At 59.4% G+C, this 857915-nt stretch carries 885 protein-coding genes, 27 tRNA genes, 3 rRNA genes and 9 pseudogenes (1 of these 924 cut by a window edge); 522 read left to right on the top strand and 402 right to left on the bottom strand.

What is annotated here, in order from left to right:
• The first annotated feature begins 676 nt into the window (after positions 1-676).
• From R6Y96_RS10375 to R6Y96_RS10355, 5 genes are all read left to right on the top strand, one after another.
• Positions 677-1402: a thymidylate synthase gene (locus tag R6Y96_RS10375; RefSeq protein ID WP_318621384.1), complete on the top strand. Its 726-nt coding sequence runs from the start codon at positions 677-679 to the stop codon at positions 1400-1402.
• A 56-nt stretch (positions 1403-1458) separates the two neighbouring features.
• Positions 1459-1531 (top strand) — tRNA-Gln (locus R6Y96_RS10370).
• Between the two features lie 162 nt (positions 1532-1693).
• The gene (locus R6Y96_RS10365; protein WP_318621383.1) at positions 1694-2524 is read left to right on the top strand and encodes a TIM barrel protein; all 831 of its coding nucleotides are present in this window, start codon (positions 1694-1696) and stop codon (positions 2522-2524) included.
• 122 nt (positions 2525-2646) lie between these two features.
• On the top strand, positions 2647-2919 hold the full coding sequence (locus R6Y96_RS10360) for a type II toxin-antitoxin system HicB family antitoxin (protein ID WP_318621382.1): 273 nt from the start codon (positions 2647-2649) through the stop codon (positions 2917-2919).
• Between the two features lie 25 nt (positions 2920-2944).
• Complete coding sequence (locus R6Y96_RS10355) at positions 2945-3133, top strand: type II toxin-antitoxin system HicA family toxin (RefSeq protein ID WP_318621381.1); 189 nt, start codon at positions 2945-2947, stop codon at positions 3131-3133.
• 302 nt (positions 3134-3435) lie between these two features.
• Here R6Y96_RS10355 and R6Y96_RS10350 read toward each other — a convergent pair whose 3' ends face one another.
• The 4 genes from R6Y96_RS10350 to R6Y96_RS10335 are packed head-to-tail and all read right to left on the bottom strand — an operon-like array spanning position 3436 to position 6908.
• Positions 3436-4170: a DUF1614 domain-containing protein gene (locus R6Y96_RS10350; RefSeq protein WP_318621380.1), complete on the bottom strand. Its 735-nt coding sequence runs from the start codon at positions 4168-4170 to the stop codon at positions 3436-3438.
• Positions 4171-4201: 31 nt separating this feature from the next.
• A complete protein-coding gene (locus R6Y96_RS10345) occupies positions 4202-4801 on the bottom strand; it encodes a fibrillarin-like rRNA/tRNA 2'-O-methyltransferase (protein ID WP_318621379.1) in 600 nt (199 codons plus the stop codon).
• Entirely contained in the window at positions 4798-5661 is an 864-nt protein-coding gene (locus R6Y96_RS10340; protein WP_318621378.1) for an NOP5/NOP56 family protein, read from the bottom strand. Before R6Y96_RS10340 ends, R6Y96_RS10345 begins: the two co-directional genes overlap by 4 nt.
• Positions 5662-5696: 35 nt before the next feature.
• Positions 5697-6908, bottom strand: coding sequence for a tripartite tricarboxylate transporter permease (locus tag R6Y96_RS10335; protein ID WP_318621377.1), 1212 nt, complete (start codon positions 6906-6908; stop codon positions 5697-5699).
• Between the two features lie 92 nt (positions 6909-7000).
• Between R6Y96_RS10335 and R6Y96_RS10330 the strand changes: the two genes are divergently transcribed.
• The 3 genes from R6Y96_RS10330 (at position 7001) to R6Y96_RS10320 (ending at position 8727) form a co-directional block, all read left to right on the top strand.
• Positions 7001-7681, top strand: coding sequence for a uroporphyrinogen-III synthase (locus tag R6Y96_RS10330; protein WP_318621376.1), 681 nt, complete (start codon positions 7001-7003; stop codon positions 7679-7681).
• 6 nt (positions 7682-7687) lie between these two features.
• A complete protein-coding gene (locus R6Y96_RS10325; RefSeq protein ID WP_318621375.1) occupies positions 7688-8599 on the top strand; it encodes an RNA-guided pseudouridylation complex pseudouridine synthase subunit Cbf5 in 912 nt (303 codons plus the stop codon).
• A 41-nt stretch (positions 8600-8640) separates the two neighbouring features.
• Positions 8641-8727 (top strand) — tRNA-Ser (locus R6Y96_RS10320).
• Positions 8728-8780: 53 nt separating this feature from the next.
• Here R6Y96_RS10320 and R6Y96_RS10315 read toward each other — a convergent pair.
• From R6Y96_RS10315 to R6Y96_RS10305, 3 genes are read right to left on the bottom strand one after another with little or no spacing between them, the layout of a single operon-like run.
• Entirely contained in the window at positions 8781-9911 is a 1131-nt protein-coding gene (locus R6Y96_RS10315; RefSeq protein ID WP_318621374.1) for a CPBP family intramembrane glutamic endopeptidase, read from the bottom strand.
• 37 nt (positions 9912-9948) lie between these two features.
• Positions 9949-11139: an MFS transporter gene (locus R6Y96_RS10310; RefSeq protein WP_318621373.1), complete on the bottom strand. Its 1191-nt coding sequence runs from the start codon at positions 11137-11139 to the stop codon at positions 9949-9951.
• A gap of 35 nt (positions 11140-11174) precedes the next feature.
• Positions 11175-12506 (bottom strand): cobyrinate a,c-diamide synthase, encoded by a 1332-nt coding sequence (locus R6Y96_RS10305; protein WP_318621372.1) that lies wholly within the window; start codon positions 12504-12506, stop codon positions 11175-11177.
• A gap of 128 nt (positions 12507-12634) precedes the next feature.
• Here R6Y96_RS10305 and R6Y96_RS10300 point away from each other — a divergent pair, with 128 nt between their 5' ends.
• The 6 genes from R6Y96_RS10300 (at position 12635) to R6Y96_RS10275 (ending at position 17405) form a co-directional block, all read left to right on the top strand.
• Entirely contained in the window at positions 12635-13327 is a 693-nt protein-coding gene (locus tag R6Y96_RS10300) for an energy-coupling factor ABC transporter permease (RefSeq protein WP_318621371.1), read from the top strand.
• Positions 13324-13602 (top strand): energy-coupling factor ABC transporter substrate-binding protein, encoded by a 279-nt coding sequence (locus R6Y96_RS10295; RefSeq protein WP_318621370.1) that lies wholly within the window; start codon positions 13324-13326, stop codon positions 13600-13602. The genes R6Y96_RS10300 and R6Y96_RS10295 overlap by 4 nt, the downstream gene beginning before the upstream one ends.
• A gap of 14 nt (positions 13603-13616) precedes the next feature.
• Complete coding sequence (gene cbiQ, locus R6Y96_RS10290) at positions 13617-14393, top strand: cobalt ECF transporter T component CbiQ (protein ID WP_318621369.1); 777 nt, start codon at positions 13617-13619, stop codon at positions 14391-14393.
• Entirely contained in the window at positions 14390-15595 is a 1206-nt protein-coding gene (locus R6Y96_RS10285; protein WP_318621367.1) for an energy-coupling factor ABC transporter ATP-binding protein, read from the top strand. Before cbiQ (R6Y96_RS10290) ends, R6Y96_RS10285 begins: the two co-directional genes overlap by 4 nt.
• Positions 15596-15660: 65 nt before the next feature.
• Complete coding sequence (pyk, locus tag R6Y96_RS10280) at positions 15661-17145, top strand: pyruvate kinase (protein WP_318621365.1); 1485 nt, start codon at positions 15661-15663, stop codon at positions 17143-17145.
• Positions 17146-17207: 62 nt separating this feature from the next.
• Positions 17208-17405, top strand: coding sequence for a hypothetical protein (locus tag R6Y96_RS10275; RefSeq protein ID WP_318621363.1), 198 nt, complete (start codon positions 17208-17210; stop codon positions 17403-17405).
• Here R6Y96_RS10275 and R6Y96_RS10270 read toward each other — a convergent pair.
• Positions 17389-17937, bottom strand: a complete 549-nt coding sequence (locus tag R6Y96_RS10270) for a diacylglycerol/polyprenol kinase family protein (protein ID WP_318621361.1) — start codon at positions 17935-17937, stop codon at positions 17389-17391. The two genes, R6Y96_RS10275 and R6Y96_RS10270, sit on opposite strands and share 17 nt — an antisense overlap.
• Positions 17938-18041: 104 nt before the next feature.
• Between R6Y96_RS10270 and R6Y96_RS10265 the strand changes: the two genes are divergently transcribed.
• Complete coding sequence (locus tag R6Y96_RS10265) at positions 18042-19286, top strand: hypothetical protein (protein WP_318621360.1); 1245 nt, start codon at positions 18042-18044, stop codon at positions 19284-19286.
• On the opposite strand, the gene R6Y96_RS10260 is transcribed toward R6Y96_RS10265, so the two are convergent.
• Entirely contained in the window at positions 19264-19530 is a 267-nt protein-coding gene (locus tag R6Y96_RS10260; RefSeq protein WP_318621359.1) for a hypothetical protein, read from the bottom strand. The two genes, R6Y96_RS10265 and R6Y96_RS10260, sit on opposite strands and share 23 nt — an antisense overlap.
• Positions 19531-19650: 120 nt before the next feature.
• On the opposite strand from R6Y96_RS10260, the gene R6Y96_RS10255 reads away from it, so the two are divergent.
• Complete coding sequence (locus R6Y96_RS10255; RefSeq protein WP_318621358.1) at positions 19651-20373, top strand: small multi-drug export protein; 723 nt, start codon at positions 19651-19653, stop codon at positions 20371-20373.
• A gap of 118 nt (positions 20374-20491) precedes the next feature.
• Positions 20492-21508, top strand: a complete 1017-nt coding sequence (locus R6Y96_RS10250; RefSeq protein ID WP_318621357.1) for a DNA-methyltransferase — start codon at positions 20492-20494, stop codon at positions 21506-21508.
• 12 nt (positions 21509-21520) lie between these two features.
• Here the strand turns inward: R6Y96_RS10250 and R6Y96_RS10245 are convergent, their stop codons facing one another.
• From R6Y96_RS10245 to R6Y96_RS10205, 9 genes are read right to left on the bottom strand one after another with little or no spacing between them, the layout of a single operon-like run.
• Positions 21521-22108 carry a cobalt-precorrin-7 (C(5))-methyltransferase gene (locus tag R6Y96_RS10245; protein WP_318621356.1) on the bottom strand — a complete coding sequence of 196 codons (588 nt, stop codon included), beginning with the start codon at positions 22106-22108 and terminating at the stop codon, positions 21521-21523.
• Positions 22105-23118, bottom strand: coding sequence for a cobalt-precorrin-5B (C(1))-methyltransferase (locus R6Y96_RS10240; protein ID WP_318622524.1), 1014 nt, complete (start codon positions 23116-23118; stop codon positions 22105-22107). Before R6Y96_RS10240 ends, R6Y96_RS10245 begins: the two co-directional genes overlap by 4 nt.
• On the bottom strand, positions 23093-23782 hold the full coding sequence (locus R6Y96_RS10235) for a precorrin-8X methylmutase (RefSeq protein ID WP_318621354.1): 690 nt from the start codon (positions 23780-23782) through the stop codon (positions 23093-23095). Before R6Y96_RS10235 ends, R6Y96_RS10240 begins: the two co-directional genes overlap by 26 nt.
• Positions 23730-24524: a precorrin-3B C(17)-methyltransferase gene (gene cobJ, locus R6Y96_RS10230; protein ID WP_318621353.1), complete on the bottom strand. Its 795-nt coding sequence runs from the start codon at positions 24522-24524 to the stop codon at positions 23730-23732. The genes R6Y96_RS10235 and cobJ overlap by 53 nt, the downstream gene beginning before the upstream one ends.
• Complete coding sequence (gene cbiG, locus R6Y96_RS10225) at positions 24493-25365, bottom strand: cobalt-precorrin 5A hydrolase (RefSeq protein ID WP_318621352.1); 873 nt, start codon at positions 25363-25365, stop codon at positions 24493-24495. The genes cobJ and cbiG overlap by 32 nt, the downstream gene beginning before the upstream one ends.
• The gene (locus tag R6Y96_RS10220) at positions 25362-26078 is read right to left on the bottom strand and encodes a cobalt-precorrin-4/precorrin-4 C(11)-methyltransferase (RefSeq protein WP_318621350.1); all 717 of its coding nucleotides are present in this window, start codon (positions 26076-26078) and stop codon (positions 25362-25364) included. The genes cbiG and R6Y96_RS10220 overlap by 4 nt, the downstream gene beginning before the upstream one ends.
• The gene (locus R6Y96_RS10215) at positions 26071-26688 is read right to left on the bottom strand and encodes a cobalt-factor II C(20)-methyltransferase (RefSeq protein WP_214023452.1); all 618 of its coding nucleotides are present in this window, start codon (positions 26686-26688) and stop codon (positions 26071-26073) included. Before R6Y96_RS10215 ends, R6Y96_RS10220 begins: the two co-directional genes overlap by 8 nt.
• Positions 26679-27209 carry a precorrin-6Y C5,15-methyltransferase (decarboxylating) subunit CbiT gene (gene cbiT, locus R6Y96_RS10210; RefSeq protein WP_318621348.1) on the bottom strand — a complete coding sequence of 177 codons (531 nt, stop codon included), beginning with the start codon at positions 27207-27209 and terminating at the stop codon, positions 26679-26681. The genes R6Y96_RS10215 and cbiT overlap by 10 nt, the downstream gene beginning before the upstream one ends.
• A gap of 11 nt (positions 27210-27220) precedes the next feature.
• Positions 27221-28435, bottom strand: a complete 1215-nt coding sequence (locus R6Y96_RS10205) for an RNA-guided endonuclease InsQ/TnpB family protein (RefSeq protein WP_318621346.1) — start codon at positions 28433-28435, stop codon at positions 27221-27223.
• A 336-nt stretch (positions 28436-28771) separates the two neighbouring features.
• Here R6Y96_RS10205 and R6Y96_RS10200 point away from each other — a divergent pair, with 336 nt between their 5' ends.
• Positions 28772-28948, top strand: a complete 177-nt coding sequence (locus R6Y96_RS10200; protein ID WP_318621345.1) for a 4Fe-4S binding protein — start codon at positions 28772-28774, stop codon at positions 28946-28948.
• Entirely contained in the window at positions 28938-30134 is a 1197-nt protein-coding gene (locus R6Y96_RS10195) for an NAD(P)/FAD-dependent oxidoreductase (RefSeq protein WP_318621343.1), read from the top strand. The genes R6Y96_RS10200 and R6Y96_RS10195 overlap by 11 nt, the downstream gene beginning before the upstream one ends.
• Here R6Y96_RS10195 and R6Y96_RS10190 read toward each other — a convergent pair.
• Positions 30126-30791, bottom strand: a complete 666-nt coding sequence (locus tag R6Y96_RS10190) for a potassium channel family protein (RefSeq protein ID WP_318621341.1) — start codon at positions 30789-30791, stop codon at positions 30126-30128. The genes R6Y96_RS10195 and R6Y96_RS10190 overlap by 9 nt on opposite strands.
• A gap of 53 nt (positions 30792-30844) precedes the next feature.
• Here R6Y96_RS10190 and rnhB point away from each other — a divergent pair, with 53 nt between their 5' ends.
• Entirely contained in the window at positions 30845-31474 is a 630-nt protein-coding gene (rnhB, locus tag R6Y96_RS10185) for a ribonuclease HII (protein ID WP_318621339.1), read from the top strand.
• A gap of 41 nt (positions 31475-31515) precedes the next feature.
• Complete coding sequence (locus tag R6Y96_RS10180; protein WP_318621337.1) at positions 31516-32850, top strand: site-2 protease family protein; 1335 nt, start codon at positions 31516-31518, stop codon at positions 32848-32850.
• 265 nt (positions 32851-33115) lie between these two features.
• Here R6Y96_RS10180 and R6Y96_RS10175 read toward each other — a convergent pair whose 3' ends face one another.
• The 4 genes from R6Y96_RS10175 to R6Y96_RS10160 form a co-directional block, all read right to left on the bottom strand.
• Positions 33116-34207, bottom strand: a complete 1092-nt coding sequence (locus R6Y96_RS10175; RefSeq protein ID WP_318621336.1) for an SPFH domain-containing protein — start codon at positions 34205-34207, stop codon at positions 33116-33118.
• Position 34208: 1 nt separating this feature from the next.
• Entirely contained in the window at positions 34209-34667 is a 459-nt protein-coding gene (locus R6Y96_RS10170; protein ID WP_318621335.1) for an NfeD family protein, read from the bottom strand.
• Positions 34668-34763: 96 nt separating this feature from the next.
• Complete coding sequence (locus R6Y96_RS10165; RefSeq protein WP_318621334.1) at positions 34764-35738, bottom strand: phosphatase PAP2 family protein; 975 nt, start codon at positions 35736-35738, stop codon at positions 34764-34766.
• A gap of 212 nt (positions 35739-35950) precedes the next feature.
• The gene (locus tag R6Y96_RS10160) at positions 35951-37138 is read right to left on the bottom strand and encodes a hypothetical protein (protein WP_318621333.1); all 1188 of its coding nucleotides are present in this window, start codon (positions 37136-37138) and stop codon (positions 35951-35953) included.
• A gap of 480 nt (positions 37139-37618) precedes the next feature.
• Between R6Y96_RS10160 and R6Y96_RS10155 the strand changes: the two genes are divergently transcribed.
• Positions 37619-39241 carry a putative manganese-dependent inorganic diphosphatase gene (locus R6Y96_RS10155; protein WP_318621332.1) on the top strand — a complete coding sequence of 541 codons (1623 nt, stop codon included), beginning with the start codon at positions 37619-37621 and terminating at the stop codon, positions 39239-39241.
• Positions 39242-39256: 15 nt separating this feature from the next.
• Here R6Y96_RS10155 and R6Y96_RS10150 read toward each other — a convergent pair whose 3' ends face one another.
• A complete protein-coding gene (locus R6Y96_RS10150) occupies positions 39257-40582 on the bottom strand; it encodes an NAD(P)/FAD-dependent oxidoreductase (RefSeq protein ID WP_318621331.1) in 1326 nt (441 codons plus the stop codon).
• Positions 40583-40589: 7 nt separating this feature from the next.
• Positions 40590-41519 carry a hypothetical protein gene (locus R6Y96_RS10145; protein ID WP_318621330.1) on the bottom strand — a complete coding sequence of 310 codons (930 nt, stop codon included), beginning with the start codon at positions 41517-41519 and terminating at the stop codon, positions 40590-40592.
• A gap of 759 nt (positions 41520-42278) precedes the next feature.
• Here R6Y96_RS10145 and R6Y96_RS10140 point away from each other — a divergent pair.
• Positions 42279-43025 carry a DUF128 domain-containing protein gene (locus tag R6Y96_RS10140; protein ID WP_318621328.1) on the top strand — a complete coding sequence of 249 codons (747 nt, stop codon included), beginning with the start codon at positions 42279-42281 and terminating at the stop codon, positions 43023-43025.
• Here R6Y96_RS10140 and R6Y96_RS10135 read toward each other — a convergent pair.
• Positions 42976-43791, bottom strand: a complete 816-nt coding sequence (locus R6Y96_RS10135; protein WP_318621327.1) for a TrmB family transcriptional regulator — start codon at positions 43789-43791, stop codon at positions 42976-42978. The genes R6Y96_RS10140 and R6Y96_RS10135 overlap by 50 nt on opposite strands.
• Positions 43792-43858: 67 nt before the next feature.
• On the opposite strand from R6Y96_RS10135, the gene R6Y96_RS10130 reads away from it, so the two are divergent.
• Positions 43859-45139: a COG1361 S-layer family protein gene (locus tag R6Y96_RS10130; RefSeq protein WP_318621325.1), complete on the top strand. Its 1281-nt coding sequence runs from the start codon at positions 43859-43861 to the stop codon at positions 45137-45139.
• Positions 45139-45867 carry a glucose-6-phosphate isomerase family protein gene (locus R6Y96_RS10125; RefSeq protein WP_318621323.1) on the top strand — a complete coding sequence of 243 codons (729 nt, stop codon included), beginning with the start codon at positions 45139-45141 and terminating at the stop codon, positions 45865-45867. The genes R6Y96_RS10130 and R6Y96_RS10125 overlap by 1 nt, the downstream gene beginning before the upstream one ends.
• Positions 45868-46019: 152 nt before the next feature.
• On the opposite strand, the gene R6Y96_RS10120 is transcribed toward R6Y96_RS10125, so the two are convergent.
• A complete protein-coding gene (locus R6Y96_RS10120; protein WP_318621322.1) occupies positions 46020-46418 on the bottom strand; it encodes a 30S ribosomal protein S6e in 399 nt (132 codons plus the stop codon).
• Between the two features lie 89 nt (positions 46419-46507).
• Positions 46508-48289, bottom strand: a complete 1782-nt coding sequence (infB, locus tag R6Y96_RS10115; RefSeq protein WP_318621321.1) for a translation initiation factor IF-2 — start codon at positions 48287-48289, stop codon at positions 46508-46510.
• Positions 48290-48565: 276 nt separating this feature from the next.
• On the opposite strand from infB, the gene R6Y96_RS10110 reads away from it, so the two are divergent.
• Together R6Y96_RS10110 and dapF are read left to right on the top strand one after the other, a co-directional pair.
• Positions 48566-48638: transfer RNA gene (locus R6Y96_RS10110), tRNA-His, on the top strand.
• Positions 48639-48727: 89 nt separating this feature from the next.
• Positions 48728-49546 (top strand): diaminopimelate epimerase, encoded by an 819-nt coding sequence (gene dapF, locus R6Y96_RS10105; RefSeq protein WP_318621320.1) that lies wholly within the window; start codon positions 48728-48730, stop codon positions 49544-49546.
• On the opposite strand, the gene radB is transcribed toward dapF, so the two are convergent.
• Both radB and larC read right to left on the bottom strand, forming a co-directional pair.
• On the bottom strand, positions 49533-50210 hold the full coding sequence (gene radB / locus R6Y96_RS10100) for a DNA repair and recombination protein RadB (protein ID WP_318621318.1): 678 nt from the start codon (positions 50208-50210) through the stop codon (positions 49533-49535). The two genes, dapF and radB, sit on opposite strands and share 14 nt — an antisense overlap.
• Positions 50207-51403: a nickel pincer cofactor biosynthesis protein LarC gene (gene larC / locus R6Y96_RS10095; protein ID WP_318621316.1), complete on the bottom strand. Its 1197-nt coding sequence runs from the start codon at positions 51401-51403 to the stop codon at positions 50207-50209. The genes radB and larC overlap by 4 nt, the downstream gene beginning before the upstream one ends.
• 46 nt (positions 51404-51449) lie before the next feature.
• Here larC and R6Y96_RS10090 point away from each other — a divergent pair, with 46 nt between their 5' ends.
• Positions 51450-53867, top strand: coding sequence for a CDC48 family AAA ATPase (locus tag R6Y96_RS10090; RefSeq protein ID WP_318621314.1), 2418 nt, complete (start codon positions 51450-51452; stop codon positions 53865-53867).
• 196 nt (positions 53868-54063) lie between these two features.
• Here R6Y96_RS10090 and R6Y96_RS10085 read toward each other — a convergent pair whose 3' ends face one another.
• The 3 genes and pseudogenes from R6Y96_RS10085 to R6Y96_RS10075 form a co-directional block, all read right to left on the bottom strand.
• Entirely contained in the window at positions 54064-54813 is a 750-nt protein-coding gene (locus R6Y96_RS10085; protein WP_404810339.1) for a FeoB small GTPase domain-containing protein, read from the bottom strand.
• Positions 54795-54920, bottom strand: a pseudogene (locus tag R6Y96_RS10440) (FeoA domain-containing protein); the annotation flags it as partial. The gene R6Y96_RS10085 and the pseudogene R6Y96_RS10440, both read right to left, overlap by 19 nt.
• On the bottom strand, positions 54920-55183 hold the full coding sequence (locus R6Y96_RS10075; protein WP_318621310.1) for a FeoA family protein: 264 nt from the start codon (positions 55181-55183) through the stop codon (positions 54920-54922). The gene R6Y96_RS10075 and the pseudogene R6Y96_RS10440, both read right to left, overlap by 1 nt.
• A 180-nt stretch (positions 55184-55363) precedes the next feature.
• On the opposite strand from R6Y96_RS10075, the gene R6Y96_RS10070 reads away from it, so the two are divergent.
• Together R6Y96_RS10070 and R6Y96_RS10065 are read left to right on the top strand one after the other, a co-directional pair.
• Entirely contained in the window at positions 55364-56947 is a 1584-nt protein-coding gene (locus tag R6Y96_RS10070) for a class I adenylate-forming enzyme family protein (RefSeq protein WP_318621308.1), read from the top strand.
• 40 nt (positions 56948-56987) lie between these two features.
• Positions 56988-57572, top strand: coding sequence for an RAD55 family ATPase (locus R6Y96_RS10065; protein ID WP_318621306.1), 585 nt, complete (start codon positions 56988-56990; stop codon positions 57570-57572).
• Here the strand turns inward: R6Y96_RS10065 and R6Y96_RS10060 are convergent.
• The 5 genes from R6Y96_RS10060 to R6Y96_RS10040 form a co-directional block, all read right to left on the bottom strand.
• Positions 57569-58471, bottom strand: a complete 903-nt coding sequence (locus R6Y96_RS10060; RefSeq protein ID WP_318621304.1) for a methionine synthase — start codon at positions 58469-58471, stop codon at positions 57569-57571. The two genes, R6Y96_RS10065 and R6Y96_RS10060, sit on opposite strands and share 4 nt — an antisense overlap.
• A 54-nt stretch (positions 58472-58525) precedes the next feature.
• Positions 58526-59815 (bottom strand): aspartate--tRNA(Asn) ligase, encoded by a 1290-nt coding sequence (gene aspS / locus R6Y96_RS10055; protein WP_318621302.1) that lies wholly within the window; start codon positions 59813-59815, stop codon positions 58526-58528.
• Between the two features lie 105 nt (positions 59816-59920).
• Positions 59921-60463, bottom strand: a complete 543-nt coding sequence (locus R6Y96_RS10050) for a pyruvoyl-dependent arginine decarboxylase (protein WP_318621300.1) — start codon at positions 60461-60463, stop codon at positions 59921-59923.
• Between the two features lie 405 nt (positions 60464-60868).
• On the bottom strand, positions 60869-61771 hold the full coding sequence (cofD, locus tag R6Y96_RS10045; protein WP_318621297.1) for a 2-phospho-L-lactate transferase: 903 nt from the start codon (positions 61769-61771) through the stop codon (positions 60869-60871).
• Positions 61772-62143: 372 nt separating this feature from the next.
• Entirely contained in the window at positions 62144-63082 is a 939-nt protein-coding gene (locus tag R6Y96_RS10040; RefSeq protein WP_318621294.1) for a 2-phospho-L-lactate transferase CofD family protein, read from the bottom strand.
• 302 nt (positions 63083-63384) lie between these two features.
• Between R6Y96_RS10040 and R6Y96_RS10035 the strand changes: the two genes are divergently transcribed.
• Positions 63385-63981: an ABC transporter ATP-binding protein gene (locus R6Y96_RS10035; RefSeq protein WP_318621293.1), complete on the top strand. Its 597-nt coding sequence runs from the start codon at positions 63385-63387 to the stop codon at positions 63979-63981.
• A gap of 166 nt (positions 63982-64147) precedes the next feature.
• On the opposite strand, the gene R6Y96_RS10030 is transcribed toward R6Y96_RS10035, so the two are convergent.
• On the bottom strand, positions 64148-64945 hold the full coding sequence (locus R6Y96_RS10030; protein WP_318621292.1) for a sulfite exporter TauE/SafE family protein: 798 nt from the start codon (positions 64943-64945) through the stop codon (positions 64148-64150).
• Between the two features lie 479 nt (positions 64946-65424).
• Here R6Y96_RS10030 and R6Y96_RS10025 point away from each other — a divergent pair, with 479 nt between their 5' ends.
• Both R6Y96_RS10025 and R6Y96_RS10020 read left to right on the top strand, forming a co-directional pair.
• Positions 65425-67380, top strand: a complete 1956-nt coding sequence (locus R6Y96_RS10025; protein ID WP_318621290.1) for an oxidoreductase — start codon at positions 65425-65427, stop codon at positions 67378-67380.
• Positions 67381-67564: 184 nt separating this feature from the next.
• On the top strand, positions 67565-68350 hold the full coding sequence (locus tag R6Y96_RS10020) for an MBL fold metallo-hydrolase (RefSeq protein ID WP_318621288.1): 786 nt from the start codon (positions 67565-67567) through the stop codon (positions 68348-68350).
• 7 nt (positions 68351-68357) lie between these two features.
• Here R6Y96_RS10020 and R6Y96_RS10015 read toward each other — a convergent pair whose 3' ends face one another.
• Both R6Y96_RS10015 and R6Y96_RS10010 read right to left on the bottom strand, forming a co-directional pair.
• Entirely contained in the window at positions 68358-69644 is a 1287-nt protein-coding gene (locus R6Y96_RS10015) for a PAS domain S-box protein (RefSeq protein ID WP_318621287.1), read from the bottom strand.
• Positions 69645-69877: 233 nt separating this feature from the next.
• Entirely contained in the window at positions 69878-71053 is a 1176-nt protein-coding gene (locus R6Y96_RS10010) for a hypothetical protein (protein WP_318621285.1), read from the bottom strand.
• 223 nt (positions 71054-71276) lie between these two features.
• Here R6Y96_RS10010 and R6Y96_RS10005 point away from each other — a divergent pair, with 223 nt between their 5' ends.
• The 7 genes from R6Y96_RS10005 (at position 71277) to R6Y96_RS09975 (ending at position 77605) form a co-directional block, all read left to right on the top strand.
• Positions 71277-71687, top strand: coding sequence for a PaaI family thioesterase (locus R6Y96_RS10005; protein WP_318621284.1), 411 nt, complete (start codon positions 71277-71279; stop codon positions 71685-71687).
• Between the two features lie 118 nt (positions 71688-71805).
• Complete coding sequence (locus tag R6Y96_RS10000; protein WP_318621282.1) at positions 71806-73416, top strand: CTP synthase; 1611 nt, start codon at positions 71806-71808, stop codon at positions 73414-73416.
• Positions 73403-74320, top strand: coding sequence for a glutamine-hydrolyzing GMP synthase (gene guaA, locus R6Y96_RS09995; protein ID WP_318621280.1), 918 nt, complete (start codon positions 73403-73405; stop codon positions 74318-74320). Before R6Y96_RS10000 ends, guaA begins: the two co-directional genes overlap by 14 nt.
• A gap of 10 nt (positions 74321-74330) precedes the next feature.
• A complete protein-coding gene (locus R6Y96_RS09990; protein WP_318621279.1) occupies positions 74331-75455 on the top strand; it encodes an acetylornithine transaminase in 1125 nt (374 codons plus the stop codon).
• Positions 75439-76497 carry a histidinol-phosphate transaminase gene (gene hisC, locus R6Y96_RS09985; RefSeq protein WP_318621278.1) on the top strand — a complete coding sequence of 353 codons (1059 nt, stop codon included), beginning with the start codon at positions 75439-75441 and terminating at the stop codon, positions 76495-76497. Before R6Y96_RS09990 ends, hisC begins: the two co-directional genes overlap by 17 nt.
• The gene (locus R6Y96_RS09980) at positions 76494-77006 is read left to right on the top strand and encodes an adenylate kinase family protein (RefSeq protein ID WP_318621277.1); all 513 of its coding nucleotides are present in this window, start codon (positions 76494-76496) and stop codon (positions 77004-77006) included. Before hisC ends, R6Y96_RS09980 begins: the two co-directional genes overlap by 4 nt.
• Positions 77003-77605, top strand: a complete 603-nt coding sequence (locus R6Y96_RS09975) for a CDP-alcohol phosphatidyltransferase family protein (protein ID WP_318621276.1) — start codon at positions 77003-77005, stop codon at positions 77603-77605. Before R6Y96_RS09980 ends, R6Y96_RS09975 begins: the two co-directional genes overlap by 4 nt.
• A 9-nt stretch (positions 77606-77614) precedes the next feature.
• On the opposite strand, the gene R6Y96_RS09970 is transcribed toward R6Y96_RS09975, so the two are convergent.
• From R6Y96_RS09970 to cutA, 5 genes are all read right to left on the bottom strand, one after another.
• Positions 77615-78106: a TspO/MBR family protein gene (locus R6Y96_RS09970; protein ID WP_318621275.1), complete on the bottom strand. Its 492-nt coding sequence runs from the start codon at positions 78104-78106 to the stop codon at positions 77615-77617.
• A gap of 176 nt (positions 78107-78282) precedes the next feature.
• Entirely contained in the window at positions 78283-78543 is a 261-nt protein-coding gene (locus tag R6Y96_RS09965) for a DUF1894 domain-containing protein (RefSeq protein ID WP_318621274.1), read from the bottom strand.
• Positions 78540-79022, bottom strand: a complete 483-nt coding sequence (locus R6Y96_RS09960) for a DUF1890 domain-containing protein (protein ID WP_318621273.1) — start codon at positions 79020-79022, stop codon at positions 78540-78542. Before R6Y96_RS09960 ends, R6Y96_RS09965 begins: the two co-directional genes overlap by 4 nt.
• Positions 79016-79762 (bottom strand): formate dehydrogenase accessory sulfurtransferase FdhD, encoded by a 747-nt coding sequence (gene fdhD / locus R6Y96_RS09955; protein ID WP_318621271.1) that lies wholly within the window; start codon positions 79760-79762, stop codon positions 79016-79018. Before fdhD ends, R6Y96_RS09960 begins: the two co-directional genes overlap by 7 nt.
• Positions 79762-80079, bottom strand: a complete 318-nt coding sequence (cutA, locus tag R6Y96_RS09950; RefSeq protein ID WP_318621270.1) for a divalent-cation tolerance protein CutA — start codon at positions 80077-80079, stop codon at positions 79762-79764. Before cutA ends, fdhD begins: the two co-directional genes overlap by 1 nt.
• A gap of 959 nt (positions 80080-81038) precedes the next feature.
• On the opposite strand from cutA, the gene R6Y96_RS09945 reads away from it, so the two are divergent.
• From R6Y96_RS09945 to R6Y96_RS09925, 5 genes are all read left to right on the top strand, one after another.
• Positions 81039-82187 carry an LL-diaminopimelate aminotransferase gene (locus tag R6Y96_RS09945; protein ID WP_318622522.1) on the top strand — a complete coding sequence of 383 codons (1149 nt, stop codon included), beginning with the start codon at positions 81039-81041 and terminating at the stop codon, positions 82185-82187.
• Complete coding sequence (lysA, locus tag R6Y96_RS09940) at positions 82184-83470, top strand: diaminopimelate decarboxylase (RefSeq protein ID WP_318621268.1); 1287 nt, start codon at positions 82184-82186, stop codon at positions 83468-83470. The genes R6Y96_RS09945 and lysA overlap by 4 nt, the downstream gene beginning before the upstream one ends.
• Before the next feature lie 22 nt (positions 83471-83492).
• The gene (locus R6Y96_RS09935) at positions 83493-84776 is read left to right on the top strand and encodes an OB-fold nucleic acid binding domain-containing protein (RefSeq protein WP_318621267.1); all 1284 of its coding nucleotides are present in this window, start codon (positions 83493-83495) and stop codon (positions 84774-84776) included.
• A 109-nt stretch (positions 84777-84885) separates the two neighbouring features.
• Positions 84886-85860: a DNA repair and recombination protein RadA gene (gene radA / locus R6Y96_RS09930; protein WP_318621265.1), complete on the top strand. Its 975-nt coding sequence runs from the start codon at positions 84886-84888 to the stop codon at positions 85858-85860.
• Entirely contained in the window at positions 85854-86558 is a 705-nt protein-coding gene (locus R6Y96_RS09925) for a phosphoglycolate phosphatase (protein WP_318621263.1), read from the top strand. The genes radA and R6Y96_RS09925 overlap by 7 nt, the downstream gene beginning before the upstream one ends.
• On the opposite strand, the gene R6Y96_RS09920 is transcribed toward R6Y96_RS09925, so the two are convergent.
• From R6Y96_RS09920 to R6Y96_RS09910, 3 genes are all read right to left on the bottom strand, one after another.
• The gene (locus tag R6Y96_RS09920) at positions 86534-86791 is read right to left on the bottom strand and encodes a PRC-barrel domain-containing protein (RefSeq protein WP_214022978.1); all 258 of its coding nucleotides are present in this window, start codon (positions 86789-86791) and stop codon (positions 86534-86536) included. The two genes, R6Y96_RS09925 and R6Y96_RS09920, sit on opposite strands and share 25 nt — an antisense overlap.
• Positions 86792-87011: 220 nt before the next feature.
• Entirely contained in the window at positions 87012-87221 is a 210-nt protein-coding gene (locus R6Y96_RS09915) for a histone family protein (protein ID WP_318621262.1), read from the bottom strand.
• 141 nt (positions 87222-87362) lie between these two features.
• Positions 87363-88244: a CBS domain-containing protein gene (locus R6Y96_RS09910; protein ID WP_318621261.1), complete on the bottom strand. Its 882-nt coding sequence runs from the start codon at positions 88242-88244 to the stop codon at positions 87363-87365.
• Between the two features lie 48 nt (positions 88245-88292).
• Here R6Y96_RS09910 and R6Y96_RS09905 point away from each other — a divergent pair, with 48 nt between their 5' ends.
• Positions 88293-89273, top strand: coding sequence for an NOG1 family protein (locus tag R6Y96_RS09905; RefSeq protein WP_318621260.1), 981 nt, complete (start codon positions 88293-88295; stop codon positions 89271-89273).
• Here the strand turns inward: R6Y96_RS09905 and R6Y96_RS09900 are convergent.
• Positions 89212-90117 (bottom strand): presenilin family intramembrane aspartyl protease PSH, encoded by a 906-nt coding sequence (locus tag R6Y96_RS09900; protein ID WP_318621259.1) that lies wholly within the window; start codon positions 90115-90117, stop codon positions 89212-89214. The genes R6Y96_RS09905 and R6Y96_RS09900 overlap by 62 nt on opposite strands.
• A 57-nt stretch (positions 90118-90174) precedes the next feature.
• Here R6Y96_RS09900 and R6Y96_RS09895 point away from each other — a divergent pair, with 57 nt between their 5' ends.
• The 5 genes from R6Y96_RS09895 to R6Y96_RS09875 all read left to right on the top strand — a co-directional run bounded on the left by R6Y96_RS09895 (position 90175) and on the right by R6Y96_RS09875 (position 94466).
• Positions 90175-90489 carry a hypothetical protein gene (locus tag R6Y96_RS09895; protein WP_214021862.1) on the top strand — a complete coding sequence of 105 codons (315 nt, stop codon included), beginning with the start codon at positions 90175-90177 and terminating at the stop codon, positions 90487-90489.
• 48 nt (positions 90490-90537) lie between these two features.
• Complete coding sequence (gene fen, locus R6Y96_RS09890) at positions 90538-91539, top strand: flap endonuclease-1 (protein WP_318621257.1); 1002 nt, start codon at positions 90538-90540, stop codon at positions 91537-91539.
• Positions 91540-91931: 392 nt separating this feature from the next.
• Positions 91932-93431, top strand: a complete 1500-nt coding sequence (locus R6Y96_RS09885; protein ID WP_318621255.1) for a DUF2193 domain-containing protein — start codon at positions 91932-91934, stop codon at positions 93429-93431.
• A gap of 12 nt (positions 93432-93443) precedes the next feature.
• Positions 93444-93653, top strand: a complete 210-nt coding sequence (locus R6Y96_RS09880; protein WP_318621254.1) for a DUF2180 family protein — start codon at positions 93444-93446, stop codon at positions 93651-93653.
• A gap of 69 nt (positions 93654-93722) precedes the next feature.
• On the top strand, positions 93723-94466 hold the full coding sequence (locus R6Y96_RS09875; protein WP_318621253.1) for an MIP/aquaporin family protein: 744 nt from the start codon (positions 93723-93725) through the stop codon (positions 94464-94466).
• Positions 94467-95034: 568 nt separating this feature from the next.
• Here the strand turns inward: R6Y96_RS09875 and R6Y96_RS09870 are convergent.
• From R6Y96_RS09870 to R6Y96_RS09860, 3 genes are all read right to left on the bottom strand, one after another.
• The gene (locus R6Y96_RS09870) at positions 95035-95304 is read right to left on the bottom strand and encodes a thiamine pyrophosphate-dependent enzyme (protein ID WP_318621251.1); all 270 of its coding nucleotides are present in this window, start codon (positions 95302-95304) and stop codon (positions 95035-95037) included.
• Between the two features lie 122 nt (positions 95305-95426).
• Positions 95427-95873: a thiamine pyrophosphate-binding protein gene (locus R6Y96_RS09865; RefSeq protein ID WP_318621248.1), complete on the bottom strand. Its 447-nt coding sequence runs from the start codon at positions 95871-95873 to the stop codon at positions 95427-95429.
• A complete protein-coding gene (locus tag R6Y96_RS09860) occupies positions 95854-96048 on the bottom strand; it encodes a rubredoxin (RefSeq protein ID WP_318621246.1) in 195 nt (64 codons plus the stop codon). The genes R6Y96_RS09865 and R6Y96_RS09860 overlap by 20 nt, the downstream gene beginning before the upstream one ends.
• 146 nt (positions 96049-96194) lie before the next feature.
• Here R6Y96_RS09860 and nfi point away from each other — a divergent pair, with 146 nt between their 5' ends.
• From nfi to R6Y96_RS09840, 4 genes are all read left to right on the top strand, one after another.
• Complete coding sequence (gene nfi, locus R6Y96_RS09855) at positions 96195-96869, top strand: deoxyribonuclease V (protein ID WP_318621244.1); 675 nt, start codon at positions 96195-96197, stop codon at positions 96867-96869.
• A gap of 200 nt (positions 96870-97069) precedes the next feature.
• Entirely contained in the window at positions 97070-98260 is a 1191-nt protein-coding gene (locus R6Y96_RS09850) for an FprA family A-type flavoprotein (RefSeq protein ID WP_318621243.1), read from the top strand.
• A gap of 83 nt (positions 98261-98343) precedes the next feature.
• The gene (locus R6Y96_RS09845; protein WP_214022225.1) at positions 98344-99369 is read left to right on the top strand and encodes a phosphoribulokinase; all 1026 of its coding nucleotides are present in this window, start codon (positions 98344-98346) and stop codon (positions 99367-99369) included.
• 82 nt (positions 99370-99451) lie between these two features.
• The gene (locus R6Y96_RS09840) at positions 99452-100909 is read left to right on the top strand and encodes a TrkH family potassium uptake protein (protein WP_318621242.1); all 1458 of its coding nucleotides are present in this window, start codon (positions 99452-99454) and stop codon (positions 100907-100909) included.
• 395 nt (positions 100910-101304) lie between these two features.
• On the opposite strand, the gene R6Y96_RS09835 is transcribed toward R6Y96_RS09840, so the two are convergent.
• Complete coding sequence (locus tag R6Y96_RS09835) at positions 101305-102147, bottom strand: F420-dependent methylenetetrahydromethanopterin dehydrogenase (RefSeq protein ID WP_318621241.1); 843 nt, start codon at positions 102145-102147, stop codon at positions 101305-101307.
• 136 nt (positions 102148-102283) lie between these two features.
• On the opposite strand from R6Y96_RS09835, the gene R6Y96_RS09830 reads away from it, so the two are divergent.
• From R6Y96_RS09830 to R6Y96_RS09685, 30 genes are all read left to right on the top strand, one after another.
• On the top strand, positions 102284-102688 hold the full coding sequence (locus R6Y96_RS09830; RefSeq protein WP_214022228.1) for a Tfx family DNA-binding protein: 405 nt from the start codon (positions 102284-102286) through the stop codon (positions 102686-102688).
• Positions 102689-103475: 787 nt separating this feature from the next.
• On the top strand, positions 103476-104489 hold the full coding sequence (locus R6Y96_RS09825; RefSeq protein ID WP_318621239.1) for a 50S ribosomal protein L3: 1014 nt from the start codon (positions 103476-103478) through the stop codon (positions 104487-104489).
• 6 nt (positions 104490-104495) lie between these two features.
• Positions 104496-105251, top strand: coding sequence for a 50S ribosomal protein L4 (gene rpl4p / locus R6Y96_RS09820; protein ID WP_318621238.1), 756 nt, complete (start codon positions 104496-104498; stop codon positions 105249-105251).
• Complete coding sequence (locus tag R6Y96_RS09815) at positions 105242-105490, top strand: 50S ribosomal protein L23 (RefSeq protein WP_318621237.1); 249 nt, start codon at positions 105242-105244, stop codon at positions 105488-105490. Before rpl4p ends, R6Y96_RS09815 begins: the two co-directional genes overlap by 10 nt.
• 11 nt (positions 105491-105501) lie before the next feature.
• Positions 105502-106221, top strand: coding sequence for a 50S ribosomal protein L2 (locus R6Y96_RS09810; protein WP_318621236.1), 720 nt, complete (start codon positions 105502-105504; stop codon positions 106219-106221).
• Positions 106222-106231: 10 nt separating this feature from the next.
• Positions 106232-106645: a 30S ribosomal protein S19 gene (locus tag R6Y96_RS09805; protein WP_318621235.1), complete on the top strand. Its 414-nt coding sequence runs from the start codon at positions 106232-106234 to the stop codon at positions 106643-106645.
• A gap of 5 nt (positions 106646-106650) precedes the next feature.
• A complete protein-coding gene (locus tag R6Y96_RS09800) occupies positions 106651-107112 on the top strand; it encodes a 50S ribosomal protein L22 (RefSeq protein ID WP_318621234.1) in 462 nt (153 codons plus the stop codon).
• Positions 107112-107804, top strand: a complete 693-nt coding sequence (locus R6Y96_RS09795) for a 30S ribosomal protein S3 (protein ID WP_318621233.1) — start codon at positions 107112-107114, stop codon at positions 107802-107804. The genes R6Y96_RS09800 and R6Y96_RS09795 overlap by 1 nt, the downstream gene beginning before the upstream one ends.
• Positions 107805-108011 (top strand): 50S ribosomal protein L29, encoded by a 207-nt coding sequence (rpmC, locus tag R6Y96_RS09790; protein ID WP_318621231.1) that lies wholly within the window; start codon positions 107805-107807, stop codon positions 108009-108011.
• Positions 108008-108280 carry a ribonuclease P protein component 1 gene (locus R6Y96_RS09785; protein WP_318621230.1) on the top strand — a complete coding sequence of 91 codons (273 nt, stop codon included), beginning with the start codon at positions 108008-108010 and terminating at the stop codon, positions 108278-108280. The genes rpmC and R6Y96_RS09785 overlap by 4 nt, the downstream gene beginning before the upstream one ends.
• Positions 108281-108293: 13 nt before the next feature.
• Positions 108294-108620 (top strand): 30S ribosomal protein S17, encoded by a 327-nt coding sequence (locus R6Y96_RS09780; protein WP_318621229.1) that lies wholly within the window; start codon positions 108294-108296, stop codon positions 108618-108620.
• Positions 108617-109015: a 50S ribosomal protein L14 gene (rpl14p, locus tag R6Y96_RS09775; protein ID WP_318621228.1), complete on the top strand. Its 399-nt coding sequence runs from the start codon at positions 108617-108619 to the stop codon at positions 109013-109015. The genes R6Y96_RS09780 and rpl14p overlap by 4 nt, the downstream gene beginning before the upstream one ends.
• A gap of 12 nt (positions 109016-109027) precedes the next feature.
• Positions 109028-109393, top strand: a complete 366-nt coding sequence (gene rplX, locus R6Y96_RS09770; protein ID WP_318621226.1) for a 50S ribosomal protein L24 — start codon at positions 109028-109030, stop codon at positions 109391-109393.
• Positions 109393-110124, top strand: coding sequence for a 30S ribosomal protein S4e (locus tag R6Y96_RS09765; RefSeq protein WP_318621225.1), 732 nt, complete (start codon positions 109393-109395; stop codon positions 110122-110124). The genes rplX and R6Y96_RS09765 overlap by 1 nt, the downstream gene beginning before the upstream one ends.
• The gene (locus tag R6Y96_RS09760) at positions 110121-110627 is read left to right on the top strand and encodes a 50S ribosomal protein L5 (protein ID WP_318621224.1); all 507 of its coding nucleotides are present in this window, start codon (positions 110121-110123) and stop codon (positions 110625-110627) included. Before R6Y96_RS09765 ends, R6Y96_RS09760 begins: the two co-directional genes overlap by 4 nt.
• Before the next feature lie 3 nt (positions 110628-110630).
• Entirely contained in the window at positions 110631-110810 is a 180-nt protein-coding gene (locus tag R6Y96_RS09755) for a 30S ribosomal protein S14 (RefSeq protein ID WP_318621223.1), read from the top strand.
• Between the two features lie 11 nt (positions 110811-110821).
• Positions 110822-111214 (top strand): 30S ribosomal protein S8, encoded by a 393-nt coding sequence (locus tag R6Y96_RS09750; protein WP_214022243.1) that lies wholly within the window; start codon positions 110822-110824, stop codon positions 111212-111214.
• A gap of 14 nt (positions 111215-111228) precedes the next feature.
• Complete coding sequence (locus tag R6Y96_RS09745) at positions 111229-111753, top strand: 50S ribosomal protein L6 (protein ID WP_318621222.1); 525 nt, start codon at positions 111229-111231, stop codon at positions 111751-111753.
• Positions 111754-111758: 5 nt separating this feature from the next.
• On the top strand, positions 111759-112190 hold the full coding sequence (locus R6Y96_RS09740; protein WP_318621221.1) for a 50S ribosomal protein L32e: 432 nt from the start codon (positions 111759-111761) through the stop codon (positions 112188-112190).
• Positions 112183-112635, top strand: coding sequence for a 50S ribosomal protein L19e (locus R6Y96_RS09735; protein ID WP_318621220.1), 453 nt, complete (start codon positions 112183-112185; stop codon positions 112633-112635). The genes R6Y96_RS09740 and R6Y96_RS09735 overlap by 8 nt, the downstream gene beginning before the upstream one ends.
• A complete protein-coding gene (locus R6Y96_RS09730) occupies positions 112635-113162 on the top strand; it encodes a 50S ribosomal protein L18 (RefSeq protein WP_318621219.1) in 528 nt (175 codons plus the stop codon). Before R6Y96_RS09735 ends, R6Y96_RS09730 begins: the two co-directional genes overlap by 1 nt.
• 2 nt (positions 113163-113164) lie before the next feature.
• Positions 113165-113782 carry a 30S ribosomal protein S5 gene (locus R6Y96_RS09725; protein ID WP_318621218.1) on the top strand — a complete coding sequence of 206 codons (618 nt, stop codon included), beginning with the start codon at positions 113165-113167 and terminating at the stop codon, positions 113780-113782.
• Positions 113782-114243, top strand: a complete 462-nt coding sequence (locus R6Y96_RS09720) for a 50S ribosomal protein L30 (RefSeq protein WP_318621217.1) — start codon at positions 113782-113784, stop codon at positions 114241-114243. The genes R6Y96_RS09725 and R6Y96_RS09720 overlap by 1 nt, the downstream gene beginning before the upstream one ends.
• A 5-nt stretch (positions 114244-114248) precedes the next feature.
• Positions 114249-114674, top strand: coding sequence for an uL15m family ribosomal protein (locus R6Y96_RS09715; protein ID WP_214022250.1), 426 nt, complete (start codon positions 114249-114251; stop codon positions 114672-114674).
• Between the two features lie 20 nt (positions 114675-114694).
• Entirely contained in the window at positions 114695-116128 is a 1434-nt protein-coding gene (secY, locus tag R6Y96_RS09710) for a preprotein translocase subunit SecY (RefSeq protein ID WP_318621216.1), read from the top strand.
• A gap of 226 nt (positions 116129-116354) precedes the next feature.
• Positions 116355-116930, top strand: a complete 576-nt coding sequence (locus tag R6Y96_RS09705; RefSeq protein ID WP_318621215.1) for an adenylate kinase — start codon at positions 116355-116357, stop codon at positions 116928-116930.
• A gap of 6 nt (positions 116931-116936) precedes the next feature.
• Positions 116937-117563, top strand: a complete 627-nt coding sequence (locus R6Y96_RS09700; RefSeq protein WP_318621214.1) for a DUF106 domain-containing protein — start codon at positions 116937-116939, stop codon at positions 117561-117563.
• Positions 117563-118111 carry a (d)CMP kinase gene (cmk, locus tag R6Y96_RS09695; protein WP_318621212.1) on the top strand — a complete coding sequence of 183 codons (549 nt, stop codon included), beginning with the start codon at positions 117563-117565 and terminating at the stop codon, positions 118109-118111. Before R6Y96_RS09700 ends, cmk begins: the two co-directional genes overlap by 1 nt.
• Positions 118108-118347, top strand: coding sequence for a hypothetical protein (locus R6Y96_RS09690; RefSeq protein ID WP_318621210.1), 240 nt, complete (start codon positions 118108-118110; stop codon positions 118345-118347). The genes cmk and R6Y96_RS09690 overlap by 4 nt, the downstream gene beginning before the upstream one ends.
• 733 nt (positions 118348-119080) lie before the next feature.
• Entirely contained in the window at positions 119081-119389 is a 309-nt protein-coding gene (locus R6Y96_RS09685) for a hypothetical protein (RefSeq protein WP_318621209.1), read from the top strand.
• Here R6Y96_RS09685 and R6Y96_RS09680 read toward each other — a convergent pair.
• The 3 genes from R6Y96_RS09680 to R6Y96_RS09670 form a co-directional block, all read right to left on the bottom strand.
• Complete coding sequence (locus R6Y96_RS09680; protein WP_318621207.1) at positions 119331-120158, bottom strand: esterase/lipase family protein; 828 nt, start codon at positions 120156-120158, stop codon at positions 119331-119333. The genes R6Y96_RS09685 and R6Y96_RS09680 overlap by 59 nt on opposite strands.
• A 487-nt stretch (positions 120159-120645) precedes the next feature.
• Complete coding sequence (locus tag R6Y96_RS09675) at positions 120646-120987, bottom strand: hypothetical protein (protein WP_318621205.1); 342 nt, start codon at positions 120985-120987, stop codon at positions 120646-120648.
• Between the two features lie 673 nt (positions 120988-121660).
• Positions 121661-122866: a deoxyguanosinetriphosphate triphosphohydrolase family protein gene (locus R6Y96_RS09670; protein ID WP_318621203.1), complete on the bottom strand. Its 1206-nt coding sequence runs from the start codon at positions 122864-122866 to the stop codon at positions 121661-121663.
• A gap of 286 nt (positions 122867-123152) precedes the next feature.
• Here R6Y96_RS09670 and R6Y96_RS09665 point away from each other — a divergent pair, with 286 nt between their 5' ends.
• Entirely contained in the window at positions 123153-124481 is a 1329-nt protein-coding gene (locus tag R6Y96_RS09665) for a B12-binding domain-containing radical SAM protein (protein ID WP_318622521.1), read from the top strand.
• 90 nt (positions 124482-124571) lie between these two features.
• Here R6Y96_RS09665 and R6Y96_RS09660 read toward each other — a convergent pair.
• A tRNA-Thr gene (locus R6Y96_RS09660) sits at positions 124572-124643 on the bottom strand.
• 75 nt (positions 124644-124718) lie between these two features.
• Positions 124719-125015 (bottom strand): DUF3467 domain-containing protein, encoded by a 297-nt coding sequence (locus R6Y96_RS09655; protein ID WP_318621201.1) that lies wholly within the window; start codon positions 125013-125015, stop codon positions 124719-124721.
• Between the two features lie 199 nt (positions 125016-125214).
• Here R6Y96_RS09655 and R6Y96_RS09650 point away from each other — a divergent pair, with 199 nt between their 5' ends.
• Complete coding sequence (locus R6Y96_RS09650) at positions 125215-125877, top strand: CRISPR-associated protein Cas4 (protein WP_318621200.1); 663 nt, start codon at positions 125215-125217, stop codon at positions 125875-125877.
• 20 nt (positions 125878-125897) lie between these two features.
• On the opposite strand, the gene R6Y96_RS09645 is transcribed toward R6Y96_RS09650, so the two are convergent.
• Genes R6Y96_RS09645 through R6Y96_RS09635 form a run of 3 tightly spaced genes read right to left on the bottom strand, consistent with a single transcriptional unit; the run spans position 125898 to position 128090 of the window.
• Positions 125898-126830 (bottom strand): DNA polymerase subunit beta, encoded by a 933-nt coding sequence (locus R6Y96_RS09645; RefSeq protein WP_318621199.1) that lies wholly within the window; start codon positions 126828-126830, stop codon positions 125898-125900.
• A 4-nt stretch (positions 126831-126834) separates the two neighbouring features.
• Positions 126835-127410, bottom strand: a complete 576-nt coding sequence (locus tag R6Y96_RS09640; RefSeq protein ID WP_318621198.1) for an L-threonylcarbamoyladenylate synthase — start codon at positions 127408-127410, stop codon at positions 126835-126837.
• A complete protein-coding gene (locus tag R6Y96_RS09635; RefSeq protein WP_318621196.1) occupies positions 127410-128090 on the bottom strand; it encodes a DUF5612 domain-containing protein in 681 nt (226 codons plus the stop codon). Before R6Y96_RS09635 ends, R6Y96_RS09640 begins: the two co-directional genes overlap by 1 nt.
• Positions 128091-128505: 415 nt before the next feature.
• Between R6Y96_RS09635 and R6Y96_RS09630 the strand changes: the two genes are divergently transcribed.
• Complete coding sequence (locus R6Y96_RS09630; protein ID WP_318621194.1) at positions 128506-129711, top strand: MFS transporter; 1206 nt, start codon at positions 128506-128508, stop codon at positions 129709-129711.
• Positions 129712-129845: 134 nt separating this feature from the next.
• On the opposite strand, the gene R6Y96_RS09625 is transcribed toward R6Y96_RS09630, so the two are convergent.
• A complete protein-coding gene (locus R6Y96_RS09625; RefSeq protein ID WP_318621193.1) occupies positions 129846-131060 on the bottom strand; it encodes an FprA family A-type flavoprotein in 1215 nt (404 codons plus the stop codon).
• Between the two features lie 90 nt (positions 131061-131150).
• On the opposite strand from R6Y96_RS09625, the gene R6Y96_RS09620 reads away from it, so the two are divergent.
• The 4 genes from R6Y96_RS09620 (at position 131151) to R6Y96_RS09605 (ending at position 134589) form a co-directional block, all read left to right on the top strand.
• Positions 131151-131942, top strand: coding sequence for a V4R domain-containing protein (locus R6Y96_RS09620; protein WP_318621191.1), 792 nt, complete (start codon positions 131151-131153; stop codon positions 131940-131942).
• Positions 131943-132240: 298 nt separating this feature from the next.
• Positions 132241-133068, top strand: coding sequence for a molybdate ABC transporter substrate-binding protein (gene modA, locus R6Y96_RS09615; RefSeq protein WP_318621190.1), 828 nt, complete (start codon positions 132241-132243; stop codon positions 133066-133068).
• Complete coding sequence (locus R6Y96_RS09610) at positions 133037-133879, top strand: ABC transporter permease (protein WP_318621189.1); 843 nt, start codon at positions 133037-133039, stop codon at positions 133877-133879. The genes modA and R6Y96_RS09610 overlap by 32 nt, the downstream gene beginning before the upstream one ends.
• Positions 133879-134589, top strand: a complete 711-nt coding sequence (locus R6Y96_RS09605) for an ABC transporter ATP-binding protein (RefSeq protein ID WP_318621187.1) — start codon at positions 133879-133881, stop codon at positions 134587-134589. The genes R6Y96_RS09610 and R6Y96_RS09605 overlap by 1 nt, the downstream gene beginning before the upstream one ends.
• Here R6Y96_RS09605 and R6Y96_RS09600 read toward each other — a convergent pair.
• The 4 genes and pseudogenes from R6Y96_RS09600 to R6Y96_RS09585 form a co-directional block, all read right to left on the bottom strand.
• Entirely contained in the window at positions 134567-135469 is a 903-nt protein-coding gene (locus R6Y96_RS09600; RefSeq protein WP_318621185.1) for a DNA-3-methyladenine glycosylase family protein, read from the bottom strand. The genes R6Y96_RS09605 and R6Y96_RS09600 overlap by 23 nt on opposite strands.
• 27 nt (positions 135470-135496) lie before the next feature.
• Positions 135497-136408, bottom strand: a complete 912-nt coding sequence (gene nifB, locus R6Y96_RS09595) for a nitrogenase cofactor biosynthesis protein NifB (RefSeq protein ID WP_318621183.1) — start codon at positions 136406-136408, stop codon at positions 135497-135499.
• A gap of 169 nt (positions 136409-136577) precedes the next feature.
• A complete protein-coding gene (locus tag R6Y96_RS09590; RefSeq protein WP_318621181.1) occupies positions 136578-138083 on the bottom strand; it encodes a D-alanine--D-alanine ligase family protein in 1506 nt (501 codons plus the stop codon).
• 6 nt (positions 138084-138089) lie between these two features.
• Positions 138090-138218 (bottom strand): annotated as a pseudogene (locus R6Y96_RS09585) (class I SAM-dependent methyltransferase); the annotation flags it as partial.
• Between the two features lie 655 nt (positions 138219-138873).
• Here R6Y96_RS09585 and R6Y96_RS09580 point away from each other — a divergent pair.
• A complete protein-coding gene (locus R6Y96_RS09580; RefSeq protein WP_318621179.1) occupies positions 138874-139050 on the top strand; it encodes a CxxC-x17-CxxC domain-containing protein in 177 nt (58 codons plus the stop codon).
• An 18-nt stretch (positions 139051-139068) separates the two neighbouring features.
• Here R6Y96_RS09580 and R6Y96_RS09575 read toward each other — a convergent pair whose 3' ends face one another.
• On the bottom strand, positions 139069-139836 hold the full coding sequence (locus R6Y96_RS09575) for an ABC transporter permease (RefSeq protein ID WP_318621177.1): 768 nt from the start codon (positions 139834-139836) through the stop codon (positions 139069-139071).
• A 7-nt stretch (positions 139837-139843) separates the two neighbouring features.
• Positions 139844-140758, bottom strand: coding sequence for an ABC transporter ATP-binding protein (locus R6Y96_RS09570; protein WP_318622520.1), 915 nt, complete (start codon positions 140756-140758; stop codon positions 139844-139846).
• 269 nt (positions 140759-141027) lie between these two features.
• Here R6Y96_RS09570 and R6Y96_RS09565 point away from each other — a divergent pair, with 269 nt between their 5' ends.
• On the top strand, positions 141028-141384 hold the full coding sequence (locus R6Y96_RS09565; protein ID WP_318621175.1) for an SET domain-containing protein: 357 nt from the start codon (positions 141028-141030) through the stop codon (positions 141382-141384).
• Here the strand turns inward: R6Y96_RS09565 and R6Y96_RS09560 are convergent.
• Positions 141327-141683 carry a P-II family nitrogen regulator gene (locus R6Y96_RS09560; RefSeq protein ID WP_318621174.1) on the bottom strand — a complete coding sequence of 119 codons (357 nt, stop codon included), beginning with the start codon at positions 141681-141683 and terminating at the stop codon, positions 141327-141329. The genes R6Y96_RS09565 and R6Y96_RS09560 overlap by 58 nt on opposite strands.
• A 35-nt stretch (positions 141684-141718) precedes the next feature.
• Positions 141719-142324: pseudogene (locus tag R6Y96_RS09555) on the bottom strand (ammonium transporter); the annotation flags it as partial.
• A 143-nt stretch (positions 142325-142467) separates the two neighbouring features.
• Between R6Y96_RS09555 and R6Y96_RS09550 the strand changes: the two are divergent.
• Entirely contained in the window at positions 142468-143025 is a 558-nt protein-coding gene (locus R6Y96_RS09550; protein WP_214022380.1) for a DUF2115 domain-containing protein, read from the top strand.
• Between the two features lie 71 nt (positions 143026-143096).
• On the opposite strand, the gene R6Y96_RS09545 is transcribed toward R6Y96_RS09550, so the two are convergent.
• From R6Y96_RS09545 to cobT, 5 genes are all read right to left on the bottom strand, one after another.
• Positions 143097-143627, bottom strand: a complete 531-nt coding sequence (locus tag R6Y96_RS09545; protein WP_318621171.1) for a nitroreductase family protein — start codon at positions 143625-143627, stop codon at positions 143097-143099.
• A gap of 79 nt (positions 143628-143706) precedes the next feature.
• Positions 143707-144906, bottom strand: coding sequence for a TraB/GumN family protein (locus R6Y96_RS09540; protein ID WP_318621169.1), 1200 nt, complete (start codon positions 144904-144906; stop codon positions 143707-143709).
• Positions 144899-145441 carry a YkgJ family cysteine cluster protein gene (locus tag R6Y96_RS09535; RefSeq protein WP_318621167.1) on the bottom strand — a complete coding sequence of 181 codons (543 nt, stop codon included), beginning with the start codon at positions 145439-145441 and terminating at the stop codon, positions 144899-144901. Before R6Y96_RS09535 ends, R6Y96_RS09540 begins: the two co-directional genes overlap by 8 nt.
• A complete protein-coding gene (locus R6Y96_RS09530; protein ID WP_318621166.1) occupies positions 145429-145983 on the bottom strand; it encodes a GMP synthase subunit A in 555 nt (184 codons plus the stop codon). The genes R6Y96_RS09535 and R6Y96_RS09530 overlap by 13 nt, the downstream gene beginning before the upstream one ends.
• 39 nt (positions 145984-146022) lie before the next feature.
• The gene (gene cobT, locus R6Y96_RS09525) at positions 146023-147039 is read right to left on the bottom strand and encodes a nicotinate mononucleotide-dependent phosphoribosyltransferase CobT (RefSeq protein WP_318621165.1); all 1017 of its coding nucleotides are present in this window, start codon (positions 147037-147039) and stop codon (positions 146023-146025) included.
• Positions 147040-147364: 325 nt separating this feature from the next.
• Here cobT and R6Y96_RS09520 point away from each other — a divergent pair, with 325 nt between their 5' ends.
• The 6 genes from R6Y96_RS09520 (at position 147365) to R6Y96_RS09495 (ending at position 151059) form a co-directional block, all read left to right on the top strand.
• Positions 147365-147808 carry a phosphatidylglycerophosphatase A gene (locus R6Y96_RS09520; protein ID WP_318621163.1) on the top strand — a complete coding sequence of 148 codons (444 nt, stop codon included), beginning with the start codon at positions 147365-147367 and terminating at the stop codon, positions 147806-147808.
• Positions 147805-148515: an adenosylcobinamide-GDP ribazoletransferase gene (gene cobS, locus R6Y96_RS09515; RefSeq protein ID WP_318621161.1), complete on the top strand. Its 711-nt coding sequence runs from the start codon at positions 147805-147807 to the stop codon at positions 148513-148515. The genes R6Y96_RS09520 and cobS overlap by 4 nt, the downstream gene beginning before the upstream one ends.
• Before the next feature lie 40 nt (positions 148516-148555).
• Positions 148556-149431, top strand: a complete 876-nt coding sequence (locus R6Y96_RS09510) for a 4Fe-4S binding protein (RefSeq protein ID WP_318622519.1) — start codon at positions 148556-148558, stop codon at positions 149429-149431.
• Between the two features lie 279 nt (positions 149432-149710).
• Entirely contained in the window at positions 149711-150055 is a 345-nt protein-coding gene (locus R6Y96_RS09505; RefSeq protein WP_318621159.1) for a nucleotidyltransferase domain-containing protein, read from the top strand.
• Positions 150033-150437, top strand: a complete 405-nt coding sequence (locus tag R6Y96_RS09500) for a HEPN domain-containing protein (RefSeq protein WP_318621157.1) — start codon at positions 150033-150035, stop codon at positions 150435-150437. Before R6Y96_RS09505 ends, R6Y96_RS09500 begins: the two co-directional genes overlap by 23 nt.
• A gap of 124 nt (positions 150438-150561) precedes the next feature.
• Positions 150562-151059: a 4Fe-4S binding protein gene (locus R6Y96_RS09495; protein ID WP_318622518.1), complete on the top strand. Its 498-nt coding sequence runs from the start codon at positions 150562-150564 to the stop codon at positions 151057-151059.
• A 58-nt stretch (positions 151060-151117) separates the two neighbouring features.
• Here the strand turns inward: R6Y96_RS09495 and R6Y96_RS09490 are convergent, their stop codons facing one another.
• Complete coding sequence (locus tag R6Y96_RS09490) at positions 151118-151420, bottom strand: hypothetical protein (RefSeq protein ID WP_318621156.1); 303 nt, start codon at positions 151418-151420, stop codon at positions 151118-151120.
• 178 nt (positions 151421-151598) lie between these two features.
• Here R6Y96_RS09490 and tuf point away from each other — a divergent pair, with 178 nt between their 5' ends.
• Genes tuf through R6Y96_RS09475 form a run of 3 tightly spaced genes read left to right on the top strand, consistent with a single transcriptional unit; the run spans position 151599 to position 154916 of the window.
• Positions 151599-152876, top strand: coding sequence for a translation elongation factor EF-1 subunit alpha (tuf, locus tag R6Y96_RS09485; protein WP_318621155.1), 1278 nt, complete (start codon positions 151599-151601; stop codon positions 152874-152876).
• Between the two features lie 30 nt (positions 152877-152906).
• Positions 152907-153215: a 30S ribosomal protein S10 gene (gene rpsJ, locus R6Y96_RS09480; RefSeq protein WP_318621153.1), complete on the top strand. Its 309-nt coding sequence runs from the start codon at positions 152907-152909 to the stop codon at positions 153213-153215.
• Positions 153216-153227: 12 nt separating this feature from the next.
• Entirely contained in the window at positions 153228-154916 is a 1689-nt protein-coding gene (locus R6Y96_RS09475; RefSeq protein WP_318621152.1) for a flippase activity-associated protein Agl23, read from the top strand.
• A 678-nt stretch (positions 154917-155594) separates the two neighbouring features.
• On the opposite strand, the gene R6Y96_RS09470 is transcribed toward R6Y96_RS09475, so the two are convergent.
• Together R6Y96_RS09470 and R6Y96_RS09465 are read right to left on the bottom strand one after the other, a co-directional pair.
• Positions 155595-156686, bottom strand: coding sequence for a hypothetical protein (locus R6Y96_RS09470; protein ID WP_318621151.1), 1092 nt, complete (start codon positions 156684-156686; stop codon positions 155595-155597).
• A gap of 13 nt (positions 156687-156699) precedes the next feature.
• Positions 156700-157872, bottom strand: coding sequence for a tubulin/FtsZ family protein (locus R6Y96_RS09465; RefSeq protein ID WP_318621149.1), 1173 nt, complete (start codon positions 157870-157872; stop codon positions 156700-156702).
• A gap of 123 nt (positions 157873-157995) precedes the next feature.
• Between R6Y96_RS09465 and R6Y96_RS09460 the strand changes: the two genes are divergently transcribed.
• The 15 genes from R6Y96_RS09460 (at position 157996) to R6Y96_RS09390 (ending at position 169446) form a co-directional block, all read left to right on the top strand.
• Entirely contained in the window at positions 157996-159228 is a 1233-nt protein-coding gene (locus tag R6Y96_RS09460) for an NAD(P)/FAD-dependent oxidoreductase (RefSeq protein WP_318621147.1), read from the top strand.
• Complete coding sequence (locus R6Y96_RS09455; RefSeq protein ID WP_318621145.1) at positions 159221-159940, top strand: dolichyl-phosphate beta-glucosyltransferase; 720 nt, start codon at positions 159221-159223, stop codon at positions 159938-159940. Before R6Y96_RS09460 ends, R6Y96_RS09455 begins: the two co-directional genes overlap by 8 nt.
• Complete coding sequence (locus tag R6Y96_RS09450) at positions 159924-160904, top strand: lysylphosphatidylglycerol synthase transmembrane domain-containing protein (RefSeq protein WP_318621144.1); 981 nt, start codon at positions 159924-159926, stop codon at positions 160902-160904. Before R6Y96_RS09455 ends, R6Y96_RS09450 begins: the two co-directional genes overlap by 17 nt.
• The gene (locus R6Y96_RS09445) at positions 160894-162894 is read left to right on the top strand and encodes a DUF2298 domain-containing protein (protein WP_318621143.1); all 2001 of its coding nucleotides are present in this window, start codon (positions 160894-160896) and stop codon (positions 162892-162894) included. Before R6Y96_RS09450 ends, R6Y96_RS09445 begins: the two co-directional genes overlap by 11 nt.
• 108 nt (positions 162895-163002) lie before the next feature.
• On the top strand, positions 163003-163371 hold the full coding sequence (gene rpl7ae, locus R6Y96_RS09440; protein WP_318621142.1) for a 50S ribosomal protein L7Ae: 369 nt from the start codon (positions 163003-163005) through the stop codon (positions 163369-163371).
• 11 nt (positions 163372-163382) lie between these two features.
• Positions 163383-163592, top strand: coding sequence for a 30S ribosomal protein S28e (locus R6Y96_RS09435; protein ID WP_318621140.1), 210 nt, complete (start codon positions 163383-163385; stop codon positions 163590-163592).
• Positions 163593-163594: 2 nt separating this feature from the next.
• On the top strand, positions 163595-163786 hold the full coding sequence (locus R6Y96_RS09430; RefSeq protein WP_318622517.1) for a 50S ribosomal protein L24e: 192 nt from the start codon (positions 163595-163597) through the stop codon (positions 163784-163786).
• Positions 163787-163792: 6 nt separating this feature from the next.
• Entirely contained in the window at positions 163793-164242 is a 450-nt protein-coding gene (ndk, locus tag R6Y96_RS09425; protein WP_318621138.1) for a nucleoside-diphosphate kinase, read from the top strand.
• A gap of 406 nt (positions 164243-164648) precedes the next feature.
• Positions 164649-165302 (top strand): MarC family protein, encoded by a 654-nt coding sequence (locus R6Y96_RS09420; protein ID WP_318621137.1) that lies wholly within the window; start codon positions 164649-164651, stop codon positions 165300-165302.
• Positions 165299-165499: a hypothetical protein gene (locus tag R6Y96_RS09415; protein ID WP_318621136.1), complete on the top strand. Its 201-nt coding sequence runs from the start codon at positions 165299-165301 to the stop codon at positions 165497-165499. The genes R6Y96_RS09420 and R6Y96_RS09415 overlap by 4 nt, the downstream gene beginning before the upstream one ends.
• The gene (locus R6Y96_RS09410; protein ID WP_318621134.1) at positions 165499-166302 is read left to right on the top strand and encodes a nitrilase-related carbon-nitrogen hydrolase; all 804 of its coding nucleotides are present in this window, start codon (positions 165499-165501) and stop codon (positions 166300-166302) included. The genes R6Y96_RS09415 and R6Y96_RS09410 overlap by 1 nt, the downstream gene beginning before the upstream one ends.
• Positions 166303-166311: 9 nt before the next feature.
• The gene (locus R6Y96_RS09405) at positions 166312-167058 is read left to right on the top strand and encodes a metal-dependent hydrolase (RefSeq protein ID WP_318621132.1); all 747 of its coding nucleotides are present in this window, start codon (positions 166312-166314) and stop codon (positions 167056-167058) included.
• Positions 167059-167102: 44 nt separating this feature from the next.
• On the top strand, positions 167103-168305 hold the full coding sequence (thrC, locus tag R6Y96_RS09400) for a threonine synthase (RefSeq protein ID WP_318621131.1): 1203 nt from the start codon (positions 167103-167105) through the stop codon (positions 168303-168305).
• The gene (locus tag R6Y96_RS09395) at positions 168245-168874 is read left to right on the top strand and encodes a DUF5803 family protein (RefSeq protein ID WP_318621130.1); all 630 of its coding nucleotides are present in this window, start codon (positions 168245-168247) and stop codon (positions 168872-168874) included. Before thrC ends, R6Y96_RS09395 begins: the two co-directional genes overlap by 61 nt.
• The gene (locus R6Y96_RS09390; protein WP_318621129.1) at positions 168871-169446 is read left to right on the top strand and encodes a LysE family translocator; all 576 of its coding nucleotides are present in this window, start codon (positions 168871-168873) and stop codon (positions 169444-169446) included. Before R6Y96_RS09395 ends, R6Y96_RS09390 begins: the two co-directional genes overlap by 4 nt.
• Here the strand turns inward: R6Y96_RS09390 and R6Y96_RS09385 are convergent.
• The 7 genes from R6Y96_RS09385 to R6Y96_RS09355 all read right to left on the bottom strand — a co-directional run bounded on the left by R6Y96_RS09385 (position 169421) and on the right by R6Y96_RS09355 (position 175326).
• On the bottom strand, positions 169421-170329 hold the full coding sequence (locus tag R6Y96_RS09385) for a thiamine pyrophosphate-dependent enzyme (protein WP_318621128.1): 909 nt from the start codon (positions 170327-170329) through the stop codon (positions 169421-169423). The genes R6Y96_RS09390 and R6Y96_RS09385 overlap by 26 nt on opposite strands.
• Positions 170330-171484 carry a transketolase C-terminal domain-containing protein gene (locus tag R6Y96_RS09380; protein ID WP_318621127.1) on the bottom strand — a complete coding sequence of 385 codons (1155 nt, stop codon included), beginning with the start codon at positions 171482-171484 and terminating at the stop codon, positions 170330-170332.
• On the bottom strand, positions 171484-171744 hold the full coding sequence (locus R6Y96_RS09375; RefSeq protein WP_318621125.1) for a 4Fe-4S binding protein: 261 nt from the start codon (positions 171742-171744) through the stop codon (positions 171484-171486). Before R6Y96_RS09375 ends, R6Y96_RS09380 begins: the two co-directional genes overlap by 1 nt.
• Positions 171744-172289, bottom strand: a complete 546-nt coding sequence (locus R6Y96_RS09370; protein ID WP_318621123.1) for a pyruvate ferredoxin oxidoreductase subunit gamma — start codon at positions 172287-172289, stop codon at positions 171744-171746. The genes R6Y96_RS09375 and R6Y96_RS09370 overlap by 1 nt, the downstream gene beginning before the upstream one ends.
• 133 nt (positions 172290-172422) lie before the next feature.
• A complete protein-coding gene (gene hxlB, locus R6Y96_RS09365) occupies positions 172423-173040 on the bottom strand; it encodes a 6-phospho-3-hexuloisomerase (protein ID WP_318621121.1) in 618 nt (205 codons plus the stop codon).
• A 472-nt stretch (positions 173041-173512) separates the two neighbouring features.
• Complete coding sequence (locus tag R6Y96_RS09360; RefSeq protein WP_318621119.1) at positions 173513-174385, bottom strand: methanogenesis marker 12 protein; 873 nt, start codon at positions 174383-174385, stop codon at positions 173513-173515.
• Positions 174386-174453: 68 nt separating this feature from the next.
• Positions 174454-175326, bottom strand: a complete 873-nt coding sequence (locus R6Y96_RS09355; protein ID WP_318621117.1) for a DUF368 domain-containing protein — start codon at positions 175324-175326, stop codon at positions 174454-174456.
• Positions 175327-175625: 299 nt separating this feature from the next.
• Here R6Y96_RS09355 and R6Y96_RS09350 point away from each other — a divergent pair, with 299 nt between their 5' ends.
• From R6Y96_RS09350 to R6Y96_RS09315, 8 genes are all read left to right on the top strand, one after another.
• Positions 175626-176555: an NAD-dependent epimerase/dehydratase family protein gene (locus R6Y96_RS09350; protein WP_318621116.1), complete on the top strand. Its 930-nt coding sequence runs from the start codon at positions 175626-175628 to the stop codon at positions 176553-176555.
• A 24-nt stretch (positions 176556-176579) separates the two neighbouring features.
• Complete coding sequence (locus R6Y96_RS09345; protein WP_318621115.1) at positions 176580-177734, top strand: cofactor-independent phosphoglycerate mutase; 1155 nt, start codon at positions 176580-176582, stop codon at positions 177732-177734.
• Positions 177735-178186: 452 nt separating this feature from the next.
• A complete protein-coding gene (locus R6Y96_RS09340) occupies positions 178187-179818 on the top strand; it encodes a beta-ribofuranosylaminobenzene 5'-phosphate synthase (protein WP_318621114.1) in 1632 nt (543 codons plus the stop codon).
• A gap of 475 nt (positions 179819-180293) precedes the next feature.
• Positions 180294-180905, top strand: coding sequence for a hypothetical protein (locus R6Y96_RS09335; protein WP_318621112.1), 612 nt, complete (start codon positions 180294-180296; stop codon positions 180903-180905).
• Between the two features lie 81 nt (positions 180906-180986).
• A complete protein-coding gene (locus R6Y96_RS09330; protein WP_318621110.1) occupies positions 180987-182132 on the top strand; it encodes an ORC1-type DNA replication protein in 1146 nt (381 codons plus the stop codon).
• A gap of 49 nt (positions 182133-182181) precedes the next feature.
• Positions 182182-183129 carry a methenyltetrahydromethanopterin cyclohydrolase gene (gene mch / locus R6Y96_RS09325; protein ID WP_318621108.1) on the top strand — a complete coding sequence of 316 codons (948 nt, stop codon included), beginning with the start codon at positions 182182-182184 and terminating at the stop codon, positions 183127-183129.
• Positions 183130-183622: 493 nt separating this feature from the next.
• A tRNA-Val gene (locus R6Y96_RS09320) sits at positions 183623-183696 on the top strand.
• Between the two features lie 87 nt (positions 183697-183783).
• Positions 183784-183993 carry a TOBE domain-containing protein gene (locus R6Y96_RS09315; RefSeq protein ID WP_318621106.1) on the top strand — a complete coding sequence of 70 codons (210 nt, stop codon included), beginning with the start codon at positions 183784-183786 and terminating at the stop codon, positions 183991-183993.
• Positions 183994-184301: 308 nt separating this feature from the next.
• On the opposite strand, the gene purH is transcribed toward R6Y96_RS09315, so the two are convergent.
• Positions 184302-185789 (bottom strand): bifunctional phosphoribosylaminoimidazolecarboxamide formyltransferase/IMP cyclohydrolase, encoded by a 1488-nt coding sequence (purH, locus tag R6Y96_RS09310; protein ID WP_318621104.1) that lies wholly within the window; start codon positions 185787-185789, stop codon positions 184302-184304.
• 239 nt (positions 185790-186028) lie between these two features.
• Between purH and R6Y96_RS09305 the strand changes: the two genes are divergently transcribed.
• The 7 genes from R6Y96_RS09305 (at position 186029) to R6Y96_RS09275 (ending at position 192810) form a co-directional block, all read left to right on the top strand.
• Positions 186029-186559: a nucleotide exchange factor GrpE gene (locus R6Y96_RS09305; RefSeq protein ID WP_318621102.1), complete on the top strand. Its 531-nt coding sequence runs from the start codon at positions 186029-186031 to the stop codon at positions 186557-186559.
• A 4-nt stretch (positions 186560-186563) separates the two neighbouring features.
• A complete protein-coding gene (gene dnaK, locus R6Y96_RS09300; protein ID WP_318621101.1) occupies positions 186564-188369 on the top strand; it encodes a molecular chaperone DnaK in 1806 nt (601 codons plus the stop codon).
• A gap of 5 nt (positions 188370-188374) precedes the next feature.
• Positions 188375-189538: a molecular chaperone DnaJ gene (gene dnaJ, locus R6Y96_RS09295; protein ID WP_318621100.1), complete on the top strand. Its 1164-nt coding sequence runs from the start codon at positions 188375-188377 to the stop codon at positions 189536-189538.
• 166 nt (positions 189539-189704) lie between these two features.
• A complete protein-coding gene (locus tag R6Y96_RS09290; RefSeq protein WP_318621098.1) occupies positions 189705-190658 on the top strand; it encodes a methyltransferase domain-containing protein in 954 nt (317 codons plus the stop codon).
• A 199-nt stretch (positions 190659-190857) separates the two neighbouring features.
• Positions 190858-191265: an IS200/IS605 family transposase gene (tnpA, locus tag R6Y96_RS09285; RefSeq protein ID WP_318621097.1), complete on the top strand. Its 408-nt coding sequence runs from the start codon at positions 190858-190860 to the stop codon at positions 191263-191265.
• Positions 191266-192453: an RNA-guided endonuclease InsQ/TnpB family protein gene (locus R6Y96_RS09280; RefSeq protein ID WP_318621095.1), complete on the top strand. Its 1188-nt coding sequence runs from the start codon at positions 191266-191268 to the stop codon at positions 192451-192453.
• Between the two features lie 69 nt (positions 192454-192522).
• Positions 192523-192810 carry a hypothetical protein gene (locus tag R6Y96_RS09275; RefSeq protein WP_318621094.1) on the top strand — a complete coding sequence of 96 codons (288 nt, stop codon included), beginning with the start codon at positions 192523-192525 and terminating at the stop codon, positions 192808-192810.
• Positions 192811-192983: 173 nt separating this feature from the next.
• On the opposite strand, the gene pyrH is transcribed toward R6Y96_RS09275, so the two are convergent.
• Positions 192984-193688 carry a UMP kinase gene (gene pyrH / locus R6Y96_RS09270; protein ID WP_214022468.1) on the bottom strand — a complete coding sequence of 235 codons (705 nt, stop codon included), beginning with the start codon at positions 193686-193688 and terminating at the stop codon, positions 192984-192986.
• Positions 193689-193734: 46 nt separating this feature from the next.
• Between pyrH and R6Y96_RS09265 the strand changes: the two genes are divergently transcribed.
• Genes R6Y96_RS09265 through R6Y96_RS09255 form a run of 3 tightly spaced genes read left to right on the top strand, consistent with a single transcriptional unit; the run spans position 193735 to position 195412 of the window.
• Positions 193735-193896, top strand: a complete 162-nt coding sequence (locus tag R6Y96_RS09265) for a hypothetical protein (protein ID WP_318621092.1) — start codon at positions 193735-193737, stop codon at positions 193894-193896.
• A 30-nt stretch (positions 193897-193926) separates the two neighbouring features.
• Positions 193927-194940: an AmmeMemoRadiSam system radical SAM enzyme gene (gene amrS, locus R6Y96_RS09260; RefSeq protein ID WP_318621091.1), complete on the top strand. Its 1014-nt coding sequence runs from the start codon at positions 193927-193929 to the stop codon at positions 194938-194940.
• The gene (locus R6Y96_RS09255) at positions 194921-195412 is read left to right on the top strand and encodes a Mut7-C RNAse domain-containing protein (RefSeq protein WP_318621090.1); all 492 of its coding nucleotides are present in this window, start codon (positions 194921-194923) and stop codon (positions 195410-195412) included. Before amrS ends, R6Y96_RS09255 begins: the two co-directional genes overlap by 20 nt.
• 219 nt (positions 195413-195631) lie before the next feature.
• On the opposite strand, the gene hisH is transcribed toward R6Y96_RS09255, so the two are convergent.
• Positions 195632-196240, bottom strand: coding sequence for an imidazole glycerol phosphate synthase subunit HisH (hisH, locus tag R6Y96_RS09250; RefSeq protein ID WP_318621088.1), 609 nt, complete (start codon positions 196238-196240; stop codon positions 195632-195634).
• The gene (locus R6Y96_RS09245; protein WP_318621087.1) at positions 196215-197624 is read right to left on the bottom strand and encodes a phosphoadenosine phosphosulfate reductase domain-containing protein; all 1410 of its coding nucleotides are present in this window, start codon (positions 197622-197624) and stop codon (positions 196215-196217) included. Before R6Y96_RS09245 ends, hisH begins: the two co-directional genes overlap by 26 nt.
• 635 nt (positions 197625-198259) lie before the next feature.
• Here R6Y96_RS09245 and R6Y96_RS09240 point away from each other — a divergent pair.
• Positions 198260-198580: a hypothetical protein gene (locus tag R6Y96_RS09240; protein ID WP_318621086.1), complete on the top strand. Its 321-nt coding sequence runs from the start codon at positions 198260-198262 to the stop codon at positions 198578-198580.
• Between the two features lie 357 nt (positions 198581-198937).
• Here R6Y96_RS09240 and R6Y96_RS09235 read toward each other — a convergent pair whose 3' ends face one another.
• The gene (locus tag R6Y96_RS09235; protein ID WP_318621084.1) at positions 198938-199177 is read right to left on the bottom strand and encodes a potassium transporter TrkG; all 240 of its coding nucleotides are present in this window, start codon (positions 199175-199177) and stop codon (positions 198938-198940) included.
• Positions 199178-199399: 222 nt separating this feature from the next.
• On the opposite strand from R6Y96_RS09235, the gene R6Y96_RS09230 reads away from it, so the two are divergent.
• A complete protein-coding gene (locus R6Y96_RS09230; protein ID WP_318621082.1) occupies positions 199400-201613 on the top strand; it encodes a PAS domain S-box protein in 2214 nt (737 codons plus the stop codon).
• Positions 201614-201690: 77 nt separating this feature from the next.
• Here the strand turns inward: R6Y96_RS09230 and R6Y96_RS09225 are convergent, their stop codons facing one another.
• Positions 201691-201870 carry a hypothetical protein gene (locus R6Y96_RS09225; protein ID WP_318621080.1) on the bottom strand — a complete coding sequence of 60 codons (180 nt, stop codon included), beginning with the start codon at positions 201868-201870 and terminating at the stop codon, positions 201691-201693.
• 31 nt (positions 201871-201901) lie between these two features.
• Between R6Y96_RS09225 and R6Y96_RS09220 the strand changes: the two genes are divergently transcribed.
• The 15 genes from R6Y96_RS09220 to R6Y96_RS09150 all read left to right on the top strand — a co-directional run bounded on the left by R6Y96_RS09220 (position 201902) and on the right by R6Y96_RS09150 (position 209612).
• Positions 201902-202042: a hypothetical protein gene (locus tag R6Y96_RS09220; RefSeq protein ID WP_292364512.1), complete on the top strand. Its 141-nt coding sequence runs from the start codon at positions 201902-201904 to the stop codon at positions 202040-202042.
• A 69-nt stretch (positions 202043-202111) separates the two neighbouring features.
• Positions 202112-202372, top strand: coding sequence for a ferredoxin-thioredoxin reductase catalytic domain-containing protein (locus tag R6Y96_RS09215; RefSeq protein ID WP_318622516.1), 261 nt, complete (start codon positions 202112-202114; stop codon positions 202370-202372).
• A 2-nt stretch (positions 202373-202374) separates the two neighbouring features.
• The gene (locus R6Y96_RS09210; RefSeq protein WP_318621077.1) at positions 202375-202557 is read left to right on the top strand and encodes a hypothetical protein; all 183 of its coding nucleotides are present in this window, start codon (positions 202375-202377) and stop codon (positions 202555-202557) included.
• 147 nt (positions 202558-202704) lie between these two features.
• The gene (locus tag R6Y96_RS09205) at positions 202705-203784 is read left to right on the top strand and encodes a permease (RefSeq protein ID WP_318621076.1); all 1080 of its coding nucleotides are present in this window, start codon (positions 202705-202707) and stop codon (positions 203782-203784) included.
• A gap of 10 nt (positions 203785-203794) precedes the next feature.
• A complete protein-coding gene (locus R6Y96_RS09200) occupies positions 203795-204064 on the top strand; it encodes a hypothetical protein (RefSeq protein ID WP_318621075.1) in 270 nt (89 codons plus the stop codon).
• On the top strand, positions 204061-204294 hold the full coding sequence (locus R6Y96_RS09195; RefSeq protein WP_318621074.1) for a thioredoxin family protein: 234 nt from the start codon (positions 204061-204063) through the stop codon (positions 204292-204294). Before R6Y96_RS09200 ends, R6Y96_RS09195 begins: the two co-directional genes overlap by 4 nt.
• A gap of 32 nt (positions 204295-204326) precedes the next feature.
• A complete protein-coding gene (locus R6Y96_RS09190; RefSeq protein WP_318621072.1) occupies positions 204327-204569 on the top strand; it encodes a thioredoxin family protein in 243 nt (80 codons plus the stop codon).
• Positions 204520-204864: a putative zinc-binding protein gene (locus tag R6Y96_RS09185; RefSeq protein ID WP_318621071.1), complete on the top strand. Its 345-nt coding sequence runs from the start codon at positions 204520-204522 to the stop codon at positions 204862-204864. Before R6Y96_RS09190 ends, R6Y96_RS09185 begins: the two co-directional genes overlap by 50 nt.
• On the top strand, positions 204843-205952 hold the full coding sequence (arsB, locus tag R6Y96_RS09180) for an ACR3 family arsenite efflux transporter (protein ID WP_318621069.1): 1110 nt from the start codon (positions 204843-204845) through the stop codon (positions 205950-205952). The genes R6Y96_RS09185 and arsB overlap by 22 nt, the downstream gene beginning before the upstream one ends.
• Positions 205949-206827, top strand: a complete 879-nt coding sequence (locus tag R6Y96_RS09175) for a universal stress protein (RefSeq protein ID WP_318621067.1) — start codon at positions 205949-205951, stop codon at positions 206825-206827. The genes arsB and R6Y96_RS09175 overlap by 4 nt, the downstream gene beginning before the upstream one ends.
• A gap of 16 nt (positions 206828-206843) precedes the next feature.
• Positions 206844-207239, top strand: a complete 396-nt coding sequence (locus tag R6Y96_RS09170) for a DUF2703 domain-containing protein (RefSeq protein WP_318621066.1) — start codon at positions 206844-206846, stop codon at positions 207237-207239.
• A 4-nt stretch (positions 207240-207243) separates the two neighbouring features.
• Positions 207244-207651, top strand: a complete 408-nt coding sequence (locus R6Y96_RS09165) for an arsenate reductase ArsC (protein ID WP_318621065.1) — start codon at positions 207244-207246, stop codon at positions 207649-207651.
• On the top strand, positions 207652-207999 hold the full coding sequence (locus R6Y96_RS09160) for a putative zinc-binding protein (RefSeq protein ID WP_318621063.1): 348 nt from the start codon (positions 207652-207654) through the stop codon (positions 207997-207999).
• Between the two features lie 211 nt (positions 208000-208210).
• The gene (locus R6Y96_RS09155; RefSeq protein ID WP_318621062.1) at positions 208211-209173 is read left to right on the top strand and encodes a permease; all 963 of its coding nucleotides are present in this window, start codon (positions 208211-208213) and stop codon (positions 209171-209173) included.
• A 40-nt stretch (positions 209174-209213) separates the two neighbouring features.
• A complete protein-coding gene (locus R6Y96_RS09150; protein ID WP_318621061.1) occupies positions 209214-209612 on the top strand; it encodes an ArsR/SmtB family transcription factor in 399 nt (132 codons plus the stop codon).
• Positions 209613-209922: 310 nt separating this feature from the next.
• Here R6Y96_RS09150 and R6Y96_RS09145 read toward each other — a convergent pair.
• Positions 209923-210007, bottom strand: a tRNA-Leu gene (locus tag R6Y96_RS09145).
• 335 nt (positions 210008-210342) lie between these two features.
• Here R6Y96_RS09145 and R6Y96_RS09140 point away from each other — a divergent pair.
• From R6Y96_RS09140 to R6Y96_RS09050, 19 genes are read left to right on the top strand one after another with little or no spacing between them, the layout of a single operon-like run.
• The gene (locus R6Y96_RS09140) at positions 210343-210828 is read left to right on the top strand and encodes a hypothetical protein (protein WP_318621060.1); all 486 of its coding nucleotides are present in this window, start codon (positions 210343-210345) and stop codon (positions 210826-210828) included.
• Positions 210825-211067, top strand: a complete 243-nt coding sequence (locus tag R6Y96_RS09135; protein ID WP_318621058.1) for a DUF2109 domain-containing protein — start codon at positions 210825-210827, stop codon at positions 211065-211067. The genes R6Y96_RS09140 and R6Y96_RS09135 overlap by 4 nt, the downstream gene beginning before the upstream one ends.
• Complete coding sequence (locus R6Y96_RS09130) at positions 211060-211296, top strand: DUF2108 domain-containing protein (protein WP_318621057.1); 237 nt, start codon at positions 211060-211062, stop codon at positions 211294-211296. The genes R6Y96_RS09135 and R6Y96_RS09130 overlap by 8 nt, the downstream gene beginning before the upstream one ends.
• Positions 211286-211525, top strand: a complete 240-nt coding sequence (locus R6Y96_RS09125; protein WP_318621055.1) for a DUF2107 family protein — start codon at positions 211286-211288, stop codon at positions 211523-211525. The genes R6Y96_RS09130 and R6Y96_RS09125 overlap by 11 nt, the downstream gene beginning before the upstream one ends.
• On the top strand, positions 211522-211986 hold the full coding sequence (locus R6Y96_RS09120; RefSeq protein ID WP_318621054.1) for a DUF2106 family protein: 465 nt from the start codon (positions 211522-211524) through the stop codon (positions 211984-211986). The genes R6Y96_RS09125 and R6Y96_RS09120 overlap by 4 nt, the downstream gene beginning before the upstream one ends.
• Positions 211986-212588, top strand: coding sequence for an EhaG family protein (locus R6Y96_RS09115; protein WP_318621053.1), 603 nt, complete (start codon positions 211986-211988; stop codon positions 212586-212588). The genes R6Y96_RS09120 and R6Y96_RS09115 overlap by 1 nt, the downstream gene beginning before the upstream one ends.
• Positions 212581-213249 carry a hypothetical protein gene (locus R6Y96_RS09110; protein ID WP_318621051.1) on the top strand — a complete coding sequence of 223 codons (669 nt, stop codon included), beginning with the start codon at positions 212581-212583 and terminating at the stop codon, positions 213247-213249. The genes R6Y96_RS09115 and R6Y96_RS09110 overlap by 8 nt, the downstream gene beginning before the upstream one ends.
• A gap of 6 nt (positions 213250-213255) precedes the next feature.
• Entirely contained in the window at positions 213256-213459 is a 204-nt protein-coding gene (locus R6Y96_RS09105; RefSeq protein ID WP_318621049.1) for a hypothetical protein, read from the top strand.
• Position 213460: 1 nt separating this feature from the next.
• Positions 213461-214306, top strand: a complete 846-nt coding sequence (locus R6Y96_RS09100; RefSeq protein WP_318621047.1) for a respiratory chain complex I subunit 1 family protein — start codon at positions 213461-213463, stop codon at positions 214304-214306.
• Complete coding sequence (locus R6Y96_RS09095) at positions 214303-214554, top strand: hypothetical protein (RefSeq protein WP_318621046.1); 252 nt, start codon at positions 214303-214305, stop codon at positions 214552-214554. Before R6Y96_RS09100 ends, R6Y96_RS09095 begins: the two co-directional genes overlap by 4 nt.
• A complete protein-coding gene (locus tag R6Y96_RS09090; protein ID WP_318621045.1) occupies positions 214551-214934 on the top strand; it encodes a DUF1959 family protein in 384 nt (127 codons plus the stop codon). The genes R6Y96_RS09095 and R6Y96_RS09090 overlap by 4 nt, the downstream gene beginning before the upstream one ends.
• Positions 214931-215386 (top strand): NADH-quinone oxidoreductase subunit B family protein, encoded by a 456-nt coding sequence (locus tag R6Y96_RS09085; protein WP_318621043.1) that lies wholly within the window; start codon positions 214931-214933, stop codon positions 215384-215386. The genes R6Y96_RS09090 and R6Y96_RS09085 overlap by 4 nt, the downstream gene beginning before the upstream one ends.
• Positions 215383-216471, top strand: coding sequence for a hydrogenase large subunit (locus R6Y96_RS09080; RefSeq protein WP_318621042.1), 1089 nt, complete (start codon positions 215383-215385; stop codon positions 216469-216471). The genes R6Y96_RS09085 and R6Y96_RS09080 overlap by 4 nt, the downstream gene beginning before the upstream one ends.
• Positions 216472-216475: 4 nt before the next feature.
• Positions 216476-217087 (top strand): 4Fe-4S binding protein, encoded by a 612-nt coding sequence (locus R6Y96_RS09075; RefSeq protein ID WP_318621041.1) that lies wholly within the window; start codon positions 216476-216478, stop codon positions 217085-217087.
• Complete coding sequence (locus R6Y96_RS09070) at positions 217084-217473, top strand: molybdopterin dinucleotide binding domain-containing protein (RefSeq protein ID WP_318621040.1); 390 nt, start codon at positions 217084-217086, stop codon at positions 217471-217473. The genes R6Y96_RS09075 and R6Y96_RS09070 overlap by 4 nt, the downstream gene beginning before the upstream one ends.
• Positions 217463-218752 carry a formylmethanofuran dehydrogenase subunit B gene (locus R6Y96_RS09065; RefSeq protein WP_318621038.1) on the top strand — a complete coding sequence of 430 codons (1290 nt, stop codon included), beginning with the start codon at positions 217463-217465 and terminating at the stop codon, positions 218750-218752. Before R6Y96_RS09070 ends, R6Y96_RS09065 begins: the two co-directional genes overlap by 11 nt.
• A complete protein-coding gene (locus R6Y96_RS09060; RefSeq protein ID WP_318621037.1) occupies positions 218749-220449 on the top strand; it encodes a formylmethanofuran dehydrogenase subunit A in 1701 nt (566 codons plus the stop codon). Before R6Y96_RS09065 ends, R6Y96_RS09060 begins: the two co-directional genes overlap by 4 nt.
• On the top strand, positions 220446-221216 hold the full coding sequence (locus tag R6Y96_RS09055) for a formylmethanofuran dehydrogenase subunit C (protein ID WP_318621036.1): 771 nt from the start codon (positions 220446-220448) through the stop codon (positions 221214-221216). Before R6Y96_RS09060 ends, R6Y96_RS09055 begins: the two co-directional genes overlap by 4 nt.
• Positions 221216-221365, top strand: a complete 150-nt coding sequence (locus R6Y96_RS09050; protein WP_318621034.1) for a DNA helicase PriA — start codon at positions 221216-221218, stop codon at positions 221363-221365. The genes R6Y96_RS09055 and R6Y96_RS09050 overlap by 1 nt, the downstream gene beginning before the upstream one ends.
• A 4-nt stretch (positions 221366-221369) precedes the next feature.
• Here R6Y96_RS09050 and R6Y96_RS09045 read toward each other — a convergent pair whose 3' ends face one another.
• Entirely contained in the window at positions 221370-221636 is a 267-nt protein-coding gene (locus R6Y96_RS09045) for a DUF1922 domain-containing protein (protein ID WP_318621032.1), read from the bottom strand.
• Between the two features lie 575 nt (positions 221637-222211).
• On the opposite strand from R6Y96_RS09045, the gene R6Y96_RS09040 reads away from it, so the two are divergent.
• A complete protein-coding gene (locus R6Y96_RS09040; RefSeq protein WP_318621031.1) occupies positions 222212-222964 on the top strand; it encodes a coenzyme F420-0:L-glutamate ligase in 753 nt (250 codons plus the stop codon).
• On the opposite strand, the gene R6Y96_RS09035 is transcribed toward R6Y96_RS09040, so the two are convergent.
• Complete coding sequence (locus R6Y96_RS09035) at positions 222961-223119, bottom strand: preprotein translocase subunit Sec61beta (RefSeq protein WP_214023088.1); 159 nt, start codon at positions 223117-223119, stop codon at positions 222961-222963. The genes R6Y96_RS09040 and R6Y96_RS09035 overlap by 4 nt on opposite strands.
• Positions 223120-223164: 45 nt before the next feature.
• Between R6Y96_RS09035 and R6Y96_RS09030 the strand changes: the two genes are divergently transcribed.
• The 9 genes from R6Y96_RS09030 (at position 223165) to R6Y96_RS08990 (ending at position 231643) form a co-directional block, all read left to right on the top strand.
• Positions 223165-224211 carry an amidohydrolase family protein gene (locus R6Y96_RS09030; RefSeq protein ID WP_318621028.1) on the top strand — a complete coding sequence of 349 codons (1047 nt, stop codon included), beginning with the start codon at positions 223165-223167 and terminating at the stop codon, positions 224209-224211.
• Positions 224212-224247: 36 nt separating this feature from the next.
• Positions 224248-224676 (top strand): universal stress protein, encoded by a 429-nt coding sequence (locus tag R6Y96_RS09025; RefSeq protein WP_318621027.1) that lies wholly within the window; start codon positions 224248-224250, stop codon positions 224674-224676.
• Between the two features lie 14 nt (positions 224677-224690).
• On the top strand, positions 224691-225551 hold the full coding sequence (locus tag R6Y96_RS09020; protein WP_318621026.1) for a CBS domain-containing protein: 861 nt from the start codon (positions 224691-224693) through the stop codon (positions 225549-225551).
• A 147-nt stretch (positions 225552-225698) separates the two neighbouring features.
• The gene (psmB, locus tag R6Y96_RS09015) at positions 225699-226343 is read left to right on the top strand and encodes an archaeal proteasome endopeptidase complex subunit beta (RefSeq protein WP_318621025.1); all 645 of its coding nucleotides are present in this window, start codon (positions 225699-225701) and stop codon (positions 226341-226343) included.
• A 21-nt stretch (positions 226344-226364) separates the two neighbouring features.
• The gene (locus R6Y96_RS09010; protein ID WP_318621023.1) at positions 226365-228257 is read left to right on the top strand and encodes a beta-CASP ribonuclease aCPSF1; all 1893 of its coding nucleotides are present in this window, start codon (positions 226365-226367) and stop codon (positions 228255-228257) included.
• A gap of 1 nt (position 228258) precedes the next feature.
• On the top strand, positions 228259-229326 hold the full coding sequence (locus tag R6Y96_RS09005; protein ID WP_318621022.1) for an MFS transporter: 1068 nt from the start codon (positions 228259-228261) through the stop codon (positions 229324-229326).
• A gap of 40 nt (positions 229327-229366) precedes the next feature.
• Positions 229367-230797, top strand: a complete 1431-nt coding sequence (locus R6Y96_RS09000) for an aldehyde dehydrogenase family protein (RefSeq protein WP_318621021.1) — start codon at positions 229367-229369, stop codon at positions 230795-230797.
• 262 nt (positions 230798-231059) lie between these two features.
• Positions 231060-231296 (top strand): LSM domain-containing protein, encoded by a 237-nt coding sequence (locus R6Y96_RS08995; RefSeq protein ID WP_300233964.1) that lies wholly within the window; start codon positions 231060-231062, stop codon positions 231294-231296.
• Between the two features lie 5 nt (positions 231297-231301).
• Positions 231302-231643, top strand: a complete 342-nt coding sequence (locus R6Y96_RS08990) for a helix-turn-helix transcriptional regulator (RefSeq protein ID WP_318621019.1) — start codon at positions 231302-231304, stop codon at positions 231641-231643.
• Between the two features lie 64 nt (positions 231644-231707).
• On the opposite strand, the gene R6Y96_RS08985 is transcribed toward R6Y96_RS08990, so the two are convergent.
• The 4 genes from R6Y96_RS08985 to R6Y96_RS08970 are packed head-to-tail and all read right to left on the bottom strand — an operon-like array spanning position 231708 to position 234931.
• Positions 231708-232127: a hypothetical protein gene (locus tag R6Y96_RS08985; RefSeq protein WP_318621018.1), complete on the bottom strand. Its 420-nt coding sequence runs from the start codon at positions 232125-232127 to the stop codon at positions 231708-231710.
• Entirely contained in the window at positions 232117-232734 is a 618-nt protein-coding gene (locus R6Y96_RS08980) for an ArsR/SmtB family transcription factor (protein ID WP_318621017.1), read from the bottom strand. Before R6Y96_RS08980 ends, R6Y96_RS08985 begins: the two co-directional genes overlap by 11 nt.
• A gap of 37 nt (positions 232735-232771) precedes the next feature.
• A complete protein-coding gene (gene guaB / locus R6Y96_RS08975) occupies positions 232772-234238 on the bottom strand; it encodes an IMP dehydrogenase (RefSeq protein WP_318621015.1) in 1467 nt (488 codons plus the stop codon).
• A 3-nt stretch (positions 234239-234241) separates the two neighbouring features.
• The gene (locus tag R6Y96_RS08970; RefSeq protein ID WP_318621014.1) at positions 234242-234931 is read right to left on the bottom strand and encodes a (5-formylfuran-3-yl)methyl phosphate synthase; all 690 of its coding nucleotides are present in this window, start codon (positions 234929-234931) and stop codon (positions 234242-234244) included.
• A gap of 44 nt (positions 234932-234975) precedes the next feature.
• On the opposite strand from R6Y96_RS08970, the gene R6Y96_RS08965 reads away from it, so the two are divergent.
• Positions 234976-235656 (top strand): HisA/HisF-related TIM barrel protein, encoded by a 681-nt coding sequence (locus R6Y96_RS08965; protein WP_318621011.1) that lies wholly within the window; start codon positions 234976-234978, stop codon positions 235654-235656.
• Complete coding sequence (gene tmk, locus R6Y96_RS08960; RefSeq protein ID WP_318622515.1) at positions 235650-236267, top strand: dTMP kinase; 618 nt, start codon at positions 235650-235652, stop codon at positions 236265-236267. The genes R6Y96_RS08965 and tmk overlap by 7 nt, the downstream gene beginning before the upstream one ends.
• Here the strand turns inward: tmk and R6Y96_RS08955 are convergent.
• Entirely contained in the window at positions 236224-238821 is a 2598-nt protein-coding gene (locus R6Y96_RS08955) for a valine--tRNA ligase (RefSeq protein WP_318621010.1), read from the bottom strand. The genes tmk and R6Y96_RS08955 overlap by 44 nt on opposite strands.
• 164 nt (positions 238822-238985) lie before the next feature.
• Here R6Y96_RS08955 and R6Y96_RS08950 point away from each other — a divergent pair, with 164 nt between their 5' ends.
• A complete protein-coding gene (locus R6Y96_RS08950; RefSeq protein WP_318621009.1) occupies positions 238986-240182 on the top strand; it encodes a DUF92 domain-containing protein in 1197 nt (398 codons plus the stop codon).
• 549 nt (positions 240183-240731) lie between these two features.
• Here the strand turns inward: R6Y96_RS08950 and R6Y96_RS08945 are convergent.
• From R6Y96_RS08945 to serA, 4 genes are all read right to left on the bottom strand, one after another.
• Positions 240732-240980: a hypothetical protein gene (locus R6Y96_RS08945; protein ID WP_318621008.1), complete on the bottom strand. Its 249-nt coding sequence runs from the start codon at positions 240978-240980 to the stop codon at positions 240732-240734.
• Positions 240977-241870: an ion transporter gene (locus R6Y96_RS08940; protein ID WP_318621007.1), complete on the bottom strand. Its 894-nt coding sequence runs from the start codon at positions 241868-241870 to the stop codon at positions 240977-240979. Before R6Y96_RS08940 ends, R6Y96_RS08945 begins: the two co-directional genes overlap by 4 nt.
• 447 nt (positions 241871-242317) lie before the next feature.
• Positions 242318-242391 (bottom strand) — tRNA-Val (locus R6Y96_RS08935).
• 104 nt (positions 242392-242495) lie between these two features.
• On the bottom strand, positions 242496-244079 hold the full coding sequence (gene serA, locus R6Y96_RS08930) for a phosphoglycerate dehydrogenase (RefSeq protein ID WP_318621005.1): 1584 nt from the start codon (positions 244077-244079) through the stop codon (positions 242496-242498).
• A gap of 94 nt (positions 244080-244173) precedes the next feature.
• Here serA and ppsA point away from each other — a divergent pair, with 94 nt between their 5' ends.
• The 7 genes from ppsA to R6Y96_RS08895 are packed head-to-tail and all read left to right on the top strand — an operon-like array spanning position 244174 to position 252499.
• The gene (gene ppsA / locus R6Y96_RS08925) at positions 244174-246456 is read left to right on the top strand and encodes a phosphoenolpyruvate synthase (RefSeq protein WP_318621003.1); all 2283 of its coding nucleotides are present in this window, start codon (positions 244174-244176) and stop codon (positions 246454-246456) included.
• Complete coding sequence (gene mfnA / locus R6Y96_RS08920; protein ID WP_318621002.1) at positions 246449-247546, top strand: tyrosine decarboxylase MfnA; 1098 nt, start codon at positions 246449-246451, stop codon at positions 247544-247546. Before ppsA ends, mfnA begins: the two co-directional genes overlap by 8 nt.
• A complete protein-coding gene (gene hpt, locus R6Y96_RS08915) occupies positions 247539-248090 on the top strand; it encodes a hypoxanthine/guanine phosphoribosyltransferase (RefSeq protein ID WP_318621001.1) in 552 nt (183 codons plus the stop codon). The genes mfnA and hpt overlap by 8 nt, the downstream gene beginning before the upstream one ends.
• Positions 248074-249021 carry a diphthamide biosynthesis enzyme Dph2 gene (gene dph2 / locus R6Y96_RS08910; RefSeq protein WP_318620999.1) on the top strand — a complete coding sequence of 316 codons (948 nt, stop codon included), beginning with the start codon at positions 248074-248076 and terminating at the stop codon, positions 249019-249021. Before hpt ends, dph2 begins: the two co-directional genes overlap by 17 nt.
• A complete protein-coding gene (locus R6Y96_RS08905) occupies positions 249018-249632 on the top strand; it encodes an METTL5 family protein (protein WP_318620997.1) in 615 nt (204 codons plus the stop codon). The genes dph2 and R6Y96_RS08905 overlap by 4 nt, the downstream gene beginning before the upstream one ends.
• A gap of 8 nt (positions 249633-249640) precedes the next feature.
• Positions 249641-250816, top strand: coding sequence for an MFS transporter (locus R6Y96_RS08900; RefSeq protein WP_318620994.1), 1176 nt, complete (start codon positions 249641-249643; stop codon positions 250814-250816).
• Positions 250817-250843: 27 nt separating this feature from the next.
• Positions 250844-252499: an ABC1 kinase family protein gene (locus R6Y96_RS08895; protein ID WP_318620991.1), complete on the top strand. Its 1656-nt coding sequence runs from the start codon at positions 250844-250846 to the stop codon at positions 252497-252499.
• A gap of 375 nt (positions 252500-252874) precedes the next feature.
• Here the strand turns inward: R6Y96_RS08895 and R6Y96_RS08890 are convergent, their stop codons facing one another.
• From R6Y96_RS08890 to cofG, 5 genes are read right to left on the bottom strand one after another with little or no spacing between them, the layout of a single operon-like run.
• Positions 252875-253156 carry a ferredoxin-thioredoxin reductase catalytic domain-containing protein gene (locus R6Y96_RS08890; RefSeq protein ID WP_318620989.1) on the bottom strand — a complete coding sequence of 94 codons (282 nt, stop codon included), beginning with the start codon at positions 253154-253156 and terminating at the stop codon, positions 252875-252877.
• Complete coding sequence (gene purQ / locus R6Y96_RS08885; RefSeq protein ID WP_318620987.1) at positions 253153-253884, bottom strand: phosphoribosylformylglycinamidine synthase I; 732 nt, start codon at positions 253882-253884, stop codon at positions 253153-253155. The genes R6Y96_RS08890 and purQ overlap by 4 nt, the downstream gene beginning before the upstream one ends.
• Before the next feature lie 3 nt (positions 253885-253887).
• Positions 253888-254130: a phosphoribosylformylglycinamidine synthase subunit PurS gene (gene purS / locus R6Y96_RS08880; RefSeq protein ID WP_318620984.1), complete on the bottom strand. Its 243-nt coding sequence runs from the start codon at positions 254128-254130 to the stop codon at positions 253888-253890.
• A complete protein-coding gene (gene purC, locus R6Y96_RS08875) occupies positions 254127-254852 on the bottom strand; it encodes a phosphoribosylaminoimidazolesuccinocarboxamide synthase (protein WP_318620981.1) in 726 nt (241 codons plus the stop codon). Before purC ends, purS begins: the two co-directional genes overlap by 4 nt.
• A 42-nt stretch (positions 254853-254894) precedes the next feature.
• Positions 254895-255890: a 7,8-didemethyl-8-hydroxy-5-deazariboflavin synthase CofG gene (cofG, locus tag R6Y96_RS08870; RefSeq protein ID WP_318620979.1), complete on the bottom strand. Its 996-nt coding sequence runs from the start codon at positions 255888-255890 to the stop codon at positions 254895-254897.
• Between the two features lie 532 nt (positions 255891-256422).
• Between cofG and cofC the strand changes: the two genes are divergently transcribed.
• Complete coding sequence (cofC, locus tag R6Y96_RS08865) at positions 256423-257070, top strand: 2-phospho-L-lactate guanylyltransferase (RefSeq protein ID WP_318620977.1); 648 nt, start codon at positions 256423-256425, stop codon at positions 257068-257070.
• Here cofC and cofE read toward each other — a convergent pair.
• The 4 genes from cofE to glyA are packed head-to-tail and all read right to left on the bottom strand — an operon-like array spanning position 256996 to position 260712.
• The gene (gene cofE / locus R6Y96_RS08860) at positions 256996-257802 is read right to left on the bottom strand and encodes a coenzyme F420-0:L-glutamate ligase (protein WP_318620975.1); all 807 of its coding nucleotides are present in this window, start codon (positions 257800-257802) and stop codon (positions 256996-256998) included. The two genes, cofC and cofE, sit on opposite strands and share 75 nt — an antisense overlap.
• On the bottom strand, positions 257799-258617 hold the full coding sequence (gene folP, locus R6Y96_RS08855; protein WP_318620974.1) for a dihydropteroate synthase: 819 nt from the start codon (positions 258615-258617) through the stop codon (positions 257799-257801). The genes cofE and folP overlap by 4 nt, the downstream gene beginning before the upstream one ends.
• The gene (gene folD, locus R6Y96_RS08850) at positions 258593-259444 is read right to left on the bottom strand and encodes a bifunctional methylenetetrahydrofolate dehydrogenase/methenyltetrahydrofolate cyclohydrolase FolD (protein ID WP_318620972.1); all 852 of its coding nucleotides are present in this window, start codon (positions 259442-259444) and stop codon (positions 258593-258595) included. Before folD ends, folP begins: the two co-directional genes overlap by 25 nt.
• Positions 259441-260712: a serine hydroxymethyltransferase gene (glyA, locus tag R6Y96_RS08845; RefSeq protein ID WP_318620970.1), complete on the bottom strand. Its 1272-nt coding sequence runs from the start codon at positions 260710-260712 to the stop codon at positions 259441-259443. Before glyA ends, folD begins: the two co-directional genes overlap by 4 nt.
• A gap of 212 nt (positions 260713-260924) precedes the next feature.
• Here glyA and R6Y96_RS08840 point away from each other — a divergent pair, with 212 nt between their 5' ends.
• The 8 genes from R6Y96_RS08840 to rrf all read left to right on the top strand — a co-directional run bounded on the left by R6Y96_RS08840 (position 260925) and on the right by rrf (position 271598).
• The gene (locus R6Y96_RS08840) at positions 260925-261539 is read left to right on the top strand and encodes a DUF7518 family protein (protein ID WP_318620969.1); all 615 of its coding nucleotides are present in this window, start codon (positions 260925-260927) and stop codon (positions 261537-261539) included.
• 14 nt (positions 261540-261553) lie between these two features.
• Positions 261554-264997 (top strand): chromosome segregation protein SMC, encoded by a 3444-nt coding sequence (gene smc / locus R6Y96_RS08835; protein ID WP_318620968.1) that lies wholly within the window; start codon positions 261554-261556, stop codon positions 264995-264997.
• On the top strand, positions 264990-265754 hold the full coding sequence (locus R6Y96_RS08830; protein ID WP_318620967.1) for a ScpA family protein: 765 nt from the start codon (positions 264990-264992) through the stop codon (positions 265752-265754). Before smc ends, R6Y96_RS08830 begins: the two co-directional genes overlap by 8 nt.
• A gap of 843 nt (positions 265755-266597) precedes the next feature.
• Positions 266598-268064: ribosomal RNA gene (locus R6Y96_RS08825) — 16S ribosomal RNA — on the top strand.
• 66 nt (positions 268065-268130) lie between these two features.
• Positions 268131-268203 (top strand) — tRNA-Ala (locus R6Y96_RS08820).
• Positions 268204-268330: 127 nt separating this feature from the next.
• Positions 268331-271259, top strand: a 23S ribosomal RNA gene (locus R6Y96_RS08815).
• A gap of 106 nt (positions 271260-271365) precedes the next feature.
• Positions 271366-271437: transfer RNA gene (locus R6Y96_RS08810), tRNA-Cys, on the top strand.
• Positions 271438-271476: 39 nt separating this feature from the next.
• Positions 271477-271598, top strand: a 5S ribosomal RNA gene (gene rrf / locus R6Y96_RS08805).
• Together the 16S, 23S and 5S rRNA genes with 2 tRNA genes alongside form the textbook arrangement of a ribosomal RNA operon.
• A 60-nt stretch (positions 271599-271658) precedes the next feature.
• Here the strand turns inward: rrf and R6Y96_RS08800 are convergent.
• From R6Y96_RS08800 to R6Y96_RS08790, 3 genes are all read right to left on the bottom strand, one after another.
• Positions 271659-271901, bottom strand: coding sequence for a hypothetical protein (locus R6Y96_RS08800; RefSeq protein ID WP_318620966.1), 243 nt, complete (start codon positions 271899-271901; stop codon positions 271659-271661).
• Between the two features lie 207 nt (positions 271902-272108).
• The gene (locus R6Y96_RS08795; protein WP_318620964.1) at positions 272109-272420 is read right to left on the bottom strand and encodes a hypothetical protein; all 312 of its coding nucleotides are present in this window, start codon (positions 272418-272420) and stop codon (positions 272109-272111) included.
• 62 nt (positions 272421-272482) lie between these two features.
• Positions 272483-272905 carry a hemerythrin domain-containing protein gene (locus R6Y96_RS08790; RefSeq protein ID WP_318620962.1) on the bottom strand — a complete coding sequence of 141 codons (423 nt, stop codon included), beginning with the start codon at positions 272903-272905 and terminating at the stop codon, positions 272483-272485.
• Positions 272906-273101: 196 nt separating this feature from the next.
• On the opposite strand from R6Y96_RS08790, the gene R6Y96_RS08785 reads away from it, so the two are divergent.
• The gene (locus R6Y96_RS08785) at positions 273102-274415 is read left to right on the top strand and encodes an APC family permease (protein ID WP_318620961.1); all 1314 of its coding nucleotides are present in this window, start codon (positions 273102-273104) and stop codon (positions 274413-274415) included.
• A gap of 4 nt (positions 274416-274419) precedes the next feature.
• Here the strand turns inward: R6Y96_RS08785 and R6Y96_RS08780 are convergent, their stop codons facing one another.
• From R6Y96_RS08780 to R6Y96_RS08640, 29 genes are all read right to left on the bottom strand, one after another.
• The gene (locus R6Y96_RS08780; RefSeq protein WP_318620960.1) at positions 274420-276051 is read right to left on the bottom strand and encodes an MBL fold metallo-hydrolase; all 1632 of its coding nucleotides are present in this window, start codon (positions 276049-276051) and stop codon (positions 274420-274422) included.
• Between the two features lie 396 nt (positions 276052-276447).
• A complete protein-coding gene (locus tag R6Y96_RS08775; RefSeq protein ID WP_318620958.1) occupies positions 276448-276957 on the bottom strand; it encodes a flavodoxin domain-containing protein in 510 nt (169 codons plus the stop codon).
• Between the two features lie 181 nt (positions 276958-277138).
• Positions 277139-277357, bottom strand: a complete 219-nt coding sequence (locus tag R6Y96_RS08770) for a DUF2178 domain-containing protein (protein WP_318620955.1) — start codon at positions 277355-277357, stop codon at positions 277139-277141.
• 104 nt (positions 277358-277461) lie between these two features.
• Positions 277462-279150 (bottom strand): glutamate--tRNA ligase, encoded by a 1689-nt coding sequence (locus tag R6Y96_RS08765; protein ID WP_318620953.1) that lies wholly within the window; start codon positions 279148-279150, stop codon positions 277462-277464.
• Between the two features lie 4 nt (positions 279151-279154).
• Positions 279155-280120, bottom strand: a complete 966-nt coding sequence (locus R6Y96_RS08760; RefSeq protein WP_318620951.1) for a polyprenyl synthetase family protein — start codon at positions 280118-280120, stop codon at positions 279155-279157.
• 10 nt (positions 280121-280130) lie between these two features.
• Positions 280131-281468: an RNase J family beta-CASP ribonuclease gene (locus R6Y96_RS08755; RefSeq protein WP_318622514.1), complete on the bottom strand. Its 1338-nt coding sequence runs from the start codon at positions 281466-281468 to the stop codon at positions 280131-280133.
• Complete coding sequence (gene fni, locus R6Y96_RS08750; protein WP_318620949.1) at positions 281458-282546, bottom strand: type 2 isopentenyl-diphosphate Delta-isomerase; 1089 nt, start codon at positions 282544-282546, stop codon at positions 281458-281460. Before fni ends, R6Y96_RS08755 begins: the two co-directional genes overlap by 11 nt.
• A 3-nt stretch (positions 282547-282549) precedes the next feature.
• Positions 282550-283308 carry an isopentenyl phosphate kinase gene (locus R6Y96_RS08745; protein WP_318620947.1) on the bottom strand — a complete coding sequence of 253 codons (759 nt, stop codon included), beginning with the start codon at positions 283306-283308 and terminating at the stop codon, positions 282550-282552.
• Complete coding sequence (gene mvk / locus R6Y96_RS08740; protein ID WP_318620946.1) at positions 283301-284170, bottom strand: mevalonate kinase; 870 nt, start codon at positions 284168-284170, stop codon at positions 283301-283303. The genes R6Y96_RS08745 and mvk overlap by 8 nt, the downstream gene beginning before the upstream one ends.
• Position 284171: 1 nt before the next feature.
• A complete protein-coding gene (gene amrB / locus R6Y96_RS08735) occupies positions 284172-284960 on the bottom strand; it encodes an AmmeMemoRadiSam system protein B (RefSeq protein WP_318620944.1) in 789 nt (262 codons plus the stop codon).
• Positions 284961-284986: 26 nt separating this feature from the next.
• Positions 284987-285595, bottom strand: coding sequence for a 30S ribosomal protein S2 (rpsB, locus tag R6Y96_RS08730; protein WP_318620942.1), 609 nt, complete (start codon positions 285593-285595; stop codon positions 284987-284989).
• 1 nt (position 285596) lies between these two features.
• Positions 285597-286784 (bottom strand): phosphopyruvate hydratase, encoded by a 1188-nt coding sequence (gene eno / locus R6Y96_RS08725; RefSeq protein ID WP_318620940.1) that lies wholly within the window; start codon positions 286782-286784, stop codon positions 285597-285599.
• Positions 286785-286788: 4 nt separating this feature from the next.
• The gene (locus R6Y96_RS08720; RefSeq protein ID WP_300237548.1) at positions 286789-286959 is read right to left on the bottom strand and encodes a DNA-directed RNA polymerase subunit K; all 171 of its coding nucleotides are present in this window, start codon (positions 286957-286959) and stop codon (positions 286789-286791) included.
• A 30-nt stretch (positions 286960-286989) separates the two neighbouring features.
• Positions 286990-287063, bottom strand: a tRNA-Pro gene (locus R6Y96_RS08715).
• Complete coding sequence (locus R6Y96_RS08710) at positions 287064-287252, bottom strand: DNA-directed RNA polymerase subunit N (RefSeq protein ID WP_214022396.1); 189 nt, start codon at positions 287250-287252, stop codon at positions 287064-287066.
• 34 nt (positions 287253-287286) lie between these two features.
• Entirely contained in the window at positions 287287-287688 is a 402-nt protein-coding gene (locus tag R6Y96_RS08705; protein ID WP_318620935.1) for a 30S ribosomal protein S9, read from the bottom strand.
• A gap of 14 nt (positions 287689-287702) precedes the next feature.
• Positions 287703-288125 carry a 50S ribosomal protein L13 gene (locus R6Y96_RS08700; RefSeq protein ID WP_318620933.1) on the bottom strand — a complete coding sequence of 141 codons (423 nt, stop codon included), beginning with the start codon at positions 288123-288125 and terminating at the stop codon, positions 287703-287705.
• A gap of 6 nt (positions 288126-288131) precedes the next feature.
• Positions 288132-288500 carry a 50S ribosomal protein L18e gene (locus tag R6Y96_RS08695; protein ID WP_318620931.1) on the bottom strand — a complete coding sequence of 123 codons (369 nt, stop codon included), beginning with the start codon at positions 288498-288500 and terminating at the stop codon, positions 288132-288134.
• A complete protein-coding gene (locus R6Y96_RS08690; RefSeq protein WP_318620930.1) occupies positions 288500-289327 on the bottom strand; it encodes a DNA-directed RNA polymerase subunit D in 828 nt (275 codons plus the stop codon). The genes R6Y96_RS08695 and R6Y96_RS08690 overlap by 1 nt, the downstream gene beginning before the upstream one ends.
• Positions 289327-289716: a 30S ribosomal protein S11 gene (locus tag R6Y96_RS08685; protein ID WP_318620929.1), complete on the bottom strand. Its 390-nt coding sequence runs from the start codon at positions 289714-289716 to the stop codon at positions 289327-289329. Before R6Y96_RS08685 ends, R6Y96_RS08690 begins: the two co-directional genes overlap by 1 nt.
• A gap of 4 nt (positions 289717-289720) precedes the next feature.
• Positions 289721-290269, bottom strand: a complete 549-nt coding sequence (locus tag R6Y96_RS08680) for a 30S ribosomal protein S4 (RefSeq protein WP_318620928.1) — start codon at positions 290267-290269, stop codon at positions 289721-289723.
• Between the two features lie 11 nt (positions 290270-290280).
• On the bottom strand, positions 290281-290730 hold the full coding sequence (locus R6Y96_RS08675) for a 30S ribosomal protein S13 (RefSeq protein ID WP_318620926.1): 450 nt from the start codon (positions 290728-290730) through the stop codon (positions 290281-290283).
• A 34-nt stretch (positions 290731-290764) separates the two neighbouring features.
• Positions 290765-290849 (bottom strand) — tRNA-Ser (locus tag R6Y96_RS08670).
• A 255-nt stretch (positions 290850-291104) separates the two neighbouring features.
• Positions 291105-292070, bottom strand: a complete 966-nt coding sequence (locus tag R6Y96_RS08665; RefSeq protein WP_318620925.1) for a deoxyhypusine synthase — start codon at positions 292068-292070, stop codon at positions 291105-291107.
• Positions 292071-292670: 600 nt separating this feature from the next.
• On the bottom strand, positions 292671-293453 hold the full coding sequence (locus tag R6Y96_RS08660) for a CBS domain-containing protein (protein ID WP_318620924.1): 783 nt from the start codon (positions 293451-293453) through the stop codon (positions 292671-292673).
• Entirely contained in the window at positions 293450-294289 is an 840-nt protein-coding gene (locus R6Y96_RS08655; RefSeq protein WP_318620923.1) for a CBS domain-containing protein, read from the bottom strand. The genes R6Y96_RS08660 and R6Y96_RS08655 overlap by 4 nt, the downstream gene beginning before the upstream one ends.
• A 4-nt stretch (positions 294290-294293) precedes the next feature.
• On the bottom strand, positions 294294-295244 hold the full coding sequence (locus R6Y96_RS08650; protein ID WP_318620921.1) for a CBS domain-containing protein: 951 nt from the start codon (positions 295242-295244) through the stop codon (positions 294294-294296).
• A gap of 37 nt (positions 295245-295281) precedes the next feature.
• The gene (locus R6Y96_RS08645; RefSeq protein WP_318620919.1) at positions 295282-296040 is read right to left on the bottom strand and encodes a CBS domain-containing protein; all 759 of its coding nucleotides are present in this window, start codon (positions 296038-296040) and stop codon (positions 295282-295284) included.
• Entirely contained in the window at positions 296037-296600 is a 564-nt protein-coding gene (locus R6Y96_RS08640; RefSeq protein ID WP_318620917.1) for a CBS domain-containing protein, read from the bottom strand. The genes R6Y96_RS08645 and R6Y96_RS08640 overlap by 4 nt, the downstream gene beginning before the upstream one ends.
• Before the next feature lie 212 nt (positions 296601-296812).
• Between R6Y96_RS08640 and R6Y96_RS08635 the strand changes: the two genes are divergently transcribed.
• The 4 genes from R6Y96_RS08635 (at position 296813) to R6Y96_RS08620 (ending at position 299730) form a co-directional block, all read left to right on the top strand.
• A complete protein-coding gene (locus R6Y96_RS08635) occupies positions 296813-297454 on the top strand; it encodes an Era-like GTP-binding protein (RefSeq protein WP_318620915.1) in 642 nt (213 codons plus the stop codon).
• Positions 297455-297459: 5 nt separating this feature from the next.
• Positions 297460-297828, top strand: coding sequence for a DUF2073 domain-containing protein (locus tag R6Y96_RS08630; protein ID WP_318620913.1), 369 nt, complete (start codon positions 297460-297462; stop codon positions 297826-297828).
• 21 nt (positions 297829-297849) lie between these two features.
• The gene (locus R6Y96_RS08625) at positions 297850-298221 is read left to right on the top strand and encodes a Zn-ribbon domain-containing protein (protein ID WP_318620912.1); all 372 of its coding nucleotides are present in this window, start codon (positions 297850-297852) and stop codon (positions 298219-298221) included.
• A gap of 465 nt (positions 298222-298686) precedes the next feature.
• Positions 298687-299730, top strand: a complete 1044-nt coding sequence (locus tag R6Y96_RS08620; protein ID WP_318620911.1) for a KamA family radical SAM protein — start codon at positions 298687-298689, stop codon at positions 299728-299730.
• Between the two features lie 562 nt (positions 299731-300292).
• Here the strand turns inward: R6Y96_RS08620 and R6Y96_RS08615 are convergent.
• The 3 genes from R6Y96_RS08615 to R6Y96_RS08605 are packed head-to-tail and all read right to left on the bottom strand — an operon-like array spanning position 300293 to position 303582.
• Positions 300293-301486, bottom strand: a complete 1194-nt coding sequence (locus tag R6Y96_RS08615) for a PKD domain-containing protein (RefSeq protein ID WP_318620909.1) — start codon at positions 301484-301486, stop codon at positions 300293-300295.
• A gap of 29 nt (positions 301487-301515) precedes the next feature.
• A complete protein-coding gene (locus tag R6Y96_RS08610) occupies positions 301516-302607 on the bottom strand; it encodes a type IV pilin N-terminal domain-containing protein (protein WP_318620908.1) in 1092 nt (363 codons plus the stop codon).
• A gap of 12 nt (positions 302608-302619) precedes the next feature.
• Complete coding sequence (locus R6Y96_RS08605; RefSeq protein WP_318620907.1) at positions 302620-303582, bottom strand: hypothetical protein; 963 nt, start codon at positions 303580-303582, stop codon at positions 302620-302622.
• A gap of 662 nt (positions 303583-304244) precedes the next feature.
• On the opposite strand from R6Y96_RS08605, the gene R6Y96_RS08600 reads away from it, so the two are divergent.
• The gene (locus R6Y96_RS08600) at positions 304245-305255 is read left to right on the top strand and encodes a radical SAM protein (protein WP_318620906.1); all 1011 of its coding nucleotides are present in this window, start codon (positions 304245-304247) and stop codon (positions 305253-305255) included.
• Positions 305252-306028, top strand: a complete 777-nt coding sequence (gene uppS, locus R6Y96_RS08595) for a polyprenyl diphosphate synthase (protein ID WP_318622513.1) — start codon at positions 305252-305254, stop codon at positions 306026-306028. The genes R6Y96_RS08600 and uppS overlap by 4 nt, the downstream gene beginning before the upstream one ends.
• Before the next feature lie 195 nt (positions 306029-306223).
• On the opposite strand, the gene R6Y96_RS08590 is transcribed toward uppS, so the two are convergent.
• Both R6Y96_RS08590 and R6Y96_RS08585 read right to left on the bottom strand, forming a co-directional pair.
• Positions 306224-306814 (bottom strand): undecaprenyl diphosphate synthase family protein, encoded by a 591-nt coding sequence (locus tag R6Y96_RS08590; protein ID WP_318620905.1) that lies wholly within the window; start codon positions 306812-306814, stop codon positions 306224-306226.
• Positions 306811-306951, bottom strand: coding sequence for a hypothetical protein (locus R6Y96_RS08585; RefSeq protein WP_318620904.1), 141 nt, complete (start codon positions 306949-306951; stop codon positions 306811-306813). Before R6Y96_RS08585 ends, R6Y96_RS08590 begins: the two co-directional genes overlap by 4 nt.
• A gap of 154 nt (positions 306952-307105) precedes the next feature.
• Here R6Y96_RS08585 and R6Y96_RS08580 point away from each other — a divergent pair, with 154 nt between their 5' ends.
• The 7 genes from R6Y96_RS08580 to R6Y96_RS08550 all read left to right on the top strand — a co-directional run bounded on the left by R6Y96_RS08580 (position 307106) and on the right by R6Y96_RS08550 (position 313545).
• Positions 307106-307735 (top strand): metal-dependent transcriptional regulator, encoded by a 630-nt coding sequence (locus R6Y96_RS08580; RefSeq protein ID WP_318620901.1) that lies wholly within the window; start codon positions 307106-307108, stop codon positions 307733-307735.
• On the top strand, positions 307732-309582 hold the full coding sequence (gene feoB, locus R6Y96_RS08575; RefSeq protein ID WP_318620899.1) for a ferrous iron transport protein B: 1851 nt from the start codon (positions 307732-307734) through the stop codon (positions 309580-309582). Before R6Y96_RS08580 ends, feoB begins: the two co-directional genes overlap by 4 nt.
• Before the next feature lie 11 nt (positions 309583-309593).
• Positions 309594-310313, top strand: coding sequence for an RAD55 family ATPase (locus R6Y96_RS08570; protein WP_318620898.1), 720 nt, complete (start codon positions 309594-309596; stop codon positions 310311-310313).
• 37 nt (positions 310314-310350) lie between these two features.
• Positions 310351-311103, top strand: coding sequence for a diphthine synthase (gene dph5, locus R6Y96_RS08565; protein WP_318620896.1), 753 nt, complete (start codon positions 310351-310353; stop codon positions 311101-311103).
• Positions 311100-311669, top strand: coding sequence for a DUF357 domain-containing protein (locus R6Y96_RS08560; RefSeq protein WP_318620894.1), 570 nt, complete (start codon positions 311100-311102; stop codon positions 311667-311669). Before dph5 ends, R6Y96_RS08560 begins: the two co-directional genes overlap by 4 nt.
• Before the next feature lie 342 nt (positions 311670-312011).
• Entirely contained in the window at positions 312012-313052 is a 1041-nt protein-coding gene (locus tag R6Y96_RS08555) for a lysylphosphatidylglycerol synthase transmembrane domain-containing protein (RefSeq protein WP_318620892.1), read from the top strand.
• 46 nt (positions 313053-313098) lie between these two features.
• A complete protein-coding gene (locus R6Y96_RS08550) occupies positions 313099-313545 on the top strand; it encodes a bifunctional nuclease family protein (RefSeq protein ID WP_318620890.1) in 447 nt (148 codons plus the stop codon).
• Between the two features lie 11 nt (positions 313546-313556).
• Here the strand turns inward: R6Y96_RS08550 and hisE are convergent, their stop codons facing one another.
• Positions 313557-313850 (bottom strand): phosphoribosyl-ATP diphosphatase, encoded by a 294-nt coding sequence (gene hisE / locus R6Y96_RS08545; protein ID WP_318620888.1) that lies wholly within the window; start codon positions 313848-313850, stop codon positions 313557-313559.
• Complete coding sequence (locus R6Y96_RS08540; protein WP_318620886.1) at positions 313843-314283, bottom strand: NusA-like transcription termination signal-binding factor; 441 nt, start codon at positions 314281-314283, stop codon at positions 313843-313845. The genes hisE and R6Y96_RS08540 overlap by 8 nt, the downstream gene beginning before the upstream one ends.
• Before the next feature lie 219 nt (positions 314284-314502).
• On the opposite strand from R6Y96_RS08540, the gene R6Y96_RS08535 reads away from it, so the two are divergent.
• Positions 314503-315207 (top strand): DUF432 domain-containing protein, encoded by a 705-nt coding sequence (locus tag R6Y96_RS08535; RefSeq protein ID WP_318620884.1) that lies wholly within the window; start codon positions 314503-314505, stop codon positions 315205-315207.
• Positions 315207-316055: a mechanosensitive ion channel family protein gene (locus R6Y96_RS08530; protein ID WP_318620882.1), complete on the top strand. Its 849-nt coding sequence runs from the start codon at positions 315207-315209 to the stop codon at positions 316053-316055. The genes R6Y96_RS08535 and R6Y96_RS08530 overlap by 1 nt, the downstream gene beginning before the upstream one ends.
• Positions 316056-316076: 21 nt before the next feature.
• Here R6Y96_RS08530 and R6Y96_RS08525 read toward each other — a convergent pair whose 3' ends face one another.
• The 4 genes from R6Y96_RS08525 to R6Y96_RS08510 form a co-directional block, all read right to left on the bottom strand.
• Positions 316077-316739, bottom strand: coding sequence for an MBL fold metallo-hydrolase (locus R6Y96_RS08525; protein WP_318620880.1), 663 nt, complete (start codon positions 316737-316739; stop codon positions 316077-316079).
• Positions 316740-316806: 67 nt separating this feature from the next.
• The gene (locus R6Y96_RS08520) at positions 316807-317547 is read right to left on the bottom strand and encodes an SIMPL domain-containing protein (RefSeq protein WP_318620878.1); all 741 of its coding nucleotides are present in this window, start codon (positions 317545-317547) and stop codon (positions 316807-316809) included.
• Between the two features lie 136 nt (positions 317548-317683).
• A complete protein-coding gene (locus R6Y96_RS08515) occupies positions 317684-318808 on the bottom strand; it encodes a serine/threonine-protein kinase (RefSeq protein ID WP_318620877.1) in 1125 nt (374 codons plus the stop codon).
• Positions 318805-319599, bottom strand: a complete 795-nt coding sequence (locus R6Y96_RS08510; RefSeq protein WP_318620875.1) for an FHA domain-containing protein — start codon at positions 319597-319599, stop codon at positions 318805-318807. The genes R6Y96_RS08515 and R6Y96_RS08510 overlap by 4 nt, the downstream gene beginning before the upstream one ends.
• A gap of 547 nt (positions 319600-320146) precedes the next feature.
• On the opposite strand from R6Y96_RS08510, the gene polX reads away from it, so the two are divergent.
• On the top strand, positions 320147-321871 hold the full coding sequence (polX, locus tag R6Y96_RS08505) for a DNA polymerase/3'-5' exonuclease PolX (protein WP_318622512.1): 1725 nt from the start codon (positions 320147-320149) through the stop codon (positions 321869-321871).
• A 122-nt stretch (positions 321872-321993) separates the two neighbouring features.
• Here polX and R6Y96_RS08500 read toward each other — a convergent pair whose 3' ends face one another.
• From R6Y96_RS08500 to R6Y96_RS08480, 5 genes are all read right to left on the bottom strand, one after another.
• A complete protein-coding gene (locus R6Y96_RS08500; protein ID WP_318620874.1) occupies positions 321994-322431 on the bottom strand; it encodes an FKBP-type peptidyl-prolyl cis-trans isomerase in 438 nt (145 codons plus the stop codon).
• A 40-nt stretch (positions 322432-322471) separates the two neighbouring features.
• The gene (locus R6Y96_RS08495) at positions 322472-323113 is read right to left on the bottom strand and encodes an FkbM family methyltransferase (protein ID WP_318620873.1); all 642 of its coding nucleotides are present in this window, start codon (positions 323111-323113) and stop codon (positions 322472-322474) included.
• Positions 323114-323172: 59 nt separating this feature from the next.
• Positions 323173-324750, bottom strand: coding sequence for a DEAD/DEAH box helicase (locus R6Y96_RS08490; RefSeq protein WP_318620872.1), 1578 nt, complete (start codon positions 324748-324750; stop codon positions 323173-323175).
• Positions 324751-325122: 372 nt separating this feature from the next.
• The gene (locus R6Y96_RS08485; RefSeq protein WP_318620871.1) at positions 325123-325656 is read right to left on the bottom strand and encodes a GNAT family N-acetyltransferase; all 534 of its coding nucleotides are present in this window, start codon (positions 325654-325656) and stop codon (positions 325123-325125) included.
• Positions 325657-325682: 26 nt separating this feature from the next.
• Positions 325683-326264, bottom strand: coding sequence for a GNAT family N-acetyltransferase (locus R6Y96_RS08480; RefSeq protein WP_318620869.1), 582 nt, complete (start codon positions 326262-326264; stop codon positions 325683-325685).
• 221 nt (positions 326265-326485) lie between these two features.
• Between R6Y96_RS08480 and R6Y96_RS08475 the strand changes: the two genes are divergently transcribed.
• The gene (locus R6Y96_RS08475; RefSeq protein WP_318620867.1) at positions 326486-326854 is read left to right on the top strand and encodes a hypothetical protein; all 369 of its coding nucleotides are present in this window, start codon (positions 326486-326488) and stop codon (positions 326852-326854) included.
• Here R6Y96_RS08475 and R6Y96_RS08470 read toward each other — a convergent pair.
• Positions 326844-327248 carry a hypothetical protein gene (locus tag R6Y96_RS08470; protein ID WP_318620866.1) on the bottom strand — a complete coding sequence of 135 codons (405 nt, stop codon included), beginning with the start codon at positions 327246-327248 and terminating at the stop codon, positions 326844-326846. The two genes, R6Y96_RS08475 and R6Y96_RS08470, sit on opposite strands and share 11 nt — an antisense overlap.
• Here R6Y96_RS08470 and tnpB (R6Y96_RS08465) point away from each other — a divergent pair.
• Positions 327240-328466 (top strand): IS200/IS605 family element RNA-guided endonuclease TnpB, encoded by a 1227-nt coding sequence (tnpB, locus tag R6Y96_RS08465; RefSeq protein WP_318620865.1) that lies wholly within the window; start codon positions 327240-327242, stop codon positions 328464-328466. The genes R6Y96_RS08470 and tnpB (R6Y96_RS08465) overlap by 9 nt on opposite strands.
• A gap of 64 nt (positions 328467-328530) precedes the next feature.
• Here the strand turns inward: tnpB (R6Y96_RS08465) and R6Y96_RS08460 are convergent, their stop codons facing one another.
• Positions 328531-329709: an ATP-binding protein gene (locus tag R6Y96_RS08460; RefSeq protein ID WP_318620864.1), complete on the bottom strand. Its 1179-nt coding sequence runs from the start codon at positions 329707-329709 to the stop codon at positions 328531-328533.
• Positions 329710-330031: 322 nt separating this feature from the next.
• Here R6Y96_RS08460 and R6Y96_RS08455 point away from each other — a divergent pair, with 322 nt between their 5' ends.
• On the top strand, positions 330032-330232 hold the full coding sequence (locus R6Y96_RS08455; protein ID WP_318620863.1) for a HepT-like ribonuclease domain-containing protein: 201 nt from the start codon (positions 330032-330034) through the stop codon (positions 330230-330232).
• Positions 330233-330327: 95 nt separating this feature from the next.
• Here R6Y96_RS08455 and R6Y96_RS08450 read toward each other — a convergent pair whose 3' ends face one another.
• From R6Y96_RS08450 to R6Y96_RS08440, 3 genes are all read right to left on the bottom strand, one after another.
• Positions 330328-330756, bottom strand: a complete 429-nt coding sequence (locus tag R6Y96_RS08450) for a DUF365 domain-containing protein (protein ID WP_318620861.1) — start codon at positions 330754-330756, stop codon at positions 330328-330330.
• A gap of 14 nt (positions 330757-330770) precedes the next feature.
• On the bottom strand, positions 330771-331142 hold the full coding sequence (locus R6Y96_RS08445) for an EVE domain-containing protein (RefSeq protein WP_318620860.1): 372 nt from the start codon (positions 331140-331142) through the stop codon (positions 330771-330773).
• A 564-nt stretch (positions 331143-331706) separates the two neighbouring features.
• A complete protein-coding gene (locus R6Y96_RS08440) occupies positions 331707-332048 on the bottom strand; it encodes a hypothetical protein (RefSeq protein ID WP_318620859.1) in 342 nt (113 codons plus the stop codon).
• A gap of 108 nt (positions 332049-332156) precedes the next feature.
• On the opposite strand from R6Y96_RS08440, the gene R6Y96_RS08435 reads away from it, so the two are divergent.
• Entirely contained in the window at positions 332157-332567 is a 411-nt protein-coding gene (locus R6Y96_RS08435; protein WP_318620857.1) for a hypothetical protein, read from the top strand.
• 159 nt (positions 332568-332726) lie between these two features.
• Here the strand turns inward: R6Y96_RS08435 and eif1A are convergent, their stop codons facing one another.
• Positions 332727-333044, bottom strand: coding sequence for a translation initiation factor eIF-1A (gene eif1A / locus R6Y96_RS08430; protein ID WP_318622511.1), 318 nt, complete (start codon positions 333042-333044; stop codon positions 332727-332729).
• Between the two features lie 224 nt (positions 333045-333268).
• Here eif1A and R6Y96_RS08425 point away from each other — a divergent pair, with 224 nt between their 5' ends.
• The 8 genes from R6Y96_RS08425 to R6Y96_RS08390 all read left to right on the top strand — a co-directional run bounded on the left by R6Y96_RS08425 (position 333269) and on the right by R6Y96_RS08390 (position 338965).
• Positions 333269-333529, top strand: a complete 261-nt coding sequence (locus R6Y96_RS08425; RefSeq protein WP_318620856.1) for an RNA recognition motif domain-containing protein — start codon at positions 333269-333271, stop codon at positions 333527-333529.
• 197 nt (positions 333530-333726) lie between these two features.
• Positions 333727-334014 (top strand): indolepyruvate ferredoxin oxidoreductase subunit alpha, encoded by a 288-nt coding sequence (locus R6Y96_RS08420; protein ID WP_404810317.1) that lies wholly within the window; start codon positions 333727-333729, stop codon positions 334012-334014.
• Complete coding sequence (locus R6Y96_RS08415; protein ID WP_300237046.1) at positions 334014-334577, top strand: isoprenoid biosynthesis enzyme family protein; 564 nt, start codon at positions 334014-334016, stop codon at positions 334575-334577. Before R6Y96_RS08420 ends, R6Y96_RS08415 begins: the two co-directional genes overlap by 1 nt.
• 4 nt (positions 334578-334581) lie before the next feature.
• Positions 334582-335505, top strand: a complete 924-nt coding sequence (locus tag R6Y96_RS08410; RefSeq protein ID WP_318620853.1) for an NADH-quinone oxidoreductase subunit B family protein — start codon at positions 334582-334584, stop codon at positions 335503-335505.
• Complete coding sequence (locus R6Y96_RS08405) at positions 335502-336869, top strand: Ni/Fe hydrogenase subunit alpha (protein WP_318620851.1); 1368 nt, start codon at positions 335502-335504, stop codon at positions 336867-336869. The genes R6Y96_RS08410 and R6Y96_RS08405 overlap by 4 nt, the downstream gene beginning before the upstream one ends.
• Positions 336870-336891: 22 nt before the next feature.
• Positions 336892-337239 (top strand): roadblock/LC7 domain-containing protein, encoded by a 348-nt coding sequence (locus R6Y96_RS08400; RefSeq protein WP_214023246.1) that lies wholly within the window; start codon positions 336892-336894, stop codon positions 337237-337239.
• 4 nt (positions 337240-337243) lie between these two features.
• Positions 337244-337906, top strand: a complete 663-nt coding sequence (locus R6Y96_RS08395; RefSeq protein WP_318620849.1) for a roadblock/LC7 domain-containing protein — start codon at positions 337244-337246, stop codon at positions 337904-337906.
• A gap of 117 nt (positions 337907-338023) precedes the next feature.
• Positions 338024-338965, top strand: a complete 942-nt coding sequence (locus R6Y96_RS08390; RefSeq protein WP_318620848.1) for an ornithine cyclodeaminase family protein — start codon at positions 338024-338026, stop codon at positions 338963-338965.
• Between the two features lie 33 nt (positions 338966-338998).
• Here the strand turns inward: R6Y96_RS08390 and tes are convergent, their stop codons facing one another.
• A complete protein-coding gene (tes, locus tag R6Y96_RS08385; RefSeq protein WP_318620846.1) occupies positions 338999-340471 on the bottom strand; it encodes a tetraether lipid synthase Tes in 1473 nt (490 codons plus the stop codon).
• 144 nt (positions 340472-340615) lie between these two features.
• Between tes and R6Y96_RS08380 the strand changes: the two genes are divergently transcribed.
• The 7 genes from R6Y96_RS08380 to R6Y96_RS08350 all read left to right on the top strand — a co-directional run bounded on the left by R6Y96_RS08380 (position 340616) and on the right by R6Y96_RS08350 (position 346783).
• Complete coding sequence (locus tag R6Y96_RS08380; RefSeq protein WP_318622510.1) at positions 340616-341116, top strand: CDP-2,3-bis-(O-geranylgeranyl)-sn-glycerol synthase; 501 nt, start codon at positions 340616-340618, stop codon at positions 341114-341116.
• Positions 341110-341622 (top strand): orotate phosphoribosyltransferase, encoded by a 513-nt coding sequence (gene pyrE / locus R6Y96_RS08375; protein WP_318620845.1) that lies wholly within the window; start codon positions 341110-341112, stop codon positions 341620-341622. The genes R6Y96_RS08380 and pyrE overlap by 7 nt, the downstream gene beginning before the upstream one ends.
• A gap of 32 nt (positions 341623-341654) precedes the next feature.
• Positions 341655-342941, top strand: coding sequence for a phosphoribosylamine--glycine ligase (purD, locus tag R6Y96_RS08370; protein WP_318622509.1), 1287 nt, complete (start codon positions 341655-341657; stop codon positions 342939-342941).
• A complete protein-coding gene (argF, locus tag R6Y96_RS08365; protein WP_318620844.1) occupies positions 342938-343867 on the top strand; it encodes an ornithine carbamoyltransferase in 930 nt (309 codons plus the stop codon). Before purD ends, argF begins: the two co-directional genes overlap by 4 nt.
• Positions 343868-344411: 544 nt before the next feature.
• Positions 344412-345908 (top strand): methanogenesis marker 14 protein, encoded by a 1497-nt coding sequence (locus R6Y96_RS08360; RefSeq protein ID WP_318620843.1) that lies wholly within the window; start codon positions 344412-344414, stop codon positions 345906-345908.
• 17 nt (positions 345909-345925) lie between these two features.
• Positions 345926-346174, top strand: a complete 249-nt coding sequence (locus R6Y96_RS08355; protein ID WP_214023342.1) for a hypothetical protein — start codon at positions 345926-345928, stop codon at positions 346172-346174.
• Positions 346175-346378: 204 nt separating this feature from the next.
• Positions 346379-346783, top strand: coding sequence for a pyridoxamine 5'-phosphate oxidase family protein (locus R6Y96_RS08350; RefSeq protein WP_318620842.1), 405 nt, complete (start codon positions 346379-346381; stop codon positions 346781-346783).
• Positions 346784-346793: 10 nt separating this feature from the next.
• Here R6Y96_RS08350 and R6Y96_RS08345 read toward each other — a convergent pair whose 3' ends face one another.
• Positions 346794-347981, bottom strand: a complete 1188-nt coding sequence (locus R6Y96_RS08345) for an argininosuccinate synthase (protein WP_318620841.1) — start codon at positions 347979-347981, stop codon at positions 346794-346796.
• A 328-nt stretch (positions 347982-348309) separates the two neighbouring features.
• Between R6Y96_RS08345 and R6Y96_RS08340 the strand changes: the two genes are divergently transcribed.
• The 3 genes from R6Y96_RS08340 (at position 348310) to R6Y96_RS08330 (ending at position 351594) form a co-directional block, all read left to right on the top strand.
• Positions 348310-349569: a quaternary amine ABC transporter ATP-binding protein gene (locus R6Y96_RS08340; protein ID WP_318620840.1), complete on the top strand. Its 1260-nt coding sequence runs from the start codon at positions 348310-348312 to the stop codon at positions 349567-349569.
• A complete protein-coding gene (locus R6Y96_RS08335) occupies positions 349556-350392 on the top strand; it encodes an ABC transporter permease (protein WP_318620838.1) in 837 nt (278 codons plus the stop codon). Before R6Y96_RS08340 ends, R6Y96_RS08335 begins: the two co-directional genes overlap by 14 nt.
• Before the next feature lie 332 nt (positions 350393-350724).
• Complete coding sequence (locus R6Y96_RS08330; protein ID WP_318620836.1) at positions 350725-351594, top strand: glycine betaine ABC transporter substrate-binding protein; 870 nt, start codon at positions 350725-350727, stop codon at positions 351592-351594.
• Positions 351595-351862: 268 nt separating this feature from the next.
• Here R6Y96_RS08330 and R6Y96_RS08325 read toward each other — a convergent pair whose 3' ends face one another.
• The gene (locus tag R6Y96_RS08325) at positions 351863-352417 is read right to left on the bottom strand and encodes a TATA-box-binding protein (RefSeq protein WP_318620834.1); all 555 of its coding nucleotides are present in this window, start codon (positions 352415-352417) and stop codon (positions 351863-351865) included.
• A 921-nt stretch (positions 352418-353338) separates the two neighbouring features.
• Between R6Y96_RS08325 and R6Y96_RS08320 the strand changes: the two genes are divergently transcribed.
• Both R6Y96_RS08320 and R6Y96_RS08315 read left to right on the top strand, forming a co-directional pair.
• On the top strand, positions 353339-355036 hold the full coding sequence (locus tag R6Y96_RS08320) for an AMP-binding protein (RefSeq protein ID WP_318620833.1): 1698 nt from the start codon (positions 353339-353341) through the stop codon (positions 355034-355036).
• Positions 355037-355114: 78 nt separating this feature from the next.
• A tRNA-Leu gene (locus R6Y96_RS08315) sits at positions 355115-355199 on the top strand.
• Positions 355200-355262: 63 nt separating this feature from the next.
• Here the strand turns inward: R6Y96_RS08315 and R6Y96_RS08310 are convergent.
• Positions 355263-355694, bottom strand: a complete 432-nt coding sequence (locus R6Y96_RS08310) for a hypothetical protein (protein ID WP_318620832.1) — start codon at positions 355692-355694, stop codon at positions 355263-355265.
• Between R6Y96_RS08310 and R6Y96_RS08305 the strand changes: the two genes are divergently transcribed.
• The 3 genes from R6Y96_RS08305 (at position 355693) to R6Y96_RS08295 (ending at position 356613) form a co-directional block, all read left to right on the top strand.
• On the top strand, positions 355693-355962 hold the full coding sequence (locus R6Y96_RS08305; protein WP_318620831.1) for a hypothetical protein: 270 nt from the start codon (positions 355693-355695) through the stop codon (positions 355960-355962). The genes R6Y96_RS08310 and R6Y96_RS08305 overlap by 2 nt on opposite strands.
• Before the next feature lie 13 nt (positions 355963-355975).
• A complete protein-coding gene (locus tag R6Y96_RS08300) occupies positions 355976-356104 on the top strand; it encodes a hypothetical protein (protein WP_318620830.1) in 129 nt (42 codons plus the stop codon).
• A gap of 209 nt (positions 356105-356313) precedes the next feature.
• Positions 356314-356613, top strand: coding sequence for a hypothetical protein (locus tag R6Y96_RS08295; RefSeq protein WP_318620828.1), 300 nt, complete (start codon positions 356314-356316; stop codon positions 356611-356613).
• 8 nt (positions 356614-356621) lie between these two features.
• Here R6Y96_RS08295 and R6Y96_RS08290 read toward each other — a convergent pair whose 3' ends face one another.
• Together R6Y96_RS08290 and R6Y96_RS08285 are read right to left on the bottom strand one after the other, a co-directional pair.
• Positions 356622-357539 carry a zinc ribbon domain-containing protein gene (locus R6Y96_RS08290; RefSeq protein ID WP_318620827.1) on the bottom strand — a complete coding sequence of 306 codons (918 nt, stop codon included), beginning with the start codon at positions 357537-357539 and terminating at the stop codon, positions 356622-356624.
• A gap of 138 nt (positions 357540-357677) precedes the next feature.
• Positions 357678-358022 carry a hypothetical protein gene (locus tag R6Y96_RS08285; RefSeq protein WP_318620826.1) on the bottom strand — a complete coding sequence of 115 codons (345 nt, stop codon included), beginning with the start codon at positions 358020-358022 and terminating at the stop codon, positions 357678-357680.
• A gap of 513 nt (positions 358023-358535) precedes the next feature.
• On the opposite strand from R6Y96_RS08285, the gene ercA reads away from it, so the two are divergent.
• Positions 358536-359684 (top strand): alcohol dehydrogenase-like regulatory protein ErcA, encoded by a 1149-nt coding sequence (ercA, locus tag R6Y96_RS08280; RefSeq protein ID WP_318620824.1) that lies wholly within the window; start codon positions 358536-358538, stop codon positions 359682-359684.
• Positions 359668-360810, top strand: coding sequence for a PAS domain S-box protein (locus R6Y96_RS08275; RefSeq protein WP_318620823.1), 1143 nt, complete (start codon positions 359668-359670; stop codon positions 360808-360810). The genes ercA and R6Y96_RS08275 overlap by 17 nt, the downstream gene beginning before the upstream one ends.
• A 41-nt stretch (positions 360811-360851) precedes the next feature.
• Here R6Y96_RS08275 and R6Y96_RS08270 read toward each other — a convergent pair.
• The 5 genes from R6Y96_RS08270 to R6Y96_RS08250 all read right to left on the bottom strand — a co-directional run bounded on the left by R6Y96_RS08270 (position 360852) and on the right by R6Y96_RS08250 (position 364815).
• Positions 360852-360923 (bottom strand) — tRNA-Arg (locus tag R6Y96_RS08270).
• A gap of 53 nt (positions 360924-360976) precedes the next feature.
• Positions 360977-362008 (bottom strand): hydrogenase formation protein HypD, encoded by a 1032-nt coding sequence (hypD, locus tag R6Y96_RS08265; RefSeq protein WP_318620822.1) that lies wholly within the window; start codon positions 362006-362008, stop codon positions 360977-360979.
• A 337-nt stretch (positions 362009-362345) separates the two neighbouring features.
• The gene (locus R6Y96_RS08260) at positions 362346-362498 is read right to left on the bottom strand and encodes a hypothetical protein (protein WP_318620821.1); all 153 of its coding nucleotides are present in this window, start codon (positions 362496-362498) and stop codon (positions 362346-362348) included.
• Between the two features lie 146 nt (positions 362499-362644).
• A complete protein-coding gene (locus R6Y96_RS08255; RefSeq protein WP_318620820.1) occupies positions 362645-363577 on the bottom strand; it encodes a radical SAM protein in 933 nt (310 codons plus the stop codon).
• A 59-nt stretch (positions 363578-363636) separates the two neighbouring features.
• On the bottom strand, positions 363637-364815 hold the full coding sequence (locus tag R6Y96_RS08250; RefSeq protein ID WP_318620819.1) for a hypothetical protein: 1179 nt from the start codon (positions 364813-364815) through the stop codon (positions 363637-363639).
• A gap of 121 nt (positions 364816-364936) precedes the next feature.
• Between R6Y96_RS08250 and R6Y96_RS08245 the strand changes: the two genes are divergently transcribed.
• Together R6Y96_RS08245 and R6Y96_RS08240 are read left to right on the top strand one after the other, a co-directional pair.
• Entirely contained in the window at positions 364937-365662 is a 726-nt protein-coding gene (locus R6Y96_RS08245) for a sugar phosphate isomerase/epimerase family protein (protein ID WP_318620818.1), read from the top strand.
• A gap of 80 nt (positions 365663-365742) precedes the next feature.
• Positions 365743-365815 (top strand) — tRNA-Thr (locus R6Y96_RS08240).
• A gap of 337 nt (positions 365816-366152) precedes the next feature.
• Here R6Y96_RS08240 and R6Y96_RS08235 read toward each other — a convergent pair.
• The 3 genes from R6Y96_RS08235 to R6Y96_RS08225 all read right to left on the bottom strand — a co-directional run bounded on the left by R6Y96_RS08235 (position 366153) and on the right by R6Y96_RS08225 (position 368548).
• The gene (locus tag R6Y96_RS08235) at positions 366153-366869 is read right to left on the bottom strand and encodes a DUF169 domain-containing protein (RefSeq protein ID WP_318620817.1); all 717 of its coding nucleotides are present in this window, start codon (positions 366867-366869) and stop codon (positions 366153-366155) included.
• A 75-nt stretch (positions 366870-366944) separates the two neighbouring features.
• Positions 366945-367757 (bottom strand): NAD(+)/NADH kinase, encoded by an 813-nt coding sequence (locus tag R6Y96_RS08230; RefSeq protein WP_318620816.1) that lies wholly within the window; start codon positions 367755-367757, stop codon positions 366945-366947.
• Positions 367754-368548, bottom strand: coding sequence for a bifunctional fructose-bisphosphatase/inositol-phosphate phosphatase (locus tag R6Y96_RS08225; protein ID WP_318620815.1), 795 nt, complete (start codon positions 368546-368548; stop codon positions 367754-367756). The genes R6Y96_RS08230 and R6Y96_RS08225 overlap by 4 nt, the downstream gene beginning before the upstream one ends.
• Before the next feature lie 90 nt (positions 368549-368638).
• Between R6Y96_RS08225 and R6Y96_RS08220 the strand changes: the two genes are divergently transcribed.
• A complete protein-coding gene (locus R6Y96_RS08220; RefSeq protein ID WP_318620814.1) occupies positions 368639-369016 on the top strand; it encodes a translation initiation factor IF-5A in 378 nt (125 codons plus the stop codon).
• Positions 369017-369037: 21 nt separating this feature from the next.
• A complete protein-coding gene (gene speB, locus R6Y96_RS08215; protein WP_318620813.1) occupies positions 369038-369889 on the top strand; it encodes an agmatinase in 852 nt (283 codons plus the stop codon).
• A gap of 1229 nt (positions 369890-371118) precedes the next feature.
• Here the strand turns inward: speB and R6Y96_RS08210 are convergent.
• Positions 371119-371799 carry a hypothetical protein gene (locus tag R6Y96_RS08210; RefSeq protein WP_318620812.1) on the bottom strand — a complete coding sequence of 227 codons (681 nt, stop codon included), beginning with the start codon at positions 371797-371799 and terminating at the stop codon, positions 371119-371121.
• 364 nt (positions 371800-372163) lie between these two features.
• Here R6Y96_RS08210 and R6Y96_RS08205 point away from each other — a divergent pair, with 364 nt between their 5' ends.
• Entirely contained in the window at positions 372164-372739 is a 576-nt protein-coding gene (locus tag R6Y96_RS08205) for an archaellin/type IV pilin N-terminal domain-containing protein (RefSeq protein WP_318620811.1), read from the top strand.
• Positions 372740-372750: 11 nt separating this feature from the next.
• A complete protein-coding gene (locus tag R6Y96_RS08200; protein WP_318620809.1) occupies positions 372751-373344 on the top strand; it encodes an archaellin/type IV pilin N-terminal domain-containing protein in 594 nt (197 codons plus the stop codon).
• 791 nt (positions 373345-374135) lie between these two features.
• Here R6Y96_RS08200 and R6Y96_RS08195 read toward each other — a convergent pair.
• Complete coding sequence (locus tag R6Y96_RS08195) at positions 374136-376055, bottom strand: DUF2339 domain-containing protein (RefSeq protein ID WP_318620808.1); 1920 nt, start codon at positions 376053-376055, stop codon at positions 374136-374138.
• Between the two features lie 491 nt (positions 376056-376546).
• On the opposite strand from R6Y96_RS08195, the gene R6Y96_RS08190 reads away from it, so the two are divergent.
• From R6Y96_RS08190 to R6Y96_RS08120, 15 genes are all read left to right on the top strand, one after another.
• A complete protein-coding gene (locus tag R6Y96_RS08190) occupies positions 376547-377344 on the top strand; it encodes a FlaD/FlaE family flagellar protein (RefSeq protein WP_318620807.1) in 798 nt (265 codons plus the stop codon).
• A 31-nt stretch (positions 377345-377375) separates the two neighbouring features.
• Entirely contained in the window at positions 377376-377870 is a 495-nt protein-coding gene (locus R6Y96_RS08185) for a flagellin (protein ID WP_318620806.1), read from the top strand.
• Between the two features lie 2 nt (positions 377871-377872).
• The gene (locus tag R6Y96_RS08180; RefSeq protein WP_318620805.1) at positions 377873-378349 is read left to right on the top strand and encodes a flagellar protein FlaF; all 477 of its coding nucleotides are present in this window, start codon (positions 377873-377875) and stop codon (positions 378347-378349) included.
• A gap of 5 nt (positions 378350-378354) precedes the next feature.
• Positions 378355-379098 carry an ATPase domain-containing protein gene (locus R6Y96_RS08175; protein ID WP_318620804.1) on the top strand — a complete coding sequence of 248 codons (744 nt, stop codon included), beginning with the start codon at positions 378355-378357 and terminating at the stop codon, positions 379096-379098.
• Positions 379099-379103: 5 nt separating this feature from the next.
• Positions 379104-380957: a type II/IV secretion system ATPase subunit gene (locus R6Y96_RS08170; RefSeq protein ID WP_318620803.1), complete on the top strand. Its 1854-nt coding sequence runs from the start codon at positions 379104-379106 to the stop codon at positions 380955-380957.
• Between the two features lie 3 nt (positions 380958-380960).
• Entirely contained in the window at positions 380961-382565 is a 1605-nt protein-coding gene (flaJ, locus tag R6Y96_RS08165) for an archaellar assembly protein FlaJ (protein WP_318620802.1), read from the top strand.
• A complete protein-coding gene (locus R6Y96_RS08160; protein WP_318620801.1) occupies positions 382565-383638 on the top strand; it encodes a hypothetical protein in 1074 nt (357 codons plus the stop codon). The genes flaJ and R6Y96_RS08160 overlap by 1 nt, the downstream gene beginning before the upstream one ends.
• A gap of 47 nt (positions 383639-383685) precedes the next feature.
• Positions 383686-384492 carry a CheF family chemotaxis protein gene (locus R6Y96_RS08155; RefSeq protein ID WP_318622508.1) on the top strand — a complete coding sequence of 269 codons (807 nt, stop codon included), beginning with the start codon at positions 383686-383688 and terminating at the stop codon, positions 384490-384492.
• A gap of 191 nt (positions 384493-384683) precedes the next feature.
• Complete coding sequence (locus R6Y96_RS08150; RefSeq protein ID WP_318620800.1) at positions 384684-385781, top strand: transposase; 1098 nt, start codon at positions 384684-384686, stop codon at positions 385779-385781.
• 322 nt (positions 385782-386103) lie between these two features.
• A complete protein-coding gene (locus R6Y96_RS08145; RefSeq protein WP_318620798.1) occupies positions 386104-386466 on the top strand; it encodes a response regulator in 363 nt (120 codons plus the stop codon).
• Between the two features lie 2 nt (positions 386467-386468).
• Positions 386469-387503 (top strand): chemotaxis-specific protein-glutamate methyltransferase CheB, encoded by a 1035-nt coding sequence (gene cheB, locus R6Y96_RS08140; RefSeq protein WP_318620797.1) that lies wholly within the window; start codon positions 386469-386471, stop codon positions 387501-387503.
• Positions 387496-389460 (top strand): chemotaxis protein CheA, encoded by a 1965-nt coding sequence (locus R6Y96_RS08135; protein WP_318620796.1) that lies wholly within the window; start codon positions 387496-387498, stop codon positions 389458-389460. The genes cheB and R6Y96_RS08135 overlap by 8 nt, the downstream gene beginning before the upstream one ends.
• Before the next feature lie 11 nt (positions 389461-389471).
• Entirely contained in the window at positions 389472-390086 is a 615-nt protein-coding gene (locus R6Y96_RS08130; protein ID WP_318620795.1) for a chemotaxis protein CheC, read from the top strand.
• Between the two features lie 18 nt (positions 390087-390104).
• Positions 390105-390596, top strand: coding sequence for a chemotaxis protein CheD (locus R6Y96_RS08125; RefSeq protein WP_318620794.1), 492 nt, complete (start codon positions 390105-390107; stop codon positions 390594-390596).
• Complete coding sequence (locus R6Y96_RS08120) at positions 390593-391609, top strand: ligand-binding sensor domain-containing protein (RefSeq protein ID WP_318620793.1); 1017 nt, start codon at positions 390593-390595, stop codon at positions 391607-391609. Before R6Y96_RS08125 ends, R6Y96_RS08120 begins: the two co-directional genes overlap by 4 nt.
• A gap of 65 nt (positions 391610-391674) precedes the next feature.
• Here the strand turns inward: R6Y96_RS08120 and R6Y96_RS08115 are convergent, their stop codons facing one another.
• The 5 genes from R6Y96_RS08115 to R6Y96_RS08095 form a co-directional block, all read right to left on the bottom strand.
• Positions 391675-392274 (bottom strand): DUF2179 domain-containing protein, encoded by a 600-nt coding sequence (locus tag R6Y96_RS08115; protein ID WP_318620791.1) that lies wholly within the window; start codon positions 392272-392274, stop codon positions 391675-391677.
• 81 nt (positions 392275-392355) lie between these two features.
• On the bottom strand, positions 392356-392997 hold the full coding sequence (locus R6Y96_RS08110; protein ID WP_318620790.1) for an ArsR/SmtB family transcription factor: 642 nt from the start codon (positions 392995-392997) through the stop codon (positions 392356-392358).
• Entirely contained in the window at positions 392987-395734 is a 2748-nt protein-coding gene (alaS, locus tag R6Y96_RS08105; protein WP_318620788.1) for an alanine--tRNA ligase, read from the bottom strand. The genes R6Y96_RS08110 and alaS overlap by 11 nt, the downstream gene beginning before the upstream one ends.
• A 61-nt stretch (positions 395735-395795) precedes the next feature.
• Positions 395796-396113: an SWIM zinc finger family protein gene (locus R6Y96_RS08100; protein WP_318620787.1), complete on the bottom strand. Its 318-nt coding sequence runs from the start codon at positions 396111-396113 to the stop codon at positions 395796-395798.
• Entirely contained in the window at positions 396110-396820 is a 711-nt protein-coding gene (locus tag R6Y96_RS08095; protein WP_318620785.1) for a Nif3-like dinuclear metal center hexameric protein, read from the bottom strand. The genes R6Y96_RS08100 and R6Y96_RS08095 overlap by 4 nt, the downstream gene beginning before the upstream one ends.
• Before the next feature lie 195 nt (positions 396821-397015).
• On the opposite strand from R6Y96_RS08095, the gene R6Y96_RS08090 reads away from it, so the two are divergent.
• From R6Y96_RS08090 to R6Y96_RS08065, 6 genes are all read left to right on the top strand, one after another.
• Positions 397016-397294 (top strand): hypothetical protein, encoded by a 279-nt coding sequence (locus tag R6Y96_RS08090; RefSeq protein WP_318620784.1) that lies wholly within the window; start codon positions 397016-397018, stop codon positions 397292-397294.
• A complete protein-coding gene (locus tag R6Y96_RS08085; protein WP_318620783.1) occupies positions 397291-397605 on the top strand; it encodes a PEGA domain-containing protein in 315 nt (104 codons plus the stop codon). Before R6Y96_RS08090 ends, R6Y96_RS08085 begins: the two co-directional genes overlap by 4 nt.
• Positions 397487-397849 (top strand): PEGA domain-containing protein, encoded by a 363-nt coding sequence (locus R6Y96_RS08080; RefSeq protein WP_318622507.1) that lies wholly within the window; start codon positions 397487-397489, stop codon positions 397847-397849. The genes R6Y96_RS08085 and R6Y96_RS08080 overlap by 119 nt, the downstream gene beginning before the upstream one ends.
• 247 nt (positions 397850-398096) lie before the next feature.
• Positions 398097-399605 carry a homocysteine biosynthesis protein gene (locus R6Y96_RS08075; RefSeq protein ID WP_318620782.1) on the top strand — a complete coding sequence of 503 codons (1509 nt, stop codon included), beginning with the start codon at positions 398097-398099 and terminating at the stop codon, positions 399603-399605.
• Entirely contained in the window at positions 399602-400000 is a 399-nt protein-coding gene (locus R6Y96_RS08070; RefSeq protein WP_214023174.1) for a 4Fe-4S binding protein, read from the top strand. The genes R6Y96_RS08075 and R6Y96_RS08070 overlap by 4 nt, the downstream gene beginning before the upstream one ends.
• Entirely contained in the window at positions 399997-400728 is a 732-nt protein-coding gene (locus tag R6Y96_RS08065; RefSeq protein ID WP_404810316.1) for a UPF0280 family protein, read from the top strand. Before R6Y96_RS08070 ends, R6Y96_RS08065 begins: the two co-directional genes overlap by 4 nt.
• Here the strand turns inward: R6Y96_RS08065 and R6Y96_RS08060 are convergent.
• Positions 400723-401160: a hypothetical protein gene (locus R6Y96_RS08060; RefSeq protein ID WP_318620780.1), complete on the bottom strand. Its 438-nt coding sequence runs from the start codon at positions 401158-401160 to the stop codon at positions 400723-400725. The genes R6Y96_RS08065 and R6Y96_RS08060 overlap by 6 nt on opposite strands.
• 38 nt (positions 401161-401198) lie before the next feature.
• Between R6Y96_RS08060 and R6Y96_RS08055 the strand changes: the two genes are divergently transcribed.
• The 3 genes from R6Y96_RS08055 to R6Y96_RS08045 are packed head-to-tail and all read left to right on the top strand — an operon-like array spanning position 401199 to position 403089.
• Positions 401199-401474, top strand: coding sequence for a MarR family transcriptional regulator (locus tag R6Y96_RS08055; RefSeq protein ID WP_318620779.1), 276 nt, complete (start codon positions 401199-401201; stop codon positions 401472-401474).
• Positions 401475-401479: 5 nt separating this feature from the next.
• Positions 401480-402004, top strand: a complete 525-nt coding sequence (locus R6Y96_RS08050; RefSeq protein ID WP_318620778.1) for a tRNA (cytidine(56)-2'-O)-methyltransferase — start codon at positions 401480-401482, stop codon at positions 402002-402004.
• Positions 402001-403089 (top strand): ATP-grasp domain-containing protein, encoded by a 1089-nt coding sequence (locus R6Y96_RS08045; protein ID WP_318620777.1) that lies wholly within the window; start codon positions 402001-402003, stop codon positions 403087-403089. Before R6Y96_RS08050 ends, R6Y96_RS08045 begins: the two co-directional genes overlap by 4 nt.
• Here the strand turns inward: R6Y96_RS08045 and R6Y96_RS08040 are convergent.
• The gene (locus R6Y96_RS08040; RefSeq protein WP_318620776.1) at positions 402990-404279 is read right to left on the bottom strand and encodes an RNA-guided endonuclease InsQ/TnpB family protein; all 1290 of its coding nucleotides are present in this window, start codon (positions 404277-404279) and stop codon (positions 402990-402992) included. The two genes, R6Y96_RS08045 and R6Y96_RS08040, sit on opposite strands and share 100 nt — an antisense overlap.
• A 241-nt stretch (positions 404280-404520) precedes the next feature.
• Between R6Y96_RS08040 and R6Y96_RS08035 the strand changes: the two genes are divergently transcribed.
• Both R6Y96_RS08035 and R6Y96_RS08030 read left to right on the top strand, forming a co-directional pair.
• The gene (locus R6Y96_RS08035; protein WP_318620774.1) at positions 404521-405042 is read left to right on the top strand and encodes a transcription factor; all 522 of its coding nucleotides are present in this window, start codon (positions 404521-404523) and stop codon (positions 405040-405042) included.
• Complete coding sequence (locus R6Y96_RS08030) at positions 405035-405520, top strand: HDIG domain-containing metalloprotein (RefSeq protein WP_318620772.1); 486 nt, start codon at positions 405035-405037, stop codon at positions 405518-405520. Before R6Y96_RS08035 ends, R6Y96_RS08030 begins: the two co-directional genes overlap by 8 nt.
• Here the strand turns inward: R6Y96_RS08030 and R6Y96_RS08025 are convergent.
• Complete coding sequence (locus R6Y96_RS08025) at positions 405513-406016, bottom strand: regulator of amino acid metabolism, contains ACT domain protein (protein WP_318620771.1); 504 nt, start codon at positions 406014-406016, stop codon at positions 405513-405515. The two genes, R6Y96_RS08030 and R6Y96_RS08025, sit on opposite strands and share 8 nt — an antisense overlap.
• Before the next feature lie 247 nt (positions 406017-406263).
• Positions 406264-406896 carry a superoxide dismutase gene (locus R6Y96_RS08020; RefSeq protein WP_318620769.1) on the bottom strand — a complete coding sequence of 211 codons (633 nt, stop codon included), beginning with the start codon at positions 406894-406896 and terminating at the stop codon, positions 406264-406266.
• A 292-nt stretch (positions 406897-407188) separates the two neighbouring features.
• Between R6Y96_RS08020 and R6Y96_RS08015 the strand changes: the two genes are divergently transcribed.
• From R6Y96_RS08015 to R6Y96_RS08005, 3 genes are read left to right on the top strand one after another with little or no spacing between them, the layout of a single operon-like run.
• The gene (locus R6Y96_RS08015) at positions 407189-407704 is read left to right on the top strand and encodes a hypothetical protein (protein ID WP_318620767.1); all 516 of its coding nucleotides are present in this window, start codon (positions 407189-407191) and stop codon (positions 407702-407704) included.
• Positions 407701-408708 (top strand): PIN domain-containing protein, encoded by a 1008-nt coding sequence (locus R6Y96_RS08010; protein WP_318620766.1) that lies wholly within the window; start codon positions 407701-407703, stop codon positions 408706-408708. Before R6Y96_RS08015 ends, R6Y96_RS08010 begins: the two co-directional genes overlap by 4 nt.
• Positions 408651-409370, top strand: coding sequence for an HAD family hydrolase (locus R6Y96_RS08005; RefSeq protein WP_318620765.1), 720 nt, complete (start codon positions 408651-408653; stop codon positions 409368-409370). The genes R6Y96_RS08010 and R6Y96_RS08005 overlap by 58 nt, the downstream gene beginning before the upstream one ends.
• Before the next feature lie 6 nt (positions 409371-409376).
• Here R6Y96_RS08005 and R6Y96_RS08000 read toward each other — a convergent pair whose 3' ends face one another.
• Positions 409377-410234, bottom strand: coding sequence for a methanogenesis marker 8 protein (locus R6Y96_RS08000; RefSeq protein WP_318620764.1), 858 nt, complete (start codon positions 410232-410234; stop codon positions 409377-409379).
• Positions 410235-410367: 133 nt separating this feature from the next.
• Here R6Y96_RS08000 and R6Y96_RS07995 point away from each other — a divergent pair, with 133 nt between their 5' ends.
• Entirely contained in the window at positions 410368-410499 is a 132-nt protein-coding gene (locus R6Y96_RS07995; protein WP_318620763.1) for a hypothetical protein, read from the top strand.
• Between the two features lie 11 nt (positions 410500-410510).
• Entirely contained in the window at positions 410511-411260 is a 750-nt protein-coding gene (locus R6Y96_RS07990) for a heparan-alpha-glucosaminide N-acetyltransferase (RefSeq protein ID WP_318620762.1), read from the top strand.
• Positions 411261-411509: 249 nt separating this feature from the next.
• On the opposite strand, the gene ade is transcribed toward R6Y96_RS07990, so the two are convergent.
• Together ade and R6Y96_RS07980 are read right to left on the bottom strand one after the other, a co-directional pair.
• Positions 411510-413063, bottom strand: a complete 1554-nt coding sequence (gene ade, locus R6Y96_RS07985; protein WP_318620761.1) for an adenine deaminase — start codon at positions 413061-413063, stop codon at positions 411510-411512.
• 98 nt (positions 413064-413161) lie between these two features.
• On the bottom strand, positions 413162-413578 hold the full coding sequence (locus R6Y96_RS07980) for a hypothetical protein (protein WP_318620760.1): 417 nt from the start codon (positions 413576-413578) through the stop codon (positions 413162-413164).
• Between the two features lie 449 nt (positions 413579-414027).
• On the opposite strand from R6Y96_RS07980, the gene R6Y96_RS07975 reads away from it, so the two are divergent.
• The 4 genes from R6Y96_RS07975 to R6Y96_RS07960 are packed head-to-tail and all read left to right on the top strand — an operon-like array spanning position 414028 to position 418350.
• Positions 414028-414885, top strand: coding sequence for a ParA family protein (locus tag R6Y96_RS07975; RefSeq protein ID WP_318620759.1), 858 nt, complete (start codon positions 414028-414030; stop codon positions 414883-414885).
• Between the two features lie 19 nt (positions 414886-414904).
• Positions 414905-417028 carry a methyl-accepting chemotaxis protein gene (locus R6Y96_RS07970; RefSeq protein WP_318620758.1) on the top strand — a complete coding sequence of 708 codons (2124 nt, stop codon included), beginning with the start codon at positions 414905-414907 and terminating at the stop codon, positions 417026-417028.
• Between the two features lie 10 nt (positions 417029-417038).
• On the top strand, positions 417039-417521 hold the full coding sequence (locus tag R6Y96_RS07965) for a chemotaxis protein CheW (protein ID WP_318620757.1): 483 nt from the start codon (positions 417039-417041) through the stop codon (positions 417519-417521).
• 34 nt (positions 417522-417555) lie between these two features.
• A complete protein-coding gene (locus tag R6Y96_RS07960; RefSeq protein WP_318620756.1) occupies positions 417556-418350 on the top strand; it encodes a CheR family methyltransferase in 795 nt (264 codons plus the stop codon).
• A gap of 2 nt (positions 418351-418352) precedes the next feature.
• Here R6Y96_RS07960 and R6Y96_RS07955 read toward each other — a convergent pair whose 3' ends face one another.
• Positions 418353-418610 (bottom strand): hypothetical protein, encoded by a 258-nt coding sequence (locus tag R6Y96_RS07955; RefSeq protein WP_318620755.1) that lies wholly within the window; start codon positions 418608-418610, stop codon positions 418353-418355.
• A 163-nt stretch (positions 418611-418773) separates the two neighbouring features.
• Here R6Y96_RS07955 and R6Y96_RS07950 point away from each other — a divergent pair, with 163 nt between their 5' ends.
• Complete coding sequence (locus tag R6Y96_RS07950) at positions 418774-419382, top strand: hypothetical protein (protein WP_318620754.1); 609 nt, start codon at positions 418774-418776, stop codon at positions 419380-419382.
• A 111-nt stretch (positions 419383-419493) separates the two neighbouring features.
• Here the strand turns inward: R6Y96_RS07950 and R6Y96_RS07945 are convergent, their stop codons facing one another.
• Complete coding sequence (locus R6Y96_RS07945) at positions 419494-419679, bottom strand: hypothetical protein (RefSeq protein WP_318620753.1); 186 nt, start codon at positions 419677-419679, stop codon at positions 419494-419496.
• A gap of 29 nt (positions 419680-419708) precedes the next feature.
• Positions 419709-419960: a DUF7123 family protein gene (locus tag R6Y96_RS07940; protein ID WP_318620752.1), complete on the bottom strand. Its 252-nt coding sequence runs from the start codon at positions 419958-419960 to the stop codon at positions 419709-419711.
• A gap of 1062 nt (positions 419961-421022) precedes the next feature.
• Here R6Y96_RS07940 and R6Y96_RS07935 point away from each other — a divergent pair.
• From R6Y96_RS07935 to R6Y96_RS07905, 7 genes are read left to right on the top strand one after another with little or no spacing between them, the layout of a single operon-like run.
• Positions 421023-421289 carry a hypothetical protein gene (locus R6Y96_RS07935; RefSeq protein ID WP_214022051.1) on the top strand — a complete coding sequence of 89 codons (267 nt, stop codon included), beginning with the start codon at positions 421023-421025 and terminating at the stop codon, positions 421287-421289.
• Positions 421286-422860, top strand: a complete 1575-nt coding sequence (locus R6Y96_RS07930; RefSeq protein ID WP_318620751.1) for a hypothetical protein — start codon at positions 421286-421288, stop codon at positions 422858-422860. The genes R6Y96_RS07935 and R6Y96_RS07930 overlap by 4 nt, the downstream gene beginning before the upstream one ends.
• Positions 422860-423669, top strand: coding sequence for a DUF4350 domain-containing protein (locus R6Y96_RS07925; RefSeq protein WP_318620750.1), 810 nt, complete (start codon positions 422860-422862; stop codon positions 423667-423669). The genes R6Y96_RS07930 and R6Y96_RS07925 overlap by 1 nt, the downstream gene beginning before the upstream one ends.
• Positions 423666-424640: an AAA family ATPase gene (locus R6Y96_RS07920; RefSeq protein ID WP_318620749.1), complete on the top strand. Its 975-nt coding sequence runs from the start codon at positions 423666-423668 to the stop codon at positions 424638-424640. The genes R6Y96_RS07925 and R6Y96_RS07920 overlap by 4 nt, the downstream gene beginning before the upstream one ends.
• Positions 424641-424643: 3 nt before the next feature.
• The gene (locus tag R6Y96_RS07915) at positions 424644-425879 is read left to right on the top strand and encodes a DUF58 domain-containing protein (RefSeq protein WP_318620748.1); all 1236 of its coding nucleotides are present in this window, start codon (positions 424644-424646) and stop codon (positions 425877-425879) included.
• Positions 425879-426166, top strand: a complete 288-nt coding sequence (locus R6Y96_RS07910; protein ID WP_214023062.1) for a hypothetical protein — start codon at positions 425879-425881, stop codon at positions 426164-426166. The genes R6Y96_RS07915 and R6Y96_RS07910 overlap by 1 nt, the downstream gene beginning before the upstream one ends.
• A complete protein-coding gene (locus tag R6Y96_RS07905) occupies positions 426163-426921 on the top strand; it encodes a hypothetical protein (protein ID WP_318620747.1) in 759 nt (252 codons plus the stop codon). Before R6Y96_RS07910 ends, R6Y96_RS07905 begins: the two co-directional genes overlap by 4 nt.
• Here R6Y96_RS07905 and R6Y96_RS07900 read toward each other — a convergent pair.
• Entirely contained in the window at positions 426905-427882 is a 978-nt protein-coding gene (locus tag R6Y96_RS07900; protein WP_318620746.1) for a DUF1616 domain-containing protein, read from the bottom strand. The two genes, R6Y96_RS07905 and R6Y96_RS07900, sit on opposite strands and share 17 nt — an antisense overlap.
• A gap of 927 nt (positions 427883-428809) precedes the next feature.
• On the opposite strand from R6Y96_RS07900, the gene R6Y96_RS07895 reads away from it, so the two are divergent.
• The 9 genes from R6Y96_RS07895 (at position 428810) to R6Y96_RS07855 (ending at position 448585) form a co-directional block, all read left to right on the top strand.
• Positions 428810-429568: a cohesin domain-containing protein gene (locus R6Y96_RS07895; RefSeq protein ID WP_318620745.1), complete on the top strand. Its 759-nt coding sequence runs from the start codon at positions 428810-428812 to the stop codon at positions 429566-429568.
• Between the two features lie 200 nt (positions 429569-429768).
• A complete protein-coding gene (locus R6Y96_RS07890) occupies positions 429769-434007 on the top strand; it encodes a S8 family serine peptidase (RefSeq protein ID WP_318620744.1) in 4239 nt (1412 codons plus the stop codon).
• Positions 434008-434096: 89 nt separating this feature from the next.
• Positions 434097-439196 carry a hypothetical protein gene (locus R6Y96_RS07885; RefSeq protein WP_318620743.1) on the top strand — a complete coding sequence of 1700 codons (5100 nt, stop codon included), beginning with the start codon at positions 434097-434099 and terminating at the stop codon, positions 439194-439196.
• Positions 439197-439211: 15 nt separating this feature from the next.
• Complete coding sequence (locus tag R6Y96_RS07880; RefSeq protein ID WP_318620742.1) at positions 439212-439985, top strand: hypothetical protein; 774 nt, start codon at positions 439212-439214, stop codon at positions 439983-439985.
• Positions 439986-440352: 367 nt separating this feature from the next.
• Positions 440353-443160 carry a hypothetical protein gene (locus R6Y96_RS07875; RefSeq protein WP_318620741.1) on the top strand — a complete coding sequence of 936 codons (2808 nt, stop codon included), beginning with the start codon at positions 440353-440355 and terminating at the stop codon, positions 443158-443160.
• Between the two features lie 120 nt (positions 443161-443280).
• Positions 443281-444489, top strand: coding sequence for a hypothetical protein (locus R6Y96_RS07870; RefSeq protein ID WP_318620740.1), 1209 nt, complete (start codon positions 443281-443283; stop codon positions 444487-444489).
• Positions 444490-445157: 668 nt separating this feature from the next.
• Positions 445158-446063, top strand: a complete 906-nt coding sequence (locus R6Y96_RS07865) for an ABC transporter ATP-binding protein (protein WP_214022974.1) — start codon at positions 445158-445160, stop codon at positions 446061-446063.
• Positions 446064-446069: 6 nt separating this feature from the next.
• Positions 446070-447170 carry an ABC transporter permease gene (locus R6Y96_RS07860; protein ID WP_318620739.1) on the top strand — a complete coding sequence of 367 codons (1101 nt, stop codon included), beginning with the start codon at positions 446070-446072 and terminating at the stop codon, positions 447168-447170.
• A 5-nt stretch (positions 447171-447175) separates the two neighbouring features.
• Positions 447176-448585 (top strand): COG1470 family protein, encoded by a 1410-nt coding sequence (locus R6Y96_RS07855; RefSeq protein WP_318620738.1) that lies wholly within the window; start codon positions 447176-447178, stop codon positions 448583-448585.
• Positions 448586-448599: 14 nt separating this feature from the next.
• On the opposite strand, the gene R6Y96_RS07850 is transcribed toward R6Y96_RS07855, so the two are convergent.
• From R6Y96_RS07850 to R6Y96_RS07835, 4 genes are all read right to left on the bottom strand, one after another.
• Complete coding sequence (locus tag R6Y96_RS07850; RefSeq protein WP_318620736.1) at positions 448600-451395, bottom strand: PAS domain S-box protein; 2796 nt, start codon at positions 451393-451395, stop codon at positions 448600-448602.
• Between the two features lie 531 nt (positions 451396-451926).
• A complete protein-coding gene (locus tag R6Y96_RS07845; RefSeq protein ID WP_404810338.1) occupies positions 451927-453573 on the bottom strand; it encodes an AMP-binding protein in 1647 nt (548 codons plus the stop codon).
• Between the two features lie 808 nt (positions 453574-454381).
• A complete protein-coding gene (locus R6Y96_RS07840) occupies positions 454382-454696 on the bottom strand; it encodes a ferritin family protein (protein WP_318620733.1) in 315 nt (104 codons plus the stop codon).
• 78 nt (positions 454697-454774) lie between these two features.
• A complete protein-coding gene (locus R6Y96_RS07835; RefSeq protein ID WP_318620732.1) occupies positions 454775-455680 on the bottom strand; it encodes a TIGR00269 family protein in 906 nt (301 codons plus the stop codon).
• A 49-nt stretch (positions 455681-455729) separates the two neighbouring features.
• On the opposite strand from R6Y96_RS07835, the gene R6Y96_RS07830 reads away from it, so the two are divergent.
• From R6Y96_RS07830 to R6Y96_RS07815, 4 genes are all read left to right on the top strand, one after another.
• Positions 455730-456590, top strand: a complete 861-nt coding sequence (locus tag R6Y96_RS07830) for a serine/threonine-protein kinase RIO2 (protein ID WP_318620730.1) — start codon at positions 455730-455732, stop codon at positions 456588-456590.
• Entirely contained in the window at positions 456587-458536 is a 1950-nt protein-coding gene (locus tag R6Y96_RS07825) for a DUF460 domain-containing protein (protein ID WP_318620729.1), read from the top strand. The genes R6Y96_RS07830 and R6Y96_RS07825 overlap by 4 nt, the downstream gene beginning before the upstream one ends.
• Positions 458529-459395 carry a thiamine-phosphate kinase gene (thiL, locus tag R6Y96_RS07820; protein WP_318620728.1) on the top strand — a complete coding sequence of 289 codons (867 nt, stop codon included), beginning with the start codon at positions 458529-458531 and terminating at the stop codon, positions 459393-459395. The genes R6Y96_RS07825 and thiL overlap by 8 nt, the downstream gene beginning before the upstream one ends.
• Positions 459396-459530: 135 nt before the next feature.
• Positions 459531-460607, top strand: coding sequence for an acyltransferase family protein (locus R6Y96_RS07815; RefSeq protein WP_318620727.1), 1077 nt, complete (start codon positions 459531-459533; stop codon positions 460605-460607).
• Positions 460608-460816: 209 nt separating this feature from the next.
• Here R6Y96_RS07815 and R6Y96_RS07810 read toward each other — a convergent pair.
• From R6Y96_RS07810 to R6Y96_RS07795, 4 genes are all read right to left on the bottom strand, one after another.
• Positions 460817-460888 (bottom strand) — tRNA-Ala (locus R6Y96_RS07810).
• A gap of 11 nt (positions 460889-460899) precedes the next feature.
• Positions 460900-461913, bottom strand: coding sequence for a transcription initiation factor IIB (locus R6Y96_RS07805; RefSeq protein ID WP_318620725.1), 1014 nt, complete (start codon positions 461911-461913; stop codon positions 460900-460902).
• A gap of 338 nt (positions 461914-462251) precedes the next feature.
• Complete coding sequence (locus R6Y96_RS07800) at positions 462252-462899, bottom strand: histidinol phosphate phosphatase domain-containing protein (protein ID WP_318620724.1); 648 nt, start codon at positions 462897-462899, stop codon at positions 462252-462254.
• The gene (locus tag R6Y96_RS07795; RefSeq protein WP_318620723.1) at positions 462896-463174 is read right to left on the bottom strand and encodes a signal recognition particle subunit SRP19/SEC65 family protein; all 279 of its coding nucleotides are present in this window, start codon (positions 463172-463174) and stop codon (positions 462896-462898) included. The genes R6Y96_RS07800 and R6Y96_RS07795 overlap by 4 nt, the downstream gene beginning before the upstream one ends.
• Positions 463175-463230: 56 nt before the next feature.
• On the opposite strand from R6Y96_RS07795, the gene hypB reads away from it, so the two are divergent.
• The gene (hypB, locus tag R6Y96_RS07790; RefSeq protein WP_318620722.1) at positions 463231-463878 is read left to right on the top strand and encodes a hydrogenase nickel incorporation protein HypB; all 648 of its coding nucleotides are present in this window, start codon (positions 463231-463233) and stop codon (positions 463876-463878) included.
• 14 nt (positions 463879-463892) lie between these two features.
• Here hypB and R6Y96_RS07785 read toward each other — a convergent pair whose 3' ends face one another.
• Positions 463893-465080, bottom strand: a complete 1188-nt coding sequence (locus tag R6Y96_RS07785; RefSeq protein WP_318620721.1) for an RNA-guided endonuclease InsQ/TnpB family protein — start codon at positions 465078-465080, stop codon at positions 463893-463895.
• Positions 465081-465488 (bottom strand): IS200/IS605 family transposase, encoded by a 408-nt coding sequence (gene tnpA / locus R6Y96_RS07780; protein WP_318620720.1) that lies wholly within the window; start codon positions 465486-465488, stop codon positions 465081-465083.
• Between the two features lie 224 nt (positions 465489-465712).
• On the opposite strand from tnpA (R6Y96_RS07780), the gene R6Y96_RS07775 reads away from it, so the two are divergent.
• The 3 genes from R6Y96_RS07775 to R6Y96_RS07765 all read left to right on the top strand — a co-directional run bounded on the left by R6Y96_RS07775 (position 465713) and on the right by R6Y96_RS07765 (position 467071).
• Positions 465713-466090 (top strand): 30S ribosomal protein S8e, encoded by a 378-nt coding sequence (locus R6Y96_RS07775; RefSeq protein WP_318620718.1) that lies wholly within the window; start codon positions 465713-465715, stop codon positions 466088-466090.
• 94 nt (positions 466091-466184) lie between these two features.
• Entirely contained in the window at positions 466185-466607 is a 423-nt protein-coding gene (locus R6Y96_RS07770; RefSeq protein WP_318620717.1) for a hypothetical protein, read from the top strand.
• Complete coding sequence (locus R6Y96_RS07765; protein WP_318620715.1) at positions 466604-467071, top strand: DUF2240 family protein; 468 nt, start codon at positions 466604-466606, stop codon at positions 467069-467071. Before R6Y96_RS07770 ends, R6Y96_RS07765 begins: the two co-directional genes overlap by 4 nt.
• An 18-nt stretch (positions 467072-467089) precedes the next feature.
• Here R6Y96_RS07765 and R6Y96_RS07760 read toward each other — a convergent pair whose 3' ends face one another.
• Genes R6Y96_RS07760 through R6Y96_RS07735 form a run of 6 tightly spaced genes read right to left on the bottom strand, consistent with a single transcriptional unit; the run spans position 467090 to position 469411 of the window.
• The gene (locus R6Y96_RS07760) at positions 467090-467365 is read right to left on the bottom strand and encodes an NAC family transcription factor (RefSeq protein WP_318620714.1); all 276 of its coding nucleotides are present in this window, start codon (positions 467363-467365) and stop codon (positions 467090-467092) included.
• A gap of 7 nt (positions 467366-467372) precedes the next feature.
• Entirely contained in the window at positions 467373-467708 is a 336-nt protein-coding gene (locus R6Y96_RS07755) for a cupin domain-containing protein (protein WP_318620713.1), read from the bottom strand.
• A gap of 19 nt (positions 467709-467727) precedes the next feature.
• Positions 467728-468486, bottom strand: coding sequence for a 4Fe-4S binding protein (locus R6Y96_RS07750; protein WP_318620712.1), 759 nt, complete (start codon positions 468484-468486; stop codon positions 467728-467730).
• Positions 468487-468496: 10 nt separating this feature from the next.
• Complete coding sequence (locus R6Y96_RS07745) at positions 468497-468835, bottom strand: cupin domain-containing protein (RefSeq protein ID WP_318620711.1); 339 nt, start codon at positions 468833-468835, stop codon at positions 468497-468499.
• A 22-nt stretch (positions 468836-468857) separates the two neighbouring features.
• Positions 468858-469076 (bottom strand): DUF2115 family protein, encoded by a 219-nt coding sequence (locus tag R6Y96_RS07740; protein ID WP_318622506.1) that lies wholly within the window; start codon positions 469074-469076, stop codon positions 468858-468860.
• Positions 469073-469411: a DUF2115 family protein gene (locus R6Y96_RS07735; RefSeq protein ID WP_318620710.1), complete on the bottom strand. Its 339-nt coding sequence runs from the start codon at positions 469409-469411 to the stop codon at positions 469073-469075. The genes R6Y96_RS07740 and R6Y96_RS07735 overlap by 4 nt, the downstream gene beginning before the upstream one ends.
• A gap of 189 nt (positions 469412-469600) precedes the next feature.
• On the opposite strand from R6Y96_RS07735, the gene R6Y96_RS07730 reads away from it, so the two are divergent.
• Positions 469601-470410 carry a TrmB family transcriptional regulator gene (locus R6Y96_RS07730; RefSeq protein ID WP_318620709.1) on the top strand — a complete coding sequence of 270 codons (810 nt, stop codon included), beginning with the start codon at positions 469601-469603 and terminating at the stop codon, positions 470408-470410.
• Positions 470411-470418: 8 nt separating this feature from the next.
• Here the strand turns inward: R6Y96_RS07730 and R6Y96_RS07725 are convergent, their stop codons facing one another.
• Complete coding sequence (locus R6Y96_RS07725) at positions 470419-471114, bottom strand: nitrite/sulfite reductase domain-containing protein (RefSeq protein ID WP_318620708.1); 696 nt, start codon at positions 471112-471114, stop codon at positions 470419-470421.
• A gap of 819 nt (positions 471115-471933) precedes the next feature.
• On the opposite strand from R6Y96_RS07725, the gene R6Y96_RS07720 reads away from it, so the two are divergent.
• Entirely contained in the window at positions 471934-473403 is a 1470-nt protein-coding gene (locus R6Y96_RS07720) for a radical SAM/SPASM domain-containing protein (protein ID WP_318620707.1), read from the top strand.
• A 17-nt stretch (positions 473404-473420) separates the two neighbouring features.
• Here R6Y96_RS07720 and R6Y96_RS07715 read toward each other — a convergent pair whose 3' ends face one another.
• Positions 473421-473846 carry a zinc ribbon domain-containing protein gene (locus R6Y96_RS07715; RefSeq protein ID WP_318620706.1) on the bottom strand — a complete coding sequence of 142 codons (426 nt, stop codon included), beginning with the start codon at positions 473844-473846 and terminating at the stop codon, positions 473421-473423.
• Positions 473847-474009: 163 nt separating this feature from the next.
• Between R6Y96_RS07715 and R6Y96_RS07710 the strand changes: the two genes are divergently transcribed.
• Complete coding sequence (locus tag R6Y96_RS07710; protein WP_318620704.1) at positions 474010-474390, top strand: type IV pilin N-terminal domain-containing protein; 381 nt, start codon at positions 474010-474012, stop codon at positions 474388-474390.
• A 420-nt stretch (positions 474391-474810) separates the two neighbouring features.
• Here R6Y96_RS07710 and R6Y96_RS07705 read toward each other — a convergent pair whose 3' ends face one another.
• From R6Y96_RS07705 to thiD, 6 genes are all read right to left on the bottom strand, one after another.
• Positions 474811-476529, bottom strand: coding sequence for a hypothetical protein (locus R6Y96_RS07705; RefSeq protein WP_318620702.1), 1719 nt, complete (start codon positions 476527-476529; stop codon positions 474811-474813).
• Between the two features lie 49 nt (positions 476530-476578).
• Complete coding sequence (locus tag R6Y96_RS07700) at positions 476579-477031, bottom strand: type IV pilin N-terminal domain-containing protein (protein WP_318620701.1); 453 nt, start codon at positions 477029-477031, stop codon at positions 476579-476581.
• Between the two features lie 1954 nt (positions 477032-478985).
• A complete protein-coding gene (locus R6Y96_RS07695; RefSeq protein ID WP_318620700.1) occupies positions 478986-479438 on the bottom strand; it encodes a hypothetical protein in 453 nt (150 codons plus the stop codon).
• Position 479439: 1 nt separating this feature from the next.
• Entirely contained in the window at positions 479440-479727 is a 288-nt protein-coding gene (locus R6Y96_RS07690) for a hypothetical protein (protein WP_318620699.1), read from the bottom strand.
• Complete coding sequence (locus R6Y96_RS07685) at positions 479724-480155, bottom strand: Lrp/AsnC family transcriptional regulator (protein WP_318620698.1); 432 nt, start codon at positions 480153-480155, stop codon at positions 479724-479726. The genes R6Y96_RS07690 and R6Y96_RS07685 overlap by 4 nt, the downstream gene beginning before the upstream one ends.
• 196 nt (positions 480156-480351) lie before the next feature.
• Positions 480352-481152, bottom strand: a complete 801-nt coding sequence (gene thiD / locus R6Y96_RS07680; RefSeq protein ID WP_318620697.1) for a bifunctional hydroxymethylpyrimidine kinase/phosphomethylpyrimidine kinase — start codon at positions 481150-481152, stop codon at positions 480352-480354.
• Between the two features lie 80 nt (positions 481153-481232).
• Between thiD and R6Y96_RS07675 the strand changes: the two genes are divergently transcribed.
• A complete protein-coding gene (locus R6Y96_RS07675) occupies positions 481233-482561 on the top strand; it encodes an AIR synthase-related protein (protein ID WP_318620696.1) in 1329 nt (442 codons plus the stop codon).
• Between the two features lie 416 nt (positions 482562-482977).
• On the opposite strand, the gene R6Y96_RS10435 is transcribed toward R6Y96_RS07675, so the two are convergent.
• The 14 genes from R6Y96_RS10435 to R6Y96_RS07610 all read right to left on the bottom strand — a co-directional run bounded on the left by R6Y96_RS10435 (position 482978) and on the right by R6Y96_RS07610 (position 493705).
• Positions 482978-483178, bottom strand: a complete 201-nt coding sequence (locus R6Y96_RS10435) for a type II toxin-antitoxin system HicA family toxin (RefSeq protein ID WP_404810337.1) — start codon at positions 483176-483178, stop codon at positions 482978-482980.
• A 13-nt stretch (positions 483179-483191) separates the two neighbouring features.
• Entirely contained in the window at positions 483192-483467 is a 276-nt protein-coding gene (locus R6Y96_RS07670) for a hypothetical protein (protein WP_318620695.1), read from the bottom strand.
• 312 nt (positions 483468-483779) lie between these two features.
• Positions 483780-485015 carry a serpin family protein gene (locus R6Y96_RS07665; protein ID WP_318620694.1) on the bottom strand — a complete coding sequence of 412 codons (1236 nt, stop codon included), beginning with the start codon at positions 485013-485015 and terminating at the stop codon, positions 483780-483782.
• A gap of 118 nt (positions 485016-485133) precedes the next feature.
• Positions 485134-485673 carry a winged helix-turn-helix domain-containing protein gene (locus R6Y96_RS07660; protein WP_318620693.1) on the bottom strand — a complete coding sequence of 180 codons (540 nt, stop codon included), beginning with the start codon at positions 485671-485673 and terminating at the stop codon, positions 485134-485136.
• A 234-nt stretch (positions 485674-485907) separates the two neighbouring features.
• The gene (locus R6Y96_RS07655; protein WP_318620692.1) at positions 485908-486624 is read right to left on the bottom strand and encodes a class I SAM-dependent methyltransferase; all 717 of its coding nucleotides are present in this window, start codon (positions 486622-486624) and stop codon (positions 485908-485910) included.
• Positions 486599-487612: an AAA family ATPase gene (locus tag R6Y96_RS07650; protein WP_318620691.1), complete on the bottom strand. Its 1014-nt coding sequence runs from the start codon at positions 487610-487612 to the stop codon at positions 486599-486601. The genes R6Y96_RS07655 and R6Y96_RS07650 overlap by 26 nt, the downstream gene beginning before the upstream one ends.
• Entirely contained in the window at positions 487599-488330 is a 732-nt protein-coding gene (locus R6Y96_RS07645; protein ID WP_318620690.1) for a 4-phosphopantoate--beta-alanine ligase, read from the bottom strand. Before R6Y96_RS07645 ends, R6Y96_RS07650 begins: the two co-directional genes overlap by 14 nt.
• Positions 488327-489169 carry a pantoate kinase gene (locus R6Y96_RS07640; RefSeq protein ID WP_318620689.1) on the bottom strand — a complete coding sequence of 281 codons (843 nt, stop codon included), beginning with the start codon at positions 489167-489169 and terminating at the stop codon, positions 488327-488329. Before R6Y96_RS07640 ends, R6Y96_RS07645 begins: the two co-directional genes overlap by 4 nt.
• Positions 489151-490284: a bifunctional phosphopantothenoylcysteine decarboxylase/phosphopantothenate--cysteine ligase CoaBC gene (gene coaBC / locus R6Y96_RS07635; protein ID WP_318620688.1), complete on the bottom strand. Its 1134-nt coding sequence runs from the start codon at positions 490282-490284 to the stop codon at positions 489151-489153. The genes R6Y96_RS07640 and coaBC overlap by 19 nt, the downstream gene beginning before the upstream one ends.
• Positions 490281-491150, bottom strand: coding sequence for a class I SAM-dependent methyltransferase (locus R6Y96_RS07630; protein ID WP_318620687.1), 870 nt, complete (start codon positions 491148-491150; stop codon positions 490281-490283). Before R6Y96_RS07630 ends, coaBC begins: the two co-directional genes overlap by 4 nt.
• 6 nt (positions 491151-491156) lie before the next feature.
• A complete protein-coding gene (locus R6Y96_RS07625) occupies positions 491157-492206 on the bottom strand; it encodes a 60S ribosomal export protein NMD3 (protein ID WP_318620686.1) in 1050 nt (349 codons plus the stop codon).
• A gap of 3 nt (positions 492207-492209) precedes the next feature.
• The gene (locus R6Y96_RS07620; protein ID WP_318620685.1) at positions 492210-492503 is read right to left on the bottom strand and encodes a DUF424 domain-containing protein; all 294 of its coding nucleotides are present in this window, start codon (positions 492501-492503) and stop codon (positions 492210-492212) included.
• A 46-nt stretch (positions 492504-492549) separates the two neighbouring features.
• Positions 492550-493380 (bottom strand): TatD family hydrolase, encoded by an 831-nt coding sequence (locus tag R6Y96_RS07615; RefSeq protein ID WP_318620683.1) that lies wholly within the window; start codon positions 493378-493380, stop codon positions 492550-492552.
• On the bottom strand, positions 493349-493705 hold the full coding sequence (locus R6Y96_RS07610; RefSeq protein ID WP_318620682.1) for a dihydroneopterin aldolase family protein: 357 nt from the start codon (positions 493703-493705) through the stop codon (positions 493349-493351). The genes R6Y96_RS07615 and R6Y96_RS07610 overlap by 32 nt, the downstream gene beginning before the upstream one ends.
• 1458 nt (positions 493706-495163) lie before the next feature.
• Between R6Y96_RS07610 and R6Y96_RS07605 the strand changes: the two genes are divergently transcribed.
• Positions 495164-498661, top strand: coding sequence for a HEAT repeat domain-containing protein (locus R6Y96_RS07605; RefSeq protein WP_318620680.1), 3498 nt, complete (start codon positions 495164-495166; stop codon positions 498659-498661).
• Here R6Y96_RS07605 and R6Y96_RS07600 read toward each other — a convergent pair.
• The 5 genes from R6Y96_RS07600 to R6Y96_RS07580 all read right to left on the bottom strand — a co-directional run bounded on the left by R6Y96_RS07600 (position 498658) and on the right by R6Y96_RS07580 (position 503045).
• On the bottom strand, positions 498658-499332 hold the full coding sequence (locus R6Y96_RS07600) for a flavodoxin family protein (protein WP_318620679.1): 675 nt from the start codon (positions 499330-499332) through the stop codon (positions 498658-498660). The two genes, R6Y96_RS07605 and R6Y96_RS07600, sit on opposite strands and share 4 nt — an antisense overlap.
• A gap of 67 nt (positions 499333-499399) precedes the next feature.
• Positions 499400-499864, bottom strand: coding sequence for an FxLYD domain-containing protein (locus R6Y96_RS07595; protein WP_318620677.1), 465 nt, complete (start codon positions 499862-499864; stop codon positions 499400-499402).
• A 325-nt stretch (positions 499865-500189) separates the two neighbouring features.
• Positions 500190-500501: a nucleotidyltransferase domain-containing protein gene (locus R6Y96_RS07590; protein WP_318620676.1), complete on the bottom strand. Its 312-nt coding sequence runs from the start codon at positions 500499-500501 to the stop codon at positions 500190-500192.
• Between the two features lie 97 nt (positions 500502-500598).
• Positions 500599-501663, bottom strand: coding sequence for a hypothetical protein (locus tag R6Y96_RS07585; RefSeq protein ID WP_318620675.1), 1065 nt, complete (start codon positions 501661-501663; stop codon positions 500599-500601).
• Positions 501664-501887: 224 nt separating this feature from the next.
• Positions 501888-503045, bottom strand: coding sequence for a hypothetical protein (locus R6Y96_RS07580; RefSeq protein WP_318620674.1), 1158 nt, complete (start codon positions 503043-503045; stop codon positions 501888-501890).
• Positions 503046-503667: 622 nt separating this feature from the next.
• Here R6Y96_RS07580 and R6Y96_RS07575 point away from each other — a divergent pair.
• Positions 503668-504306: a class I SAM-dependent methyltransferase gene (locus tag R6Y96_RS07575; RefSeq protein ID WP_318620672.1), complete on the top strand. Its 639-nt coding sequence runs from the start codon at positions 503668-503670 to the stop codon at positions 504304-504306.
• A gap of 7 nt (positions 504307-504313) precedes the next feature.
• On the opposite strand, the gene R6Y96_RS07570 is transcribed toward R6Y96_RS07575, so the two are convergent.
• From R6Y96_RS07570 to R6Y96_RS07560, 3 genes are all read right to left on the bottom strand, one after another.
• Positions 504314-504763: a DUF5804 family protein gene (locus R6Y96_RS07570; protein ID WP_318620671.1), complete on the bottom strand. Its 450-nt coding sequence runs from the start codon at positions 504761-504763 to the stop codon at positions 504314-504316.
• A 276-nt stretch (positions 504764-505039) separates the two neighbouring features.
• Entirely contained in the window at positions 505040-505360 is a 321-nt protein-coding gene (locus tag R6Y96_RS07565; protein WP_318620670.1) for a hypothetical protein, read from the bottom strand.
• A 92-nt stretch (positions 505361-505452) separates the two neighbouring features.
• Positions 505453-506622 (bottom strand): redox-regulated ATPase YchF, encoded by a 1170-nt coding sequence (locus tag R6Y96_RS07560; RefSeq protein ID WP_318620668.1) that lies wholly within the window; start codon positions 506620-506622, stop codon positions 505453-505455.
• 113 nt (positions 506623-506735) lie between these two features.
• On the opposite strand from R6Y96_RS07560, the gene R6Y96_RS07555 reads away from it, so the two are divergent.
• The 5 genes from R6Y96_RS07555 to R6Y96_RS07535 all read left to right on the top strand — a co-directional run bounded on the left by R6Y96_RS07555 (position 506736) and on the right by R6Y96_RS07535 (position 511179).
• Positions 506736-507326, top strand: a complete 591-nt coding sequence (locus tag R6Y96_RS07555) for a pyruvate kinase alpha/beta domain-containing protein (RefSeq protein WP_318620667.1) — start codon at positions 506736-506738, stop codon at positions 507324-507326.
• A gap of 2 nt (positions 507327-507328) precedes the next feature.
• Positions 507329-508165 carry a DUF7847 domain-containing protein gene (locus R6Y96_RS07550; protein WP_318620666.1) on the top strand — a complete coding sequence of 279 codons (837 nt, stop codon included), beginning with the start codon at positions 507329-507331 and terminating at the stop codon, positions 508163-508165.
• A gap of 250 nt (positions 508166-508415) precedes the next feature.
• A complete protein-coding gene (gene hxlB, locus R6Y96_RS07545; protein WP_318620664.1) occupies positions 508416-509015 on the top strand; it encodes a 6-phospho-3-hexuloisomerase in 600 nt (199 codons plus the stop codon).
• 9 nt (positions 509016-509024) lie between these two features.
• Positions 509025-510134 (top strand): pyridoxal phosphate-dependent aminotransferase, encoded by a 1110-nt coding sequence (locus tag R6Y96_RS07540; protein WP_318620663.1) that lies wholly within the window; start codon positions 509025-509027, stop codon positions 510132-510134.
• 7 nt (positions 510135-510141) lie between these two features.
• A complete protein-coding gene (locus tag R6Y96_RS07535; protein ID WP_318620661.1) occupies positions 510142-511179 on the top strand; it encodes a M42 family metallopeptidase in 1038 nt (345 codons plus the stop codon).
• Between the two features lie 171 nt (positions 511180-511350).
• On the opposite strand, the gene R6Y96_RS07530 is transcribed toward R6Y96_RS07535, so the two are convergent.
• Complete coding sequence (locus R6Y96_RS07530) at positions 511351-512829, bottom strand: flippase (RefSeq protein ID WP_318620660.1); 1479 nt, start codon at positions 512827-512829, stop codon at positions 511351-511353.
• 184 nt (positions 512830-513013) lie between these two features.
• Here R6Y96_RS07530 and R6Y96_RS07525 point away from each other — a divergent pair, with 184 nt between their 5' ends.
• From R6Y96_RS07525 to wecB (R6Y96_RS07515), 3 genes are read left to right on the top strand one after another with little or no spacing between them, the layout of a single operon-like run.
• Complete coding sequence (locus R6Y96_RS07525; protein ID WP_318620659.1) at positions 513014-513928, top strand: Gfo/Idh/MocA family oxidoreductase; 915 nt, start codon at positions 513014-513016, stop codon at positions 513926-513928.
• 13 nt (positions 513929-513941) lie between these two features.
• Complete coding sequence (locus R6Y96_RS07520; RefSeq protein WP_318620658.1) at positions 513942-515375, top strand: nucleotide sugar dehydrogenase; 1434 nt, start codon at positions 513942-513944, stop codon at positions 515373-515375.
• 3 nt (positions 515376-515378) lie between these two features.
• Positions 515379-516458, top strand: coding sequence for a non-hydrolyzing UDP-N-acetylglucosamine 2-epimerase (wecB, locus tag R6Y96_RS07515; RefSeq protein ID WP_318620657.1), 1080 nt, complete (start codon positions 515379-515381; stop codon positions 516456-516458).
• A gap of 192 nt (positions 516459-516650) precedes the next feature.
• Here the strand turns inward: wecB (R6Y96_RS07515) and R6Y96_RS07510 are convergent.
• Together R6Y96_RS07510 and R6Y96_RS07505 are read right to left on the bottom strand one after the other, a co-directional pair.
• A tRNA-Ala gene (locus R6Y96_RS07510) sits at positions 516651-516722 on the bottom strand.
• Positions 516723-516780: 58 nt separating this feature from the next.
• The gene (locus tag R6Y96_RS07505; RefSeq protein ID WP_318620656.1) at positions 516781-517908 is read right to left on the bottom strand and encodes a nicotinate phosphoribosyltransferase; all 1128 of its coding nucleotides are present in this window, start codon (positions 517906-517908) and stop codon (positions 516781-516783) included.
• 152 nt (positions 517909-518060) lie between these two features.
• On the opposite strand from R6Y96_RS07505, the gene R6Y96_RS07500 reads away from it, so the two are divergent.
• The 3 genes from R6Y96_RS07500 (at position 518061) to R6Y96_RS07490 (ending at position 520562) form a co-directional block, all read left to right on the top strand.
• Positions 518061-518735 carry an MTAP family purine nucleoside phosphorylase gene (locus R6Y96_RS07500; protein ID WP_214022152.1) on the top strand — a complete coding sequence of 225 codons (675 nt, stop codon included), beginning with the start codon at positions 518061-518063 and terminating at the stop codon, positions 518733-518735.
• A complete protein-coding gene (locus tag R6Y96_RS07495; protein WP_318620654.1) occupies positions 518732-520042 on the top strand; it encodes an amidohydrolase family protein in 1311 nt (436 codons plus the stop codon). The genes R6Y96_RS07500 and R6Y96_RS07495 overlap by 4 nt, the downstream gene beginning before the upstream one ends.
• 370 nt (positions 520043-520412) lie before the next feature.
• Entirely contained in the window at positions 520413-520562 is a 150-nt protein-coding gene (locus R6Y96_RS07490) for a hypothetical protein (protein ID WP_318620652.1), read from the top strand.
• A gap of 125 nt (positions 520563-520687) precedes the next feature.
• On the opposite strand, the gene hepT is transcribed toward R6Y96_RS07490, so the two are convergent.
• Complete coding sequence (gene hepT, locus R6Y96_RS07485) at positions 520688-521110, bottom strand: type VII toxin-antitoxin system HepT family RNase toxin (RefSeq protein WP_318620651.1); 423 nt, start codon at positions 521108-521110, stop codon at positions 520688-520690.
• Positions 521111-521277: 167 nt separating this feature from the next.
• Here hepT and tnpA (R6Y96_RS07480) point away from each other — a divergent pair, with 167 nt between their 5' ends.
• Both tnpA (R6Y96_RS07480) and R6Y96_RS07475 read left to right on the top strand, forming a co-directional pair.
• On the top strand, positions 521278-521685 hold the full coding sequence (tnpA, locus tag R6Y96_RS07480) for an IS200/IS605 family transposase (RefSeq protein ID WP_318620650.1): 408 nt from the start codon (positions 521278-521280) through the stop codon (positions 521683-521685).
• Complete coding sequence (locus R6Y96_RS07475; protein WP_318620649.1) at positions 521686-522861, top strand: RNA-guided endonuclease InsQ/TnpB family protein; 1176 nt, start codon at positions 521686-521688, stop codon at positions 522859-522861.
• Here R6Y96_RS07475 and mntA read toward each other — a convergent pair.
• Positions 522805-523248, bottom strand: coding sequence for a type VII toxin-antitoxin system MntA family adenylyltransferase antitoxin (mntA, locus tag R6Y96_RS07470; protein ID WP_318620648.1), 444 nt, complete (start codon positions 523246-523248; stop codon positions 522805-522807). The genes R6Y96_RS07475 and mntA overlap by 57 nt on opposite strands.
• A 508-nt stretch (positions 523249-523756) precedes the next feature.
• Between mntA and R6Y96_RS10430 the strand changes: the two are divergent.
• The 5 genes and pseudogenes from R6Y96_RS10430 to R6Y96_RS07450 all read left to right on the top strand — a co-directional run.
• Positions 523757-524197: pseudogene (locus R6Y96_RS10430) on the top strand (helix-turn-helix domain-containing protein); the annotation flags it as partial.
• A gap of 453 nt (positions 524198-524650) precedes the next feature.
• A complete protein-coding gene (locus tag R6Y96_RS07465; protein ID WP_318620647.1) occupies positions 524651-525526 on the top strand; it encodes a DNA-methyltransferase in 876 nt (291 codons plus the stop codon).
• Positions 525523-526758 (top strand): GntP family permease, encoded by a 1236-nt coding sequence (locus R6Y96_RS07460; protein WP_318620645.1) that lies wholly within the window; start codon positions 525523-525525, stop codon positions 526756-526758. The genes R6Y96_RS07465 and R6Y96_RS07460 overlap by 4 nt, the downstream gene beginning before the upstream one ends.
• A 650-nt stretch (positions 526759-527408) precedes the next feature.
• Positions 527409-528281, top strand: coding sequence for a formate/nitrite transporter family protein (locus R6Y96_RS07455; RefSeq protein WP_318620642.1), 873 nt, complete (start codon positions 527409-527411; stop codon positions 528279-528281).
• A gap of 11 nt (positions 528282-528292) precedes the next feature.
• Positions 528293-528802, top strand: coding sequence for a nucleotide-binding protein (locus R6Y96_RS07450; protein ID WP_318620641.1), 510 nt, complete (start codon positions 528293-528295; stop codon positions 528800-528802).
• A gap of 73 nt (positions 528803-528875) precedes the next feature.
• On the opposite strand, the gene R6Y96_RS07445 is transcribed toward R6Y96_RS07450, so the two are convergent.
• The 4 genes from R6Y96_RS07445 to R6Y96_RS07430 are packed head-to-tail and all read right to left on the bottom strand — an operon-like array spanning position 528876 to position 535815.
• The gene (locus R6Y96_RS07445; protein ID WP_318620639.1) at positions 528876-530474 is read right to left on the bottom strand and encodes an ATP-binding protein; all 1599 of its coding nucleotides are present in this window, start codon (positions 530472-530474) and stop codon (positions 528876-528878) included.
• Positions 530452-531489 carry a DNA double-strand break repair nuclease NurA gene (locus R6Y96_RS07440; RefSeq protein WP_318620637.1) on the bottom strand — a complete coding sequence of 346 codons (1038 nt, stop codon included), beginning with the start codon at positions 531487-531489 and terminating at the stop codon, positions 530452-530454. The genes R6Y96_RS07445 and R6Y96_RS07440 overlap by 23 nt, the downstream gene beginning before the upstream one ends.
• Positions 531489-534665, bottom strand: a complete 3177-nt coding sequence (locus R6Y96_RS07435) for an SMC family ATPase (protein ID WP_318620636.1) — start codon at positions 534663-534665, stop codon at positions 531489-531491. The genes R6Y96_RS07440 and R6Y96_RS07435 overlap by 1 nt, the downstream gene beginning before the upstream one ends.
• Positions 534652-535815 carry a metallophosphoesterase family protein gene (locus tag R6Y96_RS07430; protein WP_318620635.1) on the bottom strand — a complete coding sequence of 388 codons (1164 nt, stop codon included), beginning with the start codon at positions 535813-535815 and terminating at the stop codon, positions 534652-534654. The genes R6Y96_RS07435 and R6Y96_RS07430 overlap by 14 nt, the downstream gene beginning before the upstream one ends.
• Before the next feature lie 120 nt (positions 535816-535935).
• On the opposite strand from R6Y96_RS07430, the gene R6Y96_RS07425 reads away from it, so the two are divergent.
• Positions 535936-536118 carry a hypothetical protein gene (locus R6Y96_RS07425; RefSeq protein ID WP_318620633.1) on the top strand — a complete coding sequence of 61 codons (183 nt, stop codon included), beginning with the start codon at positions 535936-535938 and terminating at the stop codon, positions 536116-536118.
• Positions 536115-537293 (top strand): O-phospho-L-seryl-tRNA:Cys-tRNA synthase, encoded by a 1179-nt coding sequence (pscS, locus tag R6Y96_RS07420; RefSeq protein WP_318620631.1) that lies wholly within the window; start codon positions 536115-536117, stop codon positions 537291-537293. The genes R6Y96_RS07425 and pscS overlap by 4 nt, the downstream gene beginning before the upstream one ends.
• Here pscS and thiI read toward each other — a convergent pair.
• Positions 537279-538493 carry a tRNA uracil 4-sulfurtransferase ThiI gene (gene thiI, locus R6Y96_RS07415; protein ID WP_318620629.1) on the bottom strand — a complete coding sequence of 405 codons (1215 nt, stop codon included), beginning with the start codon at positions 538491-538493 and terminating at the stop codon, positions 537279-537281. The two genes, pscS and thiI, sit on opposite strands and share 15 nt — an antisense overlap.
• A 777-nt stretch (positions 538494-539270) precedes the next feature.
• Complete coding sequence (locus R6Y96_RS07410; RefSeq protein ID WP_318620627.1) at positions 539271-540368, bottom strand: transposase; 1098 nt, start codon at positions 540366-540368, stop codon at positions 539271-539273.
• 225 nt (positions 540369-540593) lie between these two features.
• Here R6Y96_RS07410 and R6Y96_RS07405 point away from each other — a divergent pair, with 225 nt between their 5' ends.
• Positions 540594-541154, top strand: a complete 561-nt coding sequence (locus tag R6Y96_RS07405; RefSeq protein WP_318620626.1) for an archaellin/type IV pilin N-terminal domain-containing protein — start codon at positions 540594-540596, stop codon at positions 541152-541154.
• Entirely contained in the window at positions 541132-541713 is a 582-nt protein-coding gene (locus tag R6Y96_RS07400) for a flagellin (protein ID WP_318620625.1), read from the top strand. Before R6Y96_RS07405 ends, R6Y96_RS07400 begins: the two co-directional genes overlap by 23 nt.
• Here R6Y96_RS07400 and R6Y96_RS07395 read toward each other — a convergent pair.
• The 7 genes from R6Y96_RS07395 to R6Y96_RS07365 all read right to left on the bottom strand — a co-directional run bounded on the left by R6Y96_RS07395 (position 541688) and on the right by R6Y96_RS07365 (position 550095).
• A complete protein-coding gene (locus R6Y96_RS07395; RefSeq protein WP_318620623.1) occupies positions 541688-542368 on the bottom strand; it encodes a metal-dependent hydrolase in 681 nt (226 codons plus the stop codon). The genes R6Y96_RS07400 and R6Y96_RS07395 overlap by 26 nt on opposite strands.
• A 121-nt stretch (positions 542369-542489) precedes the next feature.
• A complete protein-coding gene (locus R6Y96_RS07390) occupies positions 542490-543191 on the bottom strand; it encodes a DUF5714 domain-containing protein (RefSeq protein WP_318620621.1) in 702 nt (233 codons plus the stop codon).
• Between the two features lie 214 nt (positions 543192-543405).
• Positions 543406-543630 (bottom strand): PspC domain-containing protein, encoded by a 225-nt coding sequence (locus R6Y96_RS07385; protein WP_318620619.1) that lies wholly within the window; start codon positions 543628-543630, stop codon positions 543406-543408.
• 255 nt (positions 543631-543885) lie between these two features.
• The gene (locus R6Y96_RS07380) at positions 543886-545106 is read right to left on the bottom strand and encodes a RecQ family ATP-dependent DNA helicase (protein ID WP_318620618.1); all 1221 of its coding nucleotides are present in this window, start codon (positions 545104-545106) and stop codon (positions 543886-543888) included.
• Positions 545106-545933, bottom strand: a complete 828-nt coding sequence (locus R6Y96_RS07375) for an N-formylglutamate amidohydrolase (RefSeq protein WP_318620616.1) — start codon at positions 545931-545933, stop codon at positions 545106-545108. Before R6Y96_RS07375 ends, R6Y96_RS07380 begins: the two co-directional genes overlap by 1 nt.
• 71 nt (positions 545934-546004) lie before the next feature.
• Positions 546005-549175 carry a tetratricopeptide repeat protein gene (locus tag R6Y96_RS07370; RefSeq protein WP_318620615.1) on the bottom strand — a complete coding sequence of 1057 codons (3171 nt, stop codon included), beginning with the start codon at positions 549173-549175 and terminating at the stop codon, positions 546005-546007.
• A gap of 518 nt (positions 549176-549693) precedes the next feature.
• A complete protein-coding gene (locus R6Y96_RS07365; RefSeq protein WP_318622505.1) occupies positions 549694-550095 on the bottom strand; it encodes a DUF126 domain-containing protein in 402 nt (133 codons plus the stop codon).
• A gap of 53 nt (positions 550096-550148) precedes the next feature.
• On the opposite strand from R6Y96_RS07365, the gene R6Y96_RS07360 reads away from it, so the two are divergent.
• From R6Y96_RS07360 to R6Y96_RS07340, 5 genes are all read left to right on the top strand, one after another.
• On the top strand, positions 550149-551318 hold the full coding sequence (locus tag R6Y96_RS07360) for a proteasome-activating nucleotidase (RefSeq protein ID WP_318620614.1): 1170 nt from the start codon (positions 550149-550151) through the stop codon (positions 551316-551318).
• Between the two features lie 209 nt (positions 551319-551527).
• Positions 551528-552016 carry an amino acid-binding protein gene (locus R6Y96_RS07355; protein WP_214022914.1) on the top strand — a complete coding sequence of 163 codons (489 nt, stop codon included), beginning with the start codon at positions 551528-551530 and terminating at the stop codon, positions 552014-552016.
• Positions 552016-553002: a homoserine dehydrogenase gene (locus R6Y96_RS07350; protein ID WP_318622504.1), complete on the top strand. Its 987-nt coding sequence runs from the start codon at positions 552016-552018 to the stop codon at positions 553000-553002. The genes R6Y96_RS07355 and R6Y96_RS07350 overlap by 1 nt, the downstream gene beginning before the upstream one ends.
• Entirely contained in the window at positions 552986-554116 is a 1131-nt protein-coding gene (locus R6Y96_RS07345) for a helix-turn-helix domain-containing protein (protein ID WP_318620611.1), read from the top strand. Before R6Y96_RS07350 ends, R6Y96_RS07345 begins: the two co-directional genes overlap by 17 nt.
• A gap of 144 nt (positions 554117-554260) precedes the next feature.
• The gene (locus tag R6Y96_RS07340) at positions 554261-554908 is read left to right on the top strand and encodes a DUF2284 domain-containing protein (protein WP_318620609.1); all 648 of its coding nucleotides are present in this window, start codon (positions 554261-554263) and stop codon (positions 554906-554908) included.
• A gap of 178 nt (positions 554909-555086) precedes the next feature.
• Here R6Y96_RS07340 and R6Y96_RS07335 read toward each other — a convergent pair whose 3' ends face one another.
• Positions 555087-556190: an inositol-3-phosphate synthase gene (locus tag R6Y96_RS07335; RefSeq protein ID WP_318620607.1), complete on the bottom strand. Its 1104-nt coding sequence runs from the start codon at positions 556188-556190 to the stop codon at positions 555087-555089.
• A gap of 325 nt (positions 556191-556515) precedes the next feature.
• Here R6Y96_RS07335 and fae point away from each other — a divergent pair, with 325 nt between their 5' ends.
• Positions 556516-557019, top strand: coding sequence for a formaldehyde-activating enzyme (fae, locus tag R6Y96_RS07330; RefSeq protein WP_318620605.1), 504 nt, complete (start codon positions 556516-556518; stop codon positions 557017-557019).
• 983 nt (positions 557020-558002) lie between these two features.
• Here fae and R6Y96_RS07325 read toward each other — a convergent pair.
• Both R6Y96_RS07325 and R6Y96_RS07320 read right to left on the bottom strand, forming a co-directional pair.
• A tRNA-Gly gene (locus R6Y96_RS07325) sits at positions 558003-558074 on the bottom strand.
• Positions 558075-558176: 102 nt separating this feature from the next.
• Entirely contained in the window at positions 558177-558869 is a 693-nt protein-coding gene (locus R6Y96_RS07320; protein WP_318620604.1) for a PrsW family intramembrane metalloprotease, read from the bottom strand.
• Between the two features lie 196 nt (positions 558870-559065).
• Here R6Y96_RS07320 and R6Y96_RS07315 point away from each other — a divergent pair, with 196 nt between their 5' ends.
• The 8 genes from R6Y96_RS07315 to R6Y96_RS07280 all read left to right on the top strand — a co-directional run bounded on the left by R6Y96_RS07315 (position 559066) and on the right by R6Y96_RS07280 (position 568021).
• Positions 559066-559692 (top strand): precorrin-2 dehydrogenase/sirohydrochlorin ferrochelatase family protein, encoded by a 627-nt coding sequence (locus R6Y96_RS07315; protein ID WP_214022004.1) that lies wholly within the window; start codon positions 559066-559068, stop codon positions 559690-559692.
• On the top strand, positions 559685-560956 hold the full coding sequence (hemA, locus tag R6Y96_RS07310; RefSeq protein WP_318620602.1) for a glutamyl-tRNA reductase: 1272 nt from the start codon (positions 559685-559687) through the stop codon (positions 560954-560956). Before R6Y96_RS07315 ends, hemA begins: the two co-directional genes overlap by 8 nt.
• Positions 560935-561918, top strand: a complete 984-nt coding sequence (gene hemB / locus R6Y96_RS07305) for a porphobilinogen synthase (protein ID WP_318620601.1) — start codon at positions 560935-560937, stop codon at positions 561916-561918. Before hemA ends, hemB begins: the two co-directional genes overlap by 22 nt.
• Positions 561905-563152 (top strand): glutamate-1-semialdehyde 2,1-aminomutase, encoded by a 1248-nt coding sequence (hemL, locus tag R6Y96_RS07300; protein WP_318620599.1) that lies wholly within the window; start codon positions 561905-561907, stop codon positions 563150-563152. The genes hemB and hemL overlap by 14 nt, the downstream gene beginning before the upstream one ends.
• On the top strand, positions 563137-564021 hold the full coding sequence (hemC, locus tag R6Y96_RS07295; protein WP_318620598.1) for a hydroxymethylbilane synthase: 885 nt from the start codon (positions 563137-563139) through the stop codon (positions 564019-564021). Before hemL ends, hemC begins: the two co-directional genes overlap by 16 nt.
• The gene (cobA, locus tag R6Y96_RS07290) at positions 564018-564746 is read left to right on the top strand and encodes a uroporphyrinogen-III C-methyltransferase (protein WP_318620597.1); all 729 of its coding nucleotides are present in this window, start codon (positions 564018-564020) and stop codon (positions 564744-564746) included. The genes hemC and cobA overlap by 4 nt, the downstream gene beginning before the upstream one ends.
• A gap of 698 nt (positions 564747-565444) precedes the next feature.
• Positions 565445-567088: a dihydroxy-acid dehydratase gene (ilvD, locus tag R6Y96_RS07285; protein WP_318620595.1), complete on the top strand. Its 1644-nt coding sequence runs from the start codon at positions 565445-565447 to the stop codon at positions 567086-567088.
• 351 nt (positions 567089-567439) lie between these two features.
• A complete protein-coding gene (locus tag R6Y96_RS07280) occupies positions 567440-568021 on the top strand; it encodes a carbonic anhydrase (protein ID WP_318620594.1) in 582 nt (193 codons plus the stop codon).
• Here R6Y96_RS07280 and R6Y96_RS07275 read toward each other — a convergent pair.
• Complete coding sequence (locus R6Y96_RS07275; RefSeq protein ID WP_318620593.1) at positions 568018-568362, bottom strand: hypothetical protein; 345 nt, start codon at positions 568360-568362, stop codon at positions 568018-568020. The two genes, R6Y96_RS07280 and R6Y96_RS07275, sit on opposite strands and share 4 nt — an antisense overlap.
• 28 nt (positions 568363-568390) lie before the next feature.
• Positions 568391-569272 carry a flavodoxin family protein gene (locus R6Y96_RS07270; RefSeq protein WP_318620592.1) on the bottom strand — a complete coding sequence of 294 codons (882 nt, stop codon included), beginning with the start codon at positions 569270-569272 and terminating at the stop codon, positions 568391-568393.
• 128 nt (positions 569273-569400) lie between these two features.
• On the opposite strand from R6Y96_RS07270, the gene carA reads away from it, so the two are divergent.
• Together carA and carB are read left to right on the top strand one after the other, a co-directional pair.
• Positions 569401-570456, top strand: coding sequence for a glutamine-hydrolyzing carbamoyl-phosphate synthase small subunit (carA, locus tag R6Y96_RS07265; RefSeq protein WP_318620591.1), 1056 nt, complete (start codon positions 569401-569403; stop codon positions 570454-570456).
• On the top strand, positions 570456-573626 hold the full coding sequence (gene carB / locus R6Y96_RS07260) for a carbamoyl-phosphate synthase large subunit (RefSeq protein WP_318620590.1): 3171 nt from the start codon (positions 570456-570458) through the stop codon (positions 573624-573626). The genes carA and carB overlap by 1 nt, the downstream gene beginning before the upstream one ends.
• Before the next feature lie 284 nt (positions 573627-573910).
• On the opposite strand, the gene R6Y96_RS07255 is transcribed toward carB, so the two are convergent.
• From R6Y96_RS07255 to R6Y96_RS07240, 4 genes are all read right to left on the bottom strand, one after another.
• Positions 573911-574228, bottom strand: coding sequence for an alcohol dehydrogenase catalytic domain-containing protein (locus R6Y96_RS07255; RefSeq protein WP_318620589.1), 318 nt, complete (start codon positions 574226-574228; stop codon positions 573911-573913).
• Positions 574229-574328: 100 nt separating this feature from the next.
• Positions 574329-574955 (bottom strand): class I SAM-dependent methyltransferase, encoded by a 627-nt coding sequence (locus R6Y96_RS07250; RefSeq protein ID WP_318620587.1) that lies wholly within the window; start codon positions 574953-574955, stop codon positions 574329-574331.
• Positions 574942-575313, bottom strand: coding sequence for a hypothetical protein (locus R6Y96_RS07245; RefSeq protein ID WP_214022336.1), 372 nt, complete (start codon positions 575311-575313; stop codon positions 574942-574944). The genes R6Y96_RS07250 and R6Y96_RS07245 overlap by 14 nt, the downstream gene beginning before the upstream one ends.
• The gene (locus tag R6Y96_RS07240; protein WP_318620585.1) at positions 575285-576454 is read right to left on the bottom strand and encodes an aminotransferase class V-fold PLP-dependent enzyme; all 1170 of its coding nucleotides are present in this window, start codon (positions 576452-576454) and stop codon (positions 575285-575287) included. The genes R6Y96_RS07245 and R6Y96_RS07240 overlap by 29 nt, the downstream gene beginning before the upstream one ends.
• Positions 576455-576552: 98 nt before the next feature.
• Between R6Y96_RS07240 and R6Y96_RS07235 the strand changes: the two genes are divergently transcribed.
• Both R6Y96_RS07235 and R6Y96_RS07230 read left to right on the top strand, forming a co-directional pair.
• A complete protein-coding gene (locus R6Y96_RS07235) occupies positions 576553-576864 on the top strand; it encodes a J domain-containing protein (protein WP_318620584.1) in 312 nt (103 codons plus the stop codon).
• Positions 576865-577063: 199 nt separating this feature from the next.
• The gene (locus R6Y96_RS07230; RefSeq protein ID WP_318620583.1) at positions 577064-577597 is read left to right on the top strand and encodes a hypothetical protein; all 534 of its coding nucleotides are present in this window, start codon (positions 577064-577066) and stop codon (positions 577595-577597) included.
• Between the two features lie 113 nt (positions 577598-577710).
• On the opposite strand, the gene R6Y96_RS07225 is transcribed toward R6Y96_RS07230, so the two are convergent.
• The 4 genes and pseudogenes from R6Y96_RS07225 to R6Y96_RS07210 form a co-directional block, all read right to left on the bottom strand.
• Positions 577711-577839 (bottom strand): HepT-like ribonuclease domain-containing protein, encoded by a 129-nt coding sequence (locus R6Y96_RS07225; RefSeq protein ID WP_318620582.1) that lies wholly within the window; start codon positions 577837-577839, stop codon positions 577711-577713.
• The gene (locus R6Y96_RS07220) at positions 577824-578051 is read right to left on the bottom strand and encodes a HepT-like ribonuclease domain-containing protein (protein ID WP_318620580.1); all 228 of its coding nucleotides are present in this window, start codon (positions 578049-578051) and stop codon (positions 577824-577826) included. The genes R6Y96_RS07225 and R6Y96_RS07220 overlap by 16 nt, the downstream gene beginning before the upstream one ends.
• The gene (locus tag R6Y96_RS07215) at positions 578048-578341 is read right to left on the bottom strand and encodes a nucleotidyltransferase family protein (protein WP_318620579.1); all 294 of its coding nucleotides are present in this window, start codon (positions 578339-578341) and stop codon (positions 578048-578050) included. Before R6Y96_RS07215 ends, R6Y96_RS07220 begins: the two co-directional genes overlap by 4 nt.
• A gap of 177 nt (positions 578342-578518) precedes the next feature.
• Positions 578519-579094: pseudogene (locus R6Y96_RS07210) on the bottom strand (transposase); the annotation flags it as partial.
• A gap of 239 nt (positions 579095-579333) precedes the next feature.
• Between R6Y96_RS07210 and thiC (R6Y96_RS07205) the strand changes: the two are divergent.
• The 4 genes from thiC (R6Y96_RS07205) to R6Y96_RS10420 all read left to right on the top strand — a co-directional run bounded on the left by thiC (R6Y96_RS07205) (position 579334) and on the right by R6Y96_RS10420 (position 582035).
• On the top strand, positions 579334-580584 hold the full coding sequence (gene thiC, locus R6Y96_RS07205; RefSeq protein WP_318620577.1) for a phosphomethylpyrimidine synthase ThiC: 1251 nt from the start codon (positions 579334-579336) through the stop codon (positions 580582-580584).
• A 200-nt stretch (positions 580585-580784) separates the two neighbouring features.
• Positions 580785-581033, top strand: coding sequence for a hypothetical protein (locus R6Y96_RS07200; RefSeq protein WP_318620576.1), 249 nt, complete (start codon positions 580785-580787; stop codon positions 581031-581033).
• Between the two features lie 53 nt (positions 581034-581086).
• On the top strand, positions 581087-581407 hold the full coding sequence (locus R6Y96_RS10425; protein ID WP_404810336.1) for a transposase: 321 nt from the start codon (positions 581087-581089) through the stop codon (positions 581405-581407).
• 67 nt (positions 581408-581474) lie between these two features.
• Entirely contained in the window at positions 581475-582035 is a 561-nt protein-coding gene (locus R6Y96_RS10420; protein ID WP_404810335.1) for a transposase, read from the top strand.
• On the opposite strand, the gene R6Y96_RS07190 is transcribed toward R6Y96_RS10420, so the two are convergent.
• The 3 genes from R6Y96_RS07190 to R6Y96_RS07180 all read right to left on the bottom strand — a co-directional run bounded on the left by R6Y96_RS07190 (position 581930) and on the right by R6Y96_RS07180 (position 583908).
• Positions 581930-582781: a 4Fe-4S dicluster domain-containing protein gene (locus R6Y96_RS07190; protein WP_318620572.1), complete on the bottom strand. Its 852-nt coding sequence runs from the start codon at positions 582779-582781 to the stop codon at positions 581930-581932. The genes R6Y96_RS10420 and R6Y96_RS07190 overlap by 106 nt on opposite strands.
• Before the next feature lie 55 nt (positions 582782-582836).
• The gene (locus R6Y96_RS07185) at positions 582837-583310 is read right to left on the bottom strand and encodes a PIN domain-containing protein (protein WP_318620571.1); all 474 of its coding nucleotides are present in this window, start codon (positions 583308-583310) and stop codon (positions 582837-582839) included.
• Between the two features lie 319 nt (positions 583311-583629).
• Positions 583630-583908 (bottom strand): UbiA prenyltransferase family protein, encoded by a 279-nt coding sequence (locus R6Y96_RS07180; protein WP_318620569.1) that lies wholly within the window; start codon positions 583906-583908, stop codon positions 583630-583632.
• A gap of 62 nt (positions 583909-583970) precedes the next feature.
• Here R6Y96_RS07180 and R6Y96_RS07175 point away from each other — a divergent pair, with 62 nt between their 5' ends.
• The 13 genes and pseudogenes from R6Y96_RS07175 (at position 583971) to R6Y96_RS07115 (ending at position 590215) form a co-directional block, all read left to right on the top strand.
• Positions 583971-584156: a rubredoxin gene (locus tag R6Y96_RS07175; RefSeq protein WP_318620567.1), complete on the top strand. Its 186-nt coding sequence runs from the start codon at positions 583971-583973 to the stop codon at positions 584154-584156.
• Between the two features lie 495 nt (positions 584157-584651).
• Entirely contained in the window at positions 584652-584846 is a 195-nt protein-coding gene (locus R6Y96_RS07170) for a hypothetical protein (RefSeq protein WP_318620566.1), read from the top strand.
• A 367-nt stretch (positions 584847-585213) separates the two neighbouring features.
• Positions 585214-585432 carry a FeoA family protein gene (locus R6Y96_RS07165; RefSeq protein WP_318620565.1) on the top strand — a complete coding sequence of 73 codons (219 nt, stop codon included), beginning with the start codon at positions 585214-585216 and terminating at the stop codon, positions 585430-585432.
• Positions 585433-585436: 4 nt separating this feature from the next.
• On the top strand, positions 585437-585670 hold the full coding sequence (locus R6Y96_RS07160; RefSeq protein WP_318620564.1) for a FeoA family protein: 234 nt from the start codon (positions 585437-585439) through the stop codon (positions 585668-585670).
• A 2-nt stretch (positions 585671-585672) separates the two neighbouring features.
• A complete protein-coding gene (locus R6Y96_RS07155; RefSeq protein WP_318620563.1) occupies positions 585673-586269 on the top strand; it encodes a FeoB small GTPase domain-containing protein in 597 nt (198 codons plus the stop codon).
• Positions 586214-586900: pseudogene (locus R6Y96_RS07150) on the top strand (nucleoside recognition domain-containing protein); the annotation flags it as partial. The gene R6Y96_RS07155 and the pseudogene R6Y96_RS07150, both read left to right, overlap by 56 nt.
• Complete coding sequence (locus R6Y96_RS07145; RefSeq protein ID WP_318622503.1) at positions 586792-587337, top strand: nucleoside recognition domain-containing protein; 546 nt, start codon at positions 586792-586794, stop codon at positions 587335-587337. The pseudogene R6Y96_RS07150 and the gene R6Y96_RS07145, both read left to right, overlap by 109 nt.
• The gene (locus R6Y96_RS07140) at positions 587338-587802 is read left to right on the top strand and encodes a hypothetical protein (protein WP_318620562.1); all 465 of its coding nucleotides are present in this window, start codon (positions 587338-587340) and stop codon (positions 587800-587802) included.
• Positions 587799-588593, top strand: coding sequence for a hypothetical protein (locus tag R6Y96_RS07135; RefSeq protein WP_318620561.1), 795 nt, complete (start codon positions 587799-587801; stop codon positions 588591-588593). The genes R6Y96_RS07140 and R6Y96_RS07135 overlap by 4 nt, the downstream gene beginning before the upstream one ends.
• A 537-nt stretch (positions 588594-589130) precedes the next feature.
• Entirely contained in the window at positions 589131-589331 is a 201-nt protein-coding gene (locus tag R6Y96_RS07130; RefSeq protein WP_318620560.1) for a hypothetical protein, read from the top strand.
• A 240-nt stretch (positions 589332-589571) separates the two neighbouring features.
• On the top strand, positions 589572-589883 hold the full coding sequence (locus tag R6Y96_RS07125; protein WP_318620558.1) for a nucleotidyltransferase family protein: 312 nt from the start codon (positions 589572-589574) through the stop codon (positions 589881-589883).
• Positions 589870-590010: a hypothetical protein gene (locus R6Y96_RS07120; RefSeq protein WP_318620557.1), complete on the top strand. Its 141-nt coding sequence runs from the start codon at positions 589870-589872 to the stop codon at positions 590008-590010. Before R6Y96_RS07125 ends, R6Y96_RS07120 begins: the two co-directional genes overlap by 14 nt.
• Complete coding sequence (locus R6Y96_RS07115) at positions 589994-590215, top strand: HepT-like ribonuclease domain-containing protein (RefSeq protein WP_318620556.1); 222 nt, start codon at positions 589994-589996, stop codon at positions 590213-590215. The genes R6Y96_RS07120 and R6Y96_RS07115 overlap by 17 nt, the downstream gene beginning before the upstream one ends.
• Positions 590216-590327: 112 nt before the next feature.
• Here the strand turns inward: R6Y96_RS07115 and R6Y96_RS07110 are convergent, their stop codons facing one another.
• The gene (locus tag R6Y96_RS07110) at positions 590328-590441 is read right to left on the bottom strand and encodes a hypothetical protein (protein WP_318622502.1); all 114 of its coding nucleotides are present in this window, start codon (positions 590439-590441) and stop codon (positions 590328-590330) included.
• On the opposite strand from R6Y96_RS07110, the gene R6Y96_RS07105 reads away from it, so the two are divergent.
• Positions 590424-590561 (top strand): hypothetical protein, encoded by a 138-nt coding sequence (locus R6Y96_RS07105; RefSeq protein WP_318622539.1) that lies wholly within the window; start codon positions 590424-590426, stop codon positions 590559-590561. The two genes, R6Y96_RS07110 and R6Y96_RS07105, sit on opposite strands and share 18 nt — an antisense overlap.
• Positions 590562-590591: 30 nt before the next feature.
• Here R6Y96_RS07105 and R6Y96_RS07100 read toward each other — a convergent pair whose 3' ends face one another.
• The 4 genes and pseudogenes from R6Y96_RS07100 to R6Y96_RS07085 all read right to left on the bottom strand — a co-directional run bounded on the left by R6Y96_RS07100 (position 590592) and on the right by R6Y96_RS07085 (position 592023).
• Positions 590592-591089 carry a DUF3368 domain-containing protein gene (locus R6Y96_RS07100; RefSeq protein ID WP_318620555.1) on the bottom strand — a complete coding sequence of 166 codons (498 nt, stop codon included), beginning with the start codon at positions 591087-591089 and terminating at the stop codon, positions 590592-590594.
• On the bottom strand, positions 591073-591330 hold the full coding sequence (locus R6Y96_RS07095) for a UPF0175 family protein (RefSeq protein WP_214023166.1): 258 nt from the start codon (positions 591328-591330) through the stop codon (positions 591073-591075). The genes R6Y96_RS07100 and R6Y96_RS07095 overlap by 17 nt, the downstream gene beginning before the upstream one ends.
• A gap of 170 nt (positions 591331-591500) precedes the next feature.
• A pseudogene (locus R6Y96_RS07090) lies at positions 591501-591740 on the bottom strand (HIT family protein); the annotation flags it as partial.
• Between the two features lie 34 nt (positions 591741-591774).
• Positions 591775-592023 carry a DUF5655 domain-containing protein gene (locus tag R6Y96_RS07085; protein ID WP_318622501.1) on the bottom strand — a complete coding sequence of 83 codons (249 nt, stop codon included), beginning with the start codon at positions 592021-592023 and terminating at the stop codon, positions 591775-591777.
• 407 nt (positions 592024-592430) lie between these two features.
• On the opposite strand from R6Y96_RS07085, the gene R6Y96_RS07080 reads away from it, so the two are divergent.
• Entirely contained in the window at positions 592431-593351 is a 921-nt protein-coding gene (locus tag R6Y96_RS07080; RefSeq protein WP_318620554.1) for a hypothetical protein, read from the top strand.
• A gap of 30 nt (positions 593352-593381) precedes the next feature.
• The gene (locus tag R6Y96_RS07075; protein WP_318620553.1) at positions 593382-593858 is read left to right on the top strand and encodes a DUF6884 domain-containing protein; all 477 of its coding nucleotides are present in this window, start codon (positions 593382-593384) and stop codon (positions 593856-593858) included.
• On the opposite strand, the gene R6Y96_RS07070 is transcribed toward R6Y96_RS07075, so the two are convergent.
• The 7 genes and pseudogenes from R6Y96_RS07070 to R6Y96_RS07040 all read right to left on the bottom strand — a co-directional run bounded on the left by R6Y96_RS07070 (position 593855) and on the right by R6Y96_RS07040 (position 601640).
• Positions 593855-594478: a type II toxin-antitoxin system RelE family toxin gene (locus R6Y96_RS07070; RefSeq protein ID WP_318620552.1), complete on the bottom strand. Its 624-nt coding sequence runs from the start codon at positions 594476-594478 to the stop codon at positions 593855-593857. The genes R6Y96_RS07075 and R6Y96_RS07070 overlap by 4 nt on opposite strands.
• 446 nt (positions 594479-594924) lie before the next feature.
• Entirely contained in the window at positions 594925-595677 is a 753-nt protein-coding gene (locus tag R6Y96_RS07065; RefSeq protein ID WP_318620551.1) for a hypothetical protein, read from the bottom strand.
• A 39-nt stretch (positions 595678-595716) separates the two neighbouring features.
• A complete protein-coding gene (tnpC, locus tag R6Y96_RS07060; RefSeq protein ID WP_318620550.1) occupies positions 595717-597027 on the bottom strand; it encodes an IS66 family transposase in 1311 nt (436 codons plus the stop codon).
• Positions 597024-597179, bottom strand: coding sequence for a hypothetical protein (locus R6Y96_RS07055; RefSeq protein ID WP_318620549.1), 156 nt, complete (start codon positions 597177-597179; stop codon positions 597024-597026). Before R6Y96_RS07055 ends, tnpC begins: the two co-directional genes overlap by 4 nt.
• A 215-nt stretch (positions 597180-597394) precedes the next feature.
• Complete coding sequence (locus tag R6Y96_RS07050; RefSeq protein ID WP_318620548.1) at positions 597395-599206, bottom strand: GmrSD restriction endonuclease domain-containing protein; 1812 nt, start codon at positions 599204-599206, stop codon at positions 597395-597397.
• 3 nt (positions 599207-599209) lie between these two features.
• Positions 599210-600184, bottom strand: coding sequence for an HTH domain-containing protein (locus tag R6Y96_RS07045; protein WP_318620547.1), 975 nt, complete (start codon positions 600182-600184; stop codon positions 599210-599212).
• Between the two features lie 327 nt (positions 600185-600511).
• Positions 600512-601640: pseudogene (locus R6Y96_RS07040) on the bottom strand (IS256 family transposase).
• Between the two features lie 160 nt (positions 601641-601800).
• Here R6Y96_RS07040 and R6Y96_RS07035 point away from each other — a divergent pair.
• A complete protein-coding gene (locus R6Y96_RS07035) occupies positions 601801-602007 on the top strand; it encodes a hypothetical protein (RefSeq protein ID WP_318620546.1) in 207 nt (68 codons plus the stop codon).
• 126 nt (positions 602008-602133) lie between these two features.
• Here the strand turns inward: R6Y96_RS07035 and R6Y96_RS07030 are convergent, their stop codons facing one another.
• The 4 genes from R6Y96_RS07030 to R6Y96_RS07015 form a co-directional block, all read right to left on the bottom strand.
• On the bottom strand, positions 602134-602550 hold the full coding sequence (locus R6Y96_RS07030; RefSeq protein ID WP_318620545.1) for a hypothetical protein: 417 nt from the start codon (positions 602548-602550) through the stop codon (positions 602134-602136).
• 8 nt (positions 602551-602558) lie between these two features.
• Positions 602559-603053, bottom strand: coding sequence for a winged helix-turn-helix domain-containing protein (locus R6Y96_RS07025; protein WP_318620544.1), 495 nt, complete (start codon positions 603051-603053; stop codon positions 602559-602561).
• A 626-nt stretch (positions 603054-603679) separates the two neighbouring features.
• A complete protein-coding gene (locus tag R6Y96_RS07020) occupies positions 603680-604096 on the bottom strand; it encodes a hypothetical protein (protein WP_318620543.1) in 417 nt (138 codons plus the stop codon).
• A 6-nt stretch (positions 604097-604102) separates the two neighbouring features.
• Positions 604103-605074, bottom strand: coding sequence for an ADP-ribosylglycohydrolase family protein (locus R6Y96_RS07015; RefSeq protein WP_214023289.1), 972 nt, complete (start codon positions 605072-605074; stop codon positions 604103-604105).
• Positions 605075-605183: 109 nt separating this feature from the next.
• Here R6Y96_RS07015 and R6Y96_RS07010 point away from each other — a divergent pair, with 109 nt between their 5' ends.
• Both R6Y96_RS07010 and R6Y96_RS07005 read left to right on the top strand, forming a co-directional pair.
• Positions 605184-608264: a PD-(D/E)XK nuclease family protein gene (locus R6Y96_RS07010; RefSeq protein WP_318620542.1), complete on the top strand. Its 3081-nt coding sequence runs from the start codon at positions 605184-605186 to the stop codon at positions 608262-608264.
• On the top strand, positions 608251-611481 hold the full coding sequence (locus R6Y96_RS07005; protein WP_318620541.1) for a UvrD-helicase domain-containing protein: 3231 nt from the start codon (positions 608251-608253) through the stop codon (positions 611479-611481). Before R6Y96_RS07010 ends, R6Y96_RS07005 begins: the two co-directional genes overlap by 14 nt.
• Positions 611482-611752: 271 nt before the next feature.
• Here R6Y96_RS07005 and R6Y96_RS07000 read toward each other — a convergent pair whose 3' ends face one another.
• The 6 genes from R6Y96_RS07000 to R6Y96_RS06975 all read right to left on the bottom strand — a co-directional run bounded on the left by R6Y96_RS07000 (position 611753) and on the right by R6Y96_RS06975 (position 614643).
• Positions 611753-611896, bottom strand: a complete 144-nt coding sequence (locus R6Y96_RS07000) for a hypothetical protein (protein WP_318622538.1) — start codon at positions 611894-611896, stop codon at positions 611753-611755.
• An 82-nt stretch (positions 611897-611978) separates the two neighbouring features.
• Positions 611979-612641 carry a hypothetical protein gene (locus R6Y96_RS06995; protein WP_318620540.1) on the bottom strand — a complete coding sequence of 221 codons (663 nt, stop codon included), beginning with the start codon at positions 612639-612641 and terminating at the stop codon, positions 611979-611981.
• A 239-nt stretch (positions 612642-612880) separates the two neighbouring features.
• Complete coding sequence (locus tag R6Y96_RS06990; RefSeq protein WP_318620539.1) at positions 612881-613015, bottom strand: hypothetical protein; 135 nt, start codon at positions 613013-613015, stop codon at positions 612881-612883.
• A 12-nt stretch (positions 613016-613027) separates the two neighbouring features.
• Entirely contained in the window at positions 613028-613165 is a 138-nt protein-coding gene (locus R6Y96_RS06985; protein WP_318620538.1) for a type II toxin-antitoxin system HicA family toxin, read from the bottom strand.
• A gap of 79 nt (positions 613166-613244) precedes the next feature.
• Positions 613245-613457: a type II toxin-antitoxin system HicB family antitoxin gene (locus tag R6Y96_RS06980; protein WP_318620537.1), complete on the bottom strand. Its 213-nt coding sequence runs from the start codon at positions 613455-613457 to the stop codon at positions 613245-613247.
• A 184-nt stretch (positions 613458-613641) separates the two neighbouring features.
• On the bottom strand, positions 613642-614643 hold the full coding sequence (locus tag R6Y96_RS06975; RefSeq protein ID WP_404810315.1) for a transposase: 1002 nt from the start codon (positions 614641-614643) through the stop codon (positions 613642-613644).
• Positions 614644-614985: 342 nt separating this feature from the next.
• Between R6Y96_RS06975 and R6Y96_RS06970 the strand changes: the two genes are divergently transcribed.
• The 5 genes from R6Y96_RS06970 (at position 614986) to uvrB (ending at position 623580) form a co-directional block, all read left to right on the top strand.
• Entirely contained in the window at positions 614986-616083 is a 1098-nt protein-coding gene (locus R6Y96_RS06970; protein ID WP_318620536.1) for a transposase, read from the top strand.
• Positions 616084-616455: 372 nt separating this feature from the next.
• Complete coding sequence (locus tag R6Y96_RS06965; RefSeq protein WP_318620535.1) at positions 616456-616911, top strand: ferritin-like domain-containing protein; 456 nt, start codon at positions 616456-616458, stop codon at positions 616909-616911.
• Positions 616912-617085: 174 nt separating this feature from the next.
• Positions 617086-619890 carry an excinuclease ABC subunit UvrA gene (uvrA, locus tag R6Y96_RS06960; protein ID WP_318620534.1) on the top strand — a complete coding sequence of 935 codons (2805 nt, stop codon included), beginning with the start codon at positions 617086-617088 and terminating at the stop codon, positions 619888-619890.
• A 199-nt stretch (positions 619891-620089) separates the two neighbouring features.
• Positions 620090-621640, top strand: a complete 1551-nt coding sequence (uvrC, locus tag R6Y96_RS06955) for an excinuclease ABC subunit UvrC (RefSeq protein WP_318620533.1) — start codon at positions 620090-620092, stop codon at positions 621638-621640.
• Positions 621637-623580, top strand: a complete 1944-nt coding sequence (gene uvrB / locus R6Y96_RS06950; protein ID WP_318620531.1) for an excinuclease ABC subunit UvrB — start codon at positions 621637-621639, stop codon at positions 623578-623580. Before uvrC ends, uvrB begins: the two co-directional genes overlap by 4 nt.
• Before the next feature lie 362 nt (positions 623581-623942).
• Here uvrB and R6Y96_RS06945 read toward each other — a convergent pair.
• Both R6Y96_RS06945 and R6Y96_RS06940 read right to left on the bottom strand, forming a co-directional pair.
• A tRNA-Arg gene (locus tag R6Y96_RS06945) sits at positions 623943-624014 on the bottom strand.
• 116 nt (positions 624015-624130) lie between these two features.
• Positions 624131-624769 (bottom strand): hypothetical protein, encoded by a 639-nt coding sequence (locus R6Y96_RS06940; protein WP_318620530.1) that lies wholly within the window; start codon positions 624767-624769, stop codon positions 624131-624133.
• A 132-nt stretch (positions 624770-624901) separates the two neighbouring features.
• Here R6Y96_RS06940 and R6Y96_RS06935 point away from each other — a divergent pair, with 132 nt between their 5' ends.
• Both R6Y96_RS06935 and R6Y96_RS06930 read left to right on the top strand, forming a co-directional pair.
• A complete protein-coding gene (locus R6Y96_RS06935) occupies positions 624902-626437 on the top strand; it encodes a glycosyltransferase family 39 protein (RefSeq protein ID WP_318620529.1) in 1536 nt (511 codons plus the stop codon).
• A gap of 10 nt (positions 626438-626447) precedes the next feature.
• Positions 626448-627563, top strand: a complete 1116-nt coding sequence (locus tag R6Y96_RS06930; RefSeq protein WP_318620528.1) for a glycosyltransferase family 2 protein — start codon at positions 626448-626450, stop codon at positions 627561-627563.
• 98 nt (positions 627564-627661) lie between these two features.
• On the opposite strand, the gene wecB (R6Y96_RS06925) is transcribed toward R6Y96_RS06930, so the two are convergent.
• On the bottom strand, positions 627662-628744 hold the full coding sequence (gene wecB / locus R6Y96_RS06925; protein WP_318620527.1) for a non-hydrolyzing UDP-N-acetylglucosamine 2-epimerase: 1083 nt from the start codon (positions 628742-628744) through the stop codon (positions 627662-627664).
• Between the two features lie 52 nt (positions 628745-628796).
• On the opposite strand from wecB (R6Y96_RS06925), the gene R6Y96_RS06920 reads away from it, so the two are divergent.
• Positions 628797-629564 (top strand): glycosyltransferase, encoded by a 768-nt coding sequence (locus R6Y96_RS06920; RefSeq protein WP_318620526.1) that lies wholly within the window; start codon positions 628797-628799, stop codon positions 629562-629564.
• Between the two features lie 10 nt (positions 629565-629574).
• On the top strand, positions 629575-630282 hold the full coding sequence (locus R6Y96_RS06915) for a class I SAM-dependent methyltransferase (RefSeq protein ID WP_318620525.1): 708 nt from the start codon (positions 629575-629577) through the stop codon (positions 630280-630282).
• A gap of 42 nt (positions 630283-630324) precedes the next feature.
• Here R6Y96_RS06915 and R6Y96_RS06910 read toward each other — a convergent pair whose 3' ends face one another.
• Positions 630325-631323, bottom strand: coding sequence for a lysylphosphatidylglycerol synthase transmembrane domain-containing protein (locus R6Y96_RS06910; protein WP_318620524.1), 999 nt, complete (start codon positions 631321-631323; stop codon positions 630325-630327).
• Positions 631324-631623: 300 nt separating this feature from the next.
• Here R6Y96_RS06910 and R6Y96_RS06905 point away from each other — a divergent pair, with 300 nt between their 5' ends.
• Positions 631624-632949, top strand: a complete 1326-nt coding sequence (locus R6Y96_RS06905) for a hypothetical protein (protein ID WP_318620523.1) — start codon at positions 631624-631626, stop codon at positions 632947-632949.
• Positions 632950-633155: 206 nt separating this feature from the next.
• Here the strand turns inward: R6Y96_RS06905 and R6Y96_RS06900 are convergent, their stop codons facing one another.
• From R6Y96_RS06900 to R6Y96_RS06885, 4 genes are all read right to left on the bottom strand, one after another.
• Entirely contained in the window at positions 633156-634322 is a 1167-nt protein-coding gene (locus R6Y96_RS06900) for a M20 family metallopeptidase (protein ID WP_318620522.1), read from the bottom strand.
• A 12-nt stretch (positions 634323-634334) separates the two neighbouring features.
• Positions 634335-634844 (bottom strand): hypothetical protein, encoded by a 510-nt coding sequence (locus R6Y96_RS06895; protein WP_318620521.1) that lies wholly within the window; start codon positions 634842-634844, stop codon positions 634335-634337.
• 94 nt (positions 634845-634938) lie between these two features.
• The gene (gene moaA, locus R6Y96_RS06890) at positions 634939-635814 is read right to left on the bottom strand and encodes a GTP 3',8-cyclase MoaA (protein ID WP_318620520.1); all 876 of its coding nucleotides are present in this window, start codon (positions 635812-635814) and stop codon (positions 634939-634941) included.
• Complete coding sequence (locus R6Y96_RS06885; protein ID WP_318620519.1) at positions 635795-636406, bottom strand: RlmE family RNA methyltransferase; 612 nt, start codon at positions 636404-636406, stop codon at positions 635795-635797. The genes moaA and R6Y96_RS06885 overlap by 20 nt, the downstream gene beginning before the upstream one ends.
• Positions 636407-636663: 257 nt before the next feature.
• Here R6Y96_RS06885 and R6Y96_RS06880 point away from each other — a divergent pair, with 257 nt between their 5' ends.
• Together R6Y96_RS06880 and priL are read left to right on the top strand one after the other, a co-directional pair.
• Positions 636664-637407, top strand: coding sequence for a DNA polymerase sliding clamp (locus R6Y96_RS06880; protein ID WP_318620518.1), 744 nt, complete (start codon positions 636664-636666; stop codon positions 637405-637407).
• Positions 637407-638411, top strand: coding sequence for a DNA primase regulatory subunit PriL (gene priL, locus R6Y96_RS06875; protein WP_318620517.1), 1005 nt, complete (start codon positions 637407-637409; stop codon positions 638409-638411). Before R6Y96_RS06880 ends, priL begins: the two co-directional genes overlap by 1 nt.
• Before the next feature lie 226 nt (positions 638412-638637).
• Here the strand turns inward: priL and R6Y96_RS06870 are convergent, their stop codons facing one another.
• The 3 genes from R6Y96_RS06870 to R6Y96_RS06860 all read right to left on the bottom strand — a co-directional run bounded on the left by R6Y96_RS06870 (position 638638) and on the right by R6Y96_RS06860 (position 639385).
• The gene (locus R6Y96_RS06870) at positions 638638-638760 is read right to left on the bottom strand and encodes a hypothetical protein (RefSeq protein ID WP_318620516.1); all 123 of its coding nucleotides are present in this window, start codon (positions 638758-638760) and stop codon (positions 638638-638640) included.
• A gap of 129 nt (positions 638761-638889) precedes the next feature.
• Positions 638890-639051: a hypothetical protein gene (locus tag R6Y96_RS06865; RefSeq protein ID WP_318620515.1), complete on the bottom strand. Its 162-nt coding sequence runs from the start codon at positions 639049-639051 to the stop codon at positions 638890-638892.
• Between the two features lie 136 nt (positions 639052-639187).
• Positions 639188-639385 carry a hypothetical protein gene (locus R6Y96_RS06860; protein ID WP_318620514.1) on the bottom strand — a complete coding sequence of 66 codons (198 nt, stop codon included), beginning with the start codon at positions 639383-639385 and terminating at the stop codon, positions 639188-639190.
• Between the two features lie 456 nt (positions 639386-639841).
• On the opposite strand from R6Y96_RS06860, the gene R6Y96_RS06855 reads away from it, so the two are divergent.
• Complete coding sequence (locus tag R6Y96_RS06855) at positions 639842-640111, top strand: hypothetical protein (protein WP_318620513.1); 270 nt, start codon at positions 639842-639844, stop codon at positions 640109-640111.
• A gap of 56 nt (positions 640112-640167) precedes the next feature.
• Positions 640168-640374 (top strand): hypothetical protein, encoded by a 207-nt coding sequence (locus R6Y96_RS06850; protein WP_318620512.1) that lies wholly within the window; start codon positions 640168-640170, stop codon positions 640372-640374.
• A gap of 16 nt (positions 640375-640390) precedes the next feature.
• Here the strand turns inward: R6Y96_RS06850 and R6Y96_RS06845 are convergent, their stop codons facing one another.
• Positions 640391-640891, bottom strand: a complete 501-nt coding sequence (locus tag R6Y96_RS06845) for a shikimate kinase (protein WP_318620511.1) — start codon at positions 640889-640891, stop codon at positions 640391-640393.
• Between the two features lie 769 nt (positions 640892-641660).
• Between R6Y96_RS06845 and R6Y96_RS06840 the strand changes: the two genes are divergently transcribed.
• The gene (locus R6Y96_RS06840) at positions 641661-641981 is read left to right on the top strand and encodes a transposase (protein WP_318620510.1); all 321 of its coding nucleotides are present in this window, start codon (positions 641661-641663) and stop codon (positions 641979-641981) included.
• A gap of 1 nt (position 641982) precedes the next feature.
• Here the strand turns inward: R6Y96_RS06840 and R6Y96_RS06835 are convergent, their stop codons facing one another.
• Positions 641983-642165 (bottom strand): hypothetical protein, encoded by a 183-nt coding sequence (locus R6Y96_RS06835; RefSeq protein ID WP_318620509.1) that lies wholly within the window; start codon positions 642163-642165, stop codon positions 641983-641985.
• Positions 642166-642186: 21 nt separating this feature from the next.
• On the opposite strand from R6Y96_RS06835, the gene R6Y96_RS06830 reads away from it, so the two are divergent.
• The 9 genes from R6Y96_RS06830 to R6Y96_RS06790 all read left to right on the top strand — a co-directional run bounded on the left by R6Y96_RS06830 (position 642187) and on the right by R6Y96_RS06790 (position 647675).
• A complete protein-coding gene (locus R6Y96_RS06830; RefSeq protein WP_318620508.1) occupies positions 642187-642807 on the top strand; it encodes an HD domain-containing protein in 621 nt (206 codons plus the stop codon).
• 37 nt (positions 642808-642844) lie between these two features.
• A complete protein-coding gene (locus R6Y96_RS06825) occupies positions 642845-643396 on the top strand; it encodes a thiamine-phosphate synthase family protein (RefSeq protein ID WP_318620506.1) in 552 nt (183 codons plus the stop codon).
• A gap of 12 nt (positions 643397-643408) precedes the next feature.
• Complete coding sequence (locus tag R6Y96_RS06820; protein WP_318620504.1) at positions 643409-643597, top strand: 30S ribosomal protein S17e; 189 nt, start codon at positions 643409-643411, stop codon at positions 643595-643597.
• 10 nt (positions 643598-643607) lie between these two features.
• Complete coding sequence (gene dapA, locus R6Y96_RS06815; RefSeq protein ID WP_318620503.1) at positions 643608-644486, top strand: 4-hydroxy-tetrahydrodipicolinate synthase; 879 nt, start codon at positions 643608-643610, stop codon at positions 644484-644486.
• The gene (gene dapB, locus R6Y96_RS06810; RefSeq protein WP_318620501.1) at positions 644476-645237 is read left to right on the top strand and encodes a 4-hydroxy-tetrahydrodipicolinate reductase; all 762 of its coding nucleotides are present in this window, start codon (positions 644476-644478) and stop codon (positions 645235-645237) included. The genes dapA and dapB overlap by 11 nt, the downstream gene beginning before the upstream one ends.
• A 63-nt stretch (positions 645238-645300) precedes the next feature.
• On the top strand, positions 645301-645474 hold the full coding sequence (locus tag R6Y96_RS06805) for a 4Fe-4S binding protein (protein ID WP_318620500.1): 174 nt from the start codon (positions 645301-645303) through the stop codon (positions 645472-645474).
• A 46-nt stretch (positions 645475-645520) separates the two neighbouring features.
• The gene (gene asd / locus R6Y96_RS06800) at positions 645521-646537 is read left to right on the top strand and encodes an aspartate-semialdehyde dehydrogenase (RefSeq protein ID WP_318620498.1); all 1017 of its coding nucleotides are present in this window, start codon (positions 645521-645523) and stop codon (positions 646535-646537) included.
• A gap of 13 nt (positions 646538-646550) precedes the next feature.
• Positions 646551-646826: a DNA-binding protein Alba gene (gene albA / locus R6Y96_RS06795; RefSeq protein ID WP_318620496.1), complete on the top strand. Its 276-nt coding sequence runs from the start codon at positions 646551-646553 to the stop codon at positions 646824-646826.
• A gap of 315 nt (positions 646827-647141) precedes the next feature.
• On the top strand, positions 647142-647675 hold the full coding sequence (locus R6Y96_RS06790) for a hypothetical protein (protein ID WP_318620494.1): 534 nt from the start codon (positions 647142-647144) through the stop codon (positions 647673-647675).
• A gap of 523 nt (positions 647676-648198) precedes the next feature.
• Here R6Y96_RS06790 and R6Y96_RS06785 read toward each other — a convergent pair.
• From R6Y96_RS06785 to R6Y96_RS06770, 4 genes are all read right to left on the bottom strand, one after another.
• The gene (locus tag R6Y96_RS06785; RefSeq protein ID WP_318620493.1) at positions 648199-649326 is read right to left on the bottom strand and encodes a DUF373 family protein; all 1128 of its coding nucleotides are present in this window, start codon (positions 649324-649326) and stop codon (positions 648199-648201) included.
• A gap of 56 nt (positions 649327-649382) precedes the next feature.
• Positions 649383-650243, bottom strand: coding sequence for a coiled-coil protein (locus tag R6Y96_RS06780; protein WP_318620492.1), 861 nt, complete (start codon positions 650241-650243; stop codon positions 649383-649385).
• Between the two features lie 364 nt (positions 650244-650607).
• Positions 650608-651732 (bottom strand): cell division protein FtsZ, encoded by a 1125-nt coding sequence (ftsZ, locus tag R6Y96_RS06775; RefSeq protein ID WP_318622500.1) that lies wholly within the window; start codon positions 651730-651732, stop codon positions 650608-650610.
• A 10-nt stretch (positions 651733-651742) separates the two neighbouring features.
• Positions 651743-651919, bottom strand: a complete 177-nt coding sequence (locus tag R6Y96_RS06770; protein ID WP_318622499.1) for a ribbon-helix-helix domain-containing protein — start codon at positions 651917-651919, stop codon at positions 651743-651745.
• Positions 651920-652080: 161 nt separating this feature from the next.
• Between R6Y96_RS06770 and R6Y96_RS06765 the strand changes: the two genes are divergently transcribed.
• From R6Y96_RS06765 to R6Y96_RS06755, 3 genes are all read left to right on the top strand, one after another.
• Entirely contained in the window at positions 652081-653121 is a 1041-nt protein-coding gene (locus R6Y96_RS06765; RefSeq protein ID WP_318620491.1) for a pyridoxal phosphate-dependent aminotransferase, read from the top strand.
• Positions 653109-653717: an NTP transferase domain-containing protein gene (locus tag R6Y96_RS06760; RefSeq protein WP_318620489.1), complete on the top strand. Its 609-nt coding sequence runs from the start codon at positions 653109-653111 to the stop codon at positions 653715-653717. Before R6Y96_RS06765 ends, R6Y96_RS06760 begins: the two co-directional genes overlap by 13 nt.
• Before the next feature lie 159 nt (positions 653718-653876).
• Positions 653877-655127 (top strand): ornithine cyclodeaminase, encoded by a 1251-nt coding sequence (locus R6Y96_RS06755; RefSeq protein WP_318620488.1) that lies wholly within the window; start codon positions 653877-653879, stop codon positions 655125-655127.
• Here the strand turns inward: R6Y96_RS06755 and R6Y96_RS06750 are convergent.
• Complete coding sequence (locus R6Y96_RS06750; RefSeq protein WP_318620487.1) at positions 655103-656089, bottom strand: archaeosine biosynthesis radical SAM protein RaSEA; 987 nt, start codon at positions 656087-656089, stop codon at positions 655103-655105. The two genes, R6Y96_RS06755 and R6Y96_RS06750, sit on opposite strands and share 25 nt — an antisense overlap.
• A 28-nt stretch (positions 656090-656117) precedes the next feature.
• On the opposite strand from R6Y96_RS06750, the gene R6Y96_RS06745 reads away from it, so the two are divergent.
• Together R6Y96_RS06745 and R6Y96_RS06740 are read left to right on the top strand one after the other, a co-directional pair.
• On the top strand, positions 656118-657203 hold the full coding sequence (locus R6Y96_RS06745) for a hypothetical protein (protein WP_318620485.1): 1086 nt from the start codon (positions 656118-656120) through the stop codon (positions 657201-657203).
• Positions 657204-657242: 39 nt separating this feature from the next.
• Positions 657243-657327, top strand: a tRNA-Ser gene (locus R6Y96_RS06740).
• A gap of 35 nt (positions 657328-657362) precedes the next feature.
• Here the strand turns inward: R6Y96_RS06740 and R6Y96_RS06735 are convergent.
• The 3 genes from R6Y96_RS06735 to R6Y96_RS06725 form a co-directional block, all read right to left on the bottom strand.
• On the bottom strand, positions 657363-657767 hold the full coding sequence (locus tag R6Y96_RS06735; protein WP_318620484.1) for a pyridoxamine 5'-phosphate oxidase family protein: 405 nt from the start codon (positions 657765-657767) through the stop codon (positions 657363-657365).
• 595 nt (positions 657768-658362) lie between these two features.
• Positions 658363-659064 (bottom strand): endonuclease III domain-containing protein, encoded by a 702-nt coding sequence (locus tag R6Y96_RS06730; protein ID WP_318620482.1) that lies wholly within the window; start codon positions 659062-659064, stop codon positions 658363-658365.
• Positions 659061-660653 carry an NAD+ synthase gene (locus tag R6Y96_RS06725; RefSeq protein ID WP_318620481.1) on the bottom strand — a complete coding sequence of 531 codons (1593 nt, stop codon included), beginning with the start codon at positions 660651-660653 and terminating at the stop codon, positions 659061-659063. The genes R6Y96_RS06730 and R6Y96_RS06725 overlap by 4 nt, the downstream gene beginning before the upstream one ends.
• Positions 660654-660868: 215 nt before the next feature.
• Here R6Y96_RS06725 and R6Y96_RS06720 point away from each other — a divergent pair, with 215 nt between their 5' ends.
• The 5 genes from R6Y96_RS06720 (at position 660869) to R6Y96_RS06700 (ending at position 665709) form a co-directional block, all read left to right on the top strand.
• Entirely contained in the window at positions 660869-662209 is a 1341-nt protein-coding gene (locus tag R6Y96_RS06720) for an ATP-binding protein (RefSeq protein ID WP_318620479.1), read from the top strand.
• Positions 662210-662222: 13 nt separating this feature from the next.
• Positions 662223-663452: a GNAT family N-acetyltransferase gene (locus R6Y96_RS06715; protein ID WP_318620478.1), complete on the top strand. Its 1230-nt coding sequence runs from the start codon at positions 662223-662225 to the stop codon at positions 663450-663452.
• A 119-nt stretch (positions 663453-663571) separates the two neighbouring features.
• Positions 663572-664084, top strand: a complete 513-nt coding sequence (locus R6Y96_RS06710; protein ID WP_318620477.1) for a metallophosphoesterase — start codon at positions 663572-663574, stop codon at positions 664082-664084.
• 103 nt (positions 664085-664187) lie between these two features.
• A complete protein-coding gene (locus R6Y96_RS06705) occupies positions 664188-664664 on the top strand; it encodes a pyridoxamine 5'-phosphate oxidase family protein (protein WP_214022448.1) in 477 nt (158 codons plus the stop codon).
• Positions 664665-664770: 106 nt separating this feature from the next.
• Complete coding sequence (locus tag R6Y96_RS06700) at positions 664771-665709, top strand: polynucleotide 5'-hydroxyl-kinase (protein WP_318620476.1); 939 nt, start codon at positions 664771-664773, stop codon at positions 665707-665709.
• Here R6Y96_RS06700 and R6Y96_RS06695 read toward each other — a convergent pair.
• The 5 genes from R6Y96_RS06695 to R6Y96_RS06675 all read right to left on the bottom strand — a co-directional run bounded on the left by R6Y96_RS06695 (position 665654) and on the right by R6Y96_RS06675 (position 669640).
• Complete coding sequence (locus tag R6Y96_RS06695) at positions 665654-665962, bottom strand: transporter permease (protein ID WP_318620475.1); 309 nt, start codon at positions 665960-665962, stop codon at positions 665654-665656. The two genes, R6Y96_RS06700 and R6Y96_RS06695, sit on opposite strands and share 56 nt — an antisense overlap.
• Before the next feature lie 25 nt (positions 665963-665987).
• Positions 665988-666794, bottom strand: coding sequence for an ArsB/NhaD family transporter (locus R6Y96_RS06690; protein WP_318620474.1), 807 nt, complete (start codon positions 666792-666794; stop codon positions 665988-665990).
• A 66-nt stretch (positions 666795-666860) separates the two neighbouring features.
• A complete protein-coding gene (locus tag R6Y96_RS06685; RefSeq protein ID WP_318620472.1) occupies positions 666861-667835 on the bottom strand; it encodes a TIGR00341 family protein in 975 nt (324 codons plus the stop codon).
• A gap of 474 nt (positions 667836-668309) precedes the next feature.
• Positions 668310-668972: a metal-dependent hydrolase gene (locus R6Y96_RS06680; RefSeq protein WP_318620471.1), complete on the bottom strand. Its 663-nt coding sequence runs from the start codon at positions 668970-668972 to the stop codon at positions 668310-668312.
• Positions 668973-669031: 59 nt separating this feature from the next.
• Positions 669032-669640 (bottom strand): response regulator receiver protein, encoded by a 609-nt coding sequence (locus R6Y96_RS06675; protein ID WP_318620470.1) that lies wholly within the window; start codon positions 669638-669640, stop codon positions 669032-669034.
• A 314-nt stretch (positions 669641-669954) separates the two neighbouring features.
• On the opposite strand from R6Y96_RS06675, the gene glyS reads away from it, so the two are divergent.
• On the top strand, positions 669955-671685 hold the full coding sequence (glyS, locus tag R6Y96_RS06670) for a glycine--tRNA ligase (protein ID WP_318622498.1): 1731 nt from the start codon (positions 669955-669957) through the stop codon (positions 671683-671685).
• The gene (locus tag R6Y96_RS06665; RefSeq protein ID WP_318620469.1) at positions 671682-673913 is read left to right on the top strand and encodes a DEAD/DEAH box helicase; all 2232 of its coding nucleotides are present in this window, start codon (positions 671682-671684) and stop codon (positions 673911-673913) included. Before glyS ends, R6Y96_RS06665 begins: the two co-directional genes overlap by 4 nt.
• Here R6Y96_RS06665 and R6Y96_RS06660 read toward each other — a convergent pair.
• On the bottom strand, positions 673904-674284 hold the full coding sequence (locus R6Y96_RS06660) for an autoantigen p27 domain-containing protein (RefSeq protein WP_318620468.1): 381 nt from the start codon (positions 674282-674284) through the stop codon (positions 673904-673906). The two genes, R6Y96_RS06665 and R6Y96_RS06660, sit on opposite strands and share 10 nt — an antisense overlap.
• Before the next feature lie 62 nt (positions 674285-674346).
• On the opposite strand from R6Y96_RS06660, the gene R6Y96_RS06655 reads away from it, so the two are divergent.
• Positions 674347-674610 carry a UPF0147 family protein gene (locus R6Y96_RS06655; RefSeq protein WP_318620466.1) on the top strand — a complete coding sequence of 88 codons (264 nt, stop codon included), beginning with the start codon at positions 674347-674349 and terminating at the stop codon, positions 674608-674610.
• Between the two features lie 94 nt (positions 674611-674704).
• On the opposite strand, the gene R6Y96_RS06650 is transcribed toward R6Y96_RS06655, so the two are convergent.
• On the bottom strand, positions 674705-675127 hold the full coding sequence (locus R6Y96_RS06650) for a secondary thiamine-phosphate synthase enzyme YjbQ (RefSeq protein ID WP_318622497.1): 423 nt from the start codon (positions 675125-675127) through the stop codon (positions 674705-674707).
• A gap of 392 nt (positions 675128-675519) precedes the next feature.
• Between R6Y96_RS06650 and R6Y96_RS06645 the strand changes: the two genes are divergently transcribed.
• From R6Y96_RS06645 to gyrA, 4 genes are all read left to right on the top strand, one after another.
• Entirely contained in the window at positions 675520-675744 is a 225-nt protein-coding gene (locus R6Y96_RS06645; protein ID WP_318620464.1) for a hypothetical protein, read from the top strand.
• A gap of 123 nt (positions 675745-675867) precedes the next feature.
• Positions 675868-676182, top strand: coding sequence for a hypothetical protein (locus R6Y96_RS06640; protein WP_318620462.1), 315 nt, complete (start codon positions 675868-675870; stop codon positions 676180-676182).
• Positions 676183-676725: 543 nt separating this feature from the next.
• On the top strand, positions 676726-678696 hold the full coding sequence (gyrB, locus tag R6Y96_RS06635) for a DNA topoisomerase (ATP-hydrolyzing) subunit B (RefSeq protein ID WP_318620460.1): 1971 nt from the start codon (positions 676726-676728) through the stop codon (positions 678694-678696).
• Positions 678686-681115, top strand: coding sequence for a DNA gyrase subunit A (gene gyrA, locus R6Y96_RS06630; RefSeq protein WP_318620459.1), 2430 nt, complete (start codon positions 678686-678688; stop codon positions 681113-681115). The genes gyrB and gyrA overlap by 11 nt, the downstream gene beginning before the upstream one ends.
• A 169-nt stretch (positions 681116-681284) precedes the next feature.
• On the opposite strand, the gene cbiQ (R6Y96_RS06625) is transcribed toward gyrA, so the two are convergent.
• The 7 genes from cbiQ (R6Y96_RS06625) to R6Y96_RS06595 form a co-directional block, all read right to left on the bottom strand.
• Positions 681285-682100 carry a cobalt ECF transporter T component CbiQ gene (gene cbiQ, locus R6Y96_RS06625; RefSeq protein ID WP_318620458.1) on the bottom strand — a complete coding sequence of 272 codons (816 nt, stop codon included), beginning with the start codon at positions 682098-682100 and terminating at the stop codon, positions 681285-681287.
• Positions 682097-682930 carry an ATP-binding cassette domain-containing protein gene (locus R6Y96_RS06620; RefSeq protein ID WP_318620457.1) on the bottom strand — a complete coding sequence of 278 codons (834 nt, stop codon included), beginning with the start codon at positions 682928-682930 and terminating at the stop codon, positions 682097-682099. The genes cbiQ (R6Y96_RS06625) and R6Y96_RS06620 overlap by 4 nt, the downstream gene beginning before the upstream one ends.
• A 31-nt stretch (positions 682931-682961) precedes the next feature.
• Entirely contained in the window at positions 682962-683312 is a 351-nt protein-coding gene (locus R6Y96_RS06615; protein WP_318620456.1) for a PDGLE domain-containing protein, read from the bottom strand.
• Complete coding sequence (cbiM, locus tag R6Y96_RS06610) at positions 683312-683950, bottom strand: cobalt transporter CbiM (RefSeq protein WP_318620455.1); 639 nt, start codon at positions 683948-683950, stop codon at positions 683312-683314. Before cbiM ends, R6Y96_RS06615 begins: the two co-directional genes overlap by 1 nt.
• Positions 683951-684013: 63 nt before the next feature.
• A complete protein-coding gene (locus tag R6Y96_RS06605; RefSeq protein ID WP_318620454.1) occupies positions 684014-685198 on the bottom strand; it encodes an NAD(P)/FAD-dependent oxidoreductase in 1185 nt (394 codons plus the stop codon).
• A 250-nt stretch (positions 685199-685448) separates the two neighbouring features.
• Positions 685449-685673 (bottom strand): hypothetical protein, encoded by a 225-nt coding sequence (locus R6Y96_RS06600; protein WP_318620453.1) that lies wholly within the window; start codon positions 685671-685673, stop codon positions 685449-685451.
• Between the two features lie 4 nt (positions 685674-685677).
• Positions 685678-686259: a hypothetical protein gene (locus R6Y96_RS06595; RefSeq protein ID WP_318620452.1), complete on the bottom strand. Its 582-nt coding sequence runs from the start codon at positions 686257-686259 to the stop codon at positions 685678-685680.
• A 307-nt stretch (positions 686260-686566) separates the two neighbouring features.
• Here R6Y96_RS06595 and pth2 point away from each other — a divergent pair, with 307 nt between their 5' ends.
• The 3 genes from pth2 (at position 686567) to R6Y96_RS06580 (ending at position 689175) form a co-directional block, all read left to right on the top strand.
• Entirely contained in the window at positions 686567-686929 is a 363-nt protein-coding gene (gene pth2 / locus R6Y96_RS06590) for a peptidyl-tRNA hydrolase Pth2 (RefSeq protein WP_318620451.1), read from the top strand.
• Complete coding sequence (gene truD, locus R6Y96_RS06585) at positions 686926-688197, top strand: tRNA pseudouridine(13) synthase TruD (protein WP_318620450.1); 1272 nt, start codon at positions 686926-686928, stop codon at positions 688195-688197. The genes pth2 and truD overlap by 4 nt, the downstream gene beginning before the upstream one ends.
• Before the next feature lie 330 nt (positions 688198-688527).
• Positions 688528-689175: a DUF5591 domain-containing protein gene (locus R6Y96_RS06580; protein ID WP_318620449.1), complete on the top strand. Its 648-nt coding sequence runs from the start codon at positions 688528-688530 to the stop codon at positions 689173-689175.
• A 409-nt stretch (positions 689176-689584) separates the two neighbouring features.
• Here the strand turns inward: R6Y96_RS06580 and rbcL are convergent, their stop codons facing one another.
• Entirely contained in the window at positions 689585-690877 is a 1293-nt protein-coding gene (gene rbcL / locus R6Y96_RS06575) for a type III ribulose-bisphosphate carboxylase (protein WP_318620448.1), read from the bottom strand.
• Positions 690878-691503: 626 nt separating this feature from the next.
• Here rbcL and R6Y96_RS06570 point away from each other — a divergent pair.
• A tRNA-Leu gene (locus R6Y96_RS06570) sits at positions 691504-691588 on the top strand.
• A gap of 42 nt (positions 691589-691630) precedes the next feature.
• Here R6Y96_RS06570 and R6Y96_RS06565 read toward each other — a convergent pair.
• The gene (locus R6Y96_RS06565) at positions 691631-691834 is read right to left on the bottom strand and encodes a hypothetical protein (RefSeq protein ID WP_318620447.1); all 204 of its coding nucleotides are present in this window, start codon (positions 691832-691834) and stop codon (positions 691631-691633) included.
• 101 nt (positions 691835-691935) lie between these two features.
• On the opposite strand from R6Y96_RS06565, the gene R6Y96_RS06560 reads away from it, so the two are divergent.
• Both R6Y96_RS06560 and R6Y96_RS06555 read left to right on the top strand, forming a co-directional pair.
• On the top strand, positions 691936-692616 hold the full coding sequence (locus R6Y96_RS06560; RefSeq protein ID WP_318620446.1) for a diphthine--ammonia ligase: 681 nt from the start codon (positions 691936-691938) through the stop codon (positions 692614-692616).
• The gene (locus R6Y96_RS06555) at positions 692613-693179 is read left to right on the top strand and encodes a type 1 glutamine amidotransferase (RefSeq protein WP_318620445.1); all 567 of its coding nucleotides are present in this window, start codon (positions 692613-692615) and stop codon (positions 693177-693179) included. The genes R6Y96_RS06560 and R6Y96_RS06555 overlap by 4 nt, the downstream gene beginning before the upstream one ends.
• Here R6Y96_RS06555 and mmp10 read toward each other — a convergent pair.
• The gene (mmp10, locus tag R6Y96_RS06550) at positions 693167-694393 is read right to left on the bottom strand and encodes a methyl coenzyme M reductase-arginine methyltransferase Mmp10 (protein ID WP_318620444.1); all 1227 of its coding nucleotides are present in this window, start codon (positions 694391-694393) and stop codon (positions 693167-693169) included. The two genes, R6Y96_RS06555 and mmp10, sit on opposite strands and share 13 nt — an antisense overlap.
• A gap of 619 nt (positions 694394-695012) precedes the next feature.
• On the opposite strand from mmp10, the gene R6Y96_RS06545 reads away from it, so the two are divergent.
• Positions 695013-695288, top strand: a complete 276-nt coding sequence (locus tag R6Y96_RS06545) for a DUF504 domain-containing protein (protein ID WP_318620443.1) — start codon at positions 695013-695015, stop codon at positions 695286-695288.
• A 52-nt stretch (positions 695289-695340) separates the two neighbouring features.
• Positions 695341-695413 (top strand) — tRNA-Thr (locus tag R6Y96_RS06540).
• On the opposite strand, the gene R6Y96_RS06535 is transcribed toward R6Y96_RS06540, so the two are convergent.
• From R6Y96_RS06535 to R6Y96_RS06520, 4 genes are all read right to left on the bottom strand, one after another.
• Positions 695395-695676, bottom strand: a complete 282-nt coding sequence (locus R6Y96_RS06535) for a hypothetical protein (protein ID WP_318620442.1) — start codon at positions 695674-695676, stop codon at positions 695395-695397. The genes R6Y96_RS06540 and R6Y96_RS06535 overlap by 19 nt on opposite strands.
• A gap of 283 nt (positions 695677-695959) precedes the next feature.
• Positions 695960-696547, bottom strand: coding sequence for a hypothetical protein (locus tag R6Y96_RS06530; protein WP_318620441.1), 588 nt, complete (start codon positions 696545-696547; stop codon positions 695960-695962).
• A gap of 108 nt (positions 696548-696655) precedes the next feature.
• Complete coding sequence (locus R6Y96_RS06525) at positions 696656-697846, bottom strand: RNA-guided endonuclease InsQ/TnpB family protein (RefSeq protein WP_318620440.1); 1191 nt, start codon at positions 697844-697846, stop codon at positions 696656-696658.
• 404 nt (positions 697847-698250) lie between these two features.
• Positions 698251-699951 carry an AMP-binding protein gene (locus tag R6Y96_RS06520; protein WP_318620438.1) on the bottom strand — a complete coding sequence of 567 codons (1701 nt, stop codon included), beginning with the start codon at positions 699949-699951 and terminating at the stop codon, positions 698251-698253.
• A gap of 94 nt (positions 699952-700045) precedes the next feature.
• On the opposite strand from R6Y96_RS06520, the gene R6Y96_RS06515 reads away from it, so the two are divergent.
• From R6Y96_RS06515 to nth, 4 genes are all read left to right on the top strand, one after another.
• Positions 700046-700199: transfer RNA gene (locus R6Y96_RS06515), tRNA-Trp, on the top strand.
• A gap of 309 nt (positions 700200-700508) precedes the next feature.
• Positions 700509-701690 carry a bifunctional 5,6,7,8-tetrahydromethanopterin hydro-lyase/3-hexulose-6-phosphate synthase gene (locus R6Y96_RS06510; protein WP_318620437.1) on the top strand — a complete coding sequence of 394 codons (1182 nt, stop codon included), beginning with the start codon at positions 700509-700511 and terminating at the stop codon, positions 701688-701690.
• Between the two features lie 170 nt (positions 701691-701860).
• Positions 701861-701935 (top strand) — tRNA-Pro (locus tag R6Y96_RS06505).
• 6 nt (positions 701936-701941) lie between these two features.
• Positions 701942-702613, top strand: a complete 672-nt coding sequence (gene nth / locus R6Y96_RS06500) for an endonuclease III (RefSeq protein WP_318620436.1) — start codon at positions 701942-701944, stop codon at positions 702611-702613.
• Between the two features lie 29 nt (positions 702614-702642).
• Here the strand turns inward: nth and R6Y96_RS06495 are convergent, their stop codons facing one another.
• The 3 genes from R6Y96_RS06495 to R6Y96_RS06485 form a co-directional block, all read right to left on the bottom strand.
• Positions 702643-703827 carry an inorganic phosphate transporter gene (locus R6Y96_RS06495; protein ID WP_318620435.1) on the bottom strand — a complete coding sequence of 395 codons (1185 nt, stop codon included), beginning with the start codon at positions 703825-703827 and terminating at the stop codon, positions 702643-702645.
• A gap of 5 nt (positions 703828-703832) precedes the next feature.
• A complete protein-coding gene (locus tag R6Y96_RS06490; RefSeq protein ID WP_318622496.1) occupies positions 703833-704471 on the bottom strand; it encodes a DUF47 domain-containing protein in 639 nt (212 codons plus the stop codon).
• 977 nt (positions 704472-705448) lie between these two features.
• Positions 705449-705796, bottom strand: a complete 348-nt coding sequence (locus R6Y96_RS06485) for a DUF1894 domain-containing protein (RefSeq protein WP_318620434.1) — start codon at positions 705794-705796, stop codon at positions 705449-705451.
• Positions 705797-705906: 110 nt separating this feature from the next.
• Between R6Y96_RS06485 and R6Y96_RS06480 the strand changes: the two genes are divergently transcribed.
• Complete coding sequence (locus R6Y96_RS06480) at positions 705907-708558, top strand: aminotransferase class V-fold PLP-dependent enzyme (RefSeq protein WP_318620433.1); 2652 nt, start codon at positions 705907-705909, stop codon at positions 708556-708558.
• 121 nt (positions 708559-708679) lie between these two features.
• Here the strand turns inward: R6Y96_RS06480 and R6Y96_RS06475 are convergent, their stop codons facing one another.
• The 3 genes from R6Y96_RS06475 to fdhF (R6Y96_RS06465) form a co-directional block, all read right to left on the bottom strand.
• Positions 708680-709414, bottom strand: a complete 735-nt coding sequence (locus R6Y96_RS06475; protein WP_318620432.1) for a formate dehydrogenase accessory sulfurtransferase FdhD — start codon at positions 709412-709414, stop codon at positions 708680-708682.
• 230 nt (positions 709415-709644) lie between these two features.
• Positions 709645-710883 (bottom strand): Coenzyme F420 hydrogenase/dehydrogenase, beta subunit C-terminal domain, encoded by a 1239-nt coding sequence (locus R6Y96_RS06470; protein WP_318620431.1) that lies wholly within the window; start codon positions 710881-710883, stop codon positions 709645-709647.
• 1 nt (position 710884) lies between these two features.
• Entirely contained in the window at positions 710885-712954 is a 2070-nt protein-coding gene (gene fdhF, locus R6Y96_RS06465) for a formate dehydrogenase subunit alpha (protein WP_318620429.1), read from the bottom strand.
• A 311-nt stretch (positions 712955-713265) separates the two neighbouring features.
• Here fdhF (R6Y96_RS06465) and R6Y96_RS06460 point away from each other — a divergent pair, with 311 nt between their 5' ends.
• Genes R6Y96_RS06460 through R6Y96_RS06445 form a run of 4 tightly spaced genes read left to right on the top strand, consistent with a single transcriptional unit; the run spans position 713266 to position 717072 of the window.
• Positions 713266-713907: an FmdE family protein gene (locus tag R6Y96_RS06460; protein WP_318620428.1), complete on the top strand. Its 642-nt coding sequence runs from the start codon at positions 713266-713268 to the stop codon at positions 713905-713907.
• 56 nt (positions 713908-713963) lie between these two features.
• Positions 713964-714779 carry a tRNA (N6-threonylcarbamoyladenosine(37)-N6)-methyltransferase TrmO gene (gene tsaA / locus R6Y96_RS06455; RefSeq protein WP_318620427.1) on the top strand — a complete coding sequence of 272 codons (816 nt, stop codon included), beginning with the start codon at positions 713964-713966 and terminating at the stop codon, positions 714777-714779.
• 23 nt (positions 714780-714802) lie between these two features.
• A complete protein-coding gene (locus tag R6Y96_RS06450; RefSeq protein WP_318620426.1) occupies positions 714803-716641 on the top strand; it encodes a molybdopterin-binding protein in 1839 nt (612 codons plus the stop codon).
• A 26-nt stretch (positions 716642-716667) separates the two neighbouring features.
• Positions 716668-717072: a nuclear transport factor 2 family protein gene (locus R6Y96_RS06445; protein WP_318620425.1), complete on the top strand. Its 405-nt coding sequence runs from the start codon at positions 716668-716670 to the stop codon at positions 717070-717072.
• A 34-nt stretch (positions 717073-717106) separates the two neighbouring features.
• Here R6Y96_RS06445 and R6Y96_RS06440 read toward each other — a convergent pair whose 3' ends face one another.
• A complete protein-coding gene (locus R6Y96_RS06440; RefSeq protein WP_318620424.1) occupies positions 717107-717970 on the bottom strand; it encodes an META domain-containing protein in 864 nt (287 codons plus the stop codon).
• Between the two features lie 400 nt (positions 717971-718370).
• Here R6Y96_RS06440 and R6Y96_RS06435 point away from each other — a divergent pair, with 400 nt between their 5' ends.
• Together R6Y96_RS06435 and R6Y96_RS06430 are read left to right on the top strand one after the other, a co-directional pair.
• Positions 718371-718958 (top strand): PH domain-containing protein, encoded by a 588-nt coding sequence (locus R6Y96_RS06435; RefSeq protein ID WP_318620423.1) that lies wholly within the window; start codon positions 718371-718373, stop codon positions 718956-718958.
• On the top strand, positions 718955-720544 hold the full coding sequence (locus R6Y96_RS06430) for a PH domain-containing protein (RefSeq protein ID WP_318620422.1): 1590 nt from the start codon (positions 718955-718957) through the stop codon (positions 720542-720544). Before R6Y96_RS06435 ends, R6Y96_RS06430 begins: the two co-directional genes overlap by 4 nt.
• Positions 720545-720568: 24 nt before the next feature.
• Here the strand turns inward: R6Y96_RS06430 and R6Y96_RS06425 are convergent, their stop codons facing one another.
• The 13 genes from R6Y96_RS06425 to R6Y96_RS06365 form a co-directional block, all read right to left on the bottom strand.
• The gene (locus R6Y96_RS06425; RefSeq protein ID WP_318620420.1) at positions 720569-721651 is read right to left on the bottom strand and encodes a GHMP family kinase ATP-binding protein; all 1083 of its coding nucleotides are present in this window, start codon (positions 721649-721651) and stop codon (positions 720569-720571) included.
• A 12-nt stretch (positions 721652-721663) separates the two neighbouring features.
• A complete protein-coding gene (locus tag R6Y96_RS06420; RefSeq protein WP_318620418.1) occupies positions 721664-722215 on the bottom strand; it encodes a ferredoxin domain-containing protein in 552 nt (183 codons plus the stop codon).
• A gap of 129 nt (positions 722216-722344) precedes the next feature.
• Positions 722345-722785, bottom strand: coding sequence for a PaaI family thioesterase (locus tag R6Y96_RS06415; protein WP_318620417.1), 441 nt, complete (start codon positions 722783-722785; stop codon positions 722345-722347).
• Between the two features lie 12 nt (positions 722786-722797).
• Entirely contained in the window at positions 722798-723496 is a 699-nt protein-coding gene (locus R6Y96_RS06410) for a glycosyltransferase (RefSeq protein WP_318620416.1), read from the bottom strand.
• Positions 723497-723591: 95 nt separating this feature from the next.
• Positions 723592-724575, bottom strand: coding sequence for a glycosyltransferase family 4 protein (locus tag R6Y96_RS06405; protein WP_318620415.1), 984 nt, complete (start codon positions 724573-724575; stop codon positions 723592-723594).
• On the bottom strand, positions 724572-725885 hold the full coding sequence (locus tag R6Y96_RS06400) for a protoporphyrinogen/coproporphyrinogen oxidase (protein WP_318620414.1): 1314 nt from the start codon (positions 725883-725885) through the stop codon (positions 724572-724574). Before R6Y96_RS06400 ends, R6Y96_RS06405 begins: the two co-directional genes overlap by 4 nt.
• Positions 725886-726099: 214 nt before the next feature.
• The gene (locus R6Y96_RS06395; protein ID WP_318620413.1) at positions 726100-727935 is read right to left on the bottom strand and encodes a DHH family phosphoesterase; all 1836 of its coding nucleotides are present in this window, start codon (positions 727933-727935) and stop codon (positions 726100-726102) included.
• A gap of 14 nt (positions 727936-727949) precedes the next feature.
• The gene (locus tag R6Y96_RS06390; RefSeq protein WP_318620411.1) at positions 727950-729152 is read right to left on the bottom strand and encodes a potassium channel family protein; all 1203 of its coding nucleotides are present in this window, start codon (positions 729150-729152) and stop codon (positions 727950-727952) included.
• Between the two features lie 26 nt (positions 729153-729178).
• Positions 729179-730387, bottom strand: a complete 1209-nt coding sequence (locus R6Y96_RS06385; RefSeq protein ID WP_318620409.1) for a magnesium transporter — start codon at positions 730385-730387, stop codon at positions 729179-729181.
• A 9-nt stretch (positions 730388-730396) separates the two neighbouring features.
• The gene (rnz, locus tag R6Y96_RS06380) at positions 730397-731350 is read right to left on the bottom strand and encodes a ribonuclease Z (protein ID WP_318620407.1); all 954 of its coding nucleotides are present in this window, start codon (positions 731348-731350) and stop codon (positions 730397-730399) included.
• On the bottom strand, positions 731338-732111 hold the full coding sequence (locus R6Y96_RS06375; RefSeq protein WP_318620406.1) for a sugar phosphate isomerase/epimerase family protein: 774 nt from the start codon (positions 732109-732111) through the stop codon (positions 731338-731340). Before R6Y96_RS06375 ends, rnz begins: the two co-directional genes overlap by 13 nt.
• Entirely contained in the window at positions 732108-732659 is a 552-nt protein-coding gene (locus tag R6Y96_RS06370) for a dephospho-CoA kinase (protein WP_318620404.1), read from the bottom strand. The genes R6Y96_RS06375 and R6Y96_RS06370 overlap by 4 nt, the downstream gene beginning before the upstream one ends.
• Before the next feature lie 114 nt (positions 732660-732773).
• Positions 732774-733472 carry an anaerobic ribonucleoside-triphosphate reductase activating protein gene (locus R6Y96_RS06365; protein WP_318620403.1) on the bottom strand — a complete coding sequence of 233 codons (699 nt, stop codon included), beginning with the start codon at positions 733470-733472 and terminating at the stop codon, positions 732774-732776.
• Between the two features lie 176 nt (positions 733473-733648).
• Here R6Y96_RS06365 and thiC (R6Y96_RS06360) point away from each other — a divergent pair, with 176 nt between their 5' ends.
• The 15 genes from thiC (R6Y96_RS06360) to R6Y96_RS06290 all read left to right on the top strand — a co-directional run bounded on the left by thiC (R6Y96_RS06360) (position 733649) and on the right by R6Y96_RS06290 (position 751857).
• Positions 733649-734923 carry a phosphomethylpyrimidine synthase ThiC gene (thiC, locus tag R6Y96_RS06360; RefSeq protein ID WP_318620402.1) on the top strand — a complete coding sequence of 425 codons (1275 nt, stop codon included), beginning with the start codon at positions 733649-733651 and terminating at the stop codon, positions 734921-734923.
• 59 nt (positions 734924-734982) lie between these two features.
• A complete protein-coding gene (locus R6Y96_RS06355) occupies positions 734983-735399 on the top strand; it encodes a carboxymuconolactone decarboxylase family protein (RefSeq protein WP_318620401.1) in 417 nt (138 codons plus the stop codon).
• Positions 735400-735989: 590 nt separating this feature from the next.
• Positions 735990-736568 carry a 5-formyltetrahydrofolate cyclo-ligase gene (locus R6Y96_RS06350; RefSeq protein ID WP_318620400.1) on the top strand — a complete coding sequence of 193 codons (579 nt, stop codon included), beginning with the start codon at positions 735990-735992 and terminating at the stop codon, positions 736566-736568.
• Between the two features lie 61 nt (positions 736569-736629).
• On the top strand, positions 736630-739062 hold the full coding sequence (locus R6Y96_RS06345; RefSeq protein WP_318620399.1) for a CDC48 family AAA ATPase: 2433 nt from the start codon (positions 736630-736632) through the stop codon (positions 739060-739062).
• A gap of 264 nt (positions 739063-739326) precedes the next feature.
• Positions 739327-739572, top strand: coding sequence for an Hsp20/alpha crystallin family protein (locus R6Y96_RS06340; RefSeq protein ID WP_318620398.1), 246 nt, complete (start codon positions 739327-739329; stop codon positions 739570-739572).
• Between the two features lie 151 nt (positions 739573-739723).
• Positions 739724-740821: a fructose-1,6-bisphosphate aldolase/phosphatase gene (gene fbp / locus R6Y96_RS06335; RefSeq protein WP_318620397.1), complete on the top strand. Its 1098-nt coding sequence runs from the start codon at positions 739724-739726 to the stop codon at positions 740819-740821.
• Between the two features lie 292 nt (positions 740822-741113).
• Positions 741114-742112, top strand: a complete 999-nt coding sequence (locus R6Y96_RS06330) for an asparagine synthase C-terminal domain-containing protein (protein ID WP_318620395.1) — start codon at positions 741114-741116, stop codon at positions 742110-742112.
• Complete coding sequence (gene gatC / locus R6Y96_RS06325; protein WP_318620394.1) at positions 742102-742371, top strand: Asp-tRNA(Asn)/Glu-tRNA(Gln) amidotransferase subunit GatC; 270 nt, start codon at positions 742102-742104, stop codon at positions 742369-742371. The genes R6Y96_RS06330 and gatC overlap by 11 nt, the downstream gene beginning before the upstream one ends.
• Positions 742372-743676: an Asp-tRNA(Asn)/Glu-tRNA(Gln) amidotransferase subunit GatA gene (gene gatA / locus R6Y96_RS06320; RefSeq protein ID WP_318620393.1), complete on the top strand. Its 1305-nt coding sequence runs from the start codon at positions 742372-742374 to the stop codon at positions 743674-743676.
• Positions 743673-745088, top strand: coding sequence for an Asp-tRNA(Asn)/Glu-tRNA(Gln) amidotransferase subunit GatB (gene gatB, locus R6Y96_RS06315; RefSeq protein WP_318620392.1), 1416 nt, complete (start codon positions 743673-743675; stop codon positions 745086-745088). The genes gatA and gatB overlap by 4 nt, the downstream gene beginning before the upstream one ends.
• A 6-nt stretch (positions 745089-745094) precedes the next feature.
• A complete protein-coding gene (locus tag R6Y96_RS06310) occupies positions 745095-747890 on the top strand; it encodes a DNA topoisomerase I (RefSeq protein ID WP_318620391.1) in 2796 nt (931 codons plus the stop codon).
• Between the two features lie 6 nt (positions 747891-747896).
• Positions 747897-748592 (top strand): phosphoglycerol geranylgeranyltransferase, encoded by a 696-nt coding sequence (locus tag R6Y96_RS06305; RefSeq protein ID WP_318620390.1) that lies wholly within the window; start codon positions 747897-747899, stop codon positions 748590-748592.
• A 9-nt stretch (positions 748593-748601) separates the two neighbouring features.
• A complete protein-coding gene (locus tag R6Y96_RS06300; RefSeq protein ID WP_318620388.1) occupies positions 748602-749300 on the top strand; it encodes an RNA methyltransferase in 699 nt (232 codons plus the stop codon).
• A gap of 22 nt (positions 749301-749322) precedes the next feature.
• A complete protein-coding gene (gene dcd, locus R6Y96_RS06295; RefSeq protein WP_318620387.1) occupies positions 749323-749880 on the top strand; it encodes a dCTP deaminase in 558 nt (185 codons plus the stop codon).
• Between the two features lie 135 nt (positions 749881-750015).
• Positions 750016-751857: a threonine--tRNA ligase gene (locus R6Y96_RS06290; RefSeq protein WP_318620386.1), complete on the top strand. Its 1842-nt coding sequence runs from the start codon at positions 750016-750018 to the stop codon at positions 751855-751857.
• A 158-nt stretch (positions 751858-752015) separates the two neighbouring features.
• Here R6Y96_RS06290 and R6Y96_RS06285 read toward each other — a convergent pair whose 3' ends face one another.
• The 10 genes and pseudogenes from R6Y96_RS06285 to xerA form a co-directional block, all read right to left on the bottom strand.
• The gene (locus R6Y96_RS06285) at positions 752016-753500 is read right to left on the bottom strand and encodes a B12-binding domain-containing radical SAM protein (RefSeq protein WP_318620385.1); all 1485 of its coding nucleotides are present in this window, start codon (positions 753498-753500) and stop codon (positions 752016-752018) included.
• 95 nt (positions 753501-753595) lie between these two features.
• Positions 753596-754369, bottom strand: coding sequence for an IS21-like element helper ATPase IstB (gene istB, locus R6Y96_RS06280; RefSeq protein WP_318620384.1), 774 nt, complete (start codon positions 754367-754369; stop codon positions 753596-753598).
• Positions 754366-755610 (bottom strand): IS21 family transposase, encoded by a 1245-nt coding sequence (gene istA / locus R6Y96_RS06275; RefSeq protein WP_318620382.1) that lies wholly within the window; start codon positions 755608-755610, stop codon positions 754366-754368. Before istA ends, istB begins: the two co-directional genes overlap by 4 nt.
• A 420-nt stretch (positions 755611-756030) precedes the next feature.
• Positions 756031-756510: pseudogene (locus R6Y96_RS06270) on the bottom strand (TdeIII family type II restriction endonuclease); the annotation flags it as partial.
• A 191-nt stretch (positions 756511-756701) separates the two neighbouring features.
• A complete protein-coding gene (locus R6Y96_RS06265) occupies positions 756702-757931 on the bottom strand; it encodes a DNA methyltransferase (RefSeq protein ID WP_404810314.1) in 1230 nt (409 codons plus the stop codon).
• A 533-nt stretch (positions 757932-758464) separates the two neighbouring features.
• A complete protein-coding gene (locus R6Y96_RS06260; protein WP_318620379.1) occupies positions 758465-758692 on the bottom strand; it encodes a DUF7557 family protein in 228 nt (75 codons plus the stop codon).
• Between the two features lie 678 nt (positions 758693-759370).
• Positions 759371-759443: transfer RNA gene (locus R6Y96_RS06255), tRNA-Gln, on the bottom strand.
• A gap of 102 nt (positions 759444-759545) precedes the next feature.
• Positions 759546-760901: a mannose-1-phosphate guanylyltransferase/mannose-6-phosphate isomerase gene (locus tag R6Y96_RS06250; protein ID WP_318620378.1), complete on the bottom strand. Its 1356-nt coding sequence runs from the start codon at positions 760899-760901 to the stop codon at positions 759546-759548.
• A gap of 113 nt (positions 760902-761014) precedes the next feature.
• Positions 761015-761950: an SDR family oxidoreductase gene (locus R6Y96_RS06245; protein ID WP_318620376.1), complete on the bottom strand. Its 936-nt coding sequence runs from the start codon at positions 761948-761950 to the stop codon at positions 761015-761017.
• Between the two features lie 118 nt (positions 761951-762068).
• Positions 762069-762986, bottom strand: coding sequence for a site-specific tyrosine recombinase/integron integrase (gene xerA, locus R6Y96_RS06240; protein ID WP_318620374.1), 918 nt, complete (start codon positions 762984-762986; stop codon positions 762069-762071).
• A 1315-nt stretch (positions 762987-764301) separates the two neighbouring features.
• On the opposite strand from xerA, the gene R6Y96_RS06235 reads away from it, so the two are divergent.
• The 5 genes from R6Y96_RS06235 (at position 764302) to R6Y96_RS06215 (ending at position 771437) form a co-directional block, all read left to right on the top strand.
• Entirely contained in the window at positions 764302-764856 is a 555-nt protein-coding gene (locus tag R6Y96_RS06235; protein ID WP_318620372.1) for a DUF5806 family protein, read from the top strand.
• Positions 764853-765563: a molybdopterin-guanine dinucleotide biosynthesis protein B gene (gene mobB, locus R6Y96_RS06230; RefSeq protein WP_318620370.1), complete on the top strand. Its 711-nt coding sequence runs from the start codon at positions 764853-764855 to the stop codon at positions 765561-765563. Before R6Y96_RS06235 ends, mobB begins: the two co-directional genes overlap by 4 nt.
• 8 nt (positions 765564-765571) lie before the next feature.
• Positions 765572-766951, top strand: a complete 1380-nt coding sequence (gene glmM, locus R6Y96_RS06225; RefSeq protein ID WP_318622495.1) for a phosphoglucosamine mutase — start codon at positions 765572-765574, stop codon at positions 766949-766951.
• A gap of 650 nt (positions 766952-767601) precedes the next feature.
• The gene (locus R6Y96_RS06220; protein WP_318620368.1) at positions 767602-771159 is read left to right on the top strand and encodes a hypothetical protein; all 3558 of its coding nucleotides are present in this window, start codon (positions 767602-767604) and stop codon (positions 771157-771159) included.
• Positions 771156-771437, top strand: a complete 282-nt coding sequence (locus tag R6Y96_RS06215; protein WP_318620367.1) for an acylphosphatase — start codon at positions 771156-771158, stop codon at positions 771435-771437. Before R6Y96_RS06220 ends, R6Y96_RS06215 begins: the two co-directional genes overlap by 4 nt.
• Here the strand turns inward: R6Y96_RS06215 and cas1 are convergent.
• Positions 771428-772366 (bottom strand): CRISPR-associated endonuclease Cas1, encoded by a 939-nt coding sequence (cas1, locus tag R6Y96_RS06210; RefSeq protein ID WP_318620365.1) that lies wholly within the window; start codon positions 772364-772366, stop codon positions 771428-771430. The two genes, R6Y96_RS06215 and cas1, sit on opposite strands and share 10 nt — an antisense overlap.
• Positions 772367-772734: 368 nt before the next feature.
• On the opposite strand from cas1, the gene R6Y96_RS06205 reads away from it, so the two are divergent.
• The 11 genes from R6Y96_RS06205 to R6Y96_RS06155 all read left to right on the top strand — a co-directional run bounded on the left by R6Y96_RS06205 (position 772735) and on the right by R6Y96_RS06155 (position 788664).
• Entirely contained in the window at positions 772735-776304 is a 3570-nt protein-coding gene (locus R6Y96_RS06205) for a molybdopterin-dependent oxidoreductase (RefSeq protein WP_318620363.1), read from the top strand.
• 11 nt (positions 776305-776315) lie between these two features.
• Positions 776316-777401 (top strand): hypothetical protein, encoded by a 1086-nt coding sequence (locus R6Y96_RS06200; RefSeq protein ID WP_318620362.1) that lies wholly within the window; start codon positions 776316-776318, stop codon positions 777399-777401.
• Between the two features lie 58 nt (positions 777402-777459).
• Positions 777460-778863, top strand: coding sequence for a PEGA domain-containing protein (locus R6Y96_RS06195; protein WP_318620361.1), 1404 nt, complete (start codon positions 777460-777462; stop codon positions 778861-778863).
• Positions 778864-778961: 98 nt separating this feature from the next.
• Positions 778962-781862 carry a PEGA domain-containing protein gene (locus R6Y96_RS06190; RefSeq protein ID WP_318620360.1) on the top strand — a complete coding sequence of 967 codons (2901 nt, stop codon included), beginning with the start codon at positions 778962-778964 and terminating at the stop codon, positions 781860-781862.
• Between the two features lie 7 nt (positions 781863-781869).
• Positions 781870-783045 carry a metallophosphoesterase family protein gene (locus R6Y96_RS06185; RefSeq protein ID WP_318620359.1) on the top strand — a complete coding sequence of 392 codons (1176 nt, stop codon included), beginning with the start codon at positions 781870-781872 and terminating at the stop codon, positions 783043-783045.
• Positions 783042-783887 (top strand): argininosuccinate synthase, encoded by an 846-nt coding sequence (locus R6Y96_RS06180; RefSeq protein WP_318620358.1) that lies wholly within the window; start codon positions 783042-783044, stop codon positions 783885-783887. Before R6Y96_RS06185 ends, R6Y96_RS06180 begins: the two co-directional genes overlap by 4 nt.
• On the top strand, positions 783884-784456 hold the full coding sequence (locus R6Y96_RS06175; RefSeq protein WP_318620357.1) for a molybdopterin-dependent oxidoreductase: 573 nt from the start codon (positions 783884-783886) through the stop codon (positions 784454-784456). The genes R6Y96_RS06180 and R6Y96_RS06175 overlap by 4 nt, the downstream gene beginning before the upstream one ends.
• The gene (gene wtpA / locus R6Y96_RS06170) at positions 784453-785478 is read left to right on the top strand and encodes a tungstate ABC transporter substrate-binding protein WtpA (protein ID WP_318620356.1); all 1026 of its coding nucleotides are present in this window, start codon (positions 784453-784455) and stop codon (positions 785476-785478) included. The genes R6Y96_RS06175 and wtpA overlap by 4 nt, the downstream gene beginning before the upstream one ends.
• Positions 785479-785634: 156 nt before the next feature.
• Entirely contained in the window at positions 785635-786927 is a 1293-nt protein-coding gene (locus R6Y96_RS06165; protein ID WP_318622494.1) for a phenylacetate--CoA ligase family protein, read from the top strand.
• Between the two features lies 1 nt (position 786928).
• Positions 786929-788230, top strand: coding sequence for a phenylacetate--CoA ligase family protein (locus tag R6Y96_RS06160; RefSeq protein WP_318622493.1), 1302 nt, complete (start codon positions 786929-786931; stop codon positions 788228-788230).
• Positions 788230-788664 (top strand): ACT domain-containing protein, encoded by a 435-nt coding sequence (locus tag R6Y96_RS06155; protein ID WP_214022009.1) that lies wholly within the window; start codon positions 788230-788232, stop codon positions 788662-788664. Before R6Y96_RS06160 ends, R6Y96_RS06155 begins: the two co-directional genes overlap by 1 nt.
• 472 nt (positions 788665-789136) lie before the next feature.
• Here R6Y96_RS06155 and R6Y96_RS06150 read toward each other — a convergent pair whose 3' ends face one another.
• The 4 genes from R6Y96_RS06150 to hxlA are packed head-to-tail and all read right to left on the bottom strand — an operon-like array spanning position 789137 to position 792231.
• On the bottom strand, positions 789137-789481 hold the full coding sequence (locus R6Y96_RS06150; protein ID WP_214022010.1) for a P-II family nitrogen regulator: 345 nt from the start codon (positions 789479-789481) through the stop codon (positions 789137-789139).
• Positions 789478-790200 (bottom strand): DUF1538 domain-containing protein, encoded by a 723-nt coding sequence (locus tag R6Y96_RS06145; protein WP_318620355.1) that lies wholly within the window; start codon positions 790198-790200, stop codon positions 789478-789480. Before R6Y96_RS06145 ends, R6Y96_RS06150 begins: the two co-directional genes overlap by 4 nt.
• A 5-nt stretch (positions 790201-790205) precedes the next feature.
• A complete protein-coding gene (locus R6Y96_RS06140; RefSeq protein ID WP_318620354.1) occupies positions 790206-790898 on the bottom strand; it encodes a DUF1538 domain-containing protein in 693 nt (230 codons plus the stop codon).
• A gap of 43 nt (positions 790899-790941) precedes the next feature.
• Positions 790942-792231 (bottom strand): 3-hexulose-6-phosphate synthase, encoded by a 1290-nt coding sequence (hxlA, locus tag R6Y96_RS06135; RefSeq protein ID WP_318620353.1) that lies wholly within the window; start codon positions 792229-792231, stop codon positions 790942-790944.
• Positions 792232-792688: 457 nt separating this feature from the next.
• Between hxlA and R6Y96_RS06130 the strand changes: the two genes are divergently transcribed.
• The 16 genes from R6Y96_RS06130 (at position 792689) to R6Y96_RS06055 (ending at position 803975) form a co-directional block, all read left to right on the top strand.
• Positions 792689-793003, top strand: coding sequence for a DUF2551 domain-containing protein (locus R6Y96_RS06130; RefSeq protein ID WP_318620352.1), 315 nt, complete (start codon positions 792689-792691; stop codon positions 793001-793003).
• A 65-nt stretch (positions 793004-793068) separates the two neighbouring features.
• Positions 793069-793338 carry a hypothetical protein gene (locus R6Y96_RS06125; RefSeq protein ID WP_318620350.1) on the top strand — a complete coding sequence of 90 codons (270 nt, stop codon included), beginning with the start codon at positions 793069-793071 and terminating at the stop codon, positions 793336-793338.
• 3 nt (positions 793339-793341) lie between these two features.
• On the top strand, positions 793342-793749 hold the full coding sequence (locus R6Y96_RS06120; protein WP_318620348.1) for an archease: 408 nt from the start codon (positions 793342-793344) through the stop codon (positions 793747-793749).
• A gap of 14 nt (positions 793750-793763) precedes the next feature.
• Positions 793764-795200 (top strand): RtcB family protein, encoded by a 1437-nt coding sequence (locus R6Y96_RS06115; protein ID WP_318620347.1) that lies wholly within the window; start codon positions 793764-793766, stop codon positions 795198-795200.
• Positions 795197-795775 (top strand): hypothetical protein, encoded by a 579-nt coding sequence (locus R6Y96_RS06110; RefSeq protein ID WP_318620346.1) that lies wholly within the window; start codon positions 795197-795199, stop codon positions 795773-795775. Before R6Y96_RS06115 ends, R6Y96_RS06110 begins: the two co-directional genes overlap by 4 nt.
• 19 nt (positions 795776-795794) lie before the next feature.
• Complete coding sequence (locus R6Y96_RS06105) at positions 795795-796229, top strand: DUF2111 domain-containing protein (RefSeq protein ID WP_318620345.1); 435 nt, start codon at positions 795795-795797, stop codon at positions 796227-796229.
• Between the two features lie 5 nt (positions 796230-796234).
• Positions 796235-797215, top strand: a complete 981-nt coding sequence (locus tag R6Y96_RS06100; protein WP_318622492.1) for a biotin--[acetyl-CoA-carboxylase] ligase — start codon at positions 796235-796237, stop codon at positions 797213-797215.
• Between the two features lie 77 nt (positions 797216-797292).
• On the top strand, positions 797293-797793 hold the full coding sequence (locus R6Y96_RS06095) for a biotin transporter BioY (protein ID WP_318620343.1): 501 nt from the start codon (positions 797293-797295) through the stop codon (positions 797791-797793).
• Positions 797790-798461, top strand: coding sequence for an energy-coupling factor ABC transporter ATP-binding protein (locus R6Y96_RS06090; protein WP_318620342.1), 672 nt, complete (start codon positions 797790-797792; stop codon positions 798459-798461). The genes R6Y96_RS06095 and R6Y96_RS06090 overlap by 4 nt, the downstream gene beginning before the upstream one ends.
• Positions 798458-799156 carry an ABC transporter ATP-binding protein gene (locus tag R6Y96_RS06085; RefSeq protein ID WP_318620341.1) on the top strand — a complete coding sequence of 233 codons (699 nt, stop codon included), beginning with the start codon at positions 798458-798460 and terminating at the stop codon, positions 799154-799156. Before R6Y96_RS06090 ends, R6Y96_RS06085 begins: the two co-directional genes overlap by 4 nt.
• Entirely contained in the window at positions 799138-799788 is a 651-nt protein-coding gene (locus R6Y96_RS06080; RefSeq protein WP_318620339.1) for a hypothetical protein, read from the top strand. Before R6Y96_RS06085 ends, R6Y96_RS06080 begins: the two co-directional genes overlap by 19 nt.
• Before the next feature lie 56 nt (positions 799789-799844).
• A complete protein-coding gene (oadA, locus tag R6Y96_RS06075; RefSeq protein ID WP_318620337.1) occupies positions 799845-801605 on the top strand; it encodes a sodium-extruding oxaloacetate decarboxylase subunit alpha in 1761 nt (586 codons plus the stop codon).
• 14 nt (positions 801606-801619) lie between these two features.
• The gene (locus R6Y96_RS06070) at positions 801620-803095 is read left to right on the top strand and encodes an acetyl-CoA carboxylase biotin carboxylase subunit (protein WP_318620335.1); all 1476 of its coding nucleotides are present in this window, start codon (positions 801620-801622) and stop codon (positions 803093-803095) included.
• 72 nt (positions 803096-803167) lie between these two features.
• Positions 803168-803278, top strand: a tRNA-Met gene (locus R6Y96_RS06065).
• Between the two features lie 63 nt (positions 803279-803341).
• A complete protein-coding gene (locus R6Y96_RS06060; RefSeq protein ID WP_318620333.1) occupies positions 803342-803533 on the top strand; it encodes a hypothetical protein in 192 nt (63 codons plus the stop codon).
• A 133-nt stretch (positions 803534-803666) separates the two neighbouring features.
• Complete coding sequence (locus R6Y96_RS06055; protein ID WP_318620332.1) at positions 803667-803975, top strand: hypothetical protein; 309 nt, start codon at positions 803667-803669, stop codon at positions 803973-803975.
• A gap of 2 nt (positions 803976-803977) precedes the next feature.
• Here R6Y96_RS06055 and R6Y96_RS06050 read toward each other — a convergent pair whose 3' ends face one another.
• The gene (locus tag R6Y96_RS06050) at positions 803978-804673 is read right to left on the bottom strand and encodes a DUF4013 domain-containing protein (protein ID WP_318620331.1); all 696 of its coding nucleotides are present in this window, start codon (positions 804671-804673) and stop codon (positions 803978-803980) included.
• A gap of 160 nt (positions 804674-804833) precedes the next feature.
• Positions 804834-805475, bottom strand: coding sequence for a DUF4013 domain-containing protein (locus R6Y96_RS06045; protein ID WP_318620330.1), 642 nt, complete (start codon positions 805473-805475; stop codon positions 804834-804836).
• Between the two features lie 672 nt (positions 805476-806147).
• On the opposite strand from R6Y96_RS06045, the gene R6Y96_RS06040 reads away from it, so the two are divergent.
• The 5 genes from R6Y96_RS06040 to R6Y96_RS06020 all read left to right on the top strand — a co-directional run bounded on the left by R6Y96_RS06040 (position 806148) and on the right by R6Y96_RS06020 (position 810212).
• Positions 806148-807002 (top strand): protein translocase subunit SecF, encoded by an 855-nt coding sequence (locus tag R6Y96_RS06040; RefSeq protein WP_318620328.1) that lies wholly within the window; start codon positions 806148-806150, stop codon positions 807000-807002.
• On the top strand, positions 806999-808459 hold the full coding sequence (locus tag R6Y96_RS06035; RefSeq protein ID WP_318620326.1) for a preprotein translocase subunit SecD: 1461 nt from the start codon (positions 806999-807001) through the stop codon (positions 808457-808459). The genes R6Y96_RS06040 and R6Y96_RS06035 overlap by 4 nt, the downstream gene beginning before the upstream one ends.
• 60 nt (positions 808460-808519) lie before the next feature.
• The gene (locus tag R6Y96_RS06030) at positions 808520-808807 is read left to right on the top strand and encodes a thioredoxin family protein (protein ID WP_318620324.1); all 288 of its coding nucleotides are present in this window, start codon (positions 808520-808522) and stop codon (positions 808805-808807) included.
• Positions 808804-809454 (top strand): NADPH-dependent F420 reductase, encoded by a 651-nt coding sequence (gene npdG, locus R6Y96_RS06025; RefSeq protein WP_318620323.1) that lies wholly within the window; start codon positions 808804-808806, stop codon positions 809452-809454. The genes R6Y96_RS06030 and npdG overlap by 4 nt, the downstream gene beginning before the upstream one ends.
• A gap of 152 nt (positions 809455-809606) precedes the next feature.
• A complete protein-coding gene (locus R6Y96_RS06020) occupies positions 809607-810212 on the top strand; it encodes an aldolase (RefSeq protein WP_318620322.1) in 606 nt (201 codons plus the stop codon).
• Here R6Y96_RS06020 and aglJ read toward each other — a convergent pair.
• Positions 810183-811109, bottom strand: coding sequence for an S-layer glycoprotein N-glycosyltransferase AglJ (aglJ, locus tag R6Y96_RS06015; protein WP_318620320.1), 927 nt, complete (start codon positions 811107-811109; stop codon positions 810183-810185). The two genes, R6Y96_RS06020 and aglJ, sit on opposite strands and share 30 nt — an antisense overlap.
• A gap of 41 nt (positions 811110-811150) precedes the next feature.
• Between aglJ and R6Y96_RS06010 the strand changes: the two genes are divergently transcribed.
• The gene (locus R6Y96_RS06010) at positions 811151-811744 is read left to right on the top strand and encodes an endonuclease dU (protein WP_318620319.1); all 594 of its coding nucleotides are present in this window, start codon (positions 811151-811153) and stop codon (positions 811742-811744) included.
• Here the strand turns inward: R6Y96_RS06010 and R6Y96_RS06005 are convergent.
• The gene (locus tag R6Y96_RS06005) at positions 811703-812164 is read right to left on the bottom strand and encodes a universal stress protein (RefSeq protein ID WP_318620317.1); all 462 of its coding nucleotides are present in this window, start codon (positions 812162-812164) and stop codon (positions 811703-811705) included. The two genes, R6Y96_RS06010 and R6Y96_RS06005, sit on opposite strands and share 42 nt — an antisense overlap.
• Before the next feature lie 49 nt (positions 812165-812213).
• The gene (locus R6Y96_RS06000) at positions 812214-812534 is read right to left on the bottom strand and encodes a hypothetical protein (RefSeq protein ID WP_318620316.1); all 321 of its coding nucleotides are present in this window, start codon (positions 812532-812534) and stop codon (positions 812214-812216) included.
• A gap of 37 nt (positions 812535-812571) precedes the next feature.
• Between R6Y96_RS06000 and R6Y96_RS05995 the strand changes: the two genes are divergently transcribed.
• The 3 genes from R6Y96_RS05995 to R6Y96_RS05985 all read left to right on the top strand — a co-directional run bounded on the left by R6Y96_RS05995 (position 812572) and on the right by R6Y96_RS05985 (position 814906).
• Positions 812572-812934, top strand: coding sequence for a hypothetical protein (locus R6Y96_RS05995; RefSeq protein ID WP_318620314.1), 363 nt, complete (start codon positions 812572-812574; stop codon positions 812932-812934).
• A gap of 239 nt (positions 812935-813173) precedes the next feature.
• On the top strand, positions 813174-814106 hold the full coding sequence (locus R6Y96_RS05990) for a radical SAM protein (protein WP_318620313.1): 933 nt from the start codon (positions 813174-813176) through the stop codon (positions 814104-814106).
• A gap of 56 nt (positions 814107-814162) precedes the next feature.
• Entirely contained in the window at positions 814163-814906 is a 744-nt protein-coding gene (locus tag R6Y96_RS05985) for a PP2C family protein-serine/threonine phosphatase (protein WP_318620312.1), read from the top strand.
• Here R6Y96_RS05985 and R6Y96_RS05980 read toward each other — a convergent pair.
• Complete coding sequence (locus tag R6Y96_RS05980) at positions 814866-815393, bottom strand: HEAT repeat domain-containing protein (RefSeq protein WP_318620310.1); 528 nt, start codon at positions 815391-815393, stop codon at positions 814866-814868. The two genes, R6Y96_RS05985 and R6Y96_RS05980, sit on opposite strands and share 41 nt — an antisense overlap.
• A gap of 536 nt (positions 815394-815929) precedes the next feature.
• Here R6Y96_RS05980 and R6Y96_RS05975 point away from each other — a divergent pair.
• The 3 genes from R6Y96_RS05975 (at position 815930) to R6Y96_RS05965 (ending at position 817484) form a co-directional block, all read left to right on the top strand.
• Positions 815930-816568 (top strand): DUF2150 family protein, encoded by a 639-nt coding sequence (locus tag R6Y96_RS05975; RefSeq protein WP_318620309.1) that lies wholly within the window; start codon positions 815930-815932, stop codon positions 816566-816568.
• On the top strand, positions 816565-817017 hold the full coding sequence (locus R6Y96_RS05970; RefSeq protein ID WP_318620308.1) for a DUF5814 domain-containing protein: 453 nt from the start codon (positions 816565-816567) through the stop codon (positions 817015-817017). The genes R6Y96_RS05975 and R6Y96_RS05970 overlap by 4 nt, the downstream gene beginning before the upstream one ends.
• Positions 817018-817154: 137 nt before the next feature.
• Positions 817155-817484, top strand: a complete 330-nt coding sequence (locus R6Y96_RS05965; RefSeq protein WP_318620307.1) for a DMT family transporter — start codon at positions 817155-817157, stop codon at positions 817482-817484.
• A 12-nt stretch (positions 817485-817496) separates the two neighbouring features.
• Here R6Y96_RS05965 and R6Y96_RS05960 read toward each other — a convergent pair whose 3' ends face one another.
• On the bottom strand, positions 817497-817685 hold the full coding sequence (locus tag R6Y96_RS05960; RefSeq protein WP_318620305.1) for an ADP-ribosylglycohydrolase family protein: 189 nt from the start codon (positions 817683-817685) through the stop codon (positions 817497-817499).
• Positions 817676-817960 carry a hypothetical protein gene (locus tag R6Y96_RS05955; RefSeq protein WP_318620304.1) on the bottom strand — a complete coding sequence of 95 codons (285 nt, stop codon included), beginning with the start codon at positions 817958-817960 and terminating at the stop codon, positions 817676-817678. The genes R6Y96_RS05960 and R6Y96_RS05955 overlap by 10 nt, the downstream gene beginning before the upstream one ends.
• Positions 817961-818147: 187 nt before the next feature.
• On the opposite strand from R6Y96_RS05955, the gene bcp reads away from it, so the two are divergent.
• On the top strand, positions 818148-818636 hold the full coding sequence (bcp, locus tag R6Y96_RS05950; RefSeq protein WP_318620303.1) for a thioredoxin-dependent thiol peroxidase: 489 nt from the start codon (positions 818148-818150) through the stop codon (positions 818634-818636).
• Here bcp and R6Y96_RS05945 read toward each other — a convergent pair.
• Positions 818631-819290, bottom strand: a complete 660-nt coding sequence (locus R6Y96_RS05945) for a hypothetical protein (RefSeq protein WP_318620302.1) — start codon at positions 819288-819290, stop codon at positions 818631-818633. The two genes, bcp and R6Y96_RS05945, sit on opposite strands and share 6 nt — an antisense overlap.
• A 144-nt stretch (positions 819291-819434) precedes the next feature.
• On the opposite strand from R6Y96_RS05945, the gene R6Y96_RS05940 reads away from it, so the two are divergent.
• From R6Y96_RS05940 to R6Y96_RS05930, 3 genes are all read left to right on the top strand, one after another.
• Positions 819435-821396 (top strand): heavy metal translocating P-type ATPase, encoded by a 1962-nt coding sequence (locus tag R6Y96_RS05940; RefSeq protein WP_318620301.1) that lies wholly within the window; start codon positions 819435-819437, stop codon positions 821394-821396.
• Between the two features lie 284 nt (positions 821397-821680).
• Positions 821681-822502 carry a hypothetical protein gene (locus R6Y96_RS05935; protein WP_318620300.1) on the top strand — a complete coding sequence of 274 codons (822 nt, stop codon included), beginning with the start codon at positions 821681-821683 and terminating at the stop codon, positions 822500-822502.
• A gap of 533 nt (positions 822503-823035) precedes the next feature.
• Complete coding sequence (locus R6Y96_RS05930) at positions 823036-823359, top strand: type II toxin-antitoxin system PemK/MazF family toxin (RefSeq protein ID WP_318620299.1); 324 nt, start codon at positions 823036-823038, stop codon at positions 823357-823359.
• 80 nt (positions 823360-823439) lie between these two features.
• On the opposite strand, the gene tnpB (R6Y96_RS05925) is transcribed toward R6Y96_RS05930, so the two are convergent.
• Complete coding sequence (gene tnpB, locus R6Y96_RS05925; protein WP_318620298.1) at positions 823440-824633, bottom strand: IS200/IS605 family element RNA-guided endonuclease TnpB; 1194 nt, start codon at positions 824631-824633, stop codon at positions 823440-823442.
• A 182-nt stretch (positions 824634-824815) separates the two neighbouring features.
• Between tnpB (R6Y96_RS05925) and R6Y96_RS05920 the strand changes: the two genes are divergently transcribed.
• Both R6Y96_RS05920 and R6Y96_RS05915 read left to right on the top strand, forming a co-directional pair.
• Positions 824816-825367, top strand: a complete 552-nt coding sequence (locus R6Y96_RS05920) for a nitroreductase family protein (protein WP_318620297.1) — start codon at positions 824816-824818, stop codon at positions 825365-825367.
• Between the two features lie 178 nt (positions 825368-825545).
• Entirely contained in the window at positions 825546-826487 is a 942-nt protein-coding gene (locus R6Y96_RS05915; RefSeq protein WP_318620296.1) for a nucleoside recognition domain-containing protein, read from the top strand.
• A gap of 122 nt (positions 826488-826609) precedes the next feature.
• Here the strand turns inward: R6Y96_RS05915 and purB are convergent, their stop codons facing one another.
• The 7 genes from purB to acsB all read right to left on the bottom strand — a co-directional run bounded on the left by purB (position 826610) and on the right by acsB (position 836135).
• Positions 826610-827950 (bottom strand): adenylosuccinate lyase, encoded by a 1341-nt coding sequence (gene purB, locus R6Y96_RS05910; protein ID WP_318620295.1) that lies wholly within the window; start codon positions 827948-827950, stop codon positions 826610-826612.
• Positions 827951-828132: 182 nt separating this feature from the next.
• Complete coding sequence (locus tag R6Y96_RS05905; RefSeq protein ID WP_318620293.1) at positions 828133-828888, bottom strand: ATP-binding protein; 756 nt, start codon at positions 828886-828888, stop codon at positions 828133-828135.
• Positions 828885-829910, bottom strand: coding sequence for a uroporphyrinogen decarboxylase/cobalamine-independent methonine synthase family protein (locus R6Y96_RS05900; protein WP_318620292.1), 1026 nt, complete (start codon positions 829908-829910; stop codon positions 828885-828887). Before R6Y96_RS05900 ends, R6Y96_RS05905 begins: the two co-directional genes overlap by 4 nt.
• Positions 829907-831844, bottom strand: coding sequence for an ASKHA domain-containing protein (locus R6Y96_RS05895; RefSeq protein ID WP_318620290.1), 1938 nt, complete (start codon positions 831842-831844; stop codon positions 829907-829909). Before R6Y96_RS05895 ends, R6Y96_RS05900 begins: the two co-directional genes overlap by 4 nt.
• Complete coding sequence (acsC, locus tag R6Y96_RS05890) at positions 831832-833166, bottom strand: acetyl-CoA decarbonylase/synthase complex subunit gamma (RefSeq protein ID WP_318620288.1); 1335 nt, start codon at positions 833164-833166, stop codon at positions 831832-831834. The genes R6Y96_RS05895 and acsC overlap by 13 nt, the downstream gene beginning before the upstream one ends.
• Positions 833167-833172: 6 nt before the next feature.
• A complete protein-coding gene (locus tag R6Y96_RS05885; RefSeq protein ID WP_318620287.1) occupies positions 833173-834084 on the bottom strand; it encodes an acetyl-CoA decarbonylase/synthase complex subunit delta in 912 nt (303 codons plus the stop codon).
• A gap of 14 nt (positions 834085-834098) precedes the next feature.
• Complete coding sequence (acsB, locus tag R6Y96_RS05880; protein ID WP_318620286.1) at positions 834099-836135, bottom strand: acetyl-CoA decarbonylase/synthase complex subunit alpha/beta; 2037 nt, start codon at positions 836133-836135, stop codon at positions 834099-834101.
• An 840-nt stretch (positions 836136-836975) separates the two neighbouring features.
• Here acsB and R6Y96_RS05875 point away from each other — a divergent pair.
• From R6Y96_RS05875 to mobA, 4 genes are read left to right on the top strand one after another with little or no spacing between them, the layout of a single operon-like run.
• Complete coding sequence (locus R6Y96_RS05875) at positions 836976-838985, top strand: ATP-dependent DNA helicase (protein ID WP_318620285.1); 2010 nt, start codon at positions 836976-836978, stop codon at positions 838983-838985.
• Complete coding sequence (locus R6Y96_RS05870) at positions 838973-839440, top strand: methylated-DNA--[protein]-cysteine S-methyltransferase (protein WP_318620283.1); 468 nt, start codon at positions 838973-838975, stop codon at positions 839438-839440. Before R6Y96_RS05875 ends, R6Y96_RS05870 begins: the two co-directional genes overlap by 13 nt.
• Before the next feature lie 25 nt (positions 839441-839465).
• A complete protein-coding gene (locus R6Y96_RS05865; RefSeq protein ID WP_318620282.1) occupies positions 839466-840380 on the top strand; it encodes a ketopantoate reductase family protein in 915 nt (304 codons plus the stop codon).
• Between the two features lie 9 nt (positions 840381-840389).
• A complete protein-coding gene (gene mobA / locus R6Y96_RS05860) occupies positions 840390-840995 on the top strand; it encodes a molybdenum cofactor guanylyltransferase (RefSeq protein ID WP_318620281.1) in 606 nt (201 codons plus the stop codon).
• A gap of 9 nt (positions 840996-841004) precedes the next feature.
• On the opposite strand, the gene R6Y96_RS05855 is transcribed toward mobA, so the two are convergent.
• A complete protein-coding gene (locus R6Y96_RS05855) occupies positions 841005-841769 on the bottom strand; it encodes a dihydroorotate dehydrogenase electron transfer subunit (RefSeq protein WP_318620279.1) in 765 nt (254 codons plus the stop codon).
• Complete coding sequence (locus R6Y96_RS05850; RefSeq protein WP_318620278.1) at positions 841762-842649, bottom strand: dihydroorotate dehydrogenase; 888 nt, start codon at positions 842647-842649, stop codon at positions 841762-841764. Before R6Y96_RS05850 ends, R6Y96_RS05855 begins: the two co-directional genes overlap by 8 nt.
• Positions 842650-842756: 107 nt before the next feature.
• On the opposite strand from R6Y96_RS05850, the gene R6Y96_RS05845 reads away from it, so the two are divergent.
• Both R6Y96_RS05845 and R6Y96_RS05840 read left to right on the top strand, forming a co-directional pair.
• A complete protein-coding gene (locus R6Y96_RS05845; RefSeq protein ID WP_318622491.1) occupies positions 842757-843635 on the top strand; it encodes a malate dehydrogenase in 879 nt (292 codons plus the stop codon).
• Positions 843616-846081 (top strand): DNA-directed DNA polymerase, encoded by a 2466-nt coding sequence (locus tag R6Y96_RS05840; RefSeq protein WP_318620277.1) that lies wholly within the window; start codon positions 843616-843618, stop codon positions 846079-846081. The genes R6Y96_RS05845 and R6Y96_RS05840 overlap by 20 nt, the downstream gene beginning before the upstream one ends.
• A 27-nt stretch (positions 846082-846108) precedes the next feature.
• On the opposite strand, the gene R6Y96_RS05835 is transcribed toward R6Y96_RS05840, so the two are convergent.
• Positions 846109-846540, bottom strand: coding sequence for a hypothetical protein (locus R6Y96_RS05835; RefSeq protein ID WP_318620276.1), 432 nt, complete (start codon positions 846538-846540; stop codon positions 846109-846111).
• Positions 846541-846886: 346 nt separating this feature from the next.
• Between R6Y96_RS05835 and iorA the strand changes: the two genes are divergently transcribed.
• From iorA to R6Y96_RS05810, 5 genes are all read left to right on the top strand, one after another.
• The gene (gene iorA / locus R6Y96_RS05830; protein WP_318620274.1) at positions 846887-848656 is read left to right on the top strand and encodes an indolepyruvate ferredoxin oxidoreductase subunit alpha; all 1770 of its coding nucleotides are present in this window, start codon (positions 846887-846889) and stop codon (positions 848654-848656) included.
• Entirely contained in the window at positions 848653-849237 is a 585-nt protein-coding gene (locus R6Y96_RS05825; RefSeq protein ID WP_318620273.1) for an indolepyruvate oxidoreductase subunit beta, read from the top strand. Before iorA ends, R6Y96_RS05825 begins: the two co-directional genes overlap by 4 nt.
• Before the next feature lie 212 nt (positions 849238-849449).
• Positions 849450-849556 (top strand) — tRNA-Tyr (locus R6Y96_RS05820).
• Positions 849557-849571: 15 nt separating this feature from the next.
• Positions 849572-849644, top strand: a tRNA-Asp gene (locus R6Y96_RS05815).
• 340 nt (positions 849645-849984) lie between these two features.
• Positions 849985-850479, top strand: a complete 495-nt coding sequence (locus tag R6Y96_RS05810) for a hypothetical protein (protein WP_318620271.1) — start codon at positions 849985-849987, stop codon at positions 850477-850479.
• A 194-nt stretch (positions 850480-850673) separates the two neighbouring features.
• Here R6Y96_RS05810 and R6Y96_RS05805 read toward each other — a convergent pair whose 3' ends face one another.
• Both R6Y96_RS05805 and fdhF (R6Y96_RS05800) read right to left on the bottom strand, forming a co-directional pair.
• Positions 850674-851912: a Coenzyme F420 hydrogenase/dehydrogenase, beta subunit C-terminal domain gene (locus R6Y96_RS05805; RefSeq protein WP_318620270.1), complete on the bottom strand. Its 1239-nt coding sequence runs from the start codon at positions 851910-851912 to the stop codon at positions 850674-850676.
• 2 nt (positions 851913-851914) lie between these two features.
• Positions 851915-853981, bottom strand: coding sequence for a formate dehydrogenase subunit alpha (gene fdhF, locus R6Y96_RS05800; RefSeq protein ID WP_318620268.1), 2067 nt, complete (start codon positions 853979-853981; stop codon positions 851915-851917).
• 398 nt (positions 853982-854379) lie between these two features.
• Between fdhF (R6Y96_RS05800) and R6Y96_RS05795 the strand changes: the two genes are divergently transcribed.
• On the top strand, positions 854380-854985 hold the full coding sequence (locus R6Y96_RS05795; protein WP_318620266.1) for a hypothetical protein: 606 nt from the start codon (positions 854380-854382) through the stop codon (positions 854983-854985).
• A 92-nt stretch (positions 854986-855077) separates the two neighbouring features.
• On the opposite strand, the gene R6Y96_RS05790 is transcribed toward R6Y96_RS05795, so the two are convergent.
• Together R6Y96_RS05790 and R6Y96_RS05785 are read right to left on the bottom strand one after the other, a co-directional pair.
• Positions 855078-855989 (bottom strand): hydantoinase/oxoprolinase family protein, encoded by a 912-nt coding sequence (locus R6Y96_RS05790; protein WP_318620264.1) that lies wholly within the window; start codon positions 855987-855989, stop codon positions 855078-855080.
• Complete coding sequence (locus R6Y96_RS05785) at positions 855986-856876, bottom strand: ATP-grasp domain-containing protein (RefSeq protein WP_318620262.1); 891 nt, start codon at positions 856874-856876, stop codon at positions 855986-855988. The genes R6Y96_RS05790 and R6Y96_RS05785 overlap by 4 nt, the downstream gene beginning before the upstream one ends.
• Before the next feature lie 84 nt (positions 856877-856960).
• On the opposite strand from R6Y96_RS05785, the gene surE reads away from it, so the two are divergent.
• Together surE and rpiA are read left to right on the top strand one after the other, a co-directional pair.
• Positions 856961-857776 carry a 5'/3'-nucleotidase SurE gene (surE, locus tag R6Y96_RS05780; protein WP_318620260.1) on the top strand — a complete coding sequence of 272 codons (816 nt, stop codon included), beginning with the start codon at positions 856961-856963 and terminating at the stop codon, positions 857774-857776.
• Positions 857773-857915, top strand: partial view of a ribose 5-phosphate isomerase A gene (rpiA, locus tag R6Y96_RS05775; protein ID WP_318620259.1) — the beginning only. It continues 556 nt past the right edge of the window; the window shows 143 of its 699 coding nt (coding positions 1-143); the start codon lies at positions 857773-857775; its stop codon lies off the right edge, out of view. The genes surE and rpiA overlap by 4 nt, the downstream gene beginning before the upstream one ends.

Genomic DNA, 857915 nt, shown 5'->3' with positions numbered 1-857915 from the left:
ACTATACCTCCTTTTGTAATGACATGAGAGAATGTGAACGCGAGGTACTCGACAGACGTCGAATACGGGTTCACCACGCTCCATACTCCGAATTACGGAATATGTCAGAGTATTTGTGAAACACTTATTATATCCTTTGTGGTCGGCCGGGGATCCGGTCTCCAGAAACCGGTTTACACTGCCGGAAAAGATCCATAGCCGCAGGGATCACACTTTACCCCGGGTCAACCGTGACTGGAGGATGCTTGAATAAAGACCCACTGCTCCGAGAGGGGGAGGCGCGCAGGATTGCGCCCCCTCTCCCCTCCGACCCGGTCGCAGAGAGTGCCGCAACCGCCGCGATCGGTGGCGCTGGATGGAAGGGAGGAAAAGAGATGAGAGCGCGCCATTCGTTCGGTGGTTCGGGAGGGCAGTGTCAGGTGATTGGCCCACGAAAGCCGTGCTCCCGTGGGGGGTGGTGAAACCTGGAACGGCGGGAGGTTCTTCTCCCGGGCACCGCATCTGGAGGAAAGAACTTCTCCCATCTCAACCGCCTCCAGGGTGTGCAGTCCGCCTGCAGTCAGACCCGGGAAGATCTGCGGTTCCAGCGGCCATCAGAGATCCCATCCCGACCCCGGCGCTTGCACCGCCATTCCATACTGGCTGATTTTTCTACCACGCCCTCAAACAGATCTCCATGCGGATCATTCGCGCCCCCACTCTCGCACGCGCCCACGAACTGGCGGTCAGGACCGTCCTCGAGAAGGGATGGGTGCTGGAGACCGAGAACGGCGAGGCCACGGTCGAGTGCGAGGAACTTGCGCTCGAGGTGGAGTCCCCGGAGAGGCCGCCGATGGCAAGCCCGGCCTCCCGGTTCCAGCAGCGGTTCCTGGACGCCTACGCCGAGAACCTCCTCCACGGCTCCGAGGCGCAGTTCGAGTACGACTACCACCGGCGGCTCTTCGACTGGGGGGAGGGGCTGACGGTGGACGGCAGGGACGTTCACATCGACCAGATCGATTACATCGTCCGTAAACTCACCGCCGCAAAGAACTCCCGGCGGGCCATCGCCGTCACCTGGAACCCGGCCGTCGACGAGAACCTGGACGACTGCCCCTGCCTCCAGATCGTCCAGTGCCTCATCCGGGACGGCAAACTCCAGATGAAGGCCGTCTTCCGGAGCAACGATATCCTCTCCGCCGCCGGCGCGAACATCTACGCTCTCGTCCACCTCCAGAAGAGTATCGCCGGGAGGCTCGGCATCCCCTGCGGCCGCTACACCCACATCGCGCTTGTCCCCCACATATACTACCTGCGGGATATAAACGACATCGAGCCGTTCTGCAGATCCGGAACCGAGATCCGGCCCATCGCCGCGGTCTGCCGGGCCTGCGGGAGATGCCCGCGGTCAGCCGCGGGATGAAAAACCCCCTGCCGTCACCTTAATTAAGATTCAAAAACAACATCTGAAGGCCAAACAGCCCGGTAGTGTAGCGGTCAATCATGCAAGGCTCTGGACCTTGCGACAGCAGTTCGAATCTGCTCCGGGCTACTGAACTCTTTCTATCCTCCGTCGTCCTTGCAAGGGGGAAACCACAGTCTCATCTCTCCAGAGCATTTGCGAGGGGGGTCTCCCGGAGGCCAGACCCCTCTCTCCCGTGCGCATCCTTGATGATGCCCGCCCCCTAAAAGATAGGGCAGGAGTGATATACCGTTGTCTGCCTGCAAACCGGGCTGCACGCTGCGGCTCAACGACGACGAGGCGCTTGGACTGCTCAGGGCTCTTTACGAGGAGGGGACAATCCAGTTCATCCAGGTTCAGGCCATCCCCCTCCCCCGGCGGTCGTTTCGTGAGCACCTCGACCGGATCGCCGCAGCCGGCATCCCGGCCGTCATCCACGCACCCCACCACAGCCACGGCGTCAACCCCTGCGCCCCCGCCGCCCGGGACAACCGTCCGCTCGACGTGATCGAGGCTCATATAGAGGAGGCCATGAACCAGACCCTTGAAGCCGCCGACACCCTGGGTGCGGAGACGATCGTCCTCCACGCCGGCCGGTATGAACCCGGAGGCCGCGCCGCCGCAGAAGAGACCTTTGCCGCGTTCCTGGACCGCCACAACGACCCCCGCCTCACCCTTGAGAACCTCCCGGCCGTCCATGCCGGCTACCCCTTCCTCGGGAACACCGCCGGAGAACTCGCGGAGCTTGCAGGCACGAAGATCACCCGGTTCTGCCTGGACTTCCCTCACCTTGCCTGCACCACAAACTACCGCCAGATCTCCTTCATGGAGGAGTTAGCCCGGTTTGAAGCCCTTAACGTGACCCTCCACCACCTCTCGAACGTTAGAAGGGGCTCGATCACCGACGAGCACCTCGAGCTTGACCACCCCGAGGGCGGGCTTGACCTTGAAGCGGTCTTCTCCCGGCTCCGGCGGCACCCCGAGATCCCGACGGTGCTCGAGTACAAGCGCGACCCGGCGGTCTACCTCAGCCAGGTGCGGGTCTTTGCCGGGCTCTGGGAAGAGCGCCGTGCCGGGGAGTGAATCGCACCCGCAGCAGATCGGGGACGCCCCCGGGGATAACCGGCACCGAACCGAATGGGTCCACTAACAGCAGCCGTGGATCCCGCTCGACCGGGGAAATCCTATATGCGGGGGCAATCCCATTGAAGTATGCAATGATCCTGGAGTATATCAGCGCGGCACTCGAACGCGCCAACTACGAGATCATCGAGGACGCCGAACCGTATTACGGAGAGATCCCGGAACTTCCCGGGGTTTTTGCAACCGGCAGGACGCTGGAAGAGTGCAGGAGAAACCTTGCCGGCGTCATCGACGAATGGTTGATCATACGGCTCCGGCGCGGCCTCCCGATACCTCCGGTCGCCGGCCGCACTGTGGGAGAGATCGTCAGGGTGGATACGGGTGCCGGAGCATAGGATCAGGCCCCCATAGAACCAACTTGTGAAGAATCTCCAGGCCCTGGGATTTGAGGGGCCGTGCCGGGGAGGCAGACACCCATTCATGGTAAAAGGGGATCTCGTTCTGACCATCCCAAATCCACATAGGCCAGAGATCTGCGTCGACCTGCTCGTGCGTATCCTCCGGCAGGCAGGCATTTCCCGTGAAGAATGGAATCGGCTCGCCAGGTAGCGGTTTATTCCACCTTATTTTGTGGTTGTGAACCTGAGCGATTGCCCGGGGATCCCGGATGGTGTATTGGTCTTGCGGGAGAATGGGACAGACGACCGGTCCGATCCGCCCCCCCCGCCGCGGGAAACGTTAACGTGCGGGGGTGAAGGGGCGGAGCGGGAAGAGCGCGGCCAACAGGTGTGGGGATGACACGGCAACTATCTAACGCATTCACCCGCCGCACAAGCCCGGAACGAGTAGATCCCTCAGGCTTCGCCGCAACCCGGGTCAGGCCGCCGGATTCCTCCCGACGCCCTACCCCCTCACGCCAGCAGCGCCGCGATGATCCCGGAGAGAAATATCCCATCAAACGTCCCCGCACCCCCGATGCTTGCCATCGGTGCCCCCAGTTCCGCTATATGATTGAGATTCATAAGGTCCGCCCCGATAAGGGTGCCGAGCGTCCCGCTCACGTAGGCGATTATCACCGGCGCACCCGGCGCGCCCCCCGCGAGGAGCGGGAGGATCAGCGCCGCAAGCAGCGCCGCGAGCGGCGGGATGAAGAACGGCGTCGCGATCCCGAGCCCCGGCACCGGGCGGGCGACGAGTTTTGTCACGACGGTCACGATCGCGACCCCGAGGAGAGCAAGCCAGAGGATCTCGAACCCGCCGGCGATCTGGATCGACTTATAGAGCAGGTAGAGCGATATCACGACCGGGATCAGGGCGCCGCCGACGTTCACCGCAAGGACCGTCCGCTGCACCGGCCGCGAGATGCGGTAGAGCCGGCCGTAGATCGGTATGTAGCGCTCGTACTCCGGTGCGACCGGCCGGCTCTCGAGCGTCTTTATCGGTATGTTGATGAAACTCCCCGCAAGCGTCAGGAAGAGGATGAGGAGCGCCTGCTGCCAGGAGAACCCGAGCCGCGTGAACGTCGCCCCGACCGCCGTCACGAAGATTAGCGGGAAGATGAGAACTGCAAATATGAAGAGCCCGATCAGCCCGAGGAATATTATGATCAGCAGCGGCGAGAAGGGGTTGAATACGACCCGATCCATGTGGATCTCTCACCCTCTAGGCTGATATATGCTACGGCCTGGAACAGACGATCGCGGCGTGGTCGTGGTGGTAGGGCTCTAGCCAGCGGGCCTCCGCAACCTCAATGCGGCGCTCGAGCGCGGCCAGGGTCTCCTCGAGCACCCCGGCCGGGTCCCTTCGAACATCCACGCTCCGTGTCTTCAGCATCAGGATGAACCACCCCCCCGGTTTTAAGAATACCAGGTTCCGTTCCGCTATCTCGACCTGGTTCGGCTGCGCCACGTCCTGGTAGACCAGGTCGACCGACTCCATCAACGGCGCGTAGTCCTCCGGCCGGCTCGCATCAGCCATTATCGGCACTATCTTCTTCCGGCGGCGGGCAACCTCCAGGAGGTCCTGCATCGGCCGGGGTGCAAACTCCACGGCGTAGACCGTCTCGACGTAGTCGGCGACGTGGGAGACGGTGGTCCCGTTTGCCGCCCCAAGGTAGAGCACCCGCATCCAGGATTCGAGTTCAACCCCGCCGCCGAGAGCGTAGAGCGCTGCAAGTTTGCTCCGGTAGGGATCCCAGACCCTGTAGCCATCGAGCGTCCGCTCACCATACACCCCGGCCTCGCCGGGCGAGACCAGGACGTTCCCGATCCAGATCATGCCCTCCTCCCTGCCTCGTCGATCCGGGCCTGGGCCTCCTCGATGAACGATGGCACCGCCTCACCCCGGTAGTGGTCGAGCCTGGCCGCGATGGCAAGTTTCGCCGCAAGCACCCGGGCCACCCGACCCCTCACCTCTTTTGGGGCGTTGTGGACCCTGCGGTGCTGAAAGATTATACCGTGTTTTGGCGGCGGCGACCCGCCTCGAAGGTGCGAAAACAGCGCCTGCTCCGAGCCGAGCACCTGTATGGTGCTTCCCGGCATCCTGGCAAGTTCAGCAAGCCCCCCTGCCCGGGAGAGGAGACGGGCCGCGACCAGCCCGCCGATGAGGGCGCTCACATTCGGCATCACCTCATCGGCCATTGCGGAGACCTCCCGCATCAGCCGTCTTCTCACCTCCGTGAGCCGCTCGATCTCGGCTGCAACCCCCGCGAGCCCCCCGTCTGCCCCTCTCCGGATCATATCAAGCATCTTCTTTGCCGGGAGGGAGCGGTACTTCCGGGAGAACGACGGGTCGGTGACCTGGTACCACTCAGCGGCACGCTCCGAGAGGAGGTTGATGACATTATCGATCTCGTCGAGCATCCGCACCATCTGGAGGAGGGCGACATCCCGCTCCTGGTATGACCGGGCGATCTTCTGCCGGGCAAGAATCATGCAGACCGAACGCAGCAGGGCAACATACCCCTCCCGCGTCCGGACAACCCCGCAGTCCCTGGCGACCTCCCAGTTGATCGGGGTATACGACTCCATATCGGTGCGGAGGCTGGAGACCCGCTCGGCGAGTGCGGCCGGTTCGGTGCCTGCAGCCCGGCAGCACCCATCCTCATCGATATCCCCGAACCAGTAGCGCTGCAGCATTGCGGGAATACTTGCGCCCCTGTCGTATAAGAGGCTCACGCCAGACCGAAGGAGTAGACCATCACAGGGAGCATTATCGCACCCATGCAGTAGACCCGGCGGATGTTGACAAGCGCCGGGACGCAGCCGACCGCTGTCGCCAGCAGGAGGACAAGGATCCCGAACGGCCCGCAGAGGACGAACGAGAGCATGACGATGAAGATGATGACAGCGCGGTTCAGCGCCCTGACGTTCACCCCGGAGAAGAGTCCGGCGGCACGCGAGAAGAGGATCGTCAGGAGGTATGCTCCAACCGCGGCGAGCGCCCCCGCAAGGAGGATGGCGGTTGCCGGCGGCATATCCTCAAGCGCCGAGATAGCCGCCATAACCCCGTTCCGTGTCCGGGATATGGCGTAGAACGCCGCAAGCCCGAGAAAAGCGTTCACGGTGTTTGCAGCGCTCGTTGCCAGGATGTACTCCCGCGGGTTCGAGTCGTAGCCGACGACCGAGGTCAGGAGGGTGTTTGCGGTGGCGCTCGAGAGCCCCGGAAGCCAGCCGACGAGAGCGCCGGCGGCCGAACCAAGTATAGACCCGCGGCGTAGAGCACCGGCTGGAATGTCAAGCCCCTGGAACCGCTGCTCCGGCATCTTCCCCTGCGACCCTCCGAGGAGGACGGATACCCCGAAGAGGCCCGAGAGGAGGGGCATCAGCACCCCCGACTCACCGCCCGCCGGCCAGGCCAGGTAGGAGCAGCCCAGTGCAAAGACCCCCAGGATCCCCGAGACCGCAAAGACCGCGAACGCCCAGCCCGGCGACTCCGAGACCACGACGAGGTAGCCCCCCACCGCCAGTATGATGAGCCCGATCCCCCAGTCGATCGCCGGCTGGAGCGCGGGAAGGACGAGGACAAACCCCAGCGCCAGCGGAAGGGAGAGAGCGACCCCCGCAGCGCTACCCAGGGCGGATATCCTCACGGCCTCCTCCCCCCGCCCATCGAGACAGAGTGCATGGGCCGGGAGGACGGCAAGCGACGTCTCGGCATCCGGGATACCGAGGAACGTGGCGGGGACGTTGTCGAGGAAAGTATGCGTGACGAGCGTGGCAAACATGGCGGAGGCGATGACCACGGGCTCGAACCAGGCAAGCAGGAGCGCCTGGAGCGAGAGGAGGAGGCCTGCCACCGTGTTTGCATGGATGCCGGGGATGAGACCGCTCACGGCGCCGCAGAGTATGCCAAGGACTGTTCCGAGCAGGATTCCGGAGAGCACGCTTATCCATGGTCGGATTGGGCAGGGATAAACCAACCGGATTTTGTCCTTCCCGATACAGTCATATTCCACCGGGACGAAGGATTTAGCCAATGAAGATCGCCATCACCCGGCTCGAGAACAAGGCCGCGGGCGACCGCGCCCTCTGCGCCGCATACGGTCACGACTGCTACACCGTCTCCCCGTTGCGGGCTGAGTTGCGCGAGGAGAGGATCGATGCCTTCATCGAGGCCGTCCACCGCGGCGAGTTTGACTGCCTCTTCTTCGCAAGCGCCCTCCCCGCCGCACTGATCGCGCCGAGACTGGAACGGTGGCCCAGGGTGATCGCGATCGGCCCAAAGACCGCCGAGGTCCTCCGCGGCTCCGGGATAGATGCAGAGGTTCTCCCCTCGTTCTACTCCCGGGCGTTTGCCCCCTACCTGGGCGACTGGCTCCGGGGCCGGACGGTCGGGATCCCGCGGGCCGATCTCCCGAACCCGGAGCTCATTGAGGCGATCATCGCCGCCGGCGGAAGGGTTCGGGAGGAGCGGGTCTACGCCCTCGTCCCCACGGGAACCGAACTCGAGGTTGAGGATGCTGACGCTCTCCTCTTTACAAGCGCCATGTCTTATCGGGAGGCGCGGTGGCAGCCCCGTGACGGCCTTCTCCTCATCGCCATCGGCACGACCACCGCGGATGCGATGCGGGCAGGCGGACACCCTCCGGCGGTTGTCGGGGACGGGTCGCTCGCAGGGACGCTTGAAGCCCTGAACCGCTGCGTCGAAGGGCGGTGATCGCGGGTGGCCGGCCAGGAGTCTTCTTCCATCCCGGAATCCGGGATCGTCATCATAGACAAACCCCGCGGCCCGAGCAGCCATCAGGTGACCGCCTGGGTCGGGGAGATCCTGGGACGCCGGGTGGGTCACGCCGGGACGCTCGACCCGCAGGTCTCGGGGGTGCTCATAGTCATGTTCGGCCCTGCAGTCAGGCTTGCCCCCGTCCTCCTCTCGCAGAGCAAGGAGTACATATGTTTGATGAGGCTCCACGCCGACGCCTCGAGGGAGGCGGTAGAGCGTGCGGCGGCGGAGTTTGTCGGCCGGGTGTACCAGCGGCCGCCCCGGAAGAGTGCGGTGAAGCGGAGCCTGCGGATCAGGAAGATCCATGAGATAGAGCTCCTGGAGATGGAGGGGAGACTTGTCCTCTTCCGGGTTCGCTGCGATGCCGGGACATACATCCGGACGCTCTGCGTGCACCTGGGCTACGCGATCGGGACGTGCGCCAACATGGTGGAACTCCGGCGGACACGCTCAGGACGGTTCGGCGAGACCGATGCCGTCACGCTCCACGAACTTGCCGACGCCGCTGTGTTTGCACGGGAGGGCGACCCCGAACCCCTCCAAAGGATGATCCACCCCCCGGAATCGGCCGTTGCCGATCTCCCGAAGGTTATCATCCGCGACACCGCGGTCGACGCCGTCTGCCGCGGGGCCGTCCTGGCCGGGGTCGGTGTCAGGGAGAAGGCTGGAGGTTTTGCAGAGGGCGAGACGGTTGCCATCATGACAGAGCGCGGCGAACTTGTCGGTCTCGGCCGCTCTCTTCTCGGATCGTCGGCGCTGAGGCCCGGAGAACCCGGGTTTGCCGTTGCGCCTACAACCGTCCTTATGCCGCCCGGCACCTATCCCCGCGGCTGGAAGACGCATGCCGGGAGGTAATATTAATAGAATACACCGCCAACGAGTGATGCACCATCTCTGCTGAGGTAGTCTAGACCGGTAAGGCGCGGGCCTGGAAAGCCCGTGGGGCGTTGAGCCCCTCGGGAGTTCAAATCTCCCCCTCAGCGTTTTCCTTACAACTGTTCTTTCGAACCAGGGATGAGGATGCCAGGTTACGCCTTCATACCGAGATCCCGGCCAGCAGCATCGAGAAGAGCACCAGGTCGTAGACGGTGTGCGTGATCGCCGACGTCGTTGTGTTCGTATACCGCCGGATATAGGCGAATATAATCCCCGCAAAGAAGACCGAGACGAGGCCGTCCCAGGTGTACTGGAAGGCGTGGAGCGACGCAAACAGGATCGCCGGGAGGAGGATGCCGAACCGTGGCTGGAGCAGCCCGCGGATGCTCACCTCCTCGCCGAATCCCGCCGCGACGGATGCCATGATGACCCCGGGGAGCGTGAGCGCGCCGGCAAAGAGCAGGTTGACGGCATCCTCGTCGGTGACCGGGATGCCGAGCCAGCCCATAAGCATGGCAAGCGCCAGGTCAATGAAGTGGAAGGCGGCGACGAGCGCGAGAGCCGCGACGACGGCAAGAACGACCTGCCGCCCCGTCGGGCGGACGAGTCCGAGCCGCTCCAGGGTTTCGCGCCCCGTCCGCCGGACAAACGCTCCCGCTATGAAGAACGAACCAACAAGCGTCCAGAAGAGGGTATAGACATCCAGCGTGACGGTGTTCGCGAGCAGATCCCCGGACTCAAGCAGGAGGCCGAGGAACTGCTCCGAGAGGAAGGGCGGAACCCCCGTGACAAGGAGCGGTATGGGCGGGATGAGGATCATGGCGAGGATGACGACGAGCGCGACCGTATGGAGGAGCGAGTCCGGGTCGAACGGCAGGTAGCCTGCAAGCCAGACCCGGAACCGGCGCGAGAGCCCGACGAGGCTCAAAAGCCCGGCAACAAAAACGCCCAGGAGGAGAAGGGCAACCGCGGCGGCAAGTTCAGGGTCGAATAGGTCGGGATCGACCTCCTCCGGAAGGATGGCAACCGCTCCAAGACTGGCCGTGACGGCAGCAAGCCCGGCAACCACGGCAAAAAGCCAGATGATGGCAGCCCGGCGGTAGGCCGGGTGCCGGGTCGCTGCGAGATGGACGAGCATTGCAAGGATGACAAATAGCGCCACATCGAGTGCCGAGGCGAGGAACACTCCTGCCTCACCTTCAACCTCCCCGAACGCTGCAGCCACGAAGATGAGCCCGAAGAGGGCGATCAGCAGTTCAGGGGTGCGACGGCGGCAGAACTCCTGGAACATACCTCACGTTTTGGCCGGGAACGCAAAGAACGTATCTTCAGCGCCAGCCGGCTCTCCCGATGGCTGACCAGCATAAGACCCCTGTAGCCGCGAGGATAACTGCCAGCAGCAGGAATAGAGTCGGTAAGGCCCACTTCGCCAGGATCACCGCCCCTGCAAACGGCCCCGCAGAGAGCCCCGCAGAGTAGAAAGTGTTGTATATGCCGTAGGCGGCGCCCTGCGAACCGTGGCTGCGGTAGATCTCTGCCAGGATCGGCATCACCGGCACCAGGGCAGAGCCAAGCCCGACCCCCAGCGTGAAGACCGAAACGGCGGTGAGGAGGACGGTCTCCGCCTCCACGGCAGCCAGGATCGCGGCCCCGGCAAGGACGAGCCCGCCGGGTATAAGGTAGCGGCTCCCGCCGCAGCGGTCATAGACCCGGCCTGTGGCTGGCTGGACGATTATGGCCGCGGCCGCCAGAACCGCAAACATGCCCCCGATCATTCCCGGCGAGGCGGAAAAGGCTGCATAGAGGTGGACGGGGAGGTAGGGGTCGATCACGCCGTATGTCCCGGAGACCGCGACGATCACTGCCGCACAGACCGCGAGGCAGGGGAGCGCGCCCCGCGGGAGGAGGTATGGGCTCTCTCGCCGGCACGTCTGCACCGGGACCGCAAGGACGATGAGACCGATGACCGCCGCCAGGATCGCCGGGAGTATGAAGGTCGCGGTGTGGCCGGCATACTCAAACAGCAGCCCGCCGGCGACCGGCCCAAGAACCGTGCCGAGCCCGACCGACGACAACGCGATCCCCATCTTCTCCCCGAGCCTGGCGGGATCGCATGTATCGGCGATGAGCGCAAGCCCTGCAGACCAGGTCGCCGCCGCCGATATGCCCTGGACAGTCCTGGCGGCGGCCAGGTGCAGAACCGTGTTGGAGAGCCCAAAGAGGGCTGTTGCAAGAGCAAGGAGGAGCATCCCTACGACTATGAGCGGTCGGCGCCCCAGCCGATCGGAAAGGAGCCCCATCGGTATGGAGAATACAAGAAGCATGGCAGCGTACAGCCCGAATATGACCCCGATGACCGATTCCTCCACGCTGAGGCTCGAGGCATACTGCGGGAAGATCGGGATCAGGAGGCCGTAGATCATCATGTCCATGAAGATGACGAGCACGACCATCACCAGGATCGCGTCAGGCGACGCGGCGATGCGCTCACGCAGACACCGCAGTTCACCGGCTCTCAACGGCTCATCCTCCTGGCCTCTTCAAGCACCGGATTCTAAGACCGCCTGAACCTGGCAGCGGCTTTAACAAGCGTCTGCGCAAACTCGTCCGTGAAGTAGGCGTGGGTGTACTGCCCGACCGCGCTGCCGGCGGCGAGCCCGTCCCTCCCCTCGTCGATCCCGCGGCCGCGGCTGAGTTCCAGTGCGAACCTTGCGTCGCGGGCGCACTCCAGGCGCGAGTAATGAAACTCGTGGCCCCGGAAGAGGGAGCCAGGCGCAAGCACCGGTGCCCCGCCGGCAACCCTGGCCTCCACATACCCGAGAGCCTGGATGCGCCCGGTCATCTCCGCGGTTGCCGGGAGGATGCCCGCCATCGGGTAATCAGCCCCGTCGGTGGTGAGCCGTTCGCTGAGGTATAAGAGCCCGCCGCACTCCGCGTATACGGGCATCCCGTCATCGACCGCCCGGCGGAGATCTTCCCGGCACCTGGACGAGGAGAGAGCCCCCGCGTGCAGTTCGGGGTAGCCGCCGCCGAGGTAGAGGGCGTCCACCTCAGGCAGACGGTCGGCCATCGGCGAGAAGAATGCCAGATCCGCACCCGCCCGGGCAAGTCTCTCCAGGTTATCGGCGTAGTAGAAGCAGAACGCCGCATCGTCAGCAACACCGATCCGCACCCGGGTCTCCTGGCGGGGCATCGCCATTCCCGGGTCAGTGAGCGGCGGGGCTGAGGCGGCCAGGCCGATGATCGCATCGAGATCGCAGGTCTCCTCCACCACCGCGCCGTATCGCGCCATCATCCCGGTCTCGGCCGCCATCGCAAGCCCGAGGTGCCGGCTCTCGACCGCGAGATCGTTTCGCCGCGGCACCGCCCCGTATATCGGGAGGCTCTCTGTCTCCTCGATCATGGCAAGGTGGCGGGGGCTCCCGATCCGGTTGATTATGACCCCGGCGACCCTGACCTCAGGGTCGAACCCCGCGTAGCCCCTGACCATGGCATGGACGCTTCGTGACGCACCCCCCGCATCCACCACCAGGATGACCGGGGCGTCCAGGATCTTTGCAACGTGCGCCGTGCTCGCGATATCCGTCCCTTCGAGACCGTCGTAGAGCCCCATCACCCCCTCGATGAGAGCGATCCCGGCGCCGGCGGATCCCCTGATAAACGTCTCACGCACCCCCGCCTCACCCATCATGAATGGGTCGAGGTTGCGGGACGGCCGGCCGCAGATGGCCGAGTGGTGCGTGGGGTCGATGAAGTCCGGGCCCACCTTGAATGGCTGGACAGCGAGCCCCCTGGCCGCGAGTGCTGCCATCAGCCCGCTTGCAATCGTGGTCTTACCGCAGCCGCTGTGGGTTCCTGCGAGAACGATGCGTGGAATCCGGTGCATAACGATCCCGGAGTGTTGAATACCGGAGGAGATAAATATGACCACAAATAACCATGATATATTAAAATGTTTTACATTAGATCAAAAAAATTTGTTTTACCGCTGCGAGAGCGGTCAGGAGTGATAAGATGCACATAATGGAAGGATTCTTGCCCAGTCCCTGGTGGGAGATCTGGTTCCTTGTCTCCCTGCCCTTCATAGTCTTTGGAGTATACCAGTTAAACCGGCTTGTAAAAGAGAGGCGCGAGACGCTGCCGCTCCTTGCGGTTGCAGGTGCCTTTGTCTTTGTCCTCTCCTCGCTCAAACTCCCCTCGTTCACCGGGAGTTGCTCCCACCCCACCGGAACGGGGCTTGGGGCCGTCCTCTTCGGCCCCTGCATCACAGGTGTTCTCGGGCTGATCGTCCTAGTTTTTCAGGCGGTCTTCCTGGCGCACGGCGGGATAACCACCCTCGGGGCAAACGTATTCTCGATGGGGATCGCCGGTCCGGTCGTTGCCTGGCTGGTCTACAAGGCAGGGACGCGGGCGGGCGCGAACACCTACGCCACGGTCTTTGCCGCTGCAGCGCTTGCGGATCTCTTCACATACGTCGTCACATCCGTCCAGCTTGCACTTGCGTTCCCTGGCACCACTGGGTTCGTTGGAGCGTTCACGGCATTTGCAGCGATATTTGCCGTTACACAGGTGCCGCTTGCCATCATCGAGGGTGCAATCATAGCCCTGGTCTTTAAGTACATAGTCCACCTCAAACCCGAGATCCTGATCCGCCTGAACCTCCTTCCCGAGAGCACCATCCAGAAACTGAAGGAGGCTGCCGCATGAAGCACGGCATGGAGATCGCGGTCGCCGCTATAATAATCATATTTGCCTGCGTATTCCTGTTTCAGGACTCTGCCGGCGATAAATCCTGGGAAGGGGCTGACGGCGAGGCCGCAGAACTCATCGAGGCCTCGGGTTACGAGCCCTGGATTGAGCCGTTCTGGGAGCCGCCGAGCGGCGAGATCGAGTCGCTCCTCTTTGCCCTGCAGGCCGCCATCGGCGCGGTGATCATAGGTTACGTCTTCGGATACTGGCAGGCCGGCAAGAAGACCGCCTGAACTGATGAGATAGTATGCACGAGATGCTCGAAGACCTCGCCCGCGGAAACGGACTCCGGGAGACAGCCCCGTGGCTCAAGTTGTTACTGGGGGTCGCGAGCATCCTCCTCTGCGTCTCATCGTCGGGCCCGATCGCCCCCCTGCTGGTCGCGGCCTCGATGAGCGCCGCCATCCTTCTTCTTGCAAAGATACCTGCACGGTTCTACGCCAGACTTCTCCTCATCCCGGTCTCGTTTGCGGTTATGGGCATCATCGTCATCCTCTTCGTCACCGGGAGCGGGACGGTCCTCATCGAGGTTCCCGGCCTCCCGCTCGCGGTCACAACGGACGGCGCAAACCTCGCCATCCTGGTCCTTGCAAGGGTCTTCGGGGGGATGTGCTCGCTCTACTTCATCGCGCTCACGACACCGATGACCGAGGTCTTCGATCTGCTCCATCGCCTCCGGGTGCCCACCGTTCTCATCGATCTGGCCATGCTGACCTACCGGTTCATCTTCATACTCATCGATGAGGCCGGCGAGATCTACCGCTCGCAGGTGATGCGGCTCGGGTATGGCCGGTTCAGGGAGTCGGTGAACTCTCTCGGGATGCTTGCCGGAGCGCTGTTCATCCGGACCTGGGAGAGCGGGGAAGCCCTGGTTATGGCGATGGACGCCCGCTGCTACGATGGGGTGCTGGCCGTCCCCGAGGAGAGCCAGACAGTCTCGGGTCTATCGCTCGCGCTGGCCCTGGCATACCTCGGGGCGGTGCTCTGGGTATCGCTCACAACCGGGGGTCTGCGGATACTATGAGAACACTCATCGAGACCGAGAATCTCACCTACACCTACCCGAACGGCCCTGCCGCCCTCGCCGGCGTGAGCCTCCGGATCGAGGCCGGGTCAAAGACCGCTATCGTCGGCCCTAACGGCGCCGGCAAGTCAACACTCCTCCTGATGTTCAACGGTATGCTCCGGCCGGACAGGGGAGAGATCCGGTTCGCCGGCCGACCGATCGCCTACGACAACCGGAGCCTCCGCGACCTCCGGCGCCGGGTCGGGTTTGTCTTCCAGAACCCCGATCTCCAGATCATCGCACCGACGGTGGAGGCGGACGTGGCCTTCGGGCCGCTGAACCTTGGTCTTCCTCCGGATGCTGTCCGGAAGGCGGTGCGGGACGCTCTCGGCTACGTCGGTCTCCAGGGATACGAGAGACGCCCGCCCCACCACCTCTCCGGCGGGGAGAAGAAGCGGGTTGCAATCGCGGGCATCCTGGCGATGGAGCCGGACGTCCTTGTCTTTGACGAACCGACGAACACCCTTGACCCCGCAAGCGCTGAGGAGGTGATGGAACTCCTCGACGAACTCGCTTCCAGCGGCCGGACGGTGCTCATATCCACCCACGACGTCGAACTCGCCTACCGCTGGGCTGACTCAGCAATACTGATGGAGAGGGGGAGGATCCTTGCACGGGGGTCGCCAGAGGAGGTCTTCTCCGACCCCGGTCTCCTGGCGGCGGCAAGGTTGAAACCCCCGGCCCTGCTCGACCTCTACAACGAGCTTGCTTTCCGGGGCATCATCGACCGGGACGCTCCCCCAAAGAGCGTGCTCGAGTTCACCGACAGGATCGAGCGGATCCTCCACGGCCACATCCGGACAGGGGAACGGGTGGGCGATGTCTACCTCTGCGACGCCGAGAGGGTATGCGGCGATGAACTGCGGCGGTTTATAGAGTCCGGGGCCGTGGAACATGTCGGCGCCATGGGGACACGTGCAAAGGAGTTTGCCGGCCGCGAGCGGATCTACCCTGACTACACCTACGGTGTTATCGACCGGTGCATCCTGAAAGCCCTGATCGGGGAGGACTCGCTCATCATCACAAGCGGTGGAATGGTAGAACATGTCAAACGGCGCATAGCGGAGTACAGCGCCGAGAGCGGCCAGAAGATCCCGGTTATCCCGGTGGAGGAACATAAAGGGCGCCACGGTGCCATTGGAGGACGGATCTCCTCCTGACGGTATTTCCAGAACCCATCCCCCGGGGGAAGGTTAATCCGGCAGCGCTGCCCGAAGACTACTCAATGATATACAATACAGCCCCAGGTTCTGGGGGGAGACGGATAACCCTCCCTGACCACAGGACAAAGATAGTCTCGACCATCGGGCCCGCTTCCCGGTCGTGCGAGGTGCTTGTCCGGATGATCCAGGCCGGTATGAACGTTGCCCGGCTCAACCTTGCCCACGGAACGTTCGAGGAGCACAGAGAGAACATCCGTAACATCCGGGCGGCCTCGGAGGAGACCGGTTTGCCTGTCACGATCCTGATTGACCTGCCGGGGCCAAAGATCCGGGTTGGAGCCCTCGCAGAGGAGCCCATGATCCTCCAGAAGGGCGAGAGCGTCACCCTGGTGCCCGCCGCTGCATCAGACGATCCTTTCACGATCCCGGTCGATTTTGAGCAGTTTCCGCAGATGGTCTCACCGGGGAGCACCATCTACCTGGGCGACGGGTTCCTGCAGGTGCAGGTCGAGGAGGCCCGGGAGCGGGAGGTCATGGCCAGGGTGGTTCTCGGCGGGCCGCTGCTATCCAGGAAGGGTGTGAGCGTTATAGGTGGTGAGAGCGTCCTTGCGGTCAGCGCCCCAACACCGCGTGACCTTGAGTGCATCGAGTTCGGGCTCTCCGAGGGGCTCGATGTCTTTGGCATATCTTTTGTCCGGCGGGCGGAGGATATACGGAGGGCGCGGGAGCATGCAGCGCGGTTCGGGAAGTCCATCCATGTGATCGCAAAGATCGAGCGGGCGGAGGCGCTCGCGAATATCGATGCCATCCTCCAGGAGACCGACGGTGTCATGATCGCCCGTGGAGACCTGGGTATCCAGACGCCCATCGAGGATGTCCCCATCGTGCAGAAACGGATCATCCTTAAGGCCAACATCCTGGGCCGGCCGGTGATCACCGCAACCCAGATGCTGATGTCGATGACCGAGAACATCCGGCCAACCCGGGCAGAGGTCACCGATGTCGCAAACGCCATCCTGGACGGCACGGATGCCGTCATGCTCTCGGAAGAGACCTCCATCGGGAACCATCCCGTCGAGACGGTCGCGATGATGGCAAAGATAGCCCGTTCAACCGAGGCCAGCCGCCAGGTTATCGGGACGGGGTCTGCCACCCTGGAGCACTTCCGGCAGGGGATGGAACGGGAGAGGATCACGGTCAACGATGTGGTCTCGCTTAACGTCATCCAGGCGCTGGATGCGCTCGGTATCCGTTACGTCCTCACACCAACCCGCAGCGGTACGACGCCACGCAGCATATCCCGGTTCAAACCGGCGGCATGGATCCTGGCCTTCACCCGGAGCCCTGAGACCTTCAGGTTCCTGGCGTTCTCCTGCGGGGTTTGCCCGTTCCTGGTCAAGAGCGAGAAAGACTACCGGCATCGTGCGATCCTGGATATGATCAGGGAATCGGGACTGGTAGCGCCCGGTGAACGCGTGGTCCTGACGGAAGGTGTCTCCCCTGGTGGCAGGGGGACGAACTCGCTTGTCATCCTCACGCTCGACTGAGAGGAAAAGAACTCTGGCCCCTCCTGCCGGGACACAAACCCTATCCCGCTGGAGTGAAACACTTGGAGGACGACATACGGCAGGAGTTTCCGAGGACAAACGTCACGATCCGCGTCCAGCCCTGCACCGGCGAGGACTGCTCAGCCTGTGGTGTCTTCGCCACCTGTCCAGAGTGCGACCACCACTCCCACGCCAGCGGAGATCCTGAGATAGAGGGGCAGGGGGGCTCCGGGAAGAGCGTCCCTAAAACAGCACCGTGAGGACGATGCAGACGACGGCCGGCACGATCAGGTTGTCGTCCACGGGGCTTACGAGTTCGGCAAACGCTGCGGCTGCAGATGTGAGGATGGCTGCGTGGGCCGGTATGAGGAAGAGGAGGGCGGCGGTCGTCGCCGCAAACCCTGCGAGTGTGGCCTCGATGGATTTGTGGTTGTAGATCCGCGTCCTGCCAAACCTGAGGCCGACGAGGGTGGTGACGCTGTCGAGGAGCGCGAGCACCACGAGGCCGATGAAGGTGACCTCCTTTGGAAAGAAAGTCAGAGAGAAGAGCGCACCGAGAGCAAAGAAGAGTGCTCCTTTCCCCGGGAGGACATCCCGGCGCTCCAGGGTCGCGATGATCTTTGAGACGCCAGGGATGGTGTAGCCCCGGGAGAGGGCATCGGAGAGGATGAAACCCAGAAAAAGGGCGATTACAAGGGCGTAGAGGGCGAGTTTGCGCTCCGAGAAGAGGATGAAGCAGGCGATAGCAAGACCAAAGATGAGGTGGACAGCCTTGCGGAGCGGTTCGTTCATCACCCCTGAGGTTGGCGCGTGGGAGGTTAAACCCTCTGCAAGGAGATGGAGCCTCACGGCGGTGTTAAGTAGCCCCGGAGCCCATAAGTCTCCGGGAGTGGTGGATGGAGCCTTCAACATACACAGGAGAGAACGCCGCAGATATGGATGCTGTCGCGCGATTCTACGTCAAATGCGTGCTCTGGCTGGGGAAACACGATCCGAATTTTGTGGAGACTTATTTCGGGCCGGAGGCGGTGCGAGAGGAGGCGCTCACGGTCAGCGTCCCGCCGGATCGAGTCGCCGGTTACGCCGCAGACCTCCTTGCGACCCTTGATCGGATCGAACCCGGGCACCTGGACGATCCGTGGAGGAGGCGCCGCGCCTATCTCCAGGGGATGATCCGGGCGCTTGAGTCCCGTGCCGCGATCCTGGCGGGGAAGCGCCCCGACTTCGATGCCGAGGTTAGATCACTCTTTGGCATCGCGGCACCGGAGGACGATCCGGATTACTACGGGGGACTTCACACAACGCTTGATTCCCATCTACCCGGCACGGGGGACCTTGCCTCCCGTTACCGGGGTTTTATGGAGTCGTTCCTTGTCCCGGCCGACCGGCTGGAAACGGTCTTTGCAGCAGCGTTTGCCGAAAGCCGCCGGCGGACAGCGGAACACCTGCCGCTCCCGGCAGGAGAGCATCTTGAGGTTGCCGCTCTCAGCGGGGAGGGCTGCAGCCGCTATCAGGGGGGCGGGAGAAGCCTGGTCGGGGTGAGCACCACCACCCCATTCACCATCGATCGGGTGCTCTCTCACGCCTGCCGCCAGGGCTACCCTGGCCGCCACACGATCCGGGCGATCCGGGAGGCGGCGCTCGTCCGTGTCCGGGGCTGGATCGAGCACTCGGTCATTCCGCTGGCATCACCGTTCACGACGGTTGCTGAGGGTGCCGCCCTCTATGGTGAGGAGATGATCTTTCCTGACCGCGAACGCGTGCGGTTCTACGAGGAGGTTCTCTTTCCGCTGGCGGGGTTTGACCCGGCGGACGCAGGTCTCCTGGATACCGTTGCCGGCGCGGCCGCCGCCCTGGAAGTTGCGGGGAACGCCCGCATCACCCGGGGGTATCTCGCCAGCCTCCTCTCGCGGGAGGAGGCGTGCAGGTTCCTCCAGGACGTCCTGCTCCTTGACCGGGAGGGGGCAGAGGCCCGGCTCCGGTTCATCGAGGAGTTCCGGGGATACCCGGTGGCGATCTTCGGGGGTTGCCGGCTCGTCCGGGAGTATGTGGGGAGTGGCACTGACCGGTGGGAACGTTTTGCCCGCATCCTCACCGATCCGGTGCTGCCCGGCGATCTCACACCGGGCGGCAGTTCCTGATGAACTCACGCGCCTCGTCATCGGTGATCGCGTAGGTTGCCTGGGTGTCGAACGCGATTACGCGGAGGATCACCGCTACATCGTCGAGGCGGCGCTTGTGGTCGCCGCGGACGTGTTTTCGCACCTCTCGCAGCGTCTCAAGAGCGGCCGCGACGTTCGCGATTGTGCAGAGGGCGCTCTCCCGGCTCCCTGCCTCGACGAGCGGGAGGTTGCGGGGCGATCGGGTGGCAGGAGGAGAGGTCATGCTACCTATCCTTGCGTTCCGCGGACTTGAAGATGCTGGATCCATCTATGGGTAATGTATTAACAGGGAGCCTCCAGATGTAATGGGGAAGCCTTCCCGTGCGGGATCGAGGGGCGAATCATGGATGATGCAACGGGTGTATCGCAGCGGGTATGGTGGAGGACCATCCTCGAGAATCGCTACATTGCCGGTCCCATAAAGTTCCTCCTCCCTTTCGGGATCGGGATTATACTTTTTGCGATCCTCTACCTCCTCCTGCCATACCAGGATTTCCTCAACCTCTCGGGGCTGCTTGCCGCCTACTTCATCCCTCCTGCGGGAAAGGAGTCGATCATCCCTATCGCGATAATGGTGGGTTACCCCTGGTGGCTTGTCACGTTTGCCATCTTCATGGTGGATGCAGCGGTATCGCTCTTCATCGTCTGGAACTTCGATCTGGCGCTGAAGATTCCGCTCATCGGCCGGTTGATTGAGAGCGGTATGAGGGCAGGCCGGGAATTCTTTGAGGCACGGCCATGGGTCAGGCGTTTCTCGACGATCGGGCTTATCCTCGTTGTTTTCTTTCCCTTCCAGGGCACCGGGTCGACAAACGGCTCGCTCCTTGGCAGGTTGCTGGGGCTGGAGAAGGCACAGGTCTTTCTCTGTGTCTGCACGGGATCGTTTTTATCCAGCCTCCTGATCGCTCTTGGCGCTGATCTCCTCCTCGATATATACCGCGTGAACAACGCCCTGGGCCTGGGTCTACTGGCCGCCATACTTGTCACGATCATTGCCGCCGTGGTGGCCCTGAGGCTGCGCAAAAAACGGTTGAGAGAGCGCAAAAGTAAGGCAAGGTGGTGGTGAGGGGAGGGTTTGTGTTGTGTGGAGGGTGAATCCCTCCACATGACATCAATAGCCCCCTCCCCACCATCCGAGTATCTTATCGCGATGGAGGGTCAAACCCGGTACACCGGGGATATGCATGAGGTCGGAGGAGGTCTGCGGCAACACCTTCTACAACGGTGACTGCATCAGCGGGGCCGCTGCACACATACCCGACGACTCGATCGACCTGATCATCACCGACCCGCCCTACGGTATCAACGGCGGCCGGCTGCACCGTCACTACAACCGGGACGAGAGGTTTGTCATCGACGGTTATGTCGAGGTCGCCGCAGCCGACTACGGTGAGTTCAGCTGTAGATGGATCGCTGAGGCTGAACGTATACTAAGACCCGGGGGCTCTATATACATAGTCTCGGGCTACACAAACCTCTACCACATCCTCCACGCTCTCCGGGGGACGCATCTTCGTGAGGTCAACCACATCATCTGGCGCTACAACTTCGGAGTCTACACCAGCCGGAAGTACATCTCCTCCCACTACCACATCCTCTTCTACGAAAAACCGGGTGGAGAGAGGACTTTTAACCTAGAGTCGCGTTACGGCGCTCTGGAACGCGGGCCGGATAACCGGTCGCTGAACTACAGTGACCGCGAGGACGTCTGGTGCATCAACCGCGACTACAAACCCGGCCGGGCAAAGAACAAGAACGAACTCCCGGCCCAACTCCTCACAAAGATGATCCAGTACAGCAGCAACGAGGGTGACCTGGTCTGCGATATGTTCCTGGGCGGGTTCTCGACCGCAAAGGCTGCCATAGGTCTCAACCGGCGGGTGACCGGGTTTGAGGTCTCAGAAGAGATCTTCGAGCGCATGATCGAGGAGACCCGGGCGATCCGGCCGGGATGCCTGCTGCCGACGCTGAGGAGACCGGAGACCGGGGCGCCCAGAAACCAGGGCAGGCCCTGGTCGGATGCGGAACGCGAGACGCTGGTCTCCCGGTTCAGCGAGGTCATCGAGTCTGGAGGGACGAAGAAGAGAGCGGTCGAGACGCTCGCGGAAGAACTCGGCCGGGGCCGGTGGGCGATCGAGAAGATGCTCAGGAAAGAGGGTGTCGTGACCGGCGGTGGGAGAGTCTACAGGCAGCAGCGTTGATGAACGGGCCTCTCAGGGCGCCGCCTCATCCTCCCAGGCCACCACCACGAAGAGATCCCCGCGTGGCGACGGCGGCTCTGCCGCCGTTCCGGTAGCGATCCGCTCCGTCGGGTAACCCAGGTCCTCGCAGACGGCGACCCGGGCTGCCGGGGGGAGGAGAGCCGCAAGCGCACTGACCTCAAAGGCAGGGTCGGTTATGATGAAGACGACCCGGCCCCTCTCTATCTCTTCAATGGCGCTGGCGACGGCGTGGTCATGGTCATTCCCGTGGGCCCGGACAACCGCCACCCTCGCGAGCGGGAGTCTTAGCCTCGCAAACGCAACCTGCAGCGATGAGATCCCGGGAACGACATCACCCTCCAGGAGCGGCCCGAGCCCCGCAAGCATCGGGTCGCCCGTCGAGAGGACGACCGCATCGCGGGGGAGCGAGCGCAGGCTCCGGTAATCCGTGATCCCGTGCACCTCACACCCCGGCGGGATGGCGTCACGGGCAAGCGCGATCGCCCTCGCGGAGCCATAGACAACCGACGCATCCTTAAGAACCCTCACAGCCTCCGCTGTCAGCATCCCGGGACCGCAGCCAACACCGATTATCTTCATGGCGACTCCCCGAGAACCCGGCCACCGCGGTCGACGATCACGACCCTGACACCGGGATACCGCGACCGGAACGCCTCAAGTTCGCGGCGGAGCACCACCTCCCCCCCGGCGGTCGCCATCAGTTCCTCCACCGTCGCACAGCCCGTTCCCTCAAGGATCTGCGGGTTCATGAACCTCAGGATCAGGCCCGGCAACCCGCAGACGATCGGATCACCGCCCGCGGCAGCCTGGAGCGCTTCATCAAGATGGTTCCCGACCAGGATAGCCTCGCGTTCCGGGAAGAGGAGCCGGGAGTATCGCAGCCCGAGCCGTCCGGTCGTCAGCACCACCGCAGCAGAGCGTGCAATCCGGTCGAGAACCCCCTCCGTCACGTGGTCGTCCCAGGGTTCCACAAGCCCCGTCGTCCCGAGCACCGATATCCCGGCGTGCACCCCGACCTTCGGGTTCAGTGTCTTCTGCGCCACCTCAGCACCCCGCGGGACGGTGAGGATGATCGTCGCCCCGGATAACCCGGTCTCCTCCATCGCCTCGTCGATCGAGCGCTGGATACACTCAAGCGCCGGGGCGCTGATCGCGGGCGTCCCCTGGCGATGGCGTGGGGTGTCGCGGGCGAAACTCCCTATCCCCTCCCCCGGGACGAAGTGTGCTCCATCATTGAGAGAGGGTGCCGCCGTCGCGACGAACTCAAGCCCCGCGGTCACGTCCGCGGTGTAGTCCCCCGCGTCCTTCCGGCACGACGCCTGACCGCGGCAGGCGTCCACCGGGAGCCTGACGGCGATGCCGCATGGCAGTCTGACCTCCACCTCCTTCACGGTACCGAGGGCAAGCGAGAGAACCGCTGCCTTGCAGGCCGCGGCGGCAGTCGTCCCGGTCGAGAACCCCCGACGGAGAACCAGCCCCGAGGCTGTCAGAACCGCAAGACCACGCTGCACGTCGTCGAGGAGTTCCGGAGAGCGGCAGGCCGCGACCCACTCATTCGGATACTCAAACCCAGTGACCGGATCCCGCATGACCTTCACGCTCGGCATAGATCGTGATGATCTCGTTTACCGCCGCAACCGCTACCGGCGTCCCGCCGCGGGTGCCGATGTTCGAGACCGAGGGGATAGTACCAAGCGCCCGGAGCTCCTCTTTTGACTCCGCAGCGTTAACAAACCCCACCGGCGTCCCGATGACCAGCGCCGGGTGGACACCCCCCCGTATCATCCCGCAGACGACGAGAAGCGCCGAGGGAGCGTTCCCTATGACAACGATCGAGCCTTCCAGGCGGTCGCGCAGGGCAAGGAACCCCGCCGACGTCCGGGTGATCCCGCGCTCCATCGCGATCTCCTCCCCGTGGTCAAGGGCGCAGATGATCTCGCTTGAATGCCCCCGTCTCAATACCCCTGCCTGTACCATCCGGATATCGACGATTATAGGCGCCCGGCGTTCAAGCGCGGCGACCCCGGCCTCGACCGGGCCGCCGGAGAACCGCATCAGATCGGCCATTGCAAAGTCTCCGACCGCGATCGAGCACCGCTGCCGGATCCTGTCCTCGGGCGTGGCATTCCCCAGCTGTTCCCGCGCCAGGCTCCTGCTCGCGCTTGCTATCGCGTAAGCCTCCGGGGTGACCGCCGCAAGGTCAGTATACGTACTTCCGGTGGTATCCCCTCGGGGTGATGATCCCTCTCTCATCAGTCTCATTCCTCCAGATCCTTGTCTCCTCTCCGCCGACAAATACGATCGAGTGCATATCCACAAATGAGATGTGCTCGTTAAACTCCCCGAGCGTCGTGATAAGCCGCTCCTCCCCATCCCGGTAGGCGTTCCTGACCACCCCGACCGGCGTCTCGTCCGGGAGGTGCCGGCGGGCGATCCCGATCGCCGTTTCCAGGTTGTGCGGCCGTCCCCTGGAACGAGGGTTGTAGAGGACGACCGGCACCCCCATCTGGAACGCAAGGTCGAGCCTCCGCTCGATCTCCTCCAGCGGCGTCAGGAGATCCGAGAGGCTAATCGTCACGTAGTCCCCGGACAACGGCGAACCGAGTCGTGCCGCTGCCGAGAGAGCGGCCGTGATCCCGGGGATGACCTCGATCTCGACCGTCGAGCCCGAACTTTCGGCCACCTCCAGGACTATGCCTGCCATCCCGTATACCCCGGCATCGCCGCCGCTCACCATCGCGATCGTGCGGTCACGTGCAAGGTCGAGCGCACGCGAGGCCCGCTCGACCTCCCGGCCCATGCTGCTACGGATGACCTCTTTGCCCGCGATCACCGGCATCACCAGGTCAAGGTAGATGCCGTTACCGATGACACACTCGGCCTCGGCCAGGGCTTTCAGAGCCCGGGGGGTTATGTGCAGCAGGTCGCCGGGACCCGTGCCGACTATGTATAACTTGCCTCTTTTATCGTGCGATTGCAACGGTGACACATCCATAGGTCTGTTTGGCAAGAACCAGTTCTTTTCGCTTCGAGATCGCAAGAGCCGCCGGTTCTGCAACCCCGGCCAGCCCGATCAACTGGGCGCGGGAGGGGGATGGGGCTCTCTGGGCGTTCAGGGTATCGTCGTCTAAATAGACCAGGTTGCCCCCGAGTTCCGCAACAGCATCACGCAGACCCGCCTCCCCCCGTTTCTTTGCGGTGGTTGCATAGATAAATACGTCTTCAGGCGCGATCCCGGCCTGCTCCAGCGCCTGCCGCAGCGCTCCGGCGACAGCGCCTGCCGCAGCGCCCTTCCGGCAACCAATACCAACAACGTAGTCCCCCTTCCGGACGAGGATGGAGACTCCCGGCCCCGCAACGACGATAGCGGGGCCCCTGATGGCGTAGAGCGGCAGATCCGAATCGAGCATCGCAGCGTTCACCGCCCTGGTGGAGTCGCGGTTCACGATATCGCAGCCCGACCGCGCGGCAATACCCTCGACAGAGTCCCGGCCCTGTGTCTCGGTCGCGGTCGTGATCACCGGCGTGATCCCGATCCCGGCAAGTTCCCGCGCAAGGTCGTTTCCGCCGTGATGCCCCCCGACGATCGGGACGGCGTAACGTAGGTCGGGGCTCACAACCACCACCGCAGGGTCGCGCCACTTCTCGACCAAGAGCGGCGCCACCCCCCTGACGGCTATCCCGGCAGACATCAGGGCGACAATCCGGTCGTATCGGCCGAAGAGATCCGCGAAGACCCCGGATGTGTAGGCGACCAGGTCGGCACCGAGCGTCTCGGCGATCCTCCGGGCGGAAGGCAGGAACCGGTCGAGAGCGACCACGACAGTCCCGGTCATGAGTAGAGGACCGACCTCCTGAACCCTGATCTTGCCGGGTCCACCACCCTGCCGATGATTATCAGCGCCGTCCGCTCGATCCCGGCAGCACGGGCCTTCCCGGCGATATCGGCCACAGTCCCCAGGACAACCTTCTCGTCAGGCCAGGATGCGTGGTAGACAACCGCCGCCGGTGTATCGGGTGGGCACTCGACCCGGGCGAGGACATCCTCCATCCGTTCCGTCCCGAGAAAGACCACCATAGTCTGGCCGAGCCTGGAGAACTCCGGGATCAGGTCACGTTCAAGCGTCGCCCCCGCCGGCCGGGTGATGACCAGGCTCTCGGAGACATCGCGAAGGGTAAACTGCGTCCTGAGCGCCGCCGAGGCCGCAAAGAGCGATGAGACCCCGGGCACGATCTCGGCCTCGATCCCCCGGCGCTCAAGTTCGGCCATCTGCTCGACTATCGCGCCGTAGAGCGACGGATCGCCGGAATGGAGCCTGACCACGAGTTCCCCGGCGCGGATGTGCTCCTCGATCGCGCCGACTATCTCATCAAGTTTCATATTCTGGCTGTCAAGTTTCAGCGCCGCCCCCGACTCCTCAACAAGCGCCGGGTTCACAAGAGAGCCCGCGTATATCAGGACGTCCGCTTTCCGGAGCAGATCCATACCCCTGACGGTGATCAGGTCGGGCGCTCCCGGCCCCGCGCCAACTATGTAGACCTTATTCATGCGACCGCCTCGCAAAGAGGATCGAGAAGTAGTCGCTCTCCTCGGGAAGTTCGTCCCCGCGGTAGACCCGTTCTTCCGGCATGAACATCCGTTCCACCAGCACAAACTCCGAGAACCCCTCCTCTCTCAGGTCAGCCGCAAGCGCCGCCGGCCGCCGGACCTTCATGATGACCCTTGACTCCTCTCCGTTCCCGTCAGAGACCAGAACCCGCCCGGAGACCGGGACGTTTGCCACCGATGCAAACGCCGTGATGGAACTGACCCCGGGTTCGGTCGCAAACGAGACTCCCGGGTGGCGCTCTGCGATCACCCCGGCGAGCCGGGAGAATGTCGAGTAGAAGTTCGGGTCGCCAAGGATCCCGAATACCGCAAGCCCCTCCATGGCGTGAGGCGCAATCCGGTCGGCGTTCTCCTCAAGACACCTCCGGATGTAGCCCTCATCGTTCGTCATAGGGAATTTAAGGACGACCGCATCGGCCCGGTACGGCCTGACCAGGTCGCAGGCCAGTTTGCCCGGGACAAACACGGCTTTTGCCTCTCGAAGGAGCCTGACCGCCCGCAGAGTCAGGAGTTCCGGGTCGCCCGGGCCGAGCCCCACGCCTACGAGCATCCCGCACCCCCCACGATGATGTAGACCGGGTTCAGCGGTTTGAACATCACCCCGCCGGCTATACCGGCCGATCTAGAGACCTGGATATGAACGGCCTCGATAAAGATCCCGAGACGCTGCATGCTAACTATGGCCTCGTGAAGCGTCCCGACCATAACCGCGTTCACGACGATCCTCCCCCGCACCATCCGCGCCAGGGTATCGAGCACCTCCGGGAGGCGGCGCGACCCGCCGACAAATGCGGCGTCGAGCCGCCCGAGATCAGGAAGGACGTCCACCGCATCGCCCTCGAAGAACTCAATATTCCCGGCGCCGGCGGCGGCGGCCTCCTGCCGGGCGCAGGCGATCGCCTCAGCCCGGCGGTCGATCGCATAGACAGTTTCAGCCGTCTTCGATGCAGCGATGGAAACTTTTCCTGTCCCGCAGCCCACATCGACCACCCGGTCGCCCGGCCGGATGCCGAGTTTTGCAAGCGAGACCGCCATGACTTCGTCCTGTGTAGGACCGGCCCTCAGTTCCATGAAGATCCCTGTTATCCTGAGAAATTTGTGCTAAGTGAACTACCCCGCCCTTCAGGGGGGGGTTCCTGCTTCATGGCCAACACTTGCACCACAGAGATGTGATGTAGAGGTCTTGGCTCCACAGGCTCAAAGGGCTGTTCCATCCCCACGCGGTGGATATTTACCGCAGCATTGTAATCTCTATCGGCAACAAACCCACAGTATGGGCATTCGTGGACTCTCTCGGAGAGCGTCTTTTTCACGATGCTTCCACAGTTCGAACACATCTGTGTCGTGTCGCGGGGATCGACTTTGACGAGTTCCGTACCAGCACTTTCAGCCTTGTACGAGAGGTAAGAATAAAATCGTTCCCACGACGCACTGTGGATACTTCTCCGGAGCCCGCGAGATTTGCCGTTCTCTTTCAAATACTTGATATTCAGGTCTTCAACACAGATCGTCGCATAGGTGTCAACGTACTGACGGGAGAGTTTGTGCAGGAAATCGTTCTTCTGGTTGGTGACATGATCATAGACCTTCTCCAGTTTCCTTTTTGCCTTCTTCCAGTTTTTCGAGAACCGTTGTTTCCGGGCAAGACTCCGCTGGATCTTCTTGATCCTGCCCAGAGAATGTTCATAGAACCTGGGGTTCTCGATCACTGCACCGTCACTATCGACCGCAAACGAGTTCAGACCGACATCGATACCGACAGACTGCCCTTCACGCTTTGACTTGTAGACCTCCTGCTCTGTCTGAATGATCACATACCATCTATCGCCGGAACGGGTGATCAGGACACCCTTCACCTTCCCGGTGTAGGGTCGGTGCATGTTGAACGGAATCGTTCCGATCTTCGAGAACGTAATCGAACTATGCTCGCGATCGATCTTGAAACCCGACTGATTATAATTGAGCGTCCGGTATCGGGCTGCACTCTTGAATCGGAGTTTGCCGATCTTCCGTCCTCTCTTCTTTGTCTGCGAGAGTGCAGCGATGTTGCTCCAGAGGGTATAGTTGACCATCTGGAGCACTTTAGAGTACACGTCCTTGAGTGCAGGATTCTCCTCTTTCAGCGTGACGATCCGCGCCTGCGTTCCCCGCATCGTCGGAGAGATCCCACCCTCTCGTGCCGTGTTGCATTCTTCGAGAAGTTTGTTGTAGAGCCATCTACAGGTATCAAGTGCAGTGTTCAGCCGTGTTTCCACGGTTGCGTCTGGATACGCCCGGTACTTGTAGGAAACGATCATTTACTTCTCTATCTGCGAGTCAACATACTCCTTCAGCGCATCGAGGCTTACCTGTCCTGACGTACCTGTACCGAATGTGCAGACCTATCAAGTTTATACCTCATGTTGGGTGAATTATAATAGAATACTCAAGAGGAATATATCTATCGCAGGAAGGAAGGGCGGCTCCGCTTTCATCCCCTCTCCTCTCGACCGGGGACTTCCCGCTCCGCCCCCTTCACCCCCGCAAGTTAAATGGGGTAGTGGCCCCCGCTCCCACCTGCATCGAGGCGCCGGTGCAGCAACTGAAGCAAGGAGCATAAAGGTTTTTGGGGGACAGGCGATATTATGAGTACAATGCTCAGGATAAACCGAGACAAGTGTGGATACTGCGGCACCTGCGTCGCAGTCTGCCCCGAGGATGCGCTTGAGCTGATCGACGCCTACCTCAGCCTGGAGGGTGAGTGCATAGCCTGCGGTATCTGCGCCAGGGCGTGCCCGCTCGGAGCACTGGAGGTCAGCAATGAAGAGTAAATACGATATCCTCGTCATAGGGGGCGGGCCTGCAGGGGCTCTCGCGGCGAAGACGGCAGCGGAGGCCGGGAACTCGGTCTGCCTCATCGAGAAACGTCCCGCAATCGGCACCCCTGTTCGCTGTGCGGAAGGGATAGGCAAAGATCTCCTGAAAGAGTATGTAAAACCCGACCCCTGCTGGATATCCGCCGATATAGAGCGCGCCAGGATAATCGCCCCCAACGGAACAACAATCAGCCTCGAACAGGATAAAGCCGGAAACGAGGTTGGTTACGTCCTCGACCGCAAGATATTCGACCGGGAACTCGTCTGGCAGGCGGCCGAGGCCGGTGCGGACGTCTTCGTCAAGACACGGGCAACCGCGCCTATCATGGAGAACGGCGCAGTCCGTGGCGCAAATGTCATCTCGATCGGCACTCCGGCAGAGATCCGGGCTGATGTGGTCATCGCCGCCGACGGCGTCGAGGCACGGTTCGCGCGCAGGGCCGGACTCGAGACCACCGTACCTCTCCGGGAGATGATGAGCTGCGCCCAGTATCTTATGACCGATATAGATATCGACGCCGGTTCAACGGACTTCTACCTTGGCAACGCGATCGCGCCCGAAGGCTACCTCTGGATCTTCCCGAAGGGTGAGAGAACGGCAAACGTCGGGATCGGCATCTCCGGCCGCAGGAGCCGGGATGGATCGAGGGCGAAGGACTACCTTGACCGGTTCGTCGCAAAGAACTTCCCCGACGGGAAGATGATCGAGGCGATCGTCGGCGGCGTCCCCGTCTGCCGGCCGCTTGAGTGCACGGTCGCCGACGGGCTCATGGTCGTCGGGGACGCGGCCAGGGTGGTCGATCCCATCACCGGCGGCGGGATAGGCAACGCCCTCTTCACCGGGAGGCTTGCCGGCCAGGTCGCATCAGACTGCATAGCCGCGGGCGACTGTTCGAAGGAAGCGCTGATGGCATACGACACGGGATGGCGCAACTCAAAGATGGGCGCATCGATTGAGAGAAACTACAGGATAAAAGAGTATTTTGTCACCCTTGACGATGCAAAACTCAACACCCTGGCGGACTCGATCGCCAGCGCGAGTCTCAAAGAGTTCTCTGTACGGGCCATCATCAAAGAACTGATCAAGCGCAACCCGAAGATGATCCTTGAGCTGAAAGCGCTCAGGGATGCCCTATCCTGAGCGCGTCAGTTGTTTATTGAGGGTCTTTAGGGTCTCCGCCTCCGCCTCTTTTTTCGTAAACACCGTTATGACATCCCCCGGACGGATACGGACGGTGCCGCTCGGGATGATGAGATCCCCTCCGGCACGCCTGATGGCGATGAAGACAAAGTCCCGAACATCGAGTTCACGGATCTCGTGATCGACTATTGGCGCCCCCTCCTCGGCGACTATCTCAAATATGGTGCCGCCAGGGATCGAGGCTACCTGCTGGAGGTTCGGGCTCTTTGTCCAGTAGTATAACCGTGTCGCCACCAGTTCGTCGGGGTTCTCGCTGATCCTGACGCCGACCTCCTTGAAGAGATCGGAATGCTCCTTCTGGTTTACGATCGAGACGACGTTCCTGACGTTGTAGCGTTTTGCAAGCCAGCAGGTCATAAGGTTCACGGCGTCATCGCTCGTTGTGGCGACCAGGGCGTCGGCACGGTCGATCCCCGCGTCCTCGAGCACCGATTTGTCTGTCGCGTTCCCGATGATCGCAAGGACATCGTAGTGTTCCAGGACATCGCTTGCACGTTCTTCGTTCTGGTCGATCACCACCACCGAATCACCGGCGTTGACAGCGATCGCGGTCAGGCTCCGGCCGATGCCACCCAGGCCGACGATGATCGTATACATCCATCTGGATTCAACCCTCAGCATTGAAATACCTTGCGAATAAACCAGAATGCGTGATCTGCGGGGTTGATGAAGCGGGAAAAGGTTCGGTTCTCGGGCCGATGGTGGTCGCGGCCGTGGGATGTCAGCGAGTCGAGGACCTTGCAGACCTCCCCATCCGGGATTCCAAGGCCCTCCGGCCCCGGCAGCGTGAGGCGCTGTATGATCTCCTGACCCGGCAATTCTCGATTGCCATCGTCAGTATCGATGCCCCCGGTATCGATGAGGCCCGGAGCCGGATGAGCATGAACACATGCGTGGCCGAACTCCATGCCGATGTTATACGGAGGCTCCGCCCGGATTGCGCCTACGTGGATGCCTGTGATGTCAACGCTGACCGATACGGGCGGACGGTGGCCGCGCTCCTGGACTTCCCCTGTGATGTCGTCGCCGAACACCGGGCGGATGCCCGTTGCATCATAGTCGGCGCGGCCAGCATAGTCGCAAAGGTCACCCGTGACCGCGCAATAGAGGAGCTTGAGGAGCGGTACGGGAAAATCGGGAGCGGCTACCCCTCAGACCCCGCAACCGTCGAGTTTCTCCGCGGCTACATCCGTGATCACGGGACCCCGCCGCCCTGCGCCCGCAGGACATGGAAGACAGTCGCAAACCTCTCCCAGAGAACGATCCTGGACTTTTCGTGACCTGGAAGGATTTATGCCTCGCGCGCCACAACCCTTGAGTGATGACCTGGATCCAGATGCTCCTGCTCATCGTTGTGGCATACCTGGCGATAGCCCTCTACATCCGGAAGCGGGGGCTATTCAAGGAGCACGTCATGTTCTTTGGCCCGATCCTGGCCATCAAGACCGAGAGGGTCGAGTTCTTCGACTGGTTCCGGAAGTTTGCGGCACCGCTCAGGGCCTACGCCACCCTGGGTGTCGTGATGGTTGTCGTGGTCTCGGTCTTCATGACGCTTGCCCTCATCCTCACCGTCCCTCAGTACCTGGTGCATACCCCTGAACCTACAGGGATCTACGACCCCCGCAACCTCCTTGCGATACCCGGTCTCAACCAGGCGATCCCGATCACAGCGGCCGTCATCCTGGGTCTCCTCCTCACGATCGTCATCCATGAGTTCGGGCATGCGATCCTTGCCCGGATCGAGGATATGCGGGTGCGGAGCATGGGTCTCCTCATAGCCGTCGTCCCGATAGGGGCGTTTGTCGAGCCCGACGAGGAGGATGTTGAGAGAGCCCGGGGGATGCCCAAGATCCGGATGTTCGGCGCCGGGATCACGAATAACATAGTCTTCGGCCTTCTCTGCTTTGCAGTGATGTTCCTTCTCATCGGGATGGCGACACCGCTCCCGATACCCCTGGTGCAGGGGGTCTACCAGGACTACCCTGCGGCAGAGGCCGGGATCCAGGGCTACTCGGTCATCACGGAGATAAACGGCATCCCCGTGAAGACCCAGGAAGAGATAGCCGCGATCATGGAGGGAACGCGGCCGGGGGATACCGTTACCCTGACGGCCGTAAAAGACGGGGTTGAGAGCACCTGCACCCTCACCCTGGCTGAATGGCCGGAGGTGCTCGGTGATGACCGGGACTCCGGGTTCATGGGGGTCTACTACTACAGTGCTCCTGCAGTGAAAGAGCGTCTTGACATGATCGCGGATCTCGGGCTGCTTGCACCTCTCTACCTGACTATAGTCCCGATCGACGCTTTCATCCAGGGCAACACGATGCAGCTTGCCATCCTGCTTGCAGACACCCCCGAACGGATGGCCTGGGAGGAACCGTTCCCCCTCTTCTGGGGGCTGGTCCACCTCCTCTTCTGGACAGGCTGGTTCAACCTGCTTGTCGGGATGTTCAACGCCATACCGATCGTCCCGCTCGACGGCGGTTACATGATGAAGGAGGGGGTCGAGCGGCTCTTCGAGCGTCTGGGCTGGTCCCAGCAGTACGCTCAACGTGTTGTCGCCTCGATCAGCGGGTTCGTCACGGTGATGCTGATCCTACTCATCACGATGCCGCTGATCGGCGCTGCGGTGCGCTCGGTGCTGGCGATGGGGTAGGATGCCCCCCCGCCCCTGGCTGTAACCGCGACGCTCTCTCTCCCCCGTATCACCGACCGTCCCCTCTCCTGACCCTCAAGGCTGGCTTCACGAAGGGCCGCGATCCCGCCGGATGGGTTGGCAGGGGCTGCGGCAATACAGACCCCTGCTGTTATCTGCCATCTGGTGAGGATCATCCATACCAGGGCAGCGCCTGTAAACCGGTTTGATGGCCTCAAAATGTGATTGCCATGGAGAAAAAAGAGCCAGGGCAGGAGGTCAGGTCTTACTGATCCTCTCTCTCCCCCCGACCGATCAGGTCTCCCGACTTCTTCTGCATCTCCACGTCGATATCGGTCTCGATGCTCTTTACCGCCTCCTCCGCAGTTCTGACCACGTCCCGTCCCGGGATCTCCCCGAGGATATCCTCCGGGGGCAGGTCTCCTCCTTCCGGAACTTCGGGCGCCTCGGCCGTTGCGCCAAGGTAATCCGCGGCCTGTTTGACGACGCTCGACAACTCAAATGGGAAGATTATCTTTGTCGCCTGACCATCAGCCATCTGTTTGAGGGCATCGAGCGAGAGCACCGTGATCGCCCGTTTGTCAAGCGGCCTGGCGCCTACCGATAGGATGCGCAGCCCCTGCGCCTCGCCCTGCGCCTGCAGGATCCTGGAGAGGCGTTCGCCCTCGGCCCGCAGGATCTTGCTCTGCCGCTCGCCCTCAGCCTCGAGGATGATGCTCTGCCGATTGCCTTCCGCCCGAAGGATCGCCGCCCGCTTCTCTCCGTCTGCACGGAGGATCGCGGCCCGGCGTTCACGCTCGGCCGCGGTCTGCTCGGTCATCGCCTGCTTGACCGGTCCGACCGGGTCGACCTCCTTGATCTCAACCCGCTCGACCTTGACACCCCAGGCGTCCGTCTCCCGGTCAAGGATGTCCCGGAGACGTGCGTTGATGATATCACGGTTGTAGAGGACCTCGTCGAGTTCCATGTCGCCTATGATCCCGCGCAGGCTTGTCTGCGCCAGCGCCACCGTCGCAGAGCGGTAGTTCATCACCTCGAAGAAGGCCTTTTCGGGGTCGATCACCCGGACATAGACGATCGCGTCCACGTTTGTCGGGGAGTTGTCCTTTGTGATCACCTCCTGCCGCGGGACGTCCATCACCTCTGTCCGGAGATCGAGTTTCCTGACCGTCGTGATCAGCGGCACAACCCACCTGAACCCCGGGTTCAGTCTCCCTATGTACTGCCCCAGACGAATCTGGAGACCCTGCTCGTAAGGCTGCACTATCACCACACCGCTGGCAAAAATGATGACGATGACGATGATCAGGAATATGGTGATCAGCCCCGTCCAGGGGGCGCTCTCTAGCAATGCCACCTCAGGCCACCTCCTTCACAACGATATGCACGCCCTCGGCCCGGAGAACAACAACCCTTTGCCCCGCCGGGATACGACCGGATTCTGAACGCGCACTCCACTCCATGCTTCCTATCTGCACCTTCCCGGCGAGCGTCTCGTCATCGACCTCCCTGACCACCACCCCTTCAAGACCGACAAGCGAGTCGCGAGAGAGCGTTGTCGGAGGTTTTCCGGCCGGGGTGATACGGCCATAAAGCCAGATGGTGACAATAGCTGCAAGGATCGCCGCAATTATCCCGATGACCAGCCCCCATGGAGAGGTCAGGATATCCACTCCGAGCAGGAGAAGAACCCCCAGGATGAAGAGGACAGTTGCAGGGACGGCGAGGAAGAACCCCGGCTGGGAGACCTCAATCAGGAGCAGCACCGCCCCGAGCACGATCATGATCCAGCCCAGTGTCATCCCCTCAAGAAGCATGGATGATAGATGGTGTGCGGGGGATAAAAAGGATCTGAAAAAACCTTATGGGACGTGGAACACCCTTCATCCGACCCATGGAGACCCGGGAACGTCTCAAGCCTTTCTTTTCCGGTCATTTGCGCCCGGTTTTGGGCGGGTAAAGAGAATCGGGGCACCGCAGGATACCCAGGCAGCGGCAACGGTTGCCTGGAAGTAGGTTGCAGGCAGAGCGTCATGCGGAATGAGGATCCCGAACCCATACCAGATCGCCCCGGCCACCGCGAGACCCGCGATGAAGCGAAAGAGGCAGGTCGAACCACTCCCTCTGTCTGGCGTCCTCTCCTGACAGCTCAACCCCGCTGCACCTGCCGCAAACCCGAAGAAGAGCCCGGATGTCATCACGGCTTCATGCAGTGAGAGTGGATGTATCGGCACCCCTGAGTTCTCAAGCGCCGCCGTCGCCCAGGCAAGAGGAACCTGCCAGTCCCCGGCAGCCATTATGGCGAGAAGAGAGGCTGCCAGCAGGGCAAGCGAGCCCGCAAATGCGGCGAACACCTGCCGGTGCAGCGGCATGGCGCCAACCCGGCGGCCAACGGCCCCCTCCAGAACAAGGAAGCCGAGGAGGACGGCGGCGCCGATCGCCCAGCCTGCGAGAACGTCGGCGGGGAAATGGACGCCAAGATATAGTCGTGATACGCCGATGAGAACCACCATGGCGACGGCGAAGATTGAGAACCATCTGCGCCGCCTGTCAATGGCGATCAGCCCCCAGAACGTTGCCGAGCACTGGGCGTGCGCCGATGGAAACCCAAACGACGGGCTGTTTTCGAGCGCCAGAACACCCTGGCCGACCCAGTATGGGCGGGGGAGATGGAACGCGGCCTTGAGCGCCAGGTTGAGCCCGACGGTTACCCCCATGAGGAGCGCAAGACGGAGTCCGAGACGGGGGTTCCGGCACCAGTAGAGGAAGAGGATGACGATAAGGAAGAACCCCGGGTGTCCGAAGAGGGAGAAGACCTTCATCGGAGCCTCAAGCCATGCCGCCCCCGTCTGGAGGGCCTGGATAAGTTCGATCTGGATATCGGGCATCTCAACCTGGCCTGAAAAGAAGGTCTGGTCGGTCAGGGCAAAAAATAATGCATTCGAAGTATCTTCCAATCAGAGCCCATCAAGCCGGGATACCCATGGTTTGACGACCTCCAGTTGTGCTGTAAGTGACCGGCCCCTGACCGTTCCCGCAGGCGCCATAGAGTCAAAGACTCACCCTCTTCGGGTAACCGGCGGTTCACGCCTACCCTCTCTCACAGCATGCCCCTTTCGACAACCTCCACCGTTTCAGGAGCAGAAACCGCAGGGAACGCATCCAGGAGGTCCCGCGTCAGTTCGGCCCCGACCGAGGGCTGGATTGACTCGAGCCAGAGGAAGAATCCCGCCATGTGGGGTGTCCGCCGACTCTCGAATCTAAATCCGCCGGTCTTGCTTGGCACCATCTTGAGGTACTCCCTCTTGCTCCTTGTCCGCAGGTAGATGATCGGCCGGTACTCCGGGATGTTCACCGCGAGGACAACCTTTGAGAACCTTTTCTGGATCATATCAGGGTCGTAGGTCTCTCCCCTGATCTGGATGGGGTATCGGGTGTCGAGCATCCGGACAGCGGAGGGATAGAGCCCCCCGAAGATGACCTTCTTCACGATCGGCGGGATTTCGTCGGGTCTACCGAGTTCCCGCGCACCGCTCTCTGATGTGACCGTCGCTATGATGTTCTGCAACCGTTCATCATGCAGTCTCTTGTAATCAAACGGACGGCGGGGAGGAATATCACTGATGGAGATCAACTTGTCGTGCCGGACTCGCCGTACCGGGCTGCGTTTCAGGTCACTCTGTCGGATCAGGGTCTTCAACTCCTCGCAGGTCGGCGTCGTTAGGATGACGTTGTCCGGCTCTTTCAGGAGACGACGGACGACAGCCGTTTTGGAGATATCGACAGAGGATATGAGAAGAAACGGCACGATCGGCTGCCCGTAGAGGTATCCGAAGAGGTGCTTTTTGTAGTGGATCTCCTCCTCAAGTTCTTTTAAGTCGGCAGGTGAGGTGACTATCTCCCCGAATGTCAACGATCCCGTATGGTCCAGTAGCACGAGGTCCACCTCGGCGAGATCCTGGCCGTTGCCGCGGACCTTGATGTCCCCGATGTTCGAGTAGAACAGTCCGTTCTGGCCGAGTTGCGCGCGCCTGACTTTTGTGGGTCCATCAGCCCCCCGCGCCACAACGGCCTGGATCAGGTCGGTCTGCACCGACAGTTCCAGGAACATCTCATAGACAATCGCCTCAAACCAGCGGCCTTCGGCAGTCCGCATCTGGGGGATGTCGCTGGAGAAGAGGTTCTTTCGATCTGCAGGGCGCAGGTGGCGCAGCGCTCTCATGATGGTCGCACGCGTTGGTTGAAGCGACCTGAAATTTCCGTCAAGCCACGAAATCATCTGTAACATCTGTTCCACACAGCCTGGGTATTGTTATCGTATTGAGGGCCGAATGAGGGTCGGAGCACATCCGTTTCGGGCGTCGACCGCCAAGGACGTGCTCATAAGAGTTTCGGCTCTCCTGGACTATGAAATTACGCATGACCCCTGTTGCAGATGGAAGCTCTCAAACCAGTGGCATCAGGCTTTACACTGGTTTGGTTGACTTCTTCGGGGATGGATCTGCCGGCGGGTGCGCAATCGCCACACACCGCCTGCCCGCATCTGTGGTAGGGGATTGACAGAAGAGACTTTGACGGGAGATGGTTTTATGCTCCCCGCGCATATACTACCGGCAGAAGGCGGAGAGATTGTATCCTGGTCGTTGACCTGAAGATCTCAGGATGTGCCCCCTGGAAGAGGCACCCCCTGGACAAAAGATTTGATGGCAGAGGTTGATACCTCTAAGAGACAATCGTTCTCCGGCTGGCCCGGGGATCCGAGGGGAGTATGGGACAGAATAAGATCTACATCATCGGTCACAAGCAGCCCGACACCGACAGCATCTGTAGCGTCATCGGTTACGCGGAGTTACTCAACCACACTGAACCGGGGAAGTACATCCCCGCCCGTTGCGGGGAGGTGGGGCCGGAAGCGCGGTTTGCTCTCGAGACGTTCAACGTTGAGCCGCCAGTCTACATAGCAAGCGTCGAGCCCACCGTCTCGGACATCCCGCTCGATACCCGGTGCGCCCGCCAGGATCTCCCGGCGATCGATGTGGCTGCCATGATGGATACTTACGATATGCGCAACATGCCGATCACGGACGATATAGGAAGACTGGTCGGTCTGGTCAGCGAGTATGGTCTTGCACGGGCCTACGTCCGGAAGAACCCGAAAGAACAACTCTCACTGATCCCGATGCCGCTTGAGACCATCGCACGTATCCTGGATGCGCGGGTGGTCGTCCAGGCGCGCGAGATGCTCGGGGAAGGCCGGGTCTACACCGTCATCGACGCCCTGCACGTCACCCTCTCCCGGATGACTCCAGACGATATCGCGATCGTCGGGGACAACGAGCCCGCCCAGCTTGCGCTGATATCGGCAGGGGTTGCCGCGCTCATAATCGCCGAAGGGGCGCCGGTGGGTGAACGGGTTATTGAGGCCGCCAGGTCGCGGGGGACATCAGTCTTCGCGACAACGCTTGACGCTTTCAGCGTCGGCAAGATGATCAGCCTCTCGCTTCCCGCGCGCATGATCATGGAGACTGACGTTCCCACGGTGCGGCTTGAAGACTCACTTGATTACGCAAAGGATGTCGTCTCGAACTCCAAGTTCAGGACGGCCTGTGTCGTGGGGGAAGATGGAGAGCACATAGGACTCGTGTCGCGGACGACGTTGATGCAGGATGTCCAGAAGTCGGTGATCCTGCTCGACCACAACGAGTATTCCCAGGCCGTAGATGGGATTGAGAAGGCGGACATCCTTGAGATCATAGATCACCACCGTCTCGGTGCGATCTCCACCTTAAAGCCAGTGAAGTTCCTCAACGATCCGGTGGGGTCGATCTCGACCATCATCACGAACAAGTTTATCGAGGCTGGATTGGAGCCCACACCGTCAACCGCCGGTGTCCTGCTTGCAGGAATCCTCTCGGACACAATGGTGATGAGGCTCTCAACCACAACCCCTGCGGATATAAGAGCAGCTGACTACCTTGCGGAGATCGCAGGGGTTGATCCTGCCGTTTTCGGCGCTGAACTTATCAAGAAGGGTATGGATCTCAACTCACTCCCGAAAGATGAACTCCTCACGCGGGACATGAAGCGCTACAACCTCTTCGGGAAGAGCGTCATGGTCTCGCAGGTGATGACATCATCCTTCGATTTCTCACAGAACCATGCAGATGAGATCCGTGCTGAACTTGAGCGCCTGAGAACGGCGTTTGGAGTCGACTGCTTCTTCGCCCTTTTTACAAACATCTTTGAGAACGCAAGCGATCTCTTTGCCGCCGGCGATGATGGCTGTCTCTCCAGACTGGGACTGCGCGACCAACCCCTCAGGCTCGAGGGTGTCATGTCCCGGAAAAACGATTTCATCCCGAAATTCGGGCGGATGCTCCGGCAGGCCTAGAAGACCCCCTCAAACTCACCTCTTCTTCTGTTGCAGTATATCCCCGGCGTATCGGGCAAGCCAGTAGATCCCGTCGGTCGAGGGATGTACCTCGATGATATCGGCAAAATCGGCCACCGTGATGCCCTGCTTCATCAGATGGGCTAGATACGAGAAGAGGGACGATGCCCCGGGAACGGCGGCTGCCGCCCCGACGAGCCTGCCGCTCTCAGGATCAACCTGGATACGTGCAAGTCCTGTCCATCCGGTTGCCACATCCCAGAATGAGCCCGACCCGGACGGCGCCGGAGCAGATAGGGTGAGCGATCCATCATCTCCGTCGGTCGAGGCGAAAGCGAGGTCGTAGCGGAGAGATATTGCCTGCGGGATGCATCTGTAATCCATTACAGCCTCGTGACCAAGGATGTTCTCGGCCGCAACCAGCCCCTCCCGGCGGGCGACGGGTGTGAGGTATGGCGGACCTATGACGTCACCTGCGGCATATACATTCTCAACGCTCGTTTGCATCCTCTGATCCACGATGACCGCGCCGTCCGGCCGCTTCAAAAGACCCTGGAGCGACTCCGAACGGGGTACAAGACCCGTCGCCAGCAGGACTGCCCCGGCCTCGACCTCTTCGCCGTTAGCAAGTATGATCGAGCGGACGCGTCCGCCCCCCTCGATGCTCGCCACAGTGGTCTGCTCCCGAATCCCGACGCCGGCAAGGTCGCGCAGCGCTGCAGACCGCATCCTGGGATCTAGATCCTTGAGCAGTCCATGACGGGCGATCACCTCGACCTCAACTCCGAAGGCATTGAATATGTAGGCAAACTCAGCTGCGACCACTCCGCCGCCTATCACCGCCATGCGGCGGGGGAGGTCTGACATTGCGGGAAGCGTCTGATAGGTGTATACCCCCGGGAGATCGGTGCCCGGAATGTCGGGGATCGCCGCCCGCGACCCCGTCGCCGCCAGGACGGCCTCCGCCCTGACCTCTTCATCGTCGATGAAGACCCGGCCCCCCTCAAGCCGACTTTCAGCCCCATATACGATCTCGACCCCCGCCTCCCGCGTCTCGGCGTCGAGGACGGAGGAGAGTCTCTCCTGAACCTCGCGCATCCGTCTCCAGATCATGGGGTAGGAGATGGTCGGAACGCAGTCAAGGATCCCGAGATCCTTCTGTATCCTGGTCTGCTCTATAAGTCGTGCCACGTCGTTTAACGCGCAGATCGTCATGCACCGGTCGTGGAGACACTGCCCTCCGATCTTGCGCTGCTCGACAAGCCGGACCTCCCTGCCAGCCTGCGCAAGGTGCATCGCACCGAGCCTGCCTGCAGGCCCTCCACCGATGACGATGATCATGGTTTACCTACAGAAGTTCAACTCCCTCGTCCATCGGCATAGAGAGGATCTCGCCGCTGAACGCATTGACCTCAACGATCTTACTCCCGCCCCTGACCTGCCAGACAGGCACGTAGACTGTCTCAAGTTCGACCCTGATATTGTTACGGTCCGGTTTGAGAGTCTTCTCCTCGTAAAAGATGGTATCTCCTTTCTCGTAGCGGAACCGGATTCGCTGGGTCAGGAGTTCGGTGACCTCCTGCACGATCTCCTCCTCAACATCCTCACGCATGAGGCGGGGAGGCACGATCTCGGAGCCAGCTGGGATTTGACCACGCTCGATCTCGCCTGGGTCGATCTCCATCTTCAGGCCGTTGATGGCGTTGATCGCGCCCCCTCCCTCAGCATCAAAGGAGATCGCCCGGTTCTTGACCTCGCGCTCGCCCCTGCTCACGTAGTTGTAACTCCAGTATGGGATGAACCGGCATTTCGCCGTCCCCTGTATCCCTGCGATTTTACAGGCGCGCTTCTCCGGGACCTTAATCGGCAGATGTGGGATCTCCGGATCCTCTTCCAGTTCCTGATCCACCAGGAGTGTGGCCTCGACCTGATTCCTCGGCGTCTCGCGGTCTGTCGATGGAATGTCCAGGATCAGGTGTTGCCCGAGAACCTCCGCCAGAGCGGCTCTGCCGGCCTGCCGGACAAACTCATTCGGGCCCCACTGGATGCAGTCGTCCGTCCGCACCTCTGGATTCAGCGTAAAGAGCAGTTTCCTGCAGACCCAGTCCTCATCGCCTATGCGCAGGCGGTATGTCATAGAATCAAAACTCTCGATCGTCTCAGGGTCGTTGGAGCAGAGCACAACAAGAGCGTCCTCACTCCCGACCGCTGAGAGGTCCAGCGGGTCGCCTACCTCTTCGACATCGTAAGATGCCGCGGCAAGGATCCACTTCAACATGTTCCGAGCTTTTTCCCGGGTCCCACTATCCATTCATCTAACTGATATTACAGGGTGGTAGAACAACTTTTCCTTTTGTAGGCCCCCGGGGAAAGGCGAGGCCATCAAACCAATACTTCCCCGGTTTGATAAACCTCACCATGGACGGAGTCCCGGGCGGCACCGCCGTGCCCCCCTCCCATCCGGCTCCGGAGCGGCCGGGAGGCGGGGGCGTCTTGAAGAAGAATACGCCGTTCCAGGGTACATAGAGACAGGGGAGGGGGAGCCCCGTCTCCGCCTTCCCCCTCCCCGCGTGGCGGTTCTCCATAGATACAGTATCCGTGAGGAGACCCTCTCTTCACGGTCTCACCTGGTAATCCCTTGAAATCCCATATCCATCCATGGACACGGCCATCGGGTCAATCGCCACAGACTGCTCGCCCCCCTCTCAGTGGCGGTTGCTCAGTAACAAAAGATGTTTCAGCGCGGTGATTATTGAGCATCAAACCATGATCAAACTGGTTTGACGGCCTCGAAGGTGAGGGCGGGGGTGCAGAGATAACGACAGCGGTACGTGAAGGGCCGATGGCCAATCTCGAAAACCTGCAGGGAGTTGAGAGCATCGTCCTCCTCAACGTTGACGGCGAACTCCCAGAATGCAGCCTGGCTGCCGTGAGGTGATGAATCGGATCGAGGGCCGAAAAGAAGCCTGCAGCCCGAATGAGGTTCACCTGATCCTGAAGGCAACCCTTTTTCCCCTGCTGCGGCAGAAGTCTGGTAATGCATGCTCCCCTGAAGTTTACCAACCACAGCATCGAGGAATACGCGTTCAAGGTAACCTACCGCCCGGAGGAGAATGCGGGGAAGGTGATCTACAACCTCTCGGTTATCGAGAGCCGAGACCTCGAGTTCACAATCTCCATCATGAAGGAGGCGCACCGGCAGGGCATCACCATCAGCGACAGGCTGCTCATCGCCGGTCCGGGAGAGCAGGTTGACGGCTACACCGTGGCTGAAGGTCGAAACGCCATATGCACGATCTGCAGCATCACCTTTGATGCCCTCCTCATCCAGCGGGGGATTCCGCTCAACCCCATCGGGGGCGGGACAGTCGAGATCGAAGGGAGGACACCCCGCCGGTTCACAAGCATGATCCTCTACCGCGATACCACGCTCGATCCCCTGGAGGTCCTGATATCCCAGGAGATAACGTCGATCCTGGATGTAATGCGGCACGGGACTGGAAACATCCTTGCAAACATCCGGGAATGCCATATGGAGGCCGAGCACCTCCTGGAGACGGTGCTCGACGAACTATCCGGATACGGTTTCTCCGGCATCCTGGATCTCGGCGCTCCAAATCTCCCGCTGCTCGGTGTCCCTGTGAGTCCGCAGTACCTGGGCGTGGCATTCGTCGGGGGCACGAACACCATGGCGGCGCTCAGGGAAGCAGGAAAGCCTGTGGTGACCCGGGCGCTCAAGGGGTTGATCGATATACAGAAGATGGGTTACCTGGCTGATTATTGACCACCGTCATTGCCCATTCCTTGACCGTGTTGATATGCCGCTGCACAAAGAGGAGAAGCCCCCCCGACTCCGAGTAGAGAGCAGACGGCTGGCCGTCAACCTCTCCCACCCAGACCAGCGCGCGGGCGTCATCCACCAGGAAGACGCCTGACCTCTCGTAGGGCAGCAGTTTCCCCGGAGAACTTGCCAGAGGCAGGAGACGGAGCCTGAACCGCGGCGGCATCTCACCCTCCCAGCGGGCGGTGATGATCTCAACCTCCACCGCGTCTGGAAGGGATTCAAGCAGGGGGAGGAGAGTCTCGCGCAGGAGATGCCGGGTCGCAAGCACCTCCACGCTTTTTTCCGCGCTGCGGAAGATATCCGCAAGCCGGGTCTTGATATTCTCCTCGCCGTAGATCGTCCAGATCAGCTCCCGGGCACCCCGGTCTATCAGTTCTTTTTCCCGGTAGAAGACCTCAAGGGCCTCCCGTGCGCTCTCCGCATCGCTCCTGATCTTGCGCATAAGGTTCTCGATACCCTGCGCAGGGGGGACAGCGTCGAAGCGCTTTGGCATCGTGTGGGAGACTATGACCAGTTCTTTCTGGACAAGGTGGTCGAGAACCGGGTAGACGGATGCGCGCGGCACACCGGAGATCTCGTGAACCTCCGTTGCCGTCGCGTCCGCAACCCTCAGAAGACCTATATAAACCAGGGCTTCGTACTTCGTAAGACCCAGGGATTTCAGCGACTCGATCAGGGGGGCAGGAACTTCCCGGGAAGCCGTCATTCCATCATGTATATATACAGTTTGGCAATAAATGTTGTTGTTAACATAACAACAACAGGGTGAAGAGATGCGTTTGAACTACATACCTCTCCTGGTGCTCCTGCTGGCACTCCTGGCCGTTGCGCCCGGCTCGGCGCAGGGCGTCAAGTACCTCTACGGGAGCCCCGATCTCTCTGCATCGATCGCCGGCACAAACGAGTTTGCACCCGGGGACGAGACCGCGGTCACGGTCACCATATCCAACAGCGGCCTGAATACCGTCAAGATCGCCGTCCCGTCGATGCCTCCAGATGACCAGCCGAACACAGCAAAACTGGCCACCGTGGCGCTGAAGAGTGGAGATGCGCCGTTCACCGTCAAGACAGACCCGCAGTTTGTGGGCGACATCAGGGGCGGTTCATCTGTGATCGCCACATTCAACATGAAGGTAGCGGACTCGGCAAAACCCGGCACATACACGCTGCCGCTTGATGTGACCTACACCTACATGGAGACGATGGATGATTACACCGATTTACTCCGCTACAACTACATCGAGAAGACCGTGACCCTGCCACTAGAGGTTCGTGTCACCCCTGACCTCAGGGTCGAGGTTCTTGACGTGCGCACCGAATCGCTGAACGTCGGCACCGAGGGCTACGTCTACATGACCATAAAGAACGTCGGGCACGATATTGGCGAGAATGCCATCGTAAAGATCGCGAGAAGCGGAACAAGCCCCCTCATCCCCACCGACGGCAGCGCCTACATAGGGACGTTTGAACCGGGAGAAACGGTTGACGTGAAGTTCAAGGTCTCGGTTGCCAACACCGCCGAAGAGCAGTCCTACCCACTGGATGTTGCGGTAACCTATGAGAACTACGAAGGTGAGACGGTGACATCAAAGGCGGTGACGGTGGGGCTTCCGGTCGGCGGCAAGATCGACTTTGAGGTGGTCTCACCGCCCACAACCCTCTACCTGGGTCAGAAGAGCGTCCTCGAGGTCGTGTATAAGAACGTCGGGGCGGCGCCGGTCTACAGCGCTCAGGCCCGTATCAGTGCTGTCGACCCATTCACGAGCAGCGATGACACCGCTTACCTCGGCGACCTCGCTCCCGGCGAGACTGCAACGGCACGGTTTGAGGTGAACGTCGATACCGATGCCACCGAGAAGGAGTATGGGATCGATTCTGAGATCCGTTACCGCGATGCACTCGACAACAGCAAGATATCCGACACCATAAAGGTGGAGGTTGTGCTCGAGCGCAGACAGGGTGCTTTCTTCACAAACCCCATCTTCATCATCGTCGTTCTGGCTGTTATCATCGGGGCAGGGTATTATATACTCGTGTACCGTAAGAAACACTGATGAACGGCTGCTGGGACGGACCAATACCGGAGCCGCAGGTAAGGACGATCGAGGATATGCGGGATGTGCTTGCAGATCCCGACTGCACCTCTGATCAACCCCTCTATTTTATGTATCGGGATCTCGCCAGGAGCAGGAGTGACCGGGAGTGGCTCCGGCAGCACCATATCCGCTACGACATCACCGTCATCCCGGCTCGCGTTCTCTGCGGGGAGTATGTCAAGACGAAGGGGCACTACCACCCCCGGAACGCTGCAGGGGAGTATTATCCTGAGGTCTACGAGGTTCTCAAAGGCAGGGGACACTACCTCCTCCAGACATGCACTGCCGATGACGTTGTGATGATCGAGGCCTCCATCGGCGAGAAGGTCCTGATCCCGCCAGGCTACGGCCACGTGACCATAAACCCCGGGAGGGAGGAACTCGTTATGGCAAACCTGGTTTCCTCGGATTTTTCCAGCGATTACGGCCCCTACATTGAAAAGCGTGGTGCAGCCTACTACGAGATGGAAGGGGGGGCGCTGGTGAAGAACCCTCGCTATCCAGACGCTCCGCCGGTGCGCTGCTGCGACCCGGTTGAGGTTCCGGAGATCGGGATCAGGAGAGGATGCGGGCTTTACGATCTCGTCGGGCAGCCCCGTTTGGTTGCGTTCTTAAACCGTCCCGAAGAGTTCATGGGGGTCATGGCTGGTGCTCTCCGGAGAGTCCCGCAGCGGGGGCGTCGCTGAAGGCGATATCGCCTGGATGGCCAACTCCCTGCCACCATCGCAGGAATACGGATAACACCGCCATGATGTATGGGGCCGTGGCCCTGCCGTGCTGCTTGATATTCTCAGAAGAGCCCGGATACTGCCGGTAGACCAGAAAATAGGGATTTCGTTTACTCGGCTGCCGCTTCCGGACGGTTGAAGTATTCATCCAGGGGCTTTGAACCGCGCTGTGTCACAACGGCGTTGACCTGGACGATATCAGCACTGATCTCGTTGCCGCGCACTGATTTCCTCCGGCGCTCACCCTCTCTCACGGGGTGGAACCCGACACCCCTGGATAGGAGGAGCCTTCTGCGTGCCGGCCCTGGAAGGTCGCGGCGCGCGGGAATACCTGTTCGATCGGAGGCGCCGGTGATCCGGATCCTGTAGCCTGCAAAACCGAGAACACCACCCTCGATCTCCTCACCTATGCGCCTGCCTATGAGTGCCCCTGCGGCGGGACCGGTCGCATCGATCTTGTATGAACGCCCGGTCTCCCGGTCGGATAGAACTATTTTGAACTCTGCCATCTTGACGACTCCTTCAAAACTACCTATACACTTTGAGAATATGGTATTAAAAGACTACCTCTGCGCGGGCTGAAACTCACGAAGTGGTTTCACTTCCCCCAGAAAGGGTTTTCCCGGCGTTTGATAGCGGTGAACTCCTCCAGGGTCTCGCGGAGGTCAGGGCGCAGGTTATCTAGCATCTCGCGCTCGATCACCTTCACATGCCGTTCAGGTATATCAACGTAGAGTTCGTCATCGACATTGATCTGGCGGCCGACTGTTGGCCCATCGATCGAGATCGCCACCTCTTTACCCGCCTCAGCTTCCTGGATGGTCTCGTTCCTCTCCTGGATCTGTTTGATCCGGCCCACCTTCTTCCCCTCTGGCAGGACAAGGTCAACCCCGCTCTGGAGTTTCCCGCCGAGGACACGGACACCCACCACCGCCGGGTTGCTCTGCCGGAAGATGCAATTTGGAAGGATCCGGATCCTGGCAGGCATGATCACCTTCTCAAACCTCTGCCGTTCGAGTTCCTGTTTCTTCTCCTCCCGCCACTCGATGTAGTCGTCGATCAGCTGGTAGATAACCCCACCCTCAAATATGCTGACATGGGACATCGACGTGTCTGCCAGAGCGTCGATCGCGTCCGGCAGGACCGGGGTGCTGAAGGCTATGATCGCGCTGTAGAGGGGATCCCTGATAGTCCCGGCCTCAATGACGTCATGGCGGGTGACCGGGCCAACGGCTGCCCGCATAACCTGGATCTGGTGGCTATCGAGTTCTTTTGATAGAGCTTCAAGGGCCCCGATGGTGTCTGCCCGTATGATGACACCTGTATCCGAGAGTTTCACCTGGATATCCTGGACCTCGTGGCGGACCTGTTCGATCACCTCGTCCCGGTTCCCGCCCCGGACGACACGGAGTGGGGAACCCGCTATTACATCGGCGAGCTTCGGGGCGGCGACCTTTATACCCGCCGCTGCGGTGACAGATCTGACCCGCTCGAACCGCTCTTCGACCAGTATATCGCTCATCGGCCGGGGTTTTAAGAGTGAACGCACTTTTGTCTCGACGATCTGGTCGTTTCCTGCGACGACGATATCGTCTCCGACCCTGAGCGTGCCGTCGTAGAGGATAACATCGAGTGTCATCCCGAGCCCGCGCTCTTCCGTCACCTCAAGCACCGTGCCGGCGCCGGGGCCATCGGCGGTGACCCTGAGGCTCCCGGTCATGTAGCGCTGGGCAAGCCCTATCAGCATCATCAGGATGTCCGGAATACCCTCGCCAGTGAGGGCACTTGTGGGGACGATGCAGATGTTCCGCGCGAAGTCCGAGACCCGGTCGAAACGCTCGGAGTTGAAACCGAGGTCGGAGAGTTTGCCGACAAGTTCGTAGACCCGTGTCTCGAGCACCCCCTGGACACGCTCGTTCTGTTGTGCAAACGTCTTTAAAAATGGCTGCCCCTCATGGACGCGCCAGCCGTGTATGCGGTCGATCTTGTTTGCCGCGATCACAAAAGGCGTCCTGTAGTTGCGAAGGATCTGGAGCGCCTCGATCGTCTGAGGGCGGAACCCCTCGTTGATGTCCACGACCACGATCGCCATATCGGCGAGCGCTCCACCGCGCGCACGCAGCGTGGTGAAGGCATGATGCCCCGGGGTATCTATGAAGAGGAGGCCCGGAACGTTGATGTTGACCCTGCTCAGCGCCCCGCTCATGCGTATTATTGCATCGATTGGAACGAGAGTGGCGCCGATATGCTGCGTAATTGCACCTTCTTCGGTGGATACCACGGATGAGCCCCGGATCCTGTCAAGGAGGGACGTTTTGCCGTGATCCACGTGCCCCATCACGCAGACGATGGGCGTTCTGATCGCTGATTGGTTAGCCATGATAATCACCTGCAGTATATTGTGTGGACAAATTAACCCGAAAAGCCTGTGACATTGACCTCGAACCCTCCAGAACCACGCCAGGATCTGGATTGGTTCTGCTGACAATTGGGCGTCAACAGATGCCTGATACTGGTACGTTATAGAGCATGGACACTATTAACTTGTGGTGGTGAGTGGAGAGAGGAAGAAGTTACCGTTCGAGAGGCGCGGAAGACGTCTACAGGGGGAGGGATACCTTAATCAAACCCGACTTCCAACTATCATGAGTACTTTGCCAGGGTGGGGTAGCTGGTTATCCTAAGGGACTGTGGATCCCTCGACCCGGGTTCGAATCTCGGCCCTGGCCTCTCTTTGTCGTGGTTCTGGGTGTTGCATTCCAGCAGGCAACACGGTTTATCACCCGCTGCTCCAAATGATTACAGAAGAGGGTACACCATGGAGATCACGTTCACCAAACTGCATGGAAACGGCAACGACTTCATCCTGATCGATGAATTCGATCAGGAGATAATCCCCGAAGAGATGAAAGGAACTTTTGCAGCTCTCTACTGCGACCGCCGGTTTGGCATCGGTGCTGACGGCGTCCTCTACCTCCAGCCGTCTGATAAAGCGGATATCCGGATGAGACTCTTTCAGCCCGACAAGAGCGAGGCCGCCATGTGCGGAAACGGCATCCGCTGTCTCGCAAAATACGCCTACGACGCCGGTTATGTCAGAGAGCCCTGCACAGTAGAGACCGGGGCCGGGGGTGTACCGGTGAGGATGGGTTATGCGGATGACGAGTTCAGCGCGACTATCTCCATGCCAGAACCGGCTTTTGAGCGCAGCGCAATCCCCGCCACGGGGAGAGGGGATTACCGTGAGGAGATCTGCGGGTTTACCGTTTATGCCGCAAACATCGGTGTTCCGCACGCTGTTATCTTTGTCGACGATATCGACTCTGTAGAGATCGAGATCTTCGCCCCACCAATCCGGCACCACCCCACATTCCCGGAGGGTGCAAACGTCAACTTTGCCGAGAAAGTCGCGTTCGATAAGATCCGGATCAGGACTTTTGAGCGCGGCGTTGAGTGCGAGACCGCGAGCTGCGGCACCGGCGCCACCGCCTCAGCGGCGGTTGGCCGTCGTCTTGGCCTTGTCGGGGATACGGTGCAGGTGGAGACGAGAGGCGGCCCGCTCGTGATCCGGTTTGGTGAGACTGTTACAATGGAAGGCCCGGCGGAGACAGTTTTTTCGGGCGTTATAACGTTCTGATTCCCTCGCCGGTGATAGCAAAATCGAACGAGAGTCCTTCCGGTCGGGACCGGTGTTTCAGAAGAACCGCCCGCCGGACACTCTCTCTCCTTTCAAGCCGAACTATGGCCTTCGAGAGGTGTTCAAGCGCCGTCCCCCCAAGACCGGCCACACGGTCGCGTTCCACGTCCATGTAGATCTGGTTTGTGATCAGCACGGGGATCTCGTACTTCCTTGCAAGCCCGAGGAGTTTTATCATGTGGTGCGAGAGTTTCCGCAACGCCTCCCGTCCAAGGTCAAGCTCCATCCGGTAGAGGGCGGTCGCCGAGTCCATCACCACCAGGTCCACCGGGGCCTTCCCGGCCTTCTTGAGCAGCGCCTCGGTATCGGCGATCATCGCTCCCTGCTGGGTGAAATCAAGCGGTTCAAAGAGGTACAGCCGTTCCGCGAGTTCACCTGCATCCCCGCCAGCGATCTGCGAAAACCGCTCCACCGAGAACCCCTCGGTGTCGATGTAGACGACCGAGTTCCCTGCCTTAAGGGTGGCCACCGTCGCCATCAGGCAGAAGACGCTCTTCCCGCTTGCCGGTTCGCCGTAGATCTGGGTGATGGCGCCACGCTCCAGCCCGCCGCCGAGGAGGCCGTCAAGGGCCTGGTTCCCGGTGCTGACCCGCTCAGTTTTCATGGGTCGAGCACACCCTGCTCGATGAAGAGGCGGCGGGCGGTTGCCTCCGCCCTTGTGGCAATCTCCCTGAAAGGAAGTCCCGTCTCCCGTGCGCACCGTGCCACCTGCTCATACTCCGCCTTTATGGACGTGATCCTGCCTTCCGACCATCCGCACTTCACATCGATCCACCACTCCTGCCCCCCAAACCTCACCTTAACGCTCTCGATCGTCCGTTCAGCAACTGCACGGTGAACCATCGGGAGGCAGCGTATCCCGAGTGTCCCGAGTTCCCGTGCCATCACCGCCGTGAGATGGTCTGTGGCCGCCGGCGGGGAGATCACCCTGACGATATGGCCGCTGCGCCCTTTCTTCATCAACACGGGTATGGCGGTTGCATCCCGTGCCCCCTCCTCCATCAGGCGGCCCAGGGTGTAGGTGAGCATCTCCCCCGTCACGTCGTCCACGTTTGTCTCCAGTATATCGATCTGGTCGGACCCTCTGTTATCTTCCTCCGTTTCAAGGAGCATCGCCCGGAGGACGTTAGGTCTTTCCGCCGGGTTTCTGCTGCCCGCGCCATAGCCGACCGCCCTGATACTCGCCGGGCCCAGTTCGTCCGGCCGGATCGTCGAGAACTCGGAGAGGAGCGCGGCTCCCGTTGGGGTGCAGAGTTCCCGTTCTTCGCCCCCGGGAACCATCTGCAGACGAGATTCGGCAAGGATCGCCACCGTAGCCGGGGCGGGGATGGGGAAGATACCGTGAGCTCCAACCGAAAAACCGCGGCCGAGCGCCAGGGGCAGGACAGCGACGCCATCCGGGGCCAGGCTGTGTAGAGCGGTGCACGCCCCCACCACGTCGGCTATGGCATCGTCTGCACCCACCTCGTGGAAATGCGCTCCCGCCCCGTGGATGCTCTCCTCCGCCCGGTGTATCCGGAGAAAGACTTTTCGTGCCATCTCCAGCGCCTCTTTCGGGGCGTCGCTCCCTGCCAGGCGGTCGAGCACCTCATCCAGGGTGCGGTGCTGCGCGGTGGCATGCGTCATCACCTGCACCGCCCGGATACCACAGCGGCCTACCCGTTCGATTGTCGGCTCCCCGACGACGGAGCGCATGGCTGTCCGGACAGCCTCTTCATCGGCCCCGAGGTCGAGGAGGGATCCGATTACCATATCGCCTGCGGCTCCGTTGAACGGATCGAAGAGAACTACGTTCATGCGACTCCAGTACCTATAAATTCCCGAAATATAAGAACTAGAGGTAATGCCCGAGATATACTTGAAGGTAGATAGCGCTTACCCGGAGGATCAGGGGGCAGGCAAGGCACGGCTTGACCCCGATACCATGCTGCACCTCCGGCTCAACCCTGGAGACCTTGTCGCCATCGAAGGAAAACGGCGCACCGTAGCGAAGGTCTGGCGCGCCATGGTGAACGACTGGCACCAGGGCAAAGTCAGGATCGATAACTTCACCCGGTTAAACGCCGGCGCGAGCATAGGCGACCGTGTCAGGGTGCGAACACTCGATGAGGAGATCGAGGCTAAACGGGTTGTGCTTGCTCCTCCCGAAGACCTCCCCAAGCACCTCCCCATCAACTACGGCAGCGTCGTCAACAGGCTGATCGACTTCCCGGTCGTCAGGGATGATTCCGTGCCTATCCAGGTGGGGCTGCCATTCATGCAGCCTCAAATTGTCGCTTTCAAGGCGGTGGTGGTCGAGCCGGAGAACGCCGTGATAATCACCAGGAACACAAAGATCGAGTTCTCAGAGAAGCCTGCGGCCGGTTTTGAGGGTGTCAGGAGGATCAGCTACGAGGATATCGGCGGCCTGAAAGATGAGTTGCAGCGCGTTCGCGAGACGATTGAGCTCCCTATGCGCCATCCGGAGATCTTTCGCAAGCTTGGTATCGAGCCTCCAAAAGGCGTCCTCCTCTACGGTCCGCCCGGCACCGGAAAGACCCTCATTGCAAAGGCTGTTGCAAGCGAGAGCGGAGCACACTTCATCTCGATTGCAGGCCCCGAGGTGATCTCGAAGTATTACGGTGAGAGCGAGCAGAGGCTCCGTGAGGTCTTTGAGGACGCACGGCAGCATGCTCCTGCGATCATCTTTATCGACGAACTCGACTCGATCGCCCCCCGGCGCGAGGAGGTGACCGGAGAGGTTGAGCGGCGCGTTGTTGCCCAGCTCCTAACGATGATGGACGGGCTTGAAGAGCGGGGACAGGTCGTGGTGATAGGGGCCACAAACCGGATCGATGCCATCGACCCCGCCCTCCGCCGCCCCGGGCGGTTTGATCGCGAGATCGAGATCGGTGTGCCATCTGAAGACGATCGATCCCAGGTGCTCCAGATACACACACGCGGCATGCCGCTTGCAGATGACGTTCTGATCGAAGAGATCGCCAGGCAGACTCATGGGTTTGTCGGGGCGGACCTTGCCGCCCTGGCGCGTGAGGCCGCTATAAAGGCGTTGCGCCGCTACCTCCCCGAGATCGACCTGGAGACAGACGAGATCCCGGTGGAGATCCTGGAGATGATGGAGGTGCAGGCCAGGGACTTCCGTGAGGCCCTTCGCGAGGTGGGGCCAAGCGCCATGCGGGAGATTCTCCTCGAGGTCCCGCACGTCTCCTGGGAGGATGTCGGCGGGCTGGAGGAGGCGAAACGGGATGTCCGTGAGGCGGTGGAGTATCCCCTGACCCGGCGGGAGCAGTTTGAGAATCTGGGTATAGAGCCTCCAAAGGGCGTCCTCCTCTACGGCCCACCGGGGACGGGAAAGACCCTCATTGCAAAGGCAGTCGCCAGTGAGAGCGGGGCAAACTTTGTACCGATAAAGGGTCCCCAGCTCCTCTCCAAATGGGTCGGCGAGAGCGAACGGGCGGTTCGTGAGGTCTTCAAGAAGGCCCGGCAGGTGGCACCGTCCATAATCTTCTTTGACGAACTTGATGCCCTCACTCCTGCCCGTGGCGGCGGCACCGAGTCGCATGTCACGGAGAGCGTTTTGAACCAGATCCTCACCGAGATCGATGGGCTCGAGGAACTGCGGGGCGTGGTGGTTATGGGGGCGACAAACCGCCCTGATATGGTCGATCCGGCACTGCTGCGACCTGGGCGGTTCGACCGGCTCGTCTACATCGGCGAACCAGGGCGGGAGGACAGGGAGAAGATCCTCAGCATCCATACCCGTTACATGCCGATCGAGGGTTCGACCATGCATGAACTTGTTGAGATGACCGGAGGTTTCTCCGAGAGCGATCTCGAAGACCTGGTTCTCGCTATCGGAGCAAACCGGCAGGTGAGTCTCGATGAGATAAGGGAGCACCTTGCTGCGATCACGCCGGACGGCAAAGAAGGTCTCAAGCCTTATCTCCGGCGAAAGAAAATTGTCGAACTCTTCTCCCGCGAGAAGATAACCCTCGATGACCCGGTGCGTTCACACCTCGTCATGAGGGTGGCGGCCGACACCGAGGGTTTTGTCGGCTCAGATCTCGAGGCGCTCGCACGGGAAGCGGCAATGCTTGCCATGCGGGAAGGCGCTACGGTAGTGAGCCAGACGCACTTTGATCGGGCACGGGAGAGTGTGCATGCGACGATGAACGAGCGGGTGCGAGAGTATTACCAGAAGATCCAGCATCACTTCAAGGGCGGGCTGCCGAAAGAGACCCAGCCGCTCGAATACCAATAGGGGTGTCCCGGCACCCGGAAAACTCCTTTTTGTAGCGTGAGCGGTCCCGTTCCAGCGGAAGCCGGAAAAGGAGAAGGCCTCCTATCCCCTCATCGCCGGCCGTGCCGAACCACGATGAACGCAAGCGCCGCGAGCGGGACCACCCAGGCTGCCGTTGCTTTCTGCGTGGGAAGGGGGGAGTGCTCCGCGCTCCCGGTCATTGCCTCAGCTTTGAGCCAGTCAACCGCGTAAGCGAGGTGGACGTCCTCCCCGGCCATCGCCCGCGCCAGAGTATCCCTGTCGAGTGGCACCCGCACCGTCGGCGCCACCCCGCCGATGCGGGGTGCGTTGCTGTCCACCTGGATCCGGCCGCTTTCATCGAGCGATGCTCCCGAGAGGGAGCGTCGGGCCGATCGACTCGATGCCAAATGCCCCATTCGTCCCGTACCACGAGACAATCGCGCCCGTTCCGGATTGTGTATGGGCTTACAAGGATGGCGACCGGGCCGTCGTAACGGTTGGGCCGGGGCTGTGTCCAGGACTCCCAGAGGACCGCGGGCTTCCCGGTCCCGGGGTCGTAGAAGATCGGGATCCCCAGGGACGCAGAAAGCCTCTCATGGTCTATCTCGTCACCCTGCGCCCTGGCAAGATCGACCAGGTTCAGGGCGATGACCATCGGCACCCCGAGTTCGGCAACCTGGAGCGTCAGGTAGAGGTTCCGCTCCATGTTTGTCGCATCAACGACCTGGACGACGACGTCCGGATTTCCTTCGAGGATGAAATCCCTGGCGATGATCTCATCCGCAGAGTAGGCCGTAAGGCTGTAGGTTCCGGGGAGGTCTACTACCTCGATATCATACCCGTTGCGGCTGAGCCGGCCGGTCTTCTTCTCCACGGGCACCGCCAACCGAGACGATGACTGAAACCCCGATCCGCAGAGACGACCTTTACCCGGACATCCGGGCAGAAACCCATCCCGAAGAGACGGGTCTGCAGCCCTTTGCCGGCCCTGAACCCGGCGACCCTCGCCACAGTTCCCGGAGCCAGGAACACCAGCGGGCAGACGCTCTCCATCATTGCCCCTCCAGGGCGACCTCGACCAGACCCGCTTCGGCACGCCGCAGCGAGAGGCAGTAGCCTTTCACCCGGTATTCTACAGGGTCACCGAGAGGTGCGGCCCGGATCACGTCCACCTCGGCCCCCGGAACCATGCCCATGGCAAGCATACGCTTCCTGAGAGAACCAAAGGCACGGATGCCTATGATCCGGGAGCGGCATCCCGGCTCGAGATGATCGAGCGAGGTTATCCCCGTATGATCGGCTGAATTAGATTTCATGGGATATTCTCTCTTATTCGGCCGATACAACCCCGATCCGAAAGATTTCTGGATCTAAGTCTCCATGTCGAAGATCTTTTGGATCTCAGACGAATTCCGAAAACCGGGGTCAACTCGTCCTGCCACTACCATGAACAATTATATGCACTGAAGTGCATACATGTCACAAGGAGTTCTCTCATGCCGAACTGCACCACATTCCTCGACGCCAACGCCTCCAGCCCCTCAAGGGTTGCTCTCATCGTCCCCTCAACAGGGGAGGGTTACACCCGCGCCGAACTCCTTGATCTGGTCTCCAGGGTAGGGCGCGGGTTCCAGGGCCTCGGTATCACCCCCGGGGAACGGGTCTGTATCTACCTCGACACCTCAACCGAGTACCTGCTGAGTTATCTGGCCCTCTGGCGCATCGGTGCAGTTGCAGTCCCCACGAACCGGGTCTACCGGGAGAACGAGTTGCTCTACGCTCTTCGTGACGCCGGCGCCGCTGCGGTCATCACCGACGTCGATGGTATGGCAGTTGTCGGCCGCATCAGGGAGCATGTGCCAGGACTCCGGCACATCATCGCGGTCGGTGGGGAGGAGGCGGGGGCTGCAACCCCCTGGTCTGAACTCCTCGTGTCGCCACCGGGACTTCGCGCCGTCAACTGCCGATTTGACGACCTCTGCCAGATTCAGTATACCTCCGGGACTACGGGGAGACCCAAAGGCGCCATGCTCACCCACGGCAACTGGATCGCCGCAATGGACGCCGAGCGGGACGTCCTCGGCCTCACAGACCGGGACGCCTACCTGGGGATATACCCGATGGGGCACGTCGGGATCAGCTGGGGCATATCCGCCCTCCGGGCCGGTGCAACCTATATCGTCATGGAACGGTTCGATCTCGACCGCTACATTGAACTAGCCCGGAAATACCGTGCGACGATCGTCGCCGGTATGCCCCCTGTAATCCACTCCCTCCTCCAGACACCGCCAGGGACGGAGGAGGCGCTTACCACAGTCAGGGCGATGATCAGCGGCGGCGGACCTCTGACACCTGCTATATGGAAACCCTTCCACGAACGTTTCAGGATCCCGATCGTCAACGCTTACGGCCTCTCTGAGACGATCGTCGTCGGTACAGGAACCGCCATCCGCCCTGAACACTACGCGACCGCCGACGAGTTCCGGAGCGTCGGTACCCCGGTCGGGTTCTCGGAGGTGAAGATAGTCGATGCAAACGACTCCGCGCGAGAACTTCGAGCCGGCGAGGATGGCGAGATAGCCCTCCGGGGACCGGCTGTGGCGCTTGGCTACTGGCAGATGCCGGCGGAGACCGCCGATGTCTTTCTTCCCGACGGCTGGTTCCTGACGGGCGACATAGGCCACCTGGACGAGAACGGGATGCTATATCTCACCGACCGCAAGAAGGACATGATCGTCATGTCCGGCTGGAAGGTCTACCCGACCGAGGTGGAGGATGTCCTTCTTCAGCACCACGGCGTCCGCGACGCTGCGGTCTTCGGGTGTCCTGACGAGCACCGAGGCGAGGTCCCGGTAGCCGTGGTGATCCCCGCCGGAAACGGGGTTACCCCCGAGGATATCATCGCCTTTGCCCGGGAGCGTCTTGCGGGATACAAGGTCCCCCGCCGTGTCATCTTTGTCGATGAGATCCCCCGTGTAAACGGCTGGAAACTGCTCCGCAAACGTCTCCAGGAAGACTACTGTGATGCATGCATCCAGGGCGGACGCTCGTATGCAGGAGTGCAGTTATTAAGGCAATAAATGCAAAGGATCCTCTCAAGGATATAACCGGGGCATCCATGTGGCAGGCAGCACCAAACGTTCTACAGGTATTGCAGGTCTGGACCTTGCGCTCGATGGCGGGTTCCCTGCGGGCGCCCGTATAGTCATCTCCGGGTCGCCGCTGAGCGGTCTTGAACTCCTTGCACGGCAGTTCTGGCAGGAAGGAGGGCGCACAGGCGCCTATCTGATGCTTGACGCCCTGCCGGGAGATGGGATGGTCGATGCACGGGGTATGAGCCTTGAAGAGATGGTTTCTGCGATGAGCGGGGAGAGAATCATCGTGGACTCGTTATCCACACTGATCGTCACCCTCGGGATCGAGGCTGTCACAAGGTTTGTCGTCGAAGACACCGGAGCCCTTATCGGCGAAGGGTCAAGCATCGTCTACCTCCTCTACGCAAACCACCACACCGCCTTTGAGGAGGCGCGGGTCATGCGCGCCACCGACATCTTCATCACCCTGCGCCAGGAGATCCACGGCAACGAGTTCGAACGGACGCTTGCCATCGAGAAGTTCAGGGACGAGGACGTGCCGCGGCGTGTGATACCCTACAACATCATGGCAGAGGGTATCGAGTTATCGACGACAAGCAGGGTCTTTTAGCCCGGGTGTTCCGCCCGGGCAAGCCTCGCGGCAGCAACCATATTCTTCAGTTTTCCGGATGCCGCTTCACGCGTCTGCATCCTTAGACCGCAGTCGGGATCGATGAGCATTGTCGCCGGTGAGAACACCTCGATACCCATCTCAATCCTCTTGTGGATCGTCTCGACGCTCTCGATGCCGGGGTCGGCCGAATCCACACAGCCGTAGCCGATCATCCGGCCGTGCAGGTCTTTTTTAGAGATGATCTCACGGTTGTGCGGGTTGTTTGAGAACTCAAAATCGAAGATCTCAACATTCACCCGGAGGATCTCGTCGATAACATCCCCCAGGTTCCCGCAGACGTGAAGACAGACCGGCACCCGGAGCCTCCCGGCGATAGCGTTCACGGCCTCGCGGCCGACGGTGAGGTTTGCCGCTCCGGTGGAGAAGATGGGCTCGTCAATCTGGATGAGCGCAACACCGGCGTTCTGGAGGTGCTCCGCCTCGGCTGCAAGCGCCTGCGCAAGATCCAGGATAAGTTCCTCCCTGTCGCGGTAGAACGTGGTCCCGATCGAGAGGCCGTATGCGAGGGTGCTTGGCCCTGTGAGGATCCCTTTCACTTTCGGGTGTCGGGAGAGGGCGTACTTCGTGTCGGCTAGTGTGATTGGTTGCCTTGCCGGCTGCACCTTTCCGACGACCGCCGCCCCACGGATGCCCGGGAGGTGAGATGTGAACGCATGGATCATGTCCCCCCGGACCTGACCGTCGGATATGATATCGATCCCGGCGGCGATCTGGTCGTCTACCGCTACCTCCACCGCGTGTTTCAGCGGGTCAACAAAAGCCATAAGCCCCGAGCCTTTCACCACGGGATAGCTCCCGACCACTGTAGTCGGGAGATGCATTGCGGTCAGGGTCATCGTCTCAGCACCAGCAGTGATAGATCGATCCGTCAGTTCCAGGCTTTATAACCCTCATGGTGTCAGCCTGTGCCGGTCGCGCGGGAAGAGCACCGCCTCACGGATGTTTGACAGATCGAGCATCGTCATCACCAGACGCTCGATGCCAAGCCCCCAGCCGGCATGCGGAGGCATACCGTATCGGAACGTCCTCAGGTAGAACTCGAAACTCTCAGTTGATAACCCTTTTGCACGGATCCGCTCCACCAGAAGGTCGTGATCGTGGATGCGCTGGGCGCCGGAGGCAAGTTCCATGCGGGGGTGCATCAGGTCGAACGCCTTGCAGAATGCCGGCCGATCCGGGTATGGCATCGCGTAGTAGGGCCGAATATCGGTTGGCCAGTCAACGATGAAGTAATGACCTCCCATACTCTCGCCGATCGCTCGTTCGGCTGCCGGTGTGAGGTCGTCGCCAAAGGAGATCTTCTCCTCGATGCTGCGGTTTGCAATCTCTATCGCCTCCAGGTATGGTATCCTTGGGAACGGTCTTTCCGGGATTGCGAGATCGATCCCGATCTCCGCCAGGTCATCTGCGCAGTTCTTTGCGACGGATCCATATATATGAACAATCAGATCCTCGAGAAGTCCCATGACGTCGTTGTGGTCGGCAAACGAGACCTCGATATCGAGCGACGTGGCTTCATTAAGGTGCCTGACGGTGTTATGCTCTTCGGCGCGGAAGATTGGGCCGATCTCAAATACCGCCTCGAACCCTGCAGCCATCAGCATCTGTTTGTAAAGTTGCGGGCTCTGGTTTAAGAACGCCTCTTTCTCAAAGTAGGCGATCGGAAAGAGTTCGGTGCCTCCCTCGGTGGCTGCAGCGACGATCTTCGGGGTGGTGATGTTGATGCAGCCTCTGGAGGCGAGGAACTCTGTCGCGGCGCAGGTCAAGGCGGATCGGATGAAAAAGATGGCACGGACACGTGGTTTCCTCGCGTCAAGAAACCTGGAGTCGAGCCGCGTGTCCATGTCAGCCGGAACCTTCTCGACGACGTCGAGCGGGAGCGGGGTCTCTGCCAGGTTGATGATCTCGAGATAATCGGGGACTATCTCGCGCCCGCCCGGTGCTTTATCGATTGCCTTAACACTGCCTCTTACCCTGACCACAGACTCTCTTGAGACGCTCCTGGCGACCTCAAGGATCTCCGCCGGGACATTCTTCTTCGGCATGGTCACCTGAATGATACCGGTCCGGTCACGGATCAGGAAGAACGAAAGACCCCCGAGGTCGCGGACCTCATGCACCCAGCCGACGATCTCTGCAGACTCTATCTCCGGGGTTACGGCACGTATTGGTAGTCGCATCTGAAAAACCCGGGTACACTGTGGGCCCCGGAAGGTATTTTGTCTTGCGCTTATTGAAATGGAAAAAGAGAATATCCGGGCGGTCTGTCTTAAAAAGAAGACGGTTCAAAGGAAGACCGCTGCGGCGACGACAGTCGTCCAGCGGCCGTCCATAATCCCTTCCGCTGCCTGGCAGATATGTGTTGTACTTATGATCCGGCCACTTGCCTTGTAGATCTGTTCCCGCTCCTGCCACGCTTTGTCGGGGTCGAACTCTATTCCGAGCGTGGTGGCGAGCATGGTCGCTGCTAGGTCTTCTGCATATTCACCCGAGACCTCTTCGGTCTCACCGAAGGCGTGGTGCTCGGAGAGGTAGCCATAGGCATCGCTCTCCCTCGGCATCGCGTGGCCTATGGCGGCGGAGACCAGCCGGCTCGGTTCATTGGTCTCGTTCCGAGCCATGACAACATAGACGATGCTGCCAGGAGAGATCTCCCGCAACCCCTCCTCTTTTGAGATCAGCCGACAGTTTGGGGGAAAGATACTCGATACGTGGACCAGGTTGTACTTCTCGATACCAGCCTGCCTGAGTGCCAGTTCAAACGATGCCAGTTTGTCTTTGTGGATTCCCACACCCTTTGTAAAGAAACACTTGCTCGGAACGAACATCAGGGATCTTCTTATCGTTTGAATTTTTTAATATTTTCGGTTATAATCGTCACAAATCAAAAAATGCGGCGGATGTCTGTTCTTTTTCTGCTTAAGGCTGAAATTTAGTCTCGTATGAAGAAAATAAACGCGTAAAACCACGAATCACACCCCCCCAGGCGAAAGGAGATGACGCGGTCCAGACCGGCCGGTTCATCCCCACGGATGCCCGAACCTCTGTCCTGGCAGGTTCATTCATCCTGCCAGGGGGTCAGGATCTGATGTCTTGGGGGTGGTGGTTTCAGCACCGTATTATTCCTGAAGTTTGCCGCCAACCGCGCGCTGTCTGCAGCGGGGCCGGTAAGGTGGATCCGGCTGAGACTTTTCATCCGACCGGTCGCTGTTCGGGGGTGAAGAGGCGTGGGATCACCCATATATCAGGTTCAGGATGTTCTTTGCGAGGTCAAGGCTCTTCCCACGATTGAACATCAGCGTGTCCATGCGCAACCCCCCCTCGATCTCGACCGGGTCGCGGACGTCCTGGATGAAGATATCCATGAAGTCTTCGTAGAGACTGTAGGTCCCGGCCGATGAGGGTTCCCTCCCGAAGGCGCGCATCAGCGCCGCCGCCGGCCCGCTTATGGGGGCATCTCCGATGAACGGGCTGACGGCGATGACGTATTGACGGCTTAGCGCCTCCCGCACCCCGGCGCACTCGAGGATCGGTGATATGCTCGTGACCGGGTTGCCTGGACCGATAACCACAGCATCGCTTGCATCGATCGTATCCATAACCTCCTGTGTGGCAAGAGGTGTTTCGTTATATCTCCGGTAAACACCCTCAATCTCCACCTCGCCGCGGTGCTTCACCCAGTACTCCTGGAAATGCATCTCGCCGAGAGGCGTGCTGACATAGGTCGTCACGACGGAATCGGTCATCGGGAGAACGGTTGCCTGCACACCCAGACTGTGGCAGAGGATCCGCGTGATCTCCGTCAACCGCATGCCGCCTCGGAGCATCTCACCGCGAGCGGCATGGACGCTTCTATCCTGGTCGCCGATGGCGATGTACTCGTCGATACCGAACTTCGTCCGGAGTAGGTCGTGGGTTATGTACGAGTCGTTGCGAATCCCCCACCACCGCCCCGTATCCAGGATCCCCGCAAACAGGTAGATGACCGTATCGATGTCGGGCGAGAGATGGTTGCCTGTGATCCAGAGATCCTCGGCCGTGTTGACGACGACCGCAATCTCACGTTCTTCCAGCAGGTCCCGCATCCCGCGGAGGAGTTTTGGGGTTCCTGTCCCGCCCGAGAGAAAGGTTATCATTGACCAATTAGCGTATCGGGCCGATCTGTATATGAATTTTCCCAAACCTGCCGGATGAAGGGTGGCCATCTGCGAGAGACGCCATTCCGGTGAGTGACGGGGAAGAGCGGGTTCTTTCTCGTTTTTCCCGTCGGCCGGCAGAAACCTCATCTGCATCCCTGACAGGGTCTCCATGGGAGAGTCTTGCCATTCCACTTGCCCGCCAACGGAAATAAGGGCAGGAAGAGGGTCCGGTGGTAAGTGCAGGGGACTTCAACCTCAGTGAACTACCCCGCGCCTATCGGGCGTGGCTTGCTGCTTCATCCCCCACCCCACCGGGAGCGAGTCCACAGGTCCAACGGCGCGTCCTGCGCCTGGTATCATGTTGCCTGGTTATCGCAACACAGACAGAGTATTATTGGATGAATAAATTGCCTGGCGTATCACCGCCATGATATCCCAGGCGAGTGATTCCGCCTGCCGCCTGTGCAGGAGGCGCGTCTCAAGACGGAGCGACCCTTTCACCTCGTCGGGGTCGTTGACGTCCTGGACGAAGAGATCTACGAGATCCCCATAAAGCCGGGAGACCGCCGGGGCTGTCGCGGCCTCGCCGGCAGCGTACATCAGCGCGGCATCTTTCGGGTTCGGGCAGGCGTCCCCGCTAAACGGTGAGACCGCGACCACAAACTTATCGCCCAGGAGGTCGCGCATACCATCGCAGTCCAGGATGGGGAGGATGCACCTCACGGGGCTGGCAGGCCCGATCACGACGGCATCACTCGCCTCGATCACCGCCCGCACATCTTCCGTGACCGCCGGGGGTTCCGGAGCGGCCCGGAGAACCTCGCGGACCTCTGTTGCGGGGTCAGCGGTCATCCAGTAAACAGAGAGAGGCAGGAGTCCGGTGCCGGTATCGATGAAGATGGCGGCATCCCCGTCCGTCACCGGGAGGATCGCTGCCCCGATACTGAGCGAACGGCACTGCGCCTCCACCGCCTCCGTCAGGCTAAGCCCCCTGGAGAGGAGCCCTGCCCGCGCGATCTGGACGGCTCTGGCACGGTCACCGATAGGGAAGGGTTCGCCGCCACCGACCTTCGGGAGGTATGTGTGGGTGGTATAGGTGTCTCCTTTGATCCCCCACCACCGACCGGTATCCAGGATGCCCGCGAAGAGGAAGATGGCGGTATCAATGTCGGGTGCAAAATGGCCCCCGGAGACCTGGAGATCTCCGGCGGTGTTTGCGACCACGGCAATCTCGCGATCGTACATTATCTGCCTGAAGCCCTGGATAAGAGCGGCCGTTTCTGTTCCGCCGGAGAGGAATGTGATCATCTTAAGGCTACCTTTAACTTGTGGGGGTTTCCCTGATTAACATTTTTCACCCCATGCGGCAGCAGGAAGGGGCTTTTATCCCGCCTGAGGTTGATCCGCATAGACCTGACTATCGGTTAAATCCAGAGGTGTGATCCCCATATCTGAGCCCCGTTGAGATCCTCTCGTGAACTGTTGACCGCATTCCATTGGATTGTCCCCCATACGAGACACAGAAAATGGCGGGGCTCAGATTCAGCCACAAAATTTACCGTCAATCAACCTTTTTTAATATTCCCGGGCCAAAGTTATCACGACGTTTGATGAAAACAATTGAAGTTGATGGATTGAGCAAGAGCTTTGGCCATATCAAAGCCGTGGATAACATATCCTTTGATGTGGAGGAGGGGGAGTGTTTTGGTCTGCTCGGCCCCAACGGTGCGGGGAAGACGACGACACTCAAACTTCTAGCCACGGTGCTCAATCCCGACTCAGGTTCAGCCAGGATATACGGATACAGTATTCTCGACCAGAAGGATGAGGTCAGGGCAAACCTTGGCATGGTCTTCGAGGAGCCGAGTCTGGATGTCCAGCTTACGGGGAGGGACAATCTGGATTTTCATGCATGCATGTATCACATGCCCCGGGAGGAGAGGAGAAAGAGGATCGCCGAGGTCTTAAGGGCGGTGGGTCTTGAGGAGAGGGCGGACATACCGGTCAAGGATCCTGCAGTAGGGGTAGAGAGTTCGGAATTGCAGAAAAACGCGGCCCAGAACCTCTACTGCATCCCGGAGTTAGAGTCCATTGGCCGCGATCTGCTTCCAGCCCACAAAACGGAGGTAGGTGTTTTCACGGAGTCGTCTCTGTGCCGTCGCAAGTGCTTTTTCATTCGAGGTATGAGGCGACTGCGACCGCAATAAACGGAGTCTGTGAGGTGGGTGAACGCTTATTTTTGCCTGCCTGCTGTAAGATGAGATTCAGCGCACGCGAGCCGGGCCGGATCGGGGTGGGCCGCTTTTCTTTTTGGCTGGAGCATCCGCATAAATCCGCTCTCATTTGCTCATCCGGATCGCTGGCCGTTCTCCCTCATTCCAGAATCATGACGATTCCAAGGGCGATGACCAGCACGGTGAAGAATCGGCCGTAGAACCTCTCCAGGCCGGGTGTCTTTATCCTGCTCAGGTATCGCGGTCCAAGATACGCCCCTGTAGCTGCCCCCGCCGCAAGGAAGAGGGTGAGCCCCCAGTGAACCTGCCCGATCGCGAGGTGGCCGGTCAGACCTGCAACGGCGTTGAAGAGGAGGACGAATATGGATGTTCCAACCACTTTTACAGCAGGCAGCCCCATGAGGTACAGTCCAGCGATGACCGGCGGCGTTCCGCTAACCCCGAAGAGTCCTGCCATGGCGCCGGAAACGATGCCAAAGACCGTGCCCTCGACCGCCCTCACTGCCGTGAGGGGGCGTGAGGCCGCAGGGCTCTCGCCGGTGCCGGCACCCGCCCTCCTCCGGGCGCTGAAAAGCATTGGAATGCTCAGCACGATCATGAAGATGCCGAAGAGTTTTCCCATGAGTGGCGGAGGAATCATGCCCGATGCAAAGGCGCCGAAGAACGCACCGATGATCCCCCCAACGCCAAAGATCAAACCCAGGGGGACGTCCAGGTTGCCCTGGCGGTAATGGCCGAGAGAACCGAGGATGGTGGTCGGGATGATCGAGGCAAGGGAGGTGGCGACGGCGTACTGCGTCGGCACCTGAAAGATGAGTGTCAGGAGAGGCACGTAGAAGAAACCGCCACCGCCGCCGAAGACGCTCACCAGCAGACCGATGGTGAACCCGATCAGGATCAGCGGCAGGATCCACCATATGGTGAACTCAACAACCACCCTTGCAGGCGCACCTCCTCCAGTGCCACAGAACTGTTGTTGTAAACGGCCAGGCCATAACAGTCGCCATTAAGATCTTATCGCTTCAGTCCGATGAGGGTTTTGGAGAATCCTTCTTCCATCTTGCAAGCCCTCACCCAACCGCCCCCTTACCAGGCGATCTGCAGGTCTGTGGCGATGTACATGCCCCCCGGTCCCTCCCGGTAGAGTTTCATCAAACCAGCGTATGGCCTGAAGATATTGGTTTTATAGCCTCTCATGCGCGGAGGTAAACCTGTTGATATGTCTGGGTGTCTGAGGTTAATCATCGGTGGGTAAGAGGTGTGTCATCCCTGACTGCTCCTCTCCGGGGGGGCGGCAGTAGATGATGGAGCTGAAGGACCCCGGAAAACTGAACCACGCCTGTGATATTGTGGGTAACTCAGGATCAAGGATAAAGAATATATATGATTACAGGTCAATATCGCTCAATCTGACAAATGGGGTTAAAAATGGCTTCAAAAAAGTATCCACACCTTTTTTTGCCCATCACGATTCGAAATGTGGAGATCCGCAACCGCATCGTGATGCTGCCACATGAACCTGCCTTTGGTGGGGAAGACCATATGCCCACACGCAAACAGGTCTTCTATTACCGTGAGCGTGCCATGGGCGGCGTTGGTCTTGTTGTTGTCCCGAGCATGGGCGTGCATCCTTCCGGGAGTTATGCCCACATGGTTCATGCTTTCGATAAAAGGAGCATTCCAGGCCTGACAGCGATCACCGATGCTGTTCACGAATTTGGGGCCCGGGTCTTTGGTCAGCTTACCCATTACGGCAACCAGTCGCGCAGCATTGAGACCCACCGCCCATTATGGGCACCATCAGCACAGCCTGACATGACCATTGGTGAGATCCCCTGGACGATGACGGTCTCGCAGATCCATGAGATCGTGGCAGGGTTTGGTGTTTCCGCAGCCAATCTAATAGAGGCCGGATTCGATGGCGTTGAGATCAAGGTGGCACATGACGGCGTGCTTCGCCAGTTCCTCTCACCCCATTCCAATCACCGGAACGACGAATATGGTGGTTCGGCCGAAAATCGGGCACGCATCGTGCTGGAGGTGCTGCAAGCCATCCGTGAGGCCATAGGGGACAGACCACTGGGGATACGTCTTGACATCAATGAGTATCTTCCAGATGGTCTGGGGGTTGACGATGCCATCGAGTTTGCCAGGATGTTTACCGGGATCGCTGATTACATATCCAGTGATTCAGGCACCTGGGAGTCGATATGGATGACGATCCCGCCCTCCCCAATTGAGCATGGTTTTTTGCTGCCGGATGTAGCGCGCCTGAAGTCTGCCATTTCTGTTCCGGTGATCGGTCATGGGCGGATTGTCCGTCCGGAAGAGGCGGAGGCTGCTCTGGCAGATGGCTCCTGCGATATGATCGGCATGACGCGCCAGTTGATCGCTGATCCTTTCTGGGCAGAAAAAGCTCAGAACGGCGAAGAAGAAGGTATCATGACCTGTATTGGTTGTAATTTCTGTCTCAGTCGCCTTCTGGCTGATAAGCCCGTCATGTGCGTTGTGAACCCGGCTGCCGGTTTTGAGGAGATCTACGGTCATGAAAAACAGGCCCGGTCAGCCCGGCAGCCCGGGAAGTTGGTGGTCGTTGGCGGTGGACCTGCCGGGATGAGAGCAGCTGAAATTGCCGCCAGACAGGGTCATCGGGTTGTGCTCTTTGAGAAGGAGGCGGAGATTGGTGGAAGGATAAAGTGGGAGAGTCGTTTACCGGGCAGGTCCGAGTTTGAGGGTATTACACGCTATGAGGAGTACGCTCTCAGGTCTCTCAAAGTGGATCTGCACAGAGGTGTGGCAGCTGATGCCGAAAAGGTGCTGGAAGAGAGGCCTGAGTGGGTCATCATAGCCACTGGTTCGCAGATGGTGTCTGGCGGGATAAACGGCAGCGATGCGAGATCCGGAGTCTTTACAACTCTGGATGCTCTTGATGGACGGGTGAAGGGTAATCACGTGCTGGTGCTGGATTACGGGGGGACCATTGAAGGGGCGGGAGTTGTTGAATTGCTCGCCACGCAGGGCAGACGCGTGACCTGGGTGACACCCGGTTTTGCCATGGCAATGAACCTCGATGTGACCATCTCGTTACCCCTTTTCCAGCGCCTGGGAAAACTTCAGGTTCGAAATGAACCCATGCAGGTGGTCACCAATTACGAAGGCAAAACTGTCACGTTGCTCAACCCTTACTATGGAACCACCTCCACGGTGGAAAGCGTGGATGCGATTGTGGTCGCTGGCAGCATGGCGCCCCGGCAGGAACTTTTTTACGAACTCCTGGGAAAGGTGCCACGCCTGGATATAATCGGCGATGCTGCAGCGCCCAGGACAACTGGAGCAGCCCTGCTGGATGCCACCAGCTTGATCCTGACGTAACCTTTTTTCCATGAAAACCAGGCCTCCGAGATCCAGATGGGGTAAAGCGGTCTGCGGCGATACAGACCTCCCAGGGCTCCGTTCCCGGAAAGGTTCATCAGATCGGGCCCTCCGGCCTTGAGGAACGGTTTTGATGGCCTCAAATACCTTTATCCCCTATCTCCAGAGAATCTTAACAGAACTGATGAAACTGACGATCCTTGCCAGCGGGAGCAAAGGCAACTGTGCCTGCCTTCAGGGGGAGCGGGGTGCGCTGCTCATCGACGCCGGTCTATCCGCCCGAGAGACGCTCCGGCGCCTTGATGCCGCCGGGGGGGACGCCTCGCTCATCGAGGGCATACTCGTCACGCACGAGCACATCGACCACGTTCGCGGTCTCGACGTCCTCTCAAGGAGGCTCGGTGTTCCGGTCTATGCAACCGGCGGCACCCTGGAGGCTATCCTGGAGAAGTCCGAAGCGTCCATGGCGGATCTCCGGCGGTGCCGTTCCGGCGAGAGGTTCTCCCTCGGCGACTTCTCGATCGAGCCCTTCCCGACTTCTCACGATGCCAGGGAACCCTGTGGATTCTGTATCGCCGAAGGGGATCTCCGTATCGGGTGCTGCACCGATACCGGCACCATCACCCCCACAATCTTTGATCGACTCGCCACCTGCGACGCTGTTCTGCTTGAGAGCAATCACTGCCCCGATATGCTTGAGAACGGTCCATACCCTCCATACTTGAAGAACCGGATAAGATCGAAGAGAGGCCATCTCTCAAACCCTGATGCCGCCCGGTGCCTCCAGCGTCTGGCCGATCATATCCAGGTGGCGATGCTCGCCCATCTTAGCGAGGTCAACAACACACCGGAGAAGGTACGCCTCTCAGCGCTCGAAGGGCTCGGGCTCTACTCTGACCGGGTGGGTGTCGGCGTGGCGCCCCAGGACCCCGGAGCGGTGCATCCGGAGTCCTGCGGGTTCAGGCTCTGACGTCCGCTCAGCCTTTCCGCAGTGTGCAGATCATGCCGATCACAGCACCAGCGGCACTCTTAATGGGTTCGGCGGTGATATGAACCGCCTCTTTCGACCCGTCTTTTCTTACGAGCGCCACACCTTCTGAGCATTCAGCGGATCTGCCGCCCTCCAGCACCTCACGGCTCAGGGTCTCTCTCACACCACCGCCGGAAAAGAGCGACCAGACCGTTTTTCCGACCAGTTCATCCCTGCTGAAACCAGAGAGGCGTTCTGCTGTCAGGTCGGCGATGATGATCGTCCCGGTCTCGTTGGTGGTGATCCTCACACTCTCGGGTTCATCCACCGCGACAGTTCCCTTCTCAGCCGATCGATCCAGCCATCTCTCTGCGGCTTTGCGCTCGGTCACCTCTATGCAGTAGACGAGGTGCTCGAGCTGCTCATTCGCCCGCCTGAGTTCGGCGGTTCGCTCGGCAACAACCTCCTCCAGGTGCTCCCGGTAACGCTGCAGCTCCTCTTCGGCTCTCTTTCTCTCTGTTATATCCCTGATTATGGCCATCAGGTGCGTGCCATGGAGCGGCACAACCCTGGCTTCGTAGCAGCGCGTCTCCCCCTCCGCCCTGCACTCGAACTCGATAGGCGCGGGGCGGGCGTTGGTCCTGACGGCCTCTCGCAGTGCACCCAGGAACGCCTCACTACCTCCTGGGGGTAGCAGGTCCTGCACCCGTTGCCCCAGGTGCGCCCGGGTGATCATCGGCCTCTCCACCAGTCGGCCGGCCCTTGTGTCCAGGATCGTGCCGTCAGCGTTCAGCCTGAGGAAGAGATCCGGGAAAGAATCGATCACCGCGCTCAGTTCGGACGCGGTCTGCTGGAGGCTCTCCTCGATCAGGGTCTGCTCGGTGACGTCCATTATGGAGAGGAGGATACAGTCGTCATCGATGGGTGTTCGGCGGGCCTCGATCTCGCGCACCCGGCCGTCTTTCCGGACAATGGTAACAACCATGGAGTCGCAGTTGCCGCTGAAGAGCTCCTGCCTGAGTTCATGCACCTTCTGCCTGTAGGTCGGGTTCGGGCAGGCGCACTCAAACCAGGTGCTGATATCGGGGAGATCCTCCATGGTATACCCTGTGATCCTGGTAAAAGCCGGGTTCATGTAGCGGTACCTGCCTTTCCCGTCCAGAAGAACGAACCCATCCGGAGCTTTGCGGAGGATCGAGAGGCAGAGTTCTCTTCCCGGCTCTGGTGATTCGCCGCCATCGCTTCTCGCCGTCGACGCTTCCACGGTATCGTTCTCTCCTCTCTCCCCTCTCATCGTAACCGGACCTCCGCTGGATCTCTGCATATTCGGCCCTTCAGGCACGCCTTGCAGGATGTTCTTCTCTCAGGAGTAAATATATCCATCGTTACGCCTTTCTGCTCAACGTTTGAGGATCGTCGCTTCAGCAGGTCATCATGCAACCCGGCTATAAAGTCCGCCGGGGCACGCTCTCCCCATCCACCTGTCATCTTTCTTCCCCGCTAAAGACTGATCATAACACCACATCATTATATCCTGATCTCGAGTGTCTGCATACAATACTGATCAACGCTTGAGAAAAACGTAGATCTGGCGCGTTTTGCACGTTCTTCATCTCCTTCAACGAAGTCCCGGAGGATATATTCCAGCGCCGTCAGGTAGTAATCGCGCGCCATCGAAGCCTTCTTCACCTCCTCAAAGCAGAGAAGACTTTCGGTCCTGTGATTGCACATAACCTCGAGCACGGTGTCAAGCAGCAGGAGCAGGCGACGGGGAAACTCTTTCAGGATTGCCAGTTTCCGAAACCTTGCATAAGAACCTGGTTTTCCACCAAGGATTGCCAGCTTCATCCCATAATAGAGCGGCTCGTGGTCGTCTGGAAACTGCTGCATCATCTGTTTGACTATGGATGCGGCACCGCTCCCGTTGCGCAGGTCCACACTGGTGTTGAATGCCTCAGTCAGGAAGTACCTGTCGTTTGCAAAATGTTCGGTGGCACGGTCAAGGAGTTGCTGGCGGCGTTCAGCATCTCCCACATGTTTTGTCCATGCGATGCCGATGCGATAGAACGCCGGTTCGCTCGGGAACCAGGTGAACCCCAGGTCAAGCATGTACCAGAATACCGAGTTCAGCTGGCTCTCCTTACGATCGAGCGGCCCAAGACGGCTGAGCGGGGGACGAACAAGGGCAAGCGTCAGCATCTCCTCGCGAGCCTGAAGTTCCATGTCGTCGGGGCGGGGACCAGGACTCTGGTTCTTTGCCAGGGAGAGCGCGTAGTAGCAGTAGGCTATTGCGGCGTTGATGCGGACGTCATGGTTCCTGTGGCGTGAAAGATATTCAAGTGCCTGATAGTAACTGCCGATATCGATCAGGTTGAGAGCCACCATCACCTCAAGCGTTGCCCGCCCCTTCTGCTCTCTTTTGTTCCCAACGGCATGCCGCAGCACCTTCTCCAGGAACTCGGGTGTCGGGGGGTCGCGCTTTGCGTTAAGAAGTGCAAAACCTGTTTCATCAATGAAATCGTCGTAGGTTCTGTCATCGAGGTCGGGAAATGAGCGATCGAGTGTGGCGGCGACATGCCCGAAGAAGACCGGGAGGTTTCCCTCAATCTTCTCGATGTTCTTCGCTATATAGTCGTCCATGGTAGCCCTGAGTTGTTCGAGTCTCCTGTTCTGGAGGGCCTCTGGCTGCCACGCTCTTTCCATGGATCTACTGGTGGAAGGTGGAAGAGATATTTGTTGTCATATGCTCACCGGGCTAAAACGGCAGGAATTTTGAGGCTTGATCTGCCTTTCATCGCATAAATGCCTGTAGACACTCTGCAGGACAGAATAACGCCGATCTGCGTGACCCCTTCTCAAGGGGCACCTGTATTCATAATGCTTATCATTGGTAATCCCAAACCCTCAAGGAGGCGGGTATGATAGCATGGGCTACATTGAGAGGTTAAAAGAGGTTGGAAGGGATGCGAATCCCTTCTTCAGCCTGATGGGTATAGAGATTGAGGGTTTTGGAGATGGGCATGCCTCCCTCTCGATGGAGGTCAGACCGGATATGCTGAACGGTGCCGGGTGGCTCCAGGGTGGTGTCTACGTGGCGCTTGCGGACGAGGCGGTCGCGCTTGCCCTCTACACCCTCCTTGAGGAGGGTGAGCGTATAGCCACGATCGACGAGCATACCTGTTTCATAAAGGGTGTCAATTCCGGGACGATCTTCGCCACCGGGGATGTCATCCGCAAAGGCCGCCGGGTGGCGTTTGCAGATGGCGAGGTAACGAGCGGTGAGGACGGGACGCTCCTGTCCCGGACATCGACATCTTATGCGGTTATCAGGAGGTAGCACTGCCCTCCCTTCAGAGAGAGGGGCGCACGGGATCTCCCGAACAATAGATTCTCAATACGCGGGATCACATATCTAGGAGAGAAGATCTGGAAACGATCGGGGGAGGAGCGAGAGTTTGAAGTATATCGTTGTAACCGGCGGCGTCATGAGCGGGCTCGGGAAAGGTATAACCACGGCGTCCATCGGCCGCATCTTGAAGAATCGCGGCTACGAGGTGACGGCGGTAAAGATTGATCCATACCTGAACATCGATGCCGGCACGATGAACCCTGCCCAACACGGGGAGGTCTTTGTCCTCTCCGACGGCGGGGAGGTCGATCTCGATCTCGGCAACTACGAGCGGTTCCTGGATATCAACCTGAAATCGATCCACAACATAACGACGGGCAAGGTCTACCGGAACGTCATCGAGAAGGAGCGGCGGGGAGACTTCCTCGGCGCGACCGTCCAGATAATCCCTCACATCACAGACGAGATCAAGCAGAGCATCAGGCGTGCGGCCGAGGAGCCTATCGACGGTGGCAGGAAAGCCGAGATCTGCCTTGTGGAGGTTGGCGGCACGGTGGGCGACATCGAGAGCATGCCGTTTTTAGAGGCCATACGGCAGATGCACGGTGAACTTCCACGGGAGGAGATGATCCTGGTCCACGTCACCCTTGTCCCGGTAGACACCATGGGTGATCACAAGACCAAACCCACACAGCACTCAGTCAAGGCGCTTCGGGAACTGGGGCTGCAGCCCGACATCATCGTTGGCAGGAGCAGAGAGGTGCTCAGCCAACAGACAAAGAAGAAGATATCGGCCTTCACCGATGTCCCGGCAAAGGCCGTCATCTCCGCAAAGGACGTCCCTGACATCTACCAGATCCCAATGGAACTTGAGAAAGAAGGGCTTGCGGATGTCGTCTGCAGTTACCTTGGACTGGAGAACAGGCAGCCAGATCCGGCCTGGTACAGGGTTGTCTCTAGGGAGTACACCAACCGGGTGACGGTTGCCATAGTAAGCAAGTACGGGATCGAGGACGTCTACATGTCCATCAAGGAGGCGCTCAAGCACGCTGGCAGGGCTCTCTCCACCGAGGTGAACATCCAGTGGCTGGATGCGGAGGCGTTCGAACCCAGGGATCTCGCCGATGTCGACGGTGTCCTGGTTCCAGGGGGGTTTGGGAAACGTGGCATCGAGGGCAAGATCCAGGCGATCCGCTGCGCCCGCGAGGAGAGAAAACCCTACCTCGGTCTCTGCCTCGGTTTTCAGCTTGCCGTGATCGAGTACGCCCGGCACGTAGCTGGAATAGAGGACGCTACAAGCGAGGAGATAGACGAAGGGACACATGTCATCGCCCTCCTTCCAGAGCAGGAGGAGGTCAGCGAACTCGGGGGCACGATGCGCCTTGGGAACTGCAGCATCACACTCAAGGAAGGGACGCTGGTTGCCGGGCTCTACGGCGGGACGTCGATCGTTGAGCGGCACCGCCACCGCTACGAGGTGAACCCGGCGTTCATCGCTGACCTTGAAGCCGCCGGGCTGGTGTTCTCAGGTTTCTGCGGGCAACGGATGGAGGTCTGCGAGATCCCGGATCATCCCTTCTACCTTGCGACACAGTTCCACCCCGAGTTCAGGTCGAGCCCGACCCACCCTTCCCCGCCCTATGTAGGGTTTGTAGAAGCATGCAAGAAGAATAAATCTACCCAGAATCAGGTGGCTGAGCAGAATGATGAACGTTGAGAAATTTATCGATCAGGCAATCAGGGGGATACGCGATGCTGCCGGCGGTGAGAAGGTTGTGATGGCGCTCTCCGGCGGTGTGGACTCGTCGGTCTGCGCGGCGCTCGGGGCACGCGCGATAGGCGATCGCTTGATCCCGATATATGTGGATACCGGGCTAATGCGAAAAGGTGAGACCGAGCGGATACGCTCGCTCTTTGCCGATAAAAACCTCCGTGTGGTGGACGCCGCAGACGAGTTCTTCGAGGCGCTCGCGGGTGTGACCGACCCTGAGGGGAAGCGTAAGGCCATCGGCGAGAAGTTTATAAGGGTTTTCGAGCGCGAGGCAAAGAGGACGGGAGCGACGATGCTCCTTCAGGGGACGATCTACCCTGACCGTATCGAGAGCGAGGGGGGTATCAAGAGCCACCACAACGTGGGTGGCATGCCTCTCAACATCGATTTTAAGGGTGTCATCGAACCGCTCGCAGACCTCTACAAGGATGAAGTGCGCGAGGTCGCCGCCGCGCTCGGGCTCCCGGCGGAGATTCAGCACCGGATGCCCTTCCCGGGGCCGGGGCTTGCGGTCCGGGTGCTTGGCGAGGTGACGAGAGAGAAGATCGAGATCGTCCGGGAGGCAAACGCCATAGTCGAGGAGTGTCTGGTGGAGGAGTTCAGACCCTGGCAGTGTTTTGCGGCTTTAATCGGTCTTGGCACAGGTGTCAAGGGGGATGTCCGGCTTCATGGCTGGATAGTCGCTGTCCGGGCGGTCCAGTCCAGGGATGGGATGACCGCCGATCCACTCCGTCTCCCCTACGAGACCCTTTTTCGGATAATGACGCGGATCACAGCCGAGATCCCCGGTGTCTCACGGGTCGTCTATGACGTCACCCCGAAACCACCCGCAACGATCGAGTATGAGTGAGGTGGAGAGAATGGAGCAGGATTCACGGGAACTTGATGCACGCTACTACATGCCCGCGTTCTCCCGGACTATCAAGATCGTCCGGGGTGAGGGCTCACGCGTCTGGGACGACCGGGGGCGGGAGTATATCGATTGTGTGGCCGGAATTGCGGTCTGCAGCACAGGTCACTGCCACCCGAAGGTGGTCAGGGCGATCTGTGATCAGGCGAGGCAGCTGATCCACTGTTCAAATCTCTACTATGTTCCAAACCAGGCGGAACTTGCAGAGAGGCTTGTAGAGATCACGGGGCTTGCAAAGGCGTTCTTCTCAAACTCCGGGGCAGAGGCGAACGAGGGTGCGATCAAGCTCGCACGCATCCGGACCGGCCGCAATAAGTTTGTTGCGTTCACCCACGGGTTCCATGGCAGGACATGCGGATCGCTTGCCATCACTCACAAACCCGCGATCAGGGAGCCGTTCGAACCCCTATCGCCCCCCTGCACCTTCGTCGACTACGGTGATCTTGACGCCCTGGCGGAAGCGGTCGATGAAGATACCGCCGGGGTCTTTGTCGAGCCGATCCAGGGGGAGGCGGGTGTCCTGATCCCTCCCGATGGTTTCCTCCAGGGAATCCGGGAGATCTGCGATGATTCCGGCGCGCTGATGATCGTCGATGAGGTGCAGACCGGTATGGGCCGGACAGGGAGATGGTTTGCCTTCCAGCACACCGGTGTCACCCCCGATATCGTCACGATTGCAAAAGGGCTTGCAAGCGGGTTTCCCATCGGGGCGCTCGTTGCGCGCGAGGGGCTGGAGTTCAGGAAGGGTGAGCACGGGAGCACCTTTGCGGGCGGACCTGTTGCCTGTGCGGCGGCACTCGCGACTATCGGCGTCATAGAAGGTGTTCTCCCCGAGGTTCCCCGGAAAGGCGAGATCTTCATGAAAGGGCTTGCCGCTCACAACCCGCGCGGCCGCGGGCTGATGATAGGGATCCCGGTCGGTGACCGCTGTCCTGAGGTGCAGCAGACCTGCGCTGAGAACGGTGTTCTTGTCAACTGCGCCGCCGATGGAAACCTCCGTCTGATCCCGCCGCTTGTGATCACGGATGAGGAGATCGAGACGGCTGTCGGGGTCATCGATGCAGCGCTTGGTTAGAGTGTGTTTCTCAGAGGCGAGCGGCTACTCCTTTGCGAAGAAGGCCGCGGACGTGGCGCGGGAGCACGGAATCGAGAGGGTTGCCCGTCTTGCGAGCAACGAGAATCCGCGGCCTCCATCTCAGAGTGTGATCGAGGCGGGGTGCGCTGCACTCCTGGAGGCGAACCGCTACCCGGATGAACGGGCGTCTGTCTTCGTTGAGGCTCTCCGCCGATACCACGGTGATTACCGGTTTGTCACCGGCGCCGGGATGGACGGCGTCATCGAGACGCTGATCCGAACGGTCGTCGAGCCCGGTGAGACTGTGGTGATCTCGACCCCGACCTTCTCCTTCTACGGGATTGCGGCCATCGCGCACGGTGCCCGCGTGGTGAACGCCCCGCGGAGGAAAGAAGACTTCTCGGTCGATCCGGCAGACTTCATCAGGGTGTGCGGTGGCGCAAAACTTGCGTTCCTCTGCACCCCGAACAACCCCACAGGGAACACCGTCCCGCTCGAAACGGTTGAGGAGATACTGGAGGGGCTGGAGGGGTTGCTATTCCTGGACAACGCCTATATCGAGTTCTCGGATATGGATTACCTGCCGCTCATGCATCGGTACGAGAACCTTGTCCTCGGCCGGACGATGTCAAAGATCTTTGCCCTGGCGGGGTTGCGGGTGGGCTACGCTTTTGTGCCCGGATGGCTTGAACCGTTTTACAATCGGGCGGCAACACCGTTTGCACTGAACTCTGTATCGGCCGCCGCCGCCGCCGCCGCCCTCGCGGAGGAAGAGAGCGTCCGCGAGACCCGCGAGCATGTCCTGCGCTGGAGGCGGCGGTTCATCGAGGAGATCCCGGGTGCGTATCCGTCGGATGCAAACTTTGTCATGATCGATGTTGCCCCATACACAGGCGACGAGGCGGTGGAGCGTCTCGCGGCACGGGGTGTTCTGGTGCGGTCCTGCACCACCTTCCCCGGTCTCGGCGACCACTACATAAGGGTCAGCATCGGTGACGACCGGGAAAACGCTCTATTCATGGAGGCGATACGCGACCTATGATGGTGGGGCTCACCGGCACGCCGGGAACCGGGAAGAGTTCCGTTGCTGCCGAACTCGAACGGCGCGGGCACAGGGTTGTTCACCTTGTTGATACGGTTCAACCTTATATCTTGGAGGAGGACCGCGCCCGCCAGACGATGGTGGTTGACACCGATCGCTGGGTGGCAGGGTTCGAGCCTGTTGACGGGATAATCGAGGGGCATCTTGCCCATCTCATCCCCTGCGACCTTGTGGTGGTGCTCCGGTGCCGCCCTGACGTCCTGCGGAGACGCCTTGAGGTGCGGGGTTATCCCGGGGCAAAGATCGCGGAGAACGTCGAGGCGGAGGCGCTCGATCTGATCCTGATCGAGACGCTCGATGAACACCCCGCTGAACACGTCCTGGAGGTGGATACAACCGATCTCTCCATCGAGGATTGTGCCGGGCTTGTTGAGCGGTTTATCAGCGGAGAACTCCCGCCATCCTGTGGATCGATCGACTGGACGGACTACCTGGAGACCGGATTATGACGCTCGACCAGTACAGGCCGCAGGCCCAGCGTATCATGCAGCCGGCGATAAACCTGGTGCGGAGGGCTGGCATAACCCCGGACGCCCTGACGGTGGGATCGTTCATCGTATCGGCGCTTGCCGGCATTGCGTTCTATCTTGGGGGAGTGGTCTCTGGCACCATCCTGGTCGCGCTAAATGCCGCTTTTGATGCGCTCGACGGGGCGCTTGCACGTGAGATGGGGATCGCCGGAGCCCACGGGGATTTCCTGGATCATGTCATCGACAGATACGCTGATATCTTCATAATCACCGGGATATTTGCCGGCGGTGCTGCCCCGTGGCAGATAGGGGTATTCGCGCTGACGGGTGTCCTGATGTCCTCGTATCTCGGCACCCAGGCGCAGGCTGTAGGGGTCGGCAGGTTTTACGGCGGCATACTTGGCCGGGCGGACCGCCTGCTGCTGATCATCATTGCAGGAGCGCTCACCGTCATGGTTCCGGTTGAGATCTGCGGTTTGAACTACCTGGGGTGGCTCCTGGTCATATTCGGTACTCTGGGGCACTACACCGCCATCCAGCGTTTCATTCACGTCTGGCGCGAGATTGGGAAACAATGATCTCCACCATCATGGGTTGAGGATGTAGATGCCGTGGTTGAGGTAGGCCGCGAAGGCAACCCAGATGAGATAGGGGACAAGGAGCGCTGCTGCGGGGATCGAGACCCGGTAGAAGGCGACTATTGCCAGCAGGATTGCAATCCAGAGGAGCAGGATCACGGTGAGCGCGAGGAACGGTGCCTGCAGCCCGAAGAAGGCATAAGACCAGAGAACGTTCAGGAATAACTGGACACCAAAGATCCCTACCGCAACCGGCACACCCCGCTGCTTCCAGCCCTTGCTCCAGACCAGGTAGAGTGCAATGCCCATAAGGACGTAGAGCACCGTCCAGACTGGAGCAAAGACCCATGCCGGCGGGGTCAGCCCCGGTTTTACCAGGGAGGCATACCAGGTTGGAATCGCCGGCATGGTAAACGCCGATCCTATCTTTGCAGCTGCAAGGCAGATCCCGATCGCCACAATGGCCTGGACGGCCCGGATGTATACTGGTGCGGGTTTCACGAGGTGAAATGATAAATTGTTTTACTTAACCATTTTGGTCTTCGCGCAAATGTCAGCCCTCGAGCTGACGGTGTGACCGGAGCCCCGGTGCGTCTGGAGCGGTGAGCGGCGGCAACCCTCTGGAAGCCGCTGCCACAGATGGTCGGAGGAAGCGGAGAATATCCAGAGGAAGAGGGTTACTTTCTCTTCCTCTCCCGCAACCGTGCGATCTCGTCGCTCCCGGGTATCTTCACCACAAAAGTTCCGTGACAGGGTTTGGTGTAGGGGAAGACAATGTTTTCACCCTCGATCCCGACATAGAGCGGCGGCACGCCGATGATGTGGACGTCCAGTATCCGGTAACCCGGTTCAACCTCGTAATACTCTTTAACGTTCTTCCGGATGAACTCTCGCGCCTCCTTAAAAGACGATCCGGAGAGTAAGACCTCGGGTTTCATAGCTTCGAGACAACCGGCCATTGCATCACCTCGTCAAGTCTTCTTTTCAGCGGCATTGGGTTATGCACCGCCTTCGCCGCGATAATCTCGCAGGGAAACTCGATCTCGCCGGCGAGTTCCTCTGCGTGCTCCCCGAATATAAGCGCGCAGACCCGTGCACTGGAGATATACGCCATCGTTCCGGCGTATGCAACCCCTGAATCATTGTGGATGAAGACGAAACAGAGTTTAAAATCCCGTTGCTTCTCTGCTATCTCATCGATCATATTGTCAAGGTCGTTCATCTCGTCGATGTAGCAACGGCCGGGATCGGCCACCTCCATCAGTTTCCGTGCTGCAGGTGTCCCCGCGATCACCGGACGGCAACCCTGTCTCCTCAGGTTGTGCGCCGTGTATAGCGCCAGACTCGTCTGGACGGGCACCTGCGGGCACCCGAGCAGGAGCAGCGCCTCATTCTTCAGGTTATCTGTTTCTACCATGGTCTCCCCAGTTTTTTCAGAACTTCAGGCACCCGTTCAGGGTGCGTGTAGATGGTGAACCGCTCGCCCCGCGAGAAGCCTATCAGGGTGATCCCTGCACGCTCTGCCGTCATGATCCCCCGGTCGGTGGATGCAGCCCGGGAGACGACGATCGGGATACCTGCATTGGCCGCCTTTGCTACCATTCCTGCAGGCTGCCTTCCCGTGCAACCGAGGACGCACCCCGACCTGTCCAGCCCCCGGAGGGTCGCATAACCCACCACCTTATCGACGGTGTTGTGCCTGCCGAGGTCGCAGGCCCTGGTGACGAGGTCGCCGCCGCAGAAGAGGACGGAACAGTGGACGCCGCCGGTCCGTCGCCAGACATCAGACTCGATCGCTGCCGTGACCGCGCGGACGCCGTCAGCGGTGATCGTGATAGTTGAATCCACCTTATTTGCCTCGCCAAGCACCCGGTAACCGCCGGACGACTCCATCTCGAGCAGGGACTCTCTCTTTACCGGTGCGGCTATATGGACATCCCCGCCAGAGACCTCGACGGACTCGACCGTCTCCGCCAGCCCCTCGCAGACGACAAACCCCGCCCCGAGATCTTCGAGGCGTTCAGGGCTTGCCACAATGGTTGTAAGATACTCTCCGTTCAGGAAGAGCCGGACACGGCCTTCGACGATGATACTGTCCTGGACCTCACACACCTCATCCCCGTTCACCTGGATCCCCGTGCGGCGGACGGTCTCCATCAGCCTGTCTCCTCCCGTATCCAGTTAAGGTATGGGCCATCCCCCCCGATAATCGGGATGGCGATAATCTCGGGCAGGTCGTATGTGTGCTGGCCGCGAATCCTCTCTATCAGGGGATCGAGGAGGCGGTGCTGTGTCTTCATGATCAGGAGGCGCTCGTCCTCTGTGGATACCGCCCCCTCCCACCAGAAACACGACCTGACATCCACAACGTTCACGCAGGCTGCAAGACGGGCATTGACGAGCGACACGGCGAGATTCTCAGCATCACCGGCCTGGGCCGTGCAGAAGACCATGATGCAATCGGGAGGATCCATGGTTTAACCTTCGTATCCGCTTTATTTAACCTTGTGGGGATGAAGGGGGGCGGGAAGTCCCCGGTCTTCTGGCGGGGGATGAAGACGGAGCCGCCATTCTTCCTTGTGGGGCGTGTTGGATGGGGAAAGGAACTTTTCCCCGTCACCGCATCTCTTCAGGAGCACCGCCTTTCACCGGCCACACCATCACCAGGCTGCTCAACAAGGTCTGGTGGGATGCCGTGCCAGGGACTTGATTGGTGAGGAGATCTCCTCCGTGGCAGTGTATCTATGGAGAATCACCCCGTGGTGGGACCGGCGGGGAGGGGATGGAACATCTTCCGCCCTGTCGCTGCATCCTCTGATACACCTCTTTCGTCGACCACCCCCACCTCCCGGCGCGTTCCGCGGCTTCCTCCCACCCCCTCAAGGGGGCGGGCAGTAAGTGGCGATAGCCAGGGGGAAGCCGTGCTACTGAGGAAACAGGATCTTCGAGGAGTTTCTCAGGTGAGGCCGCGAGGTAGCGGTCTCCTCCCCGGAGAGTGTATCGATGGAGCATCGCCCCCCCGTTGGGAGCTGACGGGGAGGGACGGAGACGCTGCCTCTGTTGTCTCTCGCATCTCCAGGTAAACATCCTTCGTCGACCCGCTATCTTTTCCAATCTCTCGGGAATTGCGTCTTGCAAAACCCTGGCCACCCACCCAACATTCAGATGGCGGGATGACCCGCGGCGATGCGGATCATCCCCTGGCTACCCATCGTCCCTGGGGAAGACAATCAGATGGGGGCACAGCCTGAAGGGATTGGTACGGATAGCCTCAGACTGTCGCCGCACCGTCGCCTCCCTGGCGGCGATACTCCTTTTTCGTCCACTGCGCGCCAGAGCGTAAACGGTATCCCTTTTTCCGATCATGTTGTCCGGGCATGAGTTTCCCGTAAGGTGAGAAGATAAATAGGGTTTCGTGTGCAATACCTAAATGATGTATTCGAGACGCATGGATCACCTCCCTCCCTACCTTTTTGCGCGCATTGACGAGATGAAAGAGGAGAAACAGCGCCAGGGCGTTGATATAATCGACCTCGGGGTTGGCGATCCCGATCTCCCCACGCCGAAGCATATAGTGGAGGCCCTCTGTGCCGCAACCCGTGACCCTAAGAATCATCACTACCCCTCCTATGCCGGTATGCCCGCGTACCGCAGGGCGGTGGCAGAATGGTATCGGCGTCGGTTCGGGGTTGACCTCGAGCCGATGAAGGAGACCCTCGCGCTAATCGGTTCAAAAGAGGGGATCGCGCACATCGCCGAGGCCTTTGTCAACCCCGGTGAGTTTGTCCTGGTTGCAGATCCCGGTTACCCCGTCTACAAGACCTCCGCCCTCTTTGCTGAGGGTAAGGTCTATGAGATGCCGCTCTGCCCCGAGAACAATTTTCTTCCGGCGCTTGAGGATATCCCCGCCGCTGTTGTTAAGCAGGCCAGGATGATCTTCATCAACTACCCGAATAACCCCACGGCAGCCGTAGCACCCCTCTCGTTCTTTGAGGAGGTTGTCGAGTTTGCAAGGGAGCACGATATCGTCGTGGTCCATGACAACGCCTACTCCGAGATCACCTTCGATGGCTACCGTTCACCCTCCTTCCTCGAGGCCGACGGCGCGATGGAGGTCGGTATCGAGATGCACTCCCTCTCAAAGACCTACAACATGACCGGGTGGCGGATCGGGATGGCCTGTGGAAACGCCGATATTGTAGCAGGGCTCGGTCGTGTCAAGACCAACGTTGACTCCGGGGCGTTCGATGCCATCCAGCACGCCGCGATTGCCGCGTTAACAGGCCCTCAGGACTCTGTTAGAGAGGCCTGTTCGGTATACCAGGAGCGCCGGGACGCGCTCGTCTCGGGTCTTCGAGAGATCGGGTTTGACGTTCAGGCGCCGAAGGCCACCTTCTACGTATGGGTGCCGGTCGACGACTGCATGGCATTTGCCGCGAAACTCCTCGACGAGGCCGGGATTGTCGCGACGCCGGGGGTCGGTTTCGGTCGAAACGGTGAGGGGTTCGTCCGTTTCGCGATCACCCGGTCGGTCGAGCGGATCAACGAGGCGGTCGAGCGGATGCGGGGGCTTGACCTGTGATCCTCCCGCCGCACCTCATGGTTAAGGCCGGTCATCTCTGGATCGGCGGCCAGGACACAGTGGATCTCGCGCAACGGTTTGGCACTCCACTCTACGTCACCGACGAGGACCGGATCCGGGAGAACTTCAGGCGCCTTGCAGGCGCCCTCACCGCGCATTATCCGAACGTCCGGATCCTCTACGCCGCCAAGGCAAACGGCAATCTCGCGGTCTTCAGGATACTTGCCTCGATGGGCGCGGGTGCCGATGTGTTCTCCGCAGGGGAGGTCTCTCTCGCCCTTGCCGCCGGGATGCGGCCGGAGTCGCTCCTCTTCAACGGGAGCTCGAAATCCCCTGCTGACCTTGCCCTCGCGGTTGAGAAGGGGATAAAGGTCTCGGTGGACTCGCTTGACGAACTCCGGCAACTCAATGCGGCGGCCGCAGAGGCGGGAAAGACGGTCGAGATTGCTTTCAGGGTCAACCCTGAGATCGATGTTCCTACCCACCCGAAGATCGCAACCGGGCTTGCGACAAGCAAGTTCGGCATTCCTGCAGGACAGATCCTGGATGCCTACCGGGAGGCCCTTGATGCAGGGCATGTCAACCCTGTCGGTATCCACTGCCATATCGGCTCGCAGATCCTGGCCGTGGAGCCATTCGCGCGCGAGGTCGAGGTGTTGATCAGGCTCGCGAGCGACCTTATCGATATCGGGGTAGACCCCTCCTTCATTGACATCGGGGGAGGGCTCGGCATCCCCTACCGCCGGGAGACTGACCGTGCCCCGACGCCCGAGGACTATGCGGGAGCGATCATGCCCATCTTCCTGAAGGGGATACGTGACCTCGGGATCGAGCCAGAACTCTGGATTGAACCGGGCCGCTGGCTCATCGGCGACTCGACGATTCTCCTCACCAGGGTCAACTCAGTCAAGACCGCCCACAGGACCTTTGCAAACGTCGATGCCGGGTTCAACCTGTTCATCCGTCCAGCGATGTACGATGCCCACCACGAGGTAGTAGCAGCAAACAAAGCAGACACTCCCCCCCAGCGGGAATACTCGGTCGCGGGACCAATCTGTGAGATGGGTGACATCCTTGCCAGTGACCGTATGCTCCCTGACCTTGAGGCCGGTGATCTCATCGCCGTCCTGGATGCCGGGGCATACGGGTTTGCGATGTCATCGCAGTATAACAGTCGGCCACGCTGCGCTGAGGTGCTGGTCGCAGGTGGAAGGGCTGCATTGATGCGTCGGGCCGAGACGATCGACGACCTGATCGCCACGATGTTGACCCCGCCATGGTAGGAGTAGGAGCGGAGATGCGGGCGTGAAGTTCCACTACCGTCTGGTCGATGACCTTCTCACGGAAGATGAGTTTGAACGCCGGGTTGAGGAGAAGGTGATAGAGTCAGGCGATCTTCTCGATGAACAAACAGCGGCTATGCTGGTCGTCCGTGACCTTGGCCGGGCGCACGTCCGTATACGCGACCTAACGGCGGTCACAAGCCTCGCGTGCTTCTTTGCAAAGGTGCTCTCTATCGGGGAACCCCGGGAGTTTGAGCGGCCAGACGGCACGAAAGGGCTTGTAGCGAGCGTGAGGGTGGGCGATGAGACCGGGAGGGCCCGGTTGACACTCTGGGACGAGAAAGCCGCCGCAGTCTCTGAGCTGGAGGCAGGTGTCGTCGTAGAGATACTTGGGCGCCCGAAGAGCGGTGGAACGACTCCTGACGTCACCGTCGTTGCCATCCAGGAGGCGGCATGCGAGATAACCTGTGAGGATACCCCTGATGACCCCGGAACAACAGTCGCGGATGTTCTTGAGGTCAGGCTGATCTCGGTAGGGGAGCCGCGGACGTTCACCCGGCGCAATGGATCCCCGGGGGAGATGCTCGAGGCGGTGGTCGGGAACGAGAAGGGCGTGTTCCGACTTGTCGCCTGGGCGCCGGCGCTCCTCCGTGGGGTTGAGCCCGGGGAGAGCATCGTTATCAAGGGCGCTCTCGCACGCGACAACGACTGGGGAGTCGAGTACAGCGTCGGTGAAACCGCATCAGTTGCACCCTCCGGCCGTCAGATCAACATCACTATGAACAGAGTTGCGGAGGTGGAGGAAGGCGGGTCGTACTCGCTCTCTGGAACTGTGGTCAGTGTGCAGCATGCCCGGACGTTTACCACACGGAGCGGGCGGTCATCAAAGGTTCGAAACCTTGTCTTTGCGGATGAGACGGGTGAGATCCCGGTTGTAATCTGGGGCGAGAAGGCTGATGAACGCCTGATGCCAGGCGATCGGATCGAGGTCTACAACGCGGTCGGGCGGCGGGCGCGCTCTGGCGGCATCGAGTTGCATCTCTCGTGGGGAAGCGCTCTCCTCATCCTTGAGCATGAGGAAGAGATCGTTGAGATCGAGGGCACGGTCATCCCTGTCGGCGAGGGGATCTCCATCGACGCGGGCAATTCCTGCTACCTCCTGGAGAGGGTGATCCCCATCGGCCATCTCGTGCGCGCCAGGGGCACGGTTCAGCGTGGCGTGTTCAGGCCGGACTTTCTTGAGTATATGCAACCCGATCTCGGATCGCTGAAACGCCGCCTGGATCGTTTCAACCAGAAGATCTGATCCAGGCTTCACTTTCACACCGCGCGGCAATCGAATTTTATGCTTCCAGTTAAAGAGTCTTAGTGTAGCGTCATTGGACACACATAAGAGAGATCAAGTGAGGATCGAGATGTCAGAGATTGATCTTGAAGATTTACCCGGAGTTGGGACAACCACCGCCGATAAACTCCGTGAAGCTGGATATGGTAGAGTAGAGAGCGTTGCAACGGCAACGCCGGGGGATCTCGCCGAAGCGGCGGAGATCGGTGAGGCGACCGCCAAGAAGATAATCATCGCCGCCAGGAAGATGGCGGATATCGGGGGGTTCAAGACAGGCCGGGATATCATGGACAGGAGAAGAGAGGTAAAGAAACTCAAGATCCTGGTGCCTGAACTCGACGAGTTGATCGGTGGCGGACTCGAGACGCAGGCGATAACTGAGGTTTATGGTGAGTTCGGGTCTGGCAAGAGCCAGCTTGTCCACCAGCTGGCGGTCAACGTCCAGATCCCTGAAGAACTCGGGGGGCTGCACGGTGGTGTGATCTACATCGACACGGAGAACACCTTCCGCCCGGAGCGTATTGAGCAGATGGTTAAAGGCCTGCCTGAGGGGGCGGAGATCGGGTCTATCGAGGAAGTCCTGGAGCGGATCCACGTAGCGCGGGCGCACAATTCCGACCACCAGATGCTCCTCCTTGATAGTGCGCGTGAACTTGCAAACGATCTTCGGAAGTCCGATTACCCTATCAGGCTCTTTGTCATCGACTCCCTGACGTCGCTCTTCCGGTCGGAGTATGCGGGGCGCGGCACGCTGGCGCCACGGCAGCAGAAACTGAACCGCCACATGCACGATCTGTTCAAACTGATCGATGACCACAACGCTGTTGGCCTTGTGACCAACCAGGTGATGTCGAACCCCGGCATTCTCTTCGGCGATCCAACAAAACCTATCGGCGGCAACATCGTCGGACACACCGCAACATTCCGGATATACCTGCGGAAAGGCAAGGGTGGCAAGAGGGTCGCCCGCCTGGTGGATAGTCCCAACCTGCCTGAAGGCGAGGCAGCGTTCATGGTCGAGCAGGTGGGGCTAAGACCTTGTTAAGGGCTGTTGCAACGGACGTCGATGGCACCCTTACCGATCGGCGGCGGCGGATCAACACCGCCGCCATCGAGGCCATCCGCACCCTCGTTGACGCCGGGATCACGGTTGTGCTTGCAAGCGGCAACACCGTCTGCTTCATGGACACTCTATCAAAGATGGTCGGGACGGATGGGACGATCATCGGCGAGAACGGTGGCGTCTATCGTAGGAGTTTCTCCGGCCCTCTCCAGATCGCCGGCGACCGGGAGGTCTGTCTGGAAGCGTTCGAGGTTCTCCGGGACTATTTTGCCGGAAAGGGCGTTGAACTCGAACTTTACAGCGCGCAATACCGGTTTGCTGACGTCGCCTTCGCGCGGAACGTCGATCCCGCCGAGGCTCAGGCGATCATCCAGGTGAAGGGCCTAGATGTACGCGTCCTTGATACAGGATTCGCGATCCACCTCCAGCCGCCGGGCGTGAGCAAGGGGGCGGCGATGCGTGAACTCGCCATTGAGTTGGGTATCCCCACCACGGAGATTCTTGCTATCGGTGACTCCGAGAACGATATCGAGATGATCGAGGCCGCCGGTGTAGGGGTAGCGGTTGCAAACGCCACCCCCGCTACGCGCATGGCTGCGGACGTTGTCACCTCAAGGCCATACGGTGACGGCTTCGTGGAAGCGGTAAAAATGTACTACTCAGATCTCTTCAGCAGGTAACGGTCTACAACAACATAATCCTTTATATCTTTTACAGCCTCGAACGGCACGAGCATCTTGTCTCCATCCGTCCTGTAACCATCGGTCCTGAACGTCTCGTCCGGCTTGACAAGAAGGTCGACAACCTGCCCGGTGCTCAGGTCAACCATGATATTCTTGATGGTGCCGATGAGCATGCCATCGTTGCTCATCACTTTCTTCCTGGCAAGGGAGCGGCAGAACGTTTTGCTCATACAAATCGTGGGGTGTTTGTAATATATAAATCTTCTAAGTGGGTAAAATCACATAAAACCAACTTTACGAAGAAAACCCTCAGGCTGATCGCTCACCTCAGAGGCTGACACCCGCCGGCTATTCTGGCAGATGCCATGCTAACCGTGCCCCTGCCAGGGTTAAAGATCGTTGCCGTTCTTCTCTGGCCGGGAAAAGAGAGTCAGTCAAAAATTGGATGGTTCACTTCAGAGTCTCGGTCGCCATCCGGATATCGATTGCCTTGACCGTCTTCCTGCCTGCATGACCCGCCAGTTTGATCGCCTCTTTTGCGACCCGCGCAGCATAATCTTCCATCAGTCTTGCGAGTTCCTCGCTGGCATCAGAACTCACCCGTTCTGCACCGGCTTTCTTTATGAGCCTTCCAACAGGTGCAAGAGGTATTTCAGTCATGATTCATTCCCCCGTCTTCAGTAATTTCTGGGGTATGCACCCCTGCTCAGAGATCTCTTAACAGAAAGACCATTGATACCCGCCTATAAATACTTGTCCCTCACTGGAGGGGTTGGTGCAGTTGGTTTCGCAAAAGAGGCATCAGAACGATGGGAAGATGCTGATTATGTCGCTCTGAGTGACGATCCCGACAGGTTTGCCGTTTTCTACCACAACCAGCCTCCCGATCTCCCGTTCCTTGAACCGGCCCACAAGTTCATAGAGCCGGATGGATGGTGGTGCAATCACCACATCGGTTGTCATGACCTGCGCGATGGGCGCATCAAGCGTTGACCCGGCGTCAAGTCCCCGGGCGATATCGCTCAATGTCACAATGCCTGCAAGGTTTCCCGCATCATCAAGGACCGGTGCACCATGGATGTGGTGTTTATTGAAGAGGTGAATTGCATCGCGGAAGGTTGCGGTGATCGGCAGCGTCCGAACCGGTGTGCTCATGTAATGCGAGATCGGACGTTTCGGGAGGGAGATCATCTCTGAGACGCTGATCAGGAGCGCCTCCCGGTTCTCGTCCATCCCGAACACTTCGCCTCGAACGAGGAGTTTATTCACGGGGGTTGGGCCTATAGTGACCATATCTCCCATGTTAAAGAGTTTCACGCTTCCGATGATCTTGACCACTGCCTGGCAGAGGTCAGGGTGGCAGAGGGTGGTAAACCCGAGTTCGGTGACGCGGACGCCCTTTACCTTCTCACCGTCGCGCACGATCGGCACCTCGAACTGGTGCTCGAGATCCCCTAGATTCAACTCCGTATATGCTCTGGCGGTTGGGCTGTAACCTCCTTTTGGTCCCGGCACCCCGTCGACCAGTCCGAGTGCCCTCAACGCCTGCATCTGGTTGCGGACGGTGCCGGGATTACGCCTCAGTACCTCTGCGATCTCCTCACCTTTTATAGAGTGGGAAGACTGATGGTAAAGGGTGATTAAGGTTATCAGAATATCCTTCTGAATAGGGGAGAGCTCCATAGTTATCAGTCATTATATGTTGTTTAAATACATTAGGGTGTGTGTAGCGTGGAATTTGAAACCATCCCGACCGTTCCGACGGCTGACGAAGTTATCGACCGCAGTCTTCGGAGGGCGGCAGCCAGAAAGAAACTGAAGACCAACGTCGATACAGCAAACGAGGAGTTTGTGCGGGCGGTCGGGAGCGCTATACACGATAAATTAAAGAGCGTGGTCACCTCGTTCCCGAGTTTTGAGCGTCTCCCGCCATTCTACCAGGAGATGACCGATATCCTCGTCTCGGTCGATCGGTTGAAACACTCGCTGGGTGCTGTTGCCTGGGCGGCCGATCAGGTCCGGGTTATCAGCTCCGGTTACGCCCGGAGTATGCGAAAGAGCGGAGAGACCGACCGGAAACGGCGGCAGGCAGTTGCCCGGATGGCTTCGGTTGTTCACCAGGTTGGAGACGATCTCCTCTTCCTCAACGAGGCAAGGAACACCCTGCGCAAACTGCCGCACGTGAGCGAGGATGAGTTTACCGTGGTGGTTGCCGGGTTCCCGAATGTGGGGAAATCCTCTTTCATAAGGCTGGTATCAACCGCGGAACCGGAGATCGCCGCCTATCCTTTCACCACAAAAAGGGTCATCGTCGGTCACCGTGATATTGGAGGCCGCAAACGGATTCAGTTCATCGATACTCCGGGTCTCCTGGAGCGCCCCGCCGAGGAGAGGAACCCGATCGAGCGGCAGGCAGTGAGTGCCATCATAAACACGGCCGACGTCGTCCTGTTCATGCTTGACGCAAGTGAAGACTGCGGCTACTCGCTCGATGACCAGATTCGCCTCCTTGAAGAGGTCCGCGGGGCTGTCGATGTACCTCTCGTGCCGGTCGTAAACAAGGCGGATATAAAGGGGATCGATGGCTACCCGGCGATGTCCACCCTCACCGGGGAGGGGGTGAATGAGGTGCTCGACCTCGTTCTCACCCTCAGAGCGAAAGCCACCCAAACGAGCCTGCGAGGGCCGCTCCAATCAGAAACCCGGCAATAGTCCCCCCGTTTAAGGGCGGAAGTCCGGCCTGGGGGTTGCCCCGGTTGACAAAGTACAGGAGTACAGCGAACCCGGCAAGCGATCCAATCATCGCGCCGAGCGTCGGTGCGGATAAAACCCAGATGGCCGGGGGCGCGTCGACGAAGACGTGTGAAGAGACCACCAGGATAGAGGGCATGATGAGGTCGCCCATCCCCATTACGAACGCACCGCGCTCCTCTCCCTCCGCGATCTGCAGTCCCTCTTTTCTGAAAGAGTAATCCTTTCTCTTTGGCACCACAACCATGATCGGGGCCCTGGTCTCCAGGACGCCCTCTGCAAGCGTGATCATGTGTTTTGTCCGGTAGACGGAGATGGCGTCGTAGACTGCGAGCAGAACGAGCAACACGAGCACCGGCAGTATCGCCAGGGATATCCCGAAGATGGATGCGATTCCGGCTGAGATCAGAACGCCCAGGGTATCGATAACATACCACTCAGGATACAGGTAGAGGAGCGCGGTTGCCGCTCCGGCACCGATGAGCGCCGCGGCCGCGGTTGCCGCGGTTGCCCCGTGGGTAAGGGAAAATAGCGCACCGAAGATGTATACAAATGTCATAAACAGTGCAAAGCCGATGAAAACGGCGATTATCCTCCTTCCACCCAGACGGATCAGGATGAGCAGGATCACCGTGAAGACGAGCAGCAACCCGATAAAGATCAGGGGGTTTGCCACCGATTCCGGATCTTCAAACGCCACAAGTCCCACCGCCTGCATGGGCATGACAAGGATGATGGCGACGATCTGGACAAAAAGGAGCATCAGGGGCATTCCAAGAAAGGGTAGCCAGTTGCGTATCTGCATCACAAAACTCCATTCATTATAGGTAGATTAATTAATGCATCCCCATCACCATAAATCATGGAGATTCGCGAACTCATCGTCGATATCGTACTCACCCTCGTGATGGTTGTCTCCACCCTTGTGCTGGTGATGCGGTTCTGGCAGGACCTGATAATAGCGGTTGCTGCGACGTTAATGATGCTCTCTCTCGGGGGGCTTTTCATCTCCCTTGGTATCAAGATTCTGAACCTCGAGCAGAGCATTGTGCAGCGCGAACGCACAATGCGTGTGAATATGGAAGAGCTTGGCAGGACGATGACTGCCAGATACGACAATACCATAAGCCACATCGAGGAGATCGTGAGCGACCTCTCCCGGAGGATGTACCGCTGACCGGATCGTCACTTTAATGGCATCTCCCCCTCCCATGATCTGGTAAGTATGGGCGTTGCTATCCGTGATATCCTGGTGGATTGCAGGGAACCGGTGTCGTGGGATGACCTATCCGGCATAGCCGCAGTGGACGCTCATAACGCGCTCTACCAGTTCCTCTCCATAATCCGCCAGCCAGACGGGACGCCGCTTATGAACGGTAAGGGTAGGGTAACATCGCACCTCTCCGGGATCCTGTTCCGGACGGCCAACTTCCTGGAGAAGGGTATCCGGCCGGTCTTTGTCTTCGATGGGAAGCCGCCGGAGTTAAAACAGGAGACGATCAACGAACGGCGGAAACACCGGGCGATGGCTGATGAAGCCTGGAAGATGGCGCTCCAGGAGGGTGATCTGGAGGAGGCCTACCGTCAGGCAAGCGCCTCCGCCCGTATCGATGCACATATACTTGAGTCTTCACGTGAACTTCTCGACCTGCTCGGCATCCCCTGGCTTGAGGCGCCGAGCGAGGGTGAGGCGCAGGCGGCCTGGATGGTACGGAAGGGAAGCGCCGCCTACGTGGTGTCCCAGGACTACGACTCGCTCCTCTTTGGCGCTCCTGTGCTGGTGCGCAACCTCACGGTAAGCGGTAGGCGGAGGGTCAGGGGACGGATGGTCACGGTTAACCCCGAGAGGATAGTCCTCTCATCCCTCCTCAACCGCCTGGGTCTCACCAGGGAGCAGCTCATCGAGATCGGCATCCTGGCAGGAACGGACTTCAACCCCGGGGTCCGTGGCATAGGTGCCAAAAAAGCCCTGAAAATTGTTCAAAAAGGGGAGTTTGAGTCGGTTATAGCCGAGAAGCAGCCCGATTTCAACCCTGCTCAAATCACGGACTTTTTCCTCAACCCGCCGGTCACCGATGACTACACCCTTGAGTGGAGCGCCCCTGATATCGAGGGTGTTGTTGAGATGCTCTGCGGTCGCTATGACTTCTCCGAGGAACGGGTCAGGAGCGCTCTCACCAGGGTCTCGGTGAAGGCAACGCAGAAGACGCTGGACGCCTGGTTCTGACCGCTGAAACGGTGAGCGTCCGAAGGCAAAGAGCCGGTTTAAGTCTACCGGCGGGCTAAAAAAACCTTCTTTTTTCCCGGATACAGGGGCCGGCGGACGGCGTAAGAGATATATGCAAGGACGGCCCATCAGGCAGATTGAAAACCCTATATCGGGATCTAAAGGCAGTATAGAGGGTGCACGAGCCGGAAAACAGGTACCGTATCCCCGATCACCGTCCTTCCAGCTCTCCGGACCCCCTTCTTGGGGCCACACTGCCATACCGTCCGCATCCTCCATCACTCAGAGTAGCTCCGCCAGATCAGGAGGCCCAGCAGGGACCGCCGTAAGAATCGCTTTCTCGAACATGCTGTCCGAAGAACCGGGCAGCAGGAACCATACAGGTGATTGATATGAGAGAACTCTACGAGAAGATGATCAACGAGGCCATGACCGCCCAGTGGGCGGACGTGGAGACGATAAAGGCAAAACGCGGCCAGAAGTTCGTCCTCGCGGACACGAAACCCTACGTCGATGCCGTCCGGAAGATGACGGCGATAGGCGACCAGAGCCGGGCGGTCATCGACCTGCACAAAAACTCGGTCGTCTCGCATGCCGAGGTCCTGCAAAGCCTCACGACGACCGTCCGCCCCGAAGACGATCCCTTCGTCGAGCATTACCAGACACCCGTGGTGCTCGAGATCCTCAAAAGCCAGGACGAGGCGTTCGAAAAGAGCGTCGACGCCTTCACGGAGGCGGTCGCGGACGCGGAGGCCAGGATCGGCCTTGAAGCGGTGCGGCGCTACGGCGGGTTCTATGGGCCCACCTGCGTCGTCGACTTCGCGCTGATCCCGGGCAGCACGAGCAACGTGGTGAACCGGGTGCTCCAGAAGGCCGATATACCGGTCGAACACAAGCGGGCGATCCTCGCCGCCAAATCGTGGGGAATGAACACTTCCTACGGGTTCGGGGACACCTTCGCCCATGCCCTCGAGGAGGGCGCCACCCCCGGCGAGGCGACGGCGAAAGAGGTCGAGATCATGCAAAAGATCTACCGCGAGCCGATCGAGGCCCAGGTGGAACTGATGGATGCGGCGGGAATGACGTCCTTTGATGCGCGGAAGTACATGAGCGAGTACCGGCGGCGGATGGAGCCGACGGTTCGCGCCGCCGTCGACGACGGCGTCCACTACGCGAACATCCTGACGGTGCCCGCCTACAGCGTCGGCGACGTCGCGCACCACATCGCGCAGTCGACCTTCAACATGTGCAAGGACGACGTCGTCATGGCGATCATCGAGGCGGTCACCGGGGTGATGGAGTCGTCGCTACGAAACTCGCTTGACGCCTACAAGAGTTACTGGGACGTCCTCTCGGTCGCAACCGGCGCGTCCGCCGCCGCTACCGAGTACATCCTCGAACTCGACGCGCTCAACGCTCCCATGGTCGTCGACCTCCTCACAAAGAGGTTCCACAACTACGTCCTCGCCTACCCGGCCCGGGGAGCGGCGGCGGAACTCCACAACTGCGACTTCATGGACATGATCTACCGCGGGTGGAAACTCATCGACAAAGCGCGGAAGAACCGGAACGGCGCCGACGAGCCCCTGACCCCGACGGTCGGCAAGTATCCCGTCGACCTCTCGCCCATCCACGCAAACGAGGTGCTGATGAACCCGCAATGGTACGCCTACCCGGCCTGCGCCATAACCGTCCGGTTCTCCGCCCTGATGCGCCTCGCCGACTACCCGTGCCTCCTGACGAGCGAACCCGTGACCGCGACGATGATGACGAACATCATAGCTCTGGAGAAGGCGACGGCCGCCGCTCCGGTGCGGGCATGCAAGAGCTGCGCCACGACGAGCCTTGTCGACCAGAGGCAGCATTACTGCCAGTGGAAAGAGGCGATCTGAGGGGGAGTAGTCATGAAGTGCTACTACTGCGCCCTTGAGGGGAAGGATAGCGAGGCGGTGGCGATCTGCATCGTCTGTGGGATGGGGCTCTGCATGGAGCACGCGATCAGAAAGGACGTCGACGTCTGGGAGGGCGGTTACCCGCTCCCCAGCAAGCGCGTGAAGGCTCCGCTGCCGCGGATCCTCTGTCCCGCGTGTTACAACTCCCTGTATGGGAAATAACAACACATCCAGGCCCTTTTTTGGGCTAAGGTTCATTAAAAAGGAGTATCTTGCCTATCTGGTGAAACCATGACTACATCTCTTGGAAAACGATGCGTCGCCGAGGCCGTCGGGACGTTCATCCTGGTCTTCTTTGGAACCGGCGCCGCGATCGTCACACTGATGCTCGCCGCGGGGACGACCCCGGCGACCTCCTTCAACATAGGGATCGGGGCGCTCGGGGGGCTCGGCGACTGGCTCGCCATAGGGCTCGCCTTCGGCATCGCCGTCGGCGGGTCGATCTACGCCTTCGGGCGAATATCGGGCTGCCACATCAACCCGGCAGTGACAATAGCCCTCTTTGCGACACGCCGGCTCCCCGGCCGCGACGTCGTCCCGTACATCGCCGCGCAACTCGTCGGCGCCGCGGCAGCAAGCCTGCTCTTTGCCTGGACCGTCGGCCCGGATGCCGTAACCATCGGGGGCCTCGGGGCGACGACACCGTTCCCCGGCATCGGCTACCTGCAGGCAATCGTCATCGAAGCAGTCGGGACGTTCCTTTTGATGCTTGTCATCATGGGCGCCGCCGTCGACGAGCGGGCCTCGCCGGGCTTTGCCGGGCTTGTGGTGGGTCTCGCGGTCGCGGGCATCATCACGACGATCGGGAACCTGACCGGCGCATCGATAAACCCCGCCCGTACGTTCGGCCCCTACCTCGGGGACTGGCTGCTTGCCGGTCAGAACCTCTGGGAGTTCTTCCCGATCTACATCATCGGCCCCATCGTCGGTGCGGTGCTCGCCGCGTTCCTCTACGATTACCTCTGCGGCGGATGATCTAACCCTACCCCTCTTTTAAAATTGCGAGGTTCCAACGGAACGGAGTTTGAGAAAACGCGAAGCGTTTTCGAGTAGCGACGTTCCGTAGGAACCGAGTTTAAGCACCGTCAGGCGCGGGCTGCGACTGGCGGGAGCGTAGGGAGCGTAGTGCGATGCTCCGTTAGGAGCGGAGCAGGAGCACCGGAGGTGCGCCTACGTCCGGCAGGAGCACGAGAAGACCGAAGGTCTTCGAGTTGCGACGGGCCGAAGGGTGCGGCCGCCAGCCATACGGCCGTCCGCGTGGACTCTGCAAGAATTCTTCTGAAAACTGCTTCACACAAGAGCAAATCGGCCCGAAGGAAGAGCGGTGAACCGGAACGGATCCGGTTCGCCGCAAGTATGCCCGGGATCCCTCAGCGTGGAGCGAACAACGAATGCTCGCTGCTCCCACCCGAATCGATATCCGGAAATCCGCGCTTGCCCGGCACGGTCGCCGTCAAACGGGCATCCGCGACCGGGCAGTTCACATTTACCCTCGCCCCTCATTCCTGCCGGAACCATATATAGGTTTCGGGTACGCGGTGCCTCACTCGAACCGTTTCGGGTCGGTCTCGATATCAATGACGACCGGCTTATTCATCCGCACCGCCCGGAGAACGGCATCCGCGAGATCCTGCGGGCGGGCCACCCGTATCCCGGCACCGCCGCAGGACTCCGCATACGCAGCGAAATCCGGATTCGTAAGGTCGATGCCGTAGGGAGGGTAGTTCGCCTCCCGCTGCTCCTCCCGGATCATGGCAAGTTTGTGGTTGCTCATGATCACGACGACGATGGGGAGATCGTACCTGACCGCCATGACCGGCGAGAGGCAGGTCTCGCGTTCGCAGTAGGCAGGTTCAAGCGGTTCGGCCTGTATGTCGTTCGGGACGGAGAGCTGGGCGACGCCGCGGCCGAAGATCGCGTACCGGAGCGCCCGGGTCAGGAGTTTGACCGCCGTCGACGGATCGCGACGGTGTTGTTGAAGACCGCGATGGGACGGAAGAACGCATCCTGGTCGATCTCCTGGATGCCGCCGGGGCCGGTGTACTGCGCCTGCGCCTGCCCGGAGAGCGCAAGCACACTCGCCCGATCCTCTTTCGCGTCATACAAACCGGTGGCGAGGTTCGTCGCCCCGCGGCCGGCGATGGTCAGGCAGACGGCGATCTTCCCCGTGAACTTGTTGTAGGCCGAGGCGGCCAGCGCCGCAGTCTGCTCGTGCCGGACGACGATGTAGCGTGCGTCCGGGTACTTCCTGACCGCGTCCACGAGCGGGAGCGACGATGAGCCGGGGATACCGAAGTAGAGGGTGATCCCCCAGGCCGCGAGTTCCGAGACCAGCACATCAGCCACGGTCACGGCGCCCCCTTCAGGGGTAGTCTTCTTCATTCATCTCCTCCTCTTCGCTCGCCCGCACAAACGCCTCCTTTCCCGCGCTGCAACGGGGACACCGCCAGTCGTCGGGAAGATCCTCGAAAAGCGTTCCCGGCGGTATCCCGGTGGCCGGGTCCCCCGCCTCCTCGACATACTCGTAATCACAGACACTGCATGCCCATCGTGCCATTATCATCCACGCTCCGAGAGTGACTCTCCGGGCCGTAACCTCCTCCACGTATAAAAATGCCTCGTCCGGGGCGGTGAGTGCCGTGCCCCAACTATATAATACCTGGCAGGTACCAACGGTATCGTTCAAGCCCACGAGGGATCCCGATGGAGATCAGAGAGACGCATCCCTTCGACCTGACGTCGGCGGAAGCAATTCGCCTCCAGGAGAGACTCAGGGCGCAGATCCACCTCTCGGGAGATATCCATGACGTATCCTTCGTGGCCGGCGCCGACGCCTCCTACACGAAGGGTTCAGACGTCATCCACGCGGTCGTCGTCGTTCTCCGTTACCCAGATCTCACCGTCGTCGAGCGGGTCTCTGTGAGCGTCGTGACAGGGTTTCCCTACATCCCCGGTCTCCTGGCCTTTCGGGAGGGGCCGGCTCTCATCGAGGCGTTCAGACGGGTTCGTTCCGAGCCGGATGTCATCTTCTTCGACGGTCATGGGATCGCCCACCCCCGCGGCATCGGCATCGCAAGCCATATGGGGCTGCTGCTCGATCGGCCCTCGATAGGGGTGGCAAAGAGCCTGCTTACAGGTTCTGCGGCAAAACCTGGATTTATGAGAGGTTCGATGACCCCCATACTCCGTGACGGTGAGACGATCGGGATGGCGGTGCGAACGAAAGAATGGGCAAAACCCGTCTATGTATCGGTGGGTCACCGGATCTCGCTTGAGGCGGCGGTTGACCTGGTTCTCGCGACCGCCCGCGGCTACAGGCTCCCGGAACCGACCCGGCAGGCTCATCTCCTCTCGAACGCCGTCCGGAAGGAGTCGTGATGAGCCTGCCGTTCACCATCCTTGGGGTAGAGCGAAACCGTTATCAGTATCCGTGCCGGAGAATGGTTTGCCGACCGGTGCGCCACGAAGTGCACTCGCCGGCACGGTCAATCAAGAACCAATGGAGCTGAAAAAGGCATGTTGAATACGCTGATACACCGGATACCCGGTGGGTTGGAGGATATGGAGGTGATGGGATAATGGCCGCGCGTGAGATTGTGTCGGGCGTCTTTGCCGTCGGCGCAATCGACTGGGACCGCCGACTCTTTGATGAACTTATCCCGCTCCCCAACGGTACCACCTACAACAGTTACCTGGTGCGGGGCAGCGAGAAGACGGCGCTGATCGATACCGTCGACCCGACAAAGACCAGTGAACTCATCGCGAACCTGGAGAGTCTTGGTGTCGATAAGATAGACTATCTCATCGCCAGCCACGCCGAGCAGGACCACTCAGGATCTATACCGGCAGTGCTTGAGAAGTTCGCTGACGCGAAGGTTGTGACAAACCAGAAGTGCCGCGACCTCCTGGCCGCTCTCCTGCATCTCCCGGAAGAGAGGTTCATAGTCATCGACGACGGCGGCACCCTTGACCTGGGCGGTAAGACACTGGAGTTCATCATTGCTCCCTGGGTCCACTGGCCGGAGACGATGCTGACCTATCTCGTGGAGGATCGCGTCCTATTCCCCTGTGACCTCTTCGGTTCGCACTACGCGACAAGTTCGCTCTACGTCCCTGACGAGTGCGCGGTCTACGAGGCTGCAAAACGGTATTACGCCGAGATCATGATGCCGTTCCGGGCGAGCATCAGGGGGCACCTTGAGAAACTCGCGACGCGCGAGATAGAGATCATTGCACCGAGCCACGGCCCCGTTCACAGGAGACCGGCGTTCATAATCGATGCTTACAGGGACTGGACGGGCGATGCCGTGAAGAACATGGTGGTGCTCCCCTACGTCTCCATGCACGGGAGCACGCAGGCCATGGTCGACCATCTTCTTGACGCCCTGATAAACCGGGGTATCCCGGTTCAGCCGTTCAACCTCACAAAGACCGATACAGGCGATCTCGCAAAAGCACTCGTGGACGCCGCAACGATCGTGATAGGGGCGCCGACGGTCATCTTCGGCCCACACCCGCAGGTGGTGTATGCGGCATACCTTGCAAACCTGCTCCGCCCGAAGACGCGCTACGCCACGGTGATCGGCTCCTATGGCTGGGGTGGGAAGACGGTTGATACCATAAAAGGGATGCTTGACCGACTCAAGGTTGAGGTTCTGGAACCGGTCTATATCAGGGGTTACCCGACCGCGGAGGATTTTGCCGCGCTCGACCGGCTTGCCGATGAGATCGAGAGGAAACACAGGGAAGCAGGGCTAATCTCCACCTGAACCCCACCATTTTTCTGCTGGACGTCCTCTCTCACCGAAATATTAACAGTCCCAGATGCCGATCAGTTTATCTGAGTTGTGTTATGCCCCCATCCGATTTCAAGAGAGTCATCGCGGAGTCGCCATACGTCTTCATCATCGGTGTTGCTGGAGACAGTGGAAGCGGAAAGACAACGTTCACCCACGCCATCCGGGAGATCTTTGGCGAAGACCTGGTCTCCACCATAACAACTGACGATTACCACAAATACGACCGCCAGCAGCGCAGGGAACTCGGGATCACGCCGCTTGCGCCGGAAGCAAACCAGCTTGACCTGCTGGAGGAGCACCTTGCCGAACTGAAGGCTGGACGCGCGATCCTGAAACCGGTCTACAACCATAACACCGGCAGGTTCGATCCTCCTGTGCCTTTCAGCCCGACAAAGATCCTGATAGTGGAGGGGCTGCACCCCTTCCTCACCCCGCGACTCCGGGCGCTTATCGACTTCAAACTCTACGTCGACCCTGACCCCGGCGTCAAGCGCACCTGGAAGATCAGGCGCGACGTTGAGCAGCGGGGCTACGCCCTTGAAGAGGTCGAGAGAGAGATGGAGGAGCGTAAACCAGACTTTGAGCGCTACGTTGCGCCGCAGTGCCAGTATGCGGACGCCGTTATAAGGGTCGCCTTCTCGAAGTACGGCCGTGAGGCAAGCGAGAAGCATAACATCTACTGTGTCACCATCACCCAGAGCAAGTTAGAGAGAAGTATCGGCGATGTCGACCTCTCCATAGACCTCTTCCCTCTCCTCTCACTCTCAGAAAGGAACTTCATGGTTGAGTTCACGCTCGAGGAGATTTTGGGGAGAAAGATGGGGGCGCTCACGTTCGATGGAGAATTAAACGACGCTGTGGTGCGGAAACTGGAGAGGAACATTGAGATCCAGACACAGGTGGAGCCCATAGACCTGGTCGAGGCGGGGGGTTACCTGACGGCCGGGGAGGTGGCCCAGCTCATCCTTGCCTGGCGGATCATCAATCGGCGCATCTTCATCGAAAGTGGCCTTAAAGCGGTCGAAACTGAGGATGGGGCCGCAAGCGGAAACGGTGCCTGCAGGTCCGGCCGGGACTGAATCCGGGAATTTTTTCCGGCGCATGATGGCAAAATGGCCGTCCTGGAGAAGATAGATATGAGCGCCCGGAGAATCTGTATCGATGGATAGGATCGAGTGGTTCTCGATCATCGCACGTGACATCGGCAGCATCTTAAGGTTCGTTAGCGTTGCGACAGCGGTACCGCTGATTGTGGCGGTGATCTACCGGGAGTGGGATATGATCCTGCCCATGGTCACCGTGCCGATAGTCCTCTTTCTCCTGGGGACACTCCTGGTCAGGATTCCACGCGAGGAGCGGGAGGCGCCACTATCCGCTGCCCTGATGGCGGTTGCCCTGATCTGGCTCATCATGGCGCTGGTGAGCGGGCTGCCGTTCCACCTCGGGATCGGCGTTCCTTACCTCGACGGCGTCTTCGAGGCGATGTCCGGATGGACGGACACCGGTCTGACGGTTATGCGGTCGATCGATGAGATGCCCCACACGCTCCTTTTCTGGCGCTCACTGATGCAGTGGCTCGGCGGGCTTGGAATTGTCGCCTTCACAGTCGCGATGGCTTCAAAAAGCGGGCTGACACAGTTCCGCCTCTACCGCTCGGAAGGACGTTCGGAGGCGCTGATGCCAAGCGTCGTCGCGACCGGGATAGAGATGTGGAAGATCTACGTCGTCCTGACAGCCGCGTCGATCGGGCTCATCCTCCTCTCCGGGGTGCCAGTCTGGGACGCGGTTAACATCGCTCTTGTTGCGATCGCCACGGGAGGTTTCTCCGTTCACGCGGAGGGGATTCCGTTCTACAACAACCCCCTTCTTGAGCTCCTCATAGTCCCGGTGATGATCGCCGGTGCACTGCCTTTCAAGATCTACTACCTCATCTACCGGAGGAGAGGTGCACGGTTCATCGATGATCAGCAGGCGCGCCTCCTCTTCGTCTTAATCGCCATCGGGATCGTTGTGATCACCTGCGACCTTGTCATGCTCAGTGAACTCGATCTCCCCACGGCCCTCCATCAGGCGCTCTTCATGACCGCCGCAGCTGTATCCAGTACCGGGTTTCAAGTAGTCTCCCCGAACGCGTGGGCAAGCGTGACTGTTCTTTTCCTTGCGATGCTGGTGCTGATCGGCGGGTCTTCGGGGAGCACCGCGGGAGGTATCAAACTCTCCAGGGTGGTTCTGGGGTTCCAGAGCCTGGTCTGGTGGTTCCGGCGGATGTTCGTTTCGGGGAAGGTGCTTGTGCCGTTCAGGTATGAGGGGCGCGTGATCCCGAAGAACGTTGCCGATCTTGAGATCTCCCGGAACATGCTGGTCATAATGCTCTACCTCCTGATCATCTTTGTATCAACCATACTCGTGATGCACCTCCAGCCAACGTCTTTTGATTCGAGTAACGTGATCTTCGATGTTACCTCTGCAATGTGCAACAACGGTATCTCTACTGGTTTTGTCTCGCCGGATATGGACTCTGCAGCAAAGGCCCTCTTCATCTTTGTCATGTGGATAGGGCGTCTTGAGATCATCCCGGTGATAATGCTCTTTACGGGTCTCTTCAAGCGGTTCGATTGAGAGCGGGCTGGCTCTCGATTGAATGATCAGGGTTGTATCCCTCCGCTCACCCCGGATGCAGATCCCCCTTTGCGATCCCGTCACCGCCCCCCGGCAGGGGTTCCGTGGGCCAATCGCCAGACACTTGCCCGCTCCTTTGAGGGGGGTGGGGCTGGTCGACGAGAGACGCCCAACGTGAGTGACCGGATTGCATCGCTGAAACGGTTTGATCGTCCCTTGCGCATACTGCCGGGGAAAATTCGATGGGCTCTTCTCCCGGGAGCGGTTAGAGAGAGAAATTTTCGTGGTTCACCTACGTATGGCGTCTGTCTCCGATGTGAAGGATAAAATACGGTAATATCTCCCGGACGATTTAGCGGTGTCAGGGTCGGCCGGAAAAAGAAGTGGTGTTGGGGTTACTCGGGCTTGCTGATGAGAGCGGTCTTTGAGACGATCTCACCGGTCTTCTTGTGCGGTTTGCGGATGACGCCGTCCACAGCCTTCTCCAGGTTGCGTGCCTCTTCACAGAGGATCATGGCCTGGCGCATCATCTCGTGGGCGCTTGCAACGATCGGGATGTACTTCTCCCACTCCTTCGTCATGAAGCAGCCCTTGACGTTTACGCCAGCAACTTCCTGAGCGATCTCGTAGGCGGCACGAGCCTTCGCGAGCGCATAGGGGTTGGAGAACTCGCCCTCGACTGCCTTGTCGGAGGTCATGACAACCTTCGGAAGCACCAGATCTGCGCCCTTCTTGCCAGCCTTAACCTGGTCAATGACCTTGTCGAGTTCCATCTGCATCTTGCGGAACGCACCGGTGGTGGCGAGCACCTTGATCAGGTTCCCGTTGTAGTCTGCCATCTCTATGGGGTCCAGGAACTCGCGGCGGGCGCCGATCATGGCATCGGCTTTCATTATGATGTAACCGAAGTTGCTTGCCTTGAGCGCTTCAAACTGCTCCTTCTTGGTGGTTACATCGTCGGTGATGACGATACAGGGGATTCCGGCGGCAGCCAGGTCCTCACGGGCCTTTGTGGGTCCGGGGAGGACACCGTTCGGGGAGACTACAATACAGAAGTCCGGGCCCCATGCTTTCATATTGGTGACGACGCGGTCGATATCCTCGGGCTGCAGTTTGGTGCCTGAGGTTGCCATGAAGGTAATGATATCCTCACGGTCGGCACGCTCATCGAGCAGAAGTTCAGCCATCACACCACTGGCGATATTTCCCAGTTTTGCAATTCCAACTTTTACAACCATTTTAACACCTCTCAGTATTTGCGAACACGATAATATTGCCAAGTTCTCATATAAACGTTTTGAAATGCGCCGATCACCTCGCTGTGATGGTGGGTTAAGGAAAAGTGTTTAAATTTTGATCCCTCATATATATTTGATGAAGCAAGGTCTGCTCACCGATCGTCAGAAAGAAGTGCTGCGCTACCGCAAACAGGGGTTGACGCAGCAGCAGATAGCCGAGATCATCCACACCTCAAAGGCAAACGTTTGTACTATCGAGAAGGCTGCTCTCGAGAACATCTCACGTGCGCGTGAGACGCTTGAGTTCCTCTACACCCTTGATGCCATACATCTCTGCACACTCCACAAAGGGCTTGACCTGCTCAAGGCGCCCGAGATCATCTATGCAGAGGCCGAGAAGCAGGGTGTGAAGGTTAAATATGACACGATCACGCTCATAAACAGGCTAAGGGATGCTAACCCGGAGCGGTTCAAGGCACGACAGGTCAGGGAGGACGTTGAGGTGTATATCAATCAGGACGGCGATCTTTACTTCGGTTGATGCGGTTGATCACCGCACCCGCACGTGCGGAGGGCTGTGCTACCCGGGCCGAGCGGGAGCATTCTGTGGTGCCTTGCAGGTTCATCTGCCGCGCTGGCTCACGGTGGCCCCTTTCCCTCTCTTAAGACAACCCCAATCTGACAATCAGGTGCAGGCCCTGTGTAAAGGCGGTGTTCCAGGAGGGGTTGTGATATGCCCCATAACAAGGTTTATATCTAATTTTAAAGAAAGATTAAGAAACCGCTCTGCACAACACCACATGGATCCGGGCGCAGCAGGTGCAGTATGTGCCTTCGATTCCTGGAACACCTCAAAACAATGTATTGTACATGTTTTGGGCGCGCGGTGTGGTGCGGGAGGTATCAGGCACAGTGGAGATTGAACCCTCCTTACGGAGGGCAGGTGTCGATATGGAGTTGTGCTTGGCACAACGGGACGACAGGAGCTGGATCTGATCGAGACGCTGGGCCAACGCCAGTGCAGCGCGCCCGGTTTCCGGGATAAATCCTCCCGGGAGCGTCAGAGAGTCAGGATCTATTAGCGACGACTGGAGTGGACCCGGTGCACACCGGGGCTGTAGCAGAGAGCGGCAGGATATTCGGAGATTGTTCTCTTTGTATTCTCCATGCTCTGCTACCTTCCGTCAACTGTTTCCCTTCCACCCCACAGTTTCCGGGTTGGCCGGAAGGGTTGCCATGCCGGCACGTCCGGCACGGAAGCCTGGCGCAGGCATCGCTCTGCAACAGAGTGGTGCGTCACGCTATAACCACGAAGGGTTGATTGAAACATGCCCAAGATTAACAGACCACGCAGAGGATCCCTCGCGTATAGCCCGAGAAAGCGGGCGAAAAGCCCGGTTCCCCGATACGGCTCATGGCCCGATTACACGGGAACCCCGGCAGTGCAGGGATTTGCAGGTTACAAAGTGGGGATGACCCACGTCATCATGGTCGATGACCACAAGAGCAGCCCTACCGAAGGCAGGGATGTGATGGTGCCGGTGACCGTTGTTGAGGTCCCGCCCATGCGGGTGGCAGGCGTGCGCGCATACACCGAGGATTCCTATGGTAAGCGTGCACTGACCGAGGCGTGGGCGACTGATCTTGACAGGGAGGTATCCCGCAGGATCAATCTCCCGAAGAACCATGATACCGCCGCCGCCCTTGGCGCCATCAAAACCGCCATCAGCGAAGGCCGTGTAGTTGAACTCTACGCTCTGACCTACACCAGGCCAGCGGAGATCACCGGTGTCCCGAAGAAGGTCCCGGATATTATGGAGATGCGTATCGCGGGGGGGAGCCTTGAAGATCAGATCGCATACGCTGCAGATATCCTTGGCGGGGAGATCGCGATCTCTGACCATTTCGAGGCCGGCGAGTATGTCGATGTCACCGCCGTCACCACCGGCAAGGGTACCGAAGGTCCCGTCCGGCGCTGGGGTGTTCAGGTCAGGAAGCGGAAACACTCCCGTGGTGGCAAGAAACGTCACATAGGTAACCTTGGCCCGTGGAACCCGCATCACGTCAGGTGGCAGGTGCCCCAGATGGGTCAGATGGGCTACCAGCAGCGTACCGAGTTCAACAAGCGGATTTTGAAGATCGGCGCAGACAGCAACGATATCACACCTGCAGGCGGGTTCCTGCAGTATGGCGTCGTGCGCGGCCCATATGTGCTGATCAAGGGTTCTGTGCCCGGGCCAAGCAAGCGGCTGGTCAGGATACGCTCCGCGATACGACAGGGTGAACACGTTGTCCGCACGCCGGCGATCGGTCACATCAGCGTGCAGAGCCAGCAGGGGTGATCAGCGATGAAAGCACAGGTTCGAACATTGACAGGCGAGATCGCTCATGAGATAGATCTCCCGGCGGTATTTGGCGAGGATTACAGGCCCGATCTGATAAAGCGGGCGGTTATTGCACTCCAGAGCACCAGGTTCCAGCCGCACGGGACGAACCCGTATGCCGGCATACGCACCTCTGCAGAGTCCTGGGGAAGCGGCCGCGGCGTTGCTCAGATACCGCGCATAAAGAACGGCAGCAGGGCTGCCAGGGTCCCGCAGGCAACCGGTGGCCGCGCGGCGCATCCGCCGAAGGTCGAGAAGGTTCTTGTCAGGCAGATCAACCGGAAAGAGAAGCGCAAGGCTCTCAGGTCCGCCATCGCCGCCAGCACCCACCCTGATCTCGTGCGGGCGCGCGGGCACCTCTTTGATGGCAGCCTCCCGCTGGTCATGGAAGACCGGTTTGAGGATCTCACCCGGACAAGCGACGTAATCGCCGCGCTCTCGGCGTTAGGCATCTACGCCGACGTGGAGAGGGCGAAGGGCAGCCGGAAAGTCCGTGCTGGCCGGGGAACGATGCGTGGCCGCCGCTACAAGCAGCGCAAGAGCATTCTCATCGTCACCGGCACCGAACCGCTCCGTGCGGCCAGAAACCTTGCGGGTGTCGACGCCGTGGCCGTAAACCAGCTCAACACCGAGCTGCTGGCGCCAGGCACGCAGGCCGGACGTCTTACGGTCTGGACTGAATCTGCAATCAGGAGACTGGAGGAGTTCTCATGGTATTGAAACGCCCGTTTGTCACAGAAAAAGCGATGCTGATGGTCGAAGGTGGGAACGAACTCCAGTTCATCGTGGAGAGGAATGCCACCAAGCAGGATATCAGACGCGCGCTGGAGTCAGCCTTCGAGCAGGAAGTGAGGAGTGTCCGCACAATGATGACCACAAAGGGCCAGAAAAAGGCCACTGTATCGTTTGCGGACGCGAAAGCGGCTGAAGAGATCCTCAGCCGGCTTGGAATAATGTAAGGTGGTGGACGATGGCACACAGGATTATAGCGCAGAACCGCGGAAAGGGCGGTCCAACATATCGTGCACCCTCGCACCGGTACAAGGCGCCGCTGCGGCATGCAGGAAAGAATGATTCCCTCATCAAGGGACTTATCGTCGATATAGAACACGATCCCGCCCGTCATGCCCCGATTGCACTTGCACGGCTTGAGGACGGCGAGAAGGTCTACATGCTCGCTACAGAAGGACTGGGTGTCGGGGATACAGTCTCCTGGGGCAGCGGTGGCGCTGTGAAGAACGGCAACACCCTCCCGCTTCGAGAGATTCCGGTCGGTGTATACGTCTGCAACATCGAGGCCCGTCCAGACGACGGCGGCAAGTTTGTCCGTTCAAGTGGTGTCCAGGCGCTTGTCATCGGCAAGGCCGATGACGGCAGAGTCGGTGTCCGGATGCCGAGTGGCAAGAACAAGTGGTTCAACGGCGGCTGTATGGCAACCGTCGGTATCGTTGCCGGTGGCGGACGCGGCGAAAAACCATTCGTCAAGGCAGGAAAGAAGTACTTCCACGTCAGATCATCCGCCGAGAAGTGGCCCCGTGTCAAGGGTGTCTGCATGAACGTCATCGACCACCCCTTCGGTGGCGGTGGGCACCAGCACTGCGGACGGCCAAAGACCGTCTCCAGCGGCACACCTCCGGGCAGGAAGGTCGGGCATATTGCCGCCAGGAGAACCGGTAAGTGGAAGAAGTGAGGTGTGAAGCATGGCAAAGAAAACACAGAAGCGGATGCCGCGGCGGCGCGAAGAGTTCACCTATCGCGGCCACTCCATTGCGGACCTGCAGCAGATGGCGCTATCAGAACTGCTGCCGCTAATGCCGGCCAGGGTGCGCAGGAAGTTTAACAGGGGTCTCTCCCGGGAGCAAGAGAAACTCCTTACCGATATTCGGTCTGGAGCGGCACCACTCCGCACTCATCTGCGCGATATGGTCATCATGCCCGAGATGGTCGGAAAGACCATCGAGATCCACAACGGGAAAGAGTTTCAGAAGGTTGAGATCCAGCCAGAGGCGGTCTTCCACTATCTTGGAGAGTTTGCATTGACCCGTAAGAAGGTCTCCCACGGCAGCGCCGGTATCGGTGCGACCCGTTCGAGCAAGTATGTCCCGCTGAAGTGATGGAAATGGCAAGAACAGGTTATTCAACAGAGATTGAAGGCGAGAACGTTGCTAGAGCAAAGGCGAACGAAATTCCCGTCTCTCCCAAACACTCGATTGAGATTGCCAGGTTCATCCGGAACATGACCACCTCTGAGGCGAAGGCTTACCTCGCAGACGTTGTGGCGCTGAAGAAGCCCATCCCGTTCAAGCGATTCAAGAGGAACGTCGCTCACAAACGCGGTCTTTCAAAATGGCCTGCCGGTAGGTATCCGGTGAAGGCCGCCGAGGCCTACATCCGGCTGATCGAGTCAGTCGAGAAGAATGCTGAGTACATCGGCCTTGATTCCACAAACCTCCGGATCGAGCACGTAGCGGCCAACCGGGGCCGTGGTTTCAGGGCATTCTTTCCGCGTGCGATGGGCCGCGCCACCCCGAAGCGCCGTGAGACCGTGAACATCGAGATCATCGTGACCGAGGTGGCGTAATGGCAATCGAGAAGAGATTTATTGCGGATGGCGTGCGCAACGTCCGGGTTGAGAAGTTTCTCATGAAGGAACTCAAGCGAGCTGGATACGGTGGCATGGATATAACCCGGACACCGCTCGGCACCCAGGTTACCATCTTTGCGGAGAAGCCCGGTATAGTGATCGGGAAGGGCGGCAAACAGGTACGCCAGCTCACTCAGGACCTTGCAAGCGTCTATGGGATCGAGTCACCACAGGTAGAGGTTCAACAGGTTCAGAATCCCACTTTTAATGCTCAGATCATGGCGGAAAGGCTGGCAAACGCTCTTGAGCGCGGGTGGTACTTCAGGAAGGCGGGGCAGAGCACAATCCGGCGTGTGATGGATTCCGGCGCTCTCGGTTGCGAGGTTGTCGTCGCCGGGAAACTGACCGGCGCTCGCTCAAGAACCCAGAAGTTTATTGAGGGCTACGTCAAGCACTGCGGCGAACCCAGTGAGACGATCGTCGAGAAGGGCTATGCAATTGCGATAAAGAAACTTGGCATCATCGGTGTTCAGGTAAAGATCGTTCCGCCTGATGCAAAACTTCCCGATACTTTCGAAATTATCGAGCCTGAGCCCAGGGGAATTCCGGCGCAGCCCCCGGTGGTTGAGAATGCTGATGAAGATGAGTTTGAGGAGATGCCTGAGGACGATTACGAGGAGGAGATATAAATGGCAATCTTTCGTACACACGAAGTGAGGCAGTTCTCCGATATCGAACTCCTCGAACAGGAGCAGAAACTCTCTCTTGAACTTATGCAGGAGCGGGGCAAGGTCGGTGCAGGCGGCGCCACCGAGGATCCGGGGAGAATCCGCGAGATCCGGAGGACGATCGCACGGATCAAGACCGAACAGAACGCACGACGGAGGAGTGCATGATCTCTTCCCGGAACATCCTGCGGCACGAACTGATCGGCCTGGATGTTCTGGTAGCTCGTGCGAGCAACCCAGCTCATGTGGGGCTGTCCGGTCGCATCGTTGGTGAGACCAGAAACACCCTGCTCATCCAGACCGGGCGAGGGGAAAAACGTATACCGAAGCGGTTAAGCGTCTTCCGCCTTTGGCTTCCCGATGGCACGACAGTCGATATTGATGGGTCGAGTATCGAGATGCAGCCGGAACGGCGGATCAGCATGCGCATTAAATAATCGAGGATGAATAATGGCACGAAACATTGGGTTGGGCGTCCCCATTCCGGAAAAGGAGTGCGAGGACGCAAATTGTCCGTTTCACGGCACTTTGCCGGTACGCGGCCAGGTGATTACCGGCAAAGTCGTGAGCGATCGTATGAACGCTACTGTTGTTGTGGAGCGTGAGTATCTCCACTACGTCAAGAAGTACAATCGCTACGAGAAGCGCCGGTCGAGATACCACGCCCACAACACGCCCTGTCTCAATGCCAGGGTGGGCGATCAGGTCAGGATCGCGGAATGCCGTCCGCTGTCAAAGACCAAGAACTTTGTTGTGGTTGAGGTGATGAAAGAATGAAGGCGATGCAGGCGAAGATCCCGCGTGCCCTTGCCACCGGTTCCAGGATGGTCTGCTCGGACAACACCGGTGCACGGGTTGTGGAGGTGATCTCGGTCGACGGTTACCATGGTGTTCGGCGGCGGCAGCCCTGCCTGGGCATTGGCGATATCGCGACCGTGAGCGTCAAGAAAGGTACTCCCGATATGCGGCGCAAACTTGAGAAGGCGGTGGTCATCAGGCAGAAGAAGGAGATCCGTCGTCCAAACGGCATCCGGCTCTCGTTCGAGGACAATGCCATGGTGCTCATCAACGAGCGCGGAGAGCCGAAGGGAACCGAGATCAAGGGCCCGGTTCCGCGCGAGATCGCGGAGCGTTTCCCGAAGATCGTCTCCATGGCGACGATGATAGTGTAAGGTGTGGTAAGGATGGTCCGAATAACAAGCAAACAGCCAAGGAAACAGCGTAAAGCACGGTATAACGCCCCAAACCACACCAGGGGGAGGTTCCTCACCGCCCCTCTCTCTCCTGAACTCCGGGAGAAGTACAGCACCCGCCGGGTTCGTGTGGTCAGCGGCGACACCGTGAAGGTTTTGCGTGGAGACTTCGCTGGTGATGAAGGTATCGTCGATGCGGTGGATGTGAAGGCGTGCCGCCTGGTGGTCCACGGTGTGATGGTGACGAAGGCCGATGGGACTGAGGTTCCAAGACCGGTTGATCCATCAAATGTCCAGATCACGAAGCTCAACCTGAAAGACAGACTGCGTGAAGAGAGACTTGGTGGTGGTGCATAATGTCCGGGCATCTCAAGCGGCTGGCAGCGCCGCGGTCATGGCGTGTTCCGGCAAAAACAAACAAATTTGTCATGAAGACCGCGCCCGGTCCGCACAACGCCGGTGCCCTTCCGGTCGGTGTCTGGCTCCGTGAGCACATTGGCATCGCCCAGAACACGAGCGAGGTGCGGAAGATCCTGCACCAGCAGGACGTCATCGTCAACGGTCGGGCCTGCAAGAACCCGCAGATGGGCCTTGGCGTCTTTGACATAGTCTCCATTCCGAAGATCGGGAAGCATTACCGTATCCAGCTGGACAAGCGGGGCAACTACACCGCTGTCGAGATCTCTGCGGAGTCTGCAAAGACCCGTCTCTGCAGGATCCGGGACAAGACGACTCTCAGCGGAGGCAGGGTGCAGTTGAATCTTGCCTTTGGCGCAAATATCCTGGCCGACAATACCTACAGGACAACAGATTCCATTGTGGTGACACTCGGAACAGATGGCGAGGAGCGTTTCCGGATCGTCGATCACTTCCCCTTTGCAGAAGGGAACGTGGCCATGATCATAGGTGGGAAACACTCTGGCAAGGTAGGCAGGATCGTCGAGATAATCCGGACGGCAAGCCCCCTCCCGAATCGTGTTGTCCTGGTGGATGATGCGACCGATGAACGCTTCGAGACTATTGAGGACTATATCTTTATGGTCGGTCGCTCCGCGATTGCGCCTGAACTGGAGGTGGTCTCAGCATGAGCAATCCTATGCAGGAGATCTACATCGATAAGGTCGTCGTTCATATGGGTGTTGGAGAGAGCGGTGAGAGGCTGGTCAAGGCGGAGAAGATCCTGCAGCAGATCACCGGCCAGAAACCTGTCCGCACCATAGCAAAGCGGACCCAGCCGGCGTTTGGTATCCGTAAAGGGGCACCCATAGGCTGCAAGGTTACGCTGCGCCGCGAGAACGCCGAGAAGTTCATCACGACCGCCCTTGATATAATCGATAGGCGACTGGCGCCATCACAGTTTGACCTGACCGGGAATGTCTCATTTGGGATCGAGGAGCATACCGATTTTCCGGGCATGTCCTACGATCCGATGGTCGGTATCTATGGGATGGACATCAATGTGGTGCTAGAGCACAAGGGTGTGCGGGTTGCACGCCGGCGAATCGAGCGAAGGAAACTGCCAGAGACGCAGAAAGTGAGCAGAGATGATGCCCTCGCGTTCATGCGCGAGCGCTACCTGGTGGAGGTTTAAGGCATGGCTGAAGAATCAGGAGCGCCCGCATCTGGCAAGGGCGTCAAGAAATTTGGCCGCGGGGCGAACGAGTGCCGTATCTGTGGCCGGAAGCAGGGGCTTGTACGCAAGTATGGCATCTACTTCTGCCGTCAGTGCTTCCGTGAGAATGCAAGGAAGATGGGCTTTAAGAAGATGAACTAGGGGTGGAGAATATGGCACGACTGAATCCAATCGCCGACGCGATGTGTGCGATTAAGAATGCCAGTGATGCTGGAAAGAGCGAGGTCATTGTTGAGCCCGCCAGCAAGTTACTCGGTGCTATGCTCCGCGTTATGCAGGAAAACGGCTTTATCAACGGGTTTGAGTTTATCGATGACGGTCGTGGCGGCCAGTTTCGGGTCCAGATCTCCGGCACGATCAATAAATGCGGCGCGATCACCCCGAGGTTTCCGGTGGCGATGGCCGAGATGGAGTACTGGGAGTCGCAGTACCTTCCGGCGAAGAACTTCGGCATCCTGATCATCTCAACCTCAAAAGGTGTCATTTCCCACACGCAGGCGCGGAATGAGGGTATCGGCGGAGAACTGCTGGGATACGTCTACTGATGGAGGGCGAGAGTATGGGAATAACACGAAAGGTCAGGATCCCTTCCGGCGTGAACATCACGCTCGAAGGCGGGGTGCTCACCGTCTCCGGGCCGAAGGGCAGATTGGTCCGCGATATGCGCTTCCCGCAGATTGACCTCGGGATCGAGGATGGCTTTATTGTCATCTCGACCGCGTCTGACAAGAAGCGGTTCCTTGCCATGAGCGGCACGCTTGAAGCTCACGCAGAGAACATGATCCGGGGTGTTGTTGAGGGCTACGAGTACCGGATGAAGGTTGTATACAGTCACTTTCCGATTCAGCTCAAGTTGAAGGGCGACCGTCTTGAGATCAACAACTTCCTTGGCGAGAAACAACCAAGGTCGGCAAAGATCCTGGACGGTGTCACTGTAAACCTCGGAAACGACGAGGTGGTTCTCACCGGTATCGACAAGGAGAAGGTTGGCAACACAGCCGCAAACATCGAGCATGCAACCAGGATCAGGAAGCGCGATCCAAGGGTGTTCCAGGATGGTATCTACATCACCGAGAGGGCGTGAGAATCATGGATGAAAAGAGAAGATTGATCCGCGTCCGCACCAGTCACAATAAGCCAGCCTTCAAGAGGCGGGGGCTTCATCGGAAGGTGAAACTGGCAGATGTCTGGAGGCGCCCGCGTGGTCTGCATAACAAACAGAGACGGCAGTTTAGGGCAAAAGGCGCCCTTCCCGGCCCTGGTTATGGGGGGCCGACCGCAGTCCGCGGCATGCACCCGAGTGGGTATGAGGAGGTGCGGGTCTTTTCACCTGCCGATCTTGACGGGTTGAACCCTGAGACTCAGGCCGTCCGGATCGCTGGATCTGTGGGTAACAGGAAGCGAGGCGTGATCCAGGAGAGGGCCATGGAGATGGGGTTAAAGGTGCTGAACGCCAAGGATCTCACCCGCGTGGCCGGGGAAGCCGTCGCATCCGAGGAAGAGGTGAGCGAGGATGAGTGATCTCGGCAACCAGAGACGAATGGCGGCCGCCATCCTCAAGTGCGGGGTCAACCGTGTCTGGTTCGATCCCGAACGGCAGGCCGATATTGAGGCGGCGATATCCAGGAAGGATCTGCGGGATCTCATTGGTGAAGGTGCGATCCGGGCAAACCCCGTGAAGGGGAACAGCCGTGGCAGGACAAGGGCCCGTATGGCGAAGCGTTCCTACGGTCATCGGAAAGGGTCAGGCCGGCGGAAGGGTGCGGCCGGATCAAGGAACCCAGGTAAACGTGCATGGATTCGCAAGATCAGGGCTCAGCGCCGCCTCCTGCGCGAGATGCGTGACGAAGGCACGATCGACCGCAGCGTCTACCGCCTTACGTACCGGCGGGCATCCGGAGGACAGTTCCGGAGTGTTGCGCACCTGAAATCCCATGTTGATATGATGGCAGGAGGGATGGAATAATGGCAACCGGTCCACGTTACTTTGTGCCTTTCCGAAGGCGGCACGAGGGAAAGACCGATTACTACAAGCGGATGGCGCTTCTCTCATCCGGGATGCCCAGAATGGTCGTTCGGAAGACAAACCGGCAGATCATCGTGCAGTTGGTCGTTCCCGGGGTTGAGGGTGACCGCACCCTTGTCTCCGCCTACTCGGCAGACCTTGCTGGCTACGGTTATGAGGGATCTGGTGCGAACACACCGGCAGCCTACCTTACGGGGATGCTGTTTGGCGTCAGGGCGCTGAACGCGGGTTATAGCGAGGCGTTCCTGGATATAGGGCTTGCCCGGGCAAAACCTGGCGCGCGCGTCTTTGCCGCCCTCAAAGGGGCAGTTGATGCGGGTCTTAACGTTCCCTATGGAGAATCGATCCTTCCCGCCGAGGATCGGCTCAGGGGCGCGCACATTGCCGAGCATGATCCCGATCGGGCTGGCAGCCTGGTGGAGAACGTAGAGGCTGTGGCTCTGGCCATCAAGAAGGAGCTGGTGTGAAAATGGCATACGTAGAGGAAGAATGGATCCCGCTCACCGGCCTCGGGCGCAGGGTCGCCGCTGGCGAGGTCACCGGTATCGATGAGGTGCTCGCAAGCGGCAGGCCGATCAAGGAGCCCCAGATTGTGGATATCCTCCTGCCCGACCTTGAGGACGAGGTGCTGGACATTAACATGGTCCAGCGTATGACTGACTCGGGCCGACGCGTGAAGTTCCGTACCACCGTGGTGGTCGGCAACCGGAACGGTTACGTGGGGTTCGGTCAGGGCAAGGACGTCCAGGTCGGTAACGCGATCCAGAAGGCAATAGCAGATGCAAAACTGAATCTCATCAAGGTCTCCCGCGGCTGCGGGAGCTGGGAATGCGGTTGTGATGCCGCCCACTCGATCCCCTTCGAGGTGACAGGGAAGGCAGGCAGTGTCCGTGTTACGTTGAAGCCCGCCCCCCAGGGCATCGGGCTGGTTACAGGGGACATCCCGAAGAAGGTGCTGGCGCTTGCGGGGATCAAGGATGTCTGGGCGTTCAATCGCGGACAGACCAGGACGACCATCAACTATGCGAAGGCAACGTTTGAGGCGCTCCGGAAGACGAACATGGTCAGGATCGGGGGTACGGAGTGATGTACGCGGTAGTACAGGTGCGCGGTGTGGTCAAGACCAACCGCGAGATCAGGGACACCCTGAAGATGCTCCGTCTCCACCACGTCAACCACTGTGTTCTCGTGCCTGAAACACCTGCATACGAGGGCATGATCCGTAAGGTGAAGGATTTCGTGGCCTACGGTGAGGTGGATGAGGAGACCCTTGCCACGCTGCTGCGCACCCGCGGCAGGCTTACCGGTGACGAGAAGCTGAGCGACGAGTACGTCCGTGCGCATACCCCGTATGCCGATATCGACGAGTTCGCGGCAGCGCTCTGCAGCGGTGAGACGAGTTTTGCTGATCTGGTGGAGATCAAACCGGTGCTGAGACTGCACCCTCCGCGAAAGGGCTATAAAACCATCAAGAGAACCTTTCAGCAGGGTGGGGCTCTCGGCTACTACGGCCCCCGGATCAACGATCTCCTCTACAGGATGAGGTGAATCTGATGCCCGTAAACAAGAGATCTAAATACAGGGGTTCACGGACATGTGGCGGTGGTACGCACAAAAACCGGCGTGGCGCCGGAAACAGGGGTGGACGTGGCAGAGCCGGGCAGCGTGATCATCGCTTCTCTCATTTCTACCTGAGGGGGGAGATATCCAACGGCAAGCACGGTTTCGTCAACAAGACTTCCGTGCCGGTATCCGCCATTGACGTTGGGGATATCGACCAGATGATCGAGGCACTGGTCAGCGAAGGGTTTGCCACCCGGGAGGGTGATCTTATCACCCTCGATGCCACCGAGATCGGCATCGAGAAGGTGCTCGGCGGTGGACAGGTGACCCACAGGATGAGTATCTCCGCCAGGGCGTTCTCGGAACGGGCCCGGGCAAAGATCGAGGAGATGGGCGGTCAGGCAATGACCGTCTGATCCTCTTTTAAGGTGAAACCATGGGAGATCTGCTGGATCGATTTGAACCCATCCTTGCAGCAATGCCTGCAGTCCGAAACCCGGAGGGGCATGTCCATTTTAAGAACAAACTTATGTGGACGGTTGCGATTCTGCTCCTCTACTTCACGTTGACGAACATCGATATCTTTGGGCTCTCGCCGCAGTCACAGGATCTGTTCGGAATGTACCGTGCCCTGCTTGCCGGCGCGAGCGGGTCGCTTCTGCATCTCGGTATCGGGCCGATCGTCACCGCGTCGATCGTGCTGCAGCTGCTTAAGGGTGCCGGACTCCTGCAGATCGATACCAGTGAAGCCCGCGGGCAGGTCATGTACATGGGCCTGCAGAAGCTGCTCATCTTCGTGATGATCGTGATCGAGGCGCTCCCGATGATCGTTGGCGGGATGATGCTGCCCGATCCGGCGGTGGCGGCGGAGTTCTTTGGCGGGAACACGTTCATCGTCTCGGTCCTGATCTTTCTCCAGATCTGCCTTGGCGGATTGCTGGTGGTCTTCATGGACGAGGTCGTCACCAAGTGGGGCATCGGTTCGGGTGTGGGGCTCTTCATCGTTGCCGGAGTCTCTCAGGGTCTCGTGAACGGGTTCCTGAACTGGCAGACAGGAACCGATCCCTTCCCGATCGGGTTCTTCCCGCGGCTGTTTGCGGTGGCGACGTCCGGGGTGAACTTCCTTGAGTACTTCGGCACGGACCTGCTCGCTCTCGTCACGACGATCGCCATCTTCATGATCATCGTCTATGTCGAGTCAACCCGTATTGAGATCCCGCTTGCGCATACCGCTGTCCGCGGCGCCCGTGCGCGGTTCCCGGTGAAACTCATCTACGCGAGCGTTCTTCCCATGATCCTTGTCCGCGTGCTGCAGGCCAACATCCAGATGATCGGGATGCTGCTCTCGAACGCCGGGATCACGATACTGGGCGAGTTCCAGGGGCAGGTGCCGGTAAACGGTCTGATGTGGTACATCGCTCCAATAAACCAGCCGCAGGATTGGATGTGGTGGATCGTTGACCTGGGTCACGCTCCCTGGGAGATCCTGCTTCGGATGGGAATAGATGTCGGTGTGATGGTTATCGGTGGTGCTATATTCGCGCTCTTCTGGGTCAAGACCGCAGGTCTCGACTCGAAGGCGGTGGCCCGGCAGATCCAGATGAGCGGGATGCAGATCCCTGGATACCGGAGGAATATTCAGGTGCTGGAGAAGTACCTCGACCGTTACATCCCCAGGATTACCGTCATCGGTGGTGTCTTTATCGGTGTCCTCTCGGTGGTGGCAAACCTCTTTGGTGTGATCGGGGCGGTCGGTGGAACAGGATTGCTGCTTGCGGTGAGTATAACCTACCGCCTGTATGAGGAGATTGCAAGCCAGCAGATCATGGAGATGTATCCGTTCATGCGCGGGTTCTTCGGGAAGGAGTAGTTATGATGACCCTGCCCGGCGGGCGGGGTCGGAGAACTATTTCTCTCCGGAAGAACCTGGGTCGAGTTCCACGGGAACTCGTCCTGACCGCCTCATTCAAGACCGTATAACAACATTTTTCAGTTCGGTTCGATGGTGCCGGGCCGGGTGGGTTCCGAAAGGCATTACTCTTCGAGGCACGGATTTATCTTGCAGAGAAAAAAATACCCGGATTGGAGTGATAACGTTGGGAAAGAAAGTTGTTGTAACCGGCGTCCCCGGTGTCGGGAAGACCACCGTCATCAACGGGGCGATGGAGAGGCTGGCGGCCGAGGGCATCGCGTATGAGACAGTCAACTTCGGCACGTTTATGTTTGAGGCGGCCAGGAGGGAGAACCTGGTCACGGATCGCGATGAGATGCGGAAACTTGGTAAGGATGTCCAGAAACGCCTGCAGAAAGAGGCTGCCGCGGGCATCGCCGCCATGAGCGGAGATGCAAACGTTATCATCGATACCCATAGCAGCGTCAAGACGCCGGCAGGGTTTCTTGCCGGACTGCCCGAATGGGTTCTTCGTGAACTTATGCCCGATATCGTCGTCCTGGTGGAGACCGACCCCGATCAGATCCTGATGCGTCGGCTGGGTGACCCCTCAAGAACCCGTGACATGGAGGGTTCGCGTGCGATCGCCCAACACCAGGAGTTCAACCGCGCTGTTGCTGCGGCATATGCTATGTACACAGGCTGTACCATCAAAATTGTCAGGAACGAGGATTTCCTGCTTGAGCAGGGCATCGATGACCTGGTGAGTGTTTTGAGGTAACCCGATATGGTTGACCTGAAGAAGCAAGCCCCCACGATCGCACTTCTCTTTACCCTGCTGGTCTTCCTCTCCTACAGCGTCAGCTGGGTGCGCACGACGATCGGTACAGCAATGGATGTGGTGCTTGGCCCCCTCATCGATCCCGAGGGGTTTGCTGTGCCGTTCTTCGTTATGATCATCATCCTCTCGAGCCTGACAGGCCTCTATTCATCGCTTGTCCAGAAGTACACCATAGATTACGAGAAGATGCAGGAGACGCAGGCGAAGATGCGAGTCTTCCAGAAAGAGTTCCGGGAGGCGCAGCTCTCCGGGGATGAGAAGCGGATCAAGAAACTCCAGAAGAAGCAGGAGCAGATGATGCAGGATCAACTCGAGATCTCCCGGCAGCAGTTCGTCCCGATGGCGATCATCCTTCTGCTGACGGTTCCGATCTTCTTCTGGATCCTCCTGCGGCTTCCGGCGGTCGGGGCAGCGGCTGATATTGCAACCGGGATCGTGATGCCATTTGCAGGGATTGTCAGCCTCTCCGCCACTGTACTTTGGTTTATACCTGCCTGGATAATCTGGTATATGCTATGTTCGCTTGCGATGAGCCAGGTGATCCGCAAGTCTCTTAACATAGGTGGGATCTGATGCGGATCACCATCAGCGGCCCGCCCGGGAGCGGGACGACATCGCTTGCACGCTACCTTGCCGGAAAACACGGGTTTGACCTGATCTCTGCCGGGGAGGTCTTCCGGCAACTTGCGCGGGAGCACGGTATGGACATCGCGGCATTCGGGAAGTTCGCAGAGAGCGATCCTTCGGTCGACCGCATGATCGATGCCCGGCAGAAGGAGATCGGGGGGGCTGCCGATGATATCATCATCGAGGGTAGGCTCTCGGGCTGGATGATCGTGAACGCTGATCTCCGGATCTGGCTCAAGGCGTCGCCCGAATGCCGGGCAAAGCGGATCGCGGAACGCGACGGGATGGATGAGGAGGCGGCCCGGGTCTATACTGAGAATCGGCAGCGCTCAGAAGCCACACGATACCGAAATTACTACGGCATCGAGATCGATGACCTCTCTCCATACGATATCGTTCTGTCGTCCGAGACTTTTGGTGTTGAGGCTCTTGGGGCCATCGTGGATACCGCGATCGAGTGTCTTTGGCGGCAAAGAGGCGATGTGAGGCAGTGAGTCCTTTCATCAGTTTCTTCTGCCGCAACCTCCTCTCTTCTCACCTTACCACCATTCCAGAATACTGCCGCACCTCAATCCCACCATTCGGGATGGAGCCGGGGAGCGGGACCGCAAAGAAGGAAGAACATGACGAACGCGGCGGTTCGCAGAACACCCTGAAACAAGAGGTGCCGCTGGAGATTGGCCCGCGCGCATGCACCGGGAACTTCAACCCTGTTCATTTCTACATCTGATAGTCCGAGCGTTTCAAACCGGTATCTGTTTGAAATACCGGTGGATGAGTTCTTACGGCTTTTTGATGGATACGATCCGGTCCAATGAGGGCTCAAACGCTCGAGGCCATCTGACCAGTTCCCTCAGGCTGTGCCCTGGTTTGATGAACCTCAAATCACCAGCGTGCTGAAGCGTCTTTTGCGGCTGACCCCCCGCCCCCTTGTCGGGGGCGGACAGTGCGTGGCGATTGCCTGATGGCCTTGCCAGCGGACGGAAGCAGGATTCTTCAGGGAGTCTCTCCGGCACGGTGGTGATACCTTCCCAGGCACTGTATCTATGGGGAATCGCCAATCGGGGGTGGGGCTGACGGGGAGGGGGGAACGGAGACGTTCCCCCCTCCTCTGTCTCCTGCGTCTCAGCAGAACGGTGGATTTCGTCGAACCCCCCGCCACCCGGCCACTCCGCGGTCCCCGCCCGCCCCCTCCAGAGGGGGCGGGACGTCCTTCGTCGACCCCAGCCTTTCCAATCTCTCCGGAATGGCGTCTTGCAAAACCCCGGATCAGGATGGGAGGAGGTGCGCGGCGATGCCACCCTCCCCCAATCCGTCAATGGAGAGGTCTATCAAATCAGGGTGGACAGGTATCGGTTTGATGTCCCTCAGTTCGCCGGCTGGATGAACCGGTGCACCCTCACCGGTTGAGAAGGTGATTCAAAGAGCCAGGTTTTTATCCCGGCAGATCCACACCCTCGCATATGAGCGAGGGTGAAGGTCGCTTTGTAAAGGGGCGCTGGGTTACTGACCAGGCCCCGGTACCTGAATCAGAACCGGAATCGGCACCGGTTGCCCCTACAGTCGAGGAGCACCTGCATGAGGCATCTCAGTCGGTCAAAAAGGCGGTCGACGATCTGGTAAGCGCAGGCCAGCATCTGCTCGGGACGCCGGAAGGTCACGAACATATCCAGCAGGCGGCAAAGAAGGCCGGAGAGGATCTCGAACGGGCGATCAACTCCTGGGCGGAGTCCGCACGTCAGGCGCTGCAGAGGCGGCGAGGCAGTTCCTGACGTGTGCGATGACCTCCGGGTTTCGTGGCAGCATGATGTGGCAGTAGCGCTCTGGGTGCCTGGCCAGGTTGCCCGGGTCTGCCGGCAGGATCTCCACACCTGCGCCCGGGAGGTGCGAGTCGGAGTGAGGGACGATGCCGTCGCCGGCATACGTCATTCTCCAGCCTTCTCCGGGTGCAATCTCAAGTGTCCTGCCGCCAAAAGCCGGGAAGAACGCAGGTGTCTTGGTGAGGTTTGCGGCCAGAATGAGCCTGTAGACTATATCGTCGCGGGTGCCTGCCCCCGAGAGCGCCGAGGTGACCCTGCTCCCCGGGCGGAACTCCTGGACGATCAGGTCTTCCGCGGGGTCGTAGCCGCGCGGCAAGAAGACCCCTGCAAGCCGCCGGATCACCTCCGGGCCCCGTTCCGGGTCGTTGAAGGCCTCGGCCATCGCTGAACCGTTGTTCGGAGGGCCGATCCCCACAAGAAGCCGGACATCCTCCTCGCGGTCGCTGCCGTCGATGAACTCCAGGAGGTAACGGGCGATACATGTTCCCATCGAGTGGCAGACGATGTCGACGGGGCCGCCATAGCCGTTCTCCTTCCTGCGTGCACGGATGAACTCCTGCAACGCCAGGGCTATCGCCTCCGTTCCATTCTCCTGGATTGCGGTATGGTCAAACTTCCAGCATGGGAGCCCGGCATCCTGGAGTGCTGGGGCGAGGTGGTTCCATATTCCGGGATGGCTCCGCCAGCCGTGGACGAGGACGACCGGATATCTGTGATCCATCAACATAACCCTGCAACCTCCTTCTGCCTGCGACGGTTCATTCTTCAGGTGTTTGACACCCCGCCACAATGTAGGTTTCGGCAGCGGTGTCAGACGACAACCATCTGCTTGCCTTCATGAAGAAGCGCGCCGGTATAGGATCGGCGTTTTGCATCTTCGCGTGCCGCATCTCTTTCGATCCTCCATGAGTTGCCCCTAACAGGATCGGGGTCTGGATCGAACTCGCGAAGAATCTGTGGTTTTTTTGGTGGATGAGTCTCAGCAGAGCCATCGGAAAATCTCCACCGGATAGTCGGGTATACCGGGTAAGCCGTTCGTTATACGCTGCCCGGCGCAATGATTGCCTCTCCCCCTGTCGATAAGACTGGCTCTGGATAGAGGTATAGGAGGTTGCGTCCCGAAGATCAGTCAGGCCCGCCGTTTCTGTTGCAACCGCGGGTAAAACCTGCCAGAGGGGGGAGGCCCCCTCCGGTCAGGCAACCTGGTGTCAGCTCAACTCGATGCTGTGCTGGTACTCCCGACCAGCATCTCCATCAAGCGTCAGGCTGACCTCTCTCGTCTCCCCTGAGGGGATGAAGATCGTTGTCGAGACCTCGTCCCGGACAAAACCCTTCTCTTTGTCGATCAGTTTTGCCGTCACGGTGACGTCACCGTCGGCCCAATCGTTCTGGATCACCGCTTTCACGTTGTAGACCAGTCCTCTGGCAAGACTGAGGTCCTGGGTGGCGGAGTCCTCCACGACCCTTGGTTCGGGGCCGCCGAGCCCCGTGCAACCGGCTGCCAGCACAAGGACAGCAGCCATGACCACAAGAAGTATCCTCCTGCCCATGTGTTTATGATCACGCACACAACTATTTATATTTGCAGGAACCCGCGGGTTGGATCCACGGATCAGATCAAGTCAACGATCCACCTCAAATCTCTCCACCTTTTCCGGTGGTATGACCGGCTGCCATCCACCATCGGCCGGGGGTAGTGGGTGAATTGCCTGTAGGAAACCGTGCCAGGGATGGAAACATGATCTACAAAGGCTGCTGGATGGCACACCGCAAATTGACGGTCCCCCGCCCCTGTCTTCTGCGTTTCAACCGGACACTTTTCGTATGAAAATGGCCCTCTAGATATTTTCATCTGGTATGCATGTGGCCTTGTGGGCATCATGTAGTTTTTTCCTGTGAGGAGAAGACCGCCTGGCACTGTATCAAGGGAGATTCGCCCTTAGGGGGGCAAACCTCCCCACCTCCCCTGTCTCTCGCATCTCCTGGCAGACATTCTTTCTCGACCCGCTCCGTCTTTCCAATCTCCCCGCAACGACGTCTCGCAAAGACCGCGGCTGCCTCCCACCCTGCGTATGACGGGATGGTCTGCGGCGATCTGTAAATAGACAGATCCATCCAGGGGAAAGTTCACCCCGTCGCGGCACAATCTGACGGGGACAGGTTTGATGGCTCCACAGCCTCCAGCGATCAGCGGTCCGGCACTCTCGTTGCCCGCGTTTTTTCTTACCATCCCCGGTACCTCGATCTGACACGCTCCGGGAGGATGTAGTGCCGGAAGACCCACTCAAAGTAGCGGTCGGTCATCCCTGCAATGAAATCCCGTGCAGCCTCCGCTGGTTTTGCAGTGGCGGTGTAGGCGCTGGATGCCCATGGCGCATCGATAAAATCACTGTACACCGCTGAGTCCTTCCGCTCATCTTCGAGATCCTCGATGATGTGCTCGAAGAGGTAGCGGAACATGAACCGGATCTTCTCCCGGTTCCTGACAAGTCTCTCGTTCTCGTAGATCTTATGCCTGTTGAACTCCTTGAAGGCCGTGATAGACTCTGATGCTGCCTCCGAGAATGCGATAAGGTCTGCATCATAACTGTTCGTGATGACGTCCTTTATTAGAACGTCAAGCACTATCCGGTTGATATCAGAGAACTCCTTCTTATCCGCTCTCTTTATCCCGAAAACTGCCATACAACTCTCAGGGAAGGCAGCGAGATCGCTCTCGTCCATCACCTCAACCTCAAGGGCGTCCGCAAGATCGCGGCCCAGGTACGATATGCTATCGGCGCACCTGACGACGCACCCTTCGGCGGTAAGAGGGAGTGCGTCGCCTCCGGCCTCGATACGGCGGAGTTTCTCCTCAAGCGAGTCCCAATCGGCCTCACCCTCGGGCGCAAGGCACCGGTCGTGGGTCTCCCCGTTGTGGCAGAGGACGCCGTCCAGCACCTGCAGCGTGAGGTCGCAGTCCTCGATGTTGTCCAGGAACCGGACGCCCTGGACGTTGTGATGGAACCCCCCGATCCTGTATTCCCGGCAGAGTTCGTCGAGGTACCCCTCCCCGAGGTGGCCGTATGGGGTATGACCGATGTCGTGACCGAGAGCGATCGCCTCGATCAGGTCTTCGTTCAGGCCGAGAGCCCTGCCGATCGTCCGCCCGATCTTTGATACCAGCTGGACGTGCAGGACGCGGTGGGTGATGTGGTCGTTCTCGACCAGGTAGAAGACCTGGGTCTTGTCGATGTAGCGGGCGTAGGCCTTTGAGTGAACGATCCGGTCGGCGTCCCTGGAGAAAGGGGCCCTGATGGCAGGCTCTTCCGGCTTGCGGCCGGAGCGTCTGATGTAATCGGCGTTCCGGGTTGCCCGGGTCGAGAGGAGCGACTCACGAGCGTCCATGCTCCTGGCCATCCTCTCATGAATGTGCGGCGGGATCTCCATCGGGCGTCCTCCGGTGCGGTCTCTTCTCCGATAGAGAGTTCTCGGCCGGGGAGGGGATAGTTCTTTCTCTATCGGGATTGAGCCATTCTTCCGGGATATACGGGAGGGTCATCATGCGAAGCAGTGCCGTTTCCTGAGGATGCCGGAGGGTTCTTGGGTGCCTGCGGTATCCTGACCACCGCAATCCCTGGATTTTCCCGCCTCCCAGTCAGTTCTATAACGAAAGACATACCATTGTAAAAAGAATGACCACGGATGCACTCCTGATCAACCCGCCGGACACGAAATCCAAGTACAAGAAGTACTTCAATATCAGGATACCCCCCTGGGTATTCTCTACATCGCTGCAGTGCTCGAAGAGAACGGAGTGGGCGTCGAGGTTATCGACTGCGCCGCAGGAGAGATCGATTATTCCGGGATCGAGAAGCGCGTGGAAGAGATCGAACCGTTCCTTGTCGGCATAACCTCCACCACACCCCTGATCCCTGAGGCGCTGCGTTCGGCTGAAGCGGTCAGACGGGTATCCGATGCATACATTGTGCTTGGCGGGCCGCACGCCACGTTCATGCACAACGAGATCCTGCGGGAGAACGCCTCCATCGATTTCATCGTGAAGGGTGAGGGGGAATACACCGTTCTGGACCTCTACCGAACGCTCAGAACGGGTGGAAGCCTTGCAGCGGTGGATGGCATAGTCTATCGCCTGGGGGGCGATCGGATCGTCGAGAACCCTGACAGACCTCCGGTAGAGGATCTGGACGCGTTGCCATACCCGGCCAGGCATCTTGTCCCCGGCGAGAACTACCGGGTCTTTGATGAAAACTTACCGGTCGCAACAATGATCTGCAGCAGGGGCTGTCCGATGCAGTGTTCGTTCTGCGCATCATCTGCCCTCCACGGGAAACACGTCAGGAGGCGTTCTACCGGGAACGTGGTGGATGAGATCCGGCAGATTCAGGAGAATCTCGGGATCTCGGCCATAGGATTCATGGATGACACCTTCACTTTATACCCCCGCTGGGTTGAAGAGTTCTGCAGGGAGGTCATAGAACAGGATCTTGGTATCGAGTGGGGCTGTACCGCGAGAGTCGACAGGATCGATAGAAGCCTTATGGAGGTTATGAAAAAAGCAGGATGCCACACGCTCTTTTTTGGTGTGGAATCCGGAGACCAGGGTATACTCGATCGGGTCAAGAAGGGTACGCGTATCGATCAGATCAAACATGTGTTTGCTACCGCACACGATCTCGGTATGAGGACGATAGCCTCGGCGGCGATCGGGTTCCCTGGAGAGACCAGGGAGACGGCAAATCGGACCATAAAGTTTGTAAAAAGCCTCAAACCGAGTTTTGCCCTCTTCTCGGTTGCAACACCGTACCCCGGGACGGAGTTTTTCAGGAAGGTTCATGAGGACGGTGATCTGCAGACGGATTGGTCCAGGTATGACCTGCTCTCACCGGTCGTCGAGACCTCGTCCCTCACCCTGGAAGAGATCAAGAAACTCCAGAAGAAAGCGTTCCGCGAGTTCTACCTCAGACCGTCGTACCTCATCCAGGGCCTGAGGCGGGAGGGTTTCTCTTTCTTAAAGATTACAAAATCGGCTCTTTCCGCCTGAGGCGGTTTTTGTCGGGGAGGGCCTCACTCATCCCTCCCGGGAGCGGCAGGAGAGAGTTGCGGGATTATAGGCCTTTGAATTGATAAAGTAAGCCGCTGGAGGGATTTGAACCCCCGACCTGCTGATTACGAATCAGCCGCTATACCACTAAGCCACAGCGGCAACTGCCCTAAAGTATTCCACCTCTAAAATTAAAAAGGTATCACCTCCCGGAAACCAGGACAGCACCGGCCACCATCAGGAATAGCCACGGATGGTGACGTTGCCCTCCTGCTGCTGGGCAGGCGACGGCGCGGTGATCTTGCCGAACTTCTGCTCGTAATCGCCGATGCTCTTTGAGAGCACCTCGACGAGATTCTTCGCGTGTCGAGGACTGATCGAGACGATTGCCTTCGCCCGCGCCTGGTTCGCGGCCGGGATCTCGTGCAGGAAGAGGAAGGTGAACTCATCCTCCTTGTAGGCGATCTGGATCCGGTTCGAGTAGACCGGATCGAGGTTTGACGGGATGTTGACAGATATCTCGTGGTTAGCCATACTCATCTTTTATGACCCGCACTGGCATAAGGTTTGGTCTCTCCATAGAATAACGGCGCCATTTTGACCGGCGCCGGCGTGGTCTTCCCGCCATAAACCCGTCCACAGGCGCCCCCTCCCGTTGAGAGCGAGGGCACGAAGCCCCTTGTTTTATAGCGTTGCCTTGCGCAACCTTTCCTGAAAGTTCCCGCTTGACAGAATGAACGAGTATATCCCTGTATCCGGCGTCATCGCCTGCCACATCTGTCCACGGCGCTACTACTTTGAGCGCTCGGATGAAATCCCCGAGTCGCCCCGCTACACCGTCTGCAAACAGGTCTCCATGCACCTATGGGAACTCCTGGACCCGGAGGAGATATGGAGCGAGGTTCTCTGCATCCTCCCCGAAGTTCCTGATGAGGCCAGAGAACTCTTCGATGGTTGCATCTCCGCCTGCAGCGGGACATCCTGGCAGCGTCCCGTCCAGACCGACCTTGTCGTCGAGTCCGACCAGTTCGGCATTCGCGGCAGGGTTGACAAGGTCTTTGAGGATGGAACGTTTGCCATCGTCCGGTCGAGCACCGCCCCGAAAGCCGGGGTCTATGAGACCGACAGGATCCGGATCGCCTGCTACACCGCCTGCCTCCGGGAGACGCTCGGGCGTCCCGTTGCCGGGGGATACGTCGAGTATATCGCGAACGGTCTCTGCCGCTACGTCGAACCCCAGCCCCGGGATCGGCGGGCGATGCTCAGAGCAATCCGGGCGGCAAAAAGGGTGGTCGCGGGCGAGATTCCGCCCCGCCCCATCCGGGCGCCATGCGAGGACTGCCCCCACTTTGAACGCTGCACTGCAGGACCGCGGCGGCTCTCAGACCTCTTCTGAGAGAACGCTTTTGTTACCCTTCAGTATCCAGCGTTCTCGAGCAGAGTCTTCGAGATGATGTACTCGCCCCTCGCCTCCCGGGTCGTGCCGACGATCAGCCACAGTTCATCGTCGTGCTCCTCCACGACACCCCTCGCCTCGATGACCTCTCCCGCCAGCGCCTGCCCGGCGTAGGTGTGGGTGAAGGAAAGCACCCGGCTGATCTCGTCTTGGTCCACTGCGTAGACCGCCGGGCTGTCGAAAGAAAGGGAGGCGTCGGTGACCGTCGCCTCGATCGTCGCCCGGCCAATCACCTTCCCCGCCCCGGTCGGGAGGGCGTCCAGGTCCGCGTATGAGCGTGTGTAGAGAAGGTCAAAGTATGTCCCCTCGAACTCGCCCCTGTTCCACTTCCGCTGCTCGTGCAGGACGAAGGCATCAAACGGTATCTCCGGCGCCCTCTTCTCGTAGACCTTCCGCCACATAGCGGTGCTCATCGGCGGGATCACGCCGGTCTCCACCAGGCGACGGAGCTGGCGCTGGGCTGTGAACCAGGCATCGCCGTAGACCACGAGATCTATGTCCGATGCAGCGTTCTCGAGGCCGCAGAGTAGTGATCCCGTGCACCCGAACGACCCCGCCGGCAGGTCAAAATGGGAGAGGAGCCGTGCCACACGGGGGTCGCGGGCGGCCACGTTGCCGATCTCCTCCTCCGGTTTGTAGACCCTGACCACATCCTCGCGGGGCACCCGGTGGACGGCATCCAGGTAATCCGGTTTATGTTCTCTGATCCAGGCAAACGCCTCAGAAAAATCGTATTTGCGGTAGCGCCGCCCCGCAGGGTCTCTTCGCTCCCCTTCTGGGTCGGGGACGTAGCGGAGGATGCACCCGACCCGCTCGTTGTTGTCGTAGGCCGAGACTGCGTAGAGGCATCCACCGCGGTCCTCGATAAAGTCACGGAGTCGTATCGGCCGCATGTTTTCACCGGAGTGTCTCCAGGAACGCCTCCACTGCCTCCCATTCCGCTCCCTTCCTCAGGATGCGCCGGGCAGAGAGGTCGACCACGGTGCTTGGCGTTCCGGGAAGTTCCCCCCCGTCGATCAGGTAATCGTGGGGGGCGGAGACCTCATCGGGGCGGGCCGGCGAGATGTCGTCCGAGATGTTCGCGCTGGTAGACGTAATCGGGGCATCGAGTCTGCTGATGAGCTCTATGGCGATCTCGTTGTTGGGCCACCGGATCCCGATAAGACCCGTCCCTCCTGTGAGGATCTCCGGAAGACACGATCTCGCCGGGAGGATCACCGTCACCGGGCCCGGCAGGAACTGCTTGACGAACGCCCTTGCGAGATCGTCCACTTCCGCGATGGTTTCAAGCATCTCCATATCCGAGACCGCGACCGAGATCGGTTTGCTGACCGGTCTGTTCTTGGCCTCAAACACCTTCCTCAACGCATCTTCCGAGAGGGCGTCCGCACCCAGGCCATATACCGTCTCGGTCGGGTAGACTACGAGCCCGTCACGCCGCAGCACCAGGACAGCCATATCGATCGGATCCATCAGAACTCACGCCCCCGCACGCGGTTGATATCAAATACCGCTGTTTTGCTGATGTGCATCACGGCAAAAACCCCGGCCTGAATGGGGTCGGTCACGACCAGGTCGGCATGCTGCGGGACGCTTCCGGCCATTTTAAGGGCGATCACCGGGATGCCTGCCGCCCTGACCCGGTCCACGGCACGCGAGACCTCGCCGCCCATCAGCGATCCGGCGAGCACCAGGATCGAAGCCCTTGGGAGCCTCGCCACAGCGTCAACGGCGAGCGCCAGGTTCTGTTCACCGACGAGGGGGATCGTGTCCACCGATATCCTCTCGCCGCGGATGTTGTGCCGATCCGCCTCGTTCACTGCGCCCATCGCCACCTGTGCCACCTGCGCTCCGCCGCCGATGATGATCACCCTTGACCCGAAGATCCGGGAGAACGGCGGGTAGGTGGTGACCTCGATGACAGAAGGCACACGCGCAAGGTCAGCGACCATGTCGCCGTGGTTCCCGCACTCGTTGAACTCGAGGTAGATGGAAGCCCTCCCGGCGTTCGGGCCGGAGGCTATGATCGACTGCTGGATCATCTGGATGTTGGCCATATAATCCGCCATAACGGTGGCCACGTCGCGCAGCACGCCTGCCCTGTTCTCTGTGATTATGCTCAGGGCGTACATATTGTCGGTATCGCTGCTCATGACCCCCCCCGGCAGGAGTTTGAGACCTCCTCCAATCTCTCCACAAACAGGGAATTTTTTGTCATATTCGCGCTGGTGGATATAATTGTTCCTCACGAGGGTTATAGGTTTTCGGTGAGCGAGGGTCGCTGGAAAGAGGCCATCAAACAATAGTCGTACTGGTTTGATAAACCTCTCCGGCGACGGGTTCCGGCGGGTGGCCGGGTGGTGGGGGTGTTTCCACCCTAAATGGAAGAGAGTTTCCGGGTGACATGCCGAGAGATTGGAGGGGGGAAAGTTCCTTTCCCCCCTCCCGCGGTGGCGATTTCTCCATCGATACAGTGTCCGGCGTAGCATCACTGCCGTCATATTTGAAGGTTTCTGGAAAAGGTCTCCTGACCAGATCGCGGGCAGGTGGTGCCCATCAATAAGGCTTATGGCATATCAACATGAGAATTGTCTTCTTGTGGACGGCAAACACCGCGCAGCCTATACAGTGATACTTCTCTTTGGTGTTATCAGCCTCTTTGGCGATATAATCTATGAAGGGGCGCGGAGCGTTGCCGGGCCGTACCTCTACCTCCTTGGCGCCGGCGCCCTTGCCGTCGGGGTTGTCTCCGGACTGGGTGAGTTCCTCGGCTACGCCCTCCGTCTGGCGTCGGGTTACCTGGCCGATGCCACCCGGCATTACTGGGCGTTCACCTTCATAGGTTACGGGATGCTCGTTGCCGTCCCGCTCCTCGCGCTTGCCGGATCCTGGGAGATTGCTGCCCTCCTCCTCATCCTTGAGCGGGTGGGGAAAGGCATCCGGGTGCCTGCACGCGACGCCATACTCTCCAACGCCACCGCGGCGGTCGGCAGGGGATGGGGGTTTGCCGTGCACGAGGCTCTCGACCAGATTGGGGCTATCGTCGGGCCGCTCCTGTTCGCCGCCATCTTCCTGCTGGATGGAGATTACCGGGGCGGATTCGCACTCCTTGCCGTTCCGTTCGTGCTGATGATTCTTGCGCTCCTCTTTGCGCGGCGCAGGGTGCCGGAACCTACGTCGCTTGAGGGGAGTGGCCCTGCCCCCGGTGAAGCCCTTTCCTCCCCCCGCACCCTGCTACCCTACGGTGTCTTCACAGCGCTCACAATGGCCGGGTTCGCGACTTTCCCGGTCATCGCCTACCATTTCGCCGTCACCGGCACGGTCACGGAAGCAGAGATCCCGCTCTTCTACGCTGTTGCCATGGGGGTCGATGCCGTTGCAGCGCTCGCCATCGGCCGGGCGTATGATCGGTTCGGGCTTTCTGTCCTCCTCTCGGTGCCGCTGCTAGGCATCTGTATCCCCTTCCTGGCCTTCGGGACAGACCACGCCCTGGCCTTCGCTGCCGTGGTGCTCTGGGGCGCGGCAATGGGTGCGCAGGAGACGGTCCTCCGGGCCGCTCTTGCGGACTACACCCATATCAGCAAGCGCGGGACGGCCTATGGGGTATTCAATACGGTCTACGGGGCTGCCTGGTTTGCCGGGAGCGCTGTCATCGGCTGGGCCTACGCCTTCTCCATCCCGTATGTCATCGGGTTCCTTGTGCTGATGCAGGTCCTGGCGCTGGGGGCTTTTGCCTGGATGAGTCGCGGGTTCAGCTCAGCGGCAGCGTCCTGAGTATGAAAAGGGTTATAGGGCTCCCAGGAAGCCCTACCGGGGATATAGGGGCAAGAGATCTCTAACCGGGTTTTTCCTGGATATTCTGGCACTATCAGAGTGGTGCAGCAGGGGGGGAGGGATCCGGGCACGCATCAGCGTGCCCGGATCTCCTGCGCCACCCTGCGTCCGAGTTCGTATGCCCTGGTGAGTTCGTCCTCGTCTGGACGGTAGTTCACATGGAAACCGCCATCGATCACCTCGATCCCGGCTTCTTTAAGCGCCTCCTCAATCCGGGCTACCGCGCCGCCCATACCGCCGTGCGATCCAAACCCGCAGCCGATCTTCTTTGCTGTCAGGCGACCGGGCTGGAGGCCGCGGAGGTAGCTCAGGAACCCGGCCACAGTGGGGAGAACCTCGTCCTGGAGCGTTGGCGACCCCACAAGGAGAGCCTTTGAGTCGAGGATCTCCGTGACGATATCGCTCCGGTGCGTCCCCTCATAGCGGCCGTCGCGCAGGAGGCAGACACGGAGGTCGACGCCCTCCGCCATCACGCCCTCGGCGATCGCCTTTGCCAGCATCGTGGTTGAACCGTGCATGGTGTCGTAGACGATCGTGACCTTATCCTTCGAGACGCCATGGCTCCAGTCGGTGTAGGCCTTGAGGATCTCCGCTGCGTGCGACCGCCATATGATGCCGTGGCTTGGCGCAATCATCCGTATATCGATCCCGAGTTTTCCGACCTCGTCGAGTTTCTTCAGGACCTTTGGTGCAAGCGGGATGATCAGGTTCGCAAAGAACTTCTTCGCGTGCGCCATCGCAGCATCGATCCCGAGTTCATCGTCGAACCGCGCAGCGCTCGCGACGTGCTGGCCGAAGGCGTCGTTTGGGAAGAGGATGGCGTCCTCGCCAAGGTAGGTGAACATAGAGTCAGGCCAGTGGAGCATCGGCGCCTCCAGGAACGTCAGCGTCTTCCCGCCGAGGTCGAGGGTGTCGCCGCTCCTGACAACACGAATCTCCCACCCTGTCGTATCGTAGTGTCTGGCAAGACCGGCTTTTGCCCGCTCCGTACAGTATATCGGGGTGCCGGGCATCCGCCGCACGAACTCGGGGAGTGTGCCTGAATGGTCCATCTCGATGTGGTTCACGACGATGCAGTCTATCTCCGCCGGGTCGCATACCGACCTGATGCGCCCGAGCACCTCTTTCTCAAACCCGTGGTATGCGCCGTCGATGAGCGCTGTCTTCTCACCCCGGACGAGGTAGGCGTTGTAGGTTGTTCCCGGCAGGGTGTAGCCGTGGTACTCCCTCAGGTTCCAGTCGATTGCTCCAACCCAGTGTACACCGGGTGCAAGTTCTACAGACTTCATCTCCATATCTTCATCTCCTCTGTGTTCGGTATTATACGAATATTCTATTATATTCGAACAATTGATATACCTTCGTTTCGATCTTACTCTATGGAGCCTGGGATGGGCGTCCGTGGAAGACCCGGCCGACCTAAGCCTAAACAGGAGATAGACCTCTACTCAACCCCTGAAGGGGCGCAGGTGATCGATAACCCGGTGCGGCGAGCGATCCTGGCAGCCCTCCATGAGCGTGAGCGCACATTTGAGGAGGTCGTTTTGCTTGTGGGCCGGGCAAAGTCCACGGTCTCAGTGCATCTCCAGGAGTTGGCTGCTGTTGGTATGGTTGGATCCCGCGCCGACCCTGATGACTCGCGGCGGAAGGTCTTCTACCTCACCGGCGATCTGGTCGCGAGCCTCTCACCGGAGGAGCGGCTGGCCGGGGACCTCGCCGCCTACGCCGGGGCATACCGGCCGGGTATGGGCGATCCCTTCGAGTTCTACCGTCTGGCGTTCCGGACGATCCGGATCGCACTCATGCATGAAGGGATCGTGCTTGACCCCCTCTTAACCCGGGCGGGAAAAGGTGTGGGCGAGGAGCTCTATCCTGCGCTGGCCAACCCGGATACCGAACATTTCTGCACAAAGATTGCCCGGTTCTGGGAGGAGCATCACCTGGGTAGGGTCGAGGTTGAAAGACAGGATCCGCTCACCCTCCTGGTCTATGACTGTTTCGAGTGCGCCGATCTCCCGGTCACAGGCAGGCCCGCATGCGCTTTTGACTCAGGTATCCTGGGTGCTCTATTCTCCCGCCATTACAACCGGTCTGCAGCGGCGATCGAGACCCGGTGCTACTCGATGGGATTTGACCACTGCAGGTTTGAGATAACTCTGGAAGGGTCATGATCTGTGGCCCGGTCACGGACAAACCCCTCCACCGTGCTCTTTGAACGATATCTCGAATCTCCCCGCCGGGATAACTGGCCTCTCCGCGCGGTCTGTTCTCCAGGTCCACCCATTTTATTTGGCCGCCGGTGCAGCCATCATTCCTGGCATGACGCTGGCCATGACCCTCCCCTCGCCCGGCTTCGGGCGCACATTTTTATACCTTGCAGGACTGTAAACCCAATCTCCTTGATATGGGCTTAAAATCAGCTGAATTAAATAGATAAAACCGCAATTCCATATGAACACGGTGACAGAAATGAAGCAATCAAAAACGGCAATCCTTGCCGTCCTGAGCCTCGTGGTCATCGCCAGCCTCATGGCTGCGGGATGCACGGGCACCGGGGAGACCCCGGAAGAGACAACCCTGACGGTCTTTACCGCCGCATCGCTCACTGGAGCCTTCGCGGATATCGCCAGAGCCTACGAAGCGGAGAACCCGGGAATCAAAGTCGATCTGGTCTTCGACGGTTCACAGACGCTCCGCACCCAGATTGAGCAGGGAGCGAACGCCGATATCTTCGTATCCGCAAGTACAAAGCACATGCAAGCCCTCCAGAACAGCAGGTTCATGGATAATGATACTGTTTCAGACTTCGTCGGGAACAGCATGGCCTTGATAGTCCCGATCGATAACCCGGCAAACATCACCGGACTTGCTGACCTGGCAGAACCCGGCTTGAAGATCGTCATCGGGACAAAAGACGTCCCCTTCGGTGACTACACCCGTCAGGTGCTCGACAAACTGGCCGCCGACCCCACCTACGGTGGGGCTTACCGGGAGGCCGTGATGAAAAACGTCATATCCGAGGAGATGGCGGTGAGCAACGTTGTGCCCAAACTGGCGCTCGGCGAGGCGGACGCGGCGTTCGTCTACAAGTCCGACGTTTCGAAGGAGGACCTAACCAGAGTGGCACGCATCGAGATCCCTGAGGATTACAACGTGCAGGCCACCTACCCGCTCGGCATACTGGCGAACTCGCCGCATAAGGCTGAGGCGGAATCGTTCATAGAGTTCGTCCGGGGCCCGGCCGGCAGCGCCATCCTGCAGGATTATGGATTCGACCCCCTCCCGGCAGGGTCGTGAGGTGCTGCGGCACGCCTGGCGTGCGCGGTTATCAAGAGGGTTTCAAACCCTCTTCGCCGCCGCCCTTCTTGTGCTGTTCCTCCTGTTTGTCACGCTGCCGGTTGTATCACTCTTCCTGCGGATATCGCCGGAAGCCTTCTTCCGCTCCCTCGCCGAACCGGTGGTGATCGACGCTCTCTCACTCTCGCTCACCACCGCAACCGCAAGCACGGCGATCGTTCTCCTTCTCGGGACGCCGCTTGCCCTTCTGAACGCCCGGCACGAATACCCCGGGAGGGCGCTCGTCGATACCCTCACAGATCTCCCGATAGTCCTGCCGCCGGCGGTGGCGGGCATCGCGCTCTTGATGGCGTTTGGACGCCGGGGGGTGGTCGGGCAGTATCTCAATGAGTTTGGTGTATCCATTGCCTTCACCACCGTCGCGGTTGTTCTGGCGCAGGTCTTTGTCGCCTCGCCGTTCTACATCAGACAGGCAAGGGCGAGTTTCGAGGCGGTTGACCGCCACTACGAGGATGCAGCAAGGACGCTTGGCGCCTCCCCGACAACCGTCGCCCTCCGGGTTACAATCCCGCTTGCATGGGGCGGGCTTGTCTCCGGTGCAATACTCTCGTTTGCCCGTGCGCTCGGGGAGTTCGGCGCCACAATCATGTTTGCCGGGAACTACCAGGGCAGGACGCGGACGATGCCGCTTGCCATCTACACAACGATGCAGGGCGATCTGGATGCAGCAATCAGCCTTGCGATCATCCTTGTTGTGATATCGTTTGTGGTGATCGCCGCGGTGAAGGTCATCACCCGGAGGAACTACTGATGCTTGAGTTTCGTGCTGTCCGAACACTGCGCGACTTCGTCCTGGATCTCGCCCTCTCTGTTCAGCCCGGTGAGACGCTGGTCATGATGGGGGAGAACGGCGCGGGCAAATCCACGGTTCTGAACCTGATCTCGGGCATCCTCACGCCCGACGAGGGCGAGATCACGCTCAGCGATCGTCTCCTCTTCTCAAGCGGGGAGCGGATCAACGTCCCGCCCGAGAACCGGAACATCGGCCATCTATTCCAGTCCTACGCCCTCTTCCCCCACATGACTGTCGCTGAGAACGTGGCGTTCGGTCTCCGGTGCAGGAAGTTGCCTGAACCGGAGATCAAACGTGCTGTTGCTGAGCAACTTGAAACTATGAACCTCTCCGAACTCGCAGGTGTCAACGTCGGCCGCCTCTCGGGAGGGCAGCGACAGCGTGTGGCCCTGGCCAGGGCACTGGTGCTCGACCCGGATCTACTCCTGCTTGATGAACCTCTCGCCGCTGTTGATATGCGTGCCCGGGCTGCAACGCGCAGGGAACTTCGCGAGCGGATCCGGAAGACCGGCATCCCCTGTATCGTTGTCACCCACAACCCGCGTGACGCCATGGAACTTGGCGACCGTCTCTGCCTCATGGAGTACGGACGGCTGGTTGCTGGTGGCAGGCCGGAGGAGGTGCTCGGGATGCGAGAGAACGGGCTTATCGCGAGTTTTGTCGGGTAGCAGGGTTCAGGAAGGTGGGTTTCACCATCTTTTGCATCCCACTCTCGCGAACGCAGTAGAGATACTCCTGCGCATACCCGGCATAATCCCCGAAGTATTCCTGTGCAAATTTTCGGATCCGTTCGTAGACTGCCGGCGTGCATCCCTTTCCGGCAAGTTCCGGGAGATATGCCTCTGTCATGATCCGGTGGATCCAGACGTCGACCGGGAACGCCTCAAAGAATCCAAACGCAAATAGCAGCACGCAGTCCGCCGCCTTCGGGCCGACCCCCCTAAACCGCATCAGCGCTTCTCGTGCCTCCTCGAACGGGAGGGCGGCGATCCGTTCCGCCCAGTCCGGGTTATCCGCCGCATACAGGGCGGCCTCCCTGACCGCCTCCGCCCGGTAACCGACCTTACACTCCCGCAGATCCGTGCAGGAGAGCTCCGCCAGTGCATCCGGTTCCGGGAACGCATACACCCTCCCCCCCGGCCTCTCTATCGGTCTCCCGTAACGCTCTGCCATAAGCGCGATCCGTCGCTTCACCGCCGGGATGTTTGTGTTTGTGGCGCAGATGTAGGAGACCAGGCACTCCCAGGGCGGTTGCCTGATCAGCCGTAGACCCATGCATTCCTGGATGGCAGCGCCGATCACTGGATCGCGATCTATCGAGGCCAGGATGGACGGGAGATCCTGGTCGAGCCGGAAGTAGTCGCGGATAAACCGCGAATCCGCACCGGTAAAGATAAGGCGGTCGCCGTCCTGACGTATCCGGATCGCCTCCTCGCCGACGACGCCGTTCCACCAACCGTCCACCACCTCCCAGCGGAACGCCTGCCCGCAGGAGAGCGTACGGTCGAGGTTAAACGGCCTGTCAGGCCGGAGAACGATCGTCCTCATGGCCGGCGGCGGGGAAAAAAGAGTCGGTTATTCGGTCTTCTCATCCTTCATCTGCTGGTAGACGCAGGACTGGACGTCCTGGCCGAGTTTCCCGATAGCGTCCGCCCGGCAACGGGCGCAGTGGCGCATCTGCTTGATGTAGGGAGCACACTTATCCTGCATCTCCCGCTTCTCCGCCGGTGTCGGGGGGGTGATATCAGCGAACTTGTACTGGGGGATGAGCGGGATGACGTTGAAGGTGAACGCTCCCATCTCGCCGACCTTCTTTGCAATTGCCGGGATGTGTTCGTCATTGATCCCGGGGATGTAGACGGTGTTGATCTTTACAAACATCTTCTTTGCAACCGCCATCTCGATCCCGCGGAACTGCTGGGATAGCAGGAGTTCGGCCGCCTCGCGGCCGTGATGCCTCTTTCCTTCATACTCGACCCAGGAGTAGATCTTCTCCCCGATCGCCGGATCTACGGCGTTGAGCGTCACCGTAACGTTCCCGACATCGTACTTCGCGAGTTCTTCGATATACTCCGGGAGCAGCAGCCCGTTCGTGCTGATGCACATTATCAGGTGGGGGAACTCGTCGTGGACAAGCCGCAGAGTCTCGAACGTCTCGGGGTTTGCCAGAGGTTCGCCAGGTCCTGCGATGCCGATCACCTTCACGTAGGGGAAATCCCTGACGACTCTCCTGACCAGGTCAAGCCCCTCCTCCGGGGTGAGGACCCTGCTCGTCACTCCCGGCCGACTCTCATTAACGCAATCGTAGTCGCGTATGCAGTAGTTGCACTGGATGTTGCATCTTGGAGCGACGGGGAGATGGCACCGCCCGAATGCATGGCATGCTTTATCGGAGTAGCAGGGATGTTCGCTGATCTTACGCAGTTGCTCCGGGTCGTAAGGAACCTCCCTGCCCCCAATCGTTGCGGTCCGGTACTCGTCGGCCATATGGTATGATCTATGTGGCCTGGGGTTTATATACTGATGGTTGCTGTCAACCCGGGAAGTGGGTTCTCTCAAAAATCCTGATCCCCTATCCCCCTGGAATCCGCCCAGGGATAGGTTAATCAAAATCGGGGCACACCCCAGGGGTATGGATTTAACTGCCTCCCTGATGTCAGGCCGCCTCCCCGGCATCAAGCGACACCTGTTCTGCCCTCTCTTCTCCCCGTGCCCCGTTCTCCGGTTCCATCCCGAACCGCTCCTCGGCAGATTTCAGGATCCGGCCGAGCATCCTGCTGTATGAGAGACCCGCATACTTCGCCATCTTTGCAAGATGGCCGTCCCAGCACCAGCCAGGGTTGGGGTTGACCTCCAGGAGTTTCGGGTTGCCCTGAGCATCGAGCCGCCAGTCGAACCGGCAGTAATCGCGGCACTCCAGACGTTCGAAGAGTGAGATGCAGCATCTCACGATCACTTTCTCAGTCTCTTCCGGTAGATCCGCAGGTTTCGACGTGATCTTCCAGTAGGGAGAGTCCGGGAGCCACTTTGCCTCGTAGCCGCATATGCGGGGAAGGTCGGCTGGCAGCGTGGAGTAGTCCTCCTCGATTATTGGAAGCACCGTGCATGGTCCCAGGGGATTCCCGATGATCCCGACGCTTATATCCTTACCGGTGAGGAACTCCTCGACAAGGAGCGAACGGTCGTAGCCGAGCGTTGCTCGCAGGGAGTTGATGACATCGGAGAGCTCCTCGATGGTATGGGCGATGCTCGCAGCGGTGATGCCGTATGAGGAGTCGCCCGTGTTCGGCTTGACGATCACCGGGAACTTCACCCCGACCTCGTAGGTGCGGTCACCCGGCGCGATAAAGCATGCCTCCGGCACCGGTATCCCCATCTCCTTTGCAATCCCGCGTACGAGCGATTTATCATAGCAGAACGCGAGCGACTGCGGCCCGGCCCCTGTGTAGGGGTGGTTCAGCATCTCAAGAAGCGCCGGCACGTGGAGTTCCCGTCTTGGGTCGTTGTTGAAACCCTCGTCACAGAGGTTGAGAACATAGTCCACCCGTCCTTTCAGCCTCTGGAGATCCCGGATCAGCGTCTCGTGCTTGCAGAGGTAGGTGAACCGGTAGCCCGGCAGTTCGCGGAGGGCTGCCTTCATGCGATCGATGGTGTAGATATCATCGTCATCAAAGACGCAGGATGGTTTCAGGGGATCGGGTTTGTCCGGATCGCCGAGTAGCACCGCGACGTGTTTTGTCCTGCCCTGTCCTCTTGCCCTCGTCGTCGACCAGTCTTTCCGTATCTGAGCGGTGACGATGTATCGGCGCTCCATCATGCCGAGATCCTGGTTGCGCTCTGACTCGGTGGCTATCTCATGGAATGCGATCTCGGAGAAACCTGCCCGTTCCAGGAGTCTCTGGAGCGCATCGGGGGTGTATAGACGTTCAGCGTAAAACTGGTCGGCCACAACACCCTTCTCAACGTCGGTGATAACCTCGCGGGATATCAGGCGCTGTTCATCCAGCGAGAGCGACCGTTCGCGGCAGACAAACATCCCGGTGTCGATCCACTCCCACGACCTCGGCTGGAAGTGCGTTTTGAGATACCCGCCGTCGGCAACATCCAGCAGCAGCCGTCCCCAGGGCTTCAGAACGCGCCGGAGTTCGTTGAGGATCTGCATATCCTCCTCAACGGAATCGAAGTAGCCAAAGCTGTTCCCGAGGACGAGAGCCACGTCGTAGGTGTCGTTGCGGTATGGGAGCCTCCGTGCATCTCCCTCCCTGAACCTGACCGCAACTCCTTCTTTCTTTGCGATCGAGCGCGCGCTGGATCAGGTAGTGCGAGCGGTCAAGCCCCTCGGCGCTATACCCCCTGCGCCCAAGTTCCAGGGTATGTCTGCCCTGGCCGCAGCAGAGATCGAGGATCTTATCATCGGGCTGGAGGCGCAGGAGCCGGATGATCCTGTCGATCTCGCTCGCGGTGATCCGGGGATCTTCGACAACATCGCCATCAGTCTTGAGGTAGAGGTTGTTGAAGATACCCCTCCACCACTCAGGCTTCACGTAGTTCTCCAGATTCGGGACGGGGCCAAGCGACCTCCTCTCCTGGCGTTTGCCCCGGCGCCTGCTATCGGGGGGTTCATCGGTGTTTGCTTCGCCGTTCATGCTTGGTCAGCATCCCCTGGTTTCTTTTCCGGGATCGGACCTGTATCCTCCCGGTTTACAAAAGAGAACGGTTTTGGTCTGCATACCTGGATGGTCATTCGATCGGATAGTATCGATAAAAGTGTTGTGCCATGACTCTCTCTCACCATTGAAATAACCCTCTAGGAGCGAGATCTTCCGCTGCATATCCCGCTCGCACACTCCCAAGCGCAGGATGGATGCGTTGCCATGGACTGCCAGTGTTGCATCTATATATGGAGGCAGGGTCATCTGGTTATGTGCAGACTATCTGCATGGTTGAAGCATATGGATGAGAGATACCCCCGCAGGGGTCCCCGTTCGTACCAGGACCGCCCTCGCGAGTACCACAAAGCGATCTGTTCCGACTGCGGCAAAGAGTGTGAAGTACCTTTCAAGCCCACGGAGGGTCGGCCAGTCTACTGCCGCGACTGCCTCCCAAAGCACAGAAAACCCAGATTTTAATTTTTTTGATGACCCTCTCTAAACTACAAGCCGCCTCTTCATCAGCCTGGTGGCCAGGCTGCAGAAGACCGCGGTCGCCACCGCTATCCAGGCAAGGTTGAGCAGGTTTGCCGCTGAAACCGCCTCGAGCGTTATCGCCCGGTTTATCTCAACAACATGAGTGAGTGGGAGGACGGCCAGGGCAAAGTAGCGGACAGCCTCCGGGAGAAGGTCGAGCGGGAAGAACGTCCCGGAGAAGAGGAACATCGGCGTGATGAAGAGGAATGAGGGGTAGTTCAGCGTCTCGATGCTCGGGGTGATCGCTGTGAAACACATCGCGATGCCTGCAAAGAGGAGTCCTGCAATGAACGCGAATGGGATGAGGAGCAGGGAGGAGGGCATGGCGGCAACACCGAAGAGTATGAGCACCGGGAGCATCAGCCCGGCGTAGATAACGCCTCTTGTGGCGCCCCAGATCATCTCTCCCGCGATCACCTCGTCGATGCTGACCGGTGTTGCGATGATGGCGTCAAACGTCTTCTGGTAGTACATACGGACAAACGAGGAGTAGGTGCACTCGTAGAAGGCCGAGTTCATCACCGATATCGAGACCAGGGCCGGTGCGATGAATACCGGGTAGGGGACGCCATCTACCGCCTCTATGTATGTCCCGAGCCCGAACCCCAGTGCCAGCAGGTAGAGGAGCGGTTCGATGAATGGGGGGATGAAGTTTACACGGTATGTTCTGAGGAAGGCTTCCAGGTTCCTCTGCCAGACGCTTCCCACCCTCTGGATACACTCAAACATCGCCGCCTCACTCCCGCAGGCTCCGACCCGTGAGGCGCAGGAAGACGTCCTCCAGGGTTGCCGGACGGACGGTGACCGCCGCCTCGTGCCGGCAGAGATCGAGCAACTCGCCTGCCAGGTCGTCGGCGCGATGGTCGGTGAAGATCTGGAGCAGATCGCCGGCAAGGTCGTAGGCCACGCCGAATTCGTCCAGAAGGGTTGCAGTCTTTTCTGTCCGCTCGACCTCTATGACCTCGTTTCCGGCATACTCGCTGACGATATCCGCCGGGGCGCCCTCGACCAGGATCTTGCCGTGATCCATGATCACCAGGCGGTCGCAGAGGCGTTCAGCCTCGTCCAGGTAGTGGGTTGTGAGCACGAGGGTGTTTCCCTCAGCCCGGAGACCACGGAGGGTCTCCCAGATCAGGTGCCTTGCCTGCGGGTCAAGCCCGATGGTCGGTTCATCGAGGATGAGCAGTTCTGGTTCGTTTACGAGCGCACGGGCGATGATCAGACGGCGTTTCATCCCGCCCGAGAGTTTCTCGATCAGGACGTCCCGCTTCTCCTCAAGGTGCATGAACCCGAGGAGGCTTTCCGCCCGCTCTTCTGCCACACTCTTTGGTATACCAAAATAGCGGGCGTAGACCAGAAGGTTCCGGTATGCTGTGAAATCCGGGTCGAGATTGTTCTCCTGCGGCACCACGCCGATACGGCTCTTGATCTCGCGGGGGTGGGTGTCCACGTCCATGCCAAAGACCTCGAGGTTGCCGCCGCTCTTTGGAGAGATACACTGGATCATCTTCATGGTTGTGGTCTTCCCGGCTCCGTTCGGACCCAGGAACCCGAAGACCTCCCCTTCCCTCACCCTGAACGAGACACGGTCAACCGCGATCAGGTCGCCAAACCGCTTCTCCAGGTCGTGCGCTGCGATGATGTCCCCTATCCTCTATTCCTCCAGGGTAAGAGATGGGGTTTTGTGGATACAACATCCTTTCGCTCTACAGGCCTCTCTTGCGAGTGGTGCGCGGGGCGGCTGCACTCTGCACCGCTGTTTGATAGAGAAGCCGGCCTGGATCCCTGGTCCACGGTGGCAGGGGATGCATATCAATTTTACCAGAGAGATCGCATCACTACGCTGCAGGCGATACCATGACCGATAGTGCTGTGGAGATGGGGAGTGTAGTTTATCCTCCAGATACTGTGTACGTCGCTATGTCAAAGTGCCATGGGCGTGGCGTCTTCGCCCGCAGGGATCTCCTGGCCGGCGAGGTGATCGAGGTCTGCCCGGTGATCGTGCTTGGTGGAGCAGACGAGCAGGAACTCCTGGACAAGACGCACCTCTTTGATTACTACTTTGAGTGGGGGGAACTTGCTGCGGTGGCGCTTGGATACGGTTCGCTCTACAATCACTCCAGCCACGCGAACGCTGACCACGTCTGTGACGTTCATCGGGGTGAGATCCGTATCTATGCTCACCGCCACATCCGGGAGGGCGAGGAGATCACGATCAACTACGGTGGCCGGCCAGACTGCCCCGACCCCGTATGGTTTGATGCGGTGGAGGGGTGATACGCTGAAGCGGCTGGGGCGATCTTGGTCTGGCCGCTGACTGTCCTGTTGCGGGAGCACCTCAACCCTGAGACGAAGAGGGCGCACCTTACGCGTGCAGACCCTGCGGGTACCTGGCAAAACCACTCAGGACTGCGAGAGGGATCAGGATTCGGGCGGATCCTCATCGTCCGTCCGCACCCTGCAGAGCCGGGCCGGCCGGTCCTGGCGTGCGCCCGCACGATCCCGATGATCCGCTCAACATCGGCATCCCTTACGACCATCTCGATCTTCAACTTCGGGATCAGGTCGACCGGCACTGTCTTTCCCCTGAACCGGAGGGCGATACCTTTCTGAGCCCCCCGCCCAGGAGAACCATCGGGATGTTGTTCGGCTCCATGCCGTGACTGCCGAACCCGAGACGTCTCCCGATGTTCAGGGCAAGCGCCAGAGCAGAGAAACCCGAGGAGATATGGACGACCGTGCCCCCGGCAAAGTCGAGCGCACCGAGTTGTGCCGCCCATCCACCGCCCCATGCCCAGTGGGCGAGAGGGTCGTAGACCAGCGTGGTCCAGAGCAGGCCGAATACTATGAACGAACTGATCTTTATCCGCTCTGCAACCCCGGAGGTCACGATTGCAAGCGCAAGGCCCGCAAAGACCATCTGGAAGACCACGAAGAGGAGGTCAGGGATACCGTCACCCTCAATCCCGACGCCCTGCAGGAAGATATGGTCCGGACCCCCGATCAGTCCGCCGATATCGGTGCCGAACGCGAGGCTGTAGCCGCAGACGATCCACTGGATGCTGACCAGGGCGAATGCGATGAACGCAAGGGCTATCATCGATATGAAGTTCTTCCTTCTGACAAGTCCGCCGTAGAAGAGCCCCACAGCCGGTGTCATCAGCATGACCAGTGCCGTGCATATGAGGATAAAGGCCGTGGTGCCGGAGTCGATCATCCGGCGGCCTCCGGAACCGGAACAGATACTCGTCTACAGTGCATGGAAAGAAATTTCCTTCTTCTACTCATAAATATTTTCTACCGCGCTGCTCTGGGGGGAGGACTGATACGGTTTGATGATCAAAGTGTATTCGTGACGCAATGAGCGCGGAGAAGGGAAAAGAGAATGTACGCCGGGTCTGCACCCGTCTGAGGTCAGCAAAAACCCGCGCGGAACTTGCAGAGATCCTCTACCAGGAGGTATCCCGCTACTCGCTATCTGACCTGCAGGCGGTGCGGGGTAGGGTTGAGCGCGACCTCAGGTTCGTCCCACCCGCCTACCGGCAGCGGCTGTATCCGAGGCTGGTGGAGCAGGTCTTTGATACGCACCATGCCCTCATCTCTACCATTCGCCAGGGGAGGCTTCGGGTCGGGGGAGAACCGCTTCCCCCTGAATACGAGGAGTTCTGCGATATGGTCGAGAGGACGTGCCTTGCCGGAGAAGAGGATGAACAGCACCTCGAACTCCTCTACTTCCTCCTTGCCGCCTTTAACATCTTTGTCCTTGACCTCCCCGCTCACCCGGTAGGGACGCCGTTTCCCGGCGGGTTCATGGTCGAGATCAGGAACGGAGAATACCTCTGTCCTGTCAGGGATAAGGCCAACGATGTCGAGAACGCTCTCTGCCCCTACTGCCCGGCAAAACAGACTGAGACCTGAATCTGCGTTGCGAATGGTATACCTGCACCCCTGGCCGCAGAATCAGGTCTTTCGGGTAAAAAGGTGCTGGCTTACTCCTCTTCTTCGTATCGATCGAAGAATGTAACCTCGTCGAGGGGTTTCTTCTTCGCGATCGATATCTCCTCCGGGTATCCCGCCGGCACCAGCGAGACGAGGGTGTAGTCTTCCGGAACGTTCAGAAGTTTCCGGACATCCTCGGCATAGTCCTTCTTTGCCCCCGCGACCCAGCATGACCCGACACCCCATCCCTGGAGCGCCAGGATGAGCTGCATCGTTGCCGCGCAGCAGTCCTCCAGGTAGTATTTAGCGTCCTTCTTCCCGAAGACTGCAAAACAGATTGGAGCATTGGCGATGAACCGGCCGTTATCGGCCAGGCCCGCGATCGCCTTCAACGTATCGCGGTCGCGGATCGCCCCGAACAGCCAGGGTTGCTCGTTTCTTGCGGTCGGCGCAAGGTGCGCGCAGTCAAGGGCGTCTTTCACAATCTTGTCATCTATGGGCGTGTCTTTGTACTTCCGCACGCTGTGTCTGCTCCGGATCACCGTGACAGCAAGGTTAACCGCTCCACCAATCGAGCTCATACAACGATTGTGGGTATTCCAGGCCTAAATACCTTGGGGAACGGGATTGGATGCTGCGTTCCCGCAACAGGTTGGGGGCTTAGAGGAGACCCGCTATCGCCTGAAGCATATTCGACAACCCATCCCCGATGACCACCGACGGATCGATCCCGAGGACCGGGAAGATGAAGAGGAAGTAGGCGAAAGCCCCGATTGAACTCCCGATGTTCGCGAGAGCCGCGACCAGCACCACCCGGAATAGCGGGATCCGCCGCATCTCGGAGAAGGTTCCGGCCTCCATTATCTGCCTGATCTCCCCGGTGGCAGGTTTCCTTATCTTCGCCTCGACGATGGCCGCAAACCATCCCGCCGCAAGCAGCGGGTTGAGCGAGGTCATCCAGGAGACGGCAAACGCCGTGACCGCCGAGAGTGGGTGCCCGCCGGCTATAAACGTGAATGCGGCGCTCAGGAGACCGTTGATCACCACCCAGTATATGATGGCGGTCAGCAGGACATCCAGTCCAACCCCCGAGAAGGCTATCGCGGCGATCAGGAGGAGAAAGAGGATGGTGACACCCGCTCCCAGGATCTTTGCCCACGGCAGTCCTTTCTTCACTTCGGCGGTCAGGTCAGATAACAGCGGCAGCGTCTCCGGGGCGTCAAGGTAGCGCTGCACCCCCCTGATGTGCCCGGCACCGATGATCGCCAGAACACGGTCATAGCGCCTGGCAAGCATCAGGATCTGGTGGGCAAGGTAGGCGTCCCGTTCATCGATCAGTGCCTGAGCGCCCCGCGGGGAGAACTTCCGGAACTCCTCCATCGCGACGCTTACCACATCCTGATCCGTGAGTTCGTCGATCTCAAGCTCCTGGTGATCGACGCTCACAAGTGAGTAGAGGAGCGCCCATACGAGCCTGATCTTCTCCCGGATCCCCATCAGACCCCAGAATCGGGAGAGCGTGATCCTGATATCGCGGTCTATGAATGCCACGGGTTTCTGGTGCGCGCGCGCCTCCTCGATGGCGGCAAGCATCTCGGAACCGGGTTTAACCCCTGTCTCAGCGCCGATACGCTGCTGGATGTATGTGAGTATCCACTGGAGCAGGATCTGGCCGAAGTTCCCGCTCTTCAGGATCTCCGTCACCGATGGTTCGGCCGTCTCCTCGGTGAGTGAGATAAACCTGCCCCGATCGAGTTCGACACCGACGATATCGGGCTGGAACTCCTCGATGGCCGATCTTACCTCCTCGACACTCCTCTGCGAGACGTGCGCCGTCCCGACGAGACGGATCTCAGCCATCGAGCACCTTCATGCCCTCACTATCGATCACGACCCTCTTTCCCGGTGGAATCTCCGTCTCCCGAAAGATTTCGCGGATCTCTGCCTCCTCCTCGGCCTCCGCGGCCTGGCGCCTGCAGAGATCGGCAGCAGCATCGCGTGCAGCGCTGGGGGATATGGAAGCGCCGAGACCCGGGCATTCCGAGATAATCAGGTCATCATCGACCAGCATGAAAGGGTAGGTGCGGCAGATCCACGGACGATGCTCATAGATCGAGCACCGGCCATCCTTGAGGAAGATACACGCATCGAGCGTTCGCCGAAGGCACCAGGCCAGGGTGTACTCACCACCGTTTCCTGCTCTGATAAACTCCGGGTAGGGCTCAACAATCTCTTCCCTCTTCATCCCGGTAGCAGCCATGATCTCACGAAGTTCAGCGGCGCCCACCAGCACAAGGTTTGAGTCTTCCCCGACCCTCTGGCAACACCTGCCACACTCCCTGCAGCAGAAGCCTATCGACCCGAGTCGTTCTGCGATCTCATCTACTCCGAGCATATCCTATCAAAATTCTCGAATAAAAGTCGGCCGTTAAAAGTATGGCTGACCTCCGGGTGCCACTGGATCCCGTAGAGGCGTTCTTCTGGAGAGACCATAGCCTCCACATCGCAGATGGCCGATCTTGCAACCCGGAGAAACCCCTCCGGCACCACCGAGACCTCGTCTGCATGCGAAGCCCATACCTGCATCCTCTCGGGGTAGCCCTGGAGGAGAGGATCCTGTTCCAGGACCTCCACCTCAACCCCCCCGAAACCTCCGCTCGCACCCCGGCGGATCGCGCCTCCACGCGCTGTTGCGATGATGTGCAGCCCGAGGCAGATCCCGAGGACCGGGATATCGAGGTCGAGGTAGTCGCCGGTGAGACCGGCGCGTTCCAAGGTGGGTCCGCCGCCAAGGATGATTCCACGGCAGCCGCTGGCGACCTCGTCAGGCGGCGTCATGTTCGAGATCATCCCGGCCTCTATATCCATATCGCGGAGTGTCCGGAGGATCAGGTGGTTGAACTGTCCATGGTTATTGACCACATAGAGTGGAAGCATTGCTTAATAAATGGACGTAAAAGGGTAATAGTCCTTCCCTCAGGCATACTTCATTACAAAATCGAGTATTTTTCGTGAGATCTCCTCCGGTCTGTGGCCCATGAGGTATGCAAGCACCATGGCTCCGCCGGCACCCGCCCCTTCCTTCACCTCGCCGATACAGTATCGGGCAAGTCCTGGGTGGCCGATATTCTTGAAGTCCGGGTCAACGTAATAGGCGGTGGTGCCGACTTCGGCTACGGAACGGCTGAACCCTGCGGAGGGATCGTCCCTGACATAGACCGTTGTCGCAAGGTGCGGCACCCTCCGTCCCAGGGCTTTCAGGACGGCCGCAACGGCCAGCATCTGGGTTCCGCCGGCAAAGATTATCTCACCGGAGTATGTGCTCGCGATCCCTGCAGCGACTGGCATCATGGGGTCGCCAGCGGCGCGGAGGATACCCACGGGCTCCTCCACCCCGGTCTCCCGGATCCTGGTGAACACCTCACGACAGACGGCCTCCTTCAGGTCAAGGGGGTTTCTCGGGAAGGCGCTGCTGACCGATGCGTCGTATCCGAGCGCCCGCAGGACGCAGAGGGCGGTGGTCGTCCCGCCGGGGACGCACTCGCCAAGCATCAGGAGGTCGCTGTAGTTTGCAAGAATCCGGCCGATCGCCTCCCCCCGTTCAAAGAGGAGCGGCGCATCCGGCACCGCATCTTCCCGGCGGGGATCGCCGCCGGGTCTCCCGTAGACGTCCAGACAGGGAACGGTGGGTGTGTGTGCAAGCCCGGAGTTGATGAAGATGGGGGATAGCCCGGTCAGTTCCATCATCGACCGGGTGATGGAGGCGGGTGTTGGGCACCCCGTGGGGGTGTTGGGCCTGGCCGGCATGCTCGTGATCGCGCCGTTCGTGATGAGTTCTGCATCCAGAACCGGCGTTAGCAGCGTCTTCTCCGGTGTCGGCCCTGCACCCGATATGCCGGGAACGGTTGATAGCATGGTGTTTCCAAGCACCACCGCCATCATCGGGCGGCGAGGCCGTATCCCCGGGTCTTCAGAGAGGAACGGGTTAGACATCAGTACAGAGTGGGTGCTGGAGGATAGAAGAGGTTGCTGCCGGCAGGGTGGCTCAGGGCAGCGGGTCTCCGGCACAACCGTTGCCAGGGCGCACAATTGCCCGGAGGTGATGGGGGCCCGGGGTCGTAACCTTGCATCCTCCGGGGGGCTGGCTCTCTGCTCTGCGGGAGACCGTGAGCATCTTCCTCCCCCCAAAAGGGCAGCCCGGGCCCACACCTGAACGCCTGGCGAACAGCCACCCCCCACGAGGCAGCCATCCTCCGGAATGTTATCGCAAACACCATATCCAAACGCGGAAATACCCGCCGGGCTCAATACATGAACAATGTTCGAGATCGAGCGCAGGCTGGAAGAGAAGGGTATCGCAAGGAGAGATATCATCGCTTCCGCAATGGAACTCTACATCCCCCACGGGATAGATGAGGATGAGGCCGCAGGCAGGCTGGATGCGAAGATCGGGCAGGTTCTCGATGACCCAAACGTATCCTCGCTTCTCCTTGGCGCCATTCTGCTCGAGGATGAACTCTACTGGAAGCGGAAGAACTCCGAGATCGCCGACGATCCGGTCTTCCTCCTCTCGGACGAGATCATCGGGATGGCTATCGCCGAGGTGATCGGGGGGACATACGCGCGGTTCGAGTTCACCCGCTACGACCAGAAAAAACCGGGGATCTTAAGCAAACTCGGGCCGTTCCTGGATGACGCCGTCGCCGGGCTGATCGCTGGCTGCACATCGCGCCTCTACAGTGAGTCGATGGGATCGGTGTGAGATCGGTTCTTGCCCTTTTCCAGTTCTGCACATCCCTCCCTCTTGGCAGACCGGTTGAGTTCGAGCACTTCGCCCGCCGTTCTTACCTTTACCCCCTTGCCGGTTATCTCATCGGCGGGATAGCGGCCATTGTCACGTTCTGGATAGCATCACCCCCTGTGGGAGCGGCCGTCGCCATCGCCGCGGTGCTCCTCCTCTCCGGGTGCAACCACTTCGACGGCCTGCTGGACTTCGGCGACGGACTTATGGCCCACGGCAGGCGGGAAAAGAGGATCGCGGCAATGACCGATCGGACAACAGGGGCGGGCGCTGTTGCGGCGGGGATCCTCGTCACGCTCCTTGCGTTTTCCGGGCTCCAGGCCGTCGCAAACATTCCTCTAACCATACTTACCGCCGAGGTCTGCGCCAAGACCGCGATGTCCTGGCTCACGACCCTCGGTAGACCGTTTCGCGAGGGTATGCATTCCTATCTCCATAGTTTTGCAAAACCCTGGTTTCTGGTCCCGGCATTCCTGCTGACGCTTCCGCTATTCCTGCTGCCGCTGCCGCGGCTGGCTCTCGTGCTTGCCCTTGCAGCCACCGCCGCCATAACCGCGTTTATGCTTGTGCTCTCCCGGAGGGTCTTTGGCGGGGTAAATGGGGATATCGTTGGGGCATCAAACGAGATAGTCCGGGCCGGTGTCATCCTCCTCCTTGCTCTCGCATAACCATCTTTTTTATCCTGGCGTTATCTACTACTGTAGAATGATGCAGGAACAGACCCTATACTCCCGGGGAGGGATCATCACCGAACGGGATGCAGAATATGCAACGGTGCGGGTTCGGATTCCGGCAGGTGTTCTTTCCGCGGCGCAGGTCAGGCAACTGGGAAAGATCAGCGAGAAGTACGGCGATGGCACGCTCCACCTCACCATGCGCCAGACCGTGGAGATCCCGCACGTAAAGCCGGATAATTTTGAAAAGGTTGCAAAAGCCCTTGAGAAGAACGGCACACCGCTAGGTGCGGAGCAGAACGAGGTTGTCAACATCATGGCCTGCCCGGGTACGGAGCGATGCAAGTATGCCAACTGCGAGACTATCGACCTCGCCAGAAAGATTGATGAGCGTGTCTTCGGGAAGGTACTTTCTATCCGGCTTCGTATTGCCATATCCGGCTGCCCCTACATGTGCAACAGTCCGCTCTTGAACGACATCGGGATCATCGGCAGGATCCGTCCTCTGCGCATTCCCGGTCTCTGCACCGGCTGCGGCACCTGCGTGGAGTACTGCAAACAGCACGCCATTGCCCTTAAAAACGGTGTCTCAGTCCTTGATGAGAGCAAATGCGTTCAGTGCGGCGTTTGCATACATTCCTGCCCATACCATCTCCTGAAATCGGAGTATGACCATTACCAGATCACGGTCGGCGGTCGACGTGGGGCCTCTCCTGCCGTAGGGCGGGAACTTGTTACAGTCGAGACCGCTGAGGAGGTGGTTGAGGTGGTCGACCGCATCGTTTACTGGGTCTACCGGAGTGCCTGGAGCGGCAGGCCGCTGGCCGATCAGATGGATGAGATCGGATATGCTAAGTTCAGAGAAGAGATCCAGAAGGAGTTCGGGCCGAAGGAGCAGGCGGAGGAATGAGAGGCGGTCAGATCCCATCAGATCATGCCCATTCTCTGAATCGATAGGCTTGATGAGGCCTGGACAAATTACAGGGAGTTTGATGCATTACCCAGCATACGATACAATCATATCAGATCCCCTCTGACATGAAGGCAGGCTGTGCGCGGGGCGGGGTGATCCCGATAAAGGGGCGCCGCGTTCATCTCCCGCTCATGCCGACGGCGGCATGAGCGAGATACATGGGCCGTAGTGCATAGGTAATCTGAATACAAAACCGGTCTCGCTGGTGAAGAAAAAATGATGAAAGAAGGGACAGTAGATCCGGAAGTGCTGGAGGAGATTATCCGCCGGATTGTTGCCTGTTCAAACCCGGAAAAGATAGTTCTTTTCGGATCTGGTGCGCGGGGTGAGATGGGACCGGCAAGCGATATCGATCTGCTCGTGATAAAGAGCGGTGAGTTCGATGCCGGGAGTCTCACGGAAGAGATCTATATGAACCTGATCGGTATCGGCAAGGCCGTCGATATTATTGTTATCTCTTCCCTGGATATGGAGCGGTTCCGGAATTCCCCTTACTTTATAGTATACCCTGCACTCCAGCAGGGCCGCGAGGTTTACCATGCCGGAGAGGTTTCAACCTGAAGATCCACGGGAATGGTTAAACCGGGCACATTCAAACCTTGCAATTGCCAGGAGCCGTGCCGATACATCCGTCTACCTGGAAGATCTCTGCTTCAACGCCCAGCAGGCAGCAGAAAAAGCGCTCAAGGCGGTCTGTATCCTTCATCATATCGAGTATCCGTATGTCCACGATCTTGCCGCACTTGTTACCATCATCATGATGAACGGGATTTGCGTGCCGGATCGCGTGAAAGAAGCCGCGAAACTAACACGGTTCGCCATTACGACCCGGTATCCGCATTTCCTTTCGCCAGTCAAAGAGGAGGAATACCAGCGGGCAGTTGCTATCGCTGAGAGCGTTGTAACATGGTGCGAAAGCGAGATCGGTAACCCGGGGATATAAACAGATAGGGCACCACGATCATCACCAGCGCTTGCTTCCTCAAAACCAGATAGAATCGTTCGGTGAACCCGAGACCGTCGAGGGACTGAGATGGTGATGACGGGTCTTCGGGAGGGAACTCCCGATACGGCTCCGCATCGCCATATCCAGCTGCACCTACATCTGCAACAGTCCGCTTCTAAACGACATCGGGATCATCGGCAGGATCCGTCCTCTGCGCATTCCCGGCCTCTGCACCGGCTGCGGCACCTGCGTGGAGTACTGCAAACAGCACGCCATTGCCCTTAAAAACGGTGTCTCAGTCCTTGATGAGAGCAAATGCGTTCAGTGCGGCGTTTGCATACATTCCTGCCCATACCATCTCCTGAAATCGGAGTATGACCATTACCAGATCACGGTCGGCGGTCGACGTGGGGCCTCTCCTGCCGCAGGGCGGGAACTTGTTACAGTCGAGACCGCTGAGGAGGTGGTTGAGGTGGTCGACCGCATCGTTTACTGGGTCTACCGGAGTGCCTGGAGCGGCAGGCCGCTGGCCGATCAGATGGATGAGATCGGATATGCTAAGTTCAGAGAAGAGATCCAGAAGGAGTTCGGGCCGAAACCCTCAGAGGAGAAGCAGTAAAGGGAGAAGCCGATAGATATACGATATGGAAAGGAGCAGGTCGGGGGGCTAGCCCCTTCTAACGGTAGTACATCGAGGCGAACCCCTCTCCAGCCTCGTCCTCGCATTCAATACCGGTGCCGTCCCGAACGAGTGAGTTAAACATCATGGCCGCGTTTAATAGGTTCTCATCCGGGTTTGAGCCATGCCGGACACCACTCAGCGCCTGACGCTGTGGTGTCTCCATTGTCCGCCTGCCCACCCGGACACCAGCACAGTAGCGGCAGTAAGCACAGTGCGAGTAGACCGATACCTCCCGGCCCGCGCAGGTTACAGTCACCCTGTCTTTTGCCTCATCACGGTGAAACTCAAGTAACTTCATGTTACGAGGAACATAGACTCTCCAGAAATAAGATTCTGTCGACTGTCATGGGTTTTTGAAGCATGGGCGCCATTGAAGCGCATAGAAATGCTTTATATGGTAGACGGCACACGTATAAGTTACTCGCATAAGCAGGCTGTTTGAGCTGACAGGCCTATATGAGTGGAGGATATAATCTATGGCAGTTGAAAAGCCCCACATGAACTTAGCAGTTATCGGACATATCGACCACGGGAAGTCTACCACCGTAGGTCGGCTGCTCTTTGAGACCGGAACCGTACCGCCCCACATCATTGAGACCTACAGGAAAGAGGCCGAAGCCAAGGGCAAGGGCTCGTTTGAGTTTGCCTGGGTTATGGACAGCCTCAAGGAAGAGCGTGAGCGTGGCATCACCATTGATATCGCTCACAGGCGGTTCGATACCGAAAAGTACTACTTTACCGTCGTGGACTGCCCTGGTCACCGTGACTTCGTCAAGAACATGATCACGGGCGCGTCCCAGGCGGACGCTGCGCTCCTGGTTGTGGCCGCGCCGGACGGTGTGATGGAACAGACCAAGGAACATGTCTTCCTGGCCCGCACACTCGGGATCAATCAGCTGATCGTTGGCATCAACAAGATGGATGCCGTCAAGTATGATGAGAAGCGTTTCAATGAGGTCAAGGCAGAACTCTCCCAGTTGCTCAAGATCGTCGGTTACAAGCCCGACAACGTCACCTTCATCCCGATGAGCGCGTTCAAGGGTGACAACATCTCCAAGCACAGTGAGAACACTCCCTGGTATAAGGGCCCGACGCTTCTTGAAGCGCTTAACATGCTCAACGAACCCGAGAAGCCCACCAATCTTCCCCTGCGTCTTCCTATCCAGGATGTCTACTCCATCTCCGGTATAGGAACCGTGCCAGTAGGCCGCGTCGAGACCGGTGTCATGAAGAAAGGCATGAAGGTCAGTTTCATGCCCGCTAACAAGGAGGGCGAGGTCAAGTCTATCGAGATGCATCACGAGGAGATTCCCGAGGCGCTTCCAGGTGACAACGTCGGGTTCAACGTCCGCGGTATCGGTAAGGGGGATATCCGCCGTGGTGATGTTTGCGGCCCTGCTGACGCGCCGCCGACCGTTGCCGAGGAGTTTGTTGCGCAGGTTGTTGTGCTTCACCACCCAAGCGCCCTGACCGTCGGTTACACACCGGTCTTCCACTGCCACACCGCCCAGATCGCATGCACATTTGTCGAGCTCCAGAAGAAACTCGACCCCCGTACCGGTCAGGTCAAGGAAACGAACCCCACTTTCCTCAAGACCGGTGATGCCGCGATCGTCAAGATCAGGCCTACCCGTCCAATGGTCATCGAGAAGGTCAAGGAGATCCCGCAGCTCGGACGGTTTGCAGTCCGTGATATGGGCTCAACCATCGCGGCAGGCATGTGCATCGACATTACACCAAAGCAGATGAGATAAGAAGAATTACTACATTTTTGGTGGTTGCAGATGCAGAAGGCCAGAATACGTCTTTCAGGAACCGACTTTGAGAAGATCGAGATGGTCTGTGACAGGATCAAAGAGATTGCAGAGCGTACCGGCGTCAATCTGGCAGGTCCGATACCGCTACCCACGAAGAAACTTGTGGTCCCCGCCAGGAAGAGCCCTGATGGTGAGGGTACTGAAACCTGGGATCGCTGGCAGATGCGGGTGCATAAGAGGCTCATAGACATCGATGCCGACGAGCGCGCGCTGCGCCAGTTGATGCGCATACAAGTTCCAAAAGACATCGGCATTGAGATTGTGCTGGAGAGTTGAGGTTGGTGCGGCGTGAAGGCCGCTGCGTTCACGGCGAGGGTCCGTGAAAATCTCTCATTAGAGGTGGTTTTCCTCCTCATATTTCTGGCTGCAGTTGCCCTTCGTTTTTATGCTCTTGACTTAAAGTTGTTCCACCACGATGAGGCCGTTCATGCGTGGTTTGCTTACAATCTCCTGACTGACGGGACGTATATCTACGATCCCATGTATCATGGGCCGTTCCTCTACTACGTGACGGCCGGGGTCTTTTCGCTCCTTGGTGACTCCGATCTCACGGGAAGGCTCCTCCCTGCGCTGTTTGGCAGCTTGCTTCTCCTACTGCTTTACCCCATCTACAGGCTCGGCTACCTGGATAAGAAACAGACCCTGGTAGCGGCGCTATTCCTTGCGGTATCGCCGAACATGGTCTACTTCTCGCGGTTCCTGCGGAACGATATCTTTATAGTCTTCTTTACGATGCTGCTCCTTGTCGCTCTGCTCTACTACTTTGAGCGGGGGCAGACAAGGTATGCCCTGCTCGCTGGAACAGCGATAGGGCTGGGAATGTCTGCCAAGGAGAACATGCCCATCGTTATCCTGATCTTCGGGTTATACCTAATCTACTTGATCTGGACGAGGAAGGTCAGGCTTCCGGCCCACTGGGTCAGGGATCTTGTGCTCGGCGTTGTCGTCGCGGTCGGTATTGCGACGGCCTTTTACTCCTCGTTTGGTGTCCATCCAGAGATGGCCCTGGACTGGTGGCTTCGGGCCATCGAGCACTGGACGGCGATGCACGAGATGCAGCGTATCGGGGGGCCGCCCTACTTCTATATCCTGCTCTTCATCCTCTACGAGGTACCGATCCTGATCCTTGCCATCGTCGGGGTTCTGCAGTTTTTCGATGTCGCGGGCATAATCTCCAGTTGGAGAGAGCGAAGACGGGATATGGAGAAACCCGGTGAGACCGGGGTAACTGATGTTGACAATGTTGACAGAGAAGAGACCCCTGACCCTCTGCCCCCGCCGCCGGAGGTGGCGACCCCGGGCCTGAGGGGGCGGCTTCGCGAGATAATCTCTGGGAGCGGGGAGATCCGGCAGATCGATCGGCAGAAGGAGTTTGCAAGGTTCGCCATATTCTGGATGCTTCTATCGCTTGCGGCATACGCCTACATCGGCGAGAAGGTGCCCTGGCTGATCCTCCACCAGGTTCTGCCCATGATCTTCGTTGCGGTTTATCAGATGACAACGAAGAAGGCGGTAATCGCCGTCGCGGCGAGCATCCTCCTGGTCGCGATGACGTTTCACGTGGCGTTCACACCGGCAGACATAAACGAACCCATAGTTCAGGTCCAGAACTCCGAGGACCTCCGGTGGCTCTTTGCAAAGATCGATGCCGCCGACCGTGTGGCAATAGCAACCGATTCCTACTGGCCGCTGCCCTGGTACTACCGGGGCGACCGGAGTTCAAAAATCGCTTACTATGGCCAGAAGGTGAGCGAGGAGACGATATACAGCGGGAACTTTGACCTTGTTGTCACTCACGATGCTGATACCTACCCGGCACTCGACGGTTACGTTAAGGAGACCTGCAGGTTGAACTACTGGTTCTCATACGGGGAGAACAAAGACAGGTTGCTTGCCTACTACTTCTTCAGGGACGGAAAGGTCGGCAGCAGGATACTCGAGGTATTCTCGAGGACCTCTGCTGGGACGACCACCTGATGCTCTCCTCTCCCCTTCGGGACGCCGTTGACAGCGTGAGGCTGTCCCCGGAAAACCGTGCTATAGGGGGAAGCCTGGAACTCGTTACGTTACCCCGCGAGAACCGGGGAGACGATCTCTCCTCCCACCGCCGTCTATGCGTGTCACCGTGACAGTGTTTTAGCCTCTGGAAACACCCCCGCCTCCCCTTCACAGGGGGCGGGCAAGTGAATGGCGATTGCCCCGATGGCCGTGCACGGAACAGGAATGGAATTTCCCGAATGGTTTCGCTAAGACGCCAGAGAGATGCAATCCCCGGACAGTGTATCGATGGGGAATCGTTGTAACCGGCGGTAGGGCTGGCGGGGAGGGGGACGGCACGTCCCCCCTTGTCTCCTGCGTCTCCTGGTAAACGTCTGACATCAAACACCCCCGCCACCCGACTGCTCTCGCGGACACACCGCCCACTTCTGGAAAATCTTTCTCGACTCAAACATTGTACATCCGTCAACACCCAGCCTCGTAGAGTTTGTAATCTATTTTAGCCCCCGGGCAAAGGCCAGTTTCATGGTAAAAACGTCACTTAGAGACAAAGAGATGCAGCGAAAGGGCAGGTTGCGTTGTGGTTGGTGAACCAGCAAAGGTGTGAGAAGGGGGTGTGGAAAAAGATGTGGGGAAATGATCTGAGGGTCAATGATCTCATCCAAGTTCGTCCCAGCGCTTCCTCTTCCGGAGCAGCACAACACCCACAACGATAAGAACTACAGCAACCCCGATCCCGATGTAGAGGAGGAGGTTGCCGCTGAGGCTGAACCCCTCACCGATCTTCTCCCGGAGCGCGGCTGCGTCTGCCAGTGCCTCGTTTGCCTTGTTCATGCCGTCCGTAGCCTTTGAGCGCGCCATTGCGTAGTTGCCGGCGTTCAGGTAGTCCTGTGCCTGGGTGTAGAACTGGACGGCACTCTCGCGCTTGGTCATGATGGCAACAACCTGCGGATCGCTCCCCATGGATCTGTTCTCGACAAAGTAGTTTATCATCCCGTCAAGCGACTCGATTGCCGCACCGGTATCGGCAACCGCCTTCTCCGCCCATGCTTTGTCCAGGAGTTTGATCGCTTCATCGATATTCGACTTCGCGGTGTCGATGTAAGATTTTGCCTGTGCTGGCCCTGCCGATGCGGCGCTGGTGAGCGCACTGCTTGCAGCATTATACTTTGCCTGAACCTCAGATATGTCCACGCCCTCTGCCGCCTTTGCATCCATATCGGCCTTCAGATCCTTGAGGCGCTGCTGCTGGGCGTCAAGCGCACCCTTGATATCGGCAGCGCTCACGACGTCGCGGCTCACCGAATGGGAGTCTTTCACATCACTGCCGCGCAGGTGCTCGATCTTGATTATCAGAACCTGCCCGGTCGTGCTCGAGGGGACGGTGCCACGCAACTGTATATCCAGTTCGGTGTCGCCCTCACCGTACGATATCTCAAACTCCGTCAGAACGGGATAGTAACCGGTTTTTTTGGTGGTGTAGACGGCAATCCCATCGCGATAGACGATGATATCCCAGACTGGATTCTGCAGCCCCGTGCTCAACTCGAACGTCTCATCGCTCAGGTCACCCGTAGTGACCATATCATAGGTGAGCACGTAGCGTGCGGTCACCTGCTGCCCCGGCTCGAGTGGGCCGGTGGCAGGGTTGATGGTCTCGGTTTTAATGTTAAACGCCGATGCCCCCTGCACGGCACAGAGGAGTGCCAGCAGAAGGATAAACCACCTTACGATGCTTGCCTTCTCCATAATAGCCTTTCCCTCACTCAAACAAAGGTTCAATTCCGTCGTCGAACATGGTCGTACGCTTCTCCTTTGACTTAAGGACGTCTTCCTTTGTGGACTTTGCGGTCTCAAGGAGTTCTGTAATCCGGGGAGCGTTGCCGATCGTCGCGAGGACCACCACTGCCGCGATGTAGTCGCTCTGCACAGGGTAATCCCCGCCACGCACCTCAACGCCGGCGATGTTCTCCTCAACCCAGCTCTTTGACTTCTCCACGCCCTTGCGGTCCATTTCCTCTGGCGGGCCGGCGAGAAGGACAAGAGCCCGTTCAGCCGTCGAGTAGTCGCAGGGCAGGGTGAGGCGCCCGAGCATGGCCCGCCTGACAAGAGCGATGATCTTTGCTGACTTGTCCTCACCTGTCAGCACCTGCTCGGTCTTATCCTTATTGCTGCGCGTCAGGCTGGAGAAGAGACTCTTCTTCTGCTGCTTTGTGCGCGGATTGACTTTCTCGCTGATGGCGTAACCGACAGAACTGATGCCGCCGCCCCGGAGGGTATTGATGATCTCGCTTGAATCCACAACCATCTCACCGACACCTGCTTTGCCGACCTCACCTGCCCGGAAGAGCACGCCGAACCGCCGTACAATCTCGTCATTCAGTCTTGAATAGGCGTCCTTTACACTCTCCCCCTCATTCTTCCAGGCGCTGTTATCGAAGATGAATGTATTGTCCACTTCGTTCACCAGGGTGCTGAGGGAACGGGCAGCGTTATATGAGTATAGTCGGCCTTCTTCTGGGGCGGGCAGGATGCCGATCGCATAGACCGGTTCCCGGTATATGCGCTTTAAGTGGCGGGCCAGGACTGGCGAACCACCCGAACCTGTTCCGCCGCCAAGACCGGCTACAATGACGAAGGCGTCGATATCGTGGGTGCCGCGTGAATCGATGGCATTGATAATGGAATCGATCTCATCGGCAGTCACCCGCGCGCCGGTCACGTTATCGGTGCCGACACCGTGACCTTTCACCACTGTCTGGCCGATAAGCAGCCGGTCCTTGAGTTCTATATGCTTAAGCCCCATCAGGTCGGTTCGTGCTGTGTTTACCGCGAGGCCCCTGAAACTCTGGGTCTGAGATCGTTTGTCCTGCTCGACGAACATATCGACGATCTTGCCCCCTGCCTGGCCGAATCCTATGAAGAAGACCCTCATCTAACTTCACACCCTCATATTGCCTGATTAAATATATCCATGCTTATGTATAAAGACCATGCATACAGAGTTAGAAGTTTTATCAAAAACTACTCTTATATCTTTCATATACAGGGGTGATCAATGAAGATCTGCGTTGTGGGGGGAGGTTTATCCGGTCTGGTCTCGACACTTGAACTCGTCGGGGAACATGAGGTAGATCTCTTCGAGAGAAGGCCTGTTCCGGGAGGATGCCTTGGATCCTACCGGATCGGCAACTACTGGATCGAGGAGTATTATCACCACTGTTTTGCGGGGGATTCTGCGCTGCTTGCACTCTTCAAGAATCTCGGGGTTATCGACCGGCTGGTATGGCTCAAGGGGACCACCGGTTACTTCGTCGACGGGGTAGTCCACCCCCTCACCACCCCGACCGAGATCCTGCGCTACCCCCACCTCACGCTCATCGAGAAGGTCCGCCTGGGACTGCTGACGCTGCGCTCCCGCCGGTTTGACGTGGCAGCGCTCGACGAGGTCACCGCGAGGGACTTTATCCTTGACAACCTCGGGCCGGGGGTCTATGCCTCGTTCTTTGAACCGCTCCTGAAGAGCAAGTTTGGAGACCGGGCGTGGGAGGTATCTGCGGCCTGGCTGATCTCTCGCATCGCCATCAGGTCTGACCGGGGTGTCGGAGGGGAGCGGCTTGGCTACCTGAAGGGAGGATTCCAGCACTTCATTGCGCGGCTTGAGGAGACGGCGTCGCGACAGGGTGCATCGATAATGCCCGGTGCGCCTGTTGATGAGATCCGGCGGGATGGCGAAGCCTGGCTTGTAAACGGTGAACCTTACGACGCCGTTGTATCGACCCTCCCTCCCCAGGTGACCGCAACACTTACCGGTCTGGATATCGCCCCCGTTCCCTACCAGGGCGCCGCCTGCATGACCCTGGCGCTCGACCGTGACGTTACCGACGGGATATACTGGCTGAACATGAAGGATAAGGCCCCATACGGTGCGGTTGTCTCGCACACCAACTTCGCCCCCCTTGAGTGGTACGGCGAGCAGATCGTTTACCTTGCATCTTACTTCACGGGCCGGCTCCCGGAAGGGTTTGAGAAGAAGATGCTCGTCGATTTCTGCAGGCGTTTCTCCGTCGACGAAGGGGAGGTGCACTGGCATCGCCTGGCCGTGGACCCATACGCAGGACCTGTTTACACGACCGGGCTTCGGAAACGACTGCCGGACTACGAGGAGCACGGTCTCTTCATGGCCGGGATGTTCAGCCCGCCGAACTACCCCGAACGGAGCATGAATGGTTCGGTCATCGCTGGACAGGAGGTGGCAAAAAGGGTTCTTGAGAGGTTTGCGAATGGCTGAGATCGAGGTGAGCGCTGTCCTGCCGGTCTACAACGATCTTGCGGCGCTCCGAATCGCCATACCGCGGTCGCTTGAGACGCTCGAAGAGATCGCGCCAGGCAGGTTCGAACTGATAGTCGCCGAGGACGGGAGCACCGATGGGAGCGCGGATTTTGTCAGGGAGTATGAGGAGCGGGACCCCCGGGTTCGGCTGCTCCATGCCGATGAGAGACTCGGACGGGGCCGCGCGCTCAACCGTGCGTTTGCCGCGGCGAGGGGATCGATCGTCTGTTACTACGATGTAGATCTCGCAACCGATATGCAGCACCTCGCTGAACTGATAGGCTCCATTCGGGAGGGATGCGATATCGCAACAGGCTCCCGTCTCCTTCCCGAGAGCACCATCATCCGGAGCGGCGGCCGTGAGATCGCAAGCAGGGGCTACAACATGCTGGTGCGCCTGATCCTCCGGAGCAGGCTGCATGATCACCAGTGCGGATTCAAGGCGTTCCGGCGTGACCGTCTGCCCTCCCTGCTCCCCTCCGTCACGGCAGACCACTGGTTCTGGGACACGGAGGTGCTGGTGCGGGCTCAGAGGAAGGGTTACCGGATACGGGAGATCCCTGTGCGGTGGCGGCAGGGCGATGGGACAACCGTTCGCGCGAAAGATGTATTCAAGATGGGATCGGCAATTGTGCATCTCTGGTGGCGGCTTCATGTGGAAAAAAGTTAGCGCTATCGTCATACCCACCCTGATCGCAGCAGGGATCATCGGGTATATGCTATACCGCGTGTGGGACGACCTCATGCTGACGCTCGAGCACGCGATTCTGCCGTTCCTGGTTGCGGCTGTCGCGATCTGCGTCGCTGCCTGGATACTCCGTGGTTTCCGATACAGGTTCATCCTCCATGGACTCGGTGTCGAAAAGGGTGTCTGGTTCTCGACAGCCTGCATCCTTGTATCCCAGACGGCGAACCTCATCGTCCCGGCGCGTCTCGGCGACCTTGTGCGGCTGCTCATCCTCAAACACGAGGATGATGCCACCTACTCCGAGGGGTTCTCCTCCCTTGTCGTCGAGCGGGTCTTCGATGTCATGATGGTCGCGGTGCTCGGCGTCGTTGCGCTCCTGCTTGTTCTCACAGTTCTTGATGTCCCCGACTGGTTCATCATCGCCATTGCGCTGCCTCTCGGTGCAGGCTGCATCTTCTTCGCTGTTATCCTCAGTTCGGGCAGGATGAACTCCGAGAACCGGATCCTCATCGCCATCCAGCAGATGCTCGACGAGGTGAGACGGGCCTCCCTTCATTCCCGTGCACTCGCGGCGCTCAGTATCTCATCGATTTTTATATGGGTCGTCGACGTGCTGGTCTGCTACGCGGTAGTCCTGATGTTTCAGGAGTCGATGCCGTTTTCTGTGGTCATCCTTGCGATCGTAATCGGCAACCTTGTAAAAGCGGTGCCTCTCACGCCGGGCGGCGTGGGGACATATGAGGTTGCGGTCGCACTTACCTTCGGGCTGGCAGGGATGGCGGCGGCCACGGCGACTCTGATCGCGGTCATAGATCACCTGATAAAAAACCTGGTCACGCTCGTCGGTGGTGTCGGTTCGATATACTACTTCGGCGACTGGTCGGTCGAACTCCTGAAGAAGGCTTTCAAAAGAGAGATCGAGATGGAGGATACGTTTGGCGGGTGAGTTTCTCGTCCCCGTTCTGATCTGGCTTGCGATCATCAAGGTGCTCCAGTTATCCATCTGGCCGGCGCTCGACCGCACCCTGGGCCGCCTTGCTCCGGCCGCCGCTTACCCGGCATCGATCCTCCTCTTCACGCTTCTCTCCTGGTATTGCGCTCTTTCTGGTCTCCCGATCCTGCTTGCTCTCATCCCGTTTGCTGCAGCGATAATCTATGCCGCTTCAGGCAGATTCTACACAAAGGAACGATTGTATTCGTCGTTCAAATGGGATCTCGCCTTCCTGATCCCCTTCCTCTTCATGCTCGAGGTGCGCTGGATCAACCCGGCCATCTCCTCCGGCGAGAAGTTTATGGACCACGCCATCCTGGCATCGATCATGCGCCAGCCCATCGTCCCGCCGCTTGATCCCTGGTATGCCGGGGGGGTGCTCGACGTCTACTACTACATGGGTTACTGGATGAACGGGGCTCTCGGGCTTCTGTCCGGTGCACCGTCATCAGTGGCGTTCAACCTTGCCCTCCCGACGGTGCTCGGCCTCACTGTCGTCTCGTTCTACGCTCTCGGCCACCTCATCCTCGACCGCCACCGGTGGCTCCCGGTGCTTGCGCTCTTCATCCCGAACCCCTCCGTAATCTATCACATCCTGATCGGGGACTCCTGGTTTGACGTTCTCTGGGGCAGCACCAGGACGATTGAGAACACCATCAACGAGTATCCGCTCTTCTCCATGCTCTGGGGCGACGTTCATCCTCATGTTATGAGTTTCTTCAACCAGGGGTTCCTTCTCTTTCTACTGGTTTTTGCCTATCTCCGGTGGGGTGATCTCTCTATGAAGGGAAGGGGTGTCCTCTGCGGGCTTACCGCCCTCTCCCTCGGGTCAATGCCTGCTTTCAACTCCTGGGACGTCCTGGTCTACGCACCCGTCACGCTTCTCTTCGGTCTCATGGTCTGGCGCCGCTACGGGAAGTTCGGGCGCGATGAGAGCAGGTCATGGATGATCTTCGGCGCGGTGCCGCCGCTTGCCGTCCTTGCATACCTCCCCTTCTACCTCCACCTCAATACCCCCGGTATCGGCGGAGTCGGAATCGTCCCTGAACCCTCTGCACCTCTTGAGTTCCTCCTGGTTCACGGCTTCTTCCTGGCGATCCTTACCGCTTACTGCGCTCCAGATATCAGAAAGCGCCCCTACCTGCTGCTTATCGCGGTGGTGCCTGCGCTTGCCGGATACCCGGCCGCGGCCATCGCCGCCATACCGCTGGTCTACCTGATCGCCCGCCGCCGGTTCTCGGTCATCGATACGCTTGCCATCCTCGGGCTCCTGATCATCATCGGCACGGAATTCGTCTACCTGGTGGACATGATGGGGGGGATCTACTGTCGTATGAACACCGTCTTCAAGTTCTACCTTCCCGCCTGGTTCATGATGGCGACAGCGAGCCTTGCCATAATCGGGGAGTGGAGCCAGCGGTTCGGGATCGACCGACGTATACCTCCCCGCCTCGGGAAAGCCATTCCGGCCCTGGCTATCATTCTCTTCCTGGTTGCACCATTCGCGATCGGTGTTGACTTCGGTTCCGGGAGCCGCACGCTCGACGGGGCGGCATACCTTGCAGTCTCACATCCCGGTGATGCGGCGGCGATCGCCTTCCTCTGTGATCTTCCTGGCGATCAGATCCTCGTCGAGGCAGAGGGCGGCGACTACACCTACTACTCCCGTATGTCAACATTCACCGGGATCCCGACCATCATCGGGATGCCATCTCACGAGTACATGTGGCGTGGAGATTACGGGCCGATAAGCGAGCGGGTCGCTGATGTGAGGACGATCTACGAGCAGCCAGACCTTGCAATCGACCTTGCGCGTGCCTACAACGCCACACTCCTCTACGTGGGTGATCCAGAGCGCGAACGCTACAACGTCTCTCTCCCTATCGGGGCGCTTGAACTCATCTATGATGAGAAAGGAGTCCAGATATACCGGATCCCTGCGTGACAAACCTTTATCACCCCTCCTATTGACATAATACAGCGCATTCGATCAGCTACGCTACTGATGAATGATGATGGGGCAGCAGAGGGCTGCCCCTGAAAGAGGTGAGTTATGGCAACGACCTATGTAAAGTTCGAGGTTCCGGAAGAGATCCAGAACAAGGCCCTTGAAGCCCTTGAGATCGCAAGGGATACCGGAAAGGTGAAAAAAGGGTCAAACGAGACGACAAAAGCCGTCGAACGGAACACTGCACAGCTGGTTCTTATCGGTTCTGATGTTGAGCCCCAGGAGATTGTGATGCACCTCCCACCGCTCTGCGACGAGAAGCGGATTCCGTACGTCTACATCTCGAAGCAGAACGAGATCGGTTCCGCAAGCGGTCTGGAGGTAGGCTCCGCAGCCGCAGCGATCGTCAAATCCGGCAAGGCAAAAGACCTGGTCGATGAGATCGCAAAGCAGATTGCTGCACTGAGAGCGTGAGGGATTAAGTCATGACAGGCGAGGGAACGCCAGCAGAAGTCATCGAGATCATCGGCCTAACCGGGATGCACGGCGAAGCCAGGCAGGTGAAGTGCCGGGTTCTTGACGGCCCGAACAAAGGCCGGATCATCACCCGCAACACGGTAGGCCCGATCAGGGAGGGAGACATCCTCTCGCTGCTCGAGACCGAGCGTGAGGCGAAGAAACTCTCGAGGCGGTGACCATGGTCGAGAAGTACGTCTGCAGTTTCTGTGGTGAGGTTCTGGAACCCGGCACCGGCAAGATGTTTGTGCGCAGGGACGGAACAATCTACTACTTCTGTAGCACCAAGTGCCAGAAAAACTACAGGCTCGGCCGGGTGCCGCGCCGCGTCGAGTGGACTGCCGCCGGACGCAGGGCCCGCGGCAAAGAGTGATCTCCCATGGAGCGCACCTTCGTGATGATCAAACCCGATGGTGTCCAGCGTGGGCTCATCGGGGAGATAGTCTCCAGGTTCGAGGCGAAGGGGCTCAAACTCGCAGCGGCGAGACTTGAGGTCCTTCCCGAGGACCGGGTTGTCGAGCAGTACCGTGAACACATGGAGAAACTCTTCTTCCCCGGTCTAGCGGCTTACATCATGAGTGGACCCTGTTTCCTGATGGCCTGGGAAGGAAAGGATGCGGTCGCGGTTGTCCGGCGGATGGTTGGCGCTACCAATCCCGCAGAAGCCGCACCAGGATCAATTCGCGGCGATTTCGGGCTTGATATCGGCCGGAACGTTATCCATGCATCCGACTCCCCAGAGAGCGCGGTGCGGGAACTCGGCATCCACTTCGCGCCGGGGGAACTGGTTGACTACTCCCGGATCGATGAACCGGTAATCTACGAGTGAATACCGTGCCGCCGGATTCCGGTGGCAGAACATATTTTTTTGGAATCACGATACTGTCTGGAAGGTGTGGGTGGGCACCTCAAGTCTGCGCGGGGGGCGGTCAAACCAGTTCATCGGTGCTCCCGAATCGCTCGCGTCGATCGTCCTTCGCCGAAAACCCGGCGGCCTGTGTGGTGGCGGGCATTCTGTGGCAATTGCCCCCTGGAAGCCGTTTTCGGTCACGTGGACCGAATTTCTGCGGGTCAAACCGGGAACTGAAGAGGAGCACCCCCTTTCCCTCCTCTCCCTCGCAAAAACCCCTGGAAAAATCCTTTACTATAACAGGGTTTCAGGGAAACGTATCGACTATCCCCTCTACAAACCACAAGTGCTAATATCGGTCTTATTGCATACCTGATGACTGTAGATGCCAGATCTCCTGAGTTTCGTCCTGCTGAGCCTCTCCTCGATCATCATCGTAGTGAACCCGCTTGCAGCCACCCTGATCTTTGTCTCCCTTACCGGCAGTATGGATCAGGCCGCAAAACTCAAGATCGCGCGCGAAGCAAGCGAGTTTGCTCTGGCCATTCTGCTGATATTCACCTTTGGAGGCGGCTGGATACTCCAGATCTTCGGTATATCCATCGAGGCTTTTCGAATTGCAGGCGGCATCCTCCTATTTGGAATAGGTATGGACATGGTCTATGCAAAGACATCCCGGACGAAGATGACCGCAACCGAGAAGTATGAAGGGCAGGATACAGATGACATCGCCATCATGCCGCTTGCAATCCCGATGATAGCGGGACCCGGGGCGATCACCTCCGTCATCGTGCTGATGAATGAGGCGCTTGAGATGGGGCCTGCTGCAATTGCCGCTGTGCCGATCGCGGTTGTTGCAGCCATCGGGATCAACTACTACATGATGAAGAACGCCGATGTCATTGTCCGACGCATCGGCCAGCGCGAGTATCGTGCTGTCAACCGACTTATGGGTATGCTCCTCATCGCGATCGCCGTCCAGTTCATCATAGTCGGTATCAAATCTGCCTTCCCCCTCCTCTCGGGAGGCTTCGCATGACACCCGCCCTTGCTCAGATTGGCGCGATCATGGTCAGCACCAGCATCATTCTCGTCGGGATCCTCATTGCAGTGCAGATGTTTGCTGTAACAGTCCCGTTTGCTCCCTACATCATGGTGACACTCTCGATCCTCATCGTCATCGGCGCTGCCATGCTGATTCACTCCTCCAGGAGCCTGGAGACGAGTTCCTCTTGATGATGACAGCGATAGCGCTTGCCCAGGTTGCCACCGATGCCTGGCGCGGTCGGGTGGGTTTGCTCGATGCAGTTGCCAGGATGGCGGATGAGGCTGCGGGGAGAGGGGCATCGCTCATCTGCTTTCCCGAGCAGTTCGTGACCGGTTGGTCACCGGACGTTCCACCGGTGGCGGGTGAGCCCCTTGACGGTCCGCTTGCAACGGCATTTAGCCATATAGCGGAGCGCTGCGGGATCGCGGTCGCAGGGTCGATCATAGAGTCCAGTGTGGGATGCCGCCCTAAAAACACCGTTGTGGTAACCGGCGCAGACGCCAAACTCCTGGCAGCATACGCGAAGATCCACCTCTTCTCGCCGGATGGAGAGGACCGGGCCTACGAAGCGGGGGACAGAATCGCCACGTTTACCCTTGATGGTACGGTCTTTGGGCTTGCTGTCTGCTACGACCTGCGGTTCCCGGAACTCTTTCGGATCTATGCTCTCGCGGGGGCGGAGTGTGTCCTGGTGCCCGCGGCATGGCCGTGCTCAAGGCTCTCGCACTGGGAGACCCTCCTCCCCGCCAGGGCACTTGAGAACCGTTACTACGTTGCCGGGGTCAACACCCCCGGCATGCCGGGCGGCGCCTGCTGCGGTGGATCGCTTGCCGCCGACCCGGACGGCGTCATAATCGGCAGATGCGGCGCCGGTGAAGAGATCCTGATCGTTGAGATCGACCCGGCGGCGGTCCATGACGCCCGATCCAGCCTCCCTTCACTTTCAGACCGCAGAAGTGACCTTTATCAACATTTGCTCTCCAGATTGTAGAGATATCTCATGCGGGGTGACCAGCACGTATCGCTCAGTCTTACAACGGCAGCGCTCCTTATCGCTCCAAATCTCAGTATTATCGACCCTTTCACGGCCGTCGTCCTCCTATTTGGCACATTTGTTGGATCGGTTGCCCCGGACGCTGATGCCACCGATGCAGCGATATTCAACGGTCGCGTCAGCGGGGCGAAAGGAAAACGAGGCCAGGTAATAAACGGCCTTGCAGTGGTGCTTCCGATCTTTGGCTATACCATCAGGTACCTCATCTACTACCCGATCTCGCTGGTCTTCACGCTCCTCCTCCGGAAGAACTACCGCCACCGCCACCGTGGACTGCTTCACTCGCTACCGGGTGTCGGCCTGACCACGCTCATCCTCTCCGCGTACCTGGCCATAATCCTGGCCTGGCTCGGAGTCTCCCTCGCGCTCCTTCCAGCATTCGGCTGCGGGTTCTTTGGGGGGTCTCTCCTTCACCTGCTGGAGGATGCCTGCACCCCTTCCGGCGTCGCCTGGTTCTACCCCTTCTCCCGCCGGCGGGTCTCCGGGCGTGTCAGGGCGCAGAGGTCCTTTGAGGTGCGCCCGACAATCTTTGCCGCTGTTCTTCTGATAGCGGCGGCGGGAGTGCTAATCGCGCCGTTCGTGACCGATCTGACAGCGGATGAACTCCGGTTCATCGCGCCTGCTGCCGCCTTCATCCTCTGGCTGCTGTTCCTGCTCGTCTCTGGTGTAAGGCGCGAACGACGCTGTGGATGAGGTGAAACCATATCTATACGTAGATTCGCGAACAACAATCTTGCATGTACCGTCTCGTCTGCGTTCATTGCGGTGCAGCCTACCCGCAGGACCAGATCATCTACACGTGCAGCCGCTGTGGGCACCTGCTGAGTGTCGAGTATGACCTCGATGATATCGAAGTCTCGCGGGGCGAGTGGAACCGCCGCCGCCTATCGGTCTGGCGCTACCGCGAGATTCTTCCTCTCCGCGGTGAACCGGTCACCCTCCAGGAGGGAGGCACCCCTCTCTACCATCTGAAGAAAATCGGAAAAGATCTGGGTCTTCCCGAACTCTATGCCAAACACGAGGGGATGAACCCGACCGGTTCGTTCAAGGACCGCGGCATGACCGTTGGTGTCAGTATGGCGCTTGAACTCGGTATGAAGAGCGTTGCCTGTGCGAGCACCGGGAACACCTCCGCAAGCCTCGCCGCCTATGCTGCAAAGGCCGGTGTTCCCTGTGTTGTCCTCCTGCCTGCCGGGAAGGTAGCCCTTGGCAAGGTCACCCAGGCGCTGATGCACGGCGCCAGGGTCATCTCCATACGCGGCAACTTCGATCGGGCGCTCGAGATGGTGCATGAACTCTGCGTCAGCCACGGCCTCTACCTCTTAAACTCGGTCAACCCCTACCGCCTGGAGGGGCAGAAGACGATCGGGTTTGAGGTGATCGACCAGGTTGGCGGGGTGCCGGACCGGATGGTTCTCCCGGTCGGGAACGCCGGTAACATATCCGCTGTCTACAAAGGGCTCAAAGAGCTCGAGGCTCTTGGGTTCATAGACCGGTTGCCCATGATGACCGGTATCCAGGCAGCCGGTTCACAGCCGGTGGTGAGGGCGATCGAACAGAACCTCAATGTTCTGATCCCGGAATCCAATCCTGAGACTGTAGCCACCGCGATCAGGATCGGCGCCCCTGTAAACGCGGAGAAGGCGCTTGTTGCCATCCGCGCCACCGGTGGGACCGCGGCGGCCGTTACCGATGAGGAGATTCTTGCGATGCAGAAGGACCTGGCGCGGAAAGAAGGGATCGGGGTCGAACCTGCCTCAGCCGCCTCGGTTGCGGGTGTTCGGAGACTCGTCGAGCAGGGTCTGATCGATAGGGATGAGAGGATCGTCTGTGTGGTGACCGGTCATCTATTGAAAGATCCAGAAACGGTTGTACGACAATGCGAACCTCCAGTCGAGATCGACGCGGACATATCATCGCTGCTCTCTGTCTTGCGCTGATCCTTATCAGCGCACCGGCTATCAGCGCACCGGCGGCAGCGCAGGAGGCCGTCTTCCAGGTTCTGCCGGATGGCACTGCCTATGAAGCCTCAATAGAGGTCTCGGGGGACACCTACACCCTCTGGACGCCGGGGCTCCTGGGGGAGCGCGTCCCGCTCCAGGTGGAGGATCTTGAGGTGCTCGGTCCCATGGGCCCGGTTGAGTACCGTGAGGAAGGAAGGGGCGTAATCACCTTTCCCGAGGGGAACTACACCATCTCTTACAGGGTTCCGGTAAGGAATAATCAGTTAGTTGCAGCTTTTGATACGCCGTATAACGTGACGGTCGTTCTTCCTCCGGTTTTTAAGGTAGATAACCCGCTCATAGGTATGGTCAGCACCGGCGGGGTTGTATCGCCGGGTCCGAATGAAACCACGGAAATTGCGTGGGAGGGGGCAAGGGTCGTGGAGGTCAGGTTCTACACCGCTGAACGCGAGATCCTGCTCACCACCTTCGGCACCATATGGCTTGCGGTCGCGGTTGTCCTCGTCTTCCCCCTCCTCATCTCGCGCAGGAGGGGCGGCAGATGATCGAGGTCTTCGCCGCATCCTTCATTATCGGGTTCTCGGGGGCTGCATCCCCTGGCCCGCTGACCGCCTCGGTTCTTGGTATCGGTTCGCGGCAGCCGCTGCGTTTCGTCACGGGGCTTGTGGCCGGGCACGGCGTTCCTGAAGCGGTCATGGTCGCTGGCATAGCCTGCGGCGTGCGAGACGTTCCGCACATCGACCTTGTCGCTCTCCTTGGTTCATGCGTTCTTATTGCGCTGGGCGCCATGCAGTTCCTGCGTGCTGGTGACACTCTCGTTGTGAGCGAGAAGACCCCGATGCCGGTTGCCTTCGGGCTGGCCTGCACTCTGGGCAACCCCTACTGGTGGGTCTGGTGGCTCACCTTCGGCGTCGGGTTTCTCGCGCTCCACCCATCGTTTACCGCGTTCTACCTCGGGCACATAGGCGCGGATATCGTCTGGCTCGGGCTGCTTGCCGTTGCGGTCTCACGGGGGGCAAACTTCCTTGGCCGCCACTACAAAAAAGTGGTGCAGGCGAGTGGACTCGCCATGATGCTCTTTGGGCTCTACTTTATTCTCTCGGTTCTTTCGACCTGATATCGATCCCGAACCGCTCAGCGTTTGCATCTGCGATCCTCTGGATCTCGGCAATCAGGTCGTCCCGGCGGGTGGGTTTGAAGAGGTGCTGGAACCGCTTCTGCCTGGAGAGATACTCCTCGACGGGTTTACGTTTCACCTTCTTTGCCTTCTCCACCGTACCGTTGGCCATCTCGTAGTTCACCCATAGACCGGTCTCGATGGCGAGTTTGGCCATGTTGATCGTCTCACTCGACTCAAAGCCCCATCCGGTGCAGCAGGGGGTGTGCACCTGGATATAGCAGGGGCCGGGTGTATTGATCGCACGCCTGACCTTCTTTTCGAAGTCGGCCGGGTATGCGATCGAGGCGGTCGCAACGTAGGGTGCCCCGTGGGCTGCCAGGATCGCGGGCATATCCTTCTTTGGGCGGACGTTGCCCGGTGAGCACGCACCCGCCGGACTTGTTGTGGTGCTTGCGGCATACGGCGTTGCACCGGAACGCTGGATGCCCGTGTTCATGTAGGCCTCGTTGTCGTAACAGACGTAGGTGATGTCGTGGCCCCGCTCGAAAGCGCCGCTGATGCAGAGCATACCTATATCGAACGTGGCACCATCACCGCAGATACAGACAACCTTCTCGCTGCGTCCCTGCTTCTTCAGCGACGCCTCAATCCCGGATGCAACCGCCGCAGCGTTCTCGAAGAGCGAGTGAATCCATGGAACCCCCCAGGCGGTCTCGGGGTAGGGTGTTGAGAAGACCTCCATGCACCCGGTCGAGTTGACAACGATCACGTTCTCCCCGGTGGCCCTCAGGAGCAGCCTTGCTGCAAGCGCGGGGCCGCATCCGCCGCACGCCCGGTGTCCGGGGGTGAATAGGTCACACCCTTCCGGTACCGCGGTCATTCAGAGCACCTCCGTCCGCAGTCCATAAAACATATCTCCTCTTCCTTCCTCTGCGAGATCGACGATCCCCGCGATATCCTTCTTGCGTATATCACGCCCGCCGAGAGCGACGATGTAGTCGTATACGGCAGTGCCGGAACCGGAGAGAGCCGCTTTCACCTCGGTGCCAACACCTCCGCCGCTCCCGAGAGAGATGTTCCTGTCGAGCACCGCCACGGTAGAGACCCCCTTGAGCGCATCCCTGATCTCCTCTGCCGGGAACGGTCGGAACATCCGGATCTTTAAGAGTCCTGCAGTCTTCCCGGCATCGCGCATCTCGTCGACGGCGTCCTTTGCGGTGCCGCAGATGGAGCCCATTGCAACAATCGCGGTATCGGCATCCTCCAGCCGGTAGCCCTCAACGGGCGCGGAGTAGTCTCTCTCAAACTGCCTGGCAAACTCACGACCGGCTTTCGCGAAGACCTCCTTTGCACGATGCTGTGCCCGATCGATCTCGTAGCGGAACTCCATGTAGTAATCTGGAGTTGCGTACATCCCGAAACTCAGTGGATTACTGGCATCGAGCCGCTGGTATGGGTTAAACGCGGGCAGGTAGGCGTCCACCTCCTCCTGCGTCGGGATGGAGACCGGTTCATAGGTGTGAGTGAGGACGTAGCCGTCGAAACAGACAAACGCCGGCAGGAGGACATCGTGGTCTTCACAGACCCGATATGCGATCATGTGAAGGTCGACGGCCTCCTGGTTGTCCTCTGCGTAGACCTGGAGCCATCCGGAGTCGCGCAGCGATATCGAGTCCTGCTGGTCGTTCCATATCGAGAGCGGCGCGCCGAGCGAACGGTTCGCGATCGTCATCACGATCGGCTGGCGCAGCCCGGCAACGTTGAAGCAGACCTCAAACATCAGGGCAAGCCCCTGTGATGTCGTTGCCGAGTATACCCTTGAACCCGCTGCACTCGCACCGAGACAGGCTGAGAGGGCCGAGAACTCGCTCTCGACGGTGATGTAGTCAGCATCGAGTTCGCAATCCGCCACCATCTGGGCAAGGGCCTCGACGATATGCGTCTGCGGTGTGATGGGATAGGCTGCGATCACCTGCGGGCGGCAGCGCTTCACAATCTCGGCCACCGCGTGCGATCCTTCCATAATCTCCAGCATTATTTCTCCTCCTTCTCCATCCTGATGGACTTTTTCGGGCAGACCTCTTCACATATGCCGCAACCCTTGCAGTAGTCGAGGTCGGGCTCGAACTTCCCCTCATCGGTCTCGCGTATACAGCCTTCGGGACAGAACTGGGCGCATATGCCGCACCCGTTGCAGGTCTCAGGGTCAAAGACCGGTTTGAAGACCCGCCAGGTGCCCGTCTTGTTGTCAAGCGCTTTGCCTGGCGGCGCGGCGCAACCAACACGGAGCGCCATTACGCGGCACCCCCGACCAGTTTATATGCGCGCTCTGCTGCACGGATGTTCTTCTCGGCCAGTCTCTCTCCGAACCGGTTCCGCAGCGCGCCTTTGAGTGGTTCAAGCCCGATCTCGCCGGTGGCTGCAGCGAAAGCGCCCATCAGGGTTGTGTTGGTGATGGGCAGGCCGAGTTCTTCCAGCGCGATGGTGGTTGCATCTATCGTGTAGACGGTTACACCCTCAGGAACGCGGAAATCACTGGCCGTCTTCTCGGTGTTGATGATAGCGATTCCACCAGGTTTTATGCCGCTGAAGACATCCACATCCCCGATCAGGGTGGGGTCCTGCACAATGATGTAGTCGGGCTCGTAGACCTGGCTACGCAGCCGGATCTTTCTATCACTGAACCTGACGAACGCCTGAACCGGGGCACCCCGGCGTTCCACGCCAAAAGCAGGGAACGCCTGGGAGAACACACCGCCCTCAAATGCAGCGCAGGCGATGAGTTCGGCGGCGGTCACGGAACCCTGGCCGCCCCTGCCGTGAATGCGTAACTCTCTCAATCAATAACCCCCAATAAATCTTAATGATCAATAATATAAAAATCCGGCACTCCCGGAGGGGCGCACCTGGTGGAGCATCAATCACTCCGGGAGATGGATGCATCCTGCCGGTAAAGGAAATTGTGCAGGGCGCTCACTGGACGTTTGCAAGCCGGCTTTTGAGGTCTTCAGGCGTGCACTGGCGTATCTCCATCAGGGCTGAGACAACGGCGTCGGAAAAGACCAGCGCAGCGGTCTCAAAGAGTGTCCCGAGAGGGGCAAACGATGCGGAGACCGAACGGTACTGACCGGTGAGCTGGCGGATCTCAAAGTCGCTTGGAAGCCCCTGGTCTTTGACCCGGTTGTTCCCGATCTCTACAATGCAGTCGGCGATACGGCCTATGCTCGAGTCGGGTGTTGAAGTGATAAGGGAGACCGTCCCCCCGAGTTCCCTGGCGGTCTCGCAGGCGTCAACGACCGAACGGGTCTCACCCGAACCCGAGACCGCGATAAGCACGTCGCCCGATCTAAATGCCGGGGTGATTGTCTCGCCGATGACATAACTCTCAAACCCCAGATGCATCAGCCTCTGGGCGAATGCACGTGCTACAAGCCCGGAACGACCGGCGCCGGCGAGATAGATCCGTTTTGCGTTCAGGATCTCCTCCAGAAATCGGTTCGCGCTCTCCCGGTCTATGTTGCGCGCCACTTCTTCGAGGCTCGATGTCATCTGAAGCATGAAATCGGTGATACTGGGAAATTCCTGTGGCATGGTCGCTGTCTCCCACCTTGTAGTCTCTATACAACATGGCGCAGTTAATAGATTTCCCTGCCTGGAAAAAGTTGTCTCGTATCCTGGCTCCTCAAACATTACTGCCAGGCTGTACCCTGGTTTGATGAACCCATCTCCGAATGGATTCCGTTGGACGTTCATCGCCGCGGACGGCGCTCTCCGCTGTCAGCCCGGTCTCTTCAGTCTCTGATTCTCCATCGATACAGTGCCAGGGAAGAGCATCTCCAGCGTTCGCGGTGAGACCCCCAAAAGATCCGGTCTCCGTCCGTGGCCCGGCCGCCGGGACAATCGCCACGCACTGCCCGCCCCCTCTGAAAGCACCGGGAGGCAGCGGAACGCGAGTGGTTTCGAGAGATACCCGGGATGTTTGATGACCTCTGTATATGGGGGGAGATCGGTGTGCCCCTCTCAAGTCAGAGGCTGCCGATCGGTTAGGACGAGATCGCCCCACTCAGCGTTCCACCGCAAGCCCGAGGATACCGGTCGCCCCGGAGAAGACGTCGCGGGCGATCCGGACGAGGCCGCGCGCCGCACACCACTCGTCGTAAACCGCGACCTTCCGGGAGAGGAGTGCCTCCACCTCAGTGGCGATGAGGGGGGCCATGCTCCCGGCGATGGCGACCTTTGCACTCGGGTTGAGGAGGAGCATTGCAGCACACTCCATCGCGGCAAACATCGCCATCGTCTCCACCCTGAGGTCGGCGTCCATGGTGTAGTTCACACCTGCGTGGAGGAAGGCGTCGTTTGCCGTTATCTCTCCCCGGTCGATCCGGCGTATGGCGTTCACGTCAAGAGCCCCGTGCTCCGTCCCTGGGGCGAAGATACAGGCGTCGAACGCGCCGGTGATCCTGCCACCGGTCACAAGGAGGCTGACGGTGTTTGAACTCGCGTCGCAGATCACGACGTCGTCTCCAATGTCGTGCACGACCTGGTAGGCGATCCCGATCTTCTCCGGGCTTGCCTGATGCGAGTAGGCCTTGAACCGCGGGTCGGTCGGCGAACCGCGGTGCAGCCCCGGGATGACGATGGCGGGAAGGCCGCTCTCCCTGATTGCATCGTAGACCCTGGTGCCGCCGCCGATATGTTTTCCTGCACCCTCCTGTGAGGCCACACCGCGGTTCTCGACCCCCCTGATATCGGTGATGGCCGTGATCCCGTCACCCATCGAGTAGCAGACGGCAACTCCCTCGATCTCGTCGAGTGGGCCGAGCCGGGCAAGGTCACCCGCCGAGAAATACCTTGCCTCTTCACGGGAGATCTTGAACTCCGCCTCGCCGTTAGAGAAGCGCATCGCTGTGGTGCCGTGGTCGATACCGATGAACATTAAGTATCACCTTTGTATCACAATGGGATAGTAAGTTTCCGGATCGCGCGGTGCAAAAGGCGAGGAACTCAGGCTGTGTTGGCCTGGTACCGCCTCTTCGCGTACTCCACCGCGCCGACAACGATGAGACCGGCAAGGAAGAAGATCAGGCCTCCTGGCAGCATGTTCCCGGCCTCTGATCCCCTCTCTACAAGCATACGGGCCGAACCGAGCATCAGCCCGGTAAGGGAGGCAAGCATCACCTCGTGGTAGGTCGAGAGGAGATACTTGAGGGCCTTTGCAAAGAGGATGAGCCCTACAATACCCCCTACCATGTATGCAAGGAGTTCGGGTATCGATAGCGCCCTGAGCGCCGCGAGCATGAACTCGTACTGGTTCAGCACAAGGGTGATGTATGCTCCCGATATCCCGGGCAGGATCATCGCGCAGAGCGCCGCCATCCCGGTGAAGAAAAGGATCGGCAGTGAGTGCCCGATAGCCATGTGGCCGAGACCCCCTATGATGTAGCCGGCACCTGCCCCGATGAAGAGGAAGGCGACGGTTGCATGGCTATGGGAGTGGATATCGAGGAATATGGCGATCGCGGAGGCAACTATCAGACCGAGGAAGAAGGAGTAGGTCTCGACTGCATAATCGGCGAGGAGCGTGAGGATCACCCGCGAGACCAGGAGGAATGCGGTGCCTATGCCGGCGAGGAGGACGAGGAGGAATGGTATATCGATCTTCTCGAGATCCGCTCGCAACGCTACAGTGTCGCCCCTCAGCAGGTCTTTTGCCAGGTTCAGGTCGATGCTCCCTATGGCCGCGATCAGTCGCTCGTAGATCCCGGTGATCAGGGCGATCGTCCCCCCTGAGACGCCGGGGATTATGTCGCAGGCACCCATCATGAGACCGCGCAGGTAGATCCCGGCGTGCTCCCGGATATCCGGCCGCAGATTCATGACCTGGCTCCACGAGAGATCTCGATGCGGTAGTCTCCAGCCGTAAGCAGGTCAAAACCCTGCATGGGAAGGATATGGGCGCGCGGGAATCGATCCTCTCTCCGGTGGCAAAATGACGATCTCAATCGGACAACTCCTGGTTTTCTATACCGTGGAGCCTCTTACGAAAAATATGTGCCGTTGTGACGCAAGCAGCGGCGGTTAGGACATCGTCGCCCGACCACAGCGATCCTTTCGGGTTGCTCATGTCCGCGAGGCCATCCAGTAATCCTATAGCATCGGAAGGATATTACTGTACAATGTTCTGTATCGTAACGGGCGGTGCCGGTTTCATCGGATCACACATCGTCGACGCCCTGGCTGCAGCAGGGGACGAGGTGCTGGTCATAGATGATTTCAGTGCCGGTAGCGAGAAGAACCTTGCGCACCACCAGGCTGGCGACAGGGTCAGTCTCATCCGGCAGAACCTGCTCGACGATGGGTGGCAGGAACGGTTTTGTGGGGCAGACCGGGTCTACCATATCGCGGCTGACCCCGATGTCCGGCAGAGCGCCGTAAACCCCGACTCGCAGGTCAGGAACAACATCATCGCCACCTACCGGGTTCTCGAGGCGATGCGGGCTCATGGAGTGCCCGAACTTGTCTTTACCTCAACCTCGACGGTCTACGGCGATGCCACCGTCATCCCGACACCCGAGACCTATTCCCCGCTTGAACCGATATCCGTATACGGGGCGACGAAACTTGCCTGCGAGGCGCTCATATCATCCTACTGCCACTCGTTTGGTATGACGTCCTGGATCTACCGGTTTGCAAACATCATCGGCGAACGGAGCGGTCATGGCGTCATACCTGACTTCATCCGGAAACTTCGCGAGAACCCGCGCGAACTCGAGATCCTCGGCGACGGCCGGCAGACGAAGTCCTACCTTGAGGTCAGGGAGTGTGTCCGTGCTGTGCAGTTCGGGATCGAGAACTCCCACGACCCGGTGAACGTCTTCAACATCGGTTCTGAGGACTGGATCGACGTTGTCGCAATCGCCGATATAGTCACGGAAGAGATGGGGCTATCGGGTGTCCGTTATCGGTTCACGGGAGGTGCGCGCGGCTGGGTCGGCGATGTGCCAAGGATGCAGCTCTCGGTTGAGAAACTCAGGAACCTCGGCTGGCGGTGCCGGACGACCTCGGAAGAGAGCGTGCGCAGCGCCGTCCGCGCCATGCTGGGATAAAGTGGCACGGTGCAGGGATTTTTCATGAAATACATCGTCATTCTCGGAGACGGCATGGCCGATGAGCCGCTTGCCGAACTGGGGGGCAGGACACCCCTTGAGTACGCAGAGACGCCGAACATGGACAGGATCGCGCGCGAAGGTTGTTGCGGGATGCTCCGGACCGTGCCGGAGGGGTTTGAACCCGGGAGCGATATTGCAAACCTCTCCGTCCTGGGCTACGACCCGCGCGTCTCCTATACCGGTAGGGGACCGCTTGAGGCGGCCAGCATGGGCATCGATCTCCGGGAAGGGGAGATGGCATACCGCTGCAACCTGGTCACGGTCAGGGACGGGTTGATGGTGGACTTCAACGCAGGGCACATCTCGAGCGCCGAGGGGGCGGCCCTGCTGCGCGATCTGGATCTCGTGCTCGGGGGCGTCCGGGTATACCCGGGTATCAGTTACCGCAACCTCCTTGTCCTCCCGGAGGGGCGCGGGTCCCTCACCACCCCCCCACACGACATCGTCGGCCGCTTCATACAGGAGTACCTCCCGCGTGGCGATGATGCCGCTGTACTCCTTGAGTGCATGGAGCGGTCATGTGAGGTATTTGCCGATCACCCGGTCAACCGCCGCCGCGTGCAGGAGGGGAAGAATCCGGCAACCGGGATCTGGCCATGGAGCGGTGGGAAGAGACCGTCGCTTGAGCCTTTCCGCGAGAAGTACGGCCTTGCCGGCGGGGTGATCTCGGGAGTCGATCTCCTCCGCGGCATCGCTCGCCTTGCCGGGATGGAGGTGATCTTCGTTCCGGGCGCCACGGGGTTCATCGATACCGATTACAAGGCGAAGGCCCGATACGCGGTCGATGCCCTCGACCGCCTGGATTTTGTCTACATGCATGTCGAGGCCCCTGATGAGGCGGGGCACATGGGCAGCGTCGAGGAGAAGGTGCGGGCGATCGAGCGGCTCGACGAGGCGATAGGGCTGATCCTTGAGCGCCCGGAGACGGTGGTCGCGGTTCTCCCGGATCACCCCACCCCGATACGCTGCAGGACGCATACCGCCGACCCGGTACCTTTTGCTGTGCTCGGGAAGGGGAAGGATGGCGTCAAGGGTTTCTCCGAACGGGAGGCACGGAAAGGTTCGTTCGGGCTCATGGAGGGGGCTGCATTTCTTCCGATGCTCTTCTCGACGTAAACCTCTTTCTGCATGGGCAGGGAACCTGTGAGTTCAACTGTCTGGGATAATATCTCCCCGCCTCTTCTCGTGGTATCTGCGGGAGCGGTCAAATCCGCCCGGTGATCGTCTTTTGCCGACCACCCCCTCCTCCCGCTTCCTCGAGGGGAGCGGACGGTGCGGGGCGATACTCCCGGTGGCTGTGCCAGGGATTTCATGGAGACGTCATAGAGATCCCCTCCGTGGCACCGTATCGCTGGAGAATCACCCCCGGGGGGTGGAACTGACGGGAGGGGGTACTTTACCCTCCCCCTGTCTCGTGTATGATTCCAGAAACTGCATCTCACAAAAAATACCCCAGCCACCCCGGGACAGAGGGGGAAGGCGGTCTGCGGCGATGCGGATACCTCCCGTAAGCTGTTCCAGGCGCGCGGCTCATCAAATCAAGGGCAGAGCCTGGAGGAACTGGTTTGATGGCCTTCGATGGCCTTCCGCGGTCACGTCTGTTGACGAGCCGCCACCTTTTTGTGCTCTACATATTAAATGCCTACATTGATATGGAACCCCTCACGACAGAAGGGATCGTCGAGAAGATCCGCAAGATCGAGGAGGGTGTGGGCAGGCTCTCGCCGATGCAGAAAGTCCTCATCGGGACCGACGGTTCGGTGACAGGGCTGCTTGAGATGGCGACCGGCCACCCGGTCAGCATCACCACCCTTGTCCAGGACGTTCTCAGTGCCGATGCCGGGGCGGCGACTGAGCTCGATATCGAGCCCGGTGAAGAGATCAACTACCGCATTGTGGAGTTGAGAGACAGCGTAACTGGAGAAGTGCTCATATACGCGGTCTCCATCACCCCGCTTCGGCGTCTCGCCCCGGAGTTCCGGCATGACCTGATGCGGGCGGATATCCCCATAGGCAGGATCCTGCGTCACCACAGGATTGAGTCGCGCCGCGAGATCACCGATGCCCGGGTCATCCGGGCCGGTGCAGACCTTGCACGGTCGTTCAAGGTCAACCGCTGCGAGCCGATGGTCTCGCGGAGATACCGGATCATCCACCAGGAGGAGCCGCTGATAGTAATCGAGGAGATCTTCCCCTGCACCGCTTTCACGGACGAGATCCGGGTTGTGGTCGATGCACCATCCCGGCTACATATCACCCTGATCGACATGAACGGGGCCTCCGGCAGGGTTGATGGCGGGGTCGGGGTCACGCTCGATGAGCCGGGGTGTGTCCTGGATGCGCGCAAGGCCACCGGGATAGAGGTTCGCGGTGGCAACGATGAAGCGCGTCGCAGGGTTGCCGATGCGGCCCGGGCAACGAAGGAAGCGTTCGGCCTTCCTGGCGGTGCGGAGATAGCCCTCCACTCCATCGCAAGGCAGCACGCCGGTCTCGGGAGCGGGACACAGATCGCGCTTGCCACGGCCGCCGCCATATGCCGCCTGTACGAGCGGGATGTTCCAGTCGCTGACCTTGCAAAGGTTGTCGGCCGCGGCGGGACGTCGGGGATCGGCACGGCGGCGTTCGAGCAGGGGGGTTTCATCCTTGATGGGGGGCACCGGTTCGGTTCCCCGGGCGGGAAAGATGGTTTCCGGCCGTCGGCCGCATCAAGAGGGATCGCACCGCCTCCGGTTCTCGCCCGGCACCGTTTCCCCGAGGACTGGGGGATCCTGCTGGTGACGCCGGATGTCAGTGCCGGGGTGCACGGGACAGCGGAGGTCGATATCTTCCGCACCCATTGTCCTGTGCCGCTCGAGGAGGTTCGAGAGGTCTGCCATGAGGTGCTCATGCGGATGATCCCGGGGATAGTTGAGCATGATCTCGACCTCTTTGGCTCGGCGGTAAACCGGACGCAGCAACTGGGATTCAAGAAGGTGGAGGTGGGCCTGCAGCACCCGGTTGTTCCGGCGCTGCTGGAGGCGATGGTTCAGGCGGGTGCCGCCGGAGCCGGGTTGAGTTCTTTCGGGCCGACGGTCTATGCCATAGGCGATTCCGGTATGGCTGATCTTGCCCGGGCGGCAGAAGAGGTGCTCGTCGGCCACGGCGGTTTGGTGACCCTGACCAGGGCTAGGAACTGCGGGGCGAAGATGCGGGCAGGTTAAGAGGCGTCCCTCTCTCCTGCTGCAGGCCATGCCCGTGCGTCTGGACTGGAGCGCGGGGATGCGCAGGATCTTTCCTGGGGCGTTGAGATGGAAACAGGGTGATACGTGGAAAAGGGAGGGAGGATCGCTCCGGAAGGACAGGCGGTGCATCAGCCCCTTGCATCATCATCACTCAGTGGGGGTAACTCTCATCATCTGCACCTCCCCACCCGGGTACGGGTTACAGGTCAGGGATATTAAAACTCCCCGGATAGACCCTCTGCGTGTTATGGCGAACCTCCACGCATCCTTCTTTGCGGCCTGCAGGATGTGCCTGCTGATTGCCCGCGGGGGATCGATTAATGCCCCGCCGAAGACTGCTCGCACAGGTTCTGCAGCCCGCGATGTTTTTTTTGCGGTTTCATCATGCCAATCTGCGGTCGCCTGTGGGCCACCGGTGGAACTGTATATCTTGGAGTCCAATATTTATTTAGATATGTCCAGCAAGAAGGAAGTCAGCATCGGGATCACCATCAACCTCGATAACTACGAGAACATACGGCTCGAGGTCGAGGGTGATGCAGAGACGCAGGAGGATGTTGAGAACCTCATCCTCTTTCTGGACGAGATCCTTGCCAGGCTCGGCCGGGGTGATCCCGCGACCGCAGAGCGTGTGGATGCGTACCGGCGGCGGGTTTTCTCGTCAGGGGCGGCAGCACCAGAAGGGGCAGTCCGGAAGGAGGAGGTCTCCGTCAAATCTCCAGAGCCCGAAGAGCGTGAACCGCTCCCTGTTGCAGAGACTCAGGCAAAGCCGCTGGTGTGGGAGGAACCGATCCCCGACCGGGCAGAACCCACCACACGCCCCCAACCGGAATGCCAGGAACCGTTGCTGACCCGGAGAAAGGAAGAAAAGCCGCAGGCTCAGCCTGCATCTCCCCCGGTGAGACCTGAGCCGCCAGAGCAGGAGACAGTGCCGGCAAAGCCCTCCCCCGCGCAGGAAGAAGATGTCTGTGAGGTCTGTGGAGCGGCGGTCCCGAAGACTCAGGCGAAACTCTCACAGCTCTTTATGAGCCGGACGCTCTGCAAGAAATGCATGGAACGGCCCTGAACTTCCCCTCAGGATACCTGCACAAAGGAGGAGCACCTCGACCTGGAGAGTATAAATACTACAGTGGACGAGGAGTGTATAATGAAGAAGGATCTGCTCATGTGGGACGAGACGCTATTTCGCGATCCCGACGTATTCGAGATCGATTACGTTCCCGAGCAGTTCAACTTCCGTGAAGCGCAGATCCAGGAACTTGCCTTCCAGATCAGACCCGGGCTGCGTGGCGGCAGGCCGCTTAACACCATCTGCCGGGGTATCCCGGGAACAGGGAAGACTACCAGCGTCAAGAAGGTGTTTTCCGAGATCGAGGATGCAACCAGGAAACTCGTTCCCGTATACATCAATTGCCAGATCGACAACACAAGGTTTGCCATCTTCTCACAGATCTACCGCCGCGTCACCGGCCGGTCGCCACCATCCTCTGGAACCTCTTTCAAACGGGTCTTCGAAGCCCTGGCCCATTTCCTGCAGAAGGAGGACGCTGTACTGCTTGTGGCGCTCGATGACGCGAACTACCTTCTCTATGAGAAGGAGATAAACCAGGTCCTATACACCCTCCTGCGCTCGTACGAGGCCTACCCGCATGTTCGGATAGGTGTTATTGCCATAGTCAGCGATATGTCGGTCTCGCTGCAGAATGAGGTCGATGTACGTGTGGCGTCGGTCTTCCGGCCGACTGAGATATACTTCCCTCCCTACTCAGCGGCGGAAGTCCATGATATCCTCAAGGAACGGGTTATTCAGGGATTTTACCCGAACGTCCTCAGCCAGAAGATGCTGGATCTCGTTGTCGAGCAGACCCTCAAGAGCGGCGACCTTCGTGTCGGGATCGATCTACTCAAGCGTGCTGCACTGAACGCCGAGCGGGATGCGCGCAGGTCGATCGAGGAGGAGGATATCTGCAAGGCATACGAGGTTTCCAGGTATCTTCACCTTGCGTTCTCGCTTCGGGCGCTCAAAGCCGAGGAGCGTAAGGTTCTTGCCGGGATCGCGGAGATGTCGGTCCGTGAGGATGCAGAGATGAGAACTGGAGACGTCTACCGCTTCGTAAAGGAGAGGGCTGGCGTCAGTTACACCAAGTTCTACGAGATGATTCAGAAGTTCGATACCATGCGGCTCCTGAACCTTCACTATTATCGTCAGGGACGTGGGCGGACACGGCTGATCAGCCTCCGATACGACCCCGAACGCGTGCTTGAACACCTTGGAGTGGCGCAGTCGATTTAATAACTCTTATCTGTTTCACCACCGTTTGTACTCTGATGAGGTTTTCCACATGCTCAGCGTGAACGAACTTGCACTGGATATTTTTGAGGAACTTTTCGAATACGCCGAGGAGTTCTGTGCCGTCCCGCACGAACTTGACAACGGTGCACGGATAGTCGACTGCGGGGTCAGCACTTCAGGTGGCTACCTGGCAGGGCGAAGGTTTATCGAGATCTGTATGGGCGGGCTCGGTGAGGTTGACATCGCGATGGGCCGGATCAGGGATGTTCCTCTCCCATTCATAGAGGTCAGCACCGATTTCCCGGCGATTGCGTGCCTTGGGGCACAGAAGGCTGGCTGGACGATCAATGTCAACAAGTACTTCGCCATGGGTAGCGGTCCTGCAAGGGCGCTCTCTCTCAAGCCGCGCCACACCTATGAGGTCATTGATTACGAGGATGAGTTCGATTATGCGGTCATCTGTCTTGAGAGCGACCATCTTCCAAACGCCGGCGTGATGGAGCATATCGCCGATGCGTGCAACGTGGATGTGGCCAACACCTGTGCGGTCGTTGCCCCAACGGCATCGCTTGTCGGTTCAATCCAGGTTGCGGGCCGGTGTGTCGAGACGGCGGTCTACAAGTTGAACGAACTCGGGTTCGATGCAAAGAAGATCACCGCGGGTATCGGGCATGCACCGATCGCACCTGTAAAGAAGGATGGCACAAAAGCGATGGGCAGCACCAACGACGCAACGATCTACTATGGCAGCATCATGCTGACGATGAAGGCACCGGAGATCAAGGATTATCTCGAGAAGATCCCGAGCAATAAGTCCAGGGGTTACGGAAAACCGTTCTATGAGATCTTTAAGGAGGCAGACTTCGACTTCTACCAGATCGACACCTCGCTCTTCTCGCCGGCAGAGGTGGTCATAAACGAACTATCTGAGGGTGCTGTCTACCATGTTGGGGCTGTCAACCCCGAGGTTACCCTGAAGTCGTTTGGGTTCCTTTAAAACACTTTTTTTCTATCTCCAGCGTCCTTTTTTGGGCTATTGAACCGATACTTCCAGGCTGTGCCGGGTTTTGATTAACCCTTGCCGGGGCGTTCCCAGGAGGTCTGTGAATTACCGCTGACAGAACCACCATCTGCCGGTAGCCCTGGGGTTTTTGCGAGAGCAGGATGTGGGGAGCTGGTCGGCGAAAGGCGTTCAATGCGAGTGATTTGAGAGCACCGGTGAACTTGCTTGAGGATCGACGGGCATACTAAAAGGAAAAAAGTTGAGATTCTACAGTCCGGGTCGTTGATTTGATCGCTTCTTTTTTAAGACCGGCTTTTACCATCAGGAGGGCTTGCGGCCGCCCGCCCCGCAGATTTGAGGCGGCCCTTTATGCGGTGCTGTGGTCCCCCATTCCGGGGTTGATACAAACCATGCCCGCCCCCCCCCGGGAATTCCGGCGGGCAACACGTTTATCCATCAAGGCGCAAAATACTCTAAGGCATCCACGGGGCCTGTGGTCTAGCTGGTCATGACGTTGCCCTTACACGGCAAAGATCTCCGGTTCGAATCCGGACAGGCCCATGATTTGGTTTTCAGGCTCTTTTTAGGCAAATCAGCGCGATCGATACCTATATGGGAGAGAATGGGCCATCCTGTGCTGTGAGTGGCATGAAGTTGAGTGCGCGAAACCAGATTCCAGGAAAGATAAAGTCCATCACCGAGGGTGTTGTCACCGCCGAGGTTGTCATCGAACTGGACGGCGGCGGCGACCTAGTCTCGGTCATTACCAGAAAATCCGTCGAGAGCCTTGGGCTTGCCGTCGGCAAGAGAGTATATGCGGTGGTAAAGTCAACTGAGGTCATGGTTGCCATCGACTGATAACCGGACGTTCATCTGTGGTCGGTGGAGATCCCGGGCACTGAGGCCATCAAACCAGCAGATTCAGTCTCTGCCCGGATATCATGGCCCTCAAAGCGCGGCCTCTCCTCCATCAGATATTTTCTTGCCCATCTCCTCTACATTATGCAAAACCCTCTTTTGAATTGCATCGCTCATGAAAAACATCCTCTTTTCTGGACATATCAGGTAGGTCAGGGTAAGCCATCCAGGGGCATCGAGCGTCTGGCAGGTCTCCAGCCGGATGCGGTAAAAGGATGTAAATAACACACTGACGACAAAAAAGGTTTTTAGTGCCTGAAGTGGCGAACCCCGGTGAAGATCATCGCGACGTTGAGCCTGTTCGCCGCGTCGATGACCTCCTGGTCGCGGATGGACCCTCCAGGCTGGACGAGCGCGGTCGCCCCTGCCGCCGCTGCAACCTCCAGCGTATCGGGGAACGGGAGGAATGCATCTGATGCCACCGCCGATCCCGCAAGGGATTTTCGGGCCTTCCTGACCGCGATCTCCGCTGACTCGACGCGGTTCATCTGCCCGGCTCCGATCCCGATGACCGCTTTCTCGTCGGCGAATATGATGGCGTTGCTCTTCGTGTGTTTGCAGACCTTCCAGGCGAGTTCCATTGCCATCATCTCATGGGCCGTTGGTTCCCGCTCCGTCACGACACGCCAGTCCTCCCGGTATGGTTCTGTGCGCTGGACCAGGACGCCGCCATCGATGCTCCGGATCTCATCGTGGATGATAGGGTCGGGAAGCCGGAGCACCCGCATATTTTCCTTGGCCTTCATAATCTCAAGCGCGCCAGTGGTGTAGGATGGAGCGATCAGAACTTCGACGAACGTCTTTGTTATCTCGCGGGCAACATCCTCCGTCACCTCCCGGTTCACGGCGACGATCGAACCATAGGCTGAGACTGGATCAACCTCCCGTGCGGCGATATAAGTCTCAAGGAGTCCGTTCCCGATAGCCACACCACAGGGGTTGTTGTGCTTGACTATGACAGCAGCACACCCATCATTAAACTCCCGGAGCAGCCCGACCGCTGCATGAACGTCCAGATAGTTGTTGTAGGACATCTGCCTGCCCTGGAGCGGCTCTTCGCCGGCGATACCCCCCTCCCCGTAGACCGCTGCCGCCTGATGGGGATTTTCGCCGTAACGCAGCGTTCTACCTTCCCTGTGTTGGAGAGTGAGAATCGTCGGGAATGGCTGGCCGATGCCGGTGAAGTAGTTTGAGATCGCGCCATCGTAGGCTGCGGTTCGGGCAAACGCCTTTGCAGCGAGGTTCAGGCGCTCTTCGGCTGTGAATCCGCCTCTCCTGATGGCCTCTGCAACTTTGTCGTAATCAGCGGGATCCACCACCACGGCAACGTATCTGTGGTTCTTTGCCGCCGCCCGCACCATCGCCGGGCCGCCGATATCGATGTACTCGATCACCTTATCGATCGGGAGCCCCTTCCCGCTCATAGCCTCGAAGGGATAGAGGTTCACCACGACGAGGTCGATAGGCTCTATGCCGTGTTCCTGCATCTGAGCGTCGTCGATACCCCGGCGTCCCAGGATCCCGCCGTGAATCTTTGGATGGAGGGTCTTGACCCTGCCGTCCATCATTTCGGGAGAACCGGTATAGGTGGATACATCGGTGAATGGGACCCCCGCCTTATCCAGCGCTGCCCCGGTGCCCCCGGAACTCAGGATACGATAATCGTGCTCGATGAGCACCTTTGCGAGATCGACGATGCCTGTCTTGTCCCAGACAGACAGCAGTGCCCATTTCATGGTTACACGTAAGTGAGGTGGAGAGATATACCTGGCGCTTGCCGCAAAACCGGTTGGCGAAGATGGCGACCCCGTCCCGATAGGTTTTATCTTGCAGAAGGAATCTCTGTGGATTTATGTCTGATCGTAAATCCGACAAAGGAGGGGGGGTAAATACCTGCAGCGACAGTTAGTAATATATAGAACCCCATTACAATAAATAATAAACAGAGGATACTTTTTAAAAGCAGGTTAGGCGTATGAAGGAGGATACATCCAGACGAGCTGAGGAGCAGCAGCCTATTGCAGAAAAGGCAGATGCGGCATCTCGAGAGCGTGAAGAGATGCAAACGTCATATGATGAACTGAAATCTGCATACGATGACCTTAACGACCGGTATCTCCGGCTTGCAGCAGATTTTGAGAACTACCGCAAAAGGATGGCCAGTGAACGTGAAAACCTGACGAGGCTTGCCATCGAGGATCTCGCGGTCGAGTTGCTCGAAGTTGTGGACAACTTTGAGCGGGCGGAGAAAGCCGAGGCTGGCGGTCTTGGAGAGGGTATGCAGCAGATACAAAAACTCCTTATGGGCATCCTGGAACGGCACGGTATCAAGCCTATCGAGTGCCTCAACCGACCTTTTGACCCGGAATGCCAGGAGGCTATCGCCTGCGTCCCGTCGGAGGCGGAGGAGGGCAGTGTGATCGAGGAGGTCGTTCGCGGCTACTGCATGCAGGATAAGGTCATCAGATGCGCAAAAGTTGTAGTGTCTAAAGGAAAGGAGGAATAATCACATGGTTTCAGAGAAGGTCATTGGCATCGATCTTGGAACAACCAACTCATGCATGGCGATCATGGAAGGCGGTCGGCCGACGGTCATCCCCAACGCGGAAGGCGGCAGGACCACCCCCTCGGTCGTGGCGTTCACAAAAGACGGTGAGAGACTGGTCGGCAGCGCCGCAAAACGGCAGGCGATCACGAACCCCGAACGCACCATCCAGTCGATCAAACGCAGGATGGGTACAAGCGAGAAGGTCACCATCGGGGACAGAGCCTATACCCCGCAGGAGATCTCCGCGATGATCCTCCAGAAGTTGAAGGTGGATGCGGAACAGTACCTGGGTGAAAAGATTACAAAAGCGGTCATCACGGTGCCCGCCTACTTCAACGATGCCCAGCGGCAGGCGACCAAAGACGCAGGGAAGATCGCAGGCCTCGAGGTGCTCCGGATCATCAACGAACCGACCGCAAGCGCTCTTGCTTACGGCATCGATAAGGAAGAAGAGGCCACAGTGCTCGTTTACGATCTGGGTGGCGGCACCTTTGATGTATCTATCCTCCAGCTCGGGGATGGCGTATTTGAGGTCAAGGCGACCGCTGGCATAAACCATCTCGGTGGCGACGACTTTGACAGAAGGATCGTCGATTATCTGGTCGAGGAGTTCCGGAAGAAGGAAGGAATCGATCTCCGAAAAGACCGGGTTGCCATGCAGCGTCTGCGTGATGCGGCCGAGAACGCAAAGATCGAACTCTCAACCGTCCAGAAGACCAACATCAATCTCCCCTACATCACCACCACGGAGAGTGGCCCCAAATTCATGGATATCGATCTCACCCGTGCGAAGTTTGAGAGTCTCATCGCCGACCTGGTGGACTCGACCATAGGACCGGTGAAACAGGCGCTGGCCGATGCCAAACTGAGTCCGGAAGATATCGATCACGTTCTCCTTGTGGGCGGGTCGACCAGGGTTCCGCTGGTCCAGGAGACTGTGAGAAAGATCCTCAACAAGGAGCCTGACAAGGGGATCAACCCTGACGAGTGTGTTGCGCTGGGTGCTGCCATCCAGGCAGGCGTCCTCACGGGGGAGACGAAGGATGTCCTGCTCCTGGATGTGACCCCGCTCTCGCTTGGCATCGAGACGCTTGGCGGCATCGCGACGAAACTGATCGAGCGCAACACCACCATCCCGACGCGGAAAAGCCAGATCTTCTCGACCGCCGCCGATGGGCAGACATCGGTCGAGATCCATGTGGTGCAGGGCGAGCGGGCGCTCGCGAAGGATAACTTTACACTTGGCCGGTTCCAGCTGACAGGGATTCCGCCCGCACCTCGTGGCATCCCGCAGATCGAGGTAACCTTCGATATCGATGCAAACGGTATTGTCCATGTCTCTGCAAAGGACCTCGGTACCGGGAACGAGCAGTCGATCACCATCAAACCGCAGGACTCCCGTCCATCCGAAGCGGAGATCCAGCGGATGATGGACGAGGCCAGGAGGTTTGAGGAGGAGGACCGGAAGAAGCGCGAGGAGATTGAGCTGCGCAATGCCGCTGATACCGCGATCTTCACTGCGGAACGTGCGATCAGTGATGCAAAGGAGACTATCGAGGCTGCTGACAGGGATAGGATAGAGAGTGCGATCGCCGATCTCAGGAAGGCTCTTGAGGGTGACGACACCGAGGCGATCCGGCAGAAGATGGATGCCCTGACCGAAGCAGTATATGCATTCACGACAAAGGTGTATCAGCGTGCGCAGGCGGGGACTGCCGCGGGGAAGGATGACAACGTCGTCGATGCTGATTACGAAGTCAAAGAGTGAGAGGGATGGGTCCGGAAAGCTACTATGATATCCTCGGTGTTTCACGCGACGCCGACGATAAGGAGATCAGGAAAGCCTACCGGAACCTTGCACGGAAGTATCATCCAGACGTCTGTAAAGAGCCGGGGGCCGAGGAGCGTTTCAAGAAGATCAATGAGGCTTACAGCGTCCTCTCCGACCCCGGGAAACGCGCCCAGTACGACCGTATGGGACATGAGGCCTACAGCAGCGCCTCCCGCGGTTCATACTCCGGTGGTGGATATTCCAGCGGGTTCAGCGCTGACTTCTCCGGGTTCGGGGATATCTTTGAGACTTTCTTCGGCGGCGGGTTTGCAGGCGGGGGGAGACAGAATACTGGCCCGCGGCCGGGTGCGGACATCCTGGTGAAGTTGAGGATCACGCTTGAGGAAGCGGTCTTCGGGACGGAGAAGGAGGTCGAAGTAGAACATATCGAGCCCTGTCTCGAGTGCGATGGAACCGGGAGCGAGACGAAGAAGACGGTCATCTGTCCGACCTGTGGCGGCACCGGCCAGATGCGGCAGATGAGCCAGTCTCTCTTCGGGAACTTCGTACGGATGAGCACATGCAGCACCTGCAATGGCCGGGGGAGGGTCCCGGAGACGCGGTGCAGGACATGCAACGGCACCGGCCACCGGCGTGCCCGGCGGACGGTGAAGGTCCGGATCCCGCCGGGCGTGGATACGGGCATGCGTCTCCGGATGGAGGGCTACGGCGACTTTGGCGACTACGGTGCGCCGCCGGGCGACCTTTACGTGGAGATAACCGTCGCGCCGGACAGGGCGTTCACCCGTCGTGGCGACGACCTGGAGACCACTGTCGATATCACCCCCGCACAGGCGGCGCTGGGCTCCGAGGTGGAGGTGCAGACGATCGACGGCCGCACGGTCAGTCTCAGCGTCCCGGCCGGCGTGCAGCATGATACCCGGCTCAGGATACGCGGGGAGGGTGTGCGCTGGCAGACGAAACCCGGGGATATGCTGGTGCGGGTGAGTATCGTCATCCCCGAACGCCTGACAGACGAGGAGCGGGAGTTGTATGAGCGTCTGCTCGAGGTGGAGGGGCGCAAACCCTCTTCAATGAAGGGCGCAAAGAAGGGCAGGGGCTTTTTCCACGACGTTGTCGACCGGATGAAAGAGACGGTAAAGTGAGAGCGGTCTCTGCCGGTATCTGGTGATCCTGGTAATTCTATTGGCCCGCTCAGGACCGACTGATTCTGTTGCCATGCCCTGGCAGCATGGGTAAGATCCCCCATCGTGACCCGATCTTTTCTGCGTCTACTCCAATTTTATCTCAATCCAGCCCAATATCGTTAGGATGAAGCTGCTCTTCGAACTCTCCGGTGAGCACCCTGGTCTGCCGGTCGCGGAGCTCGAGTGCGTGGGCAGGGTGCTCTCCCGGCGGACGCAGGTTGCGGTCGCGGAATGCCCTGACCCGGAGGCTACCAGAAGACTTTCCCTGACGCACGTGGTTATGGAGTATCTCGGCGAGTGCGAACCTACGGCTGCAGCGTTTGAGGGTCTGCTTCGGGACCTTGGCATCACGACCACACGACCGTTTGCCGGCAGGGTGAAGACCGTTCAGGGGGCGCGTATGGACATATCTAGCCTTGAGGCCGAGCGACTGATCGGGAGCCTGATCACCGGGCCGGTCTCGCTGCGCAACCCCGTCGAAGAGTACCGTGCCATCGTCTCCGGTGATCGCTGTTACTTCGGCCGCGTAATTTTCAGGATCGACCGAGGGGCGTTTGAGGCCCGGAACCCCACGCGTCGGCCGTTCTTCCACCCTGGCGTGATGATGCCCCGGATAGCCAGGGCGCTCGTCAATATATCTCTTGTTGCGCCAGGTGAGCGGCTCTTTGACCCTTTCTGCGGCACAGGCGGGATCCTCCTTGAGGCGAGGGAGGTAGGTGCCAGTATACTTGGGAGTGACTTCGACCCCGAGATGATCGAGGGCTGCAGGCGCAACCTCCCTTGCCAGGATGTGATGGTTGCAGATGCCGCGGCAGTCCCCATCCGTGACAGTGCTATCGACGCCGTTGTGACAGATCTACCCTACGGCCAGTCGGTCAGGGTCCGCGCAGAGAGCATGGATCAGTTGTACGACGGGTCGCTTGCGGAGATCCGGCGTATCCTCCGGTCGGGGCGGCGCGCGGTCGTTGTGACGAACCGTGACATAACGTCTATCGCCGCCTGCTATTTCACCATCCTGCAGGAGCACGAGCAGCGGGTGCACAAGAGCCTGACTCGCCGGATCCTGGTGCTCTCCTGAGGTCGTCCCCGCCAGGATTTATGACTCAGGGGGTTGAATATTATCCGTGGAAATTAACTTGCGGGGGTGAAGGGGGCGGAGTGGGAAGTCCCCACCGTTCACGATGGGGATGAAAGCGGAGCCGCCCTTCCTTCCTGCGATAGATATATCATCTTGGGTATCATAGTATGGTATACCCAAATAATATGGTATACCCAACATGAAGTATAAACTTGATAGGTCAGCGCATTCGGTCTTTGCTCTCTATTATCATCTGGTGATAGTAGTGAAGTATCGCCGGAAAGCGTTATATTCTGACGATATTCGGGAGCGTCTGAAAGATATCGTGTGGAACCTATCGGACGAATTGGGTATAGACGTTGTTGCTCACGAACCTGCGGAAGATCACTATCATCTTCTCTTCAAGGCGACTCCGAAAACCAACCTCGTCAATGTTGTCAACGTGATCAAGGGAGTATCGGCACGGAGACTACGGCAGGAGTTCCCTGCAACGAAGAATTTGCTAGAGGGAGATTCCTTCTGGTCTCCGTCATATTTCCTTGCAACATCAGGACAGGTAAGCCTCGATGCGCTGAAAGAGTATGTTGACTCGCAGATGGAGAAGTAAATGATCGTTTCCTACAAGTACCGAGCGTATCCCGATGCAACCACTGAAGTTCGGCTGAATGCCGCGCTCGATACCTGTAGGTGGCTCTACAACAAACTTCTCGAAGAATGCAACACGGCACGAGAGAATGGAATCTCTCCGACGATGCAAGGAACGCAGGCGCGGATCGTCACGCTGAAAGAGGAGAATCCTGCACTCAAGGACGTGTACTCTAAAGTGCTCCAGATGGTCAACTACACCCTCTGGAGCAACATCGCTGCACTCTCGCAGACAAAGAAGAGAGGACGGAAGATCGGCAAACTCCGATTCAAGAGTGCAGCCCGATACCGGACGCTCAATTATAATCAGTCGGGTTTCAAGATCGATCGCGAGCATAGTTCGATTACGTTCTCGAAGATCGGAACGATTCCGTTCAACATGCACCGACCCTACACCGGGAAGGTGAAGGGTGTCCTGATCACCCGTTCCGGCGATAGATGGTATGTGATCATTCAGACAGAGCAGACAGTGTCTTCATCAAAGCGTGAAGGGCAGTCTGTCGGTATCGATCTCGGTCTGAACTCGTTTGCGGTCGATAGTGACGGTGCGGTGATCGAGAACCCCAGGTTCTATGAACATTCTCTGGGCAGGATCAAGAAGATCCAGCGGAGTCTTGCCCGGAAAAAACGGTTCTCGAAAAACTGGAAGAAGGCAAAAAGGAAACTGGAGAAGGTCTATGATCATGTCGCCAACCAGAAGAACGATTTCCTGCACAAACTCTCCCGTCAGTACGTTGACACCTATGCGACGATCTGTGTTGAAGACCTGAATATCAAGTATTTGAAAGAGAACGGCAAATCTCGCGGGCTCCGGAGAAGTATCCACAGTGCGTCGTGGGGACGATTTTATTCTTACCTCTCGTACAAGGCTGAAAGTGCTGGTACGGAACTCGTCAAAGTCGATCCCCGCGACACGACACAGATGTGTTCGAACTGCGGAAGCATCGTGAAAAAGACGCTCTCCGAGAGAGTCCACGAATGCCCATACTGTGGGTTTGTTGCCGATAGAGATTACAATGCTGCGGTAAATATCCACCGCGTGGGGATGGAACAGCCCTTTGAGCCTGTGGAGCCAAGACCTCTACATCACATCTCTGTGGTGCAAGTGTTGGCCATGAAGCAGGAAGCCCCGCCCTTCAGGGCGGGGTAGTTCACACGATACGGCCTGTATCTCGTCCGGTGGCAACTCTCGACGCCGATCCTGGCCGGGGTGCTTGCGTTGCTCGGCAGCCTTGGGGCGCTTGCCGCGACGATAATCGCCAACCTGGTGGGAGGTCTCATCTTCTTCTGGGTCGATCGGTTTATCTTCACCTCCGAGGCCCTCGCCGCACAGTGGGAGGTGAGAGACGATATCAGGTGCGTGGACTGCGGCAGGGTTGCCCGGGGTTACCGCCTCGTCAGGGCAAAGAACTACGACAGAACCAGCGACCCGGCGCCAGAGTTTCGATGTGAGGCATGCTCTAAGAAGAAGTCTGATGAACTCAAGAAACGTGGTATCGATCATTAAGAGGGGTTTGAACCTGGAAAGAGAACCCCTCCTTTGCGCTGCAGGCTCTCTCTGCGGTAATCGGGTTCGTTCTGGCGGCAAGGCAGATCATCTCCAGGTCCCTGTCTAGTTGGGTTTAGAATCCTTTTTGCTCCCACCTGACCCCTGGAGGGGAGTTTTTTCCCCCTGCGAATTCAGGCCGGCCGGGGTTCTGCACCCTCTTTTGAGACTATGGTGCCGAGAAACGCGCCCTCCGCGATCGCCCGGTAGAGGTTATCCGGTTCACGGCCGTCGATCACCAGAAGAGGGATCCCGGAGCGTTCAATAACTTTCCCGGCCACGATATCGAGAACGGTGTTGGCGCCCGCGTTCATTCTGTTTGCTGTGAGGATCTCCAGGAGTTCTCGCGGAGTGAGGCGTTCGTGCCTCACTGCACTGGCATCTTTCTTCGGGTCGGCGCTGTATATCCCGTCGATCGACGTGGCGTTGATGAGGAGATCGGCACCAACGCTCTCGGCAAGCACCGCCGATACGGCGTCAGTCGTCTGTGCAGGAGTGATCCCGCCCATGACCACGATCTTTCCGCTCAGCGCGAACTCAAGCGCCTCTGTGTAGTTCTCGGCAACACGCGGGTAGGCCGCCTCGCCGAGACCGGCGATGAGAAGACGCGCGTTCAGCCTGGTCACCATGATGCCGAGTTCGTCCGCCGCTGCCTCGCCGGCGCCAAGGCCGCGAGCGACCCCGATGTACCTGCGCGCCTCCCCGCCACCGCCGACAACAATGAACAGTCGGCATATCCCGGAGATCTTCTTCAGAACGGATACGTATCGAGCGATATTGTTCGATTCAAGCGAGGGGACCAGAATCGAGCCGCCCAGAGATATAACGATCTTCTTCATCCCACCCTATTATTACCCGGATATCACTCATATACCTGTTGTGAAGATGCTGCACTGCCCGGTCTGCAACTCAACCGATGTATGGCCGGTTACCGGAGGATACATCGGTTCTCTCTACCGCTGCAAGCGTTGCGGGTATCGCGGCGCCCTGGTTGTCGAGTATGACAGAGAGGATGGAGAGGTGGATAGGCGGCACCTCCCGCAATAACTATCATGCTTCCCGACAGGGGGAGATCATATGCATGAGGCGCGACTCTACCAGAAACTGGAGGATAACACCGTCAGGTGCTCGCTCTGCGCCCACAGGTGCACCATTAAAGATGGGAAGCATGGTATCTGCGGTGTCCGCATCAACCGCGGCGGCACGCTGTATGCCGCCACATTCGGCAAGGTGATCGCTGAAGCGGTCGATCCCATCGAGAAGAAACCGCTGTATCATTTCCTGCCGGGGAGCCTCTCTTACTCGCTTGGCAGCGTTGGCTGCAACTTCCACTGTGTGCACTGCCAGAACTGGCAGATCTCCCAGCAAACTCTGGAGATGGGAGGGTTCAGGGATATCAGCCCCGAGATGGGAGTGGAGCGGGCGATTGCGTCGGGTTCTGCAAGCATCGCCTGGACATACAATGAGCCCACCATATGGCACGAGTATCCGCTTGAGATGGGGGCGTTTGCACGGCAGAAAGGTCTTGGAACGGTCTATGTCACAAACGGCTACATCACCGAGGAGGGGTTGCGCGACCTCGCCGGTATGCTCACCGCCTTCCGTGTTGACATCAAATCGTTCTCTGATGCCTTCTACCGGAAGGTCTGCGGCGGGAGGCTTCAGCCTGTCCTGGACGCAACGTTGCTTGCAAAGGAACTCGGTATGCATATCGAGACGGTTACACTTGTCATCCCGGGCCAGAACGACTCTATGGAGGAGATGGAGGGGCTCATCCGGTGGGTGCTTGAGAACCTCGGACCCGACACGCCGATGCACTTCACCCGGTTCCACCCTGAATACAGGATGCTGGATCTCTGGCCGACACCGGTCAGGACGCTGGAGAAGATTTACGAACGGGCAAAAGAACTCGGGATCAACTACCCATACCTGGGAAACGTCGGAGGCCACCCTTACGAGAGCACCTACTGCCCATCCTGCGGAAACCTTATCATCGAGCGGGCGGGCTACGCCATACGGATACGGGGGCTTGAAGGGCATTCCTGCACGAGATGCGGGGGGCGCATCGAGTATGTCTCGGAGATCCGGTGAACGCCGTTTCCTGACCGACAGGATGCTCGGGACGCTGACGCGCTACCTCCGGTTCATGGGGTATGACACACTGTGTGCAAACGGCCTCCCCCCCGGCAGCACGCGGGAAGATTCGCTGCTGCTAGAGATCGCAACCTGTGAGGATCGTGTCCTCCTGACCCGCGATCGTGAACTCGCGCGCCGGGGCGGGGAGCAGGCGGTCTACATCGCTTCTGAAGATATCATGTCACAGATCCGGCAACTTGCCGACGCCGGTCTGATCGAGCCGGAGGTCAGGATGAGTCGCTGTTCGCTCTGCAACACGCGCCTTCGACCGGCAACGCGGCGTGAGATCCGGGAGACCCCATACGCACCGTCCTCGCCCCCGGAAAGGGAGTTCTGGTGGTGCCCAGCCTGCCGGAAACTCTACTGGATGGGGTCGCATGGGGCTCGTATTGAGCGAAGGCTGAAAGAGGTGCGCTTGGGCTCCTGAAAGCCGGGTTAGCGGGGTGCGGGGTCAGGCGCGGCTGCGGATCCTGCAAGCGCGAGGAAGACAGCAAACGCCGCGGAGGGCGAGATCATCTCCGCCTCTATCTCCATATCTCAGCCGAACGCACTCTTTTTGGTGAACACCGCTGCGGTCTATCCTGGCTGGAGCAGGGGTGCGAGGCAGAAACGGGAGTCCCGGCAGCGAGAGAGGAGTATACCTGGCCTAACAGATCTGCTCGATGAAGTTCTCCAGGATCTTCAGCCCCACCGCACCGCTCTTCTCCGGGTGGAACTGGAGACCGTATGTCTGCCCGCACCTGACCGCGGATGCAAATGGGTGGATGTAGGTGGTGCTCGCGATGACGCTCTCCGGTGCGGCCGCCGCATAGTAGGAGTGGACAAAGTAGACGTACTCCTCCTCGCGCAGCCCATCGAAGATAGGTGCCCCTGCCTGGACGCGTATGGTGTTCCAGCCCATATGCGGCACCTTCTCCCCGCCGGTCGGTATAAACCGCCTGACCTCCCCCGGCACCATCCCGAGCCCCTGGTGGAGCCCGTGCTCTTCGCTCGAGTCCATGAGCATCTGCATACCAAGACAGATCCCGAGCAGCGGCGTATCGCGAGCGGCGTTGACGACTGTCACCTGGAGATCGCCGAGCATCTCCATCCCCTCGCGAAACGCCCCCACCCCTGGGAGGACGATCCCATCTGCTGCCGTGATCTCCTCAGCATCCCCCGTTATCCTCGCCGCTGCTCCCGCCCGCTCCAGGCCCCGCAGCACGCTCCGCAGGTTGCCGAGACCGTAATCAATTATAACTATCTTCTTCTTCATCCGCATCTCCCCGTTTTCGCCACAGCCCGCGCTCGATCCAGTCGGGAGAGAGCCCCTGCCTCTCCTGCCAGCGGGCGAGTTTGCCGTGCCACATCGCCAGGAGCTCGGGGTGGGATACCCCGATGATTGCAAACGTCGCAAGGTCGCTCGAGGGGCACATGAAGCACCCGATGCGGTCGAGCCCCCGCTCGTAGAGGCGGTTGTAGGGGGCTTTCTCGCGGAAGATGTAGAGCCAGACGTGCATCGCCGTCCACTGCTGAATGGGGGCCGCCGAGAGCTGTTGCGGGACATGGGCGTTCCGCCAGACCCGCCGGCTCTGCATCCGCCGCACCGACTCGTACTTCCGCTGCCCGATGAACGAGAGGCATTCACCCCAGTGATCGCCGATCAGGCGGCCGACGGGGTGGAGTTTGCAGACCGTGCAGCACCAGCGGTCGTCGACGGCAGGCGGGCCGTTCTCATCGAACATCTTCCAGAATGCTTCTTCGTCGCAGACCCGGAGGACTTCGAGCCCGTAGCGTTCCGCCACCTCGTCCACATTCTCGCAGGTCTCCGGGAACTCGAATCCCGTGTCGGCAAAGAGGAGCGGCACCGGGCCGAGCGCCTTTAAGACGACGAGCAGGGTCGCGAGGCTGTCTTTTCCGCCGGAGTAGGAGACCGTGGGCTTCTCGGGGTTCTGCTGGGCGACCTCCCGGACGAACCGGATGCTCGCGGCTTCGTAGTCCGCGAGGACCGGTTCGTTTGCCGCGACGACGTCCTCCCACGTCGCCTCGCCCGGGACACAGACCGACTGGACGTTCTTTCGCGTCCGGACGACGAGCCCCCGGTCCATCGTCCCGGCGGTGGCCGCATCGACCTTTGCCCTGCCGACGCCGATGCACTCGCCGGCCTTCGTCAGGATGAAGACTTCATCGCCTTCGGCGACGGCGGGATCGATCGAGACGAGGCCCGGTGCGAGGACGCTTGCTCCCGAACCGCGGATGGACGTGATCGCGCCGTCGTCGACGACGACGTAGCGCTTCGTCGGCTTCAGGTAAGCCGCGGCGGCAGGGCGTGGGAGTGGCTCCCAGCGCCGCTCCTCCGGGAAGTAGCGGATCGCGCCCACGACCGCGCCGCCAAGGACGATCTCGTCCATCCGGTCCTCGGCGGGAACTTTGTTGAGGAGCGCAATGTGCCCCTCCGGTATCAGCGGCGCTCCGAAATGTTCGCTGAATATTCGGTTGACCCGCTCGACATCGTCGGGAAACGCAGGGCGTGCGTCTCCCGGCGGCGTGACGGCTACCGGGCGGGTCGGGGTGCCGCAGGCGCAGATCCCGGAGAGCACGGGGGCGTGGCAGGAGTCGCACCAGCGGAGCAGGATCTTTCCGAGGTAGAGGCGAGGCATTCTCATATCCGTTGGAGAGAAACGGATAAAAGTCTTGGTGTATTCCAACCTTCCCCGCAGCATTCCGCTTGAAACGGGAATTTGCCAGCCGGGAGGCTGTCCCTGTCCCGTGGCGGCGTCTCGCAGCCGAGGTCATCCCGAAATGCCTCTGCCGGGAGGGGGACACCCATTCGAAGACCTCCGGTCTTCTCAAGCTCCCTCCGGTCGCACCTCCCGGTCCCTCCCCCGCGTGGCGATATCCGGGGGGAAGCCGTGTCAGGAATCTTGCGCAGAATGTCACCGAATTCTCCTAGAGCGCACATAAGAGCGTTCTAAACTATGTGGATCTTCAGCCGCGAGGCACTTTTGGGACGGCTTCGCCGATATCGGCGGATGAGGCCGCGGGTATGTATCCTCCCCGGAACACGATTCTCCGGGTGCGTCGGGGGGTGGGATGCGTACCATTAAATATATCCTCTGTCTCATAGTATTGTCATGTTCAATCATGTAGAATTGTGGCCGCTGCATTCGCATCGGCGTGTCACCGATTCTACGCTGGTGAAAGGAGATCCACCATATGTGCCGGGTGATTTCCGTGACCCCCGTCTGCCGGCCGCTTCCGGTGAGCACCGGACGGCCTGCAGGGGGTGAAAGATATGCATGAGAGCAGGGGTGCAAAAAAGGCGTCATTGCGCGTTGCAGGAAAATCGCTCCGAAAGACCGAGGTCCTGGGACTGCTCATTTTCAGCCTCATGGCGGTCGTCATGCTTGCGGTCGGTGCCGCGCTCTTCTGTGACTGGCTCGCCGAACCGGGATCGGCGCCTGCGGGGACACCGGCCGAGCTCGGGCCGATAACGGGAGGCCTCGCGGTTGCCGGCGCGATCCCGGTTGTGGCCCTCGTGATAGGTGTCGAGGTGATCGGGGGACTCTCGCTGATCGCGCTCTATATGCTCTCCGGCATCAGGCGCGGGGCGTAAAGCTCCCGGCCCCCCGGCCCTTCCCGCGCTCAAGCGCCCTTTCGATCCCTTCATGGCCGGAGAACGACAAAAACGTATAATTTCTCCTGAATCCTGGAAAAAGTGGCTGAGTGGACATAAAATTTATATCATGGCCGGTTAACATCAGATCTATCCCTCCTCGGGAAGGAGGTGTGTCACTCATGGCAAAGGAGAACAAGCCTCAGGGTAAGAAGCAGGAGAAGAAGGCGGAGAAGGTTCAGGACAAGGGCAGGAAGAACTAGGCCCCCAACCATTACACATCCTCTTTTTTGGGCCGGACATCCGGTTCGACACACTCTTCTCCCCGTTACTGCGGATCGCTCGCGACCATCGCCTTCACACCCTCCGTACCGCCCCGGCCGCCAGGGCGATGACGGGCACGATCTCCAGCCTCCCCGCCCACATAACGACGATGAAGAGCCACTTCGCCGCAGGACTCATGCCGGGATTCACGAACCCGGTGCTGATCCCGACGTTGGCCGCGGCGGAGACGACCTCGAAGATGGCGTCGGCGGAGTGGCGAGTCCGGTGCCAATCGGTTTTATCTGATAAATAATATATATGTACCCGATTCATTCCTGCCGGAACAAACAACGTCTCAACGCCGTATGTCCGGTGGACCCGGTGGAGGAACCCATGCCGCCTCAGCGGGGAGGGCCGCAGGTGCGGATGCCGCGGAGGCTTCCCCTGCAGGATGCGTAGAGGAGAGAACGAAGGTATGTGGATATCCGACTGTTGCAGGAAGTGGAGTGGTAGATGAGGAGCATATCCGATGTGTCCCCGGCAGTTCTGTTGCGGATGTTAAAGGATGCCGACCCCGCTCCTGACCCTCAGGCGTGGGAGAGGCTGAAAGCCGGCATCGATGCCCTACTCGCCGAAAACCGGGATCTTACCGCCCGGAGTGTCCGGGTAGAGCTGGAGCGCGATGCACTTCTTGCCGCCGTAGGCAGGCAGGGGATCGTTTACGACGCCGACGGCGGGGTCGTAGCGTGTCCGTGCGGCGAGAGCCGGATAGCCCGTTCGCTCTCGAGGATGCGGGATGCACCGCTCCGGTATCCCGACGGCAGGCCGGTCCGGCCCGAGGACCTTCCCGGGCACCGGGCGCTCAGGGGAGAGACGCTCGAGTCCTGCCGGTTCGTCATCCCCGACTCCGGGGACGAGGAGATCCACATTACCGTATCCGCCTCGCCCATCATGATCGGGGAGACGATAACCGGTGCCGTCGTCACCTGGCAGGACGTCACCGGGGAGGAGCAGACCCGTCGCCGCCTCGCGGAGGTAAACACCCTGCTTGAGGGGCTGTTTGAGAGCCTCGGCGACATCGTCGGCATCCAGTTGCCTGACCATACGATCCTCCGCTACAACCGTGCCGGCTACGAGATGCTCGGAATGACGCCGGAGGACGTGAAAGGGCGGAAATGCTACGAACTCATCGGGCGGCCCGGGCCCTGTTCGGTCTGTGCGACGGACCTTGTGCTCGCGAGCAAAAAGCAGGAGGTCGTCGAGAAGTTCGTGCCCGAACTCGGCCGTTACCTGGAATGCCGCTCAAGCCCGATCCTCGACGAGAAAGGCGAAGTGGCGTTGATCGTCGAGCAGCTCTACGATATCACCGACCGGAAGCGTGCCGAGGAGGAGCGCCGGGAGAGCGAGGCGACGGCCCGCGCTCTCCTCGACGCTCCCGAAGAGACGATCGTTCTCCTTGATGCGGAAGGCCGGATCATCGACGTCAACGAGACGGCGACCCGGTGGTTTGCGCTCTCCCGTGAGGACCTCATCGGCATGAATATGTCCGAATTCTTCCCGCCGGACGTGGCGGAGACGTACGCGGCCCGCCTCCGCGAGGTTGCCGGGACGGGCAGGGCCGCGCGGTTCGAAGATACATGGGAAGGGCGCCTGTACGACGCCGTTCTCTACCCGGTCGGGAACGCAAACGGTGCCGTCGCCCGGATCGCGGTCATTACGAGGGATATCACCGATGTGAAGCGGGCGGAAGATGCCCTGCGGAAGCGGACGCAGGACCTGAACAAACGGATTGGTGAACTCTCGGCCCTTTATGAGATATCACGGATCATCGAACGGCCGGGAATCACGCTTGATGGGATCTTACGCGAAGCCGTTCAGGTGCTCCCTTCCGGCTGGCAGTACCCGGAGGATACCGTCGCCAGGATCACGGTCCGTGGGCGCGAGTACAGGGCGGAGCGGTTCCGGGAGACGCCCTGGCGGCAGGCGTCTCCGATTGTCGTCAACGCCGAGACGGTCGGCATGGTGGTGGTCTGCTACCTCCGCGAGAGGCCCCGGGAGGACGAAGGCCCGTTCCTCGCCGAAGAGCGGTCGCTGATTGATACCATCGCCGGACGCCTTGGAAGAATGATGGAGCGATTCCAGGCACGGGAGTCCCTCGAAAAGAGCGAATCACAGTTCCGGGAGATCACGCAGCAGAGTTTCGATATGATCTACACCTGCTACCACGAGGGCGGGATCGCCTACATCTCCCCGGCGGTGATGAGGATCCTCGGCTATACCCCGGACGAACTCATCGGCCGCAAGTGCCGCGACTACGTCGCCCCCTCGTCCCTCCCCGTGTGGGAAGAGGGACGGAAGAGGATAGCCCGGGGCGAGCCGGTCGAGGGGCTCGAGATTGTGTTCCGCCGCAAAGACGGATCCGTGGCGTTCCTCGAGCTGAACGAATCCCCGATCGTCCGCGACCGGTCGGTGATCGGGGTTCACGTGGTCGGCAGGGACATCACCGAGCGCAAGCAGAACGAGCAGCTCCGGCAGCAGGCGTTCGAGCAGATCGAGCGGAACATCGAGCAGTTCGCGATCCTCGGCGACCACATCCGCCAGCCGCTCCAGGTGATCCTCGGCATGACCGAGCTGCTTGAGGAGGGGACGGCCGTAGAGAAGATCCGGGAGCAGGTCGAGCGGATCAACAGTTACGTCCGGGAGCTCGACAGGGGCTGGATCGAGTCGAGGCAGGTCCGGGAGTACCTCAGGAAGCACGAGCTGGCGTGAGGGAAAAAGGGATATCCGGCGCAACGGTCAATATTGCACCGTGCTCCTTGCACGGAGGGGCGGCCCTGTGCCGCTCCTCAGACGGTCCACGCCGCCGCGTCATCGGTGACCCGGTAGACGATCCAGTTCCCCTGCGCCTCGCCGGCGATCAACCCCGCCACCCCCGGCGATACACCGAATGCCGCCGTGCCTGCATCTCCTTCAACTCTTTTTGGAACCAGAACCTTTATGTGATAACGTTGCCTACTTTGTTTCAAATAATGTTGAAACGGAGTGGAGCGTACCGCTATGACAGACGACACCGACAAAAACCGGAAGGAAGGCCTCGCCGGAAGGATTAAGAGGCTCCTTGCGCCGGAGAGCGACTGCGGCTGCTGCTGCGGCGGCATGAAGGTTGTGCCGAAGAAGACGGACGAGAAGAAGGAGTGACCGGAAGCGGAGCATGGCAGACGAACCGACGGCCCTGACCGAAGATGAACTGGTCGACGAGATCCGTGCCTGGGCGGAGGAGTACGCCCGCGAACACGATCTCGTGCTCAACCGGACGTACGGGTCAGAAACGCCGTCATCCGGGGGCTTGCCCGGAACCAGCTCCGTTACGGCAGACGCTACTGCCCCTGCCGCATCCGGAAAGGCGTGCCGGAAGAAGACGCGAAGATTGCCTGCCCCTGCGTCTACCACCTGGACGAGATCGCCGGCGAAGGAAAGTGCCACTGCAACCTCTTCTTCCGGAAGGATGCAGTAGGGCGGGAGGAATAGGGATGGCCGACCCGATGCTCTGGGACGGAGCGGAACTCTGGGTGCTGCTGGCGGCCGTTATCGCCTTCATGATCGGCGTGCTCCTCCTGATACGGAGGGGGAAATCGGCAGTTATAGCCGAATACAGCCGTCAACACATGCCGCCGGTGGAGGGTGAGCCGTCCGATGAGAAGCGGGAGCGGTGAGCGAATGAACACGGATATGAACGGATGCCGCTCTTTGGGGGGATCATCGGGGTCGCCGTCCCTCGCCGGCGTGGCGTTCCAGGCCCTTGCCGCCATCCGGATGAACATCCCGCATGAGAACATCGAACTGCATAAAAGGAATAGATAATGATTGACATACTCATAGGCGCTCTTGCGTCGGGGCTCGCGGCAGTGCTCGATTACCTCTCGGCACACGTCCTCACCTGCCTGGTCCCGGCGTTCTTCATCGCCGGGGCCATCGCGGCTTTCGTCAAGAAAGAGGCGATCCTGAAGTACTTCAGCCCGGACACGCCCAAACACATCTCTTACGGAATCGCATCGGTATCGGGGACGATTCTTGCCGTCTGCAGCTGCACCATCCTGCCGATATTTGCCGGCATCCTCAAGAAAGGGAGCGGCATCGGCCCCGCGACGACGTTTCTCTTTGCCGGACCGGCCATCAACATCCTCGCGATCATCTACACCGCCCGGGTGCTCGGCTTCGACCTCGGGATAGCACGGGCGGTCTTTGCGGTCGTGCTCGCCATCGTCATCGGGCTTTTTATGGCGCTGATCTTCCGGTCGACCGATATCGAGACGCTCAAGCAGAGGGCGATGGCGCCGAGCGTCGCCGGGGCGTGTGAGGAGGAGAAACCACGCTGGGTCACGCCCGCGTTCTTCGCCCTCCTGGTCGGGGTGCTGGTCTTCGGGGCGTCGCAGCTCGAGTGGGCGCTCCGGCTCGGCATCGTCTACATTCTCACGCTCGCGATCGCCGTCCTGCTCATCTACTATTACGACCGCGACGAGGTGACCGACTGGGGGCTCGAGACCTGGGACCTCACGAAGAAGATCTTTCCCATCCTGATCGGGGGAACGTTCCTCGTCGGGATCATCGCCTTCTTCCTCCCGCCCGAGACCTTCCAGCCCTTCTTCGGGAACAACTCGCTCGCGGCAAACTTCCTTGCGGCAATCGTCGGGATGATCCTCTACATGCCGACGCTGCTCGAGGTCCCGATCATCGGCACGACCTTCGGCTACTCGGCAGGCCTCATGGCCCCGGGACCGGCGCTTGCCCTCCTGCTCGCGGGCCCGACGATCAGCCTCCCCTCCGTCCTCGTCATCTCGCGGATCGCCGGGGCGAAGAAGACGGCGGCCTACGTGGCGCTGGTGGTCGTCTTCGCGACCGTCGCCGGGTTCCTGTACGGGAACGGCATGCTGCTTATCTAGGAGAGAACCCATGGAGACGAAGAAGAGAGAGAAACCCTGCTGCGCCGCCGAGGCCATGCGCCGGATCCGCCGGATCGAGGTCGGCGGGGTCGTCGTCGGGCTCGCGATGCTCGACGACATCCTGGCCGACGTCATCGAAAGCGGTATCACGGGCGAGACCGCTATCGGCGACGAACTCGTCGGGCAGGTAAAGATCTACAACTACATCCCGAAGGGAGCGGAACCGCTTTACCGGACGGCGCTCCTTGCAGAATACCAGAACGAGGTGAAGAAACAATGAAGGTTGAAGTACTCGGAACCGGCTGCGCCAGATGCAAGCGGCTCACAAAGAACGTGGAGACGGCGATCAAAGACCTCGGCATCGAGGCCGAACTCGTCAAGGTCGACGATATCACCGAGATCATGGACCGCGGCGTGATGCTGACGCCGGCGCTCGCCGTCGACGGGGAACTCAAGGTCTCCGGCCGGGTGGCCGACGTGAAAGAGATCAAGGAGATCCTGCAGGGGTGAGACCCCCTTTTCCCCGTGGAGGAAGAGGAGCGATGGTTCTGGTTGAAGTCTTCGGGACCGGCTGCGCCAAATGCAAGCGGATGCTGAAGAATGTGGAAATTGCTGTCAGGGACCTCAAGATCGATGCGGAGATCCGCAAGATCGAAGGCCTCGATGAGATGATCGAACGGGGGGTGATGCTGACGCCGGCGCTCTACGTCGACGGCGAGGCCAAGGTCGTCGGCCATGTCCCCTGCGTTGAGGATATCAAGCAGATACTGCTTGGAGAGAAGTGAGATGGCAGTGCAGCAGCCTGTAGTATGCGTCTGCGGGGGCCCCGGCGTCCCCGAAGGCGGGAAGAAACGAGTGCTCTTCCCGTGTGCTGGAGCGTCGAACACCGGCCAGATCTCGAACAGCGCCGCAGTCCAGCTGACGCTGGAGGGGTATGGCATCCTTGCCTGCACCGCCGGCGTGCCGGTCAGAGCCCCGTCGACGATGAAGAGGACGTCGAGACGGTGGTCAGCGCAGCCTGGGAGGAGTAGGGGGAGAAGTAGCGGAGATACACGCCGATGGCAGGGGAGAATGAGATGACGGGAGAAGGAAAAACCCGGCGCCTATCGACGTTCGAGAAGTACCTCACACTCTGGGTGGCGCTCTGCATCGTTGCCGGGATCCTCCTCGGCAGCACCTTCCCCGGCGTCGCGGTCGCGCTCGACGCCTTCTCGGTCTACCAGATCTCGATACCGATAGCCATCGCCCTCTTCTTCATGATCTACCCGATCATGGTGAAGATCGACTTTTCCGAAGTGCTCCGGGCCGCCAGGACCCCGAAACCCGTCGCCCTGACGCTCGTCCTGAACTGGGCGATCAAGCCCTTCACGATGTACCTCATCGCCACCTTCTTCCTCGGCTACCTCTTCGTCGACTTCCTCCCCGGTACCGAGATCCTCCCGAGCGGCGTCGAGGTCGAGCTCTGGCGGAGTTACGTCGCCGGGTGCATCCTGCTCGGCATCGCCCCCTGCACGGCGATGGTGCTGATGTGGAGCTACCTCGCACGGGGCAACGACGGCCTGACGCTCGTGATGGTCGCGATCAACTCGCTCACGATGCTCGTCCTCTACGCCCCGCTCGGCGGGTTCCTCCTCGGCGTCGCCGCAATGCCGATCCCCTGGGAGACGATCCTCCTCTCGGTCGCGGTCTACGTCGGCCTTCCCCTCGCGGCAGGCTACGTGACGCGAAAGTGGATCATCGCCCGGAAGGGCATGGCCTGGTTCGAGACCAGGTTCCTGCACTACCTGACCCCGGTGAGCATCGCCGCTCTCCTCGGCACGCTCGTCCTCCTCTTCACCTTCAAGGGCGACGTCATCATCGCAAATCCGCTCACCATCCTCTGGATCGCGATCCCGCTCTTCATCCAGACGCTCTTCATCTTCACTCTGGGCTACTTCGTCCTCGCGCGGCGGCTGAAACTCGCCTACCGCGACGCGGCGCCCGCCGGGATGATCGGGGCCTCGAACCACTTCGAGGTGGCGATCGCGACCGCGACGATCCTCTTCGGCCTCGGCTCTGGGGCGGCGCTGGCGACGGTCGTCGGGGTGCTGATCGAGGTGCCGGTGATGCTGATGCTCGTGCGGATCTGCCTCGGGACACAGGGCATGTTTGGAGGTGAGATAGAATGACAAATGGCAGAAAGCTCGGAAACGTGCTCGTGCCGCTCGACGTGGCGGAGAGCGGCGAGAAGATCCTCTCGGCGGTCGAGGAGATCGTGCGTCTCGGCGTTCAGGAGATCCGGCTCCTCCATGTGGCGAACGTGCGGGACACCCTGGCGGCCCCGGAGATCCTCGACCACGACCGGGAGGTGCTCGAGGCCTGGCGGAACCGGCTGGTCGCGTGCGGGGCTCCGTCCGTGACCGCGGAGGTGGTCAGCGGCATCCCTTCGATCGAGATCGTCGAGCGGTCGGAGCGGGACGGCTACGCGCTCATCGTCCTCGGCTCGCACGGGAGGAACCTGGTATCCCGGGTTCTCCTCGGCAGCACCACGGAAGACGTCCTCCGGAACGTGAACGACCCGGTCCTCCTCGTCCGGCTGCGGATCATCGGGACGGCCGATGAAACGACCTGCCGGCTCGCGGCCGACCGGCTCTTTGGGCGCATCCTGTACGCGACGGACTTCTCGGCGTATGCAGAGCGGTGCATCCCCTGCCTCTCGTGGATGGCCGGGGCGCACCCCGATGAGGTGATCGTCGCCCACATCCAGGACCTCCGGCATCTCGCGTACGCCTCGCCCGAAGAGATGGCGGCGTTCAACCGGCGCGACGAAGGACGGCTCGCGGCTCTGAAGCGGCAGTTCGAGGAAGCCGGGTTTGCAAACGTCGGCACCGTCCTCCGGACGGGGAATGCCATCGACGAGGTGCTCTCCCTTGCAAAGGAACGCGGCGCAACGCTTATCGTCCTGGGAGCGAAGGGACGGCACGGGATTGCAGAGCAGATCTTCGGCGGGGTGGCCGAAGCGGTCGTGCACCGGTCGGAAAGCCACGTGCTGGTGGTACGATAATTCAGGAGAGATCGATATGGTAGAACAGGAACTCGTCGTCGAATGGCGGCATATTGGAAGAGACATCGAGAACACCTGCGAGAGGTGCGGCGAGACGGGACGTGCAGTGATGGACGTCGTCGAAGAGATACGCCCCATCCTCGAGGAAGAGGGCATCACGGTCCGGGTTGTCGAGACGCCCCTCGAGAACGCGGCAATCGGAGAGTCGAACAGCATCCTCTTCAACGGCATGCCGCTTGAGGACCTGATCGAGGGCATGGAAGTTACCAGCACGCCCTGTGCCTCCTGCGCCTGCATCACCGGGCAGGACGATGCAACGTGCCGTGCGGTCGAGTATGACGGCGAGCGCTACGAGTCGACCCCGCCGGAGCTGATCGCCCGGGCGGTGCTGAAAGCGCTCGGGCTGGAGTGATACCGTGAAGAAGAAAGTCCTCTTCGTCTGCACCCACAACTCCGCCCGCTCGCAGATGGCGGAGGGGTACATGAACGCCCGCTACGGCGACCGCTACGAGGCCTTCTCGGCCGGCACGGTACCTGGAACCCTGAACCCCTATGCGGTCCGGGCGATGGCCGAGATCGGGATCGACATCTCCGGCCACCGCTCAAAGGATCTCGGTGAGTTCGACGAACAGGAGATGGATCTCCTTGTCGCCGTCTGCGAGGGCGGGATCTGCCCCTTCTTCCCCTGGGCGAAGGAGGAGATCCATCAGGAGTTCCCGGACCCGTCGAACCTCGCCGGCACCGACGAGGAGATCATGGAAGGCGTCCGGCGGATCCGGGACGAGATTACGGGTTGGATCGACGCGACGTTCGGGGGGAACTGATTGGCGGTCACTGTCATCGCCTGTTCGGGGATCTCGAACACCGGGAAGCTGACCGCCCAGACGGGGGCGATGCTCCTCCACTGCTCCTGTGGAGCGGTCGAGGCCTGCATCGCGGCCACCCGGCCGACGGCGGCGCTGGAGACTGTGATCCGGCACGCGGATCGCGTCCTGGTGCTGGACGGGTGCGCCGACTGCTGCGGGAAGAAGAAACTCAGGGCGCTCGGCATCGAGCCGCACCTGCATATCGTTGCGACCGACTGCGGCATCGCAAAGAACGGGATGGCCGAACCGCGGTTCGACGAGATCAAGCGCCTTTCGGCCGCCGTGCTTGAGGCGATCCGGCGGTGAACCGCGGGCTGTCCTCGACACGCGCCGGATGCCCCGGTGCGGCCGCGCTCGCCCCTGTTTTTCAGGCGGTGCCCCTGACGCGGGAGATCTCTGGTCTCCCCGCCGCCTATCCTGATCGTGGCCTTCACCGGCATCCGACGCAGCGTGTCACCGCCACCATCGCAAAAGGATACTTATATATGTATATTCGAATATACGAATATATGGTATTATGATAGGCATCAACGATCTTGTCGACGTGGTCCAGACGTTCCTGGTCATCACCGCCGAACTTGTCCTGCTCTTTATCGGGATCAGTTTTGTCGTCGGACTCATCCAGGAATACGTCCCGGAAGAGAAGATCAAACGCGCGCTCACCAGCAGGTACCCGGTGCTCGGAACCGCCATGGGAGCCGTCTTTGGTGCCCTCACGCCGTTCTGCTCCTGCTCGACGATTCCGGTGCTGGTAGGGCTGCTGAAGGCGAAAGTTCCCTTCGGGGCAAGTATGGCATTCCTCTTCGCGTCGCCGCTCTTAAACCCGATCATCATCTTCCTGGCCCTCGCATTCGTCGGCCCGTTTCCGACGCTGGTTTACGGCGTCATTGCATTCATTATCGCCGTCCTTTCCGGTCTTACGCTCGAACGCCGCGGGTACCTGCGATTCGTGAAAGCGGTTGGAACAGAGAAGAGTAGTGATGAGGGGACAGCGGCAGCCGGATGTTGTTCCTGCGCGTGCGGGACCGCCGGCGTAGCGCCGCCCACCCATAGTACGCGCATGCGTTCGGCGTTCGGGTTTGCGTTCACGCTTTTCCGCCAGGTACTGCCGTACCTCGTCCTCGGTGCCGCCATAGGGGCCTTCATCTACGGTTTTGTCCCGGAAGACCTGATCGTCTCCCTCGCGGGACCGGAGAACCCGCTCGCTATCCCGGTCGCAGCGATCATCGGCATCCCCATGTATATCCGGGCAGAGACGATCATCCCCATCAGTGCCGTACTTGCTGCCAAGGGGATGGGGGTCGGTGCGGTCATGGCGCTCATCATCGGCGGGGCGGGCGCGAGCATTCCGGAAGTGACCCTTCTTGCTTCGATATTTGAGCGCAGGCTTGTCGCAGCATTCGTCGCCACGGTGCTGGGGGTCGCGATCCTCACCGGCATCGTCCTGCAGGCGTTCCAGCTCGGGGGCGTGATCGCATGAATCTCACTGGATCCGCGCGTATGAAAGGAGGTGGCGGCATATGACCGTCCGGTCGCATCGCCGGGAGGCTGACAATCTTCACTCCTATGTCACGATCTTTAAGGCTCTCTCGGATGAGACCCGGCTCAGAATCTTCCTTCTGCTCGGGGAAGGCGAGCTCTGCGTCTGCCAGATACAGGTGGCCCTCGCGATGCCCCAGACGAAGATCTCGCGTCACCTCACAGTTCTCCGCCATGCAGGCCTGGTGACCGCTCGTCGCGATGGGCTGTGGATGTACTACTCGCGTGCGGAATCGGAGTCCCCTTTGCTCCGGGTGCTTACGGAATGCCTCACCAGCCGGCTGGAGGCCGATCCGGACCTTATGAGATCGGTGGTGTCCGATCAGAGGTATGCCTCTCTATCCCCGGAGGAGATCGCACGGATGGCAAAGGAGACGTAGGAGCCCGGAGCTGCTGCCAGGGAACGTCGTTCCTGCGGTGTTCACGCTCCTGTCCTACGGACGGTCGCGTAACAAACCGTCGCACTCTCCGGCCAGTCACCCCTCGCCTGCCTTCCAGCTCGCCAGGCCTCGTGACCCGACCTACCTTGAAATGAAGCGCATCCGTGCTGGAGTGCGGTCAGGGTAGCGCGGCAGATCATGTGAGCGAAATTGCGGCGGCGGAGGTAGTGCAGGAGTCAGTGATCCCCTCCCGGTCGCGTGAGTACGATGATCCTCGATCGGAGGAAATAAACCTTGAAAATTGTGCGTATGCGGGGGAAGGGATTCGAACCCTTGAACTCCTTCGAGACTGGACCCTAAATCCAGCGCCTTTGACCTGGCTCGGCAACCCCCGCGTGCATATATGTCGGTGCCGGGAGAATTATACTTGTTCCCCGGCGCCGGAGGCACGCCGTCCGGGAGGTGGCGTGCGCGGTACCGCCCGCACCCGGATCTGATCCGAAAACTCTTCACGTCTCCTGGATCAGGGAATGGCGGTCAAATAAATCCTTTAATGCATACGTGGGAAAATATATTGTGTATAAAATACGTTACATTATATACAAAATTAACCAGGCCCTGTCATGCCGAAGATGCGCCGGAGTCGAATTTCGGCCGAATCGGGCCCGAAATGTTAACAACAAAACCTTTATTGAATTGATCGACCGTATTTTCCATTAGTTGAGCTAGAATGCTGGACGAGTTCCTCCATATCCTGGCGGCAGCGACCATCAGCTGGATTCTCTTCGTGACCGTCGATATTCTCTTCAGGTTGCCGGAAGCGGGGGGCGTCAGCGGAGCGTCTGCCGTCGCGCGGGATATCGAAGCCGGCGGCGGCGCTCTTGCCGGCGGCACCATGATGGGAAACATCGTCTGCTCCCCCGACGCCTCGGCCGGGACGCTCCTTGCTGCCTGCGGAGTCTACGTCGCCGGTATCCCCGGCGGGCTCATCGCGGCCGCGTTCGTCTTCATCGGCAACCGCATCTGCCACGATCCCGGCTACGCCGGGACCACCGGCGCAGTCCTCGCCACGTTCGTCGTCTACGGCTTCACCCAGGTCGGTTTTGCTGCAACAGACTTTATCGCCGGCATGGTTGTCGCCATCCTCACCATCCAGGGGCTATCTCACGTTCACGCGAGCAGGCTTCTTGCACGGCTCTGGAGGGTCCGGCAGTGATCGCGCTCTACCTCGTGGCCGCTCTGGCGGTTTTTGCCGCGATCAGGGCGACTCTTGAGAAGAACACCGGCAGAAAGCTCCCCTACGTGAACGTCATGAACTTCGCCATTGCCGCCTCGATCGTCCTGCTGCTCAACCATCCTCTCTCCCTCGTTGCGGCCGCGGCCTACTTCGTCGGCTCGACGCTCGAGGCAAACGCCATAGCGAGCACGTATGCGGGGGGTGAGCGGCATGGATGACCTCCTCGTCCTTCTCTTCGCGGCCGTGGCGCTCATCGGGGCGGTGAGCGCCCACCTCCAGCGGGATCGCTTCGACAAGCTGATCGCTGTCGGGATCACCTTCGGCGGCATCGCACCATTCATCGCCGCCCGCGGCTACCTGGACGTCCTCATCGCCGTCAGCCTGATTGTTCCCGTCACCACGATCATCATACTGCTGATCTGCGGGAGGGATGCCCATGACGCCTGAGTTCGTCCTCGGTTGCATCATCCTCATCGTCGGGGTGATCGCTGCCGGGTTCCCGCGCCCGATGACCTACCTCGGGAGGCTGATCAGCCTCGAGATCCCCGCGTTCGGCCTCCTCCTGATCATGCTCGCCTATGACGAGATGCTCGCCCTACTGACGTTCATCGGGGTTACGGCGATCTCGACCTTCGTCCTCGTCCGGGTTATCGAGCGCAAGGAGGCCGTAGAATGACGCCAAACCGGTCGATCATCACCCGGATATCCGCGACGACTTCAAGGGTCGAGAACCTCACCGCGCTGTATGCGCTCCTTGCAATCGTTGTCGTCATACTCGGCCTCGTCACCCTGCCGTTCATCGCCTACCAGGACGACCAGCTCTACCCCAAAACCCTCGACCCCGCAAGCACCCTCGATCCCTACGACCGGGGCGGCGTGCCCTTCGGGACGACCCCCGTGAAGGCGCAGTACCCTGAGAACTCGCCCTACGTCGGTTACGTGACCGCTTACCTGACACCGTTCAGCCAGTGGCTCGCCGATATCACCCACCATATGGGGACGACGATCGTCGCTCACCCGGGCGGCATCCTCGACGAGATTCTCTACAACACCCGGGGGCTGGATACCGTCGTTGAGACGAGCATCCTCTTCGTAGCGTTCGGGATTGCAAGTTACCTCTTCAGGAGGGATGGTTGATGGAGATTGCCTACCCGGTCGGTCTGGTCGTCGTCGCGGCTGCGATCATCATCGGGTTTACCGCCCTCGTCCGGGAGAAGGACGATCTGCACCGGATCCTCCTCACCGATCTCGCGGAGATCCTCGCCCTCGTCCTGATCGCGCTCGTCGCCACCGACCTTGCCGAGGCGCTCATCCTCCCGGGGCTCGTCGTCGGGATATCCGAACTGATGGCCATCTCGGAGGTCTACATCACGAAGGAAGGGCTCCGGGCGCCGGCGGGCCCGGCGTTCCGAATCGAGGTGATGGACAGTGCTCCGGGCATCCTCGCGCTGATTCTGGTCGCCTACGGCATCGTCCTATCGGGATTCACCGGCGGAGTAATCGCCGCGGTCGGCGTGGTCTTCTACTTCATGTGCCGGGGACACGCCGAGCGGTTCGAGTTGATCGAGACCGTAAGCGGCTACGCGTGGGCGTTCTGGATAGGAGCATTCTTTATCTTTATGTTCCTTCCGGGGTACTGGTTCTTTGCTGTGATGATCGCCGGAGGAGCAATCCTCATCAAGGTGATGGCAAAGATGTCCCTTGTGGGAACGATGCGGGGAGGTGGTCCGGATGTTTAATCTCCCGACGCCGAACATCGGCGGGCCGGAACTCTTCGTGCTGGAGTTCGGCGACATCGTCGCTTACTTCAGCCCCTACACCGCAGTGCTCTTCGTCTTTGCCCTCATCTTCACGATGCTCGTCATCGTGAGCCGCCCGGAGCGGCAGGTGGATATCGCGTTCGGCGGCGACGCCTACTACACGAAGGAGGTCGACCCGGACCTCCTGCGGTTCCAGCGGTTCATGGCGATCGCCTGCGGGCTCGCTACGCTCGGGGCGATGGTGACCGGGGACGTCTTCAACTTCACCCTCTTCGCCTCGATGGTGGGGATCACGAACATCGGCATCGTCGCAGCCTACCGGAACCGGCATGTCTTAAACGCCGCGTTCCAGTACGGTATCGTTGCGATGCTCGCCACAGTCCCGCTCTTTGGGGGCGCGGCGATCATCCTCGCGAACACCGGCACGTTGAGCATGTGGGAACTCTTCACCGGCGCGGTGGCGGTTCCCCTCTTCGCGAAGGCGTTCCTGGTGCTCGGCGTCATGGGAGAGGGCATGGCGCCGTTCTACATTGCAAAGGCGGAGATCACGAGAGCGCAGGGAGCGCCGTTCATCCTGATGATCCACGTCAGTTCGCTCCTCCTCTTCCTGCGCGTAATAGAAATCGTCCTATCGATGTGATGAACTATGAAGAAACAGACTGCACTGATCGTCGGGCTTGCCGCGGGGTTGGTTGCGGCGGCGACCGGGTTGCTTGCCGCTCTCGGCTACCTCCCGGCCCTGGCCGCGGAACTGATCGCGGTCGTTGCGTTCCCGGCTTTCGTCATCTTCATCGCATTGTGGTGGAACGCAAAACCCGGAGAAGAAGATATCCCGTTCATAGGATACTGACATGATCGAATACCTGCTCTTTGCCACCTTCATCGGCCTGCTCTTCCACGGCATCCACCGGAAAGTCATCGCGAGGATCCAGGGACGCCCCGGACCGCCGATCTGGCAGGAGATCCTGCATACCCTGAAGTTCTCCTTCAAGGAGACCTGGATTCCAAAGACAGCCAGTCAGACGCTCTTTGTGGGGATCGTCTTTGTTGCGATCGCCATCTGGAGCGGGGCCCTCTTCATCCTCCTCACGGGAGGCAGCATCCTGATCCTCTTCGGGATCTATCTGCTGCACAAGATCGTGGAGCACGGGATGGGGCTCTCGACGGGCTCGCCGTACACGAAGTTCGGGGCTATACGGTCGGTCATCTCGGCAGCGTCGGAGCTGCCGCTCCTGGTCACCGTCGTCGCGATCTACTTCTTCACCCGCTCGCTCGCGATCGCGGATATCACGGCCTACCAGGAGGTGCACGGCCCGCTCCTCGGCATCGCGTTCCCGGCGGCCGTGGCGATGTATCTCGTGATCCTCTCCAAGATGCACTACGGCCCGTTCTCGATCATCGAGGCAAAAGAGATCGTGAGCGGGAACATGACCGAACACTTCGGAGTCTGGCGCGCCGGGCTCGAGGTGGCGTACGCCCTCAAGACCTACGTCCTCCTCTACGCGTTCGTCCTCATCTTCATCGGATCGCTGCCGCTTGCCCTGACGCTGCTCCTGATGCTCCTCGTCCTGGTATCGCTCTCGTTCGTCTGTGCCATCACCCCCATGCTTTCGCCCTACGACACCGTGACGGTGCAGAGCCTGGTGACGGGCGCGCTCGTCATCTACATCCTCATCCTCGGGGTGATCGTGGGATGAGCGCGTTACGGCTCCTGATCACGGCGGGAGCGGTCTTCTACGTCATGGTATTCCTTGTCCAGATCGCCCAAAACGGGAGCGTGACCGGCCAGGCACTGGCAGGAGTCATCCTGCTCGCCGTCGCCGCGACCCTCACCTGGATGCACGACGAACTCGCCCTGAAACGCTACGAGACGGCGCTGCTCTGGGTGATGGTGCTCGGGTTTCTCGCCTACGCGGTGGCAAACGCGTCGGGGGTGCTTGCGTGAAGTTCCTCTATGAGAAAGACCTCCGGCCTCTGAAGTACAACATACTGACGAGCACAAAACACGATGCGGCCGTCAGAGCGATTGCGCGCCGGCTCGGCGTGAGTGATGCAAAACTGCGCAGGCTGCTGATCCAGCGTCTCGATATGTCGCTGCTGGAGAACATAGAGACCCGCTGGGAGATGGGGCTGCGGTATGCCGATGAGGGCGACCCGCTGGCAAAGGAGCTCGGGTGCGAACTCTTCACACGGTATATACCGCTTCTGGACATGGAGAGGATGAAAGAGATCTACGAAGAGACCAGAGCGCTGGCCCGGGATATGCCCATTGAGGAGGCAATCGCGAGAGGCAGGGAGCGGATCAGGGAGGCGGTCATATCATGAGCATACTCCAGAGCATAAAAAACGCCGTTCGGTCGAGGTCGATCCACGTCAGTTACGTCGATGTCGGCTCATGCAACGGCTGCGACATCGAGGTGCTTGCCTGTCTTGCTCCCCGCTATGATATCGAGCAGTACGGGATCTACGTCCACAACAACCCCCGTGAGGCTGATATCCTCCTGGTGATAGGCTCCGTAACGCCTCAGTGGGTGGACAAACTCCGCGACATCTGGGATAAGATCCCGGAGCCGAAAGTGGCCGTCGCTATCGGGAACTGCCCGATATCGGGGTGTGTCTATGCCCGGAAGGGTTCTTTGACTACTCCACCGGTCAAGAACTATATACCCATAGCCGCAGAGGTTCCGGGCTGCCCTCCACGACCAACGGAGATCCTCTCTGCCATTCTCTCGGTTGCACCGCTGATATTCAAGGATTACGAGGAAAAACAGTCATGAAGAAGACCGTCGACGTCTCCATCCCGCTCGGGCCGATGCACCCCTGCTGGAAAGAGCCCGTCCGCCTCAAGTGCGAGACGGCGGGCGAGCGGGTGCTCCATACCGAGGTCGAGCTCGGCTACATGAAGAAGGGGATTGAGCGGATCATGCGCGGCCGTCCCTGGCAGGAGGTTATGTTCCTTGCCGAACGGGTCTGCGGCATCTGCTCGGTCGTTCACAACATGGTCTTCATCGAGACGATGGAGGAGATCAGCGATATAGCGGTTCCGCCGCGGGCGGCCTACCTGCGGGTTGTAGCGAACGAACTCGACCGGATCGCCAGTCACCTCATTGCGAACTTCTCCTACTGCTACACGATCGAGCACGAGACGCTTGCGATGTACCTCTTAAACACCCGGGAGAGGGTGCTCGACAACCTGGAGCGGATCACCGGTTCGAGGATCAACACCGCCTACATGATCCCTGGCGGCGTCCGGTTCGACCTCCTCCCGGAGGACGCCGCGGTGATGCTCGCCGATCTCGCAAAGGTCGAGGATGAGTTGAAGCGCTACGTCCGGATCTTTGAGACCGGGCCCCTGATAGGGCTCAGGAGCAAAGGGATCGGGTTCATGAGCCGCGAGGATGCGATCCGCGCCCACACAGTCGGCCCAACGGCACGTGCAAGCGGCGTCGAGGACTGCGACCTGCGCCTCCGCCACCCGACCTACCAGGCGCTGGACTTCAAGCAGATAACCCGGACCGAGGGCGACAACTTCGCCCGGGTCATGGTCCGGTTCCAGGAGGTCTTCCAGAGCATCGACCTGATCCGTAAATGCGTAGATACTCTGCCCGACGGCCCCATCCGGGGAGGCGGCCTCTGCAGGGCAGGCGAGGCCTCGTATGCTGGTGAGGCCCCCCGGGGCGAGCTGACCTACACTATCAAGACCGACGAATACGGCAGGGTGGTCGATATCGCGATCCGGACGCCGTCGATCATGAACATCGAGGCTTGCGCCCACTACATGGTGGTGGACGCCACGTCAATCGCCGACGTTACCTCGACGTTCATCAGCAGCGATCCCTGTATCGCCTGCAACGAAAGGTGAAGCGATGCGATCGATCGTCTACTACGTCCGGGAGTTCCTCAGGCCCGAATGGCTCAAGAAGTTCTTCTTCGTAAAGACCGCGCCGCTCGTGACGCCGCCCTACTTCAAGGGCTACCCGACCCGGACGGAGAAGGAGTGCACCGGGTGTTTCACCTGCATGATGATCTGCCCGGCACCCGACGCGATCGCCGTCCTCCGCAGAAAGGAGCAGTGGGAGCCCGAGGTCTACCCGGGTCACTGCATCCGGTGCGGTCTCTGTGTCGAGGCGTGCCCTGAGGGTGTACTCTCAAGCGGCCGCGTCCTGGAACTCGCCGGCCGCGATGCAACGGCGTTCTGGCACTCCTACCACCTGGAGGTCGACGAGAGCCTCTGCATGCGCTGCGGGAACTGCTGTGTCGCATGCCCGATCAACCGCCAGATCGATCCCCGGCTTGCGGCGACAGGGACATCAACAAGCGACGATGTGATCATGCGGGTCAAGGGCGGCCGGGTGCAGATCCTCCACGAGGAGAAGTGCACAGGCTGCAAGACCTGTGAAACCCAGTGCCCGAGCGGCGCGATGCGTGTCGCCCGGATGGTGGAAGGGGTGCAGTTCCTGGACGAGGTGGGGTCATGAAGTTCCTTATGAACACCGGGCGGACGGTCAACCAGGGTGTGACCGTCGAGAACAAGGGTTCGGCAGAGTACGCCCGGGAGGCCTCGACCTGTTTCATGCACGAGTTTGATATGCTCGAACTCGGGGTCGATGACGGCGATCCGATCCTTGTGCGTGGCCCGGCCGGCGAGGTCGTGATGCGTGCGGAAGCGTCGGTCGAGGTTGAGATAGGGACGGTCTTTGTCCCGTACGGGCCCTATGCAAACCACATCCTGGCCGCTGATACCCGTTCCACCGGGATGCCGGACTTCAAGTCTCACGAGGTTGAGATCGAACCGACCGACGAAGAGCCGAAATCGGTTTACGGACTGATGGAAGACCTTGGAGGGCTGGCATATGATCGTTAAAGACGCGGTCTGCCCGTTCTGTGGATGTCTCTGCGACGATATTGAGGTCGAGATCGAGAGCGGCCGGGTGGTCGGCGTCACAAACGCCTGCGACCTGGGGGCGACGAAGTTCCTGGGCGGCGAGAGGCTCAAGACCCCCATCCGGCGCGAGGGGAAGACCTGGAAGGATATCTCCTATGATGAGGCCATTCGATACGCCGCCGAGATGCTCCTTGACGCCGAACGCCCGCTCCTCTACGGCTGGAGCGGCACCCATGGCGAGGCGCAGTGTGTCGGGGTTCACATGGCCGAACTGGTGCGGGGGGTGATCGACAACACCTCCTCGGTCTGCCACGGCCCATCCGTGCTGGCCATCCAGGAGGTCGGGCACCCGGGCTGCACGCTCGGCGTCGTGAAGAACCGGGCGGACGTTGTGATCTACTGGGGGTCAAACCCGATCGACGCCCACCCGCGTCACCTCTCGCGCTACACGTGTTACGCGGAGGGTTTTTTCCTGGAGAACTCGTTCCGCGACCGGAAGGTGATAGTCGTCGATGTCAGGAAGACCCGGACGGCAAACATTGCCGACGAGTTCGTCAGGGTCAGGCCCGGCGGGGATTATGCCGTCCTCTCGGCGCTCCGGGCGATCGTCAGGGGTAAGACCGACACCATCCCGCCGACGGTCGCGGGCGTCACGCGGGACCAGTTGATCCGGGTGGCAGACCTCTGCCTGAACGCGAAGTTCGGGGCGGTCTACTTCGGGCTCGGCCTCACCATGATCCCCGGGAAGTACAAGAACGTTCGGAATGCCATCGAGCTCGTCACGGAACTGAACAGGCACACGAAGTTTACCATATCGGCTATGCGTGGCCACTACAACGTCTACGGTTCGAACGAAGTCAACACATGGATGACAGGCTACCCCTTCGCTATCGACTTCTCCCGGGGCATCGCCTTCTACAACCCCGGGGAGACGACGGCGGTGGACGTCCTGGCTCGCAAAGAGTGCGACGCCGCGCTGATAGTCGGGAGCGACCCGGCCGCGCACTTCCCGCGCAAGTGCATCGAACACCTTGCTGAGATCCCTGTTGTCCAGCTCGACCCCTACCCCAACGCCACCACCGCGTTCTGCAGCGTCCAGATCCCTGTGGCGGTGACCGGGGTCGATGCGGAAGGAACAGCCTACCGGATGGACGGGGTGCCGATCCGGACAAAGAAGGTTGTGTCGAGCGATTACCCCTCCGATGAGGATGTCCTCACCCGGATGTATGCGTTGATGCAGGAGGCTCTGAAGCGATGACCGAACTCCTGGTTAAGAACGCCCATGTGATCGATCCTCTCAGCGGGATCAACGGCGAGACGATGGATATCGCCATCCTTGATGGGAAGATCGTCGAGGAGGTGAGCGCTGCCGCGGATGTGATCGATGCCCGTGGCATGCTCACGATGCCCGGTGGGATCGACTCACACACCCATATCTGCGGGACGAAGGTGAACTTCGGGCGCTACATGAGCCCGGAGGATATGCGGGCGGGGAGGACGCCCCGCCGCGGGCCGATGCACGCCACCTCCGGCTACAGCGTCCCGACGACCTATGGCAACAGTTACCGCTACAGCGTGATGGGCTACACCACACTGCTTGAGGGGGCGATGGCGCCGCTTGAGGCCCGGCACACCCACGAGGAGTTCACCTACACCCCTCTCCAGGACACCATGGCAAACACCCTCTTTGATGGGAACTGGTCGATCATGGAGGCGATCCGCGATGGAGACGTGAAAAGGGTCGCTGCAATCATAGCCTGGATGCTCACAGCGGTGAAGGGGTTTGCCGTCAAGCTCACAAACCCTGGCGGTACCGAGGCCTGGCAGTGGGGCAAGAACGTATCATGCATCCGCGACCCTGTGCCCTACTTTGAGGTGACGCCGGCAGAGATCATCCGCTCGGTGATCGAGGCAAACGAACTCCTCCACCTGCCTCACTCAGTTCACCTCCACTGCAACAACCTGGGCACTCCGGGTAACTACACCTGCACCCTGGGGTCGATGGGTCTTGTCCCTGACCTGAACCCGAAACGCCAGACACTGTATGCAACTCACGTCCAGTTCCACGCCTACGGCGGTTCTGGATGGAAGGACTTCTCTTCAAAGAGCGAGCCGATCGCAAACCTCGTCAACATGCGGCCGCAGATAGTCATGGATATGGGGCAGGTGATGTTTGGCCGGACAACGACGATGACCGCGGATGGGCCGATGGAGTTTAACCTCTACCGCCTCCACCACGAGAAGTGGAGCAACCACGATGTGGAGCTCGAGACGGGTTCGGGGATCATACCGGTCATCTACCGGCGCAAGAACCTGGTCAACTCGATCATGTGGGCGATCGGTCTTGAACTTGCGCTACTCACAAAGAGCCCCTGGCAGTGTCTGCTCACGACGGATAACCCTAACGGTGCGCCGTTTGTCAAATACCCCGAGATCATTGCCCTCCTTATGAGCAGGAGGTACCGTGACGCCGAGTTTGCGAAGGTCCATCCCGATACCGGGTCGAGGGTGCCTCTCCCGGCGATCGACCGGGAGATGGACTGGTACGAGATCGCGGTGATGACACGGGCTGGCCAGGCGCGGGCGCTCGGGATCCAGGATCTCGGGAAAGGCCATCTGGCTCCCGGTGCGGATGCGGATGTTGCGATCTACCCCATGCGGATCGATGAGGTCGACCCCTCGACCGAGTTCCAGAAGGTGATCGACGGGTTTTCCCGGACGGAATACACGATCAAGCGGGGCAGGGTTGTCGCCCGCCGGGGCGAGTGCGTGGTTCACGGAAGCAACGCCACCATCTGGGTCAGGCCGAAGGTCTCTGAGAACTATGATATGGGGAAGGACGCTGATTTCGTCGAGAAGTTCGACCGCTACTACACCGTCCGGATGAGCAACTACCCGGTTCAGGAGAGTTACCTGAGCAGGAGCCGATGCATCGAGACGGAGACGGAACTATGATGAGAGTCACGCTTGCAATGAAACCGATGGGGAGATGGTCCATCCCGATAGAGGCGGAGTCGATCGTCCCTGCGAACTTTCTCTCCGGCACCGATCTCTCTGTCTGGCGGGGGAACCGGGAGCTCGGTATCGAGGAGGCTTTCTCGGTCTTGGTGGAGGGCGATGCCGACCGGGCGGAGGATGTGGAGGTCGTCCTCTCCGGGGAGACCGCCCGGTTGAAGAGGATCGGCGAGTACATGGATGCGGGGAAGATCACCGTCCTGGGGGATATTGGGATGCACTGCGGCAATTTCATGAGCGGCGGGGCGATCGAGATCCAGGGTAACGCCGATGGCTGGCTCGGCCGGGAGATGGCAGGGGGGATGATCATCTGCCGGGGCAACGCCGCCGATTACTGTGCTTCTGGTTACCGCGGCGGCCGTAAGGGTATGACCGGGGGTAGCGTGGAGGTCTTTGGCCGTGCCGGTGATTTCCTGGCGGAGAACCTTGCCGGCGGGACGGTCGTAGTTCACGGCGATGCGGGGGATATGCCCGGCGCCGAGATGCGTGGCGGGACGCTCATCATCCATGGGGACTGCACACGGCCGGCGGCAAACATGAAGGATGGCGCCTGCTACGTCTACGGGACGGCGCGGTGGATGCTCCCTACCTTCAGGAAGGTCGGCACCGCCCAGCAGGATGGGCGGACGCTAATCCGGTTTACCGGCGATGTGGCGAACCGGGGGAAAGGAAATCTTTTTGTCGGGAACTACGAATACCTGGACTGATGGTCAGGCACGAGTGCGGGTTTGACGCCCCGATCCACTGTAAGAGGTGCGGGAGACCGCTGGTCAATAGCAAGCGCATGGGCCTTTACTGCCCGCACTGCGGCAGAAAAGTGAGCATGATCTGTCCTGGCTGCGGTCGCCTCTGGTGAGCGATCAGAGGCGGCTCTTCACCCACCGGGCGTACTCTGCTCTCAACTGGCGGATCTCCTCTTCGTTCAGGTCCGCCTTTCCCGTCCGGTGGAGGTAAGACTCGAGTTGATCCACAACCTGTTCTGCATCCTGGAAGTCATCTGCATCCAGGTATATCGGCACCCGCTCCACATTGATAACCTCACCGCAGATGGGGCAGAGCCTCCAGCGCTGGTAGCGGTCCACGTAGTTGAAGGTCTTGCAGCCCGGGCAACGGATGACGAGATACATGATCAATGGGTGTGTTAGGGTGGCTGGATTTATAATTATCCTTCCCGGTGATCTCCCATTGATGCGGTGCTGGAAGTTGATTCCTTTCACTCAGGTTCTCTCTGAACCCTTCCGAAAATTCCAGTCCTCATCACTGGCACGGCTTCCCACTGGCTGTCATCATTCACTGCCCGCCAACTCTGGAGGGGGCGGGCGGTGGGGGATCTTCCATCCCCTCCAGCGGAAAAAGAGTGTCTGGTTTAGATGCAGGAGACAGGGGAAGGGGCGTTTCGCCCCCTCCCCGTCAGCCTCACCGCCGCCTGGCGATTCCTCCTTGATACACTGCCAGTGAGCGCGTTTCCAGCGTCACGATGAAACCACCTTGAAGGATCCTGTTTCTCGCCCCCGGCACGGCATCCATGTTGTGGCAACCGTTACTTACTGCCGCGTTCGGGGGTGAACTCACCTGAGGGAAGGAGAGCGTGCTTGCCCCCTCGGGATCGGGCGTGCAACGGACCCAGGTAAGCGCGGCATCCAGGTGCATGGAACCCGAGCCTTTTTCTGGAAGCGGAGACGACCACTGATACGTGAATTCGATGGAGATCCAGGTATTCGGTGTTCGGGGTCTTCCCCTGATTCGGCAGGGCGACGACCTGCCAGGTATGATCTGTGAGCTGGTCGCGTTTGAGGACGGTGACATCCTGACGGTTGCCTCATCGGTCTACTCTAAGGCAAAAGGCCTCACCCGTGACCTTGAATCCATTGTCCCCGGTGCTGATGCCGTGCGGATAGCCGGAAAGACAGGAGAAGACCCGCGCTTTGTGCAGGCGGTGCTGGACTCCTCTGCTGCGATCCTGCTCGAAGATCCGTTCATACTCTCCGAACTGCCTTTCGGCCACATCGGTGTGCGGGCCGGCGTCGACCACAGCAACATCGAGGATGGCCGGGTGATCCTCCTTCCCCCCGATCCGATGGCCGCCGCTGCCGAGATCAGGGATGCGATCGATCGGATCAGCGGAAGAGACGTCCGCGTGATAATCACCGATACCTGCGGCCGGGCGTTCCGCCGCGGCCAGACCGGCATCGCCATCGGCTGGGCCGGGATGACAGCCATTTACGACTACCGGGGCGACACCGACCTCTTCGGTCATGTCCTTACGATCACAGAAGAGGCGGTGGTCGACGAGATTGCTGCCTTCGCAAACTTTGTTATGGGCGAGAGCCACGAGGGTGTACCCGCGGTGGTCTTCAGAAACTGCCACACCTGGAAAGGGCACGATGCTGTATACTTCACCCCTGAGGAAGACATCATCAGGGCTGCGCTGCTAAAGGAGCATAAAAAAGATTAGAAGAGGAGATTTAGTATATAAACTGCCACTCCGGTCGCGAGGGCTATCACAAGAACGGCTGTCGGGCTGATATGGATGGCCCGGTGGTCGTCGCTGTCGTAGTAATTGACCAGGCCGGCAGAGGATACCAGTCTCCCGCCAGATTTTTTTGCCATACCAGATAATTATCATTTGCAATATATAAAACCGAGGTTGAACCAATGCGGCAGCCTGAAGATTGCGTCATCACCGGCCGGGCGCTCCTCGGCGAAGAACTCCTGGAAGAGGACGTCAGTATAACCGTCTCGGGTGGTATCATCACCTCGATAGAGCCCGTCTCACGGACGTCCGGTCTCTGGATCGTGCCGGCCTTCTTCAACGCCCACACCCATCTCGGGGACACCGTCGCGATGGACATCCCGGCCCGTGGAAGCCTGGCCGGGCTGGTCAAACCGCCGAACGGTTTGAAGCACCGGATCCTTGCAGCAACCCCGCGCGCCGATCTGGTCAGGGGGATGCGCGCGAGCATCACCACCATGATGGCAACCGGGACGGCCGGGTTTGCCGACTTCAGGGAAGGCGGGGCTGATGGCGTTGCGGCACTGCGCGATGCGGCAGCGGGGCTTGACTGTTTCCCGGTCATCCTGGGCCGCGATGGAGGAGAGACGGTCGGTGACGGGGCGGGGATCAGCAGTGTTCATGACGTGAAAAACGCTGAAGAGATCGTGAGAACAGCGCGTGCCGCAGGGAAACTTGTCGCATTCCATGCCGGGGAGAAGAACCCGGACGACATCGACGAGGCGCTCGCATTTGAACCCGACCTGCTCGTTCACTGCACCCACGCAACAGATGCGCAAATGCGCAGGATCGTCGATATGGGAATACCGGTCGCCGTCTGCCCCAGGTCAAACTGGGTGCTCGGCGTCACGAGATCACCCGCCCACCCACCGATCGCGCGCATTATCGAACTCGGCGGCACCCTTTACCTCGGGACGGACAACGTGATGTTTGTTCAGCCAGATATGCTCCAGGAGATGGCGTTTACCGCAACCGTCTATCGTGCATCCCCGGAAGAGATCCTCCGCGCCGCGATCGCAGGCGCGAGGCTTGCCGGGGTCTCTGGATACCTTGAAGAAGGGCAGAAAACACATTTCCTGGTAATAGATCCGTCGAAGGGCAACCTCTCCTTCAGCAGGGACATCCGTGCGACCATTGTAAAACGGCTGGATTCTTCATCGATCGGCCAAAATATTTTAACCCTGCAATAGAAACCAGATACGCAGTATCTGTTCTGCGTGGTGTGTATGTTCCGTAAAATACTTGTTGCTATAGATGGCTCAGAACAGGCCGACCGGGCTTTCGAGGCTGCTCTCGCTGAGGCCGGTGCCTGGAAAGCCGAGGCTCATGTTGTGTATGTGGTCGAATCGGGGCTCTTTTCATCTCTTCCCATGGACAGCACACTCGAGATAATATACAGTGTCCTGCAGAAAGAGGGTGAAGAGATCCTCGAAGCGGCCCGAAAGAAAGCAGATGCAGCAGGTATTCCGCTGACCCCCCATCTCCGCCAGGGGCACGTGGGATCCCAGATCGTCTCCATGGCAGAGGAACTTGGTGCCGACCTCATCGTCCTTGGCTCATACGGGAAGAGCGGTGTCGATCGTCTCCTGCTCGGAAGCGCAACCGACTACGTGGTGCGAAACAGTCCTGTCACAACGATGGTGGTGAGATCATAACCTCGCCCGAGCAGATGTCAGTCCGGGACTTCATGGTGACCGACGTTGTCTGCGTCGAGATCCCCGGCAACCGGGATGACGTTCTGCGCATATTAAAACGCACAGGCATCAGTGGCGTCCCGGTCTTGAAGGAGGGTGAACTCGTCGGTATTATAACCCGCAAAGACCTCCTCCGTAAGGCGGAAGAGACCCAGCTCGGCCTCTTGATGACACCCGATCCGGTTGTTATCAGGCCAGATGCTCCCATCTCAGAGGCGGCACAGCTGCTTGTGCGGAACAACATAAGGAGGCTCCCGGTCATCGAGGATGGAGCGCTTGTCGGGATCCTCAGTGTGGCTGACCTGATCAACGCCATAGCCCAGATGCGTATCACCACCCCCATCAAGGGCAACTTCGTCAGCAGGACGTATGCGCTCTGGGAAGAGACCCCTCTCACGCTTGTCGGGAGGATCATGGAGATCTCGGGCTACGACGCCATACCTATCCTGATGGAGGATGGCACGCTCAGCGGAATCATATCGGAACGCGACCTGATCCGACATTCGCGCATCGAGGACGGCATAGAGGTAAGCGACTTCTCAAACGGTACAGACGACGACGAATGGACATGGGAGAGCATCCGGGACCTGCACACCATCAGTTACGGAATCTCCAGGATCCAGCTGCTTCCGATTCCTGTTAAGAAGGCGATGGTCAGGAACGTTCTTGCCGTCCCCCTCAACGCCGAGGTCAGCGAATGCGCCCTCAAGATGAGGCGGGCAAGGGTCGACCAGCTCCCGGTGATCAACGGGAACAGGCGGCTTGTCGGGATGCTGTTTGACCGTGAGTTGATCAAGGTCCTGCTGCCCGAGCGGCAGGACCTGCGAAAGAGTTAAAGTATAACGTCCATATACCTTATGGATGCCTGTATCTGTTGCATCTGTTTTAGGATGCGGCGATAAATTTATGATTTAACATATCACCATACGCTTAACCGCTTGTGGGCGAGATAAAGCGTTTTAATGGTTTTAAGGGGTGTTTCAATGCCTGATATTTCCCATGAGATTATGAAAGGTACAACAACCGTAGGGCTGATCTTCGACCGTGGCGTGGTGCTTGCAACCGAGATGCGGGCGACGATGGGCAACATGATAGCAAGCAAGCGAGCCAAGAAGATCTACCAGATCACGCCAAGGATCGGTCTGACCACCGCTGGAGGCGTCGGCGATGCGCAGCAGCTCGTCAGGATAATGCAGGTTGAGTGCAACCTCTTTGAGATGCGCCGCGGAAAGACCATGTCTGTAGGTGCAGCCTCGACGCTGCTTTCAAACTACCTGAACCAGAACCGCTACTACCCATACTACGTCCAGCTCCTGATGGGCGGTTTCGATGACGAGGGGCCTAGCATCTACTCGGTCGATGCCCTTGGCGGGGCGACCAGAGAGGACGAGATCGTTGCCACCGGCTCGGGGTCTCCATTCGCCTACGGTGTGCTCGAGGACCAGTATCGTCCGGAGATGAAGGAGGATGCGGCAAAAGACCTGGCTGTTCGTGCCGTTCGTTCTGCGATGCGCCGGGACTCCGCATCCGGGGAGGATATCATGGTGGTCGTGATCACGAAAGACAAATACGAAGAACGCATCCTGGGCGGACTGTATGAACCATCTGAAGCCCGCCCTGCAGCCTGACATTTTTTCAGGACGGTCTTAATGGTTATTGAAGACAAACTCCAGGAGCTCAAGGAGCAGATTAACAGGATTGTTCCTGGCGGGATTACGGTCTCTGACGTCGAGTTCGAGGGCCCCGAGCTCGTCATATATACCGATGATCCAAAACAGTTCGCCGATCAGGCGGACCTTATAAAGATACTGGCACGGGATCTCAGGAAACGTATAGTCGTGCGCCCGAATATCCTTGAAGACCCTGAGCGGGCGGCGCAGGAGATCCGTGCGGTTGTGCAGGAGAACGCAGGGATCACCGAGATCTTCTTCGACCCGGAGACCGGCGAGGTGCTGATCGAGGCTGAGAAACCGGGTGTTGTCATCGGGAAGAACGGGGCAACCCTCCGCGAGATCACAAAACAGATCGGCTGGACGCCCAAGGTCGTCCGGACACCGCCCATCGAGAGTTCGACGGTCAAGCAGATCCGTGCCTATCTCCGCTCGGTTAAGGATGAGCGGAAAATGTTCCTCCGAAAGATCGGGCGCCGCATCCACCGGGAGGTCACGAGCAAGGACCAGTGGCTGCGGGTCACCACCCTCGGGTGCTGCCGTGAGGTCGGCCGTGCCGCGTTCCTGATCTCGACGCCGGAGAGCAAGGTCCTGGTTGACTGCGGGGAGAAGCCCGGCAGCACCACAAACGGGACACCTTACCTCTACGTGCCCGAGATCTACCCGCTTGACACGCTCGATGCTGTTGTGGTCACACACGCACACCTTGACCACTGTGCGCTGGTGCCGCTCCTCTACAAGTATGGCTACGAGGGGCCGGTCTACTCGACCCCGCCGACAAGGGACCTGGCGGCGATGCTCCAACTCGATTACATTGACGTCGTCAGGAAGGAGACGGACAGGATCCCCTACACCTCGAATGAGGTGAAGGCCTACATCAAGCACTCCATAACCCTCAACTACGGCAGTGTGACCGATATCGCTCCCGACATAAAGCTCACCTTCCATAACGCCGGGCACATCCTGGGTTCGGCGATCGCACACTTCCATGTCGGCGATGGACTCTATAACATAGGGTTCACCGGGGATTTCAACTACCAGAAGACCAGGCTCTTCTCTCCCGCGGTCTCGTCGTTCCCGCGTCTTGAGACATTATTCATGGAGAGCACCTACGGCGGGTCAAACGATATCCAGCCCCAGAGGAAGGAGGCAGAAGAGAAACTCTATGAGAAGGTCTCCGAGACCATAGGCCGCGGCGGCAAGGTGATCATCCCGGCGTTCGCCGTCGGACGGTCGCAGGAGGTAATGCTCGCCCTGGAAGAGGGAATCCGGCGGCAGAAACTCCCGCCGATGAAGATCTATCTCGATGGTATGATAAAGGAGGCAACGGCTATCCACACGACATACCCGGAGTATCTCAACAGCGATCTCAGGAACCAGATCTTCCGGGAAGGGCTGAACCCCTTCCTCTCGGAGGCCTTTGTCCAGGTGGACTCCCCCGATCTCCGCGAGCGGGTGATCACAGGTGAACCCTGCGTCATCATCACCACGAGCGGCATGTTGAACGGCGGGCCGGTGATGGAATACCTCAAGGCGCTTGGCCCTGATGAGCGCAACTCGCTTATCTTCGTCGGTTACCAGGCGGAGGGAACGCTCGGGCGGCGGATCCAGAAGGGATGGCGCGAGATCCCGCTTGGCTGGCGCGATACGATAGTGATCAATCTTGAGATAGTCACGGTCGACGGGTTCTCCGGCCACTCCGATCGCAAACAGCTGATGAACTATGTCGCCCACCTCCAGCCGCGGCCGGAGAAGATCTTCACCATACACGGTGACGAGAACAAGACCCTCGATCTTGCAAGTTCCATCTACAAGCGCTACCGTATCGAGACCCATTCTCCATTGAACCTCGAGACATACCGCATGTTCTAGGATGCTGCAGAGATTCACCCTCCTGCTCGGTATATTTGTGGTGATGGCGCTCTCAAACGCTGTCGTCCCCGTCCTCCCCGATTTTGCCGAAGGGGCGGCACTCCAGGGTGCGGTCTACTCTGCGTACTTTCTTGGTGCTTTTGTTGCTGTGCTGCCGGCCGGTTACGCAAGCGACCGGATAGGCAGCGTGACGCTCATCCGTGCCGGTCTCCTCCTGACGCTTGCAAGCGGCATCCTGCTCATTCTCTCTCCTTTCGGCCTCCCGCTCATCCTCTGCCGCGTCATCGAGGGGATCGGCGGCGGAATCTTCCTCTCGGCAACACTTGCATGGACAAATTCGCAGCCCTCGGGTGCCCGTGAGAGCGGTTACGTCATGGCGGCCCTGAACCTGGGGCTGGTCGTCGGTCTACTCGCAGCGGGCTGGCTCGATTCAGTATTTGAGAACCATCTTGCCGGGATTGCGGTCTTTACAGCGCTTGCCGTCCCCGCAACCGCAATGAGCGTCGCGGTCAGGGAGGGCGAACGTGCCGGTTTTGTGAGGGCAGATGCTGGAGGCATCGTGCGAAACTACTTCTGGCTCTTTGTTGCGGTGATGATCCTGGTGGGGGTGACGGGGGCGGTGGCTGCCATATATCCCGGCTACACAGGGAACGACTCAACGGTGATTGCCCTCCAGCTTGCAACCATCAACATCGCAACCGTTGGTGCCGTTCTCGTCGCACCACGCTTCAACTTCCGGTCGGTCCCGGCAATCCGGGCGTCCGCGCTATTGATGGCGCCGGCGGTCGCTGCGGGCTGCGTCACGCCCTATGCTTTTCCGGTCATCGGCGCTCTCTCCGGGGTGACCATAGTCGCGGTTCTTGCGTTCCTGGCGGAGACCGGGATCCAGCAGGGGGTGATGACCGGACTCTTCAACACCGCCTCATACGCTGGATTCACCATCCTCTCTGCCCTTGCCGGCGGAGTCGCCGGATGGTTCGGGTTTTTGCCGGCGTTCCTCCTACTGGCAGTGATGGTGGCGGCAGCGGCCGTCCCCATTGGCAGGTGCCGGTGCGAATACCGTGGTTGACCCGGAGCGCATATTACCGCTCCTGCCGATAGGATCACGTATGAAGATGTTGATCAACGGCGAGTGGTGCGACTCGGTCTCCGGGAAGGTCTTTCCGGTGCACAACCCTGCCACGGGAGAGGTTGTTGACCAGGCACAGCTCGGCGTGGAGGATGATGTCAGGGCCGCGGTGGAGGCGGCCCGGGAGGCGTTTTCAGACTGGGCCGCAAAAGAGCCCAGGGTTCGGGCAAAGATTCTCTTCTCTGCGGCTGAGGAGGTTCGCCGAAGGAATGCCGAGCTCGGGGCTCTCCTGACCGCCGAACAGGGAAAACCCATCCGCGAGGCGATCGATGAGATCAACGGGTTTGCAAACATCCTGGAGTATTACTATGCTCTTTCAGCGGGGCTGCAGGGAGAGTTCATGGACCTCAGGGGCTACGGCCGCGCCACCGTCATCAGAAGGCCGCTCGGCACCTGCGGCGCGATCATCCCCTGGAACATGCCGGCGATCATCATGGGCTGGAAGATCGGTGCAGCGCTGACGGCGGGAAACACCATGGTCGTAAAACCAGCCAGCACGGCTCCGCTGACCTGCCTGCGACTCGCGGAGATCCTGGAGGAGGCCGGTCTCCCACCGGGGGTTTTAAACGTCGTCACGGGTTCGGGAGAGACGGTCGGCCGGGAGATCGCGAGAAACCCGGCAATCCGGAAGGTCTCGTTCACCGGCGCGGTCGAGACAGGGCGTGAGGTCGCGATGGATGCCGCCCCCGCTATGAAACACCTCATGCTGGAACTCGGGGGGAGCGACCCGATGATCGTCTGTGACGATGTTGATATTCCTGCAGCCGTTGAAGGTGTCATCAGGGGACGATTCTACAACTGCGGTCAGGTCTGCACGGCGGTAAAGAGGCTATACATCTTTGACTCGATCGCGGATGAGTTCATCCGCCGATTGAAGACGAGGGTCGAGAAGATCGTTGTCGGGAACGGGATCGACCGCGGTGTCGATATGGGCCCGATGAACAACCGCGAGGGTCTTGAGAGGATCGCCGGTCTGGTGGATGCCGTGCGGGAACGCGGCGAGGGAGAGATTATCACGGGCGGTCGGCCGCCAGGGGGAGAGGCGTTGAGAGATGGCAACTTCTACCTGCCGACACTTGTCACCGGTCTTCCACACGACTCACCCCTCTTCACCGAGGAGGTCTTCGGCCCGGTGCTGCCGATCGCTGCTGTCCATGACCTGGACGAGGCGATTGAGCGCGCAAACAGCAGTCGTTACGGCCTCGGTGCGTCGGTGTGGACGCAGAACCCGGAGGTGATCGCCAGGGCGGCGGAGGACCTCGAGGCCGGAATAGTCTGGGTCAACCAGCATCTCAGGATTCCACCGGAGGTGCCGTTTGGCGGGACGAAGGCAAGCGGCATCGGCAGGGAGAACGGCAGCAGAGCGCTTGAGGACTACACCGAGGGAAAGGCCGTGCTGGTTCGGTTGTAGTCCCTTTCAAACCAGTTTTGCTCATGGCTTGTGATACCCTCGAATCACCACCGTGCGGAACGTCTTTTTGCGGCTGACCAGCCGCCCTCTCGAGGGGGGTGGGCAGTGAGGGACGATTCTCACGTTGGTCGTTGCAGGGGCAGAAAGCAGGATCTTGATCAGGGATCCACCACGACGGTAGAATTGTTGGTTTGATGGCCTCTTTTCAGAGGGGCGAGACTGAAGGAAACCTTAATGAGCGAATATAACCATATAAGAACAGATGGTTAATGGCATTGTACTCCCCGTAAAGAAGGTTTTTTCGCTTGTGGACTCTAAAATCGTCGTCGAGATCAAGGATGACGGCAGGAAACTCAAAGGAAGGCTCGTGGCGGTCGACGAGCACCTGAACCTGCACATGGATGAGACGACAGAGTACACCGGAGATCAGCGGGGCCGCGCTCTTGGAACGGTTGTCATACGCGGCAACAATATACTGACCATTGCGCCCCTGCTCTGATTACCATGTCTGAACTGGAGGAAGAAGCACTCGGCGTCATCCAGTCGCACCGCGAAGGGGTTCTCCAGAGCGATCTCTGGAAACTCCTTGATATTGACAGCAGGAAATGCTCCCGGATCGTGAAGCGGTTGCTGGATGCTGGTTTGATCGAACGGATCGAGTTTCGCAGTGACGGGATCAAGACATATCTCCTGAGGGCGAAGAAACGCGCCGTTGACCCGGGTCTCATCCTTGCCGGCGAGGAGGTTCTCCCCTGCATCGGCTGTGACCGGGAATGCGACCCGGAAGGGTGCACCATTCTTCTAGACTGGATATACCTACTCGCCCTTGAAGAGTATCAGGAGTGACCACTCTTCGCGTGCCATCACGAAAACAGGTTCTTTGGGGGGTTTGCCCCCACATTAACGCGGTTCAAGGCCTGCGGGTCTCTCCCGACATCTCCTTTTTCCGGCAGACAACATCGATCACACCGTGCTGCACGTTGTAGGAACTGTGCACCAGGTCTATCTCGCAATTGAGGTCCACTATCATCTCCCTCTCACCGCCGGTGCAGAGGGTCACAGATCTTTTATGGAACGTGACGTAGGGTGCACCGTCCGCCAGGGCGTTTGCCACCGTTGTTATATAGATGCAGTCATCCCCCTCGATCACCTCAACCTCGGGGTCATCGTAGTTGTCTTCGGAAAAGTAGGGATAAAAACCCTCTCCCATCGGCCCACTGATGATGGTAAACCCGATGATCTTCGGGTCGTAATCGGGCAGATCGCTAAGGATCCGCTCCATCAGTCGCTCGATCTTTCGAAACATCTCGTCGTAAGGGTTATCCGCCATGTGTAACACTTATCCGGTATCGGTTGTTCGTCTTCTCGACAATCCCCATCTTCATGAGGTTGCCCAGTCTCTTTTTCAGCTCATCAGCGGACAGGCCGCACATTTCCTCCAGATCCCCGAGTTCCATGTCGGAATGCACGAGGGCGAGGATGATCTTCAACTCTCCTTCATCTGTGAAGATTCCCTCGCCCATGAGCCAGGCGAACCGTGACTCAATCTCGCCTTCCAGGTGTTCAAGGTTTTCCAGGAGTTCGTCATGAGCCCTGATCATCCTCCTGAGCAACACGAGGTCTCTTGTGATCCGTGCATGCCGGTCCTCCTCACGGGGGGACAGGACAATATCATCCTGCTTCTGCAGGTTTATGATGAGATTGATGTCATGCGAGAGGTAGTAATACTTTCGCCTTCGCTCATCCTGGTATGATCCAAGGATCTGCTCCCGCTCCATCAGTTGCAGATGCTCAATTACTGCTTTCGGACTGAGCAGCAGGCGCTCGGAGATCTCTGTCACGAAACACGGTTTCTGCCCCAGCAGTTCAATTATTCGTCTTCTATTCCGGTTTCCCAGGATGTCCAGGAGCCGGGAAACGTCGCCCCTCTCAAGCATACTAACTTAGTGTTAGTGATCACAGCATAAAAATTTATCACTCTAAGAGACGGTAATTCGGCGCCTCATCGGTGATCATGATGTTATGGGGATGGCTCTCCCCATAACCGGCGGGGGTTATCCTGATGAATCTTCCGTTTCTTTTCAGGTCCGCTACTGTCTTTGAGCCTGTGTAGCCCATTGCCGACTTCAGGCCGCCAACAAGCTGGTAGATGACATCAGAGACCCGGCCGACGTAAGGGGTGACGCCTTCGACACCCTCCGGAACGAACTTGGTCCTTCCAAACTCTTTTTTCTGGAAGTAACGGTCACTGGACTCGCCGCTGCTCATGACGCCAAGCGATCCCATGCCCCGGTACTGCTTGTAGCGCCGGCCCTTTATCGTTGTAATCCTCCCCGGCGCCTCGTCTGTTCCGGCAAAGAGGCTGCCTGCCATGATACAGTCCGCACCCGCGGCGATCGCCTTTGCGATATCCCCGGAGTACCGGATGCCGCCATCGGCGATGACCGGCACATCGGCCTCGCTCGCCACCTCCGCAACGTTTGCTATCGCCGAGATCTGCGGGACGCCCACACCCGCGACGATCCTGGTTGTGCAGATTGATCCGGGCCCTATACCCACCTTCAGCCCGTCGACGGTATCCAGGAGGGCCAGGGCCGCCTGTTTTGTTGCGATGTTTCCGGCAACCACATCCACCGTGACGCTCGCCTTGATCTCGCCGACCGCCCTGACGACGTTCATGTTGTGGCCATGGGCACAGTCCACCACCAGGGTGTCAGCACCCGCATCGGCCAGCATCACAGCGCGATTGAAATCAAATGGCCCTACGGCGGCTGCAACCCGGAGTTTACCGTTTGAATCACGGGTTGCGCGGGGGTACTGCCTCTTCTCCAGGATGTCCCGCATCGTTATGATCCCGACCAAGCACCCATCATCATCAACGACCGGGAGACGCTCGACCTTGTTTGCATACATCGTCTCGAGGGCGTTCTCCGCCGTGATACCCTCTGTTGCGGTGATCAACTTCTTCGTCATGTAGTCGCTGATCTTCGCATCGCCGTGTCCGGGAAGGATCGCCCTTATGTCCCTGCGGCTGACGATACCTATCACTCTATCGTTCTCGATTACAGGGACGCCGCCGATGCCGTACTGCCGCATGATCCGCTCCACCTCAGTGACCGTGGCCTCCGGGCTGACCGCCACCACCTCGCGCTCGATCAGGTCCTCTGCCTGTTTGACTACCCTGACCTCAGCAACCTCGCTCTCCGGGGTCATGTTCCGGTGGATGACGCCGATACCCCCTTCACGGGCAATGGCGATCGCCATCGCCGACTCGGTAACCGTATCCATGGCAGCGCTCACGAGAGGTATATTGAGAGGAATATTCCGCGAGAACCGCGACCTGACATCGGCTTCGTCGGGCTCGACCCACGACTCTGCGGGTTCGAGCAGCACGTCATCGAATGTAAATGTTGTTTCCATCTTCAGTTTCTCGATGTACATACATCACCCAATCATCATCTTTGCTCTCTCAACCAGTTCCGCCCTGATCGTGCTCGACCGATCCCCACCGCAGACCATCCCCCGGACACCTATGATGTCCGGGTTGATCCGTTTCAGGGCATCAAGGTCTTCAAACCTAAGTGAACCGGCAAGGGCGGTCCTCAACCCGAGTTCACGGTTCCACCTGACAAACTGGGTAAGTGTCTCCTCATCCATGAACGCGAAGAGACCCCTCCCGTCTTTAACTCCTGTGTCGATCATGGCCACGTCAGCCCCTGCATCCGCAACCAGCGGGCTGATCGAAAGCGGCGAGATCGTGCCAAGCCTGTTAAAATCTGCATACGCCGCGATCACAACATATCTATCGGGAAACTCCCGTTTCACCGCCGTGGTTACCGCCTCGATGACCTCACGGGCACGATCAGCACCATCGAACATCAGGCCGACCTTGATATAATCGGCGCCGGCGTGTGCGGCACCGTATGCCGAAAGTGCTGCGGTTCCAGGTTTATACTCATTGTCCCCGATTGCAGCACTGACTGGTTTACTGCCGGCGATCTCCTTGATCTCACGGATGATCCATGGAAAATTAGCACCCAGAGAGCCTTCAGCTGGCCTTTTCACGTCAATGATGTCAGCGGAAAGCGAGGCGTTTGCCTCTTCAATGCTGCTTGGGCTGACGAGTAATTGCATAGAAATTAATGATCCTTCACCCTAATAGTGATTACGTTGAGGACATGGAACTGATTCTTGCAGTAGATCTTGCCGGGGGCGTTGTGGTGCATGGTAAGGCAGGCAACCGTTCTGCCTACCGGCCGCTGACCTGGGGGCTGGCGCCGTCGGCAGAACCCGGGGCCTACCTCTCCTCTCTCTCGCCGCGGTACATCTACATCGCCGACCTGGACAGTATCCAGGGCGGGAGACCACAGGACGACCTGGTCAGGCGCTGTGCTGCAGTGGTCGAGCGGTGTTATCTGGACCGCGGTTGCAGGTCGCCCGCAGACTCAGCGGCGGTCGATGGTGTGATACCTGTCGTCGGCACCGAGACAGCGGCAGCGAGCATCGAGGACCTTGCGGCCTACCCTGGGGGCTATCTCAGCATCGACATCAGGAATGGCCGGGTGCTCCCCTGGGGGATAACTCCGGTGGAGATGCTGCGTTTCGCATCGGAGTTAGCGTTTGAGGGCTGCATCATCCTGAATATCGGTGCCGTGGGGACGGAACGCGGCCTCCTCCGGGGGGGCCTTGAGGAGATGCGGGGATGCTACCCCGGCCGCCTCCTCTACGGCGGCGGAGTCTCCGGGGTCGATGACATCCATCTCCTTGCCGATACCGGGTTTGACGGGGCTATAGTCGCGACCGCCGTCCATCGCGGCACGATGCCGCTTGAGTGGATCCGGAGGGGGCAGCCCTGCTGATCACCATCGAGGGGATCGATGGCAGCGGGAAGACCACACTCCTTGCCCGCCTCCATGAACTCCTGGCTGACCTGGATCCCATCGTCACCCGTGAGCCCGGTGCAACCTGGGTCGGTGATGCTGTGCGGCGGGCGATCGCCGAGCGGATGGACCCTATCACTGAGGCGCTGCTCTTCTGCGCCGACCATGCCGCGCATATCGATACGCTGATCCGGCCTGCGCTCGATGAGGGGAGGATCGTCATCTCAGACCGTTACGCCGACTCCAGGTTTGCCTACCAGCCGGTCGTTCTTGAGGGTGTGCTGCCAGATCCACTGGATTGGTTGCGCCGGATCCACGAGGGGTGGTCGATCCGGCCTGACCGGACGTTCCTGCTGGTACTCCCCGTGGATGATGCCATCTCAAGGCTCGATCCTGAAACGAAGAGAGAATACTTTGAGAACGCCGGGATCCTTGAACGTGTGCAGGAGAACTATCTGGAGATCGCTGCATCCGATCCCGTGCGGTTTGCCATCGTCGATGCTCTGCTCGAGGAAGAGGTGGTTGCCAGGTTCGTCGCAGACGAGATCAGGGCTTTTGTCCGATCGTCACGACGAGATCCCCGAGCGTGAGCACTTCCACATCCTCTCCCGCCACCCGGTAGGCGATCTTCGGCGTGAACGCCTCAGGGGGGACGGCAACCTCTTCCCCATCGACCATGACGGTTGCAGGCGGGTTTTTGAGAGCCCCCGGTGGAAGAGCCTTAACGGCCTCCATGAACCCCCGGGCGCGACCGCGGAGGGTCGGCCCGATGACCGCCATGTTGAACTCGACGCCGCTCACCGCCTCCTCGAGTTGCGGCGTACCGGTTACCCACTCCAGGTCAGCGACGAGCGCCCGTCCAGCATCACCGACATCATCGAGATGTTCCGGCGCGTAAACGGTCACGTGCCCCAGTGGGGCGTTCAGGGCCATGCCCCGGTCATGCTTGTAGCGCCGGAGTTCCGCAACAGTCTTCATCAGGAGGTCGCCCTTACGCTGCGCATCCTCATCGGTGTATTCAAACTCCGGCCAGGTCTCTTTATGCACGCTCCTCCCGGTTAGGGCATGGTAGCACTCTTCGGAGAAGTGCGGTATGATCGGGGCGAGTAGGCGGAAGAGAACGTCCATAGTAGTCCTGAGGGCGCTGCAGGCGCTTGCTCTTCCCTCTTCACCATCACCATAAAGGCGGCCTTTCACGATCTCGATGTAGTCGTCGGCAAGGCTGTTCCAGGTAAACTCCCGTATAGCCCTGAGCGCCCGGTCGAACTGGTAGCCCTCCATCGCGGCGGTGACCTCTGCGACCGTCCCGGAGAGACGGACGAGCAGCCAGCGGTCGGAGAGTTCGGTCACCGGTGCAGCAGGGTCGGCGCCACGTTCCAGATGCCCCATGACAAACCGGAAGATGTTCCAGAGTTTGGTCTGGAACCTGGATGCGGCGACGACATCGTTCCAGTTGAACATGATGTCTGAACCGGTCGCTGCGCCGGCTGCTCCCCACTGCCTGAAGGCGTCCGCGCCGTATTGCTCGATGATCGTCTCTGGGGAGATTATGTTATTGCGGCTCTTGCTCATCTTGAAACCGTCTTCACCGAGCACCATTCCGTTTATGAGGATCTGCTCCCAGGGATGGCTCCCGACCAGCGCCTTCGCCCGGAGGATGGTGTAGAACGTCCATGTCCGTATGATGTCGTGGCCCTGGGGGCGGATCTGTGCCGGGAAGTATGGAGGTTTTTTGTTGGACCCGTCCCACCCGGTGACGTGGAGCACTGATATGGATGAATCCATCCAGGTATCGAGCACGTCCTTCTCGCCGGCGAACTCGTTCCCGCCGCAGTTCGGACAGGGGTGCCGCGGTTTGTCGACCGTCGGGTCGATCGGGAGTTCCTCGTCGGCTGGAAGAACCATCTCGCCGCAGGTGGTGCAGAACCAGACCGGGATGGGGGTCGCGAATATCCGCTGACGGGAGATGCACCAGTCCCACTCCATGGAGTTTACCCAGTTCTCCATCCGCGTGAACATGTGTTCCGGGATCCAGGTTATCTTCCGCGCCGTTTCAAGGATCTCGTCATGATGGACGCGGACAAACCACTGCCGTTCCGAGAGGATCTCGATCGGGGTCTTGCAGCGCCAGCACGTCCCGACACGCTGCTCGATCTCTTCCTGCCGTTTCAGGATCCCGGCTCTCTCCATATCGGCAAGGATCGCCTCCCTGCAGGCCTCCGATGTCATGCCTGCATACGGCCCTGCGATCCCGGTCATGACCCCCTTCCGGTTGATTGCTTTACGCAGGTCGAGGTTATGCTCTTTCCACCAGTAGACGTCGGTCTTATCGCCGAATGTGCACACCATCACCGCTCCGCTGCCAAATGAGGGATCGACGGCGGGATCCTCGATCACCGGGACTTCGTGGCCGAAGATCGGGACGCTGAGTTTCTTTCCCCGCAGCCCGGTGTAGCGTTCGTCTTCTGGATGGACGGCCACCGCAACGCAGGCCGCGAGCAGTTCCGGTCGGGTGGTGGCTATCTCGATGCCGTCGAAGTCAAAGTAGTTGAGTTTGGTGGTGCGGGATGCATAGTTTACCTCGGCGAACGCGATGGCCGTCTCGCAGCGGGTGCAGAAGTTAACTGGATGCTCGCTCTGGTAGATGTCGCCGGCTTTAAGCATCCGCAGGAATGACACCTGGGTCTTTCTGTAATAATCCGGGAGCATGGTGATGTACTCGTGGTTCCAGTCGATGGAGAACCCGAGACGCCGCATGGTTGCCCGCATCTTCTCTATGTTCCCGAGTGTGAGGTCGCGGCACAACTCCCGGAACTTCTCACGGGATACGTCGTTTTTGGTGATCCCGTGCGTCTCTTCGACCTTCACCTCGGTGGGCAGGCCGTGGCAGTCCCACCCCTGCGGGAACATTACGTTGTAGCCGCGCATGCGTTTGTAGCGCGCGATGAAGTCAATATAACACCAGTTTAATGCGTTGCCGATATGGAAGTTGCCGGTTGGGTATGGCGGTGGAGTGTCGATGATAAACCTGGGTTCTGGCGAGGAGGGGTCGAAATAGTTCTCTTCATCCCGCCAGGTTGACTGCCAGCGCCTCTCCACCTCTTCGATATCGTAGTTTTTGGGTAGTTGATGTGACGGCGACATTTTCAGCGTATAATCTCTCTCTTCTCTCGGAAATATAATGTTCGACGTGACTTTCCTCCGGCCGCCCACGGATCCTGAATTCAGATGGGTTAGAGGCAAAATGGAGGGGATAAACCGGGTGTCGACCCTAAAGGCTTTGTTCATGTAGTTTCAACCATATAAGAATGACAAAGCTGCAGGGGCTGGTTCTTTCATCGGTGCTCACCCTGGTCTTCATAGGCCTTGCCCCTCTGCTACAGCCGCCTTGGCTGCTCACGTTATTCCTCGTTTTATTCTCGCTTCTTCTCTCTCTCATCAGGGATACCCGTTATGTATCTCTATCTATAATTGCACTTGCCGTGCTCTATGGGCTTGGCTGGCTCTCGACGTTTGTCTTCACCTGCACGCTTGGCATCGTTGTCTTCGGAGAGGTGGCGTTTCGCCTCACCGGAGGGGAGCATGCCTCGTATCTCTACCACATGCTTGCTGCAATCGTTGTGTCGATTGCGGTGATGTTTTACCTCCACTACACCGTGGCCCTTGTCGCCCTGATGGGGGTGGTTGCTGCGGTCCTCCTCAGGGCGGTTCTCGGCGGGCGGGACGATGCACTGATGGTGGAGGCGCTCGGCGTCGCGATGACCATGTTCCTCTTTGAGGAGCTCAAGTATGAGGTCGACCTGAGCATCCTCATCGCTGCGGCCGTGATAGCCTTCGGGTTCGGATACACCTCCTACCATCTGAGGGTTGCCGACATCAGCGGTCTGTTCTCCGGGGCGATGATCGGGATCATACTGATTGTCTTTGCGGACGTCAGGTGGTTCCTCATCATGCTCACATTCTTCATCATCGGTGCAGCGGCAACTCGTTACCGCTATGCTGACAAGGAACGGTTCGGCGTCGCGCAGGAACACGGTGGGGTGCGCGGTTACTTCAACGTCTTTGCAAACGGTCTTGTGGCAACAGGCGGCGCCATCCTCTACGGTATAACCGGGAATCCGGCGTTTGCGGCACTATTCATGAGTGGTGTTGCCTCGGCCGCTGCCGATACCGCGGCAAGCGAGATAGGCGTCACGGGAAAGACGCCATACCTGATCACCACCTTCAAACCCGTGCCACGGGGTACAAACGGGGGGGTGACACTGCGCGGCGAAGTTGCGGCCATCCTGGCATCGATCATTGTTGCTGCCGTTGCCCTTGTGATGGGCGTTGCTGACCCGAAACTTGCCATTGTGACGGTCATTGCGGGTTTCATCGGAACCAATGTCGACAGCGTGGTTGGGGCAACGCTCGAGAACAGCGGCAGGATCGGCAACTCCGGCACAAACCTGACCGCCACGTTCTTTGGCGGGGTGGCGGGGATGCTTCTATATATGCTGTGGTAAGTTCCAGTCAGGGGAGGTCTACGCTGGATCCCGATCCGGGAAGAGATTCTTAAGTGTGGATGAAAAATCCCGCGGCCGGATGGTTCGATGGGAGAGAGGAGACCCCCTGTGCTCCTGGGGGCGTCTCAAATCCAGACACCGCAAGATCTGTATACCTGCAATCCCTTGCATCATCTCGTATAGAAGACCGGGTTTCTGCCTGGTTGCCAATCGATAGCAACATTTTCCCTTTCAAGACGGTCGATCTCCTCAGCCCGTGTGACCCCATCACCGTCCGTCTCCTGCCGGGCAGGAGACATTCTCTCTCAGATGCGTCCCGCAAGAGGTCTGGAGCCGCGAGCAGGCCGGGATGATCGATGCGTTCCTTGCGAACGCCGAAAGTTGCGCCCTCTCCCGTGCCCGATACCTCGATATGCATCAGACCCTCGCAGAAGTGTGACCCCCGAAGACTTCGTGGCGGTGCACACCGGTTCCAGAAAGGCTTCACAGTTTTTCCAGCCATTCAGTGATCGGGACAATGTGGACGGCCCGCCCAGCGCTGACCGGAACTCAGGGCGATGTATGAGCCCCGGGATAGGTCGAAGAGAAAGCAGGAGGCTGGAGACCCCGCCCCGGACGAATACAGCGAAGCGAGCGTGCCCGTGCCATCCTCCGTGACGGCGACCCGCTTCCGCTCTCCTCCTTGATACCTTCGACAAGAGCAACGCCGGCGACAGGACTCTCGCAGAGTGCCTCGTGATGCCCGTAGTCTCGCAGTCGATGGCGAACACGACTTCCTGCCGCTCCAGAGCCAATCATCGCTTCAGTATCCTCTCCTTCTGGGCCAGGAACTCATCGTCAGAGAGCACCCCTTTATCGTGCAGCGCATCTAGCCTCTCCAGGAGGGCGATCGTCTCTTCCTGAGGACTCACCGTCGTCTCTTCTTCCCGGGTTGTCTTCGAACCCTTCTTCTGGATCTCCTCTATGAAGGCCGTCGCCAGAACTCCGGCGGGTATGGCAAACATCCCGATCCCCATCACCGCAATGAACGAGCCGAGCAACTTCCCGGCCGGGGTGACCGGGTAGACGTCGCCATAGCCTACGGTTGTCAAAGTCACAATCGTCCACCACATCGCCTGAGGAATACTCGAAAACGCCTCCGGCTGCGCTTCGTGCTCCAGATAATACATAAGACTCGATGCGAAGATCAGGAGTACCACCAGGACGCTGGCCGCAACCGCAAGAGTTTCCTTTGATCTTTGGAAAGCGCCGCTCAACATCTTGAAAGCGTAAGAATACCTCCCGAGTTTAAGCAGTCTGAACAGCCTCAGGAGGCGGGCAGCCCTCACGAACCGCAGGTCCATCGGGATCAGAATCGGCAGGAAGAACGGCAGTATCGCCACTAGGTCTACCAGGGCCATAGGAGTGAACGCATAACGAACCCTCCCGAGAACCGCCCCGTGGTAATCCGGGGTCTCCGTGCACGTCCACAACCGGAGTATGTACTCGATAGAAAAGACCGTCACAGAAAAGAGTTCAAATGTGTAGAAGAGTTCCCGGTAATGCAGGAATATGCCTTCAACCGATTCAAGTATCACCGCGATGACGTTCGCGACGATCAGCGCCATCAAGCAGGCATCAAAACACCTGCTTGCCAGCCCGCCTCTCTCCGGATCGCCTGCCATGAGCAGGTGGACCCGGGACTTCAACCGGCGGTACACCCCACTCCCCGTGCAGTAGGTTCTGTAAAAAATTGTATAAGAATATGTTCTCAGCCGGAGGTTGAGCAGCAGAAAGATATAAAACCGGTGGTTTCAGGCTCTGCCCCGGACAGGGCGATTCTTCATGGATACACTTCCAGGGCGGAGGCCCTCTCTTGCGGCCTCACGTAACCCTCCCTCTAATCTCTTCTCCATCCTGGCCAGGCTTCCCACCGGTTCAATCGCCACGCACTCCCCACGGCCCACTCCGACGCCGGTGGTGGCTGACGAAATAAGATTATCGCGAGCGGCTGATTGCATAGGTGAAGCGGTTGCCCCCCCGCGCGTCATTACCGGGGAAAAGAGGCGAGTTCACACGTCAGAATCGTTGACGCCGCCGAAACCAGCAGCGTGCAAAAAGCCTGAAAACCAGGTTTTCAGTTCCAGAAGGAGTGATGGGCTCGCTGAGATTCGAACTCAGGACCTCCGCCATGTCAAGGCGACGTCATAACCACCTAGACCACGAGCCCGCATCAGCCTGACGATTAACAAGGTTGGTTCTTTTGGTATAAAACCATTCGCCCGGCTCAAAATCGCCCCTTAGAAGGGAGGGCTGAGAGGGATCCCGGCGCGCTCAGATCTCCGCGTACTTTGCCGTATGGATCCCATCGACCCGCTTGATCTCCTCCATCGCCTCAGGCGGCACCGGGGAATCGACGGTCAGAACCATCAGCGCCTCTTCACCCGGCCTGTGGCGGCCGACCTGCATCCCGGCGATGTTCACGTTCGTCCGGCCAAGGATCGTCGCGACCTTCCCGATGACGCCCGGCTTATCCGTGTGGCGCGAGATGACCACGTGCCCCGTCGGCGTCAGATCGGTCATGTAGCCCCCGATGCTCACGATCCGCGCCCGGTTCGGGCTCGAGACGCTCCCGCTAACCGTCTCGGTCATCCTGTCAGTCCTCGCCGTTATGGTGATGATGTTCCTGAACCCCTGCGCTTCTTCCGTGGTGGTCTCGCTCAACCGGATACCCCGCTCCTTCGCCACAAACTCCGCGTTCACCAGGTTTACCGGCACCTGCAGGATCGGGTCAAGCATCCCTTTCAGGATCATCCGCGTGATGAACTTCGTGTTCGGCAGGTTTGCAGCCTCGCCGCCGTAGGTGACATCGATCGCCTCAAGCCTGCCCTCGATGAGCTGGATGAGAAGCCTGCCCATCTTCTGCGCAAGCCTCGCGTAGGGCTCTATCAGCGCCTGCTGCTCCATCGGCACAACCGGAGCGTTCACCACGTACTTCGCAGAGCCGCCCGAGAGGACGCTGATACACTGGTTTGCGATCGAGATGGCGACGTTCTTCTGCGCCTCGACCGTGCTTGCCCCTAGATGCGGCGTGACGATCACCTGCTCAAGACCGATCACCGGCGAATCCGTCGGCGGCTCGCTCTCGAAGACGTCCAGCGCAGCACCGGCAACCTTTCCGCTTGCAATCCCGTCCGCGAGAGCCTTCTCATCGACGATACCGCCGCGGGCGCAGTTGACCAGCCGGACACCGTCCTTCATCGTCGCGATCGCCCCGGCGTTGATCATGTGGTGCGTCTCCTTTATAAGCGGGGTATGTACGGTGATGACGTCCGCTCTCCTGAAGAGGTCCTCCAGCGTCACCATCTCCACACCAAGGCTTGCAGCCCGCTCGCTGCTGATGAAAGGATCGTAAGCGATGCACTTCATCTCCATCGCCTGCGCACGTTTCGCCACCTCACGGCCTATGCGCCCGAACCCCACGATACCCAGGACCTTCTCGTTCAGTTCGACGCCCATGAACTTCGAGCGCTTCCACTCGCCCTTCTTAACCGAAGCGTTCGCCTGCGGTATATTCCGCGCGAGAGCAAGCATCATCGCCATCGTGTGCTCGGTGGCCGCCAGGGTGTTTCCTTCAGGAGCGTTCGCGACTATGATACCCTTCCGGGTCGCCGCCTCGGTATCAATATTGTCCACCCCGGCACCGGCGCGACCGATAAACTTGAGCCTCTTCCCCGCCTCGATAACCCGTGCCGTAACCTCTGTCCCCGAGCGCACCAGCAGGGCATCGTAATCACCGATGATATCGACGAGTTGATCCTCAGTCAGCCCCGTTTTGATATCCAGATCACAAAACTCTTTCAGGGTATCAAGCCCTTCCTCTGCCAGCGGATCGCTGACCAGTACCCTATATCTCACGGTTCAACCCATACTAGTTCAACATCATATGTCTTGATGCTTTTTCCTCCTAAATCTTTTATGCAATGGTGAGAAGTATATGTGTGGTGCGAGCATGAAGGAAATGCCCAACGTTCTGTGGCTTGAAGAGATCAAAAAGGAAGACATAATCTCCGTGGGGGGGAAAGGGGCTTCACTGGGTGAGATGGCAGCCATCGGTCTGCCGGTGCCCCGGGCTTTTGTGGTGACCGCTCAGGCGTTCCGCAGGTTTCTTGTGGAGACCGGGATCGAGGACGAGATCTTTCGCAGGCTGGAGCGTCTGGACGTCGATGACACCGCTGCGCTGGAATCTGTATCGCGAGAGGTGCAGGATATCGTCCTGAACGCCGCGATGCCCGACTACATCCGCCAGGAGATTGCTGGCGCCTACGCCAGGATGGACGGGGGGGAGACGGTCGTCGCCGTCCGGTCGAGCGCCACCGCCGAGGACCTCCCGGACGCCAGTTTTGCCGGCCAGCAGGAGACCTTCCTGAACATCGTCGGTGAGGAAGCACTCCTTGACGCCGTCCAGCGGTGCTGGGTGTCGCTTTATGGCGCGCGTGCCATTTACTACCGCGCAAAACAGGGATTCGACGATCGCAGCGTGAACATCGCCGTCGTTGTCCAGGAACTCATCCGGTCAGAGAAGGCCGGGGTCATGTTCACCTCCCACCCGGTCACCGGGGAGCCCCTGACTATCATCGAGGCCTCGTGGGGGCTTGGCGAGGCCGTCGTCTCCGGCAGCGTCTCTCCCGACAACTACGTCTTTGACCTTCGCACGGAGCGTGTGGTCGACCGCCTGATCGCAGAGAAGGATATCATGATCGTGCCTGACGGCCAGCACGGCACAAAGACCATCAAGACGCCGGCCGAGAAACGGCTCGCCCCCGTCCTCTCTGACGAGGAGGTGGCACGGCTTGCGATGCTCGGCAAGATCGCCGAAGACCACTACGGTGTCCCGCAGGATATCGAGTGGGCGATCGTCGGCGATGAGATCTACATCCTCCAGTCACGGCCGATAACAACGATCAAGCAGCCGGGGGTAAGACGCACCACCGAAACAGGGAAGAAGAGCGGCTCTCTCGGCGCCGTGATCCTGCAGGGCCAGGGCGCCTCACCGGGGGTCGCGAGCGGCCAGGTAGTGATAGTGCATGACGTCAAGGACACCAGCGCCGTCAAAGAGGGTGACATCCTTGTCACCACCATGACCAACCCCGACATGGTGCCCGCGATGCGGCGTGTCAACGCCATCATCACGGACGAGGGTGGCATGACCTGTCACGCGGCGATTGTGAGCCGGGAACTCGGAACCCCGGCGATTGTGGGGACGAAGAAGGCAACAAAGACCCTGAAGAACGGACAGATGGTCACCGTCGACGGCGAGAAGGGTCTGGTCTACGAGGGAGCGGTAGAGCCGCCGGCAGTATCCAGGGCCGCACCGGCGACGGCCGCAGCAGCCCCCATCATCACCGGCACCCTGGTGAAGGTGAACGTCTCCCTGCCGGAGGCCGCAGCGCGTGCAGCTGCCACGGGTGCGGACGGTGTAGGTCTCCTCCGTATAGAGCACCTCATCCTGGGGCTTGGCAAGACACCCTCCTGGTACATCGAACACGGTGCCGAGGAAGAGTTTATCACTGAACTCTACACCGGCATCAAGACCGTTCTCGACGCGTTCCCCGGAAAACCCGTCTGGGTCAGGACGCTTGATGCCCCGACCGACGAGTTCAGGAACATGGAGGGCGGCGAGGAGGAACCCATCGAGCACAATCCGATGCTTGGCTGGCGCGGCATCCGCCGCGACCTGGAGTCCCCCGACCAGTTCGGTCTCCAGGTGGAGGCCTTCAAGCGCCTCTGGGCCGCCGGGTATGACAACCTTGGCGTGATGTTTCCGATGGTAAACCACCCCGACGAGTTCACCCGCGCCAGGGCGATTATGAAGGACCTGGGGGTCGATGTGGACAACGTCACACTCGGAATAATGATCGAGATCCCGAGCAGCGTTGTCCTCATCGAGGACTTCATCAGGGCCGGGATCAGGTTCGCCTCGTTCGGGACGAATGACCTCATACAATACACCCTGGCCATCGACCGGAACAACGAGCACGTCGCTGAGATGTACCAGCCGGAACACCCCGCTGTCCTCCGGCTGATCGACTACGCCATCAGCGCCTGCCGCAGGCACGGGGTCGAGTGCTCCATCTGCGGTCAGGCAGGTTCAGACCCCCGTATGGTCACCTGGCTTGTCGAGCACGGAATATCAAGCGTCTCGGCGAACATCGATGCTGTCCGGCGGATCCGTGAGGCCGTTGCGCGTAAAGAGAAACAGATCCTCCTTGAAGCAGCGAGAAGAAATGCGTGATGTTGGGTGCCCGGAGGAGGAACTATTCTCCTTTCTCTCATCAAAGCGGCAGGATGACCTTGGCTACCGGAGTATCCTGAGCTCGATGTGCACACCGCCCCACCCTGTTGCGGTGCGGGCGCACATGATCTTCATCGAGACGAACCTGGGCGACCCCGGCCTCTTCCCCGGGACATCCGCGCTTGAGGATCTTCTCGTCGAGCGGCTCGGAACTCTGATGCACCGCCCGGATGCCGGGGGATACGCTACGAGCGGCGGGACGGAGTCGAACATCCAGGCACTCCGGATAGCAAAGAAACTCAAACCGGTGAACTCCCCCAACGTCGTGATGCCGGCATCGGGCCACTTCTCGTTTACAAAGGCCTGCGACATGCTCGGAGTTGAGGCACGGACGGTGCCGCTCGACCCTGAGTTCCGGATGAACGTCGAGATGGCCGAAGACCTGATCGACGCAAACACCGTTGCCCTCGTCGGTGTCGTAGGGACGACCGAATACGGCATGATCGACCCCATCGCCCGCCTCTCGGAGATCGCCCTTGACCGGGACATCTTCCTCCACGTCGATGCGGCGTTTGGCGGGATGGTCGCCCCGTTCCTGGACCGGCCGATCCCGTTTGACTTTCGGCTCCCCGGCGTCTCCTCGATATCCGTCGACCCCCACAAGATGGGGATGAGCACCATCCCGGCAGGCTGTCTCCTGGTTCGCGACCCGGACTGGTTCTCGCGCCTCAGCGTGGATACCCCCTACCTCACGGTGAAGCGGGAGTTCACCCTTGCCGGCACCCGGCCTGGCGCTCCTGTGGCCGCGGCGGTCGCCGTCCTTGAGTACATGGGGAGGGACGGGATGAAGGCCGTGGTCTCGGGGTGCATGGAGAACTGCCGGCGCCTGATCGAGGGGATGGAGACGCTCGGCTGCCCCCGGGCCGTGACCCCGGACGTCAACGTCGCGACTTTCCGCTGCGAGCGTGCACCACCCGGCTGGCGGGTCTCAATGACCCGGCAGGGCCACATGAGGATAGTCTGCATGCCCCACGTCACACGCGACGTTGTCGAAGAGTTTCTGGCAGATATGTGTGATATGAATGCTTGAACGGCTGATTCATTCTCTGGAGACGTCTCCCGTCATGAAGCGGGGAGACTACAACTACTTCATCCACCCGATCACCGACGGGGTGCCGCTCCTTGAGCCCGCACTCCTTCGTGAGATCGGGTGCACCATGGTGCGGGTCCTTGACCTATCGGGGGTCGACAAGATCGTCGTCTGCGAGGCGATGGGGATCCATATCGGTGTCACCCTCTCGCTTATGACCGATATTCCGCTGGTGGTCGTCCGGAAACGATCTTACGGTCTCCCCGGCGAGGTCGCTGTCCACCAGACCACAGCCTACTCGAAGGGGGAACTCTACCTGAACGGTGTCGGCGCCGGCGACCGGGTTGTGCTAATCGACGACGTCTGCAGCACGGGGGGAACGCTCCGCGCCCTCATCAGCGCTCTCGGGCAGGTGGGTGCCGGGATCGCCGACGTCTGTGTCGTCATCGGCCGGGGCGATGCGGATATCGGCCGGCCGTGCAAGATGCTGGTCAGGGTCGAGGTATCCCCGGATCGGGTGCGTGTTGTTGATACCTATCTCTGATCTCATCGAGCAACTCCGCAGCCGCGGGGCCCGGAGGGTCGCCCTCCAGTTCCCCGCGGGACTTGCCAGAGAGGCGCCGGGGACATCTGCCGCGCTCCGGGATGCGGGGTTTGAGGTGATCGTCAGCGGGGACGCCTGTTACGGCGGCTGCGACCTCGCACTCGACGCCCTGGCGTATGCCGACGTCCTGGTCCACTTCGGCCACGCACCGGTGGAGGAGCGTCCTGATGTGGTCTACGAGCCAGTTAGGATCGATTTCGATCTCAGCGTGCTCGAGAGTGTTGTTCCCCTCCTCAAAGCCCGCCGCATCGGTCTTGTCACCACCATCCAGCACGTCCATCTGCTCGACGGGGTGGCGGCATTCCTCCGGGAGCATGGGGTCGAGGCGGTGGTCGCCGCGGGGGACGGCCGGACACCGGTCCCGGGCCAGGTGCTCGGCTGCAACTTCGCGGCAGCACGGGCGACGGGGGCGGACGAGATCCTGTTTGTCGGGACGGGGGTGTTCCACCCCATCGGTATCCGGCTTTCGACCCGTGCCAGGGTTGTCGCGCTTGACCCCTTCACCGGCCAGGCAGGGGTGGTCGATGCCGACCGGCTGGTCCGGCGCCGCGCCGCTCTTATGGAGAAGGCGCGGGACGCTGCAAACTACGGGATCATCCTCAGCAGCAGGAGCGGCCAGAGGCGGCTTGACCTGGCCCGACGGCTCGTCGGCCTCTCGGAGAAGGCGTTCCTGGTCGTTATGCGCGAGGTCTCGCCCGATGCTCTCCTCGATCTCGGGTTTGAGGCCTACGTGAACACCGCATGCCCACGTCTTGCCTACGATGACCAGGTCAGGTTCCCCGTCCCGGTGCTGGCGCCGCCGGAGTTTGAGATCCTCTGCGGCGCGCGATCGCTGGACGATTACACAATCGACGAGTATCTCGCGCCATGAACCTGCGCCATCTCGAGATGGAACTCGAACGCCTGGAGGGGTTCGAGCGGCCGACCTCGCGGCTTGAGCAGTACGGGACTCCGGCTCCGGTGGCTGCCCGTCTCCTCCACCACGCCGCCATGCAGGGGGCGATCGAGGGGAGGAGGGTCGTTGACCTCGGCTGCGGAACGGGGATCCTGGGCTGCGGCGCGGCGCTCCTCGGGGCGTCGGCCGTGACAGGTCTTGATATAGACCCGGCAGCGGTGGCCGCAGCCCGGCGGAACGCCGACCGGCTCGGCCTGGATATCGAGTTCGTTGTGGCCGACGTACGCGACAGTGGTCTTGACTGGGGTCGGTTTGCCTGCGATACCGTTGTTATGAACCCGCCGTTTGGGGCGCAGAAGGTTCATGCCGACCGGCCGTTCATCGACAGGGCGCTTGAAATTGCCGGCGAGGTCTACGGCATCTTCAACCAGGGGTCGGCAGCGTTTGTGGCCGCGTATACGGAGGGTCGGGCGGTTGTGGTGGAGGTGATCCGCTGCAGGTTTCCAATGAGGCGGACGTTCGCCCATCACCGCAGCGACCGCATGGATATCACGGTTGAGGCCATACATTTAAGAAGAAGGATCTGAGTTAAACCGTGGCTGCCGATACAAAACCGGTCTGGGCGCTCTCCGCCGCCCATCTTGTGACCGACCTCTACTCGCCGGTCCTCCCTGCAATCCTCCCTCTCCTGATCGCAGAGCAGGGCTACTCCTTCCTCCTTGCAGGGCTGATAGTCACCGTCTACAACCTGACCTCGTCTTTCCTGCAGCCGGTTGCAGGCTGGCTCTACGACAACAAGGGGTTTGCCATCCATATCAGCATCACGGTCCTTATCAGTGCGACGTTCATATCCTTCGTCGGTCTGCTCGGGAACTACTACCTGATCATCGCCTCGGTCACCATCGCGGCGTTCGGGCACGCCCTCTTCCACCCGAGCGCCTTGGGGACGGTCAGCCGCCTGACCCGGGACGCCGTCCGCGGCCGGGTCACCTCCTACTTTGTGATCGGCGGGAACCTCGGTTACGCGCTGGGCCCCATCTGTGCCGGGGCGGTCGTCGGGCTGATGGGGTTGCCGGGGCTTGTTGTCCTGGCCGTCCCCGGCATACTGATGTCGGCGGTTCTGCGGCGCATCCTCCCCACCCCCGACCGCCGCGAGGGAGCCCGGCCCGCCGCCGCACCGGTTGCCCGGACATCCTATCGGGCGATCGCGCTCATGGTCGCGGCCTCGGGTCTCCGTGCCTGGGCAATCTTCGGGTCTGTTGCCTACCTCCCAACCGTCCTCACCCTGCGGGGGTTCGACCTCGTGACCGCGAACCTCCTGGTCTCGGGGATGCTGATATCCGGGGTCGTCGGCCAGGTTGTCGGGGGCTCGCTCTCTGACCGCTACGGCCGCAAGGACTGCACCATCCTCGGCCTCATGGCCGCCATCCCACCGTTCCTGGTCTTCCTCACGGCGGGCGGAGCGATCTCGCTCGTCGCGCTGATGGTCTTCGGGTTCGCCCTCTGGTCGACGTTTGCGGTCAGCGTGGCGATGGCGCACGAGATCGCCCCTGCAAACGTCGGCCTGGTCTCCGGGCTGATGCTCGGTCTCTCTGTCGGTGTGGGCGGACTCGGCGTTGCGCTCACCGGCCTGATCTCCGATCTGACCTCGCTTGAGGTGGGGCTTGTGACGATCCCGCTTGCAATCGTCCTCTCGGTGCTGCTATTCCTTGCCGTCCCATACCCCTGGAAGTCGTTCTCGCGGGGCGGTTCCCGCTCACCAATCCATTAATCTACCCGGAGCGCAGAACCTTCCGTGATGGTCACGCGGTTCCGGCGGTACCGCCAGATAGCAGATGTGCTGGTCAAATACGGGTTCGGGATCCTGGTAGAGGAGGTTATTCCGGGGGCCGAACGGCTTCAGGCGCTCCGGAAACGTCCGCAGGAGAAACGATCGATCTACGAGCGTATCCGGCTTGCCATCGAGGAACTGGGGCCGACTTACATCAAGTTCGGCCAGATCATGAGCACCCGGCGTGAACTGCTCCCGCCCGAGTTGATCGAGGAGCTGCAGAGGCTCCAGGACCGGGTTGCGCCGCTGCCGTTTGAGGAGATCCGGCCGGTGATCATGGAGTACTGCGGGAACCTGGAGGACTGTTTCGACCTGATCGAGGAGGAGCCGGCAGCGGCGGCATCCCTCTCACAGGTGCACCGCGCTGTCCTGAGGGGCGGCCGCGTCGTTGCCCTCAAGGTGCAGCGCCCCGGGATAGTCGACCTGATCGAGACCGACCTCCTGATCCTGCAGTCGCTTGCGGCCAGGCTGGAATCGATGTTCCCGGACCTCCAGGTCTACAACGCTGTGGGGATGGTGGAGGAGTTTGCAATCCAGATCCGGCGTGAACTGGACTTCACCCAGGACGGGATGAACGCGGAGCGGCTAAGGCGGAACTTGAGAGACGTTCCGGGCATCAGGATACCCCGGATCTACTGGAACCTCTCCGGCCCCCGGATGCTTGTGATGGACTACGTCGAGGGTGTCAGGATCGATGATCTGGAGGCCATACGCGCCATGGGCGTCTCCCCCGTAGAGATCGCTGAGATTGGGTTTTACGCCTACGTCAAGCAGATCTTTGTCGATGGGTTCTTTCACGGCGACCCCCACGCGGGCAACCTGCTGGTGACCCGGCAGGGCGAGATCGCTGTCCTGGATTACGGTATATTTGGTGTCATCCGGCCGGAGAAGAGGAAGGTCTTTGTGGATCTCCTCCTCTCGTTGAGCAGGACAGATGTTGACGGGGTGCTTGCCGCGCTCGGAGGTCTTGGCGTTCGGATCAGGCGGGAGGACGTAGATAGCGTAAAAGACGACCTCTACCTGATCCTGCTGGATTATCGGGAGACGAAACTGAAGCGGGTGAACTTTGCGTTCGCGATCCGGGGGCTGACCGATACCCTCCGGCGGTACCATATCCGGGTGCCGTCGAGCCTGATGCTGATAATGAAGGTGATCGTTATGGTTATGGATCTCGGGGTCAGGCTGGACCCGGACTTCAACTTCGATCACCGGATCCGGCCGTACCTGACGGATATTGCCGCAAGGCAGCGGTTCTCCATGGAAACTCTGGAGGGTGCGGTGCGGTCGCTTGCAGGCGCGGCTGATGGCCTGCTTGCCCTCCCGGCGAACGTCAACGAGGCGCTTCGGACGCTCTCTGAGGGGACGATCAAGTTCGGGATAGATGACCGCGACCTCCGTCAGATCAGCGGCATCGTCGACCGGACGAGCGACAAACTCCTCGTTGGGCTTGTGGTGGCAGCGATCGTTGTGGGCTCGTCGCTGGTGATAGGGGTGGCCGACGTCCCCATACCAGAGTCGATCTCGGTTGTTGCGACGCTTGGCTATATCGTCGCGGTTTTGATCGGGTTCTACGCGGTTTACGATGCTTTCAGGCACAGAAGAACGCTAAAGCAGCAGAAGTGAATTTCCAGGGTTGAGATGGTCCGGGATCTCTCGGTCTCTGGGGGGTGGGCCCTCCTCCCTCCGGCAGACGGTTCCTGCCCTTGCCAGGTGTGCTGAAAGCGCCGGGTGGGGGGTGGTCTCTTCTCGGGGAAGGGGGCGTCCCGCCCCCTTCCCGTCAGCCCCTCCCCCACGGGGTCGATCCTCCATCGAGACGCTGTCCGCAAGGGGTTCTCACCCGGTTGCCGGTGGGAAACTTTCCTGAAGTTTCATCCCGTCCGTGCCAGGGAAGGACTCTCCCCACGCTGCACCCTCCCGGAAGGCAGAAGGCTCTCTTCTGTCAGGCGAGAGGCTGCTGGTAACTCCTGCTCCACCACCGGCGGGCCAGGGAAAAGAAGGTTATTCGGACTTCTTCTTGAAGAAAAGCCTGCAGTGGCAGAACCCCTGTTCCTCTATCTCCTGCTCGTGGTAGATGCAGGGGCAGATGATGATCCGGTCTTTCTCGGGGTCCCCGCTCCTGAGCCTGCAGGGGCAGTATGCCGCCCCGAACCGTTCCTTGTTCCTGGCAAGCCCGCGGAGAACGGTCTCAAGCTGTCTTTCATCGGGATTTAAGATGTAGCCCCTCTCCTTTGCGTATTCCTTTGCCCTGTTATGCTCATTTTCGATATTACTTTCAGTCATGCCCTCTTCTCCTTTCGCGCGGGGCTTCTTCTCCCGTACTCTTCGATATAGGCTACCATCGAGTTAAAGATTTTGACCCCGTCCTCTGACCCGAGCACCGCCTCGCTTGCGCGCTCGGGATGCGGCATCATCGCGAGGACGTTTCCGCCCTCTGACAGTATGCCGGTGATACTCTCAGTCGAGCCGTTCGGGTTGCTCTCCGGTCCCACGTTCCCGTGTTCGTCGCAGAACCTGAACGCGACCCGTTTCTCGCGGTTCAGTCTTGCAATCTCCATCAGCGGGGCGACGTAACGACCCTCCGCATGTGCGATCGGTATCCTGATCACCTCCCCTTTCCGGTAGAGCATCGTGAACGGCGAGGTGGTGTTCTCGACACTGAGGTGGACGTGCCGCGAGATGAACTTCGGGTAGGTGTTAAGCGTGAAGACCCCGGGCACCAGCCCGGCCTCCGAGGCAATCTGGGCGCCGTTGCAGATACCGAGCACCAGGCCCCCGGTCTTTGCGTGCCTGATGACATCGGCCATGATCGGGGTTCTCGCGGCGATCGCTCCCGGCCGGAGGTAATCGCCGTAGGAGAACCCACCCGGCAGCACCACGGCGTCGTAGGAACGGCTGAGCCCGTCCTTGTACCAGACGAGGTCGGTATCGACGCCGCAGACATCGGTAAGGACATGGCATACGTCCCGGTCGCAGTTGCTGCCGCCGAACTGCACAACAGCAAACCTCATGCCTTACTCGACCTCGATCGCATAATCGTGGATTACAGGGTTTGCCAGGAGCCGGTCGCACATCTGCCGGGCTGTCTCCCGGGCCGCCGCTGCATCAGGAGCATCGAGCCTGATCCGGAAGAGTCGTGCTGTGGTCAGGTCTTCAGTCTGGAACCCCAGGTTCTTGAGGGCGTGCTGGATGGCACGCGCCTCAGGGTTGAGCATCCCCTCTTTCAGTCGGATGGTTATGGTAACGGTATACTTCATGCAGTCTCACCTCCTGACGGGGAGAGTATGCGTCTTGCGGCAGCGGCATACGTCTCCATCACGTCTCCCTTGCTGAACCGGTAAACATCCTTATCGAGAGAGGCTCCGGTCTCTTTTTCCCAGAGCCTCATCGAGTCCATGCTGATCTCGTCGCCAACGACGATATCCCCGTTGTCGCGGCCGAACTCGAGTTTGAAATCGACAAGGGTGATCCCGCGCGCATCAAGGTATTCCCGGAGTATCTCGTTTATTGCGAGCGCTGTGGCCTTGATCAGGTCGAGTTCCTCGGGTGTGGCAAGATGGAGAGCAAAGACCAGGTCATCGTTCAGCATCGGGTCGTGGAGGGCGTCGCTCTTGTAGTCGATGATTATCACCGGCGGGTCGAGCGGTTCGCCCTCCCTGAAGGGGTATTTGCGCACGAGAGACCCGGCCGCGATGTTCCTCACAATCACCTCGAGAGGGATCATCTCAAGCGCACGCACCGCCATGGTGCCGGGTTCGGTGCTCTCCAGGTAATGCGTCCGTATCCCGTGTTCTTCCAGGTATCTGAAGAAGAAGGACGAGACCTCAGCGTTGTATACCCCCTTGCCGCAAAGTGTGTCTTTCTTCTCCCCGTCGAATGCCGTTATGTCGTCCCGGAACTTCATTATGTAGACCCCGGGGTCGTCGGTGCGGTAGACGGATTTAGCCTTCCCACTGTGGAGCAGGTCACCCTGTTTCATGCGCAGAACTCCGATATGTGTTGAGCGGGATTCTTGATGAGGTTATGCCCCCTCACCCCGAGAGGAGGCGGCAATCCTCTCAGAGAGATGCCGGATCAGCGGTTCGAGCAGCGGAGGATACCAGCCCCTCTCGATGTACTGAGGGTATATGCAGAGGCGTTCGCGGAGTTCGGCGTCCCCGACAATCCGTTTGAGTTCCTCGATCTGCGGCCAGGGGTGCTCGGGGTTGACGTAATCTATGGTCAGCGGGGAGATTCCGCCGAGGTCGCTGACCCCGCACCCGATCAGACAGGATGCGTCGACGAGGTTAGGGGGTATCTGCACGGCCACGTCCGGCGGCAGGATCTCCCTGGCAAGGGATATCGTCGCGCAGATCTCGTCAGTGCCCGGCACCGCTGCATCCGCCATCGGTGTACCGGGTTTGGGGCAGAAGTTCTGGACGATCACCTCTTGGATGTGGCCGTAACGCCGGTGGAGGTCACAGATGACACGGAGCGACTCCTCACGGTCGTCCATCGTCTCGCCGATCCCGAGCAGGATGCCGGTCGTGAACGGGATAGAGAGTTTCCCGGCGTTCTCGATCATATCAATCCTCACCGCCGGATCCTTCCCCGGGGAGTTGCGGTGCGCAGGGACGTCGGCGGTCGTCTCGAGCATCAGCCCCATGCTGGCGTTGACGGTTCGGAGCCGGCTGAGTTCCTGGTACGTGAGGATCCCGGCGTTCGTGTGCGGCAAAAGGCCGCATCTTATGGCCTCGAGGGAGAGGTCGTAGACGTAGTCCAGGATGTCATGGTAGCCGAACCGTTCGAGCATCGCGGAGAACCCCGGGACGAGGCCGGGACGTTCGCCGAAGGTGAAGAGCGCCTCGGTGCAGCCGAGGGCGGCGCTAGCCTCAAGCGTCCTGATCGCTTCCCCGGGCGGCATGATGCAGCCTTCCTGAACCGGGGTGCGGAAAGAGCAGTAGCCGCAGTGATTTGCACAGACCGTTGTCAGCGGGAGAAACGCGTTCCTTGAGAAGGTTATGACGCGGCGGTGCATGGATAGATCTCAGCCCCCTCCTTCATGAACCTTCGGGAGGAAACGCGGTGGGGGGAAAGAGATGTGCGGGAGCGGCTTTGAGGGGGGAGGAGGCCGCGGTAGCGGCTCGGCGAAAACCGTTCAACCAGAGGTGCAGCAACAGGGGAAGGGGCGTTCCGCCCCCTCCCAGTCAGCCCCTCCCCCTCGGGGGTGATATCCCATAGATACAGTGTCAGGAGTGCGCATCGCGTCACCTCGGTTTCGGGTGAAAATCCCCCGAAGAATCCTGCTCCCTCTCCCCCTGCACGGTATCCGGGGCGGTCTGCTCTCCCTGAAGTGAGTATCCCCATGACACGCAGAGACTGGGGGCGGGAACCGTCTCCGTCCCCCCTTTCCCGCCAGCCCATCACCGCCCTCGAGCGGGGCCGTTCACCCGGGCAGAGTTGCCATCCGGCTCCTCCTGCCGCGCCGTTGCCCGGTAAGACCCGATCCGGGTCTTTCCCCTTCGGGGATAGCGATGGCTATTTAATGCTGCCTCTACAACCGATTCTCAATGTACTTCCACGCGCTCATCCCTTTCAAGCCCGTGAACCCGAAGACGCGCCTATCCTGCATCTTAAACCAGGAAGAGCGGGAGGCGTTCGCCCGGATGATGCTTGAAGACGTGATCGCCGCCGTGCAGAAGTCCGGGTGCAGCGCCACCCTGCTCTGCACCCACCCCTTCAAACACGACAACGTGCTCATCGCCGTCCGGACGGAACCCCTCAACGATGCCATCAACTGGGCGCTCCGTCAGTTCCACTGCCCCGCGCTCATCATCATGGCCGACATACCTCTGGTCACGGCCGGGGATATCCAGCGTTTGATCCGGACGGAGAAGGATATGGCCATCGTCCCCGGCCGCGGTGGAGGAACGAACGTGATCTTCCTCAAGAAACCTCAGTGCTTCCACGCCGACTTCTACGGTGCGAGTTTCCTTGACCACCTGCGGGTTGCAGAAGAGTGCGGGTTATCCGTCGATGTCATCGACTCCTTCCGGATGTCCACCGATATCGACGAGAAAGAGGATCTCGTAGAGATCCTCATCCACGGAAAAGGGAGAAAGAGCAGAGAGTACCTGGAGAACTCAGGGTTCTCTCTTGCCATCGACGAGAAGGGACGGGTCGGCGTGAAGCGCAACCCCCATGAAGAGGCACTCTGAAGCGTCTATGGTAGCAACCCCGTTGTAGTCGCCGATGGGGAGGCCGATCCCCCGTATAACTGCCGCCGGAACACATTCATCAGCCTCCCCCATCACGAGTTCAGCGGCCGAGGCTATACAGTCCGCAACCGCCCTTTTTGTGACCTGGAGCTCGCGGCCGAATAGATCCTTTCTCCCGCGCTCATCTATCACCGATGGGATCCCCGAACACCCGATTGCAACCCCACTGCAGCCAAGCCGCATCGCGTGCGTCCGGGAATCGACAATGATGACACCCAGATCGGCCCCCGTCCGTTCAGCGATCGCGGATCGTATCCGTGCCGCCGAGGCGTCAGGGTCGAGGGGCAGGAGAACAACCGAACCGGCTGGAGCGTTTGAGGCGTCGATCCCCGCGTTTGGGAGGAGCGTCCCGTTCTTCATGCAGAGCAGGAACCCGGGTATCCCGCCAACGACCCGGTCGCTCTCCCGGAGCACCACCTCGGCGAGATGGGCGTCCATCACGTAATCCCGGGCGAGTCGTAGCGCCTCTTCTGAAGGCTCGACGCTGGCGAGACTCACGACCCGCCCCTCCGCGGTTGCCAGCGCCGATTCCGCAACCGCCAGAACATCACCGGTCTTAAACCCCCCCGCGCCCGACCGCCCCACGGACTCAAGGAACCTCTCCGCTACATCATCCCCCGGGTAGATCAGCGGGGTCGCGATCCCGTAGACCGAGAAAGATGGAGGCGTCATCCTATCTGCCTCATCTTTGCGTAGACCCGCAGGATGTCAGCGGTCTCCGGGACATCGTGGCCCCGGACGACGGCCGCACCCGCGGCGACCAGCATCGTCGTGAGCGCAAGGGTGCCCGCGAGCCGGTCCTCCGGCGGTTTCCCGAGGAGTTCCCCGATAAACGTCTTACGGGAGACCGCGGCAAGAACCGGCCGGCCAAAGTCCAGGAACGACTGAAAGTTCCGGCAGAGTTCCCAGTCATCCTCGCTTCTCCGCTCCGGCACCCATCGCCCTATACCCGGGTCAAGCACGTAATCCTCGATCCCGAACCGCGAGCATCGTTCGACGACCGTTTCAAGCGCCTGGAGGGTCGCGGCAAGTCCCACGGCATCGCCCGGCCGGCGGAGACTTGCCATCACAAAGACCGGCAGCCCCGAGTCGGCGACAGCCCGTGCAAACTGCTCTCCGGCAAGCCCCGTGATATCGTTTACAGCATGGATATCGTGGCGGAGGCAGACCTCGAGCACCTCGGGCTGCTGGACATCCACCGAGACGGTGATCCCCGTCCCGTCCAGTTCCCGGAGCGCTTCGTCCATACGGGCAGCCTCCTCTGCGAGGGTGATCGGACGAGACCCCGGCGCCGTGCTCCGCGCCCCGATGTCGACCATATCGGCGCCGGATTCGACCATTGCAAGGGCACGGTCATGAACACTCTCCACCGGGGTGTAGGAGCCACGGTAGAACGATTCCGGGCTGCAGTTTATGACGCCCATCAACCGAACCGGGGCCCCCCCGCCGATCAGCAGGCCGTTCACCAGGCAGTTATGCTGTTGCATGTTTCCAGCCTGGCGGCCTTGAACGTGTTCTCCATCAGCGTTGCGATGGTCATGGGGCCGACGCCGCCAGGAACAGGGGTTATAGCACCTGCCACGTCCTTCACCGCCTCAAAGTCGACATCCCCGCAGAGTTTTCCATCTTCGTCGTGGTTTATGCCGACATCGATGACCGCCGCCCCCTCCTTCACCATATCGGGCCCGACGAACTTTGCCTTCCCCACCGCGCTGACAAGGATATCGGCTCTCCGCGCCTCCTCCTTGAGGTCTCCTGTCTTTGAGTGGCAGATGGTGACGGTTGCATCGGCGTTCAGGAGCAGGGCGGCCATAGGTCTTCCCACATCGATGCTCCGGCCGATGACGACCGCATGCTTTCCTGCGATCGGGATGCGGTACTCCTCCAGGATCGTCATGATCCCCTGCGGCGTGCAGGGCGCAAAGAGCGGGTCTCCAGAGAATAGCCTGCCAATGTTACAGGGGTGGAAACCGTCGACATCCTTATTGGGTGCGACCGCGTTTATCACGCGGCCGGTGTCCACACCGGGCGGGAGCGGCATCTGGACTAGGATGCCGTTGATGTCCGGGTCGTTGTTCAGTTTCACGATCACCTCGAGCACACGCTCGGTGGAGGCGTCCGCCGGGAGGTCGATCCTGATCGATCCGATCCCCACCCGTTCGCACGCCCGGTGCTTCATCCGGACGTACATCTGTGATGCCGGGTCCTCGCCCACGATGACTGTTGCCAGGCGCGGGTAGAGCCCGGACTCCTCTATCATCTCCTTAAGGAGTTCAAGCCTCTTCTCAGAGACTGCTTTGCCGTCGAGTATCATGCTACTTCAGGGTACAGCGGGTACTTGCTCGCGAGAGCGATGACCTCTTCTCTCACCTCATTGATTGCCTTCTTTGAGGTCCTGTCTCTTGCGATGTCCTTTAACACCGTCGCGATCCAGTTGGCGATCTGTTCCATCTCCTTCTCTTTCATGCCGCGGGAGGTGACGGCCGGTGTGCCTATACGCAGTCCGCTAGTCACAAAGGGACTGAGTTGTTCGCGTGGGATGGTGTTCTTGTTCACGGTGATCCCGGCCTCGCCGAGCGCGGTCTCGGCTGCAAGCCCGGTGAGGTGTTCATGATTCGCTGAGACCCTGGTAAGGTCGAGGAGTATGAGGTGGTTGTCGGTGCCGCCGGAGACCAGATCAAGCCCCTCCTCGGCAAGGACCCTGGCCATCGCGCGCGAATTCTTGACGATCTGGCCGCAGTATTCTTTGTATGCCGGGGTCATGGCCTCCTTGAAACAGACTGCCTTCGCGGCGATGATGTGCATCAGGGGGCCGCCCTGCATCCCCGGGAAGACGGACTTGTCGATGGTCGGCGCATCCTCTTTGCTGCACATGATTGCACCACCGCGTGGGCCGCGCAGCGTCTTATGAGTAGTCGTCGTCACGATATCGACGACACCTACCGGGGAGTTGTGGTAGCCGGTTGCGCAGAGTCCGGCAATGTGGGCTATATCGGCCATACACCGCGCACCAACGGTATCGGCGATCTCCTGGAACGCCCTGAAATCTATCTCGCGCGGGTAGGCGCTAGCGCCGCAGACGATCATCTGCGGCCTGACCATCCGTGCCAGGTCCTCAATGGCAGCGTAGTCAAGCGTCTCCGTCTCCGGGTCCACGCCGTAGTGAAAGATGGAGTACCAGCGGCCGGTGATATTTACCGGCGACCCGTGGGAAAGGTGGCCGCCCTGGGTGAGGCTCTGGCTCAATATCCTGTCCTTGTAGCCCAGGTAGGCAAAGTAGACCGCCTGGTTTGCCTGGCTGCCCGAGTGAGGCTGGACGTTTGCGTGCTCGGCCCCGAAGACCCGGCACATCCGGTCGCGCGCCAGGTTCTCTGCGACGTCGTGAAACTCGCAGCCTCCGTAGTATCGTTTGCCGGGGTAACCCTCGGCGTATTTATTGGTCATTATAGAACCCATCGCCTCCAGGACTGCCTTGCTTACGACGTTCTCGGAGGCGATCAATTCCAGCCCATTGATCTGACGCAGGCGCTCTTTCTCGATGAGGTCTGCGATCTCTGGATCAAAGTTTGCCAGACTAGACATGCAGAAAAAGGGTTGCTCCGTTGAGGTAATATTCTTTCTTTTGTACAGGGTTTTTGTCTTGCGGCACGACATGACATCGGTTTCGCCCGGACCCCGGCCCATGGGGGCTTCCTGCAGATGTTGCCTTCAAGTCGCGAGATAATTCTTCAATTCAGGAGAACTATAGTAATATTATTACATAATTATTATCAAGGATTAGTTTGAGGGAGATCATGGCGCAGAAGGATGCAAGGATACATTTTCTTGAGCGGGAACTTGCGGAGCGCGAGAAGGAGATGCAGATGATGAAGGAACGGGAGCAGTTGCCGGTGGCGGGGGTGGACGATGAACGCCTGCGTGAACTGGAGCGGAAAGTGCGCGAGCTCGATGCACTGGTGAAAGGCCTGACGGAAGAGGTCCTGGACGTCAAGTCCGTGGTGATGAAACTTGCAAGGGAGACGGATGAGCGCCGGGAGAGGAGGCCCGTGCAGCCTGCCGCGGCAAAGCCCGCGCAGGAGCTCAGAGCGGAACCGCGTACCGTTGAACCCCGGAGCCAGACACGTCCGGCGGAGAAGCGGCCGTCAAGGCAGGTTACGGGGGAAAAGGCCCTCGATGAGAGGGATTTTGAGATGATAATGCAGAACGACGGGACGCTGAAACCAGAGCCAAAACGCCCATCATCAGAGTACATCGTTGCCAGCACCGGGACGAAGGACTTGCCGTCAAAGTCTGTGAAGAAGGGCGGCAAGTCGTCTGACCGGAAGGTCTTTGTTGAGCAGAGGAAGCGCCCGGTCAACGATCTGATACAGGCCGAAGAGGATGACACCGTAGATCTGGATCGCAGGTGAAAGGGGCCCCATTCTTGCACATAACGCACCTTGAGATCGACAACTTCAAGTCTTTCGCCAGAAAGACTAAAATTCCTTTTTTTGAGGGATTTACCGTCATCTCGGGCCCGAACGGTTCCGGTAAGAGCAACATCATCGATAGCATACTCTTTGTCCTTGCTCTCTCGGGCGCGCGGGGGCTGCGGGCGGAGAAGCTGACCGATCTCATCAACGTCAACTCCGGGAAGAACACCGCCGAGGTGACGATCACCTTCTCGGACGGCACGACCATCCGCCGCCGGATAAAGCGGACGCCGACGGGCTACTACAGTTACAACTACCTCAACAACCGTCCCTGCAAGCAGTCCGACGTCATCGAGTTCCTGGCAAAGATCGGGATAAAGCCAGAGGGCTACAACGTCGTGATGCAGGGCGATGTCACCCGTATCATGGAGATGAGCGACACCGAGCGGCGGAAGATCATCGATGAGATTGCGGGTGTCGCCGAGTTCGATCAGAAGCGGGAGCAGGCGTTCTCGGAACTTGAGGTGGTGCGGGAGCGGCTCGATCGTGAAGAGATCCTCCTGAACGAGGTTTCGGCGCGGCTGGATACGCTTCAGCGCGAGCGCGAGCAGGCGCTTGAGTACCGGCGGCTGCAGGACGAACTCGAGCACCTCAACCGCTGCCGGGGGGCGGCGCTCGTCCGGCAGAAGGAGCAGGAGATCGCCACCCTCCATGACCTGATGCGCGATCACCGGGCGGCGATCGAGCGCACCACCGCGGAGATTGAGGCGGTGCGGGCCCGGGTCGAGGAGGCGCGAACCCGGCAGCAGGGGATCGACGAGGAGATTAACCGTAAGAGCGGCCCCGAATATCTCGAACTTGTCGGGAGGCTTGAGGAGGCGCGGAGCGCGATCAGGCTCGGGGAGAAGAGCATAGAGCGGTTGAAGGCGAGCCTGGAGGAGAATGCCGGGGCGGTCCAGCGGGTCTACATGGACAGCAGGCGCGCCGAGACAAAGGTCCAGGAGTGCACCGAGAGCCTGCGCAGCCTCTCGATCGACAGGTCGAACCTGGCGATGGAACTGGCGGCGAAACGCGACGAGATGAAGGAGATCGAGGAGCGTATAGCCGCTGAGAGCCGGGAGGTAGAGGGGGTTAAGGATCGGCTCTTTGCCCGGTTGCAGGACCTCGAGAGCAGAAAGGAGCTCCGGGCGCAGATCCTGCGCGAGAAGGATCTCCTCATCGAGAAGAGCCGGATGCGGACATCGGAGCGGGAGCGCCTGGACGCCCGTATCAGCCAGATCGAGGAAGAACTTGGGAACAAAAAGGCCCAGATCGCGGACTACTCCTCCAGTCTTGCCGGGTGCGAGGAGCAGAAACGGCGGGTCGAGCGCGATCTCTCTGAGACAGAGAGCGCTCTATTTGGGCGCCGTTCAGCGCTTGATGGGCTGAAGAAAGAGATCCGGGAGAACGAGCAGGCCCTCATGCGGCTAGAGGCGCAGCAGCAGGCGCACGGCGATGCCGGGGGTAAGGCGATGGACTACGTCCTTGGCATGGACGGTGTCTACGGGACAGTGGCGCAGCTCGGGCGCGCTCCACCGGAGTACGCGACCGCGCTCGATGTGGCGGCGATGGGCCGACTCCGCTGGGTCGTTGTGGATAACGACGCGGTGGCGGCCGAGGCTATCAGGTACCTGAAGGAGAACCGTCTTGGCCGGGTCACCTTCCTGCCGCTCAACAGGCTCCGGCCGCCGGTTCTCCAGCCGCTCGGGGCGGAGCCGGGGATCATCGGGTATGCCGTCGATCTCCTGGAGTTTGACCCGGCATTTGAGCGTGCGTTCCAGGTTGTGTTTGGCTCGACGGTTGTGGTGGATACCCTTGACCGCGCACGCAGGTTGATGGGCCGCTACAAGATGGTCACGCTGGATGGTGAGACTGTCGAGAGGAGCGGCGCCATGACCGGGGGTTTCCAGGCAAAGAAGGTGCGCGGGTTCGGTGTGGCGGTCGACGATGAGGTCGCACGCATCCGTGCGAGGCTTGCCGAACTGGAGGCGGAGGCCGGGGAGATCGAGGCATCTATCGGTCGATTCGCCCTGGCCGCGGAGGCAAAACGGGCGGAGCGGAGCTCGATCGAGGAGCAGATTGCACGATACCGTATGCTCATCGAGGAGTTCCAGAAGCGGGTCGAGGTGCTTGCCGGTGAGAAGCATACGCTCGAGGAGAACCGGCGTGAGGTGCTTGAGGGCGCGAAGACCGGCGGCGAAGAACTTGCGCGGCTGGAGGCCGATCTCGAGCGGACATCCGCTGAGATCGCTCAGATCTCGGCCGAGGTTGACGACCTCAAGAAGAAACTTGACGATACGGAGGTTCCGGCTCTCACCGAGCGTTACGAGAATTACCGGCGGGTTGTTGAAGATATCGAGCGCCGGCTCCGGAACAAGGACGCCGATATAACCGATATCCGGCGCGAGCGCCAGCACTACTCAAACCGTATCGAGGAGCTTGCTGCGGAACGGAGCCGCCTGGAAGAGAAAAATCGGGAGATCGAGAGCGAGATAAAGGCCACCGGGGAGCAGATAGAGGAGAACCGTCGGCTGATCGTGCACCTTGAGGCCCGGCAGAGGGAGTTCTCCAACGAACTCGCCGGATTGCGCGAGACGCGCGATCGGATCCTTGAAGAGATCCGGACGCTCGAGCAGGAGGTCTTCAACCTCTCAAGCGAGATGGAGCGCAGCCGGATGCAGGTTGGGGCGCTAGAGGAGCGGGAAAACTCGCTCCTCCAGGAACTTGCTGACCTCAGGGAACAGGCCGGCGGTGTTGAGACCGATCTCGACCTTGCCGCAATCGATGCGGGCATCGCGGCGGCTGAACGCGCACTAAAGAAGATCGGCGCGGTCAACATGCTCGCGATCGAGGAGTGTGAGCGGGTTGCGGCGCGCGTTGAGGAACGGACACAAAAGAAAGAGGTCATCTCGCGGGAGCGCGAGATGCTCCTTGAGCGGATCGAGAAGTGCGAAAAAATGAAATACGACGCCTTCATGACGGCGTTTAAGGCGATCGATGCTAATTTCCAGGAGATCTTTGCGCGCCTGACTGACGGGAGCGGGAGACTGGTTATCGAGAACGAGGAAGATCCATTCGCCGGGGGGCTGACGTTTGCGGTGCAGCCGCGCGGGAAGAAGGTTCACCTCCTCTCTTCTCTATCCGGGGGTGAGAAGTCGCTAACAACGCTGGCGTTCATCTTCTCAATCCAGAAGTACATGCCAGCGCCGTTCTACGCGCTGGATGAGGTGGATATGTTCCTTGACGGCAGCAACGTCGGCAGGATCGCTGACATGATGAGCGAACTCTCGGGGAACGCACAGTCGATCATCGTCTCGCTCAGGAAACCGATGATCGAGCGCGCCGACCGTATCGTCGGCGTGACGACCCGCGCCGACAAGAGCACCTACGTGACCGGTGTGCTGGATAATGGATGAGGAGCCTGTCGAGATCCTGGTTGGTATGGCCGAGCGCGGCGAGGTCGACCCCTGGAACATCGATATAGTTGATCTGACCGACCGGTTCCTCGCCGAGGTTGAGCGTCGCAAGAGGCTTGATCTGAGGATCTCGGGAAGGACGCTTTTCTACGCAGCGTGCCTGCTGCGCCTCAAATCGGAGTATCTCGACGCCCGGGACGACGATGTTGAGGAGGCGTTTGATGATGAGGACGGTGAGCCGTGGGGGTATGGCGGGTTCGACTTCGATGATGCAGCAGGGGATGTCGAACCCGTTGAACGCCTGGAGCGTGAGATCCAGCGTCGTCTGGGGCGGAAAAACCTGCGAAAACGTCTTCCGGTCACGCTGTATGAGCTGATCAAGCAGTTGAAGACGGCGGAGAAGGAGCAGCGCCGGCGGCAGAGGAGACGGGCGCCTCTCGCGACGGAACCGGATCTCGACCTTAGCGCGGGGGATGTTGTCTCGGTGGCGCACGATGAGGGTTATCAGGGCGCCGTGGCGGCCGTCATGGAGGGGTTTCGGTGTGCCGTCCGCCGGAGTGGGGGTGTTGTCACACTCGGACGGCTTTCGAGCGAGAGGGGAGAGTCGCGGCGTGATGTCTACATCCCGCTGCTATTTCTGATGCTCGAAGGGAAACTTGAGATCTGGCAGGATGAGTTCTTCGGCGAGGTGTATGTCGGCGAACGGACTGCTGGCGATGGTCCTCCGGATGCCAGCGGGGATGCTGATCGGGCATGATCGTCCCTGCGCACATGCGCGCATGGGGATCTGCCGCTCTCCCGTCGGGCGGGTTAGCGCTCTTCTTGATGCCGGGACGATCATCCGGGTTTTGATCCGGGTTTTTTAGCCGCCGGCGGGGTAAATGTATAAATAGCGGTGGCGTCAACATGTGATGGTCAGGTTGGGAGTAGTTCTCCCCTGGAATCTGTGTTTTCGACACGGAAGCCCGGGGATTACCCAACCATTGTGGGGATCCAGGTCATCGGCCTGCATCCGACGGGGCAGGGAAATGTATATATGGCATTGATGATAACACTATAAGGCTGTGTTGTCAGGGCAGGGGATCGTGCAGCCTTCCGGGTGGTCTGATTCCCTGGCCTCTCAACCGTTATGAGGGCCCGAGGATTGACTTCGGGTCTGATAAAGGGTTGACGATGTTTATATCCTGCCTGTTCAACCATCTGCAGTCTGCGCGCGCAGGTCACACCCGCCGGGTGGACGCGTCTACAGGTCGGCGGATCGATTCGATGGTTGAACGGGCAGGGTGTGTCCCGTGCAAGGGCAATGTTTATATATTATAGGTGACAAACAGGTGCACTTGCACGGGTGAAGTTCTGCGCCGGGTCAGGTGCAGTCTCCCCTGTATCGAGGAACGGTATGAGGGTTCGAGCAATGGGTTTCGGACCTGATACAGGAAACATATGTTTAAGTGGAGAGACAACAAACATTGTTTCCCTGTTGATGGAGAATCAACGAGACCGCGCTCTGACGCGGGTTGATTCTGACGTTGGCATTGGCAATGCGGAAATTTGTTCAGTAACCGCTAATTCCTCCCAGGTTTAGTAGTGTGCATACTTCCAAATTCTGGTTGATCCTGCCAGAGGTCACTGCTATCGGGGTTCGATTAAGCCATGCGAGTCGAGAGGGTTCGGCCCTCGGCGTACTACTCAGTAACACGTGGATAACCTACCCTAAGGAAGGGGATAACCTCGGGAAACTGAGGATAATACCCTATAGGTTACAGACGCTGGAATGCCCTGTAACCGAAAGCTCCGGCGCCTTAGGATGGATCTGCGGCCGATTAGGTTGTTGTTGGGGTAACGGCCCAACAAGCCGATAATCGGTACGGGTTGTGGGAGCAAGAGCCCGGAGTTGGATTCTGAGACATGAATCCAGGCCCTACGGGGCGCAGCAGGCGCGAAAACTTTACAATGCGGGAAACCGTGATAAGGGAACCCCGAGTGCCTGTATATGCAGGCTGTCCAGGTGTCTAAAAAACACCTGAAGAAAGGGCCGGGCAAGACCGGTGCCAGCCGCCGCGGTAATACCGGCGGCTCGAGTGGTGGCCACTTTTATTGGGCTTAAAGCGTTCGTAGCTGGGTTGTTAAGTCTCTTGGGAAATCTGACGGCTCAACCGTCAGGCGTCCAAGGGATACTGGCAATCTTGGAACCGGGAGAGGTGAGGGGTACTTCGGGGGTAGGAGTGAAATCCTGTAATCCTCGAGGGACCACCTGTGGCGAAGGCGCCTCACCAGAACGGCTTCGACAGTGAGGGACGAAAGCTGGGGGAGCAAACCGGATTAGATACCCGGGTAGTCCCAGCCGTAAACGATGCGCGTTAGGTGTATCGGTGACCACGAGTCACCGAGGTGCCGAAGGGAAACCGTGAAACGTGCCGCCTGGGAAGTACGGTCGCAAGGCTGAAACTTAAAGGAATTGGCGGGGGAGCACCACAACGGGTGGAGCCTGCGGTTTAATTGGACTCAACGCCGGGAAGCTCACCGGATAAGACAGCGGAATGATTGCCGGGCTGAAGACTCTGCATGACTAGCTGAGAGGAGGTGCATGGCCGTCGTCAGTTCGTACTGTGAAGCATCCTGTTAAGTCAGGCAACGAGCGAGACCCACGCCAACAGTTGCCAGCATGGTCTCCGGACTGATGGGGACACTGTTGGGACCGCCTCTGCTAAAGAGGAGGAAGGAATGGGCAACGGTAGGTCAGCATGCCCCGAATTATCCGGGCTACACGCGGGCTACAATGGGCAGGACAATGGGTATCGACACCGAGAGGTGAAGGCAATCTCCTAAACCTGTCCGTAGTTCGGATTGTGGGCTGCAACTCGCCCACATGAAGCTGGAATCCGTAGTAATCGCGTTTCAAAATAACGCGGTGAATGTGTCCCTGCTCCTTGCACACACCGCCCGTCAAACCACCCGAGTGGGGTTTGGATGAGGCTGCGGTCGTTGCCGCGGTCGAATCTAGGTTCCGCAAGGGGGGTTAAGTCGTAACAAGGTAGCCGTAGGGGAATCTGCGGCTGGATCACCTCCTAATGAAATAACCTGGAGATGCGGTTGCTGAACAAAACGTAAAATTGCCGATGTCAACGAAAGGTCCGGGCTCATAGCTCAGATGGAAGAGCGCCGCCTTTGCGAGGCGGAGGCCGGGGGTTCAAATCCCCCTGAGTCCACTGGGTGGGAAGGTCTCCCTTCCTGCCCTCAATGCACCCGGAGATGCGAGTCACCGGGGAAGGGCTGAAGGTCATAGACCTGACGAGGCTGTGTATAGGTGCGTGATTCTGGACGTTAAATGAGTTCAGCGGAACGGCGATATGCCTGTCAGTGGATGGCTCGGTTCGAGTGCCGAAGAAGGGCGTGCCAAGCTGCGATAAGCTCCGGGAAGACGCATGGAGTCTACGATCCGGAGATCCCCTAATGGGACATCCCAACACTTCGGTGTTGATCCGTAAGGATCGGGAACCCCCCGAACTGAAACATCTCAGTAGGGGGAGGAGAAGAAATCAACCGAGATGTCGTTAGTAGAGGCGATCGAACACGACAGAGTTCAAACTGAATCCCGAAAGGGAGATGTGGTGTGGTAAGCCTGCCGTCTGGATGCCAGGGCGAAGTAGAAGTCCTCTGGAACGAGGCACCATAGAGGGTGATAGTCCCGTATGCGTAAGCTGAGGCATCCTGGCAGTGTCTTGAGTACCGCGGGTTGGAATTCTCGCGGGAATCTGGGGGTCATCAACCTCCAAAACTAAATACTACTCGAAACCGATAGCGCATTAGTAGCGTGAGCGAAGGCTGAAAAGTATCCCCGTAAAGGTGGTGAAAAGTGCCTGAAACTGATAGGTGATGGTGAGTTGCGGCGCGAAAGGATCTTCCACGTGAAGGAACCCGTCGCGAGGCGGTAGTACGGGCGTGGTTGCCGGTGTCGTAACGTACGTTTTGAAGAACGGGCCAGAGAGTTTATTCTGCAGGCGAAGGTTAACCCAAAAGGGGAGCCGGAGGGAAACCAACAGGTCCGTAGCCTTCGGGCATGGGACGGCGTATTAAAAGTGCGTGGAGTCTGCAGGATAAGACCCGAAGCCCAGCGATCTATGCGTGGGCAGGTTGAAGCGTGCCGAAAGGCGCGTGGAGGACCGCAAGCGGTTTTGATATGCAAATCATTCGCGTGACCTGCGTATAGGAGTGAAAGATTAATCGAGCTGGGCATCAGCTGGTTCCTCCCGAAACATGCCGTAGCATGACCTGGCCGGAGATAGACGGTGAGGTAGAGCACTGATTGGGGGAGCCGGGGGAGAAATCCCTCGCCCTCCTGTCAAACTCCAAACTCCCCGTCGTCGTAGATGGCTGGCAGTCCGGACTGCGGGGTAAGCTTGTAGTCCGTAAGGGAGACAACCCAGACCGTGGTTAATGTCCCTCAATGTAGGCTAAGTGTTAACACTGAAAGGCGTCCCAGGCCAAAGACAACTGGAAGGTTAGCTTAGAAGCAGCTATCCTTTAAAAAGTGCGTAAAAGCTTACCAGTCGAGGTTTGGGGCACTGAAAATGGACGGGGCTGAAGCCTACTACAGAGACCACGGACCACGCGCAAGCGTGATGTCGTAGGGAGGCGTGCTGCCTGGGCAGAAGCAGGGGCGTAAGCTCCTGTGGACCGGGTAGTAATGAGAATTCTGGCATTAGTAGAAGCAAAGTTGGGTGAGAATCCCAACCGCCGGAGGGGCCAGGTTTCCTCGGCAATGTTCGTCAGCCGAGGGTTAGTCGGTCCTAAGGTGTGTCGTAATTCGAGCACATCGAAAGGGAAACAGGTTAATATTCCTGTACCATTCATCCGCAGCGGTTTACCGCCCTGACGCTTTGGGATATGCCTGGCAGGGTCGTCGCCCTGTCCAAGCGATCAAACTCGTGGAGTACCGTAATGGTGAGAAGCGAGTGAAGGCGTGATGGAGCAATCAGGCAAATTCCTGGAGCCCGTGAAAAGGGGGATGAATGACCGTACCGAGATCTGACACAGGTGCCCCTAGCTGAAAAGGCTAAGGCGTGTCGGTGTAATCGTGTTAAGGGAACTCGGCAAATTAGCCCCGTAACTTCGGGAGAAGGGGTGCCTGCCTGGCGATCAGGCAGGTCGCAGTGACCAGGGGGCTCTGACTGTCTAATAACAACATAGGTGACTGCAACTCGGAAACGATTAGTATAGTCACTGATTCCTGCCCAGTGCGAGTATCTGAAAACCGGGTTCAACCGGGCGAAGGACTCGTAAACGGCGGGGGTAACTATGACCCTCTTAAGGTAGCGTAGTACCTTGTCGCTTAATTGGCGACTTGCATGAATGGATTAACGAGAGCCCTACTGTCCCTAACACGAAACCGTTGAACATTTTATCCTAGTGCAGAGACTAGGGACTCCAGATGGGAAGTGAAGACCCCGTGGAGCTTTACTGCAGCCTGTCGCTGTGTTACGGTATTCCTTGCGCAGTGTAGATGGGAGGCGTCGAACCACCCCTTCCGGGGGGTGGGGAGCCGTCAATGAGACACCATCCTTGGTTTACTGTAGCACTAACTCTCCCTGCGAGAGGACAACGGTAGGTGGGCAGTTTGGGTGGGGCGCCACACCCTCGAAAAAATATCAAGGGTGCCCTATGGTCAACTCATGTGAGTCAGAAACTCACAGGAGAGTGTCAAGAGCATAAGTTGGCCTGACGCGATTACGCACAGCAAGTAATCGCGAGAGGAAACTCGGGTCTAACGAACCAATGAGCCTTGTTGATGAGGGCCATTGACGACAGAAAAGCTACCCCGGGGATAACAGAGTCGTCGCCGGCAAGAGCACATATCGACCCGGCGGCTTGCTACCTCGATGTCGGTTCTTTCCATCCTGGCCGTGCAGCAGCGGCCAAGGGTGAGGTTGTTCGCCTATTAAAGGGGATCGTGAGCTGGGTTTAGACCGTCGTGAGACAGGTCGGTTACTATCTATCTGGAGTGTCAGGAGTCTGAAGGTAAGATGGAAATAGTACGAGAGGAACTTTCCGTCGTCGCCTCTGGTGTATCGGTTGTCCGACCGGGCAGTGCCGAGCAGCTACGCGATAAGGGATAAAAGCTGAATGCATCTAAGCTTGAAACCCGACCTGAAAAGAGACTCCGTTGAGGACACGGGTAAAAGACCCGCTTGATAGGCCTGGGATGTAAGCATGAAGGCAACGACATGTTCAGTCCGCAGGTACTAACGTCCGATGCCGTCCACTGAACTCAGACGAAATCCAGAATAACGCACCAGAGTGCCCTTGCGGCCAGACCTTGAGGTGTAAACCTTAAATAGGTCTGGAGATAACGTAATGAGGCAACACAGCTTGCCAAGGTGGCGGAGCGGCTACGCGGTTGACTGCAGATCAACTACACCCCGGTTCAAGTCCGGGCCTTGGCTTCTGGTCAGGCATCCATCAGGGTGTCCTGACCAGCGGGTAATAGCGGCCATAGCAGAGGGGAAACACCTGGACTCATTCCGAACCCAGCAGTTAAGCCCTCTCACGTAGTGTGTTGTACTGAGGTGCGCGAGCCCTCGGGAAGCACACTTCGCTGCTATTACCTTCCTTTGCGACAAAGCGGTTCTTTTCTGAGAGTTTTTTGTAATGCTACGCAGGGCGTTCACTCGCCGAAGTTCCTGTTACATTCTTCGTATCGGTCAATCTCATCTGCTGTTGTGGGTGACCTGATCTTTTCAAATGCGTCATCAAAATCACGTGCCTCAAGTCCCCGTATCTTTAGAGAGCGATCCTTTAGATCGTCGAATGGTAGGTGATAGACCGCCGGCAATAGCGACCGGCGGAACCGGCACTGCACAAGGATAGACCACCGCCAGGCCGGGATCAGAGCGGAGGCGTATACCACCTCATCCCGGGGCATCCGGCACGATGCCCGGGCGCTCCATTCCTCCTGGCCGGGTGATGATGGTGCTGGGGTTTTCAGATCGAATTGGATCTCAAGTATGTACCCACTATCGTGGCACAGACTTATCTTTTCATTTATAAGGATTTAACTTTTGCTATTGGTCGATCTGATCTGGTTACCTGCATCCTGCTTCCCTCCCATATATGCTCAAGCAGCGCCAAGAGGGCCTCTGGCAGAGGAATGGATGCACCGCCCTCCTCCACCAGGATCTCCCCGCCAGACCTCGGCGGTGTGTTTACCCATCTTGCCGACCCCCTCAATCCGGTTTCCCGCCGTGCTTTGTGCGGTTCCGCAGGGGATGAAGAAGGCCTCCTCCTCCCTCCCGGTCGAGAGGAGGAGGGAGTCTCCCGCCACAGCATCGAGTTCAACGAGATCGAAGCGGGTTGAGAAAACAGCGCCCCGTTTTAGCCGGGTAGTTCTCTTCGTATCTGTAGTAAAATTTGCCTCCCGGGCAGTCATCCACCTGCCTGTGATGAGGAGGGCTCATAATGACGATACGAGCCCATTCTTCCTGCCACCTGTTACGCTACCGTCACCTTCTCCTTTTCAAAGGCCTCACCCAGGGCAAAGAGGTCGCTCCTGCTGAGATAATGCCTGGCCCTGGCAAAGATGTCCCCCTCTTCCTGGGCGAAATGCGCCTCGACCCAATCCCGGAGATCGTCGAGCGCCTCCATCCAGGCTTCATCTCCCTCCGAAACCACCTTAAAACGTTCAAGCCTCTCACGTATGGTTACGTGCTCATCAAGCGCCACCTCCACCTCCTCCGGTGCAGCCTCCCTCAGGCGCGGGTAGAGCGTGGCCTCCTCCGCGAGGAGGTGCGCCAGGAGTTCGCGGTGAAGCGTTATGCACCGGACATCCCGGCTATCGGGGTCGTGCTCAATCTCGTCAAATAGCACTCTGATCAGATCGTGATCGTCTTCTATAAGTTCGAGGATCTGCGGCATGTCTCACCTCCATCCGGGTAATGGGGAGCCGGAGATTTAACGGTTTTCCCCCGTATAGGTTACCGGCATCCTTTGACCACCCCCTGGCGGGGCAGGGCGTGGCGATTGGCCCTGGAAAGCCGTCCCGGAGAATTTCACCAAACCTTCGATGAACCGCGGATAAACCCTAAATGCAGCAGAGACAGAGTGATATCGTATGGCAGATGGGGAGCGTGACGCTTCGTATCCTGGCACAAACCTCCGGCGAGAACTCGGACTGGCCACTGTCACCCTCTCCGGAGTCGGGATCATACTCGGGGCAGGGATATACGCCCTCCTCGGCGAGGCGGCCGGGATGGCCGGCAACGCCGTCTGGCTGACCTTTCTCGTTGCAGCCGCGGTCGCCGGCCTGAGCGCCCTGAGTTACGCCGAACTCTCATCGATCTATCCGAAGGCGAGTGCCGAGTTCGAGTACGTCTCCAGGGCGTTCGGGGGAAGGCTTGCGTTCGTTGTGGGCTGGCTGATAATCATATCCGGCATCCTTGGCGCTGCAACCGTCGCGCTTGGGTTTGCCGGCTACTTCTCCGACCTGGTGGGTCTGCCGTTCCTCCCGTCCGCCGTCATGATCATCCTGATCCTTTCCTGCATCCTCATCGCCGGGATCAGGGAGACGGCGGGGGTTGCCATCAGCATGACCATGATCGAGGTCGCCGGGATAGTCATGGTGATCCTGATCGGTCTCCCCTACCTCGGGCGGGTGGATTACCTTGAGATGCCGCTTGGTATACCCGGTCTCCTCCAGGCGTCTGCGCTTGTCTTCTTCGCCTACATGGGGTTTGAAGAGATGGTGAAACTCTCGGAGGAGACCAGAAACCCGGAACGGACTATCCCGGTCGCTCTGGTGATCGCGCTTGCCATATCCACCCTCCTCTACGTCCTTGTCTCGGTTGCAGCGGTCTCTGTCGTTGGCTGGGAACAACTCTCCACTTCCAGGGCGCCATTTGCCGAGGTTGCTGCCGTCGCGCTCGGGCCCACGGCCTTCACCCTGATCTCCGTAATAGCGCTCTTTGCCACCGCAAACACCGCCCTCATGATGATGCTGGCATCATCAAGGATCACCTACGGCATGGCATCGTCCTTCTCGCTTCCTCCATCTCTTGCCCGGGTTCATCCCCGGACGCAGACGCCCTGGACGGCAACAATCGTCGTTGCGATCGCCACCATCGCCTTCCTCTTCGCCGGCGAGATCGATTTTGTCGCAAACGTCACCAACTTCACCCTCTTTGCGACTTTCATCGTCATCAACGCCTCCGTGATCCTGCTGCGCTACCGTGCGCCGGATCTCCCCCGGCCGTTCCGGATACCCGGGAGCATCGGGTCCCTCCCGGTGTTGCCCGTCATCGGGATAGCCTCGACACTCATCCTTCTTGCCCACCTGGAGCCCCTGGTGCTGTTGCTCGGCGGGTTCATGGTAGTTCTCGCGGCCGTGATCGCGCTTCTTTGGGAAGAGCGGTGGCGCGGGGCGGTGTGATGCCCTACCGCGCCTCTCTTGGCAGGTAACGCTCAATCGGCCCGACCGCCTCCAGCCTCCCTTCCGGGGAGAGGGCGGATATCGCGCCGTGTCCGCCCGCGACCAGGCACCTGCGGCCGGTCGGGGCAAGTTCTTCATCCAGGTCCCGGATCAGTCCGAGCAGCGCCGTGCGCTCCTGGCGTGCGCGTTCGCTGTCGACGTTGACCGACGTCACCAGGAAGTCGGCCAGGGAGTTGTAGCGTTTCCTGTCGTCATCCAGGCTTCCAAAGTTGATCAGGGTATCGGAGGTGAAGATTATCCCGTGGGTGGGACAGAGGAAGTAGACCTGGCCGTGCATGTGCCCGCCAAGGGATTCGAGGACCTCAAACTCCAGGTCATGGACAGCAAACCGCGCTATGACGGGAAATATCGAGCGGCTGGCAAGCCTCTCCGTCGGGAAGGTCTCCGGGTTTTCGGGCGGGGTGAAGTGCGAGAAGAGGTTTATGACCGTCGTGTAGACCTCTTCCAGGATCGAGGACTCGCTGCGCGACCCGTAGGCCCGGTTCGCGCGCCGGATGATCTCAACCGACCAGGGGTGGGTGCAGGCTTTCGCATCGAAGAACCCTGCCGCCCCGCAGTGGTCGGCGTCGGCGTGGGTGATGTAGATCCGCCGGATCCGCCCCTGGTCTCCGATACCGTAGTGCTGGAACATCCGGAGGGCGTCCTGGTGGTATATCCCGTAACCGGTATCGATCATGACGCTCTCCTCCGGGGCGTTGAGCATGAAGATGTTTCCGCCGCAGGGCATCTGGAAACAGAGAACCTCAACGGCATCGTTCAGCGGGATACGCTGGACGTCCGCGTAGAACCGGTCGCCTGTGGTCTCGCGGAGCGTCTTTCCGGTGCGCAGGATGCAGTCGAAGACCTCTTTTGGGTCCTGCCCCAGGTTGTTGAGTTCCTGGACGATGTGATTGATGTCCTGGAGGAGTGAGAGGAGGAACTCGTCCTCGGCCGATCCTATCAGCCCACGCAGCGCCTGGGCGAACCTGACGTAAAAGACGGTGTCGTCGAGTTTCTCGCCGGTTGTGTCGTACTCCAGGATCTCCAGGCGGTAGCGTGACTTCAGCCGGTCGAGCAGGCTATCGACGACCTCGCTCTCCTCGACGCTCAAACTGATGGTGACCCTGCCGGGGTCTTGCCGCCGCTCGTCAAAGTCGATGTAGGCGATGTTTGCCCCCGCCCCGGTGATGTAGGTGAGGAGGTCAAAGAGGGAGCCGGGCTCGTGGGGGAGGTATACGGAGAACTTGAGGAACCCGGGTGTCGGCAGCGATTCCTGGAGGTAGCCGATCGCGTGGAGGTCTTCCTTTATCCTGGCGTAGCCCTCTGGTGCTGCAACCACTTCGAAGAAGACCGTGGCGGGATCGATCCGGCGGTCGTACTGGACGCGGATGATGTTTCCCGAGTAGGACTTGATGATCTCGGCCGCGCGGTGCAGCGCCCCGGGCCTGTCGGGCATCCTGGCGACAAACGAGTATTTATTCACCCGGTTCACCTGTGGATTGTTTATCTTGCGGGGGCAGAGCGGGAAGACCCCACCCTTTAGGGCGGGGATGCAAGCGAAGCCGCCCTTCCCGTAATCAAGTTCAATACGATACATTTTTTCTGTCCATCCATCTAATAATACTATGTCTGTGTTGCGATAACCAAGCAACACAATACCAGGCGCGGAACGCGCCGTTGAGCCTGTGGACTCGCTCCCGGTGGGGGGATGAAGCAGGAAGCCGCGCCCGAGAGGCGCGGGTAGTTGACTACCCGCCACCTCCCCGATTCTGTAACCCCCATCCGTCCTCTCACTGCATCTGGCTCCGCCCCCTCCTTCCCGGGGCGGGCGGAGGTGCTGAGCGGGCGGCCGGGACACCGTCTGGAAAGTCTCCCGTTCAGATGCTGGCTCCACTAGAAAAGTCTCAGGTTCGCACCATCATACCGCCCCATCTATGGGCCCACCGTGCACGTGGAAAATATGCGCAACTATCGCATCAGGCGTCCCCGGATCTCATCTCCGCCGGTGCAGGTTCGGGAGTATCGCCCGCACCCAGGAACGGACAGCATCCAGGTTGCGGAAGTCTCCAGACTTTACCCTGATCAGTTTAATGATGGCACGATCAGGGTCAGATAGACGCCCGGTATCCAGTTTTCCCGGGAAGACGCTGGCCTCCACCGGGTTTATGAGCATCCTGACCTCGTCCATCGAGGCTTCCGCTCTTCTCAGGCTCTCGGCGCTTCCGCCTACCACCGTGAGCCCTACAGCGAAACAGGCGACAGGGATGGTTCGCAGGTAATGCTGGTAGCGCTCGACAAAGACCCGGGCCTCCGGGAGCCACTTCCCCATGTAGATCGGGCTCCCTATGACCGCCGCCCGGTAAGGGGAAGGGTCGCGGATCTCGTTCACCGGCAGGACGTCGACCTGCTCACCGGCCTTGCTGAGTTCATCACCGATCGCCTCTGCCACCTCAGCGGTCGACCCGTATCGGCTGGCGTAGGCAACAAGAATCCTGTCTGCCATAATAACCAGGTACCTCTTCTTCCCGTCGGTCTTATTGATTGCGGGACGCCGCCGGGAATTGCCTGAATGGATCCCCGAGAGCGTCCTTTGCCACGGGGAGCCCACCCATGGCGTAACGGTTCAGGGGTTTTCCCCGGCGGGAAAAACCAGCCCTGGACTCTCTCGCCGCTGATGATGGGCTTTATTCTGCCCGCAGCGCTGCCTTCTGCGTAATCATTGGCGTCCGTTCGTCCTCTATCGTCTCTTCGATCCTCCGCCGTGCCAGATAAAGCAGGATAACGCCAACGACGAAGGCAGCCTGGATCGGGATCGGGTTCTCAAGCCTCACCGAGAGCCAGAATATGCCGACCCCCGCGAGCGCAACGATACAGGCAAGAAGGTAGAACGTCTTTCGTTTCATGGTGCAGCCGCTGTGCATGATCTTAAACATTTTGTCATTAATGGGTTACGCCGGCCGCTCCTCTTAAAAAAGGTTCTGCAGATGGGGGGTTCTGCGATCCCGCGTCACCGGTGCGCAAAATACGCGTTCACGCTGCCGCTCTTTATCGAGTCTATCCGGGCAAACCCGATCCTCTCGAACTGGACGACCCCTCCCACCTCGCCGACTACCATAGGCTCGCAGAACCCCTCCATGTCCCCCTCCTGCCGGAGGAGGGTGCAGGGCAGGTTTGCATCAACCGGGACCCACTGGATGATCGGCGCTTTTACCTGCCGGGCCTCATCAAGCGAGTCGCCAGCGTAGGATACCCGCAGCGTATCACCTTCCCGGTCGACCCAGACGTTATAGAGGTCCTTTAACCTGATCAGACCCTGCCCCTCGATATCCCTGCGCGGGAGAAGCACCCTGCCATCGGTGATAAGGGTGCGCACCCCCCTTGCAGGGTCGTTCGGGTGCAGGAGCGCGTGAGCCTCACGGCGCGGCGCCCCCTCGATGCTGACCTCGACAGGGTCAGGCACAAAGAAGTAGCGGTTCGCCTTCGGGTCGACGATCTCCCTGTTTCTGGCATACAGGTTCTCCCAGGAGAACGATATATCGGTCTCCCCCATCCCGATATCGATCATGGCGTTCCGGACGGCTTCCGGCTCGATCCCCCGGCGCGCAATCGCCCGCAGCGTCCCGAGATGTATATCGTCCCAGCCTGTGTATGTCCCGTTCCGGATCCCCTCGTGCATCCCCGACGTTGAGAGGACAACACCCGAGATACCCATCCGGCCGTAGTGGCGGTAGACCGGGGGTCTCCATCCAAAATAACCGAAGATGTAGCGCTGCCGCTGGGTGTTTGCGATATGGTCCTTCCCGCGGACGACATGGGTTATCCCGAGCAGGTGGTCGTCCACCGCGACAGAGAAGTTCATCAGCGGAAAGACCGTGGCGTCCGCTCGCGGGTGGAGCGGTGCGTTCACGATCCGCATCGCGGAGTAGTCTCTCATCGCCGGGTCAGGGTGGCCAAGGTCGGTCTTCACCCTGACGGTTGCACCGCCCTCGTAGAACTCTCCATCAAGCATCTTCTGCCAGAGTTCCAGGTTCTCCTCAATCCCCTTTTTGCGGCATGGGCATTCCTTCCCCCGGAGTTTGAGTTCGCGGAAACGTTCAGGCTCGCAGGTGCAGACGTAGGCGCCGCCGATCTCGATAAGTCTCCTGCACCAGTCATAGTAGACATCGAGCCGATCGCTCTGGTAGACGATATCGGTGATCCCGAGCCCCAGCCACTCAACGTCCTCAAGCACCATCGCGTATGCCGCCGGATCGACCCTCCTCGGGTCGGTGTCCTCGATGCGCAGGATGTAGCGTCCCCCGTGTCGCCGGACATAGTAGTCGTTTAAGATGGAAGCGCGGGCGTGCCCGAGATGGAGCGGTCCGCTCGGGTTCGGGGCAAACCGCATCACCACACCTTTCTCCGCATCCTCGAGCGGTGGAAGTTCCCGGGTGTGCTCGTGCTCCGCATCGAGTTCGGCCAGGAGTTCGGGCGCGAGTTCTTCAAGCCTCACCCTGCGTTCCGATGAACTCATCCCTGCCACCTCCGCGACCACCTTTGAGGCAATCGCCCCTATCTCCCGGGCGCTGCTCCGGAACTCCGGGTGCCTCCCTAGAAGCGTCCCGATCACCGTCCCGGTCTTTGGGGTGCTGTCGTGCTTCACCGCGTTCTGCAGCGCGTAGACAAAGAGCAGGTGCTCAATATCGGTCTCCGTCATGGTATCAGTTACCTCTGTTGACAAAGAAATCGGCGATCTCGCCGAGCAACTGTTTCTCCACCGATTCCGGGATGACCGAGAGCGCCTCTTTTGCAACCCCCGCCCGTTCCAGGGCAACCGCCCGGACCTCCTCGATGACACCGGCATCCTGGAGGATGGTGACCAGACCCTCGATCTCCGCAGCGGAGAGCGGTCTCCTGTATGGGGCAAGGTCGATCCCCTTCTCGCGCGCCCGGATAGCGATCAGCGTCTGCTTCCCCTCCCTGATGTCCGACGCCCGGTCTTTTCCGCTCTCTTCGGTGTTTGCAAGGAGATCGATCAGGTCGTCCTGGATCTGGAACGCGATACCGCTGTTTATCCCGAACTGGTAGAGTGCATCTGTCTGGACGGGGTTTGCACCCGCAAGAAGACCGCCGATTGCTGCGGCCGCTCCATAAAGGGCACCGGTCTTTTTACTGACCATCTCCAGGTACTCAAGTTCTGAGACGTCCTCCCGCCTCTCAAACTCCATATCCATGCTCTGCCCCTCGCAGATCTCGGCACACGTCCGGGCAAGCATCTTCACCGCCCGGATTTTTGCAGCATCTGCCCCCTCCGCAAGACAGATGAACTCGAACGCCTTTGCGTAGAGGACATCCCCCGCAAGGATCGCCGTCGGTTCGTCCCAGAGGGTATGCACCGTCGGAACACCGCGCCGGGCGGTGTCACCGTCCATGATATCGTCATGGATGAGGGTGAAGTTGTGGGTCAGCTCGAGCGAGAGCGCCGCCAGGATCAGGTCATCCGACGACCCCCTCTGGATAGCGTCCGCGGCGAGAAGGGTGACCGCCGGGCGAAGCCGTTTCCCTCCTGCAAGCAGCAGGTGGGCGCTCGCCCGGAAGAGGTCGCCGTGGACGTTCCCGAAGTAGCGGTGGAGCATCCGGTCGATCCGGTCAGCGTTCATCTCCAGGTAGTCTTCAAGCGTCGTCATGCATTATCTCCTACTTTATCAGCAGTCTGCCCCCATTCCGGAGGAGGTGGAGGTCGTTTCCAAGCGTATACCCGACTTCCTCCGCGAAGTTCGCGTACTCCCCTGTCATGTCGATGTCGCCGTGTGACGGGATGATGTGCTGGGGGTTGAGGAGGTGGACGAACTCATAGTGATCCTCACGGTAAGCATGGCCGGAGACGTGTAGATCGTCAAAGATCCGGGCCCCTGCCATCCTGGCGCGGGCCTCGATCAGGTAACGCTGCCCCCGGTTCATCGGGTTCGGGATCACCTTGGCCGAGAAGAGGATCTTGTCTCCCTTCTCCAGCTTGAACGGGGTATCGCCCATCACCATCCGTGTCAGGATGGCGCCTGTCTCACCCTGGTGACCCGTGACGATCGGGACAAACTTGTCCTTTCCGGTCTTTATGATCCGTCGAAGCGTCCGGTCGACCGTCCGCCGGTTGCCAAATATCGAGAGGGACTCAGGGAACCCGACCAGTTTTAACTGTTCAGCTGCTGTGGCGTAGCGTTCCATCGAACGCCCGAGGAGAACTGGTTTTCTCCCGATCTCGTGGGCGCACTCCGCAATGGTCTTGATCCTGGAGATGTGTGAGGAGAAGGTCGAGACGATCAGCGCGCTCCTGTCATCCTCGTAACTCGTGATGGTATCCCGGACGAGGTCCCTTGCGATCTTCTCGCTCGGGCAGCGTCCTTTATCTGCGATGTTGACGCTCTCGGTGATGAGAGCGAGGACACCCTCTTTACCGATCTGCCGCAGCCTGGCGAAATCCGGTGGTTCTCCGAGCACGGGTGTCCTGTCCAGTTTGAAGTCGTTTGCATAGATCACCGCACCCTCTGGCGTATGCAGGACCGGGATGACCGTATCGATGATCGAGTGCTGGCTCCGCACAAACTCGATCGTCAGGTGTGGGGATATGGTGTAACGCTGTCCTGCTTTCAGGGCAAACAGTTTGTTGTTCACGCCGAACTTCTGTTCGCCGGCGATCTGCTGCCTTATCAGTTCCGTGGTGTAGGGTGTGCTGATTATCGGGGCGTCGTAGCGGTGTGCCAGTTTTGGTACCGCACCGATGTGGTCCAGGTGCCCGTGCGAACAGACGATCGCCTTTACACTCCCTTCGACCGTGTTCATGATGGTGTCATCCGGGATGGCCTTCATCTCGATGAGGTCCAGGGAATGCATATTCTCGATATCAGCATCCTCATGGATCATCACCTGGTCGAGGCGCAGCCCCATATCAAAGATGACAATCTCTTTTCCGCAGCGGACGGCGGTCATATTTCTACCGACCTCGTTAAAACCGCCAACTGTTATGATCTCAATATCCATGTAGCCTCCTTGCAGGATCTTTTGTTTTGTCGTTTGATTCAATCATCTGCCTGGTCAGGCCGGTGATATACGTCCTGGTGTGCCGGAGATCCGCTACCGTTAGGGACCCCGTCAGGAACATCGCCACGCGAAGGTGGCGGTGTATCCCCTCGATGGTTGCAGATAGGGCTTCTTCACTCTCCATCGCCGGTTTCAGGAGGGGCAATGCCATACCCCCGAGGTCCGCCCCGAGAGCAAGGGATTTTGCAATATCGATCCCCGAACGCAACCCCCCTGTCGCGATGGTCGGGCCTCCTGCTCTCCGCACCTCGCATAGGCTTACCACCGTCGGTATCCCCCAGGAGAGGAACGCCTCCCCGAGTTCAGCGAGTTCAGGGGCGGTTGCCCGCAGGCGTTCGATCTTCGCCCACGACGTGCCTCCGTAGCCGCCGATATCGATGGCTTTTGCTCCGGCCCCAAAGATCTTCCTTGCGGTTTCGGCCGATATGCCGGAACCCGTCTCCTTCACGATGACCGGACGGGAGAACTCTTCACAGAGGCCGCGCAACGCCTCCAGGCACCCGACAGCGCTGTGATCGCCTTCGGGCTGGATCGCCTCCTGGAGCAGGTTGACGTGGATCGCGATCGCCTGCGCATCGATCATCTCAACCGCCCGTTCAGCCCATTCGATGCCGTGGTCGCGCAGCTGGATGATCCCGAGGTTGGCGCAGAGGAACGCGTGGGGCGCCTCCTCCCGCACGACGGTGAAACTCCCTTCAAGTTCCGGATTTTCCAGTGCCGCTCGCTGAGAACCGACACCCATACCCAGGTTATACCGTTCGGCGGCACGTGCCAGCCGCCGGTTCACCTCCAGGGTGTCGGGGTGTCCTCCGGTCATTGCTGCAATGAAAAGGGGGGAATCGAGTTTTGCGTCGAGGAACCGTGTTTTTAGATCGATCGCATCCATGTCGCACTCAGGGATGGCATTATGAACAAGCCGCACATCCCCGAATCCTGCATCACCTGCCTCAACAGGCTGCTCATAGCATATCTCCAGGTGATCGCGTTTCCGTGAGGATGTGGCGGTATCCCTTCTCATTTTTTACTCCTTTCTGGTTATTACTGTCCCGCCGTGATCTGTTCCGTCCAGGAACCGGCCGATCTGCGAGACATGGAAGATCTCTGAGTCGATACCGGCATCGGCCAGTATCAGGAGTTCAGCGATCTTGCCCCGCATGCCCCCGGTCACGTCGGTCTTTGCCGACCCGCCTACATCGAGCGATTCCAGGATCTCCCGGTCGATGCGGGGGATAACAGATCCTCCTCTGAGCACACCGGCAACATCGGTTGCAAGCCCAACGCGCCTGCTCCCGAGAGCGAAGGCAAGCCTAGCCACCACCTGGTCACCCGAGACAATGCACGAACCCCGCAGGGTGTCCATCACGACGTCGCCGTGCAGCACGGGCACGATACCGTGATCTGCCATCCCGGCGATCTGGCGGGTCTCAAACGAGACCAGGCGGCCGTCCTCTGCGAGTGCCAGGCAGAGGGGATGAATGCCGATCGCCTCGATCCCTGCCTCCCGCAGGGCCTCGACGACCGCGGCGTTCAGCCGCGAGACCGCGGCATGGGTGTGGTAGACCCCGGGCAGGTTATCCCGGCCGAGCCCCTCATCGACCCGGTAGCGCCGGGCCTCCGGGTGGCCGCAGGAGCCCGCGCCGTGGACCAGGACGAGCGCAATCTCCCGGTGTGCGGCGAGAACTTCTGCAATCTCGCGCAGCCGGGCGTGATCGATGGTGCAGCCCCCCGATTTGTCGGTGATAACGCTCCCGCCCAGTTTAAGTACCACTCTCTCAGTCATGCTTCTCTTCTCTCGCACCGTCGGTGTCTATGGTTGTGATTATCGCCCTTCCTTCACAGGCCTCGATCGCCCCGGCAACGCGGTTCTTTGCACGTCTGGGACAGAGGGCGATGATCGATCCGCCGCCTCCAGCCCCGGTGATCTTGGCCCCGTAAGCCCCGCTCGCCCTTGCCGCCAGAACAAGCCGGCTGCTTGCCGGGTGACCCACACCGAGCGCCTCCAGGAGCGCATGGTTCATATCCATGTACTGCCCGAGTTCCTTCGGGTTGCTCATCTCGCGAATGGCAGCAAGCGTCAACTCCCCGATTGCGTCCAGTATCGGGTTTGCTATTGTGGGATGGTGCTGCCGCAGGTTCGCGACCTGCTCCACCATCTTTGCGGTGCTGTGGGGCACCATGGTGTTTCCCACAACAAGGTGGAGGTTCTCCGGCGGCAGTCTACGTTTGGACTCACCCGTGATCAGGACCATCCCCCCGTTTGCCGAGACGTAAGTGTCGGTTGGGCTTGCCCGGCCCTTCTGAACTTTTTTCTCGATGGCAAACGCAGTCTCAGCGATATACTCGCGGCTATACCCCAGGTTGAACTCATCGTTGATGGCAGAGAGCGTCGCCACGGTCACAGCGGCCGATGACCCGAGCCCTGACGAACTCTGGAGTTGCGAGCGGACATAGACGCTGCCGCGGACGCCCATCACCCTGAAACACTCGTTGATGTATGGCGATTTCGGGCGCGTCGGGTTCCGGGACTTCCTCACCGTGACGAAGACACGGGGCTTGATCGCCATCGCGATCGCCGGCTTCCCGTAGACCACCGCATGCTCGCCGAACAGGAAGACCTTGCCCGGCGCGCTCCAGGTTGCCAAATTACACCACCGCTATCGCTGCATACCCCACTACCTGATTGTAATCCTCCGTTACATCGCCGCTGGTCGTATACCGGAGAAGCGCCCCCCTCTTTCCACCGAGATGCCTGCAGACGGTGCACATGGTCGCGATCGGGCCGTAGCCGCAGACGGTTGCCCGGGTCGCGATGATCCGCCGGTAGAATTCAGGTATGTCAAGGGTTTCGAGCGCCTCGATCACATGCAGGTCCTGCCGCCGTGCCACCACCTCTGGAACGTAATGAGAGAAGTCGCTTGAGGCGACGATCCTCACATCCCGCCGGGTGTGGCCGATCGCGTCGAGCAGGTGCTCCGCAAGACCCATCGCAGCCTCGTAACTCTGGTCTCCCATGAGTATGGGCGCGATCCTTGCCCTGGGGAACCGGTACCTGATGAAGGGCATCTGCACCTCAAGTGAATGCTCGCTCCGGTGCGAGGTCTCGTCTATCCTGAGATCAAGTGCGTCGACAAACTCTGTATCGACATTGATGATCCCAAGAGGCGTCTCCCAGGGCATTGCGGAGGCAGAGGTCATGTATCCATGATGACTGGGACCTATAACGACGAATGTACCGTCAAAATCAGGTTGTATTGCAGAGAAGGCACAGGCCGCGGTCTCCCCCGAGTAGATATAACCGGCATGGGGGGAGACTATGCCGTTGGCTGAGATATCTGGATTTTTGTTCCGGAAGAATGCCTCCAGGAGCTGCTCCAGGTGGCTGGGCTCAGCAGGATAGAACATCCCCGCTACACTGCATCGGCGCATATCCATCAAGGGTGTGGTCTTGTGCTTTGATCTTATAACTCTGTCTCAAAGTCCTCGGGGGTGAGCGATGTGGTCACGCCGCGCAGGCGCAGCATCTCCTTTGTCAGGAGATAGTATATCAGCGAGAGCGCCTTTCTGCCCTTGTTGTTCGTCGGTATGACCAGATCGACGTACTTCATCATGTTGTTGGTATCGCAGAGCGCGACAACGGGGATCCCTGTCTGGACAGCTTCATTAACCGCCTGGGCGTCGCTGATCGGGTCTGTCACCACAACCACCTCGGGCTCGATGTACTTGTTCAGGCGCTGGTTGGTCAGCATCCCCGGAATAAACCGGCCGATGACCGACATACCGCCTATGGCATCGGCAAACATCTTTGCCGGGTACTGCCCGTACTGTCTGGAGGTGACGACCAGGATCTTTGCAGGGTCATACTGCGAAAGGAACTTTGCAGCAGTCTTGATCCGATCATCGGTTGCCTGGATGTCCAGGATGTAGAGTCCATCACCGCGGACACGGTAGATGAACTTCATCATGTCCTTGCTCTTCTGCTGGGTGCCGATGTGCACGCCTGCCGCCAGATACTCTTCGACGGATACCAGCGGTTCTTTAAGTTCGATCTCAAGTTCGTTTCCGGTCAAGTTAGATCAGCTCCTCTATTCGAATCAGTTCGTTCAGTTTGGCTATCCGCTCCCCGCCGACCACCCCGGTCTTTAGGAAGATACATCCGAACGCCGTTCCCAGGTGCGCTATGGTCGCGTCGGTTGTCTCTCCGGAACGGTGACTCATTACTGTCTCCAGGCCGTTCTCATCGGCGAGGCGTATCGCCTCAAAGGTATCGGTGAGTGTTCCGATCTGGTTTGGTTTGATCAGGACGCAGTTTGCCGCGCCTGTTTCGATCCCCTGTATGATCCGCTCGACGTTGGTCACGAAGAGGTCGTCACCGCAGACCAGGCACCGGTCTTGGACGCTGGCGGTCAGGTCTGCAAACGCCTCGAAGTCCTCCTCAAAGAATGGGTCCTCCACGTAGACGAGGTTGTAGCGGTCGACGAGATCCGCCACGTAGGTGATCTGGTCATCACGGTTCCGCACAGCATCCCTGTAGCGGTAGTGCTCGCCGTCCCAGAGTTCGCTTGCTGCCATGTCGATCCCCATACGGATCTCGAGGTTCGTCTCATCCGAGACGATTCCAATCGCCTCTCCCAGGACCTCAAACGCCTCCGCATCGGTTATCGCCGGCGCCCAGGCGCCTTCATCTCCTTTTCCGGTGAGTTTGCCTTGCGCCTGCAGGATCTTCTTCACGGTCTTATGGACGGCGGCGTTCACAAATACGGCTTCTGTCGCTCCGGAAGCCCCTGTGGCGACCACCAGGAACTCCTGGATGGACGTTGCGTTCGGTGCATGTGCACCTCCGCCGATGATGTTGCCAAGCGGCAGCGGTGTCTCGGAAGCGAACGCACCTCCAAGGTAGCGGAAGAGTTCCAGGTCGAGTGACGATGCAGCCGCCTTTGCACATGCAAGCGAGAGTGCGACGGCGACGTTTGCGCCGATCGACCTGAAATCGGGTGTTCCATCGATCTCCCGGAGCAGTGCATCAAACGTGATCTGATCGCAGGCGTCCTCCCCGATTAGCGATGGAATCAGGTGTTCCCGCGCGTTCTCGATGGCTTCGCGCGGCGGCCGCACCTTTGCTTCATAGGTTCCTGTGCTGGCACCACCGGGTGCCGCAGCCCGGCCGAAACCGCGGGATGTGTATATATCAGCCTCAACGGTCTCGTTTCCGCGGCTGTCCAGGATTGTTCTCAGGGTAATCTCTTCGATGGTCGTCATCAGATCACAACTTCCTCTTCACTGTTATGGGGATCACGTCTCGCTCGAACTCTTCGAGTGCAATCTCAAGCGGCTCAGTCTTTCTGGTCTTTACCAGAACGGGTGCACCCATCGAGATCTGAAGAGCACGAGCCCCTATAATTCGAGCCCGTTCATACCGGGTATACGATTCCATCGTGCAGCCTCAAAATCATTAATTGCAAAATGGGGTCGCTGAGATTTGAACTCAGGTCACAGCATCCCGAACGCCGTAGGATGGCCAGGCTACCCCACGACCCCTCATTGATACGGGTTCAGGTCCTCCACCACTTCTTTGTGCGTCAGCAGCATCCGCCTGCAGCAGTAACGTTCCAGACCGAGATCGTCGAGGATCTGTTTGGGATCCTCGCCTGCATCTCGCCGCTCCTTGAACTCTTTCCAGGCGGTGGAAATGACCTTACCGCATGTAAAACATCGTACGGGTATCATACCTGTTGTCCAGTATTCCTTATATCTCTTTTCCTCAGCGATAAGACTTCTGGAACTTCGCCCGTGCGCCAGGACCCTGCGGTTTCTTGGTCTCTTTCTGCCGCGAGTCGTTCACGAGCAGTGTCCGGTCATACGACAGGAACGCATCCTTTATCTGCGGGTCGTTATGCCACTCCAGGATGCCGCGCGCGAGTGCTGTCCGGATGGCCTCGGCCTGCCCCATTCTACCGCCGCCGGAGACCTCGATCGCGACATCAACGTCGTCGAGTGCGTCTGGAACCAGCAGCAGCGGTTCAGCGATCTTCATCCTGATCACCTCGCTCCCGTAGATCTCCAGGGGCACAGAGTTGATCCGGATACGGCCGTTGCCGGGCTTCAGAGTCGCCCTGGCAATTGCTGTCTTCCTCTTACCGCTTGAATTTACGATCTTTACCATCCAATCACCATGTTTCAGTATTTAGCTCCGAGCTGGGTGCTTATTGCCCCGACCGTTACGTAAGTCGGCCTGCTCAGTCGGTTGATATGCGCCGCCTCGATTCTCTCCATATCCATTCCGCTGAACTCCGCCGGAACCCCGACGTAGACCCTGATCCGTTTGAGTGCGGCTGCGCCACGCTCACGCTTGTAGGGTAGCATCCCGCGGATGGTGCGCTTGACGATCTGGTCTGGCCTGCGCGGAAAGAACGGCCCTCCCTCACGCGACCCACGCTCGCGTTTGCGGGTGTAGTTTGCGAGGACCCGGGCCTTGCTCCCTGAGACGATTGCTTTTTCCGCGTTCACGATGGCGATCTCCTCACCGGCAAGCGCACGCTGTGCGACGATGCTGGCCATCCGCCCGAGCAGTAATCCATCTGCGTCGATAACCTGAACCATTCTGCTTCACCTGAGGATCCGTACCCTGCTCCCTTTCGGGTTCTCTCGAACAAGGTCTTCGATGGTCATGCACGTGCCCCTGGCGCTGGTGATCTTGCTCACCGCAGTCTCGGAAAAGTCAATGGCGGCGATCTTCACCGGCAGGCTGAGCACACCGCTGCCGAGAACCTTGCCCGGCACAAGGATTATCTCATCTTCGTTTGCGTAGCGGTTGATCTTGCTGAGGTTAACCTCGGCATAATTCTTCCGGGGTGCATCCAGCCTCTTTGCAATCTCGCGCCAGATTTTCGCCTCATTTGCACGCGACGCCTCTTTCAGCGTCGCGATGAGAGCGGTCAGCCGGGGGTTTGATTTGTTTGCAGTAGTCTTTGTCATTACATCCCCTCTCCCGTTATCTCATTAATAACGTCTACCAGGTCTCCTGATTGTTTCTGGATGTATTGTAGCGCTCTCTCGATGATCTCACCGACCGGCATCGAACCATCGCTTTCAACCACAAAAATGAACCTCTCCGGGTCGGTGCTGATGTGGATGGCAGGCTCGTCACCGATCCCACCTGCAAGGCACGCCCGCTCGCAGAGTTTGCAGAGGGAACATGACTCCAGCCGCCCATTGACGACCCTGACACGTCCATCTGCTGCTTCCAGCACGTTGCGGGCGCACTCCTCGAGGCACATGCCGCAGCCGTCGCACCGCTCGTCGATGGTTATTACCGGATAGTTCTTGTAGCCGCAGGCGGTTGTAGCCTGCCACTTGGCATGCTCCTTTCCGGTCCCGAGTACTGCCTGGGCTTCGAGCACGACCTTCTGGTTATTTGAAAGTTCGATGATCGGGATCTTCTCCTCGACTGGTGCGGCATCCGGGTCCTGCGGGATCAGGTCGCTCGAGTAGACGGTCTTTGGCCCTTCGGCGGAGAGCGTGTAGGTAACCGTGCAGAACTGACATCCTGCACCTCCGCAGGTGCATTCGCTGCGCAGCCTGTAATGTTCCAGATCCGTCCGCAGGGGGATGAGCCCCAGGCGGTGTGCCAGCATCTCGTCGAAGAGGACGCTTGTATTGTCGTAGATGCGGACGTTCTCAATGGCAAGTGTCGGCACCTCGCTCATCATCGCCCGCCGGAACATGTTGGCAAACGACGTGGAAACGCCGCCCAGGGTAAACTTTGCGACTCTCTCGTCCAGTCGAGAAAACGCTATCTCCATTACACTCTCCTTCCTCTCCGGCCGCCTTTGCTGCGGATGCTGTCGTGCGGCACCGGTGTGACGTCCTCGATGCGGCCGATCTTCATCCCTGCACGGGCGAGGGCACGGATCGCTGCCTGGGCGCCGGGCCCGGGGCTGCGCTGTTTCCCGCGTCCCGGTGCCCGAACACGAACGTGAACGCCGGTGATTCCCTTCTCGCGTGCGTTCTGTGCGACCTGTGTTGCCATCTGCATGGCGGCGTAGGGGGAACTCTCGTTTCGGTCCTGTTTCACGACCATGCCGCCGCTGCTCTTCGTGACCGTCTCCGCCCCTGAGAGGTCGGTTATGGTGATGATGGTGTTGTTAAACGAGGCGTAGATGTGTGCGATGCCCCATTTCTCTTCTGCCATGGTTTTACCTCACTCCTGCGCGGGTGATGCGCCCTCTCTCCGGGTGGACTTCGTTCGTGAGGGGGGAGACGCCGTAGTAGCCGATCTCCGGTTCCTCTTCCCTGGTGACCCGGTAGCCCGGCACCGTCACACGCTGGCCGCCGATCGCAATGTGTCCGTGGGTGATGAACTGTCGGGCCTGTTTTGGGGTGCGTGCGAGCCCCTTGCGAAGCACCTGCGTCTGGAGTCGGCGGTCGAGCTGCTGTTCTACCTTGAGGGCGAGAACGTCGCCCACATCGGCGTTATCTCCGACGAGACCGTAGCGGTAGAGGTGGCTGATGAGCTGGTCTTTCTTCGTCTGGTAGATCTCGGGGGTTATACCCGCCGACCTGAGAGCCACCAGTTCACGGGCGGCAGCACGATACTTCCGCAGAATGCTCTGGGCTTTCCAGAGTTCGCGCTTGTTTCGCAGTCCGTAATCGATGATAAGCTGCTTCTCGTCATCGAGCCGCGTCTTCTCGAACCGGCGCTTGGGTGTTGCATACTGCTTGTGGTTTTTTCCTGGATATGCCATTCAATCACCGTTCAGGCCTTCTTTCTCCGGACACCGACGGTCATGCCGGTTCTTCCGGTGGACTTGGTGCGCTGGCCGCGGACTTTCTGCCCCGTCTCGTGCCTGATGCCACGGTAACACCGCATCTTTCTCATGCGGTTGATGTCGTCTTCGATTGCCAGGCTGAGATCCGTCCCCAGGAGGTGGCGTCTCTCTCCGGTATAGACGTCTTTTGGGCGGTTGACCATCCATTCGGGAACCTGCCCGGTGTAGGTCTCGACCGCGTCTGCGATCCGTTCGATGGTTTGGTCATCGAGTTTACCGAGGACGGCATGCGGATCCACACCAGCAAGGGTGGTGATGGTGCGGGATGTGTGGTGACCGATTCCGTTGATCCCTGTCAGTGCGATCTGCACCGTTTTCGTGCCGTCGAGATCAGTGTTCCTGATCCGGACAAAGTACTTTATCTCTTCATCATCCATGTGATCGCCTCGTCATCGACATCGTCGGTGAAAGCGCTGAGGGAGGGATTTGAACCCTCGAGTCCCAGAGGGACACAGGTTTAGCAAACCTGCGCCATACCAGGCTTGGCTACCTCAACATAGAATCTCGCATCTTTCGACACTCGCAACACCGAAGGTGTTGCTCCAGACACAGCATTCTATGGCTTATGCCTAGTTATGTTTGCGGGGTTGACTAATAACTATTGTGGTGAGGTGACCCCTGCGGTCAACTCCGTGAATCTTCTCCCTGTTTACGCGGGATCGGGTTGTGGTCGGCGTTTCATACTCCTCTCTGATCCCGCGGTGGGGTTCGGCCGATCGCCGGGACGGCGCAGGACTCCGGCGGGCACGGTTTACGGTGCGCGGCGGGCCCGTTTGACCCCGCTCCCGATCAGGCCCGAGGCAACGATGGGGAGTGCTATCGTTGCGTCACAGAAGCACTGGACGCGGGCCGATTCCGGCGCCTCTTTGCCCCAGCTGATCGCCTCTTCGAATGTGCACCCGGAGAGCCCGCCCCAGTGAGGTGCGTCGGTGGTGTACTGGATGGCATATGCATGCCCGCCGAGGTTCTGTTCGTGTATTGAGGCTATTACCTGGGTCTGCTGGATGAAGTTCTTCGGCACCCCACCGCCGATATAGATCACACCGGTCTTTCCTGCACCCTCGACCATGCGGCTGATCTCATCGGTATCGGCGAGTTGGTCGATCTCTATCCTGACCCCGCGTCGACGTGCCATCACCAGCCCGATCCCGATGGATGAGTCGCAGAGTGCCGGGATGAATATCGGGACGCCGGATTCTGCAGAGGTGGCGATGAGCGACTGCCCTTCAGGCCGGTTTTCGCGGAGCCAGTCTCCGAGGCGGTGCGTGAACTCACGTGATGAGCCCTGGAACGGGGCAATGCTCCCGGCGAACCTGGCGATCTCGGCGTCGACGCTCCGGAACTCCTCTTCGTAGGCGAAGACGTCGTATATGCGGTCGATCCCTTCCTCAAATAGCGCCGCGTCGTCCACATGTTGATGGCCAATGTAGTGTCGGATGCCCAGGTGCTCGCAGGTGTCGTGGAAGATGTTTGCACCCGTCGAGACTATGACGTCGACGTAGCGATGCCTGACGAGGTCGATGAGCACGTTCTGCATACCTGCCGGGATCATCGCACCAGAGAGGCCCATGAATATAGTGCAGTCTGGATCGGTGATCATCCTTGTCCAGACGCCGAGCGACTCGCCGAGTTTTCTACCCTGGAAGCCGGTCATGCTCATGGACTCAAGGAGGGCCGTTACGTTCTCGTTCGGTTTGACAGGCTGCGTTGGTTTCATGGAAAGATCCTGATACCTGTTTCTGGCTGTGCTGTATTAATGATTGGTGCTCCGGCGGCCTGGCGAGCGTTTCACATTGCCGCCGGATGCTGGAGGAGAGGTGTTTTTCTTCCCTGGGAAGAGGGTATCCCGGTGAGATGCATGGGCCGGGGTCTGGGAAGTTCCTTTCCACCCTCTGCGGCTGGCGATTCCCCCTCGATACAGTGCCGAGATGACCGTCGCTTCGTGATCTCACCTGGCACTCCCTGGAATCATTCTTCCGATCCCAGGACACGGCCATCGGGAGAATCGCCCCTCACTGCCCGCCCCCTTGGAAGGGGATGGGTCAGCGAGAGAGGTTTCAATGACACACCGAGACATGGGGCTGGGAACTTTCTTCCCCCTCCTCCTCCGCGGGGTGATTCCCTATAGACACGTTGCCAGGAAAGCGCCTCCGGCGCCTTGCTTCAAACCTCCCTGAAAGATCCCGCTCGCCACCATCCCCGGAAGGTCTTCATAAGGCCTGTTGATCACGCTGCTTCGTGAAACTCCGGCCTTTTGTCCACGCGGGGCGACGTTGTTTCGCCGTGAAAAGGTAGTAAAAAAGTGGTGCCTGCCCGATCACAGGGCCTTCACAAGAGAGTTCCGGGTGATGATACCCACGATCCTGCCGTTCTGCTTGACTGGTACGGAGCTGATGTTCTTCTTGAGCATCAGGTCGATGACATCGGAGACGTCTGCATCCGCGTCCACCGTGATCACCGGCGTGCTCATGATGTCCCGCACCAGGAGGTTCCTGATCCGGTAGTCCTGGTGGGTTCCTTCAACAAGATCCTTGAGTGCATGGAGCGCTCTTGCGACATCGGTCTCTGTAACAATCCCGATGACGGTATCCCCCTCCTCAACGATGAAACGGTCGATCCCCTCATCAAGCATCCTCCTGCGGAGGTGGACGGTGCGTTCGTCCCCCTGTATGGTGTATACCGGTTCCATGACATCAAGGACGCCGCCTGCCGGCCGGAGCACCTTCAGGAGGTCGCCCGCCGCCACCTGGCCTATGAGGCGGTGATCTGAGTCAAAGACCACGACAACCTTGTAGTGCTGGAGCAGCGGTACCAGAACGTCGATACCCTGGTCGGGATAGACAGAGGTGAAGCCTTCCTCAACGGTGTTTGCGACATGGATGGACGTGGCCTTCAGCGACTGAGTCTTCCTGCTCCCGAGCGTCTCGGCTATTGCCGCGCGGGATGTGGTACCGATGACCGTGCCATTGTTGGTCACGATGAGCGGGTCGACACCCTCATCGAGCATCTTATCGAGCGCTTCGCTGACAAAGGCAGACTTTGCGATGGTAACTGGTTTTGCCATCACATCTTTTACGAGTAACTGAAATTTCTCGCTCATTTTGCCACTTCCTTGATGATATCATCTCTCTTGAGCAGCCCCCGGATCTCGCCATCCTCAACGACAGCAAGGCTGTTGATCTCTTTTTCCAGCATCAGCCCGACCGCATCCTGCAGAGGTGCATCGGGAGCGATGGTGATGACCGGTCTGCTCATGACGTCTTCTGCAACCGCCGATACCTCAACGACGTACCTGTAACGTTTCTGCCCTGCCGGCTCGCTTCTCCGCAGGAGCTTAACCTCTTTTCTGGGTAGTTCCATCCGCTCGTTCAGGTAGTCGTAAAATGCGAGATTGGTCTCTGTAATTATGCCGGCAAGGCTCCCGTCGTCGTTGACAACAATAACCTTATCGTTTTTTGATTTCATCGTCTCGATTATATGATCAAGTGAGTGGTAGCGGTTGACCGTGACCGCTTCCCCCATTACCTCGCCGACCGTGGCTTTGAGCCCCCGCAGGTACGCCGATCTCATGATATCCCGTTTGGTGACGATGCCGGCAACCGTCCCGTTTTCAACGACAGGAACCCCGGAGATGTTCTTATCCAGCATGATGGCCGCAATATCGCGGGTGCTGGTTTCAGGGGTTATGGTGATCGGGTCGGGCACCATCAGGACTTCGACAGGGATACTGTCGATCGGCCGCCGCCGCCAGATGGGCTCTGCCTGCCTGAGCCTGTAGGCGATATCCTTTTTGGTGATGATACCCCTGAGTTCCTCTCCCTCCATAACTGGCAGCCTGGATATGCGGTGCCTGAGCATAATGTTTCGCGCGTAGGCAACGTTATCGGTCGTTGTAACGACGTAGACCGGGGATGACATCAAATCAACAGCACGCACGCCTTCATCCCTCCCTGGAAAATGCTTTTACCAGATCGTATTCGGTCACGAGTCCCACAAGATGCGAATCCTCGATTACCGGGAGCGCTCCCACCTGCCGGCGGAGCATCTCGAGAGCGACCTCATGTATGTTTTTATCAGGGGTGGTGGTATAGAGTTCGCCGGAGAGGAGGAGGCGCACCGGTGTGGCCATCACCTCGGCAGCGTCTCCTGTTGTCAGGTGCTCAAAGGCTTTCCCCTCCCCCAGGTAGCGCATGATGTCTGTGGCGGTGACGATCCCGCAGAGGACATCGTCCGTGACGACCGGGAGTCGCCGGAACCGGCAGTTCACCATCTTCTCACAGACCTTGCTGATAGGTGTATCGGGTGTGGTTACACGGATTGAGGAGGTCATGATGTCCTCAACCCTGCAGCGCGAGTGCTCGGTTGCGAGAACCATCATCACGTCGCGCTCTGTTACGATGCCCTTCAACTCTCCGTTGTTGTCGGTGATGGGTATGCCGCCTATTTTGCGGTTGACAATGATGTCGAGCGCATCGGCGATGCTCCCGGTAGCCGGCATGGTGACCGGGTGTTCTGTCATGATCTCGCGGAGTTCCTCGTTGACGGCGGCAAGGAAATTTCCGCCGTGTTTAACCTGGACGAGGTTATACTTGTCGCCGCCGCCCATGAAATCTATGATATCGCTGCCGGTAACTATCCCCCGAAGGCGGTGCGTCCCGGCATCGACGATCGGCAGCCTCCGGAACCCTTCCCGGGTCATGATCTCCACCGCCTGGATGATCGTTGCGGTCTGCTGTGCAGCAACAACGTCCCTGGTGGCAATTGCCATAATCTCGCCTTCATGTTCGGCGATCCTGGTCTTGAAATCGATCGGGCCGCGGTCGTGTTTGCCCGGCATCTTGAGGAGCCTGTCGGCTGGTCTCTTCTCTGAATTGCTGCGGTTCGGTTGCATGTTATCCCTCCTTTCTGGAGTTATTTCCTGAAATACGTTATTTAGCCCGGGTGTAACCCAGGATATCGTGACGGTCGATGACACCGACAAGCCTCTTCTTCTCGTCAACGACCGGCAGCATGCTGACGTCGTGCTCGACCATCAGTCTGCCCGCCGCTGCGAGCGAATCGTCCGGTGTCACGGTGATAACGGGTGTTGTCATAACCCGCTCCACGATGGTGTCTGCCTGGTTCTTTAGGGATGTGCGCACCTTGCCGGCGCGCAGGAGATCCCGGCGGGATATGATGCCGATGACCCTATCCTTCTGCATCACCGGGAACGAGTTAAAGCCGCTCGCGACGATCAGGGAGTATACGCGGTTCACGGGATCGTCGGGTGAGCAGGTGATGGGGTGATGCGACATGACATCCTTTACCCTGCCGTTGTTGACGCGATGAGAGAGGAGGACTGGAAAGATCTCTGAGAATAGCACCCCTCCCAGGTATGTAGCGTCCTCATCAACGACAGCTGCGCTGTTTGTGCGGGTGTTCAGTATGGCGTTGCTGACCTCTGTAAGCGGCGTGTCCGGGGTGACCTGCGCGGCCTCCCGGACAAACCCATCGACAGTGATGTTTGACTTGGTGTCGACAACCCGCAGGACATCGGAGATGTCGATGTAGCCCAGCAGGCGGTCTCTCTCGTCCACTATGTAGACCTCGCGAAAGACATCGTCCCGGAGTATGCTGCGCGCTTTCGTGACATGGTCATCGTAGCGCAACGCGGGTATCTCCACCATCAGGTCTGCGGCCACTCTCATAGCAACTGCTCCTCCTCGCGGCAGGCGGGACAGAGCATGAGGTTGTCGACCCGTGATAGTGCGTCTGACATGTTGCCGCACCGGTCGCAGATGCCCATGGCATACTCCTCTTCACGGTTAATTTCAATGAGATCGGCCAGCAGTTCGTTTACTTCTGTCGCGATGGTGAGTATGTCCCTCACGGTCACAATCCCGATGACCATCTGGTCCTCGACGACAGGGAGCCTGCGGACGCGGTGTTTTACCATCATTGCCGCGGCATCCTCGACCAGTTTGTCGGCACCGATTGTGATCAGCGGGGTGCTCATGACCTCGCTTACGCGGACCTCACCTGGTTTCAGGTTCTTTGCAACAACCTTGCAGTTGATATCCTCCTCTGTGACTATCCCCGTGGGGAGGCTGTTTTGCAGTACAATGCAACTTCCGACCCCAGCGCGGCACATGGTCTGTGCCGCCCGGGCGACGGTCTCTCCCACGTCGATTGTCGCTGGATGAGTCTGCATGACCTCCCTTAGAGGTATGCGTGTCTCGAAGCGGATGGCATTGCTATTGTTCATCATGGGATTCTCCTGATCTGGCCGCTATAAGAAATAATTCTCCTGGTGCAAGTCTATCTAGGATTCAACAGTATAAAAGAATTCTCTTAACCAGAGTGGGAGGTGATTGGCATCAAAATCCCGCAAACGCGCTGGAAGGAACATATAACTATATTTATTTGTGAGTTCCACATCTCACTTAAGTACAGGCAAACCTGCCTACCTGAGGGAGCTTGATGGCGTTCTTTGTTAATACACGAAAAAAGATTTCACGGTTCTTGAAGGCGTTCTTCAGGAAGCGGACCAGTCGTCTCGGGATCTACGGTCCTCCCAATGCCGGTAAAACGACGCTTGCAAACCGGATTGTGCGGGATTGGGTCGGTGATGCGGTCGGACCGGTCAGTGAGATCCCTCATGAAACCAGGCGTGTGCGACGTAAAGAGAATATAACCATCACCGGTCAGAACGGGAGTTCCGTGACCTTCGATATCGTTGATACCCCGGGTGTGACGACCAAGATCGACTACAACGAGTTCATGGAGTACGGTCTTGAGAAGGAGGAAGCGATCAAGCGGGCGCGGGAGGCTACGGAGGGCGTGGCCGAGGCGATGCACTGGCTTCGTGAGGATATTGACGGCGTTATCTATGTGCTTGATGCGACGCAGGACCCCTTCCAGCAGGTGAACATAATGCTTGTCGGGATAATCGAGAGCAGGAACCTCCCCGTCCTGATAGTCGCGAACAAGACCGATCTCCCGGATGCTTCCCCCGCGCGGATCAAGAGCGCGTTTCCCCAGCATCCTGTGATCCCGGTATCCGGTCTTGAGGGTACCAATGTTGAAGAACTCTACGAGAAGATGACGGAGTACTTCGGGTGATGGGGATGATACAGGGTGTACAGATTGACCTCATATCGGCAGAGCGCCTCGATAAGCTCACCATGATGGAGAAGATTCACCTGATCCTGGACGAGGTGATGGAGGGGAACATTGTTGTCCTGGAGAAGGGGCTTGCGCCTGAGGAGCAGAGCAAACTCATAGAGGTCACGATGCGTGAGATATCGCCGGATGGGTTTGCCGGGATCGAGATGGAGACCTATCCTGTCAAGGAGGCGCAGGGTGGATTTCTGGGAAAACTCTTCGGCGGGAGACGCCCGGAGACCCGTTTGACGGTGATCGGGCCTGCAAACCAGCTCAAGACGCTCAGGAAGGATAAGGATCTTATCAGCGCCTGGGTTTCATCGTCGAGGTGAAAGGCAACTTGCAGGTGAGATATGCCTCATAAGTGCACTCAATGCGGGCGGGAGTTTGAGGACGGTTCGACAAAGATACTGAGAGGGTGCCCAAGCTGCGGCGGAAAGAAGTTCCTTTACATCCGCGAGGCTGAACGTCACGAGGATGTGATGAAGGAGAAGACGCCGGCAGAGATGGCCGGTGAGAAGGGGGAGGAGGTTCTTGAGGTCAGGGATGATCGGCAGAAGAAGATCGAGGTCTATGATCGGATCGAGAGCATCCGTATCCTTGGCCCGGGGTCGTACGAGTTGAATATCGAGAAACTGGCCAGGTCAGACGAAGTGGTTCTCGGGCTGGAGAAGGAAGGGAAATATGTTGTGGATATCCTTTCCATGGCCAAAAAAAAGAAGTAGTGCGATACCGCTCGCCCAAAACTTTTTCATATTTGCTCGTTGCTGAGTCTCTGAAACGTGGCTTGTATTGGTCGTTGTATCGTTTTTATTGGGTAAAACGTGGATATTTATCATAGGGGTTGCGGTTTCAGCCCAACGTATAAATACCATTAGCCCCCCTGAATCTATAGAACATAATCCGACACTCGATGAACTGATCCGGTGCGACGATTTCCTGCATGAGTTCGATGATACGCCTGTAGCAGCCTTTGGGTAGATCGCATCTTGCGATCCCTGCTCTCGTGCATCCTGTCACCGATATTTCAGACCACATCCTGCATTGAAGAGTGTCGCTCAGGAGGTGTTTTTACGACTTCGAAATCTGATCTTCAAAATCCAACCGCGAACACCAGAAACCCGATTTACATCACATCGCTTGATGAGGTTCCTGGTATCAGCCTGGAGGAGCGTGCCCGTCTTGCGGAGGTGACGGACGCCTTTGCGTTCCGTTCAAACGACTACTACCTCTCGCTGATAGACTGGAATGACCCGGCGGATCCCATCCGCAGGCTGGTCATACCGACGATCGAAGAACTTGAGCCCTGGGGTCGGCTTGACCCGTCATCGGAACAGAGTTACACCCGGGTGCCGGGGTTGCAGCACAAGTACCGGCAGACCGCTCTACTGCTTGTTAGCGATCTATGCGGGGGGTTCTGCCGCTACTGTTTCAGGAAGCGCCTCTTCATCGAGGATGCGCGTGAGGTGAACAGGGATGTCTCGGCGGGGATTGCCTACATCCGTGAACATCCCGAGATCACCAACGTCCTCTTGAGCGGCGGTGATCCCCTCATCCTGGAGACGGATAAACTCCGTGAGATCGTCCGTCAGGTCCGTGAGATCGATCATGTGCAGATCATACGGATAGGGACGAAGATGCCGGCATACAATCCTTGCAGGATCATAGACGACCCGGTGCTGCTGGAGATGATCCGCGATTACAGTCTGGATGAGAAGCGGATCTACATCATGGCGCAGTTCAGCCATCCACGGGAACTGACCGACACGGCGTGTAGGGCGATCGCTCTCCTGAAGGAGGCCGGGGCGGTCATCATGAACCAGACGCCCCTGATCCGCGGGATCAATGACGACCCCGAGGTCCTTGCCGATCTCTTCGATAAACTCTCGTTTGTCGGGATCGTCCCCTACTACGTCTTCCAGTGCCGCCCAACGGTCGGGAACCGGCCGTTTGCGGTGCCGGTGGAGGAGTCTTACCGGATCTTTGAGCGGGCGCGGTCGCTCTGTTCGGGGCTTGCGAAGCAGGCCAGGTTTGTGATGTCGCACGCGACCGGAAAGATTGAGGTTCTGGGGATGACGGATGACTATACCTACTTCAAGTACAACCAGGCGGCAAAACCGGAGGATATCGGGCGGTTCATGGTCTACAGGAGCAACCCGGCGGCCTACTGGTTTGATGACTACACCGAACTGGTGGATGAGGGGAGGGTGAGAGAGCCCCAGGATCCGGCGTAGACGGGTTTTCGGGGCGGCCGTGAGATCCCCTCTTTTCTGCCTTTCTCTTCGGGCCGGCGCTGTTCTGTTTTTCCAGAATCGGCTGGTATGAAAATCCTCCAGGGGTATGCAAAGTATCAACGAGAACCAATGGATCGGCCATCGCTGTTTTTCATGGTCATCTATGAGCCAACGGCTCATAACGCGCTCTGTTGAAACCCTGTTTTGATCTTTATCCGTTCCCTGACGAGGGTGGTGCCACACCAGGCCTGTCCCCGGGTCGGCCTTTTTCCTCGGGCATGTCCTCGTGCAGTTGACCGTGGTGATTATCGCCACTCCGGGTGGCGGATCGCGGGGAGGGGGTCTCTCCCTCCCCTGTCTCCACGTTGTAATGGATCTCTGTAACCCCCACCACCCGCGCTTCGGCTCGTTCGAACCAGAGCGGGAGAAGACCGAAGGTGCGAACGTCCGGAGCACGAGCATCGCCAGGTGCGCAAGCCCGGTGGAAAGCCGTGCCTCTGCGTTATCCCTGACTGCAGCCATCTGGAGCGAGCAAGCAAGGGGGTTACAACAAGGCCCAGGATCAGATGTAAAACGCTGTGGCTGTCCGGCTTTCGTCTTCGGCAACCGGTACACTGATTATCGTGCTCTCGTACCACGTATCGCCGACCCGCCACCCATAGAAGTCCATGGTGATGGGGAATATCAAGACCTGGACCTGTATTTCGTCCGGCGCCGTCAGGGTAACGGTGAACCCGGAGTCGCCCGAATCAGTCTTGCTGAGCACGAAAGGAGTCGTATCCGCTCCCGTTCCGAGATCTCCGGCATAATCGATCGTGATGCCGTTGACCGGGGCGTACCACCAGAAGAAAATAAACATCTGCCGGACTGAATTCACCTCCAGCCGGGAGACGTGCTCCTCCGTAACAATGATGTAAGCCGTCTTCTTCACCGTATCGTTTTCGTGAGCGTTTTCGACCGTCAGCGTGACGGTATAGAGGCCTTCGTTCGTATACGTGTGCACCGGGTTCTGCTCGGTTGATGTGCTGCCGTCACCGAAGTCCCATGACCACGAGGTCGGCCCTCCCGTGGAGGTATCGGTGAACGCGACCGCAAGCGGAGCCTGACCGCTGGTGATGTTGGCGGTGAAGTCTGCCACCAGGGTAGTTGGTGTCGGTGTGGCGGTTTCCGTGGGTATTACTGGGGTTGTGGGCGTGGATGTAGCGGTTCCCGTGGGTGTTACAGTGGCTGTGGGCGTGGGTGTAGTGGTTCCTGTGGGTGTTACAGTGACTGTGGGTGGGGGTGTAGCGGTTCCTGGTACCTGTCCCTTCCAGCCTTCGGAGGCGTAGAGCAGGTATTCTCCCCCGGATAGGTCTGAGTAGACCATCAAAACCTCTGCCTTTTGCGGCCCGTTTGCTGCCTCAGGGGGGGTGTATGTGAGGATATCCCCTATGCTCCAGTTGGTCCAGTTCTCTCTTTCATCACCTTTGTAGAACGCTCGGTTATCCTGCACCACTGTCCCATTATCGATGTAGATCTGGAGTTGATCACGGGGTATCGTCTCCCCGCCATCGTGGCGGATGGCGACGCTTCCGCTGTCGCTGTAGCTGACGTCAAAGGTGACCGATGGGAGGACAGGGGGAGGCTGCTGGGAGAAGAGGGCTACGGCAAGGGCTCCAATGCCGAGCGCGATGACCGCTATGAGGAGGACCGCCGCCAGGGGTTCGGCGACCCCTCCCTCGCTCTCCACCGTGTATGGTTTGCGCAATCGTCTCATATCTGCTGCGTCGTCTCCCCTTGCAGCCATCAGGAGTAGCCTGTTATGCTATCTGCCGTTCCGAGGAAGTAGTTTGGATCGTTCTTTGAGATATCCAGGATCATAAGGGTCGGTTCAGCCGGCCTGACGTTGGTAAGGGTTATCGTTTGGTTCCAGGCGCCGTTTATGATCGGTGTGTTGTTGATGTATAACTCCGTCTGGAGATCTTTATTCCTTGTCCTGATAATGACCGAGGACGTGAAATTGCTGTAACCGTAGATCCTCCCTCCTTTGATGTAATCCTTGTTATTTTTGGTCAACTTTTGACCGTTTTTGTAGACTGTCACATCGCCTGCTGAGATGTGCCATCCCTCGTACCCGATGGCAAAGAACCGTATAGGCGAGTCCGTAAGATGGATGCTTATCACATCCCCTTGCGTGAAATTATATTTGCCCGGATCTTGGTTCGCGTTATTGGCAATTTCTAGATACGTCCCGTCGTCCGAGAGGGTAAAGTTGAAGAAACCGCTGCTTTTCCAGAAATCGCTATTGCTTTTTATGTCCTGGGCGAGGTAGATCGAGTTGTTCTTCAGTTGCCCTACGAACTGGTCGACCACCCAGGCGTCCAGATCCTCCTGCGAGTTACCTCCTCCGCCGCCAGGTCCGGCCGGCACGTCAGGCCCGGCCGTCCCGGCAGCCCCGGAGATGGTCGCAGACTTCAGGAGCACCGCCCCACCGCCTCCGTCGTAGACGACCAGCACCTGATCTGGCGTCGAGTCCACGCTGTAGTTCAGCACTTCGCCGATCGACCATGGCCAGGTGCCGCCGTATAGGGTTGGCGTGCCGGTGAGGCGCGTCCCATCAGCCAGGACATAAAATGAACCCTCCTCGAGGGGATCGCCGCCGTTATGTGTCAGACTTACAACGTTGCTGCTGGCCGATATGAGTATCTCGACCTGTGGTGTCTTTTCCGGCATCGGTTGCGAGTAAATCGTGACAGCGACAATCCCGACTCCCATTACAACGACGGCGAGGAGGAGGGCGATGCCGACGATCTCGGAGACCGCGCGCTCGTTGTTTCGCAGTTTGCAGCCGGTAACCTCCTGCACTGCCATGCTACCGGTATCTTTCATCGCTGTCATCCCTCCTCTCTATCAGGCCACGACCGTCTGCTGGAGTGTAACGGTAAAATTGGCCCTGGTGACGTCCAGGTCTACATCCTGGATCGGGGTCGACTCGCTCCCCGTCTCCGGGCGACAGATCATGTACACCCGTTTATCCTCTCTCAAAATACAGACCGGGCGTGCATCGGGATCGGTCCCCCAGTCAACGCCATCCCGCTCCACAGCATCGATGAAGACCTGCCTCCACGCCGCAGCAGCCTTTTCGTCATGCGCGTCCACCATAACCGTGATGTTTCCAGCGGAGGTGAACGTCTCTCTGCCAACCCCTTCCCTGAGCCGGGTATCCACTCTGGCGATTCCCTGACCCCCGATCTCCTGACCGCCGATGACCTGGATTGCGGCGATCTTTACCTTCAACCGATATTGCGGGTTATCGGCATTGCCGGTATTGACCCTGTAGACCGATACGGCGGGGGACAGCCGGGCGGTGGTGCCCGAGTCCTGCTCGAGGAAGAGCCCTCCCATCTGGTAGTAGTAGCGCTGCTGTATCCAGTAGTTGTTCGAGGATTGGTAGGAAACATCGCCCATCGGGGCCAGCTTTACCTTTTCAATCCCGTTTATCAGGATTGTGAAGTTGTCGGGGGAACTGTTCACCGAGAATGTCCCGCCTGATGCGATGGGAGCCAGAACGGGGAAGAAAATGCCGCCCCCCTGCGTGCTGCCCCCCATCGTGCCGAGGTCAAACAGGGTGCTGAGCGTTATACCCTCCGCGGAACCTGCGGTGTTGATGGAAACGATCCAGAGCGAGTCCAGAGCAATCTTATAGTCCACGAACCTGTCTTTCACCTGGTTCATGTGCGCGATCTCGTTCTCCCTCCCTGCTGCCGGGACGCCGTAGACCTGGTAGAGCGAGAGCGCTACAACGATCAGGGCAAGGAGCAGGACAAACCCGACAACCTCGGAGAGGGCATCATCACGGCTGGAAACCGGCATCGTCACGGTAGTTCTCTTCGTAAAGTATATCTAATTATTGGACACAGACCTCGCGTTTGCATCCCTGTGGGCATCAAACCAACACCTCTTCATGAACAGATCCCCCCGGGGCGCGGGTGGGCATCGCCGCGCAGCACTGCCGGCCCATCCAGATCGGGGCCGGTCGGGGTTGTGTATGAAAAATGCTCTCCCAGTTACAGGGATGGGGGTCGACAAAGGAGGGTATCCGGATGAGATACAAAGAGAGGGGAGCGTCTCCGTCTCCCTCCCCATGGGGCGATCCCCCATTGATACAGTGTGCGGGGGAGGGCGTCTCCAGCATCACGGGTGAACCCTCCTCAAAGACCCTGTCTCCGTGCCCGGCGCGGCTTCTCCAGCCCGTCTTTCAGGCGCCTGGGGGGCCGGGAGCGGTCAGCCGCAAAAGACGTCCCTCGCGGAGGTGATCCGAGGGCATCGGAGAAGTGGTTTGATGGCCTGCCGCGCATGCTGCCGGAAAACCGTGGAGAGTTTGTATCAGAGAATCGTTGATTTGATGGTCCCGCCCGCCGCCGGGGATTGCGGCACCGGTTCCCCCGCCAACCCGGGGCGGAGAGGATCCCGGGATATCCGTCTACCAACCGTCAAACCTTTTTCATCTTGTGTGTCTTATAACTATTATCATCATGCCGCAGGAGTCCGGAGCAGCAGTGGAGGGGCGCTACCTGAGCCCGGGGTGTGTCCTCTGCCACCAGGGGGCAAAGATGGTCCTCTTTGTTACCGGGAGGTGTAACCGCGGCTGCTGGTACTGCCCGCTATCGCGGGAGCGCAAAGGGCGGGACGTTATATTTGCAAACGAACACCAGGTCTCCTCCCCTGCCGGTGCCATCGAGGTCGCGGAGAGCATGAGCGCTCTTGGAACCGGTGTCACCGGCGGCGAGCCGCTGCTCGAGATCGAGCGGGTTGTGGACTACTGCCGGGCACTCAAAGAGCATTTCGGGCCAGGACATCAGATCCATCTCTACACCGGTCTTGCACCGGATGAGGCCGTGCTCCGGCGGTTGCAGGGGCTGGTCGACGAGATCCGGATGCACCCCCCGCGGGAGGTCTGGGCCTACATCCTGGAGACCGATTACGCCTGTTCAGCAGTTATCGCCAGGAATATGGGGTTCCTTGTCGGGATCGAGGTCCCGTCGCTCCCCGGGATCGATGACCTTGCCGCCGCCCTCCCGCTCCTCGACTTCCTCAACATCAACGAACTGGAGTGGGGCGAGACCTGTGCCGCTGCCATGCGCAAACGCGGTTTCGAACCCGAGGACGGAGTGCACAACGCCGTGAAGGGTGCTCGGGCCTGGGCGGAGAACCTCTCTGCCGACCCGAAAGTTCATTTCTGTTCGTCGGTCTTCAAGGACTCCGTCCAGCTGCGGGAACGGCTTAAACGGATTGCTTCCAACACCGCGCGTCCGTTTGATGAGGTGACTGATGACGGAACGGTCGTATACGGGGTGCTTGAACCCGATGGAACCGTCGACGCGTTTCTTGCCTCTCTCGAAGAGGATGATTATACAGTCTCCGGGGGGAGGATCGAGATGGCCTGGTGGGTGCTCATCGAGCACGGCGCCGACCTCCCCGGGAAGAAGTATGTTGTCGAACGCTACCCAAACAATGGGATGATCGTCGAGGTGACGCCGCTCTGAGACTCCGATCGGGGATCGAACCCCTCTATGAACGTTACCTGAGGCGGCAGGTGAGGCACGTCCCCCGCCACATCGCGGTGATCCAGGACGGAAACCGCCGGTACGCGCAGAAACAGGGAGTGAATACGTCGATCGGCCACCGCATGGGAGCGGACACCACGGAACGGGTGCTCAACTGGGCGCAGGAACTTGGCGTGCAGCAGATAACGCTCTACACCTTCTCCACCGAGAACTTCCGGCGGGACGAGAGCGAGCTTGAGGCGCTCTTTACACTCTTTAAAGAGAAGTTCAGGGCGATCCTGGACGACGAGCGGGTTAAGAAGAACCACATCCGGGTGCGGATGATCGGGGATCGCTCGCTCCTGCCCGCAGACCTCCTTGAGGCCATCGATGCGGCGGAGGAGGCGACCAGACAATACAGCAACTACTTCATCAACGTCGCCATAGCCTACGGCGGCAGGAACGAGATCGTGCACGCCGCCCGATCGATCCTGGAGAAGGTCAGGCAGGGGGCCATCGACCCGGACACCATTGACCCCGCAACCGTCGAGCGCCACCTCAACCGCGGTGCGCTCATACCGCCCGTTGACCTGATCATCCGCACCGGCAACGACTACCGGACGTCCAACTTCCTCCCCTGGCTTGCAAACGGCCATGAGTCGGCGGTCTACTTCTGCGCTCCATACTGGCCGGCGTTTAGAAAGATCGACCTTTTGCGCGCGATGCGGGTCTTTGACCAGCGTATGAGGCTCAAGGAGCGCACGGCCGGGTGAGCATAACCGGGGTGAAGAGCCCCGCGCCGGCCATCCATCGTCGACCCCGCCGGGCAGGCAGCCTCTGGCGGTTGGAAGGAGAAGGCCGTTTAAGGGTCAGAAAGGGGATCTCAGCGATCTTTCCCGCCGCGAAACGGGTGGAGAATCTCTTCCTCGCTGGCGGTAAAAACTTCCCCGTCCCACTGATGGATACCTTCACCTGCCGAAACGGCGCACCCTGGACTGAAAGTCCCGGAGCGCGCGAAGGAAATCCACCTTCCGGAGCAGCGCCCAGTTGACGTCCAGGAAGAAGAGTTCGGAGTAGACCGACTGCCAGATCAGGAAATCGGTCAGGTGGTCTCCCCCCGTCTTGATGACCAGGTCCGGCTCGTACCTGAAGGTGAGATAGGACTCAAGCAGTTCTTCATCGACAGAGTCTGGCTCCACCCCCTCTTTGGCCATCTGCCGGATACAGGCCGCGATCTCCTCACGTCCGCTCTTCCCGATCGCCACCGCCACGTCCATGCCCTCCCCCCCAACCTCAGTTCCCTCCCGGTAGTGCAGCCTCAGGTGTGCGATCGAGGAGACCCTGCGGATCTGCGGCAGGCAGTGTTCCAGCCTGGCCGGGTCGGTGGTGCTGATATGGAACGTCACGCTCCTGATCCCCAGTTCCCGGCACCACTCAACGGTACGGTAGAGGTTGTCGGGGGCATCGAGCATATCCTTCTCGCTGATCATGAAACAGATATGCTCAGGGAGGGTGCTGAGGTTGCGAAGGAGGATCTTCTCGTAGAGCCGGTAGATCATGATGCCCACCCCCAGGATGCGGGTGTGCTGTAAACGTCAGCCCTGGCGCACCACCAGCCGCGCGCCCCTGTAACACCGCAGCGCACCTTAAAAAACTCCTCGCTCCCATGAGCATCGGTCTCTGCAGCCAGTTTCACTCCTTTCTTCTTCGCGCGCCAGATATAAATAGCCTCGAGATCTGTGGTGTGCCGGTCAAAGTGGATGCAATCACAGGTTCTGGCGAGAATACACCCAGGAGCCCGTTGACACCACCCAAATCCATAAACTTCTTGAAACGAAAGAGATGTTAACATGCTCCCTTCCATGGTAGAGGATTACCTCGAAGCGATCCTGGAGATCGCGGAGAAGAGCGGGCGGCCGCCGACGGTGGAAGAGATTGCGGCAGCCCTAAAGATCGGGAAGGAGACCGCCTCATCGACCATAGCCGCTCTGGCCAGGGAAGGCTACCTGGAGCAGGTGGGCGATGCCGTCCGGCTGACAGAGAGAGGTGCGGCGCTGGCCTCGAAGGTTGCCCGGAAACACACCGTCCTCCAGTGTTTCCTGACAGAGATGCTCGGGATCGATACAAACTCCGCAAGCAGGGAAGCCTGCACCCTTGAGCACGGTATATCCGATGATACCATCGAGCGGCTCTCCTCCTACATGAGCGGCACCGCAACCATGCCAGGACGGATGAGGAGGCGGCGCGGTCAGGAGACCGTCACGCTGCTCGACTGCAACGAAGGCGATATCGCCAGGGTTGCGCTTATGCGCGGCCCCGGCGGGCACCGGAGACTGCTTGACCTCGGCCTCTTCCCCGGCGAGATTGTGGAGATCCGCCGAAAACTCCCGAATAATTCTGTTGTTGTCAGGGTGAAAGGCTGTGACATCGCCATCAGCCCCGAGATAGCGCGATCGATATTTGTGGAGTCCTGTCCATGAAGATCGCTCTGATCGGCAACCCCAATGTGGGTAAATCCCTGATCTTCAACCAGCTCACAGGTCTCGGGGTTGAGGTGAGCAACTACCCGGGAACCACCGTCGAACTTCAGCGGGGGAACACCTGTTTTCAGCGCGAGATAATCGAGATCGTGGACCTCCCCGGTGTCTACTCGCTGGAAGGGAACTCGGAAGAGGAAGTCCTTGCCCGCCGGTTCCTGGAGCAGGGAGATGTCGACGCCGTCGTCGTGGTCGCGAGCGCCACCCGCCTGGAGCGAAACCTCTACCTCCTCCTCCAGGTGGCGGAGTACGGCCTTCCCATGGTCGTCGTCCTGAACATGGTCGACGAAGCCGCAAAACGGGGGCTCGAGATCGATCCCGGCCCGCTCCACGACCTCCTTGGTGTCGATGTCCTCCTGACGGCCGCATCACAGGGGCTGAATATCGACCGGATCATCCCGGCGGCCCTTACTGCATCCCGGCCGGCAAAGGTCGAGATCCCATACGACCACCACATCGAGGCGGCAATCCGGAGCCTCGGCAAGATCTTCGGGGTTGACCGAAAAGAGAGTCTCCGGGCGCTCCAGGGGTTCGGCGACAGCCCCGAACTGCTCGAGGCAGCAAGAACGATCGCCGACGAGATAGAGTCGCGCCACCGAATGACGGTTACCCAGATCATAGCCGCAAATCGGCACAACTTCGCCCGCAGTCTGGCCGAACTTACCGTGAAGGAGAAGCACCCGCCCCCCGGGACCGACCCTGACAGCATTCTGACCCGTTTCATCCCCGGGATGCCGATCCTGCTTGCAATCCTGGTAGGAATGCTGCTCTTCGTCTTCGTGGTGGGGTCGTTCCTGGAGGAGGCGATCGTGGAGGTCTTTGAGGTCTACGCGATTCAGCCGTTCCTCGCGCTCGGGCTGCACCCCCTTCTTGAAGGGATCGGCGCCTCTATCCTGCTTGCGCTGCAGGCAGGCCTCGGTATAGCGCTGCCTTACGTCTTCCTCTTCTACATCATCATATCAGTACTGGAAGACTCCGGCTACATGACACGGGCGGCGTTCCTGGCCGACAACGCCATGCACAGGCTCGGGATGCACGGCGGGGCGGTCATCCCCATCACCCTGGCGTTCGGCTGCAACGTTCCGGCAATAATGAGCATCCGGCTCCTGCACTCCCGGCGCGAGAGGATCATCGCCTCGTTTCTGGTAACGATGGTCCCCTGCTCTGCAAGGACGGTCATAATCGCCGGGATTGTTGCAGGTTTTGTGGGTCTTGCGGCGGCGTTCAGCGTCTATGCTATTGTTTTTGTCCTGATCATTCTCACCGGGCTTCTTCTTTCGCGGGTTGTGCCCGGTGAGCGGTTTGGCATGATCATAGAGATGGCCCCGCTTCGCCGGCCTGTGCCGCGACTGGTGATGAAGAAGGCCTGGTCACGCTTATCGGAGTTCCTCTTCATCGCGATGCCCCTCCTGCTTCTCGGGAGCGTCGTCCTCGGGCTGCTCGAGTTCTTCGGCGTCATGACGGCCTTTGAGGGGATCGTGGAGCCGTATACCATGGGGCTCCTAGGGCTTCCCGGCTACTCGGCGACGGCGCTCATATTCGGGGTCCTCAGAAAAGAGATGGCGTTTGAGACCCTTGCAATCCTGGCGGGCACCGCAGACCTCGGGGCGGTTCTATCGTCGCTCCAGCTTTATGTCTTTGCGGTTGTGACCGTCCTCTTCATCCCCTGCCTTGCAACGATCACGGTTCTCCTGCGGGAGGTCGGTTCACGGATCACGCTCGCGGTCACTGTATACACGGTCACGCTCGGCCTCCTGATCGGAGGGTTTATCCACCATCTCTTTTCATAACTGGTGTAGAAATGTACATCTACGAGACCGGGATCCCGCTGGTCGATGGGGATTATGGGGGTATGCATGCCGCGACCAATGTCCTCCTCCTTGCCCCTCCACTATCCCACGCAGAACATCTGGCATACCGGATCGCAAGCCCAAGATCCGGGGAATGGACGGTTGCACTCTCGACCGACGAGCGCGCCGCCGATGTTGTCGGTGCGTTCCGCAAACTGGGAGCGGACAGGAACCGGCTCGGGGTCATCGATGCGGTCACAAAGGGTTCGGTGCCGACCGTGCGGGACACCTCGAAGGTGAAGTTCGTCACGAGTCCCCTTGACCTGACCAGCATGGGGATCAAGTTTTCCCGGATGGTGGAGGATATGTGGAAGGAGGGGGCGATGACCGATCCCGAGGGTCCAATGCCCCCGCCGGTTCGGTTCTGCCTCAACTCGGTCTCGACGATCCTTATGTATGCGCAACTCGAGGTGACCTTCAGGTTTCTCCATGTCATCACCAACCGGGTTAAGAAACTGGAGGGGGTAGGTGTCTACATCCTTAACAGCGAGTCGTTTGATAGGCGGACGGTGTCCACCATCAAGCAGTTGATGAGCATGGTGATCGAGGTGAGGACGGACGAGGGGAGAGTAGCGGCGGACCACGATTTCCGGGTAATCGGGATCCATGGCAGGACGACTCCCTGGATCCGCTACTTCTACAGCGACGGCGTGGTGACGATCGAGGAATGATGGTCGGCAAACCTCTGCTACATGGAGCGGATTCGCGGTGCTGACGTTTGTTGGCCTTGGCCTCTACGACCTGGGGGATATCACGCTAAAAGGTCTTACGTACGTTAAATCCGCTGATGTCGTCTTCCTTGAGGCCTACACATCGCGGTTGATGGGGACGGATCTCACCGCGATGGAGGTATTCTTCGGGAAGGAGATCCGGGTTCTCTCACGGGAGGATGTCGAGCAGGATCCTGCCGAGATCCTGGAACGCGCCGCTGCCGGCAGGGTGGCGTTCCTGATCGGGGGCGACCCGATGGTCTCGACGACGCACGCTGATCTCCGGATAAGGGCGGCCGCTGCCGGTATAGAGACCTCCATAATACACGCAGCCTCCATATCAAGCGCGGTCTGCGGTCTATCCGGGCTGCAGAACTACAGGTTCGGGAAGTCCTGTTCTGTCCCCTTCCCGGCGGGGGGGTGGTTCCCGACGACCCCTATCGATACGATCACGGTGAACCTCGGGCTGAACCTCCACACGCTTGTATACCTGGATATCCAGGACGACCGCTGCATGCGTATCCCGGAGGCGATTGAGATCATCGAGGATATGGCGGAGAGGCGCGGGGTCGAACCGCCCGCGCTGTATGTGGGGATCGCCCGGGCGGGTTCAGAGCACCCGGTGGTTGCTGCCGGCAGCGGCAGCAAGCTCAAGGAGACCGATTTTGGCCCCCCGCTCCATGTCCTGGCCGTCCCGGCGGACCTCCACCCGGTGGAGCGGGAGTACCTGGAGACCTTTGCTGGCCTATGACCCTGGAGGAGTATGGGGGCCTCTTTGAGGGCGCTCTCCTGCGGGCGCGTGTCGCCGTCCCGGATGGAAGACCGCTCTTTCGGGTGGCGGTGGAGGTGATGGAGATGGCTGCGGCCTACCTGAGCGACGGGGTTACGTTCCTTGAGGCCGGCGACCGGGTGAATGCGCTCGCCGCCTTTGCCTACGGGCTTGGCTGGCTTGATGCCGGTTCGAGCCTCGGGCTGATCGAACCGTATGATCCCCACCCGCCGGAAGCAGTGGACGCACGCATCCTTCCCTCGCAGACCGCCCGCCTGGACGAGAAGACCCGGCGGTACCGCCGTATGCTCGATTCCGCGCTTGCAGCGGCCAAAGAGGCACCGGACGTCTCAAGCCCGCTCCACGCTGCAGCGAGAGAGTTTCTGCGGGTGGCGCAGAGGTGGTATGAGGGGGGTGGAGAGCGTCTCGATGCAGGTGATCTCAACGGCGCCCTTCTCCGGCTGAGTTACGGGTATGCCTGGCTCGATGCCGGCATCCGGGCGGGGCTCTTCCGGGTGACCGGTCGCCGGGATCTATTCACCGTATAGACGGTCTTTTGAATGGACCGGTGGTAGGGAATCATTACCGGGGGTTGTTGGTGGATCTTCCCCTCTGTCTCTCCTTATCAGCCGGATACTCTCTTTCAAACGGCCGGCCCCCGGCGCTCTTAAGACTGACCTCCCGCCACAGTTTCAACCGCCGGCGGGTATTTACACCATACACCAGTGGTAAACCACCACCGCAAGTTAAAATAGTATCCAGATAATACCCTATTGGTTCAATTTCGGGTGTTTCGGCCCGGGATTATCCAAAAATCCACAGGATTGATCTCTGGATCTCGTTGGGGTTCCGTGCCAGGTCTCCAGAGCCCGCCCATGGAGCAATGGAGCATGAATGGGTCTCAGGTAAAGTGGCTGCTTGTCTCGATCGGTTTCAGCGTTCTCGTTCTGGGCGTTGTCCTCTACTTTACAGTTGATGAGACCACGGTTGATTACATCCGTCGGATAAACCCGTTCTACCTCCTCGCCGCGGTCGTCCTCCACCTCCTTTCCCTTGTCTTCTGGTCGTTGCGGATCCAGAAGATGTCGGAGTCGCTCGGGTTTAGGGTTCGGTTTACACACTGCATGAACCTGGTCCTTGCAAACATGCTCGTAGCTGCGGTAACACCATCGCAGGCTGGCGGGGAGCCTGTCCGGATTCATGAACTCTACCGCGCGGGCGTCCCGGTGGGGGACGCCACCGCTGTCGTCATCATGGAACGCGTCCTCGACGGGATCGTCCTCGGGGCCCTTGGTGTCTTCTCGGTTCTCTTCCTCGGGAACTACTGGCGCGGCCTGACCTCGGGGGTCAGCGGTATGGGTGTCCTGATCTGCGTTGCCTGGATCGCCATCACCCTGTTCGTGTTCTTTTTTGCCTACTCGGTGAAGAACCCCGAGTGGCTCAAACGGACGCTCAAACGGGGTTCGCGCTGGGTCGATCGCCGCTGGCGCCTTGAGCGGCTTGAACATCTGCTGGAGGCGATCGACCGGGAGGTGGACAACTTCAACAATGCACTCGCCAGGTTTGTCGGTCACGGTAAGAGCGGTCTTTTCTGGGGAGTGGTCTTTAGCGTGCTATTCTGGCTTTCGGAGTTTGTCATCGCATCGTTCCTGCTCATGGGCCTTGGCCAGCCGCCGCACCTCATCGAGTCGTTCGTCGTCCAGATCATCGTTGCCATCATCATGATGCTCCCGCTCACGCCGGGAAGTTCGGGTGTTGCGGAGCTCAGCGCCACCTCATTCTACAGCCTCTTTGTTCCCTCATCGATCGTGGGCGTCTTCGTCCTCCTCTGGCGGCTGATCCTCTACTACCTCAACATCATCCTGGGCTTACTCCCGGGTTTCGTGATTGTCCGGCGTGAGGTCATCGCCCGGGCCAGAAAACACCGTTGATAGACGTCAAGATATAAACGTAAGGAGAGTGATCTCAGATAAGCAGATGACAGCTCAAGAATGCAGGGTGCAGGGTGTCTTCATGGCGGTGAGCGAGATGGGAGCGGCGCCGACCGTTCTCCTTGATACCGGCGGTGAGAGCATGGTTCCCATCTACATCGGGCTCTGGGAGGCCATCTCGATCAGCAACGCGCTCAACAGCGAGGTGCTCCCGCGGCCGATCACCCACGACCTCATCATAGAGGTCTTCCGGAACTTCGAGATAACCCTCGACGCGCTCCAGATCGATGCCTTGGAGGACGGCGTCTTCTATGCCAAACTCCTCCTGCGGCAGGGTTCACGCACCGAGGTGATGGACTGCCGGCCAAGCGACGGGATAGCCATCGCTCTCCGCTACCCGGCGCCGATCATGATCGAGGATACGGTCGTAGAGATGGCGGCCGTAAAGAAGGACGGCCTGCCCGGGATGGTCGACCTGAAGGACTACCTCTGACCGCCCCGGTCTCACTTCCGGCGTGCGGCGAGTTCGTCGAGCACGTCAGCGGGATCGATGCCCAACGCCTGGAACGCTACAAGCAGGTGGAAGAGGAGATCGGCGGCTTCGGATACCGTTCTCTCAGGTACCTGGTTCTTTGCGGCCAGTATGAACTCGACCGCCTCTTCGCCGACCTTCTCCAGGGATTTGTCGACCCCTTTGCGGTGGGTCAGGATGGAACGGACGTAACTGCCGGTCGAGGGGTGGTCAGCCCGGTCCTGGATGACCTCCCAGAGTTCTTCGAGGATCTCCCAGTCACGCATCACTTGCCTCTCCTGCAAGAACCTCGCCGAGTTCGGCATCGAAGTAGCGGGAGAGGAGGTTTCGTGCCTTCTCGATGGTGCACCCGCCCTTGCCTATGGCGATGCCGAGGTCGCCCTTGCTGATGTAGACCGTGATCTTGCCGTCATCTCTCCGTTCGACACCGGTGACCTCGGCCGGTTTGAAGACGTTCTTTGTGAATCGCTCGATCTCAGGTGAGTATTCGACCATCTCAACACGTTTTCCAAGAACCCGCTGCATCTTGCGGATGTTGTTTCCCTTCCTGCCTATGGCAAGACCCATGTCCCCTTCTTTTATGAGGTATATGATGCGGTCGAAGCGCTCGTCGATTATGCAGTCCAGCGCGGTCGCCCGGGTGAGTATTCTCAACTCTTCGATGTATCGTCGTTCTTTAAAGGATATGGTTCGTATCATTGAAGTTGTCCTCAATGGGATTGATGCGGTAAGGTATAGTCACTTGGGGGTTATATACCTGAGTGGCCGGTCAGGCACGCATGCTGGATCTCCTGCAAGGAAGCGCCTCCAGCATATAGGACGGTTTTACTTCGTATTTCGTGCCGGAAGAGGGGGTGTCCGCCAGGGCCTTTCAGCTTTTCCGTAGTTTAATATTTGAGTAATCGCAGATCACTGCTGATGTTCGGGCGCTACAAGGGCACGTTCAGACGTGAATCCGGGGAGATTCTGGTTGAGGTTGAGGAGGATGACGGTCTCCTGACCTACAGGCGCAGGTGCGGAGGGGATAAATTCGAGCGGATCCTTGTAGCTACGATGGCCGAGGTTATCATAAACCCGGTGGAGCCTGTCAACCTGCCAAAAGATATTACAAACTTCCTGATGATAGAGTTCCCCCCGGTGATGATCGAGCCCGGTGCCTCCCGGACGGTATACCTGAAGTTTCCAGTTGAGTTTGGCGTCTTTGTGGAGTCTGCACGGGATATCGAGGTGGTGGATATCTTTGCCCCCACCACCCAGAAGTACACCCTCTACGGCACGCCGAACCGGGGGCTCATCGCACGCTGGTATGGAAGCGAGGTCTACGCCGAGATTCCAGAGGTCGATCTCTACCGCGAGGGGGTGATGGAGTTTACGATCACCAACACCTACCGCGAGTGGGTGGAGGTCTCCAGGGCCGTCTTTAGGAGCGTGGATATGAAGATCTACTACGGCGACTTTGTGGCCTCGACCGCGACGATGCGGGTTGTTGGACCGAACATTGCGGAGACCGATTTTATAGACGCGCCGCCGCGGCCAGGTATGGTGAAGTCGATTGAACTTTACACCGCTCGAAAGATCTCAGCGCTCAGCCGGGGCTACCTGATGGAGTGGGGGCTCTCGTAATGTTCAACCTGACCGCGGTCATGGAGACGCCTCTCGGCGTGGCCGGTATCACCATCGGGAGCCTCCTCTTCTTCACCCTGATCCTGGTTATCGGCGTGCTTATCGCGAGGATCGTCTCGATAAACGTCAGGAGGGCCCTCTCGGAACGTTTGCCTGCGAACGAACGCGAATTGTTCACGAAACTGGTCTACTACGGCATCGTCATCTTGGCGTTTCTGGCCGCTCTTCCCCAGCTCAGCGTTGACCTCTCCGGTCTCCTGGTGGCCGGTGGTATCGCCGGTATAGTTATCGGGTTTGCAAGCCAGAGCGTCATATCGAACCTGATCTCCGGGCTCTTCCTGATGTTTGAGCGCCCGATCCGGATCGGCGATAACATAAACGTCTCGGATGTCACAGGGTCTGTGGAGGATATCAGGGTACTCTCGACGGTCATAAAGACCTTTGATGGGATATACATCCGGATCCCGAACGAGAAGGTCTTCACCTCAAATATAACAAACTACGTCCATAACGTTGCCCGGCGGTTTGCGTATCTGATCAGCATCCGATACCAGGACGATGCTGATCTGGCGATCCGGATTGCAAAGGAGGTCATCGAGACCCACCCGTTTGCGCTCAGGAACCCTTCGCCCTCGGTCTTTGTAGACAACCTGGGGGACGATGGTGTCAACCTGACGGTGTATATCTGGGCGCCTGCGCGGAACTGGTGGGAGGTCAGGACGGATCTTCTATGGAAGATCAAGAAGGCGCTCGAGGAGAACGGCATCGAGATACCCTTCCCCCAGCGCACGGTATGGTTCCCGGAGCGGCTTGAGGTGGAGCAGCGCCCCGCCGTGGAAGAAAAATAATCATTTTTTTGACCCGGGTTTTTATACCCGGTGCACCCTGCCGAGACCCCCTAGCCGGAACGAGGCCGGGTAGCGTTCCTGCAGGTGCGCAATATTTTCGGTGCAGTGCGATGCCGAGATGTAGGCCAGGCTGGCAAGTTCCTGGAGATCCCGGTCTGAGAGGCTGTGAAGCCCGCCGATGACACCACACACCCTCCCCTCCTGCGAGACCCTCTCGATGATCCGGGCGATGTGAGGATGGGCGCAGCCGGTTATTATCAGGAAGCCGGCAGGCGTTTCGAGTGCAAGCGACTGCTCCTGGATTGTCGCCCCGAGCGGGCCGGTCACGGCAACGCCCTCTGCGATCTCCACCCAGCCACGGACGACCTGCGGGATTGTCAGGTCGCTGATCCGCTCAAGGGTCTCTCTGGAGAAGCCGCTGTGGACGAAGACCTCCAGCCGCGGGTTTGCATCGAGGATTGACGCAAGCCCGCCAACGTGGTCGTGGTGGTCGTGCGAGAGCACAACAGAGCGTATCTTCGCAGGATCGATCTCGAGCGCCTGCATGTTCGTGATGAGGATATCCCCTTTCGCCCCGGTATCAAAGAGCAGCCCGGCCTCCTCCACCAGGCAGGAGAACCCCCAGTCGGTTGTGAGCCCCTCACAGTAGGGGATGTTGTTGTAGACCTCGGTTATGGTGAACATGAATCAGGTTCACCTCCACGGCGGGATTATCCTTCCTGATGGGGCAGTGGAGAAAAAAGGGGTTTGTCTAAGAGAGGGTGTATGTGATGTAGACGCTTGCGGTCAGTTCGATCTCGCCGACCTCAAGCGGGGTGGTCTTTACGCCGGCACCCGATGCCTGCTCCATAACGTAGCGGTTGTCGTAGGCCATGGGCACGTAGGTTCCCCCGACGTTGACCTCCTTGACATCAACGATACTCTTTCCAAGCGCAGCGGCGACCGCGTCAGCATCGCCCCGCGCCTGCGCCACGGCGGCGGTCAGCGCCTGGGAGCGGTACTCCTGCTGTTTCTCGTCGCTCAGTGTGAAGGCCAGGGAGTTAACCCTGTTTGCTCCGTTCTCGACCGCCAGGTCGACAACCTCACCCGCGCGGCCGACGTCGTTCAACGTAACCTGGAGGGTGTTGACCACCCGGTAGTACCTGACCTTTGATGTTATCAGGCCGCTGTCATCGGTATCGGTAACCGGGATGATGTTGTAACCTGCGGTCTTGATATCCTTTGCCGGGATGCCGGCCGCCTTCAGCGCGTTTATCACAGCGTCCATCCGCTGCGCGTTCTGCTGCCGGGCAGTCTTAACATCGATGTTCTCGGTCTCGACCGCGAAGACGATGATCGCCTGGTCAGGGGTCGTCGTCACCTTCCCCGTGCCGGAGACCTGGATCACCCTCTCACTGGAGTCTCCCTGCGCCTGTGCGGTGACGTTCCCGACAACCGCCGCGCAGACTACCAGCATCAGGGCGATCCCCAGAAGTGCTGTCTTTCCTCGCATGGTATCGTTCAGTTCTTTATCCGGTAAAATTAAATAACTTGCCTTGACTTCGAGAATTTTCGTAGTTTAAAATCCCAGAATTACACAATCGGACGTGCATTTCTGGATTTTACGGTCTCGGGGCACGGGGCGTCTTTCAGGGTTCGCCTGCACCCTTCATCGCGGCCAAAATTGCGTCCAGGAGTTCGGTGGCGGACAGGTAGCGGTTCGCGGGGTCCTTCTCCAGGCATCGGAGGATGATCCGGTCGAACGCCGGCGGTGGCAGGGGCTGATCATTCAGGATGGCCTCTGCAAGACCGGTGAGGTTACCGTCTGCAAACGGCGGTCTGCCGGTTACCAGTTCGTAGAAGACGGCGCCTGTCTGGTAGATGTCGGTCCTGGTATCGGGTCGGCCGTAACGGCCGGGGGCGATCTGTTCGGGGGCGGCGTAGGCCAGGGTGTAACCGGTAACCCCGGTATCACTGCCGGTCTCAACCATTCTGCCCATCCCCCAGTCGGCGATCTTAGGGGTGAGGTCGTCGGCAAGAAGGATGTTCCCCGGCTTTATATCGAGGTGGACAACCCCTCTCTCATGGGCAAAGGCGAGTCCCGCGGCTATCCCGGCGGCTATCCGTGCGGCGGTCTCCGGCGGGAGGGGTTTATCAAGGTCGTTCAACGTCCGGGGGAGGTACTCCATCTCGACGAAGGGCACCGGGAGTATGTTGACCGAGTGGACGGCCAGGATGTTGGGGTGGTTGAGGTCCTCCAGGAACCGCATCTCGTTCATGAACGCTCTCCCGGTAACCTCGTCGCGGGCGAGCGGGACCTTCACGGCCACCACCTGGCCGTCGTCTCGCCTTCGTGCCGAGAAGACCTCTCCAAGTCCGCCTCTCCCTATAAAGGTGGCCCGGTCGTAGCGGTCAGCAAGTTCTGGCGGGAACCCCGTTGGCCGGGAGACCACCGTCCGGCAGGTATCGGGCTCTCTCTTCTTCAGGCGGCGGAGGAGTATGGCAGATCCGCCGGCGAGAAGAACGAGAACCAGAACGGCTGCCCAGATACCCGGCAGCGGTGCCGCGTTCTCCGTTCTCTCTTCCTCTGCATCCGGGTCTTTGTTCTGTCCGGGCGCATCGGCCGGACCCCTGTTCAGCACCTCTTTGACCGCCTCGACCGCCCGGGATGAGGCGTTCGCGTGTTCAGGCGGCCCTGCTGCGTCGGCGGGAGGGATGATAAGGGCAAGGAGCATGGCAGAGACCAGGAGCAGGGTGGCCGCTTCAGGTCTCATCCGGCACCATAACCCTCCACCGGGGCGACAAAGACAAGGGTCGCCCCCGAAGCACCCTTTGCAAGATCGATCATGTCGCCATCGTGGAGTTCGTGTCGCCTGCCCTCCTCAAGCAGTCTGCCGTTCACGAAGGTGCCGCCGGTGCTGCCGCAGTCCTCGATGAACCAGCCGTCGTTGCGATGCCGGGTGATCCGGGCGTGCGGCCGTGAGACGCGGGTGACCGCTGCATACCCCTCGCTGAGGACAATCGCCTGGCCCCGTGGTGCGCCTGCGGCCGGGTCGAGCCGGCCAATGGCGATACGGTCGTGGTCGAGGGGGAAGACCTTGCCGTCCTCCGGGCCGCCGAGGAGGATGACGGCCGGGGAGGAGAGTCTGCCAAACTCTCCGGAGACGGTCTCGCGGACACTGGCCAGCCTCTCTGCCAGAACCTCGTCTGTGAGAGTCAGCCGCAGGTTTGCAAAGAGCCCGAGACTCCTTGTGATGGCCTCAAGCCCGCCGGGCACGAGCGAATACTTCCAGACCGGCCGGACACCCCTGGCGGTGGGGCGTGATAGACCGGCCTCTTTTCGGACGACCCCGATCTTCATCAGTCTGTCCAGGTGCTTCTTTGTGTTCTCGTAACTTGTCTCGATCGCCGCCGAGATCTGGCGTATGTCTTTTGGACTCCGCTCGATGGTTTTCAGGATCTTCAGCCTGGTGCTGCTGCTGAGAACGTCCAGGTATTCGGAGAGTTCCTCCAGGTCGTCGGGCTCCATATCCAGGACAAGCGTCCTTGCGTCATCGTAGGTCATGGGCCACCGTGCGGGAGTTCAGTCGATGTATCTTTTTGCGCGGTTGGTGATGAAGGTTGCGCGAGCCCATCAAGTTAGCTTGTTTTTGGTTTGATATTCTCCAATCACCACCGCGGTGAACGCCTTTTGCGGGTGACCGCCCGGACACTCTTCTTCCATTGATGGCAAAACACCCTCTCCTCCCGGCCGCTTCGCGGGGCTGGCAGTGCGTGGCGATAGTCAGAGGGAGGAGTCGTGCCCGGGGCGGAGACGGATCTTTCAGGATGATTTCACTGAGGCGCCACAGATTTGTCCTTCGGCACTGTATGGATCGGGAATCGCCAGCCGCGGCGGGTGGGAAAAGGAACTTTCCCCCTCCGCCGCCTCTCCAATCTCTCGGGAATGGCGTATCGCAAAACCCCGCGGCCACCCCCAGGAACACCATAACGTTCAAGTAATTCGCGGGCTGAAGACTCCATTAACCGTGAAACCAGCAACTCTCATACCGCTCACGTCCACCGGCCGCTCCGCCATCGCAGTGAGGGCATATCTGCCGGGGGTGTGACCCCTGGCGGGTGTTACCAACCTCGAGGTCGCAGCGATCCTTCGCGAGGTTGCCGATCTGCTCGAGATCAAGGGTGTCCGGTTCAAACCCCAGGCCTACCAGAAGGCGGCGCTGGCGGTCGAGACCATGCCGGAGGATATCGCCGAGGTGGCGGCGGCAGGGAAACTTGAAGAGATCCCGGGCGTGGGAAAGGCGATTGCAAAAAAGATCCAGGAGATCGTTGAGACCGGCAAACTCGGCTACCTTGAGAGCCTCCGCCAGGAACTCCCGGAGGGGGTGCTTCACCTGATCGGGATCAGCGGGATCGGGCCGAAGAAGGCGATCGCCCTCTCTCAGGCGCTCGGTGTCCGGACGGTCGATGATCTTGAGGCGGCGGCGAAGGCCGGCCGGATCCGCGACCTCCCCGGGTTCGGCGAGAAGACCGAACGAAACATCCTTGAGAGCATTCAGATGAGCCGGCAGGCCAGGGAGCGGCGGCTCCTCGGGCAGATCCTGCCTCTCGCACGTGATATCGAGCGTCGGCTGACGGCGCATCCTTCGGTTCGCAGGGTGAGCCTTGCCGGGTCGATCCGCCGGCGAAAAGAGACTGTCGGGGACGTCGATATCCTGGCGGCCTCGACGAGTCCCGCGGAGGTTATGGAAGTCTTTGCCAGCCTGCCCGGGGTTGAACGCGTCCTCGCCCGCGGGTTGACAAAGACCTCGGTGGTGCTCTCGGCCGGCATCCAGGTTGATCTCCGCGTGGTTGAGGATACGCAGTTTGGTGCGGCGCTGCAGTACTTCACCGGCTCAAAGGAGCACAACATAGCGCTCCGGAGGCTTGCCATCGCCAGGAACTGGCGGTTGAACGAGTACGGGCTTGTGGATCTCTCAACCGGCCGTCAGATCGCCGGCGAGGACGAGGAGGGTGTCTACCAGGCCCTCGGTCTCCCCTGGATCGAGCCGGAACTGAGGGAGAACCGGGGCGAGATCGAGGCTGCCAGGGCCGGGAAACTGCCCGACCTGGTCGGCTACGACGAGATCAGGGGCGACCTCCATGTTCACACCACCTGGAGCGAGGGCGCTCACTCCATCGAGGAGATGGCGGAGGCTGCCCGGGCGCTCGGGTATGAATACATCGCGATCTGCGACCACGCGGAGGCGCTCCGTATAGCCCGCGGTCTCTCACCGGAACGTATTGCCGAACAGGTGCGTGAGATCGAGCGGATCAACAGGGAGAGCGAGAGCGGGTTCAACGTTCTCGCGGGTATCGAGTGCAACATAGGCCTCGACGGCGGCCTTGACCTCCCCGACAGCGTCCTCGCAGATCTCGATGTGGTGGTGGCAAGCGTCCACTCGGGGCTGAAGCAGCCGGAGGAGGAGATGACAAAACGGCTGATCACGGCGATGCATAACGATAATGTCGATATCATAGGTCACCCGACGGGCCGGATCCTGCTTGAGCGCGAGCCCTCACGGATCGATCTCGCCGCGGTCTTTGAGGCGGCGGCAAACCTCGGGGTTATGCTGGAGATAAACGCCTACCCTTCCAGACTGGATCTCTCCGACGTCAACGCCCGTGCGGCCCGCGAGGCGGGTGTCCGGCTATCGCTAGGCTCAGATGCTCACAGCCGGGAGAACCTGCGGTTCATGGAGTTCGGGGTTGCAACGGCCCGGCGGGGATGGCTCTCGGCGGATGATATCGCCAACACCCGGCCGCTATCTGAGTTGAGAAACGTCCTACGGCGGTGAGACCTCGCGGGACTTTTCGGTGCAGCGCCGGTAAGAAAACTGAGAAATGAGGGTATCTGCATACCTCTCCGGATCTTGAAGAGGCAGAGCGGGAACGCCCCCTCGCGCAAAGGTGGGGCGGTTCACCCCGTCTCGACTATCTCAATGAGCCGGATCTCAAACGTCAGGGGCTGCCCTGCCAGGGGGTGGTTGGCGTCGAGCGTCACACCCGATTCCGTGACCTGGGTGACGGTCACGATGGCCGCCCAGCCGTCGGGCTGCTGGATCCTGAACTGCTGCCCCGGTTCGGGCTCGATATCAGCAGGGAACTTGTCCTGGTCGATGGTTATGGTCATATCGTCGAGGCGGGGGCCGTATGCGTCTTCTGGCTGGATTGTGGTGGTCTTTACCTCTCCAGGTTCCATGCCGGCGACGGCACGCTCAAACCCGGGGATGACCTCGCCGTTGCCGATGGTAAACTCGAGGGGGTCGCGGTTCTCGGAGGAGTCAAAGACCGTCCCATCTTCCAGTCTCCCGGTGTAATGCACCCTGACGGTGTCGCCTTCTCTGGCCTGTGCCATACTTTCTATCACCACCGGGAGCGTTGTCGCCGATCTCTATTTATGCGTGCCGGTGACCGGGGGTAAGGCGTCGCCTCCCGGTTTTTCGGGTAGCGTGCAGGATCCCCATCACACCCTGTGTGCCGCTGATGGGAGTCCGATCGATCTCAAACTCGTAGTGTCTCCCGATGTAGTCCAGCAGCGCCCGGTTCACAGGCCCCCCGATGGGGGGCGCGTGGAGTTCCATCTCGATCCGGCGGACACCATCAAGGTCGGACGGCTGGATGGTCCACTCCGCACCCTCGCAGTCGCACTTGAGGAAGTCGCAGCCGCCGGCCATGCTGATGTAGTCGGATAGGGGTCTGGTGGTCAGACAGACCGTCCGCCCGCCCCAGGTGATCCGGGTGCACTCGCCGGTGCCGAGCGCTCCTTCCACCACCGTGACGTTGAGACGGTTTATGGCGATGTTCTCGCGAAGGGCTTCTGCAAGGACGGGTTCGACGGCCAGGACGTGGTCTGAGCGCCTGGCGGCCCGGATGCAGAACCCGCCGACGTTTGCCCCGATGTCAATGACGAGATCATCTTTCTGGATGTCGTCAAAACGGTACTCTCCGACGAGGTAGATGGCGTCGGCCTCTGGTGGCATCCTCCTGAACGTCAGACCATCGTCTGTGGTGAGGAGCGGGGGGTCTTTTCGGTGCATCGCAACGGTTCATTTAGGGTTTGGGTTTTCCAGGTGCCGGTCGGGTGGGGGAGGGTTGATCACTGCCCGCCCGAAGTTCCCGCGATCTCGATGGGCTGGTCCAGCCTGACCCTGCCGATGCTCTTTCCCTTCATCCCCTCTATGACTTGGCCGACGAGCCTCTCGGGTACCTCGACGGTTGAGTGGGTCTCGTAGATGTTGATAGCCCCTATGGCGTTCCCGGGGATCCCGGTCTCGCCGGCGAGCGCCCCGACGATGTCTTTTGGCCGGATCTGGTGCAGTCTTCCCGTGGGTATCCGGAGGAGGGCGGTTCCCGGCCGGAGGTCCTGTGGCTGACCCTGGGCTGCCCCGGCGATCTCCTGTTTAAGGAGGGCGGCGGCGACCTCGAGGGAGGTGTAGTCCTCGGCGACGATCCGCTCGACGATATTGATGTAGCGATCGAGACTGCCTTCGTTTATGGTGTGTTTCACCCTCTCGATGAGTTTGCGTGTCCGGCTCTCTTCGACGTCGCCGGGGGTGGGGAGCGGGATGCGTGCGATCTTGATCCTGGTGTAGTCCTGGATCATCCGGAGTTTGAAGTAGTCTTTCGGGCCGACGAAGGTGATGGCACGGCCGGTCTTCCCTGCCCGTGCCGTCCTGCCGATGCGGTGGATGTAGTAGTCGATGTCCTGGGGGACGTCGTAGTTGATGACCAGGTCGACGTTGTCGACGTCTATCCCTCTGGCGGCGACGTCCGTCGCGACAAGGATATCGATCGTCCGGGAACGGAACTTTGCCATGACGCGGTCACGCAGCACCTGTTTCATGTCGCCGTGGAGCCCTTCGGCAAAGTAGCCCCGGGCCTGGAGGTGGGAGGTGAGTTCGTCGACGCCTTTTTTGGTGTTTGCGAAGATCAGGGTGAGGTCGGGGTCGTATAAGTCGAGGACGCGTGTGAGGATCTCGAGCCTGTCGCGGCTTCGCACCTCAAGGTAGAGCTGCTCGATCTGGGGGACGGTCACCTCCCGGCGTGCGACCGATATGAACGCGGGGTCTTTCTGGAACCGTTTTGAGATCTCAAGTATTGGTTTTGGGAGGGTGGCCGAGAAGAGGACGGTCTGGCGGTCTGCCGGGGTCTCGTTCAGGATGGCCTCGATATCGTCTCTGAAACCCATATCGAGCATCTGGTCGGCTTCGTCCAGGACGACGAGCCTTACGGAGTCAAAGGAGAGTGTGCCGCGGTCGAGGTGATCGAGGATCCGGCCCGGCGTTCCGACAACGATCTGGGCGCCGCGTTCCAGCGCCCGGAACTGCCGTTCGATTGGCTGGCCGCCGTAGATCGGGAGGATGTTGATCCCCTCGTGGCAGGCTGCCAGCCGGGCGAACTCTTCTGCGATCTGGATGGCGAGTTCGCGGGTGGGGGAGAGGACCAGAACCTGGGTCTTTCGGCTCCGGGGGTCGATGCGCTCGATCGCGGGGATGCCAAACGCCGCTGTCTTGCCGGTGCCTGTCTGGGCCTGGCCGGTGACGTCGCGGCCTTCGAGCAATGCCGGGATGGCGCTGACCTGTATAGGGGTCGGCTCCTCAAACCCCATCTCTTCGATGGCGTGGAGGGTTTCTGGCGAGATATTGAAGTCCTGGAATCTGGTATTCTTATCCATTCACTAGATATTCGTCTTCTGATCTCTTTATATGTCGCATCGCCACACATTTCATCTGATCCGGTGGGCATCAAACCGATACCCGCCACGTTTTGGTGAACCTCTCCATAGACGGATTCCGGGGGGGTGGCGGCATCGCCGCGCACTGCCGGCCCATCCGGATCTGGGGTGGCCGGGGTTTTTGTGAGATACCACTCCCGGGAGATTGGAGAGACGGGCGATTCTATCAAACCATGAGTGAACCGGTTTGATGGGTTCCGCACATGCTACGGGGAGGGTGGAGGGGTTATACCACAGAACCGGTGATCTGATGGCCTCTTTCCGGTGGGAAGGAACTTTTGCGATCCTGTATGTGGGAAAAAGGAGCAGGGCTCAGTCGTCCTTTTCCAGAACGTATGCGATCGTTCCCTCTTCAAACCCTTCTCCGGCAGGGGAAAACCCGTTCTTCTCGAGCACCCGGATGGCTGCGCTGAGTTCGGGATAGGTTGTTGCGGTTATCCGCCTGATGCTGGGGACGGAGAAGATCACGGGGATGAGGTGGCGGACGGCCTCGGTTGCATACCCCCTGCGCTGGAACTCGTCGAGCACGGAGCAGCCTATGAGGACGGTGTCTCCACCGTCATCGGCCGTTGGCGGGGTGGCGATCGCGGCGCAGCCTATGAGGACTCTGCCGCCCTCTGCGGGGTCGTCCCGCACCCAGTACCAGGTGGCGAAGAAGGGGTCGCCTTTCTCGGCGATCATGAGGGTGAAAGCGTCGCGGGTATCGTCGTCGAGGAGCGGCGGCGGCCAGGATCCTGGAACGGCGGCATCCAGGAGCCTGGCAAGGGTCTGGCGGTCGCTCCTGAGGGTCTCGAGGGTTGCCGGGATCATGTCCAGGCGTTCGGTGCGTATGCGGGTGGGTTTCATTCGTTTCACAACCAGAGTAGGGTTATCTACGGGAGGTTATTATCACTTGTGGAATCCGAGGGGGTTCCCGGGCGGGTCAGACCCGGCGGGTGCTCCTTCTTCTCCAGGAGGAAGGCAATCGTTCCCTTCTCAAACCCTCTTCCTGCGCGGCGAAACCCGTTCTTCTCGAGCACCCGGATTGACGCAGCGTGGTCGGCGTGTGTTGTTGCCATGATCCAGCGGATGCCGGGGAGGGAGAAGGCGGCACTGACGATCTGGCGGACGGCCTCGGTTGCATACCCCCGGCGCTGGCACTCCCTGACCACGGTGTAGCCGATGAAGACCGTGCCGGGGGCGGGTGCAGAGGCGATCCCGCCGAGGCCGATGAGGAGACGTTCTCCGGCGGCGGGGTCGTTTTGCACCCAGTAGTAGACGGCAAAGCGGGGGTCGGTCTTCTTTGTCATCATCCTGATGAACCCGGCGAGCGCCTCGTCGTCGAGGAGCGGCGGCGGCCAGGATCCTGGAACGGCGGCATCCAGGAGCCTGGCAAGGGTCTTGCGGTCGCTCCTGAGGGTCTCAAGGGTTGCCGGGATCAGGTCCAGGCGTTCGGTGCGGAGGTGGGGGTGCATGGGGGGCATGTGCGGGGGTGGGGGTGAACAGCGTGCGCCTGTCAGAACGGACAGGAATTGTGATCATGAGGAGGGTTCGGGTTGGCGGCACTCCTTTCCTCTCAGGATTCAGGAGCTTCGGGAAGGTAGTGCTGCTTGAAGAACCAATCTCCTCTTAATACAACATACGATGGCAACCAAATCCATTTATATGTGTGTAGAGTAAACTCCCCTTCAGGGGCATGGAGTCTAAATACTTCCATGAGATAAAGGCGATCATTCAGAATGATCTGCTCCAATCCACATACAAACTTGCTCTTCTACGTGCGATCATTGAGATCGCCAGAGATTCTGCCAATGACAAGATCCACCTGAATGAGTTTTCTATCTATCCATTCTCGCAGTTGCAGCGCCGGGTTCTTACCTATTACTATCCCCTCTTTGCTTACCCTTCATTTATCCCTCAGATGTATGCTGAATCCGCGTTCCCGAACACCAAACGACAACTGGTTCTACGCAAAAGTATGAGCCCAATTGTTCATTACTACAACTCTAACGGCGGTTTTGAGCAGTTCCTCTCTGATCTGGAGCCCAATCTCCTCATATATTAGGGAATATATTCAGTTCAAGCCTCTCTGCGATCTTCCGTACCTGCTTTGGCACCTCGGTGATCGCTCTCTCCTCCCCGCTCCTCACTGCATACACCTTTGAAAGTTTCAGGAGGAGACCATGCGGTGAGAGATGAGCGGTCATTCCCACTTTCTTGATCCTATTCAGGATCCTGCAGTAGAGGTAGAGACACAGGAACCCCACAAAGACGTGGCCAAAGACCGCCGTTGCATCGCGGAGGTATAGTTTATCTTGCAGGGGGGTGAAGGGGGCGGAGCAGGAAGACCCCGGTCGAGAGGCGCGGGGATGAAAGCGGAGCCGCCCTTCTGATATAGATCCGGAGATTACAGAAAACTCTATCTTATTATGACGCTTAATATTGCTTCTGTGCTCCAAGCCTACAAGTATCGGATGTATCCTTCAAGAGAGCAAGTCACGCTCCTCATGAAGCACATCCATGCCTGTCGGTTTGTGTACAACCATTCTCTGGAACAGAAGATCAAAGCATACGAGCAAGATGGCCAAAAACTCTCTTGCTTCGACTTGAACAATCGTCTTCCTGCCCTCAAGGAAGAATATCCGTGGCTCAAGGAAGTCAACTCGCAGTCGCTCCAGAGTGCAAACAAGAACCTCGACAACGCTTTCACCCGGTTCTTCAGGGAGAAGAAGGAATTCCCCCGGTTCAAGTCAAAGAAGAACCCTGTACGGTCTTTTCAGGTACCACAACATTACCATGTGAATTTTGACCAGAGGACGATCAAATTCCCTAAGATCGGTGAGGTTAAGACCGTCTTCCACCGAATCTTCACTGGGAAGATGAAGTATGCCACGGTGTCTGTAACATCGACGGGAAAATGGTTTGTCAGCATCCTTGTCGACGACGAGGAACCTGAGCCTAAACCTGTACCGTTCACATCTGACACGACGGTCGGGATTGATGTTGGCTTAACCGACTTCGCAACCTTCTCCACTGGAGAGAAGATTGAGAACCCCCGATACCTGAAGACCTCCCTCCAGCGGTTGAAAGTGTTGCAAAGGCGAGTGTCACGGAAGAAGAAGGGGTCAAAGAACCAAGAGAAGGCGATCCGGAAACTTGCCCGGTGCCATGAAAAAGTCGCCAACCAAAGAAACGATTTCCTGCACAAAATCTCTTTTCGAGTTGTGAGCGAGAACCAAGCTATTGCAGTGGAGTCGTTGAATGTTGGCGGGATGATGAAGAACCATTGTCTGGCACAGGGGATTGGAGATGTATCGTGGAGCACGTTCTTTACGATGCTGGATTACAAATGTCGAAAGTATGGGAAGACGCTCCTGAAGATCGGGCGGTTCGATCCATCCTCAAAGATATGTAATAATTGTGGATATCTCGAGCGGGATCTTGCCCTCTCTGAGAGGGAATGGGTCTGCCCGGTCTGTGATACTCATCACGACCGCGATATCAATGCGGCGATCAATATCAAGAAGTTCGCCCTGCAAGAACAGAATCTTGTCGGGGTATCAGGTGCGGGACGCACCGTTGAGCCTGTGGACTCGCTCCCGGTGGGGAGGAGGATGAAGCAGGAAGCCACGCCCGAGAGGCGCGTGGTAGTTCACCTACATCCTAATGGAAAGTGAGGTATTCTCATCAGTCCAGCATTAACTTCTTGGCGTCACACGCATGAGGTGAAGAAGGATCCGCTCACTCCAGGTACGGCAGGATCGGCTCCAGATCCCGGTACCCGATCAGTTGCCCTGCTACCCGGCGTTGGGACTGATCGCCTCCATAGACCACAAACGATCGATCCGGATTGTTCCCGGAGAGACTGTTCCAGTAGGCAATCTCTTTGAAGAAGTCAGAACTTGCCGTTCGGCCTGACTTGATCTCAACCGGGACAGGATCCCACCCCCCGTATTCGATGATGCAGTCGATCTCGTGCCCGAGTTTGTCCCGCCAGAAGTAGAGGTTGGACTCTTTGCCCCGGTTAAGCCGGAACTTCAGGAACTCCGTTATGATGAGCGATTCAAAGAGTCCTCCTTTCAGGGGATGGTAACAGAGATCGTCGGCACTCTGCACCCCGGCCAGGTGGGCGGCCAGGCCGGGGTCCGTGAAGTAGAGTTTAGGCATCTTCACAAGTCTTTTATTGAAGTTTTTCTGGTGGGGCCTGATCAGGATGACCAGCATCGATGTCTCAAGAAGAGATAACCACTCTTTTGCTGTGTTATGGGTGATCCCGCAGTCATTCGCGAGCGCTGAGTAGTTCACCACCTGGCCAGATCGGTAGGCGCACATCTTCATGAACGTCTGGAATGCCGAGAGGTTCTGCACCTGTTTGAGAAGACGAAGATCGCGCTCGAGGTAGGTCTGGATGTATGACGAATAGAAGTCTCGCGGGTGGATACAGCTGCTGTAAGGGCGGGGGAAGAGACCGGCATAGAGGAGGTCCTCATACCGCCCCGTCTCGATCCCGTGCCGGGCAAGTTCTCTCATTGAGAGGGGGAGCAGTTTGACGATCCCCACCCGGCCGGCGAGCGACTGGGATATACGTTCCATCATCAGGAAGTTCTGGGATCCGGTAAGGATGAACTGTCCCGGCCTCTGGTGCCTGTCGAGGACGCCCTGGAGGTATGAAAAGAGGTCAGGGACTCTCTGCACCTCATCAAGAACCGCCCCCGTCTTTTCATATTGTGCAAGGAAACTGCGGGCATCCTCTACGGCAAAGGCCCGGGTGTCGGGATCTTCCAGTGAGACATAGGGCAACTGCGGGAATACCGACCGGACAAGGGTCGTCTTTCCCGATTGGCGGGGGCCGATAACTGATACTGCCGGAAACCCGAGGGCGAGCGACCGGATCTTCTCTTCTGCCTCCCGTTGGATCATCCCCTGCACCAGGTTGGACATATTGTAAATTGTATTTGCAATTTGTCCATATGAATGTGACCCGGCGTGGATCACCGGTCCCGGGATGATGCATGCCCCCTGTCCTCCGGTGGTATCACGATGCAATACCGTTATGAGTTATACTGGAGAGATGAACGGAGGGCCGGCAGGACCACCTGGCCCGGCTGTTTTGCCGCCGGATCGATCTTGTTGCCCTCTCCGCGGTGCGAAACCCGATCTCTCGCGAGGTTGTGGAGGAGATCTGCAGGGATATTTATGCTGTCGCGTGAGGCACGGAAGTATATACGATATTGCAGAATCTGTGAACCACATCGTAGAGTTCACTGCGGGAAGAGCCTATGATGAGTATCGTCTCGATCCCATGCTTTGTTCCGCCGTCGAGCGGCAGTTTGAGATCATCGGAGAAGCGCTGAACAATCTCCTCCGGCAAGAGCCAGGTATCAAGAAGAGGATCTCCGATGCCAACCCGATCATCGCCTTCAGGAATCGTCTGATTCACTGATATGTGAGCGTGTCCGATGAAGTAGTCCGTGGCGTATTACCTACGCATCACGCGCGGTGCATCTCATCCACGTCTTGTAGCCCGGACGCCAGGTCTCACCCTCGCAGGGATCTCCCGCCGACCGGGACGAACCGTTCCGGCTTCTTTGCCGTATTGTATTTCGTGATACCCTCGAGTTCAAGAGCCATCAAGGGTCTCTTCCTGGTCTCGCCCTTCCGGACGCGGACACCCTGCCACCGTTCCTGGCTCTCAACGTAGGCCGGGGTCTCTTCAGGCGTCAGGAAGACCGCGTCCCCAAAGGTCTCAAAGAACGCGAACGGGTCGTCGTTCAGGATGATCCGCCTGATCGTGGCCTCGCCGACGTAGCCGGTATCTTCGCGGGACTGGTAGAAGACAACCTTCATCCCGCTCCTGAGTTCTCTGTATACGGTGACGGGCTTGATGAAGACGGTCTTTCCCCCCGAGAAGAACCGGGGCATCAGGTGCTTTGGGACCGGGAACGTGACGCCGGTGATGCTGGCCATACCGTAATCCTCCTCTATCCCTGGCTCATTATCAACCGGTAGTTCTCTTCCGGTATGGTTTGACCCCGTATGTGCCCTGACCACTGTTTCTTGTTCGTTATGAACGCGAGGTTCGGGATGAGCGGTTTGAACTCGATCGGCGGGTCAAATATCATGACCGGTTGGAGTTTGACCCCGGGGAAGATCTCGTTGCCAAGGTTCGGGGGAGCGGTGAAGATCCTTGATGAATCCTCATAGACCGTTGATGTGATCTCAAAGCATCCGGTGATCGCAGGCGGGAGAGTGGTCTCCTTATCGACCACCTGCTGCCCGACGTAGATGAGCAGGGTATCGCCGGGTTCTGTCCTGGCAATCGTATTGATGTGTGCCTCTTTGGGACACCCCATACGTGTTTTTTATTACAACCTTTGAATTGTCCCGGTTGGATATTGCAAGCCAGTGTTCCATAAGAGAGACTTCTCCCGCGGGAATAAAAAAGAAGTGCTTAGGGTGTTCGGGGAAAAGACAATCCCCTGATCCCGATAGCCGTTGAAGGCAGTCCAACCCGGTGAGCGTATGGTCTATCGTTCTGGGGATATTGTATCTTTGTGAAGCCGCCTTTGGCGGGTCGATTCGGTTGATGGAAAAGATCCTATCTGCAACCTGTATCGAGAACGACACCGCGGAGCAGCGTCGCCTCTACCTGCCGTTTGAAAAGATTGAAGATGGGTGGATTCCCCCGCCCAACCCGGAGATATACCGGATTAGCGAGGTGAGCCCACCCCGTGAACACTTACGAGGCTGTCTTGTCTCCAGCCCATTGAACCCCGGAAATCCTCATCGATCGTTGTGAAAATGCGTTGAAGACCGCCCCGATCCTGAAAAAGAAAAAGGATGGGTTTGCGGTCATCCCGGGCTGAAAGTCCGGGAATTCCCGCTCTGCCACCTTTCATCCCCTGGAGCGAATCTCTTCAGAGAAGCCCCACGATACCGACGATGATCGCGATGACACCCATGATCGTCTGGAAGCCGCCCAGCCACTTGCCAAACTTCTCGAGGTACACACCGAGGGCTGGAATCACATGGAACACACCGGTCAGGAGGATAACCCCGACCAGGAAGGCAACTATGCCCTGCAGCGAGAAGAGATCCAGCAATCCAAGGATTATCATGATGATCCCTATGATGACCTGGAACGCGCCCAGGAATTTGCCTGCCTTCTCAAGGAAGCCGCCGAGAACGGGCAGAGCCCCTATAATCCCCGCACAGAGCACCAGTCCACCAATTATGTTCATTATTGCGGTTATTGCCACATTTTCACCTCCGCTACATTTTTTTAGATACAGTTCTTTTTAGATACAGTTCTTTTATAAATACCCTTCGAAACTCTTCAGGGCGCCCGATGAACCGCCGTCGGTACGATGGATGTGGCCCTCCTCCGCACCCTCCTGACGGCAGGAGTCAGCCTGATACCCGATCATTCTCCTTCAGCGGAGGACCTGTTTGAGGAACTCCTCTCAACCTGTGAATCCGCCCTTGAGAGGAATTTCCTTGAGGCGATCTATCAGGCGGGCTTCCCTCTACCGGATGGCGGAGAGGAGGTCATAGCAGAGGGAGACGAGAAGATCGCCCGTCCAGACTTCATCTACCGGCGGGGCGGTCACTCGATAGCCATCTTTGTCGATGGACCGGATCACGAACGGGAGACCATCGAACGCGATGACATGCAAAAGAGGGGCCGGCCTGACCTGAGGGGGTATACCGTCTTATCAATAGGTTATCGGGACTCGCTGGAAGAGTGCATTCGGAGCCTATCGGAGTTATTGCAGTGAATACCTGCAACACTCTAGAAAAGATCCCCCAACCGTCCAACCGATCGCGGGGAAAAATCCTCTCCGGGCGATCGCCGCCCGCCATCTTGACCGGGGTGCCTATGGCCCCGCCGGGAATGGCGAGACCGCTCTTTTTCAGGCCCCGCTGCCCCTGAGAATTCACCTGATATAATTGTGCTTCTGGAGCCAGTCTACCTGGGGCCTGATGTAGCGGTAGACAATATCGCACTTCTCGTCCTGGAAACTCCATGGAACAACAATCAGGAGATCCCCCTCGCGGATCCAGAGCCTCTTCTTGATCTTGCCCTTGATCCTCCCTGTGCGCGTGACGCCGTCCTCACAGCGGACGCGGATATGGTTTGCCCCGAGCATCAGTTCCGCCCGGCCAAAGATCTCCTGGTTCTTTCTCTTTGGCAGCCTTACGCGTATGATCTCTTCACTATCGTTCTTTCCGCTTCCTCTTGGTGTATTTGTCAGTTAATCAACTCCATAACAGGCAGAGGCAGAGCCCCGCCAGACTTTATCGGATCTTCATTCCGACTTTTACATAATGGCCCCCACAAGCATTAAAGTATTCCCTGCGTGGTCTGGACACCACCAGCCCTGGAGTGCAAGTGGGGGTGGACGCCGCAGGCAGCCCCCATATTTCCCTCCGAAGGTTAGTTAAGGATTGAGCGTAAATAACTGACGAGGATCTTTGAATGGAAAGCAACAAGCTGTACGTCGGCAACCTCACCTACTCGGTAAACAAAGAGCAGTTAGAAGAGTTATTCGGTCAGTATGGGACGGTTAACGACGTCAGAGTCATCGAGCGTAAAGGCTTCGGATTCGTCGAGATGTCCAGCCCCAAAGAGGCTGAAGAAGCAAAAGAAGCCCTGAACAATACCGTATTCGAAGGCCGCACCCTGAAGATCGATGAAGCACGGCCACAGAGGCCGCGAAGCGACTTCCGGCGCTACTGAAAAGCCAGAGAATAATATCTCACAATTTTGAGAGAGCGGGGCTCTCCAGAACCCCGCCCCCGATTCTTCGGCCGGGCCGGCCGCCACCACCTGAGGTTATTGGCCGCCCTGGCTAAAAAGCCACATTTATCCCCATTCGGGCCTGAAATCTCCGTAATATCACACCAGATCAAAAATTTATCCCTCGAGCGAACTGTATGTTTTTAATACCAGGAGATGTTAAACACCTTCTGAGGCTTGCAATGGAGATATATGTGGATAAAGACGCGTGCGTTGGGTGCGGCCTCTGCGTAAAAGACTGCCCCATGCATGTGTACGAACTCCAGGACAACGTAAGTGTCGCGGTCAGGCCGAACAACTGTATGGGGTGCCTCTCCTGCCATGAGATCTGCCCGGCTCAGGCGCTTGAGCACCGCGGGATCTACGCTGCAAGGCGGCACTACATCGACATCCACGTATGCGAGATGCTTAAAAAGGTGATCTGATGACCGCAGGCTATGTCGACGAGATGCACGAGGCCTTCCAGACGGATCTGGTCTACCGTTCCGAGGACGTCCCTCTGGAATGCTCACCGAAGCCAAAAGACCTTGAGCAGACGCTCCACGGTCTGATGAAACTCAACGGGCTCGTGATCAGGTCACTCGAAGAGATCGCGGGCAGGGGGGCAAACGCCGTCACATACCGCGCCGGAAAGAAGTTCGGCCACGAGGTCGCCCAGTACTTCCAGAAACGGGATGACGTCGAGGGAGCGCTCCACGAGCTCTCCGACCTGCTCCGGGGGCAGTACTCCTTCGAGGTCTGGAAACCCGAGGATAAAGACTCCTACATCATCGAAGAGAACGGCGAGACGTTCATCTACCTCGTCTTCCACGACTGCATCGTCCGCCAGACGCTCCGGCGCAACGGTCTTGACCAGGGTGGCCCGCTCTGCCAGACCCTCTTTGGCTACGTTGTCGGCGCGATCGAGGAGATCACGGGCAGAAAGGCCAAACTGGAGATCGTCCACACCGGCCCGAACGCCTGCCTGAAGAAACTGGTCCTTAAGTGAGGCGATGAGCATGAAGATTGCTATCGAGGAACTGGCAGGATGTTCAGGCTGCACGATCGCGGTGCTTGACCTCCACGAGATGCTGCTCGACGTTGTTGATAAGGCTGATATAGTCTACTCGCCGGTGATCATGGACGTCAAGGAACCCCCGGAGGGCATCGATATCGCGTTTGTGACAGGAGCCGTCCGCAACGCTGAAAACCAGGAACGCCTTGAGAAGATCCGGAGACGGGCAAAGACCCTGGTCGCGCTCGGCACCTGCGCATGCTACGGCGGCGTATCGGGTCTCTCGATGCTGCACTCAAACGATGAGATCTTCTCATACGTCTATCGGGAGGTGGAGACCGTGAAACCCGACGGGGTCATCCCGACGGATGTGCCCCCCTTCCTCTACCGGGCGTTTGCGGTTGGCGACCTGACAAAGATCGACTACTACATCACAGGCTGCCCGCCAAAAGAGACCTACCTCAAACAGATCATCCCCGCGCTGGTCTCCGGGGACAAACTCAGTCTCTCGCGCAAATCCGTCTGTGCCGATTGCGACAGAAAGATGGGCGCGGTCGAGAACTGGACACTCAAACGCCGTTATGAGGGTGTCCCCGACCGCGAACACTGCCTGCTCGGGCAGGGTTACCTCTGTCTCGGGAGCGTCACCTTCGGAAGATGCGGCGCCGCCTGCCCCAAGAACAACGTCCCCTGCCACGGCTGCAACGGCCCGTCTCTGGACATCCTCCGCGAACCCTGCCGCGACATCTATGGCATGATGGTGCGGAGGATCTCCGATCTCACCGATAAGCCCGAGAAAGAGGTGGAGAAAGAACTCTACGACATCGCGCACACGATGTACCCCTTCACCATAGGCAGCCTGATCATGGAGGACAAAGAGGTCTCAAAGATCCGTGACCTAGTAAAGGAGAGGAGCAGATGAAAGAGATCGCGATCAACCCGGTGACCCGGATCGAGGGTCATGCAGGCGTCAGGATATACCTCAACGACCGCGGTGACGTTGACTCCGCCCATTTTCAGGTCGTAGAGCTGAGAGGGTTTGAGAAGTTCCTCAGCGGGGCTGCAATCGAGGAAGCACCCAGGATAACGCCCCGGATTTGCGGGATCTGCCCAACCTCGCACCACCTTGCGGCGGCAAAGGCCACCGACCAGATCTTCGGGGTCGAACCCCCCGCCACAGGAAAGAAACTCCGCGAACTCCTCAACATCGGGCAGTACATCCACTCGCACTCCCTCCACTTCTTCATGCTCGCGGCCCCGGACTTCCTCCTGGGCCACGACTGCCCCCCGGAGACGCGCAACGTCATCGGCCTCGCCCGCCACTCACCCGATCTTGCAAAGAAGGCGATCGCGGTCAGGAAGTTTGGCCAGCGGTTGACGGAGGCGATCGGCGGTAAACCCATCCACCCCTCAAACGCCCTCCCCGGTGGGATGTCGGCACCATTAACCGCGGCAAAGAGGGCCGAACTGGCCACCATGGCGGATGAGGCGCTCAGGATCGCCCTTGAAGGCTGGGATATTGCGCACACACTCCTCGATGGTGTCGACACGGAGTTCGGCGCCGTCAGGACCGGGTTCATGGGGATGACCAATCACGGTGTCTACTCGACTTACGACGGGCCTGTTGCGGTGCTCAACGGGGAGGGTGGAAGGATCGGGTCGTTCACCGGAACGGATTACACAAAATTTATCGAGGAGTATTCAGAGGACTGGTCATACCTGAAGTTCGTCCGCCTCAAGGGCGGTGAGAACTACCGTGTCGGGCCGCTTGCCAGGCTGAACGTCGTGGAGAAGATGGGCACGGAGCATGCAGACGCTGCGCTTGCGGAGTATCGCGAACGGTTCGGAACAGTCTCACAGGCAGCGCTCGCCTACAACCTGGCGCGCTACGTCGAGTTCATCGCCTCGTGCGAACTGGCGGTGAAACTCCTCTCCGATAGCGGCATCACCGGCACGGATGTCAGGACACCCGCAGTAGAGGTTGTGAACCGGCGCGGTGTTGGTATAATCGAGGCTCCGCGGGGAACGCTCATCCACGACTACACCGTCAATGATGCCGGAATAATTGAACGGTGCAACCTGATCGTGGCGACCTGCCAGAACAACTACGCCATAGACCGCGGGGTGGAGGATGTCGCCCGCCGGGTTGTGAAGAACGGTGCGCTGAGCGATGGTGCAGCCAACCAGATCGAGATGGTCATAAGGGCCTACGACCCCTGTATCTCATGTGCCACGCACGCGATCGGGAGGATGCCCATGAAGATCGAGTTAGTCAGAAAGGCGTGAGGTGATGTAAAGTATGGAAAGCATGTTAAAACAGATCCTGGGAGAGTTCCTTAAACTTGATGGGGTTACCGCCGCGGTTGTGGCGGGACGGGACGGTTTTGTGATCGAGAGCGTTGTTGCCGGCGACGTGGATGTCGAGGCCCTGGGCGCCATGGCATCGACAGGCATGGGTACGTCCGAGGCGATGAGCAATGAACTCGGGAAGGGAGAGATGCACCAGATGCTTGTCGAGCTTGAGAACGGCCCGATTCTCCTCTCACCGCTCTCAGAGGATGAGTTGATCGCCATAGTGGCGAACGCGAACGTAAACGTCGGGAGAATCCGCTACGAACTGAAGAAGAACAAAGACCGGATAATAGCCGCTCTGTGAGACGATGCTCCCCGACGGCATCTCACTTGGCAGACTGCAGGGGCCGCTCTCAACCCTTGCATCGATCAGCCCTCATTTCACCGGGGCGGTGCGGATCACGGAGAAGGGTGGTGGAACCGGCTTTGTCCTGTTCGAGGCCGGGAGCCCTTACGCCGCCGCCTTTGAGGATAAAAGCAGGGGTCTCCTCCTCGGCGGAGATGACGCCTACAGGCACCTCCTCGAGCGGCCATCGCTGGTCTACGAACTTATCGCGTATACCGCCGAAGAGACGCGGGCGGCCAGGGAAGCCTCGAGTGCGAGCGGTTGCCTTGTCACCGGGGTTGGCAGAGCGCCCCCCTCCCCCGAGAAGGCTGCCCTCCAGCAGATCGCGCGGCAGCCTGGTGTCGTTGCGGTCTCGGTCTTTCATGAAGGGTTTGCCCTCCAGTCGGTCGGCTCTGCGGACTTTGAGAAGGTAGCCGCGGTCGCCGAGGACCTTCTCCGTGCCGGAAGCCAGATCACCGCCGAGATGGAGATGGGCGGTCTCTCCCAGGTAATCCTCGAGACACCCCGGGGGAAGTTCATCATCGCGCCCTACAACGACCTCTACCTCTGCATACTTGCAGAACCGGATGCAAACCTCGGCCTGATCCGGCTCTCGATACGCGGGATGCAGGAGAACCGCGGGTAAAAACCGGATTGTTGATATACCCCTCCAACGGAGCAGGTATATGGATCTCCAGATCGGAACCGGGGGTGTATCCCCCGCCTCTATTATATCCGGTCGGCAGCACGGGGTGATCACCCCGTGAAGTATTACCCTGTTCATTCCGGCTACCCGTCGTATGCCAGGGTGAACCGTGTGATCGAGTCGGCCTTTGCCGAGCACGGCAGGGGCAACGTCCAGATGCCCCCGAAGGTCTACGTGACGTTCGGGAAGACCGGGGACTTCAGGACTATGCCGGCCTACCTACCCGCGGCCGGGATAGCCGGGGTGAAGATAGTCAACGTCCACCCCAACAACAGGGCGCACGGGCTTCCAACGGTCATGGCGCTGACGGTGATCATCGACGTGGATACCGGGCTCCCGACAGCTCTCATAAACGCCACCGACCTGACCGCGCTTCGAACCGGGGCGGCAGGTGCTGTGGCTGCAAGACACCTCTCCCCCCGGCGGTCCTCCATCAGCCTGGGGCTCATAGGTGCCGGACGGCAGGCGGCGGCGCAGGTTGAGGCGATGGCCGCCGCCTTCACGCTCGACGAGGTGAGGGTCTGGAGCCGGAACGAGAAGACTGCAGCGGCGCTTGCGGCGCGATATGCCGACTACAACGCCCGCCCGGTCTCGATCGAACGCGCCTGCGACTCTGACGTCCTCGCCGCGACAACGCCCTCCAGAGAACCTCTGGTTATGGCCGGGTGGGTCCACGAAGGGACGCACATCAACGCTATCGGTGCAGATGCCCCGGGGAAACAGGAACTTGACCCCGCGATCCTCCTCCGGGCCGAGGTCTTTGTCGACGACCGGGAACAGGCGATCCACTCCGGGGAGGTCAACGTCCCGGTCAGAACCGGGTTCTACGACCCGGCCATGATCGCGGGAACCCTGGGCGAGGTGGTCATCGGAAAGAAGGGGAGGTCGTCCCCGGACGCGATCACCGTCTTTGACTCAACCGGGCTTGCCATACAGGATCTCGCCATCGCATCGCTTGTCCTGGAGGATGGGGAAGGCTGCGAACTGCCGTTCCCCTGATCCTTGAGTCCTTCCTGCGGGGGTGGGCTTCCCTCACTCATCTTCATGGGGCTGCTGCGCAAACTTCTTCCAGATCTGCTCGCGGTGGACCGGGCCGCTGTTGTATGTGCAGAATGGGATCAGGCGGCCGTCAGGGGTAGCGTAGTGGATGCAGCACCGCTCCACCCTGGAGAGGTCGTAGTTGTATCTGTCCATGAAGTGCATCATGCCGATGAAGAGGGCGTTCCAGTGGAAGTCACGCAGCGCCTCGAAGTTCTGCAGCACAAGCGCCTTCGTTATAAGTTTCATCAACTCCCCGGTGTTCTTGTGTTCCGCCTTCCTGGTGGATGTGTAGATGTCTTTGACCCCCTCAACAAGGGTCACGTACCTGTTGAGCGACCCGCCCTTCGCAAGCCTTGTCGCCATCTTCTCGACCGACTCAAAGAAAGCGTCAACATCCACCATCCTGTTGATCGGGATCATACCTTCATCGGTGACAAAGACGTATGTCGCCGCGCCGCAGTGCTGGTGGGTGGTGAACCTGATCTGGGGTTTGCCGGTGTACGCCTCGACGAGATCGGAGATTGGAACGACGCAGGGCACGGGGTAGAAGTAGTCTTTCTTGATGATACCGTCTGTCTGCTCCTCGATCCGCTCCGCAAGTTCCGGGATGGTGATCCGCTCCTTCCTGACATCATCCTCGCTTGCGGCGCCGGTGAACGCCACAGGCTGGAAGTTGACGCCGCGGATGGTCTCGAAATGTTCTGCGGCGTATTTGATTATGGCGCCAACCTCGTGATCGTTCCTGCCTTTTATGACTGTCGGCACCAGCACAACACCCATCCCGATCTTCTCACAGTTCTCGATCGCACGCAGATCGCTCCCAAGTTTGGAGTTCGTCTCGCGGGTTACGCCGTCGAAATGGAGGTAGACCGTTGAGAGCCCCGCATCTTTCAGCTCCTGGATGTAATCAGCGTCCCCTGCCAGTCGAATCCCGTTTGTGGCGACCTGCACCTGGGAGATCCCGAGATCTTTTGCAACGCGGATGATCTCTGGCAGGTCGTCCCGCAGCGTCGGTTCCCCGCCGGAAAACTGGACGGCAGGCGCCGGAACGGGTTTTTCCTCACGCAGCAGCCGCAGCATCCCTACGACCTGCTCGAAGGTCGGTTCGTAGACGAATCCACACGCTCTGGCGTTTGCAAAGCAGAAATCGCAGTTCAGGTTGCACCGGTTCGTCAGATCGATGTTTGCAAGCAGGGTTGTTGACCGGTGGTTTGCACAGATCCCGCAATCATTCGGGCACCCTGCTGCGGAGGGAGTCTTCTGCGGGTTTGAGACGCCGTTCCCGATACGTTCGTAAGCATCGAACCGCCGGTACATCTCCGCGTCCGACCAGTAGAGACCCCTGTATAAACCGTGTTCAGGGCAGGTGCGGACCAGCCAGATCTGCCCCTCCTCTTCGACGACATCGGCGTCAAGCACACGGCCGCATGTCGGGCAGAGGCTTTTTGTCTTCTTCACAAGCATTCTCTCACCGTGCCCACAGTTTTTTATTCGTATCTCATACTTCGACACTTTAATCTTTATATTTACTGATTGTACAGCACATTGACATCCATCGCCCCTGATATCGGCTACTGGATATTCTCTGCGGTTGCGGCGCTCTGGATCATGCTGCCGGCATACCTGCCCAACTCGGCGGCCGCGGTCTTCGGCGGCGGGACGCCAATCGACCTCGGCAGGATGTTCTCTGACGGGAGAAGGATCTTTGGCGACGGGAAGACCTACCGCGGGTTCTTCGGCGGCGTCCTCTCGGGTGTGCTGGTGGGTCTGGTCGAGATCCTGGCAGCCTCCGCGTTCGGCCTCGATATGCTCCCCCGACATACGATCCTCTCGGTCATCCTGCTTGCGACCGGCGCACTCCTCGGGGATCTCATCAAGAGTTTCTTCAAGCGTAGGCTTGGAAAAGAGCGGGGTGAATCCTGGATTATTGCCGACCAGTACGACCTTGTTATAGGGTCGCTGCTCCTCGTCCTCCTGGTATACCCGGAGTGGCTGGTGGAGAATATCACGCTGCCGATCCTGGTCTGGATAATCATACTGACACCGCTCCTCCACCGTGTGGTGAACATTATAGGGTATTACATCGGAGTTAAGGAGGTACCATGGTGAACCGGATCGCAAGACTGCTGCTTGAGAGCGGTGCAATAGAGTATGGAGACTTTCTCCTGGCCTCGGGTGCCAGGAGTTCCTACTACATCGATATCAAGGTCGCAACCACGAACCCCGCCATCCTTGCGGAGATAGGGAAGGCCATCGCCGAAGGCCGGGAGTTCGACGTTGTTGCCGGGGTGGCGGTCGGCGGTGTTCCGATCGCCGTCGCAGTCTCGCTTGCAAGCGGCCGGCCTTACGCGATAATCCGGAGAGAGGCAAAGGATCACGGAAAGTCAGGCAGGATCATCGGCGAGGTGAACGGGAAGGACGTGCTGCTGGTCGAGGATGTGACAACCTCTGGTGGGAGCGCCATTTACGGCATCGAGGCGCTCCGGGCCGCAGGTGCGCACGTTGACCGCGTGGTGACCGTCGTCGACCGGGAGGCGGGCGCTCGCGAGGCGCTCGCGGAGAAAGGGGTCTCTCTCCAGGCTCTTGTGCGGGTCAGCGACCTGCTGGATGGATAAAGCATTTTTAAGTGCGGGTGAATATGAAGGATATGAAACTGCTCGTTGTAGGTGGTGGTGGCAGGGAGCATGCGATCACCAGGGCGCTTTCCTGCAACAGTGATGTGAGCATCTTCTCTGTTATGGCAAGCAAGAACCCGGGGATTGCCAGGCTTGCAGAGGGGGTGCTCCTTGAGAAAGAGACGAATATTCAGAGGATCCTGCCGTTTGCCACCACCTGCGGGGTCGATGCCGCGATAATCGGCCCGGAAGCGCCCCTTGAAGCGGGGATCGTCGATTACCTCGAGTCTGCCGGGATACCCTGTGTGGGTCCTACCCGTGCTGCCGCAAGGATCGAGACGGACAAGGCGTTCTGCCGCCGGTTGATGGAGCGCTACAGGATCGAGGGCTGCCCGGAGTACCGGGTTTGCCACGACCCCGAGGAGGCGCGCCGTTTCATCGAGTCTTACGGTGGCGACCTTGCCATCAAGCCCATCGGGCTCACGGGGGGGAAAGGTGTCAGGATCATGGGCGAGCATCTCGATCGGCAGGGGGCGATCGATTACGTCCGGCATCTTGGAGGAAACGCCGTCCTGGAGGAGCGGCTTATCGGCGAGGAGTTCACCCTCCAGGCGTTCGTCGACGGCGAGCATCTGGTGCCGATGCCGCTTGTCCAGGATCATAAACGGGCATACGAGGGTGATCTCGGGCCAAACACCGGCGGTATGGGGTCATACTCACTCCCGGACCACATGCTTCCGTTTGTCACGCAGCCGGATTACGAGAAGGCTCTCCGGATCATGCAGGATACGGTCGTGGCGATGCGTGCCGAAGGGACACCATACCGCGGGATCCTGTATGGTCAGTTCATGAACACCGCTGACGGCCCGAAGGTCATCGAGTTCAACGCAAGGTTTGGGGATCCTGAAGCGATGAACGTCCTCTCCATACTGGAGTCGGACTTTACGGAGATAGTCCACCGGATCATCGATGGCGACCTCTCACCATCGGACGTCTCGTTTGCAAACGAGGCGACGGTCTGCAAGTATGTTGTTCCGGAGGGGTATCCCGAGGCGCCGAAGGTGGGCGAACCGATCGTTCTCGGTGATTATGGCGACGCCCTCCTCTACTACGCAAACGTCGAGGAGAGGGGCGGTAGACTCTATACCAGGACATCCAGGGCGCTTGCGTTTGTCGGGGTGGGCGAGACGCTGGAAGAGGCTGAGTCGATAGCGGAGAGGGCAGCATCATCCGTCTCGGGCCGCGTCTTCCACCGCAGGGATATCGGCACCAGGGAGAGCCTGGAGAAGCGGTGCCGCCGTATGAGGGAGATTGCATGAAGAAGGATTTTCTATCGATCCTCGATGTGGAGAGCGACGAACTCGAGGGCATCATCGCCGACGCCATGCGCCTCAAAAGGCTGAAGTCGGACGGGGTTGCGCACGAATACCTGAAGGGGAAGAACCTCGGGATGATCTTTGAGAAGGCGTCCACCCGCACACGGGTCTCGTTTGAGGCAGGGATGTCCGACCTCGGCGGGCATGCGCTCTTTCTTAACCCGCAGGACATGCAGGTTGGCCGGGGTGAGGAGATCCGGGACACGGCGCGGGTGCTCTCCCGCTACCTTGACGCGGTGATGATCCGTGCCTACTCTCATGCCACAATCGAGGAGTTCGCCCGCCACGCAACCATCCCGGTCATAAACGGCCTATCCGACCGGCTGCACCCATGCCAGGTTCTCGCTGACATCATGACCCTCCGCGAACGGTTCGGCGATCTTCGCGGCCTCAAACTCGCCTGGATAGGTGATGGGAACAACGTCTGCAACTCCTGGATCCTCTCCACACCTCTGACAGGGATGGAGGTTGTGGTTGCATGCCCGCCGCGCTACCGCCCCGAGGAGGGGGTTGTTGAGCGGGCGAGGGCGGCAGGCGGCCGTGTCACCATGGTCACCGAGCCGGAGGAGGCGGTTTGCGACGCAGACGTCCTCTACACCGATATATGGGTCTCGATGGGGAACGAGGAGGAGCGCGCCGAGCGGCTGCAGGCGTTCCAGGGCTACACGATCGACTCCCGGCTCCTGGATCTGGCGGTGCCCGGGGCTCCTGTTATGCACTGTCTCCCCGCTCACCGGGGGGAGGAGATCACCGATGACGTCCTGGAAGGCCCCCAGAGCATTGTCTGGGACCAGGCCGAGAACCGGCTCCACGCTCAGAAGGCGCTGCTTGTCTGGCTGATCAGGGGCGGGATGCCGCCGAAGGAGTGAGGAACCGTTCTACTCGTGGGCTTGGTGAGACCGTCTCTTCGCGGTCTCACCCGGGATCCTCCATGATCCTGTTTTCGCCCCCGCACATGGCCACCGGGACAACCGCTTCAAACTGCCCGCCCCCTCGGAAGGGGGCGGGCGGAGGCGCGGAACGCGCCGGGAGGTGGTGGTGTTCCAGCGAAAACCGTTCAATCGGAGATGCATGATACTGGGGGAGGGGGATGTTCCATCCCCTCCACCGGCGAGCCCCACCTCAGATTGGCGATTCCCCATCGATACGGTACCAGAAGAGCAAGCATATCTCCAGGTTCTGGTGAAACTCATCGAAAGGTGTTTCATCACACACTCTCATGGCACGGCCACCGGGACGGATTGCCCCCGCACTTGCCTGCCCAGGGGAGGAGGCGGGGCTGGTCAGGCCGCAAAAGACGTCTAAGCGCGTTGGTGGTTTTTTGGGGCATCAAACCATGAGCGAATTGGTTTGCCCGGCTCCATACAGTCAGATGGAAAGATATATGCAGGCAGGCGGAAAAAAACGATTACTATGTGTGCCCGCTTTCTGGAGCGCTTTTTCAAACCAAAGCCGCATATCGTCCAGAGCCCGCCACCGCCGTCGATCATGCACGGAGCGGGTGCGGGCGTTCCCGAATATCGTGTGAAGCCTTACTTCATCGTGGCATCCGTTGAGATGGGCAACACCACAACAAAATGTATCCTTACCGGCACAAACCTGGAGACCGGCAGGACGTATATCATAAACAAGACTGTGACGATGAGCCGGGATGTCCGGCCGCCAAAACCGGGTGAGACCATATTCGGGGAGACCCTGGACGGCACGAAACTGACGCGAGAGTCGGTTACGGACCTGGTGCGCGACACCCTCATCCAGAGCCACAAAGAGGCGCGCCTGAGCATCAAAGACGACCTGGACTTTGTTGTCCGGAGCACCGGGGTTGTGGCGGCGATGGACTCCCCTGACCAGGTCGGCGACTTTGTCATTGCCCTTGCAAACGGCTGCCTGGTAGCAGGCGTCCCACCCAGAAAGATGACACCGCCGATGTCGATCGAGAACCTGCCCCCAAAACTCCGGAAATACTCGTTTGCCGACCGCGTGGTCTTTGTCGGTGCGGTGGCCGGCGTCCTGCCGCCGATGGGGTCTACCGGTGTGGAGATGGTGGCAAACGAGATGGAGGGTGAGCTTGCGATGGCGGGCATCAAGGAAGGCGCCAAGTGGACGCCGGTTGATTTCCGGAACCCCTGTATATCCATCGATTTCGGAACGACGCTCGATGGCCGGATCACAAGCGATGTCGCCCGGGATGACCCGAACCCCTTTGCCAGGACAATTGGAAACTTCTGCGGTCTTGCTGGAGCGGTGCCGGATGCAATCGTCCGGGGCACCGGGCTTGTAGAGAGCCGGACGGGAACGGCCCTTGACATATTCGGTGAGCACCCTGTTACGGGGTCATTTGGCGGCAGGAAGCGCCCCATCGTCGATGACTACGTCGACCGCTGCCACGAGCATATCGATATCCGGGTCGTCCCCCCTGACCGGAGAAGGTTTGGCCGGGTCCCGGTATGTGCCGATATCGCCGATAAGTCCGGCGTGGCCCTCATAGGCTGTGATGTTGGCGAAAACGGCAGTGAGGTCCCGGCGCTCGAGGAGATCGGGCGCGAGATCCACGAGAACTACGGTCTGGGGGTTCTGAACGAGGTGATCGACCGCGTCTGCGCCAGGATGGCGCTCCGTCTGGTCGACGTCGCGGTCGATCGGGGGCTGGTCCCGCCGAACTCATCGATCGGGTTCACCGGGCGGGCAGCGATCTCGGGGCAGAAACCCGAGTACATCCTGGAGGGCATAACGGAGCGTGGACTCTATGAGAACCCGATCGACCACGTGGTCTTCGTCGACGACGGTCTTGCCAGGGGGGCGGCACTGATGGCGCGGTGCATGAACTCGCTCGGAAAACCAAAGGAACCGCTTGGCGGGGTGCGAGGAGGGCCATGTATTATGGCCCGCCGGATAAAAATAGGGAAGTAGAAGGATCTGGTGAACCAATGACTGAGGAAGAGCAACAGGAACAACTCTATGATCTGCTGGTTCCGCCGGGCGTGCCCCGGAAGATGATCTACGATGTTGTTGAGAAGTTCGATGTTGAGGTTGTCCAGCGGCAGGAGAGACTGGCGTTTGCAAACATGGAAGGTGACGCACGCGACCTGCTCGCGTTCCGCGGCAGGAAAGAGGTTGTGGAGGAGGTCCAGGACTACCTCCTTGCGCGACTAAGAGAGTTCGTCGGGGAGCAGTAGTTCTTTTGAGCCGATACTCCTATGGACCACCGTGGGATCTGATCTCTCGGTGATGAATGGGTGGAGGGACTTCCCCGGGCAAACATCTTTTCGTCATCACCCCTGCCTCTCGCCGTATTGGTTATATACTTGTAGCACGGATAACCTGTCTGCCTGACGGGTGGCCCGCGCCGTTTCTCGTGTCAGGCAGGAGGTGGAACCCGTATGGTTGCGCTCTCAGGTGAGATTAAGGAGTTATTCAACAGAACGAAAGTTATGCCGCTTGCCACCGCCTCAAAGAGCGGCGTTCCCAACGTGGCGCCGGTGGCATCGATGCGGCTCGCCGCCGACGACACCATCTGGATCATGGACAACTACATGCAAAAGACACTCAAGAACCTCCAGGAGAACCCGGTTGCCGCCCTCTCCTTCCATGACCCGGAGACAAAACGCTGCTTCCAGGTCAAGGGCAGCACAGAGATCAGGACATCAGGTCCCGATTACGAGAAGTTCCGGGACTGGATGAGATCAAAGAGTGATAAATACCCGGCAAAATCGCTCATCATCATGAAGATCACCGACGTGTTTGAGTGCACGCCAGGAAAAGACGCGGGGAAGAAGGTGCTGTAGGCACCCTCCTTCATCGCTTCTCCAGGTTTTTGAGGAGGCGTGCCTGCAAACCGAAGTAGTTAGAGAAACCGACGGCGTGTTTCTGGTCAAGCATCATCGAGTCAAAGGATACAAGGTCGCTGGAGTAGAGCGCCGCCTCCGACCTCCGGCCAAGCACCGTGGCGCTGCCTTTGTAGAGCCCAATCTCCACCGTGCCGTTGACCCGTTCCTGGGTGGTGTCGATGAACGTCGTCAGCGCGTGGAAGAGCGGTTCGTGCACAACCCCCATGTAGGCGAGTTCTGACCACTTCTCGTCGACGATCCGCTTGAACGCTATCTCTGAACGGGTCAGCACAAGGTGCTCGAGGTCAGTGTGTGCGGTGAGGAGGACGGTTGCGGCCGGGTGCTCGTAGACCTCACGGGCCTTCAGCCCCAGGATCCGGTCCTCGATCATGTCGTTGCGGCCGACACCGTTCCTTCCTGCGATCCGGTTCAGTTCCCTGACCAGGTCGAGGCCCGCAAGCCTCTCCCCGTTGAGGGCGACCGGGACACCCCGCTCAAACTCTATGCTGATCTCCTCCACCACGTCTGGAGCATCTTTGGGGGATACCGTCCAGGCGTAGATATCCTCCGGCGGGTGGAAGGCCGTGTCCTCCAGTTTACCGCCCTCGATGCTCCTGCTCCAGCAGTTCTCATCGATGCTGTACGGTTTTTCCTTCACCGCAGAGACAGGGATGTTGTGCTCCTGAGCGTAGGCGATCTCCCACTCCCGCGTCAGGTTCATCTCCCGCATCGGCGCGATGATATCGTAGCCCGCTGTCCTGAAGATGAAGTCAAACCGGAGCTGGTCGTTTCCTTTCCCGGTGCAGCCGTGCGCGACCTTTGATGCCCCCTCCCTCTTGGCGATCTTTACAACCTCTGTGGCGATCAGCGGTCTGGCGAGCGCCGTGCCCATGGGGTAGCCCTCGTATGAGCCGTTTGCCCTGATCGAGGGGAAGATGCAGTCCGATACAAACTTCTCCTTTGCATCGATGGTGTAGTGTTTATCCGCAAGCATCCGCCCTTTCTCCGTTGCCCGGGCGATCTCCTCAGGGGGCTGGCCGACATCGACTGCAACGGTGATGATCTCGTCAAACCCGTAATGTTCGCGAAGCAGGGGGATACAGATGGAGGTGTCAAGACCCCCTGAAAACGCCAGAACGACTTTTCCCTTCTCCATGGTGGTGGTCTCCGTCTTATAGACTCTGTGGATTGATCTACATGGATATGAGTTCTCAGCCAATAAAAGAAGCGGTATGACCCGAGGCGCAGCGGCCTGTTGTTTTGCCGGGTGCGGGCATTTGCGGCCAGATGCTTTGGAGCGGCGGATCCTGGAAGTATGAGCAGTATGGGCTGAGTAACCGGTAAAACGTCAGTAAATTCTCAGATAAAGATTAGTAATCTCTGCTGGAGGTGAAAGCGCCATGGAGCGGCCTGAAAATTAAAAGTCAAGAGTAAAATGGAGATTTTTTAGAACCCGAAATTATAAACCTGATGAAATAGAAATCGTGAGCCAGGAGGAGTCCATCATTGTAGAGCAGGTAACTGAAGAAGAGACAGCACCCGTGGAACCGATAATCCGCGTCAGGAACCTGACCCGGGTGTTCGGGGATGAGCCAGAAAAGGCCATAGAACTTTATCGTGCGGGCCGCTCAAAACAGGAGATATTTGAAGAGACCGGTTCCACGGTGGCCCTCATCGATATATCGTTTGAAGTTGCCCGGGCTGAGATATTTGTCCTGATGGGGCTTTCGGGGAGCGGGAAATCGACGCTCCTGCGGTGCATCAACCGGATCATCGAGCCCACGTCGGGCGAGGTATGGATCGACGGCAAAGAGATCGTCCGCATGGGCGAGGAGGAACTCCGGGAGATCAGGAGACGCAAACTGGGCATGATATTCCAGAACTTCGCGCTCCTGCCGCACCGGACGGTTCTTGAGAACATCGCCTTTGGTCTCGAGATTCAGGGCGTTCCCCTGGAGGAACGGCACAGAAAGGCCAGAGAGATGCTCCAGCTGGTGGGGCTTGGCGGCTACGAGGACAGCATGCCTGATGAACTATCTGGAGGGATGAAACAGCGGGTCGGGCTTGCCCGTGCGCTCACAAGCGATCCGGATATCCTCCTGATGGATGAGGCTTTCAGCGCGCTCGACCCCCTGATACGCCGGGAGATGCAGGACGAACTCTTGGATCTTCATCAGCGGCTCGGAAAGACGATCATCTTTGTCACCCACGATCTAGACGAAGCCCTGAAACTGGGTGACCGGATAGCGCTGATGAAGGATGGTGTGATCGTGCAGATCGGCACTCCGGAGGAGATCCTGACCAGCCCCGAGAACGAGTATGTGGAGAGGTTTGTCGCGGATGTTGACCTGACCAGGGTTCTTACGGCAGGCGACGTGATGCGCCGGGCCGAACCCGTTGCCCAGTGGACGGCGGGGCCGCGGGTTGCCCTCCACCTGATGGAGGAGCACGATATATCCTGCATCTTTGTTGTCAGCCGTCAGCGGCAGCTCCGCGGCAGGGTGACACTTGACGATGCCGTTGAGGCTGTCAGGAAGGGAAAACGACTCGATGATATCCTCATCATAGATGTTCCGAAGGTGACTCCCACCACATCTCTGAGCGATATCATTTCACTTGTCGTTAAGAACCCATACCCTGTTGCGGTGGTGGACGATGCCGGCAGGCTGTTGGGCAGCGTATCGCGCGGCGCCGTACTTGCCGCCCTGGCACGAAAGGGGGAGGATACGAATGCAACTGCCTAAACTGCCCGTGGGCTACGGAGTCGAGGTGCTGGTGGACTGGATAGAGCACTACTTAGGCTGGCTGCTTGATGCCATCAGCGCGGCGCTTGGGTTCCTGATCGGGGGGTTCCAGGATCTGCTGCTTGCCATACCGATACCCCTCCTGATACTCATTGCGGCCGTGGTGGTCTGGTTTGTCACCCGGCGCGACATAAAACTGGCGGCAGTCACCGCAATCGGGCTTATCCTGATCTGGGATCTCAACCTCTGGAGCCTCTCCATGCTGACGCTGGCGCTTGTTCTGGTCTCGACGATAGTCGCGCTGGCGCTATCGATCCCTCTCGGGATCGTGGCTGCGAGGAGCGATACCATGAACTCCATGCTAAGGCCGATCCTTGACTTCATGCAGACCATGCCCTCGTTTGTCTACCTCATTCCAGCCGTGATCTTCTTTGGTCTTGGAAACGTGCCGGGCGCCATCGCGACGGTTGTGTTCGCTATGCCACCGGCCCTGCGTCTCACCAATCTCGGGATCAGGCAGGTTCCGACCGAGTTGATCGAGGTTGCGGATGCTTTTGGATCCACGCCCTGGCAGAAACTCCTCAAGGTGCAGATCCCTGTTGCGCTTCCAACAATCATGGCAGGGGTTAACCAGTGTATCATGCTTGCTCTCTCAATGACCGTCATCGCATCGATGATCGGTGCCGGGGGTCTTGGCTACCAGGTGCTTGTGGGGATCCAGCGGGTGGATATCGGTACGGGGTTCGAAGCGGGGCTCGCCATCGTGATCATCGCGATCATCCTCGACCGGATCACCCAGAACCTGGTGCCACAATATGGTTAGAGGGTGTGAGCAGGTCTCGAAAAGCCCATTTTACCCCGCATTTTCTCTTCTCTTGCTGAGATCCTGGCGATTCCGGGATGACGCTTCGGTGTGCGCCCCAGGAGCGGTTCCAGGGGTGCACACCACTTAAAACCGGGTTTCAGAGACGCTCCGTTCTTAAAAAGGAGCCAGTAAAACTTAAATAAGGTGCTCTTCATAATTTGAAGCGGTCAAATACTGGCCGTTTTCCTGTGGGGTGCAAAAGCGCCAGGAGAGATCCGGAAACCCCACACAACCCGGATCTATGATGCATACCGCCGTGTTGTGCGGCAAAAAACTGGAGGGTGAATTATATGGTTCGAAAGATTGGAAGCCTGCTTGCACTGGTGGGCGTTATTCTGGTGCTCTGCCTTGTATCTGCCGGCTGCACCGGAACGGAGGAGCCTAAAAAGACTATTCGCATCGGTTACGTCACCTGGGACTGTGCCATCGCGAGCAGCAACGTGATGAAACAGGTCTTTGAGGAGGCTGGCTACGATGTTGAGATGATCGCTGTCGACGCGGGCCCGCTCTACCAGGGGCTTGCCAGCGGTAAAATAGATTTCACGACGACCGGATGGCTCCCTCACACCCACGAGCACTACTGGGAGCAGTACGGCGACCAGATCGATTACGTCAATGAAAACATCCCCGGTGCGGCACGTATTGGACTTGTCGTCCCGACTTACGTGACCATCGACTCGATCGAGGAGATGAACGACGTCGCCGATAAGTTCGACGGTAGGATAGTCGGCATCGAGCCCGGTGCGGGCATCATGACCCGGACCGAGCAGGCCCTCGAGGAGTATGACCTCAACTACGAACTGGTCGCAAGCAGCAGTGCCAGCATGGCCGCGGCGCTGGGTTCCGCCATCAACAGTGAGGAGTGGGTGGTGGTGACCGGGTGGTCGCCGCACTGGAAGTTCGGTCGCTGGGACCTCAAGTTCCTTGACGACCCGAAAGGTGTCTATGGCAGTGCCGAGGATATTGTGACCCTGGCGCGCAAGGATCTGAAGACCGACGACCCTGAGGCTTATGCCATCCTCCAGCGGTTCCGCTGGACCAGCGAGGATATCGCCTCGGTCATGACCGATATCGCGGACGGCATGCCTGAAGAGGAGGCCGCAAAGAAATGGGTCGAGAACAACCGCGATACGGTCGATCTCTGGCTCGGGAAAGCATAATTCCCTCTATTTTTGTATGAAAATGGCTCTCTAGATATTTTCATCTGGTATGCATGTGGCCTTGTGGGCATCATGTAGTTTTTCCAGCGGTTCGAGAGCACTCACAGAATATCTGATCTGAACCCTCAAGACCGTGATCACCTGGAAGAACCGCGGGCGGCGGTTCTTGATATGGCAGGCGGTGGGTCGCGGGGGGTTGTGGATGGTCAACTACCCACCCCTAAAGGGGTGAGCTTCCTGCATGTTTGATCGGTGAGTCAAAACCCTCTCAGAGGATAGTCTCGAGCCGCTGCTCGAGGAAATCGAGCCCTCTCTTGACATCCTCGATCCTCTTTCCGCCGGTCAGGATGATCTTCCCGGAACTGAAGAGAAGGGCAACGATCTTCGGGTCATCGATGCGGTATACAAGTCCAGGGAACTGTTCGGGTTCATACTCGATGTTCTCAAGGTTCAGTGTGATGACCACCTTGTTTAAGTTGATGTACTTGCCCATATCGTAAGAGCAGACTATGTTCGTGACGGCGACCTGAGGTTCGCTGTAGGTGTCGACACCAGCATCACGGAGCGAACGCATGATGATTTCAAGGCCGTCCTGAAGGTCTTCCGGTCTCCTGATTCCTGTGAGAACCACTTTACCAGAGGAGAAGATCAGGGATGCGATCTTTGGCTTCTCGATGCGGTAGACAGCTCCTGGGAACCGCTTGGTGTTCAGCTCGCAGTTTTTTATCTTCCCGGATACGCTTTCAAGGTCGATAGCATCTGCGATCACACCGGAGGCGACAATGTTCTCAATTTTTAGTGACTCGTATCCCTTCTCATCCATCGATATTAGTATCATTTTTTATACCATAATAGTAATGTGTGGCTGCTCCCAAACGGGAGGGCATCAGACCGGTATACCTTCAGGTTGTGCCCTGGTTCTTTTTGCAAGACGCCATTCCGGAGAGGGGTGTTCTTCGTTGGTTTCCCGTTAGATCCGCAGAAGTTTCATCTGCGTCCCGAACGCCGCATTCATTGGAATCGCCACACACTACTGCCTATCCATCGAAAGAGCGCGGCTGGTCGACGAAAGAGTTCACGGGGTGTATTCGGGTGTGTCAAAAGTTCACTTGCTTGATGGTTGCTGTCCATACTCTGAAGCGGCGCGGCCCTCTGCATCTTTTCATAGCAGGTCTTTATGGCAATTGCGGGACTCAGCAAACCACTTCGTTCATGGCTTGGTGCCCTCGAACCACCACCGCGTTAAACATCTTTTGCGGCCGACCACCGCCAGCGCCCCTTTCCCCTGTCTCATGCGTTTCACCGCGACACCGTTTTTACCTCTGGAAACACCCCCGCCCCCTGCGTGGGGGCGGGCAGTGCATGGCTATTGACCCGATGGCCGTGTCAGGGGACGGGAAACAGGATTTCGGGGAAGTCTCTCACCGGGAACCGGCTGAGGGGATGCTCTCCCCGAACACCATATCGATAGGGAATCGCCACCCCGGGTGGGGGCTCGCCGTGGGATGGGGGATGGGACGCTCCCTCCCCTCTCCTGACATGCTCCCGGAGGCCACATGAAAACGGCGCGAGCAGTCTCATAAAAACCCAGGCCACCACCCCGGCTCCGGATAGGAGTTGGTGCGTGGCAATGCAACCACCCCCGGAATCCATCCCAGCCTGGAAGTATTGGTTTGATGGCCTCGGTGTTTTCATTTAGTGAATCCTTTAAACCATAAACGTGCAACCTCTAAGGGATCGCGTTATGGCTGATGTAGAGCAAAACCGACCCTCCTACGAAGAACTCTGTGCCAATTTCAGGATAGATGTCCCTGAATACTATAACTTTGGGTTTGATGTGGTCGACGCCTGGGCAAAGAATGACCGGAACAAACTGGCAATGATCTGGGTTGACCAGAAAGGAAACGAGAAGAAATACACTTTTTTTGACATGATGCGCCTCTCGAACCAGGCCGTCAACATCTGCCTGAAATACGGGATCAAGAAAGGCGATCGTGTGATGCTGATGCTCCCCCGGGTCCCAGAATGGTGGATATTTGTCATAGCCCTCATAAAACTCGGAGCGGTCTACTGCCCCGCAACGACGATGCTGACCCCAAAGGACCTGAAATACCGTATACAGGCTGCCGGGATCAAGATGGTCATAACCATGGCCGAGCACGCAGAGAAGGTCGAGGAGATCCGTGACGAGTGCCCCTCGCTCGAGGCGATGCTAATGATCGACGGCAAACGGGATGGCTGGGTCAGCTACCCTGTCGAGCTCGACTACCCCGCCCCATGCTCCTACAAACTGGTGAACCTGCCCGGAATGCACCGGACGAAATCGACCGACCCTCTCCTGATCTTCTTCACCTCCGGCACCACCGGCGAACCGAAGATGGTGCTCCATGACCACTCCTACCCCCTCGGGCACATCGTCACGGCGCAGTTGTGGCACGACCTGCACCCGAACGACCTCCACCTGACACTCTCCGATACCGGCTGGGGGAAGAGCGCCTGGGGAAAACTCTTCGGCCAGTGGATCGTTGGTGCCTGCATATTTGTATATGATATCCGCGGGAAGTTCAACCCCACCGAGATCCTGCCGCTCCTGGAGAAGTATGGCGTGACGACGTTCTGCTGCCCCCCGACCATCTACAGGATGCTGATCCTGGCCGACCTCGACAAGTTCGATCTCGCCGAGTTGCGCCACTGCTGCAGCGCTGGCGAGGCGCTCAATCCCGAGGTTATCAGGGCCTGGGAGGAAGGAACGGGCAAGACGATCTACGAAGGCTACGGCCAGACCGAGACTGTGCTCTGTATAGGGACGCTTCCCGGCATGAAGGTCAAACCCGGTTCGATGGGGAGGCCCATGCCCGGATGGCATATCGAACTCCACGACGACGAGGGCAGACCGGTCGGTCCCATGGAGGAGGGGCGGATAGCGATCAGGCTCAACCCCCGGCCCGTGGGGCTCTTCCGCGGTTACCTGGACGCCAGCGAGGAGGAGAACCGCAGGGCGTTCCAGAACGGGTTCTACTACACCGGCGACAAAGCACGGATGGACGAGGACGGCTACTTCTGGTTCATCGGGCGTGATGATGACGTCATCAAGTCGTCAGGATACCGGATCGGGCCGTTTGAGGTTGAGAGCGCCCTTATGGAGCACCCCGCGGTCCAGGAGGCGGCGGTTGTCGGGTCGCCCGACGTGATCCGGGGGATGGTCGTGAAGGCCTTCATCGTCTTGAAACCCGGCTACAAGCCCTCGGAGGCGCTGGTGAAGGACATCCAGCGCTACGTCAAACGGGTGACGGCGCCCTACAAGTATCCCCGCAGGGTCGAGTTTGTGGAGTCGCTCCCGAAGACGATCTCCGGCAAGATCAGGCGGCACGAACTGCGTGAACTCGAGATGAAGCGGTTCATGGAGAACAACTCCCGGAACTCCTCTGCCAGAGAGGAGTGATTACATTTATTTTCTTTGACCTCCCACAATATCAGGCGCAAAGACTGTCGTGAGTGGTCGGCGGCAGGGTTTGTTGGCGCGAGGGTTGCCAAGCCAGGTCAAAGGCGCTGGATTCAGGGTCCAGTCTCGCAGGAGTTCGTGAGTTCAAATCTCACCCCTCGCATACGTCTTCTCAAGCGCTTCTTCCGGCAGCGGAGCATGGTTGTATTGATGCCGCCTGCGGCGGTCAAACCACTTTCATAAGGATGGCCGCCAGCGCAAAGAGGAGCAGGCCGTTGATCACGACGATCCCCGCAATGACCATGCCCGGGATGAGGCCCGGCAGCAGCATGCTGATGCCAAACGATATCGATACAACGTTCAACACCGTCTGGGTGGCGACAAGTCTCTTGAAGGTCGGCATGAGAGAGGCCGGAACGGCGGCCGCAGCGTTGCCGGCACCCTGCGAGATCGGGAGGAACCGTTTTGCAAGGAGAATTGCTCCCCCGGCGATGTTCAGGATCGCAAGGAGCACCCGGATCACGTCGGTCAGGATGCCGGGAACGATGCACGAGGAGATCTCCCTCGAGGCGAACGCGATCCCGATGGCGAGAAGCAGGTGCGAGCACCTGTAGTGGCCGATTGGCGTCTCTCCCAGTGCAAGCATCTGGATGGCCATGATGACGAGCAGCAGCCCGAGCTGCCCGTCCGGGGAGAACAGGATCGCTCTGCCTCCGTTCCAGGCGCTCTACTCCCTCACAAACTACGGCGTCACGGGGCTGACCGAATGCCTGAGGTACGAGTATGCGGATAGGGGTCTCTACTTCTCGACGATCTGCCCGGCGAACATAGCGACTCCTATCTTCAATAAGGGTATCGATGGCCAGGCGCACGGCGAACTGAGGATTCCCGACGACGCTTATCCTGGACCGGGTCGCGGAGCATAAGGGGATCATCGTCGTGCCTGAACACCCCTACACCGAACTCTGGCAGGGGCATATCCTCGGCAGACCGGAGATCGAAGAGACGCTGCTGCAGATGGCCCGCGACCGCAGGGAGGCGTTCGAGCGGGGCGGGACATACTTTTGATACCCCCATATTCTGCCCCGGTATGCGGCCGTGAGGATGTCATTCAAACCTTCTGCTCCCCGTGGCGCTCCGCACCCCTCTTCAATCAGGAGCGATCGACTGCACCCGCGGGTTTTTTGTCCTGGAACGCGTCCCGCCTTCTGCCGGAGAGAGCACCATCACCCCACTTCCGGAAAGGCTAACTCCTCCTCTGGCAAAGAGGTATCATCATGGAACGCAGCAATTCCGGGGCTGACCGGTGTTCTGCTGGGGCGCCGGGGCCGCGGACTGATCGGAAGGCTCTCCTTGAGGAGATCGCCGCGTTCGTCCGCAAATATGGGGACATCCTTGCCAGGTATCATCGCTACACGATGGACGAACTCAAACAGATCGAGCAGGAATGCTGGACGCTGCACGATAAGGCGTGCAGCATGGGCGCCTGTGGAAGTACCGGCGAACTCTCCGAACTGGAGTACCTCATCGCCAGGGCAAAGGAGATGAGGGCCAGGATGGACGAGTCCCGCGGTTGACCCTGCTCTCACTCGGTTTTGAGCAGCCCCTCGATCAGGCGGGCAAGGATCGCGCCCGAGAGCGGTTCTTCGTAGTCCCTACCCTCGATGCTGAACCGCAGGACGGCGTTATCCAGGCCCGAGTAATACTCTGTCTTCTGTTTCCCCTCGCGGTTGATGGAGATCCCGTCCTTGAAGGGCTTTATCGAGACGATCTTTCCCAGGTTGATGCTCTTCGTCCGTTTCTGCCCCGCAAACACCAGGCGTTTGTTAGTCAGGCTGAGCGTGCCTGAATCGATCGATCGTATCTCCTCGTGTGACTCGCTCCTGGAAGCAAACGCCCCGGTTCTTATGTAGACACCTTTTGCGACGCGAAAACTCGGTCCCCCACCGCCTCCATGCGTCGTCCGCACGGAGCGCGGCTCGCTCAGGGTGACCCCGGGGACGGTCACCAGAAGCCTTTCGCCTCTCTTTGGAACGATCGAACCGGTAGCAGCAGCGTTCAATGCCTGAGTGCGCCCCTCAACGATTGATGTGATGGCGTGGTCGAGGTCGAGTTCCCGTTGTCTGGCATCGGAGACCCCGCCACCGGCGATACGCTTCCACTCCAGATCGCTCAGCGTATGGTTGGCGTAGTCGCGCCATGCAGGTCTTGAGGTATCGGAGATGCTCGAGAGTTTGAATCTGTTGCTGCCTTCCCGTGTGAAGACCGCTCCGCAGTTCGGGCACGAATACGACTCTGTGCTCGTCAAACCCAGGAATCCCCTGCTGACGGCCTTTGAGAGGCGACCGGCTCTGCATGCAGGGCATCGGTCATACCATTCTCCCTTATCCGGGGCAGACTCGGCAGGTTGGTGCAGGAGGGGGCTGCCGCAGTTGCTGCAGTATCTCCCCTCATCCTCATAGCCACAGTTTGGACATCGCATCTGGATCAGCCCTTCTCTCACCTGGCGGCACCGGTTTTTCTGTTCCCGGTATGTTCCGCAGTCGCGATCTTTCTCGCCCGCGGGGCAGCGTTATAGAGGGAGATGGTCGCGCGACTGTATATCTCTTTCCCAATCGCCCTGGCGGGCCCGAAACGGGTCTCATCGTGCTGGTGGAGAGCGATCGGCGATGCCACGGAACGGTATGGGGGAAGAGCCTGTTCTGGAACGGCGAGAGTCGCAGCGATGAGGCGTCGAGTCGCCTTTTGCGCTCCTGTGCGGTTGCCGGCAGTACGAACGGCTCTGGGGAAAAGGTTCGAGTTTGGTGCCCGCGTAGAGGCCAAATACCTCTCCTTTGCCCGGAACAGAGGTGACCTCCCCATAGTATGTTGTGTAGCCGTCTTTCTCCACGCGGAAGGTCTGGTAGGGCGTTCCTGTGGTGTAGACAGGGACGTAAGAGCACACCGGCCTCGATCGTTCCCTTATACTCGTTGTCGAAGTAGACATCTGCTCCATTCACGTTGCAGTTCACCGCATACCATCCGTTGTCTCCGCCGTGTGGGCGGTTGGGCGCCTCGAGGGCAGGACTGTGGTATCCTGCCGCCACCCCGGCGGGAGGAAAGATTGTGCAGATCGGCTGCGGTTCTTCTACAGCCGTGAACCCCGCGCTCTCTTCGGTTCAGGGATAAATCGTATGCGCAAACCCACACCCCGGCACGAGGGAGGCGTGGCGGCAGGGGGGCATTTTTGCGCACACCCTCCACGTGCGTCTGATTAACTCTCAAGGATGCGCGAGATCGCCGTGTCTCAAGCGTCTCAAATGTTTGAAGCCGGGATCCAGCAGAAAAATCCTGAAATGGTTCTGGATTGCCGCCGAACAAATATCGTAACGTATATTGCCGCCTGACAGGATTTCGCCAAAATATATATGAACACAACCCACCACTACTGGATAACAGTTCCACCTGCAATCCTGGAATGTTTCCAGATGACGATTAGAATCCCGGTCGTGAGTGATGGATGAATCAGAGAAACCGACTTGAACTTAGAAAGTTCGTGGCCCCCGAATTTGTCTGTGGTCAGGGGGCGCTGCGCCTCGCCGGCCGATATGCCCATAACCTCGGGATGCGGCGTGTCCTTCTTGTCACCGACGCCGGGGTCAGGGCGGCGGGGTGGGCTGATGCCGTCGGGGAGAGCCTGGCCAGAGCCGAGGTTTCGTTTACCATCTTTGATTCTGTCACCCCGAACCCCCGCTCCAGTGAGGTGATGGCAGGGGCGGAGGTTTATCGTTCTGAAGACTGCAACGGGATCGTCGCTGTCGGTGGAGGGAGCCCGATGGACTGCGCCAAGGGCATCGGGGTGGTGAGCGTGAGCGGGCGGGATATCCTCGCGTTCGAGGGTGTTGACCGGGTCTCTGAGCTTCCGCCGCCGCTCGTATGCGTCCCGACGACCGCAGGCTCATCCGCCGATCTCTCCCCGTTTGCAATCATCAGGGACGAGATGGGGAGACGTAAAGTGGCCATCATCTCCAAGGCGCTTGTACCCGACATATCGCTGCTCGACCCCGAACCCCTGACGACCATGCCGCGGGAACTCACCGTGGATACCGGTATAGACGCCCTCAGTCACGCGATCGAAGCATACGTCTCAAACGCCAGTTCCCCGATCACCGACCTGCACGCCCTGGAGGCGATACGCCTTACCAGCACCGCTCTGCCTGCGGTTATCAGGAGCCCCGATGACCTTAACCTCCGGTTCTCGACCCTCCTTGCCAGCCTTCACGCCGGTCTTGCCTTCTCCAATGCGAGTCTCGGTGCGGCTCACGCGATGTCGCACGCTCTTGGCGGGGTCTATGACCTTGCACACGGCCGGTGCAACGCTCTTCTCCTGGAAGACGTGATCGAGGCCAATTATGAGGCGGCATCCACCCGATACGACCGGATTGGTGCGATCATCGGGCGGGAGCAGGATGAATGGATGGCACCGGCGGAGGTGGTGGCGTCATTCATCAGGTCGCTTGGCGTCGCCGGGACGCTTTCCAGCCTCGGCGTCACCGGGGATATGATCCCTGCACTTGCAGAACGCGCATACGTTGACCCCTGCCTGGCAACAAACCCGAGCGATCTCTCACGCGAGGAGATTGAGGAGATCTATGAGCGAGCACTCTGACCACCGGACGGAGCGGGATAACCTCCGTGAGAAGATCATTGGCCTAGGCGAGGCATCTCTTCATAAGAGTTACTACCAGGAGCTCCAGGCCAGGCTTGCTGAACTTGAGCGGTTCAGGGCGCTGCTAGACCAGACTTACGATGCAGTCTTCCTGTTCCGGGCAAAGGGCGGGAGGATCGTGGATGTCAACGCCACCGCAGAGGTGTATCTGGGCTACTCGAGGGGAGAACTTCTCTCCAGATCGTTTGACGACCTTGTAAGCCCTGCGCAGCGGTCAGACTTCATCGCCTATACCCGGCGAAAACACAGGTCGCCGGCGGAGTCAGAGGAGACTTACAGGGTCTCGCTGGTCTCGCGTGACGGCCGGGAGATCCCGACGGAGGTTGCTTTCCGTTCGGTCACCTTCGGCGATGACCGCTACATCGTTGCAATAGCACGGGACATCACCGAGCGCATCCGCGTCGAGCGCGACCTCAGGATCAAGGAGTGCGCGTTCGAGTCATCCATAAACGGGATCCTGATCGCCGACCCCGAGGGAGTGGTCACCTACGCAAACCCGAGTTTTGCAGAGATGTTCGGCTACAGCGGCCCCGAGGCGCTCAGGGGGATGAACCTGGAGAGGTTCTTCGTCGACCCATCCGCTGCAGAAGAGATCGTCCGCGATCTCCTGGAGAACCAGCCGATCATACTGGAGACGGAGGGGTTGCGAAGCGACGCATCGCCGTTTTACATCGAGGTCTCCGGCAGCGTCGTGCGGAACGAGGCCGGGGATCCTATCTGCATCATGCTGGTCGTCATGGATATCACCGAGCGCATAAGACTTGACCGGCTGAAACGTGAGTCTTACGCGCAGCTTGGGAAGAATATCGAGCAGTTTGCCGTTATCGGAGACCATATCCGGAACCCTCTCCAGGTGATCGTCGGCTGCGCGGAGATGATCGACGATCCGCTTGCGGAGAAGATCCTGGAGCAGGCGCGCCGGATTGACGAGATCATCACCGAACTCGACCGGGGATGGGTCGAGTCGGCGAACGTCAGGCAGTTTTTACGGAAACACGGGGAGGGTGTGGAGTTGCCCGAGAGAAGACCGATCAGCCTCTCCAGCCAGACGGATGAAGACTCCTGAGCAGCAGGTGGAACCGTCCTGATCTGAAGAAAAATGGTAAACGCCCCGGCCGGGATTTGAACCCGGGTCGAAAGCTCCGGAGGCTTTCAGGATGTCCACTACCCTACCGGGACTGCCATATTAGGTTGTTTGATATGGTATAAAAGGCCAGCGGAGAGTGGGAGTTTCAACCTCTCCGCGATTCGTAGAGATGCCATATCCTGCACGCCCCTTCGTGGCTGACCATGCAGGGGCCGACCGGGGTGCGGGGGTTGCAGGCCTTGCCGAAGAGTTTGCAGTCGGCTGGCCTGGCGATTCCGCGCAGGACACGGTCGCAGATGCAGGCGGAGTGCTTCTCCACATGCCTGATCTCGATATCGAACTTTTTCTGCGCGTCGTAGCCCTCGAACTCCGGTCTCAACCGGAGGCCTGATGCCGGGATCACCGGGAACCCGCGCCACTCGAGATCGACCGGTTCGAACACCTCATACATCAGGCGTTTTGCCTTGACGTTTCCCTCCCGCGTGACCGCACGCGGGTAGGCGTTCTCCACTTCATGTCTCCCCTCGCGGACCTGCCTGACCGCCATCAGCAGCCCGAGGAGGATGTCCTCGGGCTCGAACCCGGCAACGACCTGCGGGACTGGGAACTGCTCATACTCCTGGTAGCCCATAACGGTGCAGACGTGACCCGGGAGGATAAATCCATCAAGCGCCGCCTCGCCCTGGTCAAGGAGCCAGGCCATCGCCGGAGGGACAAGCCTGTGGCAGGAGAGGATCGAGAAGTTCTCCGGCGGGTGGGAGAGGATCATGGCGGCGACCGTCGGTGCTGTGGTCTCGAATCCTACCGATATGAAGACGACCTCACGCTCCGGTTCCCGCCGGGCGATCTCCACCGCCCTGTGCACTCCCTGCACAACCCGGACATCCCCGCCGCTTGACTCAAGCGATCCGCTCGACCCCGGGACACGCAGCAGGTCGCCGTACGTGGCAACGGTGCAACCGCGGTTCACCAGTTCAAGAGCGGCATCGATCTCCCCCTGTGGCGTGATGCAGACCGGGCAGCCCGGCCCCATCACGATCTTGAGCCCTGGGGGGAGGATGCTGCGGATCCCGGCGCGTGCGATCGCCGCCTCGTGGGTGCCGCAGATGTGCATGAGCGTGATATCCCGGTCCACGAGAGCGTGAAGCGTATCGAGGATTTCCTTACCTACCGCCATGAATTATCACACTTATATTCCGCTGACAGCACATATTAGTACCGGAATAAACAGCATCCGATACGGAAGCGCGATCGCCCTCTGCGGAATCATCGCAGCGTTCGCCGTTCACCAGGTCTTCTGGTGGCTGCAAAAACGGGCCACCTCACGGAATCGAAACTCGACGATATCGTGCTCTCTACTCGCTCAACAAACCCCTGGCCATTGCAATAATCGCGGGTTCCGTCTGGATCTCGGTAACGTTCATCATCGATCCCGCGATCATCCTCGGGGAGTACGCGCGGCTCGTTTCGGAGGAATATTTCGCTGCGGCGGTGGTCGCTTCGTTCGTCAACCTCTACAGCAGGTGGATGGCATCGCAGACCGGGACCGACCTCGACGACGGGATCATCTGGGTGCTCGAGGTCTCGGCACGCTCTGTCATCCGGTTCATCGCCATCCTCATGGTCACCATCCCAAACTCAAAGGTGTCGAGCAGCGTCATCGTCAACTACGCCCTGCCGGACGTCAAGCTGGAGATCAGGATCCCGATCTCGGCCGCATACGGCAGCGACATCACGCGCGTCTACGAGCGGTTTGCAGAAGAGGGGATCGAGATCCCGTTCCCGCAGATTGGACGTCCACATGCGGGATTGATCAGGTTGGCCGGTAAAATACCCCTCTCTTCTCCTCCACGGCTTCGATCAGGCCCTGTGCTTCGAGGACGCGGAGGTGCTTTGCGACCTCGGTTGGACGGATGCCAAGCAGCGTGGCGAGATCGCGGGGTGTGCAGGGCCGGCGCCGGATTGTTGCGAGGATGGTCTCCCCGATATCTTTGGTCTTCGGCGGCAACGTCCGGCCCGCGTACGCTACCCCGATCGCCCCCGCGTTTCCGCCGAGCATTGCCGCGATCCGCTCGATGGCCTCGGGCGATGCCGGCAGGACCCAGTCCTCGGCGCCGGGCCTATCAAGGGTGTTTACCTGGACGCGATCGGGTTCGATTGCTATGACGGCGTCTTTCAGGAGCCGGAGTTCTTTATCGGTGTCGTTGACACCCGGGACGATGAAGATCTCGAGCCAGACCTCGCCGGTATACTCCCTGGCGAAGTCGAGCAGCCCCTCAAGCACCTGCCCGGCGGTGATGCCGGGAGAGGGGCGGTTGATCTTCACAAAGACCTCTTCGGAGACGGCATCAAGCGACGGCACCACGACGTCGGCCCGCATGAGAGCGGCCCGGACATCCGGGTCTGTGAAGAGCGCGCTGTTGGTCAGCACCGCGACCCGGTAGCGGGGGTAGCGGTCTTTGATGAAGGAGATGATCTCGCCAATCCCGGAGTGAAGCGTCGGCTCCCCTGACCCGGCGAAGGTGACGTAGTCGAGATCCGGCGCCGTCGCGAGGAAATCGTCGAGTTCTGCGATGACCCGGTCGGTCGGGACGTACTCGCGCCGCTCGCAGGTGAGGTCGGTCGTCTGCCCGCACTCGCAGTAGATACAGTTGAAGGAGCAGGTCTTGTGCGGCACCAGGTCGATCCCGAGCGAGATGCCCAGGCGTCGGGAGGGAACCGGGCCAAAGAGGTAGCGGTATGCCATGGAGGGTAGCGAGAGTGGTTATGATGCGCGAAACCATCAGGGTGCTCTTTGCGGCACCCTCAGGTCTCTCCGATCCTGAGCATCTTCTTGCAGAAGTTGTCGACTGAGAGGAATACGACTCTCTTGACGCTCTTCTCTGTCGGAGGGATCTCGGTGGTGACAAACCGCAGGATCTCGGAGTAGTAGTTAAGGGAGGGGTACTTCCTGTGGAACTCGTCCAGAGAGAGGTTCGCCTGATCCATCCTCCCCCTGAGGAAGGCATACAGGTAGTCGATGAGGTGGAGGACGTGCCCGGGCATCTTTATCGCATCGGCACGTCTCCGGAACTCTTCAAAGACCTCCTTCTGGGGGAGGTAGAGACCCGTACGGAGACCGTAGTAGACAGGTTCGGGGTCTTCCGGAAACCTCTGGAGAAGGTCGCGGATGAGACCCAGGGCATCTGCGAGGTCACCCTGCTCGAACTTGAGGTGATAGGCCTCGCGGTAGAAGAGCATGTCGTTTGGAAACCGGAGAAACCCGATCTGGAGCAGTTTCACCAGCGCCGGTTCGTTCTTCTCCTGCTTTGCGCGTGTGATCCCGATCTCAAGGAACCACCGGTTCTCGGGGATCCACTCGGTCGCAAGGAAGATCATCACCCAGAACGGTTCGATGAGCCAGCGGTCATCTGCAAGTTCTCCTTTGACCAGGCGGTTCAGTCCGGGCTGCGCTTGCCCGAGTTCCTCCATCTGCTGGCGTGCGGTCTTGAGGTAGTTCCAGCGTTCGGACGCGGAGTAGCCGGGTTCGGACGACCCCTCTTTGTAGAGTGTGTAGTAGCAGTAGGCGCACCAGCATCCGACGGCGGCATCGAATTTGCGGTAGGGCTGGAGAAAGGTGGTTGCTGCAAGCGGCATCCCGATCTTCATCAGTTTGACCGCGGCTGCGAGGTGGACTCCGGCCTTGCGCTCCTTCTTCCGTTTCATCCCGCAGGCGATCCCGCAGGCGCGTGTGAGGAACTTCAGGTCTCCGGCCCGGTTGCTGACGTCAAAGACCGTGTAGGCGATCGAGTCTATGAACTCGTCGTAAACCTGGTCAGGTATGGAGATGCCGGCATTGTCGAGGATAGTGACGATGTTCCCGAAGAAAGCGGCAAAGTTATCGTCTATGGCTCTGGCGTTGGAGTTTATGTATGAGAAGATCTCGGCTTTTACCTTCTCAAGGTGGTTTGAGACGACAACCTCCGGGACAAAGCCGTCAGCCATACGTAAGTGTATGCGGCAAGGGTAGCATAAATCATGCGTACCTGGAGTTGTCTGCATGGGAGTGCTCTCCTCCTGCGGGTTTGTACCTAACCTATTTATCGATCCTGCCGAAACACTCTGTATGTTTGGCATCTCGACATACTGCCTTCAGCACCAGCCGCTCGATGTGGCGCTTGACACACTCGCCCCCATAACCAGGTGTGTGGAGGTGATGGATGGGGGGCTGCATTCTCTGGAGACCGCAGAACCGCTCGAGAGCCACTCGTTTCGCTACTTCATTCACGCGCCATACCGTGGCGTGAACATTGCGAGCCTCCTTGAACCGATCCGGCAGGCAAGCGTCGATGTCCTGGTGCAGGCCTTCGCTGTCGCTGCTGAGGTGGGGGCGGACGTGGTGATTCACCCGGGCTACTATGCATGGCGCGAGGAGCGGGAGGAGTCAACGAGGCAGTTCCAGAAGTCGCTCTCTGAACTGAGTGCAGGTGCTGATGACCTCTCGGTCACGTTCTTTGTGGAGAACATGGGCGGTCCGGACTACTTCTTCCTTCGTTCCTGTGATGATCTGCCGCTCATCGATGGGATCGGGCTTGCGCTCGACGTTGGCCATGCGAACCTGAACGGCTGCCTGGACTGTTTCCTGGATCGGCCGGCTGCGCATTTCCACCTGCACGACAACGACGGTATGCGGGACACGCATTCGCCGGTCGGGACGGGGACGATCGATTTTGCGGCGGTGATGGAGGCGGTGCACAGGAGCGGCGTCATACCCATAGTCGAGGTGGAGACGCTGGAGGGGGTGCTCGCGAGCATCGCGGCGCTGGAGGCGATCGATGCCGGGAGGCGTTGAAGCGCGCTCATCGGCTGTATCTGCACCGCTCCTGCCGTAACCTTTTATAGGGTAAACCTCCAACATAGGTGGTGCGTTGCGCCTCAGTGGCTCAGCCGGTAGAGCGTGTCCTTGGTAAGGACAAGGTCGCGAGTTCGAATCTCGCCTGAGGCTTTTTTGCTTTTGTTAGGTTTTGTAAAGGGACAGTGACTCTGTGCATCGTGTCAAGGGCACCGGCAGTCTTGATAGTTACCCTTTTGGTGAGAGGCTCCTGGTTAGAGCAACTGCGGGGTGGGGGTGTTTCTATGAAAAACGCTAAATCAGAGATGCCTATACAGTGCCGGGGGACCAACCCCCGGCGTCTCGGTGAAACCGTCCTGGAAAATCCTGTTTTCATCCCCGGCACGGCTTCCCCGTGTGGCCATCGCTACTCACTGCCCGCCACCGGAGAGGTCACCGTTCCGCCCTCGGTTCTCCGTTGCAAAAGGGGGTGGGAGGATCTTTCTCCCCGTCACTTCACCGAGCCCGGCGCACCGGTGACTATTGGAAGCGCCCGGGCGAACTCTGGCAGGAGTTCGGCGGGGATCCCCATAACAGCCTCGTTGTCCTCGATCCCGGAGAACCGGCGCGAACCGTCGCAGCCGAGGGAGTAGTTGACCTTTCCGGAGAGGTATGGCAGCGCTGTCGTATCGGCGCAGACGGACTGGATCCCGGCCATGGAGGACTCGATCCGTCCGCCGAGGAGGTAGAGTCCCGCCTGCGCAAGTTTCAGCATCACCCGCGGTTCTGCGATGATGACGACGACATGGGGGTCAAAAGGTGTCTTCTCAAGCGGTGCGTAGACGGTCGCGTAGGTCGTGGGCTCCGGGAGGTGGGGGACCTGCTGTATGGTTCGCATGCAGGCGGCCCAGGTCTCGAACTTCCCGAGTTTGTAGTAGAACTCCCCTGTGCTGAGACTCTCTGTGATCTCGCGGAGCCCGAGCGCCCAGGCGCCCCCCATGCAGGCATGCCTTTCGGTGGTCGCGTAGAAGATCTCGCCCTTCAACCGTGCCCTGCTGACCATCTGGCAGTGGCGGACGGTCTCCTCGATTGGCCCCACCCCATCGGGGATATCTTCAGGTTTCCTGGCGAGTTTCACCGCGACGGGGGAGCCCCGGAGGTTGAGGCTCCTCTTCAGCATCTCTGCGATCTCCGCATACGGGATCTTCGTGCGCATCTGGTCTTCCATAATCGTGCTCACTCCTGTTTTTGAGGATAATCCTCATGGCCCCCGATAAAATCTCTCATTGAGGCACCGGCCGGGTCAGAGGTTACGCAGTTTACGGTTCACCTTCTCAAAGAACTGTTTGTCGGTGTTGACGAATAAAGCGGGTTGATCCGACTTTTTGACCATGAGGGTTGCTTCTTTCGGGAGTTCAAGCGTGGTCTGACCGTCGATAACGAGGTGTGCCGGTTTATCGGTCTCCAGGGTTATCTCAAGGCGCCTCCCGGTGCTGATGATGTGTGGCCGGGACGAGAGCATGTACGGCGCGAGCGGGACGAGCAGGATCCCCTCGATCTGCGGGTCGACGATCGGCCCGCCCGCACTCATGGCGTATGCGGTCGATCCGGTCGGGGTCGATACCAGCAGCCCATCAGCCCGGAACCGTTCTGAGAGCGTTCCGTCGACGTAGACGCCGAACCGGAGCATCTTTGCCGGGCGGTCGGTGACGATGAGCACCTCGTTGAGGGCATCGCCGAGCACCCTCCCCCCGGCGGAGAGGCGGACCCGCATCCGCTGCTCGACCTCAAACGCGTCCAGGCTGGCAAAGAAATCAATCGCCTCTCCAGGCTCCAGGTCAGTGAGGAACCCCACCTCCCCCCAGTTGATCCCGAGTATGGGGACCTGTTTTCTCATACGCTGGACGGTTAGGAGCACCGAACCGTCGCCGCCGACGACCACAACCAGGTCAGCGTCGATCTCCTCAAACGGGGTGCCCCCATTCCTCCTGAGATGGCGTGCCGTGCCCTCCTCCAGGACCACGTCGTGCCCGAGGTCTTTGAGTTCCCGGCCAAGCGAGGCGGTGTAGCGGAGCGCCTCCGCGTCATCGAGACGCGATACCAGTGTTACCCTCATGTGCGGTTACCCTTCAGATATTCGATGAGCCTGCTGTGCAGGATGCCGTTCGTGGCTACGAGGCGCCGGCCGGCGGAGACGTCGTCGGGGAAGACGACCTCGCCGCCTCCGGGGTCGGAGACCATGCCGCCGGCCTCCTTGCAGATCAGCATCCCGGCCGCGGCGTCCGTGACCCGGAGCGTTCCGCGGAGGTCGACAAAACCCTCGATGCGCCCGCAACCGACGTAGCATAGTTCAAGCGCCGATGCACCAAGGAGACGGCAGCGCCTGATCGTCCGGTCGATCCGCTGGATGGGGGCGGGGTCGGACTTCCTGCCGCCGTAAACGCTCATGGCGCTTTCCTCAAGTCTCGATACGTTCGATACATGGATCGGGCGGCCGTTCCGGAAGGCGCCCTCCCCGCGGATGGCGTGGAACGTCTCGCCGGTGGCGAGGTTCTGGACGTACCCCGCGGTAACCATCCCATCAGCGGCATACGCAATGGAGATGGCATAGAACGGGATCCCGACCACGGCGTTGTATGTGCCGTCAACGGGGTCGAGGAAGATGGTGCCCCTGTTCCCGCCCATCGCTGCGCAGCCGAGTTCTTCGCTGATCAGCCGCTGGCAGAGGGGGTGATCGGCCAGGTAGTCGACGACGATATCCTCTGCAACCTGGTCGATCTTCTTTGTGGGTGTGCCGTCCGCACCCATCCTGACGTAATCCCCTGCTTCTGGCGTCCCGATCATACCGGCAACGGCATCCCGGACGGCCGCTGCCAGATCGTCACACGCCCTGATGAACCGCCTCAATTCTCCCGTCCTGCCTCATCTATCTTCTGCGGTGTATTTATGTAATGCAATCCAGATACATTAATCACGCGTTTACCACAGTGAGACAATATGAAGGAACAGACAGAAGTTGGGAAGCTTAAGGAGGGGCGTTACGTTGTTGTGGATGACGAGCCGTGCAGGATCGTCTCCATCGCCACCTCCAAGCCGGGGAAACACGGAGCGGCAAAGTCCCGTATAGACTGTATAGGGATCTTTGATGGCGTCAAGCGCTCGATCGTTCAGCCGGTCTCGGCAAAGGTATACGTCCCGGTAGTCGAGCGGAAGATAGCACAGGTGATCTCGATCGCCGGCACGACCGTCCAGTTCATGGACGTCAAGGACTTCGAGATGTTTGAACTCAACGTGACCGCGGAAGAGGCCGCCGGTCTTGAACCGGGCAAAGAAGTCGCCTACATATCGTCTCTGGGCAAGAAGAAACTCGAGTGAGATCTTCTGGATATAACGGTTATGCAGGATCCTGTCCATCTCCATTTTGCGGATGCGGATACACCGTATGAGGACGCCCGCTACGTGATATTCGGTGTTCCATACGATGGGACGACGTCTTTTCGCCCCGGGACGCGGTTTGGGCCGCGGGCTATCAGGGAGTTCTCGTTCAACTTCGAGGCCTACGACCCTGCTGCCGGTATTGAACTCTTTGACGTCCCGGTGACGGATCTCGGCGATCTCATGGTCTCCAGGCTGCCGGAGGCCGTTGTTGATGGGGTTGCCGATTTTGTCCGGGGTATCGTCCGCGACGGAAAGGTGCCGGTGATGTTTGGGGGGGAGCATACCGTGACGGTCGGGGCGGTCAGGGCGGTAGGGCCGGAGGTCTACGTGGTCTGCGATGCCCACCTGGATCTCCGGGACGAACTTGATGGAACGCCCTACAGCCATGGTTGCGTCACCCGGCGCGTCCTCGAGACGGTCGAGGATGTTGTGATCATCGGGGCGCGGAGCGGTGACCGCGAGCAGTTTGAGATCGCGGCGGAGAGGACGCATCTGTATACCGCCGACGTGGTGCGGGAGCGCGGGATCGCTACAATCCTCGGCGAGGTTCTGGATATGATCGAGGGGCGGAGGGTCTACCTCTCGATCGATGCCGACGCGATCGACTGTTGCCTCACACCGGGTCTCGGGACGCCGGAACCGTTCGGGATGACGCCGCTCGATCTCCGGGAGGTCGTCCGCACGCTTGGGCCGCATACCGCGGGGTTTGATTATGTGGAGGTTGCGCCGTTTGATGCCGGGCAGACGGCGGCGGTGGCGGCGTTGCTGGTGCGGCAGTTTATCGTGCGGCACTGGATCGGCAGGTGTTAGAAGGGGCTTGGTGCGGCCTGAGGTCTCGATCAGGCGTCGCCACCCCGTCCAGAACGAATTGAGTCCCGGCGCCCTCCACGTCATTTTTGATTATGGCCGCGCGGGGGCGGCAAGCCGGACGGTTGGCTCCCGCCCTGGAAAGGCGTTTTCGGTGACACGATGAGATAGGGGCGTGGGGAGCGTTTCCGCCCCCCACGGGGCGATTCTCCGTCGATACGGTGTCCGGGGATCTGGCAGTCTCTTCGCGGCCTAAGGTGACACTCGCTGAGATCCTGTCTCAGCCCAGGGCACGGCCACCGGGTCACTCGCCAGACGCTCGCGCGGCCGGGAGGTGGGGGTGTTCTATAAATACCGTTCAACGGGAAACGCGAGCGACAGGGGAAGGTGCGTTCCGCCCCCTCCCCGTCAGCCCCTCCCCCACGGGGGCGATTCTCCATAGATGCCGTGCCCTGCAAAGCGTCAACCAGAGCGTCGGTGAGAAACCGCTGAAGATCCTGTTTCCTCTCCGTGCACGGCTATCCAGGGTCAATCGCCACGCACTGCCCGCCCCCTTGAGGGGGCGGGAGGAGGCGCTGGAAGCGCCGGGTGGTGGGGGTGATCCAGCGAGAGAGGTTTTCAGTGGCACGCGAGCGACAGGGGAAGGGGCGTTCCGCCCCCTCCCCGTCAGCCCCACCCCCACGGGGGCGATTCTCCATAGATGCCGTGCCCTGCAAAGCGTCAACCAGAGCGTCGGTGAGAAACTGCCGAAGATCCTGTTCCCGTCCCCTGCCACGGCCATCGGGCCAATCGCCACGCACTGCCCGCCCCCTTAAGGGGGCGGGAGGAGGCCGCGTGAGCGGCCGGGTGGTGGGGGTGGCTTGCCTCACATGGAAACGGAGTGTCTGGTTGAGATGCAGGAGACAGGGGAAGGGGCGTTCCGCCCCCTCCCCGTCAGCCCCTCCCCGACGGGGGCGATATCCCATCGACGCACTGCCGGGGAACAGACAACCTCTCTACCGTCAGTGTGAACACCCTGCCGGAATCCTGTTCCTGCACCCCCTGCCACGGCCATCTGGCCAATCACCCCTCACTGCCCGCCCCCCTCGGAAGGGGGCGGGAGGAGGCGGTGTTTGGGTAGAGAAACACCATCCCGACAGCATGCGAGAATGCGAGAGATCCGGGAGGCTCTTTCTCTCCCGGGCGGTTATTCATCTCCATATCTCCGCCGAAACCGCTCCCCCTCGCCTCTCCTATACCCCAAGATACTCTTCCGGCACCTGGATCTTCAGGTGGTAAGAGTCGATACACCGCGCGTTGATGACGAAGTAGTAGTCGTGGTAGCCCTCGTAAAAGGTGCTCACCCACTGTTCCTTCCTGAGGTTGGGGTTGTCCTTCGCTGCCAGGAAGTCGCGGAAGTCGAGGGTGATGATCCTGACGAACCTGTTCGGGTCGGCAGCGTCCATAACCTGGCAGTTGAAGAGCGAGATCTCGTAGTTTGAGGTTGCTATATCGGAGTAGTCAAGCCGCCAGATGGGGCCGGGGATCCGGACGATCCCGGTCGTCCCCGACCAGTGCCCGTCGATCGTCGCATAGGTCACCCAGCGTGTCGGAGCGGATCTGTTCACCGGCAGGGCGGTCATGTTCACCTGGCTCTCGCCTGTGGGTATCTGGTAGGTTGAAGGGTCGACGAACCCTATCTTCTGCGGCGTCCCGTTCCAGGGGGGCGCCGTTGTGGGCGCGGGTGTTGGTGACGCGGTTGCGGTGGGGATCGTGGGCACCCATGCGGGGGTGACGGTCGGTCCTGCTTCCTCCCCCCACCCCCACGGGAGCCGGGGTATCTCACCCATCGCCATCGGCTTTATGACCAGGGCCAGCAGGATAACGACCACGACCCCGAGGATGACATAGATTATATCAGCCTTTGCACCCATACTCTCTCTCTTGAGAGTGTTTGCTGCCGCAGCATATCACACCCGCGGTTCTGCACCCGGCAGGTTCTGGTGGGCGCGGTGCATGATATTTCCCGATCTTGAATTATATTTCCAGAAGTGGGGGTTTTTCCACGTGAAGTATTTCCACACCTCCATGGTTGCCTTTCCGGCTGCAAGCACCTCTCTGGTGCCGATCTCCCGCGGTAAACGCCTGGTTGCTTGCACCCCCTGCAGCGATCATGGGCGCAGCCTCCCGCATCACAGTGAAAAATTATTTATATAAGGTAGTGTATAGACTCAAGTGAACCGTGTTGGTCTGGGTGAGAGGTTCATCCGGGCATCCGGTATCAGGAGGAAACGCTTCATGAGCAAATTGATTAGAAACGAGGAGGGTTTCACCGGGCTTGAGGCCGCGATCGTGCTGATCGCGTTCGTGGTAGTGGCCGCGGTCTTCTCGTATGTAATGCTCGGTGCCGGGTTCTTCGCGACGGGAGAGGCGCAGAGGACTGTGCACACGGGCGTCGGTCAGGCGACCTCGAACCTTGAGGTCTCGGGGCCGGTGATCGTGAAGGCTACAGATACGACCAATCTGGGAGAGATCGCCTTCTTCCTGCAGCTTGCTGCCGGGGGGGCGCCGGTGGACATGGAGAAGGTGACCTTCACCGTATCGACGGCTAATGATCTGGAGACCTACACGTTTGGTGGTGTAAAAGATGATTGGTACGTGAACGGCACTACCCAGCAGAGCGGCAATAACAACATGCTTGACAAATTCGAGATGGTGAAGATCACGATCCCGAATAGCGGTGGTACTTTACCCGAGATCGGCCCGAACGCCCGCTTCACCGTAGAGGTCAAGCCCGACATCGGTGCGGCGCTGCCTATCAACCGTATAGCACCGGCTGACTTCCAGGCAGGCCACTACTACGAGGTTTACTGAGGTGAATGAGAATGATGAAACTATTCAAGAACGAAGATGCGTTCACCGGCCTTGAGGCCGCGATCGTGCTGATCGCGTTCGTCGTCGTAGCCGCGGTCTTCTCGTATGTAATGCTCGGTGCCGGGTTCTTCGCGACGCAGCAGGCGCAGCAGGTTGTCCACACCGGGTCAGAGCAGGCAAGTTCGAGCCTTGAGATCATTGGGAACATCTATGGGCATGCTAGTACTACTGCTCCAACCACGCTGGACTCTATTGAATTCACCGTAGGGAACACAGCAGGCGGCACGCCGATCGATATCAGCCAGATGCTGGTGACGTTCACCAGCGGAACGACGTCAGTGGTCATACCACGTAGCGTTGATTGGTACAATCTGACCCCTGCTAAAGGCGAATGGGCTGTCATTAAAACCTACAATGACATCAACACCCCTGCAAACCATCTCCTCGAACCAGGAGAGCAGTTTGTGTTGAAGATCAGGTTCCCCGCCGGGGCCGATTTGAAACCCTACACTGAGTTCTCCGTGAACCTTCAGCCGGCTGTCGGTGCAGTCTACCCGATCAAGAAGACCGTACCGGCATATCTCGACAAGGTGAACATTCTCTAACTGTGAACACTCACCCCAACCCTTTTTTCTTTCAGGTATTGATGCAGTAACTCTACAGGAACCGCGGCCCGGCAACCGATCCGGCCCGGCGGGTATGCCGGGAGCCCCTTTTCGGGTATGTTTACTCTGCCTGTCCTCCGGCCAGCGCCCATGCAACGTTGCCCACTTGCACCGGGCGCGGTTCCTCCTTATAACCCCTCTCACCCCCCTCTTCTGTGTGCGGGAACCTGCCGGGGGCCAACCGACCAAATTCGCTCTCCTCAGCACCGATCACCCCGGAACTACCCGACCCCATCCCAGACCCGCGAGCAGACCCCGTCCGGGCGAAGCAGGTCGCCGGCGGTAAAGCCGGATTGATAACGCTACAGAGCGAGGAACCAGAATTAGAGACGTAGACGGCAGCCCCCATGATGCAGCGTGCGCCAACACCGGTTCACACGGGACTGCCAGCAACTCTTCTCCGTCAAGAGAGATAACGAAGTTGTCCCAAAACGCTGTTACCGGGAGGGGGGCACCCCCTCCCGGACCCTCCCCCGAGTGGCGATATCCAGTGGGAAGCCGTTTCACCCTCCAGGATCAGGATAAGGTTCAGATGGCGGATAACTGGGAAGTAAGGGCTCCGATCAGGTTATACCGAAGGTTCGGAGATCTTTTTGGGATGACCTCAAGACCAACTCCCGGGAGCGCCGGGCAGGCATCGTCACGCTCTTCCTGGTCAAGCAGGCCGCGGCCGCCGAGATCGGCCGGTTTGGCCGGGGTGTGCGGAACCCCCGGGATCGCTAGAAAAAGAGTCAGGAGGGAGGGGGTAGTTCCGAGACCCCGATGCAGTGCTGGAAGAGCGTTTCAACAACCGGGATCCAGAGCGGGTAACCGTTGAACTTTGCCACCGAGTAGAGGAAGACCATCATCATCTGCCACGCAAACGGGACGGCGATAAGGAGGAGCACAGCCGCCATGACCCACCTCTGCGGTATGCCGAACCGCTTTCCCGCCGCGATGAGGACGAGGGTCACAGCCAGCAGCACGAACGTGACCCGGGTAAAGAACAGCGTGTAGCCGGCGTACTGGCCGCCGTAGGGCTGAAAGAGCATCATCACGACGAGCAGCACCGGAGCAGAGACCGCGATGACGGCGGCAAGCGAGAGCGTCCGCCGTTTCGGGTCGGTGCTGCTCAGGCGCGATACGGCGTATACCCCGAGCAGTCCCACCGGCAGATAGAACGGTGTCAGATACCGGATATCAGGAACAATACCGTTGCTCGTATTGAGCCCGTGCATCGACCGGAGGTATGCCACCCAGACCGCGATGCCGACGACAGCAAGGAGCAGAATGACCTGCCGGTCCGACGCGCTGAACCGTTCGGGTCTCCTCCACAGCAGGATGGGCAACACAACCAGCGCGATGATGATCAGCGGCGAGACCGCCACAAGGTTCATGTTCCCGGATTCGGGGCCAAAGAGGATGCCGAAGATATCGCCGGGCAGGGTCGACCATGATGGCGAGAAGTGCCCGGTGACCATCGAGAGGAAATCTGCAATCCCGCCTGACGGCGCCTGGACCGCCTGGGCGACATCACCAATCGCCTCGGCCGAACCGATGAACGACCCATCGGTTCCGGCACGCCAGACCCGGCTCTGGTAGACGTAGAACGGGGGCACGAGGGGGTTTCCTGTCACGCAGATGTTGTTGATGAAGAGCGGCACGGCCCCGGCAAGCGTGGCAAGAGGGATGCAGAGCGCCTTTGCCGTCTCCTGTACCGGCCTCCCCTGGAGGCCGCGGGGTATCTGGAGCCCGACGAAGTAGAGCGCGGCAAAGACAAAGACCGCAAACCCCACCTCCGGCCGCGCCCATGCAAGCAACCCGATGAACCCGAATCCCATGGCGGCATCCCGGAGCCTTCCGTACCTGATATACCTCACCAGAAAGAGGATGACCGCCGCCATCATCGCCGCCACAAGCATATGGTCCTTCGCGTTTGCAGCCCAGAAGATGTAGGACGAACAGGAGATGCAGGTGATCGTCCCGAAGATCGAGAGCCAGGTATCCTCAAAGATGGTTCTGCAGGTGAGGTAGACCATCACCGCGAATGCAGCAAAGAGGAGGTGGTTCGTGAAGACCACCGCTGCGGCCTCCACGGGAGCGTCCGGTGCGGTGAACGGCCATGGGTAGTAAAAGACCAGGTTTGCAAGCAGCCCTATGAACGACGCCACGATAACAAGCCAAGTCCACCTTATCCCACGCCACCGTGCGTACTGCGGCCGGTAAGCGTCGACCAGCACCGCCATCACAACCGGCAGCATCGACCAGAGTAGGACGATGGCCAGCCTGAACTGGTCGCCGAAGAGGCCGAAGAACCGGAGCGCCGGGAGCGAAAGGACAGGGAGCATCATGGTATAGCCGAGGAGGTTATGGTGAGACTGCATGTACGGCCCCGGCGTCCCGTTCACAAACGTCCCATACTTCCCCTCGTTCACGATGATCTGGTGGCCTTCCCCAAGCTGGTGCAGCTGGTTGACCGTGATCCACTCATCGTTCAGGAAGAGCGCCGGGTTCGAGAACGTTATGATAAAGAAGAACGAGACGATGAAGATGAGTATCGGAATCAGGTTTCGGTCAAGAAAAGATGAAACCGCCCCTCGCTCCGGTTGGTCGCGGGTTTTTGCACTCTGTTCCGGCTCAGATCTTTTTTTAGACCCCTTTTGTGGCATCATATCAGCATCCTGGCGTTGTGGAGAAGTTTCGGTTACGGATACCTCGATATGTTTGCAGGTATGTTTACCTTCTCGCTACGCCTCCCCTCCTATTATACCTTCGGAAAAATGTTTAATGAACCTCCCACGGGGATTTGGGGATGACCCGCATCGCCGCAGAACGCCCGCCAATCCAGATGTTGGGTGTGTCCGGGTGGGGGTGCCAAACGAGATACGTTCAACGAGAGATGCATAATAGACAGTGGAGTGGAAACACACTCCCCGGAAAAGATGGAGGTTTTATCATCCAGACCGCTGGCCCGGCGGGCTCATACCCCACCATGCCGGGGCGCGGATGGCAGAGGCCCCCTCCGGCCGCCAGTGGGACACCCCTGGTTTCCCAGCCCCACACCGTCCGGGCAACACACCTCAGAATACCCCGAACCAGAATAAAACCGGGGATCTATTGTGGCAAAAGTTTATAAATAATAGTGGTTATATAAATCACCATAATGGCTGGGGTAGACCAGGCTCAGATCGATAAGATACTTGCGGGTGTATCTTCGGATGACCCTGAGGCCCGCCTCGACGCCCTCGAGAAGGAACTGGACTTCGTCAAGACGTCGATCAAACGGCTGCTCATCGACCTGCGGGAACGGCTGAACGAGCTGGACAACCCGTTCACAAGTTCTGCCTCCGTTCGTGCGAAGGCCCGGTCGGAAACCCCTGCTGACACCCCGGCCAAAATGGATGATGAGAAGGTTCCAGACACGGATGCCGCGGTGGAGGTTTCACCCCCGGCCCCAAACCCCGCAGAGTCCCCTCCCATGGCCAGGGCGGCCGCCCCCCTCCCCGGTCTTCCTGCGGCAGGGGCCGGAACGGTCTACACCCCGCCCCCCGCCGAGGACTCCAGGCCAAAACCCCCCTCAAAACTCAAACTCCAGAAGGTCCACCGGCTCTTCGAGTGGGTGAACCAGGGATGCAGCAGGTACGGCCGCGAGCGCATGAGTATCATGATCGACGCCTACCAGTCGATGGGCTACATCAGCGAGGATGTAGCCGGGCAGATCCGCGAGATCATGCGGATGGTAGCCGATACCAGTAAAGTGACAGAGGAGATCGGCCCAAACGAGTTTGTCTCCGAACTCTACGTCCTGAACCGGATCCTTGACCCCGAGGACTCCACGCTCGACCGGGAGATGATCGAGGTGCTGATGCACTCGCGGCGCGGCGCAAAAGAGCAGAAGGGGGAGCCTCAGGCAGAGCGGGATGCCGGCGACACCTGGGCCGAACTTCTTGACAGGATCTAACAGGACCGGGTAGAATGGACAGGATCAGCGAATGTCAAGCGAAGCAATCACCACAGCGATGTTCCTTATCGCCGCCGTCATATCGGCTGGCGTACTGATTAACGCAGTTTTTCCAGTGATCTACTCCCTCTCGGGCACCATATCCTCCTCCTCCCATGCCGTTGACGAACGGTTGAGCACCGATATACGGATAGTCGCGACCTACGCCAGTGGGAGTAACAACACCGCCAAGATCTGGATAAAGAACGTCGGCACCGGCAGGGTCGCCAGCACTGAGATCGATAAGGCCGACGTCTTCCTGGGGGCGGAGGGCGACTTCACCCGGCTGACGTATTCCACATCGCTCCCCGAAGGGACATGGAAATACGAGATCCTGGAGGACACCAACGGCCAGTGGGACCCCGGCGAGACACTCTATATCGAAGGAATGACCTCAAAGATCCCGGGCGTGGGCGATGTGGTCTACTTCCAGTTCGTACTCCCAACAGGCGTCTACCGTTCGACCACGTTTACCGCGGGTGGTTGAAGATGAGCGCGGGACCAATCGTCGCATCCGGTGTCGGCATCCTCCTTCTCGTCGTCACCGCCTACGTCCTGATCGGCGGCACCCTCGCCACCACCGAGGTGCTGGTCGAGGCGCAGAGCAGCCTTGCCGCTCAGCAGGAGGCCCGGATGCGAACAGCGATCGCGATCCAGGAGACGACCTTGAACAACCAGAGCCTCTCCGTCAAGGTGGATAACACCGGGAGCGAACCGGTCGTCGATATAAGTTCCATCGACGTCTACCTCCACTACGAGACCGGCCCCGTATACATCCCCTACGAGAAAGGAGATGTGAACTACTGGAACAATGTGAGGATAAATCCAGACGGCGTCCACCCCGGCCAGTGGGACCCCGATGAGACCCTCACCCTCATCGTCACCTTCGAGGAGGATGCAACCCCCATCTGTGTCCAGGTCGTCACCCCGAACGGAGTCTCAGCCTCAACATACATCACCAGGTGATCGAGATGGTAACCAGCGTCGATGCCCAGAAAAGCGTCCTCGAGATGCCCGACCAGAGTATCCTCTCGACCGGGAACTCCGAGCTCGACAAAAAGATAGCCGACGGCCTCCCGCTTCAGTCGCTCACCCTCATCGAGGGCGAGAACGACACCGGAAAGAGCGTTCTTACCCAGCAGATCATCTGGGGCGCCCTGAAACAGGGGTTCAACGTCGACCTCTTCTCGACAGAGAACACGAGCAAGAGTTTCCTCACCCAGATGGAGTCGATGAGCCTTGACATCTCCGACTACTTCGCCTGGGGCTACTTACGCGTATTTCCGATGCACGTCGTCGGGTTTGAGTGGACGAAGGAGAAGATGCATGGAACCCTGGAGCGGATGATCGGTTTCATGGAGCAGACGAAAGCCCAGATCATCGTCATCGACTCGCTCACCCTCTTTACCGAGTACGCCACCCAGGACACCGTCCTCACATTCTTTACCAACTGCAAGAACCTTGTCGACCACGGCAAGACCATCCTGATCACCCTCCACACCTACGCCTTCGTTGAGGATGCCCTTGTCCGTATCCGCTCAATCTGTGATGCCCACCTCTTCATGAAGAAGGCACTTGTCGGCGGCAAGTACGTCATGATGCTCGAGGTTGTTAAGGTCCGCGGCGCCCGCAAAACCACCGGGAACATCGTCAGTTTCGAGGTTCACCCCGGCTACGGCATCAAGGTGATCCCCGTCTCAGTCGCAAGGGTGTGAGATCGATGGTGACAGATCTGGAAGCCACGGTAACCCTCCCATTCGAACCGGAGTTCATCGACGAGGGGAACGACTGCTACAACAACGTCGAGTCCTGCGCCCTCTACCGGATGCTCCCCTCAAACGCCCGCGAATACGTAAAGGCAAACCCCCACCTCCTCGAGTACCTCCACATCCTGCCGGTAAACACCGTCGGCATCCCCCTCTTTCTCCCGGAGTTGAAGAACGACTTAAAATCGCTGGAAAACCCGAACATCATCTACCCCGTTAACGATACAACCTTCGTCCACATATTCCCGGACCCAAACGATGTCCGGAACTGGTACATCCCCATTGAGCCCTCGTTTCTCCACTCCGTAAAAGCAACCCTCCCGGTGATCGAGGATAGGCTGATCGATATGATCGACGCCCTTGAGGAGGACCCTCTGACCGAGGAGGCACGCATCGAGACCCTTAAGACCTTCGTTCAGCAGCTTGTGTATGTGAAGCAGCCGGGTGAGGTGATCGACGAGTCCCTCCTTTCTGGCGGAAAACCCAGGGACATCAAGACCCGGATCAAGATCTTCCTCACCTCGGATATCGGTGCTCCGGCAAAACCCCCGTCCAGCGGCTTCCCGGAACTTGCCGACGGCCGGATCATTCTCACGCCACAGGAGTACCGCGCCCTTGAGTACATGATAGTCCGCGACAAGATCGAGATGGGTGTCCTCAAACCGTTCCTGAGCGATAGATACATTGAGGATATAACCTGCGATGGCGTCGGCCCGATCTTCATCGAGCACAAGATATTCAAGGGGCTCAAGTCTGTCGTCGGGTTTAGAGACTCACAGGAACTCGACAGTTTTGTCATCAAACTCGCCGAACGGATCAAGCAGCCGCTGACATACCGAAGCCCCATCGTTGACTCGACCCTCCCCGATGGATCGCGTATCAACATCGTCTACGGAACAGACATCAGCAAGCACGGGAGCAACTTCACCATCCGTAAGGTAAACGAGATCCCGCTGAGCATCCTGCAGGTCATCGAGAACGGCACGTGCGACTACATGATGGCCGCCTACCTCTGGATCTGCCTTGAGTACGGGATGTCCCTCTTTGTCTCCGGGGAGACTGCGAGCGGCAAGACCACCACCCTGAACGCCCTCACAACCTTCCTCCCGCCCGAGAGCAAGATCGTCACCATCGAGGACACCCCGGAACTGACCGTTCCCCACCGGAACTGGACACGCGAGGTCGCAAAAGCCAAGGGCAAGGGAGAGGGCGAAGGCTCGGATGTCACGATGTTCGACCTCCTGAAGGCCGCGCTGCGTCAGCGCCCAAACCAGATCCTGGTCGGTGAGATCCGCGGGGTTGAGGGGTCTGTTGCGTTCTCCGCCATGCAGACCGGTCATGCGGTGATGAGCACATTCCACGCCGCCTCGATCGAGAAACTGATCCAGCGTCTCTGCGGTGACCCGATCAGCATCCCGAAGACCTTCGTCGACAACCTGAACCTGGTCATCATCCAGAGCGCCGTGAAACTCCCTGGCGGCGGAACCGTCCGGCGGATGCTGAGCATAAACGAGCTCGTCGGCTACGACCCCGAGACCGAGGGGTTCTCATTTATGGCCACGTTCGTCTGGGACCCCGCGACCGATACCTTCACCTTCACAGGGAGGGGGAGCAGTTATCTCCTCGAGAACAAGATCGCAACCATGCTCGGGATCCCCGAGAACCGGCGGGCTGAGATCTACGACGAGATCGATAAACGCGCCAGGATCCTGGAACGGCTCCACAAAGCCGGCTACACCCAGTTCTGGGACCTCTTCCACATGATCACAAAGATCAAGAAACAGGGGCTGCTCACCATCGAGGTGTAACACTTGTTCGAGAGCGTGACCGAACGGTTGCGGACGGCAAACCAGGGGAGGATCCCGTTTGAGGACCAGATCGAAGCCCTCACCGAACTCCGGTCATCCATCCTCGAGAACAAAAAGATGGAGCAGGACCTGCTCTTCATGTACACCTACATGGCCGCGATAACCACCTCGGCCGTGACAAGGCCGGAGATCTTCCAGTACACATCCGAGCGGTCTGAGTATATCCCATCACGCTACATCGCAAAGGTCCAGCGGCAGGTCGCAGGCTGGGGCCAGAGTTACGCCGGGGGGCTCCGGGCAATCGCGGAGCGGTGCAGGAACGCGACACTGAAGAGCATGCTCAACCGCTACTCAAACGCCATCGACTCCGGTGTTCCCGATGCTGACTTCATCGCCACAGAACTCTCGACCATCCGGAGCATCTATCGGAACACGTATGAGCAGGGGATCGAACTCTTAAAGAAGTGGGGCGACGCCTACATCGCGATGCTCCTATCGGCGGCGCTTGTTGCAACCATCATGATGATCTCGGCCGGCATCTACGCCCCGGAAGGGATAGAGGCGACGCTGAACATCTCTTACATGATCATCGTGGCGATATCGGTCTTCGGTCTGACGATCATGTACCGGGCTGTTCCCGATGACCCCCGCACCCACGGGCTTAAGGATGTCTGCTCAAAGGAGCAGGGCCTCATCAGGCGGCTCGAACGGCTCATCGTGCCGGTCGTCGCTGCGGTCACGCTGATCCTTGCCGTTGTTGGCGCCAACGCAGGTGTCATCTTCCTGCTTGCAGGGCTGCTCCTGATGCCGCTTGGGGTGATCGGCTACATCGACGATGCGAACGTTGTCAGGCGGGACGAGGACTTTGCCACGTTCATCACGGGGCTTGGTTCGATCATGGGCGGTAAGGCGATCACTGTAGGTGATGCGCTCAGAGAGGTGGACAAGAAGTCGCTGGTCTACCTTGAATCGTTCATCAACTCGGTATCCTCGAAGATTAATCTCGGACTCGATGAGGCCAGGAGCTGGAAGAAGTTCATCGGGGAGACCGGGAGTTACCTCATCTACAAGTACATGAACATCTTCCGCGACGCGGTTGCCCTCGGAGGGTCGCCGGACAAGATAGGGAAGATTGTCGGTTCATCGATGCTCGAGCAGGTGCTGCTCCGGCGGAAGCGCGACATGATGGTGAAGGGTTTTGTCGTCCTTCTCGTGCCGATGCACGCCGCGATGATTGCCATATTCGTCTTCCTCTTCGAGATCCTTCTCTCGATGTCCAATGCCGTTACAGATGTGATGAACTACTTCACAGAGGCCTCGAGCGCGCTCTCAGGGGGCACCCCCTCTGGTGCGGGGATATCCATGGGGATGTCCATGAACCTCTTTGTGAACTTCCCCGAAGACGTCATGCGAACCTACGTGATAACGATCCTCTTATTGCTGACCGCTGCAGACATACTGGCCGGGAAGATTGTTATGGGCGGTGACCGCTACCTCTACTACTTCTTCACAAGCGTGCTCTGTGTGGCCACCGGTATCATATACATCATTGCACCGATCGTCGTGGGCATCTTCTTCTCCATTCCGGCACTTGTGGGGGTGGGATAGTGAGAGAGAGTCTCCGCCGCCCGCTTCTCTTCCTTATAACCGTCGGCACCGGTTCGCTGATCATCCTCCTCGATGCCAACCCGGAGGTTGTCGTTGCGGTTACTGTGCTTGCAGGGTTTCTCGCGCTTCTGGTCACAGGGGCGCTTAATCTTTCAGAACTGAAACCCTCAAATTTAGGAGCCGCATTCCGGGGGTGGAGGCGGAAGAAGAACCCCGAGGCGCCGAATGCAGTTGGGGCGAAGCCTGCCCCGGTTGCAAAAGGCCGGTTCTCGGGCATGCTGGGGACGTTTACAGCCTCGATCCGGGAGACGATCGCCCATGCCCGGGCATCCGACAGCAAGAAGAAGGAAGGTATCGAGAAGATCGATAAGATGCTTGACCGGGCTGTCGAGGGCGCCGATGCCGGCTCCTCCCCGGCCCCGCCAAGACCTGGCGGGAGCGTGACAGACCCGCTGGCATCACTTGCAGACCTTGACCTCGACTCGATCGCCGACCTCGATCTCAACGGAGAAGGTCCGGACCTGGGCGGTTCGTTCTCTCCGGAGGATGTATCCCTCCTGTCCGCAGAGGATATGGATGCCGTATCCGAGATCCTGAAGACCCACCAGACCGAGACTGAGGTGCCGGCCGGGGTTTCAGGTGGTAGCGTTCTCCCTCCGATAGCAGCAGATGTCCCGGGTATCCCGGACGATGAGGGTATCCCGGACGATGAGGGTATCCCGGACATCGGCATACTGAGAGACGAACTCTCCGCGCTCGACGACCTGGATCCCGCCGAGATCAGGATCGAGGTAGAGGGTGAGGAAGAGGAAGAGGAAGAAGAGGAGGAGCCTGCCCCCGAGGAGGAGGTCCCTGAGGTGGAGGAGAAGAAAGAGGATTTTGATATAGTCTCCTTTGCATCCGGGGGCACCGTCGAGGATTCTCTGATCACCACACTGAAGGCCGACGCCCGGAGGAAGAAGTTTGTCGAGGATGTCAGCCTGCTGCGGGAGTTGAGAGGCGAGAAAATCGCGGCAAAAGACCTTGCAGCGGAGCTTGAGGAGATCCTTGAGGCGCTGCGATCGCAACGGTGATGGTCTCTCTCGATATAACTTATATAGGGTAGGTGACGGATGCGATGATGAAGACGGTCCCGGCAAAGGTCGAGCACGATGGCCGGTGGGTCTCGACGAAGGTTGGCATAGCAGAGGACCGTTTCCGTATCGAGGCGCCTGTTGACCGGGAGATCCCCTACAGGTCGGTTGTCGACCTGGAGGAGAAGAGGAACCAGATTATTGTCGCCGTCGGGGGTGATGGAGAGGCTGTCTACCGCATTGCGTCGGTCGAGAAGGTTCTTACCGTCTTAAAGAAGTTCATAATCACGCAGGCCAGCGCCTACCGGTTGAACGCATTCTTCATGTCACCTGCAATCCGCGGCGGCGTCCTCATACAGGACGCCACGTGGGAGAAGGGAGCGATTGCCGTCATGAAGACCGGGATCTGGTTTGTCAGCCAGGAGAAGCAGGTCTGCATACCCCTCGATGAGGTGGCCGGTATCGAACTCACCTCGCGGGAGATCCAGGGAAAGGACCTGAACGTTGTCAAGATCGACCACCTGGTTGAGAACGAGGTCGTGACAAGTTTTGTCCTCTGCCCGCTGACGACGCTTCAGGTCCTCTACAACTTCCTCAAGGAGGCAACGAGCGACACCGAGATTAAGGAGGACCTGGACCCCCTGACCGGCCAGGTGGCGATGCTGGTCTACAGCGGGATGGACTCAAGCGCTATCGAGAATATGCTCAAACTCTCGCACAAGGACCTCGATGCCATATATGATAAACTCTTATCCACGGGGATGGCCGAGGTGCTATACGTCAGGAAAGAGGTTCAATTAACCCCGAAAGGTGTCAGATACATCTCGGAATCATTGAAAACACCAATGGAGTGATGGTGCAGGGAGCCCATCAAATCAACGATCTGGCTTATAAACTCTTCTCTCTTTTCCGGTAGTATGCGCGCCTCTGGCGCACCTTGCCAGTTTATCTGGTTTTTACCGGAGATTTACCAGGTCTGCTAATTTTTTTGCGCCTCGATAAGGGCTGTTCCGGCAGGTATATATACCTGGCCCCAAAATGGCTCATGGCCTTTAACACCGAGTTTTTGGCAAAAGAAGACGGATTTGAAGAGATTGAACCAGGGTTCTCTCTCACGGAGTTCCTCAGTTCGCCCTATCTGGACACCATTGCACAGACTATTGAACGAGAATACTACTCCAGACAGGTCTCTCGGTTCCATTATCCGGTTATTCTTATGATCAAACTACTTGTCATCAAGTGTTTCAGGAAACAGTCCTATGTCCGGACAATTCGTCTCCTGACAGAGGATGATTGTTTCAACCTTGGTGCAGAGAAGACTGAAGCAGGGTATCTATTGCCCAATCCTGCAACACTCCACAGTTTTGTGAAATATCGTCTCGGCGTCGAAGGTGTGGAACGGCTTATGCATCTTGTCGGTGAGGCAATTGTTCTCTGGGCACAGAAGGAGAGGGTTGGGATCATCGATTCAACTCCAATCGAAGCATCCCGGTATGACAGATATGCTCTTTTTCACCCACATTACCAGGTTAAGATGGATAAAGCGCATATCTTCCATCTCGGACCATACCCACTCACCATGGTCTACTCGAATGGGACTGATGCGGATTTAACCCACCTTTTTCCACTTATCGAGAGAGTGGAGGCGCTGAAACCCAAACTCAGTCTTGTGCTGCTTGATGCCGGATACGACTCATACGAGGCACATGCACACCTCTGGTATCATCTGAATGCTCGACCCTGTATTGATACCCGGGATGGGGCAGTGATCCAGGAAGAAGGGACGGAACCACGCATCCGGCATTGGGTCAACAAACTCTGGAGAGCAGGGGGAGATATCCATGCTCCCCTGACTCAACAGTTGCGATTCCTATACCAGCATGGAAGAGTTGAACAGGTCGGGATGCATTTGCGAAACAAGAATCTTCTCGACCCGGAATTCCCAACTCTCATACAAAGCCGCGGTGAGTGTGAACGGATACATGGCCGGATTAAGGCTTCTGTAACCTTTCACCTCAAAGGGATCCGACATGAGAGCCGGAAACTCTATATGACTCTCAACTTCGTTGCATATCAAATTCTCCTTTTGTTCGGGTTGCGCGCGGGACTGAAGAATCCAACGCACCTGAGTGCACTGGTCTGAGGGAATCTGATACTCAGTCGGAGTTCAGGGAACTTTTCCCCCCGAAATATGGGGGGACATGAAGAGCGGGAGCTGTCTTCAGTTTTCCAGGTTCTGCCACAATTTGCTCTCAAGGCTCGTGGTATCGTCTCTATGAGAGGGTGGGAGATGAGGTGGAAGATTCTAATTATGCAGAGGGTGGGGGATGAGGGAGGGTTCTGCGTGGTCGCTGAAAGTTGCCATCAAACCAGTGAGGGCATTGGATTGATGGCCTCGCAGGAAAGGCCCACTTACGCAAATATATATTACCTTTTTTACTCAAATAAAGAGTGAGTGGTGTTCGATGGGAAGGATTCTGATCGTCGATGATACTATGTTTATGAGGACTCTACTAAAGAACATCCTCTTTTCCGGCGGGCACGACATCGTTGGTGAGGCGGCGGATGGAGCGGAGGCTGTAGCAAAGTACCAGGATCTCAAACCCGACCTGGTCACAATGGATATTGTGATGCCGAAGGTGAACGGGATAGAGGCGCTCAAGGCTATCCGGGCCGCAGACCCGTCTGCAAAGGTCATAATGTGCACCGCAGTCGGCCAGGAGCAGATGGTCAAGCTTGCCGTCAAGAGCGGTGCAAAAGGGTATATAGTCAAGCCGTTCCAGGCTCCAAAAGTCCTCGAAGAAGTCAAGAACGTTCTAAGTGCGTGACCATGATACGGGTTCTGATCGTCGACGACTCGCTCTTTATAAGGACGATCCTGCGCGACCTGCTCAAAAGTGATCCGGAGATCGAGGTTGTCGGGACAGCGGTGAATGGCATCGATGCCCTTGAGAAGATTGCGGAGTTAAACCCCGATGTTGTCACCCTGGATATCGAGATGCCCCGGATGGGCGGGCTTGAGGTGCTTGAAACCCTCCAGCGGCAGGCCAGCAGACCGAAGATACTGGTGCTGAGCACGTTGACGTCCCGTAACGCCGATATGACCCATCAGGCGCTGCGTCTCGGAGCGGACGATTTCATGCTCAAGCCAAAGGATATCCCAAACGTTCGGGGAATCGAGAGAGAGCTAGTCCAGAAGATCAGGAACCTCCTCAGACTGCCGACAGTGCAAAAGCATCCCGAGATCGCGCATAAGGATGCGGAGACGGTTGTGGTGATAGGGTCCTCTGCAGGCGGTCCGCCGATGCTTGACGTCCTGCTATCAGGGCTGCCGCCGGACCTTCCTGCGGCCGTTGTCATAACACAGCACATGCCTGAGGGGTTCACGGCATCTCTTGCTGAACGCCTTAACCGGATCTCGGCCCTGTCGGTGAGGGAGACCCGAAACGGCGACAACCTCCAGGCCGGTGCGGTCCTGGTCTCAAAAGCCGGCGTCCACACCGTCATATCGCGGCTTGCGTCGAAGACCGGGAGAACCCACGGCCGGGTCGTTCATTCGACCGCCCCTCCTATCCATGCCGTCCGCCCCGCCGTAGATACGACCTTCACCTCCGCAGCGCACGTCTTTGGCCCGAGAACGATCTCGGTCATCCTCTCGGGTATGGGAAGCGACGGGGGTGAAGGTACGCTTGCGGTGAAGAAGGCTGGTGGAACCACGATGGTCTGTGCAGAAGAGGACTGTCTTGTCTACGGGATGGCGCGTGCCGCCCTGGCAAGAGGCTCTGTCGACCGGGTGGTTCCGCTGGAGAATATTGCACGCGAGATCACGCGAGCGGTCGGCCAGGTTGAGGTGGATCATGTTTGACGAAGAGGTATACCGGAAGTTGTTTGTCGAAGAGTCGCGGGAGAATCATGAGAACATCGTGAACAACCTCCTTGCCCTTGAGAGCGGGGAGGATCAGCAGACCGCCATCGACGAGATCTTCCGGTCGGCGCACACGCTCAAGGGGATGGCTGCCTCGATGGGCTTTGATGCTATGGAGCACCTCTGCCACTCGATGGAAGACGTCTTCTCGCTCATCCGCAATGGCGGGCTGGATGTGAATCCGCCGCTCACCGACCTCCTGCTCACCTGCACCGATGCGATCGAGGAGATGCTTGATGCCATCGAGGCGGGGGAGAACCCACCAGAGGAGCAATCGGCACCTCTGGTGCAGGAACTGATGGCGTTTGCTGAGGAGGGGTCGCCGATCGAAGCCTCCTTCACCCTTCCCAATCCTCCGGCTCCTCCAGAACCCCCGTGTGAACCCTCCATAGAGGTGGGCGGCTGTCCGGTCTACGTCCTGAAGGTCGCCGTCGACCCGACAAGCACCATGAAAGATGTCAGGGCGATGCTTCTCCTGCAGAACCTGGAGGAGATCGGTAAGATCCGCTCGACGACCCCTCCACGCGACCGGATCGAGGATGGAAAGTTCGATGGAACGTTTGAGGTTGTCGTCGAGAGCGATGCCGGGGAGGAGGCGCTTCGGACGATTGCCTCCGGGACAGAGATCTCTCTACTTGCACTATCTCCGCTGGAATCGTATTCGGCGGCAGAGAGTCTGGAAGCGCGGGAGCCCGTAGACGTCCCGGAGGTCGGTGCGGCGCCGGCACCGCAGATGCAGAAGGCGGCGAGGCCCGATAAGGCCCGGGAGATCAAGAACATCCGTGTCGATATCGAGCGGCTTGACCGGATGATGAACCTGGTGGAGGATCTGGTCATCAACCGCGGCAGGCTCGAGCAGATCGCGAGGAAACACGGTATCAAGGAGTTTGATGAAGCGCTGGGCATGATCGGGCGTTCGGTCTCCGACCTCCAGAACCTTATGATGGGGATCAGGATGATGCCGCTTGAGCGCATCTTCAACCGTTTTCCCAGGGTTGTGCGGGACGTAGCGAACCATGACGGGAAGGAGGTTGAGTTCATAGTTGAGGGCGGCGAGACCGAACTTGACAGGAGCATGATGGACGGCCTCTCCGACCCTCTGCTGCACATCATAAGGAACGCTGTGAACCACGGCATCGAGACGCCGGATGCCCGTAAAGCCGCGGGCAAACCCGCAAAGGGGCTGGTGCGGCTGACGGCCCGCAGGGACAAGGACAACGTCATCATAGACGTGGAGGATGATGGTGCGGGCATAGATCACGAGAAACTCCGGAAGAAGGCCGTTGAAAAAGGGTTTCTCACACCAGAGGCAGCGGCGAACGCGACGAAAGACGAACTTATCGCTCTCCTCTTCGAACCAGGGTTCAGCACATCCGATGTCATCAACGACATCAGCGGGAGGGGGGTCGGGCTTGACGTGGTCAAGAAGACGATCGAGTCGCTCAAGGGCACGATCAAGGTCGAGAGCGAGCCGGGCAGGGGCACAAAATTCGAGCTGGTTCTGCCGCCGACGATGGCGATCGTCGATGTCATGATGGTGCGCATCAACGGAAGGCGGTGTGCCATCCCGGTCAGCAACGTTGTCGAGGTGGCGCATGCAAGATCGGATGCGATCCACCGGATCGGCAACACCGATGCAATCCTTCTGCGCGATCAGACCCTCCCCCTGTACCGTCTGGAGGATATGTTCGGCCGGGCTGAGAAGGGCGATACGCTGATCGTGCTGCAGAATGATGGCAAAAGGTGCTGTATCGTCGTCGATTATGTTGATGGCCAGCAAGAGGTTGTGGTGAAACCGCTCTCGAGGATTGCGGGCAACTGCCGCGGGATCAGCGGTGTTACCATACCGGGCGACGGTGATGTTGTGCCGGTACTTGACGTAAATACAATGATTTAGGAGAGGTTTTCATGGAACTTGATCCCTTTTGGAAGGACGCGCTGACGGAGTTCGGGAACATCGGCGCGGCGCACGCGGCGACGAGTCTGTCACAGATGCTGATGAGCCCGGTTGAGATGACTGTGCCGGAGGTCCTGGCCATCGATATCGCAGACCTTCACAAGTATATCAGCAACGAGATATCTGCGATGGTAGTCTTCCAGATCCAGGGTGAGATCGCGGATGGCGGGTATATCGTTGTCAGCATGCCCCGGGAGACGATCATCCAGCTGACAAACCAGATGCTCGGTATGACCGATACCGATCGCGAGATCAACGATATGGACCAGAGCGCAGCGATCGAGATCGGGAATATCATGATATCGGCGTTCCTGGATGCAACCGCCGAACTGCTGGGTGTCGTCATGCTGCCTTCGCCTCCTGCGCTGGCCATCGATATGGCGCATGCCGCTTTTGAGTCCATCGTTGCCCAGGTGGCAACCGATGTGAACGACGTCCTGATATTCAACACCGAGCTCACGAGCGAGGCCCCCCCGGTATACGGTAGCATCTACATGCTCCCGAACGTAGAACTTGCCGGGCAGTTGTTCCGGATGCTTGAACGGCTGATGGAACCACTCTCGTAGACGGCCTGCGGAATATACATGGAGAACAATTTTTTTGGGGAAGAGACGGCAGTCATCCTGGGTCTCGGTGAACACCGTGTCGGGAACTATCCGATGGCGACGATCGGGCTTGGTTCCTGTATCGCGCTGATACTCCACGACCGGCGGCGCTCGGTTGCGGGTCTGGCCCATATCATGCTTCCTGAAAGCCGGGGGAGCGCCGATCGTCCCGGCAAGTTTGCGGACACCGCCATCACTGTCCTTCTCGATGAGATGGAGATCCAGGGGTGCACCAGAAACACGATCTCTGCGTTTGTCGTCGGTGGGGCAAGCATGTTTGTATTCTCGGCAAACTCGCTGAATATCGGGGAGCGAAACGCTGCTGCGGTTAAGGAGAACCTGCAGAAACAGAGGATAAGGATTGAGTACGAGGAGACGGGGGGAAAGGTCGGTCGGTCGGTCTACTTCTGGCCCGCGGGGAAAGGCTGCCTCATCATCAAGAGGGCGGATGGGACATGCAGCCGGGTATGAAATTCCTCACCCCTCTTCTTCTGGCATCTCTCCTGGTCATTCCCTCCTCTTCTGGTATATATATCGCGTCTCCTGACTACGTCTCCTCGATCGCCTCTGCAGACGTAAAGGACGTGATCAATGGGCGATACGGGGATGTCATCTTTGCGACCTCCAGCGGTCTCTCAATCTACACGGCAGACGGGAGGTGGTATTCGGTCAACGCCAGGAACCCACGCCAGACGGACTACGGTTTTCTCGAACCGCTCGATAACATGGTGATTGCTCTTGCCCTCGATCCAGATGGTCACCTCTGGCTCGGGTATTCCTGCGGGCTGCAGATCGGGAACGGGACGGGGTATCATGCAATCCAGGACCAGGATCACCTCAAGAACCTGAACATAAACTGCATCAGGCGGTGGGATAACGAGGTCTGGGTCGCCGCAGGGAGCGCCGGTCTCCACCGCTGGCATGACGGGAACTGGACGTGGTATAAACCTGGCGGGCCATCGGGTGCAGGATTTTATACCGTTGTGAGCATGGTGGTGGATGCCGAGAGCGATGCGCTTGTCATCGACTCCGAGAACGATGGGGTGTGGGTGCTGAAAGGCCATGCGCGGGATCGCCGGTTTGAACAGGTCTTCTTCGGCGACGATCCGCTGCTCACAGTCTCCGGGGTGCGTGTCGACCCCTTCGGCGGGGTCTACCTGTTCAACGCTACAACCATCCTCCATTACTCTCCTGATGAGGGTGTCACCCCTGTTCTCAACGCCACGGACCTGAGCACCTTCCCGGTCACCATCAACGACGTTGCGGCAACACGCGACGGGACGCTTCTTGTTGCGTCCGATAAAGGTATATACGGGCTGAACTCTTCCGGCATCGTGCTGCATCTTACGTCTCGGGACGGTATCCGGGAAAACTTTGTCAAGAAACTCTTCATCGACGCTTCTGGGCGGTGCTGGTTTGTTGTTCCAGGGCACGTTGGCTGCATCCCGCTGATCCCGCAATACCCGACAATTCCGGTGGCCTGACGGCTGGAGTGGGTGTTCTGCAGGAGAAAGGGATGCCGTGGCATGGATGACCCCCTCCTTTGCGTTCACTTTCCCTTACGGATGAATCTTCCAACGCGGAATGGAGTTGTACCCGGCACAGAAGCCGGGAAAGTGCCTTCGGCCGCCCGCCGGACGTCCTCGATCGAGTAGAACGCCCTGGGGTTGAACTGATGGATGGCGTTCTCAACGTCGCGGAGGTTCCTCCTCCTGACCACAGAGAATATGACCTTGCTTGGACCCAGTCTTCCCTCGGCGTCTATAACCGTAACCCCGTAACCGGCGGCACGGAGGTAGTCGATGAGGTTGGTTGCATCCCGCTGGGTGATGATCCGTACGAGCGCAAGCCCCATCGCCAGTCGTTCTTCAATATGCATCCCGATGTAGTTCCCGGTAGCAAACCCCCCCGCGTAGGCAAGGTAGTTGATCGGGTTCGTGAGATTCTGAAAGATCTGGCTGATGGCGATGATCCAGATGAAGATCTCGGCAAACCCCAGAACCGGCGCAACCGTCTTCATCCCACGTGAGACGAATATGATCCGCATCGTCCCTATTGTGACATCACAGATGCGTGCGAAAAAGATAAAGATCGGGACGATAAAGAGGGAGAATAACTCCGGGTCGATCCCGAGGGCGCTACCGATCATGGTTCATGGTTTGATAAGGTGGCGATATAGCCGTATCCCTCTTTCCAGCAATCTGCAAAGATGCGGCGGCCGGTCACGCCCTCACCGGGTTTCGTCTGATTGGTCGCGCTCACTCTCCAGCCGCTCATGGTAGCGCCGGGATGTTCGCCACCAGTAGAACACCTCGTAGACCAGCAGCGCGAGCAGAACCACGCAGGCGCCGAAGAAGAATCCCATCACCAGGTCGTGGACAGGCGGCGCCCCCGCGGTTTCGACGCCCGGCACCCCGAACGTTGATACCTTCTCGCCCGTCCCGGCCCTCTGGAGGAGGGGTTCTGCGTCCCAGGACGGCGGCAACACCGCCGGGAGGAAGACCCGGAGCCCCAGTGTAGCAAGGACGATCAGCGCAAACAGCATCGTGTACTTCTTCAGGACAGACCGGAGATCGCTTACCGGCGGAGCAATGATGAGCACCTGATCCGTAAGCCCGTAGACCTTCACCTCGCGGCCTTTCTCGCTCCACCGGGTATCGACGACCTCAAGAAGCCCCGCTTCAAGAAGGTTATCGATGTGGTAGGTGGCGGTGGTGATCGGGATCTTCATCTTCCTGGCGGCCTCAGATGAGGTCATAGGCCCTGAACTGAACGCCTGTATGATCGCGTTCGCCGTCTGGCTTGCCATTGCCCGGGCTATCTTCTGCGCCCTCTCGTCGCCCGGCTGAAGAACTACTACCTCATTTGCCATGTAATGCTTTTATAATCATTTTGCGGCCTTGCTCAAGTGCCTCTTCAAGCCTGGAGGCGTCAGGGCCCGCACCCTGTGCAAGGTTTGGTTTGCCGCCGCCTTTCCCGCCGAGTAGACCACAGACCTCCCGGACGAGATCGGCGGCGTTCACCGCCGGCGTTCCGGAGGTCGCCACCACTCTCGCCGCTCCGTCGACCGACGCGATAAGCGCCACCCCCCCCTCATCGGCCACCGAGGTGGCAAGCGCGACGAGTTCCTTTTGGGGTGCATCAACCCTCCGGACAACGACCCGGAGACCGTCCACAACCTCACCCTCAAGGTTCTGCTTCTCGAGTTCAACCACTCTGCTGCGGAGACGCTCGATCTCCTTCCTCTGCTCCTTCCATTCCGAGAAGAATCGTGCCACCGTCGATGGCAGGTTCTCGGGCTGGACGCTCAGGACGCCTGCAGACGCACGGATGAGTTCCTCCATGCGCTGCACAGCGCGCACCGCGGCAAGTCCGGCCGAAAAGACCAGCCGCTCGACGCCGTCCTGGATATGCTCGACGCCCATGACCCGGATCACTCCTATCTCACCGGTCGAGCGGACATGCGTCCCCGCACACGCCTGCACATCATTCCCGACCCGGACTATCCGGATCTCCCGGCCAGGCGGGACGCCGCCCTGGTAGAGGCCAAACCCGTACTTACGCTCGGCTTTTGTCCGCTCCTCCACACTGATACTGACCGGAAGATCGGCCATAACCATACGGTTTGCCTCGATCTCGATCTTCTGGAGTTCCTCAGGCGTGATATGCCTGTAGTGCTGGATATCCAGGCGCGATACCTCGCTCCCCTTTTGAGCGCCGGCCTGGTGGACGTGGGCGCCAAGCACCTTCTTTGCGGCATACAGAAGGATGTGTGTAGCTGTGTGGTGGCGCATCAGCGAGAACCGGCGTTCCTCATCCACCATGCCCTTCACCCGCTCACCTCGTTTGAGGGTGCCGCCCATGACGCGGTGGAGGATCACATCGCCCACCTTTCTCACCTCCTCCACCCGCACCACGTTATCTGGCGTCACCAGCGTCCCGGTATCGGATGGCTGGCCGCCACCCTCAGGGTAGAATAGAGTCTGGTCGAGTACCGCCATCCCGTCGAAATAGTCCAGCACCACCGCCTCGAACTCGACCTCGTTTGGGAGATCGTAGTAGAGTTTCCTGGTTGGAGGCAGGCTCTCTGCCCGCTCACGGCAGGGCGCCAGCGGGTCATCCTCTTTAGACTCCTTTTGGGCTTCCAGGTGCATCTGGGCGATCAGCGAGTAGAAGTTGTCCGGGATCTCGACCACAGCGCCCTCGCCGGCAGCAACCTCCCTCACAACCTCGGGCGGGATGCCGTGCGAGTCATACAGCGTGATAACCTCCTGGAGGGGGACCCTGGAACTCGTTGCCCTGTAGTTCCTGGCGATCTTCTGGACGATCCGTCTCCCCCGTTCAAGGGTGCTGGCGTAGCGCTCCGCCTCGCTCTCCACGATCTCCCTGACAGCGTCAACATCCTGCTCAAAGTTATCCTTACCAGCGACCTCCATCTGCGCCTCCACCAGGTCGGCGAGCTCCTCGTCCATCGAGAGGTCGTTCATCATCCGGAGCGTCCGCCGGAGCACCAGCCGCGCAAGGTAACCCTCACGAACGTTCGAGGGGACGATGCAGTCGCCGAGCATGTATGCAAGGCAGCGGGTGTGGTCGGCGATGGCGTAGACCTTCTCGATCGGGACGACGATCCGCTCCAGCCGCTCAACCGGGACATCGATGGCCTCTGCGACCTTCCGGCGGAGTTTGTAAAGGTTCGTCCCTGAGATGTCCATCACCCCGGCGACCCTGGCGCTGAGCCCCATTATCTTTGTGAACTCAGGGTTGTCCAGGAGGTTCTCGAGGTGGGCCGAGTGCATCAGTCGGTTCACCATATCCGGGAATACAGCATCGTAGATAGTCGGCGAACCCTTCGATGCCCAGACAAATCTCTCAAGCCCGTAGCCTGTATCCACGATCTTGAGCCGCATCGGGTAGTAAAGTTCTCCATCCACCTCTACAGGAGGCTGACCGGTCTTCTGCCGCCCCAGGTTCATGAAGACCAGCGTCGCAACCTCAAGCCCGCCGATGAGCACCTCGACGGACGCCCCGGCGTTTCCGCCGCCGTACCAGGGGTGCTCCTTGTAGGTGACGCGTGCAGGGTCGCCGCCGATTGAGGCAATAAACTCGTCGCAGAGGGCGACGGTCTCATCCTTCCAGTAGATCCGCTTCTCCGGGGTGTTGAAGGCGTGGTGCGCCATCATCTCAAACAGCGTCAGGTGACGCCCTGACCTTCCGACAGAGTCGAGGTCGTTTAAACGGATGCAGGGCTGGGAGATGGTCAGCGGGTTTGCCGGCGGTGGGACGACCCCGCTTGTGACAAACGGCTGAAAATCAGCGATGGATGCGATGGTCAGGTAGATGTCGTCCCTCCAGCGTGCGGCCACAGGATATCGTTCGAGGCGTGTGTGGCCATGCCGCTCGAAGAACGAGAGGAACCCTTCCCGCATCTCATCGATGGTATGAGGTTTGAAGACGGGGTTGCCGATGAAGTTGTATGTCACGCAGGGGGCGTCACCGCAGAACTCCTGCTCAGGGTCCAGTGTCCAGAAAGCCGATCCGCAGGCCTTGCAGACCTTCCGCACAAACCCCTCTGACCGAAAGTAATCGAGCGTATATTCATCCTCGAGCATTGAAAATCACGCAGCGTAGATAGGTAGGGTTGTGACCGATATAGTTGTTTGTACGCCCCGTTCAAGGGTTCCATGTATCCTGATACCAGATGTCGTATGATTCATACAGTCCCGTTCTTTCGGCGATCCGCACCGCAAGTATGTGCCAGCACTCCCGTCCTCTGAAGAGGAAGTCGCTGCATGTGCAGAAATTGCTCTCAACAACGTACTCGCTGCTGCGCCCCACCACGATGAAGAAGTCGCGGTAGCGTTTTACCTGACCGTCGTCGACGGCCACAAGCGCCTTTCTCCCCCGTTCCCCATAGGCACGCTCGATGCAGGTGCGCAGTTCCGGTGTCAACGCCCCCTCCCGCTCGATCTCCTGCCAGATATCACTCATGGAACTATCGCTACATCTGGTGGATCCGGGATATAATGCCAGCCCATCCGGGATGCAAGCGCTTCCATGGCCGGGGCCTCGAGGGCGTAATGGGTGGCCTCAAGGCAGGGGATGGGTGAAGCACGGGCAACGCTGTGTTTTAACTCCGCCGAGAGGAAGGCGTCAGCCCCCAGATTTGCGGCTTCCTGTATCAGGTCAGGGTCAAACCCTGCACCACCCACGATCGCGAGGCGCCGGATCACGCCCACCCTGCCGTAGACCCGGATCCCCCCGCCGGGGAGGAGGCGGGCGATCTCTCCCGGGTCAAGAGAGCAGTCGCCGACGATGCCGGTGGTCATCCGTTCTGTCCTGGAAAGCCCGAGCCGTGACGCCAGGACGTCGTTTACACCGCCTTCGGCACGATCAAAGTTTGTGTGGATCACGTAGAGGTTCATCCTGAGAGAGAGGATGACTGAAAGCAGGCGTGATGTCACCCCCCGGATAGCCGTGACCGGTCTCCAGAGCGGGGTGTGGTGGACGACCAGCATATCCGCGCCGGCGCGTGCTGCGGCATTCACAACCCTCTCCGTGGCGTCGAGCGCACAGCAGACCTCTTCGATCTCGCTTCTCCCCTCGACGATGAGACCGATCCTGCCTTCATCATACTCTTCGGCAAGGTCGGGTGGTGCAGCCTCCTCCATTGCGGCGATGAAGTCCTTGATATCCATATTATATCCCTACGATCTCAGGGGATAAAAGGCTGAACGAGATGTGGGGGGCCGGCACCGAAAATTTGGCCGCCTGGAGGTCATGCCCGATCAGAGGGGATATCTGCTGTATATCCCAGAAACCACGGAGTAGAGGCCGGATAAAATAGGAAAGGTCATCCGCAGAAACACTACCCATCCATCGGAGACGGTATAATGAGATCTTTTATCATTGGAATGGCGCTCATCCCCGCGGTATCTGCCCAGATCGGCGGGGATGAAGGATGGTATCGCGTCCACTGCAACATCGACGGTGCCGACGTCTACTTTGACGGCCGCTACCAGGGCACCACATACGGGGGATCGCTTGATGTCCCGGTCTACACAACCGGATTCGCCCTACAGCACAATCCGGGTCGAGAAGAGCGGCTACCATACCTACACCGGCAGCCTCCCATCGAGTCCTGCGGTAGGGGAGACGGTGGACATACGTGACACTTCAGCCCGTCGAGACCACCGGGGTAATTGACGTGGTCTCCTACCCCGCAGGGGCGGATGTCTTCCTGGACGAGAAGTACCAGGGCAGAACACCATCGGCGGGTGTCTACACGATATCGAACGTCCAGGTCGGCGGCCACACCGTGAGGGTGGCCCTCTCCGGATACCAGGACTACACCACGTCGGTCAATCGTCAGTGCTGCAACCACAAGTCACGTCACCGCGACGCTCCAGCCCGGTCAACCCTCCACAGCGGGCTCGATCTCGGTCACCTCCTCGCCCGCGGGCGCCCAGGCCTACATCGATAACGTCTACCGGGGCATCACCCCCCTGACACTCGATGGTATTCCCACCGGAACCCACCAGGTCAGACTGGCGCTCGCAGGCTACAACGACTACTCGACAACCGTGGAGGTCGGTGCGGGGAGCACCTCTTCAGCATCGGCCTCTCTCTCACCCATCCAGACGCCAGGTACCGGGATGGCGCCGTTTGCTGTGGTAGGCGCGCTCGGCCTCATCGGTCTCCTGGTCGCCATGCGCCGGCGTGACTGAGGACCACCCCGGCACCTTTTTTCCCGCGAATCAGCGGCAACCCCTGGCAGGGATGCCTCTTTCCGGACACGGTATCGATGGGAGATCACCCCGTGGAGGACGCCCACACCTGCCCCATCCCCCCGGGATCCGTCCCGCGATAGGCCGGTGAAGTTGGTCACAGCCTGGAAGGCGTCGGTTTGATGCCGCTTCAATTACCAAAGGTAATAAACAACACCTATAAGTATTCCAAAATGAATATATGGTCATGGAAAAGTCCCTCGATCTCATCAATGCCCGGATACGCGAAGGTAGTGCACGGGTTGTCACTGCCGAAGAGATGCCGGCAATAGTCGACGAACTGGGAGAGGAGGGGGCACTGGAGGAGGTCGATGTCGTCACGACCGGGACGTTCGGGGCAATGTGCTCTACCGGTGCCTTCTTCAACTTCGGGCACGCCGACCCCCCCATAAGGATGGAGCGCGTCTGGCTCAACGACGTGGAAGCATACGCCGGGATAGCGGCGGTCGATGCCTACCTTGGCGCAACCCAGGAGGCCGAGACCCGCGACCGCCCCTACGGTGGTGCGCATGTCCTGGAAGAGTTTGTCTCCGGTGCCACCGTGGAACTGCGGGCAACCTCCCACGGTACCGACTGCTACCCGCGCAGGAGCATAACCACGGAGCTTCTTCTCGAGGACATGAACCAGGCGGTCATGGTCAACCCGAGAAACGCCTTCCAGCGTTACAACGCGGCGACGAACGCCACCGACCGGACGCTCCACACCTACATGGGCACCCTCCTTCCCCGCTGCGGCAACGTCTCCTACTCCGGTGCAGGAACCCTCTCACCACTTGCCAACGACCCTGCTTTCCGGGTCATCGGGAGCGGCGTCCCGATCTTCCTCGCAGGTGCGAGGGGGATGATCGTCGGCGAGGGCACCCAGCACTCGGCGGCTACCGGGTTTGGAAACCTGATGGTGACCGGCGACTTAAAAGAGATGCGGCAGGAGTTCCTGCGTGCCGCGGTCATGAGCGGTTACGGCGTGACGATGTATATCGGTGTCGGCGTGCCGATACCCGTTCTCGATACGGGGGTTGTCCGGAGCACCGCCGTCCGCGATGAGGACATCATTACGGATATCATCGATTACGGCACACCCCGGCGCGACCGGCCGTCGCTTGCAAGGGTGAGTTACGCAGACCTGAAGAGTGGGTCGGTCGAGATCGGCGGTGAGACCGTCAGGACATCCCCTCTATCGAGTTACCGGCGTGCACGGGCGGTGGCCCGGGAACTCAAGACCTGGATCGAGGCCGGGAAGATGGAACTTGCGCTCCCCACCCGCAGGATCGACCCGGCGAAACGCTCAAAACCCATGCGTGAGACGGTTGTGACCCCCCGTGTCCGCGAGATCATGGACCGGCGGGTGATCAGCATCACCGAGGATGAGGACATCAGGGTTGCAGCAAAAAAACTCCTCAAAGGGGAGACAAACCATCTCCCGGTCGTGGACGCGAGCGGTCTGCTGGTCGGGATAGTCACCACCTACGACGTCTCGAAGGCTGTGGTGAGCGACGGCCGGTTCCGGCGGGTGAAGGATATCATGACGCGGAACGTGATCAGGACCACGCCGGACGAACCTGTGGATATAGCCGCGCAGAAACTTGAGCAGAACAACATCAGCGCGCTGCCGGTGGTGGATGCCGGGAACAGGGTTGTCGGCATCCTGTCTGCGATCGATCTCGGTAAACTGCTCCCCGGGAGGCGGTGGCGATGAAACTCCTGCTGACGTTCTCCCGCAAGGGCGAGCACGACCCCGGCAGGGAACCGGTTATCGCCCGCGTGGTGAAGGAGACCGGTGTCCTCATCAACGTCGAGAAGGCCAACATCGACTCGATGGCCGGCGAGGTGCTGGTGGACGTCCCGGACGGCGATGCTGACCTCATCCAGCGGCGTTTTGAGGAGATGGGTGTGTCTGTCCGGGCGGTGGTTGATGCCATCATCCGCGACGAGGAGGAGTGTGTCGACTGCGGTGCCTGCATAAGCGTATGCCCGCAGGAGGTCTTCTCCTTCGATCCCGAGTGGCGGCTATGCGTGAACGCTGAACGATGCGTCCTCTGCGGCAGATGCATCCAGGCATGCCCGCACGGCGCTCTCTCACAGCAGGAATGATCCGGGAGCATTTCGAGTTCCGTCAGACGATCGCGACGGTCATCGCCGACGACCCGGGGCATATCGAGGCAGCGAAGGCCGGGATGCTGGCCGCCCGACGGGAGGTCGAGGATCAGATCGGCCGCGACCCTTTTTTCGGGGCGACGTTCGAGCCGTATATCCCCCCTAACGCCGCAAATACTCCGACGAGGATGGCCCGCGCCGCCGCTGAGGCGGGTGTCGGGCCGATGGCAGCGGTGGCAGGCGCCATAGCCGGAGCCGGGGTGGAGGCGATGGCCGGGGCGGGGGCGTCGTTTGGTCTCATCGACAACGGCGGGGATATAGCCCTGGTGAGCGACCGCCAGGTCACGATCGGGATCTATGCAGGGGCATCGCCCTTGAGCGGGCGGATCGCGTTTCGGGTCCCGCCGCAGGCCGAGATCCTGGGGGTCTGCACCTCGTCGGCGACGGTGGGGCCGTCCATCAGTTTCGGTATCGCCGATGCCGTAACGGTCTTTTCCCCGGACGTCGCTCTCGCAGACGCGTGGGCAACGGCGGTCTGCAACCAGATCACGGCAAAGGACACCTCCGTCCTGGACAGACTGGAGGGTTCCGGTGTTGCCGGGGTGCTTGCCATAATCGGGGATACGGTGATCCGCTGGGGCGATCTTCCCCAGGTCGTGCGGGCGAGGGTGGACGAACGGCTGATCACCGCTGGCAGGCAACCGTTTCACCGTCCAGGTTCATAGAGACTCTTCGATGTAGATGCCGATCCTCTCGTATGCCTCAGGGCCGGCGAACCGTGCAAGCGTGGTATCCCCGTCGGTAAGAATTAACACCGGTTCCCCTTTCTCCACCAAGAAGACCGCCTCGTAGATATCCACCTCTTTTATGATGATTCCGCGGGCAAGGTCTGAGGCGGCATGGAGCTGGAGCCGCTCTCTCGCCAGGTCGTCCGGGGTCTCCCGGAAAAAGTAGTAGAAGACCTGGTAGGCGTTTAGGAGATCGGAAGAGATGAGCGCATTCAGCGTCTCTGCATCAAGCGTATCCAGCATCTCTGCCAGGAGTTCGTCATCATCATCGCTCGCCTCAAACAGGGTATCGGCAAGTTCCGCAAGTTCGGTGTAATCGACCATACCTGACTCCTCGCTGTACGACCGCGCCGCGACCGGCGGGTGCATGAATAACTATATTGGTCTCGCCGGAAAAAAGAGTAGGTGTGCGTGAGGAGGATCTGGATTGGGCCGTATATCACGGGATTCCACAAACCGGCAGCATCACGGTCAAAGATCTTATAGCAGCCACCGGGTTTGAACCCGATGCGGTCATGGCATCGCTCGAGCGTCTGGAGCACTATCTCCTGGTACAGCGGTCGGGTGAGATGGTACGCCTTCTCTCCATCCAGGAATCGCTGATAGCGTGTCGGTGCCGCCACAGCAGGGTTGACCTCCCGTTTGTCATCGAGAACGGTGTAATCCGGGCAAAGAAGGAGTGAACGGGATGCCCGAGGTAGCAGTCCTCAGGATAGGCCACCGCCCGGAACGCGACCAGCGGGTGACGACCCACGTGGGGCTTGCGGCGCGGGCGCTTGGAGCCCGGGGGATGTACCTCGCGGCGGATGACCGCGGGGTGGTTGCGAGCATACAGGACGTGGTCTCCCGCTGGGGGGGCGACTTCTTCGTGGAGGACGGTGTAAAGTGGCGCCAGTGCATCCGGGACTGGAAGGCCGCCGGCGGCATTGTTGTCCACCTGACGATGTACGGGCTCCCGATGACCGATCTCGTGGACGAGATCCGCAGCCTTGATCGGGTGCTTATCGTGGTCGGTGCTGAGAAGGTTCCGGGCGAGGTCTACGGGCTTGCCGACTACAACGTCTCGGTGACCACACAGCCTCACTCCGAGATCTCGAGTCTTGCTCTATTCCTGGACCGCCTCTTCGAAGGCAGCGAACTCAACCGGGAATACCCGGACGCGAAGATCCGGATTGAACCGGCGAAAGTGGGTAAGAAGACGGTGGAACGGTGAAGCCGCGGGTGCTTGTTGCCGGGTTTGCAACACGGCATGTGGCGCAGTCGGCATACAGGGCGGGGTATACCGTCTACGCCGTCGACCATTACTGTGACCGCGACCTTTCCTGGTACACGAGAGATTCGCTTGCGTTCGAGGAACTCGCCGACCTCCCTGATAAGATCGCTGAACTTGCATCCCGACATCCGGTTGACGCTCTGGTGGTCACCTCGGGTGCCGAGACCGTCGGGACGACGATACCCCTGTACGGCACCCCTCCTACAAAGGTGGAGCGGTTCCTTGACAAACTTGAGATCCAGCGTTTCTTCGAGGGTCTGGGTGTGCCCGTTCCACCGCTTGCCGAGGGGCGGTTCCCGGCGATGGTCAAGCCGCGCCGGGGTGCGGGGGGCTGGAGGAACGCGGTTGTTGGGACGGAGGAGGAGCTTCGCCGCTGGGAGGAGACCTGGCCGGACGTCCCCTACATCGCCCAGACGGTTCTCGACGGTGTCCCTTCAAGCGTCTCCTGCATTGCGGACGGCCGGCGTGCACGGGCGATAGCGGTCAACCGTCAGATCCTGCGGGGTGGGGGAGAGAGGGCGCACGGGTTTGCCGGGTCGCTCACTCCGTTTCTCCACCCTCTGGCACAAGAGATGATAGAAGCAGCGGAGCGGATCGCTGCCGCAAGCGGCTGTGTCGGTTCGGTCGGGATCGATTTTGTGGCCGGGGATAGGCCGTGGGCGATCGAGATCAATCCCAGGTTCCAGGCAACCCTTGATACCGTTGAGATGGCGATCGGAGAGAGCGTCTTTGAGATGCACATGAACGCCTGTCGCGGGGTTATACCGGCGATGCGACCTCCTGCGCGGCAGGTTGCAACCAGGCAGATCCTCTTTGCGGAACGGGACATGAGGCTTGATGCCGATCTCTCTGGCCTTGCACCGCGCGTTGCCGACATCCCCTGGCCCGGAACCGAGTTTGAGGAGGGTCAGGCCATACTGAGCGTCTACGGCCGCGGTGGATCGGAGGATGAGGCGTATGCCGACCTTGAGAGAAGCCTCGTGCTCGTCAGGAAACGAAGCGGGGACCAGGGGAAAGGGTGGTGAACTACCCCGCGCCTCTCGGGCGGGGCTTCCTGCTTCATGGCCAACACTTGCATCACAGAGATGTGATGTAGAGGTCTTGGCTCCACAGGCTCAAAGGGCTGTTCCATCCCCACGCGGTGGATATTTACCGCAGCATTGTAATCTCTATCGGCAACAAACCCACAGTATGGGCATTCGTGGACTCTCTCGGAGAGCGTCTTTTTCACGATGCTTCCACAGTTCGAACACATCTGTGTCGTGTCGCGGGGATCGACTTTGACGAGTTCCGTACCAGCACTTTCAGCCTTGTACGAGAGGTAAGAATAAAATCGTCCCCACGACGCACTGTGGATACTTCTCCGGAGCCCGCGAGATTTGCCGTTCTCTTTCAAATACTTGATATTCAGGTCTTCAACACAGATCGTCGCATAGGTGTCAACGTACTGACGAGAAAGTTTGTGCAGGAAATCGTTCTTCTGGTTGGTGACATGATCATAGACCTTCTCCAGTTTCCTTTTTGTCTTCTTCCAGTTTTGCGAGAACCGTTGTTTCCGGGCAAGACTCCGCTGGATCTTCTTGATCCTGCCCAGAGAATGTTCATAGAACCTGGGGTTCTCGATCACTGCACCGTCACTATCGACCGCAAACGAATCCAACCCGAGATCGATACCGACAGACTGCCCTTCACGCTTTGATGAAGACACTGTCTGCTCTGTCTGAATGATCACATACCATCTATCGCCGGAACGGGTGATCAGGACACCCTTCACCTTCCCGGTGTAGGGTCGGTGCATGTTGAACGGAATCGTTCCGATCTTCGAGAACGTAATCGAACTATGCTCGCGATCGATCTTGAAACCCGACTGATTATAATTGATCGTCCGGTATCGGGCTGCACTCTTGAATCGGAGTTTGCCGATCTTCCGTCCTCTCTTCTTTGTCTGCGAGAGTGCAGCGATGTTGCTCCAGAGGGTATAGTTGACCATCTGGAGCACTTTAGAGTATACGTCCTTGAGTGCAGGATTCTCCTCTTTCAGCGTGACGATCCGCGCCTGCGTTCCCCGCATCGTCGGAGAGATTCCATTCTCTCGTGCCGTGTTGCATTCTTCGAGAAGTTTGTTGTAGAGCCACCTACAGGTATCGAGCGCGGCATTCAGCCGAACTTCAGTGGTTGCATCGGGATACGCTCGGTACTTGTAGGAAACGATCATTTACTTCTCCATCTGCGAGTCAACATACTCTTTCAGCGCATCGAGACTTACCTATCCTGATGTACCGAATATGCAGACCTATCAAGTTTATAATGTTGGGTGAATGATAATAGAATACTCAAGAGGATATATCTATCGCAGGAAGGAAGGGCGGCTCCGCTTTCATCCCCATCGTGAACGGTGGGGACTTCCCGCTCCGCCACCTTCACCACCGCAAGTTAAACCGGGAGAGATTTTGAGTATGGTATCTGTCGCTGAACTGCTGGATGATCCTGCAATCAAGGCTTACATCAGGCGTATGATCGGGGATGAGGGGATCGAGGTTCTCAGGAGGTTTCCGGGGGATGGGGAGCACAGTGATGAGGAACTTGCTGAGATTACCGGGATCAGCCTCAACACCGTCCGCCACACCCTCTACACCCTCTACGAGAAACGTCTTGCCGAGTACCGGCGGCTGAAGAACACCGAGACCGGCTGGCTCACCTACCTCTGGCATCTCCAGCTGGACCGCATTTACGATGTGATCGAGGAAGATCTCCGTGATGCGGTCGAGAAACTCGACGCCAGACTCTCCTACGAGGAGAAGAATGACTTTTACATGTGCAGGGACTGCAGCGTCATCTACACCTTTGCAGACGCGGCGGACTGGAACTTTGCATGCCCGAACTGCGATGCCACCCTCGATCACTATGATAACGAACTTCTTGCCGCCGCTCTCAGAAAGAGGATCGAGAAGATCAGGGAGAGCCTTGGGAGTGCGTGAAGAGGACTGTATCGATCTCCTCCGAATGGCCGGGTGTTCTGCCGGAGTCATCGCCCACTGCCGGGCGGTGCGCGACCTTGCGCTCACCTACGCGTCCGATCCCCTGATAGATCGTGGCCTGGTCGAGGTCGGTGCTCTGCTTCACGATATCGGCCGCGGGGTGACGCACGATATCCGCCATGCTGAAGTGGGTGGCGAGATATGTCGATCGTTTGGACTTGATGAGGCGGTCATCGCCATAGTCGAGCGGCATATAGGTGCCGGGTTGACGGCCGATGAATGTTCGTTGTTGAGCCTTCTTCCACGCGATTGCATGCCCCGGACGGCCGAGGAGAAGATCGTTGCCCATGCGGACAACCTGGTGAAGGGGACCCGTGTTATAACACTTGATGAGCGGTTGTTGCACGCGATTGCCCTTCCCCGGAGGCAGAGAAGGCGTATCTACAGGCTTGGACTTGAGGTAGAACTCTTCAGATAACCAGTTTTTTTACCTGCGGAAGTGCACGCAGCCGTTCGTAGACCGATGCCGGGATCCGCGGTTCATCCACGATCATAACGAGTCTTGGCTCTTCGGTGAGGTAGGGGTCGGTGACGTATATCTGCCGGATGGGCAGATCGTGATCGACCAGGACGCCGACCGCTGCGCCGACAATACCTTTCTGGTGTGCGTCTCTCGGGTAGAGCGTTATGACAGAGAGTCCGAGCGCCTCGGCGACCCCGGAGAGGTCGGGCACGGCCCGCATCCTGGTGAAGATCTCCCGGAGTTCCGGTTTTTCAAGGATGCGCCGGGCGGTGGCGTCGACGACCCTGCGGTCAGTATCGATCGCTCTTCCTATGTGCGTGGTCGGGATCTCGATGCCGTTGCAGACGATGCGGCCATCTTCGTTTATGCCAAACCCGTTCTCCAGCAGGAAGCGAACCACCCTGGCCTGCGACGGTGAATCGGCAAACTCTTGTGAGATGTCAGCCCACATGGGATGATCTTGGATCCTGGTGCATATATACACCGCGATGGCGATCATGGTGCGCCGGGGTACATGTTCGTTCAGGCGTGGTTGCGTGGTTTATGCGGGGCCATCAAACCGGTACCTGCCCGCCTCTCGAGAGAGTGGTCAGCCGCAAAAGACGCTCAGCACGGCGGTGATTTTTGGGCATCAAAACCGTGGGCAAACTGGTTCACCTTGGCTCCATGCGGCCGCCTGTGAAAAAGAGTGGTTTTTTTCAGAGGGTCTCCAGCCGTTTGTTCACCATATCCCAGTTCACGACGTTCCAGAACGCATCGATGAACTGCCCCCGGTTGTTCCGGTGATCGACGTAGTAGGCGTGCTCCCAGACATCGAGCACCATCAGGATCTTGAAGGAGGGGTAGACGTTGGTGTTGTGCTTCTCGATCTGCATTATGATGGGCCGATCGGTCATGGGGCAGCAGGCGAGCGCAGCCCAGCCTGAACCCTCGACGCTTGCGGCCGCTTTTGTAAACTCGGCCTTGAACCGGTCGAAGGAACCCCATTCTTTATCTATAAGATCAGCAAGGGCGCCGCCGGGTGTCCCGCCGCCTCCCCTGCCGGCCGGGGCCATAGTGGGCCAGAAGAGGGTGTGCAGGACGTGACCGCCGATGTTGAAGGAGAGTTCCTTCAGAAGCGCTTTCATGTCAACTTCGGCGCCTTCCTGCCGCGCTTTCTCCAGTCTCTCAAGGTTGGCGTTCGCCCCCGTCACGTAGCCCTGGTGGTGTCTGTCGTGGTGGATGGAGAGTTGCTCCTTTGAGATCTGCGGTTCGAGTGCGTCGGCCGCATATGGCAGCGGCGGGAGTTCATACTTATTGAACGGTCGGGTTGAGATCTTCTCTACAGTCATGGTTATCGATCGTTAGATGGAGGCGGATCTATTTTATAGTGTCGGTGCTCCAGTGGGCCGTTTGCTCTTTCCGCTGGATGGCGCGGCCCGGATCCATACTGTTAACTTAACCTGGATGCCCTCTCGCGAATTCGCCGGAGATCCGGATGGCGTGTCCAGACATCTCCGCATGGCTCCACAAGCCTGCAGCCACCAGGGTGAACATCGTTACGCACCTTCCGGGTATTGGGAGATCAATCATCGGCCCGGGCCCAACAAAGCCTATATAGCAGCGGCGTTGAGTCTTGAGAGAATGAACTCTCCCGGGAGACCCGCCGCCGGCGATGCCTATATAACACTTCACGGACGCTCGACATGGGCGCTTGTAAACGCATACCACGCAGCGGTGCGGGAGAGAGGGCTGCGCCCCGAACGGGTCGTTATCGTCACCGAAGAGCCGTACGCAGAGGCGGCATCCACCGCGGAGGCAGCGGTCGGGATGGTCTCGGAGGGGTATGGTCTCTCCCCGGAGATTCAGGTAGAGGTTCTGCCGGAGGCTGATTTCGTCCGGGCCGGGCAGACGATCCGCTCTCTCGCAGGCGACTTCATCCGGCAGGGGTATGACGTCGCGATAGACATAACCTCTGGCAGGAAGGTCACGGTCGCCGGGGCGCTAATCGCGCTCTCGGTTGCGGGGCTTGATATCCGGCACATCTACTACCTGGCCATGAAGACCACCGATGATATCGCAAAGCCCTACATGATGATCCCGCACCAGGTTCAGAGGATCCACGACCTTATCGAGGACGCAGCGGCACTTTCAGCATGAACGACCTTATAATCACGGAGGACGAACTCCAGGTTCTCATCAACTCTCTCGAAGAGGTTCATGTCTCATACCCGCTCTACGCGGGTGAGATCATTGTTGCGTGCCCGGAAGGAACCGGGTTTTCGCTCCAGATGCCTGCGACGCGCGAGACGTTCCGCGACTGGGTCGCCGCATACGAGCCGATTGCAGCGGAGCTCCCTTCGTATGCCGATCTTCAGGAGTGCATGTTTGCATCCGGCATCGCCCGCTACACAAACCAGGCCTCCTTCGATGCGATGCTTGTATCCTACAGGAACCTCAAGAAATCCGTCTTCTTCGCCCTGGATACAAACCTCTTCTACCACGGGTTTGCATCGAACAACCCCGGGATCGACGCCTCTACCTACCTTATCGTCGAGACCGTCCGCGACGAGATCTCCTACGCCGTCAACCGGAAGTATTCGGCGGCGGCAATCGAGGAGATGACGGCACTGGCGCCTGAGTGGCGGGATTACCTCGCAGAACTCGAGAACAAGCGTATGAAACGCTCACGGAAAGCCGCCTATCTTGCACTGAAAGAGTACCGCTCCATCCGTGACCGGGCAACGGAGGTCCCGGCACCCGGGCCGCACACCCACCTTGCAGAGGAGAACGATCGCAACATCGTCCGGGCGCTCCGGAAGTTTGAAGAGGAGCGCTACGCCCTCCCCGTTCTCCTGACCGCCGACATCTACATGGTCGACCTCTGCATGACAGAGGGGCTTGAATATTTCTACTTTGACCGTCCATACAGACTTGAGGCAACAACCTGCACGGCAACGGCGTTCCGGCGACTGCTCTTCAACCTTGCTGCCGTCTTCGGGTTTGTGGACTGCAGCGGTTTCACAATCTTCGGTGAGTACGGCGGGAAGGCTAACGACCTCGACGAACTGAAGATCAGGTTCCGGGACGAGGATATCTACCGTGAATGCAGGCGGGAACTTGGTATATGCAGGAGACTTGCGGAACTCGGAATTACGCGGTAGAGGCTGTCCTCTGCGATATGGATAACACCCTCTTTGACTTTGTTCGAGTAAAGCGGGAGGCGTGCCGCAGTGTGATCGACTACCTGGGGAGAGGCGACCCCGGGATGCTCTTCTCTCATTTCCTTCGGGGGGTTCACGGGTTTGAGGACCATGAGAACATAAGTGACTACCTCAACGACCTCGGGGTCTACGATGGGGAGACGTTTGAGGTCTGCTGCCGGATCTACGAGGATGTCAAACTCGAACTGGTCGAGGCCTACCCGGGCGTCGAGGAGACGCTCCGGAGCCTGCGGGACGGTGGGATAGGGCTTGCGGTCGTGACCGACGCGGAGTCGTTCCAGGCGCGGCGGCGGCTTGAGAAGACGGGGCTCATCGATTACTTCGAGACGGTGGTGACACCGGACCTCTCGGGGAGGCGGAAACCCGAACCCGACTCTCTCATCTACGCCCTCCGGCAACTCGGTGCGAAGCCGGAGGAGGCGATGATGGTCGGGGACAGCGCCGCCCGCGACATCGCGGCCGGGCAGCGGCTCGGGATGGTGACGGCGTTTGCCGCCTACGGTGACTGGCGCCAGAGCCGCGTGACGGATGTCGGGGCGGATATAGTCCTTGCGGAGTTTGCGCAACTCCGAAGATACCTCAGCATACCCGGTAAAGGGTAGGCCCCTTCAACAGAGAGGAGAGGGCAGGTGTGGCCCCTCCACCGGTAGGCTCGCCCCCTGCACCAGGATCTGCCGGTCGGTCTCCGCCACCTTCCCGAGGATGATCATCTTTCCCGCCGGTGTCATCGCAAAGACCGGGATAGAGGTTCCTGCCTGCAGGAGCGCTTTCTTTGCCGCCACATCACGTATATGCCGCGATGCGCAGGCGGTGATCAGGTCGGCGGTCACGGCCAGCAGGGCGGCGTCCTCACGTGATATCCCGGTGGTGTGGACGGCGACTATCACGGTCTCCGGGAACCGTTCCCGGATGGCCGCCGCCTCTGCGGCATCGGCGGTGGTCACAGCGATCCGGCGGTGGCCGAGGTCTCTCGCCAGCGCGACACCGGCGGCCTGGTCTATCGCGGCGGTCGCGGTGTCCAGGACCGCACCCCCGTTCTCCTGTATCCGCGCGATCACCTCCTGGATGGGGGATGTCTTCACGAGCCCGGACATCCGGCCGCCGATCCCCTGTATAAGGGCGGGGTTCGCCGCAACGACCGTCCCCGCCCCGTCGGAGACTATCACCGCGGCGTCCAGGTCGCTCCTGCGCACGGCACTGCCAAGGAGCTCCGAGGCCCCGAAGATGACGAAGTCAGGCCCGGCGAGAACCTCCCGCGCCGGGGTGCACATGCCAAATGACCTGATCCGCGCCTCGATGTTGCGCTTTATCGCTTCCGGCGTCATATCCTCGACCGGGCAGGCAAACCGCTTCGCCAGCGGACAGTTGCGGATCACGGGTCTTCCGACCTCGACAACCTGGCCGTTCCTGACCACGACCCGGCACCTCCCGATGGCCTCTATGACGTGTTCGTCATGCTCGTTCATACAGGTGATCTGGGTCTGGCGTGGGAATATACTTATCGGATAACCCCTCCATCTTGATGCAGGAAACTTGTGATGCCCCTGCAGCAGGAAGGGATGGTGAGGAGACCTGGGCAGGATCTGTAGCCCGTTCATCGTGATCGAGTGCAGCCGGCAGTGCGGCTTCTCCCGGATCTACAACGAGCCGACAGAGGAGCAGATCCGCGATATAACCGCGATGACGACCTGTCCGGACTGCGGCGCGCCTGTCCGACGGAGGTCGTTCTGAGGTCTGGCGCCATGCCGGGGACGCGATACTGGGAGATCGATCTCGCCCGCGGGGTTGCCGTCGTGACTATGATCATCTTTCATTCGGCCTTCGACCTCAACTTCTTCGGCATCCTGCCGCTGGATGTCTCCGGAGGGTTCCTCTGGCTCCTCGCCCGCCTGACCGCATCGACCTTCATCTTCCTGGTGGGGCTCTCCTTTACAATCAGTTATGCCCGCGCCAGGCGACGACTCACGGCGCGCGGGCTCGCGCTCAGGTATGTCCGCCGTGGTCTTGCCATCTTCGGTTGCGGTATGGTCATAACCGGCGTAACCTGGCTGTTCCTCCCCTCGGTCTGCATCGTCTTTGGTGTCCTGCACTTCATCGGTCTCTCGATCCTGCTCGCACCGCTCTTTGTCCGGCTGGACGCAAGCAGACTCATCGTTGCAAGTGTGGCGTGTTTCATCGCGGGTTATGCCGTAACTCTCGTAAACGGCCCCTGGCCGCTGCTCTGGCTTGGCATTCGTCCGGCATCGTTTGCAAGCCTGGACTACGTCCCGCTGTTTCCATGGTTCGGCATCGTCCTTGCCGGGATGGCCTGCGGGCATACTCTCTACCCGGAAGGGGAACGTGGGTTTCGCCTCGTAGACCCGGGGCCGGCGGTTTTGCGACCGTTCAGTTTCCTGGGCCGGCATTCGCTCCTCATCTACTTCCTTCACCAGCCCGTGATCCTGTTTATGATCGCGGTTCTGGCACCCGGGGCGGTGAGGTTCTTCGGGTGAGGGGACGCGGGGAGCGGCATGATGCGGCGGGCAGTTTTTCCCGAAGAACCGGGGGAGATGTGGTTGACCGCCGCCCGGCAGTGGCGATTGCCCCTGGAAAACCGTGTACTGGACGCAGATGAGGTCTCTTGTGTTTTCCAGGCGGGAACCAAGAACACCCTCTCTCACCTGGCACCGGGCGCGGTGAGGTGGTGAGGTTTGGTCTACTTACAGCATTTCGCCGTTCATCCCCTTCTCTCAGGCAGTCCCTCAACAGAAGAGCGGCACGTCCGAAAACGTCCCGACATCAAAGACCCCCCGCTCCGTGACCCGGAGTTCGGGGATGACTGTCAGCGCCAGGAACGAGAGATACATGAACGGGTTCTCGATAGCGCCGAGCCTTCCCGCATGCTCATCGAGCGCTGCCAGCCGCCGGACCACCTCATCGCAGGGGAGGGCGGAGATCAGTCCGGCGCATTCCAGGGGCAGCGTCGTCACCTCGTTTCCGGAGACGACCACAAGCCCCCCGCCGAGCCTGACCACTTCGGCGATGGCACGGATAATATCGGCGTCATCGACGCCGACCGTGACGATGTTGTGGGAGTCGTGGGAGACCGACCCGGCGATCGCCCCCTCCTCCAGTCCGAAGCCGTGGACAAGCCCCACACCTGACCCGCTCCCACGGTAACGGTCGGTGACGACCGCTTTGAGGATATCGCGTTCGATATCCGGGATCGCGGCAGCATCGACCGGAGAGTGGAGGCAGCGTGTCGTGATATGCCCGGGCACGATCCCGATCACCCTGGCCACACCCCGGCCGGTTATCTGGATCTCGCCACGCCCCGGCACACGGGCTTGCATAGGAGTCTTGAGAACCTCTGGCGGTCGGTAACCGGGATCGAGCACCTCGACGCCGCGTTTGAACGTTCGCAGGACGCAGAAACGGTCGGGGTCGTCGATGACGCAGAAATCGGCGAGCCGTCCGGGTGCAATCGCGCCCCGGTCATGGAGCCTGAACCTTTCTGCGGCGGAGAGTGTCGCCATCCGGAGCGCCAATTCGATATCGAGACCGTAAGAGACTGCTTTTCTGATGCAGTCGTCTATATGCCCATCCCGGACAAGCGTCCCGGCATGCCGGTCATCGGTTGCAAAACAGCATCGCGGCGCCGTGCACCTGTCAACAAGCGGCAGGAGGTCGCGGAGGTTCTGCTCGGTCGACCCCTCCCTGATCATGACATATATCCCCCGGAGGAGTCTCTCACGCGCCTCGGCAAGCGTTGTTGACTCGTGGTCACTCTGGACGCCGGCATAGATGTAGGCGTTCAGGTCTTTTCCGGAGAGGGACGGTGCATGCCCATCGATAACCTCGAAGAGATCCATCTTTGCCCGGAGGTCCTCATCGCCGGCCAGGACGCCGGGGACGTTCATCACCTCGGCAAGCCCTATGACGCGTTCGCGGCCGCGGAACCGGGCAAGGTCGGAGGCCGTGAGCCTGGCGCCGCCCATATCGAGCGGTGTTGCCGGGACGCATGAGGGGAGCATGATCAGGATATCGAGCGGTGTTTGAGCCCCGCTGGCGAGCATGTACTCGATCCCCGCCGTCCCGCAGACGTTTGCTATCTCGTGGGGGTCGGCGATCACCGTGGTTGTGCCGTGCGAAAGGACGAGCCGGGCATACTCGGTCGGTGCGAGGAGCGAACTCTCGATGTGAACGTGGGCGTCGATCAGCCCGGGCACCACGTATGTGCCGGAGAGGTCGTGGTCCCGCTCCGCCTGGTAGTCGCCGATGCCTATGATGCAGCCGTCTTTCACCGCAAAGTCCACACTCTCAAATGTGCAGGAAAATGGGTTGAAGACCTCAGCACCGCTAAAGACGGCATCCGCGGGTTCAAGCCCACGTGCCGCTGCCAGTCCAGGAAGGGTCAGACTGCTACCTCCAGGTCGCGGATGACAGACGCGCCGCGCTCATCACCTATGAATATATTCAGAAAGGCCCTGTATGTGCCGGGCTGGAGGTCAACCTCGATCGAGTAGTTATTCTCACCACTATCAAGGTTGATATGCCGCGCCTGGGAGAAGACCTTTTGCTGCTCAAAGAGGTCTACTTCCATTATCTTCACCTGGAGCACGGCGTTCTCGACAGGCTCGCCACTGTTCTCCACCGCAACCTGGAGGGCCTCGCCGTCGTAGGTCACCTCCCCGATCGCCGTGGCAAGACAGCCGGCTGATGCGGCGAGGACCGCAAGGGCCGCCATCAGTAGCATGATGCCTGTATATCTGGCTGACATCCCCCTGGAAAACCGGTGTTCTGCCGGTTCCCCTGACACACCTTCATCCATTTTATTCACAATTCTGGCTTTTGTTATAAAAATATTGTGAAAAAACTGCATGATGCCCACAAGGCCACAGGCATACCAGATGAAAATATCCAGAGGGCCATTTTCATACGAAAAGTGAAGAGGGAGGGAGGTCATCAATCCAATAGCTGTACAGGTTTGATAAACCTCTCCATAAATGGATCCCGGGTGGAAAGGGGCATTGCCGCGCACCTTCTCCCACCCCCGACCGTTCGGATGGAGGGGCGGTCTCTGGCGATGCCTCCTCGAATTCGTCCCGGGATGGAATTTCAGTCAATCCGATCCCCGCTCCGGGAAGAGGGATGGCAAAAAAGTTTCGACATCCTCCCGGTACAGGGAATAATATTTCAAAAAGACCCCGGTGTTTGGAATAGGTATGTGATTACGAAAAATAGATTTAAGAGCAGACACCTCAAAAGAGGTACTGAGGGGTGCTGGATATTACTGTTATAGCGTTCGCCCACCATAAAGGTGGTACAGGAAAGACTACCTCCTGCCTCAACGTTGCAGGTTACCTCCAGAAGGATGGAAAACGTGTTCTGGTGGTGGACTGCGATCCGCAGGCCAACGCTACCAGCGGGCTCGGCGTCGACCCGGAAAGAGTTGAACAGAGCATGTATGACGTCTTCATGAGCGTCTTTGAGGGTTTTCCAGATGTCAGGATCACTGATATCATAGTCCCCACAACATCGGGGATTTATCTCGCCCCCGCGACCCTTGACCTGGTTGGGGTCGAACCCTACCTCTACGGCATAGACGACCGGGCGGGGATACTCAGGGAGGTGCTCACCCCCGTGCGGGACACCTATGACTTCATCCTGATTGACACACCCCCGAGCATGGGTCAGTTTGTCATCAACGGCCTTGTCGCAGCCGACCATACCGTCGTCACCCTCGATGCCGGCACCTTTGCCCTCAACGGTATGGAGGCGCTATCGACGATCTTTAACGACATCCGGGAGATGATCGGGGAGGACGTAAATGCAGATTTTGCCATCCTGACGCGATGGGGCGGACCCGATGACTCCGGGGGCGGTCTGGCGCTCTTTCTTAAGCGGATCTTTTCACCCGCATCCTTTGCCGAGGAGGAGCGTGAGAAGGAGCGTCTGAAGACGTTTGAGTCTGAGGTGAGAAAGAAGTTCAGGCAGGTGTTTGTAGTTCATTACTCGCCTCTAATCTATGAGGCGCAGCAGAAGGGGCTTCCGATCTCCCACTATGCGCCGGAGAGCAAACCAGGCAGAGACTATCGGGCAGTGGCAACTGCGCTGGAGAGCCTTGGAAATAAATGAGATTGAGGATGTGTGACCGATGATCGATAAACCTGGAAGAAAAGCACTATTTACCGGCCCGGTTGCGCCGGGCATGACCGGACAGGAGCAGGGGGCTGTGATTGTCCCACAGGCAATCGAGGCTGCAATTCAGGCGGTGCTTGCCGGCGACGACGCGACGCAGATCGACGCTGCCGCAATTCCTGAGGCCTACAGGCCGCTGGCCGCCTCGATCAATGCGCTGATCGAGAAGAAGCGGGAAGAGAGACAGCGTCTTAAGAAACGGCTGGATGAGGCAAATATGCTCCTCAAGGGTTCTGATACGATAATCCAGCAGAACCCGATACCCATGCTGGTCGTTGACCCGCAGTTCAGGATAAAGATGGCAAACGCTGCCTATGCCGAGATGAGCGGGATCCCGATGGAGCAGGCGGTCGGCCGGAGCCTCCGCGACTTCAAGGTGAAGTCGCAGAAGGGTTCCGGACTCAGGCAGGTGCTCCAGGAGAAGAAACGCGTAGAGGCGGAGGTTGTCGTCGAACTGCCAGCAGGCACCCGTATTCTTGAACAGTACGGCATCCCGCTGCTCGACAACGCGGGCGAGATCGAGAGCATACTGATAGTCTATAATGATGTCACCAGGCAGCGGGAGTGGGAGGAGGAGATCAAATCCCAGATGGCAGACATTGCGGAGTTGCAGCGTCAGTCCGATACGATCATCCAGCAGAACCCGATGCCAATTCTTGTCGTTGACACGGCGATGAAGATCCAGAATGTTAACGATGCATACCTCAAACTGACCGGGATTGATAGATCGCGTGTCACCACCATGACCCTGCGCGACTTCAGGGTCCTGAAGCAGACGGGAGAGGGGATCAAGAAGGTGGTCACCGAAAAGGCGCGGGTTCGCGGCGAAGTGACGGTAGAGTTTCCCGCAGGCACCTACACCCTGGAGCAGTACGGGATCCCGCTGTTTGACGAGAAGAACGAACTGAACCGGATCCTGATTGTTTACAACGACGTCACCGAGCAGCGCAAGAAAGAGGAGCAGATCAGAGAACTGATGGAGAGGGCAAAGAAAGAGAGCGAGCAGCTCGCCGAGAGTGCCGAAGCCCTCGGAAACGCCCTTTCCGCCATGTCAAAAGGCGACCTGACGACGTTTGTGGAAGCGGAGAGCGACGATCCGCTCCATAAGGTCAAGAAGGATTACAACACCTCGCTGACGGCCATCCGGGCGGTCCTTGCCGACGTGGCAAAGGCGGTCGAACAGGTGGACATGACGACTAAAGAGGTCAGCAAGAGCACCGATGAGATCATCCGCGCCACGGAGCAGGTCGCTGTCTCGACGCAGCAGTCTTCAGAGGATGCACGCCGCCAGCTCGAGAAGATCGAGGAGATAGGAAAGGATGTCAACGACCTCTCGGCATCCATCGAGGAGATTGCAAGCACATCGCAGACGGTCATGGAGCAGGCCACAAAATCTGCCAGAGAGGGGAGCGAAGCCGCCTCTCTGGGTGATGTTGCGGCAAAGAAGATGCTGCTGGTCGAGGGGATCTCCAAGCAGACTGTCGACGAGATCAACACCCTCAACAACCAGATGCGCGAGATCAACAACATCGTCAAGTTGATCGCTGACATCGCCAACCAGACCAACCTGCTGGCGCTGAACGCCGCAATCGAGGCCGCACGTGCAGGGGAGCACGGCCGCGGGTTTGCTGTGGTTGCCGGGGAGATCAGGAACCTTGCGGGGGAGTCCAAGCGGGCAAGCCAGGATATCGAAGACCTGATCCGGACGATCCAGGCAAGCACCGAGAGGACGACGGGGTCGATGCAGGCATCCCACAAGGAGATCCAGGCAGGCATCGAGAGCGTCAACAAGGTTATCGGGAGCCTGAACCGGATCGTCGACAGCGTGGAGGTTGTCGCTCACGGCATCAGCGAGATCACAAAGGCCACCGAGGACCAGGCCACATCCACAAACAGTGTCATGCAGAAGATGGATGAGTTCACTCATATGACCAAAGAGAGCCTGGACCGCACCGAGGATATGGCAGCGCTCGCCGAAGAAGTCAGCGCCTCGACGGAGGAGGTCGGGAGCGCCTCCCACGAACTGGCAAGCATGGCCGAACAGCTCAGAAAAGCGATGACGCGGTTCAAGTTGAACTGAGGAGTAGACGATGGCAGCATCCGTGGATGTGGTGGAGTTCCAGCTCGGGAAGGAGCATTACGCACTTGATATAAAGATTGCGCGGGAGATCGTGGAGATGATGCCAATCACCCCCCTTCCACGTGCACCCCCATACCTTGCGGGCATCATCAACCTCAGGGGCGAGATCACAAACATAATCGACCTGCGCGACCTTCTTGGACTCCCTGACTCCGGAGAATCGGAGAACCGGAAGATTGTCGTGCTGATGCCTGAGGTGGCGGGCGGGTCGAACATCGGCATAATCGTCGATGACGTTCACAGCGTCATATCCATCCGTGAGGACCAGATCGAGCGAATCAACGACAGCATCACCTCATCCATAAGCTCCTACATCAAGGCGATCATCAAGATCGGGGATGCAGAAAGGGCAAAGACGGAGAATCTCATAATCTGGCTTGATGTCCAGAAAGTGATCAACGATCTTGGTGGAAACTATCAGGGCGCTCAGTAGGCCGGGGTTGCCGGCAAGAGTGTGAAACAGCCTCATGGATGAGTTTGCATCGCTCCAGAGGACCATCGAGCGGCTGCTCGGTATAAAGTGCTCGAACTACAAAGAGGATTATATAAAGCGGCGCCTCCTCTCCAGGATGAGGCTCACAAACGCCGCTGATTTTGAGGCTTACCATCGCTACCTGCTGGCAAACCCGCAGGAGCGTGAACTCCTCCGCAACGCTCTTACCATAAACGTCACCAAATTCTTCCGCGACCCTGAGGTCTTCGAGGTGCTGCGCCGGGAGATTCTGCCGGATCTTGCACGCCGCAGGGACTCGATCAGGATCTGGTGCGCGGGCTGCGCCACGGGTGAGGAGCCCTACTCGATCGCCATCCTGGTTCACGAACTGCTCGCGCTCCGTAAAGATATCAGCGTAACAATATATGCAACCGATATCGATACCGTTGTGCTGCAGAAAGCCATTGCGGGGGTTTATGATGCAAAAACGCTTGAGAATGTGGATGAAAAGAGGATTCGCAAACATTTCATCAGTCGCGACGATGGTACGTTTGAAGTCCTCCCTCATATCAAGAGCCTCGTGCGGTTTCGTGAGCACGATCTGATGTCGGGGGAGCCCGTCGCGAGGTACCTCGACATCGTGACCTGCCGAAACGTCACCATATACTTTACCGAGAAGCAGAAGGACGATCTCACGCAACTTTTTTACTCTGCGCTTGCTTCTGGTGGCTACTACGTCATGGGTAAGACCGAGTACCTGGGAAGAGAGGTTGAACACCTTTTTGTGCCATATAACAGTGCACAGAAGATCTTCAGGAAGGCCGCCTGAAGTTATTTTGGTGAGATCGAGTCCCCTTCCGTCTTATTATCCCTGACGATCTTTGAGATTCGCTCGAGGAATGCTTTCTTCGCCTGGTAGCGCTTTAGTTCGGTGACAAGCATGGAGAAGTTTACACCGATGACGATGATGATGAGCATGAGGCTGATCCAGAGCTGGCTGCCCTGGCTTGTGATGAGTGTTGCCACAAGGAGCACCACGAACGATAGCAGGTAAAAGATCACCCAGGTGCGCACTTCTGTGATGTCCATGCTCCTCCATCAAGACGCTGGTGCGGCCAGGTATTAACGCTTATGTTTTACGTTCTATCTTCTGAGATGAGGTTGATCCTGCCCCGAGACCGGGACGCTCGATCTGCTGCTCTCGTGGCGGTAAACCCAAAGGTCTTTTTAACATCTGCACCACCTTAAATCTGTGGATAAAGGCGATCTCCTCAGTATCATTGCTGCCCTGATCATCGTCTCCGCGGTAGCACTGCTCCTTCGACCGCCGGTAGCGGAGCCGGGATCAGGGGTTCCTGAGACCCCTGTTACGACGTTCACACCTCCCATAACCACCCCTACCCCTATCCCGACACCGACCATTGCCCTGCCTGAACCGTTCAGGATCACCTACACGACCAGCGTCTGGGACTACCCCGTCTGTTACCTCCCGGAGAACCTTACCAGGTATGGTGGCTCCGACCCGCCCTGGAAGGGAGCCCACCGGGCGATACCGTTTGCCTATATAGAGGAGAGGAGGGGCGGGATCACAGAGACCTTCTACGTCCCATACTCGCTATGGAGGCTAAACTGCAGCGTTTCAGCAACGGTGTGGCCCGAGGCGGCCCGCTTCCGGATGGCTCTCGTTGAACTTGAGAGCGGGACGATAGTCGAAGGGGCTGAACTCTACTATCCGGGCAGCATCATCAAAAACGTCGAGAGAGGAGGGAATGAGTTTTACATCATCGTGAGCGTGGATAATATCGATTCATACCGCATCACCCTGGAGACGCTCCCGGAGTACCTGCCGGCCACGCGGTAAGAGCCGGGCTCTCCCTGCGGTTTTTGATGGGCTCACCGCCTGGTCTGACCTCAGCCGGTTGCCTTTTGCGGTAGATGTGTTGGATACACCGGTTGCAGTTGAGTGATTCGTTCAGATCTTTTCAACCGTCACCCTGACCCTGTCCCCGGCCTTTACACCGTGCCCTTTCGGGACGTCAATGTTGAACCAGAGAACTTCCGGGTTTTCGTAGTTCTTGTCCTGGGACATCAGGCAGTCTTTCTGCTCGTTGATGTTTGCCACAAACTCGATGGTTGCTTCAAACTCCACGATCTTCATGCAGGAAGAGTGGGTTTTCCTGAATAAAATTATGATGGGCGAGGGGTTACCCGCCAGGTGGTACTGCTTGAGTAACTCCACCGCTTGATATCCAGGTCATCGCAGATCTCAGAGAGGATGGCAAGGTTAGTGCCGACCTCCTTTGGAGAGAGGCCAAGATCGAGTGCGATATACTTGGACTTGAAGTAGGATTTGCCTGCACGCAACCCGACCCTGAGGTGGCGCAGGATCCTCCTCTGAGTCTCACTGTATTTCTCCTTGATAGGTTTCTTCGCCGACATCGACTCACCTCCCGGTGAGGGTTTGTTTTTGTCTGGATCTTTATATAACTTGCCTATCGAAAGGGGTAAATTTCGTTGATTCTGTCTCTTACGGTTCATGGAGGATAACCAGAAGAGATCAAACCAATACTTCCCAGGTTTGATAAACCACTCCATTGACGGAGGCCGCGGAGCGGCGGGGGTTTTCTGCGAGACGCCATTCCGGCGAGATGCGGAGACGGGAGACTGATGAAGGGGGGATCCGGGTGAGATGGCGGGAGGAGACCGTCAGTTCGCGACCTCACCAGACACTCGATGAGATCGTGTTTCACCCCTGGCACGGCCATCGGGCCAATCTCGAACCACTGCCCGCCCCCTTATAGGTGGGGCGGGAGGAAACGCTGGAAGCGCCGGGAGGTGGGGGTGTTTCCAGCGAGAGAGGTTTCCGGTGACATGCGGAGGCAGGTGAGGGGGCTGTTTCCATCCCCATCCCCGGCGAGCCCCTCCCCCCGCCGGGGCGATTCGCCATAGACGCACCGCGAGGGAGGAGGCAACCTTTCTGCCGCCAGTTGTGAACACCCTGCCGAGATCCTGTTTCCACCCCGTGCACGGCTATCCCGGGCAATCACCCCTCACTGCTTGCCCCCGGATGATGGCGGTGGTCAGCCGCAAAAAACGTTCACCGCGGTGGTGGTTCGGTGGCGTCAAACTGGTTTGATGGGCTCAACCCTCTTTCCGTGGAGGGTTCGTCAGGGGAGTTTCCATCGGGGAGGCTCAAATTTCCAGTCCCGAGGTATCGTGCTGCCTGGATGGTCTCCCTCGCAGAACCCCTGGTGCCTCCTGCACCACCGCTCGCTCACTTCCCGGTGTGCAAGGCAAGTGTGGGTGGCGATCTATAGACCCCGGCCAGAAGGTGGGGGGTGGTTCACTTTGCCACGGCAGGATTATGGTGACGATCCTCACCGGGAGGTTTTACTGAGTTTTTCTCCTTTTCTGGTCACCGCCATTTCGTTTGCTCCCTCCCTCATGGGGCCTGGCGGTTTTCAATATTATTATCTGCCAAAAACGCCACAAATTATCACAATGGTGGGTGCGAAGAAGTACCATGCAGCGGCCGTGCTTGCGGTATGGCTCCTAATTGTCACCTTCTTCATGATCCTCAACCGGACGCTCGACCTTGAGGTATTCTTCGTACTCTCGCTCATAGGCCTCCTGGTCGTTGCCGTCCTGATCGACGGCGCCTTCTCGCGGCCGCGCTACATGCGCTACCTCGGCTACGTTATCATCGTGGAAGTTGCCATCTTCGCCTACATCGTCGCAGAGAAAATCCTGGAGATCATTGCTGCATGAGACCCCGGACGTCCCATATCATCCTCGTGGCCGCAGCCGTTCTGCTCACCCTCCTCCTTGCCGGAGAAGCGGTTGACCCTGTCCTCTATGCGGCTGAGAATATCTCGACCGCCGCCCACGCCGACCCTTCGACCATCGAGAAGCGCTCTCCGGGCGATGCTGCATCCGTTATACCCCTGATGGATGAGCTCCTGGGCCATACGGGGACGCTCGCCCTCACGATCAAGATCAAGGACTATGAGAGCGCCCAACGCGACCTCGCCCGATACTCCGAACTCACCAGCCAGTTTGACCGGCTTGTCGTCACGCTCGACCTCTCAGAGACCGATATCGCCGAGTTCCAGAAGAACAACCGGCAGAACCAGGAGGCCATGGCGGCGCTCCTGAACGACAGCCAGCGTCTTGACGAACTTCAAAGCCTCGAGATCGAGGTCCTGGACGGCGACCAGAGGATGGCGGTCGTCTACGAAGGCGAGGCCCTGCGGCAGAAGATGAGAGAGACCTACACCGCCTACGCCAAGCGTGAGCCCGAGACGACCAGGATCGCCACGCATTACGGCGCCAACGCCACCCCCTACCAGGAGAGCGTTGAGGTCATCGCAGAGGTTGCCGGAGCCGCGGAAGAGTGGCAGGCCGATGCCCCCCGTTCTCCCCTCAACATCACCGTCACACCCCGAGAGGGGCGTTACGGCGAGAACCTCACCATCGGCGGGAGATACGTGGACGGTGTTCCCGGAACTCCTCTCACGATCTACGTCGATAGCAGGATCGCCGGAAACACCACCCTCGATGAGAACGCCGCCTACGCCTATCCCTACAGGATCGGTCGTATCCTGGCAGGGCCGCACCTGGTCTACGCCACCGCCGGCGCCATCTTCTCCGAGGTCGCGACATTCGATGTCCTGCCTGCAGAGACGAATATCAGCCTCGCCATCGCGGAGGTGAACCGGACGGCCGTTGCCTGCACCGGAAACCTCACAACGGAGGATGGCCGGGCTGTCCTGAATGCCCCCGTCCTCCTCCGGCTGGACGGCGAGACGCTCATCAGCACACAGACTGACGGCAACGGCACCTACGCAAGAACGCTCATACTTACCGGCGGGGAGCACACCGTCCGGGCGGAGTTCAACGCCGCAGGCTATCCTTTGAACTCCTCAAAGAGCGGGGTTGTGGCCATCCAGGTTCGGGGCGAGGGGCTCTCGCCGTTTCCCTTCATCGCCGCCATCGCCGCCGCGCTCGGTGCCGGGTGGTACATCCGGCGAAGGGGCCTGCCGCCGGAGCCTCCTGTCCCGGAAGAGCCCTATATCGAACCGCCGCCGGAAATCGCAGAAACGGGTCCGTCGGTGGAGATCGAAGGTCTCCCGCCGCGGGATGCCGCAACCATCCTCTTTCGGGCGCTCCGTGAGAGGCTCGGCATCCCTGCCACAAAGACGCCGCGGGAGTGCGCCAGGCTCGCCCCCGATCATGTCGCGTTCTTCGAACGCTACGAACGGATCCGTTACGCCGGGGAGACCCCCACTGATGAAGAACTCCGTGCGATGGAGCGGGAGGCGCTCGGGAGGGATGATTGATGCAGCGTGAGACGCGGGTGGTCCTCCTGGTCCTGCTCCTGGCCGGCGGCGCACTCTACCTTCACACAACCACCACCACCGAGGAGTTCAGCCGGCATAACATCGGCTGGAACGGCACATCCAGTCTCCCCGCGGAGGAGGTCCGCGACCTCGCGCGCCTCGACCCGGGTTCAACCCTCCTTCTCCTGGCGCCCGACCGGCCCTTCACACCTGAAGAGGTCGGTTACCTGCGGGCGTTCCTGGATGGCGGTGGCCGCGTCATCATCGCCGACGAGGAAGGGGCTGCAAACCCTCTACTTGCCGACCTGGGAAGCGAGATCCGCGTCCGGCCCGGGAATCTATCTAGCCTTGAGCGCGACTATGCCCATCCCGGTCTGTTCAGGGGGTATGTCGTCGGGAACGACACCCTCTTTGCCGGTGTCGAGACCGTCCTCCTCAACCGCCCTGCGGAGGTCGAGGGTGGCGAACCACTCATAGAGACATCTGTCTTCACCTGGGATGACGTCGATGGTGATGGCCGCGTTGGTGAGGGCGAGACCTTCGGGCGGAGTGTTGTATGCGCCAGAGAGGGTAACCTCATAGTCATCGGCGATGCAAGCTTGTTTATCAATGCCATGCTCCCCGAGAACCCGAAGTTTATAGAGAATCTCCAGCCGGTCCAGATCGACGCCGTCCACAGCAGGATCGGCAGCAGAAACCCGATCATCAACACCCTGACCTGGATAGCGGAGAGACCGCCGGCCGTGGCTGCCATAGCAGCTCTTGCCATCCTGCCGGTTGCCTGGCGGTTTGGGAGGAAGAGAGAATGAAGAAGAACAACCTGACAGAACGCATAGAGACGATTGCAAACACCTACAGAACCATCGATGAGACCACCCGGCAGATGGTGGTCGGGAACCACCACCTCATCAGGGCGATCTTTGTCACGATGATCAGCGGCGGCCACCTCCTGATCGAGGGCACTCCGGGGACGGCGAAGACCACCATCTGCAAGATCATCGCGCGATTGATAAACTACGACTTCAAGCGCATACAGGGCGCGGTGGATATCCAGCCGGCAGACATCATCGGTGTACGGGTCTACGACCGGAACAAGAGCGAGTTCATCCTCCAGAAAGGTCCGATCTTTGCAGACTTCCTTATGGTCGATGAGATGAACCGCCTCACCCCGAAGACCCAGAGCGCGCTCCTCGAGGCTATGAGCGAGGGTCAGGCGACGATCGACGGTGAGACACACCTACTCCCCACCCAATTCTTTGTCATCGCAACCCAGAACCCTCACGAGGCGGAGGGGACGTTCCCCCTGATCGAGGCGCAGCGCGACCGGTTTATGTTCAGCACCGTCCTGACGCACCTCGATGCGGAGAATGAGCTTGAGGTCATACGCCGGGAGCAGGCAGGGGGACTGGACTGGAGGATCTACCACGACCGGATCGGACCGGTTATCGGCCCCAAGGAGGTGGTGGAGATGGCTGCAACCGTGCGGCAGATCCGGATCGATGAGTCGGTCATGGCCTACATACGCGACCTTGTCACCGCCACACGGCTGCACAGCGATATCCGGCTCGGCGCAAGTTCCCGGGCCTCGATCGCCTTTGTCCGGGGGTCGAGGGTCCTGGCTGCATTAAACGGCCGGGATTATGTCATCCCGGACGATGTCAGGGAACTCGCCCACCCGGTCTTCAGGCACCGCCTCCTCCTCACCCGTGAGGCGACGATCACCGGCCTGGCGGTGGACGCGGTCATCGACGAGATCCTGGATAGCGTCGAGGTGTCCTGAGGCATGATCCGGCCGACCCGGACGGCTGAGGGCGCTGCGGCCCTGGCCCTGGCGCTCACCGTTGTCGCGATACTGGTCTCCAGCCCCGCCTCGGCCCTGGCCGCCGGTTCCCTGGCCATCTTCCTCATCTGGCGCGGCTGGCGGTTTGAGCGTGATATCGCGGTCGTCGTCAACACTCTTTCGGTCGAGCGGACTGCCGGGCGGACGATCCTCCGGCAGGGGGCGGCCGTGAGAGTTGGGGTGCGGGTTGACTGCACGATTCCGTCGGGGATGAAGGTCAGCGTCCGCGACATCCCGCCGGCGGTTGCCGCCGCTGAACCCCCGCTATTTCCACCCGGGCAGACGGCAACCTACACCCTCCGGGTCATGGCGCCTGGAGAGACGTCGTTTGGGGGGGTTGTGGTCTCTGCCAGCGACACCTTCTTCTCCCGCGACCTCATCGTCCGGGGTTTCCGCGCCCCCCACCTCCGGGTCTTCCCGGCGGTGATGAGATCCGCTGACGGCGGCGGCAATGGGGCCGGCGGCGGAGAGGTTGAGGTCGACCGCCGGACGAGGCTTACAGGACAGAGCGTCAGGGGGTTCCGGCCCTACGCCGTGGGTGACGACCCCGGGCAGATCGACTGGAAGGTGACCGCCAGGCGCGGCACATACTACGTGCGGCAGCTGACCGGGCTTGAGGGCGGGGCGCCGCTGATACTGGTCGACCTTCCGGCCAGGGCAGATGACAGGGAGTCCTTTGCCAGGTTAATGGCGGCCGTCTCGGGGGCGGTCGAGGGTGCGATCAGATCACGTGATGGCTGTTCCATCCTGGTGATTGCCGGCCCGGAGATCGTCAGGTTCATCCCGCGAACGGAGGAGGTGAGGGATGCGTTCTCTGTCCTTGCCGGGCTTGAGCCCGTCGAGCCCCGGATCTCGCTGTACCGGGCGCCGGGTCCGGCCGTCCTTGCGGCCCGCGCCCGGAGTATCAGCAGGGAGGCGGCCTGCGGGGGGAGGCCAGGCGCCGTCCTGGCGGCGTTTGCGCGGGAGAGCGGCTCGCCGTTTGCGGCAGTTGTGCGGGAGGCGCTCGGCCGGGCGGACGCTTCGGAACTCCGGGTCTATTCACTCTTTCTTCCCGGGGATAGGAGCCACCTTGTCCAGGTTGTCGGCGAGGCAAAGGCCCGGGGGATGCGGGTTGTGGTCTTTGCCCCGGCCGGCATGGCTTCTGGAATCCCGGGCGTAGACGCCGTGGAGGTGATCTGATGGAGTTTGACCGGCGGTTTTTGCTCCTCTGCGCCGGCGAGGTTCTGGTGGTTGCCGCCGGCAGCGTCGTTGCCGCATTCATCATACAGGTCGTTGTTCTGGCGCTGTATCTTGAGGACCGGCGGGGCTACCCTGTCTATGCGGTTGCCGCCGCCCTTTTTGCCGCGGCTGTTGTTGCCGGTGGCGTGGCCTCTCTCCTGGTTCTGGCGGCGGCGCTCGTCTGCGGCTACCTTGCGCTCAGCCTCTATGATTACCGGCTAAGCCTCCGGGCGCGGGGTGAGGCATGAACTGGAACAACCCCTACCTGGGAGGTTTTCTCCTCATCATCGCGGCTGCCGCCCTCCTGATCGTTGCAACCATCGCCGGCCGGGGGGATATCACCACGGCAACCCTGGTGCTGGCGGGCACCGGGTGTTTCATCGCGGGTGTATTCCTTCTTGCGCTCTACAAGGGCGAGCCGCTGGACCCCGGGCTCTCTGCCCTGCTGGCGGCACAGGGGACGGTCAACATAGCGACCCTCTGCGCCGACCTCGGGGTTCAGGGCGACGGCCGGTTCGTCCCGCGTGAGGATGGGTCGGTTGTCCAGGTCATCCCTGTTGGTGAGAGTCTCCCGGCGGTGACCGGTGATGACTACTCGTTCGCAACAGAGGAGGGGTCGTGCGCCGTCCGGATCACCCCGACCTGCGCCCCGCTCCTGGCACGGCTCCGGCAGAAGCACGCCCTTGAGGTCCCAGGTGAGATGGCCGGGTTGCTTGCCTGCATAACCGAGGTCTGCGACGACCTCCTCGAGGTTGCGGATGAGACCCGGGCTGTTCGCGACGGCGATAATATCGTTGTCACCCTCGCCGGCTACCGGCTGATGCCCGGCTGTCGGGCGGTCAGGGCGGCATCGCCGAAGTGCTGCACCATGGTCGGCTGCCCGGTCTGCAGCCTGATCGCCTCTATCGCAGCCCTGGGGACGGGGGAGCCGACGAGGATCGAGCACGTCAGCGTCGATGAGAAGAGGGGAACGATCCGGCTTATACTCAGGCCGGGGGCCTGACCCGGATCCAGAGGTGGAGGTCGCGGTAACTTGCGTTGATCCGGTCGCTGCCAGTGACTGAATCGTCCGGCACCGTCTCGTTGAAGAGCAGGAACTCGAGCCGGTTGTAGTCGGTCGAGGCGACCGTGAAGTTCCAGATAACCTCACGGGTCTCGTTGTGGGGGACGGTGAGGCTGAACCTCTCCAGCGGTTCGACGGCATGGATGGTCGAGGTATTCGTTCGGGTGTCAAACGTCTGGTTGAGGAGGTGTGTCTCGATGGTGTAGGTGATGTTACGGTACTCGTGGTTTCCTACACCTATGATAACCGTCTGGATCGAGCCGGCGGGAAAATCGGTCGGGTAATCGGCGGCCTTTCCCCCCGGCCCCAGGATGTAGAACTCGGTGAAGTGCTCGCCCTCTTTTGGCACCACGATGACATATACTGTTGTTGCGGCTGCCGCGACGATCGAGATCACCAGGATGACCGAGAGGGCGCGGTCGAGCCGGGAGGCTTCGGGGTCGTAGAGTTCGGCCCACGCGGCGGCAGCCATCTCCCGGGCCGGGACGCGGAACCGGTCGGCAGGCGGGAGGAGGAGACGCCTGTACCAGGCGATGCCGGCCATCGCGAGGGTGAAGAGGGTGAGGGATGCGAGGATGGGGTCGAGCCGGATCCCCCACGGTGTGTAGTTCAACCCGAGTCCTATGAGCGGGACTGCCGCGATCGAGAGCCCGAAGGAGAGCGCTACCCGCTCGATGCCGTCAAGGTCGTCCCGCGCCGGAAAGAGCGCGGCGATCAGGGCGTAGCCGGGGATGAAGAGGACCATCGCCACCCCGAAGACGATCCGAAGGAAGGTCTCGTTTAAAATAGGAACGTAGACGCAGGCGAGGGTCGCGACTGTTGCGGCCGCGACCGCGACCAGGTCGCCGGGTATCTCCCCGGCGGCCTGTGCGATCAGGGGTTGTTCTTCGGGGGTCTCCATGGGTTATCCGTTCAGACATCTCTGTGCCGTAGATGTATCAAGATTGCGAGAGCGATTGAGGGTGCTGCGCGGTCTTGAGGTGACTTCGCGGGGAACAGTATACCTGCCGGCGGTTTACCCCTCTCCCGGCGGGATGGGCCGGGTGTAAGATATCTTCTTGCGAAAACCTTCATCTTCCTGATCTCATGTGGGAACTCCGCCTCCAGGTCTCCCACAGTCGGGATATTGTACACCTGCAAGCGGATGCCGGGAGAGTAAATCCGCACGGTGGAACCTGCACCCCGACGCGAGACCACCGAACCAGCTGCTCATGGTTTGATACCTAAAAATCACCACCGCGGCGAACGTTTTTTGCGGCTGACCACTCCCATCATCCCGGGGGCGGGCAGTCTGTGGCGATTGAGCCGGTGGCCGTGCATGGGGAGCGGAAACGGGATTTCAGCAGGGAGTTCACATCGAGCCGTGGAGATACGCTTCTCCCCCCTGGAACTGTATCGATGGAGACGCCCCTTCCCCTGTCTCCTGCGTTTCAACCAGGAACGGTTTTCCATACAGCGAGTCGAGCCACCCCCACCGCCCGGCCGCTCGAGGGGGCGGGCGAGTGAATGGCGATTGGCCCTGGATAGCCGTGCCAGGGGTGAAACACGATCTCATCGAGTGTCAGGTGAGGTCGCGAACTGACGGTCTCCTCCCCACCATCTCACCCGGATACCCCTTTCGTCGGTCTCCCCTCTCCGCATCTCGCCGTAATGGCGTCTCGCAGAAACCCCGGCCCCCCCGGCTCCGGTTTGTGGAGGGTGCGCGGCGATGCCGCCCCGAATCCGCCCAAGGAGATGTTTATAAAGCCGTGGGGGTACTGGTTTGATGGCCCCGAGGCATCCGGTCATAGCAGCAGATTTTTATATGCTCTCGGAATGGAGTTATATCATGCAAACACGAAGCCTTGCAATCCTTCTGATACTCTGCACCTCGCTTGCGGGTGGTGGTGTGCAGGCTGCATCCCTGCTTGAGGCGCCTTCCGGGTCGGCGGACGGGAGATGGTTGCCTGTGATGGTCTCGGGCATATCTCAGGCCACAAGCGTCCAGTTCGATCTCCGGTATGATCCGGGTGTGGTGACCCTTGATGGGATACAACTGGCGTCAGCGTATGCCGATGCATCCATGACCCTGAACACGAACGAAGCGGGGCGGGCCAGGGTGCTGGTGATCTTTCCCGACCCCGTCGATATACCGTCCCCGGCACCGCTGGTGGAGGCGGCCTTCTCGGCGGCGGGAGGCGGTTCGAGTTCTCTGACACTTGAGGATGCCCGCTGGAGCGACTTCCCGGCGTTCTCCTCGATCGCGTTTGAGAGCGTTGCCGCAGGCGAGGTTACCGCCGGCACAGCGGCGGCGGGCAGCGGAGGTGAAGGTGGAACCGGGTCTGCCGCAGGGGGCGGCGAGACATCTACGCCGGCACCTGCGGCGGCCACCATGACCGCTGGAACCGGTGAGACACCTGCACCGGTGATGACCACCCCGCAAACCGGAGGTGATGAAACCGTGACCCCTGAAACCGCGGCGACCGCCCCTCCAACTCATGCTGGTGATGAAACACCGACGACCCCGGCACCAGCACCGCTCTCCACGGTTGCAGCCGTTCTTGCCCTTACTATCGCGGCTGCTCTATGTATCTTTCAGAGACGGTAACCATAACTTTTTATATGACGTAATGCTGGGGCGGCGCATGCTAAAATGCCGCGGTGATCCGGCAGGGGCCGAGGCGTCTCTCCCATCTCCGGTGAATGAATGGATTTTGGCCGGGGGAGGATTGTTGACATGACGCGGGGATGATCAGCCCCGGTGAATGAAATGATTTAATACCAATGAGGTATTTCATTTATCCTGATGTGGTTGCCGTGCGTGTTATACTACACCTCATTCTGCTTTCCCTGCTTCTGGTAGGGGCTGCGTCTGCTGCACCGCTCACCGGTGAGGCGCAGCATGTGATAATCGTGATGAAAGAGCAGGCTCCTGCAAGCGCGGGGCCTGCTGAACTTGCGGCGTTTGCCGATCAGTCCCAGGGAGACGTGATAGCGACCCTGGATAAGATGGGCGCTGCTGATGTGACACCGCTATGGTCGGTTAACGCTGTTGCCGCCACCCTCAGTCCCGAGGAGGTGCAGAAGATCGCTGCCCGAAGCGATGTTGCCATGGTGGTGCCGGACCGGATTGTCACCATCGATGCCGACACCCCTTCGGAGAAGGGTGAGCGTGGCATTAACTTCTACAAACCGGCGGGCGAGACGATCGATTACATCAACCCTCCGCCGATGGACTCAGAGGATATCGCCTGGGGCGTGGACTGGATCGAGGCGCCCGAGGTCTGGGAGAACGGGTTTAACGGCACAGGGGTGACCGTGGCCGTTGTGGACACCGGGATCTATGCCGATCACCCCGACCTCGCCGGCAAGGTTGTCGACTGGGATGACCTTGTAAACGACCTTACAGAGCCCTACGACGATCACGGCCATGGCACCCACTGTGCCGGGACGATCGCCGGGACGGGTGCATCCGGGACAAAGACCGGGGTTGCACCAGGAGCTCGCCTGATCGGTATCAAGGTCTTCGACTCGAATGGGCGTGCGAACTCCTCTACCGTCATCCGCGGTTTTGAGCGCGCCGTGGAACTTGGGGCGGATGTTATATCCTACAGCGGTGGGAGCATCGGGTTTTATGTGGATGGGGATTACCTGGCCATCGACTCCGGCCTCGAGATTGAGATCCCTGTTGAAAATTGGAATGATGGTTTCGACCCCGGCTTCATCTGCCTTGAGGTGGAGGCGCCGCTTTATTCCGCGCTGAATGTCACCCTGGAGACGCCCGGTGGAACGGTCTACCCGGGTGTGGACTGCGACTGGTGGACTACTCCGGTGCCCGATTATGTGGGGATGGTGAAGTACATCGGGGATGAACCCCTCGAGCCGGGCAACTGGACGCTCCGCATAGAGAACCCTTCGCTCAACGCAAGCGACCATGTATGGTGGTCGGGATCCGTTGATTACCTTAATAACACCCTGACGCGGGAGTTCAACCTGACGGGGGTGGAATCGGCCACCTTCCAGATCACCTCCTGGTATGACATCGAGGAGGGCTGGGATAACGGTTATGTTGAGGTTTGCAACCCACAGACTGAAGAGTGGGATACTCTCCTCACCTTTACAGGTGTGGGGCAGGGCGTTTCGACCGCCGATCTGACACCATACTGCGGCGGGGTGATCGAGTTACGCCTCCGCTACGAGACTGATTATAGCGTTGCCTGGTATGGCTGGTATGTCGACGAGATGGCGATCCCCGAGATCGGGTATTACGACGATGCAGAGGATGAGGGTGAAGAGGATGAGGGTGAGTGGATTTCCTACGGCTGGAGCTGCATCCCCGAGGAGTACCCAGTCTATTTCAGCGTCACCACCTGTTATGCGGATAACGGAACGTCTCTTCAGTCGCAGGCTGTGAACCGGATAGTCGATCTGAACGGCACAGTGGTGGTAACCTCAGCCGGGAATGATGGAGATTACGGGCTTCGCACCATCGGCGCTCCCGCCGCCGCGGAGAAGGCAATCGCCGTCGGAGCGATTGATGAGTCTATTGACTATATAGCGGCGTACAGCAGCCGCGGCCCTGTGGGATGGGGCGAAAACCAGAGGATAAAGCCGGATCTGGTCGCTCCTGGATCGTATGTTGTATCGACAGACCGTAGGGGCGGTTACGCGACGATGTCCGGCACCTCCATGGCCTGTCCCCATGTCTCGGGGGTGGTTGCCCTGATGCTCGATGTGAACAGTTCGCTTACCCCCGCCGAGATCAGATCAGTTCTCCAGCGGACGGCGATCGACCTCGGCCGGACCGGTCCTGACACCGACTACGGTGCCGGCCGGGTGAGCGCCTGGGCGGCGGTGGACAACATCACCCCGCTCCAGCCTCCGGTGTATGATCAGCCCGGGCTGTACGCCGGATGCGCATACACATACCTCAAGCCCGGCGTTGAGAACAACATCACCGCGATCGCCTGGGATGATGGGCCCGTTGCCGATGAGGAGATCTGGTTTAGAGTAACAAATTCCACCGCCACCGTGCTGAACATCACCGTGATGACGGATGAGAACGGGCTGGCCATCGCCTCGTTCGTGCCTGTGGGAGGGGGTTACATCTCTTACCAGTACAACGTGAGCGATACACATGGTAATGTGGTTTCGGCTGATATATACACCTACGATGGCTACAGGAGTCCGTTAAAGGCTTTTGACACACCAGACAAAGAATATCGGGTGCCAGTCAACGCGACCGCCACAGTCAGTTACACGCTTGTGAACCCCGCCACCATGGCGCCCTACACCGGTGATGTGGTGATGCAGATCGGTTCCTACAGTCAGACATTCATCCCGGTGAACGGGACGATATCCGCGGATATAACACGGGAGATGCTTGGAGAGGATCGGTACGGGAGTCCTGTCTACCTCTATCCCGCGGATAACATGAGCGAAGAGGCGGAGGTCGGCGCGGGCTGGATCGATTTTATCGATTACGCTGAGACGGTCACCGAGGTCGCGCCATACATGATATCGGCAAAACCTGGCGGCAACGCGACATTCGTGGTCAAGATGTATGAATCTCTTGGCGGTGCCCCTGTGGCAGACAGCACCCATTCGGTGTCTGTTGTCTGGCTCCGTGAGGCTGAAGTGAAGTCGCTTGCTGCTCAATTCCCCGAAGAGACCGCAAGACTTCGCGGAGGCGAGGCCGGAGGTTTCAGTCCGGAGTTTATGGAGGAGATCAGCAACCTGCAGGAGTCGATGGAGCAGGTCACCTTCACGACCACAAACGGTATAGGGAAACTGAGCATCCCTGTTCCAGAGGATGCATACGTGGGGATGGTGGTACAGGAGGTACAGGAATATGGGTCTGGGTATTATGAGACCGTTGCAATAATCCTGGTCAACCTGGATCCGTTCATGCACCACGCCTCCGTCCCAGAGGCGACCCATGACCGGTGGCTCTCAATCGGGGGGTCATGGAACAGCACCTACAATGAGACCACAAAGCGGTTTGATCCGGGAGATGCGATCGACGTCGATTGTTACCTTGAGGACGGTGATACGGGTGCACCGCTGGCCGGGACGGTCTACCTCTACACATCTGATGGCTGCACGGTGGTGACCACCGGGACCGACGGTTACGGTTCGGTCACCATCCCTGTAGCGGCCCGGTTCCCGGGAGACTTTGAATATTACAACCAGGTCCAGGTGGTCGGCCTATCCGGCGATGCGTATGGATGGACCAGTCTCTCTCCCGAGGGGCCGATCGTCCTGCTGATCGGGGAGTACGTAGGCTGGAGCCTTGTGGCCTCGTCCACCGTCACGAACGCCGATGGTGAGATCGTCCCGATGCCCGGGATCTTCGAGGTTAACCGGCAGATAGGGGGAATGCATCATTATTACAGTACAGGCGCGACGACACTTGCCTCACAGTATACGACCGGCGGTGGTTCATATGCAGGTGCGGTTACCTACGGATCATACGCCATCACCCATTACATGAAGGAGTTAGCCTCACAGGGATCCTGGACATGGATATCGATCTATACCGCAGCAACCCCCCTCTCCATAGTGACACCGCCGGAGCAGTATTACGATACCCCCGGGTCAAAGAGCATCGAGGTTCGGATGGAGAACGGTGAGGCGGGTATACCTGTCTACCTGGCCTGGGAGATCTACCCGATCTATGGTGGAGGCTCCATTTATGGGCACTCCGGAGGTTCAAGTATTCAGGAGACCGATGCAAACGGGCGTGCAACTCTTACGTTGAATGTGCCGGAGAACGCGGAAGTCTACTGGGAGATCGGCGGCGGCACGCCTGACCTTGTCTTTACCACCCGTTCGGGCTACTCTCTCCAGATGACGGCGCCCCACGTGAAGGGCGACTTCAATGGGAACGGGCGCGTTGATATAGGGGATGTTGCACGGGTGGCCTGGATGGCCCTCGGGCTAACAGACGTGAACATGGAGGCGGACTTCAACGGCGACGGGAAGGTGGACGCCGCCGATGCAGCGAAGATCGCCTACTACTATGTGGGGAAGATCACCTCACTTTAATTTCAGGAGTGACTGATGAACAGGTGTATGCTCTTCTGTGGCACATGCCGCAGGAAGGGTTTTATAGCCAGCCATGGATGTGATGATGTATGAAACATTATGTGCAGATTCTGATAATGTGTATCCTCTCAATCTGTCTCATCGGCGGTGTTGCCGCCGCGGGGACGGAGGGGGCGACCGCTCCTGAGAACGGGAGCATGACGGTTGCTCCAGGGCTTGATGTTGAACCCACGGAGACGGAAGCGTCTCTCGATGAAGATCTCCCTGCAGCCGCAGAGGAGACGGTTGCAGCGCCGCCAAACCCGGCATCAACGATAATCTTCGGATCGGCGACGGTTGAAGCGGGCGAACCCGCCGTGATCCCGGTATCGGTGGCGAACATTGACGAGATCGAGGGGATCGGTGTATGGGTGTTCTATGGTCAGGGCGCCGGTACGGTGAAGTCCGTCAACCTCACCGGGCCGCTTGCGGGTGCCAACCTCACATACATGGCGGATCATCCCGGACACCTGCAGTTTGCAATCACCACCACGGCACCTTTTACCGTGGGGGCGGCACCGGTGCAGATAGCCGAGATCCATTTCGACACCTATAGAGAGACTCCCGGCAACTACTCTCTCTACCCGGAAGCAACCTACAGCACTGAGTTTAACGAGTCACATTTTGAACATGTTACAGAGGGATGGCTGAATACCACCCCACCGCCGCTGCCTGATCTGGTCGGATACCTCGACCCTGCACCGCCGCAGTATGTCAAGAAGTACAGCAACGGCACCATCTACATGAACCCGACCTTCGTGATTGGAAACATCGGCGGGGCCGGTGTGACCGATGAGATCGTGACGCAGGTCACGTTTGTAGGTGAAAGTGAGAACTACACAATTACGGATGATATCGCAGCCGGCGCCAATTACACAATCTTTACCGATATAACGATCGATCCCAACTACTCGGGCACCGAGGTCGTTGAGGTGAAGGAGACCGGTTCCGTGACCCTGATAATAACCGCCGGAGCCGATATCTCGCCCGGGACGAAGCAGGTCTCAATCGATATCAATCCTGACCACACGATCGAGGAGATTCGTTACTACAACAACTTCATCGAGGCGCAGACAACCGTCACCTACACCGACCTCCGGCCGGTCCTGGATATCACGCTGGTCTCCGGGCTTTCCAGCAGCAATACCACCATCCAGGAGGATGTGGTGCCGGGCACATACCGTGTGACCTACGGTGTTGAGAACATAGCCCCTGGCGTAGACTCTGAGCCAACATGGCTCCGCGTTTCAAAGAACGGCGTGAACGAAACCTATGATGTCCCTGCTCTTTTGCCCGGTGATAACTGGACAATGACAGAGACCATCAATCTCGATCGGTATGCCGGGAGCGTGACCTACACCGTGGAGGCAAACGCCGCCGGACCGAACGGAGAGAAGCCTAAAGAGCGGATCAAATACCCGGATAGCGGGACGGTCTCAAAGACCATCGAGAAGGAGTATGCCTCCTTTAAGCCGGTGACGGTTATCTTCCCCCGGCTGAATGTGATCAGCGAAGGGGGCAGTCTGTTTCCCATCGAGCTCTCAAACATCTCAAGCGATGCACCGGTTGTCTCCTTCAGCATCCCTGTGACCTACGATCCATCGGTTGCCCGTTACGACGGGTATGAGGGGGCGCAGTCGGGCGTGAGCGTCCGGAGCACAGGCTATGGGCGTCTTCTGGTAGAGGGTAGCGGTCTCTCCCTCTCGGACGATACAAAAGTGGTGGATCTCCGGTTCATAGCCCAGTCCGATTCAGGACGGGTATCAGAGATCGGTTCGACAACGGCTGCTTACGTCAAAACCAACAACAACAGATACCTTGAACTTGATATCACGAAGGGCACCCTCATTCAGGATCGTTTAACCGATGCCCGTGTCTATATCTGGGCGCCGACGGCATCAGCCGTGGGCAGCAACGTCACCTCCACCGTCTACGTCAACAACCCGAAGGCAACCCCGGTGAACGTCTCGGCAAACGTCACTCTCGGCGGGACGGTTATCTGGAGCCAGGATGAAGTTGCTCTCGGGGCATACCAGAGCCGCTACTTCACTGTGGACACCTGGAAACCTGCTGACACAGGCATCCACACCCTGGCGGCAGGGATCGCCGGCGATGATGTCCAGGATGGTAACACTGCCAGCACTCAGGTCAGGATCGACCCTTACGATCTGAACATCACGACGGATAACAGGCAGAACTGGGAGAGGTGGTATGGCTACAACGTCACCGCAGTTCAGGACCAGTACTTCTGGCTTGGCACCTACTTCACTGCCAACCAGCCCGGCTACGTCAACGCCAGCCTATCGATCTGGTATGCAAACGGCACCGCCGTTGACCTGAGCAAGGACACGCCGTTCGATCTTTACTACTACTACCCTGCAGAGATGTCGATCTACTCCTACTCATCGTCCTGGAACAGTGTCGGGTGGTATTATATACGGCCGAGGGAGCTTGGAACCTACAACTACTCCATCAATCTTGAGTCCCGGGGGGAGCAGACCCATGTGAACGGCACGATCGTTGTCCGTGAACAGAATGTGGACATCAAGGTGCTCAACTCGACCATACTGGATAATGAGGCCAACGGCGAGATCCTGTTTGATGTCTTCAACCGCGAGCCGTTTGAGGGGCGCGAGGTTGTCATCACCGCCGCTGCAGGAGCGGAGGGGCGCACCCTTGAGGGGCTTGACTACCTGATCGGCTATCCGCATGGCTGCCCGGAGCAGACGATGAGCCCGGCGCTTGCGGTGCTGCGGGTGAAGCAGTACTACGAGTCACGCGGCCAGCTGAACGATGAGCGCAACGCCACCTACCAGGCCAAGATGCAACAGGCCTACAACCAGATGAAGGCGCCGGACGGCTACAACGCTCAGCAGCTGCCGATATACACTAACTACGGTGACCAGTCCGGTGGCTGGGCGTGGGGTCAGAACTCGGCTCCATCGATGTTCTACACACTCTATCCTAATTATGTCTTCAGCGAGTTAAGGCAGGACATGGATAATGATCCCACATATTGGGGTTTCGACCTTACAAACGAAAGTGAGATCAACCTGACGGCAAGCACCGTCTGGCTGTTGAAGAGGCAGGGGACCAACGGCGGCTGGTCTGACTGGGGCTACATCAGCAACTCTTACGAGTGGACCGGGTTCATATCCGAGAAGTTTGTCGGTGAGTTCGGCTACCTGACCCCTGAAGGCCAGCGGAGGGTGAACGAGTCGCTGAACAGGTCGTTTGACTATCTGGTTCGTGGAGACTACACCTCCCAGTCAGCAACGCCGATTGCCTACGCCGTATTCGGTATAGACGCCATCCGCGACCACTACGCTGATAACGCTACCCTCGATGCCCAGGCGGATGCGAAACTTGGTGAACTCCAGGATAGGCTCCTTGAACTCCGGCAGGGCGATGCCGCCAACGGCTACCACTGGGGCTCTTCCTGGGCCTACGAAGACACCGCAAACGCGGTGCTGGCCCTGAACAGGACAGGCCTCCCGGCCGAGAACGAGACCGTTCGCGGGGGTATCCGTTACCTGGTGAGCGTTTATGACACGAACGGCCGCTGGGGCAACACCCGCGGAACCGCAGCGGTGATCGAAGCGCTGACCCAGGTCCAGATACCTTCAACCGTCAATTTCAATGTTCAGATCGGTGTTGAGGACAGCAGCGGGGCGGTGATCCGTGCGCCGCAGACCTACACGTTCAACAGCACCAACCCCAGGGTATCATTCAACCTCAACGGCAGCGAGATCGCCGCTCTCTACGGCAGCACCCCTGGAGCAAACCACACGGGTAAGGTCACCATAACCGGGAAGAGCGATGCAGCGATGGATGCGGCCGAGCTCGTTGTCGCTGTCCAGAGCCGGCAGAAGGTGCCAAAGTCCGTTGCCTTTGCAACAATCCCCGATGAGTTCATCGACCCCATAGCGACCGACCTCTTCCTGGACGTGACGGTGCCGGCACCTGAGGACGGGATTGTCGTCAATGACACGGTCGATGTGGCCTTCACGGTCAACAACACCGGGGATGACCGGACGATGCTGATCCTTGAGATCCCGACCCGGGATGGCGTAGCGTTCGATGGAGGTGAGATGGCCGCCGATATGGCCTACTACATGGATGGCGGCGGATCAAGGGTCTACATATCTCACATGTACAACGCTACGGCGAAGACGCTTTACGTCTACCCGGGTTCCGATGACGAATCAAAGCCGAGCGTGGTCAGAGGCGAAGTGAAGAACTTCTATGTCCCGCTGAATTTCACGAAGGCCGGTGAAGTGACCGTGGAGGCGCGCATCTATCCGATGTACGATGACGAGAACATGGCGCTTGGAGACGCCACTGCCTCTGTGAAGGGATACGGCAACCTGACCCTCTCTGTGGTCGATGAGAACCTGGCACCGCTAGAGGCCGATTTCTATATCGACGGCGTGCCGGTGGCAAGCGGAACAAGCAACATCACCAGGGAGGTGCTTGAGGGCGACCACAACGTCTCTATCATGCATACCCCCGGCACGGTGAACACCACCCTCTACGTCAGAACAGGTGAGTCCACAGAGTATTCCGCCCAGATTGCGACCGATCCCACTATCCCGCACATCTCCATGGTTGTCGGCGATGCCGGTGATTTCAGGGTCATGCCGCCAGTAATCGAGGACACCATCAGCGAAGACAGCACGAACTACTGGAGCGCGGTGACCCCGGCGAAGAAGACCTTCAACTCGACCATCACCAGCAGCGGCGGGACTGCCACCATATCGGTGGAGGTGCCGACAATCACACGGGCCATCGGGACTGCGTATGCCAACGACACAGTTGCATACTCCTACCACAACACGTCTGGATGGCAGGGTCCGTTCGATGCCAGCGGTTACATCTCGGGTGGCGTCCTGAGCGTTCCGGACGTTGATACCGGAAGCATCGACCAGATCGTTGTTGAGTTCATTGGGCGTGCACTTGGTGATGTCAACGGTGGGGGGGTGACCGCAGGGGATGCGCGTGACATCGCGTGGTATCTGGTGGATGAGATAACCTTCACCTACAATGATCGGTTCTATGCGGACGTTGGTGACGATGGATCTGTTTCCAGCGGTGATGCAAGGGATGTGGCGTGGTACCTTGTAGGTGATATTGACACCCACTACCAGTAATTTTTTGAGGGATGCATGGAGCGAAACTGGTTCATCGCGGCAATAGGGCTGTTCCTCCTGGTCATTTCTGCGGGGGCATCAGTAATCACCGTTGAACCGGAAGATGGGATGTATCTCCTGGTTTTCACCGGCGATCAACCTTATACAGTCAGTGCTTTCACGGTTCAGGTGAATTATGACCCCGGAACACCGGTGACATCCGTCGAGGCGGTTGATCCTTTCGAGGTATTCTCCAGCATAAACAATTCCGCGGGGACCATGCGGATAGTTGGATTTATACCGGCACCACCATCGGAGTCCGACAGGGCGATACAAGTTCCCATCGCACGGATTCAGGCCGGGCCGGGTTTCACTGTCACCGGGATCTCGGTGGAATACCTGGATGACGGTGACCGTAACCCGATCCCGGTCGAGGGACGGGTGGCCACATCGGAACCAACCACACCTCTCCCGCCGTTGACGCAGGAGGGGATTGTGACGCCCGCCCCCTCACCCGCTGCCACCGTCCCACCGGAGGTCGACGTCCCCTGGGCGCCACCCACACCCATAGAGGTGACCGGGACGGCGCCGCCGGTGAGCGTGACGCTGACGGTGACAACCCCTGCAACCGGGAGTCCCACCGTGACCGCGACGACGCCTCCGCCAGCAACCGGGGAGGCCGTGGTTACGGGAGAGACCCCGACTCAGTCGGCGTCTCCCCCGGCATCCACACAGACCACGCCGCTCTCATCAATCCCGGTTCTGGGTGGGATGCTAATCGCAATCTTTATAGCAGTAAAAAGAAGATAGCAACATAGATTTAGTGGAGGATTGTATGAATTTCAGATGCTTGTTATGGACGGGTCTTATACTCGTCCTTCTTATGGCCTGCACCGGTCCGGTCTCTGCACAGGAGATTGTGATCGATAGTGCAAATGATGTGGAACAAGGAACAAGTGCGCCTGTTGGAGTATATGTACGTGGTGCCTCGAGTCTCGATGCATTTGATATAAGAGTGGCATATGATGCATCAGTGATGTCCGTAAGTCGAAACGGAACTTTCGATCCGGATGATTGGTCTATTACCTATGGTTTCAGTACGCCCGGCCTTGCAAAAGTCGTTGGGTATGCCAATATGCGTGCTTCCAATATCACAGGTGACAGCCCACTTTTCGGATTGGATTGTACCGCGCTTAAGAACGACGGGTCTTCGACCACTCTAAACCTGACAATCATCGATATCGAGGAGTCCCGGGTTCCGGTATACACCTATACCACCGTCAACGGCACCTTCACCACACTTGATGAAGTCGCCCCCAACATAATCATCACCTCGCCCGCTGACGGGGCGACCGTGCCGCAGGATGTGGCGGTCACCGCGACCATCACCGATGTGGGCGGTGTCGACCAATCCAGCATCAGTATCACTGTCGGCGGGGTAGCGATCACGTCACCGACCATCACACCCATTACCGGCGGCTGCACTGTTAGCGGCACCGCAACGAACGTTCCTCTTGGAGCCAGGACAGTGGTGGTCAGCGCCTCAGACACGAGCGGCAATCATGCGTCTGCCACCCGTAACATCACAGTTGCCGAATCCGGTATCACCTTCGACCCGAACCTGGACGGCACATTCACCAATAAAACACAACCGGTGATATCCGCGCGCTATGTCGAGGTGACAGGGGTGCGGATGTTCCTTGACGGAACCAATGTTACCGCCAACACCACGACACCATCATCTGGTGTGATCACGCTTGATTACAGTTCCTATGGACCGCTTGCCGATGGTGTTCACACCGTGGTGGTCAACGGGACGAGCACGATCGACTCCTCTGTACTCAGCGCCACAGAGACATTCACCAAGGATACGGTTCTGCCAGTGGTGGTTGTTACAGGGATCAGCGATTCCGATGGTGACGGCTACCCCGAGGCAAACGAGGATCTGACCATCGCCTATACCGTGACCGATGCAAACCCCGACGTGGTCTGGATTGGTTCGGCATCAAACACGTCCTCCCCCGGTACACTCGTGTATGGTTCCGCGCAGGGCAATACCCTCGGCAACCGGAACGCAACCCTGACGGCCGTTGATAAAGCGGGCAACAGCAATACCAGTTCCCCCTTCCACATCTACAACAACTACCTGGCCTACATCGATGAGTCTTCCGCGGGGACGTTCGCCGGGTTGGACCTGACAAAGACAGCGGCGTATAACGTCTTTACAAGCGAGGTCGCTCAGGCGATCAGCATCTCCGGCGGCGCCGGCGAGATGAACCTCCCGACGCTTGGAACCTTCCAGAAGCGGGTGACCGCAGGTTCCGGTGTTGTGGTCGATAACCGGGCAAACGACGACATAACCGCTGGCACCTTCCCAACCGGAGCGCCCTACTTTGTTGCACCATCCGGCGGGACGCTGAACTTTGCTATCAACGTGCCGAACATCGACAACGCCACCATCATCATCGGGATGGCGAACAGTTCCTTTGTCGATCAGGTGCTCCGTGGCGGAAGTTCATCGGTCTCGACGAGTTCCCTTGAACAGGCTCTCTCGAAGGAGAAGATCGTCATCTACGGCAAGGGCGGCGGGAGTTACGGATACAAGTTTGTCAGGATCACTGGCAGCACTGCCACCGATCTCGGCGGCAGTGGAGGCTTCACCTTCAATACGGATCTCCCCACCATGATCAGGGCAAACTCCTACGACCTCTCCGCGGGATTCAATACCGCCACACATGGACTGGGTCTTCCAATCGGCTACGACCAGACCGAGCTTGGCCCCGGTGAGTATGTCATCATGGCCATCACGCTTGACAACGACCGGGTCGCAGCCATCACCGCGATGCCGTTTGTCGTGACTGAAGAGGCATCGCAGTTCTCCACGTCGGCGGGCATGTACTCGCTTGGCGACCCAGTGGTGGTGAACTGGGGCGGTGCTGCTCCGCAGAACGTTGCCGCGGTGCTGATCCGTGAAGGCTCGACCTACACCGGTAATGTGACCCTCGACCTGACCACGCTTGGAACCGGGTCCCTCCAGAGCATGTACCTGCTCGGTGACGGGAACGAGACGGTGAAGATACTCTACAGCGGTGCAAACGTCTGGATATCGGAAGGTTACGGGAACGCGGCCAGGGCCGCCAATGCGGCGACGCTGAACATCCCCACATCCGATCTCCTCAGCGGCACCTACAGAGTTCACATGCTGGCTGAGAACGGCGGGAATCTGACCGCCTACGGCTCCACTTCGGTGCAGCTCTTTGCCGGCCCAGTTCCGACCCCAACGCCGCAGCCCACCACCCCCCCGAGCGGCGGCGGTGGCGGCGGCCGTGGCGGATTTGCACCCGAGACAGGCTCCTCCTCGCTGTTGATCGGCAGTGAGGGGAAACTCCTCAGGCCCTACACCATCCGCAGCCCATCCGGCATCACCGAACTTAACCTGCCGCTTGGAACCTACGCTGTGGATGCTGACGGCAACCCGCTCTCCGAGGTCAGCATCGATGACCTTGACCCCGCCGATCTCCCCGCTGTCCCGGCCGGCGCCGCTTACACCTTCGCAGGCCATGCGGTAGTCTGTTCGCCGTCGGGAGCGAGGTTTGATCCAGCCATCAGCCTCATCTTCACGTTCAATGCGGACCAGTGGAGCGAGATAATGCAGGCGGCGGAGTATGACGCATCATCGCTCGTGGTGAAGTGGTACGACGAAGAGGCCGGGGAGTGGGAGACCGTCCCGACGGTTGTCGATCCGGCCACCCGGACTGTCACCGCAAGCGTTGAGCACTTCACCGTATTCGGTCTCTTTGTTGAGCCCGGTGCGGTGACGCCCGTCGTAACACCCACAACGCCGATTGTGACACCGACCACACCCACCACGACGACCCCGGTGACGCCGCCAGCGGAAGGATTCCCCTGGACATACGTGGTCATCGCCGTGGTGATCATCCTGGTGATCGCCGTCGGTGTCTACTACTACACCAGAAAACCCTGAAAACCAACTTTTTTTCGTGGCGTCTCAACCATTTGCAGTTCCTCATGAGTCTGCCGTTTGCAGATTTCTGTATCGGTAACTTTTAGGTATCTTGGAGAGAGAATTATCCGATGTGAGAATATGCGATTTAACGTGTTGTGCCTCATAGTTCTCTCTCTCCTCTGTTGCCTGGTTCCGGGCGCCTCTGCCGTCTCCATCTCCATCAGCCCGTCCCAGATCCAGGAGGGGGATACCATCACCGTCTCCTACAGCGGTCTCTCCAACGGGAGCGTCTTTGCCCTCCGGATGGAGTCGCTGGTGGATGTCGCAGGGGAGACCTCGTTTACCTACCAGGCAAACCAGGTCAGCATGCCCTTTGGCCTGAACAGTCCTCAGGTTGTTCTCAGTGCTTCCCCGGTCACGGAAGCCGGGATCGAGGCCTCCGAGGGGGAGACCATCAAACGAATAACCCAGATCAGCAGGACAGGTACCGTATCGATCAGCCAGAGCCTTGGCAACCTCCCCGCCGGCACGATGGAACTCATCAAGGCGTTCGGGACACCGGAAGAAGGTGTCGATGCCGTGAACGTTGTTCTTGAGTTCTCCGGGGTCAAGATGGGCCCGGATTCGGGGGCGATCACCTTCAGCCTCACCGGTATCACCGACGGCTCCGCACATGTCATTGCCCTTGTGGATGGAAACATCGTGACCGACCAGACGATCCTTGTCGGCAACCCCACAATCACCACACCGACAACATCTCCCACCACCCCTCCGCCCAGCGGTGGTTCCGGCGGCAGTTCCGGTGGCGGCGCAACGGAGACACCGACCGCCGCGCCTGAAACCGTGACGGTCTCCTCGCTTGATGGGATTGTCACCCTTGAGACCGTGGATGATGCGATAGATGGTGCGGCGCCTGCTGACCTGCGGATCATCAGGAGCACACCCTCAGGGGTTCCAGATGAGTGGCAGGTTCTTGCCGGATCATACATCATCTCCCCGTCAGCCGCCACATTTGACCCGGCCGCCGCCCTATCGTTCAACCTCTCGGGCGTGAACGCAACCACGCCGTTCATCGCGGTATACCGGGACGGGGCGTGGACGGTGGTGCCCTCCCGGTATGAGGGGGAGACGCGCCTCGCCGCCACGGTCTCAAGCGGCGGTCAGTATGCCCTTATGGCCTACGCGGCAGTCGGGGCAGGGGATGATACCACGCCCGTGGAGACAGAAACCGCTCCAATGACCACAACTGAGGCTGCGGCCACCACCACCCCGGCAACGGCCTGGGGAACCGCCGGCGTCATAGGCGCCCTTGTGGTCGCGGTCGCCCTACGCAGGCAAAGACCCTGAACCGGGCAGCACGCCCGGTCACACTAATTTTACGGCGGGTTCGCAATCTCCAGAACCCGGGTTTTGTGGAGCAACAAGCCTCTCAACCCCTCACCCGAGGCCCGGCCGCTGCCTTCCCCCCAGTTCCACCTCACCCGGGTTCGAAAGCAAGAACCCTCCATCTCATGCCCTCCATGGCACGGCCATCGGGCCAATCTCCAACCACTGCCCCCCCCTTATAGGGGGCGGGAGGAGGCCGCGTGAGCGCGCCGGGAGGTGGGGGTGATCCATGAATACCGTTCAACCAGAGATGCAGGAGACAGGGGCGGGGGATGTCCCCCCGGTCATCCACCTAAGCCGGTTTCAGGCGCGAGACTCCTCGCAGATCCTGTTTCTGCCCCGTGCACGGCTATCCGGGTCAATCTCCAACCACTTGCCCGCCCCCTTATAGCGGCCGGGCGGAGTGGCTGATCGACTCCTCGCATAGAAAGACGTTCACCTGGAGTGGGGGCGATTCGAGGCTCCCCCCACACATCCCCATGCCCCAAAATGATGGAAAGTCCATATTCCAGGTTCGCTGATCTTGATTGGCCGCACGACGTGTAGATGATTGACACAGAAAACGTTAATAGACTGAGGTCGAAGCTTGCCTCAAGACGCCGCAGGAAACGGCCATGGCGGAGTGTGAAATGATAAGAACAGAGAACCTTACAAAGGTGTATAACGGAAAACCGGCCGTAGACGGCCTGAACCTGGAGGTCGGGGAAGGCGAGATCTTCGGTTTCCTCGGCCCGAACGGTGCCGGGAAGAGCACAACGATCCTGATGCTCACCGGCATGATCGAGCCAACCGCCGGCCGGTGTTTTGTCGACGGGATCGAGGTCGCAAACGACCCGCTCGCCGTGAAGAGGATCATAGGCTACCTCCCCGAAGATGTCGGGTTCTACGGGAACCTGACCGGCGAGCAGAACCTGGACTACTTCGCCCGGTTCTACGACATGAACGCAGCAGACCGGAAGGAACGGATCGCCGAGATCCTCAGACTCGTCCACCTCGACGGCGTCACCCAGAAGGCAGGGGAGTACTCCCGCGGGATGAAACAGCGGCTCGGACTTGCCCAGGCGCTGATCAACGATCCGAAAGTGCTCTTCCTCGACGAACCCACGGCAAACCTCGATCCCGAGGGCGTCAGGGAGTACCGCGACCTCGTCACGCGGCTTGCCGGAGAGGGAAAGACGGTCTTTGTCTCCTCCCACATCCTCTCTGAGGTCCGGGCGGTCTGCCGGACGGTAGGGCTGCTTGCGGCAGGAAGGCTTGTTGCGCAGGGAACCATCGACGAAGTCGCCCGGACGCTTGCCTCCCCCGGCGGCGAGACGTTCCGGATCGTCGTCGAGACCGCAGAAGACCTGCCTGACCTCAGCGACCCCGATATCATCGAGTTCGAGCGGGACGGGAACCGCGCGGTCATCCAGGCAAAGAGCGATATCCGGGAGAGGCTTGCCGCGGCCATCGCCGAAGAGGGGCTGCATATCCGGGAGATACGGCTCGAAGAACCTAGCATCGAGGACGCCTTCATGGCGCTCTACCGGGGGTGATACAGCATGGCACTCGATCGACTGCTCAACGTCGCACGAAAAGAGTTCTCCGACCAGATCACCAGCAGACGGTTCATCATCATCCTGGCGCTCTTCCTGGCGATATCGGCGATCGGCATCCACACCGGGATCGAGAACTACAACACCCTCCTCGACTCCTACAACCAGCAGCTCCAGTACATGCAGGACTCTGAAGCGCCATACGCCGGCTGGATGCCCGAGAAACCCTCGATCATGCTCGTCTTCAGCGCCATGATGAGTTACATGGTCTCGCTTGGCAGCGTCCTTGCCATCGCAACCGGGTTTGACCTGGTATCAAGAGAGAAGGAGACCCGATCGCTAAAGACACTCCTCTCACACCCGGTCTACCGCGACGAGATCATCAACGGCAAGGCGCTCGGCGGCATCGCCGCGCTCGGGTTTGCGATGGTGCTCGCGCTCGCCATATCGTTTGCGATGCTCCTCATATTCTCGATCGTCCCGACGGTTGAGGAGTCTCTCGCCATCCTGGTCTTTGGAGCCGTCTCGCTTCTATTCCTGCTTGGCTACTTCGCCGTCGCGCTCACGATGTCGACGGTCGCCCCGGAGAGCGGGAGCGCTCTGATCTATACCCTTGTGATCTTTGTGTTGGTCTCCTCGCTCATCCCCATCCTCGGGATGGCGATCGGGAACGTCTTTGTGGGCGACCCGCCCCAACCGCCGCAGTCAACACCGATGGTGGTCAGGAGCGACGGCGGGGGTGGATACTTCACCAGCACGTCCTCCCAGAGTGTGGTCCATGTTGGGGCCGATGACCCCGCCTGGCAGCAGTATGAAGAGGACAGGAAACGGTATGTCCAACGGCAGGCCCTCGTATACGACATATCATACATACTCTCGCCGCAGATGAACTACGCCGTGGTTTCCATGGCGGTCACAAACCCGAGGGTCGCTCCGATGATCTCCTCTCCCTACACCTACGACTACACCCAGGTCTCCACCGCGGAGACCCCGGGCCTTGCCGATGCCCTTGCCCAGGTCTGGAAGAACCTCGCCGCCCTCATAGTCTTCCCATCGGTCTTCTTCGCCGCGGCCTATGTGAAGTTCATGAGGATGGATATACGGTGATACAATTGACCATCCGAGAGATCATACCTGTCTTCCTCCTCTCCCTCGCCCTGGTCACGGTTGCGGCGGGCGCAGCCGTCCAGACAGATATCCGGTGCGACTTCCCCGGCGAGGTGGTCGAGGCCGGTGAGACCGCGGTCTTCGATCTCGAGATCACGAACCGCGGGGATACCGGGACGTGCCTCCTCAACTACTGGACATACCGGGGGACCGACGACTGGAAGATCCGGTTCGAGGACGGTGACCGCGAGGTCTACCGGATGCTCATCCCCGCCGGCGAGACGAAGACCGTCCGCCTGGTTGTTGAGACCTCCGGGCGTGCAGCGGTCGGGGAGTACCCCCTCCGGGTAGGTATCGGCGAAGGCACGATCTGGGTCTACGTCAGGATCACAAAGACCCACAGCGGCGAGACCGGCACCCTGGAGGCGACTGTGGTCGATAAAGATGGAAACGTCGTCAAGGGTGCTGACGTCGGCGTATACGACGGCAATACCAGGGTCGAAGGGATGCTCACGACCGCCGAGGGGAAGGTGAGCATCGGCGCACCCATGGGCACATACACCGTCAGGGTCAGCAAACCCGGCTACCGCTCCTGGGAGAAGGATGACGTCGAGATCCGGATCGGCCAGACGGTCGACCTCGGGATAGTCCCGCTCGATAAGGAGAACTACTTTGCCGAGGTCCTGGTGAAGACCCCCTCACGTGTGGCGACGGTCGGCACAAACCCGCAGTATGAGATAACCGTAAGGAACATCGGGAGGAACGACGATACCTACACCCTTGCCGTCCCCGACCTCCCGGAGCAGTGGTATGCCCGGTTCACGGAGAGCAGCAGCACCACCGAGGAGGTCCCGGAGATCTACATCCCCGCCGGCGAGGAGAAGACCATCTACCTTGAGATAATCCCGCCCTACTCGGTGGATGTGGGCGACTACAACTTCACGCTCGTGGCAGGTTCGTCGGCCCGCGAGTACGAGGAGAACCTGAGCCTCCGGCTCCGCGGCTCCTACGACCTTCGGACCTACACAAAGACCTACCGCCACGAGATCAACCGCGGCGAGACCCTCAACTTCGATATCACGATCACAAACGCAGGTGTTGGCGGCAGCCTGACAAACATCGGCGTCAACATGAGCGCGCCGGAAGGCTGGCGCGCAAGCGTCGATCCGGCAACGGTCGCGAGCCTTGAGCCCGGAGAACGGGCGACGGTGCAGGTTGCCGTGGTCCCGCCGGCGGATATAGTCGCCGGGGAGTACAGGTTCATAGCCCTTGTCAGGAGCGACCAGGACGAGCAGGAGGACGAGTTCCGGGTCGTGGTGAACGAACGGTCTTACGTTGCCCTGCTGGGTCTGCTGGTGATGGTGGGGGTTGCCGGCGGGCTCTGGTACATCTTCAGGAAGTACGGGCGGCGGTGAGATCCGTGCGGTCTTCACCCAAACCGTGCGGCGCCGGCCGGGACCAGGATCTCGAACCGCGCCCCTTTTCCTGGAACCCCGGTCTCCTGGATCGTGATCCCTGTGATCGCAAGCACCTCTTTTGCCAGGAAGAGCCCGAGCCCGGTGTTCCTCCCGAAACCGCGATCGAATATCCGCGGCTTCTCCTCGGCGGGGATGCCGATGCCGTCATCCTCCCAGGTGATCCGCGCACCGCCGTCGTCCGGTGCGGCCGTGATCCGGATCGCGGTCACGGTCCTGCCGTGCCGCACGCTGTTGTCGAAGAGGATATAAAAGACCGAGTTGAGGAGCGGGTCGGCGTAGATGCGGAGGTCATCGAGATCGGTTGAGACGCTGACCCCCTTCGGCCGGAGCGTTTTTACCGCCTCCTCGACCGCCGCCCTGACGGAGAACCATTGTGGTGCGCGGACGCCGAGTTCCTGGTAATCCCGGGTGAACCCGATCTGCGACTTGATGATCTCCGCGGCAACCTCCATACGGTCGAGAGCACCTGTGACGGCGGGATCGAGCGGCTGTTCGCGCAGGAGGGCAAGATGCCCCAGCACCACCGTGACCTGGTTCAAGATGTCGTGGCGGACGATGTTGTTCATCAGGTTGAGTTTCTTGTTGGCCCGCATGAGCGCTGCCTCGGCCTGTTTCCAGGCGTCGATGTCGTGGATCGCGTAATGAAACGCAACCGGCCGGCCGTCGTTACCGTAGACGGGGACCGCTGAGACCTCTATCCATATGTAGCGGCCGTCTTTCCGTCGAACCCGGAGCGTGCACTCCCTGGAGGTGCAACCGCCCAGGCCTCCAAGCAGCGCCCCGAGCGTCTCCCGGTCATCCGGGTGGACCCACCGCTCGAAGAAGTCCGGGTCGCCCAGGATCTCTTCCGGGGTGTAGCCGCTCAGTCTCTCGATTGAGGGGCTGATGTAGTCGATCACCGGCGGTGTCCCGGTCACCCGGATGTAACAGTCATGCGAACTCTCTATAAGCGTCCTGAACCGCTCCTCATTCTCAAGGAGTTGCTCCTGTGCACGGACCCTGGAGAAGAGGTCGGCAAAGAGGTTGCCGGCGATCTCAAGCAGCGTTATGTCGTCATCAGACCATCTTCGTTTTCTCCCGGCGGTCTCAAACCCGATGATGCCGAGGGGCTCCGCAGCGCTTGCGATCGGCACAAGGATGATCGAGGAGATCCCGTAATCCAGCAGGAAGTCGCGTATCTCCGCCTCGTCATCGGGGAGCGCGGCAAGATCCGGGATGCAGATCGTCTGGCGCGCCCTCACGTTCTCGAGCCCCCAGGTGATCACGTCCTCCGGGAGGTTAAAAAGGACGTCGATCTGCGGTTCGACCCCTTCGGCGCACCACTCGTTGGTGTTCTCGGCATGGGTGAGGTCTGTTGAGAAGCGGAGGATGTAACTCCGGTCGACGCCGAGGAACGACCCGAGCAACTCCAGCGTCTCCTGGAGGGCGTCATCGAGGTCAGAGGGGTCGAGGCCGATGAACCGGGTGGAGATCGACCTCACCAGTTGCTCGAGGGCGATACGCCGCCGGATCTGGTCTGCCATCTCTTTTGACTTTGTGATGTCGCGCATCGACTCGATCGCGCCGGCGAGTTCCCCTGCTGCGTCGTAGAGCGGCGATGCCTTCGCCCAGAGGCAGACCTCTTTTCCTGTCCTGGGGGAGGTGATGTAGACCTCGCGGCCGGGAGTCTCTGCAACCTCACCTCTGAGGATCCTCTCCGCAAGCGACGGCGGTGCCAGCCCCGGGATCACACGTGATATGGCATCCGCCCCGGAACCGATTATCTGCTCCATTCTGACACCGGTCAGTTCCTGCATCGCCCGGTTCCAGATGATGATCCTGCCGTTACGGTCAAGTGCAAACGTGGGGTCGGGGAGAAAGTCGATGATGCCGCGGAGGGTTGCCTGGTAGTCTTCCATCTCGCGGCACTGCGCCTCAAGCGCCTCCTGGCTTGCCGTCGCCTCCTCGAACGCCGCGGTCATCTCTTCGTGCGCCGCGCTCAGTTCTTCCTCGAACCGTTTCCGGTCGGTGATATCGATCAGAGATACAACGGAGCGATCGGTTCCCGGGATGATCCCGACCGTCAGGCGGATCTCTCTCCGCCGCCCCTCGCGGTCGATCAACCTGAACTCGTATGTCCGCGGCGCCGATCTCGGGTCTATCCTTCGCTGGCGGTGGAAGTTCTCCATGCGTTCGCGGTCTTCAGGCGCGACGAAGGCCGTAAAGGGCATCTTCCCCTCGATATCCTTACGGGAGTAGCCGGTGAGCCGTTCGCACTCACTGTTTGCAAGCGAGATCGTCATATCTCCTTCAATTATGATGGTGGCAGAGCCGGTGTACTCAAAGATGCTCCGGTAGAGGTCGCCGGCACGCTGCGCCTCCACCTCGGCGCGCCGTCGCCTGGCCGCCTGCAGGATGAAGTTGCGGAGTTCGGCAAACCTGGCGGAAGGACTGCCGCCTTTCTGGAGGTAGAAATCTGCGCCGCTGTTGAGCGCCTCGATGATTGCCTCCTCACGCCCGCGCCCGGAGAAGATGATGAACGGTATCGAGAGTCCTCTGCGCCGAACCTCCTGGAGGAGCGCGATGCCGTTCATCTCCGGCATCTCGTAGTCGGCGACGATGACATCGTATGGGGTCTCTGCGAGCATATCGAGAGCCTGCCGCGGCGATGGCGTTGTCTCGACCACTATATCTCCATCCCGCTCCAGGTATGCGCGGGTCAGTTCGAGAAACGCCGGTTCGTCATCGACTGCAAGTATCTTGAGCATAAGTTAAACAATGACTCAGTAGCAGAAACGATAAGCCTTTTTGAGTTAGCATGGCCGGGAGACGAGAGCCCATCGAACCAGTTCTCTTCTGGTACGATACCCTCGAATCACCACCGCGCTGAACGTCCTTCGCCAAAACACCCCCACCTCCCGGTGGCCGTGCACGGGGAGCAGGAACGGGATCTCGGCAGGGTGTTCACATCGAAGCCCGGCGGATCTGTTCATCCTCCCTGTGGCAGTGTATCGAATGGAGTATCAACACGCGGGGGGCTGGAAGATCCTCCGCCCCTCTCTCCTCGCTCTCCGCAATAACCGGATCCGGATGGAAGTGGGTGGTCGGCGATGCCGCAATCCGCCCACGGAGAGGTTTATCGGGCCGGCGAAGCATCGGTCTGATGGCCCCGACCGATCGCCGCCGCCGGGAGACAAAATAGCGAACCTCCCGGCTGGGCTATTTTCGTTCTGAGCAGCCCCGCAATTCAAGGGGTATGAGGCCTGCCGCCCGCCCCGTGGTAAAAATGAGATTGAACCTTAACTCCCGTTCATGTGCCTGCGCAGTTCCTGTTCGCGCAGGACGTTCCTCTGGATCTTTCCTGATATGGTCTTTGGGAGCGAGTCAACGAACTCGATCAACCGGGGGTACTTGTAGGGGGCGGTGGTCTTCCGGACATGGGCCTGGAGTTCCCTGACCAGCGACTCTGATGGCTGATAACCGGGTTTCAGTATGACGAACGCCTTTACCACCATCCCGCGGATGAGGTCGGGTGACCCGACAACCGCCGCCTCCTGGACGGCGGGGTGCTCCATAAGGGCGCTCTCGACCTCGAACGGCCCGATCCTGTAGCCGGACGACTTGATGACGTCGTCGTCACGCCCGACGAACCAGAAGTAGCCGTCTTCGTCCATGTAGGCCTTGTCGCCGGTGTAGTAGAACCCGTTCTTGAACGACTCACGGTTTGCCTCCGGGTTGTCGAGGTACTCGACGAAGAGCCCTACCGGCCGCGGGTCGAGCCTGACCGCGATCCGCCCCTCCTCCCTGACTCCGACAGGGTTGCCGTCGTCGTCGTGGAGTTCGATATGCCAGCCCGGCGCCGGTTTCCCCATAGAACCGGGCCTGTGCTCCATGCAGGGATAGGTGGCGATGCAGCAGACGGTCTCCGTCTGGCCGTAACCCTCGTAGATTAACCGGTCTGTGCCGTCTTTCCAGACCCGGATAACCTCGGGGTTGAGGGGTTCTCCGGCGCTGCAGCAGTGCCGCAGTTCGCGGAAGTCAAACCTGTCAAGGTCTGCCAGGATCAGCATCCGGTAGACCGTCGGCGGTGCGCAGAAGGTTGTCACCTCGTACTTCTCGATCATCGGGAGGAGTTCTGTCGCCGAGAACTTCCCCCGGGCATCATAAACAAATATACAGGCGCCGGCGATCCACTGCCCGAAGATCTTGCCCCATGCGCACTTTGCCCACCCGGTATCGGAGAATGTGAAGTGGAGATCGTTTGCCGTGACATCATGCCAGAGCGAGGCGGTGACGATGTGCCCGAGGGGGTAGGCGTGGTTGTGAAGCACCATCTTGGGCTCGCCGGTGGTGCCGGAGGTGAAGTAGATCATCATCGGGTCGGTCGATCTCGTTTTCTTCTTGACCGGCATGCTGACGGTGTGGTGCGATACCGGTGCAGGATACTCGAGTTCGTGGGGGTAACTTGCCCAGCCCTCGCGTTCGCCGTCCACAAGGAAGAGGGTGTCGAGCATGTGGCATGCGTCGGCGACCTGGTCGACCTTATCGGCATTCTCGCTGTCGGTGATGATCATCCTGAACTTCCCGGCCTGCACCCTGTACTTGATGTCTTTTGGCGTCAGCATCGTGGGGCAGGGGCAGAAGACGACGCCGAGTTTGATGAGCGAGAGAACGAAGATCCACCACTCAGGGATCCGGGGGAGCATCAGCATGACCCTGTCTCCCTTCTTGATCCCGTACTTCAGCAGGATGTTTGCGGCGCCGTTGGAGAGGTGTTTGAGGTCGCGGAAGGTGTACTTCTTCTCTTCTCCTGCATGGTTCACCCAGATCATGGCGAGTTTGTTCCGGTCGATCTCGGCCCACCGGTCGATCACGTCGTAGCCGAAGTTAAAGTACTCGGGGACATCGATCCTGAAGTTGGCGCAGGCCGCCTCGTAATCGGTCATGTTCGGTTCCCTGGTGTTCCCGGACGGGACACCTGTGGGGACGTCGGTTTTCACGCCGTTTGCCGGGGTGCTGCTGAGGTACTTCCTGCAGAGGTTGTTGAGCCATTCAGATCTGGACATGCCATGGTATTCGCGTACGCTGTCGATTGCCTGCACGAGGTCGTCATCCATCGTGACCGAGTATCGCACCATACCATACAGGTTTTCTGGTGCGGCATATCACCTTTTTGATCTCTGGTGCACCTCTGTTTGCAAATCCGGGCATTCCATGGTGCAGCACGGTGGGGGTATGGTCAAAGGACGCACCGGCGTCCCGTCCTCATCCCCGGCGAGCCCCACCCCCAACGGGGGCGATTCCCCCATAGATACAGTCTCTTCGCGGCCTCACCTGAAACTCCCCGAAGATCCTCTCTCCTCCCCGGACACGGCCACCGGGCCAATCGCCTCGCACCGCCTGCCGCCCGGGATGCAGGAGACCTATGAACGGGATCCCCCCGCCACCATTCAGTGCCAGAGGAGGAACACTCTCTCCAGGAGGCCTTACGGGCAAAACCCTCCCCGAAACGACCCATCGCGTCCGCACCGCACCCTGGAGATGGTGGCGGTTCCCCCCCCCCGCCACAACGGCACGGTGCTCCCTGGTCAGATACCCCGGGGTCTCCCGCGGGCTGAGGCGCTGGCGGTAGAAGAACGGTAGTATTGGCCTTTCAAAAAAGATCGCCCTCACTTTCTCTGAAGGATCGTTCCGGTAAAAGATTGCGAAGGCCGGGGGTTCAACAACGGGGATGAGAGTGGGTGGAGAGATCGATCACTTCCCCGCCTTCTTCAGATCCTCTATCAGTTCCTCGACCTCTCTGTAGCCATCCTGATAGAACTCCTCCTCAGACGGCTCAATCTCCCGCAGAAGGCGCAGGAACTCACCTGCGTGAACCTTCTCCTCGTCTGCGATATCGAGCATGACCATCTTTACAAGCTGGTTGTCGGTCGATTCAGCGATCTGGGTGTAGAGCTGGATCGCCTCATACTCGGCGGCGATCACAAACCTGATCGTCCTGACGATCTCGCCCTGGTCAAGTTTGCGCTCCATGTGGTTCCCGGAGAACGGTTGTCCAAAATCAGGCATAATCAATTACCTCCAGTGGTTCATGGGAGAGGTGATTATTTATACCCACCGCCGGACGGAGAGCGACCCCCCTGCTCATCAGGCCCCTCTCAGTTCATCAAGAACCTGGCACGCCCGGCAGATCCCTTTACCCTCTTTTACCGGCATCGGTTCGCCGCAGCGTTCACAGACGCCAAACCCGCTTCCTGCGGCTGCGTCAGTCCTCCGGAGGGCCTCACCCAGCCTCACCAGCGAGTACTTCGTTGCAGGGTGGCGGTAGGTATACTCGTCCAGGATCCCCCGCACATCGCGCCTGAGGGCGCCGACCGCGTAGGGGCAGCCCGCGAGGTCGAACCCCTCGACGTGGAGGAAGGCGTAGAGCGCCACCTCCCGTTCCGGAATGTAGAGAAACGGCCGGATCCGCGGGACCAGCCCCTCGACCTCCCGCACCGGTCGGGTGAGGTGCGCCGCATCCCCCCGCAGGACGTTCATCAGCACGGACTGGGCCCCGTCGTCCAGGTTAAACCCGTATGCAAACTTCGTGACCCCCTCCTCCCTGGCAACCCTGTTCATCAGCGCCCGCCGGAGCACGCCGCAGTAGGTGCAGGATAGCCCGGTGCCCTTCCTGGCCACGATCTCGTCAAGTGTTATCCCGTAGGCGTCGCGAAACGAGGCCGTAACCCAGGGAACACCCATACCCTCAGATAGCCTCCTGGCCCGGTCCGGGTCGCGGTAACCGGCGATCCCCTCATCCACCGTTATCGCCATCAACCGGACGTCCCGCCGCTCGCCAAGGAGCCCGTGGAGAAAGAAGAGAACGGCGCTCGAATCCTTGCCGCCCGAGAGCGCCACAGCCACCGTGTCCCCGGACTCGATCCAGTGGTGCTCCCTGATCGCCCGTTTCGCTTTCGCCTCAAAATCGCGGTTGAAATGCTGTTCGCAGAGGTGCAGCCCCGAGTAGCGCTGGTAGACGATCGCCTCACGCCGGCATTTGCTGCACTGCATCCTCTCTCGATCATACTTTTATCACCTTACCACATAAATTCTGTAGACGATGCCTGTTCCTGCAGAATACGTGCAATCCCTGCACCCCTACGAACTCCGGATCCTGCTTGCCCTCGAGCGTCTCATGCGGCGCTACACCTGGGTGCCGTTTGAGATACTCAAATCTGCTACAGGGTTCTCGGAGTCAGAACTCACCTATCGTCTGGGCAGGCTGATAAACATGGACATGGTCCGTTACGAAAAGACCCCTTACGACGGCTACGCCCTGATCTTTGATGGCTACGACACCCTCGCCCTCCATACCCTGACAAAACGCGGCACCATCCAGGCTCTCGGAACGCGGATCGGCGTCGGGAAAGAGTCGGAGGTCTACGAGGCGATGGGTCTCGGGGTCGTGGTTCTGAAGTTCCACCGCGTCGGCCAGCGGTCTTTCCAGGCGGTACGGCTCAAGAGAGGGTATATGCCGGATACCGGACACTGCCCCTGGATATTTGCCTCGAGCAACTCAGCAAAGATGGAGTATGAAGCCTTAACGGCCCTCCACCCCGCCGTCTCCGTCCCGCTCCCCATCGACCAGAACCGGCACGTGGTCGTGATGTCTTTCATCCCCGGTGTCAACCTCACGCAGGCAACCCTCACCGAGCCCGGGCCGATCCTGGACGCGATCCTGGATAACATCAGTGAGGCCTACGGTCTCGGGATCATCCACGGCGACCTGAGCGAGTTCAACGTCATGGTCGATCAGGAGGGGCAGTGCTGGCTGATCGACTGGCCGCAGTGGGTTGAGACCGCCCACCCGAACGCTGACGAGATCCTGGCACGGGACATCAGAAACATCCTCCAGTACTTCAAACGAAAATACGGCATCGACTACGCCTTCGACGAAGCACTGGCACGGGTGGTGGAGTGAAGGTCTTCGGGATAGATATAATCAAGGGCTCGGTACGCTCGCGCAGCCGCCGACCGGTCTACGCCCTCTGCCGTATGGAGGATGGCGAGATGCTGGACGTCCAGGAGGTCACGGCGTTCCGGCTCCAGCGTCTCCTTACCGCCGAGCAGCCCGAGATCCTGGCGGTGGACAGTCTCCAGGAGATCGCTGCCGATCAGCACGAACTCTACGCGTTCCTCCAGTCGCTCCCGCCCTCAACAAAACTCGTCCAGGTGACCGGCGGCGAACGCACGGAGAGTCTCGGGAAGGTTGCCGCCCGCTACAACATCAATTTCAACCGGTTCGACCCCTACGCCGAGGCCCGGACGATCGCCCGTGTGGCCTCTCTCGGTGCAGGCGTCCAGGTGATCGCGTTTGAGAACACCACCGATATCGTTGTGAGCAGGCACCGCTCGCCAGGCCCCGGCGGCTGGAGCCAGAACCGCTACGCAAGGAAGATTCACGGTGCGGTGATGCAGAAGGGGAGAGAGATCGAGGCCAGACTCCGTGGTGCCGGGCTCGATTACGAGAAGAAGGAGACGAAGGCCTTTGGCGGCTGCTCCCGTGTCGCGTTCAGGGTCGCCGCTCCCAGGGAGATGGTCCCCGTCCACCCCTCACGCGGCGCCGATGTCCAGGTCCGGGTGACGGGGAGGCGCCTTGACCGGATCCGGTTTGAACCGCTCTCCGGCCGGCCGCGTTACCTGATCGTGGGGCTCGATCCCGGGACGACGACCGGGATAGCTGCCGTTGACCTCGACGGCAACCTTGTCCTCCTCACGAGTTCCCGGCAGATGACGATGTCGGAGATAGTCGAAGAGATTTACCGTGCTGGAAAACCGCTCATCGTTGCATCCGACGTCCAGCCGATGCCGTACTCGGTCGAGAAGGTTCGACGGGCGTTCAACGCCATCGCCTACACCCCGAAACAGTCGCTCCCGGTGGAGACGAAGTATGAACTGACCGCACTGTTTACATACACAAACGATCACGAGCGTGACGCTCTCTCTGCGGCGCTGGACGCCTACCGCAGTCTGCAGAGCAAGTTTCGGAACATAACAAAACGGGTGGGGCCGGGGTTTGACCTTGACGAGGTGAGGGCCAGGGTTCTGCGGGGTCAGCCGCTCGATACCGTCATTGAGGATATGCAGGGCGCGCCTGCGCCTATAACCGAGGCCGAACCGGCGGCCCCTGCCCAGGAACGGTCGGTCGAGGATGAGCGGGTGATGGCGCTTGACGGGATGGTGAAGCGGCTCCGCAGTTATGTGCAGGAGTTGCAGGACACTCTCCGGGAGCGTGACCGTGAGGTGGAGCACCTGCGCCAGAGCCTGCGCCGCGCACGCTCTGCGACGGAGCGCAGGATCCGCCGGGATGCGGAACTGGCGGCAAAGGACGCGGCCATCGAGAGCCTGCGGGAACAGCTGCGGGGCGAACGGCGGCGGTCGCGGCGGCTGAAGAAACGGCTGGAACGGATGCAGGCGGTCGAGAGGCTTGAGTCAGCTGAAGATTCAACACCCCTAAAGGTGCTTGACTCGCTCACGCGGGAGGGGGTGCGGGGTCTTCAGGAGGACATGGGCATCGCTGGAGGTGACGTCCTCTACGTTCCACGGGCGCATGGCTGGGGCCGGGGCGTGATAAAAGACCTGGCTGCGGGTGGGGTGCGAGCGCTCCTCGTCGGCGGCGAGCCGCCCGACCCCAACCTGGTCAGGGTTGCCCGGGAGGCGGGTCTCCCCCTCATCCCGGCAGAGCCCCTCAGCCCGGTTATCCGGGGGAAGACCGGTGTTGTGGGGTCACTGGCGCTCGATGAGGCGATAGCGGCATGGAAAGAGGAGCAGAAGGAGTTCCTGCGGGAGCGGGAGGCTGAACGCGTGGAGTATCTTGTCAGGGAGTACCGGAGCGAACGGGAGAAGGAGGTGCGCCGCGGTGGATGAACGGGGGTTGCATCGGCTGATCGGGACGATAATCGCCCCGGAACACCTGGAGGACGACTGTGCGGTCGTTCCCTGCGCTGACCGCCTCATGGTCGTGAGCACCGATATGCTCCATGAGACGACCGATTTTCCCGCCGGGATGACCGACTGGCAGGCGGGCTGGATGGCGGTGGCGGTCACGCTCTCTGATGTTGCAAGCATGGGCGCGGCGCCGGGGCAGGTGCTCCTGGCGGTAGGTCTCGACCGGCCGGAGCGTCTCCGCGGGATCATGGAGGGCGCCAGGGACTGCTGCGCCGCATTCGGCGCCGAACTTGTGGGCGGCGACCTTGACGCCCACAGCGAGCTGACGCTCGTCAGCACGGGGATCGGGTGGGTTGAGCCCGGATATCTTGTCCGGCGGCGGGGGGCGCGGCCGGGGGACGCCGTCGCGGTGACCGGGCGGCTCGGGGAGGCGCAGGCCGCCCTGAACGGTTGGGAGCAGCACCGCAGGGAACTCCTGGAACCGCAGCCGCGTGTCCGCGAGGGGCAGGCGCTCGCCCGTGCGGGGGTCTCGGCGATGATGGATATATCCGATGGGCTGGCTCTCTCGCTTTATGATCTCCTCGCCGTGAACGATTGCGGGTTTGCCATCGATACCGCAAGGCTCCCCCTCCCCGCCGGGGTGCCGGTGGAGGAGGGGCGTCTCCTCGCGCTATATGGTGGCGGGGATTTTGAACTCCTCTTCTGCGCCCCGCAGGGTGTAGTTCCAGTCGCCGGTGTTGAGGCGCACGTCATAGGCGAGGTCATAGACGAGCGGGTCGTCCTTGCAGACGGGGAACCGCTTGAACCCCGCGGTTACCTGCATGAGTGGAGCGGGTAGGTCTCCTCTTCTGGATCTCCAGGTCACTGGGGGGGGGGGCGCCGGCGGTGATCAGGAGAAGTTATAAAGCCTGCTGATCCAGGTAGTCTCGATAGACGGCTGGCTAACTTTTACGTTTGATCATCAACTCGAGGCATGAATCAGAGAGAGGTGGAACCGGTTCCGCAGGGCGGCGGCCGGTTCTCGAACAACTTCGATTTCATGCGGTTTGCCGCGGCAACGCTGGTTGTCGTTGCGCACGCATACGCGCTCCATACCGGGTATTCGCAGATAGGGCTGCATGACCCGGTCATGCTCGCTGGACGGGCAGCGCTTGCCGTCCTCCTTGCCACCAGCGGCTACCTGATCGCGGCGAGCTGGGAGTCGACTGCATCTCCACTAAGGTTCGCCTGGAAACGGTTTCTCCGGGTCGTCCCGGGTCTTATCCCGGTTATACTGGTCACCCTCTTTATCCTGGGCCCGCTGGTGACGTCCCTCCCGCAGGATGACTACTTTGCGACCCTCTTCTCGCCGGAGGGGTTTACCGCCGTGCCGTTCTTTGAGAACGGCGGGGTTCTGGGTCTCTTCCAGGACAACCCTGTAACCTACGTCAACGGGTCGCTCTGGACGATACCGCTGGAGGCTGCGCTGTATGGGGTTGTTGCGGCGCTGGGGGTTGCCGGGCTCCTGCACCGCCGGGGTGCGCTCCCCGCCCTCATCGCTCTTAACGTTCTGGTCTGGTTCTGCTGGTTCGATGACGTCCGGATGGCAAAGGTCCGGTTCTCGCTCTACTTCCTTTTCGGGGCGCTTCTCTACCTTCGCCGTGAACGGGTCACGTTAAGGCCGGCAATCGCGGGTGGGCTGCTCATACTCCTTGTGGCATCGGCCATGACGCCGCTTGCGACCATCGCCGGGGTGGTTGCCATACCCTACCTCACCATCTACGCCGCGCACATCCCTCTCCCCCTCCTAAACACGTTCGGGAGACACGGGGACTTCTCGTACGGGATCTACCTCTACCACTATCCGCTGCAGCAGACGATCATCCAGGTCACGGCAAACACCGTTGCCATCCCGGCGCTCTTCGGGCTATCGTTTGCAGCGGCGTTTGCGTGTGCGTATCTCTCCTGGCATGCCATCGAGAGACGGGCGCTGGCGGCAAAGAACCTCAGGGTTTCTGACCTGCGGCGTGCGCTCGGGTTATCTCCCCGGCTGGAACCGCTTGGCCGGTGAGGGAGGGTAGGGCTCTGCCCCCTTTATGGCATCACGTCTCACAGGAAGTAAGAATAATGGCCTGTTTTGATGGACCCGGCGGGATTTGAACCCGCGGCCTTTGGTGTCCCAACCGAAGGGGCTCTGCCCCTTTCGAAACCCCCGGCGACCTTCGGTCGCCTCGATTGACATCACGTCTCACAAGAAGTAAAAATAATGGCCTGTTTTGATGGACCCGGCGGGATTTGAACCCGCGGCCTTTGCGTTGCGAACGCAACGATCTACCCCTGATCTACGGGCCCGTGATATGAGATCAGAGTATGATCTCGATATCTAACTTCTCTGCCAGTTCCTTATATCTGTTCCTGATCGTGACCTCGGTCACGCCGGCCACCTCGGCCACCTCGCGCTGGGTGCGCCTCTCGCCGCCCAGGATCGAGGAGATGTAAATTGCGGCCGCTGCAACACCCGTCGGGCCCCTGCCGCTCGTAAGTTCGCGTTCGCCTGCCTGCCGGAGGATCTCGACCGCCCGGCTCTGGACCTCGCCATTCAGGTTCAGCCCCGAGCAGAAGCGCGGTACGTAGTCGATCGGCGACGTCGGCAGGAGTTTAAGGCCGAGCTCGCGTGAGATGAACCTGTAGGTACGCCCTATCTCCTTCCTCGAGACACGGGAGACCTCGGCGATCTCATCGAGTGTCCTAGGAACGCTGCACTGGCGGCACGCCGCGTACAGCGACGCCGCCGCTACGCCCTCTATACTCCGGCCGCGGATCAGGTTCTTCTCCACGGCGTCACGGTAGACGACCGCGGCGGTCTCGCGCACGTTCCTCGGCAGACCAAGAGCCGAGGCCATCCGATCCAGTTCCGAGAGGGCGAACGCCAGGTTCCGCTCTGTGGCGTTTGAGACCCGGATACGCCGCTGCCACTTCCTGAGGCGGTAGAGCTGCGCCCGGTTCTTGCTTGAGATAGCGCGGCCATATGAATCCCGGTTCCTCCAGTCGATCATCGTCGAGAGACCCTTGTCGTGGATGGTGAAGGTCATCGGCGCACCGACACGTGACCTCTTCATGCGTTGGTCGTGGTCGAACGCCCGCCACTCAGGACCGCGGTCGATGAACTCCCCGTCGAGGACAAGACCACAACTCTGACATACAAGTTCAGCACGCTCATAGTCATGGACAAGCTGGTGGCTGCCGCACTCCGGGCAGACGGACTCCACACTCTCTTCGGGGCGCGTCTTCTCGGTCTCCTTGACTTTCTGCTCCTCCCTTTTTTTAAGGGCCTCGCGCTGCAACTGCAGTTGTTTTAACTTTTCCACTTCAGCCATTGATTATACACCTATTTCGCAAAGACTTTCTCGCCAGTCTGCACAGGGCAGCCATTGTAGCAGAGGACTACAGCATATGGCGATGATATATTCCCGAATATCTCGACTACCTTTCCCAGGGGTTTTAACCGGCGATCCACAACCTCACCGTAGAGGCGGGGCAGTTGTGCAGCATCACATCGCAAGATTAACAAACGATTGCTGCAAACACTTACAGAGCGACCGATTAACCGCAACCTGCTACCTCTGGACAGTAGTATTGCTAGAAATATTTAGTAACGGATATATATTTATCATAGATCTATAAAAAAGTTTCGCTAAATTATAAATACAATATCTTATTTTCGAAGGAACTCAAGCACGTCCAGGGAGAGAATCTGCCGGGATTCCTCTTCCGTCAACCCCGCACCAACCGTAAGCGCCCACCTCACCTCCATTGACATCAGATCGGACGGATTATGCGCATCAGAATTTACCACAAGCCGGCACCCTGCCTTCTGCGCCACCCTCACCACGTGGCCGTTGGTGCGGTTGTGCCCGGCGCGTGCGGTTATCTCGAGCGCCACCCCGTGCTCCGCGGCCGCGCGCGCATCGTCGAGCGTCACAAGCCCGGGGTGGGCGAGCACGTCGACATCATCGCAGTTGCAGGCGGTGCGGTTCGTCCCCGGGGCGACCGGCTCCAGGACAGACTCGCCGTGGACGACAACTATATCGGCGTCAAGCCGTTTTGCTTCTCGTGCGGCCGCCGCGATCATGGATGGCGGGAGGTGCGTGATCTCCACCCCCACAAGAAGGTTCACGCCGTAACACTCCGCCGGTTCCCGGCACCTGCTCACCGCCTTCACCAGGTATGCCAGGTTGGAGGTGTCCGCGTGGTCGGTGATGGCGATGGTCTTATAGCCGAGGACGGCGGCGCGGCGGACGAGTTCTATGGGCAGGAGTTCGCCGTCAGAGAGGATGGTATGGGTATGAAGGTCGTACATCATGCACCCCTCCGCCCGGATAGACCGGTGGCAACCTTCCGTATCAGGTCCTCTTTGCTCCCTTTCCATTCCACAACGACCCGGCCTTCACGCTCCACCCAGCGGGCGGGGTGGTGGTGCTCCTCCAGTCGGTGCGGCAGGTTCATCTTTCGCAGAACGGTCGCGATGGCAGAGGTATCGGGTGACTTCACTGCGAGGTTTCTGGCGACGCGGCGCCCCTGCCGCCGCCTGAGTGCCGCGTCAAAGTAGCATGGGTAGAGGATGCGTTCAGCGCTCATTGCTCTATGATCTTCGCGGTTAACCTATAAACAGATCCTGATCACAGTAATGTACCATGCATCAGATCGACATCCACCTGGAGAAGGATATATACGAGGCCAACAACCGTCTGGCAGATGCCAACGCCGCTCACCTCCGGGAACACGGGGTTCGGGCGTTTGACCTTCTCGGCGCCATAGGATCGGGGAAGACTGCCCTCATCGAACGGCTGGTGCCGCTGATCCGCAAACGCGGTCTTCGCCCCGGGGCGATCGCCGGTGATGTCTATGGTGACGACGATTTCCAGCGGGTCGTCGCCCTCGGGATCCCGGCCTACAACGCAAACACCGGGAAAGAGTGCCATCTTGATGCCCACCTGGTCGAACACGCCCTCGAACACATGCCGCTTGACGAGATCGATATACTCTTCATAGAGAATGTCGGCAACATGGTCTGCCCGACCGATTTCCGGCTTGGCGCTGAGAAGAGGATCGTTGTTGTCAGTTCGACCGAGGGCGACGACGTGGTGAACAAACATCCCATGATGTTTCGCGGCGGAGACATAGGTGTCATCAACAAGATCGATCTCGCACCGCTCGTCGGCGCCAACCTTGACCGGATGGAGTCGGATATCCGCCGCTACAACCCGGGGATGAAGGTCTTCCGGACGAACCTGAAGACGGGGGACGGGTTGGAGGGGCTGCTGGACACGATCCTGGAGTAGGCAGCAGAGGTGAACTACCCCGCCCTCTCGGGCGGGGCTTCCTGCTTCATGGCCAACACTTGCGCCACAGAGATGTGATGTAGAGGTCTTGGCTCCACAGGCTCAAAGGGCTGTTCCATCCCCACGCGGTGGATATTTACCGCAGCATTGTAATCTCTATCGGCAACAAACCCACAATACGGGCATTCGTGGACTCTCTCGGAGAGCGTCTTTTTCACGATGCTTCCGCAGTTCGAACACATCTGTGTCGTGTCGCGGGGATCGACTTTGACGAGTTCCGTACCAGCACTTTCAGCCTTGTACGAGAGGTAAGAATAAAATCGTCCCCACGACGCACTGTGGATACTTCTCCGGAGCCCGCGAGATTTGCCGTTCTCTTTCAAATACTTGATATTCAGGTCTTCAACACAGATCGTCGCATAGGTGTCAACGTACTGACGGGAGAGTTTGTGCAGGAAATCGTTCTTCTGGTTGGCGACATGATCATAGACCTTCTCCAGTTTCCTTTTTGCCTTCTTCCAGTTTTTCGAGAACCGTTGTTTCCGGGCAAGACTCCGCTGGATCTTCTTGATCCTGCCCAGAGAATGTTCATAGAACCTGGGGTTCTCGATCACCGCACCGTCACTATCGACCGCAAACGAGTTCAGACCGAGATCGATACCGACAGACTGCCCTTCACGCTTTGATGAAGACACTGTCTGCTCTGTCTGAATGATCACATACCATCTATCGCCGGAACGGGTGATCAGGACACCCTTCACCTTCCCGGTGTAGGGTCGGTGCATGTTGAACGGAATCGTTCCGATCTTCGAGAACGTAATCGAACTATGCTCGCGATCGATCTTGAAACCCGACTGATTATAATTGAGCGTCCGGTACCGGGCTGCACTCTTGAATCGGAGTTTGCCGATCTTCCGTCCTCTCTTCTTTGTCTGCGAGAGTGCAGCGATGTTGCTCCAGAGGGTGTAGTTGACCATCTGGAGCACTTTAGAGTACACGTCCTTGAGTGCAGGATTCTCCTCTTTCAGCGTGACGATCCGCGCCTGCGTTCCCCGCATCGTCGGAGAGATTCCATTCTCTCGTGCCGTGTTGCATTCTTCGAGAAGTTTGTTGTAGAGCCACCTACAGGTATCAAGTGCAGTGTTCAGACGTGTTTCCACGGTTGCGTCTGGATACGCTCGGTACTTGTAGGAAACGATCATTTACTTCTCCATCTGCGAGTCAACATACTCTTTCAGCGCATCGAGGCTTACCTGTCCTGATGTTGCAAGGAAATATGACGGAGACCAAAAAGAGTCCCCACACAGCAAATTCTTTGTTGCAGGGAACTCCTGCCGTAGTCTCCGTGCCGATACTCCCTTGATCACGTTGACAACATTGACGAGGTTGGTTTTCGGAGTCGCCTTGAAGAGAAGATGATAGTGATCTTCCGCAGGTTCGTGAGCAACAACGTCTATACCCAATTCGTCCGATAGGTTCCACACGATATCTTTCAGACGCTCCCGAATATCGTCAGAATATAACGCTTTCCGGCGATACTTCACTACTATCACCAGATGATAGTAGAGAGCAAAGACCGAATGCGCTGACCTATCAAGTTTATGCTTCACGTTGGGTATATCGCATTATGATACCCACGATGATATATCTATCGCAGGAAGGAAGGGCGGCTCCGCTTTCATCCCCATCGTGAACGGTGGGGACTTCCCGCTCCGCCCCCTTCACCCACGCAAGTTAAATATCCTGCTCTCGTACATTTATAGTACTTTAGCGAGAGACTGCTGCCCCCGGAGTCGGGGAATCGCGTCCTCAACAGAAGTATTTCGGTGGTCACATGTTGTGGCAGGGAAGATCAGTAAGAAAGCCGTCTGGCGGGCGTTACCACACCTGCCGGGGCAAGAAGAGAGTGGAGATCGGGAGATCTCCGGCAGAGACGCACATAGGTGAAGACCGCAGGAGGATCATCCGCACCTACGGTGGCAACCGGAAAGTCCGGGCGCTCCGGGTGGAATACGCGAGCGTGGCAGACCCGGCAACCGGCGAGATCAGAAAAGCCAAGATCGAGACGGTCGAGGAGAACCCCGCCAACCCCAACTACGTCCGCCGGAACCTCCTGACCAGGGGTGCAATCATCAGGACAGAGGCAGGGCGCGCGCGGATCGTCAGCAGGCCAAGCCAGGACGGCGTCGTCAACGCCGTCCTGCTCTCATAATATACTTTTTCACCACGTCCCGCTCCGTCTCCCCCAGGGGGTGCTCTGCAAGGGATCAGATCCTTTTTACGTTCCGCGGGCGTCAGTTCTAGTGATGCGCAGGATATATTACCGGTTTCCCCAATCAATTGACCTGGACTTTGAGATCGCCCGGCCGTTCCGGGATGTCCTGGCCTGCATAGCGCGGTTGAACAACACCCATGCCACCCGGCGCGGCCCCGGGGGTCTCATCAAGGAGCGGGTCGTCATCCAGATCGCGGAAGAGCGGACGCGGTTTGGGGATCTCGATAACCTATCGCCGCTTGAAGAGACGGTCGCCGAGACCGCGGACTTCAGGGTCGACCTTCAGAAGACCCTGCTAACGCCGGATAAACGGCTTCCGGTCTCAGAGAACGTCTTCTACCTCAGGATCGTCGATAAAGGGGCGGTGACCGAGTGCTACGTTGCGAAGGAGGGTTCGCACGGCGACCTTGATGCAATCGATCTGCGAACGATACTCAAGGGTGCCTGCGAGTGAGTCTTGAGATTGCCGTTGCCGCACCGTTCAAGCATATGCGCAAGGAGCGGCTGCAGAAGAGCGAGTTTATCTTCTACGTTGCCATCGACCGGAAATGGATGAACAAGGAGCAGGCGAACCTGCTCCTTGAGCGGGCGATGGAAGAAGGGCTGGTCGAGATGGAAGGGGGAACCATCCGGCCGCTCTTCGATCTCGCTGCGGTCGAGATACCGCTCGGGTTCAAACCCACATCCGATCTCCTGACAGGGGCGGCGACCCCCTGCGACGAACTGATAGCCCGGATCGCTTCCGCGACCGGTAAGCCGGTCCGGGAGATCGCCGCCGAGATCAACCAGGTCATCGACAGCGGCTTTGACGGCAACCTCCGCCTTGAGGCGGCGGTGGTCATAGTCGCGAAGAGGTACAGGGTGCGGTTTGAGGACAAACTGCCCGCCCTGGAGAAGTCGGTTGCAAAGAAGCGGTAGCCGGCCGGTCTCTCCGCATCACTCCTTTGTTTTCCTGTACTCCGCCAGCAGCGCGTCGCCGTATGCCTCGCGCTTCTTTGTCGGGATGTAGTTGAACTCACCCGCCCACCGGAGGAGTTCAGCGCGGATCGCGGCGTCGTCCTTCAGGTCGAGTTTTCGCACGCCATCCATGATGAAGTCCAGCTGGTTTATGCCAGTATCCTTGCCGTCCACCGGGATCGTCCTGATCTTTATGGCGTCGGGCCGGATCCCACCGCAGATGGTGCAGTAATCACCCTCTTTCTCGTTTGTCATCTCCTGTTCACTCCCTGATCATCGTGAGCGACATCTTGAACCGGGTTATGGCCGAGAGCGCATGAGGGACGTTTGCCGGGAAGATGATCGTATCGCCCTCCTGCATCTGGTGCGTCTCGCCCGCGACCCAGACCTCGCACTCGCCGTCAAGGATTGTCACCACCGCGTCATACGGTGCGGTGTGCTCCGAGAGCCCTTCGTTCTCGTCGAACGAGAATATGGTGATGCTCCCTGCCGGTTTGTTGATGATCATCCTGCTTGCAACGGTTCCTTCCTGGTATGCGACAAGGTCCGCCAGGCGGATGACCTTGCCCCGCAACTCTGCACGTTTAGTATCTGGCACTCTTTTTCACCTCGAGATCTTAATCTTTGCCGCCTCCCCGGGCGTAGACAAGCGCCCCCTCCACCGGGCAGGCCTCGGTGCACCTGCCGCAGAGGTAGCACTCGCCAAGTCTGGCGTCCGGGTCGGCCGCCCCTGTGGGGCACGCCCGTTCGCACTTCCCGCAATTGATGCAGGCATCCGTCCGCCGCAGCCGGTAGACCGCCCGTGACGAGACCGGGGCGAGCAGGGCGCCGTAGGGGCAGATGTAGCGGCAGAACGGCCGGTAGAAGAATACCGAGACGAGCAGGATGGCAAGGAAGATGACGAAGGGAACGCTTGCGACCCGGAGGTTGAAGAAGGCCCGGAGACCAAGGCGTGCGAGGAGGTTCACCGAGAACCCCGCTCCGGCGACCAGGATGACGATAAAGACCCCCGCCCTTATCGCCACCTGCCTCCGGTTTGCGGTGCGGCGGTGTTTCTTAACCGGGATCAGGTAGACGAGTTCCTGGACGGCACCCACAGCGCAGACCTGGCCGCAGATTATCCGGCCCGCGAGGAAGACAAGGACGATGAATACAACCAGCCCTATGAGCACCGGCAGGTTCCCGAGGACGACCTCCTGCACCATGAATGGGAAGACCGGTGCAAAGACCAGGAACCCGAGAAGCGCCGATGCTGCCAGGAAGACCAGCGCTCGCCGCCTTGTGAACCGCCTGGAGTACCAGAGCAGGGCGAGGACGGCGAAGGCAAGGTAGGCGTAGACCACTCCTGTGATCATCGGGATTGATCCGGAAGGCATACCCGCTGCCTCACAGGAGCCTGGTTTCGCTCGCCGGCCGAGGGGCCTTTACGACGAGCACCCGGAATGGACGGTCGCTCTCGTTGATCCAGCGGTGCGGGATCTTTGCCGGGCTCTCGACAAGGTGGTCGCGGCCGACGGCTGCTCGCTCGTCGCCTATCTCGACGACTCCTGTCCCTTCGAGGACGTAGAAGAAGACATCCACCGGGGTTATGTGCTTCTTTAACGCCTCGCCGGGCGCAAGGGTTATCACCACCGCTGTCGCGTGCTCGGTGTCATAGACCTTCCTGGCGTCGACATGGTGGGGGTTTTCGTTTACAGGCTCTTTTGATACGTCAACAATCTTCATCTTCATCATCTCCTGATGGTGTTCAACCTTTATAATTTGTCCAGTAGTTTGCGAGGCTCTCCAGCCGCCGGGCCCGCATCTCCGGGAAGGTTGGTTCCGTGCTCTGGACTGCCGGGCAGGAAGGGCAGAGATAGGTCATCTCCCACTCGTCGACGATCTGTCCGCCGGGAAAGGGTGTGCCGACGGGGTGGGCGGGCTCTTCCATGACAAACATGGTGAACGCGGAGAGGAGGTAGTTCAGGTAGAGGCGGCCGGCGTCCTTCTCCTGCGCCTTCGCCGTGCAGGCGCGTCAAGCAGGGGGCCCGGCGGTTCATCCAGCCAGTCTTCGCTGCTGCCGTTGCGGGAGAGGAGGATGAGGCGGTGGTGAGCCAAGATCTCGTCCCGGACGCTTGCGAGCAGGCGGTCGCGGTAGCCTGCCGGGAGACTGTCTACCCTGCGCTCGAACCTGGCGTAGATCGTCTCGAGGTCGTGGAGGTCAAACTTCGACACCTCCCCGGCGATGATCTGGAGAAGATCGCGTTTTGTCTTTGCGCCCTGCATACGGCGGCAGGCCGCCCGGATGCCCTCCAGGGTCACCACCCCCCGGCGGTCTGCAGCCTCTTCGCCGTCCTCGCCGAATGGGTCGGTCAGCAGGTGTATGGCCTCATCATGAGTTCTCTGGTTGGTGTGGCGGTCCCGGTGGAAGAACCTTCGGATTCGGTCCTCCCTGGAGGAGTATGATCCGTGCGAGGGTTTAAGGCTCGTGTAACTCTCGTAGTAACAACAATGGATGACCTGATCCGCAACCTCACAAGGCTCGGGCTGACGGATTACGAGGCCCGGGTCTACGCTGCGCTTGTTGGGATGGGGGAGGGCACCGCCCGCCAGATCCACCTGGCGGGCGGCGTCCCGCGTCCACGGGTCTACGACATCGCCGAAGGGCTTGCCGCCAGGGGTTTCATCGCGATCAGGCAGGGGAGCCCTCGTGTATACGTCCCTGCCGACCCGGCTGTTGTCATCCGCCGCCTCTCGGGCGATCTCGATGCCGCGGCAACGGCCGCGCTGCAGGGGCTCGAGGCTCTCTCGCTTGATGCCCGGTCGAAGAACTCTCCTATCCGGTACGTTCAGGGGGAGTGGGGGATCGGCCGTCACCTGGAGTCGCTCCTTGCCGGCCTCTCCCGCGACCTTGCGGTCGTCTGCCTGGACTATCGTGAGATCGGGGAGTTCGCCCGCCAGATCGCAGATGTCTCGCGCGACCACCCGGTGAGCATCCTTCTCCCGAACGGGAGGCGCGGGATAGGAAGACCGCTTGGGAACGCTTCTCTCTACATCCCGAGGCCTTTCTGCCCCTTCTTCCAGGAGAAGATCTTCGAGCGGATCTACTGCGGGCTGATCCCGGTGGACGGTTCGGCGTTCCAGCTCGACTACATCTTCATCGCTGATGACCGCGCCTGCATGATCGTCTACCGCCAGGACGGTCTCCGAAGCGCTGTGGTGGTCACCCTGCCGTTCATAACCTGCGTCCAGAGAGAGTTTGTGAACCGGATGATCGCAAACGCTGACTGTATCGGCGGCCAGAAGTCGTCCGGTGGGTGAAGACGGTTTCAATCCGGCCGGGTGGACTCCAGCGGTATGTAGGGGGTTAAGGCCAGGACGTCCTTTCTGATGGCATCAAACCCGACCCGTTCGACGAACCGTGCGGTCCTCTCTCCCGGTTCTGCGTTGCTGCGGTAGTACTCCAGGAGCCGGCGGACAAGGTCGAGCGCCTCATCCGATGTGAGGTCTTTTGCGACGAGATCCCCGATCCGGGGGCGGGCGCCGGCGTTGCCGCCGAAGATGACCCTCCAGCCTTTTGCCGTCCCGAGAAGCCCGATGTCCCGGAGGTAACTCTCGCCGCAGGAGCGTGGGCAGCCTGAGACACCGATCTTGACCTTTGCCGGCATGTTCAGGTCCTGGTAGATCTCCTCGATCTTGAGCCCGAGACCCAGTGAGTCCTGTTTGCCGTACCTGCAGGTCTCGGTCCCGGGGCATGCCTGGACGTAGTGAACGCAGGGGGCTGTTGCCTGGCCCACGGTCATCCCGAGTTCGTTCCAGATCTTCTCGACATCCTCTTCCTTTATACCCACGAGCACCATCCGCTGCCCGGAGGTCATCTTGATGATCGGGATGCTGTAGCGCCGGACGACCTTGATGATACTCTCAAGGTCCTCGGGGCTGACGATCCCGGCGGGGGTTCTCGGCACGATCGCGTATGTGGCGCCGTCTCTCTGGAGGATTCCTCCTCTGGGTCGATTCTCCATTTTGTCCCATCCTTTCCGGCAGCGTGCAGGGGCTTGCGCCGGATACGATCCAGCCATTGTCCCTGGAGAAGGAAAAACCTGCTGTCACGCTACAGGTTACACGACCGCCCCCCCGGGATGCCGGGGTGGCCGGGGTCTTTTGCGGTAGACCGGCGGGGGATCTCCTCTTCGCATGGAAAAGACGTTGCCGGGGGTGTGATTGTCGATACGGTGCCACGGAGATCTGGCAGTCTCTTCGCGGCCTAACGTGACACTCCTGAAAGATCCTGCATCCGCCCCCGTGCACGGTCTCCGGTGCTATCGCCAATCAACTGCCCGCCCCCTTGCAGGGGGCGGGAGGAGGCCGCAAAGCGGCCGGGTGGTGGGGGTGATCCAGCAAGAGAGGTTTTCAGTGACACGTCGAGACAGGGGCGGGGGATGTTCCACCCCCTCACCCTCAGCCCCTCCCCAGGGGGGCGATTCTCCATCGATACAGTGCCAGGGAGGGCATCAACCACCGTGCCGGTGGGGTCAATCGTCAAGATCCTGTTTCCTCTTCCCGTGCACGGTATGGGGCTATCATCTCGCACTGCTCGCCAGAGACGGTTTGGTGGTCGGCGATAGGTGTTTCAACGCGAGTGACTCGATGGCGCCGGTTAACTGGTTTTGAGGGTCTTTTTTGTGCATGCTGCCGGGGAAAGGCGGCGTGTTAATGTCAAAGAATCGTTGATCTGGCGGTTTTCCGGCGTCAACAACCCTTAAGTATTTTCAGCGAGGAGAGTTTGTCAAAAGCGTCTCCCAGAACTATAACGTCCTGAGGGCACTGCAGTAGTGATACTTATGTCAGATGATCGTATTCATGCACTTCCTGCTGTCCGGCGGCTGCTCGGGAACCCGGTTTCCAGGAGCATGCTCCGCTTCGTTACGCAGGATGATGATTGCGGAGATCGTCTTACCAACGCCATCCGCTGCTACCAGGGTTCGAGTGATGGATTGTGCTGGAGGTGCAGGCTGGCGGGCCGGATGGTGGGGTATACACTCCACCAGAGCAGCCAGATCTTCGGGGTGAACGAGGACGATATAAAGAAGGGGCTTGATGAACCGGTCTTCGTGCGGGGACTCAAGAACGTGCTCGAGGGGATCGCGCGTTACGGCATCACGATGCCGCAGATCGTGAACGCTCCCTTCCTGGTGGTCTGGGACTTCACCCACCGCTGCAACCTGAGGTGCACCCACTGTTACCAGGATGCGCAGAAGGCGCTACCCCGTGAGCTCGATACCGAGGAGGCAAAACGTCTGGTGGAGGAACTTGCGGATGCCGGTGTGGTTGTGATTGCCTTCTCCGGCGGGGAGCCGCTGATGCGAAAGGACTTCTTCGAGGTGGCCGCCCACGCCCGCAAACACGACCTCTATGTTGCGCTTGCCACCAACGGGACGCTCATCACCCCGGAGATGGCCGGGCGGATACGTGATGCCGGCATCGAGTACGTGGAGATCTCGGTTGACGGGAAGGACGCGGCGAGTCACGATGCCTTCCGCGGGATGCCGGGGGCGTTTGACCGCACCATCGCCGGTATACGGAACTGTGTGGAGGCGGGGCTCTACACCTGTATTGCAACCACGGTGACCCGGGCAAACTACGATCAGGTCCCGGATATATACCGACTTTGCATCGAACTCGGTGTGAAACGGTTGATGTGCTTTAACTTCATCCCGACGGGGAGGGGGGTGGAGATGGCCGACCAGGACATACCTCCCGATGAGCGGAGGGACCTGCTGCACCGCATCCTTGCGTGGACGCGTGATGGCAGCGGCCCCGAGGTTCTCTCCACAGCGCCCCAGCTTGCTTCTGTGGCGCTAGAGGAGGAGAGGGGCGGGGTTCCCGTCGGCCACTTCTACGCCGGGGATGCGATCCAGGGCCGGACGGCCCTCCTCGCCGACTTCATCGGCGGCTGCGGTGCGGGGAGGATCTACTGCAGCATCGAACCTGAGGGGGATATCCAGCCCTGTGTGTTCATGCCGATCAAGGTCGGGAACGTGCGGGAGAAGCCGTTTATTGAGATCTGGCACTCCTCGGAGGTGCTGAAGGATCTGCGGGACAGGAGTCATCTCTCCGGCGCCTGCGCCGCCTGCGAGAACCGCTACGTCTGCGGTGGCTGCCGCGCCCGTGCATGGGCATACTTCGGTGACCTACATGCACCAGACCCGGGGTGCGTCAACAACCGCCGCTGCTGGGAGGAACTCAGGGGGCAGGAAGGGCAGGCGCTGCGGCGGCATCGGAGCGGAGGTGACTGTTTGGCAACCGCCTGACGAGACCCCCACCGCCGTCAGTATGCCCCGGCCATCCCAAATACGAACGCCGCGATGATGGCGGACATGACGAAGAGCGCGGCAATACCGACGAACCAGAGCACGACGAAGAGAACCATATGCAGGGCGTTTGCCTCGCGGTACGGGATCTCCCCGGTGTTCATCCGTTTTGCTGTTGCATAGGCATCGTAGATGCCGTAGATGAAGACGACCAGGCCGGGGATGACGAAGAAGAGGGAACCTACAATCGTCCCGAGGAGGATGAGAAATCCCCGGCCGATATCCCCGTTGTAGACCTGGCCGAGACCCGGAAAGATGAAGGAGCAGAGCGCCGCGATACCCGGGCTCTTCCCGGAGCCTCTGAGTCTGACCCCGCAGTTCGGGCAGATCTCCGCGTTTTTGCTGATCAGTTCGTTTCCGCATTCGGGGCAGAAGTTTGGCACCAAAACACCATCCTGTGATTACGAAGGATTATGCCGTTAACGCCGAAGATATACGTTCCGGTTTCGTGCGGCAGGCGCGGGAGCGGATCTTTTGCCGGCGGCATCCCGCCGCCCGACTCGATACAGGCAGTCTTTTATGGGATTGGCTGGTATATTCATCATAATGACTTGCCTGGATGGCGGGGATGCGGTCTCGGAGGTCTTGAGCACAATCCTGATGGTGGTGGTCGTGATCCTGCTTGCGGCGATAGTGGGGTCGCTGGTCTTCGGGATATGGCCGCCGATGGAGCCGTCGATAACGATGGCGACGGCGACCCGGTCGGGGGAGAACGTAACGTTCATGGTTCACGGCGGGACGGACGTTGACCGGGTCACAAACATCACGTGCTGGATAGGCGGCCCCGGGGCAGGGAACGAGGAGTTTCCGCTGGAGGCGAAGGTGGGGTATTTCGAGATCCGGCGTCTGCCGGAACCGACCCGGATCGTGATCGTGGGGACGTATCCTGACGGCAACTCGATGGTCCTCTTTGATGAGGTGGTCTGATGGAATCTCCGGGTGCCGCGTCCCTGAACCCCCGGGGCGGGTGCTCTGGCTTTCAGCAATTCGCTTCAAAAGACAGCATATTTCAACACGTATGCAGCAGTTGCTGTCATCAATCAGGGCGTGCATTAAGGTTTTTTACCGATTCCGAGGCCGCTTTGTGGGTTTTCATCCCTGAATGACAGCAGTGCGGAGAACACCCAGCTGTATGCAACCGTCCGAAAGTGTCACAGAAACAGCTATCGGGTGTTTTCAATTTTGCTGAAAACATCTACCTGTACATAATATATCTCAATATATATGATAGCATTTCCAGTACAGCCTCTTTATTTCACGTTTTCTCACTGACAGCAACTGCTGTAATTCCGCTTGAAAACTGCTGAAAATGCTGTCAGCGTCATGCCCCCCCGGCAGCCCCGCCCGCTATAGCGGGAAGATGGTGTACTGGATGTACCAGATGTACTGCACCACCGGTATCCAGAAGTGGTAGCCCTCCCAGCAGGATGTGGCGAACCGGAAGTCGACGACGAGTTCCCAGGCGAGGGGGAGGAGCATCAGCACCGGGACGGTGTAGGCGATGGAGCGTGGGGAGGCGCGTCTGGCGAGAACGGCGATGTAGAGTATGGCAGCGCCGGCGAGGAAGATAAGTGTGAGGGTCGTGATGAACGTGATCTGGGCTGCCGGGCTTTTGCCGGCGATGACCTGGAGGACGATGAATATGAGGGGGAGGTCGATGACCACGAGCCAGAAGAGGGTTCTGAGCGCTTCCCGGACGCCGTCAGCATCGAGGCCGGCGTGTTTGAGCGCATACACCCCTATGACGAGCATGGGGAGGTAGGCCGGGGAGATGTAACGCATGTCGGGGACGATCCCGGGGCTTGCCTGGATCCAGGGGAGGGACCGGGCGTAGGAGAGCATCACGAGGGCGGCGGCGAGGGCGAAGAACGCAAGGAGCCTTGCGTCGCGTGAGCCGATCCCGGTCGGTCTGTGGCGGATGAGGGCGTAGATGACCGCAGCGGCAAGGAGTATGGCGAAGAACGAGATGGGGGAGACCTGGAAGAACCCGGCCGATATGCTGTTTGAGGGCTCAAAGAAGGTACGGATGAGGCCGGAGAGGCTATCCCCCCCGCCGCGAAGGGTGTAGTGCCCGAGAAGGGTGCTCCAGAGACTCTCCGTGCCGGAGGGGAGGGCTTCTCCTCCGGAGACGGCATACCCTGCCGTCCAGGGGAGGATGAGTGGGTTGCCGGAGAGCCCAAGGTTGTTTACAAAGAGTGGGAGGGCACCGATGGGGACGCCGGCGACGGCGAGAACGGCGTGCCCGATCTCCCGGCGGCCCTTCTTTGCCGCAAGGATGATGCCGAAGATGAAGAACCCTGCGGCGAGCGCGGGTCCAAGTTCAGGCCGCGCAAACGCCGTCCACCCGACGGCGATGAACGACATAACGAGGTAGAGCGGGTTATCCCGCGATATGTAGAGTGTGAAGAAGTAGATCGCGACGGCAAAGAGGAGGGCGACAAGCGCGTGATCCTTGGCGTTTCCCGACCAGAAGAGGTAGGAGGAGCAACAGACCGTGGCGGCAAGCCCGAAGACCCCCCAGCCATCCGAACCCAGCACCTCCCGAAAGATCAGGAAGGCGATGACCCCGAGGAGGGCGAAGGCGATGCTGTTTGTAAACACTACAGCAGCAACCTCGGGGTAGACGGAGACGTCGTAGGGGTGCACACCCCTCACAAACCAGAACTGCCGGTATAGCGCGGCGTTGAGTACGAAGAGCACCCCCCAGGAGATGATCCCGGCCCACGTCCAGGGGATCCCCCGCCAGCGGGCATACTGCGGGAACCAGAACTCGATCATGAGGAGGAGTCCAAGCAGCAGGGCGGACCAGAGGAGGATGACGACAAAGCGGAAGTCGTCGCCAAACATGGAGAAGAAGTGGTAGGCGGGCAGCGAGACGACCGGCAGGGCAAGGGTGTAGCAGAGGGTGTTGTGGTGCGACGCGGCGTAGCCGCCGTCACCGTAGGGGGTGTAGCCGAAGAGGGGGTCGCCGCCGGTGACGAGGTGGTTTAACTGGTTCGCGGTGATCCATTCGTCGGTGAGGTAGAGGGCGGGGTAGCCGATGGATAATGAAACGAGAAAAACCAAGGTAAACAGGGTAAGGCCGATCTTATAGTGGGTATCCATAAAAAAAAGGTTATACGAATGTGTCCAGTACAACCTGATCTGATCCATCCGAAAAGTGTGCCGCAACGACTACGTGGTCTCTCTCGGCTGTGCCGGTAAATGTCCAGTATGATCCTACCGGAATCTTGCCAGCAACCCATTCAGACTCGTCGGGAACACCGGCTGTAGATGTCAATGTGCCCCCTGTTTCGCCCCTCCAATAGTAATACATTGGTGCATTGCGAGATACATCTATTCTGAGATAGGCAACACTGTTCGAATCAGCACCGCCCTGGTACGTGACGATGATATCATTACCCTGCTGGGTTGCCGTAGCCGCAACATTCTTTGTGGTCTGGATGTTTCCCGCCATCCCGAATACGAACGCCGCTATCACCGCGGCCAGGATCACCGTGATGGCGACCATAAGGATAACGCCTATGACCGGCGATACCGCATCTTCATTCTCTCTGAATTTCATCATACAACCTCCGTGACCCCACGCCACCGTCGCGGGCATGGAGTCAGTAGAGAAACTAATTTTTGAAGATATATAACGATGTCGCAGTGATTCTTTCACGAAAAATTTGTTCCGGAATTCCGGGGTTGTGTGGAAAAATCTTTCCGGCATGGGTGGTCTGGTGACCGGAATATGCGACCGGGAAAACCCGCTCCCGGCGGCGGGGTGCAAATCCATCCCGCAGGTTTTTCCGTAACAACCGCGCGACCGCAGCGCCTCCCGCCGGTTAAATGCCAGGGATCAACAATCCATGGCAGTTAAACGCCCGCACCCCACCCCACTCCAGCAGCGGGATCCCTTACCCTGCGGTGAGGCCAGGGTCACCTGCCTGGCAGATGATGGGGTGGGTGCGCGGGCAGGACGTGTGCGGGATCGAAGGCTGAAGGGCGGGTTGATGCCCGCCCCGTCTACTCTGTTTCACCAAAGACGTCTTTCCCATGGGGCGGGCGAGTGTCTGGCGATTGGCCCGGATACCGTGTCCTGGGCTGAGGCGGGATCTTTGGGGGGGTGTCAGGTGAGACCGCGAAGAGACTGCCAGATCCCCGGAGACTGTATCTATGGGGAATCGCCCCGCGGGGGTGGGGCTCGCCGGGGCGGGGGTGGAACATCCCCCTCCCTGTCTCATGCGTCTCCCGTTGAACGGTTTTCGCTGGAACACCCCCACCTCCCGGCGCTCCGCGGCCTCCTCCCGCCCCCTTCCGAGGGGGCGGGCAGTGTCTGGCGATTGGCCCGGATAGAGTGCACGGGGAGTAGAGGCAGGATCTTTGGGGGGGGTGTCAGGTGAGACCGCGAAGAGACTGCCAGATCCCCGGCAGTGCATCGATGGGATATCGCCCCGCGGGGGTGGGGCTCACCGGTGGCGGGGGTGGAACATCCCCCTCCCCTGTCTCCTGTCTTAGCCGTTGAACGGTTTTCGCTGGAACACCCCCACCTCCCGGCGCTCCGCGGCCTCCTCCCGCCCCCTTCCGAGGGGGCGGGCAGTGTCTGGCGATTGGCCCGGAGACCGTGCCAGGGGACGAGATAGGATTTCGGCAGGGTGTTCACATCAAGCCGTGGAGATGCTCTTCCCCGGCAGTGCATCGATGGGATATCACCCCGCGGGGGTGGGGCTGACGGGGAGGGGGTGGAACATCCCCCTCCCCTGTCTCATGCGTCTCCCGTTGAACGGTTTTCGCTGGAACACCCCCACCGCCCGGCGCGTTCCGCGCCTCCTCCCGCCCCCTACAAGGGGGCGGGCAGTTGATTGGCGGATTGGCCCGGTGGCCGTGCCAGGGGACGAGACAGGATTTCGGCAGGGTGTTCACATCAAGCCGTGGAGATGCTCTTCCCCGGCAGTGCATCCATGGGATATCGCCCCGTGGGGGCGGGGGTGGAACATCCCCCTCCCCTGTCTCATGCGTCTCCCGTTGAACGGTTTTCGCTGGAACACCACCACCTCCCGGCGCGTTCCGTGCCTCCTCCCGCCCCCTTCTGAGGGGGCGGGCAGTTGATTGGCGGATTGGCCCGGATACCGTGTCCGGGGAGTGGAGGCAGGATCTTTGGGGGGGTGTCAGGTGAGACCGCGAAGAGACTGCCAGATCCCCGGCAGTGCATCGATGGGATATCGCCCCCGCGGGTGTGGGGCTCGCCGGTGGCGGGGGGTGGAACATCCCCCTCCCCTGTTTCCAGTGTCACTGAAAACCCTGTCTCCTGTGTCAGCCGAAAAACCTCTCTCGCTGGATGGACCCCCACCTCTGGAATGTTCTCTGCCGGTGAAACCCCGGCCGATCCTCACGCCCACCCCGAAAGGCGCGCCGCCGGTCTGGATTTCGTCAGGACTCCTATTTCAGCCGGTCATACCCTCCGGGCCGCCTTCGACCCGGATTATGCAAAAAAACTCCAGCCGTCTCGAAGAGCCGGTCTCTCGATATAAACCTCCTCACCTCTCCCGCGGCGGGAACCGGATCGTCACCCTCCCGTGGCCCCCGCGCTCGAATACCGCGTCGGGCTGGAGCGCCCTCGCATACCCGGCCAGGTACGGCCCGGCAACCCGTGCGTCCGCAAAGGTATCCCTCACCGCCGCCGCCGTACAGTCGATGGTGAGGAGAACGCCCCCCTCCGCGGTCTCCGTCGACTCAGAGGGTACGCCCCAGGTGAGGAGGAGCCCCTCCATCAGGGTCGGCGGATCGAACCGCTCCTCGGCGTGAGAGAGAAGCGCCGTCCCGTCCTCCTCACCCAGCCTCTCCGCGATGGCGGCGACCCGCTCCATAAGCCCGGGAGGGGCGTCCTTCAGCAGCCGCCGCAGCAGTGACCCGGTAACGTTGCGTTCCCTCAGCGACCGCGCTACCTTGATAAGCTGCCAGTCCCGGGCAAACGATGTACCGGTCCGCATCTTACCCTCTCAGTATGCCGTACGCCATCACGCAGAGACCGATGATCACAACCACGTGGGAAAAGACCATCGACCAGGCAAGGATGAACTCGTCAAGCGTAAATATGCTCACAAGATCGGCGAAGGTGATCCCCACCACCAGCGTAAAAAGCCCGTAGATGAAGAGCAGCAGGGTAGGCTGCTTCACGATCCTGTATGCGTTGTAGATGATGCCTATAAGCAGCACTCCAAGAAGGAGTGTCACGATCGCGAAGATCTGCTGAATCATCTCAACCTGCAATATGTTCATGTCTGCTCCTTTATCCTTCTCACCGAGATTATAGTCTGGATATCCCGCACCCCCGGATGGCTGGAGAGCGGGACCAGGATATCCCTCTTTAACTCGGATATGTTCTGCACCCGCACCCTGGCGAAGAAGTCGCCGGGCTCAAGCACCTCGTAGAGGTCAAGGACGGCCGGGATATCCCGCATGAACTCCTCAACGTCCGACTTCGCTTCCGGCTGGACCCTGATGTTTAGAAAGACTATCAGTGTATTCTCAAAGCATTTCTGGTTGATGACTATCGTGAACCGCTCGATGATGCCGGCTTTCTTAAGTTTCTCGATCCTTTTAAAGACCGTCGACGGTGCGATTCCAAGCATTGAGCCAAGTTCTGCCATGGACTTCCTCCCGTCTTTCTGGAGCTCGCGAAGAATCGCATCGTCGATCTCATCCATTGTAGACTGGTTGAATGTTTTTGAATATTAAAATTGTGTTTTGTCTGGATGGGTTGAAGGATTTATATCGCATTTTTGATGAATTATCAAGACCAAAGCGGTTTTCCCACCGATTCTCCCCGCCGGGAAGAGACCGGTTTTCCGTGGGTATTATGGAAACGATTCTCTGTTTCAGCGAAAATCTGGGAAAAGATTTTCATCGACGGTAGATAAACCTCCCACCGGGATTGACCACCCTGACCTCACCGGCGTCACCCACCGCCTCCCGGATTGCCGTATCTATGAACTCCCGTGCTGCGCAGAAACTCTCCCGCAGAGCCATCCCCCTCGCCAGGCATGCCGTCAGCGCCGCGGAGAAACAGCACCCCGAGCCGTGCACCGCGTAGTGGTAGCGCTCACCCGAGACTTTCATCTCCCCCTCACGCTCGACCAGTATATCGACCGCCTCACCGCCGGGAAGGTGCCCCCCCTTCACCACCACCGCCCCGGCGCCGAGATCCAGGATCCGCCAGCCTGCCGCGGCCATACCCTCCACCCCCTCGATCCGCATCCCGGCAAGAACCTCCGCCTCCGGGATGTTCGGCGTGACGACGCTTGCACGCGGCATCAGGACCTCCACCAGGTCGCTGATAGCATCCTCCTCGAGCAGCCTGTGACCCGATGTCGAGACCATCACCGGGTCTATCACAGAGATTGCCCCCTCCGGCAGGCTCTCCGCGACCGCCCGGACGGTTGCGGCGTTCCCGAGCATCCCGGTCTTCCAGGCGCCGATTGCAAACCCCTCAGCGACCGTCTCAATCTGCGTTCGAACAGCCTCCGGCGGGAGCGGCCAGGCCGCCCGCACCTCTCTCGTGTTCTGGGCGGTCACGGCCGTGACGACCGTCAGCCCGAAGACCCCGAGTTCCACAAACGTCTTCAAGTCCGCCTGGATACCCGCCCCGCCCCCAGAGTCGGAGCCGGCGATGGTGCAGGCGGCGACCATCCTTCCAGCCGTCATACCTCTGTTGTCGCCCGGTACACGCTTGAATCTTTGCCCGCCATCTCATTTATCTCGTATCCGAACCGACCAGATCTGCAATGGATGCAGAAGAGATCGCCCGCCGGCACCTCGCCGACGGCATCCCTGATGACGAGATCGTGCGCCTCCTCTCCCGGGAGGTCATATCGATCAAGCGAAACCGCGTCACCCCCGAATACACCGAAGCGTTCGCCAGGGCGGTCGTCACAGAGGTCCGGAACTCGACCGGGCTCTCCGGCGACCTCTTCACATTCGAGCCCTCCGGGTCGACGATGGGCGAGTTCGGTGTCGGTTCACGCGGAGCCGGGGACTTCTTCGCCCACCGGCAGATTGCACGGATCATCGGCCGACCCGATGTCGCCGTCGGGGTCGAGGAGATGGACGATGCCGGGGCGGTGAGCGCCGGCGGCGATTACATCGTCGTCACCGTCGACGGGATGCACTCCCGGCTCTCAGACTTCCCATTCCTTGCCGGTTTCCACGTCACCCGGGCGACGCTGCGTGACGTCTATGTCATGGGCGCAAAACCCGTCGCCCTCCTCTCCGACATCCACGTCGCCGATGACGGCGATGTGGCCAAGGTATTCGACTACACCGCCGGCGTCACCGCTGTAGGCGAGGCGATGGGCGTCCCCCTGGTCACCGGTTCAACCTTGCGTATCGGCGGGGACATGGTCCTTGGTTCCCGGATGACCGGTTGCGTCGGCGCCGTCGGTGTCACCAGCCACCTCACCGCCCGCGAGGAGATCGCCCCCGGCGACGTCCTCCTGATGACCGAGGGCGCCGGCGGCGGGACGATCGCCACCGCCGCTATCTACTCCGGTTTCCCGGAGGTCGTCGAGGAGACGATCAACCTCCACTTCCTCAGGGCATGCGAGGCTCTGATTGGAAGCGACGCCCTCGCCGGTGTCCATGCCATGACCGACGTCACGAACGGCGGGCTCCGGGGCGACGCCTACGAGATGGCCGAGACCGCCGGCTGCCGGATCGTCGTCGTCGAGGACGAACTCCGCAGCCTTGTCCGGCCAAACGTCCTTGCCATGCTCGATGCCCTCGAGATCGATTACCTGGGCGTCTCCCTCGACTCCCTCCTGGTTGTCGCGCCGCCGGAGAACGCGGCGGAGATCAAGCAGGTCGTCGGGTCCGCGGGGGTCGCCATGAAAGAGATCGGCTTCGTCGAGGAAGGAGCCGCTGAATCGGTTCTCATGGTCAATGGCAGGATACGGGACTTCTCCCCGAAGTTCAGGGAGTCGGCCTACACCCCTGTGAAAAAAGTGGTGGATGCGGAGAAGAGGGATTTTGAGGAGATGAAGGCCGGTGTCCGGCGTGCGGCTGATGCAGCGATAGCAAAGAAAGAGCGGATGCTTGCCCGGCTCCGGTCTTCGTGAGGAGGATACCATCTGGTGGACCATTTCATCTAACATTTCACGTGCAGTGTTGTCTCTCGCGTTGAGCGCGAAGCCGCGATCTCCTCCCCCCGTCACCCCTGGCGACTCCCGTGTGGGGTGGACGATCACGCCCATGAAATGGTCGGGCTCATCTCAAAACTGCCTGGGCGATAGAAGAACTCGGGGAGTCGGCGCACACTCAAGCACTGGAACGACGCTTTGACACATCCTGGACGCGTGAACTACCCCGGCGGCAGGACCCGGGGTCTTCCCGCTCTGCCCCCCCTTCACCCCCCCGCAGGATAAATCGGGAATGCTGCCGTTGTCCGGGCCTCTCCACCACCCGGCAGAAGAGTTTTGGGATAACCTCGTCCACGAGATCGGAGGAGGGGGTGTTTGTTGTCTTGAGGAGAGGGTTATCGTAAGAGATCGTAAACCTCTTCTTTTGTCATACCTTCAAATTCAGCAACGTCGGTGACGATTGTGTTGAGTGTAGCTATGGCAAGTTCGTCGTGAAGGGGTACGGTAACCCGGAGTCGTTTATCGCCAACAACTTTACGCAGTTGGACGTGACTTCCGGCCTGCCGGAGAAAAACCGGGTTTTCAAGGACTTTGATTACCTCGAATCCACTAACAACCGGGTGTCGCGGCAGTGATATCGACCTTGTATTCGAAACTTGGTGGGATGTGGCTTTCCTGTTCGCGGGTTTCTGACCTGTATCTGGTTACAATGGTGATCCGTTCTCCCGCTCCTAGTTCTTCCGCGTAATGGAGTGACGTTGCTTCCAGGATATTGTCGATAAGTTCCCCGATGCTTTTACCCAGGGTATAGATGGCATTTCCAGGTGCATGTGCGCTGGCGCTCCACCATCCATCGGCATAGGTTACTTCAAATCTGACCAGCATGACGTTACATCTCTTTGTTACCGGGATGTGGGGTTATTCAGAGATATGTCTGATGGTGATGTGGTTGCCCCATCCGGACGGAATCATGTTTTACCTCCTCGGGTTCTCATCAAAGATGCATTTGGGCATGACAATACTGTCGTCAACTACCCCCGCAAGTTAAAGACTCTCCCTGGAGGTAGGCCCGGATAGCTTGACCGCACCTCCAGGGAATCCTGTGGGTGACTGTGGCTGGCGTCGAGACTGCGGATGGAAGGGCACCCTGCCACCCCAGTATTCGTTGCCGACAGAAGGGGGGAGGACAGCCCCCCTTCACGGGCCTTCGGGGTTGACGACCCTTCCAGCGAAGAGGATCGTGCCGGAATCCTTCTCGGTTATGAGGAAGACGAACGGGTGGTCCGCACGGAAGACGGGTGTGACACCCAGCCCGGCCGCAACGCCGGTCGCTGCCGCGGCCTCGGTGCCCTCCTCGTTCACGTCGACGAACGCCTTATGGAAGATCCCGGTGACGAAGAGGTCTCTCGTCCCGTCCATCCCCGAGAGGTCGGCATCGCCGCCGGTGAAAGCCGTCGGCATCCCCATCGCCGCAAGAGCCGGGGTGAGACCGTAACTCGCATCAAGCGTGAACTTCGGGAAGAAGACCCTGACGTTCTGCGAGGCGAGCGACTCCCGCAGACCGGCAAGCCTCTCCGCGTCCAGGACCTCCTCCGCAGCCGTCAGGCTGTCTCCCTTCGGCAGAAGGACAAGCATCGCGAGTTCCGTTCCGTCCCCACTGGCATACGGCATCTCAAGCACCTGGAGTGTCCCGGTCTCTGTATACGGGTAGACGGCATTCCCGTGCATCATCGGGACGGCCACCGTCTCGTTCGGTGAAACCCGGAACTCCTCCTCCGTCGTCCTGGCGGGGTCGAACTGCTGCGCCCATGCGCCTTTGAAGTAGATCGCGTTCGTGATCACGAGCCGGGTCAGCGGGTCGATCGAACCCGGCGGCAGGAGGTCGCGGATCCGATCTTCGGTCTTCTCCTCCACCCACCGGTTGATCGTCTCCCGCGACCCCTCGGGGTTCTCGGCGAAATTGAGGTTTGTGGCGTTTGCGCCATACCAGCGGGCGGCCGTCTCAATGTAGTCCGGGAGGAGCGAATGGGTCTTCTCTGCCCAGAGGGCGTTCGCGGTGCGGAGGGTGCAGTTGCCGCTCCCGCTGTTCAGGGCGGCGTTGAGGTCAGCAAACCCCTCCCGCCGGAGGGTCTCGTTCGTTGGAAGGTGCAGCACCGATTCGATCTCGTCGGCGGTCGTGCCGCGGGCGCCCTCGCATGTGATCGCGAGGGCTGATGCGATGCTGTAGGGCGAGAAGAAGAGGTTCTCTCCTGCATACGCCGGGTCGGCGGCAAGGTGCCGGTAGAGGTCGAACGCGAACAGGTTGTTTCCGGCCGCCACACTGACGGCGCCGTCCGGCGTATCGGGACGGGTGGTGCCGGCGGCGCTCAGTCCTGCAGCAATGAGCGCCAGGACGAGGACACATATTCCGGAGAATATCAACAGTTTTTTCATCGTTATCTCCCGTGGATCGCACCGGAGGAAAAGGCGGGGCATCCACAGGGATTCTATCTCACAATAAAGACTATAAAACCGGCGAAACCGTTCGAATCCGGTCGAACGGATCCGAAAACTACCTATAGAGGTCCCGTGACCCCCTCGTCCGCGGGGAAGCCCCCCGCCGCCGGGCACAGGCATACGCTATGAGAATCACCCCGATCACCGCGAGCACGATCCCGGCAGCGAGCAGCTCCAAAGGAGGCCCCTCCGGGACCGGGAGACTTCCCCCTCCTGCGAGCGGGGGCACCGGCCCTTCCCGGACCGGCGCCGTCAGGAAGGCCGCGACGGCAACAACCCCTCCGGCGAGGCTTGCGAGCCCCGCAGTCAGGATAATCCGGATCCGGGCGCTGCCGTGCGGCTGCAGCAGGGCCCGCCCCTCCGGCGTGAGCGCGTAGTACACCCAGGCATGCCCGTCCTCCCCGGCGGCGACAAGACCGGCGTCGGCAAGCCTCTGCAGGTGGTGATGGACGGTGGACTTTGCGAGGCCGAGGTCGTCCGCGAGCTCCGTGACCGTCATCCTGCGTTCGTTAAGGTTCTTTAAGATAGTGAGCCTGGTCTCGGACGCGAGGACCTCGAATGTCTCCTTCGTCAGGACGATATCGACCGGCTCCATAGGGGAGTTGTTCGAGGGAGACAGGATATAACCGTTCCGTTATCGTCCCCGTAACGCAAAAACCAGGGCCTTTCGCCATCTCATCCCGGCGGCCTGCTCCTCAGGCTCGATGCAGTCGAGAGGTGCGGCGGCCGGCCGGCCGAACAGCCTGTTTACCGCGGGAGCGGACGCAAAGCCGCTCCGGGCTTAACCTCTGGCAAAACACCCAGTGCGCCCCCCCTTCATAAATGTGGCCTAATTCTCCGGTTTTTTCCCGCTTGCACAGACGTTGTAGGCCAGGTACGGCAGTCTCTTCTCGATGAATGGCTCAACCTTCCGCGCGAGGGTAAAGATCGGTTCGACGAGTGTCAGGTGCGCAAACGAGCACCGGCTGATAGTGACATCCTCAAACCCGGCATCGCGAAAGAGTCTTGCCATCTCCGCGTTGGTGTAGTAGTGCTCATCGAAATCGCCCATCCCCACACCCCTCAGACCTATCCTCTCGCTTATCCTGTAGACGAGGGGGACGATGCTTGTAAAGACCGTCCGGGAGAGCGTGCAGACGGCTATCCGGCCGCCGGGTGCGAGGACGCGGTAACACTCCCGGAGCGCCGCCTCCGGGTCGGGGATGTAACTGAAGGCAAGCAGGCTTGCCAGGGCATCGAAACTCCCGTCCACAAACGGCAGCGCATCGGCCGTCCCGACACAGAACCCGCAGTCCGGGCAGCGCCCCCGGCCGTGCCGGACCATCCCCTGGCTGACATCGAGCCCGACCGCACGGCCCCCCTCCTCTACGTAGCGCTGCACAAAGAGTCCGGTTCCGCAACCGACGTCCAGCAGAAACCCGCCCTTCGGGAGATTCCGCATCACGTGGTCGCGGATGTGCCCGTGGTAGTACCTCCCCCGTCTGCCGTCGTAGCGCTCATCGTATACATCCGCAATCTCGTCATAGTGCTGCTGTACCTTCTTCACCAGACACCTCCAGCGCGATCCGGGCAAGCAATGCATTTAACTGTACAAAATCGTTTGCGCTGTGCGTGAGCCGCAGATCCGTATCGGCGAGGGCGATAACAAGGGCCGGGTGGTTGTAGTCGCGCCGGATCACCTCCCGGAGTTCTACGACAACCTCCTGCGCCGAGAGCCCGTAGTCGATCAAAAGCGACTCAACGATCCCGCGGGCCGCCTCCAGGTTGCCGCCGCGGAGCGCCTCAAACGCCGATGCGGCAATGTTGCCGGTCTCCGACCGCGCAACCTCCGCAAGGTCGAACCCCTCCTCCCCCGACCCTGCTGCAATCTGCAGGTAAGTTATAGCCCGCCGCAGGTCGCCGCGTGCGGCATAGACGATCAGGTCGAGATCGTCTTTTGGGACGCTCGCCCCCTCCGCGGCCAGTATCTCCTCAAGGCGGGCACGGACGAGCGCCGCATCCAGGGGGGCAAAGAAGAGCGGAAGACACCGCGAGGCGATTGCCGGGATGATGGCCGACGGCCTCACCGTGACAAAGACAAACCGGCATGTGGCGCTGTAGCGCTCCATCGTCCGGCGGAGCGACTGCTGCGCCTCAAACGTCAGGTGGTCGGCGTCCTCAAAGACCATCACCTTGAACTCGGCATCCAGCGGCCGCATCGAGGCATACCACTTCACAATCCGCTTGAAGTTGGCGATCAGGCTCAGGTCTTTCCGGTATATATGGCTGAACCTGTCATCCGACTCAAGGACGCTCTTCCCCTTCCCCAGGAGGTCGGCCGTGCTGAAAACTGTCGTGTTCGCCTCCCGGTTCTCGCCGTAGAGCCGTTCTGTCATACACCCGATGGCGGTGGTCTTCCCTGTCCCGTGCGGCCCGAAGATCAGCATGTGGGGTATGCTGCCGGAGTCCGCAAACGCCGTCATCTGCCGGATGACCGCATCCTGCCCTATGATATCCTCGCACCGCCGGGGGCGGTAGACCTCACTCCAGAGCATGACTCAGGTTCTCTCTGATCTCATCTATTGCCGCCCGAAGAAGATAGGCATTGTCCAGCGACCCTATCAGGCGTTCAGCCTCCCCGGGCTCAAGGCTTGAACAGCCCGCGGTGATCCCCGGGAGGGCACGGGTCAACTCGTCGACGATCGTCAGGTTCGCGGTTCGGGCCGTCCGGGACAGCGGGTTTAGATCGATTGTTATGACGGTCTTTCCCATACGCCGGAGCGCCGCACAGCGGTCTCCGTCCTCAAGCGGCACAAGAAGAAGATCGGCGTCCCCTATCCCTCCCGGCAGGCAGAGGGCGCGGTCGTGGGAGAGCGGTATGAGTCTTTCAGCCGTCCCCCTGAGAACCCGGACACCGTGGGATTCAAGGAGCCGGGTGATCCGTTCCACCCGATCCTCTGTCCTGTGGAAGAGGTTCACCTCGACATCGGCGCCGCTCACCCTCTGGAGCGCCGCGATATCATCCGCTGCAAGAGCCGCGGTGTTCCCGTTCACCGATATAACCGCGTGCCGGGCGGAAAGGAGCATCGCCGCGGCAGTCCTGGCGGCAACGGCCGCGCTCGGGGTTGTCCTCTCGCCGATAAGGTAGTCAAACGCCTCCCCGCGGCCGTGGGCGGCAAGCCCCTCCAGGGTGACTACACCCTCGCGGGCGCAGCGGGCCAGGCGTTCACGGGCGATGAGGGAACGGTAACGTGGATGGTCTTTCGGTATCACGGTATCACCTCGATCAGGTACGGGCCCCGGCGTGCGACCGCCAGTTTGTAGACCTCTCCGAACCGGGCGAGCACCCCCTCCGCCGCAGCACCGCTGGCAAAGACACCGTTTCCAAGCATCGTCATGCTTGCCGGGACGCCGGCCGCGTCGCAGGCCTCCAGCACCCGGCGGACATCCGGCGCGATGAGCCTGCTCCTCTCGGCAAACGACCGCGAGAGCCGGTAGAAGTCGATCAGGTTGTGCGGACATCGCCGGGGGTATGCGGCAGAGATACTTGCCATCGTCTCAGCCGATCCAAGGACGGAGGCTGTCGGGAGCGGGCCAAGACTCATGGCGTAGATGGGTTCTTCCGGGTAGAAACGGGCAACCTCTGCAGTGATCCCGGGCCCTTTCCGGCAGGCGACCCCGCCGCCGAGGCTTGCGGCAACGTCCCCAAGACCGGTGCGCTGGACAACCTCGGCCTCGTGGGCAGCGGCCGCAACCCCGTCTGCGGAGAGCCCCAGGTCAAAGAGACTGTTTGCGGCCGTGAGCGTCGCAAGGAGCGCCGCCGCCGAGAGCCCGAACCCGGCGCCTATGGGAAGCCGGCACTCTGTCGTGACGCGGGCGCACACCCCGATCCGGTCAAGGGCGTACTCGATCGGCGGCGACCCGGTGCTCACGCAGCCATCCCGGAGCACCCGGACGCTCGTCTCCCCCGCCTCCTCGACCGTCGAGCGCACACCCTCATCGATCACAACGCCGGCGCCGATGCTCCCTGTGGTCGCGATCTCTCTCCCCTCGATGCGCCTGAAGTATCCGGATATATGACCCGGCGAGAATGCTACAGCAGTTCTGACCATATAGCCCCGGCGACCTCCTCTTTGCTCCCGGTCACGTTCCGCGACCCCCCTGCAGTCATGATCACAAACGACCCCTCCGCTGCTCCCATCGTTGCCGGGGTGTTCAGAACAACCATCCTCACACCGGCGTCGAGCATCGCCCTCGCCCGCTCCTCCTCGTCCCAGCCCAGTTTGAAGGCCACCGTCACCGCCGGGCGGCAGGTCTGCATGACCTCATCGATGACCTTCGGGAGCGGGTTCAGCCGGATCGTCATCGGAGATCCGCCCCTGATCTTCCCCTCATGTCTCTCGGGAGCATAATCCGATATCGCCGCTGCGCTGATATATACATCGACCCCCTCGTCCCGGCAGACCGAGAGGACGGCCTGGCGCATCTCCGCGGCCGTTGCCGCCCGGATGTTTCGAACGCATGGAAACGACCCCGCGTGGACAACAGCAACATCCGCTCCCAGTCGGAACGCCTCGAGAGCGAGCGCCCGTCCCATCAGCCCGGTCGACCGGGTCGTCAGAACCCGGACATCGTCGAGAGGTTCAGCGCACGCCCCGCTCGTGATCAGCACCCTCTTTCCTGCAAGCGGTCTCCCGGAGACGGCACGTTCGACGTGAAGCACGATCGTATCGGTATCGGCGATCTTAGCCTTCCCCTCCTCGATCCGGGGCTCGACGAGATCGATCCCCCATGAACGGAGCCGTTCAAGGTTCTCCACGACCCCCGGATGGCGGTAGATGCTCTCGTGCATCGCCGGGACGACCACCACCGGCATCCCGCGGCCGAGCGCGGTCGAGGCAAACGTTGTGACCGGGGTGTCATCGACCCCGGCAGCGATCTTCCCGATCGTGTTTGCGGTGCAGGGTGCGACCAGCAGGAGGTCGGCCTCCCCGCCCTCGCCGCAGTAGAGGACATGCTCCACCAGCCCGGTGATCCGGGTGATCGCCGGCCGCCCTGTCGCGTAGGTCAGGGCGTCGGGATGGATGATACCTCTCGCGGCCTCCGTCATTACCGCCTGCACCGCTGCCCCCCGGCGGCGCAGGGCGTGGGCAAGTTTCACCGTCTCGACCGCCGCGATGCTTCCGGTCACGGCGAGCACCACGGTCTTTCCTGAAAGTGTCTTCATTCTATCCTCACATCCTGCACCATATGCCATGTGTGCGGCCCGTATTTCTTCACCCGGCGCGAGGATATCGTCGCCGATAGCCCGGCCTCCATCAGCCGTTCCCGGATCACCGCCGTCGCGTCCCCGATGCTGTGGACGTGGATGACGCTTCCCGGCCGGACATGGGCGAGGGCGTCGGGGAGGAACGATGCCGCCTCGAAATGCCCCATCAGTATGCGGTCGTAGACCCCCGAGAGGAGGCCGCGGCAGTCGCCCATCATCGGCGTGACCCGGTCAGCGACGCTGTTTGCCGCGATGCTGCGCCTCAGGTAGTCAAAGGCTACGGGGTTTATCTCCATCGCATGGATGCTTGCACCGCTGCGCGCCGCCGGGATGGTGAAGTAGCCGATCCCGGCAAACATATCGGCGATGCGCTCCCCCGGCCGGACAAGAGCGGCGATCCTTGCCTTCTCCACGCGGTTTCCCTGAGCAAACATCACCCGTGTAGGGTCAAGGATGAATGTGCAGCCCTGCTCCCGGTGCCGCACCTCCCCGGCGCTCCCGTAGACCACCACCGCCTCCGGGATCCGCATGGCACCGGTGCAGCCCTTCACCCATACGACACCGCGGGGGTGGCGGTGCGCCACGATTGACTCGATCTCCTCTTTTGTAGGCGCGTCGCCGTGGACGACCGCGACATCGCCGATGAGGTGGTAGCCCCGGCCGCGGTAGACACTCCTTTCCGGGAGATCCTCATCCGCCGGGCAGCCATCCCTGACCGGGACGCAGGCGACGCCGTCACGCAGGTATGCCCGGCGGTCGGGATCGACCCACGCCTCGCCCGCGATACGCGGCAGAACCGATGCCGGCAGCCTTCGCACCCGCACAACCCATCACCCCACGATAACCAGCCGATCGTCTTCGTCGTCGCGGAGCACCCGGATGTAGTCCCCCTCCACCGGCGTCGTCCAGGGCACCGGGTTGACCTCGCGAGTCACGTAGGTCTCCGGGTCCATCAGCCCCACGAGACCGGGCTGGGTGAAGACGACGAGAGCCGACCTGGCCTCACGGACGTTGCCTATGAGGCGTTCTGCATCGTCGGTCCTGAGCGTCAGCGGCGTGCCGTTCTGGAGGTCAAACACCCTGAGCCGCTGCCCCTCGATCTCACGCACCTCGTAGTATCTGCCCTTCGATACAACCACGTCGCCCTTCTGGTAGTAGGGGAGACGGATGGAGTACGTGACCCGGTACAGCCCCTTCCCGTCCTTCTCCCCGATCAGTTTCGGGTGGGTTGTGAACCGGCCGCCGAGCGCTCCCGTGACCTGTTTTGCTATCTCCTGGCCGAGGTGCTGTGTCCCGACGGTGATATCGAGACCGTCTTTTCTGTCGTCGAGGTCCGATATGAACGAGAGGCGGTCGCCCGACTGCTGGAGCGACTCCTCCGCCTGTTCCGCTATGTTTGTGGCGACCTCACGTTCGTAGGCGTTGATCTTTCGGTCGGTTGCCCGCACCTGGACTATCCCGGCGTAGTAGCCGCCGGAGATGCGGCTGCAGCGGTCGCAGGACTCTTTCTGCCAGCGGATCTCCGTTCTGCAGGTCTCCCTCACCGGGACGCCGTAGAGCACCGCCTCCACCTCGATGGTGCAGGCTGTCCTGTTTGAGGTTGGATCCTCAGACTGGATGGTGACCAGGGCATCCCTTGCGTCCTGATGGATGGTCACCGCCGATATGGCAAGTTCAGCGATGAGGTCTTCGCGCGAGACCTCAAGGTCTGACCAGGTGCTGCCGCGTTTCTGCGACCCGCAGACCGGACAGTAGACGGCGGTCACATAGGGTTTGCAGGAGAGCAGCCGCACATCTGCCGCCCGGCACTCGGGGCAGACCCCTCCATCTTCGCTCGGTCTCCCGCAGCGGGGGCAGATGCTTGTCTGGGCGGTGGTCATACCTTAGATCCTGAATATCTGGGCGTGGGGGACGCCGTCTATCATGATACAGTCCTTCTCGGCGATGAGCCCCATGGAGACGGCCAGGGCAACGACCTCTTTGCCTATGATGTTGGCGTTATCGGCGTCGGCAAGCGCCTCCCGCACCTCATCCTCCGTGGCGGTCTGTGTGCCGTAGAATCCGCCGCTGATGCGGACCTCCACCTCGCCGTGCATCAGGGTGACCTCCATCAGGTCGGTGTCGCAGGCGGCCACCACCTCGCCGGCGCCGGGTATGCGGTGCACTTTTAAGTACATTGTAGATTGTTTGATCGGAAGATCTCAAAAAGGTGCGCCGTTCCGGTCAGGGGAGCGAGATCTCGACGCCGTATGTGCGTGACGGCGTCCCGGCATGTATCCGCCAGGCATCCTCCTCGGTGATGAGCCCCTCCTCAAGGTATCGCCGCGTGAACCGCGGGACAGATTTTGGCCCGACAACAGCGCCGGGCCGGGCGTTCTCGTCCATGTAATCGCTCTCCATGCTGAACCGCAGCCCTGCACGGGCGAGCGCCGGGATACCCTCGTGACGCGCGATCAGGGACGGCACGAGCGGGGTGTCAGGGGTTGCAAAGTGTTTGACGACCCGCTCGACCGGGATACCAGCCCGCTTAGCCATCGGGAGAACGTCGATGCACGGCCCGCTCTCGGCGTGGAGCTGGACGGCGCAACCGCAGTCGGCGCCGAGTTCAAGCGCGTGGTAGAGGACGGCGTTTGAGGCTGCAAGCACCTCAGGTGCAGCCTCGTAGTGGGGCCGGCCGCTCTTTAGCGCCACGGCCGCCCCTTCCTGGACGTAGGCGGCGGCAAGGTCGAGCCCGGCCATCATCACGCCGGCGGCCTCCTCAAGCCCCATCCTCCCGGCAAGACGGCTGATCTCTGCCGGGTGGACGCCAAGGACGGGGTAGACCACAACCCCGACCTCCCGGATATCGTCAGCAACCCGGAGGGTTCTCTCGAAGACCTCGCGGTAGTCCTCTCCCGAGGATGGCTCTATGCCAGACGACCATGAGGGTTTTGTGACCAGGAAGATGTGTGTCCCGCCGCTGCGGCGGAAGTCCTTCGCGGCTTCGATCCCCCGGCCGTTCAGCGGGTCGATATGGATATGGTCATCGGTGATCGGTATCGCGGGCAGTTTCATGGGTCTCTACGATCTCCATCATGGGGTAGTCGTCCTGGAGGTGCAGCCGGGCGCGGCAGACGGCCGTCCCGACCCGGGTCGTGACCTCCGCATCGAGCATCCTCCCGGCAAGTTCCGAGTAGCCGAACCGGTTTGAGACCATCATCTCGCGGTTCAACCGGACGCGGACATCCGTCACGCAGGGCTGGAGACTGACCGCCTGCTCGATGGCCGTCTCAACGGAATCAGCGGTCTCGCGGGAGATCGGCGTCCCGACGAACTGGTGGTAGAGGGCGCCGAGCTTGATCCCGGCTTCAAACGCCGCTTTCTCGCGGTCGGTGATCATGAGTGTATGTTGGGGTTGTGGGAGTAAGAAGGTGCGCCCCCCGGGGGGTAGGGATGTGCCGTTGCGTTGCGTAAGCGCAGGCGTCTCGCTGACCGTTGTGCAGTTGCTGCAGGCCTCGTTTCAGACAGTGGCCATCTGGGGCCGGGCGGTGGGGGTAGTCTATAAATACCGTTCAACGGGAGACGCATGAGACAGGGGCGGGGGATGTTCCATCCCCCTCCCCGTCAGCCCCTCCCCAGGGGGCGATTCCTCATCGATACAGTGCCAGGGGGTAGACAACCTCTCTGCCGTCAACGTGAAAACCCTGCCGAAATCCCGTCTCCTCTCCCCCGTGCACGGTATATCCGGTCAATCGCCATGCACTGCCCGCCCCCTCGGGAGGGGGCGGGCGGAGGCCGCGGAGCGGCCGGGCGGTGGGGGTAGCCTATGAACACCGTTCAACGGGAGACGCATGAGACAGGGGCGGGGGATGGAAACATCCCCCTCCCCGTCAGCCCCTCCCCAGGGGGCGATTCCTCATCGATACAGTGCCAGGGGGTAGACAACCTCTCTGCCGTCAACGTGAAAACCCTGCCGAAATCCCGTCTCCTCTCCCCCGTGCACGGTATATCCGGTCAATCGCCATGCACTGCCCGCCCCCTCGGGAGGGGGCGGGCGGAGGCCGCGGAGCGGCCGGGCGGTGGGGGTAGCCTATGAACACCGTTCAACGGGAGACGCATGAGACAGGGGAGGGGATGTTCCATCCCCTCCCCGTCAGCCCCACCCCCGCGGGGTGATTCTCCATCGATGCAGTGTCCCGGGATTTGGCAGTCTCGTCGCAGCCTCACCTGACACTCCTGAAAGATCCTCTCTCCGCCCCTGGCACGGCCATCGGGCCAATCGCCCCACACTGCCCGCCCCCTTGCAGGGGGCGGGAGGAGGCCGCGTGAGCGGCCGGGTGGCGGGGGTAGTCTATGAACACCGTTCAATCGGAGATGCATGAGACAGGGGCGGGGGATGTTCCATCCCCCTCCCCGTCAGCACCACCCCCACGGGGTGATTCCCCATGGATACAGTCTCTGGGGATCTGGCAGTCTCTTCGCGGTCTCACCTGACACCCCTCCAAAGATCCTGCCTCCACTCCCCGTGCACGGTATATCCGGTGCTATCGCCATGCACTGCCCGCCCCCTTGCAGGGGGCGGAAGGAGGCCGCGGTAGCGCGCCGGGAGGTGGGGGTCCATCCAGCGAAAACCGTTCCTGGTTGAAACGCATGAGACAGGGCCGGGCAAACGCAAAAGACGTCTCAGCGCCGTGGTGATCCTGGGCATCACACCACGAGCGACCTGGCTTTATGGACATTCATACCCGCTCCTCCCGGAGAGCCACTGAACCGGTCTCTCACAGGAGCCGGCAATAGTAGTTTTATTGGTTGCGGTGACGAACATTCCTCCGAACAAACGAATATCCAGCCAGATATCATGGCACTCTTTGACAGGTTAAGGACAGATGTTGAAAGTCTGCGTCAGGCGAAGGATTACCCCGGTCTGATCGCGATCCTCGACAGCGATGACCCCGCCGGCCGCACCGAGGCAGCACGCGCTCTCTGCAACCTGGGTATCGGCGCCATCCCAACCCTCCTCCGGAGCCTGGAGAGAGCCCGCCCCGCCTCACAGACCCGGATGCTCGGCGCGCTCGTCTCAGTCGGCACACCCTCCATCCCCCTGCTCCTTACCCTCAGTCTCCGTGCCGACCCCGCGCTCCAGACCGCAATCTCCAGTGCGATCGCATCTGCGGGGGAACCGATGTTTGAGGCTTTGTTGCCCGCCCTCCAGCACGATCAGCCGGCGATCCGGCGTGCAACGGTGATCGCTCTTCAGGGGGCGGGCAAAAAGGCAATCCCCCACCTCACCCCGGCGCTCCACGACAGCAACCCCGCCGTGCGGAAAGAGGCCGCCCGCGTGCTTGCCGGGCTGCGGTGGACGCCCACAGAGACCTCCGAGCAGGTGGAGTTCTACTACCTCCTTGAAGACTGGGGAGAACTTGCAAAACTCCAGGGAGCGGCCGTTCCGATCCTCCTTCAGGCCCTCGAGAGCAAAGACCCGCGTATACGCTCTGAGTCGGCACGGACACTCGGCAGGATCCGCGATTTCCGGGCATCTCCTGCCCTTGCCAAAGCAGCGAAGGACCGCAATGAGAACGTCCGCATGCGGGCCGTCGAGGCGCTGGGCCATATAGGCGATCCCCAGGCGATGCCCATCCTGGTCGACGCGCTCAACGACCCCCGGCACGAGGTGCGGATGGAGGCGGCGTGGGCGCTTGACCGCCTGGGCTGGGTGCCGCAGAGCAACCTCCAGCGGGTGGACTACCTGATTGCCAAAGAGCGCTGGAGCGAACTTGCCAGCATGGGGAGAGCCGCCATCCCCTCCCTCATCCGGGCGCTCAAGATCGATTACTCGGGCGTCCGCATCGGTGCGACGGAAGCGCTGCGCAGGATGGGGCAGCCCGCGATAAGCGCCCTGAAGGCGGAGTCCTCCTCAAAAGATCCCGGCCGTCGGCAGCGGGCAAAGACCGCTCTCCACTACATCCAGCGGCGCCAGGAAGAGGAGACCCTTACCCGGCCCGTCGAGGAAGACCCCTCCCGCTACGAGCGTGAACTCAAAGAAGGGCTTGCCATCCAGAAACGGTTTGAGAAGCTCTTCGGACGGCCAAGATACACCCCCGTCACAGAGGGTTCCGGAAAACCACAGAAACGTGAGGCAGAACCCCCGAAACAGGAGAGTCCCGCTGCCCCAGCCCCGGTGAACCCCAAAAAAGAGATGAACCTTGATGAGATAATCAGGGAGAGCAGGATGGCGGAAGAGGCGTGGGCACGGGTCAAAGAGCGGTGGAAGGCCGAGAGGTCGGCTCCTGAAGGCGCCATCCCGCTGGAAAACCTCATCCCCCACGATTTCGAGGAGGCGATTGTCGGGATGGATGAGGCCGGGGGTGAGGAGGGTGGAAGCGTTCTCCTCTCCGATGAGGAAGACCGTGAACCTCAGCCCCTCGAGATCCCCGAGATCGCTCCAGAGACGCCGGAGGAACCCGAACCCCCTGAGCCCATTCCCCAGATGTCACCCCTGGAACGGTATCTTGAAGCCCTCCGGAGCCCTGACGAGGCCGTCAGGGCAGCGGCGGTCGCAGCGCTGCAGGGAATGGGTAAGGAGGCGGTCATATACCTCATCCAGGCGCTCAACGACCCCCACCCTGCGGTACGCGTAGCCGCGGCGGATGCGCTCGGCCAGATGGGGGATGCGGATGCCGTAGATCCCCTGATCCAGGCCACCCACGACGAGAGAGAGGACGTGCGGATCGCGGCAGCCTCTGCTCTCGCGCGTATCGGCGACCGGAGATCGATCCAGCCGCTGATCCACCTCTTTGCCGACCGCTACCACGGTGTAAGGGTCGCCGCAGCGGACGCGGTCGCGGTTTTCGGGCGTGCCGCGCTTGAAGCGCTCGAGGAGGCTCTCTCCGATCCCGTGACCGTCGTCCGGGTGACGGCAGCGCGGGCTATCGGGCTGATCGGGGTGATGGAGTCGATCCCGGTCTTGATAGATCACCTGGGCGACCCGGCGCCGGAGGTCAGGTGGAGCGTTGCCCGTGCCCTGGCCGATTTCGGGCCCCCGGTTATCGATCCACTCTCCCTTGTGATGAGGAGGGGGAGCAGGGATATGCGTCTTGCGGCGATCGATGCCCTCTGGGAGATCGAGGATGAGCGTGTGGTTGACCTTCTGCGCCAGGCACTCGATGATGAAGATGAAGAGGTGAGGGAGAAGGCGGCAGCCGCTCTCAAGAAACGGCAGGTGATCGATGTCTGGCGGAGCGCGCTGGGCCAACAGGTTCAGGAGGAGGTGCAGGCTCCAAAGAAGAAGAAAAAACCGATCCGGCAGGAAGACAGGAAAGCGTTTGAGCGTTCCGGGCCTCAGGAGGTCGGGAAGCTCATCTCGGCGCTCAAGGAGAAGGACTGGCAGATGCAGCTCAACGTCGCCACGCGTCTCATCATGATGGGGAAACCTGCTGTTGACGGCCTCATCCGGGCGCTCAGGACTGAGGATCCGGAGATCCAGGCCGCCGCTGCAGGTATACTGGGGGAGATGCGTGAGACCGCGGTCGAACCGCTCATGGACGCCCTGGACGACAGCGACCGGTTTGTCCGGATCGTTGCCGCCCAGAACCTGGGCAAGATCGGGAACAAACGTGCCATCGAGGCCCTGATCAGCGCCCTGCACAGGGAGACCGATCCCGAGGTCAGGACGGCGGTGGTGGAGGGCCTGGGTTACATGGGGAGCAGACAGGCTATAGAACCGCTCTCACTTGCGCTCCAGGACCGTGACGAACGCGTCCAGGTCGCCGCCGCAAGGTCGCTTGGCTACATCGGCGACCTCCGTGCCCTGGAACCGCTCATCCATGCGCTCCGCGATGTTGATGACCGGGTCAGGCATGCCGCGCTCGAAGCGCTGAAGTATCCCGATGAGACGATGCGCCGCAGCCTGATCGGTGCCCTCCGGTCGGGTGACGAGGGGTTCAGGGCAGGGGTTGCCGAGGCGCTGGAGGCGGGCGGCTGGGTGCCGGAGACAACAGAGCAGCGCGTCCTCTACCTGATGGCCATGAACCGCTGGAGCGAGGTGGAGGAGATCGGTGCCGATGCGCTCCCGGTTCTCGCAGAGGCGCTCGATGACCCGGTGGTTGAGGTCAGGGCAAACGCGGTTCGGGCCATAAACAGGATCGGGGGCGGGGAGTCTGTCCCCCTCCTTATCCACGCGCTCCGGGACGAGACGTTCATGGTCAGGAAACGGGCAGAACGTGGTCTTGTCGAGATGGGAGAGGCAGCACTGCCGGGACTTGAAGAGGCGCTCGAGGAAATGGAGGGCAAGGAGCGGGAGACGCTGCAGCGGATCATCGATGAGATCCGCGCCAGAAATGTGGTGGAGGAGGGTTAGGGTATCCGCCCCGCCTCTTTCCAGTGGTTGTACTGGTGGGGCCAGCGGTCCTTGTTTGCCGTGACGAGCGCCACCATGTGCTCGATCATATCGGCATGGATCTTCTCCTGTTCCGGGTAGGTCTCGCGGTTCTCGATGGCCTGCACCAGTCTCCTGCCGAGGTCGTAAGCCTTCTTCGCGGCGGCCTCCATCGCTGCCGTGTCGGTCTCTGTGCCGACGACGACGTCCACGCTGCCAACGGTGTTTGCGCCAAGGCTCAGCAGGACGCGGTTCAGGTATGCCGCGACCTCATCCGCCCCTGAACCGCCGGCGGTGGAGACGGCGCAGCCGTACTTCCCGAGGAACATCTGGCAGTGGATGGCATCCGTTATCCGGTCGAGCATGGTCTTCATCTGGGCGGTGACCGAGTTTACGTAGTTGGGTGAGCCCAGGACGATTCCGTCGCTATCGAGCATACTCTCGTAGAGTTCGGTGAAATCGTCGTCGTTTATGCACTTCCCCTGTTCATAGCAGATATGACAGCCGTTGCAGTACTCGATCTGGAGTCTGGAGACGTCCACGAGTTCCACATCCGCCCCGGCGCTCTTTGCCCCGTCCAGGACAGCCTGGACGAGTTTTCGGGTCCTGCTTTCCGGACCCCTGGGGCTTCCGTTAATTCCAATTATCTTCATTCTCTTCTCACCTCTTTGCAGCATCCATGCGTCCGCCACCCCTCGTGCGCACCAGACAGCACAGGCCTTACGGGATGTCGCAGGTGGCCTCGATCTCGGCGTGGTATTGCCGGTCACACTCGCCCGGGAGCGCATCGACCGTGAATGCCTTCGTCTCGCCTGCCGGGAACCGGGGTACAAAAATGGTCTCGGTCGCGCGGATCATGCTAGCCTCGTCGTCGATCAGCATGAACCTGATGACAACGTTTCTTGCAGTTCCATCCCCCTCGTTGGTCACGCTCCCGGCAACCGTCCAGTAGCAGGACCCGTCGCTGCGCATGCGTTTCTGGAGCGAGGTGATGCTGGACGAGAATGCGGGTTTCGGCCCGACGGGTGAGTAGATGGTGTATGCCGTTCCCGGTGTCGGTGTCGGTGTCGGCGTCGCCGGCGTGGGGGAGGTCTCCATGCAGCCTGCAGATACAGCAGCCCAGAGAAGGCACCCCAGGAGCAGAAGGCTCATGAGGCTCTTCACCGCGATTGAGAGACCTCCCATGATGAAGCATTTCGGCCGGGGAAGTATATAAGGGATACGGAGACGGGAGCAGGACCTGGATAGCGTTATAACCTCTTCCTGGATGGATTCCGGTGGATCTCCATCGCTGCAGGCCGCTCTCCACCTGTATGATGATGTGGCTGGTTTTTGCAGGAGAAACTATCTCCGGAACGGATGAACGGGGTGTTCTCCGTCGGTTACCGGTTAGACCCCGCGGAGGTCTCACCCGCGTCCCTGGCACGGCTTTTCCACCGTCCGCCAGCGGAGAACGAGAGGAGGGTGAGCCTTCAGATCCAGCACCCTGAGAACCGGCGATCTCACGCCGTCACGGCCGGGTCTTTTGCCGGGAGAAGAGCAGGGTGTAGGGGAAGAGATCGATACCGATCCCGATCCCGGAGAAACAGGTGTGGTACGCAGAGACCCGCTCAAGGAAGGGGTGTTCATCGTGCACAAGGACGATCATGATATCAAGATCGCTTCCGGGAACAGCCCGCCCATCGGCAAACGACCCAAAAAGGACAACGCGGAGGACGTTTGGATCAAAAGCCAGCCTCTCCACCGCTGCTTGCAGCCGTTCGTGGACAAGATCCGTATCAAGCCAGAAGACCGTCACAGAATTGAATGATTCTTTCCGCACCGCCGGCCGCGTGAGGGATGATCCAGCGAAGAAGACACCCTCTCGGCGATAAGAGGATGATTCAACCCGAACGGTGCGGATCGGTGGGAACGGGATGCTACCCTGCGGCCTTCGCAGGGTCAAGGTGCCAGACCGGGCTGTTGCTGCCGACCCTGACCTGTAGGTAGGCGTTTGCCGGGTCAAAGTCTTCCGGCACCTCAAAGAAGAGGTATCCAGCCCTCGACTCGTGCCTCTCAAGAACCAGGCTCGAGTACGACCCTCCCCGGGATGTCTGCCCTGGCGCCTGCAATGGGCGATAGGTCTCACCGTTGTAGTGGAGGGTGAAAGCGCTCTCCGCCGGTGTCCTTATACGGCTGCTTGTGCCCTCTCCCCTGTATCCAAGGTGCGTCACCTGAACGGTGACCAGGAGATATACATTCCCTGGCCCAGGCGTATACTCCACCGGTTTTGTTCCAATCGTCTCAAAACCGTTCGACGTGGTTAACCCCCCGATGATTATCGAGGCGGTGTTGTCCCCGCTTGAATCGTCATAAACGAACCGTTCACCAGGTCTCAGAGCGCCAGGAAACTCTGGAACGGCCTCAGCGGCGAGGTCTGCCGGTACGATGGAACCCTCCGGTTCCACGGTTGGAGTGGGGGTGTAGCCCTGCAGCGTCTCAGAGAGAACATCTGTCCCGCGGGCAAGATGCTCCAGTGCATCGTCCCTCACGCTTCGGTCTGTGGGGATGCCGTCTTCAAGCATGCTGCCGGCTGTTGCAAACTCATCCAGCGCGTCGATGAACTGCGATCGCACCGACTCGTTTTCAGGCGAAACCCAAAGAGCGGCAGCGTCGAGGCGGAGCTGCTCCGCAAGAGAGACCATCCCGGCAGCCTGGCTGCGGAGAAGGGAATCATTACCGGCATGCAGGGCACCTACCTTGCCGACGGAGAGTTCAAGAAGCCTGACGCTCCCCCCGGCGATCAGCGACTCCAGCCTCTCGTCATCGGTTGGGGGCACGATTGCGGCTGTAAGATCGCTCTCATTAACGCTGTCGGGACCCGGCGCCTCTGCCCGGAGATGAGGAAAGACCGCCGCACTGATCGAGGGGACGAGGACAAATATGAGACAGGCTGCTCCAATACAGCATGCCACAACGACCATTGCCGCGCGCGAGCGTCTCATAGCCACTGGAAAAACCTATGCCCCGCAACAGGAATATTCTTTGTGTCCGGCCTGGGAGGGGGGGCATCTTCCGGCCGTTCCCATACACTGCCCCCTGCCCTTCTTTGGCCGGCTGCAAACTTCAACCATCACGGCCATACCTGAGGCGATTGCCGGGATGTGTCAATCACGCGGGCAGAACTGTGCTGAGAAAGAGTGGGGGGCATCATTTCAAATACCGCACCTCAGCCAGTCTTTCTCAGTGCCCAGACGGGTGAGCCCGCCTCACCCAGGTTGACCCGTATGAAGCACTCACTCAGGTTGATCGCGTCCGGGACATCAAATACGATGTAGCCATGCTTCTTCTCGTATCGATCCAGCGTCACTCCGGCATACGGCTCGCCAAGCGTCGTCCCGGGCACCAGTTTTATCGGTGGGTAACTGTTTCCGCGGTAATGGAGCGTGAATGCACTGGCATCAGGCGTCCGGATAGTGTATACGCGCCGGTCTCCCTTATGGCCGAGGTTCACGACCTTCACCTCCACCACCAGGAACGCCCGCCCCGGTTCAGCCGCGATCTCCTCCCCTTTCAGGCAGTAGGCATGGATTATACCTGCCGACTCCAGAGTGAGCGATATCTCGTTTGCCCCGATCCGGTCGTCGTAGACGTACCGCTGCATCAGCATCAGCGCATCGGCAGGGACGGCAGAGGGTTGCACTACCGAGAGATTGACATCCACAACCTCTGCTGGCACGTGAAGGGTCTGCTGGTCAAGGCCATCAAGAGCCTCGCGCAGATATCGCGAACCTCGTTCAAGTTCCTGAAACGCCAGATCCACCTGCGTTTCGTTAAGTTTGTCGTTTTGCTGCACGATATCAGCATATGCCGCATAAGACTCAAGGGCAAGGGTGAAACAGGTCTTCACGTCCTCCAGGTCGCTTGAGACGCTAAAGCCGGCCGATTCTTTCAGGGTGCTCCTCGCGAAACTCTGGAGTGTTGCGGCGTGCTCCCTGACCGCTCTTTCATCCCAGGCGTAGAGGGCGTGAGCGTTCTGCATGGCAAGCAGCATGAGCGAGACGCTGCGGTTCTCAACCAGACCGATCAGTTCGTCGTCATCATATTCAGGCATGACTGGCGTGCTGTTCTCATCCAGTGCGGCCGTTTCGTTCTCGTCAGGGATTATCAGCGCGGCTGCCGTGTCCGGCATGGTTAGAGGTGTCAGGTTGATGGAGTTGCCGCCCACGATCCTCTCGTTGAGACCGGTTAAGACGGTGGCGAGACCCTCCGGTTCCTCCGGTTCGGGGGCTTCGGGCCAGGCTGTCTCTGCCATGATGGGCCCGAGAACTATACCCGCAAATATCAACATGGCGAGCATCATTGCGGCGGCATCCGTCAGGTCCACGCTGGTAGGTCGATCGTCTGAGTTAAAAAGATTTACCGGGTTTCCCGGTCTCAGCGCGAGCCCATCAAACCAGGTCAATTCATGGTTTGATCACTCGAATCACCGCCGCGCTGGAGACCCTTTTCCGTGCGAGGTAGACCACCCCCTCTCGAGGCGGGCGGGCAGTCTGTGGTGATAGTCCGGATAGCCGTGCACGGGGACGGAGACCGGATTTCGGCAGGGTGTTCACATCGACGGCAGAGAGAGGATCTCCGCCGTGGAACTGTGTCGATGGGGAATCGCCCCCTGGGGTGGGGCTCGCCGGGGAGGGGGTGGAACATCCCCCTCCCCTGTCGCTCGCGTTTCCCGTTGAACGGTATTTATAGATCACCCCCTCCAGAGGGGGCGGGCAGTGCGTGGCGATTGACCCGGTGGCCGTGCACGGAGAGGAAACAGGATCTTTCAGGAGTGTCGGGCGAGACCGCGGCGAGACTGCCAGATACCGCCCCGGAAGATATCCGCCAAGCAGGGGGAGAGTGGTGGTTCGATGCTCTCAACGCAGGGAACAAAATGCCGTCTCCGAACACCCCGCGATGGTGCACACGTCCGAAACGTTATGCCGGGGAGCGTCGACCTCTGATCCGTGACCGCCGATCCATCCACGTGGGACGAGGACTACCGCAGGCGGGGGAGCCTCTGGGGAGGAGCTCCGGCGCCGCTCCCGGAGATCCCCGCCGATGCCACCGTCCTCGAACTCGGCTGCGGGAACGGAAAGACCCTGGCGGCGCTCGCCCAACGCTCTTTGCACGTGATTGCGGTCGAGATCTCCAGGGAGGCTCTCCTCCTCGCCCGCCGGCACCCCGCGACGGCGGCGGCAGGCTTCGTCCTGGCCGATGCCCGCCACCTCCCCTTCCGGGATGGAGTGTTTGATATGGTCTTCCTGGTTCATCTCGCCGGCCACCTGCCCGCCCGCGACCGTCTCACCCTGGCATCGGAGGTCCGCCGGGTGCTCGCAGCCGGCGGCGCGCTCATCTTCAGGGCCTTCTCTATCGAGGACATGCGTGCCGGGAAGGGGGTGGAGGTTGAACCGAAGACGTTCCGGCGGGGGAGCGGGATAATAACCCACTACTTCACAGAGACCGAGGCCCTGGAACTCTTTGCGCCGCTAGTCCCCGTCTCGCTCCGGACAGACCGCTGGCAGATGCGGGTCAGGGGCACCGACCTCCCCCGCGCCGAGGTGGAAGGGGTCTTCCTGAAAGGGCGAGGGGGGAGCGGTCGATGATAGCGCATCATGACCCTTCCGCCGGTGCCTCCTCAGCGGTGCACCAGACCTCAAGCAACGTATCCCCTCGCTCGGTGCGGTCGCTGTATGACTCAGGTCTCGTCCCCTCCTCCATCCATATGAGATCGATCAACCGGTCATTGGCAACCCTGTAGAGGCGGCGGTGACTCCACGGGTGTGAAGGCCGTACGTCACGTTCGTATACCTGCCGGGCAAGCGCGGACGAGTAGAAGATGCCGTCCGCGGGCTCAAAAAGGACATCCTGAACGTAACGCTGGATGTACCACCGAAGTTCGGAGACCAGGGCAAGTGCACTCCCAAGCGACGCCGTCCGGATACGGATACCATATGTGAGTCGGTCAGGACGGTAAAAACGAAGGGCTCGCCTGCTGGTCTCGGAGGCAAGCAGCGTCGTATAGAGGTCGACCCCCTCGGACTGTATGAGGAGGACATTCATCGCATAGTTGTGCGTAGGGAAGATCGATAAGGGTTGGGTTCCTCAAGAGATCTTCGTCTTCTACACCGCCATTTGGGGGCATCCCGCTTCCGCCCCACCCTGCCCCCGCAGGGATAGAAAAGATCCCTGCTGACCCTCTTTTCCCCCTCTGCCGGAATGCTGGCGGTATCTCTCCGCACCATCGATGGATATCGGACGGCTATACCCGCGCCGCCATGCTCATCCTCCATCAAAAAAAAGACCATGTCATACCTGCCGGATCAGCGGGAAAAAAGATCAGAGCGAGTCAAGACTTATTCCGCTGAACTCATCCGCCACCCTGTTGACGTCCCTGACGCCAAACGCCGTCTGGACGGTGGTGATTTCAAGGTCACGCGCCACGTCGCACATATAATCGATGATATCAACAGAGAGTTCACGTTTCTGTCTCGACTTGCGGAGTTGATCGATCAGAAACGTCATCTTCTCGGGTGGCTCCATCCGAAGTTTGGCAAGGCTAACCACGCACATGTAGATCCTCGTCAGGTTCCTGTCCGTCCCGGTGATGGTGTCAAAGAAGTTCCGGAGAACCTGGGCCTGGTAGACCTCGCCGCCCATGACAATCGTTTATCCCCGATTTTGCATAAATGCTTATCGGTTTGATCGCGCGGTAAGAACCGCCTGCATCATACCCCCCTGAACCCAGGTGTTCACCTGCGGACACTTACGATCTTGATGATATCACCGTTCTTGAGTTCGTGAGTATCCCTGACCCGCATCCCGGTCCTCGCGTCGATGGCGTAGAGGAACCCCTCACCGATATCTGAGTGAACCTGGTAGGCAAGGTCGCGAGGAGTGGACCCGCGCTTCATCAGGAACGCATCTGGAAGCACCCTCCCCTTGCTGTCGGTGAGTTTATGCTCATCCTCGACCGGGAAGACCACGATCCGGTCCAGAAGTTTGAAGACCGCCGTATCCAGCGCCTTCTGGACGCCTGTCCCATCAAACATCTCCATGAAAACGGCTATCTTCTGCAGGGCGGCACGCTGGGCAGCGCTGAGGTTTGCGCCGGAAAGAATCTCAAAATTCCGATCACCCGGGAGATAGCGGATAAACTTCCCCTCTGCGGCCATCCTGAGGGCAAGTTCACCGGCCGCGCTTGCAAAGATGAGATCGCGCCCCGCCAGCCGGTCAAGGCACTTTTTCGGCGCCTGATCGGCCTTGTTCCCGACGATCAGCATTGGTTTGCTGATCCTCATCAACTCACGGCAGAACTCCACCATCTCCTCCTCTCCCGCCGTTCGCAGGTCCACCCCGACCGTTTTGGTGGCATCGTGAACGTGTTCATAGGTTATACCAAGACCGGCAAACACCTCCGCAATCGCTGTTGCCAGTGAGAATTCCCGTGCCTGGGCCTGGCGCTGGAGTTTCGCCCAGTTTCGCGAGAGGATGCCGTACATCCACATCGAGATCTCATACTGCAGGAACTCGATGTCCTTTATGGGGTCACGCGACCCGATCTCAACCGGGTTTCCTTCAGCGTCCGTCGCACCGCTGGCATCCACTATGTGCAGAATCGCATCTGCCTGCCTGAGATGGTCCAGGAACTGGTTTCCAAGCCCCCTCCCCAGGTGAGCATCGGGGACAAGACCTGCCACATCGATCAGCCCGACAGGAACAAATCGGATACCGTCCACACAGTTCTCACACGGGACATGCATCTCCTTGCAGGGGCAGACTGTCCTTACATACGCGACGCCGTGGTTGGCATCGATGGTTGTGAACGGGTAACTGGCAATCTCAGCCTGAGCCAGGGTTGCCGCCTTAAAAAACGTTGATTTCCCGCAGTTCGGTTTTCCTGCAATGGCCAGTCTGATCATGAGGGTGTCTCCTGTTAGCGTTGGGAGTAGTGTTGGGGCAACCACCATTTATCATCTTCTTTCCCGCCGGCCCTGGGGGGAGATTCAATTAGGAGGAATGACAACATGAGTGCATGGGCTTTGTAACGCGGAATACCTACTACTTTGACTCACCCGGCGCGGAGAACACGCACGATGCAGCCCATTTTGCCGTCGAGCGGGCACAGGAACTCGGGATCAAGAAGATCGTTGTCGCGAGCACCACCGGCCGCACAGCGCTTCTCTTCCGGGATGCCATGAAGGGAACGGGTCTTGAACTCATCGTTGTCACCCATGTGGTCGGTTTCTCAAAATCCGGTGAGTGGGAGTTCTCACCTGAGGCTGCCGCGGCTCTCCGTGCGGACGGTGTTAAGATCGTCACCGGAACGCATGCTCTCTCCGGGCTTGAACGCGCCATATCACGTTCACAGCGGCTTGGGGGATCTTCCCGCACCGAGGCGATCGCCGAGGCGCTGCGGCGCATTCTCGCGGTCGGCCTGAAGGTCGCGGTTGAGTGCGTTCTTATCGCGGCCGACCAGGGTGTGGTCGGCGTCGATGAAGAGGTGGTCGCGGCAGGCGGCACCGCCAGCGGTGCTGATACAGTCTGTGTCATCCGCCCTGCACACACCGCATCTTTCTTCGATCTGCAGGTGCGCGAGATCGTTGCCATGCCAAGGAATCGGTGAACATGGCGCTCAAATCGGTCACCGATGCCGCCGGCCTGCTCCGGCGGCACCCCATCCTCTGGTTGATCGGTCTTGTCATGGGCGTTCTCGCCGTCCTCGATCTTGTCGTTCCGCTCGAGGTCGGGACGTTCTATGCGCAACCGCTGCTGCTCCTGCAGGTTCTCGTGATGCCATTCGTTGCCGGCGGGGTTTACGGTGTGATCAAGGAGAAGAATTTCTCAGGCTCAGAGTTTGTGCGATCGGGGAAGCACTGCTACTTCCGTATACTCCTGCCATCGTTTGTGATCTACTTTGCCATCATGCTGACGGTCTTTCTGCTTGCGATCCCGCTCGCGCTTATCGGTGGGGGCATCGCGGCAAACATGGCTGCACTCATCCTCGGCGTGGCTCTCTCGATTGCTTTCTTCACGTTCTTCTACGACACCGCAGCGGTCTTTGAGGGGACGAAGGTCTTTGAGTCGATCCGGAGGAGCGTTGAGTTCGTCATGAACAACCTCTGGGGCGTCCTGGCCTTCTACCTGATAAACATACTCGTTCTGGTCGTTCTCGGTTTTCTGGCCCTCTTTGCCTGGTCGGCCCTCCTCGTGGACAAACTTGAACCGCTCGTCAGCATGAGCCCGGCAGAACTTCAGACGCTGATGCCGGAGGACCTCCTGGCCCTCATCGGGACAGAGGGGGTATGGATAACTGCAATCGTCTATGCCGTTGTGATCTTCATTTTTTCGGCGTTCCACTACACATACAAGGCGAGTTTTTTCAGCAACCGCGCCTCTGGTGCGGCGCGGTTGCAGGAGTTGCAGGGGGAATTCGATGAGAAGGGGCGGTGGTATAAATACTGATGCCTTTGACAGATCATCACCCCTCCCCTGCCGGGTTGTGGATCGCGCCTCCCTGAAACCGTCAAACTGCATCATCAGGGGGATCCGATAGGGTTAACATCCGTGGCGGGCAACTCCAGTGATGGTCGAGTTCCAGGTGGATACCGCGGCGGTTCAATCAAACCCGTGCGTAACATCCTGATCCTTTCCGCTCCAGAGTGACCGGGATATTCTAATGTATGATTCGCTTAAACTTAACTCCGGAGTTAGTATGACTGATCACCCGGTTAAGAAGATGATGCGGTTGATGGCGGCCAGGATCATAACCACCGCAGACGAGATCTCCGATGAGGAGATCGAGGCGTTGATCTCTGAGATCCTGAACGCAAACCGTGTCTATACCATGGGCGCCGGCCGTTCAGGGCTCGTGGCAAAAGCGTTTGCCATGCGCCTGATGCACCTCGGGTTCACGGCGTATGTCGTCGGGGAGACGGTGACACCGGCCATGAAGCCGGGAGATCTCATCATCGTCTTCTCGGGGTCTGGCGCGACCAGGACGATTGCGGATATCGCTGAGACTGCAAAGGGGATCGGCGGAAGGCTCTGCCTCATCACCTCAAAGAGAGACTCACGAATCGCCCGAATCGCTGATTGTGTCGTCATCATCGAGAGCCAGCGCGACAAGGTGGCTGACGAGTCTGCAGAGTTCGAGATCCGGCAGATGATGGGGGAGCATAGATCGTTTGCGCCGCTTGGCACCATCTTTGAGACGGCTGCCATGGTCTTTGCAGACGCGATCATCTCCAGATTGATGGAGATCATGAGCTGCCGGCCGGAGGATCTCCAGTGCCGGCACGCAAACATTGAGTGAGGTAAGTGTATGAAAGAACACAGGTATGCCGACCGGGTGCTGGGGGTAGAGATGTCCGGGATCCGCAGGCTCTTTGATGCCGGTGGACAGGACGCGATCAACCTTGGCATCGGGCAGCCGGACTTTGACACGCCCGACCATATCAAGATGGCAGCAATCGCCGCCATAAGAGAGGGTAGAACGGGTTACACGCCGAACGCAGGGATTCCGGAACTCCGGGAGGCGATCTGCGGGAAGTTTGCACGCGAGAACAATCTAACATACCTGCCGGAGCAGATCCTGGTCACGGCAGGAGGGAGCGAGGCGCTCCACCTGGTCATGGAGGCGCTTGTAAACCCGGGCGACCGTGTCCTGGTCCCTGACCCGGGTTTCCTCTCCTACGCTGCCCTTGCGGTCATCGCCGGCGGGCGCCCCGTTGGTGTTCCACTCGACTCGAACCTTCATGTGGACGTTGAACAGGCGAAAGAACTGATGGACGGGGCCCGGCTCCTTGTCCTGAACTCGCCGGGAAACCCGACGGGTGCTGTCGAGAGCGAGGAGTCTATCCGCGCCCTTGTGGAGTATGCAAACGACCGCGGGGTTACCGTCGTCTCGGACGAGGTCTACGAACACTTCGTTTACGAGAAGAAACACGTCAGCGCGGCCCGTTTTGGTGACGATGTCATCACCGTCAACGCCGCAAGCAAGACCTACGCCATGACCGGCTGGAGGGTAGGCTACCTGGCAGCCCCCTCAGAAGACTACATCCCGCAGTTGCTCAAGGTGCACCAGTATGCTCAGGCGTGCGCGACATCAATATCGCAGTATGCCGCGGTCGCCGCATACACAGGCGACCAGACGCCTGTTGCACGGATGCGGGAGGAGTATCGTGCGCGGCGCGACCTGCTCTACGAGGGGCTCACCGGGCTCGGGTTTGATTTCCCGCGACCCGAGGGTGCGTTCTATATGTTTGTTCCTATGGGGCAGAACCTGATACAGAAGGCCATTGCAAACGGTGTCATAATCGTGCCGGGTGATGCTTTTGGTTCCAGGGCGCCAGATTACGCGCGTATCAGTTACGCGACATCGAGACAGAACCTCACCAGGGCGATCGCGCGTCTGGGGGAGTTGATGAGGTGAGCGAAGAATGGTAAAAGAGTTGTTGCGGAAGTTGTCCGACGCCCATGGCGTCTCGGGCTGTGAGGGGAGCATCAGGGATATCATAAGGGCTGAGGTTGCCGGTTCGGTCGACGAGATCCGGGAGGACAGTATGGGCAACCTGATCGCTGTTAAGCGCGGCGATGACTTCTCGATCATGCTTGCCGCCCACATGGACGAGATAGGGCTGATGGTCCAGTATATCGATGAGAAGGGTTTCATCAGGGTCGTCCCGATCGGGGGATGGTTCGGGCCGGTGCTCTACACGCAGCGGGTGATCCTGCACGGCAAAAACGGCCCGGTCATGGGTGTTCTCGGCGCGAAACCGCCGCACATGCTGAAAGAGGAGGAGCGCAAGAAGGAGATCAAGATCGAGGATATGTTTGTCGATGTGGGTGCTGCAAGCGAGGATGAGGTAAAGAGCCTCGGGATCGAGATCGGCACCCCCATCACCATCGACCGTGAGTTCACGGACCTTGCCGGCAACCGCGTCACCGGAAAAGCGCTCGACAACCGGGTTGGTGTTGCGATGCTCATACGGGCGCTGCAGCGGATGGAGTCGCCCCACACCGTCTACGCCGTCTTCACCGTCCAGGAGGAGGTGGGACTCAAGGGGGCGAAGGTGAGCGCATACTCCCTGAATCCCGACTGTGCCATCGCAACCGATGTCACCATCCCCGGCGATCATCCCGGGATCGAGAAGAAGGATGCAAGCGTTGAGATGGGCAGGGGGCCTGTCGTGAGCATCGTCAACGCGAGCGGGCGCGGACTCATATCCGACCCCAGGATGGTTGCCTGGCTGCGTGAGACGGCGGAGAGGAAGAAGATCCCATGCCAGGTCGAGGTGGGAACAGGCGGAAACACCGATGCGACGATAATCCATCTTGAGCGCGGAGGTATCCCGAGCGTCCCGCTCTCTATTGCCGCGCGCTACATCCACTCCCCGGTCGAGGTGGTGGACATAGGTGATATCGAGGCGGCTATCAACCTCCTGGTCGAGGCGCTGAGGACCAAACCCGCGCTCTGATGTATTTTACCCGGGTGAGACGGGGAAGGGTGAGAAGGAGGGCGGAGCGGGAAGACCCCACCCTTCAGGACGGGATGGTTCACGGCCACAGGCTGCCAGAATACTGGTTTAGCCACTCCTCCTTTGAAAGCAGCGTGGCAGAGCAGGTGGTCATTCTATTTTCTTTGCGCCTCAGAGCATCCCCGGCCAGGGGATGCCAAGACCTTCTGCAAGGTCTTTCAGGTCGTCACGGATGCCGCGGTCGAGTTTGAGGAGAACCAGCATATACGCAAGCCCGCCGAGTGCGATCGCGCCCAGAAGGACGAAGACGTTTCTGAGGGGGATGATATATGAAAACGCCGCAACAGCAGCGCTCATGACAAGAGCGGCAAGGATGATCTTTGCCACCGGCCGGGACTCCACCCGCACGCGGATGCACCTTGAGAGGCTGCGGCCGGCAAGGGTCGCGTTCAGCACCATGGTGATGAGCGTCGCCATCGCAGCCCCGGTGATGCCGTATAACGGGATGAGGGTCATGTTCAGGAGGATGTTTGCACAGACAGCGATAGCCGTCACCCGGAACGAGTCCTGCGGCCGGTTGAGGGCGTTGAGGGACATCGTCTGGAGGAACATAAAGACATGGGCTATCTGGACGGGCAGGAGTATGGCGAGAGCGCCCGCCCCGACCGAGAACGCCGCCCCGTAGAAGAAGTAGAGGAGCCGTTCACCGAGGAGCCAGCCGCCAAAGACCACCGGAACCGCGAGCAGGAGCGAGTATGTGAACCCCCTGGCGATGGCGTGCTCCACCTGAGATAGTTCTCCCTGTTTTCCCCAGTAACTGATCTTCGGGAAGAGTGTGGTATGGAGTGCAAGCGTGACAAAAGTCGCGATCGAGGTTAACTGGAGCGCCACACGGTATATCCCTACATCGACGTCGGTCATGAAGTAGCCGATCATGATCGTATCCGCATACGAGAAGACAAGGTAGCCGCTCGAACTGAGGAACGTCCAGACCGAGAAGGAGAAGAGGCTGCGGAGATGCGGCAGCCCGAACGGTGCAGGCGAGAGGTCCAGGAACCGGAAGGTGAAGAGACCGTAGGCGATGAGCCCGGCGACAAACCCGCCGGCAAGGCCTGCAATCCCGTAACCCAGGATGACCGCAATGACCTGGATGATTATCCTGACCAGGGTGTCGATCAGGTTACCGATCTGGTTGATGCCGACCTTCCCGGTCCCATATACGCCATTTGCTGCAACATTGGTAAAGACGCTGACGACCAGTGCAGCAAGAAGCCAGGGAAAGGCCCCTGATGCGGTGAGATCGACGAGGAGCGGGCGCAGCAGAAGGAGGAGACCCACCGAGGCAACGAGCAGCATCACCCGGAGGAATACAAACGCGGTGAAGTATGCGTTCTGGTCCACACCCTCGCTGATCCGTTTGACCGCGGCACCCCCGAACCCCCCGTCCCCGATCAGGTTGAAGACGCTGTAGTAGGCGACGAAGAGGAAGTAAGCACCAAGTATGGCGGGACCCACGGTATGTGCAAAGAACATAGTGGAGAGGAACCCGATCGCGGTCAGCGCGAGCGTTGAGCCAAGACTTATCACGCTCTGGCGCCTCACGGGGTCGATGCGCATGACGCGGCCGACGTAAGCGGAGGGGCGAAACACAAGACGGGTTTGGCTTAAAAAAGCATATCTCTTTTGAACCGAACCTGAGCGAGGGGCGCGGGTCTGCCGCATCCACATGGTTGTCCTCGGCCTATCATTCATATCAGAGCGAACACAAACGGTATAGTAATACCTTACGACGCTCAAATACTCAGAGCAAACTCATGCTGCCGGCGGTGAAAGATTGGACGCAGGTGTAATCGGTGTTGGAATGATGGGCAGGAACCATGCCCGCGTATACTCAGAACTGAAGGCGGTGGACTCGCTCTACCTATATGACATCAACGGGAAGGCTGCACGCGACCTTGCTGACGCATTCGGGGCAACCGTCTCAACCGGCGTTGAAGACCTGCTTGCAAATGTGGACGCCGTGAGCATCTGCGTCCCTACACCATTCCATCTCTCTGTGGCAGGGCAGGCGCTCGATGCAGGGGTGCCGTTTCTGATCGAGAAACCCATCTGCGCGACGGCAGAGGAGAGCCGGCAGCTCATCGGGATGATACCCGAAGACCTTGTCGTCGGTGTTGGGCATATCGAGCGTTTCAACCCGATCGTCCCCGAGATCAAGAAGATTGTCCGCGAGCCGCTCTACGTCGAGATGAAACGGCACAACCCTGCCTCCTCCCGCGTGAGCGGGTCATCGGTGGTTGAGGACCTGATGATCCACGATATCGATATCATGCGAAACGTCCTCCTCCCGGAGGGCTCATACCGGCTGGCCGGGAGCGGCAACCAGGACGTATGCAGCGCCCTCTTCTCCTTTAATGAAACACCGGTCTACCTCTCCGCGAGCAGGAAGTCCTCAAAGAAGATCAGGATGGTCTACATCGAGGAGGAAGAGTTTACCATCGAGGGCGACTTCATGGCACAGGAGGTCTACATCCACCGCAAACCCGGGCAGTATGCCGTCGAGGACGAGCGCTATGTCCAGGAGAACATCATAGAGAAGGTGCTCGTGAACAAACAGGAACCCCTGAAACTCGAGCTCTCGACGTTTATCGAGTGTGTTGCGAGGGGACGGGAGTTCCCGGTCACCCCGGAGCAGGCGCTGCTTAACATGGAGATCTGTGAAGAGATCAGCCAATGCTTTGCGGTATAAGGATGGTTTTTATATGAGCAGCAGGTTGGAGTCAATCATCAATGCCCGGGGCCCGATCAGAAAGATAGGCGTGGTCGGGATGGGGTATGTCGGCATACCGGCCGCGGTGCTTTTCGCCGACGCGCCAGAGTTTGAGTTTGTCTATGGTTTCCAGCGCGATTCGCGGTCTTCCGGCTACAAGATTGACATGCTCAACCGTGGCGAGTCCCCGCTTCGCGGCGAGGAGCCGGGTCTGGAAGAACTGCTCGTGAAGGTCCTCGATGCGGGAAAGTTCCGGTGCACATCGGACTTCTCCCGGATCGCGGAGTGCGATGCGGTGACGCTCGCCATCCAGACCCCGTTCAAGAACCCGAAAGACCTGATCCCGGACTTTTCGGCGCTCTCCGAGGGGCTCCGGCAGGTGGGAAGGCATCTTACAAAAGGAGCGCTTGTGGTGCTCGAGTCGACCGTCACCCCCGGCACAACCGCCGGGATGGCCCGCGAGATCCTGGAGAAGGAGTCGGGTCTGGCCGCCGGCGAGGATTTCGCGCTTGCTCATGCTCCTGAACGGGTGATGGTCGGACGGCTGATCAGGAACATCCGCGAACACGACCGGATTGTCGGCGGGATAGACGATGTGAGCACAGCGCGGGCGGTTGAACTCTACTGGCCGGTCCTTACAACCGGCAGGATAATCCCCATGACAGCGACCGCGGCCGAGGTGACAAAGACCGCCGAGAACGCCTTCCGCGACCTCCAGATAGCCGCCGTCAACCAGCTTGCCCTCCACTGTGAGGCGATGGGCGTCAACGTCTACGATGTTCGGAGGGGGATCGACTCGCTCAAGGGTGAGGGTATCACACGCGCGGTCCTCTGGCCGGGTGCGGGTGTCGGCGGCCACTGTCTGACAAAAGATACCTGGCACCTTGAGCGTGGCGCCGTCCTCCTCGGCGGCGACCTGTGGTATCCGCACGGGACGGAATCGATCTTTGGTGCCGCGCGCAGGATAAACGAGTTCATGCCAAAGCACATGGTGCACCTGACGATCGAGGGGCTCAAACGCGCCGGTAAGTCGGCGGAGGGCGCGAAGGTGGCGCTCCTCGGGTGGGCGTTCATCCAGAACTCCGATGATACCCGAAACACCCCGGCAGAGCCATACCTTGAGGCGATGAAAGAGGCGGGTGCAGACGTCCGCGTCCACGACCCGTATGTGGATGAGTACCCGGGGATCGAGGTCTCACACGACATTGATGCAACCCTGGCGGGTGCGGATGTGATCACGATCTTCACCGGTCATAGGCAGTATTTCTCCCTTGAACCTGCACGGGCAGCGGAACTCTCCGGCAGCGAGCACCCGGTGGTCGTGGACGGCAGGAACGTCATCGACCCCGACGCGTTCATCGAGGCCGGGTTCATCTACAAGGGCATCGGCCGGGGCGATAAGAACAGCCATCCGATCCGGCGGTAGTCCATGAAGGTCGCATCGATCGTCGGCGCCAGGCCGCAGTTCATAAAGTCTGCACCGGTCTCCCGTGAACTCCGGAGAGAAGATCGGGAGGTTCTCATCCATACCGGGCAGCACTACGACCACGGGATGTCGGGGGTCTTCTTCGAGGAACTCGGCATCCCGAAACCCGACTACAACCTGGGGATAGGATCGGGGACGCACGGCCACCAGACGGGGGCGATGCTTGCGGCGATCGAGGACGTCCTGGATGGAGAGAGGCCGGATGTGGTCCTGGTCTACGGTGACACAAACTCCACACTTGCAGGAGCGCTTGCGGCAGCAAAACTCAATATACCTGTGGCGCACGTGGAGGCCGGGCTCAGGAGTTTCGACCGCCGGATGCCCGAGGAGGTGAACCGGGTGCTCACCGACCACTGCTCGGAGATCCTCTTCTGCCCGACGGAGACGGCGGTCTCTAACCTTGCGGCCGAGGGGATCAGGAATGGTGTCTTCCTGGTGGGGGACGTCATGGTCGATGCTATGAACTATAACCGCGGTATCGCGGAAGAACGTTCCCGGATCCTGGAGGACGTGGGTGTTGAACCGGGCGACTACCTGGCGGTCACCGTCCACCGGCCGTCAAACACCGACAGCCGTGAGAGTATGGCTGCCATACTGGGCGCCCTGGGGGAGGCCGGGCGACCTGTCGTCTTCCCGGTCCACCCCCGGACGCGGAAGTTCCTGGATGGATACGGTCTTCTCGGGAAGATACCCGGTAACGTCATCCTGACCGAACCGCTCGGTTACCTTGATATGATCAGGCTGATGGCGCATGCGGAGAAGATCCTGACCGACTCCGGCGGCATCCAGAAGGAGGCCTACCTGCTCGGTGTGCCCTGCATCACCCTCCGTGAGAATACCGAATGGGTCGAGACGGTCGAGAGCGGATGGAACGTGCTTGTCGGTGCGCAGCGGGATCGGATTCTCGATGCTGTTCGGCATTTTTCACCGCTGGCGCGGCAGAAGAACCTCTTTGGGGAGGGGAACGCCAGTCTTCTGATCAGGAAGTTCCTCGGCAGGTGGCTGGATACGCGGACCGGGTGAGGGGCTCTTTTCAGCGCCTTGCCAAAAACAGGTTATATTTATCCTGCGGGAAGACCCAGAGCCTTCAGGGTGGGGCAGTTCACAAGGTGTCTAAAATACAGCATAAACTGCCCCCGATGTGCTTATTGAGCAGGGGCATGGCCGTATTGTATAAAATAAGCCCGCTCGCAACGTGATATCGCCAAAACAAGATGGACCGAGCGGGATTTGAACCCGCGGCCTCTACCATGCCAAGGTAGCGATCTCCCCCTGATCTATCGGCCCCTGTTACCCTATAACGTTGGCCCCGATCACATAATAAGGGTTCGGGCAGATTGCCGCGCTATCCTCTCCCGGCAGGAGCCCTGAGCCGGGAGAGAACCCGTTCCCGCGCATCCTCCATCCTCGGGCGCACGACGGGCGCACCGTTCCTGACAGACGGCACGAGGAGCGGCACCGCATCTTTCGGTGCTGGGGTCTGGGCCGGGAGCGTCAGGCGATGGCCGCCGGGAAGTTCGTAGACCTGTTTCACGCCGCTCCGCTTCCCCCGCTTTGCAAACGCCCGGCCCTTGAGTTCCACAATATCCAGGGCAAAATCTATCACCGGAGCGTTTGCGATCGCGCCGCCGATACCGAAGGCGTCAGCAACGTTGTGGCAGGCTGCGACATCCGCACGGGTCAGGCCGCCGGAAAGGAAGATCTTCACCTCCGGGTATCCGTGTATATCCAGTTCCCAGCGCACCTCCTCAACTATCGCCCTCAGATCACCCCGGCGAGACCGTGGCGTGTCAAGCCGGACAGCCTCCGCCCCGCAGGCCGCCGCCCTGACAGCCTCATCCTTCTCATCAGAGAAGGTGTCTGCAAGCATCACCCGCGGCACATCAGGGCCCGCACTATGTGCAAACGCAAGCCAGGCGTCCTCCGGCGTCGGGTAACACATCACAAACGCGTGCGGCATCGTCCCGGCAAGGGGGATCCCCTCCGGCGCAGCGGTGTTGCTCACGCCGTCCACCCCGCCGATCCAGGCCGCCCGCTCGATCATTGCCGCGATCGCCGGGTGCTGCCGGCGCGAGCCAAACGAGTATACCGGCCGCCCCGCCGCAGCCACCTTCATGTGGGCGGCAGCCGTCGCCACCCCCGACGCGTGGCAGAGAAAACCCAGGATTGCGGTCTCGTAGACCGCGAAGTCCCTGTAGCGCCCGGAGATCCGGAGTACCGGCTCGTTCGGGCAGAAGATCGTGCCCTCCGGCATCGCATCCACGTCCACCGGGAGACCCTCGAGAAGTTTGATTACATCATCCAGACCGCAGAAGACCGCCCAGGGATCCGGGAGCGATGCAGCAGTCACCTCCATCGTGACCTGCGGGTTGACGCCGTCCCGCTCCATGACCTCCACCACTCGCTTGAAGTAGACATCTGTGCACTCGCCGTTCCTGATCGCATCCTCGCCGACCACCTCAAACCAGCCCATAAGTATTCCGGTTGACGCAGGGGGATGTAAATCTTTACCGACCCCGGGGCATCGTATGGTGAGCCTTTTTCAGCCGGGAAGTCCACCCTTGTAGAGAGTATGTCTGATGGAGAAACGAATGCCGCAACGCCGGCCGACCTGGAGCGGTTCTGATGCTCGGGATAATCGGGGGCACCAGCCTGCTCTTCGCCGACCTGCCGGCGCTTGAGAAGAGAGACGTCGCCACTCCTTACGGGAAGGCGGAGGTGCACACCGGAGAAGAGTTTGCGCTGCTGATGCGCCACCAGCACAACCTTCCGCCGCACCGGATCAACTACCGCGCCTGCCTCGCCGCTCTTGCGGTTCTGGGGGTGGATGAGATCGTCGCGTTCGGTTCATCAGGGTCGCTGAAGCACGAGATCGAGCCCGGTTCGATCGCCATCCCGACAGACTACATCAGCGTCACCGAGATCCCGTCCATATACGACTTCACCATCGAACACATCCGGCCGGAACTCGACGCAGACCTCGTTCGCACCCTTGGCGACCTGGTGCCGGAGGCCAGGGTCGGCGGGGTCTACGCCCAGACTCGCGGGCCCAGGATAGAGACCGTCGCCGAGGTACGGGCTCTCGCAGGTGTGGCGGATCTCGTCGGGATGACCGTTGCAAGTGAAGCGACGCTTGCCCTGGAACTCGGGATGCGGTTTGCCGCCATCTGCACCGTGGATAACTATGCAAACGGTCTTGGTGGAGAGACCCTGACCTATGAGCATATCCTTGCAGTCTCCAGGGCGAACGCCCGGAGGACAGAGAGGATCCTTGAGAAGATTGTGGAGCAACTTGCATGAACGATACCTTTTCCGCACGTGGTTCGATCCTGATCGCCGGGGTCACCACCATCGATGGATCGACCGCTGATATAGCGATCGACGAGACCGGCACCATAGTCGCGATCGGGGATGACGCAAGAGGCGCGATCGATGCCGATATCATAATCGACGGTTCTGAGAGGCTCGCAATACCCGGACTGGTCAACACCCACACCCACGCCGCCATGAGTCTGCTGCGAGGGTATGCGGACGATATGCTGCTCCAGGACTGGCTCTCGCAGAAGATCTGGCCGCTCGAGGCCCACCTCTCCGGCGACGACGTATACGCGGGGACGAGACTCGCCTGCCTGGAGATGATCAGGAGCGGCACCGTCGCGTTCAACGACATGTACTTCTTCATGGACCGGGCCGCAGCGGCGGTCGATGAGATGGGGCTGAAGGCAACGCTCGCCTACGGGTTCATCGATCTCGGTATGGAGGATAAACGCGAGACCGAGATCAGGGCGACGGAGGCACTTGTCCGCCGCATCGCCTCGCTCAACAACCCACGTATCCGGGCGGCCGTCGGCCCCCACTCCGTCTACACCGTCTCTCTCGCGGGTCTCTCCTGGTGCGCCGGGTTTGCAAAAGAGCAGAATATCGGTATCCACGTCCACCTCTCCGAGACCGGGAAGGAGGTCACCGACTGCCTGGCGCAGTATGGAAAGCGCCCGGCGCATCTCCTCGACGATTGCGGTTGTCTCACCACCCGCACCGTCGCCGCGCACTGCTGCTGGCTTGACGAGTCTGAGTGCCGTCTACTCGGGCAGCGCGGCGTCCACGCCTCCCACAACCCGGCAAGCAACATGAAACTTGCCGTAAACCGGGCGATGCCGTGCCACTGGCTCAAGCAGTATGGGGCGGGTCTCACCCTGGGGACAGACGGCTGCTCCTCAAACAACAACCTGGATCTATTTGAGGAGATGAAGTTTGCAGCACTGCTGCAGAAGTTCGCCTGGAACTCCCCGACCCTCCTCCCCGCAGGCGAGGTCTTCACGATGGCGACCGCAGGGGGCGCCCGCGCGCTCGGCACCGGGCCCGGGACGCTTGCAGTCGGCGCTCCGGCTGATATCGCCCTCCTGGATACACGGGCAGTCTGCAACACACCGCTATTCCACGCCGACTCAAACATCGTCTATGCCTGCAACGGCGGAGCGGTCAGGACAGTCCTCTGCCAGGGGAGGATCCTGATGCACGAGCGGGAGGTGCCGGGAGAGGAGGAGATCATCCGGGAGGCTGCTGCTGCAGCGCACGCGCTTGTTGAACGGGCGGGAGATGAGGGGTAGGTCCGGGGTTTGCAGATCACCGGCTCTAAACAGGTCGTGGCTGAAAGATAAGTTGTAAAACGGGGCGATTCTCCCTGGAGGCCGTGCCACGGGCAGAAACAGGATTTCTGTGGGGTGTTAGATGAGACCGCAACGAGACTGCCCGCTTCATGGAGACTATATCGATGGGGAATCACCCCCTTTGGGGAGGCGCTGATGGGGAGAGGGGGTAAAAGTTCATGGGGTTGCGCCCCGGCCTGCCTCCCCGAGATACAAGGGGCATGAAGAGCGGGAGATGTCTTCTGTTTTGCAGTATCTGCCACCATCTGCTCTCAAGGTTCGAGGTGCTGCCCCTCTGTGAGGGTGGGAGATGAGGTGGAGGATTCAAATTGTGCAGAGTGAGCGGGATGCGGGTGACACCTGCAACTTCCTCGAGATCCCAAACCTCCTCGGCCCGCTCTTCCTCGCCGGGATGCAGGTTGTCTTATCCGGCATCTTCACGAGCATGGTGCTCCTGAACAGGGGAGAGGGGCAGGAATAACTGTTTCTGGGGCTTCTGCCCCCGGGGCTCTCTCTTCGTTGCCCGGGAGCCGGCCCCTCACAAACAACACCATCTGCGGGGGGTTTGAGGGTATGAACATCCGGCGTAGAAACTATTGCCGGAGTTCAGGTAGAGCCCCGTGCCTCCGGCGACTGCAGGAACCTTTCAACCTCCTGCCGGAAAAGAGCGAAATCCCCGATGCGCTCCGTCAATATCGAGAAGGCAAGGGCGTCATCGATTGCTCCATAGCGGTGGACGACGATATTCCGGAACCCCTTCATCGCCTTCAGGCTCTGCCGCATCTCAGGGCCGAATACTCCGTGGCGCACGAGGTTCTCGAGTATATCCTCGTCGGTAGCCGGGACGCCGAGGCGGAGGTCTGCGTTCACGATGGCATACTCGATACGCTTATAGATGCCATCCTTTATGATGCCGAGCCGTCCGAACGACTCGATTGAATCGGGAAGGTGCTCCCTGACCATATCGACGCTCTCGCCCATCTCCTGAAGTTTGATGCGGATGACCGTGTCCCTGATCCCCTCCGTCACGTCATCACCTCCTTCCCGATGTAATCGTAGAGTCTATGTTTAACTTGTGGGGGTGAAGGGGGCGGAGCGGGAAGTCCCCACCGTTCACGATGGGGATGAAAGCGGAGCCGCCCTTCCTTCCTGCGATAGATATATCATCTTGGGTATCATAATATGGTATACCCAACATGAAGCATAAACTTGATAGGTCTGCACATTCGGTCTTTGCTCTCTACTATCATCTGGTGATAGTAGTGAAATATCGCCGGAAAGCGTTGTATTCTGACGATATTCGAGAGCGTCTGAAAGATATCGTGTGGAACCTATCGGACGAATTGGGTATAGACGTTGTTGCTCACGAACCTGCGGAAGATCACTATCATCTTCTCTTCAAGGCGACTCCGAAAACCAACCTCGTCAATGTTGTCAACGTGATCAAGGGAGTATCGGCACGGAGATTACGGCAGGAGTTCCCTGCAACGAAAAATTTGCCAGGGGGAGATTCCTTCTGGTCTCCGTCGTATTTCCTTGCAACATCAGGACAGGTAAGCCTCGATGCGCTGAAAGAGTATGTTGACTCGCAGATGGAGAAGTAAATGATCGTTTCCTACAAGTACCGAGCGTATCCAGACGCAACCGTGGAAACACGGCTGAACACTGCACTTGATACCTGTAGGTGGCTCTACAACAAACTTCTCGAAGAATGCAACACGGCACGAGAGAATGGAATCTCTCCGACGATGCGGGGAACGCAGGCGCGGATCGTCACGCTGAAAGAGGAGAATCCTGCACTCAAGGACGTATACTCTAAAGTGCTCCAGATGGTCAACTATACCCTCTGGAGCAACATCGCTGCACTCTCGCAGACAAAGAAGAGAGGACGGAAGATCGGCAAACTCCGATTCAAGAGTGCAGCCCGGTACCGGACGATCAATTATAATCAGTCGGGTTTCAAGATCGATCGCGAGCATAGTTCGATTACGTTCTCGAAGATCGGAACGATTCCGTTCAACATGCACCGACCCTACACCGGGAAGGTGAAGGGTGTCCTGATCACCCGTTCCGGCGATAGATGGTATGTGATCATTCAGACAGAGCAGGAGGTCTACAAGTCAAAGCGTGAAGGGCAGTCTGTCGGTATCGATGTCGGTCTGAACTCGTTTGCGGTCGATAGTGACGGTGCAGTGATCGAGAACCCCAGGTTCTATGAACATTCTCTGGGCAGGATCAAGAAGATCCAGCGGAGTCTTGCCCGGAAACAACGGTTCTCGAAAAACTGGAAGAAGGCAAAAAGGAAACTGGAGAAGGTCTATGATCATGTCACCAACCAGAAGAACGATTTCCTGCACAAACTCTCCCGTCATTATGTTGACACCTATGCGACGATCTGTGTTGAAGACCTGAATATCAAGTATTTGAAAGAGAACGGCAAATCTCGCGGGCTCCGGAGAAGTATCCACAGTGCGTCGTGGGGACGATTTTATTCTTACCTCTCGTACAAGGCTGAAAGTGCTGGTACGGAACTCGTCAAAGTCGATCCCCGCGACACGACACAGATGTGTTCGAACTGCGGAAGCATCGTGAAAAAGACGCTCTCCGAGAGAGTCCACGAATGCCCATACTGTGGGTTTGTTGCCGATAGAGATTACAATGCTGCGGTAAATATCCACCGCGTGGGGATGGAACAGCCCTTTGAGCCTGTGGAGCCAAGACCTCTACATCACATCTCTGTGGTGCAAGTGTTGGCCATGAAGCAGGAAGCCCCGCCCTGAAGGGCGGGGTAGTTCACAGTCGTCGAACTCCCGGATCGTCCGATACGCGACGTCGTAGAGGAAACGCTCGTCGGTGCAGTAGACGACCCGTCCGCGGAGGACCTCCGTCCGGACGTAGAGCGGCAGATGGGAAAAGATCTGGATGTCGTAGCGGTCGTCTGCAAGTTCGGAGAGAGCCGCAAACCGGAACCTGGCGGCCTCCTCATGGTTCCCATCGTAGTAGACGGCGAGATCGACATCAGACGTTGCTCTCGCTCGCCCTTCGGCGACGGAGCCGTAGAGGATGATGAAGCGGACCTTATCGAATCCCTCGACGGTCTTAAGCCGCTCAAGTGCGTGCCGGACGTCCCGCTCCGCTGTTCTCATCCCGAAAACTCCCTTGTCCATAGATGGCACCTGTCCCCTAATAACGTTTGCATGGGAGAGCAGGCTGAATGCTCTCCCTCGCCGGTGCGGAGGCTCATTTCCACATATCTCTTATGTCTCCTCCTCCACCGACCCGGTTCTCGTCCCTCACTCATCTCATTCAACAGACCGCCGAAAAGAAACATTTCGTTGCCTCACAAACGCCTCTCACCGCCAGTGACAACACTGGAGAGGAAGGCAATAAAAGCACGGAATAAAATGATCCACAGCAGGGTCACAGCATCCGGGCAGGAACAGATCAAAGACCTCGTCCGACTCTCCTTTGCATATCGCACCCTCTTTCACCGTCTTATGCTACGTAGCGTCATAATTCCTACAGTATATTAATATAGTCTATCACATCACATCCAGAATACGGGGATACAATTGCGAAAACTCATGGTGAAGGACGCCGCATCAGCAGTCCGGGTGATCCAGCAGCAGATCGGTCGATCGGAAGACGCACGGTACGCTTCCCCGGTTACATGGAGTTCTTCTCGTAGCGAAGGGTTACGATTGTTACGAGGTAGCAGAGATCCTGGGGCACTCCCCTACAACTATCGAGAACTGGGTAAATACATACAATACCCGTGGTGTGGAAGGGCTGCACGATGACAGTCGTCCGGGAAGACCGTCCCGAATCTCGGACGCAGTAAAGGACCAGATTGACCATGACCTTCGGAAGAATCCCCGAGATTTAGGATATTCGCAGAACCTGTGGGACGGGAAGCTCCTGAGCCATCACCTGAAGGAGAGATACCAGATCACACTCGGGATTAGACAGGCCCAGCGCCTCTTCCATCAACTGGGATTCCGACAGCGAAAACCCCGACCAGTTATCTCACGAGGTGACCCGGTCGCTCAAGAGGCGTTTAAAAAAACTTGCAGAACTGGAGAAGGACGAGACTCTCGAGATCTGGAGGTTGGATGAGTGCCACTTTCCGCAGCATGGGTCGCGGTGCACCATGTGGATACCTCCAGAGGAGAGGGGTCCAGTGGTATTGCAGGAACCCACGCGATTCCATATCAGTGTCTTCGGGGCAGTGGCGATTGGAACTGGTCGCTTGGTGCACCGGTTAAGTGAGACTTTCAATGCAACCACTTTCCAGGACTTATTTCTCCACCCTCTCGGATCTCGCTTCTGCGATTGAAATTCAATTTGAGAGCTGGAGTCAACCGAATACCGCCCTGGCTCAATTATGCGTAATTAGTCAAGACGTTATGTATAAATTATGCAGAGTGAGGGGATGAGGGAGGGATTCTACGTAGTCGCTGAAAGTTGCCATCAAACCAGTGAGGCCGTTGGATTGATGGCCGCGGGCTTACGAGATCCGAACCCGCTCACCTTTTAGTCAGAGGCGAGAGAAACCTGTAGTTGATCTGAGTGGTAGAAGGGGAGAGAGAGGTGGATGAGCCCGGCGGACTGGCCATAAACAGAATCCATATCATGGACTGCATCGAGGGCATGCGGCGCCTTCCTGCAGGCTCTGTCGATGTCATAGTCACATCGCCGCCCTACAACATCGGGAAGAACTACAACTCGTATCATGACCGAAAACCGCGCCAGGACTACCTCGACTGGATGGGAGATGTTGCCGCCGAAGCGGCGCGCGTCCTTGCCGACGACGGTTCGTTCTTCCTCAACGTCGGCGGTAAACCCATGGACCCCTGGATACCCTTCGACGTCGTCCAGAGGTTCCGGCCGCACTTTCTGCTCCAGAACGTCATCCACTGGATCAAGTCGATCGCGATCGAGAAGGAGGATGTGGGCGATTACGACAGGATCACCGGGGACATCGCCGTCGGCCACTACCAGCCGGTGAACAGTCCGCGCTACCTGAGTCAGTGCCACGAGCACATCTTTCATCTAACAAAGAATGGCGATGTGAAGATCGACAAACTGGCTATCGGCGTGGCTTACCAGGACAAGAGCAACATCGGCCGCTGGAAGGCAGCGAAACGCGACCTCCGCGACCGGGGGAACACCTGGTTCATCCCGTATCCGACCATCCGTTCTTCACTCCCCCACCCCACAACCTTCCCGGTAAAACTACCGGAGATGTGCATCCGGCTCCATGGCTGCCGGCCGGGGCTGATCGTCCTGGACCCCTTCATGGGGATCGGCAGCACGGCGGTTGCAGCGATCTCGCTTGGCGTGGATTACATAGGGTTTGAGATCGACCCGGCATACCACGAGATCGCAGAGACCAGGATCGAAGAAGAGTGCCGCAGGAGAGGAGAACCCGGAAACGCCCCATGAACACCATTATCCCCTTTGCCCTCGCCTTTGTTCTGATCACCATTGCATCCCTCAGGTACCGCCTCCCGCCGTTTCTCTCCCTCGTCGGGACATCCATCGTATTTGGCCTCCTTGCCGGTCTGCCGGCGGAGATGGTCATTACGTCCATCACGGGCGGGGCCGGCAGGATATTTGCAACCCTTGGGGTGGTCATATTCTCCGGTGTCGGTATAGCGCAGGTCCTCCGCGAGAGCGGCCGCATAGAAGAGATAGTCGCCGATATCCGCGGCGCGGTTCGGCGGCCGCTTGCCACGGCAGGAACGGCCGGCTACCTCCTCTCAGTGCCGCTTATGTGCGGCATAACCTCGTTTCTCATCCTTGCCCCAATCATATCACACCTCCAAACCGACGGGGAGGCCTCAAAGGCCCTCCTCTACTGCGCTGGCATCGCCGGGATGATCTCCTACGTCCTCCTCTACCCCGCCCCCGTGGTATACTCCATGATGGCCACGCCAGGGCTCTTTTCCGCCAATCCCTGGAAGTTCAACCTTCTTGCCATCCCCGTCTCCTTCATCATCCTCGCCGGTCTCTTTGTTGTCCTGCGGTCCCGGGGAATTCCTCCACCGGCGCCGCCTGAGACAACTACGACCGGCTGGCACCCTCGCGCCTGGCTGCCGTTCCTGGTCATACTGGCTGCGCTTGCATGTGGCACACTCATCCCCTCGCTCCACGCTCTTGCAAATGTCAACCTGGCTCTCCTTGCCGGCCTATTTGCCGCCCTCATCAGCGTTCCCGGCGATGTCAGGGAGCGGGCGCTTGCACGGGGGACAAAGAACGCCGGGATCATCATCTTTGACCTCGCCGGTGCCGGGGCGTTCGGCGGCGTCATCGCCGCAAGCGCATTCTCAGCAGACGTTACAGCGCTTGTCACGGGTTATCTCCCCATAACCCTCCTCCCCTTCGTCATCGCCGCCCTGGTGCAGGCAGCGCAGGGTTCAAGGGTGGTCACCGCCACCGTCACCGCGACCATCCTTGCCACCATCCCGGCCGTTCTTGTGATCAACCCGTTTGCCCTGGTGCTCATGGTATCCGCGGGGGCGTTTATGTTCTCCTACGCTAGCGATCCCTTCTTCTGGCTGCTAAAGCAAACGACGGGCGACGATTTCGCGGCGGTTGTACGAAACTACACCCTCCCGCTATCGGTAGCCGGGGTGGTCACGCTCGCGGCAGCGCTGTTGATCCAGGCTCTATAACCCAACCGCCGCGAGGCGGTTTTCCGAGAACTGAGTGCCGGAGATATGATCGTTTCATCAGGTTGTCTCGCTCTCGCAGCCCGGCAGGGTTTCCAGATCCGCAATGGAGGTGAGTCAACACGAGATACACCATCCGGGAAGCACCTTGGAGACAGAGGGCAGGGGATTACGTTTCCTCCAGTCCATCCCGGTAGAGGAGGCATCGCCGGAGATGCCCGACATCCACCCCGGGCGTCACTCCGGTCCAGGAGGTGCTGATACCCGTTTTCCAGAGCATATAGTGGCAAACAGAGAACGAAAGCCGTTTTACCGTGCGTCCATTTCCCGTCATGGTCCCCTGAATGAAGGAGGGCAGATCTGCGCGCCTGCTTCTGCATACTTCTTCAAAACCTCTCTGGAATCATCTGCAGTCCACGCCGTTTAGAAACAACGACCAGAACATCGTATATCGATCTTTCATGTTTAACTATGGTAATTAACTTGAGACAGAGATAACCATCTCAATTCAGCGCCGATTCTGATAACACCCCTCAAGTGAGGCAATCATTTCGAAATGTATTAATAGCATCCTCTAATTACTGATCAATTAGACCTATCCATTTGAATTACCTGATGGCATAGGTAGGACGTTTCAGAGAGGTGTGTGAAGAATGGTATTCCATCCCCCAGTTGCAATCGTTGCAAAAGCTGGTGATGCCGGGAAGTACAAAACCACGCTACCGGCATGGAACATGATCCTGCGTGGATTCATGGCAGGAGCATACATCGCCATGGGTGCCGCCCTCGCAACGGTCTGCAGTACCGGTGCGGCGGATTTCCTGGGTCCTGGTGTAGGAAAACTGATTCTTGGTGGTGTCTTCCCTGTTGGGCTTATTATCATCGTTTTGACCGGTGCGGAGCTCTTCACCGGCGATGCGATGCTCGCTCCCATGGCAGCGTTTATCCACAGGGTCAGCTGGGCAAGTGTGATCAAACTATGGATCCTGGTGTACATCGGTAACCTGATCGGGTCGATCGTGTTCGCCTACATCATGGCCAACGGGCCGCTGACAAACTTCAGTGCAGCGGGTGTCGGGACCGCTAACGCTTTCGGTCTCACTGCCGTGAACATCGCGCTGGGTAAGGTGGCCTATGCCGGTACGATGGGACAGTGGTCTCTTCTGCTCAAAGGTATCGCCTGTAACTGGCTTGTCAACCTGGCCATCCTGCTCGGTATCTGTGCTGACGACGCCATAGGCAAGATCGTCGGTATCTGGTTCCCGATCATGGCCTTCGTTTCCACCGGGTTTGAGCACTGTGTCGCAAACATGTACTTCATCCCTGCAGGTCTCCTGACAAAGGGCTACCTGAGTGCTGACCAGGTTGCCACCTTCGGTGCCGCGAAACTTGAAGGCCTGAACTGGGTGACGATGTGGACGAACAACCTTATCGGAGCAACCATCGGCAACATAATCGGTGGTCTCTTCTTCGTGGGTGTGCTCTACTGGGTCTCCTTCCGCAAGGAGATTGCGGCACTCAAGTAACGAGATACCTGATGAAGATCAAAGGAATCGATGTGAAGATATCGACCATATCTCTGGTCGTTTTTGGTATCTTCACACTTTTTTTAATCGTTACGGTTGCCGTTACCGGGGATCTATCGATCCTTATCCTCGGGGTACCGCTCCTTGCCCTGCTCCTGATCATACCTGCAGCGCTCAACTACATGAGCCAGAAGCAGTATGCATCGCTGGTGCCGATGTATGAAGAGGAGGCAAAACCCGTCAGGGTCCGGGCGATAAACCTGAATATGCTTGGTGAACCGGTGCGCATAAAGGGCGTTGTCGAGCGGGTTTACTTCCAGTTCCTCAACCGGCCGCAGTACCTTGTAGCCGACCGGACAGGTGAGATATCGGTCAAGATGTTCACCTCACCGGCAGAAGACATTCACGAAGGGGATCTGGTCGAGGTGCTCGGGACGGTCGTCAAACGCTACATCCTGGCGGGGGATGCAGCCATAAACTGCGTCTCAATAAGGAAAGTCAAGAAGAATCAGCAATCCTGACGTCATTCAATTCAGCGAAGGGGCTAAGGAAAGAGGGTGATTTCCAGCCTCACTCACATTCAGCGTTTTGATCCTAAAACGTCTTTTCAAGACCCTCGTCTATTGCCCGTGCCGCAGGTCTCCCGTTGAGTTCCTCGATATAGTCCTCGTAAAGATGGATCCTGGTGCTCACGGGGAAAGGTATCCCGATGGTGCTGATGACCGCTTCTCCCCTTTCAAGGGTCTGGATCTCGGTATCCATGTGGGAGAGGTCCTGTTTTGCACTGCCTGCTATGATCTCTCTATCGCCGCGATCGGAGAGGCCCATAACAACAAACGTGTTTATCTGCGCGAGGACGCGGGCATCGATGTTCTTTGGTTGCTGGGTGACCACACAGAGGCCCACGCCGAACTTCCGCCCCTCCATCGCCGCCTCCCGGAACGTCCTTGTGCTCCCGTAGCCTGAACCCAGCACCCGCTGTGCCTCCTCGATGGTTATCAGCACCTGTCCTGGCTCCTTCTCGCCACCGGTCTCCTCCTCCTGATGGCTCCGCATTATTTTGCGCGTTATGATCGAGAGGACAAAGAGCTCGCTCTGCTCGCTCATACCGGGTATGTCGATCAGGACAACCCTGTTCTTGTGGAGTTCTTTTAAGATATCGGGGATCGATGAACCCTGCTTTCTGAAGAAACGCCGGTTCCGGTTCATCATGCCCGCGATACGCCGCTGCATAACCGAGAGGGTGCTCAACGAGAAGTTCTTGAGGTCGCGTGCAATCCCGGCATGCGGCCCCCTGTACGTCCCGGCATCGAACGTCGCAAAATCGGTCTCCAGGAAGAACTCGATCAGATCCGAACCAGGTCTGTCCGCAAGCATCTCCACAACCTCCCGCTGGGGCGTTGAGTGCTCGTAGAGCAGGAGCAGGTCCGGCGCGCTGAAATCGTCGTGGTCAAGGTAGAGCCGGTTTAGGTGGTACTTCTTTATGAAATCATCCCCTCTGGTGGAGAAGACCGCAAGCCCATCCCTGCCGGCCTGGTAGTGGAGGAGCCCCCGGGTAGCCTCGCCGCTCGAGGACCGGCCGCCAGCCACGTACTCCCCGTGCGGGTCGACTATCAGGAGCCCGAACCTGCGGGCGCGCATGCACGAGGCGCAGAAGACCTTCATGAAGTTGCTCTTCCCCATGCCGGTCGTTGCGAAGACGCCCATGTGCTGGCGCATCACCGGTGCGTGGAGCGCAACCCTGACATCTCTAAATTCGCCCTCACCGTTCTTCATCACCCCGACCTCGATATCCCCCATAACCTGTTGCAGAAACTCAAAATCACGGGGCTCCGGCCGCTCCACGCGGGAGAACTTCGCCGGTATTGTCCTTGGTTTGCGGAACAGGCCGTCGTCTCCGACGTAGCCGAGCGGTGTCGCCTCGACCAGGATGAAGACATCCTCACCCATGCCGTAGAAATGCTCGGTATGGGGGCGTGTGTCCCATTTCGGGTCGGAGAAGTTGCAATCGTGGACAAGGTCGTTCACCTTTGCAAAGAAAGTCAGACGCTTGACGTTATCTGTGATCTTCAACACATCCCCGAGATAGAGCCTCTCATCATGCGGCACTGCAAACCGGTAACTGAGCACCCGATCTCCGATCAGCCGGTACTTCGAGGCGTCATCGCCGTCAATATCGATCAAACTCGTCATGGTAATCACCAAATATGCCGATGTAGTCGGCAAGGCTCATCCCGAGCATGTCCAGACCATGGATGATGTCCTGGCGGATCTGCTCGACCGCGTCCTGCGTTATCCTTGTTGTGAGATGGGCGTCGAGGAGGGGGTAGGGGTAGCCCGTCACCCTCCCGTCGTCGGAGTAGGCCGCAAGCCCGGAGAAGACCGCATCGACCATATCGGGGGTGTAGTGGCCCGGGATCTCAACCTTGAACGCCCGCGCTGCACGCGGGTGAAGCCGCGCAACGTACTGCTCCCCCCGCAGTTTCCAGGTCTGCGTCTCCTGGCGATCGATCAGGCCGCTCGCGCCGGAGACGGAGAGATACCAGGGTGCGGCAACGCCAACGCCGCGTGCAAGCCCTTCCGCCGCCGGGACGATCGGGTGCCCACCGCCCCAGGTCAGGGATGTCCGTTTTGTCACGGCGGCTATGAGAACCCCGCGCAGGTTGCAGAGGTTCAGGAGAGCCTCGATGACCTCGGCGTGGCTTGCGTGCCGGACCTGGAGCGTGCCGTCCAGGATGAGGAGGTCGCCGGTATCGAGTTCTGCGGCCATCTCCATCGCCGACCAGAGCTCCAGCGTGTCCCGGATGACAGCGGCGTTCCGGGCGGGGTCGTCGTGGTCAAGCCGCGCCCCGGGGCGGCGGCGGAAACAGTCGTAGAAGATCTCGTCGAAGTCCTCGTTCCCGGCGCCGGGGTTGACCGTGATGACGTGCAGCGGTGTTGTCCGGCGGTAGAGGCGCCTGCCGCGGGCAAAGGCGCTGACCGAGGCCCTGATGGCGGCGATGGCAAAACTCCCGGCGTCAAGGATGATGGCGTTGCTCCCGTCCACCGCACAGACAGCCCCTTCAAACCCGGGCTTGAAATGGGTGTAGGAGGCCGCATCAAACCCGCCTGCGGCTGCAAACCGCGTGGAAATGTCTGCCGGGACGCACCCCCGGATCCTCGCCGCCACGCGCCGGATCGCCTGGCGGTAGGCTGTCTCTGCGTCCATCAGTCGACCACCCTGACCTGACTTATCTGGTCCGGGCCCATCTCGACGAGCAGCGCCGTCGAGAACTCGTCCTGGACCTCGCTTATATGGGATATGAGTATGATCTGTGGGAAATACGCCTCCTGCGTCCGGAGTGCCCGGAGGAGGTTTGCACGCCGCTCCTCGTCCTGGCTCCCGAAGATCTCATCAAAGATCAGGAACGTGGAGTCGTGCACCTGGTTCACCTCGGCGATGAACCGGGAGAGGGCCACCCGGAGAGCGATGGCGATATCGTCCTGTTCCCCGCCGCTGAACCGGTCGGCCGGGTAGTCTTCACCCATGTCGTGGACAAGGACGCTGAAGTCGTCGTCCAGCATGACCGTGTTGTAACGCCCGTCGGTGATCTCTGCAAGCACCCGGCCCGCCTCCTCCTCGATCCTGCCCCGGACGACCTGGAGGAGGTAGTCGATGTAGTCCCTGATCAGCGACCGGGTCAGTTTCAACCGCTCGATCTCCTCCGTGAGCGCGTCACGCTGCCGGACGAGTTCTTCTGCGCGGGAGAGTCTTGCGGTCTCATGCTCGATCTCCGCCTCCAGGCTGCTTATCCGGAGGGTGGCGGCATACATACGCTCCCGTGCAGCCGTAAGCCTCTGTTCAGACCCGGCAACCCTCTCCTCTGCCGCCTTTACCATCGACCCGTCAAACCCGAGTTCCTCGATAGCAGCCCGGACGCGGAGCAGTTCGGCCTCCCTCTCTGCAAGGAGATCGCGCCTGGAACCGAGGCTCTCCACCAGTCGTGGGACCTCTTCAAGACGGACGCGGAGTTCGAGCGCCCGCCGGTGCGCCGATTCGGCGCGGCTGTACTCCTGACTGAGGCGTTCGAACCGCTCCGGGTCGAACGAGAGACCGGCAAGTTCGCCCCTGACACCCCGCAGCCGTTCCTGGAGACCATCAAGCCTCGCGGTAATGGCGTTCAGATCCTCTTTTAACGCCGGCCGCCGCGCAAGTCTGGTCTGCGCCTCGGTATATGCCCGGGATACGGGTTCCAGGGCCCCTGCCTCCGCTTCCAGGCGCTTCAGAGCCTCCGGGTCGAACCCGAGCCTGGAGAGCCTGGTCTCGGCCTCATCCCGCTGGGCCAGGTGATCCGCAGCATCGGCGATGAGTCGCTCTCTCTCCTCCAGGAGGGCAGGGAGACGGCTGCACTCGCCCCGCAGGGTATCGGCCGTCGCCCGTTTCCCGGCAAGGAGACGGATCCGTTCCCTGAGAGATTCGTGCTCCGCCGGGTCGTAACCTCCTTCGAGACCGAGAGCCTGGATCTCGGCCCGGTGGTCATCCGCCTCGGCCTGCCAGCGTCTCATCAGGTCGACGCTCTGCTCGTAGCGGGATGCTGCGAGAGCGTGCTGTTCTTTCAGGCGCTGGAGGGCCGCCCGCTGAGCGTACAGCCTCTTCAGTTCGGCGGCAAGCCTTTTCTGCCCGGCGACCGCCAGGCCATACTCCTCCTCGAGATCGGCAAGGGCTCTATCCAGAGATCCAGCGGTAGATGCCAGGTCTGCGAGGAGGTCGTGGTAGTGGTCACCGAGGCTCTGGCGGCACATGGGGCACGTCCCCTCGGGCCCGGCGGCCAGGATCTCTTCCCTGTGCCCGGCCACCTTCTGGATCTCCCGGCTGATCGCCTCCCGGCGTTCGGCGAAGGCGCTGATCCGCGATGTAAGGTCGTCCTTTCTGCGCTCCGCCGCCTCGATCCGCTCCTCGACACCCTCGAGTTCAGCGATCTGCCTGGAAAGATCGGTGATCTCGCTCTCGGTCCGGCGCGCCGCCGCGGATGCGGCCTCGGCCTCGTGCAGAGACCGCTCCACCTGCCGGGCGTGCTCCTGCGCCTCCTGATAAACCTCCAGGCGGGCGAGAAGGCTCTCGTAGTCCGCCGTCTCCTCCTCGAGCGCACGGAGATGCCTCTCCTTCTCTTCAAGCTCCTGGATATCGGCCCGGTTCTCCAGGACGCGCTTCTCCAGGTGAGCAAACCGCTCGTCCAGCCTGGCGATCTCCTCACGGAGGGCGTCATACTCCGGCTGGAGGGCTTTCATCGCCGCAATACGCTCGCGAAGAGCCCGGGCGCTCCTGACATCCTCTTCAAGTGCGGCAACCGTCCGTTCGTCCTCTGCAAGCGCCGCAAGGTCGGTCTCAAGCCTTGAACGCCGGTCAGCGTGGTCACGGATCTGCTCCTCAAGACTGGCTGCTTCGAGGTTCAGGCGTTCTGCGTGCGCCTTCTCCTCTGCAAGTGTGGCGACCTCCGCCTTCAGCGACTCGTAGCGCTCGACGATCGGTTGAAGTTCGTCAAGGTAGGCCTGCAGCCGCTGCCGGTCCGCGATCTCGGTCTCCATATCCCGGCACTCGGCACGCAGCCGCTCGATATCGGCTGTGAGCCTCTCCTCCTCACGTTCAAGTTCCCGGCAGCGTTCGCGCAGGTCAAGCAGCCTCTCGTACTCGCGGCGAGCACTCTCAAGTTCTTCACGGGCGCCGGTCTCCGCGGTCCGGGCGTTTGCTGCCTCTTCCTCCGCACCGGCAACCGCAGTCCGCAGTTCCAGAAGGCGCCCGCGAATCCCGTCGGGATCCAGTTCCTGGAGCCTTCCGGAGAGTTCCCGGCATGTCCCCTCCCGGGCATCTATGAGTTCTTTGAGACACTCCATGCTGTCCTTCTTGAGGTAATCGATGCCCAGAACCTGCATGAACCAGTCTTTCCTTGACCCCGCACGACTCTCCAGCAGGGCAAGAAGTTCCTTCTGCCCGGCGTAGATGGTGTTTCGGAAGTCGCCCGCCCCCATCCCGACGATCCGCTGGATCTCCGATGCCACTTTCTGGACGCTGTTTGCCAGGAGTTTCTGGTTCATGTAGAGGTTTGCCTCATGCAGGGTCGAGGATGGGCGGCGTTTGAACCTCCGGAGAACTGTGTAGTCGTTGCCGCCGACAGAGAAGTCCAGGCGGACATCGCAGACGTCCTGCGGGCCCGCAAACGAGCTGACGATGTAATCGCCGTCAAGCCCCGTGCTCTGGAGACCGTAGAGCGCAAACAGGATGGCGCTGACTATGCTGCTCTTCCCGGCGCCGTTGTTCCCGATGATCCCGGTTATACCGTCCTGGAAGATTATCTCCTGGTCGCGGAACCGCTTGAAGTTCTTCATCCAGAGCCTATTCAGCAGCACTCTCTCCCTCCCTGTGGCGTGCGATGACCGACCGGAGAAGATCCGTCCCGGTCTTCTTCACAAACTCTGCGTCGGCAGGCGCAAGGTGCTTCCTCTCCACAAACTTCTCGAACTCGGTGACGTAGTCCAGACCTGCAAGCGAGTCCTGGTGAAAGACGTGGTATGGGTCATCAACGGTCAGGGCCTGCAGCCTCAGGTCCAGGGTGCGGTTCCGGAGGTCCTGGAGGGCTTTCTGGTCGATGGCGCGGAGCGTCTCGCGGCGTATCCCATCGAGCGTGACCTGACAGATCGCGCCCTCGATCTCTTCCCACCGGGCATCGGCCGCTTCCAGGATGGACGCGACAACCTCCCCGGCCGTCAGACCGTCAGAGTTGACACGGCCCAGGTTGAGCATCGGTGTGTGCGGAAGGTCGATATGCTCGATATCGCCGGTGGCAAGATTCACCAGGAGTCCGCCCTTCGTGTCACCGATCTCGCCGTAGTTGCAGTACTCAAGCGAACCGCTGTACCAGGCGTTCTCCGCGACCTGGACCTGGCCGTGGTAGTGGCCGAGCGCGATGTAGTCGAACCGGTCGGAGAGGATGGTTGCGTCAAGTTCGTGCTCGGCGACGGTGTGAAGCCGCCGGTCGGAGAGGATGGTTGCAAGCCCGTGGGTGACAAGCACATTCGTGCCGCCGCCGGTGAATTCGATCTCCTCAAACGCCCTCCGATAGCCCGCGGGCTCGATCATGTTCGGGATGAGGTGAAAGACCGTCTCCCCGAGTTCGACCCTCCGGTAACGGTTGTTGTGGGCGACGTAGAGGTCTGCTGCACGATAGCCGCCGCGCTCCAGCACCTCAAACGGCGACGCCGTGTAACGCGTCCTGGCCATGCTGTGGTTTCCCGCGACAACGAGCATGGGAATCCCTGCCTCATGCAGCCGGGAGAGGGCGTCGAGCGCCGTCGTGTAGGCGCGGGTCTTTGGTTTGACCTGGTGGAAGAGGTCGCCGGCGTGGACGAGCGCATCGGGGCGGATGGCGATTATCCGGTCGATGGCGGCGAGGAAGTTGTTGTAGATGAGTTGTTCACGCAGGTTCATCCCGGTCTCCGGGTCGACGCGGCTGAATGCCGATAATCCAAGGTGTGTGTCTGCCAGGTGAACGATCTTCATGCCTTATAATTCTCCCTGCGGCCAGAGTATAAAAGCCTGATCTGCGCGGTGCGAAAGTGTTCGCAGGCCCATAATACGCGTAGTCTAATATATCCTCGCTGATATTTGTATGGTGATATTGTGTCAAAACGGGCCGTGGATGCAGTTTTTCAGGCACTATTCCTCTTAACCGATATCCGGTTCCTGCTCCGGGAGACCGCTCCCGACCACGAACTGGACGAGGGGCAGCGTGAACGTGCCGCAACAACCCTGGAGAAGGTGAAACGGCAGGTTGCAATCCTTGAAGAGGAGATGGTCGGGTGAGGTGCGCCTCCGATATCGAGGCCCGCGATGTGGAGGAGATGTACATCAACATCGACCCCATCCAGGTTGGTGGACGGCTGACCGCGGACGCCATGAAGGCGGTGATAGCATACGCCGACGGCTACTCGGTCTGTGACAACTGCCGTAGCCCATTCCGGCTTGATTATATCCAGAAACCTCCGATCGCTCAGTTCCACGCCGACCTTGCACGGTGGCTGAATATGGACGCTGTCCGGGTGATCCCCGGAGCGCGCCGGGGGTTCCAGGCGGTCGCGAGCAGTCTTGTGGAGAGGGGCGACCCGGTCATCCTGACCTCGCTTGCCCACTACACGGAGTTCCTGGCGATCGAGGAGGCTGGCGGGATCCCGCGTGAGATCCCGAAGGATGACTCAAACAGGATCACCGCCGATGCCGCGGCGGAGAGGATAGAGGAGGTGACCCGGGAGTTTTCAAGGACACCGCCGCTCCTCTTCATCGACCATGTCGATTACCAGTACGGGAACGTCCACGACGTTAAGGGGATCATAAAGACCGCCCACCAGTATGACATCCCGGCGCTGGTCAACGGCGCCTACACGGTGGGGATCATGCCTGTCGACGGGAAGGCGCTAGGCGCCGATTTTCTGGTGGGCTCAGGGCACAAGAGCATGGCCGCCCCCGCACCATCGGGGGTTCTCGCGGCAGCGGAGGAGTACGCCGGGAAGGTATTTCGGACGACAGAGGCGAGGGGTGATCTGACCGGCAGGACGTTCGGCATAAAGGAGGTTGAGATGATGGGCTGCACCCTGATGGGCGTTACCGTCGTCGGTATGATGGCCTCGTTCCCCCATGTCCAGGAGCGGGTGAATCACTGGGAGACCGAGGTTGCACACTCTCAGGCGGTTGTCGACGGCCTTCTCTCAATCGAGGGGACGAGAGTGCTCTCTGAATACCCGAGAAGACACACCCTGACCCGGATCGATACACGCGAGTCGTTTGACCGCGTTGCGCAGCAGCACAAGAAGAGGGGCTATTTCCTCTCAAACGACCTCAAGAAGAGGGGTGTTATCGGCGTCATCCCGGGCTCCACGCGGGTCTGGAAGTTCAACACCTTCGGGCTGACGGAAAAACAGATCCGGCATCTCTCGGAGGCTTTTATAGCGATTGCGCGTGAGAACGGGTTAAGTATCGTCTGAGGTGGGGGCTGCTTCCTCTACCGCACCGTTCTTTGCGCGGATCACCCGCACACTTGCCGCCGCCCGTTCTGCCAGCCCCACGGCATCGATCTCCTCCTCGATCCGGGCGATGGTCTCTGCGGGCGCTGCCGTCGAGGGGTAACGGGGGGCGACCGCACACCCGATCTCCCCGGGATTGGCCTCAAACGTTCCGATGCTGCGGGCGCGCCCGACAACCTCATCCTTGTCAAACCCGATCAGCGGCCGGAGCACGGGGAGGGTCGTTGCGGCGGATATCACCGCCATGTTGGCGAGCGTCTGGGAGGCCACCTGCCCCAGGTTGTCGCCGGTGACGATGGCGTGTGCCCCCCGTTCCTCTGCAAGGATGCCTGCCACCCGGAGCATGAACCGTTTGCAGAGGACGCAGCGGTAACGCGGCTCTTTTAAGGCGGTGATAACCTCAAAGAAGGGTTCCATATCGACAACCAGAAGGTCGAGGGCGCGGCCCGGCACCCAGGAGGAGAGGCGAGCGTGGTTCTGCAGGACTTTTCGCCCGACATCGGCCCCGCCAAACCGGCCGCCGTGCATGTTGATGTGGAGCATGCGGCACCCCCGGCGCATCATCAGCCAGGACGCAACCGGCGAGTCTATCCCCGCCGACAGGAGGGTGATGACCTCCCCCTGTGTCCCGTAGGGGAGTCCGCCCGGCCCGGGGATCTTCTCGTCGTAGACGAGACCCCCGAACTCCCTTGCCTCGACTGAGACCTCGTAATCGGGGTGTGTCAGGTCAACCCCGACCCCGTCAAACCGTTCGAGGATGGCCGACCCGACCGCCGCCGCAAGTTCCTGGCTGGAGAAACCCGGGACGCCCGACCGCCGTGCCCGGACAGCAAACGACATCCCGGGACGGAGGCGACGCTCTGCGCGTTTGAGGGCTGCGGTTGTTATACCTTCTATATCGGCCGTCGTCACGGTGCAGACGCTCGCGCTCACCACCCCAAAGACTCTGGCGGCCGTTTTGGCGATCCTGGCGGGGTCATCGCCGTATATAAGTATCCGTCCGCGGTAGGTCTCGATCCGGTGGGCGAACCCTTCTGCCTCCAGCGCAAGGCCGATGTTCTCTGCCATGGCCGAGACAAACCTTCGTTTCACCCGCTCGCTCTTGAGAAAGACCTCGCCGTACCTGACCATCACCGCTTCCACAGGTTCACCCCCTATCATCACCCTATCATGTGCCTGGTTGTCCCTGATGAATCTTCGTGAATCTGGCAGATTGTCCGGGGCTATCAGACGAGTTCGTTCAGGTTGCGCCCGCAGGGAAAGTCATGCCTGGAAAACCGTTTTGGGGTGACACTCGGAGACAGTGGCGGGGGAGCGTCTCCGCCACCCCCACGGTGCCAGGGAGAAATATCGGCTCGTTGTGTTGCTTTGAACCATTATCGAAAGCCCTGCCTCCACCCGAGCACAGCCATCAAAGCAATCACCACGCACTGCCCGCCCCGTGGACGGCGGGGCGGTCGCCGCGCATACTACCTGGAAAGGGCGGCGAGTTTTGCGACGCCCCCCCTCTCTCGTGGGGGCTTTTGTCTCTGCTATTCGTAAAGTTTTGTAATTTAGCCCCTGATCTTATGCTGGAGATTGCTACGCCGGACCTCCCGCTTTGCCCCACTCCCCGCGAACCGGCGTTCAGGTGAAATCCAGAGGCAGCCATAGACGGATGGCGAGGAAACTGCCAGTTCATATCGAGGCCATCAATCCAATGCCCTCACTGGTTTGATGGCAACTTTAAGCGACCACGCAAGATCCCTCCCTCATCCCCCACCCTCTGTATAATTAGAATCCTCCCCTCATCTCCCACCCTCTCATAGAGACGATACCTCGAGCCTTGAGAGCAAATTGTGGCAGAACCTGGAAAACTGAAGACAGCTCCCGCTCTTCATGTCCCCCCATATTTCGGGGGGGAAAGTTCCCTCAACTCCGACTTAGTATCAGATTCCCTCAGACCAGTGCACTCAGGTGCGTTGGATTCTTCAGTCCCGCGCGCAACCCGAACAGAAGGAGAATTTGATATGCAACGAAGTTGAGAGTCATATAGAGTTTCCGGCTCTCATGTCGGATCCCTTTGAGGTGAAAGGTTACAGAAGCCTTAATCCGGCCATGTATCCGTTCACACTCACCGCGGCTTTGTATGAGAGTTGGGAATTCCGGGTCGAGAAGATTCTTGTTTCGCAAATGCATCCCGACCTGTTCAACTCTTCCATGCTGGTATAGGAATCGCAACTGTTGAGTCAGGGGAGCATGGATATCTCCCCCTGCTCTCCAGAGTTTGTTGACCCAATGCCGGATGCGTGTTTCCGTCCCTTCTTCCTGGATCACTGCCCCATCCCGGGTATCAATACAGGGTCGAGCATTCAGGTGATACCAGAGGTGTGCATGTGCCTCGTATGAGTCGTATCCGGTATCAAGCAGCACAAGACTGAGTTTGGGTTTCAGCGCCTCCACTCTCTCGATAAGTGGAAAAAGGTGGGTTAAATCCGCATCAGTCCCATTCGAGTAGACCATGGTGAGTGGGTATGGTCCGAGATGGAAGATATGCGCTTTATCCATCTTAACCTGGTAATGCGGGTGAAAAAGAGCATATCTGTCATACCGGGATGCTTCGATTGGAGTTGAATCGATGATCCCAACCCTCTCCTTCTGTGCCCAGAGAACAATTGCCTCACCGACAAGATGCATGAGCCGTTCCACACCTTCGACGCCGAGACGATATTTCACAAAATTGTGGAGTGTTGCAGGATTGGGCAATAGATACCCTGCTTCAGTCTTCTCTGCACCAAGGTTGAAACAATCATCCTCTGTCAGGAGACGAATTGTCCGGACATAGGACTGTTTCCTGAAACACTTGATGACAAGTAGTTTGATCATAAGAATAACCGGATAATGGAACCGAGAGACCTGTCTGGAGTAGTATTCTCGTTCAATAGTCTGTGCAATGGTGTCCAGATAGGGCGAACTGAGGAACTCCGTGAGAGAGAACCCTGGTTCAATCTCTTCAAATCCGCCTTCTTTTGCCAAAAACTCGGTGTTAAAGGCCATGAGCCATTTTGGGGCCAGGTATATATACCTGCCGGAACACCTCTTACCGAGGCGCAAAAAAATTAGCAGACCTGGTAAATCTCCGGTAAAAACCAGATAAACTGGCAAGGTGCGCCAGAGGCGCGCATACTACCGGAAAAGAGAGAAGAATTTATAAGCCAGATCGTTGATTTGATGGGCTCCATATCAGCAGCCTTTTATCGAATTGAGTGCAAAATTTCGTCTATGCACCAGAGGGATCGGAACGATCGGGCGTTTACCGGACTGGAAACAGCAATCGTTCTGATCGCCATCGTCGTCGTTGCATCTGTTTTTGCATACGCCGTTATCGGGGCAGGCATGGCCGCATCGCAGAAGAGCCAGCAGACGATGTATGCCGCTCTCGGTGAGGCTGCCTCAGGCCTGCGCACGGGTGACTCTGTCATCGTCAAACTGGACAACGATCGGGGTTATGTCAGGTTCGTCGTGTTCGATCTTGAGACCGTGACCGATATCGCCGCAATCGATCCAGGGGGACTGAGATACACCATAGCAACAGAGGAGACCGTGGTCACGATTCCTCCCGGTGATCCCCGTGCAGGCATAACCTGGCGCTACCGAAGAGACGATGGAGGCCTTCTTGAGGCTGGAGAGGTTATCGCGGTGAGACTGAACGCGGCTGATGCGGCCATCGGCCGCGGCGATACGTTCAGCATCGAGATAACCGCCGCAGATGGAGCGATCGTTTCGCTGAGCCGGAGAGTTCCAGCGGGTGCTGACAAGAATGTCTACCTCGAACTATTCTGAGGCTGGATTCACAGGGCTTGAGGCTGCCATAGTGCTCATGGCGTTTGTCGTCGTTGCAGCAACCTTTGCTCATGCTGTCCTTGGAACAGGTCTCATCTTTGCCGGGGAGAGCCGGTCTGTCGTCCACCAGAGCGTCCGGCAGGCGGGGTCAGGCCTCATTGCGGCAGGTTCCGTCTACGGTATCAGCAGCAGTGCAGAGAGGATCGATACCATCATCATCCCAATAGGTCTCACCGCAGGTTCGGAACCGATCGATATCAATACAGTCTCGATCCGCCTTGTGGGCTCTGCGCACATGGAGGAGATCTACAGGAACGATCCACTGATCGGTGTTTTTCCTGAATACGGGCACTGGAGCGTCAGGGAGCGGATCAACAGCGACGACAACCATCTCCTGGAGCCCGGAGAGAGCTACATCCTCTGCATAACACCGATGAACCGCCAGGACTGCAGCCCCTCCCGGACGTTTGCTCTCGAGATCAAACCGGCCGGCAGCGTGGCGCTCCGGGTCGAGCGGACCGTCCCGGGCTGCATCACCCCGCTGACCCGTCTTGAATGAGACCACCACGCTGGAGCCGGGAGACCACTATCACACCGGCTGCCGCCGTCACCGCAAGCAGCAGGTAGTCCACCGGACCCGCCCCGGCCATCAGGACGGTCTCAGGGCTGCCTGAGGCAAAGAGAACGAGTGAGAGGAGGGCAAGGAGCCCAAGAATCGCGGCGGATACGCGGATGACTGCAGCGGGGAGACCCCTGGTGACTGCAAGGGCTATAACTGCCGATGCTGCCAGGAATACCCATTCCGAGAGCGAGGAGACCTCTGCCATGAGGGCTCCGCCAAAGTAGTTTACGTATTCCTGGGGCTCGTAGCCTCCAAGCAGCGGGAAGTACCAGGTGACGGGCATAGCCCACATTGCATCCAGGATCTGGTGCGAGAAGACGCCAGCCGCAACCGCCAGGACCGCAAACGAGCCCCGTCTCCGGTGACTGATGAGACCTGCCATGAGGAGGATGAAGACGAAGAGCAGCCCGTGCCCGAAGAGACGACCGGAGTCAAGGGTCTCCGCAAACAGGATGTGGCCGACCGGTTTATCGAGAAGGTCGGGGATTACAGCCCCGAGAGCGGCGAAGCCGACGAGCCGCCGCTCGCCCGTGCGACCGGCAAGCGCGAGACCCAGCACGAGGCCGAAAAAGAGGTGGCAGGCGAGGAACATCTCTAATTAGTGTGCCGCCGCCGGGTTAATAATCCCCGCTGATCTGCGCGATCACAAAAACAATCGATCCCCTGCAGGTGCGGATACCTTGTCACTCCTGGTCGCCTCCCTCTCCTTCCGCCTAACCGGCGTAGAAGGGGCACTCCTTGAGGAGGCACTCACGGTTGATCTCGCTGAACCCGCATCGCACCGGCCCATCCACCGGGAGGGTTGCACCGAACCGTTCCTCAAGGAATGTGACCGCGGTGCGGATCGCAAGCCATGAGTTGCGTTTGCAGCATCTGGGCCCGCCATGCCGGGCGATCGCCATCAGGCTGCGGGCTGTCATCTGGTTTGATAGCGACCATTCCTGCCTCTTCAGCGGGGTTGACCCGGTGATCAGGCTGACAAATATGCCCGTCCCGATCGCCGCACCGCAGGTGCCGTGGGTTCCACAGAAACCCCCGGGAACCCTGCTGGCTCTCTCGCGGGCGCGGGCAAGGAGGCCGCCTTTTCGCCCGGGTTCACCGCGGTGGTTGCAGTAAGCGGCTATGAGAGACGCTGGCACGAGAAAATGGTGCTCCGGGCCGTGCATCCTGACCGCAGGGTTCCGCATCAGTATACAGGCGATGGCAATCGGGTCGTCAAGTTCGGTTGTGAGACAGAACTGCTCGATCAGGTCGACTGCTTCAAGGCCATGACAGCGGTCGCAGACAAAGTGCCCGGCCTCGCAGGCGGCGGTGGTGCTCACAACCTCGCCGCAGATGGTGCATGCAAGGTCGCGTGACTCTTCGCTGTACAGGATGTCACGACCGCAGATCAGGCATCCAGTCCTCTGCTCCATGGATGTATGGTTGCGTCACCACCACCAATAAGCGTACGCTGCCGGCGACGGCCGTGACTGCTCCCCCTCTGATTGCAAACCCCAAACTCTCCTGACTCGGGCCGGATTGAGCCTGATCTCCGGACCTGAGCAGCCTTATTCAGCCGCAGGCGCCCTTCGCGCCGGGCTCCGGGAGAGAACCGGCGGGATATGTATAGACCTGCCGGTGTCCCGGTTATGCATCAGCAGGAGGCGCTTCCGCCGGACTCTCCTCTGCGCCATCAGGGATGATTATCCAGAGCAGGATGTAGATGATAAGCCCTGCAGCAAACCTGGTGAGCACGGTGAAGATTATGTAGACCGCCCGGATGATGTTCGGGTCAATATCCAGGTATTCTCCAACGCCGCCACATACCCCGGCGATCCACCGGTTGGTCCTTGAACGGGTCAGCTTCTTCATGATCTCTCCGGAGATATCTCTTCATCCCAACCCCTAAAAAGGTGTTTCCTACCGGGGGGCGTCGCATCACCCGACCCCCCTCTCTTGCAGTCTCTGGAAACGGTATATGCCTTCGCCGGGACACCCCCACCCCGCGGGGCACCGCATCTATGGAGTATCTGCGCCGGCGATGGACGCTCCCCGGACTCCGTCCAGGCAGAGGTCTTGCGGGATCATCAGAACCCGGGCGCAGCCTGATGAAACCGGTTTGATGGGTTATTGCATGAAGCAGCGATCCCCGCCCGGAGCACAGATATCGCAGCCTCCGCAGGGCGCATCGAGCCGCTCACCAAAATAGTCCAGGAGAAACCTCCTCCGGCATCTTCTGGTGGTGCAGTAATCCACCATCCCCTGGAGTTTCGAGCGAGCGACCTCGCGCTGGAAGTCAGAAGCCAGGTCGCGGTCGATGAACGACCTGAGGCGGCGTGCATCCCCTTCGTCGTAGAAGAGAATACAGTCAGCCGGCCTGCCGTCCCTCCCGGCCCGACCGCTCTCCTGGTAGTAGGCCTCAAGCGTCTCCGGTATATCGTAGTGGACGACAAACCGCACATCCGGCCTGTCGATACCCATGCCAAACGCGCTTGTCGCGCAGACGACCACCGCCTCCCCCCTGGCGAACCGATCATGCGTCTCCCCACGAGCGGAGGCCGCCATACCGGCGTGGTAAGGTTCCGCCGGGATACCATCAGCGCGGAGACCGCCCGCAATCTCACGCGCCCCCTCGCGGGTTGCCAGGTATACGATCCCGGCCTCGCCCCGACGCATAAGCAGGTAATCGCGGAGCCGCCTGAAGGCATCGCCGTTTTTCCGGACAACAACGTAACGGAGGTTCTCGCGGTTGAAACTCCCGACATAAACGGCGGGATCCGCCAGCCTGAGCTGGCGCACGATATCCTGGCGGACATCCGGCGTTGCGGTCGCCGTCAGGGCGACCATCGGCACGCTGGGGAAACGCTCCTTGAGGACGGCAAGCGCCCGGTACTCCGGACGGAACTGGTGCCCCCACATCGATATGCAGTGCGCCTCGTCGACCGCGATCAGGTTGAGGTGCAGAGTTGCGATGAACTCGAGAAAATCCTCGCTGACCGCTCTCTCCGGCGATACGTAGAGGACCTGGACAGAACCCTCCTCGAGTTCGGCAAGCGTCCGCCGCCTGGCCGCGTAGGTGGTCGAGGAGTTCAGGGTTGCCGCGCCGATCCCCCTCGCCTGCAGGCTGTCGACCTGGTCCTTCATCAGGGCGATAAGGGGAGAGACCACCAGGGTTACCCCATCACCGAGAACTGCGGGAACCTGGTAGCAGAGCGATTTCCCGGCCCCCGTTGCAAGAACCGCCAGGACATCGCGGCCCGCAAGGAGATCCTGGATGATCTCGCGCTGGTATGGGTAAAACGCCTGATACCCGAAGTAGCGTTCCAGGATCAGGTGCAGCCGATCCATCAACTCCTAGATGGGCGCTCAACCGGCATAGCATCTTCCCCGGAGACGCCGTCCCAGAAGCGCGTTATGGCGGCAAAGATCCGATCCCGGAGTTCAACGAGCCTCTCCTGCACAACCTCGCCGTCCTCCGTCTCGTAGAGTGCACGGTTCACCTCGATCTGAACCCAGGGGACGCGCGTCCGCCGGTGGTGTGCAGCCGCTATGAACCCGCCCCGGAACGGATCGTTCATCGCGACCCTACCCTCTCCCGCAAACTCTTCCTCAAACGAGCGGGCGAGCGCCTGGAGCCATGGAGGGGGACAGGTCACGGGGCGGTTCTTCGCCGCAGGTCTCCCGTTTCGGTCACCGTGATTGCCAAGGCAGATGATCGGGCGTTCACGTCCGGCATCCCGCTGAACCGGCGGCGATCTCGGGAGCATGCTGTGGCAGTCAAAGGCAATCCCTATGGGGTGGTTCTCGAACGCCCCGGCCAGTCTTGCATGGAAGGGGTGGTAATAGTTCTTCAGGAGGGCAGAAACCACCTCCCTCCCGGGCGCCTGGCCATTCCGAAAGACCGGCGTCCCGTCCTGGGTGATGACCTTGACAACGCCGTCCTGACTCCGCGGCGGGTAAGCGTAAGGCGGACGGTTGGTGTCGACGAAGATCCGGGAGACCTCAAAATCGATCACCGCCTCAACGGAGTCGTCAAACCCGTAGAGGAAACGCGTCCCTGGGTCGCTGTTGTAGATTATCTCCTTATGGCTGAGGTTGACTAGACCGCGGACCTCCGGCGGAACGCTGGTGCCCCCGTGCGGGATCGATATAAGGAAGGGATACCGGTCGATCATCTACCCTGCAGGTCATATCGGCCGCCCATCACAAAAGTGCAGCGGTCTGGAGGGGCGGGAAAACCCGCCACTCACGCATCCTGCTCATTTTCGAGCGCAGAGTTGAAACACGCCACCGCATCGGCAAACCTGCCCAGGCGGTCGAGCGCCCGGCCTTTGAGGTACCACGCCCGGGCCTGGTGCGGATCGACCTCAAGAACCTTATCGTAGCAGGCGATGGCCTGATCGGGTTTACCCAGGTGGTCGAGGGCGATACCCCTGCAGAGCCAGGCGTGGACGCCGCCACCGCCGAGGTCAATCGCCCGGTCAAACGCTCTGACGGCATCATTGTGCCGCCCCACTCCATCCATGAGGATCCCGGCAGCCATCCAGACGGCCGCGTTCTCCTGGTCGATCTCGAGCGCTTTTTCGTAGGTTGCAAGAGCCTCGTCATACCTCCCGACCCTCTCAAGCACCGCCCCCCGCATGAAGAGCGCGGCAGGGTTCTCCTCCTGGATTGCGATTATCCTGTCAATCGACCTGACCGCCTCGCCGTAACGCCCGAGATGGACTAGGGCGGAGGCGCGGGCATACAGTGTCTCGATGCTGGCAGGTTCCCTCTCCAGCAACGCCGTGTAGACCGAAAGAGCGTCCTGGTATCTGCCGGCCTTCTCGTAAGCCTCGCCGAGCAGGCGCAGGCTTACGAGGTCTTCCGGATCGGCCGCGGTCACCCTCTCGAGGCATCCCGCCGCATCGGCATACCGGCCGAGCCAGATCAAGATCTCCCCCCGCCGCTGCCAGGCGGCCACGTTATCGGGGTTCGCCTCGACGATCTTTTCAGAACACTGGAGCGCTTCATCATACCTGCCCATGTGCATCAGGGCGCTCTCCAGGGCATACCACGCCCCCATATCGTCTTCGTCTTTCTTGAGTAGAAGCGCATACTGCCGGATCGCGTCATCAAACCTGCCGCCGCGCTCAAGCGTCATCCCGAACGCCATCCTGGCGTCGCGGTCACCGGGCACGAGGTCAAGGTAACGCTCGTAGGCCTTTGCCGCCTCCTCGTGCTCTCCGAGAGCCTCGAAGATCCCGGCCCTGAGGCGGGCGGCCGCGAGATTTGAGGGATCGGCGGCGAGCACCTTCTCACAGCACTCGATCGCCTCCCGGTGTCTGCCGAGATGTGCGAGAATGGCGGCAAGCGCGGAGACGACGGCGGTATCATCCGGCCGCTCGCGGACGACCGTGGTGTAGCATTCCGCAGCCGCGGCGTGGCGCCCCAGCCTCTCCAGGGCCTGCCCCCTGCCGTACCAGGCAAAGAGATCCCCGGGCCTGGCTTTTGCGGCCTTCCCAAACCACGTGGCGGCCTCCTCGAAGCGCCCGAGCGCGGCAAGAACGAACCCCAGGTTCACCTGGTAGCCCGCGGCGTCGGGTTCGGTCTCAAGAAGCGTCTCGTAGCACTCCGCAGCCGCGGCGTAGCGCCCCAGGGCCTCCTGGAGACGGGCTTTCAGCAGGAGCGCTCCGGCATCGGCCTCCACCAGGTGATCGACTGACTCAAGCGCCTCCTGGTAGCGCCCCTGGCAGAAGAGCGCCATGCCGTGCCCGAGCAGCGCCGCCCGATTGTTGGGGTCGGATTCCAGCACCGCCTCATAACATCCAGCAGCCTCATCGTAGCGGGAGAGGTGCATCAGCGCCTCGCCACAGCCGATCTCTGCCACCGGATCGCGGGGGCAGATCTCAAGGAAGCCCTCAAAAGCCTCTACCGCCCCGGCATACCGCGCAAGGTGCAGCAGCATCTCGCCTTTACGGCAGAGGTTTCCGCTCTCGCCCAGGTACGCAAGCGCCTCATCATACCTCCCAAGGCTGGCAAGCGCTTCTGCTAGCATCGACCGGACGGCGATGTTGCCGGGTTCGGTCTCGAGGACAGTCTCCAGGCGGCGGACCGCTGCGTCATACCTGCCAAGGTGGAGGAGCGCGATGCCGCTCTGCGCCATGATGGGAACGTTGCCGGGATCGGACTCGAGAACGCAGTCAAACTCCTTCTCTGCCTCAGCGTAGCGGGAGAGGTGCATCAGCGCCGTCCCCCGGCAGGTGTGGAGAACGCGAGCCGGTGCATCGAACTTCAGTGAGATGCGTTTTTGTTTCTCGGCCAGGTCTTCGCGCTCAAAGAGCGCAAGGTCGGCACCTCCCGAGATCAACCTCGTCCCGGCAGACGCCTGGCCCTCGAGCACGCGGTCAAACGACTGTATGGCCTCCTCGTAGCGGGAGAGGTGCATGAGCGCCATACCGCGGGCGTACCATACCTGAACCTGGTTCTGGTCGTGCTTGAGGATCTGGTCGAAGTTCTTGACCGCGCGGTCGTGACGGCCGAGCACCTCACAGGCCAGCCCCATGGCATAACGGGCCGCTATATGGTCTGGATCGGCGATGGTCACCTTCTCGAAGCACTCGATTGCTTCTGCCGGTCTTCCTGCGCGGAGGAGAACCGAGCCACGTTGATACCAGGCGGCGACGTTCCCGGGATCGAGGGCCAGGATCTCTTCCCAACAGCCGGCGGCATCCTGGAATAGCCCCAGGTTCTCAAGCGCCCGGGCTTTGCCGTAGAGTGCGTCGAGTTTATGCTGCCCGGTTTTGAGCAGGCGGTCAAAAGTCTCCACAGCGCTTTGGTAATCCCCCATACCAAGGAATGCAGCCCCCGCCCGCGCCAGAGCGTCGCTGCGGTCAGGGTTTGACCGGTAGACCTTCTCAAAGGAGATCGCCGCCTGCCGGTAGTTCCCGGACCGCTCGAGCATCGTCCCGTACTTCTCCCGCAGGAGAACGTCTTCCGGGTTTGCACCCAGCGCCTCTGCGTATGCTGCTGCCGCATCGGCATACCGGCCGAGCCTCTCGAGCATCTCCGCCTGCCAGTATGCGGCATCGGCGTCTCCAGGGTTCTCCTCGAGGATCCGTGCAAAACAGGCGGCCGCCTCCTCATACTCACCGGTGCGGGCAAGGAGATGGCCAAGCGTGCGCAGCACCCCGGTATCGTCCGGAGATACCTTGATGACCTTTCGAAGCCATTCCGCGGCCTCGGTGTCTCTGCCAAGGCAGGCAAGCGCCTGGCCCATCATCTGCCAGACCAGACGGTTATCGGGTTCAACCCTGAACGCCTTCTCGAAACTTTTCACCGCCTCGGTGTAGTTCCCGGCCTCAAACTGCGAGAGGCCCTGTTTTACCGCGGGGTTTGCACCCTTACCGGAACCAAGGATATTACCGAAGAGATCCATCAGGCATCATCCGATGCTCTATCTTTTGCATGGAGAGTATTCACAACTTTGGATCATCCGCCCTGTACGTCTTTTATCGGCCAGCCACTCAGAGCCCGGCATCCCGGTTGAAACGATCCTCGGCGATACATATCCCGCCGGCGGGATATCTCATCATCGTGAGGCGGATCAAACCAGGGCACAGGCCCCGGAGAACTGGTTTGATGGCCGTGATTTTAGCGGCTCCGCTCTTGGAGGGATGTTTCACTGCAGGATGGGCGGCGGAGGTTTTGTGACTGCTCCCCCTCCTCTCGTCGGGGGCATCCTGCTTTCTGTTCTTCGTAAAAAAAGATGCTGCAGCAGACCTTGTAAGGCCGCACCGACCTCGGGCGGCGAGGTCGCGTGGGCCTGCCGGCCCCTTCGGGGTCTCATCTGACAATTCTGAGAGATCCTGTCTCTCTCCTGTGCACGGCTATCCAGGGTCAATCGTCAATCACTGCCCGCCGGCAAGAATCAGGTCAGGTAAAACGCTTCAACCCCTATCCGGTCTCCCCGTCCAGGCAGACCTCCCCCGTATCCCCGTTCACCGTCACCTTCCTGCCAGGTGAGAGTTTATAGAACTCCGGCGGCAGACGGTCGACCATCGGTATCCCGGCGATGATGGCGCCGACCGCTATGATAGGTTCGGCCTCCTGGTTGATTATAGCGGCCGGTGCAACCCCGTTCTGCTTCAACGCGTAGATCACGTATGAGCCTACCGTCGATCCCTTGCCGTAGGGGAAGACCAGCACCTTTCCGGTGACCGACTGCCCCTCGAGCGGATGGTCGTGCTCAACCACTACGCCGGTCTCGGGGTCGACGCCGGAGAGGAAAGATATGGGTTCAGGTGATACTAGGAGTTCTCCGGTTCCGCGACCCCTGGATATGCCTCTGCCCTGCATGATGACCTGCACCACAGTAATAATGTAGGTGGAGATTTAACTATATGATTGGCATGGACGAAACCATTGGCAACAGTTCCAGCAGCAGTAACGAGCACGATATGCTCACACTCCAGATCCAGGATTTGAAGGCGCAGGTCCTGGACTACAAACTCAAGAACGAGTTGCTGGAAAAAGAAGTCAGGCAGCTCCGCAAAGAAAATGCTCAGCTAAAACGGGTGCCGCTGTTTGTTGCCGCTGTGGTCGATGTGCTCGAGAACGGCGAAGTCTACCTCCGGCAGCAGGGTAACAACCAGGAATACCTCACGGTAGTCAACGATAAACTGCACAGCACCCTCAAACCCGGGATGAAGGTGGCGGTGAACAACACCCTCTCGATCGTCAAGATTATCGGAAACATATACGATGCACGTGTCAGGGTCATGGAGCTCGATGAGCAGCCAAACGTGACGTTTGACCAGATCGGAGGGCTGAGAGAGGAGATCGAGGAGGTCCGGGAGGCGGTTGAGTACCCGCTCACAAAACCCGAGATCTACAAGCGTATAGGTGTTGAACCGCCAAAGGGCATCCTCCTCTACGGCCCACCCGGGACCGGGAAGACCCTGATCGCCAAGGCGGTTGCCCGCCAGTCCAGGGCGTGTTTCATCAGGATGTCGGGAAGCGAACTCGTCCACAAGTACATCGGTGAAGGCGCTCAGCTCGTGCGCGAACTTTTCACACTCGCCAGGGAGCGCGCTCCGGCCATCGTCTTCATCGACGAGATCGACGCTATAGGGAGCATGCGTACAAACGACGGCACCTCCGGCAGTGCCGAGGTCCAGCGGACGCTGATGCAGCTCCTGGCCGAGATGGATGGCTTCGGGAACCGCGGCAACATCAGGATCATGGCGGCAACGAACCGGATCGATATGCTTGATCCCGCGCTCCTCCGCCCCGGGCGGTTTGACCGGATCATCGAGATCCCGCTCCCGGATGCCGAGGCGCGCATAGAGATCCTGAAGATCCACAGCGCAAAGATGACACTCTCCCGGAAGGTGGATCTGGCCGTTGTTGCGGAACTCGCCGGAAAAACCACCGGTGCAGATCTGCAGGCGATCTGCCGGGAGGCCGGGATGATGGCAATCCGGCGGAACGCCGACGCCGTCGGCCAGGAAGATTTCATCGCGGCTATCCGGAAGGTGAAGCGCGAGGCGCCAGCGCCAGACGCCCGCATGTATATCTGAGGGCCCCCATCCCCCCGGTTTTTCCCCGCCGCAGAGGTTAAGACTGCTTTCCCCCCTCTTGTGGGAGTTTTCTGCCTCTTTTCTTCGTAAAATAGATCCCAATCGCAATGAAAAGCGGTATCACCACCACACGAGGGCTGCTGCGTGGTAGAAGGCTTATCTCCACGGCAGATCAACAATTCATCAGGTGGTTTTTTTTGCGGGTATCCATGAAGCTCGAGATGAAAGACCAGCCTGGCCAGCTGGTCGCAGCCCTGCAGCCGATCTCAGCAGTCGGCGGAAACATCATCGCGGTCATTCACCAGAGAGAACCCCACGCGGCTACAGAGGTGCTTGATGTACAGATCGTGCTGGAACTTCCGGAGGGGCGCCTCGAGAAGCTTCTTGCCCTGCTAAGGCAGCAGGGTGTCAAAGTCGTGCGTATAGGGGAAGAACGCCTCCTCTACGAGTGTACGCTGATCATGATCGGGCATCTGATGCACACGGACATATCCGACACGGTCGACCAGATCGACACAACAGGTTCGGCCGAGGTGACGGAACTCTCGCTTGTCATGCCGGCGATCGACTCACCATCGTCTGCGCGCATCACCATCCGTTCAACAACCCGGACGGAGATGGAGAGGGCAATCCGGATCCTGCGCAGGGTCGCGGAGCAGAAGAACATTCTCATAATCGAGCCTCTGGAGAGCGTATGATACGGATCGCCATACTCGGCTTCGGGTCCGTTGGTCGCGGCATAGCCCGTGTGATACTTGCAAAAAACCTTGATATCCTTGTCACCGGTCTTGCTGACTCACGAAGTGGAATGATCGATCCTGCCGGGATCGACATTGAAGCAGCACTTGCCCGAAAGGAAGAGGGTGCTCCATGTGGCAGTCCGGATATTCGGCCGATCGATGTGGTGACCGGGGCAGACTATGATATCCTGGTAGAGGTGACACCTACAAACGTGGAGAACGGTGGGCCTGCACTCAACCATATCCAGACGGCTTTGCAGCGGAAGAAACACGTTGTCACATCAAATAAGGGCCCAATCGCACTCGCATACCCGGAACTGCGAGTGCTTGCCGAGGAGAATGGCGTCACCCTCAGGTACGAGGCAACGGTCTGCGGTGCGATCCCGCTCATACATGCCATGCAGGAAGGGCTTGCCGGCAACACCATCTCCCGGCTCTACGGAGTATTTAACGGCACCTGCAACTACATCCTCACCCGGATGGCTGCAGAAGGTCTCACCTACGCACAGGCTCTGGCCGAAGCCCGTGAACTCGGGTATGCAGAGGCAGACCCCACATACGATGTTGAAGGGATCGACGCGGCGATCAAACTGGTAATCCTGGCAAATACCGTCCTCGATATGCAGACCACGCTTGATAGGGTGGATAGGACGGGAATATCCCTTCTGACGCCCGAGGCCCTCCACCTGGCAGAAGAGCAGGACTGTACCATCCGGCTGATAGGTGAGATCGTCCCGGCGGCTGGAGTGCTTCGTGTATCGCCACGTATAATCACAAAGACGCACCCCCTCGTCGTCGAGGGGACACTCAACGCCGTTACGGTGGAGACGGATCTCGCCGGTGACCTCACGTTCATCGGCAAGGGCGCGGGCTCCATCGAGACCGCCAGTGCTGTGATCGGCGATATACTCTACATCCGTGACAGGTATGTCCAGGGTTCTTGAGCGGAGAAAGCAACTGATGCGACTGATGCGTCAGGCAACGCTGGATAACGGTTACTTCACGGTCGCCGGTATCGCTGAAGCAACCGGCATCCCCCGGAGCACCATCCAGGACTGGGTCAACCGTCTCATCGAGGAGGGCTGCGTCGCTCTGCTGGAAGAGCAGCGGGGTCGGCACGCTGCGCGGTATGTGGCGATCAGCGTGATGCCGGAGAGCGCTTGCCGCCGGGTATTCACCACGATTGATGGTGAGGAGGTCGAGATCTATCACGAGTGCATGAGCGGTGGGTGCGCTGCGTTCTGCGAATTCCATCACGCCCGCGCGGGTGGTGCTCTCCAGTCTGTCTGGCGAGACGGGACGCTGCTCCGTGAGCGGGCGCACCTCGGACGGCAGGAGGTCGCTGTGGGTCTTGATCCTGCGCCGGCAGTGGGGATTCTCGGCGTCTTCTACGAAGATGGCCTTATCCGTCAGCAGATCAGGTGTATCGGCGGCCCGGCTTACTCTCTCACCGATATGATGTCCTTTGCAGAGGGTGTGTGTGGCGTAACCGTCCACCGCGAGGGGCCTCTGGTCGAGGGAGAGGTGGTCACCCGGGCGCTTGCTTACGTCGCTATTGGTATCGATGACACCGATACTGCTGCGGAGGGCGCAACCTTCGCCCTGGCCCTCGCCCTCCTTCAACATCTCACGAAACTCGATGGCGTCATGCCGATCGGTCACCGCGTCGCGATGCTTAACCCCCACCTCGAGCCCAGGACTGCCGGAAACTCCTGCAGTTGCATCGAGGTTGCGGTGGAACCCTCAATGATCCCTCGGATAGAGGAGGCCGCGGTGCGGTTTGTCGCCGGGGAGGCGGCGTCCCCAGAGTGGGGAATCGCTCTCCGGGAGGGATTTGTGGTACCTCGTGACCTCCGCGCTTACGGTAAGGTCGCAAGAGAGGCGGTGATCGAGCGGGAGGAGGCCGAGGTCACCGCCAGGCGGTTCGGGGTGCACCTCCACGGTGGGCGTGGTGTTATAGGGGCGCTCGCGGCGGTCTCACTCATCGGTCTCCCGCACAAGGTGCTGCTCGATCCGGGAATGGACGTCTGCACAGACTGGAATCCAGAGCACCATTGAGTCTCAATTTCGCCCATGACGGCATAGTTCGATCCCCGATCCTCGCGTTTTATCTCTCCCTTGCCCGAGAGATCTCAGACCCGGTTCTCAAGTAACCTATAAATAGTGGGATATGGATGATACACATCATCGAGGCGAGGAGACGTGCGGGTCGAACTGGAGGAGGAGATCGAGAAACTCTCGTCCCTGGCGCGAGACCGGGGGGCGGAGCCGCGGCGGATAGCGGCCCACGAGATCGTGGTCGCAGAGTGGGTGCGGTTCAAGTGCCGCTACGGCTGCAAGGGTTACGGGAAGCATATGTCCTGTCCGCCATATGCTCCCGCACCCGCCGAGACGCGGCAGATGATCGGTGAGTACAGCACCGGACTGCTCCTCAAGTTTGAGGGTATACCGGGGCATCCCGACCTCAAACCTGAAGAGATACCGCTTGACTTTCACCCGTTCCTGCGCGACCTGATCCTGTGGGTGAACTCAACGGTGCATTTCCTGGAGAAGACGGCTTTTTACGATGATTTCCCGAAGGCCTTCGGGTTCGGAGGATACCCCTGCATATACTGCGAGCACCTCCACTGTGTCGCAGAGGAAGGGGAGGGTGTTGTTGACGAGAGCATCCGCAGGCTCTGCCGGCACATGGACCTCGTCCGGCCGAGCATGGAGGCTGCCGGGATAGATGTATTTTCCACCGCCAAAAGGGCAGGCTGGGATATCCATATAGTCCCGTGCAGGAACCTTGAGTACGGCAAGATCGAGCACGGCAACATCAGATCCGTGGGGCTCGTCCTCATCGAGTGAGGCGCCTGGAATCCCCTCTTCTTTCGTTCATCCGCTGAGGTGTGGTTTTCTCCATCGAGACGGTGTCAGGATGGAGATCTCCACTCCCCCGGCATGGCTCTCCGTGAGGCAACCGCCAAGACAGTTGCACGGCCCCCCGGGAGGTGGAGTGGTCGATGAAGGGACGTTCTCCAGGGTTTCAGGAGTCGCGGAGCCCCTGGATAAACTCTTCAGTCATATGGTAGGCGTCGTCGTCCCTGAACTGCACCGGAGGGTGCTTCATGAAGTAGGCTGAAGGAGAGATCAGCGGCCCGCCGATACCCCGGTCAAGGGCAAGCCTGCAGCAGCGGATGGCGTCGATGACTATCCCGCCTGAGTTTGGGGAGTCCTCAACGGATAGGCGGAGGTCGAGGTACATGGGGACGTCACCGAAGATCCTCCCCTCCATCCTGAGGAAACAGACCTTGTTGTCCTTCTGCCAGCAGACGTAATCGCTCGGGCCGATATGGATGTTGTCAGCGTCAAGGGGCTCTTTCAGGACCGACTGAACCGCCTCGGTCTTAGACCTCCTTTTTGAGGCAAGGCGATCGCGGTTGAGCATATTCAGAAAATCTGTGTTGCCGCCGGTGTTCAGCTGGTAGGTCCGTTCAAGCACAACACCCCGCTGGCGGAAGAGATCGGCAAGAACCCGGTGGGTGATTGTGGCGCCGATCTGGCTCTTGATATCATCACCGATGATCGGAAGGCGGCGTTCCTTAAACCTCTCTGCCCAGCCAGGATCGCTCGCGATAAAGACCGGCATGTTATTGATAAACCCTACACCAGCCTCCAGCGCGCACTCGGCGTAGAACCTTGCGGCCTTCTCCGAGCCTACCGGGAGGTAGTTGAGCAGCATCTCGGCGCCCGAGTCCTCAAGTTCCCGGACTATATCCTCACGTGACGCCTCCTCCTCGTCGGCGAGAACAAACCTGCAATCTTCCTTGTAGTCGAGCATGTGCTCCGGAAAGCCGTCCAGTACCCGGCCCATCCGGACGGTCACGCCGGTTCTCGGCACCTCCGGGCAGAAGACTGTGGTGCAGTTGGGAGGCGCGAAGATCGCTTCTGCAACGTCCTTTCCAACCTTCCTTGCATCGATATCGAATGCCGCGGTCACTTCAATATCAAAAGGTCGGTAGCCGCCGAGATCCCAGTGCATCAGCCCGATTGCGTCCTTCTCGCTCTTTCCCCGATAGTATTCAATCCCCTGGAGCAGGGAACTGGCACAGTTTCCAACACCCACTATTGCAATCTTGATAGAATCCACAACAGCCCTCCATCAGCTGGTACGTTTTCTGACACAGATCTTTTTCTGCTACCCGCGCCAGAGACAGCAGAGGTTGCAAAGACACACCTCTTTTCAACACCTCTGATTTATGAGTAATTTGCTTCAGTGGTGAATATAAGGATATGGTCTTTGAGCATGATGATGGTTTTGTGGCCTGAGAAAGGTGACTCGTCTGAACGTCCAGGGCCGCACCGTGTGGAAGCACCCGCCCATCATCGCCCCTTTGTCTCTGATTGCCCCATCCACAACCTTTTTTGTTCTACTGGTCCAGATTGACACGATTATATTCAGGAGGTAGTAAACCATGGTTGATTTTGAACATGCATTGATTGGAGAAGCGCTTGTTGGCGAAGGCCCGGAGGTTGCTCATATCGATCTTGTCATAGGCAAGAAAGGGAGCAGCGTTGAGCAGGCGTTTGTCACGGCGCTCGCATCGCCTGCACGGGGGCACACACCACTTCTTGCGGTGCTCACACCGAACGTTCCGGCAAAACCATCGACGCTGATGGTCAACAAGGTAACCATCAAGAATGCAGACCAGGCTCTCCTGATCTTCGGGCCTGCCCAGGCAGCCGTCGCGAAGGCGGTAGTGGACAGCGTTGCTGAAGGGATCATCCCGGAGGCAGAGGCCGATAACCTGTTGATCATAGCATCGGTCTTCATAGAGTGGGATGCAAAGGACAAGAAGAAGATCTACGACTGGAACTACGAGGCGACGAAGACCGCAATTCACCGGGCGATAAGAGGCGAGCCGAAGATGAAGGACGTGCTCGCACAGAAAGATACTGCGAAGCATCCCTTTGCGTGAGAGTGAACTACCCCGCGCCTCTCGGGCGGGGCTTCCCGGCTATCATGGTCAACACGTGCACCACAGAGATGTGATGTAGAGGTCTTGGCTCCACTTTCATCCCCGGCCAGAAGACCGGGGACTTCCCGCTCCGCCCCCTTCACCCCCGCAAGTTAAAGGTCCCGGGACGTTTTCCTGGCGGGGTGATCCAGCGAACACCGTTCAACGGGAGACGCATGAGACAGGGGAGGGGGATGTTCCACCCCCTCCCCGTCAGCCCCACCCCCACGGGGCGATTCCCCATGGATACAGTCTCCGGGGAAGAGCATCTCCACGGCTTGATGTGAACACCCTGCCGAAATCCTGTCTCGTCCCATGGCACGGCCACCGGGCCAATCGCCAAACACTCGCCCGCCCCTTGCAGGGGGCGGGCGGAGGCCGCGTGAGCGGCCGGGAGGTGGGGGTGGTCTATGAACACCGTTCAATCGGAGACGCATGAGACAGGGGAGGGGGATGTTCCACCCCCTCCCCGTCAGCCCCTCCCCCAGGGGGGGCGATATCCCATCGATACGGTGCCGGGGGATCTGGCAGTCTCTTCGCGGTCTCACCCGACACCCCCCCGAAGTTCCTGCCTCCACTCCCCGTGCACTCTATCCGGGCCAATCGCCAATCAACTGCCCGCCCCCTTGCAGGGGGCGGGAGGAGGCGCGGAACGCGCCGGGAGGTGGGGGTGGTCTATGAACACCGTTCAATCGGAGATGCAGGAGAGAGGGGAGGGGGTGATCCACCCCCTCCCCGTCAGCCCCACCCCCGCGGGGTGATATCCCATCGATGCACTGCCGGGGAGAGCATCTCCACGGCTTGATGTGAACACCCTGCCGAAATCCTGTCTCGTCCCCTGCCACGGCTACCGGGACTTATCATAACTCACTGCCCGGCTACGGTCTCCACATAGCAAGTTATCCGTGTGCAAGAGAAGAAGAGATTCCAGCCTGACGCTGGAATGCGCCGACCGGGACTCGAACCCGGGTTTAGGCGTTGGCAACGCCTAGTGATAACCACTACACTATCGGCGCACGCCTGTGCTTTCGCACTGTGTGCCTAAGAGGATGAGTTTTTCAGGCTAATAAGCCTATCGAAGACCTGCCCGCTGCGGCGGTTGTGCACCGCCGCTCGTCTCAACGGTGCCCCTTCCGCAGAGCCCGCCTTATGTTCCGGTTCGCAAGCATCCAGAGACCAGGTGTCAGGACCAGGATGAACGCAGCCATGGCGTAAGCGATGATTTCTGCGGAGATGAGCAGGAGATTGAATATGCCGTGCAGCGCCATCCCCAGAACGAGCCCCCGACGGATGAGGGAGGGTCGCTTCTCGGCGGGCGCGAACCGGGCCTGACCGAGAGCGTAGCCCCAGACCCCGGCAAAGAGCGCATGCCCCGGGACCGAGAAGATCGCACGCACGATGACCGTGCTGAACGCAAGTGAGGGAGAGGTCAGGTAAGCCGAAAAGACGTAGAGAACGTTCTCAAACGTTGCCAACCCGAGCGCAGCGGCAGCGGCGTAGACGATACCGTCCATCGGTTCGTCAAACTCGGTGTTCTGGCAGGCAAACCGGCGCACAACCGCAAACTTGCCGTACTCCTCGACCATGGGTGCTACAACGGCGCCCATGAGAATGGGGGACGCTATGAAGAGACCGATGAATCCCTCGGTGAAGGCAACAGGAAACGTGACCAGGAGACCCAGGATGAAGATCTTCACGACCATGGCCGCCGGTTCGGGCTCGAATCTGTCCCTCCGGTAGAAGTACCACGCCCAGAACACACCCGGCGCCAGTGCCAGGGCAAGGATCAGAAGCGGCTCGACGGCGACCACACATATTGATTCATCTCCTGGAGAGTAAGAGCCTTTCCGCGCGGCATTTCACCATCTTCAAGACCAGGCATGAAAAAGTATAAACTTGACCGGGAACAGGTCTCAGGGAGAGATGCTCCCGGTGGATCCACCAGTTTCTTGGTGAAACCGGCATTTCAACACCTTAATGTAGTCTATTCACCACACTATAGAACGAATGATCCCTCTCATGCTTGATCTGACCGGCAGGAGGGTGCTCATCTTCGGTGGAGGCGGTGTCGGTGCCCGGAAGGCTGCGCACTTCGAGCATGAAGCGGAGGTGACGGTGATCAGTCGTTCTTTCTCACCACGGTTTGACGGTCTTTCGGTCAGGCGGCACGAGACCGACCTCGCCTCTCTCCCGGATGATGCAATCGTGGAACTCCTGGATGGCGCATTCCTTGCGGTAGCCGCAACACCCGATCCGGCCCTCAACAACCGTATAGGAAGACTCTGCGCCTCGGCCGGCGTCCTCTTCAACAACGCCGCGGGAAAACCCGGCGACGTCATCATCCCCTCGGTCGTCCGGGGACGCAACTACCTCATCGCTATCAGCACCGGCGGAAAGAGCCCTGCCGTATCACGTTACCTCCGGATGAGGCTTGAGTCGGAGTATGCAGACCTGGATCGGATGATCGACCTGCAGGAAGAGATGCGCTCAATCCTCCGGGAGACCGAACCGGTGCAGGCAGAGCGATCACGCACCCTCTGGAAGATCCTGCTGGATGACGAGATCCGGGAGTTGCTGGCCCTTGATTACGGCCGTGCACGCGAACTCGCGATCACGAGGTACCTCCATGCCTGAACCGCTCATGATCCCCCTCGCTATCGCGGGCGTCAGCCACCACACCGCCGACATCGCCACGCTTGAGGCGTTCAGGTTCCCTGACGAGACGGCTTTTCTCCGCGAAGCGCGGGAACGGTTCCGCGGCGTGCTCCTGCTCCAGACCTGCAACCGCGTTGAGGTACTGGTGCAGGGGGATGGACGTAGCCTTGAAGAGTTCCTGCACGAGATGGGGAGGGACGGGTTTACGCTCATCGAGGGCGAGGCCGTGCCCCGCCACCTCCTGGAACTGGCCGCCGGTATCGACTCCCTGATAGTCGGCGAGGACCAGATCCTGGGTCAGCTCAAACAGGCGCTTGCAACCACGGAGAAGGCAGGAACATCCTGTGCTGCAATCGAACTCTGCATCACCAAGGCCGTGCATGCAGGTGTCAGGGTCCGGCGCCAGACAGGGATCAACCGCGGCGCGGTCTCAGTCGGTTCCGCTGCGGTGGCGCTTGCAGAGAAACTCCTTGGCACCCTGAGCGACCGGCACATCCTGGTGGTAGGCAGCGGGGAGATGGGGGTGCTGGTGGCGCAGGCCCTGGCCGCGAAAGGCCTCACCGCAATCTACGTCGCCAACAGAACCTACGACCGCGCTGTGATGCTTGCAGAGAAGATCGGGGGACTTGCGGTCAACTTCAATGACCTCTACCGCTACATCGCTCTCTCCGACGTCGTCATATCATGCACCGCCGCACCGCACCCGGTAATCCGGACGGAGGGTGTCCGTGAGGCTATGAAAGAACGCCTCTGGCCGCTCGACCGCCAGCCCCGCCACCTGATCCTGATCGATATCGCCCAGCCGCGCGACATCGAGGAGGGTGTGCGCGAGATCGAGGGCGTCCACCTCTTCACCATCGACGACCTCCGTAGCGTCAACGAGGCTGCCATGGCCTCCAGGAGGGACGAGGCCAACCGGGCGCGCCAGATAATCGAGGAGGAACTTGAGCATTTCATCCGGCTCCTCCGCCGGACGGCGGCCGACGAGATGCTCGCCCTCCTCTACACGTGGGCGGAGTCGATCCGTGGGCGTGAACGCGACCGTGCGCTCGCCCGACTCGGGATGGTGGACGAACGCACGCAGACAATAGTCGACGACCTGACGAGAGCGCTCACCAAAAAACTCCTGGCGGACGTGACCACGGCCATCCGGACAAGCGCGGAACGCGGCGATCTAAACACGGCAGAGACCCTGATAAGGGCAATTACCCGGGGAGAATCATGTTTCCAGAACAGAGAATGAGACGGAGGCGCAGGCGGATCATCCAGCCGCTCCTCCGCGAGACAGAACTGCGAAAGACAGACCTGATCGCGCCGGTCTTTGTGGATGAATCGATAGATGTGCCGATCCCGATCGCCTCGATGCCGGGGCAGTTCCGCCACCCGGTGGACGGCGTTCTCGACCACTGCCGCCGTCTCATGGATAGCGGTATCCGGGCGGTGATCCTCTTTGGCATCCCGGCGGAGAAAGACAGCGGGGCGACCGCGGCATACGCAAGCGACGGCGTTGTCCAGCGGGCTGTCAGGGGGATCAAGAGAGGGCTTGGAGGTATGGCGGTAATAACCGATCTCTGCGCCTGTGAGTACACCGACCACGGCCACTGCGGGATCGTCGGAGAGACCGCCGATGGCCCCGACCTCTTAAACGACCCCTCGCTTGACCTGATGGCGCGGATCGCCGTCTCACACGCAGAGAGCGGTGCCGATATCGTCGCGCCTTCCTGCATGCTCGATGGCATGGTCAGGGCGATCCGGCAGGCTCTCGACTCTGCCGGGCATACAGACACCCTGATCATGTCCTACTCATCGAAGTTTGCAAGCGCCCTCTACGGCCCATTCCGCGATGCAGCAGACTCCGGGTTTACGTTCGGCGACAGGACCACCTACCAGATATACCCCGGGAACGCACGCGAGGCTGTGATGGAATCGGAACTCGACAGCGCAGAGGGTGCTGACATACTGATGGTCAAACCGGCCGGGATCTACCTTGATATCCTGGCCTCCGTGAAGCGGATAGGGCTGCCGGTTGCCGCCTACCAGGTCAGCGGGGAGTATGCTATGATCAAAGCCGCTGCAGAACGCGGCTGGCTGGACGAGAGGGCGGTTGCCATCGAGAGTCTCATAGCCATAAAACGGGCGGGGGCCGACCTTATCATCACATACTATGCAGAAGATGCAGCGAGGTGGCTTGATGAAGAGCAGTGACCTCTTTTCCCGTGCAAAGCAACTGATGCCCGGCGGGGTCAGCAGCCCGGTCAGGGCGATCAGGCCATACCCGTTCTACGTGGAACGCGCGGCGGGATCGCGTCTTATGACCGTCGATGGCATGGAGTTCATCGACTGCTGTCTCGGTTACGGCCCACTCATACTCGGCCACGCTCACCCGGATGTGAGGGACGCAATCGTGCGCCAGGTTGAGAAGGGGTGGCTCTACGGCACCCCGACACCGCTTGAGATAGACCTTGCCGCGAGGATCGTCGATGACCATCCAGCGGTAGGTATGGTCCGGTTCGTCTCTTCAGGCTCAGAAGCCACGATGGCCGCGATCCGCGCTGCCCGCGGCTACACCGGAAAGCAGGATATCGTCAAGGTCGAGGGGGGGTTCCACGGCGCCCACGACGCTGTCCTGGTGAAGGCCGGTTCCGGGGCGACGACCCTTGGAGTGCCCGACTCCGCAGGCGTCCTGGCGGACGTTGTTGCCCACACCCGGCAGGTCCCATACAACGACCCTGAGGCGCTTGAAACCCTGCTCGCCGGGAACGAGGATGTTGCCGCGTTCATAGTGGAGCCCATCATGGGAAACATCGGCCCCGTCCTGCCCGAGGACGGCTATCTCGCTGATATCCGGGAGATCACCGCCGCACACGACACCCTCCTGATCTTTGATGAGGTGATCACCGGCTACCGGGTCGGGATCGGGGGTGCGCAGGTGCGTTACGGGGTTAAACCAGACCTTGCAACATTTGGAAAGATCATCGGTGGCGGGCTTCCCATCGGAGCGTTCGGGGGGCGGCGCGATATCATGGAACTGGTCGCACCCTCAGGCCCGGTCTACCAGGCCGGAACCTTCAGCGGCAACCCTGCAAGCCTTGCGGCGGGGTATGCAACGCTGTGCTGGCTTCACACCCACCCGGAGGTCTACCAGCACCTGGATGAGGCGGCGCGGGCGATCGAGGAGGCCACAGTGGATGCGCAGAGGGGCTCGTTTGTCAGGACGGGCTCGCTCTTCAAGCACTTCTTCAGGGAGGCGCCCCCCCGGAACTACAGGGACGTCCAGGAGTGTGACAGGGAGGCGTTCTCACGGTTCTGGAAGGCGATGCTTGATGCAGGGGTCTTCCTCCCGCCGTCACAGTTTGAGACGAACTTTCTCTCCACCGCGCACAGCAGATCGGATATCGAGAAGATTGCGGACGCTTACAGGTCATGTCTCTTCGCATAGGCACACGGGGGAGCGCTCTTGCTATGGCGCAGACACAGAAGGTTCTTGGCCTGCTTGCTGACCTTGGCGTCGATGCAGAGGTTGTCACCATCACAACAGAGGGCGACACCACGACCGGCGTCCCGCTCCATGCCATCGGGGGGCAGGGGGTCTTTGTCCGGGCCCTCGATGACGCCATCCTCCGCGGCGAGATCGATGCTGCTGTGCACAGCATGAAAGATATCCCGGCGGCGCGTCCGGCAGGGCTTGCATGCCCTGCGGTGCTTGAGCGTGACTCTGCCGCCGATTTTCTGGCGCACGACGCCCCGCTCGATGCGGTTCGCGTCGTCGGATCGTCGAGCACAAGGCGCCGCGCCCAGATCCTCCGCGACGACCCGGCGCTTGAGGTGCGAGAACTGCGCGGGAACGTTGATACCCGGATCCGGAAACTCCGGGAGGGGCGCTACGACGCCATCGTGCTTGCCGAGGCGGGTCTTGAACGGCTCGGGCTGACGCTGGAGGGCGAACCGCTTCCCACGGAGAGGTTTGTCCCATCGCCGAATCAGGGGACGATCGCTGTGGTCTGCCGCGATGACCCGGCGGTCGTCGAGACGATTGCAGAGCTTGACCATGCCCGGGCTCGTCTTGACGCCGGGATCGAGCGCGCCGTGATGGAGGAGGTCGGTGGAGGCTGTTTCACCCCGCAGGGGATATACTGCCGGGGCACAGACCTGGTTGCCGAGGTGCTCTCGCTCGATGGCTCCCGGTGGGAGCGTATCGAGCGGCGCGTCACGACGATCGAGGAGGCACGGGAATGCGGCCGAGAACTGCGCGAGAAGGCGGCCGACCTGATCCGGGAGGCCTACGCAGCACTGGGGATACGGCCATGACAGGAAGAGCCTACCTGGTTGGGGCAGGACCCGGTGGTCTGGGCCTCATGACGATACGCGCCCGTGAGGTGATCGAGAGCGCGGATGTGATCCTTTATGACCAGCTCCCGGGTGAAGAGATCCTGGCGACTCTCCCCAGGAGCGCCGAACTCATCGACTGCGGGAAGTACGGCGGTAACCATACCCTGGAGCAGCACGAGATCGAGGCGCTGATGGTCGAGCGGGTGAAGGAGGGAAAGACTGTCGTACGCCTGAAAGGTGGTGACCCCTTCCTCTTTGGCCGCGGGGGGGAGGAGATGGAGACGCTCCGGGCGCACGGCGTCCCTGTCGAGGTCGTGCCGGGTGTGACGAGCGCCATTGCCGTCCCGGAGATGGTCGGGATCCCGGTCACCCACCGACGCTACGCCTCGACCGTGACATTCATCACGGGGCACGAGGATCCAGCAAAACCTGAGTCCGCCCTCGACTGGGAGGTCCTCTCGCGGCTGAAGGGGACGCTCGTCATCCTGATGGGGGTAAAGAACCTCCCCAAAATCGCAGCAGCCCTGACCGCGCACGGGAAGGATCCTGCGACCCCGGTGGCGGTCATTGAGCGTGGGTTACGGCCGGACCAGCGCGTGACGGTCGGGACGCTTGCCGATATCGCCGATAAAGCCCGTGCGGCGGATGTCAGACCGCCAGCGGTGATCGTCATCGGCGGGGTTGTGGGACTTTATGAGGGGTGAAGCGACCGCCCCCCCATACCTGTGTCGGTGCGGTTCTTTTTTTGGCGCTTATTAAGTCGCGTTGCGACGAACTGAACAGTTGAACGAGGAAAAAGCCCGATACACTGGACCGTGGTGTCTCCGCACATTTAGTGCTCATGCTCGTGCACTCGAAGCCTGGCTGTTTCTCAAACTCCAGGTGTGCTGTTCTTCGCACCTTCGACCAGTCCCTGTCTAGGGCCTTCGGTATTCTCCAGCGATGTCCTGTAAGGAACAATCGCCTATCATCATGACTGCCCCTGGCCCCTGGGGGCGGGGGAGGAGGCCGGAGGCCGGGCGGGGTGGGGTTTACAGATGTGCCCTTCTGGGATGGAGACAGGGGAGGGGGGCTGCATCCCCCTCCCCGTCAGCCCCTCCCCGCGTGGCGATATCCATTGGGAAGCCGTGCCCGGCTATGTTTGACCAGATGGAATGTGACTTTGGGAGCGGGCGAAGGCGCGGTCTCAAACGTGACATTCCACGTCCTTCACCGTACAGATTCCCCTCCGGCCTCAGACCTCCTTCCCCTGCGGGGAAGTCGCCACTCGCACCTCCGGTACTCCTGCTCCGCTCCGCACGGAGCATCGCACTACGCTCCCGCCAGTCGTTTCCTGCACCACCCCCCGACACCCGGAATACTCTTTTCCCCCCCACGCGCGTATTCTCATACGAGGATTACCATGCGGAGTGAGACGGTTAAGAGGGGTTACCAGCGTGCCCCGAACAGGGCGCTGCTCAGGGCGCTTGGCATCACCGACCGCGAGATGGAGATGCCGTTCATCGGGATAGCAAACGCCTACAACAACATCGTCCCTGGGCACATCCACCTCCGGTCGATCTCGCAGAAGGTGCAGGAGGGGATCGCGGCCGCGGGCGGGGTGCCGTTTGAGTTCGGGACAATCGGTATCTGCGATGGGATCGCGATGGGGCACGAGGGGATGCGGTATTCCCTCCCCTCGCGGGAGAACATCGCTGACGCCATTGAACTGATGGTCGAGGCGCACCGCTTCGACGGCCTGGTCTGTCTCGGGACATGTGACAAGATCGTCCCCGGGATGCTCATGGCGGCGGTGCGGTGCAACGTCCCGACGATCGTCGTCACGGGGGGGGCGATGCTCCCCGGTTTCGCGGCTGGCCGCGAACTCTCTCTCATAGACGTCTTCGAGAGCGTTGGCCGCGTTGCCGCCGGCACGATGACCGAAGAAGACCTTGGCGAGATCGAGTGTGCGGCGATGCCTGGGTGCGGGAGCTGTCAGGGACTGTATACCGCAAACACGATGGCATGCGTGACCGAGGCGCTGGGTCTCTCCCTCCCGGGGTGTGCAGCCATCCCGGCGGTCGATGCCGCTAAACTCCGCATAGCCCGTGAGAGCGGGGAACGCGTTGTCGGCCTGGTGCGGGAAGATCTGCGGCCACGCAATATCCTCACCCCCGGGAGCCTTTCAAACGCTATAAGGGTTGACATGGCGCTCGGCGGGTCGACGAACACCGTGCTTCATCTGATGGCCATTGCGCTGGAGGCAGGCATTCCTCTTGATCTTGAGACATTTAGCGCCATCGGTGAGGAGACGCCGCACATATGCCACATGATGCCCGGTGGGCCACACTCGATGCTTGCCCTCTACCGCGCGGGAGGCATACCGGCGGTATTAAAGAGGCTTGAGCACCTCCTCGACGACGCCCCGACGGTCTCCGGCCGGTCTATACTGGAGATCGCAAAGAACGCCAGGATCGCTGACCCGGGGGTGATAAGGTCGACCGATGCCCCGGTCAGTCCCGCCGGTGGTCTAAAGATCGTCCGGGGAACGCTCGCCCCCGACGGCGCCGTCGTCAAGTGCGCCGCTGTCCCGGAGGCCATGTGGCGTCACCGGGGTCCGGCACGTGTCTTCGACGGCGAAGATGCCGCGATGAACGCGATCCTTAAGCGCGAGATTGCGGAGGGCGATGTTGTCGTGATCCGCTACGAGGGGCCGCGGGGAGGCCCCGGGATGCCGGAGATGCTCTCACCGACATCAGCACTGATGGGGCTTGGTTATGCCAGGGTTGCACTGGTCACGGACGGCCGGTTCTCTGGCGGCACAAGGGGGCCATGCATCGGGCATATAGCACCCGAGGCCGCGGTCGGCGGGCCTATCGCCTTTGTGGAGGACGGCGATGAGATCGAGATCGACCTCTACGAGAAGCGACTCGACCTCTGTCTCGATCCGCAGACGCTGAAAGAGCGGCAGAAGGGCTGGAAACCACCCGAACGCAAGATCGCCGGCGTGCTCGGCAGGTATGCCAGGACGGTCGAGCAGGCAAACCACGGCGCCGTCCAGCGGTGAGGGTTTCCCCGTGACGGCGGAGGGGACACCCCCTCTCTCTTGAATACCGTCTTTTGAGGTGAGGAATCGACCAGAGAGGGGTGATTGAGCCGGATAGAGTGCACGGGGAGAGGAACGGGATTTCGGTGAGGTGATCGCATCGAACCGCGGATCTTCTCATCCCCCATGGCACCGCATCGACGGAGAATCATCCCCTGGTGTGGGGCTCGCCCCTGTCTCGGCGTGTCACTGGTTGAACGGTATTCAAAGATCCACCTGTATACATTTTTAACCCCCCCGGAACAACCCACTCTTCTGCCAGGTGATGGATGGAGATGTGATCGTCCACACCGCATAAGGAGCAGAAGAGAGATGATAGAGAGATACCTTGAAGGGAACAAGCGTTTCCTCGAAGAAGACTTCAGAAGAGATCCCGATCATTACGGGCCGCTCGCATCGGCCCAGCACCCCGGTGCCCTCTGGATCGGGTGCTCCGACTCGAGGGTGGACCCGGAGCGGATCACCGGTGCAAAAGCCGGAGAACTCTTTGTGCACCGCAACATCGGCAACATCGTCCCCCTTCACGACTGGAACCTGGCAACCGTGATAGAGTATGCAGTGAACCACCTCAAGGTCGATGATATCGTCATCTGCGGACACTCAAACTGCGGAGCGATAAAGTCGCTCGACCACGAAGGGGGCGACAACTACATCCCGCTCTGGTTAAACAACGCGGTTGAGGCGAAACGTCGTGTCGATTCCCGGATCCCGGTCCCGAAGACCCCCGAAGAAGAGAAGAACAGGCTTCGTCTCATCGAGATCGAGAACGTCGGCCTGCAGATCGAGCATCTCCGCACCTATCCTCCCGTCAGGGCCGCAGAAAAAGAGGGGCGGATCCAGATTCACGGCCTCTACTTCGACCTTGCCACAGGCGAGCTGAAGAAGATATTTTAGGGGGTTCTAAGAACCGAATCAATCTCTTCTTTTATCAGGTCGAGCGAGATCCTCCCAATAGGCGTGAGCCTGCCGTTGACCAGGATGATCGGGATCGGCGGGTGGTGCTCCTCGATGAGGCGCCGCACGTATTCAGGCATCCCTTCATCGATCAGAGTCGTCTTCAGCACCACCCTCCCCCCATACTCAGCGAAGAGTTCTTCGCGCAGGGCGCCGATGGCCCTCAGCAGGCTGTTTGAGGGGTGGCAGGCCTCAAGGCCGCAGGATCTCGTCTCGTCACAGGGAAAGGGCCCGCACTCGGAATCTTTGAGCCCGACAATCTCGACTATCACTTCTGGCATGCATCAACGGTGAGGGGCGTATGCTATATTATCCTTCGTCCCCGGAGACGAGCAGAACACGCAGCGAAGCCCTGATCTCCTCTTCAATCCCTTCGATCTCTGCCACGTCCCGCAGCCGGTCGAGATCACCTATCAAAATCGGCTCAGCGAAACGGATACCCAGGTTTCCCATGAACGCCCTGACCACGCCCGTGACGCAGGTGAACGCCTCCTTCCCCCGCCGCCCCGCAACCGCGATGAGCAGACCGCGGGCTCGCACCTCTTTTCCCAGCACCTTCTCCCGTGCGTGGAGCCACTGGCACCTGTCCATCGCCGCCTTCAGGGGTGCAGGAACCGTGTTGGTGTAGACCGGCGTGCAGACAACTATGAGCGATGCAGTCTCAAGCGCCCGGATGAGACGGGGCATATCATCATCCACAGGACAGTAACCCTGGTCGTAGCAGACGTAGCAGCCTATGCACGCCCTGATATCCATATCCTGCAGGTAGAAGACACGGGAGGAGAGACCTGCCCTTGCGGCCTCATCATCGCACCAGGACGCAATCTTTGCGGAGTTGCCGAACCTGCGGGGACTCCCCTGCAGGATCACAACATCGACCGTATCCCCCGGCAGCGGCCGCGTAAAGACCCGCGGCCTGAGATAGAGGTGCGGGCGCGACGAGACGTCCTGCGCGAGCCTGGCAAAGACTATATCCGCCGTCTTCCGGGCATCAAAGAGCGAACCAGGCGGGATCTCGTAAGAGTTGATCGCGTAGGTGTAGACCGTCTCCGTGCCGCGCAGAACCTCGATGTTGTAGCGGATCATCCCGGGGTAGATGTCTCCCATATCATCCATGGTCAGCCTGATGGTGAACGTTCCTTCAGGTGTCTCGATAGTTTGGGTCTTCTCTTCTGTCGCGCTCTCGCTCATCGTCTCTCATCTCGTCTTGTCCTATATTCTACATTTCGGATTACCTGAGGTATGCGCCGTTTTCCAGGCCGGCACGCGGCTGGTCACTACCGTTAATAAGGAATCCGATCCACATGATATGGTAATTCATGAAGGCGGTTCTGGGTCTTGAAGACGGAACATTTGTTGTAGGGGATGGTTTTGGTGTTGAAGGGAGATGTTCCGGGGAACTCGTCTTCACGACGCAGATGACCGGTTACATGGAGGCATTGACCGATCCCAGTTATGCCGGGCAGATCCTGATGTTCACCTACCCCCTCATCGGGAATTACGGTGTAGACCTACAGAATTTTGAGAGCCCCCGGGTTCAGGCGGCTGGCTGTGTCGTGCGCGAGATCGCTCGCGTGCCAGCTTCGAGACCCCCGGTTGCGGAATACTTTGAAGAAAACGCTCTTTTGGGGATATCGGGTGTCGATACCCGCAGCCTGACCATAAAGACACGGACATGCGGCACACTCAGGGCATCTCTCATCGTCGGTGGCGAGGACGGGAATGAGGCGGTCAGGCTTGCAAGGTCGGCTCCCCCGATCACAGGAACGGATCTCATCGAGCGTGTCTCCTGCACCGCACCATACACCATCAGCGGCCCCGGAAAACGGATCGCCCTCATAGATCTCGGGGTGAAACGCCACATCATAGAGAGTCTCCGCTACCGGGGCGCCGAGATCCACGTCTTCCCGCACAACGCAGCAGCAGACGATCTGATGGCTGCAGAACCCGACGCTCTCTTCATCAGCAACGGCCCCGGCGACCCGAAAAGGGCGGCGGGGGCCATCAGGTGTGTGGGAGAACTGGCCGGAGAGTTGCCCATAATCGGGATCTGCATGGGTATCCAGGTTGCAGCCCTTGCACTCGGCGCAGAGACCTACAAGATGAAGTTCGGCCATCGGGGGACGAACCAGCCTGTCCGCTACCGCGACGGAAAGATCTACATCACCACACAGAACCACGGGTTCGCCGTGGACGAGGAGAGCCTGCCGGAGGGCTGCACAGTCTCCTACCGGAACGTGAACGACGGAACGGTCGAGGGGTTCGAGAACAGCGATCTCAGCATCACCTGCGTCCAGTTCCATCCAGAGGCGCACGGTGGGCCCAGGGATACTGAGATGCACTTCTTTGACCGCATATACAGGGAGATTCCATAATGCCAAAGATGCCTCATATTAAGAAGGTCCTCCTTATCGGCTCCGGCCCCATCCAGATAGGACAGGCGGCCGAGTTTGATTTCTCGGGATCGCAGGCCTGCCGCGCCCTCCGGGAAGAGGGTGTCGAGGTCGTCCTGGTCAACTCAAACCCCGCGACGATCCAGACCGACCCCGATATGGCAGACACCATCTACATCGAACCCCTGAAGGCCGGGATCATCGCAAAGATCATAGAGAAGGAGAAGCCTGATGGTATACTGAGCGGCATGGGCGGCCAGACCGGTCTCAACCTGACCGCGGAACTCGCAGAGATGGGTGCTCTCAAGGGCGTCGAGATCCTTGGAACACCGCTTGAGGCGATCTACCGCGGCGAGGACCGGGAACAGTTCCGCGACCTGATGAACAGCATCGGAGAGCCCGTCCCCCGGAGCATGATCCTGGAGAACATGAACCAGATCGAGGACGCCATCCAGGAGGTGGGTCTGCCTGCGATCATCAGGCCGGCATACACCCTTGGCGGTTCAGGTGGCGGCGTGGCGCACACACCGGAGGAGATGCGGCGCATATGCGAGACCGGTCTTGCACGTTCCCGTATTCACCAGGTTCTGGTCGAGGAGAGCGTCGCCGGCTGGAAGGAGATCGAGTTTGAGGTGATGCGGGACGCCTCAGATACCTGCATCACCGTCTGCGGCATGGAGAACGTCGATCCGATGGGCATCCATACAGGTGAGAGCGTTGTTGTCGCACCAATCCTCACCCTCCGGGACGACGAGTTCCAGACGCTCCGGACTGCCGCGATAAAGATCATCCGGGCGCTTGGCATCCAGGGCGGGTGCAACATCCAGTTTGCCTACCAGGACGGCGATTACCGGGTCATCGAGGTGAACCCACGGGTCTCGCGCTCCTCAGCGCTCGCGTCCAAGGCGACCGGTTACCCGATCGCCCGTGTTGCGGCAAAGATTGCAATAGGGCTGCGGCTGGATGAGATCACGAACACCGTGACCGGCGTCACCCCGGCGTCCTTTGAGCCGGCAATCGACTACGTCGTGGTGAAGGTGCCTCGCTGGCCGTTTGATAAGTTCCGGTCGGCAGACAGGACGCTCACCACCGCTATGAAGAGCACCGGCGAGGTGATGGCGATCGGGCGGACGGTCGAGGAGGCGTTCAAGAAGGCACTCCGGTCGCTTGACAACGATATGCAGCGGCACGAAAACCCGAGCGAGATCCGGATGATCCTCACATCCCCTACAGACGAGCGGTTCGGGTGTCTCTTCGATGCCTTCCGCGAGGGGTTCACCGTCGAGGAGGTTGCCAGGCTTACATCCATAGCACCATTCTTCCTGGAGAAGGTCAGAAACATCGTAGACCTCGAACGGAAGTTGAAGACCAGCGCTGCACCGGAAGATGTCAGAACCGCCCGGCGTTACGGGTTCACGGCCGAGGAGATCCAGGAACTGACCGGCCTGACCGCCGCCGAGGTTGAGAGACTGTCCGGGGTGCTGACCTACAAGATGGTTGATACATGTGCCGCCGAGTTCCCGGCGACCACGCCGTATTTCTACTCCACCTGGGAGGACGGCTGCGAGCTTACACGGAACGGCACAAAGAAGGTGCTGATCCTTGGTTCCGGGCCGATCAGGATCGGGCAGGGGATCGAGTTTGACTACTGCACCGTCCACGCGGTGATGGCTCTGCGCGAGGAAGAGGGGATCGAGGTTCATATCATCAACAACAACCCCGAGACGGTTTCAACCGATGCCGACACATCTGACAGGCTTTTCTTTGAGCCGATGCACCTTGAGGACGTCATGAACATCCTCAAGAAAGACGACTATTACGGTGTGATGGTCCAGTTTGGCGGCCAGAATTCGGTGAACCTGGCCGTGCCGCTCGAGGCGGAGATCAGGCGTCTCGGTCTTGGGACAGAGATCCTGGGGACATCTCCCGACGCGATGGACGTGGCGGAGGACCGTGACCGGTTCAGCCGCCTCCTGAAGCGTCTCGGGATCCCGAGCCCGGCGAACAGTTCCGCCTACTCGGAGAAGGAGGCGCTTGAGATTGCCCGAGAGATCGGCTACCCGGTGCTGGTCAGACCGTCTTATGTCCTCGGGGGACGGGCAATGGAACTCGTCCATGACGATGCCGAACTCGCAGGTTACATCAAGGAGGCTGTCCGGGTGAGCCGGAAGCACCCGGTGCTGATCGACTCGTTCCTCCAGGGCGCTGTCGAGATCGATGTGGATGCGGTCTGCGACGGGACGGATGTTCTTATCGGCGGTATCATGGAGCACATCGAGTGGGCGGGAGTCCATTCGGGGGATTCGGCCTGTGTCATCCCGCCGCAGTCGCTCTCGCCATCGGTGATCGAGCGGGTGCGCGAATACACGAGAAAGATTGCCCTGGGTCTCGGGGTTGTCGGGCTTATAAATATCCAGTACGCCGTGCAGAATGATGTGGTCTACGTGCTGGAGGCCAACCCCCGCGCGAGCCGGACGGTGCCGTTCGTTGCAAAGGCAACCGGGATTCCACTTGCAAAGATAGCGGCAAAGGTGATGGTCGGCAGGAAACTTGCCGACATGGGTGCTGCTGAACGCGAGATCCGGCACGTTGCGGTGAAGGAGGTTCTCCTCCCCTTCAACAAACTTCCCGGCGTTGATACCGTGCTCGGCCCGGAGATGAAGAGTACGGGTGAGGTGATGGGGATCGACTACGATTTCGGCCGCGCCTATTACAAAGCATCTACCGCCGCGGAGAACACCCTGCCGACGGAGGGGAACGTCTTTATATCGGTGAGCGACGAGCAGAAGGAGGAACTCCTGCCGATCGCACGGAAACTCAGGGAACTCGGTCTCACCCTCTACGGGACGAGCGGGACGGTTGAATTCCTGGCCCAGAACGGCATAGAGGCAAACCTTGTGCGGAAGGTGCTGGAGGGGTCGCCAAACGTCATCGACGCTATGAGGTCGGGGAACATCCGGCTGATCATCAACACCCCGGCGGACAAGGCCTCCCGCCACGACCATATCCAGATCATGAGGGCTGCTGTGGATTATGCTATCCCCTACATCACGACACTCCAGGCTGCCAGGGCGGCCGCGATGGCGATCGAGGTCATCAAGCATGCAGAGATCACGATCGAGCCACTCGCGCACTACCATGGACTGGCGTAACGGGCGAAGGTTCTGTGTGTTCGTCTCTCCCAAACCCGTGCGTTCAGGCTGGGACAAGACGGTACAAAACTACTATATCGTATCAAGGACAACCATATAGTCAATAATCTCCGATCGGAGAACTCAGCGGTGTTATTTATTCTTGCACCGGCGACGGTGGACAGCCCGACCGGCCCGATCCCGATGTGAGCGTTCTCGGCGCCCATAAACCCGGTACTGAGCATGTCCGGGAGCATGACCCCCGCCTCCAGGGACATACCCCCGGCAGGTGCGCGAGGTTGTAATCAGTCAGGTTTATGTGGAAAAACTCGGCGAAAACCTCCATCCTCCGAGCGGCTCCCGGTCTGCGAGGGATACCCGCGCTGTGCGGCCTCCGTCTCCCAGTCGGGGGTGAACGCCGGTACGATGACCCGATCACCTGGCTTGAAGTCCCGGACTTCGTCTCCCACCCCGAGCGCCTCGTGCCCCAGGATGAGGTCGTGCCTCTCGCCCTCTCCCCCTCTCCCAGACAGTGTGGATATCGGACGTGCACGGGGCGAGCGCCAGCGGTTTGACGACGGCGTCTCCCGGGCAGCAGGCGGGTCTATCCTTTTTCTATCCACCCCCGATCTCTCCAATCTTGAGTATTGCCAGGGCTTTCATTTTCCCGCCTCCTTTCGACCCGGCAGTGGCGGCAGGACACTATAAAAATTGAGACCTCCGTCAACTCATCGTTGAGGTGCAGGGATCCGGGCAGTCTTTCCGCGCGGCGATAACCGAGAATCCGGCCCTTGAGTCGACCTCCGCCACGCGAAACCCGGTGCGTTCGAGGAGTTCCCCGACTTCGTCCAGCGAATAAAACCGGGCGCGGGAGAGGAACCGGTGTTTTTCATTCTCGTGCAGGTATTTTTGGGCAACCTTGCCTTCGCGTTCGAGAAAACCGAGGACGAGCGTACCCCCCGGAACGAGAACCCGGTGGATCTCCTCGAATGCCGAAACCGGATCGTCCAGAAAACAGATGACCGTCACCATCAGGACGGACGAACACGATCCGTCCCTGAGCGGGATCGATTCCGCTCTCCCGCGGATCACCTCGATCCCCCGCCGCTGCGCCATCTGCCCGAGGGCTCGCGAGGGCTCTATCCCGAGCGGGATACCAAGTGGTGCGGCAAACCGCCCGGAACCGACCCCGATCTCGACGGCACGGGAGTCCGGGGCGGGGAGGAGACGGCGAATCCGGGCGAGTTCTGCGTGGTAATCGGTGCGGTGCTCCTCGAACCAGCGATCGTAATCCTCCGCAAATCGCTCGAATACGTCCCCTGGCATTCTGCTACTGTCAATCATGCCCATACAGGTGTTCTCGCACCCGTTTCCCGACCGCCTGCTCCCTCTGTTTTAGCACCGAGAGATCCACCGGCCCTTCCCGGTAGGCTGAGATGAGGAAATAGAGGAAATCCACCGTCAGGTGCATGACCTCCTTTTTGAACCTGACCTCGACGGTGGTGTCCCCGGCAAGGCCTTTGATGGAGAACCAGTCGGGTTTCTCGAACTTGTAGAACCCCTCGCCGAGGCCGGGGAGCGCTTCAACCCCCCCGAAATTCTCCAGGTACGAGAAGAACCCCGACGGCACCGGTTCACTGAGGAGAAACTCCTTCATGAACGTGCCGTCGGCACAGGATTTATGGCGAACCGATCGAAGAATTCGCATTTTGTGCAATCTCCTTTACTGCTTGTGCGGTGAGGTGGCACTCTTCGTCCGTGGTGAACCAGGAGAGGCTGAGCCGCACGGAGCCTCGCCCCTCGTCGATCGCCCGGTGTACGAGCGGCGCACAGTGGAGCCCCGTGCGGGCGACTATCCCGTAGGCACGGGCGAGGATGAACCCCACGTCGTCGTTCTCCATCCCATGGATGTTGAAGGAGACGATCGGAAGGGCGGGCGACTCGTTGTAGATTGTGATGTTCGGCTCTTTCTTCAACTCCCCGATGAGATACGCCGTCTGGCGCTCAGCCTTCTCTGCGATGGTCTCTAAGCCGATGGATGCAATGTAGTTCACCCCGGCAGCGAGCGCCGCAAGGCCGGGATAGTTGTGCGTACCGGTCTCGAACCGCTCCGGCATCTCCCGGGGCTGGAAGAGCGAGAAGGAGTCCGTCCCGGTCCCCCCGTAGCGGACAGTCGCGATCGATTCAGGATCCCGCAGGTAGAATCCGCCGGTGCCGGGGATGCCGAGGAGGCCTTTATGGCCGGTGAAGACGTAGGCGTCGACCGGGAGAGCCCCGAGATCGACGGGAGTGTGGCCGGCGGTCTGTGCCCCGTCGACGATGAAATAGACCCCGTGATCGTGCAGGACTTCCCCGATGCGGGCGACATCCTGCACCGACCCGAGCACGTTGCTCCCGTGGGCCGTGACCATGAGCCGGGTGTCGGGCGTGATGGCTGCTTCGACCATATCGGGGCGAACAGCGCCGTTCTCGAAGGGGAGGACGGTCAGCCGGATGCGGCCCTGCCGTTCGAGCTCGTGAAGCGGCCGCAGAACGGAGTTGTGATCGAGTTCTGTCGTGAGGACGTGGCACCCGGCCTCTTTCTCGGCAAGGAATCCCTGGATGAGGATATTTAAGGACTCGGTCGCGTTCTGGGTAAAGACCACGTGCTCCGGCGGGTCTGCGGCAAGGAGGCCCGAGAGCGCCTCCCGTGCCAGCGTGACATAGTCCTCGCCCTGGCTCCCGGTGGTCCTCCCCGACCCGAAGACCGGGAGGGCAAGGGATAGTCTCGCGGCCTCCAGCACCTCCGGGGGTTTCGGCCAGGTCGTGGCGGCGTTGTTTAAATAGATGATCGGCGGGTTGTCTGCCATAAGACTCGATTTGAATGGATCTGTCCTCTGCGACCAAAAAGAGATCGCTTTGAGCACTTCGCAACACTTATCCTGTGGGCGCCGTACATGCATCTTTGATGACCACAATAACCGCCGGGCGGCTGAGGGAAGCGGCAGAACTGCTCGGCATCCGGAACCAGGCCACCCTTAACGAGATCCGCGCCCGTTACTCCGAGCGGGTCAAGGAATGGCATCCCGACGTGTCGCAAAACGACCCGGCGGAGTCCCACGAGATGACGATCCGCTTAAAAGAGGCCTACGATCTCCTGACCGACTACTGCATGAACCGTCCCGTCTCATTCCGGCTCGAAGATCTTGAAAAGGACCTGGAGCAGAGCCCCGCGGACTACTGGATGGAGAGGTTCGGCGACGACCCGATCTGGGGTTAGGGGTTCCCCGTTTACGACCCGGAGGATATCGAAGCGGTTTACGCTGCCGGATAACCCGGCCGTCGCTCCTCATGCTTATTCTCTCTCGCGAACACCAGGGGTTCGGTCCCGGGCGAGCGTTGTTCGCGCTCGCCCGATACGGCAGGCGGCTGCGGGGCCGGTAGCGCTCGACCACCAGCAGCCGGAGATCGAGATCGCTGTGTTCGTTGAGGTAGCCAAACTCTCTGATGAGGTCGTTCGGAGCGGCGTCGAGGACGATGATGCCCCCCGGGATCTGCCCGGCTCTCAAATACGAGGCAAAATTGCTCTTCAACCGGGCGAGCCGGTCCCGGGGATTCTCTTCCCCCTCGGCGTCGGCCATGGATTGGAACATCTCTTCGAGAAGGCCTGCAGACCTCTCGTTCACGTCGTCGGGCGAAAGTCCCCCCATCGCAGAGAGGTTGTCGCAGAGCCAGCCGATCATTTCGCGCCGCGACTCCCCGTTGCAGGCCAGCTTCACCTCGACGATGACCGGCTGCCCGTTGCTGTCGATGAGAACGATATCGGCGAACCCGTTCTCAAACGGGAACTCCCGGCTTACCGTGACGAGCGCGGTATCGTCCCGGTCAACGAGGAGCACCGGGTGCCCGGCGAGGATCTCCTGCAGTTCGTACTCCTTCCTGAAGGGTTCCGGTTGCTGAGCCAGTTCGCTTCCTTCACTTATTCCTATTGCGGGCATCGAATCTCTCCATAACGAGTATGGAGAGGGAGGTTGATGGGTGTTTATCAATGGGGGTGTCGCGGGTTCGGAATGCGGCGGTGAACGGGTATCACGCCATTCGTGTGTCAGGCAACGCCATCCTGAAGTTACCGCCCGCGCTCCTGCTCGAGGATGCGGCGGATCTCCTGCCGGAGCTTTGGAACGCGATTGACGACGGTCCGCCAGAGAAGTTGCGTATCGACGCCGAAATACGTGTGAATCAGTTTATCCCGCATCCCCGCCATCTCGCGCCAGGGAACGGCGGGATACTTCTCCCGGACGGGCAGCGGAATCTTGCCGCCTCGCCGATGATCTCGAACTTCCTGATGACGGCGCTCTGAGTCCTGTCGTCGTGCAGGAACTGATCATAGATCATGCCTGCGGTAAACTCCTCAATCTTCTCAAGCGCAGCAGCAAGGTCCGAGAGATAGAGAGTATGCGATCTCATGCAACAAGGAGGTCCCGGGTAACCTGACTGCGGATCTCTGGGCGAAGTGCCGCCTCCGGCACGACGTCCACGCCTGTTCCGAGTTTTTCTTCAAGGTAGTGTGACAACCCGATAAAATCGAAGAGATCCGCACCGGAACCGAACTCGACAAGTACGTCGATATCGCTGCCCTCCCCCTGTTCTTCACGGGCATACGACCCGAAAAGGGCGATGCTTTCGACGTGATATCGCTCTCTGAGTTCGGCCTTCAGGGAGCGAAGGACCTCGAGGACTTCGGTGCGGGTTTTCATGTGCGCAACGCTCCTGCTGTATGTCCTCTTACGCTCGCGGATTGCTTTAATCTATTGTTCGCCGTGGGAGCATCGGCTCCGGTCATCGCGGTATCCCCTGCCGAAGGTGGTGTCGGCACGGCAGGTCCCGGCACCGGTGCATTTCCGGCCGGGTTACCGCACCCTCGCGACCATCTCGATCTCGACCCTCGCCCCTTTCGGGAGGCCGGCGACCACCAGGACCGCCTTGGTGACGTATCGTGCTCCGTCGCGGACTTTGTAGTAGGACGCATCCACGAAGAGGTATGGAATCGCCTGTTCGATTGGTCGCTGGAGAAACTCCCGAACCGTATCGTCGAGATCTTTCGCCACCCGGGAGACGGAGGCAGGCGAGAGTTTGTCAATACCAAGGTGCTCAAGGTGCTGAGCAATCCCCTGAACCCGGCGGGTCGAGACACCCTGCAGATAAGATTCGACAACAACATTCACCAGTGCCTTCTCCACCCGGGCGTAGCGCCCGAAGACCTGCGTCTCGAACGGGAACTCGCGGAACTGGGGTTTCCGGAGAACTGTCTCCCCGTATCAGGTCTTGAGGGTTCGGTCATTGTAGCCGTTCCGATGCGCTTTCCGCGCATCGGTGCGTTCGTACTGGGCAGCTCCTGCCTGCTGGAGGACCTCTGCGAGCATCACCTGGTTGAGGAACCAGGTGATGAGGGTCTTCATGCCATTCTCATTATCGGAAAGATAATCTTCGATTAACGCTAAGGGATCCATGACCCTGTTTCTCCTTTCTCTAAATCTAGGTTGGATCCAGGGCCAATTCAATTTTTACAGAACTTTCGTTACGCTACCGCGGATCGCGCAGGGGTTTCTGGAAACGAGCTGGAATCCTGGTTGGTGGGCTCCCGGGCACGGTTTTCCTCCCACACGGTCCACTGCCCGGGAGAATAACCCAACCCGCTCCCTGGTGCCGGTGGTCTCTGCGCAGCGGGATTTTTCCGGGTTGAAGCCCAATGTATGAGAGGATGAAGACCCAGATCGAAGAGGCTCAGGAGGGAATTATCTCCTCCCAGATGAAAGCGGTCGCAGCGGCCGAAGGAATCGAGGCCGAAGACCTCTGCCGATCCATCGCTGCCGGCGAAGCTGTCATCATGACGCGCGGAAGATGTTCGATCGGCATCGGCCGCGGGCTGCGGACAAAGGTCAATGTCAACCTTGGGACCTCAACCTCCCGGGTGCACCCCGAAGAGGAGGTTGAGAAAGCCAGGATTGCCGAATTGCATGGCGCTGATACCATCACCGACCTCTCTACCGGAGGCGATATCACGGCGATCAGGCGAACGATCTTTGCCGCCACTGCCCTCCCGATAACCACGGTGCCGATCTACCAGGCCGCCGCCGGGATCGGGATCGGCAACCTGACTGCAGAGGATGTCCTTGCCACCCTCAAGCACCAGGCTGAGGAGGGCGTCTCCTCGTTCGTTCTCCACGCCGTCAGCAGGGAGATGATCGACGCTGCCTGGGATGGGGAGCGGATCATGGGAGTCGTCTCGAAGGGCGGGTCGATGACCGCTGCCTACATGCTCACCCATGACGCCGAGAACCCCTTCGTCGAGCACTTCGACGAGGTCCTCGCTATCCTCAGGGAGCACGACATCGTCCTCTCCCTCGGTAACACGATGCGGAGCGGGTGCATTCACGACGAGATGGACGAGGCCCAGAAAGGGGAGATGCGCCAGAACGCGAGGCTTGCTGCCTACGCCCATGAACGGGGTGTCCAGACGATCGTCGAGGGGCTCGGCGGCCATGTCAGGGCCGACCGGATCCCGGTCTACCTCCGGCGTTACCGGGAGCACTCCCCCGCGCCGCTGTTTGTCGCAGGCCCCCTCCCCATTGATACCGCTGTTGGGTATGACCACATCGCCGGGTGCGTCGGTGCAAGCATCGCGAGCGGCGCCGGCGCCGATTACCTCTGCTACCTCACCCCGGCCGAGCACCTCAGCCTCCCGACCCCCGACCAGGTCAGGGCGGGGCTCATCGCCTTCAAGATCGCCGCCCATATCGGCGACTCGATCAAGTACGGCATGGACGACGAGGATCTCGCCCTCGCCCGTTCCCGTTCTCGCCTCGACTGGGATGGGCAGGTCGCCCATGCCATCGATCCTGAGACTGCACGGGCTCTCGCCCCCGAACCGGGACCGTGCACGATGTGCGGGGACTTCTGTGCGGTCGCCCTGATGAAACGGCTCAGGGAGCAGAGGTGAGGATTGTCAGGCTTTTTCTGACCTTCATTCCCTGATCCCATAACTCTGGCATCCCTCCGGTGCCGCGTGCCTGGTGCCATGACCTCATCAACCCCGGACCTGAGCGCGGCGGTTCCCCTCCCGGGGCCCTCTCACCCACCTCGTATCGGTGGGAGATCCCCATGGTTTATAGATCTGCAGGTGATTCCCTGGACCGGTGAATGATGATGGACATCTCCCGTCTGAAGTACAGGGTAGAGGTTCTCGGCGACCATGACGACATCAAGCGCTATGGCCCGTTCAACGAGCAGAAGGCACGAGAATTCTTCGGGGTCGAGGAGAGTTTCGACGGGACTGCCCGGATCGTGCGGCTGGAGGGGGATATACAGCAGAAGTGGAAGGTTCTCGCCGAATGCGGGGACTGGGACAACTACGAGAGAGGGCATCGTGAGAAGGAGGTGATCCTATAATTATAAGTCCCCTCAGATAAAACCGGGGATAATGGTATTCCGGGAAATTGACGATGATCTCTGGGAGATTGTTCAGAAATACCTCCCCCCCAACAAAGCCACACATCGGCCGGCCCCGGTGTGATCCCCGCGGACTGATCAACGGTATTTTGTACGTTCTCACTACCGGATGCTCCTGGCTCGATGTACCGGCGAACTACGGTACCAAATCGACGGAAAGGAGTGTACCAGGCAATCTTTCTCGACCTGCTCCAGTCGGGGTACGAGATCAAGAAGATCGATCTCTCGCATTGTGCGACCGACACCAAGGATATCCCGGCAAAAAACTACATGATGCCCACAGGGCCACATGCATACCAGATGAAAATATCTAGAGGGCCATTTTCATACGAAAAGGGATCAATCGGCTATGATGGCTATAAATAGGTAAACGGGAACAAGCTGAGTGCTCTGGTCGATCGGAACGGGCTCCCGCTTGTCTGCATAGTTTCCCCTGCAAATGTCCATGATTCCCGGCTCTACGAGCCAACTCTCGAAGCATTTGAGATCCCCAAAGTGCTGGATCATCCCGGGGTCATCTCCGCAGATGCAACCTACGATGCCCTGGAAATTCGTCAGTACAACCGGAAACGAGGAATCAAAAGTAATATTCCGGTAAATTGGAGATCCCGGAAACATCCAAAACGCGGAAGACCGTTCTGGTTCGATCCGGAACTCTACAAGAAGCACAGTGCGGTAGAACGGTTTTTCAGCTGGATTGAAGCGCTTAAGAAGATCGTTCCACGATACGAGCGGTATGAGCACTCATTCATGGGACTGATTCACCTGGCATGCCGATACCGCCCATCAAAAGAGTTACCGGTGGGGGACCAGATACAAGCGAACCCGGGACCCCCTCACCTCCCTGGTCTCATCCCGACGGCCGCAAAGACCTCATCCTCCCCAACTCGCTCCATCAACTCCCCGAGCCTTTCGCCAGGCCGTGCGTTCTCCCTGAAGTAGTCGAGCAGCATTCCGACGATCGCAAGCGCCCTCTCTTCGGTGACCAGCCCTTCTGCTTCGGTCCCGACCTGGAGCACCCTGCCCGACCTCCCGCCGAGGAAGAGGCACAGTCCCTCCGAAGCGACACCGATTGCGTTCTCCGGGCAGACTGCGATGCAGTCACCGCACCCGACGCAGTCCTCCCCGGAGAAGAAGACGCTATTGTCAGTGACCCGGACCGCTCCCTCCCGGCAGACCTTCTCGCACGCCCCACAGCCGCCACATTCTTCGGCAAACAGGGGGAATCGCCTCCCCATAATCCCGATATCGTTGAGCTGGACTCTCGCGCAGTTGTTCGGGCACCCTGCGATCGAGATCTTCAGTTTCCGGGGGAGATCGCATCCGCCGTGCCGTTCCTCGATCGCCCGGGCGAGCCCCTGGGTGTCGTAGCACCCGTGCCTGCAGACCGTACCCTTGCAGGCGACGACTGACCTGAGCGTGGCCCCGGTGCTCCCGGGCTCTACTCCGGCTTGCCGGAGCCTTTCTGCAACCTCCCCCGCGTCCCGCCGGTCGACGCCGGGGAGTTCCACGTTGAGCCGGGCCGTCAGCTCGATCGTACCGTCCCCGAACTCCTTTGCGATCCGGGATATTGCCGCCATCTGCTGCACGGTCATCACGCCGGCGGGTATCCTCCCCCGCACGGCGACCTTTCCCTTCTCCCGGAGGCGGATGACCCCCTGGTTTCTGTTCTTCTTCCTGTCAGTCATGTTGTACCTGCCTTAGAATATGGGAAGAAGTGGTGTTAAATCATACCCGCTGCTTTTATCGGCGGTTCAGGACATCGTTTCTGAATTCGATCAGGTCGTAGACTTCAGTTTTTTTAAAGCCCATGTCGAGGACCTTTCTTGGGAGGCTGTATGTCCTGATGACTTGATCTGTAGAAATAAAGTGCTTAAACCCGTATGCCATCGCATATGCCAGATGGGTCCTGTCGGTGGCCTGCCCAAGCATTCTTGTATCGGTGTAGTCCTCCCCAAGTTCATAACGGATGATCCTGACGCCGTCACTCGGGACAACAAAGAGTATATCCCATTCTTTCAGCAGGGAAACAAACGCTGCAATATGGTCGTCGGCATCGTCCCGTCTGAGCATTGTGATGAGTGCCTCGCCCAGAACCGTTATCGAGGTGCAGATCTTGAATCCGAGGTTGTGAGCCCGGTCAAGGATCTGTTTACATCGTGGATGCTCAAGACAATCATAAAAGACGCAGGCATCCAGAAAGACCGATTGGTCCATTGAACCTGCTGCTGGTTTACCGCCTGAGCCGTTGCATGAGGAGGCGGTGTTCATCCTCGCTTATGGCGTATGCAATCTGCCCGCGGCAATCAACCGCACCACCATACGGGAGCATACCCCGCTCGTATTTTTGGCCAACGTTCACTCTCGGATCGCCTTTCTCTGTCATTTCACCACGCGCCTGGAAGGTGGTGCACAATAATCTTCTTCCTGGTGAGAGATGACACCGTACCCCTTAAGCGACACGCCCTTCCTATGTGAGACGTATCGATCAGGTACATTAAAAAAACGATCTGTTTTGTTTGACCTGTTAGCCTCTCTAGGTTCCCCGGCGCACCAGTCTGTGGGAGCATCTCCCGGTTCCATTCTCTCCCCGCCGGTCGTACTCCCGGTCGACGTAGTCGTTTAGGACGAACCCGGCCAGAAAGCCGAAAAGGCCGATCAGCGCTGCCCGGCCGACGAGTTCCCACGAGAACCCGCCGTAGTTCTCAAACGCAAGCGCCAGTCCCGAGCAGAAGAGCAGGGGCCAGACGAAGAAGAAATGAGCCCGGGTCAGGTCCGCGAGTGCCGTGAGGGTCTCTCTCATGATGTATGTCATGAGTTCTACGCTCTGGTTCAAAAAGCGTTGCAGGCAGGTCAAGTCTGCAGCCGGTTCACCCCATGACCGTGACGACCTGCCGTTGCTCGATATGCGGGCATATCTACGACGAAAAGATCGGCGATGCGTGCGCTCCGCCGGGAACCACGTTTGAAGACCCTCCCCCGGACTGGCGTTGCCCGGTCTGCCTCGTGGAGAAGAGCAGGTTTGCTCCGTTTGCCTCCCCTCTTGCGCGTCTCGGGCTCTGAACCGTCCATGCAGCTGCCCGCTGCTCTCTGCCCCCTCTTTTCCGGGTATTTGTACGGATCCAAACTTATTTCGGGTGAAAATCATCTCTCCCGAACGCCTTACCGGATATACAGGGCACAGGAGGTCATGAAGATGAAAGATACAGGATACATGAATCCGAAGAATAGCTCTCCCCGGAGAGAGCCGGCAGCCTCGCTCTCGGAGGGCTTAAGATGAGCAGCGGTGCGTCGATCCGTGGCGTCCGGGACCCGGAGGCGATCCTGGAGTTCGTCCGGCGTCTCTCCGGATCGGAATCGGATCCGGAGCGGCAGGAAAAACCACGGTCCGGGTAGCCCGGACCGCACCCCTGCCTCCGGAGGGTTTTGGTTTTAGCGATGAACCGAACTGTTCTCTCGTTTTCAGGGCAAAACCGAACAGAATGCGGGAAGGGTACATGCTTCCCGAACGACACACAGGATATGTGGCGGCAGAATCCGCCAGGAGACAAAAAAGAGATGAAGCCAAACAAGCAGTCCTGCAGAGGGGCGGAGATCCCGCGCAGGCCTCTCACCGTGATCGCGCGACTCGAGACGGGTGGCGGCCACCCGGCACTCTCCGGCCTGAAGTTCCTCCGGATCGTTTCCCGGGAGGAGGGAACCGATCCGGCATCGAACCGTGCCGCCCGGAACCCTGGAGGTGATCCGGTGTAGCCATTCGCTGAAGTTTAGCATTCTCCCGGGTTGTCACCCGGATAAGGGGGCAGGAGAACCATGGTAGTGCCTCACTCCGTAGAACGTACCAGATCAACATCATCCGATAAACGATCTCTCTCTTTTTCGCGTCACGAAATTCCCATGGCGCTGTGACTCACGCTACACAACGGACCGGATCTCAGTTCACGTCTCGTTGAGCGGGTCATGCCCCCGCAGAGAGGGTTGCACCGCTGCTCGCCGGAGGAACCGGTCGGCTTTTGGTTTACTTGCTTCTTCCGAAACCTCTTCGGGGTATCCCCGGTTTTCCGAAGAGTGTTCGGCTCTGGTTGATTACGACCGAATTAGATACCCGTTTTGCGAGAGAATGCAATTGACCGACTTGTTTCCGAATGAACGCGCCCGGGTTGTTGCGATCGAAGGCGGGCAGTGTCTCTGCCAGCACCTCGCGCTGCGCGGGCTTGCCGTGGGGTGCACCCTCACCGCACTCTCCGGCCGATTCGGCCCGGTTGTCGTCCGGATTAGCGATGAGACGCTCGTCCTCGGCCGGGGAATGGCACAGAAAATTCAGGTACAGAAGGTGTAATTTCGTGAAAAGATTGTCCGAACTGGAATATGGCGAATCCGGCGTTGTCCGGGAGATCCGTGCCTCGCAGCACGAACTCAACTGCCTTGGGATCAGGCTGAAAAAACAGGTTAAGATGATCACCCGCCAGCCCATCAAAGGGCCCGTTGTCGTCGTCGTCGACGATATGGAAGTGGCCATGGGGCTGGATACCGCCGAAGGGGTCGTCGTCGAGGTCGAAGGTCACGAGGGGTCTTGAGCATGGCGGATACGTCTAAGACCGTGCTGATGATGGGCAACCCGAACGTCGGGAAGAGCGCTCTCTTCAACAGGCTCACCGGGGGGGATGCGGTCGTTTCTAACTACCCGGGAACGACGGTCGACTATACGAAAGGCGTTCTCATCGAGAACGGGAAGGAATACGAGGTTATCGATGCACCGGGGACATACTCCCTGGAGGCACGGGATGCCGCCGAGGGCGTGGCGGTCAGGCTGATCTCGGAGAATTCGGATGCGGTGGTTCTGGTCGTCCTCGATGCGACGCGCGTTGAGCGGGGCCTCTACCTGGCTCTGGAAGTGATCGAACGGGGGTGTCCGGTGATCATCGCGCTGAACATGATCGACGCCGCACGCGACCGACAGATCGTGGTCGATACCCACGTGCTCCAGAAGATCCTCGGCGTGCCGGTGGTGCCGACATCGGCCGTCAGCGGCGAAGGCGTCCGAGACCTTGCGGAGATGATCCGCAAGGCGCAGAAGGCCGATATTGAGGCCGTGCGGGCCCGGGCCGACGGACGGTTCGATGAGCCGGAACAGTCCGGCGGGTGTGCCGGGTGCGGCCTGTGCGGGGGATGCTAGGATGGCGCTTACCGTGCAGGAACGGTGGGACCTTGTCGATGCAATCGCCAGAAAAACGGTGACCGCCGGGGCCTACCGGCAGAACCTCGGCGACGTTCTCGGCGACCTCACCGTCAGGCCGCTCACCGGCATACCCGTTGCGTTCGCCGTGCTCTACGCGTTCTGGAGCATCTTCTCCTCGTTCGCGGGTGCCCTCGTCACGGACGGTTTCATGGTAAAGGCCTTCGACAACTACTGGCTTCCGTGGCTCCAGGAGGCCTGGCCCGACCCGGCGAGCATCCACTACTTCCTCTTCGTCGGCGACCCGCTGGCTGAAAATTGTTTCGAAGCGTTCGGGATGCTCACATCGGGTCTCTTCGTCGCGATCGGGGTGGTGCTGCCGGCAATCATCATCTTCTACCTGATGATGACGGTTCTTGAAGACTCTGGCTACCTCCCGCGCCTCGCCGTCCTGATGGATACCGTCTTCCACCGGATGGGGCTGCACGGCTACGCCATCGTGCCGACGATCCTCGGACTCGGGTGCAACGTTCCGGCGGTGACGGCGACCCGTGTCCTGGAGACGAGAAAACAGCGGTTCATCATGATGACCCTGCTTGCCATATTCATCCCCTGCGGCGCCCAGCTCGGCGTGATGCTCGAGGTCATTCCCGAGACGGTGGGTTGGGTCATGCTCTACCTCATCCTCGAATTCCGTTCGTCCTCTTCGGGGTGCTGGTCGTCAACGTTCTCTATCTGGCCGGTGTCATCGGGGCACTCGCCGATCTCTTCGAACCGCTCTTCGTCACCTGGTTCGGGGTGCCGAAAGAGACGGTGGGGCCGCTCATTGCAGCTTTCCTCCGCAAAGACCTCGCTGTCGCTCAGCTCTCCGCCATTGCCATGACGCCGTACCAGATGATCACCGCCGTGGTGCTCGTCTCTATCTACTTCCCCTGCGTGGCCACCTTCGTGGTGATGCTGCGTGAGGGGTGGAAGGAACTTGCAGCGGCGGTTGCAGTGCTCGTGGCGGCGGTCTTCATCTACGGCGGACTGATCCACGCCGCCGGCATCCTCATGGGGGTTGCATAAATGAACCAGAATTCCAGTATGTTTACACTCTACATCGGGCTGCTCGGCCTCGTTACGCTTGCTTTCGGCCTTGCTGACATCCTTGTCTGGGCCGGGGCGAGCCCCGGCTTTTCAATCGGCATCCTTGAGATCGCCGGCGACGACTTCTTCCGCTGGGCGTGGGGAGGCGCCATTCTGGTCTTCGGCGGCCTGTTCATGCTCGGCAGCCTGAGGGGCCGTGGAACCATGGAACAGTTCGGGAAGACGGTGCTCGGTGCGGCCATGATCTGGATCATTGCCGGCACCGATATCTTCGCCCGGCTCTGCGAGAGCATTCCCGCCGGCGAGGAGGCGCCGGAGTTCTTCAACTCGGTTGCCGGTTTCATCGGTGGGTTTGCCCCACCCTACTCGCCGGCGATCCTCCTCCTGCCGTTTACGCTGGGGATCGTCTACTTCCTCTTCAACGGGAGGTTCGATGAGGTATGAAGAGGACAGGGTTTATTCTGATGCTTGCCGCCCTGGTGCTCTGCCAGGGCGCTCTTGCCCACATGCCCGGCGCCGATGCGGCACCCGAGGTGGATCTCGGTCCGATTGTCGTTCTGGATAACGGCGTTCCGGAGGAGATCGGCATCGACGATATTGCGGCATACCATGGTGGGCTGGAAGGAAAAGAGCCCGATGCCTGCATCTGTTGCGTCTGCATGTACAGGGTCCTGCTGGCCGGTATCGATGAGGTTTGGGGCGATGAAATCCCCGAACGGTCCGATATCGGCGTGCAGAGCCGCCTGGTCTCGGACGGAGCTCTCCATACTGCCTGGTACGTGACCGGAACCGGTCCCGGGATGGACGCCGGTTCCGCCGGTCGGTTGACGCTGATTGCCCCCAACGGGTCTGTACTGGCCGACTATTCAAAACAGGCGAGGATGGTGATTGCAAATAACCGGTGCCTTGACGACTACCGGTTTGAGGTAACCCGGCTTTCCACGGGGGAATCCGTGACGCTCACGCTCCGCGAGGACGCCTTCCCAGAAGGTTTCTTTGAGCTGCGCAGGGCGGTGAAAGTCGATAAGACCGCGACCGAGGCCGAGAGTGCCGAATTCCTGGAAAAGTGGAATACTCTCAGGGCTGATCTCCTGCAAAAACCAGACTACGAGTTGTTCAACGAGATCGAGCCTCCTGAAGAGGAGGAACCGGATCTCCTGGGTGGCGGGGTATTTCTGGCCCTGCTCTGCATAATGGGTGCAGGTATCGTGCTGATGGGGAAGAAGCGCAGGTAGCGCGCGTGGATACCCCGGATGAGACGGTCCACAGGATCGCCACTTCTTTTTACCTAATGTAAGCATTTCGAGACGGACTGGTACAAAAGGCGGGTGAAGGTCTCACGGCAGGAATAATCCTGGTTTATGCTTTGACTGAATGCACCGAGAACAAGATGCCCGGTCTGGCGGTTATTGTTGCATCGAAGAGATATATACAGAGATATTTAATGATCAGCGTGTTCATGTACATCATTTCCCGGGAACGGAGAGCCCGACCGGCGGGGCGGGTGATCCCTCCAGGGGTGCCCGTGCTACCGGGGATGGTGCAAAGATGTCGGGGATTCCGAGGGGTTCCCGTCCGATCCCAAAACGGTCGGTGTATGGGGGATTTCTGGGTGTACGTCAGGGTGTAACTCTGCAAACTAGGGGGATCAACCCTGCTGACTACGTGCCTCTCCTGGTGTCCCGGGACGAGCCCTGCCATATCTGCGACTGACGTCGTCGCTCCGGCGGGGCGGCGGGAAGAAGTATCTCTGCTATGGCTGCCTGGCGAAGGTGCAGCCCCTGCCGGGGGTGCTCGACCACCGGGCGTTCTCCCGGGTGCGGGTGGACCTCGGCCGGGGTGATGTCTGCGATGCGGGGAAGGTGGTCTACCGCTCGGCGGCTGACCGGGTGAGCATCTGTGCGGGGTGTTATGCCCGGCTGGTGCGGGAGTGGAACGGTCGGGAGGGGCGGCGGCTCCACGCCCTGAGATGATGGGCATATCAGAGTCCTCCAGGGGCCCTCTGACGACTGCTCCGGAGAGGATGCCTGCGGATGTCTCCCCGCCTCCTGGCCCGGGGCTCTTACCGAATCCCAGGGACCGGTATCAACCTCTTCAGAACAGTTATTGGTCAAAGACCTTCTCGAATCACTCCTGCTTTCTCAGGGCCTGCTTCATCCTAATCCGAAAAAGGTAATGCATTCAGGGTGTGACTATCATCACAGAGGAGTCCGATGCACGCAATCATTCATGAGAAGATCCCTGAGATCAACCGCATCGCTGCACGCCACCGCGTAAGGAGGCTCGGGGTATTCGGCTCGGTGACCGGCGACCGGTTCAACCCTGCAACGAGTGACATCGATTTTGTTGTTGAGTTCAAACCGATGACTCCAGCGGAGCATGCAGAGGCTTACTTTGGTCTCGCAGAAGACCTGGCCCGGCTTTTTTGCCGCAAGATCGATCTCGTCGAGCGATCGGCGATCAGAAACCCGATCTTCCGTGAGTCCGTGGAAGGAACCTGCAAAGATGTCTATGCCGTCGCTTGAAGCAAAGAAGTATCTCTATGATATAGCCAGGGCTGCCGAGTATATCACCCAATTCACCGCCGGCAGGACCTACGAGGAGTATCACGCCGACCCCATGCTCCGGTCTTGCGGTGGAGCGGCAGTTTGAGATCATCGGCGAAGCGTTGAACCAACTTCTGCGGCGAGAGCCTGACCTCAAGGGGAAGATCTCCGACGCATCCCTGATCATCGCATTCAGGAACCGCCTGATCCATGGCTACGCAACTGTTTCTGATGAGGTTGTCTGGGGTGTCGTTGAAGGTTACCTGCCGGTTCTCTCCGGTGAGGTGCGGGATCTCCTGGGGGAGGAGTAGGAACGGCGTCACAGGACCGGGGGCTCCCTGCTCCAACCGTATAGGCTCGATCGTCTTCTCTTGAGTCCGGGCAGTTCGACCTCTCCGGCCGCCGGGCACACTGCCTTTTCCTTTACTGATTCTTCCCGGCACCCTGTGCAGCCCTCTCAATACACCCTCTTCTCCGGGACTGCTCCCCGCACCCCGCCCTGGCATACCGGGGGATGACGTGGACGTGGAGGTGCATCATCGTCTGGCCGGCGTTGTAGCCGTCGGGGTGGAACCGGCCGTCGAGGAGGATTTTTGCCTCCCGGAGGAGGGCGAGTTCCGCGACGTGCCGGAAGGGGAGTTCCCGTCAGGGCAATAGTCCGTGCCGGTGAGGCATCCGACCTCCGGTTTACCCTTCCTTCTCCTCTTCAAGGACGCGCCTGTAGAGGGCATCATGGATCCGGAAGTTTCCCTGCTCCCGCAGCCGGTTCATCTCCTCCGCAAGTGAGGAGACCTGCCCTTCATGCTTCGCCTGGATCAAGAGGCCGATAATGCCGGTGACCGGAAGGTCATAGAGCCCCGCTATGCGGCGGGCCTCGGCCTCGTCAAGGAGGAGCGCGTCGGGCCTGATCTCGATGGCAAGGACGATGCACTCTGCTTCACCGGGGTGCAGTTCCTGTTCGAGCAGGCGCACCAGGGCCGTGTTGGAGGGCTCGACCACGCGCAGCCATCCTGACTCACGGGCTTCCCGGATCTCGGTTGCCCCGGGGCGACTGCCGCCCTGTTCCACGACCTCCCGCCAGACCGCAGGAGGGATGAATACTTCTGAAAAACGACGAAGCAAGTTGACACGGCCGATCAGCGAGAGGTGGATGAGTGGCGAAGAATTGCTAACTGCGAGCGGCATATGCGATGTCCCGGTCGAGATCCTCGTCGGCGTAATGCCGGGGGATCTTCCGTGCCCCGAGCAGTTCCTCCCACTCCCACCGGGTCATTCCCGCAAGCGCCGCCGCCTTCCCGGAGGAGAGTATGCCCCGCTGGTAGAGCGCCACGGCAAGCTCCCGCTGCAACTCGGCGACAACGGTGTCGGGAGGGAGCCGAAGCGCCTGTACGATATCCTGGGGGACGGTGATGGTAACATCGGCCATAGCAGTTTCACCTGATAGATAATGGATGGGAGGGAGAACCGATAAATCTGATGGTGAACGGAGGCCGGAGAGGTCCCCTCTAATACACCCTCTTCTCCGGGACCGCCCCCGGCATACCGGGGGATGACGTGGACGTGGAGGTGCATCACCGTCTGGCCGACGTTGAAGCCGTCGGGGTGGAACCGGCCGTCGATGAGGATTTTTGCCTCCCGGAGGAGGGCGAGGAGGGCGGCAAGCTCGGCGTCCGTCGCGTCGAAGAAATCCGCGACGTGCCGGAAGGGGATGAGGAGGAGGTGGCCGGGGTTTACCGGGTATTTATCGTAGCGGGCGTAGCAGAGGTCGTTTGCGAGGACGATCTCTTCTCTCTCAGGGTTGCAGAAGGGACAGGTCAGGGCGTTTATGCTGCGCACCCCCGGACGTCGATTAAGTGGGCGCACTTCCGTGTCAACTACCCACCCCTAAAGGAGGAGTGGGCTTCCTGCCTGTTTGATCGGTGAACCCCGGCTCCAGTGTAATCGTATCGGGATCGATCTTCACCCGTATGGCGATCTCGCCTTTTCTCTGAAGGCTTACACAGGCAAAGTTCTTGATCCGCTTGAAGGCTGTATAGTTCTTGAGCACCCTTGTCTGAACGTCGTCTCCGAGTGCTTCGATGTAGGCCCGCAATGCCTCAAAGCGATCCCGAAGATCCACATCTGAGTGTTCGATCTCTTCAGAGAATGTTGGTGCGATACGGGCCAATCCCGGTCCTGTGCTGTTACTGGCTGTCGTAGTGGAACTCTGTGCTGCGGTCGCGTTCACGAGTTCAAACAGCAGGAGGGTGTCTTCGAACTGCCGGTAGCGGATGAGTTCGACGTTGCGATTGATCTGCTGGATACTACAAGTTTAACTGGGACGATGTAAAACCCGAATAAAGCAATGAACTGTCATGAATCTCTATTTATGGATTCGGTGGCCTGTGAGCATAGAGCAAGAGAAACACCTGCGAGTTGCTGAACCTTGTTCTCATGAACCTGCAGTAAATGAATGCATGAGTAGCCGTGAGACTGAGCGAAAGCTCTTTCCGGCAACCTTATCTCACTTTCAGGCAACCTCCCTGTATGGCGCTCTCCTTCGACATCCCAAAAGGTCAGCGTATCGCACCATTACTCTACGAAGCGTTCAGGACTACCGGGATTCATGGCAGGGTGGATATGCCCGAAGACAGGCCTCCTCAAGGAGTCGAGGCCGGCTCGCTGGAGCACATCCTCTTTCTCACCCTGACCGTGGCGATCGACTACCAGCGGGATGCCCACGCGCTCTGGGAGAGCGCCCGGCGCACATACGAGGACCCTGAAACCCGGTATCTCTTCAACCCTGCGGCATTACACGAGGTGGCGTACTCAAAGATTGTCGACGACCTGCAGAGGCATGGGCTTTCAAAAAAGAGCCAGAAAGACACGTTCATCTGGCGCACGGTCGGTCTCTCGTTTTACAAGAAATGGAACGGTGATCCCCGCAACTTCCTGGCCGACTGCGGCTATGACGGGCCGACAATTCTCCGACGGCTAAAGGAAGACCAGCACCTTGGTGACGGCCGACCATACACCGATTTTCCCTTTCTGCGAGGAGACAAGATCGGGCCGCTCTGGCTGCGGATGCTCAGGGACAACGCGAGGATCGACACGATTCAAAATCTAGAGAGCGTCCCGATCCCGGTGGATATCCATGTTGCCCGGGCTTCGCTCTGCCTCGGCGTAGTGTATGGGAAGTATGAGGGCCGGCTTGAGGACCTATTTGCCGATGTCCGGCGTGCCTGGGCAGAGAGTGTCAAAGGCCATTCAGTCGATGGGCGACCTATGATCGCTCTGGACGTGGACGAACCACTATGGCACCTTTCCAAGTTCGGGTGTGGCCGGAGGAACCCTGAGACGGGATTCTGCCCGCTCCTGGGGACGTGCGAGCTGGGTGCGTTCTGCGTGGATGGGAAAGTGTCTATTAATGGGCAGAAGGTGACCCTTGATACGCTGGCGGGCAGGTGAAACGCTTGGTATGCAGGACGTGATTAGAAGATGAATACGGGTGGGAAGATTCTCTGCGTCATCTCGTGCGGCAGCAGAAAAATCTGGGATGACAGCAGCGGTCGGGATGCCGGACCAACTCCTGCGCGGAACGTGTACACAGGCAACTTCGCCCGCCTCAATCAGAAGTACGCTGAACGGTTTTACCCCGAGTCCTGGTGCATTCTTTCCGCCAGGTACGGTTTCCTGATGCCTGATGACGTCGTTTCAGGGAACTATAACGTGCGCATCACTGATCCTGAAGCAATCTCGATAGAGAACCTGCAGGAGCAGGCACAACGGCTTGGACTTGACAGATTCGACCGGGTTGTGGTGGTAGCCGGCAGAGACTATGTCACTGCTGTACGGAGGGCGCTGCCGAAGATCAGGGTGGACGCGCCTCTTGCGGGTGCAGGAGGTATCGGAGGCATGATGAAAAGGGTGAGAATGGCTCTGGAAAGGGGAGAGCCGCTGGAGGCCAGGAACTAATCATCGTAGGCGTTTCCACGCGCTCGAACGGCGATTAGCGACACTCTTTTTGCATCCTCGTCTGGAAGATAGATCAGCCGATAATCTCCAATACGGTATCGCCACTGTCCGGCAAGCGGGCCTGTCAGAGGTTTGACCGTATTGCCTCTTTTTGTTGTAGGCGTTACAATGATCTCCGCCACTGCTTCAAGAGCTCTGCCCTGTAATTTTTTATCATTATACTGGCTGAGATTCTTTCGGAACTCGGATGTGAAAGAGACCACCCACCCCTTGCGGCCCTTTTTGCATTGTGGGTCAATGTCACTACTTCCGGATGCTATCCCCAATCTCTGGGGGATCTGATCTAGCGGGTATGTGGGCAGCCCTGGAACCTCTCCGGCAGCCTTCTGGAGGATGAATATATCATGCTCTTTAGGCAGATCCTCTCGCGTTTCTGAAACCGCCCTGAATATTACATCCTCGATTGTAGATTCTGGTTCAATACTAAGGAGTTCTTCTTCAGGCCAGGCGAGGAGATCTTCACGAAGCAGGTTGCCGAATTCGATCAGTGCATAGTCATATGCAGACATTTTAGTGAAGCAATGAAGAACATCGATACCTGTCTTTTCTTTAAGATACACCCAGTCGATTATATTCCGATAGTCGTTGCGGGCAGTAAGATCGAAGATCCTGGTACCTGATTTCTGACTATATAACCGATTAAAACATCCGTCAACAGACGACCTGTAACCCAGGCCTTCTGGATAACCGAGGTAACGTAACGAAAGTTCTGTAAAATTGAATTGGCCCTGAAGGCCATCCCATACCAACAATACGCTGCCCGGACTGCATTTTTCCGCTTCAGGTTACGGTCGAGCACCTGAAAGAGAACAGACCGATCGTCTGCGGCGGCTGCGGCAGGGTAGTGACCCTTCGCGACGCCGACGGATCGGTTGAAGACCGCCTAAAAGAGTTCAGGGCGGCGGCTGAAGACCTCGACCACCGCACAAAGCGCTGACCGGGACGGTTCAGTCGTATATCACTAAAAATAGCCGATGGAGGGCTCCTCCATCTCATATCCGTTTATTTATCCCCGGACCCCACATGTGCCGGTTAGTTCACTGGCTTCCTGCGGTGCAATGAACTGCTTTATGGACTTCCAGACCCCGCCGAAGAAGGTGAAGATCGGTTCGAGCAGCCCCTGGGGTTTCTCTTTTTGCTCAATGCTGAGTATCCCTCCCTCATAGATCGTCCTTGTCCCGGAGTCCCAGATCTCAACGGTCACCACACCCTCTCTGATAAACAGGGTATCGCCGACAAGCAGGCTATCTCCTCTATATACAGGAAAGATCCGGGCATTTCTAAGGATCTCCGCTCTGCCCTGAATAGATGTCACCGTTCCTGCTTCAGTTTGTCCGTAATCCACGTAAATTATCCCGCTGCCCGACGGGGTTTCCGTCACCTCGGGAGTCGCCGCCTGTCCGGAGCCGCCGCCTGCTCGTTCTATCAGGACCGCGGTTCCCCCGGTGCCTCCGCCGAGCATCGTCGTATCGCTCCTGTCGACCAGCTGGATATCCGCAAACGAGCCGCGCTGCAGGGTGATGATATCCTTATGGCGCAGCGTATCGCCCACACCGGCAGGCTGAACGCTCGTGCCGCGTGTAATGGTGACGGAATATGCACCAATCTCCGAATCTGAGGTAATCGAGACGATTCGACCGAGAACCTCCTCGCTCGTGTATACCTGCAGTGTGGTATGCGAGCCGGTCTGCGCCGCTGCAGGCGAGACGCAGAGCATGAGGATGAGAAGGAGAAGACAACACTTCGATAGGGATTGCATAATAGTGAATGAAATACATAGTATAAAAAATGTAACAGGTCAGGTATACCTGTAAGCCGCAGTTGGTATGAAGGGTTCTCCCTCGAATGACTTCCTGATGGCCGTGATTACCGACCCTCCATTCTTCCTCACCGTTGAGATGTACCCCCGAACCCTGCAGAAGTTAGATGCCCCCTCCACACTTCTAAACGTCCCTGAGATCTTCTGCTGAACCTTCACCATCCTGATATCGCGCTCTGCAAGGTTGTTCGTAAAGGGCACCCTGAAATCGGTCATGAACCGGAGGATCTCTACACGATATCTCTGACACCGGTCAATGAGGTTCTCAGCAGGAGTTCGTCTCTTCCGACTACGTCTCCCTCCTTGAACCGGCAGAGGAGAGGAGGGGTTCTCTGCCTTCCCGCTCTCGAGGATCCGATCAAATCGTCTTTGAAACTCTTCGATCTCAATCGGTGTGAGAGAACCCGCTGATTCCGGGGCTCCATCAACAGCGGCGTAGATCTCAAGAAGGAGATCATGCATCTCATCAGACCAATGCTGGCCGGTATTCTCCGATATCCCTTTGAGATCGCGGAGGATATGGGCATTACAGACCGCATGCTCGCATGCATACCCGAAGTATGGCGACCAGCAATCATGGACCATGATCCCCTTGAACGCAGGAAGTACACCGATCGCATCCATCGCCTCCGATCCTCTTTTCGGATGATGACCATACAGCGTGAGGAGATCCGTACTGGCTGTATGCAGCCATTCTCGTTTGCCGTTCACCCGGAATCCGGTTTCATCAGCATGCAGAACAGGTGCTCCCTGCAGAAGGTGTTTCACCTCTTCTTCAAAACCGTCAAGGTTTGCTGCACAGGCTGAAACGGACTGCATCAGGGTTGCCTTGACCGGGGAACACCCAAAGATGTCCGTGAAGATCTCCGCTGAACGTTCATACGGAAGCAACTGGTAGATGCAGAAGTAAACCATCAACGCCCGGATGTTGTAGCCGTATTGGAGGTAAGCCGGAACCTCCTCGGGGAATGACCCTTCATGTATCCGACCACAGTGTGGGCAGACGACCGTTTCAGCGTGATGTTCGGTGACAACTATCCGGAGTGGGGGAATGTCATGAACCTGTCTCTTCTGAACAGAGGATGCCGGGACGAGAGCAAGGGATGCACCACATTCTTCACAGACATCTGCGCGGTGTGTCTGGATGATGTCTGGAGTCTCACACCATTCAATCGTCCGACCTTCATGTCCTTTCTGACCCCCCGGACGTTTCCCGGTCTTTTTACGCTCTTTCTGAGGCCGTTTGAAGCCATCGGTGGATGGGGGACGACTGCTGTTTTGACTGCTCATGTCTGAGTACGTCGTTCGAGTTCAGCGATCCGGGTCTGCTGAAGTGAGCAGAGTTCTTGAAGTTGCTTGACTTCTTCTTCCAGACGCTGGATGATCGTGACGATCGCTTCAGGGTCGTTCTGTATCAGTGCAAGAATATCGTCACGTTCCATGATGACATAACCTGAATATCTATTTATCTCTCATTATATAAAGATCTAACGGTTGTATGGGCGTATTTTCAGAAAAGGGGGATTGTGATATGATGGGTAAGAGCAAGGTGTGGTGAAGGGGTGTCCTGACCTGTTACATGCCGGATACCGCTTCCACGTCCGCACCTTTGCCTGGTCGATGGTGAACCCTTTGACATCTCTCACCGCCCCGACACTCATACCGTCTCTACCTCCTCCCGGATCACGGGCTTGCCCATCGCGGCCTCGATACGGTCGAGGATCTCCTCGTATCGCCGGTTGTAGAACGCCCAGAAGTCGTCGTTCCGAAGCGCTTCCGGATCGATGACATGTGAGCGCAGGATCTGATCCAGGCGCTCTGCCGGGATCTGCTCGTTCTTCTCGATCCGTCGCAGGTAGACACTCGGCGCATGCCCGCCAATCATATGATTGGTGCGAGAAGAGAGAGGTGTTTTGTTGATGATACAGTCCACCGCCCTCTTGCGCCTCGCGAGCTCCGCCCTATCGAGATGCTCGCTGCACCATTTTTGAGGGAAGATGTGATGGATATCGATATTTTCATCGTAGTAGTTTGTAATATCAATCGGCTGGCCGGTCTGGAAGTCCTCGCATCCATCGCGCATCAGCAGCGCAAAGATACCCTTGTAGGCCGCACTTCCGCGGGTTGTCAGTTCCTCCAGGCGTGCTCCCGAGAACGAGGCGTCCTTCACCGTTGTCGGTTCATCGCCGCCCCGGATCCACGCGATCAGCTCAGGAAGATCCTTTGCAAGCCGGCTCTCAATCGCGCCTCCGTAGAGCTCGCCAAAGACCCCACACCAGTACCATCGCGAGAGGAGCTGTCTTACGGTGTCGTTATCAGCTTCATCGCCGAGGACCGCAAATGTGGCGGCCAGCGGGACGATCTGCGTCTGGTACGGCAGATCGTGGGCGGTAAAGATCTTCTGCATCCTCAGGTACTTGGCAGCCTTCATGAAACCGTCAACCACCGCATCACGGTGCTCAAGATAATCCTCGAGATTGAGTTTGAGAATGTCTTTGCGCTTGCAGCTGATTGCAGGCGCACGTCCGTCCGAGTCTCCTCTTCTTTCTATGTATTCCCGGTTCCGCTTCATCGTCGTAAGCAGGGTGACCGCCTGGAGGAAATGATCGTTCGGGATCTTACTCAGAACATCTTCCTTGGCAAACTGTTCTGCAATATTCTTCCAATCGTTGCGGAGCGAGAAGTTATCAGCTGCAAACGTGGCGGTCAGGAGCTCGAAGACCGTCAACGATACCCCGCCGGTGTTTACCTTCTCAAAAACAAGGCAGACCGCTTCTTTCGGCGTCTCCTTCTCCATCTCGATGACCGGGAGCTGGTAGTGTTCGAATCGCTGGATGACCTCTGTATAGAACTGGTTGAAGAGTTTTATCTTTGATTTGTCGTAATCCCAGTACTCATCGTACCCCATCCTCCAGGAGAAACTATCGTACACCTGCTTCACCGGAAAGAGACCGGCCTCGTACTCCTTTTCTGGTGTAGAGTAGTCTTCGACGACCTTGCGCCGAAAGTCCCTGACACGTTTATCCTCCGAAATACTCCGGATGCAGTCTTCGCGGTCTTCGTTGGGATCTAGGCATCTTTCGATATCGAAGTAATAATATCGATGGATAGGCTTCTTCCTGGCATCCTCTGTGATGACTGGACCTGGCTTGATCAGCGCCTGAAAAAGTGCGGTGAGCCGTTGCTGCCCGTCGAGGATCAATTGTTCAGGCTCGACAGCCGGTTCAAGGGGCAGCCCTTCGATTGGTCGCGGCTTGAACCGGTATTCGCTGTTTCCGGTCTGGAGTATCATTACAGTCCCGATGGGAAACGAGAGGGAGACACTCGAGAGGAGGCTCAGGATCCGGTAGTCGTCCCACACCCATCCTCGCTGGAAGTCGGGAAGCTGAATCTTGCGCTCGTTGATCTTCTCAAGAATATCTTTGAGGAAGACTTTTGTACTCTGGAAAGTTGTGATTCCGATTGCCATTTTCTATCTCCTGGAGTTTGATGAGATCGTACGCACCCCGATATCATACTCGATAAGCAGATTCACCATCTGCTCTCCGTTCATCAGGGCAATAGGGGTCTTGTCCGGCTGCTCCGCCTCCTGCCGGGCGCCAGTCGAAAAGTCGCTCGTGGTGATGATCAGCCCCTGCTCGTGTGCCCCGAGAGAGCCCCTGACCCGCTGGACGACCGGCGTCTGGATATTGTTCTTCCAGCGTTTCACCTGGACGGCCATCTTCGTTTTGATGACGTCGCCAACAACAAGCGTCCCTCGAACGTCGATGCCGCCGTCGCCGCTCGCCCGGGTGACCGCGACGTCCTCGAACCCGATCTTTGCAAGCAGTTCCCCGACGAGCCCCTCGAAGGCGGCGGGGTCCATCGTCCTGATCCGTTGCATGAGGTGCTCCCGCACCTCGCGGTTATGCGCCTCGATCTGGTAGGGAAGCCCCTGTTCGTGCCACCGGGTCAGCCCGACGTAGCCTTTGCCGAACTTCTCGAACCTCGGGAGTTCCCCTCGTTTGTTCTGCCGCTGGATCTCGGTGAGGATCGCGGCGTACATCGTCGCTTCGGGGGTCAGGCCGCCGGTTGTGATCAGGTCGAGGTCGAGAGCCTTTCGGGTGATATCCCGGTAGTGCATCGGTTGCCTATCTGCATAATCCTCGAGCACCATTTCGGCGGCATCGAGGAAGGACATGCTATCCCGCTCGGGTTCGGGCTCCGGAGAGGGGTTGGGATCTCCAGCCTCACGGCACCCGAAGATGCCGGGAGCTGCTCGATAAAATCTGGACTGCTCCCGATTTCTTTTGATATCAACAGCAATCCGGGTGTTGACCGAATTCCAGGGGGTCAACCCTGCGCTCGACCAGAGACCTCGATCGAGCATCCGTTGCGTGATCTCGCGGTAGTGGAGCGGTTCACCTGCTGCACGGAGCACCTCATATGCGGCATCGAGAACGTTCATCCCTCATCTCCTGCCCAGAGAGCCGAATATCTGCGTTTGGGTTGATATTGACGAGGATGTGCTCCTTGATGGCGGGAGGATTCCATACGGTGAAAAATCTTCATACAATTATCCGGTGGTATGAGAGGGTATTAATATTGATTATTTGAAATTGTCATGTTCATGGCATACTGCATGCGGCTGAGCACAGCCTGGCCGAATAAATCTCCCCCGACCAGATCAGGCGATACAACGCCTACTCCCGGTCAAACCGCCTCCCCGTCTTCGTGGTGATCGGTAGTGTTTCAGATCTTCTGTAATTCTTCTGAGCCCTGTCTCCTTGTTTGATCATTCCCCCTCCATCGTCAAATATTTTCTGCCGGCCACCCACTCCTCATTGATGTCCATCAGGATGGATCCTGCCAGCCTGAGGAGTGACTCTTCATTGGGAAATGCCCCTACAACTTTGGTTCTCCGTTTCAGTTCCTTGTTGACTCTTTCCATCATGTTCGTCGTTCTGATCCGCTTTGCGTGCTCTTTCGGGAACGCCGTGTAACTCATAAGTCCCGGGATGAATCTCTCGATCGTATTGGCCGCTTTCCGGTATCCTCGTTCGTTCAGATCATCTGCAAGCTGCTGAAGTCTCTTCTCGTTCCCATATGCCTCCTTCAAGGATTCAGCAACTTCTTTCTGATGTTTCCGGGGAATATTCTTTAAAACCGCCCGCGTGCAATGGACCGAGCACATCTGCCACGATGCGCCGAGGAAGGCGGCTTCCGCCGCCTTCTGGATCCCGGCATGACCATCCGAGACAACCAGTTTGACACCCGTCAATCCTCGTTCTTTGAGGTCTTCGAACAATCCTGACCAGAATTCTTCATTCTCACAGTCGGTGATTCTGGCTCCCAGGATTTCCCGGTAGCCGTCCATTCGAACCCCGGCGATCACCAGAAGAGATTTGGTGATGTACCGTGGTCTCTCTCTCACTTTGTAGTACGAAGCATCCACAAAGAGATAGGGAATATCCTGTTCAATCGGCCTCTGAAGGAATGCATGGACCTGTTCATCGAGATCTTTTGCTATCCTGGATACTGAAAGCAGGAGAGAGTTGTTCGATGCCAAAATGAGCAACAATCTCCTGGATCCTGCGGGTTGAAACACCCTGAAGATAGGATTCAAAGATAGCATTCTCAAGAGCCTTCTCAACCCGTGAATAGCGTCCAAACACCTGTGTTTCGAAGGAGAACTCTCGGAATTGTGGTTTCAGGAGGATCGTTTCTCCATATCGGGTTTTCAGAGAGCGCTTCTTGTAGCCGTTCCGATGCGCTTTCCGCGCATCGGTTCGTTCATACTGCTCGGCTCCCGCCTGTTGGAGGGCTTCGAGCAGCATCACCTGGTTGAGGAACCAGGTGATGAGGGTCTTCATGCCATTCTCCTGATCGGAAAGATAATCTTCGATTAACGCTAAGGGATCCATGGCCCTGTTTCTCCTTTGTCCAAATCTAGGTTGGATTCAGGGCCAAATCATTTTTACAGAAAATTCGTTACACTATCAGGGGTTCGCCGTCATCGCCGCCCAGTTCGGCAGTTTCGTCGCGGGTCCGAGCGTTGCGTCCACCCTGCTCGCCGCGGGAGATATGACCTGGCAGCAGATCGTCCTCACCCTGCTTGTGGGGAACGTCCTCACCAGCGTGACACGAAGCATCCGCTGGCTCGGCTCTTCTTACGTCGCGATCTTCGGGATGCGGACGGGAACGGAGATCATGCTCGTCTCGACGGTGCTCCGGAACGGCATCATGGTCTTTCTGGTCGCCGTGCTGGCATACGGGTTCGGATGGGGGTGAGGGGTTGTGGCGGGTGGCGTCCTTGGGTCGAGCGTCGGGATGTGTTAACAGGCTGCTTCGCTCTTTTGGTGCTGTAAAAAAAGATCCTTGACGGAGTAGAAATACTTTGGAAACGGGATTATTAGATTAGATCTGTAGATCTCCTTTTTCCCGCAGATAATTCCCGGGGCCTGATGTTGCGAAGGTAGCAGTCAGTATGACTTCGAGAGGTTTGAGGATCGATGTACCTTCGTCGAAAGCATCGGCAAGCAACCTCATTCCTTCTTGAATTTTTTCAAAATGCCTCGCTTCAAGTGGGACTGTGCTATCGCCGGAACGAATGCGTTTAAACCGATCCATCAACCCCGTATAACAGGTATTGAGGACGAAATCAGCCATAAGGTAGTCATCAGTGAATGCATAGCGGAGCGTGCGATTAGTAATACCATATGCTGCAGAGAAATAGTAAATTTTCTTCTCAATGTTCTCTTCCTTTCGCATCATCGCTTCTACCCGCCGCAACTCGGTGACGAGTTCCTTTCTGAAGAAATCTTGCCTTGACATAATTTCCCTCACTGGAAATATCTCGGATGCTCATCGCCATAGATGCTATCTGCAGTCGCACACGGTGGGACGAGCACAGATGTCGCTCCAATGACACTGCCCCCCCAGGCTTCACCCTCAAAAGGAGCATACCTGGAAACCCAGCCCTCCTCTGCGGAGATGTCCGGGGGTGCGCTGACATCCCTGTCCTGAATATACTCGTGGATTTCTTTAAGCCGTTCTTCACCGAGCATTTTCTCGATGAGGGCATTGTTCAGGTCATCAATGCGCCGTACAATCGAAGAATCCGTATTAATCGAGTAGAGAGGAGCCCTTCCTGTACCCACATTCAGGAGGCCCCATGCAACAAATTTTTTCACGACCCTGCCTGCGGTGACACGCGAAACGCCTGCCTCTTCTGCGAGTTCGGTAACGTTAAATTCCATGTCGGATAGTGGCAGGAGAAACTCGAGAATTCTCAACTCGCAGGTGTTTCCAAATAATCCTTCAAACGGACTTGCCATAGATCTCACATAATCTCATGCAGTGATCAAGAATACTATACGCGTACTGATAACTGATATTGTCGCAAGCGATAAAAATATTTTGCATCATGTCAGAGCTTACGATATCGCCCATCAACGACGTTATACCCATGGCTTTTTAGGGCAAAGATGGCGCTCTTCATGTCGGCTATGTAGTATTTCATTTTCTTTTTCCTGATCTGTGCCACATATCCGCCTTTCATCAGGATCTGAAGTGTATCTTCAATGGACAGACAGGATCGTCCCGTGAATTTCTTTATATAAATTTTGTACAGTTTTTCGGAATGGTAGCCTGCATCCGTCCGAAAGTGCCTCCCTTTGTATAAAACATCGAGAATAAAGAGCGCTTCATCAGGGAGATCGCATGACATAAGGCACTGATTTACAGTTCTTTTCGTTGTGACATATAAAGTGGCGGTTTATGCTTCGTTGCTTTTGAGGGGCCGATATCGGTTTTCCTCCTTCATCAGGATCATAAATACACTCTGGCGACGGCTTTTTTGGGCTGCACGGAAAGCCTGTGTTGTCTCACCGTATCCGGTTTCATTGCATACAGGTAGCCTTGCAGATTGCATCGCTCACGAACGCGGCTGCTTCTCAATGAATCACCCGCCCTGCACCTCCCGCACCGCCCGTATCTCCGGTATCTCCATCCCGCCGAGCAGTTCGACGATCGCCTGCACGTAGGGCTCCTGCCGGGTGCAGCTTGGGGATGCGCGGGGATCGCTCCGCTGCCCCCGCCGCCCCATCTTCGCATGGCCGGTGGCGACGTAGTGGAGGAAGTCCTCCTTCGGGAGACCCCACCGGCAGTTGACCTGCAGTCGGACGAAATCCGGGTTCTTGTTCGGGAAGAGCACTGCCCGCGTCCCGGGGAGCGGGACCGGGTCTCCGCCGTTTGCCTCTGCAAGATCGAGGACCCGACGCCAGAGCCGGCCGCAGGCTGCCTGCGGGCAGACCCGGCAGTAGCGGTTCGACGGCGGCGTGCCGTCGCCGGTGTAGTGGCGGCAGAAGTTCGTGTCCATGAGCGATCAGTGGTTCCATTGTGGGTCACCGGTGCCGCACAACTGCTCGACGCAGGCGTCACTGCATCGCATCAACCGCTCAGCATACGACTCGATGAGATCACGCATAGCAAGGCAGTCCAGCCATGCCTGCGGGATCGCGGACGCCCCGTAGTACGCCCCGGCGAGCTGTCCGTAGATCGCCGCGGTGGTATCGGCGTCTTCCCCGAGGTTCACCGCGAGAAGACAGCCCTCTTCAAATGTGCTGCTCCGGGAAAAAGCCCAGAGCGCCGCCTCAAGCGAGGCCACGACATAGCCGCGCCCCCGGATCGCGGGAGGCTCTTTGCGGAGGTAGGACCCCGCCGCGACTATATCGATCTCGTCGGTGAGCGGGTGCTCTTCCCAATAGCCCGGAACCGGGGAGTACCGCTCCGAAAGCAGCACCTCTTTCGGTGCACCGGCAAGGGCGCCGACGATCAGCCCCCCGAAGAACCGGCAGGCGTCGACGGCCACCGGTAGCGCGTGCGTGGTCCGCGAACTCTCGCCGGAGAGCTCGATCGCCCGGGCCGGGTCTGCGGCGTAGAAGATCGGCACCGGGCAGAGCCGCATCAGGGACCCGTTGCCTGCCGACCGCTCGTCGGTCAGCCCGGGAAAGGGCTCGCGGGTAACCATGAACCGCTCGAGCGCCTTCCGGGTCGTCGTCCCGATATCAAAACAGGTACCGGTGCTGGAGAGGTGCCCCTCCCGGTACCAGCGTACGTAGCGCTCCAGCTGGTCGACGGGGTCAAACCCCCGCTTCTCGATCAGGCTCTCGGCGAGGCAGAGGGCGAGGGAGGTGTCGTCGGTCCACTCCCCCGGCTTGAGATTATGGTACCCGCCGCCGGCCATACCGGTGACGGGCGCAAACGTCCCGGGCGGCCGGAACTCGACTGATACCCCGAGGGCGTCGCCGGCGGCAAGGCCGAGGAGGCAGCCGCGGTAGCGGTCGATTCTGTCCATGGTGTTGTTTCAGGTCGCTTTCACCAAAGACGGTTCCGGTTTGTGCCGGTCAAAATAACAACACTCATCCTTCCTCCTTCCTAAACCCCTCACCAGGAGAGAAAAACGGATGTCCCCCACCGTTCTGTACCGCCAGTTGCCCGGAGAGGGCCTCGACATGTTCATCGCGGAGTTCCGGAAAGCCGCCGTCCGTGACCCGTTCGGTACCGTCTTCATCGTCCCGACGTCCTACCTCGCCCGGGAGGTCGCCCGCCGCCTCGGGGAGCAGGGTGTCCCGTTCGTCGCCGACGCGGTCACCACCCTCTCCGGGTTCGCCCGGAAAGTCTTTCTCGACTATGCAACGTCGGAGACGCTGATCTCCGAAGCCGAGTCCCGGCTCATCCTCGCCCGCATCCTCGCCGCCGGCAGGTACCCGCTTCTCGCCGGGACCGGAGCCGTCGACGAACTCGCGACCCTTTTTGAAGTACTCATCATGCGAAAGGTCGATTACCCGGCCGCCCTCGGCGACCTTGCGAGCGCCAAAAGCGCCGAGATCGCCGCCCTCTTCGACGCCTACCTCCGGTTCCTCGACGAGCACGGTCTTGTCGACGAGAATACGCTCTTTGCCCGGGTGACCCGGATGCTCTCCGAGACGGGGTGGTTCCGGATGATCTATATCTACGGCCTATTCGAGCCTATGCCGCTCGAACGCGACCTGCTTTTTGCCCTGCGGGAGTCTGCGGAGGAGTTTCACTACTCGATTCCCTATGGCGAAAACCCGGCGGTTTTTTCCGACGCCGGTGAGTGGCTGCTCCCGGATACGGTCATCTCCGGTGATGCCCCGGACACCCGCCGCTCACGCCTCGCCGCCCTCTTCTCCCGATCCGAGCCCGTTGACTGCGGCGACTGCGTCCGTCTCGCAGAGCGGCGTGACCGGGAGGGCGAGGTCCGGGCGATCGCGCAGGAGATCCGCGATCTGGTCGCCGCCGGCGTGCGGCCGGACGAGATCGCGGTCGCGTTCCCCGACTTCGCATCAGCGCTTCCCTGCGTGGAGGAGGTCTTCCCCGACTTCGGGGTTCCGTACACCGCGTCCGATGGCCGGGCGCTCTCCGCATCGCCGCTTGTCCGGGCGCTGCTCGACGTCGCTATGGTTCCCGCCCGCGGTTACCGGCGGGAGGACGTCGTCGCTCTCGCGACCTCCCCCTACCTGCCGTTCACCGGCGGTTGCGACCTCGACATCTTCTCCCGGGAGGCCCGGATAACCGCCGGGAATTGGGACGAGCGGCTCGCCGCGCTCGCCCGCTCCGTCGAAGAGGAGCGAGAACGGCCGGACACCCCGGAATCGGCAAAATCCCGGCTCGCCGAAAAGGTCGCCGCCATCGAGTCGGCACGCAAGACCGTCCGGGAACTCTTCGCCGATCTCGCGACGCTCGAAGGGACGAAGACGATTGGCGGCCATATCGCCGCCTATCGCGCGCTCCTTGAGCGGTGGCAGGCTCCGGTTATGCCGGAGGACGGCGATCCCGATCTCCTCGAGGAGGAAGCACGGGTTCTCAGGGGATTCAACGATGTCCTCGCGACGTTCGAACGCCTTTCCCGGCTGCTGCCGGAAGAGAAGATCTCCCTTGCGGAGTTCTCCTCCCTGCTCGCGCAGGGTGCCGCCGAAACCCGGACCGCCCGTCGGCGGAGCAGCGGCGGCGTCCGTGTGGTCGGCGTCCGGGAGGTTGCGCACCTCGCCGTCCCTTACCTCTTCATCGGCAACCTCGTCGAGGGCGTGATGCCGCGGCTGACCACCCGTCTCCCGCTCACCACCGACGCCGAGACCCGGCGCCTCGGGACGCGGTCGAAAGAGGATATCCTCCGGGAGGAGCGCTACTACTTCACCGCCGCCCTGCTTTCCGCCCGCACCCGCGTCTACCTGAGCTACCCCGCGGTCGACGGGGCAACGCCGCTGGTGCGCTCCGGGTTCGTGGACGCCGTTCGCGAGGCGTTCTCCCCGGGGACGTGGGGGAACGATGATCTCCCGGACTCCGGGCTCGCCGCAGCCCGGCGCGCCGGGGCCCTCCTCGCCCGGGGGGAGGTGCCGGACCGGATGCCGCGGGGGCTCTCCGTCCGCGAGGCCGTCCGCCGGCTCAACATAGAGAACTACCACCGGAAAGCCGGCTACGACTCTCCCTACGACGGCATGCTTGGGGACGATCCGGCGATACTCGCGGCGCTCGCCGAACGGTTCGGCGAGGGGGCAGTCTTCTCCCCGACGGCGCTCGAGACCTACGCCGACTGCCCGTTCCAGTTCTACCTGGAGCGGGTTCTCGGTCTTGCGCCGCTGCCCGAGGCCGATCCCGACCTGACGGCGCAGGAGCGGGGTGCCCTCGTCCACCGGATCGTCTACCGGTTCTACTCAGGCTGGAAGTGCGACGGCAACGGAGCGGTCACCGACGCGTGCTACGCGGACGCCCTCCGGCGGATCCTCGATACCGCCCGGGAGGAGATGGACCGGTTCACGTTCGAGACCCCGGCATGGGTCGCGGATAAAGAGCACCTCCTCGGGTCGCCTGCGGCGGGAAAGGGGGTGCTTGAGCGGTTCCTCCGGCACGAGGCCGAGGTCGCGGCCTCCCGCTTCGTCCCGCACGCCTTCGAGGTCTCGTTCGGCCTCCCGGTGGTGCCTGGGGAGGTCGACGCGGTATCGACGCCTGATGCGGTTGCGATCCCGCCCGGCGAGGAGACCATCCGCCTGCGGGGCAGGGTCGACCGGGTCGACATGCTGGCTGACGGGCGGTTCATGATCACCGACTACAAGACGGGGTCGTCGCATCCGCGGCTCAGGGATATTGAGGCCGGGAGAGCGCTCCAGCTCCCCCTCTACCTCCTGGCGGTCGAGAGACTGACCGGGATGGAGGGAGTCGCGGGCACCTACTACACCCTCCGGCGCGGCGAGGTCAAAAACAAGCCGGTCTTCTGGGACGCAGAACTGCAGGACTGTTTTGCCTGTTTCCCCGGCTCGCAGCGGAGCAGGGTCGAGGACGTCCGCGAGGTGGTAAAGGCTGCTTTAGACTGGACGCAGCGCTACCTCGCCGGGATACGCGCCGGGTGCTTTCCGCCCCGGTCGGATGCGGGTCCCTGCCCGCCCTACTGCGGGTTCAAGACCGTCTGCCGGTTCGACGCCCTGCGACTGCTTGACGCGGAGGTGATGCCCGATGGGACTGACTGAACGCCAGGCGCGGGCCGCGCTCGATCATTCGAGGAGCAAGTGCGTCACTGCCGGTGCGGGAACGGGGAAGACGCACGTCCTGGTGCAGAAGTACCTCAGCCTGCTTGAGTCGGGTGTCGGCGTCGGCAACATCCTTGCGCTGACCTTCACCGAGAAGGCGGCCGGCGAGATGAAAGTCCGGGTCCGCCAGGCGATCACGGAGAAGGAGGGCGAGCGGTGGGACGCGATCCGCGACGAATTTTTGTGGGCGAAGGTATCGACCTTCCACTCCTTCTGCGCCTCTGTTCTCCGGGAGTTCCCCATCGAGGCCGGCGTGGGGCCGTCTTTTTCCGTCCTCGACGAGCGGGAGGCGTTCTGGCTCCGTGAGGAGGCGATCGACGATCTAATCCACGGCGATCCGCCCGCGGAGTGCCGGGACGCGGTGATCGGCGCTCTCCGGGCCGTCGGAACCTACGAACTGAAGAACTACCTCGAGGCGCTGTACTCCCGCCGCGGGGCTGCGGAAGCGTTCTTTGCCGCCCTCGTGGAGAGCGAAGAGGGGGTGCTCGACGCCTGGCGGACGGCCCTGGAGCGGCACCGGGAGGCGGCAGTTGCGGCCTTCTTTGACCGTGCCGCCCCCTCTATCGAGACGCTTCGTGACCTTGCCGCTCGCTACCCGGGCGAGCGCGACCCGGCCGGGGCCTACCTCCGGGCGATCGAGCCCTGCCTCGCCGGCGAGGTTGCGGTCGCCGAACTTGCCGCGGTTCACAACGAGTCGCGCTTCCGCAGGAACATGGGGCAGAAGAAGAACTGGGAGGGGGACGACCTCAAAAACCTCCGGGCGGCCTACGGCATCCTCAGGCAGTGCCTCAAAGACCACGGGGATGCCTGCTCGCTCGCGCTCGACCCCACCGACCCCTTCGCCCGGGCGACGCTCGACTTCCTCCGCGACCTCGGGGTGGTCTTTAAGGCCTTCCTTGACTCGGTCGAGGCGGAGAAGCGGCGGATGAACGCCCTCGACTTTGATGACCTGGTGAGCCGCACCCACCGGCTCTTTCGCGACCGGGGGGACATCGTCGAGGCGCATTTTAGGAGCCGGTTCCGGTTTATCCTGGTCGACGAGTTTCAGGATACCGATCCCGTCCAGATCGCCATCATCCGCACCCTCCTCGGCGATTCCGCGAACCTGTTCGTCGTCGGCGACCCGAAACAGTCCATCTACCTCTTCCGGGAGGCCGACGTGACGCAGTTTTCGCATACCCGGGACCTGATCGAGCGGGACCTCGGGGGGGAGACGGTCGCGCTCGACGTCAACTTCCGGAGCACGCCTGAGGTCGTTGGGTTCACGAACGCCGTCTTTTCCGCCCTGATGGCGGAGGCCGGCCGGCCCTGGGAGTTCCTCTACGAACCGCTGCATGCGTTCCGCCGAAACGACGCCGGTTCGGTCGAACTCCTCCTCAGCCAGAAGATCAAAGACCGGGCGGCCGGCCGCCGGGCCGAGGCGGAGATGGCGGCAAGGAAGATCCGTTCTCTCGTCGAGCGGGGGGAGAAGCGGATTTCCCACGACGGGGAGGTCCGGCCGGCAGGCTACGGCGACGTCGCCGTCCTGCTCGAGCGGCGGACGAACCTCGCCTACTACGAGTGGGCGCTCGCCCGCTACGGCGTCCCCTACCACGTCCATGCCGGTCTCGGGTTCTACGACCGCCAGGAGGTCTACGACCTCTACAACATCCTCCGGTTCCTCGCAAACAACCTGGACGACGCGGCGCTCTACGGCGTGCTGCGCTCACCCTACTTCGGGTTCTCCGACGCCCGGCTCTTCCATATCGCCCGGTTGCCGGGGAATTCTCTCTGGGAGCGGCTGCAGGCCGCGGCGGAGCCTGCGGCGGCGACCATCCGGGGCTGGCTCTCGCTCTCCCGCAGGCTTCCGCCCGCCCGCCTCCTCCGCCGGATCGTCGACGAGTCGGGGATCTTCGTCGTCTTCGGCGGGACGGCTGGGGGCGAGCAGGCCGCGGCGAACGTTGAGAAACTGATCGCCCTTGCAAGGGATGCCGAATTCTCCACACTTCCAGAGTTTGTCGCAGAACTTGGCCGTTGTATCGACGACGCACAACGGGAGGGAGATGCTCCTCTCGACTTCGCCTCCACGGACGCGGTCTCGATCATGACGGTGCACGCCGCGAAAGGGCTTGAGTTCCCGGTCGTCGTCGTTCCCGACCTCGCAGAGACACCCCGGTCCGGCGGGGGCACGATCATGGTGGAGGAGGGGTTGCTGCTCGGGGTCTCGATACCGAACCCGGCAAACGATCACGAGCGCGAGGAGACGCCCATCCTCCGTCTCCTCAAGGACGAGTACCGGCAGAAGGAGGAGGCGGAGCGTAAACGGCTCTTCTACGTTGCGGTCACCCGTGCAAAAGATCACCTCATCCTCTGCGGGGAGATGCCTGACGCGGCCCCGGAGAGCCTCCGCGACGGGAAGACCCGGATGGCCTGGCTCGCGCACTGCCTCGGGCTCTGCGACGAGGTCTACGCCCGGGGCGAAGCCGGCCTCGGGACGCTCCGTATCCCGCTTACCCTTGACCCCGCGGCAATCCCGGTCGACGTGCAGGAGATCGCCCCGGTCTGCCTGCCGGTTCCCGACGACATCCCCGCGCCGGAGGTTCCGGCGTGCATCCCTTCCAACGGGAAGAGGGAACGTGCCTACTCGGCAAGCGAGGTTGAGGCGTACCTCCGCGGCCCGGCCTCCGCCGGAACGACCAAAGATGACGCGCTGACCCGCGGTTTGGTCGTCCACGAGGTCTTCCGCGGCCGGGATCCCGTCGCGGTGCTGCGACGCTACGGGCTGGACCCTGCCCGGGCTGCGGAGTTCCAGGAACTCTACGCCCGGTTCCTCGCGTCCCCCCTGATGCAGGGGATTGTTCGCGACCACCGCGAGGTGCCGTTTTCGGTGCGGGTGAACGGAATCGCGTTCAGGGGTGTCATCGACCGGCTGGTGCAGCGGCAGAACGGCACCTGGATGCTCATCGACTACAAGACCGGGACGCCGGGGGACGCCGGGGAGTATGCGATCCAGATGGCGATCTACCGCCGCGCCGCCGCCCAGATCCTCGGGGCTCCGGTCACGCCCTACCTCTACTTCGTCGATGCCGACCGCTGGGTGGAGATCGAGGTGGACGAGGATCTGGTCTTCGCCGAGATCGCCCGTGCGGTCAGTGGGATCGAAGAAGAGAGTTTTTGACGGCGGCGCGGTCTCTCCGCGAATCCGAAAGAGATAGAGGGTTGTCCCAAAACGCTGTTCCCAGGAAGGGGACACCCCCTCCCGGACCCCCCCGGGTGGCGATATCCAACGGAAAGCCGTTTCACCCTCCTGGCTCTCAGGATGAGGCTCAGATGGCGGATACCTGAGATGTAAGGGATCCGATCAGGGTATACCGATGGCTCGGAGATCGTTTTGAGATGAACTCATATGCTGCTGTGAACGCCCCGCACCACGGGCACGGCGGCACCGCTCAGTCGTACAGGCCGATCGCCAGGTAGTCGTCGTCCGAGAGTTCGAGGACGACCGAGCCGTCGTCCAGGACGTCGCCGGGGATGACCCATTCGGAATCGACCTCCCTGACCTCTTCGACCCCGTCCGGGGTCCTCACGAGCACGTTCATGGTATCTCCTGCTGCGTCCGGCTCAACCCGGATCAGGCCCTCCTCTTCAGCGGTCCCTGGAGCATTGCCGGATTATCTACGCTTCGTCCCCGCCAGGGCAGGTGAGTTCGCAGGCCCGGCAGTGGTCGATCCGTTCCCGCCCGGACTTCTTATCGGTGCTCATCCGCGCCAGGCACCGTTCACGGCTGTACGTTCCGGTGCAAAAGGCGTCCATCGGGCAGGCGCGGATGCAGTACTCCTCGCAGCCGGCGCAGGGGTCTTCTCCCTCCGGTGATGGTTCTTCGGGGCAGTCCAGGTCTGCCCATACCGCCCGGAACCGGATCCGCGGCCCGTAACCGGGGACGAGGACGAGGTTGTTATGTCCCATCCGCCCGATCCCTGCCAGAGAGGCCGCGTCTTTGAGGTAGATCCCGCCGTCCTCGAGCCGGTAGGGGATGAGGCGGGCGCGGACTACGTACTCTTCCTGCAGCCAGCGGGCGAGGTCTTTACCGATCCTCGCGAGGATCCGGTCGCCGGGCGTCCCCCGGCCCGGCTCCCAGAGGTCGAGTTCGGGGTGCTCCGGGTCGTGGGAGAGGCCGAGGACGATGTAGGTGCCGCGGTCCTGCGAGCCCGGGCGTTTTTCCGCGATGGCCGAGGGGCAGTCGATGAGCCTCTTTGCCGGGACGGTGCCCACTACGTCTGCGCCGAGTTCATGCGCCTTTCGGATGGCCGCCCTGATGATCTCGGGGTCGTTGAGCATAGTGGAGAGTGGGCGCGGGGGGTGAAGAAAGGAGCGGTCATCCGGGCTCCCGGGTGGTCTTTTCCCCGTTCATCCTGGGAACCCCCGGAGGAGAGGCGGACGGGGAAGAGAAAATGGCTGACCGTAAGAGCTGGATGCAGAAACCTCGTTGAAAAAACGCTTATCCGGTCGAAACCGGTCGTAGAGTGTTGCCGCCGGTCCAGATGGTACTAGTATCCGTCCCGGCGGACCTGTCGCCCTCACCTGGTGAGATCAACCCCACCTGCCGCAAGGGGCCGGCAGCAGAGCCTGCCGCTGTGGACATCCTTCATCACGGCATCGATCTTTCCTTCCTGCAGTGTCCCTTTGCAGAACGTGCATCTCTCCGGGATCATCCCGCATCCTCTTCAGAGATACCGGGCAAAATCGTCGGGATCAATCTTCGCCAGCTTCAGAACCCCGCGGAGCGTGCCTATCTTCAGCTCGTCGTGCAACGGGACGACTGCCCCAACCTTATCGCCGGGCGTCGCCTTTGACATGCGCACATGGCTCCCGGTCTACCCGCTGACGGCGAATCCATACTGTTTTGAGAGTATCTTTATCACTGTCTCGCCAGATACCGGCTTAAGCCCGGGCACCCTCGGTCACCTCAAACGTCGTGATGATCAGCCTTCTCCCGTCTTCCAGCAGGGATTCTTCTAAGTACAGCTCCGTAGCCTCTTTGAGGTTGGCTACCGCCTCCTCCACCGTCCGGCCCTGGCTGACGGTGCCGACCTCCGGGCACTCCGCGATGTACATATCCTCTTCCCTGTAGAGCACTGCCGTGAACGTCCTCATGATCTCAGCGATAGAATAGCATCTCCCTTTGTGATGATAATACTGACCGACGTCTTCGGGTGGTCATTTCGCCCGCTTGGAAGAGTTCAAACGCGGGTTCAAACCCGGACCCCCGGGGACGTCCCCGGTCGTCAGGCCGGAGAAGGATTGCGGAATCCACACTCTCCTGACGTCCACTGCACCCCTATCCCCCACCCAGCACCCTCACCCTCACCGCCACCACCCTGCCCACGACCCCGCCGGCGCTGATCGTTGAGATCCCCTTCTCAACACCTACTTTCTCCGCCCGCCATCCCTTCAGGGGCCGGAGCCGGGCCTCGAAGTCTTCGTCCTGCGCCTCCATTCGCGCGAGCGTCCGGCAGATCCACTTTACGTCCCGGTTCGTCTCGTAAGACCGGGCTCCCGGGTGGTCTTTTCGTCGATCATCCTGGTAACCCTCCCGGGTCTCCTTGATCGACAACGGATGACCGCGGGTCGCCCGGTGCATGGTCTTGTCCATGGACGCCCGGGGCTCCACCCCGAAATACCCCTTGTCGCGATACACCGTCTCGCCTTTCCTGGAGAGGTCGATCCTGCTGTCATGGAGCGACGCGGTGGTGGCCTCGATCCGGCGGATGATCTGGTAGTCCCTGTCCATGAGGACATGGAGTTTGTAGCCGAAGTGGGATTTCGACCCCTTCTTCGCCCAGGTGCCGTCGCGGCTGCGCCGCGTCTCTGCCTGCTCGCCCCGGGGCATGTCCGGGCTCGGCGGTGATGAACGAGGCGTCCTGCATGACGCCGCGCCTGATGGTGAGCCCTTGTACTTCGAGTTGCCGCTGGAACTCATCCCAGATCGCAGTATCTTTCCCGGTTGTGGCCAGGCGTTCCCGGAGCAGCCAGACCGTTGACCGATCCGGAATGGTCTCCGGATACCCGGGGAGTGGCAAAACGAGATCCGGTCGGTCGCCTGACGCTCCAGTTCAGGATCCGAGAGGCCATACCACTGCTGGAGCACCAGCAGTTTGATCATGAGAACGACGTCACAGCTCGGACGACCACCTCGACCCTCGGCATTTGTGTAGAGGTCAGCAAGCAGAGGACGGAAGGCTTCCCAGTCGATCAGACCGCTAACCTCACCCAGTCGATCACCCAGGGCGGCAAGAGAGGCATATTCGTGCCGAATCGCGAAATTGGTAAACGTACTCATGGGAAAAACGTCGATCCGGGACTATAAAGTACTTTGGATGAGACGGGGTTGTTCGAAATTCTCTCTAATTATGCAGAGTGAGGGGGATGAGGGAGGGATCTGCGTGGTCGCTGAAAGTTGCCGTCAAACCAGTGAGGCTGTTGGATCGATGGCCTCCCCCGAGCCCATCAAATCAACGATCTGGCTTATAAACTCTTCTCTCTTTTCCGGTAGTATGCGCGCCTCTGGCGCACCTTGCCAGTTTATCTGGTTTTTACCGGAGATTTACCAGGTCTGCTAATTTTTTTGCGCCTCGATGAGGGCTGTTCCGACAGGTATATATACCTGGCCCCAAAATGGCTCATGGCCTTTAACACCGAGTTTTTGGCAAAAAAAGGCGGATTTGAAGAGATTGAACCAGGGTTCTCTCTCACGGAGTTCCTCAGTTCGCCCTATCTGGACACCATTGCACAGACTATTGAACGAGAATACTACTCCAGACAGGTCTCTCGGTTCCATTATCCGGTTATTCTTATGATCAAACTACTTGTCATCAAGTGTTTCAGGAAACAGTCCTATGTCCGGACAATTCGTCTCCTGACAGAGGATGATTGTTTCAACCTTGGTGCAGAGAAGACTGAAGCAGGGTATCTATTGCCCAATCCTGCAACACTCCACAATTTTGTGAAATATCGTCTCGGCGTCGAAGGTGTGGAACGGCTTATGCATCTTGTCGGTGAGGCAATTGTTCTCTGGGCACAGCAGGAGAGGGTTGGGATCATCGATTCAACTCCAATCGAAGCATCCCGGTATGACAGATATGCTCTTTTTCACCCGCATTACCAGGTTAAGATGGATAAAGCGCATATCTTCCATCTCGGACCATACCCACTCACCATGGTCTACTCGAATGGGACTGATGCGGATTTAACCCACCTTTTTCCACTTATCGAGAGAGTGGAGGCGCTGAAACCTAAACTCAGTCTTGTGCTGCTTGATACCGGATACGACTCATACGAGGCACATGCACACCTCTGGTATCATCTGAATGCTCGACCCTGTATTGATACCCGGGATGGGGCAGTGATCCAGGAAGAAGGGACGGAACCACGCATCCGGCATTGGGTCAACAAACTCTGGAGAGCAGGGGGAGATATCCATGCTCCCCTGACTCAACAGTTGCGATTCCTATACCAGCATGGAAGAGTTGAACAGGTCGGGATGCATTTGCGAAACAAGAATCTTCTCGACCCGGAATTCCCAACTCTCATACAAAGCCGCGGTGAGTGTGAACGGATACATGGCCGGATTAAGGCTTCTGTAACCTTTCACCTCAAAGGGATCCGACATGAGAGCCGGAAACTCTATATGACTCTCAACTTCGTAGCATATCAAATTCTCCTTCTGTTCGGGTTGCGCGCGGGACTGAAGAATCCAACGCACCTGAGTGCACTGGTCTGAGGGAATCTGATACTCAGTCGGAGTTGAGGGAACTTTTCCCCCCCCCGAAATATGGGGGGACATGAAGAGCGGGAGCTGTCTTCAGTTTTCCAGGTTCTGCCACAATTTGCTCTCAAGGCTCGAGGTATCGTCTCTATGAGAGGGTGGGAGATGAGGTGGAGGACTCTAATTATGCAGAGTGAGGGGGATGAGGGAGGGATCTTGCGTGGTCGCTGAAAGTTGCCATCAAACCAGTGAGGGCATTGGATCGATGGCCTCCCCCCGTCCTGGAGTAATAAAGGCAAAAGGTTTAACCGTTCAATATCCTATATAGCATTGTTCGAATGAACGCGAACGGACTCTGCCATCGCAGAGGATCATGGAGGTAGGTATATGAAACCCGAGGATTTTGAGAAGATCATCAGCAGTGCCATAGACAGCGAGGTGGAATCGTACACCTTCTACAAATCGGTTGCCGACAGGGCGAAGGACAAAAGCCTGAAGACCATCTTCCTCGACCTCGCCGAGGACGAGAAGGGTCACCGTGAGTATCTGCAGCAGGTGCTGACCCGCGGGCTAAAGGAGATGCACTTCATAGACGCTCCCGACTACAAGGTCACCGACGCTTTCGACGAGCCCGAACTCTCCGTCGATATGAAGCCGCTCGACGGTCTGCTCCTGGCCATCAAGAAAGAACTGCAGGCTGCCCAGATGTACTCCAGGTTGGCCAGAGCCTCTGCAGACGCAGAGCAGAAGATGGTCTTTGAGCAGCTCGCCAACATGGAGAAGGGGCACAAAGCCCGGCTCGAGGATATCTACACGAACATGGCATACCCCGAGGTGTGGTGATAGGCACCACCTCTCACAACAACTTCTACTCACGCTCAAACTGCCGTGACAGAGGCGGCCGGAACACCCGATGCCGCCCGGTGTCATCGGCCCCCCCCTTTTGTTCTATATATTTAAAACTTTCCATTAGCAAATGGCTATGAGGAAGTAAGACAAAAATATCCAGATACCCAAATGAAGAAGATCATCATCAGGGGGGCGCGGGAACACAACCTCAACAACATAACCGTCGAACTCCCGCGCGACCGACTCATCGTCCTCACTGGTGTATCCGGCTCAGGAAAATCCACGCTTGCCTTTGACACCATCTACGCCGAGGGGCAGCGGCGCTACGTGGAGTCGCTCTCCGCCTACGCGCGACAGTTCCTGGGTCTGATGCAGAAACCAGACGTCGACAGCATCGAAGGGCTCTCTCCTGCCATATCCATCGAACAGAAGACTACATCAAAGAATCCACGGAGCACCGTCGGCACCGTCACCGAGGTCTACGACTACCTGCGGCTCCTCTTTGCCCGGGTTGGAAAACCCTTCTGCCCGGAGCACCAGATCCCCATAGAGGCGCAGTCACCTGAGAAGATCGCCGACCGGATCGCCTCCACGATGACCGGGACGGTCACCATCCTTGCCCCGATAGTCCGGCAGAAGAAGGGGACATACCAGCAGGTTTTCCGCGACCTCAACCGTGAGGGTTATGCGCGAGTCCGGGTGAACGGGGAGATCCGGCGTACAGACGAGGAGATCACCCTGGAACGTTACCGCAAACACGACATCGAGGTTGTCATCGACCGCCTCTCCGTCGACGAGCGCTCAAGGCTTGCCGAGGCCGTCGAGAACGCCCTTGAAAAGGCCGGAGGGCTGGTCATCGCCGTCGACAGCGAGGGGCGCGAGGAGACCTGTTCCTCGCTCATGGCCTGTCCGGTCTGCGGGATTGCGTTTGAAGAACTCCAGCCCCGGATGTTCTCCTTCAACAGCCCGTTCGGTGCCTGTGAGGAGTGCAACGGCCTCGGGATCCGGATGGAGTTCGACCCCGACCTTATAATACCTGACAGGAACAAATGCATCGCCGAGGGCGCCGTCGCGCTCTACCGGAACTACGTTGACGGCTACCGGGTGCACCACCTCGCTGCGGTGGCCGACCGATACGGGTTCTCCCTCCTGACGCCGATAAAGGATCTGACCGAACAACAGTATCGGGTACTTATGTATGGCTCGAACGAGCGACTCCGGTTCTCGGTGGAGGCAAGGAACGGCGACTCCTCATGGTCACATACCGGCAGATGGGAGGGGCTTGTGCCCCAGGCAGAGCGGCTCCACAGCCAGACGAGATCGGATTACCGGCGCCGGGAACTCGAGAAGTTCATGCGCGTCCTCCCATGCCCAAGATGCGGCGGCCGGAGGCTCAAGGAGAAGGTCCTCGCCGTGAAGGTCGCCGGGAAGTCCATCGTCGATGTCACCGACCTCTCCATAACCGAGGCGCTTTCGTTCTTCAGGACGCTAGACCTTACCGAGACCGAGCGCGAGATCGCAAAACAGGTCCTCAAAGAGATAATCGCCCGTCTCGAGTTTCTGGAGCAGGTGGGTGTCGGCTACCTGACGCTCTCGCGGAGTGCCGGGAGCCTCTCCGGCGGCGAGGCGCAGCGGATACGCCTGGCAACACAGATCGGATCAAACCTCACAGGTGTTCTCTACGTCCTGGATGAGCCCTCAATCGGGCTGCACCAGCGCGACAACCGGAAACTGCTCGAGACCCTCCGACACCTCCGTGACCTTGGCAACACCCTGATCGTGGTTGAGCACGACGAGGAGACCATCCGGAGCGCCGACTGGGTTGTGGACATGGGACCTGGAGCAGGGCTCCACGGCGGCGAGATAGTCGCGGAAGGTCCGCCAGAAGTCATCGCGGCGACACCGGGTTCGCTCACGGGGAGGTACCTTGCGGGCGATCTAAAGATCGAGGTCCCCGCCAGGCGCAGGAGGAGCGATCGGTTCATCCGGCTCTCCGGATGCCGGGCAAACAACCTCAAGGAGATCGATGTCAGGATTCCGATCGGCGTCCTGACGGTTGTAACCGGTGTCTCGGGTTCAGGGAAGTCAACGCTCATCTACGACACACTCTACCGCGCACTGATGCAGCGGCTCCATAACTCACGCGAACCCGCCGGCGAGTTTGATAGCCTCACGTTTGATGAAGAGATCGACAAGGTGATAGTCATAGACCAGAGCCCCATCGGCCGGACGCCGCGCTCGAACCCGGCAACCTACACCAAGGTCTTTGACGAGATCAGGAAGGTCTTTGCCGGGACAAAGGAGGCAAAGGTCAGGGGCTACAACGCCGGGCGGTTCTCGTTCAATGTGCGCGGCGGGCGGTGCGAGGCCTGCCAGGGAGAAGGACTCATCAAGATCGAGATGAACTTCCTCCCCGATGTCTACGTCGAGTGCGAGGAGTGCCGGGGAAAACGTTACAACCGCGAGACGCTTGAGGTGAAGTACAGGGGTAAATCAATCGCCGATGTCCTCGATATGAGCGTCGAGGAGGCGCTTGCCCTCTTTGAGAACGTCCCCTCCATCAGGAACAAACTCGAGACACTCTCCAGGGTAGGGCTTGGCTACATCAACCTCGGGCAGAGTTCCACGACCCTCTCTGGCGGCGAGGCGCAGAGGATCAAGCTGACCCGTGAACTCTCGAAGCGGGCGACTGGAAGGACGCTCTACCTCCTCGACGAACCGACTACGGGGCTGCACTTCCATGATGTGAAGAACCTGATCGCCGTCCTGGACGATCTTGTGGCCCGGGGGAACACCATGGTCGTGATCGAGCATAACCTGGATGTCATAAAGTCAGCCGACTACATCATCGACCTGGGGCCCGAGGGCGGGGACGCCGGCGGCGAGGTCATCGCGACTGGAACCCCTGAAGAGGTCGCGGAAGTTGAGGGGAGCCACACCGGGGCGTTCTTGAAAAAGATACTGAAACAATGACAGATGACACCCACGAGAGGCTAGGGCTGCGATTCAGTGCTGGGTTTACCGCAACACCTCCCCAGAGACCCCTGCCTGCAAAGACTTTATCGATTCCAACACCTGTATTCACATATGAGAGAGCCGCCGTCAACGGCGGTGTTGACTTACGCGAGAGCGCGGAGGGGCCTTCTCTCTCCGGAAAAACAGCACCTGAACCATGATCGACCCTGCAACCCTTCCGGCTGAACCTGGCTGTTACCTCTTCTCCGACGAGGGGGGGAACGTCATCTACGTGGGTAAGGCTAGGAACCTCCGGAAGCGCGTCTCAAGTTACTTCTCCCGCCACGACCTCGACCCGAAGACTGCACGCCTGGTGGACGCCATCGCCGGGATCGACTTCATCGTCACAGACACCGAGGTTGAGGCGTTCATCCTGGAGAACACCCTGATAAAGAAACACCAGCCGAAGTACAACATCGACCTGAAGGACTCGAAGACCTACGCCTACATCCACATCACCGACGAACCGTTCCCAAGGATCCATGTCGCCCGGGGACCCGACGAAAACGGTCGTTACTACGGGCCGTTTGTTTCGGCGAGAGAACGTGACGACCTTCTCCGGCTCTTAAAATCGCTATTTGGGCTCCGTTCATGCCGTCGCCTTCCCCGGCGGGCGTGCCTGCGGGCGCACATCGGCTCGTGCAGCGCCCCCTGTATCGGGAGGATCGGCGAGGAGGAGTACGGGGAGAGAGTCCGGAGGGCCGAGGCCGTCCTCAAAGGTGATATCGGCGGGCTCATCCGGACGCTCAGGGATGAGATGGCGGCGCATGCGGAACGCCTCGATTACGAACGGGCGATGGATCTCCGTGACCAGATCACTGCTCTTGAGCGGTTGCGCGAACGTCAACATGTCGACCGGCAGAAGACCTACAACGAGGATATCATCAACTATATCAGAAGCGATGGAACCGTCTATCTGATGCTCTTCAACGTTGACCGGGGGACGCTTGCCGGGAAGCACCAGTACACCTTCGATGAGACTGAAGGTTTCCTCGAGGAGTTCCTGGCCCGCTACTACGCCGACCATGAACCGCCGGAGGAGGTGATCCTCCCCGAACCTGTGGACGATGCGGTCGCCATCTACCTCTCCCACCTCAGGGGCGGGAAGGTCCGTCTTGTGGTGCCGCAACGAGGGGAGAAGAAGAACCTGCTGGACCTTGTCGGAAAGAACGTCGAGATCACATTCTTCGGCGACCGGATCAAACTAGAGGAGCTCAGACGCCGTCTCCACCTCCCGAGCCTACCGGTCGCGATCGAGTGTTTTGACATATCCCACCTTTCAGGGACGGCGATGGTTGGATCGATGGTCAGGTTCTACTGTGGAAAACCCGACCGGCGCAACTACCGCCGGTTCCGGATCAGGTCGGTCGAGGGCATCGACGACTTCGCAGCGATCGCAGAGGTCGTGCGCCGGCGCTACACCCGTTTGAAGAAAGAGGATGGGGAATTCCCGGACCTCATCCTGATCGACGGCGGAAAAGGGCAGCTGACAGCGGCAACCGCCGTGCTCCGGGAACTCGGGGTCAGCATCCCCATCGCGGCCATCGCCAAGCGTGAAGAGGAGGTCTTTATACCGGGTTTCTCCCACCCACTGCCGCTTGACCGCCACGAGAAGGCGTCACTCTTCATTCAGGAGATCCGCGACGAGGCGCACAGGTTTGCGATCACCTACCACAGGAACCTGCGGAGGAAGACGGTGGCACCATGACCGGGTTTCAACTTACAGCGGATTTTGCGCCAACCGGGTCCCAGCCCGAAGCCATCCGGAAACTCACCGCCGGCATCGAGAGCGGCGAGCGGTTCCAGACGCTGCTCGGGGTGACCGGATCGGGCAAGACCTTCACGATAGCAAACGTGATCCAGAACGTCCAGAAACCCACCCTGGTTCTCGCCCACAACAAGACGCTTGCGGCCCAGCTCTACAACGAGTTCAGATCATTCTTCCCTGGCAACAGGGTGGAATATTTTGTCTCATACTACGACTACTACCAGCCCGAGTCCTACATCCCGAAACGCGACCTCTACATCGAGAAGGACGCCCAGATCAACCCGAGGATCGAGCAGATGCGGCTTTCTGCCACCGCCTCTGTCCTCTCCCGTCCTGATACCATAGTAGTCGCCTCGGTCTCATGCATCTACGGTCTTGGAAACCCCGAGAACTTCCGGGGGCTGGGGTTCGAGTTGAAGGTCGGCGACCGGATGAGGCGTGATGATATCCTCCGGAAGCTCGTGGATATCCAGTTTGAGAGGAACGATATCGAACTTGCTCCTGGCCGGTTCCGGGCGCGCGGCGACACAATCGACCTTATCACCGGCTACTTCAGCAACATCATAAGGATCGAACTCTTTGGGGACGAGATCGACCGGATCAGCGAGATCGATAAGACCTCAGGAGAGCGGGTCGAGACGATGGACTACTTCTTCGTCTACCCCGCCCGCCACTTTGTCGTCCCGGAGGAGACAAAAGAGCGGGCGATCGCATCGATCGTGGAGGAACTCGATGAATGGCTCCCGAACCTGGGGATGATCGAGGCGCACCGGTTGCGCCAGCGGACGCTCTACGACATCGAGATGATCCGGGAGACCGGGACGTGTAAGGGGATCGAGAACTACTCACGCCACTTCGATGGGAGGAAACCCGGGGAACAGCCCTACTGTCTGCTGGACTACTTCCCGCACGATTTCCTGATGGTGATCGATGAGAGTCACCAGACCCTCCCGCAGGTGCGCGGGATGTACCATGGCGACTACTCAAGGAAGAAAGCGCTTGTGGAATACGGGTTTCGCCTCCCCTCGGCGTTTGACAACAGGCCGTTGAAGTTCAACGAGTTTACAGACTACATGCGGACGGTTATCTTCGTCTCGGCAACTCCGGGTGACTACGAACTGAAACGCTCAACCGTCGTTGAGCAGATCATCCGGCCGACGGGGCTTGTTGACCCGGCGGTGGATGTCCGGCCGATCGAGGGGCAGATCCCGGACGTTATGGCGGAGATCAGGGCCACCATCGAGCGCGGCGACCGGGTGCTTCTGACGACGCTCACAAAAAGGCTTGCAGAAGAACTCTCGGACTACCTGGCCGGCCAGGGTATAAAGACACGTTACCTCCACTCCGAGATCGATACCCTCGAGCGGACGGAGATCATCCGGCAGTTGCGCCTTGGGAAGTACGATGTGCTGGTCGGGATAAACCTTCTGCGTGAGGGGCTCGATATCCCCGAGGTTGGACTGGTCGGGATCCTGGACGCCGACAAAGAGGGGTTCCTGCGCGATGCCCGGAGCCTGATCCAGACGATCGGGCGGGCCGCGAGGAACGTTAACTCAAAGGTAGTGCTCTACGCCGACACAATGACCGACTCTATCAGGAGAGCCCTGGCGGAGACAGAGCGGCGGCGGGCGATGCAGATTGACTACAACGTTCAGCACGGGATCACGCCACAGACAATCAGGAAACCGATCCGCGAAAAGGAGGTTGATATCAAGGATATAAGGCACGTCCCGAAGGCCGAGATCCCGAACCTGGTCATCGAGCTCGAGGCCGAGATGCGGGAAGCAGCAGAACGCCTGGAGTTCGAGCGGGCGATTGCCCTCCGCGACACGATCCGGAGACTGCAGGGGGAGGGGGCGGCAAAGAAGGCCCGGGGGTGACCGCAAATCAGGTTCACAGCACACCACCGGACGTCCCTCCCTGTGTTCAAGTGCGCGGCAAAAGATGCCGGTGCGGCGTTTCGTCTTCTATCTTTAAGGGATAACAGCGCGTGATGAGGCCCAATGGTTCACGGAGAGGGTACATTGCAGGGTCTTCACCGGAACTCCGCATGAAAGCGTGGGCAGGTAGGAGGGGCTGTGTGGCGATACCACCCTGGAATTCGTTCCCGGGCGCGCGAGGGAACTTTTCGGTGAGGGGTTTGCTGGAATACCGGAGAGAATCCTTCAGGCGAAGGACTGAGGGGGGAAAGCAATCCCAACCATGTCCCCTCCCCGGATTGAGATATCAGCAAAATCGAATACGCCCCGGCCGGGATTTGAACCCGGGTCAAAAGCTCCGCAGGCTTCTAGGATATCCGCTACCCTACCGGGACACAAGAACGGATCCGTTTACCCTAACAACTAGGGTTGTCCTGGTTAAAAAGGATTGCTCACCCGGTCAGCGGGAAAGAACATGCGGGTTCCTGGAACGCAGTCTTGATCCAACCGACTACACGCCGCCAACGCGCACCTGAATATCCACAGTAACCTCGTTTCCAGAGAACTCGAGCAGGTAGTCCCCGTACCTGCCAACGAAGATCCTTTTATGAGTGTCCGCGCTGAAGCCCTTCCCGAACCCATCCTCGGCCAGAATCTTACCGGTCGCGCTGTCCCGCACGATCACCCTGAACCAGGCGTCCTCGCTCGGGTATCTCTGGGTGACGACGATCTCATCTTTATCACCATAACTGCTTGTAGTATGTTTCTCCCGGGTGATCATCTTTGGTTCCACGTTGAACTCGATGATGAGCGGCGGTCTGGTCAGGTTGAATGAGTAGGCCTCAATTGTCTGCTCAAACTTTGACTTCTTCTGGTAGATGGTCACATAAGGGTCGCTCGTCGGCACAGTATCAGAGAACCTGTTGAGAGTTGGCGCAGCAAGAACGTCCGGTGTCGCTGTGGGATAGGGGGTGGCCGGGGTCAGGTAGCCGGGGTTGTAACCCTGCCCGCTGCTCTGCTCTTCTGTCGGCGGAATTCCACCCGATTGTCCTGTACTTACACCTGGCGGCAGCTCCGCGCACCCGGCAGAGGCAAGGATGATGACCAGTAGAACCACAGCTGCTATAAAAGGTATATGGCCCCCACTCATCGCAAAGGGATTGCGCAGCAGGGTATATATGTCTTTATCAATCATCCCGCGGATGAGAGGGCGCTCTTATTCCCCTGGCGAACGCAATTAGCAATGCATATCTGCGCCCGGTGTCAAGTTTTGTTGATAAAGATGAGCAAAAAGCAGGGGAAGAAAGGAAAGAAAACAGTAAGCCCGGCACACGGGAGGCAGGACGATAAAGGTGATCTCGATGCCGGAATCACCTCACCTGCACCCTCAGGCGTCTCTCCGCTTGATAAGGTCGTGACGGCGATCAGGACGTCCAGGTATCTCCAGATCCTCATCGGGCTGACGTTTGTAGGGTTTATATTCAGGTTCTATAACCTTGGTGGGAACTCCCTCTGGCTCGACGAAGCCACAACCCTCACGTTCGCCCGGCAGTCGGTGGGTGAGATCTGGGCAAGCGTCGCTGCTGGAGAGTTCAACCCGCCACTATTCTACTGGTTGGAGCACGGCATGATCCTCTTCGGAGAGAGCGAGTTTGTGCTCAGGTTTCTCCCCGCGCTCCTCGGCGTCCTGACGATCCCCGTCATATACCTCATCGGGAAGGAGTTCCGCGATAAAAACGTCGGACTCCTTGCAGCAGCGCTCCTCACCTTCTCACCCTTCCATATCTTCTACTCGCAGGAGGCCCGGGCATACGCGCCGATGCTCTTCTTCTTTTCCCTGGCGCTGCTCTTCTACATAAAGGCATACCGGTCGAACGAGACACGTTCCTGGGTTATCTTCGGGATCTTCTCAGCGATCGCTTTCTGGATGCACTTCTACGCTTTTGTGCCAGTCGCAGTACTTGTCCTGCACGCGCTGATCAGCCGGGTGGGGGAGATCAGGAGAGATCTCCGGAACGTACGAGGTATAGCACTCTCGATCATTGTGTTCATCTTAGCTACGCTTCCTCTGCTCGTCGTTACGACCAACCTATTCCTGGTGAGAACATCATCAGCCCCGACCTATGGCATTCAGGGTGCCAGCGTTATATATCAAACCCTGCTCCAGATATCGGGATTCAACGACCTGATCATGGTGTTGTTCATCTTTCTCTTCCTGGTCGGTGTCATCTCAACATGGCGCGAGGACAGAAATGGATCGCTCCTGCTCGTTTTCCTGATGATCCTCCCGCTGGCAGCAAGCCTCCTCCTCTCCTCAAGGATGCCGATGATCCCGCGTTACCTCATCTACCTTCTGCCGGTCTACTTCATCGGCATAGCATCATCGTATCCAGCGCTCTATGCTCTTGTTCGGGATAAGCGAGCAATATACCTTGCAATCATTGGTGTGTTCCTGATCAGCACGCCGTTCCTTGCAACCTACTACACGACACCGCAGAAGAACGACTGGCGTGGGTTTTCCGAGGAACTCGCGGGTATGACGGTAGAGGGCGATCTCATTGTCGTGTTGCCGCCTTACATGTCACAGCCGCTCGACTACTACTACAGCAACGCCACCGATGGGACGATCGAACTCGGAGCAAATACCGGGGAAGACCTCGATGCAATCCGGGAACAATATTCCGACCGGCGTGCGTTCTACGTGGTAACGGCTGATATACTCGCCGTCGACCCCACGGGTGAGGCTCTGGTCTGGCTTGATAAGAATACAGAGTTCGTTGGGCAGCGCATGGGGATATACCTCTTCAGGTCGGCCTAACGAGGTCATCATGAGCGAACGCTATAACCTCTCGGTGATCATCCCGACCTTTAACGAGGAGGAGAACATCGCCGCCATTATCGGTGCTGTCAACGATGTCTGCTCGAAGAACGGGATCCAGGCAGAGATCCTGGTGGTGGATGACAACTCAAATGACCGCACCATCCCGATCGTGCAGGATATCGTTAGGCGGTGTGAGAATGTGCGCCTGATAGTGCGGATGAACGACCATGGCCTATCCCAGTCGGTCGTAGATGGGTTCAGGGCAGCTCGGTCGGATATCCTCCTGGTAATCGACGCTGACTTTTCCCACCCGCCAGAACTTATCCCAAGGTTTTACGAGGCTATACGTGGCGGGGCGGATATAGCCATCGGGAGCAGGTACATGAAGGGTGGGGATATCGAGGAATGGCCAATCAAACGCCGGATTATATCTCTGGGAGCCACCGCGTTCGGGCGTGTACTATTTCCGGAGATCACCGACCCTGTGAGTGGTTTCTTTGCCGTGCGCCGAGAGGTCGTGGATAGAGCCCCTCTCGCACCGAGGGGTTACAAGATCCTGATGGAGGTCCTCGGCAAGGGCCGATGGCGCTCATTTGTCGAGATCCCATTTGTCTTCAGAGACCGCGCGGAGGGGGAGAGTAAACTGCGGCTGGAGACGATGCTTGATTACCTCCGGCAGTGCTGCGGCATTATCTGGTTTTCGGTCACACACCGCACCGGTCCAGTCTGGACGGAGTGGACAAAGATTCTCAGGTTCGGGGTTGTCGGGCTCTCGGGTATCTTTGTCAACATGGGACTTCTTTATGTTCTGACGGAGGTTGCAGGCCTCTATTACCTCGTCTCAGCGGCGTTCGCGATCGAGACCTCGATCGTGAACAACTTTATATGGAACGATCTCTGGACGTTTAATTCTGGAGGGAGGCTCAGGTTTACGAGGAGGCTCCACCGGTTTGTCTCGTTCCAGGTGGTCTCGATGGGCGGGCTTGCCATCAATATGCTGATACTCTACCTCCTTGTAGAGGTTGGAGGGATTTACTACCTCATCGCGAACCTTGCCGGGATCTTTGCAGCGTTTGCCTGGAACTTCATGGTCAACCGACACTTCACCTGGAAGAACGTGTAACGGATCACCGGTCAACCCTGCGTGCCCTCACCGGATTTTCTCCTGTTCCACATCTACTTCGCGTGCAACCCATAACATGCGCGACCAACTCACCACCATCAGGCAAATTTCTTCTGGAGATGCCTGACGATTCTATCGCCCGATCTTCCATCGCCGAAGGGGTTCTCCCAGGTCCTTGGCCTGAGAACCATCGCCCTCGCAGCGGAGAGTATAGCCTCTGGATCCGTCCCTGCAAGTATATTGCCTCCTGCAGCGACCGTTTCGGGACGCTCTGTGTTCTTCCTCATCGTCACACACGGAGTCTTGAGGATGCAACATTCTTCCTGGACGCCTCCAGAGTCGGTCAGGACAAGTTGCGCCGAGGCCTCAAGAAGGAGGAAATCGAAATATCCGAGGGGCTCAATGAGATGGAGGTTATCCGGAACCCGGAGGTTAAACCGCTCAACCATCTTTCTTGTGCGGGGATGAATCGGGTAGAGAACCGGGACGCCAAAATAGTTGGCTACGTGTTCAATACCCTTCAGTATACCGGCAAGGTTCTCCCGCCTGTCTACGTTCTCCTGTCGGTGTGCGGTGACAAGGATGTAGCCACCCTTCTCAATGCCGAGCCTTGAAAAGATAGTTTCATCCCCTGCAGCGAGAGAGAGGTTCTGGAAAACAGCGTCGACAACGGTATTACCTGTTACGAATATTGCCGGGTCAGGCCTTCCTTCTTTTCTCAGGTTGGAGGCAGCCGTCTCCGTCGGTGCAAAAAGGAGATCGCTCAAGTGATCGGCAACTACCCGGTTGATCTCCTCTGGCATCGAACGATCATAACTCCTCAGTCCAGCCTCGACATGACCCAGAGGAACACCAAGTTTTGCGGCTACCAGAGCCCCGGCAAGCACTGTGTTAGTATCACCCTGGACCAGCACGACATCGTGGGGATCCTCAAGCAGGATCTGCTCAAGACCGGTCAGCATGCGCGCTGTCTGTGCAGCGTGCGTTCCGGAACCAACCTCGAGGTTGTATGCGGCGTCTGGAAGTTTGAGTTCGAAAAAGAAGATCCGATCCATCTCGTATGAGTAATGCTGACCGGTGTGAATGATTGAAAAATCAACGGATCTTGCAAGACATGAACGTATCACCGGCGACATCTTGACTATTTCTGGGCGTGTGCCGAGAATGATCGCAATCCTCATCAATATTTGTGGAACGGGGATGGATTAAAACAGATCGATGATATACTCTCCTGTGAAATATGATAAGCTAAGAGTAACGGTTATGCAGGTCTCGATAGTGGTCCCCCTATATAATGAAGAAGACAATGTCGACAACTACGAACTCGAGCTTTTCCCGATTGTCGACGAGGTTGCAGAGAGATACCGTATATCCATCGACTTTATTTTCGTTGATGACGGTAGTAAAGACCGGACCCTCGAGAAGATCAGTTCGATCGCGACGAAGCGTCAGAACGTGGTGGTGCTTCATCACCAGAAAAATAGGGGGATGGGTGCAGCGCTGAAGACAGGATTCGCACACACCTCTGCCGACCTTATCATAACCATGGACGCCGATCTCACCTTCAGACCGGAAGATATACCGGTCCTCCTTGATGCATACTTTCGTGAACGGCCTGAATGCGTAGCCGGATCACCATACCTCCAGAATGGGCTTATGAAGGAGGTGGCACCAATGCGCCTCTTTTTTAGCAAAAGTGTCAATTTTATGTACCGTATGCTGCTGCGCCAACCCATCACCTGTGTAAGCCCGATCTTTCGGCTATACAGAGCCGATACCCTGAAAGAACTGGACCTGGAGAGTGAGAACTTCGAGATCAACGCTGAAATAATCTCAAAGTACCTCATCTCCGGCTACCGTGTGATAGAAGTCCCGGTTGAACTTCATAAACGGCGGTATGGGGAATCAAAGATCAACATCCGAAGGGAAGTTCTAAACAACCTGAAGATTATGAGAAAGATCGTCCGGACGAAGTATTTTCACCGGCCATGGCGCTCGTAACACGAAGCATATGAATGAAATAGATCGTGGCGCGGAACTCTGGGACAGGATCTGGAGCAAAAACCAGATCACAAGCGACTATAGCATCAGGTACCTCGATTTTATGCGAGGGATCGAGCAGAGTCTCCCGGCACGTTCAACGGTGTGTGAGGCGGGATGTGGCACAGGACAGACACTCCAGATCTTCTCCCCCCGACACAGGACAATCGGGCTTGATATCTCGGCAAACGCCCTCTGTATCGCAAAAAACAACTGCGATACCCCGTTACAGGGCGATATCTTCCAGATCCCTATCCGGAGCGAGACCTGCGACCTTGTCTACAACTCCGGCGTGATCGAGCACTTTCCCTACCCTGCAAACGTCAGAGCGCTATCAGAGATGGCAAGAATCACCCGAAGGGGAGGACAGATAATAGTGATAGTCCCAAACACCCTCTGTCTCTGGTACAAACTTGGAAAAGAGGTTGCTTATCGGTTTAACAGGTTTGAATTTGGGTATGAGGAGGATTACTCGCCGGGGCGACTGAAGAGAACGTTTGAAGAGGCAGGGATCAATGTCACAGGGTGTTTTGGACTTCAGGCAACACCGGTGCTTGCAACAAACGAGAGAGAGTTTATCCCGTTTCCAATCCGAAGGAAGCTTGCAAGAATTGAGAGGTTCCTCCCATTCAAGGAGTATTATAGCTACGCAGTGGGCATCGTGGGCTGCAAAGAGTAAGAGATGATGAACCCTGCCCTGCGGCATGGCCAGACGAAGCGCTCAGATGCCGCCCTGCGTTTCGGGTGCATCTTCTTTGAGCATTTCTAGCGGGACAGGATAGAGGAACCAGAAAAGCAATCCCACAAGGGCAATAAACCAGTAACTGAAGACCAGGTATAGGATTGAAAAGGCAACGACCGTCTCTGGAGCGATTCCGATAATGCCAAATAGGTAGAGCAGCGTGGCGTCCCTGGTTCCAATACCCGAGATGCTGATCGGAAGGAGATCCACAACACTGATAATGGGGATCACAAGGAACATGTAGTAGCCAACATCGATGCCAATGGCCCTTCCAAGAAGGGCTGCATAGACCACCGCCAATAGCCATGACACGATCCCTGCCGCAACACACCCCAGCACCTTACGCCGGGACGCCAGAAACTGTTCAAGCCCGGAATAAAAGTCATTGAAATAGCCCGAAACCTGATTACGATAACGTGGCGGGACAAAGATACCAAAGAATGGCCTGAGTATTTTTTTCATGTAATTTTTGCGAGAGACCGCATATATCCCGAAGATTATAGCCCCTGTGAGAACAAGCAACAGACCACCGGACAGGATCTCCACGCCTCTGATGAGCGAGAATGCGATCATAGCGATGATCCCGAATGCAAAGAGGAGAACCAGATCGATTATCCTGTCGATAACAACTGTTGAGAGAGCCATCCCTGTGGTGCAGGACTCGTCTCGAACATACAGGAAGCGGGCGGCATCGCCTACCTTTGCCGGCGTCAAGGTGGAGAGAGAGAAACCAACTAAAAAACCGATGATACTTTGCCACAGAGAGAAACCCGAACGAATGGAATCGACGATGATCTTCCACTTTTTTGCTTTAATGACGACGATCAGCCCATTGATCAGGAGAGCTGCGATCAGGTAATAATAATTGACAGAAAGCAGAGCGGTGAGGATCGCCCGGGTGTCGAGGTTGACAAGGATCACCAGGAAAACAGCAATGCCAATGATACCTATAAGTCGTATTGGCCGTTTTGAGGGCATTTAAAAGAATTGTTGCTTTTGAAAATGATTAAAGATGTCGATCTGTCGCGCAAATGTTAGAACGATATATTTAGATCCGATTTTTGGGATGATGGAAGACTCTTTGTAGCCGGTGGGTAATTGCAGACCTTCCTGCAGTACAAAGACTAATGCAACCGTCGCGGCAGGAGAGGTGGCGCATCCAGCAACTCCTGGCAGGGAGATAACTTCTGCTTCTCTCCCCCCTCGGTTATATGGTGGCCCATACCCTGTCTGATGCAAAAAGACATTCTCTTATAGTGCATAAACAAACATTAACGTATGAGGAAAGGGAAGAAACGCCCAGTTCCGTCCTGCTCCGTTTGCGGACTGACAATTCCCAATATCGAACGCCCGACCCTGATCCGCAACCTCTTCCTTCTTGGATGCGTCTCAATCTTCACAAAATTGATGGTGCTTTTCCTTACGACCTCGGTGTTCCATTCGTTCGTAGATCTGTTTGACATCTCGGTGTATTTCGGCTACGCAATGAGCGTGCTGAATGGTCAGATACCTTACATTGACTTTTCCGTTGAATACCCGTTTTTGTTTCTGATCCCGGTTCTGATCCCGCTCATTCCCGCCATGATTGCCAATGACGCCAGCGTATATGTGGCAGGGTTTCAGGTGCTCATGACATTCTTTGACATCCTCACACTTTTCCTCGTTTACTTAATTGGACTGCGCATCTTCGACAGTAAACGCGCCTTCAGAGCCGCGCTCCTTTATGCAACGGCTTTTGCGGCGTCATACTTCATACTGACAAAGTATGACTCTTTCCCCACGTTCCTGCTTGTTCTTGGCACGTTCGCTGCAGTGTATGGCATGCCGGCAAGGAGTTACATCTCAACAATCCTTGGTTTCTTCACAAAGGTGTTCCCGGTCATTGCAGTACCGTATCTTGTACCGTTCAATGCCAGCAAAACGTCACTGAAAACAGAGATCGTTACACTGCTGAAGGTGGCCGCTGTCTGTGGCGCAATCTTCCTGATCCCCATGATCCTTCTTGTTCAGGACTGGTATAGACCGTTCCTCTTTGCCACTGGAACGGGTGTTGGGGTATATGCCAATACCGTGACGTATACACTTTATAACCTCATCTATGTGGTTCTGCACATACCAGTTTCAGAAGGGATAATCTCACTTATAATGTATATTCTCATGATAGGGGTAATCCTCCTGCTGATCCTTGTATCATGGGTCAAAGGTGTGGAGAATCCACGAAGACTGCTTGTTCTCATTGCCGTCACGCTATTTATGGTGATCTTCTGTACAAAGTTCCATAGTCCTCAGTACCTCGTCTGGCTGACACCATTTTACGCTCTGCTGCTGATCGATTCGCTAAGGAACGTTCTTGTGTTTTACCTGCTGCAGGCCGTCGTCTACATCGAATTCCCGATTGCCTGGGGGGTCCTTTACGTAAATAGGGGTTACGTTAATGAAATAGGGACAGCCGGGTGGTATGGTTCGCTCGCGTTCTTTATGGTCCATGCTGCAGTCTACCTGGCATCGATCCTTCTCATCTTAAAATCAGATCCAACTCTCTATGATGACACCAGATCTGCAGTTGGACAGGTGGTATCAAGGATCAGGAGGAGCACGAGATAACCTAAAACAGGGTGAACAAACGATCAACAGTGGCAGATCGTGTTTGCGCGATCACCCAAAATAAATGGCAGTGTTACCGAAATGTGTCGGAACATCCATTTGGGGCACTCATAAACTCGCCGGGAATGGCGCGCACTCAGGGTGTACCCCCCTGGCAGTTTCCTCTTCTATCATCAATAATCACCCGCGCCACTCCCCAATCCCCCTCACCCCGAGTATGCCCGGATTACCCCACGGTATACATCCACCGCCCGCTCAAGCTGTTCTATTGACACCCGCTCATCCACCGCGTGCAGCGTCGTGATCTCCCCCGGGCCGTACTCCACAACATCGAACCCCTCGTCCCTGAGGTACTTCGCGTCGCTTGCAGCCCACTGCAGGAACGGCGCCGCCGTTCCATGGACGCGCTCCACCTCGGCACAGACCGTCCGGACAACCCGGGCGCCAGGCGGCGTCAGGGTTGGTTCCGCCACGTCCACCTCGCGTACCACCGCATCGGGAGCATGTTCGGCGATACCGCGCCGGAGGTCTTCGAGAAGGCACCCCCACGGCACCCGTATATCGAGGTCCATCCGGCACTGCTCCGCCACGATGTTTGCCTTCTCACCACCCTCGATCCGCCCCGGGTTGAACATCACCCGTGTCAGGATGCTATCCCCTCCCTCGATCCCGAAGATCTCGCGAAAGAGCGCGGCAGACTGGCTTATTAGCGGCTGCAGGTCTTCATCGACCGGAAACTGATGGGCATGAACCTCCCGCAGGTAGCCCAAGAGATCGAACGCCGCCATGATGGCGCTTCTCCCGACCAGCGGGTAGAGGGAACTGTGGCCAGGTGTACCGCGAAAAGAAATATCAAGCCGGTAGAGACCCTTCTGCCCGATCGCCGGGCTGGTGTGCGGTGTCGGTTCTGCGATCAGGCACTCACGCGGCTTGAGCAGACCCTCTGCAAGCAGCGACCGGATGCCATGCTCACCCCCGGTCTCCTCGTCGCAGACAAAGGCAAACTGGACATTCGGCTCCACACCGCTCTCGATGAGATCCCGGCAGGCAACAAGGAGTGCGGCACAACCGCCCTTCATATCCGTAGCGCCCCTCCCCCAGACATATCCATCGGCAATCGTGCCGCTGAAGGGATCGTAGAGCCAGTCATCCGGAATGGCCGGAACAACATCTACGTGACCGCAGAGGAGGAGTTGTGGGCTGGCTTCGGTAGTGACCAGGTTGTCCCGCCCATCAGAGTTGGAGACGATCCGGTTCTTCACCCCGAGCGAGTCAAGAAACTCCGCGATGAACGCAACGATCTCGGTCGTGCTCCCCGGCGGGTTCTCGCTCCGGATCCGGATCAACGATGAGGCGAGCCGGGCGACATCCATGCAGTGCTCCCCTTACTCCGACCTGGCTGCCGCATATTCATCAAAGAGCCTCGCCAGCGACGAGCCCTCATAAAGCTGTTTGATAAACGCCGGATCGAAGAACTCATCGATGAACATCGAGAGGTACTCAGATGGGATCGGCCCCCTCTCATCGGGGTTGAGCACGATCCGGAAACTCCTGTACTGGGCTGGATCGTCTGTATCGTATATACCTGTCCAGAGCATCGGGAGCTCTTCATAGACCTCAGGATGCTCGGTCTTAAGCCAGTTGATGAACCCCGGGAAATGTACCCGGTCACCGACCTTCTCCTGGTCCAGTCGCCACCGCATGTACTCCATGCTCATTATGTTCCTCGGCGACATGGGGTTGTAGGCGAGAACGGTTGCAGTGAAATCGATGTGAGCGAGGGCATCGGTGAAATAAAAGTGCAGAACCGGATGAAAATCGCTGGGGCTCTCCAGGATCAGCGATTTGTTGTAGAGTTTCTCCATTACGCGGACATACTCGTTCGTTTCCAGCATACGTTCACCCGTTGGCTAGCGTGGTTCAAATAATATTCCTTTGATGCAGCAGGGCAGCGACGGCATTCAGCGACCTGAAGATAGTATGTCGCACCTATGTGAAATACGGCCTGCGGCGGCTGACCGCCTCACGAAAGGCATCTTCAAGTTCCTTGCCGTGCTTGCCCCGGATGTTTACCAGGTTATCCGTCCGGAGGAGGCAGGGCTTGAGGTTGCCATCAGAGGTTACCCGCAGCCTGTTACAGAAGGCACAGAACTCTGTGTTATGGAGTGGCCGGACCACCTCAACCTCGGCGCCGTCGAGGCAGTACTTCTTCCGGTGGTGCATCCTCCTGGTGACGACCCGCGTTGCCCGCTCGTTTAATTCCTGCTCGACGCTGTCGACATCCCCGTGGAACCTGCACTCGTTGAACTCCATCAGTTCAATAACCTGCAGGACCAGGTCGCGTTTTCCCCGGACAAACGCCATAAAGTCATCTATCTCATCCTCGTTGATCCCGTCAAGCAGGACCATGTTGATCTTGACCGGCGTCAACCCAACATGGATCGCCGCATCGATCCCTTCCAGAGCATCCTCCAGGCAGTCCTTCCCGGTGATCCGGCGGTAGCGCTCGGGTCGAAGCGTATCCAGACTGACATTCACCCGTGCAAGCCCGGCCTCCTTGAGATCCGCGGCCTTTGGAGCAAGCAGCGTCCCATTAGTTGTCAGCGAGGACTCGATTCCCGGCGGCACCGAGCGGATGATATCGACAAGATCCTGGCGGAGCAGGGGTTCCCCGCCGGTGAATTTGACGCTCCTGATGCCAAACTGTGCACCGACCCTCATCAGTTCAGCGATCTCATCTGTGCTCATCTGCTCCTTCGGGTTCACCTCGCCTTCGGCATGACAGTAGATACATCGCAGATTACACCGCGATGTAAGGCTGATCCGGAGGTTGGTCACGGTTCGATTATAGGGGTCCTTCAGCATCGTTGGATGCTCCTTTGAAATTCTTTGCAATGATATAGATCTCAGCACTCCCCTTCCGCGATGCTTTTGTCCTGTAACTCCGGACGGAATAGAAATGCTTCCTGACTTCGGCCACAAGCTCCCCGAAGAGCTCACCCTGGAACGATTTCAAAACCATATTTCCACCGGGCTTCAAGATTGTGCAGGCGAACGCAAGTGCGTCCTCACCAAGCCCGATCGCACGCGCCTGATCATAACTCTTCTGGCCAGAGAGTTTTGGCGAGGCGTCAGAGACCACGACACTGACGACGCCGCCGGCCTCCTCGCGGATGCGCTCCTGGACGAGAGGATCGGTGAAGTCTCCGACGAGGGTGGTGACGCCTTCCATGGGTGCTATTGGGTTTAAATCCACGCCTATTATCCGGCCGTCGGTCAGGTCGCGAAGCACCTGCAGCCAGCTCCCCGGCGCCGCCCCCAGGTCAACAACGCTGTCATCGGCCCTGATAACACCATTGCGCTGCTGGATCTCCAGCAACTTGTAGGCGGCCCGCGCCCTGTAGCCTGACTGCATCGCCTTGCGATAGACGCTATCCTTCGTCCACTGCGAACCCATTGATAAACTGCCCCCCCACCTGACTCTGACTGTCGGTTGACTGCCCCGCCTGCATTATCAAGTAGACTATGTATGGTATTTGGTGCAGTTAACTATGAATGATGTGGTCTAATAACCCCTCACAGACCTCACGGTGTATGAAATCACGAACATCTCCCTCACCCTTGCGATGAAGTCCACAACAGATTTCGATCGTAAAGGACTATTATGAGTGAAGGAGACTATGTACTCTCAACGAATGTTATAAAGGGGTCACAATGTTAAAGGCAACGATTGATGCAGAAATTTTCCGGGAGTCTATCGACGCGATCGCCGCGCTGGTGACAGAGTGCCGGTTGCACACACAGGAAGATATGATCTGGACACGCTCCGTCGATACCGCAAACGTGGCCATGATCACCCTGGAACTCCAGAGCACCGCATTCAAATCGTTCTCCGCGACAGACGGGGAACTGGGACTGGATGTCACGAGGTTAAAGAACATCCTGGCAATGGTTGGCAAGGGCGATGCTCTGACCCTCCAGCTGCGTGACGACGATAGGAGACTGGAACTCAGTTTCGGCGGTTACCGATACTCTCTCACACTTCTTGATGCCAGCACCCTCCGGAAAGACCCGAATCCGCCGGCAGTCGACCTCCCGGGAGGAGCCGTAATCCCCGGAGAGACGCTGAACAATGCCATAAAGGCTGCAAGCGTTATATCCGACAAGATCGCGCTCGGGATCGACCCGGAATCCATGACCTTCTACATGGAGGCCGAGGGGGACACCGACCACATAAAGCTCGCGCTCAGCGAAGACGAACTCATCGCCTTAAACCCGGTCAGATCCCGCTCCCTCTTCTCGATAGATTACTTAAAGGACATGGGCAGGGTAATGGCGCGCGCAGAGAAGGTCGAGATCCACCTTGGCATCAATCACCCAGTCCGGTTTGTCTTTGAGATTGCAGACGGCAACGGCCGTGTCGACTACCTCCTTGCCCCCAGGGTCGAGGCAGATTGATGGATATTGTACTCGATCGCAAAGAACTCACCAAATATCCATTTTTAAAAGAGTCGCAGCAGCTGGCCAGCCAGCACGTTGAATCCCTCGAGGCGTTCCTTGCCAGCAGTGCCGGAAACGTGGCGCTTGAACGTGCAAAGGAACGCATCATCGCTGCGCTAAGGTTCAGGCGAGATTTCCAGGATGACGCCGCGCGGGGCCCGGGCCCCGAACTTGAGATCGCAAGTTATGCGCTTGCCCGTATAATTGTCTCCTGCATAGGCGACCGAACGCTTATCGACCGCCTTGCACGCTACGAATCTGACCGGTCATCATTCTTCCTGGCATCCGAAGAACCCGAGGTTCGTCGTTTCGTTGCCCTGCGGCTCCAGATCGATCCCGACGCCAGAAGCATGCCGGTAACCGACTACGTTGAACTGGTAGCCCGCCTGCGTGATAATCGCTGGAGGCTCGTCAACAGGGATGTCAACCGGGGAGTTGTGGGTGTTGAGCCCGGCGAGATCGACGAACTGATCCGGGAACGGATACGAACGATCGTCGCCGATAACCTCCCGCTACGGGTACCTGGCGGGATATGCGAAACCCTGGCAGCGGTGGCCAGCGAGATCACCGCACTGCGGCAGCAGCAGGCACTCGAAGAATTCGGGGAGATCCGGGAGGAGGCGTTTCCGCCATGCATTGCCAGTCTCCTCCAGGCGCTCACAGCAGGAACGAACCTGACGCACATGGGACGGTTTGCCATCACATCGTTCCTTCACACTATCGGTATGAACATAGCCCAGATAACGGAAATTTTCGCGCAGGCACCCGATTTTGACCCGGATATGACCATATACCAGGTGGAGCACATCTCCGGCCGTGGCGGCACCGAGTACACCCCGCCATCATGCATCACGATGCGCACCTTCGGCCTCTGTGCCAACCGGGATAAAGAATGTGAGCGGATCAGCCACCCCTTAAGTTACTACCGGCTCAAGAAGAGTGGTGCAAAAAAACAGGTTTAACTTGCGGGGGTGAAGGGGGCGGAGCGGGAAGTCCCCGGTCGAGAGGAGCGGGGATGATTAGGCAAGGAGACAGGGCTCAGACAAATTACAGAAGATCTGAAACACTACCCGACCGTCGCGATCTACCCGAACAAGCATTGGGTGAGGCTGAAGTAACCACGCCGGGGCCGCGACCACTACTTCTTCCACACACTCTTCAGGAATCCCGTACAGCACGGAGGTTTCTTCAACGACCCGCCGACGGAGGCACACCGTCGCGGAGCATGGCGGCAACGGTGCGCTTGAGGTCGTGCGCGGTCTCCCCATCCTCATACGTTCCATTGACGCGGGTGCATTTGAGCGTGCTCATACTCGCCCCTCCTCCCGCCAGACGAGTTTCCCCGCTAGGATTCCGCGACGGTGGAGATGCCCGACAGGGCAATTCGTGGTCTCGAAGATGCCAGGGTCACGAAAGAGAATCTAATCACGACCGATTCATTTACTCTGCCTGCAGGATCCCGATGATCCGTTCGATGACCGACATGACGGTCTGGTCGTTGAGACGGCCGGCTCGATAAAGAATCAGATCGACACTGGCAGAAAAGAGCCGGTTTGGCCGGATGTTGCTTGGTTTGTGGAGCGTTCCCTCTGCAAAATTCACGTCGGTGATCCCCACGGCATAGCGATCCCGGATCTGCTGGCTCGTGATCTGACAGAGGATGACATCGTCCCCACCGGCCGCCGTTTCACGGTTGAGAGATCGGAGAAGGGAAACGGTACAACGACAACATCGCCCTTCACAGGTCGCTCCACGCCTCTTCCTCCTCGGGCCGGAGCCAGTCTTTCCGGAGCACGGGCTCGCTCGCGAGGGCGGTGTCCGGTGCGGCCTTCCGGCGCCGGGACTTGAGGAACCGGATGAAATCGAGCACCTCACCATATGTCCAGGGCGGGAGGTCGCTCAACTCACTGATGATCTCCTCTTTTACGTTCGTCATGACACCTTCACCTCTGCGGTATAAGATCTTCTGGTGCTTCAATCTACATATCTCTGTCTGAAGAGGAGTTGTTACCGGCGCGGGGGCACTGAAGGTCTTCGAGCGGGATTTTTAGGCATGGTTGCGGGCTCTGCGAGCTGACGAGTCGCCGGCAGTGTGTTGGCGGTGCTGGTGAAGGCGCTCGGTGAGAGATGAGGCGATGTTCGAGGGCTCCCAATGCCCGACCAGAACCACCATCCCACCCTCCCCGAACCTCCAAACACCCTATTTACACCCCCGAAAAATCAAGAACTTCCCATAAACATTCCACAACCCCTTTCACACTGCACACGAGAATTTTGTACCACGTAACATGAACGACGGAACAGCACCCCATTCAGACCGGGAGATCATCAACAACTGGGCAATCGCAGAGATCGGCCCGGCATCTCCCGCATCCTCTCCGCGAAGGGATTGATGCGGCCGGACGCGGAGCGGTGCATCGGCTTCTTCTACGTCGATCACGAGAAGGGCATCATCTTCCGCATCCACTCCCTCTGCCGGATCGAACCCGGAAAGCCGCCGGAGTTCGTCGTGAACTTCGAGAACCACGGCGAAGGGCTGATACTCCACTCCGACGAGGTCGGGCGTATACGCTTCTGTCGAACGACGAAGCAAACCGCCTCTCGCTGCTCGAAAAGCAGCGATGGCGCCTCTATTACGAACCGGAAGCGCTCCAGGCAGTAAGAAAGAGGATTGATCTTGACAGGTTCAGGGCTCCGGGGTGTTTCGACGACGTATCGGTGATCCTGTACTCAAAAGACCGGGGACTGATCCCCGAAGGCGTGTGGGTCCGCCTGGAAGGCCAGTCGGACGACGGCGCCTCACTCCGGGGAACGCTCCTGAACGAACCCTACTCGGACTTCGGCGTGCACGAAGGGGAGATGGTCACGGTGAGGTTCGCCGAAGAGGAGGAAGGACGGTTCCTGGTCGCTGAGGCGGGATCGTAATCCTCCACCCCCCACCTCACAACGCTTCGATCAAGTTCCCGACCACGGACTCAAAATCCTCATCCGAGCACGCGACGGTGAGATCGGCATACTTCTCATACAGCGGGACCCGCTCGTCGTACATCCCGCGGAGGCTCTGGCCCGGGAGGAGGAGTATCCCCCTTGTCGTGATGTTCTTGAGCCTCGCCTCCATTTCCGCATACGGGATCTCCAGGTACACGACCACCCCTCCCGACTTCAGGTGCGCCATCGCAGCCTCGCTGCAGACCACGCTGCCGCCCGTCGCGATCACCGCACGGTCGGGGCGAATGGAGAGGATCGTCTCTTCTTCGAGCCGCTTGAACGCGTCGGGCCCGTTCCCGTCGAGGATCTCCTGCAGCATCTTCCCGGCCCGTTCCTGTATCAGGATGTCCGTATCGATGAACTGCATGCCGAGGGTTTTTGCAAGGACGACGCCCACGGTGCTCTTCCCCGCACCGGGCATGCCGATGAGGACGATGTTTTTGTGATGCTGCATACCGCTCTCCCGGTTACCTCTGTTAAGATCCAGGTGGGATTTCGGGGGAGATGAAGGTTGTTTGACAGAGGTCATCTCAAAACGAGCTTCGAACCTTCGGTATACCCTAATCGGAGCCCTTACTTCTCAGGTATCCCCCATCTGAGACGCACTCTGAGCAAGAAGGGTGAAACGGCTTTCCATTGGATATCGCCACTTGGGGGAGGGTCCGGGAGGGGGTGTCCCCCTTCCCGGTAACAGTGTTTTGGGACAACTTCACAAATTATGCAGCCGCCCGGTGTAACCCCGCGCCCATAGCCGGGAACGGGTGCCGGGTGGCATCACGACTCTGCGAGGCAGAAGGTATTTTCATCCGGTATCGAAGATTGGCGTTCGATCGAGCATGAAGGCAAGCCAGACAATTGGGGCGCTTCTCGGCGTTTTTTGTAGCCATCCTCGGCCTGCTATGGTTCCCGCAGGGCACGGGAATCCTTCGGATGCGTCCGATATTATGCATCGCAAATTGTGAGGAGGGTGCCGGGCCATCCCCGTCCTGGGCAGTTGCCGGAGCGATTGCTTTCGCCATGGGGGCCATCGTCGTGGCCGTAAGCGTGAGGGGCGGCAGAACGCCCTGAGACGCAGACGGATCGAGATCCCTGGATGCGATAGAAAACCCCTGATCGTAAACAAGGGCCATGAAGCCGTTTTAATTGCGGGGGTGAAGAGGGCGGAGCGGGAAGTCCGCGGTCGAGAAAAGCGGGGATGCAAGCGGAGCCGCCCTTCCTTCATCTTGGGTATATTCTATTATTCTTACCTCTCGTACAAGGCTGAAAGTGCTGGTACGGAACTCGTCAAAGTCGATCCCCGAAACACATCCCAGATGTGTTCGAACTGCGGAAGCATCGTGAAAAAGACGCTCTCCGAGAGAGTCCACGAATGCCCATACTGTGGGTTTGTTGCCGATAGAGATTACAATGCTGCGGTGAATATCCACCGCGTGGGGATGGAACAGCCCTTCGAGCCTGTGGAGCCAAGACCTCTACATCACATCTCTGTGGTGCAAGTGTTGGCCATGATAGCCGGGAAGCCCCGCCCGAGAGGCGCGGGGTAGTTCACATGACCATTCTGTCGATCAGGTAGCCTGCAATACCGAGTGAACTGATAAAGACCGCCAGCGCCGCAACGTAGGCAAACCCTTCCATCCCCGCCATAAGATCGGGCAGCACCACCAGCAGCAGGACAAAGATCACAAAGCACACCACTGCCGCCAGTACTTCAAGAACCCGTAGATTCATGTATTGAGGTGGAACAGATGCATGTATATCTCTATCCCTGCAAAGTGGCGCGACCCACACCATTTATCGATGGCGACCGACAACTTCTTTCGCATGGAGAGAGAGGAGGCCATTGACCTGCTCCGGCGTTACCTGACGTCGCAGTCGCACATCGTCCACAGCCACGCCACGGCAGCCATCATGAGGAAGGTCGCGGAGCACCTCGGTGAAGATGCGGAGATGTGGGAGATCATCGGTCTCCTGCACGACATCGACTACGATCTTGTTGAGGGGGAGATGGAACGCCATGGGATCGAAGGCTACCGGATCCTGATCGAGAACGGCGTCCCGGAGAATGTAGCGGAGATCGTAAGGCGCCACAACCACCTGCTTACATCAGGCTACGAGCGCCCCATCGAGGTTGCGCTCCAGGCTGCTGACAGCGCCTCGGGCCTCATCATCGCCTGCGCCCTTGTAAAAGGCGGGGTGATCGACAATGTCACACCGAGGACGGTCAAGAAGAAGTTCAAGGAGAAGTCTTTTGCCGCCGGCTGCGAGCGCGAACGGATCCTGATGATCGAGTCGCTCATGGACATTGAAACCTTCTACCACCTCGCGATCGAGGGGCTCAAGGAGGCGCGTGCTGATCTCGGGCTCGCATGAACGCAGTCGAGATACGGTTCAAATTGGTGATCTCAATATGACGCAGGAAGAACGCGAGAAGGTTATCAAGAGGTTGGAGGAGGCCGTAGGGCTGCTCGCCGAACGCATGGACGCGCGGCTCATCCCCGAGGTTGGAATGAATGTAGTCTATGCACTGCCAGACGCGCGGAGCAGAGAGGATGTAGCAGGTGTTCTGGGACGCATCGTCAGGCTTGGTGACCGGGTTCACCCTGTCGGGGAGATCGCGTTCGGCGCAAGCGACCACATGGCACGGGTTGTCCTCACGGCCATGCGCTTCGATCCGAGGATACGTAGCGCGGCAAACATCCGTTTCTCGGACGAGATTGTCTCTAAATTAACTGACCTCCTCTTTGAGGTCCGCTCTTTTGACCGGGGGAAGGAGCCGCCCGGCGTCCAGACGATGGACTGGGGTGTAGCCTCCTGCTGCAGGGAAGGTGTACCTGATGTCATATATGACCCGGGGGCCGTCGGAAAAGAGCCGATGATCAGGCTACTCGGCGAGGATCCGGTCACGGTAGCACAAAATATTCTTAAACTGTCGAATCGCATAAAATATGCACAATTGTAAAGGGAGATCCATATGGGTATAAAGCCGTCATATATCAAGAACCTCGGCGAAGAACTCCTCGTCAAGCACGACGGAAGGTTCAGCAAGGATTTTGAAGAGAATAAGCAGGCGGTAGCCGGGGTTACCGTGATCGAGAGCAAAAGTGTCAGGAACCGGGTTGCCGGATACATCACACGAAAGATAAATAGAAGGAAGCGTTAAAGCATACCATATGTTTGAGGGAGTCCTTCCGGCAATCATAACCCCATTATTCCGTGACTCAAACATGAGTCTCGATCTCGATGGGCTTGAGTCCAACATTGAGTCGCTTCTGCAATGTGGCGTCCACGGCATAGTGCCCTGCGGCTCAACCGGCGAGTCGGCAACACTCACGTTCGAGGAACACGAGGCGGTTATCGCAAAGACGGTGGAGGTCATCGACGGTAGGGTGCCCGTGCTCGCGGGAACGGGATCTAACAGCACGGCAGAGGCCATGCGCCTGACCCGGTCAGCAAAGGATGCAGGTGTGGATGGCGCGCTTATCATCAGCCCTTACTACAACAAGCCAAACCGTTCAGGGCTTATCAAGCATTTTACAAAACTCGCTGACCTGGATCTACCGATCGTCATGTACAACGTTCCGGGCCGGACAGCGCAGAACCTTCAGCCAGACCTGGTGGCAGAGCTTGCAGAGCATCCAAACATCGTCGGGATCAAAGAGGCAAGTGGAGACATCACCCAGGTCTCCCGTATCGTCGAGGAGACGCAGGACGAGGATTTCAGTGTTCTCTCCGGAGACGATGCGATGACCCTTCCCATCCTGGCCATTGGAGGCGCAGGCGTGATATCGGTCGCCGCGAACGTTGAGCCCGGGCTGATGGTGGAGATGTACGAGTCGTTCAGCGCCGGTGACCTTGCTCACGCACAGGACCTGCACTACACACTCTCCCCACTCATGCGCGCAATGTTCATCGACACAAACCCAATCCCGGTAAAGAAGGCGGTCGAACTCCTCGGGATGGCTGCAGGTCCGGTTAGGCTACCGCTGGACGAACTGGATGCGGCCAGGACAGAACTCCTGAAGGGGGTGCTTGCAAACTATGGCCATTAAGGCGGTTATATCCGGCGCCCTCGGGCGCATGGGCGGCACGGTCGGCCGTATAATCAGCGAGGCCCATGACCTCGAGCTGGTCGGCGGGATAGACGTCAAGAAGGGAAGCCTTTTCGGGACGGAGGTGGTCCCGGCAACAGGGATTGATGCATTCTTCAAGGAGAAGAAACCCGACGTTCTCATTGACTTCTCCGTTGCGGCCGCTGCGGTTGAGAACATCAAAGCAGCAGCAAGAAATAATGTGGCACTGGTAGTTGGGACAACCGGGTTTTCGCCAGCACAGCGAAAGGAGATCGAGAGCGCCGTTGAGGGGAAGGTGCCGGCGGTGATATCGAGCAACTTCTCCGTCGGCGTCAATATCTTCTGGAAACTTGTGCGTGAAGCCGCCCGCCAGCTGGGCGACTACGATATTGAGGTCACGGAAGCGCATCACCGCTACAAGAAAGACGCGCCGAGTGGTACGGCAAAGACCATCCTCGATATCCTGGATCAGGAACTCGGGGAACGCGAGAAGGTCTACGGTCGCGTCGGTGCAACCGAACGGAAAGACGAGATCGGCGTTCATGTAATCCGCGGCGGGGATATCGTCGGCGACCATTCCGTTCTCTTTGCGGGCAACTTTGAGTGTATCGAGATCTCGCACCGGGCCTACGATCGTGCTGTCTTCGCACAGGGAGCTATCCGCGCCGCACGCTGGATTGTCGGAAGGGAACCGCGCATATACACTATGCAGGATGTCCTGGGGCTGTGACGGATTAGTGAAGTTTATTTTTGGGGGCATCGTAGAAAATAAGTACATTTGGAGGAACTGAGTTTGCCAGCAGTAGTTGATACCGAGAAATGCACCGCCTGTGAGATCTGTGTGGATGTCTGTCCTTCTGCTGCCATAACCATGGTGGACGGGAAGGCAAAAGTCGATCCTGATCTCTGCGTTGAGTGTGAAACCTGCATCGACGAGTGCCCGTCTGGGGCTATATCCATGGAATAAAAAACCAACTCTTTTAATACCACCAGCACGAGAGATACTCCTATCCATGATTGATGTAGGAGTGCTTGGTGCCACAGGGGCAGTAGGACAGCGTTTTGTTCAGTTGCTGGAGGATCATCCTTGGTTTAACCTTCAAACCCTCACGGCATCTGAACGAAGTGCAGGAAAACCTTATGGCAGGGTGGTCAACTGGCGGCTTGATGCGCCGTACCCGGACAACGTCAGCGATATCGTTGTCACTCCAACAACCGTCGAGAGCCTGAAAGACTGTGACCTTGTCTTTTCGGCGCTACCCCCGGAGGTGGCAACATCACTCGAGACTGAGATCGCTGACGCCGGCATCGCTGTCTGCAGCAACGCCCGGTCACACCGGATGGATTCTGATGTACCCCTTGTGATCCCGGAGGTTAACCCGGATCACCTGGGACTGATTGACGTTCAGCGTGATCGGGGGCGTGATGGGTTTATCGTGACCAACCCCAACTGTTCGACGATTGTCTTTGTGCTGGCTCTTGCACCCCTGAGAGCGTTTGAGTTTCATGATGCGCATGTGGCAACCATGCAGGCGATCTCAGGTGCCGGGTTTGCCGGTATCCCCGCCATGGAGATTTATGACAACGTTGTCCCATACATCGGCTCTGAAGAGGAGAAGATGGAGACCGAGACGTTGAAGATCATGGGTAAGTTCGACGGCTCCGAGGTGAAGCCGGCTCCCTTCAGGGTGAGTGCCAGCTGCCACAGGGTTCCCGTGATCGATGGCCACACCATGGCCGTCTGGGTCGACGTTAAGGAGCCGGTGGCTGAGGTAAAGAAAGCCTATGCAACATTCAAGCCGCCCTTCAGCAACCTGCCGCTGCAGCCGGCAAAGACGATCGAACTTTTCGACCAGCCCGACCGTCCACAGCCGCGGCTTGACCGTAACCGTGGGCGAGGCATGACAGTCTCTGTCGGCAGGGTTCGCGATGGGTTGCGTTTTGTGGCGCTCGGCCACAACACCATACGTGGAGCTGCAGGTGCATCCGTCCTCAACGCAGAACTGATACATTCAAGGAATTACCTTTGATGAGGTGTGTTCAATGATAAAAGACAACACAGTATTCGTTGGAAACAAACCGGTCATGAACTACGTGCTTGCTGTGGTCACTCAGTTCAACAATGGAGCGGAAGAAGTCGCGATCAAGGCACGCGGAAAGGCTATATCACGTGCGGTCGATACGGCGGAGATCGCACTCAACCGCTTCCTTGCAAACGTGGTCAAGAAAGAGATCCTCACATCGACCGAGATGATCGACACCGATACCGGCAAGACAAACGTATCCAGCATCGAGATAATCCTCGCTCACCAGGAGTGAGACCCAGAAAACATTTTTTGCACGCCAGCGGTGTATGGCATGCAGAGTGAGGGTAGATGCCGTCGGGAGCAGGTAACAATCCCTGATTGCTGCGGTTGGACACGCATGCCACCTGCCAACTGCTCACCGTGAACCCGATGAAGCGATTCTTGCCTGCGGCAGCGGTTGAGAGAAGCATCTCCCTGATCTCAACCCCCTTTCAGCGCGGGATCGAAGATCAAACCCCTCCTGGCCCTGGAACCAGATGGAGGGCAAAACCATCAATGCCTGGAGAGCGACCTGCCGGAGAGGATGTGAATATTTCTGCCATAGCCCGTGCAGAGCGTCGATCAAAGCCACGAGCGTCCCGATAAGGCGTTCAACCACAAAGGATTTAAGAAACACCATATAAACAACTATACAATGAAGCAGGTGGCCGTAGGCGTAGTCTTGATGCTGGTGCTTGCCCTCATCACTCCTTCGATGGCAGCGGGGGACGAGGGGCGCTACAGTTATATAACGGTTCAAGACGTCACGATTCGGCTGGAGATGGCAGATGCCGTTGTCACCATGAACTACACGGTAGATGGCAGTATAGGCTTTCTCGTCCTCCTCCTTGGAAAATCAGACCTGGAACAGAAGGTCCTTAACATACTGAACTTTAACAATGTGAGCGTTCAGTATCTAGGTCTTGATCATGCAGAGATCCGCGTGGATGGTGTGGCTAACGATTACGGAGATGGAACATACTGGTTCCCGGAGCACAGTTTTGGTGTGGCCGTGCCCTCCCTCACCATCATCACACCGCAGAGCGCCAGGCATTACGAGAACACCAGCGAGATCTCTGGTGGATTTGGCTATTTTGCGTGAGACCTGGACGGTAAACTCAACTCTTCACCTTCCCGTGGTAGTCACTGGACAGGGAGCGGGGGGCGGAGACGTCCCCTCCCCTGTATCGACGTATCACTGAAAACCTCTCTTGCTGGATCACCCCCCACCCGGCCCGGATACCGAGGAGTGTTCGGTGAAACCGCGACGAAACCGCCCGCTACCTCCTCCCTCTTCAGCATCTCGCCCCGACACCCCACTTCATCGCTCTCCCTCGCCTCTCTGATCTCTTCGCAATGCCGTCTCGCAAAAAACCCGCGGCCGCCCCGTCTCCGGATGGGAGAAGGTGCTCGGCGATGCCGCCACCCCCTGAAATCCGTCCATGGAGATGTTTATCAAACCGGGGAAGTCAGGCTGGGGCGCAACCCCGTGAATTTCGCAAAATAATTCCAATTTAAAGCAGGAGCGGGCATCCCCCTAAAGGAAAGGCGCGATTGATACTCAATGAGGGCCTGCAACCTCTCATCCGCGGGTCAACAGGTGGCAGGTGGCAGTGGATCGGGCCTCAAGCCTCTTTCTTCAGCGCAGCCAGTTCACCCTCTCTCAGCACTCGGCCCAGGAATGACTGGAAGTAAACACCAAAGAATGCGCAGAAGAGCCCCCCTATGATCGAGATGACTATGTAAACCACCCCATCCGCGCTCGATATGGGGAAACCCGGTATATCACTGCTGATCGAGAGTATATAGACGCTTGCCCCGTAGGCGATGACCCCTATTGCAAGGATGAAGAACGGCAGAGCAATCACACGCTGGATAGTCTCACGCTCGTTTAAGAATATATCGATGATCTTTCCCACCGACGCAACCAGGCCTGCGGCAATGAACCATGCCACAGCCCCATATATGAAGGAAATAACCTGGATGACAATACCAAACGGCACATAATACTCCAGAAGGCTGAGAAGTCCCATTATGACACCGACTATGCAGAGCAGTATTGCAGCGATGTAGGAGACAAACGTAAACCTGCCACCATGGAGCGATGTTTTCAACGAGTTTACCAGGTAGCCGAAAAACTCGTCGATCCCCAGCCCCTTGAAGAGCAGGTAGATCCCGATGACACCGACAACGACGATGATCCCAACCTCAGGGTAGCCCAGCAGGTAGCCCAGTGCGTAAAGGAGCATGGCAAGCCCGATCGGAACAAGCACAATCCTTGAAACCTTTGGATCGTCCAGTAAACGTCTCAGGATGTAATATGTCCCCTCCAGGTTTGGCATCTGGTTGACCACCACCCTCCGCACGCTGCCAACCGGCACGCGGGACTGGATGACCGGCATGACATACTCGTCCTCGGCACCGTCCGTCACGACAATACAGGATGTTGCGTCAGTCACCTTGAGGACTGTATCAAGACCGTTTGCAACACGCCGGTCACCCTCGATCAGGTTCATGTGATTACCACAGATGATAGCAATGGCAACCTCCTCTCCCCGCGCGGCAAGTTCATCATAGATTTTGATGGTCTCAAAGAACGCGTTGATATCTGAATCCTCAGGATCGGCCAGGGCGAGCGAGGTCGCTGCGTGCAGGCACGCCTCCCTGCCCATGATGGGCCCTTCGATCCCGGCTTTAAAGCCCAGGTCATCGTCGCGATCAACACAGAGGACAAGCGTCCGCTCTTTTGCCATTCACTAGAACATCTTTCTGGAACTATTAAATAATTATCAGGGCGCCAAAAAAAGTATTAGATAAGCTTTGCACGCTGCAGCAGGAGCAGATCATCGGTTGTGATCTTTTCGCCGTCGCGGAACTGCTGGAAAACACGTTCCGCCTCTTTCCGGACGGCTTTCTGCTCTCTGGTAACCTTGGTTTTCCTGGTCTTCTTCCGGAGACCCGATATAACCTTATCGTAATCGCGGAGTTCCTTCTGGCAGGCGATAAATAACCTGTGCTCCTCGTCCGCCGCTTCCTGAGCCTCAACAAACTTCTGGTGGGCGCGGTCGGCTTCCTCGCGAGATCTGTCGGCCTTCCGGTAGGCCTCAACCATCAGGTCATGGTGCTGTTGTGCAAGTTCGGCCTTCTCAGTGACCTCTTTATGGATCTCAGAGGCCCGCCTGCGGAGTTCACGTGCCTCAGCAAGCTTCGCCCGCATCTCCTTGTTCTGCTCAAACTCGGCCTCCTGTTCCTTCACCAGCGATTTAAGGTGCTTGATCTTCTCGATCAATTCACGTTCTTTATCGGTGCTGTAGACCTCGGTCTGCTGCTTGAACTCCAGGTGCTCAATCTGCTTCTGCAGTTCTTTGATGCCCCGGTTTTGGAGGTTGCCATGCTCCCTCTTGAAAGCCTCGATCTCCTCAAATAGGGCGTTTGCACGCTCGTTATATTTATTTCTCTCGTCTTTAAGCGCCTGGACATCCTTGTTTATCCTGTCCCGCTCCTCCTTGTGCCGTTGCGCCTCCTCAACATATTCGCGGGTCTGGGCATTCAGATCATTGCGCTCCCGTGCGCACTTGCTTGCAAGTGCGTTCAACTCGTTACGCCGGTTTTTGTGCTGTTCAGACTCCGCAAGGACTTTTTTTCGTTTCTCAATCAGATCGTTCAGCATTCCTTACCAATCCTCGACATTCGGTACATGTCTCATACCCTCACCCGACGGATCCAAAACGTATCGCTGCAGGAACGCCAGGGCTCGTGCAACGGTTACACCACAAGAAAAGACCTTCTCCGGACTCGCGACCCGGACAGTCGCTCACCTGCCTGCTCATGTGTTCAACCTCGGTACCCTGGCACCGCAGACCATAGCGGTCTCTGCCCTGCACAACACACTCCATACGGGGGAGGATTATACAAGAACGTCTATATCTTACATGTCATCTGTCATATTAAGTATTTCGCAGGGGACAGAAAACCGCCTCCGCTCTCAATCGACCCGGATCAAAATAATATGAAAGAGGGTAAGGGAGGAGTGATCAGATAAAATCAATAAGGTGGCCGCTCGCGGCATCCCTTGCCATGCGCCTGTTTGCTGATACCGCAGGCCTTGGTAAGGCCTGATCGTAGGCGCGATGGTTTCCGAGGATCTGTGCACTTTTCACACCGGTCATGATCGCCATGACACGGACTCTACCTTCGAAGTCGCTGTTCACCCGTGCTCCCCAGATGACGTCCGCGTGGGGGTCAAGTTCGTAGGTCAGAGAGCTTGCGATCTCCTCTGCGTCCTGGAGAGTCAGGTCGTTGCCACCGGTTATGTGGATGAGACTCCCCGTTGCTCCACGGTAGTCGATGTCCAGCAGTGGGTGGTTGAGACACTCGTGAACCACGCTCTCGGCCTTGTTCTGCTGTTTGCTCTCGCCGACTAGCATAACGGCAACACCACCCTTGCTCATGATGGCACGCACATCAGCGTAATCGATGTTTATGAGCGACGGTTCCGTGATAGTCTCGCTGATGCCCTTCACGGTCTCCGCGATGAGCTGGTCCATCACCGAGAACGCCTGACCGAGCGGCAGGTTGGGGACGAATTTGATGAGGCGGTTGTTGTCGAGCACAATAACCGAGTCGGCAGCGTTAGAGAGAGCTTCCATCCCCTCTTCCGCGCGGAGAAGCCGGGCTTTCTCAACCTGGAAGGGATAACTGACCATCCCGACAACGATCGCCCCCTGATCCTTTGCAATCTGCGCGATGACCGGGGCTGTGCCCGTGCCGGTACCCCCACCCATACCGGCGGTGATGAAAACCAGGTCCGCATCGCAGAGTAGAGTCTCCAGGGTCGGCCGGGCCATCTCGGCCGCGCGCCTGCCGATGTCAGGGAACCCCCCGGCGCCAAGGCCTTTGGTGAGCGACTTGCCGACAAGAACCCGCTTGTCGGCGCGGATCATGTCCAGGTGCTGTTTGTCCGTATTGATCGCGATGGTCTCGGCACCGCTGACCTGCATGTGGTAAAGGCGGTTGACTGTGTTGTTCCCCGCACCACCGCACCCCACGATGACGATGCGCGGCTGGCCGAGGATGTCATCCTCGACCTCATCCGTTTCCGATTTCAGGTATTTCTCACGTTCTGCGTGCTTCAACGCTTCGTTAATGATAGTCTGCATCATATACCTCCTAACCGTTGAATGAGATCTGATCCGCCTCGCGCATGACACGGTCTCCATACTTCTCAAGAAGCGCTCTGACAGAATACCGCACAGCCTCCGATACCGTGGGGAACTCACCTGCCTCCACCAGCTTCTCGAGCATCTCAACCTGCTGTCGTGGCAATCTGATAGTGATCCGATCCATCATTCCATCCACTCATATCTGACACTTGGCTGCTCTAAAGCAGACAATTGTCAGACATTTGTTGTCTATATGTCTGACTGTATCAGATAAGCCATAATAGCATTGGTATTGGATATAAACCTGCCGATATTTTTTTCTGGCCGGGATAACGATTTTATTGGTTGCAGACGACAAAATATCCTCAAAGAGTTGCCATCGATATGCGAGAGTATCTTCCTGAGAGAGCAGAACATGGCGGCCGGGTGCGCTGGCATCGCAGCCGCGGGATGAGGGATGCGGTGCTTGACTTCAGCGCGAACATGAACCCATACCCTCCCGATATCCCCTGGATACCGGATCTCTCTGCACTGAAAGATTACCCCGACGACCGGTATGAAGAACTAAAAGAGGTGATCGCCAGGACGTTCGGGCGCGATGCCGCGGAGGTGGCAGTCGGGAACGGATCGGTCGAACTGATCCGCGCGTTCTGTTGCGCGATGCTCGGACCTGGCGACGCCGCCTGTATCGAGATGCCCACGTTTGCCGAGTACGGGGTGGCTGTGAGGCTTGCCGGAGGGAGATGCGTCACAGGGGACGACAGCGCCACCGTTAGGTTTCTCTGCAACCCGAACAATCCCACGGGAACTCTCTTTTCCCACGCAGAAGTCTTCCGGGTGCTCGATGCGGTCGCCGGGCGTGGGGGTTACCTCTTCCTTGACGAGGCGTTCATCGAACTTGCTGACCCCCGCCAGAGTCTGGTCGATCTACCACACGAGAAACTCTTCGTGCTGCGATCCCTGACAAAGAGTTTTGCCGTCCCTGGGATCCGGTTCGGATACGGGTTTGGCAGCCCTGAACTTATCGATAGGATTGAGAGGGTGCGCCTCCCCTGGACGGTGAATACGTTCGCCGAGTCCTTTGCGATCGAGGCCTTCCGCCACTACGATCGCCTGGAAGAGTCAAGGAAGCGGATTTCAGAAGAAAGGGCCTGGCTTTCTGAGAGGCTGGAGGGTCTCGGTCTCGTCTGCGTCCCACCTTCGGCAAACTACATCCTGGTCGGGATCCCGCTGGAGTCGGGAGTGCTCAGCGAACGGCTCCTCTCGCGGGGCATCCTGGTGCGGGACTGCCGGTCTTTCGGGCTCCCCCGGCACATCCGTGTGGCTGTACGAACCCGTGAGGAGAACAGGCAACTCATCGAGGCTCTTGAGGCATGCTTGCACTGATCATGGCCGGGGGAGAGGGATCCAGGCTCGGGATGGGTGAAAAACCGCTTGTAAACATCTGCGGGCGACCGATGGTCTCCTATGTGATCGACGCCTTTCTTGCCGCAGGCTATGAAGTGGTCGTTGTGGCCTCGCACCGGACGCCGTTCACAAAAAACTGGTGCCGGGCGCAGGGCGTCACCATCTACGACACAAAGGGGCTTGGCTACGTTGAGGATATCAATGCCGCTGCGGCCGACCTTGAGGAGGAAGGAAAACCCCTCTTCACCTGCGTCTCCGATCTGCCATGCCTCACAGTCGATATCATCGCCGATATCGAGGCCGCCTGGCGCCGCTCGGGGCTGCCGGCATGCTCCACGTGGGTGCCCCGCGATCTCTGTCTGGAACATGGCTGCCGCACACACTACACAGAGGTCATCGACGGCATTCCCGCATGCCCCGCCGGGGTCAACATCCTGACAGCCAGCCGCGAAGCGGGGATACCAGAGGAGGAGGTGCAGGTTCTCCTGCATGACCGGCGCCTTGCCTTCAACATCAACACACGCGAAGAACTGGCACTGGTGCAGCGGTATCTCTGCGGAAAACACCAGGGGTAGCCCTTTTTTCACCGGTTTCTCGCCTCGTTTTAGCAACATGCCGATCGTGTCCGATTCTGGTGCTCTCCGGGTTACTGCGGAACCAGCGAGCAGCGAAGGGGACGCACCCCGAAGGGACCCTGGGAAACCCTATTATCGGACTATAACCAACGTTTATATATGAGACCCTGCCGGGAAATCGAATTAGAGGGGCATATCATCGATTCAGGCATCATGACCATGGTTTTTGACAGGATCATGGACATGGGCGGTGAATTTGAGATTCTTACGTTCAACGTCGGGAAACTGAAGACCGACACCAGTTACGCCCGGTTGCGCGTGACCGCCCCCACCGAACAGCAACTTGACGCCATCCTCTCCGAGCTGCACCGTCTCGGCGCACGCACCCCGGAGGTCAGCGATGTCATCCTTGTACCGGCAGAGGGAGACCGTATCCTCCCGAAGGGGTTCTACTCGACAACCAACCACCCGACCTATGTCAAGTACAGGGGAGAATGGTTGCCGGTCGAGAATATCGAGATGGACTGCCACATCGTGATCGATGAGAAGGAGAATCGTGCGATCTGCACCCCCATATCAAAGATCAGGGCCGGGGATCTCGTCGTGGTCAGCGAGACCGGTGTCAGAGTGATCTACCCCGAGCGCCCCCGGAAGTCCAGCACGTTTGAGTTCATGCACGGAACGGTATCCTCTGAACGCCCTAGCAAGGCGATCATAACAAAGATAGCCCGCGAGATCCTGAAAGTGAAGAAGGAGGGCGGGAAGATCGCGCTTGTCGGCGGTCCTGCCATCGTCCATACCGGAGCGGCCGACGCCCTCGCAACCATGATCCGCGATGGTTATATCGATGTCCTGTTTGCGGGGAACGCGCTTGCCACCCACGATATAGAATCAAACCTCTACGGCACGTCGCTCGGGATGGAGATCAGGACGGGCACGCTTGTCACCGGCGGGCACAAGCATCACATCCGCGCCATCAGCGAGATCATGCGAGCAGGCTCCATAAAGAACGCGGTCGACCGGGGGATCATCACCGGCGGGATCATGTATGAGTGCGTGAAGAACGAGGTCCCGTTTGTGCTTGCCGGCTCCATCCGCGACGACGGTCCGCTTCCGGATGTGATCACGGACGTTGTGGAGGCGCAGGACGCCATGCGTCGGCATATCCATGGTCTCTCGATGGTTGTGATGGTGGGAACACTCCTCCACTCGATCGCCGTCGGGAACTGCCTGCCCTCGTACGTCAAGACCGTCTGCGTCGATATCAACCCCGCTTCGGTGACAAAACTTATGGACCGGGGCACGACACAGGCTATTGGCGTCGTGAGCGACGCAGGGGCGTTCCTCCCGTTGCTCTGCGAGCAACTTGAGGAACTGGAGAGGAGTCAGCGGGTAAGCGGCATGCAGTAGGGCTCTTCCTGCTCGAGCACAAATTCCCACTCTTCTTTGCAGCCGCACTCCATCTCTGCAAGGGCGCGCAGGAGACCGGCGTCGTTGTTCAGCGAGTAGTCAGTAATCCCCTTCACTATCGGGCCGTCGCAGGCGCCACAGTTGTGCGGGCCGCGCATCTGCCCGCCACCGACAGGATCGCAGAGGACATGCACCGGCGACTGAATCAGGACGTCCAGGACGCTCCAGAGGTATGGCGGCCGGTAGGCGTGCTCTCTCCAGAGGCGCTCGAGTTCGGTCCTGCTCTGGACAGTGCAGAGGTTCATGGAGATGCTCTCGACCGAAGGGGCGAGATCCCTGATGGACCGGATCATGTCATCACGCGCCTCGCGTTCTGTCAGGAACGGCGGTTTCATCAGCAGGTAGGCCTTAACGCCCGCGCCGGCGGCGTGCGCAGTCTCTGTGGCGCGGAGGAAATCTGCGTAGGTGAACCCCTTGTCTATGCACTTCTCCCGGATCAGATCGTCTGTGGTCTCAAGACCCATGGCGATTGTGAGCGGCACGGCATGCATCCCGGTATCGATCCCCTCGCGGAACTCGCGAACCCCATCGGCCTCGACGTATTCCGGCCGTGTCTCGACTATCAAGACCTTGCCGCGGAACGCCTCTGCAACGGCGTCTCGCGCGATTGGGGGGACCTCCAGGGGGTCAAAGAAACTGCCGGAGGTGAATACCTTTACCAACTGGTAATCGTCGTCGGAGAAGTTCTCCTTCACCCAGCGAACCTGGCGGATGATCCGTTCGGCAAGTTCGGCTCCGGCGAGATCCTGGTAACGCTCGTGCCTGTAGCCGCACATCCGGCAGCGGTTCCAGGAGCAACCTCCGCTTCGAAAGATCACCGTCAGCGTATCCAGGATCCGGCCCTCGTGCCGGTCTTTCCCGCGCCAGGAGGCCAGCGGTTTCTCGGTCAATTGGGATAGCATTATACCTCATATCCGTTGATCTAATGGTATGAAAAGGATCGCATTGCTGGCACTCATCGCCGCGATGGTGCTAATAGCACCTGCATCGGCCGCATATGTCTCCATCAGCGCACCACAGGAGGTCTACGTCGGCGACCCGCTCGTCGTCAGGGGTACCTCGACCATAGAGGGGCAGCCGAAACCCTCGCTCAGCCCGGGGTTCAGCACCGAGATCGTCCTCTACTACGCCCAGTACGCCAAGCGCGAGATCGAGCGGAAGACGATCGTCGTACAGGAAGACGGTACGTTCTCCGCGACCTTTGAGACTGAGGGGCTCGAACCAGGACGCTACTCGATCGAGATCGTCGACCCCACAAAGACCACGTTTGGAGGCAGTTCGAAGACGCAGCAGCTGGTTACCCTGATCGACCGATCGGGGATTATCACAATAGACTCGCCCCTCACCCAGGATTTCGACGGCACCCTTGATATCCGGGGTTCCGTCGCTGACCTTGGCGATGTGGGGGTGCAGGTCAGGGTTGAACATGATGGTTTCATCGTCTACGGACCTACCTATCTTGCAACCGACAAAAACGGGGCGTTCTCGGTGGAGGTGCCAATCTCTGCAGGGGGCACCTACGAGGTCACCTTCCACGATGCCAGGGGCTACATCGGCAGCCGTGAGTTTGTGGTGATTGGCGCGGCGGAGCCAACACCAACCGGGGTGGTCATCTCTGCAAGCGCTCCCGCCAGCCGTTCCGCGCCGGCCTACTTCGAGGTCGAGACCCGGAGCGGGACGGTGACCATCACAACTTCGTCCGGGCTCGACTGGGTTGTCGAGTACATCGATGAGAAGAATGTGCGCCATAAGGTCAACGAGAAAGGCATGCTCGAGCCAGAAAAGGTGGAGATTGCCACAGAAGGCGGCACGGTATACGTGAAGATCTACCCGCTGAGTTACACTGATAACGCTACAGTGCAGATCTCTGCAGCAAACGCCAGGGCTGTCAGGGTGAGCCAGGTCGCGCCCGCTCTCTTCGGGGACGCTCCCCCCACACCCACACAATCAACGCCGTTGCCGCCGCTCCTTACACTCCTCGCGCTTCTTGCCGTCGTCCTCGTGCGCCGGGGATGAACAACCTTTTTTTGTGCGCTGCCCAATAGGTTAAGGCAGGCCGGGATAGTCTAGTCCGGTAAGGCGGCGGCCTTGAAAGCCGCTGGTGCCCTGCACCTCGGGAGTTCAAATCTCCCTCCCGGCGCTGATTTGATGTCCCGCCCTTTCGGGCGGGGCGGTTTACAGAATCTTCTCTCCTGCCTTTGGCCCGGGCGTGCACTCGTAGACCTCGCGGATCTTCATGATGAGCAGGGTCTTTGCCGGTGCTTTTGCCATCTTCGACCGGACGGTGAACTGCATCTTTTCAAAGTCCGGGCCGCTTGTCCTGATCTCGACATCGCCCTTGATCTGGAAGCAGCCCTTTGTCTCAGGACCCCAGATGTAGATGGCAACCCTGGGGTTCTCCTGAAGGTTTGCAAGTGTCTTCTTCATGTAGTTGTCCGCTATCCAGATAGTCTCATCATCGACAAGTTCCACAAACGCGATCGGTACCACGTTCGGCCACCCCTCCTTTGACGCAGTGGCGACCGGGTAGGCCTTCATGGTGCGGAAAGCCGCTTTCATCTCTTCAGTCAGTGCAACCATTCTCTCTCACAGGTGTACACTCTCAACTGCATACATATAAATAGAATCCATCCTGAGATGGGGGCCGGGGGAGGCCATCAATCCGGTGGACTCCTGACACCCTCGAATACGCCCTGTGAAAGGGGCGGGCAGTGTGGCGATTGGCCCGGTGGCCGTGCACGGGGACGAGGATTTCGGTGAGGGTGATCACATTGACGGCGGTGGGATGCTCCCTCGTGGCACTCTATCGATGGGGAATCACCCCCATGGGGTGGGGCTGACGGGGAGGGGGGAACGTTTTCGTTCCCCCCTCCCCTGTCTCATCGTGTCGCCCGGAACGGTATTCGTTGAACACCCCACACCTGCCGGCCGCTGGGGGGCAATTGTCCCGGAAGGCCGTGCAATGGATGGAAACGCGATTTCATGGGTGTTTGATGAGACCGCTAAGAGCCTGCCTCCTCTATGGCAGTCTATCGATGGCAAATCACAAATCAAGAGAGGGCCGATGGAGGGGCGGGAACGGATTTGCCCATCAGACCCGGACAAAATCTGGGAGCGATGCGTGGAGATTATCGTTCACCGATGGAGCAGGGAATAAGAGAAAAACCGCATCATATCAGGGATTGCCGGCCGCCAGAGACACGGTCTTTTCGCAGCAGAGCGTCTCCCGGACTTCACGGATGGGACAGCGGTCGCAGAGCGGCGACTTCCTGCAGATGGTCTTTCCCAGATGCACGACCTGGGCGTGGTAATCGTTGAAGAGCTCCACATCGGGCTCCAGGTTCTCCGCGAAAAGACGCTGCGTCCGATCGTAGGATGCGTCTTCCGGCAGCAGACCATAGCGCGAGAATACCCGCCGGGTATAGGCGTCAACAACAAAGACCGGTTTTTCGCAGGCATACAGAAGGATGGTGTCCACCGTCTCCTTCCCGAGACCGCGGATGGCAAGGAGACGCCTGCGCAGTTCATCGGTATCAGCGGCCGCCATCACCGCCGGATCTGCCGCGAACTCTGCAACGTAGATCCGGGAGAACTCCCGGATCCGCTCCGCCTTCTGGTTGTAGTAGCGGGATGGGACGATCAGGCGGGCGATCTCAGAGGTCTTTGCCGCGGCAAGGGTGTGGGGATCGAGCAGTCCTGCACCCTCCAGGTTACGAATGGCCTGCGCCGCGTTCGTCCAGGAGACGTTCTGGGTGAGGATGGCCCCGATCATAGTCTCAAAAGGTGTCTCTGCGGGCCACCAGTGCTGGTGGCCGAACGCCAAACGGAGGGCGTTGTAGATTGCGAGGAGGTCCTCGGCCAGGTTCGATCCCCTCATAGCCACCACCGTCCTGCAGCGATCGGCATCTGCCAGTCAGTCCCGAACGCCCGCCCGGTCACCCGGATCCCGGGCGGGGCCTGCCGGCGCTTGAACTCCGCAGCCTCGACCATCCGGACGACTTTCCGGACGGTCTCTGGCGGGTAGCCGGCATCGATGATATCATCAGGCGACTCGAGTCGATCGATGTAGCGCTCCAGGATCGCGTCCAGGAGGTCGTAAGGCGGAAGCGTCTCCTGATCCACCTGCCCGGGCCGGAGTTCCGCAGAAGGCGGTTTCTCGAGGACGCGCTGCGGGATGACCGGACGCTGGGCGTTCAGCCAGCGGGCAACCCGGTAAACCATCCCCTTCGGGAGATCGGCGATAACGGCAAGCCCACCGGCCATGTCGCCATAGAGTGTGCAGTAACCCACCGCGATCTCCGATTTGTTCCCGGTCGCAAGGAGCATTGAACCAAACTTGTTCGCGATGGCCATCAGAACCACCGCCCGGATCCTGGCCTGCAGGTTCTCCTCGGTGGTGTCCGGGGGCATGCCGGAGAATACACCGGCAAGCCTGGAAGAGAAAGTCTCCATCATCGGGGTTATCGGGATGCAGCATCTCCGGATCCCCAGGTTATCCGCAAGTTGTTTTGCATCCTCTATGTTAGCAGCGGAGGTGTAGGGAGAGGGTAAAAGCACCCCGAGAACGTTCTCCGGCCCGAGCGCACTGGCTGCGACGGCGGCCACAAGCGATGAATCGATCCCGCCGGAGATGCCTATGATGACCGATGTAAACCCGCATTTCCGGACATAGTCCCGGGTACCGAGAACCAGAGCACGCCAGATCTCTGATTCAGGCAGATACTCGTCGGCGGCGACAGCCTGCGGCGCGGGGTTGGCTAGATTCGCGGTCACGATGTCGGCATCAAACGGCGCACCGCGGGCAACGAGCGTTCCCCGGGCATCGAAGATGGCACTCCGGCCGTCAAAGACCAGGTCATCGTTTCCCCCCACAGAGTTTACAGACGCGACTGCAACCCCATGCTCCCTGGCAAACCCTGAGAGATACTCCTCCCGCAGGCGCCCTCTCCCTACGGCGAACGGCGATGCGACCAGGTTAACGATCACGTCCGGCATCGGCCCCTCGTAGCAGATCGTCTCACCGATGACCACGCCCACCGTCTTTCCGCCAAGGCGGATGAACGGGATCTCTCCGCCCGCAGGCTCAAAGTAACGATCCTCATTCAGGACGCCGGCGGAGATGGAGGGTTTTCGGAATATCCCTGCGACCTCCCCCTCCCTGATAAGGGCGGCGGCGTTGAAGGCCGGGCGGCCCGTGCCGGCTGGATTCGCTATCGGGAGGCCGAGGATAAGTGGGGGTGCGCCGGCGAGGTTTGCAGCAAGTTCATCCACTGCAGAGAGGGCTCGCGCAACAAACCCTGGCCGCAGCAACAGATCCCGTAGGGGGCACCCCGTCAGGGAGAGTTCCGGTGCGACGATCAGGTCCGGTCGGTCCCGGGCCGCTTCCCGGACACCTCCCGCTATCCGCCCGGCGTTTCCGGCGAGATCGCCGACAACGGTATTCACCTGGAGAAGCGAGATCTTCATGACAGTTCCCGGCTACCTCTGATCAGTAATGGCAGAACGGTTGGCATATGTCTTTTCCTGTCCTTCTTACCCTGGACCGGTTATACTGCAGACGCCACACTTCGCTGGCACACCGATCATATACCTTTTATGGGCAAAAGATCATAGCGCCCTGTAGAGAGCATGCATAGAGCATACAGTGGAATGGGATTTAAGTCTGGCCGGGGGCGGGCGGGATGACCTCCGGGCGTCGGGCTGCAGCATGGGAGAGACGCCGTCTCTTTCTGCTCACCGCATCGGTTATTGTCGTTTTTGCCGCAAACGTCGTCGGCCTCTTTTCAGGCATCTCCACAGTCCTTCCGCACCTCTTCTACCTCCCGATAGTCCTCGGTGCCTACTGGTACCCCCGACGTGGCGTCCCCTTCTCGCTCGGCCTTGCCCTGGGATATCTGGCGATGAGTCTCCCGTTTGCCATCGGGGAGGGATGGCTGCTCGTCCAGGCGATTGCAAGGGCGGTGGTCTTTGCCGCCATCGGCGCCGTCATATCGCTACTCACTCTACGGCTGCGAGAACGCGAGGAACTATACAGAGGAGTCTTCGATAACTCAGAGGCCGGAACGTTCATTATCGCTCAGGAGGCGGATGGAGCACAGATTGAGGAGGCAAACTACGTTGGCGCCTCGCTCCTTGGTTCCACCACAGATGCACTGAGGGGCGAACCCATCACCCGGCTCTTCGATGATCCCGCTGTCTGGGAGAGCCTGAAGGCGGATATTGACCTGAAAGGCACCGTCTACGGCTTCGAGACAACCCTGCGCCGAACCGACGGCGGCACCGCCCGCGCGCTTCTCTCGGCCGGCCGACTGCAGGGAGGTGGCATCGTCCTCACGTTAGTGGATATCACGGCCCTCAAAAACGCCGAGGAGACGCTCCGCCGGACAAACGCCAAACTTAACATGCTCGGGAGACTCACTCACAGGGATCTTGCTGCAGCGGTCTCGCGACTCCTGGCGCAGATCACGCAGGGAATGCGGCAGTTTGACGATCCCGCGTTTCGCCGCTACCTTGAGGAACTGGAGGAGAGCGCCCGGGTTGTTCAGCGCCGGGTGGAGATCACCCGCGATTACCAGGATCTTGGTCTCCAGCCGCCGGACTGGCAACCGGTGCAGGAGGTGATCCGGCGGGCAACATCGTGTCTGCTGATACCTTCGGGAGTATCCATCCACTCCTGGGTGGAGCGGCTTGAGGTATTCGCCGACCCTATGCTGGATCGGGTCTTCTCGAACCTGATCGAGAACGCCATCCGCCACGGGAAGACCGTATCCTCGGTCGTCATCACCTTTCAGATCCTGGACGATGGGCTCGCTATCTACGTTGAGGACGACGGCGTGGGCGTTCCCGAGGAGTATAAAGAGCGTATCTTTGAGTATGGCGTCGGCAGCGGTGGCGGGCTCGGCCTCTTCCTGACACGGGAGATCCTCGCCATCACAAACATGACGATCCGGGAGACGGGGACGCCCGGCGAGGGCGCCAGGTTTGTGATCCACGTGCCGCCGGATGGCTACAGGATAACCTGAAAAGAGGGAGAAGATGTTTCCAGAAGTGCTTATCCCGACAGACCTCTCGGAGGCCTCCACCACAATGGTGGAGCGGATCGGCGAGGTTCCTGGCGTTCGTGAGGTAATTCTATTCCACGCCCTGAAAGGATCGACCGACCTCTCACCCGCCGGGAAGGAGGCGCTCCAGCAGGCGCAGGAGATCATACAGCGTCAGGGTTACGCTGTACGGCTGGTGGTGGAAGAGGTGAAGACGGATATCCCGGCGCGGATCCTTCAGATCGCCAGAGAAAATTATGTGGACCTGGTCGCCATGGGGGTTCGCGACCCCGGGCTCTTCCGGAACCTCTTCTCCGGGAACGTCGCGGCCGGTGTGCTCCGGGATGCCGTGGTGCACGTCCTGATCCTGCCGCAGTCGGCAAGGGGCGGGCCGCCCCTCGGGGCAAGGCTGCTGGTGCCGACGGACCTTGCAGACCCCGCACCCGAGATCCGCGCGCTCCTGCGCGACGCTGGCGGTGAGGGAGAGGCGGTGCTCCTGAATGTAATGGAGCCAGGGCGGACGGAGGAGGAGGTGGCCGACCGGCTTGCAGCCATCAGGGCGGAACTTACAACCCCCCATCGGGAGGTTGAGGTGCTGGCACGCACAGGTGATCCGGCGCGCACCATCTGTGCCGTGGCCGAGGAGATCGAGGCCTCCATGGTGGTTATGCCTCGCATAGGCCGGCGTGACGCCGCGGGGGCGGCCACGCTGGGGAGTGTCACTGGCGCTGTTGCCACCTGCGTTAAAAGACCGCTGCTTGTGCTCGCGATCCCGATACACGTCGAGATCGAGACCCGCGAACTGCGAAGCGAGGAGTTTGGACGTGCAGAGGATATCTGGGTGGACTATCATGAGTTGAAGGCCGACCCGAAGACCGACCGGATATTTGGGGTCTTTGCCGACGGCAGGCTGGTCTCGGTCGCCAGGTGCCGCCGGCACCCGGACGGCTACGAGGTGGACGGTGTATTCACGCCGGTAAGGTTCCGGGGCAGGGGTTATGCGCGGCGCGCGATGGACGCGCTCGTTGAGGCCTGTCAGCATGACACCCTCTACATGCACGCGGTCAGGAATCTTGTTGACTTCTATGGGAAGTACGGGTTTGTCTCGATACCGGAGAGTGAGCTCCCGCTAACCATCCGGGAGAGGTACGCGTTTGCCATGGGTGAGATGGAGGGGGCAAACGTCCAGCCGATGCGCCGCCCTCCCGTCCGGTTCATCCGGTAAGCAGGACGAACCGGAGAGGTTGCCTCCCTTACCTCTCTCCTGCACCTCACCGGAAGGTCCTCCTCACCCACAGAACAGGTAACCATATAATATCACCTGAGAGCACCAGGGGATACATAATGCTAATAGGAATACTCGCCGACACCCACGACAACCTTGAGAAGGTGGATGCGGCCGTAAGATCTCTGAACGCGAAAGGAGTGGAGATGGTGCTCCACGCCGGGGATTACGTCTCCCCTTTTGTCATTCCGCGGTTTGCCAACCTGCAGTCACCGATGATCGGTGTCCTCGGGAACAACGATGGCGACCATAGACTCCTTCAGAGACGGTTTGAAGAGCACGACCGATTCAGCCTGCGGGGACGTTTCGCCTGTATCAGCGCCGATGGGCTGGCAATCGGGCTGCTTCACGGCGATGACCACGAACTCCTCCAGGCGCTCATCACGAGAAAGGTGTTTGACGTCGTCGTATACGGTCATACCCATCAGGCAGAGGTCAGGAGTCTCCCGGGGACGCTTGTCATCAACCCGGGGGAGGCCTGCGGTTACCTGACCGGCCGATCGACCGCTGCCGTGCTGGACACCGTGACCCGGAGCGTCGAACTGCTCACACCCGGACACGAAGAGCCGTAGAAGGGTGGTGTATCCCGGCAGGAGGCAAAGACGCGGCTGTAGCGGTAGCAGCAAGAACATATATGTGGTCTCGCAGGTTACCGCCATAAGAGGGTTACACACCATGGAGATCGTTAAGATACCCAACATGGACAGGGCGGAGTATGACAAACTCATCGAGGAGGGGTTTCTCAGTCGTATCGCATTCCAGGGCGCCAAATACCCCTATATCGCCCCATTCCTGTATGTCTTTGATGGAAAGTTTCTATACTTCCTGGCAACCAAATACGGCAGGAAGAACGACCTTTTCCGGCAGCACCCGTACGTATCTGTCGAGATCGAGAAGTATTCAAGCGACCTTTCATGCTACACTTTCGTGACGATGCAGGGCTACCTGGTTCAGGTCGAGGATGCGATCGAGAAGAAGATCATCCGGGAGAAGTTCGTGGAGATGATCGGAAAACATAACCTCTCACGCAACATTCTTGCGGCGCTCGGTCACATGCCCGAGGAACCGATCGAGGCGATCGCCTCCGAGGAGCGCTCAAACATATGGAAACTGACCGGCGTGAAGGATATAGTTGCCTTAAAAAACCTCTGAGACCATTGGTTGAGGGAGCGCGAAATGCCCTCCGACGCGTTCACTTCACCGACCCCTCCATCAAACCCCTGCGCGCAACAAGTCTCAGTATGGAGGATTGCCCGGCGTGATCCACATAAGCGAAGGCTGGGACGACCTTGCCACAGCGCTCATAGAATCAGGTCTCAGAGAGAGCGTCTACATCATAGGGGCGACGGACTCCGGAAAGACAACGCTCTGCCGTTACCTTCTCAGTCGGACGTCAGCACACGTGCGGACGGGCTGCGTCGACTGTGACACCGGGCAATCCTGGATCGGCCCGCCGACAACCGAGGGGATGACCATCCACCCTCGTCCCTCAAAACCCGTTCTACGGTTTGTCGGTTCGACCTCGCCCCGTGGCCACCTCGTCCAGACACTCACCGCGGCAAAACGCCTCGCTGAGCGGGCCCTGGAAGACGGTGCTCGCATAACCCTGATCGACTCCCCCGGGCTTGTCCATGGCGGGGTGGGCATCGAGTTCCAGGTCCAGATGATCGACCTCCTCCGCCCCGATCATATCGTTGCTCTCCAGCGCGGCCGGGAACTTGAAGGGGTGCTTGCAAACTTCGCGCGCCACCCCACCATCCAGACTCATCGGTTCCCCGTCTCCACCGCGGTCGTCCCGCGGACGGTAGCCGAACGGCGGCGTTACCGCGAATGGCGGTTCACAGCCTATTTTGCCGGCGCGCAGGTGCAGGAGATCGCGCTCCGCGAGCCAGGGTTACAGGGGAGGGTGCCCGATCCGGAGAACCGATCGGGGGTTGCCGGACGGCTAGTCTCCCTCAACGACCCGGAGAACTTTGTCATAGTCCTAGGGATCGTCAGCGAGTTCGACCCAAAAGGGCGCACTCTTACAGTCTTCGCCCCGCCATTCGACACAACCTCCGTCGCATCCGGTCGGTTCGGTTCAGTTTCCCTTGACCTCGAGGCGCCGCCTGGAACGATGGAGTGTCACAGGTCCGAGGCCTCTACGCAGGGACAAACGAGAGCCAGACCGCATACACCACCGCCTGGGCTATTGTGAGCGGGACGCCGACCCGCGCGAACCTGGCAAACGTCAGCGTCTCACCTTCACGCTCCGCCCCCTGGATTATGATGACGTTGCTTGCCGCCCCCAGGATCAGCATGTTTCCGGCGATGGTGCTGCCGGCCGCAAGCGCCATCATCCCCACGGTGGACGCTCCCGCATGGGAGAGAACCGGGAGGAAAAGGGCGACAAACGGGACGTTCGATATGAACTGAGAGACTATGACGCCCAGCGCGATGATGACCGACACAGCGCCCGGATCGAGCGACCTCCCCTCAACCCAATGGCTGAAAGACGCCCGACTCCCAGACGCTCGCCGTAAGGACGAACAGAGCAGCGAAGAAGACCAACGTCGGCCAGTCGATCCGGCGAAGGATCTCAAACCGGCGCCTGCTCCCTATAAGTATGGGGATGGCCGCAACCGCCGCGATCCAGGTCAGAGGGATCTCAACGTCCTGGACGAGCATGACGAGAGCGACCCTGACGACGATCATGACCACGAGCAGGACGAGCGAGATCACCGTTGGGATGCCAAGATAGAGCGGAAAAGTGATGAACGGGTTTGTAACACCGCCCGAGAGCGCGATGAGGAGGTTCTGCGGGTTCCCGATGGGGCTTGCAACACTCCCGGTTGTTATGGCGAAAGCAAGCGTGAGCAACAGGAGTTCCGCTGATATACCGTGCCGCCGTGCGAAGTAGAGCATCAGCGGGGTGCCAACGACCGCCAGGGTGTCGTTCATCAGGAGCGCCGAGAGGCCCCCCGCGCCGATGAGGATGAGGAAGACCAGGCTTCCGACCGATTCCGCCCGGCAGAAGAGGCGAACGGAGAGGTGGTTGAGGTAACCGCTCGTCGCGAGCGCCTCACCGATAATGAACATAAAAAAGAGGAAGAGCATCAGATCGGTGTTGATGGATGCAAGCGCATCGCCCGGCGTGATCGATCCCGTCAGCACTACCACAACCGCGCCAATGAGCATCACCTGCCAGATCCGGAGGTCGACGCTCCCGATCCTCCGGACAGCGATCAGGATGAAGACGATTGATGAGAACGATAAGCGGTATAAATGTGCCCATGGTATCATCGGGAGATGAGAACTCCGCGCTATCGATAGGTTTGCGTGCGGCCCTGAAGAAGGACTGCTCCGAGGTCACTCCGCCATGATCAGGGTAATCCAGAGCAGAAGGGCAAACAGCAGCACGATCAGGGCGACCGACCGCTTCAGGTAACGCTGCGCAATCGCCCGGTCGCGGCTGCTCCTTGGCCTGACCTTCAGCATGGCCACAGCCAGGAGCGCACCGACGATCAGCCCGACAACCTGCCCGCCGACCAGGAGCGCGGCGGCAATCAGGCTCGGCGGCTGGATCACAAGAACGATACCCATCACGGCCATCGGCGGTATGATGGCGGCAGCGATGGCAACACCGGCAATCACCTCCGATGTGCCGCGATTGAACGCCAGCACCGCCGCAAACCCGAGGAGAACCGCCATGAGGGTGTAGATGGGGTTCACCACAACCCGTGAAGTGATCTCCGTCGTCAGGGGGAGGGGTATGGCGAGATTTATCAGAAAGGTGGCAACCGCGGAGAGGGCAAAGACGCTCAGGAGCAACGCCGCGAGGACTCCAAGGCATCGCAGAGACTCCCTGACCATACCGAGAGCAACATAGATGCTGAACCCATAGATAGGGCCTATGATCGGGGAGAGCAGCATCGCCCCGATGATGATCACGGGGTTGTTGAGGAGGAGCCCGGAGAGCGCGATCAGCCCGGCAATGGAGGTCAGCGCCAGTTTCTCAAGGTCGAGTTCTCCATACGGCCTTATACTGTCGAGCAATTTCTCAACCGGTGTCTTCTCCTCCTTTTTCTCTATGCTCTTCACGGCGCGTTTGAGGCGGGAGGAGATGACAAACTCGGGTGTGGATACCTCGATCATGTTCTCGTTGTAGCGGAGATCGAGAGCGTTCTGGATCTTTTCAATCAGATCATCCAGGTGTTCATCGGGCGTGAATATGGTGAACTCGTAGACATCCTGGAGAAGCAGTTCGGTGTAGTGAACGTCCTTGAGAGCCTCTTCTATTTTATCGTGGCCGTCTTTTCGTACGTGGACGACAATCTTCTTCATATGCCCGCTCCACTGATCCGAATCCTGTTGAATGGGGGTGAATTCCCGGAAATGAACTTTGCAATCGAGCCGGTGCGTGGAATTGATCTGTTGTTAACCGATGGAGCTCGATCCCGGCGGGGCGCGAGACCGCCACACGCTTATGTAGAGAATTTTAGGCGAAAGATCCCGCCACCTTTACAGGTTTTTTCCCGCAGATCGGTGCGGTCCCAGCAACGTCACTCTATATGACGGATACAATGATCGCGGATGACGTTAAACTTTCGCGGCTGCGCTCAAAGGACGATACGGAGACCATCAGATCAACGATTCCATGATATAAACTCGCCGCCTTTACCAGGGCAACATCCACCGGGATCATTAAACCCGCACACCACCAAACGTTTTTCGCCGACCTCTCACGCGAACGTCCAGATCTCCCGCTAACTCCGGGCAGGGGGTCTACGCTGCGACCACCCTTCTTCGCATCCCGGCTCACTCAGGGTTGACCTCGATGCTCTCCCCCGGCGAGAGTAACGCGACCCGGATCGGCGTCGTCCGCTCGATCGTCTTCTTGAACTCGTCAAGGTTCTGCTGGATTGCCGGGAATGTGTTGTAGTGCATCGGGATCACCAGTCTCGCCCCGATGTAGCGCGCCGCGATCATCGCCTCCTCCGGCCCCATCGTGTAGCACCCCCCCACTGGAAGGAGCGCCACATCCGGCCGGTATAGGTCGCGGATGATCTGCATATCCGAGAAGAGCGCAGTATCCCCGGCGTGGTAGACGCTGACGCCATCCATCGTGATGACGAAACCTGCGGGTGCACCGCCATAGAACCCGGCACCCTCACTATCCAGTCCGGATGAGTGGAGCGCAGGCGTCATCGTGAAACGGACACCGTCAACGGTGATGCTGCCCCCGATGTTCATCGGTTCGGCAGGGACGCCTTTAGTCGCCAGGTAGTGCGCAAGTTCAGCGATGGCAACCGTCTTTTTCTTCAACTGCAGAGCGATGCCCAGGTGGTCGCCATGAGCATGCGTCACGGCAACCATATCAGGCTCCTTACTGAGGGTGCCTTCCGGGATGAACGGATCGATCAGGATACGCTTCGATCCCTCCAGCAGAAAGCACGCATGACCAACCCAGGTTAACCTCATGATGAAGAGATCGATCTGGGAGCTGAAAAATGTTGAGTGAAGAGGGGCGGGTTGGGGGGTCAGAACTCACCCATGTCGATCGCTTCGGTGATATCGATCGCCTCGCTCAGGCCGTCATTCGCGACACCGCGCGTCATCGCCTCGGAGAGATCCCGGTCTTCCATCACATCCCTGATCCGTTCCAGGTAGGGATCGAGCGTAGTATCGTTTCTTTGCTCGATCACGTGGCGATACTCACGCAGAGTCGATGGGCTTACATTTAACTCCTCGCTGATCTCTTTCAGAGTCTTGTCGGACTCAAGGAGTTTCACCAACTTCTCCTGGTCAAACGGCATCTTGAAATCAAGGTCCCGGAAGAGTTTAAGCCGAACCCTGGCACGTGCCACGGTCTTGCTCAACTTCTCGTCGCCCAGCGTCCTGGCGATCTCGGTGTCGTTCATACCGTCGTAGTACGCAACCACAAGTTTTGCGAGCTGCCGCGGGGTGAGTTTGGTCTTAAAATAACCCCGATCGAGTATCTCCCGCATGATCAGGGCAATCTCGCGCTCAACAGCATCACGATCCCGCAGAGTCCCGTGAACCTTTCTCATCGGTTCGACGATTGCTTTCTTCTTTGTTATTGTCGTAAAAAGCTCCAGGAGCTTCCGCTTGCGGGTGTCTTCTGCCATGTCCATCTCCCTAACTTCTGTAAATCCGCTGTCCGGTCAATGACGTTACCAATGATAACCCAGGTATATACTTTGTCCCACCTTGTGGGTGCAATGTTCCCTACATTACAACCTCTAGCATTTAAAACTTGTCATATACCCCTCAAAACGGGAGATTTTCTACTGTATGTAGCCCACCCGGACTCACGATCGGATCCGTCCAGGCGAATGGAAACACGGCTGTTCGTCTCCCTCCCTGCCGCTGCGAGAAGACGTCTCAGGTGCTGGAAAGCCCATTCTTTATTAGCACCACCATGCAACTTTACTGTAAGACTATGGCCGAGACAAGCGATATTTACGAGAAAGTCATGGATGTTGCCAGGAGACGCGGTTTTGTCTGGCCGTCATCCGAGATCTACGGGTCGGTCGCCGGGTTTATCGATTACGGCCCGCTCGGGGCGATGCTGAAGAGAAACATCGAGAACCTCTGGCGCTCATTCTACGTTTTCCAGGAAGGTTACTATGAGATCGAGTGTCCCACAATTGGAACAGAGGCCATCTTTGTCGCATCCGGCCATGTGAAAGAGTTCGCCGACAAGATGGTTCAGTGTCCGCACTGCGGCGAGTACCTCCGCGCTGATCACATTGCGCAGGAGCACGGGATCGAGAACGCCGGCACCCTTTCAGCGGAAGCCCTTCAGGCAGCGCTCCGCGGCCTGCCATGCCCCTCCTGCAATGAGGTCCTGGGCGAGGCAGGCATCTTTGCGTTCAACCTCATGTTCCAGACGACCATCGGTCCGGGGTCGCAGAGGAAGGGTTACCTCCGGCCGGAGACCGCCCAGGGCATGTTCACCGATTTTCCCCGGCTCCTCCGTTTCTACCGGGACAAACTTCCTTTTGGCGCCGTCCAGATCGGGAAGTCCTACCGCAACGAGATCTCACCCCGCCAGGGCATGATCCGGATGCGCGAGTTCTCCCAGGCGGAAGCCGAGATCTTTGTCCACCCCGACGAGAAGAACCATCCCTCATTTTCCCGATACGCGGATTATGCTGTGCCGCTCCTCACCATCGCAGGGCAGGTGGAGAACCGCGAACCTGTCAGAATGACTATGCATGATGCTGTGAACGATGGGTTGATTGCAAACGAGTATGTTGCCTACTACATAGCGTTGACGCACCAGATCCTGACCTCCATCGGCATCGATCCCGCCCGACTCAGGTTCCGCCAGCACCTGACAGAGGAACGGGCGCACTACGCGGCCGACTGCTGGGACGCCGAGGTCTATTCCGAACGTTTCGGCTGGGTTGAGGTCGTAGGGATCGCCGACCGCACCGACTACGACCTGCGCTCGCACGCGGAGCACTCCGGCACATCGATGACAATCTTCGTCCCCTACGACGAGCCGCGGGCGGTTAAAAAGCGCCGGATAATGCCTGACATGGGCGTGATCGGTCCCAGGTTCCGCGAGAAGGCAAAAGCCATTGTGGAGGCCCTGGCATCTTCTGAACCCGGTGAGGACGGCGCGCGGATCACCATCGACGGTGAGGAGATCTTCATACCCGCCGACCTCTACCAGGTCCGTGAAGAGGTGGTGGAAGTCAGGGGTGAAGATGTGATGCCCCATGTCATCGAACCTTCATACGGCATCGACCGGATGATCTACGTCGCCCTTGAACACTCCTACGCCGAGGATGAGATCGATGGCGAGATCCGGCGTGTGTTTCGATTCCCGCCGGCGGTTGCACCTATCCAGGTTGCTGTCTTCCCTCTGATGAACCGCGATGGCCTTGATACAATCGCCCGCAGGATCGCAGAGACCCTGCTGCAGCACCGTATCCTTGCCCAGTATGATGATTCCGGTGCAATCGGGAGGCGTTACAGGAGACAGGATGAGGTCGGAACGCCCTTTGCCGTCACCGTCGATCACGATACCCTGGAGGACAACACTGTGACCATTCGAGACCGAGACAGCACCAAACAGGTCAGGGTGCCGATCGAACGGTTGCCCGCGACTCTCTCTGGCCTCATCGCCGGCAAGGTTACGTTCCACGAACTCAAGGCATGAACTACGTCTCCCACCCGCTGATCCGACCTCAGAGCATCGAGGAGCGGCGTTACCAGATCTCAATCGCCCTGAGGGCGCTCGATATGAACACGATGGTCGTCCTCCCGACGGGACTCGGGAAGACTGCCGTAGCGCTCATAGTTGCAGCGTCCCGACTCTACTCCCACCAGGGGAAGGTGCTCGTGCTTGCGCCAACAAAACCCCTGGTCGAGCAGCACCTCCGGTTCTTCAGGCAGCACCTGCTCTTATCAGAGGCAACCGAGCCGGCGGAGACGGATTTTGCTATGTTTACCGGGGCCACCCCCCCGAACGAACGGGCACAGGCCTGGGAGGCGTGTCGGATCTGTTTTGCCACGCCGCAGGTGATCAAGAACGACTGTCTGGCAGGCAGGTACAGCCTTACCGATGTCGTGCTGCTGGTCGTGGACGAGTGTCACAGGGCGGTCGGGAACTACGCTTACGTCTTCCTGGCCGACCTTTACTGCAACACAGCGAAGAACCCGCTGGTTCTTGCGATGACCGCTTCCCCCGGGGGTGACCGGCTGAAGGTGCAGGAGGTCTGCGAGAACCTGCACATCGAGGCGGTCGAGACACGGGTGGAGACCGATGAAGATGTCCTCCCCTACATCCACGAGCGCGAGATACACTACATAGACGTCTACCTGCCCCCGGAACTCCAGGAAGCGCTCGTGACCCTCCGGCAACTTCTGGAATCACGGCTTGAACAACTTGCAAAACTCAATTACCAGGTTCCAAAAGTCGATAAACTCTCAATAAAGGCCTTAAACGCCCTGAACGCCCAGATCCAGCAGCGCATACAGTCTCGTGACCCCTCCGGGTTCATGGCGGCATCGCTGCATGCGGAGTGCATGAAGCTCCGCCACGCCATATCGCTTGCCGAGACCCAGGGGAGCGAGGCGCTCAAACTATACCTTGCAAGACTCGGTGCTGAGGGCGCCTCGAGCGCCGGGAGCAAGGCAAGCAAACGGCTTGTCTCGGATCCGGCATACCGGAGGCTGGTCGAGACGGCGGCGGGTTGGAAAGAGGAACTCCACCCGAAGGTCTCGATCGTCCGCGAACTGGTAGAGGCCCAGGTGGCAGCGCACCCGGAGAGCCGGATCATCGTTTTTGCCACCTACCGCGACACCGTCCAGACCCTGGTCGATACGCTCAGGGCGGCTGGGATCCCCTGCGAACGGTTCGTCGGCCAGGCGTCCAGGGACGCGGAGCGTGGACTCTCGCAGAAGGAGCAGATCGCAACCTTGGCCCGGTTCCGGGCAGGGGAACTGAAATGCCTGATCGCAACATCCGTAGGTGAGGAGGGACTCGACGTTCCATCGACCGATATGGTGATCTTTTACGAGGCCGTCCCCTCGGAGATCAGGAGCATCCAGCGAAAGGGCCGGACAGGGCGCAGCGGCAGCGGCACAATCATCGTCCTGGTGACGAAAGGAACCTCCGATGAGACGTTCAGGTATGTGAGCCAGAACAGAGAACGGGCGATGATGAGGGGCATAAGGAAAATGAGTGCCGCTCCCGTTCATAACCCTGCCACCCGACAGACGGAGATCCTGGCGTTCGCATCGCCGGGGCCGGCGATAACCGTCGATGACAGGGAGACCTCGTCCCGGGTTGTCGAGCGCCTGCACCAACTCGGGGCATCGATCGCGCTGGAACGGCTTGATGTCGGTGATTACGCCATAGGAGACAGAATTCTCGTTGAGCGAAAGACGGTTCAGGACTTTGTGACAACCCTCGTCGAACGTGACCTCTTCGGGCAGATTCAGGCGATTGCCGATGCCGTGCCCCGCCCTGTCCTGATCATCGAGGGGTCTGACGACCTCTACGCGGTGCGAAACATCCACCCGAACGCGATCAGGGGGACGCTTGCCGCCATAATGGTCGATATGGGGGTGGCGCTGATCCGCACGCGCGATCCGGATGACACCGCAGAGACGCTCTATGTCCTTGCACAGCGTGAGGGCGGCGAACGGCGGGAACGGAAGATGCACCCGAAGAAGTCCTACCGATCGAGTCGCGAAGAGCAGGAGTATGTTCTTGCAGCGTTCCCTAACGTCGGTTTAAAGAGCGCAAGGCTCCTCCTCGAGCATTTCGGGTCGCTCAAGGCGGTTATCGAGGCTGAACCAGAGGACCTGATGGCGGTGGACGGGATCGGGGAGAAGACCGCCCGCGCCATATGGGATCTCGCCTGCAGACCTTACCGCTGACCGAGTCTTGCGAGTGCCCTCGCGCCCCGCTCGACCGCCTTCATAAGTGTCAGGCAGTCTTCAGCCTTCTCTTCACCCCTGACGCGCTCGCAGAGGTGGACGATCGTCCGCTCGATCTCGGCGGCAACCCAGGAACCCCGCTCCCTGTCGGCCGCAGCGGTTGGCGGGATCTGAACGGTGGGAGCAGGTGGTGCGGAGGGCTCGGAGCCCGGATGAGGCGCCTCAGACTCAAGGAGAGGGCAGATGACGCACTGCGTCTCTCCTTTATACTCAAAAAGGGGGTAGCCGCAGACCTTGCAGGATTTTGCGAGCATCTTCCCTCCTTTGAGAAGATACTCGGCCATGACTTCATCGGCCCGCTCAACCGTCATTTTGCTTAACTCCTTCAACCTATATATGCCTGTATGGCATTAATAATAGAGGGGTTGTTCTCATGGCAAGTCCAGACGAAACAATACAGACCTGCATCCAAATGCTGCAGAATATCAGCGAAGATTCCACCATCCCACGAAATATCAGGCGTGCTGCAGACTCGACAAAATCTGTTCTCCTTGACGAGTCGCAGAGTATAGGTCTTCGTGCCGCAACCGCGATCTCAATGATCGACGAGATCAGCAACGACCCGAACATGCCGGTCCATGCGCGGACAAGGATCTGGGAACTGGTATCTCAACTTGAAACGGTACCTCTTGACTGAATCGTCCGCAATTGACTGATTCCAGCAGAACCATAGCAGAAAGGGGATTCTCCGGTTTTGCCGGCCGAAACCCGCTATCTCCCCTCTCTTAGTCTTAGTGCTCTTCACCCATGACGGTGATGTGAACGGTGCGCTGGCGCTGCGACCGCACGTCTAACTCCAGGAGGACGATCTGCTGCCATGTCCCGCACGCAAGTTTGCCTCCGATGATAGGGACGGTGAGCGAGGGGCCGACGATCGCCGCTCTGACGTGCGAACGACCGTTGCCATCGCCCCAGGCTGCATCATGGGCGTAAGGGATGCCCTCTGGTGCAATGACCGAGAGCGCCCGGCAGAGGTCGGAGAGAACGCCGGGTTCATACTCGATGGTGGTGACGGCAGCGGTCGAACCCGAGACAAAGATGTTTGCAAGGCCTTCACGCACGCCGCTCTCGGAAACTGTCTCTGCGACCGGCGGTGTGAGGTTGACGATCTCCCCCTCACCGTGTGTATTTACCTGGATTGTCCGGCGGTGCATCATCACTGACACCTCTTTGATATGCTCCGTTGTATCCTGCAGGTTGATAAATGCGGCGGAGACGGCGCTCCCCTCTCTGCGGGTTCGGGACGGCGGGGCGAGCCCGTAAAACCAGTTTGCTCATGGTTTGATCCCCCACATCACCACCGTGGTGAGACGCCTTTTGCGGCTGACCACCCCGCCCCCTCCAGATGGGGCGGGCAAGTGTCTGGTGACAACCCCACGAAAGCCGTGGACGGGGACGGAGAGAGGTGCTCAGCGATTGCCCGCTCACGCACACACCCCAGAAAGCCGCCCCGGCCTGAACGTCTTGGTTTGATGGCCGCCGGGGGTCTCAAGGCTGTCACAGCCACAAACCGTATATAGACCACGCGAACATCTCCTCTCCGGAGATGGTGGATGTGCCCTACCGGTGGAACAGCAGAAGAGATGTGGACGAGGCTGTTGTCGTCGTGATGAATACAATGGATTCAGAACATGAGATCGGGGGGTGGTTGATGGAGACCCTTCAGGATGCGATCAACAACTCCGATCCGGAACTCGTGATGCACTTCTTCAACGAACTCGAAAAGCACCGACCGGAGGCGCTCCGGTACTTTGCAAAGCCCGAGTTTTGAGGAGTGGTCTTTGAGCATGACCGGGAGAGAATGCTCTCGACAAAAGATGTGGATCCGGTGAGATCCGGTCAGCTGCACAAAAAAAACGGATCTTTCATATCGGCCGGCGGCGCATAGGGTATCATGCCCGCAAAAAGCGAGTTTGGGAGAGGATTCATCGTCAACCTGATGCTGCTTTCGCGGCACTTTGGCCTCCCGCCGGAAAGAGCATTCTATGGCGCTGCAGACCACCTGAATGATTTTATCCTGCCAGAACGTTTCAGAGGGACAGAGATCGAGGAACTTGTCGAGCGGCTCCGCAAGGCGGTGATCTGGCACCAGCCCGGTATCATGGACAAAGAGGATGCAGCGGACGTAAAACACCTCCTCAACAGGCTCGCGATCGCGATCGACCGCGAACTGGGGATCGCCGAGCCTGACGTGGGGAAGTACGACTGATGAGCGCAGGTGCACCCGCTGATTGAAGGCAGATAGGCGTCCAGGCCTCATGTAGTGGTGCGATCTTCTGGGCCGCTGGCAGGGGGGATAGACGTCAAAACCGAGGCCATCAAACCAGTTTGCTCATCGTTCGATCCTTCGAACCACCACCGCGGTGAGACGCCTTTTGCGGCTGGCCAGCCGCAGCCCCCTCCAGAGGGGGCGGGGGAGTCTCTGGCGATAGCCCCATATAGAGGGCCAGGGGAGCAGGAACTGGTTTCCGGTGAGGGTGTTCACGCTGACGGCAGAGTGGTTCTCTGCTGTGAACTGTATGGAGGGGGAAACACCCCCGCCGCCCTGGATCCGGATGAGCGTGGTGATGCACGGCGATGCCGCCACCCCGGATCTATCAATGGAGGGGTTTATCAAACCGGGGTGGATATTGCTCTGATGGCCTCAAAACAGGCATTTCCCCTGAGCCACAGGTATAAGTGTCCATAAACCCAATATATACTGTGAATTTTGCTGCGATAGGGAGACCGCTCGTTTCAGAGGAGGTCACGGATGACTGAGACCTACGATGCTTCTCACATCACGGTACTGGAAGGCCTGAGACCTGTACGCGAGCGCCCCGCCATGTATATCGGCAGCACGGATACCCGTGGGCTGCACCATCTTGTCTACGAGGTCGTGGACAACGCCATAGATGAGGCTCTCGCCGGGTTCTGCGACCTGATCCTGGTGACCATCAACCGTGACGGTTCGGTCACTGTTGAAGACAACGGTCGCGGCATCCCGGTTGACCTCATGCCCCGTTACGGCAGGAGCGCGCTAGAGATAGTTCTCACAGTGCTTCATGCCGGCGGGAAGTTTGACAAGAATACCTACCAGGTCTCCGGGGGACTCCACGGCGTCGGAGTCTCTGTGGTCAACGCCCTTGCATCCTGGCTTGATGCAACGGTCTACCGTGACGGCAACATATATACGATGCAGTTCCGGCGGGGCGAGGTCTCAAGACCGCTCGAGAGCCGCCCGGAGACCGAAGACGAGATGAGAGCACGTTACGAGGCGCGTTACGGCACCCCGGCTCCAGACGAGATAGACCACGATCAGCTCCGCGGAACCCGGATAACGTTCCAGCCCGACCGCTCGATCTTCGAGACCGTCGAGTTTGATTACGACGTGCTTGACCACCGCCTCCGCGAACTCGCCTACTTAAACAGCGGGCTTAAGATCGTCCTCCGGGACGAGCGCACCGGTGACTCGGTCACATACTGCTTCGAAGACGGTATCCGCCAGTTCGTTGCCCATCTTGGCGAGGGGAAGGAGAAACTCCACGACGATATCATCTACTTCCAGAAGAGTGATCCCGAGAGCCTGGTCGAGGTCGAGGTTGCTCTGCAGTACAACAACTCATACACGGAGACCGTCTTTACCTACGTCAACAGCGTCAACACCCGGGAGGGGGGAACGCACCTCGAGGGGTTCCGAAGCGCCATAACGAGGGCGATCAACAACGCCGCCCGCCGGAATAACCTGATCAAGAACAGTGATACCCTCTTCCGCGGTGAGGATGTCAGAGAGGGGCTTGCCGCCGTAATAAGCACCCGGGTGGCAAACCCGCAGTTTGAGGGGCAGACCAAGATGCGGCTTGGAAACAGCAACGTCCGCGGCATTGTGGACTCGCTCGTCTACTCCTCGCTCACCGACTACTTTGAGGAACACCCAAAAACCCTCCAGGCGATCGTGGAGAAGGCGATGGCGGCCGCCAGGGCCAGGGAAGCCGCCAGGAACGCGCGGGAACTTGCCAGGCGAAAGAGTACGCTTGAGTCGACCGGGCTCCCGGGGAAACTTGCCGACTGCCAGGAGCGTGACCCGGCAAAAAGTGAACTTTACATCGTGGAGGGCGACTCTGCCGGCGGTTCAGCCAAACAGGGCCGGGATCGGAAGTTCCAGGCGATCCTTCCACTGCGGGGAAAGATACTGAACGTCGAGAAGTCCTCTGAGCACAGGATCCTGAAGAACGCCGAGATCCAGGCGCTGGTCTCCGCCATCGGCACAGGCATCGGCGACACCTTCGACGCCGAACGCGCCCGCTACCACCGTATCATCCTGATGACGGACGCCGATGTCGACGGGGCGCACATCCGGACGCTCCTCCTGACGTTCTTCTACCGCTACATGACAGGGCTCATCGAGAAAGGTTTCATCTACATCGCCCAGCCACCGCTCTACCGTGTCGCCAGGGGCAAACAGGAACGATACGCCTATGGTGAGGAGGAACTCCGGGCCATCCTGGCTGACTGGGGTGAGAAGGGCGTCTCGATCCAGCGCTACAAGGGTCTTGGCGAGATGAACGCAGAGCAGCTCTGGAGCACCACGATGGATCCGGCAAACAGGATCCTCAAGCAGGTGCGGATCGAGGACGCCGCATACGCAAACGCTATCTTCGAGAAACTGATGGGGGAGAATGTAGACGCCCGGCGAGACTTCATACGCCGGCATGCAAAAGAGGTGAGCAACCTTGACATCTGAGCAGCAGGTTGTCCCTGTCAACATCGAGGAGGAGATGAAGTCATGCTACATCGACTACGCGATGAGCGTGATCATCGGCCGCGCCATCCCCGATGTTAGGGACGGCCTGAAACCGGTCCACCGCCGCACCCTCTACGCCATGTGGGAGATGGGCAACACAAGCGACAAACCCTACAGGAAGAGCGCCCGTGTTGTCGGAGATGTTATGGGTAAGTACCACCCCCACGGTGATGCGGCCATATACGATACGCTGGTGAAGATGGCACAACCATTCACCTACCGCTACCAGCTGGTGGACGGTCAGGGGAACTTCGGTTCGATCGATGGGGATGCCGCCGCGGCCATGCGATACACCGAGGCCAGGCTCACAAAGATCTCGGAGGAGCTCCTGGCCGATATCGATAAGAAGACGGTTGATTTCACCCCGAACTTCGATGGATCGCTCGAGGAGCCGGAGGTCCTCCCTGCACGGACACCAAACCTCCTCATCAACGGTTCAAGCGGGATTGCCGTCGGGATGGCGACAAACATGCCGCCCCACAACCTCCGCGAGGTATGTGAGGCTATCTGCCGTGTAATCGATAACCCGGGTCTCTCGACGGATGAACTGATGAAGATCATGCCGGGACCGGACTTCCCGACAGGCGGGCTCATCATGGGGACGGAGGGTATCAGGGACGCCTACATGACCGGGCGCGGGAAGTGCGTGATCCGGGGTGTCGCGGAGATCGAGGAGGAGGGCAGGGCACCGCGGATCGTCATCACCGAGATCCCCTATCAGGTGAACAAGGCACGCCTGATCGAGCATATCGCCTCCCTTGTCCACGACAGAAGGATCGAAGGGATCAGCGATATCCGTGATGAATCTGACCGGGAAGGGATGCGGATCGTGATCGACCTCAGACGAGGGGTGGCCCCGCAGGTGATCCTTAACTACCTCTACAAACACACGGCGCTTGAGTCGTCGTTCGGGATCATCAACCTGGCAATCGTCGACCGCCAGCCCCGCACCTTAAACCTCAAGGAGATCATTGGTGAGTTCCTCAAACACCGGGTGGAGGTCGTCCGGCGGAGGACCGAGTTCGATCTCGCAAAGGCCCGGGAGAGGGTACACATCCTCCACGGTCTCCTCGTCGCCCTCGAAAACATCGATGCTGTGGTTGCGACAATCAGGGCTTCCAGGACGACCGAAGAGGCGCAGAAAGCGCTTGTTGCAAAGTTTGCACTGGACGAGGTGCAGGCGGATGCCATCTTAAAGATGCAGCTCCGGCGGCTTGCGGCGCTTGAACAGCAGAAGATCCTGGACGAACGCGACGCTCTTGCGGCCGAGATCGAGCGGCTAACCACGATCCTCTCGACCGAGGCAAACATCCTCGCCGAGATCAGGAAAGAACTTCGTGATATTGCCGCCCGCTATGGTGATGACCGGAGAACCAGAATCGTGGAGGCGGTCGAGACGCTCGAGAAGGAGGACCTGATCGAGGACAAACCGATGCTGGTCTCGCTCACCGCTTCAAACTACATCAAGAGGATCGACCTGGATGCCTACCGGAACCAGAGGCGCGGTGGCCGCGGCGTCATAGGCATGGCCACAAAAAAGGATGACGGTGTAGAGAGGGTCTTTGCAGCCAGCATGCACGATCACCTCCTCTGTTTCACCGACAGAGGAAGGGTCTACTGGCTGAAGGTCTACGACCTTCCGGAGGGGCAGAGGACGGGCAGAGGCAAAGCCCTTGTCAATCTCCTGCCCCTCGCCGGAGATGAGCGTGTTACCGCGGTGATCCCGGTCAGGGAGTTTCAGCCTGACCGCTACCTCTTCTTTGCAACGAGAGGCGGCACGGTCGCGAAGGTGCCACTCGATGAGTTCTCGCGTCCGCGCCAGACCGGGATCAATGCCATCAAACTCAGGCATGACGATGCGCTGGTGGACGTGAAGATGACCGACGGCAACCAGGAACTGATCCTGACGACCAGGTTCGGCCAGAGCCTCCGGTTCCACGAAGACTCCGTCCGCCCGGTTCACCGGAACGCCATGGGTGTCCGGGGGATCAGGCTGCGCAACGGTGATGCACTGCAGTCGGTGACGGCGGTGGAGGGGGATCATCTCCTCACCATCACGGAGCAGGGTTTCGGGAAACGAACCGAGTTTGATGAGTTCCGCGGCCACGGCAGGGGCACGCTCGGTGTGCGGAACATCGTTGCCGATGCGAGGGGCGGTACGGTCGTCGGGTCGATAGCGGTCTATGAGAACGACGAGATCATCGTTATGAGCGCTTCCGGGATCGTGATCAGAACAAAGGTCTCTGAGATCTCGATACAGAAACGGGGCACGCGAGGTGTCCGGATAATGAGGCTCGATGATGGTGATCGCGTTGTCGGGTTCACGATCCTGAATGCGGAAGACAGGGACGAGGAGTAGGCGCCAGGGATCACGCTCCAGGCTGCCGCTGAATGGCCATCAGTTCATCTCCCCGGCCACTGTTTCTCCCCCGCCAGCCAGACCCCCGGATTGGCGGTTCCAGGGCAGAATTTAGGTGCAGCCTCCACGCAATCCGCCGCTGGAAGAGATGGGCGCCACCAGCGGCACTCTATGGGTGCAGGTAGATCATCACTGTTGATAGCACGATAAAACCAAGTGTGGCGGCTGCAAAGACCATTTCCCCGGTATTGAGGGTTTTTTTGCGTATATAGAGGCCGGCCTTTCCCCCGTAGCCCCGGCAGAGCATACTTGTATAGGTGCGCTCCCCCTGCTCGTATGAACGTATAAACATCGTTCCCACGGTGTAGCCGACCTGGTGCAGCCTGTAGCGGTACGGGAGGCGGCGGTCCATGGGATCAAAACACCTGGTCGACATCGCCGTCCGTATCCTCCCGAACATCTCGGCAAAGACAAAGATGTAGCGGACCATCATCCCGAGTGTGAGGGTGAACTCTCGCGGCAGACCGAGCCTCCCTGCCGCCTCGATCATATCCTGCATCCTGGTTGTCGATGAGAGCAGGATGATGAACGATATGCTGACGATGAACTTCACGAACAGGATCGACGCAAACTCCAGCGACTCCGCGTAGATCTCGAGCCCGAATGGCAGGGTTGCAACCGTATGAAACGCATCGTAATAGGGGTTCTTTAGAAAGGCCTGGAACCCCACCAGGAATATCCCGAACGGCATGAGGAGAGCAAGCCTCCGGAGGTAGACCAGCGGAGAGAGGCGTGATGCCGCCCAGAGAAGGAGAAAGAGAGCCAGGAAAGCGGCACCCAGGGTGTAGACCTTCGTAGAGTACGGCAGCGCCACGATGGCCACGATGGCAGCAAGGGCCAATAGGAGTTTTATCCTTGCATCCAGTCGGTGGATGACGCTTTTTCCGTAAGCGGACCTCTCGATGGAGTACAGATCGTCGATCATCTCTCTCGCATGTATGCATCAAGGAACGCCTTCTCGGCATCCCTGTAGGTGTAGGCCATCTCGATCTCCACACCGTTCTCCTGGAGCGACCGGATCAGCCTCGGTATGGGCGGCACATCGAGTTTTGCCCGGGTGAGGAGTTCCGGTCTGGCAAAGACCTCCTCCACCGTCCCGGAACCCATGACCTTTCCCCGATCCATCACATAGATGAAGTCCGCCATCTCCGCCACCAGGTCGAGATGGTGGGTCGAGAAGATCACGGTCATACCGTAATCCTCGGGCAGCCGGTTGATAAACGTCACAAGGTCTTCGACACCCTGGGGGTCAAGCCCCGCGGTCGGTTCGTCGAGCACCAGCACCTGCGGCTCCATCGCCAGGATGCCGGCTATGGCGACACGTTTCTTCTCGCCGCCGGAGAGGTGGTGCGGCGCGCGCTCGCGGAGGTCCTCGATCCCGAGCAGACGCAGTGCCTCCTCGACACGGTGAGCAACCGTCTCCTCATCGAGACCAAGGTTGATCGGGCCGAAGGCTATGTCCTGCTCCACGGTGGGGGATATGATCTGGTCGTCCGGGTTCTGGAAGACGATCCCGACAAACTTGCGCACCTCACGGAGATTCTCCTTTGTGATGGGCTCACCCCGGACCAGCACCCCGCCGGAGGTTGGTTTGAGGATGCCGTTAAAGTGCTTGAAGAGCGTGCTCTTCCCGGCACCGTTTGGCCCGATGACAGCGATTCGCGCCTTTCGCTCTGCAATAAAGTTCACGCTCTCCAGGGCGCGGATGCTGCCGCGGTAGACGTGGGTGAGTTCACGTGTCTCGATCAGGTGCATAGCAACAAAAGGTTGGGAGTTTTTGAGGTATCTAATTGTCTGGCCGGGCAGAGACCTTCGCAACCGCAAACACCAGCCCAAGCATGAGCAGCGTCCCGATCACGATCGCAAGCACCTCCCCCGCCTTATCCATCCCGGGTATGCTGTAATCCGGCATCAGGGGTTGATGCGAGAAGTCGTTTCCTGTCACCGCCACCACCTCTTCCTCTGCAGCGGCGGCAGCCTCTTCGTCAAGGTCGCTGCCCATGAAGGGCTTCGCACCGTATATGCTGAAGAACGCGCTCTCAAGCCCATCGGGGTTGCTCGACGCGAGGAAGGGCGCAGCGATTGCGATCACCAGAGTGACCGCGATGCCGATTATGACAAACCGTTTTGCCTCCATTACGTGCCCACCCCCAGAGGGTGTTCAAGGATGTCCGGTCGCGCCGACGCTATCAGGTAGAGCGCTATCGCGGTGATGCCCCCTTCGACGAGACCGATGATGGCGTGGTAGGCGCCCATCATGGTAAGCCCGACTGTGAGAGGGAACGTGCCGGCGATTGCAAGTTCAACCACACAGAGGATTGCAGAGATAAAGAGCGACGCCCAGCCTGCGATGAATGCTGCAGCGTAGGCGTTCGAGATCAGCCTCCTGACCGCGGTGTAACCGTAGTAGCCGATGAACCCGCCGATCACGCCCATGTTGATGATGTTCGCACCCATCACGGTGATACCGCCGTCGCCGAAGATGACCCCCTGAACCAGGAGTACCAGTGTCAGGACGAAGACACCCGCATACGGCGACCCGAGGACGATTGCCGCAAGTGCCGCACCGACCATATGCCCGCTCGTCCCGCCGGGGATGGGGACGTTCAATGCCTGGATGGCAAAGATGCCGGCGGCGAGCACGGCGACGAGTGGCACCTTCTCCTCTCCCATCGACCGCCGCGCCCAGCGGAGAGCGAGGGCAACAAAGATCAGGGCTATTACCCAGTAGATCAGGGCCTGCCCAATAGGTATGAAAGCATCAGGGATATGCATAACGCATCTGATGCGATTGTAGCACTTTTTAGTATAAATGTATTACTAAACAATATGGTTACCTCAACCGGTAATAATCCGGCGTACTTCCGATGCGAAAAGTATACCCATAGCCCTGACCACTGCCGGTTTTAAGGCAAGTTTGCGAAGCAGGCTGCCCGGCCGGTCGATGTCGCCGTGCTCCACGATCGTCCTGATGACGTCCGGGTTGTCGAGAGCACGGCATAGGCGATCGATCTCTTCGGGCGTCATACGCTGGCGCAGCCTGAGCGCTTTCATCCCTATATCGAGTTCCCTCCCGAAATCTTCCCTCCATCGGCGCTCATACTCACGGAGATGCTCGTCATCAAACGCCCCCGCCGAGCAGCATGCCGCCGCAACGGCAGCCGCGTGCTTTGCGGAACGAACGCCAGTGTAGACCCCGCCGCCGGAGGTGGGTTTAGCAAACCCGGCCGCGTCGCCGACGATGAGTGTCCGGTGACCGCAGGTCTGCGGCATGACGCCGAGGGGGATGACCCCGGTCACAAGGTGGAGCACGCTCCCCCCGTACCTGGCGATGAAACTGTCAAAATATTCTTTTGCATGCTCCCTGGCACATAGACCGACCCTGGCCCGGTTCGGTGAGACCGGGATCGTCCATCCGAAGAACTCTGGCGAGGCATTGGGGTGCAACTCAACGCAACGCGGGTTGATGGAGCAGGGGACTTCGGCCTGGATCCCGGCAAGGTAGACCTGCGGCCGCTGGAACCCGAGCATTCGAGCGATGGAACTCCGCGGGCCGTCGGCGGCGATCAGGAGACGGTACGAGACCTCCTCGCGACCGCGAACGCCGCGGGTCAGGAGAGCGGTGCCCCGGATACCGGCCGCGCTGGTCTTCAACCGGAACTCCGCCCCGGCGTCCGCCGCTTTTTCGGCCATCCCGCGGTCGAGCAGACCGCGATCAACGACAAAGGCCTTTGTGACACCTGCATCAAAGAGGAGTTCCCCGCCGAGGCCAGAGAACATTCGGGCGCCGCTCACCTCGTTTAAGATGGAGCGTCTCGATACACCGCACTCCGCAAACGCAGAGGTGGAAAGGAGCCCGGCGCACTGAACGGGATGGCCAATTGTCCCGTGCTCCTCGATGCAGAGCGTCGAGAGCCCTTCCTCAGCACAGGCCCGTGCTGCAGCGCTCCCGGCGGGCCCTGCACCCACAACGATAACATCCCACGTCAGTCTATCACGCCTCAAAGGGGTGTTCTGCTCCATGGCCATTCTTCAGAGAGGTAACATCTCACAGCAATAAACTCTCTCTGCAGAGTTTTCAAATTTATTGGTCCTGAAGGTGTTCCAGGGCTTTAAGCCGCCCGAGACCGGAACCATCGGTTCCTCCGTTCAGGCAAATTGCAGCAGGGGGTTGCGGCGAGGAAAATGTATGCACTCTCTCCAGAGCACGAGCCGTATGCGGCATCCTCGCGACTTCGTCACGATAACAGAAAGGATGCACCAAAAGAGGTGACTACCGGAGATGTTCTGTCACCGCCCGCCCGGCTTCCAGGCCTATGAGCAGAAGGAAGATGATGGTCAGCACGAGCATCAAGGAGAGGAAGACTGCAATCGTTTCCTGCAGGGGGGCATTGAGCGCCACGGCAACAGGCGCAAGGATTTCCGGAAACGCGGCAACTGCAGCGGAGGCAGCCACCCATATAGCCACAAAAATGAGGTAGATTGAGATCCTGTTCATAGGCCTACTCTTCGCGGCCCTCTTCCCGCTCCATCTCTTCCCGATGCGACTCGATCTTTCGGGTGGCATCAGCAGCCCAGCGCTCGATCTCCCCGGAGAAAAGCCTTCCGCTCCGGAAGAGGATAAAGATTGCCCAGATAACCAGGATGACAAGCACTATGCCCGCGAGAACCGGTATGATCCCCGCGATGAACGGCAGGAGGAAGAGGAACGCGATGACGGCGAGGATCACGTAGGCGATGCCACGGAACGCCCGCTGGTAACGCTCCAGTTTCTCGTCGGATGTCTCTTTTCGGGAATAAGCCGCGGCAGCATACCCCGCCAGTGCGTTTGTGACGTCAATGACCTCCTTGAAGATGCCAATAAAGATCAGCACGAGTGCGATCAGGATTATCGCCGAGATCAGGCTTCCAAGCCCTACCAGGCCAAAGATGAGCGGATCGCCGAGCATATTTGCAAGCGGCTGGAAGATCAGCACACCAAAGAGCCAGATGAGAAACGCTACAACAACCCCGACGACGATCTTCGGAACACTGTCATAGATCTCCCGCCGGGATGCAGTAAGTAATTCTTCACGGTCTACCATGATTGTTCACCTCTTTCGAGATGTCCCTATGGCCTTCAGTTTATTTATAATTTGCCATAACAGAAGCCTGTAGAAGGAGTGGCGGCGTAAAATACGGTTCCTCTCATAATTTTTGTATACTCCCCCTCCAGAGCGTGATATTGCGGACTGGATCTTTGCCTGCACAACGCGATGCTGCCGCAACTGGCATTATGAGGGGGATGATGATCCTGAAAAACACACGCTGAAGGGGATCGGCTCTGGGGCCCGGAGCGGGTATCGCCCCCACAGATGTATATTTGACGGATGATAGCCCAGATATTACGGAATGCCTGAGGAACGGGAGTTCAAGTGGAAACAGTGCCTGATTGTGCGTGCCGACATCAAGATGACCTGCGGCAAGAAGTGCGCCCAGATCGCCCACGCCGCCGTAACTGCATTTGAAAAGGCCGATAAGACGGCGAAGAAAGCCTGGCTCGATGAGGGGCAGAAGAAAGTGGTGCTGAAGGTGCCCTCTGAGCGCGACCTCTTTGAACTCAAGACCATTGCCGAGCGGGCGGGCATCCCGGCAGCGATCATCCAGGATGCCGGGATGACCGAGATCCCCCCTGGAACGGTGACGGCACTCGGTCTTGGACCCGCCCGCTCCGAAGACCTGGACAGGATCACCGGAGACCTTCCGCTGCTATGATGCCCTCAACCTACCCCCTCGAACGCGATCTCGGGATGCGCTACTACGCCTCGGAGACCCCGGGGATCGGCGGCCGACTCCGTTCAACCCCCGCAGACTTCGTCGTCGAGGAACTCCCTCTTCCAATCCCCGACCAGGAAGGGCCCTACCTCATATGCCGGCTCACCAAGACCAGCTGGGAACTCCAGCGGGCGGTCAGGGAGATTGCAAGGCATCTTGGTCTCAGTCACCGCCGGATCTCCTGGGCGGGAACGAAGGACAAGAACGCGGTGACAACCCAGTTCATATCCATCTACGACGTCCCCCCGGAGGCGGTCGAGGGGGTGCACCTCAAGGATATCTCTCTCGAGGTCGTGGGGCGGTCACAACACCCGCTCAGTCTCGGGAGCCTTGCGGGCAACCGGTTTGAGATCGTTATCAGGGAGTGTCTCATAGAGGATCTTCCGGCACGGGTGCAGACGGTCACGGAGGCGGTCTCTGCAGGGGTACCTAACTACTACGGGGTGCAGAGGTTCGGCGTAATCCGGCCGGTCACCCACATTGTCGGTGAGAAGATACTCAAGGGAGATTATGAGGGTGCTGTTGCCGCATACATCGGCCGGGCATACCCGATGGAGCCCCTGGATGTCCAGCAGGCGCGAACGCGGTTTCTCGAGACGGGAGACGCACGAGCGGCGCTTGCCGACCTTCCCGTAAGGCTGACCTACGAGCGGGCGATGGCAAACCATCTGGCAGCAAACCCCGGCGACTACGCCGGCGCGCTCCGGGTTCTCCCGCCGAAACTCCTCTCACTCTTTGTGAGCGCGTTCCAGTCCTGCCTCTTCAACCACGCTCTCTCCGCCCGCATAGATGCCGGTCTCCAGCTCAACGAACCCGAGATCGGCGACCGACTCCTCTTTGAAAACGGGCGGGAGGATGTTGTCACGGCGCGGAACCACCAGGCGGCCCGAATCCAGATCCGGCGCGGACGCTGCCGGATAGCCCTCTTCATCCCGGGTGCTGAACCGGTGAGAGTGTACGGGCCGATGGACGATATCATGCGCGACCTGGTGCAGAGGCGCGGTATCGAGGCCGCGGACTTTGAACGCGCCTCCAGGTTTGTGGAGACGGCGTTCTCGGGGGCTCTACGCGCGATAAGCCTGTCGAGCAACGTGGAGGCACAGGTCTCTGGCACCGACGTCCGGCTACGGTTCAGCCTCCCGCCCGGTCACTACGCAACGACTGTATGCCGGGAGTACATGAAAGCCGAGCCATATCTGATGATATAAGCGGGCAGGCTTACTATGCTGCGGAACCACCACAATGGAAAGAACAGACCGGACGCCACGAATTTCGGGTGCGGCGGGGGGTTAACCCGCCAGCCGCATCCATTCGTATGAAAACTGCCTCATCCTGAATTGTGCCACAGCCTGGAAGCGGTGGTTTGATGGGCTTCGGGGTCGCCCTCTCACTCTGGCTGCGCTGCAGATCTCTGCACGCAACTCCCACCGGGCGGCAGGAATACGCCTTTCCAGAATGCTTTTTCCGCTTCACGGATCAAATCTCTACCCGGTTCAGGGGGTAATCTCCAGTCATGCAGGCCGACAGGGTGGTTGCACATGCGTAAGACCGGACCGCGGGTGGTCGAGGTTGTGCAGGACCGGCATGGGAATCGGATTGAGATATTTGACCCGCCGTTCTACCGGAAGGAGTTTGAGGACGCGTACCGGTTTATCATCGATGATTATGCGGTGGCACCAAGAGAGATTGGCCTCTTTCTCCCCTGTGCGGTGCGCAAACCCTACAGCCAGAGCCCGAGCCATCGGCTTTTTCGCCGGATCATCGATGAGGTCCTGGATCCTGCGGACTATCATATCGTCATCTTTGGCACCTGCGGGACGGTTCCTGCGGAACTTGAGTGCATGTACCCGTTCTGTAACTACCATTACATGCTCGGCAGGACAACGGACGAGCGGATCCGGCGCGACTTTCACCGGATAGAGGTCTATCGGTTGAAAGGTTACCTTGAGAAGACCCGGGATACCTACCGGCACCGACTTGCTTACTGCATCGGGCCGTTCAGGAAGGCGGTGGTCGAAGCCTCAAAAGAGAGCGGGGTCGCCGTCGACCTGCTCCCCTCGGATCCGATAATTGAGCGACTCTACGATATCGACTGTCCATTCCCGGAGGGGAGCCTCTCGATGCAGGGCTACATCGATGAGTTCCGGGAGGGACTCGTGAGGATCGCGAAGATGGTGCAACGGTGAGGTCTTGAGATGGCCTCGAAACATTCGTGACTGCTACCCCATCTCTCGTCGGGGGCCTTATGCCTCTGTTCTTTCTAAAAACCAGATCATCCGGTTCTTCCAGCGCCTCCATTCACCAGATCCTGCGGATTGTCAACGGCGTGCAGTGAGCGACGACCGCCAGGAGAAGCCAAATCCTGGACGCAGAGGAATCTCATCTGGTCTAAACGTGACTTGAACGCTGAAACATCTTCTCTGGGGCACTGGACCGTGGGGGAATCAAAAATAGGGGAAATGGTGGAATGGCCTCCCTCTTTTCAGCGTATCCGGTGAACTCAGGCATCACCCTGAGGGGCACTTCCTGTAACGTGCAGGCCACACCCGGAAAAACCGCCTTTTGAGAAGCCCTCAAAGGCTCTTGAGCCGGCAGTCACTTCGGCTTGTAGTAGCCCCACTTCTCCATGGCTTTCTTGAGTTCCGGTGCATGGTTTGCCTTCTCGTCGAGGCTCTCCCCCTCTTGCCAGGCCTCGATCGCCTGCATGACGGCCATCGCACCCGCCCTGGTCCCCTCAGGGTGGCCGTGGATCCCGCCGCTCACAAGGAGGACAAGGTCGGTTCCGTATATATCGAGGACGTCCGGGACGAGTCCTGGGTGGAGTCCGCCGGAGGAGACAGGGAAGGCGCTTTTTATGTCGCCCCAGTCCTGCTCCAGGGCCATGTGGGGGAGAGCGTTCACGCGCCGCTCCCGGAGAATGTCCGCAAGCAGCGTGGCCTCGGCCCTGGTGCCGACCAGTTTACCTACGGCAGTCCCGGTGTGGATCTGAGTAACGCCGATCAACCGCATCAATTTCGCCAGGAACTGCATGGTGATCCCGTGGCGCTCGTCACGATCGAAGGCTGCGTGCATCGCGCGGTGAGCGTGAATTGCAAGTCCGAGGTCGGAGCAGTGGTCACGCAGTGCCGCGACCGCGGCCGTTCCCGCCACAACGACATCGATCATCGCGTAGTTCCAGCCGTAGTCTGCAAGCATCTCCGCCCGCGCTTTCATGGTTTCCGTATCGGCCGTGATGTTGATAAACGCGGACTTTGCCTCACCGGTCTCCTGCTCGGCGCGATCGCGCATATCTGTCATTGCGCTGACGCGATCCTCAAAACGGTTAAACGAGTGAGAGGTCAGGTTCTCGTCGTCCTTGACGAAGTCAAACCCACCCATCCAGGTCTCGTAGCCCACCTCAGCGTGCTCCTTTGCGGTGAAACCGACCTTCGGTTTTGGGACGGCGCCTGTGAGCGGCCGGCCGTGAACCCGCATCATATCGCGGATGCCCTCGATACCGAAGTGCGGGCCCTTGAAGTGCTGGATGTAGCCGGCCGGGAGCGTGGCGTCGATCAACCGGAGGCGGTTTAACGCCTTCATGCCGAATATGTTCCCGGCGATGCCACTCAGGAGCTGGGTGGCGTTCCCCTCTTCCCAGAGAGCAAGGGGGTATGCTATCTTCACGTAGTTCCCCTCGATCTCGAAGGCCTTCGCCTGGAGGTCGCGCATCCGTGGTGGCATGGTAAAGAGCGTTGTCCAGGTCCCGGTCGAACTCTCTGAGGCGATCCGGCCAACCGCCTCCTCCTTGCTGACCCCTTCAGCGGGTTCGAAGTAGTAGAGTGCTACAAGTTCGTCCGGGCCGGGGGTATGGTCGAGATCAACGAACTCATTGTACCAATCAATCGCCATAACATCACCTTTGAAGTGAAGGCTTTCAGGGGCGAAAAACCTTTCATCCGATGAGGGCAAAAAACCAGGTGAGAAACCGTGTTTTTCATCCGGCGCTGGGACGGACGGAAAAGAGGGCGTTGGCTGGGGGAAACGCGTGTGAGGATGATGGTATTACATGTCTTTAATTTTGTCATATTAGGTAAACATATATAACATGTATTTCATACTAACAATGGGTCGGGCCACCACTGATGGAAAACCTCCCCTCTGCACGTCCACCCTACCATATCTGTAACCAATTTTTTAGCCGGACACCAGCGAGGGTGTGTCCTGCCCTGGCACACACCGTCACAGTGAAACATCTCTGAGGAATACTGTTTCTGCCCTGGCACAATTTTCCCCTGATCTTCGCCAATCTACTGCCCGCCTTGGGGTGATAGAGTATATCGCGAAAGGCGTACACGGTGGCGGTCTTGACGGCTCCCCGCAGATACCGCCGAGAAAGAGTGGCGAGTTTACAGTCCAGATCGTTGATATGATGCCACCCCGCCCCGCACAAATGTATTTTATGCAGGAAAACTGATTGAGTGAGGCGAATAAGGGTGCGGCAACGCAACCGATGCGTCAGCCGTCACCGTATAGGTGCGAGGGTTGCCAAGCCAGGTCAAAGGCGCCAGGTTGAGGGCCTGGTCTCGCAGGAGTTCGTGAGTTCAAATCTCACCCCTCGCACTCCGGTTTTTCAAGCAACGCAGGGGGAAGATCCCGCGATCTTTACACCGGCACCGACTGGCGCTGCCGGCAGCGTTCAAGGAGTCCCTCCCACTCAGCCGGGTGCTCCTCCGCCCACTCGATCAGCGCATCGACCACCCGGTCTCGAAACGCGGCGTCCACCCGGTAGTCAACCAAGATACAGTCCACTACCATCTGAATCTCCATCTCAGTGTGGTGGTCGCCTTCAACCTTCGTGACAGTCACTCCCAAATCGCCTAAACGTCAGAATAGTATATAAAAATGATCCTTCCGCTGCCGACGGGAGGGCTTATCGTGCCCTGCGCAGAAGATTACGGGAACCAGATATGAGACTCGGTGTTCTCTTCTCCGGCGGGAAAGACTCGGCCTTCGCCTGCTGGAAGGCGATGCAGAAGGAGGAGGTGGTCTGCCTGATCACGATCGTCTCCCGGAACCCGGAGAGTTACATGTTCCACACCCCCAACATCCGGTTTGCCGCGCTGCAAGCCAGGTCCGCCGGACTGCCGCTCCTGGAGATGGAGACGGAGGGCGAGGAAGAGACCGAACTGCTGGACCTTCGGCATGCACTCCTTTCCGCACGGGAACGTTTCGGGATCGATGGCGTTGTGACCGGGGCGATCCTCTCGGTCTACCAGGCAACGCGTCTCCAGCGGATCTGCTATGAACTGGGGCTATGGTGCTTCAACCCGCTCTGGCTTGCAGACCAGGAGGGCTACATGGAGGAACTCCTGGATGCCGGGTTCCGGGTCGTCATAACGGGCGTCTTTGCATCGCCCTTCGATGAGTCGTGGCTCGGCAGGGAGATCGACCGCCGCACTCTCGATGAGCTCCGTATGATCGCCCGCAAAGACCGGATCACCCTTACAGGCGAGGGCGGGGAGTTCGAGACGTTCGTCATCGACGCCCCATTCTTCTCCCGACGGATCGTGATCGAGGAGGGGTCGAGGGTCTACCGGAACCACAACGGCGTCCTCAGGATAGAGCGGGCGCGGCTGGTGGGACGATGATCCTGGTCATCGACCTCTGTTACCGTGAGGACTCGCTCTCGCGGGAGGAGTTTGTTGCACCTATCGAGCGGTTCCTCAGGAAGTCGGGCAGAGAGTTTGACGTCCGCCATTACAAAGCGCTCAGCGCAACCGATATCGCAGCCGCGGATGGGGCAATCCTCTGCGGCACGGTGCTGATGGACACCGGGTTTGCGGAGCGGCTCGACCTCTTTTGCTGGCTCCTTGAGTTCGACCGCCCGGTGCTCGGGATATCCTCCGGGATGCGGGCGCTCGCCGCGGCGTTTGGCGCCGGGGCTGAACCCGGCTGCGGGATCGGGATGACGGAGGTGGAGGTTCTCGCCTCTGATCCACTCTTTGCCGGGAAAGAGAGGTTCTCCGCTTACGAGGTGCGTGGGTGCGCCGTCGGTGTGCCTGATGGGTTCACGGTGCTCGCGGCCTCAGAAGACTGCGTTCAGGCGATCCGGCACCACTCCCTCCCCCTCTACGGCCTCCTATTCCACCCGGAGGTCAGGAACGAGTGGCTGATCGAGCGGTTCCTCGGGCTGGTGGATCAACGGCCGTAGCGGTTGATTGTGTTGATCAGGGCCGCGATCCCTTCCATCTCCTTATCGAGCACCTCATTGCGGGTCATCCCCATGCTCGTCTCCGCGTCGGCTGTCAGCATATCGGGGCCGCGCAGAACGTCGCGGTCGACGCCGTCGGCGGAGAGGATCTCCTTTGCCTCGGCGTCGTGGACGAACGCCCGACCGGGGATGATCACGACATCTTCGAGTTTTGAGAGGTCCACGCCCGCCAGGTCGTCGGCGGTGATGAGGCACGCGATCTCCTTTCTGACCGCAACAACCCTGGAGGTCGAACCGCGTATCGAGAGTATCCGCTGGATGTATGGGGCGGCGACGCTCCCGGTGATAACGGTTGCACGCCTCTGGACGCGGGGGAGTTTTCTGAGGAGGTCGGGTTCGTGGAGGATGGCAAACGGCGAACCGATGCTCGGGTCGCCAAGCGGGGTTCCGCTGATCTTCATAGAGAACCGCTCGTTCAGGTCGGTGACGAGGTTCTGGAACTCGTCGACCGTGTGGATGCGCTGCCCCTCGAGGATGGGGGCGTTGCCGAGGATGAGCCCCTGTTCGGTGCGGTTTGCAAACCGCATAAGGATCAGCCCTTTTGCGCCACGCTCATCCAGCCAGGCGCAGGTCTGCTCCAGAACATCGCCGTCGTTCACACCGGGGATGATAACAGCGGCGGCATAGACATCGATCTCCTCACAGAACCGATCGAGGACGGCGAGCGAGGCTTCCGGCGTGGGGTCGTGCATCCAGTCTCTCCGGAGCCCGGGGTCGGCTGCAAATATGGTGTATGAGACCTCGGAGAGGCCGTTATCGATGAGGTGATCGGCGACCCCGGGGTCATCGAACCCCTTGCCGCTTGTGTAGCCTATGTGGAGCGGCACCTCCATGCTCCCGAGCAGTTCGATGAGGTCATAGAACTCAGGGTAGCAGCTAGGGTCGCCGCCGCCGCTGATTGTGACACGGTCGAGGTCTCCGCTCATCATCTGGAGGTTTGCAAGCGTCTCCTCGGCGACCGTCCTGAGATCTTTGAAACCCTCGTAGCCCTCACGCACGCCGCGGGTGCAGTAGTCACAGCCTTTCTTGAAGGGGAGGCAGTGCCTGCAGCCGAAGGCGGTTGTCTCCCTGACGTGTTTGAAGTAACAGTACGAGCAGAACCCCCGGCAGTCAAGGCCGGGCCGGCCCCCGAGATCCACGGTGAGGTGCGACATCCTGCTGTTACTTCTGTGTTACTCTATATTGAACGTTGCACAGAACCGGCCGCGCTGCCCGCGGGTTATCAATCCAATGTTCCCCCTGTTTGATAAACCTCTCCCGAAGAGATTTCAAGGGGACGTGCCTCGCTGCAGACTATCTTTCCATCAGCCTTCATCTGATCTGTGATTCTTCATCGATGAAGCGCCAGGGAGAGTTCGTGTATCCATACCCAGACGAATCGCTTCTGAAAACGTTTATGAGACCGTCCCGGACACGGCCTTACAGGTGCAATCGCCACGCAGCGCCGGGCGGCAGGGGTGTTTCAGCGAATGCCGTTCAACCAGAGACTGCGGAGACAGGGGGGATTCGCCTCCCCCTCCCCGTCAGCCCCTCCCTGGGGGGCGATATCCCATCGATACAGTGTCATGGAGAGCACCAACCAGCGTGCCGGTGGATCCCCCACCAGGACGCTGTTTCCTGCACCCCGTGCACGGTATCCGGGGGGGTTATCGCCACACGCTGCCTGCCAAGCCCTCGTATCGAGGGGGCAGGGATGGTGGTTTTTGTGCGTCAGAAAAGAGGCTTGATGACCTTACACATTTATGCCCCGCCGGTGCTATCTGGTCATGGTGAATGATGCGGACAAGTCACCGGCTGCTTCTACGGCTCTACCACGACCCCGGGTATGACTTCTCCCGTGTTGAGATCGATTACGTAGACCGCGGTGCGCCCGGCGACCGCTCGACGGTTCGGGGCGAGAGGGTCGTTGCGCTCGAGGCGCCCTACATGGAGGTGGACGCCGGAACCCACACCGCCTGCATCCCCTATCATCGGATCCGGCAGATCCTCTACGACGGTGAGGTCGTCTGGGAGCACGGCCACCGACCGGGTGACGCCGGCGATGGGTGAGCGGCACCGCGGCGCCACCTTTTTTACCGCAGACCTCTTACCATTAGGGTATGCCCCAGTGGCTTAGGTGGCAGAGCGGCTGACTTGTAATCAGCAGGTCCCGAGTTCAAATCTCGGCTGGGGCTCTCAAGAAGACCTCTTTTATCCGCCGGGAATACCCGGTCTCGGTGAGGTTGATGCTCGGCACCGGAAACCTGTATCGCTCATCAACGACCCTCACGACGCGATGCTTGAAAACGGGTGACTGCTCCCGGGAAGAAGGTGCTTTCGGATCATCATCCTTCCCTGCCTGCTCGGGACCGCGGAAGCCACGGAGAACCTCACGTTCGTCTGCCTGGACAACAAGGCGTTCGGGGGCACCGGGAACCAGTCGACGGGCGGTGGACATGGAACTTCTCGCCCGAGCCGCCGGGATCCAGAGGAAGTGCAGGGTTCAGGACGAGGACAGGAGAACCGGGGCCGGGGCCCGACCTTCATCCACGTCGTCCTCGTCCCCGGGGAGATCCGGGGACGGTTTATGCGGGCGATTCGATGGTGACCTTCCGGAACGCTTTCCTTCTCCGGATCGCGCACCCCTTCAGACACTCCCGAACGCTGTATCGATGAGGAACCGCAAATCAGGGATAATACCGGCCGTAAAGATTCCCTGGGATCGGGCAAGACCTGCTCTCTCACCGCGGTCGCCTGGACTCGCAGGGGACACCCGTCTGGCAGAGACCACAACTTGAGACCGGAAACCCTAGTTCGCCCTCGACATGGGGCATTGCCGTCTCCCGGATATAGGCAAAACAGCGCTCCTTGTCGTGACCAGCCTCCGAGATCGCACCTGCCGGACAGCGTCGGATACAGGCATCGCATTCTCCACCCGCCAGACGGAGACAGTATTCAGTCCTGCTGTGATACGGTCTCGGCGTTGCGGGGATGTCTACCGCGGCCACGACCGAGCCCAGGCGCACCGCTTTGCCCCGCTCCGTGATCAGCCCATCGCAGAGACCGAACGTCCCGAGACCCGATGCATAAGCAGCGTGCCGCTCCGACCAGCATGAAGCGATTCCAGACCGCTCCGATACCTCGCGCCGGAACTCCGGCAGCCTGACCGGAGCGGCGGCCGGGTATCCGGCATCGGTAAGAAGACGGGCAATGTGGTCGCGGATGCGGTCGTTCACAGCCTCGCCGTAGTGCCGGGCAAGGCTCCAGCGGCGTGAGGGAAACGAGGTGCACACCCTATGCTCGCGCCGGGTCGCTTCGGTCTGCGGCAACACCCAGACTATGACAGCAAGATGTGAGTCCGCAAGATCGGCCTCTGGAAATCTGGTCCGGAACGCATCAAGAGGCGTCCAGTAAAACGGTCCGATCTTCTCTGTGAACTACCCGCGCCTCTCGGGCGGGGCTTCCTGCTTCATGGCCAACACTTGCACCACAGAGATGTGATGTAGAGGTCTTGGCTCCACAGGCTCAAAGGGCTGTTCCATCCCCACGCGGTGGATATTCACCGCAGCATTGTAATCTCTATCGGCAACAAACCCACAGTATGGGCATTCGTGGACTCTCTCGGAGAGCGTCTTTTTCACGATGCTTCCGCAGTTCGAACACATCTGTGTCGTGTCGCGGGGATCGACTTTGACGAGTTCCGTACCAGCACTTTCAGCCTTGTACGAGAGGTAAGAATAAAATCGTCCCCACGACGCACTGTGGATACTTCTCCGGAGCCCGCGAGATTTGCCGTTCTCTTTCAAATACTTGATATTCAGGTCTTCAACACAGATCGTCGCATAGGTGTCAACGTACTGACGGGAGAGTTTGTGCAGGAAATCGTTCTTCTGGTTGGCGACATGATCATAGACCTTCTCCAGTTTCCTTTTTGCCTTCTTCCAGTTTTTCGAGAACCGTTGTTTCCGGGCAAGACTCCGCTGGATCTTCTTGATCCTGCCAAGAGAATGTTCATAGAACCTGGGGTTCTCGATCACTGCACCGTCACTATCGACCGCAAACGAATCCAACCCGACATCGATACCGACAGACTGCCCTTCACGCTTTGACTTGTAGACCTCCTGCTCTGTCTGAATGATCACATACCATCTATCGCCGGAACGGGTGATCAGGACACCCTTCACCTTCCCGGTGTAGGGTCGGTGCATGTTGAACGGAATCGTTCCGATCTTCGAGAACGTAATCGAACTACGCTCGCGATCGATCTTGAAACCCGACTGATTATAATTGAGCGTCCGGTATCGGGCTGCACTCTTGAATCGGAGTTTGCCGATCTTCCGTCCTCTCTTCTTTGTCTGCGAGAGTGCAGCGATGTTGCTCCAGAGGGTATAGTTGACCATCTGGAGCACTTTAGAGTATACGTCCTTGAGTGCAGGATTCTCCTCTTTCAGCGTGACGATCCGCGCCTGCGTTCCCCGCATCGTCGGAGAGATCCCACCCTCTCGTGCTGCCGTGTTGCATTCTTCGAGAAGTTTGTTGTAGAGCCACCTACAGGTATCAAGTGCAGTGTTCAGCCGTGTTTCCACGGTTGCATCGGGATACGCCCGGTACTTGTAGGAAACGATCATTTACTTCTCTATCTGCGAGTCAACATACTCCTTCAGCGCATCGAGGCTTACCTGTCCTGACGTACCTGTACCGAATGTGCAGACCTATCAAGTTTATACCTCATGTTGGGTGAATGATAATAGAATACTCAAGAGGAATATATCTATCGCAGGAAGGAAGGGCGGCTCCGCTTTCATCCCCATCGTGAACGGTGGGGACTTCCCGCTCCGCCCCCTTCACCCCCGCAAGTTAAACTCGGCATACAGCGGATCGTCTCCCCGCGAGACGCCTATGAGCGGGCTATCCCAGGCAGGTTCCGCAAGATCCGGGCCCAGCCTGTTCAAATCAGGATCGGCCAGAAGCGACTCGATCTCCTGTAAGATCCACTCAGTACCAGATGTCCCGTCCATGGCAGACCCCGGTTTCACGCCGTCTCGACCTTTGACTCGTCCTCAAGGCCGAGTTCCTTTATCGCGATTTCACGCATCTTGAACTTCATGATCTTGCCCGAGACCGTCATCGGGAAGTCGTCGACGAACTTGATGTAGCGCGGGATCTTGAAGTGCGCGATCCTGCCGCGGCAGAACTCCCGCACATCCTCCTCCGTCAGTCTCGCACCGTTATCGACCCTGATCCATGCCATAAGTTCCTCGCCGTACTTCCTGTCCGGCACCCCGATCACATAGGCGTCAGCGATCTTCGGGTGGGTGTGGAGAAACTCCTCGATCTCGCGCGGGTAGATGTTCTCACCGCCGCGGATCACCATTTCCTTCAGGCGGCCGACGATCTTGACATAGTTCTCCTCGTCCATCACCCCGAGATCTCCCGTATGGTTCCAGCCGTTCTCGTCGATAGTTGCCCGGGTGGCGTTCGGGTTGTTGTAGTAGCACCGCATCACGCAGTAGCCGCGGGCACAGATCTCACCGGTCTCGCCGCGGGGGACGATCCTCTTTGTGTTCGGGTCGATGATCTTGACCTCCGTGTGAGGAAAAGGTCTTCCAACCGTCGAGACACGCCGTTCCAGCGGGTCATCTGTCGTGGTCATCGTGATCCCTGGTGAGGTCTCGGTCTGGCCGTAGACGATCACGATCTCGGAGATGTGCATTCTCTTGCTGACCTCCCGCATCACCTCTGTCGGACATGGCGAGCCCGCCATGATCCCCGTCCTGAGCGAGTCAAGCCTATAGTTCTCGAAGTTCGGGTGCGCAAGTTCGGCGATGAACATCGTCGGCACGCCGTGGAGGGCGGTGCACCGCTCGTCCTGCACGGCTTTGAGGACGGCCTCCGCCTCAAAGACTGGCGATGGCAGCACCATTGTGGCACCATGTGTGACGCTGGCCATGTTGGAGAGAACCATACCGAAACAGTGGTAGAACGGCACCGGGATGCAGAGTCGGTCGTGATGGGCGAACTTCATACCTTCCCCTACGAAGAAACCGTTGTTCAGGACGTTGTGATGTGTCAGAACCACGCCTTTAGGAAAGCCGGTGGTCCCGCTGGTGTACTGGATGTTGACCGGATCGTCGAAGTCGAGCGACTCTTCACGCTCCCGGAGTTCTTCAGGAGCGATGAGATCGGCCATCTCCATGAGATCGTCCCAGGTGTACATCCCGTTGTATGGGATATCCCCAAGGAATATGACGTTCTTCAAGAACGGGAACCTGTCGCTATCTATCCGGCCTGGCTTAGCCTCAAAAGCCTCGGGGCACGACTCATAGAACATCCCGACATAGTCGGAGGTCTTGAACCTGCCCTGGATGAAGAGTGTCTGCACCTCAGACTGCTTCATGGCATACTCGAACTCGTATGTCCGGTATGCAGGGTTGATGTTCACCATTATGGCGCCGATCTTTGCTGTGGCAAACTGGACAAGCACCCACTCAGCGTAGTTCAGCGCCCATATGGCAACCCGATCACCGCGCTCCACGTCAAGCGCCATCAGGGCGCGTGCCAGGGTGTTGACACGATCGAGAAACTCCGCATACTTCCACCGGATACCCTGGTGGACGGCTACGAGTGCCTCGTTGTCCGGGTGCGCCGCGGCTATACGGTTCAGCATTTCACCGATGGTGATGCCGAGCAGAGGTATCTGCGAGGTTCCGCACGCGTAACTGCCCTCAACCATTCTATATAAATGGGTGTCGGCGGCGTTATATGATTACTGGTTTTTTCATGCGCAATCATTATGCTGCATTGCCATCAATGTATTAGAGGGCAATGGGGTCGTGGCCTAGTCCGGAATGGCGACGGGCTCCAGCGGTCTTTGCACATGATGAACAATGGGTCTCCTGATTGACGGATGATGACCCGTTGGAGCACTGATGCATGTTCGGAGAGACCCGTCGATCGTGAGTTCAAATCTCACCGACCCCACATTCTTACAACTTTTAACGGGCAGGCCAGCCTGCACTCTTCTCATTTGGGCCATAACGCCCCAGAATGGTGGTAGTTATCCCGGGCGCAATCATCAGATAGATGGGAATCTCCTCTAGGCCCACCTTGTCTAACCCGCGCGCTCGCCAGGATCCATCCCCCGTGATGCAGGCGCGCATAAAAACTTACCCCGGGCGGCAATCAATCCCCCTCGCAGCAGTGGTTTTCTGTCCAGGATAGAGACGATCCGACCGGGAGGTCTTTAAACCAGGTCCACCAACATTTCAGCACTTATCTGAGGGCATCCATATGTATCTCATCGGCGAAGCACTGGTTGGAGACGGCGCAGAACTTGCGCACGTAGATCTGATCATGGGAAACAAAGAAGGACCTGTGGGGCAGGCGTTTGCAAACGCCCTCTCCCACCTCTCCAAAGGCCATACCCCGCTTCTTGCGGTAGTAAGGCCAAACCTGCCTGCAAAACCCTCGACCATCATCATCCCGAAGGTCACCCTGAAGAAAGAGTATCAGGTGAACCAGATCTTCGGGCCTGTGCAGTCAGCTGTGGCAAAGGCCGTCGCCGACCTGGTGGAGGAGGGTGCCTTTGAGGGGATCGATATCGAGGATATCGTCATCATGGCAAGCGTCTTTGTCCACCCAACTGCAGAGGACTACAACAAGTTATACAGGTTCAACTACGGCGCGACGAAACTCGCGATCCGCCGGGCGCTCGATCGTTTCCCTGACGTCGATACGCTCCTTCACGAGAAAGATCGGGCAACCCATGCCGTAATGGGATTCAAGGTTCAGCGTCTCTGGAACCCCCCATACCTGCAGGTTGCGATGGACCTTGTTGACAGGAACCATATGCGGAAGGTCCTCGAGGAGCTGCCGGAGAGCGACCACCTGATCCTCGAGGCCGGAACACCTCTTATCAAGAAGTTTGGACTCTCGATCATCTCCGAGATCCATGAGATCAGGCCAGGCTCCTTCATAGTCGCCGACCTCAAGACGCTGGATACGGGGAACCTGGAGACCCGCATGGCTGCTGACGCCGGTGCTGACGCCGTTGTGATCTCCGGTCTCGCCCCGCTATCGACGATTGAGAAGGCCATCCAGGAAGCCCGGAAGACCGGTATCTACAGCGTGCTTGACATGCTCAACGTCAGTGACCCGGTCGCCGTCATCGGGCAACTGAAGGTGAAGCCGGATGTTGTTGAACTCCACCGGGCTATCGACATCGAGGATACCGATTACGCCTGGGGCGATATTCCGGCAATCCGGAAGGCAGGCGGTGAGAGGATGCTGATCGCGACCGCGGGCGGCATCCGGCAGCATGTTGTGAAAGAGGCACTCAGGGCGGGCGCTGATATCCTGGTTGTTGGCCGGGCCATCACCGCAAGCAAGGATATCAAACATGCAGCTGAAGAGTTCCTGGAAGAACTTAACACCGAAGAGGTTGACCAGTTCAGGATCATGACCGATTTCTAAGGTCAGGTTATAACCATTTTTCCCTCCGGCAACGGTTCCTGGAAGGTTAACATCAGAGAATGTGTATCTCCTCGAGGATCGATGTTGGAATGGTCGATACGGCTGCAGGTGCCGGGAGAGACGGAGCGGCAACTATTTTTGTCTTGGTCCCCAATGTATGCAGGTAAACAGGGGCAGTAGGGTAGCCTGGTCCATCCTAGAGCGTTTGGGACGCTTTGACGGCAGTTCAAATCTGCCCTGCCCCATCAGTCATGAACCGCAAGACCGCATGTGAGGTCTACCGCCGCCTCCTTGCGCGCTACCCCATCGTCGACGGCAGGCGTCATTTTATCGAGTTCCATAACCCTTTCGAGGCTTTGATCCTGACCATCCTATCCGCGCAGACAACCGACCGCGCAGTCAACGCCATTCGCGACGAACTCTTCTCCCGCTACCCGACACCCGCGGCACTCGCCAGCGCCGAACCGGAGGAGGTCGAACCACTCATAAGGAGCATCGGGTTCCATCATATGAAAACCCGCTATATAGTTGGCGCGGCAAGAAAGATTGTCTCCGAGTTCGGCGGCGAGGTCCCCCAAACAATGGAGGGGCTGCTGTCGCTGCCCGGCGTTGGCAGGAAGACCGCAAACATCGTCCTTTCACATGCGTTCGGTATCAACGTTGGTATAGCCGTCGATACACACGTCCGCCGGGTCTCAAAGCGGCTTGGGCTCACCTCGAGCACGAACCCCGCGGTCATCGAACGCGATCTCATGGCACTCTTTCCACAGGAGGTCTGGGAAGATATCAACTTCCTCCTGATTCGTCATGGGCGCGCCGTCTGCAAGGCGCAGAACCCGAAGCACGACGAGTGTGTGGTGGCAGACCTCTGCCATTATTGCCGGGAGATGCAGGCCTCTGAGGAAGAGGGCGGTATGAGGTGAGGTTGTCTGCATGAACCGCTATGCTGGCCTCAAAACACCTCACCGATCAGAGCAAGTGCGATCAGGTAACAGCCCCCTGAGACCACCGCCGATGCCGGGATGGTCAGGATCCACGCGATCAGGATCTCGCGGACAACACCCCACTTGACCGCCGAGTAGCCGCGGGTTGTGCCAACACCCATGATCGCACCGGTTGCAGCGTGAGTCGTCGAGACCGGGATGCCGAAGGCGGTCATCAGAGAGAGGACGCCTCCGGCAGCGGTCGATGCGGAGAAACCCTGGTATGGCCGGATCCGCGTGATCTTGTTGGCCATCCTGTCGATGACCCGCCACCCACCAAATAGCGTTCCCAGTGATATGGCAAGGGATGATGCAAAAATGACCCAGAGCGGGACGTGAAACTCGGCGATCAGCCCTCCCGCAAGGAGCATGGCGGTTATGATGCCCATTGCGTTCTGGGCATCGTTGCTGCCGTGGCCGATGGCCTGAAATGATCCGGAAAAGATCTGGAGGATCTTAAAATGTCTGGAGAGACGCCTCGGGTGGTAGTTATGGAATATGCAGGCGATAAGGCCGGCGAGGACAAACGCGGAGAGGAAACCGAGCATTGGAGAGATAACGATAAAGATTACAACCGCAAGGATGCCGCCAATTTTCAAAAAACCGGCTGCAATGGCGAACGGGATTATCACCGTCACACCGATGAGCCCGCCAACAATAAAGTTCCATGGTTTAAAGTCATCCCTCCTGTAAGCGACTGCGGCAGTGATTATCGCCCCGATAAAGGCGCCTGCAATGGCGTAAAGAGCAGTCTGCCTGATCACCGCAATCGATGGCCAGAGGACCGCTCCAGTCCCGGCAGCAGCCATCCCCGCGCCAAGCAATCCACCAATAAGCGCATGACTGCTCGACACAGGGATCCCGAAGAACGATGTCAGAAAAACCCAGAGCACGGCGCCGAGCATCGCCATCAGGATCAGCAGCGGCGTGAGGAAGACCGGATCGACTATTCCCTTGCCTATGGTCGCCGCAATCGCAGTGGTGAAGAGCAGGGGTCCCAGGAGGTTGAAAACACCGGCCAGGAGGACCGCCTGCAGAGGTGTCAGGGCTTTCGTCGCGACAATGGTGGCGATCGAGTTTGCGGCATCGTTCAGGCCATTTGCAAAGTTAAAGAGCAGTGCAAGAAGAATGCCGAGAACGATGATCGGGTCCATAGCGGTCAGGAGTGTCTTATGGCTATGTCGCTCAAGACATTGGCGGCGTCCTCACATTTATCGGTAGCTATCTCGAGGTTTTCGTAAACATCTTTGAGCTTGATTATTGTTATCGCATCTTTCGTCTTGAAGAGGTCCATGATAGCGTGGCCGAGAACGTTATCCGCGACATTCTCCAGGCGGTTCACCTCTATGCACCGTTCCTCGATCTGGTGGGGGTTCTTTATGTTGCGAATGCCATTTACAGCCCTCTCGATCTCAATGACACTGAGCTGGATCAGTTTTGCGAGTTCGATCATTGAGTTGTCGGTCTCGGTGATGCCATAACTGTACATCTGCTGCATGGTGCCGTCGATGTAGTCCAGGATGTCATCGAGCGCTGATGCAAGGCGGGAGATCTCTTCGGGTTCGAGCGGGGTGATGAAAGTCAGGTTCAGTTGCTCGTAGATCTGATGTGCGATCTCATCCCCCTCATGCTCGATCTCTTTCATCGTGCGACACTGCTCTTTTATGTTCTCGATCCTCTCAAAATTCTCGATAAACTCGACAAGCATATCGGCTGCAGAGACAACCGTCCGGGCCATCCTGTCGAAAAGATCAAAAAACACCTTATCCTGCGGAACCACCCACTCCTTGATGCCCACAATGATCAATATATCGTTCTTTCTTCAGGGCCTATATAGCGATCGATCAGATCGGGTTTGACCGATGGAGGAGACCCTCAAAAGTGTAAAACATCCCGATTCCAGGTGATCGATTCTCAATATCCATGATGCACCATGACAACGCGGGGGTATATGCAGCAATGAATTTTGCTGTGTTTACAATTATGAGGCCATCAGAGTACTACTTCCCCCGTTTGAAAAACCTCTCCATGAAACGGATTGGGGGAGTGACAGCATCGCCGCGCACCCTCTCCAATTTGGATCAGGGGGTGGCCGCGGTTTTTGCAAGACGCCATTCCTGAGAGATGCGGAGACGGGAGACCGCCAAAGGGGGTATCCGGGTGGGATGGGTGAGAGAGGTGGAAGGATCTCCCCACGCGGTTTCAGGCGAGAAGACTTCCTGGTAGTTCCTGTCCCCTGGCACTGTATCCGAGGGTATCGCCAGAGATTGCCCGCCCCCTGTGAAAGGGGCGGGCGGAGGCCGTGGTGCGGCCGCAGGAGGGTGGGGGTGTTTCCAGCGAGCGAGGTTTCAATGACACGCGAGCGACAGGGGGAGGGGAACGTGCCACCCCCCGCCCCGGCGAGCCCCTCCCAGATTGGCGATTCCCCATCGATACAGTGGCTAGGGGGGTGCACCAACTCACCCGGTTCCCCGTGATAAACTCCTGAAAGATCCTGTTTCCCCCGTGGCACGGCTTTCGTAGGGCGATCACCCCCTCGGCCGGGAGGTGGGGGCGCTCAACCGCAAAAGGCGTCTCACCGCGGTGGTGGTTCGAGGGGATCAAGCCAGGAGCAAACTGGTTTGATGGGCTCATTATATCAGGCAAAACGCAGGAGAGTATAGTTTCTCTGGATTACGGCTGCAAGATCATGCAGGGTTTCCTATCAAGGAGTGGTGGTTGTTAACCGGCAAACCTGGCAAGCATGATCCTGCTCATCAGATCCTTTCCCCCACTTCAGTCGTGGAGGGTTGACGTCGATCCCGGAAGACCTTCTTCATCCCGGGCACTCTTGAGGGTGCTGCGGATGTAGTTGAGGTCGTCTTCATCTGCCGCGATCTCATAAAGTATGGTTCCAAGATTTGGACAACGCTTTGTAAAAGGCAGCAGTATCTTGCCTCTTTTAACCTGCAGCCCTACAAGCATCGGCTCCTTAAGGAGTACCCGAATATCCTTGAAGATAAAACCTGGAGATATCCCGTAGTACTCTCTGCAGTGTCGCTTGATGTAGTCGTTTACCTCCTTCGGTGTCGCGTCCATGAGGAGCACCTTTCCAGCGAGGCTGTTTACGCAACAGGATGGCATTATACCTTGTTCGTCTTTGTACGAATAAATACCTTACCGTCTTCAGTTACCCTCACCGCGCGAGATAGGCGTTTTCAGACAGTTTCGCAAATGGCCTGCCGGTTGACTTAATGCCTGAAGATGCCAATATATTTAGCGTGGAGCACGAACCGGCGGTAAAAAAGGTCCTCTACTGGTGCGACCGCTGCAATGTTCCTCTCATCGGGCGCACATGCGGCTGCAGGGCAAGTTCAAGAGAGATAGCGCTGCTGCCGCCGCATGACGTCCGGCCCGCGCTTGCGGGAGATACAGATCTCATCAAACGTCTTCTTGCCGATCGATTTGGGGATATACCCCTCCCGCGCGTTGTGCTGCTCAACAAGACCGGTGGAATCGACAGGGCCGATCTTGTGATCGTGAACGGCGAACGGTTCGGTTGGCTCACGTTTGACCCAATCGCGCGACAATACAGCCTGGATATCACGCCAGAAGCGATCTCCTGGATCCTCCCGCACGCAACCAGCGGCGTCGTCGACCTTGAGACCGAGCCCGCGGTGCGCGCTCACAGGGGTCGTATCGGCGGGAAACGGTTTCCTCTTTCTACCCCCGTAACAGATGGGACGGTAATAATCACCTATAAAAATCGGTTTGGCACGGGGGTCGTCAGGGACGGCCAGATCCGGGTAAAAGAACTCCTCCCCGTTGAGCCCAGCATTCAGCCTGATCCGGGCTGGGAGACAGTGATAGAGAGAAACCGCTACCACTTGAAGAACCTGGAGCGCAACGCAGTTCGGACCATCAAAAAACACATGAACGACCGGCCGTGCGTGAACGTCTCGTTCTCCGGAGGCAAGGACAGCACCGCCGTCCTCCACCTAGCCCGGAAGGCCGGGGTGGAGAAGGCGTTCTTCATAGATACAGGGCTTGAGCTTCCCGAGACGGTGGAGTTCGCGGAGTCTCAGGGTATCGAGATCATCCGCAAAGGAGGTGACTTCTTCGAGGCGGTCAAGAAAGCCGGGCCGCCGGCGAAGGACCGCCGCTGGTGCTGCAAACTCCTGAAACTCCGGCCCTTGAAGATCTACCTGACCGGGACTGGGCCGTGCGTCACCATCCAGGGGAACCGCTGGTATGAGTCATGGAACCGCGCCGATCTCGACGAGACCAGCCAGAACCCGGCTAACCCGCTGCAGGTGAACGTCTCGCCGATCCGGAACTGGCGGGCGCTTGAGGTCTTCCTCTACCTCTGGTGGCAGGGTGTCCCCATAAACCCTCTATACGAGAAGGGACTTGAGCGGATTGGATGTTACCTCTGTCCGGCGGTGCTGGAGAGCGAGTACGAGATGCTGCGGGGGTTGCATCCGGAACTTACGGGGCCATGGGATGAGTTCCTGGCTCGCTGGGCGGAGAAGAACGGATTTCCGGAGACCTACCACCGGTGGGGGCTGTGGCGGTGGCGGGCTCTGCCCCCGAAGATGCGCGAGGTCTGCAGGGATCACGGCATCCCCCTCAACGACGATTTTACCCTGAAGGCGGCGACGCCAGAGGATGGAGCAGAGATGACAGAAACGAAGAGTCCAACAACTCGTGAAATTGAGTTTAACCCGGATGAGATCCGCAGAGACTTCCCGATCCTGGATGACGACATCATCTACCTCGATAACGCGGCGACTACGTTCTCACCGGAGACGGTGGTAGAGGCACTCGTCGAGTTTGAGCACCATTACAGGGCAAACGTCGGCCGGGGCGTCCACAGGCTGACACAGATAGCGACACAGCGCTACTGGCATGCCCACGAGAAGGTGGCCCGGTTTATCGGCGGCGGGGAGGGGATAACAGTATTTACGAAGAACACAACGGAAGCAATCAACATGGTCGCGCAGGGTCTCTCCTGGAGGCCTGGCGACCGTGTGGTAACCACCATCCTTGAGCACCACTCAAACCTTCTACCCTGGAGGGCGCTTGCGAAGCATGGGGTTGAGATCGATCTGATCGGGATCGATGCAGACTACGCGCTCGACCTTAACGCGCTGGAGGAGGTCCTCTCCGGCGGCAGTGTCAGGCTCGTTGCCGTGACACACGCCTCAAACGTCCTCGGGGTGACTACGCCTGTACCGGAGATCGCGCGGCTCTGCCGGGAGCACGGGGCGCTGCTCCTGGTGGATGCGGCGCAGTCGCTCCCGCATATGCCGGTCGACGTCTCAAGCCTCGATTGTGATTTCCTATGTTTCTCTGGGCACAAGATCTTCGGGCCGACGGGGACCGGTGTCCTCTGGATGAGGGAGGCTCTCATCGAGCCGCCGGTTCTCGGCGGCGGGATGGTCGCGAGCGTGACATCGGATGGCTACGTCCCGGCGGAGGGTTACCTCCGCTACGAAGCGGGAACGCCAAACATCGGCGGTGGTATTGCGCTCGGCGCCGCCGTGGACTACCTCTCGGCGATCGGGATGGATCGAATCCACCGCCACGAGGAGCGCCTGACAGCGCGGCTGATCGAGGGTCTCTCCGCAACTGAGGGCGTCAGGGTATATGCCGGAAAGAGGCCAGATGCCCGGATAGGGGTGGTCTCGTTCATCATCGATGGTGTTCACCCGCAGGAGGCCGCGCAGATGCTCGATGAGGAGGCGGATATCATGGTGCGTTCGGGGCACCACTGCTGCCAGCCGCTGATGGATTACCTGGGTCTCCCGGAGGGGACGGTCAGGGCAAGCCTGGCGGCATTCACGACGGAGCAGGAGATCGATCTCCTGATCGCGGCCGTCGATGAGATCAGCCGGGGACGGTAGAGCCGGATGTTGCGCCCCCCTGCTGGAGGCAGGCAGCGGGCAGTGGTAGCGGTCAAGAGATCCTCTCCAGCGCGGCATGTGGATCCATGAGAGGGGGAACTCCCCGACCCTTTCCGGGAGGTCACCCGCCCTCAATCCCTGAGATCCTCTCGGGGTGTGTAAAGACCGCCATATCCGGCGTCCCCGCAGACCCGACCAGGCAGAGACCGGCCTCTTTTGCAACATCCACCGCAAGCGCCGTTGGAAGATCGGTGGAGACCAGCACCGGGATGTTTGCTACCAGGCATTTCCGGACCATCTCGGAGGTGACCTGGCCGGTGCTGAGGACTGTCAGCCGGGAGAATTCCAGGTTACTCTTCAGCCCGTGACCGATCACACGGTCGAGGGCGTTATGCCGGTCGAGGTCGTTTGAGCAGACGATGATTCGGCCGCCGCCCGCGAGCGCCACCGTCTCAAGTCTTCCGGAACGAGGGAGAGCGGCGATGGCAGCCTCGATCTCCGGAACGGTGGCTGCAAGATCTGATCTGATTGCGGGCAGTTTCTGCGCGTCGATGTAGGAGACCGAGCCCCCGCACCCTGATAGAATGGTCTTTTTAACGCTGCCACGCCGGAAGGGGTTCTTCGTGAGGACGCTGATCCGGTTATCCTCGACCCTGATCGACTCTATATCATCGACTGTCCTGGCGATCTCCTCGGTGTAGAGGTAGCCGGTGATGAACTCCTGAAACCCGCCAGGGCTCAGGATCACAGTCGTCAGGTGGCGGCCATTGACAAAGACCGCTACCGGCGTCTCCTCTATAACCTTCCGGACAGCCTCTTCGCCACCGATCGTTATACAGTTGATCTCCCTGAACATGATTTGCCCACTCTGTGTACGCCGTGCGCCTGATCGATCCTTTCGGAAGATCATGCGCCCGGAAAGACCAATATCATGCCGGTATACACAGCAGAGGAAAAAACCTTTACAACACCACAACGGGCCGGAGGCAGAAACGATCTTTGGTTCTCGGGAAGCCTGGGTGGGATGGGGGCGACCGATCCTTAAGCCAGCCGCCCATTCGAAACCGCCGGACGACCCACCCGTAGTTACTTGAAGATATCGAAGATCTGGTCGCTTCCGGTTGAGGCAAGCCGTTCACGCTCGGCATGCTCTTCAACAAGCGCAAGTACCGGGAGTTCGAGGTTCACGCCAGGGGTGTGACCAAACATCTTCTCCATCTCGACCTGCAGAGCGTGCATGTAGAGCGAGTTCGGGATCTCCATCGGGCAGTCTTCCTCGCACTGGCCGCAGTTGATGCACGAGTCCGCCACGTGTGCGTAGCGGATCAGGTGGAACATAAACGGCACGGGGAGGACTCCCGGCGGGACCAGGTAGGACTTTTTCGTGCTGCATTCGACGCAGTAGCAGATCGGACAGTGCTCGATGCAGGCGTAGCACTTGGTGCACCGTGACGACTCTTCCATGATCTTCTGGAGGCGCTCCTTGCCCTCGCCCAGACCCTCAAAGTAACGCTTCCGCCACTTGTCGCCGAGTTTCAGCATCGAGTTCTCGACCTTCCCGCGGATCTCAACGCCCTTAGGGTTTGCAGGCTCGGTTGCAATGGCTCCGGCTTTCACGGCCATGTTCAGGAGGTCGGCGCCCTTATCGGAGCAGACCTCAACGAAGGTCGCCTTTCCGGCCTTATCGCCTATGACACCCCAGTTGCCGCAGGCAAGGTCCGCCTGGCGCGGGATCTTCATCTTGCAGCGGCGGCAGTTGGGACGACGGCCGTATCCCTCGTCCTCGAGTTCGTCCATCGAGATGCCCTTGTGCTGGCCGTCTTTAGTCTGGATGATGAACTGACCCTTGTCGATCTCTTCCTTGACAACATCGTTCGGGTCGACCCCGAACTTCTCGCGAATCATCTTACGGGCGGTCACTGGACTGACAGAACCGCCGCAGTTGACACCGATCATCAGGACGTTGTCCAGGTTGACCTGGTTGCGCTTTGCCAGTTCGTAGAGCCCCATCGCGTCGCAGCCCTTCACCGTGATCCCGATGCGCATATTCTCGGCGCCGTCAAGGTACCTCTTGAGAAGTTTTGAGAGGAGGAGCGTCCCGCAGTGGAGCGAGCCTGCCGTCTCAGCCATATCTGCAGGGTCAGTGATCAGTGTCGGGACGGCGTCGTAGATGTCCACACCTTTCTTCACCGCCAGCACGGCATCGACGATATCGTTCTCCAGGGCATACTTGAGCAGACCGGTCACCGCACCGCCGCACTCAGCGACGCCGGCAATATCGGGGCTCGTCGTCCAGGCGTATAGCATATCTCCCTTGGCTGCCATCTCACTGCACCTCCGTTATCTTCTCGACGGCAACCGCACTGTGCTTTAACTCCGGCATCTTCGACATCGGATCGAGCGCGGTGTTCGTCAGCTGGTTTACAGACCCCTTCCCGCTGAAGTGCATCGTCATCATCAGCACGCCGGGTCCGACCTCGTCGGTCACCCTGGCAATGGCCTCCGCCTCTCCGCGCCTGCCGCGGAGCCGGATCTTTTCTCCGTTCTTGATGTTAAGCCGCACTGCATCCTCCGTGTTGATCTGCACATAGGCTTCGGGCACCTCGTGGTTGAGGATCTTCGCCCGTCCGGTCTGCGTCCGGGTGTGATAGTGGAAGAGCAGCCGCCCCGTCATCAGGGTGAACGGATACTCCTCGTCAGCAACCTCCGCAGGAGGCCGATAATCGATACCGAAGAAGTGTCCAAGGCCGTCTGGCGACGAGAACTTCTCGCGGTGCAGGATCGGTGTTCCCGGGTGCTCCACGGTCGGGCAGGGCCAGTGCAGTGACTCGGGCTTTTCTATCCTCTCGTAGGAGATGCCGGCCATCGAGGGGGTGACCCGGCGCACGTCATTCCAGATATCCTCCGGCGAGTTGAAATCGAATCCCTTGAGCCCGAGCCTGTGGGCGAGGTCGACAAAGATCTCCCAGTCGGGCCTTGCCTCGCCCGGGGGTTCCACGGCCTTGCGGACACGGTTGAGACGCCGCTCGCCGCTGGTAAACGTCCCGTCCTTCTCGGCGAAGGAGGCGCCGGGCAGAATCACGTCGGCATACTTCGCAGTCTCGGTCATGAAGATGTCCTGCACAACAAGGAAGTCGAGTTTCTCAAGCGAGCGCATCACATGGTTCGAGTCCGGGTAGGAGACGACGGGGTTAAGCGCAAAGATGTACATCGCGCGGATCGGGTCGCCGCACTGGTTGATCTGCTCCACCAGGGTTGCACCGTATTCGCCTGGAAGCCCGGTGACACCCCAGAGTTCTTCCATACGCTTGCGGATGGTGTCGTCCTCGCACTTCTGGTAGCCGGAGTAGACGTTCGGGTAAGCACCCATGTCACAGGCGCCCTGGACATTGTTCTGACCACGGAGCGGGTTGACACCGGTTCCAGGCCTGCCGACGTTGCCGGTGAGCATAGCGAGGTTCCCGAGCGACCTGACGTTGTCAGTCCCGGTTGTAAGTTCCGTGATGCCGAGGCAATAGATGATCACGGCGTTATTTGCGCTGCCATAGATCTGTGCGATCTCCTTGATCCTCTCGGTGGGAACACCGGTGATCGACTCGACATCCGCGTAGTTCTCGACGGTCTTTTTAAGTTCCTCAAATCCAGTCGTCCTCTTCTCGATGAACTCCTTGTCATGGAGGTTCTGCTGGATGATCCAGTACATGATCGAGTTGATCAGGGCAATGTTTGTCGAGGGGTTATAGCGTACGTAATGGTCGGCCAGACGCGCTGTTGGGGTGTAGCGCGGGTCGCAGACGATGATGGTCTTCCCTGCCTTCTTGGCCTGAACAATCCGGCGCCCGACCAGCGGGTGTGCTTCAATGGGGTTCGACCCGATCATGAAGATGACATCGGCGTTCAGGATGTCTTCGAAGGGGTTTGTCGCGGCACCGGAGCCAAACGAGAGGGAAAGTCCGGCAACGGACGGCCCGTGGCAGATGCGCGCGCAGTTGTCAATGTTGTTCGTCTTGAAGGCCACCCTGGCGAGTTTCTGCATGATGTAGCATTCCTCGTTTGGTGTGCGGCACGAGACCTGGAAACCGAGGGATTTCGGCCCGTAGTTCTCGTAGGTCTCCTTGAACTTCGAGGCCACGAGGTCGAGCGCCTCATCCCAGGTCGCTTCGACAAATTCACCATTCTTCTTGATGAGCGGCTTTGTCAGCCTATCAGGGCTCTGGACGAACTCCCAGCAGGTCATTCCCTTGGGACATAGTTTCCCCTCGTTGATGGGGGTTCTCTTGTAGGGTTCGACCCCAACAAGCTTGCCATCGCTCACCACAAGGTTCAGCCCGCACCCAACACCACAGTAGGGGCAGGTTGTGTGAACGTAGCGCAATTTTTCACTGGTATCAGTCATTCACATTCTCCCGGTTGTTGCATTCAACGTGGGTTACCAAGCATGCCAGACATGCTCACAATAGGTTTACTCGACTCGATAGTATATAAGTTTAAACATATTATTTTAACATACCCGTTTATTTATGTTGTATAGTTAATCCTATGCGGTCTGAATCCACTCACTATATCTGACATTCACAGCAGGAACCACCGGATTGCGCTACAAAATAACATCTGACTGGTACGATATGATAACATTTCTGAGAGGATATACTTAATCCAGTTTACTCATACAAAATGTTTACAACTAGTGGTGATCAAACACTCTACGTGCAACCGAGACTGAATCATACATGGGAAGACATCGAGGCGCGTCTCAGGGAGAAGGGTACATCTCCGGAGTTGATTGAAAACTTCAGGCGATGCATAGAGTTTCACACATACCCTGCTCCGGGTCTCCTGGTCGGTGTCTACATGGTGGACTACGCCCTGGAACTCCTGAAGCCGCCTGAGGGTAGGAAGATCTACGCCGTCTGCGAGACTACAAAGTGCCTGCCTGACGCTCTGCAGGTGATGGCTCACTGCACGACCGGCAACCATCGCCTCCGCGTGATCCCTATCGGGAAATTTGCTATAACCTTAAACGGCCCGGCCGACGCCCCCTACGTGAACGGTGTCCGGGTCTTCGTCGACGGCGATAAGATACAGCGGTATCCTACGTTTGCTCTCTGGTACACGAAGGACCCGCTCTTTGACCCCAGAACACGGGGTACCGCGCTGATAGACGAGATCATCGATGCGGGGCGGGATCTCCTTTCACATGAGCAGGTGCGCGTGAAGGTTCCCCAGAAATTGCCATGGAAATCTGCGGTCTGCTCCATCTGCGGCGAGATAGTTCCCGACAACATGCTTGTCAACGGTGTCTGCAGCGACTGCCGGTCACAATCCTACTATGAGAAGGTCACCTGCTGAGATTTGGCATCCCAAACGATGGAAGACCTGAATCCCGTCGGCACAGAAGGCATCAGATGGAACTCTCACCTATAGGGCTCGTGCATTCAAGCATCCGATCCAGGAGCGATATGCCCCTCCAGGGCGTCAGTGCGGAGGTTGAGATCTTTCCAGGGTACGTAGCCGGGCTCGAGGGTATCGAGGATAACTCGCACCTGATACTGATCTGCTGGCTGCACCGGGCGGACAGGAGCGTCCTGAAGGCGGTCGCACGGAAGATCTCAGACGACTTACCGGAGAAGGGCGTTTTCTCTCTCCGTTCGCCGGCACGGCCAAACCCCCTCTCGATCTCCGTGGTGCGACTGTTCGGTGTGCGCGAAGGCCGATACCTTCTGCTTGAACACCTCGACCTTATCGATGGGACACCTGTTATCGATATCAAACCTTACCAGCCGGGGTGGGACTGTGTCTTTTCCGCAGCCGGGCATGACCGAACGGAAAAGATCCGGAGGATGGAACCACGCGACTATCGCTCCAGCCTCATCCGTGAGGCCGTGAACTACCACGGAGATGTCTGCCGTGGTGTGGCTATCGGGGTGCGGATCACAGAAGCGGCGACGCGCATACTTGACTGCGACCTGCGACACCCCGGTGTCGTCGTCGCGCCAGGAGCCGACCCCTGCATCCTCGACGCGCTCATCGGTATCACCGGCGCGACGCCGGGAAACCAGCGGCTGAGGTGCTCGGAAGGTAGACGTTACGCTGTTTCCTCTTCCGAAAAGGAGGTTGTCTTCCGTCTCCTGGCCGCTCCTCAGAGTGTCGATGATATATTTGCAGCCGGGGAAACGTCGCTCTTTGAGTGCGCGGTTCACAACCGGCCGCAACCGAAATAACCAGTAACCAACGGTGTCCAGAGATGACCCACAGGTACCTGAACCTTACACCGCTTTCCAGGGCGCTTGCGGTCATGCGGCAGAAGTTCCCACCGCCCGGGGGCGCGGAGAGCGTGCCGCTGCAACTCGCCGTAGGAAGGGTGACCGCCGAACCGATCTACGCCGTCTATTCCGTCCCAATGGTCGACATCGCGAAGTTTGATGGCTACGCGGTGAGGAGTGGCGAGACGCTCGGAGCGCAGGACCAGCGGCCCCTGACACTTACCAATTATTCCCGTATAAACACCGGCGAGGTGCTCCCCCCGGCGTTTGACGCCGTGATCATGGTCGAGGATACCTGGGAAGAAAACGGCCGGGTATGGATCCGGAAATCTGCCGCCAGGGGACAGAACATCCGTCGGGCGGGTGAGGATATCCGGGCGGGCGAACTCGTACTCCCGAAGGGCCACCAGATCCGGCCTTTCGACATAGGTGCAGTCGCGACCTACGGTATAAACAGTGTTATGGTGCGGGCGGTCAGGGTCGGTATCATCCCGACGGGGAGCGACCTTGTTCCGCCCGGCACGCTGCCACGTCCGGGGCAGACGGTCGAGACAAACAGCCTGATGGCAGATGCCTATCTCAGCGGTATGGGTGCCACCTGCCGCCGCTACGGGGTTGTGCCGGACGAGCCGCACCGGATCCGGGAGGCGGTGGCTGAAGCGGTCGCCGAGAACGATCTCGTCCTCCTCTCAGCAGGGACTTCGACGGGCAGTCGCGACTTCTCCCGTGAAGCCGTCGCCGAACTCGGTGAGATACTCTTCCACGGCATCGCCATGAGGCCAGGAAAACCGGTGCTGCTCGCGGATCTCGACGGGAAACCGGTGTTCGGGATGCCAGGGTATCCTGTTTCGGCGCAGACCGTTCTCCGGGAGGTTGTCGCGAACCTGCTTGTGTGGTGGGGGCTTGCACCCCCGCCCGTTGCGGAGACGGATGCCCGGCTGGCCAGCAGGCTGGCATCAGATCTCGGGTTCGATGAGTTCGTACCGGTCTCGGTCGGCCGGGTGAACGGCACATGCTGGGCAACACCACACCCAAGGGGTGGCGGCATCCAGATGGCGGTGGTCAGGGCAAACGGTTATCTCCATGTCCCTGCCTGGCGCGAGGGGATCGAGGCAGGGGAGGTGGTGCGTGTCAGTCTCACCGCTCCATCAGCCACGGTCGCGCGGACTGTTGTCTGTGTCGGGAAGCGTGACCCGGCCATCGCTGAACTTGGAAACCGGCTGCAGGATTCTGGCTACCTGCTCCACTGCTGCAACGCCTCGACGATGGGAGCGGTGCTGGCCCTGCGGGCAAACACCTGTCATGCGGCATCGATTGTTCTCCCGGATACGGAATCCGCCTGGAACGACCAGGTGTTCCGCTATCTACCCGGCGTGAACCTCCTGCGGCTGCCGCTCGCCAGGACGGAACTCGGGATCGCCTCAACCGGTGAATTAGATCCAGAGAGGCTTGCTTTGCTGAGGGTTGCCAACCGCCCGAAGAGCCAGGCGGCACAGGTTCTCCTTGATGCCTGGCTTGAGAAGGAGGGGATTGGTTATCCCCATCAGGACCAGGACCTGGCAGCCGGTGCAAAGGTGTGGGTCTGCGCGGGCGCGGAGGCGCGGGAGGCGGGGCTCAGTTTTATCCCGATCGGTTATGAGTCCTGCAATCTGGTGATCAGGGGGGAGGTTGCCTCAGAGGAGGGCATTGCGGCCCTCATCTGCACAGCAAGGTCACAGGAATTCCGCGCGTATCTTCGGACAATCGGGCGGGAACCAGCAGGGGGCCCCGGCGATGAACCGCTCCCTGCCCGGGACGCTGCACCTGCTCGAAACCAATAACTGTTTTTTTGACATGACCCTACCTCATGCGAGTAAGCGAACAGACACGTGACCAGGTCATGGCGGTTCTCCGGCGACTGCTGGAGGCTGCCGGCAGGAAAGACGCCGGCGGGATCCTGGCGCTCACCGACGCCGATTTCCGTGGTTTCTGGGGTGTTCCCGGCGAAAAGGTGATCGGTAAGGAGGCGTTACGCCGGCACCTTGAACGTGTTTTTACGCAGGTGGATACGGTCACGCTTGAGTTCTCCAGCGTCCATATCGGCGCCGAGGGGACGGTCGCCTGGGTCATGGCCGATGTGACCTGCAACCTGGTCAGGGGTGGAGCCGGGCAGACCATGGATGGGCTGGTGACCGCGGTCCTTCGGGGGACGGGGCACGCCTGGATCTTTGCTCAGATACACTGCTCATTTCCGGCGATCCGGGGCAGGTAGGATGGCAAACCGGCCCAGGCTCAGATGCAGAGTCTCACGACTCCTGGTCGATCGGAGCCTGCGCAAAGATGAGCAGGTCGGCGCCTTCTGCGTCACTAAGGATCAGTCGATCGCCTTCCACACGCCAGGTGGAGACGTTTCCGAGGAGGCCGAGGTAGCGCGACTCCTGCTCCATGACGCCTTCTGGCTCCTCACAGTACATGAGGGTGGTAAAGAGCGTTGAGACCGATAGGTTCGACCCGTCAAGCGTGTAGCCGCCACCGTAGTGGTTGCAACCAGCGGAACCACTGACATTTCCATCAGCGCTGAAGACGGCCGTGACTGTAGTGCCGGCGATCACGGAGGAGACCGCCTCCTTCCCGGGTATGCTGTAGGACTGAAGTAACCAGAGGGTCCCCGTGAAGGGTGCAGGCGTCACCTCCGGAGCCTGCGCAAAGATGAGCAGGTCGGCGCCTTCTGCATCACTAAGGATCAGTCGATCGCCTTCCACACGCCAGGTGGAGACCTCTGTCAGGAGGGTGAGATACCGGTTTTCCTGCTCCATGATGCCCGGAGGTTCACTGCAGTACATCTTTGTGCTGCCTGGCGGTTCGATGGTGAGGTTTGCACCCTCGAGATGGTAGACTGTCCCGTATGAGTTGCAACCAGCGGAACCGGCAAGGCTGCCATCGTCATTGAAACTGGCTGTAATCTCTGTCCCGGGCAGGGCGGGAACGAGCGTGCCGTTTCCGGCAACGTACGAGCCGAGAGTCCAGGCAGTCCCGGCGAGGCTGGGTGCTGGAGAGGGTGTTGATCCATCATCGATGCAGCCCGCGGTGATGATGCACGCCGCGGCGATGACAAACAGAGACGCCGCCACAGCGATGGTGTCCCTGCTCCTTCTTCTGTTTGGTGCCATACATCACCATATTGGTTTGGGTGGATGATAAGCGGATTGTAAACTACGGGAAAATTCGAACCTATGCGTGCTCAGTTTACCAAACCAGACAATCAGGGTGGTTATCCAGATCCGGTCACTGCCTGTGCCAATCCATTCCGGCGAGGGAGAACTCACAGCCGCGCAGCTGAACCTGAAACAGCGTCTCAACATGCGGTCATTCCCTGATGAGGTTCTGGCATACCGCCGCTGCGGCAGCAATATCCGTGTGTTGAATGGTTTTACTTCTTCATCTACCGGTTGCTTTCCTATTGAACGTTCAGCGGAGGTCTTCACGACCATCCGATGGGCATTGGAGGGGGAAACTTTCATGCCAGATGCATCTTAAAGTCATAACTGACTTTTTATCAGGGGAAATTAAATGGTTTTATTTACCGGACAGCGCGGGACAGGGGATGCGGCACCCGATCCATCCTCAGGTGCACCTGGCACAGGCGGTTACAGGAGACTGAACCGGCGGTGCATGATCTCGATCTACATCAATTACGGCATATGGTATGCGATCCTCCTCGCGATCTGCACTTTTCTTGCGACCTTTTCGCAGAACCTCTCTGACCCCTATTACGAGATCGCCCGACTTGCCCTGCTGGGGGTTCCGGCGGCCGTCCTGGTGTATGTGGTGGTGGCCCCGCCGGTCTTTTACACACGATACCGCTACAGGATCACCGACGACCGGGTCGAAGTGCGTCGCGGCGTCCTGGTGATACGCCACACCCTGGTGCCGATCGAGAGGGTGCACCAGGTGGAGATCACCAGGGGCCCGATCAAAAACCTGCTCGGTCTTGCAGACGTTGCCATCACCACCGCAGGAGGCGTAGCCACCATCAATTACCTGGAACTCGAGGAGGCGGAGAGGGTTGCCGAACTTCTCAACAAACTGATCGGGGAGATGCTGCGGGAGAGGCTGCAGGCACCCGCATCATCGGTGACGGGGTCAGCAGACGAATGACCGGAAGAGATCGCGAGACCCCGGCTCGCAGCAGCGCCGCGAGAGAGCAGTCGACCGATGATCGAGCTGCTGCAGACCATCCCGGCACCGCCACCCGCACGGGTGAGATGGAGATCTGGGGGAAACGGGTTCGGTGTCATCCAGGGATCATCGTTGAAAAAACACTTCCATTCGCTTCGATTCTGTTTATTCTCATCATCACGCTGGTCGGCAGACCGGCGGCAGCAGCCGCACTTGCGGTTGTATTCATCGCGGTGGTGTTCATCAACTACAGGATCTGGAGCCGGACAACCATCCAGTTTGACGATACCGGCGTGGTGGTGGAGCGGGATACCATCTTTAAGAGGAAGAAGACGATCCCTTACTCGAAGGTAGCATCGGTCAACATAAACCGTGGCATTACAAACAGACTGCTTGGAACATCGAGTCTGTTGATCAACATCAACTCTGGGAGCGGTGCCACGGTGCCGGAGGCCGTCCTGACGTTTGAGCAGGACCTGGCGGAGAGCATACGTTCGGCGATACTGCACCGCCTCTACACCCATAGTGAGGATCAGGATGACGGGGATGAACCGGTCGAAATGCCGGCATTGTTCTCCCCGCTTGATGTGATCCTTCACGGTCTCTTCAACGTATCGACCTACCAGACCCTCTTCGGTCTCTTCTTCCTGGTCTACTCCGTCTTTCAGTTCTACGTCTCCGCGGGAACCGATGGCGGTAGCACCGGGGCAGTGGTCTCGTTCCTGATCTTTGCTGCTATGCTGGTGGCCCCCATCGTATCTCAGATCTTTTACTACTACAACTACCGGGTCTACCGCAGGGGTGATACGATATACCTGCAGCACGGACTGATCCGTAGTTACAGGACTTCGTTTGACGTCTCCAGGATCAACGCCGTCCGCGTCAAGAGCACCCTCGCGGCCAGGCTGATGCACAGGTCATGCATCGAGGCTGAGGTGGTGGGACTTGCGTCCGGGAAAGGGCAGAGCCTGCGCCCCGTTCTCTGTCTCCTGAAGGACGATGCAACGCAGCAGACGCTTCTCCGGGAACTGGTGCCAGAGTTTGTCTACGACCGCAAACCAAAGAAACAGCCCGAAGGCGCAGCGAGAGTGCTCCTGATCGAAGCTGGTGCGGCTTCTCTCGCCCTCGCTCTGGTGATGATCTACCCCTCCATCTACCTATACCGCAGGGCTATGACCGCGACCGGGATCGCCGGGCTTACCATGCCCTATATACTGCCCGTGATCACGATCTCTCTCATCCTGGCGATATTCTATGCCGTTTACGTCTCATACAGGATCACAGACCTGGATCTCGGAGATAACCTCTTCTCATTTGTGAACGGTGCAGTCGATCGCGAGACCGTCACGATGAACTACGACAGGGTTCAGATGGTGGTTACTGCTAAAGGCCCGATCGCCAGGCTATTCGACGTTGCCAGGAGCAACATCTATCTGCTCTCTTCCATAGGGGGTTCAAGCATAACCTCCGGTTATTTCCACGAGAGTGACCTCAACGCCATAGGCGAGATCGTGATGGAGCGGATTGCAAGCGGTGACTACGATTACCGTAAGAACAGTCTCTGAGGGGGGACTGTGAGGGCAGCCTCCTCACTCTCTCCTCTCCACGCTGACCTTCAGCCCTTCGTTATCAACCGTGGTCGAGATGGCGATCCGGAGACCGAGATCTGCCAGGATCTCCGCCACCTCCACCTCAGGGCGACCGGTGATGATGGCGATTGCAGGGCCCACCGAACTCATGCCGACGAACTCGAGCCCCGCGCCGCGGAGCGCGGCCATGTAACGGTAGATCTCAAACCCGTGATGCTCCACCTCGGCGCGCTTGGAGCCGCGGAACTCAATCTCCCAGATGACCTCGCCGATCTTCTCCAGGTTGCCACCTTCCAGCGCCGGGATGAGGTCCATCATAACCATGTATGCCTTCAACTCGCGGTCACGGTAGTCAAGCGTCCGCGCCCTGTTCATCAGGAGGTCAAACTCCTTCTCGCCGGCCGAGGATATCCTGGACGGCGGGATGACGATATAGAGCCGTTTCCCCTCTGCAAAGGTGTGGCGGTAGACGAGCGTCAGGTCATCGCCCATAACCGCCATCCCACCGTATGTGCTCGCGGCGGGTCCGACCCCCGTCTCGAACCCGAACGCCACGTTCCCGTCCACCGTCTCCTCGACGAAGTTGCTGCCGAGGAGGAGGCGGAGGTTGTCGGCTGTCAGCGGCGATCCCACCGCTGTGTTGAGGGCGTTTGCAACCGCGATCAGGATGGTGCTCGTGGATCCAAGCCCGACGTGCTCGTAGCTGTGGTCGCGTGCACGGATCTTAAATCCGCCCTTATAACCTACGACCTGACGGAACACCTCGGTGAAGTGCCGCAGGATCGGTTCGCGTGAGTAGTCAATCTCGGTCCCAGAATCGGTGCACTCGACCTCGGCTGTACAGTAGACGCTGATGGCAAACCCGATCCCGCCTCCACCAGGACGGTCGGGGGCGAACCGGTTCATGTCGAGCACGGCGAGGTGAATCCTCGCCGGGGCGCGTACGGTGACCGTACCGGAGACCGGGGTGAGCCGGTAATCATTCTGGAGGCCGCACGTCCGGATGTTTTCACCCGGGGAGAAGGAGGTAAACTCATACTCGATGAGGTCGAGGTCCCCACCCCGGATCTTCATAACAGACATTCTGCTACCGGGTTAGCGTGCGCGGTCAAAGAAGATATTCTTTCCAGATGCCCTGAGCGGGATGCCGTAGGCCACCCCGCACCCCTCCAGCCAGCCGAGCGCGAGCGCCCCCACACCAACTGAGTACATGACCCGGTTATCGACGTTGTGTATGCTCGCGGTCTTTACCGCAGAACCGACCGCGATCCCGAGGTCAGCCATCCTGACGGCACAGTTCGGGCCCTGAAATGGAGTTGCCGTATGAGATCTCTCGCGCTGCGCATCGAGCATCTCCGCGCAGGTGGCATACCCGCACGCACCGCAGTTCAGACCCACACTCTCCTGCAGCAGTGAGCCGATGAGAAGACAGGCATCGCTTGCTGCGACGTTCGCCGCATCCCTTATGAAGAACCCGGTCTTGTGCTTCTCCCCGTAGTCCTGCATCGCTGCGGCAAGCCGCATCTTCTCCTCACTGGCAACGATCATCGTCTTGATGACGTCGGTGCCGGTCGCTTTCGGGGCGGTGCGAGCGGAGAGCGCCATAAGATGGGCAACCATCTCTACAGCGTCTGATTCATAATTCATGAGAGTACGTGGCACCACCTCAAGATAAGTGTATGCACAAGTTAACCGCAATACATAAGATCAGGGGCAGGCAAACCCGGACCGGCCGTCTGGAGGGGCGCCCGGCTCCATGATCCAGACGCACACGCATTACCGGGTTGCTGGTTTGACGGCCTTCCCTGGAAACCCGGTCCTGAACCCGACACCCTCAAACGCGGCAACCAGGCGATCCCCGGAGTAGACATCGACGGCATATACCGAGGTCATCTCCCCTTCCGAGACCCTGCGGGCTACCGCCTCCAGGGAATCCCCCGCTGGAACAGAGAAGTAGCGGATATGAGCGGAGATCGCGATCTGATCGATTCCCTCCATGTTTGCCGCTATGCCAAAGGCATGGTCGGCGATGGCAAAGATCGCGCCGCCGTGGGTTGTGCCGTGAGCGTTCCTGGTGCCCCTGATTGGCATCGTCACCCGGACACGCCCATCCTCGATCCCGGTGACCACCATACCCAGCATGCGGGCAAACTCACAGGAATCTGACCGCCGCACCGCCTCGATGTAATCCTCCGGGATGGATGCAGAACCATTCATGATCAGGCCGCCTCACCTGTATTCCCGCTTCGTGTATGTGGCATCGCCTGCCTCGCCGCCGGAACGAACGATGTAGAACCACTCCCACAGCGACCTGATAGTCCCGAACTGCTGGTAGCGCCGCATCGAGAATCCCACCTTCAGACCCGGATCCAGGTGGACCTTCCCGAGTTTGCGCATCCGCTGCGCGATCTCCAGGTCGTCCCCGGCGTCGATGCAGCGGTACATCCCGGCCCGGATGAAAGCCTCCCGGTCAAACGCCGTGTTGCATCCGAGGGTGAAATAGATCGTCCTGGTATAGTATCCCAGGCGGGAGAAGGCGTTTGCACCGAGGAGCGATAACCGGTTCCGGAGACCGTCCTCGATCGGGTAGACCGTGCCGTATAACTGGACTATATCATGCGCTGAGAAGTTACGCTCGATCCGCTCCACCCAGTCCCGCGGGATGATGCAGTCTGCATCCGTCGTGGCTATTATATCCCCCGATGCGGCCATCGCGCCGTCGTTCCGTGCCCCGCCCACCCGTTTGCTCGTCTGGATGAAGACCTGATCTGCCAGGGGTTCTGCCAGGTCGCGCGTCCTGTCCTTAGAGTTTCCGTCAACGACTATGATCTCATAGTTCTTCCTCGGCACCGTCTGGTCGGCGAGCGACCGCAGGCAGCGCTCGATGTTCTGCTCTTCGTTATAGGTTGGAACAACTACGGAGATCATCACTCGATCCACCTTGCGGTACAGTTATTGCCGGCATCGTGGCATAAGCCTGATGCCCGTCCTGCAAAGACCGTCCGGCCGTCCGGGGGCGGGCCTCACTGCCCGGTCAGCTCCCGGTAGAGGTTTATATGAAGTTTTGCAATCTTTCGGATATCGTAGTCTTCTGTAAACGGGCGGGAGAGTGCCGCGTGCTGTTCGAGCAGACTCCGGTCCTCAAGCAGTGTGCCTGCCTCCTCGAGGTTCTCAAAGTAGACAGCGGTCTCCTTGAAATTCCCGGTAAATTCGGGGATCTTCCGGGCGACGACCGGCAGACCGGTTGCAAATGCCTCCAGGGCGACCATCGGGAGACCCTCTGCGTAGGAGGGCATGAAGAATACATCGGCGCTGCAGTATGCAGCGGTGATATCGTCGACAAAACCCGTGAATATAACGTTCTTCCCGCAGCGACTCTTCTTCTCCTCGATGATACTGTAGTCCTGCGAGAACCTGCCATAAGGGAAACCGCCAACCCAGACGAACCTGGTATCCGTGTGTTCGTGTGAAAGCGCAAGAAAATCGTATATCCCCTTTCGCGGTGTCTGCTGGGCGACCGTGAGCACCACCCACTCATCCTCCCCGATCCCGTAGTTCCTCCTGAACGCTGCCCTTTTCTCGGGATCAGGCCGGAACTTATCCCGGTCAACACCGTTTGGAATCAGGGTTGTAGGAACATCCGGTGCGATCTCGCGAACCTCTTCATCGCAGAGGGGTGAGATGGTGATGATATGGTCAAAACCCTGGTAAATTTCCGGGTAAAGGCGGTTTAATCTCTCGAAGAAGGCCAGGTTACCTATATTGAGACGGGGGGTCGAGTGAGCTGTAAGCACCTTGACACCGGGACTGTAGGCCCTGTTCGCCAGTGCGAGGGGACCAAATGTGTGGTAGTGGACAAGGTCAAAGTCACGGCCGCGAGAGTTCCAGGCAACCTGCAGACAGGGTTCATCGTCCTCGATGAGGGCGCTATACAGCGTCTTTGCCAGCGTTGCGCAGCCGATGTACTTGAATAAGAGCATATCCTCGACAAAAAAGTTGACCTTCATGGATATCCCTCCACAAAGTCGATGGCGCTCCTGATACAGCCGTCCATATTGAGGTACTCAAACTGTGAGAACCTCCCGACAAGGTCGATCCTCCGTTCCCGACAGAAATCACGGACGATCGCGATGTTTTTGAGGTAATCGATGTCGTAGACGACGTAGGCAAACTTCTGCCGTTCGAGCCCGGTGTAGACGACCGTGTCATGGGATGGTATAAATCCTGCGGCGATGAGCGACTCGACGGTGTGCTCGATGACCTCATCATCGGTCATCCGGGAGACGGCATCACCCTCGTTATAGGTGATCTCGGCGAGGATCGAGGAGTGGCCCGGCGGAGCGACCGCAACGCTGTAATTTGACGGGAACGATACCCGGTTGAAGAGCCCCGTCTTCTCGTCGGGGACGTAGAGCCAGGATATATCAGGCACCTCCCCGGCAAGACCGATGAAGACCGAACAGAGCGAGTTGTAGCGGAGGGCACCGCACGCCGCCTGCACATCCGCCGGGACATCCATAAGGCAGGGGAGCAGGTGCTGGAGCGGGATCGTCGAGATCAGGCGATCGGCGTAAACGGTCTCGCGACCGTCGCTCACCGCAAACCCCCCGTTCTCCTCGCGGATAGAGGTGACGGAAAAACCTGTCCTGACAGCAGGGAGGATGGGTTCTGCGATTGCCCTGATCAGGGCCTCGATCCCTCCTCTCACCGGGTAGGAGAACACCGCCTGGTGAACGTAGCCCTCGGTCTCGATGCCGATGGCCGATTTAATGATGTCCTCGATCGGAGGGCGTGGGATCCGCCCCTCCACCCAGTGGTGCGACATCCGGTCGACGGGATAGTTCCAGACCTTCTCGTTGTAGGGGATCATGTAACACTCGGCGATACCACGTCCGAAAGTGAAGTTTATCCACTCGGCAAAGTTTGTCGGCGGCGGGACCTCGCCTTTCTCCACGGCAATGAGGTTCTTGATGAACTCATAGATGCAGAAGAAGCGATCCTCCTCAGGCAGTTGATACAGCCCGTTTTCAAAGGGGTACTTGACGCACCGGCCCTTGTAGAGGATCTTTGTGTTCCGGTTCCGGCGGTCAGCGTTATCTCTGAGGACGGAGAGCATGAAGGAGAGAACCTCGCTGTCACGGGAGAAGATTATGTGCGATCCCCCGATATCGAACGTGAAACCCGCCTCTATCCTCGAACGGCAGAGCCCCCCAATCCTATCGCTCCCCTCGAGAACGATGACCTCGCCGTCCCGATCGTGGAGCAGACGGGCCAGGGTCATACCGGTAAGGCCGCCGCCCAGTACCGCCGATTTCACGCCTATACTGTTTCACGCCAGTGCCATATATGGTTGAGCATCGGCCGCGTATGGAGGGCATCAACCCCGTAGTTCAGACCGGGTCAGAATTCAGAGATGAGGCAGTTGCACATAAACGCCAGAAGAAAACACCCTAAAAATAAACTTCTTTTGTTAAGTGGGCGTAACCCCCCAAAAGAGCGCAAACAACGAGAGTTCAGAAAGAAAAGAGCGATCAGATTGGTGCTTTACCGATCTTTTTGATCAGATTCTCAAGCACAACATCACGCATTCCCTCAACAAACTTGATGCTCCCGACAACAAGGTGACCCCCTCCGCTCACACCGGCACCGGTGATCTCGTTCCTGAGTTCACGCACCATCTGCGGGATGTTCATCATAACACCACGTGAACGCAGGACAGCAAAGTCCGGGCCGTAGCCTATCGTGACGATCGGTTCGCCGGGGTGCGCCCTGACCAGCCGGTCGTGCACCTCACCGGAGGTCTTTCCCGGCGGCGGGAAGGTGAACCGGTGAGCGAAAAGTTCCACATCGAGCATGAAGAGGCGGGCACCGTTTTCGAGCACCCGCCTCTCGGCGTGCGGCATGATGGCCTCAACCTGCTCCTCAATCGCGCGGTTCGCCTCCTCGACCAGGAGATCAACGAGTCGTTCGTGGCGCTCAGGGTTGCCCGAGAGGTTCAGGATATCTTTGACGATCTCCCTGCCATCACCAAACCTGAGCCAGAACTGCTCGTAGTCGAGAGCGAGCGCAATATCACGACAATCGTCCTCCGAATATTCCGGCGCAGCAACCGCAAGGTATCGCGCGCGTTCCGGAGCCTCGCTCCGGTCGCCGACTCCCGCAACCGCCGGCAGGTGCCGGATCTGGCTCTCAATCGCCGGGTTGACCATACGTGCGATCTCCGTCCCCAGCATCCCTGCCGTGATCCCGTAATCACCGCCAACATGGTAGGGGTTGACGTGCGCTATCAGGTAGTCGTCCACGACCTCATCGGGATGGTGGTGATCCACGACCATCACCGGGAGATCGTAGATCCTTGTCATCTTCAGCGACGGCATATCCTCCTCGGTTGAACCGTTGTCCATCAGAAGGATCAGCGGCATCTTCTGACCGTAGCGGACGCTGTCTTTGAGGGCAAAATCAAGATCCCGCGTGATGTCCTCGATCTCATAGAACGGAGCTTTCGAGGGTGCACGTTTGAAGAGGAAATACTCAGCATCAAAATCAGCGCCGCTCTCCCGGAGGAGTGCGGTCACCGCCTGCTCAATGGCGACGGCGGCGCATATACCGTCCGCATCTGCGTGGTGCCGCAGGACGATCGGACGCGACGAGAAGACCGCTTTGCGGATCTCCTTTGCCACTTTGCGCATCTGCGGCCTCAGGGCCTCAAGAACCTCGCTCTCAACCAGGAACGGGATCTCCCGGGGCTCCGCACGTTTATCAAGTGCTGCCTCGATCCGCTCCCTGACCACTGCCGCCTCCTCGGGCATCAGGACGATCATGGACCCGACCTCGATCTGGAGCTGGTTGTTGCGCTGCATCACCTCGCCGGTGACTGCAACAATGTCCCCGAGTTCGATCTCAGGATATGCACGGACTCCAGCCTCGATGAAAGCCGCTGCGTTCGCCGTGCCGGACTCGTCCACAATCGTGAAGATAGTCGGGCCTGAGGTCTGCTTGATCTGGGCAACCTCCCCCCTGATCATCACCGTTTTTCCGACCCTCTTCCCGATATCGCCAAGGAGCACAGAGGGCATCTTCTTGATCACATTCTCCGTCTGGTAGACGATCGGCGTGACCTCCTCAAGGTCGATGTTGCCATTGCTCCTGACCTGAAGGACATGAACTATGATGGGGTCGCGCTCGGTATGCTTCATCTTCACGTTGGTCTTATGAACAAGACCTTTGACCCTCTCATTTAACTGGACAAAGACGCCGAAGGGGGCAAACCCCTGTACCCACCCGAGGTAGGTCTTTCCCTCCTCCACCTCATCCAGGCCACAGGTTGCTCCAAGGCGATAAACAATTGTATCATCGGTATTTTGCATGTCAATTCTCCACATCAATCCTCGGGCACATCAGCGGTGTGGCCGGTAAGTTCATACAACCGGCACTCACCATCCCGCCTGCCCTTCGCAATGATAATATCCCCGCTCTCCAGTCGAACACTCTTTCCCGGGCGGTATACCCAGTGATCACCGCGCTTGATGGCGAGCACAACCATCCCGGTCACCGTCCCGAGCGAAGCCTCCTTTAGGGTCCTGCCCACAAGCGGCGACGACGGCTCCACGCGCATCCGCGTGATGATCTCATCGGATTCCCGGACGATCCTCTTGAAGAGCGGCGGGATCTCGATATCGCGAAGCAGCACATCCACTATCGAATGGGCTGCATCGCTGATCGCCTGCGTAAACGCTGACATGTAGAGAAGGCCGCGCAGGTGGCGAACATCATCAATCTTTCGTGCGGCCTCGAGAATCCAGAGGTCCAGGTCGTAGCGCATATCATCGAGCCTTGAGTCCAGGGAGACCACCTCGTGCGCCACCTCCTTGTTGTTGAATAGAAGGGAGGTGTAGGCCAGTCCGACAGAGAGTTCCGAGAGGTTCTTCATCTCGATGATCAGTTGAACCGCGCGATCGAGGTCGTCGACCTCACCAGTGCTCGACGGCTCTTTTCCGGGATATTCCATCATCCCAGCCATCCGGGCAAGAATCTCCTTCCCGGCCTCAGGGCCGCGTGCTATCAGGATATCGCCTGCCTCAACCCGTGTGTTCTTGTCTGGATCGTAGATCCAGCCTTTTCCACGCCGGATGGCGATCACCTGCATCCCGGTCGTGCTCTGGACCTTGAGGTCACCGAGCGTCCGGCCGGCAAGGTCGCTCCCCTGGCTGACAATGAGCCTGGTGACGATCTCCTCCGCCGCCGGCATGGCACGCCTGAGTTCTGCAGGGAACTTGATATCCTTTAAGATGAGTTTTGCCATATCCGAGGCCGAGTTAGCGATCCTCTCTGCGGCTTCGACCACCTGGAGCATACCACTCATAGCCTCGGCCTCTTCAAGCCTTCTTGTGCCGAGGACACTCTGGATCCTGGCCTGATAGACAAGGCCATTCATCCTCTCCTCAAGATTGATCACCTCGAGCGCAATCTCTTTACTCTCGAATAGGATCGCGGAGTAAGCCAGGTCGATCATCAACTCAGAGATGTCCTTCATCTCGATCAGGACTTCTTTGAAACTAACCGGCTGATATTCAACGTCAGTCATGGTCTGTTAAATTGGATTCATTTTTTCTACAGCAGCAGGTCAATCATTGCTACCAGTGCTGCTGCACCTATCAGGTCAATCAGACTCGTGATGACAGGAATCCCGAAGTTGTCGGGATCGAGACCGTAGCGGAATGAAAGACTCGCGGTGATGTACGCCACGCCGATCACCAGTGTCATGACGATCAGACCCGCCGCAAGGCTGATGATTACCAGCATTCCTGGACCGGGGCTATTTGACCCCATAAGCACCGCTGCGCCATGCGCAATGAGCGCCAGCAGTGGAAGCAGTATCAAAGTATAGAGATAGGAAATAATAAAATGATGGGCAACGTTGCCTTCGGGTATAAACGTTGGGTTGATCTCACCGGTGTGCATCCCGGTCGAGAGGCGTGATCCAAGGATGCCACCGATCGACCCGAGAATGCCCGTGAATGGCGGGATCAGGATTAGGAAGGCTGCGGTTGTCACCAGTATATCGAGGCTGGAGGAGTAGGTCAGCCCCGCCATTGTGCCGATGACGCTCAGCGGTATGAGCAGCCCGATATTTTCCCGGACAATCGGCCCGATCCCTTCCGGCCGGTGCAGGGTGTAGATTATGGTAGCGACCGTGAGACCAACCGCTACACCACCGAGAATCAGGCGTGCTAGGGGGTCAAGGAGCATGACAAAGGCCGCCGAGATCATCAGGATGGGAAGGGTTATGATATCCCCGAAGGTGGTGACGGTCGGTGCGGCGATCATGTCCAGGTCAAGGCCGTAGCGGTAACTTGCAAGGGCGATGAGCAGGGTGATCCCGGTCACCACCGTCCCGGCAAGTATGCCGGTAACAACCGAGATCAGTACAAGGTCTGTGACGCCGATCACCGGATACCCAAAGATCCGGCTCGCCGCATAGGCAAAGATGCCGAGGACGAATGCTATCAGGATTGTCACCACAAAGGAGACACGGATGTTGTCCCCGAGAACGCTCCCCTCCCCAAAATCGACGGAGAACTCCCCGAGGTGCATCGCAGAGGAGAGGCGGGAGGCAAGAACGCCGGCGATGCTCCCGCGGATATGGATGATCGAGGGCAAGAGCACCATCAGTCCCGGTATCAACAGGAGGTTTTCACGTACTGAACCAAGATATATGCCTGCTACGCTGGATGCAGCGGCACTGACCAGCAGGGCGCAGAGACCTGTAAGTATCAGGCGGCTCCCGGCAAACAGCCCCTGCTCCATCAGTATCACCATCCATCTCGATCAACTCCTGTAGGGTATCTCCAGCACCGTCAGATCGGCCGGGAGGATCACATTGCCTTTATACTGTCGCCGGGCATCGCGTATATGGTTTGTTGTTGTCGTATACCTGGAACTTATATGCACAAGCGCGAGCATATGGGCGCCCAGGGCATCGGCCGCTTCTCCCGCCTCACCGGCGGTCGAGTGCAGAACCTCACGGGCGCGCTCGCGCTCCTGGTCGTCAAATGTGGCGTCGTGGATCAGGAGATCCGCATCCCGGATCATCGTTGCGGTATCGAGACTCTCATGGAGAGGCCGCGTATCACCGGTATAGACAACTTTCCTCCCCGGCCGCGGTTCGCCCAGAACCTCTACAGGCGAGACCTCCGTCTCCACACCGCCGCGGACGATGCGAACGGTCTCACCGCGCTGCAACCGCCCGAAGAGCGGGCCGGGCGGGACGCCGAGCTCGATCGCCCGGTCGCGGTTGAACCTCCCGGGCCGTTCGTCCTCCTCAAGGAGATAGCCGAGCCCCGGGATTCCATGGAGTGTTGCAAACGCCCGAACGGTGTAGCCGTTGAATGGGACAATCGAACCGTGTTCAAGGGTGTGGGCGGTGATCGGGAAACTCCGGGTGTGGCGGCCGATCCTCTGCACCACGTCAACAAACTCACCAACCCCTGGCGGGCCATACACCGGGAGAGGTTCTGTCCTTCCTGTGAACGCAAGCGTCTCGACCAACCCAAATACGCCAAGGAAGTGATCGGCGTGCCAGTGGGTGATGAAGATGGCATCAACGGTAAACCCTGTCCTGGCGCGCATCATCTGCTGCTGGGCGCCCTCGCCGCAGTCAAAGAGCAGTGTGTCGGAGCCGCGCCGTATGAGTATACAGGAAGGGTTCCTCTGCGGCGAAGGGAGGGCGCCAGATGTGCCCAGGAAGTAGACGTGAAGCGTCTCTCCGGCTATACGAACCATCTCCTGAATGCCGCAAGGCTTCGTCTCGCCTCATCGAGATTCCGGCCCTCGATGACGACCGGGCCGGTATAATAACGGGCGATGGTCCGGCCGGCCTTCTGCCAGGGGATGGTGCCGTCACCGAGCGCCAGGTGTTCGTCCGACTGCCCGTGGTTGTCGTGGATGTGGAGGTGGTCAGCCTCTCCGATATGCGCAAGGAACGCGTCCACAAGACCGTTGGTGTTGGCGTGCCCGAGATCGAAGGTGATCCCGATCCCGGGAATACCCTCCGTAAGACCGAGGATCTCCTCGGGGTACCGGCAGAGGAAGTCTCTGATGCTGATCATGTTCTCAACGCATGCCAGGACGCCGCAATCCTCTGCCTCTTTTCCGATCTCATCAAGCGCGGCTTTCTGCTGTCTCCAGACCATATCGGGGGCAAGTTTTCCCAGCGGTGAAAGATATCCGGGGTGAATCGTCACCCGGTCGGTCAGTTCAGCCGCATAGCGGATGCAGCAGCGGATCTGGCGGATGGACTCGCGCCAGATGGGGTGGTTGAGCGAGGCGAGGTTCAAATCACTGTAAGGAGCGTGAACACTCACAAGAAGCCCGGTGCTCGCGAGACATTCCTTTATAGCAGTGAAATTCGAAGGGTTATCCAGGCGGTAGTTCCCGTCGGCGACTATCTCCCAGCCGGCGTACCCGATCTCCTCGACCCCATAGATCCAGTCAAATGACTCCCAGACTTTTGAGGAGGCGGAGAAATACGGGATGAGACTCATCCATCCACCCCTGCCAGCCGGGATAGCAGGCCGCGGACCTCTGCGGTAAACTCTTCAAGCGAACCCTCATTTTCTATCCGATAGTCCGCGAGTTCAAATGCCCGACCAAGCCCCCAGCCAAGTTCCCGCTCGTCACGGGCGCGCAGTTCATCCGGCGTGAGGGTATCATCCGGCCTGCCGCGTTTCGCGAGGCGCCGGTAACGCGTCTCAAAACTCGAGTCGATCGCGATGAGCGTGAAATCCGGAAAATGCTCCCGGAAGACCGCAACCTCCCGGTCACCCCGGATACCGTCCACCAGCACCACCGGAGCGTCCTGTGACTCGATGATGGGGATTGTGAGACGGGCGATTGCACCCATGCCGAGGTCGGTGCGCACCTGCGCCGAGATCGCACCAAGGTTTTCGTCTGTGGGGGGGAGCCCGGCTTCTCTTGCCCGTTCACGTATCACGTCCCCCATGACCACGACAGGTATCCCGAGCTCGCGGGCGATCCTTGAGACCTCTCCTTTCCCGCTTCCGGGCATACCAACGATTCCAATGACCTTCATCCGGTTCCTCCATACATCCAGAACAGCGGGCCTTGCCGGCGGCGCGGGTTGCGGCGACCGCCACAAACGTCTCCTTAACGGTTGCGTTCCAGACGATATTATGCTTAACGTCAGTTACCGCGACGGATCGTAGACGACCTCTCCGTCCTCCCGCGTGCGGATACGTAGCCGCCGGGCAAGCGGCGCAGCCAAAGTCTTGAGTTCCTGGTGGCTGAATGGGACAAACCCAGCGGTCACACCCTGCTGGAGGACAAGGTCGAGGTCGCCGGCCGCTTTTGCGATCTCGGGGAGTTCGGCCTCGTGACCCCGGAATAGGGTTACCACGATCTCGCAGGTCTCAAGGCTGCCAGTGGCCTTTGCCCGTTTGCATGCGGCGAGGGACTGTTTCACCGCATCTGCGGCTTGGAGTTTCAGCAGGTCATCGTAGCGGTCCCAGGTCGTCTTGATGTCAAGCGCGATCATGTCCACCAGCCGTTCTTCTATGAGTTTCTCGATCACGCTGGGGAAGACGCCGTTTGTGTGCAGCCCCACGGAGAACCCCATTTTGCGGGCGGCGGCAGCAAGGTAGGCGAGCGCCTGTCCCTGCATGGTGGGTTCGCCGCCTGAGAAGACCACGGCACCTGCAACCATGCGTGAACCCCGGATCATATCGACGATCTCGTCGGCATCGCGGATATCCTCGCCGCCCTGGATGGCGATGTTGTGGCAGTAGAAGCAGCGCGCGGGGCATCCTCTCAGGAAGACGGTGCATGCCGCCCTTCCGTGCCAGTCAACGGTGCTTAGGGGGACAAATCCTCCGAAGTTTACATACATCTGATCACGTTGTAAGAGAGGGGTGGGTGCTTATTTCTTGTAATCATTGGGTTTCCGGCTACGAAATAACACCTGAATAATCTTAAATCAAGTTTACTTGTCAAGCGATCAAGTCCATTTTAGCCCGATTTCAAAAAAACAAGGCTTTATCACCTTATTTCATCCAATATAGGTTCATGGGTCTCATAGAAGATGCCCGGCGCGGCGTCATCACTGAAGAGATGCGCACCGTTGCGAGAGTGGAGGGTGTAACCGAAGATTTTGTCAGGCGCGGTGTGGCCGAGGGGCACATAGTCATCCCGGTATCCCCCTACCGGAAGGTGAAGATCTGCGGTATCGGCGAGGGGCTTCGCACAAAGGTCAACGCGAGTATAGGCACGTCATCGGACATCGTCGATATCGATATGGAGGTGGAAAAGGCACGGCAGGCCGAACGCGCCGGTGCCGATACACTGATGGAACTCTCGACCGGCGGGGATTTTACGGAGATCCGGCGCCGTGTCATCGAGGCGACCAGCCTCTCGGTGGGCTCGGTGCCGCTCTACCAGGCTTTCATCGAGGCCGCCAGGAAGTATGGGGCGGTCGTTAACATGGAGGAGGATGACCTCTTCCGGATCACGGCGGAGCAAGCGAAGGCCGGGACCAACTTCATGGCGATCCATACGGGGATAAACTACGAGACGATGAAACGCCTGCAGAACCAGGGGCGGCACGGCGGGCTTGTCTCACGGGGCGGGGCGTTCATGACCGCCTGGATGCTCCACAACGAGAAGGAGAACCCGCTCTATGCGGAGTTTGACTACCTTCTTGAGATCCTCAAGGAACACGAGGTCACGCTATCTTTCGGCAACGGTATGCGGGCAGGTGCGATTCACGACGCAACCGATCGCGCCCAGATCCAGGAACTGCTCATAAACGCGGAACTTGCCGATAAGGCGCACGCGGAGGGTGTGCAGTCGATCATTGAGGGGCCGGGGCATATCCCGATCGACGAGATCGAGGCAAACGTCATAATCCAGAAGCGGGTTACGAACCGAAAACCGTTCTATATGCTAGGTCCTCTGGTCACCGATGTCGCGCCAGGATATGACGACCGTGTGGCAGCCATAGGTGCCGCTCTCTCCTCGTCATATGGTGCTGACTTTATCTGCTATGTGACGCCCGCAGAGCACCTGGCGCTACCCACACCCGAGGAGGTCTACGAGGGCGTCATCAGTGCACGTATCGCCGCCCACGTTGGGGATATGGTCAAACTCAAGAAGCGTGACGCTGACCTGGAGATGGGCCATGCACGCCGCGATCTCGACTGGGAGCGGCAGTTTGCGGTCGCGATCAACCCCGAACGTGCCAGGGCGATCCGACAGGAGAGGATGCCCGCCGATGCCGATGCATGTACGATGTGCGGGGACTACTGTGCGTTAAAGATTGTCGGGCGGCACTTCAACTTCTGATAGACGGGCGCTGGATGCCATCCGTGCCAATTATTTTCAGCCAGGGGAAAGGATACATCATGAAACCCGATACCGAAAAACTTGTAGAAGATTTCCTTGCTCAGACCGACGACCTCAGCGATGAGATCACAGAGGATGTCCGGGAGATGCTCGGGGTTGTGCCTTTCATCTTCGGGGTGCTGCGCAAACGCCCTGAGGTCTTTGCTCTCTCCGCTCTTGCCGATTATCGGATCTCCCGGCCTGATTCTCTCGACCCGAAGGTTGCTGAGCTGGTTGCCGTTGCGGCCGCGGCAGGCGCAGGAGCGGAGAGTTGCCTGAAGGTTCACATGGGGGCCGCGCTGAAGGAGGGTGCCTCGCCGGAACAGATCCTGGATGTCCTCCTGATCGCCGGAATGATAGGCAAGACACGCATCCTTGCCACCACCCTACGCCAGTTCAGGGATGTCTGTGGTGAGGGGGGAGGCGGGCGGGAGTAGACGGACGGACCGCCACCCGTGCCTTCGACAACATCTGTCCGGGAGCGGAGACAGGATTTTGGCAGGGTCTTCACGTTGACGGCAGAGAGAGGCTCTCTCCCCTGGAACTGTATAGAGGGGGAATCACCCGTGGGGGAGGGGCTCGCCGGTGGAGGGGGATGGAAACATCCCCCTCCCCTGTCTCATGCATCTCTGATTGAACGGTGTTCATAGACCACCCCCACCTCCCGGCGCGTTCCGCGCCTCCTCCCGCCCCCTTCCGAGGGGGCGGGCAGTATGGGGCGATAGCACCGATGGCCGTGCCAGGGGATAGAGACAGGATTTCGGCAGGGTCTTCACATCAAGCCGTGGAGATGCTCTTCCCCGGCAGTGCATCGATGGGATATCGCCCCGTGGGGGAGGGGCTGACGGGGAGGGGGATGGGACATCCCCCTCCCCTGTCTCATGCGTCTCCGATTGAACGGTGTTCATAGACCACCCCCCACCTCCCGGCCGCAGGAGGCCTAAAACCCGGTGTATGAGAGTTGTCTGCCAGTTCTTCCGCTCAACAAGGCATATTTTATGGTCTGATTCAGCCAATCATTCATTTAATGCGGTTGACAAAGGCTGAACTCCGTATGAAGGCAAAGGAGGCCCGCTCCCGCCTCTCCCCTGAAGAGATCGCCAGATACAGTGCCAGCATCGAGCGCAGGCTTATCGAGGTTCTTGACGGGTTTACGACTGTCATGGTCTACGTCTCAAAACCGCCGGAGGTCGAGACCCACGGCCTGATAGCGGCCTTAAACAGCCGGAGTGTCCGCGTCGTCGTTCCTATCATAGAGAGGGAGACCCGCAGCCTCCGTCTCTCCGCCCTCCCTGACCCCGCTGTCCTTGTCCAGAGCACGTTCAACGTCCCGGAACCGATCGGCCACGAGATCCCGGTAAGGCCGGAAAACATCCAGGCGGTCGTTGTCCCGATGCTTGGCTTCGATTCTAAGGGGAACCGCCTTGGATACGGTGCGGGTTACTACGATCGTTTCCTCCAGCGATATCCGCACCCCAAAAAGATTGGGATAGCCTTTTCCTGTCAGCAGGTGGAGAGCATCCCTGCTGACGAAAACGATATAATGATGGACTTCATTATCACGGAAAAAGTGATCATAGAAACCACTGGCAGCGACGCCCTATAGAAAACTATATATATTAATTAACGCTTACCTATGGTAAGCAAGGAGACAGGAGTCAATTACAATGACCAATAATAATTCCATTGAAGTTACAGTCAAAGAGGCGGCTCATGAAGACGTAGGCCGGGGAATTGCCAGGCTGAGTCTTGACGCCATGAAGGCGCTCAATCTCGTCAGCGGCGATGTTATCGAGATCGAGGGGCGCCAGAAAGCGGCGACACTGGTCTGGCCGGGTTTCCCCCAGGATACGGGAAAGGCGGTCCTTCGTATCGATGGAAACACCCGCGGCAACGTCGGGGCCGGCATCGACGACAAGGTCCGGATCAGAAAGATTGAGGCAGGATACGCAAAGAAGGTCGTCATCCAGCCCACCCAGCCCATACGCCTGGTTGGCGGCGAGCAGTACCTCGGGCGGCTCCTCCGCGGCCGTCCGGTCACCGAGGGGCAGCTCATCCGGATCAACATCCTGGGCAACCCGCTCACGTTCGCGGTCGCCAAGGTGTTACCGAAGGGCGTGGCCATCGTCACCGATAGCACCGAGATCGAACTGAAGGAGACACCCTACGAACCGGCGAAGGCACCAAAACGCGGTCGTGAGATTGCGGGCGACATCCACTACGAGGACATCGGTGGTCTGGACCGCGAGCTGCAGCTCGTCCGTGAGATGATCGAGCTCCCGCTGCGTCACCCCGAACTCTTCGAGCGTCTCGGGATCGAGCCTCCAAAGGGTGTCCTCCTCTACGGCCCGCCGGGCACGGGTAAGACACTGATCGCAAAAGCGGTAGCAAACGAGGTGGATGCGCACTTCATCACCCTCTCGGGTCCCGAGATCATGAGCAAGTACTACGGCGAGTCCGAGGAGCGCCTGCGTGAGGTCTTTGAAGAGGCACAGGAGAACGCGCCTTCGATCATCTTCATTGATGAGATCGATGCGATCGCACCCAAGCGTGAAGAGGTAAAAGGAGAAGTGGAGCGGCGGATCGTTGCCCAGCTCCTCGCACTGATGGACGGGTTGAAGTCCCGCGGGCAGGTGGTGGTGATCGCCGCAACTAACCTGCCTGACCTGATCGACCCCGCACTCAGGCGCGGCGGCCGGTTCGACCGTGAGATCGAGATCGGGATCCCGGACACAAAGGGCAGGCTGGAGATCTTCCAGATCCACACACGCGGCATGCCGCTTGCAGATGACGTGGATCTCGAGGAGTATGCCCGAACCACACACGGTTTCGTCGGTGCCGATATCGCTCTGCTCGCAAAGGAGGCAGCGATGCACGCTCTCCGCCGTGTCATCCCCCAGATCAAGATCGAGGAGGAGATCCCGGCCGAGATCATCGAGCAGCTCCGCGTGACAAACGAGGATTTCATCGAGGCGCACAAGCACGTTGAGCCAAGCGCTATGCGTGAGGTGCTCGTTGAGGTCCCGGACGTCAAGTGGGAGGATGTTGGAGGCCTCGAAGATGTCAAGCAGGAGCTTTCTGAAGCCATTGAGTGGCCGCTCAAGTACCCCGAGGCCTTCTCAGCCCTGGACACCAAACCGCCACGTGGCATCCTCCTCTACGGCCCGCCGGGCACGGGTAAGACCCTGCTTGCAAAAGCGGTTGCAAACGAGAGTGAGTGCAACTTTATCTCTGTCAAAGGCCCGGAACTCCTCTCGAAGTGGGTCGGGGAATCGGAGCGCGGTGTGCGTCAGATATTCCGGAAAGCACGGCAAGCGGCACCGTCGATCATATTCTTCGACGAGATTGATGCTCTGGTTCCGAAACGCGGAACGTATATGGGCTCATCCCATGTGACCGAGAGCGTTGTAAGCCAGATCCTGACGGAGCTCGACGGTCTTGTGGAGCTCAAGAACGTCATGGTTCTTGGCGCTACCAACCGCCCGGACATGCTGGATGAGGCGCTGCTTCGCCCCGGCAGGCTTGACAGGGTCATATACGTCCCGCCGCCAGACAGGGAGAGCAGGAAGAAGATCTTTGAGGTCTACCTCCGGAACAAGGATATACTGGCAAAAGACGTCAACATCGACGAACTGGTCGATAGGACGGAGGGGTATGTCGGTGCTGACATAGAGGCGCTCGTCCGCGAGGCGAAACTGGCCGCAATGCGCGAGTTCATCACTGCAATGGGCGAAAAGAGTGAGGAGGAGCGGCGCCAGGCGATCGGCAACGTCAGGATCACGAAGAAGCACTTCGAGGAGGCCCTCGGCCGCGTGAAGGGCACGCTCGATCTCGAACACCTGGAAGATTACGAGCGCCAGGCCTGGAAGTTCCTCTACAACCAGGAGCAGCGGTCGCTGCTCGAGGAGGCCAGCTCGATGATCAAACGTGCCAGGCTGCAGGAGACCGACAAGACCGAACAGGAAGTCAAAGATCTCACAAGCGCCCTCAAAAATGCGGTATACGCAAGGAAGAAGGACTTTGGCGAGATCAAGCGCCTCACAGAGGACTTGAAGAAGAAACTGGAACGTCCGATGGCTCAGATGGGCACGGCCTTCTGAGGAGGTATCCCCAGCAGCCCGTGAGGCCCTCTATCCGGGGGTCCAGCAGGGCCCCCACCCTCAGATGCGATTGGGGTGAGCGCGACACCGGGAGACACCTTTGAACTGATCAACGCACCGATAAGACGCCTCATGGAGCACTAGGAACCGGGCAGGACGATTGCATGCGGTTTCAGGATCGGTGTTAAGGGCGTCGGGAATAGCCAGGCAGGAGAAGACGGGATCGATCCACCGGATGAAGAGGTTGAAACCATCGGGATGAACATGGAGCCGACAGTCGAGATCTACACGACCGATAACGATGTAACGGTTGCAGCAGACCTTCCTGGATTTGAGGAGCATGAGATCCGGCTGCTGTTCATCAACGGCACACTGACGATCATTGCAGGTGAGAGCCAGGTGGCCTCGATCGATTTGCCGCCGGTGGATCCGGACTCGATGGAGTCAAGATACAGGCACGGAGTTCTAGAGGTCAGGTTTTCAAGGGGCAGACCGATCAGGATCGATTGATCGTCTGTCTGCCCCGCTGGAACAGCCGGTGAGGTGGGAGCCCCACGAGCAACCTATTTTTGAGGGCAACAACACTTACATATACAGTGTACCTATCATCTACTCATAGGGCATAGGGGCATCCGGCCCGTTCAACCAGTGGTGAAGAATTATGGTTAAGACTACTGTATCCGTGATTAAAGCAGACGTAGGCAGTTTTCCGGGACATTCCCGAACTCACCCGAAGATCCTCGAGGCAGCCGCCCGGCGGCTTAAAGAGGCAGAAGGCAACCTCATCATCGACTCCTATGTCACCCACTGCGGTGACGACCTGGAGCTTATCATGACTCATACCAGGGGTGAGGACGATGAAGAGATCCACAGGCTGGCCTGGGACATATTTATGGAGTGTGCCGGGATTGCCAGGGAGATGAAACTCTACGGCGCCGGCCAGGACCTGCTCGGCGATTCGTTCAGCGGCAACGTCAAGGGTATGGGGCCCGGTGTTGCCGAGATGGAGTTTGAGGAGCGTGGATCTGATCCCGTCCTGATCTTCATGGCCGACAAGACAGAGCCTGGAGCCTGGAACTACTTCCTTTACAAGATCTTTGCCGACCCCTTCAACACGTCCGGTCTCGTCATCGACCCCTCGCTCCACGAGGGATTCATATTCGAGGTCCATGATGTCATGGAGAAGAGGAGGATCAGGTTCAGTACGCCGGAGGAGTCCTACAGCCTCCTGGCCTATATCGGGGCACCGAGCCGCTACGTGATCAAGTATGTCTGGAAGAAGAACGGCATTATCGCGGCTTCCACCAGCACACAGCGGCTGAGCCTGATTGCCGGGCGCTATGTCGGCAAGGACGACCCTGTCATGATCATCAGGGCGCAGAGCGGGTTCCCGGCGGTTGGTGAGGTTCTCGACCCATTCAGGACACCAATCCTTGTGGCGGGCTGGATGCGCGGCTCACATCACGGGCCGTTCATGCCCGTGGGTGTCTGTGATGCAAACTGCACACAGTTCGATGGGCCGCCACGGGTCATCTGCCTCGGGTTCCAGGTCTGCAACGGCAGGCTGATCGGGCCTGCGGATATGTTCGACGACCCGGCATTTGACGGTGTCCGCCTGCAGTGCTGTGAACTCTCCAATATGATGAGGGCCCATGGACCTTTCGAGCCGCACCGACTCTCCCTGAGCGAGATGGAGTACACCACCCTCCCAGCTGTCGAGAAAGAGTTTAAAGACCGCTGGGAAGATATCCCAAAGTAATTTTTTGAGACACTCTCCTGAAATCTTGTGCTGCACCCGGAGCACGGCATCTATCGGGGCTTTCATGCAGGGGGATGGCCCATTTCCCCTTAAACAGCCAGACCGCAGGAGATGTTCTACGGGAAGCGACATCTCGCGAATCTCTCCCCCTGCTCCCAGCACCCATGGCGGTATGGTTCTTGCGCGGCGCCTTCAAGGCGACATCGATGAAAACCACAGCAACCATTATTTCAAACCACACCCCACGCGATCAGAATCCCCCGGGCGGCATAGAGTGCAAAAGAGCGGTTGCATGAGACTGAAGGGCTGGATCGAACACGACGGAGTCCGGCTTACCACTGCCGAACTTGAGCGGATGCTTGCCGCAAACCCGAAGAGCCCTGCCCGCTGCGGCGGCGAGTTCCTCCTCGAGTGGGATGACTGCACCGCGCGGGACAACCTCGGTATAATGCCCGGCCCCGTCCCCCCGGGAACCATCTGCTGCGGCGGGCGGCCGGTTGCCCGGGTAAACCCCGATCCCCCTCCCTGCAGCCTTGAGGAGGCGATCGTCACCGCGGTCGAGCTCCGGAGCGATGAAGGTGTTGTGGCGTTCTCCGGCGGGGTCGACTCCGCTCTCATCGCCCACCTCGCCCGCCTCCCCTGCGTGACCGTGGGGCTCCCAGGGTCGCACGACCTCGCGGTTGCAACAAAAGCCGCCAGGACGATGGATCTCGACCTCACGGTCATATCGCCTGGAAAGGATGAAGTTGCGGACGCGCTTTCCCGCATCATCCGGGTCATTCCCGGCTCTCTGAATCCGGTCGACGCCTCGATCGCAACAACATTATACTTCGTTGTGGCCCTGGCAAAAGAGCAGGGGCATACCCGGATCCTGGCAGGCCAGGGGGCAGACGAGATCTTCGGCGGCTACGCCCGCTACCTCTCCTCCACAGACCTTGCGGCGGAACTCGAGCGCGACTTCGCGGATCTTCCGCGCCAGCGGGCACGGGATCAGGCGGTTGCGGCGCTGCACGGTGCTTACTTCTCCATGCCATACCAAGATCTCCGGGTGCTGCGCGCCGCGCATACCATCCCGGCATCGATGAGGGTGCGCGGTGGTGTGAGAAAATACCCCCTCCGCGTGATCGCAGAACGCCACATCCCCGCCGAGATTGCCTGGACGGAGAAGAAAGCGATGCAATACGGGAGCGGGATCTACAGGACCATCCGGAACCTCGCATGTGACAATGGTTATAAAAAATCGATACAACGGTACTTAACCGAGATCAGCAGGGCGGAACATGATCACTGAGAGGGAGATAGAGCATATAGCAGAACTTGCGGATATCGGGATCTCAAAAGAGGAGATCTCGGAGTTCACGAGCCAGTTTAACGCGATTCTGGACTATTTTGAGATTCTCAATACCGTAGAAGGCGAAAGCGCCCCCGAGAGCGGGATGGTGAACGTCTTTCGGGAGGATGAGCCCCGGCCCTCACTCCCGCAGAAAAAAGTGCTGGAGAACGCAGGATCGACGGAGAACGGGTTTATCAAGGCGCCAAGGGTGATGTGAGTGGCGGGAACCCTTGAATTCACACCGGATGACCGCTACAACGCCTTCATCACCACCTGCAGCGAAGCGCCGTTCTCCGATGGGGCGCTCGCCGGCACCGCCATCGCGGTCAAGGACAACATCTCAACAGCGGGCATCAGGACCACCTGCGGCTCGAGGATCCTCGAAGGTTACATCCCGCCGTATGACGCCCACGTCGTGGAACTCCTCAAAGGGGCGGGTGCCGCCATAGTCGGCAAGACCAACATGGACGAGTTCGGTATGGGCACAACCACCGAGACGAGCGCTTTCGGCCCCACAACAAATCCCGTCGACACCTCGCGGGTTCCCGGCGGTTCGTCCGGCGGGAGCGCCGCCGCCGTCGCCGCAGGGCTCGTCCCGATGGCGCTTGGCACCGATACCGGCGGCTCGATCCGGTGCCCCGCAGCCTTCTGCGGTATCGTGGGGTTCAAACCCACATACGGCAGGGTCTCACGCTACGGGCTTATCGCCTACGCCAACTCCCTCGAACAGATAGGGCCGATGGCCCGGACGGTGGAGGACGTCTCAAGACTGCTTTCCGTGATCGCGCGACACGATCCCCGCGACTCAACGATGATCGACCGCCCCTACGATCATCAGCCATCAGCCAATGTTGATGGGCTCCGGGTCGGGATACCCGATGAGTACTTTGGGGAGGGGGTGGACGCCCGCGTTGCAGAGACCGTCAGGGACGCCATCGGTGTCCTGGAGGACCTGGGTGCCCGGACAGTCCCGGTCAGCATCCCGGGGATGCGGTATGCGCTCGCCGCCTACTACGTAATCTGCACAGGCGAGGCCTCCTCGAACCTGGCCCGGTTCGACGGTATTCGCTACGGCCCTGCAGCCGATATCAGAAAACCCTGGCACGAGGCCTACAGGGAGATCCGGCGAGAAAAGTTCGGCACCGAGGTCAGGCGCCGGATCATGCTCGGCACATTTGCCCTCTCCGCAGGCTACGCCGGCCGATATTACGCAAAAGCACAGATAGCGCGCCGGAACATCAGACTGGACTTCGAACGGGCGTTCCGCAGCGCAGATATAATCGCCGGACCTACAATGCCTACCGTTGCATTCCGGGTTGGCGAGAAGACCGACCCCCTCTCACTCTACCTATCCGATATCCTGACGGTGCCGGCAAACCTTGCCGGTATCCCGGCGATATCCGTGCCTTGCGCCGGCAGAGTGGACGGTCTCCCGGTTGGTCTCCAGGTGATGGGAAGACGGTTTGAGGATGAGCGGGTCATCGATGCCGCATACGCCTACGAGCAGGGGGCAGGGCGATGAAGACGATCATCGGGCTTGAGGTTCATGTCCAGTTATCCACCGCAACAAAACTCTTCTGCGGTTGCTCAACAGACTACCGGGACGACGAGCCCAACACCCACTGTTGCCCCATCTGTCTCGGTCTGCCTGGTGCGCTCCCCAGACTGAACGTACGAGCTGTCGAACACGGCCTGAAGGTGGCAAAAGCCCTCAACATGGAGGTGCTGGAAGAGTCGGAGTTTGCCCGGAAGAACTACTTCTACCCCGACCTCCCGAAGGGATACCAGATCACCCAGTATGACAAACCGCTCGCGGTCGCGGGGACGGTCGAGATCGAGGACGACGAGGGTCATGAAAAGATCGTCCGCATCAGCCGTATACACCTCGAAGAGGACCCGGGAAGGCTCATCCACGTCGCGAGCGGGTCAGGTTACTCGCTCGTCGACTACAACCGTTCCGGCATCCCGCTGCTTGAGATAGTCACGGAACCCGATCTACGCTCACCTCAGGAGGCGCGCCGGTTTCTCAACAGGCTTCGGGCGATCCTGGAATACCTCGAGGTCTTCGACGGCGACCGTGAAGGAGGACTCCGTGTCGATGCAAACATCTCGCTCGAAGGCTCTGAGCGGGTCGAGGTCAAGAACATCTCATCCTACAAGGGTGTCGAGAAGGCCCTCACCTTCGAGGTGACCCGGCAGAGGAACCTCCTTCGGCGAGGCCAGAAGGTTGGACGAGAGACCCGGCACTTCATGGAAGCGCGAGGGATAACCACATCCGCCCGCAGCAAGGAGGAGGAGCAGGACTACCGCTACTTCACCGAACCAGATCTCCGACCGTTCCGGGTCGCCGACCTGGTCACCGGGATCGAACTGCCCGAACTGCCCACCGCCCGGAAAGAGAGGTTCATGGCAGAGTACGGGATATCGTTAAACCACGCGAGGACACTGACCGGCGATCCCAGACTCGCTGATTTCTACGAGGAGGTCGCCTACGTCGATCCCTTCCTCGCAGCAACCTGGGTGGCCGACACGCTGCTTGGAGAACTCAACTACCGCGGGATGCGGATCACCGACGTTCCCGCCAACCGATTCATAGAACTCCTGGCACTCATCAGATCAGGAACCATCACCGATACCGTTGCAGTCCAGGTGCTGCGTGAAATGCTTGATGCCTGCGCCGCTGGAAGGCCGTGTGAACCTCCCGCCGTGATAGTCAAACGCGAAGGCCTGGTAAGGGGTGAGGGCGAGGAGTTTGCGGATGTCATCCGTGACGTGATTGCCGCAAACCCGCAGGCGGTTGCCGACTACCGGGCGGGGAAGAAAGGCGCGCTGAACTTCCTGGTCGGTCAGGTGATGAAAGAGACCCGCGGTCGGGCGGATCCGCGGGAACTCGGTCGAATCGTGGCCGAATACATAGATACAGGCGAGGTGTAATCCAGAGTGCACCTTATAATCGCAGAGAAGAACATCTCGGCCAAGCGGATCGCGCAGATCCTTGCAGGCGACGAGAAGGTGAAGACAACAAAAGATGGAAGTGTCTTCACCTACTCGTTCGACAACAGGACTGTTGTGGGCCTAAAGGGGCACGTGGTTGAGGTGGACTTTGAACCGGGCTACGCAAACTGGCGCAGCACAACCCACACCCCGCGCACCCTCATCGATGCTGGGACAGTCAAGAAACCGACCGAGAAGAAGATAGTCAACCTCATCCAGAAACTTGCGAAGAAGGCCGATCTCGTCACCATCGCCACCGATTACGATACCGAGGGGGAACTGATCGGCAAAGAGGCCTACGAACTTGTGCGTGCGGTGAACCCCGACGTCAGGGTCAACCGCGCCCGGTTCTCGGCGATAACCCCGGCGGAGATACGGGCGGCCTTTGAAAACCCAGTCGAACTCGATTTTGACCTGGCGGCCGCAGGTGAAGCCCGCCAGACGGTCGACCTGATGTGGGGGGCGGCGCTGACCCGGTTCCTCAGCCTTGCGGCACGCCGTGGCGGCAGGGATATCCTCTCCGTCGGCCGCGTCCAGAGCCCGACGCTTGCCATGATCGTCGACCGGGAACGCGAGATCGAGAACTTTGTCCCCCAGACATACTGGGTGCTCTCGCTCACGACCGAGAAGGACAGAACAACCTTTGAGGCCCGACACACCACCGGCCGGTTCACTGACCGCGACGCGGCATTCACCGCAAAGGAGAGGACGAAAGAGCCGCTTGTTGTCACGGAAGTAAAAGAGGGGCAGAAGGTCGACCGTGCGCCGACACCGTTTGATACCACGACCTTCATAGTCGCGGCGGCCAGACTCGGGTTCTCGGCGGCAAACGCGATGCGGATCGCTGAGGGGCTCTATATGAACGGTTACATCTCCTATCCCCGGACGGACAACACGGTCTACCCGGGGTCGCTGAACCTGAACGGCATCCTGGAGACCCTGAAGGGAGGGGTCTTTGATAAGGACGTCGCCTGGGTCCAGCAGAACCGGCGCTCCAAACCGACCCGGGGCAAGAAGGAGAGCACCGACCATCCTCCCATCCACCCGACCGCGGCAGCGACCCGTGAGGTTCTCGGGGAGGAGCAATGGAAGGTTTACGAACTGGTTGTGCGACGGTTCCTGGCAACACTCTCCCCGGACGCAAAATGGGCGACCACCCGGTATACATTTGATGCTTCTGGTGAGACCTACCGCGCCGCGGGCGGCAGGCTCATAGAGGCGGGATGGCGCCGGGTCTACCCATACTCGGAGGCGAAGGAGACCATCCTTCCCGCGATCGGACAGGGCGAGAAACTGCCGATAAGGGAGGTGAAACTCGAAGAGAAAGAGACGCAACCCCCCGCACGCTACTCTCAGAGCCGGCTCATCCAGGTTATGGAGGAGCTCGGACTCGGCACAAAGAGCACCCGGCACGAGGTGATCGGGAAACTGATCTCACGCCGGTACGTGGAGGGAAACCCGCTCCGGCCGACGCTTGTCGGCAGGGCGGTCATAGACGCGCTCGACAACCATGCCGCGACGATCACCGAACCCGAGATGACCCGTACGCTTGAGGAGCACATGCAGCTCATAAAACAGAGCCGGCGCTCCCGTGACGATGTCATCCACGAGTCGCGCCAGATGCTGCACCAGGTCTTTGACAATCTTGAGGCGCACGAGTCGGAGATCGGAAACGAGATCATGGAGCAGACCGCTGAGGAGCGTACCGTCGGCTCCTGCCCAGTCTGCGGCAGAGATCTCCGGATCCGGCATAGCGGGGCTTCCCAGTTCATCGGATGCAACGGCTACCCGGAGTGCCGGTTCAACATCAGTTTGCCCGGCACAGCCTGGGGCAGGGCCATCAGGACGGATGAGACCTGCGAGAAGCACAACCTCGCTCACATCCGCCTGATCAAGAAAGGCGCCCGCCCCTGGGACCTCGGTTGCCCGCTCTGCAACCATATCTCCTCCAACATCGAGGCGCTTTACCTCATGCCCTCGATGACCGATGACCTGCTGCAGCGTCTGCACGAACAGCACATATACACAGTCTCCGATATCGCGGGCATGCCACCAGAAGAGCTCGCAGAGGCCCTGGGTATCGGTATCGAGGAGGCGAGAGGGCTTGCAGGGGAGGCGGAAGATGCGCTTGAGGTTCTTCGCAGAAGGTCGGAACTGCGGAAACTCGTCCGGAAGATAGTCCCCCCGAGGAAAGGGCGGAGCCACGCAAAGATCTTTAAGAGCCTCCTCGATGAGGGGATCGGCGATCTCCACGCGCTCTCTCAGGCCGAGGTTGCAACGCTCAAGAAAGCGGGAATCCCCGAGACGGCTGCAAACGAGCTGCTCGATGAAGCGCGCCGGCTCTCCGGCGAACGCGCCTTGAGGGAGGCGGGGGTTCCTGCTGTCAGCCTGAAGAAGTACCTTGAGGCCGGCATCAGCCGCCCCGAGGATCTCTGTTACCTCCCCATCCCCTACCTAGCAGGCAAAACCGGCATTAACCCGGAAACCGTACATAAACATGTGGATCTGGTATGCAGGCATCTTGGCCGCCCCACCCCGCCAAAGATCACCAGACAGGCGATCGAACGCGGACGAAAAGAACTCCTGGAGATTCCGGGGCTGGGCGAGGCGACCCTTCAGAGACTACACCTTGCGGGGGTATACAATGCCGAAACACTCCTTGAGGCTGACCCGGAGATGGTCTCCTCAATCACCGGCATCCCGAAGGCCAGGATCCATGACTACATCGGCCACCTGAAGTGAGAGACGATGCACGCCAACTGGAAGACGTGGACCCACGTGACAAAACTGGATCCCGATAAACGCCTCCCCCCCGGAGCCGTTGAGGAGATCGCAACAAGCGGAACCGATGCCCTTATGCTCTCGGGCACGCTGAACGTGACACGAGAGAACCTCCTTGAACTGCTTGACCAGGTCTCCCTTTACGGGCTGCCGGTGGTGGTCGAGCCGGCGAGCCCCGACTGCGCCATATTCGACGGCGGGGTCGACCACCTCTTTGTGCCGAGCGTGCTGAACACAGACGACGTCCGCTGGATCGTCGGGAAACACTACACCTGGCTCCTCAGCAACGGCGATGGCATAAAATGGGATATGGTTGTGCCGGAGGCCTACATAGTCCTCAACCCGGACTCGGCGGTCGGCCGGGTGACAGGGGCGGACTGCAACCTCTCTGCGAGGGAGGTGTCAGCGTTTGCACAGGTGGCTGACCGTTACTTCAGGTTCCCGATCGTCTACATCGAGTACAGCGGGAGATACGGGGATCCGCGGGTCGTGCAGGCGGCGGCCGGAGCGGTCCATGATGCCATCATCTACTACGGCGGGGGGATACGTTCGGCCAAACAGGCTGCTGAGATGGGTCGGTATGCCGACACCATCGTTGTAGGAAACGCGGTCTACGAGGAAGGGATCGAGGTGCTCCGGGCGACTGTCCGGGCGGTGCACTGAAAAGAGAGTATGCCAGAGATCTCTATCGTCCTGGTCGAACCCCTTTACGATGGGAATGTCGGGTTTACCGCAAGGGTGATGAAGAACTTCGGTTTCGGCCGTCTGGTGCTTGTCAACCCCTGCGCGCTTGGCGATGATGCCATCATGCGCGCATCCCATGCTCGCGACGTCCTTGATTCCGCCCGGCGGATGACGATCGACGAGGTCTACCGTGAGTTCGACTTTGTTGTCGCGACAACCGGTGAGGTGAGCAAATCGGTCTGCACCCCGATGCGGATGCCCTACTACACGCCGGCGGAGGTCAGGGAGATCATCGCAGATATCGATGGATCGGTCGCGATCCTCTTTGGGAGGGAGAACTGGGGACTCTCGAACGCCGAACTTGAGCGCGCCAACCTGATCTGCACCATCCCCACATCGGAGGTCTACCCCATCCTTAACCTCTCCCACGCTGTTGGTATCCTCTGCTACGAACTTGCCGACCTGCCGCGCGGGACGTATCTGCTGGCCGGGCCAGTCGAGATGGAGTCGCTCTACAGTCACATAGACGCGTTTCTCGACCGGATCGAACACCCGGATTTCAAGCGGGAGAACACGCTGACACTCATCCGCCGTGTGCTTGGCCGGACTAAACTGACGACCCGTGAGGTGAGCACGCTGCACGGGTTGATGCGGCGGGCGGAGTGGCATCTCGAAAACAAGGAATAGTCTGCAGGAGAGATGTGATAGAATGATTCTTGTCGACTGGCAGATAGAGGACTGGATCAGGCGGGGGCATATAAAGGTTGAACCATATGATCCCGACCTGATCCAGCCAAACTCGCTGGATATCAGGCTTGGGTCGCACTTTGTCTGGTACGTTCCGGGGGATATGGTGATCGATCCTTTTGAGAAGGAGACCATCTTCGCGGGGACTGAGGAGACCGTGGCCGACTCTATTGTACTTGCGCCTGGTCAGTTCCTGCTTGGCGAGACGCTGGAGTCGATCGACCTTCCCGACGATATCGTGGCAAGCATCGAGGGAAAGAGCAGCATCGCACGCCTGGGGGTCGAACTCCACCAGACGGGAGGCTGGATCGATGCGGGGTTCCGGGGGACGATCACGCTTGAGATGTGCAACGTGAACTCCAGACCGGTGCGGGTCTACGCCGGGATGGCGATCGGACAGCTGGTCTTCTACCACACCGACCGTGCCGCGCGCCCCTACTACATGAAGAAGGATGCAAAGTATATAAACCAGCGGCAGGCGACGCTCTCCCGCTACCATGAGAACGCGCGCCGCACCTGATGAGGGTGCTGACGACACGGCAAAAACGCCGCCGCCGCGAGGTCGGGTCGCTCTCGTTGGTGCGGCACCGGCCGACGAGCGTTATGCACTATATAGCAGGAAAACAGACATTGAACGATTCAACTGGGGATACCAATGCGACTTCTTCTGATCCACTCTGATCATATCGAGTATGAGGCACGGAAGAAGACGAAGGCCGCCGAAGAGGATGCCGTCCTGAAGGACGGACTCGATGAGGCGCTTGCTGTCTTCTGCGCGGTAGAGTCTCTCGACGAGGAGAATATCGATGATGCCGTCCGGCAGGCGGTCGAGGAGATCGTCAACACAGCCAGGCAACTCGGCACGACCAATATAATGATCTACCCCTACGCACACCTCTCCTCCGACCTGGCGTCACCGGAGGTGGCGGTTAGCGCTCTCCGGAATATTGAGGAGGCGCTCCGGGAGCAGGAGGACGGTTTTGTTGTGAGAAGGGCGCCTTTTGGCTGGTATAAGGCGTTCTCTCTCTCCTGTAAGGGTCATCCGCTGTCCGAGCTCTCAAGGACGATCGTCCCGGGGGGAGGGGTTGCGGCCGCCGCAAAGAAGGAGATCGAGCATGAGTTCTTCGTCATCACACCCGAGGGCGAGCGCCGGGACGCCGCTGACTACGCGGCTGGAAATACGCCGTTTGCCTGCCTTGTCCAGAAGGAGATCGGTTACGCTGGGCAGGAAGGGGTCGAGCCGGCCCACGTTGATCTGATGCGGGCGAAGGAACTTGTGGATTATGAACCGCGCTCGGACGTCGGCCACCTCCGCTGGATGCCCCGGGGCAAGTTGATCCGCGACCTTCTTGCCGATTATGTCCTCTCGCAGGTGCTCGATTACGGTGCGATGCCGGTGGAGACCCCGGTGATGTATGACCTCGCGGATAAGGCTATTGCGGAGCATGCCGCCAGGTTCGGGGAGCGGCAGTACCGGTTCAAGAGCGGCAACCGTGATATGATGCTGCGGTTTGCGGCGTGTTTCGGCATGTTCTCCATCATGAACAGCATGCACATCTCGCCAAACACTCTGCCAATGAAACTCTACGAGCTCTCGACATACTCGTTCCGCCACGAGCAGAAGGGCGAGGTTATCGGGCTAAAACGTCTCCGCGCTTTCACGATGCCTGATATGCACACACTCTGCCTGGACATGGATGATGCGCTTGCGGCGTTCGAGGAGCAACTGGCGATGGGCTGGAAGAGCGGCCGCGACCTCGAGACGCCGCTTGTCGGGGTCTTCAGGTGCACCCGGGACTTCTTTGAGCAGTATGAACCCTGGGTGAAGAAGATCGTCGCAAATTCGGGGGTGCCGATGCTGATCGATATCCTCTCTGAGCGGAGCCATTACTGGATCGCGAAGGCGGACCTTGCGGCGATCGATGCGCAGGGCAGGCCGATCGAGAACCCGACCGTCCAGATCGATATAGAGAGCGCCAGGCGGTTCGATATCAGTTACTACACACCTGAGGGACAAGAGATCCATCCTCCAATCCTCCACTGCTCGCCGACGGGTTCGATCGAACGGGTGATCTGCGCAATGCTCGAGAACACCGCGACCCAGGAGGTGCCATCGTTCCCGACCTGGCTTGCGCCGACCCAGGTGCGGCTGGTACCGGTGGCAGAGCGGCACGTCTGGTTTGCCGAGGATATAGCCGGCCGGCTGAAGGCGGCAGGCATCCGGGTTGACATCGACGACCGGGACGAGAGTGTGAACAGGAAGGTCCGGGAGGCCGGGATGGACTGGGTGCCCTACGTCGTTATGATCGGCGACCTGGAGGCCGAGACCGGCAGGCTCACGGTCACCATCAGGAGGCTCTCGGAGAAGAAACGACCATGCCGGGAGACGATGACCGAGAGCGAACTCATCCAGGCGGTGAGAATGGAGACCGACGGGAAACCGTTCCGCCCGCTCTACACGCCGGGCTGCCTCTCGAGGAGGCCACGGTTCATTTGATCTTTTTTTTGTTCCGGGGCGCCTGTGACCTGCCAGCATCTGGAACCGGATGCGCCCGCTCATGATCCATTTGAATCTCCGCTGATCAGCGCTGCAACCGCATCACCGACCACGCCCATCCTCATACCAGGGCAATACGCGGGGACTGCCGCCTGCGCTCAGATCTCTACCCCTTCACGTTCTATCCTCCGTTTGACCAGCTCTAAAAAGAGTTTATAGAAGGAGGTCCTGAGTTTGCCGGGCCAGTCTCGCCCGATCGAGAGATCGATCAGGCTGTCTGCCCAGTAGAGGTCATGCCTCAAACACATTAACAGAAGTTCCTGGTGGAGGCTGTTCATCTCAGTCTCATCAAACCACTCCTCATCCCTGAACCTGCCCATCGGAACGAAGAATAAGGGCACGATCAGGCTTCTGATATCCCTGAGATCGTCCATCATCTCTATGGTCTTGATGAGATCGTCCTCAGTCTCCTCCGGCCCGCCCACGATCAGGGTGCATGCCGGCACCAGCATGTTGTCGTGCATCAGGCCCATCCCGGTGCGGATGACTTCCGGCCACTCCTCGACCTTGAATGGATGGGCTTTTGCAGGCATAATCTTCTTTGCCAGTTCCGCGGAACCGGTCTCTATACCGACCTCGGCACCCCACCAGGACTGTTTCTGGAGTATGATCTCGGCAACCTGCGAGAAGAGTTTCGGGCTCGATGCGACCGCCGCAAGAGAGCAGTGGCTCCATCCTATCCCATCGCACTTATCCGAGACAATCTCGTGAAGTCTGGTGAGTTTCTCGGCGTCTGGAATGGTGTTCCTTGAGCCGTAGAGCATCACGTCCTCGGCATGAAGGCAGACACCGTTTCCGGTCTTTCGGTTTACCTCAATCTCTTTCAGGATCTTTTCGTATGGGTACCACCTCAAAGGCCTCAGGGTTACGTTGCAGAACCTGCACCCTCTGCAACACCCACGGCCGATCTCAACGAACTCGTTGATAGAGGGGGCGATGATCCCCGGTATCTCTTCCAGAGATGGAACCTCTTCAGGAGGTACCTCATAATATTCTGGGAGGTTTTCGTCGTTCAGTGCAGCCCGGACAATCTTTCCAATGACCTTCTCACCTTCGCCCTCAATGATGCAGTCAATCCCATACTTCCTGGCGAACTCAGGCCTATATTTGAACTGCCAGACGCCGGGGCCGCCGAGGATAACCTTGAGGCCGCGCTCTTTTGCCTCTTTTATCTCTTTGCTGCTCATCAATTTACGGAAATACTCGGCCAGGAACGGTTCTTTCTGAAGGAAGAAGGCGAAGGTGCTTGATGCCGGGCCCAGACCGAAAGGATCCATGACATATACGCTCAGAACTTTTGCATTCTCAAGGTATTTGCCCAGATGGTCGGGATCGACCACCACCGCATCAAACCCTTCCAGTGCCAGTTCGCCCTCGATCTTCCGCAGACCATATGGTGCAGCGACTGGCACTCCGCCCTCTGTCTTTATGGGCGGGAAGAAGAGCCACTTATAAAACCAGTTTGGGAGGACGTTTGGTGGGGCGCATGCTCCAAACCCCAGAAATTCGTTATGATGATAATCGCTCATGAGAGTGCGATCCGCGGTCAGGACAATCCTGCAATCTCCATCAGGTATCTTCAAATTGCCTACCTCCTTTTTGTGTCAACGGCGGCGTAAAAGTGTACAGATTTGGGCGGAATAAAAGTGTACACTTGAGTCCATAAACCTATCTTTTTTCATCCCGGAAGCGTATTGGAGAAGAGCCCCTGTTTCCGCCGTTCTTTCAGGCGGTAGCTGTCGCCTTTGATGTTAATCGTCGTACAATGATGGAGGATCCTATCCAGCACCGCTGCAGCGATCACATGGTCACCGAAGATCTCCCCCCACTCCCCGTAGGACTTGTTCGAGGTGAAGATCGTCGATGACTTCTCATACCGCCTTGAGATCAGACTGAAGAAACAGTGGGCACCTTCGCTGTCGAACGGCAAGTATCCCATCTCATCGATGATCAGGAGATGAAACTTCGTGAGCGCCTTAATCCGCTCTTCAAGTTTGTTCTCCCGGTTCGCTTTCATCAGCCGCTCAATGAGACTGGATGCATTCACATAGGAGACCCGGAACCCCTGTTTCACCGCCTCGTGACCGAGAGCCAGAGCCAGATGGGTCTTCCCCACTCCCGGAGGCCCCAGGAAGACAACATTCTCCGCGTGATGGACAAACCGCAGAGACGCCAGATCCCGAATCACCGCGGGATCGAGAGAGGGTTGAAAACTGACATCGAAATCCTCGAGTCTCTTTTCCATGGGAAACGCGGCCAGCCGCATCCGGAACTCAAGAGCACGCTCCTCTTTACTCTTCACCTCCTGATCCAGGAGACAGTCGAGGAGTTCCAGGGTTGACCACTCCTCCTTTGCGGCGATTTCGAGGTAGTTATCCAGGAGCGCCTCGATCGTCGTCAACTTCAGACGATTCAGATTATCATGCACCCGCTCGTAGATCAGGGCACTCATAACTGCACCTCCCCGGAGAACCCCTCATAAACCGAGAGCGGTCGGTGTTCAACCTCAGGGCCGACCATCCGGAAGAGCGGCCGTGAGGCCGTTTCCGATTGAGCGTTACAGCGCATGACCTCGGCAAGAAGGCCGGAGAAGTGTTCCTTCTCCCGGATGATCCGGGCATGCCCGGGAACGATGGTATGCGAGCAGATGATCTCGGTGCCGACCCTGACGGTCATCTGATCGCGCTGGATCTCCAGAATCGCCTCTCTCCCGGCGAATCGGTAGGGCACCGAGTAGCGGTTGCCAAGATAGGAGATGTACGCTTCACGCGAGATCTTCCGGTGCTCTTCCTGGCGCAGCCGGTAGGGCGGGATCCCGATCAGGGGCTTGAGGTTCTCCTGTTGCAGCCGTTCAACCGGGATCTCGTGGGTGGTGCCGTGGGGTTCGGCGTTGACCCGGTTGCACCACTGCAGGAGCTGCCGGTTCATGTCGTCGAGGGATGAGAAGGTTCCTCCGAGGAGGAAGTCGCGTTTAACGTAGCCAATGGTATTTTCAATCTTCCCTTTGGTCTGGGGACAGTAGGGTTTGCAGAGCCGGGGAATGAACCCATGATGCGAGAAGAAGTCCTCGAACTTCGGGTTCCACTGGTGGTCGCCGGCGCGGAGCGCCCGTTTGAGGACCACCGTTTTGATGTTGTCATACAGGATCTCCTCGGTATACCCGCCGAAGTATTCGAAGGCATTGAGGTGGCACTGGATGAGGGTGGAGGTATCTGTGGAGAGGGTGAAGACCGCATACCGCATTCGCGAATAGCCGAGGATCATGCTGAAGCAGTACAGTTTCCTCCGCCGTCCATCGACATCCAGATGTCCGCACTCACCCCAGTCCACCTGCGCCTGGACACCGGGTTCGGTCTCATACCGGAAGACCGCCGGTACACGCGTGGGTGGCCGGATCTCCCGGATGTAGTCCTTGACGATGGTGTACTTTCCGTTAAATCCCATCTCCTGGATCTCGCGGTAGATCCGGGCGGCGCTCAGGGGGTAGTCGCGGATGCGCTGCTGAATGTACGCCTTGTATGGATCGAGTTTGCTCGGTCGTGTCCTGCGGGAAGCCGGTATTGGCACGGTTTGGGCAGCAAGATATTTTCGCACTGTGTTTCGATGATATCCCGTCTCCCGGGAGATCTGGCTGATGTTCAGCCCCTGATGATGCAAGTCGCGGATCATGAGAAATTCCTCCACAGTGAACATAGCTACGCCCCTCAAGTACGTCCTTGAGGGTTAGCAGGTGTACACTTTTAGACCGCCGAAAGTGCACAAAGTTACGCCGCCGTTGACATTTGTTCTGGTATAACGGTTTGAGTGGTCTCTCACCCTGCCAGGTATTGAGCACTCGTGAGATCTTTTCCGCCAGTTGCCGGGTGCGCCTTCACGCCGCGGTCTTCTCCCAAAAGGCAAACTCCGGGCGAGAACGCGAACCTCCCGGGTTCCATGAGAGTCACTGCCCTGGATACACGGTTATCGGCAAAGAGTCGGTCACACCCCGGGTTGCCAGTCTCCAGGGTTCATGACATCGCGGTATCGATAAAACATCCTGACTCGGAGACGGATAACGTTTTCTGCGATTGGAGGGATGCACCTCAAAAGACGGAAACCTGAATCCCTGCAGCATCAGGGCCGATGCGCAATCTCTCCGCCCGGGTTCATAGGGCTGTTTTTGCCTCCTGCAATAAGATGGAACCGCAATAATCTCTGTGTGACCTCCAGACACTGCCCCTTATTGAGCATGGGGGACTTTATCTCAAAATAGAATCTTCTGCCGTCATCTGCTTCAATGTAGAGATCCGCCGTTACTTTCAAAGGGACAAGATCATCAGATCTCCGGGCATCTAAAACAGCGCCAACCATCTCATTTAAAGATGGCCTCTCTTCGCCCTTTTTAGCTGCTCGTTCAAAAACTCTGACCTGCTGTTCGATCTCAACCATCGCAGCGCGACTGACGTCTCCTGTTGTAGCGTATCCTCGTATAGCCTCCTTATGATGCTGTAGCGCTATCAAACGGGCACATTCCTCAAAACTGTTCCCTAAACTTGTACTGAACCCCCTCTCAAACTGATTAATTCGAAGAAGTTCTGACGGGATTATACCTGCGTGAAATGGCTTTCAGCTCCCCTCCAGAAGATCTCCTGGACAGATATGACGAAGGTGTTTCGTAAGGCTCGATCTCCCTCCCTCGATATGTGGCCACAATATTCTCGACAAAACCCTCCAGGAAACCCTTGATTCTTGCTCGCGTCTCTTCATCAATCACCAGAGAGCCACGCTTTTTATTTGATCTCTCATCAACATTTACGCCAGACGAAGATTGATTCATAAAACTCTCCCGACCGTCTCCCGGTACGACGATTGACGCACCGGTTTATGATACCCTCAACCTCAACACCAACCATATCCGCAACATCACCGTAGAGGTTAGCCCGATCGTTGGCTACAACAATTATTCTGCTTCCTGCAGGCATGAACTCCGATGCGCGGCAGAATACCTCTGCGATATCTTTTTTGTACCGTTCCTGCGCCTTCATGCTGGAACCATTGGACGCAGCCCCAATCTCAGATTCGCGCATGTCCTGCAAACCGAGGAGGTGGTAGGCATAAGCGTGCTGTTCGTGATAGTCGATCAGGCCAACGTACGGCGGGCTTGTAAAAATACCGTTATTCTCTGGATAGGTGGCTTTACGTGAGTCCTCATGAAATAACTGCACCGACGCATCCGTGCGAATTTCCTGGAATTGCTTTACCCTTTTGATCGTGTCCTTACTGTATCTATTGAGGAACTTGAATGCCTCCTCGGTTGGAGAACAGATTCTTGAATGTTTATAGCACCAGTATGGTTCGGTAACGGGCCTTTTCGGAAAGTCCAGATCAAAGTGTGTCGTTAACCGTGCGGAACGCGCTGCCCGCGAGAGTATGACCTTGAGCAGATCCGTATACTGATAGTCTCCCGTCTCAATGAATGAGCGATACGTCAGCAGTTCGCTCAGCGCACGTGGGGCAAACCACTGCTGGAGGTACTCGTTGTCCATCCCGGATATCGAGAGCGTCTCGATCACCTCGCCGGTCAGGGAACGCTGTGACGAACTGATCTGGGTAGCGGCTTTCACTCTTGCGAGTATATCCAACACCTCTCTCTGCATCTCAGAGATATCATAATGCGCTGTTTTTGCCCGGCAGAGGAGAACGTTAAAAGCCGATATATCGTAACCGATGGAATTTATGCCGAGTTCGTTTGCCTGAACAAGCGTTGTGCCAGAGCCCACGAAAGGGTCCAGCACCGTTTGACCCCGCCCGAAGTATTTGCGTAGAAAAACCTCGGTCAACTGTGGTATAAACTTCCCGAGGTAGGGGTGTAGCCGGTGAACATGTTTGGTCCTCTCCTTTTCAGGCAGGTCCCTCTCTCGCCAGTTCAGGTTTAGTGACTCCAGAGGTGTATCCGGGGTCACCTGACCGGGGATGGTGGGTAGCAGCACGCGGGCCGAACGGACCTCCGCTTGCTCTTCCTCATTCGCAATCATGTAATCAACCTCTCTCCCGGTTATTGTGTTATTAGAGCGGGACACCATAAAAATAGGTGACTTCACCGCTTGAAGACTCGTCTTCTCCCATTTGTAACGCTCAGGTGTTCCCGCTAACCCAGGATGATTGTGAGATTTACTCAAAACACTGAACCATTCTTCACGTAGAGAGATAAACAGAATCAAATACCCGAGGGCAATATCAGAACTTTAAGTCCAGTACCCCAGGCATACCGTGCAGATCATCTCAGTAGTAGGCGGACTCAATATTTCCGATAGACTTTACTTTGGTTTCCGACCTCGACCAGGGTGACTATCATTGTATTGCCCTCGATGATGAGAATCGCTCGATACCGCCCAACACGAAAAGAGTATAGGGGACTGCGTGAGTGCCCCTTTATCTTTTTTAACGTAAGATTTGGGGTGCGGTTCATCTGCCAGAGCATAAAGCTCTTCCTTAATTCGTTTGCTATCAGTTTCAGGGATTTTATTGAGGTCCCCCTCGGCACCCGCCGTGATTAGCAGTCGCCATATCATAGGCCTCGTTCCTGAACATATTCCTCGAAAGGACGAACTCTGTCGGCCCGAATGTCTTCAAGGGCTTCTTCAATTCTCCTCATGGACTCTTCGGAAAGCGGTTCCGGATCAAATGCCATATCCAGGAGACGGTTCAAAGTCTCGTCGTAGGTTTCTCGTGGGTGGAGTTTTACATCGTCCAGGCGAGCCTTGGTCTCGGGTTTGAGTTGGATCGTCGTCACCATAGCCCGCTATAGGAGAATGTGGAGTATTAAGTTTGCCTTCCCTCCGGATGATACTCCCCGACGTAGAGGCTTGCCATTGAGGTTGTCCCAAAACGGTCATGAGGCGGCGTTCGGCCACAGGCGCACCTGATGGAAATCCCCGAAGGGTGATAAACCGCGGGTACGTCGCGGTTGGAAGCGCGACAACCAGGACTCCGTTTCCGATTTCGATGGGATTTTTCATGTGAAACGGCACTACCGGGAGGGGGACACCCCCTCCCGGCCCCGCCCCCGAATGGCGATAGCCAATGGAAAACCGTTTCACCCTCCTGGCTCAGATGGCGGATACCTGAGAATTAAGGGCCCCGATTAGGGTATACCGAGGTTTGGAGACCTTTTTGGGATGAACTCATCCATATCGTATTCAGTCTGTTCCTGTGTCTCCAGATTTTCCCTTAGGATACAACACACCCCATGATCCGAATCCGAGGTGTCTGTCGGCAGCAGGCTCTAACTTCATCAGGGACATGAAAATGTCCATCCTATAGCGAATTTCCTCATCAATCAAACTCGCTGGCACCCTCCCCGATAATGCCGCAATAAGGGGATCGGTAGATCTGATGCACCGTTCGAATTGCTCCCCAATCTCGCGCCATTCTTAGAAAAACTATGCCTCGGGTAGTGAACATGAAGTTTTCATACCCCCGGGCGGATTCGAACCGCCGTCGCCGGATCCAAAGTCCTGCATGATTGACCGCTACACCACGGGGGTAGGGAAACAAAACCGGGGGCAGACACCTAACTGTGGCTACCGGCCCATATGGGTACGCATCACGGGATTATATCGGTTTTTGTGGGGTGCCCCACCCGGCACCTAACTCCTGTCGAAATCGTCTTCGAACCGGACGATGTCGTCCTCACCGGTATACTCCCCGATCTGGACCTCGATCAGCTCAAGCGGCAGGATGCCCGGGTTTGCAAGCCGGTGAACCGTTCCTGCAGGAACGAAGGTGGACTCGCCGTTCCTGACCAGGAAGGTCTTATCCCCGATCGTCACCTCGGCGCATCCGGTGACCACCACCCAGTGCTCCGACCGGTGGTGGTGCATCTGGAGCGATAGCCGCCGTTTCGGCGGGACGGTGACCCGCTTGATCTTGTACGACCGCCCCTCCTCCAGGTTCGTGTAGGAACCCCAGGGGCGGTGAACCTGCGTGTGAAATAGCGCACGCGTATCCCCCTTATCGCGGAGGGCTTTCACGATCTCGCCGACCCGCTGCGCCTCGTCGCGTGCGGCAACCAGGATTGCATCCTTCGTCTCGACGATGGCAATCTCATGGACACCGACGGTGGCCACAAGGCTGTCGGTGATGATCAGGTTTCCAGAGGAGTCGATCCCGATATGCTCACCCCGGACAGCGTTACCATCGCTGTTCTTAGGAAGGGCAGCGTATACTGCGTCGAAGTTCCCAACATCGCTCCAGTCGGATTCGAGCGGCACAACCGCCGCCCGCCGCGTCTTCTCCATCACCCCGTAGTCGATGGAGAGAGCAGGTGTCGCGTTGTAGGCCTCTTCCATGGGTTGCTCAAACGCCCGGACAACCTCCGGTGCACAGACCTCGCACTCGGAGAGAAAGAGCCCTGCATCAAAACAGAACATCCCGGAGTTCCAGAGGTAACCATCGGCGACGTAACTCCTGGCGGTCTCAAGGTCGGGCTTCTCGACAAAGGCATCCACCCTCGCACCGCCGCAGCCGAGGGGCTCTCCCGGTCGGATATAGCCGTATCCGGTGTGCGGCGAGGTTGGGCGCACCCCGAAGACCACAAGGTAGTCCTTTGCAAACCGCTCCGCCAGGCGGAACGCCTCCTGAAACTCCCCTGTCGCGGTGATCAGGTGATCCGATGGGAGGACCGCGACGGTATCCGGACCGTTCTCCCGCGTTATCTCCTGAACACCGTGGTAGATCGCCGGAAGGGTGTTCCTGCCCACCGGTTCCACCAGGACGCGGCAGTCGCACCCTATGGCGGCGAGCTGGTCCCTGACCAGGAACCGATGTTCGGCGTTGGTGACTATCGTGATCTCCTGCGGGGTTGAGAGGAGGAGCGCTCTCTTCACGGTATTCTGGAAGAGGGACTCATCGTCGAGCAGGGGGATGAACTGTTTTGGATAGTGTTCTCGTGAGAGCGGGAAGAGGCGGGTGCCGCTCCCGCCTGCAAGTATGATAGTCTTCATGAAATCGACCCCGTGCCGCACGGCACCGGTTGTTGCAGTCTAATTTTGTACCTGCTGGAGATAAAGACCTGGGGTTTGCCCGGGCAGGAAGACGAGATCCGGTTATCTCCTCCTCACCCCACCATCTTCCTGAACCAGGCCACCGTCTCCCGGAGACCCTCCTCCAGGGTGTAGCGGGGGGTGAAGCCAAAAGCCTCCCGGGCACGTGATATCGCGGCGACCGAATCGCGCACGTCTCCTGGTCGGGGCTGATCATACACCGGCTGGCGATTTACACCGGTGATCGCCGAGAGGATGGATGCAAGTTGATTGAGGCTGATCCTGCTCCCGCCAGCGATGTTGAAGACCCCAGATGCGCTGCTCTCCATCGCCATGATGTTTGCCCGCACCACATCGGCGACGAAGATGAAGTCCCGGGTCTGCTCGCCGTCGCCGTAGATTATCGGCGGCCTGCCCTCGATCAGCCGGGTGATAAACTTCGGGATCACCGCGGCGTAATCGGAATTCGGGTCCTGTCTGGGTCCATAGACGTTGAAGTAGCGCAGGAAGACCGTCCTGACACCGTAGAGATCGGAAAAGACTCTGCCGTAGTATTCACCAGCGAGTTTTGAGACAGCGTAAGGAGAGAGTGGCGCCGGCGGCATGCTCTCCTCTTTTGGAAAGACCGGTTCATCGCCGTAGATCGCCGATGTGGAGGCGGCCACGACCGCCGGCACACCGCACTCCTTCGCGGCCCACAGAAGGTTCAGCGTCCCGGTCACGTTAACCTCGTTTGTTTCCAGCGGGGCCGCAACAGAGCGGGGGACGGATGCGATGGCCGCCTGGTGAAATATTCCGTCCGCACCGAGAGAGAGATCCAGGAGCAGATCCAGGTTGGTGACGCTTCCCTCTACAAACGTCACGTAGGGGTTGCCGAGGAGGTGCTCGATGTTCTCGCGCCGCCCGGAAGAGAGGTTATCTACTATCAAAACTTCATGACCATCGGCTGCCAGCCGATCCGCGAGACCGGAACCGATGAACCCCGCCCCGCCGGTGACGATGTAGCGCATGCAAAATCAGATTGGTGTTCCTTTGATTTGAGCGTTGCCGGTGTGCGGCCATAAGCCCCCCCACCTTGTATACATATAGCATCATATGGTTTATCATCCCATCGGGAAGGTATCTCCTCTACTCATCTCCCCCGTTTGAGAGTGGGAAATACCGCTGATAGACGCGTTTACGTTCGTCTATGTCGGTATGCAGGTAGATCTCGGTTGTCTTGATGGATGAGTGCCCCAGGTTCTCTTGCACGACACGGAGGTTCTTTGAACGCCGGTAGAGTTCGCTTGCGTAGGAATGCCGGATCTTATGCGGTGTTATCCCTGGAGGGGCGTATTGCCTGAATATGTGCTGGACAGTCCGGGGCGAGAGGTGCTTTCCCTGCTGACCGGGGAATAGCGGTCCTGCAATCTTGTTGCCTATAAACCGCCCGACCTCCTCAAGCGTCTCGTCGTCGATGAATACCGTCCGGATCTTGTCCCCTTTTCCCCTGACCCGGATCGTGTGATCCTCAAAGTCGATATCCTCTATACTTATGGAACAGAGTTCCGACACGCGGACGCCCGTTGCGTATATCAGGCGAACTATCAGCCGGTCTCGCTCGTTCTCGATCGTGTTTATCAACCGGATAACCTGACTGTGTTTGAGGTATTTCAACTCCTGATTCTTGATCCGGGGACGTTCCACCCCGATCATGGGGTCGACGGCAACCGCACCCTGGACGTAGAGGTAACGGTAGAACGAGGAGAGCGTCGAGATCATCCGGTGGAGCGTCCGCGGCTGGTAATCCCGCCTCTCGGCGAGGTATGAGAAGAAATCGGTTACGAGCGCTGTTGATACGTTGACGTCTGCATCCAGCAAAGCGTCGTCGAGCAATGTATCATCGAACCCGGCGCCGTCGGGATCCAGGTTCTCACGGACCCAGGCATAGCGTGCAAAACGCCGGAGTGTCTGAATGTATTTCTCGATGGTTCTGGGGGAGTAGTTCCGCATCCGAAGGTAACCACCGAACCGATCGATCCATTCTGAGAAAGAGACGTTTTCCATTGGAGAATGAATTAAATATCAAAGCATATCAAAATTGCGGTAAATGCCTATTCCCCGCAACTTATCCATACCCGGCGGGGGGCGACCAGATACACGATCTTAAGATGCTCCCTCAACAGTGATGCAAACCCCGACCCACAGCCAGAACGCCCCGGACTGTCCGGGGTGCCCCAAAAAAGTTGTGGGAGATATGCTGATTGGATCGGAGTTAGGAGGTATGATGCGGGTCCGCCACCTCCTGGTGGAAGGAGGGGGGCAGAACCCTGTTGAATACATTCTCTTGAGAGTATATGAACCCTTTACCGCGCGGTGTGAAAGTAAAAAGTGATGTGAACATGCCACCCTCCCCGGCCACAGACCACCCTTGCATATAAACGACCTCCAGAGACTGGTATGGACGCCAGATCGCTTCCCCTGGCAACCCACCCTTCAACAAAGGGCGCGATCCTGGCTTAAAAGCGCGATATGAAGGTGTCCGGGATCGACGATCACAGGAAAATGCGCTCTTCTCATTGGATGACCGATAATCCCGCCAGGTTTTGCAGCCCGGGGCCTGTGGAACGCAGTGACGGGTCAGTTGTCCTCTCTGCAAAAGATTTTGCCGGCATCAATAGTCCGAGCACCTGGAAACCCGGCGCCTTCCAGCGCTGAAAAGCGTGTGAGACCAAAACACCCCTGAAACGCCAGAAATTAAATATAACGCGCCAGGGCGCCCCCCTCAACCCTGCGGAACAGTGCCCTGGGAAGAGGATCATAAACCATATGTTGCTATACATTTGTCCGGGTGATGATGGTCTGCCAGGGGGCGGTGCGGGAAGAACAGCGCGAGGTGAAGAGGGATTCAGACGGGATTTTTTGGAGATGACCATTTCTCAGGCTCTCACCGAAACCTCCTTACTGGCAATTCCAGATCAATACAGTTCCAGAAGTTGGCTTCACTCAACACAGGTTATCAGCGAGTTCTTCCAAAAATCTCCGTTTCGCTCCCTGGCACGGCCACCGGAGATATCACCCCCTCTCGAGCGGCCGGGCGGTAGTGATCAACCGCAAAAAGACGTTTCGCGCGATGGTTATTTATGGGTATCAAACCGCGAGCGACCCGGTTTGATGGACTCCATAATGTGAGATTCACCCTTCATAAACCATATCCTGGTTGAAAACCAGGTCTCTTATGGAATCACAGCCAGACCCGACGCGGAAAGTCCCGATCTATCCCCCACTGGTTGGTCTGGAAGAACTGGCGGAAGAATAAAACTCCCCTCCCCTGTCCAGACCAGCCTTATTGAAATAGCAAAACCAACAAGAGGATAGTAAAATGGATGACCCTGAGAACCTCAAAGACCCGAACCGCTACCAGAAATTCAAGAAGGTAGACGGTGCCACCTATAAGCGGGTCAACCAGTTCCTGCGCAAGCACACCTACATCACCGCCCGCGAGTGGGCTATCGCGCGCCTCTGCGCGGATTTCAAGACCTCCAGCGGCTCGGAGATGACATTCATCGGCGAGAACCTCCCCAAACTCTGCCCGTTCATGGTAGACACATACACCCCGCAAGCGGTCAACCAGGCACGGAGTTCGTTCAAGAAAAAGGTGAAGAAAGCCGGCGCCACATTCTTCTACGGCGCCATGTGCGGTTTCTTCACCGCAGAAGAACTCGATGAGATCCTTTTTGAGGCAAGCGAGGTTGCCCGGTTCCTGCTTGAGGTTGAGGGGACAAGCCTGAACCTCGATGATGAGATCGATATAGAGGACAGGATCACTGAAGTGATGCGTGGCGTGGCTGAGGCGGCCTCGGTCATCCTGAAGACCAGGCCCGGCCAGGAAGGTGATCGAGGTGCACAGAACGATGAAGAGGAGGAGATGAGATGAAGGTCATACAGGTCGTTGGCAGATCAAACGCCGGTAAAACCACGTTCATAAAGAGCCTGATTGTGGCGCTCTCTCCCCACGGGCCCGTGGGCGTGGTCAAACACCTGGGGCATCACGGTTTCTATATTGAGCCCGGGAAGGACACCACAGCATACTATGAATCAAATGCTGCTATATCCTGCGGCGTCGACGAGGAGAAGTCGGTCTTCATCTCGCAGGAGACCGATCTCAACAGCGCCCTCGAGACACTCTGCAACGCCGGCGTCAGGTATGCCATCCTGGAGGGGTTCAAGGCACGGGTGTTCCCGCGGATCGTGATAGGCGACCTTGAGTGCGAGAAGACCCTGCTGCGCGACCCCTCTGTCGGCGACGTGGTTGCCGCGCTCGATAGGTTCGAGGATTACTACACCATGGAAGGGCTGGTCAGAGAGCTCAAGCACGACTGCGGGGTCTCTCATGCGGGGTCAATCCTCACGTTCAGCGGTATCATCAGGGAGCGGACAGATGAGGAGCGCACCAATAATGACCTGACAGAGAGAGTCCAAGGAGAGATCGAAAGCCTTCCTGGCATCCTCGGCGCCCGGGTTTATCACAGGAGAGATATAATCCATATCGCTATACTTGCAGAAGAGGGGCAGGAGGCGTTTACAGCGGCAGTGAGTGCCATCGAACGGCTGAGACAAGAACTGAAACTACCTGAGGAGTGATGGATGAGATGCAAAAGACGAAACGTATGTTTGGGACAAACGGTGTGCGCGGAGTGACCGGAGAGACGATGACGCCCATGCTCGTCTATAAGATCGGTGCCGCGCTTGGATCGATGAGAAAGGGGACGATCGCGGTCGGCAGGGACACGAGAACGTCCGGCGAGGCTCTGAGCCACGCCCTCAAGGCCGGGCTCCTGATGACCGGCTGTGACGTGCTGGACCTCGGCATCCTCCCGACCCCGGCGCTGCAGTACATCATAAGGACCGGCCGGTTCTCCGGCGGCGCCATGATCACCGCATCGCACAACCCGCCAGAGTATAACGGTGTAAAGGTGATCGAGCCCGACGGCACCGAGATGTCCGATGAGGAGACCATCAACCTCGAGGAGAGGTTCTTTGCCGAAGATTTCGATCTTGCCGCGTGGGACGCGGTCGGCAGGGAGAGCGCCGTCCCCGATATGCTTGAAGACTACATCGAGGCCATTGCATCCCACTTTCCTCCCGGCATCGGGGAGGGGATGACCGTTGTCGTCGATCCGGGTTCAGGGCCGGCGGCGCTCACCACCCCGATCATCCTCTCCAGACTGGGCTGCAGGGTTCATACGATCAACGCCCGTCTCGATGGCACGTTCCCGGGCCGAATGCCCGAACCGAGCCCCGAAGGCCTGCAGCCACTCGCAGAGATGGTCGTTGCCACCGGCGCCGATTTCGGGGTCGCCCACGATGGCGACGCCGATCGGGCGGTATTTATCGACGATAGAGGGCGATACGTCGAGGAGAACTGTGAGTTCGGGCTGATCGAGGACTACATCTGCTCGAGGAAGAGAGGTGGGGTCATAGTCACCCCGGTTGCCACGTCCAGCCTGATCAGGGAGATCGCGGAGAGGCACGGTTGCAGCGTCGATTACACGCCGGTGGGGAGCATCTATGTTGCAAGAAGGATGATCGAACTGATAGCCGCCGGAAAGGATGTCGTCTTCGGGGGCGAAGGAAACGGAGGTCTGATCTACCCCGACCACCAGTTCTGCCGCGACGGCGGTATGACCGCCGCCATGATGGTTGCAGTTCTCGCCAGTCATAAAGGAAGAAGACTCTCAGGGATAATCGACGAACTCCCTGCATACCACCTGATCAAGGAGAAGTACCGCACAAAGGAGCCCCACACTCTCGTTCGCGCCGTCGAGGAGGCATTCTCGGGGGAGAAGATCGAGAAGATCGACGGGATAAAGATCCTGAGAGAGAACGCGTGGGCGCTGGTGCGGCCATCGGGCACAGAACCGATGGTCAGGATAATGGTCGAGGCAAAGGATCCGCGCGTTGCAGACGGTCTCTACCAGGAGATCGCGCAGGTTCTGGCGAAGAGAGTCCCCGATGCCGGTGCACCGTAAATGCGGCGGAGAGGGCGGGGCAGTGAGTTGTGATTGCCGATGGGGACCAGAAACAGGATTTCAACAGGGTCTTCACGTTGGCGGCAGAGAGAGGATCTCTCCCTCTGAGAGTGTATGAAGGGGGAATCGCCCCCTGGAGGAGGGGCTCGCCGGGGAGGGTGTGGAACATCCCCCTTCCCTGTCGCTCGCGTGTCACTGCGACACTGTTTTAACCTCTGGAAACACCCCTACCACCGGCCGCTCCGCTACCTCCTCCCTCTTCAGCATCTCACCCGGCGTCGACCCCCCGTATCTCTATTCTCCGTGGGATGCCGTCTCGCAAAAACCCCGGCCACCCCGGATCCGGATGGGCGCGGCGGTTCGCGGCGAAGTTACCACCCCAAATCCGTCCATGCAGAGGTTTATCAAACCGGGAAGCAGGCTACTGGTTTGATGCCCGCATTTCAACAGCAGGTATATTGAGAAAAATATTTTACCACTGAGATATACCTGTCATTAATCTCCATGCAGTCCGGACATTTTAGTTACTAAATTGCCCATAACGTGAAATATTATAGAACATCAGGAAATAAAATTTATATAGAGGTGCAACAATCCTATTGCTTGGTGATGGGGTGTGCAGGGTATACCACGGGAGGCCGCTGGATAAGATGGATAAGAGCATACCGATAGAGGAGAGGGTAAAATCCGCCGTAACCTCCGGCAACCCCCTTGAACTCAAAGAAGCTCTCCGCGAGATCTCGACGACACGCACACGGAAAGGAAAGCAGCCGCTCTATGCGCAGGTGAACGCCGCTATCACCAGAGCGGCTTTTGAGAGAGGAGATCCACGTATACTGAACCTGATCACCGAACCGACAGATGAAGAGGTTATCGAGGCATCCCGCCGCGCCATAGCCCGGTACATCGATACCGCAGACGAAGCCTGGTTTTCTGCCGTATTTGCCCTTGCCGGCAAGCTCAACCGCAAAGGCCAGCAATCAGCACTGCTCGCCAGGATCTCACGTGACCTTGTTCTTCTCGCAATGGATACGGGGAAGAAGCAGTACATCGAGACAGCGCAAAAAACCCTCGAAGCCATCAGCATCCGCAAATACCGCTCGGAGATCCTATCCGAGACCATCCCCCTGCTGATCCACTACGGCGAGGAGCATCGCAACATCGAGATCCTGCATGGCGTTCTCGCAATGCTCCCCGAGATCAAAACCCTTTCAGAGCGATCCAGGCTCCGCGCTGGATTGGCCCGGGCGATTGCCGCCGTTGGTATGGTTTCGGATGACCCTGACCTCCTGATCCAGGGGCTATCTGTTGCCGCCGGAATAGACCAGAAGGTCCAGCGCATCAGCACCATCTCCGGTATCGTGAACGCCGCCTGGAGATCTCCCCTCAAAGCAGAGATCGCTGATATAAAGAATATCCTGGACTCGCTTCGCAAGACCCGGCAGGAACGGCTGGCAGAGATCGTGGCGAGACTGACCGGAGAACTCCTCGACCACCACCAGGACAGGGAAGATGCATACAGACAGGTCGTGGAACTTGCCGCTAAAAACCCCTGGACAGCCAGGATAATCGCCCATGAACTCCTGGCCAAGGCGGAGCGGAGTGGCGATGGATGGTTCTTTGAGAAGGTGTTTGAGTTTGTCGCCCGCAATGAGAACAGCACCCTGCCACCAATCGAAGGTATCGTCAGCGCCGGGATCACCATCGCCACCAGGAGCGGCAACCCGGCTGTTCTCCATAACATCCTGCCGCTGGTAGATGACTGCAGCGATAAGGCAAAGGCCGCCACGCTTTACCACCAGATCAGCGAGACTCTATACCGGGTGGGCGACTTCCGGCAGGCGGTTCTCGTCCTGAAGAAAGCGGGTAACCCGCATGAGACCCCGGCGTTGTTCAGGACCAGCATCAAACTGATCATAGAAGGTATCCACCGCAATGAGATAGGGTTCATACGCGAGAACCTCCTCGCCGGAGAGGGGACCGGGATCGCCGACCCACTGATCCAGCAGGCGGTGACCGGGTTCTGCAGGGAGTGCAGTCTCGATGAGGTTGCCGGGCATATGCCGGCCATAAAGGAACTCGCAGCGGTGCACCAATCACAGGACAGGCTCCTACTCGAGTGCGGCAGCATTCTGCTCGAGCGCGGTTTCGTCCAGGAGAGAGGGCCTGCTGCACTGCTGGACCTCCTGAACCAGATCGTGGATCCGGGTCTGCGTGACGAGGCGTTCTCAAAGATCGCAGTTGAGATGGCACGGATCGGCGCCGCCAGGAACGACCGCCGCCTTCTCCAGGACTCAACCGCTCTCGCCTGCGAGGTCGTGGAACAGAAGAGGCGGGCCGGTGCGCTTGCCGATATCGTGAACCACGTGGCCGCGCTTGCCATCCGGGAAGACGACCCCGACCTGCTCCAGAGTATGCGGATCCTCTCGACATCTCTCCTTGCGCCTGATCAGTGTATGGCCACGATCGAGAGCATCGTCCAGGGACTGGTCACCTATGGCGTCAAGCACCGTTCACTCCAGGCGCTTGATGAAGCCGCCCGGACCCTGGTTCAAAACCCTGATCCCCACCTACAGCACCTCCTCGAGACCCTCATCGAGGGTTACATCCGGGTCGGTTGTACCCGGATCGTGGACTGCCACTCCGGTGTCATACCGGGGTCATTTGAGGGTATCCTTGAACCCTTCGAGACCGCGCTCACCCTCCTGAAGACGGGGGCACCGCCGTCGGAGATCCAGATCAGGATAACAGACTGCATCGATATCATGCTCAAACAGATGCAGGACTCCAGGGATGCCGTCCTTGTGATCCCTATGGCTCTGTTCTCGCTGGAGAACGAGAACGAGCATGAGCGGACCGCGATGATCCAGAGGATCCTCACGCCCTTCACAGAGCAGACACAGGAGTTTGACTCCGCCAACCCCTATGATGCGACGGCGTACCTCCTTGAGGGGATCGATGGGGCTACGGCTTCACCCCCCGTCCTCGACCTTATGCACCGCCTCTTCAAGCACACAGCCGATCTCTATTCGCGCTACTCCGGCATCTACCGGGTTGCAAGCGCCTACCTCGTCCTCGGCGAGGCAGAGCGGGCCGAGAGTATCATAAGGAGGCTCCATGAGACGATCGATGAGATCCCTGACCCGGCGGTTCGTCTGATCATGCTCTCCGACCTGGCAGGTCTTATGGCCGCACTCGACCACAGAGCGGCCAGAGACTACCTCGCTGAAGCGGAAAAGATGGTTGGGTCTGCAGGAGAGGAGAGGGAGGATCTCGTCAGAAAGCATCTGGTCTATGCCTTCAGGGAGATCTGTGCTGCAACCGATGGGAAGAAAGACCTCGATTGGGCCATCGAGCAGGCCCGGAGGATCGAAGACCCGATCGACCGCGTGGACGCGCTTTCGGCGGTCTATGATATGGCCGACGAACCTGCGGTGAGAAAGGAGGTCGTCTCGATGATCTGCCAGGCCGTAGCAGGCATACCCTCTGTTTACGCCAGACTCCCGATGCTCTTTTATGCGGCGCGGTTTGTCGGGAGATCCGGCGATGAGGATGCGATCGAACTGATCCTTGAGAGCATGGAGAGAACCGCCGGTTCCATCCGGATTCCGTTCATCACCGCCATGACGCAACTGCGGATGGCCGGGATGCTTTACCACCTCTACCGCACAACCGGGAGCATATCCGCCATGGAACGGGCAACCGCTATCGCCTCAGCAATCGAGGATGAGAGAGTCCGCTATATCCTGATGGTCCAGAACGATAATCTCGCGCCCAGGTCATGGGATGGTACGGTCTATGGCAGCGTCCTGGACTTCCGCGAGCGGTTGCGGCGTGGCGACTGCACCAGAAAGGATATGGCCGCACTCGACCGCGCGATAGGCGCAGCGCCCGACCGGATGAAGAGGGCGATCTATTACACCGAGGTCTACGTCTTCGCCCGTGACGCCGGGCAGCACGAGATCGCAGAGAGGATGCTTCGCTGTGCACTGGATGAGGCTGGCAAGATCAGGCCTCTCTCCCGGCGGGCGATTGCGCTCGGAGATATGGCCTGCCGTCTCCATGCGGCGCGTTACGAGGACCGCGCTGGCAATCTTCTGGATCTGGCGGTGAACGAGGTGCTGAACATCCGTGACCGGGCAACACGAGAATCGATATATGACGAACTGGATATGTCCATAGGGATCATTCAGGAGTACTGGCTGTGAAGACGATCGAGATCAGCGTTGCAGGACGGGTTCAGGGTATCGGTTTTCGCGCATGCGTCAAAAGGATCGCCACCAATCTCGGTGTCGTGGGTGAGGTGATGAACCTCCCGGACGGCAGGGTGCGAATTATCGCAACCGCCGAACCGGGCATCCTGGATAAGTTCGTCTCCATGCTCTACAGTTGCCCGCATGTCATAATCAGGGAGATCGTCCAGCGGGAGATCCCGCTGGTCAACTTCTCAGAGTTCAGCATCCAGCGGAGCGGTTACTACCTGTAGAGCACCTGAAACCCGGCATTTGAGAGGAGGGCGTCGCGCAGGATTCTGACCTGGGCATCAAGACGATCCTGATCGATGGAATCGCGGAGTGCTTCGCTCAGCCGGTTCACAATAGCCGGATCGAGGTAGCACCTCTTCTCCCCGCACTCGTAATCGTCAGTGGATACCTCCTCCCCTGCAAAGCGAAGGACGACCCGGTCTATCATTGAGGCTTTCTGCGGTTCGATGAGGTCATACACCAGACCACCGGGGCCTTCATGGAGCATGCCCCGGTCGGGATTGAGGTGCGCTCCGACCACCGAGACGCAGCAGTTTCCATACAGCATCGCGTAACCGAGCGAGAACATTGTGTTGACGGGATCGGTGTGCGGGGGAGTCGTCCTGCGCCGGAACCCGAGTTCAGGCGGGACGGTGCGGGCCAGGATCTCGTAGTACATGTCGGTGGTGAGGCGCGAGAGCCTCCGCAGTTCATCCATCGTGACCGAGATCTCGAGCTCCTCCCTGACCTGGTGGAGGAACTCGAGTTCCCCTGCATAAAATATGGCCTCACCGCCGCCGCGGTCAGAGAGTTCTCCAAGGAGGAGGAGCCTGGACTGGAGAGCGGCCATGGCAAGCGGCTGGGCAAACCTGTGTGGTGCGGCCCGTTCCTGGGCAAGCCTTACAGCCTCGTCCGGCCGGTAGCCGTATGGGTAGAGATAGCCGACGGGCGTGCCGTCGATATCGAAGAACGTGATTGCAGCGCCGGATTTGAGGAGGTTTGTCACCGCCGAGGTATGGAGGGTATGCCCGCCGACGATCAGGAGGTGGCTCACCCTCTCAAGAGGGTAACGAGAGGTCTTGCTCCCGCGTGATATGATGACCTCCTGTGTCGTTGCCTTGATGTGCCCCCCATACCCGAATACAGGGAGCCAGGTTCCTGCCTCTGTCATCGACGCACCCCGGAAAGGAGTATTGGGGAGTTTTGGGTGATTAATGCATCGATTGGCCGGATATGGAAGGTGTTTATGGTGCCCGGCGGGTAGTAGCGCATTCTAGTTAACTTAAGGTAGTTAATTAACTGTAAAATATTTACGTACGCCGGTTCCAGTCTAAGTCGTTGCTTTTCCGGAATAAGTCCGGGGAAGGGGATGACTTACGAAAGGTTGATTCCATGAACGAAAAGCCGAAAAAGATTCAGTACGCTCTGTTCGTACTGCTGTTATGCTCACTGCTGGTGCTGCCGGCAGTCGGGGAGACTCTTCCGGGCGGGAACGTGAGCCCCGGAGATGGTATAGCGAATACCAATCCTGGCCCTGAAGTGACATCCACCGATGAACCGACAGCAACCATCGGGGAAGATCCGGAGGGGACACCAACGGTTGAACCGACAGCAGCCACCGGGGAAGAGCCGGAGGGGACACCAACGGTTGAACCGACAGCAGCCACCGGGGAAGAGCCAGAGGGGACACCAACGGTTGAACCGATGGTGACGGCCGAAGAAGAACCGGATGACGAATCCATCGGCATCCTCTCTGGCGAGACCGTCCTTTTCAACGGAACGGTTGCGCTGGATAACGGCACTTTCGAGTGCACCGCTTACAACTCCGGAGTGACCTACACCGTCAGCAACCGGACCCCGCTTGGCGCCCTCCAGAAGGTATCGGAACAGAAGGGTTTCACCTACAACGTCACCGACAAGCGCTGGGCAGATGATAATAGAGTTCTCCTGCTAGATGATATCGATGGCTACCTCTACATCAAAAGAACGGCCGAATGGGCGTGTTACGTCAACGGTGTATTGAAGGACGGTTACGAGAGTCAAAGCGACGCCATCAACGTCGTCGCCCTTGCCGAAGGTGATGAGGTTGTCTTCTGCTACGGCAGTGACCCGACGCCGGAGACCGCAACAGCGCTGATCACGATCACCGTGGGTCTTGAGGACTCCGATGAGACACCTCTCGAGCCGGCCACCTGGAGCGTCAGCCTCATCGGTGCACGAACGGAGGAGGTCGGCCAGGACTACTTTGAGGACGGGGTGAACTGCGGACATGTCGCCACATACACCGACGATAACGGTGATGCCTGGAGCGGGATGCCCCTGTGGTACCTCATCGGCCTTGTCGATGACGATCTGAGGCACGGCCCCGGCGCTTTCAACGACGACCTCGCCGCAGAGGGCTACTCGATCAAGGTCACCTCAAGCGATAACTACTCTATCAACTTTGATAGCGCAAGCATCGCGAGGAACGATGGCATCATCGTCGCAAACACCTTAAACGGCGAGTCGCTCCCGGAGACCATCGGCGATAAGAACAAACCCTGCTGGCCGCTCCAGCTCATCGGTCCCAACGTGAGTGCCGGCCAGAAGATCGGCGGCATTGCCGAGATCGAACTCATCGGCCTCTCCGAACCCTCCGAAGGCTGGGAGATCACGCTTTCCGGCGCTTTCAACCGGACACTCACACAGGCCGAGTTCGAGGAGGGTGCTGAATGCCACGGCACGAGTTACACCGATAGCAGCGAACAGGTCTGGACGGGTATCCCGCTCTGGTATCTTGCAGCCGTTGTAGACGACGTGGCGACCGGGAATCACTGGACGCTGAACGACACACGGGCGGCGGCGGGCTACACCGTGCGCGTGAGCGCGGCCGACGGCTTTTCCGCCACTTTCAACAGCGCCGATATCGCCCGGAACAACTCGTTCATCGTTGCAAACAAGATGAACGCAGCACCGCTCACCGAGGATAACGGCGCCCCGCTGAAACTTGTCGGGCCTGGCGTGACCTCCGGAAAACAGAGGATCGGCAGCATCGCGTCGATCATCCTCGAGGGCCTCCCCGACGAGGTCACCGAGTCGGAGTGGACGCTCAGCCTGGAGGGGCCAAAGGTTACGGACCTTCTTACGAAGGAAGAGTTCGAAGCGTGCGGCTACCACACGAAGACCTACAACGACGGCGTGAGCACCTGGAGCGGCGTCCCGCTGAAGGTCCTCTGCGGCTGGGTCGATGATGACGTCATGCACGGTTCAGGAGCCTTCAACAACGCGCTTGCCCAAGCCGGTTATACCGTGATCGTCTCTTCGGGCGGGGATAACCCCTACAGCAAGGAGTTCTCAAGCCAGGATATCCTGACAAACCCGAACAACTACATCGTTGCAAACATGGTCAACGGCACCCCGATCACCGGGAGCGCCTATCCGCTCCGCCTCGTCGGCGAGGGGGCAACCGGGAGCAAGAGTATCGGGAACGTCCAGCGTATCCAGCTCGTCGACTTCCAGGAGCCGGAGGAACCCCCGTCCATCCGGGTCGTCCGCTACGCCTCGGACGGTGTGACCGTTGTAAACGAGACGACAAAGACCATCCAGTGGATGGAAGCAAATCTGGACGTCATCGGCGGGGATAACGGTGTTCGACTCAGGTTCCAGGGCCCAACCTTTGATCCAGATGACCTCTGGAACCCTGCAGAAGACATCAACGTAGACCCCGCCAAAGTCGATAACGTCGTGAAGGGAACGGCGATCCGCGACCTCTGCGACCTTGTCGGCGGCGTCCCCGAGGGTGGTGAGATCGAACTCATAGCCTCCGACGGCTACAAGGTCAAACTCAACTACACCAACATCTACGAACCGCTCGAACGTCAGGGCGAGGCCATAGTCGCCTGGTGGGCGGAGGGGCGGGGCTACGTCCCCGACTACAGTGACGGCCCGCGCCTCTTCTTCAACACTTCAGACGGAATCTTTGGAAACGACGACATGCGGACGTGCCTCGCCGAAGACTACTGGCACTACTACTGGGACAGCGGCATTCAGTATCCCTCGGCCGCCGGTGTATCCAACAAAAATATCGCGACCATCGCTATCAAGCCGGGTGCACGGGAGGACTGGAACCTCATCCTGACAGGCGCCATCACCGACACCATCAGCCGGTCCTACTTTGAGTCGGGCAAAGCCTGCACGATGGGCGGGCACGGTGCCACCTGGACGGATGATGAGGGGCGTGTCTGGTCGGGGATGCCGCTCTGGCTCCTATGTGGCTGGGTTGACGATGGAAACAAGCACGATTACGGCACAAACCCATTCCGTGACGATCTCGCGGCGGCGGGCTACAACGTGACCGTCATCGATTACGGCGCTGACGGCACAAAGGGCACCGATGACGACTTCTCCGCCACATTCAACAGTTCGTTTGTTGCGCGGAACAACAACATCATCGTCGCCGACGAGATCGACGGCGCCCCGCTTCCAAAGGATGGCAAGACCTGGCCGCTCAAACTTGTCGGCTCCGCCCTGACCTCCAACAAGCAGAGGGTCGGGAGCATCGATGAGATCGTGCTCACCGGTGTGCCGGTCGTCGAGGAACCCCCGGAAGCCAACGCCACGATCAGCCTTGAGGAGGGCTGGAACTTCATCTCCACGCCGAAACGGCTCGTGGATGGCTCAGACACATTCGCGGCCATCTACGGCAGCGTCGATACCGCCGGCCACTCCATCCTGCTCTACGACGGGCTCACACAGGAGTGGAAAGCAGCGGCCTCAGCCGATGCCTTCAAGCCGCTCGATGGTGTCTGGGTCTATGCAAACGAGACCTGTACAGTTCCCCTGACATTTGCTCCGGCCGGACCTGAAACCCCGCCAACAAAGGACCTGGGCGAGGGCTGGAACGCGATCGGGTTCACCGACACCGTTCCCGAGTCCGCTGCAAACACCCTGCTCTCTCTGGGCGATCACTGGACAACCCTGATTGGGTTTGATGCAGAAAGCCAGGAATACGAGGTCTCGATCATCCGGGGCGCCACCGGCCGGCACGGTGAGGAACGCACGATGGAGCCTATGCAGGGCTACTGGGTCTACATGACCGATGCCGACACGCTTGCTGCAATAGGTGCTTGAGGATGAAGTGTATGGGGTTGAAACAACACGGTATCGTGCTCCTGCTCCTCCTCGGGCTTGTCGCCGGGGCAGCGGCAGCAACGGAGGGATCTCCCCCCGTTCTGCCGCATGAGTTCTACGGGAAGGTGATGATAGGCGGATCCGCGGCACCGGCAGGGACCGAGATCACCGCCACGATCGATGGAGTGGAGTGCGGTTCTGTCGTGACCGTGGAGGCGGGACGCTACGGCAGTCCCGACCCGAGCCTCGGGAACCGCCTGATCGTGACGGCAGCCGCTGACCAGGAGGGGGCGTCGATAACCTTTCTGGTCAACGGGAGGGTTGCCGCCGGGACTGCAAACTTCACCTCCGGTGCGGTAACAGCCCTCGACCTGAACGTTGCCGCGGAGGCCACACCCACCACGCCACCTGGCGGCAGCACCGGCGGCGGTGGGGGAGGGGGAGGTAAGGGCACCTCCGGTTCACCTGGATCAGAGGTTGTTTACGAACCCGGAGCCCCCACCGCCCCGGTGATCTTCACAAAAGAGGCCACCCTGACCACATCGACCGCAGGCGTGCTGCTCGAACCGGTGGTGGTCAGGACGGAGGACGAGGTTGCTGCATTGACGATACCTGAGGCTACAACCGCCCTTGATGCTGGAGGCAACCCTCTCACCTCTGTCACATGCACAAAGGTCGACCCCGCGGAAGTCCCGCCGGCGCCACCCGGCGCGACTCTCGCCATAGCCCTTTCATGCGGCCCTGACGGCGCAACCTTCGACCCGCCGATCAGCCTCACCTATACACTCCCAGAGGATGAGTGGGCGAGGATCGACGAAGGGCTGAAGCCGACGGTCATGTGGTACAACCCCGATAGCGGGGAATGGCAGGAGATCGCGGCGACGGTTGATCCCGCGACCAGAACCATCACGGCTGAGGTCTCGCATTTCAGCATCTTCGCGCTTGCGTGGAGATCCCCCGAGGCCACACCATCGCCTGAAACGGAGGCTACACCTGTACCTGAAGGAGAGCCGGCTGCGTTCCCGGTCTGGGTGATCGGAATCGTTATCGTCCTCGTCATCGCGGTTGCAGCATACGTCCTTATGAGGAGGAGATAGTCAGAGGATTTTAATTTTAGTTCAGGAGAGGAGAATTGTGATACCCAAAAATTCAATCATGCACCGGGCGATCATTGCGCTCTGCCTGCTGCTTGCGCTGGCAGCACCTGCTGCCATGGCAGCGACAACCGAACTCCACATCGTCAGGTATGCAGCAGACGGCGTGACCATCCTAAACGAGACAACGGTTGACTACACCTGGCTTGAGGAAAATCTCCCCGTCCAGGGTGATGGTGTGACACACTACTACCACCAGGGCCCCGTATTTGAGGGGGATAAGTGGAACCCCGAAGAGGATACAAACGTCCTTGAAAAGGATATGGGCGCGGTGAAGGGGACCGACCTCAAGGATATCTGCGACCTTGTCGGCGGGATGAAGGAGGGCGAGACCGTCAGGATCAAGGCATCCGACGGACTCTCAAGGGTGTTTCCCTACCGAAACGTCTACGAACCTGAACCCCGCCAGGGGCCGATGGTCATAACATGGTACCACGATGAAGACGGATACGTCCCCGACTACCGTTCGGGCATGCGTCTTGTCTTCTTTGCAGATACCTCCACAAACCCCGACGGTGTCCACGCTTTCGGCGTATGGGACATGCACGAGTGCTTTGACGAGGAATACTGGTACTTCTACAGCGGTGAGTATCCAACAACAACCGGGCTCTCCGTCCAGTACATAAGCAAGATCCTCATCTACAGCAATGAGGAGCCTGCCGGGAGTGTCTATGTGTCCTCGATCCCGGCCGGCGCGGCGATCTACCTTGACGGTATCGATACGGGGCTGCAGACCAACGCGACCCTGGAAGATGTTCCTGTGGGTGAGCACACGATCGAACTCCGGCTGTCAGGATACCAGAGTGTAACCATGAGCGTCACCGTTGAGATGGATGAATGCAGTCGTCCCGATCCGGTTGTGCTGACACCGCTTCCTCCTGAACCCGACATCGTGATCAGCCTTGAGGAGGGCTGGAACTTCATCTCCACGCCGAAACGGCTCATGGATGGCTCAGATACATTCGCGGCCATCTACGGCAGCGTCGATACCGCCGGCCACTCCATCCTGCTCTATGACGGGCTCACACATGAGTGGAAAGCAGCGGCCTCAGCCGATGCCTTCAAGCCGCTCGATGGTGTCTGGGTCTATGCAACCGAGGCCTGCACAGTTCCCCTGACCTTCGCTCCAGGCGGTCCGCAGGTTCCGCCAACAAAGAGCCTGGGCAAAGGCTGGAACGCGATCGGGTTCACCGACACCGTTCCCGAGTCCGCTGCAAACACCCTGCTCTCTCTGGGCGATCACTGGACAACCCTGATCGGGTTTGATGCAGAAAGCCAGGAATACGAGATCTCGATCGTCAGGGGCGCCACCGGCCGGCACGGTGAGGAACGCACGATGGAGCCTATGCAGGGCTACTGGGTCTACATGACAGGAGCCAGGACGCTAGCTGCCATCGGCGCATGATGCTGGAAAACCGGGGTGCATGTCCAGAACACACCCAATCTTTTCCATTAGGGGGTTAGCCGGCACCCCCATTTTCATCGAGACGCTGGAGAAAGAGCATGTCATCAGACCACTATATCAGACACCCTGCGATCCTTGCGCTCTGCCTGCTGCTTGCGCTGGCAGCACCTGCTGCCATGGCAGCGACAACCGAACTCCACATCGTCAGGTATGCAGCAGACGGCGTGACCATCCTAAACGAGACAACGGTTGACTACCGCTGGCTTGAGTCAAACCTACCCATCCAGGGTGACGGTGTGACACACTACTACCACCAGGGCCCCGTATTTGAGGGTGACCCCTGGAACCCCGAAGAGGATACAAACGTCCTTGAGAAGGATATGGGCGCGGTGAAGGGAACCGACCTCAAGGATATCTGCGACCTTGTCGGCGGGATGAAGGAGGACGAGACCGTCAGGATCAAGGCATCCGACGGACTCTCAAGGGTGTTTCCCTACCGAAACGTCTACGAACCTGAACCCCGCCAGGGGCCGATGGTCATAACATGGTACCACAATGAAGACGGATACGTCCCCGACTACCGTTCGGGCATGCGTCTTGTCTTCTTTGCAGATACCTCCACAAACCCCGACGGTGTCCACGCTTTCGGCGTATGGGACATGCACGAGTGCTTTGACGAGGAATACTGGTACTTCTACAGCGGTGAGTATCCAACAACAACCGGGCTCTCCGTCCAGTACATAAGCGAGATCCTCATCTACAGCGAGGAGGAGCCCACTGGCGGCATCCACGTGAACTCAACCCCATCCGGGGCACCCATCTTCCTGGATGGTGAGGATACGGGGTATGAGACACCATACACCCTCACCGGCATCGAGGTGGGGAGTCACTCCGTCGTGGTTGAGAAGGAGGGTTACGTCCAGCCCGATGAGAGGTGGGTCATGGTCGGGGCAAACCAGATCACGGAGGTCGAGTTCAACCTTACCCCCATCACCGGGAAGATCGCCGTCTCATCCGTCCCGACCAACGCCAGCATCATCCTCAACGGCGAGGCGACCGGGCTCTACACCGACACCGTCATGGAGGAGGTGCCGGTCGGAGAGCACACGATCGAACTTGTGCTGCCGGGTTACCGGAACGCCACCCGGACTGTTGTGGTCGAGGAGGACGAGTACAGCATTCTGGATCTCGTCCTCATCCCCGTAAACGAGAGCGTGCCTGAAACCCTCCCGGAGGCATCGATAAATGCAACGCCGGGCAACGCCACACAGTTTTCGCTGCTCGGGCCGTTTGAGTTCCGCGGGAGGGTTGACGTTCTCCCGGCAAACATCTCCACCACCGCCAACGGGAGCGTGGTGAGTTACCGCCTCCCTGACGGGGCGAAGGGGCGGGGTTACATCTACATCGATAACAGGAGCGCCGGTGAACCGGAGTTCGAAGGGGTCAACCCTGACCGGCGATACACCACCGCGGCTGCCGCGACGTTTGCCGCAAACCTTACCGGTGAGAACGGCACCACGTTTACGGCACATTGCCCGCCAGGTGTCATCCCCGGCGGTCTCCTCCTGACAGCGGAGGTGGACGAGAACGCATCCTCCTTCATATGCTGGATAGGCGAGGGGCTCCTCATCCCGGATGGAGAGAGTTCTGTTAGGTTTGAACCGGCGCCCGACCTTTCCCGGGTCTCTGCCGCCAGGCTGCTGATCGTGGGTACCGGTAATATCACCGCCAGGTTCAACGGCCACAGCATAACCGGGATCCCGCAAGGCGAACCCGCGATCACGGAGTATGACGTGCTGGCCTGCCTGAATGAATCATCAAACGAACTCCGCCTGGAAGGAGAGGACGCGGTGATCAGGGGCGTCATCCTCAGCCTGACCACCACCGACGGTATGCCGGAACCCTCGCCACCACCGGTAGAGGCCCGGAAGTCTCTTATCGAGAGGCTACTCGGATTCCTTTCCGGGATCTTCGGGTTCTCAACCGAAGAACCGGAACAGAATACCACGATAGATCTCCCCGAGGTTGAGGAGACCACCGTCCCCGAAGAGGCACGACCCACCCCGACTGCGACACCCACAGTGAATCTGGTCGTGAAGAACCACTCGGGCGGGGTTTACATCACCTCATATCCGCCGGGGATGACGATCATCGTGGACAACAAAAAACTCTCGCGCCAGACGCCCCGCGTTATCTACGGCCTCCGTGAGGGGCTGCATACCATCCAGGTCGAGGCGAGCACAACGTATCCAGGGCAGGAGGAGCCCGGTTACCGGTTTGAGACCGTCCAGGCCTGGGTCTACCCGGACGCTATCGCGCCCGTCCATCTCGATGGCGTGGCTCCCTCAAGCAGAAAGACCGTCCGGGTCGAGTCTGAGGCCTACAGGGGTGAGAGGTTCACCTTAAACGGCCTCTTTCGCGCCGGCACCATCCCTGGCGAGGGGGAGGTAGAGGGGGTATGGGGCTGGGCAACCGTCGTGCACGAGGGACGCTACCTCTCCTCCTCCCTGCCCGCGCCGGTTGAAGACGGTATGAGATTCGTGATCGAACCCTGGACCGGTGAGACCGTATCCCTCAGTGTCAAGTCGAACCCGCCAGGCGCGCTTGTCTTCATCGATGGTTTCCCCACAGATGAGAGAACCCCCTGCCGGATAGATGGACTCTCGCCAGGGCGGCACCGGATTCTGGTCTCGATGCCGGGCTATCTCCCCGCTGACGATGTGATCACGATACCGGAAGGCTCGAGGAACGGCGGCGTCATAACCTGCACTCTCCAGGAATACACCAGCGGTGACCTCCTGGTCGAGAGCAACGTTCCTGACGCCAGGATATACCTTTACGGGCGCTACACCGGCGAGAAGACCCCGCATACATTCACCGGGATGAGCATCGGCACATACGACGTCCGTGTGGTCTCTGAGAACGATTCCAGGACCGTCGAAGATGTGCTTGTGAAAGCGGGGGCGACGACCCGGTGCCTGGTGACCCTGGAGGAGTGAGTGAGAGATGAGACGTTACTGCACTTTACTTGCAACTGCGACGGTTGCGCTGTTGCTCATTCAGGCAGCGTCAGCCGGCATCGTGTGGGGGCCCTATGTCACCAACACCACCAGCAACTCGGCGGTGGTCTCCTGGAAGGCAACCGGCGATACCGCTGGATGGGTGGAGTACGCCCCGGTCGAAGGCGGCGAGACCAACCGCATACCCTCATCCGGGACGGAGGGGGGTATCCGGCACGCCCACCTCAGCGACCTCTCCCCGGCAAAAACCTACCGCTACCGTGTGGTCAGCGGGAACGAGACAACAGGAGACTGCAGGTTCAGGACGTTCGGTGACCTGGAGTTTACGTGTATCATATACGGCGACACCCGCGGCCAGAAACCCCTCTTCACCCAGGCCGACCGGCACCGCCTTGTGGCAGAGAGGATCGCCGAAGAGGAAGAGTTCCTCTTTCTACTCCACACCGGGGACTTTGTCTGCGACGACTCCGAGTGGGATGAGTTCTTCGCTGCGGCAGGAGAGGCGCTCAGGAAGACAACCCTGGTTCCGGTGGCAGGCAACCACGACGGCACCGCAGAGGCGTTCTCCAGGATCTTTGCCGTCCCCACAGACTATTCCTTTGATGCTGGAAGCCTCCACGTGACCGTCCTCGACAGCAATGATCGCGCCTGGGCGGATATGGCGAACCGGACGGCCTGGCTCAAGGAAGACCTCAGATCCCCTCTGCCACGAAAGATCGTGGCGTTCCACCACCCGCCGTTCAGCGCCGATCGGAAACGCCCGGGCGGTGACCTGGGGATCAGGGCCGAGTGGGCTGAGATCTTCTCGGAGAATGGTGTCGACGCTGTCTTTAGCGCGCACACCCATGCTTACGAGCGCTACAGCGTGAACGGCACAGAATATTTTGTTATCGGTTGCGGTGGCGCCCCATTCTACCCGCTTGCGGATGAGAAGCCTGAGGGATATCGAATGGGGTGCGAGGAGACGCTCGGCTACCTCCGGGCGAGAGTCAGCCCTGAATCGATCATCATAGAGATGATACCGGTTGCAAAGGTTATTGACGATGAGGTTGTGCTCTACCCGCGGGGTTTTGTCATTGAGACGGTCCGCCTCCCGGCGGGGTGGTGGAGCGTCTTCCCATCAGTTGCAGGTGTAACAAGACTACCAGAATTATGGAGATGATGGATTTGCATGCAGAGATCAGACGGATTCTGCTCGCGCTCCTCTGCGTGAGCATACTGGTGATCGGCGCCGTATCAGCGGCACCGACGACCGAACTGCGGATAGTAAAGATCGGTGCCGACGGAGTCACCATCTTAAACGAGACGACGGTCGACTACCGCTGGATGGAAGAGAACCTCCCGGTCCTCGGGGACGGTGTGACCCACTACTACCACCAGGGCCCCGTGTTTGAGGGGGACAAATGGGACCCGAACGAGACGACCAACTTCAAGGACAGGGGGGCGGTTAAGGGGACCAACATTCGCGATCTTGCCGAACTGGTCGGCGGCGCCGGGCCCGGTGATGAGATCATGGTGAAGGCGGTCGACGGCTACCACGTCGAGTTTCCATACGAGAACGTCTACGAACCTGACCCACGCCAGGGCCCAATAGGGGTCTGCTGGTACAACGGCGGCGATCCTGAGGTCGGCGAGAGGCAGGGGACAGGCTACGTTCCGGACTACTACACCGGGATGAGGCTTGTCTTCTTCGCGGACAACTCCACCAACCCCGAAGGGCTCCACGTCTATGGAAACTGGGACATGCACGAGACGCTCCCTGATGCCGCCCAGCACTTCTACGACGGTCTCTACCCCTCGACAAGCGGTCTTACGGTGAAGTGGGTGGATGAGATCAGGGTTTACACCGGTGGCTACCAGGGTGAGAAAGGAGCCCTGGCGGGATCCCTCACCACCCCGGCGGGGACGGCTGCCGAACCAACAGAGGCCCCGCTCTCCCTGCTGGTGACGGTTCTCGCGGTCGCTGGAGCAGCGATCCTCTGCGCCAGGAGAGGAGGGGCGTGATCCCTGTGCGCCGCAGGGCATACCCCACCCTCCTCATACTGGTCTCCATCGGCCTTCTGGCCCTCGCGGCCGGATGCCTCGGGACGGCTGAGACTGACGACTACCCGCCCTGGAACCTGACGCTTCTTGGCGATACCGAGATTGTGCTCAGCCTCGATGAGATCAGGGAGATGGACGCCGTCGAGGGTTACGGGTATGCGGTCTCCACGGTCGGGATCAGGTACGGCCCGAACCGTTACCGGGGGGTGCTCCTGACCGACCTGCTCGGTATGGTGGGCGGGGTCGGAGAGGACGATCTCGTCTACGTCTCAGCGCCGGACGGCTACATGTGGGTCTTTGATGCTGCGCAGGTGAGGGGTGAAGAACTCTTTACTTTCGATGAGAACCTGCACGAGATCCCCTCTCCGCCGCTCCAGGTCATCCTGGCCTACGACTGTGACGGGAAACCCCTGGCCCACGACAACGGCGGCCCGCTCAGACTTGTTGTCATATCAGAGACGCCTGACGTCATCACCGAAGGGAGCCCCTGGGTGAAGTGGGTCGATAAGATCGAGGTCAGAAGAAGATGAGCCGGAGTGCAGCCTTCCTGGCGGTGCTTGGCCTTCTCATCATCCTTGCAACCGCTGCGGGCTGTACGTGGTCAGATCAGGAACGCACCGTCCTCAAGGTTGTCCCGGCCGGGAGCCTTCTATACCCGTTTGAGCAGATAGAGGCTGAGTTCGAGAACCAGCACCCCGAGATCGACGTTCAGCTCGAGGGGCACGGGAGTATCCAGGCCATCCGGCAGGTGACCGACCTCCAGCGGCCCATCGATGTCGTCGCAGTCGCCGACGCGTCCCTCATACCGGACATGATGTACATCCCGATGGGCAAGGGCGAAGAGGACTACACCGACTGGTACATCCCCTTTGCCGAGAACGAGATCGTGATCGCCTACACCGACCGTAGCAGGGGTGCAGACGAGATCACGCCCGAGAACTGGTACCGCACCCTGGCCAGGCCGGAGGTGCGGGTGGGTTTCTCAAACCCGATGCTCGATTCCTGCGGTTACCGGGCGCTTATGGTGACAGCGCTTGCAGAGGATTACTACAACGAGCCAGGGCTCTTTGATGAGATCATCGGTGGTGCATTCGATCCCCCGATCAGGCCTCAACTTCAGGACGGGATGATCACAATAAACCTCCCCGAACGGATGAGACCCGCAACAGAGAAGGTTGCCATACGGGACGGGAGCATCTACCTCCTCTCCCTCCTTGATGCCGGCGGGATCGACTACGCTTTTGAGTACCGGAGCGTTGCCGAGGAGCACGGGCTCCACTGGATCGACCTTCCCCCCGAGATAAACCTCGGTTCAGCGGAACACGCCGACTATTACGGAAAGGTGCGCGTGAACCTGGGGTTCCAGCGGTTCCAGTCCATCGGCAGCGAGCGGATCGGCCAGCCGATAGTATACGCGATCACCGTTCCGCGCAACGTCCCGCACCCGGAGGAAGCGCAGATGTTTGTAGAATTTGTTATCGAGGCGTTCCGTGAGGAGAGAGCCGGATGGCCCGACCCCCTCAGCCCGGAGATGATGGGTGTCAGCGTGTAGCGTGCCATCCATTGACAAACCTTTTCCGCACTGCCCCCAAACCTAAAAGAGAGACTGCGCCCGGCGGTGCGGCTCTGGCATCCCGCCGGGGAGTAGCGCCGCCGGTAGATGGGAGAGAGCCCCTTCTGCCGGCAAAAGACCGATGGGATACCAACTATGTTCTGGAACAGGGCGATGGAGACGATCCGGGGCGACGAACTTGCGGATCTCCAGATTAAACGGCTGAAGTGGTCACTGCACCAGGCCGGGAAGACCGGACTATACCAGAGAAGGATGAAAGAGGCTGGCGTCTCGCCTGACGACATAAAGACGCTTGAGGACGTGGAAAGACTTCCTTTCACCACAAAAAAGGATCTCCAGGCCGGATACCCGTTCGGGCTCTTTGCCGTCCCCCTGAAAGAGGTTGTCCGGATCCACACCACATCCGGGACGACCGGGAAACCGACTGTTGTCGGCTACACCCGGCAGGATCTGGAGAACTGGTCGGAACTGATCGCGCGAAACATGACGATGATCGGGCTTGGAGAAGACGACATCTTTCAGAACGCTGTCAATTACGGGCTTTTCACAGGAGGGCTCGGGTTCCACTACGGCGCCGAGAAGATCGGGATGACCGTGATCCCGAGCGCAACCGGGAACACCCGCCGCCAGATCGAGATGATCGAGGACTTCGGGGTGACCGCCATCCACTGCACCCCCAGTTACGCCCTCCATCTCGCTGAGGTGGCAGAATCGATGGGAAAGAGCCTGGATACCCTCAAAACAGGAATATTCGGGGCTGAACCCTGGTCAGAGAGCATGAGGGGCGAGCTCGAACGCCGTCTTGGGCTGAAAGCCTACGACAGTTACGGGCTCTCGGAGATGTACGGACCCGGTGTGGCGTTTGAGTGCCCGGAGAGGGACGGGCTCCATATCTGGCACGACTCTTACCTGGTTGAGGTCATCGACCCCGCGACCGGGGAGCGCCTCGATCCCGGGGAGCGGGGCGAACTTGTCATCACACCGCTTGTCAAGGAGGCGATGCCGCTCATCCGCTACCGTACCGGCGACATTACTCGATTGATGGATGAGGACGGCTGCGCCTGCGGCCGCGGCCAGAAGATCGAGCGGATCACCGGCAGGTGCGACGATATGCTGGTCATCCGCGGGATCAACGTCTTCCCCTCCCAGATTGAGCATGTACTGCGTAGCCTTCCCGAGGTCGGGGATCAGTTCATGGTATATATCGACCGTGTAAAACATCTTGATGAGATGACGATCGAGATAGAGATGAGCAAGGTCTCGTTCTCCGGCGAACTTCAGGACCTCGCCCGCATCCAGAAAAAGATATCGACTGAGCTTCAGAACACACTCGGGCTGCGGACAGCGGTGCGACTGGTGGAGCCGGCGTCTCTGCCGCGGTTCGAGGGGAAGGCAAGACGTGTCATAGACCGGCGGGGGAATGCCTGAGATGCCGCCCTGGAACCCCCGGATCGAGGAGATGCCGATTGATGAACTCCAGCGGCTCCAGTTCAAGCTCCTCAAATCCCAGGTATACCGGCTCTACAGTTTTAACGAGTTCTACCGGCGCAGGATGAAGGAGCACGACGTCCACCCCGACGATATAAAAAATCTTGAGGATCTCGCGAAACTTCCGTTTATGTACAAGTCAGACCTGCGCGACGGTTACCCGGATAAGATATTCGCCGTCGAGCGGAGCGAACTGGTCAGGTACCATGTCTCCTCCGGGACAACAGGAAAACCGACCGTCGTCGGGTATACAGAGCGCGACATCGCAAACTGGAGCGAGTCTCTCGCACGGGCGTTCTCCTCCTGTGGTCTTGGCCGGGGGGACGTTGTTCAGGTGAGTTACGGCTACGGGCTCTTCACCGGAGGGCTTGGTGCACACTACGGCGCCGAACGTCTCGGGGCAACGGTGCTCCCGACAAGCGTCGGGAACACCGAGCGCCAGGTGGAACTGATGCAGGATCTCCACGTCACCGCCATCGCCTGCACCCCCTCCTACCTCCTCCACATCGGTGAGGTGGCGGAGAAGATGGGCATCTCGATACGGGACGACACCGACCTCCAGATGGGTTTCCTGGGCGCCGAACCGTGGTCGGAGCAGATGCGAACGCGGATCCAGGACTGGCTCGGGATCCGTGCTTACGACATCTACGGGACGAGCGAACTCTCAGGCCCGATGTTCACGGAGTGCAGCGAGCAGCAGGGGATCCACATCTGGGGAGACCTGGCGCTCCTGGAGGTTGTTGACCCCGCGACCGGCGAGGTTCTTGAAGCCGGTGAGGAGGGGGAACTCACCGTCACGATGCTCCAGAAAGAGGCGCTCCCGATGGTCCGCTACCGGACGGGTGACCTTACAGTTATCGATACGGATCGCTGCGCCTGCGGCCGGACACACCCGCGTATCGGTCGGATACGCGGCAGGGTTGACGATATGCTGATCGTCCGGGGTATCAACGTATTCCCATCACAGGTGGAGCATACGCTGCTTGAGATACCCGAGGTCGGGAAGCATTTCCAGATCGTCGTCGATCGGAAGGGTGCGCTCGACTCGATGCTCGTGCGGGTGGAGGTGAGCGAGGAGGCATTCTCCGACAGGATCCCTGATCTCATGGTGATCAAGAGGAAGGTGGAGCACCGTCTCAAGAGTTCGCTCAACGTGAGCGTGGAGGTTGAACTGGTCGAACCGGGGACTCTTCCGCGGTTTGAGGGCAAATCCAGGAAAGTTATAGACAGGAGGTCATTGTAATGGAGAAGTCACCTTATATCATCAAACAGATCTCGGTCTTCTCGGAGAACCGGCCGGGACGGCTTGCAGCAATTGCTGCTGCGCTGCGCGATGCCAGGATTAACATCCTGGCGTTCAGCATAGCCGAGGCGGACGGGTTCGGTGTCGTTCGCGCGCTTGTAGACCGGCCGGACGATGCCTACCGAACGTTGACCGAACTCGGGTTCCGCGTCTCGTTCACCGATGTCATCGGGGTGAAGATGCGCGATGAGCCCGGAGGACTCTCGGAGATAGCCTCGGTGCTCGGGGATGCCGGGATCAACATAGAGTATGCCTATGCATACTCCGGTAAAGATGCGGCTGTTCTGATCCTTCGCGTGGACCAGGTCGAGGATGCCATCCAAAAGATACTGGACCACGGCGGAGAACTCCTGAGACTCCCCGGCCGTTCGTGAAGACACCCTGAAACGGACGAACCCGGGGTCGGCGGGTTAAGAGAGCCGGCGCATAAACCCACAAACTTTTTCCCGGGGATAATCCGTGACAGTTGGTGGTGGGAAGCCCTGTCCGGGAGGAAGAGATGATTTTTACAGCGAGGTCCTCACCGTGACACCGGATATGCACTCCCTTGGCAGTGTATCAAGGGGAAATCGCCCCGCCCCTCTCGCTCGCGTCTCACTGAAAACCTCTCTCGCCGGGACACCCGCCATCGCCCGGGGGCGGGGGCAGTGCGTGAGATATCGGGGATGGAAACGCGATTTCAATGGACCTTTTGTTAGGAGGCCGCTCCGTGACAGCCTGATCGCTGCCTCCACACCCAGGCGGTCGACCGTCTGCGGCGATTTGCAGATCCCCCTCAGGAATACATCGCGGGAGAGGTTCAGCATCAAACCAGGGTGCGGCCTGGAGTTACCGGTCCACCGGCCCCTACTCTGCCACCTCATTTTTGCGGAACATGTGAACCCTCCCTGCAACACGCCGGATAGGAAGGACGAATGCAAGGCCCATCCCCGGTTGATCCAGTTCTGCGGCGGCGATGATTGCATCGAGCACAGCGTCCGTCCGTTCGGCGGCGACGACTGTCAAGATCACCTCTTTCTCGGGCTCGATGGCGATCCCGAGAAGCGTCTTTCCCTCATGAATACCGGTTCCGCGGCCAAAGATGATGGTCGCTCCCTCAGCCCCGGCGCCGCGGGCCGCCTCGAGCACAGGCTCGGACCAGCCCCGTTTTACAACCGTGACGATCAGTTCATTACCATAATCATTGCTCATCTTGTTTCACCTTTTCTTCTCCTGTAGAAGATGCCGAGCATCAGCACCGAGAGGATTGGGGCAAGCGCTATCAGCGCTATCAGCCCGAACCCGTCCACGACAGGGTCTCGCCCCTCGATCCCGGCAGCAACCCCGACGGCAAGGGATAGGAGGAAAGTGACCGCCATCGGGCCGGTGGCGACACCTCCTGAATCAAACGCGATCCCGATAAAGTCCTCATCCGAGAAGTGGAGGAGGATGAGGGCCAGCACGTAGCCCGGGATGACGAAGCAGAGCAGCGAGATGCCGTAGACGAGACGGAGCATCCCGCACGCGACCGAGACGGCGACACCGAGAGATAGCGCGTAGAGGATGAGGGACTGCCGGATTGAACCGCTCGAGGCCTCCTCAACCTGGTAGCAGAGGACACGAACGGCGGGCTCGGCGTAGGTGGTGAGAAAACCCAGGAAAAACCCGAACGGGAGGAAGATCCACTGCTGCTCGAGCGTGGCGAGCGCCTCCCCGATCTCGTGCCCCGCGGGGATGAACGCAGCCCGGACGCCCTGGAGAAGGAGGATCATCCCTATAGCGGTAAACAGGATACCGCGTGTCAGGTTTACGATGTATCCGCGCGGGAGTTTGAGGTAGAAGAACTGGAAGCCCAGGAAGAAGACAAGCAGGGGGATCAACGCCTGTGCAACCTCAATGATGACTCCGTCAAGCCCTTCAAGCAGCGCCACTGCTATCAGAAGAAGATCACCCCCATCGACATGACGCCAAGTATTGGCCCGATCGAGGCCAGACCTATCAGCCCGAACCCGTCTGTGATCGGCGATCGGCCCGCAAGGACTCTGCTCACCCCGGCTCCGAGCGCCAGGATTACCGGCACCGTCAGCGGTCCGGTCGTGACCCCGCCTGCGTCGAAGGCGACGGCGAGGAACTCCGGTGGGGTTATGAGCGCAAGGAGGAGGACAAGACCGTATCCGGCGGCAAAGAGGTGGCCTATGGGCACCCCCGCAACTATCCGGAGAACGCCCACAGTGGCAAAGAACCCGACGCTGACACCGATGACTACTATCAGGGGGCCCTGAGCGATCCCGCCGCCGGAGACGGTATCCACCATATCGGTGAGGACACGAACGTCAGGTTCCGCCACCGTGGCAAAGAACCCGAAGAAGAAGACCGCGATGATGATCAGTGTAATCGATCCTCTGGCGGGCAGTTCTGAACCGATCGCTTCACCCATGGGCAGGATCCCTGACTTGACACCCGTGAGAAAGAGCGCGATCCCCAGGACCACCATGCCGCTGCCGAGCAGGAAGTGGAGGAGATCGGCAGGCGAGGCCTGGAGCACGAAGATCTCGAGGATGATGATGACGAGGACTATCGGGATGACTGCCTGCAGAACCTCGGCCAGTTCGTCTCTTAACTCCTGCATATCTGGATTACTTTCCCCGGGGAATCCCGGTTATTCCAGCATTTCAGCGTCGTTTCTCCCATTTCAGGAGTTCTGAGACCTCTGAGAGCGTCCGTCCGCGCCGGATCTCCTCCCGGATCCGCTCTTCAGTCTTCCGGACCTCCATCGCGCGCCGGCCGATCTCGTAGGCCCGCTCCCGCGGAACCACCACGACACCGCTCTCGTCGGCGACGATCCAGTCGCCGGGCCGGACCTCCTGACCGCAGCAGAGGATCTCGGTGTTGATCTCCCCAAGACCCAGAGGCTCCCCGGCGTTCGGGACGGTTGCTGTAGCAAAGACGGGGAAACCCATCTCGCGGATATCGTCGACGTCCCGCACGGCGCCGTCTATGACGATGCCTGCAAGACGCCGGTTCTTCGCAGAGTGGGTGGCAAGTTCGCCCCACGGTGAGATATCCTTTCGGCCGTCGTTACTGATGACCAGCACATCACCGGGTCTGGCGATGTCGATCGCCTCGACAGGTTTTGCCCAGTCTCCAGAAACTGTCCGGACGGTGACGGCGGGGCCGACAGCCCTGACCCTGCCGCAGATTGAGATTATGCCCGCCATCGCGCCCTTCCGGTGCATGGCGTCGGTGACGTTTGGCGCAGAGACTGCCTCAAAGAGCCGGCGGATGACAGCATCGGGGCTCTCCTTCTCCCGCGGCCGAATCTCGGGGTGGTCGATTGCCTCCCTGACCCGGCGGGTCGCTGCGGTCACGTCGGCGGCCTTGATGATGTTGCTGCCCACGATGACGATCGTGGCCCCGGCGGCAACCGCTGCGGACGCTGTCCCCGCATCCAGTCCCCCGGCAACGGCGATGGGGGCGTTCACCTCGCCGGTAAGGCGGTGGAGGAGGTCAAGTGATGATCTGCCGATCATCTGCTGATCGATACCGACGTGGGCGTTGATGTAGTCGACGCCGAGCCCCGCAACTTCACGGGCCCTGGCAAGGGGGTCGCTGACGTTGATGAGGTCGGCCATGAGCCGGACGCCGTACTTGCGGGCTGAACGGACAGCCTCTGCAATCACTGCGTCGTCAGCGTCAGCGAGGATGCAGACGATACCGGCGCCGGACTTTGCGGCCATCTCCACCTCGATCGCCCCGGTGTCGGCGATCTTCATGTCAGCGACAATCTCGTTGTTGGGGAAGCGTTCCCGGAGCGTCCGCACCGCCCGCATCCCCTCGCTCTTGATCAGGGGCGTCCCGACCTCGATCCAGTCCGCACCGCCCTGGACAGCCTCAGCCGCGATCTCTACCGCACGATCGAGGTCGAGGAGATCGAGCGCCACCTGGAGAGTAGGCGTTGCCATGCACTAGGGTATGGCAGGGATCTTATTTATTCAGCGATGGTGTTGTTGAGCGGCCAGAACACCTGCCGGGAGCGCAAAGGCGGGAAACTTCAGATCTGATTTGCCCGGGCTCTGAGAAAACCAGGGAAGGCGTTCATCCCTCCATGGCACGGCAGGCTTCGGGTCACAGCGGCATCATCTGGTTTTTTTGCAGCGCTATTTCGGAGGGATGCAAGAGATAAGGGGGAACTTTGTTCCACAGATTGGCAATTCCCGATCGGTAGATTGCCAGAAGTTGACTCCACTCAGCCGGTTCCCGGTGAGAAACCCCCGAAGATCTTATCCACCCCGGCCGGCACCGGCGTCATTAGAACGGATATGATCATGAATTGTCAGACAATTCTCGTCCAGGTGTCAGAATATCCGATAAATGAATAAAATGAAAAGATATATATAAAATACACAATTACAAACACATATGAGATCCCCGGCGGAGCTCAAAAAAGAGATAGAGGAGCGACTCAAAAGTTACCTCTCACGCGACCGGGATGGACTCCGGCATGAGGTGCTCGGTCTCTTCGTGAAGGTCCGGGTGCTCACCATACCACAGATCTACGAGACACTGCGCAAACGCTTTACAATCACCTACCACTCCATCGCATCCATGGTCGGCATAATTGCATCGCGGATAGGCATCCTGCACGTGAGACGAAACGTCGAGGGGACGAACTCTGTCTATGAACTGAAGGAGCAATACGTTGACCTGGTGGCAGGCGTCCTGGGGACTGCATAGCCCCCTCTGGAAACAGGAAAACCCATACCTCTTTTTACACAAAACACCAAGATAGGTGATCAATCATGCACAGCGACGTTGAGGAGCCAGGCCAGTCACAGGGCATATACATAACTGAGGATGTCCGGTCATACATCCTCCGAAGGAAACACGATTTCAGGGTGAGCACATCCTGTGGGGGACCCATCCTCCTGCCGGTATCTGTCAAACCGCCGAAAACAACCGACCTGCAGATCCCGGTTGGTGACTATACCGTCTACGTCTCCAAGTACCAGGCGCGCTACCTCGATTGTATCCACAGAGGTATGATCCCCATCTTTTACAATGATTACTAGATCATGAGTTTTGATGAGCTGGAGCACACCGCCGATCTCCGTCTGCGGGTGCGGGGCGCGACCCTGGAGGAGATCTTTGCCGAGGCGGGCAGGGCGATCTTCCAGGCGATGTATGGACGCTGCAAGGACAGGGGTGTCGAGCGAAGGATCGAACTCGAGGCGGAGAACCTCGAATCCCTGCTGTTTGACTACCTCTCGGAACTGCTCTTCATCACCGATGTTGAGAATCTCGTCTTCTGCACCTTTGATGTCCAGATCAAGGGCACCGGCCTCACCGCGGTTCTGGGGGGCGAGCCGTTCGATCCTGACCGTCACTCGGGCGGGACGCTCATCAAGGGTGTTTCCTACTCCGGGCTTGAGATCAGGAGAGAGGAAGAGGGTTATGTGGTTGAGATCATACTTGATGTCTGAGGGAGTTATTCCATATGCTTGCCGGAATCAATAGGGTTGGCGACCTCGAGTGGGAGATCCCGATCGGTTACGTCCCGGGCATGCGCGTCCCGGGACGTTTCTTCCTCTCGGAAGCGCTCGCCGAAACGCTTGAAGAGGGTGCGGTGCGACAGGTCGCAAACGTCGCGACGATGCCTGGAATCGTGAAGCACTCGCTTGCCATGCCTGACATCCACTGGGGATACGGGTTTCCCATAGGTGGGGTCGCCGCATTCGATATGACTGAAGGCGTCATATCCCCCGGCGGGGTCGGGTTTGATATCAACTGCGGTGTCCGTCTGATCACAACACCCCTGACCCGTGCTGACCTTGCCGGGAAGAGACGTGAACTGATCGAGAGGCTCTTTGCCGCAATACCTACAGGCGTCGGGGCAAAGAGCAGCCTGCGGATATCAAATAAGGATCTCACCAGGGTTATGGTCGATGGCGCGCGCTGGGCAGTCGAGCGCGGGTTCGGCACAGAGGCCGATCTCGCCCGCTGTGAAGCGGAGGGCGCGATGAGCGGGGCTGACCCCGACGCGGTCAGTTCGAAGGCACGCCAGCGCGGCGTGCCGCAACTCGGGACGCTCGGCGCGGGAAACCATTTCCTGGAGGTTCAGGCGGTGCGCGAGATTCTTGACCCTGCTGCAGCAGAGACCTTCGGGCTCAAAGAGGGACAGGTCTGTTTCATGGTTCACTGCGGTTCACGCGGGCTTGGCCACCAGGTTGCAACCGATCACCTCCGAAACCTCGAGGCGGCGCTCAGCAAATACCGCATACACCTCCCTGACCGCCAGCTTGCCTGCGCTCCAATCGACTCCCCTGAGGGGCGGGGCTACTACGGCGGGATGGTCTGCGCTGCAAACTATGCCTGGGCAAACCGGCAGGTGATCATGCACGAGGCCAGGAACGTATTTGCAAAACTGTTCGGGATCGAGTATGACGAGATGCAGCCTGTCTACGACGTCGCCCATAACGTCGCCAAGTTCGAGCGCCACGAGATCGATGGTAGACTTACAGAGGTCTGTGTCCACCGCAAGGGTGCAACACGCGCTTTCGGGCCGAAAACCCTGGAGATACCCCGGGAATACGCCGCGGTCGGCCAGCCTGTGATCATCCCCGGCAGCATGGGAACACCCTCCTACCTCCTCTGCGGCACAACGACCGCGATGCAGAAGACGTGGGGCAGCACCTGCCACGGCGCCGGCCGCGTGCTCAGCAGGTCGAAGGTGAAGAAGGAGGTTCTCGGGAGGGATGTCCGGGAACAACTGGCAGGGGAAGGGATCGTGGTACGTGCGCACAGCGATGCGGCCATCGCGGAGGAGGCGCCCCAGGCCTACAAACCAAGCCAGGAGGTTGTCCGTGTGGTGCACGAAGCAGGCCTCTCCGCGATCGTTGCCAGGCTGGAACCGCTGGGGGTGATCAAGGGATGACCTGCAGAGTCGGGCTGCTCTGGGATACACCTCTTGTCTTCTCGCGGCTGATCGAGGACTGCGGTGCATCCTGTGAGACGGTCACCCCGCACATGCTTGCAACACCGTTCTGGCGCGGCAGTTTTGCAGCGCTGATCGTGCCTACAGGGTTTGCGAATCCCGCATACTCAAAACTCCTGCCGGCTCTGCGGGCCTCAAGCGATCGGATTGAGCGTTTCGTCGAGAGAGGGGGGAGGATACTGGTCTTTGGTGCAGCATCTCCCCATCAGAACACCTACGACTGGCTACCCATCCCGGTGACGTATCTGCATTCCTACGGCCCCCGCGCCGTCCGGTTTACCGCTGATAGCCCTTACAACACCCTCCTCTCAGGCTACGATCTGGACGCTGTCGAGTGCGATGGAACGTTTCCATCACACGGCGGGAAGACTCTTGCCGCCACACCGGCCGGGGAGACCGTCCTGATCATGAAGGAGACCGGTGACGGTGTGATCCTGGTCACCAGCGTCCATGAATACCCATCACGAGAATTTTTGGCGAACTTCTCGTGCGCTGATAGGGAAACCTTATTTTAGATCAACCGTGATGAAGAGTATGGATACGGCCATGGATCAATACGTCATCTCCGCGTCTTCAGGTGCACGCGATCTCGCCCCGCTTGCGGCGTGCATCCACGAACTGCTCAACCGGCTGCCCGTCACGGCACGGTCACGTGATAATCCGGGCGTTCGTCTCGAAGAGGGGAGGGTTATCGACACCGCCTACACCGGCCCGGTTCTCGAGGCGGTGCTCGCCGGGAACGTCACAAAACGGGTCCGACCGGAGAGTGGGCCTTACAAGGGGACCCCGGTGGTGGTGGCACCGATAAAGGACGGGGAGGGCAGTGCCATCGCTGCAATCGGTATAGTTGACCTGACCGGGATCTTCGATCTGGCGGATTTCATGGAGCAGGCCTCGGCGATCCGGAGAGAGGTCTGCGGCGAGGATCCATGCCCGCTCCCGACCGAGTCACCTGCAGCGAAAAGGTAATGGACATGAACGAAACGGCAATCAGAGTCCTGAAGATTCTTGAAGAGTCGCCCGGCCCGATCTCGGGTGAAGAGATTGCAGAGCACCTGGGGATCAGTCAATCGGCTGTCTGGAAGCAGATACGCGAACTCCGGCGACTGGGATACCGTATATCATCATCACGGGCGGAAGGCTACCGCCTGGAGGCCAGGACCGATCAGCTTCTTCCATATGAACTCACCAAGAAACTGCGCACAAGGGTCATAGGCAGGCAGATCCGCCACTTTGATCGCACTGCCTCCACTGGCTGGGTTGCAAAAAGGCTTATTGCCGAGACTGATCCGGAGAAACTGCATGGTATGGTGATCATTGCAGAGGAGCAGACCGGTGGGGTGGGGAGGCTCGGGCGCGCCTGGGTCTCACCTGCCGGCGGGATCTGGGCCACCATAATCTTGAAACCGAGGATCCCGCTCGATCACCTCTTCATGATCACCATGGCCGGGTCGATCGCGATCGCCCGTGCCATCCGCAAGGAGTATGACCTCAGCGCACTCATCAAGTGGCCAAACGACATCTTCATCGGCGACAAGAAGGTCGCGGGCCTGCTCCTGGAGATCTCTGCTGAGGCCGACACGGTTCATTACGCCCTCCTGGGGATGGGGATAGACGCAAACGTCGCCCTGGATGAACTCTCGCCGCCGCTGAGGGAGACCGTGACGACTCTCGCGGCAGAGGTCGGTCACCCGGTTGATCGTGTCTCGCTCTTAGCCCGGATCCTGCGCGAGTTTGAGCTGCGCTACATGCAGCTCGATGACGGGGAGTACGAGTCCGTCATCCGCGAGTGGAAGAGCCTCTCCCTGACGCTCGATCGCCGGGTAGCCATCCGGACGGTCAACAAGACCTTCTCCGGCGAGGCTATAGATATCGATGAACACGGTGCCCTCATCATCAGAAAGGATAACGGAAAGATTGAGAGAGTAATAGCCGGGGACTGTTTCCAGATCTGATCATCCTCTCAACCATCTGTCTATTTTTTTGTTGACAGGATTTTTATTGCCATCCGTCTCATTATGGGAGGGTTGAGATGATCAGGCGGGCCAGGATTCTTGCCCTCAGTGGCACGTTTATCGCGTTGATCGCTGCGGGGAGCTGGCTCTCCATTCCGCTGCCGCCGGTCCCGCTCACCCTCCAGACCCTATTTGTGCTTCTTGCTGGCATCGTCATGAAACGCTGCGGCGTTATCCCGGTTACCCTCTACGTTCTGCTGGGCGCTGCCGGCCTCCCGGTCTTTCACAACGGCGCAGCGGGTCTCGGGATACTCCTTGGGCCTACCGGAGGGTTTCTGGTAGGTTTCATCCCGGCTGCTCTCATCACCGGAGTTGCCTACGAGCATAAATCCACGAAAATCCGTGTGTCAGGGCTGTTTGCGGCGACCGCAGTCACCTATGTCTTCGGTGTTGCGTGGCTCTCCTTCTCCGCCTCGCTCTCCATCCCTCAGGCGATCCTTCTCGGGGTTGCGCCGTTTATAGTCGGCGACGTGGTGAAGGCCGCGGCCGCATACACCATCGGGAAGCGGGTGGCATGATCCGTATAAACGATCTGAGGCACCGGGTGCTTGATATCCCGGATCTTATGCTGGACTCACGCCATATTGCCGTCATTGGGCCAAACGGCAGCGGAAAGACAACGTTGCTTGAGGTCTGCTCGGGGATCGATGAGCCCGGAACCGGGACGGTCCGGATCCTGGGGCGATCGCCATCATCGCTGAGGGTTGGCTGGGTCGGGGAGTTTCCTGACCGGACGCTGCTCTTCTCCCGGGTCTACGATGAGATCGCATCGACGCCAAGGTTCCGCCACCAACCCTGCCCGGAGACGGAGAGGATCGTCCGGGCGGCTGCGACACAGGTCGGCATCGGCCACCTCCTCGAAAAGAGGGTATCCACCCTCTCCGGCGGTGAGAAGGCCCTGGCCGCGCTGGCTGCGGCCTGTGCCGGCGAGCCCGAGGTTCTTCTCCTTGACGAGGCCGATTCTCACCTGGATGCCATGACAGCCGAACGCCTCAGGCAGGTGGTGCAGCAGAGCCCGGCCGCTCACATCCTCTGGTGCACTCAGTCGATGGATGCCGCGGCACTGGCAGACTGTGTCATTTTCATGGAAGGTGGCCGCGTCCGGTATAAGGGGACTCCGGAAGAGGTCTTTGAGGTCCTCAAGACAACCTGCTACTACCCGACAGTCTGGAGGCTCCGTGGATGAGGGTTGAAGTTGGAGAGGTGGTCTTTTCACGTGATGGGTTCTGCCTGCGTGCAAACGGCACCTTCGATGAGGGCGTCCACATTGTGAGCGGCCCGGTGGGGAGCGGGAAATCGACGCTTGCCATCCTGCTTGCGGGTCTCATCACCCCGGCCAGCGGCACCGTTCAACGGCAGGGCGTCAACTCGGTTCTGCTCCTGCTCCAGTTCCCTGAACACCAGATCACAGCGCCGACGGTTGAGCGGGAGGCTGCTTCCTGGGGACTCGCCCCGGATGAGGTGCTTGCGCTTGCAGACCTTGAAGAGCGGGCGGACGAGGATCCATTTCACCTCAGCCGCGGTGAACTGAAACGGCTAACCCTGGCCTGTGCGTTCATCAGGGATCCCGACCTGCTGCTGCTCGACGAACCGTTCAGTTCGCTGGACTGCGAGAGAAAGAGATGGGTCTGCAGCATGATCGAGGAGCGCTGGTCCGGGATAACGGTCATCTTCTCGCACGAACAATCGGTTCTCCCGCGGGTGGATGCCATCTGGGAGATGGAGGATGGCGCCCTGATCGAACGCGGGAGCGTTCCCGGGGCCATCCCCTCGTGGCGGCACGCCCCGGCATACCTTGCCTGCGCCCTGGAGAGAGGTGCGCGGCCGGAGAACATCAGGCTCGCCGATGCACGTGAGGCGTTATGCAGGATCCGCGACTGAGGTTTTTTTCTCTCACCGTCCTCTCGCTTGGCTCATTCTTGAGCGTCTGGGGGGCGTTTGGCGCTTTTATATGGTGGCTGGCTGCGACACCGCGCACAGACGCCCTGCCGCGGCCCCGCGTCCTCCTCCCCCTCTTTGCCATGATCGGCCTGACAGCGCTCGTCTCTGCATGGGGTGGCGGCGACGGACTCTCCTACTTCACCAGGATGAGTATGATCCTCCTTATTGCGGCATGGGCTTATTCCGCGACGGAGGAGGGCGAGGCGCTTGCCGTCTCGGTCTGGGCGTTCGGGACCCGTACAGGATTTGATATTGGGCTCATCGCCGAGATGGGGCTTGCCGGTCTTGGGGTTATCCGGGAGGAGATCGAGCAGGTGGCGGTTGCCATGAGGTTGAAGGGGATCCGGCCCGGTCTACGCTCTATTGTGCCGCTCACACTCATTCTTGTCATCACGGAGATCCGGCGGGCCGACGAGATTGCGCGGCTGCTCACCATCAGGGGCTACACGGCGGGCGGAGTAATCTGTCCGCGTTTCCAGACGAGTTTAAACGAGATTCTGGCATCGGTATCCGCGTTTTTACTCAGCCTCTTGCCTGCCCTTCTCATTCGCGACGTTTTTATATTATTATGATGAACTTTTGAAAGGCTTTATTGATATTTTCTCAGCCCTTCGAGGTGTATTATTCGATGTGTGCTGCCAGTTTAGGTCCACTCAATATCACAGATACCACGCTCAGGGACGCCCATCAGTCGCTCATTGCCACCCGTCTGCGGACGGAGGATATGATCCCGCTTGCCCGTGCCATCGATGATGTGGGGTTCTTCTCTGTCGAGGCCTGGGGCGGGGCGACCTTTGATACCTGCATCAGGTTTCTCAATGATGACCCCTGGGAGCGCCTGCGAGCGCTGAAGGCCGAACTGAAGCGCACCCCAATCCAGATGCTCCTGCGCGGCCAGAACCTCGTGGGCTATCGACACTATCCTGATGATGTGGTGGAGAAGTTTGTTGAAGCGGCGGCGCGAAACGGGGTCGATATATTTCGGGTGTTTGATGCACTGAACGATATCCGGAATATGAAGAAAGCAATGGAGGAGGTCAGGAACGTCGGGGCGCATCTCCAGGGTGCGATATCATACACGACAAGCCCTGTTCACTCCGTTGAGGGCTTCATCGGTATGGCAGAGGAACTCTACTCGCTTGGCTGTGATTCGATCTGCATCAAGGATATGGCCGGCCTGATCATGCCGCACGATGCCCGTGACCTGATCACCGGGATCAAGGGTGTGGCGGATGTCAGGGTCTGTCTTCACTCGCACTGCACGAGCGGTGTTGCTCCGATGAGTTACCAGGCGGCGATCGATGCCGGCGTGGATATCCTTGATACAGCGATGTCGCCGTTTGCTCTTGGCACCTCGCAGCCTCCGACGGAGAGCGTCATCGCAAGCGTTGCGGGAACATCACGCGATACAGGTATCGACCTCTTCAAACTGCGGAAAGTCCGCAACATCTGCCGCGAGATACGTGGGAAATATGAACCGCTCTTAAACCCCATCTCCGAACGGGTCGACTCGGATGTTCTGATCTACCAGCTCCCGGGCGGGATGATATCAAACCTGGTCTCGCAGCTCAAGGAGCAGGACGCGCTCGACCGCCTGGATGAGGTGCTCCGCGAGATCCCAAAGGTGAGGGAGGATCTCGGCTACCCGCCGCTTGTGACACCGACAAGCCAGATTGTGGGCACCCAGGCGGTCTTCAACGTCCTCATGGGCGGGGAGCGCTACCAGAATGTGACCCGTGAGGTGAAGGACTATGTTCTCGGGTTCTACGGCCGCCCACCGGCCCCGATCAGCCCGGAGATCAGGAGGCGGATCATAGGTGATGAGGACCCGATAACCGTTCGCCCGGCGGATCTGCTTGAACCGATCTATGAGAAGATGAAGAAGGAGGCGATGGAACAGGGTCTGATCTCCATGGAGGAGGATGTTCTTACCTACATCCTCTATCCGAACATCGCTCCTTCGTTCCTCCGGGGCGAGTGCAAGCAGGAGATTATCCCTGACAAGGTGCCGCAGGCTGCGCCGATGGGGATTGCGGGGATCCCGCACTCCATGGAGGTCGAGGTGGACGGTGAGATCTTCTCTGTCCGGATAATGACCGTGGATGGAGGTGCGGTCGAGCCTCTGGCTGCAGGAGCGGCGCAGCCGGTAAGGGGGGCACCACCCCGCGGGGATCTCCCTGGCGCTGTCAAGAGCAACATGCAGGGGATGGTCCTTAAGGTTATGGTCGAGCGGGGGGGCACCGTCCGGAAGGGTGATACACTCATAGTTCTCGAGGCTATGAAGATGGAGAACCCCATCCCCAGCCCTCGCGACGGAAGGGTCACGGAGATCTTTGTGAATGTGGGGGACGTTGTGCAGAACGGCGATGTTTTGATGATCATTGAGTGAGGGCTGTTTGCGCGATGACTTACTTTGACAAGATCCTTATCGCCAACCGTGGCGAGATCGCCATCCGGGTCATGCGTGCCTGCAGGGAGCTTGGCATCGAGACGGTTGCGATCTATTCTGAGCCCGACAGGAATGCGCTTCACGTCCAGTACGCTGATGAGGCGTTCTGTGTCGGGGAGGCGCACCCTTCGAAGAGTTACCTGAACAAGGAGCGGATCTGCGACGTGGCGAAGAAGAGCGGGGCGGAGGCGATCCACCCCGGCTATGGGTTCCTCGCCGAGAACGCCGGGTTTGCAAAACTGGTCGAGGAAGAGGGTCTGACTTTCATCGGCCCGTCCTGGAAGACGATCGAGATCCTGGGCTCAAAGATCGAGTCGAAACGGATGATGCGGGAGGCCGGCGTCCCTGTTCTTCCAGGCACCCCGGAGGGTGTCACCAGCATCGATGAGGCGAGGAAGGTCGCAGCCGAGATCGGCTACCCGGTGATCGTGAAGGCGAGCGCTGGCGGCGGCGGTATCGGCATGCATATCGTCGAGAACGATGACCAGCTCGAGGAGGCGATCGAGAAGGGGAGGAGGATCGCAGAGTCTACGTTTGGCGACCCTACCATCTTTGTGGAGAAGTACCTCGAAAAGCCGCGCCATCTGGAGATCCAGATCCTTGCTGATGGGGCGGGGCACATCGTCCACCTCTACGACCGCGAGTGCTCAATCCAGCGCCGGCACCAGAAACTGCTTGAGGAGGCGCCATCTCCGATCATGACTCCAGAACTGCGGGAACGGATGGCGGAGTCGGCCATCACCGCGGCGAAGACGGCAAACTACAAGAACGCCGGAACGGTGGAGTTCCTCTACTCGAACGGGGACTACTACTTCATGGAGGTGAACACCAGGCTGCAGGTGGAGCATACCGTGACGGAGTTTATCACCGGGATCGATCTGGTGAAGCAGCAGATCGCGATCGCGGCAGGTTATGACCTGGCAATGGACCAGGAGGATATAAGCATGCGGGGGCACGCGATCGAGTGCCGGATCAATGCGGAGGACCCGCTGAACAACTTTGCCGCTGATCCGGGAAAGATCGTCCGCTACCGATCTCCTGGTGGGCCCGGGATACGGGTCGACTCCGGCATTCACATGGGGTATACCATTCCAGCACACTATGACTCGATGATCGCCAAACTCTGTGCCTGGGGCATGAACCGCGAGGAGGCTATCCAGCGGATGCGCCGGGCGATCTCCGAGTATGTCATCATCGGCGTGAAGACGACGCTCCCTCTTCACTACGCGATCATGCAAAACCCTTACTTTATCGCAGGCGAGACCCACACCCACTTCCTGCAGGAGGGGCATATTGCCGCGAGTCTGCGCCGTTACATCCGCGAGGAGGAGGCGCGTATGCAGACGCTGGCCGCATCTCTGCGCCAGGGAAAGCAGGTCGCAGCAATCACGGCGGCGATCGATGTCTACATCCAGAGAAACGCGAGATAACCCTCTATCCAATTTTTCGGTCAGGCATAAGGTTTATTTGTCAATACAGCATTGTTATACTGCACTTTGTGTGCTGCGGTGGCCTAGCTGGTTAGGGCGCCAGACTCATAGGGTTTTGTGAAGAAACGGTGCGTCCAGACCTGGGACATCTGGAGATCGTGGGTTCGGATCCCACCCGCAGCATCTATTATTCAGGTTCAGATCTGTCAGCAAACGCGTTTATACCTTCATTCCGACCTCCCTTGCATGGGAGCGTTCACAGCACCAACCCAAACTGACAGAGAGTTCCATCCTGTCGATAAAACCTATGCCACTACAGCCGTCCGAAAAGCATTGGCCACGGGCCTCATCACCGAGTTAGTGACGGAACTGGAGCCGTACGAAAAGGAGACCCTGCAGGAGGAGGTGAAGGGCGTTGCCAGCGGGGAGATGGCGTGAACACGGACCCCCACTTTTAGACCCCAAACACCGCATGATTTAGGGATTATACTCTTCAAATCATCCTCATTTTTCCAATCCCGCCTCTCAAATCGCAAGATCTATAGACTTATAATCCCTGATATTATATCATATGGAAGACTGGGTTCGTGCCTGGCTGGAGGAACGGCGAAGTCAGGGTGAGACGTGCCTGGAGATCAAATACATCCAGAACAAACCCTACGTCTATCGCTCATCGAGTGTCTACGACAGGACCACCAAATCGCCGAAGAAGGTGGGCACGTATCCTGGCCGGCTCACAAAAGAACCTGGTCTCATCCCGAAAGGATCGCGTGGTAGCCGTCCCCTCCCTTCTTTCAGGACGGTCAGGGGGTATGGGAACGCCGCCCTCATGAGAGAGGAGTTCACTGACCTGTTACAAAAATGCAGGGTTGTGGTATGATCTTACGCCTGCGCAGGGGCTTCCTCGTAGACCAGGGCCAGGTAGCGGGCGGCAAAGAGGGCAAATGCGGCGTTCAGGAGTAGGACGATGATCCAGCCCACGAAGGGTATCGGACCCAGGGCGCCGGCCACGATCCCGTAGATGAACGAGAGGACCAGAAGCACCACGATCGCGATGATCCATGCTCCCCAGCCAAGGCCACCGATCTGTGAGAAGATCGCACCCGCGTTGAAGGCCTCACCCATACGGCCGGTGCGGGCAAACCGCAGGATGGCAAACAGTGCGACGAAAGCCGTGATGATCGCGACGATTCCAGCAAGAAGGATGCCTGCAAGGATACTGACCAGCGCAGCACCAGTTAGCACCACATCGCCGCCGACCGCCGCGCTGGCAAGCATACCGACCGCACCAAGCCCGCCAAAGAGCAGGAAGACCAGGACCGCCGGGATGATGTAGACGAGGATGATTATGTTCAACTTCCAGCCGTCGACGAAGAGTCTGCCCCAGTTGTCGACCTCCGGGGCGGGCGTCTTCCCCGAGAGAACCCGCACCAGGTAACCGCTGAGGAGCGGCACCAGCGAGAGCGTCAGCGCCTGGAGGAACGAGAGGACGGCAAGCAGGATCCACCGCGTCCACTCTCCTGTCAGGGCATCCCTGGTATAATCAAATGACCTGGAGATAAGAGCACCGTAATCCATGGGTGATAACACCTACCTCCGGTTGTCGATACCGGGACATAATGACACCGTTATGTTTTTCCAGCGGGTGAAACCCGGGTATTCAGGAGGAGGATCGATCGCGGCCGGTGGTCTCTGATCCGTTCCCGCCCTGGATAAAATGGAATGGGGAGGTGAGGTTTTACGCCGGTTCCGGGGCGCTTTCGTAGATCAGCGTCACGTAGCGTGCAACAAAGATGATCCAGGGAGGGTAGAGGAAGAGCAGAATCAGCCAGCCGATGATCGGGACAATTGCCAGCACACCGACGATGAAACCATAGATGAGCGCGACAACCCAGAGGATGATGAGCGCCAGGATGTAACTCCCCCAGCCGATCTTTCCGATATGCTCCAGGATGGCGCCGAAGGCAAACGCCTGCCCCATGCTGTTCTTCCGTGCAAACCGGATGATACCGATCATATAGATCAGTGAAACCAGGATCGCGACGATGATCATGACCAGCAGCCCGATACCAATCGTGCCGATGGCGGTCGCAGGGTCGCCGGCCATCACCGCGGGCACTCCAAAGATGAGCGCGACGATAAAAACCGGTATGCTGTATATGATACCGATGATGATGAGTTTCAGGCCGTCGATGAAGGTCTTCACCCAGTTTCCTACATCAGGGGCCGGTTTAGCACCGCTGTAGATCCTGACCATATACCCTATGATCAGCGGGAATATGATCGTGCTGATGACAAGCAGGATCCACCGGACCCATTTGCCCCAGACGGCATCTTTTGTGTAGCTGAACGAATCGCTCAGCATCTTACCATAGTCCATAAGTAAATCTCCGACGCTTTAGGTTAGGCATATATTGCATATATTGCTTACCACAAACACCCCATCAAATCACGAGGCCATCGATCCAATGCCTTCACTGGTTTGATGACAACTTTCAGCGACCACGCAAGACCCCTCCCCCATCCCCCTCACTCTGCATAATTTGAATCCTCCACCTCATCTCCCACCCTCTCATAGAGACGATACCTCGAACCTTGAGATCAAATTGTGGCAGAACCCGGAAGACTGAAGACATCTCCCGCTCTTCATGTCCCCCCATATTTCGGGGGGAATCCTCCATAGATACGGCGTCCGGGGGGTGGGCAGTCTCTTTGCGGTCTCGTTTAACACTCTCTGAGATCCGGTCTCTGTCCCCGTGCACGGCTATCCAGGGACCGAAAACGGGAATTTTTGGAGGGGTTCACAGATAACGGGACGTTAGGAGAATCGCTTCTCCCGCATCTCCCGGTAAACATCCCTCATCGACCCCCTGCTTGTCCAATCTCTCGGGAATGGCGTCTTACAAAAAACCGGCCAACCCGGATCCAGATATGCAGGGAGTCTGCAACGCTGCCCCCTGGAATCGGGAAAATACTTGATCGATAGCCCATGGCTCCAACGACCGACAGAGCAACACTCTTTATCATTTCACAGTTCTTACACTGATATAGTATGGAATTTGCCAGATACGACGTCAACAGATACTCCCCGCGGCAGATGGTGGCGCTGCCCCTGGTTATCCTCCTCCTGGCGCTGGCGGTGCTCGGTTATACCACCTTAACCACAGGTCTGCCCGTAACGCCGGGTATCGACTTTGCGGGAGGGACAGCAGTCACCGTCTTTACATCCGAGAGCAAAGAGACTATAGAGGCTGTCTTCGCCGGCTATCCTCTGCTGTCTGTGGGTGAGGGGATCGGCGGCGGGAGGTACATCCGGTTCGGGCCAATGGATGATGCAGATTTCCAGAGCCTGGTGGCGCTCATAAATGAGCGCTATCCAGATGCTAAGATCGACCAGATAGGCGAGACGTTTGGGAAGGCGCTTCAGGGTCAGGCCTTCCTTGCCCTCCTCTTCTCGTTCATCGGTATGGCCATCGTCGTCCTGATCGCGTTCCGAAACCTTGTGCCAGCAGGGGCGGTCGTCCTCTCGGCCTTCGCCGACATAGCCATCAGCGCGGCAGTCATGCAGGTCATAGGGATTCCGCTCTCCCTCGGGACGACCGCCGCGCTACTGATGCTGATCGGCTACTCCGTCGACAGTGATATCCTGCTGACCACACGACTATTGAAGCGCAAGGGGAAACTCGATGAGAAACTTGCCGGCGCGTTCAGGACGGGGATCATCATGACGACGACAACCCTTGCGGCCATCGCCGCGATGTGGGTCGTCGCAACGGTCGGGCAGATCCAGATCATCACCGAGATAGCAAGCGTCCTCCTGATAGGTCTGGTGGTCGACCTGATGAACACCTGGATGCTGAACGCCGGGATCCTCAAGGGCTACGTTCTCCGGGGGGATAAGAGATGAATACCGAAACCATCAAGAAACTACTCAAAGACTGGCGGGTCGCTCTGCTGCTCCTGCTGGTCATCGGCTCCCTTGTGGGTATCTACCTTGTTCCTCCCAACCCGGAGAAGGGGCTTGAAGGGAACCTCCAGTTCGGTCTTGACCTTGAGGGTGGCTCGTGGCTGCAACTGGAGTTCCAGTCGGTGGTCGTGGGCTACTCGACGACGGGATCGGTTGATGACCTCGTGGCAAACCTTCGGACGGCCCTTGATACGGAGGTCATACGTATAGATGAGAACCATCTCGAGATCCGCAAGGACGTCCAGCGTGGTGACCTTGAACCGATCTTTGTCGGATCGGGAGCCTCGATCGTCACCTATCAGAAGGGTGTATCCGCCTACACCGCGGACGAGGTTAAGCGGATCCTCAACGAGAAGGTGAACGCTCTCGGGATGCAGGACGCCAGGATCAACCTGCTCACCCCGACAGGAAGTGAGTTCCCCCAGTATGTGCGGATAGAACTCGCCGGCGTGGACATGGCGACCGCCCAGGATATCGTCGCCCAGCAGGGTGTCTTCGAGATCAGGATCCAGACCGCTGGAAACGAGACCGAGCACGTCCTCTACGGCGACCAGATAACAAGTGTCAGCGTGCCGCAGAAGGATCCATACAGCCAGGAATGGGGTGTCGGGTTTACGCTCTCCGATGCCGGAGCGGAAGCGTTCCGGGATGCCGCCCTCAGGTACGGCGCTGTGGACAACCCCTCGGCCCACCATCTCATAATGCTCCTTGACAACAAGACCGTCTACAGCGCGCCCCTTGCCGGAAACCTTGTGAGCGAACTCCGGTCAGGTCCGGTCAGGTCGCTCTCGGCCACCACCGGCACCGGCGATGCGGGGCTTGATGCGGCGATGACGCTTGAGATCCACCTGCGGGCAGGCGCCCTCCCGGTCAAGGTGGATATAGTCGGTTCGGGTTCGGTGCCTGCGGCGCTCGGAGAGCAGTTCAAGACGACGATTGTCATTGCCGGGCTGCTTGCGCTGCTGACAGTCGGGCTCGTTATCTATTACCGATACCGTGAAGCCGCGATCGTGCTCCCCATGGTTGCGATCAACCTCTCGGAGATCATCATCCTGCTCGGGATCGCGCGGTTTGCAATCCAGCTCGACCTTGCCACCATCGCCGGGCTGATAGCGGTGATGGGTACCGGGATCGACCAGCTCGTCATCATTACGGACGAGGTGCTCCACGAGGGCCGGGTCCCATCGCCAAGCCTCTACCTGAAGCGTTATGGGCGGGCGCTCGGGATCATCGCCCTTTCTGCTGCAACGGTTGTAATAGCCATGCTGCCGCTGGCGCTGATGGATCTCTCCACCCTCCGGGGGTTTGCCATCATCACCATACTCGGTGTCCTGGTCGGCATCCTTGTCACCCGACCCGCCTATGGAAAGATAGTTATGGCAATCCTCTCAAGATAACAACCCTACAAAACCTTTATTGCCCCGTTTTTACACAGTGTTTGAACGGGGTATATCTGTATGGGAAAACCGGTTTTAATGGATTTTTTCGCCGACTGGTGCGGTCCGTGCCACCAGCAGTCACCGATCATCGATGAGCTCAGGAGAAGGATGGGCGATCGGGTTGAGATCAGGAAGATCGATGTAGGTGTAGATTCTGAGGAGACGCAGCGGTATGCTGTGAAATACGATCTTCAGTTCGTACCCACGCTTGTCATCGAGAAGGACGGACAGGTCGTCCGGAAACTGGTGGGTGTCCAGGACCTGGCCACGCTTGAGAGCATCCTGAAACCGCTGGTGGAGAAGTGAAGATCGGGATCATCGGCGGAACCGGTGAGATCGGGGAGGGTATGGCGCTCCGCCTCTCGCCGAGGTATGACGTGATTGTCGGGTCGCGGGAGGAGGCTAAAGCGGTCATGACCTGCGAGACCTGCCGGGAGGCGCTTGGGGGGCAGGGCATCTCCTGCAGCCTGGTTGGCGCCTCCAACCAGGCTGCGGTTGACGAGGCCGATCTCGTTGTCCTGGCGATACCCTTCAAACACGTGGCACCAACCCTGAAGACGCTGGGGGGTTTTGAGGGCAAGATCGTTGTCAGCCCCGTCAACCCGATCGAGCGGGATACCTACTTTTACTACGCCCCACCGCCCGAGGGCTCGGCGGCGATGATGATAAGAGGTATGCTTCCCGCGACCGCGACCGTATGCGCAGCGTTCAACAACGTCGCTGCAAACAGGTGGAAGAAGATCGACGAGGAACTGGACTACTCGGTTGCTGTCTGCTGCGACGATCCGGTAGCCAAACAGACGGTGATGGAGATGGTCAACAACGTCTCACGCCTCCGCGCCTACGATGCGGGACCGCTTGCGGCAGCATCGCTGGTCGAGAGCGTAACACCCCTCCTCCTAAACATCGCCCGGTTCAACAGGATGCGGGATGTCGGCGTCAGGTTCATCTAATTCCTCTTTTCGTAACGATTGAAGAGCGGATCACCGGACTCGTGCGCCCGGTCTTCGCTATCTTCGATGCTTCCGGCGACACCCTGCCAGGTTCGCCCCTCATGAGAGTGCCTTCTCCCGCATCATCGAACACACCCCGCGCCTCAAGCGGCATGCAGATATTCCGGCGCGAACAGAACCATCCTGCAGCAACATCAATGGTGCCGGGAATGCTGGATCAGGAGTTCAAACGAATTGGAGATCGCCTCTTTAGGGAGGGGTTGGTCGGAGCAAATTTCGGGAATATGAGCGTTCGGACGGAGGGAGAGAACGGGTTCTGTATCACCAGGACCGGTGCCTGCCTCGATTCCGGAGATATGCCGGTCTTCGTGCCCTATGAGGGCGATGCCCCGCCGGAGGCCTCGAGCGAGTACCGCGTCCACCGGGCGGTTTATCGGGCGGCATCCCACCGTGCAATCGTCCACGCCCACCCGGTTCACGCTGTCGCCGCATCACTTGATCTCGACTTAATACGGCCAGTTGACAGTGAGGGGAGAATGCTCTGCCCGGAGATCCCGGTTGTTACCGGAGAGCCAGGAACCGATGAGATCGCAAGAAACGTCGCCGAAGCGCTCATCAGCGGGCATATCGTCATAGTCAGAGGGCACGGGACGTTTGCCGCCGGAAAAACCCTGGATGAGGCGTATATCTACACCTCAATCGCCGAGTATGCCTGCCGGATCCTCATCCTATCTTGGAGGCTTCGGAGGGTTGCGTAACTGCTCGATCTGGCGGATCGTCTCGCGTTGAAATCCAAGCAGCATATCGCTTATGACCCCGAACATGAACATCTGGAACCCCATCATGATCAGCAGGACGGTGAGGATTGTAAGCGGCAGGTGCTCGATGTTCTTGAACCACTCGAGAACCACGTAGATGCCGATGATCCCGCCTGTGATCGAGATGATGAGCCCGATGATCCCAAAATAAAAGATCGGGTTGTTCATCTTCGCAAGACGGTATATGGTTGAGAAGATCCTTAGACCGTCCTGGAGGGGGTTTAACTTGGTGACCGTCCCCGGTCTTGCAGAGTAGCGGACGGGAACAACCGCTACCCGCTGCCCGGTTCTCACCGCCTCGACCGCCATCTCCGTCTCGATCTCAAATCCGGTCTCTTTAAGGTTCATCTGCCGGATCGAGTGAAGGGTAAAAGCGCGATAGCCCGAGAGGATGTCGTGGAGATCCTTACCGTGGGCGATCCTGAAGACGTGGTTAAGGATCTGGTTGCCAAGAAGGTTTAACCTCGTAAAAGCCCCTTTCTCCGGGCAGGCCATGCGGTCTCCGATGACGTGGTCAAACCCTTTTCCGAGGGGCTCAAGCATCCTCTCCGCATCATCCGGGGAGTAGGTGCCGTCGCCGTCGAGCATCAGCACGCAGGGCTTGTCTATGATCTCCATAGCCTCCAGGATGGCGTTGCCCTTCCCTTTCCCTGTCTGAGTTCGCACTACCGCTCCCGCGGCGCGTGCTATCTCGGGCGTTCCGTCGGTGCTGTTTCCATCGATGACAAGGATGTGCTCATATCCGCGCTCCTTAAACCCCCTGACCAGGCCGCCGATCGTCGGGGCTTCGTTCAGCGTCGGGATGAGGACACAGACCTCGTCGCGCTCGATGCTCATAGAATGTACTATATCCCGGTCAGGAACAATAAGCACTTCGTATGCACATAGCCAAACCGGGGCTGCGCGCTCTGGGCGTCGCGGAGAGTTACTCCGGCCGCGAATACTCCACGCTTGCCGGTGTGGTCATGCGTAAGGATCTCCGGATCGACGGCGTGGGTTTTGCCAGGGTGACCGTCGGTGGCATGGATGCAACCGATGCGGTCATCCGGCTCTACAGCCGTCTTGGCCGCCGGGATATCAATTTCCTGATGATCGGCGGAAACGTCATCGCATGGTATAACATCATCGACCCTGCAGCGGTGCACGAGGCGACAGGTCTCCCGGTAATCATCGTCACATACGAGGAGTCGGAGGGGCTGGAGGAGGGTATCCGCCGCCACTTCCCTGGCGACGATGCAAGACTCGCCGCATACCGGAACCTCGGCGGGAGGATGCCGGTCCGGCTGCGGTCCGGCTACACCGTGTTCATCCGCTCCTGCGGTATCGCAGAGGATGATGCTGCGCGGCTCTGCAACGGTTTCACCTACGAAGGAAGGGTGCCCGAACCGATCCGTGTGGCTCGACTCATCGCGAGAGGGGTCGTCCGCTCCTCAGGAAGCCCCGGGCTCGCACCTGACAACCATGACCGTTGAGGTTGCGTGATCGACAACGTAGGAGCTGGTGCTCCCCAGGAATAGCCGACCGAGCTTGCCCTTGCCGTGCGACCCGACGACTATCAGACCAGCGCCGACCTTACGCGCAAGCGCGATGATCTCCGCACCCGGGTGTCCTAACTGTTTGTGGGTGGTTACCGGGACACCGGCGGCCGCCGCGGTCCTCTCCGCGCCGGCCAGGATCTCCTCGGCCTCTCGGTAGAGGGCATCAAGGAGGGCCTGCTGTGCGATATCGGGTGGAGGTAGATCGCTCAGGGCAAGCGCGGGGTATGCAGCGGTCTGGATGACGTGCACGACGTGCACCGGGATCTCCATCGCGCGGGCAACGGCAAGCCCCTGTTCAAGCGCCTTCTGGCCGATATCCGAGCCATCTACCGCCACGAGCATCGATCTGAACATAACACTCTCTTAGGAGTGTCCCTATAGAAAAAGCATGATCCTTGGGTCTTCAGGCTCGCACTGCATCTTTTGAGATCACCTTCCCGTCGCGTTTGTCGATGATCTCGACGCAGACCTCGGCACCCGGGTAGAGGGTCGCATCGGTGAGGTCTATATCTATCCTCTCACCAGGGTTCCAGTGTTCGGTGCGGCAGCCTTTGCCGCCGATGGTCTTCACCCCGTAATGATGCGACGGGATGAAAATGTGGCCGTTCAGAGTCTGGACTATACAGACCCTCTGGCCGTTGACGTAGAAGACCGCCTTAAGGCAATCGTTCTCGTATACCGTGCTGCCGTTGTTGAGGAGGGTCACCCTGCTCGCGTAGGTCATTTTGCCGGTAATCGCGCTGTGGTGCGAAACCCCTGTGATGATGATGGGTGGCTGCGCCGGTTCCGCCCACGACCAGGACGGTATCATCGCAAGCAACATCAGCAGGACAAGAACGGCAAGTATGATCGTGACGCCGACCAGGATGAGAACGCCGTGCGTCTCAGAAACACCGCTCTCGCTGGCTGAAGTCCGGCGAGAGGGGCCCGCCGCCCTCCGTGGCGGTCGGGTTCTATTAATCCATTCCGTAGATCCGGGCAAGGCTCTGGCAGCGTCTGCAGTTGTAGTGGTCCAGGTCTCTGCGCTTGCCGCACATCCTGTTTCACTCGGTGGCATCGGCACGCTCGTGCTGGATCTCCCAAAAGGTTTCTCCTTTCGATACGACAAAGACCTTCGGATATGATCTCAGTCTCATCCGTTCCTCACGGGGCGATTCACCATCGATACGGTGTCCGGGTGACACAGAGGAGAGAAGCGGCGGGTGGAGATCCTGTTTGGCGCCGGGAGGTGGGTGGTCAGCCGCTAAAGACGTCTCAATGCGGTGGTGGACTTCGGGGCATCAAACCATGAGCAGACTGGTTTGAGGGGGTTCAGACCATCAGCCGGTAAACTTACTTTCCGCCGGGCAACAAGATGAGTATCATGGCAGAAGCAGAGCAGTCACCCGGATACCTGCGCCTCCACCGCAGCGGCGAACTGGAGGAGCGGGCAGAGAGGGCGCATGAGGTGCTCCGCGACTGCGTTCTCTGCCCCCGTGAGTGCCATGTGAACCGCCTGGAGGGCGAGACCGGGTTCTGCCGGACGGGGCGCCTCCCGGTTGTTGCAAGTTACAACCCGCATTTTGGCGAAGAACCGCCGCTTGTCGGCCAGAGGGGGTCTGGAACGATCTTCTTTTCGGGTTGCAGCATGCGGTGTGATTATTGCCAGAACTTTGATATCAGTCAGGGAGGGGTCGGTTACGCCATCTCCTGCGACGATCTCGCCGGGATCATGCTCCGGTTGCAGGAGATGGGGTGCCACAACATCAACCTGGTCACGCCAACACACGTCGTCCCTCAGATCCTCCGGGCGGTCACCATAGCCGCCGGCCGTGGTCTGCGCATAACGCTGGTCTACAACAGCGGTGGATACGACTCTGTGGAGACGCTGCGCCTCCTTGAGGGTGTCATAGATATCTACATGCCGGATGCAAAATACGGGCGGGACGATGTGGCGCTGGCGCTCTCGCACGCGCCGAACTACACCGCCAGCATGAAGGCTGCATTAAAGGAGATGCACCGCCAGGTCGGCGACCTGGTGATCGAGGACGGTATCGCTCTCAGGGGCATGATAATCCGGCACCTTGTGCTCCCGGCGAACCTTGCAAACAGCGAGATCGTTATGGAGTTCATCGCCCTGGAGTTGTCGCGTGACTCCTATGTGAACATCATGGCCCAGTACCGCCCGGCAGGGAGAGTGCTGCAGGACAGGCTAAACCCTGAGTTTGCAGTGCTGCGGCGTCCGATCACCGCTGAGGAGTATGCCTATGCTCTCCGATCTGCGCGGGAGAACGGTCTTTATCGCGGGATCTTCTGAGAGGAGCCGCAAAAAGACTATCTGGTTGAACGGGAAGATTATACTCTCGATTAGAGGTGAAAGACGAGGGCTGGCTCCGGTATGCGGCGATGACCGATATCGGTATGCGGGAGCGGAACGAGGATGCCTGTTTCGCCGGCAGGGTGAGCGGCTACCATCTCTTTGCCATCGCAGACGGCCTCGGGGGGCACGCCTGCGGGGATGTCGCAAGCAGGATGGCGGTCGAGGTCCTGGAAGAGGTCGTCAGCGAAGAACTCTCTGCGTTTGATCCTGCGGAGGCGCTCAAACGTGCGTTCCGGCGGATAAATACCGCGATCTTTGCTTTCAACCGTGAACGTGGTCTGAACGCCGGGACGACGCTTTCGGTGGCGATTGTGGGAGATGCGGGCAGGTGCTGGATCGGCACTGTCGGCGACAGCAGGACGTATATCATAACATCATCCTCAGTCTGGCACACCCGGGATCATACCTACGTCCAGAGCCTCGTGGACGCAGGGATGATATCTCCGGCAGAGGCGTTCTATCACCCGGCAAAGAACATCCTGACCAGGGCGCTCGGCCTGGAAGCCCGTGTAGTGGTGGATCTCGACGAGAGGGAACTCTCTCCCGGGTCAGTCCTGCTGCTCAGTTCTGACGGGCTTCACGACTACGTCCCGGGGGATCTCATCCAGCAGATCGTGAGGGCAAACGATCCGGATACAGCGTGCCGGAAACTGATCGATGCTGCCAGGGAAGCCGCAAGCACCGATAACATAACGGTCATCGTCGCGAAACCCCTGCCTGGTGCCCGGCATCCCTGAGCGCCTCAACGATGGCCGCGCGGACAGCCTCCACGCTCTCGGTATCGAGGACCAGGCGCAGCGCCCTGATCGCCTCCCCGCCACCGATCTGACCGAGGGAGCGGGCGGCGCTCCGCCGCACAAACTCGTTCTCGTCACGCTGAAGGGCTGCAAGGCTGGCGACCGCCCGGGGGTCGCCGATCAGCCCGAGCCCTTTTGCCGCCATGTAGCGGACGTGGTCCCTGCCGTCCTGCAGGGCAAAGAGAAGAGGGTCATACGCTTCATGCCCGCCGATCAACCCGAGCGCCTCGGCCGCACGGTAACGCACCTTCCAGTCAGTGCTCTCCAGCAGAGCGATGCAGGCAGGCACGGCCGGTCTTCCGATAGCCACAAACCCGCGCATCGCCTCCTCTCGCACCCCCTTCTCCGGGTCTGAGAGCATCGAGATGAGTTTCTTTATCTGGCTATCCAGACGATCGCCTCCGGGTGAGACATTCTTCAGAGTCATGGTTCTCTCACATCCCTCGTGTATGAGGCCTTCCTCGATCATACGTTGCAGCGGCCGCATAATAAGTCCTCAGCCCCCCGGCTAGACGCTGGAGACGGGCCGTTATACCGGGGGGGTGCCTTATGCTCATCAGGTCAGATTCCCGATGAGATAGAGTATAAGAAAGACTGAAAGAAAAATTCCCGTTCCCAAGTATGACTCTCCCGAGGAGGCCATCGATCCAATGCCCTCACTGGTTTGATGGCAACTTTCAGCGACCACGCAAGATCCCTCCCCCACCCCCTCACTCTGCATAATTAGAATCTTCCACCTCATCCCCCACCCTCTCATAGAGACGATACCTCGAGCCTTGAGAGCAAATTGTATCTCCGGTAAAAACCAGATAAACTGGCAAGATGCGCCAGAGGCGCGCATAATACCGGAAAAGAGAGAAGAGTTTATGAGCCAGATCGTTGATGCGCCAGGGATTTGACGGCCGCTTGTTTCCTGCAGAGGGAACAAATGGTTTTTAAAAGAGGCGCTCCGAAGGTACTGGTATGGCAAAAAAATCGGCGAAGAAAACGGCTGCTAAAGAGGCAGAGCCGGTGAAACTCTTCTATATTTTTTACAACCAGGAACGCTGGGACAACTGGATCAGGAGGCTTGAGGATGCAAGTTTTGAACCCGCAGATGGCGAAGAGGTCTCGGAGGGCGAAAAACTCCTCTACAGTTTTGCCGAGGATCTCACACTCTCTGTCTTAAAGATCATCCGCCTCTACCAGAACGGCCGGTTAACAAAAGAGGAGGCCATAAATAAACTCGATGAGGTGGAGATGCTCGTCATGACCGGGCTGCCGGAGGGGAGACTCGAGGATCTCGTTGGATCGCTCCAGTTGAGCCTGATCGTGCTCTTCACAGCCTGCCGGAAGTATCTCGACGGTGGGTTTGATGGGGATATAAAGACGCTTGTGAAGAAAGGCAGGGTCATCGGTGATACGGACCTCGATGAGGCGCTTGAGATTGCGGCCAACATCGGGGCCGCAGTCATCGACGGCGCCACCTGCTGCGCGAAGTACATCAAGGACGACGCAGAGAACCTGAGCCTCTTCGATGACTGGCTGGTCGAGATCGAGACGATGAGCAACGCCATGAAATCGCTTGCAAAGTTCGACGAGGAGCCTGGAGAAGTGGTGTGATCGCAGATAAGGCCCGTTTTCGGGCGGCACGAAAACTTGAGCGGGCAGCGGGGTTCCGCCTGCCCGACCATGTCTTCTCGGGTGGTTTCCTTGAGGCGGTCGGACGCGGTGTAAACTTCGAGAACCTCGACCGGCGGATGCAGGAGAACCTGTTGGCAATCTTTCGCAACTTTATGGACTGCAAATGCAAGAACGCACCATACTGCGGCTGCCCGGAGCGCAAGTTCACCCTGACGATCATCGAACTCCGGGAGATGGGGCTTGACCACCGCCAGATCAGCGCCCACCTCCTTGAAGAATACGGGATCGATCTCTACCCTGCTGATATCCTGAGTTTCCTTGAAGACTCTGTCCACGTGCTCGAGGCGATACGGGACGTCGCAGAACTCCAGGGCCGGGAGAAGGTGGCGGAGAGCGCGATCGAGCACATAAAAAAGATCGAGCAGTGACTCTCCCGTCTCATCTGCGTCCCCGGAGACGGCCGCCGGGTCGAACGTGATCCTGACTCTTTTCTCCCGTGTAGCCGGCCTTGCACGCCCATGCGGGTAAGATATATCGCTGTTAGAACCAGATTATCCAGGACATCATGCAGAACGGAGTGTGGATAACCCTCTTCTTTGCCGGGATACTGGAGGCCGGATGGGCGATCGGGCTGAAGTACACCGAGGGTTTCACCAGAGTCTGGCCGTCGGCGGCAACCCTCGTCCTGATGGGGGGCAGCATCTACCTTCTATCGCGATCGCTCACCGGGCTTCCTCTGGGGACAGCCTACGCCGTCTGGACAGGTATCGGCGCGGTGGGAACGGTCATCGCGGGGCTGGTGCTCTTCGGCGAGTCGCGGAGCGCTCTCCGCCTCCTCTGCATCCTCCTGATCGTTGCCGGGATAGTGGGGCTGAAACTCTGTTCGGATGCGTGATGATCGGCGGTCTCACGGGGACTCCGCTGCGCCGGTCCCACTGCAGCGCAGGAGTTCATCGGCATAAAACTCTATGAGGCTGCGTTTTGCAAGAGAGGCCAGCCAGTCCACCGGTATCGCGGAGACGCCGTAGTATGCGCCGGCAATCTGGCCGTAGATGGCTCCCGTGGCATCTGCATCCTCCCCCAGGTTCACCGCCATGAGAGGGCCCTCCTCAAAGGTGCTGCCCGGGAGAACGCCCAGAGTGCTGCTTCAAGCGAGGCTGCAACGTAACCGCGCCCCCGGATTGCCGGGGGCTCCCTGTAGTAGAACGACCCCCCTGCGACCTCATCGATCTCAACGGCAAGCGGGTGCTCCTCCCAGTAGCCCGCCAGCGGTGAGTAGCGCACCGAGGGCGTCACCGACGGCCAGGCCGAGCAGGCAACCGCGGTACCGCTCGATCCTATCCATGATAAGAGTTCGTAGAATCCAGACAAAAGAGGGTTGCGGTCTCTGGCCGATCCGGATGAGAGCGCTCTCTCTGCCTGCCGCTGTTGCCTCAAGGAGGCTGCAGTTGACGAGAAGGAGGTCATTGAGGCTATAAAGCGGGAGATTCGATGACCCCGCCGTGTGTATAATATGTTCCGGGATATTCTTATATCCTCAAGGGTATCTCTCACTGCTATGGCAGAACTCTCACCCGGCATGGCGGCGCCCGACTTCACCCTCCCGGATGCTGACGACCAGCCCGTATCGCTCCAGGATATGCGGGGCGCCTATGTGGTGGTCTACTTCTACCCGAAGGACAACACATCGGCCTGCACCCTGGAAGCCAGGTCGTTCACAGAGGAGATGGAGGAGTTTGAACGCCTGAACGCCAGGGTTATAGGTATCAGCCCGGACCCGCCGCGGAGCCACAAACGGTTTGCCGAGAAGCACAACCTCTCCGTTCATCTCCTATCCAACCCCGACCACGACGTGATCGCGGCATACGGCGCCTGGGTCAGGAAGAAGCGTTGCGGCAGGGAGTATGAGGGTGTCGACCGGAGCACCTTCATCATCGATCCCGAGGGAAAGATCGCTGCAGTCTGGAGGAACGTGAAGGTGGATGGGCACGTTGACGAGGTGAAGGCAAAACTTGAGGAGCTGGCGGCATCGTCCGCCGCCTCATAACCCTTTCCTGCAGGCGAGTTCGCACGCCCGGCAGTGATCGATCCGCCCCCTCCCTGAGGCTTTGTCGGCGTTCATCCGCGCCATGCACCGCTCCCGGTCATACCGGCCGGAAGCGAAGGCATCCATCGGACAGGCGCTGATGCAGCAGCCCGGGCAGTCTCTGCAAGGGTCTTCGGCCCAGGGACGATCCGGTTCCGGGCAGTCCAGGTCGGCCCATACCGCCCGGAACCGCACCCTGGGGCCGTAACTGGGGACGATGACAAGGTTGTTCCTGCCCATCCGCCCGATTCCGGCGAGGCAGGCCGCGTCTTTGAGGTAGATCCCGCCATCCTCTATCTGGTAGGGGATGAGACGTGCGCTGGTGCCGTGGGTCTCCTGCAACCAGCGGACAACGTCCTTCCCGATCCCCGCCAGGATCCGATCCCCGGGCGTCCCCCGACCCGGTTCCCAGAGGTCGAGTTCGGGTTTTCCGGGGTCGTGGTAGAGGCCAATGACGATATAGGCCCCCCGTTCGTCCCGCGCTCCCCGCCATCCGTCCGCGGCCGCCGAGGGGCAGTCAAGGAGGTTTGCGGCCGGCAGAGCGCCGGCCGCGTCCGCCCCGTCTTCACGTGCCCTCCGGAGCGCCGATCTTATAATCTCCATCTCGTCTGCCATCCCTGGAGGGTTATGGTGCGGCCGGTGAAAAAACAGACCTTTTGGGGCACACCCTTCGAATCATACTTTACGGCTGTGATACAGAAGATAGGGTAACCATGCAGCGGTTCGGTGCGCGATGGGGTCATGGCGGAGGTGGCCTCGATGGCGCGTGAGGCGTCAGCGTCCTGCAGCATCTGCCGCGAGGGGGTCTGCGCGACCTGCGGCCCGGTTCTCGACCGCCGGGAGATCGCGGTCTTCATCGTCGCGGGTCTCCTCCTCCTCTTCGGGATACTTGCCGTCTATGCCACCACATGGACGCTTGCCGGAAACCTGCTGCTGCTCGCTGCAGCGGTCGTATCCGGCCGCGATCTCCTCAAGACGGCGGCGGTCTCTCTCATCCGGTTCCGGTTCAGCATCGCCGTGCTCGTCGCCATCGCCGCAGCGGGCGCGTTTTTGATAGGCAATCCTGCCGAAGGGGCGACCGTGCTCTACCTCTATGCCATCGCCGAGTTCCTGGAGGAGTACGCCGCGGGGAGGGCTGAACGCTCGATAGCCTCGCTCCTCCACCTGGCGCCACCGACGGCCAGGGTGAGGCGGGACGGTACCGAGGTGACGGTCGGCGTTGAGGAGGTTGGTGTTGGCGAGACCGTGATCGTGAGACCGGGGGATATCATCCCGCTCGATGGGGTCGTCGTTGCCGGGGGCTCCTCCGTCGACCAGGCGGCTATCACCGGCGAGAGCGTTCCGGTGGCGAAGGGCGCGGGGGACGATGTATACGCTGGAACGCAGTGCATCGAGGGCTACCTTGAGGTCAGGGTGACAAAACCGGTGAAGGAGAGCACCATAGCCCGTGTTGCGGCGCTGGTCGAGGAGGCGCAGGCCCACCCCTCCCCCACGGAAACGTTCATCGAGCGGTTCTCCCGCTACTACACGCCGGGTGTGATACTCGCCGCTGCGGTCCTGATGATCGTTCCTCCGGTTGCTTTCGGCGTGCCGTTCCTTGAGGCGATCTACAGGGCGCTCGTCCTGCTGGTCATCGCCTGCCCCTGCGCGCTTGCCATATCCACCCCGGTCTCGATGGTATCGGGGATCACGACCGCGGCGCATAACGGTGTGCTGATCAAGGGTCGTGACGCCCTGGAGGCTGTGGGGCGCGCAAGGGTGATGGTCTTTGACAAGACCGGGACGCTCACAACCGGGAGGCTTGAGGTGGAGGATGTTATAGGGTTTGGCGTCCCGGAGGGTGAGGTGCTTGCCATCGCCGCGTCGCTTGAATCCCGATCCGGCCACCCGATCGCGGAGGCGATCAGACGGCGTGCCGGGAGGGAGGGTATCGTTCTGGATGAGGTCGAGGAGTTCGTCTCGACCGCGGGGAGGGGTGTTCGGGGAAGGATCGGCGGCAGCGTCTACACGGTTGGAAACTCTGCACCATCCAGCGGTGAATGGCGATCGGTCTATGAACGGCTGGAGGCTGAGGGAAAGACCGTCGTTCTTGTCGGGACAATCTCAGGGGTTATCGGGCTTATAGCGCTCTCGGACGTCATCAAGGAGGAGGCAGAGGCAACGGTTGCCGCTCTCAGGGCGCGGGGGATCCGGACGGTGATGCTCACGGGGGATAACGAGCGCGTCGGCATGGCGGTGGCACGGCGCATCGGGATCGATGAGTGTTATGCGGGTCTCCTCCCCGAGGAGAAGGTGGCGATGGTCGAGCGGCTGATGGAGCGTTACGGCATCGTGGTCATGGTCGGCGACGGCGTGAACGACGCCCCCGCGCTTGCCCGGGCAAACGTCGGCGTGGCGATGGGGGCGATAGGCTCGGATGCTGCGATAGAGGCTGCGGATATCGTTGTGATGGAGGATGAGATCTCACGTGTTGCCTACCTTGTGGCGCTCTCGGAGAAGACGGTCTCTGTCGTCCGGCAGAACGTCACATCGGCGGTCGTCGTTAAACTCGGGATCGCCGCGCTCGCCGTACTCGGTCTGGTCTCACTCTGGATGGCGGTGGCGGTCGGGGATATGGGGCTCTCGCTTGCGGTCATAGCAAACGCTCTCCGGGTAGGCCGGCCGGGTGGTGCAGGCAGGCAGGCCTCCGGCGATTGGCCCGATGGCCGTGCCGGAAGATGAGATCTCGGGAAGCGGTTTCACAGAATCGTCAGAGAGAGAGGATAACCTCCAGGGCACCCTATCGATGGGGAACCGCCCGTGAGGGGCGGCACGCCCCCACGCCCCTGTCTCCTGCATGCCACCGGCAAACGCCCTTTATTTCGAGCACCCCAACCTCCCATTTACGTAGAGGTTGAAGAACCCATCTCGTCTTTCTGGCAACAGTCGGTTTATTGATCTAACCGGGGAGCTCAATGCGCTCAAATAGGGGATGGAGAAGAGTACCTGGCTGAGGTGATGTATCCATGAAGAAGAATGCTGCCACTCAAATCAGCATGCTGCTGATCGCTGTTGCCCTGCTGGCCCCTGCGGTGCAGGCCGCTCTGGTGGTCGATGCAGGTGATGACCTCAGCGTGCTTGCCGGGGAACCGGTAACCGTTCTCGCGGCCTGCAACGACACGGACGGCATCGATCTGCTGAACCTCTCTGCCTTCATCGACTGGGGGACAGTGAGAACGCCAGCAGAGATTCTGGCAGACGATGAGCAGAACGCAACCATCCAGGCAACCCACAGATACCCGGTTGCAGGCATCTACACGGTCACTGTGGCGGTTGAGAACAACGCTACCGGCAACGTGACCACCGATTCCCTGAACGTGACGGTGAACCCGCAGACAGCGGCGGTTGAGGTGGCTCCTGGTCTTCTGAACCAGAAGAGCAGGGGTTTCATGACCGTCTTTGTCAGCGTCTCCGAATGGCTCGGGTTTGCCGAAGCCGATGAGGCAAACGTGACGATAGCGGATCCCTCGATCTTTACAATCGGAAACGCAACCCCCGCGAAGGTCAACTACTGCATGAAGGATGGCGGCACGTTCATCCTGAAGTATCGGCGGGCGGACGTTGCTCCGCTGGCGGCTGAGGGCAACCTGACTGTTAACGGCAGTGCAGTGACAGAGGATGGGAATGTCACTGTCATCGGCAGAGGTGCCGTATCTCTCATCGAGCCCGGCAACGGGAAGGGGCCGTCTCCCGGCAACCCCGAGGGGCATCCCCTGGCAGAGAGGGTGAAGGAGAGGACGAAGAACGAGAACGCATTCCGTGACCGCGAACGGAGTTCCGGCACCTGATCAAAGGGAGAGGCCCCGTGTTTGTGGCGGCAGCGCCGCACCGGATGAGACCGTGGGTGGGGGAGGGTGCGTGGGCGAGATGCCCCTCCCCCCGCTCTCTCGCACGTCTTTTCAGAAACGCCTTTTCCTGCGGGGAGCGGGCAGTGCATGGCGATTGACCGGATGGCCGTGCCACGGGGTGCAGGAACGGGTTCTCGGTGAGGGTCTTTGCGTTGACGGCTAAGAGGTTGTCTGCTTCTTGGCAGTGCGTCTATGGGATATCTCCCCCCGGGGGGCGGGGCTGACGGGGAGGGGGGAGACGGAGACGCCCCTTCCCCCGGTCTCCCGCGTCTCACTGAAAAACCTCTCTTCGCTGGATCACCCCCGCCGCGATTGCCCATGGAAAGCCGTGCCATGGATGGAAACTGTATCTCGATTGGGCAGACGCCTCACCCGGAGACCCTCTTTTCCGCGTCCTGCATTCGCCGCCGTTCAATCGCCTGCCGGGATCGATTTATTGTTTCTGTCACGAGAGATTACTCGGGGATCTCGTTTTGGCACCGGTGCGCATAGGAGGCGACGGTGAGCGGAAGGTGCGCCCGGTGGTGGTCATAAGGGGTGGAGAGAGGGGGAGCCTGCTGGTCTGCCCGGTATCGAGCACCCCGTCCAGCGACGGCGTATCGATCCCGATCTCGCTTGAAGACTTTGCCAGTGGTGGACTTGACCTCTTTGCGGAGAGTTACGTCCTGGCCGCACATTCTGCAACCATCCAGCCAGCGGATGTCGCCGGTAAGAAAGGTTTGCTCCTGCCCTGCACGCTTGCTGCCATCCGGGAGGCCATGACACGTCTGCAGAGGCAGGCCGGGCACCCTCCATGAGTTGCAAATCAGCGGCAAAGTCCGCTCACACCCGCCAGACCGGGTGCAGGGTATAAATACCGCTGGCGGCTACCCGTGTATCATGCAGACAGGTGAACTACCACGCGCCTCTCGGGCGTGGCTTCCTGCTTCATCCTCCTCCCCACCGGGAGCGAGTCCACAGGCTCAACGGTGCGTCCCGCACCTGATACCCCGACAAGATTCTGTTCTTGCAGGGCGAACTTCTTGATATTGATCGCCGCATTGATATCGCGGTCGTGATGAGTATCACAGACCGGGCAGACCCATTCCCTCTCAGAGAGGGCAAGATCCCGCTCGAGATATCCACAATTATTACATATCTTTGAGGATGGATCGAACCGCCCGATCTTCAGGAGCGTCTTCCCATACTTTCGACATTTGTAATCCAGCATCGTAAAGAACGTGCTCCACGATACATCTCCAATCCCCTGTGCCAGACAATGGTTCTTCATCATCCCGCCAACATTCAACGACTCCACTGCAATAGCTTGGTTCTCGCTCACAACTCGAAAAGAGATTTTGTGCAGGAAATCGTTTCTTTGGTTGGCGACTTTTTCATGGCACCGGGCAAGTTTCCGGATCGCCTTCTCTTGGTTCTTTGACCCCTTCTTCTTCCGTGACACTCGCCTTTGCAACACTTTCAACCGCTGGAGGGAGGTCTTCAGGTATCGGGGGTTCTCAATCTTCTCTCCAGTGGAGAAGGTTGCGAAGTCGGTTAAGCCAACATCAATCCCGACCGTCGTGTCAGATGTGAACGGTACAGGTTTAGGCTCAGGTTCCTCGTCGTCGACAAGGATGCTGACAAACCATTTTCCCGTCGATGTTACAGACACCGTGGCATACTTCATCTTCCCAGTGAAGATTCGGTGGAAGACGGTCTTAACCTCACCGATCTTAGGGAATTTGATCGTCCTCTGGTCAAAATTCACATGGTAATGTTGTGGTACCTGAAAAGACCGTACAGGGTTCTTCTTTGACTTGAACCGGGGGAATTCCTTCTTCTCCCTGAAGAACCGGGTGAAAGCGTTGTCGAGGTTCTTGTTTGCACTCTGGAGCGACTGCGAGTTGACTTCCTTGAGCCACGGATATTCTTCCTTGAGGGCAGGAAGACGATTGTTCAAGTCGAAGCAAGAGAGTTTTTGGCCATCTTGCTCGTATGCTTTGATCTTCTGTTCCAGAGAATGGTTGTACACAAACCGACAGGCATGGATGTGCTTCATGAGGAGCGTGATTTGCTCTCTTGAAGGATACATCCGATACTTTTAGGCTTGGAGCACAGAAGCAATATTAAGCGTTATAATAGGATGTAGTTTTCTGTAATCTCCGGATCTATATCAGAAGGGCGGCTCCGCTTTCATCCCCGCGCCTCTCGACCGGGGTCTTCCTGCTCCGCCCCCTTCACCCCCTGCAAGATAAAGAGTTCACAGTCATCTCCGTGATCCGGGATCGCCGGAGTATTCGCAACTACACCGAGAGGGACGTTCCGGATGATCTGTTGCAGACTATCATCGCTGCGGGTATTGAGGCCCCCACCGCCATGGGGCTTCAGCCCTGGCGGTTTGTGGTGGTAAAAGACCGCGACCTGTTGCGGCGCGTCTCAGATTACTGCAGACCGATCCTGGCAGAGATGGTCGCCAGGGAGGGTGGCCCCGGGTCTGAGGAGTTCCTGGCAGCGCTCAGGAGCCCGGGGTTCAGCCTCTTTTACAACGCCCCGGTGCTGGTTCTTGTCCTCGGTTCAAGGGAGGCGCAGTCAGGTGTCATAGACTGCGCCCTCTGTGCGGAGAACATGATGCTTGCCGCCTGGGCGCTCGGAATTGGGAGTTGCTGGATCGGTTCTGCGGCCATAGTTGAGAAGAACCCCGCCCTCCTTGCAGAGTTGAAGGTTCCGGACGGCTACCGCATAGTGGCGCCGCTGGTCTTTGGCTACCCCGCCGGCCTCCCGCCGAAACCGGCGCGGCGCGAGCCTCTGATAACCTGGATCCGCTGATGCCCGTGTCGTCTTGAAGCCGCGTCTGAATAGACACTGGCAGGCAGCTGCTCTCAGCACCGCCCACCTTTTATTGGGTTGCGGCGGAGCCACCCCCTCACGCCGGGATAAACTATACCGGTTCAGATCACCGATACGGTTACGGCCGTTTGACAACCTATAACGTCTGGACAGGGTGATGAAGGTCGTGCCGCTGATCTCCTACGCGGTGAGGGCCGTTCTGCTCGTGACCCTTGGGATCGCCATAGCGAACATCCTCGCGGAGACCGGGATCTTTTCCCGACTCTCCTCGCTCACAGCCCCTTTCTGCAGACTATCCGGCCTCTCTGAAGCATCTGTCCTCTCGATCATCGCGATGGCGGTCAACGCAACTGCGGGAAAATCGATGCTCGCCGGGTATTACCAGAATGGAGATGTGAGAGAAGAGGAGGTGATCCCGGCCCTCATCATGGGCGCATTTCCGGTGGTCCTGGGCGAGTCGCTCTTTCGCGTCCACCTGCCGGTCGCGCTGGTTCTCCTTGGCCCCGTGGTCGGCGGGATCTATACCGGGTTGAACCTCTTTTCAAGCGGTATCCAGGGGTTATTTGCTCTCCTCTACAGCCGCCGGTTTCTTGCGGATGGGCAGCCGCAGGTCGCGGCTCCCGCTGCACCAGAGACTCCTGTTGCACTCAACCGCCAGGTCGTGATCTCGGGGTGCAGGAAGGCGGTCCCGACGCTCCGGCGGGTTGTCCCGGTCACCCTGGCCGCTCTGATAGTCTTCGCCCTCCTCTCGGAGACCGGGATCATCGACCTGATCGCAGCAGCCTTTGACCCCCTCCTCCGGCTCGTCGGTCTCCCTGGCGAGAGCGCCGCGGCGCTCGTGGCTCACTCAGCCCATTTCTCGGCAGGCTACGCGATCGTTGCATCACTGATCGAGACCGGCGCACTCACGCTCGAGACGGCGCTCATCACGCTCATCCTGGGGAGCATGGCGGTCATCACCATGATATACATCAAGTACTCGGTGCCGCTCTACCTCTCGCTGTTTGGCAGCCTCGGCGTCAGGGTTTCGCTGGTCACTTACGTGGCGAGCATGGCCGCAAAGGTGGCAACGCTTCTGCTGGTGATGGTTGCGGCCTGAGCAGGAGAGGAAGTGGTATCATCGCCGCCTTACCGCGGGTGAGAGATGGTCATCTTCTGCGGTTCTCCACAGACCTGACGCGGGACGCCGTGGCGCACCCCCCCGCCCAAACGGCCGCGCACTCACGAGCAGAGCGGCCGGAGTTTCTCGATCAACCGGTCCACCTGCCGTACCGCCGTCCCGGTATAGGCATTCGGGTCGAGGAGAGCGTCCAGTTCACCGGGGCTGATGAACCTCGTCACCTCCGGCCGACCGGCCAGCACCTGGCCAAGGTCGCGGTCACGGGCAAGAGCCTCCATGCTCGCCGTCCTCATAACCTCATGAGCCTCCTGCCGGTTCATGCCGCGTTTTGTCAGTTCGATCATCACCGACTCGGCAAGGTTCACGCCGCGGAGCAGCATCAGGTTCCTCCTGATCCTCTCATGGTCGATCTCGAGCCCTTTCAGCACCTCGATCATCACTTTAAGTATGTGGTCGGTCAGCACCGACGCCTCGGGGAAGATCACCCGTTCGGGAGCGGAGTTCGTCAGGTCGCGTTCGTCCCAGAGGACGTTGTTTAACAGCGCCGGTTCGACCGCGGATCGAACGATCCGGGCAAGCCCGCAGACCTGCTCGCTCCTGATAGGGTTTCGCTTGTGCGGCATCGTGCTTGAGCCCACCTGCCTCTTCCCGAACGGCTCCGCGAGTTCACCGATCTCGGAGCGCTGCATCAGCCGGATCTCAAGCCCGATCTTGTCAAGCGTTGTCGCGACGTTTGCAAGGAGCATGAAGTACTCCGCGTAGCGATCGCGCGAGACAACCTGGTTCGAGACGTCCACCGATCCGATCCCCAGGATCTCCATCATAGTCTCCTGGATCTCTATACCGGCATCACCCAGCGCCGCCTGCGTCCCCACCGCTCCCGTGAGCTGCCCGACGACAACCCGGGGGCGCATCTGGCGGAGCCGCTCGATGTGACGCCCCACCTCGGCAGCCCAGATCGCAAACCGGAGACCGTATGTCGTCGGGACACCGATCTGGCCGTGGGTGCGTCCGGCGCAGACAAGGGTCTTCGTCTCCTCGCTCCGGTCAAGGAGGACCGAGAGGAGCCGCTGAAGTTTCTCCTCGATCAGTGATAGGCTCTCGCGGATCTGGAGCGCGGTTGCAGTATCCAGGATATCGTTTGAGGTCGCTCCGTAGTGGATCCAGCGGCCGGCATCACCGCAGACCTCGGCAATCGTCTTGACGATCGCCATCATATCGTGGTTGATCTCGGCCTCGATCTCCTTTGCCCGCTCCGGCCGCGCCCGCCCCGCGCAGGCCGCGATCGTCTCTGCATCCGCGGGCGGGATCATCCCGTGCGCCGCCTCGGCACGGGCCAGCGCCACCTCGACCGTGACGATCGCCCGAAAACGGTTCTCCTCGCTCCAGACGGCACGCATCTCCGGCGTGCCGTAGCGGTAATCGATGGGATGGATTGCCATGGTTGGTACCTGTTTCGCCTGCCGTGTTAAAAAGGGGTCGCGGCGAGAGAAGATCCGCAGGAAAAAACATGCATCCTAAAGACCCATCAGGTCCCGGCAGCAGCGTAAACGGTGCTGAGCATCTTCACTTGCGGGGTGCCGCACGGCGCAGAGACCCGGGAGGGGATCCGTTCTTCTCTCCATTACCCACGCCGCCTGGCACAGGTCTCGACCACCCGCGCGGCAAGGTCACGAACCGCCACCCGCGCCGGACTCTCGTCAGGTATCTCCGCGATCGGCGTTCCCGCAAGGTCTGCCTCATCGACAGCCGGGTCCTCCGGGATCCGGGCGATAAGCGGGAGATCGCTCTCGATAACAGCATCCCCGTGGTCACGGTTGACGACCAGGAATATCTTCTCGGGCTCAAGACCGAGCGACTCCGCAAGGTCGCGGATGCGGCCGGCGGTCCGGATCCCGCGGGCTCCAGGATCGCTTGCTATCAGCAGGATATCCGGTCTCCTGATGGTCCCTCGGGATATGTGCTCCATACCCGCCTCGGAGTCCACGATGACGTACCGGTAGTCGCGTTCGAGCGTTTCGATGCACTCCTTTAAGAGCGCGTTTGGGAAACAGTAGCATCCCGACCCCTCAGGCCGTCCCATGGCAAGAAGGTCGTAGCCCTCCGCCTCCGCCAGCGCCCGGCGGAACCGGTACCTGATGTAGCCCGTCCTGTCCATGCCGGGCGGGATGGAGCGGGTGAAGGCCTCCTCGCGCATGCTCCCCAGCGTCTCATTGAGCGTGATGCCGAGAGCCTCGTGAAGGTTCGCGTTTGGATCGGCATCCACGGCAAGGATCGGACGTTCGCCTGCCCTGACCAGGGCATCAACCAGGAGCGCCGAGATCGTGGTCTTCCCTGTCCCGCCTTTCCCGGATATGACAACGGTGCACGGCCGGGTCATGCCCCCTCACCCCGCAGGCGGCGTGAGAGCGAGGCGGCCGCCTCCATGATCGCGACAGCCTCACGCTCGCCGGCGGTCCGGATCCCGCAGGTCGGTGTGATCATCGACTGCCGGTCAAAGAGGTCGGGATCGATGATCCCGGCTGCACGGGCGCGGATCGCCTGGAACCTCGAGAAGAACGAGTCCTGACTCTCCGCGGCGAAGACGGTGTAATCGGCCGGGACGATCCCCCAGGCAACAACCCCGCCATCCTCCATGTATGCCGCAACCTCATCGAGGTAGAGCAGAAACTCGCGTGCATACGTCCAGGCATCGATCGAGACCAGGGCCGGCCGGAGACCCAGGACAAAACTCCAGTCGGTGTTCGCGCAGCAGTGGATCCCGAGCCCTCCATCCAGGATAGAGGCGATATCCTGGAACGCAGACGCTGCGACCCCCGCATCCACCGGCACGACCGCTGACCCGAGCGAGGCAAGGTAGGGCTCGCTCAGGACCACCAGCGTCTCACGCGCCATCATCCGCTCGCGCATCGCGATCTCACACCACCGCGCCCGCAGACCCAGAAGTTTTCCAAGCAGGTCGGCGTACTCCGGGTCGTAGAGGATGGGCCGGCGCGCCTCATCCACAACCTGCATCCCGAACGTGACCGGACCCGTCACCTGACACTTGACTATCAGTGCGTCCGAGAGGTCGCGGGTCATCATCGCATGAAACCCCGAACCGTAGTCCCTGCCGACCGCGTAGGGCTCTGCGTTCCCCTCAAGGTAGTCGAGCAGGATCCGCTCCATCGCCTCAGAGGGATCGATGCTCCGGTCGAGAACGAGTCTGCCGTCCCTGATCACGCCGCCGGGGAGGTGCTCGGAGTCTGCAAAGACTATCCCCTCCAGGAGCCCCCGGTTCGGCAGGGTGGGCACATAGGGGATACGGGGAAAGATTTCAAGCACTGCCCGGCAGGCCTCCTCCGGGTCACGGTGGGGCAGCCCCCCGACACCCGTTGCATTGAGTTCTGGGGAGGGTATCATCCCTGCCGTGAGCCCACCCCCTGCCCCAGCCTGCACGCCTCAAGCATCTGCTGCACGCGCGGGAATAGCGAAAGGTCGGTGTGCGGCAGGAAACAGCTCGATGTGTAGCGGTCCATGAAGGAGGGGTCGGCATTCAGTTCGATGTATGTGATCTTCCTTGCAAGGCCGTCGAGTTCCTTACGCCGTTTGCGGTTGACCAGGGCGATGTTTGCACCCGTGATCGCACCGTTCCCGATATTCTCCACACGCTCGAGGGGCACATCAGGGATCAACCCGATCGTGATGGCGTTCTCCTTGTTGATGTAGTTCCCGAACGCCCCCGAGAGGCAGACCCTCTCGATATCGCGAGCCGTCAGCCCCGCCGCATCGAGCAGCGTCATGCAGGCGCCGTGGATCGCGGCCTTGCTCATGATGAGGTTCTTGATGTCGTTCTCGGTTATGACGATATCCTTCCCTATCTGTGTCTCCTCCTTCCAGGCCACAACAAACTCCGGGGCATACCTTCCTTTCCGGATCCGGGGGTGATCAATCTCAAGGTTGATTCCGCCTGTTCGGTCGATGACACAGGCACGGAGCAGTTCCGCAACCAGATCGACGAGGCCCGAACCGCAGATGCCCCGGGGGGCTGCTATGCTGTTGATGGTCGTGTAGGTTGGTGTGAGCGTAGCGGGATCGATCTGGATGCTCTCGATCGCGCCGGGGTTTGCGCGCATACCAAACAGCACCTCTCCACCCTCGAGGGCGGGGCCGGCAGCACCCGAGCAGGAGAGCATCCAGTCACGGTTGCCGAGCACGGCCTCGAAGTTAGTGCCTATATCTATCAGGAGGGTGACCTCCTCGCGTTCCGTCATCCCGGTGGCCAGGATATCGGCGATTACATCGCCGCCGATGAAGTTCGAGACCGCGGGGAAGGTGTAGATGCCGGTGTTCTCATGTGTCGCGATGCCGACCCGGCGGGCGGCCGTCGAGAGCATCCGCTGCACGACCGGTATGTAGGGCTCGGCGATCATGTAGCCGGGGTCGATCCCGAGAAAGAGGTGTGTCATCACGGTGTTTCCGGCAACCATCACCTCAAAGACCTCTTCAAGATCTATCCCGGCGGCATCTGCGGCGCTCTTCAGCGCCTCATTTATGCTCTCCGCTGCGAGGTGCTGCAGCCGTGCAAGACCGCCCTTCCTGGAGAAGTTCACCCTTGAGAGGATATCCTCGCCGCAGGAGATCTGCCGGTTGTAGTTGGACGCCGTGGAGAGGATCTGGCCATCGACCAGGCTCCAGAGGTAGACCACGACCGTCGTCGTTCCGAGGTCGACCGCCGCGCCGTATACCCGGCCGGTGGTGTCGCCCTTGTCCACACTGCTCAGTCGATACCCGCCGGGCACGAGCGCGACCGTGGCGGTCACGTGCCAGTCACTCCGCCGGAGCACCTGCGGGAGGTAGCGGAGGACACCAAGCGGCGCGTAGACACGGTTTGGAGGCGGTCCGCCCACCGCTTCAACCCCTTCCAGCAGCCTGGTGAGGTCAGGGGTGGTGTCATCGAGCGACGGCGGACTGAGGTAGACCTCATACTTCCTGACGGCAGGGTTGAGCGGGATCTCCTCCCTGCCAGGGATCTCCACCAGGATCTTCTGCTCCTGGATGAGCGATCCTTCCGGGACATCCACCAGGACGTCACCGAGAACGGTCGCCTGGCAGGCAAGGCAGGCACCCCGCGCGATCTCTGGGTCGGAGAAGAATTTGCGGAATTTTTCGCGTTCAAACGAGACATTCCCGCTCTTTATGAAGACCAGACACTTTCCGCACTTACCCTGCCCGCCGCAGACCACGTTCATCGCAAGACCGGCCGCGCGTGCCGCATCAAGAAGGCTCGTCCCCTCGGGAACGGTCACCTTCCGGTAGCCGGGGAGGAACGTCACCGTCGGCATCAGGTCTTCCACTCCTTCTCAAGGTATTCAGGGAGATCGGCTGCATCGCGGGGTCCGACCATCACCCTCCAGCCGGTTGCATCCTCGATCTTCCCGGTGAGCGGAGCGGCGTAACCGGGGATTATGAGGAGACGGTGGTCAACCAGGTCGGCGACGCCGAACTTCTTGAGAGCATCGGCCACTATCGTCTCCGTCAGTTTCCCGCCGGCGACCGATGTTAGAACCGAGAGCCCTTCCGTATCCACGATCAGGAGGTGGCAGGGCATCCGGGAAGCCTCGAGGTAGCCAAGGATCGTGAAGTAGGTGAGCGAGAAGTTCACCGTGAGGAGGACGGGCGCCTCCCGTCCGGGATCGTTGACCGGGTAGACCCCGGGTGCCACCTGGATGGGGTGCTGCGGGTCGGTGTAGGTGTTCTGACGCAGGGTGAGCGCCGCCTCCCTCGATGCGCGGGATAGCCGCGGGGTGACGATGACCCCCGCATACTTGAGGATGCCCGCAGCGACTGCTGCATCGGTATCCTTGAATGTTCCTGCGTCCAGGTAGATGGGGTAGCCGAGCGCGGGTTCCGTCCGCTCGATGGCGCTCCTCCGGATCGCGGTCGCGGTGGCGATATAACCCTGGAGCGACCCCTGTGCGGGGTCGAGCAGCAGGTCGGCGACCCCCGCGCCGGCGCAGTTTCCGGCAAGCGCGGCGAGGTCGGCCAGCGTCCCAGCCCGGACGACAAGAGGGGAGCCATACTGTTTAGCAAGCGCGGCCAGCGGCTCCCAGTTATCGGCGGTCGCCGCGTGGATCAGCGGCCGGTACTGTCCTGCTACCGCAAGGGCCGCCTCAAAACCTGGAAGGTCGTCAGATATCAGCACGAGCGGAAGACCGGTTCCGCCGCCGGCAAGGTACACGGTCTCTGCGAACCGATCGGCGTCCCCGCTCTCGTTTCTCACCGCCACACCGTTGAGGACGAGGTCCTGACCCACACGTTCGACGACCGCCTCCCTCACCTCCGCCACCACGGATCGAACCTCATCATCCGGCCAGGTGTCGGAGACCTCCACCATGATCCCGGGCGGGTGGTAGAAGGTCTTCTCGTGCCGGAACATGACAAACTCCTCGCCGACCGTGACCGATCGCTCGCCTGCGCCGATCGTGACCGCCCTCACCGGCGGTCTGGTCACTCCTCCAAGAAGCGCCTTCGCCCCAGGGTCTATGTCGGGGCAGGCCTCTATATCCGCCTTTCCGACGGCAAGTTTCATGGCGAAGGCCAGACAGGTCGGGTAACCGCACTTCTTGCAGTTCGTCTTCGGCAGGTGCTTATAGATATCAAGCGCTTTCATCGCCATCGGTTTTCAGGCCTCCAGCACCTTTTTGAGCCTTTCCACCGTCAGCGGATGGCGGACAGAGACGATCGAAGCCCCGGCGACAAAGGCGGAGTATGCGGTGTAGAATTCCCATGCAACCGCCATGGCATCCTGCTCCTCCGGTACGGCCTCCCGCACCTCCCGGATGGTGAGGGTGTCGGTGGGAGCGCTGATCATGGGCATCGCCAGGTCGCCGTCGCCGGCGAGCGCGGCAAGACGTATCCGCTCCATCACCGAGTAGGAGTACTCAAACCCGTAGCCGAGCGCCCCTGTGTAGGGGTCGATCACGATCCGGTCCTCCGGCACGCCCGTCTCCCGGAGAAGGATGTTTAGCTGTTTTGCCAGGTTGACATCGATGGGCGACTGTGCGATCACCAGATGCCCGTATGCCAGCGCCGCCGCGGCAACGCTCCGGTATCTGTCGGCCTCCGCTGTCCCGAGGAGGAGACGCTCGCCCTCACCCGCCTCACCGCAGCGGCGGAAGACCTCGCTGTCAACCTGAGGGTCGTTGCTGCCCTCGATTATCAGGGGTCTGGTCGTTGCCGCAAGCACGCGTTCTGTTGTCGAGGCGATCTCGGCAAACGCATCAAACCCTCGTTTTTTTGCGCTGGTGAAGTTCAACCGCACAAGGTCTGCACCGTATCTGCGCTCCGCTGCCTCTGCCCAATCCTCGGGGTTGTTTGCAAGGTCGCCCACGTAGTTGCGGACGACCGGCGGCCAGATCGCCGGATCGTCGCAGATCTCTAGTGCCACAAGGCGTCGGCCAGGGTCGTTGCCGCAGAACGGCAGACCCTGTTCGCCGCCTATAACGTAGGATACCTCCCGGGTTCCGCCCTCAGCGCGTGTTGCGCCGAGGCGCACCTCCCGGATGGCTGGTTTATCAGAACTGTTTTCACTCACAGATAACTCCCTCCTCAGATCAGCGGTTTCATAGCGAGCGCCGGGTGCTCGACACGCTCGAGGAACGCGATCAGGTCTTCGATCGTCGGCGCCGTGACCTCGTCCGCGATCTTCTCATACATCTCCGGGATCCCCGCTGCTGCAAGCCTCTCCCGCAGCCGCTCGCCGAGCTCCTCCTTTAAGGAGGTCGGCATCCAGACCACCCGCGCGATACCGCCCTCGGCCTGCAGGAACCTCTCGCTCAGGATGTAGTTCTTTGCTATCCCGAGGAACCCCGGGGTCTGCGCACCGCCGCCGATTGTCCCGGCAAGGGTCGAGAAGGTCATACCGAGCGGCGTCTCCCCGGGGTGGTCACGGTTCACGATCAGGATGCCGTTCACCTCGGGGACGATAGCCGCGATGCACTCAAAACACCCGCAGGCGGTCATCGGGTAGTCTATTATGCTGTAGAGCGAGACCCGGTCGGTCTCGCCGTGAGATGCCTTCTTCACAAACCGGTTCACACCTGCAAACTCGCCGCGGAGAGCGTCGACCGCTCCCCCCTTTTCAACCGGCTGGTTTGCCCCGGAGGGCGTGATCTCGTGGGCAATCCTGGCATCGAGCCATGTGATCGCGCCGCATAGCGCCGGGCGTTCCGGGGTAATGATGCAGACGTGGTTTGGAGCAAACGTCTGGCACAGGGTGCAGGAGTAGAAGACCTCCACATCGTCATCCTTCATGCCGGCAATCCGTTCGTCGCGTCTCCTGTAGATCTCACGCGCCTGCGGGAGCATCTCCTCGACCTTCGCTCTCTCGGTTACAAGCGTCACCTGTATCGCTTCGATGTGATCCGGGAACTCCATCTTGAGTTTGTGGGCAAGCAGTGTCCCGATGTCGCGGATCCTGACACCTTTTGCCACCGCATCCTTCGAGAGCCTGACCCAGACGAGGTCGCGCTGGGCGACGTGCCAGGAGCCTTCGCCGTAGTTGATGAAGGTATGGATCCGCCTCTCAAGCACGGGTTCGTAGTCGGGCTTCATCCTTTTGCCGGCAACATCCACCAGGATCGCAAGCGGGAGGGCGGAGCCTGCCGTGACGTCGTCAACCTCCGGTCCGATGACGGTTACATTCCCGTCCTCGACCTCCTGGCGCGGTCGCGTCCGGAGAAGTTCGAAAGCAGGTGTCCGGCCGCCTCCGAACTCAACGTACATCTCCTCTTTGCGGATGCTCTTTCCCTCAAACGCAGGGGAGCAGGCCATCGGGATCGGGATCGCGGTAACCGTGACCCGTATCCCGCGGAGCTCCATGCCGGTCTGCACGGCTTCACCGGAGGTGACCGGGATCCACTCCCCGCCCCGGTAACCGCCGTCGAGAGTCAGGATAGGCATCCCGAGAACCCGGAGTGAGTCGACAAACGCTATCTCCTCATCTGTGAGACCGGGAAAGACTACAACAAACGCCTTTGCCCTCTCTGCGGCGTAAGAGAGGAGGGCCGGGGCATCGCCGGGCTTCACCCCGCCAAACATCATGGCAATCCTGGCAAGGATGTCGGCGAAATGGATCCCACGAGCGCTCTCCGGCCCGAGCGGCACCAGCCGATACTCGAGTCCCAGCCGGACACCGGCACCGGAGAGAGCCTCCACCACGCCGCCGGCAAGGAAGGTGAGGAGGTACTTCTCCTGCATCTCCCGGCAGATGGCGGCGGCTGCATCGGGGCTCTCAGGTTTCCCGACGATGAGGCCAAGACCTATGACGCTCCCGTCGACAAGGGTGTAGCCGAGCTGCCTGAGAACCGTGTCCGGGATGAAACCCGTGTACGGCGGTCCAACCGCGCCTGCAGCGGCCATCAGGCATTCGCAGGCGACAAGAAGGTTGTTGCCGGACTGCCGGTATGCTTCACGCGCTTCGTCGGCATCACGAACGGCAGTCCCGGTGATGGCATAGGTCACGGGGAGGGCGTATGCGGTATCCGGGTATCCAAGTTCGCCGGAGAGGGTCTGCATCCGTGCATCGAGTCTGGTGCGGCCGCGTTCTATAGCCGCATCAAGCGAGTCCGTCTCTATCTCATTCATGGTGCCATCAGGATGAGTTACTCCTTACGCGCCCATAAAAGGTTGTTCCCCCGCGGGGGCGGGGGTTGGTCGACGGCTCGCATGGAAAGACGTCTTCGGTGAGACGCGAGCGACAGGGAAAGGGGATGTTCCATCCCCTCCCCGTCAGCCCCTCCCCCACGGGGGTGATATCCCATCGACGCACTGCCAGGGAAGAGCATCCCTTCACCTGGTTCCCGATGAAACCCCCCGAAGAATCCTGTTCCCGCTCCCCGTGCACGGCCACCGGGTCACTCGCCCCACACTGCCCGCCCCCTCTCGAGGGGGCGGGAGGAGGCGCTGGAAGCGCCGGGAGGTGGGGGTGATCTATAAATACCGTTCAACGGGAAGCGCGAGCGACAGGGGAAGGGGCGTTCCGCCCCCTCACCGTCAGCCCCTCCCCCGCGGGGGGCGATTCTCCATAGACACACTGCCACGGGGGGAGACCCTCTCTTAGCCGTCGGTGTGAACGATCTCACCGAGATCCCGTTCCTGCTTCGTGGCACCGTATCCGGTCCAATCGCCCCACACTGCCCGCCCCCTCTGGAGGGGGCGGGAGGAGGCGCTGGAAGCGCCGGGAGGTGGGGGTGATCTATAAATACCGTTCAACGGGAAACGCGAGCAACAGGGGAAGGGGCGTTCTGCCGGTGTTTTTCGTAAAATTCTTCTGAAGAATCTCGGGTCAGTCCCGGATACGGTTTCCTCCCGCAGATTCCCCCTCACCGCCCAGCCAAGCCACGCCCGGGCGTCCTCACACCTGAATTTTCACTTTCATCCCGCGCACCCAAACTAAATTCATACAGCCGACAAACCTCTAATGCAATGGACTCTCTCGACGACTGGTTCCCCTACCGTGAATACCGCCCCCACCAGCGGGAGATGCTCGAGGTGGTCGCATCAACCGCACGCAGCGGCGGCATCGCCATGATCGATGCGCCGACCGGGAGCGGCAAATCGAGCGTTGTCGCTGCGCTCCTCTCAGAGAGCCGGGGGCGAAAGGTGCTCGTCGCGGTCAGGACTATCAGTCAACTCACAACATTCATGCGCGAACTCCAGCTCATCCGGCAGAAACGCGGCAGCCTCAAGTTTGCCTACCTGATCGGCAAATCCAGCATGTGCCCCCTCGGCGGCGAAGGTGACGTATACCGCCGTTGTGAAGGTGTAAAAGCCCTCTCGACAGCGCTGATGCGGGAACGGGCGCAGAAAGGTTCGCTCGTCCCGGCAAACGACCGCCAGATCAGACAGCAGATCCGCAAGATTGACCCCGAACATCCCCTCATATGCCCTTACTTCATCCACAGCAAATCGTTCACCGAACCCGAGGACGGCGGGCTCAAGATGGTCGCCTCCAGGGCGCTCCGGGTCCGGGCCGAACGGGTGAGCACCGAGTTTATCCCGCCAGAGCACCTTGCAGGGTTCTGCGGTGAAGTCTGCCCCTACGACACCATGGTCTACGCTGCCCGGGACGCCGACGTGGTGCTTCTAAACTTCTACCACCTCTTCGACGACACCATCCGTGAACAGATCTACCAGTCGCTCGGGATCGAGGCGCAAGACGTCCTCCTCCTCATCGACGAGGCGCACAACTGCGGAGAGGTCGCCCAGAGCATCGAGAGCGTGACGATCGAGGAGCGCGACATCCAGCAGGCCGGCCACGAACTCTCCGGCCGGGGGCGGTCGAAACCGTCGGATGCCATCGCTCAGATCCTGCCCCGGATCAGCCAGTTCATGGAAGCGCTCAAGGACTCCCACGAGGCGGAGGACTGGTTTGACCCCGGCATCTTCCAGCGGATGATCCTCACCGGCAGCCTCTACCAGAGCACCGAAGAGATCGTGGACGACCTCCTCAAGATCAGCGAGGGGATCCGCGAAAAGAACATGCAGGCCGGCGAGTTCCGGGAGAGCGCGATCGAGCGGCTGACCGCGTTCTTCTACCGGATCCTCCGTTCCGCATCCGACCCCGCCTACCTCACCGTCTACCGGAAGGGAGAGGACGGAAGCGTAGCGCTTGAAGTCCGAAACATCGACCCCGGCACAAAACTCCAGGAGATCGCCGGGGCGCACGCCTGCTGCGTCCTCATCTCCGGCACGCTCTCCCCGATCGAGAGTTACCGCCGCTACTACTTCGGTGACCTCCCCGTCACAACGATATCCCTCCCGAACGCCTTTCCGCCAGAGAACCGCCGCATCCTCTGCGCAGAGGACATAACCACCGCCTACTCCATGCGCCGCAACACCCAGAACCTCGCGCGGACAGAAGACTACATCATCACGTTCGCCCGTATTCCTGGAAACCTGGCGGTCTACTTCCCCTCCTACGACCTGCTCAACAACTTTGCTGAACGCTGCGCAAACCGGATCCGCAGCAAAAGGATCTACATCGAGTCCAGAAACGCCCAGGAATCGGCCTCAATGCTCCGGGAGTTCATGAACCTCCCCGGCACCGGCACCTTTGGGATCATCTTCGCCGTCTGCGGCGGCAAGTGGAGCGAGGGTCTGGACTACCGTGGCGAGATGCTTGCGGGCGCCCTCGTCATCGGCCTCCCGCTCGCGCCTTTCAACCGTGTCCGCAGGATGGTGATCGACTACTTCAGGATGAAGTTTGGTGATGAGGGAGAGTTCATAAGTTACACCCTCCCGGCGATCAACCGCGCCCTTCAGGCGCTCGGCCGGGTGCTCCGGACACCGGAAGACAGGGGGATGCTGGTTCTCGGGGAGAGGCGGTTCCTCGAATCACGGGTTCACGCCGCACTGCCGCCCTGGATGCAGGAGGAGATGACCCCCTGCACCATCGAGACCTTCAAAGAGGAGGTAAAGAGATGGCGATCCTGACCGGGTCGTGCCGGTTCGGCCTCTGGCACGTCCACGTCTCCTGGGAGGGCAACACGGTCTACCGCGTGCGGTTTGCACGCCAGGGGATCGGGAACGCCGTCCCCGAAGAGATCCGGCGCTACTGTGCCGGGAGACCATCAAGACTCACCGACCTTCAGAGCATCGCAACCGCAGGCGAGGGCGTGTATCCCCGGATCTACCGCGCCGTCCGGGAGATCCCCTGCGGCAAGACCGCCACATACAGCGAGATCGCCATCTCGGTCGGCACCGCGCCCCGCGTGGTAGGTCTGGCGATGTCCCGGAACCCCACACCCATCGTCGTCCCCTGCCACCGTGTCGTTGCAAAGACCGGCATTGGCGGGTTCTCGCCCGATCCCGCGATCAAGGAGGCGCTGCTTGCCATGGAGAGAGAGGGGACTGTCTGCAGGTCTGAAATGAGAGAAATTAACAGGTAACGCTGTCCATAATATAGTAGTTAACATGAAGGTCGTACTACTGGGCGCCGGGGCGGTCGGCCTGACCATCGCCGCAAAGTTGTCCCGCGTCGCTGATGTTCATGCTGTTGCCCGCAGACGACATGCGGACGCGGTGCAGCAGCGGGGTTTCCGGATGACCGGGATATGGGGAGAGGGAACTTACAAGTTCAGTTGTTCGGAAGACATCCCTCCCGGGTGGCAGGATGCTGACTACTGCATCATCACCTCAAAGTCCACCGAGACGGAGGCTATATGCCGCCAGTTCGCAGACACCATCAGCGGCCGGGAGGTGGTGAGCCTCCAGAACGGTATCGGAAACGAGGAGATCATCGCCAGGTTCACCGACCGCGTCATCGGTGCCATGATCATAACCGGGTTTGAGTGGCAGGGCGACGCCGCCGTCCACGTCTCCGTGGAGGCAGCGCCCATGAAACTCGGTCGATTCCCGTCAGGCACCGACCCGGTGGTAGAGCGGCTCGCTGCCCTTATGCGGGAGGCGGGCATCCGCGCGGAGGCGACCGCGAACGTAAGGACCGATATCTGGTCAAAGACCCTCTACAACTGCGCGCTCAACCCGCTGGGTGCGCTCATGAACGTCCCCTACGGAGCGCTCACCAACCCGCACGCCTGGACGATTGTAGCCGCCATAGTCAGGGAGGCCTACAAGGTTGCCGGGGCCGAGGGTATCGCCCTCCCCTGGAAGACGGCCGACGCCTACCTGGACTACCTCAGAGAGGATCAACTGCCCGCAACCGCCGCCCACCACTCATCGATGCTCCAGGACATCAATCGCAAAAAGAAGACCGAGATCGACTTCATGAACGGCGCGGTGGCAGCGCTTGCCGATAAACACGGTATCGACGCCCCATGCAACACATGTATCGCCGAACTGATCCGGTTCAGGGAAGAATTACCTTAGAGGGAGTCCATGCGGTCCGCGATCGTCCTTGTAGGCGGGGCGGCACGTCGTGCCGGCGGGAGGGAGAAGTACTTCTTCACGTTCCAGGGCAGGACGTTCATCGAGCGTCTCCTCGAGACGCTGCAGGAGGTTGCAGACGAGATCGTGGTGGTTGCACGCGACCCCGACCAGTGTGAACGGTTCTCCCACCTGGACGGCATCAGGTGCATATCTGACGTCCGACAGGGGCTTGGCCCCATCGGCGGGGTGCATGCAGGAGCGCTTGCCGTGCACGGCGAGTATGTCTTTGTCGCCGCCTGCGACATGCCCTGCATCCATCCGGGCGTTGTGAACCTCCTCTTTGACGCCGCCGTCGGATACGATGCCGCCATCCCCTGCTGGAACGCCGATATGCTCGAACCGCTCCATGCGGTCTACCGGACGAAGGCGCTGCGCGACTACCTGGGCGAACACGACTCTCTATCGCTTCGGCCGATGATCTGGAGCCTGAAGACACGGTACGTGCCCGTGGAGAAGATCCGCGAGATCGATCCCGGCCTGCTGACGTTTACAAACATCAACAAGATGGAAGACCTGGAGTCAATCGATCTTTCATCCGATCGCGATTCCTGTTAAGCAGGAGTTTTACACCCTCTGCCTTCTCCCGCTTGCATCACGGGCGTAGCGCCCGAACTCGCTATCCAGCAGGACGGTGCCCGGAAAGACCGGCCCGTCCCTGCATACCCGGAGACCATGGGGGTCGATACAGCACGACCCGCAGAGGCCGACCCCGCACTTCATGTAGCGCTGGAGGGAGAACTCACCCCGTCCCGCACACCCCGCCCGCTCGAGTATCCGGAGGACGGCCGCCATCATGACCTCGGGGCCGCAGACACAGATCCGGTCAAAACCCTCCAGGTCAACCCTTGAGACGAGTTCTGTCACAAACCCCTGGTGCCCGGCGGTGCCGTCGTCGGTTGCGACCATCAGCCTCGCCACGCGGCGTATCCGGTCGGCAAAGACGACCTCGGATGCCGTTCGTGCGCCGAGGAGGAAGACCTCAACCTGTCCTGACTCCGCCAGGGGGAGCAGCGGGGTGGCGCCGACGCCGCCGGCGATGGCAAGCGTCCTCCCCCCGGCAGAAAACCCGTTCCCGTAGGGCCCTCGGATGCCCATAACGTCGCCCTCGCCCATCGCAAAGAGCGCGGCGGTTGCGTCCCCGACCTTCTGGACGGTGATCGAGGACGAAGAAGAGAGAGCCATCGGGATCTCGTCCACGCCCGGCACCCAGACCATCACAAACTGCCCCGGCCGGGCGGAGATCTCGTGGTCAAAGTAAAAAGTCCTGATCGAGGGTGTCTCCTCCACAATCCTGGTTATACTCACACCGATGGGCATCTCCTCATACATGGGCGCACCCCACAACCTCGCGTGCGTCCAGACCGTCACTGCTGTAGAGGTCGCCTGCGATCGAGGCAAAGATACGGGTATCATGGATGACCGCGCTCCCTATCTCGACCGCGCTCGCCCCGGCCATCATCATCTCGATGACGTTATCCGCGGTAGAGACCCCGCCGCAACCTATGATCGGTATGGAGCACGCCTCGTAGAGGTCGTAGACGCACCGGACAGCAACCGGGAATATGGCCCTCCCCGAGAGCCCGCCGTAGCGGTTCCCGAGCACCGGCCGCCGCAGCGATGTAGAGATCCGCATCGCTTTCAGCGTGTTGATGGCAACGATCGCGTCAGCCCCTCCCCGTTCCGCGGCCAGCCCGATCTCGGTGATATCGGTGACGTTCGGTGTGAGTTTCACCCATGTCGGAACCCCTGGCGAGGCCACCGCCCGGGTGCACTCCTCCACAAGGTCAGGGTTGCTCCCGATCGCCGCCCCGTATCCCTCGGCATGGGGGCAGGAGAGGTTCAACTCGATCCCGGAGACCCTGCCGGTGAACCACCCGGCAACCGTCCGGAACTCTTCCGGCGTTCCGCCGAAGATGCTCGCGATCACAGGTTCGCCCTGAAGAACGTTCAGTTCCTCCATAAAAGCGGCCGATGGGTTTGGCAGACCCATTGCGTTGATGATACCGTCCTCGAGGACCACAAGACAGGGGCCGGGGTGCCCCACCATCGGTGCCGGGCCGATGGATTTGGTGACCACGCCGCCTGCACCGTACCGGAGGATGCGGGCAAGCGATGCCCCGGTGCTGCCGAGGATCCCGGCTGCCAGGATGAGATGGTTCTTCAGCCTTATACCGCCGACCTCGATCGGGCCAGGATTCAGCACAACCATTGAAAAAGAGGTAGGAGCTGGGTATTATTATACTCTCGCGCCAAGTATACTGGAAGAGAAACTGGATCTTCTCGTGCACGGAAAAGACAGGATCCAGATCGATGGCCATGACCTCGCTTGCAATCCTTGGCGCAGGAAAAGTGGGTGGAGAGACAGCTTACCTCTCCGCCGTGCTCGGTCTTGTGGACGAGATCGTTTTATACGACGTATACGAGCCCCTCCTTCGGGCGCAGGTGCTGGACCTGCAGCACACCGGTCTCGATCTCACGATATCCACCGAGACGAAGAGGATGCGGGATGCCGACATATTTGTATTTGCAGCAGGAACCCCAAGAACGCCGGAGATCAGGACACGGGCCGATCTCCTGGAGGCCAACGTCCCGGTGGTGAAACGCTGCGCCGAACTCCTGCAGGGGTCACCCCGGGTAATCGTCACGGTCACAAACCCGATGGACGCGAACAATTATGGTCTCTGGAGGTCGATCGGGATCGACCGCGAACGATGCATCGGGTTTGGCGGGCAGCTCGACAGCGCCAGGTTCACGGGGTTCCTGCGTGAGGCCGGGATCAGCGCACAGGGCGTGGTGCTCGGGGAGCACGGGGAGCACCAGGTGCCGGTCTTCTCAAAGACAGGTTTAAAAGTCCCGGTAAATGAGCGGGAGGCGATCCTTGAGCGGATGCGGGGGGCGAGCATGGAGGTGATCAGCGGCAAGGGCGGCACGGTCTTTGGACCCGCATACCACATAGCGATGCTGGCGGATGCGGTTATACACGACCGGCGCCGGGTGTTCCCCTGCTCCTGCGTGCTCGATGGTGAATACGGTCTCTCCGGCTGCTCGCTCGGTGTCCCGGCGAGGATCGGCCGCGATGGCATCATCGAGATCGAGGAGTGGAGGCTTGACCCCTGGGAGTCCTCAAAGATGGCGGAGGCGGGGGCGTTTGTGCAGCAACTCTGCAGGAAGTTTGATGGCAAATCTGGCACGTGAACCCGATAATACCGTTCTGACCACCCTGGACGACTTTGAGAGGGTCAGGGTCGGCATCCACCAGGTGGAATACAGCACGGGGGCGGGGTTTGAGATCCCAGTCATACATATATTTGGGAGGGATCTCTCCGGAAGGGCCGTCAGGGTTGATGTCACCGGGTTCCGGCCATACTTTTATGCGCCGGCCGATCAGGTCGACGGCAAACCCCTCCCGGAGGGGATTGAGGTGGAGCCGGGGACAACCTACCGTTCCATACAGGGTGAGGCCCTCCGGCGCCTCTACACCAGGCGCCCATCCGACGTCCGTGACGTTCGCGATAACTTTGCGCCGCACTTTGAGGCCGACATACCGTTTACCACCCGTTTCATGATCGACTGCGGTCTCACCGCGGGAGTTGAAGTTCCTGCAAACGCCGCTCGATCGCCAGACGGTGCCTTCGTTGTTGCGTATCAAGACCTGAAACCAGCAGATGTCAAGGCTCCCGCCCGGGTCTGCATCATGGATATAGAGTGCGTGGATGAACGCGGTTTCCCGGAGCCCGAGCGCGACCCGGTCATATCTGTGACCTGCTGGGACTCGTTTGAGGATGATTACGTAACCCTCTTATGGCAGCCGGGGGTGGAGCCCGGCGACGCGCCCGGGTTCCGGATCAATGACCGGCACAGGGTCGTCCGCTACCCGGATGAGGTCTCGCTCTTCCGCGGGCTAGCCGACTACATACGTGAGCGTGATCCTGACATACTCTCCGGCTGGAACTTCGTTGATTTTGATATACCTTACATCATAAGGCGGATGGCGGCGCTTGGTATCCGGGCGGAAGACCTGGCACGTCTGCCGGGGCGGACGGAACGCGACGCCATCCGGGGGCGGGCGGTCTTTGATCTCCTGGCCGCCTACCGAAAGATGCACCCCGCCCAGAAAGAGTCCTACAGGCTTGACGCGATCGCCGGGGAGGAACTCGATGTGACAAAGGTCCGCTACGGCGGGACTATAACCGACCTCTGGCGGTCGAAGCCGGCACACCTTGTGGAGTACAACTGCCGCGACGTCGAACTCTGTGTCGGGATCGACAGAAAGAAAAGCATCATCGAGTTCTACCGGGAGATCGCACGCTACGTCGGCTGTCCGCTCGACAGGACACTGAACTCGTCAAACGTCATCGATATATACGTCCTGCGGAAGGCGTCAGGCAGGTTCGTCCTCCCCTCTAAAGGGCATGCCGCGGGGGATGAGTTTGAGGGGGCGGTGGTCTTTGAGCCGATCATCGGTCTTCGGGAGAACGTTGTGGTTCTCGATTTGAAGTCTCTCTACCCTATGGCGATGATGACCATCAACGCCTCGCCCGAGACGAAGAACCCGAACGGAGAACTGCGCGCCCCAAACGGCGTCCGGTTCTCCAGCGAACCGGACGGGCTGACGAGGAGCATCCTTGCTGAACTCTTGAAGGAGAGGGACGAGCGCAAACGTCTCCGTGACCGGTATCCCTTCGGGTCGCCGGAGTACGGCCTATACGACCTCCAGCAGAGCGTCCTGAAGGTGCTCATGAACTCCTACTACGGCGTCTCGGGCTATCCCCGGTTCAGGTTATACGATCGCGAGATCGGGTCTGCCGTCACGTCGGTCGGCCGGGCGATCATCCGGCACACACGGGATCTCATAACCAGACTGGGCTACACCGTCCTCTACGGCGACACCGATTCATGTATGGTGGAGATGCCGCCGGGAACCCTGGAGGAGACCATCGCCCGTGCAAGGGGGATCGAGGCGCAGGTAAACGCGAGTTACGACGAGTTTGCAGAGACCGAACTGAACGCCGATAAGCATTACTTCTCGATCAAGTTCGAGAAGGTCTACCGCCGTTTCTTCCAGGCCGGTAGAAAGAAGCGGTATGCCGGGCACCTGGTCTGGAAGGAGGGCAAAGATGTCGACGAGATCGATGTTGTCGGGTTTGAGATCCGGCGCAGCGATTCGCCGCAGATCACACGCGAGGTGCAGCACACCGTCCTTGAGATGATCCTTCGGGGGGATAGTTTTGAGGAGGTGCGGGAGTACCTCCGCGACGTCATCAGGAGGTATCGCCGCGGTGAGTATTCCCTGGATGAGACGGGTATTCCGGGCGGGATAGGAAAGAGCCTGGATAGTTACGAGACCGAAGATGCCCATATCCGGGGTGCGAGGTACTCAAACGCGTTTCTCGGGACTGATTTTAAGCGCGGCAGCAAGCCCAAACGGGTCTACGTCAAGGCTGTGACGGAGAAGTATCCGCGGACGGATGTGATCTGTTTTGAGTACGGCGACCAGGTGCCGCCGGAGTTCGTCGTCGACTGGGAGACAATGCTTGAGAAGACGCTCAAAGGCCCCATATCACGGATCATCGAGCCGTTGGGGTGGAACTGGGAAGACATCGACCCTTCGCGGACGACGCTCTTTGATTTCGGAATGTGAGAAAAAGGGGTTGAGAGGCCGGGGCGTTTACGCCATGCCCCTCTTTGCAAGTTCCTGCTGGAGGACGGCGTTACGCTCGAGGTTCTTTGACCATATGATCCGGCCGCTGACGACCCGCCAGGCGTCCATCTCCAGGACCTCGATCCCCGCGGGAACCTCGGGAACGGCCGCACCCGCCGGTACAACCAGGACTGCCCTGTCGATGGTGATATTCGCCGCGGCAAGCCCCCGGCAGATCTCCTGCAGTTTTTTGACGGTATCTGCACCGACTTTTGGCGCCATATCCACGCTCGCCACAACCCGCTCCGTCCTGCCGGCAACCCGGCGGGATAGCAGGCAGTCGGGCTGCACGTTGCCGTAGAGGGGTTTCCACACATACTGCCAGCCATCCTGCGGAGAGAACCGGCGGGAGAGTGCCTTCTTGACATCAAGATACGTTGAGTTCTTTGTGCCACCCATGTCAATATCCTCGGTTTAGTGTATGGTCACGGTCGGTTATAAGTGTGTAGTATCTTTCCCGACGTTTCTGGCTGAACGGTATTGCCGGCAGCCCCACACCGCGTGGCACGGAGTGATGTTAGCCCTGGATACGGTGCCCTGGGGATCGTTCATGGAGACGTCATAGAGATCCCACACAGGACACTCTATCGACGGATAATCACACCCCCACCCTTGTCTCGACGTGTCAGCGTGGCGATGTTTTTCCTGGAAACACCCCCCCCACCTTCCAGAACCTTCCCGGACACCCGGAAGGACCAGATCGCTATGTTCAATGCCGAGGATTCAGGTACACTTGAGTATAACAATGACAATACAATACCTGCTAGGAAATGAGGCCATTGCTCATGCATGCCTGGAGGCAGAGATCGACTTTGCCAGCGGTTATCCAGGGACACCGTCGTCCGACGTTATAGACACCCTCCGGATGCAGGAGGAGCGTCCCCTCAAGTTAGAATGGTCCACAAACGAGAAGGTCGCCCTCGAGAACGCGCTCGCCGCCGCCTGGTGCGGGCTGCGCGCGATCTGCACCATGAAACACGTCGGGTTGAACGTGGCGGCCGACCCCCTGATGACAAGCGCCTACACCGGCGTGACCGGGGGGCTCGTCATCCTCTCCGCTGACGACCCCTTCGCGCACAGTTCCCAGAACGAGCAGGACACCCGGCGGTATGCCCATTTCGCCCGGCTCCCGTGCCTCGACCCCTCGTCCATCCAGGAGGCGCACGACATGGCCCGTGACGCCTTTGCCCTCTCCGAAGAGTTCGGGCTGCCGGTAATCCTCCGGCCCACAACCCGCATCTGCCACTCCAAAGGCGATGTGAACCTCGGGGAGGTCGGCACGGAGCACCGGACGGCCGCGTTCCACCGCAACCCTCAACAGTACGTGGTCATCCCCGCCCACACCCGACCGCTGCACAAGGCCCTGAACGCAAAACAGCCGGCCATAAGAGAGCGGCTCTCAGAACTCGGCTACAACCGCTGCACCGTCCGGGGGGAGACCGCCGTCATCACAGGCGGCGTCTCGGCCGCCTATGTCCAGGAGGTGCTCGGCGACGATGTCTCGCTTGCGATCATCGGCGCCTACCCGATCGATGAGGACTGGCTCCGCGAGTTTGTCGACCAGCACAACAGCGTCCTCGTCGTCGAGGAGCTCGACCCCGTCATAGAGGAGGTCGTCCGGCGGGCGGCGACGAAAACAGACGTCTACGGCAAGATGAACGGCACAGTCCCCTACGAGGGAGAGTTCACCCCGGCAACGGTCGTCGATGCCCTTGCCGCGGCCGGCATGACCGCGTCGACGACCTTCCCCGACGTCAACCCGGTTCCGGGAGTCCCGCCGCGGCCGCCGATCCTCTGCGCCGGGTGCATGCACCGCTCGACGTTTTATGCGATGCGCCGGGTCTTTCGCGACGGCATATTCCCAAGCGACATTGGGTGTTACACCCTGGGCCTCCAGCTCGGCGCCGTGGACACAACCATATGTATGGGAGCCTCGATCACCGTCGGGAGCGGGATCGCCCGCTCCGGGGAGAAGCGCCCGGTCGTCTGCACCATAGGCGACTCGACGTTCCTTCATACCGGTATCCCCGGGCTCCTGAACGCCGTCTACAACGGCGCCGATATGGTCGTTGTCATCCTGGACAACCGGACCACCGCCATGACCGGCCACCAGCCCAACCCCAACACCGGGGTCAGGGCCACCGGCGAGGAGAGCACCCCGATCTCGCTTGAAGCGATCTCTCGTGCATGCGGTGTCTCCTGGGTTGAGACGGTCGACCCCTATGACCTCCCGCTGCTGCTTGAAACCTTCCGCCGGGCGAAAGAGCGGGACGGCGTCAGGGTGGTCATCGCAAAACAGCCCTGCGTCATGATTGCACGCAGGTACGGCATCCGCCGCAAACCCTATACGGTCGACCCCGACCGGTGCACGGGTTGCGGCACATGCCGGGCTTTCGGCTGCCCGGCGATCGCGTTTTCAGATGAGACTGCAGTGATCACCGAACTCTGCGCCGGTTGCGGTGTCTGCGCCGATATATGTCCATCGGGCGCGATCATGCTGGAGGGGCGGAGATGAGACCATCGTTTGATATCCTGATCGTCGGGATCGGCGGCCAGGGGACAGTTCTCGCCTCAAACGTCATCGGCGAGGCGTGCATTATCGAGAATCGGAGCGTGCGCAGCGCCGAGACCCACGGCATGGCGCAGCGCGGAGGGTCGGTGGAGAGCCATGTCCGGATCGACGGCAGATACGGGTCTCTTATAGTGCCCGGGACGGCCGACCTCCTTATAGCCTTCGACCTGCTTGAGGCACTCCGATACCGACACTACCTCTCTGCCAGCGGGAGACTTATCGTGAACCGGCACCTGGTCGTCCCGACGCCGGTCTACCAGCAGGGTATGGACGCCCCGGACGAGGAGAGCATACTTAACACCCTCGCCAACCTCGATCTCACCTGCATCGATGCAGCGGAACTCGCAGAGGAGGCAGGAAACATCCTCTCCCAGAACATCGTCATGCTCGGGGCGGCGTCGGCGGAGATCCCGCTCAGGCCGGAGAGCCTGGAAGAGGCTGTGCGGCGGTGCGTGCCGCCAAAGACGGTAGATGTAAACACAACCGCCTTCCGGCTGGGACGGGAGAGGGGTGCAGGATCGTAGTGAGTGGGCGGGATGCCGCTGTGACCAGAGGCACACCGCATGAAGATGGGGGTAGCATCTTCATACAGATCCCGGCCACCCCCCCGGAATCTGTCCATGGAGGAGAGGTTTATCAAACCAGTGAGGCTGTTGGACCGATGACCTCTCCGCAACAGTCTCCGATTCTGCGAAATGTTTAATATCAAATCGCTCTAACCATGTTAGAGCAGGGACCCGCCTTAACTCAGACTGGTAGAGTGCGCGGCTGTAGTATGGTCATCGCTTTCGGGCGAACTGCGCGGCTACCGCGATGTCCCCGGTTCGAATCCGGGAGGCGGGATCCTCACAACAGTGTGCCCAGGTAGTGTAGTGGCCTATCATGACGGCCTGTCACGCCGTCGACACGGATTCGAATTCCGTCCTGGGCGTCATTCTTTTTCTCCGGTCCGGCGGAACGTTCTCTCCACTCTGTTTAACTTGCGGGGGGTGAAGGGGGCGGAGCGGGAAGTCCCCGGTCGAGAGGAGCGGGGTAGTTCACATAATCGGTTTATATTTTGTTCTAATGAGAAAATGAGCCCATCAAACCAGGGAGGGCATTGGATCGATGACCTCATATCCAAAACCCCTCCATTGCGATAGATATATAGTCATGGGTATCGTATACTCCAGTTGGTCACGAAACAGCCCTTTAAGACCGCTGATGCAGGATGCCCCTAACATCAGGGGTCGGGGCAGTTCGCGTTGAAAAAGGTATATGAGGTGTAAAGAATGAAACCCGCAATTCTGGCCGCCTGCCTTCTGGTCATGATGCTTATCGCAGCCCCGGCGGGGGCCTTCAGTGCGGAGACTCTTGAGATAAGCCTGAACGAGGATGGGAGCGCGGATATCACGTTCGAGTACGCCCTCTCATGGCTCGAGCGGATCGGCGTCTTTTTCAGGATCGCCGAACCGGATCAGGAGTTGAAGTCCGCGCTCGAGGGTGCGACAGGCGTGCCTGTAACCGTGACTGCAGCCGAGAGCGATCGCGCCGTTTTCTCGGCTCAAAAGTTTGCAAAAGTCAACTCCGACGAAGGGGCGGTGATCTACTCCACACCCGAGATCGATCTCACCGGTGCGCAGAAGATCCTGGAGGGCTACTGGTTTGCGCCGCTGATCCGGGCCGACTTCTCCCCTGACCTGACGGTGGTCAGGTTCCCTGACGGCCACGAGGAGAGGTTTGCCGACCAGAGCACCATCCCGGCGCTATCGCACACCGTCATCTGAAAAGTCTATCCCCTATTTTTCTGGACGGCCACCCCTCCCCCTCTCACCTGCATCCATCCCATTCTGCCCCTCGCCGGGGTGGTTTGGCGCAGGTGGCCGGGTCGCTCTCCAGTGCAGTGAGGGGGGCATCCTGCCTCTGTTCCTGGTAAAAAAACCGCTGGACGCTGTGTCCTTAAAAAAAAAGGGAAGATCCCTTACTTGAAGATATCGAAGATCTGGTCGCTTCCGGTTGCGGCAAGCCGATCCCGCTCGGATTTCTCCTCGACAAGCGCAAGCACAGGGAGTTCCATGTTCACACCGGGGGTGTGGCCGAACATCTTCTCCATCTCAACCTGCAGAGCATGCATGTAGAGCGAGTTCGGGATGTCCATAGCGCAGTGCTCCTCACACTGGCCGCAGTTGATGCACGAGTCAGCGATGTGAGCGTAGCGGATCAGGTGGAACATGAACGGCGGCGGGACCTTGCCGGGCTCGACCAGGTAGGACTTCTTCGTGCTGCACTCGACGCAGTAGCAGATCGGGCAGTTCTCGATACAGGCGTAGCACTTGATGCACCTGCCCGTCTCCTCCCTGATCTTCTGGAGGCGTTCCTTGCCCTCGCCCAGATCCTCGAAGTAGCGTTTCCGCCACTTGTCGCCGAGTCTCAGCATCGAGTTCTCGACCTTACCGCGGATCTCGATACCCTTCGGGTTTGCGGGCTCCGTTACAACCGCTCCGGCCTTTTCAGCCGCATCGAGAAGGTTTGCCCCCTTCTCGGAGCAGACCTCAACGAAGGTCGCCTTTCCGGCCTTATCGCCTATGACACCCCAGTTGCCGCAGGCAAGGTCCGCCTGGCGCGGGACCTTCATCTTGCAGCGGCGGCAGTTGGGGCGGCGGCCGTATCCCTCGTCCTCGAGTTCGTCCATCGAGATGCCCTTGTGCTGGCCGTCTTTCGTCTGGATGATGAACTGACCCTTGTCGATCTCCTCCTTGACAACATCGTCCGGGTCGACCCCGAACTTCTCGCGGATCATCTTACGAGCGGTCACTGGACTGACAGAACCGCCGCAGTTGACACCGATCATCAGGACGTTGTCCAGATTGACCTGGTTGCGTTTCGCAAGCTCGTAGAGCCCCATCGCGTCGCAGCCCTTCACCGTGATCCCGATGCGCATATTCTCGGCGCCGTCAAGGTAGTTCTTGAGAAGTTTCGAGAGGAGGAGCGTCCCGCAGTGGAGCGAACCTGCCGTCTCGGCCATATCCTCAGGGTCTGTGATCAGTGTCGGGACGGCATCGTAGATGTCCTGCCCCCTCTTCACGGCGAGGACGGCATCCACCATACCGGATCTGAGCGCGTGCGTCAACAGAGCGGTGACCGCGCCACCGCACTCGCCCCTCTCCTGGCAGGCGGCCTCGGCCGCCCACGCGTAGAACATATCGCCTTTTGCTACCATCTTCAGGCCTCCGTGATCTTCTCGACCCGCACAGCACAGGCCTTGAACTCAGGGATCTTTGCGACCGGATCGAGTGCGTTGTTCGTCAGTATGTTCGCCGCGCACTCATGGAAGTGGAACGGCATGAACATGACACCCTTCATGATGTCGTCTGTCACCTTCGCGGGGACCTCGACAGACCCACGGCGGGTGACCGCACGGACGATCTCCCCGTTCTTGATGCCGAGCGCCTTTGCATCCTCTGTGTTGATCTCTATCCAGCCGGTCGGGACCTCGGTATCGAGGGTCGCAGACCGGCGGGTCATGGTGCCGGTGTGCCAGTGCCAGAGGATACGCCCTGTCGTGAACACAAACGGATACTCCTCGTCGGGAACCTCCGCCGGCGGTTTCCACTCGATGGGGGCAAAGGCTCCAAGCCCATCAGGACTGGAAAACTTCTCACGGTGCAGGATCGGGGTTCCCGGATGCTCCACGGTGGGGCAGGGCCAGTGCAGCGCCTCTGGCCGGTCGAGCCGCTCGTAGGTCATCCCGGCATAGGAGGGCGTGACGCGCCTGATCTCCTCAAAGATCTCCTCGGCGCTCTGGAACGGGAACTGCTCCGCGTATCCCATCCGGGCAGCGAGTTCGCATATGATCTGCCAGTCCTGCTTTGCCTCGCCCGGCGGGTTCTGTGCCTTCCTCCAGCGCTGGACGCGCCGCTCGGTGCTGGTCTGCGTACCGTCACGCTCGGCGTAGCAGGCGGCCGGGAGTATGACGTCCGCGAGTTCACCTGTCTCGGTCATGAAGATGTCCTGCACAACCAGGAAATCCAGGCTCTCGAGCGCCTCTCTGACGTGGTTGATATCAGGGTCGGAGATCATCGGGTTCTCGCCCATGATGTACATGCACTTGAGCTCTCCCGGGTTATCGGTCAGGACGTTCATCATGGTGGTGACCTCGTAGCCGAGTTTTGGCTCACAGATCCCGTCCGGGAAGCCCCAGGCATCGGCGAACTTCTTGTGGGCGGCTTCATCGATGACCTTCTGGTAGCCTGTAAATACGTTTGGCAGCGCCCCCATGTCGCAGGCGCCCTGGACATTGTTCTGGCCGCGGAGCGCGTTCACGCCGGCGCCGGGCTTGCCAAGGTTGCCAAGCAGCATCTGGATGTTTGCAACCGACCGGACGTTATCGACGCCGACGGTGTGCTGGGTGATGCCCATCGAGTAGAGGATCGCGCCGGGCTTGTTGGTGCCGAGCCACTCGGCCGCCGTCTTGAGACTCTCAACCGGGATGCCGGAGATCTTCGAGACATTCTCAAGGCTGTAGGTTTCTTTCATGACGACCTCCTTGAGTTTCTCAAAGTCCTTTGTCCGCTTCTCGATGAACTCCCGATCCTCCCAGCCGTTCTTGATTATCTCCTGCATCAGCCCGTTCAGGATCGCGACATCGCTTCCCGAGACAAAGGGCATGTAGAGGTCTGCCTGCCTGGCGGTCGGGGTGTAGCGCGGGTCGGCGTAGATGACCTTTGCGCCGTTCTTTTTTGCCTGGACGATCTTGCGCCCGATGAGTGGGTGCTGCTCAAATGTGTTGGACCCGATGACAAAGACACACTTTGACTCGGCGATGTCGAGGATGGAGTTGGTCATGGCACCTGAGCCAAACGACGCCGCAAGGCCCGCGACGGTGGATGAGTGGCACAACCGGGCGCAGTGATCGATGTGCCGTGATTTCATGACGCCGCGAGCAAACTTCATCATCAGGTAGTTCTCCTCGTTCGAGACACGCGCTGATGCGAGCGCCGCAAACTCGTCGGGCTTGTACGACTTGAACTTCTGTGCGATCAGGTCATACGCCTCGTCCCAGGTCGCCTCGACAAACTTGCCGTCCTTCTTGATGAGCGGCTTTGTGAGGCGGTCCGGGCTGTTCACGAACTCGTGAGCGTAGGTGCCCTTCGGGCATACCTTTCCCTCGTTGACGGGTGAGCGGTCGTAAGGTTGTGTGCCGACAACCTTTCCATCCCTCACGACGAGGTTGAAACTGCAGCCAGTACCGCAGTAGGGGCATGTTGTCTGTACATACTTGAAATCCATGGTAAAACCTCGGATACGTACAAATACAGGGTTAGGTATATTTAACTATAGTGATTAACTTCCGGATTTTTGATGAATAAGTGTGGGTTTCTTCCATCGTGTGCCACGGTGGTGAATCAAAACAGGCTGTAATTGCTCTCAATGTATTTTTACCGGTTAAAATCCACCAAGCGCGCCATCTGCCTTAGTATATACCGTATTTTCTTAAAACAGTTCTTTAAACGGGTTTATGCTTATACCGCAGCCACGGGCAGATCCAGGGCGCCCCGCTGCCAGGGAGAGGGAGAGGGCATCGTCTCCACACCGCCGCAGCGGAACCGGTGTCGGAACCACTGGAAGGTGTTAATAGTGGTGGGCGCCTACCAGATCCTGCATACCTGTATGGGAGAGTTGCTTTCGTGAAGAAGAGACTGCCTGTATCACCGATGCTTGTTGACCTCGTGGTGAACGCTCTCGACTCGATGGACGGTGTGGCCTTCACCGACCTGGCTTCCTGCCCGCACTGCGGCGGCGATGTGAAAGGCTACGATATGCGGGCGAAACGGTTTGCCGTCGTAATCGAGAACGGGAAGAGGCGCACCATCAGGGTCATGGTGAAAAGGTTCCGCTGCCAGGACTGCGGCTCTCTCTGCTGCGCCGACGCCCCCTTCTACCCCAATACCCGTCTCGCCTCGCCAATCGTCGACCTCTGCGTTCTCCTCGCGCAGCAGATGCCCTTCAACCGGGTGGCGCAATACCTGCGTGAGATGCGGCTGGTCGTCGACCGGGGGACGATCAGGAACTACGCCTCCCGCGAGTTTGAGTTTGGTGCCATACCCGCAACAGACGTCTTTGGTCTGCAGTTACCGCTCTCCCTGCTGAACCTGGCCACCCTCACCCTCAACCGCAAGGGGGGTCCCATCGTAGGGGCAGAAGCGCTCGCGGCCTGTGGTTTCCCAGCCGCAGACCGGACACCGCTTCACCCCGGCCGGCCGCCCAAAGAACGGTATCAGCGGTATGAATAGGAAGAGAAAGAAGAACGGGATCCCGAACGCCAGCGCTATGAGCGTGATGGCAAGCGATCCCGCAAGCAGGAGCAGGCTCAGCCCCCACCGGTTCACCGGAGCGCCACCTCCCTGACCGCGTATGCCGGCAGCGCGTCCGCTGCATCCCCGATCTCTGCCTTCAGCGTGACACCGCCGAGTTCACGGGCAAATAGATCCGCGCCTATCCCGGCTGTTATCACCCCCGCCGCACCGCTCCGGGATTGAACGCGCTCCAGAGCGGTTGCGATCATCGTTCGCTGGACCTCCCAGAACTGCCGGGCGATCTCGAGCGCTCCCTCTCTGCCTATCTCGTCAAGGTCTGCGCAGACAACCCTGGCCAGCCTCCGGAGCGCCGCATCGACGGTCTTCTCGCCGGAATCCGGCGCGGGGACGGTGTAATCCCGGGCGGTGATATGGCCGAGCACCAGGTGGACATCGGCACTTGAGGCGAAGTACTCGGTGCTCACGGGGGTCACCGTCCCATCGAGCGTGACCGAGCGGAGGAGGGCTGCAACATTTGTCCGGAGCATCCCCGTGTAGACGAGGTAGTGCTTCTGGAGCCGCCGGGTATCGGTCAGCCCCTTCAGATCGTCAAAAAGGTTCAGGGGTATGATATCGGCGGTTGTGCTCCCTACATCCAGGAGGATGGCGTCGGGGATGACCTCCCGGAGGTAATCGGCCGAGGCCAGCCAGTTGGCCGCCGCGAGTTCGGGGACGGGATGGGTGTGGAAGGCGGCGTCGGTGCCGTAGAAGAGGGCGTCGGGGATGACCTCCAGTACAGTCCCCACGATCCAGCGGATCCCCTCCATCTTGGTTGGGAAGCAGTCGGCAAGCTCCCCGCTCATCACCACGGCAGCAGGACGCCTGCAGTCTCTGAGAAGTTCGGCCAGCGGCGCACCCTGCCAGAGGGGGCAGTAATGGATATGGACGCCGTCTTCATCGACGATCTTGAGGTTTGCCCCCCCTATATCGATCCCGATCATAGCCTGTGGATCACCCCGTCCCTGTCAAACCGCACCCTGCCGGAGAGGTGCACCTCTCCGGGGGCGTCGCCATACGATGCTCTGATGAGGATATCGGCGATCTCCTCCTTCATGACGGCCGCAATCCCAACAAGGCTTGTAGTGGGTCTCGGGTTGACGTCCAGGACGTAGATCCGGTCACCGGCGATGAGATCGATCCCGGCATACCCCTGGCAACCGAGAACGTTCATAGTCCTGACGGCGACCGCGATGATCTCGTCCTCCCGCGCCGGGTGGACAGGGGTCTCGCCCCCCATGTAGTGAAACAGCCCGTCATCGCTGACAGCGATCTCCTGGCGGTTGATCGCGAGCAGGAGCGGCGGGGCGCCCGAATAAAATTCGCAGACGTTGCCGGTCACCCGGCTCCCCACCAGGCTCACGCTCAGCGCCTCCCCATCGACGTAACCCTCGGCAAACTCGCCCTCGCCGGGTTCACCCTCCGTCAGCCTGACCCCACGGGAACCACAGCCCATGATCGGTTTGACGACCCTGCGCCCCCCAGCGGCGGGGGGTGGAGGGACGGGTATACCGTTCCGGGAGAGGATCGCCGCCGTCCGCTGTTTGTTTGCGCAGACCGCCGCGTTCATGCTCCCGCAACCGATGTTGTGGGTGAACTGCTCGAGGAGATGGGTGTAGCGAAATATGAGATGATCCGGTGCTATGACCAGTCCCACATCGGATTGCGGGGCCAGTCTCCGGATCTCGGCCTCGAGATCGGGCTTCTCCGGTGTGAGCACCTCGTGGCCGCAGCGTTCAAAACTCCCGGCGAGCGTATCAAGCATCGCGGCGCCCTCCGGCGCAAGGCAGGGGTCGTTGCAGACGGTGTATTCGGCGAGAAAGACCTTCATTCCAGTACATGGTTGATCGCCCAACACATGACCCTGACGATCGGGCAGGTTTTTGGTTCGGGGGGACCACCCCTATATGCAAGGATGAAACGCAGGATTCTGCTCACAAACGATGATGGTATCACGTCCGCGGGACTCTGGGCGGCATATAATGCGCTCGCGCCGTTTGCTGACGTCACCGTGGTCGCGCCGGCCACGCAGCAGAGCGCTGTGGGGCGGTCTATATCCATATTTGAGCCTATCCGTGCAAACAGGGTGACGATAAACGGTGTTACGGCCTACTCGGTCGGCGGGAAACCTACCGATGCCGTGATCATCGGGCTGTTTGCGCTGCGCCTGAACCCTGACCTGGTGGTCAGCGGGATCAACATAGGCGAGAACCTCTCGTTTGAGTCGATCATGACCTCAGGGACGGTCGGGGCCGCGCTCGAGGCCTCGAACCAGGGGGTGCCGGGCATTGCCTTCTCGCTCCAGGTGGAGGATCAGGGGGACAAGTTCGACGAACCTTCCGGGATCACCAGACGGTTCTCCGGCGCTAAACAGGTGGTCCGCGAGGTCTGCGGGAGGGTGCTTGAGACGGGGTTTCCGGGATCAGCCCACGTCATCAACGTGAACATCCCGGCGGAGGTGCGCGGCGGCTACGAGGTCACCCGGCTTGCCGCAAAACTCTTCCAGACCGGGGTGGAGGAGCGGTTTGACCCCCGCGGCCGCCCCTACTACTGGATCGACGGCCCGCTCTATGAGGATGCGGAGGAGGGGACCGACGTCCACGCGGTGCAGCGGGGCAACGTCTCCATAACGCCGATCACGCTCGACTGCACGGCTTTTGATGCCGTAGGAGATCTCCAGAGCATCTTTGGTGAGATGATCTCAGGAGAAAGGGAGATGAGTCTGCCATGAGTGCACCCGATCCGGCTGCGGCAAAGCGGGTCGCGGGCTACAGGGCGGCCGGGGCGGTATGCGACGGCATGGTCGTCGGTCTTGGCACGGGATCGACGGTCTTCTTTGCGATGGAGCGGCTTGGTGAGCGGATCGCAGA

The sequence above is a fragment of the Methanoculleus receptaculi genome, from assembly GCF_033472595.1.
GTDB lineage: Archaea > Halobacteriota > Methanomicrobia > Methanomicrobiales > Methanoculleaceae > Methanoculleus > Methanoculleus receptaculi.
This window is presented reverse-complemented; position numbering and strand designations above follow the sequence as displayed.

What these genes read in the sequence shown, in the direction of transcription:
- R6Y96_RS10375 (WP_318621384.1), top strand. Translation starts at nt 677, where the DNA reads ATGCGGATCATTCGCGCCCCCACTCTCGCACGCGCCCACGAACTGGCG.
- R6Y96_RS10350 (WP_318621380.1), bottom strand. Translation starts at nt 4,170, where the DNA reads ATGGATCGGGTCGTATTCAACCCCTTCTCGCCGCTGCTGATCATAATA.
- R6Y96_RS10345 (WP_318621379.1), bottom strand. Translation starts at nt 4,801, where the DNA reads ATGATCTGGATCGGGAACGTCCTGGTCTCGCCCGGCGAGGCCGGGGTG.
- R6Y96_RS10340 (WP_318621378.1), bottom strand. Translation starts at nt 5,661, where the DNA reads ATGCTGCAGCGCTACTGGTTCGGGGATATCGATGAGGATGGGTGCTGC.
- R6Y96_RS10330 (WP_318621376.1), top strand. Translation starts at nt 7,001, where the DNA reads ATGAAGATCGCCATCACCCGGCTCGAGAACAAGGCCGCGGGCGACCGC.
- R6Y96_RS10315 (WP_318621374.1), bottom strand. Translation starts at nt 9,911, where the DNA reads ATGTTCCAGGAGTTCTGCCGCCGTCGCACCCCTGAACTGCTGATCGCC.
- R6Y96_RS10305 (WP_318621372.1), bottom strand. Translation starts at nt 12,506, where the DNA reads ATGCACCGGATTCCACGCATCGTTCTCGCAGGAACCCACAGCGGCTGC.
- R6Y96_RS10300 (WP_318621371.1), top strand. Translation starts at nt 12,635, where the DNA reads ATGCACATAATGGAAGGATTCTTGCCCAGTCCCTGGTGGGAGATCTGG.
- R6Y96_RS10295 (WP_318621370.1), top strand. Translation starts at nt 13,324, where the DNA reads ATGAAGCACGGCATGGAGATCGCGGTCGCCGCTATAATAATCATATTT.
- cbiQ (WP_318621369.1), top strand. Translation starts at nt 13,617, where the DNA reads ATGCACGAGATGCTCGAAGACCTCGCCCGCGGAAACGGACTCCGGGAG.
- R6Y96_RS10285 (WP_318621367.1), top strand. Translation starts at nt 14,390, where the DNA reads ATGAGAACACTCATCGAGACCGAGAATCTCACCTACACCTACCCGAAC.
- pyk (WP_318621365.1), top strand. Translation starts at nt 15,661, where the DNA reads ATGATATACAATACAGCCCCAGGTTCTGGGGGGAGACGGATAACCCTC.
- R6Y96_RS10270 (WP_318621361.1), bottom strand. Translation starts at nt 17,937, where the DNA reads ATGAACGAACCGCTCCGCAAGGCTGTCCACCTCATCTTTGGTCTTGCT.
- R6Y96_RS10265 (WP_318621360.1), top strand. Translation starts at nt 18,042, where the DNA reads ATGGAGCCTTCAACATACACAGGAGAGAACGCCGCAGATATGGATGCT.
- R6Y96_RS10260 (WP_318621359.1), bottom strand. Translation starts at nt 19,530, where the DNA reads ATGACCTCTCCTCCTGCCACCCGATCGCCCCGCAACCTCCCGCTCGTC.
- R6Y96_RS10255 (WP_318621358.1), top strand. Translation starts at nt 19,651, where the DNA reads ATGGATGATGCAACGGGTGTATCGCAGCGGGTATGGTGGAGGACCATC.
- R6Y96_RS10250 (WP_318621357.1), top strand. Translation starts at nt 20,492, where the DNA reads ATGAGGTCGGAGGAGGTCTGCGGCAACACCTTCTACAACGGTGACTGC.
- R6Y96_RS10245 (WP_318621356.1), bottom strand. Translation starts at nt 22,108, where the DNA reads ATGAAGATAATCGGTGTTGGCTGCGGTCCCGGGATGCTGACAGCGGAG.
- R6Y96_RS10240 (WP_318622524.1), bottom strand. Translation starts at nt 23,118, where the DNA reads ATGCGGGATCCGGTCACTGGGTTTGAGTATCCGAATGAGTGGGTCGCG.
- R6Y96_RS10235 (WP_318621354.1), bottom strand. Translation starts at nt 23,782, where the DNA reads ATGAGAGAGGGATCATCACCCCGAGGGGATACCACCGGAAGTACGTAT.
- cobJ (WP_318621353.1), bottom strand. Translation starts at nt 24,524, where the DNA reads ATGGATGTGTCACCGTTGCAATCGCACGATAAAAGAGGCAAGTTATAC.
- cbiG (WP_318621352.1), bottom strand. Translation starts at nt 25,365, where the DNA reads ATGACCGGGACTGTCGTGGTCGCTCTCGACCGGTTCCTGCCTTCCGCC.
- R6Y96_RS10220 (WP_318621350.1), bottom strand. Translation starts at nt 26,078, where the DNA reads ATGAATAAGGTCTACATAGTTGGCGCGGGGCCGGGAGCGCCCGACCTG.
- R6Y96_RS10215 (WP_214023452.1), bottom strand. Translation starts at nt 26,688, where the DNA reads ATGCTCGTAGGCGTGGGGCTCGGCCCGGGCGACCCGGAACTCCTGACT.
- cbiT (WP_318621348.1), bottom strand. Translation starts at nt 27,209, where the DNA reads ATGGAACTGAGGGCCGGTCCTACACAGGACGAAGTCATGGCGGTCTCG.
- R6Y96_RS10205 (WP_318621346.1), bottom strand. Translation starts at nt 28,435, where the DNA reads ATGATCGTTTCCTACAAGTACCGGGCGTATCCAGACGCAACCGTGGAA.
- R6Y96_RS10200 (WP_318621345.1), top strand. Translation starts at nt 28,772, where the DNA reads ATGCTCAGGATAAACCGAGACAAGTGTGGATACTGCGGCACCTGCGTC.
- R6Y96_RS10195 (WP_318621343.1), top strand. Translation starts at nt 28,938, where the DNA reads ATGAAGAGTAAATACGATATCCTCGTCATAGGGGGCGGGCCTGCAGGG.
- R6Y96_RS10190 (WP_318621341.1), bottom strand. Translation starts at nt 30,791, where the DNA reads ATGTATACGATCATCGTCGGCCTGGGTGGCATCGGCCGGAGCCTGACC.
- R6Y96_RS10180 (WP_318621337.1), top strand. Translation starts at nt 31,516, where the DNA reads ATGACCTGGATCCAGATGCTCCTGCTCATCGTTGTGGCATACCTGGCG.
- R6Y96_RS10170 (WP_318621335.1), bottom strand. Translation starts at nt 34,667, where the DNA reads ATGCTTCTTGAGGGGATGACACTGGGCTGGATCATGATCGTGCTCGGG.
- R6Y96_RS10165 (WP_318621334.1), bottom strand. Translation starts at nt 35,738, where the DNA reads ATGCCCGATATCCAGATCGAACTTATCCAGGCCCTCCAGACGGGGGCG.
- R6Y96_RS10160 (WP_318621333.1), bottom strand. Translation starts at nt 37,138, where the DNA reads ATGTTACAGATGATTTCGTGGCTTGACGGAAATTTCAGGTCGCTTCAA.
- R6Y96_RS10155 (WP_318621332.1), top strand. Translation starts at nt 37,619, where the DNA reads ATGGGACAGAATAAGATCTACATCATCGGTCACAAGCAGCCCGACACC.
- R6Y96_RS10150 (WP_318621331.1), bottom strand. Translation starts at nt 40,582, where the DNA reads ATGATCATCGTCATCGGTGGAGGGCCTGCAGGCAGGCTCGGTGCGATG.
- R6Y96_RS10145 (WP_318621330.1), bottom strand. Translation starts at nt 41,519, where the DNA reads ATGTTGAAGTGGATCCTTGCCGCGGCATCTTACGATGTCGAAGAGGTA.
- R6Y96_RS10140 (WP_318621328.1), top strand. Translation starts at nt 42,279, where the DNA reads ATGCATGCTCCCCTGAAGTTTACCAACCACAGCATCGAGGAATACGCG.
- R6Y96_RS10135 (WP_318621327.1), bottom strand. Translation starts at nt 43,791, where the DNA reads ATGACGGCTTCCCGGGAAGTTCCTGCCCCCCTGATCGAGTCGCTGAAA.
- R6Y96_RS10130 (WP_318621325.1), top strand. Translation starts at nt 43,859, where the DNA reads ATGCGTTTGAACTACATACCTCTCCTGGTGCTCCTGCTGGCACTCCTG.
- R6Y96_RS10125 (WP_318621323.1), top strand. Translation starts at nt 45,139, where the DNA reads ATGAACGGCTGCTGGGACGGACCAATACCGGAGCCGCAGGTAAGGACG.
- R6Y96_RS10120 (WP_318621322.1), bottom strand. Translation starts at nt 46,418, where the DNA reads ATGGCAGAGTTCAAAATAGTTCTATCCGACCGGGAGACCGGGCGTTCA.
- infB (WP_318621321.1), bottom strand. Translation starts at nt 48,289, where the DNA reads ATGGCTAACCAATCAGCGATCAGAACGCCCATCGTCTGCGTGATGGGG.
- dapF (WP_318621320.1), top strand. Translation starts at nt 48,728, where the DNA reads ATGGAGATCACGTTCACCAAACTGCATGGAAACGGCAACGACTTCATC.
- radB (WP_318621318.1), bottom strand. Translation starts at nt 50,210, where the DNA reads ATGAAAACTGAGCGGGTCAGCACCGGGAACCAGGCCCTTGACGGCCTC.
- larC (WP_318621316.1), bottom strand. Translation starts at nt 51,403, where the DNA reads ATGAACGTAGTTCTCTTCGATCCGTTCAACGGAGCCGCAGGCGATATG.
- R6Y96_RS10090 (WP_318621314.1), top strand. Translation starts at nt 51,450, where the DNA reads ATGCCCGAGATATACTTGAAGGTAGATAGCGCTTACCCGGAGGATCAG.
- R6Y96_RS10075 (WP_318621310.1), bottom strand. Translation starts at nt 55,183, where the DNA reads ATGAAATCTAATTCAGCCGATCATACGGGGATAACCTCGCTCGATCAT.
- R6Y96_RS10070 (WP_318621308.1), top strand. Translation starts at nt 55,364, where the DNA reads ATGCCGAACTGCACCACATTCCTCGACGCCAACGCCTCCAGCCCCTCA.
- R6Y96_RS10060 (WP_318621304.1), bottom strand. Translation starts at nt 58,471, where the DNA reads ATGACCCTGACCGCAATGCATCTCCCGACTACAGTGGTCGGGAGCTAT.
- aspS (WP_318621302.1), bottom strand. Translation starts at nt 59,815, where the DNA reads ATGCGACTACCAATACGTGCCGTAACCCCGGAGATAGAGTCTGCAGAG.
- R6Y96_RS10050 (WP_318621300.1), bottom strand. Translation starts at nt 60,463, where the DNA reads ATGTTCGTTCCGAGCAAGTGTTTCTTTACAAAGGGTGTGGGAATCCAC.
- cofD (WP_318621297.1), bottom strand. Translation starts at nt 61,771, where the DNA reads ATGATAACCTTTCTCTCGGGCGGGACAGGAACCCCAAAACTCCTCCGC.
- R6Y96_RS10040 (WP_318621294.1), bottom strand. Translation starts at nt 63,082, where the DNA reads ATGATCACATTCCTCTCCGGCGGAACAGAAACGGCCGCTCTTATCCAG.
- R6Y96_RS10035 (WP_318621293.1), top strand. Translation starts at nt 63,385, where the DNA reads ATGAAAACAATTGAAGTTGATGGATTGAGCAAGAGCTTTGGCCATATC.
- R6Y96_RS10025 (WP_318621290.1), top strand. Translation starts at nt 65,425, where the DNA reads ATGGGGTTAAAAATGGCTTCAAAAAAGTATCCACACCTTTTTTTGCCC.
- R6Y96_RS10020 (WP_318621288.1), top strand. Translation starts at nt 67,565, where the DNA reads ATGAAACTGACGATCCTTGCCAGCGGGAGCAAAGGCAACTGTGCCTGC.
- R6Y96_RS10015 (WP_318621287.1), bottom strand. Translation starts at nt 69,644, where the DNA reads ATGAGAGGGGAGAGAGGAGAGAACGATACCGTGGAAGCGTCGACGGCG.
- R6Y96_RS10010 (WP_318621285.1), bottom strand. Translation starts at nt 71,053, where the DNA reads ATGGAAAGAGCGTGGCAGCCAGAGGCCCTCCAGAACAGGAGACTCGAA.
- R6Y96_RS10005 (WP_318621284.1), top strand. Translation starts at nt 71,277, where the DNA reads ATGGGCTACATTGAGAGGTTAAAAGAGGTTGGAAGGGATGCGAATCCC.
- guaA (WP_318621280.1), top strand. Translation starts at nt 73,403, where the DNA reads ATGATGAACGTTGAGAAATTTATCGATCAGGCAATCAGGGGGATACGC.
- R6Y96_RS09990 (WP_318621279.1), top strand. Translation starts at nt 74,331, where the DNA reads ATGGAGCAGGATTCACGGGAACTTGATGCACGCTACTACATGCCCGCG.
- hisC (WP_318621278.1), top strand. Translation starts at nt 75,439, where the DNA reads ATGCAGCGCTTGGTTAGAGTGTGTTTCTCAGAGGCGAGCGGCTACTCC.
- R6Y96_RS09980 (WP_318621277.1), top strand. Translation starts at nt 76,494, where the DNA reads ATGATGGTGGGGCTCACCGGCACGCCGGGAACCGGGAAGAGTTCCGTT.
- R6Y96_RS09975 (WP_318621276.1), top strand. Translation starts at nt 77,003, where the DNA reads ATGACGCTCGACCAGTACAGGCCGCAGGCCCAGCGTATCATGCAGCCG.
- R6Y96_RS09965 (WP_318621274.1), bottom strand. Translation starts at nt 78,543, where the DNA reads ATGAAACCCGAGGTCTTACTCTCCGGATCGTCTTTTAAGGAGGCGCGA.
- R6Y96_RS09960 (WP_318621273.1), bottom strand. Translation starts at nt 79,022, where the DNA reads ATGGTAGAAACAGATAACCTGAAGAATGAGGCGCTGCTCCTGCTCGGG.
- fdhD (WP_318621271.1), bottom strand. Translation starts at nt 79,762, where the DNA reads ATGGAGACCGTCCGCCGCACGGGGATCCAGGTGAACGGGGATGAGGTG.
- cutA (WP_318621270.1), bottom strand. Translation starts at nt 80,079, where the DNA reads ATGGATCCTCCCGATTGCATCATGGTCTTCTGCACGGCCCAGGCCGGT.
- R6Y96_RS09945 (WP_318622522.1), top strand. Translation starts at nt 81,039, where the DNA reads ATGTATTCGAGACGCATGGATCACCTCCCTCCCTACCTTTTTGCGCGC.
- radA (WP_318621265.1), top strand. Translation starts at nt 84,886, where the DNA reads ATGTCAGAGATTGATCTTGAAGATTTACCCGGAGTTGGGACAACCACC.
- R6Y96_RS09920 (WP_214022978.1), bottom strand. Translation starts at nt 86,791, where the DNA reads ATGAGCAAAACGTTCTGCCGCTCCCTTGCCAGGAAGAAAGTGATGAGC.
- R6Y96_RS09915 (WP_318621262.1), bottom strand. Translation starts at nt 87,221, where the DNA reads ATGACTGAAATACCTCTTGCACCTGTTGGAAGGCTCATAAAGAAAGCC.
- R6Y96_RS09910 (WP_318621261.1), bottom strand. Translation starts at nt 88,244, where the DNA reads ATGGAGCTCTCCCCTATTCAGAAGGATATTCTGATAACCTTAATCACC.
- R6Y96_RS09900 (WP_318621259.1), bottom strand. Translation starts at nt 90,117, where the DNA reads ATGCAGATACGCAACTGGCTACCCTTTCTTGGAATGCCCCTGATGCTC.
- R6Y96_RS09895 (WP_214021862.1), top strand. Translation starts at nt 90,175, where the DNA reads ATGGAGATTCGCGAACTCATCGTCGATATCGTACTCACCCTCGTGATG.
- fen (WP_318621257.1), top strand. Translation starts at nt 90,538, where the DNA reads ATGGGCGTTGCTATCCGTGATATCCTGGTGGATTGCAGGGAACCGGTG.
- R6Y96_RS09885 (WP_318621255.1), top strand. Translation starts at nt 91,932, where the DNA reads ATGAGAGAACTCTACGAGAAGATGATCAACGAGGCCATGACCGCCCAG.
- R6Y96_RS09880 (WP_318621254.1), top strand. Translation starts at nt 93,444, where the DNA reads ATGAAGTGCTACTACTGCGCCCTTGAGGGGAAGGATAGCGAGGCGGTG.
- R6Y96_RS09875 (WP_318621253.1), top strand. Translation starts at nt 93,723, where the DNA reads ATGACTACATCTCTTGGAAAACGATGCGTCGCCGAGGCCGTCGGGACG.
- R6Y96_RS09870 (WP_318621251.1), bottom strand. Translation starts at nt 95,304, where the DNA reads ATGGCGGTCAGGTACGATCTCCCCATCGTCGTCGTGATCATGAGCAAC.
- R6Y96_RS09865 (WP_318621248.1), bottom strand. Translation starts at nt 95,873, where the DNA reads ATGAAGAAGACTACCCCTGAAGGGGGCGCCGTGACCGTGGCTGATGTG.
- R6Y96_RS09860 (WP_318621246.1), bottom strand. Translation starts at nt 96,048, where the DNA reads ATGGCACGATGGGCATGCAGTGTCTGTGATTACGAGTATGTCGAGGAG.
- nfi (WP_318621244.1), top strand. Translation starts at nt 96,195, where the DNA reads ATGGAGATCAGAGAGACGCATCCCTTCGACCTGACGTCGGCGGAAGCA.
- R6Y96_RS09850 (WP_318621243.1), top strand. Translation starts at nt 97,070, where the DNA reads ATGGCCGCGCGTGAGATTGTGTCGGGCGTCTTTGCCGTCGGCGCAATC.
- R6Y96_RS09845 (WP_214022225.1), top strand. Translation starts at nt 98,344, where the DNA reads ATGCCCCCATCCGATTTCAAGAGAGTCATCGCGGAGTCGCCATACGTC.
- R6Y96_RS09840 (WP_318621242.1), top strand. Translation starts at nt 99,452, where the DNA reads ATGGATAGGATCGAGTGGTTCTCGATCATCGCACGTGACATCGGCAGC.
- R6Y96_RS09835 (WP_318621241.1), bottom strand. Translation starts at nt 102,147, where the DNA reads ATGGTTGTAAAAGTTGGAATTGCAAAACTGGGAAATATCGCCAGTGGT.
- R6Y96_RS09830 (WP_214022228.1), top strand. Translation starts at nt 102,284, where the DNA reads ATGAAGCAAGGTCTGCTCACCGATCGTCAGAAAGAAGTGCTGCGCTAC.
- R6Y96_RS09825 (WP_318621239.1), top strand. Translation starts at nt 103,476, where the DNA reads ATGCCCAAGATTAACAGACCACGCAGAGGATCCCTCGCGTATAGCCCG.
- rpl4p (WP_318621238.1), top strand. Translation starts at nt 104,496, where the DNA reads ATGAAAGCACAGGTTCGAACATTGACAGGCGAGATCGCTCATGAGATA.
- R6Y96_RS09815 (WP_318621237.1), top strand. Translation starts at nt 105,242, where the DNA reads ATGGTATTGAAACGCCCGTTTGTCACAGAAAAAGCGATGCTGATGGTC.
- R6Y96_RS09810 (WP_318621236.1), top strand. Translation starts at nt 105,502, where the DNA reads ATGGCACACAGGATTATAGCGCAGAACCGCGGAAAGGGCGGTCCAACA.
- R6Y96_RS09805 (WP_318621235.1), top strand. Translation starts at nt 106,232, where the DNA reads ATGGCAAAGAAAACACAGAAGCGGATGCCGCGGCGGCGCGAAGAGTTC.
- R6Y96_RS09800 (WP_318621234.1), top strand. Translation starts at nt 106,651, where the DNA reads ATGGCAAGAACAGGTTATTCAACAGAGATTGAAGGCGAGAACGTTGCT.
- R6Y96_RS09795 (WP_318621233.1), top strand. Translation starts at nt 107,112, where the DNA reads ATGGCAATCGAGAAGAGATTTATTGCGGATGGCGTGCGCAACGTCCGG.
- rpmC (WP_318621231.1), top strand. Translation starts at nt 107,805, where the DNA reads ATGGCAATCTTTCGTACACACGAAGTGAGGCAGTTCTCCGATATCGAA.
- R6Y96_RS09785 (WP_318621230.1), top strand. Translation starts at nt 108,008, where the DNA reads ATGATCTCTTCCCGGAACATCCTGCGGCACGAACTGATCGGCCTGGAT.
- R6Y96_RS09780 (WP_318621229.1), top strand. Translation starts at nt 108,294, where the DNA reads ATGGCACGAAACATTGGGTTGGGCGTCCCCATTCCGGAAAAGGAGTGC.
- rpl14p (WP_318621228.1), top strand. Translation starts at nt 108,617, where the DNA reads ATGAAGGCGATGCAGGCGAAGATCCCGCGTGCCCTTGCCACCGGTTCC.
- rplX (WP_318621226.1), top strand. Translation starts at nt 109,028, where the DNA reads ATGGTCCGAATAACAAGCAAACAGCCAAGGAAACAGCGTAAAGCACGG.
- R6Y96_RS09765 (WP_318621225.1), top strand. Translation starts at nt 109,393, where the DNA reads ATGTCCGGGCATCTCAAGCGGCTGGCAGCGCCGCGGTCATGGCGTGTT.
- R6Y96_RS09760 (WP_318621224.1), top strand. Translation starts at nt 110,121, where the DNA reads ATGAGCAATCCTATGCAGGAGATCTACATCGATAAGGTCGTCGTTCAT.
- R6Y96_RS09755 (WP_318621223.1), top strand. Translation starts at nt 110,631, where the DNA reads ATGGCTGAAGAATCAGGAGCGCCCGCATCTGGCAAGGGCGTCAAGAAA.
- R6Y96_RS09750 (WP_214022243.1), top strand. Translation starts at nt 110,822, where the DNA reads ATGGCACGACTGAATCCAATCGCCGACGCGATGTGTGCGATTAAGAAT.
- R6Y96_RS09745 (WP_318621222.1), top strand. Translation starts at nt 111,229, where the DNA reads ATGGGAATAACACGAAAGGTCAGGATCCCTTCCGGCGTGAACATCACG.
- R6Y96_RS09740 (WP_318621221.1), top strand. Translation starts at nt 111,759, where the DNA reads ATGGATGAAAAGAGAAGATTGATCCGCGTCCGCACCAGTCACAATAAG.
- R6Y96_RS09735 (WP_318621220.1), top strand. Translation starts at nt 112,183, where the DNA reads ATGAGTGATCTCGGCAACCAGAGACGAATGGCGGCCGCCATCCTCAAG.
- R6Y96_RS09730 (WP_318621219.1), top strand. Translation starts at nt 112,635, where the DNA reads ATGGCAACCGGTCCACGTTACTTTGTGCCTTTCCGAAGGCGGCACGAG.
- R6Y96_RS09725 (WP_318621218.1), top strand. Translation starts at nt 113,165, where the DNA reads ATGGCATACGTAGAGGAAGAATGGATCCCGCTCACCGGCCTCGGGCGC.
- R6Y96_RS09720 (WP_318621217.1), top strand. Translation starts at nt 113,782, where the DNA reads ATGTACGCGGTAGTACAGGTGCGCGGTGTGGTCAAGACCAACCGCGAG.
- R6Y96_RS09715 (WP_214022250.1), top strand. Translation starts at nt 114,249, where the DNA reads ATGCCCGTAAACAAGAGATCTAAATACAGGGGTTCACGGACATGTGGC.
- secY (WP_318621216.1), top strand. Translation starts at nt 114,695, where the DNA reads ATGGGAGATCTGCTGGATCGATTTGAACCCATCCTTGCAGCAATGCCT.
- R6Y96_RS09700 (WP_318621214.1), top strand. Translation starts at nt 116,937, where the DNA reads ATGGTTGACCTGAAGAAGCAAGCCCCCACGATCGCACTTCTCTTTACC.
- cmk (WP_318621212.1), top strand. Translation starts at nt 117,563, where the DNA reads ATGCGGATCACCATCAGCGGCCCGCCCGGGAGCGGGACGACATCGCTT.
- R6Y96_RS09685 (WP_318621209.1), top strand. Translation starts at nt 119,081, where the DNA reads ATGAGCGAGGGTGAAGGTCGCTTTGTAAAGGGGCGCTGGGTTACTGAC.
- R6Y96_RS09680 (WP_318621207.1), bottom strand. Translation starts at nt 120,158, where the DNA reads ATGGATCACAGATATCCGGTCGTCCTCGTCCACGGCTGGCGGAGCCAT.
- R6Y96_RS09675 (WP_318621205.1), bottom strand. Translation starts at nt 120,987, where the DNA reads ATGGGCAGGAGGATACTTCTTGTGGTCATGGCTGCTGTCCTTGTGCTG.
- R6Y96_RS09670 (WP_318621203.1), bottom strand. Translation starts at nt 122,866, where the DNA reads ATGGAGATCCCGCCGCACATTCATGAGAGGATGGCCAGGAGCATGGAC.
- R6Y96_RS09655 (WP_318621201.1), bottom strand. Translation starts at nt 125,015, where the DNA reads ATGGCTAACCACGAGATATCTGTCAACATCCCGTCAAACCTCGATCCG.
- R6Y96_RS09650 (WP_318621200.1), top strand. Translation starts at nt 125,215, where the DNA reads ATGAACGAGTATATCCCTGTATCCGGCGTCATCGCCTGCCACATCTGT.
- R6Y96_RS09645 (WP_318621199.1), bottom strand. Translation starts at nt 126,830, where the DNA reads ATGCGGCCGATACGACTCCGTGACTTTATCGAGGACCGCGGTGGATGC.
- R6Y96_RS09640 (WP_318621198.1), bottom strand. Translation starts at nt 127,410, where the DNA reads ATGGATCCGATCGATATGGCTGTCCTGGTGCTGCGGCGTGACGGGCTC.
- R6Y96_RS09635 (WP_318621196.1), bottom strand. Translation starts at nt 128,090, where the DNA reads ATGAGCAGCGATACCGACAATATGTACGCCCTGAGCATAATCACAGAG.
- R6Y96_RS09630 (WP_318621194.1), top strand. Translation starts at nt 128,506, where the DNA reads ATGGCATATCAACATGAGAATTGTCTTCTTGTGGACGGCAAACACCGC.
- R6Y96_RS09625 (WP_318621193.1), bottom strand. Translation starts at nt 131,060, where the DNA reads ATGAAGTCTGTAGAACTTGCACCCGGTGTACACTGGGTTGGAGCAATC.
- R6Y96_RS09620 (WP_318621191.1), top strand. Translation starts at nt 131,151, where the DNA reads ATGGAGCCTGGGATGGGCGTCCGTGGAAGACCCGGCCGACCTAAGCCT.
- modA (WP_318621190.1), top strand. Translation starts at nt 132,241, where the DNA reads ATGAAGCAATCAAAAACGGCAATCCTTGCCGTCCTGAGCCTCGTGGTC.
- R6Y96_RS09610 (WP_318621189.1), top strand. Translation starts at nt 133,037, where the DNA reads ATGGATTCGACCCCCTCCCGGCAGGGTCGTGAGGTGCTGCGGCACGCC.
- R6Y96_RS09605 (WP_318621187.1), top strand. Translation starts at nt 133,879, where the DNA reads ATGCTTGAGTTTCGTGCTGTCCGAACACTGCGCGACTTCGTCCTGGAT.
- R6Y96_RS09600 (WP_318621185.1), bottom strand. Translation starts at nt 135,469, where the DNA reads ATGAGGACGATCGTTCTCCGGCCTGACAGGCCGTTTAACCTCGACCGT.
- nifB (WP_318621183.1), bottom strand. Translation starts at nt 136,408, where the DNA reads ATGGCCGACGAGTACCGGACCGCAACGATTGGGGGCAGGGAGGTTCCT.
- R6Y96_RS09590 (WP_318621181.1), bottom strand. Translation starts at nt 138,083, where the DNA reads ATGCAGATCCTCAACGAACTCCGGCGCGTTCTGAAGCCCTGGGGACGG.
- R6Y96_RS09580 (WP_318621179.1), top strand. Translation starts at nt 138,874, where the DNA reads ATGGATGAGAGATACCCCCGCAGGGGTCCCCGTTCGTACCAGGACCGC.
- R6Y96_RS09575 (WP_318621177.1), bottom strand. Translation starts at nt 139,836, where the DNA reads ATGTTTGAGTGTATCCAGAGGGTGGGAAGCGTCTGGCAGAGGAACCTG.
- R6Y96_RS09565 (WP_318621175.1), top strand. Translation starts at nt 141,028, where the DNA reads ATGTCAAAGTGCCATGGGCGTGGCGTCTTCGCCCGCAGGGATCTCCTG.
- R6Y96_RS09550 (WP_214022380.1), top strand. Translation starts at nt 142,468, where the DNA reads ATGAGCGCGGAGAAGGGAAAAGAGAATGTACGCCGGGTCTGCACCCGT.
- R6Y96_RS09545 (WP_318621171.1), bottom strand. Translation starts at nt 143,627, where the DNA reads ATGAGCTCGATTGGTGGAGCGGTTAACCTTGCTGTCACGGTGATCCGG.
- R6Y96_RS09540 (WP_318621169.1), bottom strand. Translation starts at nt 144,906, where the DNA reads ATGGCTGAGATCCGTCTCGTCGGGACGGCGCACGTCTCGCAGAGGAGT.
- R6Y96_RS09535 (WP_318621167.1), bottom strand. Translation starts at nt 145,441, where the DNA reads ATGCTCGGAGTAGATGAGATCGCAGAACGACTCGGGTCGATAGGCTTC.
- R6Y96_RS09530 (WP_318621166.1), bottom strand. Translation starts at nt 145,983, where the DNA reads ATGCTTCCACTCTATGTGGTCAATAACCATGGACAGTTCAACCACCTG.
- cobT (WP_318621165.1), bottom strand. Translation starts at nt 147,039, where the DNA reads ATGTCTAACCCGTTCCTCTCTGAAGACCCGGGGATACGGCCTCGCCGC.
- R6Y96_RS09520 (WP_318621163.1), top strand. Translation starts at nt 147,365, where the DNA reads ATGTTCGAGATCGAGCGCAGGCTGGAAGAGAAGGGTATCGCAAGGAGA.
- R6Y96_RS09510 (WP_318622519.1), top strand. Translation starts at nt 148,556, where the DNA reads ATGCAGGAACAGACCCTATACTCCCGGGGAGGGATCATCACCGAACGG.
- R6Y96_RS09505 (WP_318621159.1), top strand. Translation starts at nt 149,711, where the DNA reads ATGATGAAAGAAGGGACAGTAGATCCGGAAGTGCTGGAGGAGATTATC.
- R6Y96_RS09500 (WP_318621157.1), top strand. Translation starts at nt 150,033, where the DNA reads ATGCCGGAGAGGTTTCAACCTGAAGATCCACGGGAATGGTTAAACCGG.
- R6Y96_RS09490 (WP_318621156.1), bottom strand. Translation starts at nt 151,420, where the DNA reads ATGAAGTTACTTGAGTTTCACCGTGATGAGGCAAAAGACAGGGTGACT.
- tuf (WP_318621155.1), top strand. Translation starts at nt 151,599, where the DNA reads ATGGCAGTTGAAAAGCCCCACATGAACTTAGCAGTTATCGGACATATC.
- rpsJ (WP_318621153.1), top strand. Translation starts at nt 152,907, where the DNA reads ATGCAGAAGGCCAGAATACGTCTTTCAGGAACCGACTTTGAGAAGATC.
- R6Y96_RS09470 (WP_318621151.1), bottom strand. Translation starts at nt 156,686, where the DNA reads ATGGAGAAGGCAAGCATCGTAAGGTGGTTTATCCTTCTGCTGGCACTC.
- R6Y96_RS09465 (WP_318621149.1), bottom strand. Translation starts at nt 157,872, where the DNA reads ATGAGGGTCTTCTTCATAGGATTCGGCCAGGCAGGGGGCAAGATCGTC.
- R6Y96_RS09460 (WP_318621147.1), top strand. Translation starts at nt 157,996, where the DNA reads ATGAAGATCTGCGTTGTGGGGGGAGGTTTATCCGGTCTGGTCTCGACA.
- R6Y96_RS09455 (WP_318621145.1), top strand. Translation starts at nt 159,221, where the DNA reads ATGGCTGAGATCGAGGTGAGCGCTGTCCTGCCGGTCTACAACGATCTT.
- R6Y96_RS09450 (WP_318621144.1), top strand. Translation starts at nt 159,924, where the DNA reads ATGTGGAAAAAAGTTAGCGCTATCGTCATACCCACCCTGATCGCAGCA.
- rpl7ae (WP_318621142.1), top strand. Translation starts at nt 163,003, where the DNA reads ATGGCAACGACCTATGTAAAGTTCGAGGTTCCGGAAGAGATCCAGAAC.
- R6Y96_RS09435 (WP_318621140.1), top strand. Translation starts at nt 163,383, where the DNA reads ATGACAGGCGAGGGAACGCCAGCAGAAGTCATCGAGATCATCGGCCTA.
- R6Y96_RS09430 (WP_318622517.1), top strand. Translation starts at nt 163,595, where the DNA reads ATGGTCGAGAAGTACGTCTGCAGTTTCTGTGGTGAGGTTCTGGAACCC.
- ndk (WP_318621138.1), top strand. Translation starts at nt 163,793, where the DNA reads ATGGAGCGCACCTTCGTGATGATCAAACCCGATGGTGTCCAGCGTGGG.
- R6Y96_RS09420 (WP_318621137.1), top strand. Translation starts at nt 164,649, where the DNA reads ATGCCAGATCTCCTGAGTTTCGTCCTGCTGAGCCTCTCCTCGATCATC.
- R6Y96_RS09415 (WP_318621136.1), top strand. Translation starts at nt 165,299, where the DNA reads ATGACACCCGCCCTTGCTCAGATTGGCGCGATCATGGTCAGCACCAGC.
- R6Y96_RS09410 (WP_318621134.1), top strand. Translation starts at nt 165,499, where the DNA reads ATGATGACAGCGATAGCGCTTGCCCAGGTTGCCACCGATGCCTGGCGC.
- R6Y96_RS09405 (WP_318621132.1), top strand. Translation starts at nt 166,312, where the DNA reads ATGCGGGGTGACCAGCACGTATCGCTCAGTCTTACAACGGCAGCGCTC.
- thrC (WP_318621131.1), top strand. Translation starts at nt 167,103, where the DNA reads ATGTACCGTCTCGTCTGCGTTCATTGCGGTGCAGCCTACCCGCAGGAC.
- R6Y96_RS09395 (WP_318621130.1), top strand. Translation starts at nt 168,245, where the DNA reads ATGCGAACCTCCAGTCGAGATCGACGCGGACATATCATCGCTGCTCTC.
- R6Y96_RS09390 (WP_318621129.1), top strand. Translation starts at nt 168,871, where the DNA reads ATGATCGAGGTCTTCGCCGCATCCTTCATTATCGGGTTCTCGGGGGCT.
- R6Y96_RS09385 (WP_318621128.1), bottom strand. Translation starts at nt 170,329, where the DNA reads ATGACCGCGGTACCGGAAGGGTGTGACCTATTCACCCCCGGACACCGG.
- R6Y96_RS09380 (WP_318621127.1), bottom strand. Translation starts at nt 171,484, where the DNA reads ATGCTGGAGATTATGGAAGGATCGCACGCGGTGGCCGAGATTGTGAAG.
- R6Y96_RS09375 (WP_318621125.1), bottom strand. Translation starts at nt 171,744, where the DNA reads ATGGCGCTCCGTGTTGGTTGCGCCGCGCCGCCAGGCAAAGCGCTTGAC.
- hxlB (WP_318621121.1), bottom strand. Translation starts at nt 173,040, where the DNA reads ATGCCACAGGAATTTCCCAGTATCACCGATTTCATGCTTCAGATGACA.
- R6Y96_RS09360 (WP_318621119.1), bottom strand. Translation starts at nt 174,385, where the DNA reads ATGTTCATCGGTATCGACCACGGCACCACAGCGATGCGCTTCTCTAAC.
- R6Y96_RS09355 (WP_318621117.1), bottom strand. Translation starts at nt 175,326, where the DNA reads ATGAATCTGCGGCCGGATATCCGGGAGCACGCCGGGATCTACCTGCGC.
- R6Y96_RS09350 (WP_318621116.1), top strand. Translation starts at nt 175,626, where the DNA reads ATGTTCTGTATCGTAACGGGCGGTGCCGGTTTCATCGGATCACACATC.
- R6Y96_RS09345 (WP_318621115.1), top strand. Translation starts at nt 176,580, where the DNA reads ATGAAATACATCGTCATTCTCGGAGACGGCATGGCCGATGAGCCGCTT.
- R6Y96_RS09340 (WP_318621114.1), top strand. Translation starts at nt 178,187, where the DNA reads ATGGCCTTCGATGGCCTTCCGCGGTCACGTCTGTTGACGAGCCGCCAC.
- R6Y96_RS09335 (WP_318621112.1), top strand. Translation starts at nt 180,294, where the DNA reads ATGTCCAGCAAGAAGGAAGTCAGCATCGGGATCACCATCAACCTCGAT.
- R6Y96_RS09330 (WP_318621110.1), top strand. Translation starts at nt 180,987, where the DNA reads ATGAAGAAGGATCTGCTCATGTGGGACGAGACGCTATTTCGCGATCCC.
- mch (WP_318621108.1), top strand. Translation starts at nt 182,182, where the DNA reads ATGCTCAGCGTGAACGAACTTGCACTGGATATTTTTGAGGAACTTTTC.
- R6Y96_RS09315 (WP_318621106.1), top strand. Translation starts at nt 183,784, where the DNA reads ATGAAGTTGAGTGCGCGAAACCAGATTCCAGGAAAGATAAAGTCCATC.
- purH (WP_318621104.1), bottom strand. Translation starts at nt 185,789, where the DNA reads ATGAAATGGGCACTGCTGTCTGTCTGGGACAAGACAGGCATCGTCGAT.
- R6Y96_RS09305 (WP_318621102.1), top strand. Translation starts at nt 186,029, where the DNA reads ATGAAGGAGGATACATCCAGACGAGCTGAGGAGCAGCAGCCTATTGCA.
- dnaK (WP_318621101.1), top strand. Translation starts at nt 186,564, where the DNA reads ATGGTTTCAGAGAAGGTCATTGGCATCGATCTTGGAACAACCAACTCA.
- dnaJ (WP_318621100.1), top strand. Translation starts at nt 188,375, where the DNA reads ATGGGTCCGGAAAGCTACTATGATATCCTCGGTGTTTCACGCGACGCC.
- R6Y96_RS09290 (WP_318621098.1), top strand. Translation starts at nt 189,705, where the DNA reads ATGAAGCTGCTCTTCGAACTCTCCGGTGAGCACCCTGGTCTGCCGGTC.
- tnpA (WP_318621097.1), top strand. Translation starts at nt 190,858, where the DNA reads ATGAAGTATAAACTTGATAGGTCAGCGCATTCGGTCTTTGCTCTCTAT.
- R6Y96_RS09280 (WP_318621095.1), top strand. Translation starts at nt 191,266, where the DNA reads ATGATCGTTTCCTACAAGTACCGAGCGTATCCCGATGCAACCACTGAA.
- pyrH (WP_214022468.1), bottom strand. Translation starts at nt 193,688, where the DNA reads ATGAAGAAGATCGTTATATCTCTGGGCGGCTCGATTCTGGTCCCCTCG.
- R6Y96_RS09265 (WP_318621092.1), top strand. Translation starts at nt 193,735, where the DNA reads ATGCTGCACTGCCCGGTCTGCAACTCAACCGATGTATGGCCGGTTACC.
- amrS (WP_318621091.1), top strand. Translation starts at nt 193,927, where the DNA reads ATGCATGAGGCGCGACTCTACCAGAAACTGGAGGATAACACCGTCAGG.
- R6Y96_RS09255 (WP_318621090.1), top strand. Translation starts at nt 194,921, where the DNA reads ATGTCTCGGAGATCCGGTGAACGCCGTTTCCTGACCGACAGGATGCTC.
- hisH (WP_318621088.1), bottom strand. Translation starts at nt 196,240, where the DNA reads ATGAAGAAGAAGATAGTTATAATTGATTACGGTCTCGGCAACCTGCGG.
- R6Y96_RS09245 (WP_318621087.1), bottom strand. Translation starts at nt 197,624, where the DNA reads ATGCCTCGCCTCTACCTCGGAAAGATCCTGCTCCGCTGGTGCGACTCC.
- R6Y96_RS09240 (WP_318621086.1), top strand. Translation starts at nt 198,260, where the DNA reads ATGCATGAGAGCAGGGGTGCAAAAAAGGCGTCATTGCGCGTTGCAGGA.
- R6Y96_RS09235 (WP_318621084.1), bottom strand. Translation starts at nt 199,177, where the DNA reads ATGAATCGGGTACATATATATTATTTATCAGATAAAACCGATTGGCAC.
- R6Y96_RS09230 (WP_318621082.1), top strand. Translation starts at nt 199,400, where the DNA reads ATGTTAAAGGATGCCGACCCCGCTCCTGACCCTCAGGCGTGGGAGAGG.
- R6Y96_RS09220 (WP_292364512.1), top strand. Translation starts at nt 201,902, where the DNA reads ATGACAGACGACACCGACAAAAACCGGAAGGAAGGCCTCGCCGGAAGG.
- R6Y96_RS09210 (WP_318621077.1), top strand. Translation starts at nt 202,375, where the DNA reads ATGGCCGACCCGATGCTCTGGGACGGAGCGGAACTCTGGGTGCTGCTG.
- R6Y96_RS09205 (WP_318621076.1), top strand. Translation starts at nt 202,705, where the DNA reads ATGATTGACATACTCATAGGCGCTCTTGCGTCGGGGCTCGCGGCAGTG.
- R6Y96_RS09200 (WP_318621075.1), top strand. Translation starts at nt 203,795, where the DNA reads ATGGAGACGAAGAAGAGAGAGAAACCCTGCTGCGCCGCCGAGGCCATG.
- R6Y96_RS09195 (WP_318621074.1), top strand. Translation starts at nt 204,061, where the DNA reads ATGAAGGTTGAAGTACTCGGAACCGGCTGCGCCAGATGCAAGCGGCTC.
- R6Y96_RS09190 (WP_318621072.1), top strand. Translation starts at nt 204,327, where the DNA reads ATGGTTCTGGTTGAAGTCTTCGGGACCGGCTGCGCCAAATGCAAGCGG.
- R6Y96_RS09185 (WP_318621071.1), top strand. Translation starts at nt 204,520, where the DNA reads ATGTCCCCTGCGTTGAGGATATCAAGCAGATACTGCTTGGAGAGAAGT.
- arsB (WP_318621069.1), top strand. Translation starts at nt 204,843, where the DNA reads ATGGCAGGGGAGAATGAGATGACGGGAGAAGGAAAAACCCGGCGCCTA.
- R6Y96_RS09175 (WP_318621067.1), top strand. Translation starts at nt 205,949, where the DNA reads ATGACAAATGGCAGAAAGCTCGGAAACGTGCTCGTGCCGCTCGACGTG.
- R6Y96_RS09170 (WP_318621066.1), top strand. Translation starts at nt 206,844, where the DNA reads ATGGTAGAACAGGAACTCGTCGTCGAATGGCGGCATATTGGAAGAGAC.
- R6Y96_RS09155 (WP_318621062.1), top strand. Translation starts at nt 208,211, where the DNA reads ATGATAGGCATCAACGATCTTGTCGACGTGGTCCAGACGTTCCTGGTC.
- R6Y96_RS09150 (WP_318621061.1), top strand. Translation starts at nt 209,214, where the DNA reads ATGACCGTCCGGTCGCATCGCCGGGAGGCTGACAATCTTCACTCCTAT.
- R6Y96_RS09140 (WP_318621060.1), top strand. Translation starts at nt 210,343, where the DNA reads ATGCTGGACGAGTTCCTCCATATCCTGGCGGCAGCGACCATCAGCTGG.
- R6Y96_RS09130 (WP_318621057.1), top strand. Translation starts at nt 211,060, where the DNA reads ATGGATGACCTCCTCGTCCTTCTCTTCGCGGCCGTGGCGCTCATCGGG.
- R6Y96_RS09125 (WP_318621055.1), top strand. Translation starts at nt 211,286, where the DNA reads ATGACGCCTGAGTTCGTCCTCGGTTGCATCATCCTCATCGTCGGGGTG.
- R6Y96_RS09120 (WP_318621054.1), top strand. Translation starts at nt 211,522, where the DNA reads ATGACGCCAAACCGGTCGATCATCACCCGGATATCCGCGACGACTTCA.
- R6Y96_RS09115 (WP_318621053.1), top strand. Translation starts at nt 211,986, where the DNA reads ATGGAGATTGCCTACCCGGTCGGTCTGGTCGTCGTCGCGGCTGCGATC.
- R6Y96_RS09110 (WP_318621051.1), top strand. Translation starts at nt 212,581, where the DNA reads ATGTTTAATCTCCCGACGCCGAACATCGGCGGGCCGGAACTCTTCGTG.
- R6Y96_RS09105 (WP_318621049.1), top strand. Translation starts at nt 213,256, where the DNA reads ATGAAGAAACAGACTGCACTGATCGTCGGGCTTGCCGCGGGGTTGGTT.
- R6Y96_RS09100 (WP_318621047.1), top strand. Translation starts at nt 213,461, where the DNA reads ATGATCGAATACCTGCTCTTTGCCACCTTCATCGGCCTGCTCTTCCAC.
- R6Y96_RS09095 (WP_318621046.1), top strand. Translation starts at nt 214,303, where the DNA reads ATGAGCGCGTTACGGCTCCTGATCACGGCGGGAGCGGTCTTCTACGTC.
- R6Y96_RS09085 (WP_318621043.1), top strand. Translation starts at nt 214,931, where the DNA reads ATGAGCATACTCCAGAGCATAAAAAACGCCGTTCGGTCGAGGTCGATC.
- R6Y96_RS09080 (WP_318621042.1), top strand. Translation starts at nt 215,383, where the DNA reads ATGAAGAAGACCGTCGACGTCTCCATCCCGCTCGGGCCGATGCACCCC.
- R6Y96_RS09075 (WP_318621041.1), top strand. Translation starts at nt 216,476, where the DNA reads ATGCGATCGATCGTCTACTACGTCCGGGAGTTCCTCAGGCCCGAATGG.
- R6Y96_RS09070 (WP_318621040.1), top strand. Translation starts at nt 217,084, where the DNA reads ATGAAGTTCCTTATGAACACCGGGCGGACGGTCAACCAGGGTGTGACC.
- R6Y96_RS09065 (WP_318621038.1), top strand. Translation starts at nt 217,463, where the DNA reads ATGATCGTTAAAGACGCGGTCTGCCCGTTCTGTGGATGTCTCTGCGAC.
- R6Y96_RS09060 (WP_318621037.1), top strand. Translation starts at nt 218,749, where the DNA reads ATGACCGAACTCCTGGTTAAGAACGCCCATGTGATCGATCCTCTCAGC.
- R6Y96_RS09055 (WP_318621036.1), top strand. Translation starts at nt 220,446, where the DNA reads ATGATGAGAGTCACGCTTGCAATGAAACCGATGGGGAGATGGTCCATC.
- R6Y96_RS09050 (WP_318621034.1), top strand. Translation starts at nt 221,216, where the DNA reads ATGGTCAGGCACGAGTGCGGGTTTGACGCCCCGATCCACTGTAAGAGG.
- R6Y96_RS09045 (WP_318621032.1), bottom strand. Translation starts at nt 221,636, where the DNA reads ATGTATCTCGTCATCCGTTGCCCGGGCTGCAAGACCTTCAACTACGTG.
- R6Y96_RS09040 (WP_318621031.1), top strand. Translation starts at nt 222,212, where the DNA reads ATGGAGATCCAGGTATTCGGTGTTCGGGGTCTTCCCCTGATTCGGCAG.
- R6Y96_RS09035 (WP_214023088.1), bottom strand. Translation starts at nt 223,119, where the DNA reads ATGGCAAAAAAATCTGGCGGGAGACTGGTATCCTCTGCCGGCCTGGTC.
- R6Y96_RS09030 (WP_318621028.1), top strand. Translation starts at nt 223,165, where the DNA reads ATGCGGCAGCCTGAAGATTGCGTCATCACCGGCCGGGCGCTCCTCGGC.
- R6Y96_RS09025 (WP_318621027.1), top strand. Translation starts at nt 224,248, where the DNA reads ATGTTCCGTAAAATACTTGTTGCTATAGATGGCTCAGAACAGGCCGAC.
- R6Y96_RS09020 (WP_318621026.1), top strand. Translation starts at nt 224,691, where the DNA reads ATGTCAGTCCGGGACTTCATGGTGACCGACGTTGTCTGCGTCGAGATC.
- psmB (WP_318621025.1), top strand. Translation starts at nt 225,699, where the DNA reads ATGCCTGATATTTCCCATGAGATTATGAAAGGTACAACAACCGTAGGG.
- R6Y96_RS09010 (WP_318621023.1), top strand. Translation starts at nt 226,365, where the DNA reads ATGGTTATTGAAGACAAACTCCAGGAGCTCAAGGAGCAGATTAACAGG.
- R6Y96_RS09005 (WP_318621022.1), top strand. Translation starts at nt 228,259, where the DNA reads ATGCTGCAGAGATTCACCCTCCTGCTCGGTATATTTGTGGTGATGGCG.
- R6Y96_RS09000 (WP_318621021.1), top strand. Translation starts at nt 229,367, where the DNA reads ATGAAGATGTTGATCAACGGCGAGTGGTGCGACTCGGTCTCCGGGAAG.
- R6Y96_RS08995 (WP_300233964.1), top strand. Translation starts at nt 231,060, where the DNA reads ATGGTTAATGGCATTGTACTCCCCGTAAAGAAGGTTTTTTCGCTTGTG.
- R6Y96_RS08990 (WP_318621019.1), top strand. Translation starts at nt 231,302, where the DNA reads ATGTCTGAACTGGAGGAAGAAGCACTCGGCGTCATCCAGTCGCACCGC.
- R6Y96_RS08985 (WP_318621018.1), bottom strand. Translation starts at nt 232,127, where the DNA reads ATGGCGGATAACCCTTACGACGAGATGTTTCGAAAGATCGAGCGACTG.
- R6Y96_RS08980 (WP_318621017.1), bottom strand. Translation starts at nt 232,734, where the DNA reads ATGCTTGAGAGGGGCGACGTTTCCCGGCTCCTGGACATCCTGGGAAAC.
- guaB (WP_318621015.1), bottom strand. Translation starts at nt 234,238, where the DNA reads ATGTACATCGAGAAACTGAAGATGGAAACAACATTTACATTCGATGAC.
- R6Y96_RS08970 (WP_318621014.1), bottom strand. Translation starts at nt 234,931, where the DNA reads ATGCAATTACTCGTCAGCCCAAGCAGCATTGAAGAGGCAAACGCCTCG.
- R6Y96_RS08965 (WP_318621011.1), top strand. Translation starts at nt 234,976, where the DNA reads ATGGAACTGATTCTTGCAGTAGATCTTGCCGGGGGCGTTGTGGTGCAT.
- R6Y96_RS08955 (WP_318621010.1), bottom strand. Translation starts at nt 238,821, where the DNA reads ATGTCGCCGTCACATCAACTACCCAAAAACTACGATATCGAAGAGGTG.
- R6Y96_RS08950 (WP_318621009.1), top strand. Translation starts at nt 238,986, where the DNA reads ATGACAAAGCTGCAGGGGCTGGTTCTTTCATCGGTGCTCACCCTGGTC.
- R6Y96_RS08945 (WP_318621008.1), bottom strand. Translation starts at nt 240,980, where the DNA reads ATGATTGGCTCTGGAGCGGCAGGAAGTCGTGTTCGCCATCGACTGCGA.
- ppsA (WP_318621003.1), top strand. Translation starts at nt 244,174, where the DNA reads ATGAAGGAAATGCCCAACGTTCTGTGGCTTGAAGAGATCAAAAAGGAA.
- mfnA (WP_318621002.1), top strand. Translation starts at nt 246,449, where the DNA reads ATGCGTGATGTTGGGTGCCCGGAGGAGGAACTATTCTCCTTTCTCTCA.
- hpt (WP_318621001.1), top strand. Translation starts at nt 247,539, where the DNA reads ATGCTTGAACGGCTGATTCATTCTCTGGAGACGTCTCCCGTCATGAAG.
- R6Y96_RS08905 (WP_318620997.1), top strand. Translation starts at nt 249,018, where the DNA reads ATGAACCTGCGCCATCTCGAGATGGAACTCGAACGCCTGGAGGGGTTC.
- R6Y96_RS08895 (WP_318620991.1), top strand. Translation starts at nt 250,844, where the DNA reads ATGGTCACGCGGTTCCGGCGGTACCGCCAGATAGCAGATGTGCTGGTC.
- R6Y96_RS08890 (WP_318620989.1), bottom strand. Translation starts at nt 253,156, where the DNA reads ATGACTGAAAGTAATATCGAAAATGAGCATAACAGGGCAAAGGAATAC.
- purQ (WP_318620987.1), bottom strand. Translation starts at nt 253,884, where the DNA reads ATGAGGTTTGCTGTTGTGCAGTTCGGCGGCAGCAACTGCGACCGGGAC.
- purS (WP_318620984.1), bottom strand. Translation starts at nt 254,130, where the DNA reads ATGAAGTATACCGTTACCATAACCATCCGACTGAAAGAGGGGATGCTC.
- purC (WP_318620981.1), bottom strand. Translation starts at nt 254,852, where the DNA reads ATGAAACAGGGTGACCTGCTCCACAGTGGGAAGGCTAAATCCGTCTAC.
- cofG (WP_318620979.1), bottom strand. Translation starts at nt 255,890, where the DNA reads ATGCACCGCCGCGTCATAACCTTCTCAAGGAACGCGTTTCTCCCGCTG.
- cofC (WP_318620977.1), top strand. Translation starts at nt 256,423, where the DNA reads ATGTACTTCCACGCGCTCATCCCTTTCAAGCCCGTGAACCCGAAGACG.
- cofE (WP_318620975.1), bottom strand. Translation starts at nt 257,802, where the DNA reads ATGACGCCTCCATCTTTCTCGGTCTACGGGATCGCGACCCCGCTGATC.
- folP (WP_318620974.1), bottom strand. Translation starts at nt 258,617, where the DNA reads ATGCAACAGCATAACTGCCTGGTGAACGGCCTGCTGATCGGCGGGGGG.
- folD (WP_318620972.1), bottom strand. Translation starts at nt 259,444, where the DNA reads ATGATACTCGACGGCAAAGCAGTCTCTGAGAAGAGGCTTGAACTCCTT.
- glyA (WP_318620970.1), bottom strand. Translation starts at nt 260,712, where the DNA reads ATGTCTAGTCTGGCAAACTTTGATCCAGAGATCGCAGACCTCATCGAG.
- R6Y96_RS08840 (WP_318620969.1), top strand. Translation starts at nt 260,925, where the DNA reads ATGGCGCAGAAGGATGCAAGGATACATTTTCTTGAGCGGGAACTTGCG.
- R6Y96_RS08830 (WP_318620967.1), top strand. Translation starts at nt 264,990, where the DNA reads ATGGATGAGGAGCCTGTCGAGATCCTGGTTGGTATGGCCGAGCGCGGC.
- R6Y96_RS08795 (WP_318620964.1), bottom strand. Translation starts at nt 272,420, where the DNA reads ATGACTGCCCGGGAGGCAAATTTTACTACAGATACGAAGAGAACTACC.
- R6Y96_RS08790 (WP_318620962.1), bottom strand. Translation starts at nt 272,905, where the DNA reads ATGCCGCAGATCCTCGAACTTATAGAAGACGATCACGATCTGATCAGA.
- R6Y96_RS08785 (WP_318620961.1), top strand. Translation starts at nt 273,102, where the DNA reads ATGGCAGATGGGGAGCGTGACGCTTCGTATCCTGGCACAAACCTCCGG.
- R6Y96_RS08780 (WP_318620960.1), bottom strand. Translation starts at nt 276,051, where the DNA reads ATGTATCGTATTGAACTTGATTACGGGAAGGGCGGCTTCGCTTGCATC.
- R6Y96_RS08775 (WP_318620958.1), bottom strand. Translation starts at nt 276,957, where the DNA reads ATGGCAGACAGGATTCTTGTTGCCTACGCCAGCCGATACGGGTCGACC.
- R6Y96_RS08770 (WP_318620955.1), bottom strand. Translation starts at nt 277,357, where the DNA reads ATGAAACGAAAGACGTTCTACCTTCTTGCCTGTATCGTTGCGCTCGCG.
- R6Y96_RS08765 (WP_318620953.1), bottom strand. Translation starts at nt 279,150, where the DNA reads ATGACGGAGACCGATATTGAGCACCTGCTCTTTGTCTACGCGCTGCAG.
- R6Y96_RS08760 (WP_318620951.1), bottom strand. Translation starts at nt 280,120, where the DNA reads ATGACGACGCTTGAAGACTACCTGGAGATGAACGCTGACCGGATCGAC.
- R6Y96_RS08755 (WP_318622514.1), bottom strand. Translation starts at nt 281,468, where the DNA reads ATGGATATTGAGATCATAACAGTTGGCGGTTTTAACGAGGTCGGTAGA.
- fni (WP_318620949.1), bottom strand. Translation starts at nt 282,546, where the DNA reads ATGAGAAGGGATACCGCCACATCCTCACGGAAACGCGATCACCTGGAG.
- R6Y96_RS08745 (WP_318620947.1), bottom strand. Translation starts at nt 283,308, where the DNA reads ATGACTGAGAGAGTGGTACTTAAACTGGGCGGGAGCGTTATCACCGAC.
- amrB (WP_318620944.1), bottom strand. Translation starts at nt 284,960, where the DNA reads ATGGATATGCGCCGATGCAGTGTAGCGGGGATGTTCTATCCTGCTGAG.
- eno (WP_318620940.1), bottom strand. Translation starts at nt 286,784, where the DNA reads ATGACGACCATCGAAGAGATTACCCTGAGAACAATCCTGGACAGCCGC.
- R6Y96_RS08720 (WP_300237548.1), bottom strand. Translation starts at nt 286,959, where the DNA reads ATGGAATCGTATACCCGGTATGAACGGGCTCGAATTATAGGGGCTCGT.
- R6Y96_RS08710 (WP_214022396.1), bottom strand. Translation starts at nt 287,252, where the DNA reads ATGATACCCGTACGATGTTTTACATGCGGTAAGGTCATTTCCACCGCC.
- R6Y96_RS08705 (WP_318620935.1), bottom strand. Translation starts at nt 287,688, where the DNA reads ATGGTAAAGATCGTAAATTCAAGCGGTAAGAGGAAGACAGCAATTGCC.
- R6Y96_RS08700 (WP_318620933.1), bottom strand. Translation starts at nt 288,125, where the DNA reads ATGGTTCAGGTTATCGACGCAGATGGATTACTGCTCGGGCGGATGGCC.
- R6Y96_RS08695 (WP_318620931.1), bottom strand. Translation starts at nt 288,500, where the DNA reads ATGACAAAGACTACTGCAAACAAATCAAACCCCCGGCTGACCGCTCTC.
- R6Y96_RS08690 (WP_318620930.1), bottom strand. Translation starts at nt 289,327, where the DNA reads ATGGAGATAGCGTTTTCTCGACTGGACGAGAGAGTCGCAAAGTTTACC.
- R6Y96_RS08685 (WP_318620929.1), bottom strand. Translation starts at nt 289,716, where the DNA reads ATGGCAGAAGAGAAATGGGGCATCGCACACATCTACGCCTCGTTTAAC.
- R6Y96_RS08680 (WP_318620928.1), bottom strand. Translation starts at nt 290,269, where the DNA reads ATGGCATATCCAGGAAAAAACCACAAGCAGTATGCAACACCCAAGCGC.
- R6Y96_RS08675 (WP_318620926.1), bottom strand. Translation starts at nt 290,730, where the DNA reads ATGGATGATGAAGAGATAAAGTACTTTGTCCGGATCAGGAACACTGAT.
- R6Y96_RS08665 (WP_318620925.1), bottom strand. Translation starts at nt 292,070, where the DNA reads ATGAAACCAACGCAGCCTGTCAAACCGAACGAGAACGTAACGGCCCTC.
- R6Y96_RS08660 (WP_318620924.1), bottom strand. Translation starts at nt 293,453, where the DNA reads ATGAGCGAGAAATTTCAGTTACTCGTAAAAGATGTGATGGCAAAACCA.
- R6Y96_RS08650 (WP_318620921.1), bottom strand. Translation starts at nt 295,244, where the DNA reads ATGCAACCGAACCGCAGCAATTCAGAGAAGAGACCAGCCGACAGGCTC.
- R6Y96_RS08645 (WP_318620919.1), bottom strand. Translation starts at nt 296,040, where the DNA reads ATGAGAGTGGCCGCAGACCTGATGGTGGAGATACCCGCGTTGCGCTAC.
- R6Y96_RS08640 (WP_318620917.1), bottom strand. Translation starts at nt 296,600, where the DNA reads ATGATGAACAATAGCAATGCCATCCGCTTCGAGACACGCATACCTCTA.
- R6Y96_RS08635 (WP_318620915.1), top strand. Translation starts at nt 296,813, where the DNA reads ATGGCGTTCTTTGTTAATACACGAAAAAAGATTTCACGGTTCTTGAAG.
- R6Y96_RS08630 (WP_318620913.1), top strand. Translation starts at nt 297,460, where the DNA reads ATGATACAGGGTGTACAGATTGACCTCATATCGGCAGAGCGCCTCGAT.
- R6Y96_RS08625 (WP_318620912.1), top strand. Translation starts at nt 297,850, where the DNA reads ATGCCTCATAAGTGCACTCAATGCGGGCGGGAGTTTGAGGACGGTTCG.
- R6Y96_RS08615 (WP_318620909.1), bottom strand. Translation starts at nt 301,486, where the DNA reads ATGAGACGATTGCGCAAACCATACACGGTGGAGAGCGAGGGAGGGGTC.
- R6Y96_RS08610 (WP_318620908.1), bottom strand. Translation starts at nt 302,607, where the DNA reads ATGACAGCGATGAAAGATACCGGTAGCATGGCAGTGCAGGAGGTTACC.
- R6Y96_RS08605 (WP_318620907.1), bottom strand. Translation starts at nt 303,582, where the DNA reads ATGCCGGTTTCCAGCCGTGATGATGCCCTCTCCGAGGTTGTCGGGTTT.
- R6Y96_RS08600 (WP_318620906.1), top strand. Translation starts at nt 304,245, where the DNA reads ATGCCGCAGGAGTCCGGAGCAGCAGTGGAGGGGCGCTACCTGAGCCCG.
- R6Y96_RS08590 (WP_318620905.1), bottom strand. Translation starts at nt 306,814, where the DNA reads ATGATCTACCGGCTCTACGAGAAGATCCTCCTTCGCAACCTCAGCACC.
- R6Y96_RS08580 (WP_318620901.1), top strand. Translation starts at nt 307,106, where the DNA reads ATGCTCCCTTCCATGGTAGAGGATTACCTCGAAGCGATCCTGGAGATC.
- feoB (WP_318620899.1), top strand. Translation starts at nt 307,732, where the DNA reads ATGAAGATCGCTCTGATCGGCAACCCCAATGTGGGTAAATCCCTGATC.
- R6Y96_RS08570 (WP_318620898.1), top strand. Translation starts at nt 309,594, where the DNA reads ATGTACATCTACGAGACCGGGATCCCGCTGGTCGATGGGGATTATGGG.
- R6Y96_RS08560 (WP_318620894.1), top strand. Translation starts at nt 311,100, where the DNA reads ATGACCCTGGAGGAGTATGGGGGCCTCTTTGAGGGCGCTCTCCTGCGG.
- R6Y96_RS08555 (WP_318620892.1), top strand. Translation starts at nt 312,012, where the DNA reads ATGAATGGGTCTCAGGTAAAGTGGCTGCTTGTCTCGATCGGTTTCAGC.
- R6Y96_RS08550 (WP_318620890.1), top strand. Translation starts at nt 313,099, where the DNA reads ATGACAGCTCAAGAATGCAGGGTGCAGGGTGTCTTCATGGCGGTGAGC.
- hisE (WP_318620888.1), bottom strand. Translation starts at nt 313,850, where the DNA reads ATGCGTGACTGGGAGATCCTCGAAGAACTCTGGGAGGTCATCCAGGAC.
- R6Y96_RS08540 (WP_318620886.1), bottom strand. Translation starts at nt 314,283, where the DNA reads ATGATACGAACCATATCCTTTAAAGAACGACGATACATCGAAGAGTTG.
- R6Y96_RS08535 (WP_318620884.1), top strand. Translation starts at nt 314,503, where the DNA reads ATGTTCGGGCGCTACAAGGGCACGTTCAGACGTGAATCCGGGGAGATT.
- R6Y96_RS08530 (WP_318620882.1), top strand. Translation starts at nt 315,207, where the DNA reads ATGTTCAACCTGACCGCGGTCATGGAGACGCCTCTCGGCGTGGCCGGT.
- R6Y96_RS08525 (WP_318620880.1), bottom strand. Translation starts at nt 316,739, where the DNA reads ATGTTCACCATAACCGAGGTCTACAACAACATCCCCTACTGTGAGGGG.
- R6Y96_RS08520 (WP_318620878.1), bottom strand. Translation starts at nt 317,547, where the DNA reads ATGCGAGGAAAGACAGCACTTCTGGGGATCGCCCTGATGCTGGTAGTC.
- R6Y96_RS08515 (WP_318620877.1), bottom strand. Translation starts at nt 318,808, where the DNA reads ATGAGACCTGAAGCGGCCACCCTGCTCCTGGTCTCTGCCATGCTCCTT.
- R6Y96_RS08510 (WP_318620875.1), bottom strand. Translation starts at nt 319,599, where the DNA reads ATGACCTACGATGACGCAAGGACGCTTGTCCTGGATATGGAGCCCGAC.
- R6Y96_RS08500 (WP_318620874.1), bottom strand. Translation starts at nt 322,431, where the DNA reads ATGGCACAGGCCAGAGAAGGCGACACCGTCAGGGTGCATTACACCGGG.
- R6Y96_RS08495 (WP_318620873.1), bottom strand. Translation starts at nt 323,113, where the DNA reads ATGCACCGAAAAGACCCCCCGCTCCTCACCACAGACGATGGTCTGACG.
- R6Y96_RS08490 (WP_318620872.1), bottom strand. Translation starts at nt 324,750, where the DNA reads ATGGATAAGAATACCAGATTCCAGGACTTCAATATCTCGCCAGAAACC.
- R6Y96_RS08485 (WP_318620871.1), bottom strand. Translation starts at nt 325,656, where the DNA reads ATGAAACCCACCCGCATACGCACCGAACGCCTGGACATGATCCCGGCA.
- R6Y96_RS08480 (WP_318620869.1), bottom strand. Translation starts at nt 326,264, where the DNA reads ATGCACCCCCACCTCCGCACCGAACGCCTGGACCTGATCCCGGCAACC.
- R6Y96_RS08475 (WP_318620867.1), top strand. Translation starts at nt 326,486, where the DNA reads ATGGAGTCTAAATACTTCCATGAGATAAAGGCGATCATTCAGAATGAT.
- R6Y96_RS08460 (WP_318620864.1), bottom strand. Translation starts at nt 329,709, where the DNA reads ATGATCCAACGGGAGGCAGAAGAGAAGATCCGGTCGCTCGCCCTCGGG.
- R6Y96_RS08450 (WP_318620861.1), bottom strand. Translation starts at nt 330,756, where the DNA reads ATGGCCAGCATCACCGGCGTCACGTTCCCGGTCCCAAAGCACCTGATG.
- R6Y96_RS08445 (WP_318620860.1), bottom strand. Translation starts at nt 331,142, where the DNA reads ATGGGGTGTCCCAAAGAGGCACACATCAATACGATTGCCAGGACAGAA.
- R6Y96_RS08435 (WP_318620857.1), top strand. Translation starts at nt 332,157, where the DNA reads ATGGATGTGGCCCTCCTCCGCACCCTCCTGACGGCAGGAGTCAGCCTG.
- R6Y96_RS08425 (WP_318620856.1), top strand. Translation starts at nt 333,269, where the DNA reads ATGGAAAGCAACAAGCTGTACGTCGGCAACCTCACCTACTCGGTAAAC.
- R6Y96_RS08420 (WP_404810317.1), top strand. Translation starts at nt 333,727, where the DNA reads ATGTTTTTAATACCAGGAGATGTTAAACACCTTCTGAGGCTTGCAATG.
- R6Y96_RS08415 (WP_300237046.1), top strand. Translation starts at nt 334,014, where the DNA reads ATGACCGCAGGCTATGTCGACGAGATGCACGAGGCCTTCCAGACGGAT.
- R6Y96_RS08410 (WP_318620853.1), top strand. Translation starts at nt 334,582, where the DNA reads ATGAGCATGAAGATTGCTATCGAGGAACTGGCAGGATGTTCAGGCTGC.
- R6Y96_RS08405 (WP_318620851.1), top strand. Translation starts at nt 335,502, where the DNA reads ATGAAAGAGATCGCGATCAACCCGGTGACCCGGATCGAGGGTCATGCA.
- R6Y96_RS08400 (WP_214023246.1), top strand. Translation starts at nt 336,892, where the DNA reads ATGTTAAAACAGATCCTGGGAGAGTTCCTTAAACTTGATGGGGTTACC.
- R6Y96_RS08395 (WP_318620849.1), top strand. Translation starts at nt 337,244, where the DNA reads ATGCTCCCCGACGGCATCTCACTTGGCAGACTGCAGGGGCCGCTCTCA.
- tes (WP_318620846.1), bottom strand. Translation starts at nt 340,471, where the DNA reads ATGCTTGTGAAGAAGACAAAAAGCCTCTGCCCGACATGCGGCCGTGTG.
- R6Y96_RS08380 (WP_318622510.1), top strand. Translation starts at nt 340,616, where the DNA reads ATGCTGCCGGCATACCTGCCCAACTCGGCGGCCGCGGTCTTCGGCGGC.
- pyrE (WP_318620845.1), top strand. Translation starts at nt 341,110, where the DNA reads ATGGTGAACCGGATCGCAAGACTGCTGCTTGAGAGCGGTGCAATAGAG.
- purD (WP_318622509.1), top strand. Translation starts at nt 341,655, where the DNA reads ATGAAACTGCTCGTTGTAGGTGGTGGTGGCAGGGAGCATGCGATCACC.
- argF (WP_318620844.1), top strand. Translation starts at nt 342,938, where the DNA reads ATGAAGAAGGATTTTCTATCGATCCTCGATGTGGAGAGCGACGAACTC.
- R6Y96_RS08360 (WP_318620843.1), top strand. Translation starts at nt 344,412, where the DNA reads ATGTGTGCCCGCTTTCTGGAGCGCTTTTTCAAACCAAAGCCGCATATC.
- R6Y96_RS08355 (WP_214023342.1), top strand. Translation starts at nt 345,926, where the DNA reads ATGACTGAGGAAGAGCAACAGGAACAACTCTATGATCTGCTGGTTCCG.
- R6Y96_RS08350 (WP_318620842.1), top strand. Translation starts at nt 346,379, where the DNA reads ATGGTTGCGCTCTCAGGTGAGATTAAGGAGTTATTCAACAGAACGAAA.
- R6Y96_RS08345 (WP_318620841.1), bottom strand. Translation starts at nt 347,981, where the DNA reads ATGGAGAAGGGAAAAGTCGTTCTGGCGTTTTCAGGGGGTCTTGACACC.
- R6Y96_RS08335 (WP_318620838.1), top strand. Translation starts at nt 349,556, where the DNA reads ATGCAACTGCCTAAACTGCCCGTGGGCTACGGAGTCGAGGTGCTGGTG.
- R6Y96_RS08330 (WP_318620836.1), top strand. Translation starts at nt 350,725, where the DNA reads ATGGTTCGAAAGATTGGAAGCCTGCTTGCACTGGTGGGCGTTATTCTG.
- R6Y96_RS08325 (WP_318620834.1), bottom strand. Translation starts at nt 352,417, where the DNA reads ATGGATGAGAAGGGATACGAGTCACTAAAAATTGAGAACATTGTCGCC.
- R6Y96_RS08320 (WP_318620833.1), top strand. Translation starts at nt 353,339, where the DNA reads ATGGCTGATGTAGAGCAAAACCGACCCTCCTACGAAGAACTCTGTGCC.
- R6Y96_RS08305 (WP_318620831.1), top strand. Translation starts at nt 355,693, where the DNA reads ATGATGACGAGCAGCAGCCCGAGCTGCCCGTCCGGGGAGAACAGGATC.
- R6Y96_RS08310 (WP_318620832.1), bottom strand. Translation starts at nt 355,694, where the DNA reads ATGGCCATCCAGATGCTTGCACTGGGAGAGACGCCAATCGGCCACTAC.
- R6Y96_RS08295 (WP_318620828.1), top strand. Translation starts at nt 356,314, where the DNA reads ATGGAACGCAGCAATTCCGGGGCTGACCGGTGTTCTGCTGGGGCGCCG.
- R6Y96_RS08285 (WP_318620826.1), bottom strand. Translation starts at nt 358,022, where the DNA reads ATGTCTACTTCGACAACGAGTATAAGGGAACGATCGAGGCCGGTGTGC.
- ercA (WP_318620824.1), top strand. Translation starts at nt 358,536, where the DNA reads ATGAATCAGAGAAACCGACTTGAACTTAGAAAGTTCGTGGCCCCCGAA.
- R6Y96_RS08275 (WP_318620823.1), top strand. Translation starts at nt 359,668, where the DNA reads ATGAGCGAGCACTCTGACCACCGGACGGAGCGGGATAACCTCCGTGAG.
- hypD (WP_318620822.1), bottom strand. Translation starts at nt 362,008, where the DNA reads ATGGCGGTAGGTAAGGAAATCCTCGATACGCTTCACGCTCTCGTGGAC.
- R6Y96_RS08255 (WP_318620820.1), bottom strand. Translation starts at nt 363,577, where the DNA reads ATGGCATACCGCTACCTCTTTGGCCCGGTTCCCTCCCGACGCCTGGGC.
- R6Y96_RS08250 (WP_318620819.1), bottom strand. Translation starts at nt 364,815, where the DNA reads ATGGCTGACGGCTTTGTCCCGGAGGTTGTCGTCTCAAACCACCTTGAG.
- R6Y96_RS08245 (WP_318620818.1), top strand. Translation starts at nt 364,937, where the DNA reads ATGTTTGGCATCTCGACATACTGCCTTCAGCACCAGCCGCTCGATGTG.
- R6Y96_RS08235 (WP_318620817.1), bottom strand. Translation starts at nt 366,869, where the DNA reads ATGGAAGACCAGATGCGCACGAAGATCCCGTATGCGGAGATCGCAGAG.
- R6Y96_RS08230 (WP_318620816.1), bottom strand. Translation starts at nt 367,757, where the DNA reads ATGAGGGTAACACTGGTATCGCGTCTCGATGACGCGGAGGCGCTCCGC.
- R6Y96_RS08220 (WP_318620814.1), top strand. Translation starts at nt 368,639, where the DNA reads ATGAAGGAACAGACAGAAGTTGGGAAGCTTAAGGAGGGGCGTTACGTT.
- speB (WP_318620813.1), top strand. Translation starts at nt 369,038, where the DNA reads ATGCAGGATCCTGTCCATCTCCATTTTGCGGATGCGGATACACCGTAT.
- R6Y96_RS08210 (WP_318620812.1), bottom strand. Translation starts at nt 371,799, where the DNA reads ATGGGTGCAAAGGCTGATATAATCTATGTCATCCTCGGGGTCGTGGTC.
- R6Y96_RS08205 (WP_318620811.1), top strand. Translation starts at nt 372,164, where the DNA reads ATGAGCAAATTGATTAGAAACGAGGAGGGTTTCACCGGGCTTGAGGCC.
- R6Y96_RS08200 (WP_318620809.1), top strand. Translation starts at nt 372,751, where the DNA reads ATGATGAAACTATTCAAGAACGAAGATGCGTTCACCGGCCTTGAGGCC.
- R6Y96_RS08195 (WP_318620808.1), bottom strand. Translation starts at nt 376,055, where the DNA reads ATGATGCCACAAAAGGGGTCTAAAAAAAGATCTGAGCCGGAACAGAGT.
- R6Y96_RS08190 (WP_318620807.1), top strand. Translation starts at nt 376,547, where the DNA reads ATGGCTGGGGTAGACCAGGCTCAGATCGATAAGATACTTGCGGGTGTA.
- R6Y96_RS08185 (WP_318620806.1), top strand. Translation starts at nt 377,376, where the DNA reads ATGTCAAGCGAAGCAATCACCACAGCGATGTTCCTTATCGCCGCCGTC.
- R6Y96_RS08180 (WP_318620805.1), top strand. Translation starts at nt 377,873, where the DNA reads ATGAGCGCGGGACCAATCGTCGCATCCGGTGTCGGCATCCTCCTTCTC.
- R6Y96_RS08175 (WP_318620804.1), top strand. Translation starts at nt 378,355, where the DNA reads ATGGTAACCAGCGTCGATGCCCAGAAAAGCGTCCTCGAGATGCCCGAC.
- R6Y96_RS08170 (WP_318620803.1), top strand. Translation starts at nt 379,104, where the DNA reads ATGGTGACAGATCTGGAAGCCACGGTAACCCTCCCATTCGAACCGGAG.
- R6Y96_RS08155 (WP_318622508.1), top strand. Translation starts at nt 383,686, where the DNA reads ATGAAGACGGTCCCGGCAAAGGTCGAGCACGATGGCCGGTGGGTCTCG.
- R6Y96_RS08150 (WP_318620800.1), top strand. Translation starts at nt 384,684, where the DNA reads ATGGCCTTTAACACCGAGTTTTTGGCAAAAGAAGACGGATTTGAAGAG.
- R6Y96_RS08145 (WP_318620798.1), top strand. Translation starts at nt 386,104, where the DNA reads ATGGGAAGGATTCTGATCGTCGATGATACTATGTTTATGAGGACTCTA.
- cheB (WP_318620797.1), top strand. Translation starts at nt 386,469, where the DNA reads ATGATACGGGTTCTGATCGTCGACGACTCGCTCTTTATAAGGACGATC.
- R6Y96_RS08135 (WP_318620796.1), top strand. Translation starts at nt 387,496, where the DNA reads ATGTTTGACGAAGAGGTATACCGGAAGTTGTTTGTCGAAGAGTCGCGG.
- R6Y96_RS08130 (WP_318620795.1), top strand. Translation starts at nt 389,472, where the DNA reads ATGGAACTTGATCCCTTTTGGAAGGACGCGCTGACGGAGTTCGGGAAC.
- R6Y96_RS08125 (WP_318620794.1), top strand. Translation starts at nt 390,105, where the DNA reads ATGGAGAACAATTTTTTTGGGGAAGAGACGGCAGTCATCCTGGGTCTC.
- R6Y96_RS08120 (WP_318620793.1), top strand. Translation starts at nt 390,593, where the DNA reads ATGAAATTCCTCACCCCTCTTCTTCTGGCATCTCTCCTGGTCATTCCC.
- R6Y96_RS08115 (WP_318620791.1), bottom strand. Translation starts at nt 392,274, where the DNA reads ATGATCGGTAGCGCCCTCGGGATCGACCCGGAGTTATTCTCCCTCTTT.
- R6Y96_RS08110 (WP_318620790.1), bottom strand. Translation starts at nt 392,997, where the DNA reads ATGGCAAATGAGGTAGTAGTTCTTCAGCCGGGCGACGAGAGGGCGCAG.
- alaS (WP_318620788.1), bottom strand. Translation starts at nt 395,734, where the DNA reads ATGCTCGAGGATGAATATACGCTCGATTACTTTCGGTCAGAGGGGTTT.
- R6Y96_RS08100 (WP_318620787.1), bottom strand. Translation starts at nt 396,113, where the DNA reads ATGAGTGATATCTGGCAGGAGATCGAGCGGGAGGGGGCGTTGACACCG.
- R6Y96_RS08095 (WP_318620785.1), bottom strand. Translation starts at nt 396,820, where the DNA reads ATGGATATCAAGGACTTCATCGCCGCAATGGAGGAGGCTGCACCACCC.
- R6Y96_RS08090 (WP_318620784.1), top strand. Translation starts at nt 397,016, where the DNA reads ATGAGATCTTTTATCATTGGAATGGCGCTCATCCCCGCGGTATCTGCC.
- R6Y96_RS08075 (WP_318620782.1), top strand. Translation starts at nt 398,097, where the DNA reads ATGGAAAAGTCCCTCGATCTCATCAATGCCCGGATACGCGAAGGTAGT.
- R6Y96_RS08070 (WP_214023174.1), top strand. Translation starts at nt 399,602, where the DNA reads ATGAAACTCCTGCTGACGTTCTCCCGCAAGGGCGAGCACGACCCCGGC.
- R6Y96_RS08065 (WP_404810316.1), top strand. Translation starts at nt 399,997, where the DNA reads ATGATCCGGGAGCATTTCGAGTTCCGTCAGACGATCGCGACGGTCATC.
- R6Y96_RS08060 (WP_318620780.1), bottom strand. Translation starts at nt 401,160, where the DNA reads ATGCACCCGCCGGTCGCGGCGCGGTCGTACAGCGAGGAGTCAGGTATG.
- R6Y96_RS08050 (WP_318620778.1), top strand. Translation starts at nt 401,480, where the DNA reads ATGCCCGAGGTAGCAGTCCTCAGGATAGGCCACCGCCCGGAACGCGAC.
- R6Y96_RS08040 (WP_318620776.1), bottom strand. Translation starts at nt 404,279, where the DNA reads ATGATCGTTTCCTACAAGTACCGAGCGTATCCCGATGCAACCACTGAA.
- R6Y96_RS08035 (WP_318620774.1), top strand. Translation starts at nt 404,521, where the DNA reads ATGGTATCTGTCGCTGAACTGCTGGATGATCCTGCAATCAAGGCTTAC.
- R6Y96_RS08025 (WP_318620771.1), bottom strand. Translation starts at nt 406,016, where the DNA reads ATGTGGGCTGACATCTCACAAGAGTTTGCCGATTCACCGTCGCAGGCC.
- R6Y96_RS08020 (WP_318620769.1), bottom strand. Translation starts at nt 406,896, where the DNA reads ATGACTGTAGAGAAGATCTCAACCCGACCGTTCAATAAGTATGAACTC.
- R6Y96_RS08015 (WP_318620767.1), top strand. Translation starts at nt 407,189, where the DNA reads ATGAACTCTCCCGGGAGACCCGCCGCCGGCGATGCCTATATAACACTT.
- R6Y96_RS08010 (WP_318620766.1), top strand. Translation starts at nt 407,701, where the DNA reads ATGAACGACCTTATAATCACGGAGGACGAACTCCAGGTTCTCATCAAC.
- R6Y96_RS08005 (WP_318620765.1), top strand. Translation starts at nt 408,651, where the DNA reads ATGCAGGCGGGAACTTGGTATATGCAGGAGACTTGCGGAACTCGGAAT.
- R6Y96_RS08000 (WP_318620764.1), bottom strand. Translation starts at nt 410,234, where the DNA reads ATGAACGAGCATGACGAACACGTCATAGAGGCCATCGGGAGGTGCCGG.
- R6Y96_RS07990 (WP_318620762.1), top strand. Translation starts at nt 410,511, where the DNA reads ATGCCGGGGACGCGATACTGGGAGATCGATCTCGCCCGCGGGGTTGCC.
- R6Y96_RS07980 (WP_318620760.1), bottom strand. Translation starts at nt 413,578, where the DNA reads ATGGATGAAGGTGTGTCAGGGGAACCGGCAGAACACCGGTTTTCCAGG.
- R6Y96_RS07970 (WP_318620758.1), top strand. Translation starts at nt 414,905, where the DNA reads ATGATCGATAAACCTGGAAGAAAAGCACTATTTACCGGCCCGGTTGCG.
- R6Y96_RS07965 (WP_318620757.1), top strand. Translation starts at nt 417,039, where the DNA reads ATGGCAGCATCCGTGGATGTGGTGGAGTTCCAGCTCGGGAAGGAGCAT.
- R6Y96_RS07960 (WP_318620756.1), top strand. Translation starts at nt 417,556, where the DNA reads ATGGATGAGTTTGCATCGCTCCAGAGGACCATCGAGCGGCTGCTCGGT.
- R6Y96_RS07955 (WP_318620755.1), bottom strand. Translation starts at nt 418,610, where the DNA reads ATGGACATCACAGAAGTGCGCACCTGGGTGATCTTTTACCTGCTATCG.
- R6Y96_RS07945 (WP_318620753.1), bottom strand. Translation starts at nt 419,679, where the DNA reads ATGAAGATCGTGGAGTTTGAAGCAACCATCGAGTTTGTGGCAAACATC.
- R6Y96_RS07940 (WP_318620752.1), bottom strand. Translation starts at nt 419,960, where the DNA reads ATGTCGGCGAAGAAACCTATCAAGGAGAAATACAGTGAGACTCAGAGG.
- R6Y96_RS07935 (WP_214022051.1), top strand. Translation starts at nt 421,023, where the DNA reads ATGGTGGGTGCGAAGAAGTACCATGCAGCGGCCGTGCTTGCGGTATGG.
- R6Y96_RS07930 (WP_318620751.1), top strand. Translation starts at nt 421,286, where the DNA reads ATGAGACCCCGGACGTCCCATATCATCCTCGTGGCCGCAGCCGTTCTG.
- R6Y96_RS07925 (WP_318620750.1), top strand. Translation starts at nt 422,860, where the DNA reads ATGCAGCGTGAGACGCGGGTGGTCCTCCTGGTCCTGCTCCTGGCCGGC.
- R6Y96_RS07920 (WP_318620749.1), top strand. Translation starts at nt 423,666, where the DNA reads ATGAAGAAGAACAACCTGACAGAACGCATAGAGACGATTGCAAACACC.
- R6Y96_RS07915 (WP_318620748.1), top strand. Translation starts at nt 424,644, where the DNA reads ATGATCCGGCCGACCCGGACGGCTGAGGGCGCTGCGGCCCTGGCCCTG.
- R6Y96_RS07910 (WP_214023062.1), top strand. Translation starts at nt 425,879, where the DNA reads ATGGAGTTTGACCGGCGGTTTTTGCTCCTCTGCGCCGGCGAGGTTCTG.
- R6Y96_RS07905 (WP_318620747.1), top strand. Translation starts at nt 426,163, where the DNA reads ATGAACTGGAACAACCCCTACCTGGGAGGTTTTCTCCTCATCATCGCG.
- R6Y96_RS07900 (WP_318620746.1), bottom strand. Translation starts at nt 427,882, where the DNA reads ATGGAGACCCCCGAAGAACAACCCCTGATCGCACAGGCCGCCGGGGAG.
- R6Y96_RS07895 (WP_318620745.1), top strand. Translation starts at nt 428,810, where the DNA reads ATGCAAACACGAAGCCTTGCAATCCTTCTGATACTCTGCACCTCGCTT.
- R6Y96_RS07885 (WP_318620743.1), top strand. Translation starts at nt 434,097, where the DNA reads ATGAAACATTATGTGCAGATTCTGATAATGTGTATCCTCTCAATCTGT.
- R6Y96_RS07880 (WP_318620742.1), top strand. Translation starts at nt 439,212, where the DNA reads ATGGAGCGAAACTGGTTCATCGCGGCAATAGGGCTGTTCCTCCTGGTC.
- R6Y96_RS07870 (WP_318620740.1), top strand. Translation starts at nt 443,281, where the DNA reads ATGCGATTTAACGTGTTGTGCCTCATAGTTCTCTCTCTCCTCTGTTGC.
- R6Y96_RS07865 (WP_214022974.1), top strand. Translation starts at nt 445,158, where the DNA reads ATGATAAGAACAGAGAACCTTACAAAGGTGTATAACGGAAAACCGGCC.
- R6Y96_RS07860 (WP_318620739.1), top strand. Translation starts at nt 446,070, where the DNA reads ATGGCACTCGATCGACTGCTCAACGTCGCACGAAAAGAGTTCTCCGAC.
- R6Y96_RS07850 (WP_318620736.1), bottom strand. Translation starts at nt 451,395, where the DNA reads ATGCTCAAGATACTTGCAGTCGATGACGAACCGGCGTTTCTCGAACTG.
- R6Y96_RS07845 (WP_404810338.1), bottom strand. Translation starts at nt 453,573, where the DNA reads ATGACCGATTACGAGGCGGCCTGCGCCAACTTCAGGATCGATGTCCCC.
- R6Y96_RS07840 (WP_318620733.1), bottom strand. Translation starts at nt 454,696, where the DNA reads ATGCCTGATTTTGGACAACCGTTCTCCGGGAACCACATGGAGCGCAAA.
- R6Y96_RS07835 (WP_318620732.1), bottom strand. Translation starts at nt 455,680, where the DNA reads ATGCAGTGCAGCAAATGCCGGCGTGAGGCGATCGTCTACCAGCGCTAC.
- R6Y96_RS07830 (WP_318620730.1), top strand. Translation starts at nt 455,730, where the DNA reads ATGCCTGTTCCTGCAGAATACGTGCAATCCCTGCACCCCTACGAACTC.
- R6Y96_RS07815 (WP_318620727.1), top strand. Translation starts at nt 459,531, where the DNA reads ATGAATCAGAGAGAGGTGGAACCGGTTCCGCAGGGCGGCGGCCGGTTC.
- R6Y96_RS07805 (WP_318620725.1), bottom strand. Translation starts at nt 461,913, where the DNA reads ATGGCTGAAGTGGAAAAGTTAAAACAACTGCAGTTGCAGCGCGAGGCC.
- R6Y96_RS07800 (WP_318620724.1), bottom strand. Translation starts at nt 462,899, where the DNA reads ATGATGTACGACCTTCATACCCATACCATCCTCTCTGACGGCGAACTC.
- R6Y96_RS07795 (WP_318620723.1), bottom strand. Translation starts at nt 463,174, where the DNA reads ATGAGCGCTGAACGCATCCTCTACCCATGCTACTTTGACGCGGCACTC.
- hypB (WP_318620722.1), top strand. Translation starts at nt 463,231, where the DNA reads ATGCATCAGATCGACATCCACCTGGAGAAGGATATATACGAGGCCAAC.
- R6Y96_RS07785 (WP_318620721.1), bottom strand. Translation starts at nt 465,080, where the DNA reads ATGATCGTTTCCTACAAGTACCGAGCGTATCCAGACGCAACCGTGGAA.
- R6Y96_RS07775 (WP_318620718.1), top strand. Translation starts at nt 465,713, where the DNA reads ATGTTGTGGCAGGGAAGATCAGTAAGAAAGCCGTCTGGCGGGCGTTAC.
- R6Y96_RS07770 (WP_318620717.1), top strand. Translation starts at nt 466,185, where the DNA reads ATGCGCAGGATATATTACCGGTTTCCCCAATCAATTGACCTGGACTTT.
- R6Y96_RS07760 (WP_318620714.1), bottom strand. Translation starts at nt 467,365, where the DNA reads ATGACAAACGAGAAAGAGGGTGATTACTGCACCATCTGCGGTGGGATC.
- R6Y96_RS07750 (WP_318620712.1), bottom strand. Translation starts at nt 468,486, where the DNA reads ATGCCTTCCGGATCAATCCCGATGATCACAGGAGTGGTCTACGCCTAC.
- R6Y96_RS07745 (WP_318620711.1), bottom strand. Translation starts at nt 468,835, where the DNA reads ATGAAGATTGTTGACGTATCAAAAGAGCCTGTAAACGAAAACCCCCAC.
- R6Y96_RS07730 (WP_318620709.1), top strand. Translation starts at nt 469,601, where the DNA reads ATGGATGACCTGATCCGCAACCTCACAAGGCTCGGGCTGACGGATTAC.
- R6Y96_RS07725 (WP_318620708.1), bottom strand. Translation starts at nt 471,114, where the DNA reads ATGGAGAATCGACCCAGAGGAGGAATCCTCCAGAGAGACGGCGCCACA.
- R6Y96_RS07720 (WP_318620707.1), top strand. Translation starts at nt 471,934, where the DNA reads ATGTCAGATGATCGTATTCATGCACTTCCTGCTGTCCGGCGGCTGCTC.
- R6Y96_RS07710 (WP_318620704.1), top strand. Translation starts at nt 474,010, where the DNA reads ATGACTTGCCTGGATGGCGGGGATGCGGTCTCGGAGGTCTTGAGCACA.
- R6Y96_RS07700 (WP_318620701.1), bottom strand. Translation starts at nt 477,031, where the DNA reads ATGATGAAATTCAGAGAGAATGAAGATGCGGTATCGCCGGTCATAGGC.
- R6Y96_RS07695 (WP_318620700.1), bottom strand. Translation starts at nt 479,438, where the DNA reads ATGCGGACCGGTACATCGTTTGCCCGGGACTGGCAGCTTATCAAGGTA.
- R6Y96_RS07690 (WP_318620699.1), bottom strand. Translation starts at nt 479,727, where the DNA reads ATGAACATATTGCAGGTTGAGATGATTCAGCAGATCTTCGCGATCGTG.
- R6Y96_RS07685 (WP_318620698.1), bottom strand. Translation starts at nt 480,155, where the DNA reads ATGGATGAGATCGACGATGCGATTCTTCGCGAGCTCCAGAAAGACGGG.
- thiD (WP_318620697.1), bottom strand. Translation starts at nt 481,152, where the DNA reads ATGACGGCTGGAAGGATGGTCGCCGCCTGCACCATCGCCGGCTCCGAC.
- R6Y96_RS07675 (WP_318620696.1), top strand. Translation starts at nt 481,233, where the DNA reads ATGGATGCAGAAGAGATCGCCCGCCGGCACCTCGCCGACGGCATCCCT.
- R6Y96_RS07670 (WP_318620695.1), bottom strand. Translation starts at nt 483,467, where the DNA reads ATGCTGGTCAGATTTGAAGTAACCTATGCCGATGGATGGTGGAGCGCC.
- R6Y96_RS07665 (WP_318620694.1), bottom strand. Translation starts at nt 485,015, where the DNA reads ATGAAAAAACTGTTGATATTCTCCGGAATATGTGTCCTCGTCCTGGCG.
- R6Y96_RS07660 (WP_318620693.1), bottom strand. Translation starts at nt 485,673, where the DNA reads ATGGAGCCGGTCGATATCGTCCTGACGAAGGAGACATTCGAGGTCCTC.
- R6Y96_RS07650 (WP_318620691.1), bottom strand. Translation starts at nt 487,612, where the DNA reads ATGCTCTGGAGTGAGGTCTACCGCCCCCGGCGGTGCGAGGATATCATA.
- R6Y96_RS07640 (WP_318620689.1), bottom strand. Translation starts at nt 489,169, where the DNA reads ATGGTCAGAACTGCTGTAGCATTCTCGCCGGGTCATATATCCGGATAC.
- coaBC (WP_318620688.1), bottom strand. Translation starts at nt 490,284, where the DNA reads ATGAAGACACTTTCAGGAAAGACCGTGGTGCTCGCCGTGACCGGAAGC.
- R6Y96_RS07625 (WP_318620686.1), bottom strand. Translation starts at nt 492,206, where the DNA reads ATGACCACCGCCCAGACAAGCATCTGCCCCCGCTGCGGGAGACCGAGC.
- R6Y96_RS07620 (WP_318620685.1), bottom strand. Translation starts at nt 492,503, where the DNA reads ATGTACTTAAAAGTGCACCGCATACCCGGCGCCGGCGAGGTGGTGGCC.
- R6Y96_RS07615 (WP_318620683.1), bottom strand. Translation starts at nt 493,380, where the DNA reads ATGAAACTGCCCGCGATACCGATCACCGATGACCATATCCATATCGAC.
- R6Y96_RS07610 (WP_318620682.1), bottom strand. Translation starts at nt 493,705, where the DNA reads ATGATCACCGACCGCGAGAAAGCGGCGTTTGAAGCCGGGATCAAGCTC.
- R6Y96_RS07605 (WP_318620680.1), top strand. Translation starts at nt 495,164, where the DNA reads ATGGCACTCTTTGACAGGTTAAGGACAGATGTTGAAAGTCTGCGTCAG.
- R6Y96_RS07600 (WP_318620679.1), bottom strand. Translation starts at nt 499,332, where the DNA reads ATGAAGATAATTGGAATTAACGGAAGCCCCAGGGGTCCGGAAAGCAGG.
- R6Y96_RS07595 (WP_318620677.1), bottom strand. Translation starts at nt 499,864, where the DNA reads ATGGGAGGTCTCTCAATCGCGGTGAAGAGCCTCATGAGCCTTCTGCTC.
- R6Y96_RS07585 (WP_318620675.1), bottom strand. Translation starts at nt 501,663, where the DNA reads ATGAGACGCTCGCGCGCGGCAATGGTCGTTGTGGCATGCTGTATTGGA.
- R6Y96_RS07570 (WP_318620671.1), bottom strand. Translation starts at nt 504,763, where the DNA reads ATGAATGTCCTCCTCATACAGTCCGAGGGGGTCGACCTCTATACGACG.
- R6Y96_RS07565 (WP_318620670.1), bottom strand. Translation starts at nt 505,360, where the DNA reads ATGGGCGGCGAGGTCTACCAGGCCCAGGTTCTCCGGAACTTCTTTGAC.
- R6Y96_RS07560 (WP_318620668.1), bottom strand. Translation starts at nt 506,622, where the DNA reads ATGATCAGACTGGCCATTGCAGGAAAACCGAACTGCGGGAAATCAACG.
- R6Y96_RS07555 (WP_318620667.1), top strand. Translation starts at nt 506,736, where the DNA reads ATGGGCTTTGTAACGCGGAATACCTACTACTTTGACTCACCCGGCGCG.
- R6Y96_RS07550 (WP_318620666.1), top strand. Translation starts at nt 507,329, where the DNA reads ATGGCGCTCAAATCGGTCACCGATGCCGCCGGCCTGCTCCGGCGGCAC.
- hxlB (WP_318620664.1), top strand. Translation starts at nt 508,416, where the DNA reads ATGACTGATCACCCGGTTAAGAAGATGATGCGGTTGATGGCGGCCAGG.
- R6Y96_RS07540 (WP_318620663.1), top strand. Translation starts at nt 509,025, where the DNA reads ATGAAAGAACACAGGTATGCCGACCGGGTGCTGGGGGTAGAGATGTCC.
- R6Y96_RS07535 (WP_318620661.1), top strand. Translation starts at nt 510,142, where the DNA reads ATGGTAAAAGAGTTGTTGCGGAAGTTGTCCGACGCCCATGGCGTCTCG.
- R6Y96_RS07520 (WP_318620658.1), top strand. Translation starts at nt 513,942, where the DNA reads ATGAGCAGCAGGTTGGAGTCAATCATCAATGCCCGGGGCCCGATCAGA.
- wecB (WP_318620657.1), top strand. Translation starts at nt 515,379, where the DNA reads ATGAAGGTCGCATCGATCGTCGGCGCCAGGCCGCAGTTCATAAAGTCT.
- R6Y96_RS07505 (WP_318620656.1), bottom strand. Translation starts at nt 517,908, where the DNA reads ATGGGCTGGTTTGAGGTGGTCGGCGAGGATGCGATCAGGAACGGCGAG.
- R6Y96_RS07500 (WP_214022152.1), top strand. Translation starts at nt 518,061, where the DNA reads ATGCTCGGGATAATCGGGGGCACCAGCCTGCTCTTCGCCGACCTGCCG.
- R6Y96_RS07495 (WP_318620654.1), top strand. Translation starts at nt 518,732, where the DNA reads ATGAACGATACCTTTTCCGCACGTGGTTCGATCCTGATCGCCGGGGTC.
- tnpA (WP_318620650.1), top strand. Translation starts at nt 521,278, where the DNA reads ATGAAGCATAAACTTGATAGGTCTGCACATTCGGTCTTTGCTCTCTAC.
- R6Y96_RS07475 (WP_318620649.1), top strand. Translation starts at nt 521,686, where the DNA reads ATGATCGTTTCCTACAAGTACCGAGCGTATCCAGACGCAACCGTGGAA.
- mntA (WP_318620648.1), bottom strand. Translation starts at nt 523,248, where the DNA reads ATGGACAAGGGAGTTTTCGGGATGAGAACAGCGGAGCGGGACGTCCGG.
- R6Y96_RS07460 (WP_318620645.1), top strand. Translation starts at nt 525,523, where the DNA reads ATGAACACCATTATCCCCTTTGCCCTCGCCTTTGTTCTGATCACCATT.
- R6Y96_RS07455 (WP_318620642.1), top strand. Translation starts at nt 527,409, where the DNA reads ATGGTATTCCATCCCCCAGTTGCAATCGTTGCAAAAGCTGGTGATGCC.
- R6Y96_RS07450 (WP_318620641.1), top strand. Translation starts at nt 528,293, where the DNA reads ATGAAGATCAAAGGAATCGATGTGAAGATATCGACCATATCTCTGGTC.
- R6Y96_RS07445 (WP_318620639.1), bottom strand. Translation starts at nt 530,474, where the DNA reads ATGACGAGTTTGATCGATATTGACGGCGATGACGCCTCGAAGTACCGG.
- R6Y96_RS07440 (WP_318620637.1), bottom strand. Translation starts at nt 531,489, where the DNA reads ATGGACGCAGAGACAGCCTACCGCCAGGCGATCCGGCGCGTGGCGGCG.
- R6Y96_RS07430 (WP_318620635.1), bottom strand. Translation starts at nt 535,815, where the DNA reads ATGAAGATCGTTCACCTGGCAGACACACACCTTGGATTATCGGCATTC.
- thiI (WP_318620629.1), bottom strand. Translation starts at nt 538,493, where the DNA reads ATGATAGGGGGTGAACCTGTGGAAGCGGTGATGGTCAGGTACGGCGAG.
- R6Y96_RS07410 (WP_318620627.1), bottom strand. Translation starts at nt 540,368, where the DNA reads ATGGCCTTTAACACCGAGTTTTTGGCAAAAGAAGGCGGATTTGAAGAG.
- R6Y96_RS07405 (WP_318620626.1), top strand. Translation starts at nt 540,594, where the DNA reads ATGCACCAGAGGGATCGGAACGATCGGGCGTTTACCGGACTGGAAACA.
- R6Y96_RS07400 (WP_318620625.1), top strand. Translation starts at nt 541,132, where the DNA reads ATGTCTACCTCGAACTATTCTGAGGCTGGATTCACAGGGCTTGAGGCT.
- R6Y96_RS07395 (WP_318620623.1), bottom strand. Translation starts at nt 542,368, where the DNA reads ATGTTCCTCGCCTGCCACCTCTTTTTCGGCCTCGTGCTGGGTCTCGCG.
- R6Y96_RS07390 (WP_318620621.1), bottom strand. Translation starts at nt 543,191, where the DNA reads ATGGAGCAGAGGACTGGATGCCTGATCTGCGGTCGTGACATCCTGTAC.
- R6Y96_RS07385 (WP_318620619.1), bottom strand. Translation starts at nt 543,630, where the DNA reads ATGAAGAAGCTGACCCGTTCAAGGACCAACCGGTGGATCGCCGGGGTA.
- R6Y96_RS07380 (WP_318620618.1), bottom strand. Translation starts at nt 545,106, where the DNA reads ATGGATCGGCTGCACCTGATCCTGGAACGCTACTTCGGGTATCAGGCG.
- R6Y96_RS07375 (WP_318620616.1), bottom strand. Translation starts at nt 545,933, where the DNA reads ATGATCGACCGGTATCCCTTCCTTATATCGATCCCGCACGGGGGCACC.
- R6Y96_RS07370 (WP_318620615.1), bottom strand. Translation starts at nt 549,175, where the DNA reads ATGGATCTCTTCGGTAATATCCTTGGTTCCGGTAAGGGTGCAAACCCC.
- R6Y96_RS07365 (WP_318622505.1), bottom strand. Translation starts at nt 550,095, where the DNA reads ATGCAGGGCAGAGGCATATCCAGGGGTCGCGGAACCGGAGAACTCCTA.
- R6Y96_RS07360 (WP_318620614.1), top strand. Translation starts at nt 550,149, where the DNA reads ATGGACGAAACCATTGGCAACAGTTCCAGCAGCAGTAACGAGCACGAT.
- R6Y96_RS07355 (WP_214022914.1), top strand. Translation starts at nt 551,528, where the DNA reads ATGAAGCTCGAGATGAAAGACCAGCCTGGCCAGCTGGTCGCAGCCCTG.
- R6Y96_RS07345 (WP_318620611.1), top strand. Translation starts at nt 552,986, where the DNA reads ATGTCCAGGGTTCTTGAGCGGAGAAAGCAACTGATGCGACTGATGCGT.
- fae (WP_318620605.1), top strand. Translation starts at nt 556,516, where the DNA reads ATGGTTGATTTTGAACATGCATTGATTGGAGAAGCGCTTGTTGGCGAA.
- R6Y96_RS07315 (WP_214022004.1), top strand. Translation starts at nt 559,066, where the DNA reads ATGATCCCTCTCATGCTTGATCTGACCGGCAGGAGGGTGCTCATCTTC.
- hemA (WP_318620602.1), top strand. Translation starts at nt 559,685, where the DNA reads ATGCCTGAACCGCTCATGATCCCCCTCGCTATCGCGGGCGTCAGCCAC.
- hemB (WP_318620601.1), top strand. Translation starts at nt 560,935, where the DNA reads ATGTTTCCAGAACAGAGAATGAGACGGAGGCGCAGGCGGATCATCCAG.
- hemL (WP_318620599.1), top strand. Translation starts at nt 561,905, where the DNA reads ATGAAGAGCAGTGACCTCTTTTCCCGTGCAAAGCAACTGATGCCCGGC.
- hemC (WP_318620598.1), top strand. Translation starts at nt 563,137, where the DNA reads ATGTCTCTTCGCATAGGCACACGGGGGAGCGCTCTTGCTATGGCGCAG.
- cobA (WP_318620597.1), top strand. Translation starts at nt 564,018, where the DNA reads ATGACAGGAAGAGCCTACCTGGTTGGGGCAGGACCCGGTGGTCTGGGC.
- ilvD (WP_318620595.1), top strand. Translation starts at nt 565,445, where the DNA reads ATGCGGAGTGAGACGGTTAAGAGGGGTTACCAGCGTGCCCCGAACAGG.
- R6Y96_RS07280 (WP_318620594.1), top strand. Translation starts at nt 567,440, where the DNA reads ATGATAGAGAGATACCTTGAAGGGAACAAGCGTTTCCTCGAAGAAGAC.
- R6Y96_RS07275 (WP_318620593.1), bottom strand. Translation starts at nt 568,362, where the DNA reads ATGCCAGAAGTGATAGTCGAGATTGTCGGGCTCAAAGATTCCGAGTGC.
- R6Y96_RS07270 (WP_318620592.1), bottom strand. Translation starts at nt 569,272, where the DNA reads ATGAGCGAGAGCGCGACAGAAGAGAAGACCCAAACTATCGAGACACCT.
- carA (WP_318620591.1), top strand. Translation starts at nt 569,401, where the DNA reads ATGAAGGCGGTTCTGGGTCTTGAAGACGGAACATTTGTTGTAGGGGAT.
- carB (WP_318620590.1), top strand. Translation starts at nt 570,456, where the DNA reads ATGCCAAAGATGCCTCATATTAAGAAGGTCCTCCTTATCGGCTCCGGC.
- R6Y96_RS07250 (WP_318620587.1), bottom strand. Translation starts at nt 574,955, where the DNA reads ATGGGCATGATTGACAGTAGCAGAATGCCAGGGGACGTATTCGAGCGA.
- R6Y96_RS07245 (WP_214022336.1), bottom strand. Translation starts at nt 575,313, where the DNA reads ATGCGAATTCTTCGATCGGTTCGCCATAAATCCTGTGCCGACGGCACG.
- R6Y96_RS07240 (WP_318620585.1), bottom strand. Translation starts at nt 576,454, where the DNA reads ATGGCAGACAACCCGCCGATCATCTATTTAAACAACGCCGCCACGACC.
- R6Y96_RS07235 (WP_318620584.1), top strand. Translation starts at nt 576,553, where the DNA reads ATGACCACAATAACCGCCGGGCGGCTGAGGGAAGCGGCAGAACTGCTC.
- R6Y96_RS07225 (WP_318620582.1), bottom strand. Translation starts at nt 577,839, where the DNA reads ATGCGGGATAAACTGATTCACACGTATTTCGGCGTCGATACGCAACTT.
- R6Y96_RS07220 (WP_318620580.1), bottom strand. Translation starts at nt 578,051, where the DNA reads ATGAGATCGCATACTCTCTATCTCTCGGACCTTGCTGCTGCGCTTGAG.
- R6Y96_RS07215 (WP_318620579.1), bottom strand. Translation starts at nt 578,341, where the DNA reads ATGAAAACCCGCACCGAAGTCCTCGAGGTCCTTCGCTCCCTGAAGGCC.
- thiC (WP_318620577.1), top strand. Translation starts at nt 579,334, where the DNA reads ATGTATGAGAGGATGAAGACCCAGATCGAAGAGGCTCAGGAGGGAATT.
- R6Y96_RS07200 (WP_318620576.1), top strand. Translation starts at nt 580,785, where the DNA reads ATGATGATGGACATCTCCCGTCTGAAGTACAGGGTAGAGGTTCTCGGC.
- R6Y96_RS10425 (WP_404810336.1), top strand. Translation starts at nt 581,087, where the DNA reads ATGATCTCTGGGAGATTGTTCAGAAATACCTCCCCCCCAACAAAGCCA.
- R6Y96_RS07190 (WP_318620572.1), bottom strand. Translation starts at nt 582,781, where the DNA reads ATGACTGACAGGAAGAAGAACAGAAACCAGGGGGTCATCCGCCTCCGG.
- R6Y96_RS07185 (WP_318620571.1), bottom strand. Translation starts at nt 583,310, where the DNA reads ATGGACCAATCGGTCTTTCTGGATGCCTGCGTCTTTTATGATTGTCTT.
- R6Y96_RS07180 (WP_318620569.1), bottom strand. Translation starts at nt 583,908, where the DNA reads ATGACATACATCATGAGAGAGACCCTCACGGCACTCGCGGACCTGACC.
- R6Y96_RS07175 (WP_318620567.1), top strand. Translation starts at nt 583,971, where the DNA reads ATGACCGTGACGACCTGCCGTTGCTCGATATGCGGGCATATCTACGAC.
- R6Y96_RS07170 (WP_318620566.1), top strand. Translation starts at nt 584,652, where the DNA reads ATGAAGCCAAACAAGCAGTCCTGCAGAGGGGCGGAGATCCCGCGCAGG.
- R6Y96_RS07165 (WP_318620565.1), top strand. Translation starts at nt 585,214, where the DNA reads ATGCAATTGACCGACTTGTTTCCGAATGAACGCGCCCGGGTTGTTGCG.
- R6Y96_RS07155 (WP_318620563.1), top strand. Translation starts at nt 585,673, where the DNA reads ATGGCGGATACGTCTAAGACCGTGCTGATGATGGGCAACCCGAACGTC.
- R6Y96_RS07140 (WP_318620562.1), top strand. Translation starts at nt 587,338, where the DNA reads ATGAACCAGAATTCCAGTATGTTTACACTCTACATCGGGCTGCTCGGC.
- R6Y96_RS07135 (WP_318620561.1), top strand. Translation starts at nt 587,799, where the DNA reads ATGAAGAGGACAGGGTTTATTCTGATGCTTGCCGCCCTGGTGCTCTGC.
- R6Y96_RS07125 (WP_318620558.1), top strand. Translation starts at nt 589,572, where the DNA reads ATGCACGCAATCATTCATGAGAAGATCCCTGAGATCAACCGCATCGCT.
- R6Y96_RS07120 (WP_318620557.1), top strand. Translation starts at nt 589,870, where the DNA reads ATGCCGTCGCTTGAAGCAAAGAAGTATCTCTATGATATAGCCAGGGCT.
- R6Y96_RS07110 (WP_318622502.1), bottom strand. Translation starts at nt 590,441, where the DNA reads ATGCACCTCCACGTCCACGTCATCCCCCGGTATGCCAGGGCGGGGTGC.
- R6Y96_RS07100 (WP_318620555.1), bottom strand. Translation starts at nt 591,089, where the DNA reads ATGCCGCTCGCAGTTAGCAATTCTTCGCCACTCATCCACCTCTCGCTG.
- R6Y96_RS07095 (WP_214023166.1), bottom strand. Translation starts at nt 591,330, where the DNA reads ATGGCCGATGTTACCATCACCGTCCCCCAGGATATCGTACAGGCGCTT.
- R6Y96_RS07080 (WP_318620554.1), top strand. Translation starts at nt 592,431, where the DNA reads ATGGCGCTCTCCTTCGACATCCCAAAAGGTCAGCGTATCGCACCATTA.
- R6Y96_RS07075 (WP_318620553.1), top strand. Translation starts at nt 593,382, where the DNA reads ATGAATACGGGTGGGAAGATTCTCTGCGTCATCTCGTGCGGCAGCAGA.
- R6Y96_RS07065 (WP_318620551.1), bottom strand. Translation starts at nt 595,677, where the DNA reads ATGCAATCCCTATCGAAGTGTTGTCTTCTCCTTCTCATCCTCATGCTC.
- tnpC (WP_318620550.1), bottom strand. Translation starts at nt 597,027, where the DNA reads ATGAGCAGTCAAAACAGCAGTCGTCCCCCATCCACCGATGGCTTCAAA.
- R6Y96_RS07055 (WP_318620549.1), bottom strand. Translation starts at nt 597,179, where the DNA reads ATGGAACGTGACGATATTCTTGCACTGATACAGAACGACCCTGAAGCG.
- R6Y96_RS07050 (WP_318620548.1), bottom strand. Translation starts at nt 599,206, where the DNA reads ATGGCAATCGGAATCACAACTTTCCAGAGTACAAAAGTCTTCCTCAAA.
- R6Y96_RS07045 (WP_318620547.1), bottom strand. Translation starts at nt 600,184, where the DNA reads ATGAACGTTCTCGATGCCGCATATGAGGTGCTCCGTGCAGCAGGTGAA.
- R6Y96_RS07035 (WP_318620546.1), top strand. Translation starts at nt 601,801, where the DNA reads ATGACCTGGCAGCAGATCGTCCTCACCCTGCTTGTGGGGAACGTCCTC.
- R6Y96_RS07030 (WP_318620545.1), bottom strand. Translation starts at nt 602,550, where the DNA reads ATGTCAAGGCAAGATTTCTTCAGAAAGGAACTCGTCACCGAGTTGCGG.
- R6Y96_RS07025 (WP_318620544.1), bottom strand. Translation starts at nt 603,053, where the DNA reads ATGGCAAGTCCGTTTGAAGGATTATTTGGAAACACCTGCGAGTTGAGA.
- R6Y96_RS07020 (WP_318620543.1), bottom strand. Translation starts at nt 604,096, where the DNA reads ATGGACACGAACTTCTGCCGCCACTACACCGGCGACGGCACGCCGCCG.
- R6Y96_RS07015 (WP_214023289.1), bottom strand. Translation starts at nt 605,074, where the DNA reads ATGGACAGAATCGACCGCTACCGCGGCTGCCTCCTCGGCCTTGCCGCC.
- R6Y96_RS07010 (WP_318620542.1), top strand. Translation starts at nt 605,184, where the DNA reads ATGTCCCCCACCGTTCTGTACCGCCAGTTGCCCGGAGAGGGCCTCGAC.
- R6Y96_RS07005 (WP_318620541.1), top strand. Translation starts at nt 608,251, where the DNA reads ATGGGACTGACTGAACGCCAGGCGCGGGCCGCGCTCGATCATTCGAGG.
- R6Y96_RS06995 (WP_318620540.1), bottom strand. Translation starts at nt 612,641, where the DNA reads ATGCTCAACGACCCCGAGATCATCAGGGCGGCCATCCGAAAGGCGCAT.
- R6Y96_RS06990 (WP_318620539.1), bottom strand. Translation starts at nt 613,015, where the DNA reads ATGATCCCGGAGAGATGCACGTTCTGCAAAGGGACACTGCAGGAAGGA.
- R6Y96_RS06980 (WP_318620537.1), bottom strand. Translation starts at nt 613,457, where the DNA reads ATGAGGACGTTCACGGCAGTGCTCTACAGGGAAGAGGATATGTACATC.
- R6Y96_RS06975 (WP_404810315.1), bottom strand. Translation starts at nt 614,643, where the DNA reads ATGAGTACGTTTACCAATTTCGCGATTCGGCACGAATATGCCTCTCTT.
- R6Y96_RS06970 (WP_318620536.1), top strand. Translation starts at nt 614,986, where the DNA reads ATGGCCTTTAACACCGAGTTTTTGGCAAAAAAAGGCGGATTTGAAGAG.
- R6Y96_RS06965 (WP_318620535.1), top strand. Translation starts at nt 616,456, where the DNA reads ATGAAACCCGAGGATTTTGAGAAGATCATCAGCAGTGCCATAGACAGC.
- uvrA (WP_318620534.1), top strand. Translation starts at nt 617,086, where the DNA reads ATGAAGAAGATCATCATCAGGGGGGCGCGGGAACACAACCTCAACAAC.
- uvrC (WP_318620533.1), top strand. Translation starts at nt 620,090, where the DNA reads ATGATCGACCCTGCAACCCTTCCGGCTGAACCTGGCTGTTACCTCTTC.
- uvrB (WP_318620531.1), top strand. Translation starts at nt 621,637, where the DNA reads ATGACCGGGTTTCAACTTACAGCGGATTTTGCGCCAACCGGGTCCCAG.
- R6Y96_RS06940 (WP_318620530.1), bottom strand. Translation starts at nt 624,769, where the DNA reads ATGAGTGGGGGCCATATACCTTTTATAGCAGCTGTGGTTCTACTGGTC.
- R6Y96_RS06935 (WP_318620529.1), top strand. Translation starts at nt 624,902, where the DNA reads ATGAGCAAAAAGCAGGGGAAGAAAGGAAAGAAAACAGTAAGCCCGGCA.
- R6Y96_RS06930 (WP_318620528.1), top strand. Translation starts at nt 626,448, where the DNA reads ATGAGCGAACGCTATAACCTCTCGGTGATCATCCCGACCTTTAACGAG.
- wecB (WP_318620527.1), bottom strand. Translation starts at nt 628,744, where the DNA reads ATGAGGATTGCGATCATTCTCGGCACACGCCCAGAAATAGTCAAGATG.
- R6Y96_RS06915 (WP_318620525.1), top strand. Translation starts at nt 629,575, where the DNA reads ATGAATGAAATAGATCGTGGCGCGGAACTCTGGGACAGGATCTGGAGC.
- R6Y96_RS06910 (WP_318620524.1), bottom strand. Translation starts at nt 631,323, where the DNA reads ATGCCCTCAAAACGGCCAATACGACTTATAGGTATCATTGGCATTGCT.
- R6Y96_RS06905 (WP_318620523.1), top strand. Translation starts at nt 631,624, where the DNA reads ATGAGGAAAGGGAAGAAACGCCCAGTTCCGTCCTGCTCCGTTTGCGGA.
- R6Y96_RS06900 (WP_318620522.1), bottom strand. Translation starts at nt 634,322, where the DNA reads ATGGATGTCGCCCGGCTCGCCTCATCGTTGATCCGGATCCGGAGCGAG.
- R6Y96_RS06895 (WP_318620521.1), bottom strand. Translation starts at nt 634,844, where the DNA reads ATGCTGGAAACGAACGAGTATGTCCGCGTAATGGAGAAACTCTACAAC.
- moaA (WP_318620520.1), bottom strand. Translation starts at nt 635,814, where the DNA reads ATGCTGAAGGACCCCTATAATCGAACCGTGACCAACCTCCGGATCAGC.
- R6Y96_RS06885 (WP_318620519.1), bottom strand. Translation starts at nt 636,406, where the DNA reads ATGGGTTCGCAGTGGACGAAGGATAGCGTCTATCGCAAGGCGATGCAG.
- R6Y96_RS06880 (WP_318620518.1), top strand. Translation starts at nt 636,664, where the DNA reads ATGTTAAAGGCAACGATTGATGCAGAAATTTTCCGGGAGTCTATCGAC.
- priL (WP_318620517.1), top strand. Translation starts at nt 637,407, where the DNA reads ATGGATATTGTACTCGATCGCAAAGAACTCACCAAATATCCATTTTTA.
- R6Y96_RS06870 (WP_318620516.1), bottom strand. Translation starts at nt 638,760, where the DNA reads ATGAGCACGCTCAAATGCACCCGCGTCAATGGAACGTATGAGGATGGG.
- R6Y96_RS06860 (WP_318620514.1), bottom strand. Translation starts at nt 639,385, where the DNA reads ATGACGAACGTAAAAGAGGAGATCATCAGTGAGTTGAGCGACCTCCCG.
- R6Y96_RS06855 (WP_318620513.1), top strand. Translation starts at nt 639,842, where the DNA reads ATGCGGCCGGACGCGGAGCGGTGCATCGGCTTCTTCTACGTCGATCAC.
- R6Y96_RS06845 (WP_318620511.1), bottom strand. Translation starts at nt 640,891, where the DNA reads ATGCAGCATCACAAAAACATCGTCCTCATCGGCATGCCCGGTGCGGGG.
- R6Y96_RS06835 (WP_318620509.1), bottom strand. Translation starts at nt 642,165, where the DNA reads ATGAATCTACGGGTTCTTGAAGTACTGGCGGCAGTGGTGTGCTTTGTG.
- R6Y96_RS06830 (WP_318620508.1), top strand. Translation starts at nt 642,187, where the DNA reads ATGTATATCTCTATCCCTGCAAAGTGGCGCGACCCACACCATTTATCG.
- R6Y96_RS06825 (WP_318620506.1), top strand. Translation starts at nt 642,845, where the DNA reads ATGACGCAGGAAGAACGCGAGAAGGTTATCAAGAGGTTGGAGGAGGCC.
- R6Y96_RS06820 (WP_318620504.1), top strand. Translation starts at nt 643,409, where the DNA reads ATGGGTATAAAGCCGTCATATATCAAGAACCTCGGCGAAGAACTCCTC.
- dapA (WP_318620503.1), top strand. Translation starts at nt 643,608, where the DNA reads ATGTTTGAGGGAGTCCTTCCGGCAATCATAACCCCATTATTCCGTGAC.
- dapB (WP_318620501.1), top strand. Translation starts at nt 644,476, where the DNA reads ATGGCCATTAAGGCGGTTATATCCGGCGCCCTCGGGCGCATGGGCGGC.
- asd (WP_318620498.1), top strand. Translation starts at nt 645,521, where the DNA reads ATGATTGATGTAGGAGTGCTTGGTGCCACAGGGGCAGTAGGACAGCGT.
- albA (WP_318620496.1), top strand. Translation starts at nt 646,551, where the DNA reads ATGATAAAAGACAACACAGTATTCGTTGGAAACAAACCGGTCATGAAC.
- R6Y96_RS06785 (WP_318620493.1), bottom strand. Translation starts at nt 649,326, where the DNA reads ATGGCAAAAGAGCGGACGCTTGTCCTCTGTGTTGATCGCGACGATGAC.
- R6Y96_RS06780 (WP_318620492.1), bottom strand. Translation starts at nt 650,243, where the DNA reads ATGCTGAACGATCTGATTGAGAAACGAAAAAAAGTCCTTGCGGAGTCT.
- ftsZ (WP_318622500.1), bottom strand. Translation starts at nt 651,732, where the DNA reads ATGCAGACTATCATTAACGAAGCGTTGAAGCACGCAGAACGTGAGAAA.
- R6Y96_RS06770 (WP_318622499.1), bottom strand. Translation starts at nt 651,919, where the DNA reads ATGGATCGGATCACTATCAGATTGCCACGACAGCAGGTTGAGATGCTC.
- R6Y96_RS06760 (WP_318620489.1), top strand. Translation starts at nt 653,109, where the DNA reads ATGCTTGCACTGATCATGGCCGGGGGAGAGGGATCCAGGCTCGGGATG.
- R6Y96_RS06755 (WP_318620488.1), top strand. Translation starts at nt 653,877, where the DNA reads ATGAGACCCTGCCGGGAAATCGAATTAGAGGGGCATATCATCGATTCA.
- R6Y96_RS06750 (WP_318620487.1), bottom strand. Translation starts at nt 656,089, where the DNA reads ATGCTATCCCAATTGACCGAGAAACCGCTGGCCTCCTGGCGCGGGAAA.
- R6Y96_RS06745 (WP_318620485.1), top strand. Translation starts at nt 656,118, where the DNA reads ATGAAAAGGATCGCATTGCTGGCACTCATCGCCGCGATGGTGCTAATA.
- R6Y96_RS06735 (WP_318620484.1), bottom strand. Translation starts at nt 657,767, where the DNA reads ATGGTTGCACTGACTGAAGAGATGAAAGCGGCTTTCCGCACCATGAAG.
- R6Y96_RS06730 (WP_318620482.1), bottom strand. Translation starts at nt 659,064, where the DNA reads ATGAGGGGATCGAACCTGGCCGAGGACCTCCTCGCAATCTACAACGCC.
- R6Y96_RS06725 (WP_318620481.1), bottom strand. Translation starts at nt 660,653, where the DNA reads ATGAAGATCTCGCTTCTCCAGGTGAATACCGTTGTCGGCGATCTCGCC.
- R6Y96_RS06720 (WP_318620479.1), top strand. Translation starts at nt 660,869, where the DNA reads ATGACCTCCGGGCGTCGGGCTGCAGCATGGGAGAGACGCCGTCTCTTT.
- R6Y96_RS06715 (WP_318620478.1), top strand. Translation starts at nt 662,223, where the DNA reads ATGTTTCCAGAAGTGCTTATCCCGACAGACCTCTCGGAGGCCTCCACC.
- R6Y96_RS06710 (WP_318620477.1), top strand. Translation starts at nt 663,572, where the DNA reads ATGCTAATAGGAATACTCGCCGACACCCACGACAACCTTGAGAAGGTG.
- R6Y96_RS06705 (WP_214022448.1), top strand. Translation starts at nt 664,188, where the DNA reads ATGGAGATCGTTAAGATACCCAACATGGACAGGGCGGAGTATGACAAA.
- R6Y96_RS06690 (WP_318620474.1), bottom strand. Translation starts at nt 666,794, where the DNA reads ATGATACCATGGGCACATTTATACCGCTTATCGTTCTCATCAATCGTC.
- R6Y96_RS06685 (WP_318620472.1), bottom strand. Translation starts at nt 667,835, where the DNA reads ATGAAGAAGATTGTCGTCCACGTACGAAAAGACGGCCACGATAAAATA.
- R6Y96_RS06680 (WP_318620471.1), bottom strand. Translation starts at nt 668,972, where the DNA reads ATGAGGTTAACCTGGGTTGGTCATGCGTGCTTTCTGCTGGAGGGATCG.
- R6Y96_RS06675 (WP_318620470.1), bottom strand. Translation starts at nt 669,640, where the DNA reads ATGGCAGAAGACACCCGCAAGCGGAAGCTCCTGGAGCTTTTTACGACA.
- glyS (WP_318622498.1), top strand. Translation starts at nt 669,955, where the DNA reads ATGGCCGAGACAAGCGATATTTACGAGAAAGTCATGGATGTTGCCAGG.
- R6Y96_RS06665 (WP_318620469.1), top strand. Translation starts at nt 671,682, where the DNA reads ATGAACTACGTCTCCCACCCGCTGATCCGACCTCAGAGCATCGAGGAG.
- R6Y96_RS06660 (WP_318620468.1), bottom strand. Translation starts at nt 674,284, where the DNA reads ATGACGGTTGAGCGGGCCGATGAAGTCATGGCCGAGTATCTTCTCAAA.
- R6Y96_RS06655 (WP_318620466.1), top strand. Translation starts at nt 674,347, where the DNA reads ATGGCAAGTCCAGACGAAACAATACAGACCTGCATCCAAATGCTGCAG.
- R6Y96_RS06650 (WP_318622497.1), bottom strand. Translation starts at nt 675,127, where the DNA reads ATGCACCGCCGGACAATCCAGGTAAATACACACGGTGAGGGGGAGATC.
- R6Y96_RS06645 (WP_318620464.1), top strand. Translation starts at nt 675,520, where the DNA reads ATGGTGGATGTGCCCTACCGGTGGAACAGCAGAAGAGATGTGGACGAG.
- R6Y96_RS06640 (WP_318620462.1), top strand. Translation starts at nt 675,868, where the DNA reads ATGCCCGCAAAAAGCGAGTTTGGGAGAGGATTCATCGTCAACCTGATG.
- gyrB (WP_318620460.1), top strand. Translation starts at nt 676,726, where the DNA reads ATGACTGAGACCTACGATGCTTCTCACATCACGGTACTGGAAGGCCTG.
- cbiQ (WP_318620458.1), bottom strand. Translation starts at nt 682,100, where the DNA reads ATGATCGACGATCTGTACTCCATCGAGAGGTCCGCTTACGGAAAAAGC.
- R6Y96_RS06620 (WP_318620457.1), bottom strand. Translation starts at nt 682,930, where the DNA reads ATGCACCTGATCGAGACACGTGAACTCACCCACGTCTACCGCGGCAGC.
- R6Y96_RS06615 (WP_318620456.1), bottom strand. Translation starts at nt 683,312, where the DNA reads ATGGAGGCAAAACGGTTTGTCATAATCGGCATCGCGGTCACTCTGGTG.
- cbiM (WP_318620455.1), bottom strand. Translation starts at nt 683,950, where the DNA reads ATGCATATCCCTGATGCTTTCATACCTATTGGGCAGGCCCTGATCTAC.
- R6Y96_RS06605 (WP_318620454.1), bottom strand. Translation starts at nt 685,198, where the DNA reads ATGGAGCAGAACACCCCTTTGAGGCGTGATAGACTGACGTGGGATGTT.
- R6Y96_RS06600 (WP_318620453.1), bottom strand. Translation starts at nt 685,673, where the DNA reads ATGAACAGGATCTCAATCTACCTCATTTTTGTGGCTATATGGGTGGCT.
- R6Y96_RS06595 (WP_318620452.1), bottom strand. Translation starts at nt 686,259, where the DNA reads ATGGTAGACCGTGAAGAATTACTTACTGCATCCCGGCGGGAGATCTAT.
- pth2 (WP_318620451.1), top strand. Translation starts at nt 686,567, where the DNA reads ATGCCTGAGGAACGGGAGTTCAAGTGGAAACAGTGCCTGATTGTGCGT.
- truD (WP_318620450.1), top strand. Translation starts at nt 686,926, where the DNA reads ATGATGCCCTCAACCTACCCCCTCGAACGCGATCTCGGGATGCGCTAC.
- R6Y96_RS06580 (WP_318620449.1), top strand. Translation starts at nt 688,528, where the DNA reads ATGCGTAAGACCGGACCGCGGGTGGTCGAGGTTGTGCAGGACCGGCAT.
- rbcL (WP_318620448.1), bottom strand. Translation starts at nt 690,877, where the DNA reads ATGGCGATTGATTGGTACAATGAGTTCGTTGATCTCGACCATACCCCC.
- R6Y96_RS06560 (WP_318620446.1), top strand. Translation starts at nt 691,936, where the DNA reads ATGAGACTCGGTGTTCTCTTCTCCGGCGGGAAAGACTCGGCCTTCGCC.
- R6Y96_RS06555 (WP_318620445.1), top strand. Translation starts at nt 692,613, where the DNA reads ATGATCCTGGTCATCGACCTCTGTTACCGTGAGGACTCGCTCTCGCGG.
- mmp10 (WP_318620444.1), bottom strand. Translation starts at nt 694,393, where the DNA reads ATGTCGCACCTCACCGTGGATCTCGGGGGCCGGCCCGGCCTTGACTGC.
- R6Y96_RS06545 (WP_318620443.1), top strand. Translation starts at nt 695,013, where the DNA reads ATGATGCGGACAAGTCACCGGCTGCTTCTACGGCTCTACCACGACCCC.
- R6Y96_RS06535 (WP_318620442.1), bottom strand. Translation starts at nt 695,676, where the DNA reads ATGTCCACCGCCCGTCGACTGGTTCCCGGTGCCCCCGAACGCCTTGTT.
- R6Y96_RS06525 (WP_318620440.1), bottom strand. Translation starts at nt 697,846, where the DNA reads ATGATCGTTTCCTACAAGTACCGGGCGTATCCCGATGCAACCGTGGAA.
- R6Y96_RS06520 (WP_318620438.1), bottom strand. Translation starts at nt 699,951, where the DNA reads ATGGTTGAGGGCAGTTACGCGTGCGGAACCTCGCAGATACCTCTGCTC.
- R6Y96_RS06510 (WP_318620437.1), top strand. Translation starts at nt 700,509, where the DNA reads ATGTATCTCATCGGCGAAGCACTGGTTGGAGACGGCGCAGAACTTGCG.
- nth (WP_318620436.1), top strand. Translation starts at nt 701,942, where the DNA reads ATGAACCGCAAGACCGCATGTGAGGTCTACCGCCGCCTCCTTGCGCGC.
- R6Y96_RS06495 (WP_318620435.1), bottom strand. Translation starts at nt 703,827, where the DNA reads ATGGACCCGATCATCGTTCTCGGCATTCTTCTTGCACTGCTCTTTAAC.
- R6Y96_RS06485 (WP_318620434.1), bottom strand. Translation starts at nt 705,796, where the DNA reads ATGCCATCCTGTTGCGTAAACAGCCTCGCTGGAAAGGTGCTCCTCATG.
- R6Y96_RS06480 (WP_318620433.1), top strand. Translation starts at nt 705,907, where the DNA reads ATGCCTGAAGATGCCAATATATTTAGCGTGGAGCACGAACCGGCGGTA.
- R6Y96_RS06475 (WP_318620432.1), bottom strand. Translation starts at nt 709,414, where the DNA reads ATGTTCAGGGAGATCAACTGTATAACGATCGGTGGCGAAGAGGCTGTC.
- R6Y96_RS06470 (WP_318620431.1), bottom strand. Translation starts at nt 710,883, where the DNA reads ATGGCAGCCAAGGGAGATATGCTATACGCCTGGACGACGAGCCCCGAT.
- fdhF (WP_318620429.1), bottom strand. Translation starts at nt 712,954, where the DNA reads ATGACTGATACCAGTGAAAAATTGCGCTACGTTCACACAACCTGCCCC.
- tsaA (WP_318620427.1), top strand. Translation starts at nt 713,964, where the DNA reads ATGGAACTCTCACCTATAGGGCTCGTGCATTCAAGCATCCGATCCAGG.
- R6Y96_RS06450 (WP_318620426.1), top strand. Translation starts at nt 714,803, where the DNA reads ATGACCCACAGGTACCTGAACCTTACACCGCTTTCCAGGGCGCTTGCG.
- R6Y96_RS06445 (WP_318620425.1), top strand. Translation starts at nt 716,668, where the DNA reads ATGCGAGTAAGCGAACAGACACGTGACCAGGTCATGGCGGTTCTCCGG.
- R6Y96_RS06440 (WP_318620424.1), bottom strand. Translation starts at nt 717,970, where the DNA reads ATGGCACCAAACAGAAGAAGGAGCAGGGACACCATCGCTGTGGCGGCG.
- R6Y96_RS06435 (WP_318620423.1), top strand. Translation starts at nt 718,371, where the DNA reads ATGGTTTTATTTACCGGACAGCGCGGGACAGGGGATGCGGCACCCGAT.
- R6Y96_RS06430 (WP_318620422.1), top strand. Translation starts at nt 718,955, where the DNA reads ATGACCGGAAGAGATCGCGAGACCCCGGCTCGCAGCAGCGCCGCGAGA.
- R6Y96_RS06425 (WP_318620420.1), bottom strand. Translation starts at nt 721,651, where the DNA reads ATGTCTGTTATGAAGATCCGGGGTGGGGACCTCGACCTCATCGAGTAT.
- R6Y96_RS06420 (WP_318620418.1), bottom strand. Translation starts at nt 722,215, where the DNA reads ATGAATTATGAATCAGACGCTGTAGAGATGGTTGCCCATCTTATGGCG.
- R6Y96_RS06415 (WP_318620417.1), bottom strand. Translation starts at nt 722,785, where the DNA reads ATGAATGGTTCTGCATCCATCCCGGAGGATTACATCGAGGCGGTGCGG.
- R6Y96_RS06410 (WP_318620416.1), bottom strand. Translation starts at nt 723,496, where the DNA reads ATGATCTCCGTAGTTGTTCCAACCTATAACGAAGAGCAGAACATCGAG.
- R6Y96_RS06405 (WP_318620415.1), bottom strand. Translation starts at nt 724,575, where the DNA reads ATGAAGGTCAACTTTTTTGTCGAGGATATGCTCTTATTCAAGTACATC.
- R6Y96_RS06395 (WP_318620413.1), bottom strand. Translation starts at nt 727,935, where the DNA reads ATGCAAAATACCGATGATACAATTGTTTATCGCCTTGGAGCAACCTGT.
- R6Y96_RS06390 (WP_318620411.1), bottom strand. Translation starts at nt 729,152, where the DNA reads ATGACTGACGTTGAATATCAGCCGGTTAGTTTCAAAGAAGTCCTGATC.
- R6Y96_RS06385 (WP_318620409.1), bottom strand. Translation starts at nt 730,387, where the DNA reads ATGGTGATACTGATGGAGCAGGGGCTGTTTGCCGGGAGCCGCCTGATA.
- rnz (WP_318620407.1), bottom strand. Translation starts at nt 731,350, where the DNA reads ATGGTTCGTATAGCCGGAGAGACGCTTCACGTCTACTTCCTGGGCACA.
- R6Y96_RS06375 (WP_318620406.1), bottom strand. Translation starts at nt 732,111, where the DNA reads ATGAGTCTCATCCCGTATTTCTCCGCCTCCTCAAAAGTCTGGGAGTCA.
- R6Y96_RS06370 (WP_318620404.1), bottom strand. Translation starts at nt 732,659, where the DNA reads ATGAAGGTCATTGGAATCGTTGGTATGCCCGGAAGCGGGAAAGGAGAG.
- R6Y96_RS06365 (WP_318620403.1), bottom strand. Translation starts at nt 733,472, where the DNA reads ATGTATGTAAACTTCGGAGGATTTGTCCCCCTAAGCACCGTTGACTGG.
- thiC (WP_318620402.1), top strand. Translation starts at nt 733,649, where the DNA reads ATGGGTCTCATAGAAGATGCCCGGCGCGGCGTCATCACTGAAGAGATG.
- R6Y96_RS06355 (WP_318620401.1), top strand. Translation starts at nt 734,983, where the DNA reads ATGAAACCCGATACCGAAAAACTTGTAGAAGATTTCCTTGCTCAGACC.
- R6Y96_RS06350 (WP_318620400.1), top strand. Translation starts at nt 735,990, where the DNA reads ATGCGGTTGACAAAGGCTGAACTCCGTATGAAGGCAAAGGAGGCCCGC.
- R6Y96_RS06345 (WP_318620399.1), top strand. Translation starts at nt 736,630, where the DNA reads ATGACCAATAATAATTCCATTGAAGTTACAGTCAAAGAGGCGGCTCAT.
- R6Y96_RS06340 (WP_318620398.1), top strand. Translation starts at nt 739,327, where the DNA reads ATGGAGCCGACAGTCGAGATCTACACGACCGATAACGATGTAACGGTT.
- fbp (WP_318620397.1), top strand. Translation starts at nt 739,724, where the DNA reads ATGGTTAAGACTACTGTATCCGTGATTAAAGCAGACGTAGGCAGTTTT.
- R6Y96_RS06330 (WP_318620395.1), top strand. Translation starts at nt 741,114, where the DNA reads ATGAGACTGAAGGGCTGGATCGAACACGACGGAGTCCGGCTTACCACT.
- gatC (WP_318620394.1), top strand. Translation starts at nt 742,102, where the DNA reads ATGATCACTGAGAGGGAGATAGAGCATATAGCAGAACTTGCGGATATC.
- gatB (WP_318620392.1), top strand. Translation starts at nt 743,673, where the DNA reads ATGAAGACGATCATCGGGCTTGAGGTTCATGTCCAGTTATCCACCGCA.
- R6Y96_RS06305 (WP_318620390.1), top strand. Translation starts at nt 747,897, where the DNA reads ATGCACGCCAACTGGAAGACGTGGACCCACGTGACAAAACTGGATCCC.
- R6Y96_RS06300 (WP_318620388.1), top strand. Translation starts at nt 748,602, where the DNA reads ATGCCAGAGATCTCTATCGTCCTGGTCGAACCCCTTTACGATGGGAAT.
- dcd (WP_318620387.1), top strand. Translation starts at nt 749,323, where the DNA reads ATGATTCTTGTCGACTGGCAGATAGAGGACTGGATCAGGCGGGGGCAT.
- R6Y96_RS06290 (WP_318620386.1), top strand. Translation starts at nt 750,016, where the DNA reads ATGCGACTTCTTCTGATCCACTCTGATCATATCGAGTATGAGGCACGG.
- istB (WP_318620384.1), bottom strand. Translation starts at nt 754,369, where the DNA reads ATGAGTGCCCTGATCTACGAGCGGGTGCATGATAATCTGAATCGTCTG.
- istA (WP_318620382.1), bottom strand. Translation starts at nt 755,610, where the DNA reads ATGTTCACTGTGGAGGAATTTCTCATGATCCGCGACTTGCATCATCAG.
- R6Y96_RS06265 (WP_404810314.1), bottom strand. Translation starts at nt 757,931, where the DNA reads ATGATTGCGAATGAGGAAGAGCAAGCGGAGGTCCGTTCGGCCCGCGTG.
- R6Y96_RS06260 (WP_318620379.1), bottom strand. Translation starts at nt 758,692, where the DNA reads ATGGTGACGACGATCCAACTCAAACCCGAGACCAAGGCTCGCCTGGAC.
- R6Y96_RS06250 (WP_318620378.1), bottom strand. Translation starts at nt 760,901, where the DNA reads ATGAAGACTATCATACTTGCAGGCGGGAGCGGCACCCGCCTCTTCCCG.
- R6Y96_RS06245 (WP_318620376.1), bottom strand. Translation starts at nt 761,950, where the DNA reads ATGCGCTACATCGTCACCGGCGGGGCGGGGTTCATCGGTTCCGGTCTC.
- xerA (WP_318620374.1), bottom strand. Translation starts at nt 762,986, where the DNA reads ATGGAAAACGTCTCTTTCTCAGAATGGATCGATCGGTTCGGTGGTTAC.
- R6Y96_RS06235 (WP_318620372.1), top strand. Translation starts at nt 764,302, where the DNA reads ATGGATGACCCTGAGAACCTCAAAGACCCGAACCGCTACCAGAAATTC.
- mobB (WP_318620370.1), top strand. Translation starts at nt 764,853, where the DNA reads ATGAAGGTCATACAGGTCGTTGGCAGATCAAACGCCGGTAAAACCACG.
- glmM (WP_318622495.1), top strand. Translation starts at nt 765,572, where the DNA reads ATGCAAAAGACGAAACGTATGTTTGGGACAAACGGTGTGCGCGGAGTG.
- R6Y96_RS06220 (WP_318620368.1), top strand. Translation starts at nt 767,602, where the DNA reads ATGGATAAGAGCATACCGATAGAGGAGAGGGTAAAATCCGCCGTAACC.
- cas1 (WP_318620365.1), bottom strand. Translation starts at nt 772,366, where the DNA reads ATGACAGAGGCAGGAACCTGGCTCCCTGTATTCGGGTATGGGGGGCAC.
- R6Y96_RS06200 (WP_318620362.1), top strand. Translation starts at nt 776,316, where the DNA reads ATGGGGTTGAAACAACACGGTATCGTGCTCCTGCTCCTCCTCGGGCTT.
- R6Y96_RS06195 (WP_318620361.1), top strand. Translation starts at nt 777,460, where the DNA reads ATGCACCGGGCGATCATTGCGCTCTGCCTGCTGCTTGCGCTGGCAGCA.
- R6Y96_RS06190 (WP_318620360.1), top strand. Translation starts at nt 778,962, where the DNA reads ATGTCATCAGACCACTATATCAGACACCCTGCGATCCTTGCGCTCTGC.
- R6Y96_RS06185 (WP_318620359.1), top strand. Translation starts at nt 781,870, where the DNA reads ATGAGACGTTACTGCACTTTACTTGCAACTGCGACGGTTGCGCTGTTG.
- R6Y96_RS06180 (WP_318620358.1), top strand. Translation starts at nt 783,042, where the DNA reads ATGATGGATTTGCATGCAGAGATCAGACGGATTCTGCTCGCGCTCCTC.
- wtpA (WP_318620356.1), top strand. Translation starts at nt 784,453, where the DNA reads ATGAGCCGGAGTGCAGCCTTCCTGGCGGTGCTTGGCCTTCTCATCATC.
- R6Y96_RS06165 (WP_318622494.1), top strand. Translation starts at nt 785,635, where the DNA reads ATGTTCTGGAACAGGGCGATGGAGACGATCCGGGGCGACGAACTTGCG.
- R6Y96_RS06160 (WP_318622493.1), top strand. Translation starts at nt 786,929, where the DNA reads ATGCCGCCCTGGAACCCCCGGATCGAGGAGATGCCGATTGATGAACTC.
- R6Y96_RS06155 (WP_214022009.1), top strand. Translation starts at nt 788,230, where the DNA reads ATGGAGAAGTCACCTTATATCATCAAACAGATCTCGGTCTTCTCGGAG.
- R6Y96_RS06150 (WP_214022010.1), bottom strand. Translation starts at nt 789,481, where the DNA reads ATGAGCAATGATTATGGTAATGAACTGATCGTCACGGTTGTAAAACGG.
- R6Y96_RS06140 (WP_318620354.1), bottom strand. Translation starts at nt 790,898, where the DNA reads ATGCAGGAGTTAAGAGACGAACTGGCCGAGGTTCTGCAGGCAGTCATC.
- hxlA (WP_318620353.1), bottom strand. Translation starts at nt 792,231, where the DNA reads ATGGCAACGCCTACTCTCCAGGTGGCGCTCGATCTCCTCGACCTCGAT.
- R6Y96_RS06130 (WP_318620352.1), top strand. Translation starts at nt 792,689, where the DNA reads ATGAGATCCCCGGCGGAGCTCAAAAAAGAGATAGAGGAGCGACTCAAA.
- R6Y96_RS06125 (WP_318620350.1), top strand. Translation starts at nt 793,069, where the DNA reads ATGCACAGCGACGTTGAGGAGCCAGGCCAGTCACAGGGCATATACATA.
- R6Y96_RS06120 (WP_318620348.1), top strand. Translation starts at nt 793,342, where the DNA reads ATGAGTTTTGATGAGCTGGAGCACACCGCCGATCTCCGTCTGCGGGTG.
- R6Y96_RS06115 (WP_318620347.1), top strand. Translation starts at nt 793,764, where the DNA reads ATGCTTGCCGGAATCAATAGGGTTGGCGACCTCGAGTGGGAGATCCCG.
- R6Y96_RS06110 (WP_318620346.1), top strand. Translation starts at nt 795,197, where the DNA reads ATGACCTGCAGAGTCGGGCTGCTCTGGGATACACCTCTTGTCTTCTCG.
- R6Y96_RS06105 (WP_318620345.1), top strand. Translation starts at nt 795,795, where the DNA reads ATGGATACGGCCATGGATCAATACGTCATCTCCGCGTCTTCAGGTGCA.
- R6Y96_RS06100 (WP_318622492.1), top strand. Translation starts at nt 796,235, where the DNA reads ATGAACGAAACGGCAATCAGAGTCCTGAAGATTCTTGAAGAGTCGCCC.
- R6Y96_RS06095 (WP_318620343.1), top strand. Translation starts at nt 797,293, where the DNA reads ATGATCAGGCGGGCCAGGATTCTTGCCCTCAGTGGCACGTTTATCGCG.
- R6Y96_RS06090 (WP_318620342.1), top strand. Translation starts at nt 797,790, where the DNA reads ATGATCCGTATAAACGATCTGAGGCACCGGGTGCTTGATATCCCGGAT.
- R6Y96_RS06085 (WP_318620341.1), top strand. Translation starts at nt 798,458, where the DNA reads ATGAGGGTTGAAGTTGGAGAGGTGGTCTTTTCACGTGATGGGTTCTGC.
- R6Y96_RS06080 (WP_318620339.1), top strand. Translation starts at nt 799,138, where the DNA reads ATGCAGGATCCGCGACTGAGGTTTTTTTCTCTCACCGTCCTCTCGCTT.
- oadA (WP_318620337.1), top strand. Translation starts at nt 799,845, where the DNA reads ATGTGTGCTGCCAGTTTAGGTCCACTCAATATCACAGATACCACGCTC.
- R6Y96_RS06070 (WP_318620335.1), top strand. Translation starts at nt 801,620, where the DNA reads ATGACTTACTTTGACAAGATCCTTATCGCCAACCGTGGCGAGATCGCC.
- R6Y96_RS06060 (WP_318620333.1), top strand. Translation starts at nt 803,342, where the DNA reads ATGGGAGCGTTCACAGCACCAACCCAAACTGACAGAGAGTTCCATCCT.
- R6Y96_RS06055 (WP_318620332.1), top strand. Translation starts at nt 803,667, where the DNA reads ATGGAAGACTGGGTTCGTGCCTGGCTGGAGGAACGGCGAAGTCAGGGT.
- R6Y96_RS06050 (WP_318620331.1), bottom strand. Translation starts at nt 804,673, where the DNA reads ATGGATTACGGTGCTCTTATCTCCAGGTCATTTGATTATACCAGGGAT.
- R6Y96_RS06045 (WP_318620330.1), bottom strand. Translation starts at nt 805,475, where the DNA reads ATGGACTATGGTAAGATGCTGAGCGATTCGTTCAGCTACACAAAAGAT.
- R6Y96_RS06040 (WP_318620328.1), top strand. Translation starts at nt 806,148, where the DNA reads ATGGAATTTGCCAGATACGACGTCAACAGATACTCCCCGCGGCAGATG.
- R6Y96_RS06035 (WP_318620326.1), top strand. Translation starts at nt 806,999, where the DNA reads ATGAATACCGAAACCATCAAGAAACTACTCAAAGACTGGCGGGTCGCT.
- R6Y96_RS06030 (WP_318620324.1), top strand. Translation starts at nt 808,520, where the DNA reads ATGGGAAAACCGGTTTTAATGGATTTTTTCGCCGACTGGTGCGGTCCG.
- R6Y96_RS06020 (WP_318620322.1), top strand. Translation starts at nt 809,607, where the DNA reads ATGCAGATATTCCGGCGCGAACAGAACCATCCTGCAGCAACATCAATG.
- aglJ (WP_318620320.1), bottom strand. Translation starts at nt 811,109, where the DNA reads ATGAGCATCGAGCGCGACGAGGTCTGTGTCCTCATCCCGACGCTGAAC.
- R6Y96_RS06010 (WP_318620319.1), top strand. Translation starts at nt 811,151, where the DNA reads ATGCACATAGCCAAACCGGGGCTGCGCGCTCTGGGCGTCGCGGAGAGT.
- R6Y96_RS06005 (WP_318620317.1), bottom strand. Translation starts at nt 812,164, where the DNA reads ATGTTCAGATCGATGCTCGTGGCGGTAGATGGCTCGGATATCGGCCAG.
- R6Y96_RS06000 (WP_318620316.1), bottom strand. Translation starts at nt 812,534, where the DNA reads ATGACCTACGCGAGCAGGGTGACCCTCCTCAACAACGGCAGCACGGTA.
- R6Y96_RS05995 (WP_318620314.1), top strand. Translation starts at nt 812,572, where the DNA reads ATGATGATGGGTGGCTGCGCCGGTTCCGCCCACGACCAGGACGGTATC.
- R6Y96_RS05990 (WP_318620313.1), top strand. Translation starts at nt 813,174, where the DNA reads ATGGCAGAAGCAGAGCAGTCACCCGGATACCTGCGCCTCCACCGCAGC.
- R6Y96_RS05980 (WP_318620310.1), bottom strand. Translation starts at nt 815,393, where the DNA reads ATGACTCTGAAGAATGTCTCACCCGGAGGCGATCGTCTGGATAGCCAG.
- R6Y96_RS05975 (WP_318620309.1), top strand. Translation starts at nt 815,930, where the DNA reads ATGGCAAAAAAATCGGCGAAGAAAACGGCTGCTAAAGAGGCAGAGCCG.
- R6Y96_RS05965 (WP_318620307.1), top strand. Translation starts at nt 817,155, where the DNA reads ATGCAGAACGGAGTGTGGATAACCCTCTTCTTTGCCGGGATACTGGAG.
- R6Y96_RS05960 (WP_318620305.1), bottom strand. Translation starts at nt 817,685, where the DNA reads ATGGCGGTGAACCTGGGGGAGGATGCAGATGCCACGGGAGCCATCTAC.
- bcp (WP_318620303.1), top strand. Translation starts at nt 818,148, where the DNA reads ATGGCAGAACTCTCACCCGGCATGGCGGCGCCCGACTTCACCCTCCCG.
- R6Y96_RS05945 (WP_318620302.1), bottom strand. Translation starts at nt 819,290, where the DNA reads ATGGCAGACGAGATGGAGATTATAAGATCGGCGCTCCGGAGGGCACGT.
- R6Y96_RS05940 (WP_318620301.1), top strand. Translation starts at nt 819,435, where the DNA reads ATGGCGCGTGAGGCGTCAGCGTCCTGCAGCATCTGCCGCGAGGGGGTC.
- R6Y96_RS05935 (WP_318620300.1), top strand. Translation starts at nt 821,681, where the DNA reads ATGAAGAAGAATGCTGCCACTCAAATCAGCATGCTGCTGATCGCTGTT.
- tnpB (WP_318620298.1), bottom strand. Translation starts at nt 824,633, where the DNA reads ATGTATCCTTCAAGAGAGCAAATCACGCTCCTCATGAAGCACATCCAT.
- R6Y96_RS05915 (WP_318620296.1), top strand. Translation starts at nt 825,546, where the DNA reads ATGAAGGTCGTGCCGCTGATCTCCTACGCGGTGAGGGCCGTTCTGCTC.
- purB (WP_318620295.1), bottom strand. Translation starts at nt 827,950, where the DNA reads ATGGCAATCCATCCCATCGATTACCGCTACGGCACGCCGGAGATGCGT.
- R6Y96_RS05905 (WP_318620293.1), bottom strand. Translation starts at nt 828,888, where the DNA reads ATGACCCGGCCGTGCACCGTTGTCATATCCGGGAAAGGCGGGACAGGG.
- R6Y96_RS05900 (WP_318620292.1), bottom strand. Translation starts at nt 829,910, where the DNA reads ATGATACCCTCCCCAGAACTCAATGCAACGGGTGTCGGGGGGCTGCCC.
- acsC (WP_318620288.1), bottom strand. Translation starts at nt 833,166, where the DNA reads ATGGCGATGAAAGCGCTTGATATCTATAAGCACCTGCCGAAGACGAAC.
- acsB (WP_318620286.1), bottom strand. Translation starts at nt 836,135, where the DNA reads ATGAATGAGATAGAGACGGACTCGCTTGATGCGGCTATAGAACGCGGC.
- R6Y96_RS05875 (WP_318620285.1), top strand. Translation starts at nt 836,976, where the DNA reads ATGGACTCTCTCGACGACTGGTTCCCCTACCGTGAATACCGCCCCCAC.
- R6Y96_RS05870 (WP_318620283.1), top strand. Translation starts at nt 838,973, where the DNA reads ATGGCGATCCTGACCGGGTCGTGCCGGTTCGGCCTCTGGCACGTCCAC.
- R6Y96_RS05865 (WP_318620282.1), top strand. Translation starts at nt 839,466, where the DNA reads ATGAAGGTCGTACTACTGGGCGCCGGGGCGGTCGGCCTGACCATCGCC.
- mobA (WP_318620281.1), top strand. Translation starts at nt 840,390, where the DNA reads ATGCGGTCCGCGATCGTCCTTGTAGGCGGGGCGGCACGTCGTGCCGGC.
- R6Y96_RS05855 (WP_318620279.1), bottom strand. Translation starts at nt 841,769, where the DNA reads ATGTATGAGGAGATGCCCATCGGTGTGAGTATAACCAGGATTGTGGAG.
- R6Y96_RS05850 (WP_318620278.1), bottom strand. Translation starts at nt 842,649, where the DNA reads ATGGTTGTGCTGAATCCTGGCCCGATCGAGGTCGGCGGTATAAGGCTG.
- R6Y96_RS05845 (WP_318622491.1), top strand. Translation starts at nt 842,757, where the DNA reads ATGACCTCGCTTGCAATCCTTGGCGCAGGAAAAGTGGGTGGAGAGACA.
- R6Y96_RS05840 (WP_318620277.1), top strand. Translation starts at nt 843,616, where the DNA reads ATGGCAAATCTGGCACGTGAACCCGATAATACCGTTCTGACCACCCTG.
- R6Y96_RS05835 (WP_318620276.1), bottom strand. Translation starts at nt 846,540, where the DNA reads ATGGGTGGCACAAAGAACTCAACGTATCTTGATGTCAAGAAGGCACTC.
- iorA (WP_318620274.1), top strand. Translation starts at nt 846,887, where the DNA reads ATGACAATACAATACCTGCTAGGAAATGAGGCCATTGCTCATGCATGC.
- R6Y96_RS05825 (WP_318620273.1), top strand. Translation starts at nt 848,653, where the DNA reads ATGAGACCATCGTTTGATATCCTGATCGTCGGGATCGGCGGCCAGGGG.
- R6Y96_RS05810 (WP_318620271.1), top strand. Translation starts at nt 849,985, where the DNA reads ATGAAACCCGCAATTCTGGCCGCCTGCCTTCTGGTCATGATGCTTATC.
- R6Y96_RS05805 (WP_318620270.1), bottom strand. Translation starts at nt 851,912, where the DNA reads ATGGTAGCAAAAGGCGATATGTTCTACGCGTGGGCGGCCGAGGCCGCC.
- fdhF (WP_318620268.1), bottom strand. Translation starts at nt 853,981, where the DNA reads ATGGATTTCAAGTATGTACAGACAACATGCCCCTACTGCGGTACTGGC.
- R6Y96_RS05790 (WP_318620264.1), bottom strand. Translation starts at nt 855,989, where the DNA reads ATGATCGGGATCGATATAGGGGGGGCAAACCTCAAGATCGTCGATGAA.
- R6Y96_RS05785 (WP_318620262.1), bottom strand. Translation starts at nt 856,876, where the DNA reads ATGAAGGTCTTTCTCGCCGAATACACCGTCTGCAACGACCCCTGCCTT.
- surE (WP_318620260.1), top strand. Translation starts at nt 856,961, where the DNA reads ATGAAACGCAGGATTCTGCTCACAAACGATGATGGTATCACGTCCGCG.